Annotated in this window: 828 protein-coding genes, 9 tRNA genes, 7 pseudogenes and 4 riboswitches (2 of these 848 only partly in view); of the genes and pseudogenes, 482 read left to right on the forward strand and 362 right to left on the reverse strand. The window is 74.0% G+C overall.

Annotated elements, in window-relative coordinates:
* On the forward strand, positions 1-153 hold the 3' end of the coding sequence (locus F1D97_RS01685; RefSeq protein WP_236122014.1) for an anthrone oxygenase family protein. The gene continues 288 nt to the left of window position 1, outside the view; only the last 153 of its 441 coding nucleotides appear in the window; the start codon falls outside the window, past its left edge; the stop codon is at positions 151-153.
* Positions 154-222: 69 nt separating this feature from the next.
* Here F1D97_RS01685 and F1D97_RS01690 read toward each other — a convergent pair whose 3' ends face one another.
* Positions 223-738 (reverse strand): GNAT family N-acetyltransferase, encoded by a 516-nt coding sequence (locus tag F1D97_RS01690; protein WP_236122015.1) that lies wholly within the window; start codon positions 736-738, stop codon positions 223-225.
* Positions 739-808: 70 nt separating this feature from the next.
* Between F1D97_RS01690 and F1D97_RS01695 the strand changes: the two genes are divergently transcribed.
* Both F1D97_RS01695 and F1D97_RS01700 read left to right on the forward strand, forming a co-directional pair.
* On the forward strand, positions 809-1,387 hold the full coding sequence (locus tag F1D97_RS01695) for an ArsR/SmtB family transcription factor (protein WP_236122016.1): 579 nt from the start codon (positions 809-811) through the stop codon (positions 1,385-1,387).
* Positions 1,384-2,190 (forward strand): SRPBCC family protein, encoded by an 807-nt coding sequence (locus tag F1D97_RS01700; protein WP_236122017.1) that lies wholly within the window; start codon positions 1,384-1,386, stop codon positions 2,188-2,190. Before F1D97_RS01695 ends, F1D97_RS01700 begins: the two co-directional genes overlap by 4 nt.
* Here F1D97_RS01700 and F1D97_RS01705 read toward each other — a convergent pair.
* On the reverse strand, positions 2,170-3,039 hold the full coding sequence (locus tag F1D97_RS01705) for an AraC family transcriptional regulator (RefSeq protein WP_236122018.1): 870 nt from the start codon (positions 3,037-3,039) through the stop codon (positions 2,170-2,172). The genes F1D97_RS01700 and F1D97_RS01705 overlap by 21 nt on opposite strands.
* Before the next feature lie 187 nt (positions 3,040-3,226).
* On the opposite strand from F1D97_RS01705, the gene F1D97_RS01710 reads away from it, so the two are divergent.
* The 3 genes from F1D97_RS01710 (at position 3,227) to arr (ending at position 5,947) form a co-directional block, all read left to right on the forward strand.
* Positions 3,227-3,430 (forward strand): VOC family protein, encoded by a 204-nt coding sequence (locus F1D97_RS01710; RefSeq protein ID WP_236122019.1) that lies wholly within the window; start codon positions 3,227-3,229, stop codon positions 3,428-3,430.
* A 217-nt stretch (positions 3,431-3,647) separates the two neighbouring features.
* On the forward strand, positions 3,648-5,348 hold the full coding sequence (locus F1D97_RS01715; RefSeq protein ID WP_236122020.1) for a glycoside hydrolase family 27 protein: 1,701 nt from the start codon (positions 3,648-3,650) through the stop codon (positions 5,346-5,348).
* Between the two features lie 170 nt (positions 5,349-5,518).
* Positions 5,519-5,947, forward strand: coding sequence for an NAD(+)--rifampin ADP-ribosyltransferase (gene arr / locus F1D97_RS01720; RefSeq protein WP_236122021.1), 429 nt, complete (start codon positions 5,519-5,521; stop codon positions 5,945-5,947).
* Between the two features lie 11 nt (positions 5,948-5,958).
* Here the strand turns inward: arr and F1D97_RS01725 are convergent, their stop codons facing one another.
* Complete coding sequence (locus tag F1D97_RS01725; protein WP_236122022.1) at positions 5,959-6,579, reverse strand: GNAT family N-acetyltransferase; 621 nt, start codon at positions 6,577-6,579, stop codon at positions 5,959-5,961.
* 83 nt (positions 6,580-6,662) lie between these two features.
* Here F1D97_RS01725 and F1D97_RS01730 point away from each other — a divergent pair, with 83 nt between their 5' ends.
* The 3 genes from F1D97_RS01730 (at position 6,663) to F1D97_RS01740 (ending at position 10,068) form a co-directional block, all read left to right on the forward strand.
* On the forward strand, positions 6,663-7,889 hold the full coding sequence (locus F1D97_RS01730) for a cytochrome P450 (protein WP_236122023.1): 1,227 nt from the start codon (positions 6,663-6,665) through the stop codon (positions 7,887-7,889).
* 107 nt (positions 7,890-7,996) lie between these two features.
* Entirely contained in the window at positions 7,997-9,415 is a 1,419-nt protein-coding gene (locus F1D97_RS01735) for a cellulose binding domain-containing protein (protein WP_236122024.1), read from the forward strand.
* 89 nt (positions 9,416-9,504) lie between these two features.
* On the forward strand, positions 9,505-10,068 hold the full coding sequence (locus F1D97_RS01740) for a dihydrofolate reductase family protein (RefSeq protein WP_236122025.1): 564 nt from the start codon (positions 9,505-9,507) through the stop codon (positions 10,066-10,068).
* 8 nt (positions 10,069-10,076) lie between these two features.
* Here F1D97_RS01740 and F1D97_RS01745 read toward each other — a convergent pair whose 3' ends face one another.
* The 3 genes from F1D97_RS01745 to F1D97_RS01755 form a co-directional block, all read right to left on the reverse strand.
* Positions 10,077-11,993 (reverse strand): heavy metal translocating P-type ATPase, encoded by a 1,917-nt coding sequence (locus tag F1D97_RS01745; protein WP_236122026.1) that lies wholly within the window; start codon positions 11,991-11,993, stop codon positions 10,077-10,079.
* Between the two features lie 27 nt (positions 11,994-12,020).
* Positions 12,021-12,260: a heavy-metal-associated domain-containing protein gene (locus tag F1D97_RS01750; protein WP_236122027.1), complete on the reverse strand. Its 240-nt coding sequence runs from the start codon at positions 12,258-12,260 to the stop codon at positions 12,021-12,023.
* Positions 12,261-12,385: 125 nt separating this feature from the next.
* Positions 12,386-13,201, reverse strand: a complete 816-nt coding sequence (locus tag F1D97_RS01755) for a Crp/Fnr family transcriptional regulator (RefSeq protein WP_236122028.1) — start codon at positions 13,199-13,201, stop codon at positions 12,386-12,388.
* 137 nt (positions 13,202-13,338) lie between these two features.
* On the opposite strand from F1D97_RS01755, the gene F1D97_RS01760 reads away from it, so the two are divergent.
* Positions 13,339-13,920: a GNAT family N-acetyltransferase gene (locus F1D97_RS01760; RefSeq protein WP_236122029.1), complete on the forward strand. Its 582-nt coding sequence runs from the start codon at positions 13,339-13,341 to the stop codon at positions 13,918-13,920.
* A 4-nt stretch (positions 13,921-13,924) separates the two neighbouring features.
* On the opposite strand, the gene F1D97_RS01765 is transcribed toward F1D97_RS01760, so the two are convergent.
* Both F1D97_RS01765 and F1D97_RS01770 read right to left on the reverse strand, forming a co-directional pair.
* Positions 13,925-14,704 carry a class I SAM-dependent methyltransferase gene (locus tag F1D97_RS01765; RefSeq protein WP_236122030.1) on the reverse strand — a complete coding sequence of 260 codons (780 nt, stop codon included), beginning with the start codon at positions 14,702-14,704 and terminating at the stop codon, positions 13,925-13,927.
* Positions 14,705-14,762: 58 nt separating this feature from the next.
* The gene (locus F1D97_RS01770; RefSeq protein WP_236122031.1) at positions 14,763-15,380 is read right to left on the reverse strand and encodes a sugar O-acetyltransferase; all 618 of its coding nucleotides are present in this window, start codon (positions 15,378-15,380) and stop codon (positions 14,763-14,765) included.
* 130 nt (positions 15,381-15,510) lie between these two features.
* On the opposite strand from F1D97_RS01770, the gene F1D97_RS01775 reads away from it, so the two are divergent.
* The 5 genes from F1D97_RS01775 (at position 15,511) to F1D97_RS01795 (ending at position 21,563) form a co-directional block, all read left to right on the forward strand.
* A complete protein-coding gene (locus F1D97_RS01775; protein ID WP_236122032.1) occupies positions 15,511-16,104 on the forward strand; it encodes a TetR/AcrR family transcriptional regulator in 594 nt (197 codons plus the stop codon).
* Between the two features lie 76 nt (positions 16,105-16,180).
* Positions 16,181-16,972, forward strand: a complete 792-nt coding sequence (locus F1D97_RS01780; RefSeq protein WP_236122033.1) for a TlpA family protein disulfide reductase — start codon at positions 16,181-16,183, stop codon at positions 16,970-16,972.
* Positions 16,973-17,192: 220 nt separating this feature from the next.
* Positions 17,193-19,877: a hypothetical protein gene (locus F1D97_RS01785; RefSeq protein WP_236122034.1), complete on the forward strand. Its 2,685-nt coding sequence runs from the start codon at positions 17,193-17,195 to the stop codon at positions 19,875-19,877.
* A gap of 54 nt (positions 19,878-19,931) precedes the next feature.
* Positions 19,932-20,777: an SGNH/GDSL hydrolase family protein gene (locus tag F1D97_RS01790; RefSeq protein ID WP_236122035.1), complete on the forward strand. Its 846-nt coding sequence runs from the start codon at positions 19,932-19,934 to the stop codon at positions 20,775-20,777.
* Positions 20,778-20,819: 42 nt separating this feature from the next.
* Complete coding sequence (locus F1D97_RS01795) at positions 20,820-21,563, forward strand: YqjF family protein (RefSeq protein WP_236122036.1); 744 nt, start codon at positions 20,820-20,822, stop codon at positions 21,561-21,563.
* On the opposite strand, the gene F1D97_RS01800 is transcribed toward F1D97_RS01795, so the two are convergent.
* The 6 genes from F1D97_RS01800 to F1D97_RS01825 all read right to left on the reverse strand — a co-directional run bounded on the left by F1D97_RS01800 (position 21,560) and on the right by F1D97_RS01825 (position 26,429).
* A complete protein-coding gene (locus F1D97_RS01800) occupies positions 21,560-22,705 on the reverse strand; it encodes an ABC transporter ATP-binding protein (protein ID WP_236122037.1) in 1,146 nt (381 codons plus the stop codon). The genes F1D97_RS01795 and F1D97_RS01800 overlap by 4 nt on opposite strands.
* Positions 22,702-23,547, reverse strand: coding sequence for an ABC transporter permease (locus F1D97_RS01805; RefSeq protein WP_236122038.1), 846 nt, complete (start codon positions 23,545-23,547; stop codon positions 22,702-22,704). Before F1D97_RS01805 ends, F1D97_RS01800 begins: the two co-directional genes overlap by 4 nt.
* Positions 23,548-23,557: 10 nt before the next feature.
* Entirely contained in the window at positions 23,558-24,385 is an 828-nt protein-coding gene (modA, locus tag F1D97_RS01810; protein ID WP_236122039.1) for a molybdate ABC transporter substrate-binding protein, read from the reverse strand.
* An 8-nt stretch (positions 24,386-24,393) separates the two neighbouring features.
* Positions 24,394-24,801 (reverse strand): TOBE domain-containing protein, encoded by a 408-nt coding sequence (locus F1D97_RS01815; protein ID WP_236123451.1) that lies wholly within the window; start codon positions 24,799-24,801, stop codon positions 24,394-24,396.
* Between the two features lie 158 nt (positions 24,802-24,959).
* Entirely contained in the window at positions 24,960-25,538 is a 579-nt protein-coding gene (locus F1D97_RS01820; RefSeq protein WP_236122040.1) for a GNAT family N-acetyltransferase, read from the reverse strand.
* 66 nt (positions 25,539-25,604) lie between these two features.
* Positions 25,605-26,429: a hypothetical protein gene (locus tag F1D97_RS01825; protein ID WP_236122041.1), complete on the reverse strand. Its 825-nt coding sequence runs from the start codon at positions 26,427-26,429 to the stop codon at positions 25,605-25,607.
* 195 nt (positions 26,430-26,624) lie between these two features.
* On the opposite strand from F1D97_RS01825, the gene F1D97_RS01830 reads away from it, so the two are divergent.
* Positions 26,625-28,484 (forward strand): eCIS core domain-containing protein, encoded by a 1,860-nt coding sequence (locus tag F1D97_RS01830; protein ID WP_236122042.1) that lies wholly within the window; start codon positions 26,625-26,627, stop codon positions 28,482-28,484.
* A gap of 10 nt (positions 28,485-28,494) precedes the next feature.
* Here the strand turns inward: F1D97_RS01830 and F1D97_RS01835 are convergent, their stop codons facing one another.
* The 3 genes from F1D97_RS01835 to F1D97_RS01845 all read right to left on the reverse strand — a co-directional run bounded on the left by F1D97_RS01835 (position 28,495) and on the right by F1D97_RS01845 (position 31,977).
* A complete protein-coding gene (locus F1D97_RS01835; RefSeq protein WP_317618925.1) occupies positions 28,495-29,193 on the reverse strand; it encodes a VOC family protein in 699 nt (232 codons plus the stop codon).
* Positions 29,194-29,392: 199 nt separating this feature from the next.
* A complete protein-coding gene (locus tag F1D97_RS01840; RefSeq protein ID WP_236122044.1) occupies positions 29,393-30,877 on the reverse strand; it encodes a cellulose binding domain-containing protein in 1,485 nt (494 codons plus the stop codon).
* Positions 30,878-31,002: 125 nt separating this feature from the next.
* A complete protein-coding gene (locus F1D97_RS01845; protein WP_236122045.1) occupies positions 31,003-31,977 on the reverse strand; it encodes a LacI family DNA-binding transcriptional regulator in 975 nt (324 codons plus the stop codon).
* A 161-nt stretch (positions 31,978-32,138) separates the two neighbouring features.
* Between F1D97_RS01845 and F1D97_RS01850 the strand changes: the two genes are divergently transcribed.
* Complete coding sequence (locus tag F1D97_RS01850; RefSeq protein ID WP_236122046.1) at positions 32,139-32,615, forward strand: GNAT family N-acetyltransferase; 477 nt, start codon at positions 32,139-32,141, stop codon at positions 32,613-32,615.
* Here the strand turns inward: F1D97_RS01850 and F1D97_RS01855 are convergent, their stop codons facing one another.
* Complete coding sequence (locus F1D97_RS01855; RefSeq protein ID WP_236122047.1) at positions 32,616-32,981, reverse strand: HNH endonuclease; 366 nt, start codon at positions 32,979-32,981, stop codon at positions 32,616-32,618.
* A 66-nt stretch (positions 32,982-33,047) separates the two neighbouring features.
* Here F1D97_RS01855 and F1D97_RS01860 point away from each other — a divergent pair, with 66 nt between their 5' ends.
* The 6 genes from F1D97_RS01860 (at position 33,048) to F1D97_RS01885 (ending at position 37,079) form a co-directional block, all read left to right on the forward strand.
* Positions 33,048-33,566, forward strand: coding sequence for an ATP-binding protein (locus F1D97_RS01860; protein WP_236122048.1), 519 nt, complete (start codon positions 33,048-33,050; stop codon positions 33,564-33,566).
* Positions 33,567-33,589: 23 nt separating this feature from the next.
* Entirely contained in the window at positions 33,590-34,351 is a 762-nt protein-coding gene (locus F1D97_RS01865) for a 2-phosphosulfolactate phosphatase (protein WP_236122049.1), read from the forward strand.
* A 48-nt stretch (positions 34,352-34,399) separates the two neighbouring features.
* On the forward strand, positions 34,400-35,065 hold the full coding sequence (locus tag F1D97_RS01870; RefSeq protein WP_236122050.1) for an SDR family oxidoreductase: 666 nt from the start codon (positions 34,400-34,402) through the stop codon (positions 35,063-35,065).
* A gap of 2 nt (positions 35,066-35,067) precedes the next feature.
* A complete protein-coding gene (locus F1D97_RS01875) occupies positions 35,068-35,598 on the forward strand; it encodes an AAA family ATPase (protein ID WP_236122051.1) in 531 nt (176 codons plus the stop codon).
* Between the two features lie 186 nt (positions 35,599-35,784).
* Positions 35,785-36,195 (forward strand): hypothetical protein, encoded by a 411-nt coding sequence (locus F1D97_RS01880; protein WP_236122052.1) that lies wholly within the window; start codon positions 35,785-35,787, stop codon positions 36,193-36,195.
* An 8-nt stretch (positions 36,196-36,203) separates the two neighbouring features.
* Positions 36,204-37,079 (forward strand): dienelactone hydrolase family protein, encoded by an 876-nt coding sequence (locus F1D97_RS01885; RefSeq protein ID WP_236122053.1) that lies wholly within the window; start codon positions 36,204-36,206, stop codon positions 37,077-37,079.
* Positions 37,080-37,092: 13 nt separating this feature from the next.
* Here the strand turns inward: F1D97_RS01885 and F1D97_RS17440 are convergent, their stop codons facing one another.
* Positions 37,093-38,019, reverse strand: coding sequence for a cold-shock protein (locus F1D97_RS17440; protein WP_396022550.1), 927 nt, complete (start codon positions 38,017-38,019; stop codon positions 37,093-37,095).
* A gap of 112 nt (positions 38,020-38,131) precedes the next feature.
* Between F1D97_RS17440 and F1D97_RS01905 the strand changes: the two genes are divergently transcribed.
* Positions 38,132-38,932, forward strand: a complete 801-nt coding sequence (locus F1D97_RS01905; RefSeq protein WP_236122054.1) for a Nif3-like dinuclear metal center hexameric protein — start codon at positions 38,132-38,134, stop codon at positions 38,930-38,932.
* Here the strand turns inward: F1D97_RS01905 and F1D97_RS01910 are convergent.
* Positions 38,922-39,944 (reverse strand): serine/threonine protein phosphatase, encoded by a 1,023-nt coding sequence (locus tag F1D97_RS01910; protein ID WP_236122055.1) that lies wholly within the window; start codon positions 39,942-39,944, stop codon positions 38,922-38,924. The genes F1D97_RS01905 and F1D97_RS01910 overlap by 11 nt on opposite strands.
* An 87-nt stretch (positions 39,945-40,031) precedes the next feature.
* Here F1D97_RS01910 and F1D97_RS01915 point away from each other — a divergent pair, with 87 nt between their 5' ends.
* The 7 genes from F1D97_RS01915 (at position 40,032) to F1D97_RS01945 (ending at position 48,436) form a co-directional block, all read left to right on the forward strand.
* Positions 40,032-40,874, forward strand: coding sequence for a tetratricopeptide repeat protein (locus F1D97_RS01915; protein WP_236122056.1), 843 nt, complete (start codon positions 40,032-40,034; stop codon positions 40,872-40,874).
* Positions 40,875-40,968: 94 nt separating this feature from the next.
* Complete coding sequence (locus F1D97_RS01920; RefSeq protein WP_236122057.1) at positions 40,969-42,387, forward strand: ATP-binding protein; 1,419 nt, start codon at positions 40,969-40,971, stop codon at positions 42,385-42,387.
* Positions 42,388-42,484: 97 nt separating this feature from the next.
* Complete coding sequence (locus F1D97_RS01925; protein WP_236122058.1) at positions 42,485-42,949, forward strand: DUF3237 domain-containing protein; 465 nt, start codon at positions 42,485-42,487, stop codon at positions 42,947-42,949.
* Between the two features lie 8 nt (positions 42,950-42,957).
* Complete coding sequence (locus F1D97_RS01930) at positions 42,958-44,250, forward strand: flavin-dependent oxidoreductase (protein WP_236122059.1); 1,293 nt, start codon at positions 42,958-42,960, stop codon at positions 44,248-44,250.
* A 50-nt stretch (positions 44,251-44,300) separates the two neighbouring features.
* Entirely contained in the window at positions 44,301-44,696 is a 396-nt protein-coding gene (locus tag F1D97_RS01935; protein WP_317618926.1) for a DUF1905 domain-containing protein, read from the forward strand.
* Positions 44,697-44,744: 48 nt separating this feature from the next.
* The gene (locus tag F1D97_RS01940) at positions 44,745-46,451 is read left to right on the forward strand and encodes an FAD-dependent oxidoreductase (RefSeq protein WP_236122060.1); all 1,707 of its coding nucleotides are present in this window, start codon (positions 44,745-44,747) and stop codon (positions 46,449-46,451) included.
* Between the two features lie 86 nt (positions 46,452-46,537).
* Positions 46,538-48,436 (forward strand): heavy metal translocating P-type ATPase, encoded by a 1,899-nt coding sequence (locus F1D97_RS01945; protein ID WP_236122061.1) that lies wholly within the window; start codon positions 46,538-46,540, stop codon positions 48,434-48,436.
* On the opposite strand, the gene F1D97_RS01950 is transcribed toward F1D97_RS01945, so the two are convergent.
* From F1D97_RS01950 to F1D97_RS01975, 6 genes are all read right to left on the reverse strand, one after another.
* Complete coding sequence (locus tag F1D97_RS01950) at positions 48,425-49,615, reverse strand: APC family permease (protein WP_236123453.1); 1,191 nt, start codon at positions 49,613-49,615, stop codon at positions 48,425-48,427. The genes F1D97_RS01945 and F1D97_RS01950 overlap by 12 nt on opposite strands.
* Before the next feature lie 140 nt (positions 49,616-49,755).
* Entirely contained in the window at positions 49,756-50,439 is a 684-nt protein-coding gene (locus tag F1D97_RS01955; RefSeq protein ID WP_236122062.1) for an MFS transporter, read from the reverse strand.
* Between the two features lie 36 nt (positions 50,440-50,475).
* Positions 50,476-50,808: a YnfA family protein gene (locus F1D97_RS01960; RefSeq protein WP_236122063.1), complete on the reverse strand. Its 333-nt coding sequence runs from the start codon at positions 50,806-50,808 to the stop codon at positions 50,476-50,478.
* A 61-nt stretch (positions 50,809-50,869) separates the two neighbouring features.
* Positions 50,870-51,439 (reverse strand): nucleoside/nucleotide kinase family protein, encoded by a 570-nt coding sequence (locus F1D97_RS01965; RefSeq protein ID WP_236122064.1) that lies wholly within the window; start codon positions 51,437-51,439, stop codon positions 50,870-50,872.
* A 237-nt stretch (positions 51,440-51,676) separates the two neighbouring features.
* Positions 51,677-52,873: a hypothetical protein gene (locus tag F1D97_RS01970; protein ID WP_236122065.1), complete on the reverse strand. Its 1,197-nt coding sequence runs from the start codon at positions 52,871-52,873 to the stop codon at positions 51,677-51,679.
* A 228-nt stretch (positions 52,874-53,101) separates the two neighbouring features.
* On the reverse strand, positions 53,102-54,109 hold the full coding sequence (locus F1D97_RS01975) for a phosphotransferase family protein (RefSeq protein ID WP_236122066.1): 1,008 nt from the start codon (positions 54,107-54,109) through the stop codon (positions 53,102-53,104).
* Between the two features lie 155 nt (positions 54,110-54,264).
* On the opposite strand from F1D97_RS01975, the gene F1D97_RS01980 reads away from it, so the two are divergent.
* Entirely contained in the window at positions 54,265-55,719 is a 1,455-nt protein-coding gene (locus tag F1D97_RS01980; protein ID WP_236122067.1) for a lipase maturation factor family protein, read from the forward strand.
* A 256-nt stretch (positions 55,720-55,975) separates the two neighbouring features.
* On the forward strand, positions 55,976-56,236 hold the full coding sequence (locus tag F1D97_RS01985; RefSeq protein WP_236122068.1) for a metal-sensitive transcriptional regulator: 261 nt from the start codon (positions 55,976-55,978) through the stop codon (positions 56,234-56,236).
* Between the two features lie 126 nt (positions 56,237-56,362).
* Here F1D97_RS01985 and F1D97_RS01990 read toward each other — a convergent pair whose 3' ends face one another.
* Complete coding sequence (locus tag F1D97_RS01990) at positions 56,363-56,782, reverse strand: NUDIX hydrolase (RefSeq protein WP_236122069.1); 420 nt, start codon at positions 56,780-56,782, stop codon at positions 56,363-56,365.
* Positions 56,783-56,927: 145 nt separating this feature from the next.
* On the opposite strand from F1D97_RS01990, the gene F1D97_RS01995 reads away from it, so the two are divergent.
* The 5 genes from F1D97_RS01995 to F1D97_RS02015 all read left to right on the forward strand — a co-directional run bounded on the left by F1D97_RS01995 (position 56,928) and on the right by F1D97_RS02015 (position 61,888).
* On the forward strand, positions 56,928-57,314 hold the full coding sequence (locus tag F1D97_RS01995; protein ID WP_236122070.1) for a YciI family protein: 387 nt from the start codon (positions 56,928-56,930) through the stop codon (positions 57,312-57,314).
* Complete coding sequence (locus F1D97_RS02000; protein WP_236122071.1) at positions 57,311-58,576, forward strand: RNA polymerase sigma factor; 1,266 nt, start codon at positions 57,311-57,313, stop codon at positions 58,574-58,576. The genes F1D97_RS01995 and F1D97_RS02000 overlap by 4 nt, the downstream gene beginning before the upstream one ends.
* A gap of 286 nt (positions 58,577-58,862) precedes the next feature.
* On the forward strand, positions 58,863-60,257 hold the full coding sequence (locus F1D97_RS02005; protein ID WP_236122072.1) for an endo-1,4-beta-xylanase: 1,395 nt from the start codon (positions 58,863-58,865) through the stop codon (positions 60,255-60,257).
* Positions 60,258-60,404: 147 nt separating this feature from the next.
* A complete protein-coding gene (locus tag F1D97_RS02010) occupies positions 60,405-61,034 on the forward strand; it encodes a DUF6318 family protein (RefSeq protein WP_236122073.1) in 630 nt (209 codons plus the stop codon).
* Positions 61,035-61,087: 53 nt separating this feature from the next.
* Positions 61,088-61,888, forward strand: a complete 801-nt coding sequence (locus F1D97_RS02015; RefSeq protein WP_236122074.1) for a PKD domain-containing protein — start codon at positions 61,088-61,090, stop codon at positions 61,886-61,888.
* Between the two features lie 8 nt (positions 61,889-61,896).
* Here the strand turns inward: F1D97_RS02015 and F1D97_RS02020 are convergent, their stop codons facing one another.
* The 4 genes from F1D97_RS02020 to F1D97_RS02035 form a co-directional block, all read right to left on the reverse strand.
* A complete protein-coding gene (locus tag F1D97_RS02020; RefSeq protein WP_236122075.1) occupies positions 61,897-62,139 on the reverse strand; it encodes a hypothetical protein in 243 nt (80 codons plus the stop codon).
* A complete protein-coding gene (feoB, locus tag F1D97_RS02025) occupies positions 62,136-64,031 on the reverse strand; it encodes a ferrous iron transporter B (RefSeq protein WP_236122076.1) in 1,896 nt (631 codons plus the stop codon). The genes F1D97_RS02020 and feoB overlap by 4 nt, the downstream gene beginning before the upstream one ends.
* Entirely contained in the window at positions 64,028-64,291 is a 264-nt protein-coding gene (locus F1D97_RS02030; RefSeq protein WP_236122077.1) for a FeoA domain-containing protein, read from the reverse strand. The genes feoB and F1D97_RS02030 overlap by 4 nt, the downstream gene beginning before the upstream one ends.
* Before the next feature lie 95 nt (positions 64,292-64,386).
* Positions 64,387-64,779: a cupin domain-containing protein gene (locus F1D97_RS02035; protein WP_236122078.1), complete on the reverse strand. Its 393-nt coding sequence runs from the start codon at positions 64,777-64,779 to the stop codon at positions 64,387-64,389.
* Between the two features lie 143 nt (positions 64,780-64,922).
* Here F1D97_RS02035 and F1D97_RS02040 point away from each other — a divergent pair, with 143 nt between their 5' ends.
* Positions 64,923-65,747, forward strand: coding sequence for a tryptophan-rich sensory protein (locus tag F1D97_RS02040; protein ID WP_236122079.1), 825 nt, complete (start codon positions 64,923-64,925; stop codon positions 65,745-65,747).
* 115 nt (positions 65,748-65,862) lie between these two features.
* On the opposite strand, the gene F1D97_RS02045 is transcribed toward F1D97_RS02040, so the two are convergent.
* Positions 65,863-66,675 (reverse strand): UbiA family prenyltransferase, encoded by an 813-nt coding sequence (locus F1D97_RS02045; RefSeq protein WP_236122080.1) that lies wholly within the window; start codon positions 66,673-66,675, stop codon positions 65,863-65,865.
* An 83-nt stretch (positions 66,676-66,758) separates the two neighbouring features.
* On the opposite strand from F1D97_RS02045, the gene F1D97_RS02050 reads away from it, so the two are divergent.
* The 4 genes from F1D97_RS02050 (at position 66,759) to F1D97_RS02065 (ending at position 70,444) form a co-directional block, all read left to right on the forward strand.
* Entirely contained in the window at positions 66,759-67,880 is a 1,122-nt protein-coding gene (locus tag F1D97_RS02050; RefSeq protein ID WP_236122081.1) for a type III polyketide synthase, read from the forward strand.
* Positions 67,877-68,401 carry an isoprenylcysteine carboxyl methyltransferase family protein gene (locus tag F1D97_RS02055; RefSeq protein ID WP_236122082.1) on the forward strand — a complete coding sequence of 175 codons (525 nt, stop codon included), beginning with the start codon at positions 67,877-67,879 and terminating at the stop codon, positions 68,399-68,401. Before F1D97_RS02050 ends, F1D97_RS02055 begins: the two co-directional genes overlap by 4 nt.
* 3 nt (positions 68,402-68,404) lie before the next feature.
* The gene (locus F1D97_RS02060; protein WP_236122083.1) at positions 68,405-69,448 is read left to right on the forward strand and encodes an NAD(P)/FAD-dependent oxidoreductase; all 1,044 of its coding nucleotides are present in this window, start codon (positions 68,405-68,407) and stop codon (positions 69,446-69,448) included.
* Positions 69,449-69,511: 63 nt separating this feature from the next.
* Positions 69,512-70,444, forward strand: coding sequence for a hypothetical protein (locus F1D97_RS02065; protein ID WP_236122084.1), 933 nt, complete (start codon positions 69,512-69,514; stop codon positions 70,442-70,444).
* A gap of 5 nt (positions 70,445-70,449) precedes the next feature.
* Here the strand turns inward: F1D97_RS02065 and F1D97_RS02070 are convergent, their stop codons facing one another.
* Entirely contained in the window at positions 70,450-71,220 is a 771-nt protein-coding gene (locus tag F1D97_RS02070; protein WP_236122085.1) for an SDR family oxidoreductase, read from the reverse strand.
* A 239-nt stretch (positions 71,221-71,459) separates the two neighbouring features.
* Here F1D97_RS02070 and F1D97_RS02075 point away from each other — a divergent pair, with 239 nt between their 5' ends.
* The 5 genes from F1D97_RS02075 to F1D97_RS02095 all read left to right on the forward strand — a co-directional run bounded on the left by F1D97_RS02075 (position 71,460) and on the right by F1D97_RS02095 (position 75,656).
* Positions 71,460-72,890, forward strand: coding sequence for a cellulase family glycosylhydrolase (locus F1D97_RS02075; protein WP_236122086.1), 1,431 nt, complete (start codon positions 71,460-71,462; stop codon positions 72,888-72,890).
* A 169-nt stretch (positions 72,891-73,059) separates the two neighbouring features.
* Positions 73,060-73,506: an SRPBCC family protein gene (locus F1D97_RS02080; protein WP_236122087.1), complete on the forward strand. Its 447-nt coding sequence runs from the start codon at positions 73,060-73,062 to the stop codon at positions 73,504-73,506.
* A 112-nt stretch (positions 73,507-73,618) separates the two neighbouring features.
* Positions 73,619-74,401: a hypothetical protein gene (locus tag F1D97_RS02085; protein WP_236122088.1), complete on the forward strand. Its 783-nt coding sequence runs from the start codon at positions 73,619-73,621 to the stop codon at positions 74,399-74,401.
* 2 nt (positions 74,402-74,403) lie between these two features.
* On the forward strand, positions 74,404-74,775 hold the full coding sequence (locus tag F1D97_RS02090; RefSeq protein WP_236122089.1) for a VOC family protein: 372 nt from the start codon (positions 74,404-74,406) through the stop codon (positions 74,773-74,775).
* A gap of 5 nt (positions 74,776-74,780) precedes the next feature.
* The gene (locus tag F1D97_RS02095) at positions 74,781-75,656 is read left to right on the forward strand and encodes a fructosamine kinase family protein (protein ID WP_236122090.1); all 876 of its coding nucleotides are present in this window, start codon (positions 74,781-74,783) and stop codon (positions 75,654-75,656) included.
* A gap of 32 nt (positions 75,657-75,688) precedes the next feature.
* Here F1D97_RS02095 and F1D97_RS02100 read toward each other — a convergent pair whose 3' ends face one another.
* The 3 genes from F1D97_RS02100 to F1D97_RS02110 are packed head-to-tail and all read right to left on the reverse strand — an operon-like array spanning position 75,689 to position 79,387.
* On the reverse strand, positions 75,689-77,329 hold the full coding sequence (locus F1D97_RS02100) for an ABC transporter permease (protein ID WP_236122091.1): 1,641 nt from the start codon (positions 77,327-77,329) through the stop codon (positions 75,689-75,691).
* A complete protein-coding gene (locus F1D97_RS02105; protein ID WP_236122092.1) occupies positions 77,326-78,312 on the reverse strand; it encodes an ABC transporter ATP-binding protein in 987 nt (328 codons plus the stop codon). Before F1D97_RS02105 ends, F1D97_RS02100 begins: the two co-directional genes overlap by 4 nt.
* A 40-nt stretch (positions 78,313-78,352) precedes the next feature.
* Positions 78,353-79,387 carry an ABC transporter permease gene (locus F1D97_RS02110; RefSeq protein WP_236122093.1) on the reverse strand — a complete coding sequence of 345 codons (1,035 nt, stop codon included), beginning with the start codon at positions 79,385-79,387 and terminating at the stop codon, positions 78,353-78,355.
* A 118-nt stretch (positions 79,388-79,505) separates the two neighbouring features.
* Here F1D97_RS02110 and F1D97_RS02115 point away from each other — a divergent pair, with 118 nt between their 5' ends.
* The 12 genes from F1D97_RS02115 (at position 79,506) to F1D97_RS02170 (ending at position 87,383) form a co-directional block, all read left to right on the forward strand.
* Positions 79,506-80,120, forward strand: a complete 615-nt coding sequence (locus F1D97_RS02115; protein ID WP_236122094.1) for a TetR/AcrR family transcriptional regulator — start codon at positions 79,506-79,508, stop codon at positions 80,118-80,120.
* A gap of 168 nt (positions 80,121-80,288) precedes the next feature.
* Positions 80,289-81,119, forward strand: coding sequence for a DUF4397 domain-containing protein (locus F1D97_RS02120; RefSeq protein ID WP_236122095.1), 831 nt, complete (start codon positions 80,289-80,291; stop codon positions 81,117-81,119).
* A gap of 3 nt (positions 81,120-81,122) precedes the next feature.
* Positions 81,123-81,791, forward strand: a complete 669-nt coding sequence (locus tag F1D97_RS02125) for a class F sortase (protein WP_236122096.1) — start codon at positions 81,123-81,125, stop codon at positions 81,789-81,791.
* A gap of 119 nt (positions 81,792-81,910) precedes the next feature.
* Complete coding sequence (locus F1D97_RS02130) at positions 81,911-82,519, forward strand: RNA polymerase sigma factor (protein WP_396022551.1); 609 nt, start codon at positions 81,911-81,913, stop codon at positions 82,517-82,519.
* A gap of 7 nt (positions 82,520-82,526) precedes the next feature.
* Positions 82,527-83,318, forward strand: a complete 792-nt coding sequence (locus F1D97_RS02135) for an anti-sigma factor (protein WP_236122097.1) — start codon at positions 82,527-82,529, stop codon at positions 83,316-83,318.
* Positions 83,319-83,325: 7 nt separating this feature from the next.
* Positions 83,326-84,030: a DUF2510 domain-containing protein gene (locus tag F1D97_RS02140; RefSeq protein WP_236122098.1), complete on the forward strand. Its 705-nt coding sequence runs from the start codon at positions 83,326-83,328 to the stop codon at positions 84,028-84,030.
* Positions 84,031-84,107: 77 nt separating this feature from the next.
* Complete coding sequence (locus F1D97_RS02145) at positions 84,108-84,395, forward strand: WXG100 family type VII secretion target (protein WP_236122099.1); 288 nt, start codon at positions 84,108-84,110, stop codon at positions 84,393-84,395.
* Positions 84,395-84,955 carry a hypothetical protein gene (locus F1D97_RS02150; RefSeq protein WP_236122100.1) on the forward strand — a complete coding sequence of 187 codons (561 nt, stop codon included), beginning with the start codon at positions 84,395-84,397 and terminating at the stop codon, positions 84,953-84,955. Before F1D97_RS02145 ends, F1D97_RS02150 begins: the two co-directional genes overlap by 1 nt.
* 1 nt (position 84,956) lies before the next feature.
* Positions 84,957-85,271: a hypothetical protein gene (locus tag F1D97_RS02155; protein WP_236122101.1), complete on the forward strand. Its 315-nt coding sequence runs from the start codon at positions 84,957-84,959 to the stop codon at positions 85,269-85,271.
* Between the two features lie 60 nt (positions 85,272-85,331).
* Entirely contained in the window at positions 85,332-86,105 is a 774-nt protein-coding gene (locus tag F1D97_RS02160; protein WP_236122102.1) for a hypothetical protein, read from the forward strand.
* Positions 86,102-86,557 carry a DUF2510 domain-containing protein gene (locus F1D97_RS02165; RefSeq protein WP_236122103.1) on the forward strand — a complete coding sequence of 152 codons (456 nt, stop codon included), beginning with the start codon at positions 86,102-86,104 and terminating at the stop codon, positions 86,555-86,557. Before F1D97_RS02160 ends, F1D97_RS02165 begins: the two co-directional genes overlap by 4 nt.
* Positions 86,558-86,588: 31 nt before the next feature.
* Entirely contained in the window at positions 86,589-87,383 is a 795-nt protein-coding gene (locus F1D97_RS02170; RefSeq protein ID WP_236122104.1) for a DUF2510 domain-containing protein, read from the forward strand.
* Here the strand turns inward: F1D97_RS02170 and F1D97_RS02175 are convergent.
* Positions 87,371-88,384: an NAD-dependent epimerase/dehydratase family protein gene (locus F1D97_RS02175; RefSeq protein WP_236122105.1), complete on the reverse strand. Its 1,014-nt coding sequence runs from the start codon at positions 88,382-88,384 to the stop codon at positions 87,371-87,373. The two genes, F1D97_RS02170 and F1D97_RS02175, sit on opposite strands and share 13 nt — an antisense overlap.
* 66 nt (positions 88,385-88,450) lie before the next feature.
* Between F1D97_RS02175 and F1D97_RS02180 the strand changes: the two genes are divergently transcribed.
* On the forward strand, positions 88,451-89,392 hold the full coding sequence (locus F1D97_RS02180) for a prenyltransferase/squalene oxidase repeat-containing protein (protein WP_236122106.1): 942 nt from the start codon (positions 88,451-88,453) through the stop codon (positions 89,390-89,392).
* Between the two features lie 33 nt (positions 89,393-89,425).
* Here the strand turns inward: F1D97_RS02180 and F1D97_RS02185 are convergent, their stop codons facing one another.
* Positions 89,426-90,280 carry a hypothetical protein gene (locus tag F1D97_RS02185; protein ID WP_236122107.1) on the reverse strand — a complete coding sequence of 285 codons (855 nt, stop codon included), beginning with the start codon at positions 90,278-90,280 and terminating at the stop codon, positions 89,426-89,428.
* A gap of 62 nt (positions 90,281-90,342) precedes the next feature.
* Between F1D97_RS02185 and istB (F1D97_RS02190) the strand changes: the two genes are divergently transcribed.
* Together istB (F1D97_RS02190) and F1D97_RS02195 are read left to right on the forward strand one after the other, a co-directional pair.
* Positions 90,343-91,137 carry an IS21-like element helper ATPase IstB gene (gene istB, locus F1D97_RS02190; RefSeq protein ID WP_236122108.1) on the forward strand — a complete coding sequence of 265 codons (795 nt, stop codon included), beginning with the start codon at positions 90,343-90,345 and terminating at the stop codon, positions 91,135-91,137.
* Positions 91,138-91,221: 84 nt separating this feature from the next.
* Positions 91,222-91,470, forward strand: a complete 249-nt coding sequence (locus F1D97_RS02195) for a hypothetical protein (RefSeq protein ID WP_236122109.1) — start codon at positions 91,222-91,224, stop codon at positions 91,468-91,470.
* A gap of 29 nt (positions 91,471-91,499) precedes the next feature.
* Here F1D97_RS02195 and F1D97_RS02200 read toward each other — a convergent pair whose 3' ends face one another.
* Both F1D97_RS02200 and F1D97_RS02205 read right to left on the reverse strand, forming a co-directional pair.
* Entirely contained in the window at positions 91,500-92,192 is a 693-nt protein-coding gene (locus F1D97_RS02200; protein ID WP_236122110.1) for a PKD domain-containing protein, read from the reverse strand.
* Between the two features lie 110 nt (positions 92,193-92,302).
* Positions 92,303-92,938, reverse strand: coding sequence for a DUF6318 family protein (locus F1D97_RS02205; protein WP_236122111.1), 636 nt, complete (start codon positions 92,936-92,938; stop codon positions 92,303-92,305).
* Between the two features lie 195 nt (positions 92,939-93,133).
* Between F1D97_RS02205 and F1D97_RS02210 the strand changes: the two genes are divergently transcribed.
* Both F1D97_RS02210 and F1D97_RS02215 read left to right on the forward strand, forming a co-directional pair.
* Positions 93,134-93,343: a hypothetical protein gene (locus F1D97_RS02210; protein WP_236122112.1), complete on the forward strand. Its 210-nt coding sequence runs from the start codon at positions 93,134-93,136 to the stop codon at positions 93,341-93,343.
* A 233-nt stretch (positions 93,344-93,576) separates the two neighbouring features.
* Positions 93,577-93,771, forward strand: coding sequence for a hypothetical protein (locus F1D97_RS02215; protein WP_236122113.1), 195 nt, complete (start codon positions 93,577-93,579; stop codon positions 93,769-93,771).
* 143 nt (positions 93,772-93,914) lie between these two features.
* Here the strand turns inward: F1D97_RS02215 and F1D97_RS02220 are convergent, their stop codons facing one another.
* Entirely contained in the window at positions 93,915-94,052 is a 138-nt protein-coding gene (locus F1D97_RS02220; RefSeq protein ID WP_236122114.1) for a hypothetical protein, read from the reverse strand.
* Between the two features lie 218 nt (positions 94,053-94,270).
* Between F1D97_RS02220 and F1D97_RS02225 the strand changes: the two genes are divergently transcribed.
* The 3 genes from F1D97_RS02225 (at position 94,271) to F1D97_RS02235 (ending at position 97,392) form a co-directional block, all read left to right on the forward strand.
* A complete protein-coding gene (locus F1D97_RS02225; protein ID WP_236122115.1) occupies positions 94,271-94,858 on the forward strand; it encodes a GNAT family N-acetyltransferase in 588 nt (195 codons plus the stop codon).
* 91 nt (positions 94,859-94,949) lie between these two features.
* Positions 94,950-96,122: a hypothetical protein gene (locus F1D97_RS02230; RefSeq protein WP_236122116.1), complete on the forward strand. Its 1,173-nt coding sequence runs from the start codon at positions 94,950-94,952 to the stop codon at positions 96,120-96,122.
* Position 96,123: 1 nt separating this feature from the next.
* Complete coding sequence (locus F1D97_RS02235; RefSeq protein ID WP_236122117.1) at positions 96,124-97,392, forward strand: hypothetical protein; 1,269 nt, start codon at positions 96,124-96,126, stop codon at positions 97,390-97,392.
* A gap of 162 nt (positions 97,393-97,554) precedes the next feature.
* Here F1D97_RS02235 and F1D97_RS02240 read toward each other — a convergent pair whose 3' ends face one another.
* Positions 97,555-98,391: an alpha/beta fold hydrolase gene (locus F1D97_RS02240; RefSeq protein ID WP_236122118.1), complete on the reverse strand. Its 837-nt coding sequence runs from the start codon at positions 98,389-98,391 to the stop codon at positions 97,555-97,557.
* A gap of 186 nt (positions 98,392-98,577) precedes the next feature.
* Between F1D97_RS02240 and F1D97_RS02245 the strand changes: the two genes are divergently transcribed.
* Positions 98,578-99,243, forward strand: a complete 666-nt coding sequence (locus F1D97_RS02245) for a DUF6518 family protein (RefSeq protein ID WP_236122119.1) — start codon at positions 98,578-98,580, stop codon at positions 99,241-99,243.
* Between the two features lie 17 nt (positions 99,244-99,260).
* Here the strand turns inward: F1D97_RS02245 and F1D97_RS02250 are convergent, their stop codons facing one another.
* Positions 99,261-100,778 carry a glycoside hydrolase family 88 protein gene (locus tag F1D97_RS02250; RefSeq protein WP_236122120.1) on the reverse strand — a complete coding sequence of 506 codons (1,518 nt, stop codon included), beginning with the start codon at positions 100,776-100,778 and terminating at the stop codon, positions 99,261-99,263.
* Between the two features lie 406 nt (positions 100,779-101,184).
* Between F1D97_RS02250 and F1D97_RS02255 the strand changes: the two genes are divergently transcribed.
* Positions 101,185-101,682, forward strand: coding sequence for a DUF2975 domain-containing protein (locus F1D97_RS02255; protein ID WP_236122121.1), 498 nt, complete (start codon positions 101,185-101,187; stop codon positions 101,680-101,682).
* Positions 101,682-101,909, forward strand: coding sequence for a helix-turn-helix domain-containing protein (locus F1D97_RS02260; RefSeq protein WP_236122122.1), 228 nt, complete (start codon positions 101,682-101,684; stop codon positions 101,907-101,909). Before F1D97_RS02255 ends, F1D97_RS02260 begins: the two co-directional genes overlap by 1 nt.
* Here the strand turns inward: F1D97_RS02260 and F1D97_RS02265 are convergent.
* Both F1D97_RS02265 and F1D97_RS02270 read right to left on the reverse strand, forming a co-directional pair.
* A complete protein-coding gene (locus F1D97_RS02265) occupies positions 101,873-102,181 on the reverse strand; it encodes an antibiotic biosynthesis monooxygenase family protein (protein WP_236122123.1) in 309 nt (102 codons plus the stop codon). The two genes, F1D97_RS02260 and F1D97_RS02265, sit on opposite strands and share 37 nt — an antisense overlap.
* A 58-nt stretch (positions 102,182-102,239) precedes the next feature.
* Positions 102,240-102,659 carry an NUDIX hydrolase gene (locus F1D97_RS02270; RefSeq protein WP_236122124.1) on the reverse strand — a complete coding sequence of 140 codons (420 nt, stop codon included), beginning with the start codon at positions 102,657-102,659 and terminating at the stop codon, positions 102,240-102,242.
* 420 nt (positions 102,660-103,079) lie between these two features.
* Here F1D97_RS02270 and F1D97_RS17445 point away from each other — a divergent pair, with 420 nt between their 5' ends.
* The 6 genes from F1D97_RS17445 to F1D97_RS02310 all read left to right on the forward strand — a co-directional run bounded on the left by F1D97_RS17445 (position 103,080) and on the right by F1D97_RS02310 (position 110,472).
* Entirely contained in the window at positions 103,080-105,101 is a 2,022-nt protein-coding gene (locus F1D97_RS17445; protein WP_317618929.1) for a glycoside hydrolase family 11 protein, read from the forward strand.
* A 136-nt stretch (positions 105,102-105,237) separates the two neighbouring features.
* Positions 105,238-106,509 (forward strand): GNAT family N-acetyltransferase, encoded by a 1,272-nt coding sequence (locus tag F1D97_RS17450; protein ID WP_317618930.1) that lies wholly within the window; start codon positions 105,238-105,240, stop codon positions 106,507-106,509.
* A 173-nt stretch (positions 106,510-106,682) separates the two neighbouring features.
* A complete protein-coding gene (locus F1D97_RS02295; protein WP_236122125.1) occupies positions 106,683-107,735 on the forward strand; it encodes a zinc-dependent alcohol dehydrogenase family protein in 1,053 nt (350 codons plus the stop codon).
* A 96-nt stretch (positions 107,736-107,831) separates the two neighbouring features.
* A complete protein-coding gene (locus F1D97_RS02300; protein ID WP_236122126.1) occupies positions 107,832-108,104 on the forward strand; it encodes a DUF7218 family protein in 273 nt (90 codons plus the stop codon).
* A 281-nt stretch (positions 108,105-108,385) separates the two neighbouring features.
* The gene (locus F1D97_RS02305) at positions 108,386-109,885 is read left to right on the forward strand and encodes a carboxypeptidase-like regulatory domain-containing protein (RefSeq protein WP_236122127.1); all 1,500 of its coding nucleotides are present in this window, start codon (positions 108,386-108,388) and stop codon (positions 109,883-109,885) included.
* 53 nt (positions 109,886-109,938) lie between these two features.
* The gene (locus tag F1D97_RS02310; protein WP_236122128.1) at positions 109,939-110,472 is read left to right on the forward strand and encodes a DinB family protein; all 534 of its coding nucleotides are present in this window, start codon (positions 109,939-109,941) and stop codon (positions 110,470-110,472) included.
* A 14-nt stretch (positions 110,473-110,486) separates the two neighbouring features.
* Here the strand turns inward: F1D97_RS02310 and F1D97_RS02315 are convergent, their stop codons facing one another.
* Together F1D97_RS02315 and F1D97_RS02320 are read right to left on the reverse strand one after the other, a co-directional pair.
* Positions 110,487-111,248: a class I SAM-dependent DNA methyltransferase gene (locus F1D97_RS02315; RefSeq protein WP_236122129.1), complete on the reverse strand. Its 762-nt coding sequence runs from the start codon at positions 111,246-111,248 to the stop codon at positions 110,487-110,489.
* Between the two features lie 50 nt (positions 111,249-111,298).
* Positions 111,299-112,807 carry an aldehyde dehydrogenase family protein gene (locus F1D97_RS02320; protein ID WP_236122130.1) on the reverse strand — a complete coding sequence of 503 codons (1,509 nt, stop codon included), beginning with the start codon at positions 112,805-112,807 and terminating at the stop codon, positions 111,299-111,301.
* 148 nt (positions 112,808-112,955) lie between these two features.
* Between F1D97_RS02320 and map (F1D97_RS02325) the strand changes: the two genes are divergently transcribed.
* The 3 genes from map (F1D97_RS02325) (at position 112,956) to F1D97_RS02335 (ending at position 114,708) form a co-directional block, all read left to right on the forward strand.
* Positions 112,956-113,732 carry a type I methionyl aminopeptidase gene (map, locus tag F1D97_RS02325; RefSeq protein ID WP_236122131.1) on the forward strand — a complete coding sequence of 259 codons (777 nt, stop codon included), beginning with the start codon at positions 112,956-112,958 and terminating at the stop codon, positions 113,730-113,732.
* Between the two features lie 93 nt (positions 113,733-113,825).
* The gene (locus F1D97_RS02330) at positions 113,826-114,344 is read left to right on the forward strand and encodes a GNAT family N-acetyltransferase (RefSeq protein ID WP_236122132.1); all 519 of its coding nucleotides are present in this window, start codon (positions 113,826-113,828) and stop codon (positions 114,342-114,344) included.
* A 58-nt stretch (positions 114,345-114,402) separates the two neighbouring features.
* Positions 114,403-114,708 (forward strand): hypothetical protein, encoded by a 306-nt coding sequence (locus F1D97_RS02335; protein WP_236122133.1) that lies wholly within the window; start codon positions 114,403-114,405, stop codon positions 114,706-114,708.
* A gap of 18 nt (positions 114,709-114,726) precedes the next feature.
* Here the strand turns inward: F1D97_RS02335 and F1D97_RS02340 are convergent, their stop codons facing one another.
* The 4 genes from F1D97_RS02340 to F1D97_RS02355 form a co-directional block, all read right to left on the reverse strand.
* Positions 114,727-116,112: an AAA family ATPase gene (locus F1D97_RS02340; RefSeq protein ID WP_236122134.1), complete on the reverse strand. Its 1,386-nt coding sequence runs from the start codon at positions 116,110-116,112 to the stop codon at positions 114,727-114,729.
* Between the two features lie 346 nt (positions 116,113-116,458).
* A complete protein-coding gene (locus F1D97_RS02345) occupies positions 116,459-116,815 on the reverse strand; it encodes a fluoride efflux transporter FluC (RefSeq protein WP_236122135.1) in 357 nt (118 codons plus the stop codon).
* Positions 116,812-117,303, reverse strand: a complete 492-nt coding sequence (locus F1D97_RS02350) for a FluC/FEX family fluoride channel (RefSeq protein WP_236122136.1) — start codon at positions 117,301-117,303, stop codon at positions 116,812-116,814. The genes F1D97_RS02345 and F1D97_RS02350 overlap by 4 nt, the downstream gene beginning before the upstream one ends.
* Positions 117,300-117,587, reverse strand: a complete 288-nt coding sequence (locus F1D97_RS02355) for a sulfurtransferase TusA family protein (protein ID WP_236122137.1) — start codon at positions 117,585-117,587, stop codon at positions 117,300-117,302. The genes F1D97_RS02350 and F1D97_RS02355 overlap by 4 nt, the downstream gene beginning before the upstream one ends.
* Before the next feature lie 45 nt (positions 117,588-117,632).
* Here F1D97_RS02355 and F1D97_RS02360 point away from each other — a divergent pair, with 45 nt between their 5' ends.
* The 3 genes from F1D97_RS02360 to F1D97_RS02370 all read left to right on the forward strand — a co-directional run bounded on the left by F1D97_RS02360 (position 117,633) and on the right by F1D97_RS02370 (position 119,928).
* Positions 117,633-117,938: a hypothetical protein gene (locus F1D97_RS02360; RefSeq protein ID WP_236122138.1), complete on the forward strand. Its 306-nt coding sequence runs from the start codon at positions 117,633-117,635 to the stop codon at positions 117,936-117,938.
* 15 nt (positions 117,939-117,953) lie between these two features.
* Positions 117,954-118,913, forward strand: coding sequence for an LLM class flavin-dependent oxidoreductase (locus F1D97_RS02365; protein WP_236122139.1), 960 nt, complete (start codon positions 117,954-117,956; stop codon positions 118,911-118,913).
* Positions 118,914-118,989: 76 nt separating this feature from the next.
* Positions 118,990-119,928, forward strand: coding sequence for a cation diffusion facilitator family transporter (locus F1D97_RS02370; protein ID WP_236122140.1), 939 nt, complete (start codon positions 118,990-118,992; stop codon positions 119,926-119,928).
* A gap of 39 nt (positions 119,929-119,967) precedes the next feature.
* Here the strand turns inward: F1D97_RS02370 and F1D97_RS02375 are convergent, their stop codons facing one another.
* The 7 genes from F1D97_RS02375 to F1D97_RS02405 all read right to left on the reverse strand — a co-directional run bounded on the left by F1D97_RS02375 (position 119,968) and on the right by F1D97_RS02405 (position 130,070).
* Positions 119,968-120,765 (reverse strand): polysaccharide pyruvyl transferase family protein, encoded by a 798-nt coding sequence (locus F1D97_RS02375; RefSeq protein WP_236122141.1) that lies wholly within the window; start codon positions 120,763-120,765, stop codon positions 119,968-119,970.
* A complete protein-coding gene (locus F1D97_RS02380) occupies positions 120,756-121,637 on the reverse strand; it encodes a hypothetical protein (RefSeq protein WP_236122142.1) in 882 nt (293 codons plus the stop codon). Before F1D97_RS02380 ends, F1D97_RS02375 begins: the two co-directional genes overlap by 10 nt.
* Positions 121,638-121,802: 165 nt before the next feature.
* Positions 121,803-123,023 (reverse strand): MFS transporter, encoded by a 1,221-nt coding sequence (locus F1D97_RS02385; protein WP_236122143.1) that lies wholly within the window; start codon positions 123,021-123,023, stop codon positions 121,803-121,805.
* Between the two features lie 56 nt (positions 123,024-123,079).
* Positions 123,080-123,835, reverse strand: a complete 756-nt coding sequence (gene narI, locus F1D97_RS02390; RefSeq protein WP_236122144.1) for a respiratory nitrate reductase subunit gamma — start codon at positions 123,833-123,835, stop codon at positions 123,080-123,082.
* Positions 123,835-124,518: a nitrate reductase molybdenum cofactor assembly chaperone gene (narJ, locus tag F1D97_RS02395; RefSeq protein WP_236122145.1), complete on the reverse strand. Its 684-nt coding sequence runs from the start codon at positions 124,516-124,518 to the stop codon at positions 123,835-123,837. Before narJ ends, narI begins: the two co-directional genes overlap by 1 nt.
* The gene (gene narH, locus F1D97_RS02400) at positions 124,515-126,254 is read right to left on the reverse strand and encodes a nitrate reductase subunit beta (protein WP_236122146.1); all 1,740 of its coding nucleotides are present in this window, start codon (positions 126,252-126,254) and stop codon (positions 124,515-124,517) included. Before narH ends, narJ begins: the two co-directional genes overlap by 4 nt.
* Positions 126,255-126,284: 30 nt before the next feature.
* Positions 126,285-130,070 carry a nitrate reductase subunit alpha gene (locus tag F1D97_RS02405; RefSeq protein ID WP_236122147.1) on the reverse strand — a complete coding sequence of 1,262 codons (3,786 nt, stop codon included), beginning with the start codon at positions 130,068-130,070 and terminating at the stop codon, positions 126,285-126,287.
* Positions 130,071-130,217: 147 nt separating this feature from the next.
* Here F1D97_RS02405 and F1D97_RS02410 point away from each other — a divergent pair, with 147 nt between their 5' ends.
* The 4 genes from F1D97_RS02410 to F1D97_RS02425 all read left to right on the forward strand — a co-directional run bounded on the left by F1D97_RS02410 (position 130,218) and on the right by F1D97_RS02425 (position 135,417).
* Entirely contained in the window at positions 130,218-132,137 is a 1,920-nt protein-coding gene (locus F1D97_RS02410) for a M3 family metallopeptidase (RefSeq protein ID WP_236122148.1), read from the forward strand.
* A 268-nt stretch (positions 132,138-132,405) separates the two neighbouring features.
* Positions 132,406-133,353: a hypothetical protein gene (locus F1D97_RS02415; protein WP_236122149.1), complete on the forward strand. Its 948-nt coding sequence runs from the start codon at positions 132,406-132,408 to the stop codon at positions 133,351-133,353.
* A 324-nt stretch (positions 133,354-133,677) separates the two neighbouring features.
* On the forward strand, positions 133,678-134,355 hold the full coding sequence (locus tag F1D97_RS02420) for a nucleoside/nucleotide kinase family protein (RefSeq protein WP_236122150.1): 678 nt from the start codon (positions 133,678-133,680) through the stop codon (positions 134,353-134,355).
* A 9-nt stretch (positions 134,356-134,364) separates the two neighbouring features.
* Positions 134,365-135,417, forward strand: coding sequence for an FUSC family protein (locus F1D97_RS02425; RefSeq protein WP_236122151.1), 1,053 nt, complete (start codon positions 134,365-134,367; stop codon positions 135,415-135,417).
* A 9-nt stretch (positions 135,418-135,426) separates the two neighbouring features.
* On the opposite strand, the gene F1D97_RS02430 is transcribed toward F1D97_RS02425, so the two are convergent.
* Complete coding sequence (locus tag F1D97_RS02430; RefSeq protein WP_236122152.1) at positions 135,427-135,642, reverse strand: chemotaxis protein CheW; 216 nt, start codon at positions 135,640-135,642, stop codon at positions 135,427-135,429.
* A 124-nt stretch (positions 135,643-135,766) separates the two neighbouring features.
* On the opposite strand from F1D97_RS02430, the gene F1D97_RS02435 reads away from it, so the two are divergent.
* Genes F1D97_RS02435 through F1D97_RS02445 form a run of 3 tightly spaced genes read left to right on the forward strand, consistent with a single transcriptional unit; the run spans position 135,767 to position 138,590 of the window.
* Positions 135,767-137,050: an MFS transporter gene (locus tag F1D97_RS02435; RefSeq protein WP_236122153.1), complete on the forward strand. Its 1,284-nt coding sequence runs from the start codon at positions 135,767-135,769 to the stop codon at positions 137,048-137,050.
* A 29-nt stretch (positions 137,051-137,079) separates the two neighbouring features.
* Entirely contained in the window at positions 137,080-137,649 is a 570-nt protein-coding gene (locus tag F1D97_RS02440; protein WP_236122154.1) for an RNA polymerase sigma factor, read from the forward strand.
* Entirely contained in the window at positions 137,646-138,590 is a 945-nt protein-coding gene (locus F1D97_RS02445) for a hypothetical protein (protein ID WP_236122155.1), read from the forward strand. The genes F1D97_RS02440 and F1D97_RS02445 overlap by 4 nt, the downstream gene beginning before the upstream one ends.
* An 89-nt stretch (positions 138,591-138,679) precedes the next feature.
* Here F1D97_RS02445 and F1D97_RS02450 read toward each other — a convergent pair whose 3' ends face one another.
* Both F1D97_RS02450 and F1D97_RS02455 read right to left on the reverse strand, forming a co-directional pair.
* On the reverse strand, positions 138,680-139,936 hold the full coding sequence (locus F1D97_RS02450; RefSeq protein WP_236122156.1) for an Nramp family divalent metal transporter: 1,257 nt from the start codon (positions 139,934-139,936) through the stop codon (positions 138,680-138,682).
* 132 nt (positions 139,937-140,068) lie between these two features.
* Positions 140,069-140,719, reverse strand: coding sequence for a hypothetical protein (locus tag F1D97_RS02455; protein ID WP_236122157.1), 651 nt, complete (start codon positions 140,717-140,719; stop codon positions 140,069-140,071).
* Positions 140,720-140,782: 63 nt separating this feature from the next.
* On the opposite strand from F1D97_RS02455, the gene F1D97_RS02460 reads away from it, so the two are divergent.
* Entirely contained in the window at positions 140,783-141,892 is a 1,110-nt protein-coding gene (locus tag F1D97_RS02460; protein WP_236122158.1) for a GNAT family N-acetyltransferase, read from the forward strand.
* 101 nt (positions 141,893-141,993) lie between these two features.
* Here F1D97_RS02460 and F1D97_RS02465 read toward each other — a convergent pair whose 3' ends face one another.
* The gene (locus F1D97_RS02465; protein ID WP_236122159.1) at positions 141,994-142,827 is read right to left on the reverse strand and encodes a PadR family transcriptional regulator; all 834 of its coding nucleotides are present in this window, start codon (positions 142,825-142,827) and stop codon (positions 141,994-141,996) included.
* A 236-nt stretch (positions 142,828-143,063) separates the two neighbouring features.
* On the opposite strand from F1D97_RS02465, the gene F1D97_RS02470 reads away from it, so the two are divergent.
* Positions 143,064-143,327 (forward strand): hypothetical protein, encoded by a 264-nt coding sequence (locus F1D97_RS02470; RefSeq protein ID WP_236122160.1) that lies wholly within the window; start codon positions 143,064-143,066, stop codon positions 143,325-143,327.
* A 41-nt stretch (positions 143,328-143,368) separates the two neighbouring features.
* Here F1D97_RS02470 and F1D97_RS02475 read toward each other — a convergent pair whose 3' ends face one another.
* The 5 genes from F1D97_RS02475 to F1D97_RS17400 form a co-directional block, all read right to left on the reverse strand.
* Positions 143,369-144,139 (reverse strand): hypothetical protein, encoded by a 771-nt coding sequence (locus F1D97_RS02475; RefSeq protein ID WP_236122161.1) that lies wholly within the window; start codon positions 144,137-144,139, stop codon positions 143,369-143,371.
* 116 nt (positions 144,140-144,255) lie between these two features.
* Complete coding sequence (locus tag F1D97_RS02480) at positions 144,256-145,305, reverse strand: ABC transporter ATP-binding protein (protein ID WP_236123457.1); 1,050 nt, start codon at positions 145,303-145,305, stop codon at positions 144,256-144,258.
* Between the two features lie 113 nt (positions 145,306-145,418).
* Positions 145,419-147,197 (reverse strand): ABC transporter permease, encoded by a 1,779-nt coding sequence (locus F1D97_RS02485; protein WP_236122162.1) that lies wholly within the window; start codon positions 147,195-147,197, stop codon positions 145,419-145,421.
* Position 147,198: 1 nt separating this feature from the next.
* Positions 147,199-148,353, reverse strand: coding sequence for a thiamine ABC transporter substrate-binding protein (locus F1D97_RS02490; RefSeq protein WP_236122163.1), 1,155 nt, complete (start codon positions 148,351-148,353; stop codon positions 147,199-147,201).
* 79 nt (positions 148,354-148,432) lie between these two features.
* A riboswitch (TPP riboswitch) is annotated at positions 148,433-148,547 on the reverse strand.
* A 55-nt stretch (positions 148,548-148,602) separates the two neighbouring features.
* Complete coding sequence (locus F1D97_RS17400) at positions 148,603-150,540, reverse strand: DUF11 domain-containing protein (protein ID WP_263008800.1); 1,938 nt, start codon at positions 150,538-150,540, stop codon at positions 148,603-148,605.
* A 126-nt stretch (positions 150,541-150,666) separates the two neighbouring features.
* On the opposite strand from F1D97_RS17400, the gene F1D97_RS02510 reads away from it, so the two are divergent.
* The gene (locus F1D97_RS02510) at positions 150,667-150,936 is read left to right on the forward strand and encodes a DUF4235 domain-containing protein (RefSeq protein WP_236122164.1); all 270 of its coding nucleotides are present in this window, start codon (positions 150,667-150,669) and stop codon (positions 150,934-150,936) included.
* Between the two features lie 16 nt (positions 150,937-150,952).
* Here F1D97_RS02510 and F1D97_RS02515 read toward each other — a convergent pair whose 3' ends face one another.
* Positions 150,953-152,440, reverse strand: a complete 1,488-nt coding sequence (locus F1D97_RS02515) for a phytoene desaturase family protein (protein WP_236122165.1) — start codon at positions 152,438-152,440, stop codon at positions 150,953-150,955.
* Positions 152,441-152,657: 217 nt separating this feature from the next.
* Here F1D97_RS02515 and F1D97_RS02520 point away from each other — a divergent pair, with 217 nt between their 5' ends.
* The 3 genes from F1D97_RS02520 (at position 152,658) to F1D97_RS02530 (ending at position 154,923) form a co-directional block, all read left to right on the forward strand.
* A complete protein-coding gene (locus tag F1D97_RS02520) occupies positions 152,658-153,095 on the forward strand; it encodes a hypothetical protein (RefSeq protein ID WP_236122166.1) in 438 nt (145 codons plus the stop codon).
* The gene (locus F1D97_RS02525) at positions 153,092-154,081 is read left to right on the forward strand and encodes a hypothetical protein (protein WP_236122167.1); all 990 of its coding nucleotides are present in this window, start codon (positions 153,092-153,094) and stop codon (positions 154,079-154,081) included. Before F1D97_RS02520 ends, F1D97_RS02525 begins: the two co-directional genes overlap by 4 nt.
* A gap of 155 nt (positions 154,082-154,236) precedes the next feature.
* On the forward strand, positions 154,237-154,923 hold the full coding sequence (locus F1D97_RS02530; protein WP_236122168.1) for an ABC transporter ATP-binding protein: 687 nt from the start codon (positions 154,237-154,239) through the stop codon (positions 154,921-154,923).
* Between the two features lie 27 nt (positions 154,924-154,950).
* On the opposite strand, the gene mnhG is transcribed toward F1D97_RS02530, so the two are convergent.
* From mnhG to F1D97_RS02560, 6 genes are read right to left on the reverse strand one after another with little or no spacing between them, the layout of a single operon-like run.
* Positions 154,951-155,337, reverse strand: coding sequence for a monovalent cation/H(+) antiporter subunit G (gene mnhG / locus F1D97_RS02535; protein ID WP_236122169.1), 387 nt, complete (start codon positions 155,335-155,337; stop codon positions 154,951-154,953).
* Entirely contained in the window at positions 155,334-155,729 is a 396-nt protein-coding gene (locus F1D97_RS02540; protein ID WP_236122170.1) for a monovalent cation/H+ antiporter complex subunit F, read from the reverse strand. Before F1D97_RS02540 ends, mnhG begins: the two co-directional genes overlap by 4 nt.
* Positions 155,726-156,292 carry a Na+/H+ antiporter subunit E gene (locus F1D97_RS02545; RefSeq protein WP_236122171.1) on the reverse strand — a complete coding sequence of 189 codons (567 nt, stop codon included), beginning with the start codon at positions 156,290-156,292 and terminating at the stop codon, positions 155,726-155,728. Before F1D97_RS02545 ends, F1D97_RS02540 begins: the two co-directional genes overlap by 4 nt.
* Positions 156,289-157,887: a Na+/H+ antiporter subunit D gene (locus F1D97_RS02550; RefSeq protein ID WP_236122172.1), complete on the reverse strand. Its 1,599-nt coding sequence runs from the start codon at positions 157,885-157,887 to the stop codon at positions 156,289-156,291. Before F1D97_RS02550 ends, F1D97_RS02545 begins: the two co-directional genes overlap by 4 nt.
* Positions 157,884-158,351 carry a Na(+)/H(+) antiporter subunit C gene (locus F1D97_RS02555; protein ID WP_236122173.1) on the reverse strand — a complete coding sequence of 156 codons (468 nt, stop codon included), beginning with the start codon at positions 158,349-158,351 and terminating at the stop codon, positions 157,884-157,886. The genes F1D97_RS02550 and F1D97_RS02555 overlap by 4 nt, the downstream gene beginning before the upstream one ends.
* A gap of 5 nt (positions 158,352-158,356) precedes the next feature.
* Entirely contained in the window at positions 158,357-161,389 is a 3,033-nt protein-coding gene (locus F1D97_RS02560; RefSeq protein ID WP_236123459.1) for a Na+/H+ antiporter subunit A, read from the reverse strand.
* Between the two features lie 266 nt (positions 161,390-161,655).
* On the opposite strand from F1D97_RS02560, the gene F1D97_RS02565 reads away from it, so the two are divergent.
* Positions 161,656-163,842, forward strand: coding sequence for a (Fe-S)-binding protein (locus F1D97_RS02565; protein ID WP_236122174.1), 2,187 nt, complete (start codon positions 161,656-161,658; stop codon positions 163,840-163,842).
* A gap of 339 nt (positions 163,843-164,181) precedes the next feature.
* Positions 164,182-164,706 (forward strand): hypothetical protein, encoded by a 525-nt coding sequence (locus tag F1D97_RS02570; protein ID WP_236122175.1) that lies wholly within the window; start codon positions 164,182-164,184, stop codon positions 164,704-164,706.
* Between the two features lie 171 nt (positions 164,707-164,877).
* Here the strand turns inward: F1D97_RS02570 and F1D97_RS02575 are convergent, their stop codons facing one another.
* The 5 genes from F1D97_RS02575 to F1D97_RS02595 are packed head-to-tail and all read right to left on the reverse strand — an operon-like array spanning position 164,878 to position 171,168.
* On the reverse strand, positions 164,878-166,254 hold the full coding sequence (locus tag F1D97_RS02575; protein ID WP_236122176.1) for an FAD-binding oxidoreductase: 1,377 nt from the start codon (positions 166,252-166,254) through the stop codon (positions 164,878-164,880).
* Positions 166,251-167,495, reverse strand: coding sequence for an LVIVD repeat-containing protein (locus F1D97_RS02580; protein WP_236122177.1), 1,245 nt, complete (start codon positions 167,493-167,495; stop codon positions 166,251-166,253). Before F1D97_RS02580 ends, F1D97_RS02575 begins: the two co-directional genes overlap by 4 nt.
* Position 167,496: 1 nt before the next feature.
* A complete protein-coding gene (locus F1D97_RS02585) occupies positions 167,497-168,525 on the reverse strand; it encodes an ABC transporter permease (protein WP_236122178.1) in 1,029 nt (342 codons plus the stop codon).
* Positions 168,522-170,042, reverse strand: coding sequence for a sugar ABC transporter ATP-binding protein (locus F1D97_RS02590; RefSeq protein ID WP_236122179.1), 1,521 nt, complete (start codon positions 170,040-170,042; stop codon positions 168,522-168,524). Before F1D97_RS02590 ends, F1D97_RS02585 begins: the two co-directional genes overlap by 4 nt.
* A gap of 13 nt (positions 170,043-170,055) precedes the next feature.
* Complete coding sequence (locus F1D97_RS02595; protein ID WP_236122180.1) at positions 170,056-171,168, reverse strand: sugar ABC transporter substrate-binding protein; 1,113 nt, start codon at positions 171,166-171,168, stop codon at positions 170,056-170,058.
* Positions 171,169-172,160: 992 nt separating this feature from the next.
* Here F1D97_RS02595 and F1D97_RS02600 point away from each other — a divergent pair.
* Positions 172,161-172,679, forward strand: coding sequence for a hypothetical protein (locus F1D97_RS02600; protein WP_236122181.1), 519 nt, complete (start codon positions 172,161-172,163; stop codon positions 172,677-172,679).
* A 135-nt stretch (positions 172,680-172,814) separates the two neighbouring features.
* Here F1D97_RS02600 and F1D97_RS02605 read toward each other — a convergent pair whose 3' ends face one another.
* A complete protein-coding gene (locus F1D97_RS02605) occupies positions 172,815-173,951 on the reverse strand; it encodes a hypothetical protein (RefSeq protein ID WP_236122182.1) in 1,137 nt (378 codons plus the stop codon).
* A gap of 4 nt (positions 173,952-173,955) precedes the next feature.
* On the reverse strand, positions 173,956-174,531 hold the full coding sequence (gene dcd / locus F1D97_RS02610) for a dCTP deaminase (protein WP_236122183.1): 576 nt from the start codon (positions 174,529-174,531) through the stop codon (positions 173,956-173,958).
* A 232-nt stretch (positions 174,532-174,763) separates the two neighbouring features.
* On the opposite strand from dcd, the gene F1D97_RS02615 reads away from it, so the two are divergent.
* A complete protein-coding gene (locus tag F1D97_RS02615) occupies positions 174,764-177,232 on the forward strand; it encodes a GH36-type glycosyl hydrolase domain-containing protein (RefSeq protein ID WP_236122184.1) in 2,469 nt (822 codons plus the stop codon).
* A 218-nt stretch (positions 177,233-177,450) separates the two neighbouring features.
* The gene (locus F1D97_RS02620; protein ID WP_236122185.1) at positions 177,451-178,302 is read left to right on the forward strand and encodes a LolA-like protein; all 852 of its coding nucleotides are present in this window, start codon (positions 177,451-177,453) and stop codon (positions 178,300-178,302) included.
* 95 nt (positions 178,303-178,397) lie between these two features.
* Here the strand turns inward: F1D97_RS02620 and F1D97_RS02625 are convergent, their stop codons facing one another.
* Positions 178,398-178,985: a TetR/AcrR family transcriptional regulator gene (locus tag F1D97_RS02625; protein ID WP_236122186.1), complete on the reverse strand. Its 588-nt coding sequence runs from the start codon at positions 178,983-178,985 to the stop codon at positions 178,398-178,400.
* Between the two features lie 48 nt (positions 178,986-179,033).
* Here F1D97_RS02625 and F1D97_RS02630 point away from each other — a divergent pair, with 48 nt between their 5' ends.
* Positions 179,034-179,624, forward strand: a complete 591-nt coding sequence (locus F1D97_RS02630; protein WP_236122187.1) for a YbhB/YbcL family Raf kinase inhibitor-like protein — start codon at positions 179,034-179,036, stop codon at positions 179,622-179,624.
* Positions 179,625-179,845: 221 nt separating this feature from the next.
* Positions 179,846-180,709 (forward strand): hypothetical protein, encoded by an 864-nt coding sequence (locus F1D97_RS02635; protein WP_236122188.1) that lies wholly within the window; start codon positions 179,846-179,848, stop codon positions 180,707-180,709.
* A gap of 73 nt (positions 180,710-180,782) precedes the next feature.
* On the opposite strand, the gene F1D97_RS02640 is transcribed toward F1D97_RS02635, so the two are convergent.
* A complete protein-coding gene (locus F1D97_RS02640) occupies positions 180,783-181,385 on the reverse strand; it encodes a GNAT family N-acetyltransferase (RefSeq protein ID WP_236122189.1) in 603 nt (200 codons plus the stop codon).
* A 99-nt stretch (positions 181,386-181,484) separates the two neighbouring features.
* Here F1D97_RS02640 and F1D97_RS02645 point away from each other — a divergent pair, with 99 nt between their 5' ends.
* From F1D97_RS02645 to F1D97_RS02685, 9 genes are all read left to right on the forward strand, one after another.
* On the forward strand, positions 181,485-183,215 hold the full coding sequence (locus F1D97_RS02645; RefSeq protein ID WP_236122190.1) for an AMP-binding protein: 1,731 nt from the start codon (positions 181,485-181,487) through the stop codon (positions 183,213-183,215).
* Positions 183,216-183,282: 67 nt separating this feature from the next.
* The gene (locus tag F1D97_RS02650; RefSeq protein ID WP_236122191.1) at positions 183,283-184,974 is read left to right on the forward strand and encodes a carboxypeptidase-like regulatory domain-containing protein; all 1,692 of its coding nucleotides are present in this window, start codon (positions 183,283-183,285) and stop codon (positions 184,972-184,974) included.
* A 64-nt stretch (positions 184,975-185,038) separates the two neighbouring features.
* Entirely contained in the window at positions 185,039-186,712 is a 1,674-nt protein-coding gene (locus tag F1D97_RS02655) for a carboxypeptidase-like regulatory domain-containing protein (protein WP_236122192.1), read from the forward strand.
* 67 nt (positions 186,713-186,779) lie between these two features.
* Positions 186,780-188,453, forward strand: a complete 1,674-nt coding sequence (locus F1D97_RS02660) for a carboxypeptidase-like regulatory domain-containing protein (protein ID WP_236122193.1) — start codon at positions 186,780-186,782, stop codon at positions 188,451-188,453.
* A gap of 144 nt (positions 188,454-188,597) precedes the next feature.
* Positions 188,598-189,365, forward strand: coding sequence for a hypothetical protein (locus tag F1D97_RS02665; protein WP_236122194.1), 768 nt, complete (start codon positions 188,598-188,600; stop codon positions 189,363-189,365).
* Positions 189,366-189,663: 298 nt separating this feature from the next.
* Positions 189,664-189,737, forward strand: a tRNA-Gly gene (locus F1D97_RS02670).
* A gap of 178 nt (positions 189,738-189,915) precedes the next feature.
* Positions 189,916-190,542 carry a nucleotidyltransferase domain-containing protein gene (locus tag F1D97_RS02675; protein WP_236122195.1) on the forward strand — a complete coding sequence of 209 codons (627 nt, stop codon included), beginning with the start codon at positions 189,916-189,918 and terminating at the stop codon, positions 190,540-190,542.
* Between the two features lie 197 nt (positions 190,543-190,739).
* Positions 190,740-190,922 carry a hypothetical protein gene (locus tag F1D97_RS02680; protein WP_236122196.1) on the forward strand — a complete coding sequence of 61 codons (183 nt, stop codon included), beginning with the start codon at positions 190,740-190,742 and terminating at the stop codon, positions 190,920-190,922.
* Between the two features lie 87 nt (positions 190,923-191,009).
* On the forward strand, positions 191,010-191,345 hold the full coding sequence (locus F1D97_RS02685) for a DUF6966 domain-containing protein (protein WP_236122197.1): 336 nt from the start codon (positions 191,010-191,012) through the stop codon (positions 191,343-191,345).
* 48 nt (positions 191,346-191,393) lie between these two features.
* Here F1D97_RS02685 and F1D97_RS17455 read toward each other — a convergent pair whose 3' ends face one another.
* Both F1D97_RS17455 and F1D97_RS17525 read right to left on the reverse strand, forming a co-directional pair.
* Positions 191,394-191,708, reverse strand: a complete 315-nt coding sequence (locus F1D97_RS17455; RefSeq protein ID WP_317618978.1) for a nucleotidyltransferase family protein — start codon at positions 191,706-191,708, stop codon at positions 191,394-191,396.
* Positions 191,709-191,802: 94 nt separating this feature from the next.
* Positions 191,803-191,910 (reverse strand): annotated as a pseudogene (locus F1D97_RS17525) (helix-turn-helix domain-containing protein); the annotation flags it as partial.
* Positions 191,911-192,154: 244 nt separating this feature from the next.
* Between F1D97_RS17525 and F1D97_RS02695 the strand changes: the two are divergent.
* The 15 genes from F1D97_RS02695 (at position 192,155) to F1D97_RS02765 (ending at position 216,752) form a co-directional block, all read left to right on the forward strand.
* Positions 192,155-195,706 (forward strand): hypothetical protein, encoded by a 3,552-nt coding sequence (locus tag F1D97_RS02695; protein WP_236122198.1) that lies wholly within the window; start codon positions 192,155-192,157, stop codon positions 195,704-195,706.
* Between the two features lie 61 nt (positions 195,707-195,767).
* Positions 195,768-196,751 carry a hypothetical protein gene (locus F1D97_RS02700; RefSeq protein ID WP_236122199.1) on the forward strand — a complete coding sequence of 328 codons (984 nt, stop codon included), beginning with the start codon at positions 195,768-195,770 and terminating at the stop codon, positions 196,749-196,751.
* A 1-nt stretch (position 196,752) separates the two neighbouring features.
* A complete protein-coding gene (locus tag F1D97_RS02705; RefSeq protein ID WP_236122200.1) occupies positions 196,753-197,322 on the forward strand; it encodes a hypothetical protein in 570 nt (189 codons plus the stop codon).
* The gene (locus tag F1D97_RS02710; protein WP_236122201.1) at positions 197,322-198,470 is read left to right on the forward strand and encodes a M64 family metallopeptidase; all 1,149 of its coding nucleotides are present in this window, start codon (positions 197,322-197,324) and stop codon (positions 198,468-198,470) included. The genes F1D97_RS02705 and F1D97_RS02710 overlap by 1 nt, the downstream gene beginning before the upstream one ends.
* Before the next feature lie 24 nt (positions 198,471-198,494).
* Positions 198,495-198,749, forward strand: coding sequence for a hypothetical protein (locus tag F1D97_RS02715; RefSeq protein ID WP_236122202.1), 255 nt, complete (start codon positions 198,495-198,497; stop codon positions 198,747-198,749).
* Between the two features lie 129 nt (positions 198,750-198,878).
* A complete protein-coding gene (locus F1D97_RS02720; RefSeq protein ID WP_236122203.1) occupies positions 198,879-200,102 on the forward strand; it encodes an ATP-binding protein in 1,224 nt (407 codons plus the stop codon).
* Between the two features lie 74 nt (positions 200,103-200,176).
* Entirely contained in the window at positions 200,177-200,932 is a 756-nt protein-coding gene (locus tag F1D97_RS02725) for an AfsR/SARP family transcriptional regulator (RefSeq protein WP_236122204.1), read from the forward strand.
* A 157-nt stretch (positions 200,933-201,089) separates the two neighbouring features.
* Positions 201,090-202,643, forward strand: coding sequence for an MFS transporter (locus F1D97_RS02730; protein ID WP_236122205.1), 1,554 nt, complete (start codon positions 201,090-201,092; stop codon positions 202,641-202,643).
* 99 nt (positions 202,644-202,742) lie between these two features.
* The gene (locus tag F1D97_RS02735) at positions 202,743-205,874 is read left to right on the forward strand and encodes a non-ribosomal peptide synthetase (protein ID WP_236122206.1); all 3,132 of its coding nucleotides are present in this window, start codon (positions 202,743-202,745) and stop codon (positions 205,872-205,874) included.
* A gap of 27 nt (positions 205,875-205,901) precedes the next feature.
* Positions 205,902-208,595: a beta-ketoacyl synthase N-terminal-like domain-containing protein gene (locus F1D97_RS02740; RefSeq protein ID WP_236122207.1), complete on the forward strand. Its 2,694-nt coding sequence runs from the start codon at positions 205,902-205,904 to the stop codon at positions 208,593-208,595.
* Positions 208,592-209,080 (forward strand): HXXEE domain-containing protein, encoded by a 489-nt coding sequence (locus F1D97_RS02745; RefSeq protein ID WP_236122208.1) that lies wholly within the window; start codon positions 208,592-208,594, stop codon positions 209,078-209,080. The genes F1D97_RS02740 and F1D97_RS02745 overlap by 4 nt, the downstream gene beginning before the upstream one ends.
* Positions 209,081-209,158: 78 nt before the next feature.
* Positions 209,159-210,079, forward strand: coding sequence for a bifunctional 5,10-methylenetetrahydrofolate dehydrogenase/5,10-methenyltetrahydrofolate cyclohydrolase (locus tag F1D97_RS02750; protein ID WP_236122209.1), 921 nt, complete (start codon positions 209,159-209,161; stop codon positions 210,077-210,079).
* An 82-nt stretch (positions 210,080-210,161) separates the two neighbouring features.
* Entirely contained in the window at positions 210,162-212,840 is a 2,679-nt protein-coding gene (locus F1D97_RS02755) for a helix-turn-helix transcriptional regulator (protein WP_236122210.1), read from the forward strand.
* Positions 212,841-213,249: 409 nt separating this feature from the next.
* A complete protein-coding gene (locus F1D97_RS02760) occupies positions 213,250-215,835 on the forward strand; it encodes a circularly permuted type 2 ATP-grasp protein (RefSeq protein ID WP_236122211.1) in 2,586 nt (861 codons plus the stop codon).
* Entirely contained in the window at positions 215,832-216,752 is a 921-nt protein-coding gene (locus tag F1D97_RS02765) for a transglutaminase family protein (protein WP_236122212.1), read from the forward strand. The genes F1D97_RS02760 and F1D97_RS02765 overlap by 4 nt, the downstream gene beginning before the upstream one ends.
* A gap of 70 nt (positions 216,753-216,822) precedes the next feature.
* On the opposite strand, the gene F1D97_RS02770 is transcribed toward F1D97_RS02765, so the two are convergent.
* The 6 genes from F1D97_RS02770 to F1D97_RS02795 all read right to left on the reverse strand — a co-directional run bounded on the left by F1D97_RS02770 (position 216,823) and on the right by F1D97_RS02795 (position 221,800).
* Positions 216,823-217,701, reverse strand: a complete 879-nt coding sequence (locus F1D97_RS02770) for a hypothetical protein (RefSeq protein ID WP_236122213.1) — start codon at positions 217,699-217,701, stop codon at positions 216,823-216,825.
* Positions 217,702-217,899: 198 nt separating this feature from the next.
* On the reverse strand, positions 217,900-218,430 hold the full coding sequence (locus F1D97_RS02775) for a DinB family protein (RefSeq protein ID WP_236122214.1): 531 nt from the start codon (positions 218,428-218,430) through the stop codon (positions 217,900-217,902).
* A gap of 79 nt (positions 218,431-218,509) precedes the next feature.
* Positions 218,510-218,914: a DUF779 domain-containing protein gene (locus tag F1D97_RS02780; protein ID WP_236122215.1), complete on the reverse strand. Its 405-nt coding sequence runs from the start codon at positions 218,912-218,914 to the stop codon at positions 218,510-218,512.
* A gap of 107 nt (positions 218,915-219,021) precedes the next feature.
* Complete coding sequence (gene exaC, locus F1D97_RS02785; protein WP_236122216.1) at positions 219,022-220,545, reverse strand: acetaldehyde dehydrogenase ExaC; 1,524 nt, start codon at positions 220,543-220,545, stop codon at positions 219,022-219,024.
* Between the two features lie 147 nt (positions 220,546-220,692).
* The gene (locus F1D97_RS02790) at positions 220,693-220,845 is read right to left on the reverse strand and encodes a hypothetical protein (RefSeq protein ID WP_236122217.1); all 153 of its coding nucleotides are present in this window, start codon (positions 220,843-220,845) and stop codon (positions 220,693-220,695) included.
* A 193-nt stretch (positions 220,846-221,038) separates the two neighbouring features.
* A complete protein-coding gene (locus tag F1D97_RS02795; RefSeq protein WP_236123461.1) occupies positions 221,039-221,800 on the reverse strand; it encodes a deoxyribonuclease IV in 762 nt (253 codons plus the stop codon).
* A 248-nt stretch (positions 221,801-222,048) separates the two neighbouring features.
* Between F1D97_RS02795 and F1D97_RS02800 the strand changes: the two genes are divergently transcribed.
* On the forward strand, positions 222,049-222,420 hold the full coding sequence (locus F1D97_RS02800) for a DoxX family protein (protein ID WP_236122218.1): 372 nt from the start codon (positions 222,049-222,051) through the stop codon (positions 222,418-222,420).
* Between the two features lie 2 nt (positions 222,421-222,422).
* Here the strand turns inward: F1D97_RS02800 and F1D97_RS02805 are convergent, their stop codons facing one another.
* Positions 222,423-223,649 carry a GAF domain-containing protein gene (locus F1D97_RS02805; protein WP_236122219.1) on the reverse strand — a complete coding sequence of 409 codons (1,227 nt, stop codon included), beginning with the start codon at positions 223,647-223,649 and terminating at the stop codon, positions 222,423-222,425.
* Between the two features lie 209 nt (positions 223,650-223,858).
* On the opposite strand from F1D97_RS02805, the pseudogene F1D97_RS02810 reads away from it, so the two are divergent.
* Positions 223,859-224,446 (forward strand): annotated as a pseudogene (locus F1D97_RS02810) (TetR/AcrR family transcriptional regulator); the annotation flags it as partial.
* A 119-nt stretch (positions 224,447-224,565) separates the two neighbouring features.
* Complete coding sequence (locus F1D97_RS02815) at positions 224,566-225,804, forward strand: RsmD family RNA methyltransferase (protein ID WP_236122220.1); 1,239 nt, start codon at positions 224,566-224,568, stop codon at positions 225,802-225,804.
* A gap of 4 nt (positions 225,805-225,808) precedes the next feature.
* On the opposite strand, the gene F1D97_RS02820 is transcribed toward F1D97_RS02815, so the two are convergent.
* Positions 225,809-226,849, reverse strand: coding sequence for a 1-acyl-sn-glycerol-3-phosphate acyltransferase (locus F1D97_RS02820; RefSeq protein ID WP_236122221.1), 1,041 nt, complete (start codon positions 226,847-226,849; stop codon positions 225,809-225,811).
* Positions 226,846-227,664 carry a patatin-like phospholipase family protein gene (locus tag F1D97_RS02825; protein ID WP_236122222.1) on the reverse strand — a complete coding sequence of 273 codons (819 nt, stop codon included), beginning with the start codon at positions 227,662-227,664 and terminating at the stop codon, positions 226,846-226,848. Before F1D97_RS02825 ends, F1D97_RS02820 begins: the two co-directional genes overlap by 4 nt.
* Positions 227,665-227,950: 286 nt before the next feature.
* Between F1D97_RS02825 and F1D97_RS02830 the strand changes: the two genes are divergently transcribed.
* The gene (locus F1D97_RS02830; RefSeq protein WP_236122223.1) at positions 227,951-229,876 is read left to right on the forward strand and encodes an NHL domain-containing thioredoxin family protein; all 1,926 of its coding nucleotides are present in this window, start codon (positions 227,951-227,953) and stop codon (positions 229,874-229,876) included.
* A gap of 93 nt (positions 229,877-229,969) precedes the next feature.
* On the opposite strand, the gene F1D97_RS02835 is transcribed toward F1D97_RS02830, so the two are convergent.
* The 6 genes from F1D97_RS02835 to F1D97_RS02860 form a co-directional block, all read right to left on the reverse strand.
* Positions 229,970-231,379: a GGDEF domain-containing protein gene (locus F1D97_RS02835; protein WP_236122224.1), complete on the reverse strand. Its 1,410-nt coding sequence runs from the start codon at positions 231,377-231,379 to the stop codon at positions 229,970-229,972.
* 99 nt (positions 231,380-231,478) lie between these two features.
* A complete protein-coding gene (locus F1D97_RS02840) occupies positions 231,479-232,159 on the reverse strand; it encodes a biliverdin-producing heme oxygenase (RefSeq protein WP_236122225.1) in 681 nt (226 codons plus the stop codon).
* A 183-nt stretch (positions 232,160-232,342) separates the two neighbouring features.
* Positions 232,343-232,594, reverse strand: coding sequence for a DUF6458 family protein (locus F1D97_RS02845; RefSeq protein ID WP_236122226.1), 252 nt, complete (start codon positions 232,592-232,594; stop codon positions 232,343-232,345).
* A gap of 102 nt (positions 232,595-232,696) precedes the next feature.
* Positions 232,697-234,781 (reverse strand): S9 family peptidase, encoded by a 2,085-nt coding sequence (locus tag F1D97_RS02850; RefSeq protein WP_236122227.1) that lies wholly within the window; start codon positions 234,779-234,781, stop codon positions 232,697-232,699.
* Between the two features lie 64 nt (positions 234,782-234,845).
* Positions 234,846-235,484, reverse strand: coding sequence for an Abi family protein (locus F1D97_RS02855; RefSeq protein WP_236122228.1), 639 nt, complete (start codon positions 235,482-235,484; stop codon positions 234,846-234,848).
* Positions 235,485-235,628: 144 nt separating this feature from the next.
* A complete protein-coding gene (locus tag F1D97_RS02860; RefSeq protein ID WP_236122229.1) occupies positions 235,629-237,776 on the reverse strand; it encodes a cytochrome c oxidase assembly protein in 2,148 nt (715 codons plus the stop codon).
* 225 nt (positions 237,777-238,001) lie between these two features.
* On the opposite strand from F1D97_RS02860, the gene F1D97_RS02865 reads away from it, so the two are divergent.
* From F1D97_RS02865 to F1D97_RS02875, 3 genes are all read left to right on the forward strand, one after another.
* Positions 238,002-239,825 carry an MDR family MFS transporter gene (locus F1D97_RS02865; RefSeq protein WP_236122230.1) on the forward strand — a complete coding sequence of 608 codons (1,824 nt, stop codon included), beginning with the start codon at positions 238,002-238,004 and terminating at the stop codon, positions 239,823-239,825.
* 67 nt (positions 239,826-239,892) lie between these two features.
* On the forward strand, positions 239,893-240,438 hold the full coding sequence (locus F1D97_RS17405) for a QcrA and Rieske domain-containing protein (RefSeq protein ID WP_263008797.1): 546 nt from the start codon (positions 239,893-239,895) through the stop codon (positions 240,436-240,438).
* 16 nt (positions 240,439-240,454) lie between these two features.
* On the forward strand, positions 240,455-240,868 hold the full coding sequence (locus F1D97_RS02875) for a hypothetical protein (protein ID WP_236122231.1): 414 nt from the start codon (positions 240,455-240,457) through the stop codon (positions 240,866-240,868).
* A 37-nt stretch (positions 240,869-240,905) separates the two neighbouring features.
* Here the strand turns inward: F1D97_RS02875 and F1D97_RS02880 are convergent, their stop codons facing one another.
* The 5 genes from F1D97_RS02880 to F1D97_RS02900 all read right to left on the reverse strand — a co-directional run bounded on the left by F1D97_RS02880 (position 240,906) and on the right by F1D97_RS02900 (position 247,514).
* Positions 240,906-242,474, reverse strand: coding sequence for a dihydrolipoamide acetyltransferase family protein (locus F1D97_RS02880; protein WP_236122232.1), 1,569 nt, complete (start codon positions 242,472-242,474; stop codon positions 240,906-240,908).
* A gap of 31 nt (positions 242,475-242,505) precedes the next feature.
* Positions 242,506-243,666 carry an alpha-ketoacid dehydrogenase subunit beta gene (locus F1D97_RS02885; protein ID WP_236122233.1) on the reverse strand — a complete coding sequence of 387 codons (1,161 nt, stop codon included), beginning with the start codon at positions 243,664-243,666 and terminating at the stop codon, positions 242,506-242,508.
* Positions 243,663-244,808: a pyruvate dehydrogenase (acetyl-transferring) E1 component subunit alpha gene (gene pdhA / locus F1D97_RS02890; RefSeq protein WP_236123463.1), complete on the reverse strand. Its 1,146-nt coding sequence runs from the start codon at positions 244,806-244,808 to the stop codon at positions 243,663-243,665. Before pdhA ends, F1D97_RS02885 begins: the two co-directional genes overlap by 4 nt.
* Before the next feature lie 418 nt (positions 244,809-245,226).
* On the reverse strand, positions 245,227-246,294 hold the full coding sequence (gene hisC / locus F1D97_RS02895) for a histidinol-phosphate transaminase (RefSeq protein ID WP_236122234.1): 1,068 nt from the start codon (positions 246,292-246,294) through the stop codon (positions 245,227-245,229).
* A gap of 89 nt (positions 246,295-246,383) precedes the next feature.
* Positions 246,384-247,514, reverse strand: a complete 1,131-nt coding sequence (locus F1D97_RS02900) for an endo-1,4-beta-xylanase (protein ID WP_236122235.1) — start codon at positions 247,512-247,514, stop codon at positions 246,384-246,386.
* Positions 247,515-247,627: 113 nt separating this feature from the next.
* On the opposite strand from F1D97_RS02900, the gene F1D97_RS02905 reads away from it, so the two are divergent.
* Positions 247,628-248,011: a phage holin family protein gene (locus F1D97_RS02905; protein WP_236122236.1), complete on the forward strand. Its 384-nt coding sequence runs from the start codon at positions 247,628-247,630 to the stop codon at positions 248,009-248,011.
* Between the two features lie 32 nt (positions 248,012-248,043).
* On the opposite strand, the gene F1D97_RS02910 is transcribed toward F1D97_RS02905, so the two are convergent.
* The 5 genes from F1D97_RS02910 to F1D97_RS02930 are packed head-to-tail and all read right to left on the reverse strand — an operon-like array spanning position 248,044 to position 252,479.
* Positions 248,044-248,679, reverse strand: a complete 636-nt coding sequence (locus tag F1D97_RS02910) for a hypothetical protein (protein ID WP_236122237.1) — start codon at positions 248,677-248,679, stop codon at positions 248,044-248,046.
* Entirely contained in the window at positions 248,676-250,025 is a 1,350-nt protein-coding gene (locus F1D97_RS02915; RefSeq protein ID WP_236122238.1) for a DUF58 domain-containing protein, read from the reverse strand. The genes F1D97_RS02910 and F1D97_RS02915 overlap by 4 nt, the downstream gene beginning before the upstream one ends.
* Positions 250,022-251,008: an AAA family ATPase gene (locus F1D97_RS02920; RefSeq protein ID WP_236122239.1), complete on the reverse strand. Its 987-nt coding sequence runs from the start codon at positions 251,006-251,008 to the stop codon at positions 250,022-250,024. Before F1D97_RS02920 ends, F1D97_RS02915 begins: the two co-directional genes overlap by 4 nt.
* Entirely contained in the window at positions 251,005-251,676 is a 672-nt protein-coding gene (locus tag F1D97_RS02925) for a hypothetical protein (RefSeq protein ID WP_236122240.1), read from the reverse strand. The genes F1D97_RS02920 and F1D97_RS02925 overlap by 4 nt, the downstream gene beginning before the upstream one ends.
* Positions 251,673-252,479, reverse strand: coding sequence for a DUF4129 domain-containing protein (locus F1D97_RS02930; protein WP_236122241.1), 807 nt, complete (start codon positions 252,477-252,479; stop codon positions 251,673-251,675). The genes F1D97_RS02925 and F1D97_RS02930 overlap by 4 nt, the downstream gene beginning before the upstream one ends.
* Before the next feature lie 209 nt (positions 252,480-252,688).
* On the opposite strand from F1D97_RS02930, the gene purB reads away from it, so the two are divergent.
* A complete protein-coding gene (gene purB / locus F1D97_RS02935; RefSeq protein WP_236122242.1) occupies positions 252,689-254,137 on the forward strand; it encodes an adenylosuccinate lyase in 1,449 nt (482 codons plus the stop codon).
* Positions 254,138-254,400: 263 nt separating this feature from the next.
* Entirely contained in the window at positions 254,401-255,273 is an 873-nt protein-coding gene (locus F1D97_RS02940) for a hypothetical protein (protein WP_236122243.1), read from the forward strand.
* 382 nt (positions 255,274-255,655) lie between these two features.
* Here F1D97_RS02940 and F1D97_RS02945 read toward each other — a convergent pair whose 3' ends face one another.
* Positions 255,656-256,912: a glutamyl-tRNA reductase gene (locus F1D97_RS02945; protein ID WP_236122244.1), complete on the reverse strand. Its 1,257-nt coding sequence runs from the start codon at positions 256,910-256,912 to the stop codon at positions 255,656-255,658.
* A gap of 57 nt (positions 256,913-256,969) precedes the next feature.
* Between F1D97_RS02945 and hemE the strand changes: the two genes are divergently transcribed.
* The 6 genes from hemE to hemL all read left to right on the forward strand — a co-directional run bounded on the left by hemE (position 256,970) and on the right by hemL (position 264,251).
* The gene (gene hemE / locus F1D97_RS02950; RefSeq protein ID WP_236122245.1) at positions 256,970-258,028 is read left to right on the forward strand and encodes a uroporphyrinogen decarboxylase; all 1,059 of its coding nucleotides are present in this window, start codon (positions 256,970-256,972) and stop codon (positions 258,026-258,028) included.
* Positions 258,025-259,542 carry a protoporphyrinogen/coproporphyrinogen oxidase gene (locus tag F1D97_RS02955; RefSeq protein WP_317618933.1) on the forward strand — a complete coding sequence of 506 codons (1,518 nt, stop codon included), beginning with the start codon at positions 258,025-258,027 and terminating at the stop codon, positions 259,540-259,542. The genes hemE and F1D97_RS02955 overlap by 4 nt, the downstream gene beginning before the upstream one ends.
* Positions 259,543-259,835: 293 nt before the next feature.
* On the forward strand, positions 259,836-260,930 hold the full coding sequence (gene hemC / locus F1D97_RS02960; RefSeq protein ID WP_236122246.1) for a hydroxymethylbilane synthase: 1,095 nt from the start codon (positions 259,836-259,838) through the stop codon (positions 260,928-260,930).
* The gene (locus F1D97_RS02965; RefSeq protein WP_236122247.1) at positions 260,927-261,892 is read left to right on the forward strand and encodes a uroporphyrinogen-III synthase; all 966 of its coding nucleotides are present in this window, start codon (positions 260,927-260,929) and stop codon (positions 261,890-261,892) included. The genes hemC and F1D97_RS02965 overlap by 4 nt, the downstream gene beginning before the upstream one ends.
* 101 nt (positions 261,893-261,993) lie before the next feature.
* Positions 261,994-262,932: a porphobilinogen synthase gene (gene hemB, locus F1D97_RS02970; protein ID WP_236123465.1), complete on the forward strand. Its 939-nt coding sequence runs from the start codon at positions 261,994-261,996 to the stop codon at positions 262,930-262,932.
* Entirely contained in the window at positions 262,929-264,251 is a 1,323-nt protein-coding gene (gene hemL, locus F1D97_RS02975) for a glutamate-1-semialdehyde 2,1-aminomutase (RefSeq protein ID WP_236122248.1), read from the forward strand. Before hemB ends, hemL begins: the two co-directional genes overlap by 4 nt.
* Positions 264,252-264,281: 30 nt before the next feature.
* Here hemL and F1D97_RS02980 read toward each other — a convergent pair whose 3' ends face one another.
* The 8 genes from F1D97_RS02980 to F1D97_RS03015 all read right to left on the reverse strand — a co-directional run bounded on the left by F1D97_RS02980 (position 264,282) and on the right by F1D97_RS03015 (position 271,769).
* The gene (locus F1D97_RS02980; protein ID WP_236122249.1) at positions 264,282-265,622 is read right to left on the reverse strand and encodes a hypothetical protein; all 1,341 of its coding nucleotides are present in this window, start codon (positions 265,620-265,622) and stop codon (positions 264,282-264,284) included.
* A 150-nt stretch (positions 265,623-265,772) separates the two neighbouring features.
* Positions 265,773-266,690, reverse strand: coding sequence for a sulfite exporter TauE/SafE family protein (locus F1D97_RS02985; protein ID WP_236122250.1), 918 nt, complete (start codon positions 266,688-266,690; stop codon positions 265,773-265,775).
* A 181-nt stretch (positions 266,691-266,871) separates the two neighbouring features.
* Positions 266,872-267,330, reverse strand: coding sequence for an RrF2 family transcriptional regulator (locus F1D97_RS02990; RefSeq protein WP_236122251.1), 459 nt, complete (start codon positions 267,328-267,330; stop codon positions 266,872-266,874).
* An 86-nt stretch (positions 267,331-267,416) separates the two neighbouring features.
* Positions 267,417-267,866: an RrF2 family transcriptional regulator gene (locus tag F1D97_RS02995; protein WP_236122252.1), complete on the reverse strand. Its 450-nt coding sequence runs from the start codon at positions 267,864-267,866 to the stop codon at positions 267,417-267,419.
* Positions 267,867-267,870: 4 nt separating this feature from the next.
* Positions 267,871-268,983, reverse strand: coding sequence for a sulfate/molybdate ABC transporter ATP-binding protein (locus F1D97_RS03000; RefSeq protein ID WP_236122253.1), 1,113 nt, complete (start codon positions 268,981-268,983; stop codon positions 267,871-267,873).
* Positions 268,980-269,882 (reverse strand): sulfate ABC transporter permease, encoded by a 903-nt coding sequence (locus F1D97_RS03005; protein ID WP_317618934.1) that lies wholly within the window; start codon positions 269,880-269,882, stop codon positions 268,980-268,982. The genes F1D97_RS03000 and F1D97_RS03005 overlap by 4 nt, the downstream gene beginning before the upstream one ends.
* Entirely contained in the window at positions 269,875-270,723 is an 849-nt protein-coding gene (gene cysT, locus F1D97_RS03010) for a sulfate ABC transporter permease subunit CysT (RefSeq protein ID WP_236122254.1), read from the reverse strand. The genes F1D97_RS03005 and cysT overlap by 8 nt, the downstream gene beginning before the upstream one ends.
* Positions 270,723-271,769 (reverse strand): sulfate ABC transporter substrate-binding protein, encoded by a 1,047-nt coding sequence (locus tag F1D97_RS03015; protein WP_236122255.1) that lies wholly within the window; start codon positions 271,767-271,769, stop codon positions 270,723-270,725. Before F1D97_RS03015 ends, cysT begins: the two co-directional genes overlap by 1 nt.
* 252 nt (positions 271,770-272,021) lie before the next feature.
* On the opposite strand from F1D97_RS03015, the gene F1D97_RS03020 reads away from it, so the two are divergent.
* The 4 genes from F1D97_RS03020 to F1D97_RS03035 all read left to right on the forward strand — a co-directional run bounded on the left by F1D97_RS03020 (position 272,022) and on the right by F1D97_RS03035 (position 275,814).
* On the forward strand, positions 272,022-272,303 hold the full coding sequence (locus tag F1D97_RS03020; protein WP_094181379.1) for a metal-sensitive transcriptional regulator: 282 nt from the start codon (positions 272,022-272,024) through the stop codon (positions 272,301-272,303).
* 51 nt (positions 272,304-272,354) lie between these two features.
* Positions 272,355-272,585 (forward strand): heavy-metal-associated domain-containing protein, encoded by a 231-nt coding sequence (locus F1D97_RS03025; protein ID WP_236122256.1) that lies wholly within the window; start codon positions 272,355-272,357, stop codon positions 272,583-272,585.
* Positions 272,586-272,667: 82 nt separating this feature from the next.
* Positions 272,668-275,277: a heavy metal translocating P-type ATPase gene (locus tag F1D97_RS03030; protein WP_236122257.1), complete on the forward strand. Its 2,610-nt coding sequence runs from the start codon at positions 272,668-272,670 to the stop codon at positions 275,275-275,277.
* 93 nt (positions 275,278-275,370) lie between these two features.
* Entirely contained in the window at positions 275,371-275,814 is a 444-nt protein-coding gene (locus F1D97_RS03035) for a hypothetical protein (RefSeq protein ID WP_236122258.1), read from the forward strand.
* A gap of 3 nt (positions 275,815-275,817) precedes the next feature.
* Here the strand turns inward: F1D97_RS03035 and F1D97_RS03040 are convergent, their stop codons facing one another.
* The 4 genes from F1D97_RS03040 to F1D97_RS03055 are packed head-to-tail and all read right to left on the reverse strand — an operon-like array spanning position 275,818 to position 278,603.
* Complete coding sequence (locus F1D97_RS03040) at positions 275,818-276,627, reverse strand: ABC transporter permease (RefSeq protein WP_236122259.1); 810 nt, start codon at positions 276,625-276,627, stop codon at positions 275,818-275,820.
* Entirely contained in the window at positions 276,624-277,688 is a 1,065-nt protein-coding gene (locus F1D97_RS03045) for an ABC transporter ATP-binding protein (RefSeq protein ID WP_236122260.1), read from the reverse strand. Before F1D97_RS03045 ends, F1D97_RS03040 begins: the two co-directional genes overlap by 4 nt.
* Entirely contained in the window at positions 277,685-277,987 is a 303-nt protein-coding gene (locus F1D97_RS03050; protein ID WP_236122261.1) for a transcriptional regulator, read from the reverse strand. Before F1D97_RS03050 ends, F1D97_RS03045 begins: the two co-directional genes overlap by 4 nt.
* The gene (locus tag F1D97_RS03055) at positions 277,980-278,603 is read right to left on the reverse strand and encodes a hypothetical protein (RefSeq protein ID WP_236122262.1); all 624 of its coding nucleotides are present in this window, start codon (positions 278,601-278,603) and stop codon (positions 277,980-277,982) included. Before F1D97_RS03055 ends, F1D97_RS03050 begins: the two co-directional genes overlap by 8 nt.
* A 187-nt stretch (positions 278,604-278,790) precedes the next feature.
* Between F1D97_RS03055 and F1D97_RS03060 the strand changes: the two genes are divergently transcribed.
* Positions 278,791-279,615 (forward strand): CPBP family intramembrane glutamic endopeptidase, encoded by an 825-nt coding sequence (locus F1D97_RS03060; protein WP_236122263.1) that lies wholly within the window; start codon positions 278,791-278,793, stop codon positions 279,613-279,615.
* Here the strand turns inward: F1D97_RS03060 and F1D97_RS03065 are convergent.
* Complete coding sequence (locus F1D97_RS03065) at positions 279,612-280,193, reverse strand: HdeD family acid-resistance protein (RefSeq protein ID WP_236122264.1); 582 nt, start codon at positions 280,191-280,193, stop codon at positions 279,612-279,614. The genes F1D97_RS03060 and F1D97_RS03065 overlap by 4 nt on opposite strands.
* Positions 280,194-280,387: 194 nt before the next feature.
* Here F1D97_RS03065 and F1D97_RS03070 point away from each other — a divergent pair, with 194 nt between their 5' ends.
* Positions 280,388-283,198, forward strand: a complete 2,811-nt coding sequence (locus tag F1D97_RS03070) for a flippase-like domain-containing protein (protein WP_236122265.1) — start codon at positions 280,388-280,390, stop codon at positions 283,196-283,198.
* Positions 283,199-283,256: 58 nt separating this feature from the next.
* On the opposite strand, the gene F1D97_RS03075 is transcribed toward F1D97_RS03070, so the two are convergent.
* The 4 genes from F1D97_RS03075 to F1D97_RS03090 form a co-directional block, all read right to left on the reverse strand.
* Entirely contained in the window at positions 283,257-283,637 is a 381-nt protein-coding gene (locus tag F1D97_RS03075) for an SHOCT domain-containing protein (protein ID WP_236122266.1), read from the reverse strand.
* A gap of 155 nt (positions 283,638-283,792) precedes the next feature.
* A complete protein-coding gene (locus tag F1D97_RS03080) occupies positions 283,793-283,948 on the reverse strand; it encodes a hypothetical protein (RefSeq protein ID WP_236122267.1) in 156 nt (51 codons plus the stop codon).
* Positions 283,949-283,965: 17 nt separating this feature from the next.
* A riboswitch (cyclic di-GMP riboswitch) is annotated at positions 283,966-284,041 on the reverse strand.
* A 226-nt stretch (positions 284,042-284,267) separates the two neighbouring features.
* The gene (locus tag F1D97_RS03085) at positions 284,268-285,248 is read right to left on the reverse strand and encodes an aldo/keto reductase (RefSeq protein ID WP_236122268.1); all 981 of its coding nucleotides are present in this window, start codon (positions 285,246-285,248) and stop codon (positions 284,268-284,270) included.
* Between the two features lie 169 nt (positions 285,249-285,417).
* Positions 285,418-287,679: a penicillin-binding transpeptidase domain-containing protein gene (locus F1D97_RS03090; protein WP_236122269.1), complete on the reverse strand. Its 2,262-nt coding sequence runs from the start codon at positions 287,677-287,679 to the stop codon at positions 285,418-285,420.
* A 705-nt stretch (positions 287,680-288,384) separates the two neighbouring features.
* Here F1D97_RS03090 and F1D97_RS03095 point away from each other — a divergent pair.
* Positions 288,385-289,185 (forward strand): DUF5701 family protein, encoded by an 801-nt coding sequence (locus F1D97_RS03095; protein WP_236122270.1) that lies wholly within the window; start codon positions 288,385-288,387, stop codon positions 289,183-289,185.
* A gap of 9 nt (positions 289,186-289,194) precedes the next feature.
* Here the strand turns inward: F1D97_RS03095 and F1D97_RS03100 are convergent, their stop codons facing one another.
* Together F1D97_RS03100 and F1D97_RS03105 are read right to left on the reverse strand one after the other, a co-directional pair.
* The gene (locus F1D97_RS03100; protein ID WP_236122271.1) at positions 289,195-289,992 is read right to left on the reverse strand and encodes a VOC family protein; all 798 of its coding nucleotides are present in this window, start codon (positions 289,990-289,992) and stop codon (positions 289,195-289,197) included.
* 151 nt (positions 289,993-290,143) lie between these two features.
* Positions 290,144-290,719 (reverse strand): DUF4190 domain-containing protein, encoded by a 576-nt coding sequence (locus F1D97_RS03105; RefSeq protein WP_236122272.1) that lies wholly within the window; start codon positions 290,717-290,719, stop codon positions 290,144-290,146.
* A 183-nt stretch (positions 290,720-290,902) separates the two neighbouring features.
* Here F1D97_RS03105 and F1D97_RS03110 point away from each other — a divergent pair, with 183 nt between their 5' ends.
* The 3 genes from F1D97_RS03110 to F1D97_RS03120 all read left to right on the forward strand — a co-directional run bounded on the left by F1D97_RS03110 (position 290,903) and on the right by F1D97_RS03120 (position 295,456).
* Positions 290,903-291,628 carry a M50 family metallopeptidase gene (locus F1D97_RS03110; protein ID WP_236122273.1) on the forward strand — a complete coding sequence of 242 codons (726 nt, stop codon included), beginning with the start codon at positions 290,903-290,905 and terminating at the stop codon, positions 291,626-291,628.
* A 49-nt stretch (positions 291,629-291,677) separates the two neighbouring features.
* On the forward strand, positions 291,678-292,478 hold the full coding sequence (locus tag F1D97_RS03115; RefSeq protein ID WP_236122274.1) for a YqgE/AlgH family protein: 801 nt from the start codon (positions 291,678-291,680) through the stop codon (positions 292,476-292,478).
* A 161-nt stretch (positions 292,479-292,639) separates the two neighbouring features.
* Positions 292,640-295,456 carry a cellulose binding domain-containing protein gene (locus F1D97_RS03120; protein ID WP_236122275.1) on the forward strand — a complete coding sequence of 939 codons (2,817 nt, stop codon included), beginning with the start codon at positions 292,640-292,642 and terminating at the stop codon, positions 295,454-295,456.
* Positions 295,457-295,875: 419 nt separating this feature from the next.
* Here the strand turns inward: F1D97_RS03120 and F1D97_RS03125 are convergent, their stop codons facing one another.
* Complete coding sequence (locus F1D97_RS03125; protein WP_236122276.1) at positions 295,876-297,654, reverse strand: HNH endonuclease signature motif containing protein; 1,779 nt, start codon at positions 297,652-297,654, stop codon at positions 295,876-295,878.
* A 168-nt stretch (positions 297,655-297,822) separates the two neighbouring features.
* Between F1D97_RS03125 and F1D97_RS03130 the strand changes: the two genes are divergently transcribed.
* Together F1D97_RS03130 and F1D97_RS03135 are read left to right on the forward strand one after the other, a co-directional pair.
* Positions 297,823-300,003: an eCIS core domain-containing protein gene (locus F1D97_RS03130; RefSeq protein ID WP_236122277.1), complete on the forward strand. Its 2,181-nt coding sequence runs from the start codon at positions 297,823-297,825 to the stop codon at positions 300,001-300,003.
* A gap of 30 nt (positions 300,004-300,033) precedes the next feature.
* On the forward strand, positions 300,034-300,540 hold the full coding sequence (locus F1D97_RS03135; protein WP_236122278.1) for a hypothetical protein: 507 nt from the start codon (positions 300,034-300,036) through the stop codon (positions 300,538-300,540).
* A gap of 40 nt (positions 300,541-300,580) precedes the next feature.
* Here the strand turns inward: F1D97_RS03135 and F1D97_RS03140 are convergent, their stop codons facing one another.
* Both F1D97_RS03140 and F1D97_RS03145 read right to left on the reverse strand, forming a co-directional pair.
* Positions 300,581-302,143, reverse strand: a complete 1,563-nt coding sequence (locus F1D97_RS03140) for a YfcC family protein (RefSeq protein WP_236122279.1) — start codon at positions 302,141-302,143, stop codon at positions 300,581-300,583.
* A gap of 3 nt (positions 302,144-302,146) precedes the next feature.
* Positions 302,147-303,508: a M20/M25/M40 family metallo-hydrolase gene (locus F1D97_RS03145; protein WP_236122280.1), complete on the reverse strand. Its 1,362-nt coding sequence runs from the start codon at positions 303,506-303,508 to the stop codon at positions 302,147-302,149.
* A gap of 175 nt (positions 303,509-303,683) precedes the next feature.
* On the opposite strand from F1D97_RS03145, the gene F1D97_RS03150 reads away from it, so the two are divergent.
* A complete protein-coding gene (locus tag F1D97_RS03150) occupies positions 303,684-305,483 on the forward strand; it encodes an SLC13 family permease (RefSeq protein ID WP_236122281.1) in 1,800 nt (599 codons plus the stop codon).
* Here F1D97_RS03150 and F1D97_RS03155 read toward each other — a convergent pair.
* The 4 genes from F1D97_RS03155 to F1D97_RS03170 form a co-directional block, all read right to left on the reverse strand.
* The gene (locus F1D97_RS03155; RefSeq protein WP_236122282.1) at positions 305,458-306,141 is read right to left on the reverse strand and encodes an HAD family hydrolase; all 684 of its coding nucleotides are present in this window, start codon (positions 306,139-306,141) and stop codon (positions 305,458-305,460) included. The two genes, F1D97_RS03150 and F1D97_RS03155, sit on opposite strands and share 26 nt — an antisense overlap.
* A gap of 66 nt (positions 306,142-306,207) precedes the next feature.
* Positions 306,208-307,452 (reverse strand): M20/M25/M40 family metallo-hydrolase, encoded by a 1,245-nt coding sequence (locus F1D97_RS03160; protein ID WP_236122283.1) that lies wholly within the window; start codon positions 307,450-307,452, stop codon positions 306,208-306,210.
* Positions 307,453-307,582: 130 nt separating this feature from the next.
* Positions 307,583-309,334, reverse strand: coding sequence for a TOMM precursor leader peptide-binding protein (locus F1D97_RS03165; RefSeq protein WP_236122284.1), 1,752 nt, complete (start codon positions 309,332-309,334; stop codon positions 307,583-307,585).
* The gene (locus F1D97_RS03170; RefSeq protein WP_236122285.1) at positions 309,325-311,133 is read right to left on the reverse strand and encodes a hypothetical protein; all 1,809 of its coding nucleotides are present in this window, start codon (positions 311,131-311,133) and stop codon (positions 309,325-309,327) included. The genes F1D97_RS03165 and F1D97_RS03170 overlap by 10 nt, the downstream gene beginning before the upstream one ends.
* A gap of 302 nt (positions 311,134-311,435) precedes the next feature.
* On the opposite strand from F1D97_RS03170, the gene F1D97_RS03175 reads away from it, so the two are divergent.
* The gene (locus F1D97_RS03175; RefSeq protein WP_236122286.1) at positions 311,436-312,341 is read left to right on the forward strand and encodes an AfsA-related hotdog domain-containing protein; all 906 of its coding nucleotides are present in this window, start codon (positions 311,436-311,438) and stop codon (positions 312,339-312,341) included.
* Positions 312,342-312,381: 40 nt separating this feature from the next.
* Here the strand turns inward: F1D97_RS03175 and F1D97_RS03180 are convergent, their stop codons facing one another.
* Both F1D97_RS03180 and F1D97_RS03185 read right to left on the reverse strand, forming a co-directional pair.
* Positions 312,382-313,008: a ScbR family autoregulator-binding transcription factor gene (locus F1D97_RS03180; RefSeq protein WP_236122287.1), complete on the reverse strand. Its 627-nt coding sequence runs from the start codon at positions 313,006-313,008 to the stop codon at positions 312,382-312,384.
* A gap of 137 nt (positions 313,009-313,145) precedes the next feature.
* Entirely contained in the window at positions 313,146-313,724 is a 579-nt protein-coding gene (locus F1D97_RS03185; RefSeq protein WP_236122288.1) for a hypothetical protein, read from the reverse strand.
* Positions 313,725-314,012: 288 nt separating this feature from the next.
* Here F1D97_RS03185 and F1D97_RS03190 point away from each other — a divergent pair, with 288 nt between their 5' ends.
* From F1D97_RS03190 to pknB, 8 genes are all read left to right on the forward strand, one after another.
* Complete coding sequence (locus F1D97_RS03190) at positions 314,013-314,198, forward strand: antitoxin (protein ID WP_236122289.1); 186 nt, start codon at positions 314,013-314,015, stop codon at positions 314,196-314,198.
* A gap of 177 nt (positions 314,199-314,375) precedes the next feature.
* Entirely contained in the window at positions 314,376-315,083 is a 708-nt protein-coding gene (locus F1D97_RS03195; protein WP_236122290.1) for an FhaA domain-containing protein, read from the forward strand.
* 21 nt (positions 315,084-315,104) lie between these two features.
* Positions 315,105-315,659 carry an FHA domain-containing protein FhaB/FipA gene (locus F1D97_RS03200; protein ID WP_236122291.1) on the forward strand — a complete coding sequence of 185 codons (555 nt, stop codon included), beginning with the start codon at positions 315,105-315,107 and terminating at the stop codon, positions 315,657-315,659.
* A 4-nt stretch (positions 315,660-315,663) separates the two neighbouring features.
* Positions 315,664-317,142: a PP2C family protein-serine/threonine phosphatase gene (locus F1D97_RS17460; protein ID WP_317618937.1), complete on the forward strand. Its 1,479-nt coding sequence runs from the start codon at positions 315,664-315,666 to the stop codon at positions 317,140-317,142.
* A gap of 5 nt (positions 317,143-317,147) precedes the next feature.
* Positions 317,148-318,650 (forward strand): FtsW/RodA/SpoVE family cell cycle protein, encoded by a 1,503-nt coding sequence (locus tag F1D97_RS03210; protein WP_236122292.1) that lies wholly within the window; start codon positions 317,148-317,150, stop codon positions 318,648-318,650.
* A complete protein-coding gene (locus F1D97_RS03215) occupies positions 318,647-320,098 on the forward strand; it encodes a peptidoglycan D,D-transpeptidase FtsI family protein (RefSeq protein ID WP_236122293.1) in 1,452 nt (483 codons plus the stop codon). Before F1D97_RS03210 ends, F1D97_RS03215 begins: the two co-directional genes overlap by 4 nt.
* Complete coding sequence (locus tag F1D97_RS03220; RefSeq protein ID WP_236122294.1) at positions 320,095-321,390, forward strand: serine/threonine-protein kinase; 1,296 nt, start codon at positions 320,095-320,097, stop codon at positions 321,388-321,390. The genes F1D97_RS03215 and F1D97_RS03220 overlap by 4 nt, the downstream gene beginning before the upstream one ends.
* Complete coding sequence (gene pknB, locus F1D97_RS03225) at positions 321,390-323,453, forward strand: Stk1 family PASTA domain-containing Ser/Thr kinase (protein WP_236122295.1); 2,064 nt, start codon at positions 321,390-321,392, stop codon at positions 323,451-323,453. Before F1D97_RS03220 ends, pknB begins: the two co-directional genes overlap by 1 nt.
* 128 nt (positions 323,454-323,581) lie before the next feature.
* Here pknB and F1D97_RS03230 read toward each other — a convergent pair whose 3' ends face one another.
* The 4 genes from F1D97_RS03230 to F1D97_RS03245 are packed head-to-tail and all read right to left on the reverse strand — an operon-like array spanning position 323,582 to position 326,082.
* A complete protein-coding gene (locus tag F1D97_RS03230) occupies positions 323,582-324,205 on the reverse strand; it encodes an aminodeoxychorismate/anthranilate synthase component II (protein ID WP_236123467.1) in 624 nt (207 codons plus the stop codon).
* 2 nt (positions 324,206-324,207) lie between these two features.
* A complete protein-coding gene (locus F1D97_RS03235) occupies positions 324,208-324,369 on the reverse strand; it encodes a hypothetical protein (protein ID WP_236123659.1) in 162 nt (53 codons plus the stop codon).
* 31 nt (positions 324,370-324,400) lie between these two features.
* Positions 324,401-325,195, reverse strand: coding sequence for a class E sortase (locus tag F1D97_RS03240; protein ID WP_236122296.1), 795 nt, complete (start codon positions 325,193-325,195; stop codon positions 324,401-324,403).
* Positions 325,192-326,082, reverse strand: a complete 891-nt coding sequence (locus F1D97_RS03245; protein WP_236122297.1) for a DUF881 domain-containing protein — start codon at positions 326,080-326,082, stop codon at positions 325,192-325,194. Before F1D97_RS03245 ends, F1D97_RS03240 begins: the two co-directional genes overlap by 4 nt.
* A gap of 253 nt (positions 326,083-326,335) precedes the next feature.
* Between F1D97_RS03245 and F1D97_RS03250 the strand changes: the two genes are divergently transcribed.
* Positions 326,336-326,593, forward strand: coding sequence for a cell division protein CrgA (locus F1D97_RS03250; protein ID WP_236122298.1), 258 nt, complete (start codon positions 326,336-326,338; stop codon positions 326,591-326,593).
* A gap of 178 nt (positions 326,594-326,771) precedes the next feature.
* On the opposite strand, the gene F1D97_RS03255 is transcribed toward F1D97_RS03250, so the two are convergent.
* Complete coding sequence (locus F1D97_RS03255; protein ID WP_236123468.1) at positions 326,772-327,692, reverse strand: rhomboid family intramembrane serine protease; 921 nt, start codon at positions 327,690-327,692, stop codon at positions 326,772-326,774.
* Complete coding sequence (locus tag F1D97_RS03260) at positions 327,689-328,228, reverse strand: peptidylprolyl isomerase (RefSeq protein ID WP_236122299.1); 540 nt, start codon at positions 328,226-328,228, stop codon at positions 327,689-327,691. The genes F1D97_RS03255 and F1D97_RS03260 overlap by 4 nt, the downstream gene beginning before the upstream one ends.
* Positions 328,229-328,326: 98 nt before the next feature.
* On the opposite strand from F1D97_RS03260, the gene F1D97_RS03265 reads away from it, so the two are divergent.
* The 4 genes from F1D97_RS03265 to F1D97_RS03280 all read left to right on the forward strand — a co-directional run bounded on the left by F1D97_RS03265 (position 328,327) and on the right by F1D97_RS03280 (position 334,114).
* Positions 328,327-329,241, forward strand: coding sequence for a hypothetical protein (locus F1D97_RS03265; RefSeq protein ID WP_236122300.1), 915 nt, complete (start codon positions 328,327-328,329; stop codon positions 329,239-329,241).
* A 298-nt stretch (positions 329,242-329,539) separates the two neighbouring features.
* Positions 329,540-332,353: a glycoside hydrolase family 9 protein gene (locus tag F1D97_RS03270; protein ID WP_317618939.1), complete on the forward strand. Its 2,814-nt coding sequence runs from the start codon at positions 329,540-329,542 to the stop codon at positions 332,351-332,353.
* Positions 332,354-332,490: 137 nt separating this feature from the next.
* Complete coding sequence (locus F1D97_RS03275; protein WP_236122302.1) at positions 332,491-333,267, forward strand: GNAT family N-acetyltransferase; 777 nt, start codon at positions 332,491-332,493, stop codon at positions 333,265-333,267.
* A 67-nt stretch (positions 333,268-333,334) separates the two neighbouring features.
* Positions 333,335-334,114 carry a hypothetical protein gene (locus tag F1D97_RS03280; protein WP_236122303.1) on the forward strand — a complete coding sequence of 260 codons (780 nt, stop codon included), beginning with the start codon at positions 333,335-333,337 and terminating at the stop codon, positions 334,112-334,114.
* Between the two features lie 78 nt (positions 334,115-334,192).
* On the opposite strand, the gene F1D97_RS03285 is transcribed toward F1D97_RS03280, so the two are convergent.
* From F1D97_RS03285 to F1D97_RS03295, 3 genes and pseudogenes are all read right to left on the reverse strand, one after another.
* Positions 334,193-335,041 carry an ABC transporter permease gene (locus F1D97_RS03285; RefSeq protein ID WP_236122304.1) on the reverse strand — a complete coding sequence of 283 codons (849 nt, stop codon included), beginning with the start codon at positions 335,039-335,041 and terminating at the stop codon, positions 334,193-334,195.
* Complete coding sequence (locus F1D97_RS03290; RefSeq protein WP_236122305.1) at positions 335,038-335,901, reverse strand: ABC transporter permease; 864 nt, start codon at positions 335,899-335,901, stop codon at positions 335,038-335,040. The genes F1D97_RS03285 and F1D97_RS03290 overlap by 4 nt, the downstream gene beginning before the upstream one ends.
* Positions 335,901-336,812 (reverse strand): annotated as a pseudogene (locus tag F1D97_RS03295) (ABC transporter ATP-binding protein). Before F1D97_RS03295 ends, F1D97_RS03290 begins: the two are co-directional and overlap by 1 nt.
* Before the next feature lie 229 nt (positions 336,813-337,041).
* Between F1D97_RS03295 and F1D97_RS03300 the strand changes: the two are divergent.
* From F1D97_RS03300 to F1D97_RS03320, 5 genes are all read left to right on the forward strand, one after another.
* The gene (locus F1D97_RS03300) at positions 337,042-337,311 is read left to right on the forward strand and encodes a GlsB/YeaQ/YmgE family stress response membrane protein (RefSeq protein WP_236122306.1); all 270 of its coding nucleotides are present in this window, start codon (positions 337,042-337,044) and stop codon (positions 337,309-337,311) included.
* A 94-nt stretch (positions 337,312-337,405) separates the two neighbouring features.
* Positions 337,406-337,960, forward strand: a complete 555-nt coding sequence (locus tag F1D97_RS03305; protein WP_236122307.1) for a hypothetical protein — start codon at positions 337,406-337,408, stop codon at positions 337,958-337,960.
* Between the two features lie 123 nt (positions 337,961-338,083).
* Positions 338,084-338,605, forward strand: a complete 522-nt coding sequence (locus tag F1D97_RS03310) for a sigma-70 family RNA polymerase sigma factor (RefSeq protein ID WP_236122308.1) — start codon at positions 338,084-338,086, stop codon at positions 338,603-338,605.
* The gene (locus tag F1D97_RS03315) at positions 338,598-340,025 is read left to right on the forward strand and encodes a hypothetical protein (RefSeq protein ID WP_236122309.1); all 1,428 of its coding nucleotides are present in this window, start codon (positions 338,598-338,600) and stop codon (positions 340,023-340,025) included. The genes F1D97_RS03310 and F1D97_RS03315 overlap by 8 nt, the downstream gene beginning before the upstream one ends.
* 199 nt (positions 340,026-340,224) lie before the next feature.
* The gene (locus tag F1D97_RS03320; protein WP_236122310.1) at positions 340,225-340,599 is read left to right on the forward strand and encodes a hypothetical protein; all 375 of its coding nucleotides are present in this window, start codon (positions 340,225-340,227) and stop codon (positions 340,597-340,599) included.
* A 253-nt stretch (positions 340,600-340,852) separates the two neighbouring features.
* Here F1D97_RS03320 and F1D97_RS03325 read toward each other — a convergent pair.
* The 11 genes from F1D97_RS03325 to dnaA form a co-directional block, all read right to left on the reverse strand.
* A tRNA-Ala gene (locus F1D97_RS03325) sits at positions 340,853-340,925 on the reverse strand.
* Between the two features lie 27 nt (positions 340,926-340,952).
* Positions 340,953-341,072, reverse strand: a complete 120-nt coding sequence (locus tag F1D97_RS03330; RefSeq protein ID WP_214347075.1) for a DLW-39 family protein — start codon at positions 341,070-341,072, stop codon at positions 340,953-340,955.
* 23 nt (positions 341,073-341,095) lie between these two features.
* Positions 341,096-341,169 (reverse strand) — tRNA-Ile (locus F1D97_RS03335).
* 104 nt (positions 341,170-341,273) lie between these two features.
* Positions 341,274-342,191 carry a DUF3566 domain-containing protein gene (locus tag F1D97_RS03340; protein WP_236122311.1) on the reverse strand — a complete coding sequence of 306 codons (918 nt, stop codon included), beginning with the start codon at positions 342,189-342,191 and terminating at the stop codon, positions 341,274-341,276.
* Complete coding sequence (gyrA, locus tag F1D97_RS03345) at positions 342,188-344,794, reverse strand: DNA gyrase subunit A (protein WP_236122312.1); 2,607 nt, start codon at positions 344,792-344,794, stop codon at positions 342,188-342,190. Before gyrA ends, F1D97_RS03340 begins: the two co-directional genes overlap by 4 nt.
* 105 nt (positions 344,795-344,899) lie before the next feature.
* Positions 344,900-346,930: a DNA topoisomerase (ATP-hydrolyzing) subunit B gene (gene gyrB, locus F1D97_RS03350; protein WP_236122313.1), complete on the reverse strand. Its 2,031-nt coding sequence runs from the start codon at positions 346,928-346,930 to the stop codon at positions 344,900-344,902.
* A gap of 211 nt (positions 346,931-347,141) precedes the next feature.
* A complete protein-coding gene (locus tag F1D97_RS03355) occupies positions 347,142-347,720 on the reverse strand; it encodes a DUF721 domain-containing protein (RefSeq protein WP_236122314.1) in 579 nt (192 codons plus the stop codon).
* Positions 347,710-348,909: a DNA replication/repair protein RecF gene (gene recF, locus F1D97_RS03360; RefSeq protein ID WP_236122315.1), complete on the reverse strand. Its 1,200-nt coding sequence runs from the start codon at positions 348,907-348,909 to the stop codon at positions 347,710-347,712. The genes F1D97_RS03355 and recF overlap by 11 nt, the downstream gene beginning before the upstream one ends.
* Positions 348,910-348,948: 39 nt before the next feature.
* The gene (gene gnd / locus F1D97_RS03365; RefSeq protein ID WP_236122316.1) at positions 348,949-349,842 is read right to left on the reverse strand and encodes a phosphogluconate dehydrogenase (NAD(+)-dependent, decarboxylating); all 894 of its coding nucleotides are present in this window, start codon (positions 349,840-349,842) and stop codon (positions 348,949-348,951) included.
* Between the two features lie 53 nt (positions 349,843-349,895).
* Positions 349,896-351,026 carry a DNA polymerase III subunit beta gene (gene dnaN, locus F1D97_RS03370; protein ID WP_236122317.1) on the reverse strand — a complete coding sequence of 377 codons (1,131 nt, stop codon included), beginning with the start codon at positions 351,024-351,026 and terminating at the stop codon, positions 349,896-349,898.
* A gap of 730 nt (positions 351,027-351,756) precedes the next feature.
* Positions 351,757-353,295 carry a chromosomal replication initiator protein DnaA gene (dnaA, locus tag F1D97_RS03375; RefSeq protein WP_236122318.1) on the reverse strand — a complete coding sequence of 513 codons (1,539 nt, stop codon included), beginning with the start codon at positions 353,293-353,295 and terminating at the stop codon, positions 351,757-351,759.
* Positions 353,296-353,912: 617 nt separating this feature from the next.
* Here dnaA and rpmH point away from each other — a divergent pair.
* The 8 genes from rpmH to F1D97_RS03415 all read left to right on the forward strand — a co-directional run bounded on the left by rpmH (position 353,913) and on the right by F1D97_RS03415 (position 364,035).
* Positions 353,913-354,050 (forward strand): 50S ribosomal protein L34, encoded by a 138-nt coding sequence (gene rpmH, locus F1D97_RS03380; protein ID WP_010849920.1) that lies wholly within the window; start codon positions 353,913-353,915, stop codon positions 354,048-354,050.
* Between the two features lie 11 nt (positions 354,051-354,061).
* Entirely contained in the window at positions 354,062-354,421 is a 360-nt protein-coding gene (gene rnpA, locus F1D97_RS03385; RefSeq protein WP_236122319.1) for a ribonuclease P protein component, read from the forward strand.
* Positions 354,418-354,714 (forward strand): membrane protein insertion efficiency factor YidD, encoded by a 297-nt coding sequence (gene yidD, locus F1D97_RS03390; protein ID WP_236122320.1) that lies wholly within the window; start codon positions 354,418-354,420, stop codon positions 354,712-354,714. The genes rnpA and yidD overlap by 4 nt, the downstream gene beginning before the upstream one ends.
* Before the next feature lie 24 nt (positions 354,715-354,738).
* Positions 354,739-355,914, forward strand: coding sequence for a membrane protein insertase YidC (gene yidC, locus F1D97_RS03395; RefSeq protein WP_236122321.1), 1,176 nt, complete (start codon positions 354,739-354,741; stop codon positions 355,912-355,914).
* A 46-nt stretch (positions 355,915-355,960) separates the two neighbouring features.
* Positions 355,961-356,464: a Jag family protein gene (locus F1D97_RS03400; RefSeq protein WP_236122322.1), complete on the forward strand. Its 504-nt coding sequence runs from the start codon at positions 355,961-355,963 to the stop codon at positions 356,462-356,464.
* A 3,941-nt stretch (positions 356,465-360,405) separates the two neighbouring features.
* Positions 360,406-361,107: a 16S rRNA (guanine(527)-N(7))-methyltransferase RsmG gene (gene rsmG, locus F1D97_RS03405; RefSeq protein WP_236122323.1), complete on the forward strand. Its 702-nt coding sequence runs from the start codon at positions 360,406-360,408 to the stop codon at positions 361,105-361,107.
* A 790-nt stretch (positions 361,108-361,897) separates the two neighbouring features.
* On the forward strand, positions 361,898-362,821 hold the full coding sequence (locus F1D97_RS03410; RefSeq protein WP_236123469.1) for a ParA family protein: 924 nt from the start codon (positions 361,898-361,900) through the stop codon (positions 362,819-362,821).
* Complete coding sequence (locus F1D97_RS03415) at positions 362,818-364,035, forward strand: ParB/RepB/Spo0J family partition protein (RefSeq protein WP_236122324.1); 1,218 nt, start codon at positions 362,818-362,820, stop codon at positions 364,033-364,035. The genes F1D97_RS03410 and F1D97_RS03415 overlap by 4 nt, the downstream gene beginning before the upstream one ends.
* 78 nt (positions 364,036-364,113) lie before the next feature.
* Here F1D97_RS03415 and F1D97_RS03420 read toward each other — a convergent pair whose 3' ends face one another.
* From F1D97_RS03420 to F1D97_RS03455, 8 genes are all read right to left on the reverse strand, one after another.
* On the reverse strand, positions 364,114-365,100 hold the full coding sequence (locus F1D97_RS03420) for a D-alanine--D-alanine ligase family protein (RefSeq protein ID WP_236123470.1): 987 nt from the start codon (positions 365,098-365,100) through the stop codon (positions 364,114-364,116).
* Positions 365,101-365,185: 85 nt separating this feature from the next.
* On the reverse strand, positions 365,186-366,526 hold the full coding sequence (locus tag F1D97_RS03425; RefSeq protein ID WP_236122325.1) for an aminotransferase-like domain-containing protein: 1,341 nt from the start codon (positions 366,524-366,526) through the stop codon (positions 365,186-365,188).
* A 94-nt stretch (positions 366,527-366,620) separates the two neighbouring features.
* Positions 366,621-366,941, reverse strand: coding sequence for a thioredoxin (trxA, locus tag F1D97_RS03430; protein ID WP_236122326.1), 321 nt, complete (start codon positions 366,939-366,941; stop codon positions 366,621-366,623).
* Entirely contained in the window at positions 366,938-367,933 is a 996-nt protein-coding gene (gene trxB / locus F1D97_RS03435) for a thioredoxin-disulfide reductase (protein ID WP_236122327.1), read from the reverse strand. Before trxB ends, trxA begins: the two co-directional genes overlap by 4 nt.
* A gap of 127 nt (positions 367,934-368,060) precedes the next feature.
* A complete protein-coding gene (locus tag F1D97_RS03440; protein ID WP_236122328.1) occupies positions 368,061-370,295 on the reverse strand; it encodes a protein kinase family protein in 2,235 nt (744 codons plus the stop codon).
* 60 nt (positions 370,296-370,355) lie between these two features.
* Positions 370,356-372,536 (reverse strand): murein biosynthesis integral membrane protein MurJ, encoded by a 2,181-nt coding sequence (gene murJ, locus F1D97_RS03445; protein WP_236122329.1) that lies wholly within the window; start codon positions 372,534-372,536, stop codon positions 370,356-370,358.
* On the reverse strand, positions 372,533-374,794 hold the full coding sequence (locus F1D97_RS03450; RefSeq protein WP_236122330.1) for a DUF6049 family protein: 2,262 nt from the start codon (positions 374,792-374,794) through the stop codon (positions 372,533-372,535). Before F1D97_RS03450 ends, murJ begins: the two co-directional genes overlap by 4 nt.
* Before the next feature lie 71 nt (positions 374,795-374,865).
* Positions 374,866-375,429, reverse strand: coding sequence for an NUDIX hydrolase (locus F1D97_RS03455; protein WP_236122331.1), 564 nt, complete (start codon positions 375,427-375,429; stop codon positions 374,866-374,868).
* A gap of 81 nt (positions 375,430-375,510) precedes the next feature.
* On the opposite strand from F1D97_RS03455, the gene F1D97_RS03460 reads away from it, so the two are divergent.
* A complete protein-coding gene (locus F1D97_RS03460; protein ID WP_396022552.1) occupies positions 375,511-376,980 on the forward strand; it encodes a CCA tRNA nucleotidyltransferase in 1,470 nt (489 codons plus the stop codon).
* Positions 376,981-376,990: 10 nt separating this feature from the next.
* Here F1D97_RS03460 and F1D97_RS03465 read toward each other — a convergent pair whose 3' ends face one another.
* Together F1D97_RS03465 and F1D97_RS03470 are read right to left on the reverse strand one after the other, a co-directional pair.
* The gene (locus F1D97_RS03465; protein ID WP_236122332.1) at positions 376,991-377,425 is read right to left on the reverse strand and encodes a hypothetical protein; all 435 of its coding nucleotides are present in this window, start codon (positions 377,423-377,425) and stop codon (positions 376,991-376,993) included.
* 62 nt (positions 377,426-377,487) lie between these two features.
* Positions 377,488-378,798, reverse strand: coding sequence for an MFS transporter (locus F1D97_RS03470; RefSeq protein ID WP_236122333.1), 1,311 nt, complete (start codon positions 378,796-378,798; stop codon positions 377,488-377,490).
* A 229-nt stretch (positions 378,799-379,027) separates the two neighbouring features.
* Between F1D97_RS03470 and F1D97_RS03475 the strand changes: the two genes are divergently transcribed.
* A complete protein-coding gene (locus F1D97_RS03475; protein ID WP_236122334.1) occupies positions 379,028-379,564 on the forward strand; it encodes a sigma-70 family RNA polymerase sigma factor in 537 nt (178 codons plus the stop codon).
* Positions 379,554-380,897: a hypothetical protein gene (locus F1D97_RS03480; protein ID WP_236122335.1), complete on the forward strand. Its 1,344-nt coding sequence runs from the start codon at positions 379,554-379,556 to the stop codon at positions 380,895-380,897. Before F1D97_RS03475 ends, F1D97_RS03480 begins: the two co-directional genes overlap by 11 nt.
* A gap of 142 nt (positions 380,898-381,039) precedes the next feature.
* Here F1D97_RS03480 and F1D97_RS03485 read toward each other — a convergent pair whose 3' ends face one another.
* The 3 genes from F1D97_RS03485 to F1D97_RS03495 all read right to left on the reverse strand — a co-directional run bounded on the left by F1D97_RS03485 (position 381,040) and on the right by F1D97_RS03495 (position 384,122).
* Positions 381,040-382,158, reverse strand: a complete 1,119-nt coding sequence (locus F1D97_RS03485) for a hypothetical protein (RefSeq protein ID WP_236122336.1) — start codon at positions 382,156-382,158, stop codon at positions 381,040-381,042.
* A 222-nt stretch (positions 382,159-382,380) separates the two neighbouring features.
* On the reverse strand, positions 382,381-383,475 hold the full coding sequence (locus F1D97_RS03490) for an inositol-3-phosphate synthase (protein ID WP_236122337.1): 1,095 nt from the start codon (positions 383,473-383,475) through the stop codon (positions 382,381-382,383).
* On the reverse strand, positions 383,472-384,122 hold the full coding sequence (locus F1D97_RS03495; RefSeq protein WP_236122338.1) for a PadR family transcriptional regulator: 651 nt from the start codon (positions 384,120-384,122) through the stop codon (positions 383,472-383,474). The genes F1D97_RS03490 and F1D97_RS03495 overlap by 4 nt, the downstream gene beginning before the upstream one ends.
* Positions 384,123-384,467: 345 nt before the next feature.
* On the opposite strand from F1D97_RS03495, the gene F1D97_RS03500 reads away from it, so the two are divergent.
* The 5 genes from F1D97_RS03500 (at position 384,468) to rplI (ending at position 388,850) form a co-directional block, all read left to right on the forward strand.
* On the forward strand, positions 384,468-386,933 hold the full coding sequence (locus F1D97_RS03500) for a penicillin-binding protein (RefSeq protein WP_236122339.1): 2,466 nt from the start codon (positions 384,468-384,470) through the stop codon (positions 386,931-386,933).
* 205 nt (positions 386,934-387,138) lie between these two features.
* On the forward strand, positions 387,139-387,432 hold the full coding sequence (rpsF, locus tag F1D97_RS03505) for a 30S ribosomal protein S6 (protein ID WP_236122340.1): 294 nt from the start codon (positions 387,139-387,141) through the stop codon (positions 387,430-387,432).
* Positions 387,433-387,513: 81 nt separating this feature from the next.
* Entirely contained in the window at positions 387,514-388,017 is a 504-nt protein-coding gene (locus F1D97_RS03510; protein ID WP_236122341.1) for a single-stranded DNA-binding protein, read from the forward strand.
* 131 nt (positions 388,018-388,148) lie between these two features.
* Positions 388,149-388,385 carry a 30S ribosomal protein S18 gene (rpsR, locus tag F1D97_RS03515; protein ID WP_013885186.1) on the forward strand — a complete coding sequence of 79 codons (237 nt, stop codon included), beginning with the start codon at positions 388,149-388,151 and terminating at the stop codon, positions 388,383-388,385.
* Positions 388,386-388,400: 15 nt separating this feature from the next.
* On the forward strand, positions 388,401-388,850 hold the full coding sequence (rplI, locus tag F1D97_RS03520) for a 50S ribosomal protein L9 (RefSeq protein ID WP_236122342.1): 450 nt from the start codon (positions 388,401-388,403) through the stop codon (positions 388,848-388,850).
* Positions 388,851-389,031: 181 nt separating this feature from the next.
* Here rplI and F1D97_RS03525 read toward each other — a convergent pair whose 3' ends face one another.
* The gene (locus F1D97_RS03525) at positions 389,032-390,393 is read right to left on the reverse strand and encodes an MATE family efflux transporter (protein ID WP_236122343.1); all 1,362 of its coding nucleotides are present in this window, start codon (positions 390,391-390,393) and stop codon (positions 389,032-389,034) included.
* A gap of 291 nt (positions 390,394-390,684) precedes the next feature.
* Here F1D97_RS03525 and dnaB point away from each other — a divergent pair, with 291 nt between their 5' ends.
* The 5 genes from dnaB (at position 390,685) to F1D97_RS03550 (ending at position 396,185) form a co-directional block, all read left to right on the forward strand.
* Positions 390,685-393,027 (forward strand): replicative DNA helicase, encoded by a 2,343-nt coding sequence (gene dnaB, locus F1D97_RS03530; RefSeq protein WP_236122344.1) that lies wholly within the window; start codon positions 390,685-390,687, stop codon positions 393,025-393,027.
* Positions 393,028-393,118: 91 nt separating this feature from the next.
* Entirely contained in the window at positions 393,119-393,382 is a 264-nt protein-coding gene (locus tag F1D97_RS03535; RefSeq protein ID WP_236122345.1) for a type II toxin-antitoxin system Phd/YefM family antitoxin, read from the forward strand.
* A complete protein-coding gene (locus F1D97_RS03540; RefSeq protein WP_236122346.1) occupies positions 393,379-393,762 on the forward strand; it encodes a PIN domain-containing protein in 384 nt (127 codons plus the stop codon). The genes F1D97_RS03535 and F1D97_RS03540 overlap by 4 nt, the downstream gene beginning before the upstream one ends.
* An 88-nt stretch (positions 393,763-393,850) precedes the next feature.
* On the forward strand, positions 393,851-394,975 hold the full coding sequence (locus F1D97_RS03545) for an N-acetyltransferase (RefSeq protein WP_236122347.1): 1,125 nt from the start codon (positions 393,851-393,853) through the stop codon (positions 394,973-394,975).
* A 4-nt stretch (positions 394,976-394,979) separates the two neighbouring features.
* Positions 394,980-396,185, forward strand: a complete 1,206-nt coding sequence (locus F1D97_RS03550; protein ID WP_236122348.1) for a GNAT family N-acetyltransferase — start codon at positions 394,980-394,982, stop codon at positions 396,183-396,185.
* 89 nt (positions 396,186-396,274) lie between these two features.
* Here F1D97_RS03550 and F1D97_RS03555 read toward each other — a convergent pair whose 3' ends face one another.
* Both F1D97_RS03555 and F1D97_RS03560 read right to left on the reverse strand, forming a co-directional pair.
* A complete protein-coding gene (locus F1D97_RS03555) occupies positions 396,275-396,733 on the reverse strand; it encodes a hypothetical protein (RefSeq protein WP_236122349.1) in 459 nt (152 codons plus the stop codon).
* 36 nt (positions 396,734-396,769) lie between these two features.
* Positions 396,770-397,759 (reverse strand): DUF2332 domain-containing protein, encoded by a 990-nt coding sequence (locus F1D97_RS03560; protein WP_236122350.1) that lies wholly within the window; start codon positions 397,757-397,759, stop codon positions 396,770-396,772.
* Positions 397,760-397,998: 239 nt separating this feature from the next.
* Here F1D97_RS03560 and F1D97_RS03565 point away from each other — a divergent pair, with 239 nt between their 5' ends.
* On the forward strand, positions 397,999-398,874 hold the full coding sequence (locus tag F1D97_RS03565) for a VanW family protein (protein WP_236122351.1): 876 nt from the start codon (positions 397,999-398,001) through the stop codon (positions 398,872-398,874).
* Positions 398,875-398,915: 41 nt separating this feature from the next.
* Here the strand turns inward: F1D97_RS03565 and F1D97_RS03570 are convergent, their stop codons facing one another.
* From F1D97_RS03570 to F1D97_RS03580, 3 genes are all read right to left on the reverse strand, one after another.
* On the reverse strand, positions 398,916-400,361 hold the full coding sequence (locus F1D97_RS03570) for a non-reducing end alpha-L-arabinofuranosidase family hydrolase (RefSeq protein ID WP_236122352.1): 1,446 nt from the start codon (positions 400,359-400,361) through the stop codon (positions 398,916-398,918).
* A 360-nt stretch (positions 400,362-400,721) separates the two neighbouring features.
* Entirely contained in the window at positions 400,722-401,993 is a 1,272-nt protein-coding gene (locus F1D97_RS03575; RefSeq protein WP_236123472.1) for an RNA polymerase sigma factor, read from the reverse strand.
* Entirely contained in the window at positions 401,990-402,430 is a 441-nt protein-coding gene (locus F1D97_RS03580; RefSeq protein WP_236122353.1) for a YciI family protein, read from the reverse strand. The genes F1D97_RS03575 and F1D97_RS03580 overlap by 4 nt, the downstream gene beginning before the upstream one ends.
* A 247-nt stretch (positions 402,431-402,677) precedes the next feature.
* Here F1D97_RS03580 and F1D97_RS03585 point away from each other — a divergent pair, with 247 nt between their 5' ends.
* From F1D97_RS03585 to F1D97_RS17360, 4 genes and pseudogenes are all read left to right on the forward strand, one after another.
* Complete coding sequence (locus F1D97_RS03585; protein ID WP_236122354.1) at positions 402,678-403,484, forward strand: DUF4190 domain-containing protein; 807 nt, start codon at positions 402,678-402,680, stop codon at positions 403,482-403,484.
* 269 nt (positions 403,485-403,753) lie between these two features.
* Positions 403,754-404,218: pseudogene (locus F1D97_RS03590) on the forward strand (Type 1 glutamine amidotransferase-like domain-containing protein); the annotation flags it as partial.
* An 85-nt stretch (positions 404,219-404,303) separates the two neighbouring features.
* A complete protein-coding gene (locus tag F1D97_RS03595; RefSeq protein ID WP_236122355.1) occupies positions 404,304-404,930 on the forward strand; it encodes a nucleotidyltransferase domain-containing protein in 627 nt (208 codons plus the stop codon).
* A gap of 1 nt (position 404,931) precedes the next feature.
* Positions 404,932-405,057 (forward strand): hypothetical protein, encoded by a 126-nt coding sequence (locus F1D97_RS17360; RefSeq protein WP_255701580.1) that lies wholly within the window; start codon positions 404,932-404,934, stop codon positions 405,055-405,057.
* 178 nt (positions 405,058-405,235) lie between these two features.
* On the opposite strand, the gene F1D97_RS03600 is transcribed toward F1D97_RS17360, so the two are convergent.
* Complete coding sequence (locus F1D97_RS03600) at positions 405,236-406,204, reverse strand: aminoglycoside phosphotransferase family protein (RefSeq protein ID WP_236122356.1); 969 nt, start codon at positions 406,202-406,204, stop codon at positions 405,236-405,238.
* 55 nt (positions 406,205-406,259) lie between these two features.
* Positions 406,260-407,306 (reverse strand): SMP-30/gluconolactonase/LRE family protein, encoded by a 1,047-nt coding sequence (locus tag F1D97_RS03605; protein ID WP_236122357.1) that lies wholly within the window; start codon positions 407,304-407,306, stop codon positions 406,260-406,262.
* Positions 407,307-407,510: 204 nt separating this feature from the next.
* Between F1D97_RS03605 and F1D97_RS03610 the strand changes: the two genes are divergently transcribed.
* From F1D97_RS03610 to F1D97_RS03620, 3 genes are read left to right on the forward strand one after another with little or no spacing between them, the layout of a single operon-like run.
* A complete protein-coding gene (locus tag F1D97_RS03610; RefSeq protein ID WP_236122358.1) occupies positions 407,511-408,032 on the forward strand; it encodes a PadR family transcriptional regulator in 522 nt (173 codons plus the stop codon).
* Positions 408,033-408,073: 41 nt separating this feature from the next.
* Positions 408,074-408,790 (forward strand): ABC transporter ATP-binding protein, encoded by a 717-nt coding sequence (locus F1D97_RS03615; protein ID WP_236122359.1) that lies wholly within the window; start codon positions 408,074-408,076, stop codon positions 408,788-408,790.
* A complete protein-coding gene (locus tag F1D97_RS03620) occupies positions 408,787-411,066 on the forward strand; it encodes an ABC transporter permease (protein ID WP_236122360.1) in 2,280 nt (759 codons plus the stop codon). Before F1D97_RS03615 ends, F1D97_RS03620 begins: the two co-directional genes overlap by 4 nt.
* A 15-nt stretch (positions 411,067-411,081) precedes the next feature.
* On the opposite strand, the gene F1D97_RS03625 is transcribed toward F1D97_RS03620, so the two are convergent.
* Together F1D97_RS03625 and F1D97_RS03630 are read right to left on the reverse strand one after the other, a co-directional pair.
* A complete protein-coding gene (locus F1D97_RS03625; protein WP_236122361.1) occupies positions 411,082-411,441 on the reverse strand; it encodes an immunity 8 family protein in 360 nt (119 codons plus the stop codon).
* A gap of 4 nt (positions 411,442-411,445) precedes the next feature.
* A complete protein-coding gene (locus F1D97_RS03630) occupies positions 411,446-412,357 on the reverse strand; it encodes an eCIS core domain-containing protein (RefSeq protein ID WP_236122362.1) in 912 nt (303 codons plus the stop codon).
* 368 nt (positions 412,358-412,725) lie between these two features.
* On the opposite strand from F1D97_RS03630, the gene F1D97_RS03635 reads away from it, so the two are divergent.
* Positions 412,726-413,172 carry a DUF6318 family protein gene (locus F1D97_RS03635; protein WP_236122363.1) on the forward strand — a complete coding sequence of 149 codons (447 nt, stop codon included), beginning with the start codon at positions 412,726-412,728 and terminating at the stop codon, positions 413,170-413,172.
* Between the two features lie 89 nt (positions 413,173-413,261).
* Positions 413,262-414,005, forward strand: coding sequence for a PKD domain-containing protein (locus F1D97_RS03640; RefSeq protein ID WP_236122364.1), 744 nt, complete (start codon positions 413,262-413,264; stop codon positions 414,003-414,005).
* 121 nt (positions 414,006-414,126) lie between these two features.
* On the opposite strand, the gene F1D97_RS03645 is transcribed toward F1D97_RS03640, so the two are convergent.
* Positions 414,127-414,603: a hypothetical protein gene (locus F1D97_RS03645; protein ID WP_236122365.1), complete on the reverse strand. Its 477-nt coding sequence runs from the start codon at positions 414,601-414,603 to the stop codon at positions 414,127-414,129.
* A gap of 131 nt (positions 414,604-414,734) precedes the next feature.
* Here F1D97_RS03645 and F1D97_RS03650 point away from each other — a divergent pair, with 131 nt between their 5' ends.
* Positions 414,735-415,520, forward strand: a complete 786-nt coding sequence (locus F1D97_RS03650) for a hypothetical protein (protein WP_236122366.1) — start codon at positions 414,735-414,737, stop codon at positions 415,518-415,520.
* A 76-nt stretch (positions 415,521-415,596) separates the two neighbouring features.
* Here F1D97_RS03650 and F1D97_RS03655 read toward each other — a convergent pair whose 3' ends face one another.
* From F1D97_RS03655 to F1D97_RS03665, 3 genes are all read right to left on the reverse strand, one after another.
* Positions 415,597-416,541, reverse strand: coding sequence for an ATP-grasp domain-containing protein (locus F1D97_RS03655; RefSeq protein ID WP_236122367.1), 945 nt, complete (start codon positions 416,539-416,541; stop codon positions 415,597-415,599).
* Positions 416,538-417,359: a hypothetical protein gene (locus F1D97_RS03660; protein ID WP_236122368.1), complete on the reverse strand. Its 822-nt coding sequence runs from the start codon at positions 417,357-417,359 to the stop codon at positions 416,538-416,540. The genes F1D97_RS03655 and F1D97_RS03660 overlap by 4 nt, the downstream gene beginning before the upstream one ends.
* Positions 417,360-417,420: 61 nt before the next feature.
* On the reverse strand, positions 417,421-418,830 hold the full coding sequence (locus tag F1D97_RS03665; RefSeq protein WP_236122369.1) for a S1 family peptidase: 1,410 nt from the start codon (positions 418,828-418,830) through the stop codon (positions 417,421-417,423).
* Between the two features lie 134 nt (positions 418,831-418,964).
* Between F1D97_RS03665 and F1D97_RS03670 the strand changes: the two genes are divergently transcribed.
* Positions 418,965-419,186, forward strand: a complete 222-nt coding sequence (locus F1D97_RS03670) for a hypothetical protein (protein WP_236122370.1) — start codon at positions 418,965-418,967, stop codon at positions 419,184-419,186.
* Between the two features lie 101 nt (positions 419,187-419,287).
* Here F1D97_RS03670 and F1D97_RS03675 read toward each other — a convergent pair whose 3' ends face one another.
* The 8 genes from F1D97_RS03675 to F1D97_RS03710 all read right to left on the reverse strand — a co-directional run bounded on the left by F1D97_RS03675 (position 419,288) and on the right by F1D97_RS03710 (position 429,807).
* The gene (locus F1D97_RS03675; protein ID WP_236122371.1) at positions 419,288-420,508 is read right to left on the reverse strand and encodes a Fic family protein; all 1,221 of its coding nucleotides are present in this window, start codon (positions 420,506-420,508) and stop codon (positions 419,288-419,290) included.
* Positions 420,509-420,580: 72 nt separating this feature from the next.
* Positions 420,581-421,864, reverse strand: a complete 1,284-nt coding sequence (locus F1D97_RS03680; protein WP_236122372.1) for a hypothetical protein — start codon at positions 421,862-421,864, stop codon at positions 420,581-420,583.
* Entirely contained in the window at positions 421,864-423,012 is a 1,149-nt protein-coding gene (locus tag F1D97_RS03685; RefSeq protein WP_236122373.1) for a HesA/MoeB/ThiF family protein, read from the reverse strand. Before F1D97_RS03685 ends, F1D97_RS03680 begins: the two co-directional genes overlap by 1 nt.
* Before the next feature lie 305 nt (positions 423,013-423,317).
* Positions 423,318-424,007 (reverse strand): HAD-IA family hydrolase, encoded by a 690-nt coding sequence (locus F1D97_RS03690; RefSeq protein ID WP_236122374.1) that lies wholly within the window; start codon positions 424,005-424,007, stop codon positions 423,318-423,320.
* Positions 424,008-424,034: 27 nt separating this feature from the next.
* Positions 424,035-424,901 carry a GNAT family N-acetyltransferase gene (locus F1D97_RS03695; protein WP_236122375.1) on the reverse strand — a complete coding sequence of 289 codons (867 nt, stop codon included), beginning with the start codon at positions 424,899-424,901 and terminating at the stop codon, positions 424,035-424,037.
* Positions 424,902-425,008: 107 nt separating this feature from the next.
* Positions 425,009-426,490, reverse strand: coding sequence for an endo-1,4-beta-xylanase (locus tag F1D97_RS03700; RefSeq protein WP_236122376.1), 1,482 nt, complete (start codon positions 426,488-426,490; stop codon positions 425,009-425,011).
* A gap of 83 nt (positions 426,491-426,573) precedes the next feature.
* Entirely contained in the window at positions 426,574-428,706 is a 2,133-nt protein-coding gene (locus F1D97_RS03705) for a family 43 glycosylhydrolase (protein ID WP_236122377.1), read from the reverse strand.
* Between the two features lie 111 nt (positions 428,707-428,817).
* Positions 428,818-429,807, reverse strand: a complete 990-nt coding sequence (locus tag F1D97_RS03710) for a pseudouridine synthase (protein ID WP_236122378.1) — start codon at positions 429,805-429,807, stop codon at positions 428,818-428,820.
* Positions 429,808-430,015: 208 nt separating this feature from the next.
* Here F1D97_RS03710 and F1D97_RS03715 point away from each other — a divergent pair, with 208 nt between their 5' ends.
* The 21 genes from F1D97_RS03715 (at position 430,016) to F1D97_RS03815 (ending at position 453,099) form a co-directional block, all read left to right on the forward strand.
* Entirely contained in the window at positions 430,016-431,884 is a 1,869-nt protein-coding gene (locus F1D97_RS03715; RefSeq protein WP_236122379.1) for an ABC transporter ATP-binding protein, read from the forward strand.
* Positions 431,881-433,671: an ABC transporter ATP-binding protein gene (locus F1D97_RS03720; RefSeq protein ID WP_198303470.1), complete on the forward strand. Its 1,791-nt coding sequence runs from the start codon at positions 431,881-431,883 to the stop codon at positions 433,669-433,671. The genes F1D97_RS03715 and F1D97_RS03720 overlap by 4 nt, the downstream gene beginning before the upstream one ends.
* A 594-nt stretch (positions 433,672-434,265) precedes the next feature.
* Positions 434,266-435,642, forward strand: coding sequence for a condensation domain-containing protein (locus F1D97_RS03725; protein WP_236122380.1), 1,377 nt, complete (start codon positions 434,266-434,268; stop codon positions 435,640-435,642).
* Positions 435,639-436,118: a hypothetical protein gene (locus F1D97_RS03730; protein ID WP_094181502.1), complete on the forward strand. Its 480-nt coding sequence runs from the start codon at positions 435,639-435,641 to the stop codon at positions 436,116-436,118. The genes F1D97_RS03725 and F1D97_RS03730 overlap by 4 nt, the downstream gene beginning before the upstream one ends.
* Positions 436,109-436,591, forward strand: coding sequence for a GNAT family N-acetyltransferase (locus tag F1D97_RS03735; RefSeq protein WP_236122381.1), 483 nt, complete (start codon positions 436,109-436,111; stop codon positions 436,589-436,591). The genes F1D97_RS03730 and F1D97_RS03735 overlap by 10 nt, the downstream gene beginning before the upstream one ends.
* On the forward strand, positions 436,585-438,225 hold the full coding sequence (locus F1D97_RS03740) for an amino acid adenylation domain-containing protein (RefSeq protein ID WP_236122382.1): 1,641 nt from the start codon (positions 436,585-436,587) through the stop codon (positions 438,223-438,225). Before F1D97_RS03735 ends, F1D97_RS03740 begins: the two co-directional genes overlap by 7 nt.
* Complete coding sequence (locus F1D97_RS03745; protein WP_094181505.1) at positions 438,218-439,162, forward strand: alpha/beta hydrolase fold domain-containing protein; 945 nt, start codon at positions 438,218-438,220, stop codon at positions 439,160-439,162. The genes F1D97_RS03740 and F1D97_RS03745 overlap by 8 nt, the downstream gene beginning before the upstream one ends.
* The gene (locus F1D97_RS03750) at positions 439,159-439,923 is read left to right on the forward strand and encodes a rhodanese-like domain-containing protein (protein WP_094181506.1); all 765 of its coding nucleotides are present in this window, start codon (positions 439,159-439,161) and stop codon (positions 439,921-439,923) included. The genes F1D97_RS03745 and F1D97_RS03750 overlap by 4 nt, the downstream gene beginning before the upstream one ends.
* A complete protein-coding gene (locus tag F1D97_RS03755; protein ID WP_236122383.1) occupies positions 439,920-441,194 on the forward strand; it encodes an NAD(P)/FAD-dependent oxidoreductase in 1,275 nt (424 codons plus the stop codon). The genes F1D97_RS03750 and F1D97_RS03755 overlap by 4 nt, the downstream gene beginning before the upstream one ends.
* A 34-nt stretch (positions 441,195-441,228) precedes the next feature.
* Positions 441,229-441,783, forward strand: coding sequence for a DUF3291 domain-containing protein (locus F1D97_RS03760; RefSeq protein WP_236122384.1), 555 nt, complete (start codon positions 441,229-441,231; stop codon positions 441,781-441,783).
* 112 nt (positions 441,784-441,895) lie between these two features.
* Positions 441,896-443,890 (forward strand): class I tRNA ligase family protein, encoded by a 1,995-nt coding sequence (locus F1D97_RS03765; protein ID WP_236122385.1) that lies wholly within the window; start codon positions 441,896-441,898, stop codon positions 443,888-443,890.
* Positions 443,887-445,077: an NAD(P)/FAD-dependent oxidoreductase gene (locus F1D97_RS03770; protein WP_236122386.1), complete on the forward strand. Its 1,191-nt coding sequence runs from the start codon at positions 443,887-443,889 to the stop codon at positions 445,075-445,077. Before F1D97_RS03765 ends, F1D97_RS03770 begins: the two co-directional genes overlap by 4 nt.
* Positions 445,074-446,348, forward strand: a complete 1,275-nt coding sequence (locus F1D97_RS03775; protein WP_236122387.1) for a lysine N(6)-hydroxylase/L-ornithine N(5)-oxygenase family protein — start codon at positions 445,074-445,076, stop codon at positions 446,346-446,348. The genes F1D97_RS03770 and F1D97_RS03775 overlap by 4 nt, the downstream gene beginning before the upstream one ends.
* On the forward strand, positions 446,348-447,544 hold the full coding sequence (locus F1D97_RS03780; protein WP_236122388.1) for a hypothetical protein: 1,197 nt from the start codon (positions 446,348-446,350) through the stop codon (positions 447,542-447,544). The genes F1D97_RS03775 and F1D97_RS03780 overlap by 1 nt, the downstream gene beginning before the upstream one ends.
* Positions 447,545-447,644: 100 nt before the next feature.
* Entirely contained in the window at positions 447,645-448,907 is a 1,263-nt protein-coding gene (gene ectB / locus F1D97_RS03785; protein WP_236122389.1) for a diaminobutyrate--2-oxoglutarate transaminase, read from the forward strand.
* Positions 448,897-449,883, forward strand: coding sequence for a DMT family transporter (locus F1D97_RS03790; protein WP_236122390.1), 987 nt, complete (start codon positions 448,897-448,899; stop codon positions 449,881-449,883). The genes ectB and F1D97_RS03790 overlap by 11 nt, the downstream gene beginning before the upstream one ends.
* Before the next feature lie 213 nt (positions 449,884-450,096).
* On the forward strand, positions 450,097-450,633 hold the full coding sequence (locus F1D97_RS03795; protein WP_236122391.1) for an IclR family transcriptional regulator domain-containing protein: 537 nt from the start codon (positions 450,097-450,099) through the stop codon (positions 450,631-450,633).
* A 56-nt stretch (positions 450,634-450,689) separates the two neighbouring features.
* On the forward strand, positions 450,690-451,613 hold the full coding sequence (locus F1D97_RS03800; protein WP_236122392.1) for a TolB family protein: 924 nt from the start codon (positions 450,690-450,692) through the stop codon (positions 451,611-451,613).
* A gap of 102 nt (positions 451,614-451,715) precedes the next feature.
* The gene (locus F1D97_RS03805) at positions 451,716-452,045 is read left to right on the forward strand and encodes a hypothetical protein (RefSeq protein ID WP_236122393.1); all 330 of its coding nucleotides are present in this window, start codon (positions 451,716-451,718) and stop codon (positions 452,043-452,045) included.
* A complete protein-coding gene (locus F1D97_RS03810) occupies positions 452,042-452,758 on the forward strand; it encodes a WXG100 family type VII secretion target (protein WP_236122394.1) in 717 nt (238 codons plus the stop codon). Before F1D97_RS03805 ends, F1D97_RS03810 begins: the two co-directional genes overlap by 4 nt.
* Positions 452,758-453,099 (forward strand): hypothetical protein, encoded by a 342-nt coding sequence (locus F1D97_RS03815; protein WP_236122395.1) that lies wholly within the window; start codon positions 452,758-452,760, stop codon positions 453,097-453,099. The genes F1D97_RS03810 and F1D97_RS03815 overlap by 1 nt, the downstream gene beginning before the upstream one ends.
* 34 nt (positions 453,100-453,133) lie before the next feature.
* Here the strand turns inward: F1D97_RS03815 and F1D97_RS03820 are convergent, their stop codons facing one another.
* Positions 453,134-453,442 carry a hypothetical protein gene (locus F1D97_RS03820; RefSeq protein ID WP_236122396.1) on the reverse strand — a complete coding sequence of 103 codons (309 nt, stop codon included), beginning with the start codon at positions 453,440-453,442 and terminating at the stop codon, positions 453,134-453,136.
* 214 nt (positions 453,443-453,656) lie between these two features.
* Between F1D97_RS03820 and F1D97_RS03825 the strand changes: the two genes are divergently transcribed.
* The 7 genes from F1D97_RS03825 to F1D97_RS03855 all read left to right on the forward strand — a co-directional run bounded on the left by F1D97_RS03825 (position 453,657) and on the right by F1D97_RS03855 (position 461,191).
* On the forward strand, positions 453,657-454,718 hold the full coding sequence (locus F1D97_RS03825; RefSeq protein ID WP_236123473.1) for a LacI family DNA-binding transcriptional regulator: 1,062 nt from the start codon (positions 453,657-453,659) through the stop codon (positions 454,716-454,718).
* 178 nt (positions 454,719-454,896) lie between these two features.
* Positions 454,897-456,198, forward strand: coding sequence for an ABC transporter substrate-binding protein (locus tag F1D97_RS03830; RefSeq protein ID WP_236122397.1), 1,302 nt, complete (start codon positions 454,897-454,899; stop codon positions 456,196-456,198).
* A gap of 16 nt (positions 456,199-456,214) precedes the next feature.
* A complete protein-coding gene (locus F1D97_RS03835) occupies positions 456,215-457,225 on the forward strand; it encodes a carbohydrate ABC transporter permease (protein ID WP_236122398.1) in 1,011 nt (336 codons plus the stop codon).
* Positions 457,225-458,112 carry a carbohydrate ABC transporter permease gene (locus F1D97_RS03840; protein ID WP_236122399.1) on the forward strand — a complete coding sequence of 296 codons (888 nt, stop codon included), beginning with the start codon at positions 457,225-457,227 and terminating at the stop codon, positions 458,110-458,112. The genes F1D97_RS03835 and F1D97_RS03840 overlap by 1 nt, the downstream gene beginning before the upstream one ends.
* 10 nt (positions 458,113-458,122) lie before the next feature.
* Positions 458,123-459,022: an alpha/beta hydrolase gene (locus F1D97_RS03845; RefSeq protein WP_236122400.1), complete on the forward strand. Its 900-nt coding sequence runs from the start codon at positions 458,123-458,125 to the stop codon at positions 459,020-459,022.
* Positions 459,019-459,462 (forward strand): DUF3237 family protein, encoded by a 444-nt coding sequence (locus F1D97_RS03850; RefSeq protein ID WP_236122401.1) that lies wholly within the window; start codon positions 459,019-459,021, stop codon positions 459,460-459,462. The genes F1D97_RS03845 and F1D97_RS03850 overlap by 4 nt, the downstream gene beginning before the upstream one ends.
* 304 nt (positions 459,463-459,766) lie before the next feature.
* Positions 459,767-461,191, forward strand: a complete 1,425-nt coding sequence (locus F1D97_RS03855; protein ID WP_236122402.1) for an endo-1,4-beta-xylanase — start codon at positions 459,767-459,769, stop codon at positions 461,189-461,191.
* Positions 461,192-461,615: 424 nt separating this feature from the next.
* Here the strand turns inward: F1D97_RS03855 and F1D97_RS03860 are convergent, their stop codons facing one another.
* Both F1D97_RS03860 and F1D97_RS03865 read right to left on the reverse strand, forming a co-directional pair.
* Positions 461,616-462,017 (reverse strand): RidA family protein, encoded by a 402-nt coding sequence (locus tag F1D97_RS03860; RefSeq protein ID WP_236122403.1) that lies wholly within the window; start codon positions 462,015-462,017, stop codon positions 461,616-461,618.
* Entirely contained in the window at positions 461,992-462,723 is a 732-nt protein-coding gene (locus tag F1D97_RS03865; protein ID WP_236122404.1) for a nucleoside/nucleotide kinase family protein, read from the reverse strand. The genes F1D97_RS03860 and F1D97_RS03865 overlap by 26 nt, the downstream gene beginning before the upstream one ends.
* A 77-nt stretch (positions 462,724-462,800) precedes the next feature.
* Here F1D97_RS03865 and F1D97_RS03870 point away from each other — a divergent pair, with 77 nt between their 5' ends.
* From F1D97_RS03870 to F1D97_RS03880, 3 genes are all read left to right on the forward strand, one after another.
* Positions 462,801-463,283 carry a nitroreductase/quinone reductase family protein gene (locus F1D97_RS03870; RefSeq protein ID WP_236122405.1) on the forward strand — a complete coding sequence of 161 codons (483 nt, stop codon included), beginning with the start codon at positions 462,801-462,803 and terminating at the stop codon, positions 463,281-463,283.
* A gap of 72 nt (positions 463,284-463,355) precedes the next feature.
* On the forward strand, positions 463,356-464,147 hold the full coding sequence (locus F1D97_RS03875; protein WP_236122406.1) for a class II aldolase/adducin family protein: 792 nt from the start codon (positions 463,356-463,358) through the stop codon (positions 464,145-464,147).
* The gene (locus F1D97_RS03880) at positions 464,144-464,785 is read left to right on the forward strand and encodes an NADPH-dependent F420 reductase (RefSeq protein WP_236122407.1); all 642 of its coding nucleotides are present in this window, start codon (positions 464,144-464,146) and stop codon (positions 464,783-464,785) included. The genes F1D97_RS03875 and F1D97_RS03880 overlap by 4 nt, the downstream gene beginning before the upstream one ends.
* A gap of 113 nt (positions 464,786-464,898) precedes the next feature.
* Here F1D97_RS03880 and F1D97_RS03885 read toward each other — a convergent pair whose 3' ends face one another.
* Positions 464,899-465,261: a hypothetical protein gene (locus F1D97_RS03885; RefSeq protein WP_236122408.1), complete on the reverse strand. Its 363-nt coding sequence runs from the start codon at positions 465,259-465,261 to the stop codon at positions 464,899-464,901.
* A 417-nt stretch (positions 465,262-465,678) separates the two neighbouring features.
* On the opposite strand from F1D97_RS03885, the gene F1D97_RS03890 reads away from it, so the two are divergent.
* Genes F1D97_RS03890 through F1D97_RS03900 form a run of 3 tightly spaced genes read left to right on the forward strand, consistent with a single transcriptional unit; the run spans position 465,679 to position 468,727 of the window.
* Complete coding sequence (locus F1D97_RS03890) at positions 465,679-468,045, forward strand: carbon starvation CstA family protein (protein ID WP_236122409.1); 2,367 nt, start codon at positions 465,679-465,681, stop codon at positions 468,043-468,045.
* A gap of 11 nt (positions 468,046-468,056) precedes the next feature.
* Positions 468,057-468,233, forward strand: coding sequence for a CstA-like transporter-associated (seleno)protein (locus tag F1D97_RS03895; protein ID WP_236122410.1), 177 nt, complete (start codon positions 468,057-468,059; stop codon positions 468,231-468,233).
* Positions 468,234-468,271: 38 nt separating this feature from the next.
* Entirely contained in the window at positions 468,272-468,727 is a 456-nt protein-coding gene (locus F1D97_RS03900) for a nitroreductase/quinone reductase family protein (RefSeq protein WP_236122411.1), read from the forward strand.
* Positions 468,728-468,760: 33 nt separating this feature from the next.
* Here the strand turns inward: F1D97_RS03900 and F1D97_RS03905 are convergent, their stop codons facing one another.
* The 4 genes from F1D97_RS03905 to F1D97_RS03920 form a co-directional block, all read right to left on the reverse strand.
* Entirely contained in the window at positions 468,761-469,708 is a 948-nt protein-coding gene (locus F1D97_RS03905; protein ID WP_236122412.1) for a leucine-rich repeat domain-containing protein, read from the reverse strand.
* A 73-nt stretch (positions 469,709-469,781) separates the two neighbouring features.
* Positions 469,782-470,552, reverse strand: coding sequence for a hypothetical protein (locus F1D97_RS03910; protein ID WP_236122413.1), 771 nt, complete (start codon positions 470,550-470,552; stop codon positions 469,782-469,784).
* 22 nt (positions 470,553-470,574) lie between these two features.
* Positions 470,575-470,940: a hypothetical protein gene (locus tag F1D97_RS03915; protein WP_236122414.1), complete on the reverse strand. Its 366-nt coding sequence runs from the start codon at positions 470,938-470,940 to the stop codon at positions 470,575-470,577.
* Complete coding sequence (locus F1D97_RS03920; protein WP_236122415.1) at positions 470,937-471,629, reverse strand: hypothetical protein; 693 nt, start codon at positions 471,627-471,629, stop codon at positions 470,937-470,939. Before F1D97_RS03920 ends, F1D97_RS03915 begins: the two co-directional genes overlap by 4 nt.
* Positions 471,630-471,806: 177 nt before the next feature.
* Between F1D97_RS03920 and F1D97_RS03925 the strand changes: the two genes are divergently transcribed.
* The 3 genes from F1D97_RS03925 (at position 471,807) to F1D97_RS03935 (ending at position 474,052) form a co-directional block, all read left to right on the forward strand.
* Positions 471,807-472,568, forward strand: coding sequence for a hypothetical protein (locus tag F1D97_RS03925; protein ID WP_236122416.1), 762 nt, complete (start codon positions 471,807-471,809; stop codon positions 472,566-472,568).
* Between the two features lie 366 nt (positions 472,569-472,934).
* Positions 472,935-473,252 (forward strand): cupin domain-containing protein, encoded by a 318-nt coding sequence (locus tag F1D97_RS03930; protein WP_236122417.1) that lies wholly within the window; start codon positions 472,935-472,937, stop codon positions 473,250-473,252.
* A gap of 287 nt (positions 473,253-473,539) precedes the next feature.
* The gene (locus tag F1D97_RS03935) at positions 473,540-474,052 is read left to right on the forward strand and encodes a GNAT family N-acetyltransferase (RefSeq protein WP_236122418.1); all 513 of its coding nucleotides are present in this window, start codon (positions 473,540-473,542) and stop codon (positions 474,050-474,052) included.
* 202 nt (positions 474,053-474,254) lie between these two features.
* Here the strand turns inward: F1D97_RS03935 and F1D97_RS03940 are convergent, their stop codons facing one another.
* The 4 genes from F1D97_RS03940 to F1D97_RS03955 form a co-directional block, all read right to left on the reverse strand.
* On the reverse strand, positions 474,255-474,785 hold the full coding sequence (locus F1D97_RS03940) for a DUF4334 domain-containing protein (RefSeq protein WP_236122419.1): 531 nt from the start codon (positions 474,783-474,785) through the stop codon (positions 474,255-474,257).
* Between the two features lie 870 nt (positions 474,786-475,655).
* Complete coding sequence (locus tag F1D97_RS03945; protein ID WP_236122420.1) at positions 475,656-478,325, reverse strand: helix-turn-helix transcriptional regulator; 2,670 nt, start codon at positions 478,323-478,325, stop codon at positions 475,656-475,658.
* Positions 478,326-478,389: 64 nt separating this feature from the next.
* Positions 478,390-479,925, reverse strand: coding sequence for an alpha-N-arabinofuranosidase (locus F1D97_RS03950; RefSeq protein WP_236122421.1), 1,536 nt, complete (start codon positions 479,923-479,925; stop codon positions 478,390-478,392).
* A 35-nt stretch (positions 479,926-479,960) separates the two neighbouring features.
* The gene (locus F1D97_RS03955) at positions 479,961-480,395 is read right to left on the reverse strand and encodes a hypothetical protein (RefSeq protein WP_236122422.1); all 435 of its coding nucleotides are present in this window, start codon (positions 480,393-480,395) and stop codon (positions 479,961-479,963) included.
* A gap of 228 nt (positions 480,396-480,623) precedes the next feature.
* Here F1D97_RS03955 and F1D97_RS03960 point away from each other — a divergent pair, with 228 nt between their 5' ends.
* Entirely contained in the window at positions 480,624-481,757 is a 1,134-nt protein-coding gene (locus F1D97_RS03960; protein ID WP_236122423.1) for an SPFH domain-containing protein, read from the forward strand.
* Between the two features lies 1 nt (position 481,758).
* Complete coding sequence (locus tag F1D97_RS03965; RefSeq protein ID WP_236122424.1) at positions 481,759-482,883, forward strand: hypothetical protein; 1,125 nt, start codon at positions 481,759-481,761, stop codon at positions 482,881-482,883.
* 12 nt (positions 482,884-482,895) lie between these two features.
* Here F1D97_RS03965 and purN read toward each other — a convergent pair whose 3' ends face one another.
* The gene (gene purN, locus F1D97_RS03970) at positions 482,896-483,495 is read right to left on the reverse strand and encodes a phosphoribosylglycinamide formyltransferase (protein ID WP_236122425.1); all 600 of its coding nucleotides are present in this window, start codon (positions 483,493-483,495) and stop codon (positions 482,896-482,898) included.
* Between the two features lie 172 nt (positions 483,496-483,667).
* Between purN and F1D97_RS03975 the strand changes: the two genes are divergently transcribed.
* The 10 genes from F1D97_RS03975 (at position 483,668) to F1D97_RS04020 (ending at position 493,883) form a co-directional block, all read left to right on the forward strand.
* On the forward strand, positions 483,668-485,899 hold the full coding sequence (locus tag F1D97_RS03975; RefSeq protein ID WP_236122426.1) for a glycoside hydrolase domain-containing protein: 2,232 nt from the start codon (positions 483,668-483,670) through the stop codon (positions 485,897-485,899).
* A 91-nt stretch (positions 485,900-485,990) separates the two neighbouring features.
* A complete protein-coding gene (locus F1D97_RS03980; RefSeq protein ID WP_236122427.1) occupies positions 485,991-487,298 on the forward strand; it encodes a glycosyltransferase in 1,308 nt (435 codons plus the stop codon).
* Between the two features lie 133 nt (positions 487,299-487,431).
* Entirely contained in the window at positions 487,432-487,776 is a 345-nt protein-coding gene (gene speD / locus F1D97_RS03985) for an S-adenosylmethionine decarboxylase (RefSeq protein WP_236122428.1), read from the forward strand.
* A complete protein-coding gene (locus F1D97_RS03990; RefSeq protein WP_236122429.1) occupies positions 487,773-488,495 on the forward strand; it encodes a hypothetical protein in 723 nt (240 codons plus the stop codon). Before speD ends, F1D97_RS03990 begins: the two co-directional genes overlap by 4 nt.
* Positions 488,496-488,553: 58 nt before the next feature.
* A complete protein-coding gene (locus F1D97_RS03995) occupies positions 488,554-488,757 on the forward strand; it encodes a DUF350 domain-containing protein (protein ID WP_236122430.1) in 204 nt (67 codons plus the stop codon).
* 7 nt (positions 488,758-488,764) lie between these two features.
* Positions 488,765-490,402 carry a polyamine aminopropyltransferase gene (locus tag F1D97_RS04000; protein WP_236122431.1) on the forward strand — a complete coding sequence of 546 codons (1,638 nt, stop codon included), beginning with the start codon at positions 488,765-488,767 and terminating at the stop codon, positions 490,400-490,402.
* Between the two features lie 174 nt (positions 490,403-490,576).
* Entirely contained in the window at positions 490,577-491,371 is a 795-nt protein-coding gene (locus F1D97_RS04005; RefSeq protein WP_236122432.1) for a hypothetical protein, read from the forward strand.
* A gap of 87 nt (positions 491,372-491,458) precedes the next feature.
* A complete protein-coding gene (locus F1D97_RS04010) occupies positions 491,459-492,580 on the forward strand; it encodes an ABC transporter permease (protein ID WP_236122433.1) in 1,122 nt (373 codons plus the stop codon).
* Complete coding sequence (locus tag F1D97_RS04015; RefSeq protein WP_236122434.1) at positions 492,577-493,266, forward strand: ABC transporter ATP-binding protein; 690 nt, start codon at positions 492,577-492,579, stop codon at positions 493,264-493,266. The genes F1D97_RS04010 and F1D97_RS04015 overlap by 4 nt, the downstream gene beginning before the upstream one ends.
* Before the next feature lie 20 nt (positions 493,267-493,286).
* Positions 493,287-493,883 (forward strand): TetR/AcrR family transcriptional regulator, encoded by a 597-nt coding sequence (locus F1D97_RS04020; RefSeq protein ID WP_236122435.1) that lies wholly within the window; start codon positions 493,287-493,289, stop codon positions 493,881-493,883.
* A gap of 59 nt (positions 493,884-493,942) precedes the next feature.
* Here F1D97_RS04020 and F1D97_RS04025 read toward each other — a convergent pair whose 3' ends face one another.
* The gene (locus F1D97_RS04025) at positions 493,943-494,935 is read right to left on the reverse strand and encodes an NAD-dependent epimerase/dehydratase family protein (protein ID WP_236122436.1); all 993 of its coding nucleotides are present in this window, start codon (positions 494,933-494,935) and stop codon (positions 493,943-493,945) included.
* Between the two features lie 246 nt (positions 494,936-495,181).
* Here F1D97_RS04025 and F1D97_RS04030 point away from each other — a divergent pair, with 246 nt between their 5' ends.
* The 5 genes from F1D97_RS04030 (at position 495,182) to F1D97_RS04050 (ending at position 499,505) form a co-directional block, all read left to right on the forward strand.
* Positions 495,182-496,072, forward strand: a complete 891-nt coding sequence (locus F1D97_RS04030; RefSeq protein WP_236122437.1) for a sulfurtransferase — start codon at positions 495,182-495,184, stop codon at positions 496,070-496,072.
* A gap of 37 nt (positions 496,073-496,109) precedes the next feature.
* Positions 496,110-496,865 carry a response regulator transcription factor gene (locus F1D97_RS04035; RefSeq protein ID WP_396022553.1) on the forward strand — a complete coding sequence of 252 codons (756 nt, stop codon included), beginning with the start codon at positions 496,110-496,112 and terminating at the stop codon, positions 496,863-496,865.
* Positions 496,862-497,965: a sensor histidine kinase gene (locus tag F1D97_RS04040; protein ID WP_236122439.1), complete on the forward strand. Its 1,104-nt coding sequence runs from the start codon at positions 496,862-496,864 to the stop codon at positions 497,963-497,965. Before F1D97_RS04035 ends, F1D97_RS04040 begins: the two co-directional genes overlap by 4 nt.
* Before the next feature lie 92 nt (positions 497,966-498,057).
* Positions 498,058-498,675, forward strand: coding sequence for a DUF305 domain-containing protein (locus F1D97_RS04045; protein WP_236122440.1), 618 nt, complete (start codon positions 498,058-498,060; stop codon positions 498,673-498,675).
* A 161-nt stretch (positions 498,676-498,836) separates the two neighbouring features.
* Entirely contained in the window at positions 498,837-499,505 is a 669-nt protein-coding gene (locus F1D97_RS04050; protein WP_236122441.1) for a DUF6803 family protein, read from the forward strand.
* Positions 499,506-499,548: 43 nt separating this feature from the next.
* On the opposite strand, the gene F1D97_RS17465 is transcribed toward F1D97_RS04050, so the two are convergent.
* From F1D97_RS17465 to F1D97_RS04100, 10 genes are all read right to left on the reverse strand, one after another.
* Positions 499,549-500,322 (reverse strand): proteasome accessory factor PafA2 family protein, encoded by a 774-nt coding sequence (locus F1D97_RS17465; protein WP_317618945.1) that lies wholly within the window; start codon positions 500,320-500,322, stop codon positions 499,549-499,551.
* A gap of 110 nt (positions 500,323-500,432) precedes the next feature.
* Positions 500,433-501,485, reverse strand: coding sequence for an alanine racemase (locus F1D97_RS04060; RefSeq protein WP_236122442.1), 1,053 nt, complete (start codon positions 501,483-501,485; stop codon positions 500,433-500,435).
* Entirely contained in the window at positions 501,482-502,708 is a 1,227-nt protein-coding gene (locus tag F1D97_RS04065; RefSeq protein WP_236122443.1) for a pyridoxal-phosphate-dependent aminotransferase family protein, read from the reverse strand. The genes F1D97_RS04060 and F1D97_RS04065 overlap by 4 nt, the downstream gene beginning before the upstream one ends.
* On the reverse strand, positions 502,621-503,688 hold the full coding sequence (locus tag F1D97_RS04070) for a phosphoenolpyruvate carboxykinase (ATP) (RefSeq protein WP_236122444.1): 1,068 nt from the start codon (positions 503,686-503,688) through the stop codon (positions 502,621-502,623). Before F1D97_RS04070 ends, F1D97_RS04065 begins: the two co-directional genes overlap by 88 nt.
* A gap of 2 nt (positions 503,689-503,690) precedes the next feature.
* Entirely contained in the window at positions 503,691-504,458 is a 768-nt protein-coding gene (locus tag F1D97_RS04075; protein WP_236122445.1) for a phytanoyl-CoA dioxygenase family protein, read from the reverse strand.
* Positions 504,455-505,150, reverse strand: a complete 696-nt coding sequence (locus tag F1D97_RS04080; RefSeq protein WP_236122446.1) for a sulfotransferase family protein — start codon at positions 505,148-505,150, stop codon at positions 504,455-504,457. The genes F1D97_RS04075 and F1D97_RS04080 overlap by 4 nt, the downstream gene beginning before the upstream one ends.
* 37 nt (positions 505,151-505,187) lie before the next feature.
* Entirely contained in the window at positions 505,188-506,600 is a 1,413-nt protein-coding gene (locus F1D97_RS04085; RefSeq protein WP_236122447.1) for an Ldh family oxidoreductase, read from the reverse strand.
* A complete protein-coding gene (locus F1D97_RS04090) occupies positions 506,597-507,550 on the reverse strand; it encodes a phosphotransferase (protein WP_236122448.1) in 954 nt (317 codons plus the stop codon). The genes F1D97_RS04085 and F1D97_RS04090 overlap by 4 nt, the downstream gene beginning before the upstream one ends.
* 103 nt (positions 507,551-507,653) lie before the next feature.
* A complete protein-coding gene (locus F1D97_RS04095) occupies positions 507,654-509,033 on the reverse strand; it encodes a class II 3-deoxy-7-phosphoheptulonate synthase (protein ID WP_236122449.1) in 1,380 nt (459 codons plus the stop codon).
* 1 nt (position 509,034) lies between these two features.
* On the reverse strand, positions 509,035-510,081 hold the full coding sequence (locus F1D97_RS04100; protein ID WP_236122450.1) for an ATP-binding cassette domain-containing protein: 1,047 nt from the start codon (positions 510,079-510,081) through the stop codon (positions 509,035-509,037).
* Between the two features lie 301 nt (positions 510,082-510,382).
* On the opposite strand from F1D97_RS04100, the gene F1D97_RS04105 reads away from it, so the two are divergent.
* Genes F1D97_RS04105 through F1D97_RS04120 form a run of 4 tightly spaced genes read left to right on the forward strand, consistent with a single transcriptional unit; the run spans position 510,383 to position 513,887 of the window.
* Entirely contained in the window at positions 510,383-510,604 is a 222-nt protein-coding gene (locus tag F1D97_RS04105) for an acyl carrier protein (protein ID WP_236122451.1), read from the forward strand.
* Entirely contained in the window at positions 510,594-512,300 is a 1,707-nt protein-coding gene (locus tag F1D97_RS04110; RefSeq protein WP_236122452.1) for an AMP-binding protein, read from the forward strand. The genes F1D97_RS04105 and F1D97_RS04110 overlap by 11 nt, the downstream gene beginning before the upstream one ends.
* Positions 512,297-513,331 carry a hypothetical protein gene (locus F1D97_RS04115; protein WP_236122453.1) on the forward strand — a complete coding sequence of 345 codons (1,035 nt, stop codon included), beginning with the start codon at positions 512,297-512,299 and terminating at the stop codon, positions 513,329-513,331. The genes F1D97_RS04110 and F1D97_RS04115 overlap by 4 nt, the downstream gene beginning before the upstream one ends.
* Positions 513,318-513,887, forward strand: a complete 570-nt coding sequence (locus tag F1D97_RS04120; RefSeq protein ID WP_236122454.1) for a hypothetical protein — start codon at positions 513,318-513,320, stop codon at positions 513,885-513,887. Before F1D97_RS04115 ends, F1D97_RS04120 begins: the two co-directional genes overlap by 14 nt.
* A 15-nt stretch (positions 513,888-513,902) precedes the next feature.
* Here the strand turns inward: F1D97_RS04120 and F1D97_RS04125 are convergent, their stop codons facing one another.
* The 4 genes from F1D97_RS04125 to F1D97_RS04140 all read right to left on the reverse strand — a co-directional run bounded on the left by F1D97_RS04125 (position 513,903) and on the right by F1D97_RS04140 (position 519,277).
* Complete coding sequence (locus F1D97_RS04125) at positions 513,903-515,681, reverse strand: ABC transporter ATP-binding protein (RefSeq protein WP_236122455.1); 1,779 nt, start codon at positions 515,679-515,681, stop codon at positions 513,903-513,905.
* On the reverse strand, positions 515,678-517,552 hold the full coding sequence (locus F1D97_RS04130; RefSeq protein ID WP_236122456.1) for an ATP-binding cassette domain-containing protein: 1,875 nt from the start codon (positions 517,550-517,552) through the stop codon (positions 515,678-515,680). The genes F1D97_RS04125 and F1D97_RS04130 overlap by 4 nt, the downstream gene beginning before the upstream one ends.
* Positions 517,549-518,925, reverse strand: coding sequence for a condensation domain-containing protein (locus F1D97_RS04135; RefSeq protein WP_236122457.1), 1,377 nt, complete (start codon positions 518,923-518,925; stop codon positions 517,549-517,551). The genes F1D97_RS04130 and F1D97_RS04135 overlap by 4 nt, the downstream gene beginning before the upstream one ends.
* A gap of 266 nt (positions 518,926-519,191) precedes the next feature.
* A tRNA-Leu gene (locus F1D97_RS04140) sits at positions 519,192-519,277 on the reverse strand.
* Between the two features lie 79 nt (positions 519,278-519,356).
* Here F1D97_RS04140 and F1D97_RS04145 point away from each other — a divergent pair.
* A complete protein-coding gene (locus tag F1D97_RS04145) occupies positions 519,357-520,142 on the forward strand; it encodes an SDR family oxidoreductase (RefSeq protein ID WP_236122458.1) in 786 nt (261 codons plus the stop codon).
* Between the two features lie 15 nt (positions 520,143-520,157).
* On the opposite strand, the gene F1D97_RS04150 is transcribed toward F1D97_RS04145, so the two are convergent.
* The 3 genes from F1D97_RS04150 to F1D97_RS04160 form a co-directional block, all read right to left on the reverse strand.
* A complete protein-coding gene (locus tag F1D97_RS04150; protein ID WP_236122459.1) occupies positions 520,158-520,841 on the reverse strand; it encodes a superinfection immunity protein in 684 nt (227 codons plus the stop codon).
* A 9-nt stretch (positions 520,842-520,850) separates the two neighbouring features.
* On the reverse strand, positions 520,851-521,612 hold the full coding sequence (gene map, locus F1D97_RS04155; RefSeq protein ID WP_236123474.1) for a type I methionyl aminopeptidase: 762 nt from the start codon (positions 521,610-521,612) through the stop codon (positions 520,851-520,853).
* 531 nt (positions 521,613-522,143) lie between these two features.
* A complete protein-coding gene (locus F1D97_RS04160; RefSeq protein ID WP_236122460.1) occupies positions 522,144-523,259 on the reverse strand; it encodes a winged helix DNA-binding domain-containing protein in 1,116 nt (371 codons plus the stop codon).
* Between the two features lie 165 nt (positions 523,260-523,424).
* Between F1D97_RS04160 and F1D97_RS04165 the strand changes: the two genes are divergently transcribed.
* Entirely contained in the window at positions 523,425-524,540 is a 1,116-nt protein-coding gene (locus tag F1D97_RS04165; RefSeq protein ID WP_396022554.1) for a fatty acid desaturase family protein, read from the forward strand.
* A 113-nt stretch (positions 524,541-524,653) separates the two neighbouring features.
* On the opposite strand, the gene F1D97_RS04170 is transcribed toward F1D97_RS04165, so the two are convergent.
* Positions 524,654-524,857: a cold-shock protein gene (locus tag F1D97_RS04170; protein ID WP_094181560.1), complete on the reverse strand. Its 204-nt coding sequence runs from the start codon at positions 524,855-524,857 to the stop codon at positions 524,654-524,656.
* Between the two features lie 639 nt (positions 524,858-525,496).
* Here F1D97_RS04170 and F1D97_RS04175 point away from each other — a divergent pair.
* Positions 525,497-526,480: a LacI family DNA-binding transcriptional regulator gene (locus tag F1D97_RS04175; RefSeq protein WP_236122461.1), complete on the forward strand. Its 984-nt coding sequence runs from the start codon at positions 525,497-525,499 to the stop codon at positions 526,478-526,480.
* Positions 526,481-526,643: 163 nt separating this feature from the next.
* Here the strand turns inward: F1D97_RS04175 and F1D97_RS04180 are convergent, their stop codons facing one another.
* Entirely contained in the window at positions 526,644-529,595 is a 2,952-nt protein-coding gene (locus tag F1D97_RS04180) for a glycosyl hydrolase (RefSeq protein ID WP_236122462.1), read from the reverse strand.
* 323 nt (positions 529,596-529,918) lie between these two features.
* On the opposite strand from F1D97_RS04180, the gene F1D97_RS04185 reads away from it, so the two are divergent.
* The 9 genes from F1D97_RS04185 to F1D97_RS04225 all read left to right on the forward strand — a co-directional run bounded on the left by F1D97_RS04185 (position 529,919) and on the right by F1D97_RS04225 (position 536,630).
* Positions 529,919-530,437 (forward strand): low molecular weight protein-tyrosine-phosphatase, encoded by a 519-nt coding sequence (locus F1D97_RS04185; RefSeq protein ID WP_236122463.1) that lies wholly within the window; start codon positions 529,919-529,921, stop codon positions 530,435-530,437.
* A 53-nt stretch (positions 530,438-530,490) separates the two neighbouring features.
* Positions 530,491-531,657, forward strand: coding sequence for a pyridoxal phosphate-dependent aminotransferase (locus F1D97_RS04190; protein WP_236122464.1), 1,167 nt, complete (start codon positions 530,491-530,493; stop codon positions 531,655-531,657).
* A 103-nt stretch (positions 531,658-531,760) separates the two neighbouring features.
* Positions 531,761-532,153 (forward strand): TFIIB-type zinc ribbon-containing protein, encoded by a 393-nt coding sequence (locus tag F1D97_RS04195; protein ID WP_236122465.1) that lies wholly within the window; start codon positions 531,761-531,763, stop codon positions 532,151-532,153.
* A 70-nt stretch (positions 532,154-532,223) separates the two neighbouring features.
* Positions 532,224-533,381: a ThiF family adenylyltransferase gene (locus F1D97_RS04200; RefSeq protein WP_236122466.1), complete on the forward strand. Its 1,158-nt coding sequence runs from the start codon at positions 532,224-532,226 to the stop codon at positions 533,379-533,381.
* Positions 533,382-533,425: 44 nt separating this feature from the next.
* Complete coding sequence (locus F1D97_RS04205) at positions 533,426-534,703, forward strand: molybdopterin molybdotransferase MoeA (RefSeq protein WP_236122467.1); 1,278 nt, start codon at positions 533,426-533,428, stop codon at positions 534,701-534,703.
* Entirely contained in the window at positions 534,700-535,209 is a 510-nt protein-coding gene (moaC, locus tag F1D97_RS04210; RefSeq protein WP_236122468.1) for a cyclic pyranopterin monophosphate synthase MoaC, read from the forward strand. The genes F1D97_RS04205 and moaC overlap by 4 nt, the downstream gene beginning before the upstream one ends.
* A complete protein-coding gene (gene mobA / locus F1D97_RS04215; protein WP_236122469.1) occupies positions 535,187-536,140 on the forward strand; it encodes a molybdenum cofactor guanylyltransferase in 954 nt (317 codons plus the stop codon). The genes moaC and mobA overlap by 23 nt, the downstream gene beginning before the upstream one ends.
* Complete coding sequence (locus tag F1D97_RS04220; RefSeq protein WP_236122470.1) at positions 536,137-536,400, forward strand: DUF6457 domain-containing protein; 264 nt, start codon at positions 536,137-536,139, stop codon at positions 536,398-536,400. Before mobA ends, F1D97_RS04220 begins: the two co-directional genes overlap by 4 nt.
* The gene (locus tag F1D97_RS04225; RefSeq protein ID WP_236123476.1) at positions 536,397-536,630 is read left to right on the forward strand and encodes a MoaD/ThiS family protein; all 234 of its coding nucleotides are present in this window, start codon (positions 536,397-536,399) and stop codon (positions 536,628-536,630) included. The genes F1D97_RS04220 and F1D97_RS04225 overlap by 4 nt, the downstream gene beginning before the upstream one ends.
* A 42-nt stretch (positions 536,631-536,672) precedes the next feature.
* On the opposite strand, the gene moaA is transcribed toward F1D97_RS04225, so the two are convergent.
* From moaA to F1D97_RS04240, 3 genes are read right to left on the reverse strand one after another with little or no spacing between them, the layout of a single operon-like run.
* Positions 536,673-537,722 carry a GTP 3',8-cyclase MoaA gene (moaA, locus tag F1D97_RS04230; protein WP_236122471.1) on the reverse strand — a complete coding sequence of 350 codons (1,050 nt, stop codon included), beginning with the start codon at positions 537,720-537,722 and terminating at the stop codon, positions 536,673-536,675.
* Positions 537,719-538,132: a molybdenum cofactor biosynthesis protein MoaE gene (locus tag F1D97_RS04235; protein ID WP_236122472.1), complete on the reverse strand. Its 414-nt coding sequence runs from the start codon at positions 538,130-538,132 to the stop codon at positions 537,719-537,721. The genes moaA and F1D97_RS04235 overlap by 4 nt, the downstream gene beginning before the upstream one ends.
* Entirely contained in the window at positions 538,132-538,653 is a 522-nt protein-coding gene (locus F1D97_RS04240) for a molybdopterin-binding protein (RefSeq protein ID WP_396022555.1), read from the reverse strand. Before F1D97_RS04240 ends, F1D97_RS04235 begins: the two co-directional genes overlap by 1 nt.
* 126 nt (positions 538,654-538,779) lie before the next feature.
* Positions 538,780-538,869, forward strand: a riboswitch (glycine riboswitch).
* Positions 538,870-539,051: 182 nt separating this feature from the next.
* On the opposite strand from F1D97_RS04240, the gene gcvP reads away from it, so the two are divergent.
* From gcvP to F1D97_RS04270, 6 genes are all read left to right on the forward strand, one after another.
* Positions 539,052-542,036, forward strand: coding sequence for an aminomethyl-transferring glycine dehydrogenase (gene gcvP / locus F1D97_RS04245; RefSeq protein ID WP_236122473.1), 2,985 nt, complete (start codon positions 539,052-539,054; stop codon positions 542,034-542,036).
* A 79-nt stretch (positions 542,037-542,115) separates the two neighbouring features.
* Positions 542,116-543,273 (forward strand): glycine cleavage system aminomethyltransferase GcvT, encoded by a 1,158-nt coding sequence (gene gcvT, locus F1D97_RS04250; protein WP_236122474.1) that lies wholly within the window; start codon positions 542,116-542,118, stop codon positions 543,271-543,273.
* A gap of 35 nt (positions 543,274-543,308) precedes the next feature.
* Positions 543,309-543,680 (forward strand): glycine cleavage system protein GcvH, encoded by a 372-nt coding sequence (gene gcvH / locus F1D97_RS04255; protein ID WP_236122475.1) that lies wholly within the window; start codon positions 543,309-543,311, stop codon positions 543,678-543,680.
* A gap of 310 nt (positions 543,681-543,990) precedes the next feature.
* On the forward strand, positions 543,991-544,221 hold the full coding sequence (locus F1D97_RS04260) for a helix-turn-helix domain-containing protein (protein WP_236122476.1): 231 nt from the start codon (positions 543,991-543,993) through the stop codon (positions 544,219-544,221).
* 174 nt (positions 544,222-544,395) lie between these two features.
* The gene (locus F1D97_RS04265) at positions 544,396-544,812 is read left to right on the forward strand and encodes a (deoxy)nucleoside triphosphate pyrophosphohydrolase (protein ID WP_236122477.1); all 417 of its coding nucleotides are present in this window, start codon (positions 544,396-544,398) and stop codon (positions 544,810-544,812) included.
* A gap of 128 nt (positions 544,813-544,940) precedes the next feature.
* Positions 544,941-545,387 (forward strand): Hsp20/alpha crystallin family protein, encoded by a 447-nt coding sequence (locus F1D97_RS04270; protein WP_236122478.1) that lies wholly within the window; start codon positions 544,941-544,943, stop codon positions 545,385-545,387.
* A gap of 102 nt (positions 545,388-545,489) precedes the next feature.
* Here the strand turns inward: F1D97_RS04270 and F1D97_RS04275 are convergent, their stop codons facing one another.
* The 8 genes from F1D97_RS04275 to F1D97_RS04310 form a co-directional block, all read right to left on the reverse strand.
* A complete protein-coding gene (locus F1D97_RS04275; RefSeq protein ID WP_236122479.1) occupies positions 545,490-546,632 on the reverse strand; it encodes a MalY/PatB family protein in 1,143 nt (380 codons plus the stop codon).
* 76 nt (positions 546,633-546,708) lie between these two features.
* The gene (gene metE, locus F1D97_RS04280; protein ID WP_236122480.1) at positions 546,709-549,039 is read right to left on the reverse strand and encodes a 5-methyltetrahydropteroyltriglutamate--homocysteine S-methyltransferase; all 2,331 of its coding nucleotides are present in this window, start codon (positions 549,037-549,039) and stop codon (positions 546,709-546,711) included.
* Positions 549,040-549,099: 60 nt separating this feature from the next.
* Complete coding sequence (locus tag F1D97_RS04285; RefSeq protein WP_236122481.1) at positions 549,100-550,071, reverse strand: methylenetetrahydrofolate reductase; 972 nt, start codon at positions 550,069-550,071, stop codon at positions 549,100-549,102.
* Positions 550,072-550,110: 39 nt separating this feature from the next.
* A riboswitch (SAM riboswitch) is annotated at positions 550,111-550,207 on the reverse strand.
* A gap of 244 nt (positions 550,208-550,451) precedes the next feature.
* Positions 550,452-550,637, reverse strand: a complete 186-nt coding sequence (locus F1D97_RS04290) for a hypothetical protein (RefSeq protein ID WP_236122482.1) — start codon at positions 550,635-550,637, stop codon at positions 550,452-550,454.
* A 231-nt stretch (positions 550,638-550,868) separates the two neighbouring features.
* A complete protein-coding gene (locus F1D97_RS04295; protein ID WP_236122483.1) occupies positions 550,869-551,495 on the reverse strand; it encodes a DNA-3-methyladenine glycosylase I in 627 nt (208 codons plus the stop codon).
* A 270-nt stretch (positions 551,496-551,765) separates the two neighbouring features.
* A complete protein-coding gene (gene hrpA / locus F1D97_RS04300; protein ID WP_396022556.1) occupies positions 551,766-556,115 on the reverse strand; it encodes an ATP-dependent RNA helicase HrpA in 4,350 nt (1,449 codons plus the stop codon).
* Between the two features lie 79 nt (positions 556,116-556,194).
* Complete coding sequence (locus F1D97_RS04305; RefSeq protein ID WP_236122484.1) at positions 556,195-556,677, reverse strand: aminoacyl-tRNA deacylase; 483 nt, start codon at positions 556,675-556,677, stop codon at positions 556,195-556,197.
* A gap of 133 nt (positions 556,678-556,810) precedes the next feature.
* Complete coding sequence (locus tag F1D97_RS04310; protein ID WP_236122485.1) at positions 556,811-558,631, reverse strand: alpha/beta hydrolase; 1,821 nt, start codon at positions 558,629-558,631, stop codon at positions 556,811-556,813.
* 308 nt (positions 558,632-558,939) lie between these two features.
* Between F1D97_RS04310 and F1D97_RS04315 the strand changes: the two genes are divergently transcribed.
* The gene (locus F1D97_RS04315; protein WP_236122486.1) at positions 558,940-560,121 is read left to right on the forward strand and encodes an exonuclease SbcCD subunit D; all 1,182 of its coding nucleotides are present in this window, start codon (positions 558,940-558,942) and stop codon (positions 560,119-560,121) included.
* The gene (locus F1D97_RS04320; protein WP_236122487.1) at positions 560,121-563,213 is read left to right on the forward strand and encodes an AAA family ATPase; all 3,093 of its coding nucleotides are present in this window, start codon (positions 560,121-560,123) and stop codon (positions 563,211-563,213) included. Before F1D97_RS04315 ends, F1D97_RS04320 begins: the two co-directional genes overlap by 1 nt.
* A gap of 104 nt (positions 563,214-563,317) precedes the next feature.
* On the opposite strand, the gene F1D97_RS04325 is transcribed toward F1D97_RS04320, so the two are convergent.
* Positions 563,318-563,743 carry a hypothetical protein gene (locus F1D97_RS04325; protein ID WP_236122488.1) on the reverse strand — a complete coding sequence of 142 codons (426 nt, stop codon included), beginning with the start codon at positions 563,741-563,743 and terminating at the stop codon, positions 563,318-563,320.
* A gap of 276 nt (positions 563,744-564,019) precedes the next feature.
* Between F1D97_RS04325 and F1D97_RS04330 the strand changes: the two genes are divergently transcribed.
* The gene (locus F1D97_RS04330) at positions 564,020-564,733 is read left to right on the forward strand and encodes an LmeA family phospholipid-binding protein (protein WP_236122489.1); all 714 of its coding nucleotides are present in this window, start codon (positions 564,020-564,022) and stop codon (positions 564,731-564,733) included.
* A gap of 194 nt (positions 564,734-564,927) precedes the next feature.
* Here the strand turns inward: F1D97_RS04330 and F1D97_RS04335 are convergent, their stop codons facing one another.
* Complete coding sequence (locus F1D97_RS04335) at positions 564,928-565,632, reverse strand: HNH endonuclease family protein (protein WP_236122490.1); 705 nt, start codon at positions 565,630-565,632, stop codon at positions 564,928-564,930.
* Positions 565,633-565,787: 155 nt separating this feature from the next.
* Here F1D97_RS04335 and F1D97_RS04340 point away from each other — a divergent pair, with 155 nt between their 5' ends.
* Positions 565,788-566,525: an MIP/aquaporin family protein gene (locus F1D97_RS04340; protein ID WP_236122491.1), complete on the forward strand. Its 738-nt coding sequence runs from the start codon at positions 565,788-565,790 to the stop codon at positions 566,523-566,525.
* A gap of 15 nt (positions 566,526-566,540) precedes the next feature.
* On the opposite strand, the gene F1D97_RS04345 is transcribed toward F1D97_RS04340, so the two are convergent.
* On the reverse strand, positions 566,541-566,978 hold the full coding sequence (locus F1D97_RS04345) for a nitroreductase family deazaflavin-dependent oxidoreductase (protein WP_236122492.1): 438 nt from the start codon (positions 566,976-566,978) through the stop codon (positions 566,541-566,543).
* 398 nt (positions 566,979-567,376) lie between these two features.
* On the opposite strand from F1D97_RS04345, the gene F1D97_RS04350 reads away from it, so the two are divergent.
* Entirely contained in the window at positions 567,377-567,883 is a 507-nt protein-coding gene (locus F1D97_RS04350) for an FBP domain-containing protein (protein WP_236122493.1), read from the forward strand.
* Positions 567,884-567,916: 33 nt separating this feature from the next.
* Here the strand turns inward: F1D97_RS04350 and F1D97_RS04355 are convergent, their stop codons facing one another.
* The 3 genes from F1D97_RS04355 to F1D97_RS04365 are packed head-to-tail and all read right to left on the reverse strand — an operon-like array spanning position 567,917 to position 569,835.
* Positions 567,917-568,381, reverse strand: coding sequence for a VOC family protein (locus tag F1D97_RS04355; RefSeq protein ID WP_236122494.1), 465 nt, complete (start codon positions 568,379-568,381; stop codon positions 567,917-567,919).
* A gap of 39 nt (positions 568,382-568,420) precedes the next feature.
* Entirely contained in the window at positions 568,421-569,170 is a 750-nt protein-coding gene (locus tag F1D97_RS04360; protein ID WP_317618949.1) for a uracil-DNA glycosylase, read from the reverse strand.
* A 44-nt stretch (positions 569,171-569,214) separates the two neighbouring features.
* The gene (locus tag F1D97_RS04365) at positions 569,215-569,835 is read right to left on the reverse strand and encodes an L-threonylcarbamoyladenylate synthase (protein ID WP_236122495.1); all 621 of its coding nucleotides are present in this window, start codon (positions 569,833-569,835) and stop codon (positions 569,215-569,217) included.
* A gap of 190 nt (positions 569,836-570,025) precedes the next feature.
* Here F1D97_RS04365 and F1D97_RS04370 point away from each other — a divergent pair, with 190 nt between their 5' ends.
* Both F1D97_RS04370 and F1D97_RS04375 read left to right on the forward strand, forming a co-directional pair.
* On the forward strand, positions 570,026-570,793 hold the full coding sequence (locus F1D97_RS04370; RefSeq protein WP_236123480.1) for an ABC transporter ATP-binding protein: 768 nt from the start codon (positions 570,026-570,028) through the stop codon (positions 570,791-570,793).
* Complete coding sequence (locus F1D97_RS04375) at positions 570,793-573,363, forward strand: ABC transporter permease (RefSeq protein ID WP_236122496.1); 2,571 nt, start codon at positions 570,793-570,795, stop codon at positions 573,361-573,363. The genes F1D97_RS04370 and F1D97_RS04375 overlap by 1 nt, the downstream gene beginning before the upstream one ends.
* 71 nt (positions 573,364-573,434) lie before the next feature.
* On the opposite strand, the gene F1D97_RS04380 is transcribed toward F1D97_RS04375, so the two are convergent.
* The 3 genes from F1D97_RS04380 to F1D97_RS04390 all read right to left on the reverse strand — a co-directional run bounded on the left by F1D97_RS04380 (position 573,435) and on the right by F1D97_RS04390 (position 577,397).
* Positions 573,435-575,492 carry an elongation factor G gene (locus F1D97_RS04380; protein ID WP_236122497.1) on the reverse strand — a complete coding sequence of 686 codons (2,058 nt, stop codon included), beginning with the start codon at positions 575,490-575,492 and terminating at the stop codon, positions 573,435-573,437.
* A 159-nt stretch (positions 575,493-575,651) separates the two neighbouring features.
* Entirely contained in the window at positions 575,652-576,632 is a 981-nt protein-coding gene (locus F1D97_RS04385) for an FKBP-type peptidyl-prolyl cis-trans isomerase (protein ID WP_236122498.1), read from the reverse strand.
* A 135-nt stretch (positions 576,633-576,767) separates the two neighbouring features.
* On the reverse strand, positions 576,768-577,397 hold the full coding sequence (locus F1D97_RS04390) for a Pr6Pr family membrane protein (protein WP_236122499.1): 630 nt from the start codon (positions 577,395-577,397) through the stop codon (positions 576,768-576,770).
* Between the two features lie 226 nt (positions 577,398-577,623).
* Between F1D97_RS04390 and F1D97_RS04395 the strand changes: the two genes are divergently transcribed.
* The 4 genes from F1D97_RS04395 (at position 577,624) to F1D97_RS04410 (ending at position 581,392) form a co-directional block, all read left to right on the forward strand.
* Entirely contained in the window at positions 577,624-578,703 is a 1,080-nt protein-coding gene (locus F1D97_RS04395; RefSeq protein WP_236122500.1) for a Gfo/Idh/MocA family protein, read from the forward strand.
* A 94-nt stretch (positions 578,704-578,797) separates the two neighbouring features.
* The gene (locus F1D97_RS04400) at positions 578,798-579,163 is read left to right on the forward strand and encodes a hypothetical protein (protein ID WP_236122501.1); all 366 of its coding nucleotides are present in this window, start codon (positions 578,798-578,800) and stop codon (positions 579,161-579,163) included.
* A 99-nt stretch (positions 579,164-579,262) separates the two neighbouring features.
* On the forward strand, positions 579,263-580,369 hold the full coding sequence (locus tag F1D97_RS04405; RefSeq protein ID WP_396022557.1) for a VIT1/CCC1 transporter family protein: 1,107 nt from the start codon (positions 579,263-579,265) through the stop codon (positions 580,367-580,369).
* An 81-nt stretch (positions 580,370-580,450) separates the two neighbouring features.
* Positions 580,451-581,392: a siderophore-interacting protein gene (locus F1D97_RS04410; RefSeq protein WP_236123481.1), complete on the forward strand. Its 942-nt coding sequence runs from the start codon at positions 580,451-580,453 to the stop codon at positions 581,390-581,392.
* 33 nt (positions 581,393-581,425) lie between these two features.
* Here the strand turns inward: F1D97_RS04410 and F1D97_RS04415 are convergent, their stop codons facing one another.
* Together F1D97_RS04415 and F1D97_RS04420 are read right to left on the reverse strand one after the other, a co-directional pair.
* On the reverse strand, positions 581,426-581,827 hold the full coding sequence (locus F1D97_RS04415; RefSeq protein WP_236122503.1) for a type II toxin-antitoxin system VapC family toxin: 402 nt from the start codon (positions 581,825-581,827) through the stop codon (positions 581,426-581,428).
* Positions 581,824-582,048 carry a type II toxin-antitoxin system Phd/YefM family antitoxin gene (locus F1D97_RS04420; RefSeq protein WP_236122504.1) on the reverse strand — a complete coding sequence of 75 codons (225 nt, stop codon included), beginning with the start codon at positions 582,046-582,048 and terminating at the stop codon, positions 581,824-581,826. The genes F1D97_RS04415 and F1D97_RS04420 overlap by 4 nt, the downstream gene beginning before the upstream one ends.
* 526 nt (positions 582,049-582,574) lie before the next feature.
* Between F1D97_RS04420 and F1D97_RS04425 the strand changes: the two genes are divergently transcribed.
* From F1D97_RS04425 to F1D97_RS04455, 7 genes are all read left to right on the forward strand, one after another.
* A complete protein-coding gene (locus F1D97_RS04425) occupies positions 582,575-582,826 on the forward strand; it encodes a DUF2798 domain-containing protein (RefSeq protein ID WP_236122505.1) in 252 nt (83 codons plus the stop codon).
* Between the two features lie 284 nt (positions 582,827-583,110).
* Positions 583,111-583,338 carry a hypothetical protein gene (locus F1D97_RS04430; protein WP_236122506.1) on the forward strand — a complete coding sequence of 76 codons (228 nt, stop codon included), beginning with the start codon at positions 583,111-583,113 and terminating at the stop codon, positions 583,336-583,338.
* Positions 583,339-583,653: 315 nt separating this feature from the next.
* The gene (locus tag F1D97_RS04435; protein WP_236122507.1) at positions 583,654-584,079 is read left to right on the forward strand and encodes a peptidase inhibitor family I36 protein; all 426 of its coding nucleotides are present in this window, start codon (positions 583,654-583,656) and stop codon (positions 584,077-584,079) included.
* Positions 584,080-584,285: 206 nt separating this feature from the next.
* A complete protein-coding gene (locus tag F1D97_RS04440) occupies positions 584,286-585,035 on the forward strand; it encodes a hypothetical protein (RefSeq protein WP_236122508.1) in 750 nt (249 codons plus the stop codon).
* A gap of 53 nt (positions 585,036-585,088) precedes the next feature.
* Entirely contained in the window at positions 585,089-586,327 is a 1,239-nt protein-coding gene (locus F1D97_RS04445) for a peptidoglycan-binding domain-containing protein (RefSeq protein WP_236122509.1), read from the forward strand.
* Positions 586,324-587,004 (forward strand): ABC transporter ATP-binding protein, encoded by a 681-nt coding sequence (locus tag F1D97_RS04450; protein ID WP_236122510.1) that lies wholly within the window; start codon positions 586,324-586,326, stop codon positions 587,002-587,004. The genes F1D97_RS04445 and F1D97_RS04450 overlap by 4 nt, the downstream gene beginning before the upstream one ends.
* A complete protein-coding gene (locus F1D97_RS04455) occupies positions 587,001-588,188 on the forward strand; it encodes an ABC transporter permease (protein WP_236122511.1) in 1,188 nt (395 codons plus the stop codon). Before F1D97_RS04450 ends, F1D97_RS04455 begins: the two co-directional genes overlap by 4 nt.
* An 18-nt stretch (positions 588,189-588,206) precedes the next feature.
* Here F1D97_RS04455 and F1D97_RS17470 read toward each other — a convergent pair whose 3' ends face one another.
* Complete coding sequence (locus tag F1D97_RS17470) at positions 588,207-588,806, reverse strand: sugar O-acetyltransferase (RefSeq protein ID WP_317618951.1); 600 nt, start codon at positions 588,804-588,806, stop codon at positions 588,207-588,209.
* Between the two features lie 16 nt (positions 588,807-588,822).
* Positions 588,823-589,749 carry a ribokinase gene (locus tag F1D97_RS04470; protein ID WP_236122512.1) on the reverse strand — a complete coding sequence of 309 codons (927 nt, stop codon included), beginning with the start codon at positions 589,747-589,749 and terminating at the stop codon, positions 588,823-588,825.
* A gap of 151 nt (positions 589,750-589,900) precedes the next feature.
* Here F1D97_RS04470 and F1D97_RS04475 point away from each other — a divergent pair, with 151 nt between their 5' ends.
* Entirely contained in the window at positions 589,901-591,349 is a 1,449-nt protein-coding gene (locus F1D97_RS04475; RefSeq protein WP_236123482.1) for a glycoside hydrolase family 43 protein, read from the forward strand.
* 18 nt (positions 591,350-591,367) lie between these two features.
* On the opposite strand, the gene F1D97_RS04480 is transcribed toward F1D97_RS04475, so the two are convergent.
* Positions 591,368-592,375, reverse strand: coding sequence for a LacI family DNA-binding transcriptional regulator (locus F1D97_RS04480; RefSeq protein ID WP_236122513.1), 1,008 nt, complete (start codon positions 592,373-592,375; stop codon positions 591,368-591,370).
* A 24-nt stretch (positions 592,376-592,399) separates the two neighbouring features.
* On the opposite strand from F1D97_RS04480, the gene F1D97_RS04485 reads away from it, so the two are divergent.
* The 3 genes from F1D97_RS04485 to F1D97_RS04495 are packed head-to-tail and all read left to right on the forward strand — an operon-like array spanning position 592,400 to position 594,482.
* A complete protein-coding gene (locus tag F1D97_RS04485; RefSeq protein WP_236122514.1) occupies positions 592,400-592,726 on the forward strand; it encodes a dihydrodipicolinate synthase family protein in 327 nt (108 codons plus the stop codon).
* Complete coding sequence (locus F1D97_RS04490; protein WP_236122515.1) at positions 592,719-593,708, forward strand: ROK family protein; 990 nt, start codon at positions 592,719-592,721, stop codon at positions 593,706-593,708. The genes F1D97_RS04485 and F1D97_RS04490 overlap by 8 nt, the downstream gene beginning before the upstream one ends.
* A 51-nt stretch (positions 593,709-593,759) precedes the next feature.
* Positions 593,760-594,482, forward strand: a complete 723-nt coding sequence (locus F1D97_RS04495; protein WP_236122516.1) for an N-acetylmannosamine-6-phosphate 2-epimerase — start codon at positions 593,760-593,762, stop codon at positions 594,480-594,482.
* Positions 594,483-594,534: 52 nt separating this feature from the next.
* On the opposite strand, the gene nagB is transcribed toward F1D97_RS04495, so the two are convergent.
* On the reverse strand, positions 594,535-595,320 hold the full coding sequence (nagB, locus tag F1D97_RS04500; protein ID WP_236122517.1) for a glucosamine-6-phosphate deaminase: 786 nt from the start codon (positions 595,318-595,320) through the stop codon (positions 594,535-594,537).
* A 239-nt stretch (positions 595,321-595,559) separates the two neighbouring features.
* On the opposite strand from nagB, the gene F1D97_RS04505 reads away from it, so the two are divergent.
* The 3 genes from F1D97_RS04505 to F1D97_RS04515 all read left to right on the forward strand — a co-directional run bounded on the left by F1D97_RS04505 (position 595,560) and on the right by F1D97_RS04515 (position 599,687).
* A complete protein-coding gene (locus F1D97_RS04505; RefSeq protein WP_236122518.1) occupies positions 595,560-596,300 on the forward strand; it encodes a FadR/GntR family transcriptional regulator in 741 nt (246 codons plus the stop codon).
* Positions 596,297-597,208, forward strand: coding sequence for a DUF4862 family protein (locus F1D97_RS04510; RefSeq protein WP_236122519.1), 912 nt, complete (start codon positions 596,297-596,299; stop codon positions 597,206-597,208). Before F1D97_RS04505 ends, F1D97_RS04510 begins: the two co-directional genes overlap by 4 nt.
* 76 nt (positions 597,209-597,284) lie before the next feature.
* Positions 597,285-599,687, forward strand: coding sequence for an ATP-binding cassette domain-containing protein (locus F1D97_RS04515; RefSeq protein ID WP_236122520.1), 2,403 nt, complete (start codon positions 597,285-597,287; stop codon positions 599,685-599,687).
* On the opposite strand, the gene F1D97_RS04520 is transcribed toward F1D97_RS04515, so the two are convergent.
* The gene (locus F1D97_RS04520; RefSeq protein WP_396022558.1) at positions 599,675-600,493 is read right to left on the reverse strand and encodes a GTP pyrophosphokinase family protein; all 819 of its coding nucleotides are present in this window, start codon (positions 600,491-600,493) and stop codon (positions 599,675-599,677) included. The two genes, F1D97_RS04515 and F1D97_RS04520, sit on opposite strands and share 13 nt — an antisense overlap.
* Positions 600,494-600,583: 90 nt before the next feature.
* Positions 600,584-601,240 carry a DUF2278 family protein gene (locus F1D97_RS04525; RefSeq protein ID WP_236122521.1) on the reverse strand — a complete coding sequence of 219 codons (657 nt, stop codon included), beginning with the start codon at positions 601,238-601,240 and terminating at the stop codon, positions 600,584-600,586.
* Between the two features lie 210 nt (positions 601,241-601,450).
* Here F1D97_RS04525 and F1D97_RS04530 point away from each other — a divergent pair, with 210 nt between their 5' ends.
* On the forward strand, positions 601,451-602,314 hold the full coding sequence (locus tag F1D97_RS04530) for a universal stress protein (RefSeq protein ID WP_236122522.1): 864 nt from the start codon (positions 601,451-601,453) through the stop codon (positions 602,312-602,314).
* A 209-nt stretch (positions 602,315-602,523) separates the two neighbouring features.
* Positions 602,524-603,420: an amidohydrolase family protein gene (locus tag F1D97_RS04535; protein ID WP_236122523.1), complete on the forward strand. Its 897-nt coding sequence runs from the start codon at positions 602,524-602,526 to the stop codon at positions 603,418-603,420.
* On the opposite strand, the gene F1D97_RS04540 is transcribed toward F1D97_RS04535, so the two are convergent.
* On the reverse strand, positions 603,417-603,707 hold the full coding sequence (locus F1D97_RS04540; RefSeq protein ID WP_236122524.1) for a YtxH domain-containing protein: 291 nt from the start codon (positions 603,705-603,707) through the stop codon (positions 603,417-603,419). The two genes, F1D97_RS04535 and F1D97_RS04540, sit on opposite strands and share 4 nt — an antisense overlap.
* 154 nt (positions 603,708-603,861) lie before the next feature.
* On the opposite strand from F1D97_RS04540, the gene F1D97_RS04545 reads away from it, so the two are divergent.
* Complete coding sequence (locus tag F1D97_RS04545; protein ID WP_236122525.1) at positions 603,862-604,371, forward strand: hypothetical protein; 510 nt, start codon at positions 603,862-603,864, stop codon at positions 604,369-604,371.
* Between the two features lie 170 nt (positions 604,372-604,541).
* Positions 604,542-605,831 (forward strand): MFS transporter, encoded by a 1,290-nt coding sequence (locus tag F1D97_RS04550; RefSeq protein WP_236122526.1) that lies wholly within the window; start codon positions 604,542-604,544, stop codon positions 605,829-605,831.
* A gap of 21 nt (positions 605,832-605,852) precedes the next feature.
* Here F1D97_RS04550 and F1D97_RS04555 read toward each other — a convergent pair whose 3' ends face one another.
* Both F1D97_RS04555 and F1D97_RS04560 read right to left on the reverse strand, forming a co-directional pair.
* Entirely contained in the window at positions 605,853-606,572 is a 720-nt protein-coding gene (locus tag F1D97_RS04555) for a response regulator (protein WP_236122527.1), read from the reverse strand.
* Positions 606,565-607,899: a histidine kinase gene (locus tag F1D97_RS04560; RefSeq protein WP_236122528.1), complete on the reverse strand. Its 1,335-nt coding sequence runs from the start codon at positions 607,897-607,899 to the stop codon at positions 606,565-606,567. Before F1D97_RS04560 ends, F1D97_RS04555 begins: the two co-directional genes overlap by 8 nt.
* A gap of 198 nt (positions 607,900-608,097) precedes the next feature.
* Here F1D97_RS04560 and F1D97_RS04565 point away from each other — a divergent pair, with 198 nt between their 5' ends.
* Complete coding sequence (locus F1D97_RS04565) at positions 608,098-608,916, forward strand: M15 family metallopeptidase (protein WP_236122529.1); 819 nt, start codon at positions 608,098-608,100, stop codon at positions 608,914-608,916.
* Positions 608,917-608,919: 3 nt separating this feature from the next.
* Here the strand turns inward: F1D97_RS04565 and F1D97_RS04570 are convergent, their stop codons facing one another.
* From F1D97_RS04570 to F1D97_RS04580, 3 genes are read right to left on the reverse strand one after another with little or no spacing between them, the layout of a single operon-like run.
* A complete protein-coding gene (locus F1D97_RS04570; protein ID WP_236122530.1) occupies positions 608,920-609,327 on the reverse strand; it encodes a VOC family protein in 408 nt (135 codons plus the stop codon).
* Positions 609,328-609,337: 10 nt separating this feature from the next.
* Complete coding sequence (locus tag F1D97_RS04575) at positions 609,338-609,835, reverse strand: helix-turn-helix transcriptional regulator (protein WP_236122531.1); 498 nt, start codon at positions 609,833-609,835, stop codon at positions 609,338-609,340.
* Positions 609,832-611,004 carry an MFS transporter gene (locus F1D97_RS04580; protein ID WP_396022576.1) on the reverse strand — a complete coding sequence of 391 codons (1,173 nt, stop codon included), beginning with the start codon at positions 611,002-611,004 and terminating at the stop codon, positions 609,832-609,834. Before F1D97_RS04580 ends, F1D97_RS04575 begins: the two co-directional genes overlap by 4 nt.
* A gap of 189 nt (positions 611,005-611,193) precedes the next feature.
* Between F1D97_RS04580 and F1D97_RS04585 the strand changes: the two genes are divergently transcribed.
* Positions 611,194-612,237, forward strand: coding sequence for a LacI family DNA-binding transcriptional regulator (locus tag F1D97_RS04585; RefSeq protein WP_236122533.1), 1,044 nt, complete (start codon positions 611,194-611,196; stop codon positions 612,235-612,237).
* Between the two features lie 60 nt (positions 612,238-612,297).
* Here F1D97_RS04585 and pgm read toward each other — a convergent pair whose 3' ends face one another.
* Positions 612,298-613,980, reverse strand: coding sequence for a phosphoglucomutase (alpha-D-glucose-1,6-bisphosphate-dependent) (gene pgm, locus F1D97_RS04590; RefSeq protein ID WP_236122534.1), 1,683 nt, complete (start codon positions 613,978-613,980; stop codon positions 612,298-612,300).
* A 446-nt stretch (positions 613,981-614,426) separates the two neighbouring features.
* On the opposite strand from pgm, the gene F1D97_RS04595 reads away from it, so the two are divergent.
* The 5 genes from F1D97_RS04595 (at position 614,427) to pheA (ending at position 622,343) form a co-directional block, all read left to right on the forward strand.
* Positions 614,427-615,251, forward strand: coding sequence for a DUF5926 family protein (locus F1D97_RS04595; protein WP_236122535.1), 825 nt, complete (start codon positions 614,427-614,429; stop codon positions 615,249-615,251).
* Between the two features lie 160 nt (positions 615,252-615,411).
* Entirely contained in the window at positions 615,412-615,924 is a 513-nt protein-coding gene (locus tag F1D97_RS04600) for a methylated-DNA--[protein]-cysteine S-methyltransferase (RefSeq protein WP_317618953.1), read from the forward strand.
* Between the two features lie 98 nt (positions 615,925-616,022).
* Positions 616,023-616,874 carry a glycosyltransferase family 2 protein gene (locus tag F1D97_RS04605; RefSeq protein ID WP_396022559.1) on the forward strand — a complete coding sequence of 284 codons (852 nt, stop codon included), beginning with the start codon at positions 616,023-616,025 and terminating at the stop codon, positions 616,872-616,874.
* Positions 616,875-616,963: 89 nt separating this feature from the next.
* On the forward strand, positions 616,964-621,397 hold the full coding sequence (locus tag F1D97_RS04610) for a hypothetical protein (protein ID WP_236122536.1): 4,434 nt from the start codon (positions 616,964-616,966) through the stop codon (positions 621,395-621,397).
* The gene (gene pheA, locus F1D97_RS04615; protein ID WP_236122537.1) at positions 621,384-622,343 is read left to right on the forward strand and encodes a prephenate dehydratase; all 960 of its coding nucleotides are present in this window, start codon (positions 621,384-621,386) and stop codon (positions 622,341-622,343) included. Before F1D97_RS04610 ends, pheA begins: the two co-directional genes overlap by 14 nt.
* Before the next feature lie 28 nt (positions 622,344-622,371).
* Here the strand turns inward: pheA and F1D97_RS04620 are convergent, their stop codons facing one another.
* Both F1D97_RS04620 and F1D97_RS04625 read right to left on the reverse strand, forming a co-directional pair.
* The gene (locus F1D97_RS04620) at positions 622,372-623,058 is read right to left on the reverse strand and encodes a GntR family transcriptional regulator (protein WP_236122538.1); all 687 of its coding nucleotides are present in this window, start codon (positions 623,056-623,058) and stop codon (positions 622,372-622,374) included.
* A gap of 82 nt (positions 623,059-623,140) precedes the next feature.
* Positions 623,141-624,268, reverse strand: coding sequence for a diacylglycerol/lipid kinase family protein (locus F1D97_RS04625; RefSeq protein WP_236122539.1), 1,128 nt, complete (start codon positions 624,266-624,268; stop codon positions 623,141-623,143).
* Positions 624,269-624,464: 196 nt separating this feature from the next.
* Here F1D97_RS04625 and serS point away from each other — a divergent pair, with 196 nt between their 5' ends.
* The 6 genes from serS to F1D97_RS04655 all read left to right on the forward strand — a co-directional run bounded on the left by serS (position 624,465) and on the right by F1D97_RS04655 (position 631,017).
* A complete protein-coding gene (serS, locus tag F1D97_RS04630; RefSeq protein ID WP_236122540.1) occupies positions 624,465-625,745 on the forward strand; it encodes a serine--tRNA ligase in 1,281 nt (426 codons plus the stop codon).
* Positions 625,742-626,539 carry an HAD family hydrolase gene (locus F1D97_RS04635; protein ID WP_236122541.1) on the forward strand — a complete coding sequence of 266 codons (798 nt, stop codon included), beginning with the start codon at positions 625,742-625,744 and terminating at the stop codon, positions 626,537-626,539. The genes serS and F1D97_RS04635 overlap by 4 nt, the downstream gene beginning before the upstream one ends.
* Positions 626,540-626,740: 201 nt before the next feature.
* Positions 626,741-628,123, forward strand: coding sequence for an ABC transporter substrate-binding protein (locus F1D97_RS04640; protein ID WP_236122542.1), 1,383 nt, complete (start codon positions 626,741-626,743; stop codon positions 628,121-628,123).
* Between the two features lie 89 nt (positions 628,124-628,212).
* The gene (locus F1D97_RS04645) at positions 628,213-629,190 is read left to right on the forward strand and encodes a carbohydrate ABC transporter permease (protein ID WP_236122543.1); all 978 of its coding nucleotides are present in this window, start codon (positions 628,213-628,215) and stop codon (positions 629,188-629,190) included.
* Positions 629,187-630,110: a carbohydrate ABC transporter permease gene (locus F1D97_RS04650; RefSeq protein WP_236122544.1), complete on the forward strand. Its 924-nt coding sequence runs from the start codon at positions 629,187-629,189 to the stop codon at positions 630,108-630,110. Before F1D97_RS04645 ends, F1D97_RS04650 begins: the two co-directional genes overlap by 4 nt.
* 43 nt (positions 630,111-630,153) lie before the next feature.
* A complete protein-coding gene (locus F1D97_RS04655) occupies positions 630,154-631,017 on the forward strand; it encodes an EamA family transporter (protein ID WP_236122545.1) in 864 nt (287 codons plus the stop codon).
* Between the two features lie 4 nt (positions 631,018-631,021).
* Here the strand turns inward: F1D97_RS04655 and F1D97_RS04660 are convergent, their stop codons facing one another.
* Together F1D97_RS04660 and F1D97_RS04665 are read right to left on the reverse strand one after the other, a co-directional pair.
* Positions 631,022-631,594: a bacterial proteasome activator family protein gene (locus tag F1D97_RS04660; RefSeq protein WP_236122546.1), complete on the reverse strand. Its 573-nt coding sequence runs from the start codon at positions 631,592-631,594 to the stop codon at positions 631,022-631,024.
* A gap of 45 nt (positions 631,595-631,639) precedes the next feature.
* Complete coding sequence (locus tag F1D97_RS04665; protein WP_236122547.1) at positions 631,640-632,638, reverse strand: zinc-binding dehydrogenase; 999 nt, start codon at positions 632,636-632,638, stop codon at positions 631,640-631,642.
* 245 nt (positions 632,639-632,883) lie between these two features.
* Between F1D97_RS04665 and F1D97_RS04670 the strand changes: the two genes are divergently transcribed.
* The 5 genes from F1D97_RS04670 (at position 632,884) to F1D97_RS04690 (ending at position 639,804) form a co-directional block, all read left to right on the forward strand.
* The gene (locus F1D97_RS04670; protein WP_236122548.1) at positions 632,884-637,710 is read left to right on the forward strand and encodes an ATP-binding protein; all 4,827 of its coding nucleotides are present in this window, start codon (positions 632,884-632,886) and stop codon (positions 637,708-637,710) included.
* An 82-nt stretch (positions 637,711-637,792) separates the two neighbouring features.
* On the forward strand, positions 637,793-638,242 hold the full coding sequence (locus F1D97_RS04675) for a roadblock/LC7 domain-containing protein (RefSeq protein ID WP_094181655.1): 450 nt from the start codon (positions 637,793-637,795) through the stop codon (positions 638,240-638,242).
* 13 nt (positions 638,243-638,255) lie between these two features.
* Positions 638,256-638,633, forward strand: a complete 378-nt coding sequence (locus tag F1D97_RS04680; protein WP_094181656.1) for a DUF742 domain-containing protein — start codon at positions 638,256-638,258, stop codon at positions 638,631-638,633.
* Positions 638,614-639,225 carry a GTP-binding protein gene (locus F1D97_RS04685; protein WP_094181657.1) on the forward strand — a complete coding sequence of 204 codons (612 nt, stop codon included), beginning with the start codon at positions 638,614-638,616 and terminating at the stop codon, positions 639,223-639,225. Before F1D97_RS04680 ends, F1D97_RS04685 begins: the two co-directional genes overlap by 20 nt.
* Before the next feature lie 120 nt (positions 639,226-639,345).
* Positions 639,346-639,804 carry a PIN domain-containing protein gene (locus tag F1D97_RS04690; protein WP_236122549.1) on the forward strand — a complete coding sequence of 153 codons (459 nt, stop codon included), beginning with the start codon at positions 639,346-639,348 and terminating at the stop codon, positions 639,802-639,804.
* Positions 639,805-639,900: 96 nt separating this feature from the next.
* Here F1D97_RS04690 and F1D97_RS04695 read toward each other — a convergent pair whose 3' ends face one another.
* Positions 639,901-640,476: a hypothetical protein gene (locus F1D97_RS04695; protein WP_236122550.1), complete on the reverse strand. Its 576-nt coding sequence runs from the start codon at positions 640,474-640,476 to the stop codon at positions 639,901-639,903.
* A gap of 195 nt (positions 640,477-640,671) precedes the next feature.
* Between F1D97_RS04695 and F1D97_RS04700 the strand changes: the two genes are divergently transcribed.
* Positions 640,672-640,762: transfer RNA gene (locus tag F1D97_RS04700), tRNA-Ser, on the forward strand.
* Between the two features lie 231 nt (positions 640,763-640,993).
* Here the strand turns inward: F1D97_RS04700 and F1D97_RS04705 are convergent.
* Complete coding sequence (locus tag F1D97_RS04705) at positions 640,994-642,388, reverse strand: tyrosine-type recombinase/integrase (protein WP_236122551.1); 1,395 nt, start codon at positions 642,386-642,388, stop codon at positions 640,994-640,996.
* A 951-nt stretch (positions 642,389-643,339) separates the two neighbouring features.
* Between F1D97_RS04705 and F1D97_RS04710 the strand changes: the two genes are divergently transcribed.
* The 4 genes from F1D97_RS04710 to F1D97_RS04725 all read left to right on the forward strand — a co-directional run bounded on the left by F1D97_RS04710 (position 643,340) and on the right by F1D97_RS04725 (position 646,300).
* Positions 643,340-643,735 (forward strand): hypothetical protein, encoded by a 396-nt coding sequence (locus F1D97_RS04710; protein ID WP_236122552.1) that lies wholly within the window; start codon positions 643,340-643,342, stop codon positions 643,733-643,735.
* Positions 643,732-645,081: a hypothetical protein gene (locus tag F1D97_RS04715; protein WP_236122553.1), complete on the forward strand. Its 1,350-nt coding sequence runs from the start codon at positions 643,732-643,734 to the stop codon at positions 645,079-645,081. Before F1D97_RS04710 ends, F1D97_RS04715 begins: the two co-directional genes overlap by 4 nt.
* Positions 645,082-645,149: 68 nt before the next feature.
* Positions 645,150-645,437, forward strand: coding sequence for a transposase (locus F1D97_RS04720; protein WP_186811418.1), 288 nt, complete (start codon positions 645,150-645,152; stop codon positions 645,435-645,437).
* Positions 645,434-646,300: an IS3 family transposase gene (locus F1D97_RS04725; protein ID WP_236122554.1), complete on the forward strand. Its 867-nt coding sequence runs from the start codon at positions 645,434-645,436 to the stop codon at positions 646,298-646,300. The genes F1D97_RS04720 and F1D97_RS04725 overlap by 4 nt, the downstream gene beginning before the upstream one ends.
* Positions 646,301-646,467: 167 nt before the next feature.
* Here the strand turns inward: F1D97_RS04725 and F1D97_RS04730 are convergent, their stop codons facing one another.
* From F1D97_RS04730 to istA, 4 genes are all read right to left on the reverse strand, one after another.
* On the reverse strand, positions 646,468-647,091 hold the full coding sequence (locus F1D97_RS04730; RefSeq protein WP_236122555.1) for a hypothetical protein: 624 nt from the start codon (positions 647,089-647,091) through the stop codon (positions 646,468-646,470).
* Complete coding sequence (locus tag F1D97_RS04735) at positions 647,088-648,347, reverse strand: hypothetical protein (RefSeq protein ID WP_236122556.1); 1,260 nt, start codon at positions 648,345-648,347, stop codon at positions 647,088-647,090. The genes F1D97_RS04730 and F1D97_RS04735 overlap by 4 nt, the downstream gene beginning before the upstream one ends.
* A gap of 87 nt (positions 648,348-648,434) precedes the next feature.
* The gene (gene istB / locus F1D97_RS04740; RefSeq protein WP_236122557.1) at positions 648,435-649,223 is read right to left on the reverse strand and encodes an IS21-like element helper ATPase IstB; all 789 of its coding nucleotides are present in this window, start codon (positions 649,221-649,223) and stop codon (positions 648,435-648,437) included.
* On the reverse strand, positions 649,223-650,446 hold the full coding sequence (istA, locus tag F1D97_RS04745; protein ID WP_236122558.1) for an IS21 family transposase: 1,224 nt from the start codon (positions 650,444-650,446) through the stop codon (positions 649,223-649,225). Before istA ends, istB (F1D97_RS04740) begins: the two co-directional genes overlap by 1 nt.
* Before the next feature lie 225 nt (positions 650,447-650,671).
* Between istA and F1D97_RS04750 the strand changes: the two genes are divergently transcribed.
* Positions 650,672-651,634 (forward strand): hypothetical protein, encoded by a 963-nt coding sequence (locus F1D97_RS04750; protein WP_236122559.1) that lies wholly within the window; start codon positions 650,672-650,674, stop codon positions 651,632-651,634.
* Between the two features lie 4 nt (positions 651,635-651,638).
* Here the strand turns inward: F1D97_RS04750 and F1D97_RS04755 are convergent, their stop codons facing one another.
* Positions 651,639-652,697: a DNA methyltransferase gene (locus F1D97_RS04755; protein WP_236122560.1), complete on the reverse strand. Its 1,059-nt coding sequence runs from the start codon at positions 652,695-652,697 to the stop codon at positions 651,639-651,641.
* A gap of 395 nt (positions 652,698-653,092) precedes the next feature.
* Between F1D97_RS04755 and F1D97_RS04760 the strand changes: the two genes are divergently transcribed.
* Both F1D97_RS04760 and F1D97_RS04765 read left to right on the forward strand, forming a co-directional pair.
* Positions 653,093-653,713, forward strand: coding sequence for a polysaccharide deacetylase family protein (locus F1D97_RS04760; protein ID WP_236122561.1), 621 nt, complete (start codon positions 653,093-653,095; stop codon positions 653,711-653,713).
* Between the two features lie 81 nt (positions 653,714-653,794).
* Positions 653,795-654,640: an LppM family (lipo)protein gene (locus F1D97_RS04765; RefSeq protein ID WP_236122562.1), complete on the forward strand. Its 846-nt coding sequence runs from the start codon at positions 653,795-653,797 to the stop codon at positions 654,638-654,640.
* Between the two features lie 72 nt (positions 654,641-654,712).
* On the opposite strand, the gene F1D97_RS04770 is transcribed toward F1D97_RS04765, so the two are convergent.
* Both F1D97_RS04770 and F1D97_RS04775 read right to left on the reverse strand, forming a co-directional pair.
* Entirely contained in the window at positions 654,713-655,039 is a 327-nt protein-coding gene (locus F1D97_RS04770; protein ID WP_236122563.1) for an SHOCT domain-containing protein, read from the reverse strand.
* Between the two features lie 49 nt (positions 655,040-655,088).
* Positions 655,089-655,979, reverse strand: a complete 891-nt coding sequence (locus F1D97_RS04775) for a DUF6325 family protein (RefSeq protein ID WP_236122564.1) — start codon at positions 655,977-655,979, stop codon at positions 655,089-655,091.
* A gap of 87 nt (positions 655,980-656,066) precedes the next feature.
* Here F1D97_RS04775 and F1D97_RS04780 point away from each other — a divergent pair, with 87 nt between their 5' ends.
* Positions 656,067-658,703, forward strand: a complete 2,637-nt coding sequence (locus F1D97_RS04780; RefSeq protein WP_236122565.1) for a LuxR C-terminal-related transcriptional regulator — start codon at positions 656,067-656,069, stop codon at positions 658,701-658,703.
* Between the two features lie 3 nt (positions 658,704-658,706).
* Here the strand turns inward: F1D97_RS04780 and F1D97_RS04785 are convergent, their stop codons facing one another.
* The gene (locus F1D97_RS04785; protein WP_236123486.1) at positions 658,707-660,233 is read right to left on the reverse strand and encodes an MFS transporter; all 1,527 of its coding nucleotides are present in this window, start codon (positions 660,231-660,233) and stop codon (positions 658,707-658,709) included.
* Positions 660,234-660,328: 95 nt separating this feature from the next.
* On the reverse strand, positions 660,329-663,055 hold the full coding sequence (locus tag F1D97_RS04790; RefSeq protein ID WP_236122566.1) for a cation-translocating P-type ATPase: 2,727 nt from the start codon (positions 663,053-663,055) through the stop codon (positions 660,329-660,331).
* 210 nt (positions 663,056-663,265) lie between these two features.
* On the opposite strand from F1D97_RS04790, the gene F1D97_RS04795 reads away from it, so the two are divergent.
* From F1D97_RS04795 to F1D97_RS04805, 3 genes are all read left to right on the forward strand, one after another.
* A complete protein-coding gene (locus F1D97_RS04795) occupies positions 663,266-663,649 on the forward strand; it encodes an SHOCT domain-containing protein (RefSeq protein WP_236122567.1) in 384 nt (127 codons plus the stop codon).
* Positions 663,650-663,747: 98 nt separating this feature from the next.
* Positions 663,748-665,211, forward strand: a complete 1,464-nt coding sequence (locus tag F1D97_RS04800; RefSeq protein WP_236122568.1) for an RNB domain-containing ribonuclease — start codon at positions 663,748-663,750, stop codon at positions 665,209-665,211.
* Entirely contained in the window at positions 665,211-665,807 is a 597-nt protein-coding gene (locus F1D97_RS04805; protein ID WP_236122569.1) for a YdeI/OmpD-associated family protein, read from the forward strand. The genes F1D97_RS04800 and F1D97_RS04805 overlap by 1 nt, the downstream gene beginning before the upstream one ends.
* A 68-nt stretch (positions 665,808-665,875) precedes the next feature.
* On the opposite strand, the gene F1D97_RS04810 is transcribed toward F1D97_RS04805, so the two are convergent.
* Both F1D97_RS04810 and F1D97_RS04815 read right to left on the reverse strand, forming a co-directional pair.
* The gene (locus tag F1D97_RS04810; protein ID WP_236122570.1) at positions 665,876-667,444 is read right to left on the reverse strand and encodes an MFS transporter; all 1,569 of its coding nucleotides are present in this window, start codon (positions 667,442-667,444) and stop codon (positions 665,876-665,878) included.
* Between the two features lie 371 nt (positions 667,445-667,815).
* Complete coding sequence (locus tag F1D97_RS04815) at positions 667,816-668,277, reverse strand: pyridoxamine 5'-phosphate oxidase family protein (protein ID WP_236122571.1); 462 nt, start codon at positions 668,275-668,277, stop codon at positions 667,816-667,818.
* 58 nt (positions 668,278-668,335) lie between these two features.
* Between F1D97_RS04815 and F1D97_RS04820 the strand changes: the two genes are divergently transcribed.
* The 6 genes from F1D97_RS04820 to F1D97_RS04845 all read left to right on the forward strand — a co-directional run bounded on the left by F1D97_RS04820 (position 668,336) and on the right by F1D97_RS04845 (position 672,981).
* A complete protein-coding gene (locus F1D97_RS04820) occupies positions 668,336-668,725 on the forward strand; it encodes a YchJ family protein (protein WP_236122572.1) in 390 nt (129 codons plus the stop codon).
* Positions 668,726-668,729: 4 nt separating this feature from the next.
* Positions 668,730-670,016: a threonine/serine exporter family protein gene (locus F1D97_RS04825; protein WP_236122573.1), complete on the forward strand. Its 1,287-nt coding sequence runs from the start codon at positions 668,730-668,732 to the stop codon at positions 670,014-670,016.
* 62 nt (positions 670,017-670,078) lie between these two features.
* Positions 670,079-670,171, forward strand: a tRNA-Ser gene (locus F1D97_RS04830).
* A gap of 104 nt (positions 670,172-670,275) precedes the next feature.
* Positions 670,276-671,088, forward strand: a complete 813-nt coding sequence (locus tag F1D97_RS04835) for a hypothetical protein (RefSeq protein WP_236122574.1) — start codon at positions 670,276-670,278, stop codon at positions 671,086-671,088.
* Between the two features lie 67 nt (positions 671,089-671,155).
* Complete coding sequence (locus F1D97_RS04840; RefSeq protein ID WP_236122575.1) at positions 671,156-671,938, forward strand: class I SAM-dependent methyltransferase; 783 nt, start codon at positions 671,156-671,158, stop codon at positions 671,936-671,938.
* Complete coding sequence (locus tag F1D97_RS04845; protein ID WP_236122577.1) at positions 671,935-672,981, forward strand: LLM class flavin-dependent oxidoreductase; 1,047 nt, start codon at positions 671,935-671,937, stop codon at positions 672,979-672,981. The genes F1D97_RS04840 and F1D97_RS04845 overlap by 4 nt, the downstream gene beginning before the upstream one ends.
* Before the next feature lie 104 nt (positions 672,982-673,085).
* Here F1D97_RS04845 and F1D97_RS04850 read toward each other — a convergent pair whose 3' ends face one another.
* Entirely contained in the window at positions 673,086-673,544 is a 459-nt protein-coding gene (locus F1D97_RS04850; protein ID WP_236122579.1) for a GatB/YqeY domain-containing protein, read from the reverse strand.
* A 163-nt stretch (positions 673,545-673,707) separates the two neighbouring features.
* Between F1D97_RS04850 and F1D97_RS04855 the strand changes: the two genes are divergently transcribed.
* Positions 673,708-673,780: transfer RNA gene (locus F1D97_RS04855), tRNA-Arg, on the forward strand.
* Positions 673,781-673,884: 104 nt separating this feature from the next.
* Here the strand turns inward: F1D97_RS04855 and F1D97_RS04860 are convergent.
* From F1D97_RS04860 to F1D97_RS04870, 3 genes are all read right to left on the reverse strand, one after another.
* A complete protein-coding gene (locus F1D97_RS04860; RefSeq protein WP_236122580.1) occupies positions 673,885-675,126 on the reverse strand; it encodes a tyrosine-type recombinase/integrase in 1,242 nt (413 codons plus the stop codon).
* An 8-nt stretch (positions 675,127-675,134) separates the two neighbouring features.
* Complete coding sequence (locus F1D97_RS04865; RefSeq protein WP_236122581.1) at positions 675,135-675,785, reverse strand: recombinase family protein; 651 nt, start codon at positions 675,783-675,785, stop codon at positions 675,135-675,137.
* Positions 675,786-675,926: 141 nt separating this feature from the next.
* Positions 675,927-676,430 carry a hypothetical protein gene (locus F1D97_RS04870; protein WP_236122584.1) on the reverse strand — a complete coding sequence of 168 codons (504 nt, stop codon included), beginning with the start codon at positions 676,428-676,430 and terminating at the stop codon, positions 675,927-675,929.
* Between the two features lie 91 nt (positions 676,431-676,521).
* Here F1D97_RS04870 and F1D97_RS04875 point away from each other — a divergent pair, with 91 nt between their 5' ends.
* On the forward strand, positions 676,522-676,833 hold the full coding sequence (locus F1D97_RS04875) for a transposase (RefSeq protein WP_236122592.1): 312 nt from the start codon (positions 676,522-676,524) through the stop codon (positions 676,831-676,833).
* Between the two features lie 74 nt (positions 676,834-676,907).
* Positions 676,908-677,690, forward strand: coding sequence for an IS3 family transposase (locus F1D97_RS04880; protein WP_236123487.1), 783 nt, complete (start codon positions 676,908-676,910; stop codon positions 677,688-677,690).
* On the opposite strand, the gene F1D97_RS04885 is transcribed toward F1D97_RS04880, so the two are convergent.
* The 4 genes from F1D97_RS04885 to F1D97_RS04900 form a co-directional block, all read right to left on the reverse strand.
* On the reverse strand, positions 677,621-678,259 hold the full coding sequence (locus F1D97_RS04885; protein WP_236122594.1) for a hypothetical protein: 639 nt from the start codon (positions 678,257-678,259) through the stop codon (positions 677,621-677,623). The two genes, F1D97_RS04880 and F1D97_RS04885, sit on opposite strands and share 70 nt — an antisense overlap.
* Positions 678,260-678,434: 175 nt before the next feature.
* Positions 678,435-678,671 (reverse strand): helix-turn-helix domain-containing protein, encoded by a 237-nt coding sequence (locus tag F1D97_RS04890; RefSeq protein WP_236122596.1) that lies wholly within the window; start codon positions 678,669-678,671, stop codon positions 678,435-678,437.
* Between the two features lie 368 nt (positions 678,672-679,039).
* Positions 679,040-680,014: a hypothetical protein gene (locus F1D97_RS04895; protein ID WP_236122597.1), complete on the reverse strand. Its 975-nt coding sequence runs from the start codon at positions 680,012-680,014 to the stop codon at positions 679,040-679,042.
* Positions 680,011-680,484: a DUF6932 family protein gene (locus F1D97_RS04900; RefSeq protein WP_236122600.1), complete on the reverse strand. Its 474-nt coding sequence runs from the start codon at positions 680,482-680,484 to the stop codon at positions 680,011-680,013. The genes F1D97_RS04895 and F1D97_RS04900 overlap by 4 nt, the downstream gene beginning before the upstream one ends.
* A gap of 595 nt (positions 680,485-681,079) precedes the next feature.
* On the opposite strand from F1D97_RS04900, the gene F1D97_RS04905 reads away from it, so the two are divergent.
* From F1D97_RS04905 to F1D97_RS04920, 4 genes are all read left to right on the forward strand, one after another.
* Positions 681,080-683,575, forward strand: coding sequence for a glycogen/starch/alpha-glucan phosphorylase (locus F1D97_RS04905; protein ID WP_236122601.1), 2,496 nt, complete (start codon positions 681,080-681,082; stop codon positions 683,573-683,575).
* Positions 683,576-683,685: 110 nt separating this feature from the next.
* Entirely contained in the window at positions 683,686-684,639 is a 954-nt protein-coding gene (locus F1D97_RS04910; RefSeq protein WP_236122606.1) for an aldo/keto reductase, read from the forward strand.
* Between the two features lie 22 nt (positions 684,640-684,661).
* Complete coding sequence (locus F1D97_RS04915) at positions 684,662-685,018, forward strand: MerR family transcriptional regulator (protein WP_236122607.1); 357 nt, start codon at positions 684,662-684,664, stop codon at positions 685,016-685,018.
* A gap of 68 nt (positions 685,019-685,086) precedes the next feature.
* Positions 685,087-685,467: a DUF5997 family protein gene (locus F1D97_RS04920; RefSeq protein WP_236123488.1), complete on the forward strand. Its 381-nt coding sequence runs from the start codon at positions 685,087-685,089 to the stop codon at positions 685,465-685,467.
* A gap of 29 nt (positions 685,468-685,496) precedes the next feature.
* Here the strand turns inward: F1D97_RS04920 and F1D97_RS04930 are convergent, their stop codons facing one another.
* The 5 genes from F1D97_RS04930 to F1D97_RS04950 are packed head-to-tail and all read right to left on the reverse strand — an operon-like array spanning position 685,497 to position 693,689.
* On the reverse strand, positions 685,497-688,358 hold the full coding sequence (locus F1D97_RS04930; protein WP_317618956.1) for a GNAT family N-acetyltransferase: 2,862 nt from the start codon (positions 688,356-688,358) through the stop codon (positions 685,497-685,499).
* Between the two features lie 6 nt (positions 688,359-688,364).
* The gene (locus F1D97_RS04935) at positions 688,365-690,191 is read right to left on the reverse strand and encodes an IucA/IucC family protein (protein WP_236122608.1); all 1,827 of its coding nucleotides are present in this window, start codon (positions 690,189-690,191) and stop codon (positions 688,365-688,367) included.
* Positions 690,188-690,835 carry a GNAT family N-acetyltransferase gene (locus F1D97_RS04940; RefSeq protein WP_236122611.1) on the reverse strand — a complete coding sequence of 216 codons (648 nt, stop codon included), beginning with the start codon at positions 690,833-690,835 and terminating at the stop codon, positions 690,188-690,190. The genes F1D97_RS04935 and F1D97_RS04940 overlap by 4 nt, the downstream gene beginning before the upstream one ends.
* On the reverse strand, positions 690,832-692,244 hold the full coding sequence (locus F1D97_RS04945; RefSeq protein WP_236122613.1) for a lysine N(6)-hydroxylase/L-ornithine N(5)-oxygenase family protein: 1,413 nt from the start codon (positions 692,242-692,244) through the stop codon (positions 690,832-690,834). The genes F1D97_RS04940 and F1D97_RS04945 overlap by 4 nt, the downstream gene beginning before the upstream one ends.
* On the reverse strand, positions 692,241-693,689 hold the full coding sequence (locus F1D97_RS04950; RefSeq protein ID WP_236122617.1) for a pyridoxal phosphate-dependent decarboxylase family protein: 1,449 nt from the start codon (positions 693,687-693,689) through the stop codon (positions 692,241-692,243). Before F1D97_RS04950 ends, F1D97_RS04945 begins: the two co-directional genes overlap by 4 nt.
* A 274-nt stretch (positions 693,690-693,963) precedes the next feature.
* Here F1D97_RS04950 and F1D97_RS04955 point away from each other — a divergent pair, with 274 nt between their 5' ends.
* Together F1D97_RS04955 and F1D97_RS04960 are read left to right on the forward strand one after the other, a co-directional pair.
* Positions 693,964-694,239, forward strand: a complete 276-nt coding sequence (locus tag F1D97_RS04955) for a type II toxin-antitoxin system Phd/YefM family antitoxin (RefSeq protein WP_236122619.1) — start codon at positions 693,964-693,966, stop codon at positions 694,237-694,239.
* A complete protein-coding gene (locus tag F1D97_RS04960) occupies positions 694,236-694,511 on the forward strand; it encodes a type II toxin-antitoxin system RelE family toxin (RefSeq protein ID WP_236122620.1) in 276 nt (91 codons plus the stop codon). The genes F1D97_RS04955 and F1D97_RS04960 overlap by 4 nt, the downstream gene beginning before the upstream one ends.
* Before the next feature lie 65 nt (positions 694,512-694,576).
* Here F1D97_RS04960 and F1D97_RS04965 read toward each other — a convergent pair whose 3' ends face one another.
* A complete protein-coding gene (locus F1D97_RS04965; protein WP_236122622.1) occupies positions 694,577-695,428 on the reverse strand; it encodes a LysR family substrate-binding domain-containing protein in 852 nt (283 codons plus the stop codon).
* Positions 695,425-696,171 (reverse strand): tRNA (guanosine(46)-N7)-methyltransferase TrmB, encoded by a 747-nt coding sequence (trmB, locus tag F1D97_RS04970; protein WP_236122629.1) that lies wholly within the window; start codon positions 696,169-696,171, stop codon positions 695,425-695,427. The genes F1D97_RS04965 and trmB overlap by 4 nt, the downstream gene beginning before the upstream one ends.
* Before the next feature lie 56 nt (positions 696,172-696,227).
* Here trmB and F1D97_RS17410 point away from each other — a divergent pair, with 56 nt between their 5' ends.
* On the forward strand, positions 696,228-697,724 hold the full coding sequence (locus tag F1D97_RS17410) for a chloride channel protein (protein WP_263008798.1): 1,497 nt from the start codon (positions 696,228-696,230) through the stop codon (positions 697,722-697,724).
* Entirely contained in the window at positions 697,721-698,716 is a 996-nt protein-coding gene (locus F1D97_RS04980; RefSeq protein ID WP_396022560.1) for a cation diffusion facilitator family transporter, read from the forward strand. The genes F1D97_RS17410 and F1D97_RS04980 overlap by 4 nt, the downstream gene beginning before the upstream one ends.
* 39 nt (positions 698,717-698,755) lie before the next feature.
* Here the strand turns inward: F1D97_RS04980 and F1D97_RS04985 are convergent, their stop codons facing one another.
* A complete protein-coding gene (locus tag F1D97_RS04985) occupies positions 698,756-700,258 on the reverse strand; it encodes a cellulose binding domain-containing protein (RefSeq protein ID WP_236122632.1) in 1,503 nt (500 codons plus the stop codon).
* Positions 700,259-700,698: 440 nt separating this feature from the next.
* Here F1D97_RS04985 and F1D97_RS04990 point away from each other — a divergent pair, with 440 nt between their 5' ends.
* The 3 genes from F1D97_RS04990 to F1D97_RS05000 all read left to right on the forward strand — a co-directional run bounded on the left by F1D97_RS04990 (position 700,699) and on the right by F1D97_RS05000 (position 707,706).
* Positions 700,699-702,924, forward strand: coding sequence for an Ig-like domain repeat protein (locus F1D97_RS04990; protein ID WP_236122634.1), 2,226 nt, complete (start codon positions 700,699-700,701; stop codon positions 702,922-702,924).
* Between the two features lie 133 nt (positions 702,925-703,057).
* On the forward strand, positions 703,058-705,370 hold the full coding sequence (locus F1D97_RS04995) for an Ig-like domain repeat protein (protein WP_236122637.1): 2,313 nt from the start codon (positions 703,058-703,060) through the stop codon (positions 705,368-705,370).
* 83 nt (positions 705,371-705,453) lie between these two features.
* Complete coding sequence (locus F1D97_RS05000; RefSeq protein WP_236122638.1) at positions 705,454-707,706, forward strand: Ig-like domain repeat protein; 2,253 nt, start codon at positions 705,454-705,456, stop codon at positions 707,704-707,706.
* A 44-nt stretch (positions 707,707-707,750) separates the two neighbouring features.
* Here F1D97_RS05000 and F1D97_RS05005 read toward each other — a convergent pair whose 3' ends face one another.
* The 3 genes from F1D97_RS05005 to F1D97_RS05015 form a co-directional block, all read right to left on the reverse strand.
* The gene (locus F1D97_RS05005; protein ID WP_236122640.1) at positions 707,751-708,719 is read right to left on the reverse strand and encodes an alpha/beta hydrolase; all 969 of its coding nucleotides are present in this window, start codon (positions 708,717-708,719) and stop codon (positions 707,751-707,753) included.
* A gap of 92 nt (positions 708,720-708,811) precedes the next feature.
* The gene (locus tag F1D97_RS05010) at positions 708,812-709,459 is read right to left on the reverse strand and encodes a histidine phosphatase family protein (RefSeq protein WP_236122642.1); all 648 of its coding nucleotides are present in this window, start codon (positions 709,457-709,459) and stop codon (positions 708,812-708,814) included.
* A gap of 108 nt (positions 709,460-709,567) precedes the next feature.
* Entirely contained in the window at positions 709,568-710,191 is a 624-nt protein-coding gene (locus F1D97_RS05015) for a TetR/AcrR family transcriptional regulator (protein WP_236122644.1), read from the reverse strand.
* Positions 710,192-710,322: 131 nt separating this feature from the next.
* Here F1D97_RS05015 and F1D97_RS05020 point away from each other — a divergent pair, with 131 nt between their 5' ends.
* The 4 genes from F1D97_RS05020 (at position 710,323) to F1D97_RS05035 (ending at position 715,384) form a co-directional block, all read left to right on the forward strand.
* On the forward strand, positions 710,323-711,159 hold the full coding sequence (locus F1D97_RS05020) for an alpha/beta fold hydrolase (protein ID WP_236122646.1): 837 nt from the start codon (positions 710,323-710,325) through the stop codon (positions 711,157-711,159).
* A 233-nt stretch (positions 711,160-711,392) separates the two neighbouring features.
* The gene (locus F1D97_RS05025) at positions 711,393-711,983 is read left to right on the forward strand and encodes a hypothetical protein (protein WP_236122648.1); all 591 of its coding nucleotides are present in this window, start codon (positions 711,393-711,395) and stop codon (positions 711,981-711,983) included.
* 352 nt (positions 711,984-712,335) lie between these two features.
* Positions 712,336-714,924: an ATP-dependent chaperone ClpB gene (gene clpB / locus F1D97_RS05030; protein WP_236122654.1), complete on the forward strand. Its 2,589-nt coding sequence runs from the start codon at positions 712,336-712,338 to the stop codon at positions 714,922-714,924.
* Positions 714,925-714,964: 40 nt separating this feature from the next.
* Complete coding sequence (locus F1D97_RS05035) at positions 714,965-715,384, forward strand: hypothetical protein (RefSeq protein WP_236122655.1); 420 nt, start codon at positions 714,965-714,967, stop codon at positions 715,382-715,384.
* Positions 715,385-715,430: 46 nt separating this feature from the next.
* On the opposite strand, the gene F1D97_RS05040 is transcribed toward F1D97_RS05035, so the two are convergent.
* Positions 715,431-716,057 (reverse strand): septum formation family protein, encoded by a 627-nt coding sequence (locus tag F1D97_RS05040; protein ID WP_236122657.1) that lies wholly within the window; start codon positions 716,055-716,057, stop codon positions 715,431-715,433.
* Between the two features lie 117 nt (positions 716,058-716,174).
* Here F1D97_RS05040 and F1D97_RS05045 point away from each other — a divergent pair, with 117 nt between their 5' ends.
* Positions 716,175-717,218, forward strand: a complete 1,044-nt coding sequence (locus F1D97_RS05045; RefSeq protein WP_236122665.1) for a Gfo/Idh/MocA family protein — start codon at positions 716,175-716,177, stop codon at positions 717,216-717,218.
* A 4-nt stretch (positions 717,219-717,222) separates the two neighbouring features.
* Here F1D97_RS05045 and F1D97_RS05050 read toward each other — a convergent pair whose 3' ends face one another.
* Entirely contained in the window at positions 717,223-717,858 is a 636-nt protein-coding gene (locus F1D97_RS05050) for a DUF4190 domain-containing protein (RefSeq protein WP_236122667.1), read from the reverse strand.
* Positions 717,855-718,652, reverse strand: a complete 798-nt coding sequence (locus tag F1D97_RS05055; RefSeq protein ID WP_236122671.1) for an exodeoxyribonuclease III — start codon at positions 718,650-718,652, stop codon at positions 717,855-717,857. The genes F1D97_RS05050 and F1D97_RS05055 overlap by 4 nt, the downstream gene beginning before the upstream one ends.
* A 114-nt stretch (positions 718,653-718,766) precedes the next feature.
* On the opposite strand from F1D97_RS05055, the gene F1D97_RS05060 reads away from it, so the two are divergent.
* A complete protein-coding gene (locus tag F1D97_RS05060) occupies positions 718,767-719,789 on the forward strand; it encodes a glycoside hydrolase family 43 protein (protein ID WP_236122672.1) in 1,023 nt (340 codons plus the stop codon).
* Here the strand turns inward: F1D97_RS05060 and F1D97_RS05065 are convergent.
* The 5 genes from F1D97_RS05065 to F1D97_RS05085 all read right to left on the reverse strand — a co-directional run bounded on the left by F1D97_RS05065 (position 719,786) and on the right by F1D97_RS05085 (position 728,827).
* Positions 719,786-720,175, reverse strand: coding sequence for a hypothetical protein (locus tag F1D97_RS05065; protein WP_236122673.1), 390 nt, complete (start codon positions 720,173-720,175; stop codon positions 719,786-719,788). The genes F1D97_RS05060 and F1D97_RS05065 overlap by 4 nt on opposite strands.
* Before the next feature lie 145 nt (positions 720,176-720,320).
* Positions 720,321-724,466 carry a fibronectin type III domain-containing protein gene (locus F1D97_RS05070; protein ID WP_236122678.1) on the reverse strand — a complete coding sequence of 1,382 codons (4,146 nt, stop codon included), beginning with the start codon at positions 724,464-724,466 and terminating at the stop codon, positions 720,321-720,323.
* A gap of 219 nt (positions 724,467-724,685) precedes the next feature.
* On the reverse strand, positions 724,686-726,209 hold the full coding sequence (glpK, locus tag F1D97_RS05075; protein WP_236122681.1) for a glycerol kinase GlpK: 1,524 nt from the start codon (positions 726,207-726,209) through the stop codon (positions 724,686-724,688).
* A gap of 47 nt (positions 726,210-726,256) precedes the next feature.
* A complete protein-coding gene (locus tag F1D97_RS05080; protein ID WP_236122683.1) occupies positions 726,257-727,003 on the reverse strand; it encodes an MIP/aquaporin family protein in 747 nt (248 codons plus the stop codon).
* Positions 727,004-727,081: 78 nt separating this feature from the next.
* Positions 727,082-728,827 carry a glycerol-3-phosphate dehydrogenase/oxidase gene (locus F1D97_RS05085; protein WP_236122684.1) on the reverse strand — a complete coding sequence of 582 codons (1,746 nt, stop codon included), beginning with the start codon at positions 728,825-728,827 and terminating at the stop codon, positions 727,082-727,084.
* A 238-nt stretch (positions 728,828-729,065) separates the two neighbouring features.
* Between F1D97_RS05085 and F1D97_RS05090 the strand changes: the two genes are divergently transcribed.
* A complete protein-coding gene (locus F1D97_RS05090; RefSeq protein ID WP_236122686.1) occupies positions 729,066-730,055 on the forward strand; it encodes a sugar-binding transcriptional regulator in 990 nt (329 codons plus the stop codon).
* An 18-nt stretch (positions 730,056-730,073) separates the two neighbouring features.
* Here F1D97_RS05090 and F1D97_RS05095 read toward each other — a convergent pair whose 3' ends face one another.
* Positions 730,074-731,174, reverse strand: coding sequence for a DNA glycosylase AlkZ-like family protein (locus F1D97_RS05095; RefSeq protein ID WP_236122687.1), 1,101 nt, complete (start codon positions 731,172-731,174; stop codon positions 730,074-730,076).
* Positions 731,175-731,235: 61 nt separating this feature from the next.
* Here F1D97_RS05095 and F1D97_RS05100 point away from each other — a divergent pair, with 61 nt between their 5' ends.
* Positions 731,236-731,757 (forward strand): amino-acid N-acetyltransferase, encoded by a 522-nt coding sequence (locus tag F1D97_RS05100; RefSeq protein ID WP_236122689.1) that lies wholly within the window; start codon positions 731,236-731,238, stop codon positions 731,755-731,757.
* A gap of 25 nt (positions 731,758-731,782) precedes the next feature.
* On the opposite strand, the gene F1D97_RS05105 is transcribed toward F1D97_RS05100, so the two are convergent.
* The gene (locus F1D97_RS05105) at positions 731,783-732,715 is read right to left on the reverse strand and encodes an A/G-specific adenine glycosylase (protein WP_396022577.1); all 933 of its coding nucleotides are present in this window, start codon (positions 732,713-732,715) and stop codon (positions 731,783-731,785) included.
* A gap of 141 nt (positions 732,716-732,856) precedes the next feature.
* Here F1D97_RS05105 and F1D97_RS05110 point away from each other — a divergent pair, with 141 nt between their 5' ends.
* On the forward strand, positions 732,857-733,516 hold the full coding sequence (locus F1D97_RS05110) for a hypothetical protein (protein WP_236122691.1): 660 nt from the start codon (positions 732,857-732,859) through the stop codon (positions 733,514-733,516).
* A 73-nt stretch (positions 733,517-733,589) separates the two neighbouring features.
* Complete coding sequence (locus tag F1D97_RS05115; protein WP_236122693.1) at positions 733,590-733,940, forward strand: hypothetical protein; 351 nt, start codon at positions 733,590-733,592, stop codon at positions 733,938-733,940.
* An 82-nt stretch (positions 733,941-734,022) separates the two neighbouring features.
* Here the strand turns inward: F1D97_RS05115 and disA are convergent, their stop codons facing one another.
* The gene (disA, locus tag F1D97_RS05120) at positions 734,023-735,099 is read right to left on the reverse strand and encodes a DNA integrity scanning diadenylate cyclase DisA (RefSeq protein WP_236122700.1); all 1,077 of its coding nucleotides are present in this window, start codon (positions 735,097-735,099) and stop codon (positions 734,023-734,025) included.
* 32 nt (positions 735,100-735,131) lie between these two features.
* Positions 735,132-736,553, reverse strand: coding sequence for a DNA repair protein RadA (gene radA / locus F1D97_RS05125; RefSeq protein ID WP_236122706.1), 1,422 nt, complete (start codon positions 736,551-736,553; stop codon positions 735,132-735,134).
* Positions 736,554-736,701: 148 nt separating this feature from the next.
* Here radA and F1D97_RS05130 point away from each other — a divergent pair, with 148 nt between their 5' ends.
* Positions 736,702-737,718, forward strand: a complete 1,017-nt coding sequence (locus tag F1D97_RS05130) for a hypothetical protein (protein ID WP_236122707.1) — start codon at positions 736,702-736,704, stop codon at positions 737,716-737,718.
* A 45-nt stretch (positions 737,719-737,763) separates the two neighbouring features.
* Here the strand turns inward: F1D97_RS05130 and F1D97_RS05135 are convergent.
* Both F1D97_RS05135 and F1D97_RS05140 read right to left on the reverse strand, forming a co-directional pair.
* Positions 737,764-738,060: pseudogene (locus tag F1D97_RS05135) on the reverse strand (winged helix-turn-helix domain-containing protein); the annotation flags it as partial.
* Positions 738,061-738,371: 311 nt separating this feature from the next.
* Positions 738,372-739,019: a TetR/AcrR family transcriptional regulator gene (locus F1D97_RS05140; RefSeq protein ID WP_236122709.1), complete on the reverse strand. Its 648-nt coding sequence runs from the start codon at positions 739,017-739,019 to the stop codon at positions 738,372-738,374.
* A 102-nt stretch (positions 739,020-739,121) separates the two neighbouring features.
* On the opposite strand from F1D97_RS05140, the gene F1D97_RS05145 reads away from it, so the two are divergent.
* The 3 genes from F1D97_RS05145 to F1D97_RS05155 all read left to right on the forward strand — a co-directional run bounded on the left by F1D97_RS05145 (position 739,122) and on the right by F1D97_RS05155 (position 743,289).
* Positions 739,122-740,036 (forward strand): phosphatase PAP2 family protein, encoded by a 915-nt coding sequence (locus tag F1D97_RS05145; protein WP_236122713.1) that lies wholly within the window; start codon positions 739,122-739,124, stop codon positions 740,034-740,036.
* A gap of 80 nt (positions 740,037-740,116) precedes the next feature.
* Positions 740,117-742,825: a type I DNA topoisomerase gene (gene topA / locus F1D97_RS05150; protein WP_236122714.1), complete on the forward strand. Its 2,709-nt coding sequence runs from the start codon at positions 740,117-740,119 to the stop codon at positions 742,823-742,825.
* 8 nt (positions 742,826-742,833) lie between these two features.
* Entirely contained in the window at positions 742,834-743,289 is a 456-nt protein-coding gene (locus F1D97_RS05155; protein ID WP_236122715.1) for a hypothetical protein, read from the forward strand.
* Between the two features lie 54 nt (positions 743,290-743,343).
* Here F1D97_RS05155 and F1D97_RS05160 read toward each other — a convergent pair whose 3' ends face one another.
* Complete coding sequence (locus F1D97_RS05160) at positions 743,344-747,081, reverse strand: CIA30 family protein (protein WP_236122722.1); 3,738 nt, start codon at positions 747,079-747,081, stop codon at positions 743,344-743,346.
* A 147-nt stretch (positions 747,082-747,228) separates the two neighbouring features.
* On the opposite strand from F1D97_RS05160, the gene F1D97_RS05165 reads away from it, so the two are divergent.
* The 8 genes from F1D97_RS05165 (at position 747,229) to arsA (ending at position 755,004) form a co-directional block, all read left to right on the forward strand.
* Positions 747,229-748,233, forward strand: coding sequence for a Gfo/Idh/MocA family protein (locus tag F1D97_RS05165; protein WP_236122723.1), 1,005 nt, complete (start codon positions 747,229-747,231; stop codon positions 748,231-748,233).
* 86 nt (positions 748,234-748,319) lie between these two features.
* A complete protein-coding gene (tmk, locus tag F1D97_RS05170; protein WP_236123492.1) occupies positions 748,320-749,042 on the forward strand; it encodes a dTMP kinase in 723 nt (240 codons plus the stop codon).
* The gene (locus F1D97_RS05175; protein WP_236122724.1) at positions 749,039-750,175 is read left to right on the forward strand and encodes a DNA polymerase III subunit delta'; all 1,137 of its coding nucleotides are present in this window, start codon (positions 749,039-749,041) and stop codon (positions 750,173-750,175) included. Before tmk ends, F1D97_RS05175 begins: the two co-directional genes overlap by 4 nt.
* Positions 750,176-750,380: 205 nt before the next feature.
* Positions 750,381-752,030: an alpha/beta hydrolase gene (locus tag F1D97_RS05180; protein ID WP_236122726.1), complete on the forward strand. Its 1,650-nt coding sequence runs from the start codon at positions 750,381-750,383 to the stop codon at positions 752,028-752,030.
* A gap of 123 nt (positions 752,031-752,153) precedes the next feature.
* Positions 752,154-752,229 (forward strand) — tRNA-Thr (locus tag F1D97_RS05185).
* A 205-nt stretch (positions 752,230-752,434) separates the two neighbouring features.
* Positions 752,435-752,737, forward strand: coding sequence for an ArsR/SmtB family transcription factor (locus tag F1D97_RS05190; RefSeq protein ID WP_307722673.1), 303 nt, complete (start codon positions 752,435-752,437; stop codon positions 752,735-752,737).
* Positions 752,738-752,835: 98 nt separating this feature from the next.
* Positions 752,836-753,222, forward strand: a complete 387-nt coding sequence (arsD, locus tag F1D97_RS05195; protein WP_094181727.1) for an arsenite efflux transporter metallochaperone ArsD — start codon at positions 752,836-752,838, stop codon at positions 753,220-753,222.
* Between the two features lie 9 nt (positions 753,223-753,231).
* Entirely contained in the window at positions 753,232-755,004 is a 1,773-nt protein-coding gene (gene arsA / locus F1D97_RS05200) for an arsenical pump-driving ATPase (RefSeq protein ID WP_236122728.1), read from the forward strand.
* A gap of 46 nt (positions 755,005-755,050) precedes the next feature.
* Here arsA and F1D97_RS05205 read toward each other — a convergent pair whose 3' ends face one another.
* Together F1D97_RS05205 and F1D97_RS05210 are read right to left on the reverse strand one after the other, a co-directional pair.
* Complete coding sequence (locus F1D97_RS05205) at positions 755,051-755,473, reverse strand: arsenate reductase ArsC (RefSeq protein WP_236122730.1); 423 nt, start codon at positions 755,471-755,473, stop codon at positions 755,051-755,053.
* A gap of 12 nt (positions 755,474-755,485) precedes the next feature.
* A complete protein-coding gene (locus tag F1D97_RS05210; protein WP_236122732.1) occupies positions 755,486-755,887 on the reverse strand; it encodes an arsenate-mycothiol transferase ArsC in 402 nt (133 codons plus the stop codon).
* Between the two features lie 121 nt (positions 755,888-756,008).
* On the opposite strand from F1D97_RS05210, the gene F1D97_RS05215 reads away from it, so the two are divergent.
* The 3 genes from F1D97_RS05215 to F1D97_RS05225 all read left to right on the forward strand — a co-directional run bounded on the left by F1D97_RS05215 (position 756,009) and on the right by F1D97_RS05225 (position 758,141).
* Positions 756,009-756,680, forward strand: coding sequence for an arsenate reductase/protein-tyrosine-phosphatase family protein (locus F1D97_RS05215; RefSeq protein ID WP_141320225.1), 672 nt, complete (start codon positions 756,009-756,011; stop codon positions 756,678-756,680).
* Positions 756,681-756,817: 137 nt separating this feature from the next.
* Positions 756,818-757,111 (forward strand): hypothetical protein, encoded by a 294-nt coding sequence (locus F1D97_RS05220; RefSeq protein WP_141320223.1) that lies wholly within the window; start codon positions 756,818-756,820, stop codon positions 757,109-757,111.
* Between the two features lie 55 nt (positions 757,112-757,166).
* Positions 757,167-758,141, forward strand: coding sequence for an endonuclease/exonuclease/phosphatase family protein (locus F1D97_RS05225; protein WP_236122734.1), 975 nt, complete (start codon positions 757,167-757,169; stop codon positions 758,139-758,141).
* 4 nt (positions 758,142-758,145) lie between these two features.
* Here the strand turns inward: F1D97_RS05225 and F1D97_RS05230 are convergent, their stop codons facing one another.
* The gene (locus tag F1D97_RS05230; protein WP_236122736.1) at positions 758,146-759,546 is read right to left on the reverse strand and encodes a hypothetical protein; all 1,401 of its coding nucleotides are present in this window, start codon (positions 759,544-759,546) and stop codon (positions 758,146-758,148) included.
* Positions 759,547-759,681: 135 nt separating this feature from the next.
* On the opposite strand from F1D97_RS05230, the gene F1D97_RS05235 reads away from it, so the two are divergent.
* Positions 759,682-760,761, forward strand: a complete 1,080-nt coding sequence (locus F1D97_RS05235) for a M15 family metallopeptidase (RefSeq protein ID WP_236122737.1) — start codon at positions 759,682-759,684, stop codon at positions 760,759-760,761.
* A gap of 3 nt (positions 760,762-760,764) precedes the next feature.
* Here the strand turns inward: F1D97_RS05235 and ligD are convergent, their stop codons facing one another.
* Positions 760,765-761,856 (reverse strand): non-homologous end-joining DNA ligase, encoded by a 1,092-nt coding sequence (ligD, locus tag F1D97_RS05240; RefSeq protein ID WP_236122738.1) that lies wholly within the window; start codon positions 761,854-761,856, stop codon positions 760,765-760,767.
* Between the two features lie 166 nt (positions 761,857-762,022).
* Between ligD and F1D97_RS05245 the strand changes: the two genes are divergently transcribed.
* From F1D97_RS05245 to F1D97_RS05270, 6 genes are all read left to right on the forward strand, one after another.
* Positions 762,023-762,457 carry an ATP-binding protein gene (locus F1D97_RS05245; RefSeq protein WP_236122740.1) on the forward strand — a complete coding sequence of 145 codons (435 nt, stop codon included), beginning with the start codon at positions 762,023-762,025 and terminating at the stop codon, positions 762,455-762,457.
* A 196-nt stretch (positions 762,458-762,653) separates the two neighbouring features.
* Positions 762,654-764,243: a MinD/ParA family ATP-binding protein gene (locus F1D97_RS05250; RefSeq protein ID WP_236122742.1), complete on the forward strand. Its 1,590-nt coding sequence runs from the start codon at positions 762,654-762,656 to the stop codon at positions 764,241-764,243.
* A 165-nt stretch (positions 764,244-764,408) separates the two neighbouring features.
* Positions 764,409-765,245 carry a sigma-70 family RNA polymerase sigma factor gene (locus F1D97_RS05255; protein WP_236122743.1) on the forward strand — a complete coding sequence of 279 codons (837 nt, stop codon included), beginning with the start codon at positions 764,409-764,411 and terminating at the stop codon, positions 765,243-765,245.
* A gap of 193 nt (positions 765,246-765,438) precedes the next feature.
* Entirely contained in the window at positions 765,439-766,914 is a 1,476-nt protein-coding gene (locus F1D97_RS05260; protein WP_236122744.1) for a hypothetical protein, read from the forward strand.
* 232 nt (positions 766,915-767,146) lie between these two features.
* Complete coding sequence (locus tag F1D97_RS05265; RefSeq protein ID WP_236122745.1) at positions 767,147-767,752, forward strand: DUF4203 domain-containing protein; 606 nt, start codon at positions 767,147-767,149, stop codon at positions 767,750-767,752.
* A gap of 51 nt (positions 767,753-767,803) precedes the next feature.
* The gene (locus F1D97_RS05270) at positions 767,804-768,814 is read left to right on the forward strand and encodes a 5'-3' exonuclease (RefSeq protein ID WP_236122746.1); all 1,011 of its coding nucleotides are present in this window, start codon (positions 767,804-767,806) and stop codon (positions 768,812-768,814) included.
* A gap of 142 nt (positions 768,815-768,956) precedes the next feature.
* Here the strand turns inward: F1D97_RS05270 and F1D97_RS05275 are convergent, their stop codons facing one another.
* Positions 768,957-769,487, reverse strand: a complete 531-nt coding sequence (locus tag F1D97_RS05275) for a hypothetical protein (RefSeq protein WP_236122747.1) — start codon at positions 769,485-769,487, stop codon at positions 768,957-768,959.
* 192 nt (positions 769,488-769,679) lie between these two features.
* Positions 769,680-773,486 (reverse strand): S8 family serine peptidase, encoded by a 3,807-nt coding sequence (locus tag F1D97_RS17475; protein ID WP_317618958.1) that lies wholly within the window; start codon positions 773,484-773,486, stop codon positions 769,680-769,682.
* A gap of 535 nt (positions 773,487-774,021) precedes the next feature.
* Between F1D97_RS17475 and F1D97_RS05290 the strand changes: the two genes are divergently transcribed.
* Positions 774,022-774,678 carry a ribonuclease H family protein gene (locus F1D97_RS05290; RefSeq protein ID WP_236122748.1) on the forward strand — a complete coding sequence of 219 codons (657 nt, stop codon included), beginning with the start codon at positions 774,022-774,024 and terminating at the stop codon, positions 774,676-774,678.
* A 621-nt stretch (positions 774,679-775,299) separates the two neighbouring features.
* Here F1D97_RS05290 and F1D97_RS05295 read toward each other — a convergent pair.
* Both F1D97_RS05295 and F1D97_RS05300 read right to left on the reverse strand, forming a co-directional pair.
* Positions 775,300-779,226: a S8 family serine peptidase gene (locus F1D97_RS05295; protein ID WP_236122749.1), complete on the reverse strand. Its 3,927-nt coding sequence runs from the start codon at positions 779,224-779,226 to the stop codon at positions 775,300-775,302.
* A 200-nt stretch (positions 779,227-779,426) separates the two neighbouring features.
* Entirely contained in the window at positions 779,427-779,981 is a 555-nt protein-coding gene (locus F1D97_RS05300; RefSeq protein ID WP_236123494.1) for a protein-L-isoaspartate O-methyltransferase family protein, read from the reverse strand.
* A gap of 286 nt (positions 779,982-780,267) precedes the next feature.
* Here F1D97_RS05300 and F1D97_RS05305 point away from each other — a divergent pair, with 286 nt between their 5' ends.
* The 6 genes from F1D97_RS05305 (at position 780,268) to F1D97_RS05335 (ending at position 790,849) form a co-directional block, all read left to right on the forward strand.
* A complete protein-coding gene (locus tag F1D97_RS05305) occupies positions 780,268-782,157 on the forward strand; it encodes a GMC oxidoreductase (RefSeq protein ID WP_236123495.1) in 1,890 nt (629 codons plus the stop codon).
* A 417-nt stretch (positions 782,158-782,574) separates the two neighbouring features.
* Positions 782,575-784,185 (forward strand): D-alanyl-D-alanine carboxypeptidase family protein, encoded by a 1,611-nt coding sequence (locus F1D97_RS05310; protein ID WP_236122752.1) that lies wholly within the window; start codon positions 782,575-782,577, stop codon positions 784,183-784,185.
* 390 nt (positions 784,186-784,575) lie between these two features.
* Positions 784,576-785,562, forward strand: coding sequence for an ATP-binding protein (locus tag F1D97_RS05315; protein WP_236122754.1), 987 nt, complete (start codon positions 784,576-784,578; stop codon positions 785,560-785,562).
* Positions 785,563-786,022: 460 nt separating this feature from the next.
* Positions 786,023-786,460: an OsmC family peroxiredoxin gene (locus F1D97_RS05320; protein ID WP_236122756.1), complete on the forward strand. Its 438-nt coding sequence runs from the start codon at positions 786,023-786,025 to the stop codon at positions 786,458-786,460.
* A gap of 513 nt (positions 786,461-786,973) precedes the next feature.
* Positions 786,974-787,213: a FeoA family protein gene (locus tag F1D97_RS05325; RefSeq protein WP_236122757.1), complete on the forward strand. Its 240-nt coding sequence runs from the start codon at positions 786,974-786,976 to the stop codon at positions 787,211-787,213.
* A 420-nt stretch (positions 787,214-787,633) separates the two neighbouring features.
* Positions 787,634-790,849, forward strand: coding sequence for an FAD-binding and (Fe-S)-binding domain-containing protein (locus F1D97_RS05335; RefSeq protein ID WP_236122760.1), 3,216 nt, complete (start codon positions 787,634-787,636; stop codon positions 790,847-790,849).
* Between the two features lie 142 nt (positions 790,850-790,991).
* On the opposite strand, the gene F1D97_RS05340 is transcribed toward F1D97_RS05335, so the two are convergent.
* Positions 790,992-793,082 (reverse strand): HNH endonuclease signature motif containing protein, encoded by a 2,091-nt coding sequence (locus F1D97_RS05340; protein WP_236122761.1) that lies wholly within the window; start codon positions 793,080-793,082, stop codon positions 790,992-790,994.
* A 138-nt stretch (positions 793,083-793,220) separates the two neighbouring features.
* Between F1D97_RS05340 and F1D97_RS05345 the strand changes: the two genes are divergently transcribed.
* The 3 genes from F1D97_RS05345 (at position 793,221) to F1D97_RS05355 (ending at position 796,792) form a co-directional block, all read left to right on the forward strand.
* Entirely contained in the window at positions 793,221-793,679 is a 459-nt protein-coding gene (locus F1D97_RS05345; protein ID WP_236122762.1) for a pyridoxamine 5'-phosphate oxidase family protein, read from the forward strand.
* A gap of 190 nt (positions 793,680-793,869) precedes the next feature.
* On the forward strand, positions 793,870-794,193 hold the full coding sequence (locus F1D97_RS05350) for an MTH1187 family thiamine-binding protein (protein ID WP_236122764.1): 324 nt from the start codon (positions 793,870-793,872) through the stop codon (positions 794,191-794,193).
* Between the two features lie 532 nt (positions 794,194-794,725).
* On the forward strand, positions 794,726-796,792 hold the full coding sequence (locus tag F1D97_RS05355; RefSeq protein WP_236122765.1) for a restriction system modified-DNA reader domain-containing protein: 2,067 nt from the start codon (positions 794,726-794,728) through the stop codon (positions 796,790-796,792).
* A 23-nt stretch (positions 796,793-796,815) separates the two neighbouring features.
* Here the strand turns inward: F1D97_RS05355 and F1D97_RS05360 are convergent, their stop codons facing one another.
* From F1D97_RS05360 to F1D97_RS05385, 6 genes are all read right to left on the reverse strand, one after another.
* A complete protein-coding gene (locus F1D97_RS05360; RefSeq protein WP_396022579.1) occupies positions 796,816-797,832 on the reverse strand; it encodes an alpha/beta hydrolase in 1,017 nt (338 codons plus the stop codon).
* Between the two features lie 132 nt (positions 797,833-797,964).
* Positions 797,965-798,921: a zinc-binding dehydrogenase gene (locus F1D97_RS05365; protein ID WP_236122766.1), complete on the reverse strand. Its 957-nt coding sequence runs from the start codon at positions 798,919-798,921 to the stop codon at positions 797,965-797,967.
* Positions 798,922-798,982: 61 nt separating this feature from the next.
* Positions 798,983-799,699, reverse strand: a complete 717-nt coding sequence (locus tag F1D97_RS05370) for a DUF5995 family protein (protein ID WP_236122768.1) — start codon at positions 799,697-799,699, stop codon at positions 798,983-798,985.
* A 113-nt stretch (positions 799,700-799,812) separates the two neighbouring features.
* A complete protein-coding gene (locus F1D97_RS05375) occupies positions 799,813-800,547 on the reverse strand; it encodes a maleylpyruvate isomerase N-terminal domain-containing protein (RefSeq protein ID WP_236122769.1) in 735 nt (244 codons plus the stop codon).
* A gap of 40 nt (positions 800,548-800,587) precedes the next feature.
* Positions 800,588-801,823, reverse strand: coding sequence for a homoserine O-acetyltransferase MetX (gene metX / locus F1D97_RS05380; RefSeq protein WP_449727693.1), 1,236 nt, complete (start codon positions 801,821-801,823; stop codon positions 800,588-800,590).
* A gap of 149 nt (positions 801,824-801,972) precedes the next feature.
* The gene (locus F1D97_RS05385) at positions 801,973-803,292 is read right to left on the reverse strand and encodes a bifunctional o-acetylhomoserine/o-acetylserine sulfhydrylase (RefSeq protein WP_236122771.1); all 1,320 of its coding nucleotides are present in this window, start codon (positions 803,290-803,292) and stop codon (positions 801,973-801,975) included.
* A 547-nt stretch (positions 803,293-803,839) separates the two neighbouring features.
* Here F1D97_RS05385 and F1D97_RS05390 point away from each other — a divergent pair.
* Entirely contained in the window at positions 803,840-805,282 is a 1,443-nt protein-coding gene (locus F1D97_RS05390) for a C40 family peptidase (protein WP_236122772.1), read from the forward strand.
* A gap of 96 nt (positions 805,283-805,378) precedes the next feature.
* Here F1D97_RS05390 and F1D97_RS05395 read toward each other — a convergent pair whose 3' ends face one another.
* Positions 805,379-805,876 (reverse strand): inorganic diphosphatase, encoded by a 498-nt coding sequence (locus tag F1D97_RS05395; RefSeq protein WP_094181767.1) that lies wholly within the window; start codon positions 805,874-805,876, stop codon positions 805,379-805,381.
* A gap of 182 nt (positions 805,877-806,058) precedes the next feature.
* Between F1D97_RS05395 and dacB the strand changes: the two genes are divergently transcribed.
* The 8 genes from dacB (at position 806,059) to F1D97_RS05435 (ending at position 814,797) form a co-directional block, all read left to right on the forward strand.
* Positions 806,059-807,483 carry a D-alanyl-D-alanine carboxypeptidase/D-alanyl-D-alanine endopeptidase gene (dacB, locus tag F1D97_RS05400; protein WP_236122774.1) on the forward strand — a complete coding sequence of 475 codons (1,425 nt, stop codon included), beginning with the start codon at positions 806,059-806,061 and terminating at the stop codon, positions 807,481-807,483.
* A 43-nt stretch (positions 807,484-807,526) separates the two neighbouring features.
* Positions 807,527-808,651 carry a zinc-dependent metalloprotease gene (locus F1D97_RS05405; protein ID WP_236122779.1) on the forward strand — a complete coding sequence of 375 codons (1,125 nt, stop codon included), beginning with the start codon at positions 807,527-807,529 and terminating at the stop codon, positions 808,649-808,651.
* 103 nt (positions 808,652-808,754) lie between these two features.
* Positions 808,755-809,969 carry a tRNA lysidine(34) synthetase TilS gene (gene tilS / locus F1D97_RS05410; protein WP_236122784.1) on the forward strand — a complete coding sequence of 405 codons (1,215 nt, stop codon included), beginning with the start codon at positions 808,755-808,757 and terminating at the stop codon, positions 809,967-809,969.
* A gap of 12 nt (positions 809,970-809,981) precedes the next feature.
* Positions 809,982-810,536 (forward strand): hypoxanthine phosphoribosyltransferase, encoded by a 555-nt coding sequence (hpt, locus tag F1D97_RS05415; protein ID WP_236122796.1) that lies wholly within the window; start codon positions 809,982-809,984, stop codon positions 810,534-810,536.
* A 165-nt stretch (positions 810,537-810,701) separates the two neighbouring features.
* Entirely contained in the window at positions 810,702-812,735 is a 2,034-nt protein-coding gene (gene ftsH / locus F1D97_RS05420) for an ATP-dependent zinc metalloprotease FtsH (protein ID WP_236122804.1), read from the forward strand.
* Positions 812,735-813,337 carry a GTP cyclohydrolase I FolE gene (gene folE, locus F1D97_RS05425; RefSeq protein ID WP_236122806.1) on the forward strand — a complete coding sequence of 201 codons (603 nt, stop codon included), beginning with the start codon at positions 812,735-812,737 and terminating at the stop codon, positions 813,335-813,337. Before ftsH ends, folE begins: the two co-directional genes overlap by 1 nt.
* Positions 813,337-813,921 carry a 1-acyl-sn-glycerol-3-phosphate acyltransferase gene (locus tag F1D97_RS05430; RefSeq protein WP_236122814.1) on the forward strand — a complete coding sequence of 195 codons (585 nt, stop codon included), beginning with the start codon at positions 813,337-813,339 and terminating at the stop codon, positions 813,919-813,921. Before folE ends, F1D97_RS05430 begins: the two co-directional genes overlap by 1 nt.
* Positions 813,922-814,266: 345 nt before the next feature.
* On the forward strand, positions 814,267-814,797 hold the full coding sequence (locus F1D97_RS05435; protein ID WP_236122817.1) for a hypothetical protein: 531 nt from the start codon (positions 814,267-814,269) through the stop codon (positions 814,795-814,797).
* A 339-nt stretch (positions 814,798-815,136) separates the two neighbouring features.
* On the opposite strand, the gene F1D97_RS05440 is transcribed toward F1D97_RS05435, so the two are convergent.
* Positions 815,137-815,499 carry a VOC family protein gene (locus tag F1D97_RS05440; RefSeq protein WP_236122818.1) on the reverse strand — a complete coding sequence of 121 codons (363 nt, stop codon included), beginning with the start codon at positions 815,497-815,499 and terminating at the stop codon, positions 815,137-815,139.
* A gap of 696 nt (positions 815,500-816,195) precedes the next feature.
* Between F1D97_RS05440 and folP the strand changes: the two genes are divergently transcribed.
* From folP to nadC, 10 genes and pseudogenes are all read left to right on the forward strand, one after another.
* The gene (gene folP, locus F1D97_RS05445) at positions 816,196-817,077 is read left to right on the forward strand and encodes a dihydropteroate synthase (protein WP_236123498.1); all 882 of its coding nucleotides are present in this window, start codon (positions 816,196-816,198) and stop codon (positions 817,075-817,077) included.
* Positions 817,074-818,723, forward strand: a complete 1,650-nt coding sequence (gene folK / locus F1D97_RS05450) for a 2-amino-4-hydroxy-6-hydroxymethyldihydropteridine diphosphokinase (protein ID WP_236122819.1) — start codon at positions 817,074-817,076, stop codon at positions 818,721-818,723. Before folP ends, folK begins: the two co-directional genes overlap by 4 nt.
* The gene (locus F1D97_RS05455; RefSeq protein WP_236122820.1) at positions 818,723-819,202 is read left to right on the forward strand and encodes a DUF3180 domain-containing protein; all 480 of its coding nucleotides are present in this window, start codon (positions 818,723-818,725) and stop codon (positions 819,200-819,202) included. Before folK ends, F1D97_RS05455 begins: the two co-directional genes overlap by 1 nt.
* A gap of 80 nt (positions 819,203-819,282) precedes the next feature.
* Positions 819,283-819,801 carry a PH domain-containing protein gene (locus F1D97_RS05460; protein WP_236122824.1) on the forward strand — a complete coding sequence of 173 codons (519 nt, stop codon included), beginning with the start codon at positions 819,283-819,285 and terminating at the stop codon, positions 819,799-819,801.
* Positions 819,798-821,429 (forward strand): PH domain-containing protein, encoded by a 1,632-nt coding sequence (locus F1D97_RS05465; protein ID WP_236122826.1) that lies wholly within the window; start codon positions 819,798-819,800, stop codon positions 821,427-821,429. The genes F1D97_RS05460 and F1D97_RS05465 overlap by 4 nt, the downstream gene beginning before the upstream one ends.
* Positions 821,426-822,532, forward strand: coding sequence for a Rossmann-like and DUF2520 domain-containing protein (locus F1D97_RS05470; protein WP_236122829.1), 1,107 nt, complete (start codon positions 821,426-821,428; stop codon positions 822,530-822,532). The genes F1D97_RS05465 and F1D97_RS05470 overlap by 4 nt, the downstream gene beginning before the upstream one ends.
* Positions 822,533-822,569: 37 nt before the next feature.
* Entirely contained in the window at positions 822,570-823,478 is a 909-nt protein-coding gene (panC, locus tag F1D97_RS05475) for a pantoate--beta-alanine ligase (RefSeq protein ID WP_236122832.1), read from the forward strand.
* Positions 823,475-823,930, forward strand: a pseudogene (gene panD, locus F1D97_RS05480) (aspartate 1-decarboxylase); the annotation flags it as partial. The gene panC and the pseudogene panD, both read left to right, overlap by 4 nt.
* Before the next feature lie 236 nt (positions 823,931-824,166).
* Positions 824,167-825,876 (forward strand): L-aspartate oxidase, encoded by a 1,710-nt coding sequence (locus F1D97_RS05485; protein WP_236123499.1) that lies wholly within the window; start codon positions 824,167-824,169, stop codon positions 825,874-825,876.
* 22 nt (positions 825,877-825,898) lie between these two features.
* Positions 825,899-826,882 carry a carboxylating nicotinate-nucleotide diphosphorylase gene (gene nadC, locus F1D97_RS05490; RefSeq protein WP_236122838.1) on the forward strand — a complete coding sequence of 328 codons (984 nt, stop codon included), beginning with the start codon at positions 825,899-825,901 and terminating at the stop codon, positions 826,880-826,882.
* Between the two features lie 120 nt (positions 826,883-827,002).
* Here nadC and F1D97_RS05495 read toward each other — a convergent pair whose 3' ends face one another.
* The gene (locus F1D97_RS05495; protein ID WP_236122839.1) at positions 827,003-828,385 is read right to left on the reverse strand and encodes a hypothetical protein; all 1,383 of its coding nucleotides are present in this window, start codon (positions 828,383-828,385) and stop codon (positions 827,003-827,005) included.
* On the reverse strand, positions 828,382-828,951 hold the full coding sequence (locus F1D97_RS05500; RefSeq protein WP_236122840.1) for an RNA polymerase sigma factor: 570 nt from the start codon (positions 828,949-828,951) through the stop codon (positions 828,382-828,384). The genes F1D97_RS05495 and F1D97_RS05500 overlap by 4 nt, the downstream gene beginning before the upstream one ends.
* Positions 828,952-829,085: 134 nt before the next feature.
* Here F1D97_RS05500 and lysS point away from each other — a divergent pair, with 134 nt between their 5' ends.
* From lysS to F1D97_RS05515, 3 genes are all read left to right on the forward strand, one after another.
* Entirely contained in the window at positions 829,086-830,621 is a 1,536-nt protein-coding gene (gene lysS / locus F1D97_RS05505) for a lysine--tRNA ligase (protein ID WP_236122842.1), read from the forward strand.
* Position 830,622: 1 nt separating this feature from the next.
* On the forward strand, positions 830,623-830,820 hold the full coding sequence (locus F1D97_RS05510) for a hypothetical protein (protein ID WP_236122843.1): 198 nt from the start codon (positions 830,623-830,625) through the stop codon (positions 830,818-830,820).
* 75 nt (positions 830,821-830,895) lie between these two features.
* The gene (locus tag F1D97_RS05515; RefSeq protein ID WP_236122845.1) at positions 830,896-831,228 is read left to right on the forward strand and encodes a histone-like nucleoid-structuring protein Lsr2; all 333 of its coding nucleotides are present in this window, start codon (positions 830,896-830,898) and stop codon (positions 831,226-831,228) included.
* A gap of 119 nt (positions 831,229-831,347) precedes the next feature.
* Here the strand turns inward: F1D97_RS05515 and xylB are convergent, their stop codons facing one another.
* Together xylB and xylA are read right to left on the reverse strand one after the other, a co-directional pair.
* Complete coding sequence (xylB, locus tag F1D97_RS05520; protein ID WP_236122846.1) at positions 831,348-832,778, reverse strand: xylulokinase; 1,431 nt, start codon at positions 832,776-832,778, stop codon at positions 831,348-831,350.
* A gap of 29 nt (positions 832,779-832,807) precedes the next feature.
* A complete protein-coding gene (gene xylA / locus F1D97_RS05525) occupies positions 832,808-833,998 on the reverse strand; it encodes a xylose isomerase (protein ID WP_236122848.1) in 1,191 nt (396 codons plus the stop codon).
* Positions 833,999-834,079: 81 nt separating this feature from the next.
* Between xylA and F1D97_RS05530 the strand changes: the two genes are divergently transcribed.
* From F1D97_RS05530 to F1D97_RS05550, 5 genes are all read left to right on the forward strand, one after another.
* Entirely contained in the window at positions 834,080-835,357 is a 1,278-nt protein-coding gene (locus F1D97_RS05530; RefSeq protein ID WP_236122850.1) for an ROK family transcriptional regulator, read from the forward strand.
* Between the two features lie 49 nt (positions 835,358-835,406).
* Positions 835,407-836,579, forward strand: a complete 1,173-nt coding sequence (locus tag F1D97_RS05535) for a lactonase family protein (protein ID WP_236122852.1) — start codon at positions 835,407-835,409, stop codon at positions 836,577-836,579.
* Positions 836,580-836,726: 147 nt separating this feature from the next.
* Complete coding sequence (locus F1D97_RS05540; protein WP_236123500.1) at positions 836,727-838,058, forward strand: glycosyltransferase; 1,332 nt, start codon at positions 836,727-836,729, stop codon at positions 838,056-838,058.
* Between the two features lie 123 nt (positions 838,059-838,181).
* Positions 838,182-838,919 (forward strand): phosphoglyceromutase, encoded by a 738-nt coding sequence (locus F1D97_RS05545; RefSeq protein WP_236122854.1) that lies wholly within the window; start codon positions 838,182-838,184, stop codon positions 838,917-838,919.
* 205 nt (positions 838,920-839,124) lie between these two features.
* Positions 839,125-839,490: a hypothetical protein gene (locus tag F1D97_RS05550; protein WP_236122855.1), complete on the forward strand. Its 366-nt coding sequence runs from the start codon at positions 839,125-839,127 to the stop codon at positions 839,488-839,490.
* Between the two features lie 33 nt (positions 839,491-839,523).
* Here the strand turns inward: F1D97_RS05550 and phoU are convergent, their stop codons facing one another.
* Positions 839,524-840,192: a phosphate signaling complex protein PhoU gene (phoU, locus tag F1D97_RS05555; protein ID WP_236122857.1), complete on the reverse strand. Its 669-nt coding sequence runs from the start codon at positions 840,190-840,192 to the stop codon at positions 839,524-839,526.
* A 204-nt stretch (positions 840,193-840,396) separates the two neighbouring features.
* Between phoU and F1D97_RS05560 the strand changes: the two genes are divergently transcribed.
* From F1D97_RS05560 to pstB, 8 genes are all read left to right on the forward strand, one after another.
* Complete coding sequence (locus F1D97_RS05560) at positions 840,397-840,801, forward strand: DUF4175 domain-containing protein (RefSeq protein WP_236122858.1); 405 nt, start codon at positions 840,397-840,399, stop codon at positions 840,799-840,801.
* A gap of 125 nt (positions 840,802-840,926) precedes the next feature.
* Positions 840,927-841,355 carry a DUF6325 family protein gene (locus F1D97_RS05565; protein ID WP_236122862.1) on the forward strand — a complete coding sequence of 143 codons (429 nt, stop codon included), beginning with the start codon at positions 840,927-840,929 and terminating at the stop codon, positions 841,353-841,355.
* 116 nt (positions 841,356-841,471) lie between these two features.
* On the forward strand, positions 841,472-842,746 hold the full coding sequence (locus tag F1D97_RS05570; RefSeq protein WP_236122866.1) for a sensor histidine kinase: 1,275 nt from the start codon (positions 841,472-841,474) through the stop codon (positions 842,744-842,746).
* On the forward strand, positions 842,743-843,459 hold the full coding sequence (locus F1D97_RS05575; RefSeq protein WP_236122868.1) for a response regulator transcription factor: 717 nt from the start codon (positions 842,743-842,745) through the stop codon (positions 843,457-843,459). The genes F1D97_RS05570 and F1D97_RS05575 overlap by 4 nt, the downstream gene beginning before the upstream one ends.
* 124 nt (positions 843,460-843,583) lie before the next feature.
* A complete protein-coding gene (gene pstS, locus F1D97_RS05580; protein WP_236122870.1) occupies positions 843,584-844,708 on the forward strand; it encodes a phosphate ABC transporter substrate-binding protein PstS in 1,125 nt (374 codons plus the stop codon).
* Between the two features lie 114 nt (positions 844,709-844,822).
* The gene (gene pstC, locus F1D97_RS05585; protein WP_396022561.1) at positions 844,823-845,851 is read left to right on the forward strand and encodes a phosphate ABC transporter permease subunit PstC; all 1,029 of its coding nucleotides are present in this window, start codon (positions 844,823-844,825) and stop codon (positions 845,849-845,851) included.
* A complete protein-coding gene (gene pstA, locus F1D97_RS05590) occupies positions 845,851-846,792 on the forward strand; it encodes a phosphate ABC transporter permease PstA (RefSeq protein ID WP_236122871.1) in 942 nt (313 codons plus the stop codon). Before pstC ends, pstA begins: the two co-directional genes overlap by 1 nt.
* Before the next feature lie 9 nt (positions 846,793-846,801).
* Positions 846,802-847,581: a phosphate ABC transporter ATP-binding protein PstB gene (gene pstB / locus F1D97_RS05595; RefSeq protein WP_236122885.1), complete on the forward strand. Its 780-nt coding sequence runs from the start codon at positions 846,802-846,804 to the stop codon at positions 847,579-847,581.
* Positions 847,582-847,805: 224 nt separating this feature from the next.
* Here pstB and F1D97_RS05600 read toward each other — a convergent pair whose 3' ends face one another.
* The gene (locus F1D97_RS05600; RefSeq protein ID WP_236122886.1) at positions 847,806-848,351 is read right to left on the reverse strand and encodes a hypothetical protein; all 546 of its coding nucleotides are present in this window, start codon (positions 848,349-848,351) and stop codon (positions 847,806-847,808) included.
* A 447-nt stretch (positions 848,352-848,798) separates the two neighbouring features.
* On the opposite strand from F1D97_RS05600, the gene F1D97_RS05605 reads away from it, so the two are divergent.
* From F1D97_RS05605 to F1D97_RS05615, 3 genes and pseudogenes are all read left to right on the forward strand, one after another.
* On the forward strand, positions 848,799-849,281 hold the full coding sequence (locus tag F1D97_RS05605) for a CarD family transcriptional regulator (protein WP_048341557.1): 483 nt from the start codon (positions 848,799-848,801) through the stop codon (positions 849,279-849,281).
* 64 nt (positions 849,282-849,345) lie between these two features.
* Positions 849,346-850,152 (forward strand): IspD/TarI family cytidylyltransferase, encoded by an 807-nt coding sequence (locus tag F1D97_RS05610; RefSeq protein WP_236122888.1) that lies wholly within the window; start codon positions 849,346-849,348, stop codon positions 850,150-850,152.
* Positions 850,149-850,613, forward strand: a pseudogene (locus tag F1D97_RS05615) (2-C-methyl-D-erythritol 2,4-cyclodiphosphate synthase); the annotation flags it as partial. The gene F1D97_RS05610 and the pseudogene F1D97_RS05615, both read left to right, overlap by 4 nt.
* Here the strand turns inward: F1D97_RS05615 and F1D97_RS05620 are convergent.
* Positions 850,553-851,599: an EamA family transporter gene (locus F1D97_RS05620; RefSeq protein ID WP_449727694.1), complete on the reverse strand. Its 1,047-nt coding sequence runs from the start codon at positions 851,597-851,599 to the stop codon at positions 850,553-850,555. The pseudogene F1D97_RS05615 and the gene F1D97_RS05620 sit on opposite strands and share 61 nt — an antisense overlap.
* A gap of 72 nt (positions 851,600-851,671) precedes the next feature.
* Between F1D97_RS05620 and F1D97_RS05625 the strand changes: the two genes are divergently transcribed.
* Positions 851,672-852,598, forward strand: a complete 927-nt coding sequence (locus F1D97_RS05625) for a LysR family transcriptional regulator (RefSeq protein WP_236122898.1) — start codon at positions 851,672-851,674, stop codon at positions 852,596-852,598.
* A gap of 21 nt (positions 852,599-852,619) precedes the next feature.
* Here the strand turns inward: F1D97_RS05625 and F1D97_RS05630 are convergent, their stop codons facing one another.
* Together F1D97_RS05630 and F1D97_RS05635 are read right to left on the reverse strand one after the other, a co-directional pair.
* Complete coding sequence (locus F1D97_RS05630) at positions 852,620-853,579, reverse strand: NADP-dependent oxidoreductase (RefSeq protein WP_236122899.1); 960 nt, start codon at positions 853,577-853,579, stop codon at positions 852,620-852,622.
* A 94-nt stretch (positions 853,580-853,673) separates the two neighbouring features.
* Entirely contained in the window at positions 853,674-854,999 is a 1,326-nt protein-coding gene (locus F1D97_RS05635) for a D-arabinono-1,4-lactone oxidase (protein WP_236122900.1), read from the reverse strand.
* A 130-nt stretch (positions 855,000-855,129) separates the two neighbouring features.
* Between F1D97_RS05635 and F1D97_RS05640 the strand changes: the two genes are divergently transcribed.
* The 5 genes from F1D97_RS05640 to rlmB are packed head-to-tail and all read left to right on the forward strand — an operon-like array spanning position 855,130 to position 860,676.
* The gene (locus F1D97_RS05640; protein WP_236122901.1) at positions 855,130-855,747 is read left to right on the forward strand and encodes a TetR/AcrR family transcriptional regulator; all 618 of its coding nucleotides are present in this window, start codon (positions 855,130-855,132) and stop codon (positions 855,745-855,747) included.
* Positions 855,744-857,054: an MFS transporter gene (locus F1D97_RS05645; RefSeq protein WP_236122902.1), complete on the forward strand. Its 1,311-nt coding sequence runs from the start codon at positions 855,744-855,746 to the stop codon at positions 857,052-857,054. Before F1D97_RS05640 ends, F1D97_RS05645 begins: the two co-directional genes overlap by 4 nt.
* A complete protein-coding gene (locus F1D97_RS05650) occupies positions 857,041-858,219 on the forward strand; it encodes an alanine racemase (protein ID WP_236122903.1) in 1,179 nt (392 codons plus the stop codon). Before F1D97_RS05645 ends, F1D97_RS05650 begins: the two co-directional genes overlap by 14 nt.
* 28 nt (positions 858,220-858,247) lie before the next feature.
* On the forward strand, positions 858,248-859,681 hold the full coding sequence (gene cysS / locus F1D97_RS05655; protein ID WP_236122904.1) for a cysteine--tRNA ligase: 1,434 nt from the start codon (positions 858,248-858,250) through the stop codon (positions 859,679-859,681).
* A complete protein-coding gene (rlmB, locus tag F1D97_RS05660) occupies positions 859,681-860,676 on the forward strand; it encodes a 23S rRNA (guanosine(2251)-2'-O)-methyltransferase RlmB (RefSeq protein WP_236122905.1) in 996 nt (331 codons plus the stop codon). Before cysS ends, rlmB begins: the two co-directional genes overlap by 1 nt.
* A gap of 19 nt (positions 860,677-860,695) precedes the next feature.
* Here rlmB and F1D97_RS05665 read toward each other — a convergent pair whose 3' ends face one another.
* From F1D97_RS05665 to F1D97_RS05695, 7 genes are all read right to left on the reverse strand, one after another.
* On the reverse strand, positions 860,696-861,985 hold the full coding sequence (locus F1D97_RS05665) for a DUF4032 domain-containing protein (protein ID WP_236122906.1): 1,290 nt from the start codon (positions 861,983-861,985) through the stop codon (positions 860,696-860,698).
* A gap of 198 nt (positions 861,986-862,183) precedes the next feature.
* Positions 862,184-863,311 (reverse strand): ABC transporter ATP-binding protein, encoded by a 1,128-nt coding sequence (locus F1D97_RS05670; protein ID WP_236122907.1) that lies wholly within the window; start codon positions 863,309-863,311, stop codon positions 862,184-862,186.
* A 167-nt stretch (positions 863,312-863,478) separates the two neighbouring features.
* Complete coding sequence (locus tag F1D97_RS05675) at positions 863,479-865,017, reverse strand: outer membrane protein assembly factor BamB family protein (protein ID WP_236122908.1); 1,539 nt, start codon at positions 865,015-865,017, stop codon at positions 863,479-863,481.
* A 162-nt stretch (positions 865,018-865,179) separates the two neighbouring features.
* Positions 865,180-866,679 (reverse strand): outer membrane protein assembly factor BamB family protein, encoded by a 1,500-nt coding sequence (locus F1D97_RS05680; RefSeq protein ID WP_236122909.1) that lies wholly within the window; start codon positions 866,677-866,679, stop codon positions 865,180-865,182.
* Between the two features lie 461 nt (positions 866,680-867,140).
* Positions 867,141-868,055, reverse strand: coding sequence for a trehalose-phosphatase (otsB, locus tag F1D97_RS05685; protein ID WP_236122910.1), 915 nt, complete (start codon positions 868,053-868,055; stop codon positions 867,141-867,143).
* The gene (locus tag F1D97_RS05690; RefSeq protein WP_236122911.1) at positions 868,048-869,487 is read right to left on the reverse strand and encodes an alpha,alpha-trehalose-phosphate synthase (UDP-forming); all 1,440 of its coding nucleotides are present in this window, start codon (positions 869,485-869,487) and stop codon (positions 868,048-868,050) included. Before F1D97_RS05690 ends, otsB begins: the two co-directional genes overlap by 8 nt.
* A 315-nt stretch (positions 869,488-869,802) precedes the next feature.
* On the reverse strand, positions 869,803-871,488 hold the full coding sequence (locus F1D97_RS05695) for an HNH endonuclease signature motif containing protein (RefSeq protein ID WP_236122912.1): 1,686 nt from the start codon (positions 871,486-871,488) through the stop codon (positions 869,803-869,805).
* Between the two features lie 151 nt (positions 871,489-871,639).
* Here F1D97_RS05695 and F1D97_RS05700 point away from each other — a divergent pair, with 151 nt between their 5' ends.
* Both F1D97_RS05700 and F1D97_RS05705 read left to right on the forward strand, forming a co-directional pair.
* Positions 871,640-874,426 carry a protein kinase domain-containing protein gene (locus F1D97_RS05700; protein ID WP_236122913.1) on the forward strand — a complete coding sequence of 929 codons (2,787 nt, stop codon included), beginning with the start codon at positions 871,640-871,642 and terminating at the stop codon, positions 874,424-874,426.
* A 122-nt stretch (positions 874,427-874,548) separates the two neighbouring features.
* Positions 874,549-875,481 (forward strand): DsbA family protein, encoded by a 933-nt coding sequence (locus F1D97_RS05705; RefSeq protein ID WP_236122914.1) that lies wholly within the window; start codon positions 874,549-874,551, stop codon positions 875,479-875,481.
* Between the two features lie 69 nt (positions 875,482-875,550).
* On the opposite strand, the gene F1D97_RS05710 is transcribed toward F1D97_RS05705, so the two are convergent.
* The 3 genes from F1D97_RS05710 to F1D97_RS05720 form a co-directional block, all read right to left on the reverse strand.
* A complete protein-coding gene (locus tag F1D97_RS05710; protein ID WP_236122915.1) occupies positions 875,551-875,811 on the reverse strand; it encodes a hypothetical protein in 261 nt (86 codons plus the stop codon).
* Positions 875,812-876,109: 298 nt separating this feature from the next.
* Positions 876,110-876,186 (reverse strand) — tRNA-Thr (locus tag F1D97_RS05715).
* Positions 876,187-876,219: 33 nt separating this feature from the next.
* Complete coding sequence (locus F1D97_RS05720) at positions 876,220-876,891, reverse strand: response regulator transcription factor (protein WP_236122916.1); 672 nt, start codon at positions 876,889-876,891, stop codon at positions 876,220-876,222.
* 73 nt (positions 876,892-876,964) lie between these two features.
* On the opposite strand from F1D97_RS05720, the gene F1D97_RS05725 reads away from it, so the two are divergent.
* The 4 genes from F1D97_RS05725 (at position 876,965) to F1D97_RS05740 (ending at position 880,539) form a co-directional block, all read left to right on the forward strand.
* A complete protein-coding gene (locus tag F1D97_RS05725; RefSeq protein ID WP_236122917.1) occupies positions 876,965-878,101 on the forward strand; it encodes a sensor histidine kinase in 1,137 nt (378 codons plus the stop codon).
* Positions 878,102-878,340: 239 nt separating this feature from the next.
* Positions 878,341-878,757 carry a hypothetical protein gene (locus tag F1D97_RS05730; protein ID WP_236122918.1) on the forward strand — a complete coding sequence of 139 codons (417 nt, stop codon included), beginning with the start codon at positions 878,341-878,343 and terminating at the stop codon, positions 878,755-878,757.
* Positions 878,758-878,768: 11 nt separating this feature from the next.
* Positions 878,769-879,416, forward strand: a complete 648-nt coding sequence (locus F1D97_RS05735) for a signal peptidase I (RefSeq protein ID WP_236122919.1) — start codon at positions 878,769-878,771, stop codon at positions 879,414-879,416.
* Positions 879,417-879,426: 10 nt separating this feature from the next.
* Positions 879,427-880,539 (forward strand): hypothetical protein, encoded by a 1,113-nt coding sequence (locus tag F1D97_RS05740; protein WP_236122920.1) that lies wholly within the window; start codon positions 879,427-879,429, stop codon positions 880,537-880,539.
* Between the two features lie 9 nt (positions 880,540-880,548).
* On the opposite strand, the gene F1D97_RS05745 is transcribed toward F1D97_RS05740, so the two are convergent.
* Positions 880,549-881,385 (reverse strand): SGNH/GDSL hydrolase family protein, encoded by an 837-nt coding sequence (locus F1D97_RS05745; protein ID WP_236122921.1) that lies wholly within the window; start codon positions 881,383-881,385, stop codon positions 880,549-880,551.
* 237 nt (positions 881,386-881,622) lie between these two features.
* Between F1D97_RS05745 and F1D97_RS05750 the strand changes: the two genes are divergently transcribed.
* The 5 genes from F1D97_RS05750 to F1D97_RS05770 are packed head-to-tail and all read left to right on the forward strand — an operon-like array spanning position 881,623 to position 884,492.
* Entirely contained in the window at positions 881,623-882,213 is a 591-nt protein-coding gene (locus F1D97_RS05750; protein WP_236122922.1) for a hypothetical protein, read from the forward strand.
* Between the two features lie 44 nt (positions 882,214-882,257).
* Positions 882,258-882,800, forward strand: a complete 543-nt coding sequence (locus F1D97_RS05755) for a signal peptidase I (protein WP_236122923.1) — start codon at positions 882,258-882,260, stop codon at positions 882,798-882,800.
* A complete protein-coding gene (locus tag F1D97_RS05760; protein ID WP_236122924.1) occupies positions 882,797-883,390 on the forward strand; it encodes a hypothetical protein in 594 nt (197 codons plus the stop codon). Before F1D97_RS05755 ends, F1D97_RS05760 begins: the two co-directional genes overlap by 4 nt.
* A gap of 2 nt (positions 883,391-883,392) precedes the next feature.
* Positions 883,393-883,914, forward strand: a complete 522-nt coding sequence (locus F1D97_RS05765) for a hypothetical protein (RefSeq protein WP_236122925.1) — start codon at positions 883,393-883,395, stop codon at positions 883,912-883,914.
* Complete coding sequence (locus F1D97_RS05770) at positions 883,911-884,492, forward strand: hypothetical protein (RefSeq protein ID WP_236122926.1); 582 nt, start codon at positions 883,911-883,913, stop codon at positions 884,490-884,492. The genes F1D97_RS05765 and F1D97_RS05770 overlap by 4 nt, the downstream gene beginning before the upstream one ends.
* A 3-nt stretch (positions 884,493-884,495) precedes the next feature.
* Here F1D97_RS05770 and F1D97_RS05775 read toward each other — a convergent pair whose 3' ends face one another.
* The gene (locus F1D97_RS05775) at positions 884,496-885,173 is read right to left on the reverse strand and encodes a uracil-DNA glycosylase (RefSeq protein WP_236122927.1); all 678 of its coding nucleotides are present in this window, start codon (positions 885,171-885,173) and stop codon (positions 884,496-884,498) included.
* Positions 885,174-885,275: 102 nt separating this feature from the next.
* Between F1D97_RS05775 and F1D97_RS05780 the strand changes: the two genes are divergently transcribed.
* The 3 genes from F1D97_RS05780 (at position 885,276) to F1D97_RS05790 (ending at position 886,762) form a co-directional block, all read left to right on the forward strand.
* Positions 885,276-885,581: a DUF3263 domain-containing protein gene (locus F1D97_RS05780; RefSeq protein ID WP_236122928.1), complete on the forward strand. Its 306-nt coding sequence runs from the start codon at positions 885,276-885,278 to the stop codon at positions 885,579-885,581.
* Positions 885,582-885,780: 199 nt separating this feature from the next.
* Positions 885,781-886,398: a LytR C-terminal domain-containing protein gene (locus tag F1D97_RS05785; RefSeq protein ID WP_236122929.1), complete on the forward strand. Its 618-nt coding sequence runs from the start codon at positions 885,781-885,783 to the stop codon at positions 886,396-886,398.
* Between the two features lie 160 nt (positions 886,399-886,558).
* Complete coding sequence (locus tag F1D97_RS05790; RefSeq protein ID WP_236122930.1) at positions 886,559-886,762, forward strand: cold-shock protein; 204 nt, start codon at positions 886,559-886,561, stop codon at positions 886,760-886,762.
* Positions 886,763-886,801: 39 nt separating this feature from the next.
* On the opposite strand, the gene F1D97_RS05795 is transcribed toward F1D97_RS05790, so the two are convergent.
* The gene (locus F1D97_RS05795; RefSeq protein ID WP_236122931.1) at positions 886,802-888,202 is read right to left on the reverse strand and encodes a glycoside hydrolase family 15; all 1,401 of its coding nucleotides are present in this window, start codon (positions 888,200-888,202) and stop codon (positions 886,802-886,804) included.
* 355 nt (positions 888,203-888,557) lie between these two features.
* Between F1D97_RS05795 and groL the strand changes: the two genes are divergently transcribed.
* From groL to F1D97_RS05815, 4 genes are all read left to right on the forward strand, one after another.
* A complete protein-coding gene (gene groL, locus F1D97_RS05800; protein ID WP_236122932.1) occupies positions 888,558-890,183 on the forward strand; it encodes a chaperonin GroEL in 1,626 nt (541 codons plus the stop codon).
* Between the two features lie 194 nt (positions 890,184-890,377).
* Entirely contained in the window at positions 890,378-890,956 is a 579-nt protein-coding gene (locus F1D97_RS05805; protein ID WP_236122933.1) for a VanZ family protein, read from the forward strand.
* A 72-nt stretch (positions 890,957-891,028) separates the two neighbouring features.
* Positions 891,029-891,706: an SIMPL domain-containing protein gene (locus tag F1D97_RS05810; protein WP_236122934.1), complete on the forward strand. Its 678-nt coding sequence runs from the start codon at positions 891,029-891,031 to the stop codon at positions 891,704-891,706.
* A 57-nt stretch (positions 891,707-891,763) separates the two neighbouring features.
* Complete coding sequence (locus F1D97_RS05815) at positions 891,764-892,435, forward strand: SIMPL domain-containing protein (protein WP_236122935.1); 672 nt, start codon at positions 891,764-891,766, stop codon at positions 892,433-892,435.
* A gap of 12 nt (positions 892,436-892,447) precedes the next feature.
* Here F1D97_RS05815 and F1D97_RS05820 read toward each other — a convergent pair whose 3' ends face one another.
* The gene (locus F1D97_RS05820) at positions 892,448-893,671 is read right to left on the reverse strand and encodes a pyridoxal phosphate-dependent aminotransferase (protein WP_317618961.1); all 1,224 of its coding nucleotides are present in this window, start codon (positions 893,669-893,671) and stop codon (positions 892,448-892,450) included.
* A gap of 260 nt (positions 893,672-893,931) precedes the next feature.
* Between F1D97_RS05820 and urtA the strand changes: the two genes are divergently transcribed.
* The 14 genes from urtA (at position 893,932) to F1D97_RS05890 (ending at position 909,502) form a co-directional block, all read left to right on the forward strand.
* Positions 893,932-895,188 (forward strand): urea ABC transporter substrate-binding protein, encoded by a 1,257-nt coding sequence (gene urtA, locus F1D97_RS05825; protein ID WP_236122936.1) that lies wholly within the window; start codon positions 893,932-893,934, stop codon positions 895,186-895,188.
* Between the two features lie 110 nt (positions 895,189-895,298).
* Positions 895,299-896,183 (forward strand): urea ABC transporter permease subunit UrtB, encoded by an 885-nt coding sequence (gene urtB / locus F1D97_RS05830; RefSeq protein ID WP_236122937.1) that lies wholly within the window; start codon positions 895,299-895,301, stop codon positions 896,181-896,183.
* Positions 896,180-897,322, forward strand: a complete 1,143-nt coding sequence (gene urtC / locus F1D97_RS05835) for an urea ABC transporter permease subunit UrtC (RefSeq protein ID WP_236122938.1) — start codon at positions 896,180-896,182, stop codon at positions 897,320-897,322. The genes urtB and urtC overlap by 4 nt, the downstream gene beginning before the upstream one ends.
* Entirely contained in the window at positions 897,319-898,176 is an 858-nt protein-coding gene (gene urtD, locus F1D97_RS05840) for an urea ABC transporter ATP-binding protein UrtD (protein ID WP_236122939.1), read from the forward strand. The genes urtC and urtD overlap by 4 nt, the downstream gene beginning before the upstream one ends.
* The gene (urtE, locus tag F1D97_RS05845; protein ID WP_236122940.1) at positions 898,176-898,871 is read left to right on the forward strand and encodes an urea ABC transporter ATP-binding subunit UrtE; all 696 of its coding nucleotides are present in this window, start codon (positions 898,176-898,178) and stop codon (positions 898,869-898,871) included. Before urtD ends, urtE begins: the two co-directional genes overlap by 1 nt.
* Before the next feature lie 54 nt (positions 898,872-898,925).
* On the forward strand, positions 898,926-899,654 hold the full coding sequence (locus F1D97_RS05850) for a GntR family transcriptional regulator (RefSeq protein ID WP_236122941.1): 729 nt from the start codon (positions 898,926-898,928) through the stop codon (positions 899,652-899,654).
* A gap of 423 nt (positions 899,655-900,077) precedes the next feature.
* Positions 900,078-903,716: an urea carboxylase gene (gene uca, locus F1D97_RS05855; RefSeq protein WP_236122942.1), complete on the forward strand. Its 3,639-nt coding sequence runs from the start codon at positions 900,078-900,080 to the stop codon at positions 903,714-903,716.
* Positions 903,717-903,738: 22 nt separating this feature from the next.
* Positions 903,739-904,041 (forward strand): urease subunit gamma, encoded by a 303-nt coding sequence (locus F1D97_RS05860; RefSeq protein ID WP_236122943.1) that lies wholly within the window; start codon positions 903,739-903,741, stop codon positions 904,039-904,041.
* Between the two features lie 10 nt (positions 904,042-904,051).
* Complete coding sequence (gene ureB, locus F1D97_RS05865; RefSeq protein WP_236122944.1) at positions 904,052-904,453, forward strand: urease subunit beta; 402 nt, start codon at positions 904,052-904,054, stop codon at positions 904,451-904,453.
* A gap of 3 nt (positions 904,454-904,456) precedes the next feature.
* Positions 904,457-906,160, forward strand: coding sequence for an urease subunit alpha (locus F1D97_RS05870; protein WP_236122945.1), 1,704 nt, complete (start codon positions 904,457-904,459; stop codon positions 906,158-906,160).
* An 11-nt stretch (positions 906,161-906,171) separates the two neighbouring features.
* Positions 906,172-906,930 (forward strand): urease accessory protein UreF, encoded by a 759-nt coding sequence (locus F1D97_RS05875; protein ID WP_236122946.1) that lies wholly within the window; start codon positions 906,172-906,174, stop codon positions 906,928-906,930.
* Complete coding sequence (gene ureG, locus F1D97_RS05880) at positions 906,923-907,663, forward strand: urease accessory protein UreG (protein ID WP_236122947.1); 741 nt, start codon at positions 906,923-906,925, stop codon at positions 907,661-907,663. The genes F1D97_RS05875 and ureG overlap by 8 nt, the downstream gene beginning before the upstream one ends.
* 19 nt (positions 907,664-907,682) lie before the next feature.
* Complete coding sequence (locus tag F1D97_RS05885; RefSeq protein ID WP_236122948.1) at positions 907,683-908,585, forward strand: urease accessory protein UreD; 903 nt, start codon at positions 907,683-907,685, stop codon at positions 908,583-908,585.
* Complete coding sequence (locus F1D97_RS05890) at positions 908,564-909,502, forward strand: energy-coupling factor ABC transporter permease (protein WP_236122949.1); 939 nt, start codon at positions 908,564-908,566, stop codon at positions 909,500-909,502. The genes F1D97_RS05885 and F1D97_RS05890 overlap by 22 nt, the downstream gene beginning before the upstream one ends.
* A 53-nt stretch (positions 909,503-909,555) precedes the next feature.
* On the opposite strand, the gene F1D97_RS05895 is transcribed toward F1D97_RS05890, so the two are convergent.
* The 7 genes from F1D97_RS05895 to F1D97_RS05925 all read right to left on the reverse strand — a co-directional run bounded on the left by F1D97_RS05895 (position 909,556) and on the right by F1D97_RS05925 (position 914,050).
* Complete coding sequence (locus F1D97_RS05895) at positions 909,556-909,705, reverse strand: hypothetical protein (RefSeq protein WP_236122950.1); 150 nt, start codon at positions 909,703-909,705, stop codon at positions 909,556-909,558.
* 49 nt (positions 909,706-909,754) lie between these two features.
* Positions 909,755-910,705: an L-lactate dehydrogenase gene (locus F1D97_RS05900; protein ID WP_236122951.1), complete on the reverse strand. Its 951-nt coding sequence runs from the start codon at positions 910,703-910,705 to the stop codon at positions 909,755-909,757.
* 48 nt (positions 910,706-910,753) lie between these two features.
* Entirely contained in the window at positions 910,754-911,017 is a 264-nt protein-coding gene (locus tag F1D97_RS05905; RefSeq protein WP_236122952.1) for a DUF4031 domain-containing protein, read from the reverse strand.
* Positions 911,014-911,793 (reverse strand): HD domain-containing protein, encoded by a 780-nt coding sequence (locus F1D97_RS05910; RefSeq protein WP_236122953.1) that lies wholly within the window; start codon positions 911,791-911,793, stop codon positions 911,014-911,016. Before F1D97_RS05910 ends, F1D97_RS05905 begins: the two co-directional genes overlap by 4 nt.
* 477 nt (positions 911,794-912,270) lie before the next feature.
* Complete coding sequence (locus F1D97_RS05915; protein ID WP_236122954.1) at positions 912,271-912,654, reverse strand: hypothetical protein; 384 nt, start codon at positions 912,652-912,654, stop codon at positions 912,271-912,273.
* Between the two features lie 339 nt (positions 912,655-912,993).
* On the reverse strand, positions 912,994-913,458 hold the full coding sequence (locus F1D97_RS05920) for a hypothetical protein (RefSeq protein ID WP_236122955.1): 465 nt from the start codon (positions 913,456-913,458) through the stop codon (positions 912,994-912,996).
* A gap of 193 nt (positions 913,459-913,651) precedes the next feature.
* On the reverse strand, positions 913,652-914,050 hold the full coding sequence (locus F1D97_RS05925; protein WP_236122956.1) for a transposase: 399 nt from the start codon (positions 914,048-914,050) through the stop codon (positions 913,652-913,654).
* A gap of 87 nt (positions 914,051-914,137) precedes the next feature.
* On the opposite strand from F1D97_RS05925, the gene F1D97_RS17365 reads away from it, so the two are divergent.
* Complete coding sequence (locus F1D97_RS17365; RefSeq protein WP_255701586.1) at positions 914,138-914,269, forward strand: hypothetical protein; 132 nt, start codon at positions 914,138-914,140, stop codon at positions 914,267-914,269.
* A 215-nt stretch (positions 914,270-914,484) separates the two neighbouring features.
* Here F1D97_RS17365 and F1D97_RS05930 read toward each other — a convergent pair whose 3' ends face one another.
* Both F1D97_RS05930 and F1D97_RS05935 read right to left on the reverse strand, forming a co-directional pair.
* Entirely contained in the window at positions 914,485-915,009 is a 525-nt protein-coding gene (locus F1D97_RS05930) for a hypothetical protein (RefSeq protein WP_236122957.1), read from the reverse strand.
* Positions 915,006-915,100, reverse strand: partial view of an RHS repeat-associated core domain-containing protein gene (locus F1D97_RS05935; RefSeq protein WP_236122958.1) — the 3' portion only. Its footprint extends 3,250 nt past the window's final position; 95 of the gene's 3,345 nt are visible here — the last part of the coding sequence; its start codon lies off the right edge, out of view; it ends in the stop codon at positions 915,006-915,008. The genes F1D97_RS05930 and F1D97_RS05935 overlap by 4 nt, the downstream gene beginning before the upstream one ends.

The raw sequence follows: 915,100 nt of genomic DNA on the forward strand, positions 1-915,100 counted from the left end.
GTCCCGATCAACGACCGGGCCAAGCAGTGGACGCCCGACACCGCACCCGACGACCACCACGAGCAGGCGCGCCGGTGGGACGACCTCCACCTCGTCCGCCTCGCTGTCATCGTCGCCGCGTTCGTGCTGCTCGCGATCGCCTCCGCCCGGTAGGGCAGGCGACCGTTCTGTGGCGCTGGGGCCGGGAGGTCCCTGCGGAACTCACCCGGGCACCTGCTCGTCTCAGAGCTCCAGGACGGTGAGCAGGCTGCGCCCGTGCTCGGACTCGGCCAGCACGGTGCCGGTCTCGTGGAATCCGAGCTTGCTCAGGACCCGGCGGGACGCCACGTTCCAGTCCCAGACGCTGGCCCACAGCCGGGCGTAGCCCGCGCCACGCGCCCAGGAGACCACCGCCAGGCCCGCCTCGGTGGCGTAGCCGTGGCCGTGAGCCGCGCGCAGCAGCTCGAACGCGAGCTCGGGCTCGTCGGGCTCGCGCGCGGTCAGGCCGCAGTACCCGATGACGTCGCCGGTGTCCCTGAGGTGGACACCGAGGAGGCCCGGCTGCGCGCCGAGGCCCGCGGCGACCTCTGCGACGGTCGGCCGACCGCCGGAGTCGACGCGCCGGTGCGCGGGCACGCGCGGGTCCCGCTCGGTCCAGAGCCGGCGGTACGTCGCGGCGTCCTCGACCCTGCGCGGTCGCAGGACGAGGCGCGCGGTCTCGAGCGTGACCAGGTCGATTCCCAGGAATCTACCCACCATCACCAGTCGTCGACCGGGAATCTTCTCCCGGCCCTTGACAGGATTATTTGTCAAGGGTGAGGCTCGACGCATGCAGGACGTCGAGGTCATCGAGGACGCGGGCATCGCTGCGGCCGCGCTGGACCCCGTGCGCGCCCGTCTCCTCGGCGAGCTGCGGGTCCCGGCGTCCGCCGCCGGGCTCGCCGCACGGGTGGGCATCGCACGTCAGAAGGTCAACTACCACCTGCGGTCGCTCGAGGCGCACGGCTTGGTGGAGCTGGCCGACGAGCGCCGTCACGGCGGCATCACCGAGCGCGTGCTGCGCGCGACAGCGCGCACCTACGTCGTCTCTCCCGCGGCCGTGACCCCGTCGGCGGCCGACCCGTCCACCACCGCCGACCACCTGTCGGCCGGGTACCTGCTCGCGCTGGCAGGGCGGCTCATCCGCGAGGTCGGCACGCTCGCACGGCGGGCGGGCACGTCCGGCGGTCGGCTGCCGACCATGACGCTCGACACGACGATCGGCTTCCGGTCGGCCGCCGACCGCGCGGCCTTCGCCGAGGACCTCACCGCCGCCGTCCTCCAGCTGGCCGCGCGCTACCACCACGACGACGGGCGACCGCACCGGCTCGTCGTCGCCGCCCACCCCGTCCCCGAGGAGGAGACATGAGCACCACCCCGGACGTCCCGTACCGCCTGCAGTTCAGCGTCGAGGTCCCCGGCACACCGGAGCAGGTGTGGGACGCCATCGCGACGGCGCGGGGCATGAGCGCGTGGTTCCTGCCCACCGACCTCGACGAGCGCGAGGGCGGCTCACTGCACTTCGCGATGGGCCCCGAGATGGGCTCGGACGGCCGCATCACCGGCTGGGACCCGCCGCGGCGCCTCGAGTACGAGGAGGACTGGGCCGCGCTCATGGGCAAGGACCCCGCGACGCTCAGCCCGCTCACGTCGGAGTTCGTCGTCGAGGCGACGTCGGGTGGCACCTGCGTCGTGCGCGTCACCAGCAGCGGCTTCGGGGTGGGCGCCGACTGGGAGCAGGAGTGGTGGGACACGCTCGCGCCGGGGTGGCTCCCCTCGTTCGACACGCTGCGCGCCTACCTGCGGCACTTCGCCGGGCAGAAGGCCACGCGCCTGGACGTCAGCGCCTCCTTCCCGGGCGGCGAGGCGGAGCTCTGGTCCACGTTGCGGGACGAGCTGGGCCTCACCACCGAGGGCGCGAGCATCGAGGTGAACGGCACGACCGGCACCGTCGAGCTGATCGCCGAGCGGCACGCGGTCGTGCGGCTGACCGCACCCGTGCCCGGGCTGCTCAGCATCGGCGTGTGGCCCGACGAGGACGGCTCCGCCCTCGCGATCCTGCGAGCCTCGCTCTTCTCTGCCGATGCGCCCGACTACGTGCGCCGCGAGGAGACGACCTGGCAGACGTGGCTCGACAGGCTGCCCGTCGCCTCAGCCCGGCTCGACCGGTAGCCAGAGCTCCACGGTGGCGGTGCTGAAGTCGTCGGCGCGCTCGAGCACCGCGACCACCTCGGGCCCGGGCCGCAGGCGCCACGGGTTCGACGGGAACCACTCGGTCGCCGTGGCCGCCCAGAGCGCCTGCAGGGCGTCCGGGTAGGGCCCGGTCACGCGGAACACGGCCCAGGTCCCGGCGTCGACGGGCAGGACGTCGAGGTCGTCGGGGACCGTTGCGACGTCGGAGACGGCGACACCGTGCAGGTACGTGAGCTCGGTGCCCTCGCGACGGTCGGGGTCGAGGTCGTCGCTCACGGCGAGCAGGCCGTGCGGCTCGGTGTCGCCCAGCGCCTTCAGCCGTTGGTGCTCCGGCGGGGTCAGGGATGCGACGTGCTGCTGGATGGCCGGGTTCACGCCCTCGTGCACGAGGGGCACGCGGGCGGCGTGGCCGACCAGGCGGAACGCGGGTCGGGTGACGAGGCGGACGTCCATGGGGGCTGCTCCTTCGACGGTCAGGCGGAACCTGAGGCAGGGCTGGGTGCGGAAGGGGCCGCCGTCGCGCCGGGCCTGGCCGGGGCTGACGCCGTGCACGGACTGGAACGCCCGGCCGAACGCCTCGGCGGAGCCGTAGCCGTACCGCACGGCCAGGGTCAGCAGGTCGTCCGAGCCGGCCACCAGGTCCGCGGCGGCCGCGGTCATCCGCCTGCGCCGCACGTACTCCGACAGCGGCATCCCGGCGAGGGCCGAGAACATCCGTCGCAGGTGGTACTCGGTGGTCCCGAGCGTGGCGGCGAGGCGGTCGACACCGAGTTCCTCGGTGAGGTCGTCCTCGACGAGGTCGACGAGTCGGTTGAGCCAGGCGATCACGGTGCTCCCTTCCGAGCTCGGTTGCGAGCTTCCTTCCGACGACCACTGTGGTCTCCTCGCACGCCTCCCGACCCGATCTTCGCGGTCCGTCCCGATCAGTCGTCCGCGGGGCCGGGCCGCCGCTCGGGTGTGCCCCTGCGTCACGCCTCGGCGCGAGCACGACGACGACCGGTGCCACCATGGCGGGATGACCGAGCCCGAGCACCCGGCAGACCTGCGCGTGGTCGGGGTGTCGCTGGACTGCGCGGACCCGGTCGAGCGCGCCCTGGCGCTGGGGGCGCGGCTGGCCGATCCGCAGCCGGACCGCCGGTGGCGCGTGCTGCTGGATCCCGCCGGCCACCCGTTCTGCATCACCACCGTGGTGCCACCGGACGTCGTCGCGACCACGTAGCCGCCCGTCCGGAGCCGCCCGCCCGGAGCGCGGCACCGACGGGTGTCACCTGCTAACCGTTACGGCGTCGCCGCCCCGGTGGTCTCGCGCCGCCCCCGCGCGCCACGATGGCGAGCGTCGATGTGAGCGCTCTCATGCAGTCTCCGACCGGGCGGAGCGCCTGCACCGCAGCGTCGTGGCAGCACGGCCGCGACATCGACCGCACAAGGGAGTGCTCATGAGAACGACACGTCGTCGTCGCTGGTGCGCCGTACTGGCCACGGCCGCTCTGGTGGCGTCCGGCCTCGCGCTCGGCGCGGGCGCGCACGCCGCCGTCCCCCTGGCCCAGGCGGCCGCGCCCACGGTCGACGAGCCGGCGCCGCTGCCGCCGCTGGGCTGGAACAGCTGGAACACGTTCTACTGCAACATCGACGAGCAGATGATCCGCCAGACGGCCGACGCGATGGTGAGCTCGGGCATGGCGGCGGCCGGCTACCGGTACGTCGTCGTCGACGACTGCTGGATGCAGGACACGCGCGACGGCAACGGCAACCTGCGCGCCCGCACGGACCGGTTCCCGTCGGGGATGAAGGCGCTCGGCGACTACATCCACAGCAAGGGCCTGAAGTTCGGGATCTACCACGCGCCCCGCGAGAAGACCTGCAACCAGTACTTCGCGAACCTGCCTGGCACGTCGTCGTACGGGCGTGAGCAGCAGGACGCGAACCTGTTCGCGTCCTGGGGCGTGGACTACGTCAAGCACGACTGGTGCGACCCGCGCGGCAACGTGCAGGAGCAGGCGCAGGTCTTCAAGCGGTTCGGCGACGCGCTCAAGGCCACCGGCCGGCCGATCGTCTACTCGATCAACCCGAACAGCGCGCACTCCAACACCGCCCCGACGTACTCGGGCTGGGGCGCGTTCGCCGACATGTGGCGCACGTCCGAGGACCTGTCCGCGTCCTGGTCGACGGGCTGCTCACCGTGGGCCGACTGCTTCGTCGGGATCACCGAGGCGCTCGACATCGTCGAGCCCATGCGCGAGTGGACCCGGCCCGGCCAGTACAACGACCCCGACATGCTGATGGTCGGCGTCCGCAACGCGCTCAGCGCCACCGAGAACCGCGCGCACATGAGCATGTGGGCGATGCTCAGCGCCCCGCTCGTCGCGGGCAACGACATCCGGAACATGAGCTCCGACGTGCGGTCGATCCTCACCAACCGCGACGTCCTCGAGATCGACCAGGACCCGCTGGTCCGGCAGGCCGCCCGCGTGCGCGACGACGGCGACGCCGAGGTGTGGGCGAAGCCCCTGGCGGACGGCTCGGTGGCCGTCGCGCTCCTCAACCGCGGCAACGGCACCCGGCAGATCTCGACGACGCTGAACCAGGTCGGGCTCGGCAACGGCACGTACCAGTACCGCGAGGTGTGGACGGGCGCGACGGGCACGACGACGAGCCAGCTCTCCGCACAGGTGCCGCAGCACGGCGTCGCGCTGTTCCGCGTCCGGACCAGCGACGGCTCCACGCCGGACCCCACCCCGACGCCCACGCCGGACCCGGGCGAGTTCCGGCTCGCCAGCGCGTCGTCGGGACGCTGCCTCGACGTGCCGAACAGCAACTCGACAAACGGCACCGGCCTGGTGATCTGGGACTGCCACTCGAACGCCAACCAGCGGTGGACCGCCGGAAGCGACGGCACGCTGCGCGCGCTCGGCAAGTGCCTCGACGCACCGCCGAGCGCCACGGCGGGCACGCGCGTGCAGCTCTGGGACTGCAACGGCGGCACCAACCAGCAGTGGACACAGCTGGGCAACGGCACGATCCGCGGCGTTCGGTCGGGCCTGTGCCTGGACGTCGACCGCAACCTCACGGCGAACAACACCGCCGTGCTGCTGTGGACGTGCACGGGCGCGGCCAACCAGGTCTGGACGCGCCGGTAGGAGCGGGCAGGTTCAGCGGGGGCCTGCCGAGGCTCACCGGTTCCGTCCGTCACGCGGACCGGTGAGCCGCCTGGCGGAGGGGTGGGCGCGGGGCCCATCCCTCCGCCGGGCGCCCGCTCGTCGCGCGCGTCGGAGTCGGGCAAGGTGGACGTCGAGGAACGGAGGAACCCGTGGCTGACGTCCCCGTGCCGTTCGAGGTGCACCCGTCCGGCGCCTACCTGCACGGCACCAAGGCGGACCTGAAGGTCGGCGACGTGCTCGTCGCCGGACGGCGGTCGAACTACGGCTCAGGCCGCGACGCGCGTTTCGTCTACGTCTCCCAGACGCTCGACGCCGCGACGTGGGGCGCCGAGCTGGCGGCGGGCGAGGGGCGCGGGCGGATCTACGTGGTCGAGCCGACGGGCGACCTGGAGGACGACCCGAACGTCACCGACCAGCGCTTCCCCGGGAACCCGACCCGCTCGTTCCGGACCCGCGAGCCGGTCCGGGTGGTGGGCGAGATCGAGGACTGGGTGGGCCACCCGGCCGAGCAGGTGACGGCCATGCGCGCGCACGTCGAGCAGCTCGCGCGCGACGGCGTGGAGGCCGTCGAGGACTGAGCGCCGCCCCGTCAGGTGTCGGTGCGCAGGCGGGCGTGCAGGTGCATGTCGTGGTGCCCGTCCGCGTGCAGCGCGTGGCCGCGGCGCACACCCTCCGGACGGCAGCCGAGCAGCTGCGCCACCCGGCAGGACGCGGCGTTGCGCGTCGAGTGCTCGACCTCGACACGGTGCAGGCCGAGGTCCTCGAACGCCCAGCGCAGCGCCTCCGTACCGGCGCGCACCGCGACGCGGCGCCCGCGTGCCTCCGGGACCACCCAGTACGCCATGGCGGCGAACCCCTCGTGCAGGTCGAGGTGTGTGAGCGCGACGCGCCCCACCAGGACGTCCGACGACGACGCCACGGAGTGCTCCGGCCCAGCCGGCTCCCCGCGCGGCGCCGTGACCGCCCACTCCGCAGCGCGTTCGTCGCGCCACGCGGCCTTCTTCCCCTCGATCCAGGAGCGTGCCTCGTCCTCGTCGGACATCGTGCGCGCGTGCCACACGCGGATCGCGTCGTCGGTGTACGCGGCGCACACCGCAGCGGCGTCGTCGGGATGCCACGGGCGCAGCACGAGGCCGTCGGCGACGAGGCTGGGCTGGTCGCGGGAGCCCCAACGACCGGCAGGGACGACGGGCGCGGCGAGGAGAGGCACAGGACGAACCTGCCAGGTCCGGGCGGATGAGACCAGTGCGGGCCCGTGACGTCGGACGGCGCACGGAGGGGCAGGATGGAGCGATGACCGACCACACGGCGAGCGACGAGCTCTCGCCCGACGACCACCTCGGCACGGGCCGCGCACCGCACGACGACGAGGGGCGCACGCCGCGCGCCGACTGGAACCCACGCGGCCCGCGGGTGCGCCGCGACCCTCTCGCCGCGTACGACGCGCTGCGCACCCACTGCCCCGTGGCGCACGGCCCCGACGGCGCGTGGACGCTGTTCTCGCACGCCGACGTGACGGGGACCGCGCTGGACCACAGCACCTTCTCGAACGCGGTCTCCCGGCACCTGCAGGTGCCGAACGGGCTGGACGGTGCGGAGCACACCACGTTCCGGGCGGTCGTCGACCGCTACTTCACGCCCGAGCGCATGGCGGCGGTCGAGCCGGTCGTCGTGCAGGTCGCGGACGAGCTCGTCGGGACGCTCGACGTGCCCGGACCCGTCGACGCGGTGGCGCTCGGCGCGCGGTTCGCGGTGCGTGCGCAGAGCGCGTGGCTGGGGTGGCCGGCGGACCTGGAGGAGGAGCTGCTCGCGTGGGTCGCGGAGAACCGCGCGGCCACGCGCTCGCGCGACCGGGCCCGCACCGCGGCCGTCGCCGCGCACTTCACGCGCATCATCACGGCGCTGACGGCCGCGCGGCGCGGCGACGAGGCGCCCGACGACGTGACGACCGAGCTCGTGCGCGACCGCGTCGACGGACGGCCCCTCACCGACGAGGAGGTCGTCTCGATCCTGCGCAACTGGACCGGCGGCGACCTCGCGTCGATGGCGCTGTGCGTCGGCGTGGTCCTCACCTACCTGGCCGACCACCCGGACCTGCAGGCGCACCTGCGCGCCGGCGTGCCGGACCGCGAGCTGGACCGCGTGCTCGACGAGATCCTGCGCATCGACGACCCGTTCGTCTCCAACCGCCGCATCGCCACGCAGTCCGTCACCATCGGCGGGCGGGAGGTCGCGGCCGGCGACCAGGTGCTCGTCCACTGGACCGCGGCGAACCGCGACCCGCGCGTCTTCGGCGACCCGGACGGGTTCGACCCCGACGCGCACGCGCCGTACAACCTGGTCTGGGGCATCGGCAAGCACGTCTGCCCCGGACGGCCGCTCGCGACGCTCGAGCTGCGCGCCCTCACCCGCGCGGTCCTCGCCGCGACGACCGCCGTCGAGCCTGACCCCGCGCGAGCCCGCGAGCGCGAGCGTCCCCCGGCGGGTGGCTGGGCGTCCGCCCCGCTCGTCCTGCGCTGAGACCGCGCAATCGATTCAGACCTGGAGCGGAACGCGACTTCCACCCCCGGCGTCCGGCGGGCGGGTGCACGCTCGCCCTGACCGTCGTCCACCGGGAAGGGATCGTCATGACCAGGCAGGGCATCGTCCGGACGTGGAGCCGCGTGCTCGCGGTGCTGCTGGCGGGAACCGCGCTCGTCGCGGTCCAGTCGCAGGCGCAGGCTGTGCCCCCGGGAGGCGAGACCGAGCCGGTGACGGGCAACGCCACGTGGTTCGACAACCTCGGCTCGCCGTACGGCGGGTGCGGGCTGCCGCAGGACCAGCTCGAGACGCAGAACTGGATCGCGCTGAACGTCTACGACACCCCCGGCGACTACACGATGTACCCGCGGCCCATGGCGGCGGACGACCCGAAGGTCGGCCTGTTCGACAACGGCCGCAACTGCGGGCGCTGGGTGCGGGTCTCGATCGACGACTACTGCACGGGCATCAACGACGGCGCCGCAGGGCAGGCGTTCTGCCGGGGCGGCCAGTGGGTCGAGGACAAGTACAACGGCGCGACGCTGGACATGCTCGTCGCGGACTCGTGCGGCGACCCGAACGCGTGGTGCCGCGACGACCCGTACCACCTGGACCTCGCGCACGCGTCGATCAACACGTTCGTCAAGAACGGCGCTCCGGTCGGTGACCTGGAGCCCGCGCACTGGGGCAACCGCCACGTGACCTGGGAGTTCATCGAGGCGCCGAACTACTCCGGCGACATCGAGATCGGCTTCATCCAGGGCTCGGAGAAGTGGTGGGCCGGCGTCTCGATCAACCACCTGCCGAACGGCATCCACGGCATCGAGCACTTCGCGGACGGCGCGTGGGTGCCGACCCCGATGAACGTCGACATGGGCCAGTCGTTCCTGCTCAAGCCGACGACCGCGGGCGGCACCGACTACAAGATCCGCGTCAAGGACGTGGACGACGAGTACCTGTTCGGCGGCCGCGAGTACTCGTTCTCCCTGCCGACGAGCTGCGGCGGCAAGTGCTCGGCGCCCCGCACGGTCGTCTCGTACACGACGACGGGCGGCACGGACCCGACCGAGGAGCCGACGGACGACCCGACCGAGGACCCGACGGACGAGCCCACCGAGGACCCCACGGACGACCCGACGGACGAGCCCACCGACGACCCGACGGACGACCCGACCGACGAGCCCACCGACGACCCGACGGACGACCCGACCGACGAGCCCACCGACGACCCGACGGGTGACGGCGCCGTCTGCACCGCGACGTTCACGGCCGTGAGCACCTGGCCCGGTGGCTTCCAGGGGGAGGTCACCGTCAAGGCCGGCTCGTCCGCGCTCTCGTCGTGGACCGTCACGCTGTCCGGCACGTCGCTGGCGACGGTGTGGAACGGCGTCTCGTCGGCGTCCGGCTCGACCGTGACGGTCCGCAACGCCCCCTACAACGGCGCCGTCGCCGCGGGCGGCTCGACGTCCTTCGGGTTCATCGGCACCGGGAATCCCGGCGCTCCTGCTCTGACCTGCACCTCATGACTTCCTGACGCCTGAGCGATCCCCCGTGTCAGTGGGGCGGGCGGGGGCGCCGGTGCCAGACTGGCAGGCACGGCGACCGGGAGGCACCCATGGGCAAGCTGATCTACGCGGCGAACGTCTCCCTCGACGGGTACCTGGAGGACGCGACGGGAGCGTTCGACTGGTCGGTTCCCGACGAGGCCGTGCACCAGTTCTGGAACGACCACGAGCGCGGCATCGGCACGTCCCTCTACGGCCGTCGCATGTACGAGACGATGCGCGTCTGGGAGGACGACGACTGGCTGGCCGACGAGCCGGCGGTGGTCCAGGAGTACGCGCAGATCTGGCGTGACGCGGACAAGGTCGTGTACTCGACGACGCTGGAGTCCGCCCCGACGGCCCGCACCCGGATCGAGCGGACGTTCGACCCGGAGGCGGTCCGGCGGCTCAAGGAGGAGTCGGCGGCGGACCTGAGCATCGGCGGCGCGATCATCGGCGCCGAGGCGTTCCGGCACGGGCTGGTCGACGAGTGCGTGCTGCTCGTGTGCCCGGTGGCGGTGGGCGGCGGCAAGCCCGCGCTGCCGCTGGGCGTGCACCTCGACCTGGAGCTGCTGGACCTGCGCCGCTTCGACAACGGCGTGGTCGCCGTCCGGCACGCGGTCCGCCGCTCCTGACGCGGCCCCTACACGGGGGACCCGACCGGCTCGCGATCCGGCTCGGCCACGGGCATGGGGCGGCGCGCGCGGCGCAGCAGACGCATGGCGTTGAGGATGACGATCAGCACGGACGCCTCGTGCACGAGCATCCCGACCGTCATGGTCACGCCGCCCGCCAGCACACCGGCCAGCAGGGCCGCGACCGTGAGCAGCGCGAGAGTGATGTTCTGGCGCATGACGCGCACGGTCCGCCGGGCGAGCGCGAACGCCTCGGGAAGCGTGCGCAGGCGTTCGCCCATGAGCGCGAGGTCCGCGGTCTCGACCGCGACGGCCGAGCCCGCAGCCCCCATCGCGACGCCGACGTCGGCGGTCGCCAGGGCGGGCGCGTCGTTCACGCCGTCGCCGACCATCGCGACGACGTGCCCCTGACGCTGGAGCTCGGCGACGGCCTCGAGCTTCTCCTCGGGCAGCAGGCCGGCGTGCACCTCGTCGACGCCCGTCGCCTGCGCGACCGCGTGGGCGACGAGGGGCGCGTCGCCGGTGAGCATGACGACGCGGTGGATCCCGGCCGCGTGCAGGTCGCGCACCGTCACGGCCGCGTCGGCGCGGACCTCGTCGGCGACCGCGAGCACCCCGACGACGTCGTCGTCCACCGCGACGAGCATCGCGGTCCGGCCCGCCGCGGACAGCCGCCGCACCTCGGCCGCCGCGCGCTCGTCGTCGGGACGCCCGTGCTGCGCGAGCAACGCGGGACTGCCCACGAGGACCCGGCGCCCGTCGACGGTCGCGACGATCCCCTGGCCGGGGACCGGTTGGGCGTCCTCGGGCAGCCCGCTCACGCGCACCCCCTCGGCCGCGGCGGCCTCGACGACCGGCCGGGCCAGCGGGTGCTCGGAGCCGGCCTCGGCCCGCGCCGCCCACCTCAGCACGTCGGTGCGGTCCGCCGCGGGGTGCAGGACGACGACGTCGGTCAGCCGCGGCCGCCCCACGGTCAGGGTGCCGGTCTTGTCGAGCGCCACCGCGTCGACCGCGGCCGACCGCTCGAGGTACTCCCCGCCCTTGACGAGGATGCCGTCCTTGGCGGCCCGCCCGATCCCGGCCACCACGGCGACGGGGACGGAGATGACGAGGGCGCCCGGGCAGCCGATGACCAGCAGCGTCAGCGCCAGGGTGACGTCGCCCGTGACGATCCCGCCGACGACGGCCAGCGCGACGATCGCCGGGGTGTACCAGGCGGAGAACCGGTCCATGTACGCCTGGGTGCGGGCCTTGGCGTCCTGCGCCTCCTCGACGCGGTGGATGATGCGCGCCAACGTCGTGTCGGACCCGACGCCCGTGGCCCGCACCTGCAGCAGCCCGCCGCGCGACACCGTGCCGGCGAACACCCGGTCGCCGGGCGTCTTCTCCACCGGGATCGACTCCCCGGTGACGGACGCCTCGTCGAGCGCGCCCGTGCCCGCCACGACCGTCCCGTCGACGGGCACCTTCGCGCCGTTCTTCACGACGACGAGCTCGCCCACGGCCACCGCCGCGGCCGGGACCTCGACCTGCTCGTCGTCGCGCAGGACGACCGCGACGTCGGGCGCCACGGCGACGAGCTCGGCCAACGCCGAGCGGGTCCGCGTCAGCGTGGCCGACTCCAGCGCGTGCCCCACGGCGAACAGGAACGTCACCGCGGCGGCCTCCCAGTAGCTGCCGATCACGACGGCACCGAGCGCCGCGACCGACACGAGCAGGTCGATCCCGACGACCTTGGCCTGCAACGCGCGCAGGGCCTGCACGACGATCCCGGCCCCGGCGACCGCGGCCGCCGCGACCATCAGACCGTCCCGCACCCGCCCTGCGCCGAACAGCTCGTCGGCCGCGAACGCCGCGACGATCAGCGCTCCCGACACGACGGGCACGACCCACCGGCGGCCCGCCGGCCGCTGCAGCGTGCTCATGACGTCTCCCGACTCTCGCGGGCCGCGTCAGAACGCCGACGGGCGGGCGACGTACCCGGCCTTGGCGACGGCCGCGACGAGGTCCTCGACGCCGACGACGTCCGCGTCGTGGGTGACCTCGATGCGCGCGGAGGCGAAGTGCACGACGACCTCGCTCACGCCCGGCAGCGCGCCGAGCCGCTTCTCGATCTTCGCCACGCACGAGGGGCAGGTGAACCCCTCCGCGCGCAGGGTCGTGCGGGTGGTGGTGACAGCGTCGGTGCTCATGGCTCCGGTGGTCCTTCCTCGAGTCGCACCCCGGACGGGGTGCTGACCTCGACGTTAGGAAGGCGCTCGGCACCGGACGATGACGCGCATCAATCAACCGCGCACCGGCCGACGACGGCCCTGCGTCACGCGCCGGACGAGGCGACGGCGGTGAGGCGGTCGCGGTCCAGGACCGAGGTCCAGCGGCGACCGGAGTCGATGACGCCGTCCTTGCGCAGCCGGCTCATGACGCGCGAGACCGACTCGGGCGTGGAGCCCGTCATGCCCGCCAGGTCGTGCCGCGTGAGCGGGACCTGGATGAGGCTGCCGCCGCCGGCGCGCTCCTGGCCGAACCGGTCCGCGAGGCGCAGGAGCGTGCTCGCGACGCGCTGCGCGACGGTGTCGGTGGACTGCGCCGTCAGCCCGGCCCGCGCCTGCGCGAGCTGCGCCGCCGTGTCGTCGAGCGCGCGCAGCGCGACCTGCGGGTGCCGCACGAGGATGTCGCGGAACGCGGCGGCGTCGAGCCGCAGCGCGCACGTCGTCGTCATGGCGCGCACCGTCTCGGCGTACGTCGAGCGGCCCAGGGACTGCAGACCGCCGAACAGGTCGCCGGGCGCGAGGACGTCGACGACGACCTCCTTGCCTCCGGCGGTCGGGTGGGACGCCTTCGCGCGGCCCGCGGCGAGCACGTAGAGGTGCTCCGCCGGCTCGCCGGCGAGGTAGAGCGGGTCGTCCTGCGCCCAGGACAGCGCGACGACGTGCTCGTCGATGCTCCGCAGCTCGTCGTCGGACAGGCCTGCGAACAGCGGCACCTGCGACAGCACGCGCATCCGCACGGGCGCGGGGCAGGCGTGCGGTTCGGCGCACGTGGCACGCAGCGGCACCCGGCGTCGGGCGGCCGGGGCGTCGGCGCGGCTGTCGTCGGCGGGCGTCGTGCCGCCGGCGAGCGAGGCAGTGGTCACGGCTCCTCCTCCGCCTCAGGATGTCCGCGCCGTCCGGGGAGTCCGGGCGTCCACCTCCACCATCGCTCCCGCGACGCCTCCGGACAGCGGACGAAGGTCCGAGGCGCACGGGCGGGTGCGCGCGCGACGCTGCGGTGATGACGTCCGCGGACCTCGCCGGATCCCCGTCCACCACGACGGTCGGCACCGACCGGCTGCTCCTGCGGCGGTTCACGCCCGACGACGGCGCGCGTCTGTACGCGATCCTGTCCCGGCCCGAGGCCGTGGAGTTCGAGCCGTACGGCGTGGAGACGCGCGCGCGGTGCGACGAGCTCGCCGCGGCGCGCGCGCAGGACCCGTCGTTCTGGGCGGTGTGCCTGCGGGACGAGGGCACGCTCGTCGGGATCGTCTACCTGCACCACGACGACCCGCGCGAGTGGCGCGGCCACACCCTCGGCTACGTGTTCCACCCCGACCACTGGCACCAGGGGTACGCGACCGAGGCGTGCCGCGCCCTCCTGGACGTGTGCTTCCTGCTGTGGGGCGCGCACCGGGTGTGCGCGCACTGCGACCCGCGCAACGAGGCGTCCTGGCGGCTGCTCGAACGCCTCGGGCTGCGCCGCGAGGGCCGTCTGCGGCAGGCCGCGTCGTTCTCGACCGACGACGCCGGGCACCCGGTGTGGCACGACGCCTATCTGTACGCGGTGCTCGACACCGAGTGGGGCCGCGCGGGCGACTGAGCGGTCAGGGGGTCGCGACGACGAGGCGCATCGTGCCCACGTACTCGGCCTGCGCGCGCAGGTGCCCGTGCGCCCGGTCCCACGCCCCGCTCGCGAGGTCGTCCGCGAGCCGGTCGAGCCCGCGGCGCACGGCAACCGGGTCGGTGAGCCCGAAGCCCGACGTGGCCGCACGCACCTCCGGGCGCAGGAACGCCTCGGGGCGGCCGTAGAACGCCTCACCGAACCCGTCGACGCAGTCGAGCGGGATGGGCACGGCGTCGACGCGAACCTGCCCACCCTCGTCGCCGAGCACGCCGGTGACCTGCTCGATCGTCGGGAAGCGCCCCTCGTCCAGCGCGACGACCTCGGGGAAGTACTCCGCGAGCCAGTACCGCCGCAGCGCGGGCGCATCGACCGTGAGGACGACGACGGGCCCACGGGCGACGCGCCGCAGCTCGCGCAGCCCACGCTCGACGTCGGACCACTGGTGGATCGTCACCATCGCCATCGCGGCGTCGAACGCGTCGTCGTCGAACGGCAGGTGCTCTGCCGTCGCGTCGAGGGCCGGCGCCGCACCGGCGGGGCGCTGCGCGCGCATCGTCGCCGACGGCTCGACCGCGAGCACGTACCGGTCGGCAGGCTCGTAGGAGCCGGTGCCCGCTCCGACGTTCAGCACCGTGCGGGCGTCCCCGAGCGCCGCGTGGACCCGGGCCTCGATCCGCGGGTCGGTCCGGCGCACGGTCGCGTACCGGCGGCCGTGCCGCTCGTAGTCGACGTCACCGGCCCGGCGCTCGCGGGTCACCATGCCGTCGATCCCACACGGACGACCGGCGCGCGGGCCAGTCATTTCGGACGCCGTGCTCCTAGGGGGTCGGGCGGGCCTCGTCCGACGAGAGCGCGCGGACCACCCGCGCGGGGTTGCCGGCGACGACGACGTCCGGCGGGACGTCCTTGGTGACGACCGACCCGGCGCCGACGACCGAGCGCGCCCCGATGGTCACGCCCGGGCACACGACGACGCTGCCGCCGAGCCACACGCCGTCCTCGATGCGGATCGGGTCGACCCGCTCCCAGCCCTGCGGGCGCAGCTCGGGGTCGAGCACGTGCGTCGGGGTGTAGAGGCGCACGCTCGGGCCGATCAGCACGTCGGCGCCGATGCGGATCTCCCCGCCGCCGAGCGTGAGGAAGTCCGCGTTGATGAACGTCCGGTCCCCGACGTGCAGGCGGTGCCCGTAGTCCAGGTAGAACGGCGGGCGGAAGTCCACGCCCTCGCCGACGGTGCCGAGCAGCTCGCGGAACAGCACGTGCGCGGCCTCGCGGTCCTCGTCGTACAGCGCCGTGATCCGGCGGCACGTGCGCTGGGTGGCGGTGGTCAGGTCCGCGAGCTCGGGGCCGTGGCGGTAGCGGTACCAGTCACCCGCGACCATCTTGTCGTACTCGGTGCGGGCGTCCTCGAGGGCCGCCGCGACGTCCAGGTCCATGCACGCTCCCGCTCGCTCGTCGTCCCGGCCAGTCTCCCAGCCCACCTGCGCCGCCCAGCGCGACCTTCGGTCCGGGAGCGTCCCGGTCGCATTCTTGACCGATCTGTCAACTCACCTCTAGCGTGGCGCCATGGCGAGGGACACCCGGGAGCGGCTGCTCACCACCGCACGCGACCTCGTGCACGCGTCGACGTTCGCCGACGTCGGCGTCGACGACGTATGCCGCGCGGCCGGGGTCAACAAGGGCAGCCTGTACCACTTCTTCCCCTCGAAGCAGGCGCTCGGGGTCGCGGTCCTCGACCGCAACTGGGAGCTGATGCGCGCGCTGCTCGACGAGACGCTCGGGACCCAGGGGCCACCGCTCGACCGGCTGGACGCGTTCCTCGCCGGGTACGCGTCGATGATGCGCACCATGCGCGACCACCTGGGCGCGGTCCCCGGCTGCCCGGTGGGCAACCTCGCGGCCGAGCTCTCGGCCCACGAGCCGGTCATGCGCGCCCGCATCACCGAGGTGCTCATGGCGTGGACCGAGCAGATCGCCTCCGTCGTCCGCGAGGCGCAGGCCCGAGGGGACGTCGAGCCGATGATCGACGCGACGTCCGCCGCGCGCGCCGTCGTGGCCTGCATCCAGGGCTACAGCGTCCTGGCGAAGGCCGAGGACGACCCGGCCGCGCTCGACCCGCTGCGCCCCCTGGTCCGGACGCTCCTGCCCTCCCCTCGCTGAACGCGGGCCACCCGGCCCGCACTCACTCACGCCCACTCACTTGACCGATCGGTCAACACAACCGAAGGGACCCCTCGTGGCCACGACGTACCTGTTCGACGACCTCCGCACGCGGGATGTGCTCGCCGACATGCGCTACCTCCCCACCGACCCCGCACCCGGCGACCTCATCCCCGCGTTCGACCTGCCGACTCTCGACGGCGACCGGTTCCGCAGCGACACGCTCGGCCACCGTCCCGTGCTGCTCGTGTTCGGTTCGCAGACCTGCCCCGTGACCCGCAGCGCGGTGCCGCCCCTGCGGGACCTGCACGACGAGTACGGCGACCGGGTCCGCTTCGTGCTCGTCCAGACCCGTGAGGCGCACCCGGGCGAGCTCCTGCCGCAGCCGCGCACGGACGAGCAGAAGGCCGCGCACGCGGCGACCATGCGCGACGACCTGCGCGTCCCCTTCGAGGTCGCCGTCGACGACCTGGCGGGCACGCTCCATCGCGCGGTCGGGCCCAAGCCCAACTCGGCATACGTCCTGCGACCCGACGGGACCATCACCGCGCGCGTCCACTGGGCCAACGACGCGGCCGCGCTGCGCTCGGAACTCGAGCACGTCCTGCACGGGACTGCAGCACTGCGCCACCGCGGCGGTGCGACCAGTCCCCTGCTCAAGGCGGTCGGGCACCTGCCTGAGGTCGTCCGCCGCGCGGGCAACAAAGCCGAGCGGGACGTGTGGCGAGCGGTCCCGCCCCTGGCGTTGCTCGGGCGGACCGCCGGTCTCCTTCGCGGCCTGCCGGTGGACCGTCGTGGGCCTGCGGCCGCCGCAGTCCTCACGTTCCTCGCCCTGGCGGTGACGGCGGGCATCGTCGTGGCATCCTGACGTCGCTGGCGCCGACGAAAGGTCCAGTCAGGACGCTCCTAGCTCCGGGCGGTGACCAGCACGCACCACGACAACGCGGGCGAAATCTGCCGCGGTCGGGATCGCTGCCCGATCTGACGCGCATAATGCGTTCTGTCACGATTCGGTGAGTCCCGTTCCGCAGACCGCACGGGAGACCGCCATGCGGGTACGGTCGATCGTCCGAGCACTCGTTGCCGTGGTGCTCCTCGGCACAGCGCTGCTGGCAAGCTCCGCCGTGCACGCGTTGACGCAGCCCCGCTGGGAAGACCTCGTCTCAGGTACGGGTGCCGTCCCCGACGCCGACGGCACCCTCTCCTACTCGGAGTGGTTCGACGCGTTGAATGCCGACGCGAGCAACGAACACCTCGGGTCGGGCGAGGTCGTGGTCTGCGGCGCCTGCGCCGACAGCGCGTGGACGGTCGTCTACCGGCTCACCCTCCCGTCGGCGTCGCAGATCCTGACGCAGTTCCGCACCCGACCTGCGGTGGAGACGGGCACGGTGGCCTCGTGGATCGGCGGGCAGGTGTACGTCGACGGGATTCCTCCGAGCCTCAGCCCCGCCACCATCCGGCAGGACGCCCCGGACTCGCCCGCTCTCGTCGAGGTCCGCGGGCGATGGCGGCTGAGCCCGCGCGCGCCCGTCGATGTCACCTACGACCGCGACGTGGGCGGGCGGCCGTACCCGGCCGACATCGCCCTCGAGATCGGCACCGGAGCCGGCTGGCTCGTGACGGAGGTGACGGGGGCCCGGCCGACGACGCAGGCCGCGCACAGGGTCACGCTGGACAGCGCCGGGCGCATCTTCTTCGCGGTGACGCTCGTCGCGCCACACGAGGTCGGGCCGGACGTGGAGGACGCCCCCATGCGGTCGGCGACCAGGTGGCTGCAGTGGACCGTACAGCCGCTGTGGGTCGGGCTCGTCGCCCTCGCGCCCCTCGCCGTCGTCCTCGCGTTGTTCGCCTACGCCCGTCCTCGCCTCGGAAGATCAGCTCACACCGGCCCTCTGCACGCCGCGGCAGCGGCCGGTGTCGTCGTCGCCGCTGCGGCGACCGTGGCGACCAGCACGACCTGGAGCCTGTCCGAGCTGTTCCGGCTCCTGCAGTCCCGCATTCCCGGCGCGGAGACGGGTCCGTGGTTCTTCTCCTACGGGATCGGGTACGGCGCCGCGCTCGTGCTCGCCGCCGTCGGCCTGCACCACGTGGCCATCTACGTGGGGCAGTTGTCCGAGCCAGGACAGGCGGCACCACTGCGCGCGGCGAGCACTCGGACCGGCTGGTCCGCGCTTGCTGCGACCGGCGTCGCCGTCCTGGCGACCGCCTGGGCGGTGGCCGCTCTCTCCGACCACGCACCCGACTACCTCGAGCAAACAGTCGTGTCGACCATGCCGACGGTGGTGACTGTCTGCATCGTCATCCCGGTGGCGATGGCAGGCGCGGCTGCGGCCGCCCTGGGGCGCGCCGCCGCGCTTCCGGGCGCGGCGGTGGGTGCGTGGCTCGGGCTGCTCGCGGTCACCATGCCGTGGACGGCGTTCACCGGCGGTACACCGACGGCCGTGCGCTACGCGGCAGTGGGCGCCCTCGTCTTCGTGGCGCTCTTCGCGGTCGCTCGGATCGGGGTGGTCCTCTACTCAGGGCGCCGGCTCAAGCACCACGGCCGGGCGAAGACCGTGCTCGCCGTGATCGTCGTGGTCGCGGCCACGCCGTTCCCCGCTGCTGCGACCGCGTACCGGTCGGGCGGCGTCGGGTGGGACGACGCCTGGTCGGTGACGCGTGTGCTCGCCATGGTGCTTCCGGTCGTCGTTTCCCTCGGAGTCCTGGCTGCGGCGCGGGACCTCCTGGGCCGCAAGAGCAGCGCGAGGTCGGGACCACGGCTCCGGCTCCTCGCCGTCGCCACCGGCGGGCTGCTCCTGTTCTCGTCGACGGCGCTCACCGCCTACCTGCCGGTCGCCTACGGCACCGCGCTCGCGCTGCTGTGGTGGTTCACCCTGCCCGGCCGCCGCAGCTCGACCGTCAGCCTCATGACCGTGCCCGAGGCGGGCGTCCGTCCGGAGCTCACGAGCAGGCTCGTCACCGTCCGCGAGGCGGAACGTGTCGCCGCCCGGCTGCGCCGTGGCTTCGACAGCAAGGTCGAGTCCGGGGACAAGACGTGGGCGGAACGGCAGACCGCGGTCCGTGCGGTGGTCGAGTCCGCCGACGCCGCGCGTCAGGGCGCGCCGACGAACGGGTTGGATCTCGAGACCGCCGCGCTGGGGACCTACCCCCGCGCGCCATGGAGGTGGGCCGGGCACACCACGGTGATCGCGCTCATCGCTGGGCTGCCGTGGATCGCGCTGTCGATCCCTGGGCTCCTGGAGTTCGCGGGTCCGCGCGGCTACGGGCCGCTCACGACCGTCCTGGCCGCGTTGCTGACCGCGATCCGGTGGCCGGCGCTCGGACTGCTCTTCGGCCTCGCGTACCCGTTGCTCCGCGGCCGGACCGGGGTCACGAAGTCACTCACCCTGTTCGTCACCGTCGCCATACCCTCCGCCGTGACCCTGCTGCTGCAGTCGACCGAGCCCGGGGCGTGGCGCTCATTCCTCTACCTCGCGAGCCAGCAGCTGATCGTCTGCCTGATCCTGGGTGTCGCGACCGAGGCGGAGATCCTGCGGCTCGCCGGGCGCTCGCTCTCCGACGTGACCACCGTGCACAACGTCCGGGCGATCGTCGCGTGGGTCTCCGGGCTCGTCGCCGCCGTCGCGGCAGCGGCGACGACCGCGCTCGCCACCGGGGTGACGGCGTTGGTCGTCGGGATCCTCGCACCCCAGGGCATCCAGGACCCGAGCCCTCCCGCCCAACCGTCGGACAGCTCGCCCGTCAGCACCTCGTCCCCTGCGCCAGAGCCCTGACCGCCGACAGCCGCTCGATCTGCGCGAACCGGGCACGGTGGCTACGTTGCGAAGATGACGCGAACGGTGCGGACGGTGCGGTCCGCGGTCCTGGCGGCGATCGGTGCGCTGGCCCTCGTCGGGTCGGCCGCGGGCACGGCGTCGGCCGCCCCACCCCCGCCCGCCCCGCCGCCGTCCGTCGTGTACGACGCGCTCGGCGACTCGTACGCCTCCGGGTACGGGGTGCCGCCGTACGGGGAGTGCGGTCGGTCGGCCAGCGCCTACGCCGTGCAGCTCGACGGGCGCCACCGGCTGCGGCTCGACGACTTCGTCGCGTGCGCGGGCGCCACGACGCTGACGCTCGTCGCGGGCGGTCAGCTCGCGGCGCTGGACGCGGAGACGGACCTGGTCACGCTGACCGTCGGCGGCAACGACGTCAGCTGGTCGACCGCGGTGAACGCGTGCCTCGTCGGCACCGACGCGCAGTGCACGGCGGGAGTCGCGTTCGTCGGGTCCCGGATCGCGGATGAGCTCCCGGCGCTGCTCGACTCGCTGTACGCGCAGGTCGCCGGGGCCGCGCCGCACGCGCGCGTCGTCGTGACCGGGTACCCGCGGCTGTTCTCGCCCGAGCACGGCGCGTACCTGGGCGCGTCGCCCGCGGAGCAGCGCGCGCTCAACGGCGCGGCGGACGCGCTCGACGAGACGATCGCCGCCGCGGCCGAGCGCGCCGGGTTCGAGTTCGTCGACGTCCGCGCGCAGTTCCGCGGTCACGGCGCGAACGCGCCCCGGGCGTGGATCCTCGGCGCGACGGACCCTGGCGCGTTCCACCCGACGGCCGACGGGTATCGCGCCTACACGGCCGCGGTGCACGCCGCGCTGCGTCATCCCCACCGCGGCTGCTGGCACCACCACCACCACTGAGGACGCCGCGTCGGGAGCCGCGGGGCGGGGCACGATGGCGGGATGGACGCCGAGCCGATCACCGCGACCCCACGCCCGTTCCGCGGGCGGCCGGTGCTGCGGCAGTCGTGGCGCGACCTGACGTTCCTGCACTGGCGCGTCGCGCCGGACGTCGTCGCGCCGCTCCTGCCGCCAGGCACGCGGCCCGACGTGCACGACGGGTCGAGCTGGGTCGGGCTCGTGCCGTTCCGGATGGTCGGCGCGGGCGCGGCGGTCGGCCCGGGGATCCCGTGGCTCGGGACGTTCCCCGAGACGAACGTGCGCCTCTACTCGGTCGACCCGCAGGGCCGGCGAGCGGTCGTGTTCCTGACGCTCGAGGCGGCCCGGCTGCCGTTCGTCCTGGGCTCGCGCGCGGCGCTCGCGCTGCCGTACACGTGGGCGCGGATGCGGGTTCGCGAGGCCGACGGGGTCGTCACCTACTCGTCGCGGCGCCGCTGGCCCGGGCCGCGGGGCGCGACGACGCGCATCGCCGTGCGGCCGGGCGAGCCGCTCCCGCCCGGCGACCCGCTGAACGACTTCCTCACCGCGCGCTGGGCGCTGCACACCCGCGCCTTCGGCCGCACGCTCTACCTCCCGAACCGTCACGAGCCCTGGCCGTTGCGCACCGCGGAGGTGCTGGCGCTCGACGACCACCTGCTCGCCGCGTGCGGCCTGCCGGGCGTCTCGACCCGCCCGCCCGACTCGGTGCTGTTCTCCCGCGGCGTCCGCACGGTGTTCGGCCCACCCGTGGACGCCACCCGGCCCTAGCCGGGGCCCGGAGCCCCGCGTGGGCAGCTGCGGCCGGCGCGCACGGGCTGGGCGTACACCTCGATCTCGGTGGCCTTCGCCGACAGCCACACCCGGTCGCCGGGCGCGATCCCGAGCTCGGCGACCGCCGCGGGCGTGACGTCCACGAGCGCGGACGGCTCGCCCGCGAGGTCGAGTCGCACGCGGTCGGTGAGCATCGTCAGTCCGACGACCGTCGCGGGCCACGTGTTGCGGACGCTCGAGACGTCGGGCCGGTGCGGGCTCACGACGACCGCGGACGGGCGCAGCGCCACCAGCACCGGGCCGCGCTCGCCGTGGTCGGGGACGACGAGCGTGCCGCCCCCGTCGAGGCGCACCGCGTCGCCGTCCGCGACGCCCGCGTACAGGTTCAGGCCGACGAGCCGCGCCACGTACTCGGTCGCGGGCCGCCGCGCGACCTGCGCGGGCGTCCCCGCCTGCACCACGCGCCCGCCCTCGAGGACGAGCAGCCGGTCGGCGAGCATCAGGGCCTCGAGCGGGTCGTGCGTCACGACGAGGCACGGACCGGCGAAGCCGGCGAGGTGGCGCTTGAGCTCGGACTGGACGTCGAGGCGCGTGCGGGCGTCGAGCGCGGACAGCGGCTCGTCGAGCAGCAGCAGGTCCGGCGCGCCCGCGAGCGCGCGCGCGAGCGCGACGCGCTGCGCCTGCCCGCCGGACAGGTCGCCCGGTCGTCGGGACGCCAGGTCGGTCAGGCCGAGCCGGTCGAGCCAGCCGCGCGCGACGTCGCGGGACCGCGCACGGCTCGCACCCCGCACGCGCGGGGAGAACGCGACGTTGTCGAGCACGCTGAGGTGCGGGAACAGCCGGTAGCTCTGGAACACGAACCCGACGGGCCGGTGCTCGGCCTCGACGAACGTGCCGCCGGTCGCGTCGTCGAGCACCCGTCCGTCGAGCCGGACCCGGCCCGCGGTGACGGGGACGAGCCCGGCGACCGCGCCGAGCAGCGTCGACTTGCCCGCACCGTTGGGCCCGAGCACGGCGACGACCTCGCCGGGCGCGACGCGCACGTCGACGTCGAGCGTGAACGCCCCGCGCGTGACCTGCGCGTCGACGACGAGCCCGTCCGGCGTCCCGACGAGCGTGCCCGCGCCCGCCGGGCTCACGACGACACCCCGGTGCGCAGCCAGCGGTCGCGCAGCGCGACGAGCACCCCGACGGACACGAGCAGCAGGACGAGGCTGAGCAGGATCGCGGCGTCCGGGTCGCGCTCGAGCGCCTGGTAGACGGCGATCGGCATGGTCTGCGTGCGACCGGGGAAGCTGCCCGCGAACGTGATGGTCGCGCCGAACTCGCCGAGCGCCCGCGCCCAGCAGAGCACCGCGCCGGCGACGAGCGACGGCCCGACGAGCGGGAGCGTGACGCGCCGGAACACCGTCATCCTCGTGGCACCGAGCGTCGCGGCGGCCTCCTCGAACCCGCGGTCCGCCGAGCGCAGCGCCCCCTCGACGGTCACGACGAGGAACGGCATCGCGACGAAGGTCTCGGCGATCACCACGGCGGCGGGCGTGAACGGCAAGGTGACGCCGAACCACTGGTCGAGGTACTGCCCGACGATCCCGCGCCGCCCGAACGCGAGCAGCAGCGCGACACCCCCGACGACGGGCGGCAGCACCAGCGGCAGCGTGACCAGCGCGCGCACGAGCCGCTGCCCGGGGAACTGCGTGCGCGCCAGCAGCCACGCGAGCGGCACGCCGACCACCAGGCTGATCGCCGTCGCGGTCAGCGAGGTCCACAGCGACAGCCGCAGCGCCGCCCCGGTCGCGGGCGCCCGCAGGACCTCCCCCGCGTCGCCCCAGGGCGCACGCGCGAGCAGCGCGACGAGCGGCACGACGAGGAACGCGATCCCGACGAGCGCGGGCACCAGCAGCGGCGCGGGCGCGGACCGCGGTCCGCCGCCGCTCGTCGTGCGGCGCGCCCGCTCCCGCGCGCTCATCGTCGTCGCCATGCCCACCCCCTCACGGTCGCCCGAAGCCGGCCGCCGCGAGCACGTCGGCTCCGGTGGGGGACAGCACCAGGTCGACGAACGCCGCGGCGAGCTCGGGGCGGGAGGAGGCGGTGAGCGTCGCGATCGGGTACTCGGTGGTCGCGTTCACGTCGGCCGGGACGACGACGCCCTCGACGTCCGCTCCCGCGGCGAGCACGTCGGTCACGTAGACGAGGCCCGCGTCGACCTCGCCGAGCCGGACCTTGCTCAGCACCGCTTTGACGTCCGGCTCGAGCGTGACCGGCGTGACGGTCGCACCGGAGCTGGCGAGGACCGCTGCCGCGGCCACCCCGCACGGCACCTCCGGCCGGCACAGCGCCACCTTCAGCGCGGGGTCCGCGAGGTCGGCGACGCGTGCGACGCCGCCCGGGTTGCCGGGAGGGACCGCGATCTGCACGGTGTTCGTCGCGAAGACGACCGGCTCGTCGGCGTCACCCGTCGCGACGACCTCGTCCATCGTGGTCGCACTCGCCGAGGCGAACACGTCCGCCGGGGCGCCGTCGGCGATCTGGGCCGCGAGCGCGGTGCTCCCCGCGAAGCCGAACGTCACGTCCACCCCGGGGTGCGCGGCCTCGAACCGCTCGCCGAGCGTCGTGAACGGCTCGGAGAGGGACGCCGCGGCGAGAACCGTCAGGTCACCCCGCAGCGTGGACGCCGTGCCGTCGAGCCCTCCCGCAAGGTCGTCGGCGGTCCCCGACCCGCACGCGACGAGCCCGAGGCCGACCGCCGCGACCACCAGCACCCGCCGCACGCGGCGCGCCGTCGTCACCGCGCCCGTCGTCACCGCGCTCGTCGTCACCGCGCTCGTCACCGCGAGCGCGGGATCTCGACGGACACGTTCGTCGCCTTCACCGCCGCGACCGCCAGCACGCCCGGCTCCAGGCCGAGCTCGTCGACGGCCTCGCGGCTGAGCAGCGACACGAACCGGTGCGGCCCGGCCTGGATCTCGACCTGCGCCATGACGGTGTCCTTCACGACGCGCGTGACGAGGCCCGTGAACCGGTTGCGGACGGATGCCGCGGAGAGCTCGCCCGGCGGCGGGGCGGCCTCACGCGCGAGCTCCTCGGCGAACCGCGCGAGCTCGGCACCGTCCACGGCGGCCCGCCCGGACGCGTCGGTCGTCGCCGTGAGCCGCCCGCCGTCCGCCCAGCGGCGCACGGTGTCGTCGCTGACGCCCAGCAGGTCCGCCGCCTCCCGGATCCGGTACGTCGGCACGTGGCCGTCCGGGCGTCCCGCTCGTGCCATCGACCCGCTCCTCGTCGTCGCGCTGATGCCCGCACGCTATCCGAGGATGCGGCTCCAGAGACAGCAGACGTCCGCAGATGCGGTTCGCAGAGACCGATCGACCTGTGTTCGCGGCAGACGCCGTTCTGTCAGGAGGGCAGCGCGCCGCGCTCCTTCCACTGGTCGCGCGTGATCTCGTACTGGAAGCCGCCGAGGTCCGCGCCCTCGACCGCGAGCATGTCCTCGGGCGTCTCGAGCGTCTGCGTCACCGTCATGCCGACCTTCTCCATGACGCGCTGCGACCCGCGGTTGAGCGCCATCGTCGCGCCCCACACGACGCGCACGTCCAGCTCGGTGAACGCCTTCGTCAGCAGCGCGTCGGCCACCTCGGTCGCGATCCCCCGGCCCCACGCGGCCCGACGCAGCCGGTACCCGAGCTCGACGTGGTCGAGCGGCCCGTCACGCTCCGGCCGCAGGCAGAACCACCCGAGGAACTCGCCGCTCGCCGTCTCGTCCGCCGCGAACAGCCCGAACCTGCCGCCCCACCGGTCGTACCCGGCCCGGACGCTCGGCAGGATCTGGTCGCGCACCACCTCGGGCGCGGTCGGTGCGCCGCCCGACAGGTACCGCACCACCTCGGGGTCGGAGTCGAGCTCGACCAGGAGGTCGGCGTCGTCGGCGCCGAAGGGACGCAGCGTCACGCGCGCGGTCTGCAGGTAGGGATCCACACCGGTCAGCATGACGACGACCGGCGCGGACGCCCACCTCAATAAGACGCCCCGCTCGACGAGCCGTCAGCCGACCGCGGGCAGCACCGCGCGCTCGTCGTCGTACACCCTCGGCACGAGCCGGGACACGGCCGCCGGGCCGACGCGCAGCCCGACCCCGAGCCGGGCCAGCACCTTCGCGACGTCCGCGGCCGCGAGCGAGCCCTGGCGCTCGAGCACCAGGTGCACCCGGCCGTGGAACCGCTCGGCACGGTGGAACGCCAGGATGCTCGTCGAGACGGGGGTGTGCCGCGGGAACCGCGCCCGCGCCGCGCGCTCGTCCTCGTGCGCCAGCAGCACGAGCCCGGGCACCCGCAGCTCGGACAGCAGCCCCTCCGCGCGCCAGTGCGCCGGGGCGTCCGCACCGCCCGTGACGTGCCGGGACCGGTTGGCCGACGAGATCGCGAGCAACCCGTGCGGGACGGCCGCGGCCGCCGCGGTGAGGAACCGCTGCGACGGGCACGCGTCGCCCGGGACGATCACCTGCGTCGTCGTCGTCCCCGCGTCCGTCGCGGTGAGGTCCGCCGGGACGTGCGCCGCCGCGGGCCCGCGGAACCCGAACGGCCCGAGCCGGCCGAGCGTCGCCACGACGTCCGCGACCATGGCGCGCGAGACGCCGGGCGGGAGCGCCGCGAGGTCGAACGCGTCGAGGACGCGCTCCGACGGCGCGGTCAGGCTGCCCGTCTGGCCGCGCGGCCGACCCTTGAGCGCGTTCAGCCGCCGGACGGCGTCGCCGCGCGCCGTCAGCGCGTAGATGTTCCCGAACCCGTGCGCCACGGCTCTCCCCTGCGCGAGGAGCAGCGCGGCGCGCGCGGCGTCGGCGGGACGGTCGAGGACCAGACGGACGGGCATGCGTGCCTCCCACGCTTCCGGGCGAACACGGTGACAGGACCACGCGAACCCGCCCCGGATACCGCCGGCGGGTGTCACGCTCGGAGCCGCACCGGTCCTGCTGACGGGTGCCTCTGGACTTGCGTACTGCCTACGGATGCCCCGCGACACGGGGGACCCGAGGGTGGAGGGATCCGAGTCCACGCCGGAGGCGCCATGCACGAGCTCGCTCGACCGACCCGATCACAGGGCAGCACCGACGCGCGGGTGGACCACGACCGCTCCACCGCGGAGCCGTCCGCACGGCTGCGGCCCTCGCCGGTGAGCGCCCTGGCGAGCCAGGGCGAGACCGTCGGAGCGGACGAGCCCGGCCGACCGCTGCCGCCGCTGCTGCGGGCCGGCCTCGAGGCGATGTCCGGGCTCGCGCTGGGGGACGTCCGCGTCCACGACGAGTCACCGCGTCCCGCGGAGCTGGGCGCGCTGGCCATGGCGACGGGCGACCAGGTCCACCTCGGTCCGCGGCAGCACGAGCACCTCGCGCACGAGGCGTGGCACGTGGTGCAGCAGCGCCAGGGTCGCGTCGCGGCCCACGCACCCGGTGCGGTCGTCGCCGACCCGGTCCTCGAGGTGGAGGCCGAGCAGCTGGGCCGGCTCGCGTCGACGGGCTTCCGGCCCCGAGCTCGCTCCGGGGCCCGGCCCGGCCGCGGCGCAGGACCTGAGGCCACCCAGCTGCTGACGGACGACGAGGTGCGCAGGATGTTCGCGCACCTGCAGGGCAACCCGTGGCTCGGACACGGCCTGCCCACTGCCCCACAGCTCGTCGCGATGGCCCGGTTCACGCTCGACGAGCTCCAGACGCTCGGCGGACTTCCTCAGTGCGCGGCTGGTGGGTGGGCCGCGCTCGCGGATCTCGGGGCGATCCCCGCCACCAGGTCGGTCGCCGATATCGCAGCGGTCGCGCAGACCGTGCACACCGGCGCGACACCGACCGTGGCGACCGTCGTACGGCTCCTCACCAGGTTCTCGCGGCCGGAGCTGGCCACGCTCGGCACGCTCCCGCAGTGCGCGGCCGGCGGCTGGGCGAGCCTCGACGCGCTCGTCGGCGTCCCGGCCGCCCGCCCGTTCACCGACATCACGGACCTCGCGACGTCTCGGGCAGGTGGCGTCCTGCCGGCCGTCGGGACCATCGTCGCGCTCCTGAGGACGTTCACCTACCACGACATCTTCTCGATCGTCACGAGCCCGGCGAACGCCGGCTCGTTCCAGAACAACTGGGCCGACCTCGAGCACCTCGCCGAGATCCGCGACACGCCCGCGAACCTCGTGACGCTCGGCCAGAACGCGAACCTGGCGACGCACCCCTGGCTCGAGCACCAGGTCCACGCCCTGACGCTCCTCCACCACGGCGAGGCGAAGCAGGACGTCAACGGCGTCCTGGACCGGCAGCGCTCCTGCTGGTCGTGGGCGACGCAGGCCTTCAACGCCCGGGTCCCCGACCTCGACAGCTTCCTGTGGACCTACCTCGGCATGCGCACGGACTACCCGCCGGCGTACGGCATGACGCGGACGCACGCGCAGGCGCGCGACGCGGCGACCAACGACCCGAACCTGCGCGGCTGGCTCGACACGTCCGCGGTCAGGCTGCAGGGCATCATCAACCAGTTCGCGGCGGGTCACAGCCCGCACCGCGAGCGCGACGCGCAGCGCGCGATGATGGTGATCATGCTCGAGGCGTCGGGCTTCACGGTCCTCCCGCCCGGCACGCCCAGCCGGTGGTCCATCGGCATGCACGAGCGGCAGACGAAGATCTCCTGGGAGCACTGGTGGGTCCAGACGCGAACCGGCGGCGTGATCGAGACGTTCCCGTTCCGCGACCCGAACGTCCTCAACGCACAGGGCGTGCCGGGCGACGGTGGCGGCGGGACCCTGGCCTTCACGGGCAACCAGAACTCCGGCAACCCTGCCACCGACTTCACGCACCTCGTCCCCGTGCAGGACCTGCTGCCCGACCAGAAGACGATCATCAAGCGCGCCCTGACCAGGGCGGGGCGTCAGTTCACGGACGACCTGCCCTGACCCACGCCTCTCAGGAGGACGACGGCTGCGGCTCGGCGACGCACAGGGCGGCGGTGTTGCCGTCCTGGTCGGCGACGACCGTGATCCCCGGCGGCCGGCTGTCCTCGGTGACGGTCCCGCCCGCCGCGACGGCCGCGGCGACCCGCTGCTCGGCCGCCTCGGGCGCGACGTAGACCTCGACGTGCCACCGCTGCGCGGGGGCCTCGCCCTCCTCCAGGTCCCCGAACCACAGGTTCGGGACGCGGCCCGAGGCGTCGCGGACCTCGTCGCTCGGCGACCCGCGGCCCTGGGAGTCCGCGTCGCCCGTGAGCAGCGCCGCCCACACCGGCGCGACGACGCCGGACCGCGCGGTGTCGAGTCCGAGCTCGACCGACGCGACCGACGCCGGGTCCGCGGTGAGCCCGTGCTCGGCCGCGACCTGCGCGATCCGCTCGGCCAGGTCGAGGTCCTGCTGCGTCACGTACTCCACGACGTGCTCGACGTCCTCGTCGCGGTAGATCGCGTCCGGGCTCACGAGCTTGAGGTCCACCCGGCCGGGGCCGACCGCGGCGGTCAGGTGCGTGCCCACCGCGTCGTCCAGCTCGGCCACCGCCGCGAGGAACCGCGCCGCGGCACCCAGGTCGTCGACCAGGTAGCGGGTGTGCAGGCCCTGGGCCAGCTTGCGCCAGTCGGGCGGCCGGGCCGCGGCGATCTGGTCGTCGAAGAGCATGTCCATCCTCAGCCCCCATCGGTGGGTCGCGCCCTCGTCGTCGTCGACCCGCCCGACGCTACGGGCGAGCCGTCGGAGCGTCCAGAGGTCCCCGCGAAGACGCGACCGGGGGGGACGACGAGCGCGGCCTCGTCGTCCCCCCGGTCACCGGGCCGCCTCGTGGGCTGAGCTCAGGCGGCCTGCCGGGGTGCTCGTCGGGTCAGCCGACCTCGCACGGCGTGCCGTTCAGCGTGAAGCCCGCGGGCCTCGGGTTCGCGCTGGTGAACGAGCCGTTGAAGCCGATCTCCGTCGAGCCACCCGCGGGGATCGTGCCGTTCCACGGGGCGTTGGCGATGGTGACGGCCTGCCCGGACTGGCTGTACGTGCCGGACCAGCCGTTGGTGACGCGCTGGTCACCGGGGAACGTGAACGCGAGCGACCAGGCGGACAGGCTCGCGCCCGAGCCGTTGGTGATCCGCACCGACGCGGTGAAGCCGCCGGGCCAGTCGTTCGTCGTGTACCGCACGGTGCACCCGCCGGCCGGCGGGTCAGGCGTGGGGGTCTGCGTGGGCGTCGGGGTCTGCGTGGGCGTCGGGGTCTGCGTGGGCGTCGGGGTCTCGGTGGGGGTCGGGGTCTGCGTGGGGGTCGGCGTCTCGGTCGGCGTCGGGCCGTCGACGACGGCCGCGAGCTCGGCGCCCGTGCCGCGGAAGCTGGGCTTGGACGCGCCCGCGACCCACGCCTGGAGCGCCGCGGTGGACGAGGTGATCGCCCACGGCTTCTCCTTGATCGTGTCGAAGTACGTGATCATCCGGATCCCGGGGTACCGGCCCGCGTCGAGGTCCGCGAACATCGCGCGGAACCACTCGGCCTTGTTGCCGCCGGCCTCGGCGCTCCCGTACTCGGACACGGAGATCGGCTTGTCCGGCGCGATGCGCAGCGCGGTGCGGTAGGCGTCGCCGATCGTCGCGTCGAACGACGTCCAGTGGTTGACGCCCGGGTCCCACGTGGGGTCGTCGCCCCAGTTGTAGCCGTCGATGCCGACCCAGTCGACGTACGCGTCACCGGGGTAGGCGCCCGCCGGCATGCTGCTCGCGTCCGCACCGGTGGAGGAGTTGTTGAACGCCCAGATCCACTGCACGTTCGTCGCACCCTGCGCCTCGACGAGATCGTGCACGCGCCGGTACGCCTGGACGTACAGCGCGCCGCTCTGGCCGTTCACGCTCGTCGACCAGGGGTACCAGCTGCCGTTGAACTCGTGGCCCCAGCGGACCATCACGGGCGAGCCGACGGACGCGAGCTCGGCGCCGCGCGCCCGGATGTAGGAGTCCCACTTGCCGTCGACGATGTCCCGCAGCGTGATCTGGCCCGCGTCGCTGATGCCGAGCGACGGGTCCCACGGCTCCCACGTCCAGTGCGGCAGCACGCCGCGCGCCCACAGGTCCTTGGCCTCCTGCACCGGGAACGCCCGCTTGTTGCTCCACGCCTCGAACCACAGCGCGCTCGCGAGCTCGAGGCCCGTGTCCGCGCGGTAACCGTCCGCGATGGCCGTGAGCGGTCGTGTCTCCCGGAACACGCCGACGAACGTGCCGTCGTCGGCCGCGGAGGTGGCGGACTGCGCGCTGGTGGCGCCGAGGCCGAGGGCGCCGAGCGCGACGAGCGCCGACGTCAGCCAGGCCCCGGCGCGGCGCCGTGACGTGTGCACCATGACTGTCTCCATCGAGGTCGTGGGCGGGCGTGCGGGCCCGTGGGTCGAACGCAGGTAAACGTTGTGATCCGCATCGTGGCGTCCCCTCCGCCCGCGCCACCAGGCCCGCGCGCCGACCTAAACCCTTAGGTCGCGGTGCTCTCCCGCACGACGAGCGTCGGCTCCAGCTCGACCAGGCCGCGCGGCTCGTCGTCGCCCGCGATCCGGGCCAGGAGCAGACCGAGCGCGCGCTCGACGATCGCCGACCGGCGCGCGTCGACCGTCGTCAGGCGCGGCGTGGTGAACCGCGCGGTGTGGATGTCGTCGATCCCCGCGACCAGCACGTCCTGCGGCGTCCGACGACCCGCGTCCAGCAACCCGCGCACCGCACCCAGCGCCAGCGCGTCGTTGAGCCCGAGCACCGCGTCGAACTCCGCCCCCTCCGCGAGCGCGCGCGTGACCGCCTCGAGCCCGCTCTCGTGGTCCCACTGCACCGTGACCACGTGCCGCACGGCCGCCTGGCCCGCCGCCGCGAGCGCGGCGCGGTGGCCCGCGAGCCGCTGGACCGCGCTGTCGCTCACGCTCGGGTCGCCCCCGACCGCGAGGATACGTCGGGCCCCGACCGCGATCAGGTGCTCGGTGGCCAGGCGCGCGGCGGCCGCGTTGTCGAAAACGACCCGGTCGAACGCGCCGACCTGACGCTCGCCCAGCAGCACCACGGGGAAGTCGTCGGGCACGGGCGGCAGGTCGTCGTCCGTCAGGCGCAGCGCGTTGAGCAGGATGCCGTCGAGCTGCGAGCGCCGCGGCCCGAGCAGCGCCTCGCGCTCCCGCTCCCGCACCCCGCTCGTCTCCTCGATCAGCACCGCGATGCCCTGCCGGGCGGCCTGCGTGACCACGTGCTCGGCGAGCTCGGCGAAGTAGCCGGACGTGCCGAGCTCGGGCACGACGAGCCCGATCGCCCCGGCCCGGCCCGACCGCAGGCGCCGCGCGCTCAGGTTCGGCCGGTACCCCAGGCGCGCCACCGCCTCCTCGACGCGCGCGGCCGTCGCGGGCGCCACACGGCCGGTGCGGTTCACCACCTCGGAGACCGTCTTGATCGAGACGCCCGCCAGCTCGGCCACGTCTCGCAGCGTGATGGCGATCGTGGCCTCCTTCGCGCGGGGTCGTGCGTCGTGCGGTCGACGAGAACGTACCGCCCGGCGACCCTCGTCGGGCCGTCGTCGTGCGTCCGGGTGGCGGTCACGCGGACCGGGACGGCCGGGTCTGCACCACGCTGTGGCCCGTGAGCACCGACGAGACGCCCCGCCCCACGCCGACGGTCCGCCGCGTCCGGGCCGAGGACGCCCCGCAGTGGGCGCGCCTGTACGCGGCCTACCGCGCGTTCTACGAGATGCCCGCGCAGCCCGACGTGGTCGAGACCGCGTGGGCGTGGGTGCTGGGCGAGCAGCACGGGATGACCGGGCTCGTCGCGACAGCCGACGACGGCACGCTGCTCGGCCTGGCGAACCTGCGCACGTTCGCGCGTCCGACGACGGGCACGATGGGCCTGTACCTCGACGACCTGTTCACCGACCCGGCCGCCCGCCGGACCGGTGCGGGCGGTGCGCTCCTGGAGGCCGCGGCCGCGCTCGCCGCGCAGCGCGGCGCGAGCGTGGTCCGGTGGATCACCGCGACCGACAACACCACCGCCCGCGCGGTGTACGACAAGCACGCCACCGCGACGCCGTGGGTCACCTACGACATGGCGCCGCGCGCCTGATCAGGGAACGGCCGGCGCCGGGTCGACCGACGCGCGCACCGCGACGACGAGCTCCGCGTGCCGCAGCAGGAACGCGCGCTCGTCGAGCTTCTTGCGGCGCAGCCAAGCAACCACCTCGGTGTTGCACTTGCTCGCGTTGCACGGCCCGCACGCCGGAACCACGTTGTCGACCGTGTACCGACCGCCGCGCGAGATCGGCAGGACGCAGTCACGCTGCAGCGCCCGGCCGGTGCACCCGCAGTACGCGCACCCGCCCCACGCGGCGAGCAGCGCGTCCCACTGGGCCGTCGTGAGGTCGTTGTCGACGAGCGAGAGCCGCCGCGCGCGGCGGCGCGCGTACCGCGTGCGGCGCGTGGGCGTGGCCATGCGCCGAGGGTAGGCGCGGGTGGGGCGGGACCCGCCTCGACGCACCGACCGGTACGGTCACGCCCCATGATCGTGTGGCTGAACGGCACCCACGGAGTGGGGAAGACCACGACGAGCACGCTCGTGCAACAGCTCGTCCCCGGCTCGCACGTGCTCGACGCGGAGAAGGTCGGCGAGACGCTCATGGACGTCCGGCCGGGGCTGCCCGAGACCGGCAACTTCCAGGACTGGGCGCCGTGGCGCCCGCTCGTCGTCGAGACCGCCCGACACGTCCTCGACTACGTGGGCGGCACGCTCGTCATGCCCATGACCGTGCTGGTCCAGGAGTACTGGCGCGAGATCAGCGGCGGGCTCGCGGCGCACGACATCGACGTGCGGCACTTCGTCCTGCACGCCGACCCGGAGACCCTGCGCGCGCGGATCCTCGGGGACACCGAGATGGGGCCGTCCCCGTTCCGCCTCGCGTACGTCGACGCGTACGCGCAGGCCGCGCGCACGTGGCTGCACGCCGACGCGCACGTCGTCGACACCACCACCCGCACACCCGCCCAGGCGGCCGAGCAGATCGTCGCGGCGCTGCCGTGAGCCACGGCCCTACGGTCGGGCGGGTGAGTGACGTCTTCTCGCAGGGGTGCCACCGCGTGCGCCTGGACTGGGGGCCGGTCGGCGCCGCGACGGCGGGTGCGGACGTGGTCGTCGTCGTGGACGTCCTCAGCTTCTCGACCGCGGTGACTGTCGCCGTCGGGCGCGGCACGCGCGTGATCCCGAGCCCCTGGTCCGACGAGCGTGCGCGCGCGCTCGCGGCGGAGCACGACGCGACGCTCGCGGTCGGGCGGCTCGAGGCGGCGAGGGACGGCACGGTCGTCGCGCCGTCGCTGTCGCCCGCCGGGCTGCTCGTCGGGCCGCCCGTCCCGCGGCTTGTGCTGCCGTCGCCGAACGGGTCGAGCATCGCCGCCGCGGTGACGGGCGCGGTCGTCGTCGGGTGCCTGCGCAACGCCCGCGCGGTCGCGTCGCACGTGGCGCGGGCGCTCGCGGACGGCCGCAGCGTCGCGGTGGTCGCGGCGGGCGAGCGGTGGCGTGCCGACGGCTCGCTGCGCCCGTGCCTGGAGGACCACCTCGGAGCGGGTGCGGTCCTCGCGCACTTGCGCGCCGCAGGGCACGGGGACCGGTTCAGCCCCGAGGCGACCGCCGCGGCCACGCTGTTCGACGCGTCGCGCGCGGACCTGCGCCGGCAGCTGCGCGAGTGCGTGAGCGGTCGCGAGCTCACCGAGGCCGGGTTCGAGGACGACGTGGACGTCGCCGCCGAGCTCGACGCCTCCACGACCGTCCCGGTGCTCGTCGGCGGCGCGTTCACCGACCCGCCCGCCTGAGGAAAAGGTGCCCGCGCGGGCGACCGGCGGGTGCTAGAACATCGGACCATGCCTCTCGCCCTCGTCACCGGCGCCGCGCGCGCGAACAGCATCGCCGCCGGCATCGTCCCCCGCCTGCGCTCGGACGGGTGGACGGTCGTGACGAGCGACCTCGCCGACGCCGACTACCCGTGCGACCTGTCGACCCCCACGGGTCCCGACGAGCTCGTCGCGTCGGTCACGCGCGACCACGGGCCCCTCACCGCGCTCGTCCTCAGCCACGCGCACGACGCGAACACGGGCATCCTCGACACCACCGCGGAGAGCTTCGACACCCACGTCGCGGTCAACGCGCGCGCGAGCCTGCTGCTCATCGCGGCGTTCGCCCGGCAGGCACCGGCCGACGGCGGCGTCGTCGTCGCGCTCACCAGCGACCACACCACCGGCAACCTGCCGTACGGGGCGTCGAAGGGCGCGCTCGACCGCATCGTCATCTCCGCGGCCCGCGAGCTCGGGCCCCGCGGCATATCCGCGAACGTCGTGAACCCCGGCCCGGTCGACACCGGCTGGATGGACGACGAGACGCGCGCGACCCTCACCGCCGCGCACCCGCTCGGACGCCTGGGCACGCCCACCGACATCGCGGCGGTCGTCGCGTTCCTCGTCTCTCCGGAGGGCCGCTGGGTCTCCGGCCAGCTCCTGCAGACCGACGGCGCGTTCTCGGCCCGGTTCTAGAGATGCCCACGCTGTTCCTCATGGTCGGGCTGCCGGGCACCGGCAAGACCACCGAGGCACGGCGCCTCGAGGTCGAGCACGGTGCGCTGCGGCTCACGAAGGACGAGTGGGTCAAGGCGCTGTACGGCGACGAGAACCCGCGCGACGCGACGGCCGTCATCGAGGGGCGGCTGGTCGAGATCGGGTTGCGCACGCTCGGGCTGGGCGTCGACGTGGTGCTCGACTTCGGTCTGTGGAGCCGCGACGAGCGGACCGCCCTGCGGCGCGCGGCTCGGGACGCGGGGGCCGCCGTGCGGCTGCGGTACCTCGACGTCGACCCGGCCGAGCAGCGTCGTCGGATCGACCGGCGGCACGCCGACGAGGCGCACACCACGTGGGTGATGTCCGACGACGAGCTCGCGGCGTGGGCCGCCGCGTTCGAGGCCCCGACGCCGGGCGAGATCGACGACACCGAGCCGCTCGACGACCCGCCCGCCGGCTTCGCCACCTGGGACGACTGGCGCGCGCACCGCTGGCCGCCCGCCGTGGGCTGAGACCGCCACGGTCCCGGCGGACGCGGCGCGCACGCACACGCCGCGGCAGTCGCGGGAGCGCGGCGACGTATCAGCCGCGCACGCGGGCCCTCATGGGTCCGTACCGCCGGTCCGCGGCCCACCCAGTGGCACCGAGCTCCGACGACCGGGGGCACCGCGCCCCGTCAGACCACCAAGGAGCACGGAATGCCCACCATCAGCACCCCCACCCTGACGCTCACCGACGTCGGACCCGGCGTCGTCGTCCAGGTGCGGTACACCGCGACGTTCAGCCGGTTCGACCGCCAGCTCGCCGGGCTCGGCAAGACCTGGCACTCGCACGTCACCATCCACGACTTCGACGGCGGCGGAGAGCTCGGCGACGTGATCCTCGACTTCGGCGCGCCGGACGACCGCGAACGCTTCGCGGTGACGGTCGGGAACTCGGACCAGGCGTTCACGAAGACCGAGCAGGTCACCGTCATCAACCAGGGGATCTTCGCGGTCGACGCGGACGGCGTGAACGAGCTCAAGGCGCAGGTCCGGCTCCACTCGCCGCAGACCGTCGAGGAGTTCACGGAGGGCGTGGTCTCCGTCCAGCAGAACTTCGTCCTGTAGGTCGCGCCGTGTGCCAGCACCGGGACGACAACGCCGCGCCCACGTTCACGTGGACGCTCAGCACGACGAACGTCAACGGGACGGTCGTGCGGTTCCACGACCCCGGCGGGGCGGTCGGGCTCGTGCTGCTGTTCGACGGTGGCGGCGGCGGGAGCGTGTGGTTCACGTTCATGGAGGACCGGCTGATCCTCGAGTCGCTCGTCGCCGCGGGGTACGCGGTCGCGGCGCTGCCGAGCGCCGCGACGAGCGGGAACTACGACCTGACGGACGTCGCCGGGAACCAGGATCTGCTGAACGTCGACCAGACGATCGCCGACCTGGGGTTCACGGGTGGGGCGGTGTACTACGTCGGCTTCTCGTCGGGCGGCGCGTTCGCGTCGCTCGCGACGACGCACACGCCCGCTCGGGCGATGGCACTGCTCAACGCCCGGGGTCGGGCGTCGACGTTCACGAGCGCCGCGCCCCCGCCGACGCTGTGGGTCGTCGGGCGCCACGACCAGCGGGTGCCGCCGGACGACCCGGGGCTGATCGCCAACTGGGCGGCGATCTCCGCGAGCGGCGTCGACTGGGAGTACCACGTCAACGAGCCCGCGGGCATGCTGCCGGAGGCGTTCGAGCGCATCGCCGACCCGACGTCCGGCGTGAGCCCGGCCGACTCGGCGGACGCGGTCGCGCAGCTCGCGGCGGGCGGTCAGCTCGACGCGTGCGACGTGCCCGTCGGGCGGGGCAGCGCGATCGACTGGACCGTCGTCACACCGGGTCCGTCGTTCACCGCGCCGTTCCTCACGGAGGCGAAGCGGCAGGTCGACGAGTTGTTCGGGGCGCACACGGTGACGAGTGACTTCCGGGAGCAGATCGTCGACTTCTTCGACGCCCACCCGTGAGCGTGCCCGGGGGTCAGATCAGCTCGACGCGGTCCGCCTGGGGGCCGCGGTCGCTCTGGCGCACCTGGTAGCGCACGCGGTCGCCCTCCTGCAGCACGTCGTCGCCGCGGACCACGGACACGTGCACGAACAGGTCGTCGCCGCCCGCGTCCGGCCGGATGAACCCGAAGCCACGGTCGGCGTCGTAGCGGGCGACGACGCCCTGGCCGCCGCGCGCGGGCGCTCCCGAGCCGCGGTGCGCGTCGGACCGGCCGCGGCCGCCAGCACGCGGCGCGGGGCGGCGGGGGCGGCCGCCGACGAGCTCGACGTCGCGCGCCTGCAGCCCGCGGTCGCCCTCGACGACGTCGAACGCGATCCGGTCGCCCTCGGCGAGCTCGCGCACGCCGCCGAGCAGGGAGCTGGCGTGGACGAACACGTCGCCGCCCGAGTCGGCCGTCGCGAAGCCGAAGCCCTTGTCCGCGTCGTACCAGCTCACGGTGCCGTTCGCGCCGTCGTCCTCCCCGCCGGTCGACGACGAGCCGAGCGGCAGCAGGTGGTCCGCCTGCGGGCCGCGCTCGCCGGGCACGACGAGGAACGCGACGCGCTGCCCCTCGTGGATCACGCCGCCGCCGACGATCGCCGAGGAGTGCACGAAGATCTCCGCGCCGCCGTCGTCGGGCGTCAGGAAGCCGTAGCCCTTCGCGGGCTCGTACCAGGACACCGTGCCGAGCCGCCCGAGCGCGGCGTCCGAGGCGACGTCGCCCGTGACGCGCACGCGCCGCGCCTGCGGACCGCGGTCACCCTCGCCGACCTCGAACTCGACCTCCTGCCCCTCGCGGAGCGCGCGCTCGTCGCCAAGGACCTCCGAGGCGTGGACGAACAGGTCCGGCTCGTCGTCCCCGAGGGCCAGGAAGCCGAAGCCTCGCTCGGTGTCGAACCATCGGACGGTTCCCTGGGGCACGGCGTTCTCCTCGTCGGAAGGTGGGGTTGCTGCCTCCAGTGTCCCCCGCGGCGAGCAGCGCGCGAGCCACGGGGTGCACGCCGGTGGCCTGGCTAGGGTGGCGGTCGTGGCGATGACGGCACGGCAGGTGGCGGAGCGGATGGGTGCGGCCGTGGGGGCGCAGCCCCGGCCGAGCACGGTCGACGGGTTCCTCGCGGGAGACCCGGACGCGCCGGTGCGCGGTGTCGCGGTGACGATGATGGCGACGTTCGACGTGCTGCAGCGCGCTGCCGCCCGCAGCCTCGACCTCGTCGTGTCGCACGAGCCGCTGTACTTCGACCACCAGGGCGCGTCCGACGACGAGCTCGCCGCCGAGCGCGATCCGGTGCACGCCGCGAAGGCCGCGTTCGTCGCCGAGCACGGCCTGCGTGTGCTGCGCGCGCACGACGCGTGGCACGACCGCCGCCCGGACGGGATCCTCACCGGCACGGCCCGCGCGCTGGGCTGGCTCGACGCGGCCCGACCGGACGACCCGGCGGTGTTCGACCTGCCGACGACGACGCTCGGGGACCTCGCCGCGCACGTCGCGCGGTCGCTGGGTGCCCGGGCCCTGCGGTACGTCGGCGACCCCGGGACGCGCGTGTCGGTCGTCGGGCTGCAGCCCGGGTTCGTCGGGTTCACGCGCAACCGGCACCTGCTCGCGCGGCCGGACGTGGACGCGCTCGTCATCGGCGAGGGGCACGAGTGGGAGACCGGCGAGTACGCCGCGGACGCGGTGACCGCCGGGGTGTGCGCGGGCGTGGTCGTCGTCGGGCACGTGCCGTCCGAGCAGGAGGGCATGGCCGAGGCCGCGCGCTGGCTGACCGACCTGCTGCCCGAGCTGCCCGTCGAGCTCGTCGCCACCGAGGACCCGTTCCGGACCGTCAGCGCGTAGGACCGTCGGCCGGTCCGTACCGGGCGGTCAGGTCGCCGTCGACCAGGCGCCAGCAGAAGTCGTTCATGCGCGCCGCGGCCGGCGCGTGCCGCGCAAGGATGTCCGCCACCTCGGGCGGCACGTCGGCGGGGATGTCGCCGTCCGCGCAGCGGCGCACGTACGCGTTGCGCTCCACCGGTCCGCCGGAGTCCGGGAGCGGGACGCCGCACACCGTCGTGACCAGCCAGTTCACCAGGCGCATCGAGGCGTAGTCCGCGTCGTGGTCGCGGTTGGCGACGACGAACGCGCGCTCCTCGTCGGACAGCTCGAACGCCGACGACGTGGCGAGGCCGAAGTCGACGAGGTACGCACGCTCGTCGTCGGCGCGCAGGTTGCCGAGGTGCGCGTCCAGGTGCAGCAGGTCGAGGTCGCGCAGCGCGTCGACGATCCCGAACAGGTGCCGCTCGAGCGTCGCCGGCTCGCCCAGGGGTCCGTCGAGCCGGTCGGCCAGCGCGTGCGGGACGTGCTCGGTGAACATCACGAGGCTGCGCGTCGCCCGCGCGAGCTCCTCGAACCGCGTCCGGACCCCCGGCGCGCCGCCGAACTGCGCGACGACCGCCTCGACGTCACGGTGCTCGTCGGCGGCCGGCGGGCGGCCCGGCAGCACCCGCCAGTGGTGCAGCAGCGCGAACGCCTCGGTGCGGTCGTCGAGCACGGCCCGCGTGACCGTCTCGTTCGCCGCGAGCTCGCGCCACGCGCTGAAGCCCGGCCCTGCCAGCGGGTACATGCCGTACTGGCAGGCCAGGGGCACGTCGAACAGGTTCGCGGTGCTGCGCGGGTGGGCGAGCTCACGGTCCGTGATCGCGATGCGCTTGACGAACACGCGCCCGCCCGCGACGTCCAGCACCGACGAGCCGCCGCCCACGCTCACCGCGTCCGGCGCCGCGTCGAGCACCGCCAGCAGCTCGTCGTCGTCCCGCGCGTCGAGCCACGCGGAGACCGTCTCGTGGCGGGCGCGACGGTCGGGGAGCATCGACCCATCCTGCCTCCGGGTAGGCCGACCAGGTGGTTCGCGTGCGCCTTCGTGGACATCTGTCCGATTTGCCCTAATCTCGGCCAGGTGGACCCCATCCTCACGCCGCCGCAGCACGCGCCGCACCCGCCGACGCTCGACGAGCTCCTGCACCGCGCCGACGCCGCCGCGCGCGCGGGCGACTGGACCGCCGCCGCACGCGCGTGGCTCGAGGCCGGCAGCCGGCACGGCGCCGACGTGAGCACCGCGCTCGAGCACGCCGCGGTGCACCTCGACGGACGCACCGAGGCCGGGGACGCCGCGGCGGCCGGGGTGCTCGCGCTCATGCTCGCCGAGTTCATCGGCGACCTGTCCGCCGCGGCGGACTACGCGCGCGTCGCCGCGGAGGGCGGCGACCCGCTCGGGCAGCGGATCTGGGGCTTCCTGCTGTCGGAGGGTCACGGCGTCGAGCACGACGAGGAGGCGGGCGCGGCGTGGACGCGACGAGCCGCCGACCAGGGCGACGCGATCGCCCTGCTCAACCTCGTGTCCTTCGTGCCCGAGCGGGACGGCGACATGCTGCTCGCGCTCGCCGCCGCGATGGGCGTCGAGCGCGCGGGCGCGCGGCTCGGCGACCGGCTCGCCGAGCGGGACGACGATGAGGACGCGCTGCGCTGGTACGTGTGGGCGGCCGAGCGCGGGCACACCGGCGCGATGCGCGCCGCCGCCGACTGGTGCCGCGACGGGATCGGCACGCGCCCCGACCCGGCGGCCGCCGTGCGCTGGTACCTGACGCTCCTTGCCCACGGCGACGGGGACGGCGTGCACGAGGCGATGCAGGTGGTCCGGGAGCACGACCTGACGGACGCGGAGGTCCGGGCGGCCGCAGCGGCCGCGGGCCGCCCGTCGGCGGCGGACTCGCTGCTCTCGGTCGTCCGCCGCGCCGGCTGACGCCTGTCGACACCGGCCTACGGGCCCGCCGGGCAGGACTGCCACCGGTGTTACTATCGTCGCTGTTAATATCTTTGATGATAGTGGAGCCGGGATGACAGGGTTCGTCGGGCGCAGCCGGGAGCTGGCCGACCTTCACGCACAGCTGACGGTGGTCGAGTCCGGCACCCGCGACGCGCGCGGCGTCGCGATCCTCCTGCGCGGACGGCGCCGGGTCGGCAAGAGCCGGCTCGCGGAGGAGCTCGTCGCGCGCGAGGGCGTCCCTCACGTGACGTTCCAGGCCGCCCGGCACGCACCCGTCCAGGAGGAGCTCGACGCATTCGCGCGTGCGATCGCGACCTCCGACCTCCCCGACGCGGCGATCGCCGCCGAGACCAGCCCGACGACGCTCACCGCCGCTCTCACCCTGCTCGCCGCCGCGCTCCCCGACGACCGACGTTCCGTCGTCGTGCTCGACGAGGTCCCGTGGCTGCTCGAGGCCTTCCCCGGAGGTGCGGGCGAGCTGCAGCGCACGTGGGACCAGGCGCTGTCCCGCAAGCCCGTGCTGCTCCTGCTGCTCGGGTCCGACCTCGCGATGATGGAGCACCTCGCCCAGGCCGATCAGCCGTTCCACGGGCGCGCCACCGAGATGGTGCTGCACGCCCTGTCCCCCCGCGACGTCGCCCGGATGACCGGGCTCACCGGCGTGGACGCGTTCGACGCGCACCTCATCACCGGCGGACAGCCGCTCATCGCCCAGGAGTGGCAGCCGCAGGAACCGCCCTCGCAGTTCCTCGCGCGGTCCTTCGGGACGTCGTTGTCCGCGCTCGTCGCCTCCGGCACCCGCGTGCTCGACTCCGAGTTCCCCGAGGGCGACCTCACGCGACGCGTGCTCACCACCATCGGCGACGGCGAGCGGACCTTCACCAAGATCCAGCACGCGACCGGCCTGCAACCGACCTCGCTCCACCGCGTCCTGAAGACGCTGCTCGCCAAGCGGGTCGTCGCGGTCGACTCGCCCCTGTCCACCGCGCGCTCGCGCGAGACCCGGTACCGCGTCGCCGACCCCGCGCTGCGGTTCTGGCTCCCGTTCGTCGAGCCCGCGCTGCACGAGGTCGACCGGGCCCGCCCCGACCTGGCCGTCGCGCGCGTCGAGCGGTCGTACTCGGCATGGCGGGGGCGTGCCGTCGAGCCGCTCGTGCGCGACGCCGTGTCCCGCCTGCTGCTGGACACCGAGTGGGCGCACGTCACCGACGTCGGCTCCTGGTGGCCGCGCACCAACAGCCCCGAGCTCGACCTCGTCGGTGCACGCGGGCGCCCCGCCGACGAGATCGCGTTGGTCGGGACCGTGAAGTGGCGCACGACGCGTCCCGTCGACCGTGGCGACGTCGCCACGCTCACCGCCGGCGCGCTGGCGGTCCCGGGCGTCGACGCCACCACCCCGCTCGTCGCGGTGTGCCCGGCGGGCGCCGAGGCGGGCCTGGGCCTCGCCGCCGTCTGGGACGCCGACGACCTCCTGACTGCCTGGCCGTGACCGGTCGGACCGGGCCGGACAGTCCTCGTCGTGAACCCCGCCACAGGGGCGGGACCCGCGCCGGTAGGGTGCGGGCACCCGACGACGGGAGGAAGACGTGCTGGTGCTGCAGCCACCGGTCGTGCGGCCGTTCTGCACGCTCGAGGTCGAGCTCGCGCCGGTCCTGGACCTCGGCGGCGGCCGGACGGGGCAGCGGCGCGTCGTGCCGATCCGCGGCGGCCGGGTGACCGGGCGGATCAGCGGGACGATCCTCGACGTCGGAGCGGACTGGCAGACGATCGGCCCCGACGGCGTCGCGGAGCTGGACGCGCGGTACGCGTTCCGCACCGACGACGGCGCGCTCGTCGAGATCGTCAACACCGGCACGCGGCACGGCCCGCCGGACGTCATGGCGCGCCTCGCGGCGGGCGAGCCGACACCGCCCGAGCAGTACTCGATGCGCTCGGTCGCGCGGCTCGAGAGCGGCCACCCGGACTACCGGTGGCTGAACCGGATGGTGTTCGTCGGCACGGGTGCGCGCCACGGCAGCACCGTGCAGGTCGACCTGTACAGCGTGGAGTGAGGACGGCAGTGACGGGACCGCGGGTACTGATCTGCGGCGGCGGCATCGGCGGGCTCGCCGTGGGGCTGACGCTGCACCAGCTGGGCGTGCCGTTCACGGTGCTCGAGGGCGCGCGCGAGCTCGCACCGCTGGGTGTCGGGATCAACCTGCAGCCCAACGCGGTGCGTGAGCTCGGCGACCTGGGCATCGGCACGGGCATGCTCGACGCGATCGGCGTGGGCGTGCGCGAGTGGGCGCTCGTCGGGCGCAACGGCCATGACATCTACAGCGAGCCGCGCGGTCTGCTCGCCGGCTACCGGTGGCCGCAGTACGCGGTGCACCGCGGCCGGCTGCAGCTCCTGCTGGCCGACACGCTGCGCGAGCGGGCGGGCGACGACGCGATCCGGCTCGGGCACCGCGTCACGGGCTACGAGAAGAACGCGGACGGGACGGTCGCCGCGGTCGGGCGGCGCGCGGACGGGGCACCGTTCCGGGAGGACGGGACGCTGCTCGTCGGCGCCGACGGCATCCACTCGGCCGTGCGCGCGCAGATGCACCCCGACCAGCCGCCGATCCACTGGGGCGGCACGATCATGTGGCGGGGCACGTCCCAGGCGCCGCCGATCCGCACGGGCTCGTCGTTCGTCGGGCTGGGTTCCGCCCAGCATCGCGTGGTGCTCTACCCGATCTCCCCCGCGGACCCCGCGACGGGGCTGGCGACCGTCAACTGGATCGCCGAGCTGCGGGTCGACGCGTCGCACGACTGGCAGTCCACCGGCTGGTTCCGGGCCGTGGACGTCGCGGAGTTCGCGCACCACTTCGACGACTGGCGCTACGACTGGCTCGACGTGCCGGACCTGCTGCGCCGCGCCGAGGTCGCGTACGAGAACCCGATGATCGACCGCGACCCGGTCCCCACGTGGCAGGACGGGCCCGTGCTGCTCGTCGGCGACGCCGCGCACGCGATGTACCCGACGGGGTCCAACGGGGCGAGCCAGGCGATCATGGACGCCCGCCTGCTCGGCGCCGCGATGCTGCGCCACGGCGTCGGCGTCGAGGCGCTCGCCGCGTTCGACGCCCAGCTGTGCGGGCCCGTCTCCGAGCTCGTGCTGCGCAACCGCGGCGACGGCCCGTTCGGGCTCCTCGACCTCGTCGACCAGCGGTGCGGCGGGCAGTTCGACGACATCGACGACGTGGTCCCGGAGGCGGAGCGCACCGCGTTCATGGCCGGCTACAAGGCCGCCGCGGGCTTCGCGATCGACCAGCTCAACACGGCCCCGCCGACGATCGCCCCGGGATCCCGCGCGGCGGTCACGGCCTGACGCGGCACCGTGAGGGCGACGTCGTCGGTGGTCGCTGCCATGCTCGAGCGATGGAGCTGCGGTTCGACGGCGAGGTGATCTGGTGGCGCGGGCCGGCGCCGTTCCACTTCGTCGCGCTGCCCGACGAGCCGGCCGCGCGGCTGCGGGAGGTCGCGTCGCGCGTGACCTACGGATGGGGCTGCATCCCGGCGACGGTGACGCTCGGGGGGACGACGTTCACGACGTCGATCTTCCCGAAGGACGGCGGCTTCCTGGTGCCGGTGAAGACCGCCGCGCGGCGGGCCGAGGGGGTCGAGCTGGGTGACGACGTGTCGCTCGTCGTCGTGGTGGAGGACCCGGACGCGCCGCCGCCGGCGCCCGTCGAAGAGGCCCCGGCGGCCGCCCGACGACGCCCGGTGCACGACCCGGCGGACGACGACGACTACTTCGACCCCGCGGCCGGGTGACGCCGCCCTGCGACCAAGGACCTATACCCCCCGGGGTATGATGGGGTCATGTCCCCCACCCTCACCGCGCCCCGGCGCATCGTCGTCGTCGGCGGGGTCGCCGGCGGCATGAGCGCGGCGGCCCGCGCGCGCCGCCTCGACGAGTCCGCCTCGATCGTCGTGCTCGAGCAGTCCGACTACGTGTCGTTCGCCAACTGCGGCCTGCCGTACCACCTGTCCGGCGAGATCGTCAGCCGCGACGCCCTGCTGCTGCACACCCCCGAGTCGCTGCGGGCCGCTCTCGCGCTCGACGTCCGCACGGGCAGCCGCGTGACCGCGATCGACCGCGCCGCGCGCACCGTGACGGTCGAGACCGCCGACGGCACGTACGACCTGCCCTACGACGCCCTCCTGCTCGCCCCGGGCGCAGTAGCGGTCCGCCCGCCCGTCGAGGGCCTCGACCACCCCGCTGTGCACCAGCTGCGCACCGTCCCGGACCTCGACGCGCTCACCGCACGCGTCGCCGCACTGCCCGCCGACGGGCCGCGCCGCGCGGTCGTCGTCGGGGCGGGGTTCATCGGGCTCGAGGCCGTCGAGGCGCTCGTCGCGCGCGGCCTGGACGTCGCGCTCGTCGAGCTCGCGGACCACGTGCTGCCCCCGCTGGACGCCGAGCTCGCACCCCTCCTGGCGGACGAGCTCGCCGCGCACGGCGTCGCGCTGCACCTGGGCGTGTCCGCTCGCGCCGTGACGGCGGACGACGACGGCGCCGCGCTCGTCACGCTCTCCGACGGCACGCGCCTGCCCGCGGACGTCGTCGTCGTCAACGTCGGAGTCCGCCCCGCGAGCGACCTGGCGCGTGACGCCGGGCTGGAGCTGGGTGCGCGCGGGGCGATCCGCGTCGACGCCGACCAGCGCACGTCCGACCCGCACGTCTGGGCGGTGGGCGACGCGGTCGAGGTGGTCCACGCGGTCACCGGCGACACCGGCCCCGTGCCGCTGGCCGGCCCCGCGAACCGCCAGGGCCGCCGCGCGGCCGACTCGATGTGCGGCCACCGCACCACGCCGCAGGCCGCCGTGCTGGGCACCGCGATCGTGCGCGTGTTCGGCCTCACGGCCGCCGTGACGGGCGCGAGCCAGGCGACGCTGCAGAGGGCCGGGATCGCGCACGAGGTGGTCCGCATCCACCCGGGCCACCACGCCGGCTACTTCCCGGGCGCCGAGCAGGTCCACCTGGTCGCGAGCTTCGCGCCCGACGGGCGGCTGCTCGGTGCGCAGGCCGTCGGGCGCGCGGGCGTCGACAAGCGCATCGACGTCCTGGCCACCGCGCTGCGCGCGGGCATGACCGCCGACGACCTGGCCGAGCTCGAGCTCGCGTACGCCCCGCCGTACGGCGCCGCGAAGGACCCGGTGAACATGCTCGGCTTCGTCGCGCAGAACGTCCTCGACGGCACCGTGCCGCAGTGGCACCCCGCCGAGCTCGACGAGGTCCGCGCCACCAGCCTGGTGCTCGACGTGCGATCGCGCGCCGAGTTCGCGCGCGGCCACCTCCCCGACGCGCTCCACGTCCCGCACACCGAGCTGCGCGGCCGTCTCGACGAGGTGCGCGACGCCGCCGCGGGCCGTCCCGTCGCGGTGCACTGCCAGAGCGGCGTCCGCTCGAACATCGCGACGCGCGTCCTGCTGCAGTCCGGCTTCGACGCCCGCAACCTCTCCGGCGGCTGGCTCAGCCTGACGAGCGCCCGCCCGGACCTCACCCGCGAGCGAACCGCGTCCTGACCCGCGTCCCGGGGCGCGGAGCGGTGCAGGTCAGGTGTGCCTGTCCAACGTGGCAGGCCCCCGCGCCGCGGGCGTACACCTGGAGCATGCGCACCGTGCTCGGGCGCCTGGCCGCCCATCCCGTCGTCCTCGCCACGCTCGTTGTCGGGCTCGTCGGTGGCGTGCTCGAGGTCGCCGGGCTGAGCGGTGCCGCGCGGCTCGTGGTGTCCGCGTTCGCGCTCGTCGTCGCAGGGCTGCAGGCGCGGGAGATGGTCGCGGACCTGCGCGCGGGCCGGTACGGCGTGGACCTGCTCGCCGTCACCGCGATCGTCTCGACGGTGGCGGTCGGCGAGTACTGGGCCGCGCTCGTCGTCTGTCTCATGCTCAGCGGAGGCGAGGCGCTCGAGGAGTACGCCGCGGGCCGCGCGCGGCGAGAGCTCACGGGGCTGCTGCAGAACGCGCCCCGCACGGCGCACCGCAAGGACGCTGACGGCACGGTCACGCAGGTGGACGTCGACGACGTCCACGTCGGCGACCTGCTCGTCGTGCGGCCGTTCGAGGTCGTCCCCGTGGACGGCGTGCTGGAGTCCGACCGCGCGACGCTCGACGAGTCGTCGCTCACCGGCGAGTCCCTGCCGGTCGACCACGTGCGCGGTGACGTGCTGCTCTCGGGTGCGGTCAACGGCGCCGAGGCGCTCGACCTGCGCGCCGCCGCGCTGGCGGCGGACTCGCAGTACCAGCGCATCGTCGCGCTCGTGCGCGAGGCGCAGGACTCCAAGGCGCCGTTCGTCCGGCTCGCGGACCGCGTGGCGGTGCCGTTCACGCTCGGCGCGCTGGGGCTCGCGGTCGCGGCGTGGCTGGTGTCCGGCGACCCGGCGCGCATCGCCGAGGTGCTCGTCGTCGCGACGCCGTGCCCGCTGATCATCGCGGCACCCGTCGCGTTCCTGGGCGGCATGTCGCGCGCGGCGCGCGCGGGCGTGATCGTGAAGTCCAGCGGGACGCTCGAGCAGCTCGCACGCGCCCGCACGGCGGCGTTCGACAAGACCGGGACGCTCACGTTCGGGCAGCCGCGCGTGACCGACGTGCACGCGGACGGGGTCGCGCCCGACGACCTGCTGCTGCTCGCCGCGGCGGTCGAGCAGTACTCGAGCCACCCGCTCGCGCAGGCCGTGGTCGCCCGTGCCCGGGCCACGGGACGGCCGGTCCCGGCCGCGGACGACGTCGCGGAGGTGCCCGCGCACGGCGTGCAGGGGACGGTCGAGGGGCGCGTGGTCGTCGTCGGGAGCGCGCGGTTCGTCGCGCGGGAGACGGGGACCACGCCGCGCGAGCCGGGCACGGGGACGGGCGTGCACGTGGCCGTGGACGGCCGCCCGGCCGGTCATCTGACCCTGGCCGACGAGCTGCGGCCCGAGGCGGCGCGCACGCTCGCCGTGCTGCATCGCGCGGGCGTGCGGACCACGATGGTGCTGACCGGTGACAGCGAGCCGGTCGCGCGCCGGATCGCCGCCGAGGCGGGCGTCGACGACGTGCGGGCCGCGCTGCTCCCCCAGGACAAGGTCGAGGCGATCCGCACGGCCCCGCGGCGGCCCGTGCTCATGGTCGGCGACGGCGTGAACGACGCCCCGGTGCTCGCCGCCGCGGACGTCGGCATCGCGATGGGTGCGCGCGGCTCGAGCGCCGCGTCGGAGTCCGCGGACGTCGTCGTGATGGTCGACGACCTGTCCCGCGTCGCGCGCGCGGTGCTGGTGGGTCAGCGCACGCTGCGGGTCGCGTGGCAGTCGATCGGGATCGGCCTGGTGATGTCGGTCGCTCTCATGCTCGTGGCGGCGGCCGGCGGTCTGCCCGCACTGGCGGGGGCGTGGCTGCAGGAGCTCGTGGACCTCGCGACGATCCTGTGGGCGCTGCTCGCGGTCCGGCCGAGCCGGGCGGAGCGGACCGCCGTCATGGGTGCGGGGACGCCGCCCGTGCCGCCGCGCGAGGACGTGCGCGTTCGCTCAGGGGTGTGACGCGCCCGCTCGTCGTCGCCACGTCCGTCCCGCGACGCCCACCAGCAGGACGACCACGCCCGTCACCACGGCCGCCGGCGGCAGCGTCACGACGAGCACGGCGCACCCGACCGCACCCACCACCTGCAGCGCGCGCGGGAAGCGCCGGTGCTCGCGCGGCTGCGTCCACGCGGCCAGGTTCGCGACGAGGTAGTACAGCAGCACGCCGAACGACGAGAACCCGATCGCACCGCGCAGGTCCACGCCGAGCACGAGAGCGCACACGACGACCGCGAGCGCGACCTCCGCGTGGTGCGGCACCCGGTACCGCGGGTGCACGGCGGCGAGCCAGCGCGGCAGGTCGCCCTCGCGCGCCATCGCGAGGCTCGTGCGGCCCACGCCCGCGAGCAGCGCGAGCAGCGCCCCGAGCGACGCGGCGGCGCCGGCGACGCGCACGACCGGCGTCGTCCACGCCCACCCGCTCGACCGGGCGGCGTCGGCCAGCGGCGCCGACGAGGCCGCGGTCCCCTCGGCCCCGAGCGTCGCCAGCAGCGTCACCGCGACGGCCATGTACACGACGAGCGTGACCGCGAGCGCGAGCTGGATGGCGCGCGGGATCGTGCGGGCAGGGTCGCGCACCTCCTCGCCGAGCGTCGCGACGCGCGCGTAGCCCGCGAACGCGAAGAACAGCAGCCCGGCCGACTGCACGGTCCCGTACCAGCCGCCCGTCGCTCCGTCCCACGGGTCCACGCGGGACCACTGCGCGTCGCCGCCGACGAGCGTCGCGACCACCACCGCGCCGAGTGCGACGAGCACGACGGCGACGATCACGCGCGCGAGCCGTGCGGTGCGCGTGACCCCGCGGTAGCTCACGGCCGCGAGCGCCAGCACCGCCGCCGCGGCGACGGGCCGCTGCGCCCCGGGCGCGACGTACGCGGCGAACGTCAGCGCCATCGCCGCGCACGACGCGGTCTTCCCGACGACGAACCCCCACCCGGCGAGGAACCCCCACCACGGGCCGAGGCGCTCGCGCCCGTAGACGTACGTCCCGCCGGACGTCGGGTACTGCGCCGCGAGCTGCGCGGACGCGGTCGCGTTGGCGTACGCCACCACGGCCGCGACGACGAGCCCGACGAGGAGCGCCGAGCCCGCGGCCCGCGCCGCCGGTGCGAACGCCGCGAACACGCCCGCCCCGATCATCGACCCGAGCCCGACGACCACCGCGTCACCGGTGCCCAGCCGTCGGGCGAGCGCGGGCTGCTCGCCGCTCACGTCGCCCACCTCACGCGCGCGACCGGGTCCATGCGCCCATCATGCCGACGCGCCGCGGGGCGGACGCCCTATCCCGGCTGCCCGACGAGGCCCGCGTCCTCCAGGACCGCGCGGATCGTCGCGCGCGCGTGGTCCGCGAGCGGCACGTACCGCGTGCGGTAGTACGGCAGCTGGAGCAGCGCCTGCCGCAACGCCCAGCCGCGGCCGCGCAGCCACGTCGCATCGTCGTCGCCGAGCGCGGCGCGGAACGCGGCACGCGAGGGCGCGTCCAGGAAGTTCCACGCGAGGCCGATGTCGCCCGACGGGTCGGCCAGCCCGCGTCCCAGCCCGACGTCCTGCGCCGCGCGCGCGAGCAGCACCGACTTCGACGGGCTGCGCACCGCTTTCCCGAACCGCTCGAGCAGCAGGAGCACGCTCGCCAGCACCGCCCCGCCCGTCGCGAGCAGCGGCGTGAGCGCGAGCAGCGGGACGCCCACCGCGGTGAGCCCGTACCCGGCGATCGTCGTCGGCCAGTACCGGCCCGACCGGTCCGCGCGCGCACCGAACGGCAGCCGCAGCACGAGCGCGACCGCCTCACCGAGCCCCGTGACCAGGCCCGCGACGACCATCGGCACGCCCAGCGACGCGAGCAGCGGCCCGGTCACGGACCGCGCACCCTCGTAGACCATGTCCGCGGCCAGCGAGACGACGCCGAGACCCAGCACCACGCGCCAGGCCGCGGAGCGCCGGGCCCCTGCCGCATCGGTCGACACACCAGGACCGTAGACCGCGGCACCCCGAGCGGTCGGCTACCCCCGCGGGCCGTACATGATCACCGCGACGCCGAGCAGGCAGATCGCCGCACCGACCACGTCCCAGCGGTCCGGCTGGAACTTGTCGACGAGGACGCCCCACGCGAGCGACCCGGCGACGAAGATCCCGCCGTACGCCGCGAGGATCCGCCCGAAGTGCGCGTCCGGCTGCAGCGTCGCGACGAACCCGTACAGCCCCAGCGCGACCACGCCCGCCCCGACCCACATGACCCCGCGGTGCTCGCGCACGCCCTGCCAGACCAGCCACGCACCGCCGATCTCGGCGAGCGCGGCGACGGCGAACAGCAGCAGGGAACGCAGCACGGTCATGCGCGCCAGTGTGCAGGCCGTCGCGCGCCCCAGGCGCATGGACGGCCCGATCTCGTCGCGGCTACCGGGTCCGCGCGGCGTGGGCCGTGGACGCCTCGACGACGACCGGGGCGGTCGGGTCGGTGGTGTCGACGACGAGCGTGGCGCGCTCCCACGGGCTGGCGTGCGCGAAGTAGAGCCGCTGCGCGCCGTCGTACCGCGCGAGCAGCTGGTCCGCGAGCGCCTCGTCGAGCCGGCCCCGCGCACGCATCCGTCGGTCCGCCTCGTCGCGCCGCACGTCGAGGAACACGGAGACGTCCCAGAACCGGGCGAGCTCGTCGCGCAGCAGGAACGTCCCCTCGACGACGACGAGCGCGTCGTCGGGCGCCTGCTCGACCTGCGCGCTGTCGCCGGTGCGACGGAACGCGCCCGCGCCGCCGCGGGACAGGGGCTCGAGCGCTCCCGAGACGAGGGTGTCGTAGTCGTACGTGTCGAGCCAGAAGCCCTCGGGGGACAGCCGCCCGCGCGCGTGGCGCACGTGCGGCGGGTGGAAGAAGTCGTCGACGTGCAGCACGACGACGGGCCGCGGGTGGGCCCGCGCGGCGAGCGCGTCGGCGAACGTGCTCTTCCCGCTCGCCCCCCGCCCGTCCACCGCGATCAACGTCCGCCCGCCCCCCCGCCGCAGCGGCCTGCGCGGTGTCGAGCACGAGATCGAGCACCGAGCCGAGCACCGAGCCGAGCACGGCATTCGTCGTCCCACCGTCGTCCGTCGCCACGCCCCCACCCGTACCACCCCTCCCGCCGAGTGCGCACGTTCGTGCGCCGGTGCGCACGTCGAGCGTGCGCACTCGGCGTGGAACGTGCGCGGTCGGGGAGGAGGGTGTCCGGGTCAGCGGGGCTTCGGGAGCCAGAGGGTGGCCGTCTGGGCGCGGAAGTCGCCCGTCGTCGTCAGGACGTGGCCCGTCTCGCTGAGGTCGACGACCGCGACGTCCTCGGCGGTCGGCGTGCCGAGCCTGACGAGGCGGCCGTGCTTCCAGACGAACGGCTGCGCCACCTCGTCGTCGCCGATCACGCCCGCGACCTGCCCCCGGTCGTTGACGGCGGTCGCGGTGCTCCACCCGTCGCCGTCGTCGATCGCGGTGAGCACACCGGAGCGCCACACGAAGCCCGTGCCGGGCCGGCCGCGCTCGGCCGCGCTCGTCCCGACGACCACGTCGGACTCGTTCAGCGCCGCCGCCTCGGTCCACGTCGCCCCCGGCAGCGCCCCGATCCGCACGATCTGACCGCGCCGCCACAACGCCGCCTCACGGGCCCGGGCCTCGTTCCAGACGACGCCGGCGACGTGGCCGCGGTCGTTGAGGTCCACCCCCCGCAGCACGTCCCCCCGGGCGTCCCGCAGCTCGGTGAACCGGCCGCGCGACCACAGGTAGACCAGGTCGGTGTCGTCGTCGAACTCGCCGCGCCCGAGCACCACTCCCTTGTCGTTGAGGTCGACCAGGCTCGACACCCCGAACGCGCCCGGGAACGGCGGCGGCGGCAGGTCCACGCGCGTGCCCGCGGTCCACACGAACGGGTTCTCGCGCGTCGTCGCCGTCTCGTCGACCACGCCGCCGACCTGCCCGCGCGCGTTCACCGCGAGCGCCGACCCCCCGTCGACGACGACCGCCGTCCGCCCGCGGGACCACACGAAGCCGTCGCTCGACTCGCCCGGCGCGGGTTGCACCCACCCGCTGACCGCGGCCCCGTTCGAGACGTCCGTCGCGGAGCCCTGCTGCGCGTCCGGCGTCAGGTCCGTCATGACGCCGTCGTCCCACAGGAACGCGTGCCACCGCCCGTCCGCGACCTGCGAGCGTCCGACGACCTGCCCGCGGTCGCTGACCGCGGTCGGCACGGTGCTCTCGCCCCCGAGCGTGCCGAGCTCGACGGGCGTCCACGCCTGCGGCGCGGGTCGCGGCGGAGCCGGGCGTTCCGGCGCCGGTCGGGCGGGGCCCGGACGGTCCGGGAGCGCTGACGCGGGCGTGGGGGTCACCGCGAGGGCGACGGCGAGCAGTCCCGCCCCGAAGGCAGGGCGAAGTCGAGCGGTCATGTGGCATCCCCCTGAGGACCTTCAGCGTCGCACCGTGCGGCGCCCGGTCCGTCCGTTTCTACGGGCGACGGTCCGGCACGACAAGGGGGCCCCGGGGTGAGACTCACGTTCACCCACGCGTCGCGGAGGTCGCCGGAGCCGCGGCTCGAGCATGGTCAGGTGCTGGTGCGGCTCGCGGCCACGTCGGTGAACCTCTCCGATCGGGAGGGTCTGCGCGGCTCGCCGGGGTCAGCCGGTGACACCGAGCCCGGCGAGGGCCGCGGACAGGTTGGTCCGGGCGGTGCCGACGTACCAGGTGGCGAACTCGGCGTCGTAGCTGCGCGGCGTGGCCTCGACGATCCAGATCAGGCTCCACAGCACCCGGTACAGGCCGAGCCGCGCGACGGCACCCGGTGACGTCACGTCCAGCGGCGCGCCGGCCTGCTCGGCGTAGCCCGCGAGCAGACCCGCCGGCAGCAGGTCGCGGCCGGACTGGTCCGCGCCGAGCAGGTCGAGCAGCGGGTCTCCCCACAGCCCACGCTCGGGGTCGATCACGCCGACGAGCTCGCCCGTGCCGGGGTCGACGAACAGGTTCCCCGGCCACAGGTCGTGGTGCACGAGCACCGGCGTGGTCACCTGCGCCAGCGCGTCCTGGTGCGCGGCCACAGCCGCCAGGACCTGCCGGACCGGCACGTCGACGTCCCACCGCTCGGCGTCGCGCAGCAGCGCCTCGACCATCCGGCCGAACGCCTGGGGCCACGTGTCGCCGACGAGCCCCGACGCGTCGACCAGGTAGCCGAACCTCGGTCCCGTGACGCCGTGGAACCGCGCCATCAGCGCCCCCAGCTCGCGCTGGGCCCGAGCGGCCCGCGGGTCGTCGACCACCGACCCGAAGCCCGCCCGGTCCCACGGGACGCCGGGAAGCCAGGAGGCCACTGCCACGTCACCGGCGAACGCGCTCCGGGAGAAGTCGGTGGCGAGGAGCCTCGGCATCAGCAGGTCGGGCCGATCCGTGCCGAGCCCGTACACCAGGGCCTCCGCCCGCACGAGGTCGGCCTCGTAGGTGAGCAGCCGCGACTCGTCCGCCGGGGCCGTCTTCACCACCACGGCCCGCCCGTCCGCGAGCTCGGCCCGGTAGGTCGTCGCGAAGAAGCCGCCCGTCAGGCGGGTCGCGCCCACGAGCTCGCCGACCTCGGCGAGGACGGTCCGCAGCCGGCGCAGGGTGTCGTCGTCGACGGCGTCCGCCTCAGGGTTCACGCGGCGAAGGTACTCCGCAGCGCGCGGGCGACACGCCGCTCTCGTCGCGCACCCCGAGCGACGCGGCCGAGCGAGCGCACTCGGTGGCACGGGGCGCACGGGCGTGGTGCGCTGGCGGTGAGGCACGAGCGGCGGACGGAGCGGAGAGGTCGGGCATGGGCTGGGTGGACGTGCCGTGGTTCGCGGCCGAGCAGTACACGGTCGGCCGTGCGGTCGCGCAGCACGGCGTCGCGGCGGTGTACGCGGTCGCGTTCGTCGCGGTCCTGCACCAGTTCCGCCCGCTGCTCGGCGAGCACGGCCTGCTGCCGGTGCCGGCGTTCGTCGCGCGCGTGTCCTGGCGGCGCGCACCGAGCCTGTTCCACTGGCGTTACTCGGACCGGCTGCTCGTCGTCGTCGGGTGGACGGGTCTGCTCGTCGCGCTCACGCTCGTCGTCGGCCTGCCGCAACGCGTCGCACCCTGGGTGCCGCTGCTGGCGTTCGCGGTGCTGTGGGTGCTGTACCTGTCGGTCGTCAACGTGGGGCAGGTGTTCTACGGGTTCGGGTGGGAGTCGCTGCTGCTCGAGGCCGGGTTCCTGGTGGCGTTCCTGGGGTCCGACGAGGTCGCGCCGCCGCTGCCGGTCCTCGCGCTGCTGTGGTGGCTGGTGTTCCGGCTCGAGCTCGGCGCGGGGCTCATCAAGTGGCGCGGGGACCCGGTGTGGCGGGACCTGACCGCGCTGTACTACCACCACGAGACGCAGCCGATGCCCGGGCCGCTCAGCCGCCTGTTCCACCTGCTGCCGCGCCCGCTGCACCGGGTCGAGGTCGCGGCGAACCACGTCGCGCAGCTCGTCGTGCCGTTCTTCCTGCTGGTACCCGGCCGGGTCGCGAGCGTCGCGGCGTGCGTGGTCGTCGTGACGCAGCTGTGGCTGGTGCTGTCGGGGAACTTCGCGTGGCTGAACTGGCTGACGATCGTGCTGGCGTGCGCCGCGGTCGACGACCGCACGTGGTCGTGGCTGCTGGGCGTGCGGATCGAGCCCGCGACCTCGTCGGCGCCGGGCTGGTTCGTCGTCGTGGCGCTCGTCGTGACGGCGCTGTGCGTGGTGCTCAGCCGGCACCCGGCGCGGAACCTGGTGTCGAAGCACCAGGTGATGAACGCGTCGTACAACGTGTTCCACCTGGTCAACACGTACGGCGCGTTCGGCAGCATCACGCGGCGGCGCACCGAGGTGGTGGTGGAGGGCACGTCCGACGACGAGCCCTCGCGCGCGACGTGGCGCGAGTACGAGTTCCACGGGAAGCCGGGCGACGTGCGGCGGCTGCCGCGTCAGTTCGCGCCGTACCACCTGCGGCTCGACTGGGGCATGTGGTTCCTGGGGCTCGGCTCGTCGGCGCAGCTGCGCTGGTTCGTGCCGTTCCTGCGGCGGCTGCTCGAGGCGGATCCCGCGACGCTGCGACTGCTGCGCGTCGACCCGTTCGACGGTGAGCGGCCGCGGTGGGTGCGGGCGCACCTGTACGGGTACCGGTACGCGCGGCCCGCGGAGCGGCGGGCGACCGGGCAGCGGTGGGTGCGCGAGGACCAGGGGCTGCTGGTCGACGCGCTCGACCTGGACGCGGTGCGCCACCTGCGGTGACGCCGCGCTCCGCGCGCGTGATACCCCAGGGGGTATGATGGTCTCGTCCCCCGACACCACCGCAGGAGAACCCCATGTGCTACGCCGTCCGCTGCCCCCGCTGTCAGAAGGTCACCTGGGACGGGTGCGGCGAGCACGCCGCCGAGGTCATGGCGGGCGTCGCGGCCGACGACCGCTGCACCTGCCCCCGCTGACCCACCCCGCACCACCCCGCACCGCTGAGCCCCCCGCGCCGACCGTTCCACCCGGAGGAACCATGCAGCTCGAGCCCGACGAGATGACCAAGGTCGCCAACCGCCTCAAGCGCGCGCAGGGGCAGCTCGCGGGCGTGGTGCGCATGCTCGACGAGGGCCGCGACTGCGCCGACGTCGTCACCCAGCTCTCCGCGGTGTCCCGCGCGCTCGACCGCGCGGGCTTCGCGATCATCGCCTCCGGCATGCGCCAGTGCCTCACCTCGGACGAGGACTCGGCCCCGGACGTCGAGAAGCTGGAGAAGCTCTTCCTCTCCCTGGCCTGACCGGGGCGGCCCCGGCCCGGCGAGTCTGTCGCGCGTTCGTCGTGAGGTCGCGGGTTGCTCGGTCGGTCGCGCAGTCATCTGCGCGACTCATCCAGGAACTCGCTACTCACCTCGGGATGCGCGACCTCAGTGGGTCAGAGGGTCCGTCGGTAGGCCCGCCAGGCGGAGGGCCGTCGCGACGAAGGGGACGCAGGGGACGTCCGCCAGGTCGTCGAGCGGGAACCAGGCGGCGCGGTCCGTCGAGCCGTCGACCTCGTCGCGCAGCGCACCGCCCGTGACGTGCGCGCGGTACACGACCCGCAGCGCGTGCCACCGCTCGCCGCCCGGCAGGCCGGGCACGACCTCGGAGTCGACGCCGAGCAGCTCGTCGAGCTCGACGTCGTAGCCGGTCTCCTCGCGCAGCTCCCGGACCGCCGCGTCCCGCGGGTCCTCACCCGGGTCGATGCCGCCGCCGGGCATCGTCCACCGCCGGCGCGTCGCCCAGTGCGCGAGCAGGACCCGCCCCTCGTCGACGACGACCGCGTACGCCCCCACCCGCTGCTGCACGCACGCCACGCTAGCCGCGCCGTCGTGGACGGGTCGCGAAGATTCTGCCGTCGGGTGTCGAATTCCGTCAGGCCCGTTCGTCGGGTGGGTGAGAGACGGTCAACCGGACCGCCTCGTCGACACCCGCACACCGAGGAGACCCGAGATGCCCAAGTACCTGATGTCCGTGTTCGGCCCGGCCGAGCGCACGCCCTACGGGAGCTACGAGACCAAGGAGGCGATGCTCGAGGCGTTCGCCGACACCGGCGCGTTCAACGACAAGCTCGTCGCCGAGGGCTACTTCGTCTACGCGGACGGCCTCGCCGAGGCGTCGACGGCCACGGTCGTCGACGGTCAGGGTGAGCAGCCCGTCTTCACCGACGGCCCGTACCTCGAGTCGAAGGAGCACCTGGGCGGGTTCTGGATCATCGAGGCGCCCGACCTCGACGTCGCGCTGCGCCTGGCCGCCGAGGGGTCGAAGGCGTGCCGCGGCAAGGTCGAGGTCCGCCCGTTCCAGACCGAGGAGTCGGTCAGGGAGATGCTCGGGCAGTGACGCCGGACGTCGAGGAGGCGATCACCCGGGCCCACCGCGACGAGTGGGCGCGGGTGGTCGCCACCCTCGCACGCAGGTTCCGCGACCTGGACGTCGCGGAGGACGCGGCCGCCGAGGCGTTCGCGACGGCGGTCGAGCGCTGGCCCCGCGACGGGGTCCCGACGACGCCCGGCGCCTGGCTCACGACGACCGCGACGCGCAAGGCGCTGGACCGCGTGCGGCGCGAGTCGCACCGCGACGGCAAGCACGAGGAGGCGCGGCTGTTGTTCGACGACGAGCCCGCACCGCGCGGCGCGGTGGACGACGACCGGCTGCGGCTGGTGTTCACCTGCTGCCACCCGGCGCTGTCGCCCGAGGCGCGCGTCGCGCTCACGCTGCGGATGGTCGGCGGGCTGACGGTCCCGCAGATCGCGCGGGCGTTCCTGGTGCAGGAGACGACGATGGGCCAGCGCATCTCGCGCGCCAAGGGGAAGATCAAGGCCGCGGGCATCCCCTACCGGGTCCCGACGAGCGAGGACGTGCCGGCCCGGCTCGACGGCGTGCTGACCGTGCTGTTCCTGGTCTTCAACGAGGGCTACCTGGCCTCGGGCCCGGACACCGACCCCGTGCGCCACGACCTGACGACCGAGGCGATCCGGCTGGCCCGCCTGGTGCGGGACCTGCTGCCCCGCGGCGGCCCGGGCTGGGGCGAGGCGACCGGCCTCCTGGCGCTCATGCTGCTGACGCAGGCGCGCGCGGCGGCGCGGGTGTCCGCGACGGGCGAGCTCGTGACGCTCGAGGAGCAGGACCGCGGCGCGTGGGACCGCGCGCTCGTCGCGGAGGGGCACGACCTGGTCCGCCAGACGCTCGCCGCGGTCGCCGCAGGAGGTCCGCCGCCGGGGCGCTTCCAGCTCCTCGCGGCGGTCAACGCGGTGCACACGCACGCACGCGACGCACGGGACACGGACTGGTCGCAGGTCGTCGCGCTGTACGACCGGCTCGTGCGCGTGGACCCGTCGCCCGTCGTCGCGCTCAACCGCGCGGTCGCGGTCGCGGAGGTCGACGGCCCGGACGTCGCGCTCGCGATCGTCGACCGGCTGCCGCTCGACGGGTACCACGCGTTCCACGCGACGCGCGCCGAGCTGCTGCGTCGGCTGGGGCGCAGCGCGCAGGCGCGCGAGGAGTACGGACGAGCGATCGAGCTGGCGGGCAACACCGCGGAGGTCGCGCACCTCACGCGGCGCCGCGACCAGCTCGTCCCGGACCCGCTCCCGGGCTCCTGATCGCGAGCGGGCGACACTATCGGGCGAGCCCGGACCCTTGTGCGGCTCGTCGGCGCAGGACGTCCGCCGGCCCTCGTCGTGCCGCCCGCGGCACCCGACGCTGACCTCCCGCGACGCCCGCACGATGCCCTCTCGAAGCGCTTCGATATCGGAAAGCAGCGCGAAACGGGCAAACGTTTAGGTTCGTTGACGGTCGGAATGCCGCGGCGGAGAGTGACCCTCGCCGACCGGCTCACCGTGGATCCGGGCCACGGCCGACCTAGGAGAGACGATGACCCCCTCATCCATGTCCAGACGCGCGCGCTTCGCGGCCGCGCTCGCAGTCGTCACGCTCGGGGCGACCATCGCTGCGACGATCCCCGCCCAGGCCGCGGGAAGCACGCTGAAGGATGCCGCAGCGCAGAGCGGCCGGTACTTCGGCACCGCGATCGCCGGCTTCAAGCTGAGCGACTCGACGTACTCGTCCATCGCGAACCGTGAGTTCAACATGATCACGGCCGAGAACGAGATGAAGATGGACGCGACGGAGCCGTCGCAGAACAACTTCAACTTCTCCAGCGGCGACCAGATCCTCAACTGGGCCGTCCAGAACGGCAAGCGCGTGCGCGGCCACGCCCTGGCCTGGCACTCGCAGCAGCCCAGCTGGATGCAGGGCATGTCCGGCAGCGCGCTGCGCAGCGCCATGCTCAACCACGTCACCAAGGTCGCCGAGCACTACAAGGGCAAGGTCTATGCCTGGGACGTCGTGAACGAGGCGTTCGACGACAGCAACGGCGGGCGCCGCGACTCCAACCTGCAGCGCACCGGCAACGACTGGATCGAGGCCGCGTTCAAGGCCGCCCGCGCCGCCGACCCGAACGCCAAGCTCTGCTACAACGACTACAACACCGACAACTGGACCTGGGCCAAGACGCAGGGCGTCTACAACATGGTCAAGGACTTCAAGGCCCGTGGCGTGCCGATCGACTGCGTCGGCTTCCAGTCGCACTTCAACGCGCAGAGCGCCTACAACAGCAACTACCGCACCACGCTGTCGAGCTTCGCGGCGCTGGGTGTCGAGGTCCAGATCACCGAGCTCGACATCGAGGGCTCCGGCTCGCAGCAGGCGGACACGTACCGTCGCGTCGTCGAGGACTGCCTCGCCGTCAAGGCCTGCACCGGCATCACGGTGTGGGGCGTTCGTGACTCCGACTCGTGGCGCTCCTACGGCACGCCGCTGCTGTTCGACAACAACGGCGGCAAGAAGGCCGCGTACACCTCGGTCCTCAACGCGCTGAACGCCGCGGACCCGACGGACCCGACGACCGACCCCACGCAGGACCCGACGGACGACCCGACCCAGGACCCGACGGACGACCCGACGGACGACCCGACGGACCCGGAGACGACGAACCCGCCGGACCCGACCGGTAAGTGCTCCGCGGCGCTCACGATCGTGAACTCCTGGCCGGGCGGCTACCAGGCCACGGTGACGGTCAAGGCCGGCTCCTCGTCGATCAACGGCTGGCGGGTCACCCTGCCCAGCAGTGTGAACACGAACAACCTGTGGAACGGCGTCCTGTCCGGTGGCGTGGTGACCAACGCCCCGTACAACGGCTCGGTCGGTGCCGGCCAGTCGACGACCTTCGGGTTCGTCGGCAACGGCAGCGCCCCGGGCGCAGGCAACCTGACCTGCGCCTGAGCCGCTGACTCCCGGCTTGCAGCCGGACCCACGACGGCGTCGCACCCTCGCGGTGCGGCGCCGTCGTCGTGCTGCCGCACGCCCCCTGTCCACAGATGCCGGCCGGGCACCCCACCGAGATGTCCGCTTCGAGTAGTTTCGGGGCTCATGAGACCGCAGGGGGCCCTCACCGCACTCGTGCTCGCGACGCTGCTGCTCGGTGCGTGCACCGAGCAGGCCGGCGCGACGAAGCCGACCGCCACGACGCACGCCGCCACCAGCGCGGCCCCGACGCCCACACCGGCGCCGTCGCCGCCGGCACCGTCGCCGACGCCCTCCGAGCTCCCGGACGTCTCGATCGCCCCCGAGCCGCCGGCGGCCCTGAAGGGCCCCGCCAACGCCGACAACGCAGAGGTCGTCGCGCAGTACTTCCTGTCGCTGTTCCCCTACGTCTTCGCGACGGGCGACATCACGGCTTGGGACGAGCTCAGCGGCGAGGACTGTGGCTACTGCGATGACATCACTGAGCTCGCGGCCGCGGACCAGGCGAAGGGCCATCACGAGGTAGGCGGCCACCTCGAGTTCACGTTCGCGAGTGCCCTGGACTTCGAGGACGGCACCTTCTACGCAACGGTCGCCTTCGACGAGCACCCGTCCCGGACCGTCGATGGCAAGGGCGACGTGGTCGAGGACTTCCCAGGAATCAAGGTCACCCAGGCCGAGGTAAGCCTCGAGTGGCGTGACGGCCGGTGGCTCATCCAGGGCGTTGACCCGACGCTCGTGGAGAAGAAGTTGTGAGATGGCGGCTGCTGAGCGTCGCTCTCGCTGCGTGCGCGGCGACCCTGGTGCTCATGCCACCAGCCGGTGCCAAGGAGTTCGTCGTCGCAGGCGACGGCGATGAGGCGTTCTGGCTGGGCGCGTTCAAGGCGAACCGCCAGTACGAGGCCTGGCTCCGTTCGGCGTCGAAGGATCCCGACCGTGCGATCGAGTTCAAGCGGAAGTCCGTGTGCGTCGAGGACACCGACGAGGAGCCGGGCATCGACCAGCCGTGCTACCTGCCGCCGGGCGCCCGGATCGAGCCGCCCCCGTGCGAGGACGGCCCCGCGCTCGAGCCACTCTGGCGACGGGTGCTGCGGGAGCGCACGGAAGAGCAGGACGTCTGGACCCGGTGGGAGCTGGTCTTCGGATGGATGTGCCCCGAGCACCGGTTCCCTCCCCTGACGCGACAAGAGTTCCAGCTGCTCCCGATCGTCGCCCCCGAGGTCAACGTGCAGCCCTCCGCCGACGTCCTCGTCAACAAGCGCACGATCCTGTTCACCGACGGCGCACCGCAGCGGTTCCGTACGACCGTGTTCGGAACCTGGGGTATCGATGTCGTCGCGACGCCGGTCGAGTACCGGTGGACGTTCGGTGACGGCGAGTCGCTGGTGACGGCGACGCCCGGGGCGCCCTACCCATCCTTCGAGGTGACCCACACGTTCTCGGAGCCCATCGGGGCGACAGCCGTCGGTCTGACCGTCACGTGGAAGGGGCAGTTCCGTGTCGACGCGGACCCGTTGCACAAGTGGCGTGAGGTGACCGGGACCGCACGTACCGAGTCGGTCAGCGCGCCGTTCGACGTGATCGAGCTGAGGTCGCACCTGACCGGCTGACGAGCCGGTCAGTGGCGGGAGGTGGCCAGGGGGCAGCCCGCGCACGCTGGTGAGGGGCGGCACGACGAGCACGCGTCGTCGGTGGTGCGCGGGGCGGGCCGCTCGGTGCGCGCGGCGGTCGCGTCGCCGCGGGCGACCAGGCGCGTGAGTGCGGCGTCGACGAGCCCGCGGTCGAGGTGCAGGTCCCGGGCGATGGCACCGGGCGTCGCGCCCGCACGCGCGGCGGTCAGCACGTCGTCGAGGACGCTCATCCGAGCGCCTTCCCGACGGTGAACACGAGCACCGCCCCGACCCACGCGACCACGAGCCCGACGCCCAGCCCGAACCCGGTCCACCGCGCCCCGAGGAGCCGCCGCTGCTCGGCGAGTGTCGCCAGGCACGGGCTGTACGCGAGCACGAACCACATGAACGCGGCGGCCGCGGCGGCGGCGTGCCCGCCGGACGAGGCGTCGAAGGTCGCGCGCAGCCGCTCGCCGAGCACACCGGACGCGGCGGGGTCGTCGGGCTCCGCGACGGACGCGGTCTGCGCGAACGACCCGACGACGACCTCCTTGGCGACGAACCCGGTCGCGAGCGCCGCGGTCGCCTCCCACGAGCCGAAACCGGTGGGCCCGAACACGGGCGCGACGGCGTGCGCGGCGCGCCCGTACAGCGAGTCCGCGACGGGAACGGACGCGAACGCGTGCCCGCCGGTCACCGGCACGGCGAGCAGCAGCCACACCGCGGTGAGGGTCACGACGATGATCGAGCCGGCCTTGCGCACGAACGCCCGCACCCGCACCCAGCTGGACACGGCGATGGCCCGCAGCCCGGGGCGCTGGTAGGCGGGCAGGACGAGGACGAGCGGCTCGCGCACCAGGTCGCGGAACACGGTGCGTCGCATCGCCGCGCCGCCGAGCACCACGAGCAGCACCGACGCGAGGTACATGACGAAGATCGCGGTGCCCGCGTGGCCGGGAAAGAACACCGACGCGAGCAGCACGTACACCGTCAGGCGCGCGGTGCAGGACGTGAACGGCACGAGCAGCCCGACGAGCAGACGCTGACGCGCGTGCGGCAGCGTCCGGGTCGCGGCGAGGGCCGGCAGGTTGCAGCCGAAGCCGACGACGAGCGGCAGCACCGCCCGGCCGTCCAGCCCGAGGGCCCGCATCGCACGGTCGGCGACGAACGCGGCGCGCGCGAGGTAGCCGCAGTCCTCGAGCAGCGCGACCGCGACGAACATGAGCGCCATGAGCGGGACGAACGACAGCACCGTCCCGACGCCCGCGAGCGCACCGTCGACGACGAGCCCCTGCAGCCACTCGACGGGCAGGCGGCTGCGCACCGCGTCGGCGACCGCTCCGTTGACGAACGCGTCGACGCCGTCGACGAGCGGTGCCGCGACCGTCGTCGTGAGCTGGAACAGCGCCCACATCACGCCGAGGAACACGGGGATGCCGAGCCGCGGGTCGAGCAGGACCCGGTCGAGGCGGTCCGACCACGTGCGCACGGGCCGCGCGGGCGCGGGCACGCCGGACAGCACGTCCGCGACCCAGTCGTAGAGCGCGTCCTCGTCGGGGACGTCGAGCGTGATCGTCGGGCGCGTGCCCACCGCGGTGGTGACGACGCGCGCCAGCTCGCCGGCACCGCCGCCCGTGCGCGGGTCGACCTCGATCACCGGGACCCCCAGCCGGGCACGCAGGTGGTCCGCCGCACGCCCGAGCCCTCGCGCCCGCGCGACGTCACCCATCGTCAGCGCCACGACCACCGGAACGCCCCGCCCGTCCGGCCCGGCGCTGCGCGCCACCTGCCCGGCCAGCAGCAGCGACCGCGCGAGCGCGCTCGCGTCCGCGACGAGCACGACGAGGTCCGCGGCCCCGCCGTCGAGCTCGTCGGCCACGACCTGCTCGTCGGGCGACGCGGCCTCCAGCGCGTAGGTCCCCGGAAGGTCGACGAGCCGCACGTCCACGTCCCCGACGCGCCAGCGGCCCTCCTGCAGCTCGACCGTCGTGCCGGGCGCGTTGACCACGCGTTGCCGTGCGCCGGTGAGCGCGTTGAACAAGGTCGACTTGCCGACGTTCGGGTTGCCGACGAGGACCACGCGCGGCGCGTCGAGCACGCCCGCCGCGACGGACGGGGCCGGCCCCTCGTCGTGGCAGCTCACGCGCGGGCCGCCCGCTCCATCGCGTGCCCGACGGCCTCGAGGACCGGCTCGACCCGCACGCGGCGGCACGTCCCGGCGTCCAGCGCGAGCCGGTCGGCACCCACGCCGACGACCCGCCCCCCGAACCCGCCGCGGTGCGTCACGTGCAGCACCGCGCCGACGGCCAGCCCGAACGTGCGGAAGCGTCGTCGAGCGGGCTCGTCGAGGTCGACGTCGACGACCCGGACCGTCGACCCGGGGTCGCACGCGGCCAGGTCCATGCCGTCGACGCTAGTGATCAGGCAAGCCTCACCTCATGGGACCTCGGTCCCACGTGTCGCGTCGCCCACGTGGACGGGGCGGTTCTGGGTCGACCTCAGTCCGTCGGGGGTTCGTCCTGGCCGGACTCCTCGGCGGCGTCCGCCTCTTCCTTGGTGGCGTGCACGGCGCCCTCGGCGTGCTCGGGCGGGCCGTAGACCGTGTAGAGGATCAGCGGGTTCGGGCCGGTGTTGACGAAGTTGTGCGTGCGACCCGCCGGGACGACGACGAGGTCGCCCTGAGTCACCGTGCGCTCCTTGCCGGACACGATCGCCTTCCCCGTCCCGGAGACGAAGGTGAGGATCTGGTCGATGTCCTCGTGGACCTCCTCGCCGATCTCTCCGCCCGGCGGGATGGTCATGACGACGAGCTGCGTGTGCTCGCCCGTCCACAGCACGCGCCGGAAGTCCGGGCTCTGCTCGGCGACGGTGGCGATCGTCCAGTGGTCCACGTGTCCTCCGTGTCGGGGTCTGGCGGTGGGTCGGTGCAGGTCATCCTGCAGCCGCCCGGCCGTGCGCGCTCGTCGAGAGCCCGACGACGAGGCCGCGCGCACTCGAGATGCCGACGCGACGGTCTCCGGAGAAGGTGGGGCCCATGCAGACGACGACCGCAGAAGCAGTGGGCTCCACGACGTCGCGCGACCGGGTCCGTCAGGTGACGGTGCTGGTCGGGGCGGTCGTGGCGATCGTCGCCGCGACCATCGGGTCCGGCGCGTTCGGTGGTGAGCCGATCGCCGAGGCCGCCGACGGCGCGCTGTCGGCGACGGCCACACCGGTGGCCCCCGACAGCCCGGCGTTCTCCATCTGGTCCGTGATCTACACGGGCCTGGCGGTGTTCGCGGTGGTGCAGGCGCTTCCGCGGCTGGGCGCGGACCGGCGCCTGCGGGCCGTCGCGTGGTGGGTGCTCGCGACCATGCTGCTCAACGCGCTGTGGATCGGGGTCGTGCAGGCCGGGTCCGTGGCGGCGAGCGTCGTCGTGATCGTCGCGCTGCTCGTCGTGCTGGCGGTGGTGTACGTGCGGCTCGTGCGGCTGGACCACACGTCGCGCCTGGCGTCCGTGGTCACCGACCTGACGATGGGCCTGTACACGGGCTGGGTGTCGGTGGCGACGCTGGCGAACACCGCGGCGTTCCTGGCCGACGAGGAGGTCGGCGAGCTCGGGCTCGGCGCGACCACGTGGTCCGTGGTGCTGGTGTCGCTCGCCGCGCTGCTGGCCGCCGCGTACGGGATCTACGGGCGGCGCCGGCCGACGCTCGTCGTGCCGATCGGGCTGGCCATGGCGTGGGGCCTGATGTGGATCGGGCTGGGCCGCACCAACGGCGAGCTGGTCGACGAGACCGTGGCGACAGCGGCGTTCGCCGCCGCGACGGTCGCGTTCCTCGCGCCGGTCATCGCGACCCTCTCCGCCCGCCACCGCTGACCGACCCAGCCCCGCGCTGGTCGTGGATCTCCCGTGAAGTCGTGCGTTTCTCGCGAAGTCGTGCAGACGAACCCACGATCTGGCGAGAGACGTACGACTTCACGGGCGGGGGCGGTCAGGCTGTGGTGAGCAGGTACGTGACCGTGACTGCCGCGACGGCGATCGCCGCCAGGAACGGGTAGCGGCGGCCCGGGCGGCGGGCGGCCGTCCAGGCTGCGGTCGCGGCGAGGACGGCGGCGACGACGAGCGCGGCGATCCCCGGCGCCGTCGCACCACCCGGCGTGCCGAGCACGACGAACGCCGTGGCGGCGAGCAGCAGCACCACCGCGCCGGTCGTCGTGCGGCGGCGGCCGAGCCGGTGCGGCAGCCCGACGACCCCCGTCGCGGCGTCGTCCTCCAGGTCCGGCAGCACGTTCGCCAGGTGCGCCCCGACCCCCAGCAACGCCGCGGCGACACCCGTGACCAGCGGCGCCAGGCGCGGCGGGTCGAGCGCGAGCGTCGCGACCGACGGCAGCAGCCCGAACGAGAACGCGTACGGCAGCCAGGACCACGCCGTGGCCTTGAGCCGCGCGTTGTACGCCCACGCGGACGCGACGGTCAGCAGGTGCACCGCCGCGGCGGCCGCCCCGAGCAGCGCGGACAGCACCACGCACACGCCCAGCGCGACGAGCGCGGCGGCGCGGACCGTCGAGACGGACAGGGCTCCGGTGGCGACGGGCTTGTCGGCGCGTCCGACGGCCCGGTCCCGCGCGGCGTCGATCCAGTCGTTCGACCAGCCGATCGACAGCTGCCCGGCCAGCACCGCCGCGGCGACGAGCCCCGCGGGCGCCCCCACGGCCCACGCGTACGCCCCGGCGAACGCGGTCACGGCGACCGCCGGCGCCGCGTGCGCGGCGCGCACCAGCGCGACCACCCTCCGCGCGACCATGCCCCACACCCTGGCACCCCACCCCTCGCCCCGCGACCCCCGCTGGGCGGGCGGGGGGTGAGGGTTGGTGGCACGATCCGGACATGTCCCGGATCGTGGCGGTCGCACCCGTGCTGCCCGACCACGTCTACCCGCAGACGCAGATCGCCGACGAACTCGCGGACATCCTGACGAGCGACGACGCGCACCGCGCGGTGCTGCGGCGCCTGCACGCCTCGTCGGGCATCGACACCCGGCACCTCGTCGCGCCGCTCGAGCGCTACCGCGCGTTCACGGGCTTCGACGAGACGAACGCGCTCGCGCTCGCGAGCGGCCTGGACCTCGCGGAGCGCGCGGCCCGCGCGGCCCTCGCGACGGCGGGTCTGGAGCCGGCGGACGTCGACCACCTCATGCTCACCACGGTCACCGCGGTCGGTGCGCCGTCGATCGACGCGATGCTCGTCGACCGCCTCGGCCTGCGGCCGGACGTCACGCGGCTGCCGAGCTTCGGGCTGGGCTGCGCGGGCGGCGCCGCGGGGCTGGCGCGCGTGCACGACCACCTGGAGGCGCACCCGGGCCAGGTCGCCCTGCTCGTGTCGGTCGAGCTGTGCTCGCTGACGTTGCAGCGCGACGACGACTCGACCGCGAACCTCGTCGCGAGCGGGCTGTTCGGCGACGGCGGCGCGGCGGTCGTCATGGCGGGCCGCGAGCGCGACGCACCACGCGGCTCGTCGGACGAGGTGCGCCGCACCTGGGCGGGGGCGCCGCTCGTCGTCGGGGCGCGCAGCGTGCTGTACCCCGGCTCGGCCGACGCGCTCGGCTGGCAGGTGGGGGCGTCCGGGCTGCGGATCGTGCTGTCCGGCGGGCTGCCGGACGTGGTGCGCGAGCACGTGGCCGACGACGTGAAGGCGCTGCTCACGGCGCAGGGCGCGGTCCCCGACGACGTGCGCGCCTGGCTCGTGCACCCCGGCGGGCCCAAGATCCTCGAGGCCGTGCAGGACGCTCTGGACCTGCCGCACGAGGCGCTGGCACGCTCGTGGGCGAACCTCGCGCGGGCGGGGAACCTGTCGTCCGCGTCGGTGCTGCACGTGCTCGCCGACGGCATCGCGGACGGCGCACCGCCCGGTGCGCTCGGTGTGGCCGCGGCCTTCGGCCCGGGTGTGGGGGTCGAGCTGGTCGCGCTGCGCTGGCCGTCCGACGAGGTCGACGTCGAAGGAGCCGCATGAGTCTCGCGCTGTACACGGTGCTCGTCCTGGCGACGGGCGTGGAACGGATCGCCGAGCTCGTGGTGTCCTCGCGGCACGCGCGCTGGTCGTTCGAGCGCGGCGGGCGCGAGAGCGGGCGAGGGCACTTCCCCGCGATGGTCGCGCTGCACACCGGTCTGCTGGTCGCGTGCATCGCCGAGGCGTGGCTCGCCGACCGGCCGTTCCTGCCGTGGCTGGGCTGGCCGATGCTCGTCGTCGTGCTCGCGTCGCAGGGGCTGCGGTGGTGGTGCATCGCGACGCTCGGCCCGCAGTGGAACACGCGCGTGATCGTCGTCCCCGGCCTCGGGCTGGTGGACCGCGGCCCGTACCGGTACCTCAGCCACCCGAACTACGTCGCGGTGGTCGCGGAGGGCATCGCGCTGCCGCTCGTGCACACCTCCTGGGTCACGGCGGTCGCGTTCACGGTGCTCAACGCGGTGCTGCTCCTGGGCTTCCGCATCCCCGCCGAGGAGCGCGCGCTCGCCGACGCCCGGCAGGTCTGAGCGGTGCCCGCGGGCGACCTCGACGCGGACGTGCTCGTCGTCGGCGGCGGTCCCGTCGGGCTGGCGGCGGCGATCGAGGCGCGGCTCGCGGGGCTGTCGGTGCTGGTGCTCGAGCCGCGTTCCGGGCCGGTCGACAAGGCGTGCGGCGAGGGGCTCATGCCCGGCGCGCTCGCCGCGGTGCACCGCCTGGGCGTGGACCCCGACGGGCACGAGCTGACGGGCATCGCGTACGTGGACGCGACGCGGCGCGTCGAGCACCGGTTCACGCGGGGGACGGGCCGCGGCGTGCGGCGGACCGTCCTGCACCGGGCGCTGGCCCGGCGCGCGGCCGAGCTGGGTGCGCAGGTCGTCGTCGGACGCGCGTCCGACCTGCGGCAGGACGCGCACGGCGTGGTGATCGACGACCTGCGGGCGGGCCACGTGCTCGCGTGCGACGGGCTGCACTCGACGGTCCGGCGCCTCGTGGGCCTGGAGGTCCCGGTCCGACGAGCGCGCGCGGACGAGCGCCGGCGGTTCGGGCTGCGCCGGCACTACCGGGTGCGGCCGTGGGGCGACCTGGTCGAGGTGCACTGGGCGCCGCACGCGGAGGCGTACGTGACGCCCGTGGGCCCGGACCTCGTCGGGGTCGCGGTGCTCGGCCCGGTGCGCACCGACCTCGACGCGACGCTCGACGCGCTCCCCGCGCTCGCGCGGCACCTCGCGGGCGCCCAGCCCGACGGGCCGGTACGCGGCGCCGGTCCCCTGCTCCAGCGCACCACCGCGCGCACGGCGGGCCGCGTGCTGCTCGTCGGCGACGCGTCCGGCTACGTCGACGCGCTCACCGGCGAGGGCCTGCGCGTCGGGCTGGCTCAAGCGGCCGCCGCGGTCGCGCACCTCGACGACCCCGCGGGCTACGAGCGTGCGTGGGCGCGCGCGACGCGCGACTACCGCGTCCTCACCACGGGCCTCGTCGCCGCCGCAACCTCGCCGGCCCGCCGCACGATCGTCCCCGCCGCGGCACGCCTGCCCCGCGTGTACGGCGCGATCGTCGACCGCCTGGCCCGCTGAGCAGCCCCGTCGTATCTCCGGGCCGCCGGCCGGCTCCTCGTCGGCGTCGACGAGGAGGGCGCGATGACGAGGTGGGGAGTCACCTGGCGCGACCCGCTGCTGATCACGGCGGCCGCGACGCTGTACGTGGCGCTGCGTGCGTACGACCCGGTCGAGGGCGCGCTGACCACGCGGTGGTTCTCGGTCTGGGCGGGGATGCTGCTGATCAGCGCACTCGTCTGGGTCGCCGTGCTGCGCGAGGGTCTCAGGAGGCTCCGGCTGCGGCCACGGCGGCCCGGCGCTCCGCGGCACGGCGTGCGCTACGTCGCGATCGCGCTGCCGGCGACCGCCTTCGTGATGGCGGCGTCCCAGGAGGCGCGGTTCGTCACCCACGGCTCGTACGTCCCCTCCGTCCTCGTCGTCGGTCTCCTCGCGCTGGGGTGGTGCACGGCCGCGCCATGGACGCTGCTGGTCTGGCGGACGCGGGACGACGAGGCCGAGCTCGCGCGGTCCATCGCCGCGGTCGGCGCGCCGCGGTGGGACACGACCACGTCCGCGCTCACCGTGGACGTGGCGGCCGTCCACGCGGCGGCCGCGACGCTGCGCCGCGCCTGGGAGGCGATCGAGGCGTCGGCGCTCGCGCTCGCGGTCCTGCTCTCGAGCGCCGTCCTGAACACGGCGATGCTGCGGCTCGGCGCGATCGCGTCGGGGGCGACGACCGCGACGGATTCCCCGACGGTGTTCGTCCTCGCGTACGGCGCCTTCTTCGCGCTCGTCGCAGCCGTGCTGATCGGGCCCGTGGCCCTGCACTGGCGCAGCCAGGCGCTCGCGCTCGTGGACGCGACGCTGGGGGAACCGCCCACGGGTGTCCCCACGGCGGAGTTCGTCGACACCCGGGACCGCTTCCTCACCCACCTCGGCCTGCGTGCCGGTGTGCTGCGGACGCCCGTCGCGGCGCTCAGCGTGCTCGCGCCCCTCGGCACCGCGTTCCTGGCCGCGCTCGTGCCGACGGGCTGAGCCGACTACACGACCAGGGACTGGCCGCCGTCGACGAAGATCTCGGTACCCGTGACGTGGCTCGCCGCGTCCGACGCGAGGAACGCGATCGCGTCGGCGACCTGCGCGGCCGCGCCGGGCTCGGTCCCGGTCAGCGGGATCTCGCCGTGCGGGTACTCGACCTTCAGGCCCAGGTGGTCGGTGTGGCGGACCTCGGTGTTGTCGTCGATCTCGGTGTCGATCGCGCCGGGACACACGACGTTGACGCGCACGCCGCGCGGTGCGAGCTCGACCGCGACCATGCGCGCGAACGCGACCTGGCCGGCCTTGCTCGTGGCGTACGCGGACGCGCCCGAGTTGGAGAACGTGCGGGTGCCGTTGATCGAGGAGACGACGACGATCGCGCCGCCCTGGCGCAGCAGCAGCGGGACCGTGTGGTGCACGGTGAGGAACGTGCCGGTGAGGTTGGTCGCGATCGTCGTCGACCACTCGTCGGGCGTGAGCTCCTCCACGGGCGCCCACACGCCGTTGACGCCCGCGTTCGCGACGACCACGTCGAGGCGGCCGAGCTCGTCGTCGACACGCGCGACGACGCCCCGGACCGCCTCCGGGTCCGCGACGTCCGCCGCCAGCGGCAGCGCGGTGCCGCCGACGGACCGGATCTCGTCCGCGACCTCGTCGGCGCTGTCCTGGCTGTGCCCCAGGGGGACGACCGTCAGGCCGTCGCGCGCGAGCCGCAGCGCGGTCGCCCGACCGATGCCCGACCCCGCGCCCGTCACGAGCGCCACCTTCGTCATCCCGTCGCTCCCCTCGTCGTCCCGTCGCCGTCGACCCGGACGTCCCGACGCTAACCGTGCCCGCGCTGAGGTGCCCGCCGACGGCGGTCCGTGCACCCGTCCGGCGGCACGCGCCCACCCAAATCGATTCGACGGTCCCGCCCCCGGACCCCCGACCCCCCGGGCGGCCCACACTCGCGGAGCGACGAGTGTCGTGCCCGGCACGGGCCACGGCACGTCCTTCAACGACGAGGAGATCGATGTCCGCGCGTCTCAAGTCAGCTGCTCTTCTGGTCTCGTCCCTGCTCGCGACGGCGGGCATCGGGGCGATGACCGCGTCCTCGGCCCAGGCGGCCGTCGGGTGCAAGGTCGACTACGCCGTCACCAGCGAGTGGGGTGGCGGGTTCGGTGCCAGCGTGACGGTCACCAACCTCGGTGACCGCCTCGACTCGTGGACCGTGGGCTGGACGTACGCGTCCGGCCAGCAGGTCACGCAGGCGTGGAACGCCACCGTCACGCAGTCCGGCGGTGCCGTCACGGCCCGCAACGCGAGCTACAACGGCACGCTCGCCACGGGTGCGTCGACGAGCTTCGGCTTCAACGGCTCGTGGTCCGGGTCCAACCCCAAGCCCACGGCGTTCACCGTCAACGGCGTGACGTGCACGGGCGGGACGACCACCCCGACTCCCACCCCCACCCCGACGCCGACCCCCACTCCCACTCCCACGACGACGACCCCGCCGCCGCCCACGGGCACCACGCCCGTGGCGATCAACGGCCAGCTGCGCGTCTGCGGCGTCAACCTGTGCAACCAGTACGGCAAGCCGATCCAGCTGCGCGGCGTCAGCACGCACGGCCTGCAGTGGTTCCCCGGCTGCTACAACACCAGCTCCCTCAACACGCTCGCGAACGACTGGAAGGCCGACGTCTTCCGCATCGCGATGTACGTCAACGAGGACGGCTACGTCACCAACCCGTCGGGCTTCACGTCGCAGGTGAACAGCCTGGTCGACGCCGCGGAGCAGCGCGGGATGTACGCGATCGTCGACTTCCACACGCTCACGCCCGGTGACCCGAACGTGAACCTGGACAACGCGAAGACGTTCTTCCGCAGCGTCGCGGCGCGCAACGCGTCCAAGACCAACGTGATCTACGAGATCGCGAACGAGCCGAACGGTGTCTCCTGGCAGGGCATTCGCAGCTACGCGAGCCAGGTCATCCCGATCATCCGCGCCGCCGACCCCGACGCGGTGATCCTCGTCGGCACGCGCGCCTGGTCGTCGCTGGGCATCTCCGAGGGTTCGAGCTCCGCGGAGATCGTCGCCAACCCGGTGCCGTTCGACAACATCATGTACACGTTCCACTTCTACGCGGCGTCCCACCAGGACAACTACCGCAACGAGGTGCGCAACGCGGCCGGCAAGCTCCCGCTGTTCGTGAGCGAGTGGGGCACGACGAGCGCGACGGGCGGCGGCACGGTCGACATCGCGAGCTCCACGGCGTGGCTCGACCTGCTCGACTCGCTGAAGATCAGCCACGTGAACTGGACGTACTCCGACGCGGGCGAGTCCAGCGCGGCGTTCCAGTCCGGCACGTGCTCGGGCTCCGACTACGGCACCTCGCGGTTGTCGCAGTCCGGCCAGTTCGTGCGCAGCCGGGTCATGACGGCGGACAGCTTCCCGACGAGCTGACGCAGGGGCTTCCGGGGGCGCCGGGCGGGCTGACCTGCGGGTCGGCCCGCCCGTCGTCGGCACCCCTGCGGGTGGCCCTGCGCCGGTGGCCGCCGCTCGCCGCGCGGGATCGGCGAAGGCGACCTAGCGTGGCCGGGTCCCCCTGTGTGACCCACGGAAGGAGCACGCCATGCCCACGATCGACGAGTCCATCGAGGTCGACGTCCCGATCAGCACCGCGTACAACCAGTGGACGCAGTTCGAGGACTTCCCGGCGTTCATGGGAGGTGTCGAGCAGGTCCGCCAGCTCGACGACACCCTCACCCACTGGCGTACGTCCATCGGCGGCGTCGAGCGCGAGTTCGACGCGCAGATCGTCGAGCAGACGCCCGACACGCGCGTCGCGTGGCAGAGCATCGACGGCACGACGCACGTCGGCCAGGTGACGTTCGAGCCGATCAGCGCCACGCAGACCCGCGTCCACGTGCAGACGGCGTGGGAGCCGGAGACGCTCGTCGAGAAGGCGGGTGCCGCGATCGGCGCCGACGACCGCCAGGTGAAGGCCGATCTCAAGCGCTTCAAGGAGTTCATCGAGTCGCGCGGCGTCGAGACGGGCGCCTGGCGCGGCGAGGTCTGACGCGCGTCGCGACGACGAGCGACGTCCTGGGGCGGTCCGGCACGTCCGGGCCGCCCCTCGTCGTGCGTGTCGGGGCGAACCGGTAGGTTCCGCCCGACGACGAGGAGGACCGATGACGTCTGCGATCACCGAGCCCGTGGCGGGCCTGACGCTCTTCCCCCGGCCCGAGGACGTGTTCGTCCTCGACCAGGCGGACCTGGCCCGGTACATCCACCCGCTGGTGACGGTGGACCTGAGCCTCGTCGACCCGTCGTGGGCCGGGCAGGTGCACCTGGTCAGCCCGGTCGAGCCGTACGAGGGGCTCGTCGGCGAGGACGACGAGCACTGGACGGACCTGGTGCGCGAGAACGTCATCGCGTTCCGCGTCGAGGGCGACGGCCGCTACCGCTTCCTGGCGGACACCGCGTACTTCCGGCTCGCGGCGCTCGAGGCCGACCCGGCCGTGACAGGGTTCCCGGATCGCGGCGCACCGTCGCGTGACGAGCTGCGCGAGTACCACCGGGCGCGCACGAGGCACGAGGAGCTGACCGAGCTGCGCGCGCACTACGACGAGCAGCGCGCGACGTACGAGCAGGCCCGCGCACACTTCGCGGAGCACGGGGCGCTGTGCATGGTGCCGCTGCGCGAGCCGCACGAGCACTACCCGGTGCCGGTGCTGGACCAGCTCGGCGGCGAGGCCCCGGAAGGGAACTGGGTCGTCCCGGACGGGATCACCGTCGAGGAGCACGAGACCGAGGACGGGACGGTCGCGTGGCCCGTCGACCCGCAGGGGCGCCGGTTCCACCACGTCGCGTCCGTCGCCGGCTACCACTACCGGCGCTCGGGCGCGGACTCGGTGCTCCTGTTCTTCGAGCCCGAGTCCCGTACCGCCCTGCTCACCTTCGACTGGACGTGACCATGACCTCTCGCATCTCCGAGCTCGTGGTCGACTGCGTCGACCCGCGGCTGCTCGCGGACTTCTGGTGCCAGGTGCTCGACTACGTCGTGCTCGACGAGGAGGACGGGGCGATCGAGATCGGGCCGGCGTCCGGGTTCGGCGGCCTGCAGCCGACGATCATCCTCAGCCCGTCGTCCGACGAGCGGACCGGCAAGCTGCGTCTGCACATCGACGTCAACCCGGTGGACCGCGACCAGGACGCCGAGCTGGAGCGCCTGCTCGCGCTGGGGGCGCGCCGGGCGGACATCGGCCAGACCGGCCAGGAGTCGTGGCACGTGCTGCTCGACCCGGAGGGCAACGAGTTCTGCCTCCTGCGCCGACGGCTCTCGTGACGGCCGTGGACACCGCCCTCCTGCTCGGTCGGCTGCACGCCGCTGGTCTGGCGGACGTGGTCGAGGTGGTGCCCGCCGAGGGCGGGCAGGCCGCACTGGCGGGTCTCGCGCGCCGCGGCGACGGCACCACGGTGTTCGTCAAGGCGTTCGACGTGGCGCCCGCCGACGACGTGCTCGCCGCCGAGGCCGAGGGCCTGGACGCGCTGCGCACGCTCGGCGGTGCCACCACCCCGCAGGTGCTGCACGTGAGCCCGGACCTGCTGGTGCTGGAGGCCCTGCACCCGCGGCCGGCGGACCCGGCGTTCTGGGAGCGGCTCGCGCACGTCCTCGCGCACCAGCACACGAGCACGCGGCACGCGCGTTTCGGCTGGCACCGTGACGGGTGGCTCGGCCGCCGCCGCCAGGTCAACACGTGGGAGGACGACGGCTTCACGTTCTTCGCGCGGCACCGGCTGCTGCGCTGGCTCGACGAGCCACGCGTGGCGGCCGCGCTCGACGCCGCGGACCGGGCTGCGCTGCACCGGCTCTGCGACCGCCTGCCCGAGCTGCTGCCCGACGCGCCGGCCTGCCTGGTGCACGGCGACCTCTGGGCGCAGAACGTCCTGGCGACCGCCGCGGGCGAGCCCGCGCTCATCGACCCCGCAGTGTCCTACACGTGGGCGGAGATCGACCTGGCGCACGTGTGGACCACGGCCCCGCCCCCGGAGGCCGCCGTGTTCTTCGACCGCTACGCCGAGCTCACGGGCCTCGACGCGGGCTGGCGCGAGCGCATGCCGATCCTCCAGCTGCGCCAGCACCTCGCGGTGGTCGCCCAGTTCGACCCCGACTGGGGCGCGGCGCAGACGATCCGCGCGACCCTCGCCCCGTTCCGGACGCGCTGACCGGTTCCACCGCGAACGGCCCCGCCCGCGGGTCAGCGCGCGACGTCGCGGCGGCGGAAGCCCGCGAAGCCGACGGCGACGAGGGCCCCGGCCACCAGCGCGAGCCAGCCGAGGCCGGTCCAGTCCGGGTCACCGCCCGTGACGGCGGGCACGTGCCAGAACGGGCTGATGCCGAGCGCCCAGTCGTCGAGCCGGAGCGTCGGGCCGAGCATCGTGAGCAGGAACGACACGAGCACCCCGGCCCACGCGGCGAGGCTCGCGGCGGGCCGCGCCCCGACGAGCGCGACCGCGAGCGCGACCACGGTCCACACCGCGGGCACGGTCGCGGCGGCCTGCAGCAGCACGTCACCGGTGGTCACGCCGATGTCCGCGCCCCCCGCGAGCAGCGAGACGACCGTCCCCGCGAGCAGCACGAGCCCGGCCACCAGCAGCAGCGCGAGGGCCACGTGGCTCCCGTAGTACCGGGGACGCGCGACGGCCCCGGCGAGCACGGGCTCGACGCGGTCCTCCTGCTCCTCCGCGCGGACCCTGAGCAGCACCTGCACACCCGGGACGCACGCGATGATCCCGACGAGGCTGAGCACGGTCCGCACGAACGCGCCCGTGAGCTCGTCGGGGCTCGCCGCGCCCGCCGCGAGGATCTGCTGCACCGCGGGCTCACCCGCGAGCAGGTCCCGGATCGACGTCGTGAAGTACCCGAACACCACGCCCAGCACGACGAACGCGATCCCCCAGGTGATCACCGGCCGACGGTTCACGCGCACCGCGAGCCGCCACGGGGAGCGGACGCTCCCGCGCGCGGGGCCGGGCCGCTGCGCGACGATGCCCTGCCCGAAGTCGCGGCGGGACTGCAGCGCGAACGCCACGCCCACCGCCACCGCCGTGAACGCGACCGCCAGGAGCAGCGGCGCCCAGTGGTCGCCCGTCGCCGGGCGTGTCGCGAGCGGCCAGCCGAGCGGGTTGACCCACGTGGTCCACGCGGGCGCGTCGAGCGACGTGCTCAGCCCGCGCAGCAGGAACAGCGTGCCGAGCGTGCCCACCGCGAGCGAGCTCGCGGTGCGCGCGTCCGAGCCGACCTGCGCGCTCACCGCCGCGACGCCCGCGAACATCCAGCCCGTCGCGGTGTACGTGGCGCCGAGCAGCAGGGACGGACCCCAGTCGCCACCGCACGCGCCCGTGGCGACACCGGCGACGAGCCCGGCGGCGAGCGACCCGACGAGCGCGAGCGCGACACCCGCGAGCAGGCGCGCACCCCGGCCCAGCACCCCGGACGCGAGCAGCTCCGCCTGGCCGGAGTCCTCCTGCGCGCGCGAGGCCCGCACCACCGCGCTGATCGCCCCGAGCGCCACGAGGAAGCCGCCGAGCGCGAGCGTGCGCCAGGAGTTGAAGCCCTCGGGCGTCGACAGGTCGTACGCCGGGCCGAAGATCAGCCCGAGCGCGGGGTTGGCGCCCACGGTCGCCGCGAACGCGTGCCGCGACTCGGGGTCCGGGAAGACCCGCGGGTAGGCGGTCACGGACGACACCGACAGCAGCGTCGCGACCACGACCCACGGCGCGAACATGCGGCCGTCGTGGCGGATCGTGGCGTGCAGCAGGGGCCGGCTCCCGACGAGGCTTCCCGCACGGGCGGCGGTCGGGGCGGTCCCGGTCGTCGCTGCGGCCACGGGGGTCACGGCGTCGTCCGCGGGCGCTCGTCGGCGTCCGGCGCGTGCTCGTCGGACGCGGCTCCGTCAGGCGCGTGGGCGTCGGGCGCGTGCTCGTCGGACGCGTGCTCGTCGTCGCCGTACAGCCGCAGGAACAGGCTCTCCAGGGACGGCGGCGCGACGGTCAGCGAGGTGAGGCCCAGCGGCGTGAGCGCGGCCATCGCCTCCCCGACGCGCGTCGACTCGACGGTCGCGGTGAGCCGGTCACCGTCGACGCGCACGTCCCCCAGCCCGGCCAGGTCGCGGCGCTCGGGGACGCGCTCGAGGGTCGCGTGGATCGTCGTGCGCGTCTGCCCGCGCAGGTCCGCGAGCGTGCCGGACCGCACCACGCGGCCCTCGCGGATGATGCTGATGCGGTCCGCGAGCGCCTCCGCCTCGGCGAGGATGTGGCTGGACAGCAGCACGGTCGCACCGCGCTGCGTCGCCTCGCCGACCGCCTCCTGGAACACGTTCTCCATGAGCGGGTCGAGGCCGCTGGTCGGCTCGTCGAGGACCAGCAGCTCGGCGTCCGACGCGAGCGCCGCGACGATCGCGACCTTCTGCCGGTTGCCCTTGGAGTACTGCCGACCGCGCTTGGTCGGGTCGAGCTCGAACCGCTCGACGAGCTCGGTGCGGCGCCGCTCGTCGAGCCCGCCGCGCAGCGACCCGAGCAGGTCGATCGCCTCCCCACCCGTCATGCCGGGCCACAGCGACACGTCCCCGGGGACGTACGCGAGGCGGCGGTGCAGCGCGACGACGTCCGCCCACGGGTCGCCGCCGAGCAGGCGGACCGTGCCCGAGTCCGCGCGCAGCAGGCCGAGGAGCACGCGGATGGTGGTGGACTTCCCGGCGCCGTTGGGCCCGAGGAAGCCGTGCACCTCGCCGCGCTCGACGTGCAGGTCGAGCCCGCGCAGCGCGGGGAACTTCCCGAAGGACTTGGTCAGGCCCTGGATGTCGACGACCGCGTCAGCCATGGGAGCTCCTCTCGCGGGTCCTGGGTCCAGTGAACTCTCGTCACGCGTGCGCGGCGTGCGGTTCCGTGGGCGTGCCCGCGGGGTCCGCGTCCGGGCCGGTGTGCGCCGGGACGGCAGGGGACGACGAGCGTCGCGCGGCCGCCGCCGCGAGCAGCAGGGCGACCCCCGCGAGCGCCCAGCCCGTCAGGACGAGCAGCGGGCGGGCCGTGGCGGCGTCGGGGAAGTAGGACAGCGTGCGCACGAGCGTCGCGGACGCCCCGGGCGGGAAGAGCTGGCCGACCGTCCCCCACGCGCCGGGCAGGTACTGCGTGGGCGCGCCGGCCGACGCGATGGGGTTGGCGAACAGCATGAACACCACGGGCCCGAGCGCGATCCCGGCGCGTCCGGCCAGCGCTGCGGCGCCGACGATCGCTGCGGCCATCGACGTGAACGTCAGCGCGTACGCCCCGGCGTTGGCGAGGTAGTCGCCCTGCAGCACGCCGAGCCACGGCTGGAGCACGGCCGCGACGGCCAGCCCGCCGACGACCGCGTACACGCCGAGCGCGACGAGCCGCCGTGCGGTGCCGCGCACGGCGAGGGAGATGACGATGCCGCCGATCAGCCCGCCGAACATGAGCGGGAACCCGGCCGCGGCCAGGCCGGTGCCGTTGGGGTCGGACGCGGCGAGCGGGACGACGTCGGTCACGACGACCGCGGCGCCGGCCTGCGCGCCGAGCTGCGGTGCGACCGCCCGCAGCACCTGCGCGACCGCGGGGCTCGCGGCGGACGCGACGAGGACCTCGGGCTCGGGCCCGAGCACGAGCGCGCCGTACGCCTCGCGCTGCTGGATCTGCGCGACCGCGGCGTCCCGGTCGGCGACGGGCGACAGGTCGAGGCGGCCCTGCGCGGCCTCCTCGACCGCGGGGATCATCTGCTCCGCGGCGGGTCCGGCGACGACGACGGGGATGTCCTGCACGGTCGAGGTGACCGTGGGCCACAGGAACGCGAGGACCACGACGCACACCGCGACGCACGCCCCGAGCGCGACGGCGATGGTGCGCCGCCACTCGTCGCGCCCACTGCTCGTCGTGCTCATGTCCCACCGTCCGCCGGAGTCCGCGGGCACCCTCGTCGGCCCGTCACCGCGACCGTACGCGCGTCGGCGGGCTAAATCAACACGTGTAGATATCGAGTCACGCGCGTACCCTGCCGACGTGACGACCGACGCCCCGGCCCCCCGCCGACGCGGCCGCGGCGAGAAGTTCCCCGGCGGCCGCGACGCGATCCTCGCCGCGGCACGCGACCAGTTCGCCGAGCGCGGCTACGCGGGCGCGACCATCCGCGGCATCGCGCAGCAGGCGGGCGTCGACCCCAAGCTCGTCATGCACTTCTTCTCCAGCAAGGACGAGCTGTTCGCCGCGACGCTCGAGCTGCCCGTCGAGGGGCTGCTCGCGCTGGTCGCCGCGTTGCAGGCGCCGCAGGACGAGGTCGCGGAACGGCTCACGCGCGCGTACGTCGACATCTGGGAGTCGCCGCTGACCGGGCCGCAGGTGCGCGCGATGCTCCTGTCCGTCGCGACCATCGACGCGGCCGCCGAGGCGCTGCGCACCGCGTTCGAGCAGCGGATCGCCCGCGCGCTCGGGGACCGGTTCGAGCCCGTCGCCGTCGTCACCGCGATGAGCCAGCTGCTCGGCGCGGCGCTCGTCCGCTACGTCGTGCGGATGCCCGCGTTCGACGCGCTCACGCGCGAGGAGTTCGTCGCGCAGCTCGTCCCGTCCGTCGCCGCGAGCCTGGAACGAGGCCGGGTCGACGCGCCGCCCCCCGGCTGACCGGGATCGGGTGGAGAAACGCTCGTCAGGTGAGCGTTTCTCCACCCGATCGACCTTCGCGCACGCTCGTCGGAAGAAATCTCGTCGCGGGTGCATCCGGATCCCGCCTCCGGGCGGAAGTAGGGGTGTCAGGCGCCGACCCGGCGCCCACTCCCGGAAGGACGCACCATGCGCACTCGACTTCTCGCCGGCACCGCAGCCGGTGCCCTCGGACTCGCCGCCGTCGCCCTCACCGCCGGTCCCGCCTCCGCCGCCGACGAGGCCTCGCTCTCCGTGCTGCACGGCGTGCCGGGGCTCACCGTCGACGTCTACGTCAACGGCGAGCTGACGCTCGACGACTTCGAGCCCGGCGCACTCGCCGGCCCGCTCGACCTGCCCGCCGGGACGTACACGGTCGCGATCACCGCGGCGGACGCCGCCGACGACAGCGACCCGGCCATCGGCCCCGTCGACCTCGAGCTCGCGGCCTCGACCAGCTACACGGCCGTCGCGCACCTCGACGCCGCGGGCGAGCCCACCGCCTCGCTGTTCACCAACGACACGTCGGCGACGAAGGCCGGCGAGGGTCGCCTGACCGTCCGGCACGTCGCAGCCGCGCCCGGTGTGGACGTCCTCGCGGGCGGCGACGCCGTGATCAGCAACCTCGAGAACCCCGACGAGAAGGTCCTCGACCTGCCCGCCGGCACGGTCTCCGCGAGCGTCGTCGCGGCCGGCACCACCGAGCCCGCGCTGCTCGGCCCGGCGGACGTGGACGTCGCCGAGGGCACCAACACCATCGTCTACGCGTGGGGCTCGGCGAGCTCCGACCCGGCGACGCTCGCGCTCGCCACGCAGGTCATCGACGGCCTGCACAGCGACCCGGGTGCCGTCCAGGCCGGTCAGCTCGGCCTCGCCGCCGACGAGCCCGGTGCCGCCCTCTGGCCGTACGCGCTCGGCGCCATCGCGGTCATCGGCGCCGCGGGCCTCGTCGTCCGCCGGGCCACGGCGACCACGCGCTGACCCGTGGCACGACGACACCGCACGCCGGCCGGGGCGGTCCGCGCCGCCCTGGTCGGCGCGCTCGTCGCGACGCTCGTCGTCGGCTGCACCTCCAGGCAGCCCGCGCCCGAGCCCGCGGCGACCGTGCCGTCGGCGCCGCCCGGACCCACGTCGGCGGCGCCGACGCCGTCGCCGCCCGACATCCCGGTCCGGGACGCGACCGCACCGGCGCCCGCCACGCGCGTGGCGCCGGTGCGGCTCGCGGTCCCCGACGTCGACCTCGACATGACGGTCGTGCCTGTCGGGGTGCTCGACGACGGGACCATGGAGATCCCCGAGGACGCCGACGAGGCCGGCTGGTACCGGTTCGGCCCGGCACCCGCGGACGACGACGGCAACACGCTCATCGCCGCGCACGTCGACTCCCGGCTCACCGGCATCGGACCGTTCTCGCGGCTGCGGGACGTGCCCAGCGGGGCGCCGGTCGCGGTGACCGACGCCGACGGGACCGTGCACCGCTACCGCGTCACCGACGTGGAGTCGATCGACAAGGACTCCGCACCGCTGGACGTGTGGTTCGCGCGCTCGGGGCCGCCCCGGCTCGTGCTCGTCACCTGCGGCGGGACGTGGCAGGAGGACGTCGGGCACTACTCCGACAACGTCGTGGTCACCGCCGAACCGGTGACCGGCTGAGCATGTCCGTCCTCACCGCGCGGCGGGGCCCGAACCCGGGTACGGTCGCGGCCTCGGGATCGGGCCCGGGGACGGGCACGGGTTCGGGCTCGGGACCAGCGACGACGGACGGGGAGCGCGTGACCGGAGGGCAGGAGCGACCCGGCGCTCCGCTGCGTGCGGTCCCCGCCCCCGTTCCCGGGCCGGACGGGGAGGGCGTCGAGGAGCTCGGCGTCGCGTTCGCCGCCGGCGACGAGGACGCGATCCGCGAGGCCTACCGGCGCTGGTCCACGCTCGTGCACACCATCGCGCTGCGGTCGCTCGGGAGCGTCGCCGACGCCGAGGAGGTCACGCAGCAGGTCTTCGTCGACGCGTGGCGCGCCCGCCACCGGTTCGACCCCACCCGCGCACGCCTGCCCGCGTGGCTGCTCGGCATCACCCGCCACGCCGTCGCCGACGCGCACGAGCGCCGCTCCCGCGACCAGCGCCTCGCCGCCGCGGCACCCGTCGCCCCCGCGACCGTTGCCGCCGACGACGACCGCGTGGTCGACTCCGTCGTCGTCGCCGACGAGCTCGACCGGCTCGGCGACCCGCAACGCACGATCCTGCGCCTCGCGTTCTACGAGGACCTCACGCACGACCAGATCGCCACGAGACTGGACCTGCCGCTCGGCACGGTGAAGAGCCACGTGCGGCGTAGTCTCGCCCGGCTGCGCAACCGATGGGAGGTGGACGGTGCCGTGGGATGAGTCGCACGTGGACGACGACGTGCTGGCCCTCCTCGCCCTCGGTGAGGACGCCGGGACGCCCGACGAGCGTGCGCACGTCGCCGGGTGCGAGCGGTGCACCGCCGAGGTCGCGGCGCTCGGCGGGGTCGTGTCGCTCGCGCGCGGGGCGGACGTCACCTTCGTCACCCCCGCACCGCAGGTGTGGGACCGGATCGAGTCGGAGCTCGGCCTGACGCCCGTCGCGTCGCAGGGCTCGTCGTCCGACACGAGCTCGTCGCCGCACGGCTCCTCGGTGCCTGCGTCGCAGGTCTCGTCGGTGCCTTCGTCGTCGCAGGGGACGTCGGACGCAGGCTCGTCGGGCGACGGGGTCGTGGTGGCGCTGCCGCGGCGGCGGGTCGCGTGGGGGTGGGTCGCGGGTGCGGCCGCCGCCGGCGTGCTGATCGGCGGGGTGGGCGTCGGGTGGGCGCAGTCGCGGGACGCGCGGGAGACGGTCGTCGCGTCCGCCGCGCTCCAGCCGCTGCCCGGCTGGTCCGCCGAGGGCACCGCCCGGGTCGAGGTGGGCCGCGACGGCGAGCGCGTGCTCGTCGTCGACGTGCAGGACGGGAAGCCCGAGGACGGGTTCCGCGAGGTGTGGCTGCTGCGCCCCGACGTGAGCGGACTCGTCAGCCTCGGGACGCTCACCGGCTCGTCGGGCCGGTTCGACCTGCCCGCGGGGCTCGACCTGGACGAGTTCTCCGTGGTCGACGTGTCGCTCGAGCAGTTCGACGGCGACCCGGCCCACTCCGGCGACTCGATCGTCCGCGGCGCCCTCGAGGCCTGACCGGTCCATGGCGGTCGAACGGCCCCGACGGGCGGTGCAGGACGAGGTGCCCTCGTCGGGCGAGGCGGTCGCCGGGTGGTTCCCGGCCGAGGATCCCGCCAGCGAGCGCTGGTGGGACGGGCACCGGTGGTCGTCCCACGTCCGGCCCTCGCCGCACCCCACCCGGGTCCCGTGGGCCGGGATCCGCTGGGGTGGCACCGGTGGACCCGTCATGCAGGTGGTCGCCGGGACGCTGCTGCTGCTCGGCGGGCGGGTCACGCTGCTCGTCGCGCTCGACGGCGGGTCGCTGCGACTGCCGGCGGCGCTCGTGACGCTCGTCGTCGTCCTGCTGGGTGCTCTCCTGCTGGTCAACGCGTCCTTCTGCTGGCGGCTCGAGGCTCGACGGTGGCCGGCAGGGGTCGCCGGACCGCCGCTCGACGCGCGGCTCGCGCACGTGCGGTGGCTCGGGGTGTCGTGGGGCGTGGGGCGCGGGTGGTCGCAGCGCTCGTTCGTCGTCGGCTTCGTCGTGACGCTCGCGGCGCTGTTCGCGGTCGTCGTCACTCTCCTGACCTGGGCCCACTCGTCGTGGTCCGACAGGGCGGTCGGCGGGACGGTCGCGCTCGTCCTGGCACTCCTCGGCGCGATGGGCCTGACCGACGGCTGGTTCCGCCTGCTCCTCGAACGCCGCCGCGAGATCGCGGGCATCCCGCAGCAGGAGGGGCACGACGCCTGAGTCGTCTTTCGAGCGGCTGTCCACAGACGGGTGAGCGAACGGTACGAAGCGGGCGGTCCGCCGCTACGCTGCCACGCATGATCCAGCTCACGGTCGACCCCGACGACCTCGAGGACGCGGTGACGGACATCCGGACGTCGGTCAAGAACCTCGAGGCATCGCTCGACGCGCTCGGTGCGGACATGAAGGTCCTCGAGGCCGCCTGGACCGGCGACGCGGCCGACGCGTTCCAGGCCAGGTACCGCTCGTGGGACTCCGACATGTCGCTCGCGATCGCGGACCTGACGGTCATCGGCGACCTGCTGTACCAGGCGTCGCTGTCCTACCAGGAGACCGAGGACGCCGTCATCGAGAGGTGCGCCTGATGAGCACACCCGCCGGCGGCCCCACGCCCGACATCGTCGCCGGGCTCGAGGCCTTCTCCCGGCGCGCCGAGGCGTCGCTCGCGCGGCTGCGCGACCTCCAGAGCCAGATCGACGCCATCGTGCCACCCCAGCTCCCGCACGCCGTGCACGCCGAGATGGACGCCGACGGGCTGCTCGTCGAGCTCACGATCCAGCAGGACCTGCCCGCCGACGAGCTCGAGCACGAGATCGGCCTGGCGATCACCGACGCCACCCGCCGCCGACCCGCCCCCGACGTGGCCAAGACGCAGGCGACCTTCCGGGCCGCCGCCCGCGGGGGCGACCTCGACCTCGGGCGGATCCTCGACCAGGTCCTCGGCGGACTGGACCCGAGCACCGAGCCCGCGGCGCACCGCAACGCGCGGAACACCGTCGAGGTGAGCGCGCAGGCCGGAGTCGTCCGGCGCGTGCGGTGCGACCACACCTGGCTCGCGAGCACGTCCCGCGCGGGCGTTGCCGCGGAGGTGCTCGCCACCGTCAACGAGGCGGTCACCGCCTCCACCACCCCGGGGAGGGCGTGACATGGCCGACGAGTTCTCCGTCGACACCGAGGCGCTGCGCACCGACGCGTCCACGTGGCGCGGCTGGCAGGACCGGCTGAACGACATCGGCAGCGCCGTGCCGACCGTGGGCGGCGAGCTCGACTTCCTCGCCTTCTCGATGCTGCCCGGCGCCGACCAGGTGCGCAGCGCCTACGCGTCGATCGCCGCCAGCCTCGCGGACCAGATCGCCACGGGCGCGACCGTGTTCGACGGCGTGGCGAACACGCTCACCGCCGTGTCCGACCTGTACGAGGACGCCGAGGCCGCCATCGTCGAGTCGTTCCGCACCCGATGAGCCCGACGCCCGACCACCCGACGCCCCGCTCGACGAGCGCGAACCCCCGAGGAGCTGCCCGTGCTGGGTCCTAGTGCCGAGCAGGTCGCCGACTTCATCGTCACCGGCTGCGACGGCCTCGAGAAGATGGTCCGGGCCAACGTCGCGGCCGCCCCCGCGCTGATCGACCGCGCACTCGACGCCGTGCGCGTCGGCTGGCCCGTCGGGCTCCCGTTGCCCGAGCCCGCCAAGGCCCTCCTGCAACGGCTCATCATGGAGGCCGTGCGCGAGTGCGCCGAGGTCATCTACGACGCGCTCGCCCTGTTCCGCGCGCTCGCACGGTCCGTGGGACGCCCGAGCCTGCTGCGGAGCGCCGCGGGTCGCCTCGACACCGACGTCATCGCGCGCGCCGCGTCGCTCGACGCCGACCTCATCCCCGCCAGCCTCAAGGCCGACGACCGCTCGGGCTGGGACTCCGTGGCGTCCGACAGCTACGACACGGCGATCACCGAGCAGAAGACGGCGGTCGGCTCGATCGACGACGTCGCACGCGGGCTGCGGGACGCGCTCAACGCCCTGGCGAACGACATCGAGGAGTTCTTCGACGAGCTCAAGATCGCGTTCATCTCGTACCTGCTGTGCGTCGCCGGGCTCGTCCTGGCGATCCTCACCGCGGTCGAGACGCTCGGAGTGGGTGCCGTCATCGGGCTCGTCGTCGCGGTGCTCAGCATCATCGTCGGCATCTACAGCCTCGTCTCTGCGTTCACCGGTGCGTCCGCGCACAACTCCGCGAACGCCGAGCGCCTCAAGACCACCCCCGCCCTGTCCTGGCCCAAGTCGGCCTTCGCGACATGAGCGGCCCGAGCGCACCCCCGCCCCCGCCGCCACCCGCCGGCTGGTACCCCGCCGACCGCCCCGGGTTCGAGCGCTGGTGGGACGGGTTCCGCTGGACGGACCACGTGCGCCCCTCCACGCCGCCGGTGCCTGCGGCGCCGGCCGGTCCGGCGGCAGGCCCTGCGACGGGACGGCCCACCGAGACGATCCAGCTCGAGCGGATCACGTGGGCCGGCGTCGCGTGGGGCGGCCACGGCGGCAGTGCGCTGTCCACCGGGTTCGGCGCACTGTTCGTGCTGATCTCCCTGCCCCCGCTGCTGTTCGCCCTCATGGAGGACGAGCTGTGGCGCGCGCTGTTCATGGTGGCGATCGCGCTGGTCCTGCTCGTCGGGGCCGCGGCGCTCTTCATCAACGCGCACTTCTGCCGCGTGATCGAGCAGCGACAGCGCGCCGCCTGGCCACCGCGCCCCTGACCGGCCTGGGACTGCGCGGCGCATGAATCACGTGAGTCCAGCAGGGTGGTACCCGCATCCAGCCACCGGCACGCCCTCGTGGTGGGACGGTCGCGGCTTCACTGCGCCGCCACCACCGCCCTCGGGCTGGTACCCGGCCGAGCCCAAGACCGAGCGCTGGTGGGACGGCGCCGGGTGGACACCTCACACCCGGCCGACGCTCGCTCACGACCGGATCCGGTGGGCCGGCATCCCGTGGGGCGGCCCCGGCGGGCCGGCGGCCCAGCTGGTGATCGCCGCGGTCTACTTCGCCCTCGGCCTCCTCCCCGCGCTCACGGCACTGCAGGCGCACTCGTCGTCGACGCGCCTTCGAGCCGCGACGCTTGCGTGCCTCGTGTTCACAGGCGCCGCGCTCATGGTGGTCAACGCGCACTTCTGCCGGATCATCGTGGAGCGGCGCCGGTGGGCGCCGGACGACCCGCGCGCTGCAGTGCCGCCCTCCTCGCCCGATCAGCTCGCGACGTCACCTCGGATGAGCTCGCGCGACCTCGAGTCCGTGAGGTGGGCGGGATTCGAGTGGGACATGGGTCGAGGGGCGCCCGCACTGTCGTTCATCCTGGGCGCCCTTCTCGTCGTCGTGTTCGCCCCGACGCTCGTCGTCACCACCATCGGCGGACTCGTGGTGCGCTCGTGGCTCAGCGTGGGAGTGGCCGCACTCACCACGCTTGCCGTCGTCGCGGTGGGGGCCGGCGCCTTCGTCGACGGTTGTGCGCGCGTCGTGCTCGAGCGGCGCCGACGCGCCGCACAGCTCGTCCGACCGGCGTCGGTCGGGAATCACCCGTCGTAGCGAGCCGCGAGCTCGGCGTCGCGGGTGCGGGTCAGGCCCGCGCGCAGGTCGTCGGGCGGCTGCTCGTCGGGACGGCGCTCGTCGGAACCGCGCGTGCGGACCCACGCGAGGGTGTCCCGGACGGTCTCGGACAGCGGTCGGGCATGGAGCCCCGCCGCGGTCGCGCGGGTGATGTCGACGTCGAGCAGGCCGCGCATCGTCGGGTCGTCGAGCCACAGGGGCAGGTCGGCCCACGCGCGCACGCCCTCTGCCGCGCGCTGCTCGTCGGACAGGACGACGGGCTCGAACGCGACCCCCGCCTCGTCGGCGATCGTGCGCAGCAGCACCTCGAACGGGACCGCGGGCGTGGCGGCGTTGAACGTGCCGGGCGTGCGGTCCGCGCCGAGGCGGACGAGCCAGTCGGCGAGGTCGCGCGCGTCGACCCACTGCACCGGTGCGTCCAGCGGCGGAGTCACGTGCGGGCCCGGCTCGCTCATGCGCACGACCCACGCGGTGAACCGGTCGGTCGGGTCGTGCGGGCCGGCGATGATCGACGGGCGCACGATCGTGTGGCTCGCGAACCGCTCTGCGACCGCCTGCTCGCACAGCGCCTTGAGCGGACCGTAGAGCTCGGGCTCGAACGTCTCCGGGACCGGGCCGTCGAGCGCCGCGAGCGGTGCGTCCTCGTCGACGCCGGGCTCGGCGACGTCCGCGTAGACCGAGATCGTCGAGACGAGGACGTAGTGGTCCGTGCGGTCCTGGAGGGCGTCCGCGGTCCGGTGGATCTGGGCCGGGTGGTACGCCGAGAGGTCGTAGACGACGTCCCACTCGCCGGCCGTGAGCGCGGAGACGTCGTCGTCGCGGTCGCCGTGCAGGCGCGTGACCTGCGGGAACAGATGCGGGTTCGTGCGGCCGCGCGTGAACGTCGTGACGTCCCAGCCCTCGCGCAGCAACGCCTCGACCAGGTGGACACCCAGGAACTTCGTGCCGCCCAGCACCAGGGCGCGCCCGCCAGTCGTCATGCGCGGAACGTTACGTGACGATCCGGGCATGACGGGTGTCGGTGGCCGGGTCTAGCGTCGCGGGGCATGGACGCGATGGTCGAGTACCTGCTCTCGGGAGACCCTGCGATCCGCTGGCAGGTCCTGCGGGACCTCGTCGACGCTCCGCCCGACGAGGTCGCTGCCGCGCGTGCGCTCGTCGCGACCGAGGGCTGGGGGGCGAAGCTGCTCGCGCTGCAGGGTGAGGACGGGTTGTGGGACGGCGGGACGTACCGGCCCGGGTGGGCCGACGAGTCGCGGCCGTTCTTCGACGCGTGGACCTCGACCCATTTCACGCTGCAGTCGCTGCGCGAGTACGGGCTGGACCCCGCGTCCCCCGCCGCCCAGCTCGCCATCAGTCGGGTGCGGGAGAACGCGCGATGGGACTACGACGGATCGCCCTACTTCGAGGGCGAGGTCGAGCCGTGCATCAACGGGACCGCGCTGGCCGTCGGGGCGTACTTCGGGGAGTCCGTCGACCAGATCGTCGACAAGCTGCTCGAACGGCAGCTGCCCGACGGCGGGTGGAACTGCTGGGCCGAGAATTCCGAGGCCGTGTCGTCGTTCCACTCCACCATCTGCGCCGTCGAAGGGCTGCTGGAGTTCGAGACGGCGACCGGTGGGACCTCGGCGTCGCGCGCTGCCCGGGACGCCGGGGAGGAGTACCTGCTCGCGCGCGGGCTGCTGCGGCGGGTCACCACCGGCGAGATCGTCGACCCGCGGTTCACGATGCTCTCCTATCCCGTGCGCTGGTACTACGACGTGCTGCGCGGGCTGGACCACTTCCGCCTCGCCGACCGGCGCGACGAGCGGCTCACCGAGGCCGTCGAGCTGCTCCGCTCCAAGCGCGGCGACTACGGACTGTTCCCGTACGAGAACTGCCACGAGGGGCCGACGCTGTTCGAGATGGAGCAGGAGGGCGAGGGCTTCCCGAGCCGCTGGGTGACGCTGCGGGCGCTGCGCGTACTGCGCTGGTGGGACCACGACTGATCCTGACGCCGCTCGCCCGAGCGACTCCTCCTCTCATGAGACGAGCCAGCGGCACGCAGCGTGCGGATACGCGTGGTAGTCGGGGTCCTGGCAGTAGTCGACGGGACCCACCGGGGCGCTGACCGCAGCCGTGACTGTCGTACGTGGGACGTCCGCGCAGGGTTGTTCGGCGGCGAGGATCTCCAGAACCTTGCGGGGGTCGACGACCTGACCCTCTCGGTACTCGTGACGAGACCAGCGCACCGCGCAAGCCGCAATCGAGTCGATGTGCGCGTACTGACGCTCGATCTGGAGGAGGAGCTCGTCAGCGATCTCGGCGCAATGGCGATGCGACCGGATCTTGTGCTCGGACCGTTCCTCCAGTTCTTCCCCATCGCCGAAATCCGGACATTCGTCGTGGTGCACCAACCGGCCACAGGAGGAGCACATGCCCTCGAAGTAGGTCGGGGGCCACCGATGGTGCGATGCGATCCGCGGTCGCAGGGCGTCGAGAAGTCGGCGCGTGTGAACGAAGAGCTCGCCGTACTCGCCAACTGTGACGTCGTTGCAGCAGTACGCCTGGCAGCGCCGCACCGCTGCGATGAGCGAGTCCCTCTCAACGAGGAGCTCGTCGAGCACATCGACGCACTCCTTGTGACGCAGCAACGTCGACATCACGCCCGAGCGTCGGGATGCCCTCTCCGCCGCATCTCGCTCGAGCCGATGCACGAGTCGGGATGACGCGGCAACGAGGTCTTCAAGCGTATAGACCAGCAGATTATGGGGGTCGTCCCCCAGTGTGAGCGCCTCCCGTATCTCCACGTCGAGGTCGCGGTCGTCGACTGTACTGGCCCGCTCTGCAACCACCCGCTGAATGCGCTCGTGCAGGAAGACGTAGCCATCACACATTGGCTGACGGCCCACCCTCCAGCGAGGCCGCGACCGCGGCGGTCACCGCTGAAGGGACGTAGATGACCACCACCACGAAGTCCGGACCGGCACCGGACCAGCTGGCCTCCAAGCTCGCCTACCTGACCAGGGTGCTCAAGACCCCGACGATCGGGCGGACCTGGGACACCCTGGCCGACCAGGCACGGGAGGCGAACTGGTCGCACGAGGAGTACCTCGCCGCGGTCCTCGAACGTCAGGTCGCCGACCGGGAGTCCGCCGGGACCATGATGCGGATCCGCACCGCGCACTTGCCGCAGGTCAAGACCCTGGAGGACTTCAACCTCGAGCACCTGCCGTCCTTGCGCAAGGACGTGCTGGCGCACCTGGCCACGGCGACGTTCGTGCCCAAGTGCGAGAACGTGATCCTGCTCGGACCGCCCGGGCTGGGCAAGACGCATCTGGCCATCGGGCTGGGCATCAAGGCCGCCCAGGCCGGCAGCTCGGTGCTGTTCGACACCGCGACGAACTGGGTCGACCGCCTGGCGCGCGCTCACCACGCCGGCGCCCTGGAAGCCGAGCTGAAGAAGATCCGCCGCTACAAGCTGATCATCATCGACGAGGTCGGCTGCATCCCGTTCGACACCGACGCCGCGAACCTGTTCTTCCAGCTCGTCGCCTCCCGCTACGAGACCGGCTCGATCCTGGTCACCTCGAACCTGCCGTTCGGGCGCTGGGGCGAGGTCTTCGGCGACGAAGTCGTCGCCGCCGCGATGATCGACCGACTCGTCCACCACGCCGAGGTCCTCACCCTGGCCGGAGAGTCCTACCGCACCCGCGCCCGCCGCGAGCTCCTCGCCACGGACCGCGACAAGTAGACCAGGACGAACCCGCCAGGGGGTCAATCCCAATCCGACGACAGGGGGTCAATCCCAACCCGTCGTTGACACCACACTCGCCGTATGTCGTCTCTGACCACCATCAGGGTGCCGCGCCCTCTGTACGACCGCCTGGCGCAGCGTGCTCGCGCGAGCAACACGACGCTGGCTGTCGCACTGGAGCATGCGCTGGACGCGGCGGACGAGCAGGATTTCTGGGCCGCCGTGCGCGTCAGCAACCGGCACGCCGACGCCGACACGCTCGCGTCCGTAGCGCTTCGCGACAACCTCGACGAGCCGGCAGACGACGCGCACGGAACGGCCCGCTGGTGAACTGAGGAGCGATGCACCTCGTCCCCCGCTCAGTCGACCAGCGTCGACCGCAGCTCGATCACCTCGAACTCTTCGCCCTCGTCAACGGTGAAGACGGTACCCGCGGCATCGCGCCACTTCCTCAGTGGGTCGGTGTCCACCTGGTACTTGGCCGACCATGTCGTCGTGAGCGTGATCCTGGCCGTTCCGAGCTGCTCGTATTCGTGAGTCAGGTCGAAAGCCGGGTAGGGGCGTCCAGGCTCGGCGGTCGTCAGAGCTGTGCCGTCGCCGAACTCCCACGTGTACTCACGCGGCGTCACGACGACGTCCACGTCGTAGAAATCCATGAGCCGGACGCGGAACTCCTGGGCCGAAGGCTCGGCGTAGACGATGACAGGCTTGCTGATCAGCATCGGCCCGTCGACTGGCTGGTGCTGGACCTCGACCGCCTTGATCTTGAGCTCGCGCAGGTCCGCACCGGTGAACGGTGGCTGCAGGTCTTCAGGGCACGACCATTCCCAACGCAGGTGCCACGTGCCGGTCGTGTCGCTGCGCAGGCGTCGCCACAGCGGCGGGACGGGCGGCCCGTCCTCGCACACCGTGTCCCTCGGCGGGATCGGCGGCGGGCACGGGGTTTCTTCGGGTCTAGGCACCTTGCACTGAGCTGTGCGCTCGTACTCGTAGTACCCCCGGGAGGCATCCAGGCGACGATCGTGCTCTGCCCTGAAGGCGCCTGCCGCCATGCGGTCCTTGTGACCGATCAAGCCGACCCACGCAGGGGCGTCGGCCAGCGCCGTCGGGGTCCCCGCGGCCGCAATCGCAACAATTGCCAGCGCAACTGCCGCGGCCGCCCTTACTCCTTTTCTGACCACTTGACGTCCACCCCGTCGATCGACCAACCGCTCCCTGTCCACGTGGCCAGCAGCTCCACGCGCATGTCGAGCACGTAGTCGACGACTTCCTCCACCGTGCCGTCAGCGCGGAGCACCTGGCCCTCGTGCTCCTTCATCGTGATGCCGACGATGAACTGGTCGTCGACCTCGAACGTGGGAACGGCCTGGGCCGACCTGATCTCGAGGCGGCTGCCCGTCCGTCGCTTGCCTGCGGCTCTGTCTTCCTCGACGTACTCGACGGTCGCCGCGCAGTAGTTGCACGACTTCCCACTCAGTGCCTTCCACTCCTCGAAGTCGCCGGTCGCGAACACGTAGGGGGACAGCAACATGAAGTAGGTCGCGGCGTCCTTGGCGGTCTCTTCCGAGGGCGGCCCGTCGAGGGCCTCAGGACGAGCGGGCGGAACCGTCGCATCGAACTCGTCGACATCGGGCGTTGCACGTGCCGTCGGCGTTGGTGATGGCTCGGGAGCTTGGCTGGCAGAAGTGGCCGGGGCTGGTGTCGTCGGGTCGACGGTCGGGGTGCTGTTGTCGCAGCCCGCGACGAGCACGAGGGCTCCGGTCAGCGAGGCGACCGCGACGAGCTTCGAGAAACGCATGGCGCCGAACCTATCCATATCGGACATGGCGCATCACCCGCCGTCTCACGCCTGTGGATAACACCGGGCGCACCAAAGACGGGCGGCCGATGTCACACGTCGTATCCCTCAACCGCCCCGGTGCTCCTGACGATGAGACAAGCAGAGCGACGCCGCTCAGCACCCGGCGTCCCTGGACGGCCGAGGAGTCAGCAGATGTTCAGCCCCCGCGAGCGCACCGACGCAGCCGACACGCAGTCCGGCGCGGGGTCCCTCGCGGTCGCTCTCGGCGTCGCCCACGCCACCCCTCCGGCGATCCACCTGCCGTCGCTGTCGCAGCGCCTGGTCCCGGGCCGCTCGCCGCTGGAGGCGACGGGTTGGGCCGCTCCCGACGAGCCCGCCCCGGGCAGGCCCGCGCACCGCTGACGGAGCACCGCGCGCCGCCCGACGAGGCCCGCGCACCCTCGTCGTACCCCCGCGCCGCGACGACGACCGACGTCGGACGATCCGCACGACACAGGCCGAACGTCCCTTGCGCACCGAGGTGGACCATCTCGTGGACCATCGCGCGCAGATCACTCCACCTCGCCCACGGGGCTTCGCATCATGGATCGCAGAGGGAGCGAGGACGCACCCGGCCAGGTCGAGAGGATGACGCGATGTCCGGCACGCAGGAGCACATGGTGAACACCGGTGAGCTGTCGCTCGCCGTGATGCTCGGCATCGCCCCCGCGACTCCGCCGGCCGTCCGTGTCCCGTCGATGGCGCAGCGGATGGTTCCCGGCCGTTCGCCGCTGGAGGCGACGGGCTGGGCCGTTCCCGACGACGTGCGCGAGCTCACCTCCTCGCGCTGAAGCGGCGCCCAGCACCGACCCGTTCCCCTTTCCCCCTTCCGGGGCCGGTGCTGGGCAGCCGATGCCACAGGGAAGAACAGCGCCCGGCGCGCACGAACCCGCAGGTCGTGCGCGCCGGGCGCTGCTGTGTGAGGGGCCGGGAGTCAGACGGTGGTGGCCGCGAGCGCGGTGAGCACGCCCGCGACGGCTCCGACGAGCACGGCGGCGACCGCGAGCGTGCGGTGCGCGAGCAGGTCGGTGAGGGCGGAGTGCGGGCGGGCGGGGGATGGCGTCGTGGTCATCGGTCCTCCTGGTCGGCGCCCGGTGGTGCCGGTCGAGGGCGGTGTTGGTCGAGGGGCGGCCCCGGCGCGGGCGGCGGGGGGACCGCCCGTCGTCGGGCACCGGCCCGCTCCTCGTCGAACGCGACCGGCTTGACCACCCTCACCCGGCGAATCGGACGCCGCAACCGGAGCGGCTGTCGGTGGTCGGTGCCACGCTTCGCCCGAGGGAGGTGGTCGCTGTGGGGGCGTTGACCGGTGAGCTGACGGTGCGGGCGTTGGACGCGAGCACGTGGGATCTGTTCGAGGGTCTCGCGGAGCGGCACAACGGCGTGTGGGGCGGGTGCTGGTGCGTGTACTTCCATCCGAACTGCGACGAGAAGCGGGTCTCCGCGGAGGGCAACCGGCTGCTCAAGGAGCGGTTGGTGCGCGAGGGCCGGGCGCACGCGGCGCTCGTCGTCGACGGCGACGAGGCCGTGGCGTGGTGCCAGTACGGCACGCCCGACGAGCTGCCGGAGATCCAGCACCGCAAGGACTACGAGAAGGCCCTGGTCGACCTGCCGGACTGGCGGATCACGTGCTTCTTCGTGGACCGCCGCTATCGCCGCAAGGGCACGTCGGCGGTGGTGCTGCAGGGCGCGCTCGACCTGATCGCGGCCGCGGGTGGGGGTGTGGTCGAGTCGTACCCGCAGGACACGGCGGGTCAGCGGACGTCGGCGTCGTTCCTCTACAACGGGACGCGGTCGCTGTTCGAGCGCGCGGGCTTCACCTACGACCGCCCGAAGGGCAAGAACCACTGCGTCATGCGCCGCACGGTCGCACCGGCCTGATCCCGTCGCCCGTTTGGTCCCCGTCCACCGCACGGTTCTGGCAGCATCGCTGCCGCGGCCGCGACGAGGGTGCGCGGCGGAGGGGGCGGACGTGGAGGTCCTGTTCGACGGCAGCGTGCACGTGGACTACCCCTTCCTCGCACTCGAGGCACCGGAGTCGCCGTACGGCCTGGTCGGCACCGGGTTCATGTCGATGGGCGGGCAAGCCAACGGGATCTGCGGCGCGCGGGTCCCGTGCGCGCTCCTCATGCGGACGGGTCTCCACACGGGCCATGTGCCCCTGCGCGTCGAGCGGTACGACGAGCGCCCGGACCTCGCCGACGAGTGGGAGGACGTCGTCGAGGTCTCGCTCACGGTCATCGACGCGGACTACGCGATCACGGCATTCGAGAGCACCGACTGGCTCCCCACGATCGCACCCGGCGAGTACCGCGCCCGGTGGTGCGCGGCCGGCATGGACGCGGGACGCGACCAGGACAACACGGGACGGGACGAGGCGCCGGACCGCTACCTCCTGCAGCTGTGGCCGCACCCGCCGGGCGCGGAGGTCGTCGTGCGCCAGGGCAGCGAGCTGGCGGCGTACTGGGCGGGCGTCGCCGCAGAGACTTCGCCGCCCGACCTCGACGAGCTGCGCGAGCAGGGCTGGGGAGTCGACGCCGACGACCTGCTCGAGGATCGCGAGCTCACGGAGGAGGAGGTCGCGCAGCGCGTGGCTCTCATGAACGAGAGGATGCGGGGCGACCGCCCGCCGAACCCGACGCTGCGGGAGTGGGGCGACCAGACGCTCCTGCTCGCCCAGCTCGACCGTGACCTGCTCGACGAGCTCACGGACCTGAGCCCCGGAGTCCTGCGCGCGCTCGCGGTGCAGGCCACGCGGACGCTCGCCGAGGAGGCCGGTGGCATGGACCGCCCGCCGGTGGTCGAGGCGCTCGACGTCGTGGCGCGGGGCGGCACGCTGCCGGAGGTCTGGCAGGACTGGGAGTCCGCGGAGCGGATCTTCGCCACGGACGAGGAGGACGACGAGACCGCCGAGGGCGAGGTGGTGTCCTTCGTGGCCGGCTTCATCGGCGATGAGCGACCTCAGCACATCCCGATGGCGATCGACGTCGCGGCGATCGAGGCGATCCGCGGTGCCGCCACCGAGCAGGACGGCCGCGCCGCGGCCCACGCGGTCTTCTGCCTGCTGTCCCGCGCGGACGACCCGGCGGTGGCGGCCGCCGAGGTCCGCGCGGCCATCACCCGACTCTGCGCGGACGGAGCGTGACGTGGAGGTCCTGTTCGACGGCGGGGTGCACGTGCACTACGGCTTCCTCGCGCTGGAGCCGGCGGACTGGGCGGTCGGGTCGCTCGGGTTCATGCTCGAGTCGATCGGCGGGCAGGCCAACGGGATCTGCGGCGCGGGGGTCCCGCACGCGGTACGGATGCAGACGGGCCTGCACACGGGCGAGGTCCCGGTCCGGGTCGAGCGGCACGACGAGCGTCCGGGCGTGGCCGACGAGTGGGAGGACGTCGTCGAGGTCTCGGTGACCCTCACGGCCGACGAGTACGCGGTGAAGGCGTTCGACACGAGCGAGCCGGTCGGAACGATCCCCGCGGGCGACTACCGGGCGCGGTGGTGCGCGGCCGGCATGGACGCCGGCCATGAGCTGGACACGCCGGCCCCGGGCGAGAGCGCGCCCGACCGGTACCTCCTGCAGCTGTGGCCACAGGACCCGGCGTCCGACGAGGTGCTGCGGCAGACCAGCGAGCAGGCGGCCTCCTGGCACGGCGTCGCGGCGCAGACCCCGGCGGTCGACGTCGCACAGCTGCGCGCGGCCGGGTGGAGCGAGAGCGACGACGGCACCGGCTTCGTCCCGCCCGACAGCGAGTCGTCGTGGCAGGTCATCCCCGACGAGTGGCCCGACGAGGAGCCCGACGACGTGGACATGGTGGCCGCTGCGGACCTGTCCTGGACGCTCACGGAGGTGCTGACCGACGACGACCCCGCGCCCGAGCACGCGATGTGGGGCGACCGCCCGCCGAACGACAGGCTGCGCGAGTGGGCGCAGGGCTGCGTCGAGCTCACGTTCTACGACCGCGACCTGCTCGACGAGCTGACCGGCCTCAGCCCGCGCGTGCTGCGCGCCCTGGCCGTGCGCGCCACGCGCACCCTCGCGGAGCGGGCGGGCGGCGCGGACCTGCCGGTGGTCGTCGACGCGCTCGACGTCGTGGCGCGCGGCGGCACGCTGCCGCCGGTCTGGCACGACTGGGACACGGCGCACGCGATCTTCCCGGCCCAGGAGGGAGCCGACGACGAGGTCGCGCTCGGCGTCGAGCTCTTCGACTCGATGCGGTCGGGCGACGACGCGCCGCCGCACATCCCACTGAGCGTCGACATCGCCGCGGTCGAGGCGATCCGCCGAGCCGCCGACCCGCACGACGGCCGCGCGGCGGCCCATGCGGTGTCCGCCCTGATCGGCGCGTCCGAGGACCCGGACCTCGCGATGGCGGAGATCCGCACCACGATCGCCACCCTCCGCGCCACCGGCGACTGACGCGGCCAACCCCGTGCCCGGCGCGAAGTCGTGCGTTTCTCGTGGAGTCGTGCGTTTGTCGCTGAGTCGCGCGGTTGTCTGCGCGACTCAGCGAGGAACTCGCGACTTCACAGCGAAGCCACGACCAGGCCTCGCCGGCGCGCCGGCCTCGAGCCCACCGCCTCACGACGAGCCGGCGTCCGACGCCGGGCGGCGGAGCCAGTCGGCGGCGATGGAGCGGAACGTCTCGGGCTGCTCGACCCACGGGTAGTGGCCGCAGTCCGGGATCCAGGTGAGCGACGCGGACAGCGCGGCGGCGTAGGCCGCGACCGGCGCGCGGCCGGACAGCGCGTCCTCGGCACCGGCGACGACGAGCGCGGGCCGGCGGGGCGCGGCGAGCACCTGCGCCGCGGCGTCGTCGGGCACCCCCTGCGACCAGGCATTCACGGCGGCGAGCGTCTGCTCCCCCACCGGGGCGTGGCGCCGCTCGCGGTCGGTCCACCGCGCGTAGGAGCCCGCGGCGACCAGCTCGCGCTGCCGCAGGAGCTCGGCCTGGTCGGCGGGCGGCGGCGCGAGCAGGGCGTCGAGCGCGGCGGTGGCGTCCGGGTCGTCGCGCGCGAGCAGCAGCTCGTCGCCGTCGTGCGGGGTGCCGGTCAGCCACGCCGCGGACGGCGTGACCAGCAGCAGCGACCGCACCCGCGCAGGGTGGCGGGCCAGCAGCGCGAGCGCGAGCCGCGTCCCGGCGGAGTGCGCGACGACGTCGACCGCGTCGAGCCCCAGGCGGTCGGCGAGGGCCACGACGTCGTCGGCGTCCAGCCACCAACCGCGCGACGCGGCGCGAGTCGTCGGGGCACCTCGGGGGTGCAGCACGACGAGCGGGCGGTCGTCGGCGAGGCCCGCGAGGTCCTCCAGGTACTCGACCCCGCGGCACGGCCCGCCGGGCAGCACCACGGCGGGCTCGCCCGCGCCGCCCTCGCGGTGCCACGTCAGCGCCGCGCCGTCCCCCGCCGTCTCGTCCACGCCCCGAACGTACCGACCGCCCGAAGCCACGCGAACCCCCGGCATCCGCGCCGGACCGGTGCGCTGCGAGCGGCGGGACGTCAGACCCCGGCGTCGCGGCGTGGTCCTGGGGGCGGAGAGGCCGACGGCAGCGGCCCGCCGGTGGGTGGACGCCGCCGCCGCCGGGCGGTCGTTAGCGTCGAGCGCGTGAACACCGCCGCCATGACCATCGCCCCGACCGCGACGACGGACGTGCGCCCGCAGCGGGCGCGCAGGACAGCGACGCGCGGCGAGGTGCTGCGCGTCGGCGGGGTGCTCGCCGCGAGCCTCGTGCTCGGCGGCCTGACGTCGTGGGCGCAGGGGTTCCTGCCGGACTGGGCGTCGCCGTTCGCGAACTCGGCGAGCGGGTGGGCGGTGCTCACGGTCGCGCTCGTCGTCGGGGCGCGCGTGAGCGGGTGGCGCGCGGCGGCCGTGGGCGCGGCGAGCTTCGTGCTGCTCGTGCTCGGCTACACCGCGGCGTCGCAGCTGCGCGGGCTCGCGTACAGCCCGGTGCTGTGGGGCGCGGTCGGGCTGGTCACGGGTCCGTTCATCGGGCTCGCGGCGTCGTGGCTGCGCACCACGGGCCGCACGGCCGCGCTCGGCACGGCGGCGGTCGCGGGCGTGCTCGTCGGCGACGGCGTCTCCGGCCTCACGCGCGTCGCGGACACCACGGGCGTGACGTACTGGATCGTGATCGGCGCAGCCGGCCTCGCCCTGTTCGGGGCCATTGCGGTCCGCCGCCTGCGGGAGCGCGGCCTGGTGCTGACCGCGGTCGCGGGCACGCTCGTCGCGGCCGCCGCGCTCGTCGTCGGACTCCCCCTCGTCGCCGGCTGAACCACGACCGCCGGGCGTCAGCGCAGGCCGCCCCAGCGCATCGGGTTGGTCCCCGTCGCACCGAACACGTACCAGGACGTCGCGCCGACGTGCTGCACCTGGAAGTACCCGAAGCCGAACCCGGTGTCGAGCAGCGACGAGGCCGCGACCACACCCCCGGTGACCTCCGCACCGCCGAGGTGCTGCCCGCCGCCCAGCGTGGCCTGCGCGTGGCGCACCTGGTCGAGCAGCGCGCGGGCGCGCGTGCGGTCGCGGTGCGTGCCGCGGTCGACGAGCGACGTCGCGAGCTGTGCGGTGCCCTCGAGCCACACGCCCTGCGGGTGCACGGTGATGCCGTTGTACTGCGCGGTCGACGTGAGGCTCGCGGTGGAGAACGTGACGCCGGAGACAGTCAGGCCGTCGGGGAGCTGGGAGGTCTCGGCCGACGAGCGGTCGGTGACGGCCAGCGCGCGGGCGGCCCAGTCGAGCGCGCCGGAGTAGCGGCGCTCGCGCAGCGCGAGCCAGCTCCACGTCGCGGGGTCGAGGGGCACCGGCGAGCGGTTGATCTCGATGCCGTCGTTGGTGCCGGTCCAGAACCAGCCGTCGGCGCGCGACCACATGCGCTCGACGAACGCGCGCGCGTGCTCGGCGGCCTTGGTCCACTTCTTCGCACCGGTGACGGTGCGCAGGATCGTGAAGAACGCGACGCAGTCGACGTTGTGCTCCGTGGAGCCGTTGGGCACGGGGGCGTTGCCCCCGTCGACCCCGAACGAGAACCCGCCGAGCGGCTTCGTCGACCACGTGTTCGTCGTGATCCACTCCCCGATCCGCACGGCGGCGTCGCGGTACCGCTTGTCGTGCGTCGCGCCGTAGAGGTGGGCGAGCGCGAGGCCGGGCCACGCCATGTCACCGACGGCCGTGCCGAGGAAGCCGAACTGCCAGCCGATGTTCGCGGTCCCGTCGGGCAGGACGAAGCCGTACGGCTGGGGGTTGCCGTCGTAGAACGTGTACGGGCCGACGTTGTAGCCCTGGCGCAGGCGGCCGTCGTCGAACGCCGGGTCGTGCTCCTGCGCGTGGACGAGGCCGTCGCCGAGCGCCTTGGCCGTGGTGAGGCTCGCGCGGGAGCCGTCGGCGATGAGCGCGAGGATCGCGAGGGCGTTGTCGTAGACGAACGCGGTGGAGAACAGGCCGAGCTCGTCGGCGTAGGACTGCGCGAGGCGCGGGCCGGTGTTGAGGGTCGGGTACGCGTCGGACGCGGTGCGCAGGAACGCGACGGCGGACCGCAGGGACGACGAGCCGGGCGTGGGCCTGCCGGGGGCGGGGTGCGGGTGCGGGCCCGGGTGCGGACCGGGGCCGGGGCGCGGGCCGCCTGCGGCGGCGCTGCTCGCCCCGACGGCCACGGCGATCGCCGCCCCGGACAGCGCGAGGAAGGACCGGCGGCCGAGCGCCCCGTCCGGCTCGGCCGGAGGTGCGGCCGGGTCGTGGGCGGGCAGGGTGGCGTCGGGTGCGGGGGTGGGGGTGGTCTCGTCGCGGCGTGCGTCCAGGTGGTGCGGCATCGCGGGTCCCTCCGACGGCGTCCGGGCTGCGACGGTGCAGCCCCGCGCCGAGCGTAATGACACGTGTCAGCGAGGGGAAGACCGGGACGAAACACCCGTCCGACGAACGCCGACCCGCCCAGCACCCTCAGCGCCCGGCCCGCCCCCGCACGACCAGCGCCCGGCCCACCCCGCCACCCGACCGCCCCGACCCCGCCGCCGCGTTCTCGCGCCAACGCATCGATCGCGAGCTCGTGCGTTGCTCGCGAAGTCGTGCAGAGGAACGCACGAGTCCGCGAGGGACGCACGAACTCACGTCGTGCACGGGCTGACGGCGGGGAGGTGACCGGTCGTCGGTCGGCGGAGGGCGGGTCGACGGATCTATCGACTAGCAATAGGTTTGTGTCGTTAGTCGATAGGAGGAGCCATGGGCGTCTGGACCGTGCGCGCGTTGCGCGCCGTGATCGTGGTGGTCGTCGCCGGCCTGCTCGTCGTGCAGGTGCTGATCCTGCCGACGATCGCGGCCGACATCCGGGACGAGGCGCCGGACCTGTCCGGCCTGCGCTGGGCGGTCGTCGGGATCCTCGCGGCCGGGCTGCTCGCGGTGCAGGTCGCGCTCGTCTGCGTGTGGCGCCTGCTCACGCTCGTGCGCCGCGACACCGTGTTCTCCCGCACGGCGTTCCGGGACGTGGACGTCATCATCGGGTGCGCGGCCGTCGCCGCTCTGCTGGCGTTCGCGCTCGGCTTCGTGCTGGCACCGGGCGAGGCGGTCGCACCGGGGATCGTGCTCATGATCGGCATCGGCGGCGTGTGCTGCGCGGGGCTCGCGCTGCTCGTCGTCGTGCTGCGCCTGCTGCTCGCCAAGGCGGTCGCGCTCGACTCGACCGCCACCGCGCTGCGCGCCGAGCTCGACGAGGTGATCTGATGCCGATCGTCGTCGACGTGGACGTGCTGCTCGCCCAGCGCAAGATGTCCGTCGGGGAGCTCGCGGAGCGCGTGGGCATCACGCCGGCGAACCTCGCGGTGCTCAAGAACGGGCGCGCCAAGGCGGTGCGGTTCAGCACGCTCGAGGCGCTGTGCGAGGCGCTCGACTGCCAGCCGGGCGACCTGCTGCGCTACGAGGCCGGGGCCGCGGTGGTGACCGTGCGGTAGTGCTCGACCGTGGGGAACGGGTCGTAGAACCGGTGCGTCAGCGCACGCCAGCGCTGATACTCGACCGACCCGCGGAAGCCGACGGTGTGGTCCTCGAGCGTGTCCCACTCGATGAGCAGCAGGTAGCGCGTGGGCACCTCCAGGCACCGCTCGAGGCGCAGCGAGCGGAAGCCCGGCATGGCGGCGACGATCTGGCGGGCCTCGTCGAAGGCCGCCTCGTACTCGTCCTGCATGCCGGGGAAGACGTCGAGGACCACGTGCTCGAGGATCACGGACGCCTGTCTAGCACGGGCCGTCCGACCGGCCCAGCCTCCGCGCGGCCGTACCGATTCAGGCGGCGCCGCGCGGCTCGCGGCGCAGCGCGGGGAGCACCTGGTGCTCGAGCATCGGCGCGAGGTCGGGCGGGAGCGGGCGGGCGTCGGGGTCGAGCCAGCGCAGCTCGGCGATCTCCCGCGCCGCCGCGACGACCGGGACGGCGGGGTGCACGTAGACGGTGCCGCGCACCAGGCGGTCGGTCTCGTTGGCGGCAGCGTCGGTGAACACGCCGAGCTCGCGCAGCGCGTCGGGCTCGAGCTCGACGCCGATCTCCTCGGCGCACTCCCGCACGGCCGTCTGGGCGGGCGTCTCCCCGGCCTCGGGCTTCCCGCCGGGGAGCATGAAGCGCGCCGTCCCGCGCTTGCGCACGGTCAGCACCTCGCCGGTGGGCGAGCGCAGGACGACGGCGCTCACCTCGATCACGTCGTTCGTCACGGGCAGCCATCGTAGGTCGGCTCCGACGAGCACCGGTCGCGGGTCCGACGAGCGCCCGCGACGACGGTCGTCGGACGCGCCCGTCGTCGGACGAGCCCGTCGTCGGACCCCACGCTGGACCCGGCCGCCCGACGAGCCCGCAAGTATCGGCAGGCGCGACGGGACACCCGGCACTCCGGACGATGACACCGGTTCCGGACGACGTTAACCATTTCACCGTGCAACGGACCTGTTCACGCGCACCACGGGCCCGCCCACACTCGTTCGATAACGGTTTCCATCGCGCCTGGCAGCACTCCTGCCTGGGCCGGGGACCGGAGCGCGGTCACACCGACCGCGCCCGGGCGCCACCGCCGTGCGGGGTGGGAGACGCCCGGACGAATCCGCACGAAGGAGTGCACCGTGTCCGAAAGTTTCACGATGCGCAGGCGATCGCCACGGCGGTCGCTGCGCGCCTGGGTGGCCCTCGCGGCCGCCGTCACCACGGCCGCTGCCGGCCTGGCCGTGGCCACCCCCGCCTCCGCAGCGGTCACGTCGAACTCGACCGGCACCAACAACGGGTACTTCTACTCGTTCTGGACCGACACCCCCGGGTCGATCTCGATGGACCTCGGCTCCGGCGGTAACTACGCGACCCAGTGGCGCAACACCGGCAACTTCGTCGCCGGCAAGGGCTGGCAGACCGGCTCACGGCGCGCCGTGACGTACTCCGGTCAGTTCAACCCCTCGGGCAACGCCTACCTGACCCTCTACGGGTGGACCCGCGGCCCGCTGATCGAGTACTACATCGTCGACAACTGGGGCACGTACCGCCCCACCGGCACGTTCATGGGAACCGTCAACTCCGACGGCGGCACCTACGACATCTACCGCACCCAGCGCGTCAACCAGCCCTCCATCGAGGGCACGTCGACGTTCTACCAGTACTGGTCGGTGCGGCAGCAGAAGCGCACGGGCGGCACCATCACCGCCGGCAACCACTTCGACGCCTGGGCGTCCAAGGGCATGAACCTCGGCTCGCACGACTACATGATCATGGCGACCGAGGGTTACCAGTCCTCGGGCTCGTCGAACATCACGGTCGGCGAGGGCTCCGGCGGCGGTGGCAACACCGGCGGCGGCGGTGACACCGGCGGCGGTGGCAACACCGGCGGCGGCACGTCGAACGGCTGCACCGTGACGGCCACCCGCGGCGAGTCGTGGAGCGACCGCTTCAACGTCACCTACACCGTCTCCGGCGCCTCGAGCTGGACCGTGACGGTCAACCCCGGCTCCGGCCAGTCGATCCAGAACTCCTGGAACGCGACGCGCAGCGGCAACACGTTCACCTCGAGCGGCAACAACTCGTTCGGCGTGACGTACTACTCGGGCGGCAACACGAACACGCCGTCCGCGAGCTGCACCGCCACCGGCGGCAACACCGGAGGCGGCGGCAACACCGGCGGAGGCGGTAACACCGGCGGTGGCGACCAGGGCGGCGGTGGCAACACCGGCGGCGGCACCAACAACGGCTGGAACTGCTCGGCCGGCTACGTGGCGCTGACGTTCGACGACGGCCCGAACTCGGGCACGACCAACCAGATCATCAACACCCTCACGGGCAACGGTGCCACGGCGGTCGTCTTCCCCACCGGCCAGAACGCGCAGAACAACGCGTCGCTCATGCAGGCCTACAAGAACGCGGGCTTCACCATCGGCAACCACTCGTGGGACCACCCGCACCTGATCAACATGGGCTACAACGACGTGCAGTCGCAGCTGTCCCGCACCCAGCAGGTGATCCAGCAGACGGCCGGCGTCACGCCGAACCTGTTCCGCCCGCCGTACGGCGAGACGAACAGCACGCTCAAGCAGATCGAGCAGCAGCTCGGCCTGACGGAGATCATCTGGGACGTCGACTCGACCGACTGGAACAACGCGTCGTCGTCGACCATCCGTAGCGCCGCGGGCCGCCTCACCAACGGCCAGGTCATCCTCATGCACGACTGGCCGTCGGCGACCGTCCAGGCGCTGCCGGGCATCCTGCAGGACCTCAAGTCGCGCAACCTGTGCACCGGCACCATCTCGCCGAGCACGGGCCGTGCGGTCGCCCCGGCGACCGGCGGCGGCAACACCGGTGGTGGTGGCAACACCGGCGGCGGCGACCAGGGTGGCGGCAACACGGGCGGCGGGAACACCGGTTCCTGCACCGTGACCGTGACGAAGGCCGAGGAGTGGGGCGACCGCTTCAACGTCACCTTCAGCGTGAGCGGCACGAGCTCGTGGGTCACGACGATCCGCCTGAACGGCTCGCAGAGCCTGCAGAACTCGTGGAACGCGAGCGTCAGCGGCTCGAGCGGGACGCTCACCGCCCGCCCGAACGGTGCCGGCAACAGCTTCGGCATCACGCTCTACAAGAACGGCAGCAGCACGACGCCGACGGCGTCCTGCGCAGCGGGGTGACCTGACGAGGTCAGCCCACGGCAGGGCACGGGAGGGCGGGGACACGCGGACGTCCCCGCCCTCCCACTTGTCTGCGCACCGTGCCGGCCCCCGACCCTCCGACGGCCCCGCGACGAGTTGCTCCTAGGGTGGCCGGATGGAGCGGCGGGATCTGCGGGTGTGCTTCGTCGGGGACTCGTACGTCGCCGGGGTCGGCGACGAGACCGGGCTCGGCTGGGTAGGTCGCGTGATCGCGGCCGTGGCGACGAGGGCCGACGAGCCCGGAGCCGAGCACGGAGCCGCGCACGGCATCGAGCTCACGGCGTACGGCCTGGGCATCCGGCGCGACACGTCCGTCGACGTCGCTCGTCGTGCCGCCGCCGAGTGCGGCCCCCGCCTGCGCCCTGCGCAGGACGCGCGCGTCGTCGTCGCCGTGGGCGTGAACGACACCGTCCTCGAGGACGGCCGCACCCGGACCACGCCCGACGAGACCCGCGCGGCCCTCCGGCGCCTGCACGCCGAGGTCAGCGCCGCCGTCCCGGGAGTCGCGCTGCTCGTCGTCGGACCACCGGCCGTCGACGACGACGCGCAGGTCGACCGGCTGCGCGAGCGCGAGCACGTGCTGTCCGACGAGTCCGCGGCGCTGGGTGTGCCGTTCGTCGGCTGCCTGGACGCGACCGAGCACGACGAGGTGTGGCGCGCCGCCGTGCGCGCGGGCGACGGCTACCACCCCGACTCGACGGGCTACACGCGCCTGGCCGAGATCCTCACCGACCCGCTCCTCTCGTGGCTCACCACCGACCCCGCCTTTCCTCCGGCTCCACCGCCCCGGACCCGGAGCGATGACGGGGTCGCGGATCCAGGAAGCCGCGAGACCGCGGTTGCTCCGGGTCCGGAGGGTCGCAGCCGGAGCGATGACGGGGTCGGTGGTGGCGGGGTCGTGGTCGTCGGGATGGGGGGCGAGCACAGGGTCGACGTCGTGCGGATCTACGGAGAGGGGATCGCGACCGGGGACGCGACGTTCGAGTCCCGCACCCCGACGTGGGTCGAGCTCGACGCGAAGCTGCTGCCCGAGCACCGGCTGGTCGCGGTCGCGGACGGCGAGGTGCTGGGCTGGGCCGGCGCGACGGCCACGTCCACGCGCGCGGTGTACCGCGGGGTCGTCGAGCTGTCGCTGTACGTCAGCGAGCGGGCTCGCGGGCAGGGCGTCGGCACCGCGCTGATGCGGGCGTTCCTCGCGTCGGCGGACGCGGGCGGGATCTGGACCGTGCAGTCCGGGGTGTTCCCCGAGAACGCCGGGAGCCTCGCGCTGCACGCGGCCGCCGGGTTCCGGGTGGTCGGCCGGCGCGAGCGGATCGGGCTCATGACGCACGGACCGCACGCGGGACGGTGGCGCGACATCCTCCTCCTCGAGCGCCGCGCACCCTGACCGCACCGCCGGCTCGGCGCGGGGGTCGTCGCGGTGCGGGCGTCGTCGACGAGCCACGGCCGGTGCGGGCGTCGTCGTCGTGCGGCGGCCGGTGCGTGCGCGAGGTGCGACGACGGGACGGCTCGCGCGGTCGTAGATTGACCCGCGGAGCAGCGACGAGAGGGAGTGCGCACATGCGGGCGACGGTGATCCACGGCGAGCGGGACGTGCGGCTCGAGGAGGTCCCGGACCCCGTGCTGCAGCACCCGGGCGACGCGGTGGTGCGGGTCGTCGCGGCGTGCGTGTGCGGCTCCGACCTGTGGAAGTACCGCGGCGTGCAGCCGGTGCACGAGCCGGTCCGCATCGGTCACGAGTTCGTCGGGATCGTCGAGCAGGTGGGCGACGACGTGCGCTCCGTGGCCGTCGGCGACTTCGTCGTCGCGCCGTTCTACGTGTGCGACAACACGTGCGTGAACTGCCGCAACGGCGTGAGCACCTCGTGCCTGCACGGCGGTTGGTGGGGCAGCGAGGACGGCACGGGCAGCTCGGCGGACGGCGGTCAGGGCGAGCGGCTGCGCGTCCCGCTCGCGGACGGCACGCTCGTCGTCGTGCCCGGCGGTCTGCCGTCCGACGACCTGGTGCCGGACCTGCTGACACTGTCCGACGTCATGTGCACGGGGCACCACGCGGCCGTGTCCGGCGGGGTGACGACCGGCTCGACGGTCGCGGTCGTCGGCGACGGCGCGGTGGGGCTGTGCGCGGTGCTCGCGTCGGTGCGGCTCGGGGCGTCGCGTGTGGTGGCGATGTCGCGGCACGAGGCGCGGCAGGCGCTCGCGCGGTCGTTCGGCGCGACGGACGTGGTGGCCGAGCGCGGCGACGAGGGCGTCGCGCGACTCAAGGAGCTGTTCGACGGGATCGGGCCGGACGTGGTGCTCGAGTGCGTGGGCACGAAGGAGTCGATGGACCAGGCGCTGCGCTCGGCGCGACCGGGCGGGCAGGTGGGTTTCGTCGGCGTCCCGGCGGGCGGGCCGGAGCTGCCGGTCGGGCGGATGTTCTCGACGAACGTCGGCGTGCGCGGCGGCGTCGCGCCCGTGCGCAACTACCTCGAGGAGCTTCTGCCCGAGGTGCTCGACGGGCGCCTGCGGCCGGGTGCGGTGTTCGACCTGGAGCTGCCGCTGGCCGAGGTCGCGGAGGCGTACGCCGCGATGGACGAGCGGCGCGCGACGAAGGTGCTGCTGCGCCCCTGAGGCGGCTCGCCCCGGCCGGCGGTCCCGGGCAGCTCCGGATGCGGCCCGCGCGGGGGCGTGCCTAGCGTGGACGGACGATCCCCCGAGGAGGTTCGCATGCCTGGTCGACGTGATCCCGGTCCGAGCGTCAAGGACTCCGAGCTGTACGAGGAGCTCCGCGACGAGGGCAACAGCAAGGAGAAGTCCGCGCGCATCGCCAACGCGGCGGCGGCGCGGGGACGCTCGTCGGTGGGCAAGAAGGGCGGCGAGTCCGGCTCGTACGACGACTGGACGGTCGAGGACCTGCGCAAGCGCGCGAGCGAGCTCGGCATCGGGGGCCGCTCGAGCATGAACAAGTCCGACCTGATCGACGCCCTCCGCCACCACTGACCCCGCCCCCCGGCGGCGGGGGTCGCGCATCCGTCGTGAGGTCGTGCGTTTCTCGTGAAGTCGTGCAGACAAACGCACGAGTTGGCGAGAGACGCACGACTTCACGGGAGATGCGCGACCAGCCTGCGCGCGCACATCCGCCGCGGGCACCGCCTTCCCCGTATCCGGACGTACCGGTCGGCGTCTCGCCGGGCCTTGCGCCGAACGGGGCACGTCGGGAGGTGCGCGCGTCGGCGAGGTCTACGCTCGCGCCGACACAAGCCCCGCGACGAGGACGAGCGATGCGCGCCACCCACCCGACCGACACCCGGCGACGCCGCCGCCCCGCCCTGTTCATGGCGCTCGCCGTCGTCCTGGTCGGCACGCTGCTCATCCCCGCCGCACCCGCCGCAGCGACGGTCGGAGGGCTCGTCGGCAGGCTCGTCTACGAGGGGGTCGACCCCCTCGCGGTCACCCCGCAGGTCTGCATCCGGCGATTGACCAGCCCCAAGGTCTCGACGTGCGTGCGCGCCCGGGGCAACGCGTACCAGCTGCCGGACGCCGTCCCCACCGGGCAGTACCAGTTGAGTGTGGGCGGCTTCATGCTCGAGGGCTACCTCCCCGTAGTCCACCGGTTCTCCGTCACGTCCTCCACCCGCGTGCTGCCGACCGCCACGATCAGCGTCGGCAAGCCGATCACCGGCCTGGTGAAGGACGTCTATGGCCGCCCGGTGGTCGGGGCCGTCGTCAGCGCCCGCAGCGAGGCGCGGGCGACGTACGGCGCCGGGGACTCCGGCGAGGAGAAGTGGACGCACACGGACCTGGAGGGCCGGTTCGCGGTCCCCGCACGGCCGGGTTGGACCTACACCGTCAGCGTCGCCGGGAGGTACGTCAGGTGGGGCGTCCGCGCGGGCGAGGACCTGGTGCTGCGGATGCCGGGCAAGGGCGCGAGCAGCCTGACCGCGACGCTCCTAACCGACGAGGAGCGCAAGGCCCGGCTCGAGGTCGAGGTGCACGGGCCCGACGCCTGGGGCGGTAGGGTCACCGTCGTCGAGGACGGCAGGGTGGTCGGCCAGGAAACCATCGCCGGCGGCATGGGCGTCGTCTCGTTGCGCACCCTGGCCGCGGGCAGGCACGTCGTGTGGGTCGTCTTCTCGGGCACGCTGGACCAGGCTCCCGCGCGCATCAAGCGCACGCTCACGATCACGCAGCCGCTCCCGTCCGTGTCGGACACCACGATCGTCGGCCAGGTGCGGCGGCACGACGGGCGCCCGGCGAAGGACGTCACCGTCCGGGCCGTCCAGGTGCCGTGCGGCGCGATCCCGAGACTCCCGGTGCTCGACCCCGCACCCGTGCGCAGCCGCAGCGAGTCGATCTTCCAGATCCCGACGCACCCGCTGGGCTGCTACGACCTGTCCGCGACGGTCGACGGCGAGCTGGTCCGCCAACGGGCGGTCGCCGGCACCCGCCACGACGTGGTCCTCATGCCCAAGGACACCCGCGCCGTCCCGACGCACACCTACGTCCGCGCGCCCTCACGGACGACGTCGGGCACCCCGGCGACCATCAAGGTCGGCATGCAGCGGGCGACCGGCGGGCGCTGGCCCGTGCAGGGGAAGGTCGTGCTGATGGAGGGCACCCGCGCGCTGTCGTCGGCGACGCTCGGGACCTCGCCCGTGGTCGAGCTGCGGATGCCCCGCACCGCGTCGGTCGGGACGCACACCTACCGGGTCGTGTTCCGACCGGCCGCCGGGTTCGGGGCGAGCCAGGCGACCGCCACGGTCACCGTCGCGCAGCGATGACCGCGGCCGGCGACCGCCCGGCTGCGCCCGGCCGCGCCGTCTAGGCTCTGCGGGTGCTCACGACCGACCGCGTCGACCCGCCCTCGTCCGCCGACGGGCCGACGACGCTGCTGACGTTCCTCGACTTCCACCGCCGCACGCTGCTGCAGAAGGTCGACGGCCTGGACGCCGCGGGGCTCGCGGCGACGCTGGGCCCGTCGACGATCACGCTCGGCGGCCTGCTGCACCACCTCGCGTACGTCGAGGACCACTGGTTCGGCGTGGTGCTGCACGGCGACGCCCCGGGCGCGTGGTGGGCGGACGCCGACTGGGCCGCGGACCGGGACTGGGAGTGGACGGCGGCGCGCACGCTGTCCCCCGACGAGCTGCGGCACCGGTTCGTGACGACCGCGGCGCGCAGCGACGAGCGGATCGCCGCGGCGCTGGCCGCGGGCGGGCTCGACGCGGTCGCGCACCGGCGGGACCGGGACACGGGCGAGCCGGTGAGCCTACGGTGGATCCTGGTGCACCTGGTCGAGGAGTACGCGCGGCACAACGGCCACGCGGACCTCATCCGCGAGTCGGTCGACGGCCTGACGGGCGAGTGACGTGGCCGGACGCGTCAGGACTCGAGCCGGTAGACCGAGACGTGCGAGCGTGAGTCGGCGGTGAACGGGGCGCCCGACCAGTCGGCGTGCCGGCTCTCGAGCGCGAACCCCGCGAGCCGCCCCATGAGGTCGAGCTCGGCGGGCCACACGTACCGGTGCCGGCTGCGCAGCACCCGCGCGGAGCCCTCCGGCAGCGCGTGCTCGTCGCCGAACCACACGTGGTTCGAGACGACCTGCTGCTCGAGGGTGTCGTACGTGTCGACGCCCAGGTACCCGGGCGACGCGGAGAACACCGTGGCGTCCGCGCCCGGTGGCAGGGTGCGCAGCTGCGGCACCCACAGCTCGACGACGAACCGCCCGCCCGGGGCGAGGTGCGCCGCGGCGTTGGCGAAGCACGCGACCTGCGCGTCCTGCGTCAGCAGGTTGGAGATCGAGTTGTAGACGACGTAGACGAGCGAGAACTCCCCGGGCACGCGCGTCGTCGTCATGTCCCCGACGAGCACGGGGAGGGTGTCCTCGTCGACCTTGCCGCGCAGCACGCCGACCATCGCCGGCGAGTAGTCGATGCCCGCGACGGGCACGCCACGCTCGGCCAACGGGACGGCGACACGGCCGGTGCCGACCGCGAGCTCGAGCGCGCGGCCGCCATCCGCGAGCGCGGCGAGGCGGTCGACGGTCGCGGCGAGCAGCTCCGGGGCGAACATCCCCTCGCCGGGGGTGTCGTACGTCGCCGCGGCGTCCTCGCCCCATCCGTCGGCGACCGGGTCGGTGGTCATCCCCCGACGATGCTGACCCGGGCGCGGCCGGGTCAACGCCTTTTGCCGGGTCAGCGGTGCTGGTCCGTGGCGGTGCTCGCGACGAGCCGGCGCGTGGTCAGGTCCGCGCCCGTGAGCACGCCCGCGCGGCCGAGCAGGCGGCCGTGCTCCCAGTTGGACAGGCCGAGCTCCGGCTGGTTCAGCGCGTACTGGCCGTCGACCCAGCGCGTGAACCCGTCGCCGACGAACGGCGCGTCGACCGCGTCGAGGAACGCGCGCCACGCGTCGGCGTCGGTCCCGACGAGCGAGGCGACGAACCGCGGCGAGTGCGCGTTGAACAGCGCGACGGCCCGCGCGACGTCCTCGACGACGACGAGCGAGAGCTCGGGGGTGTTCTCCCACTCCCACTCGCGCCCGAGCTCGTCGGACTCCAGCAGGGACGCGCGCGGCTCGGGCACGACTCCCTCGGCGCGGTGCACGTCGATCGTGCGCTCGAGCTCGCCCGCGGGCAGCCACTGCTCGCTGCCGCGCACCACGTGCACGCGCGCGACGCCCCCGCGCGCGGCGGCGGCCTCGTCGGCGGCGGCCAGCAGCACCGGGACCAGCTCGGCGGCGCGCGACGCGGGGATCGCGGCGACGTTGAGCGTGTTGCAGACCTTGCGGTCGAGCGAGTTCCTGACGACGGCCGCGAAGCGCTCGGTGTCCGCGCTCGGGTCCGCCACCAGCCACGCGCCGCCCGTGCCGTGCGCGCTCACCGGCGTGCCCGCCTGGCGCGCGACCGCCGCGAGCTGCGCGACCGCCGCACCCGAGCCGCGCACGACCGCGAGGGACAGGCGACGGTCGGAGAACAGCGCCCAGCCCGCGGAGCGCTCGCGGCTCGTGACCAGGCTGATCGCACCGGCGGGCAGACCCGACGCGCGCAGCGCCGGGTCGAGCGCGCCGTCGACGATCGCGGTCGCGGTGCCGAGCGCGTCGCCGCCGATGCGCAGCACCGCGGTGTTGCCGGTCGCGAGGACGCCCGCGGCGTCCGCGAGCACGTTCGGCCGACCCTCGAACACGAAGCCGATCACGCCCAGCGGCGCGGTCACCACGTCGACGTGCCAGTCGGGGTGCGTGACGCGCGGCGACTCGACCTGGTCGCTCGCGGCCTTCTCGACGAGGTCCGCCCAGCCACGCAGGCCCTCGGCCATCTGGTCGCGCACGCCCGCGTCGATGCGCAGCCGCGTCGTCGAGCGGCCCAGCCCCTCGGCGCGGGCCACGTCCGCCGCGTTCGCGTCCGCGATCGCGTCCCACGCGGCGACGAGCCCGTCGGCGAACGCCCGGTAGAACGCGGCGACGCGGTCCGCGGCGACGGTGCGCATCGCGGCCGCGGCGGCCACGGCCGCGTCGACGCTCGTCGTCACCGCGGCGGACACGGCCGCCGGCACGTGCAGGAGCGCACCGTCGTCGTGCACCACGTACAGGCGGTCACCCGGCTGGAACGCGGCCGCGAGCGCGTCGTCGACCGTGGTGAACCGATCCCCGCCGAACGGCACGAGCGTGCCCGCGGTGAGCTGCGTGAGCTGTCCTGTCGTCGTCATGGTCCGGCCTTCGGGTCGCGTGCTCGTCGGGTCTGCGGGTCGTCGCGGGTCTGCGCGGGCGCGGCGTCCAGGGCACAGCCTGCCCTGCGCGTCGTCGTGCGCGCCGCCCGCGTCCATTGTGCGGTGCACGAGAGAGGAAGATGGGGGCGTGATCGAGATCCTCACCCCCGCCGAGGTCGACAAGGCGCGTGCCACCGGCGCGCTCGTCGGCGCGATCCTGCAGAGCGTCAGGGCCCGCGCGACCGTCGGGACGAACCTGCTGGAGATCGACCGCTGGGCGCACGAGATGATCGACGCCGCGGGCGCGGAGTCCTGCTACGTCGACTACGCGCCGTCGTTCGGGCGCGGCCCGTTCGGCCACTACATCTGCACGTCGGTCAACGACGCCGTGCTGCACGGGCTGCCGCACGACTACCGGCTCGCCGACGGCGACCTGCTGACGCTGGACCTCGCGGTGCTGCTCGACGGCATCGCCGCCGACGCGGCCGTCAGCTTCGTCGTCGGCACCCCGCGGCACGACGAGGACCTCGCCCTGGTCGACGCGACCGAGCGCGCCCTGCGCGCGGGCATCGCCGCCGCCCGCCCCGGCGCACGCATCGGGGACCTGTCGCACGCGATCGGGACCGTGCTGACCGCCGCCGGCTACCCCGTGAACACCGAGTTCGGCGGGCACGGCATCGGCTCGACCATGCACCAGGACCCGCACGTCACGAACATCGGCCGGCCCGGCCGGGGCTACACGCTGCGGCCCGGCCTCCTGCTCGCGCTCGAGCCGTGGGTCATGCTCGACACCGACGAGCTCGTCGTCGACGACGACGGCTGGACCCTGCGCAGCGCCACGGGCTGCCGCACCGCGCACACCGAGCACACCATCGCCATCACGGAGTCGGGCGCCGAGATCCTCACGCTGCCGCCGGACGCGTGAGGCCGCACCGGCGTCGGCGCCGTGGTCCCGACCGCGTGCATCGGTCGTCCAGGTGCCGGTCGTCCAGGTGCCCGGTCGGCCTATCGTGCTGGCGTGTCCCACTTCGCGGAGTACCGACCGAGCGCGCACGGATCGCGTGACGCGACGCTCGTCGTCCGCGACGCCCTGCCCGGCGACGTCGACGGGATCGCCCGCGTCGCGCGGACTCGCGGCGGTGAGCACGTCGGGCTCGAGGGCCGGCTCAGCGCGTGGGTGGACGACGACGAGCGGGTGGTGGTGGTCGCCTGCCACGACGAGGTGGTCGGCTGGTCGTCGGCGTCCCGCATGGCCGGTCACGACGACGCACCCGACGGCTGGTACGTCTCCTCGCTGACCGTCGACCCGGCGTGGCGACGCCGAGGCGCGGGCGACCGGCTGCTCGCGGCCGTGGTCGCGGCGACCGGGTCCCGCAGCCCCGTGCTGCGCTCGATCGTCAACGCGACGAACAACGCCTCGATCGACCTGCACACGGCTCACGGGTTCGTCGAGGAGGCACGCGGCTCGTCGTTCGCGGGCGTCACGTTCCAGGGCGGCGTGGGCGTCCTGCTCCGTCGCGGCCCCACCGACACCTGACGCCCGACGCCCGGGTCGTGTCTCGCCCGAGCTCGGGCGTTCGTGGCACCCTCGGCGCATGACCGAGCCGCAGGAGCCACGCAGGCCCGCTGCCACCGCCCGCGAGACGTTCACCCACGAGCTGCGCCGGGCCGGCAAGGACACCGCGGTCGGGTTCCTGGAGGACGTGCTGTACGGCCTGCTCGTGCTCGTCGTCCTCGTCGCGCTCGTCGGCGGTGGCGCCGCGCTCGGCTCCGCGACCGGCATCGGCGCGGTCGTGGGCGGGCTCCTCGGCGCCGGGCTGTTCGCCGTGGCCGCCATCGCGTTCCTCGTCAAGGGCGGCGCGGCCGCCGTGCGCGAGCTACGCGGCGAGCGCCACCGCTGACGCTCCCGCGCCGGGAGGTCAGCGCGCCGGGACGGCCTTCGCGTGCGCGGCGTAGGTCGCGGCCACCACACCCTGCTCGATCTCGGCCCCTGAGAACCCGGCGGACGCGGCGACGAGCGGCGCGAGGTCCTCGTCGCGCAGCGTGAGGCCACGGCGCGACGCGTGCAGCCGCACGAGTGCGGCACGGGCGGGCTCGTCGGGCAGGTCGACGAAGAACAGCTCGTCGAACCGGCCCTTGCGAACCAGCTCGGGCGGCAGCGCGGAGATGTCGTTCGCGGTGGCCGTCACGAACACCGACGAGCGGCGGTCCGCGAGCCACGTGAGGAACGTGCCGAGCACGCGCCGCGCGGACCCGCCGTCGCCGTCGGACGACGCGACGGCCTTCTCGATCTCGTCGATCCACAGCACGCACGGCGCGAGCGCGTCCGCCGCCGCGAGCGCGTCCCGCAGCCGCCGCTCGGACTCGCCCACGTACTTGTCGTGCACGCCCGCGAGGTCGAGCCGCAGCAGCGGCACCCCGAGGATCGACGCGGCGGCGCGCGCCGCGAGCGACTTGCCGCACCCCTGCACGCCCAGCAGCAGCACGCCGCGCGGCGCGTCGAGGTGCGGCGCCGAGCCGTCGAGCGCGGGGCGGCGCAGCGTCAGCCAGTGCAGCACGCGGTCGAGGCCGACCACGTCGTCGGGACCCACCGTCGCGTACTCGTAGGACAGGACGCCGTCCGCCGCGAGCGCGTCGAACCGTGCGCGCTCCACGACCGGGACGTCGCGGTGCGTGATCGCGCCGTCGTCCACCACGGCCCCGCGCGCCAGGCGCGCGACGTCGCTGCGGGACAGCCCCGCGAGCCGCCGCACGAGCAGGTCACGCGCGTGCGGGTCGACGTGCGGGAAGGCACCCGTCGCCGCCGACCAGCCGGCGACGGTCTCGTCCACGATCGCCGCGCGCTCGGCCGCCGACGGGAACGCGACCGGCACGCGCACGGCCAGGTGCTCGAGCTCGTGCGGCAGGTCGACCGTGCGGGACACCAGGACGATCGTGCTGCGCCGCTCTGCCGGAACCTGCGCGATGTCCTTGAGCAGCCGCACGACCACCGGGTCGTCGAACCACGGGTGCAGGTCGAGCAGCACGTACGTGGCCGGCGCGCCGCTCTCGACGACGCCGCGCAGCATCGTCGTCGCGTCCGCGTTGTGCCGCTGCGCCGAGCCGAGCTCGACGTCGAGGCGCCGCAGCCCCTCCGTGACGCTCCACCGGAACACCGGCCGCCCGCCCGGGCCGCCTGCCGCGCGCGCCTGGGACCGCACGACGAGCGTGACCGCGGCGTCCTCGTCGGCGGTCTCCAGCACGACGACGGGCGTGCGGGCAGCGATGAGCGCCGCGACGTCGTCGCGCGAACCGTCCGGGACCACGCCGCGACGATAGCGGCCCGCCGACCGGCCACCCGCCCGCGCCCTCCCCGACGACCCCCCACCACCCGATCGCCACACCCCCACCCGCCTGCCCACCGCCGCCCGCCTGCCCACCGCTGCCCGGTCGCGGATCGCTCGCCAGGTCACGCATGGCTCGCCGGTCGAGTCGCTCGGTAGGTCGGGAGTTGCTCGGTGGGTCGCGCGTTGCTGGGAAGGTCGCGTAGATGACTGCGCGACCTACCGGGAAGCACGCGACCCACCGACGGATGCGCGACCTCGTGGAGCGGGGGGGGCGGGGAGCGGTGGGCGGGCCCGGGGGGCCAGGGTCAGGGTCAGGTGGTGACGGTCAGGTGGTGAGGGTCAGGCCCAGGAGGGCGGCGGCCAGGCTCGCGACGAGCATGCCCGCCGCGTGCAGGAGCGCCGCGCGGGCGCGGCCCGCGCGCAGCAGACGGGCGGCCTCGACGCTCGCCGTGGAGAACGTCGAGTAGCCGCCGAGGAAGCCGACACCCAGCACCTCGCCGACGTCGCTGCCCGCCGCGATCCCCCCGGTCACCAGCCCGAGCAGGAAGCACGCGGTGACGTTCACGACGAGCGTGCCCATCGGCACCGAGAGCCGGCGGCTGCGGCGTGCGACGAACGAGTCGACCTCGAATCGCGCGACCGCCCCGAGCCCGCCCGCGAGCGCGAGCAGCAGCGCGGTCACGCGACGGTCCCCTGCGCACGACGAGCACGCGCGCGGCGGTGCAGGCGGTCCGCGAGGACCAGGCCGAGCACGGCGGCCAGCACCCCGACGACGACGCTCGCCAGCGGGTACGCCACCGCGAGCAGGCGCTCGCCGTCGTCACCGAGCCGCTGCACCTCGAGCACGAACGTGGAGTACGTGGTGAACCCGCCCAGCACGCCCGTGCCGCAGCCGAGGCGCACGGCCCGCCGCGGGCCCTCGTCGGCGCCGCGCCCCGCGAGCCCGCCGAGCAGCAGCCCGAGCGCGCACGACCCCACCACGTTGATCGCGAACGTGACCCACGGCCATCCGGCCGGCCGTGCGAGCGCGTGCTCGAGCGCGAAGCGCGCAGACGTGCCGAGCGCACCGCCGACGAGCACGAGGCCGATGAGCATCAGGTGCTCGCGCCGGCCCATGGGCGCGCCCGTCGTCGGGACCGTCGGGTGGGCCGGGTGATGCGGGTGCGTCATGCCGCTCCTCCCGCGCGCCGCCACGGGTTCGCCGGGTCGGTCGCGGTCGGGGCGGCCGTGACGCGCACGGCGTACGTGGGCGTCGCCGCGATCGGCTCGACCGTGCCGAGGTACTCGTGACCGGTCATCCGGCACCACACCGGCAGGTCGATGGGGGCGATCGGGTCGCTCGTGGACAGGTGGACCACCGTGCCCTCGGCGAGCTCGGCGACGCGCGCGCGCAGCAGGACGAGCAGGCGCGCGCACCCCAGGTCCCCGCCCTCGATCACCACCACGTCGGACACGGCCCCGATCTTCCCATCACCCGCACCGCCCGCCATGCTGTCCGCGTGGACGAGCGACAGACACGGACGTTCCTGGCGGCGGCGGCGTTCGGGCTGCTCCTCGCGGCGGGCGGCGCGGTGGCGGTGTGGTTCGCGGTGCGCGGCGAGGACACCGCGAGCCTCGAGGGGTGGTTCGCGTACGCCCCGCTCTCGACCGACACGACCGCCGAGGAGGTCGACGGGTACGCGCTGGTGGACCCGGTCTCGGACGTGCTCCTGTGGGCCGGGGTCGCGCTGGTCGCGCTCGGTGCGGGACTCGCGGGGCTGTTCGGGGGACTCGCTCTCGCGCGTCGCAGCGCACCCTCGGCCTGACGCGATGATGCGGGCATGAGCTCGCACCGGTCGCCGTCCGTCGGCGTGATCCTGCCCCGTGACCTGCCCGCGGCGGACGTCCTGCCGTTCGCCCGTCGCGCCGACGGGCTCGGGTTCGCGGAGCTCTGGGTCGTCGAGGACCTGGGCTTCCGCGGGGGCGTCGCGCAGACCGCCGCGGTGCTCGCGGCCACGCGGGACGTCCACGTCGGTATCGGCATCCTGCCCGCGGCGGTGCGCAACGTCGCGTTCGCCGCGATGGAGGTGGCGACGCTCGCGCAGCTGTTCCCGGGTCGGGTGACGGTCGGCCTCGGCCACGGGATGCCCGGGTGGATGCGCGCGGCCGGCGCGTGGCCCGCCCGGCCGCTGACGCTGCTGACCGCGTACACGCGCGCGCTGCAGGCGCTGCTGCACGGCCGGACGGTGTCCGACGAGGCGCTGGGCCTCACGGACGTCGCGCTCGACCCGTCGTCGGTGCCGGACGTCGTGCCGGACGTGCTGCTCGGGGTGCGCGGGGCGCGGTCGCTGGCCGCCGCGGGGCAGGTGGCGCAGGGCACGGTCCTCGCCGAGCCGACCACGCCGCAGTACGTGCGCGCCGCGCTCGCGCAGGCCGCACCCGCCGGGCCGCACCGGGTCGTCGGCTACAACGTCGGCGCGGTCGCCGACGACGTCGCGGCCGCGCTGGCCACCGCACGCCCCGGCCTGGCCTGGATCGGCGACCCCGACTGGGCGCCGCACCTCGTCGGGCTCCCGTTCGCCGAGGACCTCGCGCACCTGCGCGCGGGCTCCGCGACCCGCGAGGCGTTCGCGGCGGCGCTGCCCGACGCGTGGGTCACGCAGCTCGCGCTCGCCGGGACGCCGGAGCAGGTGCGCGCACGCCTGGCCGAGCTCGGCGCGGCGGGCCTGACGACCGCGCTCGCGTTCCCGGCGGGTCCCGACCCGGTGGAGGCGCTCGCGTCGCTCGCGCGCGTCCTGTGACCGGCGCCGCGGGACGGGCGCGACCCGCGCCGCCCGGGCTTCCCGACGCGTCGCGGCCCGGCCTAGGCTCGGCCGCATGACGGGCTCGGCTCCCGGGCCTGCGAGCCACGGTCACCATCACCATCACGACGACGCGAACCGCACGCGCCTCGCGGTGGCGTTCGGCGTCACGGCGACGATCCTGCTCGCGCAGGCCGTCGGCGCGCTGCTCACGGGCTCGCTCGCGCTGCTCGTCGACACCGCGCACATGCTGACCGACGCGGCGGGCCTGGCGATCGCGCTCGTCGCGGCGACCCTCGCGGCCCGCCCGCCCACCGCGCGCCGCACGTGGGGGTTCCGCCGCGCGGAGGTGCTCGCGGCGCTCGCGCAGTCCGCGGTGCTGCTCGCCGTGGGCGTGTACGTGCTGGTCGAGGGCGTGCAGCGGCTGTTCGATCCGCCCGACGTCCCGGCGCGCGAGCTCGTCGTGTTCGGCGTCATCGGGCTCGTCGGGAACCTCGTGTCGCTCGCGGTGCTCGCGGGCGGGCGCTCGTCGAACCTCAACCTGCGCGCGGCGTTCCTCGAGGTGCTCAACGACGCGCTCGGGTCGGTCGGCGTGATCGTCGCGGCCGTGGTGATCGCGACCACCGGCTGGCAGCAGGCCGACGCCGTCGCCGGTCTGCTGATCGGCGCGCTGATCGTGCCGCGGGCGGTCACGATCCTGCGCGAGGCGACGTCCGTGCTGCTCGAGACGACCCCGCCGGGCCTCGACCTCGAGGACGTGCGCCGCCACCTGCTCGGTGTCGACCACGTGATCGACGTGCACGACCTGCACGCCTCGCTCATCGCGACGGGGCTGCCGGTGCTGTCCGCGCACGTCGTCGTGGACGCGCCGTGCTTCACCTCAGGGCACGTGCCCCACATCCTCGACACGCTGCAGGAGTGCGTCGCGACGCACTTCGACGTCGCGGTCGAGCACTCGACGTTCCAGATCGAGCCCGCGGCGCACGCCGCGCACGAGTCGCCCGGTCACCCGTAGGCACCTGGCGCACACCTGGCGCACACCTGGGGGCGAACCTCAGTCGACGAGCGCGCCGGTCGTCCGCAGCTCGTCGGCCGTCGGGAACGCGAAGTCGTCCAGCGTGAGCTCGACCTCGAACGGGCTGGTCGGCTTGGCGGCGCGGATCGCGGCGTCCAGGTCCGGCGGCGTCGTCCACGGCAGGCCCACGGACGCGACGTAGTCGCGGTACTTGAGCTCGGGCTCCTCCGTGAGCGGCGCGACGAGCGTGACGGGGCGCCCGAGCGCGTGGGCGAAGATCAGCCCGTGCAGCGACGACGAGTACACGTGCTCGGCGCGCAGGATCTCGCGCACCAGCTCGCGCGGCGTGCAGTCGATGTCGATGACGGCCACGTCCGTGCGGTCCGCGTACTGCGGGCGCTCGCGGTAGTGCGGCACGAACACGACGCGCCCCGGCTCGGCGGGCACGGACGCGACGAGGTCGGCGTACATGACGCGCACGAGCAGGCCCGGGTCGTACTGGTAGCGGATGCCGCTCACGTCGTAGCCCGCCTCGCGCACGGCCTCGAACGTGAGCGGACCTCGCACGCCGAGGAACCGCACACCGGGGTTCTGCGCCGCCGGCGGGATCGGCGAGCCCTTGTGGCCCACGCCGGACACGACGTCGCCCGGCAGCACGCGGTGCACGATCGACCCGACGAGCAGCAGCCGCCCGCCGTTGTGCGCGGCGTTGCGCAGCCGCGCGCCGTACAGGTACTCCGCGAGGTCGTGGTTGAACACGTCCCCCGCGTTGCCGGCACGCCACGCCTTGCTCGTGCCGTTCTTGGTCGCGTCCCAGTAGAACGTCCTCAGCTCCACAGCTTCTGACTCGCCTTCACGATGCCGGGCTTCTTGTCGTTGATGCCGTAGCCGAGCAGGAACTCGCCGCCGACCTTGGTGATGCCGGAGAAGTACGTGGCGGACAGCAGGCGCGGGTTGTGGCGCCGGCGGTGCGGCAGCAGCGACGTCCACGAGTGGACGAGCCGTCGACGGCCGAGCCGCACGGTCGCGTCGGGCCGGCCGAGGTTGGTGAACGTCGCGGGTCGGCCCATGTACATGAGGCGGCCCATGATGCGCCGCTTCTCGTGCACGATGCCGTAGTACTTGTTGCCGTCGCGGTGCAGCTGCGTGCCGAGCGCGTGCAGGTGCACCGGGCGCGGCTCGGACGCCGGGGGCAGCCGCCAGAACTTGAGGTCCTCGTCGCGGCCCAGGGTCCCGCCCGTGTGCTTGAGCAGGATGAGCGGCTCCACCTGGTAGACCACGCCGATCCCGCCGTCGGGGTGCACGAAGAACACCCAGTTCTTCTCCTGCCGGCGGCGCTTGCGGACCACGCAGCGCTGCGGCGGGCACAGCTCGGGCGCGACGCGCATGACGTAGATGTCGTTCTTCGCGTCGCCCTTGACGGAGCCGGTGTTGAACGTGACGTACGCGCGCCCGCTCACGACGAACAGCTTGGGGTCCGCCACGATCGGCACGCCGTGCGCGGTGCCGTGCGCGGTGAGGTCGACGATCTCGCCGGGGTTGCCGCCGTCGAGGTCGACCGACGTGTAGTACGAGCGGAACGGGCGGGTCGCGCCCTCGTGCGGCAGCGCGCGCCACGCGACGTGCAGGCGCTCGCCGATGCGCACGACGGAGACGTTGAAGACGTTGACCTGGCCGGCGCGGGCCGTCAGCTCCTGGAGCCAGCCCACGCGTTCCTTGTCCGTCCGTCGTCCGACGAAGTGGAGGTTGCGCAGTGCGCGAAGGGAGGGCACGCCGTGAGATTCCTGTCCACCGTGAGGGCTCGGACTGCCCGAGCGGGGTCAGACTACCGGCCCGTCGCGCGGGCCCCCACGGGCGTCCGGCGCGCGTGCCCGTCACGACTGGGGAGCGCGGTCCTCCCGGGGCAGCTTCCACAGCGTGTACGCGAGCGCCAGCAGCGCGGTCGCGACGAGCAGCATGAGACCGACGGTGTAGGAGTGCGCGGCCTCGTCGTACGTCGCGCCCATGACGAGCGGCGGGAAGTACCCGCCGAGCCCGCCGGCCGCACCGACGACGCCCGTGACCGCACCCACGCGGTCCGCGGGTGCGCGACGCGCGACCCACGCGAACACCCCGCCTGCCCCGAGCCCGAGGAAGAACGCCATGGCCACGAAGTCGAGGCCCGCGGGGATCTCGGGCGCGGGCTGGAACGCCATGACGACGGCGGACGCCGCGGCCCCCGCGAGCGAGACGACGACGACGAGCTTGGGGTGCGTGCGGTCCGACAGCACACCGCCGATGGGCCGCGCGACGACCGCCGCGATCGCGAAGCCCGCGGTGCGGGTCCCTGCACCCGCGAGGTCGAACTCGTACACGTCCTTGAGGTACGTCGGCAGGTACGTCGAGAACGCGACGAACCCGCCGAACGTCACGGCGTACAGGAACGACATCTGCCAGGTCACGGCCAGCTTCGCGGCGGCGGCGAGCTTGGGCAGCACGGCCTGCGTGCTGGGCGTCCACCCCGGGGCGTCGCGCGCGAGCAGCCAGACGAGCGCGCCCGTCACCGCGAGCGCCACGGCGACGATCACGTGCGCCGGCACGTACCCGAACCACTGCACGAACCGCGGCGTGAAGAACGCCGACAGCGCGGTTCCGCCCATCCCGGCGCCGAACACGCCGGTCGCGAAGCCGCGCCGGGCGGGCTCGTACCAGGCGTTGACGAACGGCACGCCCGCCGCGAACGACGTCCCGGCGATGCCCAGCAGGAACCCGAACACCAGCAGCAGCGCGTACGAGCGCTGCTCGCCGGCCCACGCGACGAGCAGCACCGGCGGCACCGACGCGACGCACAGGACCGACAGCATGAGGCGGCCGCCGTACCGGTCGGTGAGCGCGCCGACCGGGATGCGCCCGACCGCGCCGACGAGCACGGGCGTCGCCACCAGCAGCGACTTCTGGCTCGCGGACAGGCCGAGCTCCTCGGTGTAGCGGACCGCGAGCGGGCCGACGATCGCCCACGCCCAGAACGTGATGGCGAACGCCCAGGTGGCGAGCGCCAGGTTCAGCGCGCGACCGGTCGTGGCCGCGGTGGGTGCGCTCGTCGTCGATGCGCTCATGGGTGCTCCAGCGGTGAGGGGCTCGGCGGTGGGCCTGGCTCGGGAACGGGTGGGCGTCAGCGGGTCGAGCGGTCGCGGTCCCGGGTGCCCACGGGCTCCCACCCGCGCCGCGGCGCGGACGCGCCGGGCACGGGCCGCCGGTCGCGGCTGCGGTAGACCACGTACGGCCGGAACAGGTAGTGCAGGGGTGCGGTGAACGCGTGGACGAGCCGGGTGAACGGGAACAGCAGGATCAGGCCCAGCCCGAGGAGCACGTGCAGGTGGAACTGCAGCGGGGCCGACGCCATGGCGTCGACGTCGGGACGCAGCGTGAACAGCGAGCGGAACCACGGCGAGACGGACTCGCGGTAGTTGTGCGCCTCGTGGCCCGCGGTGAACGCGATCGTCGTGACGACGAGCCCGGTGACGATCGCCGTGGTCAGCACGGCGTACATGAGCTTGTCGTTGCGCGTCGTCGCCATGAACACCGGGCCGGTGCGGCGGCGCCGCACGATGAGGATGACGATCCCCGCGAGCGTGCCGATGCCGGCCAGCGTGCCGATGCCGAGCGCACCCGCGTGGTACATGTCCTCGGTCACGCCCACCGCGTCCGTCCACGACTCCGGGATCAGGAGCCCGACGACGTGCCCGACGATCACGAACAGCAGCCCGAAGTGGAACAGCGGCGACCCGATGCGCAGCAGCTTCGACTCGTACAGCTGCGACGAGCGCGTGGTCCAGCCGAACTGGTCGTAGCGGTAGCGCCACACCAGCCCGCCGACGAACGTCACGACGACGAGGTAGGGCAGCACGCCCCACAGGACGACGTCCATCAGGACCTCCCGGACTCGGTGAGCGGCAGCAGCCGCGGGTCGGCGGCGTCGAGGCCGACGCTCTCGGCGGGCGGACCCGCGGCGGCCATGCGGTGCACCGCGGCCTTGTCGGCGGGTGACGGGCCGGGCAGCGTGGCGCACACGGCCTCGAGCACGCCCGCGTACGGCGTGCCCGCCTCGATGAGCGCGAACCGCGTGAGCTCGAGGCTCGCGCGGTACTCCTGCAGCAGCGCGGCGCCGTCGTCGGGGTCCGCGAGCGCCGCGTACTCCAGCACGAGCGGCAGGTGGTCGGGCAGCTCGCCGCGCGTGTCCACGAGGAAGCCGGACGCGCGGTACCGCTCCTTGAACCCGGCGAGCACCTCGCCGCGGCGGCGCGTGTCGCCGTCGGTCCAGTACGACAGGTACAGCGCCTGCTTGCGGGACAGGTCGAACAGGTGCACGTAGTCCGACTGGAGCTGCGCGAGCGGCGTCGCGGCCGCGTGGTCGAGGAACGTGCGCAGGCCGTCGCGCGCGCGTCCGGCGGGCAGCTCGTCGACCGCGGCCGCGAGCAGAGGAAGACGTTCGACGAGCGCCTCGTCGGGGTACGCGAGGCACCACGACGACGCCTGGTGCACGACCCGCGGGACCGCGTCGGGGATCCCGGTCGGCGGGCCGGCCGACCGGCTGCGGGTGCGGAGCCTCATCGCGCGCCCTCCTCGTCGCGGACCGGGTGGTCCGTCGGGTCGTCGCGACCCTCCATGGCCTCGTCGGCGCTCTCCGGCGGGCCGTCCTTGCGGGGGAACAACCCGGGCGGCGTGCCGACGCCGTCCCAGTTGAGGAGGTTGACCCGGCCGCGCATCTCCTCGGACGGCGCGATGCCCTCCGACGTCTGCCGCTGGCGCAGCGCGTGGAACGTCTCCACCGCGACGGGCACCGGACGCCCGGACGCCTCGCCGAACGCCGCCGACTCGTACATGCCGGGGCCCTCGTCGTAGTCGAGCGAGCAGCCGAGCTCCTCGAGCTCGTGCCCGCGCTCCTCGTGCGCCTTGGGGATGACGTAGCGCTCGTCGTACTTCGCGATCGCGAGCAGCCGGTACATCGCGTACATCGCCTGCCCGGTCATCCCCACGGACTGCGCGACGGACTCGTCGGCGCCGTCGCCCATCGTGATGCCGCGCAGGTAGGTGCGCATGGCCGCGAGGCGCTTGAGCACACCGGTGACGACCTCAGTGTCGCCCGCGGTGAACAGCTCCGCGAGGTACTCCACGGGGATGCGCAGCGCGTCGATCGCGCCGAACAGGTTGCCGTGGTCCTCCGCGTCGTGCCCCTGCTCGCGCAGCAGGTCCACCACCGGGGACAGCGGCGGGACGTACCAGACCATCGGCATCGTGCGGTACTCGGGGTGCAGCGGCAGCGCCACGCGGTACGTCTTCGCCAGCGCGTACACCGGGCTGCGACGAGCCGCGTCGACCCAGTCCGCGGGGATGCCCTGCTCCCGCGCCGCCGCGACGACCGTCGGGTCCTCGGGGTCGAGGATCAGGTCGAGCTGCGCCTCGTACAGGTCCTTCTCGTCGGGCACCGACGCGGCCTCGGTGACGCGGTCCGCGTCGTACAGGAACACCCCGATGTACCGCAGCCGGCCCACGCACGTCTCCGCGCACACCGTCGGCAGGCCGACCTCCAGGCGCGGGTAGCAGAACGTGCACTTCTCGGCCTTGCCGGTCTTGTGGTTGAAGTAGATCTTCTTGTACGGGCAGCCCGTGACGCACTGCCGCCAGCCGCGGCACCGGTCCTGGTCGACCAGCACGATGCCGTCCTCGGCGCGCTTGTAGATCGCCCCCGACGGGCACGACGCCATGCACGACGGGTTCAGGCAGTGCTCGCAGATGCGCGGCAGGTAGAACATGAACGTCCGCTCGAGCTCGAAGCGGATCTTGTCCTCCGACTCGCGCCGCACCTTCTCGACGATCGGGTCGAGGTGCCCCAGCTCGTGCGTGCCGCCCAGGTTGTCGTCCCAGTTGGCCGACCACGTGATCTTCGTGTCCTCGCCAGTGATGAGGGACTTGGGCCGCGCCACCGGGAAGTCGTCGCCCAGCGGCGCCTCGACCAGGCGCTCGTAGTCGTACGTCCACGGCTCGTAGTAGTCGTTCAGCTCGGGCTGCACGGGCGACGCGAAGATCGACAGCAGCCGCTTGCCGCGCGAGCCCGTGCGCAGCGTCAGACGCCCCCGCTTGTTGAGCGTCCACCCGCCGCGCCAGCGGTCCTGGTCCTCGTACCGGCGCGGGTACCCCTGCCCGGGGCGCGTCTCGACGTTGTTGAACCACACGTACTCGACGCCCGCGCGGTTCGTCCACGCCTGCTTGCACGTCACCGAGCACGTGTGGCACCCGATGCACTTGTCGAGGTTCATCACCATGGCGACCTGGGCCATCACTCGCATGTCGTCGTCCCTTTCCGCAGCCGGCGCAGCTCAGTACTCGACGTCCTGCGAGCGGCGACGGATCGTCGCGACGATGTCGCGCTGGTTGCCCGTCGGGCCCAGGTAGTTGAACGCGTACGACAGCTGCGCGTACCCGCCGATGAGGTGCGTCGGCTTGACCAGCAGCCGCGTCACCGAGTTGTGGATGCCGCCTCGTCGTCGGGTCTTCTCCGTCTTCGGGACGTCGATCGTGCGCTCCTGCGCGTGGTGCACGAACACCACGCCCTCCGGCATGCGGTGCGAGACGATCGCCCGCGCGACGTAGATGCCGTTCGCGTTCGAGCACTCGACCCACTCGTTGTCCTTCGCGCCGATCGCCGCCGCGTCCGCGGGGCTCATCCAGCACGTCGGGCCGCCGCGGGACAGCGACAGCATCAGCAGGTTGTCCTGGTACTCCGAGTGGATCGACCACTTGTTGTGCGGCGTCAGGAACCGCACCGTCACCTGCTTCGACCCGTCCGGGCCGAGCTCCGGCTCGCCCAGCAGGCGGTGCAGGTCCAGCGGCGGGCGGTAGATCGGCAGCGCCTCGCCCAGGTCCTTCATCCAGCCGTGGTCGAGGAACAGGTGCATGCGGCCCGTGAGCGTGTGCCACGGCTTGAGCCGCTCCACGTTGAGCGTGAACGGCGCGTACCTCCGCCCGCCCGTCTCCGAGCCCGACCACTCCGGCGACGTGATCACCGGCACCGGCCGCGCCTGCGTGTCGGGGAACGTGATCCGCTTCTCCTCCGAGCCCTCCGCGAGGTCGTGCAGCTCCTTGCCGATCCGCCGCTCGAGGGTCCTGAAGCCCTGCGTGGCGAGCTCGCCGTTCGTCGTGCCGGACAGCGCGAGGATCGCCTCGGCGAGCTTGACGTCCGTGTCCAGGGCCGGCCGCCCGTCACCCGCGCCGCCCAGCATCACGCCGTTCGCGCGCGCCAGCCGCTCCACCTCGTGCTCGAGGCGGAACGTCACGTTCTTCACCGTGAAGCCCAGCGTCGAGGCCAGCGGACCCAGCGAGCCGAGCTTGTCCGCGATCGCCGTGTAGTCCCGCTCGACCACCTGCATCACGGGCATCGTCACGCCCGGCACCGCGGGCGCGTCCCCGCGCCGCCAGTCCCCGCCGACCCCGCCGTCGCGCGGCGCCTCGCCCGGGGTGTCGTGCTGCATCGGCACGCTCACCAGGTCGTGCCGCACCCCCAGGTGCGTGCGCGCCAGCTCGGAGAACCGGCGCGCCACCAGGTGGAACGCGTCGAAGTCGCTGCGCGCCTCCCACGGCGGGTCGATCGCCGGGGAGAACGCGTGCACGAACGGGTGCATGTCCGTCGAGGACAGGTCGTGCTTCTCGTACCAGGTCGCCGCCGGCAGGACGACGTCCGACAGCATCGTCGTCGACGTCATCCGGAAGTCCGCGCTGACCAGCAGGTCGAGCTTGCCCTCCGGGATGTCGTCACGCCACGTCACGTCGCTCGGCCGCGCCGTCGGCTCCGGTGCGGCGACGTTCGAGTGCGTGCCCAGCAGGTACTTGAGGAAGTACTCGTCGCCCTTCGCGCTCGACCCCAGCAGGTTCGAGCGCCACAGCACGAGCGTCCGCGGCCAGTTCTCCGGCGCGTCCACGTCCTCCACCGCGAACCGCACCGACCCGTCCTTCAGCCGCGACGCCACGTGCGCCACCGGGTCCGGCGACTCGCCCGCGTCCGCCGCGGCCCGCGCCTCGTCGGCCAGGTCCAGCGGGTTGCGGTCGAACTGCGGGTAGAACGGCATCCACCCCGCACGCGCCGACGCCGCGATCGTGTCCGCCGTGTGCATCCCGGTCAGGTGGCCGTCCGCCATCGGCCACGCGAGCTCGTCGGCCGCGTACCCGTCGAACCGCCACTGGTCCGTGTGCATGTACCAGTACGACGTGCCCGTCATCGTGCGCGGCGGGCGCGACCAGTCCAGCGCGTTCGCCAACGAGATCCAGCCCGTCAGCGGGCGACACTTCTCCTGCCCCACGTAGTGCGCCCAGCCGCCGCCGTTGCGGCCGAAGCAGCCCGTGAACGCCAGCAGCGCGAGGATCGCGCGGTACGTCGCGTCACCGTGGAACCACTGGCAGATGCCCGCGCCCATGATGATCATCGAGCGGCCCTGCGACTGCTCCGCGTTCGTCGCGAACTCCCGCGCGATGCGCGTGCACGCCTCCGCCGGGACCGACGTGTGCTGCTCCTGCCACGCGGGCGTGCAGCCCTGCGTGGGGTCGTCGTAGCCCGTGGGCCACTCGCCCGGCAGGCCGTCGCGGCCGACGCCGTAGTGCGCGAGCGTCAGGTCGAACACCGTCGTGACCAGGTGGCCGTTCACGCGCGTCACCGGGACGCCGCGGCGCTGCACCGCGCCCGCACCGCCGGGGTCGTCGAACCGAGGCAGGCAGACCTCGACGGCCTGTGGTTCCGTCCCCGAGGTCGCGTCCGACGAGGGTGCGTCCGACGAGGGTGCGTCCGACGAGGTGCCGAGGTCGCTGATGCTCAGCGCGGGCGTGACGCCCTCCAGGTCGAGGTTCCAGCGGCCCTCGCCGGAGTCCGTGTAGCGGAAACCCAGCGACCCGTTCGGCACGACCGGCCGCCCGGTGGTCTGGTCCAGGAGCACGGTCTTCCACTGCGCGCCCTCCGCGTCGGGCGCGGTCACCGGGTCGGTCGCCTGCTCGTCGGACAGGTCCGTGGCCCGCAGGAACCGGCCCGGGACGTACGCGCCGTCGCGCTCCTCGAGCGTCACCAGGAACGGCAGGTCCGTGTACCGCGAGACGTAGTCGCGGAAGAACGGCACCTGACGGTCCACCAGGTACTCGCGCAGCACCACGTGGCCCATCGCCATCGCGAGCGCGCCGTCCGTGCCCGCCGCGGCGGGCAGCCACTCGTCGGCGAACTTGGTGTTGTCCGCGTAGTCCGGCGACACCGTGACGACCTTGGTGCCGCGGTAGCGGACCTCCGCCATCCAGTGCGCGTCGGGCGTGCGCGTGACCGGCACGTTCGAGCCCCACATCAGCAGGTACGTCGCGTCCCACCAGTCGCCCGACTCCGGGACGTCGGTCTGGTCGCCGAACATCTGCGGCGAGGCGACCGGCAGGTCCGCGTACCAGTCGTAGAAGCTCGTCATGACGCCGCCGATGAGCTGGATGAACCGCGTGCCCACCGCGTGCGACACCATCGACATCGCGGGGATCGGCGAGAACCCCGCGCAGCGGTCCGGCCCGTACGTCTTGATCGTGTGCACGTGCGCCGCCGCGACCATCTCGACGGCCTCGTCCCAGCCCACGCGCACCAGGCCGCCCTTGCCGCGCGCCTGCTGGTAGCGCCGCCGCTTGACCGGGTCGCCCGTGATCTCCGCCCACGCGGCGACCGGGTCGCCCAGGCGGCTCCTGGCCTCGCGGAACATCTCGACGAGCACGCCACGCGCGTACGGGTAGCGCACGCGCGTCGGCGAGTACGTGTACCAGGAGAACGCCGCGCCGCGCGGGCAGCCGCGCGGCTCGTACTCGGGGCGGTCCGGCCCGACCGACGGGTAGTCGGTCTGCTGCGCCTCCCACGTGATGATCCCGTCCTTGACGTAGACCTTCCACGAGCACGAGCCCGTGCAGTTCACGCCGTGCGTGGAGCGGACCACCTTGTCGTGGCGCCACCGGTCCCGGTAGAACACGTCGCCGCGTCGTCCGCCCTCGCGGAACACGGCCCGGCCGTCGTCGGTCTCGTCCCAGCGCGAGAAGAACCTGCCGGCGCGCAGGAGCACGTCGGACGCAGGTCCGTCGAGGCCGGGCAGCTGCGGGTCTGCCATGCGTCCGAATCTAGTGATGTGTGTGATCCGCACCACCCGGGACGCACCGTGGAAAATCTTCTCGTTCCCTCCGGGTGCCGCAAAACGCTCGTCGGACCCCGCCGTTATGGCGTGGGCACGCGCGCGCGCCGCGGGTACGTTGCGGCCATGACGCCGACGACGCTGCCCTCCGACGACGCCGGCTGGGCGTCGTACCTCACGACGACCATCGACGCCGCGCTCGACGAGGCACGCGCCGCCCTGGCGACGCTCAAGGACGGCACGGCCCGCTCCGCCGCCGACGTCCTCGAGCTGTGGAACGCGTCCGACGACGCGCTGGCCCGGGCGTCCGCCGCGGCGCACCTGCTCGCCGAGGTGCACCCGTCCGCCGAGCTGCGCGAGGCCGCCGAGGCGCGCGCGCAGGCCGCCGAGGACCTCGCGACCGAGCGCGGCCTGGACCGCGAGCTGTTCGAGGCGTTCAGCGCGACCGACCCGACGGGCCTCGACGACGACTCCGTCCGCCTGCACGCGCACGTGCTGCGCGACTTCCGGCGCGCGGGCGTCGACCGGTCCGAGGCCGAGCGCGAGCAGCTGCGCGCGCTCGCGCAGCGCTGCACCGAGCTGGGCCTGGAGTTCGCGCGGAACATCCGCGAGGGCGCCCGCTCCATCCGCGTGCGCCCCGAGCAGCTCGACGGGCTGCCCGAGGACTTCGTCGCCGCGCACCCCGCCGACGACGAGGACCTCGTCACGCTCACCACCGAGTACCCGGACCTCATCCCCGTGCGCACCTACGCGCGCGACGCGTCCGTGCGCCGGGCCCTGACCGCCGAGTACCTGCAGATCGCCTACCCGGAGAACGAGCCGGTGCTCGCCGAGCTGCTGCGCCTGCGCGACGAGCGCGCCCACCTGCTCGGCTACCCGGACTGGCCGACGTACGACGCCGAGGTCAAGATGATCGGCTCCGGCGCGGCGATCGCCGAGTTCGTCGAGCGGCTCGACGCCCTCACCGCCGAGCCCGCCGCGCGCGACGTCGCCGTGCTGCTCGAGCGCTTCCGCGCCGACGACCCGAGCGCGACCGCCGTCACGCCCGCCGACTCGCTGTACTACGACCAGGTCGTCCGCCGCGAGACGTACGACGTGGACTCGCAGGAGGTGCGCCGCTACTTCCGCTACGACAAGGTCCGCGACGGCGTCATGGCGACCGTCGGCCGCCTGCTCGGCCTGACGTTCACGCCCGTCGACGCGCCGTCCTGGCACGAGTCCGTCGAGGTGTACGACGTGGCGTCCGTCGACACCCCCGACGCCCTGCTGGGCCGGTTCTACCTCGACATGCACCCGCGCGCCGGCAAGTTCAACCACGCGGCGCAGTTCACGCTCGTCCCCGGCGCGCGCGGCTCGCGCCTGCCCGAGGGCGTGCTCGTCTGCAACTTCCCCACCGGGAGCATGGAGCACGACGACGTGTGCACCTTCTTCCACGAGTTCGGCCACCTGGTCCACGAGATCGTCGGCGGCCACCAGCGGTACGCAGCGTTCACGGGCGTCGCGACCGAGTGGGACTTCGTCGAGGCGCCGTCGCAGCTGCTCGAGGAGTGGGCGTGGGACGCGGGCGTGCTCGCCTCGTTCGCGACCGACGACGACGGCACGCCGATCCCCGCGTCGCTCGTCGCGAGGATGAACCGCGCCGACCGGTTCGGGCGCGGCGCATGGACCCGCCGCCAGCTCAACTTCACCGCGCTGTCCTACGGCCTGCACGCCACGCCGCCGGAGGACCTCGACGCGTTCACCGCGCAGGTCGACGAGCACTTCGGCCCCTACCCGCCGCTGCCCGGCACCCACCAGTTCACGGGCTTCGGGCACCTCGAGGGCTACGGCTCGGCGTACTACACCTACCTCTGGTCGCTGGTGATCGCGAAGGACTTGCTCACCGCGTTCGAGGGCTCGCTGATGAACGAGGAGGTCGGCCGCCGCTACCGCGACCTCATCCTGGCCCCGGGCGGCAGCCGCGACGCGGCCGACCTGGTCGAGACGTTCCTGACCCGCCCCCGCACGTTCGAGGCTTTCGAAACCTGGCTCACCACCACCCCCTGACCCCGCCCCCCCTGCCCTCCCAGCCCGGCCCCGTCCCCAGCCGACGCGCTCGTCGCGCATCCCTGGAGGGTCGCGAGTCCATCGGTGAGTCGCGCAGTCATCCGCGCGACTCACCGACGAACGCGCGTCCTATCAAGCGACGCGCGACGAGTGGCGCGGGCCGGGAGGGTCGGTCGCCAGCCGACCCCAGGGCCGCGGCGAGGACGGCTCGTCCACAGGGCGGTGGTGTCGCCGCCCGCGGCGGCGACCGGCCGAGCACCGTGGCCGCATGCCACGGCGTCCCGGATCCAGCAGCGCAGCCCTCGCCGTCCCCCGGCCCGTCGTCGTGCACGCCGACGAACACCCCTCGTGGGTCATCGCCTCGCGGGTCGCCGCCGGCGAGTGGACCCGGGCCGGGTGCGGCGTGTACGTGCCGACGAGCGTGACCGACCCACGCGCGCTCGTCGTCGCCCGCGCCGTCGGCGTGCACCGCAGGACGAGCGCACGCCACGTGTTCAGCCACACGACCGCCGCCGTGCTGCACGGGCTCGCGCTGTGGGAGGTCGAGCCCCACACCCACGTCCGCCACGAGCACCGGGGCAGCGGGAACGCGGACCCCGCGGTCCGGCACCACCGACCGCTGCCGCCGGACGAGCACGTCACGAGCGTGATCGGACTGCCGGTGACCGACCTGGCTCTCACCGTCCGTGACTGCCTGGTGGGACTGTCCCCGCTGGCAGGCCTCGTCGTCGCGGACGGCGCGCTGCGCGTCGGGCTCGCGCCGGACCGGCTCGCCGATCTCGTCGCGGGCGCCCGCGGGCCGGGCAGCGCGCGGGCGCGGCTGCTCGTCGCGCTCGCCGACGACGGCGCCGAGTCCGCGCGGGAGACGATGGCGCGCTTCGCCTTCCTGCGCGCGGGGTGGCCGCCGCCGCAGACGCAGGTCCGCGTGGTGACACCGCGCGGCACCTACTGGGCGGACCTCGGGTGGCCGCAGTGGAAGGTCGCGGTCGAGTACGACGGCGTCGCCAAGTACACCGACGCCCCGCGCCACAAGCTGCTCGAGGAGAAGCTCCGGCGCGACGCGTTCGCTGAGGCGGGCTGGCAGACGGTGCACCTCACCGCCGCGGACACCATCTCGACGATCATCGACCGCACCCACCGCGTCCTCCCCGCCGGCGCCCTCCCGCCGACGACCCGCCCCGCCCCGCTCCTGTCCCCGCTCACCGGCCGCCGCTGACCCCCGCCCGCTGGGCTCCCCCGGCACCGCGATCGGTTGGTCGTGCATCTGTCGGTGAGGCGCATGTCCAGCGGTGAGTCGCGCGGATGACTGCGCGACCCACCCACCGACTCACGACCTACCAGGGCAGTGACGACCAGCGCAGCCGGGGGGACCGCCCCTCCGGACTTCCGGTGGTCGCGCATCTGTCGGTGAGGCGCGTATCCAGCGGTGAGTCGCGCGGATGACTGCGCGACCCACCCACCGACTCACGACCTACCCAGGGATGCGCGAACCGGTGGTCGGGGTCGGGGGTCCTGAGGGAGCGGGGGGTAGGTTGCGCGGATGGGTGGGGTGATGGGGCGGGTCGTCGGGGTCGTGCTGGAGGCCCGGGCGTCGGCCGGCGGGCGGCCGGTGCGGGTGGGGGTGGACGGGGTCGACGGGGCCGGGAAGACCTGGTTCGCCGATGCGCTCGCCGACGCGCTGCGCGCCGCGGGCGTCACCGTGGTGCGGGTGTCGGTCGACGGGTTCCACCGGCCCGCGCGCGAGCGGTACCGGCGAGGGCGGACCTCCCCGGAAGGGTTCTTCCTCGACTCGTACGACTACGCCGCGCTGCGCCGCGAGGTGCTGGAGCCGCTCGGCCCGGGCGGCGACCGGCGGTACCGCACCGCGGTGTTCGACCACCGGTCCGACGAGCCCGTCGACGCACCGCAGCGCACCGCGCCGGACGACGCGGTGCTCGTCGTCGACGGGATCTTCCTGCACCGCGACGAGCTCGCCGACCAGTGGGACGTGTCGCTGTTCCTCGACGTGCCGTTCGAGGAGACGTTCCGCCGCATGGCGGTGCGCGACGGCTGCCCGCCGGACCCCGACGACGCCCGCAACCGCCGCTACGTCGACGGGCAGCGGCTGTACCTGGGCTCGTGCACGCCGGCGCGGCGCGCGACGCTCGTCGTCGACAACAGCGACCCCGCCGCGCCCGTGCTCCGCACGCCCCTGCCCCGGACGGACCCCGCGCCGTAGCCTGGACGGGTGGACGCGACGGCGGGGTCCACCCAGGACGAGCAGGGCCGGCAGGGGCAGCAGGGCGCGCACGACGAGGGGCCGCGCCCGGTCCTCCAGCGCGCTCGCGGCGCCGCGTTGCTGATCGCCGTCCTGCTGGTGCCGACGCTCGCCGCAGGCGCGCTGGTCGGCGGGGTCGGTGGGCTCGGCGCGGCCGCGGCGGGCGCGATCTACGGCCTGATCCTCGCGCTGCGGGCGGGCTGGCGGACCGCGCTCGCGCTGGTGCCGGTGCTCGCGCTCGCGACCGTGGGGACGGTGCTCGCGCACGGCTCGCCGTGGTGGGTCGCGTGGCTCGGGGTGCTGGGGCTGGCGACCGGCCTCGCGGCCCGCGCGGGCCTCATGGGCCCGGTCGCGCTGGTGTGCGCGGGGGCGGCGAGCGTGCAGCCGGGCTCCGGGTCACGGTTCGTCGTGGTGCTGTGCGCGGTGGCCGCGAGCGTGTACGCGGCGCTCGTCGCGCGGCGCGTGGGCGTGCCGCCGAGCCGCTCCGCCCGGCGCGTACCGACCCGGGACGCCCTGAGCCTCGGGCTCGTGGCGGGGCTGGGGTCCGCCGCGGCGGCGTGGCTCGCGGACACGTGGGACGCGCCGCACGCGTACTGGCTGCCCGTGACCGTGTTCCTGCTGCTCGTGCCGCAGAAGGGGTCGCTCGGGGCGGCCGTGCTGGCGCGGGCCGCGGGGACGGTCCTCGGTATCGTCGTCGGGGTGCTCGCCCCGCTCGGCGACCTGCCGCCGGTGCTGCACGCGGTGGCGCTCGTCGTGCTGCTCGTCGCGACGCTCACGTGGACGTCGCCGCTGTGGCTCAACACCGCGCTCGCGACCGTCGTGCTCATGCGCGTGCTCGACCCGGCGGGGCGCGGGTGGGCGGTCGGCTCGGAGCGCCTCGTGGCGGTCGTCGGGGCGGTCGTCGTGGTGCTCGTCGGCGCGCTGGCGTTGCGCCTGGTGCCGCGCGCGCCGGCAGCGACCGGCCCACCCGCGCTCACGGACGACGACGACGCCGACCGGCCCGCGGGACCGTCGGCGGTGTGAGCTCGAGGCTCAGGCGACGAGCGCGCCCAGCAGCGCCGAGACGCCGACCCCCACCAGCACCCACGCGACCATGCTTCCGACGAGGTACCCGACGAACGCCAGACGGCGGGCGGCGGAGCCCTCGAAGCGCGGGGCGGGCGCCCAGCGGACGGTCTCGACGAACCGGCGCACGCGCACGGAGAACGCGACGGACGGACGGGCTGCGGACAGGCTGACGGCGGACACGACGGACTCCTCGTGGGAACTTCGACCAAAGGGGCGCCGGGGTCTCCGGCTCTCGTGATCGTCCCACCGGGGGTGCGGGTCGACCAGGGCCTTGAGTCCTCCGGGCGACAGGTATCGTCGCACGGTGCTGCGCAAGACCCTCGACCGGACGGTCGAGCTGTTCACCCCTTCGAGGCTCGGTACACCCTTCCGGTGGGTGCTGGCGTCGTCGTGGACGACGAACCTGGCCGACGGCATCGTGCTCGCGGCCGGTCCGCTGCTGGTCGCGTCGCGGACGGACGACGCGTTCCTGGTGGCGCTCGCGGCGACCGTGCAGTGGCTGCCGCCGCTGCTGTTCTCGCTGTGGGCGGGAGTGCTGACGGACCGGCTCGACCGGCGGCGGCTGATCCTGACGGTGGACGTGCTGCGCGCGGTCGTCGTCGGCGGTCTGGCCGTGGCGGTCGCGCTGGACGCGGCGCCGATCGTGCTGGTGCTGGCAGCGCTGTTCGTGCTCGGGACGACGGAGACGTTCGCGGACAACGCGTCGAGCACGCTCGTGCCGATGCTGGTGCACCGCGACGACATCCCTGCTGCGAACCAGCGCATCCAGACCGGCATGATCACGGTCAACCAGATGGCGGCGCCGCCGATCGGCGCGGCGCTGTTCGCCGCGGCGCAGGCGGTGCCGTTCGCGATGTACGGCGTGCTGGTGCTCGCGGGTGCGCTGCTGATCTCGCGCGTACGCCTGCCTCCGCACGGGCGGCAGCGGCACGAGCGCTCGCACGTGCGCGCGGACATCGCCGAGGGCGTGCGGTGGGTGCGGCACCACGCGGCGGTGCGCACGCTGATCCTCACGGTGCTGATCTTCAACGTGACGTACGGCGCGGCGTGGTCGGTGCTGGTGCTGTACGCGCGGGAGCAGCTGGGGCTCGGGGCGGTCGGGTTCGGGCTCATCACGACGGTGCAGGCGGTCGGCGGGATCATCGCGACGAGCGCGTACGGCTGGATCACGCGGCACGTGACGCTCGCGGACCTCATGCGGATCGGTCTGGTCATCGAGACGCTCACGCACCTGGCGCTCGCGCTCACGACGACCGCGTGGGTGGGTCTGGCGGTGTTCTTCGTGTTCGGGGCGCACGCGTTCGTGTGGTCGACGACGGCCGTCTCGGTGCGGCAGCGCGCGGTGCCGACCGGGCTGCAGGGCCGTGTGCAGGCCGTCAACGTCATGGGCATCTTCGGCGGGCTCGTCGTCGGCTCGGGGATCGGCGGTCTCCTCGCGCGGCACTGGGGCGTGACGGCGCCGTTCTGGTTCGCGTTCGTCGGGTCGGCGGTGTTCGTCGTCGTGATCTGGCGTCAGCTGCGGCACGTGGCGCACACCGACGAGCAGCCCGCACCCGCTGACGAGCAGCCCGCGCCGGACCTGACGTAACCCTGGGCCCCGCCGGGACACTTCCTGGTGTGAGCACAGACCAGCCGAGCGACGCGCAGCGGTTCTCCGACCTGTGGGACCGCTACGCCCCCCGCATCCAGGCGTACGCGCTGCGCCACGTCGACCGTGACGAGGCGCCCGAGATCGTCGCCGAGACGTTCCTGGTCGCCTGGCGGCGACTGGCCGACGTCCCGGGCGAGCCGCTCCCGTGGCTCCTCGTCGTCGCCCGCAACACCGTCGCGTCCCACCGCCGTTCGCGCCACCGCGCTCGCGTGCTGTCCGACGAGCTCGCTCGTCTGCACGCCGTCGTGGCCCCCGCCCCGTCCTCCGCGGACGAGGTCGTCTCCGAACGTGACGCGTTGCTGCGGGCCCTGGCGGCCCTGACCCCGGTCGAGCGGGAGGCGCTCCTGCTCGTCGCGTGGGACGGGCTGTCCCCCGGGCAGGCGGCCCGCGTGGCCGGCTGCTCGGTGTCCGCGTTCAAGGTGCGCCTGCACCGCGCCCGGCGCCGCCTCGACGGCTCGCTGGCCGCGGACGACCCGGCGAGCCCGCCGGCGGCGCGCACCGACCTGACTCTCGTCTCTCCGGAAGGACGATCATGACGACCAGATCCCGACCTTCGGACCGGCTCACGGAGCTGCGTCCGCCCGATCTCGTGGACCCGGCGGGCCTGTCCGCGGCGCAGGACCTGGTGACGGCCCGCATCGCCGCCGACGAGGTCCCCGACCTGCGGGACCGTCTCCCGCGCCGCCGTTCGACCGCCGCGCGCGTGGGGCTCGTGGGTGCCGCGGCCGCCGCCGTGGCCGCGGTGACGCTCGTGCTGCCGAACCCGTCGGACACGCCGGCGTTCGCGGGCTGGACCGCGGTGCCCGCGTCGGTGACGGCCGACGAGCTCGAGGCCGCGGGCGAGAAGTGCCTCGCGCTGCGCACCGGCGCCGCGGCGGAGGTGCCCGCCGACCAGCGCGACGGGCTCGACAACCTGCAGGACGCCCAGCCGGTGATCGCGGACCGTCGCGGGTCGACGACGTTCACGGTGCTGCGCTCCGACGCGGGCCTGCAGTCGTGCCTGATCGGGCCGAGCGTGGCGACGTCGTTCGTGGTGTCGGGCGCAGGGGGCTCGGCGTCGACGGGCCGCGGCACGAGCGGGGCCGAGCCGGAGGGCGAGTACACGAGCATCGGCATCGTCGGCGACGACACGCCTCCGGGTGCGGACGGCGCGTCGTTCGTGTCGGGCGGCGTGGAGAACGCGACGTCCGACGAGCCGTGGGGCTTCGGGCTGGGTCGTGTGGGGGCGGACGTGGCGTCGGTCGAGCTGGAGCTGACCGACGGCTCGACGGTCGAGGCGACCGTCGAGGACGGCACCTGGGCGGCGTGGTGGCCGTCGACCGCGTCGGTCGCCGAGGTCCGTCCGACGCTCGCGGACGGGTCCGCGGGGACGTCGCCGCAGATCGACGTGTTCGACGTCGACGCGGTGCTCGAGGGCGCGGTCACGGGCGAGCCGGGCGGCACCGAGGACGTCGGGACGTCGGTCGCGGAGGACTGACCCCGCAAGACTGACCCCGCACGACGACCGCGGGGACGACGACCGCCGGACCGGGTGCCGCACGACGCGGCGCCCGGCCCGGCGGCGCGTCAGGACCCGACGAGCAGCACGAGCAGCGTCGCGTTGAGCACGACGACGAGCGCGACGACGAGCACGAGCACGACGTGCAGCCCGGTGCGCGTGCGCGCCTCGCCCATGACGTCGCGGCTGCGCGTGAACCGCACGAGCGGGATCACGGCGAACGGGATGCCGAAGCTCAGGACGACCTGGGAGACGACGAGCGTCCAGGTGGGGTCGGCGCCCAGCGCGAGCAGCAGCACGGCGGGGATGATCGTCGCGACGCGCCGCACGAGCATCGGGATCCGCCGGTGCAGCAGCCCGGCCATGATCGTCGCGCCCGCGTAGGCGCCGACGGACGTGGACGCGAGCCCGGAGGCGAGCAGCCCGACGGCGAACGCGAGCCCGACGACGGGCCCGAGCGCTGTGGTGATCGCGGCGTGCGCGCCCTCGATGGTGTCGGTGCCGGGCTCACCGCGCAGCCCGGCGGCCGCGAGCAGCAGCAGGCCGATGTTGACGACGCCCGCGACGACGAGCGCGATGCCGACATCCCAGCGTGTCGCGCGCAGCAGGCGGTCGCGCCACGGCCCGGGTTCGGCGTGCCCGTGCCGGTCGCGCGCGAGCGCGGAGTGCACGTAGATCGCGTGCGGCATGACGGTCGCGCCGAGCATGGACGCGGCGAGCAGCACGGAGTCGGTGCCCTCGAACCTCGGGACGAGGCCGGAGAGCATGCCGCGCGCGTCGGGCGGGGAGACGACGAGCCCCGCGAGGAACCCGAGGGTGATGACGGCGAGCAGCGCGACGACGACGTGCTCGAACCGTCGCTGCCCGTAGCGGTCCTGCGTGGCGAGCAGCGCGAGCGACACGGCGCCGACGATCACGCCGCCGAGCCACAGCGGCAGCCCGAACAGCAGGTGCAGCGCGATGGCCCCGCCGACGACCTCGGCGACGTCGGTGGCAGCGGCGACGAGCTCGGCCTGCCCCCAGAACGCGAGCCGCGGCCCGCGGCGCAGGCGGGCACCGAGCACGTCGGGCAGCGACTGCCCGGTGACGAGTCCGAGCTTGGCCGACTGGTACTGCACCAGGACGGCCATGGCGTTGGCGGCGACGAGCACCCACAGCAGCAGGTACCCGTACCGCGCGCCGGCGGTGAGGTTCGCGGCGACGTTCCCCGGGTCGACGTACGCGATGGCCGCGACGAACGCGGGGCCGAGCAGCAGCGCGCCGCGTCGGCGCGGCACGGGGTGCCGCTCGCGGGGGCTGCGCACGACGACGGGCGCCTCGGCCATCCGGTTCTCCTCGACCTGAAGTTCGGTGATCCGAACTCTAGGCCGCCCCGGGCCGGATCCGCACCCGGGGACCGCACCCGGGGACCGCACCCCGGGACCACGCCCCGGGACCGCAAACCGGGACGCCCCGCGTCACGCCGCGACGACCGCCCGCGTCCATGTCCCGTCGTCCGCGGGCGCGAACCCCACCCTCCGGAAGTAGTCCTGGTTCGTCGCGACCGGCTCCACCACGAGCCGGTCGAACCCGCGCTCGGTGAACACCCCGCTGCGCCGGTACACGAACTCCCCGGGCGTGAAGTCCCGGAACCGCGGCGTCACGTAGTCGAGCAGCACGCGCGCCGTGCGCTCCCCCTCGTCGCGCAGCTGCACCACGCCCACCGTCTCGTCGCCGCGCACGACGAGGAACGCGGACGTCGTCCCCGTCCCCGTCGGTCCCGCGGCGCTCGTCGGCCGCTCCACGGGCGTCGGCGCGAACCGCGCGATGTCGGCGGCGTGCACGTCGAGCACGCGCGCCAGGTACGCGTCGTCCGGCGCGACCTCGACGACCTCGTACGCCGCCTCGTCGTGCCGCTCGCGCAGCAGCCGCCACAGCCAGTACACGTCGATGACGGCGATCGCACCGTTCATGGCCGCGAACGGCCACACGTCGATCACGACGTTGTAGACGGTCGCGATCGCCGCGCCCGCCAGATTCAGCACCCGGAAGCGCAGCACGCGTGCCTGCATCAGCGACACGACGACGAGCACCGAGCCGATCCACCCGACGACCTCGAGCCAGTTCATGCCCCGAGGGTAGGCACCGAATTCCGGTGGCGCCGGGGACCTTCGCGCGCGCACCCTGTCCACATGGTGAGCATCCGGGAGGTACCGGTCACGGCCTCGGCGACGGAGCCGGGGGCCGCGCTGCTGCGCGGGTACACGGAGGCGGTCAACGAGGTCAACCGCGACGTGTGGGGCAACGACGACTACGCGCGCACGGCCGCCGAGCTGCTCGAGTCGTCGCGCCCGCAGCCGTACGAGACGACGATCCGGCTGGTCGCCGTCGCCGACGACGCGCCCCCGGACGACGAGGTGCGGCCCGAGCACGTGCTCGGCACCGGCCTGCTCTTCCTCCCGTTGCAGGAGAACACGGCCTGGGCGTACGTCGGCGTGGTGGTGCGACCCGCCCACCGGCGCGAGGGCATCGGCGGCGCCCTGTACGACGAGGTGCTGCGGCTCGCCCGCGCGCACGGCCGCACCACGCTCATGGCCGAGACCGACCACCGCGCCGAGCCGCCCGAGGGCCCGACGGCCCGCTCGGCGACCACCGGCTCCGGACGTGTGCCCGTCGACGACGCCGGCGTACGGTTCCTCGCCGCGCGCGGCTGGGCGCTCGAGCAGGTCGCGCGCCGCTCGGTCCTCGAGCTGCCCGTCGACCCCGACGCGCTCGAGTCGTTCCGCGCCGACGCCGCGCGGGCCGCCGGCGACGCGTACCGCGTCGTCACGTGGGACGAGCACGTGCCCGACGAGCTCGTCGACCAGGCCGCGGCGCTCTACACGGAGATGAGCGTCGCCCCGCCGCTCGGCGGGCTCGACTACGAGCAGGACGTGTGGGACGCGAAGCGTGTGCGCACCCTCGAGGACACGCACGACGCGCGGGGCATCCGCTCGTGGACGGTGGCTGTGCAGCACGTCGCGACCGGCCGGCTCGCCGGATACACGACGCTCGAGGAGATCCCCCCGGTACGCGACCTCGTGCACCAGGAGGACACGCTCGTCGCCGAAGGACACCGCGGCCACCGGCTGGGGATGCTGCTCAAGGCGGTCAACCTCCAGCGGCTCGCCGAGGTCCGCCCGCAGGCGCGGCGCATCGACACGTGGAACGCCGAGGAGAACGACCACATGCTCGCGATCAACATCGCCCTCGGGTTCCGCCCCGCGGGCTGCGCGGGCGAGTGGCAGCTCAAGATCGCCTGACCACCGGGCAGTGCCCCGGGTGAGCCGCGACGAGCCGGGGACGTCGAACGGCCGGCGACGCGAGATGCGTCACCGGCCGTTCGTGCGTCCCGAGCCGCGTGTCAGGACTCCGGGGAGTCCTGGGGCTCGTCGACCGGGGCGTCCGGCGTCGCGCCGTCGGCCCCGCGGGCCGTGGGCTCGTCCGCCAGCAGGCGGTACAGCTCGCGGCGCGCCGCGTCGATCGCGGCGACGGCCCGCTCCACCTGCTCCGGCGTGCCCGCGCGCGCGACCTGCTCGGCCGCACCCGCGAGGGTGTCGATCGCGCGGCGCAGCGCCCCCCCGGGGTGCTCGGGCCGCTCGCTCGCGGCCTGCCACGGGTCGCCGAGCTCGTCGGCGTGCTGCGTGACGTACGTGCCGCCCGCCTCGGTGAGCCGGGCCAGCTTGCGCCCGGACTCGCGCTCGATGGTCACCAGGCCCTCGTCCTCGAGCGCCGACAGCGCGGGGTAGACCGCGCCCGGGCTCGGGCGCCACCGTCCGTCGGTGCGCTGCGCGATCTCCTGGATGAGCTGGTAGCCGTGCATGGGCTGCTCCGCGAGGAGCAGCAGGATCGCGGCGCGCGTGTCGCCGCGCCCGGCGCGACCGCGGTGGCCGCGAGGGCCGCCAGGGCCGTGGGGACCGCGAGGTCCGAAGCCCGCGCCGAACGGGCCGGGGCCGAAGCCGGGGCCGAGCGCGGGACCGAAGCCCGGTCCGCCCGGCGTCTCGGGCCATCCGCCGCGGGGACCGAAGCCGCGACCGCCGCGACGTCCGCGCCGCGGACCGTCCCAGCCCTCGGGGCCTGCGGCCCAGGGGCCGCGCTCGGGTCGACGACGTCGCTCGCCGCGCTCGCGGCCGGTGATGTTCTCGATCGGGTCGGGGCGCTCGTCGCGCCGCCCGCACCCTGCGTGATCGTGTCGCATCGGGGTGCCTCCTTGAGGTTCAGGGGTGCGTCGGTGTTCCGACGGCGAGTTAACGATATATCGCCAATACATCGCCGACAACCCCTCGTGGTCGACATCCCCCGGTCCCTGCCCCCCGCGACCCCGCCATCCCTCCGGCTTCGCCACCCCAGAGCCGGAGCAACCACGGGGTCGACGAGAACAGGCCCGGGGGCCGACCGCGGGGGTGAGGGGAGGCGGGCCTAGGCTGTGGGCGCGTGATCCCCTTCGGGTTGGCGCTGTCCGCCGGTGTGCTCGCGGCGTGGCAGGTGCGGCGGCTGCGGCGACGCGGTCAGCGAGGCGCGCTGCTGCTGACGACCGGGGGGCTCGTCGTCGGGTTCGTCGTGCTCGGCATCGCCGCGTGGCACTGGCAGCAGGGCCGCGCGGCCTACCTGACGCTCGTCCTCGCGTTCGTCGTCGCGACGCTCCTCGGCCGTTCCGACGAGCCCGAGCCGCACCCCGAGAGCGCCCCGCCCGACTGACCGCGCGACGACCGCACGAGCAGGGGGTCAGCCCGTGGTGATCAGCCCGTGGTGACCAGGGGCTCGTGGACGCCCGCGCCCCGCCACCACGCCTGCCAGCGCGCGGCGACGTCCGCGAACGCGTCCTCCTGCAACCCGAAGACGGACAGCACCGCGGTGACCGTGCCGTGCGGAGGGTGGGAGCCGACGGGCGTCTCGAGCAGGACGAGCAGCGAGTCGGTCACGCCGTGCAGCCGGATGCCGAGCTGGTGGTCCGTCTTGTAGAGCAGCGTCCCGCCGAGCATCGTGCCGTCCGGCCGCTGCGCCTGCAGGTGCCCACCCACGGGCACACCACGCACACCGTGCAGCCCGAGCCGGTCGAGCAGGCGCGTGCGGCGCTCGCCGGCGTCGGCGTCCTGCACGACGAGCGTGCGGCGCTCCTGCCCGGCCTGGTGCGCGAGCGCGAACTGCAGCTGGTGGACGTCGGTGATCCACCGCTCGTCGACCTCGTCCATGTTGCCGTCGAACCGCACGGGCAGGGCGTCGTGGCTGCGCCGCGTCACGACGACCCGCGTGAGGTGCGGCTCGTGCGCGGCGGCGGTCACGCTCAGCACGTCGTGGTTCGGCCACGTGAGGGTGTGGGTCGTCGAGTCGTGCTCGACGTCGCGTCGCTCGACCGCGGAGTCGACGAACGCTCGCGCGCCCGGGTCCTGGCCGCTCGCGTCCGCGCCGTACCACCGGCTGACGAGCGCGGGCTCCCGCAGGTGCTCCCACACCGTGGCGAGACCCGCGGGGATCTCGAGGGACACGACCTCACGACGGTCCAACGTCATGGCGCTCACCTGCCCGTCTGGTTCGTCGTCTTGGACGCTAGCCCCGGGACCAGGACCGCGCACGTCGACCCATCCGACGACGAGGACCCGCGACGCCGCACGCGAGCGGGCGGCGGTCAGCGCGCGGACGGCGGCGCGAGCGAGGGGAGGGCGACGATCGCGCCGGGAGCGACGCGGAGGTGGACCCGGTCGCCGGGGGACGCCATGAGGCCGGGAGCGGCGCCGGCCGTGACCTCGCCGACGCCCGGCACGTCGACGTGCAGCGTGGGGCTCCCGCGGCGTGAGCGGACCGCGAGCACCACGCCCGCGAGCGCGTCGTCGTGGTCGGCGGTCCCGGCACGGTCGTCGTCCTGCACGACGAGCGCGCCGGGCGCGAGCGCGAGCGTCGCGTCGGCGGGCGGGTCGCCCGCCGCGTCCCGCACCGGCCGCGGGGCGTCTCCGGCGACGACGAACGCCTCGTAGCCGAGGAAGCGCGCGACCTCCTCGCTCGCGGGTGCGCGCCACAGCTCCGCGGGGGCGGCGACCTGCAGCAGCCGGCCCGCGGACATCACGGCGACGCGGTCGGCGACGGCGAACGCCTCGTCCTGGTCGTGCGTGACGAACAGCGCGGTGGTGCCGGTGGCGAGCAGCGCGGCGCGCAGGTCGAGCGCGAGGCGCTCGCGCAGGGAGCGGTCGAGCGCGGACAGGGGCTCGTCGAGCAGGAGCAGCCGCGGGGCAGGCGCGAGCGCCCGCGCGAGCGCGACGCGCTGACGCTCCCCTCCGGACAGGGTGGCGACCGACCGCGGACCCGCACCGGGCAGCCCGACGAGCTCGAGCAGCCGCTCGACGCGCGCGGCGACCTCTGCGCGCGGCCGGCCGGCGAGCCCGTAGGCGATGTTGCCCGCGACGTCGCGGTGCGCGAACAGCTGGCCGTCCTGGAACATGAGGCCGAAGTCGCGCCGGTGCACGGGCTCGCCGGCGACGGACCGCCCGTCCCACGTGACGTCGCCGCCCGCGAGCGGCTCGAGACCTGCGACGGCGCGCAGCAGCGACGACTTGCCGCAGCCGGACGGACCGAGCAGCGCGAGCACCTCGCCGCGGGCGACGTCGAGGCGGACACCGTCGACTGCCGTCGTGCCGGGTCGGTGGCGGCGCGCGGACGGGTAGCGCACGACGACGTCGCGCACGCCGAGCCCGGTCGATGCACCGGGGCGGGCGCGGCCCGCGGCCCCCGCCGGGCGCGCGGCACTCGTCGGACCCGTGCCCGTCGGGACGTTCGTCGTCTCGGTGCTCTCGGTGGTCACCACTCGCCTCCTTCTCCCGCGCGCCGCAGCCGCTCGCACACCGCGACGACGCTCGCGGTCAGCAGCGCGAGCACCACGGACGCCGCGAGCGCCGCGCCGTAGGACTCGGGCCCGGGCCGGCCGATGAGCCGGAAGATCACGACGGGCAGCGTGGGCCGGTCGGGCCGCGCGAGGAACGCCGTCGCGCCGAACTCGCCGAGCGACGCGGCGAACGCGAACCCGACGGCCAGCCCGAGCGCGCGACCGGCCAGGGCGAGGTCGACGGAGCGCAGGACGCGTCCGGGTGCCGCGCCGAGGGTCGCCGCGGCCTCGCGCAGACGCGGGTCGATGGCCCGCAGCACGGGCAGCACGGTCCGCACGACGAGCGGCACGGCGACGACGGCCTGCGCGATCGGCACGAGCAGCGGGGAGCGGCGCAGGTCGAGGTCGAGGCCGAACGGCTGGTGCATCGCGAGCAGGAACCCGAACCCGACGGTCACGGCGGACACCCCGAGCGGCAGCATGAACAGGGCGTCCATCCCGGCCACGGCGCGGCGCGCGGCGGGCCGGCGGGGGCGGCGGGACACGACGAGCGCGACGAGCCCGCCCACGAGCAGCGCGAGCAGCGTCGCGTCGACCGCGGTGCGCAGCGACGTGAGCGCGGCCTCCCAGACGGTGACGGTGACGCCGCCGCGCACGCTCGACAGCGCGACGTAGTGGTCGAGCCCCCACCCGTCGCCGACGCGCAGCGAGCGGACGACGAGGTTGACGAGCGGGAGCGCGAGGAGCGCCACGACGAGCGCGGTGACGGCGGCCGCGGCGCGTTCGAGCCCGAGGCCGTCGTCTCGTGGCTCCCCGGCGCGACGGCGCAGGCGCAGGGGCCGCACGGCCGTCTCGGGGCTCGCGAGCGGGAGCGCGCGCTCGCGACGCCCGCGCGCGCGGTTGGCGACGAGCAGGGCGGCCACGACGACGACGAGCTGCACGACCGACAGCACGGCGGCGGCGCGCAGGTCGAGGAACTGCGTGGTCTGCACCCAGATCTCGGTCTCGACGGTCCCGTAACGCAGGCCGCCGAGCACGAGGACCGTGCCGAACGCGGTGGCGCAGAACAGGAACACGAGCGACGCGGCGGACGCGATCGCGGGTGTCAGCGCGGGCAGCGTGACGGTCCGGAACGCGCGCCAGGGCGTCGCGCCGAGTGCGCGGGCGGCCTGCTCGGCGCGCGGGTCGAGGCGCTCCCACATGCCGCCGACGCCGCGCACGACGATCGCGTAGTTGAAGAACACGAGGGCCGCGACGACGGCGGCGAACGTCCCGTCGAGGTGCAGGAACCCGAGCGGCCCGTTCTCGACGAGCAGGGACCGGAACGCGACGCCGACGACGACGGTCGGCAGCACGAACGGCACGGTCACCAGGGCGCGCACCGCGGCGCGCCCCGCGAACCGGCGCCGGTAGAGCACGTAGGCGCCTGGCACGCCGAGGAGCACGCTCACCGTCGTCGCGACCCCGGCCTGCGCGAGCGTCTGCCCGATGATCCGCCACGTGCGGGGCCGCGCGAACACGTCCGCGAACCCGGACAGGTCCAGCCGCCCGTCGGAGACGAAGCCCCGCCCGACCATCACGGCGACCGGGTAGGCGAAGAACACGACGAGGAACGCGAGCGGCACGAGCGCCGCGACCGTCCACGCCGCCCCACGACCGAGGCCCGCGCCCCGGACGCGCGCACCGGTCGACGGGCGTGCGGGCCCGTCCGGTGCGTCGCGCACGGGGCGCGGGAGTGCGGTCGTCGCGGTCATGTCAGCCGATCACGGTCTGCGACCACGTCGAGAGCCAGACGTCACGCTTGGAGGCGATCTCGGCCGGTGCGACCTCGAACGGGTGCTCGGCGAGCGGCGCCCACAGCGTCCACCCGGCGGGCAGCACGACCTCGGACGCGACGGGGTACATGTACATCGAGCCGGGGATGTCGACCTGCACCTCGTAGGACAGCAGGTAGTCGAGCAGCGCCCGCGCGCCCGCGGGGTTCCGGGCGCCCGTGAGGACGCCCGCGTACTCGACCTGGCGGAAGCACGTGTCGAGCAGCGCGGACGTCGTCGGCTCGTCGGCGCCGTCCGGCACGGTCGCGGGCGGCGACGACGCGTAGGACAGCACGATGGGGCGCGGCCCGTTGCCGCCACCACCGGAGAAGTCGGTGAAGTACGCGTCGGACCAGCCGTCGGCGACCTTGAGGCCGTTGTCGACGAGCTCGTCCCAGTACTGCGGCCACGCGTCGCCCTTGGCGCCGACCGTGGCGAGCAGGAACGCGAACCCGGGCGAGGACGTCACGGCGTTGGGCACGACGAGCAGGTCCTTGTACGCGGGCTTCGTGAGGTCGTCGAGCGTCGTCGGCGGCTCCACGTCGTGCTTCGCGAACCACGCGTCGTCCACGTTGAGGCACACGTCGCCGAAGTCCACCGCGGTGAGCGCACCGTCGGTGTCGCCCTCGACGGCGAAGCCGAGCGCGTCGGCGGCCGCGTCGCCCTGCGACCGGTACGGCTCGACGACCCCCTCGGTGAGGGCACGCGACGCGAACGCGTTGTCGATGCCGAACACCAGGTCGCCGAGCGGCGCGTCCTTGGTGAGCACGAGCTGGTTCACCAGGGCCCCGGCGTCGCCGGGCTGGACGACCTCGACCTCGACGCCGGTCTCCTCGGTGAACTTCTCGAGCAGGCCGTCGGACAGCGCGAACGAGTCGTGCGTGACGAGCGTGACGGTGCCGCCCAGCTCGGGCGACGCGGTGGCCCCGGCGGTCCCGGAGCTCCCGGGAGGCGTCGGGGCGCCCGCCTGCGGGTCGTCGTCCGTGAGCGAGCAGCCCGCGAGGACGAGGGCGGGGACCAGCAGACCGCCGAGCAGCGCGGCCGTGCGGCGGGTGGGTCGGGATGCGCGCGTGCGGCGCACCGTCGGACCGGTCATGGGGTGGTGCCTCCTGGCGTCGTCTGCGAGGAGGGGTCCACCGGCCCGTCGCACCGAGCACCCCGGCACGACGGGGCGGAGGTGAGAAGTCCCGACTCCCTACGCCGGTATCACCCGGATCAGGTTCGAGGGTCTGCGGTTGTCCCGCACTCTCAGCGCCCTGGTGCCAACCCGGCGCTCCCCTGTCGTTCAGGGGTCGATGCTACCCGCGCCCGCGGGGTCGACCTGCGGGCGCGGGTGGCACGTGCGTCACTCCCGGAAGGCGGGACGCCCCTCGCGGCGGCGTGCTACGACGACCGCGCCGGCACCGCCGACGCCCAGGCCGAGCGCCAGCAGCGCGAGCAGCGCCACCTCGACACCGGTCACGGCGAGCGGCGCACGGTCGACCGGCTCGGCCTGGTCGACGGGCGCGGCGGGCGCGGCGGGGTCGGCGGGATCGACGGGGTCGACGGGGTCGGCGGGGTCGGCGGGGTCGGCGGGCGCCTCGACGTGGAGCGTGTGCCGGTCGGTGGCCGACGCCGCCCTGCCGTCGAGGCCGGGCGTCGAGGACGACACGGTCGCGGTGACGACGACGTCGCCGGTCAGCCACGAGGCAGCGGACACCCGCAGGTCGAGCCGGGCGACCTCGCCGGGGGCCAGCGGGGCGTCGAGCGCGCACACGACCGTGGACGTGCCGGAGCACTCCCAGTCCGCCGTCGACGCGGCGGCGACGTCCGCGACGTCCACTGCGGACGTCAGCCCCGCGGGCAGCGTGGCCGTCACGACGACGTCGCGCGCGTCCGACGGGCCGCGGTTCGCGACCTGCACGCGGTACACGCCCGTGCCGCCGGCGACCGGCGCGGTCAGGACGGCCGTCGCGAGGCTCAGCTCGGCGTGCGCGGTGACGGTCGTCGTGACCTCGTCGTCGTCCTGGTCGCCCTGCCAGCGCGACCCGACGACCGCCGTGGTGACGACGTCGCCCGTGACGCCGGACGCGACGGCCACGTCGAACGTGAACGACGAGGCCGCGCTCGCACCGACGCCGAGGACGCCGTCGAGCGCGCACACGACGCTCGTCGTGCCCGAGCACGTCCAGTCGTCGTCCGACGAGACGCCACCGGCGTAGCTCAGGCCCGCGGGCAGGTCGGCGGTCACGACGACGCCGTGCGCGGCCGACGGGCCGTCGTCGCGGACCGAGACGCCGAACGTCCCGGTCCCGCCCGCGACGAGCGCGTCGACGACCGTCGTGGTGATGCCGAGCGACTCGGCGTGCGTGACGGCCGTGCTCGTCGCGTCCTCGTCGTCGTGCGCGTCGTCGCCCTGGCCGGTGGCCGGCGTGACCTCCGCGGTCACGACGAGCGGGCCGTCCGCCGGGAGCAGCGTCGCGTCGACGAGGCCCGTGACGTCGACGCCCACCGACGCACCGACCGCGAGGTCCCACGGGCGCTCGCAGGTCAGCGTCCGGCCGGACACCGCGCAGACCACGCCCGTCTCCAGCAGCGTCGTCACGGACAGGCCCTCGGGCAGCGTCACGGTGACGACGACCGGGTCGGCCGCCGAACCGTGCGAGACCGACGGGCCGTGGTTGGTCACCACGGCCGACCACGTCGCCGAGGCGCCCGCGGCCGCGGAGCTCCCCGTGCCGCGGTACTCGCCCCGGCCGCCGTCGTACGAGTCACCGCCCGCGGGGTCCGTCACGTGCGTGACCGCCACGACCGTGGTGTGCGCGGCGGCCGACCCGCTCGCGGACCCGGCGGCCGAGGTCGGTGTCGCGTGGTAGCGCAGCACCACGGAGGCTCCCGCGTCGAGCCGTACGCCGGCGGGCAGCACGTCCGACCAGGTGAGCGTGCTCGTGCCCGTCGGGTCGTCCAGCGCGACCGCGCCCGCGGCGCCGACCTGGACGGTCGAGCTCCCGTCGACGTACTGCCATCCCGTCGGGAGGGTCGCGGTCAGCTCGACCGACGCGGCCGGCCCGCTGCCCGCGTTGGTCAGGACCACCGCGTACGCGACCGCCTGGCCGACGACCACGGGGTCCGGGGTGGTCTGCGACACGGTGGCGTCCACGCGCGGCAGCTGCGGCGTGACGCTCACGTTCGCCGGGGCGCTGGGCCCGTACGAGCGTCCGCCCGTGGGCAGCGACGTCCAGGACGTCGCGCGCGCGGTGCTCGTCAGGGTCCCGAGCGCGAACGTGTCGGCGTCGTCCAGCATCACGTCGTAGCCGACCTCGTCGTGGTCGCCCGAGGCGACGGACGCGACCGTCCGGCTCAGCCGGCGCGTCGAGGAGTCCCACGTGGAGCGCGCACGCCCGGCCCGCGGGCGGTAGCGTCGGCGTCCATGGCAGCCAAGCCCTCGACACCGATGCTCGCGAAGATCGTCGGACTCGCCACGGCGGCCGCAGCCGCGTGGCTGGCGAACCAGGCGATCAACCAGACCTGGAAGGCCGCGCGCGGCCACAAGCCGCCCAAGGCGGAGGACCCGGGCGACTCGCAGCTCGCCGAGATCCTCGTCGCCGCGGCACTCTCGGGTGCCGCCGTGGCGGTCGCCCGCGCGCTCGCGACGCGCGGTACCGCGCGGTTCGCCGTGAAGTCCGACCTGACGGACTGACCCGCGACCTGCGCCGTCAGGGCCGCAGGTCCGGGACCGTCGTGATCCCGAAGACGTCGCGCATCGCGCGCCGCGCCGCGAACCAGCCGCCGAGCCCGTGCACGCCCGGCCCCGGCGGGGTCGACGACGAGCACAGGTAGACCCCGTCGAGCCCGACCGCGTACGGGTCGGGCCGCGGCGTGGGCCGGGCGACCATCTGCCACATCGTGATCGCGCCGGCCGCGATGTCGCCGCCCACGTAGTTCGCGTTGTGCTCGGCCATCCGCGCGGCGGGCACGCACCGGCTCGCGACGACGACGTCGCGGAACCCCGGCGCGTACCGCTCGACGTGCGCGGTGACCGCCTCGGTGACGTCCACGTCGGAGCCCGCGGGCACGTGCGCGTACGTCCACAGCGGCCGCAGCCCGCCGACGACGCGCCCGGGGTCGACCACCGCGGGGTCGCTCAGCAGCGTCATCGGGCGCTCGGGGTGCTGACCGCGCGCGACCTGCGCCTCGGCCGCCGCCATCTCGGCACGCGTCCCGCCCAGGTGCACGGTCCCCGCGAGCGCGACCTCCGGGTCCGTCCACGGCACCGGGCCGGAGAGCACGAAGTCGACCTTGCTCGCGCCGTCGCCGTACCGGAACGCGGACAGGGCTCGGCGCGCACGGTCGGGCAGCCGGTCGCCGAGCACGTCGACGACCGTGCGCGGGCTCGTGTCGAACAGGTAGGCGTGCGCGCCCGGCAGGTCCGCGGCGGTCCGCACGGGGTGGTCGGTGACGACCTGGCCACCGTGCGCCTCGAGATCGGCGCGCAGCGCGTCGGTGATCGCACGCGACCCGCCGCGCGGGATGGACCACCCCTCGCCCGCGTGCGCGAGCGAGGCCAGCAGCAGCGCGGTGCCGGCGGCGGCGAGCGACGGCAGCGGCGTGCTCGCGTGGGCCGCCACGCCGGTGAGCAGCGCGGGCGCGACGTCGCCGGAGAACCGGCGGTCCCACGCGCGCGTGCCCTGCTCGAGCACCGCGAGCCCGAACGCCGCCGCGGTCGGCACGCCGCCCGGCAGCAGCCCGGGCGGCAGGTGGCGCTTGTCGCCCAGCGCGATGCGCACCACGTGCGGCCACTGCTCCGACAGCCGTCCGACGAGCGTCCGCCACGCGGGCCCGTCCGCGCCGAGCGCGTCGACCGTGCGGTCCAGGTCCCGGTACGCGATCCCCGAGCGCCCGCCCGGCAGCGGCTGCGCGTAGGACACCTCGGGCGTCAGGAGCTCGACGCCCCGCGCCGCGAGGTCGAAGCCGCGGAAGAACGGCGACGCCCATGCCATGGCCTGCACGGCCGAGCAGATGTCGTGCACCACGCCGTCGGCGAGCCCCAGGTCGAGCGTGCGCGCGCCGCCGCCGCTCGTGCTCTGGGCCTCCAGGACGGTGACCTGCAGCCCGGCGCGCGCGCACGTGACCGCCGCGGCCAGCCCGTTCGGGCCAGAGCCCACGACGACGACCTCGGTGTGCCCCTCGCCGCGCCCGCGCACCTGCGACCCCTCGCCTCGCTCGTCCCACCCGCTCGTCCGGACCCCGCCATCCAACCACCCCCACCGGGACGACGAGCGGCGGGCAGACCTCCCCGCAGCGCACGGGCGGGGTCGTGTGAGCAGGTCGGGGCGCGAAACGCGCCCGCACGATGTGCCCCTTCTGGCAGAGTTCGTGCCGGCTGCCCGAGGGGGGCGGGGCGCGGACGCTGGGGGACGGGTGAGCAGGTCTCAGGACGTACGAGCACGACGACGCGCGCGTGCGGTCACGTGGGGCGTGCTCGGCGTCATCGCCCTGGGTGCGCTGGTCGAGGCCGAGGTGTGGCCCGTGAGCGCGTTCCGCCTGTTCAGCACCGTGCGCACCGCGGAGGGCGCGTCGACCGTGCTCGTCGCGACCACCGTCGACGGCGTGCGCGTGCCGGTGCCGATGCCGGGCTCCGAGCCGCTCGTCGCGACCTCGCACCAGCTCGTCGACCTGCGCGACCTGCCCACCGGCGTGCGCCGGGAGAAGGCCGTCGCGTGGCTGCGGCTCGCGGGTCTGGACCCGGCCGGGTACGCGTCGGTCGCGGTCGAGCGCACGCGCTGGACGATGGACCCGACGACGCGCGAGCGCCGCCCGCACGGCACGACGACGGTGCTCGCGGAGGTGACGCTGTGACGGCCGACGCGACGACGCCGACGAACCCGACGCACCCGACGAGCCCGGCCGGCCCGACGGGCCCCGCCCCGGCGACCTCCGGGCAGCGCCCTCGGGGCGGGCGACTGCGCGCGGTCGTCGGGACCCTGGACCGCCGGCTCACCGCACCGGGGCGCGGCTACCGCCTGCGCGAGGTGCACACGCTCGTCGCGCTCGTCATCGGCCTGCGCCTGGTGACGCGCGACTGGTCCGCGATCGCCGACCGGCCCGCCGCGCTGACCGACGGCCTGACGGTCGTCTCGTGGCTGCCGGACGCGCTGCCCGCGGGGCTGCCGGTCGCGCTCGCCGTGCTGGGCGTCGGCGGGGTGGGGCTCGTGCTCGCGCGGCGCCGCGCGCACGCGGGGTTCGTCGTCGCGTGGGCCTGCTACGCGGTGCTGTGCGCGCTGTGGGGGTCGTCGGGCAAGGTCCTGCACAACGACGTCCTGACGGTGTGGGTGGGTGTCCCGCTGCTGTTCGCGAGCCTGCCGAGGCCGGGCCACGACCACCGGCGGGCGGTCGCGTGGGGCTGGCCGCCGCGCGCGGCGCTGGCCGCGCTCGCGCTCGTCTACTGGCTCACGGGTGTGCAGAAGCTGCGGCACTCGGGCGTCGGGTGGGCGCTGTCGGACAACATGACGTGGGTGCTGCGGCAGGGCGTCTCGCCGCACGCGGACGGGCTCGCGCAGTGGGTGGCCGACCACGTGGTGGTCGCGAGCGCGCTCGCGACGGGTGCGCTGCTGCTCGAGCTGACCGCGCCGCTGTGGCTCGCGTGGCGCCGGACGCGCGCGCTGTTCGTGCTCGCGGTCGCCGTGATGCACGGCAGCATCTGGCTGTTCCTGGGCATCGACTACTCGGCGTGGGTGCTCACGGCCGCGGCGGTCGCGCTGCCGATGAGCCTCGCGCCGACGCGCCGGTTGCGCGACGCGCCGGGACCCCTGGGACGCCTGGTATCGGCTCTCGCACGGGCGTAGAGACCGTTTCCGGCCGACTTAATCGTTACATTCGGACAAATCTCCGCGCGTCGGACGACAAGATGCCACCCAAGCGGGTCGTCGGACCTCGGCGTACCCGCGGCCGGCTCTCCCCACGAACCCCGGCCACCCCCGACGCAACGCTGCGAGGCGCCATGTCCGTGCTGTCCGCCTGCGACCTGGTCGCACGCACCGGATCACCGGCCGAGCTGCGCGGTGCCCATCTCGAGGTCGCCGACGGCGAGGCCGTCGCGCTGCTCGGGCCCGCCCGCTCCGGCACCACCACGATGCTCCAGGCGCTCGCCGGGCTCGTGCACCCCGTGCGCGGTCGCGTGCGGCTCGACGGCCGGGACCTCGCGTCGCTGCGCCCGCACGAGCTCGCCGCCACGCGCCTGAGCGCGCTCGGCCTCGTCTTCCCCGACGACGACCTGCTCCCCGAGCTCACGCTCGTGCAGAACGTCGAGCTCCCGCTGCTGCGCATGGGCGTGCCCGGCACGGAGGCCCGGCACCGCGCCGCGGCGCTGCTCGGCCGCCTGTTCGTCGGCGCCGGTGCGGACCTGCTGCCCGAGGCCGTGTCGTTCGGTCAGCGCCAGCGCGCCGCCGTGGCGCGCGCGCTCGTGCACCGGCCGCGCGTGGTGCTCGCCGAGGACCCGACCGCCGGCCTCGACTCGTGGCGTGCGCTCGCGCTGTTCGGGCTGCTCGTCGCCGTCGCGCGCGACACCGGCACCGCGGTGGTCGTCGCCACCCAGGACCCGGAGCTCGCGCAGCTCGCCGACCGCGTGGTCGAGCTGCGCGACGGCCTGCTCGTCGAGAGCCCGACCGCGCGCACCTACACGCGCTGAGCCGGTCGCGCCCGGGCGACGAGCGCGTCAGGCGTCGTCGCGCGTGCGCGCCTCGCGCAGGTCCCGCGTGAGCTCGTCCGTCACCAGCAGGTCGTTGCGCACCTTGCCCGTGCGGTAGCCCGCGCGCCCCACCATGTGCGCCGCCACGGGCGCGGTGAGCAGCCCGAACACCGCGACGAGCACGAGCGCCCACACCGCACCGCCCGAGCGCAGCCGCAGGCCCAGCCCGACGAGCACGAGGACCAGCCCGAGCACCTGCGGCTTGGTCCCCGCGTGCATGCGTGAGAGCAGGTCAGGGAACCGCAGCGCCCCGACCCCCGCAGCGAGCACCAGGAACGAGCCGCCGAGCAGCGCCACCACGGACACCACGTCCGCGAGCGTGTCCCAGCCCGAGCCGCCCTCGAGACCGTTCACCGGACCTCCCCCTCAGCGCCGCCGCCGTGGTGCTCCTCGGGCTCCGCCGCGGGTCGCAGCTCGGCCTCCTCCGCCTCGCGGCGCGCGGCCTCCTCGGCGGCGACCTCCTCGCGCGTGCGCACGCGGCCCTCGCCCTCGGGCTCGACGGCCGCGAACCGCGCGATCGTCACCGACCCCACGAAGCCGACGAGCGAGAGCACGACGAGCACGGGCACCACGTCGGCGCGGCGCTGCGACGCCGCGTACAGCGCGAACGCCGCGATCACCGCGGTGACCGTGATGTCGAGCGCGATGGTCCGGTCGAGCATCGACGGACCGCGCTCGGCCCGGACGATCGCGAGCGCGGCACCGACCGTGATCATGGCCGCGCAGACGAGCACCACCCAGGTCATGCGCGCACCCCCGTCTCGGCCGGGCCGAGCAGGCCCGCGGACCGCAGCTCGGCGCGGGACGCGAACGCACGCAGCACGCGCTCCTCCTGGTCGAGCACCGCCTGCCGCGCGGCCTCGATGCCGCCCGCCGCGTCCACGTCCAGCACGTGCAGGTACAGCCGGCCGGTGAGCCGGTGCGCCTCGACGACGAGCGAGCCGGGCACGAGCGAGCACAGCTCGGCGGTCATCGTGAGGTACAGGTCGGAGTGGCTGCGCAGCTGCACGCCGATCACCGCGCCGTGCGGCGTGTACCCGGGCCGCAGCGCGATGAACGCGACCTCGAACGACGCGCGCACCAGGTCCCACCCGAACCGCGTGAACAGCTTCACCACGCCCCAGGGGTGCACCGTGCCGTGGAAGTCGACGGACGCCATGTGCAGCCCGAGCGTCACGAACAGCGCGAGCACGACGCCCGCGAGCACGTTGGCGACGGACAGGTCGCCCCACAGGAAGACCCACACGACCGTCAGCCAGACGACCGTGCCCCAGGGCAGGCGGCGCGCGCGCCGCGGGTGCAGGCTCACGGGTGCTCCCCGGTGGTCGCGGGCTCGTCGGGCTGCTCGTCCGGCTGCTCCTCGGCCCTCTCCTCCGTCACGTCCGCGGACTCGCCCTCGCCGCGCTCGCCGTCGGGCAGAACCGCGTGGATGTACGTGGTCCGCAGCGTGAACGCGTTCGCGGCGCGCTCGGTGTACGCGTACAGCGGACCGGCGGCGAACGTCAGGGTGAGGCCGACGAGGACGAGCGCGGCGGTCGGGCCGACCATGCCGAACGGCAGGTGCGCGCGGCGCGGGGTGTCGGCCGGCGACTGCCAGAACGCCTTGTTCCACGCCTTCACGAGCGCGTACAGCGTGAGCAGCGACGTCACGACGGACCCGACGACGAGCACGTACGCGAGCGGGGTGCCCGCGTCGACGCCCGCCTGCAGCAGCCCGAGCTTGCCGAGGAACCCGGACAGCGGCGGGATGCCGGCGAGGTTCATGGCGGGCACGAAGAACAGGATCGCGAGCACGGGGGCGATCTTCGCCAGGCCGCCGAGGCGGGTCAGCGACGTGGACCCGCCCACGCGCTCGACGAGGCCGACGACGAGGAACAGCGCGGTCTGCACGGTGATGTGGTGCGCGACGTAGTACACCGCCGCGGTCCACCCCGCCTCGGTGGACAGCGCGATGCCGAAGATCATGTAGCCGATGTGGCTCACGAGCGTGAACGACAGGAGTCGTTTGATGTCGTCCTGCGCGACCGCGCCGAGGATCCCGACGACCATCGTCGCGAGCGCGGCCCACATGAGGACGTCGTCGAGCTGCCCGCCGGGGAACAGCAGCGTCTGCGTGCGGATGATCGCGTACACGCCGACCTTGGTGAGCAGGCCGGCGAACACCGCGGTCACGGGTGCGGGCGCGGTCGGGTAGGAGTCCGGGAGCCACGCGGACAGCGGGAACACCGCCGCCTTGACGGCGAACGCGAGCAGCAGCAGCACCTGCAGCGTGAGGCGCACGTCCGGGTCGATGTGCGGCAGGCGCAGCGAGAGCTGCGCGAGGTTCACGGTGCCGGTCGCGGCGTAGATCGCGGCGAGCGCGACGAGGAACAGCACCGAGGACAGCAGCGCGACGACGACGTAGATCGTGCCCGCGCGGATCCGGTCGCGCGTGCCGCCGAGCGTGATGAGCACGAACGACGCCGCGAGCAGGATCTCGAAGCCGACGTAGATGTTGAACAGGTCGCCCGACAGGAACGCGTTGGCGACGCCCGCGGCCAGCACCAGGAACGTCGGGTGGTAGATCGAGACGGGTGCGGACTCCTCGTCGTCGTCCCGGCCCTGCGCGAGCGAGTACAGCAGGACGCAGAGCGTCACGGCCGACGAGATCGTCAGCATGAGCGACGAGAGCCGGTCCGCGACGAGGTTGATGCCCACGGGCGCGGCCCAGCCGCCCACGTCGACGACGAGCGGGCCGTTGTCCGCCTGGAACAGCAGCACGAGCGACGCGGCCAGGACGAGCGCGAGCGCGGTGACCGAGACCACCGGCTGCACGCGCGGGCGGCGGTACAGCGCGAGCGTCAGGCCCGCGCTGAACAGGGGGATGACGACGGGGAGCGGGACGACCCAGGTCCAGTCGCTCACGGCTGCACCACCCCCTCGTCGGTCTCGTCGCGGGCCTCTTCGGCCTCCTCGTCCAGGGACTGCGCGGTCGCCTCGGTGTCGGCGTCCGTGACCGCGCGTTCGTCGATCGCCGCGAGGCGCGCGATGCGCCGGTCCTCGACGTCGTCCTGCACCTCGTCGTGCCGCTGCAGCTGCCACGACCGGTACGCCATGGCGAGCAGGAACGCGGTCATGCCGAGCGTGATGACGATCGCGGTGAGCACCATGGCCTGCGGGAGCGGGTCGCTCATCTGCCCCTCGTCGGCGGCCCCGACGATCGGCGGGCGGCCCGCGCGGCCGCCGGCCACGAGGAACAGCAGGTTCGCGCCGTTGCCGAGCAGCACGACGCCGATCAGGACGCGCGACAGGGACCGCTCGAGCAGCAGGTACACGCCGGCCGCGAACAGCACGCCGATCGCGATCACGAGCGTGACGTTGGGCGTCATGTCGATCACCGGCGCTCACCCGCCCCGGTGAGGACGTCGGCACCCTCGGCGAACGCCGGGTCCTCGCCCGTCTCGGCGCGACGGTCGAGCTCGGCACCCAGCGAGCGCAGGATGTCGAGCACCAGGCCGATGACGACGAGGTACACGCCGATGTCGAAGAACAGGCTCGTCACCAGGTGCACGTGGCCGAGCAGCGGCACGTGGAAGTCGATGATCCACGACCGCAGCACCGACCCGCCGACGACGAGCCCGACGAGCCCCACGCCGGCCGAGAGGAACAGCCCCGTGCCGAGCAGCAGACCGGGCTGCACGGGCGCGGCCTCGCCGAGCTCGTACCGCCCGCCCGCGAGGTAGCGCACGATCAGCGCGATGCCCGTCACCAGGCCCGCGGCGAACCCGCCGCCGGGTGCGTTGTGGCCGCTGAACAGCAGGAACACCGAGTACACGACCATCGTGTGGAACAGGAGCCGCACGACGACCTCGAAGATCACCGAGCGCCGCTGCGGCGCGAGCGTGGCGACCGCGCGCAGCCACACCCGGTTGGTCGCGGGCGCGTCGACGCGCGCCTGGTCCGTGGCGCGGCGCAGCGCCGCCATCGGGTCCGTGCCCGCCCAGACCTTGCGCTCGTTGAGCGCGTCCTTGGCGCGGAAGATCTGCCCCGTGCGGCGCGAGAGGAAGACGAGCGACGCGACACCGGTGGCCGCGACCAGCAGCACCGAGATCTCGCCCATGGTGTCCCACGCGCGGATGTCGACGAGCGTCACGTTCACGATGTTCTTGCCGCCGCCCCAGCTCACGGCCTCGTCGGCGAAGTGCTCGGTGACGGGCGCGTGCACGCGGGCCCACGGTGCGACGAGCGCGACCCCCGCCGCGGTGAGACCGACCGCGAGGCCCAGCGCGAGCCGCAGCCAGCGCGACGCCGCGAGCGGGCGGTCGGAGAAGTACGGCGGGATGCGGCGCAGCACGAGCACGAACACGACGAGCGTGACGGTCTCGGTCAGCACCTGCGTGAGCGCCAGGTCCGGCGCGCCCTGCAGCAGGAACAGGCCCGCGACCGCGTACCCGCCGATGCCCAGCAGGATCACGGCCTTGAGGCGACGACGAGCACGCGCGACGAGCACCGCCGAGACGACCGCGGCCGCCGCGAACACCGCCTGCCCGGGGTGGTCCCACGCCCGCACCGACGCGGGCCACCGGCCGCCCGCGAGCAGGCTCCCGCCGACCGCGAGGACGAACACGACGAGCACGATGCCCAGGTACAGCGGCAGCGAACCACGCTGCGTGGTCGCGGTGACGTCCGCCGCGACGTCGTCGAGGCGACGCATGAACCGCCGGTACAGGTGGTCCGCGTCGGGGCCGCGGTACGTGGTGCGGCCCTGCAGCACCTCGACGCGCTCACGCACCGTGAACAGCGCCGCCCCCGCGCCGAGGATGACGAGCGTCAGCACGAACGTCGGCGTGAACCCGGCCCACAGCGCGAGGTGGCCGGGCTCGCCCACGTGCAGCGTGTCCGCGTACGGCTCGAGCAGGTGCTCGCCGAGCTGCGGCAGGAGCGCCGCGACCAGGCCGAGCAGGCCGAGGATCATCGCGGGCCACACGAGCAGCAGCGACGGGTGCGAGACCGCGGCGGGCTCGGCGTCGGGCTGGGTCGCCACGGCGCTCGTCGTGCCCGGGCCGCGTGCGCCGTCCGCCTGGGTCGCCGCCGCGGCGTCCGCGAGCGCCGACTCGGGGATGACCGCGCGCTTCGTCGCGAACGCGCCCCACCACAGCCGCAGCCCGTACGCGACGGTCAGCACCGACCCGACCGCGACGGACACGAGCACGATCAGCCCGACCGCGTGGTCGTCGAGGTGCTCGATCGCCTCGAGCCCCGCCTCTTTGGCGACGTACCCCGCGAACGGCGGCAGGCCGATCATGCTCGCGGTGCCGAGCGCGCCCGCGAGCGCGGTGAGCTTGAGCTCCTTGCCGACGCCCGACAGGCGCCGCAGGTCACGCGTGCCGGTCGCGGCGTCGACCACGCCGACGACGAGGAACAGCGTCGCCTTGAACATCGCGTGCGCGCCGAGCATCGCCAGCCCCGCGAGCGCCGTGGCGCGCGTGCCGAGCCCGACGAGCAGCGTGATGAGCCCGAGCTGGGACACCGTGCCGAACGCGAGGACGAGCTTGAGGTCGTGCTGGCGCAGCGCGCGGTACCCGCCGAGCAGCAGCGTGCCGCACCCGAGCACCACGACCACCCACCGCCACAGCGCGTGCTGCGAGTACGCGGGCGCGAACCGCGCGACGAGGTAGACGCCGGCCTTCACCATCGCCGCGGCGTGCAGGTACGCCGAGACGGGCGTCGGCGCGGCCATCGCGGCGGGCAGCCAGAAGTGGAACGGGATGAGCGCGGACTTCGTCGCGGCCCCCGCGAGCAGGCACGCGATCGCGGCGGTCGCGGTCGCACCGCCGGGCGGGTCCGCGACCACCTCGCTCAGCCGGTACGTGCCCGCGGCCTCGCCGAGCAGCACCACGCCGACGAGCATCGCCAGCCCGCCCGCGGTCGTGATGACGATCGCCTGCATGGCCGCGCGGCGGCTCGCCTTGCGGTCGCTGTAGTGGCCGATCAGCAGGTAGGAGGTGACGGTCGTCAGCTCCCAGAACACGAACATGAGGATCATGTCGTCGGACGTGACGAGCCCGAGCATCGCGCCCGCGAACGCGACGAACACCCCGCCGAACCGCCCCAGCCCCTGCGCGGACGCGGAGAAGTACGCGGCGCAGTAGACGAGCACGAGCGCACCGACGCCGCCGACGACGAGCGTCATGAGCCACGCGAGCGTGTCGAGCCGGAACGTCAGCCCCAGCCCGAGCTGGCTGATCCACTCGATGCTCTCGACAGGGCCTTTGCCCGACTGGACCTGCGAGGTCCAGCTCAGCGCCCACGCGGCCGCGGAGGCCGGCGCGAGCGCGAGCGCCCAGAACGCCTTGCGGCCCCAGAGCCGGACGAGCGTGGGCGCGGCGAGGGCTGCTGCGAGGTGGATGACGAGCAGCAGCAGCACGCGGGCGGGCTCCGTCCTGTCGGGGCGCATGGCCGCCGTCCGGATCGTCCCGGACGACGCCGTGCCTGGGCAGGGGATCGGTCAAGACTCTACCAACGCATCGCCGTCGGACCCGGCCGCGCCGCCCCTCTCACCCGTGTGACCTAGGCCCCCTTTCGCAGGTCCCCTCTCCGCTTCTCGTCGGCGCGGGCAGCCCCCGCGACGCGGCGGCGACCGGTCGACGGACGGGGGGACCGCGAACCGGGCGGGTCGGTAGGTTGTGCCGCGTGAACGGGGTGCAGTGGGTGGGGCTCGTGGTCGTCGTCGCGGCGACCGTCGCCGGCGTGTGGTCGTTCGCCCGCGGGGTCACGACGATCGTGCGGACCGTCGCCGTCGGGCGTCCCGCTCCGGGGCGCCTGTCCCCGGTGGGCACGCGCCTGGCGACCCTCGCGCGCGAGGTGCTCGGGCACGGGCGGTTCCAGCACCGGCCGGTGGTGCGCGCCGCGCACTGGGTGGTCATGGTCTCGTTCCCCGTGCTGTTCGTGACGGTCGCGACCGCCTACGTGCAGGTCGTCGACCCGTCCGGCGCGCTCCCGCTCGTCGGGCACCTGTGGCCGCTCGAGTGGGCGGTCGAGGCGCTCGCGTGGACCTCGCTCGTCGGGATCGTCGCGCTGTTCGTCCTGCGCCTGCGCATCCGCCCCCGCACCGCGCAGCCGCTCGAGCAGCAGCGCCGCTCGCGGTTCTTCGGCTCGACGCAGTGGCAGGCGTTCTACGTCGAGGCGACGATCGCCGCGGTCGTCGTCGCCGTCATCGCGCTGCGCGCCCTGGAGTACGCGCTGCAGGCGCAGGCCGGTGAGGGTTCCGCGAGCGCGTTGCACTTCCCGCTCACGGCCTGGCTGGGCGAGGCGTGGGTGGGCGCGACGACGAGCGCGCTCGAGACCGCGGTCGTCGTGCTCGCGACCGTGAAGATCGTCATCTCCATGGCGTGGCTGGTCGTCATCGGCCTGCAGCCCACCATGGGCGTCGCGTGGCACCGGTTCCTCGCGCTCGTCAACGTGTACGCGCGCCGTGAGCCGGACGGCACACCCGCGCTCGGCCCGCTGCAGCCGCTCACGCTCGCCGACGGCACCCCGGTGGACCTCGCGGCCCTCGAGGACCTGCCCGACGACGCGCGCCTGGGCGTCGGCGCGATCGAGGACTTCACGTGGAAGGGCCTGCTCGATTTCTCGACGTGCACCGAGTGCGGCCGCTGCCAGGACCAGTGCCCCGCGTGGGCCACGGGCAAGCCGCTGTCCCCCAAGCTCGTCACGCTGTCGCTGCGCGACCACGCCGCCGCGACCGCCCCCTACCTGCGCGCAACGGACGGCACGCGCACGCTCGACGACGAGCACGCGGGCCTCGACCTCATCGGCACGGGCGTGATCGACCCCGACGCGCTGTGGGCGTGCACCACGTGCGGTGCGTGCGTGCAGCAGTGCCCCGTCGACATCGAGCACGTCGACGCGATCGTCGACATGCGCCGCTACCAGGTGCTCATGGAGTCCGCGTTCCCCAAGGAGCTCGGCGGCACGTTCACCAAGCTCGAACGCCAGGGCAACCCGTGGGGGCTGCCCGCGCGTGCGCGCCTCGACTGGGCCAAGGGCCTCGACTTCGAGGTGCCCGTCGTCGGGAACGACGTCGAGTCGGCCGCGGACGTCGACTACCTGTTCTGGGTCGGCTGCGCGGGCGCGTACGAGGACCGCGCCAAGCGCACGACGAGGGCCGTGGTCGAGCTCCTGCACGCCGCGGGGGTGTCGTTCGCGGTGCTCGGTGACGGCGAGACGTGCACGGGCGACCCGGCCCGCCGCGCGGGCAACGAGCTGCTCTACCAGATGCTCGCCGCGCAGAACGTCGAGGTGCTGAACGAGGTCGGCGCGACGCGCATCGTCGTGACCTGCGCGCACTGCTTCAACACCATCAGCCGCGAGTACCCGCAGCTCGGCGGCCGGTACGAGGTCGTCCACCACACCGTGCTGCTCGACCAGCTCATCGGCGACGGTCGCCTCACGCTCCTGCCCGCCGACGACGAGCGCACCGTCACCTACCACGACCCGTGCTACCTGGGCCGGCACAACCAGGTGTACTCCCCGCCGCGCGAGCTGCTCGGTGCGATCCCCGGCGTGCAGGTGAAGGAGATGCCGCGCTCGGGCGCGGACTCGTTCTGCTGCGGCGCGGGCGGCGCGCGCGTGTGGATGGAGGAGTCCATCGGCACGCGCATCTCGACGGCCCGCGCGACCGAGGCCCTCGCCACGGGCGCGGACGTCATCGCGACCGCCTGCCCCTACTGCACCGTGATGCTCACCGACGGCGTCGCCGCCGCCCGCACGGCCGACGCGGGCTCGTCGTCGGGCGCGCAGTCCGGCACCCAGGTGGGCGTCCCGGAGGTCGCCGACATCGCCGTCCTCCTCCGCGACCGCCTGGCCCACACCCCCTGACCCCTGCCGGGGTCGGCTCGGACCCTGGCGGATCGCAGCCACGCCTGACGGTCCGCACGCGATGACCACGTCAACCCGGCGCCCCGGGAGCTCCCGCGTCGACACGGGCGAGAGCGATGACGGTCTCGGCGACCCACCGCCGCGTGAGCCCGGGGTTGCTCCGGGAATAGGCGGGCTGAGCCGGAGGAAGGGCGGGTTCGGAGGGGTGGAGTCGGAGAAGATGGGCACACCTCGCCGCCGACGCCGCCGGCCCGGACACTCGGACGTCTCTGCGACTCTTCGAGACGTGGGTGAAGCCGCGTGCGATGAGCCCCATTGCTGTCCGGTAGCGTCGTGGCGGTGCTGAGCTACTTCCAGGTGATCGCAACGCCCGTGCCCACCGCCAGGCGGTTGTCCGCCGATCAGGACTTCGTCCGCAAGCTCCGCTTCACGCCCGGGTGGCGCATGAGCCCCCCGTCGATCGAGTGGCAGCTCCAGATCGACCAGCCCACCGACTGGGTCCGGAACATCGACCAAGCCAGGGCAGTGTCTCCGGCGGTCCGTGAAGTAGTCGAGCCGTTGCTCGGGCCTGCCGACGAGGTCCAGTGGATCCCCGCCACGGTCCGCACACGTGAGGGCGATCCGCTGCCCTATTGGGTGATGCACTTCCCGCACCCCACTGACATCTACGACGAGGACCGCACGATCCGGGGAGCCAGCCCCATCCCGATGTCCGCGGCACTGTCCGCCGCCAAGCTCGAGGGCCACACCGTCGTCCCCGGCCCGCTGACGTCGTACACCTACCTCGCCGAACCCGTGCTCCAGGCCATGAAGGAGCGCGGCCTGACCGGCTACTCGATCGAGAAGCGCCACCACCCCCGGTAGCCGACTCCCACCCCGACCCCGTCACAGCTCCGGGAATGATCAACCAGAGCCGGAGCGATGACGGTCCGGCGACGCCCCGCCGCGTGAGCCCGGGGTTGCTCCGGGAATGGGCGGGCTGAGCCGGAGGAAGCGCGGGGTCGGCGGCAGAGGGTCGGAGGGCCGGCCGGAGAGTCAGAGTTTCTTGCCGGGGTTGAGGATGCCCGTGGGGTCGAAGGCGGTCTTGATGGCGCGCTGGAGGGCGCGGACGTCCGGGCCGAGCTCGTCGTCGAGGGCCTCGAGCTTCTCGACGCCGATGCCGTGCTCACCCGTGACCGTGCCGCCCAGGGAGCGCGCGAGGCGCAGGACGTCGCTCATCGCGGCGTGCGCGGCGACGGTCTGCGCGGGGTCGGCGGGGTCGAACGCGACGACGGGGTGCAGGTTGCCGTCGCCGACGTGGCCGCCGGTCGCGACGAGCACACCGCGCGCGGCCGCGATGTCCGCGAGCCGGTCGATGAGCTCTCCCAGCCGCGAGCGCGGGACTGACACGTCGCCGTTGAGGGACCCGCCGCGCAGCGCGCGCATCGCGGGCTGGAACGCGCGACGCGCAGCGAGCAGCGAGTCGAGCGCCTCGGGCGACGCGCCGACCTCGACGGCCAGCGCACCGGCTGCGCGCATGGCGTCGGCGTAGGCGTCGAGCGTCGCGGTCGCGTCGCCGCGCTCGTCGGTCACGGCCAGCAGCCACGCGCCGGCGCCCTCCGGGACCCCGGCGGACGGCGCGTACGCGGCGACGGCCCCGGCGACCACGCCGTCGAGCAGCTCGAGCGTGGACGGCCGGTGCGGGCCGCCGACGATCGCGACGGCCGCGGCGAGCGCGTCGGGCACCGAGGCGAACGTCGCGGAGACACCCCGCTCCGGACCGGGCGCGGGTAGCAGGCCGAGCGTGGCCTGCGTGACGACGGCGAGCGTCCCCTCGGACCCGACGACGAGCCCGGTCAGGTCGTACCCGGCGACGGCCTTCACGGTGGTCGCGCGCGTGTCGAGCACCGTGCCGTCGGCGAGCACGACCTGCAGCGAGCGCACGAAGTCCCTGGTCACGCCGTACTTCACGCAGCGCATGCCGCCGGCGTTCGTCGCGATCGTCCCGCCCACCGTGGCGCGCGACGCGGACGCCGGGTCCGGCGGGTAGAACAGGCCCTGCTCCGCGACCGCGGCCTGCAGGTCCGCGACGAGCACGCCCGGCTCGACCACGGCGACCTGGTCGACGGGGTCGATGCGCAGCACGCGGTCCATGCCGGACAGGTCGAGCAGGATCGCGCCGGGCACGGCGTCGGCGGCGCCGGCCAGGCCGGTCAGCGCGCCCTGGGGCACCACGGGCACGCCGTGGGCGTGCGCCACGCGCAGGGTCGCGGCGACGTCGTCGGTCGAGCGCGCCCGGACCAGCGCGAGCGCCGCGCCGTCGGCGAGGGGTGCGGCCGCGGCCTCGTCGTGCGCGCGCGCCGCGACGGCCGCCTCGTCGAGCACGAGCACGTCGTCGGGAAGGATCCCCGCGAGCCCGTCGAGCACGCTCATCGCGCCTCCCCCTCGTACTGCAGCACGTACAGCCCCGCGTTGTAGTCCGTGACGTACGCGCGCAGCTCGGCGTCGACGAACACGTCGAAGCTCTGGACGACCCGCGGCCGGCCGGGGCGCGTGTCGACCATCCGCACGGGCGCGGGCGGGACCCACCACGCGACCTCCTGCGGTCGGTACGGGTCGGTGAGGTCGTAGGCCCGCACGCCGGCGTTCTGGTAGGTCGCGAACGCGAGGGTCTCGGAGACGAACGAGCCGGGCCGGTTCTCGTGCAGGTTGTGCGGGCCGAAGTGGCCGCCCTTGGCGAGGTAGTCCTCGTCGGCGGGCTGCGGGAACGTCGAGATCGGCCACGGGTTGGCGGGGTTGCGGATGTCGAGCACCCACGTGCGCTTGTCGCCGTCCGCGCCGTCGTCGGCGATCGCCTCGTCGGCCACCAGCAGCAGGTCCCGGCCCGGCAGGGGCAGCGCGGTGTGCGTGCCGCCGCCGAACGGCTCGGTCCAGTTGCGGGCGGCGACCAGGCGCGGGGCGGTCCGGTCGGCGACGTCGAGGATCGTCAGGCCGCCGTCGCGCCACGACGCGTAGGCGGTGTCGCCGTCGACGATCGCGTGGTGCAGGCCGTACCGCCAGCGGTCGGTGTCCCACGTCGGGGTCTCGCCGCCGGCCTCGTGCATGCCCGGCAGCCACCAGCGCCCGGCGGGGACCGGGTGCGCGGGGTCCGCGAGGTCGATCGTCAGCAGGATGTAGTCGGTGAACCCGTCGAGCAGCGCGGACGCGTACGCCCACCGCCCGCCGGTGTACCAGAGCCGGTGCAGGCCCACGCCCTCCACGGGCATGAACGCGATCTCGCGCGGCTGCCCGGGCGTCGAGATGTCGAACACGCGCAGCCCGGCGGCGTACCCGCGCTCGGCCTGCAGCGCGGGCTGCCCCACCGAGCGCGTGTAGTAGTCGGACTCGACCTGGAACTCGGTGTCCGCGAACAGGTCCTTCGCGTTCACGACGAGCAGCAGCCCCTCGGCCGCCTGCAGGTGCACCGACCAGGTGCCCGGGGGCGCGGCGACGAACCCGACGGTCCTCGGGTCGCGCGGGTCGCGGACGTCGATCACCGAGAGGCCGCCGGAGAACGCGTGCGCCACGTACGCGAACCCGTCGACGACCATCACCTGGCAGCCGTCGGGCCGCCCGCCCTGGTCGCTGTGCCCCAGGAACGAGAACCCGTGCGCGTGGTCGGGTGTGTGGGTCATGTCAGGCCTCCTTGCGGCGCCAGAACGCGAACGCGAGCGCGACGACGAACACGCCGCCCTTGACGATGTCCTGCGCGTAGTACGGGACGCTCATCATCGTCAGCCCGTTGAGCAGGATCCCGATGAGCAGGGCGCCGAGCAGCGTGCCGACGACGCTCGGGCGCTTCTGCCCGAAGATCGCGTACCCCACGTACGCGGCCGCGACCGCGTCCATGAGCATCGGCGCCCCCGCGGACACCTGCCCCGAGCCGATCCGCGACGTCAGCACGATCCCGCCGATCGCGGCCAGCAGCCCCGACAGCACGTACGCGAGCGTCTTGAGCCGCCCCACCGGCAGACCGAAGTGCCGCGCCGCCTCGACGTTCCCGCCGACCATGTACATGTGCCGCCCGGTCGTCGTACGCGTGAGGAACAGGTGCGCGACCACGACGACGACGAGCAGCAGCACCGCCGCGAACGGCAGCCCCAGCAGCGTGCCCTGGCCGATCCTCAGGAACGACGGGATGACGATGCCCGGCGCCGGGGCGCCGTCGTGCTCGACGCCCGCGTAGATCGAGTACCCCGACGTGTACGTCAGCTGGATCCCGTTGACGACGAACAGCATCGCGAGCGTCGCGAGCAGGTCCGGCAGGCGCAGCTTCACGACGAGCGCGGCGTTGGCCAGCCCGACCAGCACGCCCAGCAGCAGCGGCACGAGGATCGCGACGAACAGCTCCTGCTGGTAGTAGACCATCGCGGCCGCGGCGCCGATCGTCGCGAGCGACGCCGTCGAGCCGATCGACACGTCGAACCCGTCGACGACGAGCGAGAACGTCACGCCGAGCGCGAGGAACGCCGAGACCGACACCGACTTGAGGATGTCGGTGAAGTTCTTGAACGTCAGGAAGTTGTCGTTGACCACCGCGAAGAACACGATCAGCGCCACGATCACGCCGAGCGCGGCGTACCGGCGCGTGAGGTCCGCGCGGCGGCTGCGCGTGGCGACCGGAACGGTCGTCGGGGTGACGGTCGGGGTGGCGGTGCTGGTCATTCGGACGTCTCCACGGCGAGCATGAGGTCGAGGGGGGTCGCGTCGGCCGCGGGCAGGTCCGCGACGACGCCGGTACGGGTCAGGACGACGACGCGGTCGGCGATGCGCAGCGCGTCGTCGGGCTCCGCCGTGAGGTACAGGACGCCCGCGCCCGCGTCGGCGGAGCGCTCCACGGCCTGGAAGATCGCCTCCTTGGCGGCGACGTCCACGCCCTTCATCGGCTCGTCGAGCACCAGCAGCCGGCGCTCGCCCGCCCACTTGGCGACCGACACCTTCTGCTGGTTGCCGCCCGACAGGCGGCGCGTGACCGGGCGGGTGCTCGCGGGCTGCACGTCGTACTCCGCGACGAGCGCGGCGGCGCGACGCTCCTCCGCGCGCGGGCGGACCAGGCCGCGCAGGCCCAGCGACAGGTGCGTGGCCACCGACTCGTCCAGCCACAGCCCGTGCCGGCGCCGCTCCTCGGGGACCAGCGCGATCCCCGCGGCGACCGCGGCGGGCGGCGAGCCGATGCGGCGCTCGTGGCCGTCGACGCTCGCGCGGTACGCGCCGTGCAGGCCGAGCAGCCGCTCGGCGAGCGAGGACTTCCCCGCCCCGAGCAGCCCGAACACCGCGACGACCTCCCCGCGTCCGACGCGCAGGTCGACGGGCACGCGGTGGCGGCCCACGGGCAGGCCGCGCACCTCGAGCACGGGCGCGCGCTCGTCGGACGCACGCTCGTCGGACGGACGCTCGTCGGCGACCACGGGCTCGTCGGACGCGCTCCCGGTGCGGTGCGCGCGACGCACCGCGACGGTCCGCTGCCCCGTCATGGCCTCGACGACCGCGTCCGGGTCGGTGTCCGCGGCGCGCGCCTGCAGGACCGTGCGCCCGGCACGCAGGACGGTCAGCTCGTCGGCGAGCTCGAACACCTCCGCGAGGCGGTGGGAGATGAAGACGATGCCGATGCCGTCGGCCTGCATCGCCCGCACGATCCGGTAGAACCGCTGCGTCTCGACGGCGTCGAACGAGGCCGTCGGCTCGTCGAGCACGACGTACCGCGCACGCCCGGCCACGGCGCGCACGAGCGAGAGCACCTGCTTCTCGTACAGGGTCAGGTCCGCGACCTGACGGTCGACGTCGAGCTCGACGTCGTAGCGCTCGAGCAGCTCGCGTGCGAGCGCCCGGTTGCGGCGCGGGTGGAACAGGGCCGTGCGCGCCTCGCGCAGGAGACCGACCGTGAGGTTCTCGTGGACCGTGAGGTCCGGGACGAGCGCGCGGTCGACCTCCTGCGCGAGCAGCACGATCCCCGCGCGCGTCGCGGCGCCGGGCCCGTCGAGCCGGACCGGCTCGCCCTCGACGACGACCTGCCCGCGCGTGGGCGCGAACTGGCCGGTGGCGACGTGCACGAGCGTGCTCTTGCCGGCACCGTTCATGCCGAGCAGCGCGTGCACGCGGCCGCCGACGACGGTCAGGGACACGTCGTGCAGGACGGGTCCGTCTCCGTAGTCGTGCGTGATGCCGTCGAGGGCGAGCGTCATGGTCCGGGCTCGCTCAGTGCTGCGCCTCGAGCGCCGCGATCCACTGCGGCCACTCGTGCTCGGCCTGCGACCAGGCCGGGACGGCGTCGGCGAGCGCGGAGAACTCGATCGCGGCGTCGGGCAGGTCGCTCGAGCGGACCAGTGCCGGGGTCACCTCGACCGACGCGCCCGGGTCCTCACCGGCGACCTTCTGGTACGCCAGGCGCGTCTGCCACTGGCCGACCGTCGCCGGGTTCGTCGCGGACGCCGCGACGAAGTCCGTGCCCGCGTCCCAGAAGTACGGCAGCTCCTGGTCGGTCAGGTCCACCGAGTACACCTGGACGTCCGTGCGGCCCGCGGCCTTGAGCGCCTCGAACGCACCGCGCGTGAACTCGTTCCAGTGCGACCAGATGACGTCGATCTGGCCCTCGTCGGGGTACTGCTTGAGCAGCGCGTCGACCTGCGCCTGCGTGTCGAGCGCGGCGTTGCCGGAGACCACGCCCGCCGTGGTGACCTTGGTGAACGACGGGTTCGCGGCGAGGAACTCGTCGACCACCGCGAGGCGGCGGTCCAGCGGCGGGTAGCCCGCGACGGACAGCACGACGATCTTCGCGCCGTCCGGGTGGTCCGCCTTGATCGCCTCGAGGCCGTTGCCCGCGAGCGCGTCGTCGTCCTGGTTGATCGCCGTGATGCCGTCGAGCGTGAGGTCCGAGTCGTACGTGACGACCGTGATGCCCGCGTCGAGCGCCTTCTGGACCGGGCCGTCGAGCGCCTCGGCCGTGCCGTTGTTGACGAGCAGCACGTCGACGCCCGCGTTGACGGCCGTGTCGACGTTCGACGCCATCTTCGCCAGGTCGTTGCCGGAGTCGTAGACCTGCAGCGTGCCGCCGAGGGCCTCGACCTGGGACTCGACGCCGCGCGCGTACGTCTCGTACCAGGAGCCGGTGGTGATGCGGGTGACGAGCGCGACGTCGAGCGGCTCGGCCACGGCGGCGGGGATCTCGACGTCGGGCGCCACGGTGGCGGCGGCCGTCGTCGGGGCGGCGGCGGGGGTCGTCGACGACGACGTGCCCTGCTCCGACGTGCACGCCGACAGCAGCAGGGCGGCGGGCACGACGAGCGCGAGGGCGGTTCTCCAGCGGGACATGGGTGTCTCCTCGGGGGACGGCGACGAGCGTCTCGTCAGCCGTGACGGGGGGAAGGGAAAGGTGGTGCAGGGGTGCTCAGGGCAGGGGACCCTGGCGGGCGGCCGTGACGTGGTCGGGGGACATCCACACCCGGCCGGGTGCGCGGGCCGGCGACTCGCCGGCGGTGTCGTTCAGTGACGACAGCTGCGACATCGCGGCGCGGCGGCGTCGGCCGCGCCGGACATTCGGCACGCCGGGGTCAGGCGGCCGGCGGCACGCGGGCCGCTCGCGGGGCGCAGGCCGCTGCCGGCCCGCCCGCTCGTGGCGCGCAGGCAGGCGAGCGCGCTGGTCGCGCGGTGCGTGCTCTGCTGGTCCACGGTGCCGTCCTGTCCTCGGGTCGGCCCCACGCTATCCCCGCCCTGTCCACTCTCCGGTCACCGGATCCACGATGCGGACAGGACAAAGCCGCAGGTCAGCCCGAACCCGCACAGACTGCCTGCCGCGCCGGGACCAACGTCCCACCCCCACCCGCGACCCCGTCATCCCTCCGGGGACGACCCACCAGAGCCGGAGCGATGACGGTCTCGGCTGACACACCATCCGCGAACCCGGGGTTGCTCCGGGAATGAGCGGGCTGAGCCGGAGGAAGCGCGGGGTCGGGGATGGACGGGGTCGGCGACCGCGGGTCGGAGCGAGCCGTGGTGTCGAGGGGACCGAGGTCAGCGGTGCCAGGGTCAGAGGTCGTCACCAGATGGACGGAGCTGTTCGACGAGGTCATCAGCGTCTACGACGGACTGGCTCTGACTCAGGACTGGAACATCGTGACGGCGATGCCGCATCGGGGACGCCACCCAAACGCTTGCCATCAGTGGGTTCTCGACAACGCGCGCCTCGCCCAGAGCCAGGCAGGCGACGACGTGGAAGAGTTCCTTCGGCTGTTCAAGCAGTGGGTCAGAGATCCGATCTCAGCGAATCCCCTGGCAGTTCGAGGAGCATGGTGGGAATGCCGACGATGATCCAAGTGATCGCACGCGTAACTCGTCCCGCGAAGCGCGTATCGGGCGACCGGGCCTTCATCCGTGACCTCAACTACGCGCCGGGACGCAGGAGCGACTACCACCAGCCGATCGAGTGGCAGCTGCAGATCGAGCGTCCGACCGACTGGATCTGCACGATCGAGCAGGCCCGCGCGGTGTCTCCGGCGGTGCGTGAGGTGGTCGAGCCGCTGCTGGGACCGACCGACGAGGTCCAGTGGATCCCGGCGACCGTCCGCACCCGCGAGGGCGAGCCGCTGCCCTACTGGGTGATGCACTTCCCGCACCCCGTCGACATCTACGACGAGGACCGCACCATCCGCGGCGCCAGCCCGATCCCGATGTCCGCAGCCCTGTCCGCCGCCAAGCTCGAGGGCCACACCGTCGTCCCCGGGCCGCTGACCTCCTACACCTACCTCGCCGAACCTGTCCTCAAGGCCATGCAGCAGCGCGGCCTCACCGGGTACTCCATCGAGAAGCGCCACCGTCCGCAATGACGACAACCGACCTCGGACGTACCAGGCGCGCCCGCCTCCCCGGCGAGGTCGTCAGCGAGACGGTGAGTCGTCAGCTCCAACTGACGACTCACCGCGGAGCTGACAACTTCGCGTGGGTGACCCGCCGACGGCGGGTCAGAGGTCGGCGGGGTCGATGAGGAAGTCGGCCTCGTCGGCGATCTCACCGCCGACCGCCGCGTGCAGGGCGCGCGCGATCGCCTGGACCACCGGCGCGCTGCGGGTGCGGGCCACGCGGTGCTCGAACGACGGCCGCTCGAGCTCGAGCTCCTCGATGAGCATCGGCTCCCACCGCACGCGGTACGCGACCACGCCCTGCTGCGTCCACGGCAGACCCTGGAGCAGCGGCGGCAGCTCGGTCTCCTCGGAGGCCTCGACCGCGATCATCCCGTCGACGCCGAGCTCGACGAGCACGCCGTACGACTCGGCCGCGGGCGGCACGGCGAGCATGAGCTCGTCGAACGCGGCGGCCTCCTGGGCGAGGCGTCGGCGCTCGTCGGGATCCAGCACGCCGTGCTCGAGGAGCGCGTCGCGCAGCCCGGAACCGCCGGGCTCGGGCATGCCGGCGAGGGTGTGCCGCTCGGCGCGGCCGGCCCCCACCATCGGGCCGTCCCACTCGCTCGTCGGGACGGACAGCCGGGCGCGCGGCGCGGCGCGCTGCACCACGGCGAGCGCCTCGGCGGGCTCGACCCATCGGTCGGAGAACACCGTGAGGTCGATCGCGGACTCCATGTCGGGCTGCAGCACCACGCCGTTCTGGCCGGTGCGCACGGCGCCGCCGAGCCGACGAGCGGCCGCGACGAGCCACAGCAGGACGCGCTCCTCCTCGCGGTTCGGGTAGCCGTCGGGGAACGCGCGCTTGAGGCCGTACCGGTCGCCGCCGGGGGCGGGCTTGACGCCGCGGTCGCGAGGGCACGTGACGTCGAACGCGGTGACGGACGTGACGGGCAGCCCGAGCGCGATCGCGTCGGCCTGCGTGACGGCGTACGGGCCGGCGAGCGACGAGTGCCGGTTGAGGCGCAGCACGCGCGCTTGCGGCTTGGCGCCGCCGATGCGGATGCCGAGCGCGGCGGTCAGCGGGCGCGCGCGCTGCCCGCCGGCCTCGCCGTCGGGCTCCTCCCAGCGGGCGTTGAGGAACCGGCTCGCGGCCAGCACCTCGACCTCGTCGGGCTCGACGCCCTCGGGCAGCGCGAGCACGTGCCGTGTGCGCAGCCCCTCGTCGGACACGGGAAGACGCGGCAGGTCACGCGTCATCGCGTCACACCTCCGTGCGGTGGAAGCTCTGCCAGGAACGGGACGCCGTGGGGCCCCGCTGGCCCTGGTAGCGCGAGCCGTAGCGCTCCGAGCCGTACGGGTGCTCCGCGGCCGAGGACAGCCGGAAGAAGCACAGCTGGCCGATCTTCATGCCCGGGTACAGGACGATCGGCAGGGTCGCGACGTTCGACAGCTCGAGCGTCACGTGGCCGCTGAACCCCGGGTCGACGAAGCCCGCGGTCGAGTGCGTGAGCAGGCCGAGCCGGCCGAGGGACGACTTGCCCTCGAGCCGCGCCGCGATGTCGTCGGGCAGCGTGACGCGCTCGAACGTGGACCCGAGGACGAACTCCCCCGGGTGCAGCACGAACGACTCGTCGGACGGGACCTCGACGAGCCGCGTGAGGTCCGGTTGCTCGGCCGCGGGGTCGATGTACGGGTACTTGTGGTTGTCGAACAACCGGAAGAACCGGTCGAGGCGCACGTCGATGCTCGACGGCTGGATCATCGCGGGGTCGTAGGGTTCGAGGGCCACCCGGCCCGCGTCGAGCTCGGCGGTGATGTCGCGGTCGGAGAGCAGCACGCGCCCACGGTAGTGCCCCGCGCGCGGGCATGGTTTCAGCGCGCTGCACGCCCCGCTATAGTCCTGTTCCGTGAGACGCATGGGAGCGCTCTCGCACTGGTTCGGCCCCTGATTCACCCCGCACCACACCTGACCATCCAAGGGTCGCCCGCGGCACCGGAGGCACGGCAGCACCGGTCCGCGCGGCCCGCCACGCAGCACCCCTGCGACGAGCACGGCGAGAGGCACCTCCATGCGTTACGGGCACTTCGACGACGAGGCACGCGAGTACGTCATCACGACGCCGCACACCCCGTACCCGTGGATCAACTACCTGGGCTCCGAGCAGTTCTTCTCGCTGCTGTCCCACCAGGCCGGCGGGTACTCGTTCTACCGCGACGCCAAGATGCGTCGCCTCACGCGGTACCGCTACAACAACATCCCCGCGGACGCGGGCGGCCGCTACCTGTACGTCAACGACGGCGGCGACGTGTGGACCCCGTCGTGGCTGCCGGTCAAGGCGGACCTCGACCACTTCGAGGCGCGCCACGGCCTGGGCTACTCGACCATCACGGGCGAGCGGAACGGCGTGCGCGTCGAGACGCTGTTCTTCGTGCCGGTCGGCGAGAACGCCGAGGTGCAGAAGGTCACCGTCACCAACACGTCCGACTCCTACAAGTCGCTCACGCTGTTCTCGTTCGTGGAGTTCTGCCTGTGGAACGCGCAGGACGACCAGACGAACTACCAGCGCAACCTGTCGATCGGTGAGGTCGAGATCGAGCAGGAGGGCCCGCACGGCTCGGCGATCTACCACCGCACCGAGTACCGCGAGCGCCGCGACCACTACGCGGTGTTCGCCGTGAACACGCAGGCCGAGGGCTTCGACACGGACCGCGACACGTTCGTCGGCGCGTACAACTCGCTCGGCGAGGCCGCGGTGCCGCTCAAGGGCGAGTCCGCGAACTCCGTCGCGTCGGGCTGGTACCCGATCGGCTCGCACTCGGTGGCCGTGTCGCTCGCGCCCGGTGAGTCGCGCGAGCTCGTCTACGTGCTCGGCTACGTCGAGAACCCCGACGAGGAGAAGTGGGCCGACGAGGCGAAGCAGGTCATCAACAAGAACCGCGCGCACGCGCTGCTGTCCCGGTTCGCCACCTCCGAGCAGACCGACGCGGCGTTCGCGGCGCTCAAGGACTACTGGACCGACCTGCTGTCGACGTACTCGGTGAGCTCGAACGACGAGAAGCTCGACCGGATGGTCAACATCTGGAACCAGTACCAGTGCATGGTCACGTTCAACATGTCGCGCTCGGCGTCGTTCTTCGAGACCGGCATCGGCCGCGGCATGGGCTTCCGCGACTCCAACCAGGACCTGCTGGGCTTCGTCCACCTGATCCCGGAGCGGGCGCGCGAGCGGATCATCGACATCGCGTCGACGCAGTTCGCCGACGGCTCGGCGTACCACCAGTACCAGCCGCTCACGAAGCGCGGGAACAACGACATCGGCTCGGGCTTCAACGACGACCCGCTGTGGCTCATCGCGGGCACCGCGGCGTACATCAAGGAGACGGGCGACTTCTCGATCCTCGACGAGCCCGTGCCGTTCGACAACGAGCCGGGCTCCGAGGTGCCGCTGTTCGAGCACCTGACGCGCTCGTTCGAGTTCACGGTCACGCACCGCGGCCCGCACGGTCTGCCGCTGATCGGCCGCGCCGACTGGAACGACTGCCTCAACCTCAACTGCTTCTCCACGACGCCCGGCGAGTCGTTCCAGACCACCGAGAACCAGGAGGGCGGCGCCGCCGAGTCGACGTTCATCGCGGCGCAGTTCGTCCTGTACGGCGAGCAGTACGCCGAGCTCGCGGAGCGCCGCGGCCTCGCGGACGTCGCCGAGCGGGCGCGCGGCCTCGTCGCCGAGATGCGCGACGCCCTCCTGACGGACGGCTGGGACGGCTCCTGGTTCCTGCGCGCGTACGACTACTACGGGAACCCGATCGGGACCGACGCGCACGACGAGGGCAAGATCTGGATCGAGCCGCAGGGCTTCGCGGTCATGGCGGGCGTCGGTGTGGGCGAGGGCCCGCAGGACACGGACGCCCCGGCGATCAAGGCGCTCGACTCGGTCAACGAGCTGCTCGCGACCGATCACGGCATGGTGCTGCAGTACCCCGCGTACACCACCTACCAGGTGCACATGGGCGAGGTCTCCACGTACCCGCCGGGCTACAAGGAGAACGGCGGCATCTTCTGCCACAACAACCCGTGGGTGATCATCGCCGAGACGGTCGTGGGCCGCGGTGCGCGCGCGTTCGACTACTACAAGCGCATCACGCCCGCGTACCGCGAGGACATCTCCGACGTGCACCGGCTCGAGCCGTACGTGTACGCGCAGATGATCGCGGGCAAGGAGGCGGTCCGCCACGGCGAGGCCAAGAACTCCTGGCTCACGGGCACGGCCGCGTGGAACTTCGTCACGGTGTCGCAGTACCTGCTGGGCGTGCGGCCCGACTACGACGGCCTCGTCGTCGACCCGCAGATCGGCCCGGACGTCCCGTCGTTCACGGTCACACGTGTCGCCCGCGGCGCGACGTACGAGATCACGGTGACGAACTCGGGCGCCGACGGCTCGCGCGGCCGGCTCGTCGTGGACGGCGCGCCCGTCGAGGGCAACCTCGTGCCGTACGCGCCCGCCGGCTCGACCGTGCGCGTCGACGTCACCCTCTGACGGGACCTCACCGCAGCACCCACCGCGCCGCCGCCGCACCGTCACCGCCCCGCCCCAGGCCACCGGCCGAGGGCACGGCGGTGGCCGTGCGCGGCGGCGCGGTCGCGTCCGGGGGACGTCGGTGTGGCGGTCGTGTGACCGCGGTGGACAACCGCTCGCCCGTTTCGTCCGACATGTCACCATGGCGTGCCACGACACGGAACCAGGGGAGAACACACATGCGCGCCATCACACGGATCGTCGGCGCAGGGGCTGCGGCGGTCCTCGCGCTCTCGCTCACGGCCTGCGGCTCGGACTCGGGCTCGTCGGACGCGGAGACGAAGGCCGCGACGGACACGTCCGCGACGCCCGCGCCCGAGAAGGACGACGAGGGCGACGGCGACTCCGGCGGCGAGGAGATCACCGCCGAGTCCCTGTACGCGGCGCTGTCCAGCCAGGTCGGCAAGGACACGTCCTACACGATGACCTCGACGACACCCGGTGCGGCCGGCACGTTCGAGGGCGTCGTCGTCGTCAAGGACGGCAAGACGAGCATGTCGATCGTCAGCGAGGCGGCGGGCGCGAAGACGCGGATCGTCCTGACGGACGGCGCGTACTACCTGGACCTCGGCGAGATGAGCGAGAACAAGTTCATCAAGATCGACCTGTCCGACAAGTCGAACCCGTTCGCCGCGATGCTCGGTCCGATCGAGGACATGGGTGACGTGTCGAAGAGCTTCGAGGGCTTCAAGGACTCGGTCGAGTCGGTCGAGAAGGTCGGCCAGGAGGACGTCGACGGCGTCTCGACGACGCACTACGTCGTCACGGTCGACCCGGCGGCCGCGCTCGCCGCGGTGGGCGAGGGCACCGTGCCGACGGACGCGGCCTCGGCGCTCGAGGAGGTCTCGTACGACCTGTGGCTCGACGAGGAGAACCGTCCCGCCAAGATGGTCATCGACCTCGCGGGCGAGAAGATGACCACGACGTACTCCGACTGGGGCGACTCGAGCCTCACGGTCGAGGCGCCGAGCGGCGACGAGCTCTCGCCGCTCACGTGGGAGGAGCTCATGTCGGGTGGCCTCGGCGGCTGACACCCGACGACGACGCGGCGAGGGCCGGGGCGCAGCGCGCGTCCCGGCCCTCGTGCCGTCCGGGCCCGCATCACGACGTGTCCGATCCGCCCCCGTCAGGCGGGGGCGAGTCCCCGCAGGAGCGCCTCGACGCCGTGCGCGAAGCGGGTGCGCGCGCGGTCGGGATCGGCCGGCGGGCTGCCGAGGATCTCGATGCCGACCGCGCCGTGCACGGAGGTCCACAGGTGGAAGGCGCTGGCGTCGACGTCGTCGTCGTCGATGACGCCGGCCGCGACCGCGGCGTCCACGCGTGCGCGGTGCGCGGCGTACGAGCGGGCGCCGCGCTCCTCGACTGCGGGCAGCGGGCCGACGGCGGGGACGATCGGGCTGAACATCAGCAGGTAGTGGGTGCGGTGCGCGAGTGCCCAGTCCCGGTACGCGTGCGCGCCGGCGACGAGGCGCTCGCGCGGGTCGGCGACGTCGTCGACGGCGGCGGCTGCGGCGTCGAGCTGCTCGTAGGCGTCGAGGAGGATCGCCTCGACGAGCCCCGGCTTGCCCCCGAAGTGTGTGTAGACGCCGATGGTCGAGCAGCCGGCGGCTGTGGCGACGGCCCGGACGGTGAGCGCCCCGGCACCGCCCCGGGCGAGCAGGTCGACGGCCGCGTCGAGGATGCGGGCGCGGGTCGTTGACGCGGCGGAAGGCACATCACTAAGTTATGGGCATAACAGCGTTATGGAGCCGAGGAGGTCCCCGTGCGCCGACCCACCGCCGCACTCGTCACCGCGTTCGCCGCGCTCGTCGCGGCGCCGAGCCTCGTCGCGTGCTCGTCGGCAGCCGGCAGCCCCGAGCCCACGGCGACCGCGACCCCCGCCGCCACGGCAGTACCGGACCTCGTCCTGACGAGCCCCGACCTCGCGGCCGACGGCACGCTCCCCGCGTGGGCATCGGGGCGGTACTCGTCGGTCTGCCAGGGCGAGAACCGCTCGCCCACGCTGTCCTGGGAGGGCGGTCCCGACGAGGTCGCGTCCTACGTCCTGACACTGACCGACCCGGCGCACCCGCAGTACGTGCACTGGGTCGTCACCGGCATCCCGGGCGGCACCCGCGGTCTCGACCAGGCCGAGGAGGGCGCGATCGACGTCGGCGTCGTCGGGAGCAGCTACCGCGGCGGCGGGATGTACGCCGGGCCGTGCGTGCCGGGCAACACGTACGTGTACACGCTGTACGCGCTCGACACCGAGGTCGTCGGCGACGCCGCCACCTCGCTCGACGCAGCGCTCGCACTGACCGAGGGGCACGTGCTCGACGAGGCGACGCTCGAGGTCGTGCCGAGCCCGGGCTGAGCAGTCGCCGCCGGGCGCGTGAGCGGACCAGCTCCTCGCCGCGGACATGCTCGGCCGACGACGCACGCCGCTCGACGGGCCGGGACCGCAACCGCGGCCCGGCCCTTCGCCCGTGCGGGTGAACCTCGTCTGCCGGGACCCCCGCCCCTTGGTCCACGCCCGATCGGGTGTCAGCATCAGCGCGCAACCCGCACGCTTCCTGACGATCCGAGGTCCCGCGCATGCGCGCCATCACCCGTTCCCTTGCCGCCGCGACGAGCGTGGCGCTCGCGCTGACCCTCGCCGCGTGCGGGACGTCGTCGGCCGGTTCCGCCGCCACCGCCGACCCCACCGGCGCCGCGACGACCGCGGCCGAGCCCACCACGAGCCCCGCGGCCGACGACGCGGGCGCTCCGCCGTCGTACACGTCGGCCGAGCTCGTCAGCGTGCTTGCGGCCATCCAGCCGGCCCGGTCGATGCGCGCGACCTCGACGACGAGCGCGAGCGGCATGACCGTGACGTCCGAGTCGGCCGTGGTGAACGACGGCGACACCATCGCGGTGGAGAGCGTGAGCGAGCAGGGCGGCGAGACGATCAGCACCGTCTTCGTCGACGGCGTGTTCTACATGAGCCTCGGCGAGATGACGCAGGGCAAGTTCGTCGAGATCGACCCGACCGACACCACCAACCCGCTCGCGGCGTACATGCCGGACATCGACTCGCTGGCGAAGCAGGGAAGCATCCCGCTCAGCGAGGAGATGCTGATCTCGAGCGAGGACCTCGGTGTCGAGGAGGTCCAGGGGGTCACGACGCGTCACTACCGCCTCGTGCTCGACACCACCGCGTACATGTCCGTCATGCAGGACGCCAGCGCCCCCGAGCTCGCCGAGGTGTACGAGCAGATGCCGAAGACGCTCGAGGCGGAGTACTGGTTCGACGAGGACTACCTGGCGGTGCAGTCGACGGTCGAGGTCATGGGCACGTCGACGACCGTCGTGCTCCGTGACTGGAACGACCCGGGCGTCACCGTCACGGCTCCGGCCGCCGACGAGGTGATCAGCTGGAGCGAGTTCGAGGCGCTCGCGGAGGCGGCCGCCGGCGCCTGAGCCGGCAGCACGTCGAGGGGCCGGGACCGCGAGCGCGGCCCCGGCCCCTCGCTCGTCGGACGGGTGCGAGGCGTCAGAACCGGAGGGTGAGGGTGCGGCCCCAGGCGTGCTGCGCGTACGTCTCGAAGCCGAGGCGGTCGTAGAACGCGATCCCGCCGGTGTTGCGCTCGCTGACGCCCAGGTGCAGCGCGTGCACGCCGCGGGCGCGCAGCGCGTCGGCGAGCGTGGCGACGAGCTCGCGGCCCCAGCCCTGCCCCTGCAGGCGCGGTGCGAGGTCGATGTGCAGGTGCGCGGGGAACTCGTCGCAGTGGGGCTCGGGCTCGGTGGGCCAGTCGTGGATGCGGTCGACGAGCACGTGGTCCTGCGTGCCGTCGCCGGGGTCGGGCACGCGCGGGTACTGGGCCCGCAGCGTGGGCCACCAGTGCGCGTCGAGCCAGCGCAGGAACTCGCGGGAGTCGGCGGTCGCGACGACGTACCCGCCGACTCCGTGCTCGTCGACGAGGACGAACGTGAGGCCGGGGTCGGCGACGGGATAGGGCCCGGCGTAGACGTGCCCGATGAGGTCGGGGTTGCGGTAGAGCGCGGTGGCGTCCCCGCCGGCGTCCGCGGTGAGCAGGCAGAGCCGGTAGATGCCGGAGAGGTCGACGGGGTGGAAGGGACGGATCGTCGGCGGCATCCCCCGATCTCACCAGAGTCGTGGGCGCCGCGTCGCCCGGATGACGGAAGCCACAAGTTACGGAGTAGTAACTTACGGTCCCGTAGGTTAGCCTGAGGCATGACCTGGAACGGGCAGGAGCCCGACCGCACGACCGCCGACGGCGCCACCGAGCCCGTCACCAGCGCCGCGACCTCGCCCGTCGCCCTCCCCCCGCTGCCCGACGAACCGCTCACCGCGGCCCTCGCCCGCGCCGCCGCCGACCACGCCGACCGCGTCGCCGTCGACTTCCTCGGCGCGACGACGACGTACCGCGCCCTGGCCGACGAGGTCGCGCGCGCCGCCGCCGCGCTCGTCGCGCTCGGTGTCCGCGCCGGTGACCGCGTCGCGATCGCGCTGCCCAACTGCACCCAGCACCTCGTCGCGTTCTACGCCGTGCTGCGCGTCGGCGCCGTCGTCGTCGAGCACAACCCCACGTACTCCGCCGACGAGCTCGCGCACCAGCTCGCCGACTCCGGCGCGAGCGTCGCGCTGACCTGGACCAAGGCCGTGCCCGCGGTCCTCGAGGCGCGCGAGCGCACCGACGCGCTCGCCGGGCTGCAGGTCGTCGCCGTGGACCTCGTGCACGACCTGACCACCAAGGACCGGCTCCTGCTGCGGCTCCCCGTCGCCAAGGCCCGGCGCACCGCCGCCGCGATGCGCGGCCCCGTCCCCGCCGACGTCCCGCTGTGGCACCGGCTCGTGCGCGCCGCCCGCCCGCTGCCCGCGTCGCACCCCGGGCCGCGCTCGTCGGACGTCGCCCTGCTGCAGTACACCGGCGGCACGACCGGCACCCCCAAGGCCGCCGTGCTCACGCACGCCAACCTCGTCGCGAACGCCGAGCAGGGCCACGCGTGGACCCGCCACGAGCGCGGGCGCGAGGTCGTCTACGGCGTGCTGCCGTTCTTCCACGCGTTCGGGCTGACGCTGTGCCTGTCGTACTCGACACGGATCGCCGCGACGCTCGTCGTGCTCCCGTCGTTCGACCCCGCGCTCGTGCTCGCCGCGCAGCGCCGCCGCCCCGGCACGTTCATCCCCGCCGTGCCGCCCATGCTCGACCGGCTCGTCACCGCCGCCGAGAAGCAGGGCGTCTCCCTGCACTCCTTCACGCGCGCGATCTCCGGCGCCATGGCCCTGCCGCCCGCGACCGCGCAGCGCTGGGAGGAGGCCACCGGCGGGCTCGTCGTCGAGGGCTACGGCATGACCGAGACCTCGCCCGTCGCGCTCGGCAACCCGTTCGACGCCTCGCGTCGCCCCGGCGCGCTCGGCCTGCCGTTCCCCGGCACCGAGATCCGCGTCGTCTCCCAGGAGGACCCCACGCTCGACGTCCCGCCCGGCGAGGCGGGCGAGCTGCTCGTGCGCGGCCCGCAGGTGTTCGCCGGGTACTGGAACCGGCCCGACGAGACCGCGGGGCAGCTCCTCGCGGACGGCTGGCTGCGCACCGGTGACGTCGTGCGCGTCGACGACGGGTTCGTCCTGCTCGTCGACCGCATCAAGGAGATGATCGTGACCGGCGGGTTCAAGGTGTACCCGTCGCAGGTCGAGGACCACCTGCGCAACCTGCCGGGCGTCGCCGACGTCGCGGTCGTGGGCGTGCCGGGCGGTGACCTCGGCGAGTCCGTCGTCGCGGCGCTCGTGCTGCGCGAGGGGCACGACGTCGACCTCGCGGCCGTGCGCGAGTGGTGCGGGCGCCGGCTCGCGCGCTACGCCGTGCCGCGCCGGGTCGTCGTGCTGCCCGACCTGCCGCGCTCGCAGGTCGGCAAGGTGCTGCGGCGCGTCGTGCGCGACCAGGTGCTCGCCCTGCCGAGCTGACGCCCGGCCGTGCACAGGTCCGGCGGAACTGCCGCCTCACCGCCGGACCTGATGTCAGACTCGGCGCATGCTCTCGAGGATCATCGCCGTCGGCGCGCTCGCGGTCGCCCTCGTCGCCGGGTCGCTGACCCCCGCGACCGCGGCCCCCACGACCGTCACGTACACCGGGCGCGTCACCGCCGCCGGCAAGGCGCTCCCCAAGCCCGTGCACGTGCGCTGGTACGAGCCGGCGACCGGGCTCAACGCCTCGACGCTCACGCGGGCCGACGGCACGTACTCGCTCCTCGTGCCGGGGCGCGTGTCGCAGTGGGTGCTGGTGGCCAACCCGTACGAGGAAGAGCGCTCGTACTACGACAACTACCAGGACCTGCGCACGTTCGCGCCGCAGTACGTGGGCGCTGACGGCGCCACCGACCACGCCTGGGAGGGCCTCGAGCTGCGCCCCGCGCCCACGCAGGACGCCACGGTCGACATCGACCTCGTGCCGACGGGGACCGTCGTCGGCACGGTCACCGGCGGAGGCGAGGGGACGGAGGTCCTCCTGGAGCGCGCCGACGGCGGCCGGACGTTCGTCGACGGCAAGCGGGTGCGCGACGGCTCCTACGTGTTCCGGTTCCTGATCCCGGGCCGGTACCGCGTCCTCGTCCACCGGGGTGGGACCTGGACCCCCGTGCACACGACGACCGTGACGGTGCGCGGCGGTGACGAGATCCCGGTCCGCACCGAGCTGCGCGCCGGCGGGACGGTCACCGGTCGCCTGCTGCGCTCCGGCCGTCCGGTCGCCGGCGTCGAGGTCACCCTGGCGGGCACGTACTTCGCCCGCAGGCTCACGAGCGACGCGCAGGGCCGCTACCGCGCGGACGACGTGCCGCCCGGCACGTACCGCATCAGCGAGTCCGGCGACGAGAACGGGTGGACGTCGGGCTCCGGCCTGCTCAAGGTCACGTCGAACGCGACGACGACCCGCGACCTCAAGCTGGTGCGTGAGGGCCGGCTCACGGTCGACGCACGCGGGCAGGACGTCGCGCTCGCCGACGCCGACGGCACCTGGCGGCGATGGCTCTTCAGCGACCACAGCCTGACGCTGCCGCCCGGTCAGTACCTCGTCTGGACGAAGGCGAAGAGCGGCTGGTCGCGCACCGCCGTGACGATCCGCTCCGGCAAGCTGACCCAGACCGGGAAGCTGCGTGCGGACCGCCCGTTCGTGACCGTCCGCGGGAAGATCACGGGCGGCGGCGCGTCCACGACCTCCCGACCCAAGACGGTCCGCGTCTGCGACCTCACGTGCGACGTCCCGCCGACGGGCTTCACCCCCGCGCCCGTCAGCGTCGCGGCGGACGGGACGTTCGTGGCCACCTCGGTCATCCCGGGGGCGGTCTCCGTCACCGCGAGCCAGAAGGGCTGGCAGCCCGTGACGAAGAAGGCCGTCACGGGAGGGTCGTCGACGAGGGTCGACGTGCGGCTGACCACGCAGGGCGGCGCGCTGCGCGTGAAGCTGGTGACGCCGAACGGCGTCCCGCTGACCGGCCGGGTCAGCCTGACGAGCGACACCGTGACCGAGTCCTTCTGGCTCGAGAACGGCTCCATCGACACGTGGGACGGCCGGATCGCGCCCGGGACGTACCGGATCACGTCCGACGAGATCGTGGGCTCGCGCGGCGCGGCCACGCCGTTCTGGCTCGACGTGCCCGGCACGTTCACCGTGCGGCCCGGCGAGAGGGTGGACCTGGGCACCGTGCGGACCGTGCTGCAGCGATAGGACGGGTGTGACCGTCGTCACGATCCGGACCCGGGCAGAACGCCCGGATGCCACAATCTGGCGCATGCTCCCGAGGTTCGCCACCGTCGGCGCGCTCGCCGTCGCCCTCGTCCTCAGCACGCTCACCCCGGCCGGGGCGGCCGACGACACGGTGACCTACACGGGCCGGGTGACCGTCGGCGGGGCCACGCTGGCGGTCCCGGTGCACGTCGGCTGGTACGAGCCCGCGAGCGGCGACCAGGGCTCGGTCCTGACCGCGAGCGACGGCACCTACGCGCTACCCGTCCCCGTGAGCACCTCCGACTGGGCGCTCGTCGCGAACCACGGGTCCGGCGACCCGCTCACCTACGCGCCGGAGTTCGTCGGCGCCGACGGGCGGGGCGACCACGCGTGGCAGGCCCTCGACCTGCGCCCCGACGCCACGCAGGACGCGACGGTCGACATCGACCTCGACGCACGCGGCTCGATCGCCGGTACCGCGACCGGCTTCGCGCCCGGGCACGCCTGGGTCGACCTCAAGCGCGCCGACGGCAAGGGACACCTGCACGACGCGCAGCGCGACGTCCGCGACGACGGCGCGTTCGAGTTCCGCGACCTCGTGCCCGGCCGCTACCGCGTGGTCCTGCACCCCGCCCGCGACGACCGGACGATCACCACGTCGGCGGTCGTCACCGTCCGGCCCGGGCAGCAGTCCGCGTTGCCGCTGGTCGCGTCGACGGGCGGCACCCTCACCGGACGCCTGCTCGGGTTCGGCAGGCCGGTGGCCGGCGTCCGCGTGACGGTCCACGGCGACGGCGCGACGCGCCAGGTCACGACGGACGCGCAGGGGCGCTACCGGGTGCCCGGGCTGCCCGCCGGCACCTACCGGGTCGCGGAGAGCGGCGTGGACAACGGCTGGTCGTCGGGCAGCGGGCTCGTGCGCGTGAGGGTCGGGGCGACCACGACGCGCGACCTGACGCTCGAGCGCGAGGGCGCGCTGGTCGTGCGGGCGCCGGACCTGCTCGTCGTCCTGGCCGACGTGGGCGGCAACCGGGTGCGGGAGCTCGACCGCACGCGCGTGACCGTCCCGCCCGGTCGCTACCTCCTGTACGCGGCCAGCGGCCTGCGCTGGACCCGCACGGACGTCACGGTCCGCGCCGGGAAGGTCACCGACGCCGGCACGCCGCGCCCCGACAAGGCGTTCGTCAGCGTCCGCGGCGAGGTCACCGGCGGCGACACCCGCGCGAACGCCAAGAAGCGCACCGTCGCCGTGTGCGACACCCTGTGCGGCGGTCCCGACGGCCGCACGGCCACCGTCCGCGCCGACGGGACGTACACCGTGAGCGGCGTGGTGCCCGGGGTCGCGCTCGTCCAGGCCGAGCAGGCCGGGTGGCAGCCGGGACGCACCGTCACGCGCATCGGCACCTCGGCTGCGACGAACCTGCAGCTGCGCCTCACGACCGAGAACGCCCGCGTGCGCGGCACGCTGCGCTACCGGGGCGCGCCCGTCCAGGGCAGCGTCTCGTTCTCCCGGTCGGGGGCGGTCGCGCTCACGCGCGAGCTCACGGGCGGCGCGCTCGACACCGGGACGGCCCGGCTCGCCCCCGGCACCTACCGGATGACGCTCGACGCGCCGGCCGGCTCGTACCTCGCCCGCACCCCGTTCTGGTACGACCTGCCCGGCGACCTGGGAACCGTGACCGTGAGGTCCGGCCAGACGCTCGACCTGGGGACCGTCGAGGTCGCGTTCCGCCGTTAGGGGTGTTCTGCCCGGGTCGGGGCACGGGTGATGGCGCATTCCGTGTGACCGCTGTCACACTGCGGCCATGCTGCGCGCCCTCGTCGCCACGACCGTCACCACCGGGCTCCTTCTCGGCGCGCTCCAGGCTCCGGCGACGGCCGACGACGAGACCGTCACCTACTCCGGCCAGGTGCTCACCGCGTTCGGCGGGAGCACGGTCGCCCACATCCACGTGAGCTGGTACGTCCCGGCCACGGGCGCGTACGGGTCCGTCGAGACGGAGCCGAACGGCCTGTACTCCCTCCCGGTCCCCACGGGCACGACGGACTGGTACCTGCTCGCGAACGTCGAGCTCCGGCCCAGCGGCGTCTACCCCGGCAACTACGAGTACTCGTACGCCTTCGTCGGGGCCGGCGGAGCCGAGGACTTCCTCTGGCAGACGCTCGACCCCCTGCCCCCCGCGGTCGAGGACGCCACGCTCGACGCCCACCTGCGCCGGGACGGCGAGCTCCGCGCGGGCGCGCTCCAGGACCTCGGCGCCGAGTCGTCGTACGAGCTCTGGAAGGCCGGCGGCAGCGAGCGGCCGCTGCGCACCTCCCGCCCGTGGGGCGAGCAGGACTACCAGACCTGGCCCATGACCCCCGGCCGGTACCGGGTCCTCCTGCGGCCGCGGGACGGTGTCCACCTCGACACGTTCTCCGACGTCGTCGACGTCATCGACGACATCGAGGTCGGGACAGGCATCGACCTGCGGGTCGGCGCGACGGTCACCGGACGCCTGCTCGCGTCCGGGAAACCCAAGTCGGGCCTCCAGGTCCGCGTCCAGGGTGAGCACGGGACGTGGAGCGCGACGACCGACGCGAACGGCCGCTACCGCGTGCGCGGACTGCCGACGGGGACGTACCGCGTGAGCGAGCAGCGCCTCGACAACGGGTGGTCCACCGGCACCGCGCTCGTCGCCGCGACCGAGGGCCGCACGACCACCCGCGACCTCACGCTCGTCCGCGAAGGTGCGCTCGCGGTCAGCGGGCCGGGCACGGTCGTCGTCGCGACGACCGAGGGCCGACGTGTCCGGGAGGTCACCGGCACGCGCGTGACGCTCCCGCCCGGCACGTACGACGTGTACGCGAGCGACCGCACCCGCTACGCGAGCAAGCGCGTCACCGTCCGCGCCGGGAAGACCACCGACGCGGGACGGCTGCGGCTGGGCCGCCTCACGGTCACCGCGTACGGCGACATACGCAGCGCCGACCAGACGGGCCGCAAGCGGGCCACGGTGTGCGACCTCCTGTGCGACGGCACCGACCCGCTCTCCGTGATCGCCGACGAGAACGGCCAGTTCACGGTCCCCGGAGTCATCCCGCACCTGCCCGCGACCATCACCGCGCAGCAGGTCGGCTGGGTCCCCGTCAGCGTCGAGGCGAAGCCCGCGCGGTCGGTGCACACCCCGATCAGGCTCACGCAGCGGATGGCGACGCTGCGCGGGCGCGTGCAGTTCCGCGGCGTGCCCGTCGCTGGGACGGTCGAGCTGGTCCAGAAGGGCACGGTCGTCGCGTCCCGCACGCTCGACGACGGCGCGTTCACGTTCGGCACGCGCGAGACGCTCCCCGGCACGTACCGGCTCCGCCTCGACGCCGACCCGTCGATCCTCACCGGTCAGCCGTTCTGGTACGACCTGCCCCCGGGTCTGACGAAGCTGACGCTCGCACCGGGTGACGTGCGCGACCTCGGCGCGGTCGAGGTGACGGTCGGTCGGTAGCGGGCCCGCACCACGGTCGTCACCGCGGCACTGCCTCTCGGCGGGTCGTCGCCCGCCGCCGCCGCCGACGACGACGTCGTCGTGACCTGCACGTCCCCCACCGGGGTGCTGCGCGAACCTGCCCGGTGCTGAGAGAGTTCGGCCGTGCAACTTCCGCCGCTGTCCCGGGTGCCGGCGCTCGTCGCCGTCGGCGGGCTGCTCGCGGGCGGGTTCACCGGTGCGCTCGCCGGCGGCGCGCTGGCGGACGAGGGCGGCCCGCGGCCGTTGCCGCGCGTCGCCGTGCGGTACGACACCGCGCACGTCATCACGGACCTCGCGCAGGCGCTCGCGGCCACCGACACCTACACGTTCGAGCTGCGCGTCGACCCGCAGGCTCCCGTCGTCGCGGGCGCCGCCGAGCGCGAGGGCGACGGGTGGGACCTCGTCGGACGCATCGACGAGGACGGCGCGACGAGCGAGCTGCGGCTCGTCGACGACGACGCGTACGCCTCCCTGCCCGGCCTCACCGACGGGTTCGCCCGCACGTCACGCACCGACCCCGCCGACCCGCTCGTCGGCGCGTACGTCGACTACCTCGCGGTCGTCGACCTGGGGAGCCGGTTCGCCGACATCCGCGACGCGGTGGCCTCCGTCGCGCCGGGCGGGGCGTCGATCACCGTCGACGACGTGGCCGCGCAGCCGTTCGACGTCGTCGTCGACCTGCGCCGCGCGACGGGCGCGACCGGTGAGCGGTACACGAGCGGCGCCGTCTCCAACCCGTACTGGATGCTCCGTCTGTGGATCGGCCCGGACGGACTGGTCCGCCGCTACGCCGAGCCGGCCGGCACCGTCGAGGCCGACCTCACGGGCTGGAACACGGACGTCGACATCGACCCTCCCGACGACTTCACCGAGCTCGACCCCCGCGCCTGACCCACCCCTCGTCGTCCCGTGCTCAGGTGCCCGGTCGACCGCGTGGTTCCTCCGACCCCGTGGTTCCTCCGGCTCCGACCGCCCGTTCCCGGAGCAACGACGGTCTCGGCGGGCAGGACGACGACGAACCCGCCATCCCTCCGGCTTCATGGGTCCGGACCCGGAGCAGACGCGGGGTCACGGCTGTCGACCGGCTCGGGGCGCCCGTCGGGATGCGGTTCGACTGGTCACGAGCGGCCGCTATGCTGTCGGGTGCCGACCGCGGCTCGGCGCCTCCGGGCGTCCGAGGACGGTTCGCGCGGGTGTAGTTCAATGGTAGAACTTCAGCTTCCCAAGCTGACAGCGCGGGTTCGATTCCCGTCACCCGCTCCATCGTTTCCGCAGGTCAGAGACTTGCGGACGCTGTGTCAGAGCTCGCTGGGGACCCTTCCGCTGGTCGGCTCGTTGCCACAACACCCTTGAGTTCGAGGCTGATTTCGCGCTGACGTGGCGACGGGAATGAGTACTATAGGTTTCACGTGAGTACTTCACGACTCACTTGGAGCCGATGATGGACGTCTCGAACCCGATCGCCGACGTGGTGCCGTCCGCCCACGGCCCCGTGCTTGCCGTGCTGGCGTCCACCTCGACACCGCTCACCGGCCGCGCGATCGCCGAGCTCACACGCCCGCGCGTCTCCCAGTCGCGCGCCGCGCGCATCCTCATCGAGCTCACCGGGTCCGGCCTCGTCGACCGGACCCCGGCAGGAGCCGCGTCACTCTTCTCCTTGAACCGCGAGCACGTCGCCGCATCGGCCGTCGAGGCGCTCACATCCCTGCGCCAGCGGCTGTGGAGCCGAATCAGCGAGCACGCAGACGGATGGCCCAAGCCCCCGGACGGCGTCGTCGTCTACGGGTCCGCCGCACGAGGCGATGGCGGCGGCGCCAGCGACATCGACCTCCTCGTCATCCGGCCCGCCGACGTGGACCCCGATGACGCCGACTGGCATGCGGCTGTCACGGACCTCGCCGCGCGCGTCACCCGCTGGTCTGGAAATCCGTGCGAGATCCTCGACCGCTCCGGTCAGGAGCTTCGGGCCATGGCCGCAGCGGGTGAGCGCCTCCTGAGCGAGATCCGGCGCGACGGGCGCGCGATCGTCGGGTCGATCTCACTGGTCCCTGCCCCGAAGGCAGCCTGAGGTGGGCGCCCGGGAGGACTCGCTCGGTCACCTGCGGAAGGCCCGCGAGTTCCTCGATGCTGCCGGCCTGGAGCTGGACCTGGAGCTCCATACAGCGGCGGCGTCATCGGCGGTGCTAGCCGGGATCAACGCCAAGGACGCGATCTGCCTCCAGATCACGGGTCGCACCGGCAAGTCCGAGGACCCACCGCTCCGCCGTGCCGGAGCTCGCCGCTGCCGGGCCCGCGGGCAAGGCACTGGAGTCAACTTTCCGCCGGCTCCTCGGGCTCAAGACCGCCGCGCAGTACCAAGCCGGGCCGATCAGTCGGACGGATGCCACGAAGGCCGTCGACTGGGCGACGCGCATGGTCGACGCCGCGCGGGACGTCACCGGCTCCTGACCGGCCCTCGGCCCGGTCAGACTCTCGGTCTGCACCGGCCCGTCCTCGTTCTCCGACACCCGACGCCAGGTCCCGTACCGTGACCGCGTGGACGACGACGAGGCCGACGAGCGGTACGACCGCCTGGTCGCGAACCTCGTCGCCGCTGCGGACCTCCTGACCCGCGTCGGTGAGTCGTACTGGGCGGCGTGGATGACTGAAGCGCACCGCCAGATCACCGCGCAGGACGCGCACGGACTCGAGCACCTGCTGCGCGCCTACGGCGGCATGGGCAGCTTCACCGAGATCGCCTCCGTCCTGCACCACAGGCACCTGCCTGACGACCTCGACACCTGCCACGCGGAGGCCGAGCTGAGCCGGCTCGGCTCGGCCCTGCACGACGACGCGGACGCCCTGCTCCGCCGCTTCGAGCACCACCGCTAGCTCCGCGCCGACGAGGTCGCGGTCGGTCGGGCGCAATCGTCGCGCGACCTAGAGACGGACCGCCTCGGCCGAGGCGGAGTCGGCGACGTGCGGGGCGAGGGCGCTCGCGGGTGCGACGTCGACGCGCTCGCTCAGCAGGGCCGAGACCTCGTCGGCGATCGCCCCCAGTGGGAGCAGGCCCCGGGTGTGGACGTCCAGGTCGACGAGCAGGTCGATGTCGGAGTCCGGGCCGTCCTCGCCGCGTGCGACGGAGCCGAAGACCCGGACGTTGGAGGCGCCGTGCCGGTGCGCGATGCGCGATGCGCCGCACGCGGTCCCGGTTCGCGCGCAGCTTCGCCATGCGCGGCGAGCGGACGTCGAGATGACGCGGCGACGACGTCGCTCCGATCTCCAGTCGCTGCCCCATCGCCGCGAGCAGGCGGTCCAGGGTCTCGACCGACGGCGAGGCGACCCCCGACTCGTAGCGCGAGATTGCGGGCTGCGACGTCCCGGCCCGTGCCGCGAGCGCGTCCTGGCTCAGCCCGGCCGCCTCCCGGCTCGTCCGGATCAACGTCGCTGCATCCACAGTCCCGCCATACCGCTAGAGGTATACCCGCCACGGGTGACAGTCGCGGATCTCTCGTGGGGTCGTGCGTTTCTCGCCAAGTCGTGCAGAGGAACGCGCGACTTGCCGAGAAACGCACGACTTCGCCGGGGGCGGGGGCGGGCGGGGGCGGGTGGGTGAATCGTGGTGGGAGGGGGGCGCGGTGACGGGTGGGTGACGGTGTGGTGGCGGTCGGTGCGTGCCATGGCTGTGGCGGCACGACGACGTGAGCACAGCCGAGGAGCAGGGGAGCACCGTCATGGCACGCGAGAACCAGGGGATCCGGGTCTCCATGAAGCCCCAGGCGCCGGGGACGGGCCCGACACCGGGCCGCGACCCGAACGAGCCCGGCGGCACGCGCGACGGAGCCTCGACGGACCCGGGCCGGATCCCCGTGCAGAGCCTCGACCTCGAGGACCTCGGCCTGCAGGTCGACATCGACCTCGAGCAGGTCAAGTCGGTCCTCGAGGACCGGCTCAAGGCGACCGCGCAGATCTTCTCCACGCTCGACGTGGTGAAGAAGGACCTCGACGTCTTCCTCCCGAAGGTCCCCGAGCAGCTGCCCGCGGCGGTGTACGGGCGGTTCGTGAACCCGGACGGGTCGCCGGCGGCGCTGGTCGCGGTGACGGCGCTCGCGCCGCAGGGGCCGTCGTCGTCGCCGGACGGCTCGTCGTACGACGTCAAGCTGCCGTGGTCGAACCCGGAGACGCGCACCGACTCGCGCGGCGCGTTCAAGATCGTGCTGCCGCCGCGTCCGCTGCCCGACGACGGGCTGCGGCTGCTGGTGCGCGGCGGGAACCGGATCGTGGAGTACGGGCTGCGGCGCTCGGACCTGGTCGCAGGCGCGGGGAACGTGGGGCTGCTGCCGCTGGACGAGATCGTCACGCCGCTGCCGCGCAGCGTCGTCTCCCAGCTCGGGGACGTGGTGCTGCCGACGAGCGAGGACGACGTGCTCGCGGACCCGGGCGAGTTCGCGGAGCCGGTGCCGGCGTTCACGCTCGGGCAGGGCGAGTGCGGGCAGTCGTTCCGCTCGAACGCGGGGGTCGTGGACCGGTTCCGGTACTCGATGCTGGTGCGGCTGGTCGCGCCGCAGCTGTCGAACCGGCGGCTCGCGTCGCGGTTCGGGCGCGGCGACAGGTTCGCGTCGCTGTCGGCGAGCACCGTCGGGCTGGGCCGCTACCTGGGTGCGGGCCAGATCGCGGAGGCGATGGGCGAGCTGGGCTCGTGGGAGATCGTCGAGCGGGTGCCGATCGAGCAGCCGATCGACGTGCAGTCGTTCCTGGACCGCGTGGAGACGGACCCGCGGTCGGTGCCGAAGGCCGCGAGCCTCGGCATGGGCTACATCGTCAAGATGCACCAGACGTGGATCCCGCAGGGTCTGTCGCTGGGCGACCTGGTGTACTCGCTGCCGCTCGCGCCGGGTGAGCAGCAGCGCATCGCGATCTCGGAGGAGACCGAGACGCTGTCGGTGCGGGACCTGGAGTCCATGACGGCCGACGAGCAGCAGTCGTACAACGAGCGCGCGGACTCCTCGACGAACGCGGTGTTCCAGTCGGCGTTCGACGAGTCGGCGAGCGGCGGGTCGCGCATGAAGGTCCGCACCGAGGCGGGCAGCTTCGGCGGCGGGCTGGGCATCGGCGCGATGTTCTCCGGCGTGGTCGCCGGCCTCGGCCTGGCGGGCGGGTACTCGGACTCGACGACGACGGGCTCGTCGTCGTCGTGGCAGACCGCGAGCCGCGACTACGTGTCGAACGCGTCGCAGGACTTCCACTCGAGCCTCGCGCGGCAGGCGGCGGCCCGACGACGCTCGTCGCGCACGTCCGTGCGGCTGGCGAGCTCGAGCGAGAGCCGCCAGGTGGTCACGAAGGTCATCACGAACCACAACCACAACCACGCGCTCACGATGATGTACTGGAGCGCGCTGCGGCACTTCGCGGTGTCCAGCCAGGTCGACGACGTGCAGCTCATGGCGTTCGTGCCGCTCGAGCTCGTGCAGTTCCTGCCGACGTTCCAGCCGCGCACGCTGCCGACGGGCGAGTACACGCGCGCGCAGCTCATGGCGCGGTACGACGCGCTGCTGCGCCACCACGACGTCATCGAGCCGCGCGTGCGGTTCAAGCCGGAGCTGACGCGCGGCCTGAAGGTGCTGCGCTCGCTCGCGGGCAACCCGACGATGACGGTCCAGGCGTCGTCGGGCAGCGCGGTGGACATCGTCAACCTCACGGTCACGGGCACGTTCCTGCCGTTCGAGGACGTGTACGTCACGGCGGTCTCGTCGACGGGCGCACGCGTGGGGCCGGTGAAGATGTCCGCCGCGAGCGCGAGCGTCACGACGGGGCTCCCGACGAAGGCCGCGCTGCTGCAGCACCTGCGCGACCGCCGCGCGGGCTCGTTCGAGACCCGCACCGCGGCGCTCACGCTGCCCGACCACATCGCGCGCAGCGAGCTGTCGCGGTTCGAGTTCTCGCGCACGTGGCGCACGTTCAGCTACAAGACCGACCCGCTCGCGGGTGTCGACCTGGGCGCGCTGTCGAACATCTTCGACATCCTGCGCAGCCTCGACGTGACGATGGCGGCCGACGAGCTCGAGCGTGAGCTGGGCGGTCCGGTCGTGTTCGACCCGACCGCGGTGATCGGCCCGCTCGACGTGATCGAGGCGTACAACGGCGCGGGAGGCACGGAGCGCATGCCCGTCGTCATGCCCGTCGCGGCGAAGCGTCTGCCGCCCGAGCTGTCGTTCGCGGACGTGCTGCGCATCGAGGGTCTGCTGCAGCACGTCGTGCAGAACACCGTCGCGTACTCGAAGGCCGTGTGGCAGTCCCTCACGCCCGAGGAGCGCGCCATCATGCTCGAGCAGTACACGATCGGCGTGCCGACGGGCGGCATCCCGGACGCGTCGCAGCAGGTCCCGCTGCTGAACTGCGTGGCGAACGAGGTCGTCGGGTACTTCGGCAACGCGGCGCTCATGCCGTTCTTCATCCCGGCGCCGCTGGCCGAGAAGGTCGGCTTCACGTCCCGGGACATCCAGGAGGCGCTGCTCAAGTTCCACCGGCAGGCGTTCGCGCCGCCGCAGTCGTCGATCACGCTGCCGGCGCGCGGCGTGCTGGGCGAGGCGGTCCTGGGCTCGTGCGCGTCGGCCGAGAAGATCGACCTCACGCGGTTCTGGAACTGGCAGGACTCGCCCGCCGACGAGGCGGAGAAGACCGCCGACGTGGCGACCGCGTTCGGCTCGGCCAACCAGCTCGTCGGCCCGAACGGCGCGCAGGGTCCGGCGTCGCTCGAGTCGAGCCCCATGATCACGATCAACCAGGGCCCGACGGCACTCACGCCGGCCGAGCTGGCGACCGCGCTCATCGCGTCGCAGCCGACGACGAACCTGCCGACGGACCTCACGGGCCTCACGCAGCTCGGGGCGCAGATGAAGGTGCAGACCGAGACCACGGCGGACTCCCTCACCAAGACCATCGCCGAGGCGTCGGGGCTGGCGAAGGCCGCGATGACGGCCGTGACCGGGGCGATCGACGCCAAGAACGGCGGCAAGGACCAGGGCGGCACGGGCTCGGGCGGCACGGGCTCAGGCGGCACGGGCTCAGGCGGCACGGGCTCGGGTGGCACAGGCTCGGGCGGCACGGGCTCGGGCGGCACGGGCGGCGGGTCCGGCGGCTCCGGCTCCGGCGGGTCCGGCAGCGGGTCCGGGGGCTCGGGCGGCAGCGGAGGGTCCGGTGGGTCCGGGGGCTCCGGCAGCCCCGTCGACGGCGGCGCGGCCCCCAGCCTCTGACACGGCACGCGCACGCCTGACCGGCCCGACGACGAACGACGACGAACACGGAGACGAGACGATGTCCGAACCGACCACCACCCCCGCGGCGAGCACCGCCGAGGACCGCGCGATCGACGCGCTCACGAGGATCCTCGACTCCGCGATCTCCCCGCAGATGCTCGAGGCGCAGCAGCTGATCCTGCGTCGCCTGGCGACCGCGGGCGACCTGTTCCCGTCGCGCGTGCCGGCCCCGCTGAACATCACGCAGGTCGGCGGGTACCTCAACCTCATCCAGGACGACGCGGTGATGCGCGCGCAGGTGCTGGCCTCGACGCTCGGCGTCGCGGGCCCGAACCCGACGCCGGGCTTCGACCCGGTGCTCCCCCCGCTGTACCTCACGGCCCGCGTCAACGACCGGCCCGCGGGCGGCGCGCAGGCGGCGATCCCGGTGAGCGTGCAGGTGCGCAGCGACCTGGCGGCCGCGTTCGACGCGGTGCGGGCGGCGCTGCACGCGCAGGGCGCGACGCTGCCGGTGCTGAGCGCGGTGCGCCCGCTGCCGCCCGCGGGCATCGGGGTGCCGGCGCCCGACGACCTGCTGCCGTACCTGGGCCGCGTGCTCGAGCTCGTGCCGTCGACCGCGCTGGTCGACCCGGCGACGGACGCGCTCGCGCTCGGGCAGGAGGGCGGTGCGGGCCCGCAGACGCTGGTGGCGCGCGTGCTCGACCCTGCGGCGCCGGACGCGGGCTCGGTGCCCGAGGCGGCGTGGAGCCTGTGGGACTGCGACGCGACGGCGTGCACGCAGGTCACGGTCACGGGCAGGTTCGTGCGGCTGGCTCCTGTGCTCGAGGGCGCGGGCTGGTACGCCCCGCCGCCGGGTGCGCCGACGTCCTCGTCGGACGCGGGTGCCTGGTACCGGTTCACGAACACGACCGGCCTGGTCGCGGGCGTCAGCCGGTTCGGCGACGAGCTCGCGCTGATGTGGTCGGCGGGGCAGATCGCCGCGTCGAGCGTGCGCGAGAAGGTCGCGGCGGTGTGGGACGGCACGGCGTTCGTGGAGGCGTGACATGAGCGAGGACGCGGGCGGCACGGGGACGGGCGGCGGCACGCGCGGCGGTCCGGGCCGCGACGACGAGGAGCAGCGCGACGCGGGGCGTCCGGCGCTGCGCCCGTCCCAGGTGCGCGCCGCTGCGGCGCGTGCCCAGGAGGCGGCCGCGGCCGGCGGGGGCGACTCGCCCGCGCCGGCCGCCTGGCGCGTCACGTTCTCCTACACCGGCGAGAAGGTCAGCGTGGTCGCGCAGCAGCACGTCGCGATGCTCGCCCCGCCCGACGACCGCGCGCTCGTCGAGGCGGGCTCGCGCGGCTCGTGGGCGGAGGTGCGCGACGCGGACGGCACGGTCCTGTACGCCCAGGTGCTGCACCAGCCGGTCCGCGCGCAGCACGAGGTGCACAACCGGTACGGCGTCGCCCCGAAGCAGGTGACGGCGGACGAGGTGCGCGGCGCGTTCCAGGTCGTCGTGCCGGACCTGCCGGGCGGCGTGGAGCTCGTGGTGCGCGGCCGGGCGGACGTGGACGACGCGGCGCGCAAGGCCCCGCGCCAGCTCGTGAAGGTGCGACTCGGACAGGGGCAGGGCTGATGGGCGTCGCCGACGGTGCGGTCGTCTCGACGACGAAGATCGTCGACCACGGCCCCGACGCGAGCCGCTGGTGCCTGGTCATCCTCGCGGAGGGCTACCGGGCGGCCGAGCTGCCGAAGTTCCGCACGGACGCCGAGGCGTTCGTCGCGCGGTTGTTCGCGACACCGCCGTTCACGGAGATGTGGTGCGCGATCAACGTGTACCGGGTCGACGTGTCGTCGACCGACTCGGGCGCGGACGAGCCCGTGGCGTGCGCCGACGAGCCCGCGCCCGGCACCGGGTCGGGCGCGACGCCGCGCACGTACTTCGACGCGACGTACTGCAACAACGGCATGCGCCGGCTGCTGTACGGCGACGAGGCGCTCGCGCTGGTCACCGCGAGCACCGCGGTGCCGGAGGTCGACGCGACGGTCGTGATCGTCAACAACCCGGTCTACGGCGGCGCGGGCGGCTCGACGGCGTGGTTCTCCACCGCGCCCGACGCGGCGGAGATCGGCATCCACGAGCTCGGGCACTCCGCGTTCCGCCTCGCCGACGAGTACGGCGGCGGCACGACCGGCCCGTGGCCCGGCGGCGAGCCCGTCGAGCCGAACGTCACCACGGACACGGCCCGCGCGACGACGAAGTGGCGCGACCTGATCGCCGCGACCACACCGCTGCCCACGCAGACCCGCGCGCCGCGCCCGTGCATCGGCCCGGACACCGAGGCCGCGAGCCCGGTCGCCGCGGACGTCGTCGGGCTGTTCGAGGGCGGCTCGATCTTCAACTGCGGCATCTACCACCCCATGCACAAGTGCAAGATGCGGCTGCTGAGCGAGCCGTTCTGCGTGGTGTGCCGGCGCGCGATCGCCGCGGTGCTGCAGCCGCACCTGCCCGCGTTCAGCGGCCCGCACACGGGCCGGCAGTTCACGGGGCCGGTCGCGCCGCGACAGACGGTCACGTGGTTCACGTACGACTGGCCGGCGTGCTGGCACACGGTCTGGACGGTCGTGCCGACCTCACCCGTGACGCCCGTGGGCGGGGTGCGATGGGAGGTGCGCGTGCAGCGCACGTCGCGCGAGCGGCTGCAGTACTGGGTCGCGGTCACGAACGAGACGGACCAGCCCGTCACGGTCGACGGTCGCTACGAGGTGGTCGCGACGGTCTGACCGGACGCGCGGATAGGGGATGTCATGCAGGTCGGCACGCAGTTCGCCGGGCCGGTGCCCGCGGGCGCCAGCAAGAAGTGGTTCACGCACTCGTGGCCCGTCGGGGAGCACGTGGTGTGGACGGTGGTCCCGACGACGATCGGCGCCACCGGTGCGCAGGTCGCGTGGGACGTGCAGGTGCAGATGGCAGGCGCGGGCCTGCTGACGTACTGGATCACGGTACGCAACCTGTCCGCGGCCGAGGTGCAGGTCCAGGGCCGCTACGCGGTCCTGACGTGACCTGGTCCCGGCCGCGAGGTTGCTCCGAGGCGCCGCCACCACCGCAGGACGTGTCGGGCCAGCGAGGTTTGGCGACCTTAGGTGATTTACTTGCGCTGGATAAAGTCACCTCAACTTCCAAAGGCGCCCATGGACCCCGTGCTGAACCCGTACACGCCGAACGCGGGCGCCCGGCCCGACGTCGTCGTCGGCCGCGACGACCAGCTCGCCGCATTCGACGTGCTGCTGAAGCGCATCGCCCGCGGCCGCACCGAGCAGTCGATGATCTTTACCGGGCTGCGAGGCGTCGGCAAGACCGTGCTGCTGGGACAGTTCCGGGAGGTGGCACTCACGCAGGACTGGAGCGTGATCGAGTACGAGGTCGTGAAGCACGACGACTCGGCGTTCCGCATGGACATCGCCGCGCGTCTTCGGATGGCGCTGCTCGAGCTGGAGCCACGGACGCGGTGGTCCGACCGGTTCAAGAAGGCCGCGGCGGCTCTGGCGTCGTTCACGGTGTCCGTCGACGCCGAGGGGACCTGGCAGGCCGGCCTGAACGTCGACGCGATCGAAGGGCTCGCCGACCACGGTGACCTGTCGATGGACCTGACTGACGTTCTGCTCGCGGTCGGTGAGGCAGCGCAGGACAAGCGGAGGGGCGTGGTGCTGCTGCTCGACGAGATCCAGTTCCTGAGCAAGGTCCAGCTGGAGTCCCTGATCGTGGCGCTGCACAAGGTGGTCCAGCGCGCGGTGCCCATCACGCTCGTCGGCGCGGGACTGCCGCAGATCGCCGAGCTCGCCGGAGACGCGAAGTCCTACGCCGAGCGGTTGCTCAAGTTCCCGTCGATCGGGAACCTCGAGGAGCAGGACGCCAAGCGCGCCCTGAACGAGCCGGCGATCGCCGAAGGCGTCGAGTACACCGAAGACGCACTCGACCTCGCGTTCGAGTTGACCGGCGGATACCCGTACTTCATCCAGGAGCTTGGGCACGCCGTCTGGGGAGCCGCGAGCACGGCTCCGATCACGCGCGCGGACGTCCAGGACGCGTGTGAGCTCTACGAGGCGAAGCTCGATGCGTCCTTCTTCAGGGTGCGCCTGGACCGTGCGACCGAGCTGCAGAGCGCATACCTCCGCGCGATGGCTCAGCTTGGCCCGGAACCGCAGAAGGCCGGCGAGGTGGCGTCGGTCCTCGGGCGTGAGTCCACACAGCTCGGACCGACCCGCGCCGAGCTCATCGACATGGGACTGCTGTACACGCCGCAGCACGGATACGCCGCGTTCACGGTTCCGCACTTCGACAAGTTCATGCTCCGAGCAATGCCCAACCTCGTGGTCCCGCCCTTGAAGCGCCGGTCCAAGGGTGTCGGCTCGTAGCGCGGGGTATCTCACCCGGCGCCGGGCGGCACCTTCCGCGTGGGGTGGCAGCGAGGCCACCGCGGGAGGCAGCGATGACGACGACGTCCGTGGTGCGCACGAGCGGCCTCGTCGTGCACCTGCTCGACGGCCCGTACGTCACGCGTGACGGCGCGTACGTCGACCTGCCGGACGGGACGCGCACGCTCGTCGTGCTGCTCGCACGCCGCGGCACGCAGGTGGACCGGGGGCGCGCGGCGCACGAGCTGTGGCCGGACTGCGGCAGCGGGCGCGCGCACGGGAACCTGCGCTCCGCGCTGTGGCGGCTCAACCGGTGCGCGCCGGGGCTCGTGGACGCGTGCCGGCGCACGCTGCGGCTCGGCCGGGACGTCGCGGTCGACGTCGCGGACGTCGTGGCGTGGTCGCAGCGCGTCGCGGACGGCTCGGCGGGGGTCGACGAGGTGCTCGACCGGGTCCCGCACGTGGTGCGGCCGACCGTCGAGCTGCTGCCCGGCTGGGACGACGACTCCGTGCTGCTGGACCGCGCGTGGCTGCGCCAGCAGGTGCTGCACGCGTTCGAGCGCGCGGCGGCACGATGGCTGGACGACGAGCCCGCGGCAGCGGCCCAGGTCGCGGCGGCGCTCGTGCACGCCGAGCCGCTGCGGGAGTCCGCGCAGCGGCTGCTGCTCGAGGCGCTGCTGGCCGAGGGCAACCGCGTCGAGGCGCACCGGGCGCTGGACGAGCACCGGCGGCTGCTGCGCCGCGAGCTCGGAGTGGACGTCTCCCCCGAGCTGGACGCGCTGGTCAGGGCCGGTGCGCGGGCCGGTGCGAGGGCCGTCGCCGCGCCCTGATACCGCACGCGACCACATCGTCACGGCCCCTTTCCGCACGGGCGCATGTGGCAACCCACAGACGGACCACAGACCGGCCACGCGGGCGTTCCCGTCCGGTCGGTGCCGCTCCTAGCGTCGAGACGTCCGAATCGTCCCCGACGCAAGGAGCGAGGCCATGAGCACCGACGCACCGCCGCGCACGTCGACCCGGTCCCTGGTGCTGTGCGCCTGCCTCGCCCAGGTGGTCGTCGTGCTCGACACGACGATCATCGCCGTGGCGCTGCCCGACGCGCAGGCCGAGCTCGGGTTCGGCGACGCCGACCGGCAGTGGGCCATCACGGCGTACACGCTCGCGTTCGGCTCGCTGCTGCTCGTCGGCGGGCGCATCTCGCAGGTCCTCGGCGCGCGCACCGCGTTCATGGTCGGCGTCGCCGGGTTCGGCGCGGTGAGCCTCGCGGGCGGGTTCGCGTCGAGCTTCGGCCTGCTGGTCGCGGCGCGCGTCGCGCAGGGCGTGTTCGCGGCGCTCATGGCCCCGACGAACCTGTCCCTGATGAACACCGCGTTCCCCGGCAAGGACGAGCGCGCCAAGGCGTTCGCGATCTTCGGTGCGGTCGCCGGCGCGGGAGCCGCGCTCGGGCTCGTGCTCGGCGGCGCACTCACGCAGGCCGGCAGCTGGCGCTGGTGCTTCTTCGTCAACGTGCCGCTCGCGCTGCTCACGGTGCTGCTCGCGACGCGCGGCCTGCGCGGCACGTCCCCGGCCCGCCGCGGTGTGGTGCTCGAGGACGCCGCGGGTCTGCTGCTCGGGTCGAGCGCGGTGTTCTGTGTGGTCTTCGGGTTCTCCCGCGCGGAGACCCTCGGCTGGGACCACCCGCTCACGATCGGCCTGCTCACGGCCGGGGTGCTGCTCGGGGCCGGGTTCCTGGCCCGCGAGCGCGTCGCGCCCTCGCCGCTCGTGCCGCTGTCGATCGTCACCGACGCGCGCCGCGCGAGCTCGTACCTGACGATCGGGCTCGTCGGGCTCGCGCAGATGGGCTCCTCGCTCTACCTGACGTTCTACCTGCAGCGCGACCTCGGCTACACGCCGCTGCGCACGGGCATCGCGTTCCTGCCGATGGTCGGCGGGCTCGTCGTCGCCGCCGTGGTCTCGACGCGCGTGCTCGTGCCGCGCGTCGGGCTGGCCGCGACGTTCGTCACGGGTGCCGTCGTGCAGGCGGCGGGCTTCGCGTGGATCGCGACGCGCGTCGACGTCGCGACGACCGACGCCGGCCCGCTCGTCGCGCCCATGGTCCTCGCCGGGTTCGGTCTCGGGCTCGTCATGGCGCCCGCGATGTCGTCCGCGACGCACGGCGTCGGGCCCGCGCACTCGAGCATCGCGTCGGCGTTCGCGAACACGAGCCAGCAGCTCGGCGCGTCGCTCGGCGTCGCGTTCCTGTCGACCGTCGCGGCCGACGCGATGACCCGGACCCTGACGTCGGGCGCCGACGAGCTGCGCGCGAGCATCGCGTCGGCCGTCGCCGCCGCGGGCGCCGAGCCCGGGTCCGCGCAGGCCGCCGCGATCCGCGACCAGATGGTCGCGCAGGCCGCCCGGTCCGCCGAGATCTCGGCCTACAGCACCGGCCTGACGGTCCTGGCGCTGATCTGCGCCGCCGTCGCGGTCGCGGTCGTCGCGGTGTTCGCCGCCGACCGCCGCCGCACCCGCACGCCCGACCTCGTCGACGCCGTCGTCTGACCGTCGCCTGACCGACCCGTCAGCCCGACCTCGTCCGCACAGCCCTCCGTCGTACCTCTCGTCCGCACACGCACTCCCTCGACCCCAGGAGGCACCACCGTGACCGTGACGTCCCGCTACCCCGCCACCCCTGCGCAGCGCGGCATGTTCCTGCACCACGCGGCGAACCCCACCGACACCGCGTTCGACCTCGCGTTCGTGTTCCGCATCGAGGAGCCCGTCGACCTGGACCTGCTGGTCGAGGCGACGCGTGCGGTGTTCACCGCGGCGGTCGGGGCGAGCACGTCGTTCGAGCACGGCACGGACGGCGTGACCGCGGTCGTGCGGCCCGGCAGCGCGGTCGTGCGCGTCGTCGAGCTGCCGCCGGACCCGGTCGCGGACCAGGACCGCGATGCACGGATCGCGCTCGAGACCGAGGCGATCGTCGCGTCCGGCCCGATCCCGCCCGGTGCGTCCGAGCAGCTCACGGTGCGCGTGTACCCGGGCGACGGCGTGCACCACCTGACGCTCGTGGCCTCGCACCTCGTCGGCGACGCGTACTCGTTCTACCGCACGGTCGACGCGATCTCGACGCTCTACACGCTGCCGACGGAGGCGTGGCCGCAGGTCCTCGACGGGCTGCGCGACCACCCCGGCACCGTGCCGCCCACGCCCACGTCGCCCGGCGCGGTCGCCCGGTACGGCGAGCTGCTGGCGACCGCGGACGACCTGCGGCACGCCGAGCTCGAGCCGCGGCGCGGCGAGGGCCCCGTCACGGGCACGCACCACCGCTGGTCGCCCGACCCGGCCACCGCCGCCCGCATCCGCGCGAGCGAGACGTGGACGGAGCACGGCGCCGCCACCACGTTCTTCACCGCGTACGCCGCGACGCTGCAGCGGCTCGCGGGCCGCGAGACCGTCGCGCTCGGCGTCCCGCTCGCGGGCCGCGCCGGCCACCGCGCCAAGAACGCGATCGGGTTCTTCGTCAACACGCTCCCGCTGCCGGTGCGGATCGACGCGACGACCACGTGGCGCGAGCTCGCCGCGCAGGTGCGCTCCGGGATCCGGCTGCTGCAGGCCAACCAGGGCCTCGACCTGTCCGGCCCGGACGGCGCGGACCTGCTGGGCGGCACGTTCCACGGCGTCGACAACGCGGTGACGTTCTACAAGCAGAACCTCGTGCTGCAGCTGCCCGGCACGCGCGTCACGTCCGTCCCGCTGCGCCGCGACGCGCTGCCGTACCCGCTGACGGTCACGGCGTCCGACGACGGCGAGCGCATGGAGCTCGACGTCGCGGTGGCCGACCACCTCGAGGCCGCGGACGCGCCCGGGCTGCTGCGCGCCGCGCTCGACGCCCTGACCCGCACGCCCGACGCGCCGGTCGTCCGGGACGTGGTCCTCGTGGACGCCGACGAGCCGCCCGCGCCCGCCGCCGCGCCCACGCGCCGCACGGTCGTCGACGACCTCGAGGACGTCGCGCAGCGCACCCCGCACGCGGTCGCGCTGCGGGCCGGCGGCGTCGACGTCGACTACGCGACGCTCGTCGGACGCGTGCGTGCCACCGCGGCCGCACTCGACGCCGCGGGGGCCTCACCGTTCGTCGTCGTGACGCTGCCGCGCAGCGTCGAGGCGGTCGTCGCGATGCTCGGCGTCATGGCCTCGGGCCGCACGTACGTGCCGGTCGACCCGGCCGCACCGCCGCGCCGCGCCGAGCTCATCCACGCCCGCGTCGCGCGCGAGCTCGACGGCCGCGTGACCGTGCTCGCCGAGCCGGGTGCGCAGCACGTGCTCGCGCAGCGCCCGGACGTCCACCTGCTCGACGGGCACGCCGTGACCCGCGGCGACGGCACCGGGCTGCCGCGCACGCTGCGCCGCGGCACCGACCTCGCGTACGTCATCTTCACGTCGGGCTCCACGGGCGAGCCGAAGGGCGTCGTCGTCCGGCACGACAACGTCACCGCGCTCCTGGACGCCGCGCTCGACGCGGTGCCGCACGAGCCGTCCGACCGGTGGTGCCTGTTCCACTCGCTCGCGTTCGACTTCAGCGTGTGGGAGGTGCTCGGGCCCCTCACGCGCGGCGGCTGCCTCGTCGTGCCGCAGGGCGACGAGGTCGCCAACCCGCAGGCGTTCGCCGCGTTCCTCGCCCGCGAGCGCGTCACCGTGCTCAACCAGACGCCGTCCGCGTTCCGCCGGCTGTCCGACGTGCTGGTCCGCGCCGGCACGACGCTGCCGGACGTGCGGCTCGCGGTGTTCGGCGGCGAGGCCCTGTACCCGCAGGACCTGCGCCCGTGGCTCGACCACGTCGGAGCCGGCACGCGGTTCGTCAACATGTACGGGATCACCGAGACGACGGTGCACGTCACGGCGCGCGAGATCACACCCGTCGAGGCGCGCACGCAGGGCCGCAGCCTCGTCGGCGAGCCGCTCGCGCACCTCGGAGCCGTCGTCGTCGACCCGTTCGGGCGGCTGTGCCCGCCCGGGGTGAGCGGCGAGCTGCTCGTCACCGGCGCGGGGCTCGCGCAGGGGTACCTGGGACGGCCCGACCTCACCGCCGAGCGGTTCCGCACGGTCGTCGTCGACGGGCGGCGCGAGCGCGCGTACGTCACGGGCGACCGTGTGCGGCGCGACGGCGACGGCGAGCTCGTCTACGTCGGCCGGGTCGACGACCAGGTGCAGCTGCGCGGGTACCGCATCGAGCTCGGCGAGGTGACGTCCGCGCTCACCGCGGACGCCGGGGTCGGTGCGGCGGTCGTCCGGCTGCTCGAGCCCGCCGGGACCGAGCCGTTCCTCGCGGCGTGGGTGGTGCCCGCGCCGGGCGGCACGCTCGACGACGAGGCCGTCTCGGCGCTGCGCCGCGCGCTCGGCGAGCGGCTGCCCGCGTACATGGTCCCCGCCGCGATCGTGCCCGTCCCCGCGATCCCCACCAACCAGAACGGCAAGCCCGACCTCGACCGCCTGCCCGCACCGACCGCCGGGCCCGCCGCCCACGCGTCCGCTCCCGCGGACGGGGACGACGAGGACGACGACCTCGCGCACCGGATCGCGCGCGTCTGGCAGGACGTCATCGGCGCCGGCCGCGTCCGCCCGCACGACCGGTTCATGGACGTCGGCGGCACCTCGATGCACGTCATGCAGGTGCACGAACGCCTGCGCACCGGCCTCGGCCTCGTCGACGTCACGCTCGTCGACCTGTTCGAGCACGCCACCCCCGCCGAGCTCGCGGACTTCGTCCTGAGCCGCGCGGACCGCTGACCCGACCACACCCACGGGAGCACGCCCATGACCACGCAGCCCACCCACCGCCAGCACAACCACCGCGAGCACACCCGGTCCGAGCCCCAGCGCGAGCACCACCGCGACTCCGTGAGCGTCGTCGGCGTCGCGCTGCGCGTCCCGGGCGCCGACCACCCCGACGCGTTCTGGGACCTCACGGTCCACGGACGCACGACGTTCGAGCAGGTCGACCGCGACGACTCCCGCGAGGCCGGGTACCGCGACGAGCAGCTCGCCGACCCCGCGTTCGTGCCCGTGCGCTCGGCGCTCGGCGACGTCGCGGCGTTCGACGCGGACGCGTTCGGCATCAGCGCCCGCGACGCCGCGCTCATGGACCCGCAGCAGCGCGTGTTCCTGGAGACCGTGCGGCAGGCGCTCGACGACGCCGGCCTCGGGGTCGACGGCGACGACGACCTGCGGGCGCTGCGGGTCGGCGTGTTCGGCTCGTCGTCCAGCAGCACGTACCTGCCCGGCCCCGTGACCCGCGCGGGCCTGTGGGACGCGACCGACCTCAACTTCTCCGCGATGCTCGCGAACGACAAGGACTTCCTGTGCACGCGGACGAGCTACACGCTCGGTCTGACCGGACCGTCGGTCGTGGTCCAGTCCGCGTGCTCGAGCTCGCTGCTCGCGGTGCACCTCGCGCGCGCCGCGCTGCTCGCGGGCGAGTGCGACGTCGCGGTCGTCGGCGGCGTGTCCGTGTCCCTGCCGCACCTGGGCGGGTACCTGCACCGCGCGGGCAGCATCTTCAGCGCGCGCGGCACGTGCCGACCGTTCGACGCGGCCGCCGACGGGACCGTCAAGGCGCACGGCGCCGCCGCGATCGTCCTCACGCGCACCGCGCACGCTCCCGCCGACCGCGTGTACGTCGAGGTCGCGGGCTCGGCGGTGAACAACGACGGCGCGGACAAGGTCGGGTACCCCGCACCGAGCGTCGCCGGGCAGAGCGCGGTGGTCGCCGCGGCCCTGCGCGACGCCGGCCTGACCGCCGACGACGTGCGGTACGTCGAGACGCACGGCACGGGCACCGCGATCGGCGACCCGATCGAGCTGCGCGCGCTCGCGCTGGCCCGCGGGCTCGGCGACGGGACGACGAGCGCGCCCTGCTACCTCGGCGCGGTCAAGGGCAACCTCGGGCACCTCGACGCCGCCGCGGGCGTCACGGGCGTCATCAAGGCCGCGCTCGTGCTCGAGCGCGGCGTGGTCCCGCCGCTCGCGGGGTTCTCGACCCCGAACCCGCTGCTCACGACGGACGGCTTCGCGTTCCCGACGAGCCCCGTGGACGCGCCGTGGCTCGAGGCGGCCGGCGTCAGCTCGTTCGGCATGGGCGGGACCAACGTGCACGTCGTGCTGCGGCGGCGCGCCGACCGCGCCCGGCGGCCGGCGGTGTGGGGCGGGCGCACGCTGCGGCGCACGCGGCACTGGCTGGACGACGCGGTGGCGACGGCGCCCGTCGCTCCCGCAGCGTCCGCCGGCCTGGGGGCGTTCGCCGCGCCGGTCGCCGTGCCGGTCGCCGCGCCCGTCACGGCCTCGGGGTCCGCCGTCGTCGGCCAGGTCGAGCCGCAGGTGCTCGCGATCGCGCGCAGGCTCCTGGTGCACCCGACGCTCGCCCCGCACGACGACCTCGTCGACGCGGGCGCCGACTCCCTCACGCTCGTCGACCTGCTCGCGACGCTGCGCGACGACGTCGACCCCGCGCTCGAGTTCGCGGACCTCGAGCAGGCGCGCACGGTCGCGGCGCTCGCGGCGACCATCGCGGCACGCCGCACGTCGTCGGACCCCTCGCCCGGGCCCGACGCACCCGCCGCCACCCAGGGGGCCGACGACGCGCGACCCGCGGCGCTGACCGCACCCGTGGGGCTCGTCCGGGTCACCGCGCCGCGCGAGCGGACCGTCTACCTGGTCCACCCCGCGGGCGGCACGACCACCTGCTACGCGGGCCTCGCGCCGCACCTCGACCCGCGGCTCGGCGTCGTCGCGATCGGCTACCCGCCCGAGCTCGTCGGGCACGGTCCGAGCCTGCGCGCGCTCGCCGCGACGTACCTCCAGGCGATCCGGGCGGCGCAGCCCCACGGCCCCTACCTCATCGGCGGGTACTCGTTCGGCGGGAACCTCGCCGCGGAGATGGCGCTGCAGCTCGAGCAGGCGGGCGAGGAGGTCGAGCACCTCGTGATGGTCGACTCGCACCCGCCGCACGCGTACACGTCCGGCGACTGCGGGCCCGAGGACTACCTCGCGGCGTTCCCCGCTCTGCTCCACGCGCTCGTCCCCGGCCTGCGCCTGGGCCCCGGCGTCGCCGGCGCGCGTGACGCGCGGGACGTGCTCGAGCGGGTCGTCGAGCCCGCGTGGCCGACGAGCGTGCGCGACGAGCTCGCGCGGTTCTTCGACATGTGGCAGGAGAACCACCGGGCCCTCAAGCGGTGGACCCCCGACGCGGACCTCACGTGCCCCGTGCTCGTCGTCGAGGCGTCCCGGCCCGAGCCGCCCGAGGTGCTCGACCGCCTCGGCATCGCGCACACGAGCGTGCGGGAGTGGCAGCGGTACGCGAGCAGCCTGGTGGCGTACGCGCCCGTCGAGGGCGACCACTACTCGATCTTCCGCGACGACGACGCGCTCGCGACGATCGCCCGGGCGCTGTCCTCGGTGCTCGACACGGCAGCCGCCGGCCACCACGACCCGGCGCTGGCGGGCACCCGATGAGCGGCGAACGCGCCACGATGCTCGCGGTGTTCGCGGTGCACAACGCCGAGGAGATCGCGTTCGGCGACCGCGGCACGCCGTTCGACCCGGAGCTGCTCGCGCGCGTCGGCCTCGAGCCCGAGGACTACGGACCGCAGCGCATGGCGCTCGCGACCGCCGTGATCACCGCCGCGGTCGCGGCCCTGACCCGGGGGTTGGACGACTCGCCCGGACCCGTGCGGGCCGGTGCCGCGGTCGCCGCGGCCGGTGCGCTCGCGCTCAACGGCGTGAGCCACGTCGGGCGCGCGGCGCGGTTCCGCGAGTACAACCCGGGGCTCGTCACCGCGCCCGCGCTGCTCGTCGCCTCGGCGCGAGCCGCCCGGCACGCCGCGCGCGTCGGCGGGCTGCGGCCGGCCACCACGGCCGCGTGCGTCGTCGCGGGCGCCGTGGTGACGCTGCCGGTGATCGTCGGCTCGCTGCGTGTCGCCCGGGTCCTGCGCCGCTGAGCCCCGGCGCTGCCCCTCGGCCCTCCCTCTGGACCCCCTCCGTACCGCCCAGCCCCACACCCACCGAGAGGAACTCCCATGACCGCCACCCTGATCGACGGGCGCTCGCTCCAGCGCAGCCTCGTCGCCCCCGCCGTCGCCGCCGCGGCAGCCGCCGGGGTCCGGCCCCGCGTGACGCTCATCAGCGTCGACAACCCCAACCCGATGCTGGCCGTCAACCGCGGCCTGCACGTGCGCACCCTGTCGGCGTACGGCATCGACTGCGACGACGTGACGCTCGGCCCCGACACCGTGCTCGACGAGCTGCTCGCGACGATCGCGCTCGCGAACGCCGACCCGGACGTGCACGGGATCATGGTGCTCATGCCGCTGCCCGCGCACATCGGCGTGCGCGACGTGCTGCCGGCGATCGCCCCGGAGAAGGAGCTCGAGGGCCTGCACCCACGGCACTCCGCGGGCCTGCTCGCGTCCAACGTGCGCGAGGACGACGCGGTGCTGCCGCTCGTCGGCGAGGCCGTGCTGCTCGCGCTCGCGGCCAGCGACATCCCGGTCGAGGGCCGCACGATCGTGCTGCTCACCGAGACCGGGCTCATGGCGAGCAACCCGGTCGCGAACGTCGTCGCACGCGTCGCCGCGCCCGCATTGCTGCCGCTGTCCGCACCGTTCTCGCTCGTGCCGATCGACCACCCGCAGGCGCGCGAGCTCACCCGGACCGCCGACGTGCTCGTCGTCAGCCTCGAGCACCCCGAGGTCGTCACGGCCGACTGGGTGCGGCCCGGCGCCACCGTCATCGACTTCAACCCGATGCTCGTCGGCACGACGACGCGCGAGGACGGGACCGTGGTGCCCGTGCTGCGCGGCGGCGTCGCCACCGAGGACGTGGCCCGCGTGGCCGGCGCGATCATGCCCGTGCCGGGCGGGATCGGTCCCGTGATGCTCGGTCTGCTCATGCGCAACGCCGCCCGCGCGGCGACCCGCACCGCCGCGCTGCCGGTCTGAGCACGCGATTCACCCCGGCGTCGACCCCAGGCGTGTCCGCGGTGCGGGCTAGTCTGAGGCCGACGTCGAGGGGGGAGTCGTCGTGTTCGTGCGCGAGCAGGAGCTGGCGCGCGTGCAACGTGCGTGCGACGCCTCGGAGATCGCGATCGTCGTCCGGGGCCCGCGCGGGTCCGGACGGACGACGTTCGCGCGCGAGGCCGTCGAGCGGTTGCCGCGCGCTTTCGACGTGCGCGCGAACCCCAACGAGTCGTCGTGGCCGTTCGCGGGCATCTCGTCGCTGCTGTACGCGATCGACGACGAGCGCTGGCGGCACCTCGCGCTGTCGCTGGGGTCCGCGGCGGACCTCGACGTGGTCGTCGTCGCGCACCGCATCCTGACGCTCCTGCACGAGCACGACGCACCCGCGACCGTGCTGCTCGTCGACGACGCGGACCTGCTCGACCCGCAGAGCCGCGCCGTCGTCGGGTTCCTCGCGCGGCGGCTCGCCGGGACGGGGCTGCGGCTCGTCCTGCTCGTCGAGAACCGCCCGCCCGAGCTCGACGGTCTCGACGAGGTCGTGCTCGCGCCGCTCGACGCGCGCCGCACGCGCGCGCTCGTCGCGCACCTCGCGCCCGCCCGGCACCACCCCGCGGTGCTCGACGTGGTCGCGCACCGCAGCGGCGGGTCCCCCGCCGACGCCGCGAACCTGCTCGCGGGCCTCACGCCCGCGCAGGCCGCGGGCAGCGCGCCGCTCGAGCTGCCGCTGCGTCCCGGCCACGCCGAGCACGTCGTGCGACGGCTCGCCCAGCTCCCGCCCGCGCAGGCGGCTCTCGTCGAGCTGCTCGCGCTCGCGCCGCGCACCCACGCGGGCGACCTGACCGGCAGCGACGAGCTCGAGGTGGTGGACGAGCTCGTCGCGGCCGGCTGGGTCGCGCGCGACGGCGCGTGGCTGAGCCTCACGCGGGAGCCCGTGCGCTCCGCGGTGTTCCACTCGACGAGCGCGCGCCGCCGCCGCGAGCACCACCGCCGCGCGGTCGAGCACGTGAGCGACCCGTACGCGAGCGACTGGCACGCGAGCTTCGTCGACCCCGGCCCGCGTGCCGCCGAGGCGCTGCGCCGCGCCGCGCTCGGGCTGCTCGCCGAGGGGTCCCCCGACGTCGCGTTCGAGTACGTCGAGCGCTCCCTGCTGCTCGCGCAGCCCGACGCGCGCGGCGCCGACCACCTGCTCGTCGTCGCCGCCGCGTACTTCTACCGCGGCCACCTGGAGATCGCGCGGCGCTACGTCGACATCGCGGAGTCCGTCGAGGAGGCGTCGCCGCACTCGCGGCTCGTCGTCGCGAGCCTGCGCGTGCGCATCGAGTACGTCGCGTCGCAGAGCCTGCTCACCGCGCTCGCCGAGCGCGCGCTCGAGCTGCACGGCGCGTCCGCGCCCGACGAGTCCGTGCTGCTGCTCGCGCTGCTCGCGACGTACAGCACCGAACGTTGGGAGCTCACGCGCGCGGCCGAGTACCTGGCGCGCATGGACGCGCTGCTCGGCGTCGCGCACGAGCCCGCGCACACCGTCGCCGAGAGCGCCGCGATCCTGTTCGACGCGATGTCCAGCGCCCGCGCGCGCTCGCGCAGCACCGCCGTCGCCGTCGAGGTCGGCACGAACCCGTCGGCGGCGACCGCGCTCATGACGCGTGCCCGCGCCCTGACGTACGCCGAGCGGTACGACGAGGCGCGCGACCTGTTCCGCACGCTGCTCGCGTCCCCGGCGGCGGTCGACCCGCTGTGGGTCGTGACCACGCGCCTGTACGACGCCGACAACGACCGCCTCGCGGGTGACCTGCGCGCCGCGACCGCGACCGTCGCCGCGCTCGTCGAGCAGGACGAGCTGCCCCACGTGCACCGGCCCTACCGCCTGTTCCACGAGCTCTGGTACTTCCACGAGACGGGCCGCACCGACCGCGCGCGCGAGTGCGAGGACGAGCTGCTCGACATCTCCCGCGGCAGCCGCAACCCTGCGATCTCCGCGCGCGTCGACGCCTACCTCGGGGCGCGCGCCCTGCACGCCGGGGACCTCGACGAGGCCGCCCGCGCGCTCATGCGGTGCCGCATGGTCTCCGCCGGGCCGCCCGGCCCGCACCTGTACCGGTGCGACGCCGACCTCGTCGAGGTGCTCGTGCGCACCGGCAACACCGCCGCGGCGCGCACGATCGTCGACGACCTCGCGCGGCGGTCCGCGTCCGCGTCGTCACGCTGGTCCGCGCTCGCGCTCGCCCGCTGCCGTGCGCTGCTCGCACCGGACGACGAGGCCGTGCGCGCGTTCGAGGACGCCGCCGCGATGTCCGGGCCGCGGGACTGCGACTACGAGCTCGCACGCACCCTGTCCGCGTTCGCGGTGCGGCTCGACGCGCTCGGGGCGGGCGAGCGCGCCGAGCGGGTGCGCGAGGACGCGGCCGCCACGTACCGGCGCATCGGGCTGCCGTGGTGGGCCGGGGACCTCGTCGGGTCCGACGAGGGTGCGCTCGCCGCCGCAGGCTCAGCGGCGGGGCTGCCCGTGGCCGGGGCACGCTCGTCCGCCGCGCAGCCGGGTGCGCGGTCGTCGGACCTCGTCGCGGCGCTGTCGGACGCCGAGCGGGACGTCGTCGAGCTCGTCGTCGCGGGGCTGCGCAATCGGGAGATCGCGGCGCAGCTGTTCCTGTCGGTGCGGGCGGTGGAGTCGCGGCTCACGGCCGTCTACCGCAAGGTCGGCGTCCGCTCCCGAGCCCAGCTCGTCTCCGTCCTCACCCACCCCTGAACCCCCTGACCCCTCCGGTCCACCCCGCCCTTCCTCCGGCTCTGACGCCGCCGAGCCGGAGCAACCCCGGGGTCGACCGCGCTTCGATGTCGCCGACCCCGCCATCGCTCCGGGAAAGGGCGGGCTGAGCCGGAGCAACCCCGGGGTCGGCGGTCGAACCGCACGCCGAGACCGTCGTTGCTCCGGGTCCGGGGGTCGGGAGCCGGAGCAACCGCGGGGTCGTCGGAGGGGACTCTCCGGGGGCGCGGTGCCGGACGGGGACGTGATGAGGGGCCGGCCCGTCCCCCGACGGCCGGCCCCACGGAGGCAACACTGCGTAATCCGGACCGAATCAGTCAAGTAATCGCATCACGCGGCTCACGATGCGAGACGACGGCCGATCTGCCTGCGCGTACGTCAGACTCGACGTGTGATCGACGTGCTCTCCTCCGCCGGTCCGCCCGGCACGCGCCCCGAGGGCACGTGGCACTGGCTGCCCGAGCAGGCCGACGCGCCCTCGGCGGCCGACCTGGATCGGGCGCGCACCGAGGCCGAGGCGCTGCTCGCGGACCACGGCGTCACGTACGGCGCGGCCGACGAGCTCGAGCCGTGGCGCCTCGACCCGACGCCCGTCGTGCTCGGCGAGGACGACTGGTCGGGCCTCGAGGCCGGGATCACCCAGCGCGCCGAGCTGCTCGACGCCGTGCTGCAGGACCTGTACGGCGCGCGGCGCCTGCTCACCGACACGCTCCTGCCGCCCACCGCCGTCGTCGCGCACCCCGGGTTCCTGCGCGCGGTCGACGGGCTGCGCCTGCCGGGCGGGCGCGAGCTCGTCCTCGCCTCGACGGACCTCGCGCGCGACGACGACGGCACGTGGCTGTCCCTCGCGGACCGCACGCAGGCGCCCTCGGGGGCCGGCTACACGATGGAGGGCCGGCGCGTCGTCGCGCAGGTGCTCGCGAGCGTCTACCGCGCGACCCCGATCGCGCGGCTCGGGCCGTTCTTCCGCGCGCTGCGCCAGACGCTGCACGACGTCGCGCCCCCGTCCGCGAGCGCGCCGCGCATCGCGCTGCTCACGCCCGGCCCGGGCTCCGACACGGCGTTCGACCAGGCGTACCTCGCGTCGATGCTGGGTCTGCCGCTGGTCGAGGCGTCCGACCTGGTGGTGCGCGACGGGCGGCTGTGGGTGCGCGCGCTCGGCGGCACCGAGCCCGTGGACGTGCTGCTGCGGCGGGTCGACGCCGCGTGGTGCGACCCGCTCGACCTGCGCTCCGGCTCACGGCTCGGCGTGCCCGGCCTGGTGCGCGCGGTGCGCGGCGGCACGCTCTCGGTGGTGAACCCGCTCGGCTCGGGCGTGCTCGAGAACCCCGCGGTCCTGGCGGCGCTGCCCCGGCTCGCGCGCACCGTGCTCGACCAGGACCTGCTGCTGCCGTCCGCGCCCACGTGGTGGTGCGGCGAGGCCTCGTCGCTGTCGCACGTCCTGGCGCACCTCGACGAGCTCGTCGTGCTGCCGCTGTCCCGCGAGCAGGACGCGGTGCTCGGCTGGACGCTCGACGCCGCGGCGCGCGAGGAGCTCGCGGCGCGGATCGCCGCCGAGCCGTGGCAGTGGGCGGGGCAGGCGCGCGTGGGCGGCGGCGCGGTCGTCGAGCCTGTGGGGCCCGACGAGGCAGCGGGGTCCGACGAGGCAGCGGGGCCGGGCGCGGCAGCGGGGTCCGGCGAGCCGGCGCGGCCGGTCGGTCCGGGCGTCGGGGTGCTGCGCACGTTCGCGGTCGCGCACCGCGGCACGTACACGGTCATGGCCGGCGGGCTCGCGCGCGTCGCGCACGGACCCGTCGTGTCGTCGCGGACCGGCGCGGTCGCGAAGGACGTGTGGGTGCTGTCCGGCTCCACGCCCGACGCCGCGCCCGAGGCACCCGAGGGCGTCACCGAGGTCGCCGCGGCACGCCGCACCCGCCTGGGCGTCTCGTCGCGCACCGCCGAGAACCTGTTCTGGATGGGCCGCTACGCCGAGCGCGCCGAGGACCAGGCGCGCGACCTGCGGGTCGTCGTCGACCGGTGGGACGACTTCCACGGGCGCCCGCGCTCGGCGGGCGGTCGCGCGCTCGCGGTGCTGGTCACCGCGTTGGTCGACGAGCTGCACGACCCCGACGCCGCGTCCGAGCAGCCCGCGCCGACGCTCCGGGAGATCGCGCTCGACCGCGGCCTCGAGGGGTCGATCGCCGCGTCCGTGCGCGGCCTGGGCCAGGCCGCGGCCGCGGTGCGCGACCAGCTCTCGACCGACACGTTCGGACCGCTCGCACGCATCGAGCGCGCACTGCGCTCCGAGCGCGCCCGCCAGCGCATCCCCGAGGGCGGGCTCGACCTCGGCGTCGACCACGTGCGCGCCGCGACCGCCGGCCTGCGGCCCGTGCTCGACCGCACGCTCGAGGGTCTGCTCGCGGTCGCCGGCACCATCGCCGAGGGGCTCGTGCGGGACGTCGGCTGGCACCTGCTCGACGCGGGCCGGCGCCTGGAGCGCGCGCAGCACGTCGTCGCGTCGCTGCGCCGCACGCTCGTCGGGCCCGACACCCGGACCGTCGAGGCGCACCTCGTGGACTCCGTGGTGCTCGCGCACGAGTCCTCGATCACGTTCCGCCGCCGGTACGGCGACCACACGGGCGTGCCCGCGGTGCTCGACCTGCTGCTGCTCGACGAGAGCAACCCGCGCTCGCTCGCGTTCCAGCTCGACCGGCTCGCGCACGACCTCGCCGGCATCCCGATGCGAGCCCGACCGACCGACGAGCGCGACCGGCTGCTCGCGCAGGTGCGCGACCTCGTCGCCGAGCTCGACCCGGCCGCGGCCGCCGCGATCGACGAGAACGGGCGGCGCACCCGGCTCGCGGAGCTGCTCGACTCGATGCACTGGCGCCTGCTCGCGCTCGCCGACGAGATCGAGGCCGTGCACTTCGCGCGGCCCGTCGCCGCACGCGCGCTCGACGACCCGTGGGACGCGGGCGACGAGGAGGACGTGCCGTGAGCCGCACGTACGACCTCGTGCACCGCACGACCTACACCTACCCGCAGGAGGTCACGGACTCCTACGGCCGCACCGTCATGACGCCGCGGGACCTGCCCGGGCAGACGGTCCTGAGCAGCCACGTCGAGGTCGACCCCGCGCCCGCCGACACGGCCGTGCAGCACGACTACTTCGGCAACCGCACGACGTTCTACGCGGTCACGCAGCCGCACACGACGCTCGTCGTGACCGCGCGGTCGACCATCGAGATCACGCGCGTGCAGCCCGACGCGGACGCCCTCCCGCAGGTCGCGTGGGACGAGGCGGCCGAGGTGGTCGCCACCGGGTCGGCGGCCGCCGCGTTCTCGTCCGACGTGCTGGTGCAGGTCCGCGAGATGGTGCTGCCGTCGACGCACGTGACGTTCGTCGACGAGGTACGCGCGTGGGCGCAGCCGTCGTTCGAGCCCGGGCGGCCGCTCGCGCAGGTGGTCGTCGACCTGTGCCACCGCATCCGCCGCGAGCTCACGTACCGCACCGGGTCGACGACCGTGCACACCACGCAGCGCCAGCTCCTCGCGCAGCGCGCGGGTGTCTGCCAAGACTTCGCGCACCTGATGATCGCCGCGCTGCGCCTGCACGGCGTGCCCGCGCGGTACGTCAGCGGGTACATCGAGACGCTCCCGCCGCCCGGGCGCGAGAAGCTGCGCGGCGCGGACGCGTCGCACGCGTGGGTCTCGGTGTGGGTCCCGGGCGCCGGGTGGGTGGACGCGGACCCGACGAACGACCAGCTCGTCGACGACCGGTACGTGGTGCTCGGCTGGGGCCGGGACTACCACGACGTGCCCCCGCTGCGCGGCGTGATCTTCACCGAGGGGCGCGGGTCGAAGCTCTCCGTGCAGGTCGACCTGGTGCCGTCGGGGTCGCCCGCGTTCGAGTGAGCAGCGGGGCCAGCGTGGGTCAGCAGGGGTCAGCGGGGGGTCAGCAGGGATCAGCGGGGGTCAGCGGGGATCAGCGGGGCGGCACCGAGCGGCGCGTGAGCTCCTCGGGCCGCACCAGGAAGCCGCCCTCGTCGACGACCGTGCCCCCCGCCGCCCGCCACAGCGCGGCCGTGACGCGCGCGATCGTCGGCGCCACGCGCTGGCGCGCGATCGCGGACAGCGACGACTCCGGGTCCTCCCCGTCGGCCGGCCGCCAGCGCACGTGGTACGCCCACGGGCCGTACTCGCGCCAGTCGAGCGTGGCGAGCACCGCGGGCACGTCGTCGGAGCGCGCCGAGCGCAGCGTGACCGTGCCGTCGTAGTCGAACACCGCGGTCACCGCGCACTCCTGGGGGACGCCGCCCGCGGGGGTCGGCACCTCGGTGGGCGAGACGCGCGCGCCGACCATCGCGGGCCGCACGAGCGGCAGCACGTCGCGCGGCGCGAGCGGGACGGGCGACCACAGGGTCAGGCCCGGGGCACCGTTCGGGTCGGGGACGACGACCTGGCCACGCGCCGCGGGCACGAGCAGACCGCCCGCGTGCCGTGCGGCGGCGGTGCACCACGCGCTCACCTGCGGCGTCGCGGGCCCCTCGATGCCGTAGAGGTCGAGCGCCCCACCCGCGCGCAGACCTGCCGCGCGCACCTCGTCGGACGTCAGCCGACGCGGCCCGACGAGCACCGCACCGGCCACGGCGAGCCGACCCGGCACCGAGCTCGCGGGTTCCTGCACGACGATCCCGCGGAACCGTGCGCCCGTCATGGGCCGGGCCGTGGGTGCGGCGGACGCGGGCTCACGCTCCCACACGGCGTCGGCGAACCAGGCGCGCGCGAGAGCCAGGACGTCGGTGCCCTGAGGCAGGGCCAGAACGTGCTGGTCAGTGAGCTCGACGGGCAGCGAGACGTCCATGGGAGCGAACGCTAGGGCAGCGATGCTGCGCGTGTGTTTCGTCTGTGTCAAAAGGTGCGAGTGACACGTTTCGGCTGGTCATCCACCGGTCGTCCACCCCTCGCGGCGTCTCGTCCACCGGTCGTCCGACGTTCGTCCACAGGCGTCGTGCGGAGATACCCACGGGTGTGGGAAAGCCTGTGGATAACTGTGGACGGGTCAGGCGTGCACGTCGTGCAGGTGGTGCACCACGTCGTGCAGGAAGTACTGCCCGAGCGTCCCGACCGTGAAGAACGACCCGTTCGACCGGCGCCCCGTGCGCTCCCACGCGTCGTGCGGCACCTCGTCGAACGCCGCCGCCGTCGCCTCACCTGCCTCGACCAGCTCGTCGGCCACGACCGCCGGGTCCTGCAGGTCGTACCGGTCCTCGACGGCCGTCGCGTCCTGGTCCCAGTTCTCGAACAGCGGGTCGTCGTGCTCGAGCATGAGCACGAGCCGCTCGCCGAAGATGCGGAACACGTCCCGCACGTGCGCGCCGTACTCGAGCGCCGACCACACCCCGGGCGCCGGACGCTCCCGCGCGTCCTCCCGGCTGAGCGCCGAGACGTAGCGGGGCAGCAGGTCCCGCACCGTCGCCCCGATCTGCCGCGGGTCGACGTCCGCGGCGGTGAACCCGCACTCGCCGCACCGCTCGTACAGCACCCAGGTCCAGTCCTTCTCGTCGGGCACGATCGTGTCGGGTTCGCTCATGCCCCCGCACGCTAGCAACGCGCCCCGTCGACGACGAGAGGTCTGTCCGCCCTTTTCTCACCCCGTCCCTGCCACGCGGTCACAGGACCGCGGCCGCGTGCAGCGCCGCGTACTCCTCGTCGGTGAGGAGGCGGGAGCGGATGAGGAAGCGCACGCCCTCGGGCGCCTCGAGGCTGAACCCCGCGCCGCGGCCCGGCACCACGTCGATCGTCAGGTGCGTGTGCTTCCAGTACTCGTACTGCGCCCGCGTCATCCACACGGGCACGGTGACCGGCCCGGACTCGTCGTCGCCGACCTCCAGGTCGCCCAGGTGCTCGTCGACGTCACCCGTCAGGAACTCCCCCGCGGGGTAGCACATGGGCGACGAACCGTCGCAGCACCCCCCGGACTGGTGGAACATCAGGTCGCCGTGCTGCGCGTGCAGCGTCCGCAGCAGCGCGGCCGCCGCGGGCGTCACCGCGACGCGCTCGACCTCCGTGGCCATCGTCGGCCTCCTTCCTCCTGCCAGCATGCGCCGCGGGGCCGCGTGCCGCCCGACGAGGGACGGCACGCGGCCCGCAGCACCGGCCGGCTCGCCGGCCGCAGGACGCGTCAGAAGAAGCCGAGCTTGGTGCCCGAGTAGCTCACCAGCAGGTTCTTGGTCTGCTGGTAGTGGTCGAGCATCATCTTGTGGTTCTCGCGGCCCACGCCCGAGCCCTTGTAGCCGCCGAACGCCGCGGCCGCCGGGTACGCGTGGTAGCAGTTGGTCCACACACGGCCCGCCTGGATCTCACGCCCCGCGCGGTACGCCGTGGCCTGCTCGCGCGACCACACCCCGGCACCCAGGCCGTACAGGGTGTCGTTCGCGATGGTCACCGCGTCCTCGAAGTCCGTGAACGACGTGACCGCGACGACCGGCCCGAAGATCTCCTCCTGGAAGATCCGCATCGAGTTCTTGCCCTCGAACACCGTCGGCTGCACGTAGTACCCCTCGGCCAGGTCGCCGTCGAGGTGCGCGCGCTCGCCACCCGTGAGCACCTTCGCGCCCTCGGCCTTGCCGATGTCGATGTACGACAGGATCTTCTCGAGCTGGTCGTTCGACGCCTGCGCGCCGATCATCGTCTCGGTGTCGAGCGGGTCGCCCTGCTTGATGGCCTGGACGCGCGCGATGCCGTCGGCCAGGAAGTCGTCGTAGATCGACTCCGCGATCAGCGCACGCGACGGGCACGTGCACACCTCGCCCTGGTTGAGGGCGAACATCGCGAAGCCCTCGAGCGCCTTGTCGTAGTAGTCGTCCTTCGCGCGCGCGACGTCCTCGAAGAAGATGTTCGGGCTCTTGCCGCCGAGCTCGAGCGTCACCGGGATGATGTTCTGGCTCGCGTACTGCATGATCAGCCGGCCCGTGGTCGTCTCGCCCGTGAACGCGATCTTGCGGATCCGCGACGACGAGGCCAGCGGCTTGCCCGCCTCGACACCGAACCCGTTGACCACGTTGACCACGCCCGGGGGCAGCAGGTCCGCGATCAGCTCCATGAGCAGCAGGATCGACGCGGGCGTCTGCTCGGCGGGCTTGAGCACCACGGTGTTGCCCGCCGCGAGCGCCGGCGCCAGCTTCCACGTCGCCATGAGCAGCGGGAAGTTCCACGGGATGATCTGCCCGACCACGCCCAGCGGCTCGTGGAAGTGGTACGCGATCGTGTCCTCGTCGATCTCCGAGATCGACCCCTCCTGCGCGCGGATCGCGCCCGCGAAGTAGCGGAAGTGGTCGATCGCGAGCGGGATGTCCGCGGCGAGCGTCTCGCGCACGGGCTTGCCGTTCTCCCACGACTCCGCGACCGCGATCATCTCGAGGTTCGCCTCGATGCGGTCGGCGATCTTGTTGAGGATCACGGCCCGCTCGGTCGCGGACGTGCGACCCCACGTGCGGGCCGCGCCGTGCGCCGCGTCGAGCGCGCGCTCGATGTCGTCGCCGTCGCCGCGCGCGACCTCCGTGAACGTGCGGCCGGTCACGGGGCTCGGGTTCTCGAAGTACCGACCGGCCTTCGGGGCGACGAACTCGCCGCCGATCCAGTGGTCGTACCGCTCGCGGTAGGTGGCGGGGCTTCCGGTCGTGCCGGGTGCTGCGTAGACGGTCATGGCGTCTGGCTCCCTTCCGGGTGCGCGGGCGCCCAGGGGGTCAGACGCCCGGACACGGCGTCGTTGCCGCGTCACCGCGACGCTAGGCACCGCAGGGTTGCAACACCGTTGCACCCTGCGCGACCCCCGTCGTCGTCCGAGGGGAGATCACAGCGGGCGCGCGTCGCGGCGAGCCCGGTCCGTCACCGGCCCATGAACCGCACCGGACATGACGTCGACGCTCACGCCGAGCAGCGACTCGAGCTCGTCGACCAGTCCGAGGAGGTCGATGAGATCCGTCCCGTCCTCGAACGTGACCATGAGGTCGAGGTCGGAGCCTGGGACGTCGTCCCCGCGCGCGACCGAGCCGACGACGAGCGGATCGCGCCCCCGTGCCGGGCGATGACCTCGCGCACCCGCTCTCGCTCGCGGTCCAGGGCAGCGGACGGCCGACGCCTCGAAGGGGCGTCGTCTCATCCGCGTGCATGCGTGGACCGTCTCGTACCGGACGCCGTCATGCCGCCAGGGCGGCCTTGAGGAAGGCGATGTCCTCGGCCTGGCCCTCGGCCGGGGTCTCGACGACCGCGTCGCAGCCCGCCTCGCGCACGACGTGCGCGATGAGCTCGGGCGGGATGGTGCCGCGGGCGAAGTTCGCGTGGCGGTCCCGGTTGGAGCCCGCCTCGTCGCGCGAGCTGTTCGCGTGGACCAGGTCGATGCGGCCGGTGATCGCGGTGATCTTCTCGACCACGGTCTCCAGGTCCAGGCCCGACGCCCAGGCGTGGCACGTGTCGAGGCAGAAGCCCACGTCGTACCGGCCGATCGCGTCCCACAGCTGCGCGATGGCCTCCAGGGTCCGGGCGCACGCGTTCTCGCCGCCGGCGGTGTTCTCGACGAGCACGCGCACGGGGTAGGTGGCGCGCTCGAACGTCTTGCGCCAGTTGTCGACGCCGACCGCGAGGTCGTCGCCCGCGCCGACGTGCCCGCCGTGCACGATCAGCCCGCGCGCGCCGACGGTCGCGGCGGCCGCGCTGTGCTGGGCGATCATGTTCCGGCTCGGGATGCGGATGCGGTTGTTGGTCGACGCGACGTTGACCAGGTACGGCGCGTGCACGTAGACGCCGAGCCCGCTCGCGAGGATCGCGTCCGCGTCCTCGCGCGGCGCGGGCTTCTTCCAGCCCTGCGGGTCGGCGAGGAAGATCTGCACCGCCTCCGCGCCGGCCGCGGAGGCCGCCGCCACCGGGTCGTCTTCGCGTGCGTGAGCACCGATCAGCACCACGTCGTCACCCTTGTCCTCGTCGTCCAGCGTCTCGTCGTACCCGATCGTGCCGTCCCGCGGCCCCGCGCGCGGGTCCCGCGCGGCGGGTGAGACCGCGTCGCTCGTGCCGCCGACGCTAGACGCGACCCCCGACACGCACCCGCCGGCCGGCTCGCACGCGTCTCACCTGCGAGGACGGTAGTTGACAGCGCAACGACCTGCCGGAAGCGTCCCCTTCGTCACCCGCCCCGCCGGCCCGGGAGCCCCGCATGAGCACCGTCCTGTGGATCCTGCAGATCCTGCTCGCCGTCGCGTTCGTCGCGACCGGGCTCCTCAAGGCCACGCAGCCGCGCGAACGGCTCGAGTCGTTCCAGCCGTGGGTCGAGGAGTTCCCGACGCGGACCATCCGGCTGATCGGCGTCGCCGAGCTCCTCGCGGCGCTCGGGCTCGTGCTGCCGGCGGCCACCGGCATCCTGCCGGTCCTCACGCCCCTGGCGGCGACCGGGCTCGTCGTCGTGATGCTCCTGGCCGCGCGCGTGCACGCGCGGCGCGGCGAGCGGCAGGCCATCGTCGTCAACGCCGTGCTCCTGGTGCTCGCGGCGGTCGTCGCGTGGGGCCGGTTCGGGCCGTACGCGCTCTGAGGTCAGCGCGCGGTGAGCGACGTCTCCAGGCGCCGCAGCTGCGCGCACGCGCGCAGGTGGCTCGCCGACCCGGCGGGGCTCGACGCCGCGAGCGCGCGCCACGCGTCGTAGTCGTCGGCGCCCTCGTCGGACGCCGCCCACCGCACGATCACGCGCGGGTCGCGTGACGCGAGGACGGCCGCACGCACCTCGTCGGACACCGCGTCCCGGACCCGCTGGACGCCCGGCGACGACGAGCGCGGCAGCACCGGACCCGTGTAGGACGCGACGGCCTGCGCGACGTCTCCCAGCGCGAGCGCCTCGCGCACCGCGTCCACGTCCGTGCGCACGGCGCGCGTCAGCCGGTACGGGCGCGACGCGCTGAGCAGCGGCCCGACCGCCCGGCGCAGCCGCGACACCTCGGCGCGCACCGTGACGCCCGACAGCTCGGACTCCGTGAGCAGCACCGCGAGCTCGTCGCCCGTCAGGCCCGCGGGGTGCTCCGCGAGCAGCAGCAGGATCTCCGCGTGCCGGCCCGACAGGCGGTGGGCGGAGCCGTCGACGACGAGCGTGCCGCCCTGGCTGCCGAGCACGCGCAACGTGGGCGCGGGCGGGCCGGCCGGCGTGCTCGTCGCGATGCGGCCGACCGTCGCCTCGACCGCGGTGGCGGTCGCTCGCACGAGCTGCATCGCGATGGGCGTCGCGACGATCGGCCCGCCCGTGATGTCGAGGACGCCGAGCATCCGGCCCGACGCGTCGTGCACGGGCGCGGCCGCGCACGAGAACGCCTGCACGGGCCGCGCCCAGTGCTCGGTCCCGACGACCTGCACCTCACGGTTCGTCGCGAGCGCCGTGCCCGGCGCGTTGGTGCCCGCGCAGTCCTCGCTCCACACCGCGCCCTCGACGAACCCGACGCCGCTCACCGCGCGCCGCACGCCCGCGTCCCCCTCGACCCACAGCAGCCGCCCGGACGGGTCCACGAGCGCCGCGACCCACTGCGGGTCCGCGTCGAGCAGCAGGTGCCGCACCACGGGCAGCGCGTCGGCCAGCGGGGTCGCGCGGCGCAGGCCCGCGAGGTCGTTCGCGGACACGTCGACGCGCGGCGCGGGGTGCTCCGGGTCGACTCCGCTGCGGCGGCTGCGCCGCCAGGACTCGGCGACGATGCGGCGGACCGTGCCGGTCACGCGGCCGGTGCTGACGAACGCGTCCTGGACCGCGCGGGCGTCGGGCTGGTCGGTCGTCGTCGACACGCGCACCTCCGTCCGCCTCGGCGGCGCGCGGCAGGGCGCGAGGTCGGCCGCGTCGCCGATCGCCACGAGTGTAAGGACGAAAGTCCCGGGGTGACAGGCCGGGCGCCGTGGCCTCGGCACACGCGCCGGGCCCGGAGCGCCCGGGGTGCCCTGGTATGGCCCTGACCTGCAGACACGCTGTTTCTGACATGTTGTGTCAGACTGTCAGCATGCCCAAGATCATCGGCGGGTCCCTGCACGAGCACCGCGAGCAGACCCGGCAGAAGCTGTTCGCGGCGCTGTCGACCCTCATGACGGAGCGCGGCTTCGACGCCATCACCCTCGCCGAGATCGCCGCCGCCGCCGGAGTCGGGCGCACCGCGGTCTACAACCACTTCCCCGACAAGGAGGCGCTGCTCGTCGGGTTCATCACCCACGAGACCGAGCAGTACGCCGCCACCCTGCAGCGCGCGCTCGACGACCTCGACGACCCGGTCGAGCGCCTGCGCACCTACGTCAGCCAGCAGATCCAGCTCAAGCGGATCTACCACATCGCCCCCGGACCGGACCTGCGCAGCGTCCTGTCACGCCAGACGCAGGCCCGCGTGCGCGAGCACGTCGTCGTCGTCGAGCGGATCCTGCGCGACATCCTGTCCGACGGCATCGCATCCGGCGCCTTCCCGGCCCAGGACCTCGACACCACCGTCCCGCTCGTCAACGCGTGCCTGTCCGGCCGCGGCGTGCCCGACGACGGGCCCGAGCGCGAGCGCGCCATCGAGCAGACCGAGGCGTTCGTGCTGCGGGCCGTCGGCGTCCCGTCGCCGGAGCCCGGGTCGCGGTCCGGGTCCGGGTCCGACCAAGGTGCGGACGAGGTCGACGACGACGCGGTCGCGCCCGAGGCCGACGCGCGCGTCGCCGCGCTCACCGCCTGACGCGCGTGCCGCACCAGGGCCGTCGCCCGCACCGCTCCTCGGGCCGCAGCACTCCCGACGACCGCTCCGACCGCGCGGGCTCGAGCAGCCGCGCGGGCTCGAGCAGCCGCGCGGCCTCGGGACGCGCAGTCCGGTCGGGACGCCGCAGCGCCCCCGCCGCGCGCGTCGTCAGCCCGCCGTCGTCGCGGCGCACGCGCGTCGAGCTGACGTTCCTCGGCGGGCTGGGCGACGTCCTGTCCGACGAGGTCCGCGAGGTGCTCGACGTCGAGCCGCGCCCCGTGCCCGGGCGCGACGACGCGCTCGTCGTCGAGCTCGCGGGCGACCGGCTCGCCCAGGTGCGCCGCCTGCGCACGGCCGTCGCGGCGTTCGTCGTGCTGCACCACGACGTGCCGCGCCCCAAGTCCCTGCTGTCGGGCGAGCACCTGCAGCGCATCGTCGACGCCGCGTACGCGTCGCTGCGCGTCGCGGGCTCGTCGACGTTCCGGTTCGAGGCCGCGGGCGCGGACTCGGCGGTGTTCGCGCGGCTCGGCGACGAGCTCGCCCGGGCGACCGGGCTCAAGCACGACGCGGCCGACGGCGAGCTCGTCGTGAAGGTCCGCCGCGGCGTGCGGCGCGACGAGCGCACCGACCCGGGGTGGGACGTGCTCGTGCGCATCGGGCCGCGGCCACTGTCGGCCCGGACGTGGCGCGTCGCGGACTTCCCCGGCGCCGCGAACGCGACGATCGCCGCGGCGATGGTGCGGCTCGCGGGCGTGCGCGACGAGGACCGCGTGCTCAACCTGATGTCCGGCTCCGGCACGCTGCTGGTCGAGCGCCTGCTCGCCGGTGCGGCCGCGAGCGCGGTCGGGATCGACACGGCCGACGCCGCGCTGACCGCCGCGCGCGAGAACCTCGAGGCCGCGGGGCTGACGCGCAAGGTCACGCTCGTGCAGGCCGACGCTCTCGACCCGTCGTCGTGGCCCGCGGGCCCCGCGACGGAGCCCGCCGACCTGGTGCTCGCCGACCCGCCGTGGGGCACGCTGCACGGCTCGCACGCCGACGCCCCGGCGACCCACGCCGGCCTGCTGCGCGCCGCGCACGCCGCCTCGGCACCCGGCGCGCGGCTCGTCGTGCTCACGCACGAGGTCAAGGTCATGGAGGCCGCGGTGCGCGACGCGGCGTCGCTGTGGCGCGCGCACCCGCCCGTGCGGGTCTACGCCAAGGGCCACCACCCGCGCATCTGGCTGCTCGACCGCGTGGGCTGACCGCTCACTCCTGGTGGTCGGCGATCCACTCGTCGATGCGGCGCCAGTGGTCGAACAGCCACGCCTCCTGGTCGGCGCCCGCCTGCGGCACGTCGGCGGGCTGCACGGGCCAGCCCTTCATGACGATCTGCTTGTCCATGGGCAGCTCGCGCCAGATGTCGGCGACGGTGACGAGCCGGTCGAGGCCGGTGTGCCCGATGAACACGACGCCCGCGTCAGGGGCTGCCTCGAGCGCGGACAGCAGCCCGCCCGCGTGCGGTGCCATGACGTTGGCCATCTGCTCGGCCTGCGCGGCGAGCTCGGTGCGGCCGGCGCTGCGCAGCGCCTCGATGCGGCCGAGCCGCCGGCGCGGGGTCACGTTGCCGCCCTCGGGGAAGATCAGCAGGGCGTCGTCGTGGTCGAGCCCGCGCGCGAGGTCGCCGACGAGGTCCGACATGCCGGGCGCGTCCGAGGGCCGGGCCGCGCGCGGCGTGACGAACTGCGTGGGCAGGCGGTTGAGGAGCACGTCGATCGCGGGGTCCCACTGCAAGGTGTCCTTGAGGACGATGCGGGGCTCGCGGTCGAACTGCGTGAGCAGCGCGTGCACCAGGATGAACGAGTCCCCCGGGCCGGCGTGCCGGCTCGCGACGACGACCGGCCGGCCGCGGAGCACCCCGCCCAGGTCCGCGTCCTCGACGACGATGCGCAGCCGCAGCGTCCAGCGCACCTGCCAGAACAGCACGTCGAGCATCCGGGCCGCGAACACGTAGTGCGCACGCTGGAACGCGGGCGCGCGGATGTGCCATCCGAATCCGCTGCCGACCCACAGCGCGAACGCGACGACGATGACCACGGCGTCCCAGTACAGGTAGAACAGCGCCATCCAGAACGCGCGCACGATCCGCAGCCGCCCCGGCAGCAGCCACGTCATGACGGCGCCGACGAACGCCGCGACGAGCACGCCGATCGGCAGGACGACGAGCGCGAGCAGGACGACGAGCGGCGCGAGGACGACCCGGCGGACCCACCGCGGCGGCAGTCGCCAGAGCCCCGCCGCGCGCGTCATCGCGCGTCCAGGTACGCCAAGGTCGCCGCGTGGGCGGCGTCCATGCGTGTACGGACCGTGTCCATACGTCTGTACGACGAGAGCTTCTCGTCGCCCTTCGTCGGGCCTCCGCTCGGCAGCACGTGCACCGTGACTCCTTCCGGGGCCTCGTCGACCTCGCGCGAGAACCGGTGGCGCCGCGCGATCTCGAAGCTCACGCGCGCCACGTCCGACGGCCGGTCCGGCTTGGTCAGCGGCTCCTCGATCCGCCCGACCTGCAGCACGTACACCGCGGTCGCGCCGCGCCGCCACGCCTCCGACAGCGGGATCGAGTTCACCAGCCCGCCGTCGACGTAGTGCGCGCCGTCGATCTCCGTGGCGGGCAGGATCCCCGGCACCGACGCCGACGCCATGACCGCCGGCACCACCGGGCCGGTGTCGAACCACTGCTCCGCGGCGCGCTCGATGCACGCCGCCGCGACCGCGAGCGGCACCGCCAGGTCCTCGAACCGGGTGTCCGCGCCGATCATGCCGGCCACCAGCTCCCGCAACGGCCCGGGGTCGTTGAGGTGCGTGCGCGAGCGCGCGAGGCGCGCCAGCTGCTTGGGCCACGAGTCGCCGTACACGGCCGCCGCCGCGGGTGACGCCCACGCCTGCGCGAGCCGCTCGACCACCGCGGGCGTGGGGTCCGCGGCGACCGCCGACCCGTTGATCGCACCGATCGACGTCCCGACGACGACGTCGGGGGTGATCCCGCGCTCGAACAGCGCCCGCAGCATCCCGACCTGCACCGCGCCGCGCACGCCACCACCGCCGAGCACGAATCCCACGCTCATGCAGCCGATCGTGGCAGACCCCCACCCACCCCGCGATCCCTCCCCCCGGGTGGTCCGCCACCACCCGCCGACCCACCACCCCCGTCGCCCTCACCACCCCCGTCGACCCCGCGCTTGCTCCGGCTCCGGGGCCGGGAGGCCGGAGGAAGCACGGGCTCGGCGAGCGAGGCCTCCGCGACCCCGCGGTCGCTCCGGCTCCGGGGCGGCTGAGCCGGAGGAGAGGCGGGGTCGACGCGCACGCCCTCCCGGAGGGAAGGCCGGGTCGGGGAGCAGACAGAATGGGGGCGTGACTTCCTCGACGACCGGGCGGCTGCCCCGGGTCCGTGCGTCCGAGCTCGTCGGACGCGGCTGGCTCAACACCGGCGGGCGTGACGTGACGCTCGCGGACCTGCGCGGCAAGGTCGTCGTGCTGGACTTCTGGACGTTCTGCTGCATCAACTGCCTGCACGTGCTCGACGAGCTGCGCGACCTCGAGGCGGAGCTCTCCGACGTGCTCGTCGTGATCGGCGTGCACTCCCCGAAGTTCGTGCACGAGGCCGACCCGGTCGCCCTCGCCGCGGCGGTGGAGCGGTACGAGGTGCACCACCCGGTGCTGGACGACCCGCGGCTGCAGACGTGGCAGGCGTACGCGGCGCGGGCGTGGCCGACGCTCGTCGTGATCGACCCCGAGGGGTACGTCGTGGCGCAGATGGCGGGCGAGGGGCACCGGCACAACCTCGAGATCCTGGTGCGCGAGCTCGTCGCGGAGCACGAGGCCAAGGGCACGCTGCACCGCGGGTCGGGCCCGTACGTGCCGCCGTCGGCGACGCCCGGGACGCTGCGGTTCCCGGCGAAGGCGGTCGCGCTGCCGAACGGGAACCTGCTCGTCGCGGACGCGGGCCACCACTCCCTGGCGGAGCTCGCGCCCGACGGCGAGACGCTGGTCCGTCGGATCGGTGCGGGCGAGCGCGGGTTCCTCGACGGCGGTCCCGACGAGGCGCGGTTCAGCGAGCCGAACGGCCTGTGCCTCGTGCCCGACGAGCTGCGCCCCTGGCTCGAGTACGACGTGCTCGTCGCGGACACCGTGAACCACGCGCTGCGCGGCGTGCGGCTCGACGACGGGACGGTGACGACGGTCGCCGGGACCGGCGAGCAGCTCATGGTCGGCGCGTCGGACAACGTGTCGGCCGTGTTCGGCGGCGGCAACGGGATGGGCTTCGCCGGGCACGCGCACGCGGTACGGCTCTCGTCGCCGTGGGACGTCGCGTGGTCGCAGGAGTGGGGCGCGTTCGTCGTCGCGATGGCCGGCAACCACACGCTGTGGGCGTTCGACGACAAGGAGGGCTCGATCGCGCACGTCGGTGGGACCATGAACGAGGGACTGCTCGACGGGCCGCTGCCCGAGGCGTGGTTCGCGCAGCCGTCGGGGCTGGCCGTCGGACCGGACGGACGGATCTGGCTCGCGGACTCCGAGACGTCCGCGCTGCGCGTGGTCACCCCCGTGCACGCCACCAACGGCGACGGGACGGTGCGCACCGTCGTCGGCGAGGGGCTGTTCGACTTCGGGCACCGCGACGGACCTGCCGACGAGGCGCGGCTGCAGCACCCGCTCGGCGTCGCGGTGCTGCCCGACGGGTCGGTCGCCGTCGCGGACACGTACAACGGCGCGGTCCGCCGCTACGTCCCGCCCGCGGACGGGTCCGGGGTCGGCGAGGTCACGACGATCGCGACGGGCCTCGCCGAGCCGAGCGGGCTCGTCGTGCTGGGCGACGGGCCGGACGCGACGCTGCTCGTCGTCGAGTCCGCCGCCCACCGCGTGACCCGCCTGCCGCTCGCCGGCGTGGTGGACGCGAGCGTCGACGGCGGTGCGCACCGCACGCAGCGCCCGGTCACGGACCTCGCGGCGCGCGTGCGGCTCGACGTGGTGTTCACGCCCGCGACAGGGCAGAAGTACGACGACCGCTTCGGCCCGTCCACGCGACTGCAGGTCTCGTCGACCCCGCCGGGCCTGCTGCTGGAGGGAGCCGGCGACGACGTGCCGTTCGAGCGCGCGCTCGTCCTCGACCCGGCCGTCGGCGAGGGCGTCCTGCACGTCACGGCACACGCGGCGTCGTGCGACGACGACCCCGCGGTCGAGTACCCGGCGTGCCACCTCAACGCGCAGGACTGGGGCGTCCCCGTGCGCGTCACCGCAGGCGGCGAGACGACCCTGACGCTCCCGCTGCACGGCTGACCCGCGACCGACGAGCCGGGCAGCGACGGACCGGGCACCGACGGACCTGGCACCGACAGACCTGGCACCGACGGACCGGGCACCGACGGACCGTCAGGACGCGCCCTCGATCGCGACGGCGGTCAGCGCGTGCAGCGCCGTGTTCACCGCCGGGCCCTGCGCGGCGTTCGGCGACGAGCCGATCTCGACGAGCCACGACCCGTGCACCACCTGCGTGACGAGCTGCTCGTTCTCCCCGTCCGCAGGGCTACCGCCGCGCGCGATCGCCGACGCGCTCCCGTCGCGCTGCATGAGCACGGCCCACGCCGACCCGCCGAGGGTCTCGGTGGTCGCGGCTGCCATCGCGCACAACCGCGGCACGACGCCGGACTGCGCGGCGGTGATCGCGGCGGCACCGGCCACGACGACGCGCTCGGCCGTCACCGCGGGATCCGCGATCGGCACCGCGGACGCGCGCGCCCGCGCCCGGGCCCGCTTGACCCGGTACTGCGCGATGTCCGCGCGTCGGAACAGGTTGCGCGCGGAGATCTCGCCCGTGATCGCGGTGGACGCCAGGCCGTAGGAGATCGCGGCGCCGTGCGGCAGCGGGAAGTCCGTCGTCGCGGTGGACATGACCTCCGCGACCTCGGCCCGGTGGTGGCCCACGGTGACCAGGCAGAACTCGTCGCCGCCCAGGCGTGCGGCGGTCGAGCCCGGCAGCCGGTCCGCGGCGCGGCGCAGCACGTCCGCCACGGCCCGCAGCAGGTCGTCGCCCGTGTCGTGGCCGAGCTCGTCGTTCACGCGCTTGAGGCCGTCCACGTCGCACATGACGATGCAGACCTCCTCGCCCGACTCGAGCGCGGCCTCCGCGGCGGTGTCCGCGACGCGGCGGTTCGACAGCCCGGTCAGCGGGTCGTCGGCGACGAGGTGGCGGATCTGCTCCTCGAGGTCGACGCGCGCGATCGCGCCCGCGGTCAGCGCCGCGATGACCTCCGCGCGCGCGAGGTCGTCGATCGTGAACAGCCCGTTCTCGGGGCCGCGCATCGCGAACAGCTCGCCCCACACCGCGCCGTTCACGACGATCGGCGAGGCCAGCGAGCTCGCGGCACCGACCTGCTGCAGCATCTCGATCTCGACCGGGTCGCCCGCGTCGGGGTCGCCGGGCTGCACGGGTGCGCCCGTGACGTCCTGCGCGTGCGCGATCCACGACTCGCGCTCCCGGATGAGCCGACGCAGCGCCGGCCGGTCCTCCGCGCGGTACGAGCCGCGCAGCCGCCAGACCTGGCGCGGGTCGGCGCCGGGCTCGGTGTGCAGGACGTGCAGCGTCTCCTGCTCGATGCGGCACGTGGCCGCGAGCCGGGCCTGGAGCACCTCGGCCGCGACCGCCGCCGCGGTCTGCACGACCTCGTCGAGCGAGCGCGCGTGCTCGAGCTTGCGGGCGGCCATGGCGAAGCCGCGAACACCGCTGAGAGCCGCCGCGGCTCGTCGGTCCGCGCGCGCTCCGGCCGTCACCCGTGGCGTCACGGGGACATCATCGCGTGCCGGGAGCACTCGCGGACACCTCGCGGCATCCGAATCACTCGTTCCGCACAAATCGCCCGCTCCGGACGACCCGGCCAGGGGTCACACGGCCACGAACCGCCGGCCCAGGCCGGCGAAGACCGCCTGGTTGAGACGGAACGCGACCTGCGCCTCGGCGACCGTCGCCGCGCGCTGCGCGGCGTCGAGCGGCAGCGCGTCGAGCCGCTCCCGGTACACGTCCTTGAACGGCTTGAGCTTGTGGATCTCGGGGAAGTCGTAGAACGAGACGCCCTCGTCCGGCACGCCGTAGTGCCGCTGCACCATGCGCTTGACCACCTGGCCGCCGGACAGGTCCCCCAGGTAACGCGTGTACGCGTGCGCCGCGTAGAGCGTGAGGTCCGACGAGCACGCGGCCAGGCGCTGCGCGTACTCCTGGGTCTCCGGGAGCAGCTCGACCTGTTCCGCCCAGTCGGCGCCGAGCAGGCACGCGAGGTCCGACTCGATCGCGGGCAGGCGCGTGAGCTCGTCGAGCACGAGGCCGTGGTCGGCGCCGTCGGCGCGCAGCGCGGCACCCGCGGCCTCGAGCGCGGCGTAGATCGCGAGCTGCTGCACCGCGAGCGCGGTGTACGCGTCCTGGCCGAGCCGGCCGCCCATGAGCGCCTCGATGAACGCCATGCCCTCGGCCTCTCCGTGGGCCTCGCGGGTGCCCTCGCGCAACGCGAGCGACAGCGGCTGGTCCAGGGTCAGGTCGGTGGTGCCTGCGGGCACGGAGGTCGTCGTCACGGGTGTCTCTCTCGTTCGCGGTCGCACGTTGATGACGTGCTGTCAGGAACAGTACGCGACGAGGTAAGGATTGCCTATCCTCCGTCGGTCGGTCGTCCAGATGCCGGGACGGGCGTCGCGTCCGGGAACAACGAAGGGCGCCGCGCGACCCGTCAGTCGCGCGACGCCCTCGTCGGACTCGCGTCACACCGCAGGCGGCACGTCCCGGCGCTCCACCACCGTGGGCGGGGTCACCTCGCGGTGCTCCACCACCGCCGTGTGCGACGTCCTGGTGCGCTGCGCGTTCAGCACCAGCGCGAGGATCAGCATGAGCGCGCCCGCACCCATGCAGATGTACCCGATCACCGTCAGGTTGACGCCGTCGATCGCGTCCCTCACCCCGAAGGCCAGGATCGCGCCGATCACGAGCAGCCCGATGCCGCCACCGATACCCATGCGTGACTCCCTTCGTCGACGGCCGTCAGGCCGCGCCCAGGCTTCGGAGTCTCACCCGCGCATCGGCGCCCCGCTCGGCGAACGCCCGTTTCGTCCCGGTTCTCAGCCCAGGACCTCCGGATACGCCACCGCGTCGTCACCCGTCCGAGCGAGCACGTGCTCGGCCAGGAACGCCTCGACCGTCCGGTACCAGACGATCGCGTGCTGCGGCTGCAGGACCCAGTGGTTCTCGTCCGGGAAGTACAGGAACCGGTGCGGCGAACGGCCCTCGTCGTCCGCCGGCAGCCCCGACTTCGCGAGCAGCTCGTACCACAGCCGCAGCCCCTCGCCGATCGGCACCCGGTAGTCCCGGTCACCGTGGATCACGAGCATCGGCGTTCGGATGTCCGCGACGAACCGGTGCGGCGACGCCTCGAGCGCCATCTGCTCCGTCATCTCACGCTGCCAGTAGAACGCCGCGTCCGTCGTCGGGCCGAACTGGTCCAGCGCCCACAGGCTCGCGTGCGTGACGATCGCCTTGAACCGGTCCGTGTGCCCCGCGACCCAGTTCGCCATGTACCCGCCGAACGAGCCGCCCATCGCGGCCGTGCGCGTCGCGTCCACCGCGGCGTGCTGCTCCGCGACGTCCGTGACGGCCATGAGGTCCGTGAACGGCGCCTGGCCCCACGCACCCCAGCCGACCTGCACGAAGTCCCGCCCGTACCCGGTCGACAGCGCCGGGTCCGGCAGCAGCACCGCGTACCCGCGCGCCACCAGCAGCCACGGGTTCCAGCGCCACGACCACGCGTTCCACGAGCTGAGCGGCCCGCCGTGGATCCACAGCACCAGCGGCGCCGGGTGCTCGGCGTCCGCACCCTCCGGCAGCGCGAGCCAGGCCCGCACGCGCCGGCCGTCCTCGACCGTCGTCCCGACCTCCTCCAGGCGTCCCGGCAGCTCCGGCGTCGGGGCCGGCGAACGCAGCGCCACGGCCTGCGTCGGCACGCTCGTCAGGTCGATCCGCACCGGGTGCGCGGGCGCCAGGTACGACGAGCGCAGCGCGTACGCCGTGCGCCCGTCGGGAGCCACGCGCACGTCCGTGAAGGCCGCGTCGTCGCTGGTCACGCGCGTGACGACGTCCGGTGCGCCGTCCGTGCCCAGGTCCACGCGGAACACCGGCGCGCGCCCGTCGTCGTCCGCGACCACGAGCAGGCCCGACGAGTCCGGCAGCCACACCGGGCTGCCCGGCCAGCGGTCCCAGCCCGCCGCGACCACGCGCGACTCGCCGCCCGCGAGCGGCACGAGCCGCAGCCCCGCGTGCGGCGCCTCGTGCGGCGACGAGATCGTCTCGTACCCGAACACGACCCAGCGCCCGTCCGGCGACACCTCCGGGCCGAACGCGTCGAACGCGTCGTCCTCGACGAGCGTGCGCCGCTCACCCGTCGCCACGTCGATCGCGACGAGCGCGCTGCGCTGGTCGCCGCGCGCCCGCGGCCGGTTCCAGCCCGTGACGATCGTCGACCCGTCCGGGGAGATCGCCGCGTGCTGCTCGACCAGCGCCGGACCCGCCTGCGGCGTGCGGTCCGTGAGCGTCAGGCGCGGGTCCTCCTCACCCGCGAGCGGGGCCTCGTCCCCGACCACCGCGGACACGTCGGCCGTGAACAGGCGCGGGAAGCCCGGGCCCAGGTCGTGGTCCCAGAACCGCACGGGGTATCCCTCGTGCAGGATCGCGCCGACCTTCTTCTCCTTGCGGTCCTTGCGCAGCTTCTCGTCCTGCTCCTCGTCGGCCGCGTGCACCAGCACGTCACCGCTCAGCAGCACGACGTCGGCGTCCGTCGCCACGACCGGCCCGCCGAGCCCGCCCTTGCGCGCCGCGACCACGCGCGCCTCCGCGCCGTCGCGCGGCAGCAGCCACAGCGCCGGCGGGTTCTCGTCGTCGCCGTCCTTCGCGGCCGGGTCGGGGCGCGCGCTCGTGAACAGCAGGTCACCGGTGCGCGTGAACGCTGCACCGCCCTCCGACTTCGCCGAGCGGGTCAGCCGCCGCGCGGGCTTCTCACCCGCCGGGTCGACCTCCCACAGCGCGGTCACGTACGCGGTCTTCTTCGCGTCGAGCGTCGAGACGCCGACCACGACCCGCTCCCCGTCGGGCGACAGCGCGAGCCCACCGACCCGCGGGATCCCGACGTACTCCTCCAGCTCTGCGATCCTCATCCCCCCGTCCTACCACCCCACCCCGACGGCGAGGTGCCCGTCACGTGCACACCCTCCGGTCACGTCACGCAGGACGACGATCGAGCACCTGACCCACGGCGCTCGTGGCGTCGATCCACCACGCCAGCCGCATGTCGATCTGCTCCGCCGTGCGCAGCACGCGTCGGTACTCCTCAGCGAGGTCGTAGCCGATGAGCGGCTCGTGGTGCGCGATCCGGTTCCGGACCCGCCTGATCGCCTCGAGGTCGGAGTGGAGCCGGCCCCGCCGAGCGCGGGGGAACGCCTGGCGTAGACACTGACGCCACAGCGTCCTCGAGTAGGCCTCGGCAAAGAACGAACCCCAGAACCCGAAGGAGAGCTCGGCCACGACGTGGCCCTGCGTGACGACGTGACCTGGTCTCGACGCGCTCGCCTTCGCTCGCCGCACCTGGTCGCGCGCCCCGGCACTGAGCGGGACACCTACGACGTCGAACCACGCCCCCGCACCGCCATGTCTTGCGGTGAGCGCTGCGTCGACGGTGTTGGGGAGCGCCACCTCGAGGTAGTGGATCGCGGCGAACAACGACGCCGAGATCTCCAGGTTCCACTGGTAGAGCTCCACAGCCGCCTTCAGGTCACCACCGCTTGCCACCCGGTAGGTCGACAGCCGCGGTACGGAGAGGAGCCGGATCATCTCGTCGCGCACCGGCTGGTAGATCGTCATCGAGCCCCCATCGTCGACATGACGCGAACCGTGCGTAGACTAGGGCCCCACAGAGAGCCCCGGGATTCACGGCGTACCCACCACGGTGAGGGAAACCCCCCGGGGCCTTGTGCTGTCCGGCCCCTTCTCCTGGCTCCTCGGGGGTCAGGCTTCGGGGTGGTTGCGGGTGTCCAGGGACTGGAGCATCGCGTTGTAGGCGTCGAGCTCGGGGTCGTCGTCGCGGGTGCGGCGGTCGCGCTGGCGGGCGCGGCGGTCGTCGTCGCGGGACCACGCCAGGGCCACGCCGACGGCGAGCGCGAGCGTCGGGAGCTCGCCGATGCCCCAGGTGATCGCCCCGCCGGTCTGCTGGTCGGAGATCGCGGACGCGCCCCACGGGCGGCCGAGCAGGCCGAACCAGTCGGCGACGAGCAGCGACTCGCTCGACACCAGGGAGACCCCGAAGAACGCGTGGAACGCCATGGTCGCGAACAGCGTGAGCAGCCGCTGCGGGTAGCCGAGGCGGCGCGGGCCGGGGTCGATGCCGACGAGCGAGTTGACGAACAGGTACCCGGCGAGCGTGAAGTGCACGACCATGAACAGGTGCCCGACGCTGCTGCGCAGCGACCACTCGAACAGCCCCGTGTAGTAGAAGAGCAGCATCGAGACGACGAAGTTCACGGCCGCGACCACGGGGTGCGCGAAGAACTGGCCGACGCGGCTGTGCACGAGCACGAGCAGCCACTCGCGTGGGCCGCGGGACACGTCGCCCGACAGTGCCGCGGAGCGCACGGGCAGGGCGCGCAGCGCGAGGGTCACCGGCGCGGACAGCGCGACGAAGACGGGCACGACCATCGCGAGCACCATGTGCTGCACCATGTGCGCGCTGAACAGCACGTGCCCGTACGTGGCCGGCCCGCCGTTCGTCGTCCAGAAGAACAGCACGAGCCCGGCGGTCCAGGACGCGGTGCGCGGCCACGGCCACGCGTCGCCGCGGCGGCGCAGGCGGCGCACCCAGCGCCAGTACACGACGATCCCGGCCGCGGCCGCGAACGCGAGCAGCAGGTCCCAGCGCCACTCGGTGAACCATCGCACGAGCGTCGGCTCGGGCGGCAGCGGGTGGCCGGTGACCTGGTAAGCGGGCGTGGGGGCGGCCGGCGGCTCCTCGGGCACGGGGGGCGAGCTCGACGCGAGCGCGACCGCGACGCCGGACACCGCACCCATGACGACGAGCTCGACGAGCACGAGCCGCCAGAACAGCCCGGTCGCCCCCAGCCGGCCCGTCGCGTCCCCCGGCGGACCAGACGGGCGGGACGAGCCCGACGAGCCCGACGAGGCCGACGAGGCCGACGAGGCCGACGACGACCCTTCGGTGCGGGCCGCGAGCGCGCGCACGGTCCGACGACGGTGCAGCAGCCCGAGGCCGGCCAGCGCGGCGAGCAGCGCGACCTTGGCGAGCAGCAGCACGCCGTACCGGCTGTCGAGCCCCGCGAGCGACCCGATGCGCAGCCACCCGCTGACCAGCCCGGACACGGCGACGGCCGCGACGCACCAGCCGGCGATCACGGAGTAGCGCGCCACCGCGGGGGCCAGGTCCCGCCCGACGACGCGCACGAGCACCGCGAGCGCGGCGAGCGCCCCGATCCACACGGCGGCGCCGACGAGGTGCACGAACAGCGCGGACGTCGCGAGGTCGTGCCCCGCGGCGCCGGCGGCGTGCCCGAGCTGCGCGAGCTGCCACAGCGCGACGACGGCGAGCAGCAGGGTCCAGGCCGCGCCCGTGGGTGTGCGCACGACCATGGCGAGCGCGGTGGTCACGGCGGCGAGGACGACGACGGTCCCGAGCGTGCGCCCGAGCTCGATCTGCGTGGCGAACAGCCACAGCTCGTCGCCGAACTGCGGGTCGGTGGGCGAGGTCCCGGCGACGTTGGCGTAGGTCAGGACGAGCTGCGCGGTCGCGGCGAGCGTCCAGCCGCCCGCGGCCCACGCGGCGACGAGCAGGCTGCGCGGGTACGCGGTGCCGTCGGCGGCGGGTCCGCCGCGCGCGGGTCGCCGGGCGCCGGCGGCGCGTTCCCCGCGCCGGGGCAGGACGGCGACCGCGAGGACGAGCGCGCCGATCGTCGTCGCCGCGAGCACCTCCCCGAGCGTCTCGGCGACGGGCAGCCCCCAGCGCACGACGGGCCCGGGGTCGAGCACGAGCGCGGGCAGCGCGGCCCCGGAGAACCACACGCCGACGACGACCGTGACGACGGCCACGACGACGAGCGTCGAGACCCGCCAGGGCCCGGGACGCCGGGTCGGGGTGGTGGCGGTCATCCGCGCACACCCCGGGACACGTCGTCGGCGCACAGCACGCGTCCAGCATCCCCCACCGCGCGCGGGCGTCCGACCGGCGAGACACGTGCTGTGACCGGGAACACATCCATGGACGCACATTGTTGGTGACGTGCACGTGCTCGGGACGCGATCGTCCTCCCGAGGACGTCGGCGACTCCAGACGCCGTGCGCACCGTCCGCCGGTCCCTCCGCGAACGAGGTCAGATGACGCAGCCAGGCACCCAGCAGACCGACAGCCCACCGCAGGGTGCACCGCCGGCAGGTCCCGGCGAGGACCGCGGGGTCCAGCCGCCCACGCACCGGGAGATCGTCGCGATCCTCGGCGGGCTGATGATCGGCATGTTCCTGGCGGCCCTCGACCAGACGATCGTCGCGACGTCGATGCGGACCATCGGCGACGACCTGCAGGGACTGTCGCTGCAGGCGTGGGTCACCACCGCGTACCTGCTCACCGCGACGATCTCCACGCCGCTGTACGGCAAGCTCTCCGACGTCTACGGCCGCAAGCCGTTCTACCTCGCCGCGATCAGCATCTTCGTCGTGGGGTCGCTGCTGTCCGGCACGGCCGACTCGATGTACCAGCTCGCGCTGTACCGCGGCGTGCAGGGCCTGGGTGCGGGCGGGCTGATGTCGCTCGCGATCACGATCCTCGGGGACCTGGTCCCGCCGCGTGAGCGCGCCCGCTACCAGGCGTACTTCCTCGCCGTGTTCGGCACGTCGTCGGTGCTCGGGCCGGTGATCGGCGGGTTCTTCGCGGGCGCCGACGAGATCCTCGGCATCGCCGGGTGGCGGTGGGTGTTCCTCGTGAACGTCCCGCTCGGCGTCCTCGGGCTCGTCGTGGTCACGCGGGTCCTGCACCTGCCGCCGGTGCGCCGCGTGGAGCACCGCATCGACTGGCCCGGTGCGCTCGCGCTCGTCGTCGCGCTGGTCCCGCTGCTCGTCGTCGCCGAGCAGGGCCGCTCCTGGGGCTGGACGTCACCGCGGGCCGTCACCGCGTACGTCGTCGGCGCCGTGGGGCTCGTCGCGTTCTGGCTGTGCGAGCGGCGCGCCGGGGCGGACGCGATCCTCCCGCTGCGCCTGTTCCGCCTGCGGGTGTTCTCGGTCGGCGCGGCGGCCAACGTGGTGATCGGCCTGGCGATGTTCGGCGGGCTCGCCGTCCTGCCGCTGTACCTGCAGATCGTGCGCGGGCAGTCGCCCACGCAAGCCGGTCTGACCCTCGTCCCGTTCACGGTCGGGATCATGTCCGGGTCCGTGATCGCGGGGCAGACGACGTCCCGCACCGGCCGGTACAAGATCTTCCCCGTCCTGGGGACGGTCCTGATGGTCGTCGGCTGCCTGACGTTCGCGACGCTCGACGTGGACACCCCGTTCGCCTGGATCTTCGCGTTCTCCGTGGTGTTCGGGCTGGGCCTGGGCTTCACGATGCAGCCGCTGGTGCTCGCGGTGCAGAACGCCGTCCCCGTGCAGGACATGGGCGTCGCGACGTCGTCGTCGCTGTTCTTCCGGCAGATGGGCGGCACGCTCGGCACCGCGCTGTTCCTGTCCGTGCTGTTCTCCACGGTCGTGCCGAACATCTCGAAGGCGTTCGCGAGCGCCGCCACGACACCCGAGCTGCAGGCCGCGCTCGCCGACCCGGCCGTGCGCGCCGACCCCGCGAACGCGGACGTCGTCGCGCTGCTCGAGACCGGCGGCACGGGTGGCCTCGGCATCGACGACTCGTCGTTCATCTCCGCGCTCGACCCGCGCCTGGCGCGGCCCATCCTCGAGGGCTTCGCCCAGTCGATCGACCTGGTCCTGCTGCTCGCCGGCATCGTGATGGTCGCGGGCGTGGTGCTGACGGTCCTGATCCCCGAGCTGCCGCTGCGCACGGTCTCCGGCATCCAGGGCCGCCTGGCCGACGACGCGGCGGCCGACCGAGCCGCGGCCGACCAGGCGGCGGTGGACGAGGCGGCGGTGGACGAGGCGGAACGGTTCACCGACGGACCAGCACGCGTGACGACCCCGACGAGGCACAGCCTCGACCACTAGCGTCGCAGCACGGCCGTCCGGCCGTGCCGTGGGACGACGAGCCAGACCGACCACCCGGAGGCACGCCATGACCAGCACGACGACACGAACCCCGGTCGGCACGACCGCGCCCGACCTCGACGCCCCGACGAGCCACGACCATCGCGGCTGCGCGGGCTGTCTCGACCGCCGCCAGCTCCTGCGCGGGGCGGGAGGCGTGACGCTGGCCGCGGCGGGCGCCGTGGTGCTCGCCGCGTGCGGCGGGTCCGGCAGCGGCGACGGCACGACGACCGACGGTGCCGGACCGGGCGCCGGACCGGGCGCCGAGCCGGGCGCCGGCGACGGCGCGCTCGCGCAGGTCACGGACGTCCCGGTCGGCGGCGCGCTCCTGGTCGAGGCCGACGGCACCAAGATCCTGCTGGTCCAGGAGACCGCGGGCACCATCACGGCGCTCAGCGCGATCTGCACGCACCAGGGCTGCACGGTCCAGCCCGCCGACACCGAGCTGCACTGCCCGTGCCACGGCTCGACGTTCCAGCTGGACGGGACGCCGGTGTCCGGCCCCGCCGAGGAACCGCTCCCGGCGGCCGAGGTGCACGTCGAGGACGGCGCGGTCTTCTTCGGGGCGGCGTGACGTGGCCGCCGACGGCGTGACCGGAGGCACTGGGCGGCGCCCGGTGGCGTGGCTCTGGCGGGTGATCACCGCGCTGGCCGTGGCCATCTCGGGCGGCGTGCACCTGTACCTCGTGGGGTCGCAGGGCTACGGCGGCGGGACGGGCAACTGGCTCGAGACCGCGTTCTGGCTGCAGGGCTTCGGCGGGATCGCGCTCGCGGTGCTCGTCCTCGTGTGGCGCTCGCCGCTGCCGCTGCTGGGCGCGATCGGCTACGGGCTGTCGACGTTCGCGGGCTTCCTGCTCGCGGTGTACCTGCCCGACGGGCTGTTCGGCGTGCAGTCGATCTGGGGCGGCTGGCCCGAGACGGTCTCAGCGGTCACCGAGGTGCTCGCGGTGCTCGCGGGCGCCGCGGCGCTCGTCGTGGAACGCCGGGCCCCGGCCACGGCCTGACGCGACGGGGCACGACGGCCGGGCCGAGGACCGTCGGTCAGCCCCAGACGAGGCCCTGCGCCGGGTCGGCCAGCACCGCCGCGACGTCCGCGAGCACGCGCGAGCCGAGCTCCCCGTCGACGAGCCGGTGGTCGAAGCTCAGCGCGAGCTGCGTGACCGAGCGGACCTTGATCTTGCCCTTGTGCACCCACGGCTGGTCACGGATCGCGCCGAACGCGAGGATCGCCGCCTCGCCGGGGTTGAGGATCGGCGTGCCCGTGTCGATGCCGAACACCCCGACGTTGGTGATGGTGATCGTGCCGTCGGCCATGTCCGCGGGGCTCGTCCGACCCGCGCGCGCGGTCGTCGCGAGCTCGCCGATCGCCGCCGCGAGCTCGTGCAGGCCGAGCCGGTGCGCGTCCTTGACGTTCGGCACGACGAGCCCGCGCGGCGTGGCCGCCGCGATCCCGAGGTTCACGTAGTGCTTGTAGACGATCTCCTGCGCGGCCTCGTCCCAGCTCGCGTTGATCTCCGGGTGGCGACGGACCGCGAGCAGGAGCGCCTTGGCGGCGACGAGCAGCGGCGTGACGCGCACGTCGGCGAACTCCTTGTCGCCGCGCAGCTTCTCGACGAGCTTCATGGTGCGCGTGACGTCGACCGTGTGGAACACCGTGACGTGCGGGGCCGTGAACGCCGAGGTGACCATGGCCTCCGCGGTGCGCTTGCGCACCGACTTCACGGGGACGCGTGTCTGCCGACCGTCGGACGAGACGGTGCCGGACGCGAGCCACGGCTGGTCGTCGCCCGGGTAGGTCGCGAGGGTGCGGGCCTCGGCCTGCGCGGCGTGCGCGAGCACGTCCTCGCGCGTGACGATCCCGCCGGGGCCCGTGGGGGTCAGCGAGTCGAGGTCGACGCCGAGCTCGCGCGCGAGCTTGCGCACGGGCGGCTTGGCCAGGGCGTGCGTGGGGCGTGCGGGCGTGGTCGCCGGGGTGGCACCGGCCTCGCCGCGCGGGCGCCGCGCCGAGCCGCCCTCCGCGAGGCCGTACCCGACGAGCACGGACTCGCGCGCGGCCTCGACCGCGGCGGCCGGCGCAGCCGACGTCACGGGGGCGCCAGCGGGGTCAGCGGCGGGGGCAGCCGCCGGAGCGGCCGCGGCGGCCGCGCGCTCGGCCGCGGCGCGGGACTCGCGCGCGGCCTCGATCTCCTCGGCACCGCCCGGCTCGACCCCGCTGTGCCGCACGCCGCCGCCGACGTGCCGGACCGCACCGGTCGTCGTCGCGGGCTCGTCGGACCCGCCGGTCGCGGCGTCCCCGGACGCACCCTCGTCGGACCCGCGCTCGTCGGACCCGCGCTCGTCGGAACCCGCGGGCGCCGTGCCGTCCGGGTCGGTGTCGATCTCGATGATCGGCGTGCCCACGTCGACCGTCGTGCCGGTCTCGACCAGCAGCCGCGTCACCACACCGGCCCACGGGCTCGGCAGGTCGACGAGCGACTTCGCGGTCTCGATCTCGACGATCGTCTGGTTGACCTCGACCCGGTCGCCCACGGCGACGAGCCACGTGACGATCTCGGCCTCGGTGAGGCCCTCGCCCGCGTCGGGCAGGGGGAACTGCTGGTACGTCGGCACGTCAGGTCTCCTGGGTCAGAACGCGAGCGGGTCAGAACGCGAGCGCGCGGTCCACGGCGTCGAGCACGCGGTCCAGGCCGGGCAGGTAGTCGTGCTCGATCTTCGCGACGGGGTAGGGCGTCGCGAACCCGCCGACGCGCAGCACGGGCGCCTCGAGGTGGAAGAAGCAGTCCTCGGTGATGCGGGCCGCGACCTCGGCACCGCTGCCGTACGTCACGGGGGCCTCGTGCACGACGACGCAGCGGCCCGTGCGGCGCACGGACTCGGCGACGGTCGCGGTGTCGAGCGGCGACAGCGTGCGCAGGTCGACCACCTCGATGCTCGTGCCCTCCGCGGCGGCGGCCTCGGCGGCCTTGACGGCGGTCGCGACGGTCGGGCCGTACGCGACGAGCGTGACGTCGGTGCCGGTGCGCACCACGCGCGCGGAGTCCATGCCGGTCGCGGTCGAGCCGTGCGGCGCGGGGGCGGCGGCGTCGAGGTCGACGTCGCCCTTCTCCCAGTAGCGGCCCTTCGGCTCGAAGAACAGCACCGGGTCGGGCGAGGTGATGGCCTGCTGGATCAGCGCGTACGCCTCGGCGGGGCTCGACGGCGTGACCACGCGCAGACCCGCGGTGTGCGCGAACAGCACCTCCGGGGACTCGCTGTGGTGCTCGACCGCGCCGATGCCGCCGCCGTAGGGCACGCGGATGACGACGGGCAGCTGCAGCGCGCCCTTCGAGCGGTAGTGCATCTTCGCGAGCTGCGTCGTGATCTGGTCGTACGCGGGGAAGATGAAGCCGTCGAACTGGATCTCGACGACGGGCCGGTAGCCGCGCATCGCGAGCCCGATCGCGGTCCCGACGATGCCCGACTCGGCGAGCGGGGTGTCGACCACGCGGTCCTCGCCGAACTCGGCCTGCAGCCCGTCGGTCACGCGGAACACGCCGCCGAGCCGCCCGATGTCCTCGCCCATGAGCAGGACCTTCGGGTCGTCGGCCAGCGCGCGGCGCAGGCCGAGCGTGATCGCCTTGGCGAACGTGAGGCGCTGGGTCCCGGTGGGGGACGGCGGCACGTCCGACGAGGCCGCGCGTGCGGACGCGGTGGCATCGGGGGCGGGGCTGGCGGCGGCAGGCGCCGCGGCCGCGGCCGGGTGACGCCCCACCGTCGCGTGGTTCCGCTGCGCGGCCATCGCGTCGAAGATCGTCGTCGTCATCGGTGGCTCCCCTCACGGGCGTCCAGGAACGAGGACTCGTACTTCTCGAACCACGCACGGTCAGCCTCGACGCCGGCGTGCGGGGTCGCGTAGACGTGCTCGAACATCGACGCCGACGACGGGTGGCCCATGGCCCGCACCTGCGTGCGCAGGCGCTCGCCGAACGCGTCGGCCTCGGCCTGCAACGCGTCGACGAACTCCGCCGGCAGCGCGCCGCGCGACTCGAGGTAGGTGCGCAGGCGGTCGATCGGGTCGCGGCGGCGCCAGTGCTCCTCCTGCTCGGAGGTGCGGTAGCGCGACGGGTCGTCGGACGTGGTGTGCGCGCCCATGCGGTACGTGAACGCCTCGACGAACGTGGGGCCGCCGCCGCTGCGCGCGCGCTCGAGCGCCTGCGCGGTCACGGCGTAGCTCGCGAGCACGTCGTTGCCGTCGACCCGCACCGCGGGGATGCCGAAGCCGGGCGCGCGCGCCGCGATCGGGGCGGCGGCCTGGCGCGTGGTCGGCTCGGAGATCGCCCACTGGTTGTTCTGGCAGAACAGGACGACGGGCGCGTCGTTCACCGCGGCGAACACGAGCGCCTCGCTCACGTCACCCTGCGAGGTCGCGCCGTCGCCGAAGTACGCGACGACCGCGGTGTCACGCTCGTCGTCGCCGGTCCCGACGAGTCCGTCGCGCTGGACGCCCATCGCGTAGCCCGTCGCGTGCAGCGTGTGCGAGCCGATCACGAGCGTGTACAGGTGGAAGCCGTGCGCGACCGGGTCCCACCCGCCGTGGTCGACGCCGCGGAACAGCCGCAGCACCTGCGCGAGCTCGACGCCCCGCACGTGCGCGACACCGTGCTCGCGGTAGCTGGGGAAGACGTGGTCCTGCGGCTTGAGCGCGTGGCCGGAGCCGATCTGCGCGGCCTCCTGGCCGAGCGCCTGCGCGAACAGCGCGAGCTCGCCCTGGCGCTGCAGCGCGGTGGCCTCGGTGTCGAACCGGCGGGTCAGCACCATGTCGCGGTACATCGCGCGCAGGTCGTCGTCGGACAGGTGCGCGACGTACCGGTCGTACTCGGGGTTCTCGACGCGCTCGCCCGCGGGGGTGAGCAGCTGGACGAGCCCCTCGTCGGCGAGCGGTCCGCCCTCGACGGCGGGCAGCACGCCCGGCGTCGGCTCAGGGTTCGAGAAGGTGTTCGACGACGTGCTCGGCAAGGTGCTCGACGACGTGCTCGGCGGGGTGGTGCTCGGCGAGGAAAGGGCCGCGGCCCGTCCGTCCGTGGTGGGGACGGGGGCCGCGGCCGGCCCGCCGGGGGTGACGGCGGGAGTCTGCGGGGTGATGGCTGCGGGTACGGAGGGGGTGGCTGCCGTGGCGTGCGGGAGGCCGGACTCGCTCACGCGGTTCTCCTTCGCGTGCGGCGGCCGTGGGCCGCTCCGGGACGTCGGTGAAGGGCCGTTCGCCCAACCTACGTCACCGTAGCCTACGCATCCGTAGGTTCCAGGCAACCCGTGCGACAACGATCCGCCGCCCGACTTGTCGCGACCCCACAGGCCGCCCGCGAACCCGCAGGCGGAGCCCCGCTCAGCGTGCGAGCCACTCCGCGGTGGCCGCGAGCAGGAGGTCCGTGGCCTCGCGCTCACCCACGCTCACGCGCACGCCGTCACCCGCGAACGGCCGCACGATCACGCCCGCGCGCGAGCACAGCTCGGCGAGCGCGCCGGCCTGCTCACCGACCGGGAGCCACACGAAGTTGGCCTGCGAGTCGGGCACCGTCCAGCCCTGCCCGCGCAGGCCGTCGAGCATGCGCGCGCGCTCCTTGACGATCGACTCGACCCGGTCCAGCAGCTCGTCGCGGGCCCGCAGCGACGCGAGCGCGGCGAGCTGCGCGACGTGCGAGACCCCGAACGGCGTGGACGCGGCGCGGATCCCCGCGGCGTGCTTGGGCCGCGCGACCGCGTACCCCACGCGCAGGCCCGCCAGGCCGTACGCCTTGGAGAACGTGCGCAGCAGCACCACGTTGCGCCGCGCCTCGAACACCGCGAGGCCGTCGGCGGCCTGCGGGTCGCGCACGAACTCCACGTACGCCTCGTCGAGCACGACGAGCACGTGCTCGGGCACCGCGTCGAGGAACGCCTCGAGCTCGTCGGCGCGCACCGCCGGCCCGGTCGGGTTGTTGGGCGTGCACACGAGCACGACGCGCGTGCGGTCGGTGACCGCGGCCGCGAGCGCGGGCAGGTCGAGCCGCCCGTCGTCAGCCACCGGGACCGGTACGCCCACGGCGCCCGCGAGCGTCACCGCGATCGGGTAGGCCTCGAACGAGCGCCACGGCAGCACGACCTCGTCGCCCGCCTCGCAGAACGCGGTGAGCACGTGCCCGAGCACCGCGACCGACCCGCAGCCCATGACGACCGACTCCGCCGGCACGCCCAGGTCCGCGGCGACCGCCTCGGTCAGCTCGGTCGCGTACATGTCGGGGTAGCGGTTCACGTCGACCGCCGCGTCCGCGATCGCGGCCATCACGGACGGCAGCGGCGGGAACGGGTTCTCGTTCGACGACAGCTTGTACGCCGCCGCGCCGACCGGGGACCGCGCCCCGGGGACGTAGGCGGGCAGCTCGGCCAGGGCACGGCGCAGCACGGGGCGACTCACGGCCCCCAGGATGCCACCGACAGGGCGGCCGCCCGTCCCGCGTCCGCCCGACGCACCGCGGGCCGGTCGCCCGGCCCGCGGCGGCGAGGTCAGGCGGTGCGCCCGGGGCGGCCCTTGCCGACCGCCTCGACCAGGGAGTCGAACGCGGGCTTCGTCTCGTAGTCCGCGTCCCACAGCAGCGCGTCGCCGAACCCCTCGAACCACATCGGGATCCACGAGTACCGGTCGGTCACGCCCCACACGGTCAGGCCGAGGCAGCCCTCGACCGCGAGGCACGCGGTCGCGACGCTCGCGTAGTCCTCGGCCTGCTGCGCGAGGGCCTCCTCGCTCGCCGGGGTCTCGACCCGGATGTCGAGCTCGGTGACCCGCACGGTCAGCCCGAGGTCGACGAACCGCTGGATGTTCTTCTGCAGGTCGTCCGGCAGCTTGCCCGCGGTGAGGTGCCCCTGGATGCCGAGGCAGTGGATCGGCACGTCGTCGGCGAGCAGGTCCTCGACCAGCGCGTACACGCCGTCGGACTTCGCGTTGATCCCCTCGATGTCGTAGTCGTTGTAGCAGAGCTGCGCGTCGGGGTCGGCCTCGTGCGCGACGCGGAACGCGTCGGCGATGTAGCCGTCGCCGAGCGTCTGCTGGAACGGCGAGTCGGAGCGCCGCGAGCCGTCCTCGTCGATCGCCTCGTTGACGACGTCCCACGCGAACGCCTGCCCCTTGAAGTGCTCGGCCTGCGTGCGGACGTGGTCCTCCATCGCCTCCTGCATCGCGTCGGCGTCGAGCGACTTGACCCACGCGGGGAGCTGGGAGTGCCACACGAGCGTGTGGCCGTACAGCTTCTTGCCCGTGGTGCGCGCGTACTCCGCCAGACGGTCGCCCTCGGCGAAGTCCCACGCGTCGTCGGCGGCCTCCGTGGTCTCCCACTTCATGACGTTCTCGGCGACGACGAGCGAGGCGTGCTTGTCGACGATCTCGCGGTACTCGGGCTCGTCGAGCCGCTCGGTCGCGACCGCGAAGCCGATGTCGAGCGCGCTGCCGCCGGCGATCTCGGCGAGCACCGGGTCGAGCGGGGCCTGGACGGGCGCGGACGAGGTGTCCGGGCCGGGGGCGGGGTCGCCGTCGTCGCCGCTGCACGCGGCGAGCGGGAGGGCGAGCAGGAGCGGCAGCAGCGCGGCGGCGCGGCGGAACCGGACCGGGCGTGCGGGGCGCGGGGACACGGCGGGCGACATCGACTCTCCGATCGGACTTTCGGCGTCGTCGCCGAAACTGCGCCGGATGCTAGCGCGCGAACCCGTGCGCCGTCACCGCCCGAACCGTTGGTGCGACCTGGCACGATCGGCGCATGGCCTTCCTGCTGCGCGTGCTCATCAACGGCGTCGCCATCTGGCTCGCGACGCTGGTCCTGTCCGGGCTCGACATCGTCGGCGCCGACACCACCGCCCAGAAGATCGGCATCATCGCGCTCATCGCGCTCGTCTTCGGCGTCGTCAACGCCGTCGTCAAGCCGATCGTGAAGGTGCTGTCGATCCCGCTGTACATCCTCACGCTGGGGCTGTTCACGCTCGTCGTCAACGCGCTCATGCTGCTGCTCACCGAGTGGATCACCGAGTTCACCGAGTGGGGGCTGCGCATCGACGGGTTCTGGTGGGCCGTCGCCGGCGCGTTCGTGATCTCGATCGTGTCGTTCGCGCTCTCGCTCGTGATCCCGGAGAGCCGCCGCCGCTGAGCCCCGCCTCCTCCGTCCAGGCAGGTCCGTCGTCAGTCCCGCGCGCGCGAGCGGGGCAGGACGAGCGCCGCGACGAGCGCCGCCGCGAGCAGCGCGACCAGGCGCCACACGTCGCTCGTCAGCTCGCGCCCCGCGACGAGCAGCGCGACGACCGCGAGCGCCTGCGCGGGCAGCTGGACGCGCGCGACCCCGGCCAGCCCGTCCAGCACCACGTCGAGCTCGACGCGCATGCGCCACGTCACGCGCGACGTCGTCGCGCACGCCCACACCGACGCGTGCACCAGCAGCACGAGCAGCATCGTCTGCACCACCGACGCGGGCGGCCCGACGAGCACGAACCCGCCCGCCGCGAGCCCCGCGACACCCACGCGCGCGCCGCCCGGCACCGCCGCGACGAGCACGCCGCCGAGCACGCACAGGCCCGCCGCGAGCAGCGACACCGGCCCGACCACCGACCACGCGACCAGCAGCATCACCGCGACGACCGCCGCGCACCCGGCCTGCAGCAGCCCGCCGGCCACGGGGCGCACGAGCACCGGCTCGGCCTCCGGCGGCTCCTTGCCCTGGAAGAACGCGGCGACCATCCCCGGGCGCCGGGCCGCCGGCCTCGTCGTCGTACTCGTCGTCGCGCTCGTCGGGCTCGCCCCGCCCGTCGTCGGACCCGTCATCGCGCACCCGCCCCCGCCCGACGCTGCGCCCGCCGCGCGAGGCCCGCGAGCGCGACCTGCGGCGCGTCCCGCCACGTCACGATCTCCACGTCCGCGTCCTCGAGCGCCGCGAGCCGGTCGGTGCGCGCCAGACGGACGAACCGCAGCGCGGTCAGCTCGCGGCGGTCCAGCAGGTGCTCGCGCACCGTCGGCAGCACGTCCACCGCGACCACCCGGTGCCCCGCCGCACGCCACTGCGCCGCGGCGTGCGCCGCCTGGTCGTCGAGGAACGTGGAGAACACCAGCACCAGCGCACCCGACGGGAGCTGCGGCGCGCGCGTGCGGCGCACCGGGTCGCCCTCGGGGCGCGTCAGCGCGAGCGCGTTGCGGATCCGATCGAGCTGACGCCGGCCCCCGCCGGGCGGCAGCGGTCGGCGGAGCGCACCCAGGTCGTCGAGTCCCACGCGGTCGCCCTGGTCGAGGTACGCCTGCGCGAGCGACGCCGCGGCCGTGCGCGCCAGGTCGAGCGACGTGGGGTCCGCACCGCGCGGGCGCATCCAGCCGCCCCACGTGCGCGGGTCGGGGCCGACCTCGTCGCGCGAGTCCACCACGAGCATCACCACGGCCTCCGCGAGCGCGTGCTCGCGGCGCACGTACAGCTCGCGCAGCTGTGGCGAGCGGCGCGCCGTGACGCGCCAGTCGATGCGACGCAGCCGGTCACCCGGCGTGTACGGGTGCACGTCGCGCAGCCCCCCGCCCTCGCCGGGCCGCCGCGACTCGTGCCCGCCGGACAGGCCGCGCAGCCGCGGCGGCAGGGGCAGCGCCGCGAGCGGCCGCACCCCGGGCAGCACGAGCGCCTCACCGGCCGCCGGGTCCGCGGGCTCCGACACGCTCGCCGTCCCCACCCCCAGGCCGAGCGCGTCGACCTCCGCGACCGTCTGCGGTCCCGTGCGCACGGTGTGCACGACGAACGGCACGTCGCGCTGCCCGTCCCGCACCGCGACCAGGGCCCGCGAGTGCGTCCGGTTGCCGCGCCGCACACCCAGCGCCACGGCGGCCGTGCCCGCGGGCGCGGCGATCCGCACCGACGTGCTCAGCTCGCCCGGCGTCGTCGTCCCGTCCGTCACGACCTCCACCTGCAGGTCACCCGTCGGGCGTGCCGTCCAGCACCACACCGCCCACACGACGAGCGGCGCACCGATCACCGCGAGGTCCGCGCGGCCCGCCCACGCGCCGAGCAGCACCATCGCGAGCCCGACGAGCGCACCCCACGTCACCGCGCGCACCCGCATCCACGCGTGCGCGTCGGGCGGCTCGACCCCGGGGCGCGGCGCGCCGGTCGACGACGAGGGCACGGGAGCGGTCATCGCGCGGCGTCCACCCGCCTCGCCGTCGTCGGGCCGGCCACCGCGCGCAGGACCTCCTCGACGATCCGCTGCGGTGCGAGGCCCGACGCCCACGCCTGCGGCGTCAGCGAGAGCCGGTGCGCGAGCGTCGCGACCGCGACCGCCTTCACGTCCTCGGGCGCCACGAAGTCCCGTCCCGCGAGCACCGCGACCGCCCGCGCGACCAGCACCAGCGCCTGCGACCCGCGCGGCGACGCCCCGACCTCGACCGCCTCGTGCCGGCGCGTCGCAGCCGCGAGGTCCACGCAGTAGCGCAGCACGTCCGGGTCGACCGGCACCGCCTCGACGCCCCGCTGCATCGCGCGCAACGTCGCCGGGTCCACGACCTGCCGCACCGGCGCTGCCTCCTGACGACGCTGCAGGCGCCGCGCGAGCACGTCGACCTCCGCGTCCCGCACCGGGTAGCCGACCGCGAGCCGCACCATGAACCGGTCGAGCTGCGCCTCCGGCAGCGGGTACGTGCCCTCGTACTCGACCGGGTTCGACGTCGCGACCACGTGGAACGGGTCCGGCAGCCTGCGCGTCACGCCGTCGACAGTGACCTGGCGTTCCGCCATCGCCTCCAGCAGCGCCGACTGCGTCTTCGGCGCCGTACGGTTGATCTCGTCCGCGAGCAGCAGCCCCGCGAACACCGGGCCGGGCCGGAACTCGAACGACGTGGTCGCCGGGTCGAACACCGACGAGCCCGTGATGTCCGACGGCAGCAGGTCGGGCGTGCACTGCACGCGGCGGAAGTCCAGGCCCAGCGCGGTCGCGAGCGAGCGCGCCGCGAGCGTCTTGCCCAGGCCCGGCACGTCCTCGAACAGCACGTGCCCGCTCGCCAGGATCGCCGCGAGCGCCACGGTCAGGGGCTCGCGCATCCCGACGACGGCCGTGGCGACCTCGTCGAGCACGGCCCGGCCGCGCTGCGCGACCTCGGGGACGGACAGCTGCGGGTCGGTCATCGGTTCCTCCCGGGAGCGGGGTGGTCGGGGGTTCGGGTCTCGTCGTGCCCGTTGGGCTCGTCGGGCAGCAGCAGGCCCGGGGTGCGGCCGTCCGCGGGGCGCGGGCCGAGCGCCTCGAGCGCCGCGAGCGCGTCCTGCAGCTCGCGGACCGTGGGCAGCGGCGACGAGCGGCGGCGCAGCGTGGCGAGCACGCGGTCGCCGAGCAGCGCGCGCAGCGCCGTCGTGTCGTCGGGCGAGGTGAGGTCCAGGCCGTGCCGCGCGAGCCGGACCGCCGCGACCTCGCGCAGCCTGCGCATCGCGCGCTCGCCCGCGCGCCCGTCACGGCCCGCCATCGACCACGCGAGGTCCTGCAGGTCACCGCGTGCACCCGCCTGGCGGCGTCGCAGCTCCGTGCCCCACTCCGGCTCGATCCCCACCGACAGGCGCCGGCACACGACGACGAGCGCCGCGACCCCGACGGCCATGACCACCGACGACCGCGCGTCCATGCCCACGGCGTACGCGACCGCGCCGCCCAGCACGAGGCCGAGCAGCACGCCCCACCAGCGGCGCAGCGCGGCCCGGAGGCCGAAGAGCTCGGGGGCGTCGTCGCCGGGCACCTCGCCGGGCGGTCGGCCGGGCGTCTCGTCGGGCGAGCCGACGGGCCTCGGGGCGCGGGGGGTCGTCATGCGCCCGCCTCGTCGTGCGTGGGCTCGTCGTGCGCGTGCTCGTCGTGCGCACGTTCGTCGTCGGCGGGCTCGTCGTCCGCAGGCTCGTCGCGCTCGTCGTCGTGCCTGCGGCGCCGGACGCCCGCGCCGATCGCCGCGAGCGCTCCACGCGCCCGCGTGACGTCGTCGGGCCGGATCTCGTGCTCCGAGAACCGCGCCGCGAGGTACAGGTCCAGCAGCACGCGGCTCGCGTCCGGGTCGGCCTCGGTCGCGTCGAGCAGGTCGAGCGTGAACTCCGTGGCGGTCTGCGCGGCGTCGCGCACCACCCCCGAGCCCTCGGCGGCGTCCTCCAGCGCGACCCACGCCGCGATCACCGCGTCACCGGGCGGCACGTCCCGGTCGAGCGCGTCGGTCGCCGCGTCGACACCGTCCGCGAGCGCGGGCCGCACCAGGTCGGCGATGTCGCCGAGCAGCACGTCGCCCGGTTCGCTGCGGTCGACGTCCGGCGGGCGGTTCGCGTTCATCCACCTGCGTGCGGCGCGCGCGAGGTACGCGCCCAGCAGCGCCAGCGCGACCAGCACCGCCACGAAGAACGCGATCTTGAGCCACGTCGCCGTGTCGCCGGACTGCTGCGCACCGTCGAACGGGGCGTCGGGCGTCGCGACGGGCTCCGGGGTGCGCGTCGGCAGGTCCAGGCCGAGGTCGAGGCGGTAGTCGGGCCGGGTCGCCGGCTGCCACGGCCCCGCGAACGCCGCGGCGACCACGGCCACGGCCACGAGCCCGCCCGCGACGACGGCCACGCGCGTCGCGTCCTGACGTGCCACCGGGCTCCGATCGTCGTGCGGGTCGTCCTCGTCGTGCGTGCCCGTGCCACGCGCACACCCTCGCCCACCGTACTGACCGCCCCTCCCGGTGGGGAGGACGCGCCTGCACGGTGGGCGGTTCACCCCGGTGTGGGTCGCCCGCGCGCCGCACGCGCCCGCACCGCGGGACGCGTCGCACGCGTGCGCGCCCGGGCTGGGATGATGGCGCCATGACCTCCGCCACCCCGGCTCCCGCACGCGTGAGCCTCGCCGACGTCACCCCCGCGATCGCGCTCGGCCCGCTCGACGGTCGCTACCGGCCCACGGTCGCGCCGCTCGTCGACCACCTGTCGGAGGCCGCGCTCAACCGGGCGCGCGTGCACGTCGAGGTCGAGTGGCTGATCCACCTGACGACGCACCAGGTCGTCCCGGGCGCCCCGGTGCTGAGCGACGCCGAGCGGGCGTACCTGCGCGGCGTGGTGGCGACGTTCGGTCCCGACGAGGTCGCCGAGCTGGCCGAGATCGAGCGCGTGACCGTGCACGACGTGAAGGCGGTCGAGTACTTCCTCAAGCGTCGGCTCGAGGCCGCGCCCGGCGTGCTCGGCGAGACCGTGCTGCCGACCGTCGGGGAGCTCGTGCACTTCGCGTGCACGAGCGAGGACATCAACAACCTGTCGTACGCGCTGATGGTGCGCGGCGCGGTGCAGGAGGTCTGGCTGCCCGCCGCGACCGCGCTCGCCGACGAGGTCGCGGCGCTCGCCCGCGAGCACGCCGAGCAGCCGCTGCTCGCCCTGACCCACGGCCAGCCCGCGACGCCGACGACGCTCGGCAAGGAGCTCGCGGTGCTCGCGCACCGCCTGCGCCGCCAGCTGCGTCGGATCGGCGCCGACGAGTTCCTCGGCAAGATCAACGGCGCGACGGGCACGTACGGCGCGCACGTCGTCGCGGTCCCGGGCGCCGACTGGCAGGAGGTCTCGCGCACGTTCGTCGAGCACCTGGGCCTGACGTGGAACCCGCTGACCACGCAGATCGAGTCGCACGACTGGCAGGCCGAGCTGTACGCGGACGTGGCGCGGTTCAACCGCGTGCTGCACAACCTCGCGACCGACGTGTGGACGTACATCTCACGCGGCGTGTTCATCCAGATCCCCGTGGCCGGGGCGACGGGCTCGTCGACCATGCCGCACAAGGTCAACCCGATCCGGTTCGAGAACGCCGAGGCGAACCTCGAGATCTCCTGCGCGCTGCTCGACACGCTCGCCGCGACGCTCGTCACCTCGCGCCTGCAGCGCGACCTGACCGACTCGACCACGCAGCGCAACATCGGTCCCGCGTTCGGGCACTCGCTGCTCGCGATCGACAACGTCCGACGAGGCCTGCGCGCCCTGTCGGTGGACGCGGCGCTGCTCGAGCGCGAGCTCGACCAGAACTGGGAGGTGCTGGGCGAGCCCGTGCAGTCGGCGATGCGCGCGGCGTCGGTCGCGGGCGTCACCGGCATGGAGAACCCGTACGAGCGGCTCAAGGAGCTCACGCGCGGACGCCGGCTCACCGCTGACGACATGCGCGAGTTCATCGGGGGCCTCGGGCTGCCCGCGGACGTGGCCGAGCGGCTCGCGGCCCTGACGCCCGGCGCCTACACGGGCCTGGCCGCGGCGCTCGTCGCACACCTCGACGACTGACCTCGCCGCCGCGTCCACGCGGCACGTGTCACCGCGGCCCGGCCGGTCCGGTGTGTGCTGAGTTGTGAGGATTGTCACACTTTCGGGGAACGGAAACGGTTCCGACCGTGGTCGCGCTACCACTTCCGGGTGGGACGACCTGGACATGTGATCGGATTCCTTGCAGAATCGGGCCCGATCCGTCCGAATTACCCGTTCCGCAGGCCTCGGTCACCCGGACCTCGAACGGCACCGTCATCCCCCAGTCGGTAGGCGAGGCCGCCATGACCCTCATGCAGAAGGCGATCACACCCGCGCTCTCTCGGGCTCACCTCGAGGACGGCTACGACCGCATGGCCGGGTACGTCGTGCGCGCCGAGGACGTCGCGTTCGCGACGACGCCCGCCCAGCTGTTCGAGGTCCACGGCCTCGGGTACCCGGGCTCCCCGTTCCGCCCGGACGCGCACTACATCGACCTGCTCCGGTTCGAGTCCGGGCCCCAGCTGCAGTACCGCGACGTCCCCGGGTACATCGTGCCGCTGTGGTGGCTGCGCCACTCGCGCATCACGCCCGGCGCCGAGCTCGTCCGCGTGTTCTCCGACGGCTCCGCGACGCTGCTCGCACGCTACGGCGACGTGGGCACCGGCTGGTCCGCGACCCACCTCGGCCACCGCCCCGCGCTCGCGTCGCTGTCCCGCTGCGTCGGCCCCGTCGCCAAGTGGCACAGCGCCTACCTCGAGGCCGACGTCGTCGACGGCGGGCAGACCGTCGTCCTGGCGCTCGCCAACCCGCCGCTCGCCGAGACCGGCTTCCACCAGGCGCCGTCCGGCCGCTGGTTCCGCCGGGTGCCGCGCGAGGACGTCTCCGAGCTGTTCGAGCTCGACCTCACCGCGCGCTGGAACGGCCTCGCCGTGCGCGTCGTCGACCAGTGGCAGGACGCGCAGCGGTACGTCGTCGCGCGCATCTCGCACCTCGGAGACGACCTCGACCACGCCGAGCACCTGCGCCTCGACCGCGTCGAGGCCGGCGTGTACGAGTCGGTGGTCTACGCCGCCGAGCTCACCGACATCCAGACCAACCAGGTGGTGCCCCACACCTGGTCGCCCGGGCCGTCGCGCGCGCTGCGCCGCCCGGTCACCACGCAGTCCTACTCCTGACCCGCTGACGGACCCACAGTCCGGCTCACCCGTCCGGCTCACTGACTGACCCACCGGCTCGCGGCATCCTTCCCCGCCCGAGCACCACAGAACGGCCGTCCCCCGGGACGGCCGTTCGCCTTCCCGGCGCGCGGCCACCTCCCGTGCCGCGCCCGAGGTCGGCCTCGTCGTCGCGAGCCCGCGATCCCTCCGGGTATCCGGGCCCAGAGACGGAGCAACCACGGCGTCGACGAGCAACCTCCCGACGGGACCGCGGTACCTCCGGGTATCCGAGGTCGAAGCCGGAGCAAACCATGGGGTCGGCTCGTCGTCGCGGGGTCGGACCGTCGTCGCGGGGTCGGGTTCGTCGTCGCGGGAGGGGGATGCGATCGGGGTGGGTGGGTCAGGCGGGGACGGGGAGGGGTGGGGGGGTGATGGCGGCGAGCTCGGCGAGGGCCGCGGCGTAGGCCGCGGTGTCTCCGGCGCGGGCCGCCTCGCGCGCGCGGACCGTCGGGCCGTGGAGCGCGGCGCGGGCACGGCGGCGCAGGGCCCGCGCGGTGCGCTCGTCGCGCTCGTCGTCGGGCAGCGCGGACAGCGCCGCCTCCAGACCGCCCAGGACACGCGACCGCTCCGCGAGCACCGCGGGGTTCCACTCGCGCACGCGGCGGTCGGCCTCGTACGCGGCGGCGGCCCTCTCGACGAGGTCGCGCGCCTCGAGCACCGCGCCGTGCTCGGCAGGGGCGTGCTGCGCGACGGTGGTCAGCGACACGAGCCGGACGCCGGGCAGCTCGCGCACGCCCGGGTCGACGTCGTGGCGCAGCGCGAGGTCCACGACGGTGAGCGGGTGCGCGGTGCCGGTCCGGGCGGCCGCGAGCGCGTCGACCGTGAGCACCGCGCCGGCGGCGCCGGAGCACGCGACCACCAGGTCGACGCCCGCGAGCTCGGCGGCGAGGTCGGCGCCCGCTGGCACGGCCGCGACGCCGCGCGCGGCGGCGAACACCTTCGCGCGGCCGCTCGGGGAGTAGACGCGCACGTCGCGGCAGCCGCGGGACTTCAGGGCGGCGAGCGACGCGCCCGCGTAGGAGCCGGTGCCGATGAGCACGCACCGGACCTGCGACCACGGGACCAGGTCGCGCTCGGCGATGTCGAGCGCGACGCCGACGACCGACCGCCCGGTGGCGCCGAGCCCCGTGCGGCCCTCGACCTTGCGCGACACGCGCGACGCCGCCTGGAACAGGGACTCGAGCGCGCTCGTCGTCGTGCCGTCCTTGCGGGCCGTGGTGAGCGCGCGGCGCACCTGCCCCGCGATCTCCCGCTCGCCGACGACCATCGACTCGAGCCCGCTCGCGACCGCGAACAGGTGCGCGGCGGAGTCGGTGCCGGTGTGCACGGCCAGGTGCTCGGCGACGCGCGTGGGGTCGTAGCCGGAGCGGGCCGCGACCGTCGCGGCGACGGCGGCGCGGGCCTCGGGTGCGTGCTCGGCGTCCGCGACGTCCAGGTACAGCTCGAACCGGTTGCACGTCGCGAGCACGACGGCACCGGTGATGGAGGGGGACGCGCCGACGAGCTCGCGGCCCACGGCGTGCACGTCCGACGAGAGACGCTCGAGCACCCCGAGGTCGAGATCGCGGTGCGACGCGACGAGGGACAGCAGCACCACGTGCCCGATTCAACCACCCGTCCCGCAGTGCCCGGAAATGTCAGGCACAATCGACCCGTGCTTTCTGCAGGTCATCCGCTCGTCGACGGGCGCACGTCACATTCCTCGCTCGTGGCCGCGTATTCGAAAGAGCGCCCCGAGCGCCTTCCGGTGTGGTTCATGCGCCAGGCCGGCCGCTCGCTGCCCGAGTACCGCGCGCTGCGGGTGGGCACCGCGATGCTCGACGCGTGCCTCGACCCGGCGCTCGCGTCCGAGATCACGTTGCAGCCCGTGCGGCGGCACGGCGTGGACGCGGCGATCTTCTTCTCGGACATCGTGGTGCCGCTGCGGCTCGCGGGTGTCGACGTGGAGATCAAGCCGGGCGTCGGGCCGGTCATGGGTGCGCCGGTGCGCACGGCCGACGACGTCGCGCGGCTGGCGGAGCTGACGCTGTCCGACGAGGCGCTCGCCCCGGTCACCGAGGGTGTCGCGCGCACGGTCGCCGAGCTCGGGAGCACGCCGCTCATCGGGTTCGCGGGTGCGCCGTTCACGCTCGCCGCGTACCTGGTCGAGGGCGGGCCGTCGCGCGACCACCTGGCGGCCCGTGCGCTCATGCACTCCGACCCGCCGACGTGGCACGCGCTGACGGCGTGGGCCGCGCACGTCACGGGCGCGTTCCTGCGGGCGCAGGTGCTCGCGGGCGCGTCCGCCGCGCAGCTGTTCGACTCGTGGGCGGGTGCGCTGTCGCTCGCCGACTACACGGCGCACGTCGCACCGTCGTCGTCGCGCGCGCTGGGCGCGGTGCGGGACCTGGGCGTGCGGACCGTGCACTTCGGCACGGGCACGGGCGAGCTGCTCGCGGCGATGCGCGACGTGGGCGCTGACGTCGTGGGCGTCGACTACCGGATCCCGCTCGACGAGGCGTCGCGCCGGCTCGGGGGCACCACGCCCGTCCAGGGCAACATCGACCCCGCGTTGCTCGCGGCGCCGTGGCCGGTGCTCGAGGCGCACGTCCGTGACGTGGTGGAGCGGGGCCGGTCGGCTCCGGCGCACGTGGTGAACCTGGGGCACGGCGTTCCGCCGAGCACCGACCCGGCGGTGCTGACGCGCGTCGTCGAGCTGGTCCACTCGCTGTGACCGCCGCCGCCGAGGGCCCGGCGCCCGCTGTCGGACGCGCTGTCTCACGTGCGGTCGGACGCGCGGTCGAGCCGGCCGGCGAGGCCGCCGACGAGAAGGCCGCCGAGCAGTGGGACGCCGTGGTCGTCGGCGGGGGCCTCGCGGGTCTGGTGGCGGCGCGGGAGCTGGTGCGCGGGGGGCTGCGCACGCTCGTCGTCGAGGGGCGCGACGCGGTCGGGGGCGCGGTGCGCGGGCACGTCGTCGCAGGTCTCGAGCTCGACGCGGGCGCGGAGTCGTTCGCGACGCGCGGCGGGACGGTCGCGGCGTACCTGGACGAGCTGGGGATCGGGGACCGCGTGGTGGCACCGAGCGGGCTCGGCTCCTGGGTGCACCTGCCGTCGGGGGACGGCCCGCTGCCGCAGACGGGGCTGCTGGGCATCCCGTCGCAGCCGTGGGCGGCGGACGTGCGGCGCACGCTGGGCGTCCTCGGCGCGGCGCGTGCGGCGCTCGACCTGGTGCTGCCCGCGCGCGTGGCGGCGGGCGCCACGACGCTCGGCGGGCTCGTGCGGGCGCGCATGGGCGCGCGCGTGGTCGACCGGCTCGTGCGGCCCGTGGTGGGCGGCGTGCACGCCGCGGAGCCCGACGAGCTCGCGGTCGACGCGGTCGCGCCCGCGCTGCCCGCCGCGGTGAGGGAGTCCCGTTCGCTCGCGCGGGCCGTGCGGTCGCTGCGCGCCGCGGCGCCCGCGGGCTCGGCCGTGCAGGGCCTGGACGGCGGCGTGCACGTGCTGGTCGAGACGCTCGCCGCGCAGGTCTCGAACGGTGGCGGCACCATCCGCGCGCGCACCCGTGCGACGGCCGCACGGCCCGCCGACGACGAGCCGGGCGAGGTGCTGGTCACGCTCGCCGACGGCAGCAGCGTGCGGACCGGGCGTCTCGTCGTCGCGGGACCGCAGGCGCTCGACGTGCTCGCCGGCGTGCTCGACCTGGGCGACGTGGCGCTCGACGAGGGCGCGGACGTGCGCCTCGTGACGCTCGTGCTCGACGCCCCCGCGCTGGACGCCGCGCCGCGCGGCACGGGCGTGCTCGTCGGACGGGACGTGACGGACGTGCGCGCGAAGGCGCTGACGCACGCGACGGCGAAGTGGCCGTGGCTCGCGCGGCGCGCACCGGCGGGACGGCACGTGGTGCGGCTGTCGTACGGCCGGGCCGACGAGGAGGTCGCGGCCGGGCCGGGGCTCGGCGACCCGGGCGCGCTCGTGGCGCTGGCGCTCGCCGACGCGTCGGTGCTGCTCGGTGTGCCGGTGCGCGACGAGCAGGTGGTCGCGACGTCGGTGGTGCGCTGGACGCAGGCGCTGCCGCGGCCCAGCGCGCGGCACCGCGACGCGGTCGCGACGGTCCGCGCGGCGCTCGCCGCTGCGCGGCCGGGCGGTGCGCGCGTCGCGGCGTGCGGAGCGTGGCTTGCGGGCAACGGGCTCGCGTCGGTGATCCCGGACGCGGTCGCCGCCGGGCGCGCGGTCCTGACGCCGGAGCTCTGACCCCGGGACGCTGGATCCGGGACGCCGACACCTCAGCGCCGGCGCCGGGCGCGCACGTCCTCACCACCCAGCCTGCGGCCGGTCCGGGTCTGAGGCGTTTCGTCGAGACATTGTTCTGACAACTTGTCGGGTCCGGGTCACACATTTCCTGGCGTCGCGTGGTGAGGGTCACCTGACAATTCCTGGTGGGCACGCAGAAATGCACGGTCCGGCATTGTTCTGACATCCCGTCAGCACGCGCGGGCGGAGACGGGATTTCGACATCCGCGCGGACGACGGGGGAGACTGCAGGCATGTCGGTGGTCCGGATCGGTACCCGCGCGTCCACGCTCGCGCTCACGCAGACGGGGCACGTGGCCGACGCGCTCGCGCGGCTCGGCGGCTTCGAGGTCGAGACCGTGCACGTGCGCACCGACGGCGACCGGCTCACCGGCAGCCTCGCGACCCTCGGCGGCACGGGCGTGTTCGTGACGGCGTTGCGCGACGCGCTGCTCGACGGCCGCTGCGACGTCGCCGTGCACTCGCTCAAGGACCTGCCGACCGCACCCGCGCCCGGCCTCACGATCGCGGCCGTCCCGCTGCGCGAGGACCCGCGCGACGTGCTGTGCGCGCGGGACGGCCTCACGCTGAGCGAGCTGCCCCCCGGCGCACGCGTCGGGACCGGCTCGCCGCGCCGCGCAGCGCAGCTGCTCGCCGCGCGACCGGACCTCGAGGTCGTCGACATCCGCGGCAACGTCGACACGCGTCTCGGCCGGGTCGCGGGCTCGGCGTCGGGACCCGGGGACCTCGACGCCGTGGTGCTCGCACGCGCCGGGCTCGCGCGCCTCGGGCGGCTCGACGCCGTGACCGAGGCGCTCGACCCGCAGGTCATGCTCCCCGCGCCCGGTCAGGGCGCGCTCGCCGTCGAGGTGCGCACGGCCGCCCTCGCCGACCCGCCCACGCCGGTCCTCGCGGCCCTCGCGACCGCGCTCGCCGCACTCGACCACCGGCCGACCCGCCTCGCGGTCGCCGCCGAGCGCGCGCTGCTCGCGCGGCTCGAGGCCGGGTGCGCCGCACCGGTCGGCGCGTTCGCGCGGGTCGAGGGCGCGCGGCTCGACGTCGAGGCCGTCGTGGCCCGCACCGACGGCACCCGGCTCCTGCGGCACGGCCTGACGAGCTGGGCCGTCGTCGTCCGCGAGGTCGCGCCCGACCAGCCGTCGGGCACGGACATCACACCCGGAGGCACCGCGACCGGAGGCACCGCACCCACGGGCGCCGCACCCGAGGCCGACGAGGTCCGCGTGCCGGAGCACACCGAGGAGGGTGCGGCGACGTGCGGCGCGGACCTCGCCGACCTGCTGCTGGAGATGGGTGCCGCGGAGCTCGCCCCGGTGGGCCCGGCCTCGTGACCACGTCCGACGACGAGCGCCCCACGACCGCCGCGGCGCGGCACGGGACCGCGGGCCTCACGACGGGGACGAGCGACCAGGTCGGTGCGGCCGCCGCGGCACCCGCCGGGTGGCGCGTGCTCGTGCCGCGGCCGACCGCCGGGCAGTCCGGCGCGGTGATCGCGCTCGCCGCGGTCGGCGCCGAGCCCGTGCTCGTCCCGCTCATCGCGATCGACCCCCCCGAGGACACGGCCCGCGTCGACGACGCGCTGCTCGCGCTCGGCTCGGGCTGGTACCGCTGGCTCGTCGTGACGAGCGGCGCCGCGGTCCCCGTGCTCGACGCGCGCGCCCGCGCGGCCGGGCGACCGCTCGCGACGCTCGTCGCCGACGGGGACGTGCGGGTCGCCGCCGTCGGGCCGGGCACCGCACGCGCGCTGCGCGACGCGGGGGTCGACACCGACCTCACGCCGCGCGGGCCGTCGACGGGCGCGAACCTCGCCGCGCAGTGGCCGTCGGCCGACCCGCACGACCACCCCACCGGCCTCGCCCGGCCCGCGCGCGTGCTGTTCGCGCGCGGCGACCTCGCGGCGTCGACCGTCGCCGACGGCCTGCGGGCCCGCGGCTGGCAGGTCGACGAGGTGGTGGCCTACCGCACGGTCACGGCACCGCCCCCGCCCGACGACGTGCGCGACGACTGGCGCACGGGCGCGATCCGGGCCGCGCTGCTCACGTCGGCGAGCACGGTGCGCGCGCTCGTCGAGCACCTCGGGCCGCCGCCCGCGAGCACGCTGCTCGTCGCGATCGGCCCGACCACCGCCGCCGAGGCCCACCGCCTCGGCCTGCCGCTCGCCGCGACCGCCGCCGAGCAGACGATGACCGGCCTCGTCGGCGCCCTCGTGGACGCCGCTCGCTCGTCGGACGGCTTCGTCGTCCCCCCGCCCGTCCGGGAAGATGGGCGAACCGGACACCAGGAGACACCGTGACCACCGAACCCACCGGACGCCCGACCGGACGCCCGACCGAGCGCCCGACCGTCGCCGGACCCGGGCGCGTCCGCCCCCGTCGCCTGCGCACGACCGGGGCGATGCGCCGGCTCGTGCGCGAGGTCGACCTGCACCCGCGCCAGCTCGTGCTGCCGGTCTTCGTGCGCGAGGGAATCGATGTGCCCCGTCCGATCACGTCGATGCCGGGCGTCCAGCAGCACACGCTCGACTCGCTCAAGGGCGCGCTCGCCCAGGCGGCCGACGCCCGTCTGGGTGGCGTGATGCTGTTCGCCGTCCCGCAGGTGCGCGACGCGGTCGGCAGCCAGGCGACCGCGCCCGACGGCATCCTCAACCGGGCGATCGCGGTCGCCGCGGCCGAGGTGGGCGACGCGCTCGTCGTGCAGGCGGACCTGTGCCTCGACGAGTTCACCGACCACGGCCACTGCGGCGTGCTCACCCCCGACGGGCGCGTCGACAACGACGCGACGCTCGTGCGGTACGCGGACATGGCGCTCGCGCAGGCCGCCGCGGGGGCGCACCTCGTGGGGCTGTCCGGGATGATGGACGGCCAGGTCGCCGTGGTGCGGGACGCGCTGGACGCCGCCGGGTACGACGAGGTCGCGGTGCTGGCCTACGCGGCGAAGTACGCGAGCGCGTTCTACGGCCCGTTCCGCGAGGCCGTCGAGTCGCAGCTGCACGGCGACCGGCGGACCTACCAGATGGACCCCGCGAACCGGCGCGAGGCGGCCCGCGAGGTCGCGATCGACGTGGGCGAGGGGGCCGACGTCGTCATGGTCAAGCCCGCCATGTCCTACCTGGACGTGCTCGCCGACGTCGCCGCGGCCAGTCCCGTACCGGTTGCGGCCTATGCCGTGTCCGGCGAGTACGCCATGATCGAGGCTGCCGCGGCGGCCGGGTGGATCGAGCGCGAACGGGCGATTCGGGAGTCCGTGCTCAGCATCCGCCGCGCGGGTGCCGATTCTGTCCTCACGTACCACGCGACGGAGCTGGCCGGATGGCTGGCGGAGGAGTACCGATGAGCCCGACGAACGCCGAGGTGTTCGCCCACGCGCAGGCCGTGATCCCTGGCGGGGTCAGCTCGCCCGTGCGTGCGTACGGGTCGGTCGGCGGCACGCCGCCGTTCCTCGCGTCCGCGCGCGGCGCGTACGTGACCGACGTCGAGGGCCGCGAGTACGTGGACCTCGTCGGGTCGTGGGGGCCGGCGCTGCTGGGGCACGCGCACCCCGAGGTCGTCGCCGCCGTGCAGGAGGCCGCCGCGCGCGGCCTGAGCTTCGGGGCGCCGACGACGACCGAGGTCGAGCTCGTCGACGCCGTACGCTACCGCGTGCCCGCCGCCGAGCAGGTCCGTCTCGTGTCGACCGGCACCGAGGCGACCATGACGGCGCTGCGGCTCGCACGCGGCTACACGGGCCGCGACCTCGTCGTGAAGTTCGCCGGCTGCTACCACGGGCACGTCGACGCGCTGCTCGCGCAGGCCGGGTCCGGTGTCGCGACGCTCGCGCTGCCCGGGTCCGCGGGCGTCTCGTCGGCCGTCGCCGCCGAGACGATCGTCCTGCCGTACAACGACGCCGACGCCGTGCGCGACGCGTTCGCGCAGCACGGCTCGCGCATCGCGGCCGTCATCACCGAGGCCGCGCCCGCCAACATGGGCGTCGTCCCGCCCGCGCCCGGCTTCAACGCCGAGCTGCGGGAGATCACCCACGAGCACGGCGCGCTGCTCATCCAGGACGAGGTCCTCACCGGGTTCCGCGCCGGCTACTCCGGCTGGTGGGGGCTCGAGGGCCTACGCGAGGGCTGGTCGCCCGACCTGTTCACGTTCGGCAAGGTCATCGGCGGCGGCCTGCCCGTCGCCGCGGTCGGCGGCCGCCGCGACGTGATGCACCAGCTCGCGCCGCTCGGCCCCGTCTACCAGGCCGGCACGCTGTCCGGGAACCCCGTCGCCACCGCGGCGGGCCTCGCGACGCTGCGGCTCGCGGACGCCGAGGTGTACCGGCACGTCGACGAGGCCGCCGCGCGCCTGCGCGACTCCGTCACCAAGGCCCTCGCCAACGCGGGCGTGCCGCACGCGCTGCAGTGGGCCGGGTCGCTGTTCTCGATCGCGTTCGGCGACGAGGTCGCCGAGCACGGTGTGCGGGACTACGCCGCGGTGCTCGGGTCCGAGCACTGGCGGTACGCGCCGTTCTTCCACGCGCTGCTCGACGCGGGGATCTCCGCGCCGCCGTCCGCGTTCGAGGCGTGGTTCGTCTCGGCCGCGCACGACGACGCGGCGCTCTCGCGCATCGAGGACGCCCTGCCGGCCGCCGCGCAGGCCGCCGCGCAGGCGACCCCGCCCGCCTGACCCGCCCGCCTGACCCGCCCGCCTGACCCGTCAGCGCACCAACCGCGCGTCGGGGGCGATCGCCGCGTCCGCGGGCGGCTCGTCGGTGCGCGCCGCTCGGCGCGTCGGCTCGTCGGTGCGCGCCGCTCGGCGCGTCGGCTCGTCGGCGGTCGACTCGTCGGCGGTCGACTCATCGGCGGTCGGTCCGTCGGCGGTCGGTTCGTCGGGCGTGAGCAGGTCTCGGGCGACCGGGACGACGCGGTCGAACCAGCGGGTCTCCGCGAGGTCGTAGGCGAGCAGCCCGGCCAGCGCGGCCGCGCGCTCGTCGCCGACCGCGTGCGGGGCGCCGAGCGCCTCGTCGGCGAACGCACGCCCCGGGTGCGCGCTCAGCGCGACGCCCAGGCGCGCGAACGGCAGCTCGAGCTCCCACCAGGTCGTGCCCGTGGCCTCGTGCTCGTGCACCCGCAGGCCGGTCGCGTGCCGCACGAGCGGCTCGAGCACACGCAGGCGCCACGCGCCGTCGAGCCGGAGCGCGTCGGCGGCGGGGCCGGGCAGCGTCCGCAGGGAGTCGCGCACGGGGACCAGCCACGTCGTGTCGCACGCGCTCGACTCCTCCCGGCCGGGGCGCGGCTGGTGCTGGTGGTGCGGGCGGAACACGCCACGGTCGTGCGAGCGGGACCCACCCGCGTCCGACGACCCCGCGGGCAGGCCGCGCACGAACGTCCGGGCGTGCCGCGCGGTCAGCCGCGCGCGGGGGCGCATGTCCGACGCCAGCACCGGCAGCGCGGCGAGCGACCGCAGCCAACGGGCCGTCAGGTCGAGGCGCCGCTCCTGCACCCGGCCGACGAACGCGCGCTCGTCGAGCCCGGCGGCGCTCGCGCTCAGGTGCAGCGGGTCGCGGGGGAGCACGCCCGCGAGCAACTCGCGCACGCGCGGGCCGAGGTCGACCGTCGTCGTGCCCGGGGCGCGCGGCGTGACGTCGAGGCCGTCGGGCAGCAGGTCGAGCCGAGCCGCGACGCCCCCGCACGCGGACATGCTCTCGAACCGCACGAGACCGTCACCGGTGGTGAGGAACGGGTCGGCGTGCTCGACGAGGTCGGCGAGGTCGTCGTGCGCGTCGCGGTCGGTGCGAGCGCCGGTGCGCGAACCGGTACGCGAACCGGTACGTGAACCGGTGCCGGAACCGTCATGGGGGCCCGAGGGGGACACGGGCTCGTCGTAGCGGGACGCCGCGACGCGCGCGACGAGGAGCAGCGCCGCCGCGACGACGTCGGCGCGCTGCACGGAGCCGTCGACGAACGTGCGCCGCTCACTCGTCGCGAGCCCGAGGTGCGCGCCGACGCGCTCGACTCGGAGGCCGGAACGCCCCGCGTACCGGAAGGCGACCTCCACCGCATCCACACGGGTGATGTCGGCACCCCGAAGGTCACAGTTGAGTCACGGCCCCGGGTGGTTCCCGCCCGGAGCAGCACTGCTGTGCTCGACGGGTGGCGGAGGTCGCACCCGACCAGACGTGCTCCACCCGTCCGGTCGGGGCCGGGGTCAGGCCTCGACGAGCTCGGGGGTGGGCTCGGCGGCGGCGCGCTCCGCGGCGCGCTCGGCGCGGTACGCGCGCACCGACCAGGCGATCGCGGCGGCCCAGACCACGGCGACCAGGCCCAGGATCCACGCCTGCGCGGGCGTGCCGCCGAGGCCGACGGCGTCGGAGCGCAGGATCGTGCGGGTGTTGGTCAGGACGATCATGCCGCCGACGGCCGACCCGAGCAGGCGCGGCGGGATGATCCGCACGAGCCACGCGGCGATGGGCGCCGCGATCAGCCCGCCGACGAGCAGCGCGAGCACCCAGCGCACGTCGATGCCCTGCGAGCCGAGCGAGAACAGGAAGCCGAGCGACGCGGCGAGCGCCACGAGGAACTCGGACGTGTCGATCGATCCGATGACCTTGCGCGGCTCCATGCGCCCGGACGCGAGCAGCGCGGGCGTGCCGACCGGTCCCCAGCCGCCGCCGCCGGTCGCGTCGACGAAGCCCGCGAACAGGCCGAGCGGCGCGAGGAACCGCTTGCGCACGGGCTGGCCGATCCGGTCCTTGCGGAGCCCCTTGAACGTGAAGCGCACGAGGATGTACGTGCCCAGCGCGAGCAGGATGCCGGACATCACGGGCGCGGCGGAGTCGGTCGCGACGCGGGACAGGACGGTCGCGCCGAGGAACGCCCCGATCGCGCCGGGGATGCCGACGCGCCGCACGACGCGCCAGTCGACGTTCCCGAACTTCCAGTGCGAGACGCCGGACGCGAGCGTGGTGCCGATCTCGGCGAGGTGCACGGTCGCGGACGCTGCGGCCGGGTTGGTGCCGATCGCGAGCAGGAGCGTGCTGGACGTGACCCCGTACGCCATGCCGAGCGAGCCGTCGACGAGCTGTGCCGCGAGGCCGACGACGGCCAGGAGCAGGAGCTGCGGCATGAGCGGGGTCCTTCGCGAGCGGCGGGTGGGTCGGGCGCCGGGTCAGGAGGGTGCCGTGCGGGGCGCGCGAGGCGACGCACAGCGGGCGGAACCGACAACTCGATAATCCCGACCCGGGAACTCGATATTCAAGACGTGTCCATCATGCAAGACGCACCGCGCTCCCGTCAGCCGTTCCGCGTCAGGGGTTCTCCCACGCGTCGGCACGGCCGAGCATCGCCTGCACCGGCGCCGGGAGGTCACCCGCGACCAGCGCAGCGATCGTCACCTCGTCGAGCACGTCGCGCACCGCGACGCGCAGCGCGACCCACACGTCCAGGAGCGCCGCGGCCGAGCCCTCGTACGTGAGCGACGGCGGGCGCTCGTCGCGCACCGTGACGAGCGGGCCCTCGGCGGCGCGCATGACGTCCGCGAGGGTGATCTGGTCCGCGGGCCGCGCGAGCCGGTACCCGCCCGAACGCCCGCGCACGCTCACGACCACGCCGCCGCGGCGCAGGTCGCCCAGGATCCGCTCGAGGAAGCTCGTCGGAAGCCCCTGACCGACCGCGAGGGTCTCGACCGCGACGGGGTCGCCCTGCGGGCTCGCCGCCAGCTCCGCGCACGCCCGCACCGCATAGTCCGCCTTCGCCGAGACCCGCATGCCGACCATTGTGCCGCCCGCGGGTCTCGCGCCCGCACCGCGCCGCGCGCGCGACCTGCGGGATCCGCCGGTGGTCGTCGGCCGCGTCAGCCCGCCGCGCTCTCCCGGACCTCCGGGACGCTGCCCGCGAACCGACCTGCGAGCAGGTCGGCGAGCGTCACACGGTCGAGCACACCGTGCAGCGTGTCGTCGATCGCGCCCCACAACGTCGGCAGGTGCTGCGCGACGCCGCGGTACACCAACCGGTCCGGCGGGGCCGCCCGCACGGTGACGAACGGCCCCTCCAGCGCCGCGACCACGGGCCCGACGAGCACCTCGTCCGCCGGCCGCGCGAGCTGGAACCCGCCCCGTGCACCCCGCTTGGAGACCACGTACCCGAGCTTGCGGAGCTCGGTGAGGATCTGCTCGGCGTACTCGCGGGGCAGGTCCTGCTCGGTCGACAGCGCCTCGGCCGTCACGAGGTCCGGCGAGCGCTCGGCGAGGAGCAGCAGCGCGCGGACGGCGTAGTCCACCTTGGCGGAGATGTGCACGGGCATCGCGTCAGGCCGGCACTCGGTCGGTACACCCGTCGGCACCGGCAGCGCCGTCCGGCGCCGCCGAACCGGCGTCGCCGGCGTCGTCGTCGGGCAGGGCCTGCGCGGGGAACGGGGTGTCGACGAGCGGCCGCAGCCACGCGGTGCCGCCCTCGACGAGCCCGAGCTCGGTGACCTGCGCGCGCGTGAGCTGCACCCACGGCGTCGAGCCGTCGGCCGCCCGGGTCTCGGCGCGCACCTCGTAGCCGACGCGCAGCAGCCGGGTGACCTCGACCCGGACGGCTCCGGCGCGGTCGTCGGTGAGGACCTCGATGTCATGCGGGCGCACGAGCACACCGCCGAGCCGCGTGACCGGGCCGAGGAACGACATGACGAACGGGTTCGCCGGGTGGTCGTACAGCTCGCTCGGCGAGCCGACCTGCTCGATGCGGCCGCCGTTGATGACGACGATCTCGTCGGCGACCTCGAGGGCCTCCTCCTGGTCGTGCGTGACGAACAGCGTGGTCACGTGGACCTCGTCGTGCAGGCGGCGCAGCCAGTCGCGCAGCTCCTTGCGGACCTTCGCGTCGAGCGCGCCGAACGGCTCGTCGAGCAGCAGCACCTCGGGCTGGACGGCGAGCGCGCGCGCCAGGGCCATGCGCTGGCGCTGGCCGCCCGACAGCTGAGACGGCAGCCGGTCGGCGAACTGCTCGAGGTGCACGAGCTCGAGCAGCTCGGCGACGCGGTCGCGGATCTCGGCCTTGGGACGCTTGCGGATCTCGAGCCCGAACGCGACGTTGCGCGCCGTGGTCAGGTGCTTGAACGCGGCGTAGTGCTGGAACACGAACCCGACGGACCGGCGCTGCGGCGGCAGGAACGTCGCGTCGCGGCCCCCGATCTCGACCGTGCCGGAGTCCGGGTAGTCGAGGCCTGCGATGATCCGCAGGAGCGTGGACTTGCCGCCGCCCGACGGGCCGAGCAGCGCGGTGAGCCCGCCGGGCTTCACGACGAGGTCGATGTCCTGCAGCGCGACGAAGTCGCCGAACCGGCGGTTCACGCCGCGCACGACGATGCCGGACGGGTCACCGGCGAGCTCGTCGGGCCCGTCGGTGGGCGTCCTGGATGCGGTGGTGACGCTCATGCCTTGTCCTCCTTGGGCCGCAGGGCGGCGATGACGACGATCAGCACGACGGCGATCGTCATGAGCACGAACGCGGCGGCGAACGCCTGCCGCTGCGCGTCGGCCCCGAACTCCTGGTACGAGTCGTTGACGTAGAGCGTGAGGGTCTGGGACTCGCCCGCGACCGACCCGGACACGACGCGCACGGCGCCGAACTCGCCGAGCGAGCGCGCGAGGCTGAGCGCGACGCCGTAAGCGAGCGCCCACTTGATCGTCGGGAGCGTGACGCGCCAGAACCGCTGCCACGCGCTCGCGCCGAGCGACTGCGCGGCCTGCTCCTGCTCGATGCCGGCCTCCTCGAGGGTCGGCACGACCTCGCGCAGCACGAGCGGGAGCGAGACGAGGACCGTCGCGAGCACCATGCCGGGCACGGAGAAGATCACGCGGAACCCGGCGTCCTCGAGCGCACCCCCGAACCAGCCGTACGTGCCGTACACGAGGATCAGGGCGACGCCGACGACGATCGGCGAGATCGACACGGGCAGGTCGATGACGGCCGAGATGAACCGCCGCCCCCAGAACCGGTACCGCACGAGCAGGTAGCCCATGCCGACGCCGAACACGGTGTTGAGCACGACGGCGATGCCGGCGACGACCGCGGTGAGCCGCAGCGCGGCGAGGAAGTCCTCGGACGTGAGCACGTCCCACACGGGTGCGAGGCCGTCGGCGAACGTGTGCTGCACGACGGACGCGACGGGCAGCGCGACGAGCGCGAGCACGTACCCGATCGCGATGATCCGCAGCACCCACGCGGTGCGCGTGGTGCGACGCCGGGCGCGGCGCACGCGCGGGTCGACGACGGGCGGGCGCGTCGAGGGGGTCGGCGTGGCCGGGGCGTCCGGCGTCAGGACGTCAGCCACGGCGGGCCGTCCTGCGCTGCAGCACGTCGAGGACGACGAGCACGACCACGGCGACCACGAGCAGGAGCGTGGCGACCGCGGCGGCCGACACCGTCTCCTGCGACTCGATCATCTTGAGGATGTAGGACGAGGACACCTGCGTCTTGCCGATCAGGTTGGCGGAGATGAGGATGACCGACCCGAACTCCCCGAGCGCCCGCGCGAAGCTGAGCGCGGCCCCCGAGACGACGGCGGGGGTGACGGTCGGCAGGATGACGCGCCGGAAGATCGTGAACCCGTTCGCACCGAGCGACGCGGCGGCCTGCTCGACCTCGCGGTCGGCGTCGATGAGGACGGGCTGCACGGACCGCACGACGAACGGCAGCGTGACGAACAGCAGCGCGAGCACGACGCCCGCCTGGGTCCCGACGAGGTTGATCCCGAACGGCCCGCTCGGGCCGTACAGCGTGATGAGCACGAGGCCCGCGACGATCGTCGGCAGCGCGAAGGGGATGTCGATGACGACCTCGAGGATCCGCTTGCCGGGGAACCGGTCGCGCACCAGGACCCACGCGATGAGCGTGCCGACGACCGCGTTGACCACGGTGACGAGCGCCGCGGCACCCACGGTGAACCGGATGGCCGCGAGCGCCTCGGGGTCGGTGACGGCGTCCCAGAACCCGGCGATGCCGTCCTCGAACGCGGTCGAGACGATCGCGGCGACGGGCAGCAGCACCAGCAGGCCGAGCCACAGCACGCCGACGCCGAGCCCGAGCGTGGCACCGCCCGTGAGCTCGCCGGGGCGACGCCCCCGCCCGAAGGCGGAGGGCGTCGCCCGGTCGACCTGTGCGACGAGGGACATCAGCCCCGCAGCTCCGCGACGAGGCCAGTCTCCTTGTCGAACAGCTCGTCGTTGACGACGCTCCAGCCGCCGAGGCCCTCGACGGTCCAGATCGTGGCCTCCGGGAACGGGTTCGACGGGTCGTTCGCGCCCTCGACGTCCTCGGTGGGCTGCACGCCCGACGGCGAGCGGAACCCGTGCTCGATGAAGATGGCCTGGCCCTCGTCGGACTTGATGAACTCGAGGAAGTCCTTGGCGGCCTGCGACCCGCTCGTCGTGACGGCGGCGGGGTTCTCGATGAGGAACGTGGTCTCGGGGACGATGTAGTCGAGCTCGACGCCCGCCGCGCGGGCCGCGATCGCCTCGTTCTCGTACGAGATGAGGACGTCGCCCGTGCCCTTGACGAACGCGTCGGTCGCGGTGCGGCCGGAGTCGTTCCAGCTCACGACGTTGCCGATGAACTTGGCGAGGAACGCCTCGCCGGCGGCCTTGTCCTCGTTCTCGCCCAGGCCGTGCGTGTACGCGCCGAGCAGGTTCCACTTCGCGGCGCCGGACGTGCCGGGGTCGGCGGTGACGATGCCGACGCCGGGGGCGACGATGTCGTCCCAGCCGGTGATGTTCTTGGGGTTGCCCTTGCGGACCGCGAGGACGACGACGGAGTCGGACACGATGCCCTTGTTCTCGTCGGCGTTCCAGTCCTCGGCGATCAGGCCCTCCTTGACGATGTTGTCCACGTCGGGCGTGAGCGACAGCGCGACGAGGTCGGCGTCCTGGCCGGCGATCACGGCGCGGGACTGCGCGCCGGACGCCCCGAACGAGCCCTTGACCTTCACGCCCTCGCCCTGGTCGGTCTCGGCGAACGCCTCGGCGAGGTCGTCGTAGGCGGACTGGATGACGGCGAAGCCGACGAGGTCGATGGCGGAGGCCTGCGCGCCGCCGGTGCCGTCGCTCGAGGCCTTGTCGTCGGACGAGCTGCACCCCGCCACGGCCAGGAGCGACGCGGCGACGAGCGCCGCGGCCAGGCGGGACGACGAGCGGGCGAGGTGCCCGCGGTGGGGGGACTTCATGGTGGGTGTGCTCCCTGGGGACGAGTGGTCGGGGCCCGGCCTATTCCGAGTTGCCCGATCAGAACGCTCGGAATTCTTGCCACGTCCCATATTTCCCGTCCAGAGCAGTCCACATTCCGAGCACATCGGACGGGGCGGGCGCCGCGCGAGGGGGCGGCGACGAGGTCGCGGGACCCGTCCAGGGACCTTCGGGGACCCTGCGGGAATACCCCGTGGGGGTATGGTCGTTGGTGAGCCGACGAGGAGGGGCACATGCACGGCTACACCACCGACAAGGACGACTACCTCAAGCGGCTGCGCCGCATCGAGGGCCAGGTCCGCGGCATCGCGCGCATGGTCGACGAGGACGTCTACTGCATCGACGTGCTCACGCAGATCGCCGCCGTGACCAAGGCGCTGCAGGCCGTGAGCATCGGGCTCGTCGAGGACCACCTCGGGCACTGCGTCGTCGACGCCGCACGCCGGGACCCCGACGAGGGCCAGGCGAAGGTCAAGGAGGCCGCCGACGCGATCGCCCGCCTCGTGCGCAGCTGACACCACCCCGCACACCCGCACCTCACCCGCACCCACAGCAAGGAGAGCCTCATGACCACCACCACGTTCGGCGTCGACGGCATGACCTGCGCGCACTGCGTCCAGCACGTCACCACCGAGCTCCAGGCCATCCCGGGCGTCAGCGACGTCGCGGTCGACCTCGTCGTCGGCGGCTCGTCGCAGGTCACCGTCACGTCCGAGGCACCCCTGGCCGACGAGGCCGTGGCCGCCGCCGTCGACGAGGCCGGCTACGCACTGACCCCGCGCCGCTCGCTCCTGTGAGCCACGCGCTCGTCGTCCCGCCGGACGGTCGAGCGCACCCGTCACCGCACCAGACGACCGCACCCCCACCAGAGGCGGGACCATGAGCACCGACCAGCAGCCCGGCACGAGCCGGCCACCGACCCTCGTCGTCGACCTCGCCGTCGAGGGCATGACGTGCGCGTCGTGCGTCGCGCGCGTCGAGAAGCGCCTGCAGCGGCTGCCCGGCGTCACCGCGAGCGTCAACCTGCCGCTCGAGTCCGCGCACGTCGAGGGCGTCGACCCGTCCGTCACGCCCGACGACCTCGTGGCCGCCGTCCGCGCCGCGGGCTACGACGCACGCGTCACCTCCCCGATCGGCACACCCGCACCCCACGAGCCCGCGTCCGACGAGCCTGCGTCCGACGAGCCTGCGTCCGACGAGCACGCGTCCGACGAGCACGCGTCCGACGAGCACGCGTCCGACGAGCACGGCGGGCACGACTCGATGGATCACGGGGCGATGGACCACGGGGCGATGGACGACGCGATGCTCGCCGAGCACGCACTGTCCGCGCACGCGATGGCGCCCGGCCACGACATGTCGCCCGACGAGGACACCTCCGCGCCGACCGACGCGCGCGGCGCCGACCTGCGTCGACGCCTCGTCGTCGCGGCGGTCCTCACCGTGCCGGTGGTCGCGCTGTCCATGGTCCCCGCGACGCAGTTCCGCGGCTGGCAGTGGGTCGTCGCGGCGCTCGCGCTGCCCGTCGCGACGTGGGCGGCGTGGCCGTTCCACCGCGCCGCGGCGCGCGCGGCCCGGCACGGCGCGTCGACCATGGACACGCTCGTGAGCATCGGGATCGTCGCGGCGACCGCCTGGTCGCTGTGGGCGCTGCTCCTGGGTGGCACGGGCGAGCTCGGCATCACCATGCGACCGACGCTGTGGCCACGTGCCGCGTCCGGCATGGAGGGCACGCAGATGCCCGAGCTGTACTTCGAGGTCGCGGCGGTCGTCACGACGTTCCTGCTCGCGGGCCGGTTCGCCGAGCACCGCTCGCGCCGCCGCGCCGGCGACGCGCTGCGCGCGCTGCTCGACCTGGGCGCCAAGGACGTCGCGCTCGTCGTGACCGGCGCCGACGGGCGGCGCACCGAGCGGCGCGTGCCGGTCGACCGGCTGCGCGTGGGCGACGAGTTCGCGGTGCGGCCCGGTGAGAAGGTCGCGACCGACGGCGTCGTCGTCTCCGGCACGTCCGCGCTGGACACCTCGCTGCTCACGGGCGAGCCCGTGCCGGTCGAGGTCGGGCCGGGCGACGAGGTCACGGGCGCGACGGTCAACGCGTCGGGCGCGCTCGTCGTGCGGGCGACGCGCGTGGGCGCGGACACGCGGCTCGCGCAGATCGGCCGGCTGGTCGCGCAGGCGCAGACCGGCAAGGCGCCCGTGCAGCGCCTCGCGGACCGCATCTCGGCGGTGTTCGTGCCGGTGGTGCTCGTGCTCGCGCTCGGCACGCTCGTGGTGTGGCTCGCGACCGGCTCGGGTGCGCAGGCCGCGTTCACCGCGGCGGTCGCGGTGCTGATCATCGCGTGCCCCTGCGCGCTGGGCCTGGCCACGCCGACCGCGCTGCTGGTCGGCACGGGCCGCGGCGCGCAGCTCGGCATCCTCATCAAGGGCCCGCAGGTGCTCGAGCGCACGCGTCGCGTCGACACCGTGGTGCTCGACAAGACGGGGACGGTCACGCAGGGCCGCATGGCGCTGACCGACGTGCTCGTGCCCGACGGCGCGGCGACGAGCGCGGACGAGGCCCTGCGGTTCGCCGCGGCGGTCGAGCGGCAGGCTGAGCACCCGATCGGCCAGGCCGTCGCCGCCGCGTGGGACGCGCGCGCGGCAGCGGGTGCGGCGGGTGCGCACGGGGGTTCCGACGAGCCCGTGCGCGGCGTCGGGGCCGACGGTGTACAGATCGGCTCCGACGAGGTGTACGACTTCGCCGCGGTCGCCGGGCGAGGCGTCGTGGGCGTGGTCCGCACCGCGCACTCGGGCGTCGGGCTCGGGCGCCGCGTGCTCGTGGGACGCCCCGCCTGGCTCGCCGAGCAGGGCGTCGACACCGGCGACCTGACCGCCGGCTTCGACGCGGCCGAGGCCGACGGCGCCACCGCAGTCATGGTGGCGTGGGACGGGCGGGCCCGCGCGACGCTCGTCGTCCGCGACCCGCTCAAGGACACCTCGCGCGAGGCCGTCGACGAGCTGCGCGCGCTCGGCCTGCGGCCGGTGCTCCTCACGGGCGACAACGCGGGCGCCGCCCACGCGGTCGCACGCGAGGTCGGCATCGACGAGGTCGTCGCCCACGTGCTGCCCGAGGACAAGGTCGAGGTCGTGCAGCGCCTGCAGGCGCAGGGTCGCCAGGTCGCGATGGTCGGCGACGGCGTCAACGACGCCGCGGCCCTGGCGACCGCCGACCTGGGCCTCGCGATGGGCACCGGCACCGACGTCGCGATCGAGGCCGCGGACGTGACCCTGGTGCGCGGCGACCTGCGCTCCGCCGCGCAGGCGATCCGCCTGTCGCGCCGGACCCTGCGCATCATCAAGCAGAACCTGTTCTGGGCGTTCGCGTACAACGTCGCGGCCATCCCGCTCGCGGCCCTCGGGCTGCTCAACCCGATGATCGCCGGCGCCGCGATGGCCGCCTCGTCGGTGCTCGTCGTGACGAACTCCCTGCGCCTGCGCACGTTCGCCTGACGGCCGGGCGCTCGCCGCCCGTGGCGGCGCGGGTCCTGCTCGCTATCGTGGCAGGGCCCGCGCTCCGCGGGCCGCGACGCGAGGCGGTGCCACGTGACGGCAGGCGCACGACGGCGGTTCCTGCGCCCCGAGGACCTCGTCGACGTGCTCGCGTACGTGGTGGTGCTGAACCTCGCCGCGCAGTACGCGCCCGCCGTCATCACCGAGACGTTCGCGCTGTCGCTCGTCGCGGCCGTCCTGCTCAAGCTCGTCCTCGAGGGCGTGCTCGCGCTCAAGGCCGTCGCCCGCCGCCGCCTGCGGGGGGACACGACGGCGAGCCGGGTGGTCGGCGCGCTCCTGCTCGCGGTGCTCATGCCCGGTTCGAAGATCGTCGTGCTGGAGCTGTTCGCGTGGGTGTTCGGCGACCGCGTGCAGCTGGGCGGGTTCGTCCTGGTCACGCTGCTCGTGCTCGTGCTGCTCGCCGCGCGGCTGGGGGTGCGGCGCCTGCTCGTCGTCCCGACCGAACCACCCACCGCACCGCCCACTCCCACCGCGTGAGGGTCAGCGGAAGCGGCGACCCTCGTCGGCGCGGTACGCCACCACGGCGAGCGTCGCGAACAGCGCGGTCCACCCGAGCAGCACGGGCAGCGCGAGCGGGTACGCGTCCACGCCGGCCGTGACCTGCACGACGAGGTCGCGCACGGCACGCGAGGGCAGCGCCTTGGACAGCGTGTCGAGCCACGGCGGGAACACCTGCGGCGGCATGAACAGCCCACCGGCGAACGCGAGCGGGAACAGCACGGCCTGCACGACGGCGATCGCGGCCTTCGCGGACATCCGGTACCCGATCGCGAGCCCCAGCAGCAGGAACGGCACCGCGACGCCGACGACGAGCACGAGGCACTGCAGCGCCTGCCACCAGCCCAGCTCCGCCGCGGTGAGCAGCCACCCGACGAGCACCACGGGCGCCAGCGCGCAGTACGACCACAGCAGCCCGTTGAGCACGCGACCCGTCAGGCGCGGGCCGGGACCGGCGGGCAGCGTGCGCAGGTACGGGTCGAACGGCTGCGCGCGGTCCTCCGAGACGCCCGCGCCGAACGAGAACAGGCACGTCGACATCACCGCGAACGTGCCGAGCTGCGCGACCGCGACGAGCGCGGCCACCGGGTCCTGCGCGACCTCGCGCTGCGGCACCACGAAGAACAGCAGCGCGAGCGCGGGGAACAGCAGGTTGCCGATCACGGCGATCGGGATGCGCACGGTCTCGACGAAGCCGAGCCGCGCGTGCAGCCAGACGAGCCGCCAGAGCGCGGGCGGGCGCCCGGACCCGACGAGCGCGGGCCGTGCGGGCACCGCGTGGGTGGCGGTCATGAGCGGTCCTCCTGGTGGGCGAGCCGCGGCACGAACGTGCCGTCGAGAGGAGTGCCGGCGAGGGGCGTGCCGTCGCGGGCCGTGAGGGCGAGGAACGCCTCCTCGAGCGACGCGCCGCGCACCTCGAGGTCGTGGAACGGCACGTCCTGCCCGACGAGCGTGCGCACGAGCTCGTCGGCGTCGGCGGCGAGCAGCGTGAGCCGCACGCCGTCGGGCCGGCCGGACGCGTCGAGCGTCTCGACTCCGGGCAGCCGCTCGACGCGCGGCAGCGCATCCGCGGGCACGGTCACGAGCACGCGGCGGCGCGCGACGAGCGCGACCACGTCCGCCAGCCCGCCGTCGGCGAGCACGCGGCCCTGCCCGACCACCACCACGCGGTGCGCGAGCGCCTCGACCTCCTCGAGGTAGTGGCTCGTCAGCAGCACCGTCGCACCGTCGGCGTGGTAGTCGCGCAGCGCCTGCCACAGCACGTGCCGGCCCTCGACGTCGAGGCCCGTGGTGGGCTCGTCGAGCAGCACGAGCCGGGGCCGCCCGACGAGCGCGAGCGCGACCGCGAGCCGCCGCTTCTGCCCGCCGGACAGGCCACCGGTCTGGCGGCGCGCGAGGTCCTGCAGGCCGAACCGCTCGAGCAGCTCGCCGGTCGGCATGGGCGCGGCGTAGTGGCCCGCGACGAGCGCGACGACCTCCTGCACGCGCAGGGTCGAGGGCAGGCCGGTCTCCTGCGGCGTGGTGCCCAGGGCCAGCCGCGAGCGCGCGTCGCGCGGGTCCCCACCGAACAGCCGGACGGTGCCGGAGTCGGGCTTCCGCAGACCGGACACGAGGCTGAGCAGCGTCGTCTTGCCCGCGCCGTTGGGGCCGAGCAGCCCGACGAGCTCGCCGTGGCCCACGCTCAGCGACACGTCGTCGAGCGCCACGACCGACCCGAACCGCCGCGTGACGTGCTCGGCGACGACCACGAGCTCGTCGGCCCGACCCTCGTCGGCCCGGCGCTCGTCGGCCCGGCGCTCGTCGACCCGGCCCTCGTCGTGCCGTCGGTCCCGCCGCAGCTCCGCGCGCGTCATCGTCCGCTCCCCAGGAGCTCGCGCAGGCGCTGCGCGTAGACGTCGAACGCGAGGCGTCCGGCCGGGGTCAGCGCGACGTACGTCGCGGGCGACCGGCCCTCGTACGTCTTGGTGATGGTCACGTAACCCGCCTCCTCGAGGCGCCGCAGATGGGTGGACAGGTTCCCCGCGGTCATCTCCAGCAGCGCGCGCAGGCGGGGGAACGCGATGCGGTCGCCGTCGCCGAGGCCCACGAGGGTCGCGACGACGCGCAGCCGCGCCGGGGCGTGGATCACGGGGTCGAGCTCGTCGTCAGGCACCGGCCCGCCCGTCCCGCACGCGCGTCACGAGCGCCGCGACGAGCATCCCGCCGCCGCCCGCGAGCGCGAGCACCGCGTACGAGTCGGGGATCCCCGCGAACGCGCCGGCCGCACCTGCCAGGAGGATCCAGGCGCCGAGCGCGTACATCGCGATCGCGCGCCACATGAGGCCGCCGGCGATGTAGAGCAGGCCGACGACGAGCGCGGCGATCGCGTTGGCGGCGAGGCCGACGACCTCGCGCGAGGCGCCGGCGTTCGCGAGGGCGGCGACGATCACGCCCTGGCCGAGGAACCCGAGGAACCACGACCAGCCGTACATCGCGCCCTGCTCGGCGCTGCGCCCGCGGATGCCGTGCGTGCGCCTGATGCAGTGCACCGCGGTGACGACCATCGCGGCGACGATGACCGCGCCGGCGACGACCGCCGCCCACGCGGCCCAGGTGTCGTCGTCGCCGACCGAGAGCCACAGCAGGCCGTAGCCGAGCACCCAGGCGGTGCCCCACACGCCGAACAGCAGCGGGGCGGACGGTTGCGTGCGGGCGGCGGCCGCACGCTGGTCCGCGATGATCGCGAGCGCCTCCTCGGTGCCCAGCGGTGCGCTCGTGTCGTCGTCCATGGTGTCCCCCTCGGTGCGGCGGCGCGTCCCGTGGTCGGGTCGTCGGTCCGGCCGCGTGGTTTGTGGCGCAAACCAGTTTGCACACAATCGGACAATCGGCGCAAGACCCCCGCGCCCCACGCGCGGCCCGGCGCGCTCCGCACGCTCGCGGCGGGTCCCCCACGGGTCCAGCGGCTACCGTGCCCCCATGCCGCCCACGACCACCGACGGGGTGCCGGCCGGAGTGCCGGCGGGGACGCCGCCCGTCTCCGAGCGCGCGGTGCGGCGCCGCCTCACGGTCGAGATCTGGATCGTGCTCGGCCTGTCGCTCGGCCGCTCGGGCGTGTACGCGCTCGTCGCGATCCTCGACCGCATGACGGCCGGCCCGCCGCTCGCCGACCAGAGCACGACCATCAACCCCCCGCTCAACGCACGCCCCTGGCTCGACGTCATCTACCAGGTGCTCTCCATCGGGTTCGCGCTCGTCCCCGTGGCGCTCGCGCTCTACCTGCTGTCCGCGAACGGCCGCTCCGCGACGCGGCGCATCGGCCTCACGTTCGCCCGGCCCTGGCGCGACCTCGGCGTCGGCGTCGGACTCGCCGCGCTCATCGGCCTGCCCGGCCTCGGCCTCTACGCCGTCGGGCGCGCCATCGGCATCACCGTGCAGGTCCAGCCGACGACGATCGACGACCACTGGTGGACCATCCCGCTGCTCATCGCGCTCGCGCTCAAGAACGCGCTGCTCGAGGAGGTCGTCGCCGTCGGCTACCTCATGGAACGGCTGCGCGAGCTGCGCTGGAGCGGCCCGCTCGTCGTCGTCACCAGCGCGCTCCTGCGCGGCTCCTACCACCTGTACCAGGGGTGGGGGCCGTTCTTCGGCAACGTCGTCATGGGCCTGGTGTTCGCCGAGTACTACCGCCGACGACGCCGCGTCATGCCGCTCGTCGTCGCGCACACCGTCATGGACCTCGTGGTGTTCGTCGGCTACGCGCTCGTCCCCGACGACTGGCTCGCGAGCGTCGGACTCGACTAGCCCTCGAGGCGGCGCGACAGCGACCGCGCCGCGAACGCGCTCACGACGAGCAGCACACCGGCGACCAGCGCGAACACCCCGAACAGCACCATGCCCACCGCGAGCGACTGCTGCGGGTTGAACGCGAGCAGCAGACCGATCGCCAGGTTCACCAGACCGATCGCGAGCGCCGGGAACGAGGTGTCGTCGTCGTGCTTGCGCAGCACCACGGCCGCGACCACCCCCACGACCCCGACCACGAGGATCCACGCCGTCACCACGTAGAACAGGACGAGCACGGTCGGCTTCGGCCACGACATCACGAGCACACCGAGCCCGATGACGACGAGCCCGACGAGGAGCTGCCAGCCCGTCGCGCCCGGCGGTCGCTCGATCAGCGCCTGCAGCACGAGCAGCACGCCGTCGACCACCGCGAACACGCCGATGGTCCACGCGACCGCCGCCAGCGTCTCCAGCGGGTGGAACACCATCAGCAGGCCCAGCGCCAGCAGGACCACGCCCCGCAGCAGCGGCAGCCACCACACCCGGCGCAGGCTCGGGTCGACCCCACGGCGGTTCTCGACGATCACGGTGCTCACGAGCGCTCCCCTCCCGTGGCGACGTGCGCCACGACCCTGGCCCACCACGTCGGCTCCGGCCCTGCCACCAGCCGGTCCACCTCGCCGGTCGCCCGCGACCGCCTTGTCGCCACCGTAGACCCGGACCCGGACGAATGCCGGACAACCGGCCCGAACCGCGGGGCGGCGGCCCGCCGCCGCCTAGACTCGCGGGTATGTCTGCGCGGAAGTCGGCCGGGTCCGCGTCGTCGCGACCCGGCGCAGCGGCGGACGACCTCGTGACGCCGCTGCCCGTCGCGACCGCGCACGGCGCCGGTCGCGCGTCCGAGCCTGCCTCCCGCAACGGCCACGAGACCCCCGGCCCGTCACGCCCGCCCCAGCGGCCCGACCCCGCCGACGCCTCCGGGACGACCGCCGACGACGACGCGCCCGAGGCCACCGACGACGCGCTGGGCCTGCCCGACCCCGACGACCACCGCGCCGCCCGGGCGCGCGCCGAGGCCGAGGCCGCGACCATCGTCGTCGACGACCAGCCCACGGTTCGCGTGCACCACCCCAGCGACCTGATCTCGACGATCCTGTCCGCGCTCGGTGTCGCGCTCGTCATGGTGCTCGCCACCTACGCGCAGCACACCACCACGGGCGTCGCCGAGGACGTGCAGGGGTTCGCGACGCTGCTGCGCCGGATCCTGTTCGTCCCCGTGCAGGTGCTCGAGGGCTTCGTGACGCTCGCCGTGCCGCTCGCGGTCGGCATCGAGCTCGCGCTGCGCCGGCTCGGGCGCCAGCTCGTCGAGGCGATCATCGCGGCGGTCCTCGCCGTCGCCGTCACCGCCGTCGTCGTCCTCGTCGTCCAGGGCGTCGGGTCCGACGAGCTCGTGCGCGGCCTGTCCGTACGGCTGGGCGGCTCGTGGGAGCTCACCATCCCCGCGTACGTCGCGATGCTCGCGAGCCTGCTCACCGTCAGCGGACCCCGCCAGCGCCGACGCACCGTGGCCTGGTCGTGGCGCGCCGTCTGGATCGCCGTGGGCGTGCTCCTCATCACCGCACAGGTCTCCCTCGCCGGGCTCGCGGTCGCGCTGCTGCTCGGTCGCCTGTGCGGGCTCGTCGTGCGGTACGTCTCCGGCGTGCGCAGCGAACGCGCGTACGGCGCGAGCCTGGTCGCGGGCGTGCGCCGCGCCGGGTACGAGCCCGTGCGGCTGCGCCGCATCGCCGCGGACGACGACCCGGAGCGCGACGACGACGACACCGGCGACGCCCGTGACGACGTCGCGGCCCGCGGCGCCGACGGCGAGCTCGACGGCCTGCACTCCGTCGCACCGCCCCCGGCACCCGACGACGCCGCGGCCCGCGCGCTCGTCCGCTCCACCGGCTACCGCACGTACGAGCTCACGACGCCCGAAGGACCGCGGCTCGACCTCGTCGTGATCGACGGCGACCGGCAGGTCGCCGGCATGGTGTCGCGCGTGTGGCGCTCCGTGCGCCTGCGCGGCATCGAGGGCCGGTCCGTGCAGTCGCTGCGCCAGACCGCCGAGCGCACCGCACTGCTCAGCTACGCCGCACGCGCCGCCGGCGTCCGCACCCCCGAGCTGCTGCGCGTCGCCGAGATCCAGGACTCCATGCTCCTGGTCCAGGCGCACCCCGGCACCGCCGTGCCGCTCACCGAGCTGCCCGACGAGGCGCTCACCGACGACGTGCTGCGCGAGATCTGGGCGCAGCTGCGCACCGCGCACGAGGCCGGCATCGCGCACCGCGCACTCACGTCCGACACCGTGCTCGTCGAGGACCTGCTCGGCACCCCGATCGTGTGGGTCGTCGGGTGGGAGAACGGCTACGTCGCGTCGTCCGAGCTCGCGCGCCGCATGGACCTCACGCAGATGCTCGCGCTGCTCGCCCTGCGCGTCGGCGTCGAGCGCGCGCTGCAGTCCGCCGCCGACTCGCTCGACGACGACGACGTCGCCGCCATCGGCCCGCTCCTGCAGGGCATCACGCTCCCCGAGCGCACCCGCACCCAGGTGCGCCGCCACCGCAAGGTGCTGTCCGACCTGCGCGACGCGATCGTCGCGCGCATCCCCGAGGCCGACGTCGAGCCGCAGCAGCTCGTACGGTTCGGTGCGCGCTCGATCCTCACGATCGTCCTGCCGATCCTCGTCGTCCTGCTGCTCGTCACGCGCATCAACATCGACCAGATCACGAGCGCGCTGTCGACCAGCGACTGGCGCTGGACCGCCATCGCGTTCGCACTCGGCCTGCTCACCATCGTCGGCGCCGGGCTCGCGCTCACCGCGTTCTCCCCCGTGCGCCTGCCGTTCTGGCGCACCCTGCAGGTCCAGGCCGCGTCCAACTTCGTCGCGCTCGCCGCACCCGCCGGCATCGGGCCCGCCGCGCTCAACCTGCGCATGCTCACCCGGCGCGGCGTCACCACGACCCTCGCCGCCGCGACCGTGACGATGGTGCAGGTCAGCCAGCTCGTCGTCACCATCGTCATGCTCGTCGTGCTGTCCGTGCTGTCCGGCGGCAGCAGCGGGTCCGCGCTGCCCGTCTCACCCGAGGTCCTGCTGATCGTCGGACTCGTCGCCGTGCTCGTCGCCGCGTCGCTCCTCGTGCCCAAGGTCCGGCAGTGGGTCATGGCGAAGATCCGCCCGACCCTGCGCCAGATCTGGCCGCGCCTCGTCGACATCCTCGGGCGGCCCTGGCGCCTCGCCGTCGCCGTCGCCGGGAACCTCATCATGACGCTCGGGTTCGTGCTCGCGTTCGACGCGTGCCTCGCCGCCTTCGGGCAGGAGGCGAGCCTCATCCAGGTCGCGATCATCTACCTGACCGGCAACACCGCGGGTGCGCTCGTCCCGACCCCCGGCGGCATGGGCGCGATCGAGGCCGCGCTCGCCGCGTCGCTGTCCGCCGTGACCGGCATCAACCCCGGTGTCGCGCTGTCCATCGCCGTGCTGTTCCGCGTCGTCACCTACTGGGTGCGCATCCCCATCGGCTGGGTCGCGATGCGCCACCTGCAGCGGGTCGGCGAGCTCTGAGCCCACCGACCCGCCGCGGGTCGGGCGCCCTGCGTGATCGGGTCAGACCGAGACCGGGTCAGGCAGCCAGCGCCTTCGCCTTGAGCTGGGCGAACTCCTCGGGCGTGATCGCGCCCGAGTCCAGCAGGGCCTTGGCGTCCGCGATGTGGTCGGCGGGCGACTTCGCGCCCGCCACGTCACGGATGTAGCTGTCGGTCTCGGCGCGCGCCTGCTCGATCCGACGGCCCTGCCGCTCCGCCATGCCCTTGCCCCGCGCGATGACGTACACGAGCGCCGTCAGGTACGGGAAGAGCACCAGGAACAGGATCCACACGGCCTTGAGCCAGCCGCTGACCGCCGAGTCACGGAACAGGTCGCTCAGGATCTGGAACAGGATCACCAGGTACGCGAAGAAGAGGAACCACCACAGGAGAAGGAGTACCCATTGCCAGAAGTTCATGCCGCCACGCCCTTCGGAGGGTGAAAGCCCCACATCAGGGGCCGAACCCGACATTAGCGACGGGCGTACGGGACGTCTCGTCAGCGGGGCTCAGGCGTCCGGAGATGACGAGAGCCGGCACGCATCGGCGCGTGCCGGCTCTCGTCGACGCAGGTTCAGGCGGCGGTGCGCTCGAGCTGCGTCGGGACGGTCGACAGACCCCCGCGGGTCGTGGCCAGCGCCGCCCACGCCTGGATGCGCACCAGGGGAGTGACGGGCTGGAGAGCGGGAGACTGCGAGGACTCGGCGGGGGGGAAGCCGGTCTGATCCATCTGCGCGGTCCTGTCTGTTCGGTAGCCCGGCTGACCGTCGAGGGTCCCGTGGCTTTGCGTCCCCTCCTCGCGGAGGGTTTGCCGTTGTCGCTGACAAGCAGGACGGTAGTTCAGGAGACCTTCCAGGGCCAAGTGCCCCGAACCGCGAAAATACGGGCACACCGATAAATCACCCGTTCGGCCTACGTCCGGCGGCTCAACTCGTCCGATTCGTCCGATATAGGCCCTGGTCCGGCCGGTGTCACGTGTCGTGTTCGCGCGCACATGTGCGATCTCACAGGGCGCTCCGAGCGCCGTGAGGCGAGCGGGTCACTCCGGGTCACTCCGCGTCGAGCCACACGCGCGCCGGCGGCAGCAGCGCCTCGAGCTCGGGCCACAACGCGTCCGGCAGCGGACGCGCCGCCGCCTCGATCGTCGCCGTGACCCGCCCCGGCCGGCTCATCCCGACGACCGTCGAGGCGAACCGCTCGTCACGCAGCGAGAACTGCAACGCGGCCGTCGCGATGTCCGTGCCGTGCGCCGCGCACGCCTCACGCATGCGCGCCGCCGCCTCCAGCACCTCCGGCGGCGCCGGCCGGTAGCCGTACGTCGTCGGTCCGCCCTGCTGCGCCGCGAGGATCCCGCCGCCGTACACCGCCGCGTTGAGCACCCCCATGCCGCGCCCACGCGCCTGCTCGACCAACGGCCCCGCGCTGCGGTCCAGCAGCGTCCAGCGGTTGTGCACCAGCAGGACGTCGAACACGCCGAGCTCCAGGTACCGCGCCATCTCCTGCACCCGACCGCCCGCGAGCCCGATCCGGCCGACCCGCCCGCTGTCCCGCAGCGCCACGAGCGTGTCCACCGCACCACCCGGCGCCGTCATCGCGTCGAAGTCGTGGAACTCCGGGTCGTGCAGGTGCACGAGCGGCAGCTCGTCCAACCCGAGGCGCCGACGGCTCTCCTCGACCGACGCCCGCACCCGCGCACCCGAGTAGTCCGAACCGATCGGGTCGACCTTCGTGATCACGACGACACCCTCGGGCAGCCCGTCCGCGAGCCCGATCGCCGCACCGATCCGCCGCTCGCTCTCCCCGGCCGAGTAGCCGTTCGACGTGTCGATCGTGCGGATCGGCGAGTCGAACGCCGCGAGCACCGTCGCCACACCCTCCTCGGCGCTCACCTCACGGCCGAACAGTCCCGGCATGCTGCCGAGCGGACCGCCGCCCAACGTCACCGCCGACACCGTGAGGTCCGTGCCGGGCAGCGCGCGCAGCCAGCCCGGACCGCCGGGTGCGTACGTGGGTGAGGCAGGGGGCGTCATGTGGTCCTCCGGTCGTGCGCGTCGCGGCGGGCGTCGAGGCTGCCCGCAGCGTGCCACCCGCCACGACGACGAGCGAGCCGGACACCCCGTCGACGACGAAGCCCGGCGACCGCGACGGCAGCAGGCCGAGCGACCCGGCGGCCCCGGCGCCGTCCGCCGGCGGTCCGGGTCAGCGGTCGAGCGCGACGACCGGCGGCGAGGTGAGGAACCGCGTGAGCAGCGGGCCGGCCGTCGTGGAGCCGTACTCGCCCTCGTCGACGAACACCGCGACGGCCAGGTCACCCTGGATCGCGATCATCCACACGTGGTTCTTGAGGTCGTCGACCGGGCCGAACTGCGCGGTCCCCGTCTTGGCCAGCACGTCCCCGCCCGCGAGGTCCTTCAGGAAACCCGCGCCACCCTCGGTGACGACGCCGCGCATGAGGTCGCGCAGCGCCGCGCCCTCGTCGGCGGTGAGCTCCACGTGGGGCCGGGGCTCGTCGCTCGGGTCCGACGACTCGTCGTCGCCCGAGCCCTCGTCGCCCGAGCCGTCGCCCGAGCCGTCCCCCGCACCGTCACCCGAGCCGTCACCCGACCCGTCGCCCGAACCGTCACCCGACCCGTCGCCAACCGACGTCGCGTCGTCGCCGGCGGCGTCGGCCGAGGTGTCCGCGTCGTCGCCCTCGACCACGAGCACGGGCGTGACCGTGCGACCGGCCGCGACCGACGCCGCGACGACCGCCATCCCCAACGGGGAGGCCAGCACACGCCCCTGGCCGATCATCGTCGCCGCGTGGTCCGTGCCGTCCGACTCCGACGGCACCGCCCCGAGGAACGACGCGAAGCCCAGCGACTCCGACGGCAGCAGGCCGAGCGACCCGGCGGCGTCCACCACCGCGTCCTGCGGAGCCGCGTCCCGCGCGCCGATGAACGCGGAGTTGCACGAGTGCGCGAACGCCGTGCGCAACGGGACCTCGCCCAGCGCGGACGCCGGGTAGTCGGGGAAGTTGTCGAACCGCCGGCCGTCGACGGTGATGCCGTCCGGGCAGCTCAGGTCGCTGTCCGGGGTCATCCCCGACCGCAGGAGCGCGAGCGCGCTGACCACCTTGAACGTCGACCCCGGCGCGTACTGCCCGAGCGTCGCGGTCGACATGCCGTCGCCGCCCGGGCCGCTCGCCGCGGCGACCACCTCGCCCGTGGACGGCCGCACCGCGACGATCGCCGACGCCGGGCCGACGCTGGCGAGGATGCTCTCGGCGGACTGCTGAACGAGAGGGTGGAGAGTCGTGCGCAGCGGCTCGCCCGCCACCGGCGGCACGGTGAACAGCGGACGCGCCTCCCCCTCGCGAGCGCTGCCCTCGACGCCGCGCGCCTCGATCCGCAGGCCGGGCGTACCGCGCAGCTGCTCCTCGTACTGCCGCTGCAGCCCGGACAGGCCCGTGAGGTCGCCCGCCTGCACCGCGCCACCGGACTTCTCGATGATCTCCGCGGTCGCCGCACCGACCGAGCCGAGGATCGGCCGCGCGAACGTGCGCGTCGGCGCGAGCGGGATCGAGTCCGCGACCGCGTTCACGCCCGGCAGCTTCTTCAGTGCCGGCACGTCGTAGTAGCCGTCGTCCGCCCGCACGACGATCGCCTCGACGAACGCCCGCTCGCCCGCGGACTCGACACGCGCGGCGTACGCGTCGGCGTCGAGCTCGAGCGCCGTCGCCAGGCCACGCGCGGCCGCCCCCACCTCGTCGGCCGGCAGGAACGTCTTGTCGATCCCGATCCGGTACACGTCGCGCGCCTCGACGAGCACCTCGTCGCCCGCGCCGAGCACGTTCGCGCGCTCGGGTGCCTGACGGGTCACGACGATCTCCTCGTCGGCCGCGAGGTCCGGCGCGAGGAGCGCGGGCGTCCACGTGACGTGCCAGGCGTCCTCGTCGTCGCGCGCGAGGAGGGCCGTCGTCTCGTACGTCCAGGCACGGCCGGAGCCGGTCGCTCCCGCTCCGCCGCCACCGGTGGAGCCCGCGGTGGGCTCGTCCGAGGGCGCACCCGCGGCGTCGCCCGAGGGCCCACCGTCCGGCGCCTGTCCACCCGGTGCCTGTCCACCCGGTGCCTGTCCACCCGGTGCCTGTCCACCCGGTCCCTCGCCGCTCGCGCGCCAGGTCCACCGCAGCACGGCGTCCGCGACCGCGTCGTCGTCCTCGTGCTCCTCGGCGCTCACGAGCGTCACCGTCAGCGCGTCCTTGCCCAGCGCGTCGACGACCTGCTCGAACACCTCCTCGCGCTGCTCGTGCGCCTGCTGCGGCGTCACGCCGTCGAGCGCGACGCCGGTCAGGTCACCGTCCTGCAGCGCCGTGGCGAGCGCCTGCGCGGCGTCCTGCGGTCCCGGCGGAGACGGCGTGCACGCGGTCAGGCCGAGCGACGCCAGGAGCGCGGCCGCACCCAGCGTCGCGACGCCGCGCACGCCCCCGGCTCCGCCGCCCAGGCTCCGGCGCGTCCGGCGCGTCGTCGTGCGCCTCGTCCCACCGTGCATCCGTCCGGGCCTCCGTCGTGTCGTCCTGCTCGTCGCACCGGGGCGCCCCGCGCGGTCGTCGTGCCGCCGCTCCGGGTCGTCCCCTCGTGCCGTGCTGTCTCGTGCGTGCTGTCTCGTGCGTGCCGTCTGCATGCGTGCTGTCTGCGTGCGTCCCGCCGAGCCGTGCGCGGCCAACGGTCGGGGCGCGTCGTCGCAGGTCGCACGCCGTCTCGTCCCGGCCGACCGGCCGCGTGCGACGGGCGGGCCGACCCGGACGGCACGCGCTCCGCGCCAAGGCGGTCGTCCCCGCGCGGACGCGGACGCCGTCGCGATCTCCCGCGATCACCAGCGACCGGACCGCAGCAGCGCACCGCCGACCCGCGGGCGGCCGCTCGCCCTCGGGCCGGGCGGGCCGCCGGGGGGCGATCTGCAACCAACCCGTGAGACGGGCGTCCACCAGGGGGACCTCGGCACTCTATCCGCCCGGCCTGACACGGTGCGCGGCAATTGCTCCGTCACCACCCGACCTGCTGACGCCGGTCGCCGACCGCACCGACGGTCGTGACCGACCGCCCGTCTCACCCCGCGCCGCGGGCACGAAGTCCGCCGCGCACGCGTTGGACCCTCATCGCCCCGATCGTCACGTGGAGGTCTTCCATGCCCGCACCCACCCCGACGACCACCGCCGACCGGCCGGACAGCCCGCGTGAGCTCCCCGCCGTCGGGCTGCCTGCGCTGCCCTCGCTCGCCCGGCAGGCCGAGCGCCTCGTCACGCTGGGCGTCGCCGACCTCGCGGGGCTCACCCCCGACGACCTGCGCGTGCTCGCGCACGACGCCGACGCCTCGACGCCCGGGACGGCCGCAGGCGCCGACCCCGCGTCCCCCGACGTCACGCGCTCCCACCTCACGACGAGCCACCGGCTGCTCGTCGTCCCGCCCGCGCTCGTCCCCGTCTCGGTGCTCGCTCCCTTGATGCGCCGCGGCGAGCGCGCCGGGTTCGTCGTCGAGGACATGACGGACGTCGACGCGTTCGCGCCGATCCCGGGCGTCGACGTGCCCGACGCGCCCTACGTCCTGGACGGGCCGGACCGCGGCGACGACCTGGCCGGCTGGTCACCCGACGAGGCGGGCGTCGAGCTCGCGCGTCGCGGTCGCACGCCGCTCACGCTGGCCGAGGGCGTGCAGTGGGTCCTGCAGGCGCCCGACGTGCTCGAACGCAAGCGCTGCTTCATGACCATCGGATCACGCGTCGCCAAGGCCCGCGGAGGAAGGGATGGCGGAGGAAGGGCCCGCGGAGGACTCGACGCCCGGACGCCCGCGGTCTGGATCTCCAACGGCACGGGCCGCGACGGTCGCGAGCGGCGCGACGCGCCCAAGGTCGGCTGGTGCTGGGCGGGCAACCGGCACACGTGGCTGGGCTTCGCCTCCGCGAGGTCGCGCGTCGCGCTCACGCGCTGAGCGGCCAGCTCAGGCCCGGAGGCCGCCCGTCTGCGGGTCGCGCGCCGTGAGGCAGTACGGGTGGCCGGACGGGTCGAGCAGCGTCGTCCACCGCTCGCGGCGCGCCACCAGCCGGGCACCCATCTCCAGGTGCGCGCGCTCGACCGCCGGGCGCGCGACCGTCGCGAGGTCCAGGTGGGCGGTGGTCTCGCGGCGCGCGTCGTCACCGCCGAGCCGCTGCAGGAGGATGCGCAGCGGCATCCCCGCGGGCCGCTCGAGCGGCACGAGCTCGCCCTTCGCGCGCGGGTCGAGCAACCAGCCGGTGAGCGCGGGCCAGAACGCCGCCTCGTCGTCGAACCGGTCCGCGGGGACGTCGAGGCACACCTGGTCGACGAGCGCGCACGCCCGACCGTCGCCGTCACGTGCCGGCGCGGCGACGGGGACCGCCCGGGGCCGGCGGGCGTGACCCGTGTCCCGCACGAGGCAGAACACGTACCCGCCGGGCGACGACAGCACGACGTGCGTGCCCGCGTCGTGCTCGAGTGCCGCCCCGAGCGCGAGCGCACGGACCAGCTCGGCGCGGACCGCCTCGACCGGGTCGCGCCCGTCGGCCGCGACGTGCAGGTCGAGGTGCACGCGCGGTCCGGCGTCGAAGCGCTGCACCCGCAGGAAGTCGTCGCCGTCGGCCGGGACGAGCGTCGCGTACTCGCCCTGGTCGCCGCGCCACGGGGACAACGTCGAGCCCGTCACGTGCAGCCAGAACGCGAGCGTCTCGTCGAGCACGTCGGACGGCAGGTCGAGCATCGCGGTCGTCCACCGGATCGGCATGGGGCGACGCTAGCCCGTCGTCGGACCGACGACGACCCGCCCGCGACGAAGCCCCTCGCGGGAGCCGCAGGCCCTGTCCCACCCGCCGACACGACGAGCCGACACCGACGAGCCGGCACCGACGAGCCGACACCGACGAGCCGGGGGCGGCCTACAGGCGGGTCAGCACCGCCCACGCCCCGACGACCAGACCGATGTACCCGATGACCAGCCCGGCGACGGCGAACCCGTCGCCACGTTCCCCGCGTCGCGCGATCTGCCCCAGCGCGACGTGCCCGAACACGACCGCGAGCAGGCTCATCCCGAACAACGACACGACGAACGACGCGACGGCCAGCCCGTTCGTCGGACCGCTACGCCCCTGCGCGACGTCCCGGTAGCGCTCGACCCGCGCGCGGCTCTCGTACGCCTGGTCGGCGTTCTTCTGCCGCTGCCGGATGCGCTCGAACGCGGCGTCCGGGGACGGACCAGGTCGCGACGACCCGACGGGTGACGAGCCGGGGCGCGACGGCTCACGCATCGCCGGCTCGTCGGACGCCGCGCGCTCCCGCAGGTGCGGGAAGTCGACGAGGATCGCCTGCCGCGTCGCCTCGGGCGTCGCCGGGTTGGCGAGCAGCGCCGGCAGGAGCGCGAGGTCGGACGCGAGCCCGCCCAGCACCTCCGGAGGCGTGGCGGGGTCGGCGGCGAGCGCGCGTCGCTCGTCCTGCGTCACGGGGTCGACGTCCATCGTGGCCTTCCTCCCGTGCCGCCCCCTGCTGGCGCTGCGGCAGCTCGTGCGCCGACGGCCGCGCTCGGCCGTCCCGGCGTCATCGTGGCAGCACCACCGCGCCCTCGCGTCCGGTTCCGCCCGGATGTCACCCGAGAGGGTCCACCCGCCACGCGCGCACCCCCGACCCGTACGCTCGCGGGCGTGGACTGGCTGCGAGAGACCTGGTCGGACGTGACGACACCGAGTGCCGTGCCCGAGACGTGGGTGGTCGTCGCGACCGCCGCGGCCGTGCTCGTCGTGCTCGCGGTGCCCGTCGCGTGGCGGGTCGCCCGGCACGCGCTGACGATCGTGCACGAGGCCGGCCACGCGACCGTCGCGGTGCTCGTCGGGCGGCGACTGTCGGGCATCCGGGTCCACTCCGACACGTCCGGGCTCACGCTCTCGCGGGGCCGCCCGCGCGGGCCCGGGATGATCGCGACCGCGTTCGCCGGATACCCCGCACCGACCGTCGTCGGCGTCGGGGCCGCCTGGCTGCTGGCGCGCGGGTACGACGTCGCGCTGCTGTGGGCGCTGCTCGTGCTCGTCGTCGGCGTGCTCGTCGGGATCCGCAACTGGTACGGGCTGTGGGCCGTGCTCGTGACGCTCGCCGTGCTCGTCGTCGTGACGGGGTGGGCGTCCGCGCAGGTGCAGGCCGTGTTCGCGTACGCCGTCACGTGGTTCTTCCTGCTGGGCGCGCCGCGTGCGGTGCTGGAGATGCAGGCGGGACGACGAGACGCGCGACGACGCCGGGCGCGCGACACCTCCGACGCGGGGCTGCTCGGCGGGCTCACGCACCTGCCCGGGGCGTTCTGGGTGGGCGTGCTCGCGCTCGTCACGGTCGCCGGGCTCGCGCTCGGGGCGCTCTGGCTCGTGGGCCTCCAGGTCTGAGTGCGCGTCCGGGGTGCCGTCGCCCGCCCCGCGAGCCGATGATGGAGGCATGACCCTGAGCGGACGGCTGCTCGTGGCGGCGCCACGGCTGCTCGACCCGAACTTCCACCGCACCGTCGTGCTGCTGCTGGACCACAACGACGAGGGCGCGTTCGGCGTCGTGCTCAACCGGCTGCTGCCGGTCGAGGTCGACGCGGTGCTGCCGGGGTGGCAGGACGTCGTGAGCCGCCCGGACGGCCTGTTCCAGGGTGGTCCGGTGGGGCTGGACGGCGCGATCGGGGTCGCGGTCGCCGCCCCCGGACCGGCCACCCGGCCGACCTCGCGCGGCGCGTGGCCGGCGTCGCGCGACGGGCTCCTCGACGGCGCGCGCGGTCGTCCGCTCGGCGACCCGCTCGACGACCAGCTCGACGACGTGCTCGAGAGCGGACCCGACGAGCCGGCCGAGCTCGCCGACCTCGGGGACCTGCCCGGGCTCGCGGACCTCGACGACGCTCTTGCGTCCGAGCCCGGCCGGCCAGGGCCGGGGGACGACGTGTTCGGCGACGACGGCGCAGGCGACGAGCCCGTGGTGGATCCGCTCACGGGCGTGTACGGGTTGGTCGACCTCGACGCGGACCCGAGCACCGTCGTCGGGCGGTTCAGCGGGCTGCGGATCTTCGCGGGCCACTCCGGTTGGGGTGGTGGCCAGCTCGAGGAGGAGATCGCCGAGGGCGCGTGGTTCGTCGTGCCGTCGGAGCCGTCGGACGTGTTCACCGAGGAGCCCGAGACGTTGTGGAGCCGGGTGCTGCACCGGCAGGGCGGCGACCTCGCGATGCTCGCGCACTACCCGCCGGACGTCCGGCTGAACTGACCGACGCGTAAACGATTCGTCCGATTCAGTCGTCGAAGCGCTTCAACTAGCGTCGCGCCTGCCCTTGACCTCCGCGCATCTCCGCAGCCCGGCGCGACGGGTCGGCGGCGCCCCGTCGCGACCTCGCGACGGGCCCCACCACGCCACGAAGGAGTGAGCGGATGCGTGTTCCGACGCTGCTCGCGACATCCCGCCCCACCACCACCGCGAGACGCGCCGCCGCGGGCGCCGTCGCCCTCGCGCTGACCGCGACCGGCATCGCCCTGGCGACCAGCCCGGCCGACGCCGCCGACCCACCCAACGCTGCGGGCTACACCTGGGGCAACGTCGAGGTCGTCGGCGGTGGCTTCGTCCCCGGGATCGTCTACAACCAGGGCGAGAAGGGCCTCGTCTACGCCCGCACGGACATCGGCGGCGCGTACCGTCTCGACGCCGGCTCCCGGCGCTGGGTGCCCCTGCTCGACCACATCGGCTGGGACGAGTGGTCGCACAGCGGCGTCCTGTCGATCGCGACCGACGCACGCGACCCCGACCGCGTCTACGCCGCCGTCGGCACCTACACCAACGAGTGGGACCCCCAGAACGGCGCGATCCTGCGCTCCACGAACCGCGGCGAGACGTGGGAGAAGACCGACCTGCCGTTCAAGGTCGGCGGGAACATGCCCGGCCGCGGCATGGGCGAGCGCCTGCAGATCGACCCCAACGACAACCGCGTCCTCTACCTCGGCACCGAGGAGGGCCACGGCCTGTGGCGGTCGACCGACTTCGGCGTCACCTGGTCGAAGGTCACGAGCTTCCCCAACGTCGGCAACTACGTGCAGGACCCGACGTCCTCGAACTCGTACCTCACGTCCAACCAGGGCGTCGTGTGGGTGACGTTCGACCCCACGAGCGGCTCCGCGGGCGTGGCCAGCAGGACGATCTACGTCGGCGTCGCCGACAAGGAGAACAACGTCTACCGGTCGACCGACGGCGGCAGCACCTGGTCGCGCGTCCCCGGCCAGCCCACCGGGTACATCCCGCACAAGGGCGTGTTCGACGCCGTCGGCAAGCAGCTCTACATCGCGACGAGCGACACCGGCGGACCGTACGACGGCGCCAAGGGCGACGTGTGGCGCCTCGACACGACGACGGGAACGTGGACGCAGGTCTCGCCCGTCCCGTCGTCGAGCTCCGACCTCTACTACGGCTACTCGGGCCTGACGATCGACCGGCAGGACCCCGACACGATCATGGTCGCCACCCAGGTCTCCTGGTGGCCGGACGTCGTCATCTTCCGGTCCACCGACCGCGGCGCCACCTGGTCGCGCATCTGGGACTGGAACGGCTACCCCGACCGCACCTTGCGCTACACGCAGGACATCTCCGCGGCACCGTGGCTCGGCTTCAACGCGACGAACCCGCAGCCGCCCGAGCCCCCCGTCAAGCTCGGCTGGATGACCGAGTCGCTCGAGATCGACCCGTTCGACTCCGACAGGATGATGTACGGCACCGGCGCCACGATCTACGGCACCGACAACCTCACCGCGTGGGACGCCGGCGGGAAGATCGACATCACCGTCAAGGCCCAGGGCATCGAGGAGACCGCGGTGCTCGACCTCGCCGCACCCCCCGGGGCCGTCGAGCTCGTGTCCGCGCTCGGTGACCTCGGCGGGTTCGTCCACACCGACATCACCAAGGTCCCCGCCAAGCAGTTCACGCAGCCGTTCCACGGCTCGGGGACGTCGGTCGACTTCGCCGAGAAGAACCCGTCAACCATGGTCCGGGTCGGGCACGCCGTCGACGGGAGCGTCGAGTCGCACATCGGCGTCTCGACCACCTCCGGCTCGACGTGGTGGGCCGGTCAGGAGCCCGGCGGCGTGACGAAGTCCGGCACCGTCGCGATCAACGCCGACGGCACCGCGATCGTCTGGTCTCCCGAGGGCGCCGGCGTGCACCGCTCGACGACGCTCGGCTCGACGTGGACCGCGTCGACCGGCGTGCCCGCCCAGGCGCAGGTCGAGTCCGACCGCGAGGACGCGAAGGCGTTCTACGCCTACTCGGCCGGGAGGTTCTACGTCTCGCGCGACGCGGGCGTGAGCTTCACCGCGTCCTCGGCGTCCGGGTTCCCGACGACCGGCAACGTCCGGTTCGGCGCGGTGCCCGGCAAGGCCGGCCACGTGTGGCTGGCCGCCGAGAACGGCCTCTACCGCTCGACGGACTACGGCACCACGTTCACGAAGCTCCCGGGCTTCACCGACGGCGGTGCGGTGGGCTTCGGCAAGGCGGCGCCCGGTGCGTCGTACCCGGCGATCTACTCGACGTCCGAGTACGAGGGCGTGCGCGGGTTCTTCCGGTCCGTCGACGGCGGCAGCACGTGGACCCGCATCAACGACGACGAGCACCAGTACGCCTGGACCGGCGCGGCGATCACGGGCGACCCGGACGTGTTCGGTCGCGTGTACGTGGGCACCAACGGCCGCGGCATCGTGGTCGGGAACACCGGCACCACCCCCACGGTGACGCCGACCCCGACGCCCACGGCCACGCCGACACCCACGCCGACGCCCACCCCCACGCCTACGCCGACACCCACGCCGACGCCCACCCCCACGCCTACGCCGACACCCACGCCCACCCCCACGCCGACCGTGACGCCGACGAACCCGCCGACCGACCCCCCGGCAGGGGCGTGCACCGTGAAGTACGCGACCAACGACTGGCCGGGTGGCTTCACGGCGTCGATCAGGGTCACGTCCGCGAGCGCGGTCGGCTCCTGGTCGCTCGGGTTCTCGTTCCCGGGCAGCCAGACGGTCGTGAGCGGCTGGTCCGGTGACTACGCACAGAGAGGCAAGGACGTGACGGTGACCAACGCCCCGTGGAACGGCACGATCGCCGCGGGCGGGTCGGTCGACCTCGGGTTCAACGGCGCCTTCACGGGCTCGAACCCCAGGCCGACGAGCTTCACGCTCAACGGCACCTCCTGCACGGTGTCCTGACACTCGCGGTGTCGTCCTGACACCACCCACGGCGTCCTGACACCCCGGCGTCCTGACACCACGGCGTCCTGACACCACGGCGTCCTGACACCACGGCGTCCTGACACCCCGGCGTCCTGACGCGCAGCGTCTCGACGCGCACGACGTTCCTGACACGCACGGCGTCGTGAACGTGATCGCGTCGGGTGGGGACCGGGCCCGCAACCCGGTCCCCACCCGACGCCAGACCTGGCCCGCGACGTGCGCGTCGCGACGCCCGGCGACCGGCCCCGTGTCCCGGTCGGGCGGGGGTGCGGGGGAAGCGGACACCCCTCGCACCCCCGTCGTCGGGCTCCCCACGAGCAGGGCCACGATCTCGTCCTCGACCGTGGGTGCGGCCTGGGACCGCGCGAGCTCGCCGACCCGCCAGACGGGGTCGCTCAGCCCGGTCGCGGCATGGCGAACAGCGAGGCGCCGCCCTCCTCCCGCTCGTCGGTGCGTCTGACGGCGCGCTCATCGTCGTGGTCGCCCCCGAGCGGCGCGCCGGCACGCACCGGCCCCCGAGGTGTCCGGTCATCGGGGTCGGGACCCCGCGGCCGATCTCGACCCAGGCCTCGAGCGGCCGGTCCGGACGCCCCTGGATCCTGTACGGAGCGCTCGGCTGGTCCGAGCGTGGCCGGCTCTTGGCCCGCGCGCACGACCGTGCCGCCGCGCGTGCGGAACGTGTACGTCACGGGCGGGAGGGCGCCGGCGACCAGGCGCGACGACACTCCCCGCGGCGGTGGCGCGGGTGGGTGACGTTGGATCGTCAGGTCTCGCTCGTGCACGACGTGGTGGTGGTAGCCGCACAGGACGACCCCGTTCTCGACGGACGTCTCGCCGCCGTCCCGGTCCCACCAGCGGATGTGGTGGACCTCGCACCACCGTGCGGGCCGCCCGCAGCCGGGCCACGTGCACCCGCCGTCCCGCGCGACGACCGCGCGGCGCAGGTGCCCGGTGTAGAGGCGCTGGGTGCGCCCCACGTCGACCGGCCTGCTCTCGGCGTCCACGACCACGCGCGTGAGCGCGCAGTCGCACAGCAGCCGCGCGGCCTCGCTCACCGGGATCGGGGCACCGTCCTCGTCGACCGGCGCGGGGACACCCCGCATCGCCTCGGCGAGGCGAGCCGAGGCGTCGGCACGATCAGCGGACCGGACACCACCGCCGAGCGCACCACCGCCGAGCGCACCACCGCCGAGCTCGCTCCCACTCCGCCCACCCGCGAGGACCTCACCGCCCGACGCCCCGCCGGCCTCTCGGCCGCCGGTCCGCAGAGCGCGGACCAGGGTGCGGAACGTCTGCTCCCCCAGCACGACCGACACGTGCGGGCGTGACACGGCCGTCGTGGCGTCGGGCTCGGACAGCGCCAGGTCCGCGAGCGCGACGAGCCCGTCGGCCCGCCGCTGCTCGGTGGTGCGCTCGTCGTCCTGCGCGGGCCGGCCCTGGGCGCCCTCGAGCGCGAGCCGCAGCCGGTGACCGGAGCGGTGGTCGAGCATCCCGCGCACCTGGGTGCCGCCGGGCAGGTCGGTCACGAACAGGTGCCGGCGCTCCCGCTGCGCGGCGTGCTCACGCTCGACGGTGACGGGGTCGACCTGCGCGACGAACCGGTCGACCGCCTTGGCGAACTCCCGCCCGTCGAGCCGCCGACCGAGGGCGACGAGCTCGTCCTGCGTGGTCCGGTCCGCGAGCGCGGCGGCGACGGCGGGTGTCGCGCGGGACACCGCGCGGGCGAGCACGTCGACGTGCTGCGCGGAGAGCTCGGTCGCGGTGAACGCCCGCTCGACGGACGGCATCGTCGTGATGACGTGCGCGCCGCGCAGCTCGGCTCCCGCGGCGGACGCGCCGGCGCGCGTCGTCCGACCGCGCCACGCGGCCACGTCCCGGTCGCCGTGGCCCTGCCACGACCCCGCGCGAGCCTCGGCTCCGAGCAGGTGCGCCCGGGCGGTCGTGAGGGCCGCGACGGCCTCGTCGATGCGCGCGAGCACCGCGTGCCGCTCACGCGCGGACCATCGTGCGGCGTCCCGCGCCCGCGCCGCGACCCGGTGCGCGACGGCACCGAGCCCCGCAGCCTCGTCGGACGGCGCGGCCTCGTCGGACGGCGCGGCCTCGTCGGAGGGCGCCGGCACGTCGTCGGACGGCGCGCCACCGCCCGCGACCTCCGCGACACCGTTCGAATACATGTTCGAATCGTACCGATCTGCACAGACACGCGCCGTCGTCGTCCACAGGCCCTGACGCCCCGCCCAGCGTCACTCCAGGATCACCCGGACCAAACCGTGCGCACCCCGCTGACTCTGCGCCGGGGCGCTGCTAGCGTCGCAGGCATCCCGGGGGGCGGGAGGCTCACGGTGCACGCTCGAGCGGACGGGTCGGCAGGCGCGCCGACGCGCGCCGAACCGGTGCACGCGTCGACGTCCGACCGCACGACGGCCGCCCCCGTCACGCCGGTGTCGTGCGCGCGCACACCGCTGCGCCCGGCCCCGGTGGTGTACCGGTCGGCGCTCGTGGGGAGCGTCGACGACCCGGCGGAGCTCGACGCCGAGCGGCGCGCGGACGAGGTCGTCGAGTTCCTGCGTGGGCGCGCACCGGGACCCGACGACGACGGGCCCGAGCCGCACCTCGACCGCCTGCGCCGGAGGTGGTCGGCTGCCACGGACGCGCGCACGGGCATACCCGGCGAGCCGGCCCCCACCCCGCCGGCCCTCGCCCCGCACGCACGACCCGCACCGATCGCCCGGGTGCCCCGCGGCGGCGCGGCGCCGATGGGCGCGAGCGGCGGCCCGCTGGACGCCGGGACGCAGGAGCAGGTCGAGCGGCTCCGCGGTGCGGGCAGCCCGCTGCCGGTGGAGGTCAGGACGCCGATGGAGGCCGCGCTCGGCGCGGACCTGGCGCCGGTACGGGTGCACACGGGCGACCAGGCGGCGGCGCTGAGCGGACGGCTGGGCGCTCGCGCGTTCACCTTCGGCACGGACGTCGTCTTCGCGGACGGGGTGCCGGACATCCGGCAGGACGCCGGCGCACGCCTGTGGGCGCACGAGCTCACGCACGTCGTCCAGCAGCGCAGCGTCGGTCTCCGCCGCACGTGGGACCCCACGACGAGCACGACGAGCACGAGCACGACGAGCACGAGCACGACGAGCACGAGCACGACGAGCACGCCGACGACGAGCACGAGCACGACGAGCACGCCGACGACGACCACGCCGACGACGACCGCCGCGCCCGCCACGCCCACCGTGCGGCGCATCTCGAGCCTGGCGACGTTCCAGGCCGCGACCCCGGCGACGTTCCTCAACGCGCGCAAGCGCATCCTGACGGTCGACGACCGCCTGTCCGACTACATCGGCAGCTCGGGCGCGGCGCGGGTCCCGGCGCTGCAGGCGCTGCGGGCGGCGTGCGCGACGTACATCGCGGCGGGTGGTCAGGCCGCGGGGCGCGTCGCGGCGGTCACGGCGCTGCGTGCGGAGGCGACGGCGGAGATGCCGTTGCTGCAGGCGCTGGGTGCGGCGAACGCGGACCTGCTGGAGGACGTGGTGGCGCGCGCGGGAGGGGCGGCGAACATCGCCGCGCTGACGCTGGTCGCGACGCACCTGACGCCGGCTGAGGGCAGCCTGCTGCCCCGTCTGGTGGACGCGGTCGGCGGCGGTGCGGGGCTCGGGGTCCTCGACACCCTGGTGCAGGCGCTCAACCCGGTGGCGCAGGCGGTGCACCTGCCGACGCTGATCGCGGCGTGCGCGGGCGCGCTCAACCACCTGGCGCCGTTGCTCACCGCGGCGCGGGGCAACGTGGTGGACCTGATCTTCCTGGTCCCGCGGGCGGGTGGCGGGAACCAGGTGACGCTCAACCTGCTGACGGCGATGCTCGGTCCGAACGTCGTGGGCTCCGCGCTGCGGAGCTTCGACGGCCACACGGAGAAGCTGGTGCCGATGGCCGCGCGGGCGAACGGGACGCAGGCGGACTTCCAGCGCATGGCTCAGGAGGCTCCCTTCTTCCACCACCTGCCGCCCCTCGGGCCGCCGGCCCTCGCGACGATCGACCTCGACCTGCCGCGAGCGGTCTTCGACGCGACGCCGGCGCCGGTGGGCCCGACCGGCCCCGACCCGGGCGTCTACACGAACGCCTCGTACCGGGTCCGCTGGACCCACTACTACTCCCGCCACGTGCGGCGGCACTTCAACTTCGCCGAGATCAAGTCGCGGAACGCGTTCTGGCCGGACCCGTGGACGAACGTCGAGATGCTCGCGGTGATCAACCCGTGGTTCGCGGCGGCGGCGAACGCCGGGTACTACATGGGTGGACCGACGCCTGCGACGGACCGTCCGGCTCCGGCGAACTTCACGGCGGCGGTCCCGATGCCTGTCGGGGGCAACGTGCAGGTCCGCGGAGGTGTCTTCTCGGCGCCGACTCCACCCGCGCTGCCGATGATCGACCAGTTCTTCCCGCTCTCGGCGACCGTGGCGGGGCAGCACGCGGCTATCGTCGACGTCTCGGCGGAGGATCTGCGGGCGATCCAGGCTGCGGTCTTCTGAGCCCCGACGTGGGCGGAGAGGGGCGGGCGGTTGGCTGACGACGAGGTGGCCGGTCCGGTCGTGCGGTACGTCCTGGACGTCGACGGGTTCCGCATCGACGAGGGCGACTCGATGCTGGCGTTCGACGAGTACGCGGACCCGGTCCGCGCGGCCGGGTACTGCGAGGGCGCGGTCGTGCTGGAGTCACCGGGCCGTGAGCCGCTGGAGCTGGAGGACGCGGTGCCGTTCCTCGTGACGCACCTGTGCTTCGGCGCGCTCGGGCCGCTGGCCGACGACCGCCCGGTGACGGTGCCGTTCTTCCTCACGGGGATCGACGTGGTCGCCGCGGTCCGGGACGACGAGGTGTGGCTGGACGTCGCGACGGGCGGGCGGTTCCACGACGAGAAGCGGGCGACGCTGCGCGCGCTGTACGCGTGCGGTGCGCGGTTCGCGGCGTTCCACGCGCGCCTGTGGGAGGGCTACCCGGACCGCGCGGGCGAGGTCGCGAACCTCGAGGCGGCCCGTGCGGCGGCGGAGGCGGTCGTCGCGCGCGTGTGACGGCGGGCGTCCGACGAGAGCGGCACGTCGCCCCGGCGCGTCAGCCTGCCCCGGCGGCAATCCCGAGGATCACGAGCACGACGACGAGGTTCGCGACCAGCAGCGGCCACACGAACCTGAGGTACTTGTCGTACCCGACCTTCGCGATGGCGAGCCCGCCGACGACGACGGCGTTGGTGGGTGCGACGAGCAGCATGAGCCCGTGGCCCATCTGGAACGCGGTGATGACGAGGGCGCGTGAGACGCCGGCGAAGTCCCCGAGCGGCGCGAGCAGCGGCATGGCGAGGGTCGCGTGCCCGGACGACGACGGGATGAGGAACGCGAGCGGGATGTTGACGACGGTCACGAGCGCGGTGAACACGGCGGCGGAGGTGCCTTCGACGGCGCGTTCCATGGCGTTGAGGACGGTGTCCAGCGTCTCGGTGTTCGTCATGATCACGGACACGCCGCGGGCGAGCAGGATGACGATGGCGGGCCCGATCATGTCGGCTGCGCCGCGTCCGATGAGCGACACGATCCGCCCCTCGCCCATGCGTGCGACGACGCCGACGAGCACGGCGGCGAGCACGAACAGCATGGTCAGCTGCGGGAACCACCAGCCGAGCTCGAACCAGTAGGGCTCGGTCGTGGTCTGGTGGACGATCTCGTCCTCGGCGGGCCCGGCGGTCGCCCCGAAGATCGACGACCAGGGGATGACGGAGAAGATCATGAGGGCGAACGTGGCGACGGTGATGGCGAGCACCCACCGCTGCGTGCGGTCGAGCCGGGTGCCGGGCGCGACGGGTGAGGCCTCCTCCTCGTCGTCGGACGCGGGCTGCGCGAACCCGACGAGGGACGTCGACGGGTCGCGGCGCACGCGCGCGGCGTAGCGCAGCACGAACGCGACGGCCATGGCGGTGAGCACGACCCACAGGACGACGCGCAGCACGATCCCGTCGCCGATGGACACCCCGGCCTCGCCGGACGCGACGCCGATGGAGAACGGGTTGACGGTCGAGGCCATGGACCCGGTGAGCGCGCCGAGCACGATCGCGGCGGCGGCGACCATGCGGTCGTACCCGAGCGCGAGGAACAGCGGGATGAGCAGCGGGTAGAACCCGAACGTCTCGACGGAGAACCCCATGGTGGAGCCGAGCAGCGAGAACAGCACCATGATCCCGGCGACGAGGAGCCATCCGCGCGACCCGACGCGGTCGGCCATGGACGCGACGGCGACCTCGAGCGAGCGGGTCGAGAAGCTCACGGAGATGAACGCGCCGAGCGCCATGATGAACATGACGACGCCGATGGACCCGAACATCCGCCCGAGGTTCTCGGTGTCGACGAACCCGCTGGCGGCGTCCTGGATGCCGTACAGGCCGTTGACGGGCGAGAGCACGAGCTGCTGGACGCGCTCGCCGAACGACAGCGGCGACTCGACCTGCTCGAACGACCCGGGGACGGGCGCGCCGACCTCGTCGTGCTGGTAGCGACCGGACGGGATGAAGATCGCGGCGACCCACACGGCGAGGGTGACGATCGCGAGCGTGGTGATCGCGGAGGGGAACGAGAAGGAGCGCTTCCTGCGGGGCTCGGTGGTCGTCTCGGCTGCCGTCGCGCTCATGGGTCAGTCCCTCTCGGTCGAGGCCAGCTCTCGCCAGAACGTCGCCATCGCGACGACGGTGCGCCGCAGCTCGTCGAGCAGCAGCCGTTCGTCGGGTCCGTGCATGTTGGAGTAGCCGTCGCTCGCGCCGAACAGGATCTTCTCGGCGGCGGGCTGGGCCTCGTGGAACGCCATGACGATGGGGATCGACCCGCCGAGCGCCATGGTCCCGGCGGGTGCGCCCCACGCGGTGGCGAGCGCGCGTTCGGCGGCGCGGAACGCGGGTCCGCCGGTGGGCGTGAGGATCCCGTTGCCGGCCTCGCCCACGGTGACGTCGAGCGTGATGCCGAACGGCGTCTGCGCGCGCAGGTACGCGGCGAGCGCCTCGCCGGCCTCGAGCGCGGGCTGCGCGGGGTGCACGCGCAGGTTGAGCACGGCCTTGGCGGACGACGCGACGGCGTTGAGCGGCGCGGACGTCGGCGGGGCGTCGAACCCGATGATCGTCACGGCCGGCCCGGACCAGATGCGTGAGCCGAGGTCGCCGTCGCCGACGAGCGGCACGCCCGGCAGCACCTCGGCGAGCTCGCGGAACTCGTCGTCGGTGTACGCGGTGCCGGTCCACGGCTCGCGCCGCAGGCCGGGGACGACGAGCGCGCCGTGCTCGTCGTGCAGCGACGCGAGGGCCCGCACGAGCGCGGTGCGCGCGTCGGGTGCGGCGCCGCCGAACTGCCCGGAGTGCTTGTCGGAGGCCAGCGTGCGCGCCTCGACCGTGACGGTGACGGACCCGCGCAGCCCGATGGTGAGCGTCGGCTGGCCGGGGCGCACGCTGCCGACGTCGGCGATGACGATCGCGTCGGCCGCGTACGTCTGCGGCGACTGCTGCGGGTGCTCCTCGAACACGCTGCCGAACTCCTCGTGCCCCTCGAGCACGAACCGCAGCGTCACGGGCGGCTTCCCGCCGTACAGGCGCAGCGCACCCGTCATCGCGGCGATGTTCGCCTTGGAGTCCGCGACGCCCCGCCCGACGACCCGGTCCGCGCCGACCTGCGGCTCGAACGGCGGCGAGCTCCACAGCGCCTCGTCACCCGCGGGCACCACGTCGTAGTGCGTGTACATCAGCACGGTGGGCGCGCCGGGCGGCCCGGGGACGTCCGCGAGCACGGTCGGCGCGGTCATCCCGTCGAGCAGGAGCTCCTCGACGTGCTCGACGCCCGCGGCCCGCAGCTCGTCGACGACGAGCGCGTGCGCCTCGAGCAGCGGCTCGGCCGGGAAGCCAGTCGTCGCGACCGACGGGATCCGGGACAGGCGCACGACCTGGTCCACGAGGGACGGCATGAGCTCGGCGGCACCGGCCGCGATGGCCTCGTCGCTCAGCGGAGCGGTCATGTCGGCACGTTAGCCCTGGTCCGCGCGTCCGGATAGTGGCGCGCGTCCCGTTTCGTCCGGCGCACGGACCGAGGCGGATCCCTCGTCGCCGTCCTGTCGACGCGCGGGCCGCGTCGCGGCAGACTCGCAGGCGGGCGCCGCGCCGCGCGGCGACCGGGCGCGGGAGGGCGTACGGGTGAGCGACGCGACGACGAGCCTGCTCGTGCTCGGCGCGACGGTCGCGCTGTTCGTGTGGAACCGGGTCCCGGTCGGGGCGGTGGCGGTCCTGTGCTCGCTCGCGCTGCTCGTCACGGGGCTGGTCGACGCGGCGACGGTGGTCGCGGGGTTCGGCGACCCGATCATCATCTTCATCGCGTGCCTGTTCATGCTCGCGGGCGGGCTGGAGCAGTCCGGCGTGACCGCCTGGGCGGGGCGTCAGGTGGTGTCGCGCGCGGGGACCAGCCGCGGGCGGCTCGTCGTCGCGCTCATGGCGCTCGGCGCGGTCCTCACGGCGTTCGTCACGCCCAACGGCTCGGCCGCCGCGCTGCTGCCGGTCGCCGTCCTCGCGGCACGCAGCGCGGCCCGCTCGCCGTCCACGCTGCTCATGCCGCTCGCGTTCGCCGCGAGCGCGGGCGGGCTGCTCATGCTCTCCGCGTCGCCGGTCAACGTCATCGTCTCCGACGCCCTGGCCGCGACCACCGGTGAGCCGCTGGGCTTCTTCGAGATCGGGGTGGTCGGCGTCCCGCTCGTGCTCGTGACCATCGCGGTCGTGCTGGTCCTGGGCCCGCGCCTGGTGCCGCACCGCGACGCGCACGACCTGCCGGCGGACCTGTCGGGCCATCTCGACACGCTGCTCGAGCACTACCGGCTCGACGAGGGCTTCACGCGCGTGCGGGTGCGGCCCACCTCGCCGCTCGTCGGCGCGGACCCGACGGCCGTGCCCGTGCCCGAGGGCGTGGTCGTCGTGGGCGTGCAGCACGCGGACGGCGCCCCCGGTGACGTCGGCGAACGCGTCCTGGCCGGCGACGTCGTGGTCGTCACCGGTACGTCGTCGCAGGTCGCGCGGCTCGTCGACGACGCCGGGGTCGACGTCGTCGGGACCCCGCTCACGCGCGCGACGCGCGAGGCGCTGCTCGGCCGCGAGGCGGGGCTCGCGGAGGTCGTCGTGCCGCCGCGCTCGTCGTTCATCGGGCAGCGCGTGTTCCCCGGGCAGGTGCGCTCGGGCCTCACGGTGCTCGACGTGCGGCGGCTCGGGCGCGACCGCGGGCCGCAGGAGACGGTGGTCGCCGAGGGGGACCTGGTGCTGCTGCACGGGCCGTGGGCGGCGGTCGAGCAGCTGCGCCGCGACACGGACGTGCTCGTGGTCGACGACCCGGGCGCGGTGCGTCGGCAGAACGCGCCGCTGGGCCCCGCGGCGTGGCGCGCGCTGGCCGTCATGGCCGTCACGGTCGCGCTGCTCGCGTCCGGCGTGACCGTCCCCGCCGTCGCGGGGCTCGTCGGCGCGGCCGGGATGGTCCTGCTGCGCGTGCTCACGCCGCAGCAGGCGTACCGGTCGGTGTCGTGGCAGGCGCTCGTGCTCATCGGCGGCCTCATCCCGCTGTCGGCCGCGATCGCGTCGTCGGGAGCGGCGGACCTCGTCGCGGGGTACCTGGTCGACGCGGTCGCGGGCGGGGAGCCGCGCGTGCTGCTCGCCGCGCTGTTCGTCCTCACGCTCGTGCTCGGCCAGGTCGTCAGCAACACCGCCACGGTGCTCGTCGTGACGCCCATCGCGCTGTCCGCCGCGGCCGACACGGGTGTCTCGCCCGCGCCCGTCCTCGTGCTCGTCGCCGTCGCCGGTGCCGCGTCGTTCCTCACGCCCATCGCGACGCCCGCGAACATGATCGTCATGGGCCCGGCCGGGTACCGGTTCGGTGACTACTGGCGCCTGGGGATCGTGGTGACCGTCGCGTGGTTCGTGGTTGCGATCGGGCTCATCCCGGTGGTGTGGCCGACCTGAGCGCCCCCGCGCGCGCCGACGGCAGCACGCGCCAGCCGTGCCGGGCCGCGGCCGCCGCGAGCACCGGGTCGTCCCCCACGACGACGCCCGTGCCGACCGCCTCGAGCATCGGCAGGTCGCTGCCGTGGTCGCCGTACGCGACGCAGTCCTGCGGGCGCACGCCCCGCTCGGCCATCACGCGCCGTGCGACGCTCGCCTTGCTCTCGCCCACCACGGCGTCCGTCGCGACCCCCGTGAGCACGCCGTCGCGCTCCTCCTGACGCGTCGCGAACCACGCGTGCGCCCGCACCGCGCGCGCCACGGGCGCGACCGTCGCCGGCGGCGCGCCGGACACGAGCACGACGAGCGTGCCCGCCGCACGTGCCGCCGCGAGCTCGTCGGCCACGGGTGCGTGCCACACGTCCTCGCCGAGCCCCGCGAACCAGCGTTGGCCCAGGTCACGCAGCTCCTCGGCGCGCTCGCCCGCGAACGTCGCGTAGTACGCGCGGCTCACCGCGTCCCGGTCGGGTCCCCGGTCGAGCGACGCCAGGTGCCCGACGACCGCACGGACCTCGTCCGACGAGCGCCCCCGCTCACGCAGGTAGGCCACCAGGAAGCCCGCCATCGAGTTGACCGTCAGCAGCGTCTCGTCGACGTCGACGAACGCGATCGCGTGCACCCGTCCACCCCCGCGCGCCGGCCCCGCACCCTGCGCAGCCGTGCGCGCCAACCTAAACCCGATCGGTCACACCCCGAGCCACGCCCCCGCGGCCACGAGCAGCGCGCGCGTCGCGTGCACCACCGCGTCCGGGTGCGGCGCGAAGTCCGGCGCGTGGTTGCCGGGCAGCGACGGCGGCGTCGCGGTGCCGCGGTCGAGCGCCACCTCGGTCACGAGCGCCGGGTCGCTGACCCCGAGGAACCAGTACACGAGCGGGCAGCGCAGGCCGCGCGCGAGCGCACCCACGTCGTCGCTCGCGGGCGACGGGCGCGTGAGCACGTACGTCGGCACACGGTGCCCGACGAGCGCGCGGTGCACGCGCTGCGCGGCGCGCGGCTCGTTGCGCACGTCCCCGAACTGCGCGACGCGCTCGACCTGCGCGGGCCGCGGGCACCCCGCGCGGTCCGCGACGTGCCGCGCGAGCACGCCCACCTCGTCCGCGACGACGCCCAGCACGTGCTCGTCCGCGCCGCGCAACACCAGGTCCGCGCGCACCACGTGCGGCAACGTGTTGTGCGACGCGCCGCCGTGCACAGCGCTGACCGTGAGCTCGACGCCCGCCTCGCGCGCGAGGTCACCCGCGGCTGCGAGCACGTCCAGCAGCACCGCGACCGTGTCGACGCCCCCGTCCGGGAACGCGACGTGGCCGCCCGTGCCGTGCAGCGTGAGCGCGAGCGCGACCGACGACGAGAGCACCGCGCCCGCGCCGATCGTGACCGCTCCCAGCGGGTCCGGGCTCACGTGCTGCGCGAGCAGCACGTCCGGCCGCGGCACGGTCCGCGTGAGCCCGTCGCCGAGCATCGCCGCGGCGCCCCGGCCGGACTCCTCGTCGGGCTCCAGGATCGCGACGACCGTGCCGGACCACGCGTCGCGCGTCGCCGCGAGGTGCTCCACGGCGGTGATCAGCGCCGCGACGTGCACGTCGTGCCCGCACGCGTGCGACACCCCGACCTGCCGGCCGCCGAGCGTGGTGCGGCGGCTCGACGCGTACGGCAGCCCGGTGGCCTCGACCACCGCGAGCGCGTCCAGCTCCGCCCGCACCGCGACGACCGGCCCGTCCCCGTTGCGCAGCACGCCCACGACCCCGTGCCCGCCGACCCGCGCGCGCACCCCGGCACCCGCGGCCCGCAGGTGCGCGAGCGCACGCGCCGAGGTCTCCCGCTCCCGCCCCGACAGCTCGGGCGCCGCGTGCAGCGTCCGGTACAGCTCCCGCGCGTGCTCCGCCCGCTCGTCGGACAGGGTCGCGAGGTCGGGCGCGGTCGTGGTCGTCACCGCGGTGCCCGGGCGTCGCCGCCCGGTCCCCGGTGCGCGGCCGCGGGCCCCGTGCGCTCGCTCGTCCCCCTGCGACGAGCGAGCGCACGAGCGGGTCCGTGACCGTGTCCGTGGTGGCTCGGCTGCGGGCTCACGGGAACGGGTGCGGGGCCGGATACGGTCGAGGGTCGTCGTCCCACGGCTGTGCTCCCTCCAGGATCGCGGCGCCCCGCGCGAGGCGCGGGATGCCCAGGACGCGGCGGTGGCGGTGCCCGAAGGTCAGGGGCACGGTGCCCGGGACCAGGACCTTCACGGCGTGCACGCCGAGCCCGTCCACCAGCTCGGGTGCGCTCTGGTCGACGACGACCACGTCGAGCTGCAGCGCGTGCGCGCGCTCCAGCAGCAGACCCAGCGCGTAGGCGACGTCGCCGGTGGGCAGCGCGTGCCGTGCGTGGTGCTCGGTCTCGGTGAGCGTGCCGGCCGGCGCCTCGAGGAACGGCCACAGGTGGCGTGCCTCCCACAGCGCGTACAGCCCCGCGTGGTCCTCACGCGTGCGCACCAGGTCGAAGTCGTCGAGCATCGCCCGGCGGCGCTCGGCCGCCGACGGGCTGTGCGCGCGCAGGTGCGTCACGCAACGCTCGACCGCGACGCGCACCGCGGTCCGCGCGTCCGGTCCCACGCCCGACGCGACGGCCAGCGCGGGCGCACGCCCCGAGCGCACGGCCTGCTCGTCGCCGGTGACGACCGCGAGCGCGACCGGCACCCGCAGGTCCGAGGTCAGGTCGAGCACCCGCAGCCGCAGGCCCCGCTGCGCGAGCTGGTCGCGCGCCGCCGCGAGCGCACCGCCCGCGGTGGGCAGCACCTCGACGAGCCGCGCGCGGGTGTACCAGGCGAGCAGCGCCGCGTCCCGCTCGACGACCTCGAGCAGCCCGTGCAGCACGGCCTCCTCGCGCGTCGCGCCGACCGCGCAGCCGTTCGACGTGGCGTGCAGGAACCGCGCCCCGACGCCCTGCTCGGACGCGTACGCGACGTGCTCGGGCACCAGCACCGCGCGGTCCTCGCGCGTCGAGCGGGCCCACACCCAGCTCGTCGTGCGGCCGCGCGCGAACGGCTCGTACGACGACCCGCCGCCGACGAGGTCGTGCTCGCCCAGGCGTCTTGGGTCGACCGCGTGCGCCGCGACCTCGTCGAACGCGGCGACGACGACCGGAACGGACGGGCGGCGGTACCCGCCGAGCACGCGCTCGAGGCCCTCGAGGACCGCCGGCACCTCGCTGTCGGCGTACGTCGTGGCGCGCCCGTGCCCCGTCTCGAACCGTGCGCGGCCCGGGACGACGGCGGTGGCGACGACGCGCGCGAACGGCGACTCCTCGTCGGGCTGCACGTGCGTGACCGGGCCGAACCGCGGGTCCATGAGGTGTGCGCGCAGCGCCTCGCGCGACGCGGTGCGGGTGCGCAGCGGCGCGGCCAGCGCGGGCTGCGGCGTGCGCACGTCGAGCGGCTCGGGCGCCTGCGGGGGCAGCGCGCACACGACGCACGCGGGGTGCGTCAGGAAGTGGTGCGTCGTGAGCTCCCCGGTGGCGCGGTCGAGCGCGAGCACCGCGCGGCGCCACACCGTCGGCTCGTCGGCCAGCACGCGCTCGACCATCGCGCGCACGACGCGCGACCAGTCGAGCCCGACCGGGCAGGGAGGGCCGCCCGCGGTGCCCGGCGACACGTCGGTCCACCAGGCGAGCGCGCAGTCCGCGCACCCGCCCTGCCCGTCCGGCACGACGAGCGGTCCGACCAGCACGTGGCTGCCGTGCGCCCGCACCGCGAGCGACCCTCCCGCGGCGGTGAGCCGCGCTCGCCCCTGCGCGAGCGCGACAGCGACGGCGTCCGCGACGTCGCTCGTCACGTCCATGACGCCACCGCCGCGTGCACGCCGACGCCCCCCCAGCCGTCGGCGCGGTCCGGTTCGACGAGCTGCACCGCGCCCGCGGCGACCGCGGCCCGTGCCCACGCGTCGACCTCGGCGCGCACGGGCGCCGAGCGGGTGTCGAGCACGTCGAGCACGGGGTCGGGCGTGACGAGCGCGGCCTGCGACGACTGCCACTGCGCGAGGCCCACGGCCCGCAGCAGCGCCCCGGCCGCTGCGGCGGCCGGGCTCGTCGCGACCGCTCGCCCGAGCAGCTCGCCGTCCGCGTCCCGCACGTCGACGCGGCACAGGCCGCTGCTCGACCTGGCGAGACCGACGCCCACGCGCACCCCGAGCCGGCGCGTGAGCGACGTGTGCAGGCGGCTCGCCTGCGCGTCGAGCGTGAGCTGGTCCAGCGGCACGGGCCGCCAGCCCAGGTCGGAGCGCTCGACGAGCCGTGCGACCGCGTCCGCGCGGGCCGCCGCGGCGGCGACCCCGAGCCCGAGGCTGCCCGCGCGGTGGACCGCCGGGCCGGCGGGGACGCGCAGCGCGTCGAGCACGACGTCGACGCGTGCGGCTGCCGTCGTCGTGCCGATCCCGCCGAGCGTGCGGCCCTCGTCGTCGACGAGCGCGGCCAGGCCGACGGGCGACTGCGGCAGGTCGAGCGGCAGCGGCTCGCCGACCGCGCCGAGCACGGGGTCCCACACGGGCTCGAGCCGCGCGAGGGCGACCGGGTCGGCGGGGACGTCGCGCGTCGCCCACGCGTCGACGTCGAGCACGCGGCCGTCGCGCCCGAGGCGCGGCAGCGCCACGTGCGGACGCCGTTCGCTGACCAGGCCGCTCGTGGTGACGAGGTACCGCGGTGCCGGGGCAGGAGGCGCGGGCTCGACCTCGCGCGCGCTCGAGTCGAGCGTGGCGAGCGCGAGCTGCGCGCCGACGAGCTCGGCCAGCAGCGCCTCGGGCGCCGACGGGGCCTCGTCGTCCTCGCCCGGCCCCTGGGGCCGGACCCCGGGCCGCGGCGCGGACCGGTCCCCGGTGGTCCCCGGGGGCTCGTGGCCGCCCGAGCGCGCCACGCGCTCGAGCGCCGCGGCCTCGAGCCGCTCGTCGGCGTCGCGGTCGCACGGGCCGACGACGACCGTGCGCGCGTCGCCCGCGGCGAACGCGACCGGGCGCCACGACTCGTCGGCCGCCTGCCGCTCGACCCGCGCGAGCACGAGGCCAGGGACCGGTGCGGGCACGGTCGCCGGGACGGACCCCGCCGAGCTGCGCGGCGTGGGGTGCTGCGGCCCGGGGTGCTGCGGCTGGGGCTGCTGCGCCTCGGGGTGCTGCGCCTCGGGCTGCTGCGGCTCGGGCTGCTCCACGACGCGCGCGTACCCCGCGGCCCCGAGGTGCGCCACGACGCTGCGGACGACGGGCCCCGCACCACGGACACGCAGCGTCGTGGAGGCGACGAGCCGCGCCGCGGCCGCGGGTCGGCGCGTGACGGCCTCGAGGTGGTCGAGCGCGGGCACGGGCTCGGTCGGGGGCTCGACCTCGCGCAGCAGCTGGTGCGCGTCGAGCCGCTCGAGGATGCCCGCGACCACGGCGCGCCCGTGCTCGGGCACCGCCGCGAGCAACCGGTCGGGGCGCACGCCCGCGCGGAGGACGGGCTCGATCGCGGTCCACAGCGCCTGGGCGTCCGCGCCGTCGACGATCACCGCGCTCGAGCCCGCGCTGACGGCGATGCGGCCGTCGAGCTCGCGCGAGCGGGTGCCGCTGCGCAGCCGCACCTCCCCCCGCGGGTCTCGTGTCGCGATCGCGTCCATCGTGCTTCCTCCCACGCGTCGGGCGCCTGACCGCGCCCGGCGGTCGTCTGCCGGCGCCGGACGCGGGCCGCTGGTCTCGCCCGGGGCGACCTGCCGGTGGTCACCCGTGGAACGAGCAGAAACAAACCGAACGTCCGGCTTAGTTGAGGATGGACCACCGGGGTGCGAGCCGTCAACGGCTCAGACCAAGGCGACCTTCTCGGCAAACGAAACCGACCGCCCGTCTTGTTATGACCGCCCTCGGGGTCTAGCGTTCACTTGCACGGGAGGGCGTGCCGGACGCCCGAGACGTGGAGGCAGCCATGCAGCGCAGCAGCTTCGACCAGCGGTACGTCCACAAGCTCGACCCGTGGGCGATGCTCGTCACCGACGTGACGGGGCCGGGCGACGGCGCCCGGCTCGACCCGCAGACGCCGTGGGACGTCGACGTGGTCCTGCCGCTGGGCATCCCGCACCCCGTGTACGCCCACCAGAGCGCGGTGCTGCTGGCGCTCGAGGGCTTCCGGCAGGCGGGCACCGCGCTCGCCCACGTCGCGGGCGGTGTGCCCCTCGGGCACGCGTTCATCGCGTCGCGCGTCGCGATGAGCTGGGTGGTCGACCCGACGACGTTCGTCGGCGACGTCGCCGCGCGCTTCACGTTCCTCACGCGCTCGGCCGACCACCGCCGCGGCACGCTCGTGCGGCACGTGTTCGACGCCGAGGTCACGGTCGACGGCGAGCTCGTCGCGCACGCGTCGGGCGACCTGCAGTGCGTCGACCCGCGCGTGCACGCCCGCCTGCGGGCCGGCGCCCCCGCGTGGCAGGACGTCGAGCACCGCCACGACCCCGCGGCCCTGGGCGACGTGCGCACGACGACGGACGCGCTCGAGGCGTGGCTCGGCTGGGAGGCCGACGACCGCATGGTCTTCGACCACGGCGTCGACCACGTCCCCGCGATGCACCTGGCGCGCGCGGCGATGACCGCGCACCACCTGCTGACCGCCGCCGAGACCGTCACCGCGATCGACGTGCGGTGCACGCGCTACGTCGAGCTCGACACCGTCGCGGACGTCCGCGCGGTGCGCGACGGCTCGACGACCCGGACCGAGGTGCTGCAGGGGGGCACCCCGGCCGCGGTCATCACCTGCGCGAGCGGGACGCTGCCGCTCGACGAGCAGGTGGAGGTCCCGACCCGCACCGAGCAGCCGGTCCGGAGCGCGCTCGTCTAGGGCGCTGCGGGCGACGAGGGCGGCCCCGCCGACGGCGACGTCAGGCGCGCTGGAGGATGTCCGGGATCACGTGCTCCCGACCGGGCGCGACGATGCCGGGCAGCAGCACGGTCCACATCTCGCGCAGCCGGTCCATGAGGTCCTCGAGCCGCGTGGACGCGAACGACGCGGTCTGGATCCCGGTGAAGGCCGCGACGAGGAACCGGGACAGCACCTCGGGGTCGATCGTGTCCCGCACGTCGCCCTGCGCGATCGCGTGGCTGATCACGGCCGCCGTGGGCGCCGCCCACGCGTCGTACGTCGGGCCGCGGTCGTCGCCGCCCTCGGGGACCTCGACCGCGAGCCGCATGGCCGCGAGCGCGACGACGTCGTCACGCATGAGGTCGCCGAGCGCGTGGACCATCGAGACGAGGATCGCGAGGGCCGACAGGTCGCTGGACGCGAACTTGTCCTGCAGCTCGTCGTTGAGCTCGCGCTGCCGGTCGATCACCGCCTGCGCGAGGAGCTCCTTGGAGCGGAAGTGGAAGTACATCGCGCCCTTGGTCGCGCCCGCGCGCTGCGCGATGTCCGCGATGCTCGCACCGGCGAACCCGTGCTCGATGAACTCGGCCGCGGCTGCCTCGACGATCGCGTTCCTGGTCGCCACCGCGCGCGCCTGCTGCGCCACGTCGCCCTCCCTGCTGTCGGTGCAGCGGCAATATACCCGCGCAACCGGGACAAAGCATACCGGCCATCCGTCTTTTTTTGGTCGGACGACCGGCCGCTTCCCCGGCGGGGAGACCGAACGGCGCGCGCGTCGGCGCGTCAGGCCACCGAGGGCGTCCGCGCGCGCGTCACGCCCTCGACCGCGGCGGCCAGGCCGATCCGCGGCGCCAGACCGTCGACCTGCACGACCGCGGCAGGGCCGTGCGCGCGGTAGAGCTCGACGAGCGAGCGCAGCTCGTCGCGGCCGCCGAACGGGCACGTGAGCTCGAGCAGCGTCGTCGGCCCGTCGTGCACCACGTACGTGACCTCCGAGTCGAACCCGAAGGACGGCGCGACGCGGAACCGCACCGAGCCGACCTCGACCGGCGCGGGCAGCACGCGGCCCCGCACGTGCGAGACGCCGAGCAGCGTCGCCAGACCTCGGCGCTCGTCGTCGGGCAGGCCCTCGCACGCGTCGAGCGCGTCCATGTCGACCAGCACCACGCAGCCCGTGCCGGGCTCGTCGTCCTCGTCGTGCGCGCCCGGGTGCCAGGAAGCGTCCACCTCGAGCGTGAGGAACCCGTCGTGCGCGCTGTACGCCGTGCGGACCGCCTCCATGCGCTCCTCGAGCGGGAGGGCCTGCAGAGGGTTGCGGCGGGAGGTGGTCACGGCACCGCACGAGCACGAGATGGTCACCATGCCCCCAGGGTGGACCCCACCACCCACACGGACCACCGGCCACGCCGGGCCGGTGCGGATCGGCACGACGTCACCCCGACCCCCCCGACCTCGTCCCGACGTCACCCGGGCGCCGGCCGTCCGGTCCGACCGTCCGGTCCGCCCGGTTCGGGTGGGGTTCGGGTGCGCCACGCGGGTCACCGGGGAAGACTGACCGTGCGGCGGTCCTACCCACCGGCCCGTCGGGCGGCGAGAGTGGGGGCACCACGCGCGCCCCGCCGGCGCGCGACGACGCGAAGGAGGCGTGACATGGGTCTGGACGACCTGATCTCGAAGGCCAAGGGCGCCCTCGACGGCCACGAGGACCAGGCCAAGGCGGCGCTCGACAAGGCCGCCGAGGCGGTCAAGACGCGCACGGACGACAAGACCGACCAGACCGTCGACGACGTCGTCGAGAAGGCCAAGGACTTCCTGGACGAGCAGAAGAAGTCCTGAGCCGACGCACCGTCGCGGCGTCCGCGCCCCGTCGGCGCGCACCTCCTCGCGGGTCCGTCCCGCACGGCGGCGACGTGCGACGACGGGGCGCGGATACCATCGACACGGGAACGACGACGATCGCCACGTGACGGTCGGGTCGCCGCGTGTGCCGAGTGAGCCGAGAGGAGGTGGGTGTTGGGTTTCCTCGACCGATTCGAGAACGGGGTCGAACGGGCCGTGAACAACGTGTTCGCGAAGACGTTCCGCAGCGAGCTCAAGCCCGTCGACATGGCCAGCCGGCTGCGCCGGGAGGTCGACGAGCGGGCCGCCGTCGTCGGGCGGGACCGCACGGTCGTGCCGAACGAGTTCACGATCGAGCTCTCGACCCCCGACTACGACCAGGTGGAGGCCTGGGGCGCGGAGACGCTCGCCGACGAGTTCGCGGCGAACGTGACCGACTACGCCGCGGGCCAGCGCTACGCGTTCGTCGGCCCCGTGACGGTGAGCTTCGCGGAGAACACCGAGCTCGAGGCGGGCCGCTTCGAGGTGCACTCCGCGACCGTCCGCGGCGCCGTGGCGCCCGCGACGAGCGCCGCACCGAGCCCTCGCCACCCGCTGCTCGACATCGACGGGCAGCGCTACCTGCTCACCGGTCCCGTCACGGTCATCGGCCGTGGCTCGGAGGCCGACATCATCGTCGACGACCCCGGCGTGTCCCGCCGGCACCTGGAGATCCGGGTCGGCCCGGAGTCGGTGGTCGCGACAGACATGGGCTCGACCAACGGGCTGTTCGTCGAGGGCCACAAGGTCCCCGCGGCGACCCTGCTCGACGGCAACACCCTGACCATCGGCCGGACGCGGATCCTGTTCTGGACGGGCGGCGACCAGGACGTCGACGAGTGACCGGCCGGTGACGCCCACACGATGAGCGAGCTGACCATCACCCTGCTGCGGCTGGGCTACCTGGCCCTGCTGTGGGTCCTCGTGCTCTCGTCCATCGCCGTGCTGCGCCGCGACCTGTACGGCACGCGCATCACCAGGCGCCGCTCGCCCGCGGCGCCCGCCGCCGGACCCGCCACGACCTCCGGCCCGTCGACCGCCCCCACCCCCGTGGTCGCGCCGCGCTCGTCGCGCGGGCAGCGCGGGTCGCAGCGCTCGTCCCAGCGCGGCGCGCAGCGCGGTGCCCGGCTCGTCGTGACGCAGGGCCCGCTCACCGGGACGATCCTGCCGCTCGCGCAGTCCGCGGTCGTCGTCGGGCGCGCCCCGGGCTGCACGCTCGTGCTCGAGGACGACTACTCGTCGTCACGGCACGCGCGGATCTTCCCGCAGGGCGGCGCCTGGTACGTCGAGGACATGGGCTCGACCAACGGGACGTTCGTGCACGACCAGTCGGGCGACCACAAGATCTCGGGCCCGACGCCGCTCGCGCCCGGTCAGTCGGTCCGCGTGGGCCGCAGCGTGATCGAGCTGCAGGGGTAGGCGGATGACGGTCGCGCTGCGCTACGCCGCCAGGTCCGACGTGGGACTCGTGCGGAGCAACAACCAGGACTCCGCGTACGCCGGCCCGCACCTGCTCATGGTCGCCGACGGCATGGGCGGGCACGCGGGCGGCGACGTGGCCTCGTCGGTCGCGGTGGCGACGTTCGCGCCGCTGGACGACGAGTCGCACGGTCCCGACGACGCGCTCGACGAGCTCGAGTCCGCGCTCGACGAGGCGCGCGACGAGATCAAGGCCCGCTCGGGCGCCGAGCCGGAGCTCGCGGGCATGGGCACGACCGTCACGGCGATCCTGCGTGCGGGCAACAAGCTCGCGATGGTGCACCTGGGCGACTCGCGCGGCTACCTGCTGCGCGACGGCGTGCTCACGCAGGTCACCACGGACCACACGTTCGTGCAGCACCTGGTCGACATCGGCCGGATCACGCCCGCGGAGGCGGAGCACCACCCGCAGCGCTCGGTCGTCATGCGCGTGCTGGGCGACTTCGACGCCGACCTCACCCCGGACCTGTCGGTGCGCGAGGCGCGCGTGGGCGACCGGTGGCTGCTGTGCTCCGACGGCCTGTCGGGCTTCGTGAGCGCCGAGACCATCGGGACGACGATGCGCGAGCTCACCGACATCGACTCGTGCGCCGACCGGCTCGTGCAGCTCGCCCTGCGCGGCGGCGGCGGTGACAACGTCACGGTCGTGCTCGCGGACGTCGTCGAGCTCGACGACCTGCCCGACGGCGCGGCTCCGGGCACGGCGCCGCAGGTCGTCGGCGCGGCCGCCACGACGCGCGACGACCCGACCGTGGCCGCCGACGGACCCGCGGCCCGCGCCGCGGAGCTCGCGCAGGCCGCGGCGCGCGCGCAGAAGGCGGGCCTCGCGGGCGCCCGGCCCGCGGACGACGAGGACGGCGCACCCGAGGAGGTCGCCGACGACGAGACGGTCGCGGACCCGCCGCTCGACGACGAGGGCGACGACGACCCCGCGCGCCCGCGCCGGGGCCGCGCGCTCGTCGCGGGCGTCGCGGTGCTCGCGGTCCTCGTCGCGCTCGTCGTCGGCGGGTACGCGTGGACGCGCACGCAGTGGTTCGTGGGCGTGGACGGCGACGAGGTCGCGATCTTCCAGGGCGTCCCCGAGTCGCTCGGGCCGGTCACGCTCTCGACCGTCGTCGAGCGCACCGGCATCACGCTCGACGACATCGCGTCGCAGTACGTGCGCGACCGCGTCGTGCAGACCATCAACGCCGACGACCGCGCGTCCGCCCGCACGCTCGTCGACGAGATCGTCCTGGTCGACGACGCCGACCCCGACACCGGCTCCCGGCCCGGCGCCGGCGACGACCCCGTCCCGGGCGTGACCGCCGAGCCGAGCACGGAACCCGACCCCACGCAGCCCGCGACCGACCCGACCGGCGAGCCGACTGCGACGTCCACGCGTCTCGCGACGCAGGCGGCCGGCGCCGGCTCGGAGGGGTGAGCGCGATGGCCACCGTCGAGCCGCACCGGGTGCGCGCCGGACGGGGCGTCGAGCTCTGGCTGCTGGTGCTGGCGCTCGCGCTGGCGGTCGGCGCGTACGCGCTCGTCGGCCTCGGCACGTCCGACGAGGTGCCCGCCGACGTCCTGGGCTACGGCGCGGGGCTCGCGGCGCTCGCGCTCGGGCTGCACGTCGTGCTGCGCTGGCGCGCGCCGTACGCGGACCCCGTGATCCTGCCCGTGACGATCGCGCTCAACGGCATCGGCCTGGCGATGATCTACCGGATCGACATCGCGTACGAGGGCGCCGGCAAGGACCACGGGTTCGCCGGGCGCCAGTTGCTGTGGACGACGATCTCGGTGGTGCTCGCCGCGGCGGTGCTGATCTGCCTGCGCGACCACCGCACGCTGCGGCGCTACACGTACACCGCGATGGTCGTCGGTCTCGTGCTGCTCGGCCTGCCGCTGCTGCCCGTGCTGGGCACGTCGATCAACGGCGCGCGGATCTGGGTGAACGTCGGCTCGGTCGGCATGCAGCCCGCGGAGTTCGCGAAGCTCGCGCTGGCCGTGTTCTTCGCGGGGTACCTGGTGACGCACCGCGACACGCTCGCGCTGGCCGGCCCGCGGTTCGCGGGGCTGCAGCTGCCGCGCGCGCGGGACCTCGGCCCGATCCTCGTCGTGTGGGCCGGCTCGATCGCGGTGCTCGTGTTCGAGCGGGACCTGGGGACGTCGCTGCTGCTGTTCGGGCTGTTCGTCGCGATGCTGTACCTCGCGACCGAGCGCGTGAGCTGGGTCGTCATCGGCCTCGCGATGTTCGTCGGCGGCGCGGTCGTCGCGAGCAGCGTGTTCAGCCACGTCGGCGCGCGGTTCGACGCGTGGCTGCACGCGATGGACCCGGAGATCTTCGACCGGATGTACGGCGGCTCGGGCCAGCTCGTGCGCGGGCTGTTCGGCATGGCCAGCGGCGGGCTGTTCGGCACCGGCTGGGGCCAGGGGCGCCCGGACCTCGTGACGTACGCCGAGTCGGACTTCATCGTCCCGTCGCTCGGCGAGGAGCTCGGCCTGACCGGCCTGCTCGCGATCCTCATGCTGTACGTCGTGCTCACGCAGCGCGGCATGCGCGCGGCGATCGGCGTGCGCGACGGGTTCGGCAAGCTGCTCGCGGGCGGTCTCGCGTTCGTCGTGGCGTGGCAGTGCTTCGTCGTCGTCGGCGGCGTCACGCGGCTCATCCCGCTGACCGGCCTGACGACGCCGTTCCTCGCGTACGGCGGGTCGAGCCTGCTCGCGAACTGGATCATCGTCGCGCTGCTGCTGCGCGTGTCCGACGACGCGCGTCGTCCCGCGCCCGCCGCGCGTGGCGTACGTGCCGACGAGCCGCTGCCGGGCGAGGTCCCGGACGACGACGCGCCCGTGCCCACGCGCGTGCCGGCGGCCGCGGCCGCGCAGGGTGCGTCCGCGGGCGCCGAGCCCGACGACGAGCACCCGACCGAGCGCATCGGGGGGCTGTCGTGAACACCCCGCTGCGCCGCGTGGCGACCGTGATGCTCGTGATGTTCCTGGCCCTCATGGGCTCGGCGACGTGGGTGCAGTTCGTGCAGGCGCCCGGCCTCAACGCGGACTCCCGCAACGTGCGCACGCTGTACCGCGAGTTCGGCAACGCGCGCGGGCCGATCGTCGTCGCGGGCGGCGCGGTCGCCCGCTCGGTGAAGGTCGACGACTCGTTCGGCTACCAGCGCGAGTACACCGACGGCGAGCTGTACTCGGCCGTGACGGGCTTCTACTCGGTCGTGCACGGCAGCTCGCAGCTCGAGCGCGCCGCGAACGACCAGCTCACGGGCCGTGGCGACCAGCTGTTCTTCTCGCGCCTGCGCGACCTGGTGACGGGCCGCAAGCCCGAGGGCGCGGCCGTCGAGACGACGCTGGTCGAGGCCGCGCAGCGCGCCGCCTTCGAAGGCCTGGGCGACCAGCAGGGTGCGGTCGTCGCGATCGAGCCGGCCACCGGCCGCATCCTCGCGATGGTCTCGACGCCCGGCTTCGACCCGAACGCGCTCGCGACGCACGACGTGTCCGCCGCCAACGAGGCCTACGCGCAGCTCGCGGAGGCCGACGGCAACCCGCTGCGCTCCAACGCGACGCTGGAGACGTACCCGCCCGGCTCGACGTTCAAGCTCGTCACGGCCGCGGCGGCCCTCGAGAGCGGCGAGTACGACGCGTCGAGCACCCTGCCCGCGCCCGTGCGCCTCGACCTGCCGCAGACGAGCGCGACCATCGGCAACTTCGGCGGCGGCGGGTGCGGTGCGAACCCCATCACGCTCGCGGACGCCCTGCGCGTCTCGTGCAACACGGCGTTCGCACAGCTCGGCATGGACCTCGGCGACGACGCGCTGCGCGAGCAGGCGCAGCGGTTCGGCTTCGACGACGCGTCGCTCACGATCCCCATGGCGGTCGCGGCGAGCCGGTTCCCCGCGGAGGCGAACGCGCCGCAGACCGCCCAGTCCGCGATCGGCCAGTTCGACGTCGCGGCGACACCGCTGCAGATGGCGATGGTGTCCGCGGGCATCGCGAACGACGGCAAGGTCATGCGCCCGTACGTCGTCGAGCGCGTGCGCGCCGCGAACCTGTCGGTCGTCTCGCAGACGGAGCCCGAGGTCCTGTCGACGGCCGTCTCGCCCGGGACCGCCGCGCAGCTCACGGACATGATGGTCGACGTCGTCGCGAACGGGTCCGGCACCTCCGCGCAGATCCCCGGCGTGCAGGTCGCCGGCAAGACGGGCACCGCCCAGACGTCCGCGGACGCCGCGCCGCACGCGTGGTTCACCGCGTTCGCACCCGCGGACGACCCGCAGGTCGCGGTCGCGGTGCTCGTCGAGCACGGCGGCTCCGCGGGCTCGGAGGCCACGGGCGGGCGGGTCGCCGCGCCCATCGCCCGCGCCGTGATCCAGGCGGTGCTGGCCTCATGAGGACGACGGCGGGGCAGGCGCTCGGCAACCGCTACCGGCTCGTCCGGCAGATCGCGGTCGGCGGCATGGGCGAGGTGTGGGAGGGGTACGACGAGTCCCTCGCACGGCCCGTCGCGGTCAAGGTGCTCAAGGAGGAGTTCGCGGGGGACCAGGGCTTCCTCGAGCGGTTCCGCACCGAGGCGCGCAACTCCGCGGCCCTCTCGCACGCGAACATCGCGCAGCTGTTCGACTACGGCGAGCAGGACGGCTCGTCGTACCTCGTCATGGAGCTCGTCACGGGCGAGCCGCTGTCCGACCTGCTGGAGCGCGAGCCCGTGCTCCCGGTGCGGCGGCTGCTGCCGATCCTCGCCCAGACGGCGCGCGGCCTGCACGCCGCCCACGAGGCCGGCGTGGTGCACCGCGACGTCAAGCCCGGCAACATCCTGCTGGGCCGCGGCGGGCGCGTGAAGATCACCGACTTCGGGGTGTCGCTCGCGCGCAACCAGATGACCATGACCGCGACGGGCATGGTCATGGGCACCGCGCAGTACCTGTCGCCCGAGCAGGCCGTCGGCCGCCCGGCGACGCCGCTGTCGGACCTGTACTCGCTCGGGATCATCGCGTACGAGGCGCTCGTCGGGCACCGTCCGTTCACGGGTCCCACCGCCGTCGACATCGCGGTCGCGCACGTCAACACCCCGGTCCCGCCGCTGCCCAAGGCGATCGAGCCCAAGCTCGCCGACCTCGTCGTGCGCCTGCTGTCGAAGGACCCCGCACAACGCCCCACCTCCGGTGCCGCGCTCGCGCGCGAGCTCGACCGGCTGCTGCCGCGCACCCCCGCGGGCGGCGTGCCCGTGATCGTGTCCCAGCCGACCCCGCGACCGGTCACGCCGCCGCGCGCGCCGACGCCCGTCGGCGTCCCGCCCGGCACGCCCCCGCCGCCCGCGCCCACACCGGCCCCGGGCAGCGAGCGACCCCCGTCGTACCCGCCGCGGCGCAACCTGCGCCCCGACTCCGTGCCGCCCCGGCCCCCGGGCCCCCGGACCGGGCTGATGGGATCGGGCCCCCGGCTCGGGCGGTTCGGCCGCATGAGCTGGCCGCTGCTCGCGCTCGTCCTGCTGCTCGGCGCGCTGCTCGGAGCGGCGCTCGCCGGACAGCTCACCAAGGCGGACGGAGGCTCGTCCGGCGCATCTCTCGCCCGTATCGTGACCTGGACGTCCGTCGCGCAGCCCCCACCAGGTGGGATGATCGGCCCGGATGTCAGCCCTGCGCGCGTCGACCAGGGACCCCAGAAGGAAGTGAAGGACGCCTAGTGGTGGACAGCGGACCCCGCCTCCTCGCCGGCCGGTACGAGGTCGGTGAGCTCATCGGCCGCGGCGGCATGGCCGAGGTGCACATCGGCCACGACACGCGTCTGGGCCGGACGGTCGCGATCAAGATCCTGCGCTCCGACCTGGCTCGCGACCCGTCGTTCCAGAACCGGTTCCGCCGCGAGGCGCAGGCCGCCGCCGCGCTGAACCACCCGGCCATCGTCGCCGTGTACGACACGGGCGAGGACGTCGTCACGGAGCCCACGGGCGTCGTCGCGCACGTGCCGTTCATCGTCATGGAGTACGTCGAGGGCCACACGGTCCGCGACATCCTGCGCGACGGCGCCGCGGTGCCGATCGAGGAGGCCGTCGAGATCACGATCGGCGTGCTCTCGGCGCTCGAGTACTCGCACCACGCGGGCATCGTGCACCGCGACATCAAGCCCGCGAACGTCATGCTCACGCCCACGGGCGCGGTCAAGGTCATGGACTTCGGCATCGCGCGCGCCGTCGCGGACTCCGCCGCGACGATGACGGCCACGCAGGCCGTGATCGGCACCGCGCAGTACCTGTCGCCCGAGCAGGCGCGCGGCGAGCAGGTCGACGCGCGCTCCGACCTGTACTCCACGGGCTGCCTGCTGTTCGAGCTGCTCACGGGCCGGCCGCCGTTCACGGGCGACTCGCTCGTGTCGGTCGCCTACCAGCACGTGCGCGAGGCCGCGCCGGTGCCGAGCTCGCTCGCGTCCGACGTGCCCGAGTCGCTCGACCGCATCACCATGAAGTCGCTCACCAAGGACCGTGAGGCCCGGTACTCGAACGCCGCGGAGTTCCGCGCGGACCTCGAGGCCGTGCTGCGCGGCGGTGTGGTCTCCGCTCCCCCGGTCGGCGTCGCCGCCGTCCCGGCGCTCCCGGCGACCGACGCCACCCAGGTCATGTCCCCGACCGCGACGACCGTCGCCGCGACGCAGGCGTTCCCGCCCGCGACGCCGTGGGGCTCGACCGGCATCGGCAGCGAGCTCGCCGCGACGAGCACCGACGAGGACGACGACGAGAACAAGCGCCCCTGGCTGATCTGGGTGCTCGTCGGCATCGCCGTGCTCGCGGTCGCGGGCATCGTCGCGCTGCTCGTCGCGAACTCCGGGGACGACGAGCCGAAGACGGTGGCCGTGCCGACGGTCGCCGGCAAGACCGCGGAGGAGGCGTCCGCGGCCCTCCAGGCCGTCGACCTGGTCCTCGGCGAGCGGTCGCAGGAGGCGTCGACCACGGTCCCCGCGGGTCAGATCATCCGCACCGACCCGGCCGAGGGCACCGAGGTCGCGCCCGAGACCGTCGTCGACTACGTCGAGTCCTCCGGGCCCGACTCCGTGGAGGTCGAGGACGTCTCCGGGCGGACCGAGTCGCAGGCCGAGCAGATCCTGGAGGGCCAGGGCCTGGTGGTCAACGGCGACCGCAAGGAGGACAACAACCCGAACTTCCCCAAGGGCCAGGTCACCAAGACCGACCCGCCTGGGGGCGAGCTCGTCGACGCCGGCTCGAAGGTCACGCTGTACGTCTCCACCGGCATGGTCGACCTGCCCGACCTGGTGGGGAAGACGCAGGAGGAGGCGCTCGCCACGCTCGCCGAGCTCAAGCTCGTCGCGACCGTCAACAAGGTCACGACGACCGAGCACGAGGACGGCAAGGTCTTCGAGCAGGACCGCTCGCCCGGCCTCGTGCCGCAGGGCACGCAGGTGTCCATCCAGGTGGCGGTCGCCCCGCAGACGGCACGCATCCCGGACAACATCAACGACATGACGTTCGCGGAGGCGGCGCAGGCGCTCGACGCGCTCGGGTTCACGAACGTGCGGCGCGAGGAGCAGCCGTCCGACGAGCCGCGCGACGCGGTCATCTGGACCGAGCCCGGCGGCGGCACCGAGCTCCTGCTCGACGAGCTCATCATCGTCCACGTCTCGTCCGGCCCGCCGGAGCAGACCACGGAGCCCGACCCGGGCGGCTCGCCCGACCCCGGTGGCGAGGAGGGCGGCGGGCAGAGCGTCCGGCAGCCCGACGCCGCCCGGCGCCCCTGACGGGCGCGACCGACCGACGAACGCACGACACCGCCCCGGCTCGGGACTCCTGAGCCGGGGCGGTGTCGTTCGTCTGTGTCGTTCGTCGGTGTCGTTGCGGCTGCGTCCGGGGGCGGCCCCGGTGCCCGCTACAGGCGCACGAGCGGGTGCAGGCCCGCCGAGCGGGCGACCGCCTGGTCGTCGCCGCACAGCTCGAGCCAGTTCGCCAGCAGGCGGTGGCCGCCCTCGGTGAGCACCGACTCGGGGTGGAACTGCACGCCGTACAGCGGCAGCGTGCGGTGCTGCAGGCCCATGATCACGTCGCCCGTACGGGCGGTGACGACGAGCTCGTCGGACACCGTGCCGTCGACGACCGCGAGCGAGTGGTAGCGCGTCGCGGTGAACGGGCTGGGCAGGTCCGCGAGCACGCCCTCGCCCTCGTGCGAGACCTCGCTCGTCTTGCCGTGCATGAGCTCGGGCGCGTGCGTGACCGTCCCGCCGAACACCTCGCCGAGGGCCTGGTGGCCCAAGCACACGCCGAGCATGGGCGTGCCGGTCGCCGCGCACTCGCGGATGACGTCCATGCTCCTGCCCGCCTCGGCCGGCGTGCCCGGCCCGGGCGAGACGAGCACGCCGTCGAACTCGCCGCGCTCCTCGAGCGGCGGCACCGCGTCGTTGCGCACGACGACCGTCTCGGCGCCGAGCTGGTCGAGGTACCCGACGATCGTGTAGACGAACGAGTCGTAGTTGTCGATCACGAGGATCCGGGTCATCGTCACTCACCCACCGTGGTGTCGTTGAAGGGCATGTACGGCGCGACCGCCGGGAAGACCCACTGGAAGCAGGCCGCGAGCACCGCCGCCGCGAGGACCGCGAGCAGCAGCACGCGCACGACGGCCGGTCCGGGCAGGTGCCGCCAGAGCCATCCGTACATCATCGCCTCCCGTCCGCCCGCGGGTCCCGGGCATTCATGATGCACTCGGCAGCAGCTCGGCGGGCGTGCCGTCCGCCACGGGGGCCCAGTAGTCGAGGACGCCGTGCACGATGTACCGCTCGCGCGCGGAGAACATCGGGTGGCACGTGGTCAGCGTGATGGACCGCTCGGTCGGGGACTCGCCCGGACGGTTCGGCACGGGCGCGATGACCTCGGTCTGCGACGGGTGGACGACCTGCCAGGACGTCACGCGGTACACGTACCAGGTGTCCGAGCCGGGCCCGCCGTCGACGGTCGCGGTCCGCACGACGACCGCGTCGCCCTCCTGCAGCTCGGCGATCCGGTTGAACGGCTTCGCGAACGTGGTGCGGTGCGCGGCGAGCGCGAAGTTCCCGACGCCGCCCGGCATCGCGGTGCCCGGGTAGTGCCCGACGCCCAGCACGTCGAGCACGTTCGCGCGGTCCACGCCCTCGCTCACGGGACGCTCCGGCTCGCCGTCCCAGCGGGGCACCTGGATCGTCGCGAACGTCGTCATGTAGTCGACCTCGGCCATCACGGGCGGCTCGTCGCGCCGCGGGGTCGCGACGAGCGGGCCCTCGGGCGCCGCGCCGGTCGGCGTGGGCACCGCGACGCGCGGCAGCTCCCGGACCACCTCCGCCTGTGCGCGGTTGCCCTCGACGTCCGTCCACCACAGCTGCCAGACGAGGAACGCCAGGACGAGCACGCCGAGCGTGATGAGCAGCTCGCCGAGCACGCCGAGGGCGCCGTACGCCGCGCGCGCACCGCGCGACGGCCGGCGCTGGGCGCGGGCGTGGGTCGGGGTGGTCATCCGGCCGTGGGTCCCCCGCTCACGGTCGGCCCGGTGCCGGCACCGTCGCCGCCGTCGGGGCCGTCGTCGAGCTGCGTCTCGAGCGTGCTGACCTCCGGCTCGGCGACGGCCGCCGCGGCCTCGTCGAGACCGGGCAGCACCTGCGTGCCCTCGGGCACGGTCGCGTAGCGCAGGTCGGTGGAGCCGGCGTACGCGTCGATCTGCAGGTCGTCGTCGGACTCGACGGACCAGCCCAGCCCGACCGACACCGCGTCGGCGCGGTACGCGTTGACCTCGGGCGAGTCGGACAGCGCGGCGCGCAGCAGGTCGGGGTCGCCGACGGCGCGGATGACGTACGGCGGCGAGTAGACCTGGCCCTGCAGACGCAGCACGTTGCCGACGCAGCGGAACGCGCTCGTCGAGATGACGCGCTGGTCCATGAGCGACATCGCCTCGGCGCCGCCCGCCCACAGCGCGTTCATGACGGCCTGGATGTCCTGCTGGTGCACGACGAGCACGTCGGGGCTGATGTCCTCGAGGCCGGGCTGGTCCTGTGGGGCGTCGTCGAGCGTGACGGTCAGCCCGGGCCCGACGACGGGCAGCACGCCGGACTCGACGCGGTACCCGGTCGGCGGGACGCCGATCTCGGTGCCCGCCGCCGCAGCGGCGGACTCGGTGAGCGCGTCGACCTGCCCGCGCAGCGCGTCGACCTCGCCCGTGAGCGTCTCGACGCGCTGGACCTCGGCGATCGCCAGCTCGCGCAGGTCCTGCGGGTGGCGCTCGGCGTCGGACGCGCGCGCGAACTTGGCGTTCGCGGCGAACAGCGCGCCGGACAGCGCGAGCACGATCGTCACCGAGGCGGTCCCGCGCGCGACGCGGCGGTTCGCGCGGTGCGAGCGCTCGGTCACGCGCGCCTCCCTCGGGCTGCGCCCCCGGGGGTCCGCGGGGCTGGCTGACGGTCGTGCCGACGGTCCGTGCCGGCACGGTATTGTCGCCCACTACGCTAGGCGATGGTGCCGACCGTCCGGTCTCGGCCTGGTCTCGATCTCGGACCCCTCGGGGCCGACGAGCCCAGGCCCCCGTGCGCAGGTGCCGTCCGACCCCACCCGGTGGGGTGCGCACACCGCCCGTGCGCACCTCGTCGCAGAGCAGGAGATCTCGGTGCCCGAGTCCAAGTCACGCAAGAAGGCCACGTACACGCCGCCGGCGGAGAAGGCCGCGCCCAAGCCCAGCCCGCGCTGGTGGGTGCCCGTGATGCTGGGGCTCATGCTCCTGGGCCTGGTGTGGATCGTGACGTTCTACATCTCCCGCTCGGCGGGCCGCACGCCGGACCTCCCCCTGCCCATCGGCAGCTGGAACCTCGCGGTGGGCGCGGTGCTCATCATCACCGGCTTCAGCATGACGACGCGCTGGCGCTGACGCGCCGCCTCATGACGCCCGAGAGGCGCCGACCCTGACCGGGGTCGGCGCCTCTCGTCGTCTCTCGTCGCGTCCTGGCGAAGGATTCGCGACCCCGCTCGTCGTCCCCAGCGGTGGACACAGCTGTGGATAACTACACGCGTGTAGTTCCACAGGTGTGACTCGTGCTGTGGAGTGATCAGCGAGGACCGTAGAACGCTGTCCACAGGACGTCGCGTGGCAGTGTCCACAGCTCTCGGACCTCGGCGGGCGCCTGCCCGTACGCCCAGGTCGTGAGCGCGACGAGCAGCACGAGCGTCACCACGGGAAGCACGACCGCGACGAGCCGGCGCCGCTCGCGCGGCGCGAACGCGTAGCCGGCCGCGACGAGCGCCCCGACGACGAGCCCGCCCAGGTGCCCCTGCCACGAGATCCCGGGCACGACGAAGCTGAACACCATGTTGATCGCGATGATCCCGAGGATGCTCTGCGCGGGGTGACCCGAGCGCCACATCACGACGAACGCGGCGCCGAACAGCCCGAAGATCGCGCCGGACGCACCCACCACGCCGCCGTACCAGCTCGACCAGCCGAGCGCCGCGGACAGCAGCACCACGACCGACCCGCCGATCGCGCTCAGCAGGTACAGCGACACGTACCGCACACGCCCGAGCTGCATCTCCAGGTACGGGCCGACGGCCCACAGCGCGACCATGTTGAGCAGGATGTGGAAGAACGACCCCTCGGAGTGCAGGAACGCCGAGGTGAGGAACCGCCACGGGTCCACGTGACCCCAGAACGGCGAGTAGTACCAGCGGTTCGTGAAGTCCGGGACGGTCTGCTGCGCGATGAACGCGACCACGCAGACCGCGATGATCGACAGCGTGACGACGGGCCGGATGCCCGGCCGGACGACGCCCCCGAACTGCGTGCGCGCACCGCGCTGGGTCGCGGCGGCCTCGCGCACGCAGTCGACGCACTGCACGCCGACCGCCGCGGGCCGCTGGCAGTCCGGGCACACCGGCCGCCCGCACCGCTGGCACCGGACGTACGCGACGCGGTCCGGGTGGCGCGGGCAGACCGGTGGTGCCTGCTGCTCTGGCTGCTCGCTCAGCGTCAGTCCTCGATCTCGACCGACTCGATCACGACGTCCTGCACCGGGCGGTCGCCGGGACGCGTGGGGGCCGTCGCGATCGCGTCGACCACGGCACGGCTCGCGTCGTCGGCGACCTTGCCGAAGATCGTGTGCTTGCCGTTGAGCCACGTGGTCGGGGCGACCGAGATGAAGAACTGCGAGCCGTTGGTACCGCCGACCTTGCCCGTGACCGGGTCGAGGCGCTTGCCGGCGTTCGCCATGGCGAGCAGGTAGGGCTCCGTGAAGCCGAGCTCCGGGTGGATCTCGTCGTCGAAGTTGTAGCCCGGGCCGCCGCGGCCCGTGCCGAGCGGGTCACCGCCCTGGATCATGAAGCCCTCGATGACGCGGTGGAACACCGTGCCCGCGTACAGGGAGTCGTTGCGCGTGGCGCCCGTCTTCGGGTCCGTCCACTCCTTGGTGCCCTTCGCCAGGCCGACGAAGTTCGCCACGGTCGTGGGGGCGTGGTTCGGGTAGAGCTCGATCCGGATGTCACCGGCCGTCGTGTGCAGGGTCGCGAACATGCGGCCAAGTCTGGCACGGCACCGCTCGCGGGTCCGCTGCACGCGCGCCCTCGCGGTGGCAGAGTGGGAGGTCAGACCCGGACACGTGGGGAGTGGACATGCCTTTGAAGAGCCGGCCCAACATCGACGTCGACACCGAGCAGCTCAAGAAGCAGGCCGGTCTGGCGGCGGACCAGGCGAAGGCTGCGGCGGGCACGCTCAAGGACGCGAGCTCGGCGGCGGCGTCGAAGGCCGCGGACGCGGCCGTGCTCGCCAAGGAGTGGACCGCGCCGCGCGTCGAGGCGTTCGTCGACTGGCTGCTGCCGCGCGTCGACCACCTCTACAAGGAGAGCGTGAAGGCCGCCGCGCCCAAGGTCGAGCAGGCGGCCGAGAAGGTCTCGCCGGCGATCGACACGGCGCACGACAAGCTGGTCGACGAGCTGCTGCCGAAGCTCGTGCAGGCCGTCAACGAGGCCGCCGAGCGCGCGGGTGCCGCCGCGGAGAAGGCCGTCGACGCCGCGTCGACGAAGGCCGCCGCAGGCGTCGCGGGCGTCGCGGCCGCCGCCGCCGCGAAGTCGAAGGCGGAGAAGAAGCACACCGGCGCCAAGGTGTTCTGGACGCTCCTGGGCCTGATCGGCCTGGGGGCGGCGTTCGCCGCCTGGAAGCGGTCGCAGGACACGAGCGACCCGTGGGCGGAGCCGTGGGAGCCGACCGACGCGCTCGGCTCGTCGACCGCCCCCGCGCACGACTCGCTGCGTGAGCGCACCGCCGACGCCGCGGGCGATGCCGCGGACGCACTGGGCGAGGCGGCCGGCGTGGCCGTGGCCAAGGGCCGCGACGCCGCGTCGAAGGCCGGCCACAGCATCGCCGAGGCCAAGGAGGAGATCGGCGAGAAGATCGCGGAGGCCAAGGAGGAGATCGAGGAGAAGCTCGGCGAGGCGAAGGAGGCCGCGACCGGCACCGCGCGCAAGGCCACGCGCCGCGCGGCTCCGAAGAAGCCGACGGGCGAGTCCGCCACCGACGACACGAAGTGACCGCCCGCCGCGGAGCACGCTGAGCCACCACGAGGCCCGGCCACCACCCCGGTGAGCCGGGCCTCGCCGTGCACGCGGGGGACGACACGAGCGCGAATCGTTTAGTTCGTTGTGGTGGTTCCTCCCCCGATCCGACGATTCGCCTGGCGTGTCGCACCGGGGCGACGTCCCGTCCGCGACCGCCAGTGTCCGCGCGTCGGGAAGAGGAGCCATGCGTCCGCGAACCCAGTCCCCCCACCCATCCAGCAGAGCCACAGCCGGCCGACGGACCCGCGGGCGCACCCGCCTCGCCGCCGGCGTGAGCCTCGCCGTCGCGGCCAGCGCGCTCGTCGTCCCCCTGGCGACGTCCGCGAGCGCCGCTCCCGACTTCAACTACGCCGAGGCGCTGCAGAAGTCGATGTTCTTCTACCAGGCCCAGGCGTCCGGCGACCTGCCGGCGAACTACCCCGTCTCGTGGCGCGGCGACTCCGGCCTGCAGGACGGCTCCGACGTCGGCGTCGACCTCACGGGCGGCTGGTACGACGCGGGCGACCACGTGAAGTTCGGGTTCCCGATGGCCTTCACGACGACCATGCTCGCGTGGGGTGCCGTCGAGTCCCCCGGCGGCTACACGAAGTCCGGGCAGCTGGACGAGCTCAAGGGCAACCTGAAGTGGGTCAACGACTACTTCATCAAGGCCCACACCAAGCCCAACGAGCTGTACGTGCAGGTGGGCGGCGGCGAGGCCGACCACAAGTGGTGGGGTCCGGCCGAGGTCATGACGATGGCCCGCCCGGCGTACAAGATCACCGCGTCCTGCCCCGGCTCGGACGCCGCCGCGGAGACCGCGGCCGCGATGGCGTCGTCGTCGCTCGTGTTCGCCGACTCCGACCCGTCGTACGCGGCCACGCTCGTCACGCACGCCAAGCAGCTCTACTCGTTCGCCGACACCTACCGCGGCGCGTACTCCGACTGCGTCAAGGACGCGCAGGCGTACTACAAGTCGTGGTCGGGCTACCAGGACGAGCTCGTGTGGGGCGCGTACTGGCTGTACAAGGCCACGGGTGACGCGACGTACCTCGCGAAGGCCGAGGCCGAGTACGACAAGCTCGGCACGGAGAACCAGTCGACGACGAAGTCCTTCAAGTGGACCGTCGCGTGGGACAACAAGCAGTTCGCGACGTACGCGCTGCTCGCCATGGAGACGGGCAAGCAGAAGTACGTCGACGACGCGAACCGCTGGCTCGACTACTGGACCGTCGGTGCCGAGGGCCAGAAGATCGCGTACTCGCCGGGCGGCATGGCCGTGCTCGACTCGTGGGGTGCGCTGCGGTACGCCGCGAACACCTCGTTCGTCGCGCTCGTGTACTCCGACTGGATCACCGACTCGACGCGCAAGGCCCGCTACCAGGACTTCGGCGTCAAGCAGATCAACTACGCGCTGGGCGACAACCCCCGCAAGTCGTCGTACGTCGTGGGCTTCGGCGCCAACCCGCCGACCGCGCCGCACCACCGCACCGCGCACGGCTCGTGGCTCGACTCGATCACGACCCCCGCGGCCTCGCGCCACGTGCTGTACGGCGCGCTCGTCGGCGGACCGTCCGCCGCGAACGACGCGTACAAGGACGACCGGCAGGACTACGTGGCCAACGAGGTCGCGACCGACTACAACGCCGGCTTCACGTCCGCGCTCGCCTACCTGGTCGACCGGTACGGCGGCACCCCGCTGGCGAGCTTCCCCGTGGCGGAGACGCCGGACGGCGACGAGATCTTCGTCGAGGCGCAGCTCAACCAGGCGCCCGGCTCGACGTTCACCGAGGTCAAGGCCATGATCCGCAACCAGTCGGCGTTCCCGGCCCGGTCGCTGACCAACGGCAAGCTGCGCTACTGGTTCCGCACCGACGGGTTCGCGGCGTCCGACGTGACGCTCACGGCCAACTACTCCGAGTGCGGCTCGCAGTCCGGCAAGGGCGTCTCCGCGGGCGGCGACCTGGCGTACGTCGAGCTGTCGTGCGCCGGCCAGAACATCCACCCCGGCGGCCAGTCGCAGCACCGGCGCGAGCTGCAGTTCCGGCTCACCGGCCCCACCGGCTGGGACGCGACCGACGACCCGTCGTTCGCCGGCCTGACCCAGACGGGCCTGGCCAAGACGAAGAACATCACGCTGTACGACGGCACGAAGCTCATCTGGGGCACCGAGCCGACCGGCACGCAGGTCCCGGACGACACCACGGCCCCGACGGCGCCCGGCCTGCCGGTCGCCTCGTCCGTGACGTCGACGAGCGCCACGCTCACGTGGTCCGCCGCGACGGACGACACGGGCGTCGTCGGGTACGACGTCTACCGCGTCCAGGGCACGACGAGCACGCTCGTCGCCTCCCCGACGACCACCACGACGTCGCTCACCGGCCTGACCGCCGGCACGGCGTACACGTACAACGTCAAGGCGCGCGACGCCGCCGGGAACGTGTCCTCGGCCTCGCCGTCGGTCACGTTCACGACGACGACCGCACCGGCCGACACGACCGCGCCGACCGTCCCGGGCACGCCCGCGGCGTCCGCGGTCACGACGACGGGCGCGACCCTGTCCTGGACCGCGTCGACCGACGCGGGCTCGGGCGTCGCGAAGTACGAGGTGCTGCGGGTCTCCGGCACGACGACGACGCTCGTCGGCTCCCCGACGACGCCGACGTTCACGCTCACGGGCCTGACGCCGAAGACGTCGTACACGTACGCGGTGCGTGCGGTCGACGTCGCCGGCAACACGTCCGCCGCCTCCTCGTCGGTCACGTTCACGACGCTCGAGGAGACGACGACACCCCCGGGTGCGTGCACCGTCACGTACACGCCCAACAGCTGGAACACGGGCTTCACCGCCTCGGTGAAGATCACCAACTCCGGCACGTCGGCGCTCACGTGGGCGCTCGCGTTCGACCTCACGGCCGGGCAGAAGCTGAGCTCCGGCTGGAGCGCCGACTGGGCGCAGTCCGGGACCACCGTCACCGCGAAGGGCTTCTCCTGGAACGCGACGCTGGCTCCCGGTGCGAGCACCGAGATCGGCTTCCAGGGCACGCACGGCGGCCAGAACCCCAGCCCCACGACGTTCACCGTCAACGGCGCGGTCTGCAGCTGACCTGACCGACCCACCGGCGAGGGCCGGCATCCCCCGCGGGTGCCGGCCCTCGGCGCGTCCGGACGTCCGGGGGTGCGTCGCGTGTGGGCGCGGGAATGCACTTGCCGCGGGTGGGCCCGGATCGGTTGGCTGGGGCGATGGACCTCGTCGAGATGTGGCCCCCCGCGGGCGTTCGCGTGCTGTGCGGTGACCTCGAGCTGCGCTACCTGGACGACGAGCTGCTCGTGCACCTCGCCGACCTCGGGGCCGACGGGATCCACGACCCGGCCACCATGCCGTTCACGCGCTCGTGGACGCGCGGCACGCCCGACGAGGTGCGCCGGTCGATCCTGCAGTACCAGTGGGGCCTGCGCGGCGCGTTCTCGCGCGAGAAGTGGTCCCTCGAGCTCGCGGTCCTGCGCGGCGGCGAGGTGCTCGGCATCCAGGGTGTCTACGCGCAGGACTTCGCCGTGACCCGCGAGGCCGAGACCGGCTCGTGGCTCGGGCTGCGGCACCACGGGCAGGGCGTCGGGACGCGCATGCGGCTCGCGATCCTGCACCTGCTGTTCGACGGCCTCGGCGGCGAGCACGCGACCACGTCCGCGTTCGCGGACAACGGTCCCTCGACCGGCGTGACCCGGCGGCTCGGCTACGCGCCCAACGGCGAGACCGTCGTCGCGCGCGAGGGCGTGGCCGCGAGGTCGCTGCGGTACGTCATGCACCGCGCCACGTGGGAGGCGCGCGGCCCCGAGCTGCGCCCCGACGTGACGCTCGAGGGCGTCCCGGCGCTGCGCGCGTTCCTGGGGCTCGACGAGCCCGCCGACCCCTCCCCCGTGCCCGGCGACGACGCGCCGGTCCCGACGAGCGCGGTGCCGGTCCCAACGAGCGCGGTGCCGGTCCCCGTGGACGCCCCGGCGCTGCGCTCTTCCCGCTGAGGGCGGGTTCGGCCAGGCTGGGGTCGTGACCGTCCCGGGACGGTCGTGGCAGCGAGGGGGTGGGGGTGTGACGAGGACCGACCACGCGCGTGGTGGTCGCCGGTTCGCGGTCGAGCAGGCGCTCGCACCGCACGTCGAGCCGCAGTGGGCGCAGGACGTGCTGCTCGAGCTGCGGGTGCTCGGAGTCGACGGCACCGACATCGCGCGCGTCCTGTCGGACGTCGAGGTGCACGTCGTCGCGACGGGTGTGGCCGCCGCGACCGCGTTCGGCGACCCCGTCGCGTACGCGCGCTCGCTCGCGCTGCCGGTCGAGCCCGACGACGGGCAGGACGCCCGGGGTGTCGACGTCCTGCAGAGCGCCGCGCAGATCGTCGGCGTGATCGTGCTGTTCGGCGGCGCGTCCGCGTTGGGCCGCGGCGAGGACGCGGCCGTGACGTGGGGGATGCTGTGCTCCGCGCTGCTCGCCACGGGGGCGACCGCGCTGCTCCTGCGGCACGGCGAGCGGGTGCTGCGCGCCGTGGTGCGCTCGCGCGCGCGGCGGTTCCTGGTCACGGTGCTCGCGATCGCGATGGTCGTCGCCGTGCTGCTCGCCGTGCTCCCGACGCTGCTGCTGACCGCGGAGGCGTTCACGCTCCGGGCCGAGGTGGCGCTCGTCGTCGGCGCCGTCCTGTTCCTCGGCGCGACGACGCTCGGCATCGTCCGCGGCGCACGCATCCCCGACGACCCGATCTCGCTCGCCGAGCGCGGCACCCCGCAGCGGCGCTGGGTGTGGCTCAGCTCCGTCCCGCTGGTGGTCGCCGTGGTGCTCGGCGTCGTGGCGATGTACTTCCTGGGCCGCGCGTCCTGACCGCGCGTCCTGACCGTGCGTCCTGGCCGTGCGTCCTGATCGCGTCCTGGCCGCGATACCCGACCGCGCGCCCCGGCGTCAGGACAGGAACAGCGCGCGCAGCCGGCTGGTGGTGAACGCGACGCCGATCGCGATCATCGCGGCGAAGTAGCCGACGTGCGCGAGCATCCCGACGTGCAGGGCGCCCGTGGTGAGCCCGCGCACGAGCTCGACCGCGTGCCACAGCGGGAACGCCTTGATGACCCACTGGATCGGCTCGGCGTACACGGACAGCGGGTAGAACGTCGCCGAGAACAGGAACATCGGCAGCAGGACGAAGTTGATCCAGTCCATCTGCTGGAACGTCTTCATGTAGCTCGTGACGGCCATGCCCAGCGACGCGAAGCCGAACGCGATGAGCAGCACCGCGGGGATCGCGAGCGCCGCGGTCCACGACAGGTTGAGGCCCAGCACCTGCATGACGGTCATGAACCCGACCGCGTACACGCCACCGCGCAGCAGCGCGTAGACGATCTCCCCCAGCGCGACGTCCAGCGGGCCGATCGACGTCGCGAGCATCGCGTCGTACAACTTGCCGAAGTGCATCTTGAAGAAGACGTTCCACGTCGAGTCGTAGATCGCGCCGTTCATCGCGGACACCGCGAGCAGGGCGGGGGCGATGTACGCCGCGTACGGCACCTGCTCCCCCGTGCCGAGCGTGACGTCGCCGATGAACGTGCCGAGGCCCCAGCCCATCGCGAGCAGGTAGAACACCGGCTCGAAGAACCCGGACACGACGACGGTCCAGTTGCTCGCGCGCGTGGCCGCCAGCGCCCGCTCGACGACGGCGCGCACGTTGCCCGAGTACAGCGCGCGCACGCTGCCGGCGCGCCGCTCGTCGGCAGGGACGGTCACCTGGTCCGACGCCGTGGTCGATGCCGTGCTCATCCGCGCAGCCTCCCCGTGAACACGCGCCGGGCGACGAACCAGCCGACGACCGCCAGGACCGCGAGCACCGCGACGTGCGCGGCCCACGGCCACGCGTCCGGCCCGGGGCCGTACGACGCGAGGCGGCCCAGCTCGCTCGCGTGCCAGATGGGCGAGACCCACCCGATCCACTGCAGCCCGACGGGCAGCGTGTCGATCGGGTAGAACGTGCCGCTGAACAGGAACAACGGCGTGAAGACGAACCGCTGGACCATCGCGAACTGGCCCTTGTCCTCCTTGAGGCTCGCCGAGAACGCGAGCAGCGGCAGGCCGAACGCGAGGCCGGCGAGCACGCCGACCGGCGCCATGAGCGCGCCCGTGAGCGGGTCCCCCACCGCGCCGAACGCCACGATCAGGCCGTAGTACGCCACGCAGACGAACACCATGCGCAGCGTCACCGCGATGACCAGGCCCGTGCAGATCTGCTGCGGCGACGCCGGCGACGCGTTCATCCCCCAGAAGATCCGCCGCCACCGGAAGCCGCCCATGACGGTGTACGTGAACTCCTCGGTGGTCACCGAGACCGCGGCGGTCGCGAGCAGCGCGGGAGCGACGAACCACAGGTAGTCGACCGGCCCGTCCGGTCCGCTCGCCACGGGGACCTCGAGGAACGCGGCCAGGCCGAGCCCGATGCCGAGCATGTAGAGCAGCGGGCTGCCGATGCCCGTCATCACCACGGTCCAGCCGTAGGACCGCATCTGCTTGAGCTGGTGCTCCGCGATGTACCACGCGCCGAACCGGCGCGGCCGGATCGCACCGGCGTGCGCAGCGGCGACCATCTCGTGCGCGCCCGCGTCGGCGCTCGTCGTCGTCGCGCTCATCACTCGACCAGGCTGCGGCCGGTCAGCCGCAGGAACACGTCCTCGAGCGACGAGCGCCGCACGAGGCTCGTCGTCGGGTGCAGCCCGAGGTGCGCGACGCGCTCGAGCAGCGCCTCGCCGTCGTTCGTGTACAACAGCACACGGTCCGGAAGTACTTCATGGCGTTCGACCAGGTGAGCGAGCTGCTCGGCCGCCGACGCGTTGCGGTCGGAGCCGAACCGCAGCTCCACCACCTCGCGCGTCGAGTACTCCCGGATCAGCGCCGCGGGGGAGCCCTCGGCCATGATCCGGCCGTGGTCGACCACGATCAGCCGGTCGCACAGCTGCTCGGCCTCGTCCATGTAGTGCGTCGTCAGCACGAGCGTCGTGCCGCGCTCCTTGAGGCGGAACAGCCGGTCCCACAGCACGTGCCGCGCCTGCGGGTCGAGGCCCGTCGTCGGCTCGTCGAGCATGAGGATGCGCGGCTCGTTGATCAGGGCCCGCGCGATCGTCAGACGCCGCTTCATGCCCCCCGACAGGTCGTCGACGCGCGCCTTGGCCTTGTCCTCGAGCTGCGCGAACTCCAGCAGCTCGTCGGCCCGGCGCGCGCACACCGCGCGCGGGATGCCGAAGTACCGGCCCTACACGATGAGGTTGTCCCGCACCCTCAGCTCGGTGTCGAGGTTGTCCTCCTGCGGCACCACGCCGAGCTGCGAGCGGATCTCGGGCCCGTGCGTGTCCGGATCGAGGCCCACGACACGCAGGTCCCCCGACGTGCGCTGCGAGACCGCGCCGATCATCCGCATCGTCGTCGACTTGCCCGCGCCGTTGGGCCCCAGCAGCCCGAACGACTCGCCCGGCGGGACCTCGAAGTCGATGCCGTCGACGGCCGTGAAGTCACCGAACCGCTTGGTCAGCCCGCGCGCGGAGATGACCGGCGCGACGCTGCTGCCGGTGGTCGACGAGCCCGTCGACGAGCCCGTGGGAGCCGGGCCGGACGACGACGCGGGGGACGAGGGGAGTGCGGTCACAGTCGGTCACGGTAACCCGCGGCACCGACACGCACCGAACCCTTTCGACCGACCTCTCGCCGTGCGGGGTGCCCAGATCGCCCGTAAGGTCCCATACCTGCCAGAACCCCTCACTGTCAAGGAGTTCGACATGACCATCACCGGGATCATCAGCGCGATCATCATCGGCGCGATCATCGGCGTGCTCGGCCGGCTGTTCGCCCGCGGCCGCCAGCGCATCGGCGTGCTCGGCACCATCCTCGTCGGGATCGTCGCCGCGCTCGTCGGGACGTTCCTCGCCTCGCTCATCGGCGTGAAGGAGACCCCCGGCGTCGACTGGATCGAGCTCGCCCTCCAGATCGGCCTCGCGGTCCTGTTCGTCAGCGCCGTCTCCGGCCGCCGCCGCCGCGCCCTGCTCTGAGCCGTCCGCCCCGTCCGACGCACCGGCGTCCGGAGCCGGCGGCGGGAGCCCTTGGGCCCTGCCCGTCGACTCCGGGCGCCTGTAGCGTCCCCCCATGATCCTGGCCGACCTGCAGTCCCGTGTGCGCATCGCGCTGACGAACACGCTCGTCGAGGAGTGGACCCTGTTCACCCCGACCACCGGGACCAGCCGACCGAGCGAGCGCACCATCGCGTTCCACCTCGGCTGGTACGTGCGCCAGACCGTCGACCGGACCTGGGACGTCGACGCCGAGTACGACCGCTCCGGCATGGTCCTCGAGCAGTCCGTCCGGTACGACGGGCACGTCCCCAACCTGATCGTCCACCACCGCGGCCTGCTCGGCCCCGAGCACAACCTCCTGCTCGTCCACGTCGCCGTGGACTCCGCCACCGACGAGCGCGAGGGCCCCGGCATCGAGACCGCCCTCGCGCTGCAGCGACGGTTCGGCTACCGCTACGCGATGCTCCTCGACCTGCGCCTGCTCACCGAGGGCCGCCGCGCGTCCGTCACGCCGTACTGGCAGTGGACCACGCTCGAGCACGGCCCCGAGCACCCCGAGCCCGCCCCGGTCTACACCGACCGCGTGCTCGCCGAGATCACCGAGCGCGCCCGCCGCGCCGGCGACTGACGCTCCCGCACGCCTGCGCTCGGCCGCCCGACCGCGGCCGCCCAACCGAATCCCGCTCGGCCCCGTTCTGTTGGCGACAGGTCGGCCCGACCAAGGGGGACAGACGCAGTGGCATGGGAACAGATGCTCGACAGGGTGGTGCGTGAGCGCTACCCACGGCTGCTCGCGCACGCGACGCTGCTGACCGGCAACCGCGCGGACGCGCAGGACGTGCTGCAGGACGCGCTCGTCGCGACGTTCTCGGGACGTGCGCGCTTCGCGACGGTGGCCGAGGCAGAGGCGTATGTACGACGAGCGGTCACGTCTCGGTACATCGACACCGTCCGGCGCCGCGACTCCGAGCGGCGCGCGCTGCGCACCGTCGGCTCGCGGCCGGTGCGGCCCGTCGAGCTCGAGCCGACGGGCGTCGCCCGCGAGCTCGTCGACGCGCTCGCCACCCTCCCGGCGCGCGAGCGCGCCTGCGTGGTCCTGCGCCACGTGGAGGACCTGTCCCTGCGCTCGACCGCCGAGGCCCTGGGCCTCAGCGAGGGAGCGGTCAAGAGGTACACGGCCGACGGGCTCGCGGCGCTCAACGCGCTGCTGGGGACCACGGCCGGCGACGACGAGCACGTCGTCGTGCGGATGAAGGAGGTGCGCGATGCGTGAGCTGGACGCTCTGGTGAACGAGGCGCTCGACGCCGACGAGGACGCCCTGACCCGGGTGCTGAGCCTCGAGGACCTGCTGATCGACGTGCGCCGCCGCACGCGCCGACGCCGCGTCGTGCGGACCGCCACGACCTCGGTCTCGTCCGCGGCCGCCGTCGGGCTCGTCGCCGTCGGCGCGTACGCCCTCGCGGGCGCCGACCACCCGAAGCCGAACCCCGCCCAGACCACCACGCCGCACGAGACCGCGACGGCCACCCCGACCCCCTCACCGACCACGCAGGCACCCGCCCCGACCACCAGTCCGGATCCCGGCGCCCGCAGCGTCCCGACGGCCGACCCGGCGTCGGTGCTCGCTGACGCGGGGACCGCGTTCCAGGTGTTCGGCCCCGACGGGTCCGTCCTCGACGCCGTCGAGCTCGCCGCGTCCGGACCTGTCGCAGCCGGGGCCGACGACTTCCGCACCCAGGTGCCGGGGTTCCCCGACCGCCCGAGCAACATCGCCGCGACGTCCACCGAGGGCGTGTACGTCGCGTCGCGGTACCAGGACAGCGACGAGGACAACCCCTACCCGGGGAGCGACGTGGGCACGTGGGACGGGTCGACGTTCCGGCCCTGGACCAGCACCACGACGATCGTGGACGAGGACGAGGTCCGCATGGTCGGTCCGCTCACCGTCGCGGACGGCTGGGTCGCCTGGCTCGAGAGCACCGGTCACGACTGGTGGATCGGCCGGTGGCGGGTGTTCGCGGCCCGCGAGGACGGCAGCGACCTGCACCTCGTCGCACGCAACGAGGACTTCCTCGACCCCGCGCTCGACGAGACGGTGCCCGACTCGACGGTCGTGATCCTCGACGGCCGCGTCTACTGGTCGACGGTCCGGCCCGACCTGACGCCCGGCGACCACGTCGACGAGTCCGACACGGTCGTCGTCTCCCGGGCGCTCGACGGCACCGGCGAGGTCCGCCTCGAGGCCGTCGGCGCCACGCTCGTCGCCGGCGGGTTCGGCCACCTCGTGGTGCACATGACCGATCCCGGGTCGGGCGGTCTCGTGACGGGACTGCTGAAGGACGGCCGGCTGCGCCCGCTCGTCGCGAACGGCGGCGAGCTGGTGGCCGTGGGCGACGGCTTCGTCGCCTTCGGCCACGAGAGCGACCTGTACGTCCTCGGCCTCGACGAGCCCACGCTGGGCCGGATCTCGATACCCGGCGTCGAGGGCGGCGGCCGCGTCGTCGCCGATGCGGGCCATGTGGGGTGGACGGTGCGCATGCTCGAGGGAGACGACGAGCTGCTGCTGCACTACGACGTCGGCGGCGACGTGCTGCGCAGCACCGATGCCGCGTCCGCGTGGGCGACGCACGCGGGTGTCATCGACACGAGCGACTACCCGGACCCGTGGACGCTCGTGGAGTGGACGGACTGACGCACTGCCCGCATGCACGAGGCCCCCGACCACGTCCGGTCGGGGGCCTCGTCGTCACCCCGGCGCCGACTGCGCACGTTCGGGTTCCAGCGCACACCTTCTGCGTGCGCACTCGCGCACGAACGTGCGCGGTCGCCGGAGGGTACGGCGGGGGAGGGGCGGTCAGGGTCAGCATGGTCGACACGAACATGGAGCCCTCGTGACGGCGCTCCTCGACGACGGGGAGCTGCGGCCGCTGAGCGTCACGCCCGTCTCGGACCTGGCGGTCGGCGATCACTTCGTCGCCGTCGGCGACGGCGCCGACCTCTACCTCGTGTGGTTCGACGAGCCGCGGGTCACCCGCCTGAGGGCGCCCGGCGTCGAGGCGGCCACCCCGTTCGTCGCGGACGCGACCCACGTCGGCTGGCGCGCCACGCTGCGAGACGGAGGCGGGCGCGTGAACGTCCGCTACGACCTCACCACGAACACGCTGCGCACGACCGACTCGACGGTCGTCTGGGCCACCGGCACCGGCGCGTTGCCCTCCACCGCGGACAGCCCCGAGCCCTGGACCATCGTGGAATGGGCCGACTGACGCGCCCGTGAGGAGCGAGTGGCCCCGGACCGCCACCGGTCCGGGGCCACATCGTCGTCACGCCGACCACCCCACTGCACACGAACGTTGGCGGCGGGGCTGGGACCATGTTGGTGGAGCAGGCTCAGGCTGCCGGATGGATGAGGCACCTACTGGCGCAACAACGAACGAGAGCCCGGCCGATGGCCGGGCTCCCCACGATGAACGATGACGCGGGACATCGATGAACGATGCCCCGCGTCATCACACTGGGTGGAGCCAAGGGGACTCGAACCCCTAACCCCCTGCTTGCAAAGCAGGTGCGCTACCAATTGCGCCATGGCCCCCGGCTCGGCCAGGGGCCGAGGGGTCGATCACTCGAAGGTGTCGGTGACCTCCGACCACAGGTCCCGCTCGTCGCGGTCCTGCGCGACCTTCTGGTACACGACGTATCCGACGGCGGCCAGGGCCACCAGGAGCAGGAGCTTCTTCATCGGGTCCCCCACGTGGTCGGGAGTGGGCCTAACAGGACTTGAACCTGTGACCTCTTCCTTATCAGGGAAGCGCTCTAACCGTCTGAGCTATAGGCCCGTCGCGCGCAGCAAGCGCTGCGCGCCGGATGAGACTACCCCAGCGCGGGCCCGCCGCCCAAACCGGCGACGGCCCGCCGAGGTGCCTCGTGGGTCACTCGTGCGTCACTCGTCGGTCATCGTCACGTGCAGCCCGCCGACGAGCGCCGCGACGATGTTGTAGAGGAACGCGCCGATCGTGGCGAGCGCGGTCAGCAGGAACACGTCGACCACGGCCACGAGCGTCGCACCCGAGATCACGCGCTTGAACTCGACGTACTGCAGCACGTCGACGTTCGACTCGGTCCCCGTGACCTGGGTGACCAGGTCGTTGATGTTCGTGAACACGTGCAGGCCGTTGAGCGTGTACCAGACCACCGCGACGGCCACGACGAGCAGGATGCCGAACGCCACGGACAGCAGGAACGACAGCTTCATGACCGACCACGGGTCGATCCGGGAGATCGCCAGGCGCACGCGGCGCGGACCGCCCGCGGCGGTGACCGTGGGGATCCGGCCGGTGGCAGGACGAGCGCCCGCCGTGCCCGACGCAGGGGCGGTGGTCGACGTGCGCGGCGGGACCGACGGCGGGTTGGTGCCGGTCGCGCCCGCGGACGCCGGCGGCGCCGTGGGGGTCGTGGTCATGGCGGGGTCCTCGTTCCGGGGCCGGGTGGCCGTGGAGATCTTGGCGCTCGTGGCGCCGGCCGCCTTCTTGAGCCAGGCGGAGGTCTTGTCCACGGCCGCCATGAGCGGGGTGGGCGGGTCGTGCGGCTGCGTGCCCGACGGGCTCGCGCTCGTCGTGCCGACGCGCGCGGCGTAGTCGGAGTGCTCGGTGCGCTCGGAGTGATCGGTGCGCTCGGTGTCGGGCGCCTCGTGCTCGTCGTCCCGCGGGGGCGTCGGCACGGGGTCCGGGCGGACCGCCGTGCCGTGCGACGGCCCGTTCCCGCCCGAGTCCCTGCCGCCGGGCGACGCGACCGTGCGCGCCGACGACGACGAGCTCGGGCGGTTGCGGGGCGGGATCGAGGGGGGAGCGGGGTCCGTCATGCGTCCTCCGTGGGCGTGTCGGGCGCGTCAGCCGCGCTCGGGTCAGCCGCCGGGTCAGGGTCGGTGGCGACGCCGGACGCGTCGCTCTCGCCGACCACGGTACCGGCATCGTCCTGCTCCTGGCGCTCGGTGTTGCGAGCGACCGCGATGATCCGGTCGCCCGAGTCGGGCTTGGCGAAGATGACGCCCTGCGTCGTGCGGCCCGTGGCGTGCACCTCCGCGACCGCGGAACGCACGACCTTCCCGCGTTCCATGATCACCAGCACCTCGTCGTTCCCGTCGACGACGAGCGCGCCGACGAGGTCGCCGTTCTGCTCGGGCAGGTTCGCGACCCGGATGCCGAAGCCGTTGCGGCCCTGCTGGCGGTAGTTCTCCACCGACAGCGCGGTGCGCTTGGCGATGCCGCCCTCCGTGACCGTGAACAGGAACGCGTCCTCGCGGACCACGTCCGCGGCCAGCAGCTCGTCGTCGCCCCGGAACTTCATGCCGGTGACACCGCTGGTCGCACGGCCCATCGGGCGCAGCTGCTCGTCGTCGGCGGTGAACCGGATCGACTGGCCCTGGCGCGAGACCAGGATCATGTCCTGGTCCGCGTCGACCAGCCGCGCGGACACCAGCTCGTCGGGCCGGCCCTCGTCGTCCTCGCGCAGGTTGATCGCGATGACGCCGCCGGAGCGGTTCGAGTCGTAGTCCGTCAGGCGGGTCTTCTTCACCAGGCCGCGCTTGGTCGCGAGCACCAGGTACTCCGCCTGCTCGTAGTCGCGCAGCGCCAGGACCTGCGCGATCTTCTCGTCGGGCTGGAACGCCAGCAGGTTCGCGACGTGCTGACCCTTCGCGTCACGGCCGCCCTCGGGCAGCTCGTACGCCTTCGCGCGGTACACGCGCCCCAGGTTCGTGAAGAACAGCAGCCAGTGGTGCGTCGTCGTGACGAAGAAGTGGTCGACGATGTCGTCCTCGCGCAGCTGGGCGCCCTTGACACCCTTGCCGCCGCGACGCTGCGCGCGGTAGTTGTCGCTGCGCGTGCGCTTGGCGTAGCCGCCGCGGGTGATCGTGACGACCATCTCCTCCTCGGCGATGAGGTCCTCGACCGACACCTCGCCGTCGAACGGCAGGATCTGCGTGCGGCGCTCGTCGCCGTACTTGTCGACGATCTCCGCGAGCTCGGTCGACACGATGTCCCGCTGCCGCTGCTCCGAGGCCAGGATCGCGTTGTACTCCGCGATCTCCGCCTCGAGCACCGCGTACCGGTCCAGGATCTCCTGGCGCTGCAGCGCGGCCAGGCGGCGCAGCTGCAGGTTGAGGATCGCGTTCGCCTGGATCTCGTCGACGTCCAGCAGCTCCATGAGGCCCGTGCGCGCCTCGTCGGCGTCGGGGGAGCGGCGGATCAGCGCGATGACCTCGTCGAGCGCGTCGAGCGCCTTGAGGTAGCCGCGGTAGATGTGGATCTGCTCCTCCGCCTTGCGCAGGCGGTACGCCGTGCGCCGGCGGATCACGTCGAGCTGGTGCGCCGTCCAGTGCCGCACGAACGCGTCGATCGACAGCGTGCGCGGCACCCCGTCGACGAGCGCGAGCATGTTCGCGCCGAACGTGTCCTGCAGCTGCGTGTGCTTGTACAGGTTGTTGAGCACGACCTTCGCGACCGCGTCGCGCTTCAGCACGATCACGAGGCGCTGGCCGGTGCGGCCCGACGTCTCGTCGCGGATGTCCGCGATCCCGCCCACGCGGTTCTCGCGCACCAGGTCCGCGATCTTCTTCGCCAGCGCGTCCGGGTTCACCTGGTACGGCAGCTCGGTCACGACGAGGCAGATCCGGCCCTGGATCTCCTCGACCTCCACGACCGCGCGCATCGTGATCGAGCCACGGCCCGTGCGGTACGCCTCCTCGATGCCCTTGCGGCCGAGGATCGTCGCCGACGTCGGGAAGTCCGGGCCCTTGATGCGCTGCATCAGCGCCTCGAGCAGCTCCTCGCGGCTCGCGTCCGGGTGGTCCAGGTGCCACTGCACGCCCGCGGCGACCTCGCGCAGGTTGTGCGGCGGGATGTTCGTCGCCATGCCGACCGCGATGCCCGCCGAGCCGTTGACCAGCAGGTTCGGGAACCGGGCCGGCAGGACCTGCGGCTCCTGCGTGCGGCCGTCGTAGTTGTCGCCGAACTCGACCGTGTCCTCGTCGATGTCCCGCACCATCTCCATGGCGAGCGGGGCCATCTTGCACTCGGTGTACCGGGGCGCGGCCGCCGGGTCGTCACCGGGGGAGCCGAAGTTCCCCTGGCCCGCGACGAGCGGGTACCGCATCGACCAGTCCTGCACCAGGCGGACGAGCGCGTCGTAGATCGCGCCGTCACCGTGCGGGTGGTACTTGCCCATGACGTCGCCGACGACGCGGCTGCACTTCGAGAACTGGCGGTCCGGGCGGTAGCCGCCGTCGTACATCGCGTACAGCACGCGGCGGTGCACCGGCTTGAGGCCGTCGCGCACGTCGGGCAGCGCGCGCCCGACGATGACCGCCATCGCGTAGTCCAGGTACGACCGCTGCATCTCGAGCTGCAGGTCGACCTGGTCGATCCGGCCGTGCTCGATGCCGTCGTCGTTCGGGATGTCGGTCACGTCAGTCCTTCGGGTGGTACGGGGGCCAAGCTCGGAAAGTCAGTGCTGCGTTCGTCGATGCCTCTGCCGGTATCGACATCTTGCGGGGCTCGCTTCGCTCACTCCTCAGATGTCGAGGAACCGCACATCCTTGGCGTTGCGCTGGATGAAGGAACGACGAGCCTCGACGTCCTCCCCCATGAGGATCGAGAAGATCTCGTCGGCGGCCGCGGCCTCGTCCAGCGTGACCTGCAGCAGCGTGCGGTGCTCGGGCGACATGGTCGTCTCCCACAGCTCCGAGTAGTCCATCTCGCCGAGACCCTTGTAGCGCTGGATCGCGTTCTCCTTCGGCAGCCGCTTGCCGGCGGCCTGACCCTCGGCGATGAACGCGTCCCGCTCACGGTCCGAGTACACGTAGTCGTGCTCCGCGTTCGACCACTTGATCCGGTACAGCGGCGGCTGGGCCATGTACACGTGGCCGTTCTTGATGAGGTCCGGCATGTACCGGAACAGCAGCGTCAGCAGCAGCGTGCGGATGTGCTGGCCGTCGACGTCCGCGTCGGCCATGAGGACGATCTTGTGGTACCGCAGCTTGGCGATGTCGAAGTCCTCGCCGATGCCCGTGCCGAACGCCGTGATCAGCGCCTGCACCTCGAGGTTGCCCAGCGCCCGGTCGAGCCGCGCGCGCTCGACGTTGAGGATCTTGCCGCGGATCGGCAGGATCGCCTGCGTGCGCGGGTTGCGCCCACGCACCGCCGAACCACCGGCCGAGTCGCCCTCGACGATGAAGACCTCGCACTCCTCCGGGCGGTTCGACTGGCAGTCCTTGAGCTTGCCGGGCATGCCGCCCGACTCGAGCAGACCCTTGCGGCGCGTCGCCTCACGGGCCTTGCGGGCCGCCATGCGCGCGGCCGCGGCCTGGATCGACTTGCGGATGACGTCGCGCGCCTCGTTCGGGTGCGAGTCCAGCCAGTCGCCGAGCTGCTCGTTGACCACGCGCTGCACGAACGTCTTCGCCTCGGTGTTGCCGAGCTTCGTCTTCGTCTGGCCCTCGAACTGCGGCTCGCCGAGCTTCACGGAGATGACGGCCGTCAGGCCCTCGCGGATGTCGTCGCCCGTGAGGTTGTCGTCCTTGTCCTTCAGCAGGTTCTTCTCGCGCGCGTAGCGGTTGATGAGGCTCGTCATCGCCGCACGGAAGCCCTCCTCGTGCGTGCCGCCCTCGGTCGTCGAGATCGTGTTCGCGTACGTGTGGACCGACTCCGAGTAGGCCGTCGTCCACTGCATCGCGATCTCCACCGAGATCCGCTTCTCGGTGTCCTCCGACTCGAAGTCGATGACCTCCGGGTGCACGAGCTCGACCTTCTTCGCCGAGTTCAGGTGCTTCACGTAGTCGAGCAGGCCGTCGTCGTACCTGTACGTGACCGTGCGCGCGGCCGGCTTGTCCTCGGTGTCGGGTGCGTCGGCCTCGCCCGCGACCTCGTCCTCGGTGCCCAGGTGCCGCGGACGCTCGTCGGTGAGCGTGATCTGCAGGCCCTTGTTGAGGAACGCCATCTGCTGGAACCGGCTGCGCAGCGTCTCGAAGTCGTAGTCGACGGTCTCGAAGATCGTGTCGTCCGCCCAGAACGTCTGCTGCGTGCCCGTCGCGTCGGTCGGCTCGCCCTTGCGGATGCCGCCGACGGGGTGCCCGCCGTTCTCGAAGTCCATCTCCCACGTGAAGCCGTCACGCTTGACGACCGACTCCACGCGCCTGGACAGCGCGTTCACCACGGACACGCCGACGCCGTGCAGACCGCCCGAGACCGCGTAGCCGCCGCCGCCGAACTTGCCGCCCGCGTGCAGGATCGTCATGACGACCTCGAGCGTCGGCTTGCCCTCGGTCGGGTGGATCGCCACCGGGATGCCACGGCCGTTGTCGACGACACGCACGCCGCCGTCGGCCAGGAGCGTCACCTCGATGTGGTCGCAGTACCCGGCGAGCGCCTCGTCGACGGAGTTGTCGACGATCTCGTAGACCAGGTGGTGCAGTCCGCGCTCACCGGTCGACCCGATGTACATGCCGGGGCGCTTGCGGACCGCCTCCAGGCCTTCGAGGACGGTGATCGCGTCGGCGTCGTAGCTGCCGCCGGACTCGGGCTTGGGGCTGGGCTGCTCGGCCACGGGCGGGGGTGCTCCTCGAGATCTGCGAAACGCGCCGGAGCGGGCCGCCCGACCGCGAGGAGGGCAGATCACTCCGTGACGCTGGAGTTCCGGGCACCAGGGCGCCAGGAATGACCCTAGAAGTCTACCCGCACCACAGGCCTGGACCCCGCTGAAAGGCCCCCCGACGCCCGGCGGGTTCCGTGAAGGTCCGGAATCCGCGTGTGCGCGCTCACCCGTACGTGTCGCGCACGCCCCGGCCCTTGACGCTGCGCGGGCCCCGCCCGAACCCCGGACCGCCCGGGCCCTGCACCTCGATCTCGACGACGGCGCCCTCGCCGACCGCCTCCGCAAGCGTACGCAGCATCGTCGGCACCGCCCAGCGCAGGTTCGTCGCCCACGCCGTCGAGTCCGCCCGCATCGTCAGCACGCCGCCGTCGAACGACACGTACTGCGTGTGGGACGCGACCTCCTCGCCCAGGATCTCGGCCCACCGCGCCTGGATCGTGCCCGCCGTGACCCCCGGCGACCACGCGAGCTGGCCGATCAGCTGGTCGAGCGCCTCGCCGACCGTGCGCGGGTCACGCCCGCCCGGCCGCGCGTCGCCGAGCTGCACCTCACGACGACCGCGCGGCGCGTCACCCGGGCGCAGGCCGCGTCGTCGAGCGCTCTCCTTCGCGCGGCCCAGCGCCGCGGCCGCGACCTGGCGCTCGGGCGTGAGCTCGACGAGGTCGCGCAGCGCATGCGTACCGGTCCCGGTGCTCGCACCCGGGCGCGCGCTCGTCGTGCGTCCCGCCTGGTCAGAGGACACGCGAGACCTCGCCCGCCATGACGTCGACGCGGCCGCCGGCCAGCGGCTCCGGCACGTCCGCCGCGACCGCCGCCGTGATGAGCACCTGACGCGCGGGCGCGACGAGCTCCGCGAGCCGCTCACGGCGGCGGGCGTCGAGCTCGGCGAACACGTCGTCCAGGATGAGCACCGGCTCGTCGTCCGGTCCACCCTGCAGCCCGCCCGCCGTGAGCACGCGCCACGACGCGAGGCGCAGCGCGAGCGCGAACGACCAGGACTCGCCGTGGCTCGCGTACCCCTTCGCCGGCAGGTCCGCGAGCGTGAGCACCAGGTCGTCGCGGTGCGGTCCGACGAGGCACACGCCGCGCTCGATCTCCTTGGGGCGCAGGCGACCCATCGCCTCCAGGAGCTGCGCCTCGACCAGCTCGACGGGTGCGTCGTCGGTGCTCGTCGAGCCGGCCGGGCTCGTCGCCTGCTCCAGCGCACCGTCGAGCGACGCCTTGTACGCGATGCGCGCCGCGCCCTGCCCCGCGCTGACCTGCTCGTACGCGGCGGCGACGTGCGGCGCGAGCTGCGCGACGAGCCGGCGACGCTCCACGACGATCTGCGCACCCAGCTGCGCGAGCTTGCCGTCCCACACGTCCAGCGTGCGCAGGTCCGCACCGCCCTGCCGCGACCGCGCCGCCGCACCCGCCGACTTCAGCAGCGCCGAACGCTGCCGCAGCACGCGCTCGTAGTCCGCGACCGTCGCCGCCGTGCGCGGCGCGAGCTGCACGAGCAGCGCGTCGAGGAACCGCCGGCGGCCGTCCGGGTCGCCCTTGACGAGCGCGAGGTCCTCCGGCGCGAACAGCACCGTGTGCAGGATGCCCAGCACGTCACGCGCCCGGACCGGGCTCCCGCCGTTGACGCGCGCCCGGTTCGCCTTGCCCGCCGTGATCTCGACCTCGACGACCGTCGCGCGCGGCCGCCCCGGCTCGAGCTCACGCACCACCTTGGCCCCCACGACCGCACGCTGCTGACCAGCACGGATCAGCGCCGCGTCCGTCGGGACACGGTGGCTGCCGAGCGTCGCGACGTACCCGATCGCCTCGACGAGGTTCGTCTTGCCCTGGCCGTTCGGGCCGACGAACGCCGTGATGCCCGGGTCGAGCTCGACGTCGGCGTGCGCGTAGGACCGGAAGTCGGTGAGCTGCAGGTGGGCGACGTGCACGGCGGTGTCTTCGGGTCCGGATCTCGGGTGGGGCGCGGGTCAGGCGGGCGGGGCGGGCTTGACCGCGTGGCCGCCGAACTGCTGACGCAGCGCCGCGACGGCCTTCATGGCCGGGGACTCGCCCTGGCGGGACGCGAACCGGGCGAACAGCGCGGCCGAGATCACCGGTGCCGGCACCGCGAGGTCGATCGCCTCGTCGACCGTCCACCGGCCCTCGCCCGAGTCCTCGACCCAGTCGTCGATCGCCGCGAGGCCCGGGTCCTGCTCGAGCGCCCGCACGAGGAGCTCGAGCAGCCAGGACCGCACGACCGTGCCCTGGGTCCACGCGCGCATCGTCCCGTGCACGTCCGTGACCAGGTCCTTCGCCGCGAGCAGCTCGTAGCCCTCGGCGTACGCCTGCATCAGGCCGTACTCGATGCCGTTGTGCACCATCTTCGAGTAGTGCCCCGCGCCGACCGTGCCGGCGTGCACGAACCCGTCCGCGCGCTCGCCCTCCGGCCGCAGCGCGTCGAACACCGGCATCGCGCGCTCCACGAGCTCGGCATCACCGCCGACCATGAGGCCGTACCCGTTCTCCAGTCCCCACACACCGCCCGAGACCCCCGCGTCGACGAACCCGATGCCGTGCTCGCGCAGCAGCGCCGCGTGCGGCTCGTCGTCCTGGTAGTACGAGTTCCCGCCGTCGATGACCAGGTCACCCGCCGTCAGCAGACCCGCGAGGTCGTGGATCACCGCGTCCGTGACCGCGCCCGACGGGACCATGACCCACACGACGCGCTCGCCCGCGGGCAGCGCCTCGACCAGCGCCTCGAGCGACGGCACGTCCGTGACGTCGGGATTGCGGTCGTACCCGACGACCTCGATCCCGGACCGGCGGATGCGCTCGCGCATGTTCGCGCCCATCTTGCCCAGCCCGACCAGACCGATCCTCATGACGCTCGTCCTTCCCTCGCTCCGCCGCGGGCCACCCGCCGCGCCCCGGGTCGTCAGCTCGCGAAGCGGATCGGCACCAGCAGGTAGCGGTACGTCTTGTCGTCCTCGCCCTCGAGCGAGCCCTGACCCGTGAACTCGACCGGCTTGTTCGGGTGCGTGAACGACATCCGCACGAACGGGGTGTCGAGCGCGCCCAGGCCGTCGGCCAGGAACTGCGGGTTGAACGCCACCGAGATGTCCTCGCCGTCGAGCGTCGCCTCGAGCGCCTCCGACGCCTGCGCGTCGTCGCCCTGACCCGCGTCGAGCACGACCTGGCCCTGCGAGAACGACAGACGGATCGGGGTGTTGCGCTCCGCGACGAGCGCGACACGCTTCGCCGCCTCCACCAGCGGGGACGTCGCGACGACCGCGTGGATGGGCGTCTCGTCGGGGAACAGCCGGCGCACGGGCGGGTAGTCGCCGTCGACGAGCAGGCTCGTGCTCTGGCGGCCGCCGGCCTCGAAGCCGATCAGGTCCACGCCCGCACCCGTCGACAGGCTCACCGTGACGGAGCCGGCGCTGCCCAGGGACTTCGCGGCGTCCGACAGGGTGCGGGCGCGCACGAGCGCGACCGTCGAGATGTCCGGCGACGCCGGCGTCCACGTGAGCTCGCGCAGCGCGAGGCGGTAGCGGTCCGTCGCCAGGAGCGTGACCTTCTCGCCCTCGATCTCCACGCGCACACCCGTGAGCAGCGGGAGCGTGTCGTCGCGGCTCGCCGCGACCGACACCTGCGCGACCGCGTGCGTCAGGGCGTCACCGTCGACCGTGCCCGTCACCGGCGGCATCACCGGGAGGTTCGGGTAGTCCTCGACGGGCATCGTGAGGAGCGTGAAGCGGCTCGCGCCACACGTCACGACGACCTTCGTGCCGTCGAGCGTCACGTCGACCGGCTTGTCGGGCAGCGCACGCGAGATCTCCGCCAGCAGACGACCCGACACCAGGACCGTGCCCGGCTCGGAGACGTCCGCGGGGATCTGCGAGCGTGCGGACACCTCGTAGTCGAAGCTCGAGAGCTGGATGACACCGGTCGCGTCGGCCTCGATGCGCACGCCCGCCAGGACCGGCACCGGAGGACGGGTCGGCAAGCTGCGCGCCGTCCAGGTGACGGCCTCGGCGAGAACGTCCCGCTCGACCCGGAACCTCATGGATCACAACCTCTCGTCGTTCTCACTGCTCAGTCGTCACGCGAACACTACGCGAGTGGTCCGACGCGGGGAGTCCCGCCGTTCGTGTCATTCGCCGGGCGGAGGTCGTCGTCGTCCTCGTCCGTCCTGGTCGGCGGTCGTCGCGCGTCGCGCGAGGCGGCCGCCGTGCACGCAGCGAAGGTGTGTGGATCCTCTGCGTAGGAATCTGTCGTCGTCGTCATCGCCCTTGTGCACGGTGTGGACAACCGGGTGTCGTCGCAGGTCGCGTCGCCGACGGCCGTGTGCAGCCGGCGTGTGGACGACGAGGCCCGGGCTGTGGGCGAGGGTGCACGGTCGATTTCCTGTCGCTCGTCGTCCACCGTGGCGTCCCCGGCCGTCCACATGACAGGGCTCGTCGTCCACCGTTGTCCACAGGACTGTTCACAGGTGTGTGTATTCGTCCCATGCATGTCTCCATCTGGGGATGAAGGTGGGGGCCGGAGGCTCCCGAGATGTCCGAATCTGTCCCGTTCTCGTGCCGAGCTCGGTGATGGGATCTGTCGCGGATGGCAAACACCCAGGTCAGCGCGTTGTTCGCGAAGCGGTCAGAGTGCCCCGCGGCCGATCGGGTGACGTTCTGCACATAGTCCACAGGTCCGTGGGCAGCCTTGTGGAAAAACCTGTGCATCCACAGGTGTGACGCGTCTCCCACCAGGCCGGCAGCGCCTCGCCTGGGGGCGGCGTCGGACGGTCAGCTGCGGCTCTGCTGCTTGATGCGGTTCGTGAGCTCCGTGACCTGGTTGTAGATCGAGCGGCGCTCCGCCATGAGCTCGCGGATCTTGCGGTTCGCGTGCATCACCGTCGTGTGGTCACGACCGCCGAACGCCTGGCCGATCTTCGGCAGCGACAGGTCCGTGAGCTCGCGGCACAGGTACATCGCGATCTGGCGGGCCGTCACCAGCACGCGCGAGCGCGACGAGCCGCACAGGTCGTCGATCGTCAGCCCGAAGTACGCCGCGGTCTGCCCGATCACCTGCGTCGCGGTGATCTCCGTCGTCTGGTCGTCGGTGATGAGGTCCTTGAGCACGATCTCGGCGAGCGACAGGTCCACCTGCTGGCGGTTCAGGCTCGCGAACGCCGTGACGCGGATCAGCGCACCCTCGAGCTCGCGGATGTTCGTCGAGATCTTGGACGCGATGTACTCCAGCACGTCCGGCGGCGCCTGCATGTTGTCCCCGCCGGCCTTCTTGCGCAGGATCGCGATGCGCGTCTCGAGGTCCGGCGGCTGCACGTCCGTGATCAGGCCCCACTCGAAGCGGGAACGCATCCGGTCCTCGAAGCCGTTCAGCTGCTTCGGCGGCAGGTCCGACGTGATCACGACCTGCTTGTTCGCGTTGTGCAGCGTGTTGAACGTGTGGAAGAACTCCTCCATCGTCTGTTCCTTGCCCTGCAGGAACTGGATGTCGTCGATGAGGAGCACGTCGACCTCGCGGTAGCGGCGCTGGAACGCGCCCGCCTTGCCCTCCGAGATCGAGTTGATGAAGTCGTTCGTGAACTCCTCGGAGTTCACGTACCGCACCCGCACGCTCGGGTAGAGGTTCTGCGCGTAGTGACCGATCGCGTGCAGCAGGTGGGTCTTGCCCAGCCCGGAGTCGCCGTAGATGAACAGCGGGTTGTACGCCTTCGCCGGCGCCTCGGCCACCGCGACCGCGGCGGCGTGCGCGAACCGGTTGGACGAGCCGATGACGAACGTCTCGAACAGGTAGTTCGGGTTGAGGCGCGCGGGCTCCGCTGCCTGCCGGCGGGTCGACGGGATCTCGCGGCGGGGCTCGTCGCGCTGCTCGGGCAGCTCGTGCGCGCGCGGGTGGGAGTCGGCGACGGCCAGGGGAGCGGGCGCGTGCGTGTCGGCCTCGAGCTCGGGACCCCCGGCCGGGTGCTCGCCCCGGGGCGGCTCGGGCGGGCTCGTCGTGAAGCCGACGGACGGCGCCGTCGTCATCGCGCGGACCGCGGGGGGCGCGTCGTCGACGAGCTGCGGGTCGACCGTGATCGCGAACCGACCGTCCCGGCCGAGCGCGTCGGTCAGCGCATCCGTGACCTCGGTGCGCACCTTCGTCTCGAGGTACTCCTTGGTGTACTCGTTGCCGACCGCGAGGATCAGCGTGCCGTCGAGCAGGCCGAGAGGCTGCGCGAGCCGGACGAACGCCAGCTGGCGCTGCGTGATGTCCGGGCTGGCCTCGAGCGTCGTCACGACGTGACCCCAGACTCGAGTGAGCTCTTCGTCCTGTGCCACGTCCTACCTCGAGTCGTCTCGTCCGTTCGACCAGCGAGTCTCGCACGGAGCTCGGCTGTCCACACAGTTGTCCACACCTGTGCGCCGCGCTCGACGGGGGTTGTCGAGGCCGTCCGGCGGCCGAGATCCGCATGACGACGCGGTTCCTCGTCGAACCGCGGCCGTCCGGCGCACCTGGGGGTGAGGATCGTGTCGTCCACAGGGAACGACGAGGGTCGATGCTAGTGTTGGCAACCGCCCGAGGGCAGTGCCCGAGAGGGTGAGGAATGCCGCTTCCGAGCGGGACCCGCCGCGTTCGTCGTCCGTACGTCCGCAGGTCAGGGGCTCGTACGTCAAGCGGCCGAGCACCGGTGGCTCGGTCCTTCCCCCGCCCACGCGTGGTCGATGCCACAACCCGCCCTCGGTGCCGAGCCGCCGACGTGCGGCTTCCTCGGCGTCGGCATTTGACCGCTCCGAGCCTCCCGGCGTACCGTTGTGCAGCCTTTTGATGGCTCCTGCTGGCGCGCCCAGACGCCGCACGCACGCATGTGCGTGTCCCTGAGGAGCAGTCGAGCCCGGCAGACAGTCTTGGTCGCGCGTTCCGCGCGCCCATCCGATGGACCAGTGGGAGAACTCTCGTGAGCAAGCGCACGTTCCAGCCGAACAACCGGCGCCGCGCCAAGACGCACGGCTTCCGTCTGCGCATGCGGACCCGCGCGGGCCGCGCGATCCTCGCCGCTCGTCGGCGCAAGGGTCGCGCCGAGCTCTCGGCCTGACCCCAGCGTCGGTGCTGCCCGCCGCGCACCGGATGCGTCACTCCGCCGACTTCGAGCAGGCGGTGCGACGCGGTGCGCGAGGCGGTCGGGAGACGTTGGTGGTGCATCTGACGACGCGAACCGACCCCGGGCCTGACGGCCCGGTGGTCGGTTTCGTCGTGTCCAAGGCCGTGGGCAACGCGGTCGTGCGCAACCGCGTCAAGCGGCGCCTGCGGGCGCTCGTGGGGGAGCGGCTCACCTCGCTGCCGGCGTCCGCGTCGCTCGTCGTCCGCGCTCAGGTGGCGGCGGCGGACGCCACGTACGGCCGGCTCGGATCGGACCTGGACGGCGCGCTGCGGACCGCGGTGCGCCGCGCGGAGGCGGCGCGATGAGCATCGTGCGTTCCGTCCTGGTCTGGCTGCTCCGCGCGCCCGGACGTGTACTTCTCGGTCTTCTCTGGTTGTACCAGCACGTGGTGTCGCCGCTGACCCCGCCCACCTGCCGGTACTACCCGTCCTGCTCCCAGTACGCCGTGATCGCGATCCGTCGCCACGGCGCTGCGCGCGGGACCTGGCTCGCCGGCCGACGGCTGCTGCGCTGCCACCCCTGGACGCCCGGCGGTGTCGACGACGTGCCTCCCGCACGCCCGTCGAGCCGACTTCACGTGGCGCACGGCGCCCACTGACACCCCGACAGGAGCTCTGCCCTCATGGGTTGGTTCGACGGACTGCTGAACCCGATCATGGTCGCGGTGGCCTGGATCATGGTCCAGTTCCACTCGCTGTTCAAGGCCATGGGCCTGGACGAGGACGGCGGGCTGGCCTGGACGCTGTCCATCGTCGGCCTCGTCGTCGTGATCCGGATCCTGCTGATCCCGCTGTTCTTCAAGCAGATCAAGGCCTCGCGCGGCATGCAGCTGCTCGCGCCCGAGATGCAGGCCATCCAGAAGAAGTACAAGGGGAAGACGGATCCCGCGTCCCGCGAGGCGATGAGCCGCGAGACGATGGAGCTCTACCGCAAGCACGGCACCAACCCGTTCGCGTCCTGCCTGCCGATCCTGCTGCAGTCGCCGATCTTCTTCGCGCTGTTCCGCGTCCTCAACTCCCTCAAGCCTCTGTCCGAGGGCACGTACCCGCGCGGTGACTCCATCGGCCCGATGACGCAGGACCTCGCGTCGTCCGCCGAGTCCGCCACGATCTTCGGTGCCCCGCTGTCCGGCACGTTCATGCAGGCCAACGGAGACATCCACATCCAGCTCGTCACGGTCCTGCTGATCGTCGCGATGTCCGCGACCACGTTCTTCACGCAGCGCCAGCTCACGCGCAAGAACATGCCGCCGTCGGCCCTCGAGGGCCCCATGGCGCAGCAGCAGAAGGTGCTCCTCTACGTCCTGCCGCTGATCTTCGCGTTCTCGGGCGTGAACTTCCCGATCGGTGTCCTCGTCTACTGGACGACCACGAACCTCTGGTCCATGGGCCAGCAGTTCTACACGATCCGCCGCATGCCGGCGCCGGGCTCCGAGGCCGAGCGCCTCATGCTCGAGCGGCGTGCCCGCAAGGGCAAGGGTCCGGTCATCGAGGTTCCCGCGACCGTCGTCGACGAGAAGCCGCGCGGGCAGCGCCAGCAGCCGAAGCGCAAGGACCGGCAGAAGCCGACCGCTCGTGCGGCAGGCACGTCCGCCTCCGACGTGCAGGACGCGCCCGTGAGCGACGCTCCGGTCACTGACGCTCCGGTCACCGACGCTCCGGTCACCGACGCGCCCGTGACCGACGCGCCCGTCACCAAGGCGAAGCCCAAGAGCGGGGGAGTGACGCCGAAGAAGGCGGGCGGCCCCCCGCCCAAGAACGCTGGCCAGAGCAGCAAGAAGCCGCGCCCCAAGAACTGACCGCGTCTCGTACGCGGACCTCGGTAGCTCTTCGAACGGAGACCCCATGACGACTCAGAACGACGCCGACACCGGAGCGACGACGCGCCTCGAGGAGGAGGGCGAGATCGCGGCCGACTACCTCGAGGAGCTCCTCGACATCGCGGACCTGGACGGCGACATCGACATCGACGTCGACCATGGCCGCGCCGCGGTCGAGATCGTCTCCGAGGACCCCGAGGACCGCTCGCTGCGCCGGCTCGCCGGACGCGACGGAGAGGTGCTCGACGCGCTCCAGGAGCTCACCCGCCTGGCCGTCCAGGCCAAGACCGGGGAGCGCAGCCGCCTCATGCTCGACGTCGCGGGGTACCGCGCCGGGCGTCGCGCGGCCCTGGCCGAGGTCGCGAACGAGGCCGTCGCTCGCGTGAAGGCGAGCGGCGAGCCGGTCTCCCTCGAGGCGATGAACCCCTTCGAGCGCAAGGTCGTGCACGACGCCGTGGCCGCTGCCGGCTTGGCCAGCGACTCCGAGGGCGTCGAGCCCAACCGCTACGTGGTGGTCCGCCCGGCCTGACCGCCGCCGCACTCACGACGAACGGGGTGGTTCCCACGGGGGAGCCACCCCGTCCGTCATGTCTCAGCGCGTGGCGCTCCTGCGCGGCCAGCCACACCGTTCCACGTGAAACAGCGTCCCCTGTCCCTTGCCCATGATGCAGCTGGCGTCCGGCCGAGTCGCGCGATGGCGCAGTGCCGGGCGGCCAGCCGAGCTCGACTGCCGTGCGGGACTGCGCACGGTCGGGCAGACGCGGCGAAGTCCATTCGACGTTCAAGTCCTGTTCCGCTGCGCGCCACGGAGGGAGTCCTGCGCTACTCCCGCCAGCGCTGACTGATCCCCGAGGGGGGCGAGTCGTCCAAGACGACGGCGCACGGGCCGAGTGGCGCCCCCTCAGTTACGCCCATCGTCGAGCGCGCATGCCACCCGAGGTCCCAGCACGCGCGGAGCGGATGCGCCGACCGCGACCGACCGGGCGGAGAAGCGAGCGTCGAGGCTCGCCCGAGGAAGCCCCGCGGTTTCACGTGGAACCACTCACCGTGTCCCGACCTCCCGCCGTCCTCAGAGGAGCGCGCGCTGTGACCAAGCGGATTCCCCCCGCTCGGCGGAACCGCGACGACTCGTCGCGGACCGCCCAATACTCCAATCGGCTCTGACCCTTTGCGTCCATCTCGGTGTGGTGCGGGGCGCGATCGCCCACCTGACGCCGAGGACTCCGCGCCCGAGCGGGCCCCCGCTGCTCGTGACCAACTCTCTCCTCCGCGCACCGGCACCGCTCACGAGGTGTCCATGCGCACCCGCCCCCGTCGCACATACGGCCTATTCGGACGAGGCGGACACAAGGTTGGGGACTTGTATGTCTGCGCCAGGAGGCTCGGAGAGTCTTCGCGCGCGAGCTCGTTTGCGGCGTGATCAGCGCCCGTTCTGGCAGCAGATGTCTGTTTCGGTGCGTCCGATGCGTGCCAGGCGTGGGATCACCTGCGGGCGACCTTCCGTGCCCGGAGCCTTGCACCCGCTGCTCAGCTGGCGCATCCGGCCGTCGCCAGCCCGAGGGCTCGTGCGGTTCCATGAGCGCTCCAGCACCGCGAGCCGCATGGACTACCGGTGCGGGTCGAGTGACGTGAGCACGCGCTGGCCGGCCGAGGCCGAGTCGCATTCGCGAGTTTGGAACGAGGGCGGACCGGAAGTGACCATCGGGGTCGTCACATCCGGCGGGGCCTGAGGTGTCGCCGAAGGGTGGGCGTGTGGTCCGCCCGGGGCCTGCGGTGCCCGGAGGGGCAGGGTGGCGCGTGCCGCCACGTCGGCGTCGTTCCCGTCGAGGCGACGTGCGGCCGCGAGGTGGGTCTGCTCATCGGGCGGTGAGACGCGGACCCAAGTACGTCACGCCGGCGACGCGCAGAGAGTCAGTTGCTGCTCGTGTTACGGCCCAACCCGGTACGCCGGACTCCCCTGGAGGCGGTCGAGGTCCCGACAACCTGAACGGGACGCCATGCCGGCCTCCGAGGTCCCGGAGACCGAGCGCGCCTCGTTCCACGTGAAACGTCAGCGGTGTCCGGGGAGACTCGGGCTCCACGACCTCAGTGAGGCCCCGCGTGTGCGCGCTGCGTGCGGGCAGCAGGAACCCGAACAGGGGCCTGGAGTTCAGCCGATGGCGGCCCGACGAGGGACATGTTGCTGCGCCACTGACGAGGCGCGGCGGGCCTGTCCCAGGGCCGTGAGGCGTGGGACGAGTGAGGGACACGGCCCGACAGGGTCGCGCCCGCGCCGGAGACCCTCGCTCGCGACGCCCGGCTTGAGTGAGGCAACTCGCTCCACGGTGGCTCTGCGCGCGGGAGTTGGCCTCCGACACCGCTGCCATCGGGCGTCTTCAACAGGCTCGGTGCTGCAGGCGCGCGCTTCGTTGCAGCCGATGGCCGCGCGCAGACGGGCTCCATTGCAGGGCCTGGCGCACCCCGGAGGGGTCCGAGGACCGCCGGGCATCGAGGTGCTGCTCTGCGCTCGGCGAGCGACGCGGCGCTCGGCTGCGGTCCGCCTGCGCCCGGAGCTCTCCGCCAGCCACCTCGTCCGTTCATACATTCCTTGGCGCCCGACTCCCGGCCTGTGGTCGATCCGCGCCGGATCTCAAGGCGCAGAAGGGTTCCGGACCGGCGCTACGAGGACACCGCAGTTCGGCGCCGGGTGGCGCCGGTGTCGGCACGAACGCATACCAGCCCGTCCCGTCGTCCGTACGATGCGCCTTCCGGTTTCACGTGGAACCGCGCCCGCCGCAGAAGCAGGTGCCGAGACGACCCGCGGGCATGGCGCCCGGCCGGGCGAGCCGCGCGGTTCTGCCAGTCGCGCAGTCCGCCCAGTCCAGTGTCGCGCAGCGCTGCGACACACCGGGCGTCCCAGGTCGCGGCCAGCTCTCCGTCCCGGGCAGTGGGGACCGGGTGCCACGGCACGTCGCCAGGGAGGGCACGGACCGAACCGGGGGCAACATGCCCTGACAGCACGGCCGCGTATCGATGGAATGGCACGTCCAGCCGGCGGTAGCGAGGTAGTGCTCGTGTGCCGGGGCGAGATCGGCGCGAAGCGTACCGACGCGCACCCGTCCTCATGCCGCCACCGGTGTTCCACGTGAAACGGGATGGTCGCGCACCTCGCCTCGCGCCGCAGAGGATGAGGACGACGTGAGTCGGCGCCGATCGGCACGTCGCGGCGCGTGCGAGGCGGTGCACCGCTGCGCCGCCGGTGCAGACCTGCCCACCGACCCGCTTCCAGGATGAGGGGACGGGGACGGCGACCTCAGTAGCCGCTGGACGTGCCATCCTGCGCGTGCTCAGTTCTGCAGGTCGGCGCCGACGATAGTGGCTCTCCGCGACGGACTCGCTCTGCACGGAGTCGCGCCAGTTCCACGTGAAACATGGGGCACCCGCCCGCTTGGGGCGAGGAGCGAGCGGCTGCGATGGAGCCAGGGTCGGCGAGGGCCGCGGCTGGGCTCAGCGTGAGCGGCGCCAGGCTACGGCCTGTGCGGAGCGGCGGTCGGCGAGCTGGACGACGCAGCGGCCCCGGATCCTCTGGCGGGTGCAGCCCGGACCGAGGGCATGGCCACGGACCGAGCTCTTTGCTCGACCAATTGAGCTGCGATCGCGGAACGCGTGCATGCACGACCCGCGTCGAATGCGGAGAGCGTGATGCCGCGGATGAGTCGGCACGCCAGATGGTCGTGTTTCACGTGGAACGGTCGCGGCACGGAGGGCGTCGGAGACCGCTCGGACGGATGCGGGACGACGGAGGAGGACCGGGCGGGAGGCAAGCGCCCGCGACCTGGGGAGTGTCGAGCCCCGCGCTGCCGAGCGCACCGAGACGCGTGAACGAGAACGGATGGGGCTCGCGGTGTCGGGCAGGGCCCGGGAGGCGACATGGTCTGAGCCCGCTCCGCTCGGGACAGGCGGGCGCGTCGTGGGCGGACGTCGGGGCCAGAGGTGTGGCGCTGGCGCTGGCTCGCATAGGAGCGGGTCGGGGCGGTGTGAGTGGTGTGCGGACGCTAGGGGGGACCGGCGTGGGAAGCGCAGGCGTACCGCAGGCCCGATGCCCCGTTGCCCGACGCCCAGGGAGGAGGTACGTGCAGAGGCCGCGGCTGGCAGCGTAGGTGCGTGATCGACCGCGGACTGGGCCGCAGACCAGAGCGCCGCAGGCCTCGCGCCCCGAGTGGGCGCTCGTGCCGGCGAGCGGCCGCGCGCGGTGTGGCGCGGCGGTCGGGACCGTTGCTGTGACGCTCGCGGCGCACCGTGAGGAGCGCTAGGAGAAACCGAGGGGACCGACCTGTGTGACCAAGGCGAAACTCGCGTGCGAGAGGTTGTGCACATCGGGGTGCGCCGCGTCCGGCGGGGGTCGTCAAGCCGGTACGGTGGGTTGTCGCGCGGCGGTCCGCGCGCGTCCGGCAGCGGGAGGTTTCACGTGGAACGAGAGGTGGCGTCGTGATGGGCAGCAACGACGCGGCTGAGCTCCACGAGACCGACGATCCCTCGGACGACCGGGACACCCTGGAGGGCGACCCGCGGCTCTCGGAGTTCTTCGGGGCGGCTTGGGAGCAGGTCAGCGCGTTCCACGCCATGCTGACCGAACAGGGGGTGCTGCGCGGGCTCATCGGGCCACGCGAGGTGGCGCGGCTCTGGGAGCGGCACCTGCTGAACTCCGCCGCGGCAGTCCCGTTCCTTCCGAAGGACGGGTCCATCGTCGACCTGGGGAGTGGTGCGGGACTTCCCGGCGTGGTCGTCGCGGCGATGCTGCCCGATGCGCACGTCGTGCTTCTGGAGCCGATGGAGCGACGGACCGACTGGCTGGGCGAGGTCGTCGACCGGCTGGATCTCTCGAACGCCGAGGTCCGGCGCGCGCGAGCGCAGGAGGCACTCGACCTGCAGGTCGATGCCGTGACGACCCGCGCAGTCGCCGCGATGGAGAAGCTGTACGGATGGGCGACGCCGCTCATCCGACCCGGTGGCACGCTCGTGGCCCTCAAGGGCGCCCGTGCCGCGGAAGAGATCGAGAACGGTCGCCGCGCGGCGCGTCGAGCGCACGTCGGGGCCGTGGAGCTGCACGAGGTGAGCACGCTGGACGGCGTCGAGCCGACCCGCGTCGTCGTCGCCGTGCACGAAGGGCGGAAGAGTGTTCGGAAGGCGTAAGCAGGGGCGCGCGCCCCAGCCGGTCCCCGTGACCGCGACATGGCCCGCAACCCCGATCGAGCCGGAGCCCGCTGAGGCGACCCCCGAGGTGGTCGAGGCTCCTCCGGCACAGGGGACCCCAGCACCCGACACCTTCTCGTCGGCCAACGGCGCGCCCGGCCCCGGGACGGCCGGCGTCTCCTGGGGGCACGAGGCCGTCGCCGCACCGACCGTCGCGCCCGCCGTCGACCGGCCCGAGCAGCCTGCCGCGGCGATCGAGCATCACGCACCGAGCGAGAGCCACGCACCGAGCGAGGACCACGCGCCGAGCGAGAGCCACGCGCCGAGCGAGGACCACGCGCCGAGCGAGAGCCACGCGCCGAGCGTCGACGACACACAGAACCCGGACAGCGGGGCGAGTCAGGGCGGTGCGCAGCACGACGGCGACGGCGATGTCGTCGGGGGAGAGGGGCGCGCGGCCACGTGGGCGGCGACCTGGGGAATCCCGGGCCAGGGGGAGAGCACGACGGGCGAGCTGGTCGAGAGCGTCGATGTCCACGACGCCCTGGCCACGGGGCCCGAGACCCCGGCGCTGGAGCACAGCGTCGACGACCACCTGAACGGAGCGGCTGACGCCGTGGAGAACGTCTCGACCCTCGGCTCCCAGGACGCCGTTTCACGTGGAACGGCGGAGCGGGAGTCGCTCGCCCAGCCGGAGGCGCCCGCGCCGCTGGCCGACCTGGACCCCGAGGAGCAGCGCCGCGCCGCCCTCGTCCAGAGCCTTCCGGCCGCGACGCCCGACACCCCGCTGATGGCCGAGCTCCAGCTGGACGCGCGTCGGCGCATCGAGCTGCGGGGGCGGCAGTTCCCGCGGCCCGCGGAGACGCGCGTGGTGACCGTCGCGAACCAGAAGGGTGGCGTCGGAAAGACGACGACCACCGTGAACCTCGCTGCCGCCCTCGCGCAGTCGGGGCTCAACGTGCTCGTCCTCGACAACGACCCGCAGGGGAACGCGTCGACCGCTCTGGGCATCGAGCACCGCGCGGGGACGCCCTCCATCTACGAGGTGCTGGTCGAGGGCGCGCCCATCGCCGAGGCCGTGCAGGAGAGCCCGGACGTCCCGAACCTCTGGTGCCTGCCCGCGACGATCGACCTCTCGGGCGCGGAGATCGAGCTCGTGTCGATGGTGGCGCGGGAGACGCGCCTGCGCAGCGCGCTCGACACGTACCTGCAGTGGCGCGTCGACAACGGCATGGAGCGCATCGACTACGTGTTCGTCGACTGCCCGCCGAGCCTGGGCCTGCTCACGGTGAACGCGTTCGTCGTGGCGCGCGAGGTGCTGATCCCGATCCAGTGCGAGTACTACGCGCTCGAAGGATTGAGCCAGCTGCTCAAGACGATCCAGCTGATCCAGGCGCACCTGAACCCGGACCTGCACGTCTCCACGATCCTGCTCACGATGTACGACGCACGCACGAACCTCGCGCAGCAGGTCGCCGCCGAGGTCCGTGAGCACTTCCCGGACCGCACGCTGCGGACCACCGTGCCGCGTTCGGTCCGGATCTCCGAGGCACCGAGCTACGGCCAGACCGTCATGACCTACGACGCCGGCTCGTCGGGCGCCCTCGCGTACCTCGAGGCGGCACGAGAGATCGCCGAGCGAGGCGCGGCGGCCGGCACCCCCACCACACCGACCAGCGTGACCGCGGCGAGCGGCACGGAGGAGGACCGATGAGCGAGAAGCGACGCGGACTGGGCCGCGGCCTGGGTGCGCTGATTCCGGCTGGGCTCGACGGCCAGCGCCCGGCCAAGGACCGTCCGGTCGACGTCTTCTTCCCGGACCTCGGGGACCAGCACGCCGAGCCGGGCGCGGCGACGACGACCGCGGTGATCGACGGCGCTGCCCCCGCGACGGACGCCCCCGCGACGACCGCTGTGCCGGTCGACGTGCCGGCCGATGCGGCGACCGGGGTGGCGACCGCGCCTGTGCAGGACTCCTCGGCGGCGACGAACGGCACGGCCGCGACGAACGGCACGGTGGCGTCCGAGAGCGCTGCTGCGGCCGTCGACGCCCCCACCTCCACGGTCGCGCCGGCGGTCGTCGAGGACCTGGACGGGCTCGTGCCCGTCCCGGGTGCGCGGTTCGCGGAGCTGCCGGTGGGGTCGATCCGACCCAACCCGAAGCAGCCGCGCACGGTCTTCGAGGAGGAGGCGCTCGACGAGCTGGTCGGCTCGATCCGCGAGATCGGCGTGCTGCAGCCCGTCGTCGTGCGGCAGGTCGACGAGGGCTACGAGCTCATCATGGGCGAGCGTCGCTGGCGCGCGACGCAGGCGGCGGGCCTGGACACGATCCCGGCCATCATCCGTGAGACGGAGGACGGGGACCTGCTGCGCGACGCGCTGCTGGAGAACCTCCACCGCTCGCAGCTCAACCCGCTCGAGGAGGCGGCCGCCTACCAGCAGCTGCTGGACGACTTCGGGTGCACGCACGAGGAGCTCGCGACGCGCATCCACCGCTCGCGGCCGCAGATCTCGAACACCCTGCGTCTGCTGAAGCTGCCGCCGCTCGTGCAGCGCCGCGTCGCGGCGGGGGTGCTCTCCGCGGGGCACGCGCGTGCGCTGCTGGGTCTTGCGGACGGTGCGGCGATCGAGCGTCTGGCGCAGCGGATCGTGGCCGAGGGCCTGTCGGTGCGTGCGGTGGAGGAGATCGTCTCGCTCGGTGGCGACGAGGCCGCTCCCGGCGCCCGCCGCGCGGCGCCGCGGGCCGGTCAGCGGAACGAGGCGCTCGACGAGCTCGCGACGCGGCTCTCGGACCGGCTCGACACGCGTGTGAAGGTGCAGCTCGGCAAGTCGCGCGGCCGGCTGACGGTCGAGTTCGCGTCGGTGCAGGACCTCAACCGGATCCTCGCGACGCTGGCTCCGGATGACCCGGGTCTGCTGAAGGGCTGAGGTTCGGCTCCGGGTCGTGGGTGGTGATCCCGCGACCCGGAGACCGTTCTGCGGTGCGCCCGCGCGTGGCGGGGGCGCTCAGAGCGCCTGGACGCCCTCCAGGCCGGTCGGCTCGGCGGCGAGGGACGCCTCCACGAGCGACCGGTACAAGGTCGAGAGGTTGTGCCCGGCGGCCTCCGCTGCCTGCGGCAACAGGGAAGTCTCGGTCATCCCAGGAGTGACGTTCACCTCGAGGAAGTGCACGACGCCCTCCTCGTCGACGATGAGGTCGGCGCGCGACAGGCGCGCGAGGCCGAGAGCGCGGTGTGCGGTGATGGCGACGTCCTCGACGGCGGCGCGCGTCTCCGGAGCCAGGCGTGCGGGCGCGAAGTACTCGACGCGACCGGGGTTGTAGCGCGCGTCGTAGTCGTAGGGCCCGTCGGTGACGATCTCGATGGGCGGCAGCGCCGCCGGTCCGTCGCCGAGGTCGACGACGGACACCGCGACCTCGACGCCGTCGACGGCGCGCTCGATGAGGGCGGTGTCGCCGTAGGCGAAGCACTCGACCATCGCGCGGGGCAGCTCGTCGGCGGTGCGGACCACGGAGACGCCCAGGGCGGAGCCGCCGCGGGACGGCTTCACGACGACGGGCAGGCCGAGTCGGGTGACGATGGCGTCCAGCACGCGTCCGGCTCCGAGCTCGCGGAACAGCGACTGCGGGAGGGTCACGAACTCGGGCGTCACGATGCCGGCGCGGGACACGACCGTCTTGGCGATGGGCTTGCTCCACGCGACGCGGCTGGCGCGCGGACCGGTGCCGAGCAGGCGCAGCCCGAGGAGCTGGACGACGTCCCGCACGGAGCCGTCCTCGCCGCTGGCGCCGTGCAGCACGGGCCACACGAGGTCGGGTGCGAGCTCGGTGAGCGCGGGTACGAGGTCGGCGTCGACGTCGTGCAGGCTCACGTCGACGCCGGCGGAGCGCAGGGCCTCGGCGACGCGCCGGCCGGAGCGGATCGACACGTCACGCTCGTGCGACAGTCCACCGGCGAGGACGGCGACGCGCGGTGCGCCGGAAGCGCCGGGCACGAGCGGGGCGGACAGGGTGGGCGAGGTCGGGGACGACGAGGTCACGGTTGCGTGCTCCGGGGACGAGAAGGTGCGGGAGGCTGCGTCACACGACGTCGGGCGCGGGCGAGACGACGTCGTCTGCGGGCTCGTCGCCTCCGGTGCCGAACATCTCGACGAGCTCGCGCTCGCCGGAGACGACCGATGCGAGGCGGCGCACGCCCTCGCGGATCCGCTCCGGCGTGGGATAGCAGAACGACAGACGCATGTGGTCGCGGCCGGTGCCGTCGAAGTAGAACGCGGTGCCGGGCACGTACGCGACGCGGGCGGTCACGGCGCGGGGGAGCATGTCCTTCGCGTCGAGCCCCTCGGGAAGCCGCACCCAGGTGTAGAAGCCGCCGTCGGGCACGTTCCAGGACGCCTCGGGCAGGTGCTCGGAGAGGGCGCCGACCATGGCGTCGCGGCGTTCGCGGTAGAGCTCGCGGTAGCTCTTCACCTGCGACCGCCAGTCGCAGGTCGCCAGGTACGACGAGATCGCGATCTGCGACGCGTTGGACGGGCACAGGATGGCCGACTCGGACGCGAGGACGAGCTTCTCGCGGACGGCGTGCGGCGCGACGGCCCAGCCGACGCGGTAGCCGGGGGCGAACGTCTTGGAGAACGAGCCGAGGTAGATGACGCCGTCCTCGTCGTACGAGCGCAGCGCGGGCCACGGGTCGCGGTCGAAGCCCAGCAGGCCGTACGGGTTGTCCTCGAGGACGAGGACGCCGTGCCGGCGGGCGATCTCGAGGATCTGCGGCCGCCGCTCCAGGGCGAGGGAGACGCCGGCGGGGTTGTGGAAGTTCGGCACGGTGTAGAGGAACTTCGTCTGCCGGCCGGCGGCAGCCAGCGCGGTCAGCGTCTCCTCGAGCGCGGCGGGGATGAGCCCGTGCTCGTCGATCGGCACGTGCACGACGTCGGCCTGGTAGGCGCGGAACACGCCGAGCGCCCCGACGTAGGACGGGGCCTCCGCGACGACGACGTCGCCGGGGTTGATGAACACGCGCGTGACGAGGTCGAGCGCCTGCTGCGAGCCGGTGGTGACGACGACGTCGTCGGGGTGGGCACTGATCGACTCGAGTGCCATGACCTCGAGGATCTGCTCCCGCAGGGTCTCGTCGCCCTGGCCGGAGCCGTACTGCAGGGCCTGCAGGCCGCGTTGCGCGACGACCTGCGCGGCGACCTGGGCGAGCGAGTCGAGCGGGAGCCCGTCGAGGAACGGCATGCCGCCCGCGAGCGAGACGACCTCGGGCCGGTTCGCGACCGCGAACAGCGCGCGGATCTCGGAGGCGCGCATGCCGTGCGTGCGGTCGGCGTAGGCGTCGAGCCAAGGGTCGAGCCGCGTGCCCGCGGCGGGGGACGTGGGGGTGCCCGACGTCTCCGGCCGGGGCATGGGCTGCGAGTTCATCTGGGCAGTCTTGCACGCCTGGTCGGCCGCCCAGGACGGAACGGGACCTGTCAGACGGACAAGTCCTGTGAAGGCTCGTGCGGCCCCCCGGCCGTCAGGCCGCGAGGAGCGCCTCGATCTCCTGCGCGTAGGCCGCCTTCGGCCGGGCGCCGATGACCTGCTTGACGAGCTCACCGCCGGAGTAGATGTTCAGCGTCGGGATCGACACGATCCCGTAGTCGCCGACGACGCCGGGGTTCTCGTCGGAGTTGACCTTGACGATCTTGATGCGGCCCTCGTACTGGTTCGCGAGCTCGGCGAGCACGGGGGCGACCATGCGGCACGGTCCGCACCACGGCGCCCAGAAGTCGACGACGACCGGGATCTCGGACTCGAGCACCTCGGCGCGGAACGTCTCGTCGGTGACGTCGATCATCGGGCCTCCTCCACGAGCACGGGCACCTCGGTGGGCACCATCGGGTCGACCGCGTCGCCGAGCGACGCGAGGAAGTGCTGCGCGTCGAGCGCGGCGGCGCACCCGGAGCCCGCGGCGGTGATCGCCTGGCGGTAGGTGTGGTCGACCGCGTCGCCGCACGCGAACACGCCCTCGAGGTTGGTCCGCGTGCTGCGGCCCTGGACCTCGATGTAGCCGTTCTCGTCGAGGTCGACCTGCCCGAGCAGCAGCTCGGTGCGCGGCACGTGCCCGATCGCGACGAACACCGCGCCGGCACCCTGCTCACGGGTCTCGCCCGTGACGGTGTCGCGCAGCGTCACGCCGGTGACCTTCTCGTCGCCGTGGATGCCGACGATCTCGCTGTTCCACGCGAACTGGATCTTGGGGTCGGCCGCGGCGCGGTCGGCCATGATCTTCGAGGCGCGGAGCTGGTCCCGGCGGTGCACGAGCGTCACGGAGCGGCCGAACCGGGTGAGGAACGTCGCCTCCTCGACCGCGGAGTCGCCGCCGCCGACGACGAGGATGTCCTGGTCCTTGAAGAAGAAGCCGTCGCACGTCGCGCACCACGAGACGCCGCGCCCGGAGAGGCGTCGCTCGTCGTCCAGGCCGAGCTCGCGGTACGCGGAGCCGGTCGCGAGGATGACGGCCTTGGCGCGGTAGGTGGTGCCGTCGGAGACGGTGACCTCCTTGACGGGGCCGGTCAGCGAGAGCGACGTCGCGTCGTCCCACAGCACCTCGGCACCGAACTTCTCGGCCTGCGCCTGGAGGTTCTCCATGAGCTCGGGGCCCTGGATGCCCTCGGGGAAGCCGGGGAAGTTCTCGACCTCGGTGGTGTTCATGAGGGCGCCGCCCGCGGTCACGGAGCCGGCGACGACGAGCGGCGCGAGGCCGGCGCGCCCGGCGTAGATCGCGGCGGTGTAGCCGGCGGGGCCGGAGCCGACGATGACGAGCTCGCGGATGGGCTGGTCGGTCACAGGACGGTCCTCGGGGTCGCAGGGGCCGCCGGTCGCGGCGGGCTGTCGCAGTCAACCGATGGTAGGCCGGATCTGTTCCCGCGGAGCGCCGCCTCTCTCGCTGTGGACGAGCCCGTCCGGCGAGGCGTCAGCCGAGGGTGATCTCGTTGAGCTCGAGCCGGAACGCCCCGTCCGCCGCGGTCGGCAGCTCACTGATCCACAGCGTCACGATGTCGGTCTCCGTCGGCTTGTCGAGCTCGATGGTGACCTCGGGCGCGAACGACCCGGACCCGAGCACCTCACCGCCGCTCGGGTCGTCCGCGCCGCCCGTCGTGACCTGGAACGTGCCGCCGTTGGAGCTGGTCTTGAGCGTGACGCTCGAGACCAGTCCGGGCTCCTCGAGCTTCATCACGAAGCCGACGCCGTCCTTGAAGCCGGAGAAGTTCGCCTGCTGGTACGTCATCGTGTACCAGTACGTCGACGTGTCGCCGTCGAAGGCGCGGTCCACGGCCTCCTCGTGCTCGCCGTCGTCGTCGGACGGGTCGACGCTGCGCGCGGACGCGATCACGGGCTTCGCACCCGACGGCGGCGGCGTCGACTGCTCGCCGGTCGGCTCGTCGCTCGCCTCCTTGGTCGGCTCCTCGCCGCCCGACGTGGCCTCCTGCGACGCCGTGGCCTGGGGCTTCGGCTCGGGCGCACCCGTGTCGAGCGACGAGAACAGCGCCTTGAACGCCAGGACCACGCCGATGACGACACCGATCCCGACGACCGCGAGGACGAGCGCGGTGGGGTCGAAGGAGCGCCGGCGCGGCGGCTCGTCGCCGACCTCGCCCATGACGGACGAGAAGTCGTCGTCGCCCGACGGCCCGCCGCCCCAGGGCGACCCGCCGCCCGGGGGCACGACCGGCGGCTGCCCGCCACCACCACCGGCGGCGCCGCCTGCCGGCCCACCCGCGCCCGTGCCCGGGTAGCCGCCCGGCGGCACCGAGGGAGGCGGGGTGGCCGGCCCCGACGGCGGGACGGACGCGTGGATCGTGCCGAGCGGGATCGCCGCGCCCGGGGTGCCGGCGGGTGCGCCCGGTCGGGTCGAGATGCGCGACGGCCCTGAGCCCACGGGCGGTGCGACGACGGATGCGCCGAACGCGGAGGTCCGCAGCGGTGCTGCGGGCGGGGGCGTGCCGGGACGGTTCACGGCGGGCGACGAGTCGTCGCCGAACGCGTCGCGCACGGACTGCCGCTGCACGCGGATGGGCGCGGTGTCCTGCAGGTCGTCCTCGGGCGTCGCCTCGCGCATGCCGCCGGCGGCACCGGCCGCACCGGCGGCAGCGGCACCGGCGACGGACGCGGGGCTCCCGAGCACCTCGGTCGGGTCGGCCGAGCCCACCGGGACCCCGGTCGGCGGCGTGCTCGTCGTGTCGCGGTCGTCGGTCACAGCGGCTCCTTCGTCGTACGCCCTGCCCGTACCCGTCGCCCCGCCGCCGGGTACCACCACGGTCGGCGCGAGAGGTGCGGTGACCGGTGCGGGCGCCGGTCCAGCAGCCGGTGCAGCAGCCGGTGCAGCGGCCGGTCCGGCAGTCGGCGCGCCGGCCGGTGCGCCGGACCCCGCCGGCACCGCCCGGATCGCGCCCCACGGCTCCAGCTCGCGCACGAGGTCGCCGGGCGTGTGCGGACCGTCGTCGTGCGGGCCGAGCGTGACGGTGCACAGCGTGTCCAGGTCGTTCGGGACCGTGCCGACGAGCTCGGCGGGCGGCACGGCCAGCCCGCCGCTGCCCGGTGCGGACGGCACGCCGGGTGCGATCGCGTCGCTCGACGTCGCGGGCCACCGGCCGGTCAGCGCGGTGTAGAGCAGCCGGACGAGGTCGACGGAGTCCCGTCGGCTCGTCGTGCGCGCGTCGCCGTCCGCGACGCCGAGCACGGCCGCGTCGATGCCGAGGCCGGTGATCATGACGCGGCCGGGGCCGACGAGGTGCAGGCAGCGCGGGCGCAGCGCGAGGTGGTGCAGGCCGCGGCGGCGGGCGACCTCGAGCGCGGCGGCGGCCTCGCCGACGACGGCGCGGGCCTGCTCGGGCGTCAGGGGCGCGCGCGCGACGAGCTCGGCGAGCGTGGGGCCGGACACGTCCTCGGTGACGACGTAGCCGAGCCGGTCGTGCGTGCCGACGTCGAGGACGCGCGTGAGGCGCGGGTCGGAGACGAGCGCGGCTCGGCGGGCGCCGTCGAGCGCGGACGCGATCGCGCCGGAGGACAGCACGACGGCCCGCACGGGCCGGTCGAGGATCTGGTCGGTCGCGTACCAGACGGACACCCCGGGGACGTCGCACGTGCCCTGCTCGCGCACCCGGTACCGCCCGGACAGCACGGTGCCGGGCCCGACCACCTCGCTCACGTGCACCTCCGTGCGCTGCGTCGTCGTTCGGTCGACCCCTCGTCGGGGCCTGCCAGCACTCTAGACGGGCCCGCCGGGGGTCTGCGGTCCACCTGGGGACGGACGCTCGTCGTCCCCGCCGTCGAACCGGGGCCAGGGCCGGGCCTCGGGCCCGGCGTCGGGACGTGCCTGGGGACCGGCCGCAGGACCAACCCCGGGACCAACCTCGGGACCGGCCACGGGACCGGCCACGGGACCCGCCCCCGGACCGAGATCGGGCGCCGCCGCGGGCTCGTCGTCCCCGCCCAGCCAGTCGGACATGGGCCGGCTCGGCCGGTACAGCGGGTGACCGGGCGGGTAGTGCGGGCGCGAGCGCGCGGTGCGCGGTGGCCGCGGCGCGGGCGGCAGCTCGGGCACCAGCGGTGCGGCACCGGGCGGCGCCTCGGCGACCATCGGGTCGCCGACGCCGGACCCGGGCCACGCGGCCCACGGGGTGAGCGGGTAGTGCGGTTGGGAGGTCGCGCGGCGCGGGGCGCGCGTGGGCGCGGCGTCGGCCTCGTCGGGCTCGGGTGCGGGCGGGGCCCCGGGGGCGAGGACCCGCAGGAGGGGGCGCAACGGCCGCACGCCGGACAGGCGCCCGACGACGGGGCGCAGCAGGTCGTCGAGCTCGCGCACGCGCAGGGCGCGCAGGACCTTGACGTAGACGAGCACCATGGCGAGCCCGACGAGCACGCACGTGACGGCCGCGACGACGAACCCGCCGGGCAGCAGCCAGGACAGCAGCAGCAGGAGCCCGAGCCCGACGAGCGCGGCGGGGACCGCGGCGAGCAGCGCGCGCAGGTGCAGGCGCAGGACGCGCCCGCCGTCGACGCCGTGCAGGCGCTGGTGCAGGTGCCGCAGGGCGACCACGGATCCGACGAGGTAGGACACGCTCATCGCGACGCCGACGCCGACCACCCAGTACGTCGCGGGCAGCACGGCCCGGGCGACGAGCGCACCGCCCACGACGACGAGCGCCATGCCGACCTGCACGGGCACCATCGAGCGGGTGTCCTCGTACGCGTAGTAGACGCGCTGGCACATGGACCACGCGCCGAACGCGGGCAGGCCGATGACCATCGCGACGACGACCTGCGCGACCGCGTCGGTGGCCTGCGCGGTCGCGGACGGCAGGATCAACTGCGTGACGGGGATGGCGAGCACCGCGAGCACGGCGGCGGCGAGCACGGTGAACACGCCGACGACGCGCATGCCGTAGGACAGCGTGGCGCGCACGGCGCGGGCGTCGCCGTCGTGCGCCTGCTCGGCGAGGCGCGTGAACAGCGCGGTCGCGAGCGACACCGTGACCAGCGAGTGCGGCAGCATGAAGATGAGGAAGGCCGCGTCGTAGGCCGCGTTGGACGCGACGTCGGTGGCCCGGTCGGCGGCCCCGGGGGCCTGCGAGACGACGCGCGAGACGACGACGTAGGCGAGCTGCCCGACGCCGAGCCCGACGAGCGTCCACGTGGCGACGCGGCCGGCCCGGCCGAGCCCCGCGTCCCGCACGCCCCACCGCGGCCGGTACCGCACCCCGGCGGCGCGCAGCGCGGGGAACAGCACGAGCGCCTGGGCGACGACGCCGAGCGTCGCGGCGCCGGCGAGCACGACGACCTGCGACGTGCCCCACGCCTTCGCGCTCGCGTACCCGGACTCCGGGACCGCGCCGAACGCGACGATGAAGACGAGGAACCCGATGATCGACACGACGTTGTTGACGACGGGCGCCCACATGTACGGCCCGAACGAGCTGCGGGCGTTGAGCACCTGGCCGAGCAGCGCGTACACGCCGTAGAAGAAGACCTGCGGCACGCACCAGTAGGCGAACGTGACGGCGAGGTCCATCTGGGCGGGGCTGGCCGCGTCGGCGTACAGGCGCACGAGCAGGGGCGCGGCGAGCGTGAGGACGGCCGTGAGGCCGAACAGGACGACGAACCCGAAGGTCAGGAGCTTGTCGACGTAGACCTGGCCGGCGCCGCTCTTGTACGCGCGCACGACCTGCGGCACGAGGACGGCGTTGAGGACGCCGCCGACGAGCAGCATGTACATGACGTTCGGGAGCTTGTTGGCGACCGCGAACGCGTCGGCGGCCTGGCCGGTCGCGCCGATCGCGGCGAACAGCACCATCGACCGCAGCAGCCCGAGCAGGCGGGAGACGGCGGTGCCGGACGCCATGACGGCCGCACCGCGGCGCAGGCGCCCGTCGTCGGACCGTGCGCCGCTCACCGGACGGCACCCTCGTCGTGCGCCTCGTCGGCCGGCGTCCCGGGACGTCCCTCGTCGACCCGTCCTTCGTCGACCCGTCCCTCGTCGACCCGCGGCTCGCCGTCGGCGGGCGTGCCGCCCAGGACGGGCAGGGTCACGGGACCGGTGGACTCCGAGACGGTGCGCGCGCCGCGGCGGGCGCTCTGGCCGCGCCGCACGGTGCGCACGATGCCGAGCGCGAGCCCGAGCGCCAGCAGGATGCCGACGACGACCGTGCCGACGCTCTCGATCGTGGGGGAGACCCGCGCGGAGAACGCGATGGGCTCGGCGACGTCCTGCCCGGACGGGCCGACGAGCTGCACCTCGACGAGCACGTCGCAGTTCGCGTGCGCCTCGAGCGGCACGGTGACCGCGGTGTCGCCGGGGTCGAGCACGGGTGTCTCGAACACCCCGACCGTGAGGCACGCCTTGCGGGGGTCGACGACGAGCCGGGCGTTGACGGGCACGGCGAGCTCGTTGCGCACGGTGAGACGCAGGTCGCTCGTCGTCGCGATGACGTTGAGGTCGCTGGTCTCGACGATCGACAGGCCGGTGGTCCGCGCGAGCACCTGCTCGACGGTCTGGTCGACGAGCTCGGCGCGCTGGCTCGGCCGGGCGCGCCACGCGACCGCGAGGGGCGCGAGCACCTGGTCGTCGACGCCCGCGAGGAACGCGTCGGGCTCGTCGAGCACCTCGCTGAACGAGCGCGCGGACTCGCGCGCGTCGGCGAGCGCCGTCACGGCGGCGGGGGCGAGCTCGTCGCGCGTCGTGGTGAGGGCGGGGGCGCGGTCGGCGCGTGCGTTGCGCGGTCCGGCGAGGACCTCGGTGAGCGTGGCCTGGCGCGTCCAGGGCGCGGAGTCGAGTGCGCTGGTCACGGCGGCGAGGATCCCGCTGTCGGGTGCGGTCAGGCGGTCCGTGGCGATGACGACGCCCGCGGGGCCGGGCTCCTCGTGGGAGACGACCGAGAGCTCGGCGAGGACGCGCTGCGCGGTGCCCGCCGGGGTGGCGCTCGCGTCGCCGCCGCCGTCGACGACGAGCCGCGAGAGGACCGCGTCGGGCACGACGGTGGTCACGGGACCGGATGCGGCCGCGAGCGACCGCACGGAGTCCGACGAGTCCTCCTCGCCCGGCGCGAGGACGCCGTCCGCCGCGGGAGCCTCGTCGGGATCCGTGACCGCGGCAGGGTCGGGGTGCGCGAGGATCGCGGCCGCGCCCGCGGCAGTGACGGCGTCGAGGGTCGCGTCGTCCGGGGTGCCGTCGTCCGCGGCCCACAGCAGCAGACGCTGGCCGCCCTCCAGGTCGGCCTGCGTGCGGTCCGCGGCCACCTGCAGGAGCGAGCTCTGGCCCGCGTGCTGCACGGCGGCGACGTCCGGGTCGGCCCACGGGAGGCCGTACGAGTCGTGGCCGGCCATCGCGGCGCGCAGCTTCTGCGCGAACCGCTGCGCCGACGCGCTGCCGGTCTCCGCGAGCGGCAGGAGGGACGGGTCGACGACGACGGTCACGTCCTCGTCGACGGTCGCGGCGTCGAGCATGGCGCGCAGGCGCCCGCCCGGTGCGGTGAGGGCGTCGAGGTCGTCGTCGGCCGCCTGCGCCGCCGCGACCGCGGCGGACGTCGCCTCGACGGTGCCGTCGGTCCCGGTCGGCGCGCCGGACGGCTCCTCCTTGCCGGGCAGGTCGTCGGGGTCGGTGGGCGGCACCGGGGCGTCGGCGGGGCCGACGAACGGCAGGACGACCGACACGGGCACGCGCGGTGGCTGGTCGTCGGTCGGGTTCCAGAGGATGTACGTGCGCTCGAGGCCGAGGCGCTCGCCCCGCGCGGCGACCTCGACGGCCATGCCGCGCGCGCCCCACAGGCCGGGGCGGTCCGTCAGGCCCACCTCGTCCGCCGGGAGCGTGAGCGTCAAGGTGCGCGGCGCGTCGGGCAGGAGCGGCTCCTCCAGGGGGACGCGGACCACGGCGAGCCCCGCGGGCTCGTCGAGCGTGCGGTCCGCCCACGCGGCGACCTCGTCGCGCGAGCCCATGCGGAACCGGTTGAGCCACAGGACGGCCTGCGCGTCCTCGACGGGCGCGGTCGTCGTGTTCGTGACCGCGACCGTGACCGTGAGGTCCTCACCGGGGTCGAGCACCTGCGGCGAGATCGACACGATGCGCACGTCCACGCTCGCCTCGTCGTCGGCCCGTGCGGTCGACGTGCGGGACGCGGCGGGTGCGACGACGAGCACGGCGGCCAGCGTCAGCACCGCGGCGAGCGCCGTGCGGACCCGAGCCCGGGAGGTCCGGTGCGTGCGTCCCGGCCGGGGTTCGACGCCGCTCATGCCTCGCCGACGAGCACCACGAGCGCGGCCTCGGCGAGCCGGCGCTCGTTCGGGTACGCCAACCGGTCCGGCAGCATCGAGACGGGCACCCACGCCGCGTCCTCGGCCTCGCCGTCCGGGTCCCCCTCGACGGTCAGCGTGCCGCCGACCGCGCCGAGCAGGAAGTGGTGCACCACCTTGTGGACGCGCCGGTCGTCGCCGGAGAACCAGTAGTCGATCACCCCGAGCCGACGCAGGACCTGCCCGCGGATGCCGGTCTCCTCGGCGATCTCGCGCACGGCTGCCTCCTCGGGCGTCTCCTCGCCCTCGAGGTGGCCCTTCGGCAGGCACCACTCGAGCCGTCCGCCCCGGTTGCGCCGGGCGATCACGGCGGCGTGGTACACCCCGTCGCGCAGCTGCACGACGAGCCCGCCCGCGGACGTCTCGTCCACCACGGGCAGCGGTGCCGCGGCGGAGGCCGCCGCCCGCACGGGGGCGGCGGGTCGCGGGGCGTGCAGCCGGTGCCCTCCGGGCGGCGCCGGGACGCCCCGCTGAGGGGACGGGTGCGCGGCGCCGGACATGCGTGCCACTGTAACGACTTGCCCCGCCCCGACCCGAACCCGCAAGCCGGGGGACACGGCGCGCCACCTAGAATCGGGCGGGTGCCCGACGACACGCCCTCCCTCCTCGCGCTGCAGAAGCGCGCCCTCGGCGTGCTCGCCACGCTCCCGGCCGACGCCCTCGAGCTCGGTGAGCTGTTCCGCGCCGCCGGTCACGAGCTCGCGCTCGTCGGCGGGCCCGTGCGCGACGCGTTCCTCGGGCGCGTGTCGTCGGACCTGGACTTCACGACGTCCGCGACGCCCGACGAGACCGAGGCGCTGCTCGCGCGCTGGGGCGACGCCCACTGGGACATCGGCCGGGAGTTCGGCACGATCGGCGCGCGGCGGTTCGGCCGGCGGCGGGGCGGCGACGACGTCGTCGTCGAGGTCACCACGTACCGCACCGACGCGTACGACCCGTCGTCGCGCAAGCCCGAGGTCGTGTTCGGCGACACCCTCGAGGGCGACCTGTCGCGCCGTGACTTCACGGTCAACTCGATGGCGGTACGCCTGCCCGACCTGACGTTCGTCGACCCGTTCGGCGGGCTCGAGGACCTCGCGCGCCGCACGCTGCGCACCCCCGTGGACCCGCGGCATTCGTTCGACGACGACCCGCTGCGGATGATGCGCGCCGCGCGGTTCGCCGCGCAGCTCGGCTTCACCGTCGACCCCGCGGCCCGTGAGGCGATCGTCGAGCAGGCCGAGCGCATCGCGATCGTGTCCGCCGAGCGTGTGCGCGACGAGCTGTCGAAGCTCCTGCTGTCCGCCCAGCCGCGCCTCGGCCTGCAGGTGCTCGTCGAGACCGGCCTGGCCGACCACGTGCTGCCCGAGCTGCCCGCGCTGCGCCTCGAGATCGACGAGCACCACCGCCACAAGGACGTGTACGAGCACTCGCTGACCGTGCTCGAGAAGGCGATCGCGCTGGAGACCGGCCCCGACGGCGCCGTCCCCGGTCCGGACCTGGTGCTGCGCCTCGCGGCGCTCCTGCACGACATCGGCAAGCCCCGCACCCGCAAGTTCGAGCCCGGCGGCGGCGTCTCGTTCCACCACCACGAGATGGTCGGCGCCAAGCTCGTCGCGAAGCGCCTCAAGGCCCTGCGGTACGACAAGGCGACCGCGCAGGCCGTCGCACGGCTCACCGAGCTGCACCTGCGGTTCCACGGCTACGGCGAGGGCGGCTGGACCGACTCCGCCGTGCGCCGCTACGTCACCGACGCCGGCCCGCTGCTCGAGCGCCTGCACCGCCTGACCCGCTCCGACTGCACCACGCGCAACGTCCGCAAGGCGCAGCGCCTGTCCGCCGCGTACGACGACCTCGAGGTGCGCATCGCGCGGCTCAAGGAGCAGGAGGAGCTCGACTCGATCCGCCCCGACCTGGACGGCACGCAGATCATGGAGATCCTCGGCCTGAAGCCCGGGCGCGAGGTCGGCGAGGCGTACAAGTTCCTCCTCGCGCAGCGCATGGAGCACGGCCCGCTCGGCCCCGAGCGCGCCGAGGCCGAGCTCCGCGCCTGGTGGACCACCCGCTCCTGACGCTCAGCTCCTAGGCGGGGCAGTCGAGGGTGCCGGTGATGCGGGCGCCCTCGCTGATCTTCTTCTGCATCCCGGACAGCGGGATGCGCACGACGATCCCCTCGACGTCCTCGAGCCGGAACCCGTTGCGGTCGCCGCGGCCGGCGGTCGTGGACTGGAACGTGAGCTCGTCGTCGATCTTCACCTGGACCATCGCCTCCCCGAGGGGGTCGACGAGCGCGGCGACGGTGCCGTCCTCGGTGGCGAGGCGACGACGGTCGGGGGTGATGTCGTCGGTGCACACGGTGGCCTCGGCCTGGATGCTGAGCTGCTGCTGCTCGCCGTTCTCGTCGGCGTAGGTGAGGTCGATGTCCGCGGAGCCGGGGGCGGCGGCCGTCCCGCAGCCGGCGGCCAGGAGAGCGGCGAGGACCGGGACGAGGGGGATGATCCGGTGTCTGCGGGGCACGGGCCGCAACCGTAGCGATACCGGACACCCCGTCGGGGGTCCTGAAACGTTCTGACGTGCGCCTACGTGGCGGGGACCGGTACCGGGACGGGGTGGCGGCGGGTGGCGAGGCCGTAGCCGAGGGCGCCGAGGAGGTAGCCGACGGTCAGGACGACGAACAGGCCGGTGGACCAGCCGGTGTCGGGCAGCGCGGCCGCGGCGAGCGCGGCGGCCCCGACGAACGCGGCGTTGTAGAGGACGTCGTACAACGCGAACGCGCGCCCGCGGTACGCGTCGCCGGTGTCGCGCTGGACGATCGTGTCGACGGCGATCTTGGTGCCCTGCGCGGCGAGGCCGAGCAGCGCGGCGGCGACGAGCACGGGGCCGCGCTGGTAGGTGAACGCGAGCACGCCCTGGCTGACGGCGGCGAGCAGCAGGCAGCCGGTGATCCACGCGTGCACGCCGGTGAGCGGCGAGAGCGTGGGGGTCGCGACGATGGCGAGCGCGAACCCGACGGCGGTCGCGGCGAGCACGGTCGCGAACGTCGCGAGCCCCTGCGCCGGGTCGGCCGGGTCGGCGAGCAGGTTGCGGGAGATGAGGATGCTCGCGATGAACACGACGCCGTACAGGAACCGGTGGTACGCCATGACGCCGAGCGCCTGGCCGGGGGTGCGGCGCGCGACGAGGTAGCGCGCGCCCTCGACGAGCCCGCGCAGCAGGACGAGCAGCGCGGCGCGCATCCGGGCGGCGTCGGACGCCTCGTCGGGACCGAGCCGGTCGCGCGAGAACCCGGCGGCGACGGCGGCGGCCGCGCCCATGGTGAGCGCGGCGAGGACGAGCGCGGCTCCGTCGCGGGTCGAGCCGGCGGGGAGCACCCACCCGAGCACGAGCCCCACGCCGCTGCCGACGCCGTTCGCGGCGGTGCCGAGCGTGGGCGTCACGGAGTTCGCGGTGAGCAGCAGCCGGCCCTCGACGACGTGCGGCAGGGACGCGGACAGCGCGGACAGCAGGAACCGGTTGACGGACAGCACGACGAGCGCGAGCACGTACACGGCCGGCCCGACGCCGACGGTCACCATCACGGCGGCGGTCGCGAGCGTGAGCCCGAGCCGCACCACGTTCCCGACGAGCAGCACCTGCCGGCGCTGCCACCGGTCGAGCAGCACCCCGGCCCACGGCCCGACGATCGTGAACGGCAGCAGCAGCACGGCGAACGCGGCGGCGACACCGCCGGCGGTCGTCGCGTTCTCGGGGGAGAAGAAGAACAGGGTCGCGAGCCCCACCTGGAACATGCCGTCGGCGCACTGGCTGACGAGCCGCACCGACAGGAGCCTGCGGAACCCCCGCAGCGGCCACAGCTCCTTGAGGTCCGCGATCACCTGCACGCGCGTCATCCTCGCACCCGCGTGGGCTCGCCCCGGCGCGCAGGTCGTCGGCGCGCTGCGCCACCTGGAGGACCTGTCGGCAGCTCACCGCCGGCGGGGCCCGGTCGTGTCGTGTGACGGGCGTCACGTGCGCGCGTGGCCGCCCGCCCCAACTCGGCCTCCCGGCACGGCGTTCTGACAGTGTCCGAGGGACGGACCAAGACGACCGGGGGGACCCATGATCCGTCGGTGGGAACCGATGCTCGACCAGCTGGTGCGGGAGCGATATCCGCGCCTGCTGTCCCGGGCCACGCTGCTGTGCGGCACGCGCCATGACGCGGAGGACCTGGTGCAGGACGCCCTGGTCGCCACGTTCGGCGGCCGGGCGCGCTTCGAGTCGGTCGCGGAGGCCGAGCACTACGTGCGCCGTGCGATCGCGACCAGGTACGTCGACCGCGCACGGCGCCTCGGCCGGGAGCGCGACGCGCAGCGCCGGCTCGCGGGGGAGCGTGCCGCGGTCGTCGAGATCGACCTGCCGGGGCTGACGCGCGAGCTCGTCGACGCGCTGTCCGTGCTGGCCCCGCGGGTGCGGGCGTGCGTGGTGCTGCGCTACCTCGACGACCTGACGATCCGCGAGACCGCGCAGTCCCTCGGCATCTCGGAGGGCGCGGTCAAGCGCTACACGTCCGACGGCGTCTCGCTGCTCAACGCGGCGCTGGGCACCACGTCCACCGACTCGTCCACCGATGCCGAGTCCGTCCCCGTCCAGCCGAAGGAGGTGCGCCGTGGCGCGTGACCTGAACGAGTTCCTGCAGGCCGTGGCCGACGCCGACGAGCGCTCGCTCGACGGCCTGGCCGCCGACGGGCCGCTCGAGCGCGCCCGACGCGGCGTCCGGCGCCGCCGGGTGGTGCGGCACACGCAGACCGCCGCGCTGTGCGTGGCCGCCGTCGCGGCGCTCGCGGGCGGTGCGCTGCTCGCGGACTCCGACCGCGGCCGGCCGGTCGACCCGGCGACGCACGGGGTCACGCAGGGCCCGCTCGTCGAGACCCCCGGCATCCCGCCGTACCGCGCGCTCACGCCGGACGTGCTGTCCGAGGCCGACGCCGGCTGGGTGCTGAGCGTGCACCTCGCCGAGCCGTCCGACCCCGAGGGCGTGCGGGACCCCGGTGGCGACGTGGTGCTCCTGACGTCGCCCGAGGGCGACTCCTACCGCGTCCCGGGCGTCGCGCCCGGCTCGCAGCTCGAGGTGCTGACCTGGGACGGCTCCGACGAGACCGCCGTGGTGCGGCAGGTCGTCGACGGGTCCGGCCAGCGCGCGCTGCTCGACCTGGCCGACGGCACGGTCACGCCCGACGCGCGCGGCCTCGCGCCCGACTCCGACTTCGTGGGCCGGGTCGCGGACGGCGAGCTCTGGTACGACGAGCGCTTCGTCGTCCTCGAGGACGACGGCGGCCGCCGCGACGTGTACGACGCCCCGCGCGACAGCCTGAGCCTCGTCGACCCGACCGGTCACCGCATGATCGGCAGCCGCGACGACCTCACGACCTCCGAGCGCCACTCGTACGACGTCGTGGACCTGGAGACCGGCGACGTCGACGGCCCGTACCCGCTGGTGGACGGCGACGAGACCTGCGACGTCGCGGCGTGGCTCGACGCGTCGACGCTCCTGGCGCGCTGCGCCGAGGGCACCGCGTGGGACGAGGGCTTCGACGAGGTCGAGATCGACCTGTCCGGCGACGAGCCGACCCGGACCACCACCACGACCGTGGGTCCGCAGGACCCGTACCTGCTCTCCGCGCAGTGGCTCGCCGACGGCGTGCTCGTCGGCGACACGTTCCAGCCCGGTGACGTCGAGGCCTGCGGGTCGATGGGCACGTACCTGCGCGAGCGCGACGGGTCCCTGACGGTGGTCGAGGAGGCCCAGCGCGGGCTGTTCCTCGCGACCGTGCCGCAGACCGCCGACGGACTGGTGTACGTCAAGGCCGAGCAGGGCTGCAACGGCGAGCAGGCCCCGTCCACGCTCACGGTCCACGACCCGGCGACGGGCGCCGCCCACGCGCTGCTGCCCTTCCCGGTCGACAACCGCGGCGACCGCCCCGGCATGCTCAGCTGGACCATCGCCCGCTGAGCCCCCGGAACGGGCGGAGGGACGCTCACCGGACGAGCGTCCCTCCACCCGTTCGAGCGTTCTGCGACGCGCACCCCAACCGATCGGGGCCACGCCTGGGGCTGAGCGGTTCGCCGCGGCGGGTGAACGGGTGGAGAAGCGCTCACCAGGCGAGCGCTTCTCCACCCGTTGCGGCTCGCGCGGGACCGAGCGGGCACGTGGGGGAGCAGGGGCGCGGTGCCGCTCGCCAGCCGCGGGCGGTCAGGGCCGCCGCGAGCTGCATGGCCGTGGCGCAGGGGGTCACGGCCACGTGCCGCCACCGGTAGCGCAGCGTCGTGTCGCCGCTGGTCAGGAGCACGGCGTTGTCGCGCCACACGTCGTCGTCCGTCGCGCCGAACGGGTGCGCCAGGCTCCCGTCCAGCTCCGCCCGCACGCCGAGCCCGACGTACACGCGGTCCGCCCGGATCCACCGCCCGGCCACGCGCTCCCACCGCTGCGCCACACCGCGCGGCAACCCGTGCGCCCGCTCCACGTCCCGCGTGAACCGGTGCTCCAACGGCGACTCCACCCCGGCGCGCACCTCGTCGAGCATCGCGAGCAGGAGGGCTCGCCCGGGCAGCCGCGCCCGCCGCCGCGCGAACGACAGCAGCGCGTCCGGCTGCACCCCGCCCCGCACGGCATCGCAGATCAGCCCGACGACCGCGTCCGTCACGTCCCGCCGCACCCCGACCGGCCCGGCCTCGTCGCGAGAGCCGCGCCGCGCGTCGCTGCCCGCGCTCGCGGGCCGGGCCCCGGATGCGACGCGGACGGGGGTGGCGGCGTCGACGAGCATGTCGAGGACCGCCTCGGCCGGCTCCACGGCGGGCAGCACGCCGCCGGACCAGCGGGTGCGCCGGGTGCGGTGGACGACGATCCCGCGCTGCGCGGTCACGGTCCGCCCGTGCGGGACGACGACGTGCACCACGGGTCCGGGCTCGCGCAGCACGCCGTGGTGGTACGCGGCGGACCGGTGCGTCAGGGCGGCACCGGGTCCCGCGTAGAGCAGCGCGGCGCGCGCCCGTTGCCGCCAGCTCGTCGGACCGGACTGCAGCACGACGACCCCGCGGAACGCCCGCTGCCAGTCCCCGGCCGCCACCCGCCGCCGCACGGTGGCGGACGCGTACCCCCACCCGACGAGCTGCGCGGTGGTGGCCACGGCGTCCTGGCGCACGACGACGCGTCGCACGTCGGGCGCCATGCCGCGCACGGCCGGCAGCCCACCGACCCGCCCTGTCGCGTCCACGCCCCGACCCTGCCGGACGACCCGCCACGCGCGCGGGCCCCATCCACAGCCTCTCCGACGAGAACGGGTGGAGAAACGCTCACCTGGCGAGCGCTTCTCCACCCGTTGCGCAAAGCCGTACCGCGTCGCGGGCGGGCGGCTGGGGGTGGAGACGGCGGGAGGGCCCCGACGCGGTGTGCGTCGGGGCCCTCCCGGGAGCCGTCAGGCGTGATCAGGCTGGGGTCAGCGCTCGATCTCGCCGCGGATGAAGGCCTCGAGCTGGGCGCGGCCCTTGCCGTCCTCCATCTGCACCGGCGGCGACTTCATGAAGTACGTCGCGGCGGACAGGATCGGGCCACCGACGCCACGGTCCTTGGCGATCTTCGCCGCGCGCAGCGCGTCGATGATGATGCCGGCCGAGTTGGGGGAGTCCCACACCTCGAGCTTGTACTCGAGGTTCAGGGGCACCTCGCCGAACGCGCGGCCCTCGAGGCGGACGTACGCCCACTTGCGGTCGTCGAGCCACGCGACGTAGTCCGACGGGCCGATGTGGACGTTGCGGTCCTCCTTCTTGCCGGCCAGCGGGCCGTCCTCGAGGTTCGACGTCACGGCCTGCGTCTTCGAGATCTTCTTGGACTCCAGGCGCTCGCGCTCGAGCATGTTCTTGAAGTCCATGTTGCCGCCGACGTTCAGCTGGTACGTGCGGTCCAGGATGACGCCGCGGTCCTCGAACAGGCGGGCGAGCACGCGGTGCGTGATGGTCGCGCCGACCTGCGACTTGATGTCGTCGCCGACGATCGGGACACCGGCGGCCTCGAACTTCGCGGCCCACTCCGGGTCGGACGCGATGAAGACGGGCAGCGCGTTGACGAAGGCGACGTTCGCGTCGATCGCGCACTGCGCGTAGAACTTCGCGGCGGCCTCGGAACCGACGGGCAGGTAGCAGATCAGGACGTCGACCTTGTTGTCCTTGAGCGTCTGGACGACGTCGACCGGCTCGGCGTCCGACTCCTCGATGGTCTGGGAGTAGTACTTGCCCAGGCCGTCGAGCGTGTGGCCGCGCTGGACGGTCACGCCGAGCGGCGGGACGTCCGTGATCTTGATGGTGTTGTTCTCCGACGCGACGATCGCCTCGGACAGGTCGAAGCCGACCTTCTTCGCGTCGACGTCGAAGGCAGCGACGAACTCGATGTCCTTGACGTGGTAGTCGCCGAACTGCACGTGCATGAGCCCGGGGACCTTGCCGTCGGCCGGCGTGTCGGCGTAGTAGTGGACGCCCTGGACGAGCGACGCGGCGCAGTTGCCGACGCCGACGATGGCGACGCGGATGGAGGTCATCCTCGCTCCTTCTCGGTGGATCTGGCCGGAGCGGCGTGCTCGCCGTCGGCGGTGGACGTGGCTCCGGTGCGGTGACCGGGGCCGGCGGGACGCGCGCGGCGGACGCCACGCTCGTTGTCGATGAGCCCGTCGAGCCAACGGACCTCGCGCTCGGCCTGCTCCAGGCCGTGGCGCTGCAGCTCGAGCGTGTACTCGTCCATGCGCTCGCGCGTGCGAGAGATGGACTGGCGGATCGTCTCGAGCCGTTCGGTCAGGCGGGTGCGCCGACCCTCGAGGATCCGCAGCCGGGTCTCGGCGTCGGTCTGCGCGAAGAACGCGAACCGCACGTCGAAGTTCTCGTCCTCCCAGGCCGCGGGGCCGGACGTGGCGAGCACCGACTGGAGGTGCTCCTTGCCGTCCGCGGTGATCTGGTAGACGATCCGGGCGCGCTTGCTGCCGACGGCGTGGGGGTCGGCCGGCGACTCGGTCCCGACGATCCAGCCACGCTCGGCGAGCGACTTCAGGCACGGGTACAGAGACCCGTAGGACAGGGCCCGGAACGAGCCGAGGACGAGGTTGAGCCGCTTGCGCAGCTCGTACCCGTGCATCGGCGACTCGTGCAGCAGCCCGAGGATCGCCGGCTCGAGCACGTCGGAACGACCGCGCACTCCTGGCACCTCCTCTAGGCTGGGCTCCGCACCTCGGACGTCGGTCCGATGTATCCGGGGCGATCTACTGAAGTGATGTATCAAGTCGATACATCGCGCAGACTATGCCGCGCGGCTCGTCGGACACAAGTCGCCTGCGCCCCGCACGCGGCGTGACCCCGCCCACAGCCGGGCGCCACGGCGTGCCGATCCTGTGAAAGGTCCTGGGACGAGTCCCGACGAGGCGTCGCACGCCCGGCCTTCTCGCGCATACTGGGCGGCGCGTCCGCTGCGCACCCCCCGACCGACCCGGCCGGGCACGTCGCCGCAGCGCACGCCCCTCGTCGTCGTCAGGAAGGCATCACGTTGGCCGGCTCCTCCCGCGCGTCCGCGAGGTCGCGCCGCAGCACGCCGCGTGGCTCCCGCGCCCGCTCGACCAGCGCCCCCACGGGCAAGCGCAAGTTCTTCGACTACCCGCGCAGCGGGTACACCGGCCTGCACCGGTGGCTGCCGTCGTGGCGGTTCATGCTCGGCTCGTTCCTCAGCGGCGTGTTCCTCGTCGCCGGTGCCGTCGTCGCCGCCTACGCGACGATCGACGTGCCCAAGCCCGGCGAGGACGTCAAGGCGCAGACGTCGACCGTGTACTACGCGGACGGCACGACCGTCCTGGGCACGTTCGCGGTGCAGAAGCGCGAGATCGTCGAGCTCGAGACGCTCCCCGACTGGGTCGGCGACTCCGTCGTCGCCGCCGAGGACCGCACGTTCTACGACAACAAGGGCGTCTCGATCACCGGCATGGGGCGCGCGTTCCTCAACAACGTGCGCGGCGGCGACAAGCAGGGCGGCTCGACCCTCACGCAGCAGTACGTCGAGCGGTACTACGTGGACAAGACGACGACGGACTACGTCGGCAAGTTCAAGGAGGTGCTGCTCGCCGTCAAGATCACGAACAAGGAGTCGAAGCCCGAGATCCTCGAGCGGTACCTCAACACCATCTACTTCGGCCGCGACTCCTACGGCATCCAGGCGGCCGCGAAGTCGTACTTCGACGTCGACGCCAAGGACCTGACGATCTCGCAGTCCGCCATGCTCGCCGCGATCATCCCGTCGCCCAACAACTGGGACCCGGCCGTGCGCCCACAGCAGGCCGAGGCGCGCTGGAAGATCGTCATCGGCCGCATGCTCGAGGACGGGCACATCACCAAGAAGCAGCACGACGAGGCGACGTTCCCCGAGACCGTCGAGTACGTGCGCTCCTCGAAGTACGAGGGCCCCAACGGCCACCTGCTGAAGATGGTCGAGGACGAGATGGCCGGCGAGGCCATCGGCATCAGCAAGGAGAAGCTGGACCGCGGCGGGTACAAGGTCGTGACGACCATCCAGAAGCCCGTGCAGGACGAGCTCCTCACGTCGGTCGGCCGGCTCATGAACGGTGAGCTCACCGACGGCGAGACCCCGCCCCAGCCGGACAAGCTGAAGATCGCCGTGTCGTCGGTCGACCCCGCCACGGGCGGCATCGTCGCGCTGTACGGCGGCCCCGACTTCCTCACGGACCAGATCAACCGCGCGACCTTCGGCGACGGCGTCCAGGCAGGCTCGACGTTCAAGCCGTTCACGCTCGTCGCGGCGCTGCAGGAGGGCATCTCGCTCGAGAAGCGCTACTCCGGACGCTCGCCCATGAAGCTCGACGGGTGGGGCGAGGCCGACACCCAGGTGACGAACTTCAGCGGCAGCTCCTACGGCACGATCGACCTCGTCGACGCGACCGCGGACTCCGTCAACACCGTGTACGCGCAGCTCAACCTCGAGGTCGGGCCGGACAAGACGGCCGCGGTGGCGAACGCCGCGGGGATCACGACGCCCGTCGAGAACAACCCGGCGAACGTCCTCGGCTCGGCGACCGTGCACCCGCTCGACATGGCGAGCGCGTACGCCACGTTCGCCGCGCAGGGCGTGCACCACGACGCGCACGTCGTCGCGCAGGTGCTCAACCCGAACGGCTCGGTCAACTTCGAGACCGACGGCAACCCGGAGCGCCGGTTCGCCGAGGACGTCATGGCGGACGCGACGTACGCCATGACGCAGGTCGTCGAGCGCGGCTCCGGCAAGCCGTACATCAAGCCGCTGGGCGTGCCCGTCGCCGGGAAGACCGGCACCTCGACCGGCAACCTCTCAGCGTGGTTCGTCGGCTACACGCCGACGATCGCGACGTCCGTCGCGCTGAGCCAGGTCGGCGACGACGGCAGGTCGCAGAACAGCATCGAGCCGTTCGGCCCGAGCCCGTACGGCGGCAAGCTCATCGAGGTCACCGGCTCGTCCATCCCCGCGCGCCTGTGGGCGGAGTACATGGGCCCGGTGCTGCAGATGGAGCAGTTCGCGAAGGAGCGGGACTTCCCGCCGCGCGCCGACGTGGGGGACGAGCCCACGCAGCGTCCGACGACGACGCCCACGCCGACCCCGACGCCGACGCCGACCGCCGAGCCGACGCAGGACGACACCGCGAAGGTGCCGTACCGCCTGCAGGGCAAGACGCAGGCCGACGCGACGGCCGCCCTGCTCGCGGTCGGGCTCGAGCCGGTGATCGTGACCAAGCCGTCCGACGACGTCCCGGCGGGCCGGGTCATCTCCGTCGACCCCGGTGCGGGCACGCGCGTGCCGATCGGGTCGCAGGTGACGCTCGTCGTGTCCTCGGGTCCCAAGCCCGAGCCGACGAAGAAGCCGGAACCCACCAAGAAGCCGGACCCGACGACGTCCCCGAGCCCCGACCCGACCGAGGACGCGCCTCCGGACGCCGAGGAGGACCCCGGGGACGGGGAGGGCGGTGGGGCCTGACGCCCCGTCGTCCACAACCGGACGATTTCGCCGCGGCGGAACTGCGCCGGTAGGCTAGAACATTGCTGTGCCCGCTCACCCCTGCCGCCATCGGCGGGGACGCGGGACGGTGACCGGGTCCGACGAGGACCGGGCCACCGCAGCGACGCACGAGAACCCTCCTGTCACGGAACGACCGTGACCGCTGAGACCAGAGGAGGTGGGTATGAGCCTGCGTCAGTACGAGATCATGATCATCCTCGACCCCGAGATCGAGGAGCGCACCGTCGCCCCGTCGCTCGACAAGTACCTGTCGGTCGTCAAGACCGACGGTGGCACGGTCGACAAGGTGGACGTCTGGGGTCGTCGCCGCCTGGCGTACGACATCAAGAAGAAGTCCGAGGGCATCTACGCGGTGGTCGACTTCACCGCTGAGCCGGCGACGGCCAAGGAGCTCGACCGTCAGCTCGGCCTCAACGAGGTCGTCCTGCGCACCAAGGTCCTCCGCCGCGAGGCGTGACCTGTGGGTGCGCACCGCTAGCGTGCGCACCACCTCGAAGGACCTACGTCGAAGCAGTTCGGAATCGAGCGAGGAGCTGGCATGGCTGGTGAGACCGTCATCACGGTGATCGGGAACCTGACCGGGGACCCGGAGCTGCGCTTCACCCCGTCGGGTGCGGCCGTGGCCAACTTCACCGTCGCGTCGACGCCGCGCACGTTCGACCGTCAGAGCAACGAGTGGAAGGACGGCGAGACGCTGTTCCTGCGCTGCTCGATCTGGCGGGAGGCGGCGGAGTCGGTCGCGGAGTCGCTCACCAAGGGCACCCGCGTGATCGCGACCGGTCGCCTCGTCCAGCGCTCGTACGAGACGCGTGAGGGCGAGAAGCGCACGGTCGTCGAGCTGCAGGTCGACGAGGTCGGCCCCTCGCTGCGCTACGCCACGGCCAAGGTCACCCGGACCCAGCGTTCGGGCGGCGGCGGCGGTGGCTTCGGCGGTGGCGGTGGCGGTGGCTACTCCGGTGGCGGCCAGTCGTCCGGCTCGGCCGGCGACGACCCGTGGGCCACGCCCGCGGGCGGCGGCTACTCGGACGAGCCCCCGTTCTGACCGGCCCCGTTCCGACCGACTCCGCGGTGCCGCGCGTCTGACGCGCGGTCCCGCACGAGGTCCCTCGAACCCCCAGACACCACATCCCCGGGCATGGCAACGCCCGGGGCTCCACAGACAGGAGCACCACGATGGCCAAGGCCGTTGTTCGCAAGCCCAAGAAGAAGCAGAACCCGCTCAAGGCAGCCAAGATCGAGGTTGTCGACTACAAGGACACCGCGCTGCTGCGCAAGTTCATCTCCGACCGCGGGAAGATCCGCGCGCGTCGGGTGACCGGGGTGTCCGTGCAGGAGCAGCGCGCGATCGCTCGCGCCGTCAAGAACGCCCGCGAGATGGCTCTGCTGCCGTACTCGTCGTCGGCGCGCTGAGAAGGAGGCCTCACGATGGCGAAGATCATCCTCACGCACGAGGTCACCGGCCTCGGCGCCCCCGGCGACGTGGTCGAGGTCAAGGACGGGTACGCCCGTAACTACCTCATCCCGCGCAACCTCGCCGCCCCCTGGACCAAGGGTGCGGAGAAGGACATCACCGCGATCCGCAAGGCTCGCAAGGCGCGCGAGATCGCGTCGCTCGACGACGCGAAGGCCATCCGCGACTCGCTGCAGTCGAAGCCGGTCGTTGTGTCGGCGAAGGCCGGCGACGCCGGCCGTCTGTTCGGTGCCGTGACGACCGCCGAGATCGCCGAGGCGGTCAAGGCGTCGGGCGCCCCGGCGATCGACAAGCGCAAGGTCGAGATCGCGCAGCCGATCAAGGCCCTGGGCGAGTACACCGTCTCGGTCCGCCTGCACCCGGAGGTCGCCGCCACGGTGACCGTCAAGGTCGTGGCTGCCTGAGCTGACGCTCACACGGAAGGCCCCCGCCCCTCCCGGGACGGGGGCCTTCCGCATGCCCCCGCACCGCATGCCCGCGCCACCCCCTTGGCGCCGAGTGCGCACGTTGCGGGTCGAGTGCTGACGCTGTGCGTGCGCGGTCGCGCACGAACGTGCGCAGTCGGCGAGGGGAGGGGCGGCGGGGTCAGGTGCCGGTGACCATCCAGGCCGTGCCGCGGGCGCGGTAGCCGGTGGTGAGTGCTCGGGCGAGCATGAAGACGCCGCTGAACGCGGCGGTGAGCCAGAGCAGACCCTCGGCGCCGGGCGGGGCGTAGGCGCGCACCGCCAGGGCGAACGGCAGGTACACGACGAGCGTCATGAGCCCCGCCCACGCGAGGAACCGGCCGTCACCGGCGCCGATGAGCACGCCGTCGAGCACGAACACCCACCCGGCGAGCGGCATGCACACGCCCGCGACGAGCATCCCGACGACGATCGCGTGGCGCACCTCGTCGTCCGGCGTGAACAGCGGTGCGTACAGCGCGGCCGCACCGCCGAGGACCACACCCAGGATGACGCCGGCCCCGACGCCCCACTGCAGGGTCCGGCGCAGGACGCCGCGCGTGCGCGGCACGTCACCTGCGCCGAGCGCGTGCCCGACGAGCGCCTGGGCGGCGATCGCGAGGGCGTCGAGCGCGAACGCGGCGAGCCCCCAGACGGAGCTGACGACCTGGTGCCCCGCGAGCGTCACGGCGCCGAGCCCGGTGGCGACCCAGGTGGTGAGCAGGATCGCGCCGCGCAGGGTCGCGGTGCGGGCGAGCAGCGGGGCGCCGTGGCGTGCGGAGGTCCAGATCCCGCCGGCCGCCGGCCGCAGCGACGACCCCGCCTCGCGCGCGCCGCGGACCACCACGACGACGAGCACGGCGGCCATACCGAGCTGCGTGAGGGCCGTGCCGCCGCCCGAGCCCGCGATGCCGAGGCCCAGGCCCCACACGAGTGCGACGTTGAGGGCGGTGTTGACGACCGCGCCGGTGACCGCGACGCCCAACGGGGTGCGGGTGTCCTGCAGCCCACGCAGCGTGCCGGTCGCGGCCAGGACGAGCAGCATGCCGACCAGCCCGGGCGCTGACCAGCGCAGGTACGTCACGGCTTGCCGCGCGGTCTCGTCGTCGGCGCCCATCACGGCGACCACCCACGGAGCCGCCACCCACAGCGCGACCGCGAGCACCACCCCCAGCCCGGCGGCGAGCCACATCCCGTCGATGCCCACCTGCAGCGACCCGGCCCGGTCACCGGCGCCGAGCCGGCGGGCGACGGACGCGGTGGTCGCGTAGGCGAGGAAGACGCAGAGTCCGACGACGCTGAGCAGCACGCTCGAGGCGAGCGCCAGACCGGCCAGCGCGTCGGTGCCGAGGTGCCCGACGACGGCCGAGTCGACGAGGATGAACAGGGGCTCGGCGACGAGCGCGCCGAGCGCCGGGACGGCGAGCGCGAGGATCTGGCGGTCGAGGCTGGGCGTCTGCTGTCCGTTGGCTGAGATGGCTCTTGCTCCCTGCTGTGTCCACACGGGTTGAACTTCGTTCGTGCTCGTCAGAGCGGCGATTCATGGCCGGGAGGTGCGCTGTCCACAGCCCTGTCCACGGCCTGTGCACATCGTCACCCACAACCGTCCCCAGGCCTGTCCACAGATCCGTGGGCACGTTTCCACAGGCTCTGAGGCCGATTCGCGCGGCCCTGTGCGGCGGTCCTAGTCTCGCGCGAGAACTCCTCCCTGCCCCCGGCCGTCCGCCGCGTGTGGGTGGGTCGATGTAGAACGAATGTTCGACGGGTTCGCGATGCAGAGAACAGGGTGTGCACGGTGACGATCGAAGAGCTCGAGTACGGCATGCCGCCGGAGCCCGACTCCGGACGGCGCGAGTTCGACCGCACCCCGCCGCAGGACCTCGAGGCCGAGCGGTCCGTGCTCGGCGGCATGATGATCTCGAAGGACGCGATCGCCGACGTCATCGAGCAGATCCGCGGCACCGACTTCTACCGCCCCGCGCACGAGACCGTCTACGACGCGATCATCGACCTCTACGGCCGTGGCGAGCCCGCGGACGCGATCACGGTCGCCGACGAGCTCACCAAGCGCGGCGAGCTCGCGCGCATCGGCGGCGCCCCCTACCTGCACACGCTCATCGCGTCCGTGCCCACCGCGGCCAACGCCGGCTACTACGCGCGGATCGTGCGCGAGCGCGCCATCCTGCGCAAGCTCGTCGAGGCGGGTACGCGCATCGTCCAGCTGGGGTACGGCACCGACGGCGGTGACGTCGACGAGCTCGTCAACAACGCGCAGGCCGAGGTCTACGCCGTCACCGAGCGGCGCTCGTCGGAGGACTACCTGCCGCTGTCCGAGATCATCGGCGGGACCGTCGACGAGATCGAGGCCGCCGGTCACCGCGGCGAGGGGATGATCGGCGTCCCCACGGGCTTCTCCGACCTCGACCGCCTGACGAACGGCCTCCACCCGGGCCAGATGATCGTCGTCGCCGCCCGTCCGGCCATCGGCAAGGCCCTCGCGCTCGACACCCCGCTGCCGACGCCGACCGGCTGGACGACGATGGGTGAGGTCCAGGTCGGCGACCAGCTCCTCGCCGCGGACGGCACGCCGACGACCGTCGTCGCCGCGACCGACGTCATGGTCGACCGGCCCTGTTACCGCGTCACCTTCGACGACGGCACGACGATCGTCGCGGACGCCCAGCACCAGTGGGCGACCCGGACGCGCGCCGACCGCCGCCAGCGCGACGGCGGGACCCCGAGCATCTGGACGACCGAGGAGATCCACGGCACGGTCCGCTGCCAGACGGCCGACCGCCGCGCCAACCACTCGGTCGAGACCGCGCGCCCGCTGCGCCTCCCGGACGCCGACCTGCTCGTCGACCCGTACCTCCTGGGTGTCTGGCTCGGCGACGGCCACGCCGCCTCCGCGCGCTTCACGAGCGCGGACCCCGAGATCGCCATGCACATCGAGGGCCGCGGCTACGAGCCGGACCTGCTCGAGGCCGGTCTCCGGACGCTCGGTGTGCTCGGGGACAAGCACATTCCGGCGGCGTACCTGCGGGCCAGCGAGCGGCAGCGGCGTGACCTGCTTGCCGGCCTGCTCGACACCGACGGGACCGTGAACCCCACGGGCAGTGCGCAGATCACGCTGACCGACGAGCGCCTCGCGCGTGACGTCCGCGAGCTCGTGCACTCGCTCGGCTACCGCACCGGCTGGTCGACGCGCACGGTGGCCGGGCGGTCCGAGGCGACCTCGACGGCGTTCACCCTCACCTTCACCACCGACGACGAGGTGTTCGGCCTCGAGCGCAAGAAGCTCGTGCACAAGGAGCGTCGCCGTCCCTCGACGCCGCGGCTGTGGCAGCGGTTCATCGTGTCGGTCGAGCCGGTCGAGTCCGTGCCGGTCCGGTGCGTCGAGATCGCGCACCCGTCGCACCTGTACCTTGCGAGCGAGGCGATGGTGCCGACGCACAACTCCACGCTCGGCATCGACATCGTCCGGTCGGCGGCCATCAAGAACAACCAGGCCGCCGTGGTGTTCTCGCTCGAGATGAGCCGCAACGAGATCGTCATGCGACTGCTGTCCGCCGAGGCGCGCGTGCACCTGCAAAAGCTGCGCACCGGTCAGATGGGCGAGGACGACTGGGCGAAGATCGCCCAGACCATGGGCAAGGTGTCCGGCGCCCCGCTCTTCATCGACGACTCGCCGAACATGTCGCTGATGGAGATCCGCGCCAAGTGCCGGCGCCTCAAGCAGCGTCACGACCTCAAGCTCGTCGTGATCGACTACCTCCAGCTCATGACGTCCGGCAAGCGCGTCGAGTCGCGTCAGCAGGAGGTCTCCGAGTTCTCGCGTGCGCTCAAACTTCTCGCCAAGGAGCTCGAGGTCCCGGTCATCGCGATCTCGCAGCTGAACCGTGGCCCTGAGCAGCGCACGGACAAGAAGCCACAAATGAGTGACCTTCGCGAGTCCGGGTCTATCGAACAAGATGCAGACATGGTCATTCTCTTGCATCGCGAAGACGCCTATGAAAAAGAATCGCCCCGCGCGGGTGAGGCGGACCTTATTGTGGCGAAGCACCGAAATGGCCCGACGGACACGATCACGGTCGCGTTCCAGGGTCATTTCAGCCGCTTCGTCGACATGCAGGCCTGACGACGAGTCTCGCGGTGAGCGGCGGGGAGGACTGCGCTGACGGCGCTGCACTCAGAGACGCCTGTGTAGCACATGGTGCTACTTTCGAATCATGACCACGGTCGGGGTGCGCGAGCTCAGGCAGGACGCGTCGGGCGTCCTGCGTCGCGTCGAGCAGGGCGAGCGCGTTGTCGTGACCGTGCACGGGCGACCCGTCGCCGACATCGTGCCGCACACCGAGTCCCGCCCGACGTGGCGCCCCGTCGCGGACCTCGCCGCCATCTTCCCCGGTGTTGACGATCCCCACTGGGACGAGGACATGGCGCTGGTCGACGGCGCCGCGACCGATCCGTTCGAGCGCGGCGCTCGCCCGTGAGGCTGATCCTCGACACGAACGTCCTGATCGACGGCCTGGTGCCGACCGGCACCGCGGACGAGGCCGCGATCAGCATGGCGTCGCTGGCCGAGCTGCGCTTCGGGGTGCTGGTCGCCCGCACACCCGAGATCAGGTCGGCGCGGATGCGGGTGCTGTCGAGTGCCGAGAGCGCCCTGGCGGCGCTGCCGATCGACGACGCGGTCGCGTCGTCGTACGCCCTGCTGGCGACGAAGACGGTCGGGGCCGGACGTCAGCCGCGCGCGCGAGCGTTCGACCTGCTGATCGCCGCGACCGCGCACGCACACGGCGCCGCCCTCGTCACGAGGAACCTCGGCGACTTCACGGGTCTCGACGACGTCCTCGAGGTCCGTGCGCCGTAGCCGCGCTGACCGAGGCGCGCACACCCACGGGGCTCGCGTCCGATGAAAATGCCTGGTCAGGGTCGATTACCGTCGACAGACTCGGCGCGTGAGCGACAGCTGGCGCGTGCTGCGCGCCCCCGAACCACCCGCCGACCTGGAGCACTCCGACGCGTGGGCGCTGCACGCGTTCAGTGACGTCGAGCACGAGCGCGAGGCCGCCGTGTGGGGCTGGACCGACCAGTGGGCACCGGCGGCGGTCATGCACGGGGTCGTGCGGCACCAGGAGTACGACCGCAAGCAGATGCTCCTGGTGGTGCGCGCCGAGCACCCTGAGGGCGTCCCGCCGGAGCCCGCTGATGTGGTCGGTGTCGCGCTCGTCGTCGTCGGCCGTGAGGCGAACACGCACCTGCTGTGGGCCGGTCCGCTGGCCGTGCGTCCCGCGCACGCGCACGACGGCGTGCACGACGCGCTGCTCGCGGCGGTCGAGGAGGAGGCCGCGGCGCTCGGGTGCACGACGGTCGTCTTCACGTCGCCGCACGCCCCGGAACCGCCCGCGGGGCCGGGCGCGCTCGAGCCCCGCACGGGGGCGGGCCGCGTGCCGGTCGACTCGCCGGAGGCGCTCGTCGCGGGGGAGCGCGGCTACGCGCTGGAGCAGGTCGGGCGTCACTCGACGCTGCACCTGCCGGTCCCGTCGTCGGTGCTCGACCGGCTCGGCGACGGCGCCAGAACAGCGGCCGGCGACGACTACCGGATCATCACGTGGCGCGACGAGATCCCCGAGGACCGTCTCGACGACCTCGCGCGGCTGTGGACGCGGATGAGCACGGACGTGCCGCTCGGCGAGCTCGACTACGACGAGGAGCCGTGGGACGCCGACCGCGTGCGCAGCCACCTCACGGACCTCGCCGGCCGGCAGCAGCACCTGCTGCTCACGGTGGCCGAGCACGTCGCGTCGGGCGAGCTCGTCGCGTTCACGGTGCTCCAGGTCCCGTTCCCCGAGGTGCCGTTCGGGTTCCAGGAGGACACGCTGGTGATGCGTGAGCACCGCGGGCACCGCCTCGGGATGCTCGTGAAGGTCGCGAACGTGCGGGCGCTCGCGGCGTGGCGGCCGGGTGTGGAGCGGATCCACACGTGGAACGCGCAGGAGAATGCGCACATGCTCGCGATCAACGTCGCGCTCGGCTACGTCGGGGACGGCGTCGCGGCGATCTGGCAGAAGCACCTGGGGTGACCGCATGACGACGCTGCCCGGAGGGCTCGAGCTGCGTACGGCCCGGCCGTCCGACCTCGACCAGATCGGTGCGCTGCTCGTCGACCGGGGCGAGGAGCCTGACGCGCTGGACCACCGGCTCGTCGTGGAGGGCGCGCTCGGGTGGGACGCGTGCGCCGTCGTCGTGGACGGGGACCGCGTGGTCTCGACCGCGACGCTGCTCGACGAGACGGTCCGCGTCGGCGACGTGGTGCTGGCGGCGGGTCAGGTCGAGCTGGTGGCGACGGACCGGGAGTACGAGGGCCGTGGCCTGGTCCGTGCACTGATGGGCTGGGCGCACGACAGATCGCGTGAGCGCGGGCACCTGCTGCAGGTGATGATCGGGATCCCGTACTTCTACCGGCTGTTCGGCTACGAGTACGCGATCGACATCCCCCGGGCCCGAGCGTTGCGCGAGCTGCCGCCACCCGAGCCCGGCGAGGCGACGACCGGATCGGTGCTCCGCGAGGCGACGACCGCCGACCTCCCGGCGCTCGTCGCGCTGCAGGACGCGGCGCAGGCGGAGTACGACGTGGCGATGCCGCACCCGGCGGAGCGTTGGCGCTGGCTGCTGGCGCACGAGGCGAGCACGACGCGCGTCCTCGAGCGGGACGGGGTCGTCGTCGCGTCGGCGCGGACGGGGGTTCCCGACGATGGGCTGCTGGTCGCGGAGGCGGCCGCGGCGGACATGGCGGCGGCGGACGAGTTCCTCGTCGCACTGCGCGGGCTCGGTGAGCCGCTGACCATCGTGCACCGGCCGCTCACGGTGCCCGGACGCGCGTGGGCGGAGCGGCTCGAGCCCGCGGGGTCGGACGCGACGCAGTACTACGCGCGCCTGGAGCGCCCCGAGCTCGTGCTCGACGCGCTGCGACCGGTGCTCACGGCGCGCCTGCGCGCCGCAGGGCTCGGCCGGGACGTCGTGATCTCGACGTTCGGCCGCCACTACCGGCTTCCGTGGAGCGCGGACACCGGGCTCGGCCCGGTCGAGGTCGGCGGTCCCATGCAGGCGCCCGGCGTCGCCCAGGGCGCGGGTGTGGCCCCGGACCGTCTTCCCGCCCTGCTCCTCGGACAGCTCGGCATCGAGGGCCTGGCCCGCCTCCACCCCGACGTGTACGCACCGGACGCCGAGTTCTTCGGTGCCCTGTTCCCACCGCTCACGGCTGACCTCCTGACCTACTACCTGCCGTGGTGAGGCGCCGCGCGGCGGCGTGACGACGACGGCGCACCGGGGTGCCGCGTGAGACGGCGCAGCTGTCAGCGCGGCTGGTCAGGCAGGTCGGCTCAACCCTCCGGGTGGTGGGCCGCGGGGCGGGCCTCGTGCCCGGGGCGGTCATGGGTCCGTTCCCGCTCCTTGAGCTGCGCCTCGAAGACGTGCCGGCGGCCGCCCATCGTCGCGTCGCGGACGGCCCGCTCGGCGTCGGCGAACGCCTGGTAGTACCCGGCGTCGAACTCCTCGACGACCTGGAACGTCCAGCGTCCGTCGAGCACGTTGCGGCCGACGACGTCCGTCCGCAGCGCCTCGGCGAGGTCCGGTCGGCCCGCGGCCTCGAGCTGGTCGAGGGCCTCGCCGAGCTCCTTGTCCGCCCGGCCGACGAGGCGGTGGAAGGCGTAGAGCATCCCGCGCGCGTGCTCGATCACCTCGAACGCGGCGGTGACGCCGCCGACCGCCTCGACGAGGTCGTCGGACACCCCTGCGGGGATGGTGTGGTCGTCGTCCGGTCCGTGCTGCGATGACGTCATCGCGCCATCGTCGCCCGGACCGTTCGTGGGCGCGCGTCAGCCGACGCGCGGTCCGAGGCCCGTGAGCGCCCGCCCGTGCGGGTCGGCGTACGCCTGCGGCGAGCCGTCGACGCAGACGACGAACGAGCGCTCCGTCCCGTCCGAGACGAGCGCTGCGGTGCCCGGCAGCACGAGCGCGCCCTCGTTGCTGAGCCAGTGCCCGGGCAGGGTGCGCACCAGGTCGACGAACCTGGCGCGCGCCTGCGGGTCGAGGTAGGCGAGCACGGCGGAGTGCAGGACGACGAGCGTGGCGTCGGGCGGTGCCTCGGACGCGAGCGGCACGACGAGGTCGAGCAGGTCGCCGGCGACGACGCGCGGGGGCTGCGCGCGGGCGATCGCGAGGGCGGCGCCCAGCCGGTCCCGGCGCTCGTCGTGCTCGGGCCACACCAAGATCTCCAACCAGGCGCACGCGTCGGCGTCGGTGACGTCGACGGGCGCGAGGTCGATGCCGGCCCGCCAGGCGACCTCCGGCATCTGCCGCGGGGGCGCGACTCCCGGCCCGAGCGTGCACGGCAGCACCACGGGGGACGGACCGTCGGCGGGGTCGAGCGCGGTGCCGTCGTCGTACCGGTAGGAGTAGCGGTCGGGCAGGAGGCAAAGCCCGGCCGACGCCCCGACCTCCAGGAGCGCGAGCGGCTGGGGAAGCGTGGCGAGGAACGGCAGCAGCGTCGCGCACCGGCCCGCCTCGTTCGTCTGCGTCGCTCGCGTGCGGATCGTCGTGGCGACCTGGTCCCACCGCGTCAGGAGCGTCGAGCGCAGCGCGTCGTAGCCGCCCGCGGCGCCGTGCAGGCGGGCCGCGGCGAGGACGAGGTTCGGCTGCCGCTTGGGTGCGGGCAGCGACTCGAGCAGGGCGACGACCTCGTCGTCCTCGCTGATGCCGAGCGCCCACGCCTCGTACGTCGGTGACGTCCCGCGCGCCTCTCGCTCCGCGAACGCCCGGTAGGCCCGGGCGACCGGTGCCGTGCCGAGGTGCGTGACGGGATCCATGCCCACGAGCATGCCGGGTCGGGTCGAGTCCGCGCCCTGACGGTGGAGCGAGCCGTCTCGGGCAGGCGCGCCGCGGGGGAGCGGCCCGAGCGGCCGCACGGTCTGCCCTGCCGGTCCGGTGTGCCGACGACGCGCGCGCGACCCTTGTGCTGCGCCGTCCGGGGCGGGACGATCGCGTCCGACGAGCGCATCGGCGCTGGTGAGGCGGGTTCCAGCCCCGTCGAGCAGGGAGCGGGGTCGTGGCGGTGGGTGAGAAGGACGGCGGCACGTCCACGATCAGCGGGTCCGCGCGCGAGCGTGCGCGCGTGGCGCTCGGGCCGGCGGCCTGGAGGTTGCGTCGCGAGTGGCAGTGGCGGCAGGCGGGCGTCCGGGCGCGGTTGGACCGTGTGCCCGTGGACGGGTTCGAGCACACGGTCGCGACGCACCGCACCCCGATCTTCCGCGAGCTGGCCGGCGTCGACCGGCGGCTGCAGGAGAACAAGGCGGTGAACCTGGCGATCGCGGCCGGGCGGCTGGACGGCTGCGTGCTGCGGCCGGGTCAGCGGATGTCGTTCTGGCGGCTCGTCGGCAGGCCCAGCCGCCGGCGTGGGTTCAAGGTCGGCCTGGTCCTGCGGCAGGGTGAGGTCGACGAGGGTGTCGGCGGCGGGCTGTGCCAGATGACCAACCTCCTGTACTGGATGACCGTGCACTCCCCGCTGACCGTGGTGGAGCGCTGGCGGCACACCTACGACGTCTTCCCGGACAACGGGCGCACGCAGCCGTTCGGCAGCGGCGCGACGTGCTCGTGGCCGGTGCTCGACCTGCAGCTCGAGAACCGCACGGCTGCGACGTTCCGGCTCTCGCTCACGGTCGACGAGACCCACCTCGTCGGGGCGTGGACCAGCGATCGGGCGCCGCTGCACACGTACGAGGTGTACGAGGCCGACCACGTCATGACGAACGACCTGCCAGGTGTGTTCACCCGGCGCAACGTCCTGCGGCGACGCGTGCTCGACGCCGACGGGCACGAGGTGGACGACGAGCTCCTCGCGGTCAACGAAGGTCGCCTCATGTACCAGCCGTTCCTGGGCTCCGGCGACGTCCCGCGTGCGGTGCGGACGCTCGAGGCGGGGTGAGGGTGGGCTCGATCGCGTCGAGCCCACCCTCCTCGCGGCCGTCAGCGTCGGAGCGTGAGCAGGCCCGGGCGGTACGGCAGGTTGTTGTAGTCGGCGTTCGCGTTGGGGTCACGGCCCTGGTAGAGCAGCTGCAGGTTGCAGGCGTCGATCGTCTTGGTCTGGTCGGGGTTGGACCGGACCAGGTCACCGTGGCTGATGTCGTTGGTCCAGGTCGCGCCGCTGTTGGCCTTGCCCGCGAACGGGTTGGACTCGGACGCGGCCTGCGGCGTCCACGAGCCCGACAGGCTGGAGGACGTGAACGAGCGGAAGTAGCGGCCCTGCGAACCCATGGCCTCGACGATCATGAGGTACTGGTTCTGACCGGCGACCTTGTAGACCTCGACGCCCTCGAACAGGTTGGCCGTGGTGTCGCTCATGATCGTGGTGTAGCTCGACCCGAAGCTGCCCGGGAAGTTCCCGATCGGCATGCTCGCCCGGTAGATCTTGCCGTTGTCGCCGGCGAAGAACAGGTACATGTTCTGGTCGTCACCGATGAGCGTCTGGTCGATCGGACCGGTCCCGGACCCGGAGATGCTGCCCGTGAACAGCGGCTGCGGCGACGACCACGAGTTGACGTTCGTCGGGTCGGTCGAGGTCCGGTAGATGAACGGCCACTGACCCCACTGGTAGGCCAGGACCCAGATGTTCTTGGGCGCGAAGTAGAACAGCGTGGGAGCGACCGTGCCCGACGGCAGCGCGTTCTGGCTCGCTCCGGCCATGTCGGACCAGTTCGTGAACGGGCTGAACGCCATCGAGCCGTAGCTGCCGTTCTCGACCTTCGTCGCGTACACGAGGTGCTTGCCGTTGTGGACGACGTTCGTGAAGTCCTTGAGCGACGTCCAGCCCGACCTCGGCTGCGCGAGCGGGCCCGTGGAGTCCCACCGGTAGCTGGACGGCAGCGAGCACCCGCCCGGCGACGTGGGCGTGGCCGTGGGGTCGCCGCCGCCGACCCGCACCATCTGCCACTGCTGGTTGCTGCCGTTCCAGTCGGCGTACTGGACGACGTTCGCACCGTCGGCGGTGGAGGCACCCTGGATCTCGACGGCCTTGCCGCTGTGGCGGGCGATCAGCTGGATGTAGCCGTCGATGTCCTGGATGCTGAACTGCTGGTTGGCCGAGTTGTTGTCGGTCCACTGGATGGCCGCGGCGCCGTCGGCCGTGGACCGGCCGCTGATGTCGAGGACCTTGCCCGACAGCCTCGACTTGAGCCGGTAGTAGCCGCCGCCGGAGTCCACGAACTGCCACTGCTGGTTGGTGTCGCCGTGGCGCGACCACTGCGTGATCCGGGCGCCGTCGGCCGTGGACCGGGCGTACACGTCGAGGGCCTTGCCGCTGTTGCGGTTGACCAGCACGTACGACGCCGACGTGTCGATGTTGGCCGCGGTGGCTGTCGGTGCCGTCGCGACCGCGACCGCACCGGCCGTCGCGACGCCTAGCGCGAGGAGCATCGCGGACCAGCGTCGTCGCGCGTTCCCTGGGGTTGTTCTCACCTGTTCATCTCCCTCGTCCCGGTCGAGGAGCGGGTGCGCCGCGTGGACGTGCCCACTGCCGCGATGCCGTCGGTCGTCGCGCGTGGATCGCGCGCGCGGGGGTGTCCGCTCGAGAGCCTCGTCGACGTCGGTGTCGCCCTTGACGGTCTCCGCGTGTCCATGGCATCCGCCGTGTGATCGTTCACACGGCGTCGCCTCAATGTCGCACGCGACGACGACGAGCGGTCCCGCGCGAATCGCTTCAGGCGCGACCAGCACACGTGGCGCGACCTGGTCTGAGGCCTGATGCGACCGCTGCCGGGTGGGGCGAGGCGCTCGTCAGCCGCGTTCGAGGCGCGCGATCTGCGCCGCGAGATGACGACGCTCGGCCAGGTTGGTGACGACGGCGTGCGCGCGCCGGTACTCCCGGAGGGCGCCGGCGGTGTCACCGGTCTGCTCGAGCAGGTGAGCGCGTAGCGCCGGGAGCCGGTGGGGGTCCCCGGCGAAGGCCGTGGGCCGCCGGTGCACGTCGTCGTCCTGTTCGTCGTCCGGGACGGCGTCCTGCACCCCGTCCAGCACGACGAGCCCGGCGTGCGGCCCGTCGACCATCGCGACCGCGACGGCGCGGTTCAGCGTGACGACGAGGCTGCCCGTCAGATCCTCCAGCAGCGCGTACAGCGCGGCGATCCGCGGCCAGTCGGTCGCGTCCGCGGTGGGGGCGCGGTCGTGCTCCGCGGCGATGGCGGCCTGCAGCTGGTACTCGCCCACGGCGCCGCGGGACAGCAGGCGGTCGACGAGGGCGAGCCCCTCGGCCACGGCGGAGGCGTCCCAGCGGGTCCGGTCCTGCGCGGGCAGGGGCACCAGGTTCCCGGCACCATCCGTGCGGGCGGGGCGGCGTGCGTCCAGCAGGAGCAGGAGCGTGAGCAGGCCCGCCGCCTCCGCCTCGTCGGGGAACGCGGCGACCACCATCCGCGCAAGGCGCACCGCCTCGTCGCACAGGTCCGCGCGGACCAGGGCGTCGCCGGTCCGGGCCGTGTACCCCTCGTTGAACATGAGGTAGAGCACGTGCAGCACGCTGCGCAGCCGCTCGTCGCGCTCGTCTCCCACCGGGAGGGCGAACGGCCGCCCGGAGAGCACGACCTGCTTCTTCGCCCGGCTGATCCGCTGCGCCATGGTGGCCTCGGGCACGCCGTACGCGCGGGCGATCTCCGCGGTGGTGAGCCCGCCGACCGCCCGTAGGGCGAGTGCGATGGCGGACGCGGGGCGCAGCGCGGGATGGCAGCACAGGAACAGCACGACGAGGCTGTCGTCCTCCTGCGTGGCGGCGCCGGGCGCCGGCTCGCCCGATACCCGGCGCTCGCGGGTCCGCCGGGCGCTGTCGCTGCGGAGCGTGTCGAGGTAGCGCCGGTTCGCGGTGGTGACGAGCCACGCGCGCGGGTCGTCCGGGACGCCGTCCGTGGGCCAGCGGGTCGCGGCGGCCAGCAGTGCCTCCTGCACGGCGTCCTCCGCGCCGTCGAGGTCGCGGTAGCGGCGGGTGAGCGCGCCGACGACCTGCGGCCCGTACCGGCGCAGCAGGTCGTCGATCGCGTCGTCGCGCGCGGTGGGGGTCAGGCGCCCTCACCCGCGTCCCGCAGCCACTCGCGCATCTCGTCCGCGTCGGCCGGTCCCGCGTCCATGACCTGCCGCACCTGGATCGGCTGCTGCAGCGGTACCCCGCCGCGGCCGGGCACGGCGGACACCAGCGCGGCGATCTCGACCGCCCGCTCGCGGGACTCGACGTCGATGACCTGGAACCCGGCGACCCACTCCTTGAACTCCTGGAACGGCCCGTCCGTCACCACGGGAGCGGTGCCGTCCGACCGGACGACGAACGCGAGGTCCGGCCCGGTGAGGATCGTGCCGCCCACGAGCTCGCCGCTCGCCTCGAGCTCGGCGTTCAGCCGCCCGTAGTAGGCCAGGTGCGCGTCCACCTCGGCGGGGTCCCACTCGGACATCGGGGTGTCGTCGACGCCGGGCTGGAAGTCGACGATCAGCAGGTACTTCGGCATGGTGGCGATCCTTCCGGTCGGTGCCCACATCGGCACGCTCACCCGCAGGACGGAGCCGACCGCCGGTTCTCGACACCCGTACCGGCGGCGGTGGCCGCCGGTGACGGTCGACCCTTGGTGAGGCCGCCGCGCGCGAGAGGGTGACGCGCGCCGACGCGCGTGCGTTTTCCCCACGGGCGCGGCCGCGCCCGTGCCATGATCCGCGCGAGCGCGGCGTCGCGCCCGCACGCCCGAGGAGCGTTCACCCGTGTCGACCGACCGTCCCACCCCGCCATCGACCTGCAGCCCGTGGGCGCCGCCCGACGCGTCCGGCGACCGCCCGCAGGCGCCGCAGCCGGCGTACGCGCCCGCGCCGTACCAGCAGGGGTACAGCAAGTCCGGGTTCCCGGTCGCGCCGCCGCCGCCGTACCCGGCACCCGCCGGCTACCCATACGGTGCCGCACCGGGCCACGGCCCTGGGGACGGACCGGCCGGGTACCCGCAGCCGCCGAGGTACGACGGCCTGTCGATCGCCGGGTTCGTGCTGAGCCTGTGCAGCGTGGCCGTGCTCGCGATGATCTTCGCGATCATCGGGCTCTCCCGGACCGCGGGCGGCCGTGCCAAGGGCCGTGGCCTCGCGATCGCGGCGATCGTCATCTCGTCGCTGTGGATCGTCGCGACGGTCGGCGTCCTCGTCCACGCGGCGGTGAACCCGCCCGCCGAGTACACGGTGGGCACGTGCGTCCAGGTGGACGACGGCACCGGCGGCACGGAGGTCGTCGACGGCGACGTGCCGGTGGTGCCGTGCGCCGAGCCGCACAACGGCGAGGTGTACGCGACGAGGGAGCTCCCGGACGGCGCGTACCCGGGGGACCTGACGATCGAGCAGGACACCGAGCTGTACTGCTCGGACCGCTTCGAGGACTTCGTCGGGCTGCCGTACGAGAGCTCGCGCCTCGGCATCTTCTACACCTACCCCGAGCGCAGGGCCTGGACGCTGGGGGACCACGAGGTCGTCTGCATCGTCCTGGACGTCGAGGACGTCACGGCCACGATGCGCGACTCCGCCCGCTAGCGCGACGGGTCGAGCCCCGTCAGCACCCGCCCGTGCGGGACGCGGGGGCTGGCGCCCCGACCGGGAGCGGTGGGACCGTGGTCGAGACGGTCGAGTCACCCTGGCAGCGGAGCGAGTGATGTGCGCCGATCACGTCCTGGCTGAGCACGACGCCGCTCGAGCACCGACGCCGGCGGCGGCGATGACGAGCGCAAGCACGCCCACACCCGTGGTGCCCACGCCCGTGCCCGGCCTCGTCGTCGGCGCGTTCGACGACCCGGCCGAGCGCGCCGCGGACCGGCGCGGAGCGCTGGGTGCCCTGGGTCGAGCAGGCCGACGTGCTGCTCGTCGACGGCGGCGACGCGACGTACCTGGCGCACTGGGTGCGCGAGTCCGGGCTGGCGGACCTCCTCCCCGGGCTGACCGACACCGTGTGGGTCGGCGTGAGTGCGGGCAGCATGGTGATGGCGCCGCGGATCGGCCGCTACTTCGTCGAGTGGGCGGGCGCACCCGACGACCGGACGCTCGGCCTCGTCGACTTCGCGATCTTCCCGCACCTCGACCTCTTCCCGACGAACACGCTCGCTCACGCTCGGCTGTGGGCGGCGGACCTCGGCGCCGTCCCCTCTTACGCCATCGACGAGCAGACGGCCATCGCGGTCGTCGACGGCACGGTCACGGTGGTCTCCGAAGGCTCGTGGACGAGGTTTGGCGACGACCGACCGCTCGGCCTGCGGGCCCGCTCGCGTGGCTAAGGAGGGGTTCTTCTCCGGTCGTGTGACTTGTATATTGGTCACGTTGCCGGAAAACCGGTCACGCCTCGGTCGAATAGAGAGCGCCGTGGACGTCTCCAACCCGATCTCGTCGGTCATCACGTCTGCCCACGGACCCGTCCTCAGCGTCCTTGCGGGTGCGAGCGAGCCGCTCACGGGCCGTACGGTCGCATCCTTGACCGAACCACCGGTGAGCCGATCACAGACGGCGGCGGTCCTCGCACACCTGACCGCCAGCGGCCTGGTGCACGTGATCGACGCAGGAAGCGCCCGGCTGTACACCCTGAACAGGGCCCACCTCGCGGCACCGGCGGTCGAGCAGCTCGCCAACCTGCGGTCACGATTGTGGAACCGCATCGCCGAGCACGCCAGCACGTGGGTGCATCGTCCGGACGCCCTGGCGGTGTACGGCTCCACGGCCCGCGGCGACGGGCACATGGGCTCCGACATCGACATTCTCGTGATCCGCCCGGACGGCGTGGACTCGTCGGATCCGGCGTGGTCCGACAGCCTGAACGCGTTCGCCCATGCCGTGGTGTCGTGGACAGGCAATGACGTCGAGCTGCTCGACCGCTCCCACGACGAGCTTGCGGAAATGGCAGCGACGGGAGAGCTCCTGCTGGACGACATCCGTCGGGATGGCCGGTTCCTGATCGGTGCGCGGTCGATGGTCCCCGCACCGCTGGCGGCCTGACGTGCAGCCACTGGAGGCGGCTCGGGCGCATCTGCGCAAGGCGCGACAGTTCCTCGATGCCGCCGATGTCGAGCTGTCCGGAGAGCTCCATGACGCCGCGGCCGCCGGTGACCTCGTCGTGCGCTGACCTCGCTCCAGGGGTCGGCCCCGAAGGCGCTACGCGCCGAGAGGGACGGTGTACGGAAGTGGCGCTGAGCGTCGTCGCCGAGCCAGGACGCGACACCTTCGTCGAGACCCGAGCGCACACGCGGTGTCGCACCTACGCACACCGGAGCGCCCAGCAGTGGCGTCCGACTTCCGGGTGGTCAGTGCAGGCGGACGGTGAGCCAGTCCAGGGCGGCGTCGCGGTACCAGGCCTGGTGCACGCGCAGCCACGGTGACGTGGCCACGGGCGGCTGACCGGCGGCGTCGACGAAGTAACCGGCGAGCGCGACGAGGAACGCGTCGATCGACGCCCGCGGGACGTCCCGGGTCAGGGGGTGCGTCGCCACGAGGTGCTCGGCGTCGAGGCCGTCGCCGTGCGCGCTGACGAGCAGCCCGACGAGGTCCACCCAGGGGGCGGCGAGCTGGAGCCAGTTCCAGTCGCAGATCAGCACCCGCCCGTCGGTCGCGAGGAGCACGTTGTCGTCGCGCACGTCGAAGTGCATGGCCGTGTCGCCGGCGGCGGCGTCGGCGCACCGGCTCTCGAGTGCCGCGAGCTCGGCGACCCGGTGACGCCACGGTCCGGGAGCCAGGCCAGGGTCGGCCTCGCCGACGGCGCACCGGCGCCAGAAGCTGAGGTGGGGGTCGAGGTCGGCCGTGGTGTCGAGGGGCAGCAGATCCTCGGGCGCAGGTGTCAGCACCTGCGCGGCGCGTTCGAGCGTCGCGAGCACCGCCGCGAGCTCGTCGGGCACCCAGGGCCGCCGTGGCGTGGTGCTCTCGACGTCCTCGAACGCCAGGACGACCCAGTCGTCGACGTCGAGCGTCCACAGGAACCGGGGCGCCGGGACGCCCTGCGGCAGCAGGCCGGCGACGTGGGCCTCGTGCGTGTACGCGGCGTGCGCGTGCTCTCCGCGGGACGCCGACGCGGCCTTCACGAAGACCCGCGTCCCGCCGGCCAGCTCGAGCCGGCTCGCGAACCCCTCGGTGAACCCGGCGTCCTGGGTGCGGGCGCGCACCACGCGCGCCCCGACCCGGGACTCGACGGCCGCGCGCACGTCGCCGGGCAGCTCGTCCCACCGCGGTCGCCGCGCGGTGGCGCGGTGGGGGAGGGTGCGCGCGCGGCCGTCGTCCATCCGGGGACGGTAGCGGGAGGTCCGCCGGCCGGTCGCCCGTTTTGGCGCCCTCCGCTCAGGGTGCCGGGATGCGGGTCACCGTGAACGGCTCGGGCGTCCCGCCGGCCTCGCGCGTCCCGAACTGGCTGTTCACGACGAGCAGGTCCTTGCCGGCGCGGGCGGCGGTCGTCGGGTCGTCGAACGACGCGCCGGGCGTGCGCGAGACGACGGTCCCGGAGTCGAGGCCGTGGTCGAGGCGCACGGTCGCGATGCCGGGCGTGGCGGTGGTCCACTCGACGGCGTAGAGCGTGTGGCCGTGGAGCAGCAGCCCGTCGCCCGCGACCGCGTCGTCGCCGAGGTCGACGAGCTCGACGCTCCCGTCCCGCAGGCCGACCCGGTACAGCTCGGCCGTGGGTGTCTTCGCGACGATCGCGTACCGGCCGTCGGGGGAGACGACGATGCCGTTGGCGTTGATGTCCTGGTCGTACTCGAACGCGGTGCCCTCGAACGACAGGACGGGCTCGAGCGGCTGCGTGCTCGTCGTGCGGCGCTCGCGGCCGTCGATCTTGTAGAGCACGGGGCGCATGGAGTCGGTGACGTAGATGTCGCCGTGCGGGCCGACGGCGAGGTCGTTGACGAACGTGGGCGTGCCGTCCTGCGCGGACTGCCACGACCCGGTCAGGCGCCCGGTCCTCAGGTCGTACGCCCACACCTTGCCCGTGAACCCGCCGGCGACGAGCAGCGTCCCGCGGTCGACCTTGAGCCCGACCGCCATGGTGCGGCCGTCCTCGCCGCCCGGCAGGAACGGCGTCGCGGTCGGCTCGTCGAGGTCGCCGCGGTAGATGGTGCCGTCGGTGGTGCCGCTGACGTAGAAGTCGTCGCCGTGCACCGCGATGCCCTCGGGGTACACGTCGTCGGCGGCGGGGCCGACGGGGTCCAGCAGGTACGTCGTCGGGCGGTGGTGAGCCGCGTGGTGACCGGGGCCGTGGTGGCCGGGGCCGTGGCCGGGTCCGTGGGGACCGGGGCCGCCGGGCCCGCCCGGGCCGTGCGCGGACGCCGGGACGGCGGCCAGCAGCACGAGCGTCACGGCGGCGGCGAGGGAGGTCGTCAGGCTGGATCGCATCGGTGCACCCCTGCACGGCGGGGTCGTCCGTCTCACCGGGCACGGGCCCCCGCCGTCACCCTTCGGGAGTACACCGGTGAAAAGGGACGGACCGGCGCGGTGCCCACTGTAGGGACGGGTCCCTGCCGCGGCCAGGGGTTCGCCACCAGATGGTACGGGCACGGCTATTCACAGTGTGTATACCCTGTGTGTATAGTCGCGGACGTGAGCCTCGCACCCGCCCTCCTGGGCCTCCTGCAGACCGGACCCCGTCACGGGTACGACCTCAAGCGCGCGTACGACGAGCGTTTCGGCCAGGACCGCCCGCTGGCGTACGGCCAGGTGTACGCGACCCTCGCCCGCCTGCTGAAGAACGGCCTCGTCGAGGTCGAGTCCGAGCCCGGGGACGGGCCGGACCGCAAGCGGTACGCGATCACCGACGCGGGGGTGAGCGACGTCGAGCAGTGGCTGTCGCGCCCCGAGAAGCCCGAGCCGTACCTGCACAGCGCGCTCTACACCAAGGTCGTCCTCGCGCTCCTCACGGGGCACGACCCGGCCGACGTCCTCGACACCCAGCGCGCCGAGCACCTGCGCCTCATGCGCGACCTCACGCGCCGCAAGGCCGAGGGGGACCTCGCCGACCAGCTCGTGTGCGACCACGCGCTGTTCCACCTGGAGGCGGACCTGCGGTGGCTCGAGCTCACCGCCGCCCGTCTCGACCAGCTCGCCGCCACGGTCCGCGCGTGACCCGCCCGGACCGCCCGACCGACGACCCCAGGGAGACCACCGTGTCCCGCACGACCACCACGAGCCCCACCGGACCCGGCTCGACCAGCCCGCTGCTCGTCGCCGACGGCCTGCACGTCGCGTTCGGCCCGACGACCGCGCTCGCCGACGCCTCGCTCGAGGTCCACGGCGGCGAGGTGCTCGCCCTGATGGGCCCGTCGGGCTCCGGGAAGTCGACGCTGCTGCACTGCCTCGCGGGGATCCTGCGACCGGACTCCGGCACGGTCACGTTCGACGGGCGTGACGTCACCGCGATGTCCGACGCCGAGCGCAGCGCCCTGCGCCGCTCGGAGTTCGGGTTCGTGTTCCAGTTCGGCCAGCTCGTGCCGGAGCTGACGTGCGAGGAGAACGTCGCGCTGCCGCTGCGGCTCGCGGGCACCTCGCGCAGCGACGCGCACCGCACCGCCCGCGAGTGGCTCGACCGGCTCGAGGTCCCGGACATCGCGGGCAAGCGCCCGGGCCAGGTGTCCGGCGGGCAGGCGCAGCGGGCCGCGGTCGCGCGTGCGCTCGTCACGCGACCGCGCGTGGTGTTCGCCGACGAGCCGACGGGTGCGCTCGACTCGCTGAACGGCGAGCGCGTGATGCAGCTGTTCGTCGCCGCCGCGCGGGACACCGGTGCGGCCGTCGTCCTCGTGACGCACGAGGCGCGCGTCGCCGCGTACTCCGACCGGGAGGCCGTCGTCCGCGACGGTCGCGTGCGCGAGCAGGTGCCCGCATGAGCCGGGGTCGCAGCACGACCGTGACCGACCTGGCGCTCGGGGTGCGGATGAGCGTGGCCGGCGGCCGCGCGGGGTGGCTCCGCCTCGCGCTCGTCGCCCTGGGCGTCGGTGTCGGCGTGGCGATGCTCCTGCTGGTCGCGTCCCTGCCGACCGTGCTGGACCAGCGCGCCGTGCGCGACGGCGCCCGGACGCCCGGCACCGAGGTCGCCACGGCCTCCGACGACACGCTCCTCGTCCGGCGCGTCATCACGGAGGTCGCGGGCACGATCGTCGTCGGGAACCTGCTGCAACCCGAAGGACGGGGAGCGCCGCTGCCGCCCGGCGTGGACCGCGTCCTCGCGCCGGGGGAGACGCTCGTCTCGCCCGCGCTGCGGCGTCTGCTGGACGACGACGAGCGCGGCCTCCTGCACGGACGGTTCGGCGAGACGGTCGTCGGGACCATCGGCGACGACGGGCTCGTCGGACCCCAGGAGCTGCGGTACTACCAGGGCACCGACCGGCTGACCGCGGACAACGCCCAGCGGGTCGCGGACTTCGGCCGCACCCGGCTCGACGGAGGGACGGACGCCGCGACGCTGCTGCTCGCGCTCGTCGGGCTCACCGGCCTGCTCGTACCCGTCCTCGGGTTCGTCGCGACGGCCGTGCGGTTCGGCGGGGAGGCCCGCGACCGGCGGCTCGCCGCGGTCCGGCTCGTCGGCGCGGACGCCGCGACGACCCACCGCATCGCCGCGGGGGAGACGCTCGTGGGCGGCGTCGCGGGCGTGCTCGTCGGCGCCGGGCTGCTCGCCGTGCTCCGCGCGCTCGTGCCGCCGCTCGTCCCGGGGTCCCTGACCTTCCACGGCGCCGACCTGCGCCCCTCGCCGGCGCTGGCCGCGCTCGTCGTCGTGCTGGTCCCCGTCGCGTCCGTGCTGGTCACCCGGTCCGCGCTGCGGCACGTCGTCGTCGAGCCGCTCGGTGTGGTACGCCGCGGCACGACGGTCCGGCGTCGGCTCTGGTGGCGCGTCGCCGTGCCGGTCGTGGGCCTCGTGCTCATGCTCGGCCCGCTGGTCACCGGGGGCACCGAGGGGTTCGCCGACGCGCAGGCGCTCGTCCTGCTCGGCATGGTCGCGCTGCTCACCGGCGTCTCGCTGCTGCTGCCGTGGCTGCTCGACGTCACCGTGCGCCGCCTGCGGCCCGGTGCCCTCGCGTGGGACCTCGCGGTGCGGCGTCTGCAGCACGAGAGCGGCACCGCCGTGCGCGCCGTGTCCGCCGTCGTGCTGTCCGTCGCCGCGCTCATCGCGGTGCACGCGCTGCTGGGTGCCGAGCGCGGGACCCCGGGCTACGAGGGCGACCGGTACGAGGCCGTGGTGCGCGGCGACCTGGCCGCCGACGACGTGGCCGCGTGGGTGCCCCGGCTCGAGAGCCTCCCCGGCGTCACCGACGTCGAGACCCGGCTCATGACGAGGGCGCAGCCCGTCGGCGGGGGCGAGGAGGTCCCGGTCGTCGTCGCGGGCTGCGGGTGGATCACCGCGCAGACCGCCGCGAGCGCGTGCACCGACGGCGACGTCGTGGTGCTCCTGCCCGAGGGTGCGCAGGCACCCGGACCCGGGTCGGCGTACGTGCTCGGCGGCCCCGGCGCGTCGACCTGGACCCTTCCGGCCGACGCCGTGACCGTCGCGGCGGACGACTCGTCCCTCGTCGGAGCACCCCCGACCGTGCACATCACCCCGGGCGCGCTCGGCGACGCGACGGTCGTGCCGACCGGCGTCTACGACAGCGCGGTGGTCACGGTCGGCCTCGACCGGGCCACGCCGGACGCGGCGGAGCACGTGCGGACCGCGGCGGCGCGCCTCGACCCGACCGTCGACGTGATGGTCAACGACCCGCAGGCCGTGAGCGGGATGGCCGTGGCGATCCGCCAGGGCCTGATGCTCGGCACGGTCGCGCTGCTCCTCGTCGTGGGCGCGAGCCTGCTGGTGAACGTCGCGGAGCAGCTCCAGGAGCGTCGCCGCCCGCTCGCCGTGCTCGCGGCGTTCGGTGTCCGGCGGCGCGACCTCGGGCTCTCGGTGCTGTTCCAGGTCGCCGTCCCGGTCGCGATCGGGCTGGCGCTCGCGGTCGCCGTCGGCAGCGTGCTCGCCGTGGTCCTGCAGAGCGGAGCAGGGCTGCCCGTGTCGCTCGACCTGGCGGGGATCGGGATCACGACGAGCGGCGCGGCGCTCGTCGTGCTGCTCGCAACCGCCGCTCTCCTGCCGATGCTCGGCCGTGTCACGCGGCCCGCGGGGCTCCAGGGCGAGTGACGTGCCCTCCCGGGGTCACGGGGTGTGGTCCTCGAACTCCCAGTGGCCGATCCGGGCGAGCTGCTCGGCGAGGCCGCGCCAGTCCGCCGCCTCGAGCGACTCCACGTGCTGCCGCAGGAAGGCGACCGCCGCGGTGAGGTCGAGCGTCTCCACCACGAGGAGGTGGCGGCCGATCTGCGGCCCGGAGTCGCTGACGCTCTCCTGCAGCCACGCGGGCGTGCAGACGAAGACGTCGAACGACTCCTCCCCGGGACCGTCCGCGGGTCCGACGACGAGCCGCACCCAGGCGCCGCCGCTCGACGGGTCGTCCGCGGAGTACGCGCCGATCTCGGCGCCGTCGTCGAGGGTGTAGGTCTCGCGCAGTGCAGCTCTCATGGCCCTAGTCCGTGATCGTGAGGTGGGCGTTGGTGGCCCAGTTGTCCTTGTGCGGCCTCTTCGGTGGAGGGCCCGACTCGAAGTTCGACTGGGTGACGTTCCAGGTCGGCTTGAACGATGGTGGACGGTACCGCCTGTTGCCGTCGGAGCTGACCCAGTAGCCCTTGACCGTGCCGACGGGCGCGGCGCTCAGCCCCGTCCACAGCAACCCGGCCGCGTCGGAGAGCGCGCGCGTGGCCGACCCGATCTGCCCGATCTTGTCCGTGACCTTCGACGCGGCCTCGACGATCTCGGCGGCGGTCCGCTCGACCGGTGCGACGTCCTCGTCGTCGTCCCCGGGGTTGCGGCGCACCGGCGTGCGCGGCGTCCCTCCTTCGTGCAGGACGTGCGCGATCTCGTGCGCGAGCACATGCTCGCCGCGAGGGCTGGCGGGGTCCACCGAGCCGCCGAGGAAGACGTCGCTGCCGACGGTGAACGCCTGCGCACCGAGGGCTGCGCTGTGCCGTGCGGCCGCCGCGTCGTCGTGCACGCGCACGTGGTCGAGGCTGGTGCCGAACCCTGCTTCCATCCGGCCGCGGACGGTGCTCGGCAGCGGTGCGCCCTGGCCGAGCTCGGCGGAGATCTCGTGGCTGCGCCCGGAGCTGACGGCCCCGCCCGCCCGGCCCACCTCGGCGTGCCGGGGTGGCCGGTGCGCGGCCGGGGCGGACGGTGGTGCCTCGCCGAACCGTCGCAACCGTGCGAGGGCCGCGGTCGCGTGCGACTCGGCCGCGACCTCGGCCTGGTCGTCAGCGTGTCCGACGACCAGGCCCGCGACCGGTGCCGGGCGCGAGGGTGAGGTCGTCGTCTGTTCGGTCGCGGCGCCGTCGGTCGGGGACGACGACTGCCGGGTCGCGTGCTGCTCGACGTGCTGGTCCATGGTCCCCCCTGACTGAGCGTCTCCTGCCAGGATCCCCGTCGCGCCTGCGCGCGGGCGTCCGTAATGGCTACGCAAACCGAACGCCCGTGACGGGGTGGGGGGCCACACCCCTCGTCCGGTGTGGACGACGCGGATCGCGGTGCGGCCGATCTGGGTAGGTTCGTCCGATGCGATCGACGGGGGCTCGGACGTGCGGTCTCGTGCTGGCCGGTGCGCTCGCGCTGGCCGGGTGCACGGCGGAGGGTTCCGCCGGACCCGAACCGACGGCCACGGACTCGCCCACCCCTGCGCCGACCCGGACCGTGTCCCACTCGCCGACACCCACGCCGACACCGAGCGCGGCGCCGACCTCGGGACCGGACCAGGACGTGACCAGACCCCCGACCCGCCCGGCTGCTCTCGACGGCCCGGCCACCGAGGACAACGCGATCGCCGTCGGCAAGTACTTCGCCGCCCTCGTGACGTACGTGACGTCGACCGGCGATCTCGTCGAGTGGGACGCTCTGAGCGGGCCCGACTGCCAGTTCTGCGCCGGTGTCCGTGAGAAGGCGGTTGCCATTCACGAGGCGGGGAGCCGAGTGATCGGCGGCGCTGTCGACCTCGGGTTCGGTTCGGCGTTCGACAACGGTGACGGGACGTTCGTCGCGAGTGTCGAGCTGACGGAGTACGCGTCGCAGGTGGTCTCGGCGGACGGGTCGGTGCTCGAAGAGGTCCCCTCGACGGCGACCTACCGGGCGACGATGGCGCTCGGGCGCGGCGCGGGGGGCTGGGTCGTGGAGGGCGTCCAGGTCGACGAGATCGACGTCGCGCCGTGAGGCCCACCCGAGTGCTGGGTGCAGTGGGTGCCTGCGTCGCTCTGCTCGTCGTGACCGGCCCGCCGCCTGCGGCAGCGATCCGGGGAAGCGTGGGCGGGGACGAGGCGGTCATCGGTGACCGCTTCAGACGCTATCTGCTGTACCGCTCGTGGAAGGCCCACAAGGACCCGCTGGTGGACTACGCGTACGCGCGGTTGTGCAACGTCGACTCGCAGTACCTGGAGTCGGACATCGACGGTGAGTGCTCGCCACCGAACGGCACGGTCGTGATCCCCGGGTGCGGTGACGACGAGCCGGTGATGCCGTTGTGGCGCCGGACGCGTGTCGCGGTGGGCTCGCCGTGGTCGAACTGGGAGATGCGGATCGGGTGGGCGTGCCCGGACGACCTGCTTCCCGCGGTCACGCAGGAGGACTTCCGTCAGCTGAAGATCGACCCCACGGTCGTGCACCGGCAGCCCGGTGAGAGCGGGACCGTCCTCGTGAACAAGGGGATCATCGGCTGGGTCGAGCCCGACGAGCGCACGTTCCGCACGAGTCTGTTCGGCTTCGGGATCGACGTGGTGACGTGGCCGGTCGAGTACACCTGGGACTTCGGCGACGGCGAGAGCCTGACGACGTCGTCGCCTGGTGGGCCCTACCCGAACCGGGACGTCCAGCACGTCTACGAGCAGGTGGGCACGTTCACGGTCACGCTGACGACGGTGTGGAAGGGCAAGTACCGCGTGGACGAGGACGAGGACCACGAGTGGCGCAGCATCGACGGCACGGCGCTCACGACGACGACCTCGGCCCCGTTCGAGGTCACGGAGCTCAGGAGCCGCCTGGTCGGCTGATCCGGCGCGGTGCTGCTCGCGACCGCCGGTCTCCTGCCGATGCCGGCCGTGTCACGCGGCCCGCGGGGCTCGAGGGGGGTGACGCGCACCGGCCGTCGCCTCGCGCCGGGGGGAGGGCCCGTCACTCGCGTGCGGCGCCCAGGTACCAGCCGGAGTCGTCGGTCTGGACCGCCGGCCCGTGGAACGTGATGCCCGGGTGCCCGCCGTCGTCGACGACCTCGAGGTCGAGCCCGCCCGGCGGCCCGGGCGACACCGTCACCGTGAACGTGAACCGCGTGCCCGGGGCGGGCAGGGACTGCGGGGTCACGACGACGTGCGCGGCCGACCCCGTGGCACGCACGGCACCCCCGGGCACGGTCATGCACAGCGTCACCGTCGCGGAGTCGCCGAAGTCGTGGTGCTCGTCGGTGTAGTCGAACCCCGCACCGAGACCACCGTCGCCGCCCGTGTCGGGCGGGTGGTGGCAGTCGTCCGCGGAGGTCGCGGCCGTCGACGTCGCGACGGGCGTCGAGGCACCCGGGCCGTCGGGCTCCTGGCAGCCGACGAGCGCGGCGAGAGCGCACGCGACGACCACGAGCAGGCGGCCCGGACGTGACATGGGGTCACCCTCGCAGAGCTTCGCCACCGCGTCGATGCAGGTCATCCGTGTGGCGGGCGTGACCGGTGCGGGCGACGGCGGGACGGGACGAACCGGCATGGATCGACCGCGCCCCGGCTACCCTGACGCGCATGTCCGCCGTCCCCCGTCGAGTCGTCCTCGTGCTCGTCGTCGCGCTCGCGACCATCGCGGGGTCGAGCGGCTGCTCGAGCGACAGGTCCCGGGGTCGCGACGCCGCGCGGTCGGCGGTCGAGACGCTCCTCGCCGGGTCGCGGACGGAGGGTGACGAGATCGCCGACATCGCCGAGAGCGTCGAGGAGAGGGCACGCGCAGCCGGCATCGTGATGATCGGCGTCGAGCACCGGGAGTCGGAGGGCGGGTACGGCTCGCCGATCGGCTCGATCACGCTGGGGCTCACCGTCGCGGAGGTCGTGGAGGACCCGAGCTGGTGGGGCGACGACGAGACGCGGGACCCGGGCCCGTACTGCTTCGAGGTGACGTTCCACCGCCGCGGGGTGCTCAAGACCAAGGGCGTCGGCTGCCCCGACGGCGGGCTGGTGGCGGTCCCCGCCCCGCCGTCGCGCCTGCCGCGCATCGCACCGAACGCGCACGAGGCGGTGTGGTCCGTGCTCGAGTCGATGCCGGACCGGGTGCCGTCGCAGGACCAGGTGGTCGCGGACGTGACCGCGCGGCTCGAGCCGCACGCGAACGGTGTCACGCCGCTCGCGGAGGTGACGGTGGCGATCGCCGACGGCGTCGTCGCGGTGGCGACGGGCGACGGCGACGACTGCGTGCTCGTCGAGCGGGGCCCGGACGGCGTGGTCCGGGACGTGTACGTGCCGCCGGTCTACCTGAAGCGGGGCGAGCTGGGCTGCTACGCGGACACCGCGTTCGCTGACCTGCGACCGCCGCACTGACCGACGAGGTCCGCATACCGGGCGTGGACGGGCGCCACGCGCGGCCGGTCTACCGGATGAGCAGTGACGGCGCAGGTCACGCGGCGCGGTGGAGCCAGCGGGCCAGGGCGTCGGAGATGGGCAGGCCCGCGGCGGTCTCGTACCAGGGGTAGCCGGGGGACGGGTTGACCTCGAAGCAGACGACGCGCCCGTCGTCGGCGAGCTTGAGGTCGACGCCCGCGAACGGCAGGTCGAGCGAGCGGGCGAGCGCGACGCACCGCGCGGCGACGTCGTCCGGCAGCGGGTACGGCGCGAGGGTCGCGTCCTGGCCGACCTGGGCGCGCGCGTACCGGTAGTCGGTGGCGTCCGAGTCGACGATCGCCGCGTACACCTCGTCGCCGACGACGTGCACGCGCACGTCCCGCCCGCGCACGTTCTCCTGGAACTGCACGGGGCACCACCGGATGCGCGCCAACCGCTCGGCGTCGCGGACGAGGTCGACGACGCTGACGATCGAGCGCACCCCGCTCACCGACTTGTAGATCGCGCCGCCGTGCGCGAGGACGAACTCGCGCGCGGCGTCCGGGTCGTCGGTGACGAGCGTCTCGGGGGTGTCGAAGCCGCCGGCCTGGACGAGCTGCGCCTGGTACGGCTTCGACATGTTCGACGCCATCGCGGACAGCCGGCTGGCGACCCGGGTGCCGAGCGCGTCGGCCGCGGCCTCCGTGAACGCCATGAGCGCGTCGAACTGCGCGCGGGCGCGCCGCACCGCGGGGTCGTCGGGCGGGAGGTCCTTGAGCTCGGGCACGAGCTCGGGCTCGATGGGTCGCACGTAGACGCCGACGACGTCGCGCACGTCGACGGTGGACCCCGCGACGCGCAGCGACCCGCGCAGCTCGCCGTGGGACAGGCGGACGTCGACGTCCTGCTCGAGGAAGCGCCGCGGATGGACGACGAGCGGCTCGACGCCGCGCCGCGCGAACGCGCCGAGCAGCAGCTCGACCGGGCTCTCGGTCGGCACGCCCCACACGACGACGCTCACCGCACGGCGTCCACCGACGAGGCACCCGACGAGACGGCGGGCGACGACGCCGCGGGCTCCGGCGGCGCCAGGGCGAGCAGCGCGTCGACCACGGCCTCGCCCACGGACAGCAGGTCCGGCATCGGCGTCATCCCCGCGAACCACCAGTGACCGTCCGCGACGACGACGTCGAGCCCGACCATCGCGTCGTCCGCGCCCACGGCGGACGCGAACCGTGCGACGGCCGCGGCGAAGCCCGCCGGGACCGCCGCGCCCGCTCGTCGTGCGAGACCCTCGGCGTCCACGACCCGTCCGTCGAGGACGACCACGTGCACGGCCCGCGCGCCCGACCCGGCTCCGCGCACCGCGGACTCGAGGAGCTGCAACGTGGACGTCCCCGCGCCGAAGTCCGCGTCCGGCACGTCCAGCCCCGCGCGACGCGCGAGCACCGCGGCGCGCAGCGGATGCGGCGCGGGCCCGGCGAGGCACGTGGGCGACGGCCGGTTGCGCACCACCCCGGGCAGCGCCGCGAGCCAGCTGAGCGCGAACGCGGTCATCTCGGCGCCGGCGTAGTCGCGCTCGGCCGGCTGCGCGTACTGCCACGCGGCCACGGGCGGCGACAGGAGCCGGTTCACGACGAGGTCCGGCTCGTCGACGACCCCCGCGTCACCGAGGTCCACGACGGCTCGGGTGCCGTCGCGGCCGAGGCGCTGCGAGCGTCGTCGGGCGAACGACAGCAGCGCGGACGTCACGAGCGTGGACGCGCGACCGCGCTCGCGGAACCGCGAGTGCAGCCACAGCGCCGCCGTGTCGTCGAGGTCGCACAGGACGACGACCATGGGGCTCCCCTCGGTGGGTGACCCGGCCGACGAGGTGGTCGCCGGCCGGGTCACCGGGTGCTCAGCCGAGCAGGTTGTCGAGGTCGGTCTTCGCGGCCGCGGCGTCGGCGGCCTGCCGCTCCGCCTCGGCACGCAGCGCCGCGATCTCGTCGGACGTCAGCTCCTCCTCGCCGCTGAACGCGCTCGACGACAGGTCGGGGCGCTGGTCGGCGGAGATGAAGGACTCGAGCTGGCTCAGGCGCCCCTCGATCTCGGCGAGCCGCCCGGCGAAGCCGCCACGGCCCGGCAGCCCGGGGCCCGGGTCGCCCGGGTCGCCCGGGTCGATGGGCGGCAGGTCGGGCACCTTGATGACGTCGACGATGTCCTTGATCCGCTTGCCGTCGGCGATGAGCTCCTTCTTGAGCTCCTTGTCCTTGATGATCTCCTTGCGCAGCTCCTTGTCCTTGATCAGGTCCTTGCGGAGCTCCTTGTCCTTGTCCTTGATGATGTCCTTGTGGCCGTCCTTGACGTCCTTGATGATCGACTTCCCCATGGGGATGGAGATGTTGAGCTCGGACAGGACGTCCGCGACCGGGTTGCCCACGGTGTTGGTGCCGGCACCCGCGAAGAGCAGGGCGACGACCGCGCCGGTCGAGTCGACGATCACGGACCCCGAGTCGCCGTGGTCGGAGAACAGCGGGTTCTTGGTGGTGTCCGTGGCGATGCTGACCTGGCCGGTCAGCACGTGCACGCCCAGGCCGTCGCCGTAGTCGACGCTCACGGACAGCGCGAGCCCGTCGACCGACCCGTACGTCAGGCCCGTGGTGCGTCCGCGCTTGCGCACCTCCATGCCGAGCGCGGCGGGCTTGGTCCCGTTCACCGTGCCGATGTCGACGATCGTCTGCGCCGTCGTCCGGCCCGCGTCGATCGAGACGACCGCGCCGTCGACGTGCGACGAGAGCACGGCCCGCAGGATCGCGCCGAACTCGTCGCCCGGCGGTACGCCCGTGTCGACGCGGCTCGGCTGCACCTGGCGGTCGCCGACGCTCCACCCGTCGTCGACGCACGCGACGTGGAAGTTGGTCACGGCCGCCTTCTGCCCGCTCGCCTCGTCGGTGACGATCGCACCGAGGGTGCCCGCGAACACGTAGCCGCCGATCGCGCGGCTCGGGCCCATGCTGATGCCGCCCTCGAGCGTCGCGTAGTGGGTGGTGTCCGCGAGCGCGCTCACGTCCAGCGGGGCGCGCGTCACCTGCAGCTCGTACCTGCGCTCCAGCACGTCGGTGACGACGCCGTCGATCTGCGCGGGGACCTGCTGCCCCTTCGGGACGCTCTTCTTCTTCTCCTCGACGTGAACCCGGATCGCGACCTGGTCCGTCTGGACCCCGCCGACGACCTTGTACCCGACGTCGATGCCGGTCACCCCGGGCTGCGCGAGGTACTTCTTCTCGACGCTCTCCTTGATGGCGACCAGCTCCGCGATGGACGGCATGGCCTTACCCCCTCGTACTGCTCCCGGGTGGGCTGGTGCCCACCCACGTCACGTCAGGAGCCCGCCCGTGACGGGTCGATACGTCGTGGCGAACGGCGGACCACGGCAGGGCGGGTGGTGCGACGATGGACGGCATGGCACTCACGTACGACGAGGCCGTCGCGATCCAGCGCCGGCACGAGGCGCGTCTCATGGCACTGCCCGGGGTCAACGCCGTGGGCGTGAAGCAGACCAGCACGGGTCCGGTGCTCGAGGTCACCGTCGCCCCTGACGTCGACCTCGCGGCCGAGCTGACCGTCGACGAGGTGGGCGGCGTCCCGCTCACGGTCGTCCGCGGCCGCTTCACCCTCCACTGACGTCAGCCCCGACGCTCGTCGGCTGTGCTCTTCCCCGAGGGCGATCCGGACAGTGGTCGGCCCCCGCGGCTTCAGCCGGAGCCGGGTGGTGGACGTCGCAGCTAGGCGCGGCGTCCGGCGCGGGTGGCGAAGGCGTCCATGGCGGCGAGGACCTCGGGCGCCTGCCAGATCCGGTGTCGCCGGGTGGATGTGGACGGTCTGAGCACCCCCGCCCGCTCGAGGACGTCGACGGCGTTGCGTGCGCCACGGTCGGAGAGGTCGAGCGTGGCGGCGACGTAGTCGGCGTTGACCACGGGTTGCGCGAACAGGGCGTCGGCGAGCCGCCACGCGGCAGAGTCGGAGCGCGCGCGGATCTGCTCGCGCCATGTCTCGCGCAGCGCCATCACGTCGTCCGCGAGGCGCCGGCCGTTGGCCACGGCCGCGACGGCTGCGTGCGCGACCTGCTCGACGATGGCGTCGGGCTCGCCGGCCCGGTAGGCCGTGAGCGCGCGGAAGTACCGGTCGGGGTCACGCAGGAGCCCGGCGGACACGGGCACGGTCGTCCGGCGGGTGAGGCCACGTCGGCGGAGGACCTGATGGAGGAGGACGCGCCCGGTGCGCCCGTTGCCGTCGGTGAACGGGTGGATCGTCTCGAACTGGGCGTGGACGATCGCAGCATGCGTGAGGGCCGGGATGTCGTCCCGCGCGGCGAGCACGACGAGGTCGTCGATCGCCGCCTCGACACGCTCGTGGTGCGGGGGGATGAAGTCGGCGCCGTGCGGGCTGATCGCGGACGCACCCACCCAGACCTGCTCGGTCCGCCACCGCCCGGCGGCGTCGGGGTCGGACTCCGTGAGCAGCGCGCGGTGGACGGCGAGGATCGTGTCCTGCGTGATGTCGTCGCCGACGTCGAGTGCGGAGTTCATCGCGCGCACGTTCGCGGCGACGAGCTCGGCGTTCTGCTTCCCGCCGACGCCCAGGCTGGCCATCGCGAGGTTGAGGGCGTTCGTGGTGAGGTGCTCGATCTGGGAGCTCGACGCCGACTCGGTGCGCAGCAGCACCGCGGGCATCGGGACCGGCATGGTCGACACCTCGCTGTCGAACCGCGCGACATCGGACGTGGCGTCGTCCACGACGGACTGGACTGCGCTGCTCACACGCGGCGTCAGGTCGGCGATCGAGGGCAGGACGGCGGCCTGGTACGGGCGTGAGATGCGCTGACGTTCCCAGATGGTGAGGCGACCGTCGTCGAGGTTCGAGGTCCAGTCACGGGGCTCGGTGCCGAGCGCGGGCCACGCGACTGCGCCTGGGGCGGGTCGCGGAGGGCGTGCCTGCTCGTCCATAGCCTTCGCCACCTCCGGTTCTTATTGAAGGCTAGACCATGAGCCTTCAATAAGGAGCCTGCTTGTTGAAGGCTAGCGGCGGTGACGGCGGCGGTCGGCGAGGTCGCGCAGCGCCACCGCCGCGGTGAGCAGGCGGGGGGACAGCAGCAGGACGCCGAGGACGAGCGCCTCGTAGAACGCCCACGTCCTCGGGCCTGCGGTGACGAGCGAGTCGCGCATCCACACCAGCAGGTGCCACGTGGACGGCAGGAACAGCACGACGAGGAACCACGCCGCGAGCAGCAGCCCGCCGGCGTGCACCCACCGGTACCAGCGGGCGACCGCGAGGTCCCGCGGCGGGCTCGCGGCGAGCGTCGCGCGCTCGTCGGGCGTCAGGCGCCGGAACGTGCGTCGCAGGAGCAGGCGCGTGGTCCGCTGCAGGTGCGTGCAGCCGAGCAGCGCGGTCATCACGGCGTACACGTCGCTGCGCAGGAAGACGAAGAACTGCACGACGATCGCGGAGACCTCCACGAGTGCCACCGCGGCGAGCAGCGGGTCGGGCCCGAGCCCCGCGGCGCGCAGCGCGAGCACCACCGCGAGGACGACCGCGTCGAACGCCATGCCCGCCATCAGCGGCCCGACGCGGCGCCGCGGCGGCAACGCCCACAGGCCCGTCAGGTTCGTCTCGAACGTCAGGAAGTAGAGCCGGCGCGTGATGCGCAGCCGTGCGGGTACGCCGAGCGCGGCGGCGGCCATGACGTGCGCGAGCTCGTGCAGCCCGGCGAGCAGGTAGGTGATCAGGGTGAGCGCCGCGAGGCTGCGCGCGGGCGTGCCCAGGAAGAACACGTCCAGCGCGTCGGGCCGCACGTCCGGCACGGTGACGACCAGCACGACGGCGACGAGCGCGCTCAGCACGGCCAACGCGGCACCCCACCGGGAGAACAGCCACCGAGCGCGGGCGCGGGGGGCGACGACGAGCCCGCGCACGGCCGGCGCGACGTCGTCGGCCGGCACCGCACGCTCGTCGTCCACCGCGGCCACGAACCCGAGCCGCACGAGGCTGCGTGCGAACGCGAGGACGTCCACCGGCTCGTCGGCGTCCGGCGGTGTCACCGCGCGCGTGACGTCGGCGACCGCGCGGCCCACCTCCAGGAGGTCGAGGGCGTGGGCACCCACGGCCGGGACCGCGACGAACCGGCCGGTGTCCGCGCGCCCGACGACCACGCGGTCGCCCTGGACGGTGCGGGTCAGCGGGTGCAGGCGCAGCACGGACGTCGGCCGGACCTCGGGGTCGGCGACCGGAGCGTGCGAGGCGACCGGTACGTCCGAGGCGACCGGCGCGTCCGAATGGGCCGGCGCCTCCGAGGTGGTGCTCATCACGCCGCGGCCGTGACCGCGCGTCCGGCGGCCGACCGGCGGACCGGGGCCGTCGCGCACACCGGGCACTGCGGGTCGGCGGGCCACGCGTCGATGGTCGTGCGGCCGTCGCCCGCGAAGTCGACGAGCTGGTAGCGGCCGAGCGACACGGGCGCGGTCAGCCCGGTGAGGAACCGCATCGCCTCGAACGACACCAGCCCGCCGAGCACGCTCGTCACCGGCCCGATCGCCCGGTTCGCGCGGTCCTGCTCGAGCACGCGCGGCCGCTCGACGACCTCCCGGTCGACGCCCTCGGCGAGTCGCGCGCGGTGCCGCTCCAGGCACTCGCGGCACGCCGAGCGGCCCGGGTCGACCGACCAGTACAGCCCCTGCGTGTACGCCAGGCCGCCGCGGATGAACGGCACGCCGGCAGCCACGCACGCCTCGTTGACCCAGCGGTCCACCTCGTCGGGCTCGTCGATCGCGGAGACCACGAGCGACGGCAGGTCGGACAGGGCCGAGCCGCGCAGCAGCGCCGTGACGTCGTCGGGCGACTCGACGCGTCGTCGGAACGCCTCCACGCGCAGCGTCGGGTCGAACGCCCGCAGCCACGCGGCGACCCGCTCGGCCTTCGGCTGCCCGACCTCCGCCTCGGTGTACGTGAACTGCCGCGCGAAGTTCCGCAGCTCCACGCGGTCCTGGTCGACCACGGTCACCGCGCCGACACCGAGCCCCGCGAGGTTCATCAGCACCGACGAGCCCAGCCCGCCCGCGCCGAGCACCAGCACGTGCGCGTCCCGCAGCAGCGACTGCGGCCGCTCGCGGGGGACCGACAACGTGGTGAACGCGTCGAAGAACGCCAGGTTGCTGAAGTAGCGCTCGCGGTCGTGCGCGTCGAACAGCTCGGGCGCCGACGCGTCCTCGAGCCAGCCGAGGTGGTCGAGCTGCCGCAGGACCGTGGCGACGTCCGCCTCGGTGACCGACGGCCAGCGGTCGTGCATCGCGGCGGCGAGCCCGGCGGTGTCCCGGGTGCCCTCGCGTAGCAGCGTGAGCAGCACGAGCACCTGCCCGTCCGGGTCGGCGACGCGCGTGCGGACCTTCGGGTCGAGGCTGACGACCAGCTCGCCGTCGCCGGCGAGGCAGTTGAGCGACTTGAGTCGGGGAAGCATGGACGGTCCCTGTCGACGACGGTGGGCGGTGGACGAGACGGGACGAGCCGGCCCGGTCGTGGTGACCGAGCCGGCTCGTGGGCGGATCAGGCGCCGCCGGCCTCCGGGTCGAGGTGGATCCGCGTCGCGGTGATCTCCTCGACCTCCATGATGTCGATCGTCATCTCCTTGCACCCCCTTGCATCCCTCGTCGGACTGTCGCCACTCGTCGCGGCGGCAACGTCGGACGAGGACACGTCGACGCCGCGGCTGATACGCGGGGACGACGAGCTTCACCCGGCCCGCGCGCGGACGTCACCCGGAGCTCAGGGGAGTGCGAGCACCACGCGGTCACCCTCGACGCGGGCTCTGACCTGGCGGAAGTCGTCGACTCGCCGCAGTCCCCGGATGGTGGGCGACTCGTGGCCGCCGACGACCACGGTGAACGCCCCGGCGGCCCTCGCGGCCCGCAGGCCCGCCTCCGCGTCCTCGAAGACCGCGCAGTCGTCGGCGGGCACCCCGAGCGCGGATGCCGCACGCAGGAACCCGTCAGGAGCGGGCTTGCCGGCTGCGACGTCCTCCGCGGCGACGAGAACGGTGGGGCACGGCAGGCCGACCGCCGTCAGCCGGCGCACCGCGAGCTCCCGCTCGGCCGACGTCACCACGGCGACGCGCGCGTCGGGCAGCGAGGCGAGCAGGTCCCGCGCACCGGGGATCGCGGTGAGCCCGTCGAGGCGGACGAGCTCGGCGGCCTCGATCTCGGCTGCGACGACGCGTGCCTGGTGCGGGTCCGGCAGGAAGTCGGCGACCGTGTCGATCGTGCGGCGCCCGTGGGAGACGCTCAGCACCGTGTCGAGGTCGACCCCGTGCGCGGCGGCGAACTCGCCCCAGACGGCCTCGACGACCGCGGTGGAGTCCACGAGCGTGCCGTCCATGTCGAGCAGGACGGCCGCGACGGTCACCTCGTCCGCGGGTGGCGTTCGTGCATCGGCGGCGTCGAGCGGGTGGGTCGTCACTCGTCGGACGCTATCCGGCGGAGCCTGTCACGTGGGGCGGGTGCGGTCGAGGCGGACGGGGCCGGGCTCGTACCCGGCGGAGCGGTACGTGGCGACCGCGGAGGTGAGCGAGGTGGGGGTGCACACCTGCGCCGACGACGCGCCGAGGGCGCGGAGCGTCGACGCGGCCGCGAGGCAGATCGCCCGGCCGTACCCGCGCCCGCGGTGCTCGGCGTGCACGCCCATCGGCTCCAGCAGACCCGGCCGGCCCGGGCCTGCCGACCACACGGTGACGCCCGCGACGGGCACGCCCGAGGCGTCACGGCCGAGCAGGCAGCGCGCCTCGGCGGACGGCACCCCGGCCGCCATGGTCCGCCACACCTCGTCGGTGAACCGCTCGTTCCCCCACGCCGAGCGGTGGACGGCGGTGAAGTCGGCGCACGTCTCGGCGGAGACCTCCTCGACGTGCAGGTCCGGCTCCGGCACCGGTGCGCGCAGGTCGCGGCGCAGCGGTGTCCAGGACTCGCCCGCGGCCCAGCCGCGCTCACCGAGCAGCTCGTGCACGCGGCTCGCGTTCGGCGACTCGACGACGACCGCACCCTCGGGCAGGACACCGCGACGAGGGTCGACGACGTCCGCGACGACCTGGCGCGCGACCTCGTCGGAACGCCACGCCCCGGGCGTGAGCGTCAGGCGCAGCGCGTCGGGGCCGTCGAGGAAGCCGATCGCGACGAGCTCGTCGTCCCGGTTCCACGTCCGGACGGCTGCGGCCACGGCGTCCGTGCCGAACCGCCAGAACCAGCCCAGGTCACCGGGGTGCAGCTGCAGGGGCACGGCCTCGTCCTGCCACGCGCGCAGGGTCGCGACGACGTGCGCGAGCCGGTCCGGTGCGGGCGTCGACGAGGTGATCGGCATGCCTCGATCCCACACCCCGCCGGCCGCGGGGCGCACGGCAATTGCGTCGGACGGGCCGGGGTCGGCCCGGTCACGCGGACCGGACCGACCCCGGGGGAGTGCGTCGGTCAGCCGACGCGGACCAGCTGCCACTGCTGGTTGGCGCCGCCCCAGCTGGAGTACTGGACGATGTTCGCGCCGTCGGCCGTCGAGGCGCCCTGCACCTCGAGCGCCTTGCCGCTGTTGCGGCTGATCAGCGTCGCGTAACCGTTGGAGACGGTCGCCCGCCACTGCTGGTTGGCGCCGTTGTTGTCGGTCCACTGGACGATCGCCGCACCGTCGGCCGTGGACTTGGCGTACACGTCGAGGTTCTTCCCGGACAGCCGCGACCGGATCTCGTAGTAGCCGTCACCCGTGGCGACGAACTGCCACTGCTGCTGGTTGCCGTTGTTGCGGGACCACTGCGTGATCCGTGCGCCGTCGTTGGTGGCGAGGTTGTAGACGTCGAGCGCCTTGCCGCTGTTGCGGTTGAGCAGCACGTACCAGGCGCCGGTGTCGATCGACGAGTCGCCGGGGTTGCCCGGGTTGCCGCCGCCCGCGTTGAGCGCGTTGAGGACCGAGGTGTACGCGGCCTTCTTGTTGCCCGACGAGTCGAACAGCAGCGGGTTCGCGCCGGTGCGCCACGAGTCGGAGTCGCGCACGCCCCACACGGTGATGCCGTTGCAGCGGGACACCGCGAGGCACGCGTTGGTCACCTGGGCGTACATGTTCGCCTGGTTGCCGCCCTGCTGGATGTCGAGCTCGGTGATCTGCACGTCGACGCCCAGGTCGGCGAACCGCTGCAGGTTGGCCTGGTAGTCACCGGGCAGGCTCGTGCCGAGGTGCGACTGGAACCCGACGCAGTCGATCGGCACGCCGCGCGACTTGAAGTCCCGGACCATGTTGTAGACGGCCGTCGACTTCGCGTTGACGCCGTCGGTGTTGTAGTCGTTGTAGCAGAGCTTGGCGCCCGGGTCGGCGGACCTGGCGGCGCGGAACGCGGCCTCGATCCAGTCGTTGCCGGTGCGCTGCAGGCTCGAGTCGCGGCGGCTGCCGCGCCCGTCGTCGGCGAAGGCCTCGTTGACGACGTCCCACGAGTGGATCTTGCCGCGGTAGTACGACGCGACCCGTGTGACGTGGTTGATCGCGGCGCTGCGCAGCGCGCTGCCGGACATGTTCTGCGCCCAGCCGGGCATCTGCGCGTGCCACAGGAGCGCGTGCCCGCGGACCTGCGCGCCGTTGTTCCGGGCGAAGTTGTAGATCTGGTCGCCGCGGCTGAAGCTGAAGCTGTTCTGCGACGGCTCCGTCGCGTCCCACTTCATCTCGTTCTCCGCGGTGATCATGTTGAACTCCCGGGCGGCGATCGACGAGTACGTCGAGTCGCTCAGCCGGCCCGCGGCGATGGCCGTGCCGAAGTACCGGCCCTTCTCGGCGGCGGACGCACCGAGCGTCGAGGCCGCCTGGGCCGGGTTGGCGAGCGCGAGCATCGTCGTGACGGTCAGCCCGGCCGTCGCGACGAGCGCGGTCGCTCGCCGTCGCCAGCCGTGCTGACGCGTGGGTGTCGTGCGCATGCGTGACTCACTCTCTGTCGGGACCGTGCGCGGATCGCCCGGTCGACGGGTTGCCGACGACGTGCAGGGGAGGGGGGCGGGCGTCAGGGCGTGGTGAGGTCGAAGCTGCGGACCGTGACCGCGCCGCCGAGCGCCTGCGTGGCGTAGCTGAAGATCCCGAACCGGTAGCCCATGAAGAACTGCCACTCGTTGTTCAGCGTGAACGCCGGGCCGAGCGGCAGGAACGTGGTGCCGTCGGTGCTGTAGGAGAACGTGGCGGTCCGGCCGGAGCCCGGGCGGATGTCGGCGGACGCGCGCAGCCAGATCCGCCCGCCGGAGACGTTCGTCGACGCGCGTTCGACCCCGGTCCCGGTGGTCTGCCACGAGCCGTTCATGGTCAACCCGTCGGTCATGACGACGCGCGTCTGCCCGTTGTTCTTGACCACCCCGACCCAGGCCGAGGACTGCCGCAGCATCGCGAGCCCTGCGTGGTCCCCGTTCGCCATGGCGGAGTAGTCGAGCTCGATCGTCGCCGTGGACGTGGGTCCCTGGATGCGGTGGGTCAGCGTGTTCCGGGCGTTGTAGAGGTCGTTCGTGACGGTCGCGGTCTGCAGCCGCAGCCCGTTGCTCACGCTGAACCGGCTCGTGTCCGGGTTGTGGTTCCACTCCCAGCGGTGGCCGAGCGTCGGTCCGACGAACGTGTCGCGGCCGGTCATGGGCGCGACGGTCTTGCTCGTCGTGATGTGCGGCCGGTTGTACGTGGTGCCCCAGCGGCCGTTGACGGTCTGGAGCGTCGGCCAGCCGTCGGACGTCCAGCTGATGGGCGCGAGCGTGGGCACGCGACCGCCCGGGTAGGCGTCGGTGAACGCCATGTACCACCAGTCGCCGGCCTGCGTCTGGACCAGGCCACCCTGGTGCGGGACCCCGCCACCGGAGATCGGGCCCGGCAGGTCGAGCAGCACCTGACGCATCTCGTACGGCCCGAACGGCGACGACGAGCGCAGCACGTACTGCCCGTTCGCGGGCCGCGTCAGCCAGATGTAGTAGTACCCGCCACGCTTGTAGAACCGCGCGCCCTCGAGCGTGCCGACGCTCGACGGCGTCTGGAACACCTGCTGCGCACGCACCTGCTGGGTGCCGTCGGCGCTGAGCTGCGCGACGCTGATCGTGCCGTTGCCGTACGCGACGTACATCGTGTCGTCGTCGTCGACGAGCAGGCCGGCGTCGTAGTAGCAGGTGTTGAGGCGCGCCTTCTTCGACCACGTGCCGTCGACGGCCGACGCCGTGTAGACGTACGTGCGGTTGAACTCGGTGCAGCCGTACCAGTAGTACGTGCGGTTGCTCGGCCGGTAGCCGAGCGTGGACGCCCAGATGCCCTTGACGTACTTGCGGCCGCCGGACAGGTCGTAGCCGGCGTCGTCGAAGTCGAGGCGCGGCACCGAGTGACCCGCGTACTCCCAGTTCACGAGGTCGTACGAGCGCAGGATCGGTGCGCCCGGCGAGTAGTGCATGGTCGACGCCGAGTAGTAGTACGCGTCGCCGACGCGGATGATGTCGCCGTCGGCGAAGTCCTGCCAGACGACGGGGTTGGTGAACGTGCCGGTCTGCGGCGGAGGCGTGGTGCTGCCGCCGCCGAGGCGGACGAGCTGCCACTGCTGGTTCGCGCCGTTCCAGTCCGCGTACTGCACCACGTTCGCGCCGTCCGCGGTCGACGCGTTCTGCACCTCGACGGCCTTGCCGCTGTGCCGTGCGATGAGCTGGACGTACCCGTCGACGTCCTGGATCGAGAACTGCTGGTTGGTCCCGCCGTTCTCGGACCACTGGATGACGGCGGCGCCGTCGGCCGTGGACCGGCCGGTGATGTCCAGGACCTTGCCCGACAGGCGGGACTTCAGCCGGTAGTAGCCGCCGCCGGCGTCGACGAACTGCCACTGCTGCTGCGCGCCGTCGTTGCGGCTCCACTGCGTGATCCGCGCGCCGTCGTTCGTCGCCAGGTCGTACACGTCGAGCGCCTTGCCCGACTGGCGGTTCAGCAGCACGTACGACGCGCCGGTGTCGATGGTCGCGGCGGTGGCGGCGGGTGCCGCGGCCACCGCGACGAGCGCGGGGAGCGCGAGGCTCGCGAGCGCCAGGACCGCCGTCCACGGTCGTCGCCGTGGGCGGCGTGCGGACCTCGCGAGACGTCCGGACGGACGCGTGGAGGCATGACTGGACGTGACGACGACGATGTCGCTCATGTGCGCGCTCCCGGAAAGCGATGCTCGAGCCATGCGCCGTGTTATCGCTCACATGGCGCCTTGGGCCGACTGTGGCACGCGCTTCCCGGGCTGCGGATCCGGGGGAAACGATTAGTCGAGTCGACCGCTCGTCGACCTCTCGTCCGCCCCCAGCGCGTGCGGGAGGGCGTCGGTCACGAGCGGCAGCGTCCGTACGCTGCGGAAACGTCGGGAGGTGCCGTCGACGGGGTCGGTGAAAGCGATCTCGGCGGCCAGCAGCTGCAGCGGGGTGCGGAAGTCGTCGACCGGGACGTCACGCTCGACCGGGTACAGCGGGTCGCCGACGATCGGGATGCCGAGCCCGGACAGGTGCAGCCGCAGCTGGTGCGTGCGGCCCGTCCGCGGCGTCAGCCGGTACACGCCCAGCCTCGTGCCGTCGGGCCCGTCGACCTCGTGGTCCAGCTCGATCCGCGTCTCGGCGTTGACGGGCGCACCGGGCACCACCTGCGCCTGCGTGGTCCCGCGCTCCTTGCGGATGTGGTCGCGCACGACGAGCGGGAGCTCGAGGTCCGGGCGCAGCGGCGCGAGCGCGAGGTACGTCTTGTCCACCCGGCGGCGCTCGAACGCGCTCTGGTACGGCCCGCGCCAGCGCTGCTCGGTCGCCAGCAGGAGCAGGCCCGAGGTCACGCGGTCGAGCCGGTGCAGCGGGGACAGCTCGGGCAGGCCCAGGGCCGCGCGCATCCGCACGACGACGCTCTGCGTCACGTGCCGGCCGCGCGGGATCGTGGACAGGAACGGCGGCTTGTCGACGACGACGAGCCGGTCGTCCCGGTGCACGACGTGCACCATGCCCGGCACGGGCGGCTCGTCGCGCAGGTCGCGGTGGAACCACACGTACCGCGCGGGGACGAAGGCGTCGTCGTCGTGCAGCGCGCGGCCGGTCTCGTCGACGAACCGGCCCTCGGTCAGCATCCCCGCGACGTCCACGTGCTCGGGCAGCCGGTGACGCAGCCACGCGCCCATGGTCGGCCACGGCGCGGGCGTGGTGCCGACCCGGTCGGGCGTGCGCAGGCGGGCGGCGTCGAGGCCATGGCGTGCCGGGAGCGGGGAGCGGGGTGGCACGCGGCGAGTCTACGAGCGGGTCGCCGTCCGGTCCGCTGCGCGAGCCCCTGGACAAGCCGCTGCGCGAGCCGCTGGGCGGTCCGCTGTGGCGGTCTGGCCTGCGTGGACGCACACGCCCGTGCCCGTCAGGCGAGACGACGCGCCGGTCGCGCTTGACGGGACCAAGGTCCCGGGTGCCAGGATGCGCGGCGTGACAGGGGGCAAAGAGGTGCAATCGGCGCATCCGGTGTGGGAGCGCGTCCACCGGCGGCGGGCGGCCGCGCGGCAGATGCGCGAGCTCGCGCCGTACGCCGGAGCGCCGCTCCTCGCGCTCACGATCGGCGTCCACGTCCTCGCGGGCGTCGCGCCGGTCGTCTTCCTGGTGTCGACGGCCCTCGCGCTGCCCGACGTCGTCTCGGGCGGCCTGCCGCCCGCGCTGTGGGTCGCCATCGGGGCGTTCCTGCTGCAGCAGCTGCTCGCCCCCGTCCAGCTGGTCCTGTCCCGGGAGATCGCGCGCCGCGTCGACGCGGCGTGCATCGCCCGGCTCACGCGCTTCACGCTCGACGAGGCGACGCTCGCCGGGCTCGAGCGGCCCGACGTCGCGGACCGGCTCACGCAGGTCGACGAGGCGTTCGAGCAGTGGGTGTGGACGCCCGGCTCGGCGCTCGAGGGCGGCCTCGCGCTGACCGCGCGCTACGTGCAGCTCACGGGCGCGGTCGTGCTGCTCGGGTGGGCCGCGGGCCCGTGGGCCGCGCTCGCCGGGGCCGTCGCGGCGGTCGTCGCGCGGCAGGGCCAGGCCGAGGCGTTCCACCGGTGGGGCGAGCTGTGGGGCTCGTTCCAGCCCGCGCGGCGCCGCGTCGCGTACCTGCGCGAGCTCGCGACGAGCACGCGCGCGGCCAAGGAGATCCGCACGCTCGGCCTGCTCGGCTGGCTCGAGGACCGCTTCTCGGCCGAGACCCGCAGCTGGCTCGGGCCGCTGTGGACCTGGCGGCGCCGGGTCTACGGACGACCGTTCGTCGGGCACGCGGTCGCAGCCCTGGTCGGCTCCGCCGTCGCGCTGCTGCTCGTCTCGGACGTCGCGGGCGACGACGCCTCGCGCCTGGTCGCGGTCAGCGTGGCCGTCCAGGCGGTCGTGCTCTGCGCGCGGTTCGGCGTCATGTTCCCCGAGTCGGACATCAAGCTCGTCTACGGGCGCGCCGCGTACACCGCGATGCAGCAGCTCGAGGCCTCGATCCGGGAGCAGGCCGGCCCGGTCGCCGCCCGCACGGACGCCCCGGCCCCCACGCGCACCATCACGTTCTCCGGCGTGGGCTTCGGGTACCGCCCGGACCTGCCGGTCCTCGACGGGCTCGACCTCGAGCTGCCCGTCGGGACCTCGACCGCCCTGATCGGCGTGAACGGCGCGGGCAAGTCGACGCTGGTCAAGGTGCTCGCGGGCATCTACCCGCCGGACTCGGGCGTCGTGACGGTCGACGGCGTCGACCTGCGCACCTACGACCAGACGGCGTGGCAGCGGAACTTCGCGGTGACGTTCCAGGACTTCCTGCGCTACGAGCTCACGCTGCGCGACAACGTCGCCATGGGGGCGATCGCGCACCGCGACGACGACGACGGCATCGTCTCGGCGCTCACGCGCGTCGGCCTCGGCGACCTGCTCGCCGGCCTGCCGCTGGGACTGGAGTCGCCGCTGACGCGGTCGGTCGAGGGTGGTCGCGAGCTCTCGGGCGGGCAGTGGCAGCGCATCGCGCTGGCCCGGGCGCTGTTCGCGGTCCGGCACGGGGCGTCGGTCCTGGTGCTCGACGAGCCGACCTCGCAGCTCGACGCGCGGGGCGAGGCGGAGTTCTACGACACGTTCCTGGAGCTCACGCGCGGCGTGACGAGCCTGGTGATCTCGCACCGGTTCTCCACGGTCCGCAACGCCGACCGCATCGTGGTGCTCGACGGTGGGCGGATCACCGAGGTCGGCACGCACGACGAGCTCGTCGCCGCCGGTGGCGTGTACGCGCAGATGTTCGACGTCCAGGCGCGCCGCTTCGACCACAAGGACGCCGCGGACGCGCAGGCGCCGGCCGCGGAGCTCAAGGGGGCTGCACTGTGAGGGACGTCCTGTTCTGCCTGCGCCGCCTGTTCGCGATCGCGTGGACGATCGACCGACGCCGGTTCGTCATCGGCGCGACGCTCCTGCTCCTCGGCGCGATCGCGACCCCGGTCGTGGGTCTCGGCGCGGGGCGCGTGGTGGACGGCGTCAACGACGGCGACCCGAGCACGGCGGCCGTGTGGGGCGTGGCGCTCGCGGTCGCGCTCGCGGGCGAGCTGATGCTCGCGCACTTCGCGCACCTCTACTACTTCGAGCTCGCGGAGCTCACCGAGGAGCAGCTCAACCGCGACCTCGTGCGGCTCGTGAACGGCTCGACGTACCTGGACCGCAGCGACGACCCGGCGCACGCCGACCGCGTCGACCTGCTGCGGCAGGACGTGCTGCAGATGCGCGAGACCATCCAGTCCGGCCTCCAGCTCGGGGCGACGGCCGTGGGCGTGGTCCTCACCGCGGCCGTGCTCGTCACGCTCTCGCCCTGGTTCCTGCTCCTCATCGTCGCGGCGGTGGTGCCCGTGGTCGCGGGCAAGCGAGCCGAGGCGACGTTCCAGGTGACGCGCGAGGCGCAGTCGACGACCACGCGCGCGGTCCGCCACCTGCGGCGGCTCGCGACGAGCCCCGCGTCGCAGAAGGAGATCCGGCTCTCGGGCGGCGGCGACTACCTGCTCGGGCGTCAGCAGGACCTGCTCGGGGTCTACCAGTCGGCGATGGCGCGCGCGGACCGCAGGTACGCGCTCCAGCGCGGCGTCGGTCAGTTCACGTTCGGCCTCGCGTACGTCGGCGCCGTCCTCTGGGCGTTCGAGCTCGTGCGGCAGGGCCGGGCGAGCGCGGGTGACGTGGTCCTCACGGTCGTGCTCGCCACCCAGCTCGCGACGCAGATGGCCACGGGCGTCGAGCTGCTCGGCACCGTGCACCGCGCCGCGGCGGGCCTGCGACGGTTCTCGGCGTTCGCGGCCGAGCAGCTCGCGGACCTCGTCCCGGTGGGTGGCCTGTCGTCGGCGGGCTCGGCCGGCTCGGCGGGCGGCGGCCTGCGCCTCGAGGGACTGACGTTCCGCTACCCGGGCGCCGCGGCCGACACGCTGCACGGGATCGACCTCGACCTGCCGGGCGGCACGTCCGTCGCGGTCGTCGGGGAGAACGGCGCCGGCAAGAGCACGCTGCTCAAGGTGCTGACCGGCCTCTATGCCCCGACTCACGGCCGGGTCGTCGTCGGTGGCACGGACCTCGCGACGGTCGCGCCGACCGCGTGGCGCGAGCGGACCGCGGCGCTCTACCAGGACTTCGCGCGGGTCGAGCTCGCGCTGCGGGAGAGCGTCGGGCTCGGTCACCTGCCGACGGGCTTCGACGACGGTGCCGTCGGCTCGGCGCTGGAGCGCGCGCGTGCCGGTGGCCTGGCGTCGCAGATCGGGCTCGACGGCGTCCTCGGGAACGGGTACGCCGACGGGCGGGACCTGTCCGGCGGCCAGTGGCAGACGATCGGTCTCGCGCGCACGCTCATGCGGCCCGACCCGCTCCTGCTGGTGCTCGACGAGCCGGGCTCGGCGCTCGACGCGCTCGCCGAGCAGCGCCTGGTGGACGCCTACCAGGAGACGGCGAAGGAGGTCGCGGCCACGGTCGGCGGTGTCACGGTGTTCGTCACCCACCGCCTGTCGACGGTCCAGCTCGCCGACCGCATCGTGGTCCTCGACGAGGGTCGGGTGGTCGAGCACGGGTCGCACGCGGAGCTGCTCGCCTCGGGTGGCCGGTACGCGCAGCTCTGGGAGCTGCAGGCGCGCGCGTACGCGCGCTGACCCGGCCCTGGGCCGGCCCGGGCGCCGTCCGGTGTCCCCGGGAGACGCCGGTCCAGCCATCTCATCATCCGGTCCAAGCAGGGCGTGAATGTTTCTCGGACGTTTCCGCGAGGATATGCCGAATGAGATTCTCCGGCAGGTCGTTGACGGCCCGGCGCGGGCGATGGTAAATGCGCCGCTCCGCGTGTTCGAGAATGTGGCGGGCGAACATTAGCGATCACGCTGCGTCCTAATCGATTTATGGTCCAGAATGGTCCGCGTCGTGGCCTGCGGAACCGATACGTTTCATGCCGACGCATCGCGAAGATGCAGGACACAACGATTTTTCGTACGACAGTGCACCGCCGGCCCTCCCGCCCCGAGGTCATTCCTCGGCCGCGGAGGGGACGGCGGTGATCAGGGGAGGAGCGGCGCACGGTCCGGGCAGGGACTGCGTCCGCTCTGGCGTTCGCGCCGCAGTTTTCGTGACCAGAGGGATATGTCGTCGCGCCCCTGCGCGGCGTATTTCTCGGACCGGTCGTCGGGGGTGGGTCTCGCGCACCCTCGAACCGGTCGACGTGTCATTCCCACCGCCCGGACGACGGCAGGAGATCGATGGACCTCGACCCGAAGCCCGTGACGATCACGTTCACGGGACGCGCCGCACGCACGGCGCCCATGACGTGGGGCCAGAGGTCGATCTACGCGTCCATCCGCTGGCTCGGCGACGACGCCTGGTACTTCAACCTGACGCGCGTCGTCGAGGCGCCGCCCGGGACGCGCGAGGACCAGGCGTGCGCCGCGCTCGCGGCACTCCTCGCCCGGCACGAGGGTCTGCGCTCGTCGTTCCACGAGACCGACGACGACTGGGTCCAACGCGTCCGAGCCGAAGGGGCGACCACCGTCCACGTCACGTCGGCCGACCCGTCCGACGCGCCCGAGGTGGCGCACGCGCTGGCCGCGCGGCTGGCGCAGCACACGTTCCGGCACGACGACGAGCTGCCCGTCCGGTTCGGCCTCGTCGTCGCCGGGCCGCGGTCCGGTCAGGGGGACGACGAGCACGCGGGCACGAAGGTCACGCACGTCGTCGTCGCGGTGTCGCACCTCGCGGCGGACGGCTGGGCGGCCGACCTGCTGAAGCGCGACGTCGAGCGGCTCCTCGACGGCTCGGCCGAGGCGCCGCCGCAGTGGCAGCCCGTCGACCAGGCACGCCACGAGCTCGAGGGCCCGGGTGCGGCCCGGGGCGACGCCGCGCTCGCGTACTGGTCCCGGACCCTGGAGGCGATCCCGCACGCGCCGTTCCCTCCGGCCGAGGCCGACGGCAAGCCCGACCGGTTCGTGAAGCTCGGGATCTCGTCGCGCGCGCTCGCGGTCGCGGCGACCGTCGTGGCGGGCCGGTGCGGCGTGAGCACGGGCACGGTCCTGCTCACGGCGTCCGTGGTCGTCCTCGGGCGCCTCATCGGGCAGGACCGCGTGGCCCTCGAGCTCATCGCGAGCAACCGGCTCGACGAGCGCAGCCGGGGACTGGTCGCGCCGCTGGCCGAGAACGCGCTGTTCGTCGTCGACCTGGCGGGAGCGGACGACTTCCGCACCGCCGCGCGCCGGACGTTCGCCGCCGGGCTCAGCGCGTACCGCCACGCGCAGTACGACCCGCAGGCGCGAGACCGGCTGGTCGCGCAGGCCCGCGAGCGCCACGGCGGCGGCACGGGCCTCGGGTCCTTCTTCAACGACATGCGGATCGGCCGCGACTGGGCGGTCGACGTCGACGCGTACGGCTCCCTCGACGCGGTCCGCGCGCTCACGGCGCAGACGACCACCTCGTTCGTCGGCTCGTGGGACCGCCAGGACGCGACGTGGTTCGTGAGCGTGGACGACGCGGACGGCACGTGCGGCCTGTACCTCATGGCGGACACCGAGCTCGTGCCGCGGCACCGCGTGGAGGAGCTGCTGCGCGAGATGGAGTCGGTTGTGGTCGAGGCGGTGGCCGGATGAGCAACCCCATCACCTACGCGCCGCGCCACGTCCGGGCGCTGCCGCCCGTGCAGGCCCAGGGGCGCACGCTCAAGGCCTACGCGATGGTCGCGCGCGAGCAGGACCGCGACCGCACGCCGAGCGCGCAGTGGCTGCGGGAGCAGGCCTCGGCGGCGTTCGGGGACCCGCCGGGGGAGGGCGACCACCCGTGGGGGTTCCTCATCTGGCACGCGGGCCTGCAGCGCGACTACCTGCTCGTGAGCCAGTGGTTCGACGCGGACATGCTCAAGCACCGGGTGCGGGGCGTGCACGTCGACGACGAGGGGCGCACGACGCTCGCGCCGCTGGACGAGCAGGACCTCGTCGCGTGCGTGTGGGAGCTCGAGGTCGTCGCGTTCGAGCGGGACGCGTGGGTCACCAACGTCCTGGCCGCGGGACGGCTGGACGACGAGACCGCGGCGGCGTACGTCGGCACGACGTTCTCGGGGTGGGTGTGAGCGCGGGGGTGCGGGTCGTGCCGATCACGGCGGACGACCTGGACGTGCTCGTCGAGCTGTGCCGCGAGCACGCGGTGTACGAGCGCGCGGTGTTCGTCGAGGACGGGCAGGTCGAGCGCTGGCGCGACGCGCTGTTCGGCCCGCGGCCGGCGTTGCACGCGTGGCTCGCGACCGACGGCGACGAGCCCGCGGGCTTCATGACGGTCACGACGGACTTCGCGACGTGGAGCGCGCGGCGGTTCGCGTACATGGACTGCCTCTTCCTGCGGGAGCCGTACCGCGGCAAGGGCATCGGCCGCCGGTTCTTCGAGCGGCTGGAGGAGTTCGCCCGCACCCAGGGGTGCGGGTGGGTGGAGTGGCAGACCCCGGTGGACAACGAGCTGGGCATCGGGTTCTACGAGCGCATGGGTGCCACGTCGAAGGTCAAGACGCGGTTCTCCTACGAGGTCGAGGGGCGTGAGGCGGAGTGCTGACGAGCGAGGTGACGGAGCCGGCGCTGGCGCCGTGGTCGGTGGACGAGTCCGACCGCGACGCGGTCGCGCCCGCGCTGGGTGACCTGGTGCGCGTGCCGGCGCTGCGCTGGCCGGACCGGCCCGCGGTGAGCGACGGCAAGGTCGCGCTGACGTTCGCCGAGCTCGAGCGCGGTGCGCAGACGCTCGCGGCGCACCTCGCGGGGCTCGGCGTGCGGCCGGGTGACCGGGTCGCGGTGCTGGCCGAGAAGAGCGCGCTGGTGCCGCTGCTCGCGGTCGCGCTGTGGAAGTGCGGTGCGGTGTACGTGCCGCTGGACGGCGCGGCGCCGCCGGCTCGGCTGAGCGCGCTCGTCGGACGCCTGCAGGCGCGCGTCGTGCTCGCGCTCGACGACCGCGAACCCGTGGTGGACGACGTGCGCTGGGTCGGCCGCGGCGAGCTCGACGCGGTGCTCGCGGGGCCGTCCGAGCCGTGGGAGACGGTGGTGCACGCGCCGCAGGACACCGCGTACATCATCTTCACGTCGGGCTCGACGGGTGAGCCGAAGGGCGTCGAGATCACGGTCGCGAACCTCGTGGCGTACTTCGCGGCGCACAACGAGGTGCTGCGGTTCACGCCGGCCTCGCGTGTGTTCAGCCTGTCGCCGTTCCACTTCGACGTGTCGATCGAGGACACGCTGCTGCCGCTGTCGCTGGGCGCGTACGTGTTCCAGTTCCGCGGCATCCACGCGGGCCCGGTCATGCGTGGTGCGCTCAAGCGGGAGCAGATCACGCACCTCATCGCGGTCTCGACGCTGCTGACGATCATCACGCAGGACGGCCGGCAGGTGGACCGCGAGACGTTCCCGCGGCTCGAGATGGTCATGACGGGCGCGGAGGTGTGCGACCCGACGGTCATCAACACGTGGAAGGACGCGCTGCCGGCCGTCCGGGTGCTCAACGTGTACGGCCCGACGGAGGCGACGATCGTGTGCCTCGCGTACGAGATCCGTGAGGTCGACCGGGACCGCGTCGGCTCCTACCCGATCGGCACACCGCTGACCGGGGTGCGGGTGCGGCTCGTCGACGAGACGGGCGAGGTCACGGCGCCGGGTGCGGTGGGCGAGCTGTGGGTCGGCGGGGACCAGGTCATGCGCGGGTACTTCGACCAGCCGGAGGAGACCGCGCGGCGCGTGGTCGTCGTCGACGGCGTCCGGTACTACCGCACGGGCGACCTGTGCAGCTACGACGACGCGGGCCGGCTCGTGTTCCGGGGCCGGGACGACGACGAGGTGAAGCTCGCCGGCCGGCGGATCCACCTGGGCGAGATCCGCGAGACCGCGCTGAGCTGCCCGGGCGTCGAGCGTGCGGCGGTCGCGCTGCTGCCGCGCGACGCGCAGCAGGTCATCGCGATGATCGTCGTCGCGCCCGACCAGGCGGTGCTCGCGGACGTCGAGGCGCGCCTCGCGGCCCTGCTGCCGGGGTACATGCTCCCCACGCTCGTCGGCTGGTCGCCGTCGCTCGCGGTGGCGTCGACGGGCAAGACCGACGAGCGTGACCTGCTGCGCCGTCTCGCGGACGCCGCGAAGGGCACGCGGGACACGCGTTTCGCGCTGCTGCCCGACGGTGCCGCCCCGACGATCGGGGCGGGGCGTGGCTGAGGGCGTCGACCGGGAGTTCGCGCGGCTCGCGACGGCACGCGCGCTGGTCTCGCCGCGCACGGGCACGACCCGCTCGCTCGCCGACGACCGCCGTGACGCCGAGCGCTGGGTCGCCCGGTTCGGCGCGGGGTCCGCCGCGCAGGACGAGGGGCGTCCGGCCTCCGAGCGCACCGGCAGCCGCTCGCTCGTCGTGCGTCCGGTGCACGACGAGGGCGAGCTGTGGGTGCTCTACGTGCACGGCGGCGGGCTGGTCTACTACTCGACCGACGTCTTCGCGCCGTTCCTGCGGGTGCTGTCCGACGAGCTGCGCGCCCCCGTCGAGGCGTTCGACTACGACAAGGCGCCGGAGAACCCGGTGCTCGGCTCGGTCGGGGACCTCGCGCTGCGGGTGACGGCGCGCGCCCGCGCGGTCGAGGGGCGTCGCCTGGTGCTCGTCGGCGACAGCGTCGGCGGTCTGCTCTCGCTGCTGCTCGCGCTGCGCACGCTTCCGGACATGTTCTCGCAGGTCGTGCTGCTGTACCCGGTGCTCGACCTGCACACCGAGCGCCCCTCGTACGAGCAGTTCGGCGCCGGGCTGTTCCTCGACCGGGACGCCATGCGGCAGTTCACGGCGCTGCTGCGGCCGGCGTTCGACGCGCTCGGCCTGGACCCGATGCACCTGCCCGACGCCGACGTGGCGCGGCTCGCACCGACGCTCGTCGTGACCGCGGGGTGCGACGTGCTGCGCGACGAGGCGTTCGCGTGGGTCGAGCAGGTGAGCGCGCGCGGCGCGGACGTCCGCCATCTCGTGCTCGACGACCTGCCGCACGACTTCTGCCTGTACGCGCCGAGCCTGCGCTCCGCGCGGCACGCCGTCGAGACGTTCGCCCGGGACATCACCGGAGCGCTGCGCACACCCGCGGGAGCGGGCGGGACCACCCACGGAAGGACGACATGACGACGACAGCGAGCGGCACCGCAGTCAGCAGCACCGCAGTCAGCAGCACCGCAGTCAGCCGGACCGCAGTGAGCCAGGCCGTGCGGGCGAAGGTCGCGCAGTACCTCGAGGGCGCGCTCGGCCGACCGGTCGACGACTCGGTCCCCGACGACACCGCGCTCAGCGACCTGGGTCTGGACTCGCTCCTGACCATCAGCGTGATCGTCGCGCTCCTCGACGACGCGGGCGTCGACCTCGTCGACAACCCCGACGCGCTCGAGACCCCCAGCACCATCGCCGACCTGCACGACATGGCAGCACGATTCCTAGGAGGAGATGACACCGTGGTCCAGACGACACCGATCGACGAGCAGACAGAGCAGCTGGCTTTCTACGAGGCGAAGCTCGCGTACGAGATCGACTCCTGGGACCTGTCGGTCGCGCTGGCCGAGGGCGAGGACATCGTCGTCGTCGACGGGCGCAGCGCGGACGCGTACGCGTCCGGGCACATCCCCGGCGCGGTGAGCATCCCGCACCGCACGATCACGCCGGAGTCGGTCGCGGAGCTCTCGCGCGAGCCGCTGTACGTGGCGTACTGCGACGGGATCGGCTGCAACGCCTCGACGAAGACGGCCCTGAAGCTCGGCCGCGAGGGGTTCCGCGTCAAGGAGCTCATCGGCGGGCTCGACTGGTGGAAGCGCGACGGGCACCCGGTGGAGGGTGCCGCGGAGCAGGCGTGCGCGGTGGACGGGGCGCACTCGGCCTGCGGCTGCGCCGGATGACGTCGCACGACGACCGCGTGGTGCGGCCCGCGCTCGAGACCGACGTCCTCGTCGTCGGTGCGAGCCTCGCGGGCTGCGCCACCGCGATCCACCTGCGGGGCCTCGGGCACCGGGTCACGGTGGTGGACAAGCGGTCGCTCACCGACGACCACTACAAGCAGCTCTGCTCGCACTTCGTGCAGCCGCACGCGGTCCCGCTGCTCGACGCGCTCGGCCTGGGTCACCTGCGGGGCCGCGAGCACGGCGTCGCGACGAAGGCGGTGTTCGTGACGTCGGGCGGCGTGATCGACCCGCCGGGCACGGGCTACGACCCGGATCGCCCGGACTCGTACGCGCTCAACCTCGAGCGGCGCGTGGTGGACCCGCAGGTCCGTGCCCGCGCGCGTGAGGTGGGTGCCGAGCTCCTGGACGAGACGGGCGTCGACGAGGTCCGGCAGGGCGGCGACGGGTGGGACGTGACGCTGCGCCAGGGCGGCGCCCGCCGGCAGGTCCGGGCGCGGCTCGTCGTCGCGGCGGACGGCCGGCGCTCGCGTGTCGCGGGGCTGCTGGGCAACGAGGCCGAGGTGCGGCCGAACCAGCGCGCCGCGGTGTTCGCCTACTTCCGCGGGATCGACGCGCCGGCGGGCGACCGTTCGGTGTTCGTCCGGACCGAGGGCGACCTCGCGTGCCTGTACCCGCTGGTCGACGGACGCACCGCGCTCGTCCTGTTCGCGGAGCACGAGCGCGTGCAGGACTGGCGGGGCGAGGAACGGGCGCGCGAGCTCGTGCGGTACTTCGCGCGGCTCGACGCGGTCCCGGACATGTCCGGTGCGGTCCTGGACTCGCCGGTCCTCGGGTTCACGGACTACCCGAACCAGGTGCGCAGCACCGTGGCCGGTGGCGTGCCGTTCGTGGGAGACGCGGCGCTGTCGCTCGACCCGATGAGCGGGACGGGCTGCGGGTTCGCGCTGCTGTCGGCGGACCTGCTGCGCCGCGCGTTCGAGGGCCGCTCGCTCGGGCCCGACGACGTGACGGCCGCGCTCGCGGACTACGCGGCCGGCCACGCGGCGGAGATCCGACCGCACGTGGACGGGATCTGCGCGGACTCGCTCGTCGGTCGCAACCAGGAGTCCGAGCGCCGCATGTTCGAGGCGGTCTGCGCGGACGACGACCTCGCGCGCCTGTACCTCGACGTCACGGGGCGGCTCGCGCAGCCCGCCCGGTTCCAGCGGGCGCTCCTGACGCATCTCATGGCGGGCCGCTCACGCGCGGCCTCGCTCGCGTCCGCGTAGCCCGCCCGTCACCCTCCGGACGAAAGAGAGCTCGATGTCACGCGTCGCCTTCACGACCTTCGCGATCCTCAAGAGGCCGTACGGGGACCCGGTGGTGCAGGGGTTCGACGACCTCACGCCGCCGACGTTCGCGCAGGCCGAGGGCAGCCCGGGCTTCGTCGCGCGGGCCAAGGAGAGCCCCGACCAGTCGCACATCACGAACTTCAACCGCGACTGGGGCGCCTGGGGACGGTTCGAGGTCCCGCGGTTCTACACGGGCGGCCGGACCGACGAGACGGACAGCCGCGCGTCGACCCTGTCGCTGTGGACGGACCTGGAGTCGGTGTTCTCCTTCGTCTACTCGGGCATCCACCGCACCGCGCTCGCGCAGCGGCACGACTGGTTCCTCAAGCCGGAGTGGCCCACGTACGCGGTGTGGTGGGTCGACGACGACGTGATCCCGACGTGGGCGGACGCGTGCCGCCGCCTCGAGCACCTGCACGACACCGGGCCGAGCCCGTACGCCTTCACGCTGCGCCAGGCGTTCGACGCCGACGGCTCGCCCGTCCGGGTGCGCGGTCTCGTCGCCGCGCAGCCCGCCGACGCCTGAGCGCGGCGCACCCCGCACCACCGCCGCTCGACCCCGCTCGACCCCGCCCGACCCCGTCCCGACGTCCTGAGGAGTGAGCCGGATGTTCACCCGCGCCTTCGACCGATCGGCCATGAGCTGGTCCTACGAGATGCACCTGCAGCCCATGCTCTCGGCCACCGACATCGAGGGCCTGCCGTTCGGCTCGGTGTTCGGCAGCGTGCCCGGGCACACCGTGTCCAAGCGCCACGCGCACCAGGACGGCGAGGTCTTCGTCGTGCTCGCGGGGCGGGCCGTCGTCGTGGTCGGCGACGAGGAGCGCGAGCTCGGCGCGGGCGAGACGGTGTTCATCCCGCCGTTCAGCGCGCACGAGATCCGCAACGAGCGCGACGAGCCGTTCGACATCGTCTCGATCTACTGGGAGCACATCCCGAGCGCGGTCGAGGTGCTGGGCCGGCAGCCGGCCGCGGACAAGGTCGCGGACCGCACTCTCGTCGCGTGCCCGCCCGTCACGCCGAACGGCGGCCTGCACCTGGGGCACCTGTCGGGGCCGTACGTGCGCGCCGACATGCTGGTGCGCGCGCTGCGCAGCCAGGGCCGCGAGGCGCGGCACCTGACGGGGACCGACGACCAGCAGTCGTACGTGGCCGCGCACGCGCGGGTCACCGGCGCGACGAGCACGGACGTCGCGCTCGCGGCGGGCGACGGGATCGTCGCGACGCTGGCGGCGGCGGACGTCCGGGTGGACCGCGTGACGCGGCCGCTGCGGGACGCGGGACACGCCGAGCGGATCCGTGAGCTGTTCGCGCGGGTCGCGGCGGCGCCGACCGTCGAGGAGCGCGAGCGAGAGACGCCGTACTGCCCGGCGTGCGACCTGTCGCTGCACCAGGCGTTCGCGCGCGGGACGTGCGCGCACTGCGACGCGGCGAGCGACGGGGAGATCTGCGAGGCGTGCGGCCGGCCGAACGAGGCGCGCGAGCTCGTCGACCTGCGCTGCCGTGCGTGCGGCGGCCCGGCGGAGCTGCGCACGGAGCGGGCGCTGTGGCTCGACCTCGCGGCGCACGCCGACGAGCTGCGCGCCTACCTGCGCTCGGTCCACGCGTCGCCGGACCTCATGGTGCTGGTCGAGCGCCTGCTCGACGAGGGCCTCGCGCCGTACCGCCTGACGCGCACGAGCGACTGGGGGATCACGCTCGACGACGGTCAGGCGATCGACGCGTGGGTGGACCTCGCGCTCACGTTCCTCGCGGCGGTGCAGGCCGAGGTCGACGAGCACGGCCCCGCCCGGACCGTGCTGTTCCTCGGGTACGACAACAGCTACTACTACGCGGTGCTGCTCCCGGTGCTCGCGATCGCTGCGGGGCTGACCGAGCACCTGCCCGCGACGTTCGTCACGAACCAGTTCCTGCACCTGGGCGCGGACAAGTTCTCGACGAGCCGCGGGCACGCCGTGTGGGCGGACGACGCCCTGCGCGCGTCCGGTCCCGACGCCCTGCGCGTCGCGCTGCTGCGTGACGCGCCCGAGGGCCGGGTCACGCACCTCGACGAGGAGCGCGCGGTCAGCCTCACGCAGGACCCGTTGCACCGCGCGGCGCGCGCGTGGCTCGCCGGGTTCGCGGGCATCGGCGCGGACGGCGTGGTGCCCGGGACGGGCGCGTGGACCGACAGCCACCGCGAGTTCTACCGCTACCTCGGCCTGGTCACGCAGCAGCTCGACGGGCTGCTGCTGCCCGAGTCGTTCAGCGCGCGCGGGTACGTGCGGCTGCTCGACGCGTTCGTCGAACGGTGCGTGGAGTTCCGGGCGACGGAGACCGTCGCGCGGACCGTGGGCTCGCTCGCGGAGGAGGCGCGCACGAGCCTCGCGCTGGAGTTCCTCGCGGCCAAGGTGTTCGCCGCGCTCGTGTGGCCGCTCGCGCCGCGCACCGCGCTGGCGGTGTGGCGGTGGCTCGGCCTCGAGGGTGAGCCGGTGCGCGAGTCGGGGTGGACGTTCCTGCCCGGCGGCACGCGGTGCGACGGTCCGGCGCCGCGTGTCGACGAGGCTGCGTCCGACGAGGGCCCCGTGGACGCCGCCGGCGGCGGGACCGCACCCGACGAGGAGCGCGAGCTCGTCGCGAGCGTGCGCGCGTGACCAGCCCGACCGGCACGACGAGGCTGCCGTCCCGCGCGGACGTCGTGGTCGTCGGCGCGGGCATCATCGGGGCCGCGGTCGCGGACGCCCTCGCGGGACGCGGGCTCGACGTGCTCGTGCTCGAGCGCTCCGACGAGCCCGCGACGGGCGCGACGGGCAGCTCGGGCGGCATGGTCCGCGCGTACGACCCCGACCCGCTCGTCGCCGACCTCGCGCTGCGCAGCCTCGCGACGTACCGCGACGACGCCCGGTGGCCGCACGGCGCACCGCTGCACGCGGTGGGCGCGCTGACGATCGCGGACCCGGCGCAGGAGCACGCGCTGCGCGCCGCCGCGGCCCGGATCAACGACGCGCTCGGCACGTCCGCGCACGTGGTGACGCGGCGCGCGACCGCGGTGGGCGTCGAGCTCTCGGGGGGTGTCGCGCTCGTCGAGCCCGAGGCGGGCTTCGTGGACCCGGTCGCGGTGACCCGCACCTGGCTGCGCCGCGCCGTCGAGGCGGGCGCCGAGGTCCGCTACGGCGTGCGCGTCACCGGGGTCGAGGAGGCCGGGGTCGAGGACGCGGACGGGTGGGCGCGCGTGCTCACGGACGCCGGACCGGTGCTCGCCGACGAGGTCGTCGTGGCCGTCGGACCGTGGGGTGCGCACGCGCTCGACGGGCTCGGTCCGCGGCCGCGGGTCCGCACCCGCTCGATCCAGGTCAGCATCGTCGAGGGCCGCCCGCCGGGCACGGACCACGCCACCGTCGTCGACCTGCGCACCGGCGTGTACGCGCGCCCGTACGGGACCGGCGCGAGCCTCGTCGGCATGCCGCACCTCGTGTGGGACGTCGACCTCGACGCCGAGCCCGACGAGCAGCACGTGCACGCGACGCTCGCCGCGCTCGCCGGCCACCTGCCGTGGCTGCCCGACGTGTCGGTCCGCCGCACGGTCCGCTCGGCGGACGCGTACGCGCTGCCCGACGCGGACGGCCCGGCCGGGGCGTCGCTGCTCGCCCCGACCGCCGTGCCGCACGTGCGGACCGTCCGCGGCTGGGACGGCGGCGGCGTGAAGGTCGCACCCGAGGCGGGCCGCCGCATCGCGGAGACCGTCGTCGCGGCCGTCGCCGAGCGCCACCGCGCGCCGGCCGCCGCACCTGTCCCCACCACCCACCGAAAGGGAGACCCGTGGCTCACCGACATGACGTGATCGGCATCGGATTCGGCCCGGCCAACATCGCCCTCGCCGTCGCGCTCGAGGAGGAGGGCTACGACCTCGACGTGCGGTTCGTCGAGTCCCGCCCCGAGCCGTCGTGGCAGGCGGCGATGATGCTCGACGGCTCGGACATCCAGAACCACCCGGTGCGGGACCTCGTCTCGCTGCGCAACCCGCGCAGCCGGTACAGCTTCATCAACTTCCTGTTCGAGAACGGGCGGCTCCTCGACCACCTCAACGTGCCGATGGAGTTCCCGCTGCGCAAGGAGTACGCGCAGTACGTGAGCTGGGTCGCGGGCCTCGTGCCCGCGCAGGTCGACTACGGCGTCAGGGTCGTCGGTGTGGAGCGCACCACCGACGACGCGGGGGAGCCCTGCTACCGGGTCACGACGTCGGACGGCGAGACCCTGCTGGGCCGCGCGCTCGTCGTCGGGACCGGGCGCAGCCCGTTCGTCCCGGAGCCGTTCGACACGGTCGACTCGCCGCGCGTCTTCCACCTCACCGACTACCTGCCCGCGCTCGAGCGGCTCGACGCGCTCGCGGCCGACGACGGCGGCCCGCGCTCGGTGACCGTCGTCGGCGGCAGCCAGAGCGCGGTCGAGCTCACGCTGGACCTCGCGCGGCGCTACCCGCGCGCGCAGGTGCACACGCTCGTGCGCTCGCTCACGCTGCGGCAGAAGGACACGAGCCCGTTCAGCGAGGAGGGCTACTTCCCGGAGTTCACGGAGTACTACTACCGGGCGCCGCGCGACCGGAAGGACGCGATCGACTCGTTCATGCGGCTCACCAACTACTCGTCGGCCGACGGCGACGTGCTGCGCGAGCTGTACCGCCTGGTCTACGAGCAGCGCATCGACGGCGACCAGCGGGTGTTCGTGCGCGGCAGCCGTCAGGTGCGGACCGTGGACGCCGACGAGCGCGGGGTCCGGCTGACCGTCGAGGAGCTCAACACGGGTGAGGTGGAGGAGCTCGAGACCGACGCGGTCGTCCTCGCCACGGGCTTCCGCGACCTGGGCCCCGGGCCGCACCAGGAGCGCGTCCCCGCGCTCATCCGGTCCGTCGCGGACGACTTCCGCTTCGACGACCACGGGTACCTCGAGGTCGAGCCGCACTACGAGGTCCGCCCGCTCGACGCGCGTACGCCCGCACTGTTCCTCAACGGGCTGTGCGAGTCGACGCACGGGATCGGTGACGCCGGCTCGTTCAGCCTGCTGTCGCTGCGCGCGAAGGTGATCGCCGAGAGCCTCTGGAAGCGGCTCGCGTAGTGCCCCGGACCGCCGCCGGCCTCCCGTCCGCCGCGCCCGCCCCCGTGCCGGGGCGGCGGGCGCAGGAGCCGCGCCCCGGGCCGGTCGGCGACACGGGGCGGGTCGCGGGTGCGGGGCGTGCGCCGGGCGCGGGGCACGACGTCACGACGACGGTCGTGCGCGGCGTGCTCGGGGCGGGCATGCTCGTCGTGCCACCCGTGGTCCTGGCGCTCGCAACCGGTGCCGGCCTGCTCGTCTGGGCGGCGCACCTGGTGCTCGGCGCGACGGCCTGCCTGCTGCTCGCCCGCCTCGTCGCCCGCGGCCGGTGGGCGCCCGCACCGGTGTCGCTCGTGCTGGGTGCCGCGCTCGGCCGACGGGCCCGGCTCGTGGTCGACGGGTGCTTCGCGGTGGCGTTCGCGGGCGGCCAGGCAGCGATCGCGTGGTTCGTCGTGACGGCCCTGCCGGGCGCTGCCGGCCCGGGCGGCGGTCCCGACGGTCGGTGGCTCGCGGTCGGCGTGCTCGTCGTGGCCGGTGCCGTCGCGGTCTCCGCGCTGCGCGTGCCCGACGCGGTCCTGCGGGCGCGGCGCCTCGTCGCCGGCGGGCTCGCGGTCGCGTGCGGCGTGTGCGGATGGCCGGGCGACGCGGCGGCGTTCGTGCCCGCGGGGATCACGACGACCGCGGCGGTGTGGCTCGCGTTCGCCGCGACGCTGTTCGCGGGCGTCGGCTGGGAGTCCGTGACCGAGGCCCGCCCCGACGACGCGGCCGGGCGCCGCGCGACGACCGCGGTGCTGCGCGCGGCGGCCGTGGTCGCGGCCGTGTACCTCGGCCTCGCGGTCCTGACGCGGTGGGCACCGGCGTCCGCTGCCGCAGCGGACGCGCCGCTCGTACGCCGGGCCCTCGGCGTCGCGGTGGGCGTCGTGCTCGCGTCGTACGTGGTGACGAACCTGCGTGCCGCGGCCGGGATCGCCGCCCGGCTGCGCGGCCCGCACGACGGACCCGCCGCATCGCGCGACGGACCCGCCGACCCGCACGCCCGAGCCGCGCCGCGCGGGCTCGTCGTCGCCGTCGCGGCGCTCGCGTGCGCGCTCGTCGTCGCGGTCGACCGCCCCGGCGCGGTGCCGCTCCTGCTGCTGGGACCCGCGGCCGCGGTCGTCGTCACGTACGCGCTCGCCGCGGTCGCGGCCGTCCGGCACGCGCGCCCGCGCCCGCACCCCTGACCCCACCCCTGACCGACCCCGAGACCCACCGATCCCGAGACCACCCGATCCCGAGACCGCCCTGACCCGACCGCCTGACCCACACACGAGGGAGACCGTCGTGGCCGTACCCACCACCATCGAGTCCGAGGTCCGCAGCTACAGCCGGAGCTGGCCCGTCGTCTTCACGCACGGACGCGGCAGCCGGCTGTACGACGAGGACGACCGCGCCTACCTGGACTTCTTCGCCGGAGCGAGCGCGCTCAACTACGGGCACAACCACCCGGTGCTCAAGCAGGAGCTCCTGCGCTACGTCGAGCGCGACGGCGTCACCCACAGCCTCGACATGTTCACGGGCGCGCGCACCGCGTTCCTCCACGAGCTCGACGCGCGGGTGCTGCAGCCCCGCGGCCTCGACTACAAGGTCCAGTTCCCCGGCCCGACCGGCACCAACAGCGTCGAGGCGGCGCTCAAGCTCGCGCGCAAGGTCACGGGCCGTCAGACGGTCGTCGCGTTCACGGGCGCGTTCCACGGCATGTCGCTCGGCTCGCTCGCGGTGACGGGCAACGCGAGCAAGCGTGCCGGCGCCGGCGTGCCGCTCGGGCTGACGTGGCGTCTCCCGTACGACGGGTTCGGCGGCGGCAAGGTCTGCGGGCTGACGCTGCTGGAGTCGATGCTCGACGACAGCAGCAGCGGCATGGACCTGCCGGCGGCCGTGATCGTCGAGACCGTGCAGGGCGAGGGCGGCGTCAACCCGGCGCGGCTGACGTGGCTCGCGGACCTCGCCGACGTGTGCGCGCGGCGCGGCATCCTGCTCGTCCTCGACGACATCCAGATGGGCTGCGGCCGGACCGGACCGTTCTTCAGCTTCGAGGCCGCGGGGATCGTGCCGGACATCGTCTGCCTGTCGAAGTCGATCAGCGGCTACGGTCTGCCGATGGCCCTCACGCTCTTCCGCTCGGAGCTCGACGTGTGGAGCCCGGGCGAGCACAACGGCACGTTCCGCGGGAACAACCCCGCGTTCGTGACCGCGACGGCCGCGCTGCGCGAGTTCTGGTCCGACGACTCGCTGGAGAAGCAGACGATGGTCCGCGAGCTGCTGCTGCGCGAGCACCTCGGCGAGCTCGCGCACGAGCACGAGGAGCACGTGACGCAGGCGCGCGGGCGCGGCCTGGTGTGGGGTCTGGCGTTCCGCGACCCGCGCCTCGCGCGCCGCACCGCCGACGAGGCGTTCGCCCGCGGGCTGCTGGTGGAGACCGCCGGGTCGTGCGACGAGGTGGTGAAGCTCCTGCCCGCGCTGACGACGACGGACGACGAGCTCACCGAGGGGCTCGACATCCTGCGCGCGTCGGTGGCGACGGCCGTCCGGGGTCGTGCCGGGTAGGGCGACGACGAGCGCGGCGGGCGTCAGGGTCGGCGTCGCGTGCGGCGTCGGCGCGAACCTCGTCTGGGGCCTGGCGTTCCTGGTGCCCGTCGTGCTGCCCGACGCGCCGACGACCGCGCTCGCGCTCGGCCGGTACCTGGCGTTCGGCGCGCTCTCGGCGGTCCTGCTCGCGGCGACGTGGCGTCGGGCGCTCGTGGGCGTGGGCCCGCAGGCGTGGCGCACCGCGATGCTGTTCGCGGTGACCGGGCACCTGGGCTACTACGCGCTCCTGGTCCAGGGCATCCGGTGGGCGGGTGCGCCGATCGCGACCGTGATCATCGGGCTGCTACCGGTGTCGGTGGCGGTCACGGGCAACTGGCTGCGCCGCGAGTACCCGTTCGCCCGGCTGGTCCCGCCGCTCGCGCTGATCGTCTGCGGGCTCGCGCTCGTGTACGCCGTCGAGCTGGACTGGCAGAGCGCGGTGGCCGGGAGGTCGCGGGGCGAGTGGGCGCTCGGCATCGCGGCCGCCCTCGGGGCGCTCGTCCTGTGGACGTCGTACGCGGTGCGCAACGCGCACTTCCTGCGCGCCAACCCGCAGATCGCCTCGACCACGTGGTCGACGCTCATGGGTGTGGGCACGCTCGTGCTGTCGCTCGCCGCGCTTCCGGTCGTGGCGCTCACCGGCGGCCTGCGGGTGGACGGGCCGGGTGACGGTCCGGCCGGGGTCGTGCCCGTCGTCGTCGCGAGCGTCGTGCTGGGCGTCGTCGTGTCGTGGCTCGGGACGGTGCTGTGGAGCCGGTCGTCCGCGCTCACGCCCATCTCGGTCGCGGGCCAGCTCGCGGTGGTCCAGGTGTGCGCCGGGCTGGCGTACGTGTTCGTGTGGGAGGGCCGGGTGCCGCCCGCGCTCGAGCTCGCGGGGTTCGTGCTCGTCGTCGCGGGCGTGCTCACCGCCATCCGCCGCGCGCGGCGTGCGCCGGTGGCGGTGGCGACGCGCTGACCGGCCGCCGCGCTCCGTGCGCGGACCCCTACCCGGCCGGCGCCGCGCGGAGGACAGTGGGTGCATGTGCGCGTTCGACGACGGCACGGTGCTGGGCCGCGTGACGCTCGTGCTGACGACGGTGGCGGACGCGGGCTGCCTCTCGCAGGCCGAGCTCGCGCGCCGCACCGCGCTCCCGAAGCCCACCCGGACCGCGCGGCGGCGGTCCCGCACGTGGCCGAGCTCCACGAGCGCACGAGGGAGATCGCGTTCCTCCTGCGGGTCGAGCCGGACCTGTCGCTCGTCACGACGTACGTGGCGTACGGCCAGGAGCGGGTCGAGGCGCTCCAGCGCCAGGGCGGGTTCCCGCGGCGCACCGGCCTGACGAGCGGCGTGCTGCTGACGGCTGCGGGTCGGGCGGCGTACGCCAGGCGTCCCGAGGTGGTCGACTCGCTCCTGCGAGCCGGCATCCGGCGCCGCACGCGCTACTCCCCGGCGAGCTCCCGGGTGCTCGCCTCGGCGCTCGCCGCCGCACGCGAGGGGACGTCCGTCGAGCGCGACGAGCACACGCTCGGCTGGTCGTGCATCGCGGCGGGCGTGCGGGACGCGCTGGGCCGGGTCGTCGAGGTCGTGGGCGTGCTCGGCCCGTCGGGGGGCTGGCGGCCGGACGCGCTCGGCGTGCCGCTGCGCCGCGCGAGCGAGCAGCTCGCGGCGAGCCTCCCGCCACCGAGCGGTTCGCTCAGTGAACCGGCACCCGTGACGGGTCCGTAGCCCGAGGACCACGCTGGGACGCACGTTCGGCGACCACAGGATGGGGTGCATCGGTCATGCGTCGTCTGGGTGTCATCGGAGTTCTCGTCGTGCTCCTCCTGGCGCCCACGGGCGCCGGGTCCGCCGCCGCGACCGGCCACGTCAGGAACGGGCTGATCGCGTTCCAGTCCCAGGCCGAGGACGGCACCACGCAGGTCTTCACGGTGCGCAGCGACGGGCACGGTCTGCGCCAGGTCACGCACGGGTCCGCGCCCGCCACCGCGCCCGACTGGTCGCCCGACGGCCGGTGGATCGCCTACGCGTCCGACGAGTGCACGATCGCTCTGGTCCGCGCGGACGGCAGTCGGCAGCGCACCCTCGCGTCGCAGACACCCGACGGCTGCGAGACCGACCCGGCCTTCACGCCCGACGGTCGCCACCTGGTCTTCGAACGCTACGACGCCACGACGGGCGACGACGCGATCTGGGTCATGGACCTGCGGGGCGGCGACCGGCGCCGCATCGCCACCGGACCCGAGGGCGCGGCGACGCCCGAGGTCTCCCCGGACGGCCGCACGCTCAGCTTCCTGTCCTGGCTCCCGGACGGACGCACCGCGGTCTTCGCGGCCCCGATGCACGGCGGCGGCCACGTCCGGCAGGTCACGCCGGCCCTGTTCGGGATCTCGTACAAGCACGGCTGGTCGCCGGACGGGAGGCGCATCGTGACGAGCGACAACGCCGACGACCCCACCCAGCCGGCGAACGTCGTCACGATCCGTGCGGACGGCAGCGACCTGCGCTACCTGACGCACCTGACGTCGGCCGACGAGCGCGCGGTCGCCGGTGGGTACTCGCCCGACGGGAAATGGGTGGTCTACCGGTACGAGCGCGGCGGCGGGTACGCCCTGATGGTGGTGCGGCCCGACGGCCACGGTGCGCACGCGCTGCCGCTGACGTCCCTGCGCCCCGGCTTCATCGACTGGGGTCCCGCCGCCCGCTGACGCGCGTCCAGCGGCTCGCGCGCGGCGTGCGGCTCGTCCCGGGTTGTTAGGGTGCGTCCCACACGTCGCCGCCGGTCCGGCGACGCGAGGGGAGGGTGGGCCATGACGTTCCGGGTCGACGAGTCGAAGCTCGACGCCGCCGCGCAGGCGCTGACGGACCTCGCGGGGGACACGAGCACCGCGCGCACGTACGCGCGGTCGCACGTCGAGCTCAAGGGCGGGCTCGGGGACTCCGGGATCTTCGTGACCGCGATCGGCGTGCTCGACGACGTGCGGGCCGCGGTCGAGGCCGAGCTCTCCCGGCTCCGGGAGCTCACGGAGGCGTCCGCGCGCGAGCTGCGGCTCACGGCGCAGACGTACCGCCGGACCGACGACGCGACGGACGCGCGCCTGGACGCTCTGCAGGCGCGGACGCCGGGCGGGGTGCGATGACGTCGGCCGCGGACGCGCTCGTCTCGCCGGTCCCCTCGGCGCCCATCCCGGACTTCGTCGACCTGGCGCTGCACTTCCCGGACCTCATCAGCCCGAGCTACTGGCTGATGTGGGTGATCGAGCAGGTGAGCGGCACCAACCCGCTCGAGTGGGTGACCGAGCACTTCGCGGGCGACTGGGAGGCGATGTCCCGCGCGGCGTCCGCGCTCGAGCACCTGGCGACGTTCCACCAGCAGTACGCGACCGAGCTCGCCGAGGCGCGTGCGACGTTCCGCGAGGGCTGGGACGGCAACGCGGCCGCGGCGGCGTCGCGGTACTTCACCGAGCTCGAGACGGCCGTGCGCGACCAGGAGAAGCCGCTGACGTCGATCGCGCACGAGGTCGACGTGGTCGCGCAGGGCATGAAGTCGACGCAGGCGATGCTCGTCGGGCTCCTGCAGGCGCTGCTGGACTACGCGATCGCGGCGGCGATCAGCGCGGCGGCGGCCGCGGCCTCGTCGTGGACGGTGGTCGGCGGGATCCTCGGCGGCGGCGCGACCGCGTTCTCGATCACGCAGGCCGTGCGCACGTGGCTCAAGGTCATCGAGGTGCACGGGTACGCGATCACGGCGGTCGACGGGGTCGTCGGCGTGACCGCGGGCTACCTGGGCTCGATCCACGGATTCAGCACGCACCCGCTGCCCGCGGGTGCCTACGACAACCCGGCGGTGTGATGAGCGAGCAGGACGAGCAGCAGCCCCTCCTCAGCGTCACGGCGGCCGACGCGGGAGCGGACCGGGTGCTGCGCCGCCAGGTCGCGGCGTTGCGGGACCAGGCCGCGGGCACCCCGCTCGGGGACATGCTCGACGACGTGCTCGCCGGGCGCCGGACGCTGCGCGACGTGGCGCGCACGCCGGAGTTCGACGAGGTCGTGGCGCCCGCGGCGCGGGTCGCGACCGAGCAGTGGGCGGCGCTGACCCCGCAGGAGCGTGACGCGCTCGTCGCGCAGGGGCGCGAGCAGGTCGCCCGCGCGCGCGAGGAGGTCTACCGGGAGCGGTACGGCGACGGGACCTGACGTCCGGGCCCCGGGGACGGCCTCGGGAGACGCCTCAGGAGATCGGCGCCTGCGAGAACAGCACCCCGGCGCCTGCCACGAGCGCGACGACGAGCAGCGCGAGGCCGGCCGAGGGCAGGTACGCGGACGCGGGCACGCCCGGCTGCAGCGGCGCGAGCATGCGCCCGGGCAGGAGCACGGCCACGACGGCCGCGACGACGACGAGCGCGAGGGCCAGGCCGAGCTGCCAGCTCGGGTAGGTGAGCAGGGCGACGGTCACGCCCAGCACGAGCAGGCCCATGACGATCGCGGTCGCGGTGCGGACGAGTCGGATCTGTCCGTCGGAGAGGAGCTTCTCGGGCACGCGAGCACTGTACAGACGCGGTGCGCGCACGGACGCCAGGGGCGCTCGACCTCGTCGGGTGCGCGGCGGTCCGGGGCGCGGAGCGGGGCGAGCTCTCGACATCGCAGACGGGACCCGGGGCCCGAGGTGTCCCGACTCGGGTAGATTGCCGCTGCCCGCGCCTGTGTGCGCGGGAACCCCCGGCGGCGACGCGAAGGAGTGGGCTGTGGCGACGATGGCGGACGTCGCGCGGCGCGCGGGCGTCTCCGCGAAGACGGTCTCCAACGTCCTGAGCGGCTACCCGTACATCCGCGAGTCGACGCGGGCGCGCGTGCTGGCCGCGGTCGACGACCTGGGCTACGAGATCAACGTGACCGCGCGCATCCTCCGCTCGGGCCGCAGCGGGCTCATCGGCCTGGCGGTCCCGGAGCTGGGCCAGCCGTACTTCGGTGAGCTGGCCGACGAGATCCTCGCGGCGGCGCGGCGGCATGACCTGCACGTGCTGATCCAGCCGACGGGCTTCACGCGCGAGGGCGAGCTCGACGCGCTGCGCGAGCCGCGGCGCCGGCTGGTCGACGGCCTGGTGTTCAGCCCGGCGGCGCTGGACCAGTCCGACGCGCACCTGCTCGAGGACCTCGACTACCCGCTGGTGCTGCTGGGTGAGCAGATCTTCTCCCCGCACGTGGACCACGTGACGATGCACAACGTCGAGGGCGCGCGCGCCGCGGCGGAGCTGCTGCTCGACGCGGGGCGTCGGAGCATCGCGGCGATCGGCATGCTGCACGCCCCGACGGCCGGCTCGGCGACGCTGCGCTTCCAGGGCTACCGGGAGGCTCTGGCGGCGCGCGGGATCGGGGTCGACGAGCGGTTGCTCGGCTGGGCGGACGACGGCTGGCACCGCGCGAACGGTGCGCGCGCGATGGCGGCGGTGCTCGACTCGGGGGTCGAGGTCGACGGCGTGGTGGCGTTCAACGACGCGCTCGCGGTGGGTGCGATGTTCGAGCTGCAGGTCCGGGGCCTCGCGATCCCGTGCGACGTGGCGGTCGTCGGGTTCGACGACATCGAGGACGCCCGGTACTCCACCCCGGCGCTGACGACGGTCGACCCGGGCCGTCGGGAGATCGCCCAGGTGGCGGTCGACCTGCTGCGCGCCCGGCTCGACGAGGCGCCGGGCGCGACGCGTCGACCCCCCGTGCTGCACGTCGCGGACCTGCGGCTCGTCGAGCGCGAGAGCACGCCCGCACGGGTCGCGGCGGGCGCGCGTCCGGGTCGTGCCCGGACCGTTAGGGAACCGTAGCCTGACGGGATTGACACCTCTCGTCCGGATTGCCACGGTGATTGCGGACATCGTCTTTCACCGGTGTAGACGCAACTTTCTGCACGGTGGGGACGTGTGCGGTCGACCGCGCGGTCCGCGCAGCGTCGCCCGGCGACGCGGCTGCGATCTCTCGAGGACGAGTAGGAAGGCAGCAGGGATGAAGACACGGACGATGCTCGCGGCAGGGACCGCGATGCTCCTGACCCTGGCGGGGCTCACGGCCTGCAGCAGCGACGACGACGGTGGCTCGGACGGCGCGACCGACGAGAAGGTCGAGATGACCTTCTGGCACAACGCCTCCACCGGCGCCGGGAAGGCGTTCTGGGACGACACCGTCGCGGCGTTCATGGCGGACAACCCGAACGTCACGATCAAGGTCCAGTCGATCCAGAACGAGGACCTGGACGGCAAGCTGCAGACCGCTCTGAACTCGGGTGACGCGCCGGACATCTTCCTGCAGCGCGGCGGCGGCAAGATGGCGGCGATGGTCCGGGCCAACCAGCTCCTGGACATCACCGACCTGATCTCCGACGAGACCAAGGAGCTGATCCCCGAGGGCTCGTTCAAGGCCAACGAGCTCGAGGGCAAGACGTACGCGATGCCGATCGCGGTGCTGCCCGGCGGCATCTGGTACTCGAAGGACCTGTTCGAGGCCGCGGGGATCACGTCCACGCCGACGACGATCGACGAGCTGGACGACGCGGTCACCAAGCTCAAGGGCACGGGCGTCGCCCCGATCGCCCTGGGCGCCAAGGACGCGTGGCCGGCCGCGCACTGGTACTACTTCTTCGCGCTGCGCGCGTGCAGCCCCGAGACGCTCGAGGCGACCGCGAGCTCGATGGAGTTCACCGACCCGTGCTGGCTCGACGCGGCCGAGAACCTCGAGGCGTTCGCCGCGACCGAGCCGTTCAACCAGGGCTTCCTCACGACCTCCGCGCAGCAGGGCGCGGGCTCGTCGGCCGGCCTCCTGGCCAACCACAAGGCCGCGATGGAGCTCATGGGCGCATGGAACCCGGGCGTCATCGGCTCCCTCACGCCCGACGAGAAGCCGCTGCCGGACCTCGACTGGTTCGCGTTCCCGGAGGTCCCCGGCGGCGAGGGCGAGCCCGGCTCGATCCTCGGTGGTGTCGACGGGTACTCGTGCTCGGCCCAGGCGCCGAAGGAGGCGTGCGCCGCGTTCCTGAACTACATCGCGCGCACCGACGTGCAGGAGGCCTACTACAAGGCCTTCAACGCGCCCACGGTGAACACGGAGTCGCAGAAGGTCATCACCGAGCCGTACCTCAAGAGCGTGCTCGACGCCTACAACGCCGCACCGTTCGTGTCGCAGTGGCTCGACACGGTCTACGGCCAGAACGTCGGCAACGCGCTCAACGTCGCGATCGTCGACCTGCTCGCGGGCAAGCGTGACGCCGCGGGCGTGGTGCAGGCGGTCAACGACGCGGCCGCGAAGGCGTGACGGGGCAGCCGCACCGATGACGTCCTCACGAGCGAGCTCGCAGCCCGGCTCGCCCGTCGACGTGCCCGTCGGCGGGGGTGACACCGCGCAGGTGCCACCCCCGCCGCCGCGCAGCCGGCGCGGCCTCGGCTGGGGCGAGCGTCTGGAGATCGCGGTCCTGACGGGACCCGCGCTCCTCGTCTTCCTGGCCTTCGTGATCTTCCCCGTGGTCATGGCCGCGTACTACGGGTTCTTCCGGTGGGAGGGCTACGGGCCGCCCACCGACTTCGTCGGGCTGAAGAACTACGCGACGATCCTGCAGGACCCGCTGTTCCACGACGCGCTGCGGCACAACGCGTTCATCGTGGTGTTCTCCCTGGTCCTGCAGGGGCCGGCCGCCGTGCTGATCGCGCTGCTGCTCAACCGGCGCATGCGCGGGCAGTCGGTGATCCGGGTGCTGATCTTCGTGCCGTACGTGATCTCCGAGGTCGTCGTCGGCACCGGGTGGAGCCTGATCCTGCAGAGCACCGGTGCGCTGAACGACCTGCTCGCGAACATCGGGCTCGAGTCGTGGGCGCGGGACTGGATCTCCGACCCGGACATCGCCATCTGGACCCTCATGGGGATCATCACCTGGAAGTACATCGGCTTCGCGGTGATCCTCTTCCTCGCCGGGCTGCAGGGCATCCCGGCCGAGCTGCACGAGGCCGCGTCGATCGACGGCGCGTCGTACTGGCAGGTGCAGCGGCACATCACGCTCCCGCTGCTCGCGCCGACGCTGCGCATCTGGGCGTTCCTGTCGATCATCGGCGCGCTGCAGCTGTTCGACCTCGTCTACATCATCTGGGGCCAGTACGTGGCGTCGACCGCGGGCACCTCGACGATGGCGACGTACATGGTGTCGTTCGGCCGCAACGCGGGCAGCTACGGGTACGGCAACGCGGTCGCCGTCGTGCTGTTCCTCATCTCGCTCGTCGTCGCACTCGTCTACCAGCGCTTCGTCCTGCGGCGGGACACCGAGGGCGCGATCACGGGAGGTGCTCGCTGATGGCCGTCACGACCCTCGCCCCGCCGCCGCTGGCTCCCGACCGACAGCCGGACCTGCGGCGGTCCGACAGCCGCCCGTGGGGCGGTCCGGGTGTGTACACGGTCGCCGTGCTGCTGATCCTCGTGATGCTCGCGCCCGTCGCGTACGTCGTCATCGGCGGGTTCCGGACGAACGCGCAGATCACCACGGACCCGTCGGGCTGGCCCGACCCGTGGCAGGTCGGCAACTACGTCGACGTCCTCACCGGCGACGTGTTCTGGCGCCAGGTGCTGAACTCCGCGTTCGCGGCGGGCGCGACGACGATCGGCGTCGTCGTGCTGGGGCTCATGGCGAGCTTCGCGATCGCGCGGTACCGGTTCGTCGGGCGCGGCGGGCTGTACGCGCTGTTCGCGGCGGGCCTCATGTTCCCCATGACGGTGGCGATCACGCCGCTGTACATCCTGGTCCGCACGCTCGGCCTGATGAACGACCTGTGGGGCGTGATCCTCCCGCAGATCGGGTTCGCGCTGCCGACGACCGTCATCATCCTGGTGCCGTTCCTGCGCGCGATCCCCGCCGAGCTCCAGGAGGCCGCCGCGATCGACGGCTGCAGCCGCCTCGGGTTCTTCTGGCGGATGGTCCTGCCGCTGTCGCTGCCCGGCGTCATCACCGTCGGGATCCTGGCGTTCATCGGCAGCTGGAACAGCTACCTGCTGCCGCTGTTCATCCTCAACGACTCCGACTCGTTCACCCTGCCGCTCGGGGTCCAGGCGTTCTCGTCCGAGTACTCGGTGGACACCGCTAAGGTGCTCGCGTTCACGTCGCTGGCGATGCTGCCCGCGCTGCTGTTCTTCAGCCTGTTCGAGCGTCGGATCGTCGGCGGCCTGACGGGCGCGGTGAAGGGATGAGGTCGCACGAGTGAGCCCTGTGCACGACGACGTGGCGGCGTTCCGGGTGGAGTCGGCGCGGTACGGGGCCTCGCTCACGCGCGCGCTGCCGCACCTGCCGGTCGGGACGTACGAGGTGCTCGACGCGGGCGCGGGCGCGCCCGTGCGCGAGCTCATGGTCTACCGCCCGGCCGGCGTGGCCGGCCCGCCGCCGGTGCTCGTGAACCTGCACGGCGGCGGGTTCGTGCTGGGGGAGGGTCGCGACGACGACCCGTACTGCCGCTTCCTCGCCGACGCGGCGGGCTGCGCGGTGGTCAACGTCGACTACCTGCTCGCGCCCGAGCACCCGTTCCCCGCGGCGGTGCACCAGGTGCACGGCCTGCTGGCGTGGCTCGCCGAGCACGCGGGCGCGCACGGCCTGGACGGCACGCGCCTGGCGGTGGCCGGCCACAGCGCGGGAGGCAACCTCGCGGCGGCGGCCGCGCTGCTCGCGCGGCGCTCGGGCGGGCCGTCGCTGCGCGGCGTCGTCGTCGACTACGCGCCGCTCGACCTGGCGACGCCGCCCGCGGCGAAGCTCACCACGGCGCCCGACCCGGGGGCCGTGGCGCTGGCGGACGCCGGGGCGCGGTTCAACGCCTGGTACCTCGCGGACGCCGACCCGGCCGACGAGCTCGCGTCACCGTTGCTGGCCGACGACCTGAGCGGCCTGCCGCCGACGCTCGTCCTCACCGCGGAGCTCGACCTGCTGCGCGCCGAGGGCGACCGGTTCGCCGAGCGGCTCGCGGAGGCGGGGGTGCCGGTCGAGCACGTGGTGCACGCGGGCTGCGGGCACGCGTTCACGCACGTCGGCCCCGACGACGAGGCCGCGGCGGCCTGGGAGCGCATCGCGCGGTTCGCCCGGCGCGTCCTGGTCGACGAGGCGGGCGCGTGACGGTGCTGCCGGGTGCGCCCGCGTTGACGGGTGAGCACGTCCTCACGATCGACGCGCTGCTCGGCGAGGTGGTCGAGGTCGGGCACGTGCCGACCGGGTTCCGGCGGGTCATCCCCATCGTCGGCGGGACGGTGAGCGGCGACGTCGACGGCGAGGTGCTGCCGGGCGGGGCCGACTGGAACCTCGCGCGCCCCGACGGGACCGTCGAGCTGTGGGCGCGCTACGAGCTGCGGCTCGCGGGTGGCGTGGTGGTCTCGGTGCTGAACACGGCGGTCCACCCGCCGAGCCCGACGCTGCCGATCCTCACGGCCCCGCGGTTCGAGGTGCCCGCCCACGGGCCGGCGTGGCTCGCGACGGGCGTGCACGTGGGGCTCCTGGTGCCGCGGCTCGACGAGCACCGGGTGAGCATCGAGGTGCTCCGCGTGGGCCTGGTGGGCTGAGACTCGTCCGTCCGGTTCGCCCGGGGACGGTGCAGTTGATCCCGATACTTGCGAGGGTGGCGTCCCTGCGTCTCCCGGGTGAACGTCCACGTCACCCGGAATCTACCGTTCGAGTGCACCCTACACCGGTGTAAGTCGCCCGGAAGGGTGGCAAATCGCTTCGGTCCCGGTTCCGAAACTATCAATCGCTTCGGAAGTCTTGACGGGTCGGGCGTCCCGGGCGAAAGGTGGCGTGCCGGGCAATCTTCACCGATGTAGAACCCACCGATGTAGAACCCCCGCTACCCGAACCCAGGAGGGATCGATGACGACCCCACGTCACCGCAGCCGGCGCCCCAGCCGGCGGATCGTCGCCGCCGTGGGCGGCCTCGCCGCCGCCGCGGTCGCGGTCTCGCTCGCCGTGCCCGCGCAGGCCGCCGGCAGCACGCTGCAGGCCGCCGCCGCCGAGACCGGCCGCTACTTCGGCACGGCCATGGCCGGCCACTACTTCAACAACTCGGGCACCCTGAACATCACGAACCGTGAGTTCAACATGATCACCGCCGAGAACGAGATGAAGATGGACGCGACGGAGCCGTCGCAGAACAACTTCAACTACTCGAGCGGCGACCAGATCGTGAACTGGGCGCTCCAGAACGGCAAGCGCGTGCGCGGTCACGCCCTGGCCTGGCACTCGCAGCAGCCCGGCTGGATGCAGAACCAGTCCGGCACCACGCTGCGCAACTCGATGCTCAACCACGTCACCAAGGTCGCCGAGCACTACAAGGGCAAGATCTACGCCTGGGACGTCGTGAACGAGGCGTACGCGGACGGGAACTCCGGCGGCCGCCGCGACTCGAACCTGCAGCGCACCGGTAACGACTGGATCGAGGCCGCGTTCCGCGCCGCCCGCGCCGCCGACCCGGGCGCCAAGCTCTGCTACAACGACTACAACACCGACAACTGGTCGCACGCGAAGACGCAGGGCGTCTACAACATGGTCAAGGACTTCAAGGCCCGTGGCGTGCCGATCGACTGCGTCGGCTTCCAGGCGCACTTCAACTCGGGCAACCCGGTCCCGTCGAACTACCACGAGACGCTCGGCAACTTCGCCGCGCTCGGCGTGGACGTGCAGATCACCGAGCTCGACATCGAGGGCTCGGGCTCGTCGCAGGCGGACCAGTTCAAGGGCGTCGTGCAGGCGTGCCTCGCGGTCGCGCGCTGCACCGGCATCACGGTCTGGGGCGTCAAGGACTCCGACTCGTGGCGCTCCTCGGGCACCCCGCTGCTCTTCGACGGCTCGGGCAACAAGAAGCAGGCGTACACGAGCGTCCTGAACCAGCTGAACGCGGGTGGCACCCCGGTCCAGGGCGGCGGCACGACCAACCCGACGCAGAACCCGACGCAGAACCCCACCCAGAACCCGACGACGAACCCGACGACCCCGCCCCCCACGGGTGGCGGCAGCTGCTCGGTCACGTACTCCGAGGGCCAGAAGTGGAACGACCGGTTCAACGGCAACGTGACCGTCCGCGCCAACGGCAACATCAGCTCGTGGACGACCACGGTGCAGCTCCAGTACCCGCAGCTCATCTCCGCGGTCTGGGGCGGGCAGGCCAGCTGGCCCGCTCAGCGCACGATGATCGTCCAGGGTGGCGGTCTCGCCAACGGCCAGTCGACCACGTTCGGCTTCACCGTGAACCACGGCGGCAACTGGAGCTGGCCGTCGATCAGCTGCTCGGCCTCCTGACGCACCGCGTCGGCTGAGTCGAGCCACAGACGCACCCCGGTGGGCGCGCGCCCGGAAACCGCGCCCACCGGGGTGCTTCCATGCCCGGACCATGCCCGGAACATGCCCGGACCATGCCCGGAACATGCCCGGATCAGGGAGGGCACGGGACGCACGGGCGCCGTCCTTGCCCGGGCTCTGACCCGGGAGCACCCTCGACCGGCCGCGCGCGGCCCGGCTTTGCGTTCCGGATGCGCGCGGCGGGCGGGGACCTTACTGTTCAGGCACGCATCAGTCACGACTGTGCCGGGCAGCGAGAGCGGTCCACCAAGACCCGAGGGACGCCCTGTGCGGGCGAGCCGGAGGCGCACGGTCGTGACACCCACCGCGAGTCGCGGCGGTCGATGTCGGTGGCCGGGCCCGGTGGGCCACCCCGGAGCGGGCCTCAGTCGCGCACGACCGCCGCGACCGCGCTCACCTCGAGCAGCGCACCCGGGACGCCGAGCCCCGCCACGCGCGCGGCGGTGACGAGCGGGGGAGCGCCCCCGGTCGCGAGCATCGGCCCGATCGCCCCGTACGCGGCGCGCAGGTCCGCGTCGGCGTGGATCAGCACGGTCCACTGCACGACGTCCGCGAGCGTCGCGCCCGCGGCCGCGAGCGCCGTGCGCGCGTTCTCGATCGTCCGCACGGCCTGGGTCGCCACGTCGTCGGACACCACTGCCCCGGACTCGTCGACGCCGTTCTGGCCGCCGACGTAGACGGTCGTCGCGCCCGGCGGGACGACGGCGACGTGGCTGAAGGCCGGGCTCCGCACGAGCCCGTCAGGTTGCAGTCGCAGGATCTCCATCGTCCGAGGCTCCCACCGCGCACCGACACGTGCCCCGACACGCCTCCGGACGCGCGGCCCGAAAGCCCGAGACGAGCAGGTCCGCGCGCGCCGCGGTCGGCTCGACGAGCGCGGCGTTGCGGCCGTCGACCTGCTCGGCCCACGCGGCGGCGGCGTCCGGGGTGCGGCCGTGGCGCGTGTGCCGCTCGACGAGCCGGCGCGTGCGCTCGTCGTCCGGCGTCACCGCGAACCACGTCTCGTCGAGCACGCCGCGCACGTGCGCCCACGGCCCGTCGTCGACCAGCAGGTAGTTCCCCTCGACCACGACGACCTCGTGATGCGGCTCGACCGCGATCTCGGCGGCGACCGGCTCGTCGACCTCCCGCCGGAACGACGGCGCGTACACGGTGCGGTCGCGCTCGTCGCGCACGCGGCGCAGCAGCGCGAGGAAGCCCCAGCCGTCGAACGTGTCGAGCGCGCCCTTGCGGTCGTGGCGGCCGAGCGCGTCGAGGGTCGCGTTCGCGAGGTGGAAGCCGTCCATCGGCAGGTGCACCGCGTCGGGGCCGAGCTCGGCGACGAGCAGCGTCGCGAGCGTCGTCTTGCCCGCGCCCGGGCTTCCCGTGATCCCGACGAGCACGCGTGCGCCGCGCGCGGCCCGCAGGTCGCGCACGCGCGCGGCGAGCACGGCGAGTTCCGCGACGGGCGGCGTGGCGGGGAAGTCGGACATGTGGGGGCCTCGACGGGGGTGGGTGACGTCGGTAGCGTCGTGCAGGACCCGCCCGCCGCGCAACGCAGGGGGAACCGATGGGCGACACCGACGAGCGTGCGACCGCGCCCGCCCGCGAGCCGCGGCTCCCGCCGCGCTGGTTCATCCGCACCGCGTGGGTCGTGCACCGTGCGATGGTCCGGTTCTCGCGCGGGCGGCTCGGGCTGTGGAAGCCCAAGCCGGGTGCGTGGGGGACGATCGTGCTGCGCACGACGGGCCGCCGCAGCGGTGCCGAGCGCGCGGTGATCCTCGGGTACCTGGAGGACGGGCCGAACCTCGTGACGCTCGCGATGAACGGCTGGGCCGACCCCGAGCCCGCGTGGTGGCTCAACCTGCAGGCGGAGCCGACGGCGCGCGTCGACCTCAAGGACGGGACGCTCGACGTCCGGGCCCGCGAGGCCGAGGGCGCCGAGCGTGAGCGGTTGTGGTCGGCGTACTGCGAGGTCGACAAGAACCTGGAGGCGTACGCCGCGCGCCGGAGCCGGCGGACCGCGGTCGTCGTGCTCGAACCGGTGCGCTGAGCGCGCGTCCGTAATCCGGACGGAGCTGGTCAACTATTGACGGGTCGGACGGGCGTTCCTACCGTCCGCCGCATGTCGACCACCGCCACCGCACCCGTCACCGCACCCGACACCACACCCGTCACCACACCCGACACCACGACCACCGGCGCGACCGACGTCGAGGCGCAGCGCGCCGCCGTCAAGCACGACGTCGCCGCGACCCTGCGCTACCTCGGCACGCACGGCTACCAGTACGCGCTCGCCGGCCACGTGACCGTCCGCGACCTCGGCGAGCCCGAGCGCTACTGGGTCAACCCGACCGGCCTGCCGTTCTCGGTCATCACGCCCGACGACCTCGTGCTCGTCGACCCCGACGGCACCGTCGTCGCCGGCCGTCACGGCGCCAACGGCTACCACGGCCAGCTCGAGGTGCACCGCGCACGCCCCGACCTGCGCGCGGGCCTGCACCTGCACTCCGAGCACACGTTCGCATGGTCCAGCGCGGGCGGCGTGCTCGCGCCGCTCACCACCGACGCCTCCTGGATCCGGCCGTGGATCGCGGTGCGGGACTCGTTCGCCGTTCCCTGCTCGCAGGCGCTCGGCGACACCGCGCGGATCCTCGTGCAGCGCGCGCACGGCGCCGTGACGTTCGGGGCGTCGATCCTCGAGGCCGCGTTCTGGTGGGTCTCGTTCGAGCGCGCCGCGAAGACCGAGCTGCTGCTGCGCGCAGCGAGCCTCGCGCGGGACATCGACGCCGACCTGCAGGAGAAGTGGCAGCTGACTCCCCAGGCGGCGCACGAGCAGTTCGCGCCGGTCCTGGCCGCGTTCGTCGCGAGCGAGCCGGGGAATTTCGGGCGCTCCGGGGCGATTACCCCCGCATGACCACCTACGGAATCATCGGCGCCGGTCACATCGGCAGCCAGGTCGCCCGCGTCGTCGTCGGACTCGGCCACGACGTCGTCATCGCCAACTCGCGCGGCCCGCACACGCTCGTCGACCTCGTCGCCGAGCTCGGGGACCGCGCGCGGGCCGCCACCGCGCAGGAGGCCGCCGAGGCCGCCGACGTCGCGGTCGTCACCGTCCCGCTGCACGCCATCGGCTCGATCCCGGTCGAGCCGCTCGCCGGGAAGGTCGTGCTCGACACCAACAACTACTACTGGGAGCGCGACGGCCGCATCGACGCGCTCGACCGGGGCGAGACGACGACGTCCGCGCTGCTGCAGGAGCACCTGCCCAAGTCCAAGGTCGTCAAGGCGTTCAACCACATCGTCGCCGCCGAGATCACCACCGACGGCAAGCCCGCCGGGGCGCCCGACCGCCGGGCGCTCGTCGTGTCGAGCGACTTCCCCGAGGCCGCTCGGCTGGTCACCGAGCTGTACGACGCGGCCGGGTACGACGCGGTCGACGTGTCGCCACTGTCGGAGTCGTGGCGCATCGAGCGCGACCGGCCCGGGTACGGCGTCCCGCTCACGCGCACCGAGCTGGAGGACGCGCTCGCGAAGGCGACGCGCACCGTCTGACCGCGCACGGTCTGACCCGCTGACCGCCCGAGGGCGGCGGGCGCGCGGTCACCCGCGGCCCGCCGCCCTCGTCGTCAGCCCTCCCGGCCAGGGCCCGGACACGGCCCCCCGGCCTACTCGCCGACCACCGAGCGCTGCGACTGCGCCGCCCGGCGCTGCTGCGCCTCACGCAGGCTGCGCGCCCGGCCCGCCGCGACCTCCCGGTCGACGGCCGCCAGGATCTCCGCGATCGCGGCGGCCAGCCCGCGCTCGAGCATCTGCACGTTCGTGTTCTCGATCAGCAGGCGGCGGTCGAGGACCTTGAGGCGCACCGACCCGTAGCCCTGCTCGGCGAGGATCGTCTGCACGCGCGGATGCTCGATCAGCGCGCGCTCCCACGCCGACGCGCTGCGGGAGAACCGCGCGGCCACGGTGTACCGCGCCGAGCGGGACCCCGCACGGTGCTCGTGAGGCACCGTCGCGGAGATGACGCCCATGAGCTCGAGCGGTGCCGAGGGGTGGCCGGGGGGCAGCTGCCGGGGGGCTGGGTGGCCGGGTTCGGAGCTCGGTGGCATGTGCCGTCCGATCGTCGGGGGAGTCCGGTGCGGCAGGTGCCTGCCGGCGTGGGGCGGCTCGCGTCCCTCCCACGACCGCGCGCTCCATCGCGACCCGGTCGTGTCGCGCCCGTGGCCTGCCTGCCCGACGTCCGCCCCCCACGACGTCGCTCGTCGGACCAGCGCTGCCGTCACCGTACACCGCGGATTCGCGCCGGTTTGCCGGTTCCGTCGCAAACCGCCCGTGCGGCCGTACCCGGGCCGCACCGGCGGAGTCGGACGCAGGTCCAGTCGCCGGGGAACGGGGGCAGGGGAACGATGGGCTCGTCGTCATCCCCGCACCCGAGGGAGCACCTCACCATGGCCAGCACGACGAGCACGTTGCCGCAGTACACCGACGACGAGGCGGCGCACATCCAGAGGGACGACGCAGGGGTCCCCGTCGGGATCGTCGAGCGGCCGCGGTGGACCCCCGCGCGCATCGCGGTGTGGGTCGCGGTCGCGCTCGTCGGGGCGCTGGGCTGGACGATGCTCGCGATCGTCCGCGGCGAGGAGGTCAACACGATCTGGTTCGTCGTGACGGCCGTCGCGTCGTACGCGATCGCGTACCGCTTCTACGCGCTGTACGTGCAGCGCCGGATCATGCGTCCCGACGACACGCGCGCGACCCCCGCGGAGCGGGTCAACAACGGCCGCGACTTCGACCCCACCGATCGGCGCGTGCTGTACGGCCACCACTTCGCGGCGATCGCCGGCGCGGGCCCGCTCGTCGGCCCCGTGCTCGCGGCCCAGATGGGCTACCTGCCGGGCACGCTGTGGATCATCTTCGGCGTCATCGTCGCGGGCGGCGTGCAGGACATGCTCGTGCTGTTCTACTCGATGCGCCGCGGCGGGCGGTCCCTCGGTCAGATGGCCCGCGACGAGATCGGCCGGTTCGGCGGGACCGTCGCGATCATCGTCGTGTTCGTCATGCTCATGATCGTCCTGGCCGTGCTCGCCCTCGTCTGCGTCAACGCGCTCGCCGAGTCGCCCTGGGGCGTGTTCTCCGTCGGCTGCACCATCCCGATCGCGCTGCTCATGGGCCTGTACCTGCGGTTCCTGCGGCCCGGACGGGTCAGCGAGGTCTCGATCATCGGGTTCGGGCTGCTGCTCGCCGCGATCATCGGCGGCCGGTACGTCGCGGAGTCCTCGTGGGGCGAGTTCTTCCACCTGAGCCCCACGACGCTCGTCGTCTGCATGGTGATCTACGGCTTCCTCGCCGCCGTGCTGCCGGTGTGGCTGCTGCTCACGCCGCGCGACTACCTGTCGACGTTCATGAAGGTCGGCACGATCATCGTGCTCGCCATCGGGATCGTCGTGGTGCGGCCCGTCGCGCAGATGCCGGACTTCACCGAGTTCGCGTTCAACACCGAAGGCCCCGTGTTCGCGGGTGCGCTGTTCCCGTTCCTGTTCATCACCATCGCGTGCGGCGCGCTGTCCGGCATGCACGCGATGGTCTCCTCGGGCACGACCCCCAAGATGATCCAGAAGGAGTCGCAGGCCCGCATGATCGGGTACGGCGGCATGCTCATGGAGTCGTTCGTCGCGATCATGGCGCTCGCGGCGGCGGTGTCCCTCAACCAGGGCATCTACTTCTCGATGAACATGTCGGCCGCGTCGATCGAGGCGACCGCCGGCTCGTCGTACTCGGCCGAGGCGACACCCGAGCAGAACGCCGAGGCGGCCATCGCGAACCTCGGTGTGTCCGACCCCGCCGGGAACCAGCCGGAGATCGTCTGGGAGACCGAGATCGCCGGCGACGAGGTCACGCTCACCGGCGCGGAGGCGCTCGAGGCCGTGGCCGACGACGTGGGCGAGCCCTCCGTGGTGTCCCGCACCGGCGGCGCCCCGACCCTCGCCGTGGGGATGGCGAACATCCTGCACCACGTCGTCGGCGGCAAGGCCATGATGGCGTTCTGGTACCACTTCGCGATCATGTTCGAGGCGCTGTTCATCCTGTCCGCGGTCGACGCCGTCACCCGCGTCGCCCGGTTCCAGCTCGGCGACGCGATCGGCAACCTCGTGCCCCGGTTCCGCGACCCCGGGTGGCGCGTCGGCTCGTGGCTCACCACGGGCGTCGTCGTCGCCGCGTGGGGGTCGCTGCTGCTCATGGGCGTCACCGATCCCAACGGCGGGATCAGGACCCTGTTCCCGCTGTTCGGCATCGCGAACCAGCTCATCGCCGCGTGCGCCCTGGTGATCGTCACCGTGATGGTCGTCAAGAAGGGCTACGTCCGATGGGCGTGGATCCCGCTCGTGCCGCTCGCGATCGACACCGCGACCACATTCACCGCGTCGTTCCAGAAGATCTTCTCCGACGACGTCGCGCTCGGGTACTGGGCGCTCAACCGCAAGGCCCAGGACGCGATCGACTCCGGCACCCTCAGCGGTCAGGCGCTCGCGGACGCCCAGGCCACGGTCCGCAACACCGCGATCCAGGGGACGCTGTCCATCGCGTTCGTCGTCATGGTCTCGGCGCTCATGGTCGCCGCCACCCTGACGGTCGTGAAGGCGCTGCGCGCCGGCGCCGGGCGGGGCCAGGACGTCGGCACCAGCGAGGACCCGCCGCAGCAGTCGCACTTCTACGCGCCGTCCGGGCTGCTGGTCCCGACCCCGCTCGAGCGCAAGGTCGAGGCCGAGCACGCCGTCGTCGGCGACCCCGCCCTGCTGCGCGGAGCGCACCACTGATGGGCGCGCGCGTGCGCCGAGCCCTCGCGGGCGTGCGCTGGTACGTGCGCGAGCTCACCGGCGAGGCCGCGTACGACCGGTACGTCGCCGCGCACGCGGGAGCGGACCACCCGCCGCTCACGCGCGCGCAGTGGTGGCGGGCCCGCGACGACGCGCGCGAGCACACCGCGCACGAGAGCTGCTGCTGACGCCGACAGGTCGGCGCCCCGCGCGAGAGGGTGGACGCGTGCCCGACGAGCGAGCACCCTGGCTGCCGCCGCACGCGGTCGTGCGGTCCGTCTGGGCCGTGCACCGTGCCCTGCTGCGCGCGACCCGCGGACGCGTCGGGCTGTGGCGAGCACGCCCCGACCGGTGGGGGACGCTCCGGCTCACGACGACGGGGCGGCGCACGGGCGAGCCCCGCGACGTGATCCTCAGCTACCTCGAGGACGGGGGTGACCTCGTGGTGCTCGAGACGAACGGCTGGGCCGCGGGCGAGCCCGCCTGGCTGCTCAACCTCCGCGCGCACCCCGACGCGACCGTCACGCTCCCGGGGCGCTCCCTCGCCGTGCGGGCGCACGAGGCGACCGGTCCCGAGCGGGAGCGGCTGCGGGCCCGGTGGTCGCAGGTCGAGTGGCGCGTCGACGGGTTCGAGGCGCGGCGCGGGGTGCCCAGCGCGGTCGTCGTCCTGGCGCCGCGCTGACGCACCCGGCACCCCGGCGTGCCGCCCGGGCGGTCAGCGGTGGATCTCGACGCCGTCGAGCGTGATCGAGTCGACGGCCGGAGCGACCGTGTCGACGAGCCGGAGCTGGTCGAGCGCGGGGAGCTCCGCGAGCGGACCCAGGGAGCCGACCGTCGACCACGAGAGGTCGAGGATGCTGAGCTCGGGCAACGACGCGACGGGCGTGAGGTCCGCGACCTCGCTCCTGAGCACGGCGACGGAGACGAGCTCGCGCAGGTCGGCGAACGGCGTGAGGTCGACCTTCCCCATGTCCTCGACCCGCACCGCGCGCAGCGACGTGAGCCCGCTCAGCGGCTGGAGGTCGGCGCCCGGCAGCTCGCTGATCACCAGGACCTCGACGGACGTGAGCGCGCTCAGCGGGCGCAGGTCCCGCGTGGTCAGCGCCCCGAGGGACAGCTGCGTCAGCCCGGTCAGCCGCCCCACCGGTGCGAGGTCCGGCACGTCGAGGCAGTCGAGGCTCAGCTCGGTGAGCGAGTCCACCTCGGCGAGCGCGTCCAGGTCGTACGGCTCCCCGATGTCCCAGCACGGGTCGGCCAGGCTCAACGACGTGAGCGCGGGCAGGGCGGTGAGCTGGGACAGGTCGCGGATCCCGGTCGCGGTGAGGCTGAGGTGCTTCAGACGGGGGAGGTTGCTCGCCCGGCCGATCGTCGAGGCCGACGTGCCCACGAGGGACAGGTCCTCGAGCCTGGCCAGGTGCCGCAGACCCTCGAGCGAGATCACGTCGGGCTCCGGGAAGCTGCAGCTCAGCACGGTGAGGCCCGCGAGATCGTCCCGCGGGACCGACGCGGTCGCGCCGACCCCGAGGGTCTGCGCGACGCAGCCTCGCAGGCCCTCGTCGGAGAACGTCTCGTCGAGCGCGACGAGCTCGACCGGACGGTCGCGCTGCGCGTTCGCGACGACGACCCCCACCACCGCCGCGAGCACCACGAGCGCAGCGAGCACCAGCCCCACGGCGCGCGGCCGCCGTCGACGACGCGAACGGGGACCGCCGGACGGGGCCGGACGGGTGTCGAGCTCAGGCGCGGACAAACTCGGGCCACTCCCCGTTGTGCGTGCCGGTCTGGTCGGCCATCGCCGCCTTGAGCGAGTCGATCGACCGCAGCGACGCGTTGGCCCACTGCTCGAACGCGGTCTTCATCTCGTCGACGGCCGCGATGATCTCGATCGTGAGCCCGATGAGCTTCTCGATGGTGTCCGCGAGCTTCACCGGGTCCACGACCGCCAGCGAGGTCACGGCCGCCGTGATCGACCGGAGCTTGTCGCGCATGATCGCGCGCATCGCCAGGAACTCGTTGACCACGTTGCGCGAGTGGTCCATGAGGATCTCGCCCACCGACCCGCACCAGGAGGCGAGGCGCGCGACGGCCGCGGCCTGCACGGGGACCGAGGCGGCGTACGTGCTGCCCGCCGGGCCCTCCCACGCGTCGAGCGCCTTGAGGTTCCACGCGTTGAACGACGAGTCGAGCCCGCTGAACGTGCGCTGCGCGGTGAGGTAGCCCTCGCCCGCCGCGTACAGCGCGTACGGGTTGCCCTGGTCGAGGCCGTCGATCGTGACGAAGAAGTCGTTCACCTTCGTGGCGAACTCCTCGAGCTTGCGCTGGATGTCGTCCACCAGGTCGGTGAACCACTCCCAGAGCTTGTCCCACCAGCTCAGGTTCTCCAGGCTCCTGTTCGCCTCGCCGACGGCCGCCGAGGGCTGGTTGCCCAACGTGGCGACGTCGGCCGCGTGGGCGGCGACCTGGGCGTCGTACTCGGATCGGGGAGGCAGCGGCGCGGGTGTGCTCACGGTCGTCCGTTCGTCTCGTCGGTCAGCGGGCGCCGAGCGCGTCGTCCCAGCCGCGCTGGAACGTCACCTTCGCGTCGTCGTCGGCCGCGTCGTAGGCGTCCGCCATCGCCCGCAGGACGGCGGCGACGCCCGCGATCCCGATGTACGGGGCGCCCGCGATGCGGTCCCGCCCGCGCAGGGCGAAGTTGTGGAGCTCCACCGCGGACGTCACGAACTCGTGCTGCCACTCGGTCTCGGCCGTGATGCTGTCGAGGTACCAGAGGAAGACGTCGGTGTCGTCGTCGAGCGTCCGCACCCCCGCCGAGAACGTCGCGGCGATCTCGTCCCACCGCGCGGCCTCCGCGCGCAGCAGCGCGGAGTCGACCCGGAACCCGGTGTCACCCGTCATGACCGTCCTCCCGTCCGCGCCTGCTGGATGGCGGCGCTCATCTCGGCGAGCCGTGCGGTCGCCGGGAACTCCTGCGCGAACGCGCGCTCCTCCTCGGCGGCGGCCGCCGCGGCCCTCGCGTACACGCGCACCAGCGCCTGCTCGACGCCCGCGTCCGGCACGACCCGCAGCCGCAGGGCGTCGATCTCGAGGGCCTGGACGTTCTCCCCGACGACCGTCGCGGTGATCCAGCCCTCGGGGTCGGACACCTGGCGCGGGGCGAGCCGTCGCGCCTGCGCCGCCTCGAGGCGGGGCTGCTCCTCCTCCTGCGCCGTGAGCGCCTCGAGCAGCTCGTCGGACGAGTACGTCGCCGGGGCGACCGCGGGCTGCGCCTGCCGCGGGACCGGGACGGACGCGGCCTCGCCGCGCGACGCCGCGAACCGTCGGCGCAGGTACTCCAGGCCGGACGCCTGGTGCGCGCGCGTGACGTGCCCGCCGAGGGTCGTCGCGCTCGCGCGGGTGCGCCAACCGTCCGCCAGGCGCACCTCGACGACCGCGCCGGCGAGGTCCCGGCCGACCGTGACGAGGCCGTCCGGGTCCTGCCCGCGGATGACCTCGCCGGGCTCCGCGGCGATGCGCGAGAAGAGACCCGTCGGTGCGTCCGCCTGCGCGGGCGCGGTGTCGCGTGCCCAGCTCGGAGTCGGTCCCACGAAGCCCCCTCGTCGTGCCGTTCTCGTCGCCGGCGCCGCCAACCTACAGGGCGGGATGTCCGGTTCGTGGTGCTGTCCACAGGAGGTTCGACCGATCGTGTACCGCCCGTCCGGGTCACGGACGAATCCGGGCGAACCGCTGCGGGACGCGTCCCCGTGGCCGTAGGGTCGCGGGTCATGGGGGCCGCACCGCACGAACCGCAGCAGCCGGGCCAGTACCCGGGTCACCCGTACCCGGGTCAGCCGTACGCCGGCCAGCCGCAACCCCCCGGCCCGTACGGACCGTACGGGCCGTACCCGCCCGCGCCGCGACCGCCCGCTCGCACCTCGCTCGTGGGGCCGGTGGTCCTGACCGGGATCGGCGCGTTCCTGCTGGTCGCGGCGGTGGTCGTCGCGGTCCTCGTCGTGCGGACGTTCCTGTCGATCGTCCCGCTCGGCGTACTCGACGCGGGCGGTGGGCCCGGCTCGGCCTCGGTCGCCTCCACGTCGGCGCCGGGGACGACGACCGCGCAGCTCGCGGCCGGCTACCACCACCTGTATCTCGTGGTCCCGTCCGACGAGCACGATGCGAGCCTCGTCGGGGTCGCACAGCTCACCGGGCCGGACGGCACGACGATCACCGGCGAGCAGTCGGCGATCGACGGCACCGCGACGATGGGCGGCAACCGCGCGGTCCTCGTCGCGGGGTTCAGCGTCCTGGAGGCGGGGGAGTACACGCTCACCGTTCCGGAGGCGACCACGCCGGACGCGCAGGTCGTGCTCGTCGAGGGGCCGGACTTCGCGGGGTTCATCTCGGGGGTCTTCGGGACCGTCGGCGGCGTGTTCCTCGCGATCGCGCTCGGCGTGATCGGGTTCGGGCTGACGGTCGGGGGCGTCATCTGGTGGGTCGTGCGCGCGCGGGCGCGCCGCCGGGTGGTCGCCGGTCCGCAGCCGTTCTGACGCCCGCGCCCGTCGCGTCCCGTCCGGCGCGCACCTGTCGTCGGGAGGCGTGACCGGACCGACGACCCCGCCCCCGCCGCCCGTCGACCTGCGCCGCGCCGAGGCGCGCGACGTCCCCCCGTACGACCGGCTGTCGTCCACGCACGTCACGCCGTGCGCTTGCGGTGCGCTCGCGGCGCAGGAGGAGAACGACAGGCGGTACGCCCGCTTCGTCCGGCCCTTCGCGCGGCGGACGACGACGCGGCGCGGTCCGTCCGGAGCGGTCGTCGTGCCGACTCCGCGCTGAACCGGCAAGGTGGGGTCATCAGCGGCGACGAGGGTCGCAGGACCGATCGGGGAGGGCTCGTGACGGATCTCGGGGAGGCCGTGGCACAGCGACTCGACGCGGCGCGGGCGTCCGCGCACGGCCGGGACGCGCAGATCGTCGTGCACGACGGCGTGCTGCGGCAGTCGGTGATCGCCCTCGTGGCGGGCTCGGAGCTCGCCGAGCACAACTCACCGCCCGCGGCGAGCCTGCAGGTGCTCGTCGGACGCGTCCGCGTGACCGGGCTCGACGAGTCCGAGGTCGCCGCCGGGCACCTCACCGTCCTCACGCACGAGCGCCACGCGGTCCTCGCGCTCGAGGACTCGGTGTTCCTCCTCACCACGGTCACGAGCCTCGACCCCAGCCAGCGCACCGACTGACGCACGCTGCGGCCGACGAGCCGGTCCGGTCGGGGTCGTCGGTCGGGTCACCGACCCGCGCAACCGGCTGCGCGGCGCGGCTCGGGGGCCGTAGGGTCGCGGGTCATGCGGGGCACACCGCACGAGCCGAAGCAGCCGGGTCCTTACCAGTCGGGCCAGTACCCGGGGCAGCCGCAGCCCCCAGGGCCGTACGGTCCGTACCCGCCCGCGCCGCCGGGTGCTCGCGGTGCCGCAGCCGGTCTGATCCCCGTCGCGTCCCGTCCGGCCTGGCCCTATCGTCGGGAGCCGTGACCGGACCGATCCGCCCGCACCCGACCGTGGATCCGCGCCCGGCCCGGGCCGACGACGTCGTCGCGATCCACGCGCTGCGACGCTCGCTCGAGGACTGGATGGCCGCGCGCGGGCTGGACCAGTGGCCCGTGGGGTCGCTGCCGGCCGAGCGGATCGCGGCGCAGGTCGCCGACGGGCAGTGGTGGGTGCTGCACGACGACGAGGGGCTGCGCGGCTGTCTGCGGCTCGTGAGCCCGGACGTCGACTACTGGGGAGAGGACGACACGCCCGCGCTGTACGTGCACGGGCTGATGGTGGCGCGGCGCGCCTCCGGCACGGGGCTCGGGCGGGCGCTCGCGGAGTGGGCGGACGGGCGGGCCCGCGCGGCGGGCGCGCAGTGGCTGCGGCTGGACCATCGCGCGTCGAACGAGCACCTCGACGACGTGTACCGCTCGTGGGGCTTCCAGGAGGTCGCGCGGACCGACCGCCCGGGCTTCGTCGTCGTCCTCATGCAACGCCCCCTCCCCTGATCCGACCCGGTCGACCCCCGGTCGACCCCCGGACGACCCCCGGACGAGCGGCCCCCTGGGGCCGACCCCGCGGTTGCTCCGGCTCCGAGCCGCCATACCCGGAGCGACGACGGGGTCGCGGAGGAACCAGTGGCCGACCCCGCGGTTGCTCCGGCTCCGAGCGGTCATGGCCGGAGCGATGGCGGGGTCGGGGAGCGGCGGGTCAAGGGCGGGTGAGGACGAAGAGGAACGGGCGCGGCGCCGGTCGGGCGTCCATGAGGCCCAGGAGCGTGCGGTCGTCGACCCGGCGGAACGAGTCGACGACCGGCAGGTGGTCGTAGACCATCGCCGCGCTCGTCACGCCGCGCACGGTGATCTCCCGCAGCCGCGCGCCGGGCGTGCGGGCACGGACGAGCGGCTCCGCGACGCGCAGCACGCGGCGGGCGGCGTGCACCGCGACCAGGGGCGTGCGTCCGACGAGCTGCAGCGGCACGAGCCGCGGCTCGAGCGGGAACGGCCCGCGGCGGCCGGCCATGAGCAGCGGGTGCACGCCCTCGTCGTCGTGCAGGTCCTTGCCCCACCAGCCCGCGGCGCGCAGCACGCCGTCCCACGGGTGCCCGGTGGCGAGCTCGCGGCCGCGCCACCGGCCGTGCACGTCGCGCGTGGTGACCGCGGGCAGCGCGTCGAACAGCGCGAGTGCGTCGGTGAGCGTGCAGCGCGGCTCGAGCGCGGCGAGGTCGTCGGCGTGGCTCATGCGGCTCCCCGGGACGGTGGTCCGCCCATTGAAGCGCGTGCCCGCCCGCGACGGGCGGTCCGACGACGCGCGGCGAGCAGCGGCCGACCCCGCCGTTCCTCTGGTTCCCACGCCGGACTCCCGGAGCGATGGCGGGGTCGTCGTCGTGGACGGCGGAGGCGAGAGGGCCCTCGCGGGGCCGACAGGACGTCGGAAGAGGGTCGAGAGAACGCGCTCGGGCCGGTCAGGAGGCGTTCGGGGTCGCCGGGCGAGGTGGACCATGCGCAGGACCAAAGTCCCGGATCGGCGTGAAGCCCGTGGCGGCGGGCCGTAAGCAGGACCTGGCCGCGTCGGTGCGGCCGCATCGAGCCGAAGGGAGTCGCCCGTGAGCAGCACGCTCCGGCAGTCGCGCAGCGCGCGGCACGCACATCCCGCAGGCCGCCTCATGACTCCTCACCGGGTCGGCGTCGCGGTCGGGTCCGCGCCGGCCCACCGACGGCGGGCCGCAGAGTGCGTGCCCGTACCGCAGCGGGGCGGATGCCACCCGCGCCGCTGCGCAGGGCGGTCGACGGCGACGGTCGGGTCGGCCGTCAGCGCCCTGGTCGGACCTCCGTGGCACCTCGACTCCCGCCGGGACCGCGGCCTGCTCGCACCCCGGTGCCCGGGAGAACGCCGTGGCGACCGCACCGCTGACAACGGTCGCCACGGCGTCCATCCCCCGACGCGCGGCTTCACGGCCGCCCCCTGAACCGGGCCGCGGCGGGGCGGGCCCGCACATCCCGCCTCGTCGCGGCTCACCCACGAGCCGGTCCGGCCGGTCCACCCCTCCGGCCGGGCCGGCCTCACCCTGCGACCCGAGCGGCGGCTCGCACGGGCCGCCCGCAGCCGGCGTCAGCCGGCGCCCAGGAGCCCCAGCTCGTGCGCGCGGCGCAGCGCCTCGGTGCGGTCGTGCACGCCGAGCTTGGTGTAGATGCTCAGCACCTGCTTGCGGACGGTGTTGACCGAGACGGTGAGCGCGTCGGCGACCTGCCGGTTGGTCTCGTGCTGCGCGAGCAGCTGCAGGACGGCGCGCTCGCGGGGCGTCAACGGCACGAGCGTGCCCGGGTCGGGCACGACGCGGCCGATGGTCGCGAACCGTGCGCGGGCCGCGTCGTCGAACGGCCGGCCGGTCTGGGCGGCGAGGTCGTCGCGCACGGACGCCGGCAGGTGCGCGAACGCGCGCAGCGTTCCGTGCTCGCGCGCGTGCCGCTGCGCGGACGCGAACGCGTGGACCGCCTGCTCGGTGCGGCCCACCTCGTGCGCGGCCCACGCCTCGAGCACCCACAGGTCGAACCGGTCGGCGAGGTTGACACGGCGTCGTCGTCCGCCGACGGTCGCGGCCCGCAGCGCGCGCTGCGGGTCGCCCGTGAGCAGCAGCCAGCGGGCGCGCGGCACGTCGCCCCACACCCCGGTCGGGTCGGTCTCCTGCAGGAGGTCGGCGACGCGGTGGAACTCGCCGAGCGCGAGCAGCAGCTCGGCGCGCACGCGCAGCGAGATGCGGTGCACGAGCCCGGGCTGCGAGAGCCACACGTGGTGCGAGCGTTCCATCTGCTCGAGCTGCGCGAGCCCGATCTCGGGGTCGCCGAACAGCACGGCGCGCCGCACGCGGGCGCGCACGAGGAACGGCCACGTCACGTCGGGCGAGGGCGCGACGTCGGTGGCGCGCGAGAGCGCGTCGTCGAGGGCGGGCAGGTCGAGGCGGTCGGTGGCGACGATGGCGCGCGCGACGTCCGCGGCGCCGTCCCGCACGCGCGGACTCCAGTCGGGGTCGAGCACCTCGTCGTGCCGCACCAGCCAGCGGTCGGCCTCGACGAGCGAGCCGTCGAGCGCGTGCACGAGCGCGACGTGCGCGGCGGCGGCGGCGAGGATGTCGGGCGCGCGGTACGGGTCGGCGAGCGCGAACGCGCGCGCGGGCAGCTCGACGGCCGCACCGACGTCGCCGTCGAGCAGCGCGGTGCGCCCGGCCTGCACCAGGAACCACCAGTAGGACCGGGTCGCCGCACCGCCGTTGCCGGCCCGCGCCGCGGCGACCTCGGTGTCGCGCAGCACGGTCATCGCGCGCCGCAGGTCGCCGCGCGCGCGGGCTGCGACGAGCGCGGCGGCGGCCGCCGTCCAGCGGCCCTGGGGGCTGCGGCTGCGCCACGCGCCCTCGAGCGCGAGCGTGCCGAGCTCCGTCATGAGGCGCAGCACCAGCGCACCGGCGTCGTCCTGCGAGATGCCGCCGCGGCGCGCGACGGACCGTGCCATCGCGAGGATGCTCGAGGACGCCGCGACCTGGTCGGGGATCTTGGCGTACCAGGCGCCGACGGGCGCGCCGCCCGTGGCCACCAGGTACGTGCCGAACTCGAGCCACACGCTCTCCAGGAGCGTCCAGTCCTGCGCGAGCGCGGCGTGCTCGACGGCGCGGCGGGCGTCGGGCGGGTGGGCGGCGAGCGCGTCCTGCGCGAGAGCGCGGTGCGCGTCGACGACGAGCGCGGGGTGCTTCTCGGCGAGCCGCGCGCGCAGCTCGTCGCGCCACACGGCGGGCACGGCCCAGCGTTGCGGCGTGTCGCGGACGGCCGGCAGGCGGTTGACGACCCCGACGGCCTCGAGCGGCAGGAGCGGGTCGGGCACGGGGGAGAGGTCGTGGCGGCGCGCGAGGTCGAGCACGATCTGCGCGGTGTGCTCGGTGAGGTCCACGGGCACGGCGAGGAGCATCGCGGAGTCGAGCAGGGGCGCGTCGGTGACGTCGGGGAGCACCACGTCGCGGACGAACGCGCGGACCGCGGCGGTGGCCGGCTCCTCGTCGTCCGGCCCGGTGTCGTCGAGGACGGTGCGCGCCAGCGCGGGCCACCCGCCGACGAGGTCGAGCAGGCACGTGAGCATGCGGTCGTCGACGGGGTGCCCCCAGGACGCCGCGGCCTCTCGGAGCTCGTCGGCGGTGAACGCGAGGTCGCGCGTCGCGAAGGTCGTGACGTCGAGCCGGTCGTCGAGCGCCGCGGCCACGGGGTGCCGGGCGGCGGGCGGGCGCAGCGGGAACCGGGTGCCGGTGACGAGCAGGGTGCGCAGGCCGTGCGCGGCCGTCACGAGCCGGGTCAGCGCGTCGACGTCGTCGGGTGCCGCGAGGTCGTCGGCGTCGTCGACGACGAGCACCACGGGTGCGTCGCGGGAGTCGACGGCCGCGGCGAGCCGGCCGGGGTCGGGGTCGTCGGGGACGTCGGTGCCGGCGTGGCGCAGAGCCGCGGCGAGGGCGTCGCGCACCGCGGTCCACGTGAGCGGCGGGCGGTCACGGCGTCCGGTGCCCGCGACCCACACGACCACCCGGCCGCGCTCGTGCTGCCGCTGCGCCCAGTGCGCCGCCAGGAGCGTGCGCCCGAGCCCCGGCGCCGCGCGGAGCACGCCCACGGGGTCGACCCGGTCCAGCCGGTCGAGCAGCCGCGTGCGCACGACCGCGCCCTCGGGCACCCGGGGCCACGCCGTCGTCGGCGCTCCGACCGCCCCCTCGCCGCCGCTGACCACGGACGGCGGCACATCGGCCGTCATCGGGCTCAGTATCCGCCTGCCGACCCCGGATGCGCTCACCCGAAAGAGTGAAGGGCGTGTCGGGTCAGGCGAGGTCCAGCGTCAGCGTCACGAAGCTCGCGGGCGGCAGGGTCACCTCGAGGCCGCGCGGGTGGGGGCGCACGGCGTCGTCGTGCGGGCGCGGGGCGACGGCGTCGAGCGTGTCGGGCGTGTTGTGCGCGTCGACGCGGTCGGCGGTCAGCACCTGCGCGGACACGCCCGTGACGTCGCGTCCGCGCAGGTCGACGACGAGCGTGCGGGTCTCGGCCGCGTCCAGGTGCGAGAGCGACACGAGGGCCGTGTCGCCGCGCGTGGACGCGGACGCGGAGACGAGCGGCAGGTCCGTGCCACCGGTCGCGATGCCCGGCACGTCCCGCAGGTGCACCGCGAGCGCGTCCGCGTCGTGGTGGCCGGTGCTCATCGCGAACACGTGGTACGTCGGGGTGCGGACCAGCGCGCCCGTGTCGGGGTCGGTCAGCAGCATCGCCTGCAGCACGTTGACGGTCTGGGCGATGTTCGCCATGACCACGCGGTCGGCGTGCCGGTGGAACGCGTCGAGGTGGGTGGACGCGACGAGCGCGTCGCGCAGCGTGTTCTGCTGGTACAGGAACCCGGGGTTGGTGCCGGGCTCGACGTCCCACCACGTGCCCCACTCGTCGACGACGAGCCCGACGCGCCGCTGCGGGTCGTAGCGGTCCATCACGGTGGAGTGCCGCTGCAGGAGCGTCTCCATGTGCGCGGCCTTCGCGAGCGCGAGGTACCACTCGTCGGTCGTGAACTGCGTGGCCGAGCCCTTCGCGGACCACGTGCCGGTCATCGTGTAGTAGTGCAGCGACAGCGCCTGGAACGGCGTGGGCCGCTCGCCGGACAGCTCGGCCTCGTCGAACGAGCGCATGAGCGCCTCGGTCCAGTGCAGGTCGTCGGAGTCGGCGCCGGCAGCGATGCGGTAGACGGTGTTGTCGCCGTGGTCGCGCACGTACGTCGCGTACTGCCGTGCGAGGGACGCGAACTGCTCGGCGCGCAGGTTGCCGCCGCAGCCCCACGCCTCGTTGCCGATGCCCCAGTACGGCACGCGCCACGGCTCGTCGCGGCCGTTCTCGCGGCGCAGCGCGGCCATCGGGGAGTCGTCGGCGCGCGTGAGGTACTCGATCCACTCGCTCATCTCGCGGACCGTGCCGGACCCGACGTTCCCGGAGACGTACGGGTCGGCGCCGAGCAGCTCGCACAGGTCCATGAACTCGTGCGTGCCGAAGGAGTTGTCCTCGACGACGTCGCCCCAGTGGGAGTTGACCATCCGGGGGCGCTGGTCGCGCGGGCCGATGCCGTCGCGCCAGTGGTAGTCGTCGGCGAAGCACCCGCCCGGCCAGCGCAGGTTCGGGATCTGCAGCGCGCGCAGCGCCTCGACCACGTCGGAACGGATGCCCCGCACGTGGGGCACCGGGGAGTCCTCGCCGACCCAGAACCCGCCGTAGATGCACCGGCCCAGGTGCTCGGCGAAGTGCCCGTACACGTGACGCGAGATGCGCGGACCGGGCAGGTCGAGGTCGATGACGGCGGTGGGATGGTGGTCGGCGCTGGCCATGCACGCATTCTGGTGGATGCGCGAGGTGCTTCCGGTCAGAGGATCGAGAACTGATCCGGTAAAGGTCCGCGTCCCGTGGCCGCGAGCAGCAGGGCACCCGCGGCTCGGCCCTGCACGGCGAGCGCCGACAGGACGCGCAACGCGCTCGCGGCGGCGGACGGGGGTGGTTCCGCGGGTGCGCCGAGCGCCGCACCGGCGTCGCGGCCGCGCTGCGCGACCTGCGGGCCGGTGGTCGCCGCCCGCGTCGCGGCGTAGTAGTCGGCGGTCGTCGCGACCTCGACCGCGGGCGCGGGGTTCGCGAGGTACGCCTCGACGGTCAGCAGCGCGCGCGACGTGTGCCCGACGAGCGCGCGCACGTCCCACTCACCGAGCCCGGGCTCCGTCCAGCGGCCGGCGGCGAGCCGCGTCGTCGTCGCGAACCAGTGCGCCGCCTCGTCGTACGCCGCGCGCTCGTCGTCGTAGACCGTCACGGTCCCAGCAGACCACGTCGGCCCGACCCCCGGCCTGTCCTCCGCTCGGGTGAAGTTCGTCGCGCGCCCCGCACGCGCGGTATGCGGCAGGCCATGCGGGGGTCAAGAGGTAGTAGACGCACCGGCCTTCGCCTGGGATGCTGCTCCGTTCGCCAGGTCCCGGCACGGACGTGGCGGCGCCACGACGACCGGCTGGGCACGGGCCCGGCTGACACGAAGGAGCACCGCATGGGATTCGCGGACAAGCTGCGCGGCCAGTTCATCGACATCGTCGAGTTCCTCGACGACTCGCGGGACACGATCGTCTGGCGCTTCCCGCGCCAGGGCAACGAGATCAAGAACCAGGCCCAGCTGATCGTCCGTGAGGGGCAGGTCGCGGTCTTCGAGAGCGAGGGCCAGATCGCCGACGTGTTCGGCCCCGGCCACTACACGCTCGAGACGAAGAACCTGCCGATCCTCTCGACCCTCAAGGGCTGGAAGTACGGCTTCAACTCCCCGTTCAAGGCCGAGGTGTACTTCGTCGCGACCCGGCAGTTCACGGACTTCACGTGGGGCACGCAGCACCCGATCACCCTGCGCGACCCCGAGTTCGGCATGGTCCGGCTGCGGGCGTTCGGCACGTACGCGCTGCAGGTGAGCGACCCGTCCGCGCTGCTGCGTCAGCTCGTCGGCACGGACTCGAACTTCCGCACCGACGAGATCGGCGAGTTCTTCCGCCAGAACGTCATCTCCCACCTCGCGCCGGCCATCGCGCAGTCGGGTGTCCCGATGCTCGACCTCGCCGCGAACCAGCAGGGCCTGTCCGCGAAGCTCGCACCCGCGCTGTCCGCCGAGCTCGCCGAGTACGGCGTGACCATCCCGAAGTTCGTCATCGAGAACATCTCGCTGCCGCCCGAGGTCGAGGCCGCGCTCGACAAGCGCACCCAGATGGGCGTGCTGGGCGACCTCGACCAGTTCACCAAGTTCCAGACCGCGACCGCGATCGGCGACGCCGCCAAGAACCCGGGCGGCGCGGGCGAGGGCATGGGCCTCGGCATGGGCATGGCGATGGGCACGCAGATGGCCCAGTCCATCCAGGCGGCCAACCAGGCCGCGCCCGCGCCCGCCGCGCAGGCCGGCCCGCCGCCGCTGCCCGTCACCGACGAGCTCTGGTACTACGCCGCGGGCAGCCAGCAGGCCGGCCCGGTGACGCCCGAGGCGCTCGCGCAGCAGGTCGCCGCCGGGCAGGTGGGCCGCGACACGCTCGTCTGGAAGCAGGGCATGGCCGCGTGGACCGCGGCGGGCCAGGTGCCGCAGCTCGCCGGCCTGTTCACCGCGCCGCCGCCGCTGCCGCCCACGGCCGCACCGGTGCCGGGGGCCTGACGTGACGGGGACGACGACACCGCCGCCCCTGCCGCAGGACCCGACCGCTGCGCCGGCCGGGTGGGCGGAGGCGAGCGCCGACGTCGAGCGCGGGCGGTGCCCCGCGTGCGGCGGCTCGCTCGCGTTCGACGCGGCCGTGGCCGCGCTGCGGTGCGGGTCCTGCCGCGCGACGCTCGACGTCACGCACGGCGAGGACGAGCGCGTCGACGAGCACGACTACGAGCGTTGGCGCGCACGCAACCCGCGCTACTCCGTCGCGTCCGTGCCCGCGCAGCCGCTCGCGTGCGAGGGGTGCGGCGCGACCACGGAGACCACCGACATCGCCGGCGCGTGCCGGTTCTGCGGCGGCAACCTCGTCGCGACCACGCTCCCCGAGGGTGTCATCGCCCCCGAGGCGGTCCTGCCGTTCGGCGTCGACTCGCGCACCGCGCGCGAGAACGTCACGACGTGGGTGCGCTCGCGGTGGTTCGCGCCGTCCGCGCTCAAGAAGGTCGGCGACACCGAGTCCATCCGCGGCACCTACGTGCCGCACTGGACGTTCGACGCCCGCACGACGAGCGACTACGTGGGCCAGCGCGGCGACCACTACACCGAGAAGCAGGGCGACCACGAGGTCCGCCGCACGCGCTGGCGCCACGCCGCCGGCCGCGTGCGCCGCGACTTCGACGACCTGCTCGTCCCGGCGTCCCGCGCGCTGCCGCGCAACCGGCTCGACAAGCTCGGGCCGTGGACGCTCAAGGCCGCGCAGCCGTACCGGCACGAGTACCTCGTCGGGCACTGCGCGCCGCGCTACGACGTGGACCCGCAGGACGCCCACGCGCAGGCGAAGCAGCGCATGGACGCGCAGATCCGCCAGGACGTCGAGCACGACATCGGCGGCGACGAGCAGCGCGTGCACTCGATCAGCACGACGTACTCGGACGTCATGTTCAAGCTCGTCCTGCTGCCCGTGTGGCTCGCGACGTTCATGTACGCCGGCAAGCAGTGGCAGGTCATGGTCAACGCGAACACCGGGCAGGTCGTCGGCGAGCGGCCGTGGTCCGTGCCGAAGATCGTCGCGGCGGTCGTCGTCGGGATCGTGCTCGTGGTGCTGGCGGTCTGGCTCTACGGCCGCAACCAGCAGTGACGGCCACGCGGGCTACGCGAAGCGCGAGGCGAGCCACTCGAGCAGGAGCGCCTTCTCCGCCGCCTGGACGCGCGCCCGCAGCGCGGGGACGTCGTCGCCCGGCTCGACGGGGACGGTGACCTGGGCCAGGACGGGACCCTCGTCGTACTCGGGCGTGACGACGTGCACGGACGCGCCGGTCTCGCGCGCGCCGTCGGCGAGCACCGCGGCGTGCACGCGGTCGCCGTACATGCCCTGCCCGCCGTACGCGGGCAGCAGTGCGGGGTGCGTGTTGACGACGAGCCCGGGGAACGCGGACAGCGTGCGCGGGCCGAGCTTCTTCATGTACCCGGCGAGCACGACGAGCTGCGCGCCGGACTCGACGAGCGCGTGGAGCATCGCGGCGTCGAGGACCGCGGGGTCGGGGTGCGTGGCTCCCGAGAGGTGGCGCGTCGGGACGCCGCGCTCGCGGGCGTGCGCGAGGGCGCCCGAACCGCTGTTGTTGCTGATGACGAGCGCGACCTCGGCGGCCACGGTGTCACCGGCGGCGTCCATGATCGCGGCGGCCGTCGAGCCCGTCCCGGAGGCGAGGATCGCGATGCGCGGGCGCGGGCTGTCGGTGGGCTGCGGCACCGGCACAGCATAGGGCGGGGTGCGCGGTGGCCGGTGGCCTCGCTCGTCGTGACGTGACCGCAACACGGCTGTCACACTCCACTCGTACCGTCGCGCACGAACGGGGCAACGACAGCGCGGTCACCACGGCCGCGTCCGGCGTCCCCGCACGGTGGGCAGGGAGGGCGCGCGGATGTTCGAGCACGTGGACCCGTTCATCGGCACGGACGCGACCGACCTGCCCGTGCCCACCGGCCTCGCGGCCACGTGGTGGTGGCCGAAGCCGCAGGTCGGCAACACGCACCCCGGCGCGACCTACCCGTTCGGCATGGTCTCCGCGTGCGCGTACTCGGGTGCGTACCCCACGGGCTACGGCCTGTACGACCTGTCGACCGAGGGGCTGCCCCCGGTGCTGCACGACGACCTCGTCGCGAGCGGGTTCACGCACTTCCAGCAGTCCGGCACGGGCGCGATCCGCAAGTACTACAACTACTTCCGCGTGACGCCGATGCTGCGCCCGCTCGACGACCTGGGCACCGCGTGGCGGATCGTCGAGGAGGAGGCCGAGCCCGGGTACTACGCGGCGACGCTCGAGTCGGGCGTGCGCGCGGAGATCACCGTGGGCCCCAAGTCGGCCGTGCACCGGTACACGTTCCCCGCGCACCACGCGGCGCGCGTGGTCATCGACTTCTCGCTCGGCGGGCTCGACATCCCGTTCGGCCGGACCATCCCGCTGCGGGCGCACCTCGGCATGGTCGGTCCCGGGCAGGCGGAGGGCGAGATCGTCGTCGAGGGGGCGCCGCTCGCGGTGCGCGTCGAGTGCGACACCCCGGGCTGGCGCCAGATGCTCTGGTACGACCGCCGCCTCATGCCGGGCGGGACGCGCCTGGACTTCGACCGCATCCGCCCGACGACGCTGCGGCCGTTCGGCCTCATGTGGGCGGGCCCCGCCGAGGCCGGGCAGGTGGTCGAGCTGCGGTTCGGGTTCTCGCTGCGCGGCGTCGACCAGGCGCGCCAGACGCTGGAGGCCGAGCTCGGCGGCGGGGGAGCGCCCGCGTTCGACGAGCGCCGCGGCGCGACGCGCGAGGTGTGGCGCGAGCACCTGGGCAAGGTCGCGGTGGACACGCCCTCCTCGGACAAGCAGACGATCATGGCGACCGCGCTGTACCACTCGCTCGTCAAGCCGTGCCTCGCGCCCGACGAGTCGCCGTTCTGGCCGACGCCGGGACCGTTCGCGTTCGACCTGTCGACCATGTGGGACATCTACCGCACGCACCTGCCGCTCATGACGGCGCTCGTCCCCGAGCGGTCCGTCGAGCTCGCGAACGCGCTGCTGCAGATCGCCGAGGAGGAGGGCAACCTCCCGATCGGCTACCGCATGGCGCGCGGCGCGGACCGGTTCTCGCGGCAGGGCTCCGCGCTCGCGCACACGTTCCTCGCGGACCTGTGCTCGCTCGGCCTGCCGGGCCTCGAGTGGGACTGGGCGCTGGTGCACCTGCACGACGACCTGCGCCGCACGTACGGCGAGGAGTACCTGCAGCGCGGCATCACCCACCCCGTCAGCCACACGCTCGACATCGCGTTCGGCTACTGGTGCTCGGCGATCGTCGCCGCGCGCGTCGGCGACCTCACGCTCGTCGACCAGTTCGGCTCGCTCGCCGGCGGGTGGACCAAGGCGTACGGGCCCGACGGGCTGCTCGTCGACTCCACCTGGTACGAGGGCGGGAAGTGGAACTACTCGTTCCGCCTCATGCACGACATGGCGACGCGCGTCGCGCTCGCGGGCGGCGACCGCGCGTTCGTCGGGATGCTCGACCGGTTCTTCGGCTTCGGCGCGGACCCCGTCAAGCAGCCGGGCGTGCGCCCCGACGCCGAGGAGATGGCCGCGGGCTACGCGCTCGACCGGTTCGAGGGCCTCAACAACGAGCCCGACATGGAGGCTCCCTGGGCGTACATGTACGCCGGGCGTCCCGACCGCACCGCGCACGTGGTGCACGACGTCGTCCAGCAGCAGTTCGGCACGGGCCGTGGCGGGCTGCCGGGCAACGACGACTCCGGCGGCCTGTCGTCCTGGTACGTGTGGGCGTCGCTCGGGGTCTTCCCCGTCGCGGGGCAGAACCTGTTCCTGCTCAACGCGCCCGCGTGGCGCGAGTCGCGCGTCGACGTCGCCGGCGGGACGCTGTCGATCGAGACCACCGGGTTCGTCGAACCCGAACCGGGCGGCCCGGCGCAGCACGTGCAGTCCGTGCACCTGGACGGCGTGGAGCTGGACCGGCCCTACCTGACGGGCGGCGAGCTGCACCGCGGCGGGCGGCTGCTCGTCGCTCTCGGCCCCGAACCCTCGGGGTGGGGGACGCGGAACCGACCGCCCTCCGCCCCCGCACCGGCGACAGGTGTGCCGCTCTCGCGGCTCGCGACCCCCTGACCCCGCCGACCTCCCGGCCGTGACCCGGCCGTCCCGCGCGCACCCGCGCACCCTCCCCGCACCACCACCCACAGCCCGAGAGGACGACGCCATGACCCAGCCCGTCGCCCGCCCGAACCGCCGCCTCGTCATCGTCGTACGCGCCGACCCGGTCATCTGCGGGCACTCCGGCGAGGCCCGCAACCTCGCCGAGGCCGCGCTGGACCGCGGGTTCGACGAGGTCCGCATCGTCACCTGGCCCGTGGACCGGCTGCAGGCGGCGGGGCTGCCGCTCAAGCCGCTCGACGGCGTGCTGCCGTACTCGCCGGGCATCGTGGTCGAACGCCCCGCACCCGTGGGGGACTACAAGGTGCCCGACGGGCGCTGGCTCGCCGGGCTCACCGGCCGGCTCGTCGAGCTGTTCACCGACGGCGTGCCGACCGTCGCGATGTCGCTGTACCTGTCGCCGCACGCCACGGCCGTCGCGGACGCCGTGCACGTCGCGCGCCGCACCGGCCTGCCCGTGGACGTCGTCACGGTCGCGGAGGCCGTGGGCTCGGACGTCACCAACGTGGTGCGCGCGTGCGTCGAGGAGGGCCGGTTCGGCGCCGCCGCTCACGTGCTGTCCGCCTACCTCGAGCACGACGTGTGCCTCGCGGTCTCGCACTACACGCGCGACCTCGTCGTGACCGAGGCCGCCGCGCTCGACGCGGCGCACGGCACGCGGTTCGCCTCGGAGCTGCGCTCGCGCGTCGCGATCTCCTACCCGGCCGTCGATGTGGCCGCGTACGTGCACCGGGACGACGACGAGACCGCGCGCGTGCTCGCGGCCCGCGGCCTGACCCGCGGCGGGTACGTGCTGTACCTGTCGCGCCTCGCGCACGCCAAGGGCGTCGACGACCTCATCGACGGGTTCGTCGCCTCGGGAGCGCCCGAAGCCGGGCAGCGCCTGGTGGTCGCCGGCAACGGCCCGCAGGCCGCCGAGCTGCACGACCGCGCCGCCGCGTCCGGGCACGGCGACCTCATCACGTTCCTGCACGACGTGCCCGACGACGAGAAGCCGCACCTCATGGCGGGCTGCACCGCGTTCGTGCTGCCGTCCAAGCCGCGGCCGGAGTTCGTCGAGACGTTCGGCATCGCGCTCGTCGAGAACATGCTGTCCGGCGGCGGGCCGGTCGTCACGACCGACACCGGCGGGATCGGCGAGGCCGTCGGGACCACCGCGCTCGTCGTGCCGACCTGCGACCCGGGTGCGATCGCGGCCGCGCTCGACAAGGTCCTCGCGATGGACGACGACGAACGCGCGGCCTGGTCCGGGCGGGCGCGCGAGCACGCGCTGCAGTTCGAGCGCGGCGTCGTCCTCGACAAGATCCTCGACCACGTCGCGGCGGCCACCCGCACCCCGGCCCTCCTGCCCTGAGCCCCCGCGGCCGGCCGGGGTCACCCGATCGGTCCCCGTGCCGTGGATACCGCCCACGCGGGTGCGTCCGGTTCGCTACGGTCTCCAGCGACCACCGCGCCGTCCGGCGCAGGACGACGGGAGGCCGCGCGACGTGCACCGCAACCACGTCTACGTGTTCGACGTGCTGCGCGCCGACCCCGCGCGGCTCGACGACCTCGACGCGGTGCGCGGTGCGCTGACCGACCTCGTCGCGGACGCGGGTCTGCACGCCGTGGGCGCCGAGGCCGTGCACCGGTTCGCGCCGCAAGGCCTGAGCCTGGCGATCCTGCTCGCCGAGTCGCACGTCGCGGTCCACACGTGGCCCGAGCACGGCGCGGCGTACGTGACGCTCACGAGCTGCCGCCGCCCCGACGACGGGTTCGTCGAACGGACGCGCGCCGCGCTCGCCACCGCGCTCGCCGGCACCGTCGTCGTGCGCGAGGTCCCCGCCGCATGAGCGTCGGACCCCGGCCCCGCGCCCGCATGGCGCTCGGCAAGCACCTCGTCGGCGACCCGCCGTGGCGCTCGATCCCGCACGGCGTCGTCGTGTACGAGGAGTACGACTCCGAGGACCGGACCACGTACACGTGGGAGGAGTGGGAGGTCCTCGGGTACGAGAACCTCGACTTCTGGGTCGAGTACGACCACTACACGCGCAACGTCACGCTGTACCGGCCGCTCGAGATCGTCGAGCGGCTCGACCCCACGCACCTGCAGCAAGGCCAGTGGCTCGGCGTCACGTGGCGCGGGCAGACCCACCAGGTGCGCGTCGACGAGGTCGGCGTCGGGCGCATCGCGTACCTCGAGGGCGGCTTCACGTACGACCTGCAGCTCGGCCAGGACGTCGCGTACGCCGAGCTGCGCGGCCACGGGTTCGTGCTGTCCGTCGAGAAGTTCGACGAGCGCGTGCTCGACGTCTACCACGGCGTCGTCCTCGACACCGCCGGCCAGAAGGCGCACTTCGGCAGGCGCGTCGCGCCGCGCAACCTGCGCCCGCTCGTCGTCGGCCTCGTCATGGCGCTCGGCCTCGGCGTGCTCGGCGTCGCGTGCTCGCGGACCGTCGAGGAGTGCACGCCCCGCACCGTGCAGACCGAGACGGGTGCGGTCACCACGACCGACCAGGTGTGCGTCCGGCGGTCCGTGTTCGGCGGAGGCGGCGGAGGGCTCGGCAAGTGAACGTCCCGCAGCAGGAGGTGCGCCCGTGATCAGCGTCATCGATGAAGGAGAAACGTCCATGATCGTCGAGTTCCTGTCGACCCTGCTGTACTCGGTCGTCGGCATCGTCATGCTGCTGCTGGCGATCGTCGTCGCCGACCGGCTGTTCCGGCTCAACCTGCGCCACGAGCTCGTCGAGGAGCACAACGTCGCGTTCGGCATCCTCATCGCGGGCATGGCCATCGCGATCGGCGTGATCATCGCGGGCACCATCAGCTCCTGAGCGCCGCGTGACCGAGACCGACGTCGACCGGACGCCCGCGCCGGGCGTCGGGGTGCCCGACGACCCCGCGACAGACACGGCCGGCGCGCCGGGGCCGCGGGCGCCGGTGCAGGGTCGGGCCGGGGCGCGCCGCATGGACCGCCCGACGGTCTTCGCGGCGGCGCTGCTCGTCGCCGTCGGCGGCATCGTCTACGAGCTGATCCTCGGGACCGCCGCGTCGTACCTCGTGGGCGACTCGGTCGTCTCGTTCTCCGTGGCGACCGGCCTGTCGCTGTTCGGCATGGGCATCGGCTCGCTGCTCGCGCCGCGCCTGCCCGGACCGTCGGGCATCGCGTTCGTGCGCAACGAGCTCGCGCTCGGGCTGCTCGGCGGCTCGTCGGTGCTCGTCCTGTTCTGGGCGTACGGGCAGACCGAGCTGTACTGGCCCGTGTTCGTGCTGCTCGCCGTGGCGATCGGCATCGGCATCGGCATCGAGATCCCGCTGCTCGTCGCGCTGCTCAAGGAGCACGGGCGCGACGAGTCCGTGGGCCTGCTGTCCAAGGTGCTCGCGCTCGACTACCTCGGTGCGCTGCTCGCGTCGCTGCTGTTCCCGTTCCTGCTGCTGCCCGTGCTCGGGCTCGTGCGCACCGCGCTCGCGGTCGCGATCCTCAACGTCGCGGTCGCGCTGTTCATGCTCGCGCGCATGGGCCACCAGCCGCGCTGGACGTGGACCACGGGCGGCGCGCTCGTCGTGCTGCTCGCGGTGTTCGCCGTCTCGTCGGGCCTCGAGGCCGCGCTGTCCACGCGCCTGTACCAGGACCCCGTGGTCACGGCGACCGCCTCGCGGTACCAGAAGCTCGTCGTGACGGACTACCAGGGCGACGTGCGGCTGTACCTCAACGACCAGCTGCAGTTCTCGTCCGTCGACGAGGCGCGATACCACGAGACGCTCGCGCACTCCGCGCTCACCTCGGTGCGCGCGCCCGCGTCCGTCGCGATCCTCGGCGGCGGGGACGGCCTGCTCGCGCGCGAGGTGCTGCGCTACCCGACGGTCCGCGAGGTCGTCGTCGTCGACCTCGACCCTGCCGTCACGGAGCTCGCGCGCGGCAACCGGCTCCTGCGCGACCTCAACGAGGGGTCGCTCGGCGACGAGCGCGTGCGCGTCGTCAACGCCGACGCGTTCGGCTGGGTGCGGGACACCGCCGCGACGTTCGACGCGGTTCTCGTCGACCTCGTCGACCCGTCCGACGAGCGCGTCGCCAAGCTCTACTCGACCGAGTTCTACTCCTCGGTCGTCGCGCACCTGCGGCCCGGTGGCGTGCTGGCCACGCAGGCGACCTCGTCGTACTTCACGCCGCGTGCGTACTGGCAGGTGGTCGCGACGCTGCGCGAGGGTGGCGGGCCGGGGCGGACCGTCGTGCCGCTCAGCGTGAACGTGCCGTCGTTCGGCGAGTGGGGCTTCGCGCTCTCGCTCCCCGGCGCCGGCGACTCGTTCCTCACCGCGGCCCCGCTGCCCGACGGCCTGCGCTTCCACGACCAGCGCTCCCTCGCCGACACCGCCCGCCTCCCCGGCGACCTGACGCCGACCGACATGCCGCCGTCGACCCTGCTCGCACCGGTGATCTACCGCACCTACCAGCAGGACATGCGCCACTGGCGCTACTGACCCCGGCCTCACCGATCGCGCCTCTCCGGGTGGGTCGCGAGTCTGTCGGTGGGTCGCGCAGTCATCCGCACGACCCACCGACAGACCCGCGCCGTAACCGCTGACTCGCGACGAATGGCCGGCTCGGTGGAGGGGGCGGTAGCCAGGGTGGGGGTGAACCGCCACAATCGCGGCATGCAGCGGGGCGGGGGGAACGGCGGCGCGCCGGGCGCGCGGGCGCAGGTGTCGAGGGCCGTGCGGGGGTGGTGCGCCGTCGGCGGGGGAGTGCTCGTCGCGCTCGGGTGCGTGGCGGTGTTCGTGTCCGACAACGGCGCCGGGACCGCGGCGGTGCTCGCGGCCGGGGCCGCCCTCGTGCTCGTCGCGGTGCTCGCGGAGCGGATCACCGCGGTCGAGGCCGGGGGTGTGAAGGTCGAGCTCGGCCAGGCGGTCGCGCGCAAGCTCGACGAGGCCGCGCGGGCGGACGAGGACGGCGACCACGTCCGGGCCGCGGAGCTGCGTGACGAGGCCCGCGAGCTCATCGAGCTGAACTCCGCGGAGGCCGCGCGGTTCGCCGTGACGCGGCGGTCGTCGCCGGGGTGGCGGCGGTCCGTGGAGCAGGAGCTGCAGGTCAGGTCGTGGGCGGAGGCGGCGCACCGCACGCACCCGACGCGCGAGCTGCTGGAGCAGGTGTACGACGAGGGCTCGGAGGCGAACCGCGTGATGGCGCTCGCGATGATGAGCGGGCACCCTCCGGCCGCGAGCCACGAGGTCGCGGAGCGGGCGATCACCGAGCCGGTCTCGGCGTTCGAGCAGTACCACGGGCTCGTCGTCGCGCACCTGCTCGCGCTGCACGAGCCGGCGTCCCCGGCGACGCGCCACCTGCGGGAGGTCGTGGCCGGCGCGCTCGACTCGGGGAGCCTCGGGCACGCGGGCACGGACCGGGTCGCGCTGGCGCGCCGGGTGCTGGAGCTGGTGCCGGTGGACCACTGAGCGTCCGCATCTTGTCGACATGTTGTCGGCAAGATCGTGGCCGAGTTATGGTTGCCGACATGGTGTCGACAACAGAGGTGGTGCGCGGTGTTCCTCGCGTGGCGTGAGCTGACGTTCGCCCGGGGGCGCTTCGCGCTCATGGGCTCGGTCGTGGCGCTCATCGGCGTCCTGATGGTCCTGCTGTCCGGCCTGTCCGTCGGGCTCGTCAACGACGGCGTCTCCGGGCTCAAGCGGATGCCCGTCGACGCGTTCGCGTTCGAGGAGGACGTCGACCATTCCGCCGCGTTCGCGCGCTCGGCCGTGGACGTGACCGCGGTCGACGAGTGGGCGACGGTCGACGGCGTGAAGGACGCCGCTCCCTTCGGCAACGTGCTCGTCAACACGCGCACCGACTCCGGCGTCGACCTCGACCTCGCGCTGTTCGGCGTCCAGCCCGGCACCTGGATCGCCCCCTCGTCGGCCACGGGCGAGGACCTCGCCGGCCCCGGCGAGGTCGTGCTCGCAGGCGACGTGCGTGACATGGGCGTCGACGTCGGCGACGTCGTCGTCATCGACCAGATCGGCACCGAGCTCACCGTCGTCGGGTTCCTCGACGGGCAGCACACGTTCGGCCACGTCGACATCGGCTACGTCGACCTGTCCACCTGGCAGGAGGTCCACGGCGGGGTACGCCCCGGCGAGGAGGCCCCCGCGTGGGTGTACGAGCAGGTCACCGCCGTCGCGCTGCGCGGCGACGGGATCGACCTCGCCGCCGGCGACGCCGCGATCGACACGACGAGCATGACGCTCGACGAGTCCTTCGGCGCCTCGCCCGGCTACACCGCCGAGACCGCCACGCTGCAGCTCATCCAGGTGTTCCTCTACGCGATCTCCGCGCTCGTCGTCGGCGCGTTCTTCCTCGTCGTGACCATCCAGCGCAAGCACGAGCTCGCGGTGCTGCGCGCCATGGGCGCGAGCTCGCGGTTCCTGCTGCGCGACAGCCTCACGCAGTCCGCGATCCTCCTGGTGACGTCCACCGCCATCGGTGTCGGGATCGGCCTGCTGCTCGGCAGCGGGCTGTCCGCGACCGAGATGCCGTTCGCGCTCGAGGCCGCGCCCGTCGCCGGGGCCGCCGTGCTCCTCGTCGTGCTCGGCATGATCGGCGCCGCCGTCGCCGTCACCCGCATCACCCGCGTCGACCCCCTCACCGCCCTCGGAGGCAACCGATGACCGCCGCGACCGTGACCGCAGGCCTGAACCTCGCCGGTGTGACGCTCCTGCACGGCGACGGGGACGACACCGTCACCGCCCTCGACGACGTGTCGCTCACCGTCCAGCCCGGCGAGCTCCTCGCCGTCGTCGGACCGTCCGGTGCGGGCAAGTCGAGCCTGCTCGCCGTCGCGGGCGGACTCATCCGCCCCACGTCCGGCACCGTGCACGTCGGCGACGCCGACCTGACCAACGCCTCGCAGCGTGACCTCGCGCGCCTGCGCCGCGCGCGCATCGGCTTCGTGTTCCAGTCCGGCAACCTGCTGCCCGCGCTCACCGCGCTCGACCAGCTCCGCCTGCCGCTGCAGCTCGGTCCCGTCGAGAACCCGCGCGACCCGCGCGAGCTGCTCGACGAGGTCGGCATGTCCCACCGCGCCGACCGTCGCCCCGCGCACCTGTCGGGCGGCGAGCGTCAGCGCGTCGGGATCGCCCGTGCGCTCATGACCCGCCCGCAGCTGCTGCTCGTCGACGAGCCCACCGCGGCGCTCGACCGCGCACGCAGCCAGGAGGTCGTCGCGCTGCTCGCGCGCGAGTCCCACCAGCACGGCGTCGCGACCGTCATGGTCACGCACGACCACGACGTGCTGCACCACTGTGACAGGGTGCTCCAGATGACCGACGGCCGGCTCGAGGAGCACGTCGGCTGACCTGACGCCGGGAGGGATCCGTGCCTCGCATCAACGCCGCGACCGTCGCGGAGCACCGCGCCCGCCAACGGCGCGCGGTGCTCGACGCCGCGCGTGACCTGCTCGCCGAGACCGGGCAGGCGCCGTCGCTCGCCGACGTCGGTGCGCGCGCGGGCCTCGCGCGGTCCAGCGTGTACGAGTACGCGCGCTCGCGCGACGACCTGCTCGCGGCCGTCGTCGCCGACGTGCTGCCGAGCTGGGCGCAGCGCATCCAGGACGCCATGGCGCAGGCACCGACACCCGGTGCGCGCGTCTGGGCGTACGTCGAGGCCAACGTCGCGTTCTTCGCCGGCGACGAGCAGCGCGTCGCGCGGGCGCTCGGCAGCGTCGTGGACCCCGCGGTGCTGTCCGGGCCCATGCAGGAGTTCCACGCCGCTCTCCAGGAGCCGCTGCGCGCGGCACTGCGCGAGCACGGCGAGCCCGACGCCGAGGCCGTCGCCGACCTCGTCGACGCGATGATCCTCAGCGCGACGAAGGCCGCCCGCGCCCGCCCGCAGCCGAGCGACGACACCGAGAAGGCCGTGATCCTCACTCCGCTGCGCCGGGTCCTCGGCCCGTACCTGGGCCTCGACGCCTGAGCCTCAGCGACGACGAGGGCCCCAGCCGCACCTGCGACGGGACCCTCGTCGTGCTCGGGTCAGTAGCCGGTGGTCTCGCGGGGGTGGTGGACGCACCAGGTGAGGGTCTCGCGGATGGCGGCGGGGACGTCGTCGGGCTCGATGCCGAGGACGGCGCAGACCGCCGGGTCGGAGACGGCGTCGCGGGCCTGGAAGCGCGCCGAGTCGGGCAGGTGGATTCCGTGCTCGACGCCCGCCGCGGTGGACTGCTCCTGGGCCGCCTCGTAGCCGGGGAGCATCACCTCGAGCGGCACGACGACCGCGTCCTGCGGGTCCCGGCCGACGGCCGCGAGGCACATCTGCTGGAACTCCAGGTACGACAGGTCGTACCCGTTGATCGGGTAGCGCCCCTCGTGCTCGCCGTGCTCCATCGCCCCGACGGCGGCCTGCGCGACCTGCCGGACGGTGACCGACGACGTCGAGCCGCCGAGCACCGCTGCGGGCCCCGACTGGCCGGCGACCATGTCGAGGAACATCTGCCACAGCGGACGCTGGTTCGGTACGGTGCCGAAGATGTACGGCAGGCGCAGCGTCATGACGTCCATCTCGCCCGCGCCTTCCAGGCAGGCGACCTCCTCCTGCATCAGGCGCGTGCGGGGGTAGCCGTTGCGCGTGCGGTAACCCAGGTCCGGCCACTCCTCGGCCCACTGCGCGGTGTACGAGCCGTACAGCACGAACTTCTGCACGCCCGACTGCCGGGCGAGGCGCGCGACGCGCTGGGTGGGCAGCACGTTCGCCTCATAGAAGAACCGCGCCGCGGGCGCGGGCGGGACCGTGCGCTCGTCGGCGCCGATCGCGTAGAACACGGCGTGCTTGTCGGCGAGGAGCGCGAGCAGATCGGTATCCGTCATCGTCGTGACGTCGCCGAACCGTGCCGTGGCGGCCTCGGGCAGGAACGACGAGTCCTCGACGGGCAGCGACAGCGTGGTGACCTCGTAGCCGCGCTCGAGCAGCAGGTTCGTGGTGTGGAAGCCCAGGAGGCCCGTGCCTCCCAGGACGAGGACCTCGGTCATGTCAGCCTCCGTCGTCGGATCCGGTGCTTGCGACGCTAGGTCCGCCGACGCCACTCCCGGAGGGCTCAAGGTCCCGGGGTGCTGGCACGTCGTCGCAGGTCACCAGACGTTTCCGTCGTTCGGGTGGTGGTCCGACGAGGTTTCCGGGCGGCTTCGTCGGGAATGCCCGCCTGGTGGGCGTGGCCTTCCGGCCCGTGCGTCGCCCGCCTAGCGTCGAGGCGTCAGCCGACCGCCCGAGGAGGACCCATGCCCGCACTGCCGCCCCTGGTCAGCCCCGAGGACCTGCGCGCCGCCCTGGACGGGCCGGGCGGGGTGCTCGTGCTCGACGCGTCCACGGCGCTCGCGCAGGGCGGCGAGGGCGACCCGTACACCGCGGAGCCGCTGCGCGCGCAGTACCTCGACGCGCACGTGCCGGGTGCGGCGTTCGTCGACGTGAAGAGCGAGCTGTCCGACCCGGACGGGCCGTTCCTGTTCACGCTCCCGTCCGCCGACGCGCTCGCCGCGGCGTTCGCGGCCGTCGGCGTCGGGGACGACACGCACGTCGTCGTCTACGACAACGGCGGCAACGCGTGGGCGACGCGCGTGTGGTGGCTGCTGCGCTGGCTCGGGCACGACGCGGTGTCCGTGCTCGACGGTGGCCTCGGCGCCTGGCAGGCCGCGGGCTTCCCGACCGCCTCGGGCGCGTCCGACGACGAGGCTGCGCGGGCCTCGGGCGCCACACTGACTCCGCGCGAGCGGCCCGAGCTGCTCGCCACTCTCCCGCGGGTGGAGAGCATCTCGTCGGGCGACGCGACCGGGCTGCTCGTCAACGCGCTCGACCCCGCGACGTTCCGCGGCGAGCAGGAGGTCAGCCCCTACCCGCGGCGCGGCCGCATCCCCGGCAGCGTCAACGTCCCGCTGTTCGCGCTGCTCGACCCGGCCACCGGCCGGTTCCTGCCCGTCGACGAGCTGCGCGCGCTGCTCGAGGACGCCGGCGTGCTGCAGGCCGAGGGGGCGGTCACGTACTGCGGCGGCGGGATCGCCGCGACCATGCCCGCGTTCGCGGCGTTCGTCGTGGACGGCACCGAGGTCGCCGTCTACGACGGCTCCCTGTCGGAGTGGACGTCCGACGACCGCCGCCCCGTCACGCTGGGCTGACGCTCGCCGCGAGGCACGTCCCCGGGCACGTCGCCTCATGACGTCCGGTCCTCGGTGCCGCGACACTGGCACGGTGGAGAGCCGAACATCCGTGCCGCCGACGCGCCGCGCCCTCGTCGTGGACGACGAGGAGCCGCTCGCGCGGCTCGTCGCGGGATACCTCGAGAAGGACGGGTTCGAGGTGCGCGTCGAGCTCGACGGGCCGGGCGCCGTCCGGGCCGCCCGCGAGCGCGAGCCCGACGTCGTGGTGCTCGACCTCGGGCTGCCCGGGCTCGACGGCGTCGAGGTGTGCCGCCAGATCCGCACGTTCTCCGACGCGTACGTCGTGATGCTCACCGCGCGCGCCGACGAGGTCGACACGCTCGTCGGGCTGTCCGTGGGGGCCGACGACTACGTGACCAAGCCGTTCCGCCCCCGCGAACTCATGGCGCGGGTCGCCGCGCTGATGCGCCGCCCGCGCCGCGTGCGCGACGACTCGGCAACGGCGTCCGCGCTGACGGTGGGGGCGCTGCGCATCGACACGGTCGGCCGTGAGGTGTGGCTCGACGGTCGGGAGGTCGCGCTCACCCGCACCGAGTTCGACCTGCTCGCGGCGCTCGCGAGCGCACCGCAGCGCGCGTTCTCCCGGCGTGCGCTCATCGCCGCGGTGTGGGGCGACGAGTGGGTGGGCGACGAGCACCTCGTCGACGTGCACCTGCTGCACGTGCGCCGCAAGCTCGGCGACAGCGCGAGCGAGCAGCGCTACGTCCGCACCGTGCGGGGCGTCGGGTACCGCATGGGTACGGGCGGATGAGCGGCACGCGCCGCACGGGGATCGCCGCGCGCCTCCTCGTCGCGATGGTCGTCGTCCTCGCCAGCGCGACGCTCGTCGCGTGGGCGGTCGCGTCCGTCGTCGGGCCCGCGCTGTTCCACCAGCACATGACGGCCGCGCACCACGGGCCGGGAACGGCGGTCGAGCACGCCGAGCTCGCGTTCTCCTCGGCGAGCACCGTCACGCTCGCGGCCGCGCTCGGGGCGGCGGCCGTGACCGCGCTGCTCGCGAGCACCGTCCTCGCGCGGCGCATCGGGACGTCGCTCGGGGCGCTGTCCGCCGCCGCCGGGCAGGTCGCTGCGGGCCGGTTCGACATCCGGCTCGACCGGCCCGCTGCGGGCAGCGAGTTCGACGACCTCGCGGACGCGTTCAACGCGATGGCGGAGCGTCTGCGCCGCGACGACGAGCAGCGTCGGCGTCTGATGAGCGACGTCGCGCACGAGCTGCGCACGCCCGTGGCGACGATCGTCGCGTACGTCGACGCGCTGGAGGACGGTGTGCAGGAGCTCGACCCCCGCACCGTCGACGTGCTGCGCGCACAGGCGTCGAGGCTCACCCGGCTCTCGACGGACCTCGCGGCCGTCGCGCACGCCGAGGGCGGAGGGCTCGTGCTCGACCGGCGTCCCGTCGCCGCCGGCGACCTGGTCGCCGCAGCGGTCGCGGGCGTGCAGGCGCGCGCCGCCGAGAACGGTGTCGAGGTCGAGGCCCGCGTGCCGGCCGGGCTGCCGCCGGTCGTCGTCGACGTCGACCGCGTCGGTCAGGTGCTGGCGAACCTCCTCGACAACGCGGTGCGGCACACCGCACCGCGCGGGCGCGTCGTCGTGACCGCCGAGGCCGCGCCCCTCGGCGTGCGGTTGCGGGTCGACGACGACGGTGAGGGCATCGCCCCCGAGCACGTGCCGCACGTCTTCGAGCGGTTCTACCGGGTCGACACCGCTCGGGACCGGTCGCACGGCGGCTCGGGGATCGGGCTGGCCGTGGTGAAGGCGCTCACCGAGGCGCACGGAGGCCGCGCCGGGGTGAGCAGCGACGGCCCCGGCCGCGGGGCGCGGTTCTGGGTGGACCTGCCGGCGGACCGGTGAGCGGCTTCATCGGATCTTGACCGTTCGCCAGTAGGACCTACGTCCCGGGCGTGGACAGTGGAGACGGACCGTCCCCGATCTCTGGAGCTCCCGTGCGCGTCGTCCGCCCCTTCCTCGTCGTGCTCGTGGTCGCGACGAGCACGACCGTCGTCGCCGCGTGCGCGCAGACCGACCCCGCCACCCCCGCCGCGGACCGGCCGGCGACCTCGACGTCATCGCTCGTCGCCGACCGCGCCGACGTGCACTTCGCGCAGCAGATGATCATCCACCACCAGGGTGCGCTCGACATGGCCGCCCTCGCACCGCAGCGTGCCGGCAGCGCCCAGGTCGCCGCGCTCGCACGCCGCATCGCCGCAGCCCAGCAGCCCGAGATCGACCTCATGAGCGGCTGGCTCGAGGCCTGGGGTGCCGCCGTGCCCGACGACGGCGCGACGATGCCCGGGATGCACCACGGCGGGAGGGGAGGCGACGGCGGCATGGCGTCCGACGACGACCTCGGCGACCTCGAGGCCGCCCGCGGGCCCGCGTTCGACCGGCTCTTCCTCGAGCTGATGATCGTGCACCACGAGGGCGCCGTGCACATGGCGCGCATGGAGGAGCGCGCCGGACGGGACCCCGGCGCCCTCGCGCTCGCCGAGCGGATCGTGCGTGACCAGACCGCCGAGATCGCCGAGATGCGCGCCCTGCTGGCGCCCCTCACGGACGACTGACGCGCGCGACCTGGGCCCTCAGTCCCGACGCGGCCACCCGCAGGCCCGCGCCCGCAGCACCTTCATCGATCCTTCATCGGACCTGAGCCGACGCTCGACCCGCGGTCAGAAGGCTGGCCCCGCCGCCGGGCCGTCCGGCGTCCCACGACGAAGGAGTCCCGATGGTCGCCACCGCACCCAGCCCGACCCCCACCGCACCCGCACGCACCAGCCTCACCTGGGAGGTGCGTGCCATGCTGCTCGCCGCCGCCAGCGGCGCGATCGTCGTGCTGGGCCTCCTGCTCCCCGCCTGGCCCACCGGGCCCGACATGGGCTCGACGCACTACATGGGCCTGCTCGCCGACAACCAGCCGTGGAACCTGCTGCTGTTCATGGCCGTCCCCGTGATCGCCGCCGAGACCGTCGCCGTCACCGAGCTCGTCATCCTGTTCTCGCCCCAGCGCGCCGGGCGCACCGTGCGCGCACTCAACAAGTACGTCGGCATGGCCGCCGGGCTCTACTTCCTCGGCGTCGTCGTCTACCTCCTGCAGCACGCCGTCGTGCCGCTCACCATCGACGGCGGCTGGCGCGGACCGGCCGACGTGATCGCCGTCGGCTTCTACCTGCTGGGCCTCGTACCGCTGTTCGGCATGACCCTGCTCGAGACCCGTGTCGTCGGCGAGCAGTGGGACGAGCGACGCCGCCTCAAGACGCACGCCACGCTCGTCGGGATCTTCCTCGTCGTCGCCCACGTCGCGATGATCGCGGGCATGCTCGACCCCACCGTGCTGGGCTGGGACCCGACGCACGTCATGCCGGACGGCAACCCCATGGAGGGCATGACCCACTGACGGCCCGGGCGCAGCAGCGCTACCTACCCTGGCTCGTCTCCGGTCAAGGCCGCCGGCCCGGCGCGAACGCAGCGAGAAGGTCGTCGACGTCCTCGCAGGCTTCCAGCACAGATCCCATCCGCGAACGGCCCCATCCCAGGTGGTCGCGCATCAGGATCGATCGGTCACGCACGTGGATCGCGTCCCACGACGTCACCACCGCGCCGAACCGGCGGATGCACTCGCCCCGGAAGTACGCACGGGTGTCGGCGGGGGGCGCGACTGCCGCGAGCGCGACGTCACGGGACGCCACCAGCGCCGCGAGCGGGTCCTCCTCGACCACCTCACCGGAGAGCGCGAGCGACCAGTACTCAAGCACCGCCCGCGCGTCCGGGTCCGCATCGTCGCCAAAGCGTCGGTCCAGGTACCGGCCCGCCAGCTCGCGGAAGCGTGCCTGCGCGGCACGCGCGTCCGTCTCGTCGATCCGTTCCACCAGGTAGCCGTCCTCGATCATGGCCAGGACCAACGAGGTCGTCCCCACCCGGAGGAACGTCCCCCGGTCGCTGGCCCTGCCTTCGGCGTGCTCCTCGACCACCAGCACGGTGCCGCGCGACCTGATGGTCACGCTGGGCGTGCCGACACCGATCGCTCGCCGCGTCGTCAGGTGAGGCCTGAGCAGGTGACGGATCCTTCCGACGGGGACGCGTGGAGCCACCTCGTAGAACTCGTCGGTCGCGTGGGCGCGATCGCCGACCGCACCGGGGATCACCATGGCTCCTGCACGATGCCACCGGACCGCGTCCAGCGGGCCCGTGACCTCCGGGGTGGCGTACGTCACGCCGGTTGGGTAGGCGGCGACCCGACCGCCGTTGGGCAGGAACCGCGAGGGACTCGGCGTGATCCCGGTGGCACGGAGCCGCAGCCGAAGCCCGGTCACTCGATGGATGCTCACTGCGGTTCCTCACCGTAGGTGCGCGCCGCCGGGCGGATGCCGACGAGGAGCGAGCTCGTCGGCATCCGCAGACGCGCGGCCGTCTCCCGGACCGACACGGACCCCGCGTCGCCCTGGCCCAGCAGCACGACGTCGACCTCAGCGCCCTCTGGCAAGCCCTCAGCGACGGGGTATGCGACCGACGACAGCATCGCGACGTGTGCGATCTCGTAGCGGTGGCCGCCCGCCAGGACCTGCCAGGTCCCCACGGCCGGCGCAGGCATACCGTGGGCGAAACCGACGCCGACGTGGAGCGGGACCCCTGCCGGAGGCGCCTCCGCGCCGTACCCGATCGAGGCCACCGGGGTCGCCGCGCGCCCGCTCGCCGACCAGCCGAACGCCACCGCCACGTGCGCGCCCGGAGGCGTCGGAGCCCGGGACGGGATGCCGTACAAGAGCCTGCCGACGCGTACCAACCAGTGCTCGGGCAGGTCCAGGTCCCAGGACAGGACGTCCCCGCCCCCCAGCGACACGGTCCCGATCCGGCGGGTGTCCGACGCCCGTTCCAAGATCTCGACGGCCCGCGCTGCGCACTCCGCCGGGACATCCCTGGGGAAGTGTGCGGAAAGCTCCCGCACGACCGTCGAGCGTGGGAGGGCTTCGATGAGCCGGTGCAGGTCGCTCAGCGCGACGCCGCCCCGCCCGGTCCCTCCGTCCACCTCGATGCTGATCGACGGGCCGAGCGGACCCTGGAGCGCGGACCGGCCGAGTATCCACTCCAGTTCCGGGAAGTCGTCGGTTCGGGCCGGCGCGGGGCCGGGCAGCACGCGCACGCGCGACTCCGGCACCGCACGCTTGACGCGTCGACCTTCCGGCCCGTTACCGACGTAGAAGTCGCGGATGCCGGCCTGCCAGAACGCTTCGGCGCACTCCTGGGCCCCGAGGCCGTACCCGTCGCCCTTGACGACCGCTGCGATGCCCGGCCGGGCCGCAGCACGGACCAGCCTGGCGTTGGACGCGAGCGCCGAAGGCCGCACCGAGAGCGTGCCGCCGAGAGCAGGTCGCGTCACCGGGCGCCCCAGGCCCGGGCTGCGCGGACCGCCGGTGCGGTGCCGGCCGATCCTCGCAGGTCGTCGAGAGCTGCCTCCATCCCACCGAGGAGCCCGAAGACGTGGAACAGCTCCAGACCCACGTGCGAGATGCGCAGGATCTCACCGGCGAGCTCGCCCTGACCGGCGCCGGTCTGCACGCCGTACGCACGCAAGGCCTCGACGAGCAGGGTGGCGTTCACGCCTTCGGGCGGTCGGGTGGCCGTGACAGGCGGCACAGCGACCGCGCCCGTCGGCAGATGGCGGAAGCCGAGGGCGGCCAGGCCCTGGCGCATCGCCACGCCAACCGTCTCCGTCCGCCGCCAGGTCTCAGGCAGCGGTACGTCGACGACACGCTCGACGAGCGCCGCGTGCAACGCCGCGACGACCGTGACCGGCGGGGTCCACAGCGCCTGGGTAGGAGTGCGCAGGGCCGCCGCCCGCATCCGGGACCAGTCACCCGCCAGCGTCGTCGGTGGGCCCACCGCCTCAGCCCGTGCCCAGGCACGCGGAGAGATGGCGAGCAGCCCGACCCCGGGCGGGCCGCCGACGCCCTTCTGGCTCGTCATCACCGCCACGTCGACGCCCACCCGGTCCATCTCGACCGGCAGGGCACCGGCGCTCGAGATGCAGTCGACCACCAGCACCGCGGAGAGCTCACGGCACAGCCGCGCGATGGGAGCCAGGTCGTTCACGAACCCCGTCGACGTCTCGTGATGCACCACGTAGACGCTCGTCGCACCCGCCTCCAGCGCGGCCCTCAGGGCGGGAAGGGACACGGGGGCGCCCCAGCTCTCACGAAGGTGCACGACTCGCAGCCCCAACCGGCCCGCGGTCTCTGCCAGCCGCTCGCCGAAATAGCCGTTCGAGGCGACCGTCACCGGTTCGTCCGCGGCGGACACGTTGCGCAGCACCGTCTCCAGGAGAGCCGTCCCGGTGCCCGCGAGGCAGTAGACCGGCTCGGCCGTCCCGAGGACCTCGCCCACGAGCCGCCCCACTTCCGCGACCAGACGACCGAACTCGGTGCCCTGGTGGTAGACGGTCGCCGAGGCGCCGGCCTTCATCACGGCGTCGCTCAACGTCACAGGGCCAGGGACGAAGAGCGGGATCGCCAGGCTCATCCCGCGACCGCCACGCGGTCCGCGGTGAACCGCTCGAACCAGTGCGTGAGCACCGCGGGATCCGGCCAGCGCAGCACGAGGCACGTGCTCTCGGCGATCCGTCGCGCCGTCGGACGGGAGTCGGCCTCGGTGAACCACCCGAGCCAGTTCGGCTTGTTCGCGTTCCGGTGGGTCATCTGGTGCTCGATCAGCTCGGCCTCGGCCTCGTCCGCGGTCAACGTCTCGACCTCGACCTCGTCGATCCCTGGCGTCCACCGCGGCAGCAGCACGACCGACAGCCGGGGGTTCGACGCCTCCGCCACGACTCCGAACAGGTCGAACAGCTGCCGCCAACCCACCTGCTTCTTCGCCGGGCGAGCCCACTCGAGCTCCTGCCCGACCACCGGGGCGATGGGGCGCGTCGCGGCGAAGCTGCGCAGCGTGCCCGGGAACAGGCTGATGATCTCCGGACAGGCCTGCAGGAGCAGCGTGTCGTCGACGGGCAGGACCACCGTGCGCTCGCAGGACAGAAACCGCGCGGCAGCCACGTCGGCCAGCATCGCCGAGAAGAACACCGTGGTCTTGCCCGCGCCGCGGTCTCCCGCGACGAGGAACCCGGTGCCGTCCAGCTCGAAGGCCGCCGAGTGGTACGTCACGCCGCCCAGCGACTCGAGGAATGGCACGAGCACCTGGTCGCGGATCACCCGCTTCGAGTCGACCGCGAGGACCTGGGCGTTGACGTTGTACACGTCGACCTCCCGCGTCTCGTCCGACACGACGAGGACGGATCCGGTGTCGTACGAGTCGATCGTGCGGACGCCGTCGGAGGACGTGTGGACGTGGGACCGGCGGATGTCGTAGTCGTGGCTGCCCGAGTGCAGTGAGAGCGGGACGCCCGCCCCGTCGAACGAACCGGGGAACGCCCTGGCGTGCAACCGCACCGTCCCGAGGTGACGACCGCCGGCGGGGGCGTCGCCGATGCCAAAGAAGATGCCGATCTCGCGTTCGAGGAGAGCCCGGACCGTGGGCGTGTCCGACTCCACGTCCACGGACCCCTGCGGGCAGTACACGGAGAACGAGTCCATGGTCAGCTCCCCCCCTTCGACATCGAGGCCAGGTGGCGGTCAAGTACGTTCCGCGTCGGCGGCTGCGTGCCGAAGTCGTACTGCCAGGGATCACGGAGATAGCCGCGCACGCGCAGGGGAAGCGCGTCCAGGACTTCGCGCGTGACGATGTTCCGGCTGTACGCCACGGCAGGATGGGCGTAGACGAACGAGACGGTCGACTGGTCCCGGCTCGACGGCCACGGCGGCGAGCTGCGGATCAGGAACTCCGAGCTGATGACCGCGCTCCCGGGCGGGCAGCCGAAGCTGGCGAACAGCGGGTCGTCAGGATCGTCCGGACGGTCCACGAGGTCCACCGGCCGACCGCTCTCGACGCGGTGGCTCCCGGGTACGAAGACCGTCGCGCGCTCGCCAGGCTCGACCCGGTCCAGCTCGAAGGAGACCCGCACGACACCGCACACCGCCCGGCCCCGGCGAGTCCCGTTGGCGAAGAGGTGCATGTCCGACCGGTACGGCTCGGCCGGCATCCCTCCCCAGGCGACGTTGCCCGAGTGGCGGTCGAGCACCTCGACGTGCTCGAGCCTGGGATCCGACCCGATGAGCTCCGTCACCGCACCGAGCACGCCGGGGTGGTCGATGAGCGCTGCCGCCGGGCCCGCCGGGATCGACCGCTCATCCGTCCGCACCTGCGACTTGACCTGCGCGACCAGGTCGTCCGACAGGATCGCCGGGCGCACGAACAGCCCGAGCGTCTCGAATCGGTAGCGCTCCTCGTCCGTCAGCTCCGTCATCCTCTGGCTCCTCTCGTCATGGCGAGCAGATCGTCGATCCAGGACCGGTCCGCCTCGTACCCGTGCCGGATCAGATGGCCGGGCAGCGCCGGGAACCGCACGAGCTCCTGACGGACGCGGGCGGCTGCGTCCGCCGCCCTGCGCCATCGACCGATCACGCGCGGATCGAGCGTGCGGACCGAGTTGAGCGAGACGAGTTCCTTGGGGCTCATCGCCACGTCGGCGACCAGTGCCGGGAAGTCGGCGAAGTCGCTCGTGGGGGCCAGGTCGAGCGTGGCGGCGATGCGGTCCTGAACCCGACCGGGCTGACGGATCAGCTCTTCGAAGCGGATCCGGAGGGTGCGGGGGTGCCGCTCCGCGGCACGCTCGAAGGCAGCGACGTCTCGCTCCCACCGACGAAAGCTCGTGTGGAACGCACTCGAGCCGCCGTACCGGCTCGTCACCACGTCACGGGGGTCACGCATGATGTCGACGAGCCAGACGCCGGGGTGCTCGCGGACCTGGTCGGCGAGGTCCAGGGCGCACGCCGGCGTGCGGCGCAGCACCACCGCGGTCCCCTCGGCGTTCGACCGCGGGAAGTCGGTCATCCGGTGCATGCCGGCGACCACGCGAACCCCCGCGAAGCCGCGGAACATGTTCGACAGCAGTGTCGTGCCGGACCGGCTGCAACCGGTGATGAAGATCCTCGTCATCGGTGCCGTGAGTCCCTTCCTGTCGGACGTGTGGAGGTCATGCGGTGCTCGCGGCCAGGTAGGGCGCGAGATGACGCGCGACCGTCTCGGGCAGGTGCACGTCGGTCTCGCACAGCGCGCGCTCGCCCGGCAGCCTGACGCTGCTGCCCGGCAGCGACGGTGAGCTCGCGACGTACGCCGCCATCCGGCCCAGGTCCTCCAGCACCGCCTCTCGGCGGCGCCCGAGCGCAGCGAGGTCGATGGTGACGAGAAGCGCCGAGGTTCCCGACGACGGGACACCGGCCTGCACGAACCCCGAGCCGGGAAGCACCCCGGCGAGCACCTCCACCATGAGCGCGAGCGCGAAGCCCTTGTGCCCGTGCCCCTGCGTCGCGCCCAGCGGCTGCAGGGTGGCACGGCTCAGGACGTCGGGGGCGATCCGCACCGCTCGGCCGTACCGGTCCTGCACCGCACCCCGCGGCACGCCGGGACCGCCCAGTGCGGCGTTCCGCACGGCGCCCTCGCTCACCGACGAGGTGCTCACGTCGACGACGAGCGGCGGCCCACCGGGCATGGGCGTCGCGAAGGCGATCGGGTTGGTCCCGAGCCGCGGCTCCGAGCCGCCGAACGGAGCGACCTTCTGCCCCCCGCCCGCGGAGTTGGCCACGGCGAACGCCATGCGGCCCGCCTCGGCCACCGGACGGACGAGGTGAGCGAGCCGACCGAGGTGACCGCTGCGGCGGACCGCGATCCACTGCACCGACTCGTCACGCGCCAGGACGTCGTCGGCCAGGTGCCGGACGACGACCGCACCCATCGCCCGGTCCCCGTCGATCGTGTACCGACCCTCACCCCAGGCGGTCGTGCGGGGACGACCCCGGGGGTTGATCAGGCCCGACCGGAGCTTGGTGACGTACTCCGGCACCCGGAGGACGCCGTGGGACGGGTACCCCTCACGCTCGGAGTGGACGAGTGCGGCGGCGACCGTCGCGGCGTCCTGCGCGGTCAGGCCTTCCGCGGTGAACAGGCGCTCGAGACCCTCCTGCACGTCGGGCGCCGCCATCGTCCGACGACGTGGGCGCCCGCTGGGCGACGGTCCTGCGCCCGAGGTCTCGAGCTCGCGACGGATGTCGTCGACGGTCGCGTACGTCCGCACCGGCAGCGCGACCACCCAGGGACCGGCGTCGAGTCCCTCCCGGACGAGGACGGCCGGCGCGTCACCGTGCGACCCGACCCAGGTGTAGAACGAACGCAGCGGCGCGGTCCGTACGTCACCCAGCAGCAGGACCCGTTCGTGCGCGTCCTCGAGGATCGTCAGCACGGTTCGGTCCACCACGGACGGCGGACATCCGTTCGCGAAGGACGCGATATCGACGACGCTCCAGCCGCGCAGCTCACGCCGGAGCTGCTCGGCGTCGAGTCGACCGTCGCTGAGGACGAGCGCCCGTCGCTGCGGCTGCTGGGGGATCACCGCGCGTCGATCCCCGCCGCGGCCAGGTCGGACGCGACGCCAGCCGCGTCACCGCGCCGGCCGAGCGCACTCATCAGGACGCCTGCCTGGGCGAGCAGCGTGCTGTCGCGCAAGAGACCGCTCGTCGCCCACGTCGTCACGATGTTCACCCAGTCCATCGCCATCAGCACGACGACCGTCTCGCCGCCGAGCTCCGTCGCAGCCTCGCCTGCGCGGCCCTGCAGGGCCGCACCCGCTCCCCCCGACGCCAGCGCGCTGCGCAGTAGGAGTCTGGCGACATCGGCCCGGGGGTCGCCGAGGTGCACGGCCGGATCGATGAGGTGCACGTGTCCACCGACCGACGAGATCACGTGCTCAGGCTTCAGGTCTCCGTGCACGAGCCGTGGGGTGGCTGCCGCACGTGGTCGACTCAGCGCCACGCCGTCGACGACCGCACCGACGGCTCGATGGAGCCGGGGTGCCGGCAAGGCGGTCCGCAGGTAGCGGTGCGCACGGGTTCCACCGAACTTCCGCTCGTACGTCCACTCGATCGATCGCCGGTGGTTGGCGTTGACCCCGTGGCGACGGCCCTCGCCGGTCACGGCGCTGGTCTTCCAGAGCCGCTCCATCGCACGCCACAGGTGCTCCGCCTGCTGCCCGGTGAGGCGCGTCGCCCCGTCCGCGGGCACGCGCTCGACCACGGTGACGTCCCTGTCCGCCACGAGCACTCGCGGGACCCGCACCACGTCGTCCGCGACGATCTCGGCGAGTATCTCCAGGCTCGTCCCCTCCGGCGAGCACGCGAGAGCCTGCGCCCACGTCTCCGCCCGACGCTCGACGTCGTCGTCTCGGACCCGCGCGCCCAGCGTCGCGACGAGCGTGCTCCTCGACATCCCGGCGAGTGCGCACTTCGCGACCGCTGCGTGGCCGTCGCACGACGTCGCGAAGACCATGTCGGTGACGCTCGGCATCTGCTCGAGCGGACCGAGAGTCCGCCCACACCGGTGCGCGGCCGCGATGATCCGGCGTTCCGCCACTCGCCGCACGGTGGCAGCCGTGTCGGTCGCCCAGCCGTCAGGAGCTGACACCGAGCGACCGGAGGTGCTCCGCGGCGATGAACGCGAGATCGAGCGCCTGCGTCCCGTTCAGCCGCGGGTCGCACAGCGACCGGTAGTCGCGGGTCAGGGCGTCCTCCGAGGTCGCCCAGCTGCCCCCGGTGCACTCGGTCACGTCCTCGGGTGTGAGCTCGAGGTGCACCCCGCCGGGCGGCACCCCTTCGGCGTGCGTGATCGTGAGGAACGAGAGCAGCTCGGTGATGACCGTGTCGAAGTCGCGTGTCTTGATGCCCGAGTCGGTGGTCCGGGTGTTGCCGTGCATCGGGTCGCTCATCCACACGACGGGGTGACCTTCCCGGCGGACGGCCGCCACGAGCCCCGGCAGCGCGTCCTCGACGCGCTCGGCACCCATCCGTGCCATCAGCACCAGCCGGCCGGGCGTGCGCTGCGGGTCGAGCCGTCCGCACAGCTCGACGAGCTCCTCAGGCGTGCACGACGCGCTCACCTTGACGCCGATGGGGTTGCTGATGCCTCGGGCGAACTCCACGTGCGCGCCGTCGACCTGCCGCGTCCGCTCCCCGATCCACAGCAGGTGTGCCGAGCAGCCGTACCACCGGGACGTGATCGAGTCCATGCGCGTGAGGGCGGACTCGTAGTCGAGGACGAGCGCCTCGTGCGCGGTGAAGAACTCCGTCTGCTGCAGCGCGCGCTCGTGCTCGAGCTCCAGCCCGCACGCGCGCATGAAGCGCACGGCACGGTCGATGTCCTGCGCCAGCAGCTCGTAGCGGTGCCCGGCCGGACTGTGCGCGACGAAATCCTGGTTCCAGGCGTGGACCCGGCTGAGTGAGGCGAACCCGCCGGTGGTGAACGCACGCACCAGGTTGAGCATCGACGCCGAGTAGTTGTACCCCTGGACGAGGCGACGGGGGTCAGGGGTCCGCGAGACCGAGTCGGCGAACTCGCTGTTGATCAGGTGGCCACGGAAGGACGGCAGCACGCCGTCGGGGGTCTCCTCGACCATGCTCGACCGGGGCTTGGCGAACTGACCCGCCATGCGCCCGATCTTGACGACGGGCATCCCCGAGCCGTGGGTCAGGATCAGGGACATCTGCAGGATGATCGCGAGCTGGTCGCGGATCCGGTCGGCGCGCAACACGTCGAACGACTCGGCGCAGTCGCCCGCGATCAGGACGAACGCCTCGCCTGCCGCGGCCTGGGCGAGCCGGTCGTGGAGGTTACGCGTCTCCCCGGCGAAGACGAGCGGCGGCAGGCCGCGCAGCACCTCCATCTGCTGGCGCGCCAGGCCCGCGTCGGGCCAGGCGACGGCCTGCTCGATCGGACGGCTGCGCCACGCCTCGGCGGCGTCGGGCAACGGCCTGTCGGTCAACGTCTCGGTCACGTCAGCCCTCCCAGGAGTTGAGGATGAGATCCGCGGCGGACGGCACGTCCGACCACTCGCCCGCCACGGTCGGCACCGCGGCCGCCGCGGCGAGCGTGGCGGTCGAGTGCTGGGGAGCCCACCATGCGAGCCAGTCGGGCCGGTTGGTGTCGCGCCCCGTCACGACGTGGTCGAGGAGTCTGCGTCGCGCCGCGTCGGGCTCGACGCGGCTGCGTGCCGACCCGCCGTCGACCCAGCGCGGCAGCACGACGCGCGTGAGGCGGCCGCCGGTCGTGGGGACCATGCCGAGTCGCGCGAACAGCGTGCGCCAGGGAACCCGGATCTTGGACTCGCGCTCCCACTCGGTCGCCGCGTCGGGAGCCGGTGCCAGGTCCGCCGTCTCGGTGAACGACCGCAGAGTCCCGGCGAAGATGCTGACGTTCTCGGGGCACGCCCAGCACGTCAGCCCGTCCGGTCCCGGAAGGAGCACGACGCGCTCGCACGAGAGCGCGCGCCGCGTCCCGACGGTGCCGGCGGCCATGAACAAGGTCGTCTTCCCAGCGCCCCGGTCGCCGACGACGAGGGTCACGCCGCCGTCGTCTCCCTCGAAGGCGGCGCCGTGCACGACGAGGCCGCCGAGCGACTCCAGCCAGGGCAGGAAGACCAAGTCGCGGACGACCCGCCGGACGTCGGACGCACCTTGCTTCTCGTCGGGGTTGGCGACCACGACCCGGCGGGTGGACGGGTCCGCCGTGACGAGCGAGCCGGTCCGATCGGACCTGATGATCGTTGCGCCGTCGGCCTCGACCCAACGGCGCCCGAGGCGCACGTCATAGTCGTGACTCCCGCTGTGCAGGACGACGGGCTCGCCCCGGCGTGCCGGCGGGTTCACGTCCTCGCGGCGAAACTCCACGTGCGCGAGCAAGGGGGCCGCGTCGCCCTGCGAGCCGGGACGGATGTCGAAGAACGGACCGAGCTCGTGCGTGAGAAGGTCGCCCACAGCGGCGGACGTCCCCGCCTCGATCCGTACGTGGCCCCCGGCCAGTGTCGCCGCCAACGGCGAGCTCACCAGCTCGCGATGCGCACGCGCGTCAGTAGTCATCGTCATACTCGCGGCCCCCTGCCTGGCGCCCCTCGCGCCGGGTCGGGCCCGGCGATGGGCGTTACGTGGGTCCGGATCATACGGACTCGCACCGAGTTCACCCGGTATGTCCCACGAACTGAGATCGGCGGAGTTTCTGAGACTTTCGGCCCCGCCGTTTCGCCGGAACGGGTGAACATCGACGTGACCCCCTGCTACGGTTCCGCACCGTTGACGCAGTTCCTCCCGGTTCTGCGCTCGAAAGACGGACACGCCGAGGGGGCAACCAGTGTCGACAGAGACGTCCGAGGTGCTCGTGCAAGTCGCGCAGGCCCTGCGCGCGCCGGTCGTCCGGCCGGAGGACAACTTCTACGAGCTCGGCGGCGACTCGCTCGCGGCGCTGGAGGTTGCGGAGATCCTCGAGCAGGCGTTCGGGCGCCCGGTGGACGAGCGCCTCGTGCTGGAGTCGGCGACGTTCGCCGACCTGCTGAGCGCGCTCGATGACGCCTGACCCAGCCAGGCCGCTGTTCACGACGTACGAGGAACTCCTGGAGGCGCGCGGCGCGACGACCGACAAGGGCTGGACGTGGCTCGAGGACGGGAACGAGGACCACCTGCCGTTCTCCGAAGCGGTTCGCCGGTCCCGCGCTCTCGCGGCCGCTCTTCACGAGCTCGCCGCAACCCGTCCGACCGACGGCGCGCCGACGGTCCTGGTCACCACGAGCGACCCGATCGCGTTCGTCGTGGGCTTCCTGGGGTGTCTCGTCGCCGGTGCGGCGCCCGTGCCCGTGCCCGATCCCGCACGCGGCCACCCGCGGCACCGCGACCGCGTCGCCGGGATCGCTGCGTCGGCGAAGCCGTGGCTCGTCCTCACGTCCGGCGACGAACCGGGCGTCGCGGCGGCGCTCGACGGGACGGTCGCTCGCACGTCAGTCCGGGCGGTCGGGGACCTGGTCTCGAGGTCGGCGAGTGACGGCACGCTCTGCGCGGACCCCGCTCGGTCGCCCCTGCAACCTCTCGGCCAGGGCGCGACGTACTGGCAGTACACGTCCGGGTCGTCCGGTGCCCCGACGCCCGTGCCGGTGACGGCCTCGACCGCGCTCGCACACCTGCGCCAGGCGGCCGAGGTGTACCGGGAGTCGTCGTCCAGCGTCACGGTCGGCTGGGTGCCTCTGCACCACGACATGGGCCTGGTGACCTCGGTGCTCCGTCCCTTGCACACGGGCTACCCGTCCGTCCTGATGTCCCCGTCCGAGTTCGTCTCGGACCCGCGCAGGTGGCTGGACGAGGTCGGTCGGCGCGGTGCGACGCACGTGTCCGCACCGGACTTCGGCTATGCGCTGTGCACCCGGAAGGTGCTCAGCCTCGACGGGCTGGACCTGAGCTCGGTGCTTGTCGCGAGGTCTGCCGGCGAGCGGGTCCGGGCACGCACCGTGCGCGAGTTCACCGGCCGGTTCGGTGCGTGCGGCCTGCGGGCGACGGCCCTCTCGCCGTCCTACGGCATGGCGGAGGCCACTCTCACCGTCACCACCTCCGGCGTCGACGAGCTGCCGAGGGTGCTGCACGTCGACGCCGCCTCCTTGAGGGCAGGCCGGGCCGAACCCGCGTCCGAGGGGCGCGACACGGTCCCTGTCGTGTCGTGCGGACGCCCTCTTCCCCGAACCGAGGTGGCCGTCACGGACCCCTCGACGGGAGCGGCGCTGCCGGACGGGTGCGTCGGTGAGATCGCCATCGACGGACCGCAGGTCGTCCCACCCCTCGCCGCCGCGCGCGTGGGGCACCTGCGGCGGACGGGGGACCTCGGATTCGTCCACGACGGCGAGCTCTACCTGCTCGGACGCAGCGCCGACCGGTTCCAGGTCAACGGAGAGAACGTCTACCTGTTGGACGTCGAGGCATGCATCGAGGCGGCCGCGCCCGAGCTTCGGAACGGTCGCGTGATCGTCGTGCCGGTGGACCACGACGAGGGAACGAGCGTCGTCGTGCTCGCGGAGGAGCGGATACCGACCGAGCCCTCGGACGTGCCTGCGCTGCACCGACGGATCGTCGCGTCCGCCGCCCGCGGTGCGGGCCTCCGGGTCCACCGGGTGCACCTGCTCCCGCCGGGCAGCATCCCGCTCACCAGCAGCGGGAAGGTGCGGCGCTCGGCATGTCTCTCGTTGGCGGCCGACCTGCCGGCCTCGAACCTCGTGGAGGTCGAACGATGACGACGGCTGACGAGCGCACGGCTCTCGAGCTGCCCGACGAAGTGTGGCGCGAGGTCGACCGGGAGACGGCGGCGGTCCTCGAGTCGGTTCCGCGGCCGTACTCGTGCGTGCTCACCGGCTCCCTCGTCGACGGTCTCGGAAACGCCAACTCGGACATCGACCTGTACGTGATCGCTCCCGACGGCGGATCTGGGGCACGGGCCACCGCGATCGGCGTCCGCGACAACCGGTACGTCGACTGCGAGTACATGACCGTGGGGTCGCTGGCGTCGCTGGCGGACCGGACCGTCGGGGTGACCCCGGTGGGCGCGACGGCCCTGTCGCACAAGGACGTCGACCGGTTCTACCGGGTGGCCATCGGCTTCCGGTACGAGGTGGATCCCGCGATGGCGGATCTGCTCGCACGGTTCCAGGTCGAGGTGGCGGCAGCCGCCGTCGAGCGGTGGGCTACGGCGGAGAGTGCACGGTGGCTCGCGCGGGCGCACCTGGCGTGCGCAACCGGGGACCGCAGTACCCTCCTGCGGTTTCGCGAGGCGGCGATCTGGTGGGCCACGGCGCGGCTCGCGGCGGCCGGCGACGGGTATCCGGCGCCCAAGTGGGTCATCGAGAAGGCGCGGCGCACGTGGGCGCCCGGCCACCCCGAAGCGGAGTTGCTGGCGCGCTTCAGGCGTACGCGGCCCGAGGGCGTCACCGATGCGATCGCCTTGTTGCACGAGGTGCTCGCCTGCCCGGACGAGGTCGTCTCGGCCTTGGCGGCACCGAGCTGGTCGCTGGGGCAGGGTGTCCGCGTGGTGGACGGACAGGACGACGTCCACCTCGTCCTCGGCCGACGACGGATCGTGCGGCTCACGCCGGAGACTGCCGCAGCGTGCCGCGCCCTCGCCGCGTCCGGTGACTGGTCGACGGCGACCCGTCATGTGTCGGCGCAGCTCGGCGTGCCCGACGCGGTGGCGCGCATCGGACTCGTCCCGGGTATGCGTCGGCTCGTTGCCAGCGGTTTCATGACGGAGGTGTCCGATGCTGGAGCTTGAGGCGGAGCCGCTCACCGACTGGCTGCGCGGCCGTCGACGGTCCAGCCAGATCGACCAGCGGCTGATGAGCCTGCACTTCGACCTGGAAGGCGCCCGACGAGCAGGTCAGGCAGGCCTCCTGTGGTACACCCAGGAGCGCATGCTCCTCGTGGGGCTCCTGAGGTTCGCGGTCCGGACCGGAGCGCACGTCGCCACCCTCCCGGGGACGTTCGACGAGGGCATCGCCGCCCTGGACACCCTCGGCCTCGTCAACCCGCAGCTCGCCGACCGGGCATGGGCGCTGCTGGAGAGAACGGTGCCCGAGACCGCGGAGGAGCTCGAGACGGAGGTCCAGCGCACGCTGGGGTTCCTCCGTGACACGCTTGACGCCGGAGACGGTTCTCGCGCAGGAGCGACGCGCTCGTGGGCCGAGGGCGTCCGTGTCCTCCGGTCCGTCTCCTCGTCGATCGGGCTGGCCGCCGACGACGACTGGTACCTGGCGGAGCCGTCCGCCGTGGAGCTCGGTGACTGGTACGACCAGGTCCTCGCCCAGCTGGCCGGCGACCCGGCGCGCTGACAGGCGGACGGGTACCTAGCGGTACCCGTCCGCCTGCCGGGAGTAGAGGCGTCGGTAGACGCCGTCCGCGCGGCGCATCAGGTCCGCGTGGGAGCCGAGCTCGATCACGCCGCCGTGGTCGAGGACGACGACGAGATCGGTCATCTGCATCGTGGAGAAGCGGTGCGAGACCAGGACCGTCACGGCGCCCCTGCTCGCCCCGTGGGTGCGTGCGAGTGCCGCGAACGTCTCGAAGAGCTCGTGCTCGGCCTCCGCGTCGAGCGCTGCGGTCGGCTCGTCGAGGACCACCAGCAGCGGGTCCGGGCGCATCAGGCCGCGCGCGACGGCGATCTTCTGCCATTGCCCGCCGGAGAGCTCCACACCGTCGAACAGCCCGCCGAGCTGCGTCTCGATGCCGTCGTCCAAACGGGACACGAAGCCGTCGGCACCCGCTCGGTGCAGGGCGGCGTGCACCGGGGACGTCTCCTCGATCCGGTCGAGATCGCCCACCCCCACGGCCTCGCGCACCAGGAGGTTGAACCGGCAGTAGTCCTGGAAGGTGCCCGTGCAGCGCTGCGTCCACGCCGTCGGCTCGACCTCCGCGAGCGGCGTCCCGTCGATCTCCATGCACCCCGCGGTCGGCCGCTGGAGGCCGAGCAGCAACGACACGAGGGTGCTCTTACCGGCGCCGTTCACGCCCACGAGGCCGACCACCGAGCCGGCCGGCAGGTGGAGGTCGACGTGCGACAGGGCGTCCTGGTCGGCGCCCTCGTACCGGAAGCTCACGTCCCGGAGCCGGATCCCGTCCTCCAGTCGCTCGGGCGCGGACAGGCCGGTGACCGGCCGCCCGCGGTCGTACTCGAGCAGCCACTGGTAGGCCTCGACCACCGTGCTGCTCTCCGCGATGCGGCTCGCGTTGGAGACGGTCTGTGAGACCTGGTTGCGCAGGCGCGCCGCGACCGTCAGGACGAGCACCAGGTCACCGACGGTCGCGGACCCGTCCACGGCCATGTGGGCCACGGCGACCAGCGCGGCGGCGTACCCGATCGCGTAGCCGACCCATCCGCCGAGCTGCATCGCCGCGGCTCGGACGCGGCCGCGCATCTCCCGCGCGGCGGCCGCGTCCCACAGGGAGGAAGCGAGGGCGGACAGCTCGCCACCGTTCTGGGCGGCCCGGACCTCCTTTCCCGCGTCCGACGTCACGCAGAGCTCGTGGAGGCGCTGTTCGAGGCGCTTCGACTCGGCGACCTCCTGCAGCGACCGCTTCACGGACCGCTGGCTCGGTCCGACGACCATGAGCGGTGGCACGGCGAGGGCGGCGAGCAGCGCGAGCGCGGGGTGGATCCCCGCGAGCAGCCAGATGCTCAGGCCGAGACTCACGACCGACGTGACGACCTCGGCGAGTGACCACGTCGCGGCGGCGAGGACGTGCGTGCCGCGGCGCAGGAGCGAGAGCCGGTCGAGGAACGCCGGGTTCTGCAGGTGGGCGATGGTCGGGATGCGTGCGGTGCGCCGGAGGATGTCGTCGTTCAGCGCGATGTCGACGCTCTCGTTCAGGCTCGCGCGTTTGGTGCCCTGGATGCGGCCGCCGGCGACGGTGGCGACGTGCGCGGCCGCACCGAGGAGAGCGACACCGACGATGCTCGACGTGAATCCCATCCCCGCGTGGTCGACCAGCCATCGCTGGGACGTCGCGAGCAGGGCGACCGCGAAGGCCCGGCTGACAGTGATGCTGCTGGTCCACACGGTCGCTGCGGGGCCGGCGCGGTATGTCAGCGTGAGCAGATGCGCGAACACCCCCAGCCGGCCCCTCACGACGCGCTCCCGACGTCCTGGAAGCGTGAGGCCTGAAGGGTGAAGAGCGAGGCATAGGCGCCTCCGCGACGCATGAGCTCCTCGTGGGTCCCGTGCTCCGAGATGCGTCCGTGCTCGAGGACCGCGATCCGGTCGGCCCGGCGCACGCTCGAGAGCCGGTGCGAGACGAGCAGTGTCGCGACCGAGGTGGGCAGCTGGTCGAGCACGCTGTCGTTGAACTCGACCTCGGCGGCGGCGTCCAGGTGCGCGGTCGGTTCGTCGAGCACCAGGAGCCGCCGGCCGTGCTCCAGCGCGTACAGGGCCCGGGCGATGATGAGCCGCTGCCAGTGGCCCCCGGAGAGGTCGCTTCCGCCCGCGAAGCCCGTGCCGAGCGTCGACCCGTGACGGTCGATCTGCGTCAGCGCGTCGCCGGCCCCCGCGCGCTCGAGCGCCGCGCGGACCAGCCCGTGGTCGACGGGGCGTTCCGGGACGGAGAGGCGGACGTTCTCGGTCGCCGGCAGGGGGTAGCGGAGGAAGTCCTGGAACACGGCGACCACGTGTCGTCGCCAGGCGGTGTGGTCGATCGCGCGCAGGTCGGTGCCCCCCACGAGGATCCGGCCGTCGGTCGGCTCGTAGAGCCCGAGCAGGAGCTTGAGCAGTGTGGTCTTGCCGGCCCCGTTGCGCCCGACGAGTCCGAGGACCTCCCCCGGCCGCAGCGTGAGGTCGAGGTCGGCGAGCACCGGCGTGCTGGTGCCGCGGTAGGTGAAGCCGACGCCGTCGAACCGCACGGTCAGGTCGTCGTCCGAGGTGAGGTCGACCGGAAGGTTGGCAGCGGAGAGCGTGGTCTCGACGGGCCGCCCAGCGCGCACCCGTCCGTACGCGCGGACCGCGACCGTGCCGTACTCGATGGCGAACGCCTCCTGGCCCATCAGGCCCATCGCGAGGACGGCGATCCCGGCGACCATGACTGTCACCATCGTCGCCTGGTCCACGGCTCCGGAGCCGGCGTACCAGGCGGGCACGGCGAGCGCTGCGCCACAGGTCGCGAAGGCGAGCAGGACCACCGGGACCTGCTCCTTCAGCACCTCGTCCCGGTCGCTCCAGACCCGGGTCAGCCACGCGCGTGCCGCCGCGGTGCGCCGGTCGACGACCCAGTCGCCGATGCCGAACATCCGGATCTCCTTGGCCGCGGACGCATGCGTCGCCTGGTCGCTCCACCATCCGGTGCGCCGCTCACCGACGACGTTCTCGTCGTGCCCCTCGGAGAGCCCGAGCCACTGCTTGCGCACGACGGCGCGCACCACCATCGACCCGACGAGCAGGAAGAGCGCCAGAGGCACCGACATCCTCGCCACGATCGCAGCGGCGGCTATCGCGCCCGCGAAGCGGAACATCAGCCACACCTGCCCGACGACCGCTGCCCCCGGGGACTGGTTCCGGCCGCGCTCGGAGCTGAAGTCCGACGCACGCAGCAGCTCGGCCTGGTAGTCCGGGTCCTCGAGCTGCTCGAGCCCCCGGGGCTCCAGGGCGATCCTGCGCACGTCGGCGCGGATGTGCCCGTCGATCCGGCGGGCGATGTGCGTGTCGAGGACCTGGCAGGCGATCTCCGCCACCTGGCCGATCACGAGCAACGCGACCATCGCGACCAGCGGCGCCGTCATGACACTCAGGTCCCCGGAAGCGGCTGCCCTCTGCACCGCGGCCACCAGCGCGCCGGTGGCCGCGGCTGCCGCCACCGGAACGGCCACCTGGACCGTGTTCGCCACGATCAGGGCGACGAGCGGAAATACCCGCCCGCCTACGGGCAGCAGGAGGACCATGGCGTACCGGTCACGGGCGGTCTGGACGAGGCGCGCGAGGGCCGACGAACGGTCCCGCAGGAGGCCGCTCACAGCTGTGCCGCTACCGCGTGATCCGGTACCGGGTGCGTGGCGTCCGCGAGTACGTTCCTCGCGTCGGCGGCAGCGGAGCTGCTGATCTGGGCCGCCAGGTCCGAGTCGAAGCGGTACGGGTCGAACGACCAGCCGACGCGTACACGCCCGGCCTCGAGCAGCCCGTCCACGACCAACGGTGGCCGAGGCTCCAGGGCGTCCTCGCCGCCGGGTGCCGAGAACGGGGACGAGCTCACGATCCTCGCGGCGGCGGCGCTGCGCGCCTTCGAACGGTAGTTGAACAGCAGCACGGTCGCTCGCGCCGCCTCGTCCACGAGGGCCGGGCGCTGCCCGTCGGGGCGCAGCCAACGGACGAGACCCGGGGCGAGCGCCCGGTTGGGCTGCTCCGCGACCCGAGCCGCGAGGTCGGCGGCGTAGGCGCCGTGGCCCCGTCCGTCCCGGGGCTTGAGCTGGAAGAGTCCTGCAGTGGAGAAGAAGGCGACGGTCCGTCGCGCACCCGCGGGAAGGAGTGAGCGTCCGTCCGGACTCCGGAGCGTGCGCCCGTGCGTCATCGTCTTGACCCACACGGGGCCGTCCGCGGCCTCGGTGACCGCAGAGCCCACACCCGCCAGGAGCGCGAGCTCGGGGTCGTCGGGCCGTCCGGTCCCGGAGGCCCGGCCGACGTCTGCCAAGCCGTCGAGCGTGACGTCGTGGCTCCGGACGGTCCAGGTGTGGATCGCGGACGGGGAGCAAGGCAGCGCCGGCAGCGTCGCGGCCGGCTCGACGTCACGCGCCCAGATCTCGAGGTCGTCGTCCGCGAAGGTGTCGACGTACGTGTGGAACCCCGCGACGCACGCCTCCAACGTCTCGGCGCGCGGCGGCGGCGGGTCATCGCCGCGGAGGATCGCAGCGAGCGCCGTCTCGATGTCAGCGACGACCAGTCGGAGCGACTGCACGTCGGCGAGCAGGTGGTGCACGACCAGAAGCAGCCTGCACGGGTCCTCAGGGCCGCCCCTGAAGAGTGTGATGTCGACGAGGCGCCCGCTCTCCAGGTCGAGCGACGAGGCACGGATCTCGCCCCCCACCCGGATGATGAGCGCCTCGCGCTCCGAGGGCGGGACGTGTGCCACGTCGATGACACGGAAGGGCATCGGCTCGTCGCGGTCACGCAGATCCTGCTGCCAGCCGGAGGCCGTGCGCACGACCCGAGCGCGCAGGGACTCGTGCGCCTGCCACGCCGCCTCGACGGCGCGCCTCACCTGGTCGCCGGTGACGTCCGACGGCAGGTCGAGGAACCGTGCCAGGTTCCACCGGCTGGGAGAGACCATGGTGGTCGCCAGCTCGGCGAGGAACCATGCCTGGTTGGGCAGCAGTGGGATCAGCCTCGACGACATGATGGATGCGGCCCCCTCGCCTCCGGCACTACATGCTCGCCACACCCGAACGCCGGGGTGACGACCGCCTACCCTCGCGGAACGGGGCAGACGGTGCAATCCCGTCCACGAGGCGGACCGATCCGCGTCGTGTCGAGAGGGAGCGCAGGGAGAGGCCTGCTGCTCGTCAGCCGAGTGGTCGGGCCGTGAAAGCAGGAGCTCCCGGCAGGATCTCGTCCTGCCGGGAGCTGTCCGGACTGCTCGGCCTCGGTTGTCCCGAGACCCCGTGGTGCGCGAGGCGGGATTTGAACCCGCACGCCCTTTCGGACACTGGCACCTGAAGCCAGCGCGTCTGCCGTTCCGCCACTCGCGCGCGCTGCAGAAGGCTAGCACGACCCGGAGGGCGCCCAAGACCACGACCGCCCGCCGCAGTCGCTGCCAGGATGGCCCTCATGGCAGGGGAGAGCGCGCACGGCGACGGTCCGGTCCTGGTCACCGGAGGGACGGGGATGCTCGGGCGGGCGGTGGTCGCCGAGCTCGTCCGCGGGGGCCGCGCCGTGCGGGTGCTGAGCCGCCGGCCCGGGGAGAGCCGGGCGGGGGTCGAGCGTGTCGTCGCGGACCTGACGACGGGCGCCGGGGTCGACGACGCCGTCGCGGGAGCCGCCGCGATCGTGCACTGCGCGAGCGAGCCGCGCCGCCCGCAGCACGACGTGGCCGCCGCCGCGCACCTGCTGCTCGCGGCTCGTCGTGCCGCGACCCCGCACCTGGTCTTCATCTCGATCGTCGGCGTCGACGCGATCCCGTACTCCTACTACCGCGCCAAGCTCGAGGTCGAGCACCTCGTCGAGGTCGGCGGCGTGCCGTGGTCGATCCTGCGCGCGACGCAGTTCCACCAGTTCGTGCCTGTGCTGCTCGACCGGTTCACGGTCGGGGGCCTCACCGTCCTGCCGGCGGGGACGAGCCTGCAGCCGGTCGACGTCGACGAGGTCGCGGTGCGGCTCGTCGAGCTCGTCGAGGCGGGGCCGTCGGGGCGGGTCGCGGACCTGGGTGGGCCGGGGGTCGTCGACGCGCGCACCGCCTACCGGTCGGTCGCGGAGGCGCGGGGTCGGCGGCCGCGGAGCGTCAGCGTGCGGCTGCCGGGCCGCTCGTTCGCGGCGTTCCGCGCGGGCGCGCAGCTCACGCCTGAGCACGGCACGGGCCGTGGCACGTTCGACGAGGCGCTCGCCGACCTGCGCTGACCCGCGGGGCCGTCGTCAGGCGACGTGGCCCGTCCAGCGTGCGCCGTCCCAGTACGCACGGCGACCGTCGGGCGTCGGGTACCACCCCGGCGGCACCGCGTAGCCGGCCGCACCCGGCGCGGCGGACAGCACCCGGTGCGGCAGGCACGACCACACGAGCGCCCCGACCCACCCGGCGAACGTCCACCCCAGCAGCAGGGTGACCCAGAAGATCCCCCACCGGGCGGCCTTCCCGCGGGTCATCGCGATCGCGAACGGCAGCATGTAGAACCCGGTGAACGCCGCGAGCAGCCAGGACACCACGATGCCCGCGGTCGACGGCGTCACACGGTCGGTGATGGTTGCCGGCCACGCGCCGGGCGCGTAGGGCGCCACACCGGGCCGGACCACGTGGGCCTGCGGCACGTCGTCGTACGGCGTGACGTCGTACGCCGGGTACGCCGAGACGGTCGGCGACGACGAGCCTGCGGGGTGCGACGAGCCTGCGGGGTACGACGAGGCTGCCGGGTTCGGGCCGGAGGGGTACGACGAGACCGCGGGGTACTGCGCGGTCGGCGGCAGGTCGAGACCCGAGGCCGGCGGCGTCCCGTACGCCGGCGTCCCACCGCCCGCGGCCGGCGTGCCGTACGGCGAGGTCGCGGGCTCGTCGTACCGGCGCTCGTGCCCGTCGAAGTAGCGGTCGCCGTCGGTCCCCGACACGGCTCCTCCTCAGTCGCGTGACGTCAGGACGACCGGGCCGTCCTTGGTGAGCGCCACCGTGTGCTCGAAGTGTGCCGCGAGCGAGCCGTCGGCGGAACGGATCGTCCAGCCGTCGTCGTCGATCACGTACCCGCTGCCTCCGGCCATGAACCACGGCTCGATCGCGATGACGAGCCCGGCCTGCAGCTTCATGCCGCTGCGGCGGCGCCCGTCGTTGGGCACGTGCGGGTCCTCGTGCATCGTGCGGCCGACGCCGTGCCCGCCGAAGTCGGTGTTGATGCCGTACCCCGCTCGGTGGCCGACCTCGCCGATCGCGGCGGAGACGTCGCCCATGCGGCCGCCGACCTTCGCCGCCGCGATGCCCGCCGCGAGGGCGCGTTCGGTGGTCTCGATGAGCGCGGTCGCCTCGGGTGTCGTCGTGCCGATCTGGAACGTGATCGCGGAGTCCGCGACCCAGCCCTGCACCTGCGCGGCAAAGTCGATGGACAGCACGTCGCCGTCCTGCAGCACGTACGGCGACGGCAGGCCGTGCAGCGCGGCGTCGTTGACCGACGTGCACAGCACGCCGGGGTAGGGGATCGCGCCGAAGCTCGGGTGGTACCCCAGGTACACCGAGTGCGCGCCGGCGGCGTCGATCATCCGGTGCGCGTGGTCGTCGAGCTCCTGGAGCGTCGTCCCGACCTTCGCGACGTCGCGCAGCGAGGACAGGACCCCCGCGACGAACTTCCCGGCGGGACGCATGGCGGCCAGCTCGGCCGCGGTCTTCAGCATCACGCCCCCACCTTGCCACCTGCCCGCGCCGGACCCGCCGTCCCACCCTCGTCCGATCCCGCGATTCCTCGCGGTCTCCACCCCCGTACCCGGAGGAAGCGCGGGGTCGGGGTGGGGTCGGGGTGGGGGAGGGACGGGGTGGGGAGGGGACGGGGCGGGTGGTGGGGAAATAAAGGGTGCGGGGGGTGCGCGGGCGGGGTTAGCGTCGAGGCACACGGGAAGGAGGTGGTCGGAGACATGAAGTTTCTTCGGACGCGTGAGGTGACTGTCCGCTAGTCGCCCGAGTACTCGGACGGATTGTCGATCCGTTCGCAGAGCTCCGCCGGGTACTGGACCTCGGCAGGGCGGCGAGCGAATCCACGACAGTCACCGCAGCCCGTGGGAGCCGCGACCTCGTCCCTCGCGGCAGGGCCCCGACAGGGGTCCGGCCCACGGGCTGTTCCCTGCCCGCAGCCGCCCGCGACGGTGCCCCTCGCCCGGCCCCGGCTCGATCCCGGCGTCGCCGTGGCAGGAAGCGCGTCCCGTCTCGGCTCAGGGCAGGGTGACCGCGACCTCCTGGTCCGCGAAGCGCCCGTACGCGTCGAACCGCGCGAGCACCGCCGCGCGCTCGGCCGCCGAGAACGCACGCAGAGGGTGGACGCGCGCCTCGATCACGCCGTTCGTCACGCGTCGCTGCCACCACGCCGCGAGCTGCTCGTCGACGAGCACCACGTGCAGCGAGGCGTAGTCGGTGGGCCGTGACGCGCCGAGCCCGGCCGGGTCGGCCAGCGAGCGCGTCGTCGGGAACGAGCCGAACACCTCGTCGTACACCTGCAGCACGTCGACGACGGGCTCGTCCGACGAGGACGCCGCGTCACCAGCGAGGTCGTCGTCGTCCGACGACGGCACCCACCACAGCTCGTGCCCGTCGACCTCCACGCGCTCCACCGCGTCCCCCAGCGCGTCCAGAGCGCGGCGGACCTGCGTGAGCGTGAGCGTCGCCCACCACGCGACGTCCCGCACCGCGGCCGGCCCGTGCCCGACGAGGAAGCGGCGCACGAGCTCGACGAGCGCCGCGTCGCCCGTGAGCGCGACGCCGCCGGGCGCACGCTCGTCGGCCAGGGCGTACGTGTGCAGCGTGCCGCGCGCGCGTCCGCTCACGACGATCCCCGCGAGCTCGGCGTGGATCACGGCGAAGCCCACGGCCTCCGACCCGGCCTCGAACCCGTCGTCGGCCAGCGCCGCCGCGACCTCGGGCCGCGTGGGGTGCCGCCCCTCGGCGGTGAGCCGTTCGACGACCCGCGCGACGAGCACGTCCGTGCGCGCGAGCGTCTCGTCGTCCAGGCCGACGCGGCGGAACCCGGGCGCCGACGCGCGCAGCACGCGCGGCGACGTCAGCGCGAGCACCCACCGCAGGTCCTCGCGCGCGAGGAGGTGCCACGTGGGCCGCAGCGCGTGCGTGCGCAGCACCTCGCCGTCGTCGAGGGCGCGGCGCACGTCCTCGTCACCCGCCCGGGTGAGACGGCACCCGAGCGACCAGCGCGCGACGGGCAGCTCCTGACCCTGCACCGCGAGCAGCCCGGAGACGACCTCGGCGGGGTGGTCGAGCCGGCGTCCTCGCAGGTGCTGGGCGTGCAGGCGGCGGCGGACCACCTCGGCGGCGTGCATGACCGTCACGCTACGGGCGACGACCCACACACACCCTGCGCACGAACGCCCTGCTCCGCCCAGGTCCTCGGGGTACGGTGGGGAGGCGATCGGCACCCGCCTTTGGCAACGTCGCCCGCCGTCGCGGGCCCCCGAACAAGCAGGTGCTTCATCGCTTCTCCCTCTGTGACCACGTCCCCGACCACTGCGACCCCGGCTCTGCCCGAGGGCTTCCGCGCCACGGTCCGGCGGGACACCTCCTTCCCCCATCTCACGCACGCGTACACCGAGGTCGCCGCAAAGGTGCGGGACCGCGGGCTGCTGCGCCGCGCGTACGGGTTCTACGGCGGCGTCGGTGCCGTCATCGCCGCCGGGTTCGCCGGCGCGCTCGCCGGGTTCTTCCTGCTGGGCCACTCGTGGTTCCAGCTCCTGATCGCCGCGGGCCTGGGCGTCCTGCTCACGCAGACCGCGTTCCTCACGCACGAGGCCGCGCACAAGCAGGTGCTCGCGGGCGGCAAGGCCAACGACCGGCTCGCGCGCATCCTCGCGTGCGGCGTCGTCGGCGTGAGCCTGTCCTGGTGGAACAACAAGCACAACCGCCACCACGCCAACCCGAACAAGGTCGGCAAGGACCCGGACATCGACGTCGACACGATCTCCTTCCTCGAGGAGGACGCGGCCACGGCACGCGGCCTGCGGGCGCTCATCACGCGCCGCCAGGGCTGGCTGTTCTTCCCGCTGCTCACGCTCGAGGGCCTGAACCTGCACCGCCTGGGCTTCCAGCACCTGCTGGGCAAGGAGAAGGTCGAGCAGCGCTGGACCGAGCTCGGTCTGATCGTGCTGCGGTTCGCCGCGTTCTGGGTCCCGGTGTTCTGGTTCCTGCCGATCGGCATGGCGTTCGCGTTCGTCGGCGTGCAGCTCGCGGTGTTCGGCGTCTACATGGGGGCGTCGTTCGCGCCCAACCACAAGGGCATGCCGGTCATCTCGCGCGACTCGAAGCTCGACTTCTTCTCCAAGCAGGTCCGCACGTCGCGCAACGTGCGCGGCGGCTGGTGGGCCACGTCCCTCATGGGCGGCCTGAACTACCAGGTGGAGCACCACCTGTTCCCGTCGATGCCGCGCCCGCACCTCGCGAAGGCGCGTCTGCTGGTGCGCGAGCAGTGCCGCGCGCTCGACGTCCCGTACACGGAGACGTCGCTGTTCCGCTCGTACGCGATCGTCGTGCGCTACCTGAACGAGGTCGGCCTCGCGGCCCGCGACCCGTTCGAGTGCCACGTGGTCGCCAGGTTCCGCCGCGTCTGACGCCGTCCGGCGGTCGTCGTCCGCGAGGGTGCCGACGACGACCGCCGACCAGGCCCGGGCATGACGAAGGGGGCCGTACCCACACCGGGTACGGCCCCCTTCGCGCGCTCGAGTCAGAGCGGGCGGATGTTCTCCGCCTGCGGGCCCTTGGGGCCCTGCGTGACGTCGAACTCGACCTGCTGGTTCTCCTCGAGGGTGCGGAAGCCCTGCGTCGCGATCGCGCTGTAGTGCGCGAACACGTCAGCGGAACCGTCGGACGGGGCGATGAAGCCGTAGCCCTTCTCCGCGTTGAACCACTTCACCGTTCCGGTGGCCATGATGTCTCTTCTCGTTCGAGGGGCGCGGCCGCGGGCGCGACCTCGCTCGCCGCGCCCCGACGGGCACGGACGTGTGTGGGCGCGTGCTCGGTGAGCACGCGGGTGGGGACGGGCCGCACGACCGGGCACGAGCAGCACGTCGGCTGCGGCCCAGGTGGCGACGACGCCGAGCGGCCCCGTGTAGCGGTCGCTGACGCGCAGACCGTCGACGGTCCGCTGGGCGAGGCCCGCGTACTCGTCGTCGACGGTGGCGACCCAGAGGTCCTCGTCGGCCTGGCGCCAGCGAGGCGCGGCGGGCCGGGAACCTGTCCGGGACAGGGGATGAAGACTGGTGAAGATGCTGACTACTCTCGCATCCCGCCGAGGCGGGATGGGTGAATCTCGTGAATCGGTGACGGCGGGTGCCGTCCGGGCTCGCGGTCCTGCTTCGATGCTGAACCGAAGAGCGCAGCGGGCAGGTGCCCGCGACATGAACGCAGGTGAAGCGTACACGACCGCCCGTGACCAGGCACAGGGCGATCCGCGTCACCCTCACGGGCGAGGGCGTCCAGGACCTGGGTCATCAGCGCGTCGTGCCTGCTCAGGACTAGGATCGACCAGTTGTGTCGGCGTCGCGATGGCGGGACGAGGAGGTCAGTCGTGCGGGTCACCAGTGCCGATGTCGCCCGCGAGAGCGGGGTGTCGCGCACCACCGTGAGCTACGTGCTCAACGCGAAGCAGGGCGTGGTCATCACCGACGCCACCCGGCAGCGCGTGCTCGACGCGGCGGCGCGGCTCGGCTACACGCCGTCGGCCGCGGCGCGGGCCCTGCGCTCGGGGCGCAGCGACCTGGTGCTGTGCGTGCTGCCCGACTGGACGGTCGGCCCGCTGCTGGACTCGCTGATCGACCACGTGACCACGTCGCTGCACCAGCACGGTCTGTCGGTGCTCGTGCACATCAGCCGGGGGACGCGGCCGCTCGACGACCTGTGGCGCGCCGTGACGCCGTGCGCGGTGCTGGGGCTGCTGCCGTTCGGGGAGGCCGAGGCGCGCGCGATGACGCGGGCGGGGATCGTCGTCGTGGACGCCGCGCTCGACGAGGACCCGCACCCGCAGACGTTCTCCGTTCCGCAGTCGGCGATCGGCCAGCTCCAGGTGGACCACCTGGTGCAGCGCGGTCACCGTGCGCTCGGGTACGCGGCCACGGCGGACGAGCGCCTGACGGCGTTCGCGCAGCGGCGCATCGCGGGCGTGCGCGCGGCGTGCGAGCGGCTGGGGCTGCCGGAGCCGCACGTCGCCGAGGTCGACCTGACGGTCGAGTCCGCGGCCGCGGCGCTCGCTCGGTGGCGTGAGGGCGACGAGCCCGTGACGGCCGTCGCCGCGTACAACGACGAGGTGGCGCTCGCGGTCCTGGCCGCGGCGCACGGCCTGGGGCTGCGCGTGCCGGAGGACCTCGCGGTCATCGGCGTGGACGACATCCCGGTCGCGCGGCTGGCGACCCCCGCCCTGACCACCGTGTGGCAGGCGATCGACGCGCAGGCGGACTACCTGGCCGAGGCGGTGCTCGCCGCGCTGGACCCGTCGCGTCCGCGCCCGACGCGGCCGGACGACGTGTTCCACGTCGTGCAGCGCGCGTCGACCTGACGCGCACGCTCGTCGGGACGACGAGCCGAGGGCGACGAGCCGACGACGAAGAGCCGGCGCACGACGCCCGAGGTGCGACGTGCAGCGGGGCCCGGCCGGGTGCGATCGGCCGGGCCCCGCTGTCTCACCGCCGTCCCGTTCCCCCCGTCGGCGGCGGTCGTGCTCACCCGAAGGTGAGCCAGTTGACGTTCACGAAGTTCGCCGGCTGACCGGAGTCGAACGTGATGTAGACGGTGTGCTTGCCGGTGGTCCCGACGATGTTCGCCGGGACGGTCCGCCACTGCTGCCAGCCGCCGGTGTTCGCGATCGCGAAGCTGCCGATCGGCGCGGCGGTCAGCGAGTCGAGCCGCACCTGCACGAGGCCGCTGGCCCCGCCCTCGGCACCGGACGCGACGCGCGCGATGAACTGCGTGCGCGGCGTGCTGCCGAAGTCCACGCCGTCGAACCGCAGCCAGTCGCCGTTCGCGATCCAGCCGACGTTCTCCCCGCCGTCCACGTCGGACGTGGCCTGCGTGTCGACGCCCGAGGCCGCGCTGTACGCCTCGGCCTGGATGCGCGACGTCGCCGGGATGCCCGTGCCGGTGGTCGGCGTGGGGCTCGGGGTCGGCGTCGGGCTCGTCGTGGGCGTGGGCGTGGGCGTGGGCGTGGGTGTCGGCGTGGCCGTGGGAGTCGGCGTCGGGGTGACCGTCGGCGTCGGGGTCGGCGTGGGGTTCGTCGTCGAGCCGTCGCCCGTCGTCGCGGCCACCGAACGGGCCGGGACGGCGAGCGTGACGCCGTCGGAGAACCGCACGGTGGTGGCCGAGCCGCTCATGTTCGCGGCCTGGTAGGTGCGCACGCCGTTCTTGAGGAACACCGCGTGCAGCGGGGTGTTCGCCGTGACGGACCGGTCGACCGTCCCGAGACCCGCGAGGCTCTTCAGCCAGTAGAACGTGTGCGCCCGGGACTCGCCCTCCTCGACGGGGTACGACAAGGCCTGCGCGCGGAACTGCGACAGCGCCTTCGGGGCGTCGGCCAGGGCCTGGAACTCCCAGATGATGTCCTGCCACACCGTGGCGGGCCCGCCGTTGTTGCGTTCGAGCTCGGCGATGTTCCGCGTGATGTACGCCGGGTCGTAGCCCAGGTACAGGTGGCCGGCCGTCGAGGGCAGCAGGTTGATGCCCTGGATCATCTCGGGCTCGGCGGAGAACCACGTGGCGTACGCACCGCCGTCGCCCCAGACCATGCCGACCGTGGAGTGGCCGAACGCGGCGGGGAACGCCTCGTCGTCGTCGTCGAACCAGTAGTTCTCGATCGCGGACGCCTGCGTCGTGTACAGGTAGATGCCCAGGTCGCGCACGGCGGTGTTGCCCGTGGCCTGGCCCCACTGGATGAGGCCGGACGCGAAGTTCATGCCCTCCGACGACGACTCCTGGTTGTTGCCCGCGCCGAACGCACCGTGCCCGGACGCCCAGTCGTGGCCCGCGTAGATGTCGAAGTCACGCAGGAACGGGAAGCGGGTGTCGCTGCGGTCCCAGTTCGCCGCGTCCTTGATGACGGTGTTCACCATCGAGCCGTACGCCGAGCTCGCGGCCCACGACGGATCGAACTGCGCGACGGTCGCGGCCCCGACGACGTAGTAGCCGTAGTGGAAGTGGTGGTCGTTGAGGTCGACGTCCGAGCCGTAGGAGGCGGGGTAGCCGATGAGGGTGCCCCACTGCGAGTCGTACGCGAACAGGCGCTGCGTCTCGCCGGGCGACGCGGTCATCCAGTCGGTCAGGCGTGCCTTGACCTTGGACAGCAGCGCGTCGCGCGCGGACGTGTTGCCCGTGAGGTTCGCGATCTGGATGACCTGCGTGGCGCGGCCGATGGCCTTGCCGGTCCAGTACGTGTCCTCGCCGAAGCCCGCGAACGGGTCCTTCGAGGCGACGTCGTTCACGTAGCCGTTGAGCTGGGTGAGGTCCGCGCCCGACGAGAAGCCCGTGTTGGCCAGCTGCGGCAGGACGCCGTTGAACGCGGTGACCGTGCGGAACTGCGACGCCCCGACGACGACGCGCATCGGGCCGCGCGGCGAGACGTAGGAGTAGCTGCTCGGCGTGACGCCCGTGAGGTTGTCGCGCTGGTGCGGGTAGAGCGCGAAGACGGTGCCCGTGCCGGAGCCCTGCTTCGCGGTCGTCGTGAACGCGTACGTCGCGGTCATCTTCGCCGAGGCCTCGTCGTACGACCAGGAGACCTTGGTGCCCGTGACGTGGTTGTGCGCGTACGGCGCGTACGCGGCGAGCGCGGCGGCGCGGCCGGACGCGCTGCCCGTGGACGGCAGCACCGCCACGGAGAAGAAGTCACGGTTGTAGAGCGACGAGCGGATCGAGGTGCCGGAGACCGTCCACGTCGAGCCGGTGGGCGCGTACGCGGCGTAGTCGTGGCCGTTGACCGTGAAGCCGATCGCGCCGCCGGTGTTGCTCCACACCGTGGGGGTGCCGTTGGTCGTCAGGGTCGCGTCGCCCGAGCCGGTCTTCGTCGCGTACACGAACGGCAGGCCGTGCCCGAACGTGGTGCGCAGGCTGCTCGAGCCGTTGCTCCACAGCTCGCTGACGGTCCAGTCGGAGTAGCCGTCGACCTTGCCGTCGGCGCTCAGGCCGGCGACGCCGATGCGCACGTCCTCGGCGTAGGAGTAGTGGTACTCGGAGACGCCCGTGGCCGTGCCGGAGATCGACGGGGTCGTCGGGTAGCTCACGCCCAGGCCGTCGGTGAACGCCTGGAACACCGCGGGGTGGGCCGCGAGCGCCGCGGAGACCGCGGAGCAGTCGAACTTGCGCCACAGCAGCGACGTCCACCAGTCGTTCGTCGGGATCGCGCCCGACGGGAAGCTCGACGTGACGTGCGCGCGCGGGTTGGTGATGGGCCGGTCGTTGCACTCGGTGGGCACCGCGCCGCCGGCGGGGGTGCTGTCGGCGTAGCTGCCCGACCCGACGGTCGCGGCCTGCGCGCGGTCGGGGGCGAGCGCGACGGCCTGGAGCAGCGACACGACGAGGGCGGCGGCTGCGGCGAGCGCGACGACCGTGCGGCGGGTCGGCAGGGCTCGCTGGTCCGGCGCGGGGCGCGGCACCCCGGTCCGTGACGGGTGGGCGAGGGGAGGCATCCGGTCATCTCCGTTCTCGGCTGCCCCGCCAGGGGGGCATCGGGCAGCGCGGGTCACCGGCGACCGCGGCGGGACGCCGGACGGGGCAGTGCCAGGGCGTCGTCGCCCGGGAGCTGCCCGCACAAGGAAGCGGCGGTGAGGGTGGGTCACCGTGGTGCGGCACGAGTGGTGGACGGCTCCACGTCGAGGCGTCCGAGCCCCCGGGGAAATGTCCGTTGACTCGTGTCACCAGTGCTGTGTCCAGGGTGCGGCCGGGTGAACTCAAAGTCAAGCCAGGGTGAAATCGCAGGCCAGAGCGCCACCCGTCTGGGGGAGGATGAGGCGTGACCTATCGCGTGATGACCGTGTGCACGGGCAACATCTGCCGCTCACCCATGGCCGAGATCGTGCTGCGGGACCGGCTCGAGGCCGCCGGCCTGGGCGACCTCGTCGTCGTCGACTCCTCCGGCGTGTCCGACGAGGAGCACGGCAACCCCGTCGACCGTCGCGCCCGCTCCGTGCTCGCCGCCCACGGCTACCCGACCGGCGACGGCCACCGCGCGCACCGCATCACCGCGAGCGAGCTCACCTCCCGCGACCTGATCCTGCCCGCGACCGCGCAGCACGCCCGCGCGCTGCGCCGGCTCGCCCCCGCCGAGGTCGCCGACCGCATCGTCTTGCTCCGGCGCTTCGACCCCGCCGCGCCCGTCGTCGCACCCGGGGAGCCCGAGCACGTCCTCGACATCGACGACCCCTGGTACGGCGGCATGCAGGACTTCGAGGACTGCCTCGCGCAGATCGAGGCCGCCGCCGACGGCGTCGTCGCCCACGTCCGCGCGGCCCTGGCGACGTCCACCCCCTGACCACCGCGCGGCCCACCGGGGTGCGCAGGGGCGCCGGCGGGCAGGATGGGGGTGTGAAGGTTGCCACCCGGGCCCACGTCCCCCCGTTCGCGGTCATGGAGATCATCGCCGCGGCCAACGCGCGCCGCGCCGCGGGCGAGCACGTGCTCAACCTGTGCGCGGGCGAACCGGCCACGGGAGCGTCCGACGTGGTGCGCCGGCGCGCCGTCGAGCTGCTGACCTCCGGCGACCTCGGCTACACCGAGGCGCTCGGCGCCCCCGGGCTGCGCGCCGCGATCGCCGCGCACTACGGCGACTGGTACGGCGTGGACCTCGACCCCGCGCGGATCGCCGTGACCACGGGCTCGTCGGGCGGGTTCATGCTGACGTTCCTCGCGGCGTTCGACGTGGGCGACCGCGTCGCGCTCGCCCGCCCCGGGTACCCCGCGTACACGAACATCCTCGCGGCGCTCGGGTGCGAGGTCGTCGAGCTGCCCGCCGGCCCCACGACGCGGTTCCAGCCGACCGTCGCGATGCTCGAGGAGGCGCACGCGGTCCGCCCGCTCGACGGGCTCGTCGTCGCGTCGCCCGCCAACCCGACCGGAACGATGATCGAGGCCGCCGAGCTCGAGGCGCTCGCGCAGTGGTGCGGCGCGCACGGCGTGCGCCTCGTGAGCGACGAGATCTACCACGGCATCACGTACACCGACGCCGAGGTCGCGACCGCCGCGCGCAACCTGGACGCCGGCGCGGTCGTCGTGAACTCGTTCTCCAAGTACTGGGCGATGACCGGCTGGCGGCTCGGGTGGCTCGTCCTGCCCGACGACCTCGTCGCACCCGTCGACGCGCTCGCGGGCAACGTCGCGCTGTGCCCGCCCGCGCTCGCGCAGCACGCGGGTGTCGCCGCGTTCTCGCCCGACGGCATGGCCGCCGCGCGCGAGAACGTCGAACGCTACGCGGGATCACGCGCCCTCCTGCTGGAGCGGCTGCCCGAGCTCGGGTGGACGCACGTCGCCCCCGCCGACGGCGCGTTCTACCTGTACGGCGACGTGTCCGCGTCGGGCCTCGACTCCGTGACGTGGTGCGCGCGGCTGCTCGACGAGGCCGGCGTCGCGCTCACGCCCGGCACGGACTTCGACCCCGTGGACGGGTCCCGGTACGTGCGGCTGTCGTTCGCGTCGTCGCCCGACGTGGTGCGCGAGGCGGTCGACCGGATCGTCGCCTGGCAGCGCACGCTCTGACTCCCTCCGACGCGACCGTGCACGATCTCGGACGAACCGGGCACCGTTGCGTCGGTTCGCTCGTTGGGGTGAGGTCAGGCACCCGAACCCCGAGGAGCGCGCCATGAAGTGCCCCGTCGACCAGGCCGAGCTCGTGATGTCCGAGCGGCAGGGCGTCGAGATCGACTACTGCCCGACCTGCCGCGGCGTGTGGCTCGACCGCGGCGAGCTGGACAAGATCCTCGACCGCGCGGCCGCCCAGGCCGTCCCCGGGGCCGCGCCGACGACCGCCGCGCCCGCGCCCGTGTACGGCACGCCTCCGCAGGACGCCCGCCCGTCCCGGTACGACGAGCCCCGGTACGACGAGCGCCGGCACGACGAGCCCCGGTACGACGAGCGCCGCGACGACGACCGCGCACGCTACGGCTCGTCGTACGACCCCCGCTACGGCGACCCGCGCTACCGCCGCAAGAAGAAGCGCGACTCGTGGCTGGGCGACCTCCTCGACTTCGACTGACCCGCGGCCCCCGATTTTCACCGCCCGGTCGGCAGGGCGCCCGCCGCGGGCGGGGACGTAGGTTGGGCGGGTGCGGATCGAGGCGCTCGTGGAGCCGGTGGCGGAGCTCGACGACGAGCAGCGGGTGCGCAGCGCCCGGCACCTGCTGCTGCCGGGCATCGGCCTGACCGGGCAGCGGCGGCTGCGGTCCGCGCGCGTGTGCGTGGTCGGCGCGGGCGGGCTCGGTGCGCCGGTGCTGCAGTACCTCGCCGCGGCGGGCGTCGGGACGCTGGGGATCGTGGACGACGACGTCGTCGACCTGACGAACCTGCAGCGCCAGGTCGTCCACGGCTCGCCGGACGTCGGCCGTCGCAAGGTCGACTCGGCGCGCGACGCGGTCGCGGCGATCGACCCGAGCGTCGTCGTCGTGGCGCACGACGTGCGCCTCACGCGCGAGACCGCCGCGGACGTGCTCGCGGGCTACGACGTGGTGGTCGACGGGACCGACAACTTCCCGACGCGCTACCTGGTCTCCGACACCGCCGCCGCGCTCGGCGTGCCCGTGGTGTGGGGGTCGGTGCTGCGGTTCGACGCGCAGGTCAGCGTGTTCTGGTCCGCGGCGCCCGGTGGCGGGGTGACGCTGCGCGACCTGTTCCCGCGCGAGCCCGCGCCCGACGAGGTGCCGTCGTGCGCCGAGGCCGGCGTGCTCGGTGCGCTGTGCGGGCAGGTCGGGTCGCTCATGGCGACCGAGGTCGTCAAGCTCGTGTGCGGCGTGGGGGAGCCGCTGCTGGGGCGCGTGCTGGTGCTCGACGCGCTGCGCGCGCGCTGGTCGCAGGTGCCGCTCGCCCCCCACCCGGAGCCTGCGGGCGTCGCCACCCGCCCGGAGACGGATGCTGTGCCGGAGCCCGGCGCGCCCGCGGGTCCCGTGCCGCCCGACGACGTCCCGACCGTCAGCGCCGACGCCCTCGCCGCGCGCCTCGCGGACCCGGCCGACCCGGTCGTCGTCGTGGACGTGCGCGAGCCGCACGAGCTCGAGGCCCTGCCGTTCCCGGGCGCCGCGCACGTGCCGCTGGCCCGCGTGCTCGACGGGTCGGCGCTGCGCGCGTGGGAGCACGGCGACGACGTCGTCGTCGTGTGCCACGCGGGCGCGCGCTCGCACGCCGCCGCGCAGGTGCTGCGCGCCGCGGGGGTCGACGCCGCGAACCTCGCGGGCGGGATCGTCGCCTGGCGGGCACGGACACCCGCCTGACCTGCGCGATGGCAGGATCGGGCGACGACGACAGGGAGGGCATCGTGCGAGGTCTCGACGAGCACCGCGCGGCCGCGCTCGCGCTCGCGGCGCCCCTGCCGCCCGTGCTGGTGCCGCTGCTCGAGGCGCTCGGCCAGGTGCTCGCGCAGGACGTGACCACCGACGGCCCGCTGCCGCGCTGGGACAACTCCGCGATGGACGGCTACGCGGTGCGCGCGGCGGACGTCGCCGCGGCCACCGCCGAGAGCCCGGTCGCGCTGCGCGTCGTCGGGGACGTCGCGGCGGGGTCCGACGACGAGCCCGCGGTCACGCCCGGCACCGCGGTGCGGATCATGACCGGTGCCCCCGTGCCCCCGGGCGCGGACGCCGTGGTGCCCGTCGAGCTCACCGCGCCGCGCGCCGGCGGGCAGGCCGCGGGCGACCACGCGTGGGCGACGACCGGCGGCGAGGTCGAGGTCCGCGCGGCCGTCACCCCGGGTCAGCACGTGCGCCGCGCGGGGGAGGACGCCGCCGCGGGCGACGTCGTGCTGCGGGCGGGCGACGTCGTCGGACCCGCGCACGTGGCTGCCGCCGCGTCGGTCGGCCGCGCGACGCTCGTCGTGCACCGCCGCCCGCGCATCGCCGTCGTGTCGACCGGCGACGAGCTCGTGCCGCCCGGGTCGCCGCTGCGGCGCGGCCAGATCCCGGACTCCAACTCGTGGCTGCTCGCCGCCGCGGTGCAGGACGCGGGCGCCGACGCGCTGCGCCTCGGCCCCGTGGGCGACGACCCGGCCGCGCTGCGCCGCCTCCTGCACGAGCTCGACGCGGGCGGGCACGGCACCGTCGACGGCGTCGTGACGTCCGGCGGGGTCAGCGCGGGCGCGTTCGACGTGGTCAAGGCCGCGCTGGCCGACGAGCCCGGCGTCCAGCTCGTGCCCGTCGCCGTGCAGCCCGGCAAGCCGCAGGGGCTCGGCCGGCTGCCGTCCGGCACGCCGGTGTGGACGCTGCCCGGCAACCCGGTGAGCGCGTTCGCGTCGTTCGAGATGTTCGTGCGGCCCGCCGTGCGGCGCATGCTCGGCGCCGAACCCGAGCGCCCGCGCGTCGCCGCCGTCGCCGACGAGGGCTGGCGCACGCCGCCCGGCCGCGCGCAGCTCATGCCCGTGCGCCGCGTCCCGACCAGGGACACCGGCACCGGTGCCGACGTCCACGTGCGTCGCGCCACCGCGCGCGGCTCCGGCTCGCACCTCGTCGCGCGGCTCGCCGTCGCCGACGGCCTGGCCGTCATCCCCGCCGACGTGGACGAGGTCCGCGCCGGCGACACCCTGGAGGTCCTCTGGACATGACCGACCCCACCCAGCCGCCCACCCAGCCGCTCACGCAGCCGCTCACGCACCTCGACGCGCGCGGGCAGGCCCGCATGGTCGACGTCACCGCGAAGCAGCCGACCATCCGCTCCGCGACCGCCACGGGGCTGGTCGCGTGCCCGCCCGCCGTGGTCGCCGCGCTGCGCGACGAGTCCTTGCCCAAGGGCGACGTGCTCGCGGTCGCGCGGATCGCGGGCATCGCCGCCGCCAAGCGCACCCCCGAGCTGCTGCCGCTCGCGCACGTCATCGGCGTGCACGGGGCGGTCGTGGACCTCGTCGTCGACGACGACGGCGTGCGCATCATCGCGACCGTGCGCACCGCCGACCGCACGGGGGTCGAGATGGAGGCGCTCACCGCCGTGTCGGTGGCGGCGCTCGCGGTGGTCGACATGGTCAAGGGGCTCGACAAGTCCGTGCACATCGCGGACGTGCGGCTCGAGGCGAAGACGGGCGGCAAGTCGGGTGACTGGCACCGCAACCCCTGACGCCGCGAGCCCTGACGCCGCGAGCCCTGACGCCGCGAGCCCTGACGCCGCGAGCCTTGACGTCGCGAGCCCTGACGCCGTCGGCGTCCGGCCCGACGCGGACGCCACGGGTCCCGACGAGCGTGCCGTGGTCTTCGACGCGGTCGTGCTGGCGGGTGGCGCTGCACGACGACTGGGTGGAGAGCGGCCCGGGGACGTGAAACCGGGGCTCGTCGTCGCGGGGCTGCCGCTGGTCGACCACGCGCTCGCGGCGGTCGCCGGTGCCCGCCGGCGGGTGCTCGTCGCACCGCCCGAGCTCGCGCGACCGGGCGTGGCGACGACCCTGGAGGACCCGCCGCTGGGCGGTCCGGTCGCGGGGCTGGCCGCGGGCCTCGCACTGCTGACGGAGCCGGGCGACGACTCCGGCCGGGACCCGCGCCGCGAGCGGGGCGACGAGCCGGGTGACGGGCGCGCCGCGGTCGTCGTCGTGCTCGCGTGCGACGTGCCGCGCGCGGGGGAGGTGGTGGACGCGCTGGTGGCGGCCGCGTGCCGGCCGGGCGTGGACGGCGCGCGGCTCGTGGACGACGAGGGCGCGCCGCAGCACCTGGTCGCGGCCTATCGCCGGGACGCGCTCGACTCGGCGGTCGCGGCGCTCGGCCCCGGCACGCACGGCGCGTCCGTGCGCCGCCTGGTCGCGGACCTCACGCTGGTCGACGTGCCCGACCCGGGCGGCGCCTCCGCGGACGCCGACACCTGGCCGTCGGTCCGCGCCCTGTCCGCCGCGCTCACGGCTCGGAGGGCGACGCCGTCGGACACAGGCTCGTCGGCCGCGCGCTCGTCGGACGCCCGCTCGTCGGACACCGCCGGGCGTGCCGCCGAGACGCCCGCGGGTGGGACGATCGAGGCCGAGCACGCCGACCACGCCGCCGACCACGGACGGAGCCCGTCATGACCGACCCTCGCCGCGCCCCCGGCGCCGACCTGCCGCTGTGGGTCGAGCACCTCACGTCCCGCCTCGGCGTGGACCCGGCGCTCGTCGACGTGGACCGCATCCTCGACCTGTCGAGCGGGGTGGCGCACTCGGTCGCGCGCCCGGCGGTGCCGGTGTCGATGTTCGTCGCGGGCCTCGCGGCTGCGGGTCGCTCGCCCGACGAGATCGCGGCGCTGCTCGCGGAGGTCGACGAGGCCGCCGCGGCGTGGGACGTGCCGTGATCACCGTCCGCTACTTCGCGGCCGCCGCGGAGGCCGCGGGGGTCGACGCGGAACAGGTGCCCGCCGGCTCGGGCGCCGCGGTGCGCGCCGACCTGCTGGCGCGTCATCCCGCGCTGGCGCCGGTGCTCGACCGGTGCGCGCTGCTCGCCGACGGCCGCCGCCTCGAGGCGTCCGACGAGGTCGCGGCGGGGGTGACGCTCGACGTCCTGCCCCCGTTCGCGGGCGGCTGACGAACCGGCCGCGCCCGCCGCGCGTGCGGCTGGCCGGCTGGGTCAGCCGCCGATCGCGCTCATCGGGCGGCGCGGCTGCAGGAACGTCGGGTCGTCGATGTCGTGGCCGGCCTTCTTGCCGGCCAGGCACGTGCGGTACGCGGCGGCGAGGCCCTCGTCGACGCTCTCCGCGGGCTCGTCGGACCGCAGGACCTCGCGCGTGTCGACCTCGGACTGCGAGAACAGGCACGCGCGCAGCTGCCCGTCCGCGGTGAGGCGCAGCCGGTCGCACGCGCCGCAGAACGGCGCGGACACCGACGCGATGACGCCGACGGTGGCCGGCCCGCCGTCGACGGTCCACAGCTCGGCGGGCGCGGCGCCGCGGCCCGGGACCTCCTCGAGCCGGAACGCTCCCCGCAGGCGCTCGAGGATCTCGGTCTGCGTGACCATCTCCTTGCGGTCCCACGTGTGCCCGCCGTCGAGCGGCATCTGCTCGATGAACCGCATCTGGTAGCCGCGCTCCACGGCGAACCGCGTGAGTGCGACGACCTCGTCGTCGTTGACGCCGCGCATCGCGACGGCGTTGATCTTCACGGGGTGCAGCCCGGCGGCGTCGGCGGCCGCGATGCCGGCGAGCGTCTCGACGAGCTTGTCGCGGCGCGTGAGCTCGAGGAACCGCGCGCGGTCGAGCGTGTCGAGGCTGACGTTGACGCGGCGCAGTCCCGCGTCGCGCAGGGGAGTGGCGAGCGCGGGCAGCCGCAGCGCGTTGGTGGTGAGGGAGACCTCGACGGGTGCGCCGTCGGGCGTGGTCATCGCGGCGAGGCGGCGCACGACGTCGACCACGTCGACCCGCAGCAGCGGCTCGCCGCCGGTCAGCCGGATCTCCCGGATCCCGAGCTCGACGCCGACGCGCGCGACGCGCACGATCTCGTCGGTCGACAGCATCGTCGAGCGGGCGAGCCACGGGACGCCCTCGGCGGGCATGCAGTACGTGCAGCGCAGCGAGCAGCGGTCGGTCAGGGAGATGCGCAGGTCGTGGTGCGCGCGGCCGAACCGGTCGACGAGCTGCCCGCTCGTCGTCGTCCCGCCGGTCTCGGCGGCCCCGCCGCTCACAGCCCGACCCAGTGGTGCGTGCCGTTCGCGAGCAGCTCGCGCTTCCAGACGGGCAGCTCGGCCTTGACGGTCTCGACGAGCCGGCGGCACGCGTCGAACGCCTCGGCCCGGTGCGCGGCGGCGACGGCGACGACGATCGCGGCCTCGCCCACGCGCAGGTGCCCGACCCGGTGGCTCACGGCCACGCCGAGCACGTCGTCGTCCGCGGCCACCTCGTCGGCGATCCGTCGCAGGACCGCCTCCGCGTCCGGGTGGGCGCTGTACTCGAGCCCGACGACCTCGCCCGTGACCGACGGGTCGTGGTCGCGGACCAGCCCGACGAACGTCGCGACGGCGCCGGCGCGGGGGCTCTCGACATGTTCCACGTGAAACAGCAGGTCAAGGGGGGTGTCGCAGATCCGCGTGATCATCAGTGATCACCGCCCTCGACCTGGCTGAGCAGGTGCGGCAGGAGCGGGAGCAGGACGCCGAGCCCCTCGCGCACGCCGCCGGGGGAGCCGGGCAGGTTGGCCACGACGACCCCGCCCGCGGTGACGCCGACGAGCCCGCGGCTGAGCACCGCGGTGGGCACGTCCGACGAGCGCCGCAGCAGCTCGGGGAGGCCGGGCAGCTCCTTGGCGAGCAGGGGGCGGGTGCCCTCGGGCGTCTCGTCGCGCGGTCCCACGCCCGTGCCGCCGGACGTGACGACGAGCCGCGCGCCGCCCGCCATCGCGTCCTCGAGCGCCCCGCGCACCGACGCCGCCCCGTCCGGCACGACCGCCGCGTCCGGCACGTCGAAGCCCGCGTCGCGCAGCGCCGCGACCGCCGCGGGGCCCGACCGGTCCTCGCGCGCGCCGGCCGCGCTCCGGTCCGAGACCACGACCACCGCGGCCCGCACGGGAGCCGCCGCACCGGCGCTCGTCGCGCTCGGCCCCTCGGGGTGCAGGCTCACCGCGCCAGGCTAACCACGCCTCGTCCGGATCTGCCCACCGTCTCGCCGTGGGAAACCCCGCACCGGGTGCTGCGGTGGGTGGGGGAGCCGGTAGCCTGGGGCGGTAGGTCAACTGAACATGCTGCTCGAACCGTGGCGGGAGAGTCCCGCGAAGCGGGCGCCGAAGGAGCAACCCTCCCCGGGAATCTCTCAGGCCCCCTGTACCGCCACGGCGAGGCAACTCTGGAAAGCGGCCACCCGCGCGGTGGCCCACCGACGGTGCAAGCCGGCGCGCCCCGGGCTGGGTTCAACGGCCAAGGCGGACCGGCAAAACTCTCAGGTCGTCGTACGCGGCGGATGACAGAGCGGGGAGCCCACCGCCCGTCCCGGCCGACGCCGGGCGACCCCCGGAGCAGCCCGTGTCGAAGTCCAGCCACCAGCCGCCGGTCCCCCTCGGATCGGCCCCCGCCGCGCGTGAGTTCGCCGACCGTCACGTCGGTCCGCGCGGCACCGAGGTCGACCGGATGCTCGCCGCCGTCGGGTACGAGCGGCTCGACGACCTCATCGACGCGGCCGTCCCGGCGTCGATCCGCACGGGCCGCCCGCTGGACCTGCCCGAGGCGCTGGGCGAGGCCGAGGTGCAGACGGCGCTGCGACGCATCGCGGACCGGAACCGCGTGCTGCGCCCGATGATCGGCCAGGGCTACTACGGCACGACGACGCCACCGGTGATCCGCCGCAACGTGCTGGAGTCCCCGGCCTGGTACACGGCGTACACGCCGTACCAGCCGGAGATCAGCCAGGGCCGGCTCGAGGCGCTGCTGAACTTCCAGACGATGGTCGAGGACCTCACGGGCCTGCCGGTGGCGAACGCGAGCCTGCTCGACGAGGCGACGGCGGTCGCCGAGGCCGTGGCGCTCATGTGGCGCGCGCAGCGCGGCAAGGCGGGCACGGTCGTGCTCGACGACCAGCTGTTCGGCCAGTCGCTCGCGGTGACCGTGGGCCGCGCGGAGGCGATCGGCCTGCCGGTGGTCGTGGCGGACCTGTCGCAGGGGCTGCCCGAGGTCGAGGGTGACCTCATCGGGCTCGTCGTGCAGCAGGTGGCCGCGTCCGGGCAGGTCCGGGACCTGCGGGACGTGATCGCGACGACGAAGGAGCGCGGCGGCCTGGTGACGGTCGCGGCGGACCTCCTGGCGCTCACGCTGCTGACGTCCCCGGGCACGCTCGGCGCGGACGTCGCGGTGGGCTCGGCGCAGCGCTTCGGTGTCCCGCTGTTCGGCGGCGGTCCGCACGCGGCGTTCATGGCGGTGCGCTCGGGCCTCGAGCGGATGCTGCCGGGCCGGCTCGTCGGGGTGTCGGTCGACGCCGACGGTGCGCCCGCGTACCGCCTCGCGCTGCAGACCCGGGAGCAGCACATCCGCCGCGAGAAGGCGACGAGCAACATCTGCACCGCGCAGGCGCTGCTCGCGATCGTCGCGTCGATGTACGCGGTCCACCACGGCCCCGACGGCCTGCGGGAGATCGCGACGCGCGTGCACCACCGTGCCGTCTCGCTCGCGGCGTTCCTGCGTGACCTGGGCGTCGAGGTCGAGCACGAGGTCGTGTTCGACACGGTGCGCGCGGTCGTCCCGGGCCGCGCGGCGGACGTCGTCGCGGCGGGGGTGCAGCAGGGGGTGAACCTGTGGGCGCCGGACGCGGACCACGTGCAGGCGAGCGTCGACGAGACGACCGACGACGGCGACGTGATGTCCGTGGTGCTGGCGTTCTTCGCGGCGGGCGTCACGGACGCGCCGTTCGGCACGGACGACGAGCAGTGGACGTCGCCGAGCGAGTCGTTCACCGTTCGCGGGGAGGCGTTCGCCTACAGCCCGATCGCCGCGTCGCCGACGCTGCCGGACTGGGCGCTGCGCACCGACGGCTACCTGACGCACCCGGTGTTCCAGCTGTACCGCTCGGAGACCGCGATGCTGCGCTACCTGCGCCGCCTGTCCGACCAGGACCTCGCGCTGGACCGCACGATGATCCCGCTGGGCTCGTGCACCATGAAGCTCAACGCGACCGCGGAGATGGAGCCCATCTCGTGGCCGCAGTTCGCGGACGTGCACCCGTACGCGCCGGCGGACCAGACGGCCGGCTACGCCGAGCTCGTCACGCAGCTGCAGGACTGGCTCGCGGAGATCACGGGGTACGCGGCGGTCTCGGTGCAGCCGAACGGCGGTTCGCAGGGCGAGTTCGCGGGGCTGCTCGCGATCAAGGAGTACCACGGCGCCCGCGGCGAGGCGCAGCGCGACATCTGCCTCATCCCGGCCTCGGCGCACGGCACGAACGCGGCGTCGGCGGCGCTCGCCGGCCTGCGCGTGGTCGTCGTCGCGACCGCCGAGGACGGCGAGATCCTGCTCGACGACCTGCGCGCGAAGCTCGAGCAGCACGGCCCGCAGGTCGCGGCGATCATGATCACCTACCCCTCGACGCACGGCGTGTACGAGGCGCACGTGCGCGAGGTGTGCGACCTGGTGCACGACGCGGGCGGTCAGGTCTACATCGACGGCGCGAACCTCAACGCGCTCGTCGGCCTGGCCCGACCGGGCGAGATGGGCGGCGACGTCTCCCACCTCAACCTGCACAAGACGTTCTGCATCCCGCACGGCGGCGGCGGCCCGGGCGTCGGCCCGGTCGCGGTGGCGGCGCACCTCGCGCCGTACCTGCCGGGCAACCCGACGACGAGCCCTCGCACGCCCGACGCCGCGGCGCACGCGTCGCACGTGCCGCCGGTCTCCGCGGCGCCGTGGGGCTCGGCGGGCATCCTGCCGATCTCGTGGGCGTACGTCGCGCTCATGGGCCCCGACGGCCTGCGCCGCGCGACCGAGGTCGCGGTGCTCGCCGCGAACTACCTGGCCACGCGCCTGCGCGAGCACTTCCCGATCCTCTACACGGGACCGAACGGGCTGGTCGCGCACGAGTGCATCCTCGACCTGCGCGAGATCACCAAGCGCACCGGCGTGACCGCGGAGGACGTGGCCAAGCGGCTCATGGACTACGGGTTCCACGCGCCGACGCTCGCGTTCCCCGTGCCCGGCACGCTCATGGTCGAGCCGACCGAGAGCGAGGACCTGGCCGAGCTCGACCGGTTCGTCGACGCGATGGTCGCGATCCGCGCGGAGATCGACGAGGTCGCGGCGGGCACGTGGCCGCTCGAGGACTCGCCGCTGCGCAACGCCCCGCACACGGCGCAGTCCGTCAGCGTGGACGAGTGGACGCACGCGTACCCGCGCGAGCGCGCCGCGTTCCCGCTCGCGAGCCTGCGCCGCGGCAAGTACTGGCCGCCCGTGCGCCGCATCGACGGCGCGCGGGGCGACCGCAACCTGGTCTGCTCGTGCCCGCCCGTCGAGGCGTTCGCCGAGTGACCCCCGTGAGCCCCGTGACTTCCGCGACCCCGGCGGGCCGCACGGCCCGGACGACACCCGCACGACGAGAGGACCGAGCATGAGCGACCGGCCGGCACGACTGTCCCCGCTGCACGACGAGCACGTCGCGCTGGGCGCGGCGCTCACCGACTTCGCGGGCTGGCAGATGCCCCTGCGGTACGGCTCGGACGTCGCGGAGCACACCGCGGTGCGCACCGCCGCCGGTCTGTTCGACCTGTCGCACATGGGCGAGCTGTGGGTCGAGGGCCCGGGTGCGGGCGACGCGCTCGACCGCGCGCTCGTCGGGAACCTCTCGGCGCTCGCGGTGGGCCGCGCGCGCTACACGATGATCTGCCAGGACGACGGCGGCGTGCTCGACGACCTCGTCGTGTACCGGCTCGCCGCCGACGGGGCGGACGAGCGTTACCTCGTCGTCGCGAACGCCTCGAACGTGGACGTGGTGCGCGACGCGCTCGCGGAGCGGTTCGCGGGCCGCGACGACGTGACGCTCACGGACCGCTCGGAGCTGACCGCGCTGGTCGCGGTGCAGGGACCGCGCGCCGAGGAGATCGTCGTCGGCCTCGTCGCCGACCCCGCCGAGGCGGACGCGGTGCGCGCCCTGAAGTACTACGCGTCCGTGCCCGCCCGGGTCGCGGGGCTCGACGCGCTCGTCGCGCGGACCGGCTACACGGGCGAGGACGGCTTCGAGCTGTTCGTCCCCGCGGGTGACGCGCCGACGCTGTGGCGCGCGCTGCTCGAGGCCGGCAGCCCGCTCGGCCTGGTCCCCGCGGGCCTGTCCGCGCGCGACTCGCTGCGCCTCGAGGCCGGCATGCCGCTGTACGGCAACGAGCTCGACACCACGACCGCGCCGCACGACGCGGGCCTCGGCCGGGTCGTGAAGCTCGACAAGGTCGACGCCTCGGGCCAGCCGCTGCCGTTCGTCGGGCGCGCGGCGCTCGAGTCGCGCGCGCACGCCGTCCCCGCCCGCACGCTCGTCGGGCTGCAGGGCCTGTCGCGCCGCGCGGCCCGGCACGGCTACCCCGTGGTCACGACCAGCGGCGCGGTCGTCGGGACCGTGACGTCGGGCGCACCGTCGCCCACGCTCGGCCACCCCGTCGCGATGGCGTACGTGACGCCCGAGGTGTCCGCCGAGGGCACCGACCTCGCGGTCGACGTGCGCGGCCGGCACGAGCCGGTGCGTGTCGTCCCTCTTCCCTTCTACCGTCGTCCCCGGTAGACCCTTCACCAGAGACACCAGAGCGGAGCACCTTCATGACCGACCTTCCCGCCGCCCTCAAGTACACCCTCGAGCACGAGTGGCTCTCCGACGACGCACCCGCGACCGTCGGCATCACGTCCGTCGCCGCCGAGGCGCTGGGTGACATCGTCTACCTCGAGCTCCCCGCGGTCGGCGAGACCGTCACCGCCGGCACCGTGATCGGCGAGATCGAGTCCACGAAGTCGGTGTCCGAGCTGTTCTCGCCCGTGACCGGCACGGTCGTCGAGGTCAACACCGCGGCCGTGGACGACCCGTCGGTCGTCAACTCCGACCCGTTCGGCGCGGGTTGGCTCCTCAAGGTCGACGTCGCCGAGGCGGGCCCGCTGCTCACCGCGGAGGAGTACGCCGCGCACGCGGCGGGTTGAGCGGACCGCCGGTCGGGAGGACCCTCCGGCGGGTGTCGACAAGGGCGCTGACTCCAGCGCCGACGTGGTCGCCATCCGGCGACATACGGGGCCGAACGGGTGAAAGCCGGACGGCTCCGGGGGACCGGGTGTATCAGGCAGCCGGTTCCGCGTTCATTGTGGGCACAGCAGGACGACCGTGGGGTGCGGAACACGGTGAGAAGAAGTCGGACGAAACGGCGTCATAGTGCCGTGTCTGCGCGCTCTCATCCTCCGAACGCCCCGCGGCACCCGGTCTTCGACCGGGGCCGTGCACCGATCGGAGGACAGAATGAGCATGCTCGAGACCACCGCCCCCCTCACGGGCGCGGAGACTCTCACCCGACGTGAGCGCGTGGTGCTCGCCGAGCTCGCCGAGGACGTCACCCTCGAGGAGATCGCGACCCGCCTCTTCGTCACCCGCAACACGGTCAAGTCGCAGGTCCGCAGCGTCTACCGGAAGATCGGCGTCTCCACGCGCGCCGAGGCAGTGGCGTGGGCGGAGGCGCACGGCATCCGCTGACCCACACCCGTCACGCGCCGCTCGACGACGAACGGCTGTCCCCGCCGCGAGGCGGGCACCCGACCGGCTCGCCCTGACGAGGGCGGGCCGTCGTCGTCTCCGGACGTTCCTCCGAGGGTCGGTCGGCGGCGCCGACGACGATCTCCTCGCCCACCGGCCTGGCAGACTCACCGCATGGCTCCCGTGCTCGTCGTCGCCGCTGCGATCGTCGACGACCTCGACAACCCGTACGCGCTGCTCGCGGCGCGCCGTGCGACCCCCGCGAGCCTGGCCGGCCGGTGGGAGTTCCCCGGCGGCAAGGTCGACCCGGGCGAGACGCCCGTGGACGCGCTGCACCGCGAGCTGCGCGAGGAGCTCGGCGTGCGCGTCACGCTCGGCGACGAGGTCGTCGGGCCCGACGACGGCGCGTGGCGGCTGTCCGAGACGTACGCGATGCGCCTCTGGTACGCCGAGGTGAGCGCCGGGACGCCCGAGCCGCTCGTCGAGCACGACGAGCTGCGGTGGCTGCCGCGCACGCACTGGCTCGGCGTGCCGTGGCTCGACGCCGACGTGCGGATCGTCGAGCACCTCGTCGGTGCACGTCTGCCCTGAGCGAACTCGAGTTAGCACTCTCCGTAGCAGAGTGCTAGAACTGGAGGCGTAGCCCACCGGGCCGCGCGCCCGGTACGTACCCGAGGCGCCGGACGGTCCGGCACCTCGTCGTCGAGGAGGTGAGGGGTATGGCTACGCGCATCGACCCGTTCCGTGAGATGGACCGGCTCCTGACGTCCGTCCTGACCGCCGACCGCACCGCCGCGCTCGCGCAGGCGATGCCGATGGACCTGTACCGCTCGGGCGACCACTACGTCCTGCACGTCGACCTGCCGGGCGCCGACCCGGGCACGATCGACGTCAACGTCGAGGACCGCACGCTGACCATCCGCGCGCAGCGCTCCCCGCGCACCGAGGACGACGTGCAGTGGCTCGCCAAGGAGCGCCCGTCCGGCACGTACGCACGCCAGCTCACGCTCGGCCGCGGGCTCGCGCTCGACGCGATCAGCGCGACCTACACCGACGGCGTCCTCACGCTGACGATCCCCGTCGCCGAGGAGGCCAAGCCGCGGCGCGTCGAGGTGCAGCACGGCACGGCCGGCTCGACGCCGGAGATCACGGCCGCCTCGGCCTGACCCGACGCACCACCCACCGACGACCGGCCCGCGCCCGACCGCGCGGGCCGGCCGACGCGGCTCGGCCGGTCGCACGCGGCCGCCGGGCCGGTCGAACGGTCGTCAGGCGCGCAGGCTGCGCACCACGCGCCCGACCGCCTCGGTGAGGACCGCGCGCGACGTCGCGAAGTTGAGGCGTGCGAACCCCGCACCCGGGCGGCCGAAGCTCGGGCCCGGGTTGAGCGCGACACGCGCGTCGCGCAGCAGGCGCGCCGCCGGGTCGTCGTCGTCCGGGATCTCGTCACGCAGGTCCAGCCACGCGAAGTACGTGGCCGCGCCCGCGGTCCAGCGCGTGCGGGGCAGGTGCTCGTCGAGGAGCGCTCGCAGGTGGGCGCGCGAGTCGCGCAGCGAGTCGAGCAGGGCGTCGAGCCACGCGTCGCCGTGCGTGAGGGCCGCCGTGTGCGCCAGGACGGGGACGTGGCCGACCTCGGACAGGATCGTGGCCGGCAGGCGGTCGAGGTGCGCGGCGGCGTCCGGGCCCGGGACGGCCAGCGCCGCCTTGAGGCCCGCGAGGTGGAACGCCTTGGACGCCGAGTGCAGCGCGACGGCGTCAGGGACCACCGTCGTCGCGGAGACGAACGGCACGTCCGGGTCGAGCACGAGCGGCGCGTGGACCTCGTCCGAGACGACCCGCACCCCGTGCCGCACCGCGAGCTCGCCGAGCGCGCGCAGCTCGTCGGGCGTGTGCACCGCGCCCGTCGGGTTCTGCGGGTGGCACAGCAGGTACGCGGCGCTGCGTCCGCCGGCCCGCGCCCGCGTGAACGCCTCGTCGAGCGCCGCGAGGTCCAGGCGGCCGTCGGCGCCCAGATCCGCGGTCTCGACGCGACGGCCCGTGCGCCGGACGAACGCACGGAACGGCGGGTAGACCGGCGGGTTGATGACGACCGCGCCGTCGGCGTCCGTGAGCAGGCGCACCAGCTCCGCGACGCCCTGCATGACGTCCGGCATCAGCACCGCCGTCGCCGGGTCGACCGACCAGCCCCAGCGGCGCTCCGCGAACCCCGCGAACGCCTCCTGGTAGGGGCGGCCGTCGACGTAGCCCGTGTCGCCGCGGTGCAGCGCGTGCATCACCGCCGTGACCACCGGCTCGCACACGCGCACGTCCATCTCCGCGACGAACAGCGGCAGCACGTCCGGCGGGTACCGCCGCCACTTCTGGCTCGTGCGCGTCCGCAGCTCGTCCAGGTCGACGTCGAACAGGCTCATCTGACGACCGTAACGCGGCGGCGGCCGGCTCCCCGAGGGGAACCGGCCGCCGCCGTGGTGCGTGCTGCGAGACGCGTCAGAGCGTCGCGCGGACCGCCTGCGTCGCCGCGAGCATGTGCTCGAGGCTCGGCGTCGTCTCGTCGTACCGGCGGGTCTTGAGGCCGCAGTCCGGGTTGACCCACAGCTGGTCGAGCGCGATGGCCTTGACCGCACCCGTGAGCAGCTCGGTGATCTCGTCGACCGACGGCACGCGCGGCGAGTGGATGTCGTACACGCCCGGGCCCACCGCGCGCGGGTAGCCCGCCGCCGCGATGTCCTCGACGATCTCCATCTTCGAACGCGCGGCCTCGATGGACGTCACGTCGGCGTCCAGGCCGTCGATCGCACCCATGATCTGGCCGAACTCCGAGTAGCACAGGTGCGTGTGGATCTGCGTGTCGGGGCGCACGCCCGAGGTCGCCAGGCGGAACGACCTGACCGACCAGTCGAGGTAGTCGGCGTGGTCCGCCTCGCGCAGCGGCAGCAGCTCGCGCAGCGCGGGCTCGTCGACCTGGATCACCGCGATGCCCGCGGCCTCGAGGTCCGCGATCTCGTCGCGCAGCGCCAGGGCCACCTGGTTCGCGGTCTCGCGCAGCGGCTGGTCGTCGCGCACGAAGCTCCACGCGAGGATCGTCACCGGGCCCGTGAGCATGCCCTTGACCGGCTTGCTCGTGAGCGACTGCGTGTACGTCGTCCAGTCGACCGTGATCGGCTTCGGCCGCGACACGTCGCCCCACAGGATCGACGGGCGCGTGCAGCGCGAGCCGTACGACTGCACCCAGCCGTTCTCCGTGACCGCGAAGCCGTCCAGGTTCTCCGCGAAGTACTGGACCATGTCGTTGCGCTCGGGCTCGCCGTGCACCAGCACGTCCAGGCCGATGCGCTCCTGCAGCTCGACGACGCGGCGGATCTCCGCCTTCATCTCCTCGACGTACTGCTCGGCGGTCAGCTCGCCCTTGCCGTGCGCCGCGCGGGCCTTGCGGATCTCCGGCGTCTGCGGGAACGAGCCGATGGTCGTCGTCGGCAGCGGCGGGAGGTTGAGGCGGGCCGCCTGCGCCTCCTTGCGCTCGTCGAACGAGCCGCGCGCGAACGCGTCGTCGGACAGCGCACCCGTGCGCTCGCGCACCTCGAGACGGACCACGCCCGGCGCGGTGCGACGCGACGCGACCGCGTCGGACGCCTCGAGCAGCTGCTCGTGGATCGCCTCGCGACCCTCGGACAGGCCCTCGGCGAGCGTGACGACCTCGGTGACCTTCTGGTCCGCGAACGCGAGCCACGAGCGCAGCGTCGGGTCGAGGTTCGGCTCGTCGGCCGTGTCGTGCGGGACGTGGAACAGCGACGTCGACGTGCCGACCGCGACCGCGCCCGCGCCGATGACCTCGAGCTGCTCGAGGACCTGGAGCTTCGCGTCCAGGTCCGCGCGCCAGATGTTGTGGCCGTCGATCACGCCCGCGACGAGCGTCTTCGACTCCAGGCCCGCGACCGCCTCGGTGGGCGCGGAGCCCTTGACCAGGTCCAGGCCGATCGCCTCGACGTCGCTCGCCGCGAGCACCGGCAGCGCCGCGCCCAGGTCCCCGTACGGGGCGGCGACGAACAGCGCGGGGCGCTGCGGGCGCGCGAGCTCGGTCGACAGCACGCGGTAGGCGTCCGCGGTCGCCGCGAGCAGCCGCTCGACGGGCACGTCGATGCTCTCCGAGACGAGCGCCGGCTCGTCGAGCTGCACCCACGTCGCGCCCGCGGCCGCGAGGTCGCGCAGCAGGTCCGCGTACACCGGCAGCAGGTCGTGCAGGCGGTCGATCGGGGAGAAGTCCGCGGGCGAGCCCTCGGTCGCCTTCGCGAGCGCCAGGTACGTCACGGGGCCGACGACGACCGGGCGGGTCAGCACGCCGTCGGCGAGCGCCTCGACGAACTCCGCGACCGGGCGCGTGCCCACGTACGAGAACGTCGTCTCGGGGCCGATCTCCGGGACCAGGTAGTGGTAGTTCGTGTCGAACCACTTGGTCATCTCGAGCGGCAGGTCGTCGCCGCGGCCGCGCGCGACCGTCGAGTAGCCCGCGAGGTCGAGCGTGCCGTCCTCGCCGACGAGGTCCGCGAACCGGGCCGGGATCGCGCCGACGACCGCGGTCGCGTCGAGCACCTGGTCGTAGAACGAGAACGCGCTCGGGATCGCCGGGACGTCCGTCGGCAGGCCGAGCTCGACGAGCCGGTCACGCGTGCGCTTGCGCAGCGCCGCGGCGGTCGCCTCGACCTCGTCGGCCGTGGACCTCCCGGCCCAGAAGGCCTCGATGGCCTTCTTGAGCTCGCGGCGCGGCCCGATGCGCGGGTAGCCCAGCACGGAGCCGGTCGGGAACTGCGGGGTCTCGCTCATGGGGTCCAGCCTTCGTCTCGTGGTGGTGCGGGGTTCGGGGGGACGACGAGGGGTGCGGCCTCAGCGGGCCTTGCCGTCCAGCTGCGCGCCCTCGAGCAGGTCGAGCGCGGCCTCGTGCTTGTTGTAGGTGTAGACGTGCACGCCGGGCGCGCCGCCGTCGAGGATGCCCTTGACGAGGTCGACGCCCGCGCGCGTGCCGATGCGGTGCCGCGCCAGCGGGTCGTCCGCCGCGCCCAGCGCGTCCAGCAGGTCCCGCGGCACCGGGACACCCGTGAGCTCCTGCGTGCGCAGCAGCCGGGCCGGGTCGGTGAGCGGGATGATCCCGGGGATGATCGGGATCACGACGCCCGCGTCACGTGCCTCGGCCACCAGGCCCAGGTACGCCTCGGCGTCGTAGAACACCTGCGTGATCGCGAAGTCCGCGCCCGCCTGCTGCTTGGCCAGCAGGGAGGCGACGTCCTGCGCGCGCGTGCCGCCGGTGGCCGCGTTGCCGCGCGGGAACGCCGCGACCGCGACCGACAGCGGACGCACGCGAGCGCGCACGGCCTGCGCGGGGCTCGCGCCGCAGCGGCGCGACTCGATGTCCCGCAGGAGCCCGACGAGCTCGCTCGCCGTCTCCAGGCCCTCGGGGTGCGCCTGCCAGTCGGTCTGCCCCGCGGGCGGGTCGCCGCGCAGCGCGAGGAACGAGCGCACGCCCTCGTCGAGGAACTCCTCGACGATCGTCGTGATCTCGTCGCGGCTCGTCCCCACGCACGTGAGGTGCGCGATGGGGGACAGCGACGTCTCGCGCAGCAGGCGGGACACGAACGCGCGCGACGTCTCGCGCGTCTTGCCCGACGCGCCGTACGTCACCGAGACGAAGTCCGGGTGCAGCGACTCCAGCTGACGGACCGTCTCCCACAGCCGGGGCGCGGCCTGCGGGTTGCGGGGCGGGAAGAACTCGAACGAGAGCGTCGGGCGGTCGAGCGTGCCCAGCGGGCGCGGCTCGGGCGCCACGTGCGCCGCGGGCGGGTTCACGGTTGCCGCGCTCACGCCAGCGGTCCGTTCAGACACAGGGTCTGCGACATGTCGACTCCATCGGTCCTGGCGGAAGCACCCACACCCTCGTCGCGGAGGGGGGTTGCTGCGGCGTCGACGAGCCAGGTCTCTCGGCCGCTCTGGATGGTTGGCGTGATCGTAGGCCGGGAGCCCACATGCTGACCACGACTTCTCACTTACCGAGACGGTCGGATCGTCCAGCGGACGGCCGGACGACGAGCCGCAGATCAGACGGGGTCGCGGCGGCGGAGGGCCGCGGGACGGGCGCGGGACTCGCGCGGGACGGTGCGGCCGCCGCGGGTCCCGGGACAGGGCCGCCACGGCACCGGCCGGAGTCCGGTCACGGCTCGCCGGAGCGGTCGGGGGAGTGCAGGTCAGGCGAGGGGGCGAGGCCGCTGGTGCGGGATCTCGCCCCACGGCGGGGTCCCCGTCACCGTCGACAGCAGACCGGCCTCGACCGCCTGCAGGACCTGCGCGTCCGGCGGGACCGACCCGCCCAGGGCGTCCCGCGCGCCGCGGACGGCGTCCAGGCCGCCTTCGGGGTCGGGCATCTCGGTCATGCGCGGAACTGTAATCGCCGCGCACGATCAGGCGAAGCCCCGACGGGCGGATCACCCGAGGGGAGCACGCACGGGGGTCATCCGTGCGGGCGGCACCTCGACGGACGGACGCCGCGGGCAATCGCGTGACACCGGCCGACGAGCACGCGCTGACCTGCGACTCCGTCCGCCCGGACCGTCACCCGAACGCCACACGCGGCCCACCCGCGTCAGCGCCGCCGTTCGGACACTTCACCCGCGGGCGGACGGGCAGGTCGCCAGGTGGTCGTCGACGAGCCCGCACGCCTGCATCGCCGCGTACGCGGTGGTCGGCCCGACGAACCGGAACCCCAGCGACTTCAGCTCGCGCGCCAGCGCGCGCGACTCCGGGGTCACGGCGGGGACGTCCGCCCAGGACGCGGGGCGCACGTGCTGCGTGCGGTCCGGCGCGAACGACCAGAGCAGCGCGTCGAGCGTGCGGCCCGACTCGTGCAGCGCGAGCAGGGCGCGCGCGTTGGCGATCGTCGCCTCGATCTTCTGCCGGTTGCGCACGATCCCCGCGTCCGCGAGCAGCCGCTCCACGTCGTGCTCGTCGTACCCCGCGACGACCTGCGGGTCGAACCCCGCGAACGCCGCCCGGAACGACTCGCGCTTGCGCAGCACCGTGATCCACGCGAGCCCCGACTGGAAGCCCTCGAGCGCGATCCGCTCGAACAGCGCCTCCTCCCCGTGCACCGCCACGCCCCACTCTTCGTCGTGGTAGCGCTCGTAGAGCGGGTCCCCGTCCCCGAAGCACCGCCCGGTCACAGGGCCGGCTGTCGGGTCGGCGGGGCCCGCAGGGGCGTCGACCGTGCTGTCGACCGTCGCGGTGTCGTCCATGCGGGGGAGTCTGCCGTGCCGCGCCGACATGCGGGAGTCCCGCGGCGTCGACCTGTGGACGACGAGGCGTCAGCCTGGGCCGACGCGCGCGCGCGACCGCCGCGTTCCTGCCCAGCAGCAGTCCCGCGCCGAGACCCCCGGCCCGAAGCCGGAGCAACCACGGTCTCGACGATGCGAGCCCGACGAGCCCGTCCTTCCTCCGGCTCCGGCCGCCGAGAGCCGGAGCAACCACGGTCTCGACGAGGGGAGCCGGCTCGCGGGGGCGGGGCGTCAGGTCAGGGTGGCGAGGGTCTTGCGGATGCGCTGGGCCGAGACCGGGGTGGGCGTGCCGAGCTGCTGGGCGAACAGGCTCACGCGCAGCTCCTCGAGCTGCCACCGCACGGCCGCGACCTGCGCCGGGTCCGCGCCGGGGGCCGCCGCGAGCGCGTTCTCCAGGTCGTGCACCTGCCAGGCCAGGTCCGCGTCGCGCGCCGGGTTCTCGGCGGCCTTGGCCAGCCGGTGCCGCGCCGCGCGCAGGTACCGCACCAGGTGCACCAGCCGCTCCGCGCCGGTCTCGACGACGAAGCCCGCGTGCACCAGGCGCGCCGACTGCTCGCGCACGTCGGACGCGGTGGCCAGCAGCGCGAGGCTGGACGTCCCCTTGAGCTCGACCTCCAGCTCGCGCCACGCGGTGAGCACCTGCACCAGTACCCCGACGAGCGCGTGCACCCGGTCCTCGAGCCGGTCGCGCAGGTACGCGCGCAGCGCGGCGTAGTCCTCGGGCGTGCGGACGTCGGCGGGGGTGCGGCCCGCGTCCGCGGGGCGGGTGCGCAGGTGCTCGTCGACGAGCGCGTCGACCGCGGCGAGCTGCACGTCCTCGACGAGCGCCTCGCGGCTCGGGTACGGGTTGGCGGCGAGCGCGAGCGCCTGCGCGCCCGTCCAGCGGGAGGTCACGCGGGCCGGGGCGAGCCCGACGTCGAGCAGCAGCAACCGGCGCAGGCCGGCGCGCGCGGCGGCGGGGCGCGCGGACGCGTCGGCGAGGGTGCGCACCGAGACGCTCGTGCGTGCGTCGACGAGCGTCGGGTAGGCGCGCACGACGGTCGCACCCGAGCGGACCTCGACGACCTCCGGGAGCGTGAGGTCGTCGGGCCAGGCCGTGAGGCCCCCTCGCGTCACGGACTCGGCGGGTTCGGTCGCGGCCTGCCCCGACGAGCGCGCGTCCGACGACCCGCCCGGGGAGCGGGCACCGCGCCGGTCCTGACGCGCTCGCGGACCGGGCCGTGCGGGCTCGTCGGCCGCGAGGCCCGCCTCGCGCATCGCCTGCCGCAGCGCCGCCTTCACGGCGGTGTCGACGGCGTCCTGCGCGCGGTCCGCGAGCCGGTGCTGCAGAGCCGCGAGGTCCTTGCCCTCGTCGACCACGCCGCCGCGGTCGCCCACGACGCGGAACGTCATGCGCAGGTGCGCGGGCAGGCGGTCGTCGTCGAACGCGTCGGCGGGCACGTCCATGTCCCGCACGGCGCGCACCGCGGAGCGGAACGCGTCGTGGAACGAGGGCGCGGCGTCACCGGCGCGCACGGTGTCCGCCCAGGACGCGGTGTTCGACCGCAGCCACGCGGCCACGGCGCGGCCCACGTCGGGCGCGGGGACGAGCTGCACGCGCACGGGCTTGGGCAGCGCGCGGATGGTCGCGACGACGAGCTCGTCGAGCAGCCCCGGCACCATCCAGCCGAACCCGTCGGGCGTGAGCCGCGGCAGCTGGGGGAGCGGGATGTGCACGGTGACGCCGTCCGCCTCGGTGCCCGGCTCGAACTGGTACGTCAGCGGGAGCGACAGGTCGCCCTGCGGCCAGCGCGACGGGAACGACGACTCGTCGATCGCGTCCGCGTCGGACGAGACGAGCAGCTCGCGCGAGTACGTCAGCAGGTCGGGGTCGCGGCGCCGCGCGGACTTCCACCACTGGTCGAAGTGCCGTGCGGAGACGACGTCCGCGGGGACACGCTCGTCGTAGAAGTCGAACAGCGCGTCCTCGTCGGCCAGCAGGTCCGCGCGGCGGGCGCGTGCCGCGAGCTCGGACGCCTCGGCGAGCAGGCGGCGGTTCTCGTGGAAGAACTGGTGGTGCGTGGTCCACTCGCCCTGCACGAGCGCGTGCCGCAGGAACAGCTCGCGCGCGGCCTCCGGGTCGACCTTCGCGTACAGCACGCGCCGCCCGGCCACCACGGGCAGGCCGTACAGCAGCACGCGCTCGGTGCACGTCGCGGCGCCCTGCTTGGTGGACCACGCCGGGTCGGAGTACGTGCGCTTGACCAGGTGCGCACCGAGCTCCTCGGCCCATGCCGGGTCGATGCGGGCCGCGTCGCGCGCCCACAGCCGCGACGTCTCGACGAGCTCGGCGGCCATGACCCACGCCGGCGGCTTCCTGGCCAGGCCCGAGCCGGGGAAGACCGCGAACCGCGCGCCGCGCGCGCCCAGGTACTCGTTGCGGCCGCGCCGGTCGGGCCGCGCCGGGCGCTTGTCGCCACGACGAGCGGGCGCGGCGACCTCGGTGGCCTCCTGCATCCCGACGTGCGAGAGCAGGCCGGACAGCACCGACTGGTGGATCGCGTCGGAGTCCCAGTCGCGGCGCAGCTCGCCGCGGCGCGGGCCGCCACCGGCCTCGGCGTCCTCGTCGGGACCCTGCGCGAGCGCGGGCCACCCGCCACCGTCGTCGGCGTGCGCGCGGTTCTCGTCGGGACCCCTGCCCTTGGTCCCCGGCAGACCCTTCGCGAGTTCCTTGAGCTGCGTGACCACGTCCTGCCACTCGCGCACCCGCAGGTAGTTGAGGTGCTCGGCGCGGCACGCACGGCGGAACGCGTTGCCGGACAGCTCGCGGCGCTGCTCACGCAGGTACGTCCACAGGTTCAGGTAGGACAGCAGGTCCGACGACGGGTCGGCGAACCGTGCGTGCAGCGCGTCCGCCTTCTCACGCTCCTCGGCGGGCCGCTCGCGCGGGTCCTGGATCGACAGGGCGGCGGCGACGACGACGACCTCGCGCAGCACGCCGCGGCGCGACGCCTCGACCACCATGCGCGCGAGCCGTGGGTCCACCGGCAGCTGCGCGAGCGCGCGCCCCGTGTCGGTCAGCCGCGTGCCGTCCGGGCCGGACTCGATCGCGCCGAGCTCGGTCAGCAGCTGCACGCCGTCACGCACCGCGCGCACGTCCGGCGGGTCGACGAACGGGAAGTCGACCACGTCCTGCGGCGAGGCCGCGACGCCCACCGCGATCATCTGCAGGATCACCGAGGCCAGCGAGGTGCGCAGGATCTCCGGCTCGGTGAACCGGTCGCGCCGCTCGAAGTCCTCCTGCGAGTACAGGCGGATCGCGATGCCGTCCGCCACGCGCCCGCACCGGCCCGAGCGCTGGTTCGCGGACGCCTGGCTGATCGGCTCGATCGGCAGCCGCTGCACCTTGGTCGCCTTCGACCACCGGCTGATGCGCGCCGTGCCCGGGTCCACGACGTACCGGATGCCCGGCACGGTCAGCGACGTCTCCGCGACGTTCGTCGCGAGGACGATGCGCCGCCCCGGGTGCGACGAGAACACACGGTGCTGCTCCGCGGCCGACAGGCGCGAGTACAGCGGCAGCAGCTCCACGGCCTGCGGGTGGCGCGGGTCGCTCACGCGTGCGCCCAGCGACGCGCGCAGCGCGTCCGTCGCGTCGCGGATCTCCCGCTCGCCGGACAGGAACACCAGCACGTCGCCCGGACCCTCGGCGCACAGCTCGTCGACCGCCTCGGTGATCCCCGTCATGAGGTCGCGCTCGCGGACCGGCTGACGGGCCGGGGGCGGGGTGCGGCGCGCCGGGCGCTCGTCGTCCAGCTCGTCGTCGTCCACGCCCAGCGCGTCCGGCGACAACGGGCGGTACCGGATCTCGACCGGGTACGTGCGGCCCGTGACCTCGACGACCGGCGCCGGGACACCGTCCGGGTGCTCGGGCGTCGGCGGGCCCGCGAAGTGCCGCGCGAAGCGCTGCGAGTCGATCGTCGCGGACGTGATGACCAGCTTGAGGTCCGGCCGCCGCGGCAGCAGACGCGTCAGGTAGCCGAGCAGGAAGTCGATGTTGAGCGAGCGCTCGTGCGCCTCGTCGATGATCAGCGTGTCGTACTGGCGCAGCAGCGGGTCCCGCTGGATCGCCGCGAGCAGGATGCCGTCCGTCATGACCTTGACGAGCGTGTGCTCGCTCGAGGTGTCCGTGAACCGCACCTGGTACCCGACGAGCTCGCCCAGCGGCGTGCCGATCTCCTGCGCGATCCGCTCCGCGACCGACCGGGCCGCGATGCGCCGCGGCTGCGTGTGGCCGATCTGCCCCGCGCGCCCCCGGCCGAGCTCGAGCGCGATCTTCGGCAGCTGCGTCGTCTTGCCCGAGCCGGTCTCACCCGCGACGACGACGACCTGGTGGTCCCGGATCGCGGCGGCGATGTCCGCGCGCCGCGCGCTGACCGGCAGCTCCTCGGGATACGTGAGGGGCGGCAGCACCGCCGCCTCACGAGCCGCGGCCGCGCGTGCGCGCCGGGCCTCGCCCGTGCCCCGTGCCTCGCCCGTGCCCCGTGCGCGGTCGCGACCCCGGCGGGGCGGGCGGCGCTCGTCGCGCTGGTCGGTGGTCACGGGGTCCCATCCTCCCAGGTCCCCCCGGAAGATCGCGCGCTCATTCCGGTCGAGGCCCGACGAGCGCGCGGACGGGACGTCAGCGCTCCGACGCGTCCTGCGTCACGTCCGCGACCGTCGCGTCCAGCGCCGCGACCAGGGCGTCACCGTCGACCGTCGCCGCGACCCCGTGCGCGCCGGCGCCGATCGACACGCGCCGCCCGCGCACGCGCTCGTCGGCCACCACGGGCCAGGCCGTGAGCGACCCGAACGGCGTGATCGTCCCGCGCTCGTACCCGGTGACCTCGAGCGCGGTCGACGCGTCCGGCAGCGACAGCCGGGACACGCCCAGCAGCGCGCGCAGCTTCGGCCACGAGATCGCGCGGTCGCCCGTCACCAGCACGAACAGGAAGTCGTCGTCACCGCGCCGCACCACGAGCGACTTCACGACGTCGCCCGGCGAGACGCCGCGCGCCGCGGCCGCCTCCTCGAGCGAGCCGACCCGGCCGTGCCGGGTCACCGTGAACTCGACCCCCGACGCCTCCAGCGCCGCGACCGCCCGCCGCTCCCCGTCGCTCGTCATGCGCCCACCTCACCACATGCCGGCCCGCGGCGGGTACGGCGACGGGGGCCGCGACGCTGTGGTCGCGACCCCCGTCGGGTCGTTCCGGCACCCGGCAGACGCACCCGGCTGACGTACCCGGGTGCGGCGCCGGTCAGAGCGAGGGGACCTCGCCCGGGACCGGGATGGTGATGGGCGCACGGCCCTTCTGCGGCGTGATCGACAGCGACTCGTACCCGGAGGAGTCGAGCTTCTGCGTGAACGGCTGCTGACCGACGCAGCTACGCGTCGCGCCCTTCGTCGCCTTGCCCGTCAGCAGGTAGTTCGTGATCGCGTTGTCGACGCAGGTCGACGACCCGAACGCGGTGTGGCCCCAGCTGTTGCTCGACACGAACGACGAGTTCGGCAGCAGCTTCGCCGCGGCCTTGGCGCCGTTGTAGTTCGTCGCCGGGTCCCACCAGTTGCCGACGACGAGCACCGGCGCGGACGTCACGTGGTCGAACGTCCCGCGGTACGCGTCCTCGTCCACGGCCTTCCACGTCCACGACGCGCACGGCGCCGAGGCCCAGGTCCACATCTGGCCGAAGGCGTCACCGGTCTTGGCGGCCGTGTTGCCCGCCGCGACCCAGCTGGCCGCGTTGCCCGGGTTGAGGCTGTCGGAGCACATGACCGACTGGTACGCCTCGGGCGAGTTGTCGTACGGGAACGCGAAGCCCGGGACCTTCGCGGCGAGCTGCTGCTTCTGCGCGTCCTGGTCCGCCGCGAACTGCTTGTACTCCTTCAGGCGGGCCTTGAACTTCTTGGCCGCCGCGTTCCACTGCTTGCGCTCCGTCGCGTTCGTCGGGGTCTCCTGGAGCTCCATGAACATGTCGAGGTCCATGTCGACCCACGCACCCGCCTCGAACTGGTACAGGTCGGACAGAAGGAACGACATCACGAGGCCGTAGTCGATCTCGAAGTCGTCGTCGAAGACGATCGGGTTCTGCTTGAGCTCCTTGGCGAACTTGTCGAACTTCTTCGACGGGTTCGAGCTGCGCTTGGCCAGGTAGCAGTAGTCCGGGCCCTTCTGGCCGCACTTCGTCAGGATCGAGCGCAGAGCCTTCAGCGCGCCGTCACCCGACGCGATGCGCTGCGTCTGCGGGACGGCCTTGTTCGCCTCGGTGCCGGCCCAGCCCTCGGGGTCGAGGACGCCGTCGAGCACGATCGCCCGCACGCGGTCCGGGAACAGGTTCGCGTAGACGTTGCCGAGGTACGTGCCGTACGAGAAGCCCAGGTAGGAGAGCTTCTCGTCGCCGAGGGTGCGGCGCAGGACGTCCATGTCACGCGCGACGTTCGCGGTGGACATCGACGCCGACAGCGGCTGGCCGAGGGTGGTGCACGCCTGGCCGTACTTCTTCGCGGAGTTCACGAAGTCGGTGCGCTGCGCGGTCGTCCGCGGGTAGGCGGTCTCCCAGGTGGGCAGCAGCGTGTCGGTCTGCTCGCCGATGTTGCGGAAGCAGGCGACGTTGTCCGAGAAGTTCGTGCCGCGCGGGTCGACGCCGATCAGGTCGAAGCGCTGGACGATGTCCTTGGGCAGGAAGTACGGGGCGTTGATGGCGATGTTCACGCCCGAGCCGCCGGGGCCGCCGGGGTTGAGGAACAGCGAGCCGAGCTTGGCGGTCGGCTTCGTCGCGGGCACGCGGACGAGCGCGACGCTCGTCGTCGGGCCCTCGGGGTCGTCGTAGTCGAGCGGGAGGTCGACGGTGCCGCACTGCACACCCTTGTCGACGACGTTGGAACAGTCGAACCAGTCGATGTCCGCGACGACGGAGTCGACCCGGGCCGCCTCGGCCGGGTCGGTGATGTCGGGGACGGTCACGGCGCTCGGTGTGGTGGCCGTGGGCTCGGCGGCGTGGGCCGCGGCGGTCGTGGATCCTGCGAGGGCGACCGCGACGACGAGCGTCGCGAACGCGGACGCGCGAGGTCGAGTGTGCATACGAACAAACCCCCTGTCTGGGTCGCGCGCCGCCCCTGGTCCGGTCGACCTGGATACCCCCGGCACGCAGGGCCACCCTTTCGAAGCCGTCGCCGCCGTGGGGTCCACCTGGGGGATGAACTTCTCGAACGGCGCACCTCCACGAATCAACCCAGGGGCCGACAACCTTCGGCGAGCAGGCCGGTGCGCAGGTCGGACGCGGTGCGCCGGCCTGCTGCGCGGCCCGGGCGGCCGGTGGGGGAAAACGTGCGGCGCGGGTCCCGGCCTGTCCCGCGGGGTGTGTCGGCGCCGCCGGATACGGTCCGGGCATGCGGATCCTGCACACCTCCGACTGGCACCTGGGCCGGTCGCTGCACGGGGTCGACCTGCTCGACCACCAGGCGGCGTACCTGGAACACCTGGTCGACGTGGTGCGCTCCGAGCAGGTCGACGCGGTCGTCGTCGCGGGCGACGTGTACGACCGCGCGATCCCGCCCGTGGAGGCCGTGACTCTGCTGTCCGAGACGCTCGCGCGGCTCGCCGAGCGCACCACCGTGGTCCTCACGTCCGGCAACCATGACTCCGCGACGCGCCTCGGGTTCGGCGCCGCCCTCATGCGCGAGCGCGTGCAGCTGCGCACGCGTGTCGCGACGCTCGACCGTCCCGTCGAGGTGGCCGACGACGAGGGACGCACGCTGCTCGTGTACGGCCTGCCCTACCTCGACCCGGACACGGTCCGCACCGAGCTCACCGCGCCGGGTGCGGCACCGCTCGCGCGCTCGCACGAGGCGGTCACCGCCGCCGCGATGGCGCGCGTGCGGGCCGACGTGGCCGCGCGCTCGACGAGGCTGTCGGGCGGCACCCGGCCGCGCAGCCTGGTCGCGGCGCACGCGTTCGTCGTCGGCGGGGTCGCGAGCGAGTCCGAGCGGGACATCCGGGTCGGCGGCGTCGACCACGTGCCCTCGCACGTGCTGGGCGGCGTGGACTACGTCGCGCTCGGGCACCTGCACGGGCCGCAGGCCGTGAGCGGACCCGCGGGCACGACGATGCGGTACAGCGGCTCGCCCCTGGCGTACTCGTTCTCCGAGCAGCGGCACACCAAGTCGAGCGTGCTCGTCGACCTGTCGTCCGACGAGGTGCGCACCGAGCTGGTGCCCGCGCCCGTGCCGCGGCGGCTCGCGGACGTGACGGGCGCGCTCGCGGACCTGCTCGGCGCCGCGGGCGAGGCGCACGTGGACGACTGGGTGCGGGTCGTCGTGACCGACGAGCGCCGCCCTGACGACCTGTACGCGCGCGTGCGCGCCCGGTTCCCGCACGCGCTCGTCGTGCAGCACCGGCCGCCGCAGACGGAGCAGGGTGCCGTGCTGCGCGCGGTCACGGCCGCGGCCGACCCGGTGGAGGTCGCGTGCGACTTCGTCGCGCACGTCAGCGGCGCACGCCCGGACGACGACGAGCTCGCGGTGCTGCGCGCCGCGTACGAGCACGCCGCCGCGGCGGAGCGGAGCGCCTGATGCGGCTGCTGTCCCTGACCCTGCAGGCCGTCGGGCCGTTCGCGGGCCGGCACACCGTGGACTTCGCCGAGCTCGGCGCGTCGGGGCTGTTCCTGCTCGAGGGCCCCACGGGCGCCGGCAAGTCGACGCTCATCGACGCCGTCGTGTTCGCGCTGTACGGCAAGGTCGCCTCGGCGGACGCGAGCGGCGACCGCGTGCGCTCGGCGTACGCGGACGACGACACCGAGACGTTCGTCGACCTCGTGTTCGAGGTCGCGGCCGGGCGGTACCGCGTGCGCCGGACGCCCGCGTTCGACCGCGCCAAGAAGCGCGGGACCGGGACGGTGCGGCAGCAGGCGTCGGTGCGGCTGTGGCGGTTGACGGGCGACGGCGGTGCCGGGACGACCGGGGCCGACGACGAGCCCGCGGGGGAGATGCTCTCGACGCGGCTCGACGAGGTGGGCGTCGAGATCCAGCGGCTCGTCGGGCTGGACCGTGCGCAGTTCGTCCAGACGATCGTGCTGCCGCAGGGCGAGTTCGCCCGGTTCCTCAAGGCCGACCCCGAGGACCGGCGCAGCCTGCTGCAGAAGATCTTCGGCACCGAGGTGTACGAGCGCATGCAGGCGCGGCTCGTCGAGATGCGCCGCGAGGCCGACCGGGCGACCGAGGCGACGCGTCGGACGGTCGCCGAGCGCGTCGCGCAGCTCGCGGGTGCGGCCCGGCTGGACGACGAGCTCGCCGAGGCGCGGGACGTCGTGACGCGCGTGCTCGCCGGGCACGGCGGAGCGGACGAGGTGGAGCGCGCGCTCGCGGCTCCGCTCGCGGCGCTCGCGGCCGAGGCGGAGCGCGACCGCGCCGAGGCCGACCGGCTGGCCGCCGCGCTCGAGGCAGCGCGCACGGCGGCGGAGGTCGGGCGGCGCACGGTGCGGCTCGCCGAGCGGCGCCGCGGGCTGCGCGCCGAGCTCGTGGCGCTCGAGGCCGGTCAGGACGCGTACCGCCAGGCGACGCAGCGACTGGCCTCGGCGCGCGCCGCGCGGGCGGTGCGCCCGCTGCTGCGGGCCGTCGACGCCGCGTCGTCCGCGTGGGACGCGGCGGCCAAGGCGTTCGTCGCGGCGCGGGACGTCGCGCCCGCGGACCTCGCGGCGCTCGTCGGCGACGGCGAGCCCGTGCCGGGCGTGGCCGGCCCCGCGGTCGACCGCCTCGTGGCCGCGCGCGACGACGCGGTGCGCGCCGCGGCCGGCCTGGAGCACGTCGTGGCGACGGAGGCGTCGCTGCAGTCGCTGCGCGCCGAGGTGACCCGCGCGCGCGGCGCCGTCGAGGACCGCGAGACCGAGATCGCCGCGCACGACGCGTGGCTCGCGGACCGCCCCGCCGAGGCGACCGCGCTCGCGGCTGCCCTCGAGGAGGCCCGGACGCAGGCCGCGCTCGAGGCGGCCGCCGCGGTGACCCTCGAGGGCGCCCGCCAGCGTGTGGAGGGGCACGAGCGGCTCGCGACGCTGCTGGTCCGCGAGGAGCGCGCCGAGGCGGAGGCGGAGAGCGCGAGACGCGACGCGGAGGCGGCCGTCGGCGCCGCGGCGGCGGCCCGGCTCGCGCGCATCGCGGGGCTCGCGGGCGAGCTCGCGGGCAAGCTGGTGGCCGGAGAGGACTGCCCCGTCTGCGGGAGCGTCGAGCACCCGCGGCCAGCCGCGCTCGGCGCGGACCACGTGACGGCCGACGAGGTCGCCGCCGCCGAGGCCGCGCTGTCGCGCGCCGACACGGTGTTCGTGGCGGCGAGCGAGGCGCTCGCCCGCGTCCGGGCGGAGGTCGCCGCCGCGCGCGAGACGACCGACGGCACCACGCCGGACGAGGCGCGCGACGCGCTGGTGCGGGCGCAGGCGGCGCTCGAGGCGGCGCGGGCCGCCGGCACCGAGGCGGACGTCCTGGCCGCCCGGCTCGCGACGTACGACGAGGAGACCGAGGCGCGGCGCCGCGCACGGGCGCTCGCGGTCGCCGGTCGGGAGAGCGCCGCGATGCTCGTCGACGTGCAGACGGTCGCGGTCGAGGCCGCCGAGGCCGAGGTCGCGCTCGCACGCGGCGAGCACCCGACGGTCGCCGCACGGTTCGCCGCGCTCAAGGAGCGCGCCGGGATCGCGGCCGACCTGCGCGACGCGCTCCGTTCCGTGGCCGACGCGGGTGCCGAGCTCGTGCGCCGCACGCGTGAGCTCGAGGTCGCGCTCGCCGAGCACGGGTTCGCGGACGTCGACGCGGCGCGGGCGGCCGACCTCGCCGACGACCAGGCCGACGCGCGGGACCGGCTGGTCCGCACGCACGAGGCCGAGACCGCGCGCGTGCAGACGGGCCTCGCGGAGCTCGCGGACGAACCGCTGCTGGCGGACGTACCCGAGGGAGCGGTCCCGGACATCGGCGCGGTGCTGGCCGCCGAGCAGGCGGCCGCCGAGGCCGCCCAGGCGGCGACCGCCGGCGCCGGGGTGTCCCGGGCCCGCGCGGAGGCCGCCCAGGACGCGGTCGGCGGCGTGCTCGCCGCACTCGACGAGCACATGCGACGCCTGGGGGACGCCGCACCCGTGCTGCGGCTCGCCGGGCTCGCGTCGGGCACCGGCTCGGACAACGACCACGCGCTGTCGCTCGCGACGTACGTGCTCGTGCGGCGGTTCGAGGACGTCGTCGCCGCCGCGAACGCGCGGCTCGTCGCGATGTCCGACGGCCGCTACGAGCTCGTGCGCAGCGACGCCAAGGAGGACGTGAGCTCACGCCGCCGCGGACTGGCCATGCGCGTGCTCGACCACCACACCGAGCAGCAGCGCGACCCGCGCACCCTGTCCGGCGGCGAGACGTTCTACGTCTCGCTGTGCCTCGCGCTCGGCATGGCCGACGTGGTCACCGCCGAGGCCGGCGGCATCGACCTGGGCACGCTGTTCGTCGACGAGGGCTTCGGGTCGCTCGACCCGCACACGCTCGACCAGGTGCTCGCGGAGCTCGACCGGCTGCGCGCTGGCGGGCGGGTCGTCGGCGTGGTGTCGCACGTCGACGCGCTCAAGCAGACGATCGCGGACCGCGTCGAGGTGCGGCGCACGGCGGCCGGGCCGAGCACCCTCACCGTCAGGGCGGGCTGACCCGCGCCCGTCGCGCTCGTCCTCCGCGCTCGTCACGACAGCCCGTCGGCGTCGGCCGTCGAGACGGCCCGTCGGGACGGCCCGTCCGGACGGGGCGCGTCAGGTCACCACGACCAGCCGCGGGACGTGAGCTCGACCTCCTCGCGGAAGCGCTCGGCCGGGTCGCCCAGCGGGCTCTCCTCGACCTCGACCCCCGCGAGGTCGCACGCCTTCGCGAGCAGCTGGTCGTACGCGAGCTGTGACGCGATGATCCGCTCCGCTCGGGCGTAGCCGCGCGTGTCGAGCTCGAGCCGGCGCACGTGGTCCGCGACCTTGGTCAGACGGTCCTGCACCCACAGCGCGTCGAACGGGTTCGCCGGGGGCGGCTCGGGCGGGGCCGGGCGCCGCAGCGCGTGCGCCCAGCGCTCGAACGTCCGGGCGAGGGCCGTGCGCCATCGCGGCGGCTCGTCCTCCCCGGGGAACAACGAGAGCATCGCCCCGAAGAGCATGGCCGGGAGCAGAACGCTGATCAGCAGCAGAACCCACATCATCGGGCGTCCTTCGTCACGGTCCCTTCGGTCCAAGGCTAGGTGCGCGCCGTGACGTGCGCCACACAAATGACCCGCGCCGCAGGCGGTCCGCGCCGCTCCCGCAGCGGTCGTGGCGCTCGAGTGGTGCGGGTGAAGCTGCTGGTGGCGTACGCGGTGGGCGGCCCGGGCGAGATGTCGGACATGTGTCCATCTCCGAGGTCCGTGGGAGGGTCGCGCGGTGGCCGCGCCCGGGCCCTCGTCGCGGTGCTGCGACAGACAGCGCTTAGCGTGAAGCGCATGCGTGCAAGGCGGGGGGCCCGGTGGGCGGTCGTGACGGGCGGCCTGCTCGTCCTGCTGCTCGCGCTCGTCGTCGTCGACCGCGTGGTGGCCGCGCGGGTGCGGCAGGCCGTCGCCGACGCCTTCACCGCGCGCGTCGAGCAGCCCGTCGGGGAGCCGCACGTCGAGGTCGGTGGCTTCCCGCTCCTGGGGCAGCTCGTCTCCGGCGAGGTCGACGACGTCGATCTGAGACTCGACGGGGCGACGCTCGGCGGTGTCGTGATGACGGACCTGTCCGTCGACGCGCAGGGCGTGTCCACCACCGGCCCTCACGCGATGCACACGCTCGACGTGCAGGCCACCGTCCCGGTCGCCTCCGTGCAGGACGTCGTCACGCAGCGCACCGACCTCGACGTGGAGGTGGGTGTCGAGGGCGGCGAGCTGCAGCTGAGCGGCACGGCGCTCGGGCTCCCGCTCGTCGCGACGCTCGTGCCGCACGTCGTCGACGGGCGTCTGCTGGTCGACCTCGCGAGCGTGTCGGTCGGCGGGGTCGGCCTCGACCCGTCGCTCCTGCCCGCCGACCTCGCGGGCCGGCTCACCGACCTCGCGGTCCCGATCAAGGGCCTCCCGGAGGGTCTGGTGCTCACCGACGCCGTCGTCCACCCCGACGGCCTGCGCATCACCGCCTCCGGCACCGACGTCACGGTCACCCCGGCCCCCACCCCGGCCCCCTGACCCGCCCCGCTCCTTCCCTCCCGCCCGGTCCCGACCCCGTGGTTGCTCCGGCTTTGGCCCCCGATACCGCGAGGGATGGCGGTCTCGGCGGTGGTGGTTCCCGACGACCCTGTGGTTGCTCCGGGAATGGGGCTGGATTCCGCGAGTGATGGCGGGGTCGACGAGGGGGTGGGGGTCGACGCTCGGGGGGAGGGTCAGGGGGTGGTGGTGCAGGTGGTGAGGGCCGTGGCCAGGGCGGCGCGCTCGGGGGGTGTGACGCTCAGGGCGTAGGCGGACTTCACGCGGATCTGGCGCAGCGCGTACACGCACGCGTAGCCGGGGTCGGGCGGGAGCCAGCCGGACGCGTCGGCGGCGCCCTTGTCCTGGTTGGCCGCGCCGTCGACGGCGAGCAGGTTGGCGGGGTCGTTCGCGAACCGCTCGCGCGCCCGCGGGTCCCACGCGAACGCGCCGCTCGCCCACGCGTCGGCGAGCGCGACGACGTGGTCGACCTGCACGTCGGCCGAGCCGGGCCCGCGCCGGAAGGGGATACGACGCCCGGTGTACGGGTCGGCGAGCACGCCGGCCAGGACGGTGCACCGGTCGGTGTCGAGCCGCACGGCGGTCAGGTCACGGCGCAGCACGTCGTCGCGCGTGGAGCACCCGTTGCGGTCGACGTCCGCCCACGCGGTCCCGAAGCGCGCGCGGTCGTACGGCGGCACGTCCAGGACGGTCCCGACGTCGAGCGCGTCGAGCGCCGTGCGCCCGGCGGCGAGGTCCGCGGCGGTGACGGGCCAGCGCGCGGACGCCCGTTCGCGCAGCAGCACGGGCACGCCGAGCCCGACGACGAGCCCGAGCACGACGACGGCGGCCCACCCGGTCCACCACGGCCACCCGGTCCACCACGGCCACCCGCCACGCACGCGCGGCAGCCTCGCGGCGCGGTGGCGACGAGCACGGGCGGCCCGGCACCTTCGGTGGACGACCACGACGCCGCAGGGGGCTGGGGTCGGGTCGCGGCGGGACACGACCGTCGTGCCGCGTGACCGCGCACCCGTCCGCCTGCCAGGCTGGGCACGTGGACCCCTCCTACGACCTCATGACGCGCGTGGCCTGCGAGTTCATCGGCACCGCGATCCTCATCATCCTCGGCAACGGGACGGTCGCGAACGTCCACCTCAAGGGCTCGAAGGGGTACCGCGGTGGCTGGTCGCTCATCGCGATGGGCTACGGCTTCGGCGTGATGATCCCGGCGCTGATGTTCGGCGGGATCAGCGGCAACCACATCAACCCCGCGTTCACGGTGGGTCTCGCGTCGTGGGGGCTGTTCCCGTGGTCGGAGGTCGCCCCGTACGTGGTGGCGCAGGTGCTGGGCGCGATGGCCGGTCAGGTCGCGATCGTCGCGACCCACAAGCCGTACTACGACCTGACCGAGGACCCGGACGACATCCTCGCGACGTTCTCCACGGTCAACGCGGCGAGGTCGCGGCTGAACGGCTTCGCGAACGAGCTGCTCGGGTCGGTCGTGCTGTTCTCGTGCGCGCTAGCGATCGTGCGCTCGCCGCTCACGGCGACCGAGCCGGGGCTCGCGCACCTCGCGCTCGGCTTCCTGGTGTGGGGCCTGGTCGCGGGGCTCGGCGGTCCGACGGGTCCGGCGCTCAACCCCGCGCGTGACCTGGGTCCGCGCATCGTGCACAGCCTGCTGCCGCTGAGGCACAAGGGCGGCTCGGACTGGCGCTACGGCTGGGTGCCGGTCGCGGCGCCGATGCTCGCGGGCCTGATCGGCGTGGGCGGCTGGAAGCTGCTGCTCGGCTGAGGGACCGGGCCGGCGTCAGTCGACGGGCTCGAGCACGAACACCGGGATGGTGCGCGAGGTCCGCGTGACGTAGACGTCGTAGTCGGGCCACACCTCGACGGCGCGCTCCCACCACTCGTCGCGCTCGGCGCCGGTCGCCTCGTGCGCGACGTAGTCCTTGCGGACCGGGCCGTCCTGCAGCTCGACCAGCGGGTTCGCGACGACGTTGTGGTACCAGGCGGGGTGCTGCGGCGCACCGCCCATGGACGCGACGACGGCGTAGCGGCCGTCGTGCTCGACGCGCATGAGGGCGTTCTTGCGCAGCCTGCCCGACGACGCGCCGACGGTCGTGAGGATGACGACGGGCTTGCCGTTGAGCGTCGTGCCCTGGGTCCCTCCGCTCGACTCGTACAGCTCGACCTGGCGACGCGTGCGGTCCGACGTGCTGGGCTCGTACTCTCCGGTCAGCGGCATGCCAGCGGCAACGACCGGTCCGGCCCCGGGTATTCCAGGCGGGCCCGGCGCGCGGCGCGGTGCACAATGGACGGCGCCGCGCAGGGCGGCAGGTGCCGACGAGCACCACGACGAGCGAGCGCGCGAGGCGCGACGGTCGCACGCACGACGAGGAGACGCGGATGCACGGCATCGCAGGCTGCGAGGTGGCCGCTGCGGCCTGCTCGGGCCACGGCGCCCCGCGCGTCGCCCCCGCCTGACCCCCTCGTCGTCCCGCCCGTTCGTCGTCCCGCCCGTTCGTCGGACAGCCGGTTCGTCGGACAGCCAGGTCAGGACCCGGGCGGCGCACTGTCGTCGTGCCCACCCTCGCCCGCCGTGACCCACGCACGCGTCCGGCGGGAGCCTGACCGGAGATCCCCATGGAACCCCTGACCGAGAAGCAGATCCGCGCGTCCTTCGTGAACGCGTCGCGCCGGGAGTCGGCCCAGGCCGTGCTGCCCGTGCTCGACGAGCTCGACTGGGACCGCCTCGACTACCTGGGCTGGCGTGACCGCAAGGCGCCGCTCGTCGCGTACGCGGTGGTGCCGGTGGACGGCGCGCCCGTCGGCGTGCTGCTGCGCTCGACCGACGCCAAGGAGCGCATCCGCCGCCGCGCGGTGTGCGCGTGGTGCGAGGACGTCGTCGTGACGGACGACGTGAGCCTGTACGTGGCCCGACGAGCGGGCGCGTCCGGTCGCCGCGGCAACACGATCGGCACGCTCATCTGCACGCACTTCACGTGCTCGGCGAACGTGCGGCGCCCACCGACCCGCACGGAGGCGGGCGACGACGCGGAGGAGCGCCGTGAGCAGATCCGCGCCGCGCGCGTCGCGGGCCTGCGCGAGCGGTCGGCGCGGTTCGTCGCGGAGGTGCTGCGCGACTCGTGAGCGCGGCGTGACCGCAGCGGTCACGTCCCCGGGTCAGCTGGTCTGGCCCGGGGACAGCGCGGCCTCGGCGGAGTCGTCGTCGACCGGGTGCATCCACGGCGTGTGCGAGACGCCGACCAGCAGCCCCTCGGGGCTCTGCAGCCGCGCGGTGGTCTGGCCCCACGGCTCGAGGTGCGCGCCGCGCAGCAGCTCGTGGCCCGCCGCGACGAGCTCGGCGGCGAACTCCTCGACGGCCTCGTGCGACGCGACGTCGAGCTCGACCCACGCCTGCGGCACGGGCCGGTCGGCGGGCCACCGCGGCGTGCCGAACGTGGACTCGGCGGCCTGCTCGAGCGGCCACAGCGCGAACGCCTTGACGCCGGCGAGCGTGTCGTTGGTGAGGTACCCGGGCGCGGGCTCCTCGAGGGGGATGCCGAGCCCGCCGGTGGACCAGAAGGCCCGGGCGGCGCTCGGGTCACGCGTGATGGGCCCGAAGCCCGCGACGAACGAGATCTCCATGCGGCCAGCCTGCCCCTGCGCGCCGACAGGCACCAGGGGTCAGGCCGCGAGGTCACGGGCGCGCAGCAGCACCGCGTCCAGCATCGCCGGCGTGAGGCGGCCGGTGAAGGTGTTCTGCTGGCTGACGTGGAAGCACCCGAGCAGCGTGAGCGCACGCTCGTCGCGCGTCACGACGACCTCGGTGCCGTGCGCGAACCGCGGCGCGGGCCGCGGCGCGGCCCACCCGAGGTCGCGCAGCGTGTCGAGCAGCGCGGCCCAGCCGAACGCGCCGAGCACGACGACGACGCGCGGGTCGACCGCGGCGATCTCGCGCGCGAGGAACGGCGCGCACGCGCGGCGCTCGTCGGACGTGGGCGCGTTGGCGGGCGGCGCGCAGCGCACGGGCGCGGTGGTGCGTACCCCGGTGAGCCGCAGGCCGTCGTCCGCGCTCACGGACGTCGGCTGGTTCGCCATGCCGACGCGGTGCATCGCGGCGAACAGGAAGTCGCCCGAGCGGTCGCCGGTGAACATCCGGCCGGTGCGGTTGGCGCCGTGCGCGGCGGGCGCGAGGCCGACGACGAGGATGCGCGCGTGCGCGTCGCCGAACCCCGGCACGGGCCGGGCCCAGTACTCCTGGTCGCGGAACGCGGCGCGGCGCTCGCGGCCGACCTGCTCGCGCCACGCGACGAGCCGCGGGCAGCGGCGGCACACGACGACGTCGGCGTCGAGCGCGGCGAGCGCGGGGGAGCGGGCGGCGTCCGGGTCGCCCGGCGGCACGGCGGCGCCGGGCGGGCCGTCGGGGACCGGCACCCCGACCGGTCCTCCGGCCGGGCCGACCGGGCCGGCCGGTCCCGTCACCGGAACCGGTCGGGGTCCCCCGCGCCCTCGCGGACGACCTCGGGGGACCCGGACGTCCAGTCGACGACCGTGGTGGGCGTGGTGCCGCAGTCGCCCGCGTCGACGACGGCGTCGAGCTCGTGGTCGAGCTCGTCCTTGATCTGCCAGCCCTCGGTCAGGGGCCAGTCGTGGCCGGGCATGAGCAGCGAGGACGACAGGATCGGCTCGCCGAGCTCGCGGACGATCGCGAGCGCGACGTGGTGGTCGGGGATGCGCACGCCCACGGACCGCTTCTTGGCGTGCGCGAGCCGCCGCGGCACCTCGGGCGTGGCCTGCAGGATGAACGTGTAGGGCCCGGGGGTCGCGGCCTTGATCGCGCGGAACGCGGTGTTGGGCAGGACGACGAGCTGGCCGAGCTGTGCGAAGTCCGAGCACACGAGCGTGAGGTGGTGCTTGTCGTCGAGGTGCCGCAGGCGTCGGATGCGCTCGGCGCCCTGCGCGGAGCCCATGGTCGTGCCGAGCGCGTAGCAGGAGTCGGTGGGGTAGGCGATGACGCCGCCGTCGCGCAGGACGTCGGCCGCCTGCGCGACGAGGCGCGGCTGCGGGTCGTCGGGGTGCACGTCGAGGTACCGGGCCATGCGGCCACCGTAGCCCTGGGCCGTCCGGCCCGCCGGTCGGCCGGGACGGTCGCCGTGGCCCTGACCAGGACCTTCGTCATCCGGGTGGCACCCTGAGGGATCCGTGGGGTGGCTCAGGGGTACACCCGGGGGGAAACCCGATCGACTCGGGGCCGGGCGCGGGGCCAGGATCGTCGTCGTGACAACTGCGATGCTTCCCCCCGACCCGGCCCGCGTGATCGCGTCCGCTCGGGGCCTGACCAAGACGTACGGCCGCGGCGACACCGCCGTGCACGCGCTCGCGGGCATCGACGTCGACTTCGAGCGCGGTCGGCTGACCGCGACGATGGGCCCCTCGGGCTCCGGCAAGTCGACGCTCATGCACTGCATGGCCGGCCTCGACAAGCCCACCGCCGGGACGGTGACGGTCGACGGCGAGGCCGTCTCCGCTATGTCGGAGCGGCGCCTGACGAAGCTGCGCCGCGACCGCCTCGGGTTCGTGTTCCAGGCGTTCAACCTGGTCCCGACGCTCACGGCGCTCGAGAACATCCTGCTGCCGCTGGACATCGCGCGGCGTCCGGTCGACAAGGACCACCTGGACGCGGTCGTGCGCGCGGTCGGTCTGCAGGACCGTCTGGGCCACAAGCCGGCCGAGCTGTCGGGCGGCCAGCAGCAGCGCGTCGCGTGCGCGCGCGCCCTGGTGACGCGCCCCGCGGTGGTGTTCGCCGACGAGCCCACGGGCAACCTCGACTCGACGTCCGCGCGTGACGTGCTGGGCTTCCTGCGCCGCAGCGTCGACGACCTGGGCCAGTCGGTCGTCATGGTGACGCACGACCCGGTCGCCGCGTCCTACGCGGACCGGGTGCTGTTCCTCGCCGACGGCCGGATCGTCGACGAGCTGCTCGCGCCCACGCCCGAGTCGGTCCTGGAGCGCCTCGGCCGGCTCACGCGGCAGGCCGCCCCCGCCGAGGTGGTGTGATGCTGCGCGTCACGTTGCGCGGGGTCCGGGCGCACGCCGTCCGGTTCCTGCTCTCGGTGCTGGCCGTGGCGCTGGGGGTCGCGTTCGTCGCGGGCACGTTCAGCCTGCGCACGATGATGTCGAGCACCTTCGACGGGATCGTCGAGGCGTCCGCCCCCGCGGACGCGTACGTGCAGGGCGCCACCCAGGTGGCGGGCGGGAGCGCGGACTTCAGCGTGGGCGAGACCCGCAACCCGGTGCCGATCACGCTCGCGGACGAGCTCGCCGCGGTCGACGGCGTGCGCCTCGCGCTGCCGGAGATCACGGGCACGGTCGTGCTGGTCGGCGCGGACGGCACGGCCGTGCAGTCCACGCAGGCGCCGTCGTTCGCGGTCGCGTTCGACGAGCGCGACCCGGACCTGCACCTCGTGGCCGGCGACGTGCCCCGGGGGGACGACGAGGTCGCGCTGGAGTCGGCGACGCTCGAGTCGTCGGGGCTCGCGCTGGGCGACACGACCCGCATGGTGGTGACCGGCGAGGTCCGCGAGGTGACGGTCGTCGGCCAGGTCGACCTCGGTGGGCCCATGGCGGGCGCGACGATCGTCCTGATCGACTCCGCGGCCGCGCAGGCCGCGTTCGCCCCGGACGGTGAGGTCTCGCAGATCGCGGTGTACGCCGCGCCCGGGTACGACGAGGCCGCGGTGACGTCCGCGGTGAGCGACGCGCTGCCCACGCTCGCGGGCGGCGACGACGCGCGGGTCGTGACGGGCTCGGAGCTGCGCGCGACGCTGCAGTCGGACATCGACGAGATGCTCGGCTTCGTCACGACGTTCCTGCTGATCTTCGCGGTGATCGCGCTGTTCGTCGGCGCGTTCATCATCGCCAACACGTTCGCGATGTCGGTACGCCAGCGCGTGCGGGAGTTCGCGCTCCTGCGGGCCGTGGGCGCCTCGCCCGCGCAGGTGTTCACGGTCGTCGTCGGGCAGGCCGCTCTCGTCGGCCTCGTGGGTGCGGCGCTCGGCGTGCTGGGCGGGCTGGGGCTCGTCTCGGCGCTGCGCGTGGTGTTCGCGCAGGTGGGCATGGACCTCACGGCCGACGTGCCGCTGTCGACGACGAACGTCGTCGGCTGCCTCGTGCTCGGCACGGTCGTGTCCGCGGTGGCGTCCGCGTTCCCCGCCCGCACGGCCGCGCTGGTGGCGCCCGTCGAGGCGATGCGCGGCGACATCACGGTGCACGAGCGCTCGCTGCGGCTGCGCGCGGTGCTGGGCGTGGCGGTCGTCGCCGCCGGCGCGGCCGCGGTCGTCGCGGCGGTCCTGCGGCCCGAGGCGGACGCGGCCGACGCGCTGCTCGGCACGGGTGCGGCGCTCGTCCTCGTCGGCGTGCTGATGGCGTCCCCGACGCTCGCGCGCGCCTCGATGCGGGTGCTCGCGGCACCGTTCGTCGCGCTGCTCAGGCCCGTGGGCCGGCTCGCGCGCGGCAACGTGGTGCGCAACCCGCGCCGCACCGCGAACACCGCGGGTGCGCTGACGATCGGCATGGCGCTCGTCGGTGCCGTGTCGGTCATCGCGGCGTCCGCGCAGGCGTCGCTCGCGAGCATCGTCGAGAGCTCGACCGACGCAGACCTGGTGCTGCGTTCCGCGACGTTCGTCATCCCGGAGGGCGCCGCGGACGACGTGGCCGCCCTGCCCGAGGTGGGACGCACCGTCGTCGTCGCGTTCACGCTCGCGGGCGTGTCCCCGGCCCCGGGCGTCGCGCCGACCCCGCAGGACGCGGGTGGCGTGGTCGCGCTCGAGGACGGCGTGCTCGGCACGACGCTCAAGGTCGACGTGTCCGCGGGTGACACCGCGGCGCTCGCGGACGACACCGCGCTGCTCAACACGGACTTCGCGGGCGAGGACTGGTCGGTCGGCGACACCGTCACGGTGTCCACGGCGACGGGGTCGCGCGACCTGCGGGTCGGCGGGCTGTTCGAGAGCCAGGTCGTCGGCTCGTCGGTGGTCGTCACGCCCGCGGTGCTCGACGAGCTCGCGCCCGGTGAGGCGCAGCAGATCGACACCGTGTTCGTCGACGCCGCCGCGGGCGTCTCGGCGACCGACCTGCGGTCCGCGGTGACGGCGGCCGTCGCGCCGTACGTCGTGGTGTCGGTGCAGGACCAGGACGAGTTCGTGGACCAGATGGCCGCGGAGGTCGACCAGCTGCTGGTGATCCTCTACGCGCTGCTCGGCCTGTCGCTCGTCATCGCGGTGCTGGGCATCGTCAACACGCTCGCGCTGTCCGTGATCGAGCGGACCCGGGAGATCGGGCTGCTGCGGGCCGTCGGGCTCGGGCGCCTGCAGCTCGCGGGGACGGTCACCGTGGAGTCGGTGCTCACCGCGGTGTTCGGGACGGTCGTCGGCCTCGTCGTCGGGGTCGGGCTCGCGTCCGCGCTGCCGACCGTCTACGCCGAGGACGGGCTGGACCAGCTCGTCGTCCCGTGGGGCGGGCTGGTGACGATGGTCGTGCTGGCCGTGGTCGTGGGGGTCGTCGCGGCGCTGTGGCCCGCGACGCGCGCGGCCCGCATGCGTGCGCTCGAGGCGATCGCCTCCGAGTGACGCGCGTCGAGCCGGGTCGTGGCGTGCGGAGGGGCCGCCGCGACCCGGCTCGCAGACCTCGTCCCGAGCGGTCAGCTCGGGACGAGGTGGTCCGGGCACACCTCGTAGGTGCCCGGTGCGACGGCCAGCTCCGCGCGTCCGCCGGTGAGCGAGCGCAGGTCCAGCACGTACCGCGTGAGCTCCGACTGAGGCACGTCGGCCTCGATCACCACGCGGCCGTCGTCGAGCGTCGTCGTGGTCGTGATGCGACCCCGGCGGCCCGACAGGTCTCCCATGACGTCGCCCTGCACCGACGGCGGGACCGTCACCGACACGTGGTCGATGGGTTCCAGCACCACGGTGCCCGCGGCGGCGAGCGCGTCGCGCAGGCCGTTCCCGGCGGCCGTGCGGAACGCCATGTCGGACGAGTCGACCGAGTGCGCCTTGCCGTCGTAGACCTCGACGCGCAGGTCGACCACGGGGTACCCGTGCGGCCCGCCGTGCGCCATCGCCTCGAGGACGCCGCGCTCCACCGCCGGCAGGTAGTTGCGCGGGATCGCCCCGCCCACCACGGAGTCCACGAACTCGAACCCCGTACCGTGCGGCGCGGGCGACACCCGCAGGTGCGCGACCGCGAACTGCCCGTGCCCGCCCGACTGCTTCTTGATCTTGCCCTCGGCCTCCACCGGCCGGCGGATCGTCTCCCGGTACGCCACGGGCACGGGCGACGTCGTCACGTGCACGCCGAACACGCGCGCCAGGCGCTCGAGCGCGACCGCGAGGTGCGTGTCGCCGAGACCGCGCAGCACCTGGCGGTCCGACGAGCGGTCGACGACGAGCGTGGGGTCCTCGGCCACGAGGCGCGTCAGCGCCGCGGACAGGCGGTCGTCGTCGGACTGCGTGACCGGCTCCAGGACGAGCCCGTACACGCCCTGCCGCGGACGCAGACCGGGCGCCGACATCGCGGCGCCCGGTCCGTTCCGGTCGGCCAGCAGCGAGCCGCTGGGCGTCCCGGCGAGCTTCGCCACCGCGACCACGTGGCCCGCCTGCGCCTCCTCGAGCGGCAGGTGCTCCTTGCCGCGCAGCCGGAACACCCCGGAGATGCGCTCCTCGGTGCGGGTCGTCGTGTTGACGAGCTTGTCGCCCGCCCGCAGCGTCCCCGACAGCACGCGCAGCAGCGTGACCTGCCCGACGAACGGGTCGGCGACCGTGCGGAACGCGTGCACCAGCACCGGTCCGACCGGGTCGACCTGCACCTCGACCGGGGTGTCGCCCGCGACCACGTGCGCGGGCCGGTCGCTGGGTGCCGGGCCGAGCTCGCACAGCAGGTCCGCGAGCCGGTCGACGCCCACCTCGGTGACGCCGGAGACGACGAGCACCGGGAACGCCTCGCCGTCCCGCACCTCGTGCGCGAGCGTGTGCTCCAGCTCGTCGGCCGTGGGCTCGTCGCCGCTCAGGTACCGCTCGAGGGCGTCGTCGTCGTGCGACACGATCTCCTCGGTGACCTCGTCGTGCAGGCGGTGCTCCTCGTCGGCCACGTCGTCGGGGACGGGCACCGTGGAGTGCCGGCCGTCGGGCGTGTACTCCAGCCCCTCCTGCGCGAGCACGTCCGCGATGCCGTGGAACGCCTGCTCCTCGCCGAGCGGCAGCTCGATGGGCACGAAGCCGTCGCCGAACGCGGCACGCAGGTCGTCGAGCACGTGGTGGAAGTCCGCGCGCGCCTTGTCCTCCTTGGTCACGACGACCATGCGCGGCACGCCCGCGGCCTCGGCGAGCCGCCACGCGACGTGCGTCCCCGCCTGCACCCCGTCGACCGCGGACACGACGACGAGCGCGAGGTCCGCGACCGCGAGCGCCGCGTCGACCGCCCCCACGAAGTCCGCCGAGCCGGGGGTGTCGAGCAGCGTCACGTCGTGCAGCGCCCCGTCCGGGGTGGTCCACGTGAACGGCAGCGAGGACAGGGTGAGCGAGATCCCGCGTGCGATCTCCTCGGGCTCGTGGTCGCTGACCGTCGAGCCGTCCTCGACCTTCCCGGGTCTCGGGATCACGCCGGCGCGGTGCAGCAGCGCCTCGGCGAGGGTCGTCTTGCCCGCGCCCGAGGCTCCCACCAGGGCCACGGTGCGGATCCTGGGCGTCGTTGCCTGGTCCATGCTCGTCTCCCCGGCCGCCGGGCGGGTGCGAGGGCGGTTCCCACGGTGATCGTCGGCGACCTGGGCCCACGATAACGACGCACCCCCGGTGCCGTCAGGACAAGGGTCCCGGGCGCCGGGGGTGCGCGATGGTGCAGGTGGTGCTGGTGGTCGACCGGGTCAGGAGGCCCACAGGACGTCGACGACGAACACGAGCGTCGAGTTCGCGGGGATCTTCTCGCTGGCCTGGTCCTTGTAGCCCAGCTCCGGCGGGATCACGAGGAGCACCTGGTCGCCCACGTGCGTGCCGACGAGGCCCTGGTTCCAGCCGTCGATGACCTGCGCGGAGCCGATCGAGGTGACCGGGAACGGCTGGCCGTTGGCCCAGCTCGAGTCGAAGACCGTGCCGTCCCACAGCGCCCCGTGGTACTGCACGAGGATGTTGTCGCCCTCCTCGACCTCCTTGCCGGTGCCCTGGATGAGGGGCTGCACGACGAGGTCGGCGGGCGCGTCCCCGGTCGCGGCGGTGAGCGTCGGGGCGCCGTCCTCCGCGAGCGTGACGGTCGGCAGGCCCTCGACGGGGGCGACGGCCTCACCCTCGGCGCGCGAGCCGATCTTCTGCACGGGCTCGAGCACGTAGACCTGCGTGGTCTCGCCCGAGACGAGCGCGAACACGACCTGGGCGCCGAGCTTCGTGGTGACCAGCACCTCGTCGAGCGCGGGGATGCCGCTGCCGTCGCCGGAGACCGTCCACGTGCCCGTGGCCTCGTCCTGGTACGTGCTGCCGATGACCTTGCCGTCCTCGCCGTTCACGGCGGTCAGCTGGATCTCGAGCGTGTCACCCTCGGCGACCGCGTCACCGTCGCCGGGCGTCACGACGCGCGCGACGGCCGCACCGACGGAGAACGGCGTGCTGGGGAGCGTGATCGTGGGCTCGCTGCCCGGGTCGCCCTCGACCTTGACCTTCTCGAGCGCGGCGACGTCCTCCGCGGACGCGGTCGCGGGGCCGGTGGGGTCGGCGGTCGCGGCGGGGTCGGCCGTCGTGGTCGCGGTCGGCGTGGCGGCCGAGCCGCTGTCGTCGTCGCTGCACGCGGCGAGCGTCAGGGCGAGCGCCGCCGCGATCGCGGCGGCGGCCAGGCGGCGGTGGGGCGTGCGGCGCACGGTGAGCTCCGGGGGTCGGGGAGCCGCCGCAACGGCGACGACCCACGCACGGTACGCGACTTGTCTGGGAGGTGTCTGGACGTTCCGCCCCGAAAACGGTTCGGATGCCCGTCCGTTCACGCGTCTTCGTGCAGGTCAGGTGGTCGTCGGGACCGGGGAGCCGAGGATCGCGTGCTTCGGCAGGCGCCGGTCGAGCAGGATGACGACCAGCCCCAGCCCGGCGAACCCCACGCCGTAGAGCAGCACGTTGAGCAGCAGCCCGCCCCACCCGAGCTCGCCCAGGTCGATGAAGCCGTACGGGTAGTCGAGGTCCCAGACCGTGCCGCGCACCGTCGTGAACACCACGTACGCGACGAGATAGGTGAGCCACCACCACGCGTACCGCCAGCGCATCCGGCGGTGCGGGTCGAGCAGCAGGAAGTCGAGGAACGCGAGCACGGGGTTGAGCTGGTGCTCGATCTGCCCGGCCGTGAGCCCGAGCGTGAGCGTCGGCGTGCCCGCCGCCTCGGGGTCGAGGACGAACGTCGCGACGAGGCCCGTGATCATCAGGAACAGCGTCACGCCGCCCTTGAACCACCCCGGTGGCTGCCGCTTGTGCAGCAGGGACGCGATGCCCGCCCACGTCATCACGACCGCGAGCAGGAAGCCCGACTGGTTCGTGAAGTACAGGAGGCCGTCGACCTCACCGTGCAGCCAGATCTCGCGCGTCCCGATGAGGGCGAGGTACACGACGAAGAACCGGAACAGGGCGACGACGACGTCCACGTGACCTCCTGGGTGGCTCCTGGTCGGCTGCTGGTCGGCTGCTGGTCGGCTGCTGGTCGGCTGCTGCTCGGCTGCTGCTCGGCAGGGTCGGAGCCGACGCGGAGGTCAGCGTGCCATCGTCGGCCGGACGGGTGCACCGCGCCGCGCCGCCGGTGGTGCGACGAGCCGTCGTCGCCCCCGGTTCGTAGGGTGGGCCACGGCTGAGGCCACGGGTCGAGGAGGACGGATGGCGGCGCTGCGGTTCGGGATCGTCGGGAGCGGGTGGCGGTCGGGGTTCTTCGTGCGGGCGGCGCGGGAGCTGCCGGAGCTGTTCGCGGTGACGGGCGTGGTGACGCGCTCGGCGGAGCGCGGCGCGCAGGTCGAGCGCGAGTGGGGCGTGCCCACGGTGCGGAGCATCGCGGAGCTGCTGGCCGCGCCGGAGCGTCCCGAGCTCGTCGTGGTGTCCGTGCCGTGGCCCGTGACGCCCGAGGCGACGCGCGAGCTCGTCGCCGCCGGTGTGCCCGTGCTGGCCGAGACCCCGCCCGCGCCGGACGTCGCGGGGCTCGAGAGCCTGTGGGCGGACGTCGGCGCGTCCGGGCTCGTGCAGGTCGCCGAGCACTCCGTGTTCATGCCCGCGCACCAGGCGCGGCGCGCGGTCGTCGAGGCCGGGCTCATCGGCGAGCCGACGAGCGTGCAGGTCTCGTCCACGCACCTCTACCACGCGGTCGGCCTGGTCCGGTGGCTGCTCGACGTGGGCCGTGGGCCCGTCGTCGTGCGTGCGCAGCGGTTCACCGCACCCCTGCTCGACCCCGTCTCGCGCGACGGCTGGACCGGCGCGACCGAGCCCACGCCCGCCGGCACGACCCTCGCGACGCTCGACCTCGGCGAGGGCCGCAGCGCGCTGTACGACTTCACCGACAACCAGTGGCACAACCCGCTGCGCACCAACCGGATCGTCGTGCGCGGGTCGCACGGCGAGATCGTCGGCGACGACGTCACGTGGTGGGGCGCCGACCGCGCCGTGCTGACGAGCCGCATCGACCGGCGCACGAGCGGCGTCGAGCAGGACCTGGACGGCTTCGACCTCGCGCACCTGAGCCTGGGGGAGCGGCTGCTGTACCGGAACCCGTACGTCGGGACGCGGTTCGCCGACGACGAGCTCGCGGTCGCCCACCTGCTCGCCGCGTGCTCGTCGTGGCTGCACGACGGCGGCCCGGAGCCCTACCCGCTCGCGGACGGCATCCACGACCACCGACTGGGACTGGCGATCGGCGAGGCGGCCGAGACCGGTGCGGCGGTGACCGTCCCGGCGCCGCCCTGGGCGTGACCCGGCGCCTGGAGATGCGCGTCCGACGAGCCGGTGCGAGCGTCGGAGGTCGGGCCGGTCGTCGTGCGACGCCCGCGACCCACCGGGAGGTGCGATGGCTGTCACCGCGTTCGGGGACCTTCCCCTGGCCGACCGCGACCGCGAGTGGGACGGCGCGGCCGCCGAGAAGCGCGTGCGGGAGTGGGCGAAGGCGCAGGACGGACCCAACGAGCGGTACCGCGACGCGCACGTCTGGTACGACGCGGAGTCCAAGGAGAACTTCACCGCGTACAAGCTGCTGATCGCGGACGTCGTCGACGGGCGGCTGAAGGCCGTCCCGCGCGGGGTGTTCGCCGCGGCGGCGGTGATGCAGGGCTCGCGCGGCGGCGTGGACGTGCCCGCGAAGGACGTCGACCGCATCAAGAGCCACCTGGCCAAGTACTACGCGAAGCTCGACGAGACGCCGCCCTGGGAGTCCTGACCGGCGGTCCGGCGTGGGCGGCCACGGGCGTCCGGACCTGCGGATTCGGGTCGGCGAACTCGCGCCGAAGTCCGCGATGCCCGTTTCCCGGCTGTCAGTATGGAGGCCGTGACCACCCCGACCTCCCCATCCCGTGCCCAGGTCCGCAGGTGGCGTCAGTACCTCGCGGACGAGCGTGCCGAGGCCGCCGCGTACCGCGACCTCGCCTCGCGCCGCACCGGTGAGGAACGCGAGATCCTGCTCGCGCTCGCCGAGGCCGAGGGCCGCCACGAGCAGCACTGGCTCGACCTGCTCGGCGACCAGGTCGGCAGGCCGCTGCGCGGCGACTGGCGCACGCGCACCCTCGGGTGGCTCGCCCGCCGGTTCGGGTCGGTGTTCGTCCTCGCGCTCGCACAGCGCGCGGAGGCGCGCTCGGCGTACGACGAGGACGACGACGCGACCCCGCAGATGGCGGCCGACGAGCGCATCCACGAGGAGGTCGTGCGCGGCCTCGCGATGCGCGGGCGCAACCGCATGTCCGGCACGTTCCGCGCCGCGGTGTTCGGCGCCAACGACGGGCTCGTCTCGAACCTCGCGCTCGTCATGGGCATCGGCGCGTCCGGCGTCGCGCAGCAGACCGTCCTGCTGTCCGGCCTCGCGGGCCTGCTCGCGGGTGCGCTGTCGATGGGTGCTGGGGAGTACGTGTCCGTGCGCTCGCAGCGCGAGCTGCTCGAGGCGTCCCGCCCCGGCCCGCACGCGCGCGCCGCGCTGCCGCACCTCGACGTCGACGCCAACGAGCTCGCGCTCGTCTACCGGGCGCGCGGCATGGCGCCCGCCGAGGCCGGCGAGCACGCGCGCTCGGTCCTGTCGTCGCTCGGGGCGCTGGGCACGGCGCTCGCGGTCCCCGCGCCGGAGGGCGAGGCGCAGGAGGTCGACGAGCACGAGACCGTGGGCACCGCTGTGGGGGCCGCGCTCGCGAGCTTCTGCTTCTTCGCCTCGGGCGCCGCGATCCCGGTGCTGCCGTACCTGCTCGGCGCCGAGGGCTGGCACGCGGTGGCGTGGTCGGCGGGGCTCGTCGGGCTCGCGCTGCTGGTGACGGGCGCGGTCGTCGGTCTGCTGTCGGGCACCTCGCCGGCGAAGCGCGCGCTGCGCCAGCTCGCGATCGGCTGGGGCGCGGCGGCGGTGACGTACCTGCTGGGGCTGGCGTTCGGCACGACCGTCTCCTGACGTGTGACGTACCACGCACCCGCGTGTGACGGACACCGCCTTGTTTGGTAAGGCTTGCCTGCCTAGAGTGGCGCCGTGACCGTGACCCAGACCGAGGCGCCCGCCGCCGCCCCGTTCCGCACGTTCCACGTCCGGGTCCGGGCCGTCGAGCGCGTCTGCCCCAGCCTCCTGCGTGTCACGTTCACCGGCGACGACCTGCACAAGTTCGCCGACAACGGCTTCGACCAGCGCATCAAGTTCTTCCTGCCGCTCGACTGCGGCTACGAGGGCCTGCTCGACCTCACGCAGAGCGGCGACTGGTACGGCCGCTGGCGCGCTCTGCCCGACGACCGGCGCCACCCCATCCGCACCTACACCGCCCGCGGCGTGCGCCAGGAGGCGCGCGAGCTCGACGTCGACATCGTCCTGCACGGCGACGCGGGCCCCGCGTCCCGCTGGGCGACCGGCGCGCAGGTCGGCGACGAGCTCGTGGTGCTCGGCCCCAACGCGGACGCGACCGGCCCGCACGGCGGCGTCGACTTCGTCCCGCCCCTGCACGCCGAGGCGTTCCTCATCGCGGGCGACGAGACCGCGCTGCCCGCCATCGCGAACATCCTCGAGCGCCTGCCGCGCGACGCGCGCGGCGAGGCCCTCGTCGAGATGCCGCTGTCCGCCGACCGCGTCCACATCGACGCCCCCGCCGGCGTGACGATCCACTGGCTCGGCCGCGACGGCGCCCCGCACGGCTCGCTCCTCGACCCCGCCGTGCGCGAGGCCGCCGCCCGCGTCCTGCCCCATGGCTCCGCGACCGACCTCGACGCCGTCCCGTGGGCGTACGACACCGACGACATGCTGTGGGAGGTGCCCGTCGACCCCGCGACCGGCGTCCCCATGCGCCAGGAGTCCCCCGTCTACGCGTGGCTCGCCGGCGAGTCCGCCGTCATCCGCGGCCTGCGCCGCCACCTCGTCACCGAGCTCGGCATCGACCGCAAGTCGGTGGCCTTCATGGGCTACTGGCGCCACGGCAGGTCCGAGACCAGCTGACCCCCGCCGTACCGAGGTGACCACGCCGGGGCACTAGGCGGGCAGTGTCGCGATCTGCGTGAACGCGATCAGTTCCGCGTCCCTGGTGACCAGGGTGGCGTTCTCGATGATGGCTTGCGCGACGAGGAACCTGTCGAACGGGTCGCGATGCTCCCAGGCGAGAGAACCTGCGAGGAGAGCGTGCCGCGAGCTGATCGGCAGCTCCGACGCACGGAGGTCATCCACCCGCTGCGGCCACCCCTGCACGAGCGCCGCATACCCTTCGGGCAGCTTGCCGTGCCGGGTCTTGGTCGCGACTTCCATCGCGGACGCCGCTGACACGAGCAAGGTGTTGCCCGGGTCGGCCAGCACGTCCCGGGTGGCGGCGACCACGGTGTCCGGTTCGACGAGCAACCAGAGCATGACGTGGGTGTCGAGCAGGTAGGTCCGGCTCACTCCCAGTCCGCCAGCTCGTCATCGGTCATCGGCTCGAAGAACGAGGCGGGCACCGGCGGCAGGGACATGATCCCGAACTCGCGCGGCTGTACGTCCAAGGGGACGAGCTGCACGGCGGGCACTCCGGCGCGGGCGATCTTCACGATGCCCCCGTGCTCCGCGAGTGCGAGGAGCCCGGAGAGCCCCGCCTTCGCGTCCTGCACGTTCACGATCGTCTCCATACGCCCGAGACTACGTGGACCAGACCACATGGACCAGACCACATGGACCAGACCACGTAGACCACCCGTCCGGTCAGCAGTGTTCGGTGCCGCACGGTGGGGCAGCGACCTCATGGTCCACCGCCTCCGCCTCCCGCGGCCCTGATCGTCGGCGCACCCGAGCCGGACGCCCGTACCCGGGGGACGGTCGTGCCCGGGCTCGAGCCCGGAGGTGGCGTCGCGCCCGGTGACACGCCACCCGGGGGAGTCGTCGACGTGGCTGTTCTTCGTCGGCCATGTGATCGGCCCGCTCGACTGACCGGTCCAGCCCCCGGCGCTCGTCCCCGTCGGTCGCGGGGGCCGGGGCCCTCGTTGGTAGATTGGGGCAGCCAAGAAGATTGAGGCCGGTGTGGTTATTCCGGCCCCCGGTGTGAACACACTCGCGAACCGGGATGAAGTCGCGCACGCGAACCCATGGCGTCTCCACCACTCAACGAGCGGTCGACGGCGCTGCGTGCCGCGTTACCGCAGACAAGGACTGACGTCTGTGAACAAGAAGTTCATCCTGCTGTCCCAGGTCTTCATGACGTTCATGATGGCTGCGTCGATGTCCGGCCTCATGAGCCTGTTCCACTCCGGTCTCACCATGGAGTGGCTGGCCGCCTGGCCGCTGCAGTTCCTGATCGCGTGGCCGATCGCGTTCTGCCTGACGATGGCCGCGTGGCCCGCGGCGATGAAGCTCGCGGGTGCGACGCTGCGCGCCCGCTCGACCTCGGCGGCGGCTCCCTCCGAGGGCTGACGGCCCGGAACCCTCTTGACTCGACAGGAGCCGGGACGCTCCCGATGCGTCCCGGCTCCTGCCGCGTTCGTCGTGCCGCCACGACGCGCCCGTGCCGGTGGGTGCCTGGCTCGTCGCGGCCCGCTCGTCGGGGTCGCCGCTGCGCTGCAGGCGCGCCGTCTGGTGATCGGGCACAAGCGGAGCACGGTGTGTTTGTGGACGAACCGCCCACGGCGGCGCGGCCTGGGGGTTAGTGTCTCGCCACGGTCCGTCGACGACGACGGCTCGGTGCGCGAGGAGGCGTGATGCTGGGGACCCCACTGGCCGGCGGCTGGTACGACATCGCCTGGACGTGTGCCGTGCTCGCGAACCTCGCGCTGGTCGTCGTCGCGCTGCAGCGACTGGCCGCAGCGCACGACGTCAGCCGGCTCGCGCGAGCCGTCATGGCCGTGGCGGCGGTGTTCGTCCCGTTCCTGGGCCCCGGGCTGGTCATGCTGCTGACGCCCGCCCCGCAGCGCGCGACGCACCACTGACGGCCCACCTGCCGCAACGGGTGGAGAACCGCTCACCAGACGAGCGTTTCTCCACCCGCTGACCTGGGCTGCTCGGTGGCCGCGTCGTCGGGCTCGGGAGGTCCGCGGATACCGCGGAGACGAGTGAGGCCGCCGCGGTTCGTCGCGCCGGAGCGTCCCGTCCCGGCCGATCCCTCTGTCGGGAGGTCACGTCCGCCAGGGGTTGTGGAAGGGACGTTTGGCCCTGAGTCGTCCGGGTGCTCCCGATACGCTCCGCGGCGTCGACCTCAGGGCCCCGTCGCAGGCGGCGGACCGGAAACGATCCAGGGGGATCACATGAACAAAGGTGTTCGCGTACTCACTGCCGCCGTCCTCGCGACGGGTCTTGCTATCCCGCTCGCTACCGCCTCCCATGCCGGCGACGGGTTGTGTGACTCGGGTTTCGCATGCGGCTACGACTCGACGAGCTACGACGGCGCGGTCTTCGGTACGGCCAAGAACCTCTCCGACTGGGGGACCCAAGGCTTTGCCAATCGCGCCGAGTCGGTCTCGGTCAACGGGGCGCAGTGCAAGTACACGGTCTTCTACCGCACGTGGCACTGGTGGGACAGTCGCCCGATTGGCAAGGCGTTCACGCTGTACAGCCGTCAGCTCATGAAGAAGAACTACCGTGACCCGAACCTGTCGAACGGCGCGGGCTATGACAGTGACGGCAGTAACGTCAACAACGACATCGAGGCCACCGAGTTCACCGGTTGCTGATCTCCGTTCGGTGTGGGCCATGTGCTGGCCCACACCGAACGAGTTCGAGGGGGCATGCTTTGAGGAGTTTGCGGTTCCGGCACCGATTGCCGCTCATCGTCGTCATGGCCGTGGCGACCGTCGCGGGTTGCTCCCAGCGGGGCGCGGCCCCGCCGAAGATGGTGCCGACGGAGGTTCGAGGCATCAGCCTGGCGGCCGAGTTGAACGTGAAGACCGGTGCCGTGGTGCTGCCGGCGGACCGGTTCACCGAGACGTTCCTCGAGATGGACCTGCTGGCGACGGCCTCGTCCGTCGCGGTGGGCCTGTGCGCGGCCGAGAAGGGCGTGACGGTCACGCCGCCACAGCCGCTGACGGACCCGGTGTACGTCTCGGAGCAGTACTACGGCCCGTGGACGCAAGACCAGGCGGAGCGGTTCGGCTTCGTCAAGCCCATGACGCAGGCGGACCTGGCCGCGAACGGGATCGTCGCCGACACGCCGGACCCGGACGACCAGGCGCCGCCGGACGGTGACCTCACGGCCGCGGACTGGGAGATCGTCGATGCGTGCGGCGCTGCTCCGGAGTCGGCGAGGTTCGACGACGCCTTGCGCCACGTGGGCCCGTGGTACGCCGAGCTCGAGGCGGTCAAGGACCAGGTTCTCGACGATGCCGAGGCCAAGGGCGCGCTGCGCGACCTCGAGGCGTGCTACGAGCAGGCCGGGCTCGGAGCGTCGTCGGACGGCAGCCCGGGGTGGCCGCGGGGCGCGAACGGATCGGTGATCGACCAGCAGCAGATCCAGCTCGCGCTCGCGTCGGTCGAGTGCAAGGAGCAGACGGACTTCACCGCGCGGGTCGCCGCGGTGGAGGCAAGGCTGCAGGCCCCGATCGTCGTGAAGTACGCCGACGAGCTCGTGCAGAAGCGCGCCGAGATCGACGAGGCGCTCACGGCGGCGCGCGCGCTCCTGGCCGACGCGTGACCCGGAGCCCGTCGCGGTCGCGGTGGCTGTGGCTCTGGGCGACAGGGGCGGTCGTGGCCGTGGTCGTCGCGTTCGTCGTCGGGTCGCAGGTGCGCTCGCCGTGGGAGGTCGCGGTGGCGAACTCTCACTCGAGCCCACTGGTGACGGCGACCGTCGAGGAGCGCACGCTCGTCGTGGCCGGGCAGGACGTCACGGGGACCGTCACGCTGGGGCGCACCCAGGACGTCCCCGCGCCCGACGGTGAAGGTGTGCGCGCGGTGGTCACCGCCACGCCCGTCGCCGCGGGGGACCCGGTCGCTCCCGGCGCGGTGCTGGTCGAGGTGTCGGGTCGCCCCGTGATCGGGTGGGAGCTGCCGTTCCCGATGTACCGGGACCTGCGGGGCGGGGCTGAGGGGCCCGACGTCCGGGCGGTGCAGCAGGCGCTCCTCGACGCCGGCCACTACTCCGGGTCGGTCGACGGCGAGTACGGGCCGGCGACCGCGCTCGCGGTCGAGGCGCTGTACCGGGCGGCAGGTGCCGAGCCGCATGAGATCCCTGCCGAGGCGGTCGCTGCGGCCCGAGCCGCTGACCAGGCGGTCGCGGACGCACGCGACGCGGTGTCCTCTGGCCGCGAGGGCGACGACCTCGACGAAGGCGCCACCGGCGGGCGCGGCGCGCAGGAGGCGCTGGCCGACGCCCGTCAGGCGGCCGCGGACGCGCACACGGCAGCGCTCACGCCCTTGCCGGCTGCCGAGACGTTCGACCTGGACGGCGCGGACGTGACGCTGGTGCGTGTGTCCCGGGTCGGAACCGTCGTCGAGCCGGGTGGCCCGGTCGCCCAGGTGCGGTCCGGTGCTGCGAGCGTCACGGCTCGGGTCGGCGTCGCAGCGGCCGACGCGTACACCGTCGGAGCAGCGGTCTCCGTGTCGGCCCAGGTCGGCGACGCGACGGTCGCGGCGACGGTCACGGCGGTCGGCGCGTTCGTCGCCGAGGCGACGCAGGACGGTGCACCACCCGGGTACGACGTCACGATCGAGCTGCCTGAGGATGCGGGGTTCGAGGACGGCACGGGCGTCGTCGTGCAGGCCGCGGACGGCGACGAAGCCGCAGGGCTCGCCGTTCCGCTCGTCGCGGTGCGCGAGGACTCGTCGGGCACGTTCGTCCTGCGTCTGCCTCCTGGTCTGGAGGACCCGCGCGAGCAGGACGCGGACCGGGTGCGGGTCACCGTGACGACGACCGCGGACGGCTATGCGCTGGTCGAGGACACCGATCTGACGGTGGGCGACGTGGTCGTCGTCGCGACGAGCCCGTGACCTCCGTCCTGCGTGCGCTCGACGTGCACAAGACGTACCGGACCGACCCGCCCTTGCCTGTCCTGGCGGGCGTGGACCTCGAGCTGGCGCCGGGGGAGCGGGTCGCGGTGGTCGGCCGCTCGGGGTCGGGGAAGTCGACGTTCCTCAACCTCGTCGGGCTCCTGGACACCCCGACGAGCGGGCGGGTCGAGCTCCTCGGGCAGGACACCGGGTCGTTGAGCGCGCGGGAGCGCGACCGGCTGCGCGCGCACACGCTCGGGTTCGTGTTCCAGGAGCACCACGTCCTCGGGCACCGGACCGTGGCGGAGAACCTGGAGATCGCCGCCTCGATCGCAGGGACGCCCCGCACGCAGCGGCGGACGCTCGTCGACGCGGCGCTCGCGCGAGTCGGTCTGACCGGGCGGCAGCAGGCCCTGGGGCGGTTGCTGTCCGGCGGGGAGAAGCAGCGGCTCGCGGTGGCGCGCGCCGTGCTGTCGGGGCCGCGGCTCGTCCTCGCCGACGAACCGACGGGGAACCTCGACCCGGAGAACGCCGACAACGTCCTCGCGCTGTTCGACGAGCAGGCGGCTGCGGGAGTCGCCGTCCTGGTCATCACGCACGACGACCGCATCGCCGCCTGGGCGGACCGCACCGTGCGGCTGTGCGCAGGCCGGCTCGAGGAAGGGGCGCGGCGGTGAGCCGCTGGGCGACCGTGCGGGACGTGCTCGCCGACGTCGCCGTCGAGATGCACGCTCGTCGCACGCGGACGGCGCTCATGATCGCGGCGGTCGCGATGAGCACCGGCACGCTCCTGTCGGCCGTCGGGATCTCGACGGTCGCCGCGCGACAGGTCGACGCGGACATGGCGGCCTCCACGCTCGACCTCATCTCGGTCGTCGCGGCCTCGGGCGTGCAGGCCTCGGACGACGACCCGCTGTTCCCCGCGGACGCCTCGGCGCGGGTCGCGGCGGTCGACCTCGTGGACGCAGCCGGGCAGCGGCTCGACCCGGGCGACGTCACGACGGTCGCCGTGACCCGAGCGGAGCGCGGCCGGCCGGTCGCCGGGGTGAGCGTCGCGGGCCTGACCTCCGGCTACCTCGACGCGGTACGGGCTCCCCACCGCGCCGCGTGGATGCTCGACGGAGATGACCGGATCGCCCTGCTCGGCGTGGACGCCGCGCAGGCGCTCGACGTGCCGGCCACCCTCGACCCCACGGGGTTCACGATCCGCGTGAACGGCGAGCCGTTCCAGGTCGCGGGGTTCCTCGACGACGGCCCCGATGCGACGCTCTCGGACGTCGTCGCGATCCCCTACCGGGTGGCGGTCGGCATGGCCGGAAGTGACGTCACGGCCGCGATGACAGTGCGGACGGCACCGGGCGCGGGCACCGTCGTCGCGGACGTCGTGCGGCTCGCAGTGCGCCCGGACGCACCGCACGACCTCGCGTCGTCGCAGGTCGTCGACGTCTCCGCGCTCCGCACCGGGGTCTCGACACAGCTCGACCGGCTCGCCGCCTGGGTGGGCGCGCTGCTGCTCGCGCTGACCGTCCTGCTCATCGGGAACGCGATGGTCGTCTCCGTCATGTCCCGCACGAGCGAGATCGGGCTGCGCCGTGCGATCGGCGCGTCACGCTCACGGGTCGCGGCGATGTTCTGGACCGAGGGCGCGCTGAGCGGTGCGGTCGGCGGGGTCACCGGCAGCGCGCTGGCGGCCGTCGCCGTCGTCGTCGTGGCCGCGGTGAACGGGTGGACGGCGTCCCTGAGCCCGGTCTGGGTGCTCCTCGGCCCGACGGTCGGCCTGGCCGCCGGCGTGGTCTCGTCGCTCTACCCGGCCCTGCGCGCCGCCGCGGTCGAACCGGCGCAGGCGGTCCGCGCCGACTAGCTCCACCCGTTCTCGTGGTCAGAGGTGGGTGGGGGTGTAGCCCGTGCGGTCGGCGTTCGTGATGGGGCGCAGGACGCGCGCGGGGACTCCGGCGGCGACGGTGTTCGCCGGGACGTCGCGCGTGACGACGCTGCCCGAGCCGATCACGGCGCCGTCCCCGATCGTCACGCCCGGGTTGATGGTGACCTGCCCGCCCACCCACACGCGCGAGCCGATCGTCACGGGCCGCGCGTAGCAGGCGCCCGCGGCGCGCTCGGCGGGGTCGAGCGCGTGGTTGGAGGTGAAGATGCCGACGCGCGGGCCGAGCAGCACGTCGTCGCCGATGCTGATGCCGCCGCCGTCGAGCATCACGCAGTCGAAGTTGGCGTAGAAGTTCCGGCCGACGCTGATGTTGAACCCGAACTCGCACCGGAACGTGGGCTCGAGGTGGGCGCCCTCACCCGCGGCGGCGAGCAGGGCGCGCAGCAGCGCGAGGCGCTCGGGCGCGGGCCGGCCGAACGCGGCGTTGTACCGGTCGGTGGCGAGCACGGCCTGCTCGCGAGCGGCGACGAGCTCGGGGGTGAGGTCGTCGTACGTCGCGCCGGTGAGCATGTGGCGGCGCTGCGCGTCGAGGTCCATGACGGTCTCCGGTGGCTCAGGGCAGCGGGTCGGCCGGTCCCGGGTAGGACGGCTGCGCGCCGAGGCGGGTCACCGAGTATGCCGCGACGCGCGTGGCGTGCGCGGACGCCGCGCGCAGGGGCTGACCGGCCGCGAGGCCGGCGGCCAGGGCGCCGACGAACGCGTCGCCCGCGCCGGTGGTGTCCACCGCCGTGACCGCGGGTGCGGGCAGCGAGAAGGCGCCGTCGTCGTCGTGCCCGACGAGCCCGGCCGCCCCGAGCGTGACGATCGCCGACCGGGCGCCGAGGCCGGTGAGCTCGTGCGCGGCGGCTGCGGGGGAGTCGTGGACGCGGCCGAGCAGGACGGCGGCCTCGTGCTCGTTGACGACGAGCGGGTCGGCGAGGCGCAGCACCGCGCGCGGCAGGGCGGTGGCGGGTGCGGCGTTGAGCAGCACGCGCGTGCCGTGGTGGTGCGCGAGCCGGGCGGCGTGCTCGACGGTCGGCAGCGGGATCTCGAGCTGCATCACGCACACCGCGGCCGCGGCGACGACCTCGGTCGCGGTCGCCACGGACGACTCCGTGACCTGCGCGTTCGCGCCCGGGACGACGACGATCGTGTTCTCGCCCGAGGCGGCGAGCGTGACGACGGCCAGCCCGGTCGCTCCGGTCACCTGCGCGACGTGCGTGAGGTCGACGTCGGCCGCGCGCAGCGCGGACAGCGCGACGTGCGCGTACGGGTCGTCGCCGACGGCCCCGACGATCGCGACGCGCGCGCCCTGGCGTGCGGCGGCGACGGCCTGGTTGGCCCCCTTGCCGCCGGGCAGCGTCACGGACGAGGTCCCGAGCAGCGTCTCGCCGGGCGAGGGGTGCCGGTCGACCCGCACGACGAGGTCCGCGTTGACGGACCCCACGACGACGACGTCGGTGGCCCCCGCTCCGGGCCGGTGCCCCTGGCTCACACCCATCCGTCCCCTCCCGCGCCACCGGCCCCGAGTCTGACACCGCACCACCCGCGCGAGCGCCGGTGCGAGCCGGAACGGGTGGAGAAACGCTCGCCAGGTGAGCGTTTCTCCACCCGCACGCCCGACCGGCCGTGGCAGGGTGGTCGCCGTGCCGATGCCGTCGCGTCCCGTGATCCCGGGGTTCCACCCCGACCCCTCCGTGTGCCGGGTGGGGGAGACCTACTACCTGGCGTGCTCGAGCTTCGAGTACGCACCGGGGGTGCCGGTCTTCACCTCCGACGACCTGCTGTCGTGGACGCCGGTCGGCCACGCGCTGCACACCCCGGAGCAGCTGAAGGTGGCGGACGCGAACCCGTCGGGCGGCATCTACGCCCCGACGCTGCGTCACCACGACGGCCGGTTCTGGATGATCACGACGAACGTGTCGGACGGTCCGGGCCACCTGCTGGTCACGGCGGAGGACCCGGCGGGCCCGTGGAGCGCGCCGGTGCGGATCGAGGGTGCGGGCGGGATCGACCCGGACATCGCGTGGGACGACGACGGCACGTGCTACCTCACGTGGTGCGACCAGGGCCTGCGCCAGGCGGTGCTGGACCCGGCGACGGGTGCGCTGCTCACGGAGCCGCGCCTGGTGTGGGAGGGCACGGGCGGCGAGCACGTCGAGGGCCCGCACCTGTACCGGGTGGACGGCCGGTGGTACCTGATGGCCGCGGAGGGCGGCACGGCCGCGGGGCACATGGAGACGATCGCGCGCGGCCCGTCGCCGTCGGGCCCGTGGGAGCCGTGCCCGCACAACCCGGTCCTGACCGCGCGCAGCACGGGCGCGGTGGTGCGCAGCACGGGCCACGCGGACCTGGTGCAGCGGCCGGACGGGTCGTGGGCGATGGTGTTCCTGGGTGTGCGGCCGCGCGGCTACTTCCCGGCGTTCCACGTGCGGGGTCGCGAGACGTACGCGGTGCAGATCGACTGGGTCGACGGCTGGCCGGTGGTCGGGGAGCCGATCGAGCCCGACGAGGTCGCGCCGGTCCGCGAGCACGGTCCGGCGGACTCGTGGGTGGGTGCGCACGTGTTCCCCGAGCAGGTGCTGCGCCGCGCGGGCGACGTGTGGGAGCTGTCGGCGCAGCCGGCGGGGCGCACGTTCGTCGGGCGGCGGCAGGAGCACGAGACGGTGCTCGCGCACGCGCGCGTCGAGGCCGGGCCGGGTGTGGTCGGCGGGCTCGAGGTGCGCATGGACCCGCTGCACGCGGTGACGCTCGAGGTCGAGGGCTCGCGGGTGCGCGCGGTCGCGCGAGTGGGGACGCTGACGTCGGTGCTCGGCGAGGCGGACGTGGACGACGACGCGCTGCTGGAGGTCGCGGTGCGCCCGTCGCCGAAGGGCCGGTTCGACATCCGTCGCGGGCCCGACGAGATCGTCGCGACGGTCGAGGACGCGCAGGGCCGCCGTGAGCTCGGCCGGCTCGACGGGCGTTACCTGTCGACCGAGGTCGCGGGCGGTTTCACGGGTCGCATGGTGGGGGTGGTCGCGGAGCGCGGCACGCTCGTCGTGCGGTCGTTCGAATACCGGGGTCACGACGAGCCGATGGGCCCCGACTGGTACCTGTGACGCGCGCCCCGGCGGGGGTCAGGACGAGCCGCGCTTGACGACGAGCGTCGGCGTCCCGGTCCGCGCGGTGGCGGGCGGCTCGTCGCCGGCGACGACGGCGACGATGCGTCGTGCGAGCCCGTGCGCCTCGGTCGCCAGGTCGAGGCGCACGCTCGTCAGGGGCGGGCACGCGTACCGCGCGGCGGACGAGTCGTCGACGCCGATGACACCCACCTGCCCGGGCACGTCGACGCCCGCGTCGCGCAGCGCCGCGAGCACGGGCAGCGCGGTCCCGTCGTCGAACGCGCACACGCCGACGCGCTCGTCGGACTCGCGCCACTGCCGCGCGAGCGCGGCCAGGCGGTCGTCGGCGACGAACCGCTCGACGGCGGCCCCGGCGACGTCGCTGACCCCCGCCCACCGGCCGTCGGCGCGCCCGGCGTACCCGCTCTCGGCGGGCTCGACGAACACGAGGCGCTCGTACCCGCGGGACAGCAGGTGGCCGGCCTGCGTGCCGCCGATGTCCTGCTGCGCGATGGTCAGCGTGCGGGGGTTGCCGGGGTAGTCGGCGAGGTAGGCGGGCACGTACGGGATGTGCTGCACGTCGAGGTGCGCCTCGTCGTCGGCGTCGAGCGGCGCGAGGGAGACGACGGCCGCGGGCGTCATCGCGGCGAGCACGTCGGCGGCCGACGAGGTGCTGGTGACGTGCGTGACGGTGACGTACCCGAGCGCGGCGAGCTCGGTGGTCACGGATCGCGTGAAGTCCGACAGCGTCTCGGTGCGCACCCACGGTGGCGTGAGCAGCAGGACGAGCCGCGAGCGGCCGGAGCGCAGCGCGCGGGCGGCGGCGGACGGGACGTAGCCGAGCCGACGGGAGGCGTCGAGCACGGCGCGGCGGGTCGGCTCGGAGATCGTCTGGGACGGCGTGCGGTTGAGGACGAACCCGACCGTGGCGCGCGAGACCCCGGCGGCCTCCGCGACGTCTCGACTCGTGGGACGGCGGGTTCCACGGCCTGACGCGGGCGGGGCGAGGCGGTCGTCGGGCATCGGCGCCTCCTCTCGTCGGCCGCGGTGAAGGTCGGGCGGGCGGACGGCGTGGTCCCGGGTCTCGGCAACGTCGACGCGGCCGCCTACGTGCGGCTGTGGGACCTCGCGGGCGAGGGCCGCTGGGACGAGGTGCGCGAGGTGCAGGACCGCATCGCCGCGCTGTTCGAGATCGTGTTCCAGCCGCAGGGTCGCTCGGGCGACGCCGCGGGCGTGGGTGCGTTCAAGGCCGCGTGCGAGGAGCAGGGCCTGATCGCCACGCGCACGACCGCGTTCCCGGTGCGCCCGCTGGACGACGAGACCGCGGCGAAGGTCGCGGCGATCGTCCGCGAGTCCGGCCTGGTCCGTGTCTGACCTGCACGACCAGCCGCAGGTGTCGCACGCCGACGACGAGCCCACCCCGCTCGTCGTCGGCGTCGACGTCGGCGGCACCAAGATCGCCGCGGCGACGGTCGACCGGGCCGGCCGCCTGGGGCCGCTCGTGCAGCGCCCGACGAACGCGGCGCGCGGCCCGCAGGCCGTGCTGGACGCGGTCGCCGAGGCCGTGCACGCGGTCGTCGCGGACGACCCCCGGCCGCTCGCCGCGGTCGGCATCGGGACGGCCGGCGTGGTGGACGTGACGCGCGGCGTCATCGTGTCGGCCACCTCGACGTTCCCGCACTGGGTCGGCACGCGCGTGCGCGACGAGGTCGCGCTGCGGCTGCGGGCGGCGTCCCGCACCGAGGCGGGGCCGGCGGTGCACGTGGAGAACGACGTGGACGCGCACGCCGCGGGGGAGTCGTGGCTCGGTGCCGCGCGGGGCGCGTCGTCGGCGCTGCTCGTCGCGGTCGGCACGGGAGTCGGCGGTGCCGTGGTGCTCGACGGCCGCACGTGGCGCGGTGCGCACCATGTCGCGGGCGAGATCGCGCACGTGCCCGTGCCCGGTGCCGAGCTGCTGCCGTGCACGTGCGGCCGCGCGGGGCACCTCGAGGCGATCGGCGCGGGCCCTGCGATCCACCGGCGCTACCTCGCGCTCGGCGGGGACCCGGCGAGCCCGGACACGCGCGACGTCGTGGCGCGCGCCGAGGCGGGCGAGCCGCTCGCGGCGCGCGTGGTGCACGACGCCGCGACGGTCGTGGGGCGTGCCATCGCGGGCGTCGCGAGCGTGCTGGACCCCGAGGTCGTCGTCGTGAGCGGCGGCGTCGCGCAGGCGCGCGGCACGTGGTGGCAGGCGCTGCAGGACGCGGTGCGCGCGGAGGTGGTCGACGCGCTCGCCGACCTGCCGGTGCGGCTCGCGGAGCTGGGCGGTGCGGCGCCGGTGGTCGGCGCGGCCCGCGGCGCGTGGGCGCTGCTCTGAACGACTGACGTGCGCGGCCCGAGCAGGGGCCGGGCGGGAGAGAGGGAGCACATGGACGAGCACGAGGCCGCACGGCGCGGCGTGCTGGAGACGATGCGCGGCGGCCTGGTCGTCTCGTGCCAGGCGTACCCGGGCGAGCCGATGCGCGACCCGCGCACGACCCTGCAGGTCGCGCAGTCGGTGGTGCGAGGCGGGGCCGTGGGCGTGCGCGTGCAGGGGCTCGAGGACGTCCGCGCGGTCGCGGGCGTGCTGGGCGTGCCCGTCGTGGGGCTGTGGAAGGACGGCGACGACCCCGTCTTCATCACCCCGACGCTCGAGCACGCGCTGGCGGTCGCGGAGGCGGGTGCCGACGTGGTCGCCCTCGACGGCACGCGCCGCCCGCGCCCGGACGGTCTGTCCCTGCGCGCGACGATCGCGGCGCTGCGCGAGCGGCACCCGGACGTCGCCGTCATGGCGGACTGCGGCTCGCTCGACGACGCGCTGGCGGCGCAGGAGGCGGGCGCGGACTGCGTCGGCACGACGCTCGCGGGCTACACGGGGGAGCGGCCGAGGACGGACGGGCCGGACCTCGAGCTCGTCGCGCAGGTCGTCGCGGCGTGCTCGGTGCCGGTCGTCGTCGAGGGCCGCGTGCACACGCCCGCGCACGCCGCGCAGGCGCTCGCGCTGGGGGCGTCGTCGGTGTGCGTGGGGACGGCCATCACGCACCCGACGACGATCACGTCGTGGTTCGTCGAGGCGGTCACGGGTGAGCCCGTCCCGGGCCTGGGCCACTGACGTACGACGAGGCCCGCGCTCCCTGGCCGGGGGCGCGGGCCTCGTCGTCGGGTCAGACGCGCTGCCAGTCCGGCTTGTTCGCGTAGACCTCGCGGTAGTAGTCGGACAGGCGCAGGCGCGAGGCGGCGGCGGTGTCGACCAGGACGGTGACGTGCGGGTGGTGCTGCAGGATCGTGGCCGGCCACAGCGCGGACACGGGCCCCTCGACGAGCTGCGCGACGGCCTCGGCCTTGCCCGAGCCGGTCGCGAACAGCACCAGGTGGCGTGCGGCCATGATCGTGCCGAGGCCCTGCGTGAGGCAGTGGTGCGGCACGGCGTCGAGGTCGTCGTCGAAGAACCGGGCGTTGTCGAGGCGGGTCTGCGCGGTGAGCGTCTTGATGCGCGTGCGCGACGCGAACGACGAGCCGGGCTCGTTGAACGCGACGTGCCCGTCGGAGCCGATGCCGAGGATCTGCAGGTCGACCCCGCCGGCGGCGGCGATCGCGTCCTCGTACGCGGCGCACGCGGCGGGCAGGTCGGCGGCGTTGCCGTCGGGGCCGTGCACGCGTGCGGGGTCGATGTCGATGTGCGAGGTGAGCTCGCGCTCGATGACGTGGCGGTACCGCTCGGGGTGCTCGTCGGGCAGGCCGACGTACTCGTCGAGCGTGAACGCGGTGGCCTGCGCGAACGAGATGCGGCCGGCGCGGTGCCGCGCGATGAGCTCGGTGTACAGCGGCAGCGGGCTCGACCCGGTCGCGAAGCCCAGCACGGCGGCGGGGTTCGCGGCGAGCAGCGCCTCGATGCGGTCGGCGACGGGTCCGACGCGGTCGGCCTCGTGCTCGGTGATGACGACTTCCATCGTGCTCCTCGGGTCTCACGCGCCGTCGCGCCCCCTGCGGCCCCCGGGCGGAACCCGGACGGCGGTCGCCCTGTGGGGTGCACCTGCGCCCAGGGCGTGGGATGCGGGCCGGAAGCCCTCACGCCCGGGCCGCGTCTCGCGAGACGATGGCGACCGCACAGAACGGGTAAACGCATGACGTCTGATGTCTGACGTAGTACTGTGCACTCTAGGTTTCCCGCTACACAGGGGTCAAGCAGATGGTCGACACCACGGCAGCACGCACGAGCCGCACGCCCGCACGCGTCACGACGTCCCGGTCGGAGACGACGGCGGCACAGATCAAGGAGATCATCCTCACCAGGAACCTCCACCCGGGCGACCCGCTGCCCACCGAGAACGAGCTGTGCGAGCTGCTCGGCGTCTCGCGGTCCAGCGTCCGCGAGGCCGTGCGCACGCTCGCGACGCTCGGCATCGTCGAGGTCCGGCACGGGCACGGCACGTTCGTCGGGAAGATGTCGCTGGACGCGCTCGTCGAGACGCTCGTGTTCCGCGGCGCGCTCCTGCCGGGCGACGACCTCAAGGCGCTGCGGGAGATCATCGAGATCCGCCAGGCGCTCGACCTGTCGATGGCCGAGCAGCTCGCCGACGCCGTGCGCGGCACCGCCAACCCCGAGCTCTGGGAGCTCGTCGAGGACATGGAGGCCGCGAGCGAGCGCGGCGAGACGTTCGCCGAGGCGGACCGCCGGTTCCACACCGCGCTGCTCGGCGCGATGAGCAACTCGATCGTCGCGCCGCTCGTCGGAGCGTTCTGGGACGTCCACACGGCCGTCATGCCGCGCCTCGGCGTGAGCCTGCCCGACGACCTCGCGCAGACCGCGCACGCGCACCGCGAGATGCTCGCGGCCGCCGAGGCCGGCGACGTCGAGGCGTACCAGGCGGCCGTGCGCCGGCACTACGAGCCCCTCATGCGCTCGCTCGGGAAGACCGCGCGCCCGTGACGCTGCCTTACCTCGGCGCGTACGCGCTGGTCGCGGGCCTGGGTCCCGACGAGACGCGCGCGACCTACGCCGCGCTGACCGACCTGGCGATCGCCGGGCTCGAGGTGCCGCTCGCGGCGGCCGACGCGGGCGACGACTGGTGGCGTGCGCACGTCGCCGAGGAGTGGGACCTCGTCGTGACCGCGATCCCGACCGTGATGGGTCGGCTCGCGCAGGACGCGCGCTACGGTCTCGCGTCCGACGACGAGGACGGGCGGCAGGCCGCGCTCGCGGACGTGGCCACGGCGGCCGCGCTCGCCCGCAGGCTCGCCGACGCGGCCGGCCGTACGCGCGTCACGGCGCTGCAGGTGCACTCCGCGCCGCGGGCGCCGCGGGCGACGCGGGACGCGCTCGCGCGCTCGCTCGACGACGTCGCGGCGCTCGACCTCGCGGGCGCGCTCGTCACGATCGAGCACTGCGACGCGACGCGGCCCGGGTGGGCGCCCGAGAAGGGCTTCCTCGAGGTCGACGACGAGCTCGCGGTGCTCGCGGGCCGGGACGCGCGGCTCACCGTGAACTGGGGGCGCTCCGCGATCGAGGGCCGCTCGGCGGCCGCACCCGTCGAGCACGTGCGCGCGGCGGCGTCCGCAGGCCTGCTCGGCGGCGTGATGCTCTCCGGTGCGACCGACGCGGCGACCGCCTGGGGCGACCCGTGGCTCGACGGCCACATCGCGCCGCGCGGCGAGGACCCGGCGCTGGCCGCGTCCGTCGCGAGCCTCCTGGGTCCCGACGAGGTGCGCGCGACGCTCGCCGCGGCCGACGGGCGGGCCGCGTACGTGGGCGTGAAGGTCACGACCCACCCGGACGTGCGCGAGCCCGCCGGGCGCGTGGCCGTGGCGCGCGCGGCGCTCGCCCAGCTCGCGTCCTGAGCCCGCCTCCTCGCGGCCGGGGCCCGTCCGGCGCCGGCACTCCCGGCATGTCGGACCATCCGGCTAGCGTGACCGCATGACGAGCACCCCTGAGACGGATGCCCCGACCGCCCGCCACGCGGCGGACAGCCACGACCTCATCCGCGTGCGCGGCGCGCGCGAGAACAACCTCAAGGACGTGGACGTCGACCTGCCCAAGCGGCGGCTCACGGTGTTCACCGGCGTCTCGGGCTCGGGGAAGAGCTCGCTCGTGTTCGGCACCATCGCGGCCGAGTCGCAGCGCATGATCAACGAGACGTACCCGGCGTTCGTGCAGGGGTTCATGCCGAACCTGCCGCGCCCGGACGTGGACGTGCTCGAGGGGCTGACCACCGCGATCATCGTCGACCAGGAGCGCATGGGCGCGAACTCGCGCTCGACGGTCGGCACCGCGACGGACGTCAACGCGAAGCTGCGCATCCTGTTCTCGCGCCTGGGCACGCCGTACATCGGCTCGTCGCAGGCGTTCGCGTTCAACATCCCGACCGTGCGCGGCGGCGGGGCGATCACGGTCGAGGGTGCGCACGGCGCGAAGACCGAGCGTCGCTCGTTCACGCAGCTCGGCGGCATGTGCCCGCGCTGCGAGGGCATGGGCTCGGTCACGGACTTCGACCTCACCGCGCTGTTCGACGCGAGCAAGTCGCTCAACGAGGGTGCGCTGACCATCCCCGGCTACACGATGGACGGCTGGTACGGCCGCATCTTCCGGGAGTGCGGGTACTTCGACCCCGACAAGCCTCTGGGGCAGTTCACCAAGAAGGAGCTCGACGACCTGCTCTACAAGGAGGCCGTCAAGATCAAGGTCGAGGGCATCAACGTCACGTACGAGGGCCTGGTCCCGCGCATCCAGAAGTCGTTCCTGTCCAAGGACCGCGAGGCGATGCAGCCGCACATCCGCGCGTTCGTGGACCGCGCGATCACGTTCACCACGTGCCCCGAGTGCGACGGCACCCGGCTCAACGAGACCGCGCGCTCGTCGACGATCGACGGCATCTCGATCGCCGACGCGTGCGCGATGCAGATCAGCGACCTCGCGCAGTGGGTGCGCGGCCTCTCCGCGCCGTCGCTCGCACCCCTGCTGACGTCCCTGTCCGAGACGCTCGACTCGTTCGTCGACATCGGCCTCGGCTACCTGAGCCTCGACCGGCCCGCGGGCACGCTGTCCGGCGGCGAGGCGCAGCGCACCAAGATGATCCGGCACCTCGGCTCGTCGCTCACCGACGTCACGTACGTGTTCGACGAGCCGACGATCGGGCTGCACCCGCACGACGTGCAGCGCATGAACGACCTGCTGCTGCAGCTGCGGGACAAGGGCAACACCGTGCTGGTCGTCGAGCACAAGCCCGAGTCCATCGAGATCGCCGACCACGTGGTCGACCTCGGCCCGCGCGCGGGATCCGCCGGCGGGCAGGTGTGCTTCGAGGGGACGGTCGAGGCGCTGCGCGCGTCCGGCACGCTCACCGGCCGCCACCTCGACGACCGTGCCCGGCTCAAGGACGAGGTGCGCACGCCGACCGGCGCGATCGAGATCCGCGGCGCGAGCACGCACAACCTGCAGCACGTCGACGTGGACGTCCCGCTCGGCGTGCTCGTCGTCGTCACCGGCGTCGCCGGGTCCGGCAAGAGCTCGCTGATCCACGGCTCGCTCGGCAGGCGCGACGACGTCGTCGAGATCGACCAGTCGGCCATCCGCGGCTCCCGCCGCAGCAACCCCGCGACGTACACGGGGCTGCTCGAGCCGATCCGCAAGGCGTTCGCCAAGGCCAACGGGGTCAAGCCCGCGCTGTTCAGCGCGAACTCCGAGGGCGCGTGCCCCGCGTGCAACGGCGCGGGCGTGATCTACACGGACCTCGCGATGATGGGCGGCGTCACCACGCCGTGCGAGGAGTGCGAGGGCCGGCGCTTCCAGGCCGCGGTGCTCGAGTACACGCTCGGCGGGCGGAGCATCGCCGACGTGCTCGACATGCCCGTCGCGGAGGCCGAGCGGTTCTTCGCCGAGGGGGAGGCTCGCACGCCCGCCGCGCACGCGATCCTCGACCGGCTCGTCGACGTCGGGCTCGGCTACCTGAGCCTCGGACAGCCGCTCACGACCCTGTCCGGCGGCGAGCGCCAGCGCCTCAAGCTCGCGACGCACATGGGCGACAAGGGCGGGGTCTACGTGCTCGACGAGCCCACGTCCGGTCTGCACCTCGCGGACGTCGAGCAGTTGCTCGCGCTCCTGGACCGGCTGGTCGACTCGGGGAAGTCGGTCGTCGTGATCGAGCACCACCAGGCGGTCATGGCGCACGCGGACTGGATCATCGACCTGGGCCCGGGCGCGGGCCACGACGGTGGTCGCGTGGTGTTCGAGGGCACGCCCGCCGCGCTCGTCGCCGACGGGGCCACGCTCACGGGCGAGCACCTCGCCCGGTACGTCGGGGTGGCGGCTCAGACCACGTAGGTGCGGGGTGCGGTGCCCGGGTCGGTGAGCACGCCGCCGACGTGGCCGGTGGGCACCGTGACGTCGGTGGGGACCGTGAGGTCGTCGGTCGGGTCCGGGCGCACCTCGTCGCGCAGGCGGCTCATGCGCGCGTCGAGGTCCGCCGCGACACGCGCCGCGTCGTCGATCTCGGCGCGCAGGTGCGCCGGCATGTCCGCGGAGTACTTGTAGCGGAGCTTGTGCTCCATGCTCGCCCAGAAGTCCATCGCGATCGTGCGGATCTGCAGCTCGACGGGGATGTGCTCGGTGTGCCGGGACAGGAACACCGGCACCTGCACGATGAGGTGCAGCGACCGGTAGCCGTTCGGCTTCGGGTTCGCGATGTAGTCCTTCGTCGTCAGCACCGTGAGGTCCGGCTGCGCGCTGAGCATCTGCGCGATCCAGTACACGTCCGAGACGAACGAGCACGTGATCCGGATGCCGGCGATGTCGCGGATGCTCGCCCGGATCGCGGGGACCGTGAGGTCCACGCCCTGCCGCAGCGCCTTGCTGAGCAGGCTGTCGGGCGACTTCAGGCGCGAGCGGACGTGCTCGATCGGGTTGTAGTCGTACATCGTCGCGAACTCGTCGCGCAGGATCGCGATCTTCGTCGAGACCTCGTCGATGCCGAACTGGTAGTACATCTGCAGGCGCTGGAACTCGTCGCCCACCTCCCGCAGGCGGGCGAAGACCTCGCCCGCGTCGACGGTCACCCCGGTTCGGCCCGCGAGGTCGCGCAGGCGGGTCTCGACCTGCGTCTGCAGCGCGGCGTGGGTCTCGGCGGGCACGGGGTCCTCCAGGTGGTGCGTCGATCGTCGTCCCTCACGCTAACGAGCGTGGGAGCCGACGAGTGCCGCAGAAGGTCCCGCCGGTCCGCGTCAGACCGGGTGCCCGTCGTCGTCGGTCTGCGACGCCTGCGTGGAGAACTTCGAGACGAACACCGCGTACCCGCCGTCGTCGCGCTGCACCAGCGTCGCGCCGTCCTGCCAGATCCCGTTCTCGTCCCACCACGGCGAGCCCGCGGGGTCGCCCTGGTTCTGGTGGATGTTGTGCACGCCGAGGCCGCTGGTGAACGGCTCGCCGTAGACGAGCACGCGGGCCCCGACGACGAGCACGGACTCGAGCGCGGTCGACGCCGCGAGGTGGTCGCCCGCGGTCCACGGGTTCGACAGCAGCCGGATCAGCGCCTCGAGCCACCCGGGTGGTCGCGTGACGAACAGGCAGCCGGTGCGCGGTCGGAACGCGGGGTGGCGGATGAGGTCGACCGCGCCGCTCGTCGGGACCGACGCCAACGGGTGGAACCCGGGGGAGAGGGCCGCGACCGGCCCGAGGTCCGTGGGGTTCACGCCGAACGTGCGCCACTGCACGCCCACCGACGAGCCCGCGGCGTCCACGTCGATCGCGCACCGGTACGTCCCCGCGGGCGCCTGCACCCGCAGGTTCACGTGGTACCACCGGCCCTGGTCGTCGGGCGTGTCCCGCTGGTGCGAGAGCAGCGTGCCGACCAGCACCCCGTAGCCGTGGTCGAGAGGCATGCCACCAGCGTGCGCCCGCGCGTCGGCGGGCACCAGGATGAGATCCGGCGAGATGGGATCCGGCGAGATGGGATCCGGCGAACGGGATCAAAGGCCCATGCCCGTGCGCCGGGGGCGGGGTATGCCGGAGGTGAGCAGCACCGCGCGTCGGCCCCGAGCCGTCAGAGCGACGACTGCCGGTGCACGGCTGTTCGTGAGGACGTGGGGGCCATGATCACCGAGCAGCGGGCCACCGAGGACCAGGTCGCCCAGGAACAGGAAGACCAGAAGCGCGCGACGCCCGGGCCGGGCTGGCTCGTCGTCGGCGACGACCGCGGCGAGGCGTCGGCGGCGCTGTGGGGCTGGGTCGCGGCGCAGCCGTGGCCGGGCTGGCGGGTGACCGCCGTGACGGCGCGGCCCCGCGCGGACGAGTCACCGGGCGAGCGTGCGAAGCCGCACGCGTGGAGCCCGGAGCCGCCGCGCGAGCTGCCCGACAACCACGTGGAGCACCTCGTCGCGGAGGCGGACCCGCGCGTGGTGCTCGACGGGTACGACGACGCGGACCTCGTGGTCGTGGGGCCGCGCGGGCGCGGGCTGCTCAAGCGGCTGGGGCTGGGCAGCACGGCCGAGTGGCTCGTCTCGTCGCACCGGCCGCTGACGCCCGTGCTCGTCGCGCGCGGGACGGAGCCCGTGGAGCACGTGATGGTGTGCGCGGACGGCTCGCCGGACTCGGTCGACGCGGTCCGCACGCTCGCGCGGCTGCCCCTGCTGCAGGGCGCGCGCTTGACGGTCGTCGGTGTCGACACGGTGGAGGGCCACGAGACCGACGCGGTGACCGCGGCGGCGCACGTGCTGCGCGACGCGGGTGCGGGCGAGGTCCGCACGCTGCTCGTCGGCGCGGTGCCGATGACGGTCACGTTCGACGTGCGCCCGACGATCCTCGGCATGGTCGACAAGCTCGAGCCGGACCTCGTCGTCGTCGGGACGCGGGGCCTGGGCGGGCTGCGCCGGGCGGTGCTCGGCTCGACCGCGGAGGCCGTGGTGCACCACGCGACGTGCTCGGTGCTGGTGGGGCGCGCGACGCTGCGCTCCTGAGGTCGACCGCGGGCCGCGGACGGGCGGTGCGGAAGCGCTTCGACGTCGCGTCGAAGTGCCACTACCCACCGGCCGTCCGGTATGTCAGGATCACGCCAGTCGTTCACCGGCCCGGGGGCGGTGGCGAGGCGACGAGGCCTCGCGCGCGCCCTGCGTCGACCGGTGCGTGGCAGCACGCCCGACCCGCACGGACAGGACCAGGTGATCACGTGATCGTCGACACGCACGCCCACGTGTGGGACCCGGCCCGGGTCCACTACCCGTGGCTGCGGCCGGGCATGGGCCCGCTGCTCGGCACGTTCGGCTACCCGGACCTGGCCGCGCACCTGGACGACGAGCACGAGCTCGAGTCGTGCGACCGCGGCGAGCACGTGCGCGCGGTCCTCGTGCAGGCCGCCGACGACCCGCGCGACGTCGAGGTCATGGCGGACGTCGCCGCCGACGAGCCGCGCGTCGCCGGGCTCGTGGTGTGGGCGCCGGTCGACCGACCCGAGCTCGTCGAGGGCGAGGTCGAGCGGGCCGGCGTGATCGCCGCGGACGCCGGCACGCGCGTCGTCGGCGTGCGGACCATGCAGCACCGGCACGAGGGCGGGGCGTGGCTCGCGCGCCCCGAGACCGACGCCGGCCTCGCCGTGCTCGACGGTCTCGGGCTCGCCTACGAGTGCCTGGTGACGACGCCCGAGGGGCTCGCGCAGCTGCCCGCGGTCGCCGAACGGCACCCGGGCCTTCGGCTCGTCGTCGACCACCTCGGCAGCCCGCCCCTCGGCGACCCCGACGGCCTCGCGCGGTGGCGCGAGCTGCTCGCACCCCTCGCGGAGCACCCCGCGGTCGTCGCCAAGCTGTCCGGCCTCTTCCCGCGCGGCGTGCCCGCCCGCGAGTACGCCGACTCGGTGCGCGAGGTCGTCGACGTCGCGCTCGAGCTGTTCGGGCCGCGCCGGCTCATGCTCGGCTCGGCGTGGCCCGTCTCGCTCGTGCACGGCGGACCCGCGCTCGCGTGCCTCGCCGTGGACGCGGCCCTGCAGGCCGCGCTCGACGGCGACGAGCTGCTCGAGGTCCGCGCCGGGACGGCGTCGGACGTCTACGGCCTCGCGACCGTCTCGAGCTAGATGCTGTAGGGCGTCTCCGGCTCGACGACGACCGACGGCTCGTCGTGCGAGCGGCCCGTCGCGGACCGCGCCGCGTCGACCGCCTTGTCCTTGAGCGCGACACCCTGCTGCTTCGCGAAGTCGAGCGCCTGCTCCTCGACGTCCTTCACCACACCCTGGACCTTCGGGTGCCGCCAGGCCTCACCGGCCTTCTCGCCCGCCTTGCCCAGCAGGTCGCGACCCTTGCGCGTCGCCAGCAGGTACCCGAAGCCGACGCCGACGACGAACGTGCCGATCCTCCCGCTCACACGACCACCTCCCGATGAACAAGCCGTCGCGACCCCGCGCCGCGCGGACCGTCCGACCCTAACCAGCCTCTCCCCCTCGCGCGCGGCGGGGAGCCGCCTTCTTTCGGCGCAGAACCCGCCCGCCCCCCGGTGCGCCACGTGCCAGAGTCTTGCCATGGAGCGAGCGCGGCGGACGAAGGACCGGCTCGTCGTCCTTCTCGTCGCGTTCGGCGTCCTGGTCCTGGTCCCCGTCCTCGCAGTCGTCGTGCTGCTCGGGCCGTGGGGTGCGTCCGACGACCGGGAGCCGCCGGACGGGCTTCCCGCGCAGTGGGCGACGGACGACGGCAGGGCCGACGAGACGCGGTGGGTGTCCGTGCGGCTGGAGGCCGACGGGACCGCCGACCTCTGGAACGTGCCGCTCTGGGACGGGCAGGGCGAGTGCGACCCGGCAAGCCTGCGCGTCTACTCCGGGCTGGCGTCGTGGACGTACGACGGGGGCTTCACGGTCTCGGTGCCGGACCTCGGCTCCGTGGACCTGCTGCCCACCGCACGGCTCGGCAGGACGGTCTGGGAGAAGGTCGGCTTGGCATCGTGCGGACCGCAGTCGCCTCAGGACCGGCTGGTGTTCCTCGTCGGCGGCGGCCCGGACGGCGACCTCGGCGACCCACGCGACCGCACGTCATGACCGGGTCGTGCTCGGCCTCTAGCCTGCCTCGCCCCCTCGCGTACGGCGGGAAGCCACGTCCGTCGCGGCTCCGCTGGTCGCCACGGTCGCATGCTCGCACTAGGTGTCCAGAGCGCGGACGGGGGTGGGCGTGGTGCGAGGCGCAGGAGTCTGCTGCCTAGAGTGAGTTGGTGAGGTCTCTCGTCGTCGACACGACGCCCCTGAAGATCAGTCCCGACTTCCGGCGTCTTTGGCTGGGGCTGTCGGTGGCGAACCTGGGGACGCAGCTGACGGTCGTCGCAGTCGGGCTGCAGGTGTACGGGATCACGGGCTCGACGCTGTCGGTCGGCGTGCTGGGGATGTTCGCGCTGGTGCCGCTGGTCGTGTTCGGGCTGTACGGCGGCGCGATCGTCGACCACTACGACCGGCGCAAGGTGGCGCTGGTCGCGTCGGTGGTGTCGTGGGTGGCGATCATGGTGCTCGCGGTGCAGGGCTGGGCGGGCAACGAGCACGTGGGGCTGCTGTACGGGCTGACGGCGGTGCAGTCGGGCGCGAACGCGGTGAACTCGCCGGCGCGGTCGGCGATCATCCCGCGGTTGCTGGAGCCGCGGCTGATGCCGGCCGCGAACGCGTTGCAGACCATCGGGTTCCAGGTGGCGTTGACGGTGGGGCCGCTGCTGGGGGCGGTGCTCGCGTCGGTCGACTACGGGTTGGCGTACACGGTGGACGCGGTGCTGTTCACGTTCGCGCTGGGGGCGGTGTTCCGGCTGCCCCCGGTGCTGCCGGAGCCGTCGGAGAACCGGCGGGAGCGTGTCGGGATCGCGTCGGTGGTCGACGGGTTGCGGTACCTCGGCACGCAGCCGGACGTGCGCATGACGTTCCTGGTGGACCTGTGCGCGATGGTCCTGGCGATGCCGCGCGTGGTGTTCCCCGCGGTGGGCATCTGGTATTTGGGCGGCGGTGAGACGACGACCGGCATCCTGACGGCGGCGCTCGCGGTGGGGGCGGTGACGTCGGGTCTGCTGTCGGGCGGGTTGGCGCGCGTGCGGTGGCAGGGTCGCGTGATCACGTGGGCGATCACGGGGTGGGGTGCGTCGATCGTCGCGTTCGGGCTGGTGCTCGTCGTCGTCGGGCGGGACCGTCCGGAGAACGTGCTGTGGGGTGCGCTGGCGATCGCGTGCCTGACGCTCGTCGCGGCGGGTGCGTCCGACGAGGTGAGCGCGATCTTCCGGCAGACGATCCTGCAGACCGCGACGCCCGACGACATGCGCGGGCGGCTGCAGGGCGTGTTCATCGTGGTGGTCGCGGGCGGCCCGCGCCTGGGGGACGTGGTGATCGGGTCGCTGTCGTCCGCGGTGGGCGAGGGGTGGGCCGTCGTCATCGGCGGGCTGCTGTGCGTGGCGGCGCTGTGGGTGCTGGTGCGCACGCAGCGCACGTTCTGGCGGTACGACGCGCGTGGGGTCATGTCCGTCCCCGCGTGACGACCGACGAGCCGGACCGCGTCAGCCGCCGACCGTCACCAGCCCGGACTCGTACGCGACGACGACGAGCTGCGTGCGGGTCGTGCAGCCGAGCTTGCGCAGCAGCGCGTGCACGTGCGCCTTCACGGTCGCCTCGCCGACGCCGAGCGCGTCGGCGACGTCCTGGTTGGTCCCGCCGCGCGCGACGGCGAGCAGCACGTCCCGCTCGCGCTGCGTCAGGGTCCCGACGAACGTCGCGGCCGCCCCGGTGCCCGCGGGCGCGGCCCCGGTGGACCCGGCCGCGAGCCACTGCTCGACGACCACCCCGGTCACCTTCGGGTCGAGCACCTGACCTCCGGCGCGCACGCGGTGCACGGCGTCGACGAGCGCGGCGGGCTCGGCGTCCTTGAGCAGGAACGCGTGCGCGCCGGCGCGCAGCGCACCGGTCACGTACTCCTCGTCGTCGAACGTCGTCAGCACGACGACGCGCACGTCCGCCAGCGCGGGGTCTGCGCGGATGAGGCGGGTCGCCTCGACGCCGTCGGTGCCCGGCATGCGGATGTCGAGCAGCACCACGTCCGGCCGTGCGGCGCGCACGACGTCGAGCGCGGCGGCGCCGTCGGCGGCCTCGCCGACGACCTCGAGGTCCGGCTCGTGGTCGAGGATCATCCGCAGCCCCAGGCGGATGGTGGGCTGGTCGTCGACGACGACCACCCGGGTCACGTCGGGCCGGGTCACGTCGGGCCGGGTCACGTCAGGCATCGGCGGCCTCTCGTCGGGGCGCGAGCCGCGCCGGGTCCTCGGGCAGACGGTCCAGGGGGACGACGAGCCGCACGCGCCACCCGCCGCCCGTGACGGCACCCGCGATCACGGTGGCGCCGGCCGCGGCGGCGCGCTCGCGCATGTGCAGCAGGCCGCTGCCGCCGAGGCCCGTCCCGGGCGTGGGCGGGCGCGGGGGACCGGGGTCGGTGACCTCCAGGACCACGTCCGTCGCGGTGCGCACCAGCGTCACGGTGGCGTGCGTCGCGGCGGAGTGCACGAGCACGTTCGTCAGCGCCTCCTGCGCGACGCGCACCACCGCGAGCCCGACCTGCGGCGCACAGGCCGGTAGCGGGTTGGGCAGCGTCGCGCGCACGTCCAGGCCCGCCTCGCGGACGCGCGCGAGCACCCCGGGCAGCGCGTCGAGACCCGCGGTCGGGGCGTACGGCGCGCTCTCGTCGTCGGCGGCACGCAGCACGCGCACCACCGACCGCATCGCGTCGAGCGCCTCCTTGCCCGCGGGTGCGATCCACCGCACGGCCTCGCGCGGCGCGTCGGGCTGCGCGTCCGCGACGCGGTCCGCGGCCTGCGCGCGCACGACGATCGCCGACACGTGGTGCGCCACCACGTCGTGCAGCTCGCGCGCGATGCGCGTGCGCTCCGCGGCGACCGCCTCGTTCGCGCGGACCTCCTGCAGCGCGACGAGCTGCGCGTTGCGCTCCGCGAGCGACGCGGACGTGCGGGCCAACCGGTGCACCATCGCGCCGAGCAACGCGGCCGCGACGACGAGCGCCACGAGCTGCACCGCGGCCGACAGGTCGACCACGGGGTGCCAGTCCCACACCGACAGACCCCACGCGGCGTTCGCGACACCCGCCTGCAGCGCCACACCGAGGGTCCCGACGACGAGCGCCGCGAGCAGCGGCGGCTCCGCACCCGCCCGCGTCACGGCGTACGTGGTCACGAGCAGCGGGACCACGTGCAGGAACGACGGCATCCGCCCGCCGTCCAGCACGAACGTGTACGAGACCACGTACCCGACCGTCACGAGCCAGAACCCGGCCCGCGCAGCCCACCGCCGCACCGCGAGCGCCGCGACCAGCCCGAGCCCCGCGCACCACCATGCCGCCGACGACGCCGGGATCCAGTAGTCCCACCGGCTCGCGACGACCAGCCCGACCGACCACAGCGCACCCACCCCTGCCGCGACGAGCAGGTCCTCGCGCCGCACGTCTCGCCGCGTGGCCCGCGCGTCCCGCGGCCGGGTGCCGCGCCGGGGTGCGCGACCGGACGCGCGCGCGGGCGCGACAGCACGGTCGTCGGCGGACATGCCGCCAACGTACGCGCCGGGACCCGGCCCGATCACGCGTCCCGCGGGTGACCCGGCCTCCACCCCAGGGTGGAGACGCACGCGTCACGACGACCGCAGGGTGGGACCGTGGTCGACCCTCGGACGGGTTCTGACCAGGCACGGAACCCGACCCCGGCCCGACGCCGCCGCCCCGGCCGTCCCGGGAGCCTGGACGCCATGACGACGAGCACCGGGCCGCAGTGGCCCACCACCCCGGCGGCCGAGCACGGCACGCCACCTGAGCCGAGGACCGCGCGCTCGGGTCACGCCGCCTGGGGCGAGGTCGTGCCGGGGCCGCTCGCGGCGTCCGTCGCGCAGGAGGGAGCGCGGCGCAGGCGTCGCCGCGGCACGGTGCTCGTCGTCGTCCTGGCGGTCGTCACGTGGTTCGGCGTGCGCTGGGCGGAGGAGGCGTTCGCCGGGTCGCAGGGGGATCCGTCGACCGCGCCCGGGGTCGTGGTGGGTGCGGCCGGGGACGACGAGGCGGGCGGGGCGGGCGACGCGCCGGCCCCGCCGCCGACGTCGGACGACGACGACCCGGCCGACGAGCCGGACACCGGCACCCCGGACACCGGCACCCCGGACGACACCGCGATCCAGGCGGTCGTCGACGAGCTCACCGCCGTCGGCATCGACGAGGACCTCGCCCGCCGCTACGCCCGCGCGGACGCCGCCGCGGCGCGTGAGGGCGTCGCGATGCACATCACCTCGGGCCGACGCACCGCGGCCGAGCAGCGGGCGCTGTTCGACGACGCGGTGGCGCGGTACGGCTCGGTGCACGAGGCGCAGCGCTGGGTGCTGCCCGCCGACAGGTCCGCGCACGTCGCGGGCACCGCGGTCGACGTGGGCGGCACCGAGGCGGCGCTGTGGCTCGGCGAGCACGGGCAGGAGTTCGGGCTGTGCCGCGTGTACGCCAACGAGATCTGGCACTTCGAGGCCATGCCCGACGGCGCGGACCGCTGCCCGGACCTCCTGCCCGACTCCTCGTCGGGCTGGTGAGTCTCAGAGCTGGTTGATGCGCAGGTGGTTGCCTGCGGGGTCGCGCACGGCCGCGTCGCGCAGCCCCCACGGCTGGTCGGTGGGCTCCTGCGTGATCTCCGCACCGGCGGCCGAGAGCTTCTCGAACGTGGCGGCCAGGTCGCGCGTCGCGAGGATCAGGCTCGCGTACGAGCCCTTCGCCATGAGCTCGACGATCGTGCGGCGCTCGTCGTCGGTCAGGCCCGGGTCGACGGCCGGCGGGTGCAGCACGATCGACACGTCGGGCTGCTCGGGGGAGCCGATGGTGATCCACCGCATCGACCCCTGGCCGACGTCGTTGCGGACCTCGAAGCCCAGCACGTCGCGGTAGAACGCGAGCGAGGCGTCGGGGTCGTCGGCGGGAAGGAACGTGGAGTGCACGAAGAGGGTCATGCGCGCCACGCTAGGAGAGCGGCGCCGCCGCTGCTTCTCGATTCCTGACCGCTTCCTGGGCCGACTCCCCGGCCGCACCTCGGGTCGAGCGCCGCACGGGCCGCAGCACCTGGCGCGCCTGGCAGCTCGGGATGCCCGCGGGCACGCCGTGCTCGTCGGCCGCGGCCCGCCGCCGGTACTCGCTGGGCGACATCCCGACGAGCTCGGAGAACCGCGTCGAGAACGTCCCGAGCGACTGGCACCCGACCGCGAAGCACACGTCCGTCACGCTCAGCCCGCCCAGGCGCAGCAGGTGCATCGCCCGCTCGATGCGCCGCGTCATGAGGTAGCTGTACGGCGACTCGCCGTACGCGGCGCGGAACGTGCGGCTCAGGTGCCCCGACGAGACGTTGATGCCGCGCGCGAGCGCGTCGACGTCGAGCGGCTGCGCGTACTCCCGGTCGATCCGGTCCCGCACGCGGCGCAGCTGCGCGAGCTCGCGCAGGCGCGGGTCGGTCGACGGCGTCACGGCTCCAGTGTGTCCCGGACGGGGGCGTCGTCGCGATGGCCCGCCGCGAGCTCGTCGGCCAGGCGGTTGCGGTGCCCGGCGCGCAGCGGACGCAGCGCGGACACCGTCGCGACGAGCGCGGCGACGCCCGCGACGACCACGACGAGGAACCCGCCGTGCGAGCCGTCCGCGTCGATCCGCGTGCCCGCGATCGACGACCCGATGGACACCCCGACGCCGAGCGACGTCCCGACCCACGTCAGCCCCTCGGTCAGACGCGTGCGCGGCACGATCTCCTGCACGAGCCCGTTGCCGTTGATGAGCGTCGGCGCGATCGCGAACCCGGTGACGAACATGACCACCGCGAGCATCCACAGCGAGCTCACCAGCACGAACAGCGACACCCCGATCGCGAGCGCGACCATCCCGACGCCGAACCGCGCCCACAGCGGCTGTGCCCAGCGCCGCGCGCCGTACAGCAGCCCGGACACGAGCGACCCGGCCGCGAACACCGCGAGGATGAAGCCCGCCGCGGACTTGCGGCCGGCCTCCTCGGCGAACGCGACGGTCGAGACGTCGGTCGCGCCGAAGATCGCGCCGAGCGCGAGGAACACGACGACGAGCACGAGCATCCCCGGCAGCCGCACGAGCGACCCGCCGGCCGCGTCCGCGTGGTGCGGCGTCGGCGGCGGCTCGGTGCGCTTCTGCAGCAGGAACCACGTCCCGCCGAGCACCGCGGACACCAGCGGCACGACGATGCCGGCGGTGGGCGCCACGTTCGTCGCGAGCAGCGTGGCGGCGGCCGGGCCGACGATGAACACGACCTCGTCGAGGGCGGACTCCAACGAGTACGCGGTGTGCATGGCGTCCGCGTCGCGCTTGATGAGATGGGACCAGCGCGCGCGCACGAGCGACCCGAACTGCCCGGTCACGCCCGCGACGACCGCGGTCACGTACAGCACCGGCTCGGGCGCCTCGAGCTGCAGCGCGGCGACGAGCGCGCTCAGCCCCGCGCCGCTGATCACGAGCGTCGGGAACATGACGCGCGCCTGGCCGTGCCGGTCGACCAGCCGCGCGATGAGCGGCGCGGTCAGCGCGGACGTGACGACGAGGACCGCCGACACCCGGCCCGCGAGCGCGTACGAGTCGTAGATCGCGGAGACCGCGAGCACGATGCCGATCCCCACCATGGAGATGGGCAGTCGCGCCAGGACCCCGGCGGCCGAGAAGGCGAGGGCTCCAGGTCGGGAGAGAAGGTCGCGGTACGGCCGGAACACCCTGCCATGGTCGCACCCGCCGCCCACGCCGGCCGCACGCAATACCCGACACCCGGACGGCGGACTGTGACCGTTCCCGGTCGGGCCTCTAGAGTGCCCCCGATGGACACCACCGGGAACCCGCGCCGACGGCCCACGATCCGCGACGTCGCGGCCGCGGCCGGCGTCTCGCGCGGGACGGTGTCACGCGTCATCAACGGCGGCCACTGGGTGTCACCCGAGGCGCTCGCGGCGGTGCAGGAGGCGATCCGCACCACCGGGTACAAGACCAACCAGCACGCCCGCAGCCTCGTCACGGGCCGGTCCAACTCCGTGGCGTTCCTGCTCACCGAACCGCAGCACCTGCTGTTCGAGGACCCCAACTTCTCGATCCTGCTGCGCGGCGCCGCGACCGAGCTCGCCGCCCGCGGCATGCCGCTGCTCCTCATGGTCGCCGGCACGCCCGACGAGCAGGAGCAGATGCTCGGCTACGTCGGCGCGGGCCACGTCGACGGGGTGCTGCTCATCTCGTCGCACGCCGGCTCGCCCGTGCTGCGCGAGCTCGTCGCGCTCGACATCCCCACCATCGCGTGCGGGATCCCGCTCGGCTTCGAGCAGAAGGTCGGGTACGTCGCGGCCGACGACCTGGGCGGCGCGCGCATCATGACGCGCCACCTCCTGGACTCCGGGCGGCAGCGCATCGCGATGATCACCGGCCCCATGGACACCCCCGGCGGACGGCTGCGCCTCGAGGGGTACCGCCTCGAGCTGGGCGACCGGTACGACGAGACGCTCGTCGTGCACGGCGACTACCTGCGCTCGGGCGGCATCCGCGCGACCGCCGAGCTGCTCGAGCGCCGGCCCGACCTGGACGCGATCTTCGCCGCGAACGACCTCGCGGCCTCCGGCGCGCTGCTCGCGCTCGCGGACGCCGGCCGGTCCGTGCCCGACGACGTCGCGGTCGCGGGGTTCGACGACGCGGGCATCGCCGCCGCGACCACCCCGCCCCTGACGACGATGCGGCAGCCGTTCGAGCGGATCAGCGCCGAGATGGTGCGCCTGCTGCTGGAGGTCGTCGACGGCAAGTCGTCCGCCGCCGTGACGCTGCCCGCGTCCCTCGTCGTGCGCGAGTCCACGGACCCGACCGCCACCCAGCCCGGACGCTGACCGCGGTCCCCGCCGACGCGCGGGGCGCGACCCGCGGGCCGCACCCCGACGCCGTGCGCGTCAGCCCGCGAGCGCGGCGGACACCACGTCCTTCGCCTCGGCCTGCACCTGCGCGAGGTGCTCGGCCGACACGAACGACTCGGCGTAGATCTTGTAGACGTCCTCGGTGCCCGACGGCCGCGCGGCGAACCACGCGTCGTCGGTGACGACCTTGAGCCCGCCGATCGACGCGCCGTTGCCGGGCGCCTCGGTCAGCCGCGCGGTGATCGCGCCGCCTGCGAGCGTCGTCGCCGTCACCTGCTCCGGGGACAGTGCGGCGAGCTTCGCCTTCTCGTCACGGGACGCGGCCGCGTCGATGCGCGCGTACCAGGACTCGCCGAGCTCGTCGACGAGCGCGCGGTGGTGCTCCGACGGCGACCTCCCGGTGGTCGCGAGGATCTCCGAGGCCAGCAGGCACGCGATCGGACCGTCCTTGTCGGTGGTCCACACCGTGCCGTCCGTGCGCAGGAACGACGCGCCCGCGGACTCCTCGCCACCGAACCCGACCGACCCGTCGATCAGCCCGGGCACGAACCACTTGAACCCCACCGGGACCTCGACCACGCGGCGGCCCAGCTTCGCGCCCACGCGGTCCACGAGCGAGGACGAGACGAGCGTCTTGCCGATCGCCGCGTCGGGCGACCAGCCCGGGCGAGCACCGCCGTACAGGTAGGCGATCATCACCGCGAGGTAGTGGTTCGGGTTCAGCAGCCCGCCGTCCGGGGTCACGATGCCGTGCCGGTCGGAGTCCGCGTCGTTGCCCGTCGCGATGTCGTACGGCGCCGGCCCGTCGCCCGCCGTCATGCGGGACACCAGCGACGCCATCGCGTACGGCGACGAGCAGTCCATGCGGATCTTGCCGTCCCAGTCGAGCGTCATGAACGGCCAGCGCGGGTCCACGCTCGGGTTCACGACCGTCAGGTCCAGCCCGTACCGCTCGCCGATCACGCCCCAGTACTCGGCCATCGCCCCGCCGAGCGGGTCCGCGCCGATCCGCACGCCCGCCGACCGGATCGCGTCCAGGTCGACCACGTTCGCCAGGTCGTCCACGTACGCGGTCAGGTAGTCGTGCCGCTTGACCAGGGGCGACGTGATCGCGCGGTCGTACGCGACGCGCGGCACGTTCCGCCACCCGCCCGCGAGCAGCTCGTTCGCACGCTTCGCGATCGGGCCCGTCGCCTCGCCGCCCGCGGGGCCGCCGTGCGGCGGGTTGTACTTGAAGCCGCCGTCCGCGGGCGGGTTGTGCGACGGGGTCACGACGATGCCGTCGGCCAGCCCCGGACCGAGCGTGCGGACCCCGGCGGCGGTGCCCGCCCCGTTGTGCCGCAGGATCGCGAGCGACACCGCGGGCGTCGGCGTGAACGAGTCACGTGCGTCGACGTGCACCTCGACGCCGTTCGCGACCAGCACCTCGATCGCGGTGCGCTGCGCCGGCTCCGACAGCCCGTGCGTGTCCCGGCCGATGAACAGCGGGCCGTCCGTGCCCTGGCTGCGCCGGTACTCCACGATCGCCTGGGTGATCGCGACGATGTGCGCCTCGTTGAACGCGGTCCGCAGCGACGAGCCGCGGTGCCCGCTCGTGCCGAACACGACCTGCTGGTCGGGGTCGCTCGGGTCCGGCACGCGGTCGTAGTAGGCGCCGACGAGCGCGTCGACGTCGATGAGGTCCTCGGGCTGAGCAGGGGTTCCGGCGCGGGGATGCATGCCCACATCCAACCCCGCCACCCGCCCGCTCCGCACCCCCCGACGGCCCCGCCCTGCGTCACACCACCCGCCCCACACCACCCGCCCCACCCCGCCCGCCCCACCCCGCCGACCACGACCCCGCCATCCCTCCGGCTCAGCCCCGCCACACCCGGAGCAACCACGGGGTCGTCGGACACCTCTCCCGCGACCCCGCGCTTCTTCCGGCTCGGCCCGGTCATAGCCGGAGCAACCGCGGGGTCGTGGGGAGGGTGCGTGAGCCCGTCATCGCTCCGGCTCAGCGGTCCCGTTGCCGGAGCGACCACGGGGTCGTCGGACTGGTTGCGCGCGACCCCGCGCTTCCTCCGGTTCAGCCCCGCTGATCGCGGAGCAACCGCGGGGTCGTGAGGAGGGCGGGGGACGGGGCTGGGCGGAGGGGGAACGGGTGGGCCGGTAGGCTCGCGGGCATGGCCAAGGGTTCTGTGGAGTTCGTGCTGCGTCCGTTCGAGGGGCTCCCCGGCGAGCCCGACTGGGTCGCGCTCAAGGAGGTCGTGCCCGCCGCGACGGCGACGGCGCGCACCACGAAGGAGTACGGCGCGAAGGACGTCCTCGTCACGACGATCCTGCCGCAGGCATGGCCCGCGCTGCACCGCTCCGACGGTGTGATCCTGCTGGCGCTGCAGACCACGTCCAGCTCAGGCGACGCGAGCCGCGACCTGGCCGCCGCGCTGATCGAGGCGCTCGACGTCGAGCCCGGCACCGCGATCGAGACCACCGGGCTGCCCGAGGCCGGCCCGCGCCTGCAGGACGTGCTCGACCTGTCGGTGCCGTTCGAGGTCACCGTGCAGGACTCGTTCTCCTACTGGCTCGCGCCCGACGTCGAGCGCACCGCGGACCTCGAGGCCGCGATCGAGGACGCCGACGCGGGCATCATCGACACCGCGAAGGTCGCGGCGGTCGAGTCGGCGTACTGGTGCCGCATGGGCGCCAAGGAGTTCCTGCGCTGGGCGCAGCCGCACGACGAGCAGACGGTCCTGGACGGCCTCGCGCGCCTGCACGCCAAGCGTGAGTCGGGCTTCGCGGGAGGCAAGTTCATCGGCTACTTCCGGTCGAGCGGGCTCGTCGTGCCGGTGTGGGAGCTCGCGCGCGGGACCGAGGCGGAGGAGCTCGAGGAGCCCGTCGGCCAGTTCGCGCCCGCGTTCGAGGCGGCGCTCGCGAGCACGGAGCCGCTCGACGCGAACGAGCGCCGCGCCCGCGCGGGCCTCGTCGCGCGCCAGGTCACGCTGCGCTGACCGACCTCACGTCCGCCGCGGCCCGGTCGTCTTCCTCGTGGAGACCGCCGGGCCGCGGCGTGTCAGGAGGCTGTCAGAGGGAGGGGCCATGCTGGACCCGGGGGTGAGGCGTATGGACGTGGGTCGGCACTCGAGCTGGCACTCGAGGTGGCACACCGTCGTGACGAGCCCGATCGGGCCCGTGTCCGTGGGCGTCGTCGACGACGACGAGGGTGCGGCGGTCACGCACGTGCGGATGACCCGGTCCGACGACCACGCGGCCGACCCGTTCGCGGACCTCACGAGCACGCGCGTCGTACCCGACGACCACCCCCTGCTGCGCGAGGCGGTCGACCAGCTCGACGCGTACTTCGCGGGCGCGCTGCACGACTTCGACCTGCCGCTGCGCCCGGTCGGCTCGGCGTTCCAGCAGCGTGTGTGGGAGGGGCTGCGGCGCATCCCGTACGGCACGACGACGACGTACGGCGCGCTCGCGGCCGCGATCGGGCTCGACCCGCGCACGTCGTCGCGCGCGGTCGGCGCCGCCAACGGGGCCAACCGCATCGCGATCGTCGTGCCGTGCCACCGCGTGATCGGCGCGGACGGCACGCTCACGGGCTTCGCGGCGGGCGTGGACCGCAAGCGCGCGCTGCTGGACCTCGAGTCCGGCAGCGCCGTGGCCACCCTCTTCTGAGCGCGGGCTGGTCGGAGGGGGCGGGCGCCGCACGGAACTTCCCGCGGTGTGACCGAACCGTTCTGACGCGCGGCGCGCGCGTCAGTAGGCTGAGCGCCGTGACGCCCCCCGCCCCGGCCGACCGCGCAGGCGACCCGCCCGCGACCGAGCCCGCCTCGACCGAGCACGCCGACAAGCCCCGGGCGCGCGGCAGCCGGGTCCGCCAGCGGGTCGCGGTGATCATCCCCGCCAAGGACGAGTCCCGCCGCATCGCGGCGACGGTGCGCTCGGCCAAGGCGATCCCGCACGTCGACCTCGTGCTCGTCGTCGACGACGGCTCCGAGGACAACACGCAGCACGTGGCGCGCGAGGCGGGCGCGGTCGTCGTGCGGCACTCGCACAACCGCGGCAAGGCCGCCGCGATGGAGACCGGGGCCGCGGTCGTCGCGATGCGCGACGCCCCGGACCGTCCCGCGCGCGTCCTGCTGTTCATCGACGGCGACCTCGCGGAGACCGCGGTCAACACCGCGCCGCTCGTCCCGCCGGTGCTCGAGGGGCACGCGGACCTGGCGATCGCGAACCTGCCGCCGCAGCCCGGTGCCGGTGGCCGCGGGCTCGTCGTCGGGGCCGCGCGGCGCGCGATCGCTTCGCTCACCGGCTGGACGCCGAACCAGCCGCTGTCCGGCATGCGTTGCCTGACACGCGAGGCGTTCGAGGCGGCGACGCCGCTCGCGCACGGCTGGGGCGTGGAGACGGGCATGACGATCGACCTGCTGCGCCAGGGGTTCCGCGTGGTCGAGGTCCCGTGCGACCTGCGGCACCGCCCGTCGGGCAGCGACCTGCGCGGCCAGCTGCACCGCGCGGCGCAGTACCGCGACGTGCAGCTCGCGGCGAACGCGCGGCGTGTGCGGGCGGCGGCGGGCGCGGTGCGCCGGTCGGTCTCGTCCGCGCAGTCGCCCACGCACCGCTGACCGCGCCGCTGGCCGGGCAGCCGCCGGCCGGGCGGCCGCTGGTCGGGCGCTGCGGACCCGCGCACGGGGTGGCCCCCTACCCTGGTCCGGTGCCCGCGCTGACCCCTGACCGTGCACCGGCGCGTCCTCGGGCGGCTCTGGTGCGCGCGTTGGCGCTGCTCGCCGCGCTGCTCGTCGGACTGCTCGGCGGTGCCGCGGGACTCGTCGTCGGCGCCGCACCCGCGCGCGCGGACGAGGCGCCCGCGCCCGCCCAGCCCGTCGTGCTCGTCGGGGTCGGCGGGCTGCACTGGGACGACGTCGAGCGATCCGGCACGCCCACGCTGTGGCGGATGGTCGACGAGGGCGCGGTCGGCTCGATCTCGGTGCACACGTCGTCGGCGCAGATGTGCCGGCTCGGCGGCTGGCTGACGATCTCCGCGGGCCGCCGCGTGCCGCCGGTGCCCGCCGACGAGGGGGTCCTCGCGCAGCAGGGTGAGGACGACGGCACCGACGAGGCGATCGACGACTGCCCGCCGATGCCGGGGGTGAGCGCGAGCGACGAGGTCCCCGGTCCGGCGGTCGTCACGGGGTGGACCGACCTGGTCGACCCGCCGTCCGACGAGGTCCCCGCCGGCAGCTACGGGACGCCCGGCACGGTCGCGACGCTGGTCGACCCGACGGGCGAGTGCACCACGGCCGTCGGTCCGGGTGCGGCGCTCGCGCTCGCGGACACCACGGGCCGGCTCGACCGGTACGCGCTGCGCCTCGGCGACGTGCCCGACGACGCGCTGTCGGCCTGCGCGGTCACGGTGCTGGACGCGGGCGAGCTGCCCGCCGACCGCACCGAGCGGCGGGACGCGCTGTCGCTGCTCGACGAGGACCTGCGCCGGGTCCTGGCGCTCGTCGACCCGGGCACGCGCGTGGTCGTCGCGGGCACGTCCGACGGCCCGACGGGGGAGACGGGCCTGCAGGCGGTGCTCCAGTGGCGTGCGGGCTCGTCGGCGCCGGGCTGGCTGACGTCGGACTCGACGCGGCGCACGGGCATCGTGACGCTCACGGACCTGTCGGCGACGCTGGTGCAGGCTGCGGGCGCGGACCCGGCCGAGCTCGACGGCGCGCCGCTGCAGGTCACGGAGCGGCGCACGAACGCGGACCGGACGGTCGAGAATCGCCGGTACCTGACCGAGATGACGACGATCGGCCCGCACCTCATGCCGCTGCTGCTCGCGGTCGTGGGGGTGGCCGCGGCGCTCGCGGTGGGCGCGGTGGTGCTGCTGCGCCGCCGGGGTCGGCAGCCGACGCCCGCGCTGCGGCGCGTGACGCTCGCGGTGCTGATGCTCGGGGTGTGCACGCCCGTGGGCGCGCAGCTCGCGGCGCTGTCGCGGTGGTGGGACTCGCCCGCGCCGCTGTTCGCCGCGGCCGGGTGGTGGGGCGTGGCGACGGTCGGTGCGGCGCTCGTCGTGTGGCTCGTGGCGCGTCTGCTGCCGGAGAGCCGGTGGCGGCTGGCCACAGCGGCCGCCGGGGTCACGTGGCTCGTGGTCACGGTCGACGGGCTCACGGGCACGGTCCTGCAGCAGGGCTCGGTGCTCGGCATCTCGACGCTCGGGGCGCGGTACTACGGGTTCGGCAACACGACGTTCGGCGTGTACGCCGCGGCGTCCCTGGTGCTGGCGGCGGGCGTCGCCGCGTACGCGGTGGAGCGCGGGCGGCGCAGCGCCGGCGTGCTCGCCGCGGCGGCGGTCGGTGCGGTGTCGGTCGTCGTCGACGGGTGGCCGGCGTTCGGTGCGGACTTCGGCGGCGTGCTCGCGCTCGTGCCCGCGTTCGCGGTGCTGGTGGTCGCGGTCGGCGGCGGGACGTTCGGCGCGCGGCGCGCGCTCGGCTACGTCGCGGCGGCGATCGGGGTGGTCGTGCTCGTGTCCGTCGTGGACTGGGCGCGGCCGGGCCGCGGCTCGCACCTGGGGCAGTTCGTGCAGCGCGTGCTCGACGGTGACGCGTTCGGCGTGGTCGCGGGCAAGGCCGCGGGTGCGTGGGCGACCGTGACGTCGCCCGTGGGGCTCGTCGCGACGATCGTGTGCGTCGCGCTGTGCGCGGTGCTCGTCGGCCCGGACCGCTGGCGCCCCGCGCCGCTGCGCCGCCTGTACGCGACGTGGCCGGGCCTGAGCCGGCTGCTGCTCGCGGTGGTCGTGGTCGCGGTGCTCGGCAGCCTGCTCAACGACTCCGGCGTGGTGGTCGCCTCGACGGTGCTCGCCCTGTCGGGTGGCCTGCTGCTCGCCTCGCTGGCCCAGCACCGGTGGGCGCACCTGCCCGACGAGCCCGCGCCCGTGCGTGCGCCGCTGCACCGCATGCCCGCGGTGCTCGTCGCGTCCGGCGGCGGCCTGCTCGCGACGCTCCTGCTCGCGACCGTCGTCGTGCCCCTGCCGGCGGCCGTCGCGGGCGACGTGACGGTCGGCGCGGGGCCGTCCGCGATGCCCGCCGACGCGCCCGTGGTGCTCGTCGGGACCACGGGTGTCGACTGGTCGGACGTCGACCGGACCACCACGCCCACGCTGTGGGGGCTGCTGCGCGACGGCGCACCCGCGGGCGGCGTCACCGCGGGGACGTCGGGCCGGAACTCGTGGTGCGAGTCCGGCGGGTGGCTCGCGCTGTCGTCCGGCCGGGCACCGATCTCGGGGACGACGACGAGCGGTCGCTGGTCGTGCGCGACGTGGGGGGTCGCGCAGGCGGGCGACGGCGCGAGCGTGCAGCACTGGGACGACCTGGTGGCGCTGCAGTCCCGCTCGGAGTTCAAGCCGCGCCTCGGCGCGCTCGGCGTGGGGCTCGCGGCCTCGGGCACGTGCGCGACCGCGGTCGGCCCGGGTGCGGCGCTCGCGCTCGCCGAGCCGGACGGGCGCGTGGCCCGCTACCGCACGCTCGACGAGGCGCTCACCGACGCCGACGACGCGTTCGCGTGCCCGACGACCGTGGTCGACGCGGGCTCGTCGGCCGTCGACCCGGTGCTCGTCGACGTGCTGGGCGAGGACGCCGTGACCGACGCGCTGCGGCGGGTCGACCGGGACGTCGCGCGCGTGCTGCGTGCGGTGCCCGACGACGCGACCGTGCTCCTCGTCGACACGGGGCTCGGCGAGCGGGGCCGACCGGCGCTGGGCGTCGGCATCGGGGATCCGGGCACGGGCTCGGGGTACCTCGGGTCGGCGTCGACGCGCTGGGTGGGCGTGTTCCGGCTGCTCGACGTGCCGGTCGCGCTGCTGTCGCACGCGGGGACGCGCGTGTCCGACGACTTCGCGGGCTCGCCCGTGCGTGTGGGCGAGGACCGGCCGGCGGCGGTCGCGACGACCGTGCGCCAGCTCGCGGACCTCACGACGCGCGACCAGGCGCTGCGCGGCACGTCGACGCCCGTGACGACCCCGCCGCTGGTGGTCGCGCTGCTCGTCGTGGTGGCCGCCGCGGTGCTCGGCCCGCGCCTGGCACGCCGCCGGTCCGCCCTGGCGGAGCGCTTGCGCCGCGCGGCCGACGCGCTCCTGCTCGTGCTCGCGGCGCTGCCCGTGGGGCTGTTCCTCATGACGACGACCTCGTGGTGGCGCTACGCCGACCCGGACCGCACGCTGTGGCTCGCGTGCGGCGCCGCGACCGCCGTGGTCGCCGGGGTGGCCGCGCTGGTGCCGCGCCGGCCGCTCACCGCGGGGCCGGGTGTCGTCGCGGGCGTCACGTTCGCGGTGCTCACGCTCGACGCCGTGCTCGGCACACCGCTGCACCGCGGCTCGCCGCAGGGCCCTGCGGTCACGCTCGGCGGCCGGTTCTACGGGTTCGGCAACCCGACCTACTCGTTCTACGTGGTCGCGGCGCTCGTCACCGCGGCGATCTGCGGGTACGCGCTCGTGCGGCGCGGCCGCCGCCTGCTCGGCACGCTCGTCGCCGCCGCGGTGTGCGGGATCGCGCTCGTCGTCGACCTGTGGCCCGCGCTCGGCGCGGACGTCGGTGGCGGCCTCGTGCTCGTGCCCGCCGGGCTCGTCGTCGTGCTCGGCGTCGCGGGCGTGCGCGTCACGTGGGTGCGGCTGCTCGTCGCGGGAGCGGCGGGCGTGCTCGTCGTCGGCGGCATCGCGGTGCTCGACTGGCTGCGGCCCGAGGCGGAGCGCACGCACCTGGGCGTGTTCGTGCAGCGCGTCGTCGACGGCTCCGCGTGGGAGACGGTCGCGCGCAAGCTCGGGTACGCGGCTGCGACGGTCACCACCGGGTGGGTCACGGTGCTCACGCTCGCGGTCGTCGTGCTCGCCGTGGTCGTGCTGTGGCCGCGCAGCCGCGTGCGCGTGCCGGCGTGGGACCTGCTCGAGCGCCGGTGGCCGCCCGCGCGGCCCGTCGTCGTCGGCCTGCTCGTCGCGGGCGTCGCGGGCGGGCTCGTCAACGACTACGGCGTGCGCATCGTGACCGTCATGCTCGTCGCCGCCGTGCCGCTGCTCGGGACCCTCGGGCTGCGCGCGGTCACCGACGGCTACCCTGCGAGCGACGACCCGAACCCTCGACCGGACGGCGACGATGTCCCAGCCTGAAGCCCTGCGCTACGCCTACCTCGGCCCCGACGGGACGTTCACCGAGGACGCGCTGCGCCAGGTCGTCTCGCCCGACGGGGCCGTGTACCTGCCGCAGCACGACGTGGCGTCCGCGATCGACGCGGTGCGCGAGGGCCGGGCGGACCGCGCGGTCGTCGCGATCGAGTCGACCGTCGAGGGCGGCGTCACCGCGACGCTCGACCGGCTCGCGACCGGCGACCCGCTGGTGATCCTGCGCGAGATGCTCGTGCCGGTGCAGTTCACGCTCGTCGCCGCACCGGGCGTCGCGTTGTCCGACGTGCGCCGCATCTCCGCGCACCCGCACGCGTGGGTGCAGTGCCGCCGGTGGCTCGCGCGTCACCTGCCCGACGTGGTGCACGTGCCCGCGACGTCGAACACCGCACCCGCGGCGCTCATCGCGCAGTCCGCGCCCGGCGACCCGGACCTCGGGTTCGACGCCGCGCTGGTCCCGCCGCGCGCGGTCGGCACGTACGGCCTGCAGGCGCTCGCGCAGGAGGTCGCCGACAACGTCGACGCCGCCACGCGCTTCGTGCTCATCGGCCCGCCCGGTGCGGTCCCGCCGCCCTCGGGCGCGGACAAGACGACGCTCGTCGTCCACCTGCCCGACAACGAGGCCGGTGCGCTGCTCGCGATGCTCGAGCAGTTCGCGACGCGGGGCGTGAACCTGTCGCGCATCGAGTCGCGGCCCATCGGCGACTCGCTCGGCCGCTACTCGTTCTCCATCGACGCCGAGGGGCACGTGACCGACGAGCGCGTGGGGGAGGCGCTCATGGGCCTGCACCGGCGCTGCCCGTACGTGCGGTTCCTCGGCTCGTACCCGCGCGCGGACGCCGTGCGGCCCACGGTGCACGTCGGGACGAGCGACGCCGACTTCCGGTCCGCGCGCGAGTGGCTCGCGCAGGTGCGCGGGGGCGCGACGACCTGACGGCCGCGCAGGCCGCGCAGAGCCCGGCTCAGACCGCCAGCCCGCGGCGCACGGCCTCGCTCGTCAGCCCCTGCCCGAGCTCGGTGACGAGCCCGCGCACCGCGTCGCGCACGACCTCCGGGTCGCTCGTGCGCAGCGCCGCGACGAACGCGTCGGTCCGCTCGCGCACCACGTCCGTACCCGGGTAGCCGGGCAGCAGGCCCAGCAGCCGGTCGACGTGCGGGCGCATCGCGTGGACCGTGCGGGACAGCACACGGTTGCCCGCACGCTCGAGCAGCACGTCGAGCGCGGCGTCGAGCTCGACGGCCCGCTCGACGCCCTCGCCCTGGTCGTGCGCGGCCACGGCCTGCGCGACGTGCGCCTCGACGAGCGCGAGGTCCGCGGCGGAGAGCCGGTCGGCGGCGCGTCCCGCGGCCTGCGCGGACAGGGTCGCGACCACGTCGAGCACGTCCCGCAGGTGGTCCGGGTCGAGCGGCGCGACCCGTGAGCCGCGGTTCGGCTGGTACGTCAGCAGGTCCTGGTCGCCCAGCCGGCGCATCGCGTCGCGCACGGGCGTGCGGGACACCGACAGCCACGCACCGATCTCCTCCTCGCGCACGACCTCGCCGGGCGCGAGCTCGCCGCTCACGATGACGGCCATCAGCCGCTCGTACACGATGTCGGCGAGCAGCAGCCGTCCGGACTCGACCGCTGCGGTCTGCGTGGGGATGGGCATGGCGGCTCCGCTCGTCGCGCGGGTGTGGGCATGTCCACCGTATGCACGTCGACGCGCGTGTCGTCGGGACCCTCGTCCCTCGTCAGGCTGCCACGCGGACGACGAGCGCCTCGGGGTCGATGCGCGCGGACACCTCGGACACGCGCCCGACGACCTCGCCGTCGACCTGCGCGTGCTCGGCACCCGACACCGCGACGCGCACCGCGCGGGCGCGCGTGTGGTCGATGCGCCCGATGCCGCGCGGCATCCCCTTGACCCCCACGCCCTGCAGCACGACCTCGCCGAACAGCTGCGCCCAGCCCGCGACGCCGCCGCGCGTGTCGATCGCCGCGATGTCGAGCCACCCGTCGTCGACGACCGCGTCCGGCAGCAGCGTGATGCCGCCCGGCAGGCGGCCGCAGTTGCCGATGAGCAGGCTGCGCAGCCGCGCGCTCGTCGCGGGGCGGTCGTCGATGCGCAGGTGCACGCGCGTGCGGCGGCCGTGCAGGTGCTTGATCCCGGCGAGGAAGTAGGCGATCCACCCGACGCGCGCCTTGAGGCCGTCGTCGGCGTCCGCGACCATCGCCGCGTCGAACCCGAGCCCTGCGATCACGAGGAACAGGTGCTCGTCGCCGTCGTGCGCGTGCGCGTGGTCGTCGGGGTCCTTGGCGGCGGACTCCACGCGCAGCCAGCCGACGTCGATGGTGCGGTCCCGGCCCGTGACCACCGCCTCGAGGGCGGACAGCGGGCTGCCGATCGGGATGTCGAGGTTGCGCGCCAGCAGGTTCCCCGTGCCGAGCGGCAGCAGCCCCATCGGCACCCCGGTCCCGACGAGTGCGGCCGCGACCCCGCGCACCGTCCCGTCGCCGCCCACGGCGACCACGACGTCCGCGCCGCGCTCGACCGCCTCACGGGCCTGGCCCGTGCCGGGGTCCTCGATCGTGGTCTCGAGCCACAGCGGTCGGGGCAGACCCTGCTCCGCCGCGGCGTTCTCGATGGCCTCGCGCAGCGCGGGGACGTCGGGCTTGGTCGGGTTGGCGACGAACGCGAGCTGCTGGCCGCGGGCGCGCACCTGGCGCGTGAGCGCGCGGGCCCGCGGGCTGGTGGCGGGGTCCTCCGCGTCGAGGCGCCGCAGCAGGTCCCGCTGGCGCAGCGCGACGACCGCGGCGACGACGAGGGCGACGACCGCGAGCACTCCGGCGGCGAGCGCGGTCCACGCCTCCCATCTCACACCGGCAAACTAGCCGTCCGCGGCGCCCCGGGCGCGCGGAATACCCCGGGGCAATCCGGACTCACCCTCACCGACCCCGTGGTTCGTCCGGCTCCGGTGGTCCGTCCCCGGAGGAACCACGGGGTCGTCGGGGTGCAACCGGGGGCGAGTGGGCGTCGCGTTCAGCGGGGACGACGAGGGTCGGTAGCCTTCGAGGGTGATCGATCTCAAGCTCCTGCGTGACGACCCCGAGACCGTGCGCGCCAGCCAGCGTGTCCGCGGGGACGACCCCGGCCTCGTCGACGAGGTCCTGGACGCCGACGCACGGCGCCGGTCCGCGCTCACGGAGTTCGAGACGCTGCGCGCCGAGCAGAAGGCGCACGGCAAGAAGGTCGCCCAGGCGCAGGGCGACGAGAAGCAGGCGCTGCTCGCGCACGCGAAGAAGGTCGCCGACCGGGTCAAGGAGCTGCAGGCCGAGGCGGACGCCGCGCAGGCCCGGGCCGACGAGCTCGCGCGCCGCATCGGCAACGTCGTCGAGGACGGCGTGCCCGCGGGCGGCGAGGACGACTACGTGGTGCTCGAGCACGTGGGCACGCCCCGCGACTTCGCCGCGGAGTACGGCGCCGACTTCGCGGTGAAGGACCACCTGGAGCTCGGCGAGGGGCTGCGCGCGATCGACACCGAGCGCGGCGCGAAGGTCTCGGGCGCCCGGTTCTACTACCTCACGGGCATCGGCGCGCGCCTCGAGCTCGCGCTGCTCAACGCCGCGGTCGACAAGGCCGTGGGCCTCGGCTTCACGCCGGTCATCACGCCGACCCTCGTGAAGCCGGAGATCATGGCGGGCACCGGGTTCCTCGGTGCGCACGCCGACGAGATCTACCGCCTCGAGGCCGACGACCTGTACCTCGTCGGGACCAGCGAGGTCGCGCTCGCCGGCTACCACTCGGGCGAGATCCTCGACCTGTCGGACGGCCCCAGGCGGTACGCCGGCTGGAGCGCGTGCTACCGGCGCGAGGCCGGCTCGTACGGCAAGGACACGCGCGGCATCATCCGCGTGCACCAGTTCCACAAGGTCGAGGCGTTCTCGTACACGACCGTCGAGGACGCCTACGACGAGCACCGCCGCATCCTCGGGTGGGAGAAGGAGATGCTCGCGCTCGCGGAGCTGCCGTTCCGCGTCATCGACACCGCGGCGGGCGACCTCGGCTCGAGCGCGGCACGCAAGTTCGACTGCGAGGCGTGGCTGCCGAGCCAGCAGCGCTGGCTCGAGCTCACCTCGACGTCGAACTGCACCACGTTCCAGGCCCGTCGCCTGGGGGTGCGCGAGCGCACCGCGGACGGCCAGGTCCGTCCCGTGGCGACGCTCAACGGCACGCTCGCCACGACGCGCTGGATCGTCGCGATCCTGGAGAACCACCAGCAGGCCGACGGCTCGGTCCACGTGCCCGCCGGGCTGCGGCCGTACCTGGGCGGCCTCGAGGTCCTGGAGCCACGATGACACGCACCCGGCTGGTCGCCCTCGACGTCGACGGCACGCTCATGTCGTACGACGGCGTGATCTCGCCGCAGGTGCGCGACGCGGTCGGCGAGCTCGTCGGAGCCGGGCTGCACGTGGTGCTGGCGACCGGCCGCAGCGTCCACGCGACCGTCCCGGTCGCGCGCGAGCTGGGGCTCGCCGAGGGGTGGCTGGTGTGCTCGAACGGCGCGGTGACCGCGCGCCTGAGCGACGAGGAGCCCGCGGGCTACGAGATCACGGACACCGTGACGTTCGACCCCGGGCCGGCGCTGCGCGCGATCGCGCTCGAGCTCCCCGACGCGCTGTTCGCCGTCGAGAACCTCGGCGTGGGCTACCGCGTGTCCGGGACGTTCCCGGAGGGCGAGCTGAGCGGCGAGACCGAGGTCGTCACGCTCGACGAGCTCGCGATGACGTCCGCGACGCGCGTCATCATCCGGGCGGTCGGCGAGAGCCCCGACGTGTTCCACGAGATCGTCGAGCGTGTCGGCCTGCACGAGGTCGAGTACGCGATCGGGTGGAGCGCGTGGCTCGACCTCACGCCCGGCGGGGTGTCCAAGGCGAGCGCGCTGGAGTCGGTGCGGCGCGCGCTCGGCGTCGAGCCGTTCGGGACGCTCGCGATCGGCGACGGAGGCAACGACGTCGCGATGCTGCAGTGGGCCGCGCGCGGCGTCGCGATGGGTCACGCGCGCCCCGCGGTCCTGGCGGCCGCCGACGAGGTGACGGGCGGCATCGAGGACGACGGCGCGCTCCCGGTCCTGCGCTCGCTGCTCGCCTGACGCGACCTCCCGCCGCCGCCCGCGCGCTGACCTGGGCGGCTGTGACCGGTCGTTGACTCGTGCCCGCAACGGATCGTGACGCGATCGTGACCGGTTTGTGGGCGTTGAGGGTTGCGGGTCCTTTTTGCAACGACTTGCATCGTGGGATGGCACATGCGGTCGTGACGGCCGCGTCGTGCGCCATGACGACACGGAGGTCTCATGAACGGGATGCGCAAGCGTCGGTACACCACGATCGCGGCGACGGCCGCGGCACTCGCCCTGGTCCTGACGGCGTGCTCGGACGACGGAGGAGACGGCGACGGCGACAGCACCGCGGGGGCGGCCCCCACGGCGGACTGCGCCGACTTCGAGCAGTACGGCGACCTGAACGGCAAGACGGTGACGATCTACACCGGCATCGTCACGCCCGAGGACCAGCCCTACATCGACTCGTTCAAGCCGTTCGAGGAGTGCACGGGCGCGAAGGTCGACTACCAGGCGGACAAGCAGTTCGAGCAGCAGATCCTCGTGCGCGCGCAGGCGGGCAACCCGCCGGACATCGCGATCGTCCCGCAGCCCGGTCTGCTCGCCCAGCTCGTCGCGACCGGCACGGTCGTCGAGGCGCCCGAGGAGGTCGCCGCGAACGTCGACGAGTTCTGGGGTGAGGACTGGAAGGCCCTCGGCACGGTCGACGGCACGTTCTACGCCGCACCCTCGGGCGCGAGCGTGAAGTCGCTCGTCTGGTACTCCCCGCAGGAGTTCGAGGCGAACGGCTGGGAGGTCCCCACCACGCTCGACGAGCTCAAGACGCTGTCCGACACCATCGCCGCCGACTCCGGGCACAAGCCGTGGTGCGCGGGCATCGCGTCCGACGCCGCGACCGGCTGGCCCGTGACCGACTGGATGGAGGACTTCGTCCTGCGCACCGGCGGCCCCGAGGTCTACGACCAGTGGGTCAACCACGAGATCGCGTTCAACTCCGAGGTCCCGACGCAGGCGCTCGACGCCGTCGGCGAGTACCTCAAGAACCCCGACTTCGTGAACGGCGGCTTCGGCGACGTCTCGTCGATCGCCACCACGGCGTTCCAGGACGGCGGCCTGCCGATCCTCGAGGGGCAGTGCTCGCTGCACCGTATGGCGTCGTTCTACGCGGCGAACTTCCCGCAGGGCACGGACATCTCCGAGAACGGCCAGATCTTCGCGTTCTACCTGCCGGGCGAGACGGCCGAGGACAAGCCGGTCCTCGGTGCCGGTGAGTTCGTCACCGCGTTCGCCGACCGTCCCGAGGTCCAGGCGCTGCAGGCGTTCTGGAGCACCGACACCTGGGCGAACCTCAAGGCGCAGGCGAGCGTCGACCTGACCAACGGTGGCTGGATCAGCGCGAACAAGGGTCTCGACCCGTCGATCCTCACCAACCCGATCGACCAGCTCTCGGCCGACATCCTCCTCGACGAGAACGCGGTGTTCCGCTTCGACGGCTCGGACATGATGCCCGCCGCCGTCGGGTCGAACGCGTTCTGGAAGGAGGCGACCAACTGGATCACCGGGCAGTCGACCAAGGACACGCTCGACAAGATCGAGGCGGCCTGGCCGGCCTCCTGACGTGACGTCGGTGCCCCGGGGGTGGACCGCTCCCGGGGCACCGGCGCGCACGCGTGGAGTCCGCTCGTCCCTCGTCCCCGGGAGGTGCCATGGAAGTCGCCGACAAGCTGGTGACGATGGTGGTCGCGCTGGTCGTGTTCGCCGCCGTCATCGGCCTCATCCTGCTCGTCGTCCACCTGCTCGAGCGGCGCGGCGTGCGCCGCGTCGCCTGGTGGTTCATCGGGCCGACGATGCTGCTCATCACCGTCGGCCTCGTGTACCCCGCCCTGCGGACCCTGTGGCGGTCGTTCTACGACGCCGCGGGGACCAGCTTCGTGGGGCTCGGGAACTACACCGACATCTTCACGTCGGGCGACCAGCTCGTCGTGCTGCGCAACACCGTGCTGTGGGTGCTCGTCACACCGTTCGTCGCGACCGCCGTCGGGCTCGTCTACGCGATCCTCGTCGACGGCGCACGCGGCGAGGCCGCCGCCAAGGCGCTGATCTTCCTGCCGATGGCGATCTCGTTCGTCGGTGCGTCGATCATCTGGCGGTTCATGTACGAGTACCGGTTCTACGACCCGGACGTCGAGAACAACCCCAACCAGATCGGCCTGATCAACCAGGTCATCGTGTGGCTCGGGGGCTCGCCGCAGAACTTCCTGCTCAACAGCCCGTGGAACAACTTCTTCCTGATCGTCGTGATGATCTGGATCCAGGCCGGCTTCGCCATGACGATCCTGTCCGCCGCGATCAAGGCGATCCCCACCGAGATCGTCGAGGCCGCGCGGCTCGACGGGGTCTCCACGTTCGAGATGTTCCGCTTCGTGACCGTGCCGAGCATCCGCCCGACGCTGATCGTCGTCCTGACGACCATCGCCATCGGGTGTCTCAAGGTCTTCGACATCGTCCGGACCATGACGGCCGGGCAGTTCGGCACCAGCGTCGTCGCGAACGAGTTCTACACGCAGAGCTTCAGCGCCGGTAACCAGGGCCTGGGGGCGGCGCTCGCCGTGCTGCTGTTCGTGCTCGTCGTGCCGATCATCGTCTACAACGTGCGCCAGCTGCGGAAGGCGGACCACCGATGAGCGCCGTGCAGATCGACACCGCGACCGTCGGCCCGCCGAAGGCCCCCGGGTCGGGGGAGTCCACCGCCGCGGCCGCGCGCCGCCGGCTGTCGCGCCCGTGGGCGTCGCTGTTCGCGGTCGTGCTGGCCGTGCTGTGGACCATCCCGACGTTCGGGCTCCTCGTCACGTCGTTCCGGCCCGCCGCGGACATCAACAAGTCGGGCTGGTGGACGTCGTTCTTCGACCCGAACTACACGCTCGAGAACTACGAGACGGTGCTGTCGGCGGACAGCGCGCAGTCCCTCGCCCCCTCGATCGTGAACTCGATCGTCATCACGATCCCCGCGGTCGTGCTGCCGATGTTCCTCGCGACGCTCGCGGCGTACGCGTTCGCGTGGATGAGCTTCCGCGGGCGCAACGTGCTGTTCATCGCGGTGTTCGCGCTCCAGGTGGTGCCCATCCAGGTCACCCTCATCCCGCTGCTCAGCCTGTACGTGGACATCGGCGTGTCCGGGACGTTCTGGGCCGTGTGGCTGTCGCACACGATGTTCGGGCTGCCGCTCGCGGTGTTCCTGCTGCACAACTTCATGCAGGAGATCCCGGGCGAGCTCATCGAGGCCGCACGCGTCGACGGTGCGGGGCACGTGACGATCTTCTTCCGGCTGATGCTGCCGATGCTCAAGCCCGCGATCGCGGCGCTCGGCATCTACCAGTTCCTGTGGGTGTGGAACGACCTGCTGGTCGCCCTCACCTTCGCCGGGTCGTCGCGCGACCTCGCGCCCATGACGGTCGCGCTGCTCAACCTCACCGGGACCCGCGGCTCGCAGTGGTTCCTCCTGTCGGCGGGCGCGTTCGTGTCGATCATCATCCCCGCGGTCGTGTTCCTGTCCCTCCAGCGGTACTTCGTGCGCGGCCTGCTGGCGGGCTCCGTGAAGGGGTGACGGACGCGAGATCCCGGCGACGGGGCGGGCTAGCCTTTCGGGCGTGCCCGCCCCGTTGCTGTTCGTGGTCTCGGCCATCGCGCAGTACGTGGGGGCGGCCGTCGCGGTCGACCTGTTCACGCGCCTCGCGCCCGCGACCGTCGCGTGGCTGCGCGTCGCCGTCGCCGCGCTCGTCCTGCTGGTCTGGACCCGCCCGTGGCGCACGCGCGCGCTGTGGACGTGGCGGTCGCTGCGCACCGCCGCGCTGTTCGGCGTCGTGCTCGCCGTCATGAACGTCGCGTTCTACGTCGCGATCGACACCCTGCCGCTCGGCACCGCCGTCGCGCTCGAGTTCGCCGGACCCGTCGCCGTGGCCGCCGTGACCGGGCGGGGATGGCGCGAGCGCGCCGCGATCGTCGTCGCCGCGACCGGCGTGGTCCTGCTCGCGGGCGTGAGCCTGCACGTGGGCGACGACGCGGCGCGCGGGCTCGTGGCTATCGGCGTCGCCGCCACCTGCTGGGCCCTGTACATCCTGCTCGGGCGGCGGGTCGCCGCCGCACCGACGGGCGGGCTCACGGGGCTCGGCGTTGCGATGGCCGCCAGCGCGCTCGTCCTCGCGCCGCTGCTCGCACCGGGCGCCGGACCGGTGCTCACCGACGCGCGCCTCGCGCTGCTCGTGCTCGTCGTCGCCGTGCTCTCCTCCGTCGTCCCGTACGGGATCGAGCAGGTCGTGCTGCGGCGCGTGAGCGCGGCGACGTTCGCGGTGCTGCTCGCGCTGCTGCCCGCGACCGCCGCGGTCGTCGGCGCCGTGATGCTCGGGCAGGTGCCGCACGGGCTCGAGCTCGTCGGGCTCGTGCTCGTGTCCGGCGCGATCGCGCTCACCGCCCGCGAGGCCGACGCCGCCGAGGAGGCGCCCCCGCCTGCGTGACGTCCTACAGGTACTGCCCGGTGCCGTGCTCGTCCGTGCGCGGGTCACCGGCGCGCGCACCCGGCGCCGGCACCATCCCGGGCGGCAGCGCGCGGCGCATCTGCTGCAGCTGCGCCTGCGTCGCCATCTGCTGCGCGACGAGCGCCGTCTGGATCCCGTGGAACAGGCCCTCGAGCCACCCGACGAGCTGCGCCTGCGCGATCCGCAGCTCCGCGTCCGACGGCGTCTCCTCCTGGGAGAACGGCAACGTGATGCGGTGCAGCTCCTCGATGAGCTCGGGGGACAGGCCCTCCTCGAGCTCGTGCAGCGAGCGCTCGTGCACCTCCGCGAGCCGCGCGCGGGCCGCGTCGTCCAGCGGGGCGCTGCGCACCTCGTCGAGCAGCTGCTTGACCATCGTGCCGATCCGCATGACCTTCGCGGGCTGCGCGACCATGCCGCGCACGTCCTCGTCCTCGTCCTGGACCGTGGCGTCGGCCTCGTCGGGACGGTCGGGCGCGGTCTCGTCCTCGGCGGACGAGGCCAGGGGGACGACGACCACGCGCGGGTCGCGGGCAGCGGGGCGGGGCTGGTCGGTCATCGGAGCATTCTCACCGAAGGACCCGTGACGGGCCAGGCACGTGGCTCACACCGACAGGACGAGCTTGCCGAACACCTCGCCGCTCGCGAGCAGCTCGTGCGCGCGCCCCGCCTCGTCGAGGCCGAGCGTCGCGTGCACCACGGGACGCAGGCGCCCGTCGACGACGAACGGCCACACGTGCTCGCGGACCTCCGTCATGATCCGCGCCTTGTCGTGCGCGTCGCGCGAGCGCAGCGTCGTCGTGATGACGCGTCCCCGCCGCTCCATCAGCGCGCCCAGGTCGAGCGTCCCGCGCCGTCCCTTCTGCAGGCCGATCACGACGAGGCGGCCGTCGCGGGCCAGCACCCGCACGTTGTCCTCGAGCGCGGCCGCGCCGACGACGTCGAGCACGACGTCCACGCCCCGGCCGTCGGTCGCCGCGAGCACCTGGTCCGCCAGGTCGTCGGCCCGGTGGTCGAGCGCGACGTCCGCCCCGAGCTCCGCGACCCGCGCGACGCGCCCCGGCCCGCCCGCCGTCGCGAGCACGCGCAGCCCCAGGAGCCGGCCGAGCTGCACCGCGGTCGACCCGACGCCGCCGGACCCGCCGCGGACCAGCAGGGTCTCGCCCGCGCGGGCGCCCGCCTCCCGCAGGTTGGACCACACGGTGGCGAGAGCCTCGGGCAACGACGCTGCGGCCACGGACGACACGTGCTCGGGCACCGGGAGGGCGAGCGTCGCGGGCACGACGACGCGCTCCGCGTAGCCCCCGCCCGCGAGCAGCACCGCGACGCGGTCGCCCACGGCGGGCACGCGCTCGTCGGACCCCGCGGGCCCGCCCGACACGGCGCGCACGACCCCGGCGACCTCCAGGCCGGGCCACGGCGGAGCGCCCGGCGGCGGCGGGTACACCCCCTGCCGCTGCAGCAGGTCCGCGCGGTTCACCCCCGCTGCCTCGACGTCCACGAGCAGCTGCAGGTCCTCGTCGGGACCGAACCCCGGCTCGGGGACCTCGCGGACCTGCAGGACCTCGGGTCCACCGGGCCCGGTGATGACGACGGCGCGCACTCGTGCACACTAACGGGGCCCCCCGACATGTCGCCTTTGGCACGTATCCGGTCGGCTCGATACCACATCGGGTCCTCCGTGCGGGGCACCTCGTCCGGGTTCGTCGTATCCCTCCGGGTGAGGTCCATGGCAAACTCTGCCGCGGGCTAATGGTCGATCGTCCAACGGCCGATACTCGGGCACGGGTCATCCGGCGTCGTGCCCACGCCGACGGGTCCCCCGCGTCGGGCTAGGAAGGGAACGAGATGCTGCGACGACTTGGCATCAGAGCCAAGGTGCTGGCCGTACTGGCCGTCCCCATGCTCGTGCTCGTCCTGCTCGGCGTCTACATCACCGTGAGCGCGTTCGACGACCTCGAGGAGGCGCGCGCCACGCAGAGCGTCACCGACACCCTGCGCGCGTACCAGCCGCTGGGTCAGGCCATCGACAACGAGTACGTCGTGTCGATGACGTCCGGCGACCCCGAGGTGATCGCCGCCGCGCAGGCCGCGACGGACCAGGCGCTCGCCGAGGTGCGCCAGAAGACCAAGGACCTGCCGCTCGACCGGTTCCCGGACGCGCTCGTCCAGCAGTTCCAGTCCGTCCAGGCGGACTACGAGACCACGCTGCCCGCCGCGCGCCTCGCGGTCGAGCGCGGTGGTGTGTCCTCCGTGGTCCGGGCGAACTTCCAGACCATCGAGAACGGCCAGCTCGAGCTCGTCGCCCAGCTCGGTGAGGTCTTCCCCAACCGAGACGTCGCCGCGTCGGTCACCGCGTACCGCCAGCTGTCGCAGACGTCGACGGACCTCGTCGCCGAGCTCATCCAGGGCTCCTCGCTCCTCGGCGGTGTCATCAGCCCCGCGCTCGGCGCCGTCTACCAGGAGAAGGTCGACGCGGTCGAGTCCGCCCGCACGCAGTCCGCGGTCGCGCTCAACCGCATGTCCGGCCTCGAGCTGAAGCTGCCCAGCGGCCAGCCCTCGTCCGCGTTCATCGCCCAGCGTGCGTTGCTGGCCTCGGGCGACCAGGACGCCGTCGCCCAGGTCGACCCCGCCGCGTACGTCGGCGAGATCGAGACGCAGACGACGCAGCTCGTCGAGCTCGCCGGCACGGCCATCGACCACGCGCGCTCGCTCGCCGACGCCGACGTGGACGCCGCACTGCAGCGGTTCTACCTGACGATCGCCGCGACCATCCTCGCGGCCGGCCTGTCCTTCCTGCTCGCCCTCGTCGTCTCCCGCTCGATCGTCAACCCGCTGCGGCGCCTCACCTCGGCCGCGTCCGACGTCCGTGAGCGTCTCCCGCGGATCGTCGAGCAGGTGGCGACCCCCGGTGAGCAGCCGGACGTCCAGCTCGACCCGATCCCCGTGAACTCGCGAGACGAGGTCGGCCGACTGGCCCAGGCGTTCAACTCGATGAACGCGACCACGGTGCGTGTCGCGCAGGAGCAGGCCGCGCTGCGTGGCTCCATCGCCGAGATGTTCGTCAACGTCGCCCGTCGCGACCAGGTCCTCCTCAACCGCCAGCTGTCGTTCATCGACTCGCTCGAGCGCACCGAGGAAGACCCGAACACGCTGGCGAACCTGTTCCGCCTCGACCACCTCGCGACCCGGATGCGTCGTAACGCGGAGTCGCTCCTCGTGCTCGCGGGCATCGACTCCGGTCGTCGTCTGCGCGACGCGATGCCGCTCTCCGACGTGATCCGTACCGCGTCCTCCGAGATCGAGCAGTACGACCGCGTCGAGCTCGACCTGCAGGTCGACCCGCACATGCTCGGCTTCAACGCGCTGCCCGCCGCGCACATGCTCGCCGAGCTCCTCGAGAACGCGACGGTCTTCTCCGAGCCGGAGACCCCCGTCACCGTCACCACCGGCGTGTCCGGCCAGTTCGTCGCGGTCCGCATCCGCGACCACGGCCTCGGCATGACCGACGAGGAGATCGAGGCCGCGAACGCCAAGATCCTCTCGTCCGCCGCCGGTGACGCCCTCGGCGCCCAGCGCCTCGGCCTCTTCGTGGTGGGCCGCATCGCCCAGAAGCTCGGTGCGGCGGTCCGCCTCTCGAAGGCCGACGGCGGCACGGGTACCGACACCACCGTGCTGCTGCCCGCGTCGCTGTTCGCGACGACCGAGACCTCGTCGTACGGCGCGCCCGCCTCGGTCGAGGCGACGATGGCGCAGGACGCCGCCGTGGCCCCCGAGGTCGCGCCCGTCGACCTCGCCGCGCTCACCGACGGCGAGACGTCGCTCGGCCTGCCGCGTCGTCGCCGCGGCGACGGCAGCGAGCCGACCGCGGACTCCGCGCCCATCCCCGTCCCGCAGCTCAGCCCCTCCGGGCTGCCCACGCGTGGCGGCGGCGAGCTGCCGGCCCGCCCGCGCAAGACGTTCGACGAGAACGCGATCGTCCTGCCCGAGACCGCCGTGCCGACCCTGTCGCCGGACCTGTCCGCCGCGGCCCCCGACTGGGCGCCCGCGGTCCAGCAGGCCACGTCCGGCTCGGGCCTGCCCAGCCGTGCCGCCCGCGCCTCCGCGACGCCGCCGCCCCCGGCGGCGCCCGCGCCGGCCGCCGAGCCGGCCGCGCCCAAGGAGGACACGCCCAGCATCCCGTCGCCCGCGGCTCGTGCCGGCCTGTTCTCCGGGTTCCGCACGCGCAACGCGATCGTCGAGGGTGGCGACGGCGGCGTGAGCGACCAGGTCCGCGCGCCGTGGATGTCGCTCGGTGCCCACGGCCTGCAGCCGCAGCAGCCCGCAGCCCCCGAGGTCCCCGCGCTCGCCGCGGACGACGACGAGCCGTGGACGCCCGAGTCCGCGCAGCCCGTCACCGAGGTGCCCGGCCTCGTCCCCGACGACGAGTCCGCGCCCGAGCCCGCCGCCGAGGCCGCACCGGCCCCCGTCGAGCAGCCCTGGGCACCGACGTTCGCGTCCGACGAGACCCAGGCGTTCGAGCCCGTGACCGCCGAGCCCGTCGAGGCGGAGCAGTACGCGCCGGCCGCGTCCGACGACCAGGCCTACCAGCCCGCCTCCTACGAGCCGACGCCGTTCGGGTCCTCGGTCGAGGCCCCGGCGGAGCCGAGCTCGTTCGAGCCGGCGTCGTCCGAGCCGGCCCAGCACGAGCCGGCCCAGTACGAGCCCGCCCAGTACGAGCCGGCCCAGTACGAGCCCGCGTCGTTCGCGGCCGACCAGGCCGAGGTCGACGAGCCCGAGGCCGCCGCGCCGCCGTCGTACGAGCCGGCGTCGTACGAGCCCGCGTCCTACGAGCCCTCGTTCGAGCAGACGTCGTACGAGCCTGTCGGCTACGAGGCGTCCGAGCCCGAGGCCGTCGAGCCCGCCGCGTACGAGCCGCTCTCGTACGAGCAGCCGAGCCACGAGCAGCCGAGCCACGAGCAGGAGCAGGTCGAGGAGCAGGCCGCGCCCGCGTCCTACGAGCCCGCGTCCTACGAGCCCGCGTCCTACGAGCCGGTCTCGCACGAGCAGCCGTCGTACGAGCAGCCGTCGCACGAGCCGGCTGCCTACGAGCCCGCGTCGTACGAGCCTGCCGCCTACGAGCCCGCGTCGTACGAGCAGGCGTCGCACGAGCTCGCCTCGCGCGACGAGCAGGAGCCCGCTCCCGCCGCGTACGAGCCCGAGCAGCCGGCCGCCGAGGCGTGGTCCGCCCCGGCGCCCGTCGAGCCGGCCCCGGTCGAGCCCGCGTCCGAGGCGCCGCGCGTGTCCTTCACGTCGTACAGCGGCTACGCCGGCTGGTCCGGCGCCCGCCGCCGCGCCGCCGCCGACGCCGAGAAGTTCGACTTCGAGCGCACGCTCGACGAGGCCCGCGCCTGGCACACGGGTGCGCAGCCGGTCGTCGCCGACGCCGCGCCCGCCGCCGAGCAGGCGCCGGTCGCCGAGCCGGCCTACGCCGAGCCCGTCGTCGAGCCGGTCTACGCCGAGCCCGTCGTCGAGCCGGCTGCCGAGCAGCTCGCCGAGCCCGCCGCCGACGAGCCCGCGTGGCAGCCCGCCTGGCAGGCGCCGTCGTGGGAGGCCGTCACCGGTGCCGTCCCGGTCGTCGAGGAGCCCGCGGCGCAGGCCGTCCCGTCCCTCGAGCCGACGGAGCCTGCCTCGTCGTTCGCGGTCCCGTCGCTCGTCGCGGACGAGGCCGAGCCGCAGGCCGAGGGTGAGCAGGTCTGGGCCGAGACGACCCCCGCGTGGGGTGCGCCGGCGTGGCCGTCGCTCGCGGAGAGCGAGGCACCGGCCGAGGCCCCCGTGGCGCACGCCGAGCAGGGCTACGCGCCCGCCCCGGTGGAGCAGCCGTTCGCGCAGCAGCCCGCGCCCGTCGAGCCGGTCGCCCCGGTCGCCCCCGTGGCGCCGCAGCCCGTCGCCGAGCAGCCGGCCGCCCACGCCTGGGGTGCGCCCACCGGGTTCGGGGCGCAGGGCGTCTCCGAGCTCGAGCGTCAGCCCGCCGAGGAGAAGGGCTCGCGCAAGCGCTGGGCCGGTCTGTTCGGTCGCCGCAAGGGTGAGGCCGGTCCGGCCGAGTCCGCACCGGCGTCGGTGCCGACGCCCACGCCGGCACCCGCCCCGGCTCCGGCCGCCGGCTGGTCGGCTCCCGCGTCGGTCCCGCCCGAGTCGCCGGTCCGCACCGAGGCCCCCGCCTGGTCCGCGCCCGAGCCCCCGGCTCCGGCCGCACCCGCGCCGGTCGCCGCGGCGCCCGCGTCGTCGGGCACCTGGGCGCCGCCGGAGTGGGCCGCGAGCCGCCCCGCCGCCGCTGCAGCACCTGCGGTGGACGTCCCCCACCCGGCCGTGCCGCCGTCGGTCGCCCCGCGCATCGGGACGCTCGACGACAACGTGGCCGCGATGCTGGCGCTGCGCTCCGACATCCAGGAGCAGGCGCTGTCCGAGCTGAGCCAGCTGTCGGCGTACCGCCCGAGCGTGAACCGCTCCGGCGAGCAGCTCACGAAGCGTGTGCCGACGGCCGTCCCGGCCACGGCTCCCGAGCCCACCGAGCCGGCCGCCCCGGTCCAGCGCGACGCGAACGAGCTGCGCAACCGGCTGTCGAGCTTCCAGTCCGGCACGTCGCGCGGCCGCCAGGCCGCCGGCTCCGGCGAGTCGCCGAGGAGCACGTCGTGACCCCGGCCGTCGTTCCCACCATCGCCCCCGTCGTGGGGACGTTCGATCCCGCAGTCGTCGACTGCACCAGCAAGGAGGAAGTGTGACCGCGCTCAGCACCGAGGCAGCCAACTTCGGCTGGCTCCTGGACAATTTCGTCCGGACCGTGCCCGGCACTCGCCACACGCTCGTGGTGTCGGCCGACGGTCTTCTCATGGCGATGTCGGAACAGCTGGACCGCACCAGCGGCGACCAGCTGGCAGCCATCGTCTCCGGCATGTCGAGCCTGACCCGCGGCGCGTCGCGGCAGCTGCGTGCGGGGGAGGTGCGCCAGGCGATCATCGAGATGGACTCCCTGTTCCTCTTCCTGATGACCGTCTCGAACGGCTCCGTCCTCGCCGTGGTCGCCGACTCGAGCTGCGACGTCGGCCTCATCGGATACGAGATGGCCATGCTCGTGTCCCGCACCGAGGCGACGCTGACCCCGCAGCTCATCTCCGAGATGCGCGGCCAGCTCCCCGTCGACGGCGCTACCCGAGCCCCCGCCGTCTGAGGAGCATGACTTCATGAGTGAGCACATCGAGTACGTCGCCCGGACGGTACGGCCGTACGCCGTCACCGGCGGGCGCGTGCGCTCGGCGCGCTCCGACCTGCCGCTCGAGGCATTGGTCGAGGCGCTGCCGGACGCAGTGTCCAGCCAGGGTCTGCCTCCCGAGAGGCGTGCGATCCTCCAGCACGCCGCGAGCACGTACATCTCGGTAGCGGAGCTGTCGGCGCTGCTGCACCTGCCCATCGGTGTCATCAGGATCCTGGTGTCGGACATGTCCGACCACCAGCTCGTGCGTGTGCACACCTCTCAGCCGGTCGAGGTCAACACCGGTGAGTCCCCCGCCCTGTCCCTGAGCGTGCTGGAGAGTGTTCTCAATGGCATTTCCGCCCTCTGACGCCGCGGTGGCCGCTCCGGCCGGAACCGCTGGCGCCGTAGCGCCCACCACCGTCAAGATCGTCGTCGCGGGCGGGTTCGCCGTCGGCAAGACGACCTTCATCGGGTCCATCTCGGACATCGAGCCCCTCAACACCGAGGCCGCGATGACCGAGCACTCCATCGGCGTCGACGACGCCGGCGGTGTGTCGGACCGCAAGACCACCACCACGGTCGCCATGGACTTCGGCCGCATCGCGCTGCCGGGCCAGCTGTGGCTGTACCTGTTCGGCACCCCGGGCCAGGACCGCTTCCTGTTCATGTGGGACGACCTGGTGCGCGGCGCGATCGGCGCCGTCGTGCTGGTGGACACCGACCGCCTCGACCAGTGCTTCCCCGCGGTCGACTACTTCGAGAGCCGTGGCATCCCGTTCGTCGTGGGTGTCAACTGCTTCGACGGTGTCGCGAAGCACGCGCTCGAGGACGTCCGCGAGGCGCTCGCCATCCCGGCGCACGTCCCGGTCATGTACACGGACGCGCGTTCGCGTGCGGCCACGAAGCAGGCCCTGATCGCCCTGGTCCAGCTCGCGATGGAGCGGCTGCGCCAGCGCTGACCAGCGCTGCTCGACGCACCGACGGCCGGTCACCCTCTCGGGGGTGGTCGGCCGTCGGCATTCGTGGGATCGCGCGTGCGCCGTGTCCCGCGCCTGCCGGTTTGCGTGGATCATGGGACCGTGCCCAGGCCCGACGACGACCGTGCGCGCGTCTACGCGGACGGGTCGGCGCTGTCCCGGTACCTGCCCGGGGCGCCGCACCGCGCGGAGTGGCTCGTGTGGGCGCGGCGCAACGGTCCGCGGCTGCTGACGACGCAGGTCGGGGTGAGCGAGCTGCGCGGGACGGCGCGCATGCACGACCACGACGCGCGTGACGTCGCGCAGCGCGCGCTGGGTGAGATCGAGGTCGTGCGCCTGTCGGACCAGGCGGTGAGCCGTGCGACGGACGTCGCGGGGGTGCTGCCGCCGTTCGTCGCGGTCCACGCGGGTGCGGCGCTGACGCACCCGGACGTCGTCGCGGTCGCCACGTACGACCCGCGGCTCGCGCGGGTCGCCGCGCTGTACCGGCTCGACGTCGTGTCGCCGGGCCTGCCGGACCGGTGGTGGGAGCGCGACGGGACGCCGTTCCTGGCGTCCTGACGAGGTGCCCGACGACGACGGGGTGACCCGGCGCTCGTCGGACGTGGCACGTCGCCGGTGCACTGCCGCATGCACCGGCGACGTGGGGTGGTGCGGTCACTCGAACCGCAGCACGCTCAGCGTCCAGTCGTCGATCCAGCCGCTGTCGGTGGCGGGCCCGCCGGTGGTCTTCACCTTCACCTGGATGCGGTGGGTGCCCTTCTTGATCTTCGTGCAGAACTGCGCGCTGGTGCCCATGTACTTCGCCTGCGACGTGAAGGCGTACGGGCTGCCGTTGTTGGCGTAGGGCTGGATGGGCACGTTGTTGTCGTGCACCTCGAGACCGAGCCAGCCGGTACCGGTGTAGTAGCTCTCCGCGCTGAACGTGATGAGCAGCGTGTCGTAGCCGGTGGCGGGGCCGTACACCACGACGCCTGCGCCGGGCACGTTGCGGTTGGCGTTCGACGTCCCCGCGAACGAGAACGGGTCGGCCTGGGTGCGGGTCTGCAGGCGCTTGTGGACGCCTCCGTCACAGACCTTGGGAGTCGTCGCGTTGATGGTGGCGCTCTGCGGCTTGGTGGCCGTGACGTCGTTGTCGCCGGACGCGCCGTAGGACGGGGCGAGGACGGCGGCACCGAGGCCGAGCAGCATGACCGTGCTGATGCCGACCGCGGTGGAGGTGGACTTCTTCATGGCAATCCCCTGACTGTCGTGCGGCCCTGGAGGGGAGCCGCGTGCAACTGAGGTGGCCCGCGCGAGAGCGGGAGATACGTCCGCGGGGCCGCGGTCGTGCGGGGTGCGGTGGCCGGCTCGTCACGACGAGCGAGCGCGCAGGTCAGGAGTGCCGGGGGCTGTGGGACACTCGTGGCCGCCGGTCGCGACCGGCGTGGAGGGCTGGCTGAGCGGCCGAAAGCGACGGTCTTGAAAACCGTTAGGGCGGGACCTCTCGTCCTCAAGGGTTCGAATCCCTTGCCCTCCGCCGAGCAGTGTCTACGCAGGTCAGAGCGCGTATTCGCGCCTGGTGCACCGCTTGGGGCGGTTGGCTGCACGTTGCCGGATACGGCCTCTGACAGCCCGTGAGCGGTTGTCAATGGTTGTCAGATGGTTGTCAGATCGACCCGCGCGTCCAGTGGGCGGGCGTGCTCGATCCCGGCATGTGAGCCCGGGCCGGTCGCTCAGACGGGTGAATTCGCAGGTCAGAGCGCCTGCGTCAGCCCTCGATCGAGGCGAGGTGCGCGTCCAGCTGGGCGAGAGCGGCGTCCTGCGTGTCCCGGGTCGTCGTCACGTAGCGCTGCGTGACCGCGATCGTGGAGTGCCCGAGCATCGCCTGCACGGTGGTCAGAGGCACGCCGGCTGCGACCAGGTGTGTCGCAGCGGTGTGTCGGGCAGCGTGGACGTCCCGACCGATGCTGGAAACCCCGGCGCCCTCGCATGCCGCGTGCCATACGGCGTTGTCCACGGCGGGGGTCACGTGTCCGCCCCTCGGGTGCCGGATCACGAGGTCGGCGTCCGCGATCGGGTAGACCCGCATCGCACGCGAGCGTGCGAGGCGCTGCGTCTCGCGCTGGGCGACCGGGGGAGCGTCCACCGGGTGCTGCTGCGCGTAGAGCTCCGCGAGCATCCCTGCCTCTCGCTCGCCCACGCGCACGTACCGGACGCGCTTGCTCTTCGTCGTCGCGACGATGCGCGTCTCCGCGTCGATCCGCTGCGGGCACCAGTACGCGGTCACCGCTTTCGCGCGTGGGTTCAGGACGCGTGCCGACACCGTGCACGGGCTGGTGTCGGGGTCCGGCCAATCACCCGCGCACCCGTGGCGGTGTTCGGTCTTGCGGAGCTGCTGGCGCACGGTGATCGTCCGAGCGGCCAGGTCGATCGCATCCCAGGTCAGACCGAGGAGCTCCGCCTGCCGGAGCCCCACGCTAAATGCCAGCCGCCAGCGCACCTGGTAGGCGAGATGGTCGGCGTATCTCGTGGCGATCCAGCGCTCGAACCGCCGCATTTCCGGGACGGTCAGCGCACGTTCCACGGGGCTGAGGTCAGCTACCCGTCCGACCGCCTCGACGGACTCGGACGGCGTCGGGATGCCCGCCATGGGGTCTGCGGGGAGCCAGCCGCGCACGACGGCGTACCGGAACGCCGAGGTGAGCCGCGAGTGCACCTTGCGCTGGGTCGAGACGCTCAACGTCCCGCCGCGCCGTGAGCGTTTCTTGGCGAGGTCGACGAAGTACCTGCGGAGCCGCGCATGGGTGAGCGCTTCGAGCTTGATCGCACCGAGGTCGTCCAGCACGTGCGTGCGGATGACCGACTCGTAGTCGAGCCACTGGTCACGCTGGACCGGCTGCTCGGTGAACGTCCATGCGACGGCTGAGCGGTCGAGCTCGGGGTCCTTTTCGCTTAGCCAGCGTCCGAGCAGCATCCGCACATCGCTCGGGCGGTCCCCGGTGGGCATTTCGCTCGGGGGAGTGGCGCGGAACTCGGCGGCGCGCGCGTCGGCCTCGGCCTCGGTGGCGCCGTAGAGGTATTTCCGCTTGTCCGCGCCCGTGACGGGGTCGGTGTAGCGGACAGATGCGACCCAGCGCCGTGTCGACTCGACGTACGTTGCCACGGGTGAACGCTATCGGTCTGTGGTTGTCAGTGTCCGCGGCCCACGCCGGCTGGTCACCATCGGAGTTGTGACCCGGGGAGCCCGGCCCGCTCGGTCGTCCTCGACGGGCGGCGCTTGGGCGCGGGCGGGTCGGCCATCCATCCGATGACCTCGTGCTCGAGGAGCCTGGGTGCGCGGGGGAGTCCGTACCGGCCGATGTGCCCGTCTCGCAGGGCGCGCTCGATGGTGGTCCTGCTGTACCCGGTCATCGCGCAGACCTGCGGGATGGTGAGATACCGGAAGGTGGGCTCGTCGTCGAGTACGGCGGGGCGCAGCGCGACGATGGGTGCGGGCTGGTGCCCGACCGTCGTCCGGAGTGCTGCACGAGAGGCCATGCCTACGATCTTCCGGACGGGATATACAGGCATTCCGCCCGCTGGCAGACACACCGGGCGTTCTCGACATGTGACGTGCGTCACCGTACATGCGTTCGATCTCGACCTACGCTAGCCCCATGCCCCCGCCCTCGCGCCGCCGTCCCCCGACCGCGCTCCACCACCCGGACGGCACCCCAGCGTGGGCCGAAACGCGCGCCGGCTGGCTGCGCCTCCCACCGAGTAGCTGGCCCCGCGTGCGGCACGCTCTGGACCGCGACGGGACGACACGGGCCGGTCGGGACATGGACCGCGTGCGGGTGCACCGAGGCCCGGAGGCACACGGTCTGGGTATGCACGGCGTGCGCTGCGCGGTGCGCGGAGGGCTGCTGCGATGTCTCCCTGTGGGCGAGCTCCACCGTGCCGCCGACCGCTGCTCGGGACCCACGCGTTGGGATACCCGAGCCAGCCTGATCGGCAGCGGAGTTCGCCCACCCGTGGAGAACCGCACAGATGGGCGCCCGTTTCGTCCTACCCTGGGGCGCGCGCGCCGGCTGCGGCTAAGCGCTCAGGCACGGGACGAGCAGGGGGAAGTCGAATGTCGTGGTGGCAGGTCGCGCGGAACGCGGCGCTGGTCGTCCTGTGCGGGGCGTTGCTGCTTGTCCCGCCCAGCATCCAGGTCAAGGGCGGCGACCGAGTGGGGTGCCGCCCGCTCGGCCTGGAGTGGCGACAGTCGGTCGGGTTGAACACCGAACTGACGAACGAACAAGCCAGGGCAGTCAACCGGTACCTCGACACGAGCAGTGTCGCCGACCTGGACGACGCAAGCACCATCCTCCTCGCGGCGTGCCGGGACGCCCGTCAGGACCGTCAGACACTCATCATCGCCGTCGGCTTTCTCATCACCGCGTGGCTCATCGTGCGGCACCGGCAGCCATCGGAGCGCCAGAGCGCTCGAGCGGGCGCGGGGCAGGCTGGAAGCGTCGAAGAGTGAGCGCGCAGTGCACGTACCTGGACGTCCTCATCGGCGAGCTCAAGCAAGCAGCTATCGACGCTTGGATGAGAACCGAGGTGCGCCCAAACTGGGCCGCGCGCGGTGACGTGTACAGACCCGTGGGTCAAGCGAACCTGGACTTCGCAGACGACCAGGTCACCCGCCCCGGCCCTGACGGCAACGGGGGCGGCGACTTCACGTCAGGGAGCGAGTACAGAGCCGATGAGAGCGCCACGTACAAGGTGCAGTTCGGCAGCATCCGTGCCGCTATCGACGAGCTCGTCGCACCGTGGCTCGACCTCCCGAACCCCAACATCATCGCTCAGGTCGTCGAGCGGTGCCGGCAAACGACGCGCGCCCTCTCCGGTGCGGCGTCAACCGAAGGCGGTGTTGCCACAGGCGGCGGAGAGCTCGCACACCTCTCAGCGCGCGTGAACCAGAATCTCGTCGCCATGTCCGGGACGCTGATCGCGTCATACAAAGCGAAGTTCCTCGGACAGCTCGGAAGCGCAATCGGTGGGATGCACGCGATCTCGGTGGTGCGCGGCACCGACATCGCCGCCCAGCAAGCCCTGTGGGCCGGTGCGTCCGAGAGCTTGGAAGACATTATTCGGATGGCACGCGACGCGATGAGGCAGATCGCGGACGGTGGCGGCGGTGACTGGGACGACCTGCTGAAAACACTCGCATGGATCGGCAAGGGCGTCGGCATCTTCGCGACCGGCGGGGTCAGCACCGCGCTCGAGGTCGGCGGTCTCGCCATCGAGATTCTGTCCGAGACCGCACCGGCACCGTCGGGCCGCGCCCCCGAAGCGCCCGGGTCATACTCCGAGGTGATGTTCGCGCTGCGGTCCGAGCTGCGCAGGCTGGCCATTCGGATCCGCGACGAGGAGCAAGCGGTCGCGGACAACCTGCGGGCGAACCTCGCGAACATCGGCCGGGACCGCAGCTCGTACGATCTGACGCAGCCGGCCGTGTATGACAGCGAGGACGTGCTCGTCCTGGAGCGGGCGCTGCTGGAGGAGGTCTATGCGGTCTACATGCCGTCCATCGCTGACGAGCTCGACACGCTCGGACGGGACCTGCTGCTGACGTCGAGCCTGTCAGCTGTGGAGCGGGACGCGTCGATCGGACTCGGGCGGTTCGGGCCGGGCCGAGACTTCGAGGACCTGAACGACGTCCTGCACGACCTGCTCAAAGACCTCGCGTGGGAAGTCCGCAACGGCGCCACCAACCTCCGGCTCGCGATAGAAGCGATCGACAGCCAGGATGCCGAGATCGCCGACCGGCTGCGGCGCATCGCCGAACGCATCACAGCCGGGAGTCCCTACACGCCCTGGGGATGAGCGGAGCCTGCCCCGGTTTCCCGGACACCTGCCGTGAGGTGACGATGTCACCTTCGAGAGGAGTCCTTGTGCCTGCAGCCAAGCCGCCGGAGTTCCGGCGCCGAGCAGTGGACCTGGCCCGCAGTGGCCAGCAGCCGGTCGCGAAGGTCGCGGCCGACCTAGGGATCAGCGAGTCGTGCCTGCGTCGGTGGATGGCCCAGGACGACGTGGACACCGGCCGTCGGGAGGGTCTGACCAGCGAGGAACGCAAGGAGCTGGTCGAGCTGCGCCGCCGGACCCGGGTGCTGGAGATGGAGAACGAGATCCTCAAGCGCGCCAGCGCCTACTTCGCCCGGGAGAACGTCCTCCCAAAATGACGTTCCGGCTGGTCCGTGAGCTCGCCGAGGACGGGGTGTCCGTCGCGGTGGCCTGCCGGGTGCTGAAGGTCTCCAGGTCCGGCTACTGGCAGGTCCGGCCGCCCTCGGCCCGGTCGCTGGCCGACGCCGAGCTCACCGCGACGATCGTGGCGGTCCACCAGATGTCGCGGTGCACCTACGGGGCTCCCCGGGTCCATGCCGAGCTGCGGCTCGGTCTGGGTCTGGCCAGCGGGCGCAAGCGCGTGGCCCGGCTGATGCGCTCCGCGGGCCTGGCCGGGGTGTGTCACCGGCGCAAACGTCGTGGACAGCGGCCGCTGCCTGCACCGCACGAGGACCTGGTCCGCCGGCGCTTCACCGCCGACAGCCCGGACCGGTTGTGGTGCACCGACATCACCGAGCACCCCACGAACACCGGGAAGGTCTACTGCGCCGCGGTCCTGGACGTGTTCACCCGCAAGGTCGTGGGGTGGTCGATCGCGGACCACATGCGCTCCGAGCTGGTCGTCGACGCCCTGCAGATGGCCATCTGGACCCGCCAGCCCGCGCCGGGCGTGATCGTCCACGCGGACCGCGGAGCCCACACCTCGTGGATCTTCGGGCACCGGCTGCGCTCGGCCGGCCTGCTCGGGTCCATGGGCCGGGTCGCCTCGAGCGTGGACAACACGATGATGGAGTCGTTCTGGTCGACCATGCAGCGCGAGCTCCTGGACCGGCGCACCTGGGCCAGCCGCGAGGAGCTCGCCGCGGCGATCTTCGAGTGGATCGAAGGCTTCTACAACCCCCACCGGCGCCACTCCGGCCTCGGCTACCGGTCCCCGAACGACTTCGAGGACCTTCACACCACCGCTACCGCGGCGGCATGATCAACCAACCCGAACTGTCCGGGAAACCGGGTCAGGCTCCCACCTCTACGCGCAAGAGCAGCGCGCACACGCCGAACGACGCGCAGCGAAGGCTGCGTAGAAGGTCCGGGCGCTTGTCGTGACCGGACTACGGGCACCGTGCGTTGGTGACAGGCCCCGCGACGCCTCTACGGGAGATACGTGGCCTCGACGTGACTCCAGACGTCACCGATATGATTAATTGCGGTGTCCAACTTGGCGCCAAGCGCGACAACGTCGACCACCGCGCCTTTCGCCGGGTCGCCCGGGCGTGGGTTCCGGACCGACTGCGTCGCACCGGTCGCCTTGTCCTTCTCAAGGGTCGTCGTGTAGCGGAAGGTCTCACCCCAAGGGTCGAAGTCTGCGAGTTCGTCGATTGCGTCGGACACGTCCGTGTCCAGCGGCTGCTGGACGCCGAGGTCGCGCAACTGGCGTGAGAGTTCATCGCGCAGCGCCTTCAGACGATGGCCTGCCTTGCGCTTGAACCACGCGTCCAGCTCGGTCGGCGTCCTGCCTGGTTGCCCGACCTCGCGAAGCGCACGCTCGGTAACCGTAATCGCGTGCTTCAACTGCAACTCAAGTCCATGCCGGTACAGAAGCACGATCGGCAGGAGGAGCGGGTCGAACCGCTCTGCCTCCCACGCTTCCACGAGCATTTCTGCGGCACGCTGGTATCCCGCAGAAACAACGCCGAGGTTCTCGTGGTAATGGTCCGCGACCGCGTTTCGGCGCCACTGCCCTGGTGCTGCCGGTTCAAAGAGCGACCCCATCACCCGTTCTCCTCTGGCCACGTCCAACGAGTTCGCGCCGACCGCAACGACGCTCTTACCTTCACGGTGTCCAGCCCCTCCTTCACCGCGCACCACGCCCGGAACAACATCCTCGTGTCAATCAGCGCACCGCTTGCGTCGGTGAGAGCTCGAAGGTCCTTGTCATTGGGAATTGCGACCGCCCGCGCAGACGGGTCGACGCCGCGCTCGACGTTGACCACGTGCCACACGGAAGCGGGCGCTCGCCCGCGGTCGGCAGCGAAGTACGTGGACGGCGCGCCCACGACCTGCGCGACGTCGTTCACTCGAGCCCCGCGCGAGTAGCCCTTTACCTCCACGAGGCTCTCCCAGTCAGGCGCGGTGGGGTCAGTGACCAAGAGGTCTTCAAGACGACGCCCATGTGTCGCGTGGTGCTCGTCGTCCTTCTCGGCGACCGTGAAGCCGAATGCACGGAGCGCGGAGCCCACCGCTGCGACGAGTTCGTCGCCCTCGGCCGTTAGGAGTCGCCAGGGGCCAGCAGCTGCGTCTCGACGTGCGTTGTCCACTGCCTGTTCGGCCGCTTCCACGCGTGCGTCTGCTTCGGCAATGAGGCGTTCGCGGTCCGCCACCTGTCGCTCAAGGTCGGAGATGGCTGTACTCAGCTCAGGTGGGGCCCATGCTGCCCCCGCCTGCCAGTCAGGCTCGGCCGGGAACGTATCGGGTGCCGCCGTGTGAAGGAACCGTAGGACATGCACAAGCCAAGCCCGGCGCTCCGTCGTTTCGTCAGGCAGCGCCCAGACCAAGCCGTCGTACGTTTCGGCCAAGAGGGCGTACGTCGCGCCCTCCGCGCCGAGCTGGACGAGGCGGTGGGCTCCCTCGTCGAGGTTCTCAGTCGTGGCCCTCCCGAACGTGTGCGAGGACGTGAACTGCGTCCACACGCTTCGAGGACGGTCTGCGATGACGTCGACGATGGATCTCTGCACTAGGGCACGCAGCGACTTGTCCTTGATGGCATTCGACACGTGGGCATGGCGGGCGTTGTTGCGCGGGTAACTCTTGTGGTACGGCCCGGCATGCTCAACCCCGAACCCCAGGACGGGCCAGTCGCCTCGGTTGACGTAATCCGCGCCGAAGACCACGAGTAGGTCATGGTCGGACGGGTGGACGCTGTCGAGCTCATCTACGTACGTGTGAGTCCCGGGAAGCCCGTCGAACTGCGCGCGGTCCGATGCCGGAACGCGCAGGAACAGGATTCTCGGCAGCTCGTCAACTCGCACCACCGCCAGAAGGTAGCAGCGGTGTCAACGACGGCTGAATCCTGATCAGGGATCGACGTCTGAAAGTTGACCACCCTGCCTTGGTTGTCGTCAGTCTGTGCTGGCCGCGGGTGGGCGGCCGAGGTCGCGGTTCTTGAGTCGGTAGGAGTCGCCTTTGAGGGCGATGACGTCGGCGTGGTGGACGAGGCGGTCGATCATCGCGGCGGCGACGGTGTCGTCGCCGAAGACCTCGCCCCAGCGGCCGAACGGCTTGTTCGAGGTGACGATCAGGGAGGCGCGTTCGTAGCGGGCTGAGACGAGCTGGAAGAACAGGTTCGCGGCCTCGGGTTCGAAGGGGATGTAGCCGACCTCGTCGATCACGAGCAGCGGGTAGCGGCCCAGGCGGCGTAGCTCGTCTTGCAGGCGCCCGTCGTGGTGCGCGGTCGCCAGGCGGTCGACCCACTGTGAGGCGGTCGCGAACAGGACCCGGTGCCCGGCCTGGCAGGCGCGGATCGCGATCCCGGTGGCCAGGTGGGTCTTGCCGGTGCCGGGCGGGCCGAGGAAGACGACGTTCTCGCGGGCGGTCACGAAGTCCAAGGTCCCCAGGTGGGCGATCTGGTCGCGGGCCAGGCCGCGGGCGTGCTCGAAGTCGAAGTCCTCCAGGGACTTGCGGGCGGGGAACCGGGCGGCGCGGATGCGTCCTTCGCCGCCGTGGGTCTCGCGGGCGGCGACCTCGCGTTGCAGGCAGGCCGCGAGGAACTCCTCGTGGGTCCAGGACTCCGCGCGGGCGCGTTCGGCGAGCCGCTCGACCGCCTCGCGCAGCGTCGGGGCCTTCAGCGCGCGGGTCAAGAACGCGAGCTCGCTGGTCACGTCCCGGGCCGGGGCCCTCGTGGCGGGCATCAGGCGACCTCGGTCAGGCCGAACGCGGCGTCGTAGGCGCCCAGGTCACGCTGCTCGACCTCGTCGAGGTCCGTCGCCGGCGCGCGGTGCGCGGCCGCGTGGGACAGCGCCAGGGCGGCGGCCTTGTGGGTGGGGTCGGTGACCGTCTGCCACCGCGCCCAGCACCGCTGATGCGACGCGACGACCTTCGCGCCCAGGCGCACGGTGACCTGCTCAAGGTCGGCGACGACCTCGACGAACCGGCCGACCGCGACCGGGTCGACCGAGTAGTCATTCGACCCGACTCTGACGTAGTGGTCACGCGGCAACCGGACCCGCGCGCGTGATCCGAGCTGCGGGGTGACCGGCGGCAAGGTGAGCATCGCGTCCCGGTCGGCCGCCCACCGGTCCAACGGCCGGCAACCCAGAGCGCGGTGCTGGCGGGCGTTCGCGACCGGCAGCCAGTCAGCGAGCTGGGCGTTGAAGTCCTCGGGGCTGGTGAACACCCGCCCGGGCAGGAACGAGGTCTCCAAGTAGCCGTTCGCGCGCTCGACCAGCCCCTTGGCTTCCGGATCGCGCGGGCGGCACTGGTGGACCCCGATGCCCAGGACCCCGCGGAACGCCTCGAACTCCTCGGTCAGCTTCGGTCTGCCGGCCCGCCAGGACCCGACCGCGGCCTCGTTGTCCCAGACCAGCTCACGAGCCACCGCGCCCATCGACGTCAGCAGCGCCCAGTGCCCGGCGATCAAGTCCGGGGCCTGCCGCGAGGGCAGCATGAGCGCGAACATCATCCGTGAGTAGCCCGCCACCATCACCAGCACCGGCGGGGACCCGACCTGCCCCGCCCCGAGCGGCACGTCGACCGGCGGGAACCACAGGTCGCACTGCAACCGGTGCCCCGGCTCGTAGGTCGTGCGCGACGCCGGATCCGGGGGCAGGTAGTACGGGCGCAGCACCCGCACCCGGTCCTTCAAGATCGTCAACGAGTGCTCCCAGACGATCCGCTGCGCGATCACCGTCGCAGGCATGCTCGGGCACGACGCCAACAACTCGCGGATCTGCGGCTCGACCGCGTCGACCAGCGAGCCCTTCGCCGGGCGTTCGTACTTCGGCGGCCGGTCGCTGGCCAGCGCCTTCTTCACGGTGTTCCGCGCGATCCCGAGGTCACGCGCGATCGCCGAGATCGACTTGCCCTCGACGCGACGCAGCCGACGGACCTCTGCCCAGTCCTCCACACCGATCACCCTCCTCAGGATCACGGCAGCCTGGTCAGATTTCAGCCGTCGATCCCTGATCAGTCTTCAGGCGTCGTCGACAGCCGTCGCAAGGGTGGTGGTAGAAGTCGAGCGACTCTGACGTCTCGTCGCGTTGCGTAGTCCGGGCGCACGACGGAGCCACCCAGGCAAGTCGAGAGAAGCCGCACCGGTGCGTCGACGCCGACTCGCCCGCGGGATCGTTAGGGTCCCTCTATGAGCGTCGAAGAGCCAGACGTGAGAGAGGGATCTGGCAGTGTGTTGCCTGCACCACCGGTGCCACCCGTTCTTGACCCGAGCGATGGACTCACCATCCTCCGGAACAACGTCGAGTCCGCTCTGCTCGCCCTCCCGGGGCACTTCGCGTTCGACAACCCAGTGAGCGGCATCAACGCCACTGACCTGTTCAACCTCAACACATTGATGGGTGCTGGCATCGAGGTAGAAGTCGTTCGCGCGCTGAACGGTCTACGGGACCTTTGGGACCCCGACAACGACTGGAAGGGGTATACCTTCGAGCGCTCGTCCCAGGCTTTCCCCGACGTGCGGCTGACCTTCCGCTCGCGCGAGCGCGAAGACACAAAGCTCGGCATCGAGCTCAAGGGCTGGTTCACGTTCGCCAAGGAAGGGGTTCCGAGCCTGCGCTATCAGGTCTCGCCAGCCGCGTGCGCGCTGCACGACATGGTCTGTGTCGTTCCGTGGTATCTCTCTAATGCGGTCTCCGGCTCGCCTCGAGTGGCGAAGCCATGGGTAGAGAGTGCAAGGTACGCCGCTGAATGGCGAGACTACTGGTGGGAGCACGTCAGGCGTGAGAAGGGCGGTAAGAGCAAGGCGGTGACCTACCCCGTCGACGCGGCCCCGTATCCATCGAAGGCAGAGCTCGTGTCAGCCGTGCCGGCGTACGACGGCGGCAAGAACTTCGGTCGCCTACCGCGCTGCAAGCCGCTCATGGACGCGTTCATCGACTCAACGATGGCGCTCGAAGTTCTCGGCATCCCGGTCAGCAGTTGGGTGTACTTCCTCAAGCAGCACACCGACCAGGCGAGCCCCGAGGAGCTTCGCCTGGCGTTGGAAACGCGAGCGCTGAAGGCGATGCGGGAACGTGGCGAACAGGAGGCCGAGCAGGTCGTGTCACTGGTTGAGCAACTCGTACGTGCCTACACGGGTAACGACGCCTGAGTTCCTACGAGGCGCGAGAAGGCCCCTGAAGTTGTGCCGAGTCAACCTCAGAGGCAAGGCGCTGCTCGGCGAGCCGCTGGAACGTCTCGTCGAGTTCTGCGACGTATGCGCGTCGGCCCATCCGGACTGCGGCGACCGACGCCGACGCGAGCCCCCCGAATGGTTCCCAAACGACATCGCCCGGTTGGGTCACAGCCGCGATTTGCCGTTCCATGAACTCAAGCGGCTTCTGGTTGAAGTGCGCGGCCGCGAGCATCGTCGGGTTGTACGTGCGGGGTGCCGAACGCTCGAGAGTTCCCTTGAGGCGTTCGTCGTCTCGAAGGGCGGGACGCGTCCAGACATTGGTCAGACCGTGTGTGTGGTTCCAGCGATAGCGCAGCGAGTCCCACTCCGTCGAAGTGACGGAGTGCTTGCCGTCCAGCGAGAAGTACGGTCGACCGCTCTCCCGCCCGTGTTCGTTCGCGTACGCCGCGAGACGTTCCACCATGACCCCGGGTGGCCAGTACCAGAGCCAGTCGGCCGTTAGGTACTTGCGGGTAGCAGCGTTCTTCACGCCGCACGCCTCGTTGGCCCGATAGAGCGGAATCCCAGCGCGCTGCCACTCGTAGCGCAGCCAGGCCTGGACGTCCATCGGCCCGTTGTCGGTCTCCGGAGTCAGGCGGCGCTCGTACAGCACCGAGACCTCAGAGACGACCGGGAACCGACGGATGGTCTTCCCGTTGACGTTCCCGGCGATATGGCCGACACCCTTATCCCAGGTAATCGTCTGAACGTACGACCACCCATGCGCTTCGAGCAGCGGGTGCACGTTCGCCCAGCCGACCTCGGTGTTCCAGAACCACAACGTCGTTGCAGGCGTGGCTGCCTGGGACCAGGCCTCGACATGGTGGCGGTACCAGTCAGCAAGGCCCTCGGGTCCGGTCGTGTCGCCGCGGAAGCCTCGGACGCCGTAGGCGCCGTCGCTGATGATCGTCGTGGGAGACGGCCAGCCGCCGTACGCCCGCACCACGTTGCCCTTGAAGAGCGTGTACGGCGGCTCAGCGGTGACAAACTCGACGGGCATGGCGCAGACCCTACCGGCGCCCGGAGACAGCCCCGGTGGTGAACCGCCGTCGCCCTCGGAAACGCATCCACCGGGAGCGTCCAAGGGTCGCTTGACAGTGCCGGCCGTGATGCGATACCGCTCAGCGACGGTTGTCAGGTGGCTGTCGCGCCATCTGCTCGCTGCGCCCGAGTGGCCTCTGAACTGCGGTGATACAGAGTCAAGAGACGCCCTTGAAAACCGTTAGGGCGGGACCTCTCGTCCTCAAGGGTTCGAATCCCTTGCCCTCCGCCCCACCCCACCCGGCCACCCCACCGCCGAGTGCGCACGTTCGTGCGCGAGTGCGTACGCGGTGCGTGCGCACTCGACCTGGTACGCGCGCACTCGGCGTGGAGGGGTGGGGGTAGGTTGCACGCGTGGACGACGAGCGGCGCGTGGTGGCGCTGACCTTCGACGACGGGCCGAGCGCGAACACGCGGCGGCTGCTGGAGATGCTCGCGGCGCGCGGCGTGCGGGCGACGTTCTTCCTGCAGGGCGAGCACGTCGCGGCGGACCCGGACGCGGTGCGCGCGATCCACGCGGGCGGGCACGCGCTGGCGAACCACACGTGGAGCCACCCGCACCTGCCCGAGCTGCCGCGCGCGGAGGTGGACGACGAGGTTGCGCGGGCGGCCGACGCGGTCGCGCAGGCCACGGGCGTCGTGACGGCGGTGTTCCGGCCGCCGTTCGGCGAGCTGGACGACGAGGTGGTCGCGGCCGTCGCGGCGCACGGTGAGGCCGTGGTGCTGTGGGACGTGGACCCGGCGGACTGGGAGGCCGGTGCCCTCGCCGAGCGGACGGCGCAGCGCGTGGTCGCGGGGGTGCGGCCGGGGTCGGTGGTGCTGATGCACGACTGGCAGGACTCGACCGTCGACGCGGTGCCGGCGATCGTCGACGCCTTGGCGGCCGACGGCTACGCGTTCGTGACGGTCCCCGAGCTCCTGGGGGAGCGGGTCGCGCCCGGCCGGGTGTTCTCGCACGGGCGGCCCATCGGCTGAACGGGCGCAAACACCGGCCGATACCAGACCGACCTGTGGATTGCGGCACGACGAAGCGCCGCAGTGCGGGAGGATCGTCGCATGTCCACGACCAGACGCCCTGTGCGCGCGCTTGCGCTCGTGTCCGCGATGGCGGCACTCCTGCTCACCCTCTCGGGCTGCCTCAAGCTCGACATGAACCTCACGTTCAACGCCGACGACACGGTCGACGGCACCGTCGTGCTGGCCGTCAGCAGCTCGCTGCTCGAGACCACGGGCATGTCGTTCGACGAGGCGTTCGGCTCGGAGGACCCGTTCGACGGCGAGGCGTCGTCGTCGGAGGCGTACGAGGACGACGAGTACGTGGGTCGCACGTACACGTTCGACTCGATCGCGCTGTCGGAGTTCGGCGACGAGGACATGAAGGTCACGCACGAGGACGGCACGTTCGTCGTCGACGGCGAGCTCGACCTCTCCGGTGGCGAGGAGACCGGGATGAGCGGCGGCGAGGTCAAGGTCGCGTTCACGTTCCCCGGCAAGGTCGAGTCGTCCAACGGCACGATCTCCGGCAACACCGTGACGTGGGAGGGCGAGGCCGGCGACGTCATCAAGATCGACGCGGTCGCCTCCGACAGCGAGAGCTCGGGCTTCCCGGTGCTCACACTCGTGTGGGTGCTCGTCGGGCTCGTGCTCGTCGCGCTCGTCGTCGTGATCACGCTGGTCCTGGTGCGCCGCCGCAACGCGCGCAAGGACGGCGTCGAGCCGGGTGCGGCGCAGGCGTACGAGGCGGTCCCGGGTGCCCCGGCCGCCGCGGTCCCGCCGGCGCCGGGCATCATCGACGTCCCCCCGGCCGCGACCGACGTGCCGCCGGCCGCCGCGGACGTCCCGCCGGCCCCGGCCGCGGGCGACGTGCCCCCGGCACCGCCCGCCACCCCGCAGCAGGACTGACCCCGCACGTCCGCAGACGGCGGTGGCGCGCCCGGCTCCCGGGTCGCGCCACCGCCGTTCGCACGTCCGGCGTCAGCCGAGCAGCTTGGCCTTCTGCACCTCGAACTCGGTCGGCGTCAGCACACCGGAGTCGCGCAGCGCGGCGAGCTCCTTGAGGTGCGCGATCTTCTCGTCCATCGACAGCTCGTCCTCGGCCGGCGCGGGCGCGGCGTACACGGGCTGCGCGGCGTAGACCGGCGCGGCGGGCGCGGGCTGCGCGTAGGTCGGCTGCGCGTACGCGGCCTGCGCCTCCTGCTCGGCCCACCGGCCCTGCTGGCGGTGGTGCACCCGCCCCGACACGGCGCTCGCCGTCCCGGCGACGACGGCGGTGCGGGCCACCCCGCGGATCAGTCCTGGCATGTCGTCCTCCTCGTTGGGGGTGGGCGGCGCGTGGGCGCCGCCCGCGGCCTCAGGCCGGCTGGGCCTCGGCGGCGTCGAGCGCCGCGAGGATCGCGGGGATCGGGATGCGCCCTCCGGCGACCACCTGGCCGCCGCCCTTGCGCAGCGCGGTCGCGAACGGCGCGGCCCACGCGTTCTCGTAGACGAGGATCCCCGCCGCGGAGCCGGGCTCGAGCGCGACCCCGACCTCGTCGATGTCGTCCTGCCCGACGAGCGACGACGACGCGCCCGCGAAGACCGTCAGGTCGGCGTCGCCCTCGACGTCCAGGTCGTGGATCTCGACCCCGGACACCACCCCGTCGGCGTCCTTGCGGACGAACGCGAGGTCGAGCACGCGGATGATGCCCTTCTCCACGAGGTCGACCAGCAGCGGGAAGGCCGTGCCGTCCAGCTTGTTCTGCGGGAACTCGACGACCAGGTAGTCGACGGGTCCCATCTCTTCCAGGTCCGCGGTCATCTCGTCCTCCTCACGCACCGGGTCCGTCCCGGTGCCGTCGGTGTGCGCGGTCGTCGCCCGCGCGGTGGTGCCCGCGCCGGACGCGGCCTCGACGCGGTGCAGCAGGTCGGCCAGCTGCACGTCCTCCAGGTGGTACGTGTGGCTGGCGGCGTGCGGCCGGGTGAGCTCGGCGCCGAGCATGCGTTCCATGAGCTCGCCGAGCGCGCCGCGCACGACGATCTCCACCTCGGCCTGCGCGCCGGCCTCGAGCGTGCGCAGCCCGAGCACGTCGAGGCCCAGCGAGCCGAGCCGCTGCAGCACGCCGAACAGCGCGGCGCTGTCGCGGACCTCGGCGACCAGCACGGTGTGGGCGGCGGCGTACCGCACGCCCGACTCCTCGAGGGCCTCGAGCTGGTCGTCCTCGACGGGTCCCTCGATCGTGAGCTCGATGATCCTGGATCGCACGGCACCCCCTCCCGGCTTCTCCACTGTCCCGGGCGGGTCATTCGTGCAAATCACCCGTTTGGGGTGCTCGCGCTCTAGGCTGCCCCCATGGCGGCGCAGACGACCGCAGCAGGTTCGGTCCGCCCGGGGGAGCGGGGTACCCCGGCCCTCGCCCGCGCCCGGCGGACGGTGCCGCACCCGGTGCACGTGGTGCGTCGCCCGGCGGTCGAGGCGCTGCTGGAGCGTTCGGTGGACCGGCGGCTGACGGTCGTCTCGGCGGGTCCCGGGTGGGGCAAGACGGTCGCGGTCGCGCAGTGGGCCGCGACGACGGAACGGCGGGTCGCGTGGTTGACGCTCGAGCCGCACGACGACGCGCCGGGTGCGTTCTGGAGCGACGTGCTGGAGGCGCTGCGCGCGAGCGGGGCCGTGCCGGACGGTCATGCGCTCGCGACGCTGCGCGTGCCGGTCGCCGCCTCGCCCGAGTTCCGCTCCCAGCTGCTGCGCGGCCTGGAGGACCTGCCGGAGCCCGTGGTGCTCGTGCTCGACGACTTCCACCACGTCCAGCGCCCCGAGGTGGTCGAGGGGGTCGAGGACCTGCTGCGCTACCCGCTGCCGCTGCGGGTCGTCGTGGTCGCCCGGCTGGACCCGCTCGTGCGCGTGCACCGCCTGCGGGTCGAGGACGAGCTCGCCGAGGTCGTCGCGGACGACCTCGCGTTCGACGCGTCCGCGGTCGCGGCGCTGGGGGTCGAGCGCGGGCTGACGCTGACGAGCGACGACGTCGCGCGCGTGCTCGCCGACACCGACGGCTGGGCCGTGGGCGTGCGGCTGCAGCTCAGGTCCCCCGCGGGTGCGCGCGCGGCGACACGACCGGACCAGGACGCGTCGGACTACCTCGTCGCGGAGGTGCTGACGCAGCTGCCGCCCGACGTGCAGCGCGTGCTGCTGATGACGAGCGTCACGCGCTCGACGTGCGCCGACCTGGTCGAGGCGATCCTGCCCGGGGCGGACGCGGTCGCGCCGTGGCGCGCGTTCGTCGAGCACAGCGCGTTCGTGACGCCGCTCGGGGCGGGCGGGGCGTGGTTCCGGTACCACCCGCTGCTGCGCGAGATCCTGCTCGGCCGGCTGTCGGCCGACGACCACGAGTCGTGGCGCGCGGCGCACCGCAACGCGGCGGTGTGGCTCGTCGGGCACGGGGAGCCCCTGCTCGCGCTCGAGCTCGCCGCGCGCATCGAGGACTGGTCGCTGTTCGGTCGGGTCTTCGTCGACAGCGCCGCCGTGGGTCTCGTCGCGGTCGAGCGCGAGGCGCTCCTCGAGCTCGTGGGGCGCGTGCCGTTCGCGGACCTGGAGCCGGACCCGGCCGTGGAGCTGTGCGCGTCGGCGCTCGCCGTCCTCGGCGGGCGGTTCGTGGCGGCCATGGCGCACGCGCAGCGGGCCCGCGAGCTCGTCGCGGGCTCCGAGGCCACCCCGCAGCTCGTCGCGCTGCTGGAGATCCTCACGGCGAGCGCCGCGCGCGGCCTGGGTGACCCGGCGACGACGACGACGTCGGGCGCGGCCGCGCTCGCGGCGCTGGACGCCGCGCCCCTGCCGACGCCGGTGTGGCCCGCGTACCGCGCGCTCGCGGCGAACGCGCACGCGGTGGGGCTGTTCTGGGGCGGGGACGTGGTCGGTGCGCGAGCGCGCCTGGAGTCGCTCGTGCGGGCGTGGGAGGGCGCACCGCCGTTGCTGCCGCTGGTCAACGCACGCGCGTACCTCGCGCTCGCCGCGGCGCTCGACGGTGACCTGGCGCGGGCGGCCCGGACGGGGCGTCACGTGCTCGCCGACGCGACGGCCCTGGGCTGGTCCACCTACCTGCAGTGCCGGTGCGCGTACGCGGCGCTCGCGTGGGTCGCGATCCTGCGCGGCGAGGTCGACGAGGCGGACCGCCTGCTCGTGCGCGGCCTGGCGAGCGACCTGGGAGGCGAGGAGCCGCCCACGGAGACGGCGATCCACCTCATGCAGGCGCTCGTCGCGGTGCAGCGCGGGCGGACCCGCGCGGCGCGCGCGGCCCTGCACGCGGCGGGCGCGCTCGACGCGTCGGTCTCGCCCGTGCTCGCGGACCTCGCGTGGCGCGCGAGCCTCGAGACCGCGCGCCTGCTGGGCGAGGCCCCGCCCGACCTGTCGGCGCTCGGCGCCTCGCGGGACGTCGTCCTGCTCGCGGACGCCCGCGCGCGGCTGGACCGGGGCGAGGCGCGCGCGGCGGTCCAGCTCGCGTGCGACGCGCAGCGCCACGCGCGCGCGGACGGGGACGTGCTCGGCGAGGCGGAGGCGTGGGTCGTCGCGGCCGCCGCGTACCAGCAGGTGGGCGACCCGGCGCGGTGCGACGACGCGCTCGACCGCGCGATCGACGTGGCCGCGCCGTCGGTGCTCGCGCGGCCGTTCCTGCTCGTGACGTCGCCCGCGCTCGCCACCCGGCTGCGCCAACGTCTCGAGCTGCACCCCGGCGAGCTCGCGGACGTGGTCCGGCGCCTCGCGCCGGTCGAGCCCGCCGCGCACGAGCCGGAGCCGCTGCTCGACCCGCTGACCAGCCGCGAGCTCGCGATCCTCGCGGCGCTGCCGACCATGCAGACCAACGCGGAGATCGCGGCGGACTTCTACGTCTCCGTCAACACGGTCAAGGCGCACCTCAAGGCGCTGTTCCGCAAGCTCGGGGTGGACAGCCGACGTGAGGCGGTGCGGCGGGCGCGCGAGCTGGGACTGCTGACCTGAGGCTCAGCCGCCGAGCACGGACTCGGCGGCGTCGTTCGGCTGCGGGTCGGGCCGGCGGCGCATGCGCAGCGCGACGAGCACGCCCGCGGTCCCCGCGACGAGCGGCACGAGCAGCGCGATCTGCAGCGCGCGCGGGCGGACCTCGGTGTTGATGCGCAGGACCTCGTCGGCGATCTCGGGCGGCTCGTCGGCGAGCAGCGCGGTGAGCTGTGCGTCGCTCATGACCTGAGCGTCGTCCTCGAGCGCGCGGGCGATCTGCTCCTTGTCGTCGGGCGGCAGCACGTCGCTCGCGTCGGCCTGCGCGGTGAAGCCGAACGCGATCGACGCGAGCATGACCGCCCCGGTGAGCGCGAGCCCGAACGACAGGCCGAACGACCCGGTCGCGGAGTTGACGCCCGCGGCCTCGCTGACGCGGGCGCCGCTGATCGGGGACAGCGTGTAGTTGTTGAGCTGCGAGACGAGCAGGCCGAGCCCGCACCCGGCGACGACGAGCGGGACGGCCAGCCACCAGCCGGACGTCGCGCGCGGCACGACGGGCAGGAGCGCGGCGACGCCGACGACGAGCAGCGCGAACCCGGCGAGCACGACGACCGCGGGCCGGGTGCGGCCGGCGCGCTTCCCGGCGAGCAGCGCCGCGGCGAACATCGACAGCGACAGCGGCGCGATCGACAGGCCGGCGAGCATCGCGTCGTAGCCGAGCACCATCTGCAGGAAGATCGGCAGCGAGATCATCGCGCCGCCGAGGGCGATCTGCTGGAGCATCTGCTGCGTCACGCCGAGGCGGAACAGCGGCGCGGCGAACAGCGTCGGGTCGATGAGCGCGGGGCGGCCGGCGCGGTGCCGCACGACGAGCCAGCGCGCGAGCCCGAGCAGCGCCGCGAGCCCGACGACGAGCAGCGCACCCACGGACTCGCCGCCCTCCTGCCAGACGAGCACGCCGAGCACCACGCCGCCCATGCCGAGCACGGACAGCACCGCGCCGACCGGGTCGACCGTGCGCTCGCCCTCGTACGGTGCGTCGTGCACGAGCTTCGCACCGGAGAGCACGACGAGGATGATGATGGCCTCGAGCCCGAACGCGACCCGCCAGGACAGGTACGTGGTGATGAACCCGCCGAGCAGCGGCCCGACGGCCGCGGCGATCGACGCGGCGGCACCGACGAGCGCGTAGACCCACTTGCGCGCCGGGCCGGAGAAGTTGCCGTGGATGAGCGACTGCATGGACGGCAGCAGCAGCGCGGCGCCCAGCCCGCCGACGACGGCCCACAGCACGACGATCGTCGTGAGCCCGGTCGTGAACGTCATCGCGACCGCGCCGACGAGGTACCCGCCAAGCCCGAGCAGGTACGCACGCTTGCGGCCGAACAGGTCGCCGAGCTTGCTGCCGATGAGGATGAACGCGGCCGAGACGAGCGCCTCGAGCGCGATCGCGGTCTGCACGCCGCTGACCGTCGTGCCGACGTCCCGCACCACGGCGGAGATCGACACGTTCATGATCGACGTGTCGACGACGAGCACGAACATCGCCATCGCGAGCAGCACCGCGAGGCGCCGCGCGGGCCCCTGCACCCGGGCGGACGCCTCGTCGGGAGCGGGGTCGAGCGGCGCCCGCTCGTCGGGACCCGTCACGCCGCGACCGCCTCGGGCGCGACCCCGCGACGCCGCACCACGGCACGCAGCACGAGCTTGCCCAGCTCCACGAGCACCAGGAACGCGAGCGTGACCAGCAGGCACGCACGCCACTGCGGCCCGTCGAGCTCCGTGGTGCCGAAGATCCGCTGCAGCCCGTCGATCGTCGTGACCAGGAACGTCAGCGCGATCACGACGAGCATGAGCAGCACGAACCGCCCGTTCTCCAGCGTCTCGTGGGAGAAGATGCTCGCGAGCGGGTCCCGCCACTCGAGCGCGGCGACGACGTGCAGGAGCGACATCGCCGTCAGGCCCATGGTCGTCGCGACGACGAGGCCGTACCGGTCCTCGCCGTACGCGACGACCACGAGCGTGCCGACCGCGATGAACAGCCCACCGACCACCAGGCGCGCCCCCAGCGCGCGCCCGATCACCGGCGTCTCGGGGGAGCGTGGTCGTCGGCGCATGAGCCCGGGCGTCGGCTCGTCGAACCCGAGCCCGATCGCGAGGACCACGTCGATGGCGAAGTTGATCCACAGGATCTGCAGCGGCGTGAGCGGCGTGCCGTCGGCGATCGTGAAGATCCCCGCGCCCACGAACGTGAGGATGAACCCGGTCAGCACGACCATCTGGAACCGGATGTACTTCATGAGGTTGTCGTAGAGCCCGCGCCCTCCCTCGACGGCCGCGACGATCGTCGCGAAGTTGTCGTCGGTGAGGATCATCTCGGCGGCGTCCTTGGTGACCTCGGTGCCGGTGATGCCCATCGCGACGCCGATGTCCGCGCGCGTCAGCGCGGGCGCGTCGTTGACGCCGTCGCCGGTCATCGCGACGATCTCGCCGCGCCGCTTGAGCACGTCGACGAGCCGCACCTTGTCCTCGGGCGCGACGCGCGCGACGACGCCGATCTCGTCGACCTGCGCGTCGAGCTCGTCGTCGGTCATGGCCGCGAACTGCGCGCCGGTGAGCGCGCGGCCCTCGATGCCGAGCTGGGCGGCGATCGCGGCGGCGGTGGTCGCGTGGTCGCCCGTGATCATGCGGACCCGGATGCCCGCCTCGTGGCACTCGGCGATCGCGTCGCGCGCCTCCTTGCGGGGCGGGTCGACGATCCCGACGAGCGCGAGCAGCTCGAGGCCGTCGACGAGCGCGAGCAGCTGCTCGGGCGTCGCACCGGCCACCGAGCCGGCGGGCAGGTCGCGCTGCGCGACCGCGAGCACGCGCATGCCCTCGGCGGCGATCGCGTCGTTCTCGGCGAGCACCGCGGCGCGCACCTCGTCCCACGCGCGTGCGGTGTCGGCGCCCTGCACGCTCGTCGAGCGCGCGAGCAGCACGTCGGGCGCACCCTTGACGTAGCAGCGCACGACGCCCGCGATGTCGTGGAACGTCGCCATGAGCTTGTACTCCGCGTCGAACGGCACCTCCGCGACGCGCGGGTACGTCCGGCGGGTCTCCTCGACGTCGAGCCCGGCCTTCGCGGCGAGCACGACGACCGCGCCCTCGGTCGGGTCGCCTACGCACGCGCCGTCGCGGACCACCGCGTCGCTCGCGAGCGCCATCGGCAGCGCGTACGGCTCGAGCGGCAGGTCGCCGGTCCCGGCGACCGTCATGATCCGGCCGGCCGTCGAGTAGCCCTCGCCGTCGACCGAGAACCGGTGCCCCGCTGCGACGAGCCGGCGCGCCGTCATCTGGTTGAGCGTCAGGGTGCCGGTCTTGTCCGAGCAGATCGCCGACGTGGAGCCGAGCGTCTCGACCGACTTCAGGCGCTTGACGATCGCGCCCTTCTCGGCGAGCTGCCGCGTGCCGAGCGACAGCAGCATCGTCACGACCGCGGGCAGGCCCGTGGGGATCGCGGCGATCGCGAGGCTGATGCCGACGACGAACAGCGAGTCGAAGTCCTGCCCACGCGCGAGCCCGAGCGCGACGATCGCGACCAGCGCGGCCGCCGCCATGACGGTGATGATCACGGTGATCCGGTCGAGCTGCTTGGTCAGCGGCGTCTTGTCCTGCTCGACGCCCGAGAGCATCCCGGAGATCCGGCCGACCTCGGTCGACATGCCCGTGGACGTCACGACCATCTCGCCGCGACCGCGCGTGACCTGCGAGTTCATGTACGCCATGTCGAGCCGGTCGCCGAGCGGCACGTCGTCGCCGGGCACGGCCGCGACGCTCTTGGCGACGGGCTGGCTCTCGCCCGTGAGCCCGGACTCCTCGATCTCCAGCGCCGCCGTGACGAGCAGCCGGCCGTCCGCGGGCACCTTGTCGCCCGCCTCGAACCCGACGACGTCGCCCGGCACGAGCGCCTCGGCGGGCACCACCTGCTGCTGCCCGTCGCGCCGCACCTTCGCGTTCATGACGAGCATCTGCCGCAGCGCCGCCACGCTCTGCGCCGCCTTGCCCTCCTGGTGCAGCCCCATGAGCGCGTTGAAGACCGTCAGCGCCAGCACGACGACGCCCGTGGTCACGTCCCCGAGCGCGATGATGCTCACCACCGCCGCGCCCACGAGCACGAGCTGCATGAGGTCCTTGTACTGCCGCAGGAACGCCTGCCACGCGGGCTCCTTGCGTTCCTCGGCCAGCGCGTTGCGCCCGTACCTCTCGCGGCGCGCGGCGACCTGCGCGGCGGTGAGCCCCACGGCGGGGTCGACCTCGAGCGCCGCGCACACCTGCGTCGCCTCGGCCGCGTACGCGCGCAGGGCCGCGCTGGTCTCGGGTGCCATCGTCATGGTTCCTCCCGGTGCCTCGGCTCCCACGCTCACAGGCGCGCCCGCCGGGTGGCCTCACCCGTGCCGGGTGACGCGCCCGACGGCGTGCGGGTCGCGGCGGGCTTGCGCAGGTCAACGCGGCGGCGACTACCCGAGACGGGTGATTCAGCAGTGCGGCGGGGTCCCGAGAGTGGTCACGTCAACGAGGGTCCCCGTGGGGAGGAGACGACGATGGACTTCTGGGACTGGTTCTGGTTGATGGTGTGGTGGTTCTGCTTCTTCGCGTACCTGATCCTGCTCTTCCAGATCATCGCGGACCTGTTCCGTGACCCGTCGATCGGCGGCTGGGCGAAGGCGTTCTGGGTGGTCGGCCTCATCGTCCTGCCGTTCCTCGTGGCGCTGATCTACATCGTCGCGCGCGGCAAGGGCATGGCGCAGCGGCAGCTGAAGGAGGCCGTCGAGAACAAGGCGGCCGCCGACGAGTACATCCGGGCGACTGCGGGGACCACCAGATCCGCGGCATCCGAGATCGCGGACGCCAAGGCGCTGCTCGACGCCGGCGCGATCTCGCCGGACGAGTTCGCGGTGCTCAAGTCACGCGCGCTCGCGGCCTGAGCGCGCACGTCGGGCCCGGTGCGATGCCGGGCCCGACGTCGTGCCCGGGGCCGGTGCGCGTCGCGCGCAGCGTGGGCGCCTGGTCCTAGGCTCGGGCCGTGCCCCGCCGTCATGTGCGTCTGGTTCCACGCCCCGCTGAGCGCGACGTCGACGCCGCCGTCCGCCGCGGTCTCGCCGCGCTGCGCGCCGAGCTCGAGGTCCCCGTGGCGTTCCCCACGGCGGTGCTGGCCGAGGCCCGGCAGCGCGCGACGCAGGGACCGCGGCCCGCCGAGCGCGTCGACGCGCGCGAGCTCCCGCTCGTGACGATCGACCCGCCCGGATCGATGGACCTCGACCAGGCGCTGCACGTCGAGCGCCACGGCAGCGGCTACCTCGTCCGGTACGCGATCGCCGACGTGGCCGCGTGGCTCGAGCCGCGCGGCGCGATCGACGACGAGGCCCGCGGCCGCGTCACCACGCTGTACGCGCCCGACGGCCGCACCCCGCTGCACCCGCCGGAGCTGAGCGAGGCCGCGGCGAGCCTGCTGCCCGGTCAGGACGTGCCGGTCGCGCTGTGGGAGGTCGAGCTCGACGACGCGGGAGAGCCGCGGCACGTCGCCGTGCGGCGCGCGACGGTCCGCTCGACGGCCCGGCTCACGTACGACGAGGCCCAGCAGGCGATCGACGCGGGCGCCGGGCTCGCGGCGGACGACGGCCCGCTCGCGCTGCTGCGCGAGGTCGGCGAGCTGCGCCTGGCCGCCGAGCGCGCGCGGGGCGGGATCACGCTGCCGATGCCCGAGCAGGAGGTCGAGCTCGGCGACGACGGCACGTGGCGGCTCGTCAGCCGGCGCACGCTGCCCGTCGAGGAGTGGAACGCGCAGATCTCCCTGCTCACCGGCATGTGCGCGGCCGAGCTCATGCTCGACGCCCGGATCGGCGTGCTGCGGACGCTGCCGGCGTCGCGGCCCGAGGACGTCGCGCGCCTGCGCCGCACCGCTGTCGCGCTCGGCGTGGACTGGCCCGACGGCCGGCAGCCCGGCGAGGTGCTCGCGGGGCTCGACGCCGCCGACCCGCGGCAGGCCGCGGTGCTGACCGACGCGACGACGCTGCTGCGCGGCGCCGCCTACGCGGCGTTCGACGGCGAGCGCCCGGCGGAGCCCGGCCACGGCGCGATCGCCGCGCCGTACGCGCACGTCACCGCGCCGCTGCGCCGGCTCGTCGACCGGTTCGCGACCCAGGTGTGCCTCGCGGTCGCGGCCGACACCGAGCCCGACGCGTGGGTGCGCGAGGCGCTGCCCGAGCTCCCGGACCTCATGACCGCGGGGGACCGTCGCGCGTCGGCGTACGAGCGCGGGTGCCTGGACCTGGTCGAGGCCGCCCTGCTCGCGGGCCGCGAGGGCGAGGTGTTCGAGGGCATGGTCGTCGACGTCTCGGGCGGCGGCACCAAGGGCGTGCTGCAGCTCGCCGACCCCGTGGTGCACGCGCGCGTCGCCGGCGAGGGGTTGGCGGCCGGCACGCGGGTGCGCGTGCGGCTCGTCGACGCGGACGTCGAGAAGCGGTCGGTGACGTTCGAGGAGGCGTGATGCCCGGACCCCGTGACCCGCAGGCGCTGCACGTCCACGCGGAGACGGTGGCCGAGTGGCGTGCCTGGCTCGCCGAGCACCATGCGGGGACCGACGGGGTCTGGCTCGTGATGTGGCGCCCGTCCACCGGTCGTCCGCGCGTGACGTACGAGGAGGCGATCGAGGAGGGCCTCTGCTTCGGGTGGGTCGACTCGATGTCGGGCCCGGTCGACGCCGAGCGCTCGCGCCTGTGGTTCACGCCGCGCCGTCCGGGCAGCCCGTGGTCGCGCACCAACAAGGAGCGGGCCGCGCGCGTCGACGCGGACGGTCGCATGACGGACGTGGGCCGGTCGGTGATCGAGCGCGCGAGGGCCGACGGCTCGTGGACGTATCTCGACCAGGTGGAGGACCTCGTCGTGCCCGACGACCTCGCGGCCGCGTTCGACGGCCTGCCCGGCGCGCGCGAGCGGTGGGACGGCTTCTCGCCCGCGGCGCGCAAGGCCGCGCTGCGGTGGATCCTCGACGCGCGCCGCCCCGCGACCCGCGAGGCACGCGTGGCCGAGACGGCGCGGCTCGCCCAGCAGGGCGTCCCGGCCCACCAGCAGCCCCGGGACTAGAGCGTCCCGGGGCCGCCGGCGGTGCCGACGGGTACCTGCCGGCGGGAACCGGCTGTCGTGTGCGACGGTCAGGCCGCGACGGCCGCCTCGGTCGGCAGGTCGGTGCGCCGCGCCGAGACCACGACGAGCGCGATGACCAGCGACAGCGCGAACAGGCCCGCACCGACGAGGTAGGCCACGTGGTAGCCCGCGACGTTGGCCGCGGCCTGCGTCGCCGGCGAGGCCGGGTCGGCGCCGCCCGCGACGAGCGACGTGAACTTCTCCGTGGTCGCGGACAGCGCGAGCGTGCTGAGCAGCGCGATGCCGAGCGAGCCGCCCACCTGCTGCGCGGTGTTGAGCGTCGCGCTCGCGACGCCCGCGTCGTGCCCGCCGACCCCGACGAGCGCGGTCGAGGACACGGGGATGAACACCATCGCCATGCCGAGGCTCATCACCACGAGCGCGGGGAAGACCACGGTCCAGTAGTCGGAGCCGGGCTCGGTGCGGGTGAGCATCACCATCGCGGCGGTCGCGAGCGCGAGGCCCGTCACCATGAGCGGCCGCGGACCGGTCTGCGGCAGGAGTCGCGCGACGACGCCCGCGAACGCGATGAGCACGAGGCTGAACGGCAGGAACGCGAACCCGGTGCGCAGCGGCTCGTAGCCCATGACGTACTGGAAGTAGAACGTCATGAACAGGAACATCGACATCATGCCCGCGCCGGTGAGCAGGAAGATGAGGTACGACCCGCCGCGGTTGCGGTCGAGCACGATGCGCAGCGGCAGCAGCGGGTTGGCCACGCGCCGCTCGAGCAGGACGAACGCCGTCAGGAGCGCGACCGCCCCGATCAGGAGCGTCAGCACGAACGGGTCGGTCCAGCCGACGGTGCTCCTCGTCCCGTCCGGGTGCACGACGGTCCGCGCGGCCTCGGTGAAGCCGTAGACGAGCGCGACGAGCCCGACGGTCGACAGCAGCGCGCCCGGGATGTCGAAGCGGGTGTCGCCGTGCGCGCGGGACTCGCGCACCACGCGCACGCCGATCGCGGCCGTGACGAGCGCGATGGGCAGGTTCACCAGCAGGCACCAGCGCCAGTCGAGGTACTCGGTGAGCGCGCCGCCGGCGATCAGGCCGATGGCGGCACCACCGCCCGCGATCGCGCCGAACACGCCGAACGCCTTGGCGCGCTCGCGCGGCTCGGTGAACGTCACGGTGACGATCGCGAGCGCCGCCGGCGCCAGCAGCGCACCGAACACGCCCTGCAGCGCACGGGCACCGAACAGCGTCGCGCCGTTCGTCGCGAGCCCGCCGAGCGCGGACGCGGCCGCGAACCCGACGAGCCCGACGAGCAGCGCGCGCTTGCGCCCCATGTAGTCGGCCACGCGGCCGCCGAGCAGCAGGAGCCCGCCGAACGCGAGCGTGTACGCCGTGACGGCCCACTGGACGTCGGCGTCGGCGATGCCCAGGTCCGCCGCGGCGGACGGGAGCGCGATGTTCATGATCGACGCGTCGAGGACGAGCATGAGCTGCGTGATCGCGACGACGGCGAGGATCCGCCAGCGGCGCGGGTCGGGAGAAGCGGTGTCCGCGGCGCGCGGCGCTCCCGGGGTCCCGGGGGCGACCTCGTCGGCGGCGACCGTCGTGGTGGGTGGCTCGGACATGGGGCGGGTCTCCGTGGGTGAGGGCGCGCGGTGGCACGCAGGGTCGGTCGACCGCCGCGGCGCCGGGCTGGAGCGGGGCGCGCGGTGGAGCGGGTCTGGCAGCTCGGGGAGCGGGTCCGGGAGCAGAGCGGGCAGCGGGTGCCTGAGGGGCCGTGCGAGCGGGCGTCCGGATGACGTCCGTCCGAAGGGCCAGACGCTAACGAGGGGGTCTGACACGTCCTGATACGTCCGGTCCGCGCCGAGGCGCGCGGCGCCCGACGCGTCCCCGTCGTCGTCGGACGGTGTCAGCAGACCTCGCGGCGGCGGCGCAGGTCAACGCATATTCGCCCAGAGCGGACGGATCCTCCGTTTTCTTCCTGCCCGGCAGCCGCTCAGTGGAGCCAGAGCCCGTCGCGCATGAGGACCCGCCCGGCGAGCTCGTCGGCCTCTCGCCACGCCTGCACCTGCGTGGGCCGCACCAGGAACCACCGGAACGACGCGTCGGCCCGCGGGTCGAAGCCCGAGCGCCGCACGAACCGATCCGTCGTCGCGGCGTCGAGCTCGTCGAGCGCGAGCACCTCGACGGACCCGTCGACGAGCACGACGTCGCGCAGCTCCCCGAGGGCGAGCCGCGTGGTGCGCGTCGCCGCGAGGTTGCGGCCCGTCGGGCTCGTCGCCGACGTCGCGAGCAGGACCGTGCGGCCGTCCCAGTCGAACGACAGCGGGACCAGGTACGGCGCGCCGTCCGCCGACGCGGTCGCGACCCACAGGTCCACGTCGTGCGCCAGGCGGTGCGCGGTGTCCCGACGACGCTGCTCGCGCGTGCGCGGGGCGGGGTCCGGTGCGGCGGCCATGACGCGACCGTACGCCGTGCCCGCCGTTCCCGGCGGGCTCCACCGGCACACTGGACCGGTGACGCAGACACGCTGCCCCTGCTCGAGCGGGCTGACCTACGACGAGTGCTGCGGCCCCCTGCACCGCCAGGAGCGGACCGCCGGGACCGCGGAGCAGCTCATGCGCTCGCGGTTCAGCGCGTTCGCCGTCGGCGACGTCGAGCACCTGCTGCGCTCGTGGCACCCCTCGACCCGCCCGACCACGCTGGACCTGGACCCCGACGTGCGCTGGTACCGCCTGGACGTGCTCGCGACCAGCGGCGGCGGCGTGTTCGACACCGCGGGGACGGTCGAGTTCGAGGCGTTCCACCGGGGCCCGGGCGGCCGGGGCTCGATGCGCGAGCTGAGCCGGTTCGTGCGCGGCGACCAGGGCTGGCAGTACGTCGACGGCGACGCACGTCAGAATTGACCCCGTGCCTTCCACCGCCCTCCCGGACGACGACGAGCTCGACCTGATCCGCCGCTCCGGCGCCGCGCTGCAGGTCGGGCGGCTCAGCCTGTCCGGCGGCACCGGCTCGTACCGCGTCAAGGCGTCCATGGCCCGCATCGCGCGTGCGATGGGCGTGGAGCGGCACGAGGCGCACGTGACGCTCACCGAGATCACCGCGACGTCGCACCGCGGGCGCTCGTTCCGCACCGAGGTCGCGGAGGTCCGCTCGGTCGGCGTCAACGCGGACCGGCTCGCGCTCATCGAGCGCATGGTCACGCGGTTCGAGCGCCGGTACGACGAGTCCGGCGTGCCGGTCCCGGTCGACGACGTGCTCGACGAGGTGCGACGCATCGAGCAGCGCCCGCCGCTGTACCCCGCGCTGCTCAACGCGCTCTGGTCGGCCATCGCCTGTGCGGCGTTCGCGTTCCTCAACAACGGCGGCCCCGTCGAGGTCGGCGGCGTGCTCGTCGCCGCGGGCCTGGGGCAGCTGCTGCGCCGCGCGATGCTGCACCGCGGGTACAACCCGTTCGGCGTGACGATGCTCGCGGCGGCGCTCGCGTGCTTCACGTACCTCGGCCTGGTCACCGGGCTGCACGAGCTCGGTGCGCTCACCGCGCGGCACGAGGCGGGCTACGTGTCCGCGGTGCTGTTCCTCATCCCCGGGTTCCCGCTGGTCGCGGGCGCCCTGGACCTCGCGCGGCTCGACTTCTCCGCGGGCCTGTCGCGCCTGACGTACGCGCTCATGGTCCTCATGTCCGCGGCGCTCGCGGTGTGGGCGGTCTCGTCGGTCGTCGGCCTCGAGCCGGACGTGCCGCCCGCGCCGGACCTCGCCCCCGCCCTGCTGTGGGCCCTGCGGTTCGTCGCGAGCTTCCTGGGCGTGCTCGGGTTCGCGCTGATGTTCAACAGCCCGTGGCGGATGGCGCTGCTGGCCGCGACCGTGGGGATGCTCGCGAACGTGGGTCGGCTGCTGCTGCTCGACGCGGGGGTGGTGACGCAGGCCGCGGCCGCGCTCGCGGCGCTCGTCGTCGGCCTGCTCGCGGCGTACCTCGCGCCCGCGCGCGACGTCCCGCGCGTGACCGTCGCGGTGCCCGCGGTCGTCATCATGGTCCCCGGCGTGCTCGCGTACCGCGCGATCTTCCACCTGTCCGACGGCGACACGCTCACCGCGCTCGCCTACGGGGTGCAGGCCGCGCTCGTCGTCGCGTCGCTGTCGATCGGCCTGGCCGTCGCGCGCATGCTCACCGACCGGACCTGGGCGTTCGACCGGTGACACGTGCGTCGTCGGACGGCTTTTGCCGCACGACGACCACCACAGGTAGCCTGTGCGCACTTGGAGACGTCGCATAGCCAGGTCTAGTGCGCGGCCCTGCTAAGGCCGTGAAGGGGTCAACCCTTCCGTGGGTTCAAATCCCACCGTCTCCGCCAGGTGCACCAGCGACGCACCACGAGAGGCCGGCCCGGCTGGGTCCGGCCTCTCGTCATGTCCGGGGCCGCGGTACGGTGCGGTCGGTCGATCAGCGGGTGGGGGAATGTTCGAGCTGCTCACGGACGAGCTGCGGGTGCAGGTGCTCGACCCGGTCGCGGACCGCGCGCTGACCGGCGTGCGGTACTGCACGGGCGGGTACGTCTTCCAGGTGCACGACGAGCGCCTGGGTCCGCTCATGTCCGGGCCCACGTACCCCGACGACTTCAACTGGTTCGACGGGCAGGGCATCCCGGACGCGTTCGCTCTGGCCCCGGTGCACGGTGTCGAGCCGCACGCGCTCGTGCTGGGCGTGGGGGTGTGCGACCTCGCGGCGCGCACGGTCGTCGACCCGTGCACGTGGGACGTGACGCAGGAGCCCGGGATGCTGACGTTCCGCACGTCGCACGCGTTCGAGGGTGTCGCGTGCACGCTCGAGCGTCGCCTCACGCTCGTCGGGCGGGTGCTGTCGTCGACGACGACGCTGCGGCAGGGGTCCGACGAGCGTGCGCTGCCCGTCGTGTGGTTCCCGCACCCGTTCTTCCCGCAGCCCGCCGACGACGCGCTGTTCCGCGCGAGCACGGCGCTGCGCGCACCGGAGAACGACGGCTTCGAAGTCGTCGACGGCACGGCCCTGCGCCGCCGTCGGCTGCCCGAGGGGCACATCGGCCCGTACCTCGAGCTCGAGCACGCCGCCGACGGACCGCTGCGCCTCGAGCACCGGCACGACCTGCTCGGCGCCGTCGCCATGACCACCACGTACGTGCCCGGCCGGTTCGCGGTGTGGGGCAACCACCACACGGTCTCGCCTGAGCCGTTCCTGGAGCGCAGCCTCGCCCCCGGCGAGGACCTGACCTGGGCGGTCACCTACACGTTCTGACCGCGGGGCCTGCTCTCGGGGCCTGCTCTCGGGGCCTGCTGTCGGGGCCTCGTCGTACCCTCGCCGGGTGGTCGATCCCGGGCACTTCGAGCGGCACGCCGCCGTGTACGCGGGCGCGCGCCCGCCGTACCCCGACGCGCTGTGGGACGAGCTGCGCCGCGCGGGGTACCTGACGCCCGGCCGGCGCGTGCTCGAGCTCGGCGCGGGGACGGGCCAGGCGACCGGTCCGCTGCTCGCGGCCGGGCTCGGCGTCACCGCCGTGGAGCCGGGCCCCCGCCTCGCCGAGCGGCTGCGTGCCGCGCACCCGGCCGCGACCGTCGTCGTCGCCCGTGCGGAGGACGTCGACCACGGCGAGGACACGTACGACCTCGCGGTGGCGGCGACGTCGGTGCACTGGCTCGACCTCGACGTGGTGCTGCCCGCCGTGCACCGGGCGCTGCGGCCGGGCGGGGCGTTCCTGGTGTGGCGCAACGTGTTCGGGGACCGCGCGGTCCGCACGCCCTTCCGGGCCCGCGTCGAGGAGGTCGTCGCGCGGCGCACCCGACCCGCGCGCCCTGGCCCGGACGCGGAGGACGCCGCGGCGACCGTCGCCGCGCTCACGCGCTCGGGGCTGTTCCGCGCCGACCCGGTGCGCACCTTCCGCTGGTCGGTCGACCTCGACGAGGACCAGGTGCGCCGCCTGTTCACGACGTTCAGCGACTGGACGCCCGACGAGGTCGAGGCCGTCGCGCGTGCGGTCCGCGACCTCGGCGGCGTCGTGACCGAGCACTACCTGTCCTGGCTGGTCGCGCTGCACCCGGTCCGGCACGGCGGAATCGGCCGGGGTCGCGCGTCGTTCTCCCAGGCGTGAGCGACGAGCAGCGGGTGACGTTCGGGCTGGACACGTTCGGGGACGTCACGACGACGACCGACGGCGAGCCTGTGCCGCAGCACCAGGTGCTGCGCGACGTGGTCGAGCAGGGCGTGGCGGCCGACGACGCCGGCGTCGACCACTTCTCGGTGGGGGAGCACCACCGCGACGACTTCGCGGTGTCCGCGCCCGACGTGGTGCTCGCCGCGATCGCCGCCCGCACGCGGCGGGTCACGCTCGGCTCGGCGGTCACCGTGCTCTCGTCGGACGACCCCGTGCGCGTGTACGAGCGGTTCGCGACGCTCGACGGCATCTCGGGCGGGCGCGCGGAGATCCAGGTGGGGCGCGGCTCGTTCGTCGAGTCGTTCCCGCTGTTCGGGTACGACCTGGCCGACTACGACGACCTGTTCGAGGAGAAGCTCGACCTGCTGGTGCACCTGCGCTCCGAGGGCCCGGTCACCTGGGCCGGCCGCACGCGCGCACCGCTCGACGGGCGCCGCGCCTGGCCGACGACCGCGCGCGGCGAGCTCCCCGTGTGGGTCGGGGTCGGCGGCACGCCGGAGTCCGTGGTGCGCGCGGCCCGGCACGGGCTGCCGCTCATGCTCGCGATCATCGGCGGCGCGCCCGCGCGGTTCGCGCCGTTCGTCGAGCTGTACGGCCGCGCGGTGCGCGAGCTGCACGGGTCGTCCGCGGTCGTCCCGCCCGTGGGTGTGCACTCGCCCGGGTTCGTCGCGGACTCCGACGAGGACGCGGGCGACCTGCTGTTCCCGCACTTCAAGGCCAACCGGGACCGCATCGGCGCCGAGCGCGGCTGGCCGCCCATGACCCGCGACGACTTCGAGGCCGAGGCCGCCTCGGGCGCCCTGTTCGTCGGGTCGCCCGACACCGTGGCCCGGCGCATCGCGGAGACGGTGCGCACGCTCGGCGTGCAGCGCTTCGACCTCAAGTACGCGCACGGCCCCCTCCCGCACGAGCACCTCCTGCGCGCGGTCACGCTCTACGGCACCGAGGTCGCCCCGCGCGTCCGCGCCCTGCTGGCATGAACGCGACGACGGGTGGACCTCGTCGGATCAGGCCGGACGAGGTCCACCCGTGCGCGTCTCGGGTCGCGTGACCGCCGGTCGCGCGTGGGCGACGGCGGGGCGGGTCAGGCGGTCAGGGCCGTGCGGACCAGGGCGGACAGCTTCTTGCCGTCGGCGGCCAGGCCCGCGCGGGACGTGGCCTCCTTCATCACCGCGCCCATGTCCTTCATGCTGCTCGCGCCCAGGTCCGCGACGACCGCCGCGACCAGCGCCGCGAGCTCGTCGTCGGACAGGCGCGCCGGCAGGTACGTCTCGATCGCGTCGGCCTCGGCCGTCTCGGTCGCGGCCCGGTCCGCGGCGCCCGCGTCGGTGTAGATCTGCGCGGACTCGCGGCGCTTCTTGACCTCGCGGTTCAGCACCGCGAGCACGTCGTCCTCGGTGAGTTCCTTGACCGCGGGGCCGGCCTTCTCCTCGGCCCGGACGGCGCCGATCACCTGGCGCAGCACGCTCGTGCGCTCGGTGTCGCGGGCCTTCATGGCGGTCGTCAGGTCGGCGGTCAGTCGGTCGAGGGTCGGGGTGCTCATGGCCTCATCGTCTCGTGCCTCCCGCCGCCCGGGCCACCGGATACCGTCCCGGTCCCGTGCGCGGCCGGGCCCTGCACGCTCGTCGTGCGCAGCGTCACGTCGATCCGGTTTGGGCAGGAGCGTGGCTGGCCTGTATCGTCTACCCCGGCCCGCAAGGGTCAGTGCGCCCGTAGCTCAATGGATAGAGCATCTGACTACGGATCAGAAGGTTGGGGGTTCGAGTCCCTTCGGGCGCGCAGACGAGAAGGCCCCGCAACCAGCAAGAACACTGGTGCGGGGCCTTCTTCGTACACGGATCGCGCGGCGCCTGCAGTCGGGGAGGGCTCCGTAAGGGCTCCAGTCAGCGCGCCCCGCGGAGCCTCACAACGTTGCCGGGGCTCGCGTCCTCGGCCCCAGGCAGCCGCAGGTCAACCACCGCTGCCTCCAGGTCCTCGGGCCACAGGTGCGTGTAGACCTTGAGCGTGATGGTGGGGTCGGCGTGGCCCATGAGTCGCGCCACGACGCCGGGCCGGAGCCCCTGCTGGGCCAGGTGCGACGCGTAGGTATGCCGCAGGTCGTGGAAGCGAACCGTGCTCGGCAGGCCCGCGTCCGCCACGGCGCGCTTGAAGTGGTAGCGGTAGAACGCCTGCGGATCGAGCGGGCTGGACCAGTCCATGACGCCGTTCGGGGAGCCGGGTGCGTGGGTGCGTCCCGGCCAGAGCGGCGCATCGGCCTCCGCGCCACGCGGATGCCCACTGCGCAGGTAGTCGCTCATGCGCTCACCCAGTTCGCGCGGCAGCGGGACCGTCCGTGACCGACCGGACTTGGTGGTCTCGATGAGCCAGCCGTGGTTGTGCGGGTCGTTCCCTGTGTCGCCCTTGGGCGCGCGACGTCTCTGCTGCTGCACTCGCACCTCCCACCCGCCCGTGCGCGGGTTCCGCCGCAGGTGCCGGACGTCGAGCCCGGCGACTTCGCCCCGGCGGAGGCCGGTGTAGGCGGTGAACAGGACGAGCAGGTCGTACGGCTCCCGCCCCATCGCGGCGAGCGCCTCGACGAGCGCCCCGACCTCGGCCGTCGTGAGGTAGTGGTAGCGGTCCTGGCGAGCGTCGTCGCTGACCATGTTCGGCAGTTCCACGCGATCGGCGGGGTTGCTCGGGATCGCACCCTGCCTCACTGCGTACGCCAGCACCGCACGGAACGGCATCCACGCGCCCCGGATGGAGCGAGGCGTCTTCAGGCCGCGCGTGAACTCGTCGTCGCTCTTGAGCCAGCCCAGGAACGCCTCCGCCGCGTCGGGCGTGATCTCGTTGACCCGGACGCCGTCGAAGTAGTGCAACGCGAACCGCAGCGAGCCCCGGTAGTGCTCGATGGTGCGGGGACGCCGGTCGGCGTTGATCCGTGACTGGAGCCAGGCGTCGGCCTTGGCGCTGAAGAGCGCGCGGGCTGCCGTCCAGTCCTGTCCCGGCCGCAGGTCCCGCGCGAACTCTTCGGCGTCCTTGAGGCGGCGGAAGGAGCGGCTGTGGAAGTTGGCCACGCCAGCGTGGCGGGAGCGCCAGCGCACCTTGTAGATGGGCTTGCCCTTGCTGTCGGCGAGCTTCTGCACATGTGCCATCAGGCCACCGCCTCCGCGTGACGAGCCTCTGCGTCGCAGAAGCGGCGGACGGTGGACGCGTGCCAGCGGGCTCCGCCGCCCGGCGTGGGGACGGCGTTCGCGTCCAGGTCGGCGGCGATGGCCGCGTACGTCGAGCCCGCGTGACGGGCGGCGAGGATGCGCTCGGCCACGTCGTCGGGGATGGCGCGCTCGCGGCCGAACCGGGCTCCACGCGCTCGCGCCTCGGCCATCGCGTCGGCGGTGCGCTGGCCGATGATGCGCCGCTCCCACTGGGCGAACTGCATCATCACGCCCGCCACGAGTTCGCCGGTCGGGGTCGTGGTGTCCACGCCCAGGTCCAGGGCCACGACGGCCCAGCGCTGCCGCGCGGCGTCGGACAGCAGCCCGGCGAAGTCCGGCACCGACCGGCTCAACCGGTCCAACTTCGCCACGACGAGCGCCTCGGCCTCGTGGCGTCGGAGGGCTCGCAGCGCCGACGTCAGTCCGGGTCGGTTGAGGTCACGCGCTGAGCGACCCTCGTCGGCGTACCAGTCCACCTCCCACCCGCGCCGGTCCGCCTCGGCCGCGATGGTCCGGCGCTGGGCGTCCAGCCCCAGCCCGGACTCCGCCTGCTCCCGCGTGCTGACCCGCAGATACCCGATCACCCTCATGTCCGCCTCCAGTTCCATGATCAACTTGAGGCGGAACCGGCGTAGGAGGCCGCTACGGGCTGCCGAACGGCCAGACCCTCCCGGCCCTCCCCGCCGTGCGCGGATCTCTGGCCGTAGCCGTGCGAGCGGCGGGCTCCGCCCTCACGAGAAGTCCGCCGTGCCGCCTGGGTCCTCACCGGTCAGCCGCCGCAGGTACGCCGGACGCCGTGACCGAACGGGCAGCGTGGTGATGACGGGGACGGGGTCCGGGTCGGGCGGGGGCACCTCGATGGTGCGGCCGGGGACGGCGTACGACAGGTCGTCGGCGGACGGCTCGTCGTCCTCCCAGACCACATCGTCCACCGCGAGCTCGTCGTCGTGGCCGGCGGGGAGCGCCCGCCCGGACGGTACGTCCTTGAGGGCGACGTCGATCATGTCGGCGAGCGCGTCGTCGAACGGCGACGCCAACCCAATCTCCACCACGTGCTTCTCGGTGAGCCCGGCGCGGTCCAGCACGTCCATCACCGCCCGCAGCCGCACCGCCTCGCTCTCTGCGGAGCGCGCGATCTGAATCAACTCCACCACCATCGGCTCCGCCGCCATGAGCAGCCGCCGCTTGGCTGCGGCGACGACCTGGGGTGCGCGTCCGCCGTGCTTCGCGCACACAGTCTGACGAGGACCCCGTCGGCTCGTTGACACTTCCCTGAGTCGTCGGGCTTGGGGACGATGGTCGCTCTGATCGCCCCGAGGAGGGCTGATGAGCGAGAAGCGCAAGTACCGGCAGTTCACGCCGGAGCAGAAGGCCGAGGTCGTCCTGGCCGGCCTGCGCGGCGACAGGTCGGTGCGCGACGTGTGCCGTGAGTACGAGATCTCCGAGACGCTCTACTACTCCTGGCGGGACAAGCTGCTCGAGGGCGGCAAGGCCGCCCTGGCCGCCTCGAACGCCCGGACTCCGGAGCACGTGGAGGTCGTCGAGCTGAAGAAGAAGGTCGCCGCCCTGGAACGCACCTTGGGGCGCAAGACCTATGAGTTGGAGATCGCGGGGGAACTCTCGCGGGACTGGACGTGAGCACCCGGGTGTCCAGGGCCCGCGCCGTGATCGCCACCGGGCGCAGACCAGCCGTCGTCGCGCGCGTCGCCGGGGTGTCCCGTCAGGCGCTCTACCGGCCGATCAGCCGCCGCCCACCAGGCGCAGGCCCGGGTCGTGGTCGACCCGGCGACGAGGCGATCGTCGAGGTCGCCCGGGCCAACCCGGTCGACGGGACCCGGATGGTCGCGGCCTTGGCCTCACGGGCGCTCGGTGAGCCGGTCAACCGTAAGCGCGTGCAACGCGTCATGCGGGCGCACGGACGGCTGCAACGCTCCCGGAACACCGACCGGCGCCGCCGGCCGGGCTACTTCCGGGTCCGGCGCCCCGACGAGCTATGGCACCTGGACATGACCAAGGTCTGGACCGCGGCGCACGGGTGGGTCTACCTGCACGTCGCGGTCGACTGCTGCACCCGCGAGGTCGCCGGCTGGACCCTGGACGTGCGCACCCGCACCGAGGAGGCCGTCGCCGGCGTCGAGGCTGCCGTGCTCGCGCGCTCGCTCGCGCCCGGCCGACTGACCCTGGGCACCGACAACGGCAGCCAGTTCACCAGCCGCGACTTTCGCAAGCACCTGTCCGCCCGCGGGATCACCCACCGCCGCGGCGGCTACCGCGACCCCGAGTCCCAGGCCTTCATCGAGTCCTGGTTCGGGCAGTTCAAGAAGCGCTGCGCCTGGCGCACCGAATGGGAGACCATCGAACAGGCCCGTCACGAGATCGCTTCGTACATCGACACCTACCACCACCGGCCCCACTCCGGGCTGGCCTACCGCACCCCCGCCGAGGTCGCCCGCACCTGGGCCGACCCTGAACCCCTACACACCACAGCGACCTGACCCGTCAACGCGGGCGGGGTCCACGTCACCGTCCGCACGAGCCACGTGAGGTCGCTGCCGTCCACGGCCAGCGCGGCCGTGGTGGCGTAGTGGTTGTGCGGAGCGGTGAACTCGCGCCCGTCGTAGGCGCTCGGCACCTCGGCGTCACCGTTGTAGAGCGGGTAGACCGCCGTGCCGTCCTCGTTGGCTCGTGCCGTGTTGACGTAGACGGCCCGGCCGAGCTCTCGCTGCACCCGAGCGCGGTCCCCGACGAGAACGTCGTTCACGGTCTTTTGGAACTCCTCGGGCGTCATCCGCCACCACGCCCGCCGCGACCAGCGTGTGGCCGCGTCCATCCACCGGAGCGTGTAGCCCCTCTTCAGCGCCGGACGCGCTCGCCGCGACCCGACGGGCTCGCCGTGCTCGGTGCTGTCCTCCCAGTGGGCCCCGTTGGGGTTGTCCTCCACGTCGGAGGCCGGGACGGTGACGTTGAAGCCGAACGCGCCGACCAGGCCTTCCGCCATGTTCGTGTTGTGCACGCTGCGGACTGCGATCTCGTCCCGCTGAGCCTGCGCAGACCAGGCAGGCATATCGGCGAAGTTGGTCCTGCCGTGCAAGTGCTGCGGCATGTCTTCCTCCAGTTTGAGTTGCGACAGTTCCTCCGCCGGAGCGTAAGCGGTCGGACGCGGGAACGTTACGTCTCGCGGGAAATGCGCGAAGCGCGTTATCCGACGACCGCTGGAAACAGCACGAACTGCAGTTCGCCTACTTCGCAAGCGGGCCTGTCGTGGCTGGAGTGAGAGACGCCTCGATCAGCGCATCGAGGTCGGTGCGCCGAACGCGGATGCGGCTCTTGGGCCGACCGCCGATCTTCACAGTCGGGATCACGCCGTCACGGATGAGGCGTCGGACGGCGTCGTCTGTCATGTTCAGGTAGTCGCCCACCTGCCACAGATCCAGCAGGGCGGGCGGCGTGACGGTGGGTGCGGGCTGAGCGGTCATCGGTACTCCTCGGCAGGGGCGTCCGCGCCTGCACATGCCGAAGGCCACGGCCGACGCAGACGACGGGTGGTCGTCTTGGTCTGCCGTGGCCCCTGAGGAGTACCGCCGTCAGCGGTGGGGAGCCCACGACGAGAAGGGGCGGGCCGACGTCCATCCCCGGAGGGCGGTCAGGCCGATCGTCTTCCCTGCGTGTCACCTCGCTCGCGGATTCACCTCTTGGTCCGCGAGGTCATCGGTCCTCGTCGCGCTCGGTGCGCGCCCAGCGTCTCGTCCGTGCTTGCCGAGGACCGTACCCCAAACTCGAACTGCGCCGCTGGCGACGACGCAACCCGACGCAGTGCGCGGCAAACCGCTGTTTGCGCGTTGGGCTAGATCAGGGGTTCCGGCTCCTCGGTGAGCGCGAGGCCGACGAGCACATACGACCGACGCTCCTCGCCGGTGACCAGCGAGCGCAACGTCGTGACATCGAAGGTGGCGGTGACGCTACGCGAGTAGTACTGCGCCAACTGCGGGACCAGCTCGTCAACCACCCTCGCGGAAATGATTTCGTCCTGCGTTTGCAGTTCGATCCTGTTCCGAATATCGCTGACTGTCCCCAGGTGGCCCACGAGAACCTCTTGGTCCTCGGTTAGCCGGTTGCGGCCCAGGGCGTCGCTCAGCGCACGCGCAGCCGCCTTGTTCAGCATCACGCGGTGAGGCTCGGCGCTAGGACTTGTGAATGCGATGCTGGCCGACAAATCTTCGTCGACAATGGCCGCCGAAAGTTCCTTCAGATGCTTGAAGGAGCGAGCGCCGAGCGGCAGAATCTTCTCAACGAGCATGTTGTCGTTCGGATCGTCCGCTGCGGCCAGTTCTACCACTTGAAGAACAGTTTCAACGGCCATGTCGAGCAGTGATGGCACCGAATCCTCAACGTCGAACAATGGCTCTTCGTCCTCATGTCCGAGCGTTGGCCCCTTCAAGATGGCGCCAAATGAGCCGGGGTAGACAGACGCGAGGCGCAAGGCCGTGGCATCTCTCAGCGGGCCAGGGATTGATGCGCGCGCTGTGGCTTTCCCGGTAATCGACTGCGCGATCGATGAGACCGACTCCTGCAGAGAGTGCAGCAACTTTGCGAGCGCGTCGATACGAACCTCGTGCCCCGCGACTGGCACCCCGTTGAGCACGACCTCCAGCCGCGCCCTGCGAGCATCGCGCAGGTCTTGATGGACGTCGTCCCGGATCTCAGCGAGCCCTTGTCTCATGAGGGCGAGCCCTGGGGTCTTCACCGTGGCCGAATCGAAGGCGCGGACCTGGGCCTCGAGGCGTTCGAGGTCGCTGCGGAGAGCGCTGACTGATCTCACAGCCTCACCTCCAAGTAGCCCTTCACTAGACCGTCCTGCTCACGCTGCTTCTGCCAGAACTCGTGCCACTCATTGATACCGTCGTCGGCGAGAGGTTGCGCCGGATGCCCTTGCGGATACCTGAAAGCCGGGTACGAGTCCATGCCCCAGACGGCCTTGGTCTGCTTGCCGGCGAGCAGCGCCGCAACCATGGACTGGAGCCCCGGTGCTAGGGCGTCGTACTGAGGTCCGTCGATGAAGGTGACTAGGTCGATGTCGCCGGGGTCAACCTTGCCGGTGACGAAGCTGCCGTCGATCCACTGAGCCTCGACGGGGATGACGCTCGTCAGGGCTTCGAGGTGCCGCTCCCAGCGACGGTGCAGACGTGCGCGAGTCTTCGACTCGGGGAACGCGTCTACGAAGTGCTGCTTGAACTCTTCGGCCGTGACAACGTGCCTCCCCACGGGTAGGTAGCCGTTCTCCCCCAGCACGTACGACCACCCTCCCTCGCGCGCTCGCTGTGGGGACAGTAGCAACCGTGCCAAGAGTGTGAGCCGTCCATGTGGGCTCCACTCCCTCAGTTTCACCCCTACCACCGACACATGCCGTCCGAGGAGGGGTGGGCCCGCGTTGGTCCGCTCCGCTCGACGAGGAGGTGAGCAGGGCTCGCGGAGGGCTCCACTGGTGCTCGGTCGTGCTGCGTCGGCGTGCGTCGAGGTCGGTCGCCTCCGAACTGCAGTTCTTGCGCGCTACCTGCAGAGATAGGCAGTCTGCCTAGGTCACGGTCGGGGCCCTGACCGGGGCTCGGAAGGGTCCGAAACTGACTACGGATCAGAAGGTTGGGGGTTTCGAGTCCCTTCGGGCGCGCATCGTGAAGGCCCCGGCGACGATCGCCGGGGCCTTCGTCGTCCCCCCGGTCCCTACCCACGGCCATCGGCCCACGCCGACTGCGCACGTCCTCGCGCGACTGCGCGGCGCAGGGGCGGGATGTCCGGTTCGGCATCGCCTGGACGGGTGAACTTGTATGGACGTTCATCGACGTCCGCAAGATTTGCAAGGACTTTCGTCATCGCGCAGACACACATCATGGCTACGGTGGACATCGTGACGGCAGACACGACACCCCCTATCGCGACGCGCGAGCACACGGTCGACGGCTTCACGAGGGAGTTCCTGCGTGAGCTGAACTTCGGGCAGGGCGTAGACCTGAGCCGCGCGTCCGTGAACGACAAGTACCTGGCCATGGCGCGCACCGTGCGCCACTACCTGATGACGCGGTGGATCGAGACGCTGCGGCGCCAGGCCGAGCTGCAGGCGAAGTCCGTCGCCTACCTGTCGGCGGAGTTCCTGCTCGGCCGCCAGCTCGACAACGCACTGCTCGCGTCCGACCTGCAGGACATCGTCCGCGAGGGCCTCGCGAACCTCGGCATCGACCTCGACGAGCTGCGCGAGGCCGAGGTCGAGCCGGGCCTCGGCAACGGTGGCCTCGGGCGGCTCGCGGCGTGCTTCATCGACTCGCTCGCGACCATGAACGTCCCGTCCATCGGGTACGGCATCCGCTACGAGTACGGCATCTTCAAGCAGACGTTCGTCGACGGCCGCCAGGTCGAGAAGCCCGACGACTGGCTGCGCCTCGGGTCGCCGTGGGAGTTCCCGCACCCGGAGGCCGCCGTCACGGTCAACTTCGGCGGTCACGTCGAGCAGTACCAGGACGACGAGGGCGTGGTGCGCCGCCGCTGGGTCCCGGGCTGGTCCGTGCTCGGCGTGCCCTACAACTACATGGTCCCGGGCTACGACAAGGGCCGCGTCAACACGCTGCGCCTGTGGAGCGCCCGCGCGACGCGCGCGTTCGACCTGCAGATCTTCAACTCGGGCGACTACGCCGAGGCCGTGCGCGCGCAGACGTTCGCGGAGAACATCTCCAAGGTCCTGTACCCCGAGGACTCCACGCCGCAGGGCAAGGAGCTGCGCCTGCAGCAGCAGTACTTCTTCGTCGCGTGCTCCATCAAGGACTTCGTCGACCAGGTGCTGCCCGCCGGTTACGACCTGCACAACCTGCCGAACCGCATCGTGTTCCAGCTCAACGACACGCACCCGGTGATCGCCGTCCCGGAGCTCATGCGCGTGCTCGTCGACGAGAAGGGCTGGGAGTGGGAGGAGGCGTGGGCGGTCACGAAGCAGTGCTTCGCGTACACGTGCCACACGCTGCTGCCCGAGGCGCTCGAGGTCTGGCCCGTCGAGCTGCTCGGCCGGCTCCTGCCGCGGCACCTCGAGATCATCTACCGCATCAACGACGAGTTCCTCGCCGAGCTGCGTGAGACGTACCCGAACGACGAGCTGCGCGTGCGCCGCATGTCGATCATCGCGGAGTACCCGGTGCGTGCCGTGCGCATGGCGTACCTCGCGACCGTCGCGGCGACCAAGGTCAACGGCGTCGCCGCGCTGCACAGCCAGCTGCTGCGCGACAAGGTGCTCGACGACTTCGCGGGCTACTGGCCGGACAAGTTCACCAACGTCACCAACGGCGTCACGCCCCGCCGCTTCGTCAAGCTCTCGAACCCCGGCCTGTCGGGCCTCATCACCGAGGCCATCGGTGACGGCTGGGTCACCGACCTCGACCAGCTGACCAAGCTCGAGCCGCTCGCCGAGGACGCGGAGTTCCGCCGCCGGTTCCGCGAGATCAAGCAGGCGAACAAGCAGCGCATCACCGACGTGCTCGCCGCGCGCGACGGCATCGTCGTCAACCCCGACACGATGTTCGACGTCATGGTCAAGCGCCTGCACGAGTACAAGCGCCAGACGCTCAAGCTCCTGCACATCGTGTCGCTGTACGAGAAGGTCACGACCGGCAAGGTCCGGCTCGAGGACGTCACGCCGCGCACGTTCGCGTTCGGCGCCAAGGCCGCTCCGGGCTACGTGCTGGCGAAGCAGATCATCCAGCTCATCAACGCGGTGGGTGCGACGATCAACGCCGACGCCTCGCTCGAGGGCCGTCTCAAGGTCGCGTTCCCGGCCAACTACAACGTGACGCTCGCCGAGACGCTCATCCCCGCCGCCGACCTGTCCGAGCAGATCTCGCTCGCCGGCAAGGAGGCGTCCGGCACCGGCAACATGAAGTTCATGCTGAACGGCGCGCTGACCATCGGCACGGACGACGGCGCGAACGTCGAGATCCGCGAGCTCGTCGGCGACGAGAACTTCTTCCTGTTCGGCCTCACGGAGCCGCAGGTCGCCGATCTCGTGGACCGCGGCTACCACCCGTCGGCGTACTACGAGACGAACGAGGACCTGCGCCGCGCGCTCGACCTCATCGCCTCGGGGGCGTTCTCGGGCGGCGACCGTGCGGTGTTCGAGCCCGTCGTGTCGAACCTCCTCAACGAGGACCGGTTCCTGGCGCTCGCGGACTTCCAGGCGTACGTCGACGCGCAGGCGCGCGTCGACGCGGCTTACGCGGACACCGAGGACTGGACGCGGCGCGCGGTGCTCAACGTCGCGCGCGGCGGGTTCTTCTCGTCCGACCGCTCGATGCGCGACTACATCGACCGCATCTGGCACACCTACCCGGTCCCGCCCGGGAGCTGACCCACCCGCACGGACGCCCCTGCCCCACCTCGGGAGCGGGGGCGTCCGTCGTCGTACCTCGGTTCTGAGGGCTTGACCTGGAGCGCGCTCCAGGTCGCAGGCTCGTCGTCATGGAACAGAACCAGACGAACACCCGCTCCGCCGAGCCCGTGCTCGGCGCCATGTACTTCGGCACGCGCGCCGACGAGGCGCTCTCGGCCGACCTGCTCGACGCGTACGTCGACCTCGGCGGCCGCTGGGTCGACACCGCGAACTGCTACGCGTTCTGGGAGGACCCCTCGGGTGTCGGCGGGCAGAGCGAACGCGTGCTCGGCCGCTGGTTCGCGTCCCGTCCAGGGGTGCGTGACCGCGTGCTGCTCGCGACGAAGGTGCGCCACCAGCCGCTGGTCCCGCACGAGTGGCCGTCGTCCTCGGAGGGGCTGTCCGCCGACGCGATCCAGCGCGGCTTCGCGCAGTCGCTCGACCGGCTCGGCCTGGACTCGGTCGAGCTGCTGTGGGCGCACGCCGAGGACCGGTCGGTCCCGCTCGCCGAGACGGTCGAGGCGTTCGGCACGCTCGTCGCGAACGGCTCGGTGCAGCGGCTCGGTGCGTCGAACCACGCCGCGTGGCGCGTCGAGCAGGCGCGCGCGATCGCCCGCGGGCTCGGTGTCGAGCCGTGGACCGCGGTGCAGCTGCGCTACTCGTACGTCTGGCCGCGCCCGGGCGTGACCCTCCCCGAGGGCGGGCACGTGCACGCCGAGCGTGACCAGCTCGACCACGCCCGCACCGAGGGGCTCGACGTGTGGGCTTACTCGCCGCTGCTCACGGGCGCGTACGTGCGCGACGACCGTCCGCTGTCAGAGGGCTACGACCACCCCGGCACGCACCGCCGCCTGGCCGTGCTCGCGCAGGTCGCCGACGAGCTCGGCGTCACGCGCAACCAGGTCGTGCTCGCGTGGCTGCTCGCGCACGGGATCAGCCCGATCCTCGGCGTGAGCTCGCTCGCGCAGCTGACCGAGGCCATGGCCGCACGCGACGTCGACCTGCCCGACGACGTGCGCGCGCGTCTCGACGCGGCGGTCTGAGGCGGGTGCGAGCATGGCGGGCATGACGGGGTTCGCACCTGGGGAGGTCGCGCGACGCACCGGCCTGACCCTCGACACGCTGCGGTACTACGAGCGCGAGGGGCTCGTCGGACCCATCGAGCGTTCGGTGGGCGGGCAGCGCCGGTACGACGAGGACGACGTCGCGTGGATCGGCATCGTCACGTGCCTGCGCGACGCGGGCCTCGGCATCGCCGACCTGCGCCGGTTCACCGAGCTGCTGCGCTCCGAGGCGGGGCAGGACGACCGCGTCGCCTTCCTGCGCCGCCGCCGCGCCGAGCTCGTCGAGCAGGCCGAGCGCATCCGCGAGGCGGTCCGCGTCCTCGACGACAAGATCGCCTACTTCGGCGGCGAGGCCTGACCCGCACCGCGGGAGGGGTCGGCGCGGTGCACGCGTAGGGTTGGTGCGTGCCCAAGAAGACCCAGGAGATGAAGCCGTCCACGGCGGCGGCCAAGCTCGACGTGTACCTGCCGGCGACCCCCGAGGAGTTCCGCACGGGAACGGTGACGCGCGACGAGCTCGCGGAGCTGCAGCGCAACCCGCCGGCCTGGCTCACGGACCTGCGTCGCAACGGGCCGCACCCGCGCAACGTCGTCGCCGCGCGCCTGCGGGTGTCGACGTCAGGGCTCGCGCGCGCCGGCGTCACCGACCCGCTGACGACCGACGAGATCAACGCGCTGATCGCCGACCCGCCGGAGTGGCTGGTGCGCGAGCGTCAGACGTTCGAGGAGGTCCGCCGGGAGGAGCGCCGCCTCGAGGCGCGCGAGGCCGACCGCCGCGCGGAGCAGGCGCGCCGCGAGCGCGCCTGACCCAGCCCGCCCGATCTAGCCCGCCCGACCTAGCGGGAGTCGCGCCAGACCAGGCGCGCGCGCTTGGTCGGCAGGTCCACCTCCGGGCCGAGCTCGAAGCCCAGGGCGCGCGCGTGCCGCAGGATCGCCGCGTTCGCCGCGTCCGGTTCGGCGACCACGCGGCGCACGCCCCGGCGGGTGCCGATCAGGTCCACGACCGCGCCCAGTAGCCCGGCGACCGAGCCGCGCGGCGGGCGCGCGCCGACCAGCACGTGCATGCCCACGTCGCCGGCCCGCACGTCGTACACCTCGCCCACCGGGTCGAGCGCGGGGTCGTAGACCTGCACGAGCCCCGCGGGAACGCCGTCGGCGTGCACGATCAGTGCGTGGTGGTGCGGCAGGTCGTCGACGAACGCGTACGTGTCGCGCAGCTCGTCGGGCGCGAGGTGGGCCAGGCCCCAGAACCCCGTGCCCCGCGCGGTGACCCACTGGTGCAGCAGCGGCAGGTCGGCGTCGGGGTCGAGGACCGTCCAGGTCAGGTGGCCGACCTGGGAGTCCTCGTCCGCGACGACCGCCCCGCGGGGGCCGACCGCCCACGCGACGGGCGACGTCCCGGCCGGGCCCTCGCCCGACGACGCCTCGGCGCCCGGTCCCTCGCCCGACGGCGTCCGCCCGAGCGCCTGCGGGTCGGGGGTCAGCGTGTCCCACGCGATCACGACCTCGACCGTCCGCGCCCGCGCCCACACCGCGTGCTGGTCGGCGAGGTGCGGGCCCGCCGGGTCACCGCTCGCGCCGAACGGGACGCCCCACCGGCTGCGGTCGCGGTCCGCGAGGTCCCACACCCACCGCGCGACGGACCCGCGGTAGGCGCGGTCGGTGACGCCCGGCACGCTCCCGGTGCAGCGCACGGTGTCCTGGTCGCCGCTCAGCGGCAGCGACGGGACGCGCGGTGGCACGGCGCCCGGCACGTCGTCGAGCACGTGCGCGGGGAGCACGGTGTGCCGCTCGCCCCAGGGGCCCGGCTCGGGGCCGTCGGCGACCTCGACGAGGGCGGCCCGCACCAGCGCGTCCCCGTCGATCCCGAGGTCGGTCCCCGGGGCGTCGAGGAGCGCGGGGACGACGAGCGCGACGCGCCCCCGCACGCCCAGCCACGGGTCGAGCACGGCGCCCAGCCCGTGCGGCGCACCGAGCGCCGCGAGCGCGGGCTCGGCCACGAGCCGGCGAGCGAGCGCGCCCCGCACGGCGGCGTACGCGGCCGCGTCGGTGCTCGCGGCGTCCATGCGGCGGTCCCACGCGAGCAGGCGGTCGCGCAGCGCCGCGGCCGGGCCGTCGAGCCCGCCGACACGTGCGACCAGGGCGACCAGGCGGTCCGCCTCGGCCAGGCGCGTGTCGCCGTGCAGCGCGCCCATGTCCGCCGGCGTGAGGCCGGTGCGGTCCGTGAGCAGCGAGCGCAGGCGGTCGGCGCGGTCCGGCGCGTAGGCCGTGCCGTGGTCGCGCGTCGGCTCGGCGGGGCGTTCGTTGGCGTCGACGTGCACACCCGTCACGACGACGGGCGCGGCGAGGCGCCGCCATGGACGGGGTGCGTGCCCAGGGTCCCACGCGACGAGGGGCACGAGCCGCTGCGCGCGCGGTCGGTCCGCGACGCGGCCCGCGTCGAACGCGAGCACCGTGCCCTCGGTGTCGGCCGCGACCACGCGGTCGACGGGGTCCACCCAGCCGGTGAACGCCTCGTGCACGTCGTGCGCCGTGCGGGCGTGCAGCAGGCGCCGGGCCGTCGCGATCCCGAGGTCGGAGTCGACGCGCGCGGGCAGCCGCAGCGCGTACGCGTCCTCGTGGCCGGGCTCGTCGTCCCCGGTCCCGCGGCCCGGCTCGTGGTCGGACCTGTCACGCGGCTCGTCGTGCAGCCGGGCGGGGGCCGTCACGTCGAGGCCCCGCACGACGAGCGGACCGCGCACCGTCTCGACGACCTCGACCTCGACCGCGTCCCCGCCGCGCACCGTGACGTGCTCGACCGCCCGTGCGGTCGGCTCCCACCCGCCCGGCCCCCACGCCTGCCACGTGCCGTCCGGCCCGCGGCGCAGCCGCTCGTGCACCACCTCGGCGCTGTGCGCCATCGCGTTGGTGATGCCCCACGCCGCGCCGCCCGCGTGGCCGAAGTGCGGGACGCCCGGCACGCCGACGAACGCGAGGCCGAGCACGTCGTAGCCGGGGCACGCGAGCCGGACCTGCTGGTACGTGCCGGGTAGGTCGAGCAGGCGGTGCGGGTCGCCCGCGAGCAGCGGCGCGCCCGACGCCGTGCGTGACCCGTGCACGGCCCACGCGTTGGAGCCCGCGGTCGGGCCGCCCTCGGACGGGTCGAACAGTGCGAGCAGCCGCACGGGGTCGAGGCCCGCGAGCGGCGACCCGGGTGTCGCGTCGCGCACGAGCCGGACGACGTGCGCGTGCCACAGGACGCGCGGGAACGTCGAGAACAGCACGTGGTAGGCGTGCAGCGCACCGAGCGGCGCCCACGCGGGCCACGGGTCGTCGGTGTCGGCGGCGCCCGGGCCGCGCGGCGGGAGCACGCGGTCGAGCTCGCGCTCCTCGGCCGTCGGCCCCGCGGCGACGAGCCCCTCCCGCACGCCGGCCGCGTACGCGTCGACCCACGCGCGGTCGTCGTCCGCGAGCGCCGCGTACGCCCGGCGCGCGGTGTCGGCCAGCCGGACCCGACGCGCGAGCACGTCCCACGGCAGGCCCGTGGGCCCGAGCAGCGCGGCGCTCGCCCCCGCGACCTGTGCGCGCAGCAGCCGCAGCTGCCACGTCCGGTCGTGCGCGGTGACGCGCCCCTGCGCGTGCGCGAGCGCGAGCTCGTCGTCGGCCCGCACGTGCGGCACGCCCCACGCGTCGCGCCGGACCTCGGCGCCCGTCCCCATGCCCGCTCAGCCCGCCGTGACGAGCGCGTCGTCGCGCGCGACCGGGTTGGCGAGCGTCCCGGCGTAGATGAACGACCCGCCCTGGTCGGTGAGGTCGACCATCTGCAGCGTGTTGCGCAGCTGCAGGCGGTTGAGGCAGGAGTGCCGGAACCGCGCGACGCGCACGTCGACGTCGGCGGGCAGGTCCGGGTGGTCGGCCGCGTGCTCGTCGAGGCACCGGGCGACCGCGCCCCAGAACTCGTCCTGCGTGAGCACGCCGTCGGTCACGAGGATGCCCGCGAGGTGGCGCAGCACGCCGTCGAGCACGTCGACGAGGATCGCGTCGGCGCGCTCGGCCGGGTCGACGACGGCGCGCACACGCTCGACGCCGGGCGGCAGCGGCCTCTCGTCCATCACCGCGACCTCCTCGCCGATGTCCTTGAGGAACGCGCCCACGGGCACGTGGTCGCGCAGCACCAGGATGACGTTCTCGCCGTGCGGCATGAACGCCAGGGCGTGCGCGCGCAAGCAGTGCACGAGCGGGCGCAGGTAGACGCGCAGGTAGGCGGCGAGCCAGTCGACCGGGTCGAGCCCGGAGGCCCGGACGGCTGCGGTCGCGTACGCGTCGCCGTGGGCGTCGCGATGCAGCAGCGCGGCCATCGTGGCTGCCCGCTCGCCGTCGCGCAGCAGCGGCACGGGGGACTCGCGCCACAGCGCCGCGAGCATCTTGCGGTGCGCGTTCGGCTGCGGCGTGCGGTGGTAGACGTCGCCCGTGTACCCGATCGACGCGTGCTCGCGCAGCACGCGCACGCCGCACGCGACGAGCTCGGGGTCGCCGTGCACGAGGTCGGCGACCCAGTCGTTGATCGCCGGGGTCGCGCGCATGTAGGCCGGGCTCAGGCCGCGCAGGAACCCCATGTTCTGGATCGCGACGGCCGTCTTCACGTAGTCCCGCGCCGGGGTGGTGACGTTGAGGAACGTGCGGATCGACTGCTGCGCGCGGTACGCGTCGTCCGACTCGCCGAGCAGGACGAGGTCACGGCGCGCGACGTCGGGCGCGAACGTCACGGCCACCTTGTGCTCCCACTGCCACGGGTGCACCGGCAGGTAGCGGTAGTCGGCGGGGTCGAGGCCGAGGTCGCGCAGGCGGGCCGAGAAGCGCGCGAGCGTGGCGGCGCCGAGCTCGCGCGCGTACAGCGTGTCCTCGGCGAGCCCGCCGCCGAGCGCGAGGTGCGTGCGGTCGCGCCGCGCGGCGAGCCAGACGAGCCGCACGTCACGCGCGGCCTCGGGCGCGTACGCGTCGTGCTCGCGGACCCCGAACCCGATGCGGCCGTTGTTCGCGACGAAGCCGGGGTGGCCCTCCGTCATCGCGGCCTCGACGGTCGCGAGGTCCGCGTGCAGCAGCGCGGCGACCGGAGGCCCGGGGCGGTGCCGCTTGTACGCGGCGGACGCGAGCGTCGCCGACAGCTCCTCGAGGTAGAGCGCGAGCAGGTCGTCGGGGATGCGCAGCAACGGCTGCAGCTCGAGCACGAGCTCGAGGACGTCGAGGTCCGCGGGGACGCCCGCGCGCTCGCGGGTCAGGGTCGCGGCGTCGATCACCCAGTGCTCGAGCGCGAGGCGCCGCGCGCGGAATCGGTACGCGACCGGACCGTCGGGCGCGTCGAGCGCGACGACGAACGCGTCCCGGCCGGCCGCGCGGTCGCGGGCGGGGGCGAGCAGTCGCTCGTGCGTGAACTCCGCGAGCGCCTTGGCGACGAGGTGCCGCTGCGCGGCGGCCAGGTGCCCGGGCGTGAGGTGGTCGGCGGGGTGCGGGTCGGCCGCGGCGGGCGTCAGGGTCGTGGGTGCGGTGGTCATCGGGTGTCTCCGGGTGCGGCGGGCGCGGCCTGGCGGGGGTCGCGGCGGGTGGTGGCGGGGCGCGGTGGGGCGCCGAGGCGGCTCGCGGCGAACTCGGCGCGCGTGCACACCGACAGCGCGGCGCGCTTGCCGGGCAGGTCGACCTCGCGCAGCACGCGGAAGCCCGCGGCGGCGTTCTTGGCGGCGATCGCGGTGTTGCGCACGTCGGGCTCGACGACGACGCGCGCGGCGCCCAGCGGCCCGAAGCAGAAGCGCATCGTCGCGGCCATCACGGCGTCGGTCAGGCCGGTCACACGCGGACCGGTGGGCGGTGCGACGAGCAGGTGCATCCCGACGTCGCCGGGCTCGGCGTCGTGCACGCCCGTGAGCAGCACGCGCGCCGGGTCGTAGGTCTCGACGAGGAACGTCGCGGTCCCGGCGACGCAGCCGAGCCACGCGTGCTCGTCGTCGGACGCCGCGACGCGGCTCTCGTACGCGAGCACGTCGTCGGGACCCAGCCCACCCATGGCCCAGTAGTGCGACGCCGGGTGCGTGAGCCACGCGTGCAGCACGGCCGCGTCACGCTCGGGCACGACGGCTTCGAGCGTGACGGGTCCGAGCAGCCGCCACGGCTCGCGCGCCGGCGTCGGTGCGCTCGCCGTCACCGCGCGACCCGCGCGGCCCCGGCGGGCACCGCGGTGCTCGGCGGCGTGACCGTCCCCGCGGGAGCGGGGTGGGACCCGCCGGGCACACCGAAGTCCTGGAACGCGATGCGCTCCTCGCGCGGGTAGACCTCCCGCCCGCAGACCGCCGCGAGGATCGCCGACGACCGCCACGCGCCGAACCCGAGGTCCGGCGCGGTGAGCCCGTGCGTGTGCTCCTCGCCGTTCTGCACGAACACGCGGCGCCGCCCGCCGTCGACCGAGTAGTCGCGCGCCACCGCGAGGCGTCCGCGCGCGTCCCAGTCGAGCCGGTCCGCGATCCCCAGCAGCACGTCCGGCACGCCCGCGGCGTAGCCCGTGGCCAGGACGAGCGCGCTCGTCGTGCGCTCGTGCTCGGCGCCCGTCTGCCCGTGGCGCAGCCGCAGCGTGTACTCGCCGGCGACCTCGTCCCAGGTCGCCCCGGTGACCTCCGTGTCGGTCAGCAGCGTCGTCGGGACCGGGCCGGTGGCGCTGCGGCGGTAGAGCGTGTCGTAGATGTCGTCGACGAGGTCGCCGCTGATGCCCTTGTAGAGGGAGCGCTGCTCGCGCGTGAGCCGGTCGCGCACGTCCATCGGCAGCGCGTGGAAGTGGTCGGTGTACTCCGGCGACGTCAGCTCGAGCGTGAGCTTGGTGTACTCCATCGGGAAGAACCGCGGCGAGCGCGTCACCCAGTCGAGCCGGCCGCGCTCGGTGTCGAGCGTCTCGAGCAGGTCGCGGTACACCTCCGCGGCGGACTGTCCGGAGCCGACGACCGTGACGGACGGCGCCCCGCGCAGGGTCTCGCGGTGCGTCAGGTAGTCCGCGGAGTGCAGCCACGGCCCGGGCAGGCCGCGCAGCGCCTCCGGGACGACGGGCCGCGTGCCGACGCCGAGCACCACGTGCCGCGTGCGATACGTCTCCGTGCGGCCGGACCCCGTGCGGCCGGACCCCGTGCGGCCGGACCCCGTGCCGTCGGCCGTGCGGGCGTGCACGACGTACAGGTCCTCGTCGTCGGGGTCGACCTCCACGGCGGTGACGTCCCGGCCCCAGCGCAGCGACGGGAGCTGCTCGGCGACCCACCGGCAGTACGCGTCGTACTCGCTGCGCAGCGGGTAGAAGCTCTCGCGGATGTAGAACGGGTACAGGCGCCCGGTGGCCTTGAGCCACGCGAGGAACGAGAACCGGCTCGTCGGATCGGCCATGGTCACGAGGTCCGCGAGGAACGGCACCTGGATGGTCGCGCCCTCGAGCATCATGCCGGGGTGCCAGCGGAACTCCGCCGCGCGGTCGAGGAAGACCGCGTCGAGGTCGAGCGGGTCGGCCAGCGCGGCCAGCCCCAGGTTGAACGGCCCGATCCCGATGCCGACGACGTCGTGCACGCGCCCCGCGCTCATCGGGCCACCGCCGTCGCCAGCAGGTCGTCGCCCTCGACGAGCGCGGAGGCCGCCTGCTTCACGAGGTCGAGGACGTGCCGGACGTCGTCGAGGGTCGTGGCGGGGTTGAGCAGCGTGAGCTTCAGGGCCGGGCGGCCGTCGAGGCTCGTGCGGGCGACGAGCGCGCGCCCCGAGTCGAACAGCACGCGACGCACCTGGCCGACGAGCGCGTCGGCCTGCGCGTCGGGCAGCCCGTCGGGCTGGTAGCGGAACAGCACCGTCGACAGGTCGCTGCGCGCGAGCAGCCGCAGGTCCGGGTCGTCCTGCACCTCGCGGTGCACGGCCGCGGCCAGGTCGATGGTCGCGTCGACCAGCTCGCCGATGCGGTCGGCACCCAGCGCGCGCAGCGTCACCCACAGCTTGAGCGCGTCGAACCGCCTCGTCGTCTGCAGGGACACGTCGACCTGGTTGGGCTCGTCCTCGTGCTCGGGGTTGAGGTAGTCGGCGTGGTGCGCGACGAGGCGCAGGTCGGCGGCGTGGCGCACGACGAGCGCGGACGACGACACGGGCTGGAAGAACGCCTTGTGGAAGTCGACCGTGACCGAGCGTGCCCGCTCGATGCCGTCGAGCAGGTGCCGGCGCGTGCGGCTGACGAGCAGCCCGCACCCGTACGCGGCGTCGACGTGCAGCCACACGTCGGCGGCGTCGCACACGTCGGCGACGCGCGCGAGCGGGTCGACGCAGCCGCGGTCGGTGGTCCCGGCGGTCGCGACGACGGCCATGGCGTGCCGCCCGTCGCGCTCGACGTGCCGCAGCGCGATCGCCAGCGCCTCCGGCCGCATGCGGCCGCGCTCGTCGACCGGAACGAGGCGCACGGCGTCCGGTGCGAGGCCCAGCAGGCGCGCCGACTTCTGCACCGAGAAGTGGCTCGACGCGGTCGCGAGCACGACGAGGTCGCGCAGGTCCGCCCCGGGCGTCGTCGCGAGCGCGTGCTCACGGGCGACGAGCAGCGCCTGCAGGTTCGACTGCGTGCCGCCCGAGGTGAAGACGCCGCCGCCCGCGGGGAACCCGATGCGGCCCGCGGTCCACGCGACCAGCCGGCGCTCCATGAGCGTGCCGACCGTCGACTGGTCGTACGTGTCGACGCTCGGGTTGATGGCCGCCAGCACGGCCTCGGCCGCCACGGCCGGGACCGCGACGGGGCAGTTGAGGTGCGCGGCGTAGGCCGGGTCGTGGAACCACACGGCGTGCTGCGCGAACAGCTCGTCGACCTCGCGCAGCGCGGTGGCGGTGCCGTGCCCGGGGCCGTCGAGGTCGACCGCGTCGACGAGGGCCTGCAGGTGCTCGCGGCTCGCGCCGGAGAACGGCTGGGTGGTGGTGCGGAACCGGGTGGCGACCCGGTCAACGGTGCCGCGCATGGCGTCGACGTAGGCGTCGGCGCTCGCGGCGGACAACAGCTCGTGCATGCGTCGTGCTCCCCCTGGACGGACGCGTCGTGACCGACGACGCGTTGTGAGGCTCACCTAAGTGAGGCTCGCCTAACTTACGCGAACCGGAGGAACCGTCAAGGAGATGTGACGCACGTCCCGCCTGCGGGCGCCACATCGGACGTGTGGGACACACGTCGCGGGTCCTCGCCTCGGTGGGTGTGGCGGCGCTGACAGCGCGCACGGACGCGGTCCACAAGTGGCCCAGGAGTCTGGCTACATCCAGGCTGGTGTGGAGGCCTATGCTGAGCCCATGAGGACTGTGGCACTGAGCGAGGCGAAGGACAGGCTGTCGGCGCTCGTCGACGAGGCCGACCGCACTCACGAGATCATCCAGATCACGAAGCACGGCCGCAGCGCGGCGGTGCTGATGTCAGCCGACGACCTGGACTCCCTGCACGAGACCCTCTTCTGGCTGTCCCAGCCGGGCGTGCGCGAGGACGTCGCCGCGGCGCGCCAGGCGGTGGCCGAGGAGACGACGACCTCCGGTGAGGGCCTGCGGGCCAGGTACGGCCTCCCGCCGCTGTGAGCGAGGCCGCCGAACCGTGGCGGGTCCAGGTCGCGCCGAGTGCGATCCGCTCGCTCGACCGTCTGCCCCCGCGCGTCGCCGGTGCCGTCGTGGAGTTCGTCACTCGGACGCTCCCGGCGAACCCCGAGCGCATGTCCAAGCCGTTGCGCTACGAGCTCGAGGGGCTGCGCTCCGCGCGCCGCGGCGACTACCGCGTCCTGTTCACCCTGGACGACGACACCCACGTGCTCCTGGTGGTGCGCATCTCCCACCGGGCCGACGCGTACCGCTGACCGCCCGCGAGCGAGACGCCGACCCCGCATCGTCGCCTCGGCAGCGGAGGTTCGGCAGACCCTGGCTAGCGGCGGCCCTTGCGGCCGGGGCGTCCCGACGAGCGTCCGCCTGACGAGCCCCGTCGGGCGCTCTTGGCCGAGCCGCTCTTCGTGGAGCCCTTCGCCGACGCGTTGCCCGTGGGCTTGCGCCCGCCCGCCTTGCCCGCGCCCGCCTTGCCCGCGCCCGCCTTGCCCGCGCTCTTGCCGGTGCCCGGCGCCGCCGGGGTCTCCGCGCCCGCGCGGCCGCGCGACGACGCGGCGGTGCGGCCGCGGACGATGCCGATGAGCTCCTCGGTGAGGTCGTCGTACGCGTCGACGAGCCACGCGAGGCCCACGGCCGAGCCCGGGGCGTCCGTCACCGGGCGGGTGGTCAGGCCGCGGCGCAGGTGCAGGCGCGCGACCGAGTGCGGCGCGAGCAGCACCGCGTGGCCCGCGGCGACCAGGTCGAGCGCCTCGTCGGTCGTCGCGACCTCGCCCGCGAACCGCTCGCCGGGTGCGTCCGACCAGCCGAGCACGTCGTCGCCGGGCACGACGACCGTCTCGTCGGCCAGGTCGGCCGCGGTGATCTCCTCGGCCGCGGTGAACAGGTGGTCCTTCGGCACGACGACGACCGTGGCCTCGGTGTACATCGTGATGACGTCCACGCCGTCGCGGTCGACCGGCAGGCGCAGGAGGCTCGCCGCGACCTCGCCGGCCCGCAGCGCGCGCTCGGCGTCCGCCGCCGGGACGGGCACCAGCTCGAGCGGGACGTCGCGGATCCGCTCCTCCCACACCCGCACCCAGCGCCCCGGGTTGACGCCCGGCACCATGCCCAGGCGGAAACCGGAGCCGGTCGTCGAACCCTCGTGGGGCGTGCTCTCGTCGGGGAGGTCGGTCATGCGCGGCGCCTCGCGATCACGTCGGTGGACGCGCGGCCGATGGCGAGCGCACGTGCCTCGAACTTGGTGACCGGGCGGTGCTCCGGCCGAGGGACGGGACCCGCGGAGTCGAGGCCCGGGTCGGCGTCGAGCACCTCGACCATCTGCTCGGCGTACGGCGCCCAGTCCGTCGCGACGTGCAGCGTGCCGCCGACGCGCAGGCGCGAGCGCAGCAGCGCGACGTGCTCGGGCTGGACCAGGCGGCGCTTGTGGTGGCGGGCCTTGGGCCACGGGTCGGGGAAGAATGCGTGCACCGCGTCGAGGGAGTCGGGCGCGAGAGCCGTGCGCGCGAGCTCCAGCGCGTCACCGTGCGCCACGCGCAGGTTCGTCAGGCCCAGGCGCTCGGCGAGCAGCAGCAGGTTCGCCAGGCCGGGCAGGTGCACCTCGACCGCGAGGTAGTCGCGGTCCGGGTCGGACTGCGCCATCGCGGCGGTCGTCTCGCCCATGCCCGGTCCGATCTCCAGGACCACGGGCGCGCGGCGGCCGAAGAGCGCCTCGGTGTCGAGCAGGCCGTCCGCGGTGCGGGGGAACGGCGCGGCCTCGTCGTGCACCGAGAACCCGAGCCGGCCGAACAGGCGGTCGAGCGCGTCCGAGCGGTCCCGACCGAGCGACGCGCGGCGCGGGTGGTACGTGCGCAGCGGCTCGTGCGGTCGCGCGGCGACCTGACGGAACAGGTCGCGGTCGACGGGGGTGGCGGGGGGCACGGGGCCAGCCTACGGACGCCGCGCGCAGGTGCCGATGCGTCACTACTGTCGCGGGCATGGGGACGCCCGCGTCGGGCTCGCCCGACGAGACCGCGCCGGCGGGCGCGCGCACCGGCGGACCGGCTGCGCACCAGCCGGTCGTCGAGCCGCGCGTCATGCTGCGGCTCACGGCGCTCGGTGCCCTGCTCGGCCTGCCCGTCGGGATCGTGTCCTACTTGTTCTTCGTGGCCGTGCACGAGCTCGAGGGTCTGCTGTGGGACGACCTGCCGGACGCGCTCGGGCTCGACGCGCCGCCCTGGTACCTCGTCGTCGGGCTGCCCGTCGTCGGCGGCGCGCTCGTGTGGTGCGCGCGGCGGCTGCCGGGCGACGGCGGGCACTCACCCATCGAGGGGCTGTCGATGACGGCGGTCCACCCGCGCGACGCGGCGTCCGTGGTGCTCGCCGCGCTCGCGACCCTGCCGTTCGGGATCGTCCTGGGACCTGAGGCGCCGCTCATCGCGCTCGGCGCGGCCGCCGGGACGTGGCTCACGCAGCGGGCCCGGCTGGCCGAGCACGCGCGGGTCTCGATGGGCATCGCCGGTTCCGGAGCCGCGATGTCCACGCTGTTCGGCGGGCCCCTCGTCGCGGGGCTCATGCTGCTCGAGAGCGGCGTCGGCGCCGGTGCGCTCGTGATCTCGCTGATCCTGCCCGCGCTCGTCTCCGCCGCCGTCGCGTACACGCTCATCACCGGCATCGGCACGTGGACCGGCCTGCCGATGGCCGGGCTCGCGCTACCCGGGCTGCCCACCTACGAGACCGTGCTCGTGCGGGACCTGGTCCTCGCGGTCGCGGTCGGCGTGGTCGCGGTGCTCGTCGCGCGCCTCGTGCGCAACGGCGCGACGAGGATCCGCGACCTCGAGCCTGGGGTCGGGCGGTTCGCGCTGCTCGTCGGCGGCGGGCTCCTCGTCGGTCTGCTCGCGCTCGCGGTGCAGGGACTCGGTGGCGACTCCCAGGACGTGCTGTTCTCCGGTCAGAGCGGCCTGCCGTCGCTCGTCGCGCAGGAGACCGCGGGCGCGGTGCTGCTGCTGCTCGCCGCGAAGTCGCTCGCGTTCGCGGTGAGCATGGGCGCGGGGTTCCGCGGCGGGCCGATCTTCCCCGCGGTGTACCTGGGCGTCGCGCTCGCGACCCTCGGGGCCGTGGTCTTCGACCTGTCCCCGACCGTGGCGATCGCGCTCGGCACCGCGGCGGGCATGACCGCGATGACGCGCATGGTCGTCACGCCCGTGCTGTTCGCGGGCCTGCTCGTCGGGCGGGCCGGGCTCGACGCGATCCCCGTGGCCGTCGTCGCGACCGCGACCGCATGGCTCGCGTCCGCGGTGCTCGACCACCGCGCCCTGCGCCGCGAGCAGGCGTCCGAGGCCGTGCGCCCGCAGGACGCGGCGGCCGCGTCGGCGCCCGCGCCCGTGGGTGCCGTGCTGCCCGTCCCGCACGCCGACGGTCCCGAAGCGCCCGCCACCCGGCCGCCCGCCGCCGGCGCCGACGAGCCCGACGAGCCGCCCGCGGGGCTCGCGTGAGCACCCCACCACCCGCCACGCTCCCCGGCCTGCCCGCGCACGACGAGGGCTCGGGCGGCGAGAGCACGCTGACGGTCGTGATCGCGTTCGTCGCGAACCTGCTCATCGCGGTCGCCAAGACGGCGGCGGCCGTCATCACCGGCGCCGCGTCGATGCTCGCCGAGGCGGCGCACTCCTGGGCCGACACGGGCAACGAGGTGTTCCTGCTGATCGCGCAGCGCAAGGCCGCCCGGCCCGCCGACCGTGCGCACCCCCTCGGCTACGGGCGCGAGGTCTACGTCTGGTCGATGTTCGCCGCGATCGGGCTGTTCGCCGTCGGGGCCGGGGTGTCCATCACGCACGGGATCCAGGAGCTGCAGCACGCCGAGCCCGCGAGCGACTTCGGTGTCGCGTACGCCGTGCTGGCCGTCGCGTTCGTCCTGGAGGGGATCTCGTTCCTGCAGGCGAACCGGCAGGTGCGGGCGGCGGCACGACGACGGTCCAGCGGGGTGCTCGAGCACGTGCTGCGCACCTCGGACCCCACGGTCCGCGCGGTGTACTTCGAGGACGCCGCCGCGCTCGTCGGCATCGTCATCGCGGCCGCCGGGATCGCCGCGCACCAGGTCACCGGGTCCGCCGTGCCCGACGCGATCGGCTCGATCCTCGTCGGCGTGCTGCTGGGCGTCGTGGCCGTGGTGCTCATCCAGCGCAACCGGCGGTTCCTCGTCGGGGAGGTCGTCGACGACCGGCTCTGGAACGCGGCGCTCGCGCTCGTCGTCGCGCAGCCCGAGGTCGCGCGGGTCACGGACCTGCGGCTCGAGCTCGTCGGTGCGCGGCAGGTGTTCCTGTCCGGCGCGGTCGACCTCACGGGCGAACCGGGGGAGACCGACGCGTCCCACCAGCTCGCCGCGCTCGAGCGTCGCATCCGCGACGTCCCCGGCGTCGTCGGCGCGCTCCTGTCGCTCTCCGAGCCCGAGGAGCCCGAGCTGGCGCCGCGGCCCGTCCGCCGCTGAACGGACGGGCCGCGGCTGTCCCTGGACGTCTCCCGCGGGTCAGGCCGCCGGGACGGCCGCGGCGCAGGTCGTCGTCCCGCTCGGCTCCGGACCCCAGCCGATGTAGCCCGCCTCGGCCGTCTGGCCCGCGCCCAGCTGCGCGTTCCAGGCGGCCCCCGAGACGAGCACGTCCGTGCCGGACTGCGTGAACACGCCGTTCCAGCCCTGCGCGACCGAGCCGCCCGTGGGCAGCGTGAAGCCCACGCGCCAGCCCACGATCGGCGTCGAGCCCGCCGTCACCTTCAGCGTCGCCTGGTAGCCGCCCGGCCACCGGTTCATCACCGTGACCGTCGCGGTGCAGCCGAACGCTCCCGACGTCGGCGTGGGTGTCGGGGTGGGCGTGGGTGTCGGGGTCGGCGTCGGGGTGGGCGTGTCCGTCGGGACCGGGGTGGGCGTCGGGGTGGGTGTCGGCGTCGGGGTAGGCGTCGGCGTCGGGCCGCCGTCGAGCAGCGGGTCGAGGAACGCGACGAGCCGGTCGGCGAGCACGCGGTGGTCGGCGAGCGACGGGTGCCAGTGGCAGCCCTGCAGGTCGAGCGGCGCGTCGCTGTAGTCCCACAGCACGACGCGCGTGTCCCCGGCCGCGCGTGCGGCATCGACGACCTGCCGCCCGAGCGTCTGCTGCTCGGTGCCGCCGGACGCCGCGACGCTCACGACGAGGTACGCGTCAGGGTTCGTGCGGCGCAGGCTCGTCAGCAGCTCGCCGTACGCCTGCACCCACGCGGTGCGCAGCGACGCCTGTGTCCACTGCTCGCCCGACCCGACGGCCGTCGAGAAGTCGTTGATCCCGAGCCCGACGACGACGGCCTCGGGCGTCCAGGAGGCGGGTCGCTGCCACACGTCGCCGGCGACGGCCAGCAGCGCGCGGTCGGCGTACGTGCGGAAGCTCGTGCCCGGCTCGCCGCCCGCGTAGTTGCGCACGAGCCCGCGCCCGGAGAACGCGTTGAGCTGGTAGTCCGCACCGAGGTCGCGGGCCGCCAGCGCGCCGAACGACCGGTCGGCGTTGGTCGTGCGGTTCACCTGGTCGCCCGAGCAGTCGCGGCCCGTCGTGGACTCGTTGCCGTACCCGGCGGTGAACGAGTCGCCCAGGAGCTCGAGCTGCAGGTCGCGCGCGGCGGGAGCGGACAGCACCTGGCCGCCGGGTGCGGCGACGAACCCGCGGAACGTGCTCGTCGCCCACGGCGACTCGTTGCGCTTGACCACGCGCACGGTGTGCGTGCCGCTGCTCAGGCCCTCCACCCAGTGCGTCGTGGTGCCCGGCATGACGAGCGTCGCGACGCGGGTGCCGTCGACCTGCACCTCCCAGTCGGCGGCCGAGTCGGACAGCCGCACGCCGACGCCCGTGCCCGTGAACCGGCCCTCGAAGTACACGCCGGGCCAGGACAGCTGCGCGCTGCCGTCGGCCGCCGCCGCGACGCGGCCCGCGGTGTGCGCGGTCGCCACGAGGTCCGGGTCGAGCTCGGCGGCCCCGGCGGTCGTCGCGCCGGCGAGGGTGCCCGCGAGCACGCCGGCCAGTCCTGTCGCGACTGCTGTCGAGAGGACGCCGCGTCGGCGCCTCGTCGGCGGTCGGCCCGTGTCCGGGGTGGTCCCCGGGCGCCTCGTCGTGCCCGTCCTCGTCGACCGTCGCACGTCCGCTCCTCCCCGCGGACGGCCCGTCCGCAGCCCCGCCCGCTGCGCCGGGTGCGCGCGGGCCGGGTCCTGGTTACCGCTCTCCGGGGTCCGCCCCGCACCCGCGAACCGATTCACGCCGTCACCCGCTCGGCCGCGGGCTCTGCGGGTGGAGTTCGCACCGTCGAAGCGCTTCCCTCCACCCGATCGGTGAAGCCGCAGGTCATCGCGGCATTCCGACATGTGGCACGCGCCTCGTGGCAAGTCCCGAATCGGTACAGTCCCGACATTCGCGCCGGGCAGCGGCGCGAGCAGTCGTCGACGAGAGGCCGTTCTTCATGACCCCCGCCCCGACCGCCCTGCCGCGCACCCGCAGCGCGTTGCTCGCCATCGTGGGAGCGCTCTCGCTCCTGATCGCCGGGCTTGTGACGCCCGCGGCCGCGGCGGACGCCACGACCGTCACCGGTCGCGTGGTGTTCCCCGCCGGGTACACGTACTCCGCCGCCCAGCCGCCGCGCGTCCTGCTCTCCGACCGGAACCCGGGCTCCTCGACGGCCTTCCAGGTCGGGACGTGGGCCACCGTCGCCGCCGACGGCACCTTCGCCGTCGGGCAGAACCTGCGCACCGACCGCCCGTACGTCCTCACGCTGCACGACGGCCAGCACCGGCTCGTCAACGGGTACGCCGGCGGGGGCACGACCGTCCAGGCCCTCGACCAGGCGACCACGCTCGCGACCGGGTCCAGCGTGACGTTCAGCGCCACGCTCGGCGAGCGGATCACCGGACGCGTGCAGCTGCCCTCGGGGCACAAGGGCGAGACCGGGCCCGTCGGCGTCCGGGGCCTCGTCGGTGCCGAGGGCCGCCTCGTCTCGGGCACGGTCGCCGCGGACGGCACGTTCGTCGTCGGGGCCCTGCCCTCCGGCACGCCGGTGCACCTCGAGGTCACCACGCCCTACGACCTGTACGGCGGCGTCTGGAACCCCGCCGACGGGTTCCTCGTCCCCGGGCGCGAGCACGCCGGGACGGTCACCGCGCCGACGAGCGGCCTGTCCCTCCAGGTCAACCGTGCCGGGACCATCCGTGCCCAGCTCGACCTGCCGGACTTCAGCGCGTACGAGAGCCTGCTCATCTTCGAGGCCGTGACGGGTCCCGGGGGGTCGATCAGCGCAGGCACGGCGATCGTCAACCCGGACGACACGGCGACGTTCACCACGCTCGACACCGGACGGACGTACGCCCTGCACCTGACCACGGGCATGGGCAAGGTCGAGGAGGGCCTGGTGCGCGCGGACGGCACCGTCCTGCCGACCTACGACATCGCGGAGGTCTGGTCGCAGGGCGCGGCCGTGCGGCCGACCCCGGACGGCACCACGTTCGTCGTGCGTCCGCAGTGGCTCCCGGCGCTGCGCGGCCGCGTCATGCTGCCCGAGGGGTACCCCTTCGAGAGGGACACCCTTCTGGTCCGGCGGTACGAGCGCCTGGCGGGACAGACGACGTGGATCGACCGCGGCTACCAGGACGTGCGTCAGGACGGCACGTTCACGTTCGCGGTCCAGTCGATCCCGGAGGGCACCGAGCAGGTGCTCGGGCTCGAGGTGACCGGCGGCCGACCCGTCGGTTCGCTCCCCGTCGGCTTCTGGGCGGGCAACGACACGGCCCCGGTCGCGAGCATCGACGCCGCGAAGCGGGTGACCCCGTCGCGCGAGCGGGACATCGTCTTCCCGCTCTCGGTGCGGAACGCGACGGCGCCGTCCGTCACGGGCACCGCGCGCGTGGGCGCGACCCTCACGGCGAAGGTGGGCACCTGGACGCCCGCGTCGGCGACGACGAGCGTGCAGTGGCTGCGCGACGGCACGGCCGTCAGCGGCGCGACGGGCACCACGTACACGCTCACGGCCGCCGACGCCGGGAAGCGGGTCGCCGCGCGCGTGACCGCGGACAACGGTCTCGGATGGGCGCCGGCGGTCCTGACCACGCCGGCGGTGGACGTCGCGCAGCCGATCGCGAACGTGACGCGGGTGTCGATCTCCGGGACCGTCGGCTATGGGAAGACGGTGTGGGTCAAGCGCGGTGAGTGGTCGCCGGACCCGGTGTCGACGAGCGTGCAGTGGCTGCGTGACGGTGTCGCGATCAGCGGGGCGACGGGCTCGTCGTACAAGGTCGGCAAGTCCGACGTCGGCAAGAAGCTGTCGGTGCGGGTCACGGCGAAGGGCGCGGACGGCTCGACGGCGCGGTCCACGTCGGTGGCGACGAAGGTGCCGAAGGTGACGCCGAGCGTGAAGGTGTCGGTGCCGTCGGTGAAGGCCGGCACGAAGCTGAAGGCCACCGTGACAGTGGACTCCGGTGGTCTGGTGACCAAGCCGCTCGGCACGGTCGCAGTGACGATCGGGTCGAAGACCGTCAAGGTCACGCTCACCGCGACCCACGCGGGGAAGGTCACCGTCACCCTGCCCGCGCAGGCCAAGGGCTCCCACAAGGTCACCGCGAAGTACACGCCGACCTCGACGTCGAGCACCTACCTCAACGGCGCGACCTCGTCGACCGTCACGGTCAAGGTCACCTGATCCCCGGGGCCGGGGCGCCGCCGTCGCGCCCCCGCCCGGCCACGTCCCCCTCGTGCCCCATCCCCTGGACCCGCCCCCGCGGGTCGCCCACCCGACCGAGCCGCTCCAGCCGGCCGTCGACGAGAGGTAGCCCATGCCCCTGACCACACCCGTGGCCACCACCGCAGTGGCCGCAGCGCCGCTCACGCGCGCCCGCCGCGTGCTGCTCGCCCTGACCGCGGCCGTCGCGCTGCTCGTCGCCGGGCTCGCCGTCCCCGCGCGCGCGGCCGACCCGCTCGACATCACCGGGCGCGTCGTGTTCCCCTCGGGGTACACGTACGACGCGTCCGCGCCCCCGCGGTTCGAGGTGCGCTACCCGACGAGCGCCACGACGACGGAGGCCGTGCGTTACCCGGTCCTGTACGTCACGGTCGCCGCGGACGGGACGTTCACCGTCCCCGGCAGCCGGCTGGAGTCGACGCGCCAGTACTACCTGCTGCTCGCGGACGGTCAGCAGCGCCTCGTCGCCGGGTACGTGAACGCGAGCGGCGGGATCTCCCCGCAGCACCCCGCCGGCGCGCTGTTCTCCCCGGGCCGCACCGGCGTCGTCGTGAGCACGACGATCGGCCAGCAGGTCACCGGCCGCATCGTGCTGCCGAGCGGGTACACCGCGGACGCCAACCGGCCGCTCAGCCTGTGGGCGAACGTCGGCACGCCGTACGCGGGCGACGAGCGGTGGACCTACGGGAAGATCGCGTCCGACGGCTCGTTCGTCGTCGGCGGCTTCGCGTCGGGCCAGGCGGTCCGGATCTCGATCCTCGACCCGCAGGAGAAGCTGTACGACGGCGCGTGGAACCCCACCGACGGGTACTTCTCGGCGACCCGGCTGAAGGCCGGCACGGTGAACGCCGGCGCGAGCGGTCTGACGCTGCGCCCGAACCTGGCCGGCAGCATCTCCGGGCGGGTCGTGGCGGACGCCGCCTTCCTCGCCAACACCTCCGTCTCGCTGGACGCGGTCGTCGACACGTCCGGCATCAAGGAGGGCTTCTCGTACGACGCGGCCGACGACGGCACGTTCACCATCCCCGACCTCGACACCGGCCGCTCGTACGCGATCAGCATGTTCACCTTCGGGTCGCTGCAGTCCGGGGCGCTGCGCGCCGACGGGTCGTGGTCCCCGGTCCCGCGGGACGACAAGGGCTTCGCGGCCACCTGGTCGAGCCTCAAGAAGATCCGACCGACCGCCACGGGCGTCGTCCTGCGGCCGACGGTCAGCGAGGGCGTGCACGGCTTCGTGACCGTCCCGGACGGCTTCCAGTTCGACCGCTGGGACACGAACGCCGCGAGGGTCCAGCTGTGGCGGCGCGGCACGGACGGCGTCTGGGCGACGAACGCGACCGACGTCGCGTTGGTCGAACCGAACGGCTGGTTCTCGCTGAGGGCCTTCGACGAGGCGAAGCGCACCGAGGACCACCTGCTGTACTTCGAGCCGAACGCGTCGGTGAACGCGAAGAACGCGCGGTTCACGGCCGGCTTCTGGACGGGCAGCACCACGGCGCTGACGAGCGACCCGGCGAAGGCGAAGGTCGTCAGGCACACGACCGGCGTCGACGTGCGGATCCCGTTCGCGGTGCGGAACCTGACCAAGCCGTCGGTCACCGGGACGGTCCGGGTCGGGTCTGCCGTGAAGGTCGCCGCGGGCACGTGGGACCCGTCGTCGGTCACGACGAGCGTGCAGTGGCTGCGTGACGGCACGGCGATCAGCGGCGCGACGTCGACGACGTACACGCCGAAGGCGGCCGACGAGGGCACGAAGCTCTCGGTGCGCGTGACGGCGAACGGCGGCACGGGGTGGCTCGCGACGTCGGCCACGTCCGCGGCGGTGACGGTCGCGCCCGCGCCGATCAGCAACGTGACGCGCGTGTCGATCTCCGGCACGGTCGGCTACGGCAAGACGGTCTGGGCGAACCGCGGCACGTGGTCGCAGACGCCGACGTCCACGAGCGTGCAGTGGCTGCGTGACGGTGTCGCGATCAGCGGTGCGACCGGCTCGTCGTACAAGGTCACGAAGTCCGACGTGGGCACGCAGCTGTCGGTGCGCGTGACGGCGAAGGCCGCGGACGGGTCGACCGCGCGCTCGACGTCGGTGCAGACGAAGGTGCCGAAGGTGACGCCGACGGTGAAGGTGTCGGTGCCGTCGGTGAAGGCCGGCACGAAGCTGAAGGCCACCGTGACAGTGGACTCCGGTGGTCTGGTGACCAAGCCGCTCGGCACGGTCGCGGTGACCATCGGCTCCAAGACGATCAAGGTCACGCTGACGGCCACTCACGCCGGGAAGGTCACCGTCACCCTGCCCGCGCAGGCCAAGGGCTCCCACAAGGTCACGGCGACGTACTCGCCGACCTCCACGTCCACGACCTACCTGACCGGCGCGACCTCGTCGGCCGTCACGGTCAAGGTCACCTGACGCCGGAGGGCCGCCGGTACCCGCCGGCGGCCCTCCGCACGCACGCCGCCCACCGAAGCGCTCGACCTCGACGAGAGGCACCCATGACCACCGCCCTGACCCCGCCGCGCGCGCGGACCCCGCTCCTCGCCCTCGCGTGCGCGCTCCTGATGGTCCTCACCGCGCTCGCGGTGCCGGCCCGCGCCGCCGACCCCGCGCCCATCTCGGGACGCGTCGTGTTCCCCGCGGGGTACACGTACTCCGAGGCCACGCCGCCCCGCATCGAGCTGCGCGTGCTCACGGGCGTCGGCACCGGGACGCAGACCCCGACCCTCCCGGCCACGTTCGTGCCGGTCGCGGCGGACGGCACGTTCACGGTCGCGCGCGACCTGCGCGAGGGCCGCAGCCACCTGCTGCTCCTGCACGACGGGCAGCACCGCCTGCTCAGCGGGTACGTCACCGCAACGGGGACGACCGCGCTGTTCCACACCGACGCCGCGGTCATCGAGCCGGGCACCACCGGGCTCGTCGTCAACGCGTCCCTCGCGGCGCAGGTCAGCGGACGGCTCCAGCTCCCCGCGTCGTACACGAACCCGTCGCGGCTCACGATCGAGGGGGTCGTCGGGACCACCCCGACCCGGCGCGTGAGCGGCACGGTGCACGCCGACGGCACGTTCGTCGTGGGCGGCGTGCCCGCGGGCACGGCCGTCCACCTGACCCTCGCGGACAACACGCGCGCGCTGCACACCGGCACGTGGAACGCCGCCGACGGGTTCTTCGTCCCCTCGCGCGCCGACGCGACGCCCGTCACCGCCCCCGCGAGCGGCCTGACCGTGCCGGTCAACCCGAACGGCAGCATCTCCGGGCGCATCGAGGCGCCCGACTACAGCCCGTACGAGGCGCCGCTCGTCCTCATGGCGGTGACCGGCACGGCCGGCACGATCGAAGGGACCCGCCTGTGGTCCCACGACGACGGCACGTTCACGCTGGACGGCCTCGACACCGGACGGTCCTACGCGCTGGTCGTCGCGAGCGGGTTGGGGCTGGTCGACACCGGGGTGATGGCGGCCGACGGCTCGGTCCTGCCCGCGGGTGACGACCTGTCGGCCGTCTGGTCGCGGGCGCGGCTGATGCGACCGGGCACCACGGGCGTCGTCCTGCGGCCCACGCTGCTCTCCGGGATCCGCGGGCGGGTCGTCGTGCCCGAGGGCTTCGCGATCGACCCGGACGAGAACGGCGCGCTCGTCGTGCACCTGTACCAGCGGGACGGCAGCACGGGGCAGTGGGCCAAGAAGTCCTCCGAGCCGGTGCGCGAGGACGGGACGTTCGCGTTCGCGGCGCTCTGGCTGGAGCCGAAGGCCGACCACGCGCTCTGGCTCGAGCCGAACCACGCCACGAACCCGCGCAACGCGCCGTTCGCCGCCGGGTTCTGGACGGGGAGCACGACACCGCTGTCGACGGACGTCGCGGACGCGAAGCTCGCCGCGTTCTCCACGACGCGGGACGTGCTGATCCCGCTCGCGGTGCAGAACGTCACGCGGCCCGCGATCACGGGCACCGCGCGGACCGGTGCCACGCTGCAGGCGAGCACCGGGACGTGGAACCCGTCGTCGGCGACGACGAGCGTGCAGTGGCTGCGCGACGGCGCGGCGATCTCCGGCGCGACCTCGTCGTCGTACACCGTGACCGCGGCCGACAGCGGGAAGAAGCTGTCGGTGCGCGTGACCGCGAAGGGCGGCACGGGCTGGCTGCCGACCACCGTGACCTCGGCGCCCGTCACGGTCACCTCGCCGATCGTGAACGTCACGCGGGTGTCGATCTCCGGGACCGTCGGCTATGGGAAGACGGTATGGGTCAAGCGCGGTGAGTGGTCGCCGGACCCGGTGTCGACGAGCGTGCAGTGGCTGCGTGACGGTGTCGCGATCAGCGGGGCGACGGGCTCGTCGTACAAGGTCGGCAAGTCCGACGTGGGCACGAAGCTCTCGGTGCGGGTGACCGCGAAGGGCGCGGACGGCTCGACCGCGCGGTCCACGTCGGTGCAGACGAAGGTGCCGAAGGTGACGCCGACCGTGAAGGTGTCGGTCCCGTCGGTGAAGGCCGGGACCGCGCTGAAGGCGACGGTGACGGTGGACTCGGCCGGTCTGGTGACCAAGCCGCTCGGCACGGTCGCGGTGACGGTCGGGTCGAAGACCGTGAAGGTCACGTTGACCGCGTCGCACGCGGGGAAGGTGACCGTCACGCTGCCCGCGCAGGCCAAGGGTTCCCACAAGGTCACCGCGAAGTACTCGCCCACCTCGACGTCGACGACCTACCTCAACGGCGCGACGTCGTCCGCGGTGACGGTCAAGGTCACCTGACGCACCCCACCCCGGGGCGGTGCCCACCCGCCCCGGGGTGCTCGTCAGGCGGGGGCGTGCGCGTCGAGGAACTCCACGACGGTGCGCAGGTACTCCTCGCGCGCGGGCGCGGGGGACAGCGCCAGGTCGTGCGCGCCGCCCGGGACCGTGACGAGCGTGACGTCCGTGCCGAGCCGCGAGGCGCGGGCCGCGATCTGCGCCACGTCCAGCACCGAGTCCGTGGTGAGCAGGCCGTCGTGGACGCGGTCGTCGGGACCCGTCGCGTCGGACGTCACGACGAGCACGGGCTCGCGGATGTCGAGGCCCCGGGCCACGCGCGCGTGGCCGGCGCGGATGGTGCGGATGAACGACGCGCGCACCGGGAACCCCTCGTGCGGCTTCCACGCCAGGTCGTACGTCCACTCGCCGCCCGAGCCGGAGTGCAGCGCACGCCCGTAGTGCGGCTGGATGTGGCCGACGACGAGGTCGGGCGCGATCCGGCCGAGCACACGCAGGATGCGCGTGGTCACCACCCGGTCGAACCACGGCTTGCGCAGGTCGAGCCACGGCGAGTTGAGAACCACGGCGTCGACCCGGCCGGGCCGCGCGTGCGCCCACAGCGCCGCGACGAGCCCGCCCGTGGAGTGGCCGAGCAGCGCGACGCGGTCGTGGTCGGCGCGCAGGCGTGCGACCGCCGCGTCGATCTCGGGCGCGTAGCCCGCGAGCTCGCGGATGTGGTTGGCGTGCCGGCCCTCGCGGATCGACCGCCCGTAGTCGCGCAGGTCGAGTCCGTACAGGTCCCAGCCCGCGGCGTCGAGCGCGTCCGCGACGTGCGGGTGGAAGAAGTAGTCGACGAACCCGTGCAGGTACAGCACCGCGCGCCGGTGCCGCGGCGGCCGGTGCACGAGGGTCGCCACGGGGTCCACGCCCGCACGCCCGGACTCGGCGTCCGGCGGCAGCGTGAGCGTCCGCGCGACCCACGGCTCACCCAGCACGTCCGGCTGCTCGTCACCCCACGCGGCCCCGTCGCTCATCTGCGCATCGTGCCCCACGCGCCGCACCCGCCGCGACGCGCTGACGGGTGGACTTGCGCTCACCAGGCGAGCGGAAGTCCACCCGGTACCGGTCAGGCGACCGGCGCGAGGGCGGGGCGGGCGGCGAGGGTGCCCTGGGCGGCGACGTCCTCGGCCAGGCTCGCGATGCGGGGTGTGCCGGCCGCGTCGACCTCGACCGTGGTCACCGAGGCGTTCGGCAGTGCGACCAGGCCGACGGGCGCGAGCGTCGCGAGCCACGCGCCCAGCGCGAGGCCGTGCCCGACGACGAGCACGTGCGCGTCGGACCCGAGGTGCTGCTCGACGAGGTGCGCGAACACGCTCGTCGTACGCCGCATGAAGTCCGCGGCGTGCTCCCCGCCCGGCAGGCCGGGGTGGGTCCCGGCGAGCACCTGCTCGACGAGCGCGGCCCACGGGAGCACGGCGTCGAGCTCGTGCTCGGGCCGCCGCTCGTAGGCGCCGAAGTGGTACTCGCGCAGGTCCGGGTGCGTGCGCAGCCGCACGCCCTCGTGGTGCCGCAGCAGCTCGACCGCGGTCGACACCGCCCGCCCGGACGGTGAGGACCAGGCCGCGGTGAACGGGGTGCCGGCCAGGTGCCGCGCGGTCACCCGCACGCCGGCGCGTCCCTCGCGGGTGAGCGGGGAGTCGCAGCGTCCCTGCAGGACGCGGCGGGCGTTGAAGTGGGTGCGCCCGTGCCGTACGAGCGTCAGCGTGAGGGTCATCGTCGCCCTTTCGTCGTCGTCGCGACCGACGCTAGGCAGGAGCGGTGTCGCGACGACGACGCCGGGGTGTCCCAGCGGTGACGGGCGGACGGCCGGTGCGGGTCGGGGTCAGCGCCCGGCGCCACGCGTGCGGGCGAGGGCGGCGTCGACGAGGACCTCGGCAGCCTGGCGGGCCTGCGCGGCGGGATCCGAGGTGCCCGAGATCGCGGCGGTGGTCTGCGCGCCCTCGGCGAGCAGCGCGAGCTGCGCCCCGAGCGTCTCGTCGCCGCCCGCCTCGACCGCGAGCCGGGCGACGAAGTCCTGGAACGAGCGCTTGTGCTCGCGGACGGCCTCGGCGACCGCGGGGGAGCCGGCCCCGAGCTCGCCGAACGTGTTGATGAACCCGCACCCGCGGAACCCGTCGTCGCAGAACCACGCGCCGAGGTGGTCGAACATCGCGAGCAGCCGCTCGCGGGGCGTGCCGGCACCGGCGACCGCGCGGGTCAGGCCGTCCTCCCAGCGGTGGTGCCGGGCGTCGAGCACCGCGAGCACGAGCTGCTCCTTGCCGGGGAACTCGGAGTAGAGGCGCTTGAGCGAGACGCCGGACGCCGTGCGGACCTCGTCCATGCCGACGGCCTGGACCCCGCTCGCGTAGAAGAGCTCGTCGGCGGCGGCGACCACGCGCGCGCGTGCCTCCTCGGGGGTCGTCCGGGGCGCCCGGGCGGGGGTCGCCCGGCTCGTCGTACCGGCCATCGTCGGCCTCTCTTCCGTCCGCGTGGTGACCGGTTCGTCCGGACCACTTGCAATGAGAACGATCGTTCTCTATGTTAGCGGACATCAGGAGAGAACGACCGTTCTCGCCGCGACGTACGAGGGGCACCGCCATGGGACGCATCACGGTCGGCACGGAGAACTCGATCGACTTCCAGCTCCACTACGAGGACAAGGGCACCGGCCAGCCGGTCGTCCTCATCCACGGCTTCCCGCTGGACGGGAACTCCTGGGAGGCGCAGACCGCCGCCCTCCTCGACGCGGGCTACCGCGTCGTCACGTACGACCGCCGCGGCTTCGGTCGGTCCGACGAGCCGTCGGTCGGCTACGACTACGACACGTTCGCCGCGGACCTCAACACCGTGCTCGAGACCCTCGACCTGACGGACGCGGTCCTCGTCGGCTTCTCGATGGGCACCGGCGAGGTCGGCCGCTACCTCGGCACCTACGGCTCGGCGCGCGTCGCCAAGGCCGTGTTCATCGGCTCGCTCGAGCCGTACCTCACCAAGACCGACGACAACCCCGACGGCGCGCAGCCCGCGGAGTTCTTCGAGGAGGTCGCGGCCACCGTCCGCGTGGACCGCTACGCCTACTTCACCGCGTTCTACCAGGACTTCTTCAACCTCGACGAGTTCCTCGGCAGCCGCATCAGCGAGGAGCAGGTGCGCCGCGCGTGGGACGTCGCCGCGCAGTCCGGGCCCGTCGCGTCCGCGGCCGCCCCGCTCTCGTGGGGCGAGGACTTCCGCTCCGACATCCCGAAGATCGACGTGCCCGCGCTGATCATCCACGGCAGTGCCGACCGGATCCTGCCCGTCGAGGCCACCGGACGGCTGTTCGCCCAGGCGCTGCCGAGCGCGCAGTACGTCGAGATCGAGGGCGCCCCGCACGGCCTGCTCACCACGCACGCCGCCGAGGTCAACGCCGCCCTCCTGCCGTTCCTGGCGGGCTGACCCAGAGCGGAGCCCCTGACCCCCGCGGGCCGGGGGCTCCGCCATGCCCGCCCCCGGTGGGCCCTCCTGCTGCACCCGGGCGCCTTCGCGCCCCGCCCGGCCCTTCGATGCAGGGATGAGTGCAGCACCCGCCGGGGTCGGGCCGCGAGCTCTGCAGTCATCCCTGCAGTCATCCCTGCATCGACGGCGTGCGCGGTGTCCGGGTCGCCACACATGCCCGGTATCGTGCCCGGATGAGTCGCGCCGCACGCCGCCAGCCGTTCCGAGCCCCGCAGCAGGGGCTCAGCCTCGACCGGGCGGGGGTGGCGGCCGGCGCCGCCGCGGTCCTCGTCGTGCTGGGGCTCGCCGCGTGCGGGAGCTCCGGGGTCGGCGCGGACACCGAGGAACGGATGGCGTACGCGGGGATCGCGCGGGACCTGGTCTACGTGACCGACGTCGACGGGTTCGACGTCGCCGTGCAGTCCGCGGGCGTCTCCGGCGACGACGGCTTCGCGGCGGCGTACGTCGGCGAGGGCGGGACCCTCTGGGTGCGGACGTCGCGCCGGCCGGCGGGCCAGGTGGAGCCGTGCGCCGACCTGGACGCCTCTGCGGACGTGACGGCGTGCGAGGTGGTGCACGACGACGTGCACGTGCTGCTCGAGGGCGACGGCGTCGACGCCACGACGCTGCGCGAGGCCGGCGCCGCGGTCCGCCCGGCGCGCGACGGCGAGCTCGCCCAGCTCCTGGCCGAGCTCCCCGCACCGCCGGACGGCGAGCCGGTCGAGCGTGGCGACCTCCCCCCGGGCGACGGCGCCCCCGACAACTCCGGCGGCCAGGGCGGCTGACCCCCACCCGACCCCACCCCCAGCCACCACCCTCCTCCCCGCCGCGCACGGGACGCCCGCAGCACGATGCGAGGCCGGCTGCCCCTCATATCGACCCCGTCGATGCAGGGCTGGATGCAGGATCCGCCGCTGCCTGGCGGCCGGGGCTGCATCGATCCCTGCATCCAGGGGATGGGGGGGCGCCTGGGCGCCGCGGTGGGTCGGCGGGGGCTCGCGGGGGAGGTGCGGGGGAGGCGCGGCGGGCGGGTGGACCGCGGTAGGCGGGCGGAAGTTGAGTGGAATAGACTCAACTTTGTCGCGTTGGGATGTGCAGACACATCGACGACGCGCGAGACTCGCGCAGGGAGGTCACGTGGACGCCAAGCTCACGACCCGCTCGCAGGAGGCGCTCGGCAGCGCCATCCAGTCCGCGAGCGCCGCCGGCAACCCGCAGCTGGAGCCGGCGCACATCCTCGACGCGCTGCTCCAGCAGGAGGGCGGCGTCGCCAACGGGCTGCTCGACGCGGTCGGAGCCGACCGCGGGGCGCTCGGCCGCGCGGTGCGCGGCATCCTCGTCAACCTGCCGTCGTCGTCGGGCTCGACGGTCGCGCAGCCCAACGCGTCGCGCGCGACGTCCGCCGCGATCGAGGCGGCCAACGCGGAGGCCCGCACGCTCGGCGACGACTACGTCTCGACCGAGCACCTGCTCATCGGCCTGGCCGCGGGCCAGTCGGGCGTGGCCGACGCGCTGCGCGCGGCCGGGGCGTCGCGCGACGCGCTGCTCGCGGCGCTGCCCACGGTGCGCGGCAACGCGCGCGTCACCAGCCCGAACCCGGAGGGCACGTACAAGGCGCTCGAGAAGTACGGCGTGGACCTCACGCAGCGCGCCGCGGAGGGCAAGCTCGACCCGGTGATCGGCCGTGACTCGGAGATCCGCCGCGTCGTGCAGGTGCTCTCGCGCCGCACCAAGAACAACCCCGTGCTGATCGGTGAGCCGGGCGTCGGCAAGACCGCCGTGGTCGAGGGGCTCGCGCAGCGCATCGTCGAGGGCGACGTCCCGGAGTCGCTGCGCGGCAAGCGGCTCGTCTCGCTCGACCTCGCGTCGATGGTCGCGGGCGCGAAGTACCGCGGCGAGTTCGAGGAGCGCCTCAAGGCGGTGCTCGAGGAGATCAAGGGCTCCGACGGGCAGGTCGTCACGTTCATCGACGAGCTGCACACGGTCGTCGGCGCGGGTGCCGGCGGCGAGGGCGCGATGGACGCGGGCAACATGCTCAAGCCCATGCTCGCGCGCGGCGAGCTGCGGCTGGTCGGTGCGACGACGCTCGACGAGTACCGCGAGCACGTCGAGAAGGACCCGGCGCTCGAGCGGCGGTTCCAGCAGGTGTTCGTCGGCGAGCCGTCCGTGGAGGACACGGTCGCGATCCTGCGCGGGCTCAAGGAGCGGTACGAGGCGCACCACAAGGTGACCATCTCGGACGCCGCGCTCGTGGCCGCGGCGGCGCTGTCCGACCGGTACATCACCGGCCGCCAGCTCCCGGACAAGGCGATCGACCTGGTCGACGAGGCCGCCTCGCGGCTGCGCATGGAGCTCGACAGCTCGCCGATCGAGATCGACGAGCTGCAGCGTGCCGTGACGCGCCTGGAGATGGAGGAGGTCGTCCTGTCGGAGTCCGACGACCCCGCCTCGCTCGACCGGCTCGAGCGGCTGCGCAAGGACCTCGCGGACCGGCGCGAGGAGCTCGCGGCGCTGAACGCGCGCTGGGAGAAGGAGAAGGCGGGCCACAACCTCGTCGGCGACCTCAAGGCGCGCCTGGACGCGCTGCGCTCCGACGCGGAGCGCCTGCAGCGCGAGGGTGACCTGGAGAAGGCCGCGCGGCTGCTCTACGGCGAGATCCCCGCGGTCGAGCGGCAGATCGCGGACGCCGAGGCGTCCGAGGCCGCCGCGGACACCGTCGACGCGCCGCCGATGATCGCGGAGAAGGTGGGTCCCGACGAGATCGCCGAGGTCGTCTCGGCGTGGACGGGCATCCCCGCGGGCCGCATGCTCGAGGGCGAGACCGCCAAGCTGCTGCGCATGGAGGAGGTGCTCGGCGAGCGCCTCATCGGGCAGAAGAAGGCCGTCGCGACGGTCTCGGACGCGGTGCGCCGCGCCCGTGCAGGCATCAGCGACCCGGACCGTCCCACGGGCTCGTTCCTGTTCCTCGGCCCCACGGGCGTCGGGAAGACCGAGCTCGCGAAGGCGCTCGCGGACTTCCTGTTCGACGACGAGCGTGCGATGGTCCGCATCGACATGTCCGAGTACGGCGAGAAGCACTCCGTGGCGCGGCTCGTCGGCGCGCCGCCCGGGTACGTCGGCTACGAGGAGGGCGGCCAGGTCACCGAGGCCGTGCGCCGCCGCCCGTACTCGGTGGTGCTGCTCGACGAGGTCGAGAAGGCGCACCCCGAGGTGTTCGACGTGCTGCTGCAGGTGCTCGACGACGGCCGGCTGACCGACGGCCAGGGCCGCACGGTCGACTTCCGCAACGTCATCCTCATCCTCACCTCGAACCTGGGCTCGCAGTTCCTGGTCGACCCGCTGCTGTCGGAGACGGAGAAGCGGGACGCCGTGATGGGCGCGGTGCGTACCGCGTTCAAGCCGGAGTTCCTCAACCGGCTCGACGACGTGGTGCTGTTCGAGGCGCTGACGCTCGACGAGATCGGGCACATCGTCGACCTGCAGGTCGCCGCGCTCGCGCGTCGCCTCGCGGATCGTCGGCTCACGCTCGACGTCACGCCCGCGGCCCGCGACTGGCTCGCGATCGAGGGCTACGACCCGGCGTACGGTGCGCGCCCGCTGCGCCGCCTGGTGCAGCGCGAGATCGGCGACAACCTCGCCAAGGCGCTGCTGTCCGGCCAGATCCACGACGGCCAGACGGTCGTCGTCGACCGCAGCGACACGGGCCTGACGATCACGTCGGCCTGACTCGACCACCGCGCCGCGGCGCTGCAGGGAGGAAGGTGGCATGGCTGACGTCGCGGGACCCGCGCTGCGCGCGGCGGTGGACGAGCTCGCGCGTGAGCTCGAGGCGTACCTGTGCGCGGGTGCGGAGCGCGAGGCGGTCGTCTGGTCGCCGGACACCGAGATCACGGTGCGCCTGTCCGCCAGGGGCGACGACGAGATCTGGGTGACAGCGGGCTCAGGGCTGCTGATCCGGTTCGCCGCGGCGTCCGACGGGGACATGGGCGACGTCGCCGACGCGGTGCGGCGGATCGTCGCGGGGGAGGCCGTCGAGATGTTCGGCGAGCGTCGTCGCGCGGACGACGGGCCCGCGGCGGCGACGGGCTACACGCTGGGCGGCCCGGACCGCGTGTTCGCCGGTGGGCTCGACGCCGAGCAGGCGCGATGGACCGCGCGGATCGGCGGGCCGTTCGCAGCCCGGTGAGGTGTTCGACGTGCTGCCTGACGAGCACCCGTGCCGGGTGCTGGTGTCACACATGGCCGGGGAGGAGCTCGGAGGTGCCGGCGACGAGCGAGCCCGTCGTCGGAGCCGAGCGCGCCGCGTAGAAGCAGTAGGCGACGCGTCCGCCCTCGTCGTCCCACTGGCTGCTGTGGGGCCACGCGATGTAGTGGCGGTAGCTCTCCGGGCTCGTCGCCTGCTCGCCCGGCGCGGTGCCGAACGCGTGGTTCGCGTGCATGCACGCCGCCTCGATCTCGGCGAGCTCGGTCCAGTCGGACTCGTCGAACGGCTCGGTCAGGGCGACGGTGGCGCTCAGCTCCGTGAGGTGCGGCCGCTCGCAGTCGACCTCGTGCAGGTCGGACATGTCGTCGGCGCCAGGAACCTCCGTGTAGCACGTCCCGGGCGGCAACCCGAGAGGCAGCGTGAACTCCTCCTCGGCGGTGCCGGCCGTCGGCGAGGGCAGCACGGACAGCTGGCCGTCGATCTGCTCGAGCCTGTCCATCGTCGGGAGCAGGGCGAAGCCCACCATGACGGAACCGGCCACCGCGAGGACGGCGACGAGGATGAGCCGCGTGCGCACGCCGCGGAGACGCCGCCTCTGCGCATCGGTGAGGTTGTCGGTCAGGCCGTCGGGCCACGGGGTCCGGTCTGTGAGCATGACGCAGGACCGTAGCGACATGACGACCGGGTCGTCCCGAGTTCTCCACAGGGGGTGCCGCGCGGCACGCCGGTGGCGGCCGCACCGACCACGTCGTGAGCGTGCCAGAGTGTGCGCGTGACGCTGCTGCTGCCCGAGCCCCGGTTCCCCGACCCGTCCGACGCGCCGAGCCTGCGCTGGGGCGTGATCGCCCCGGGCTGGATCGCGGGGCACTTCGTCGGGTCGCTGCGCCGGAACACCGGGCAGCGCGTGGTGGCGGTCGCGAGCCGGGACCAGGCTCGCGCGCAGGCGTTCGCCGACGAGCACGGGGTCGAGCGAGCACTGTCGTCGTACGACGCGCTCGTCAACGATCCCGAGGTCGACGTCGTGTACGTCGCGAGCCCGCACAGCCACCACGTGGACCAGGCGCTCGCGGCGATCGCGGCGGGCAAGCACGTGCTCGTCGAGAAGCCCATGGCGCGCAACGCGGCCGAGGCGCGGCTCATCGTGGACGCCGCGCGCGCGGCGGGCGTGCTCGCGATGGAGGCGATGTGGACGCGGTACCTGCCGCACGTGGACGTGCTGCGTCAGGTCCTGGAGAGCGGGACGATCGGCCGGCCGCGCTGGGTGACGGGGTCGTTCGCGACGCGGACCGAGGTGCCGGACGACCACCGGCTGATGGACCCGGCGCTCGCGGGCGGCGTGCTGCTCGACATCGGCATCTACCCGCTGTCGTTCGCGTCGTTCGTCGCGACGACGGTGGGTCTGCCCGCGACGCCCACGGACCTGCAGGTCATGGGCTCGCTCGCGCGCACGGGCGTCGACGAGCAGGTCGCGCTGCAGGTCGCGTACCCGGGGCTGCAGGCGCAGCTGTTCACGTCGATGCTGACGCCTGCCGACGACGAGGCGCGCGTGCACGGCGAGGCGGGCTGGGTCACCACGGGTCCGCGGTTCCGCGGGCCGTCGAGCGTGACGCTGCACGTGGGCGACGAGGCCGCGACGTGGGACGACAACCGCGTCGAGGAGCTCGACGGCCTGTGCTTCCAGGCCGCGGCGCTCGCGCGCTACGTCGCGGAGGGGCGCACGGAGTCGCCGCTGCACCCGCTCGACGAGGTGCTCACGGTGCTGGAGACGGCCGACGAGGTGCGTCGCAGGCTCGGGGTCGTCTACCCCGGGGAGTGACGCGTCAGCGGGCTCGCTGCACGCACAGCCCGAGGCGGTCGCCGGCCTTCCAGCCGGCCTCGTCGGGCGCCCACACGACGTCGAGCGGCTCCCCCGTGCGCGCGTAGTGCTCGTCGTCGAGGCACGCGCGCTCGACGAGCTCGTCGACGACCTGCTGGCCGGGCCACGCGGAGCCGCCCTGCACGGTGACGCGCGCGCGGACCTCGGCCTCGTGCGGGTCGGAGCAGGGCACGACGACGACCTCGCTCACCGGCCCGTCGGCGGGCAGGTCGCGGATGCAGTGGCCGCCGCCGAGGCGGTCGACGGTCGTGGTGACGGGCTCGGTGACGTCCGTCGGGATCGTGCGGTCGCGCTCGAACGCCACGGCGATCCCCACGCCCAGGGCGAGCACGACGAGCGTGCCGACGGCACCCACTGCGATGCCGGCGACCGCGAGACCACGCCCGCGCGTGCCGTTCGCCCGCACGGCCCGGAGCGCGGTGATGCCGAACGCCACGGCGAGCAGGCCGAACGTCGGCCACAGCCAGAACAGCAGGGACACGACGAGCGCGGCGACGGCGAACTTCTCGACCGGGCGCTGGGTGGCCGCCCACGTCGGGGCGTAGTGCTCGGGCGGGAACGGGTCCGGGGTCTGGCTCATGCGTCCTCCGCGAGGTCCAGGACCACGGGCACGTGGTCGGAGGCGCCCTTGCCCTTGCGCTCGTCGCGGACGATCGTCACGCCCGTGACCCGCGCCGCGAGGGCCGGGGAGGCGTAGGTGAGGTCGATGCGCATGCCCTTGTTCTTCGGGAAGCGCAGCTGCTGGTAGTCCCAGTACGTGTAGGTGTGCTCGGCCGGCAGGTGCTCGCGCGACACCTCGGTGTACCCGGCGTGGCCGATCGCGGCGAACGCGTCGCGCTCGGCGGGGGTGACGTGGGTGCGGCCCGCGAACCACGCGGGGTCCCACACGTCGGTGTCGAGCGGCGCGATGTTCCAGTCGCCGACGAGCGCGACCTGCGCGTCGGGGTCGGCGGCGAGCCAGCCGGCAGCGGCGTCGCGCAGCCGCGCGAGCCAGTCGAGCTTGTACGCGTAGTGCGGGTCGTCGATCGCGCGGCCGTTGGGCACGTACAGGCTCCACACGCGCACGCCGCCGGCGGTCACGCCGATCGCGCGTGCCTCGGCCGCGGCGGGGTCACCCCAGGTCGGCATGCCGGGGAAGCCGATCTCGACGTCCTCGATGCCGACGCGCGAGACGACGGCGACGCCGTTCCACTGGCTGTACCCGACGTGCGCGACCTCGTACCCGAGCGCCTCGAACGCCTCGTGCGGGAACTGCTCGTCCTTGCACTTGGTCTCCTGCAGCGCGAGCACGTCGATGCCGGACCGCTCGAGGAACGCCACCGCCCGGTCGGTGCGGGCACGGATCGAGTTGATGTTCCAGGTGGCGACGCGCATGCCGCGCAGGCTACCGGGCGCGCGTCCGGTCCGGTCCGGAGGACCCAAGGCCTGGCGTCCGACCGATAGTCCACCTGTAGAGTTTCGGCAGCATCCCCGAAAGGACTGGTCCACATGCACGTTCGAGCAGCCGACACCGTCGCGGACCCCGCGGCAGGAGCCTTCGCGCAGGTGCTGCCCGACGCGCCCCCGGGACCCCTCATCGACAGCATCTGGACCGCCGACCCCTCGGGTCACGTGTGGGACGGCACGCTGTGGATCTACCCCTCGCACGACGAGGACACGGGCGCGGCCGCGGACAACGACGGCAGCCACTACGACATGCGCGACTACCACGTGCTGTCGCTCGACTCGATCGACGGCGAGGTCGTCGACCACGGCGTCGCGCTCACGCTCGACCAGGTCCCGTGGGCGGCCCGCCAGCTCTGGGCGCCCGACGCGGCGCGCCGCGGCGACACGTACTACCTGTACTTCCCGGCCAAGGACCGCGAGGGCGTGTTCCGGATCGGCGTCGCCACGGCCGACCACCCCGCGGGCCCGTTCACCGCGCAGCCCGAGCCGATCCCCGGCGCCTACAGCATCGACCCCGCCGTGTTCACCGACGACGACGGCTCGTCGTACCTGGTCACGGGCGGCATCCTGGGCGGTCAGCTGCAACGCTGGCGCGACGACGTCTACACGGGCGTCGACGCGTACCCGGGTCTCGACGAGCCCGCGCTCGCGCCCCGCGTCGCGCGCCTGTCCGACGACCTGCTCTCGCTCGCCGAGCCCACGCGTCCGCTCGTGCTCGTCGACGACGAGGGCCGACCGCTCCTGGCCCGCGACCCGAACCGGTTCTTCGAGGGTGCGTGGCTGACGAAGGTCGGCGACACGTACGTGTTCATGTACTCGAACGGCGACTCGCACCAGCTGGTGCACGCCACGGGTGACTCGCCGTACGGGCCGTTCACGTACCGCGGTGTGCTGCTCGAGCCGGTGATCGGCTGGACGACGCACGGCTCGATCGTCGAGTGGAACGGCGCGTGGTACCTGCTGTACCACGACGCCGAGCGCTCGGGTCGTGACCACCTGCGCACGGTCCGCATGGCCCGCCTGGACCTGCGCCCCGACGGCACCTTCGCGACGGTCCGCCGCTAGACCTCGGCGTCGGCCGGCTGCTCGTCCGTCGCGTCGGCGCTGCTGTCGGCGTCGGCGGGCGTCTCGGCGGGCGTCTCGGCGGACGCGGCCTCGGCCGCCTTATCGGCCTGCTCCTGGTCGAAGAGCACGCGCGCGGCCATCATGCTCGCGAGGTCGATGTTCGTCACGGCCTGCCACACGCCGATGAGCAGCGTGACGAGGCCGATGAGCCCGATGATCGCACCGAGCACCATCGTCGGCACCCCCGCGCTGGTGTCGTAGCCGTCGAGCACGATCGACCGCAGGTTCTGCTGCTGGCCGGCCAGGTAGATGACGACCCCGAAGATCAGGATGACGACGCCCCACAGGACGGTCCCCGCGGACGGCTTCCACTGGCTCGACCTCATCATGACCTCCGTGACCCCCGGCGGCCCGTCCGCCTGCGCCGACCGTAGTGCGCGGCGGGACCTCGTGGGCCCGGAACCCGGGCTCGACCGGGTGAGATGACGAAGGCCGCCCCGGGGAGGAACCGGGGCGGCCTCGTCCGCGTCGTCAGACCCGCCGACGCCGCGAGGTGAGCGCCACGACGAGACCGCCCACCAGGAGCAGGCCCACGCCGAGCGTCAGGACCCGTCCGGCCGAGGTGCCCGTGACGGCGAGCGCCGGGGTCGGGGTGGTGGTCGGGACCGGCGAGGGGGCGGCGGCTGCGTCCTCGAGCGCCACGAGCACGCCCGCCGCGACGCTCACGAGCGCGCCGTTCGCGGCCGTCCCGTTGACCTGGAGCGTGTGCTCGCCGAGCGGGACGTCGTCGCCGATCACCAGCGCCGTGGTGAACGTGCCGTCCGCCTCGACCGTCGTCGTGCCCAGGGACGTGGGCGTCGAGAACAGCCACGAGTCGACGCTCTCGCCGGCCCGGAAGTCGGCGCCGGTGACGAGCAGCGAGCCGCCGGGGCGCAGGACGAGCCGCCCGGCGGGGTCGAGCGGCTGACGGTGGCCGTCGGCGTCGCGCGCGACCAGCCGGAGCGTCACGCCGCCGACCGTGACGGTGCGCACGCCCTCGTCGTCGCCCACCGCGGGCTCGGTCCGTTCGCCGTCGACCCACCCGGCCGTCTCGCCGGGCGACAGGTGCGGCAGGCCGACCGTGCCGTCCTCGTCGGGCAGCTCGAGCGGCGCGGCGGTCGGCGTGACGGTCTGCGTGGGGCTCGCGGCGCCCGCTCCGAGCGCGTTGCGTGCGCGCACGCTCACGTCGTACGCGGTGCCGTTGACCAGCCCGGTCACGACGAGCGGCGACGTGTCTGCCACGGTCCACGTGGTGCCGCCGTCGAGGGAGTAGTCGTACCCGGTGACGGGCAGGCCCCCGGTGACCGCGGGCTCGTCGTACGTGACGGTGACGCTGCGGCTGCCGGCGGTGGCCGTGACCGCCGGGGCGCCGGGGACGTCCTGGCCGGACAGGTGCAGCGTGAACGTCGTCTGCCCGACGAGCACGTAGCGGTCCTGCGCGGGCCGCGCGACGACCGTGACGTCGCCCGTGAGCGCGTGGTCGCCCGGCGCGAGCGGCGTGCGCCCGTGCACGTAGGCCACGCCGTCGACGGCCGGGATCGTCACGACGTCGTCCGCCGTGCCCGGCAGGTCGGTCGCGGTGGGCGCGAGCGGCGTCACGTGGACCAGGTCGGTGAACGTGAACGTGTGCTCGAGCGTGCCGGTGAGCTCGTGCTGCGGGGCGGCGGTCGCGACGAGCGTGACCGTGCCCGTCCCGGGGTACGTGCCGGGCGCCAGGACGTCGCCGCCCCGCGTCCACACGACGCCCGGGACGTCGGGCAGCGTGAACGTGTCGTCGGCGGTGCCGTCGACGTCGTGCCACGTGGGCGCGACGACCGTGACGAGCGTGATGTCCGTGAACACGAGCGTGAACTGCGTCGCGCCGGACAGTGCGTAACCGGCCGTGGCGGTCGCGGTCACGACGACCGTGCCCGCACCCGGGTAGGTCCCGGCGGGCAGCACGTCGCCGTCGACCGAGTACTCGACGCCCGTGGCCGACGGGATGGTGAACGTGTCGTCGGCCGTGCCGTAGTCGTCGACCGACGTGGGCACGGCCGGCGTCACCAGGCGGATGTCGGTGAACGTGAACGTCCACTGCGACGCGCCCGTGAGCACGTAGCCGGCGGCGGCGGTCGCGGTCACGGTGACCGTGCCGCTGCCCGGGTAGGTCCCGGCGCCGACCGGCGCTCCGTCGATCGCGTACTGCACGCCGGTGACCTGGGGGATCGTCACGGTGTCGTCGGCGGTCTCCCACGGGTCGGCGAACGTCGGCGCGGTCGCGGTGGCCGGGCGGACGTCGGTGAACGTGTGCGTCCACGACGACGCCCCGGACAGCTCGTACCCGGCGGTGGCGGTCGCGGTCACGACGACCGTGCCCGTCGCGGGGTGGGTGCCCGGCGCGACGGGCGAGCCGTCGACGGCGTACTGCACGCCGGTGACCGCGGGGATGGTGAACGTGTCGTCGTCGGTGCCGTGCTCGTCGTCCCAGGTCGGCTCGTCGGCGGTGACCAGGCGGATGTCGGTGAACGTGTGCGACCACGACGCGGCGCCGGTCAGCTCGTGGCCCGCGGTGGCGGTCGCGGTGACCGTGACCGAGCCCGCTGCGGGGTACGTGCCGGGCGCCACGGGCTCGTCGTCGACCGCGTACTGCACGCCGGTCACCGACGGGATCGTGTAGGTGTCGTCGTCCGTGCCGTAGGCGTCGTGCCAGGTCGGCGCGTCCGCGGTGACCAGCCGGACGTCGGTCAGGGTGAACGTCCACGACGACGTGCCGGTGAGCTCGTGGCCCGCGGTCGCCTCGGCGGTCACGACGACCGTCCCGGTCACCGGGTAGGTGCCCGCGGCGCGCTCGTCGTCGTCCACGAGGTACCGCACGCCCGTGACGGACGGGATGGTGAGGGTGTCGTCGGCGGTGCCGTACGTGTCGTGGACCGACGGCGCGGTCGCGCTGACCCGCGTGATGTCGGTGAACGTGTGCGTGAACCGGTCGGGCCCGACCAGGACGTAGCCCGCGGTCGCGGCCACGTCGACCGTGACCGTGCCGGCGGCGGCGTACGTGCCGGGCGCGAGGGGCGCACCGTCCAGGGAGTACTGGACGCCGGTGACGGACGGGATCGTGTAGGTGTCGTCGTCCGTGCCGTACGAGTCGTACCAGGTCGGTTCGACCGCGGTCGCCTGGCGGACGTCCGTGAACGTGTAGGTCCAGGACGCCGGGCCGGTCAGCACGTAGCCCGCGGTCGCGGCCGCGGTGATCGTGGTCGTCCCGGCCGTGCCGTACGTGACGCCCGGGGTGAGGACCGTCTCGCCGAACAGGTACTGCACGCCGGTGACCGACGGGACGGTGACCGTGTCCTCGGCCGTGCCCCACGTGTCGTGCCAGGTCGGCTCGGGCGCGGTCACCTGGCGGACGTCGGTGAACGTGTGCGTGAACTGCGACGCGCCGGTGAGCTCGTACGCCGACGACGACGCGGCGGCCGTCACGACGACCGTGCCCGACGCGGGGTGGGTGCCCGCCGCGACGGGCGACCCGTCGACGGAGTACTGCACCCCGGTGGTCGTCGGGATCGTGAAGGTGTCGTCCGCGGTGCCCCACGTGTCCGTCCACGTCGGCTCGGTGGCGGTGACGTGGACGGCGGAGGAGAACACCAGCGTGAACTGCGACGCTCCGGCGAGCGCGTAGCCGGGCGCGGCGGCCGCGGTCACGACGACGGTGCCGGTGCCGGCGTAGGTCCCGGCGGGCGTGACGGCGCCGCCGACCGAGTACACGACGCCCTCGGTCGACGGGATCGTGTACGTGTCGTCCGCGGTGCCGGACAGGTCGACCGTCGTCGGCGCGACCGCCGACACGAGGTCCTCCGCGGGTCGGGTCGTGGCGCCGCGCACGCAGTCGGTGGCGGGGTCGGCGACGGTCCCGATGCGCAGGTTGTCGATCATCACGGCCGAGTCGACCGAGTCGTCGCCGTGGTCGAAGACGCTGAAGAACAGCGACTGCTGCGTCCCCGGGGTCAGCGGCACCTGGGCGGTGAGCCGGGGGCTCGCGAAGGCGTAGGCCGTGCCCGAGGCCTCTGCGGTAGCGGCGTTCGGGTCGGAGAACAGCCCCGAGTTGACGGAGATGACCTTGCCCGTCGCGTCGAACGCGAAGTTGCCCGGTGCGTTGATGGTGGAGCCGGAGACCTGCCACGTGCTCTCGCCGACCTCGGCGATGAACCCGTCGTTGTAGTAGTCCCCGGGGTACTCGTCGGTCAGGAAGCGGAAGGTCACGCCGAGCAGGCAGTTGGCGGTCGCGGGGACGTCGAGCCGCACCTCGAGCGTCGTCACGTCGTAGGTCGCGGCGCCCCGCGTGCCCGCCGCCGACGACCCGAACGTGCCGTCGGTGAGGTAGTTCTCCGGGTCGCCGAGGTGGCTCGCCGCGCCGGTGGCCAGCACCGCGTACGAGCCGCCCTCGCGGCTCGGGAAGCCCGCGATCGTGTCCGTGCGCACGGCCGTGGCGCTCGCGTGCGGCGAGGTGAGGGTCGAGCTCGTCACGAGTGCCTGCGTCGCGGGCGAGAGCACCGCCGCGGTCAGCTCGGACGGGGTCGCCGCGGCGGCGGGTGCCGCGGTCCAGGCCGTGGCTGCGGTCAGTGCCATCGCGGTGGTGGCTGCGATCCTGCGCGCGCGCATGGGCGCACTCCTGTTCGTCGACGTCGACGCCCGAGCAGTGGCGTCATCGACAGATCGGCGCCCTGACCTGCGCCTTGAGGGTTCGGGACGGACGAAGGTCCCAGGTGCCCGGGTTACGGTGATACGTGGCTGTCTCGTTTCGAGGAGTGGACGCGCGGGACATGACGGAGGGCCGGGACGACGCCCGTCCCGGCCCTCCTGCCTGCCCCTCGAGCGGGACTACCGCACGTCGTCGTCGACCCAGTCGAACGTCTTCGTGACGGCCTTCTTCCACAGCCGGTACTGCCGGTCGCGCTCGTCGGTGTCCATCTGCGGGGTCCAGCGCTTGTCCTCGGCCCAGTTGTCGATGACGTCCTGCTCGCCCGACCAGTAGCCCACCGCGATGCCCGCCGCGTACGCGGCACCCAGCGCCGTGGTCTCCGCGATCTTCGGGCGCACCACGTCCACGCCGAGGATGTCGGCCTGGAACTGCATGAGCGCCTCGTTGGCGATCATGCCGCCGTCGACCTTGAGCTCGGTGAGGTCCACGCCCGAGTCCGCGTTCATGGCGTCGAGCACCTCGCGCGTCTGGAACGCCGTGGCCTCGAGCGCCGCGCGCGCGATGTGGCCCTTGTTGACGAACCGCGTGAGCCCGACGAGCGCACCGCGCGCGTCGGAACGCCAGTACGGCGCAAACAGCCCCGAGAACGCCGGCACGAAGTACGCGCCGCCGTTGTCCTCGACGCTCGCCGCGAGCTGCTCGATCTCCGGCGCCGACGAGATGATCCCGAGGTTGTCGCGCAGCCACTGGACCAGCGAGCCCGTGACCGCGATCGACCCCTCGAGCGCGTACACCGCGTCCGCGTCGCCGATCTTGTAGCAGACCGTGGTGAGCAGGCCGTTCTTGCTCGGGACGATCTCCGTGCCCGTGTTGATGAGCATGAAGTTGCCCGTGCCGTACGTGTTCTTCGCGTGACCCACCTCGAAGCACGCCTGCCCGAACGTCGCGGCCTGCTGGTCGCCGAGGATGCCCGCGATCGGCACACCCGCGAGCAGGCCCTTCTCGCGGCCCTGCCCGTAGACCTCCGACGACGAGCGGATCTCCGGCAGCATCGAGACCGGGATGCCCATCTCGGCGGCGATCTCCTCGTTCCAGGAGAGCGTGTCGAGGTTCATGAGCATGGTGCGCGACGCGTTCGTCACGTCCGTGACGTGCACGCCGCCCTCCGGCCCGCCGGTCATGTTCCACAGGACCCACGAGTCGGTGTTCCCGAACGCCAGGTGACCCGCCTCGGCCTTCTCCCGCGCACCCTCGACGTTGTCGAGGATCCAGCGGATCTTCGGGCCCGAGAAGTAGGTCGCCAGCGGCAGCCCCACGCGGTCCTTGTACCGCTCCGCGCCGCCCCCCAGAGCGCCGAGCTCGTCGCAGATCTTCTGCGTGCGGGTGTCCTGCCAGACGATCGCGTTGTACACCGGCTCGCCGGTGCGCCGGTCCCAGACCACCGCGGTCTCACGCTGGTTGGTGATGCCGACGGCCTCGATGTCGGAGTTCTGGAGGCTCGCCCGTCCGAGCGCCTGCCCGACGACCTCGCGGGTGTTGACCCAGATCTCCGTCGCGTCGTGCTCGACCCAGCCCGCCTTCGGGAAGATCTGCTCGTGCTCCTTCTGCCCGGTCGCGATGATGTTCGCCCTGTGGTCGAAGATGATCGCGCGCGTGCTCGTCGTGCCCTGGTCGATCGCCATGACGTACTTCGTGTCAGACATCTGCTTCCTTCACCTCGTCGTGAAATGGGGAGGGGTGACGCGCGCGGTCAGCCCAGGTAGTCGAGCGTCCACTGCGCGAGCAGGCCGGCGAGCGCGCCGCCGACGATCGGGCCGAGGACCGGCACCCACGCGTAGCCCCAGTCGCTCGAGCCCTTGCCCTTGATCGGCAGCAGGGCGTGCGCGATGCGGGGGCCGAGGTCACGGTTCGGGTTGATCGCGTAGCCCGTGGGACCACCGAGGCTCGCACCGATGCCGACGACGAGCAGGGCGACCGCGAGCGGCCCGAGCTCGGCCGGCGTCTTGCCGAACATCAGGATCACGTACACCAGCACGAACGTCGCGATCACCTCGGTCACGAAGTTCCAGCCGTAGCTGCGCACCTCGGGGCCGGTCGAGAACACCGCGAGCTTCGTGCCTGGGTCCGCCTCCTGGTCGAAGTGCTTCTTGTACGCGAGGAACGCGACCACCGCACCGAGGAACGCGCCGAGCATCTCCCCGGCCAGGTACACCATCGTCGAGGCGAACGTGATCGCCACCCCGGGGGCGTACTCGCCCGCGTCGTTCGCCAGCAGGCCGATCGTCACGGCGAAGTTGAGGTGGGCGCCGGACTTGTACGCGCCGTACACACCGGCGAAGACGGCGAGGCCCCACCCGAAGTTGATGAGGAGCCAGCCGCCCCCGAAGCCCTTGGTCCTCGGCAGGATGACGTTGGCCACGACACCGGCGCCGAGCAGGATCAGCAGGGCCGTGCCGACGACCTCGGAGACGAACACTTGCATGAGCGAGACGTCCATGGGTCCTCACTTCTGGAGACGGGACTTCGTTGTCACGTGCTCCCGCGCAGGGGGCGCGGGCGTCTGAGGTGGAGGCGCTCAGGCCTCCAGCGGCTTCATCGGGGCCAGGTCGAGCGCGCGCAGGCGGACCTTCTCGGCCGACGCGTCGTCGGTCTCCAGCGCGGCGGCCTCCTCGGCCTCGGCGCGCGCGCGGTACGCCTCGATCTCGTGGCGCGTCGTCGCGTCGTCCCAGCCGAGGACGGGCGCGACGAGCGCGGCGATCTCCTCGAGCGCGCCCACGCCTTTGTCCGCCTGCTCGTAGTTGAGCCGCGTGCGGTGCATGAGCACGTCGTCGAGGTGCAGCGCACCCTCGTGGCTCGCGGCGTAGACGATCTCCGCGCCGATGTACGCCGGGGCGTGGGCGAGCGGCTTCGCGAGCTCGGGGCGCTCGTCGCACAGGTCGGTCAGCTCGTTCAGCAGCGAGCCGTACCGGTGCAGCAGGTGGTCCATCCGCGGCCGGTCCCACCCGTAGCGCTTCGCGATCGCGCGCGACTGGCGCTGGATCACGGGCAGACCCTCGGCGCCGACGAGCGGCAGGTCGTGCGTGAGCGACGGCAACGTGGTCGCGCGCGAGCCGATCGCGAAGTCCACCGCGTCCTTCGCCATGACCCGGTACGTCGTGAGCTTGCCGCCCGCGATCACCGTCAGGCCCGGGGTGGGGGACGCGACGGTGTGCTCGCGCGACACCTTCGCCGACGACGTGCCCTCCTTGGTGCCAGGCTGCAGCAGCGGCCGCAGGCCCGCCCACGTGCCGATCACGTCGTCGCGCGTCAGCGGCCGCGCGAGCACGGCGTTCGCGTGGTCGATCACGTAGTCGATGTCCGCGCTCGTCGCGACGGGGTGCGTGAGGTCCTGCTCCCACGGGGTGTCGGTCGTGCCGATCACCCAGTACCGCGACCACGGGATGATGAACAGCACCGACTTCTCGGTCTGCAGGATCAGGCCCGTGTCGCCCGCGATGCGCGAGCGCGGCACGACGATGTGGATGCCCTTCGACGCGAGCACGCGCAGCCCGCCCTCGGAGCCGGCGAGCGACTCGGTCTGCTCGGTCCACACGCCCGTCGCGTTGATGACGTGCCGGGCGCGCACGTCGATGCGCTCACCGGTCTCCAGGTCCTCGACGACCGCGCCGGTGACCGCGCCGCCCGTCGTCGTCTGCAGGTCGAGGATCTGCGTGCGGCTCGCGGCGTGCGCGCCGTAGCTCACGGCCGTCCGGACGAGCGTGGAGACCAGGCGCGCGTCGTCGACGCTCGCGTCCCAGTACCGGACCGCGCCGATCGCCGCGTCGTGCCGCAGGTCGGGGAACAGGCGCTCCATGCCCTTGCGCGTCAGGTGCCGGTGGATCGGCATGGCGCGCCGCGTGCCGGAGACGGTCGCGAGCGTGTCGTACAGCGCGACGCCGGCGCCGACGTACGCGCGCTCCCAGACCCGGTTCTCCAGCGGGTACAGGAACGAGACGGGCTTGACCAGGTGCGGCGCGATCCGCTGGATGAGCAGGTCGCGCTCGGTGAGAGCCTCGCGCACCAGGTGGAAGTCGAGCATCTGCAGGTAGCGCAGCCCGCCGTGCACCAGCTTGCTCGAGCGGCTCGAGGTGCCGCTCGCCCAGTCCTGCGCCTCGACGATCGCGGTCGACAGGCCGCGCGTCACGGCGTCGAGCGCGATGCCGGCCCCCGTGACGCCGCCGCCGACGACGAGGACGTCGAGCTCGTCGCCCTGCTGCGCCGACTCCCGCAGCCTCGTCAGGGCGTCCTGTCGTGCCTGGGCCGTCAGCGGAGCGGTCCTCATCGCACGTCCTCCCGGTGGTGCTCGTCGTCGTCCTACCCGTGCCCGGCCGCCCGACCTGCGGTGCCGGACCGTCCGCGCGAACCTGGTGCGCGGGGTCGGTGCACCTCCGGCCGGGACACGTGCATCCCTGTCGCCCGAACCGGCGGCGCTCGCTATGGTCATCACGAGAGGAACGGATGCGCAACCGGAGTGCACAAACGTGCAACGACGGGTCGCCCGACCGTCGTAGGGGGAAGCGATGGAGCTGGACCGCGAGCAGGACGTGCTACGCGCGGCGTCGATGTACTACCTCCAGGACCTCAAGATGGAGGTCATCGCGCGGCACCTCGGCACGTCCCGGTCCACGGTGTCCCGGCTCATCAAGCGCGCGCGGCAGACCGGACTCGTCGAGATCACGCTGCGCCCCGCGAGCACGCGCGCGCCCGGGCTCGGGCGGTCGCTCGCCGCCGCGTTCGGCATCGACGCGTACGTGGTCCCCGTGCCCGACTCGTCGTCCCACATCGAGCGTCTCGACCAGGTCTCCATGACCGCCGCCAAGCTCCTGACCTCGTGGTTCGACTCCGACATGGTGCTCGGCGTCGCGTGGGGCACCACGCTCGCGTCGGTGTCCCGCTACCTCGTCCCCAAGCCCACGCGCGGGTCCGCCGTCGTGCAGCTCAACGGCGCCGCGAACATGCGCACGTCGGGCGTCGACTACGCGAGCGACCTCATCTCGTCGTTCGGCACCGCGTTCGGGGCCGCCGTGCACCATTTCTCGGTCCCCGCGTTCTTCGACTTCTCCGACACCAAGGCCGCCATGTGGCGCGAACGCTCGGTGCGGCGCGTGCTCGACATGCAACGACGTGCGGACATCGCCGTGTTCTCGGTGGGGGCCGTCGCGGGTGCGGTGCCGTCGCACGTGTACTCCGCGGGGTACCTCGACGACGCCGACGTGCGCGTCCTGCACGACGAGGGCGTGGTCGGGGACGTGTGCACCGTCTTCCTGCGCGCCGACGGGTCCTGGGAGGACGTGCCGCTCAACGCGCGCGCGACCGGCCCCACGCCCACCGAGCTGCAGCGCCTGCCGCGGCGCGTGTGCGTCGTGGCCGGGGACAACAAGGTCGCGCCGCTGCTCGCGGCGCTGCGCGCGGGCGTCGTCACCGACCTCGTCGTCGACGAGATGACCGCGGGCGGCCTGCTCGACGCCGCCGAGCCGGCGCCGGTGCGCCGTACCCGGACGCGGGGGTAGGCGATCGCGGCCGCCTGGTCAGGGCGTCAGGTGCAGGGGAGCGCCGACGAGCGCGGCGAGACGCGCGACCTCGTCGGCCAGGGCCGGACGTGACGGGGCCGCGACGTCGTCGAGCAGGGTGACCGACACCTCGTCGCGCGAGCGACGCCACGTCCCGACGAGCGCGCCGCCCGCGACCACGAGGTCCGCGCCCCTGCTGACCGCGCCGCGCAGCGCGGGCGGCACCACGTGCGGGTCGGCCGTGCCCGGGCCCATGACCCACTGGTCGTAGCGCGGCAGCAGCCGCACGGCGTCCGTCGGCTCGGCCTCCCGAAGGTCGTCGACGTCCTCGCGCAGCGCCATGCGCCGCTCGCCCTCGACCGTCACGTGCGCGACCCGGTCGCCCAGCGCGTCGAGCCACGCGCCCACCCACGTCCGCCGCGCACCGAGGCCCTCGCCCAGCCAGTACGCGAGGTTCGCCTCCGACGCGGGTGCGTACGCGCGCAGGTACACCTCGACCGCCGCCGGACCCGCCTCGTCGAGGTCCGGCAGGCCGGGCCACAGCGGGTTCGTCGCGAGCGAGCGCAGCGTCGGCTGCCCGTCGCGCGGCTGCCCCAGGCACACGTCGCCGAGCCACGACAGCGGCTTGAGCAGCATCGACGCGGGGTCGGCGAGAGTCTCCGCGAGGTGCGCGAAGCGGGGGTCGGCCGCGACCGCCGTCGCGAGCTCGCGCTGCGTCACCGGGCCGTCGGCGGCCGCGGCCCGGACCGCCTCGCGCAGCGCCGGCCAGTCCTGCGGCGACAGGCCGTAGGTCGTCCGCCAGCCCGGACGCTCCCACATGCGGGACGCCGCCCGGATCGTCAGGTGCGCGGCCGCGGAGCCCGGCGTCATGAGGTGCACGGCACCGCGGAACGCGAACGCCGCGACGACCGTGCCCGCCTCGAGCGCCCGCGCCACGTCGCCCTCGTCGGACACGACGCACCGCGTCCGCACGCCCAGCTCCGCCGAGCGCGCGTCGAGCTGCGCCGCGACCGCCCCCAGCGCGGCGACCACCGCGGGCACCGACGCGCCGGCCACCGGGTCCAGCAGGTGCCGGCGCAGCCGCCAGGCCCGCACGCTCGCCCACGACAGGCCGTCCACGCGCCGAGGCTACGGCGGACCGTGCCGCCACGGCACCCGGAGCACGCCCTAGGTTGGACCCGTGAGCGCCGCACCCGTGCACGTCCGTCCAGCCCTGCCCGCCGACGTGCGTGCCATCCGCGAGCTCGTCCAGCCCTACGCCGACGAGCGGATCCTGCTCGCCAAGGAGTGGGTCGGCTACTACGAGGCCGTGCAGGAGTTCCTCGTCGCCGAGTCCGACGAGGAGGCGACCGCCGGGCAGGTCGTCGGGTGCGGTGCGCTGCACGTCATGTGGGAGCACCTCGCCGAGGTCCGCACGCTCGCCGTGGACCACTCCTTCCGCGGCCGGCGCGTGGGGCACACGCTGCTCACCGCGCTCATGGAGCGGGCGCGCGCGCTCGGGCTGCGGCACCTGTTCTGCCTCACGTTCGAGGTCGAGTTCTTCACGCAGCACGGGTTCCACGCGATCGAGGGGCAGGCCGTCGACGCCGAGGTCTACGCCGAGCTGCTGCGCTCGCACGACGACGGCGTCGCCGAGTTCCTCGACCTCGCGCGGGTCAAGCCCAACACGCTCGGCAACACGCGCATGCTCGTCGAGCTCTGAGGCCCCGAGCGCGCGGCCCCGACCGTCAGGCGGGCAGCGCGTAGGCCGGCGGCGCGTCGTCGCCCGCCGCGACCTCGACGACGAGCCCGTCCGCGAGCAGACCCGCGAGCGCCCGCGCGCGCTGCGGCGTCGCCGGCCACGCCTCGTCGAGCACCGGCTCCGGCACCGGGACGGGCGACTCGCGCAGCAGCGCCATGACCCGCCCGCGCACCTGCCGGTCCGTGCCGTGCCATGCCTGCGTGCGGCGCCGGTGCGCGTGCACGTCGCCCGGTCGTCCCGCGGCCACCCACGCGCACGACGAGACCAGCGGGCACGTCTCGCAGCGCGGCGAGCGCGCCGTGCACACCAGCGCCCCGAGCTCCATGCTGGCCGCCGCCCACCGCGCCGCGGTCGCGTCGTCGGCCGGGACCAGCGCGCGGGCGCGCTCGACCTCCGCGCGCGTCTGCGTCGGCGCGGGCAGCGCCTCGCCGTCCACCGCGCGCGCCAGCACCCGACGCACGTTCGTGTCGAGCACCACGGCCCGCCGCCCGAACGCGAACGCGCGCACCGCCGCCGCCGTGTACGCCCCGATGCCCGGCAGCGCGAGCAGCGCCTCCTCGTCGTCCGGCACCCGGCTGCCGTGCCGCTCGACGAGCACGCGCGCGCACTCCTGCAGCCGCAGCGCACGGCGCGGGTAGCCGAGCCGGTCCCACGCGCGCAGCACGTCCGCCGTCGGCGCGGCCGCCAGGTCCGCGGGCGTCGGCCACCGCGCCAGCCACGCCCGCCACGCCGGCTCCACCCGCACCACGGGCGTCTGCTGCAGCATCACCTCGCTCACCAGCACGCCCCACGGCGTGCGGTCCGGCGCGCGCCACGGCAGGTCCCGCGCGTGCTCGTCGAACCACGCGACGACGGTCCCGACGAGCGCTCGCGGTGCGGCGTCGACCGCCACCTGGGCGGGCGGGGGAGCAGGCGTCACGCGAGTCACCCCCGCATCCTGCCAAGTCCGATCGGCGGCACGCCGGACCGCGCGGTGCGCGCACCGGGGTGCGGCTCGTACCGTGGGCGCCGACGTCGTCGGGGCACCCGCGGCGCGCAGGGGACGACGAGGAGGCGGCACGTGGCAGAGCCGAGAGCGGGGCGGCCGCGCGCCACCGGCCCCCGGCCCGTGCTGCCGCGGCGCGTGTACGTCGTGCGACGGCTCGTCGCGCTCGCGGTCGTCGTCGCGCTCGTCGTCGTCGCCGTGCTCGTCGTGCGGCGGCTGACCGGGTCCGACGACGCGGCGCCCGCCACGCCCACCGCGACCGCGCACACCCCGAAGACCCCCGCGAGCACCGCCGCCGACGAGCCCACGCTGTCCGCCGTCGAGGAGGCCGCGCTCGCCGCCGGGGTCCCGGTGTGCACCGCCGACCACCTCGACGTCGAGTTCGACGCGACCAAGGACGCGTACGCGGGGACCGAGAAGCCCGCGTTCCGCATCACGTACACCAACACGGGCGACGAGCCGTGCCTCGCCGACGCGGGCGACGCGATGCGCCGGGTCACGGTGGTGTCCGGCGACGACACCGTGTGGGCGTCCTGGCACTGCCGGCGCGAGCCCGAGAGCCGCCCGCTCCTGCTCGGGCCCGACGAGCCCAGCGAGGAGACCTACCGGTGGCCGCGCGTGCGGTCGGACAAGGCCTGCAGCGCGGGCCAGCCCGCCCCGCGCGCCGGGACGTACACGGCGCGCCTGCTGATCGGCGAGGACGTCGCCGCCAAGGCGGTCTTCGAGCTGCGCTGACGTCCGGTACGGTTCGGTTCGCCCGGATCGCCCGGGCCGCACCACCCGAGCCGGACCGTCGCAGGGAGCACGCATGACGTGGCGTCAGTGGAGGTGGACCCTCCTGGTCCTCGTCGCGCTCGGGCTCCTGCTGCTCACGCCGCCGGGGTTCCGCACGGGCGACGGCGAGCGCGTCACGTGCCGGTCGCTCGGCTTCGAGCTGCTCGAGACGGTGCACGTCGACGGCAGCCCGGTCACCGACCGGGACGCCGCGTGCCAGGACGCCCGCCAGGACCGGCAGACGCTCGTCGTGGTCGTCCTCGCCGTGGTCCTCGGCGTGCTGGTCGTCCGGCGCGGCCGGCTCGGGTACGACGACCCGCCGGCGCCCGCCGGAACGCGCCGCGACGACGACGAGGTGCGCGCCGAGGCCCCTCCCGCGCCGTAGCCGCGGCATCCCGCGACCGGGCGACACCGCACCCGAGCCGCCCGGTATCCGACCGCGTGACGCACGGCCGCCGTGCCGTGCGTCAGACGTAGCGCTCGAGGATGCTCGACTCGGCGAGGCGCGACAGGCCTTCGCGCACCGCGCGGGCGCGCTGCTCGCCGACGCCGTCGACGGCCATGAGGTCGTCGATGCCCGCCGCGAGGAGCTTCTGCAGCCCGCCGAAGTGCGCGACGAGCCGGTCGACGATCGTGTTCGGCAGGCGCGGCACGCGCGACAGCAGCCGGTAGCCGCGTGGGCCGACCGCCGCGTCGAGCGCGTCGCCGCCGCCCGGCAGGCCCAGGACGCGCGCGATCCGCGCGATGTCGAGCAGCTCGGTCGAGTCGAGCACCGCGAGCGACTGCAGCACGGTGTCCAGGTCGTTGCGCGACGCGTCGAGGTAGTCGCGGATCACGAGCTCGCGGTCCGAGCCGATGGTCCCGACGAGCTCGTCGTGCTGCAGCGCGAGCAGGCGGCCGTCGGTGCCGAGCTCGACGACGTAGGACTCGATCTCGTCGGAGATGCGGCGCACCATCTCCAGGCGCTGCACGACCGCCGACACGTCCCGGACCGTCACCAGGTCCTCGATCTCGAGGGCCGACAGCGTGCCCGACACCTCGTCGAGGCGCGTCTTGTAGCGCTCGAGGGTGGCGAGCGCCTGGTTCGCGCGGGAGAGGATCGTGGTGGAGTCCTCGAGCACGTAGCGCTGGTTGCCGACGTACAGGGCGATGATCCGCATGGACGCGGACACCGAGATCACGGGCAGGCCGGTCTGCTTGGCGACGCGCTCCGCGGTGCGGTGCCGCGTGCCCGACTCGGACGTCTCGATCGTCACGTCCGGCAGCAGCTGCACCGCCGCGCGCAGGATCTTCGAGATGTCCCGGTCGACGACGACCGCGCCGTCCATCTTGCACAGCTCGCGCAGGCGCGTGGCCGAGAACTCGACGTCGAGGACGAACCCGCCCGAGCAGATGCTCTCGACCGTCTTGTCGAACCCGCAGACGATCAGTGCGCCCGTACGACCGCGCAGGATCCGCTCGAGACCGTCGCGCAGGGCGCTGCCGGGCGCGACCGCTGCGAGGGTCGAGCGCAGCAGGTCGTCGGGGGAGTGCGTGGCAGCCACGCGACTGATGGTAACGATGCCGCCCGGCACGCTCAGACAGCCCGGGCGGGCTCGGCGGGTGAAGCGGCCGTCATGACGAGCTGCACGGCGTGCGCCAGGTCGGTCGCGCCGAGCACGTGCACGCCCTCCGGCGGCACGAGGTCGTCCACCGACGAGGCAGGCACGAGCGCGCGTCGGAAGCCCAGGCGGGCGGCCTCCGCGAGGCGCCGACCGATGCCCGGGACCGCCCGGATCTCGCCCGCGAGCCCGACCTCGCCGAGCGCGACGAGCCCGCGCGGCAGCGCGACGTCCTCGCGCGAGCCGATCGCGGCGAGCGCGAGCGCGAGGTCCCCCGCGGGCTCGACGACGCGCGCGCCGCCGACCGTCGAGACGTACACGTCCTGGTCCGCGAGCCGCGCCCCGAGCCGCCGCTGCAGGACAGCGAGGACCATCGCGAGCCGCGCCGAGTCGATGCCGCTCGTGGTGCGCCGCGGGTTCGGTGCCGCCGACGGCGCGACGAGCGCCTGCACCTCGACCGCGAGCGGGCGGCGGCCCTCCAGCGTCACCGTCAGGCACGTGCCCGGCACCGCGTGCAGCGCCTGCGACACGAACAGCCCCGACGGGTCCGGCAGCCCGACGATCCCCGACTCCGACAGGTCGAAGCAGCCCACCTCGTCCGTGGGCCCGTACCGGTTCTTCGTCGCGCGCAGCAGCCGCAGCCGCGAGTGCCGGTCGCCCTCGAACTGGCACACCACGTCCACCAGGTGCTCGAGCGTGCGCGGGCCGGCCACCGACCCGTCCTTCGTCACGTGCCCGACGAGCACCACGGGCATGTCCCGCGACTTCGCGGCCTGGATGAGCGCCGAGCTGACCTCACGCACCTGCGCGACGCCGCCCGCCGAGCCCTCGACCTGAGCGGAGGCGATGGTCTGCACCGAGTCCAGCACGAGCAGGTCCGGGTCGGACTGCTCGACGTGGCCGAGCACGCTCGCGAGGTCCGTCTCGTCGGCCAGCAGCAGGTTCGGGTCGAGCGCCCGGATGCGGCCCGCGCGCAGCCGCACCTGCGCGGTCGACTCCTCGCCCGTCACGTACAGCACGCGGCGCCCGCCGCGCGCGGCCCGCGCCGCGACGTCCAGCAGCAGCGTCGACTTGCCCACGCCCGGCTCGCCCGCGAGCAGCACCACCGCACCGGGCACCAGGCCGCCGCCGAGCACGCGGTCCAGCTCGTCGACGCCCGTGGGGCGCGCCTGCGCGGTCTCGACCGGGATCTCGTCGATCGGCTTGGCCGGTCCGCGTGACGGGGGAGCGGCCGCCGTGCGCGGTGCGCCGCCGCCCGGGCCGGACTCCTCGACCACCGAGCCCCACGACTGGCACTCGCCGCACCGGCCGACCCACTTCGTCGTCGTCCACCCGCACTCGGTGCACCGGAACCCGGGGGACCGGGAAGCCGAGGACCGTCCGCTCTTCGTCGCCACGGCGCGCACGCTATCCGCCGCGTCCGACAACGGCGGCGACGGCGGCACCCGACGACACGGCCGCGTCCGCCCGGTGGGGGCGCGCGGTCCCTCGCCCGGGGCGCTGGGTAGGCTGCGCACGACCGTACGGAGCCGACGAGGGGGACCCATGAGCGACAGCGGTGCACCGCAGGACCCGACGCAGCCTGCGCCGGACCGGCGGCCCGCCCCGGGTGCCGACGCGCCGTACCAGCCGCGGGTCATGCCCGGCGGCGGCACCACGCCCCCGCCCGCGCAGCCCACGGTGACCCCGCGTGTGGGGGGCGGCGCGCACGCCGCGGCCGCCGGCCAGGGCTTCCCCGCGACGACCCCCGCCGAGCCGCACGCGCACCACGCCCCGGCGCACGCCGCGCCCGTCGGTGCCGGGGGTGGGCCGGTCGGCCCGCAGACGGCCGCGTCCGCCCCTGCGGGTGAGCCGCCCGCGGGCGACGACGCCGAGGGCAGCCGTCGCCCGAGGTGGCTGCTGCCCGTCGCGATCGGCGCGGGCGTGCTCGTCGTCGGTGGTGTGGTCACGGGCATCGTGCTCGCGGGCCGCGGCGACGACTCCGCGACCCCCGTCGAGGCGACGACGATCCGCCTGCCCTCCCCGACGCCCTCGGTCGAGCCCGTCGCGCGCGAGGCGGACACGCCGTTCGCCCAGGTGCTGCCCGCGTCGGTGCTGCAGTACGCGCTCGCGTCGTCGGGCGCCGACGACACGTGGACCGGCGCCGGCGCGCTCGAGGCGTACTCGGAGGAGTTCTCCGACGGCGGGACCGGCACGTTCACCGTGCAGTCCGGCCAGTGGGCGAGCAACGCCGAGGCCAAGGCGTTCGCCGAGACGCTCGCCGCCGAGCTGCCCACCGACACCGCGCAGGGCGCCGGCACCGAGGACCGGGTGGACGCACAGGCGGAGGCGACCGACGGTGCGTCGCTGCCCGGCAAGTCCGCTCCCGCGAAGCCGTCCGACGACGCGCTGCCGCAGTCGGGCACGGTCCGCGTGGGCGACGACGCGATCGTCGGCACGTTCACCGCGGCCGACCTCGGCGACGGCACGGGTGTGGTGGTCTGGTACAACCGCACGGCCGTGTTCCGCGCGGAGGGTCCCGTCGCCGACGTCCTGGACTTCTACCGGGCCTTCCCGGTCTGACGCGTCCGGCCCGCGGCTGCGGTCACGGCGCCGGGGACGTGCCGGTCAGAGGGCCGGGCGCAGCACGTAGCCGATGCCGCGCTGCGTGTGCAGCATCGGCTCGCGCCCGCGGTCGATCTTGCGCCGCAGGTAGCTGACGTACAGCTCGACGACCCCGTCGGCACCGCCGCGGTCGTCGCGCCACACGCGGTCCAGGATCATCCGCTTGGACAGCACGCGGCGCGGGTTGCGCATGAAGTAGGTGAGCAGGGCGCGCTCGGTGGGCGTGAGGTGGATGGGCTCGCCGGCGCGCGTGACCTCACCGCTGAGCTCGTCGAGCTCGAGGTCGCCGACGACGAGCGTGCGCTGGTCCGTCGTGGTCGCTGTCATGGGTCCACCGTGACGAGACCCCCTGGACCCCGCCTGGACCCATCCTGTGAGATCCCTGAGAATGGACAACCCACCCGATCCGCGCGGGACGGTCCCCAGCCCGGACGCTCCCCGCCCCGGAGCTCACCCCCCGCCGACCCCGCGGTCGCTCCGGCTCCGACCGGGCTTACCCGGAGCGATGGCGGGGTCGCGCCCAGCTCGTCCGCCGATCCCGTGGTCGCTCCGGCTCCGGGGGGCGAGAGCCGGAGCGGTGGCGGGGTCGTGGGGAGGGGGCTCGTCGGGGGTCAGGCGAGGTGGGGGATGGTCGCCGACGGGCACGTGGAGCGGAGGACGGCCTCGATGCCGACGCGCGTGGCCTCCGCCAGGTCGACCGCGTCGGCGTCCAGGAGCCACTGGACCTGCAACCCGTCCATCAGCGCGATGACCGCGCTCGCGGCGCGCAGCGCGTCCTCGTCGGACACGTCCGGCCCGCCGACCTCGCGCACGGCCGCCGCGACGTCGGCGCGCAGCGACGTGAACCGCTCCGTGACCCAGCCGCGCGCCGGGTGGTCCTCGGTCACGGACTCGCCGACCAGCACGGTGTAGCCCTGCACGATGCCGCGGCGCTCGGCGTTCGCGCGCGCGGTGCGCACCAGGTGGTGGAACAGCTCGATCCCACCGGGGATGTGCTGCCCCTCGAGGTCGGCGACGCCCTGCTCGTCGCGCAGCTGCAGCACCTCGACGAGCAGCTGCTCCTTGGTGCCGAAGTGGTGCAGCACGCCGGCGTGCGTGATGCCGACCTGCTCGGCGACGTCCGCGAGCGACCCGGTCCGGTACCCCTTGGTGCCGAACGTCCGGGCCGCCGCGCGCACGATCTGCGCGCGCCGCGCCTCGGTCGCCTCGCGCCGCGAACGCCGTACCTGCGGCGCGGGGGCCGCCGCCTCGTCGTCCATGTCCGCCACCCTAGGCGGTCGCGTGCGCGGTCCGTGCGCGCGCCGTGGCCAGGTGGTGGAGGGCTCGTCGCCTCGTGCGCGCCGTGGCCTAGCGTGGACGGCGTGACGACCACGACGACCCCGACGACCCCCGTGCGCACGCGGCGCGCGGTGGTCGTCTCGGCGTGCCTGGCGGTCACGGTCGCGAGCCTCGCGGGCGTGCTCGGGCTGTGGGCGGTGTTCGTCGCGACGCGACGGGGCCAGCTCGTCGACGCCGCGGCCGTCGAGGGTGCCGTGTACGGGCAGACCGAGCTGTGGCGGATGGCCGAGCGCGTGCTCGACGTCGTCTCGGTCTCGGCGATCGCGGTCGTGCTGGTCGTCGCGATGGGCATCGCGGTGGTGCGCCGGCGGTGGGAGCTCGCGGTGCAGGTCGCGGTGGTCATGGTCGGCGCGAACCTCACGACGCAGGTGCTGAAGTACCTGGTGCTGCCGCGCCCGGACCACGGCGTGGCCGTGGGCAACCACGAGAACACGCTGCCCAGCGGCCACACGACGGCGGCCACGAGCATCGCGGTCGTGCTGCTGCTCGTCGTGCCCGCGCGGATGCGCCCGCTGGTCGCGGTGGTCGGCGCGGCGTACGCGGCGGCGACGGGGGTGTCCACGCTCGTCGGGCAGTGGCACCGGCCCTCGGACGTGCTGGCGGCCGTGCTCGTCGTGCTCGCGTGGACGGCGGCGACGTGCGCGCTGACGGCGCTGTGGCCCGCGCGGCTCGCGGAGGACGCCGCGGAGGGCCCGCCGCCCTCACGGCGGCTGCAGCGCGGCATGCTGGTCGTGCTGTGGACGCTCGCCGTGCTGGCGGGCGCCGCGGCCGTCGGCGCGCTGTCGCGGACGTGGCAGGCGGTCCCCGTGGACGCCCGCACGGACCTGCTGTGGGCGTACGGCGGGGGCGTCCTCGGCACCGTCGCGGCCTGCGCCGCGGCGTTCGCGACGGCGCTCGCGCTGCGGGACGCGGCGGGCCGCCGGTTGCGAAGCGCTTGACGGGTCGTCGTAGAGTCCCCAGACGAACGGGCCACGCGAGGCACTCAGCCCCACGGGCCGCATGACAGGAAGAGGCACGCATGTCGGCAGGGCGCAAGCTCGTCATCGTCGAGTCGCCCGCCAAGGCCCGCACCATCGCGGGGTACCTGGGCGACGACTTCGACGTCGAGGCGAGCGTCGGGCACATCCGTGACCTGCCGCAGCCGTCGGAGCTGCCGGCCGAGATGAAGAAGGGCCCGTTCGGCAAGTTCGCGGTCGACGTCGACAACGGCTTCCAGCCGTACTACGTGGTCGACTCCGACAAGAAGAAGAAGGTCGCGGAGCTGAAGAAGCTCCTCAAGGCGTCCGACGAGCTCTACCTCGCCACCGATGAGGACCGCGAGGGCGAGGCGATCGCGTGGCACCTGCTGGCCGAGCTCAAGCCCAAGGTGCCGGTCAAGCGCATGGTGTTCCACGAGATCACGCGCGAGGCGATCACCCGGGCCCTGGAGAACACGCGCGAGCTCGACGACCGCCTGGTCGACGCGCAGGAGACCCGCCGCATCCTGGACCGCCTGTACGGCTACGAGGTGTCCCCGGTGCTGTGGCGCAAGGTCCGCCAGGGCCTGTCCGCGGGCCGCGTGCAGTCGGTCGCGACGCGCCTCGTCGTCGAGCGTGAGCGCGAGCGCATGGCGTTCGTGCCGGCGGACTACTGGGACCTCACGGGCACGTTCACGGTGGCCGACGACGACGAGCCCGCGTTCTCCGCGCGGCTGACGGCGCTGGACGGTGCGCGCGTCGCGTCGGGCCGTGACTTCACGGACCGCGGCGTGCTGAAGACCGACGCGGTGCAGCTCGACGAGGCCGCGGCCACGTCGCTCGTGACCGCGCTCGACGGCGCGGCGTTCGAGGTCCGCAGCCTCGAGACGAAGCCGTACACGCGCCGCCCGGCCGCGCCGTTCACCACGTCCACGCTGCAGCAGGAGGCGTCGCGCAAGCTGCGCATGTCCTCGCGGCAGACCATGCGCACCGCGCAGACGCTGTACGAGAACGGCTACATCACGTACATGCGTACCGACTCGCCGGTCCTGTCGACGCAGGCGATCGACGCCGCGCGCCGCCAGGCCGCCGAGCTGTACGGCGCCGAGTACGTGCCGGACGCCCCGCGCGTCTACACGTCCAAGTCGAAGGGCGCGCAGGAGGCGCACGAGGCGATCCGCCCCGCGGGCGACCACTTCCGCACGCCGGCGCAGGTCGCGCGCGAGCTGTCGGGCGACCAGTTCAAGCTGTACGAGCTGATCTGGAAGCGCACGGTCGCCTCGCAGATGGCCGACGCGCGCGGCCAGACCGCGTCCGTGAAGCTCGGCGCGGTCGCGTCCGACGGCCGGGACGCGGTGTTCTCCGCGTCCGGCACGGTCATCACGTTCCGCGGGTTCCTCGCGGCGTACGAGGAGGGCCGCGACGTCTCGCGGTACGACGACGACGCCGCGCCGGCCGACGAGAAGGACGCGCGCCTGCCGAAGATGGCCGAGGGCGACCCGCTCACGGGCCGCGACCTCACCGCCGACGGGCACCGCACGTCCCCGCCGCCGCGCTACACCGAGGCGTCGCTCGTCAAGGCGCTCGAGGAGCGCGGCATCGGCCGCCCGTCGACGTACGCCGCGACGATCTCGACGATCCTCGACCGCGGGTACGTCACGAGCCGCGGGCAGGCGCTCGTGCCGTCGTGGCTCGCGTTCGCGGTGACGCGCCTGCTCGAGGAGAACTTCGACCGGCTCGTCGACTACGACTTCACCGCCTCGATGGAGGAGGACCTCGACGCGATCGCGTCCGGCGAGAAGGACCGCGTCGCGTGGCTGACGCACTTCTACTTCGGCGACGACGCGCACGAGGGCGACGGCCTGCGCGGGCTCGTGGCGAACCTCGGCGACATCGACGCGCGCGAGGTGAACTCGATCGAGATCGGCGAGGGCATCACGCTTCGCGTGGGGCGCTACGGGCCGTACCTCGAGGACCCGTCCGTGCTCGGCGAGGACGGCAACCCGCGCCGCGCGTCGGTGCCTGAGGACCTCGCGCCCGACGAGCTGACCGTCGAGCGGGCGCGCGAGCTCCTGGAGAGCGAGCCCGAGGGCGACAAGGTGCTCGGCACCGACCCCACCACGGGCACGACGATCGTCGCGAAGAACGGCCGCTACGGCCCGTACGTCACCGAGGTGCTGCCCGAGCCCGAGCTCGACCCGGGCCTGTCCGCAGCGGCCCGCAAGAGGGCCCTGGCCGCCGCGCCGAAGCCGCGCACCGCGTCGCTGTTCAAGTCGATGTCGCTCGACACCGTGACGATCGACGACGCGCTCAAGCTGCTGTCGCTGCCGCGCGTCGTGGGTGTCGACCCCGAGTCGGGCGCCGAGATCACCGCGCAGAACGGCCGCTACGGCCCGTACCTGAAGAAGGGCACGGACTCGCGCACGCTGGCGTCGGAGGACGCGCTGTTCACGACGACGCTCGAGGAGGCGCTCGCGATCTACGCGCAGCCCAAGCGCGGCCGCGGCGCGACCGCGACCCCGCCGCTGCGCGAGCTCGGCGACGACCCGACCTCGGGCAAGCCGATCGTCGTGAAGGACGGCCGGTTCGGGCTGTACGTGACAGACGGCGTGACCAACCGGACGCTGCCGAAGGACGTGACCGCGGAGTCGATCACGCCCGAGCAGGCGATCCAGCTGCTCGCCGACAAGCGCGCCTCGGCACCCGCGAAGAAGAAGGCCCCGGCGCGTCGCACGACGACGACGCGCAAGAAGGCCCCGTCGAAGTCCTGACCCGACCCGTGACGCGCAGCGCGCCGCCCGCCCCGGACCAGGCCCGGCTCGCGCGTGCCCGCAGGTTCGCGATGGTCGTGCTCGCGGTCGTCGCGGCGTGGGCCGCGTGGTTCGCGGGGAGCACGGCGGACGGCAGCGACGCGCTGCGTGCCGTGGCGCTCGCGGCGGGCGTGCTGCTGGTCGTGGCGCTCGTCGTCGTGCTGCTCGACGTGCGGCGGCTCCCGGAGCGGGGGCAGGGCGGGGCGGCGGCGCTCGTCGCCTCGGGCGTCGCGGCGGCCGCGACCGTGGGTGCTGTCGTGGTCGCGACGACCTCCGCCACGTCCGCGCGCCTGGGGGCCGAGGTCGGCGCGGCGGTCGTGCTGGCCGCACTGGGGTCGGTGGTCGTTCTCCTCGGCGTCTCGGCCTGGTACTCGGCCCGGACGGTGCGCCGCGCCCGGCGGCTGACGCACGCGTCGACAGCATGACGACGCCCCGCCGGCAGCCCATCCGGCGGGGCGTCGTCGTCCGTGGGGGTCCGGTCAGCGGACCCGCAGCGTGGCGACCGCGGAGGTCACCGAGCCCTTCGCGTTGCTCACCGTGACCCGGTAGCGCGTCCCGGACTCCTTGACCGACCGCGGCTTCACCGTGAGGCTCGCCGAGGTCGCGCCGGTGACCTTGACCCACCGCGAGCTGCCGGGCGCCTTGCGGTACCACTGGTACGTCGGCGCGGGGTACGCGGTCGCGGTGACGCGGAACGTCGCGGCGCGGTAGCGGGCCACGGTGAGCGACCTCGGCTGCTCCGTGATGCGCGGCTTCGTCTTCGTGACCGTGATCGCGGCGCCGGCCGAGGTGGCCGTACCGACGGCGTTGGTGAACACCGCGCGCACCTGGCCGCCGTCGTGCGCCTTGGCGAGCCGCAGCGTGAGGGTCGTCGACGTGGCGCCGCTGATCGGGCGCCACGATCGCGCGCCCTTGCTGCGGAACTGCCACTGCACCGTGGGTGCCGGCAGGCCGGAGGCCTCGGCCGTGACCGTCACGGTCGTGCCGATCGTGCCCGTGACGGCCTTGGGCTGGGTCGTCACCGCGGGCGCGACCTCGGTGGGCTCCTGCGGGAAGTCGCCGACCTCGAGGTCGTCGAGGTAGAACGAGCCGGTGGTCGGCAGCGCGGGGTCGGCCTGCGTCGCCATGAGGATGACCTCGTTGACCTTGGCGAGCTGCGCGCGCGTCGGCCTGGTCGTCGCCTCGATGCCGGACGGCCACGTGACGACCGCGTCCGCGAACGCCGCGCGCACCGTGCGCGCGGAGCCGGTCAGCGGCACGGGCAGGTCCCAGTACCAGTCGTCGCCCGTGCCGTCGGCCGAGACGGTCCGGAACCGCAGCGACAGCGACTGGCCCGAGCCGTTCGGGTCGACCCACGCGGAGATGCCGTCGAGGCCCGCCCACGAGTGCCCGCCGAGCCAGCGCGACTCCTGCAGGTACGTCGTCGTCGAGAAGTCGTAGACGAACTCGGCGGCCTTCGAGCCGTTCGCGCCCTTCCCGGCGGCCAGCGCGAGCTGCCAGCCGTCGCCCCACTCCTGCTCGGCGATGTTGTTCCACGCGGCCCGCAGGTCCGTGGTGGTGCCGTACTGGTCGAACGTGTCGAGCACCTCGGGCGTGCCGTCCGGGACCTCGGGCTCGGCGTCGCCGCCGACCACGCGGATCTCGTCGACGCCGAACGTGCCGGACCCGCTCTGGGAGCTCGACGCGAGCACGAGCTCGTCGACCACACCCAGCGCGTCGTCGGAGAGGGGCTCCGTGAGGTCCTCGGGCCACGACGGCGCGAACGACGAGAACGGGATCTCGACGACGTGCCACGCGGTGTCCGTCAGCGGCACCTGCGCGAGGTAGTACTTCCCGCCGCCCAGGCCGAGCTGGATCGCGAGCTGGTTGCCCGTGCCGTCGCCCCTGACCCGCAGCGACAGCGCGTCCCGGCCGGACCAGTCCTGCCCGCCGAGCCAGCGCGCGACGTCCTGCCAGCCGCCGTTCGCGTTGTCGTACGTGAAAGCGAGCGCCTGCGCGCCCTGGCCCGCGTCGGTGGACAGCGCGATCAGGTCGGTCTTGGCGCGGTTGCCCCACGCGGCGTCGAACGCGGCCTCGTCGGCGTAGGACTCGAAGTCGTCCACGAGGATCGGCTCGGCCGACGGCTCGGGGTCGACGTACTCGCCCTCGCCCGACGCCGTGATGTCGTCGAGCAGGATCGAGCCCGTCAGCGGCGCGTCGCCGCCCGCGTCGTTCATGTACACGAAGAACTGGCTCACCTTCGCCAGGCGCTCCCACGTGAGCGTCTCGCCGAGGTTCGCGGTGTCCCACGGCGCCACGGTGAACTCGGTCCACGGGATCGAGGCGACGAACGGCTCGTCGCCCGCGAGCGACGGGTACGCCTCGAACGTCACGCCACCCGCCTGGACCTGCACGACGAGCTTGTGGCCGGAGGCGTCCGGGTCGACCCACAGGTCGAGCCGCCCGAAGCCGGACCAGTTCTGCGTCGGCGCGTACGACTTGCCGAAGCCCAGGTAGCCCGTGCGCGAGTCGGGGAAGTCGTAGGACAGGCGCACCGCGTTGCCGTCGCCGTGCTCGGCGAGCGTGATGGCCGACGAGGTCGCGTTGGCGGTCGTGTACGCCGCGCGCAGCGCGACGTCGTCGCCGTAGCCCTCGAAGTCGTCGACCGTGCCGACGGGCAGCACCGGAGCCGAGCCGAGGATGAGCGAGACGTCGGCCGACAGGTCGTGCCCGCCGCCGGTCGCGGTGACCCCGGCCGCGACGGTGCGGTTGGTCAGCGCGTCCTCGCCGACCTCCCACGTGCCGGACCAGTAGCCCTCGTCGTCCTGCGTGAGCGTCAGTGGCTCGTAGCCCGCGGCCGTGAACGTCACGGTGTCGACGCCGGGTGCGGCGGTGACCTTGGCGCGCACGGTCGTCGTCGCGGTGGTGACGCGCGTGCCGTCCGCCGGCGTGACGAGCCGCAGCGCGGGCTCCTGCGCGCCGGGCGTGGCCGGCAGCGTGTACGGGTCGCCCGTCTGGCTCGCGAACACCGACGCCTCGTCGTCGTACAGGGCCTGGAAGTCCGCGGCCATCTCGTGGCCCGCGTACGGGACGTAGATCTGGCCCGAGCCGAAGTTGGCCCACGTGAGCATCCACGCGACCCGGCTCGCCTTCTCGCTGGCGCTCAGCCCGTCGAGCAGCTCGGTGAAGTAGTGCAGCGACTTGTTGCCGCTGGGCTTGATGGTCCGGTCGCCGTTGCGGCCGAACTCGGTGAACGCCGGGACCTTGCCGCGCTCGGCCGCGAGGTCGACGACCATCTCGAGGTCGTCGACGACCGCCGCGACCCACGCGGTCGAGTCCTCGGCCGCGTCCGAGTTCTCGTAGTTGTCGTACCCGAGCACGTCGACCCACTGGTCGCCGGGGTACGTCTCCAGGTAGCGCGCGGCGTCGCCGTCGAACGTGCCGTTGGGGGAGAACGAGTACAGCAGGTTGTGCACGCCCTTGACGTCCCGCAGGTACTCGACCGTGTACCGGAAGATCTCCTTGTACTCGCCGACGGTCGCGTGCGCGGCGCCCCACCAGAACCACGAGCCCGTGTTCTCGTGGAACGGCCGGAAGACGATCGGAACGAGCGAGCCGTCGCCGCGCTCCGCGCTCTGCGCCGCGAGCGCCACCAGGTCGAGGTAGTCGCGGTACTCGGCGTTGGTGTCGCCGCCGGGCAGGATGTGGCTGACGACGCGGCCCTCGGTGTCGTAGAACGAGCCGCCCGTGACGAAGTTCGGCATGTGCGCCGAGAGGGTGACGAGCGCGCCCAGGTCGTCGGCGCGGACCATCTCCGCGGCGAGCGCGAGCGCGTTCTCCTCGTCGGTGGCGCCGTGCGAGCCCGGCTTCTCGTCGCCCTTGAGCGCGAGCGTGTCGAACCCGAAGATGCCGGGCAGGTCGCCCGTGACGTCGTGCACGTCGGACTTCAGCGGCTTGCCGTCGGGGCCCGTGACCGACGACGAGACGGCCTCGTCGGTCGCGTGCTGCTGGCCGAACAGGATGCCGCCGGACTCCTGGTCCCGCAGGTAGCGGAACAGCGAGCGGGTCGCGTCGGTCGCGTCGGTGTCGACGATCGCGACGGTGCCCGCGTCGGGGTCGGCCTCGTCGTCGGCGAGCGCCGGCCCGGACAGCGCGGCGAGGCCGGTGAGGCTCAGGGCCGCGGCGGCGACGAACGCGACCGTCCGACGTCCGGGGCGACGGCGTGCGGGAGTGGTCATGGGGCTCTCCGTTGAACGACCCGGCGTGCCGCGCTGGGCGACCGCTCGGCCCTCCGTCGGGCCGATGGCGACCGAGACTAATTAAGGCAGCCGAACAAAGAAAGAGGTCAGGGTCGACCAAATCGGTCCACACGCTAGGTTGGCGCCATGGCTCGCACACCCGACCCCCGCACCGCCCCGCCCGTCCGCTGGGGCATCCTCGGCGCCGGTCGCATCGCCGGGACGTTCGCCGACGCCGTCGCCAGCCACACCCGCGCGCAGGTCGTCGCCGTCGGCTCGCGGCACCGCGACCGTGCCGAGCGGTTCGCCACCGCGCACGCCATCCCCACCACGCACCTCGGCTACGACGCGCTCGTCGAGGACCCGCAGGTCGACGTCGTCTACGTCGCCACGCCCCACTCCGAGCACCTCGAGCACGCGCTGCTCGCCATCCGCGCGGGCAAGCACGTCCTCGTCGAGAAGGCGTTCACGCGCAACGCCGACGAGGCGCAGCAGGTCTTCGACGCCGCCCGCGACGCGGGCGTGTTCGTCATGGAAGCCATGTGGACGCGGTTCCTGCCGCACGTCGACGCGCTGCACCAGGTCGTCGACGCCGGCGAGATCGGCGACATCGTCAACGTCAGCGCCGACCACGGCCAGCTCATGGCGTTCGACCCCGCCTCGCGCCTGTACGCGCCCGAGCTCGCGGGCGGCGCGCTGCTCGACCTCGGCGTCTACCCCGTCTCGTTCGCGCACGACCTGCTCGGCGTCCCCGACTCGGTGCACGCCGTCGGGCAGCTCACCTCGACCGGCGTCGACGGGCACGTCTCGATCGTGCTCGGCCACGGCGAGCGCGCGCAGGCCACGCTCTCGACCACGCTGTGGGCTCGCACGCCCACCGTCGCGCTCGTCTCCGGCACCGAGGGGTACATCGAGGTCGCCGGGCCGTTCTACGGGCCCTCGTCGTTCCGCGTCACCCGCAACGACGGACGCGTGTGGACGTTCGAGCAGCCCGGCACCAAGGGCCTGCAGTACGAGGCCGCCGAGGTCGCGCGGCGCATCGCCGACGGCGAGACGCAGAGCCCGCGGATGTCCTGGCAGCACACCGTCGAGGTGCTGCGCACGCTCGACGAGGTCCGCCGGCAGATCGGGCTGACGTACCCGGGGGAGTGATGCCCCGGGCGCGCTCGTGGGGGGCGGGGGTTGTGGGCGCGGGCGGCTAGCCTGACGCCGTGACATCGCCCGCCGGTCCGACGAGCCTGCCCGCACCACCCCAGGGGTCGGGCGCGGCGCTGCCCGGCGTGTTCGTGTCCCTCGAGGGCGGCGACGGCGCGGGCAAGTCCACCCAGGCGCGGCTGCTCGGGGACTGGGCGCGCGCGCTCGGCCGCGAGGTCGTGCTCACCCGCGAGCCCGGCGGCACCGAGCTCGGCCGCCTCCTGCGCGACGCCGTGCTGCACGGCGACCACGTCGACGCGCGCACCGAGGCACTGCTGTACGCGACCGACCGTGCGCACCACGTCGCGTCGCTCGTGCGGCCCGCGCTCGCACGCGGCGCGCTCGTCGTCACCGACCGGTACCTCGACTCGTCCGTCGCCTACCAGGGCCACGGCCGGGACCTCGGCGCCGACGAGGTCGAGCGGCTCTCGCTGTGGGCGACCGGCGGGCTGCTGCCCGCCGTGACCGTGCTGCTCGACGTCGACCCCGTGCTCGGGCGCTCGCGGCTCACCGGCAGCCCCGACCGGCTCGAGCGTGCCGGGGACGAGTTCCACCGGCGCACCCGCGAGGCGTTCCTCGAGCGCGCCGCGGCTCACCCGGACCGGTTCCTCGTGCTCGACGCGACCGCCGCGCCCGACGAGATCGCGCGCGCGGTCCGCGAGCGGGTCGCGCCGCTGCTGGGCGTCACGGGCGACGCCTCGTCGGACGCGGCCTCGTCGGACGCGGCCTCGTCGGGCGGCGCGCGCGTGGTGGGGAGCGGCGCGTGAGCGTCTGGGAGGGCCTCGTCGGGCAGGAGCCCGCGATCACCGAGCTGCAGCGCGCGGTCGTCGACCCGCAGTCCATGACGCACGCGTGGCTGTTCACCGGCCCGCCCGGCTCGGGCCGCTCCAACCTCGCGCGCGCGTTCGCCGCCGCGCTGCAGTGCACCGAGGGCGGCTGCGGGCACTGCCACGCGTGCACCACGGTCATGGCCGGCACGCACCCCGACGTGAAGGTCGTCGCGACCGAGGGCGTCAACATCCTCATCGACGCGGTGCGCCCGCTCGTCGAGCTCGCGCAGCGCTCGCCCGCCGAGGGGCGGTGGCGCGTGATCCTCGTCGAGGACGCCGACCGGCTCGTCGAGAAGACGTCCAACGTGCTGCTCAAGGCGCTCGAGGAGCCCGCGCCGCGGACCGTGTGGATGCTGTGCGCGCCGAGCCCGCAGGACGTGCTCGTGACGCTGCGCTCGCGCTCGCGTGCGGTCGCGCTGCGCGTGCCGCCCGTCGAGGCCGTCGTCGACCTGCTCGTCCGGCGTGACGGGATCGACGCGCAGGTCGCCGAGGTCGCCGCGCGCGCGGCGCAGAGCCACGTCGGCATCGCGCGCCGGCTCGCACGCGACCCCGAGGCGCGTCGCCGTCGGGCCGAGGTGCTGCAGATCGCCGCGCGCATCCGCGGGGTCGGGGACGCGGTGCTCGCCGCGGGCGACCTCGTCGCGACCGCGCAGGCCGACGCGAAGGCCGCGACCGAGGAGCGCGACGCGACCGAGCGGGCCGCGCTGCTGCGGACCCTCGGCGCCGAGGGCGCCGCGACGCTCCCGCCGGCCGTGCGCGGCCAGGTGCGTCAGCTCGAGGAGGACCAGAAGCGCCGCGCCACGCGCGCGCAGCGCGACGTGCTCGACCGCGCGATGCTCGACCTGCTGTCGCTGTACCGCGACGTGCTCGTCGTGCAGCTCGGCGCCGACGTGTCGCTGGTCAACCTCGACCACGACGAGACCGTGCGCGAGCTCGCCGCGTCGTCCACGCCCGAGCAGACCCTGCGCCGCATGGACGCGATCAGCACGGCGCGCACGCGCCTCGAGGGCAACGTCGCCCCGCTCCTGGCCGTCGAGGCCATGGCGGTCGCCCTCCGCCCCCAGGCCTGACCCGCCCGGCCCCGCCCGTCCGTCGCCGCTCGGTCGTGGGTCCGTCGTGAAGTCGTGCGTCTCTCGCTGACTCGTGCGTTTGTCTGCACGAACTGGCGAGCAACGCACGACTTCACACAGGGGATGGGTGGGGGTGGCGGGGCCGGGACGTCCGCAGCGGGGCGGGTGCGGTACCGGGGACGGGGTGGGCGGTTACCGTGTGCGGGTGCTTCGTCCCGCTCGCGCCGGTTCCCGCTCGTCCGCCTCGCACCCGTCCGCCTCGCACCCGTCGGCCTCGCGCTCGTCCGCCTCGCACCCGTCGGCCTCGTCGCGCTCGCGTGCGGGCGTGGTGGTGGGGGCGTTGCTCGTCGTGGCGCTCGTCGTCGCAGGGTGCTCGCAGACGACCAAGCACCAGTCCACCGTCGACCCGACCGGTGGCCCGGCCGCCACGTCCAGCCCGGACGCGTCCGGTGCCCCGAGCGTCGACCTCGAGCGGTTCTACTCCCAGCAGCTCGAGTGGTCCGACTGCGACGAGGGCGAGTGCGCGACCGCGACCGTGCCGGTCGACTACGCGGACCCCGCGGGCGAGACGACGAGCATCGCGCTCGCGCGCAGCCGGGCGTCGGGCGACCGGATCGGGTCGCTGCTCCTCAACCCCGGCGGTCCGGGCGGCTCGGGCTTCGACTTCCTGGAGAGCGCGCTCGAGACGGTCAGCGGCGACGTGCAGGAGCGGTACGACCTGGTGGGCTTCGACCCGCGCGGCGTGCAGCACTCGGAGCCCGCGATCGCCTGCTACGACGGCCCGGAGATGGACGAGCTCGTCGCGTTCGACCCGGACTACTCGACGCCGCAGGGCGTGCAGGCCGCGATCGACCGGTTCGCCGACTTCTCGCAGGCGTGCCTCGAGCGCACGGGACCGCTGCTCGGCCACGTCGACACGATCAGCGCGGCGCGTGACCTCGACGTGCTGCGCGCCGCGCTGGGCGACAGCGAGCTGCACTACCTCGGCTACTCGTACGGCACGCAGCTCGGCGCGACGTACGCGGCGCTGTTCCCGCAGAACGTCGGGCGGCTCGTGCTCGACGGCGCGATCGACCCGACGCTCTCGCCCGACCAGGCGGCGCTCGAGCAGGCCGTCGGGTTCGAGAACGCGTTGCGCGCGTACGTGACGGACTGCCAGGCGGGCCGGTCCTGCCCGCTGACGGGCAGCGTCGACGACGGCCTGAAGCAGGTGCGTCGCCTGCTCGACCGGGCGCGCTCCGCGCCGCTGGCCACGGGTGACGACGACCGTCCGCTCACGCAGGCCCTCGCGTTCAGCGGCATCGCGGTGACGCTGTACTCCGAGCGGTACTGGAACTACCTGACGTCCGGCCTGCGCGCCGCGATCCAGGACGACGACGGCTCGATCCTGCTCGCGCTGGCCGACGCGTACTACGACCGCGACGAGGACGGCACGTACGCCGCCAACCAGACCGAGGCGTTCTGGTCGATCGGCTGCGCCGACGGCCGCCCCACGTCCGACCCCGACGAGATGGCGGCCGAGGCCGAGCGCATCGTCGCGGCCGCCCCGACGGTCGGCTCGGTGTTCTCGTACGGCGGGGTGCTGTGCGCGCAGTGGGCCGTGCCCGAGGTCGGCGGGCTCGACGACTACTCCGCTGCGGGTGCCGCGCCCATCCTCGTCATCGGCACGACGAACGACCCGGCGACCCCGTACGAGCAGGCGCAGGCGCTCGCGCGGATCCTCGACTCGGGCGTGCTGCTGACGTACGAGGGCGAGGGGCACACCGCGTACGGGCGCTCGAACGACTGCGTCACCGAGAACGTCGACGCGTACCTGCTGGACGGCGAGGTCCCTGCGGAGGGCACCCGCTGCTGACGCGCCGACGGCCGGTGGTGGGCCCCGGGCGGACCGACGACGGCTCGCTTTGGAGACCCGGCACCCCTACGGGTACAGTGGGCGCGCTCGCCGGACCGGCTGGTCCTGACCAGTCCCGGCAGCGCCGCCTTAGCTCAGTCGGCAGAGCGTCTCACTCGTAATGAGAAGGTCTGGGGTTCGATTCCCCAAGGCGGCTCCACCAGGAACCCGCGTCTGACCAGCCATCTCAGGCTGGAACGGCGCGGGTTTCGTGTCTCGCGGGCGGGCGGGGCGGTCGACCGTTGCCGGCACCTCGAGACGGTCGACCGCCGATTCGATGTCGGTCGATGTGACACGATCGCGGTGTGACCACGACGCATCCCCTGGCGACCGACCCCGCCGACGCATGCCTGTGCGAGGCCCCCGTGGGTGCGATCGACCCCACGCGTGCGGCGGAGGTGGCGAAGACCTTCAAGGCGCTGGCCGATCCTGCGCGCGTGCGCCTGCTCTCCATCATCGCCTCGGCGCCGGGTGGTGACGCCTGCGTGTGTGACCTGACCGAGCCTGTCGGGCTGTCGCAGCCGACGGTCTCGCACCACATGAAGATCCTCGCGGATGCGGGGCTTGTCACGCGACGCCAGCAGGGGAGGTGGGCGCACTTCGCGGTGGCGCCCGGCGCGCGTGAGCTTCTCGGTGCGTCAGCAGACGCGGTCCTCGGCCGGCGTTGAGAGCCGCCGGCGGGACGGCGGGACCTTGGTCGCTTCGACGTTTGTCGATGCGTCGATACGTTCGAGGGGTCACGTCACTCTCGTCGAAGGATCTGGTCATGCCGTCCATCCGCGTCTTCGAACCTGCCCTGTGCTGCAACACCGGCGTCTGCGGTCCTGACCCGAGCGAGTCCCTCCTCGCGTTCACGGCTGACCTCGACCACGTGGTCACGCGGGGCGCCGATGCCGCTCGCCACAACCTCGCCAACGACCCGGCGGCGTTCTCCCAGGTGGAGCCGGTCCGTGAGTTCCTGCGCGTGTCCGGTTCCGACGGCCTGCCCGTCGTCGTGGTCGACGGCGCGATCGTGCTGACGGGGCGCTACCCGACGCGAGCCGAGCTCGTGCGGTACGCGGGCCTCGAGCCGGGCGGCGTGCTCCCGCTGACCGCCGTGACCTCCGCCGGCGGTGGCACCTGCTGCGGCGGCTCGTCGTCCTCCTGCTGCTGAGGGGGCGTGATGCGCTACCTCGACGACCCTGCCCGCGTCCTGCTGCTCACCGGCAAGGGTGGCGTCGGCAAGACGTCGCTGGCGTGCGCCTCTGCTGTCCGGCTTCCTGACCGTGGGCGGCGGGTCCTGCTGGTCTCGACCGACCCCGCGTCCAACGTCGGACAGGTCTTCGGCATCACGATCGGCAACCGCATCACGCCGGTCCCCGCCGTGCGCGGCCTCGATGCGCTGGAGATCGACCCGGCTCAGGCGGCGGAGGCCTACCGCGAGCGCATCATCGGCCCGGTGCGGGATCTCCTGCCGGCCAAGGAGATCGCCGAGATCACCGAGCAGCTGTCCGGCTCGTGCACGACGGAGGTCGCCTCGTTCAACGAGTTCACGTCGCTGCTCGCAGACCCCGAGACGACGGCCGCCTACGACCACGTCATCTTCGACACCGCGCCCACCGGTCACACCTTGCGGCTGCTGCAGCTGCCCGGTGACTGGACGACGTTCCTCGACGGTGGCAAGGGCGACGCCTCGTGCCTCGGTCCGCTGTCCGGCCTGGACCAGGCGCGCGCGGTGTACGCGGGCGCGGTGGAGGCGCTGACGGACCCGACGCGGACCGCACTGGTGCTCGTGGCTCGCCCGCAGCCGTCGAGCCTGGCCGAGGTCGCCCGCGCGGCAGAGGAGCTCGCCGCGATCGGCATCGCGCCCGCGGCGCTGGTGATCAACGCCGTCCTTCCTGTCGATGCGGCCGACGACGCGCTCGGTGCGGCGATCCGCGAGCGCGAGCAGGCGGCACTGGCCGAGATGCCCGCCGGTCTCAGGTCGATCCGGCGCGACGAGGTGAGCCTCAAGCCCGTGAACGCGGCGGGGCTCGAGGCGCTGCGCGCGCTGCTGGACGACGCACCCCAGGGGTCGGCGGACGAGACGTCCGACCTGGAGGACGTCGCGGCGCCGGGTCTCGACAGGCTGGTCGACGAGCTCGCCGCCACCGGCACGGGGCTCGTCATGACGATGGGGAAGGGCGGGGTCGGCAAGACCACCGTCGCCGCCGCGATCGCCGTGGCCCTCGCGGACCGAGGTCTGGACGTCCATCTCACGACGACGGACCCGGCGGGGCGCATCGACCCCGCGCTCGCCGAGGTCCCGGGCCTGCGCGTCTCACGGATCGACCCTGTGCAGGCCGTGGCGGACTACCGCGCTCGCGTGATGTCCACCAAGGGCAAGCGGCTCGACGACGCCGGGCGCGCTGTGCTCGCCGAGGACCTCATGAGCCCGTGCACCGAGGAGATCGCGGTGTTCGAGGCGTTCTCCCGGGTGGTGCACGAGTCGAGCAGACGCATCGTCGTGATGGATACCGCGCCCACCGGCCACACCCTGCTCCTGATGGACGCGACCGGGTCCTACCACCGAGAGATCGCACGTCACATGGCCGAGGGCGTCTCCTACACCACACCCCTGATGCGGTTGCAGAACCGGGACCACACCCGGGTCATCGTCGCGACCCTTCCGGAGATGACCCCGGTGCTGGAGGCCGAGGAGCTGGCCGCGGACCTCGAGCGGGCCGGGATCCATCCGTGGGCGTGGGTGGTCGACCAGTCGCTGGCTGCGGCCCGGCCGAGGAGCGCGCTGCTCCGCCGGCGCGCCCAGGCCGAGCGCCCTTACCTCGACCGGGTCGAGATGCTCGCGCCTCGCCATGCGGTGATCGCGCTCCAGGCGGCCGAGCCGGTCGATGTCGAGGGCCTCAGGGCGTTGGCGACGAGCTCATCGGTGCTCGGCTCGACCGCGACCGGCTGAGCCGCCGGCCTGCCCGATCCGACGATGACGAGGTCGCGCACGCTCGTCATGCGCTGACCGGTCGGACGCCGAGCTGGTCCAGCAGGCCCAGGACCCGCGTGCGGATCTCGTCACGGATGGGGCGGACGGCCTCGATGCCCTGGCCGGCCGGGTCGTCGAGCTTCCAGTCCTCGTAGCGGACGCCGGGGAAGTAGGGGCAGGCGTCGCCGCAGCCCATGGTGACCACGACGTCGGAGGACTGCACGGCGTCGGCGGTGAGGATCTTGGGCTGCTCGGCAGCGATGTCGATGCCGACCTCCGCCATCGCAGCGACGGCGACGGGGTTGACCTGGTCGGCGGGCATCGAGCCGGCCGAGCGGACCTCGACGGCACCGCCGGACAGCGCCGTGAGGAAGCCCGCGGCCATCTGGGAGCGGCCGGCGTTGTGCACGCAGACGAACAGGACGCTGGGGGAGTCGGTCGTGGTCATGGGTGTGCTCCTTCAGGGTGTGGTGGGTGTCGAGCTCGACGCCAGGGACTCGATGCGCTCGCGCAGGTGCTCGCGCAGGGGGCGGATGCCGTCGAGGTCCCAGCCTGCGGCGTCGGGCAGCGGCCAGGTCTCGTAGCGGACGCCGTCGACCTGCGGCAGGACGAGGGAGGGCTTGAGTGCGACGACGACGTCGGCGGCCTCGACGGCCTGGCGTGTCAGGCGCGTCGGGGTGCGGCCGGTCCAGTCGACGCCGACCTCGGCGAGCGAACCGATGACGACGTCGCTCACGTGGTCCTCGGGCTCCGTGCCGGCCGAGGCGACGCTCAGGCGACCGCCGCCGATGGCCTCGGCGAGCCCGGCGGCGAGCTGGGAGCGGCCGGCGTTGTGCACGCACACGAACAGCACGTTGATCATTGCGCCAGGACCGCCTTCGGCGGTGAGGCGTCGGCCGAGCGAGGGTGGGGCCGACGGCCGTTCGGAAGAGGTCACGCCGACATGTTGACCGGCGGCATGCCGCTCAGTCAAGATTGACTCAATGAACACTGAGTGGATGCGTCAGGTCGAGCGCCGTGCGGCCCTGCACGGGGCCCTGTCCGACCCCGGACGTCTCGCGGTCGTCGACCTGCTCTCCCGCGGCGACGCCTCTCCGTCGGAGCTCGCGGCCGAGCTGTCCATGCCCTCGAACCTGCTCGCGCACCACGTCAACGTCCTCGTCGAGCACGGCCTGGTCGAGCGCACCCGCTCCGAGGGCGACCGGCGCCGCACCTACCTGCGGCTCCTGCCGACCGAGCTCGGACCGTTCACCACCGCGCTCCCCAAGCCGCCGCGCGTGCTGTTCATCTGCACCGCGAACTCCGCCCGCTCCCACCTCGCCGTCGCCCTCTGGCGTCGCGCGAGCACCATCCCCGCCGTCTCCGCCGGCACGCACCCGGCCTCCGCCATCGCCCCTGGCGCGGTCGCGGCCGCCGGTCGTCACGACCTCGACCTGCGCGACCAGCACCCCCAGCACCTCGACTCCGTGCGACGCGAGGACGACCTCGTCATCACCGTGTGCGACCGCGCCCACGAAGAGGTCGGCCTGACCGCCGACGTCCACTGGTCCATCCCCGACCCGGTGCCCGCCGGCACCGACGACGCGTTCGACCTCGCCGTCGCCGAGCTCGGTCGCAGGGTCGGCGACCTCGCACCGCGCCTCGTCATGTCCTGACCCTCAGGAGGTGCGGCGACGTCCAGCACGCGCCCCGCCCTGACCGTCGACCAGCAGGACGCACTGCTGGCCGCACCCGTGCGCCGCCAGCGGGAGCAGGCGGCTTCGTCGTGCGCCCGGGCGGGGAGAATGGCGGCATGTCCTCGAAGCCTCGGTCCGTCCTCGGTCGCGTCCTGCGGGACCGGCAGGTGCTGTCCGCGCTCGCCGCGGGTCTGGTCATCGGTGTCGCCGCCGTGTTCTCGGCGCCTCGCTACCCGTGGCCGTTCGCGCTGATCGGCGTCGTGTGGCTCGTCGCGACCGTCGTGCGCGTGCGCGCGGCGGCCGTGGCGGCGCGGGTCGAACCGCCGGCCGCGCCGCCCGCCGAGTCGCCCGCTGAGCCGCCCGCCCAGCCGGAGGCGACGGCGGACGAGGGGCGCGCGCCGCAGGCGTGAGACTTCGCCCGCTGCGGGGGTGGTGAGCCCACCCGCGTGGTGGTGCCATGGAGAGGTGAGCGTGCCCGCGGGTCCGCCGGCGACGCCCGACCAGGTCGTGGCGCAGGTCGCGGCGCTGCGCGCACAGGTCGCGGCGACCGTCCCGGCCCGCACGGACGACAACCTGCTGGTCGGCACGTGGAACCTGCGCGCGTTCGGCGCCGTGAGCCCCACGTGGGCTGCGGGCCCGAGCACGTCGCCGAAGCGGGACTGGGCGGCGGTCGCGCTGATCGCGGCGGTCGTCGAGCACCTGGACGTGGTGGCGCTGCAGGAGGTGCGCCGCTCGACGGCGGCGCTGCGGTTCCTGCGCTCGCGGCTCGGGCCGACGTGGCGGGTGCTGGCCTCGGACGTCACGGAGGGCAGCGCGGGCAACGGGGAGCGGCTGGCGTTCCTGTACGACTCGTCGCGCGTCGAGCCGTCGGGGCTCGTGGGGGAGATCGTGCTGCCGCCGGTCGCGGGGCAGGCGGCGGACCAGTTCGCGCGCACGCCGTACGCGGTGGGCTTCGAGCGGGTGCGGGCGGCGGGTGACACCCGTGAGCCGGTGTCGTTCGTGCTGACGACGGTGCACGTGCTGTGGGGGACGCCGAGCGCGCGCGTGCTGGAGATCGAGCAGTTCGCGCAGTGGATGCGCCGGTGGGCGGACCGTGCGGACGACTGGAACTCGAACCTGCTGGTGCTGGGCGACTTCAACCTCGACCGGCTGGGCAACCCGCTGTACGAGGCGTTCGTGTCCACGGGCCTGTGGCCGCCGAGCGAGCTGAACGACGTGCCGCGCACGATCTTCGACGACGACCACGACCGGCACTTCTACGACCAGGTCGCGTGGTTCTCGGACGACAGGGGCGCGTCGCTGCTCGAGGGCATGACGTACACGCGCCGCGCGGGCGGGTTCGACTTCCTGCCGCACGTGTTCCCGGGGCTCACGCGCACGGAGGTGTCGTGGCGCGTGAGCGACCACTACCCGCTGTGGGTCGAGTTCGCGGTCGCCTGACGGCCTAGAGGACCGTCGGGCAGGGGCCGACGACGATGGGCTCGCCGATCGGGCAGCCGGCTGCGCCCGTGCGCGCACCGCTGGAGAACCGGTGGGCGACGACCATGCCGGGCATGCGCGCGTCGGACGCGAGCACGACGACCGCGTGGTCGGCGCCGAGCGACGCCGCGGTGTCGTCGGGCGGGACCGCACCGAGGCCGGGCAGGTGCGCCGCGGCGTCGTCGTCGAGCGGGACGATCCAGCCGATCGCCGCACGTAGCCCGAGCGCGTCCGTGACCCACTTCTCGGCGAGCCCGAGGGCCGCGTCGTTGTCGGCCTGGAACCACTTGACGTGCACGTTCGTGCCGTCGTCGCGCATCGCGAACGGCGTGGGGCCGTCGGAGATCGCGTGCGTGAGCCCGCGGTCGAGCGCGCGCAGCGCGAGGTTCTGCGCGTCGACCGACGGCACGTACGGCAGCTCGCCGGGCGTGCGGTAGCGGATGACGGGCTCGTCGGGCAGGTCGGCGGCACCGCGGGCGCGGGTCGCGCGGCGCCCGCGCGGGGTCGCGTCCTGCGGCGGCTCGACCTCGTCGACGACCTCGGCGCGCGCGGCGAGCACGTCCTCGGGCGCCACGCCGACGGACGCGACCTGCCCTGTCGAGCTCCCTGTCGAGCTCCCTGTCGTGATCCCTGTCGTGATCCCGGCCGCGCTCCCGGCCGCGTGCTGGGTCGCCTGCTCGGTCCCCTGCTCGGGCTGCCACGCGTGCTCGTCGGGCACGGGCGGGCGCGGCGCGGGCACGTGGTCCTGCACGTGCTCGTGCAGACCGGAGCCGGGCGTCGTGATCCCCGCCTCGGCGAACGCGGCCTGGACGAGCGCCGCCTCGGCCGCCGCCAGGTGCGACGACGCCGCGGTCACGTAGCGCTCGAGCCACGCGGCGTCGCCGTCGACGTCGCTCGGGTCGGGCTGCGTCGGGTCGCCCGGGACGTGCGCGGGGACCTGACCGGCCGCGCGCTCGTCGGCGCGTGCGGCACCGTCGGCCCAGCGGCGGCGGACGTCGGCGAACGGGACGACCGCGGCGGACCCGTCGGTCGACAGCAGCGCGGGGGAGGCCGTGGGCCCGTCGACGTGCAGCACCCAGCGTGCGGCGGGCGCGGACGCGAGGATCAGGTCGCCCACGCCGACGGCGATGGACGTGATCATCGGGCTCGGGTCCGGTCGTTGCCCGGCGGGCGTCGTGACCCACGCCGCGTGCGCCGCCTGCAGCAGGTCACCGAGTCCCTCGACCGTGCTCACGGGAACGCCGCTCGCGGCGAGGTGGCCGCGCAGCCGGTCGAGGTGCCCGCGCTCGTCGTCGGCGAGCTCCCGCATCCCGGCGGCGGCGAGTGCGGCAGCACCCGCCGCGGGGATGGCGGAGGCTTCGGTCATGCCGATGCCATCGGCGTGCGACCTGCGCCTCTTGAGCGGACCGGGGCCGATGTGCGGGAGTTGCACCCGGACGGGTCGCAGCCGTCGGGTGGTCCGTGCGTTGCGTCCGGTTCCTCCGCCCGGCACACTCGCTCGATGGTCCGACGAGCGAGACGCCTCACCGGTGGCCGTGCGCGTGCCCGCGTGGTGGCGACCGGGGTCGTCGTGCTCGGCGTCGTCGCGGGCGTGGTCGTCGGGGCGGGGGTGCTGGACGGTCGTCGGGACGCCGCCGCGGCGAGCGCGGACGCGAGCGCGTCGGCCCGGGTGGCCGCGGAGGCGTTCGCCGACGAGGCCGTGGCGCGGGGCGCGGCGGCCGCACGCGCGTCGGCGGCGCTCGCCGCGACGACGCGGCAGCAGGCGCGGGCGGCGCTCCTCGACGCGGTCGAGCAGGGAGACGAGACGCTCGCGTCGAGCGAGGGCGAGGTCGTCGACGACGACGTGCGCGACGCGCTCGCCGAGGTGCTGCAGCGCGCGAAGCACGCGCTCGAGTCCACGCCCGAGGACGCCACGGCGGGCGCGGCCGAGGGGGAGTCGGTGGCCGCGCTGCGCATGCTCGCGGCCGAGGTCCTCGCGGCGCGGGCGGCGGTCGTCGCGTCCCACGAGGAGTGGGTCGAGCGCCGCGAGCAGGAGGCGCGTGAGGCGGAGCGCACCCCGGATCCGCCCCCGGCGGCAGGTCAGGACCCAGGGTCCGACGACGACCGCTGCCGCACCACGTACGACGGCCCGCCGTTCTACACGTCACCGCCGACGAAGGGCGGTGACGGCTCCAACGGCCGGCTGCCCGAGTCGATGCTGGCGGCCACGTCCTGGGGCGTCGACCCGAAGGGCACGCGTTACTGGCTGCGCACCGAGGCGACCGCGGCGCTCGAGCGGCTCAACGCCGCGTTCCGCGCGCGGTTCGGCCACGACCTCGACCTGGACCTCACGTACCGGGACTACGCGACGCAGGTCGCGATGCGCGAGGCCCTCGGCTCGATCGCGGCGAAGCCGGGGACGTCGAAGCACGGCACGGGGTACGCGCTCGACGTGCCCGAGCTGCCATGCGAGTACGGGTACGGCACGCCGCAGCACTCGTGGCTCGTCGAGAAGGGCCCCGCGTACGGGTGGGTGCAGCCGTCGTGGGCGCGCCAGGGCGGGAGCAACCCCGAGTACTGGCACTTCGAGTACGTGGGCTGAGGGCTACCCCTCGGTCTCGGGATCGGCTGCGGGGGAGGGCTTGCGGGCGCGGGACGGCTGCACGCGCGGCGGCTCGCCGGGCATCTTCGGGTACTCCGGCGGGTACGGCAGGTCGGCGTGGCCCTCGTCGTGCTCCTGGCGCTCCGCGAGCTCGAGCAGCGACTCGATCGAGAACCGCCCGGGCGCGTGCGCGGCGAGCGGCGCGAACAGGTCGCCCACCGCGGCGAACCGCGCGGGCATCGTCGTGACGTCGAAGTCGTCGGGGTGGACGTCGGCGACCTCGTCCCAGGTCAGCGGCGCGGAGACCGTGGCGCGCGCGTTGGTGCGCACCGAGTACGCGGACGCGATCGTCCGGTCGCGGGCCATCTGGTTGTAGTCCACGAAGATCTTCGAGCCGCGCTCCTCCTTCCACCACTTCATCGTGACCTCGTCGGGCAGCCGGCGTTCCAGCTCGCGGCCGAACGCGATGGTCGCGCGGCGCGCCTCCACGAACGTCCAGCGCGGCTCGATCGGCACGAACACGTGGATGCCGCGCCCGCCGGACGTCTTGGGCCAGCCCTCGAGCCCGTGCTCGGCGAGCAGCTCGCGCACGTGCGGGGCGACGCGTGCCGCGTCGGAGAAGTCCGTGCCGGGCTGCGGGTCCAGGTCGATGCGCAGCTGGTCGGGTCGCTCGACGTCGTCGGACGTGACGGGCCACGGGTGAAATGTCAGCGTGCCGAGGTTCGCGGCCCACGCGACGACCGCGAGCTCGCTCGGCGCCACCTCGTCGGCCGTGCGCCCCGACGGGAACGCGATCCGGGCGGTGCGCACGTAGTCCGGGGCGCCCGCCGGGACGCGCTTCTGGTAGAACGCGTCGCCGGTCGAGTCCGCTCGCGTCGCGAGCTTCGCGCCCTCGAACACGCCCTTCGGCCAGCGCTCGAGCGTCGTCGGGCGGTCGAGCAGCGCGGCGAGGATCCCGTCCCCGACCTCGACGAAGTACCGCACGACGTCGAGCTTCGTGAGCCCGCGCGCGGGGAAGTAGACCTTGTCCGGGCTGGACACGCGCACGGTGCGGCCACGGACGTCGATCTCGGTCGCGGGAGTCTTGGACGGCATGTCCACAACCTAGGTGCGACGGGTGACGTGCGTCACTCGCTGGTGGCACGATGCCCGGGTGCCCACGATCGAGACCCCCGCGTTCGGGACGCCGCGCGTCGGAGGCGAACCGGGCGTTCGACGCGCTCGACCAGCGGACCGCGGATTCGTCGTGCACCCTGATGGCGTGGGCGAGGTGAGGGACATCCGGAGCGCGGCGAGCGTGCGCCTGCGCGCGCCCGAGGTGCACGACGAGCTCGTGCTCACGGCGGCCCCCACGGCCCCGCGCACGGCACGGCGGTGGGTCATGCAGGTCGCCGCGGCCGCGGGCATCGGCGGCGCGGCGAACCAGGTCGCGGAGCTGCTGACGGGCGAGGTGGTCGCGAACACCGTGGTGCACGGTCCGCACGACGACGACGTGGTCGTGCGCGTGACCGTGACCGCGGGGGTGCTGCGCGTCGAGGTCACGGACCACGGCGGTGGCACGCCCGAGGTGCGGCACACCGAGCCCACCGCACCGAACGGTCGCGGGCTCGCGATCGTCGACGCGTTGTCCGCCGCGTGGGGCACGACGCACGAGCCCGGCCGGACCGTCGTCTGGTTCGAGGTCGAGGACCTCTGACCCGCCCGTGACCCGGGGGTCGGACGGCGCGGTGCGAGCGGCACCGCGTCACGACCGCCGGGTGCGCGAGACGTCGTCGTGCGAAGATCGGGGCATCCCCCGCAGGTCGCACGAGGTTTTCGCCTGCCCTGGCGCGCGCGAGAAACCGGACATTCGCGTAGTTTCGCCACGGGGGGCCGACGAGGAGGGACCACCGATGAGCGACACCGACAGCACGACCCGGATCGCGCGGCTGCCGCAGGTCACCGCGGAGGTGCGCGACGACGGCACGGGGCAGATCTCGGTCGACGGGGTGATCGAGCGCATCCGCATGGCCAACCTCCAGGAGGCGGGCGCCGCGATCACCGAGCGCATCGCGGCGATCGCCGGCGAGGTCGGCGCGCCCGTCCCCGTGCAGGTGCGTGACCCCGACGGCATGTGGTCGCTGCTCATCCACCCCGACGGGCTCGTCGACGAGGCACCCGCGGACGGCGCCGCGGTCGCCGCGACCGACGAGGCCGGCACGCTCGCCGAGGCCGCGCTCGCGGCCGCGGAGGGCGTCGGGACCGAGACGCCCACGGCGCTTGCCGCCGCTCCTGCCTCCGGCGCCGCCCCCGGGAGCGCGGTGGACACCGGCATCGTCCTGCCGAGCCCGACCGCTCCCGGCGCGACGGGCGCGGGAGCCACGGCACCGGGCGCGCCGGCCGACCTCGGCGCGACGACGGTCGGGGGAGACCTGGCCGGGCCCGCGGGCGCGGGTGTCGCGAGCCCGACGACGGGTCCGACGACCCTCACCGGTGCTGCCGCCGGCGGCACCACCGCGACCTCGCCGACGACGAGCGCCGTCCACGAGGTCGAGCGCACGTCCGCGACGCTCCCCACGCTCGACGACCTGCTCGCCAAGCGCCACCAGGCCGCGACCGGACCCGCCGAGCACGGCTGGCGTGCCGGCCTGCGGCGCGTGACGTTCGGCGGCGTCAAGCTCGGGCCCGGGCGCGCGGAGCAGCAGCGTCGCGTGCAGACCGCGGCGGTGCGGCGCACGTTCGACGGCCCGCGCACGGTCGTCGTGCTCAACCCCAAGGGCGGCGCGCACAAGACGACCGCGACCATGCTGCTCGCCGCGACGTTCGGCCTGCAGCGCGGCGGGTACACGCTCGCGTGGGACAACAACGAGACGCGCGGGACGCTCGGCTGGCGCTCGGCGCACACCGACCACCAGCACACAGCGGTCGACCTGCTGCAGGCGCTGCCGTCGCTCGGCGGTGCGGCCACGGTCCGCGTGGGCGACCTCGACGGGTTCGTGCGCACGCAGACCGACGAGCAGTTCGACGTGCTCGCGTCCGACGAGAGCGCGGCGTCCGCGTCGTCGATGGACGCGGCGTCGTTCGCGGCGCTGCACCGCGTGCTGTCGCGGTTCTACCGCGTGCTCGTGATCGACACCGGCAACAACATGCGCGCCTCCAACTGGCAGGCCGCGATCGACGCGGCCGACCAGGTGGTCGTCGTCTCGACGATCCGCGAGGACACCGCGCAGTCCGCGGCGTGGGCGCTCGACGCGCTGCGCGCCACGGGCAACGACGACGCGGTGCGTCGCGCCGTGACGATCCTGTCCGCCCCGGACCGCAAGATCGACAAGGACCTGCGCAAGCGGCTGCGCAGCCACTTCGGCGCGCTCACGCGTGCGGTCGTCGAGGTCCCGTACGACCCGTCGCTCGTCTCGGGCGGGCCGATCGCGTACGAGTCGCTGCGTCCCGCGACGCGCGACGCGTGGCTGCGGGCGACCGCGATCGTCGCCGACGGTCTCTGACGCGCGCGTGCGCGCCGAGAGCCGGTCGAGCGGCTGCTCGGAAGCTGTTCCGGGGAACGTGCTCCTGACGTGCAAGACCGCCCGGTCCCGCGACATGGAGGGGTGCAGGGTGCGCCGTCGCGCGCCCCGCACCAGCCGGTCGATGACTGACGAGACGAGGTGCACGTGTCACGCGACGAGCCGCCCGCCGAGGTCGAGGTGCCCCCGACGACGGGCGCCCTCGCACTGCGCCTCCTGCCGCCCCTCGACGACGACCCCGAGGTCGACGCCGAGGTGGACGCCGAGCTCGACGACGAGGCCGCCGACGAGTCCGACGGTGAGGACGACGAGCGTGGCGCCGCGCCCGACGAGGTGCCCGACGACACCGGCCGCGACGCGCTCGACGGGCTCGACGACGAGCAGGACGGCGTGCCCGACCGCGTGCCCCACCGCGTGCCCGACAGCCCGCACGACTACCGTGACGGCGTGTCCGACGACGAGCTCGTGACCGGTGCGCCCGACCGGGCGATCGGCCTGACCCGCGGTGCCGACTGGTACACCGCGCTCGTGCGCGCGCACCAGCACGACGTGCACCGGTTCCTCGTGCGCCGCGCGGGCCAGGACGCCGAGGACCTCACCGCCGACGTCCTGACGATCGCGTGGCGCCGCCGCGACGACGTCCCCGAGGGCGCCGAGCTGCCGTGGCTCTACCGGACCGCGGGCTACGTGCTCGCGAACCACCGCCGCAAGGGCCGGCCCGTCCCGGTCGAGCACCTGCCGGAGATCGTCGACCAGGACGACCCCGCGCTGCGCGCCGTGCACGACGACCAGGTGCGCACCGCGTTGGCCGCGCTCAGCCCGCGCGACCGCAAGATCGTCCTGCTCAACGCGTGGGAGGGCCTGACGGGTCAGGCGCTCGCGGACGTGCTGGGCATCGGCCGGGGCGGCGCGGACGCCGCGCTGAGCCGGGCCCGCGCGCGCCTCGCCGCGGCGTGGGCGCAGTCGTCGGACACGTCCGACTGACCCTCGGCGCCCCGTCCGTGAGCCGCGGGCTCGTCGGACGGCACGCGCCGGCCGCGCTCGTCGTGCAGGACGCGACGCGCTCGTCGTGCAGGACGCGACGCGCCGCGCTCGTCGTGCAAGACGCGACGCACCGCGCACACAGAGGAGACAGGAAGCGCGTCCGGCACGACGCGCAGGACCCCCTGGAGGACCCGTGAGCACGCACGACGACGACCGTCCGGTCGACCCCGCGCTCGTCGACGAGGCGCTGCGCCGCGTCGCGGAGGCGGACCCCGCGGCGGGGGCGACGCTCGACACCGGGCGCCTGCACGCCACGCTGGCCGCGAGCACGGGCGTGAGCATCGCGACCGGCGCGGCCGCCGACGCCCCCGAGACCGTCGGCGACGCAGCCGCCCCCGGGTCCGAGCAGCCCGCGCAGCTCGACGAGCTCGCCGCGGCGCGTGCCCGGCGGCTGCGCCGCACACGCTGGATCGGCGCCGCCGCGGCGGTCGCCGCGTTCGCGGCCGTCGGTGGCGGCGGCTACGCGATCGGCGCGCAGGGCGGCTCGCCGGAGGTGGCCGCCGCGATCTCGCTCGACGCGGGCGCGGGCGCCGGCGCGGCCGAGGAGGCGGCCGAGGACAGCGGGGTGATGACCATGGGCGGCACGGCCCCCGCGGGCGGCTTCGCGACCGAGGCGGGACAGCGCGCCGCCGACCGGCTCATGCCCGGATGGGGCTACGGCGGACGCCAGGTGTTCCACGGCGAGGGCCTGTCCGACGAGACCGGCGAGCACGCCGCGTGGGCGTTCGACGCCGCGTCCGTCTACTCCGAGGCGACGCTGCGCGCGGTCGCGGAGGTCTTCGGCGTCACGGGCGACGTGTCCGACGAGTACGGCCTGACGCTCGGCCCGGTCGACGGGTCCGCGGCCAACGTGAGCCTGAGCCCCGACGGGATGGCGAGCGTCGCGTACTACGACCCGACGCGTGACCCGTGGGGCTGCGAGCAGATCTCCATGCCCGACAAGCCGAACAGCGACGTCGCCGGCACGTCGCAGGGCGTGGACGGTGTCGAGGCGCCCGAGCCCGCGGCGGACTGCACGGGCGACGCACCGTCTCAGAAGTCCGCGACCGCGACCGCGAAGAAGACGCTCGAGGACCTCGGGCTCGACGCGGGCGACTACACGTTCGAGGTCACGACCGACTCGGGCGCCGGCACCAACGTGCTCGCGACGCTCGTCGTCGACGGCCAGGCGACGCAGGCCGTGTGGAGCTTCCTCGTCATGAGCGACGGCGTGCAGTCCGCGTACGGGCCGATCGCGCCGGTCGTCGAGCTCGGCGACTACGACGTGATCAGCGCGGCCGACGCGGTCGAGCGGCTCAACGACCCGCGCTTCTCGGGCGGCTGGGGCGGCGTGTGGCCGCTCGCGGCCGGCGCCCGCGAGGAAGCGGCGCTCGCGGGCAAGGCGGCGTCCGCCGACGAGCCGGGCGTGCCGGCCACGCCGCGCGCGGGCGACCCGATCGCGTGGCCCGTCACGCAGGTCGCGATCACGAGCGCTCGGCTCGGCGTCGCGCTGCAGGTGCTCGACGACGGAGCGTCGGTGCTCGTGCCCGCGTACGAGCTGTCCGACGACTCGGGTGCGACGTGGAGCGTCATCGCGGTCGAGGACGACCAGCTCGACCTCACACGCTGAGGTCGTCGTCCGGACCGGGTGAGGACGTCCCCCGGGACGGGCAAGGACGTGAGGCCGGTCGGTGCGGAGGGGCACCGGCCGGCCTTCCGTCGTGCGGGCCGTCCGCGGTGCTCGTCGTGCGCGGTGCTCGTGGGGCGCGGTGCACGTGGGGCGTGGTGCTCGTGGTGCGCGGTGCTCGTCGTGCGGGCGCCTCGCCGTGCCGGGTGTGACCTGCGGGTCTAGCGTGGGCGGCGTGACCACGGCCCTGGTGGTGCTGCTCGTCGGCGTGCTGCTGTGCTTCTACGGCATCCGCTCGGTCAACCTCGCGCTCGTCGCGGCGGGCTTCGCGATCGGCTACCTGATCGCGGACGCGTTCGACGCCGACCCGTGGACCGAGCTGTGGGTCGGGCTCGGCACCGCGCTGCTGGTGTGGCTCACGGTCTCGTTGGTCTTCCGGTTCGCGACGTTCGTCGTCGGGCTCGTCGCGGGCGCCGTGATCGGGGCGAAGCTGTGGTCCGCGCTCGCCGACCCCGGCACGAGCGCGCTGCTCGGCATCCTGCTCGTCGTCGTCACGGCGTTCGCGAGCGCGCTGCTCGCCGAGAAGTACGCGCGCCGCGCGCTGCTGTGGTGCACCGCGCTCGGCGGCGCGAGCATCATCCTGTCCGGCGCCGCCGCGCTGTGGCCCGAGGGGCTCGGGTTCCTCGCGCACCCCGACGAGGGGTGGGAGCAGACCGTCATGCTCGTCGTGTGGCTCGCGGTCGCCGGAACCGGCTGGTACGTGCAGCGTCAGCTGTTCCGCGAGCGGCTCGGGCTGCCGCCCAAGCAGCCGGCCACGGCACCCCCGCAGCCCGCCGGCTGACCCGCGGTGCCCGCCGACGAGAGCGTCGGGGGCCTGCTCTACGGTGGGCCCATGACCCACGGTCGGCTGCTGCTGCTGGACACCGCGTCGCTGTACTTCCGCGCGTACTTCGGGGTGCCGGAGTCCGTGGGACGTGCGCCCGACGGCTCGCCCGTGAACGCGGTGCGCGGGCTGCTCGACATGATCGCGCGGCTCGTCGTCGACCGGCGGCCCACGCGGCTCGTGGCGTGCTGGGACGACGACTGGCGTCCCGCGTTCCGGGTCGAGGCGATCCCGTCGTACAAGGCGCACCGTGTCGCCGCAGAGGTCCCCGCCGAGGTGTCCACCGAGGTGTCCGCCAAGGTGTCCGCCGACGGGTCCGCGGCCGACGGCGGCCCGACGAGCATCGAGGAGGTCCCCGACACGCTCGCGCCGCAGGTCCCGGTGATCGCGGAGGTGCTCGCGGCGCTCGGCATCCCGCGGCTCGGCGCGCCCGGCTTCGAGGCCGACGACGTGATCGGCACGCTCGTCGCGCGCGAACGCGCCAAGCCCGCCGACGAGCGGGACCCCGTCGACGTCGTGACCGGCGACCGGGACCTGTTCCAGCTCGTCGACGACGAGACGCACGTGCGGGTCCTCTACACGGTCAAGGGCATCAAGGACCTCGAGGTCGTCGACCTCGCGCGGCTGCGCGAGCGGTACGACGTGGAGTCCGGCGCCGCGTACGCCGACATGGCCGCGCTGCGCGGCGACCCCTCGGACGGGCTGCCCGGCGTGCCGGGGATCGGGGAGAAGACCGCCGCGGCGCTCGTGCGGCGGTACGGGTCGCTCGACGGCGTGCTCGCGGCCCGCGACGCGGGCGACCGCGGGCTGACCGCGATGCAGCTGCGCCGGCTCACCGAGGCGGCGGACTACCTGGCCGTCGCGCCGAAGGTCGTGCGGGTCGCGCACGACGCGCCCGTGGCCGACGTCGACGACCGTCTGCCCGCGACCCCGGCGGACCCCGACGCGCTCGTCGCGCTCGCGGAGCGGTGGGGGATCGCGTCGTCGATCACGCGCGTGGTGACGGCGCTCGCGCGTTGAGATCGGTCGGTGCCGGCGTCGTCAGTGTCGTCGGTCAGTGCTGGCGTCGGTCAGTGCTGGCGCCGGTGAGTGCTGGCGTCGGTCAGTGTCGGCGTCGGTCAGTGTCGGCGGCGGTCTGTGTCGACGTCGGGCGGCGCTGGGGTCAGTCGCGGACCCAGAGGTTCGGCGCGAGGAGCTGCCAGCCCTCGTCGGACGGCTCGGCGCCCTGCGCGGCCAGCCAGACGACGTCACGACCGTCCACGTCCGACGTGGTGAGCGCGAGGTGCGTGGTGGGCCGCGCGCACGACTGCCCCGGCAGGTCGCCCTCGACCACGGTGAGCAGGCACACCGAGCCGCTCGCGGTGAGGCCCACGTAGTGCTCGCCCCACGCGGACGTGCCGAGCCGGCGCGTCGTCGTCGCCACGACGTCGATCGCGCCGAGGTCGGCGTCCGTGATCCGGTCCGCGGCGGTCTGCTCCGCGGCGAGCGCGGGCACGACGGCGGTGGGCGTCGCGCTCACGTCGAGGGGTGACTGCCTCGCGGCGTTCACCCAGACGAGCCCGGCGACGAGCAGGGCGATCGCGAGCAGGAAGGCGGCGGCTCCCCAGGCGCGCGAGCGTCGGCGGGGCTCAGCGGCCGCGTCGCCGAAGTCGCCGAACGCCTCGCCGAGGTCGAGGTCCTCGAACGTGGTCATGCCGGGTCATCGGCACGGCCCCGACGTGACATGAGCCACATGTGTCGAATTGCTCCACCCTGGCGACACAGACCTCGTCGTCCGACGCCGGACGTGCGGACGGGGTGCCGCAGCGGGCCGGAGCCTGCCGCGACACCCCGTCGCGAGTCCGCGGCGCCGGTCAGACCGACGCGCGGGTGAGGGTCAGCGCGATCAGCGCGTCACCGTGAGGGTCGCCGTCTTCCACGAGCTGCCCGTGTAGGCCGAGCCCGCGTAGGACGCCGTCAGCGAGTGCTTGCCGACCGCCAGGGTCTTCGGCAGCGTGATCGTGACCTTGCCGGTCGTGCCGGTCACCTTGAGGGTGCCCGTCGCGATCACCTTGCCGTTCTCCTTGATCTCGACCTTGCCCGTCGGCGCCTTCGACGCGCCCTTGACCGTGACGACCGCCTTGGCGGCCGTGCCCTTCTTCACGGTCGTCGGGGACAGCGTCAGCGAGGTCGTGGTCTTGGACTTCGTGACCTTGACCAGCGCCGAGGTCGACGACTGGTACGCCGTCGCGCTCGTCGGCGTGAAGACCGCCTTGTAGGAGTGCGACCCGAGGGTGACCGCGACCTTCGTCGTGGCCTTGCCCTTCGAGACGGACACCTTGCCGAGCGACTTCTTGCCGTCGAAGAACTCGACCTTGCCCGCCGCCGCGGTCGGCGAGACCGTCGCGGTGAGGGTGGCCTTGTCGGTCGGCTTCGCGCCCGGCGTGAACGTCAGCTTCGTCGTCGTGCGGGCCGGGACGGAGACGTCCACGACCTGCGCGCGCGACGAGCCGGCGTTGTGGTGCTGCAGGACGAGCAGCTTGCCGGACGTGGCCGTGCCGGAGCGGTGCACCGGGATCGAGACGCCGTCGTCACCGACGGACAGGACGAAGTCGTCCGTCTCGAACCAGAACGGGGCGTCGAACGGCGACACCGTGAACGGCGCGACCGCGTCGACGACCTCGTCGCGGGCGTACGGCGAGTACGTCCACACCTGGACGGTCGGCGAGGTGCCGGACTCGATGCCGGCGTACTCCAGACCGATCGGCGCGACGAGCACGTTGCTGTCGAACAGGCCCGTGTCGGCGCCGATGACGCCGTTGACGTACTGCCAGTCGACGGGCCCGTCCTCCGGGTCGCCGTTCAGGTCGTACGTCAGGACGACCGTGACGTCGACCTCCGGGTCGAGCTTCGTGACGATCGACTGCAGGTCCGCCTCGCCGTCACCGTCGGTGTCGATGTCGATCACCGGGATCACGGCGTTGCCGATCGACGCCCAGTCGCCGTCCACCGCGATGCCGATGTTCAGCGTCGCGTAGTCCGACGGCAGGCCCAGCTCCTCGAAGTACTGCGCGTTCGAGGACCAGCCGACGTAACGCAGGTCGCCCGAGGCGATCGCCGACGCGGAGGTCGTGAGCGACGCGTCCTTCTCGAGGCGGGGGCTCGTGCGCGCCAGGATCAGCGGCGACGTGAGCGACGTCCAGCCGCCCGCGTCGACGCCACGGCCCGAGAGCGCGAGCTCCGAGTCGAGCGACGAGCCGCTGAACGTGACCTTCGACGCCGACAGGTCGGACACGAGGCGCGGCGCGGCCTGGACGGGCACGCGCAGCTCCTGGTCGTCGTCCGTGGACGTCAGCACGACCCGGCCGGAGAGCGTCGTGACGTACTCGCGCTCGAAGCCGTACTGGTCGAGCTCCTGCGTCGGGTCGATCTCGCGCTCGAGCGTGCTCGGGTCGAGCGTGAGGGTCAGCGTGAGCGTCGCCTCCTTGCCGCCCGCGGGCACCGTGACCTGCGCGGGCGTGACGGTGATGTCCGCGCCGCCCGCCGTGGACGCCGCGACGAACGCGGTGTCGTACGTGCGGTCCGCCGAGCCGAAGTTGGCGACCTTGACCGTGGCCTTGCGGGTCACGACCTCGTCCGCCACGTCGACCACGCCGAACGCCACGGACACGAGGTTCCGGTCGTCCGAGCTGTACGCGATGACGTCGGTGTCGACCGCGGCGCGCGCGTCCACGCGGCCGGAGCCGACGCGCTCGGGGCCGTACGCGAGACCGGCGCCGCCGGCCTCCGTCGTCACGTCGTGCGTCGCCGTGTTCATGACGGCCGCCTTGACCTGCGCGGCCGTCCAGGCCGGGTGCTCCGCGCGGACCAGCGCGGCGATGCCCGCGACGTGCGGGGTCGCCATCGACGTGCCCGAGAGCACGTGGCCCGCGGCGCCACCACCGGACGCGGCGGACAGGATGCTCGTGCCGGGGGCCGCGACGTCAGGCTTCACGATGCCGAGCGAGCCGTGCACACCGCGCGACGAGCCCGAGTTGAGCAGGTCACCCGCGCCGTCCTGCGAGCCCGCCATCGCGAGACCCGGGCCGATCGTGAGGGTCAGCGTGCCGGCCTCGACCTCGGCCATGAGCGCCTCCGTCGCGGTCTTCGTCATCTGGAAGCCGGGGATAGCGGCGTTGCCCGCGATGCCCGCGGAGAACACGGCGACGTCCGTGGGCAGCAGCACGCCCGCGGCGCCCGCGTTCGACGCGTTGTTGAAGCGCACCGCCGAGCCGCAGACCCGGTTCGGGGTCTCGTCCCACCACAGGTACGCGATCTTGCCCTCGACCGCGTCGGCCTGCTCCGGCGTGAACGTCGCGCAGCCGTCGAAGTCCTCGCCGAGGAACACGACGGGAGCCGTGACGTCGTCACCCGCGTACGCGACCGAGTTCTGGCCCGACACCGTCGTGCCGATCAGGTCGGCGTCGTCCGCCTCCTCGACGCGCGCGGCGTCGAGCACCGGCGCACCGACCGAGTTGGCGACCGTCAGCGAGCTCGCCGCGTTGCCCGGCGCGCCACCGACGTCCGTGATGTCGCCCGCGTTGCCGGACGCGACCGCGACGACGACGCCGAGGTTCGTCAGCTTGTCGACGAGCACGTTGTCCGGGTCGTCGGCCGGCGAGCCGTCCGAGCCGAGCGACATGTTCACGACGTCGACGTGGTCGGAGAAGTCACCGTCGCCGTTCGGGTCCGCCGCGCGGTCGAGCGCGAGGGCCGTGACGTCCGTCGAGCCGCCGATGTCGCCGAAGACCTTGAAGGCCCAGATCGACGCGCGCGGCGCGGAGCCGGGGCCGACCTTCCAGCCGGACAGGTCCGTGAGCTCGGCGTAGTCGCCGTCGAACGTGTCGCCGTCCGGCGTCACGCCGTAGCCCGCGGCCGTGCCGGCCACGTGCGTGCCGTGGCCCGAGTTCGGCGAGGTCGACAGCGAGTCGATCGGGTTCTCGTCGGGCGTCGGGACGTCCGTCGAGCCCGGCTCCTCGAGGCTCGCGTCGTACAGCGGACCCGCGAAGTCGTAGCCGCCGAGGTACTTGGCGGCGTCGAACCAGGCCGGGTCGACCGGCTGCGTGCCGTCCTCGCCGTACGCCTCGTCGTACGCCTCCTGCGTGCCCAGCCCGCCGAACGCGGCGTGCGTGTAGTCCAGGCCCGTGTCGATGACGGCGATGGTGACGCCCTCACCGGTGTTGCCGGTGTCCTGCCAGGTCTGCAGCGCACGCGTGAACGCGTCCGTGTTCGAGTTCATCGGCTTCTTGGTCGCGACGCGGTAGATCGCGGTGACCTCGTCCGACGAGGCGAGGGCCGCGATCTTCTTCGCGTCACCCGTGACGAGCGTGCCCGCCATGAGGTTGGTGACCGTGCCGAGACGCTTCGGCGTGGCCGTGCCCGCGTTCTTCGCGGTGAGCTCCGCGGGGACGACGTCCTCCGCGAGCTCCTGGGTCGTCTCGGCGGCGTCGAGCACCGCGTCGGCGCCCTTCGCCGCGACGTCGACGCCGGCGGCCGTGTCGAGCGCGACGAGCGCCGTGATCTGGCCGTCGTCCTCGGAGAACCCGATGGCCTTGCGGGCCTCGGCGAGCGACGTGGTGACGCGCGAACGGTCGGGACGGTCGGAGAGGTCCGGCCCGGACGGCGCGGCGGTGGCGGACGTGGCGAGCAGCGCGCTGGAGAGCGCGACGGACACCGCTGTGGCTGAGGCGAGGACTGATCGCCGGACTGGTCGTGACATGCGTGTCCCTTCGTGGATCTCTCGGGACGTCCGCGGTGCCGTGCCGACCGTCGTGGGCGGCACGAAGCAGACGTGCGGCGCACGTTACTGATCGGTAGACCGGTTCGTGCGGTTCTTAACCAGATCGAAACACTCGTGTCTTGCCTGAGGCACATGTCCGGATCGACCAGGAAGATCGCGGACGGCGACGTCTGCGCGCCGGTCGCGGCGTCCGGCGGCGGCCCCGGTCCCGGACCCGGTACCGGACGGGACGGTGGACGGACTCGCGGGACGCGACCGGAACGGGTGGCGAGAGGCGACGGTGGCCGCGGTGTCGGAGGGGACGGGCGGTCCGGTGGCCGGGATGTCGGAGGGAGTCGGGTTGGACGCGGTGCTGGACGGGGCTGCACGTGGTGCCGCGCGCGGCGGTGGTCGGGGAGAGCGCGGTGGAGCTGCCGTGGTGGTGGACGCCCGGCGCGGGTGGGCGGCGAGGTGGCCGACAATGGGCGCGATGATCACCGTGAGCACCGACGGCTCCTGCCTGCGCAACCCCGGCGGCGCGATCGGCTGGGCGTGGGCCAACCACGACGGCACGAGCGCGAGCGGGGGCGCCACCTCCGGAACCAACCAGATCGCCGAGCTCACCGCCGTGCTCGAGGCGATCCGCGCGCACCCCGGACCCGAGCCGCTGCGCATCGAGGCGGACTCGCAGTACGCGATCAAGTGCTCGTCGGAGTGGGTGCACAACTGGCGCCGGCGCGGCTGGCGCACCGCGAGCGGGGGGCCCGTGCAGAACCTCGCGCTCGTCCAGGCGATCGACCGCGCGATCAGCGAGCGCACCGGACCGGTGACGTTCTCCTGGGTGCGCGGTCACCGCGGCGACCGCTTCAACGAGCGCGCCGACGAGCTCGCGGGCATCGCCGCCCGCGCCGCCCGCTCCGGCACCCTCCCGACCCCCACCCCCTCCCCGGCCACTACCCTCCCCCCGGCCCCCACCCGCGCGCCGAGCCCTCCAGTCCTCGACCCCGCGGTTGCTCCGGCTGTGACCACCGAGACCCTGAGCAACCCCGGTCTCGCCAGGACGACCGCCGCCGACCCCGTTGTTGCTCCGGCTGTGCGCGCCGATACCCGGAGCAACCCCGGTCTCGACATGGACCCGCTGTTCTGACCCTCCCTGGCCATCGCCGATCTGCCGCCTCCGATCCGGCCGCCTCCGATCCGGCCGTCACCGATCCGGCCCTCACGGATCGGGCCATCACCGATCTGGCCCTCACCGATCCGGCCGTCACCTATCCGGACGGCTCGCCGATCCGGCACTGACCCCCGCTGAGCGCGCCGACCGGTCGCTCCGAGACCTCGTCGGCCCCCTCCTTCGACCCCGTGGTCGCTCCGGCTGTGTGCGGCGGGGTCCGGAGCGACCCCGGGCTCGGCGGGACGGCCACGCCCACCGTTGACCCCGTGGTTGCTCCGGCTGTGGGCGATGGGACCCGGAGCAACCCCGGTCTCGTCGGAACAGTCACCGTCGACCCCGTGGTCGCTCCGGGTAGGAGCGTCGAGAGCCGGAGCGACGGCGGTCTCGGCGGGACCGGTCGGGCTGCGGCGCGGTCGGGCTGCGGCGCGGTCGGATGCGGGGTGGGCGGGGTGTGGTCGGCGGGGCACGCGACCCGGTCCTGCGCGAGGGGGACGTGCGCGACCCCGCGGTGCTCCGGCTCGTCGTGCTGGGCCGGAGCGACCGCGGGGTCGGCGTGAGCGGCGTCCTCAGGTCAGGTGGGTCGAGGGCGCCGGGTGGTCAGCGGCGGACCGTGACCGTGACCGCGCCCGTGGAGGCCTCGGTCGTCGCGCTGCCGGGGTAGGTCGCCGTCAGCGTGTGCTTGCCGGGGGCCAGGTCACGCACGGTGACCTTGGCCGTCCCGGTGAGCCCACGTGCCGACAGCTTCGCGGTCCCCAGCTTCGTGCCGCCCTCGGACAGCGTCACCGTGCCGGACGGTGCGGCCGTCGCACCGACCACGGTGACGACCGCGGTGAGCGGACCGCCCGGACCGCTCGGCCCGCCCTTGCCCCCGGAGGGGAGGGTCGCCGAGCGGGACGCACCGCCGAACCCGTCGACCTTCACCGAGGTCGTCGTCGCCGACTTCCCGACCGTCAGGCTGACGGGTGCGGACGTCGACGCGAGGTACGACGAGCCGCGGTCGGGCACGAACGACGCCGTGAGCGAGTGCTCCCCGATGCCGAGCGCGACCGACGCGGTGGCCTTCCCGCGGTGCACCTTCTGCACCGCGAGCAGCTTGGTGCCGTCGCGGAACGCGACCGACCCCCTCGCAGTGGCCGGTGCGACGGTCGCGGTCAGCCTCGCCTTCGAGCCGTACGACGTGCCGCCGCTGACCGCGAGGGTCGTCGTCGTGCTCGTCGGGACGGTGACGTCGACGACCTGCACGCGCTTGCCGTCGCGGTTGTGGTGCTGGAACACCAGCAGGTCGCCGCTCGTCGCGTCGGCCGACCGGTGCACGGGGATGCTCACGCCGTCCGCGCCGTCGGTCGAGACGAGCGACGCGCGGTCGTTCTCGAACCAGAACGGCGGGTCGTACGGGTCGGTCGTGAACACGTCGGCCTCGTCGACCACCGAGTCGTCACCGCCGTACGGCGAGTACGTCCACACGGAGATGGTCGGCGTGTCCCCGGGCGCGATGCCCGTGGCGCCGAGCGAGATGGGCGCGACCAGCACGTTCGAGTCGAAGACGCCGGTGTCGACGTCGCCGAACTCGTAGTTGATCGGCTCGATGTCGACCGCCGGTGCGCTCGCGGGCGCGTTCAGGTCGTACGTCGTGACGACCGTGAGGTCGATCGCCTCGTCGAGCTTCCACACGATCGACTCGAGGTCGAACGTGCCGTCGCCGTCGACGTCGATGTCGATCACCGGGTAGACCGCGAGGCCGAGCGAGGCCCAGTTCCCCTCGGTCGCGATGCCGACGTTGAGCAGGCCGTCGTCCTGCGGGTCGGCGCCGAGCGCCTCGACGTACGGCGCGGTCGACGACCAGCCGACGTACCGGAGGTCACCGGAGCGCACCGCCGACCGCGACGTCCCGAGCGTCGCCTCGTTCGGCAGGCGCGGGCTCGTGGCCCCGAGGATCAGCGGCGTGGTGAGCGACTGCCAGCCACCGGACGCGACGCCCCGGCCCCGGAGCGCCAGCCCGGCGGTGTCCGCGGACCCCGTGAACGTGACGTCCTTGGCCTTGAGGTCGCTCACGATCCGCGGCGCGGCCTGGACCGGGACGCGCAGCTCGTCGTCGCCGGACCGCGAGTCGAGCACGAGCCGGCCGGTCAGCGCCGCGACGTACTCGCGCGGCAGACCGCCCTGCTCGAGCGACGACGTCGGGTCGATGTCCCGCTCGAGCGTCGCCGGGTCCACGGACAGCGTGAGCGTGACCGTGGCCTTGCCGCCGCGCGGGACGGTGACGCGCTTCGGCGAGACGGAGACCGTCGCGCCGCCCGTGGTGGACGCGGCGGCGAACGACGCGTCGTAGCTCTGGGTCGTGCGGCCGAAGTTGCGGACCGTGACCGTGGCCGTGCGCGTGACCTTCGTCGGGCCGACATCGACGACCCCGAACGTCACCGAGGTGAGCGCCGGGTTCTTCGCGTTGTACGCGACGACGTCCGTCTCGACCGCGGCGAGCGCGTCGACCCGGCCGGCACCGACGCGCTCCGGCCCGTAGGCCAGGCCGCCGCCGTCGGGTTCGGTCGTGACGTCGTGCGTCGCGGTGTTGACGATCGCGGCCTTGACCTCGGTCGGCGACCAGCGCGGGTGCGCGGCCCGCACCAGGGCGGCGATGCCCGCGACGTGCGGTGCGGCCATCGACGTGCCGGACAGGACGTGCCCCGCGGTGCCGCCGCCGGACGCGGCGGACAGGATGCCCGTGCCGGGCGCCGCGACGTCGGGCTTCACGACGCCGAGCGAGCCGTGCACACCGCGCGACGAGCCGTCGTTCAGCAGGTCCTGCGCACCGTCGAGCCGGCTGCTCAGGGCGAGGCCCGGGCCGATCTCGAGCGTGAGCGTCCCGGCCTGGATCTCCGGCAGCAGCGTGTCGGTCGACTGCTTCGTGAGCTGCGCGCCGGGGATCGTCGCGTTGCCCGCGATGCCCGCGGAGAACACCGTGAGCTCCGTGGGCAGCACCACGCCGACCGCGCCCGCGGCCGTCGCGTTGTTGAAGCGGGCCGCCGAGCCGCAGCGGCGCGACGTGTCGTCGTCGTCCCACCACAGGTACGCGATCTTGCCCGCGACCGCGGCGGCCTGCGCCGCGGTGAACGCCGTGCAGCCGTCGAACGTCGCACCGACGTACGCCACGGGCGCCTCGACGTCCGGCCCGCCGTACGCGACCGAGTTCTGCGCGGGCAGCAGGTCGCCCTCGAGCGCGTCGTCGGATGCGGCCGTGACCTTCACGGCGTCCAGCGCGGGGGTGGCCACGGAGTTCGCGACCGTCAGGGCGCTCGGGGAGTTGCCGGGCGCACCGCCGATGTCGGTGATGTCGCCCGCGTTGCCCGCCGAGTTCGTGACGAGCACGCCGAGCTTCGTCAGCTCGGTGACCAGGAGGCTGTCGGGGTCGTCGGCCGGGGCGCCGTCGCCGCCGAGCGACATGTTGACCACGTCGACGCGGTCGGACAGGTCACCGTCGCCGTTCGGGTCGGCGGCGCGGTCGAGCGCGAGGCTCGTGAGGTCCGTGGACCCGCCGATGTCACCGAACACCTTGAACGACCACAGCAGCGCGCCGGGCGCCGAGCCGGGGCCGACCTCCCAGTCGGACACGTCGGTCAGCGACGTGTAGTCGCCGCGGAACGTGGCGCCCGTGGCGTCGACGCCGTAGCCCGCCGCGGTGCCCGCGACGTGCGTGCCGTGACCGGAGTTCGAGGACGTGGACAGCGCGTCGATCGGGTTCTCGTCGGGCGTCGGGACGTCCGTGGAGCCCGGCTCGTCGAGGCTCGCGTCGTACAGGGGGCCGGCGAAGTCGTAACCGCCGGCGAACTTCGCGGCGTCGAACCAGGCCGGGTCGACGGGCTGGGTGCCGTCCTCGCCGTACGCCTCCTCGTACGCCTCGACCGTCCCCGCGCCGCCGAACGACGCGTGCGTGTAGTCCAGGCCCGTGTCGATGACCGCGAGGCTGATGCCCGCACCGGTCTGGCCCGTGTCCTGCCACGCCTGCAGCGCCTTCGTGAACGCGACGGTCGACGAGTTCGTCGGCCGCTTCTCCATGACTCGGTAGATGGCCGTGACCTCGTCCTTCGACGCCAGCGCGCGGATCTTCGCGGCGTCACCGCTGACGAGCGTGCCCGCGACGAGGTTGGTGAGCGTGCCGACGCGCTTGGGGGTCGCCGACCGCGCGTTCTTGGTCGTCAGCTCGGTGGGGACGACGGCCTCCGCGACCGCCTCCGTCTGCGCGGCGGCGTCCTGCACGGCGTCCTTGCCCTGCGCGGCGACGTCGACCCCGGCGGGGGTGTCGAGGGTGACGAGCGCGGTGATCTGACCCGTCGCGCCCGTGATGCCGACAGCCTTGCGGGCCTCGGCGAGCGTCCTGTCGACCCGTGACGGGTCGATGCGGTGGTCGGCGGGGGACGGTGGCCCTGGTGGGGCGGCGGTCGCGGAGGTCGCCAGGACCCCGGTGGTGAGCGCGACCGACAGCGCGGTGGCTGCGGCGAGCGTGGAACGACGTGCTGGTGGACGTGACATGTGCACCCCTGGAGTCGTGGGTTCTCACGGAGCGTCCCGCGTGATCGTCGGACCGGCGATCGTCCTCGTCCCCCTTCGGCGGTCATGCAGCACGCCCGACGCACGTTACTTACCGGTACGTCCTGCGTCATCCGATAGACCCGAATTGGGTCGGCGTGAGCCGGCGGCGGCCGACGCCCCCGGAGCCGGTCCCAGGCGGCTCAGCGCAGCGGCACGAACGCGTACGAGCCGTGCGTCGAGTCGTCGACCTGCCCGTCCGCCCGCACGACGAGGTGCATGGTCGACCGCACGGGCAGCACCAACCGCCCCGGGTCCGCGAGCATCCCGACGAGCACGTCCGGCAGCTCCCGCGCGGCCGCCGAGACCAGGACCCGGTCCCAGCCGCCCTCGCGCGGCCGCCCGAGCGTGCCCGGACCGGCCCGCTCGAGCCGCGCACGACCCACCCGCCCCGGGGGCTGCGCGACGAACCGCGCGAGGTTCTGCGCGCCCCACGCCGCGATCTCGTCGTCCAGCTCGAGGCCCAGCACCTCGCCGTCCGGTCCGACGAGCCACGCGAGCAGCGCCGTCGTCCACCCCGACCCCGCGCCCACGTCGAGCACCGTCGCGCCGCGCGGCACGTCGAGCAGGCGCAGCATCGCGGCGACCGTGCTCGGCTGCGAGCCCGTCGAGCCGCGCCACAGCGGCAGCGCCCGGTCCTCCGCCGCGTGCGCGCGCTGCGCGGGCGGCAGGAACTCCACGCGCGGCACTGCCCGCATCGCGGCGGCCACCCGGTCGCTCGTCGAGGGCGCGCCGGGCTCGAGCTCGTGCTCGTCGTGCTCGTGCTCGTCGTGCTCGTGCTCGTCATGCTCGTGCTCGTCGTGCATGGCGCCTCCGTCGCCTCGGGCGAGGTGGGGTCCGCCCGGTTCGTCGGGTCGACGACGCGCGCCGCACGTGGCGGTGGCGGCGCACGCCGTGCTCACCACCGACACTAGGCGGGTGACCGCCCCCCGGACCACGACGACGTCGTCCACCCCGCCCGCGACCGACGCCCCGAGCGGCGGCATGCTCGACGCCGACGTGGTCGTCGTCGGGTCCGGCTTCGGCGGCAGCGTCGCCGCGCTGCGGCTCACCGAGAAGGGCTACCGCGTGCTCGTCGTCGAGGCGGGCCGCCGCTTCACCGACGAGACCCTGCCGCGCACCTCGTGGGACGTGCGGCGGTTCCTGTGGGCGCCGCGGCTCGGCTGCACCGGTATCCAGCGCATCCACGTGCTCCCGGACGTCGTCGTGCTCGCGGGGGCGGGCGTCGGCGGCGGCTCGCTCGTCTACGCGAACACGCTGTACGAGCCCGAGCGCGACGAGTTCTGGGACGACCCGCAGTGGGCGGGCATCACCGACTGGCGCGACGAGCTCGCGCCGCACTACGACCAGGCGCGCCGCATGCTCGGCGTCGTCGACAACCCGACCGTGACGCCCGCCGACGAGGTCGTCCGCGCCGCCGCGCGGGACCTCGGCGTCGGTGCGTCGTTCCGGCTCGCGCCCGTCGGCGTCGTGTTCGGGCGCGACGGCCGGCTCGAGCCCGGGCAGGCCGTGCCCGACCCGTTCTTCGGCGGCGTCGGCCCGGACCGGCGCGGGTGCACGCAGTGCGGGGCGTGCATGACGGGCTGCCGGTTCGGCGCCAAGAACACGCTCACGACGAACTACCTCGCGCTCGCCGAGCGCGCGGGGGCGCGCGTCGTGCCCCTCACGACCGTCACGTCGGTGCGGCCCGCGGCCGACGGGACGTGGCAGGTCGACGTCGCCGCGACCGGGCACCCGCGGCGCGGCCGGCGGACGCTGCGCACCGGGCAGGTCGTGCTCGCCGCCGGGGCGTGGGGCACGCAGGCGCTGCTGCACGGGCTCAAGGCCGACGGTGTGCTGCCCGAGCTGTCCGACCGGCTCGGCCACCTCACGCGCACGAACTCCGAGGCGCTCGGCGGCGCGGTCGCGCGGTGGCGGGACCGGCGCACCGCGCCCGACCTGACGCAGGGGGTGGCGATCACGTCGTCGGTGTGGCTCGACGAGCGCACGCACCTCGAGCCCGTGCGGTACGGGCGCGGGTCGAACCTCATGGGGCTGCTGTCCACGGTCCTCACCTCGGGCAGGACCCGCGCTGGGGACTCCGGTGCTGGGGACTCCGGTGCCGGCGGGCCGGGTGCTGGCGGGTCCGGTGCCGGCGGGTCCGGTGCTGGTGGGGCCCGTCCCGCGGGAGGGTCGGGTGCCGGTGGGGCGCGGGTCGAGCGGGCGTTGCGGTGGGTCGGGACCGTCGCACGGCACCCGGGACAGGTCGCGTCGCTGCTGCTGGGCATCGGGTCCTGGTCGCAGCGCACCGTGATCGGGCTCGTCATGCAGACCGGTGGCGCGTCGATCGTCGTGCGCCCCCGCCGCACGTGGCGCGGCACGGTCCGGCTGACGTCCACGCCGGGGGAGGGCGAGCCCAACCCCACCTGGATCCCGCAGGCGCACGCCGCGTACCGGGCGATGGCGCGGCGGCTCGGCGGGTTCGCGGCGTCGAGCCTCGCGGAGGTCGTCGACGTGCCCATGACGGCCCACTTCATCGGTGGCTGCACGATCGGGCGGACCCGCGACGACGGCGTGGTCGACCCCTACCACCGCGTGCACGGCTACCCCGGGCTCCACGTGCTCGACGGCTCGACGATCTCGGCGAACCTCGGCGTGAACCCGTCGCTCACCATCACCGCGCAGGCCGAGCGGGCGTGCGCGCTGTGGCCCAACCGGGGCGAGCCCGACCCGCGCCCGGCGCCCGGCCGCCCCTACGCGCGCGTCGCACCCGTGGCACCGGCGCGTCCCGTCGTGCCGGCCCACGCGCCGGCCGCCCTGCGCCTCACGCCCGTGCGGCCTCCCGGGCCCCCGGGTCCCGCCGGGGGCTCGGGCGGCGACGTGGGGGAGATGTGACGGCCACCACGGCACAGCCGCGGCCGCGGGCATCGGGGGGCCTGTGTCCAGTTCGGGCGGGTTGGTGCGTTTGTGCAGGTCGGGACGGTCCGACGAGCGGGTGAAGACGTTCCTGTGACCCAGACGACACGCCGCCTCGGCCGGGTGAAAAGTGTGGCGGAGGTGTGATGACGAGACCGGGTGAGGCCGGACTGGTCACATGTCCGAATCGAGAGAATCGTTCCCGAGGCGCTCGTCGGCGGAACTGACCGCTGACCTGCCGCGACGGCCACGCGGGCCGCCGAAGCCCTTGCGTGGCCCGTCGCGGCCCGCGGCGCCGGGCGTGTCCGACATGTGCGATCCGGGTTCGAAACCCTTCGCACAACCTTGACCTCACGTCACGAGGTTCACCGTCCGACGGTTCTTAGCGTGGAGGCGATGAGTGACGAGCCGCAGCGCCGGCGCACGTCCGGCAGCGGCCGCCACGCGGCTGCCCCGGCCCGCCCGCGCCCCTTCCGGATCACCCCTGGCCGAGTGGCCAAGGGGTTCGTCGTCGTCGCCCTGACGGGTTCGCTCGGTGCGTTCGTCGCGCAGAGCACCGCGGCGGCGAGCTCCGAGCGCACCGCCATGCTCGAGGCCCGTGCGGCCGTCGCGGGCGCCGCGTTCGAGGCCATGCAGACCGCGCACGAGGCCAGCCTCGCCGCCGAGGACGTGACGCTCGACGACGAGTCCCTCGCCGCGCTCGAGGCCGCGACCGCCGAGCTCGAGGACCTCCTCGACGAGGCCGGCGTCGCGGACCTGCGTCGCGCCCAGGCCGCATCGCGCAGCGGGTCGCGCACGTCCGCCGACGGCACGGCGAGCGCGCGGTCCGGTGCCAGGGACGCCGCGACGAGCGCTCCCGGTGCTGCCGGCGCGGGCGCTGCTGGTGCTGGTGCTGCTGGTGCTGGTGCTGGTGCTGGTGCTGCTGGCGCTGGTGCTGCTGGCGCGGGTGCCGCTGACGCTGGCGGCTCTGACGCCGGTGCTTCTGCCGGCGCTGCTGACGCCGGTGCCGGTGCCGATGCCGGTGCGGGTGCCGCCGCGAGCGAGACCCCCGCGTCCAGCGGCCCGCTGCTGAGCGCCTCGCAGGACCTGCTCGGCCCCGCCGGGGCCGGATCGGCCGACGCCGGCTCGTCGTCGGCGCCGCCCGTGGCCGGCTCCGAGGCGTCCGCTGCGACCGAGCCCGAGCCGTCGTCGTCGGGAGCCCCCGCGGCCGACGCGGCCGCCGACGAGGTCGACAAGGCGACCGGCAAGGCGACCGGCAAGGCGACCGGCAAGGCGACCGGCAAGGCGAACAGCCCGGAGGCCGAAGCGCCGCAGGGCGTGGACGCGATCGAGATCCCGCCGGTCGAGGGCCCCGAGGACGCCACGACCCGCAAGATCCGCCTGGCCCTCGAGCGCGTCGTCGAGCTCAGCGGCGAGGTCCTCGAGACCGCCGAGGAGGAGCGCGTGCGCATCGCCGCCGAGCAGGAGGCCGCGCGGCTCAAGGCCGAGCAGGATAAGGCCGCCGCCGAGGCCGCGGCCGCCGCGAAGAAGAAGGCGGAGGACGAAGCCGCCGCGAAGGCCGCCGCCGAGGCCGCAGCCGCCGAGCGTGCCGCATGGAAGCAGTCGCTCGTCGGGTACGCGAACGGCCGGATCCCGTCCTCGGCGCTGTGCGCGCTGTCGTTCGACGCGGGCCACATGCTGCGCTGCGACGCCGCCGAGGACCTGGAGGCGCTCGACGTCGCCTACCACGCCGCCTTCGGCTCGCACCTGTCCATCACCGACTCCTACCGCTCCTACGGCGCGCAGGTCACCTGCCGCGCGACCAAGGGCTGGCTGTGCGCGACGCCCGGCACGTCCAACCACGGCACCGGCATCGCGGTCGACCTGGGCGGCGGCATCCAGTCGTTCGGCGCGTCGCAGCACCTGTGGATGAAGGAGCACGCCGACGAGTTCGGCTGGGCACACCCCGCGTGGGCGCGCGCGGGCGGCAGCAAGCCCGAGGCCTGGCACTGGGAGTACGTGCGCTGACGCCCGCCCCGAGCCGCCCCGGCGAGTCGAGGCCGTGCCAGGGCCGAGCTCGCTTGTGCCGGGGGTGTGCGTGGGTCGGCCGCGCGTGTGCCGGGGTATGGGTCGGCCGCGCTGTGTGCAGGCGTGCGTGGCGGGTGCGGACCGACGGTGCTTGTCGGTGCGGACCCGAACGGTGGGGTGCTCGTGGGTGCGGAACGGCGGGGGTGCTCGTCCGCGCGGACCGACGGTGGGGTGCTCGTGGGTGCGGAACGGCGGGGGTGCTCGTCCGCGCGGACTGACGGTGCGGGCTGACGGTGCGGACTGACGGCGTGGACCGACGGCGCGGTCGTCTGCGCGCGTGACCCGTGCGGCGCTGTCGCGCCCGGTCGCCGCGCCCCTAGCATCGGTGACATGCCTGCCCCGGGTCGTGCCTGGCCGCTGGTCGGCCGCGCCGCCGAGCTCGATGACCTCGAGGTCCAGCTCACCGAGGCGACGGACGGCCCCGGCGGCGCCGTGCTGCTCGAGGGCGAGGCCGGGGTCGGGCGCACGAGCCTCGTCGACGAGCTCGAGTCGTGCGCGCGGCTGCTCGGCATCCGCGTGCGCTCCGGGCGGACCGCGCTCGGTGAGCTCGGCCGCTCCGTCGACGACGGGCACGCGCGGCTCGTCGTGCTCGAGGACGTCCACGCGTGGGACGACGGCGAGCTCGCCGTCCTCGCCGAGGCGTCCGCCGACGGCTTCCCCGCACGCACGCTCGTCGTGCTGACCCTGCGCCCCGTGCCGCACCGTGCCGCCGTCACGCACGTCGTGTCCCGGTGGACCCGCGCCGGCGCGCGCTACCTGGAGCTGCGGCCGCTGCCGTCGCCGTCCGCCGTGGAGCTCGCCGAGGCGATCGTCGGCGCGAGCCTCGGCCCCGCACTGCGCGGCGCGGTCTCGACCGCGGGCGGCAACCCGCGGTTCGTCGTCGACATCGTCACCACCGCGCACGACACCGGAACGCTCGGCGCCGTCGAAGGCGGTGTGGACGCCGTCGTGCCCGGGTGGCGGGGCGAGGTCGAGCAGACCGTGCGGGAACGCCTCGCGTACCTGGGGCGCGACGTGCTCGGGCTGCTCTCCACCGCGTCCGTGCTCGGGGTCTCGTTCGTCGTCGTCGACCTCGCCGCGCTCGCGGACCAGAACGTCGAGGACGTGTGGCGCACCCTGCGGCACGCGCTCGCGGCGGGCGTCGTGCAGGCGCGCGGGGACCGGCTCGTGTTCCGGCACGACGTCGTGCGCGCCGCGCTGTACGGCGGCATTCCCGACGACGAGCGGCGCCGGCTGCACGAGCGGGCCGCCTGGACGCTGCGCGAGGCGGGCGCGCCGCGAGCCGTGGTGAGCGCGCACCTCGAACGCGCCCGCTGACCTCGTCGCCGGCGCCTCGAGCCGTGGCTCCCCGCAGGTCCGGGCGCGCCGTCGCCGGACGCCTGCCCGCGCCGCCCGAAGCCGTTCCCGCCGGGCTGCCGCGGCCCGACTCCGTCCGTTCCGAGGCGGGCACGAGCTCGTCGTCCCCGAGGCCACGAGCTCGTCGGTCCCTGAGGAGGTCGTGAGCGCTCGTCGGTCCCTGAGGCGGGCACGAGCTCGTCGTCCCCGAGGCCACGAGCTCGTCGGTCCCTGAGCGGCCAGCCGCCATGGGCCGCTCACGGCGCCCCGCGGCGTCCGAGGCGTGGCCGCCCGGCTGCGGCCGGCCGTCGCCGCGCCTAGCGTGGACGAGCCGGGCCCAGGACGTCGCCCGATGCGCGGCGTCGCGAACCCGGCACACCCGCCGACCGCACCCGACCGCGGCCGCCGGTGCACGTCCACGTCCACGACGAAGGAGCACTCCATGCCCACGCGCAGCGCCCACACCTCCTGGCAGGGGACCCTCGCCGACGGCGGCGGCCGCGTCGAGCTCACGAGCTCCGGCGCCGGTGCCTACGACGTCTCGTTCCCGCGCCGCGCGGCCGACGAGGCCGGTGGAGTCACCAGCCCCGAGGAGCTCATCGCCGCGGCGCACTCGTCCTGCTACGCGATGCAGCTGTCCGCACTCATCGGCGAGGCCGGCGGCACTCCCGTCGCACTCGACGTGAAGGCCGACGTCACCCTGCGTCCCGACCCCGCGGGCGGCTTCCGCATCTCCGGCATCGCGCTCACCGTGCGCGGCCAGGTCGAGGGCCTCGACGCCGACGGCTTCCGCGCCGCCGCCGAGAGCGCCAAGGCCACCTGCCCCGTGAGCAAGGCCCTCACCGGCACCGAGATCACCCTCGACGCCGCCCTCGCCTGACGGACCCTGTCGACGGCTTCGCCCTGCGCTGGCCCAGCCGCACCTGCGGCACCGTGCCGCCGCGCTCGGCGGGCCGCTGACTGTCCGGTCCTGCCTACGGCTCGGCCATGTCGCCCGTCCTGGCCCGCCCTGCCACCCCGCGCCGGTCGTCTGGCTGTGCCGGCTGCCTGGGTTTGTCGGTCGCCTGGCTGCGCCGGTCGCCTGGCTGCGCCGGTCGCCTGGCTGCGCCGGTCGCAGGGGTAGCAACTCGCCCTGGCCGGACTCGGCGCGGTCTGCCGTGCGCTCGGGTTGCCGTGCGCTCGGGTTGCCGTCGGTTCGGGTTGGCGTCGGTTCGGGTTGCCGTCGGCTGGGGTTGCCGTCGGTTCGGATGCGTGTGTCGGGTGGTCCGCCCGTGTGAGGTGCTGTCCGTCTGGCCTTGCGCGCGTTGACCTGCGGTTTCGCCGGTCTGGGCCGGGTTCCTCGGAGGACCTCCGGCCCAGACCGGCGACTCGTCCGCCCCGTACCGTCGCGGGCGTGGACCTCGCCGAGGGGACACCGGGCGACGCTGCCAGGGCTGTCCGCATCGACCTCGACACCGCGATGCGTCGCCGGTGCCGGGGCCTCGGGCTTGCCCCCGGCTCGGTCACGCACGTGACCCACCGCGGCGGCCTCGGCGGTCGCGAGGTCGGCCTCGGCACGGATCGCTTCGCCCTCGACTCCTGGGCCTGCGTCCGCCGCTACGTCTCCCCGGTCCAGGGCCTCGACCCGGCCTGACCCGCCGGCCCGCCCGTCCTGCCCAGCCCCGCCCGTCTTGGCCAGTGCCGCTCGGCCCGCCTGGCCCCGTCCGCCTTGCGGGGCCCGCCCGTCCCGCCCGCCCCCGCCCCGTCCCGCCTGGCCACGCCCGTCTTGCCTGGCCCCGCCTGCCTGGCCCCGCCCGCCTGCCTGGTCCCGCCCGTCCTGCCGGGCCCTGCCCTGGGCCCGCTGGTCTCGGGCCGGTCGACCCCGGACCCGTGTGCCACGCGTCGTCGCTCGGGACTCGGCGCCGCGTTCGTCGTCGCTTCCTGGTCGGTCGGTGAGGTCGACCTCGAGCTCGTCGTTGCTCCGGGGTCGATCTCGAGCTCGTCGTCGTGGTGTGCCGGGGTTGGCGTCCGGTCCTCGGGTGGTCCCGGGACGCCCGGACGCGGTGGTGCGAAGATGCCCCCCGTGACTGCTGTGGCCGACGACACGCGTGCGGGGACCGACGACGTCCGAGCGCTCGTCTCCGAGCTCCGGTCCGCGGTGCGCGGCGCGGTCGACGACTCGTCCCGCCGCCGCGCCGAGTACTCGACCGACGCGTCGAACTACCGGGTGGTCCCGCAGGTCGTCGTGTTCCCGCAGGACACCGACGACGTGGAGGCGGCCCTCGCGGTCGCCCGCGCGGCGGGTGCGCCGATCACCGCGCGCGGCGCGGGCACGTCGGTGGCGGGCAACTCCGTCGGACCCGGGGTGGTCCTCGACTTCTCGCGGCACGTCAACCGCATCCTCGAGGTCGACCCCGAGGAGCGCACGGCGCGCGTCCAGCCGGGCGTCATCATGGCCGCGCTCCAGAAGGCCGCCGCGCCGCACGGGCTGCGGTTCGGCCCGGACCCGTCGACGTGGACCCGCGCGACCCTCGGCGGGATGATCGGCAACAACGCGTGCGGACCCCGCGCCGTCGCCTACGGCCGGACCGCCGACAACGTCCTCGCTCTCGACCTCGTCGACGGCACGGGTCGACGCATCGGGGCGCGCTCCGGCGAGGGCGCGCTCGACGTCGTCCCCGGTCTGCCCGAGCTGGTGCGCGGCAACCTCGACCTCCTGCGCACCGAGCTCGGCCGGTTCGGCCGCCAGGTGTCCGGCTACTCGCTCGAGCACCTGCTGCCCGAGAGGGGCACCGACCTCGCGAAAGCGCTCGTCGGCACCGAGGGCACCGTCGGCACACTGCTCGAGGCCAAGCTCCGGCTCGTCCCGGTCGCGGCCGCGCCCGTGCTCGTCGTGCTCGGCTACCCGGACATGCCCGCTGCCGCCGACGCCGTGCCCGCGCTCCTGGCGCACCGGCCGATCGCGATCGAGGGCATGGACGCGCGGCTCGTGGACGTGGTCCGACGCGTCCGCGGCGCCTCAGCCGTCCCCGACCTGCCGCCCGGCGCGGGGTGGCTCATGGTGGAGGTCGGCGGTGACACGCTCGACGAGGCTCTCGACCGCGCCCGCGCCCTGGCCGCCGACGCCGGCACCCCGGCCGTCGGCCTGTTCCCGCCCGGGCCCGAGGCGACCGCGATGTGGCGCATCCGCGAGGACGGCGCCGGTCTCGGCGGTCGCACGCCGTCGGGCGAGCAGGCGTGGCCCGGGTTCGAGGACTCTGCCGTCCCGCCCGAGAAGCTCGGCGGGTACCTGCGCGACCTCGACGCGCTCATGGCCCGGCACCGGGTCGACGGCCTCGCGTACGGGCACTTCGGCGACGGGTGCGTCCATCTGCGCATCGACATCCCGCTCGAGCGCTCGGGCGACCCGCTGCGCGCGTTCATGCAGGACGCCGCCGAGCTCGTCGCCTCCCACGGCGGTTCGCTGTCCGGTGAGCACGGCGACGGCCGCGCCCGCTCCGAGCTGCTGCCCGTCATGTACTCGCCGCGCGCCATCGGGGTGTTCGGGCAGTTCAAGGCGCTGCTCGACCCGAAGGGCCTGCTCAACCCCGGCGTGCTCGTCCGCCCCGCGGCGGTCGACGCCGACCTGCGCCGCCCCGCCGCGCGCCCGCTGCCCGCGACCAGCGGCTTCTCCTTCGCGCACGACGCCGGCGACATGACCACGGCCGTCCACCGTTGCGTCGGCGTCGGCAAGTGCCGCGCCGACTCCACCGCCGCGGGCGGGTTCATGTGCCCCTCGTACCTCGCGACGAAGGACGAGAAGGACTCGACGCGCGGTCGCGCCCGCGTGCTCCAGGAGATGGCGAACGGCTCGCTCGTGTCGCGCGGCTGGTCGTCGCCCGAGGTGCACGAGGCCCTCGACCTGTGCCTGAGCTGCAAGGCGTGCTCGTCGGACTGCCCTGCGGGCGTCGACATGGCGCAGTACAAGTCCGAGGTGCTGCACCGTACATACCGCCGCAGGCTGCGTCCGGTGAACCACTACGCGCTCGGCTGGCTCCCGCGGTGGGCGCGCCTGATCACCGGTCTGCCCGGCATCGCGCCCCTGGTCAACGCCGTCCTCGGCGTCCGCCCGATCGCCAAGATCGTCCTCGCCGCCGGTGGCATGGACACCCGCCGGAGGATGGTCGCGTTCGCCGACGAGCCCTTCCGCCGCTGGGTGCGCCGCGAGGGCGCCGCCCAGGTCACCCGCACCCCCTCGTCCTCCGCGGCCGCGCTGGCGCCTGCCCCGACGACGCAGGCTGCGTCGTCGACCCCGCACTCCGACTCGACGAGCACGCAAGCCGGCTCGTCGAGCACGCCGGCTGGTTCGTCGAGCACGCCGGCTGGCTCGTCGAGCGCGCCGGCTGCCGCGCCGAGCACGCCAACCGCCTCGACGACGCCCACGTCCTCGACCCCGCAGCGCGCTTCGACGTCGACGCCTGCCGCCGCGTCGACCGCGCCGCCCGCCTCGTCGGGTGTCGGCGCCGACGGCGGTGCGCGGCCGCGTGTGCTCCTGTGGACCGACTCGTTCAGCGACGCGCTCGCACCGAAGGTGGCTCGGGCCGCCGTCGCCGTGCTCCGGGACGCCGGGTATGAGGTCCTCGTGCCGGACCACCAGGCGTGCTGCGGTCTGACGTGGATCAGCACGGGCCAGCTCGAGGGTGCCCGGCACCAGCTCGAGCACCTGCTCGAGGTGCTCGGGCCGTTCGCCGTGAACGGCATCCCGATCGTGGGGCTCGAGCCGTCCTGCACCGCCGTGCTGCGTTCCGACCTGCGTGACCTCCTGCCCGACGACCCGCGCGCCGTCGCCGTCGCCCGCGAGACCCGCACGCTCGCCGAGCTGCTCACGGCGCCCGCACCGATCGGCCCGGGCGACCGCTGGCAGGTGCCCGACCTGTCCGACGTCACCGCCGTCGTCCAGCCGCACTGCCACCACTACTCGGTGATGACCTGGACCCCCGACCGCCGACTCCTGACCGACGCGGGGGCGACGTTCTCCGCGATGGCCGGCTGCTGCGGGCTCGCGGGGAACTTCGGCATGGAGAAGGGCCACTACGACGTCTCGGTCGCGGTCGCGGAGAACTCGCTGCTGCCGGCCCTCCGTGCCGCCGCCCCCGGCGACATCTACCTCGCCGACGGCTACTCGTGCCGCACGCAGGCCGACCAGCTCGCCGGCGTCGAGGGCCTGCACCTCGCGGAGCTCCTGGCCTCCCGCCTCGGCTCACGCGCCACCACGGTGACCCACGACTCCGCCGACCCCGCTCCGGCCTGAGCTGACCGCGGTGCCGCGTCTGTCGGGCCCGGGTGGGCCGGCGCGCTGTTCGTCACGTCGGGATGTCGTGACCCGCGGTGGCGGCCAGGATGCTGTCGGCGGGAGGCGGGCGATGTCGCTCCGACCCGGGCCAGCCGTTCTCTCAGGGGACTGCCGCGCTCTGACGCGTCGCTTCCGTGTCCGCGAGCAGTGCCGCGTTGCCCGTGTGGCCCCGGGCGACCGCGCCGGCAGCACCCGGTGGGGCGGGAGCGTTGTACGCGCGACCCGACCGGGTCCGGAACGTGTAGCGCGCCCCTGCTGACCCGACCCCGGATGGCGTGAGGACGACAACGCTGGTCCCCGTGGTCCCCGTGGTCCCCGTGGTCCCCGTGGTCGCCGTGGTCCCCCTGGTCCCCGTCGTGCCCGTGGTCCCCGTGGTGCCCGTGGTGCCCGTGGTGCCCGTGGTGCTCGGCGCGTGGCTACCCGCGTCGGGCTCGGGCGCGGCCGGACGGCCGGGCACCGCACGATCCGGCTGTCGGGGCCCGGCCAGCACGCGCTGGGTGGGGGCGTGGCGTTCGACCGCGAGGTCGAGCCGGTGGACCTCGTGGTGGTGGAACGAGCACAGGAGGACGGCGTTGACGAGGTCTGATGTGCCACCGTCGCGGTGCCACCACGCGATGTGGTGGACCTCGCAGTAGGCAGGTGGCACCGAGCACCCGTTCCAGGCGCATGCGCGGTCGCGCGCGACCACGGCGAGCCGCTGCGCTGGTGTGAACGAGCGTCGGGTCCGTCCGACGTCGAGCGGCCTGCCGGCCGCGTCCATCACCACACGCGTCATCGCGCAGTCGCACAACGCGGTCGCCAGCTGGGTCGACGACAGCACCGCACCGTCGTCCGTCACTGCGGGTGGCAAGGTGAGGGTGGCCGAAGGGCGAGACGGTGGCTCCTCCGACACGGAGCCGGAAGGTCGGTGTCTCCGCGCCGCGCGCCGTCGGAGCTCGACCCACGTCTCGGCCGGCACGAGCAGCGACACGTGGGGGACGGCTCGCCCGGCACCGTGCGACCCGTCGGCGGACTGCGGACGCTCGCCGTCACCGCGGACCTCGTCGAGAGAATCGGCGACGGTCTGGACCTGCCGTATCGAGGACGACGACGAGGCGTCGCGCGCCGTGCCGGCTGCCGAAGCGTCGCTCGCTGCGGTGGAGGTGGGCGCCCCCGGAACCCCGGCGGGCGCGCCGGTGCTCGGTTCGCTCGTGGACGCGATGCCGGCGATTGCGACCCCGGACGTCGCGCGCGCCGGCGCAGTGTCCTGCGCCGTACAGACGGAGGTGCCCGGGGTCGGCGCTCCGAGCCGGACGGCGTCCGGCGTCTGCGGCCCGCGTGCAACGGCGCCCGGCGTCGTCGCTCGAGGTGCGACGGCCAGGGGTGCGGCCGTGGAGGGGTGGGCGGCGAGGGCGGTCAGGGCGTCGGCGCGCGCCTGCTCGGGAGTGCGGTCCTCGTCCGGACGGTGGCCGGTGGCGTCGAGGGCACGCTGCAGAAGGCGACCCGCGACGGGGTCGAGGCGACCGCGCAGGTGGGTGCCGTCCGGCGCGTGGGTCAGGACGAGGAAGCGCGCGCGGTGCTGGGCGGCCCGCTGGTCCTCGAGGTGGTCGTCGTCCTGCTCCGCGACCCAGGCGGTGAGGGTGCGGCCGAACTCGCGTGCGTCGACCCCGCGGGCGAGCTCGATGACCGCCGCCTGGCCCTGCGGGGCGCGCAACGCCTCGGCGACCGCCGCCGGTGCCTGCTCCAGCGTGCGCGCGAGGACGTCGACGTGCCCGTCGCGCACGACGCCCTCGGTCATCGCGTCGCGCACCGCGGGCAGGCGGGTCAGTGCCTCGGCGGACCGCACCTGCCCGGCGACCTGCCACCGCGTCGAGCCGGTGAGCCGCGCGCGGGTGTCCGCGAACTCGCGCTGGGCGCCGACCGCGGCGGCGGCGGACTGCTGCGCCGCGAGCACGGGTGAGCGGACGACTGTCACGAGCGCCGCGATGCGGTCGAGCGTCCCCAGTGCCCGTGCGCGCTGGGGGCCGGACCAGTCGTCGGCTCGCCCGGCGGCCGCCGCGAGGGTCGCGAGCCGGGCGCGCACCCGCTCGAGCTCGACGAGCAGCTGGTCGGGCGCGAGGCCTTCGCCGCGGCTGCGTGCCGGCAGCGCCGAGGGGGTGACGGCGCGTCCCGCTCCGTCACCCGATTCGGACACTCCCGGCGAATCGAACACGTGTACGACACTAGCGACCATGCAAGCCCGGTGGAGCGTCTGTCGAGATCTGTGGACGAGCAGGCGTCAGGCGTCACTCGCGCCGCGTGGTGGCTCGTCGTCGTCGCGCATGTCAGTGGTCGGCGGTGTGATGGCGGGATGGGTGCACGAGTGCGATGGGTGGACGTGCGGCGCGAGGCGCCGGAGCTGGCCGAGGTGGTCGAGAGGGTGTTCGGCTCGGGGACCAACAAGACGCTCGCGACGCTGCGCGCGGACGGCTCGCCGCGCATCTCCGGCACGGAGCTGGAGATCGGCGACGACGTGACGCTCGGCATGATGCCGGCGTCGCGCAAGCTGCAGGACGTGCTGCGGGACCCGCGCGTCGCGATCCACTCGCCGACGCTCGAGCCGCCGCAGGACCAGAAGCAGTGGGTCGGCGACGCGAAGCTCGCCGGCCGGCTCGTCGAGATCCCGCTGCCGCCCGGTGCGCTGCCCGGCGCGTACTTCGCGCTCGACGTCACCGAGGTGGTGCACACGGGCCTCGACGAGGCGGCGACGAGGCTCGTCGTCACGGCCTGGCACCCGGGCCGTGGCGTCACGCGCGTCGAGCGCGAGTAGCCGCACCGGGTTCGCGTCCAGGAGTGCGACGAGCGGGGGCGTCGCGTTCGGTCGGCGTCGTGGTGGGTCGGCGTCGTGGTGGGCCGGCGTCGTGGTGGGTCGGCGTTGTGGTGGGCCGGCGTCGTGGTGGGTCGGCGTTGCGGTCGGTCGGCGTTGCGGTGGGCCGGCGCTCGGGTGCAGGGTCGGACGCATGCTGGTCGCGTTCTCCGTCTCACCGCTCGGCGCGGGCGAGTCGGTCTCGGGCGCCGTCGCGGACGCGGTCCGCGTGGTGCGTGAGTCCGGTCTCCCGAACAGCACCGACGCCATGTTCACCACGATCGAGGGCGAGTGGGACGAGGTGATGGACGTGGTCCGCCGTGCCACCGAGGCCGTCGGTCGGCACGGGAACCGCGTCAGCCTGGTCCTGAAGGCCGACATCCGGCCCGGGCACACCGGTGAGCTCTCGGGCAAGGTCGAGCGGCTGGAGGCCGCTCTCGGGCGGCCCGACGACGAGAGCGCCGACCCGCGCGGCTGACCGGTTCGCCCGCGGCCTCACCCGCGGCTGCACCCGCGGCTCATGGTCGAGCGGGCACTGGAGGGTCGTCGAGGCTACGTCCCGCAGGCCGTCGAGCAAGGCGCCGGACGGGGTGTCCCAGGCGTCGTCGTCGGCGTGCCGCGCGCGTGTCGCGCGACACGGTGCGGGCCGCGGTGGACGGCACGTGACACCCGCGCCCGACCGGGCCAGGATGGCGCCCGGGAGCGGTCACGGCCTCGTCGTCCGACCTCGTCGTCGCCGTCACCCGCACGGCCCTGTCCTGCGGCGGAACCTGACCCGTCCGGCGGACAGACCGGACATTCGCGGCCATGCGAGAGTATGCACGCGACGACCGCCACGCGGTCGGTCGGACGGACGGTCCGGCTCGGGAGCAGGGCCGCCGCGGTCCGCGCCGCCCGCTACCCGCACCAGCACGACCACGCGCGACAGCACCACACGCACGACAGCACCACGAACGACAGCACGACCCGCACGCACGACGCAGCGCGACCCAGGAAGGCCGGCGAGACGGATGCCTCTGTTCGAGCTCGACGACGGCCGGCCGCGCCTCGTCCAGCCGATGCAGCCGCTCCCGGCGTCGTTCTCGCAGGACCTGGCGCTGCTGGTGCAGCACCATCTCGCGGCGATCGCGGGGGAGCCGCTGTTCCCGGTGCGGTACCGGGCGAGCGCGCCGGACCACGCGGACCTGCCGGAGCTGCTGGCGCTGGACTCGACGGGTCGTGCGGTGGTCCTGGAGGCGGTCCAGGTGCTCGACGACGACGCGGTGGTCGCGGCGCTGCGGCACGCGGGCGCGGCGTCGCGCATGACGTCGACGGACCTGGCGCGGGCGTACCACGCGGACCCGGAGCGGTTCGCGGTGGACTTCGCGGCGTTCCGTGAGCAGGTGGCGTTCGGGATGACGTCGAGCCGCCGCGAGGGTGTGCGGCTGGTGGTGGTGTGCTCGGAGGTCGCGCCGGAGGCGGCGGACACGCTGGGTTACCTGCGTGGTCCGGGCCGGCACGTGGACGTGCTGCAGCTCGGCGTGGTGCGCGGGGTCGACGACCGCCGGTTCCTGGACGTGTCGCCGCTCGCGCGGCACGAGACGGTGCGCCGTCCGGTGGAGCCGACCGCGTTGCGGTTGGTGCGGTCGAGCGAGGCGTCGTTCGCGACGGCGATGGCGTACGAGGACGGTCGGCGTCGTCCGCCGTCGCCGGTGGGCTCACCGCGTGCGGGTGCGCCGGGTCTGCCTTCGACGTCGGCGTTCCCGGGTGGTGGTCCTTCGGCCGGCGACGGTGGGGGTCGCCCGGCGTCCGCGTCCGTCCCGGCGATCCCTGCGGTCCCGCCCCCGCCTCGTCCGACGAGCGTGCCGGGTACGACGAGCGCGCGGGGAGCCGCCCGGTCGAGCGCCCCGACGCCCGCGTCCGGCGTCGCGGCGAGCATGACGAGCGGACCCACGACGAGCGGACCCACGACGAGCGGACCCACGGCCAGCGGACCGACGACGAGCGGACCGACGACGAGCGGACCGACGACGAGCGGACCGACGACGAGCATGACGAGCACGCCCGGCCCGACCAGGTCGAGCACGAGGGCCAAGGACGCCCGCCCGGCGTCGGAGACGGTCTCGTCGACGGCGCTGCCGGTCGCGGGCACCCCGAGCGCGCAGGTCGGTGCGCAGACCCGCGCGGTCCCGGCGGTCGTCCCGCCCTCGGCGCCGCGTTCGTCGTCGTCGTCGGTGCACGGCCCGGCGGCACCGCGCGGGGGTGCGCCGGCGTCGTTCGCGCCCCGCTCGTACTCGCCGCCGGCGAACCGCACGACGTCCCCGTACGTGCCGCCGGCGAACCACGCGCCGACGAGCGACGTGCCGTCGAACCCTGACCTCGCGAAGCCCGCGACGGCGTTCGGCGCGGTCGTCGGGACGGGTGCGATGCCGTCCATCCCGGTGACGCCGCGCTCGACGACGGGGTCGCGTGGGACGAGCACGGCTCCGACGCCCGCGACGGCCCGCCCGGACGGCGGGCGCGGCGACGGGGTGTCGCCGCTGTTCGAGGCGCTCGCGGACGTGCTGTCGGGCCCGGTCGCACCGACCGACCGCGCGGGCGCGGGCGCACCCGCGAGGCCGTGGCGCGACGACGCGCTCGCGGGGTCCGAGTCGGCGAACGCGTCCCAGGTCGGTCCCGTGGCGCCGCACCCGCACGGTCTGAGCGCGGCCGCGGAGGCCTGGCCGCAGTCCCTGCCCCCGGCTCCGGCGACGTCGACCGCGCCCGCGGCGCTCCCGGCCCCGCCCGCACCTCCCGCGGCGCCCGAGCCCGAGCCGCGTGACCCGAACCTGCCGTACCCGGAGCTCGCGATGCTGGCCAAGCGTCGCCGTGCGCTGGCGACGCTGGTGTGGCTGCGGGAGCGGCGGGGGCAGCGGCTCGTCGCGGAGCTGCAGTCGGACGGCACGATCCTGCTGCCGGACGGCGCGCTGTTCGTCGACCCGGGGGACGCGGCGGCGTACGCGTCGGGGTCGACGGTCGAGGTCGACGGCTGGCGCGCGTGGCGGCTGGGCGACGGCGGTCCGACGCTCGCGGAGGCCACGGGCCGCGACGACGTCTGACGGCGGCGGCCGGCGCGGGACGGTCAGGTCCAGCCGTACCCGGCGGACCACCGGTCGAGCTCGGCGTACACGCGCGCCCGGACGGATGGTGCGGACAGCACGAGGTCGTGCATCCCGCCGGCGATCCGCACGACGGTGACGCACGGCCCGAGCTGCACGGCGCGGCGGGCGAGGAGCTCGACGTCGAGCACGATGTCGGCGGACCGCATGTCCTCGTGCCAGCGCGGCGTGATGAGGGTGCGGGTGGACGCCATCATGAGGATCGGCACGTCGACGGTGAGCCCGCGCGCGACGAGCGTGTGCCCGGTCATGATCGCGGACAGCCACCCGGCGCGGACGGGGAACGCGGGCGTGGGGCGCCAGCGCTCGTCGAACGTCCACTCGCCGCCGGTCGCGGCGGACAGGGTGCGGTTGTAGTAGCCGGGGTCGATGTTCGGCAGGGGCGCCTTGGGCTGGAACCGGGCGAGCTGCGCGACGGCGGGGCTGGACAGGTGTCGCAGCAGGCCGGAGCCCTGGAGCTCGAGCCAGGGGGAGTTGAGGACGAGCCCGGCGACGCGTCCGGGGTTGCGGTGCGCCCAGAGGGCGGCGACGAGCCCGCCGGTGGAGTGCCCCATGAGCACGACGCGCGCGTGCGCGCCGAGCTCGTCGCGGACGACGGCGAGGGCGGCGGCGAGCTCCTCGTCGTACGTCTCGAGGTCGTCGACGTAGCCGGGGGTCTGGTGCGCGCGCAGGCTGCGGCCGTACTTGCGCAGGTCGAGCGCGTAGAACGCGACGCCGCGCGCGGTCCAGTGCTCGGCGAGCCCGGTCTGGAAGAAGTAGTCGGACCAGCCGTGCAGGTACAGCACGGCGCGTGCGGGGCGCAGCGCCTCGTCGGTCGGGGGCCGGTGCCGGACGAGGGTCGCGACGACCGCGCCCTCGTCGTCGGGGGTGAGGTACAGGGTCTGCGCCTCGTAGCCGGGGCCGAGCACGTCGGGCACCCAGGTGCCGGGCGGGGACTGGACGGTGGGGACGTCCTCGTCGGGCACGTCCTGGTCGGGCACGTCCTGGTCGGGCACGTCCGCGGCGCGCTCGTCGGGCCCGGGAGGGAGCGGGGCGTCGGGGGAGGCCGACGAGCGGTCCGTCCCGCCGGTCGTCACGTCGCCCACCGCGCCACCCCCTCGTGCCCGACCGCGTCAGACCGTCAGGACGATCTTGCCGAACTGCTCACCGGCGTCGAGCCGCCGCAGCGCGTCGTGGGCCCGCGCGAGCGGGAACGTCGTGTCGACGAGCGGGCGCACGCCCGTCCGGGCGAGGAACGCGAGCAGGTGCTGCAGGTCGTCGCGTGAGCCCATGGTGACGCCGGCGACGGTGATCTCGGAGAAGAAGAGGCGCGTGAGCTCGGCGGCGGTCGGGTCGCCCGAGGTGGCGCCGGCGACGACGACGGTCCCGCCGGGTCGGACGGAGCGCATGGTGTGCGACCAGGTGGCGCGGCCGACGGTCTCGAGCACGAGGTCGACGCGCGGCACGCGGGCGCCGGTCTCGACGGCGGCGGCCGCACCGAGCTCGAGGGCGCGCGCCCGGCGCTCGTCGGAACGGCTGGTGACGAGCACCTCGAGCCCGGCCGCGGCGCCGAGCAGGATCGCGGCGGTCGCGACGCCGCCGCCGGCGCCCTGCACGAGCACGCGCTGCCCGGGGGTGGCGCGGCCGGTGGTGAACAGCATCCGGTAGGCGGTGAGCCACGCGGTGGGCAGGCACGCGGCCTCGACGAACGAGAGCTCGGCGGGCTTGTCGACGAGGTTCCAGGTGGGCACGGCGACGCGTTCGGCGAGGGTGCCGGGGTACCGCTCGGACAGCAGGGACCGCGGTTCGTCGGGTCCGACGCCGTGCCCGGACGCACCGCCGATGACGCCGTGGACGACGACCTCGCGCCCGTCGACGACGCCCGCCGCGTCGGTGCCGAGGACCATGGGCAGCTGCTCGGCGAGCAGCCCGACGCCGCGCAGCGACCACAGGTCGTGGTGGTTGAGCGCGGCGGCGCGCACGTCCACCACTGACCAGTGCTCGCGCGTCCTGGGCTCGGGTCGGTCGCCGACCTCGAGGCCGGAGACGGGGTCGTCGGGCGAGAAGGCACGTGCGTAGGCCGCGATCACACGGTCACGTTACCGACGGGTAGCCGCCGAGACCCGCGGTTCGCGCGCGACGACGTCAGGCTCATCCGCCCGGCCGGTCCAGCGGGTCGGGGAACACGGTGAGCAGCTGCCGGCTCACGAGCCCCACGGTCCGCGCGAGCGCGTCGCGCGCGGCGGCGGCGACGAACCCGATGTCCCGCAGGTGCCACAGCGTGAGTGCGCTCGCCCACGCGGCGTCGCGCGCCTTGTCGATCGAGAAGCTCGACACGAGGTCCGCGACGGGCGACAGCTCACCGCCCGCGGCGACGATCCGCTGGTCGAGGAACGACTGCCGGATGGGCCGCACGACCTCGGCGAGCACGTCGTTGACCCGCTCGAAGTCGGCGTGCACGCCGCGCGTGGTGGGCGAGATCCCGCGCGCCTCGCACGTCGCGACCACGGCGAGCGCCAGGTCGTGGTTGATGTGCGCGTTCATCCCGGCGAGCGCGAACTGGACGGGCCAGATCCGCGGGTGCGCACGACGCTCGACGAGCGGCGCCCACGCCCGGTTGACGGTCCGTCGCGCGGCGAGGTCCCGCGGTACGTCGAGGTACAGGTCGGCGAACCGGACGTCGAGGTCCTCGACGAACGCGGGGTCCGCGAACGTGCCGTCGACGACGCGACGAGCGACGAGCACGGTGACCTGCCGGTACACGTCGCTGAACACGCCGAGCCCGTCCGCGTGCGGCCACTGCTCGCGCTCGGCGTCCATCGCGGCGACCACGCGCCCCAGTGCGACCGACCCCACGACCTGCCCCATGCGACCACTGTGGCCGAGCCCGCGCCCCGTGCCCAGGATGAAGAGCGAGGTGACGAGCAGGCGAAGGGCGCAGGCGACGAGCGCGGGACGACGAGCGCGGGACGACGAGCGTGTCAGAGCAGCGGCAGCATGCGCCCGAGGTCGGGCAGCGAGTCCCCGGTCCACCGCGGCGCGAGCGCGACGGCGAGCGCGTCCACGTCGTACGGCTCCCGCCCGGCGGCGAGCCGCACCCACCGGCGCGGGTCGGTGACCTCGAGGTCCCACCCGCCGCGCGCGACGACGATCGCGAGCAGCTCGTCGGCGACGAGGCGCAGCGCCCCGGGCTCGACGGGGTCGGGTCCGGCCCCGGCGCCGGGCACGCGGTGCACGGACGCGAACAGGTCGTCGGCGTGCACGACGAGCTCGACGACGCGCGAGACGGTCATGGTGGACAGCCGGACGGGTCCGCGTCGGGCCTGGACGACGCCGTCCGTCCCCCCGTGCGAGGAGAGGGTCGCGAACGCGGCGGCGGCGCGCGCGTCGATCCACGCGACGGGGTCGTCGGCGACCTGCGCGGCGAGCTCGCGCGTGGTGTCGGCGATGTCGGCGGCGCGGCCCGCGTACGTGCCGAGGTACTCGGCGAGCGTGAGCGGCACGGTCCCGGCGGGCAGCGGCGTGCAGGCGGCGAGGGCGTCCATGGCGCGCCCGACGTGCGCGACGAGCTCGGTGACGGTCCAGCCCTCGAGGACGGACGGGGCGTCCCCGACTCCGGAGCCGGCGGCGTCGTCGACCACGTCGACGACCCACGCACGCAGGCGCTCCCACTGGTCGTGCAGCGCGGTCGTGGCCTCGGCGAGCGTCGCGGTCATGCCGTCATCCTGCCGTGCGCGGGGCGACGACGCGGCTGGTTCAGGGCCGGCTGCGGACGTGCTCGGCGAGGAAGTCCGCGACGAGTGCGCCGACCTGGTCCTCCTCGATGAGGAACCCGTCGTGCCCGAAGTCGGAGTGCACGACGCGCACGGGCCCCGCACCGGGGACGTGCGCGGCGATCCGCTCGGACTGCGCGACGGGGAACAGCCGGTCGGTGTCGACGGCGACGACGAGCGCGCGCGCGGTGATCTGCGACAGCGCGTTGTCCACGCCGCCGCGGTCGCGGCCCAGGTCGTGCGTGAGCATGGTGCGGGTCAGGGTGACGTACGTGTTCGCGTCGAACCGCCGCGCGAGCTTGTCGCCGTGGTGCTCGAGGTAGGACTGCACGGCGAACCGGCCGCCCTCGAGGGGGTCCTCGGCGCCCTGCGGGATGCGGCCGAACCGCTCGTCGAGCTCGTACGCGGACCGGTAGCTCTGGTGCGCGATCTGCCGGGCGAGCCCGAGCCCGCGGTGCGGGCCCTCGCCGGGCGCGGCGTCGTAGTAGTCGCCGCCGCGGAACGCCGGGTCCTGCTGGATCGCGACGAGCTGCGTGTGGAAGTTGGCGATCTGGTCGCCGGAGCTCGCCGCGGTCGTCGCGATCGCGACGAACGCCTCGACGCGCTCGGGCTCGGACGCGGCCCACTCGAGCACGCGCTGCCCGCCCATGGAGGCCCCGATGACGAGCGCCCAGCGGCGGATGCCGAGCAGGTCGGCGAGCCGGACCTCGGCCGCGACCTGGTCGCGCACGGACAGCACGGGGAACCGCGAGCCCCAGGGGCGTCCGTCGGGCGCGGGGGAGGCGGGGCCGGTGGACCCCTGGCAGCCGCCGAGCACGTTGGGGGCGACGACGAACCAGCGGTCGGTGTCGATGGGCGCGCCGGGCCCGACCATCGACTGCCACCACCCCGGCGTGGGGTGGCCGTCGCCCGCGTCGCCGGTGACGTGCGAGTCGCCGGTGAGGGCGTGCAGCACGAGGACCGCGTTGGAGCCGTCCTCGGCGAGCGTGCCCCACGTCTCGTAGGCGAGGCGCACGGCGGGCAGGCGGCCGCCGGACTCCAGGGCGAACGGTCCGAGGTCGGCGAGCTGCCGGCGCCCGAGCGGGTCGCCGTCCTGCCACGCGGCCGAGGCGGGCACCGGGGGGCGCTCCGCGACCGGCACGCGGCTGGTCCGGGTACGGGCGTGCGCGCTGCCGGCCGGGTGGCTCACGGCAGCGGCCGTCACGTTCTCGTCGGACACGGTCAGCCAATCTACGGAAGGGGGAGGAACCTCGCCCGGCGTCCCGTCCACCGGGACGGCGGTGGCGTCGGGCGGGGTGGTCGCACGGCGGGCCGTGCGGGGTGCGGACCGGGCGGGTGTCCGGGGTGACGCCCGCCCGGCCCGGGTGCTCAGGCGCCCTTGGCGGCGCGGAAGCCGGCCTCGAGGTCGGCCAGGATGTCGTCGACGTGCTCGATGCCGACCGCGAGCCGCACGAGGCCGGGCGTGACGCCGGACAGCGCCTGCTCCTCCTCGGTGAGCTGGCTGTGCGTGGTCGAGGCGGGGTGGATGACGAGCGAGCGCACGTCACCGATGTTCGCGACGTTCGAGTGCAGCTCGAGCGCCGAGACGAACGCCTGGCCGGCCGCGGAGCCGCCCTCGATCTCGAACGCGAGGACGGCGCCGCCGCCGCGGGGCGCGTACTTGACCTGGTTGGCGTGCCACGGGCTCGACTCGAGGCCCGAGTAGTGCACGCCGAGCACGTCGTCGCGCGCCTCGAGCCACTGCGCGACCTTGGTGGCGTTCTCGACGTGGCGCTCGAGGCGCAGCGACAGGGTCTCGATGCCCTGCGAGATGAGGAACGCGTTGAACGGCGAGATCGCCGAGCCGAGGTCGCGCAGGAGCTGGATGCGCGCCTTGAGGATGTAGGACAGGTTGGCGCCGAACGCGGAGCCGACGCCGAGCGCCTCGGCGATCTTGAGGCCGTGGTACGACGGGTCGGGCAGGTTGAAGCCGGGGAAGCGGTCCGGGTACTGCGCGTAGTCGAACGTGCCGCCGTCGACGATCACGCCGCCGATCGCGGAGCCGTGCCCGCCGAGGTACTTGGTGGCGGAGTGCACGACGACGTCGGCGCCCCACTTCAGCGGGTTGATCAGGTAGGGCGTCGCGACGGTGTTGTCGACGATGAGCGGCACGCCGTACTCGTGCGCGACGCCGGCGACGAGCTCGATGTCGAGCACGTCGGACTTCGGGTTGGGGATCGTCTCGGCGAAGAACGCCTTGGTGTTGGGGCGGATCGCGGCGCGCCAGGCCTCGGCGTCGTGCGGGTCGTCGACGAACGTCGTCTCGACGCCCAGCTTGGGCAGCGTGTAGTGCAGCAGGTTGTACGTGCCGCCGTAGAGCGAGGGGCTCGCGACGACGTGGTCGCCGGCCTCGGCGACGTTGAGGATCGCGAACGTCTCGGCGGCCTGGCCGGACGCGACGAGGAGCGCGCCGACGCCGCCCTCGAGGGACGCGATGCGGTTCTCGACGACCTCCTGCGTGGGGTTGCCGATGCGCGTGTAGATCGGGCCGAGGTCCTGGAGGGCGAAGCGCGCGGCGGCGGTCCCGGCGTCCGGGAACACGTAGGACGTGGTCTGGTAGATCGGCAGGGCGCGGGCGCCGGTGGCCGCGTCGGGGGTCTGGCCGGCGTGGATCTGGCGGGTCTCGAAGTTCCAGTTCTCGTTGCTCACTGCTGGCTCCTTGTGGCGGGGTGGGTCCGCGGGGAGCTCGGGCAGCCGACGTCCGACCCGCGGAGGGGGGAGTGGCGCACGGTCGAGACGGGCTGGTGCGGGGCGTCGTCGGGCCGGAGCGAGGTCCGGGCGGCGACCTGCCCGCAGGCATGCCGAACGTGCGCTGGTCAGCGACACATTCGACGAAGCATGGGCCGAGGCTACGGGCTGCGTCCGCGCCGCAAAACGGCCGTCTTGCCATGTGGGATGGCCGTCTCATCTCCGTCCGTCGCGGTGCTGGTCGGGACCTACGTCTCAGATGGTGGACGCATCCCGTCGCATCTGTCGGGTTCGTCCCGGATGTGACTGCTGTGAAAGGAGTGACTCTTGTGACTGGAGTTCACTTCTGTGGCACGCGTGGGTACCGTCCGAGAACACGGACCTCACCGTCGAGGTCACGGCCGTGGGCGGACGTGCCGATGACATCGGTACGAACGCGCCGGACCGGACATCACCGGCACCCGGGCGGGAACGGCGAGACATCGGCACGACGAAGGGCACGCACCAGGTGGAGCGACGAGGACGACGAGCGCGCGGCGCAGGCGCGCTCACGGTCGCGACGATCGCGGCGCTGCTCGTCAGCGCGCCCGGCGCCGTCGCCGACCCCACGGGCCCCAGCGACCAGGACGTGCGCGACGCACGCGCCGCCGTCGGCCGCGCCGAGCGGTCCGTCGCCGAGATGGAGATCCGCCTCGCGCAGCTGTCCGCCGAGTCCGACACGGCGACCCTCCAGGTCCAGCAGGCCGGCGAGGCGTACACGCAGGCCATGAGCGACGCGCAGGCCGCGCAGCAGACCGCCGACGACGCCCAGGAGCGCGCCGACCAGGCCGCCGAGGACGCCGAGCGGGCGCGCCGCGAGCTCGTCGCGATCGCCCGGCAGGTCGCACGGTCCGGCGGGTCGGCCGACCTCGTCGAGTCCCTGCTGTCCGCCGAGGGCTTCGCCGACGTCGCTCGTCGGACCTCCGCGATGGACCAGATCACCCGCAAGGCCGACTCGGCCGTGCAGGGCTACCAGGCCGCCCGGCTCGTCTCGAGCACGCTGGCCGGCACGGCGAGCGACGCCGCCGCGACCGCGTCCCGCGCGCAGGACGACGCGCAGTCCGCGCTCGACCACGCGCAGGAGCTCGCCGACCAGGCGGACGCCGCGCAGGCCGCCGCGCAGACCGAGCGCGAGGCGCTCCTGCAGCAGCTCGCCGCCGCGCGCAGCACGAGCATCGAGGTCGAGCGCGAGCGGCAGGCGGCCATCGAGGCCGAGCGTCGCGCACGCGAGGAGGAGGAGGCTCGTCGCCGCCGCGAGGAGCAGCAGGACCCGACGCCCGTCGAGACCCCCGACCCGGAGCCGGTCCGCACGCCGGACCCGGAGCCGACACGCGACCCGGAGCCCGACCCGACGACTCCCGCGCCGAACCCCACGACGCCCGCGCCGCGTCCGACGACCCCGGCCCCGAACCCGACGACCCCGGCGCCGAACCCGACCACGCCGGCCCCGAACCCGACGACCCCCGCCCCGCGGCCCACGACGCCCGCGCCGGCGCCCACGCCGACCGACCGGTACGGCCTCGGCACCGGGGTCTCGCGCGGCTCGGCGTCGCAGGGGCAGAAGGCGGTCGCGGTCGCGAAGACCCGACTGGGCGCGCCCTACGTGTGGGGCGGCACGGGCCCGGGCTACGACTGCTCGGGGCTCACCATGACGTCGTGGAGCGCCGCGGGCGTCTCGCTGTACCGGACCTCGCGGGACCAGTACAAGCAGGTGCTCAAGATCCGCTACGCCGACATGCGCCCCGGTGACCTGGTGTTCTGGGGCACCAACCCGAACAACCCGGACTCGATCTACCACGTCGCGATGTACATCGGCGGCGGGCAGATCATCGAGGCCCCGCGGCCGGGCCTGACGGTGCGCATCACGTCGATGCGCTACTCGGGCTCCATGCCGTTCGCCGGCCGGCCGTGACCTGACGGCGGTCCACGGACCGGTGCGCGACGAAGGCCCGGCCCCTCGCGGGGTACCGGGCCTTCGTCGTACCCGGGCTGGGAGCCCGGGTGAGGCTCAGTGCTGGTCGTAGCCGGAGTCGATCGCGCGCTGGCGCGAGCGCTGGATCTCCGCCTCGGCCTCCGCGCGGCCCACCCAGTGCGCGCCCTCGACGGACTTGCCGGGCTCGAGGTCCTTGTAGACCTCGAAGAAGTGCTGGATCTCGAGGCGGTGGAAGTCGGAGACGTCGTCGATGTCCTGACGCCACGCGGCGCGCTGGTCGCCCGTCGGCACGCACAGGACCTTGTCGTCGCCGCCGGCCTCGTCGCGCATGCGGAACATGCCGAGCGCGCGGCAGCGGATGAGGCAGCCCGGGAAGGTGGGCTCCTCCAGCAGGACGAGCGCGTCCAGCGGGTCGCCGTCCTCGCCCAGCGTGCCCTCGATGAACCCGTAGTCGTCCGGGTAGCGGGTCGAGGTGAAGAGCATGCGGTCGAGCCGGATCCGCCCCGTCGCGTGATCCACCTCGTACTTGTTCCGCTGACCCTTCGGGATCTCGATCGTGACGTCGAACTCCACAGCACTCCTGTCGGCTCGCCGGCGCACGGCCCACCGGTGGGAGGGGGTGCGCGCTCGCGGCGTGGTTCGGTGACCCGGCGCGCCGGAGGTACAGGCGCACCGACTGTTCCGTCATAGTCTGACGCACCGGTGGGCCGACCGTCCCATCGGACTTCCCCGAGGCCCCCGAGCGGAGCGTGACGATGGCCACAGGCGCGCGAGTCGTCGGCACGACGATGCTCGTCCTGGTGCTCGGCGTCGGTGGCTACGTGGCGGCCGACGCGTACGACCTCGCGCCCGGGTTCGTGACGCTCGACCCGGTCCCGCCGGACCCCGCGCCGTTCCCGACGGCGCCCGCCGCGGTCGAGCCGCCCGACGTGGTCCCCGCGCTGGGACCCGTGCCCGACGACGCGCCCGTGCCGGCCTCCGCGCCGGTCGACGCTCTCGTCGAGGACCTGGTCGCCGACGAGCGGCTGGGCGAGGGCGGCGCGGTCGGCGTGGTCGTCGCGGACCAGCTCACGGGCGAGGTCGTCGCGCAGCACGCCGCCGACGTGCCGCGCGAGCCCGCGTCCACCGCGAAGCTCGTCACGGCCGTCGCGGCGCTCGGCACGCTCGACCCGGCCAGCACGTTCACGACGAGCGTCGTGCGCGGCCCGGGGAACCAGGTCGTGCTCGTCGGCGGCGGCGACATGATGCTCGCGGCCGACGAGGGCGACGCGACCGTCGTCAACGGGCGAGCGGGCCTGGGCGACCTCGCGCGAGCCGCGGCCAAGCAGCTCAAGCTCGTCGGGCTGACCGAGGTCACGCTGCGCGTCGACGACACGCTCTTCACCGGTCCGCGCACGAGCCCCGGCTGGGACGAGGGCGACCTGAACCTCGGTTACGCCGCGCCCGTGACGCCGCTCGCGGTGAAGATCGCGGCGACGAAGGAGGGCGTGGAGTACCCGCCGCGCTCGCCGGACCCGTCGATGGCCGCCGCGGAGGTCTTCGCGACCCGGCTGACCGAGGCGGGCGTGAAGGTGACCGGGCACGCGACGCGGGGGCAGGCGCCGTCCGGCGCGACCGTTCTCGCGAGCGTCAGCTCGGCGCCGCTGCAGGACGTCGTGCACTACTTCCTCGAGTCGTCGGACAACACCATCACCGAGGTCGTCTCGCGTGCCGTCGCGCTCGACCAGGGCCTGCCCGCGAGCTTCGACGGCGGCACGCAGGCCGTGCTGCGCGCCGTCACGCGGCTCGGCGCCGACACCACGGGCGCGACCCTGGCCGACGCGTCCGGGCTCGCCGAGGGCTCCCTCCTGACGCCGACCACGCTCCTGGACCTGGTCCAGCTCGTGTCCGACCCCGCGCACCCCGAGCTGCGCTCCATCGCCGCGGGCATGCCGATCGGCGGGCTCACGGGCACGCTGTCCGACCGCTACCTCACGTCCGACGCGCGCGGGCTCGTGCGCGCCAAGACCGGCAGCCTGTCCGGGGTCAAGGGCCTCGCGGGCAGCGTGCTCGACTCCCAGGGCCGGCAGCTCACGTTCGTCGTGCTCGTCAAGCACGCCAAGGAGACCGGCCCGTGGGGCCCGCGCCAGGCGATCGACGAGTTCGTCACCGAGCTGCACGCCTGCGGCTGCCGGGGCTGACCGCGCAGGTCGCGGGGGTTCCGCGCGGGTTACGGTGAGCCGCATGAGCGCCACGCGCACGACGACGAGCGCCCCCGGTCCCGTCGACTGGGACGCCGCCGCACGCCTCGCCGCACGCGCCGTGCGCCCCGGGCCGAGCGCGCCGCGCGCCGAGCTCGAGGACCTCGTCGCGGGCCTGCGCGCGGCGGCCGGGCCCGCCGCCGAGCACGCCGCGCGCGTCACGCGGCTCGAGGCCGCCGACGGTCGCGCCGCCGCCGACGTCTCGCGCGTGCTCGTCGTCGACAGGCCGGGCTGGGCGCGCGCGAACGTGCGGGTGTTCGAGGTCATGGCCACGCCGCTCGTCGACGCGCTCGCGCAGCCCCGACCCGACGGGTCCCCGCCGCGCGGCTCGTCCGCCGCGAGCCGGCTCGCCGGGGCCGCGCAGGTCGGCGCCGTGCTCGGCGTCCTGTCGGGCAAGGTGCTCGGGCAGTTCGACCCGTACACGCCCCCCGCGGGCGCCCCGGCCGGCGCACGCGGCGAGGGGCGCCTGCTGCTCGTCGCGCCCAACGTGCTGCACCTCGAGCGCACGCTGCGCGTCGACCCCGCCGACTTCCGGCTGTGGGTCGCGCTGCACGAGCAGACCCACGCGTTGCAGTTCGCCGCCGCGCCGTGGCTCGCCGACCACCTGCGGGAGCGGTCCGCCGCGCTGCTCGGCGACGTCGCGGGGCGGGGCGACGGCCGTGCCGAGGAGACGCTCAGCCGCCTGGTCTCGGCGCTCGGCCGCGTCCTGACCGACGACGAGGCCAGCATCCTCGACGTCCTGACGCCCGAGCAGCGGCAGGTCGTCGACGAGGTCGGCGCCGTCATGTCGCTGCTCGAGGGGCACGCCGACGTCGCGATGGACGCCGTCGGGCGCACCGTCGTTCCGTCGGTGCGCGACATCCGGCGCAAGTTCGAGGCGCGCCGCGACGCGCAGTCCCGCGTGCGCGGGCTCGAGTCCGTGCTGCGCCGGCTGCTCGGGATGGACGCGAAGCTCGCGCAGTACCGCGACGGCGCGGTGTTCGTGCGGGCCGTGCGCTCGCGCGTGGGCGTGAACGGGTTCAACGCGGTGTTCGCCGACCGCGCGCACCTGCCCACCGCCGCCGAGATCGCCGACCCCGGCGCCTGGGTGCGCCGCGTGCACGGCTGATGCGCGCGCCCGTCGCTGCTGCGTGCGACCGGCGGTGCGCCCGACGGTGCGCCCGGCGGTGCGCTCGTGGCCGCACCCACGCCCTCCCGGGCGGACGCTGACCGTGGTCGGGCCCGACCCGCGCGTCGCGGCGGCCCGGCGTGCGGTCGCCGCCGCCGTCGCCGACCTGCCCGACGACGCGCTCGTGCTCGTCGCATGCTCGGGCGGGCCCGACTCGCTCGCGCTCGCGGCGGCCGCGGCATTCGCCGTGCCGCGCTCGGCGAGGTCGGCAGGGGGTGCGGCCGGCGTCGGGGGGTCGGGAGGGCCGGCGGGCTCGGGTCGCGGTGTGCAGCGGGCGTCGTCCGACGACGTGCGGCGGCGGGCCGGAGCGGTCGTCGTCGACCACGGTCTGGTACCGGGCTCGGCCGACGTCGCCGTACGCGCCGCGCAGCAGTGCCGCGCGCTCGGGCTCGACCCCGTGCTCGTCGTGCGCGTGGCCGTCGAGGGACCCGGCGGTCCCGAGGCCGCCGCGCGTGCCGCGCGGTACGCGGCCCTCGACCGCGCCGCCGACGAGACGGGCGCCGCCGCGGTGCTGCTCGGGCACACGCTCGACGACCAGGCCGAGACCGTGCTGCTCGGCCTCGCGCGCGGGTCCGGCGCCCGGTCCCTCGCGGGCATGCCCGCCGTGCGCGGACGGCTGCGCCGCCCGTTCCTCGACCTGCGCCGGACGGACACGCTCGGCATCTGCGAGGTCCTGGGCCTCGACCCGTGGCACGACCCGACCAACGCGGGCCAGCCCGGCGACCCGCTGCGCAGCCGCGTGCGCGCGCACGTGCTGCCCGTGCTCGAGCGCGAGCTCGGGCCCGGCGTCGCGACGGCCCTCGCGCGCACCGCGTCGCACCTGCGCGAGGACGGGTCGGCGCTCGACGAGCAGGCGGCCGCCCTGCTGCACGACGCGCGCGAGCACGCGCGTCGGGACGCTGCTCGTCGGGACCCCGCCGAAGGCGACGACGCCCGGGGCGACGACGATGCGGGCCCCGGGGGCGACGCCACGGACGTCGTCGTGCTGGACGTCGCGACGCTCGTCGACGCCGCCCCAGCCGTGCGCCGCCGGGCCCTGCGCGCCGCGCTCGTCGCCGCCGGTGCCCCGGCCGGCTCGGTGCACCGCGTGCACGTGCTCGAGCTCGACGCGCTGCTCACCGACTGGCACGGCCAGGGGCCCCTCACGCTGCCCGGGCGGGTGGTCGCGGTCCGCCGCTGTGGCAGGCTTGTGGTCACAGGCGCCACCCGCGTGGCGCGACCCGGGACGAACCGCCCGGGCGAGGCCGAGAGCACCTGAACAGGAGCAGCTGTGGACCCTGCGGACATGGGAGACGACCTGGAGAAGGTCCTGCTCACGCAGGAGCAGCTGCACAGCCGCCTCGACGAGATCGCGGCCCAGGTCGACGCGGACTACGCGGACAAGGACCTGCTGCTCGTCGGCGTCCTCAAGGGCGCCGTCATGGTCATGGCCGACCTCGCGCGCCGGCTGCACACGCCGATCGCGATGGACTGGATGGCGGTCTCGTCGTACGGCTCGGGCACCAAGTCCTCGGGCGTCGTACGGATCCTCAAGGACCTCGACACCGACCTCACGGGCAAGCACGTGCTGATCGTCGAGGACATCATCGACTCCGGCCTGACGCTGTCGTGGCTCGTGTCGAACCTGCGCAGCCGCGGCCCGGCGAGCGTCGAGATCGCGACGATGCTGCGCAAGCCCGACGCCGCGAAGGTCGAGGTCGACGTGCGCTACGTGGGCTTCGACATCCCGTCGGAGTTCGTCGTCGGGTACGGGCTCGACTACGCCGAGAAGTACCGCAACCTGCCGTTCGTCGGCACGCTCGCCCCGCACGTCTACAACTCCTGACCGCGGCGCCCCGGCCGGGCGGCCCGGCCTCGTCGCGGCGGCTCGGGCGGTGACCGGTGGGGTGTGCCCTGCGCGAACACCGGCCGGGAACGTCAGGATCACCGTGTACGTTCGACCGACAAGCCCGCTCGAGCAGGAGGATGTGGGGCTCGGCCCCGAACGCCTATGAACGTCAAGCGCCTCGCCCGTGGTCCCTTGCTGTGGATCGTGCTGGCCGTCGTGCTGCTCTGGATCGGCGTGAGCACGCTGGCCCAGCCCAGCGTCAAGTCCATCGACACCTCCGACGGCCTCGAGCTGCTGCGCGGTGACACGGTCGAGTCGGCCAAGATCACCGACGGCGTGCAGCGCGTGCAGCTGACGCTGAAGAAGAACTTCGTCGAGGGCGACGACGACTTCGGCAAGCTCGTGCAGTTCCAGTACGTCGCGCCGCAGGGCGAGACCGTCGTCGAGGCCGTGCAGGCCGCCGACCTGGACAAGGGCTTCACGTCCGAGAACCCGCAGACGTCGTGGTGGAGCAGCCTGCTGTCGCTGGTGCTGCCGTTCATCATCATCCTGGCGATCTTCTGGTTCCTCATGGCGAACATGCAGGGCGGCGGCTCGCGCGTCATGAGCTTCGGCAAGTCGCGCGCCAAGCTCGTCTCCAAGGAGTCGCCGCAGGTCACGTTCGCGGACGTCGCGGGCGTCGACGAGGCCGTCGAGGAGCTCACGGAGATCAAGGAGTTCCTCTCCGAGCCCGCGAAGTTCCAGGCCGTGGGCGCCAAGATCCCCAAGGGCGTGCTGCTGTACGGCCCGCCCGGGACGGGCAAGACGCTGCTCGCTCGCGCCGTCGCGGGCGAGGCCGGCGTGCCGTTCTACTCGATCTCCGGCTCGGACTTCGTCGAGATGTTCGTCGGCGTCGGCGCGAGCCGCGTGCGCGACCTGTTCCAGCAGGCCAAGGAGAACTCGCCGGCGATCATCTTCGTCGACGAGATCGACGCGGTCGGCCGCCACCGCGGCGCGGGCCTCGGCGGCGGGCACGACGAGCGTGAGCAGACGCTCAACCAGATGCTCGTCGAGATGGACGGCTTCGACGTCAAGACGAACGTCATCCTCATCGCCGCGACGAACCGGCCCGACATCCTCGACCCGGCCCTGCTGCGCCCCGGGCGCTTCGACCGCCAGGTCGCGGTCGAGCCGCCGGACCTCAAGGGCCGCGAGCGGATCCTTCAGGTGCACGCGCAGGGCAAGCCGATGGCGCCCGCGGTGGACCTCACGGCGGTGGCGCGCCGGACCCCCGGGTTCACGGGTGCCGACCTGGCGAACGTGCTCAACGAGGCCGCGCTGCTCACCGCACGCAAGAACGCGCAGATCATCGACGACCACGCGCTCGACGAGGCGATCGACCGTGTCGTCGCCGGCCCGCAGAAGCGCACGCGCGTCATGAACGTCAAGGAGCAGAAGCTCACCGCGTACCACGAGGGCGGTCACGCGCTCGTCGCCGCGGCGCTGCGCTACACCGACCCGGTCACGAAGGTGACGATCCTGCCGCGCGGCCGCGCCCTCGGGTACACGATGGTCATGCCCGTGGAGGACAAGTACTCCGTCACGCGCAACGAGCTGCTCGACCAGCTCGCGTACGCGATGGGCGGCCGCGTCGCCGAGGAGCTCGTGTTCCACGACCCCACCACGGGCGCGGGCAACGACATCGAGAAGGCCACCGCGACCGCACGCCGCATGGTCACGCAGTTCGGCATGTCGAGCTCGCTCGGTGCGATCCGCCTCGGCCAGGACTCCGGCGAGGTCTTCCTCGGCCGCGACATGGGCCACCAGCGCGACTACTCCGAGGAGGTCGCCGGCCGGATCGACGCCGAGGTGCGGGCACTCATCGAGCACGCGCACGACGAGGCGTGGGAGATCCTCGTCCAGTACCGCGACGTGCTCGACGCGCTCGTGCTCGAGCTGCTCGAGAAGGAGACGCTCAACGCGCACCAGCTCGCGGAGATCTTCAAGCCGGTCGAGAAGCGCGCACCGCGTCAGGTGTGGCTGTCCAGCGACCAGCGCGCCGTCTCGGACCGCCCGCCCGTGCAGACGCCCGCCGAGGTCGCCTCGCAGAACGGCCACGCCGTCGTCCCCGAGGACGAGGCCGCCGCAGCCAACCCCGAGCGCCCGCCGACCGAGACCATCGAGGTCCCGCCGTCGCAGACGCCCGAGCTGTCCTGATGGTCGACCCGATCACCGCGCCCGAGCAGCCCGTGGGCGAGTACGACCAGGACCGCGCCGAGGCCGCCATCCGCGAGCTGCTGCTCGCGGTCGGCGAGGACCCCGACCGTGAGGGCCTGCGTGAGACCCCCGCGCGCGTCGCGCGGGCGTACCGCGAGATCTTCGCCGGGCTGCGCATGGCTCCCGAGGACGTACTGACCACGACCTTCGACCTCGGCCACGAGGAGATGGTGCTGGTCAAGGACATCGAGGTGTACTCCACCTGCGAGCACCACCTCGTGCCGTTCCACGGCGTCGCGCACGTCGGCTACATCCCCGGCGAGGACGGGCGCATCACCGGCCTGTCGAAGCTCGCGCGCCTCGTCGACGTGTACGCCCGGCGACCGCAGGTGCAGGAGCGCCTCACGTCGCAGGTCGCCGACGCGCTCGTGGAGCAGCTCAAGCCGCGCGGCGTGATCGTCGTCATCGAGTGCGAGCACCTGTGCATGTCGATGCGCGGCGTGCGCAAGCCCGGCTCGCGGACCGTCACGTCCGCCGTGCGCGGGCAGATGCGCGACGCCGCCACGCGAGCCGAGGCGATGAGCCTCATCCACGCGCGCTGATGCGTGCCCGGCGCGCCCTCGCGCGGCTCTACTGGTCGCTCAGCCGGTGGCGGCTGTCCACCGAGCGCCTCCCGCGCGACGGTGCGGGCATCCTCATCGGTGCCCCGCACACCTCGAACTGGGACTTCGTGCTCATGCTCGCGATCGCGTGGGAGCAGGGGCTCACCTTCCGCTGGCTCGGCAAGCACACGCTGTTCCGCGGGATCGCCGGGCCGGTCATGCGTGGGCTCGGCGGGATCCCCGTCGACCGGCGCGACCCGGCGGGCCTCGTCGACGAGCTGCTCGCACGTGTGCGCGCCGGCGAGCGGTTCTACCTCGTCGTGACCCCCGAGGGCACCCGTCGGGGGTCCGGCTGGAAGTCGGGCTTCTACCGCATCGCCCGCGACGCCGACTGGCCGGTGACGCTCGGGTACGTCGACCGCCGCACCCGGACCACCGGTCTGGGGCCGACCATCCGGCTCACGGGCGACGTGCGTGCCGACATGGACGTCGTCCGCGCGTTCTACGCCGACAAGTCCGGGTTCCGGCCCGGGCGGCGCACCGAGCCGCGCCTGCGCGCGGAGGACGAGCAGGAGTCGGCGTGAGGCAGACGACGAGGTCCGTGCGATGAGGTTCATGCGATGAGGTTCATGCGCTCCCGAGCCATGCTGATGGCGGTCTCGATCGTCGCCGCGGTGGCGTTGGTCGGCACGCTGGCCATCGGCCTGCTCGTCTGACCCGCTGACCCCTGAACTCGCGGGCAAGGTCGCGATGCCGACCGCCCGAGGCTTCGTCGTGCCCGGACGAGCCGTCCATCCTGGGGCACGTCCGCATGCGCCGGAACCGGTACCGGCGGGTAATCGCTCGAAGTGATGACGCGAATCGCATCGAAGCGGTTCACATCTGGACAAACTTTGCAGCGCTCTGAGCAGCGCTGATACCTCTTGCGCATGCTGACTACGGGAACCTGGGAGAAGCTGGTCGCCACGCCGCGCCCGCTCACCGACGAGCTCACGACGATCAAGGGCAAGCCGTTCGGCTTCCTGCGCAAGGCGGTCAAGAAGTGGGAGCACGAGATGGCGAACGCGCCGCTCGTCTTCGCCGCCGTCGTGCAGGCGAACAGCGCGCTGTTCGACCCGAAGGAGTCGACGTGGGCGCCGGCCGTCCTGCTCTACACGACCGACCCCGCGCGCAGCCGTGACGGTGAGTGGCTGCGCCAGGTCGCGGACCGCTGCGCCGCGCTGCGCGAGCGGCGCACCGGCGACCGCCGCGAGGACGGCCTCGGCTTCCTCCTGAACGAGGAGGAGAGCAACTTCGACATCGAGGTCCCGCCGACCCTCACGGGTGGCGTCACGGCGAAGATCTGCACCACGTTCGTCGATCCCGACAACCTGCCCAACCGCGCGATCCCGCCGCACCGGATCCTCGCCGGGCTCGCCTGGGAGAAGGAGCTCGTCCTGCTCCCCAAGAGCTACTACTGACCGATCCGCGCCCGGCGGCGTCCGGGACTCCCGGAGCGGTGAGCCGGTGCTGCGAAGCGGGCGCCGCACAGCGCGGTGACGCTGGTGCCGTGCCGTGCCGTGCCGTGCCGTGCCGTGCCGTGTCGCGGACGGGACGAGGCGCGCAGGTGTGAGGCGGGACCGACGGCCACGGCCGTCCGTCCCGCCTCACACCGGATTGGTCGAGGCCCCGGCCGCCCGTCGTCGGGCCCGGTGCCCGTCGCAGAGGCGTGACCGCCCGCCGTCGCCGTGCGCAGCGTGCGCCGTGCTCGGCTCGCGTCGTCCTCGCTCGCGTGTCCTCGCTCGCCGCGTCCAGGGCGCTCAGGTCTCGGTGGTGCCTTCGTAGAGCCCGATGACGTTGCCGTCCGGGTCCTGGAAGAACGCCCACCAGCTCGTCTCCGAGATCGGCTGCTTCCCCTGCAGCACCGTCCCGCCGAGCTCGACGGCCTTGGCGAGCGCCTCGTCGATCGAGTCGACCTCGACGTAGCTGCGCGGCTGCGTGAAGCTCTCGTCGCGCGGTGCGAGGCCGCCGCCGCTGATCTTGTTGGGCGCCTGCCACATCGGGTACCCCTCGTAGCCGGGTACCTCCGCGATCTGCCAGCCGAACAGCTGCGAGTAGAACGTCGCCCCGGCGGCGAGGTCGCTCACCGGGATGTCGATGTGCGTGATGTCTCCGTGCGGCATGTCGCTCCTCCCTCCGGCCGGGGGAGACCCCCCGAACCGCACCAATACGGACCCTGGTCACGGTAGGCCTCACCGCCGACACGCCCCACCCGACGACTCGTCCCTCCCCACCCCACCCCCCGACGCCGCCGGCTCATCGCCCCCGCGACCCCGCGGTTCCTCCGGCTCCGGACCCGCTGAGCCGGACCAACCGCGGCCTCGTCGTCGAGTCGACCCGCGACCCCGCGCTTCCTCCGGCTCCGGACCCGCTGAGCCGGAGCAACCGCGGCCTCGTCGTCGAGTCGACCCGCGACCCCGCGGCTCCTCCGGCTCCGGACCCGCTGAGCCGGAGGAACCGCGGGGTCGGCGGCTGGGTCGTGACCCCGTCGTCGCTCCGGGTGCGGACCCGCGGAGCCGGAACGACCGCGGGGTCGTCGGAGGGCGGGGCCGTCATCCCGTCGTTGCTCCGGCTCTGGGCGCGGGGAGCCGGAGGAACCGCGGGATCGGCGGGTCGGGAGGGAGAGGGGCCGTGGCGGGAGGGATGGGTATGGGTGGGGTGGCTGGAGGCGGGGTGGCGGTGGGCGGGGAGGTGTGTCCGCTGTGAGCGTGAGATGGCGGGGTCGGCGGGTGGGGTCGGGGTCCTAGGCTCGGGGCGTGACTGTCAGGGGACCCGCCGGACTGCCCGCGGAGCTGCGCCGCGCGGGCCGCTGCCTGGTCATGGGCGTGGTCAACGTGACGCCGGACTCGTTCTCCGACGGCGGCCGCTGGTTCACGCCCGCCGCCGCGGTCGCGCACGGGCTCACGCTGCTCGAGCAGGGCGCGGACCTGCTCGACGTGGGCGGGGAGTCCACCCGCCCGGGGGCGCGCCGCGTGCCCGTCGACGAGGAGCGCGAGCGCGTGCTGCCGGTGATCCGCGAGCTCGTGCGTCGCGGCGCGGCGGTCAGCGTCGACACGACGCGGGCGCAGGTCGCGCGCGAGGCGGTCGAGGCGGGCGCGCTCGTCGTGAACGACGTGTCCGGCGGGCTGGCCGACGACGCGATGTACGAGGCGGTCGCCGCGACGGGCGCGGTGTACGTCGCGATGCACTGGCGCGGGCACGCGGACGTGATGGACGACCTGGACCGGTACGACGACGTGGTCGCCGACGTCCGGCGCGAGCTCGCGCAGCGGGTCGACGCGCTGCGGGCCGCGGGCGTGCGCGACGAGCAGGTGGTGCTGGACCCGGGGCTCGGGTTCGCGAAGTCGGGGGCGAGCAACTGGCCGCTGCTGTCGCGGCTGCCGGAGCTCGTCGCGGACGGGTTCCCGGTGCTCGTCGGCGCGAGTCGCAAGCGGTTCCTGGGGCACCTGCTGGCCGCGCCGGACGGGACCCCGGCGCCGCCGCTGCGTCGCGACCACGCGACCGCGGCGATCTCCGCGCTGGCCGCGGCCGCGGGGGCGTGGTGCGTGCGGGTGCACGAGGTCCCGGCGTCCGCTGACGCCGTGCGCGTGGCCGCGGCATGGCAGGGTGTGGCGAGCGACGAGCAGCACGACGACGAGCACCACGACGACGAGCAGCACGACGACGAGCACCACGACGACGAGCGACAGGAGGACGCGTGAGCGACGTGACCGACGGTCAGGGTCACCGCCTTGACCAGATCCGCCTCGTCGGGGTGACCGCGACGGGCTACCACGGGGTGTTCGAGCACGAGCGCCGCGAGGGGCAGACGTTCGTCGTCGACGTCGTCGTCCACCTGGACACGCGGCGGGCCGCGGCGCGGGACGACCTGGAGCACACGCTCGACTACGGCGCGCTCGCGCAGCAGGTGGTCGCGGTGATCGAGGGGCCGCCTGCGGACCTCATCGAGACGGTCGCGGAGCGCATCGCCGCGACGGTGCTCGCGGACGGGTCGGTCGCGGCGGTCGACGTCGCGGTGCACAAGCCGCAGGCGCCGATCCCGGTGCCGTTCGGGGACGTGGTCGTCGCGATCCGCCGGGACCGCGGCAAGCTGCCCGCGGCGGAGCCGCACCGCGGGGAGATCCGCCCGCAGGCGGCACCCGCGCCGTCGTCGGCCTCGGGCCCGACGCCGCAGGCCGCGACGCGCCCGCTCACGCACACCGCGGCGCTCCCGGTGACCGGCCCGCAAGCGCCTGCCCCGCAAGCGCCCGCCCCGAGCCCCCAGGCCGCTCCGCAAGGACCCGTGACGGGTCCGCCGAGCTCACCGGTCACCGTGCCGACGGCACCGCTCGCGTCGGCCGCGGTCGAGCCCGCGATCGGTGCGCTCGCGGGTCCGCTCGGCGGTGCCGCGGTCGCGCCGCCGCTGGTCCCGCTGCCCAAGCCGGGCGACCTCGTCGTGGGCGGTCCGCTCGGCGGTGGTGCGATGCTGCACCCGGCCGACGAGACCCCGATCGTGGCGTCGGGCCCGCCGACCACCTCGACGCCCGCGGTGACCGCGGCCCCGGGTCCCGCCCAGGCGCCCGTCCCCCCGGCCGACGCGACCCAGATCATGCCGCCGCTCTCGCTCGCCGAGCTCGACGAGGCCGCCCAGCGCGACGAGGCCGCGTACGGCGACACGTACCGCGAGCCTGTCCCGGTCGGGCGTCCGGACGACGGTCCCGGACGTGACGTGGCGGTGCGTGACGACGAGGTCGTGCAGGGCGAGGTCCTGACGGACCGGCTGGACGAGACGCCGAGCACGCCGGTCGAGGCGGTCCTGGCGCTGGGCGCGAACCTCGGCAACGCGCAGGAGACGCTGCGGCAGGCGGTCGGGGACCTCGACCGGACGCCGGGCATCGACGTGGTCGACGTGTCGCCGCTCGCCCGTACCGCGGCGGTCGGCGGGCCGGCGGACCAGCCGGACTTCCTCAACGCGGTGGTGCTCGTGCGCACGCTGCTCTCGCCGCGCGACCTGCTGCACGCGGTGCAGGCGGTCGAGCAGACGCACGGGCGCGAGCGGCTCGAGCACTGGGGTCCGCGCACGCTCGACGTGGACGTGATCGTCTATGGCTCGGTGCTCGCGGTGACCGACGACCTCGAGCTGCCGCACCCGCGTGCGCACGAGCGGGCGTTCGTGCTGCAGCCGTGGGCGCAGGTCGACCCGGACGCGGTGCTCCCGGGGCTGGGCGGCGGCCCGGTCGCGGCGCTCGCGGCGACCGCGCCGGACCGTGAGGGCGTGCGCTGGCTCGCGCTCGACTGGCTGACCGCGCCCGTGCCCGCGGCGCAGTGGGACGTCGACGAGGACGGCCGGCCCGGGCCGGGCACCTGATGCGCCGCACGCGCTGGCAGACGCTCGTCGTCGTCGCGGCCGCTGTCGCGGCCCTGACGTGGCTGGGCTGGCGGCTCGTCGCGGACCGGGGCGGGCTGCCGCCGCAGGTGCCGTGGCTGGTCGCGGCGGTCGAGGTGCTCATCGCGGGCGTGGTGTTCTCGATGGGCTGGGCGGTGCGGCAGTTCCTGCGCGGCAAGCGGCCGGGGCTCGACCCGATCCGCGCGGCGCGCACCGCGGTGCTCGCGAAGGCGTCCTGCTACACGGGTGCGTTGCTGAGCGGCTGGTACGGCGGGCAGACGATCGTGCTGGTCACGGACCTCGCGACGCACGGCAACGGCGGGCGCGCGGTCGCGGCGGGGGTTGCGACGCTCGGTGCGCTCGTCCTCGCGGCGGTCGGGCTGGTCGTCGAGTGGTTCTGCCGCGTCCCGCCGCCGGAGGACGACGAGAAGGTCGAGGCGCCCCACCCCTCCGCGAGCTGACCGGCGGACGCGGCCGGACGCGGGCCCGGACGTCGCCGAGGGTGGGAAGGGCGCGCGCACGACGATGGGAGGATGACGACGTGACCACGGAACCGACCGAGCACCCGACGAGCACGAGCCTGCCGTTCGAGCCCGAGGGCGTGACCTGGACCCCGGTGTCGCGTCGGCTCGCCTCGGCGCGTCTGACGGCGCTCGCGCTGTGGCTGGGTCCGTTGCTCGCGGTGCTCGTCGTGCTGGCGCTCACCACGGGGGCGTCGTGGCTGTGGGTCCCCACCGGCGTCCTCGCGGCGCTCGGGCTGTGGGGTGCGCTGCTGGTGCCGCGCCAGGTGCGGGCGATGGGGTACGCCGAGCGCGCCGACGACCTGCTGGTGCGGCGCGGCATCATGTTCCGCCAGCTCGTCGTCGTGCCGTACGGCCGCATGCAGTACGTGGACGTGAGCGCGGGGCCGTTCGCGCGCCGGTTCGGGATCGCGTCGGTGCAGCTGCACACGGCGTCGCCCGCGACGACCGCGTCGATCGACGGTCTGCCGCCCGCCGAGGCCGCGCGTCTGCGTGACCGGTTGGCGTCGCGCGGTGAGGCACGGCTGGCGGGCCTGTGAGCGACGCGCGGCACGACGAGCCGGCGCAGGTCGCCGGCGGCAGCGACGTGAGCCCTGCGGCCGGCCCGAGCGCAGGCCTCGGCGCAGGTACGGGCCGGGAGCCGGACGACCGCGTCCCGGCCGACGCGTGGCGTCGCGTGCACCCGGTGACGCCCGCGCTCAAGGGCTGGAAGACGCTCGTGGCGGTCGTCGCGATCGTCGGGTACCAGGCGGCGGACGACGTGCGCTCGGCCGCGGACCTGCTGGGCGGGCGCGGCTGGATGCTCGCGCTGGGGATCGTGCTGGTCGTCGCGCTGATCGGCTGGGGCTACGCGACGATCGCGTGGCGGCACATGCGGTTCGCGGTGACGGACGAGGCGGTGCACCTGCACTCGGGCGTCCTGTTCCGTACGCAGCGGCAGGCGCGCCTGGACCGTCTGCAGGCGGTGGACGTGGTGCAGCCGCTACTGGCGCGGCTGCTGGGCCTGGCGGAGCTGCGGCTCGAGGTCGCGGGCGGGACCGGCTCGGCCGTGCAGCTCGCGTACCTGCGGGAGCCGGACGCGCAGCGCCTGCGCTCGGAGCTGCTGGCGCTCGCGGCGGGTCTGCGCCGGCCGTCGGCGGCCGCGGCGCCGGGCGCGGGCGTCGCAGCCGTGACGCTCCCCGCCGCGCCGGCGGACGCCGCCATCGGCCCGGACGCGGACGCGGGCGCCGTCGGCGCGCAGCCCGGTCCGGCCGCGGCCGACGCGCTCCCGCTGCCGTTCGAGGAGGCCCCCGAGCAGGAGGTGTACTCGCTGCCCATGCCGCGGCTGATCGCCGCGTCGGTGCGCTCGGGCACGGTCGTCGGGCTCGTCGTCCTGGTGATCGGTGGTGTGGTCGCGGCGCTCGTGGCGCGTGACGTGAGCCTGCTCGCGGTGCTGCTGCCCGCGTTCCTGGGGTTCGGCGGCGCGCTGTGGGGCCGGGTCAACGCGGGTGCGAGCTTCCGCGCCGCGCTGTCTCCCGACGGCATCCGGCTGCGTCACGGGCTCACGGAGCAGCGCGCGCAGACGGTCCCGCCGGGCCGCGTGCAGGCCGTGCGGCTCCTGCAGCCGCCGCTGTGGCGCGGGCCGGACTGGTGGCGTGTCGAGATCAACGTCGCGGGCTACTCGGTCGGCCAGGAGGCGAGCCGCGCGACGGTGCTGCACCCGGTCGCGACGCGCGACGAGGCCGCGACCGCGCTGTGGATGGTGCTGCCCGACCTGGGCGTCGAGGACCCGCGTGCGCTCGTCGAGGCCGCGATGTCGGGCCGCGACGACGACGGCGGCTTCACCCCGGCGCCGCGCGCGGCCCGCTGGGTGGACCCGGTCGCGTGGCGCCGGCACGGTGTGCGCGTGACGCGCACCGCGCTGCTCGCGCGCTCGGGGCGCGTGTTCCGGCAGGTCGCGGTCGTGCCGCACGAGCGCACGCAGTCGCTCGGGCTCGAGCAGGGGCCGCTGCAGCGTCGCCTGGGGCTCGCGAGCTTCGTCGTGCACTCGACGCCCGGCCCGGTCTCGCCGCGCGTGAGCCACCTGGACGGCCGCGTGGCCGCGGCGCTGCTCGACGAGCAGGCGGAGCGGGCGCGTACGGCGCGTGCGGCGGCCCGGCCCGAGCAGTGGATGCGGGAGCAGGCGTGAGCGACCAGCGTCCGGGTCGGCTCGGCGTCGGCGTGGTCGGCGCGGGCCGCGTGGGTGCGGTGCTCGGCAACGCGCTGCGGGCCGCGGGGCACCCCGTCGTCGGGGTCAGCGCGGTCTCGCAGGAGTCGCGCGACCGGGCCGAGGCGCTCCTGCCGGGTGTGCCCGTGCTGGACGTGCCGGAGGTGGTGCGCCGCGCGGAGCTCGTGCTGCTCGCGGTGCCCGACGACGCGCTGGCCGACCTGGTCGCGGGCCTCGCGGAGACGGGTGCGTGGCAGCTCGGGCAGATCGTCGTGCACACCTCGGGGCGGTACGGCGCGCAGGTGCTGACGCCCGCGCGCGCGGCGGGCGCGATCCCGCTCGCGCTGCACCCCGCGATGACGTTCACGGGCACGTCGCTCGACCTGGCCCGCCTGGTCGGCTGCCCGTTCGCGGTGACCGCACCCGCGGCGGTCCTGCCGATCGGGCAGGCGCTCGTCATGGAGATCGGCGGCGAGCCGACGGTGCTCGACGAGGACGCCCGCGCGCTGTACCACGCGGCCCTCGCGCACGGCGCGAACCACCTCGTCGTGCTCGTCGCGCAGGCCGCGCAGGCGCTCGCGGCGGCGGGGGTCGCCGACCCGGGCCGCATGCTCGCGCCGCTGCTCGAGGCGGCCCTCGACGGTGCGCTGCGCGCCGAGTCACCGGGCGAGCTCGCGGCGCTGGGCGGCGCGTCGGACGCGCGAGCCGGGGCGATCACCGCGCTGACGGGTCCGGTGCGCCGGGGCGACGCGGGCACGGTCGCGGAGCACCTCGCGGTGCTCGACGCGTTCGCGGCGCGGGTGGGTGCGCCCGACGTCCCGGCCGCGTACCGGGCGCTCGCGCGCGCGGCGGACGCTCGCGCGCTCTCGGCGGGGCTGCTGTCGCAGGACGCGGCGGCCCGCGTGCTCGACGCGCTCGCGCCGGCCTCGTCGGACGGGCCCGACGGCGGCGACGACGACCGCGGGGCGTCTCGCACGTCACACGGTCCCGCGGTCGCGGGCATCGAACCCGATGCGGGATCGTTGCACTCAGAGCGCCCGCCGCAGGACCAGGGCGACGAGCGCCCCGACCAGCACGACGACTGACACGCCGCCCCGTGACGCGGGGACCGCAGGAGGACCCATGACCACCGCCGTCGGCCCGACGCTCGCGCGCACGCGCGCCGAGCTCGACGCCGCCCTGGCCGCCCCGACCGTCGCGCGCACCCGGACGCACGCGCGCGCGGTCGTCATGACGATGGGCGCGCTGCACGCGGGTCACCTGTCGCTCGTGCGGCACGCGCGCACGCTCGCGGACCGCGTGGTCGTCACGATCTTCGTCAACCCGCTGCAGTTCGGTGCGGGCGAGGACCTGTCGCGCTACCCGCGGGACCTGGAGGGTGACCTCGCGCTGCTCACGGGCGAGGGTCTGCTGGGCCCGGGCGACGTGGTGTTCGCGCCGACGCCCGACGTGGTCTACCCGGACGGCGACCCGCTCGTCCGGGTGAGCGCGGGTGCCCTGGGGGAGACGCTCGAGGGTGCGGTGCGGCCGGGCCACTTCGACGGGGTGCTCACGGTCGTGCTCAAGCTGCTGCACCTCACGCGCCCGGACGCGGCGCTGTTCGGCCGCAAGGACGCGCAGCAGCTCGCGGCGGTGCGGCGCATGGTGCGGGACCTGGACGTGCCGGTCGAGGTCGTCGGCGTGCCGCTCGTGCGCGACGAGGACGGCCTGGCGCTGTCGAGCCGCAACGCGTACCTGTCGTCCGACGAGCGTGCGCAGGCCCTGGCGCTGTCGCGCGCCCTGCGCGCGGGCGAGCAGGCCGCGGCGGGCGGTGCGGCGCCGGGCGAGGTGCTCGCGGCGACGCGCGACGTACTCACGGACGCAGGGCTCGACGCGGTCGACTACGTGGTGCTCGTCGACCCGGACGACTTCACACCGGTGGCGGACGGTGCCGCGGGCGAGGCGGTCCTCGCGCTCGCGGCGCGGGTCGGGACCACGCGGCTCATCGACAACACGGTCGTGGTGCTCGGCCGGACGGGAGGCGAGGCATGAGCTCGCTGATGCGCACGATGATGACGGGCAAGATCCACCGCGCGACGGTGACGCAGGCGGACCTGCACTACGTCGGGTCGGTGACGGTGGACGCGGACCTGCTCGCGGCGGCGGACCTGCTGCCGGGCCAGCAGGTCGACATCGTCGACGTGACGAACGGGTCACGCCTGACGACGTACGCGATCGCGGGCGAGGCGGGCTCGGGGCAGATCTGCATCAACGGCGCCGCGGCGCACCTGGTGCACCCGGGCGACGTCGTGATCCTCATCGCGTACGGCCTGATGTCGGACGCGGAGGCCCGCACGTACGAGCCGCACGTGGTGCTCGTCGACTCGGACAACCGGATCGTCGACCTGTCCGACGACCCGGGTCAGGTGCCCGAGGAGTGGACGGCGGCGGCGGGCCTGCAGCCGAGCGGGGTGCCGTTCGCGCAGGGGCGCGACCTCGTCGACCACCCGCACCCGGTGGACCGGGACGCCGCGCACACGCACGCGGGCTGCGGGGTGCGCGAGCCGCACACGCACGGTCCGCACGGCCAGATCGCGGTCCCGGAGCCGGCCAGGTCCGACGAGACCAGGTCCGACGAGCAGGCGGGCGACTCCGTGCCGCACGGCGCCGGCCGGTGACGAGCCTGGCGGGCGTGGCCCCGCACCCGACCCCGGACGTCACGCGCGCGTCGGCGCCCAGTGTGCAGGGGACGACGCCCCGCCTCGCGACGCGGCTGGCCGCGCCCGCGGCGGGCTGGACGGTCGAGGTCGACGCGATCGTCGTCGGCTCGGGCATCGCGGGCCTCACGGCAGCGCTCGAGCTGCGCACCCGGGTGCCACGCGTGCTGCTGGTCACGAAGGACCGGCTGGGCTCGGGCTCGACGGTGTGGGCGCAGGGCGGGATCGCCGCGGCTCTCGACCCGGAGGACTCGCCGGCCGCGCACCTGCAGGACACGCTCGTGGCGGGTGTGGGCCTGTGCGACCCGCGCGCGGTCGAGGTGCTGGTGACCGAGGGTCCGGCGCGCGTGCGCGAGCTCGTCGCGCGGGGTGCGGTGTTCGACCGTGCGCCCGACGGGCAGATCTCGCTGACGCGTGAGGGCGGGCACCACGCGGACCGCATCGCGCACGCGGGCGGCGACGCGACGGGCGCGGAGATCTCCCGCGCGCTCGTCGCGCAGATCGAGGCGGTGCGCGACGACCCGGGCATCGAGGTGATCGAGCACGCGTTGGTGCTCGACGTGCTGACGGGTCCGCCGGGGCCGGACGGGCGACCGGGTGCGGCGTGCGGCGTGACGCTGCACGTGATCGGCGAGGGCCAGCGCGACGGCGTGGGTGCGGCGCTCGGCAAGGCCGTGGTGCTCGCGACGGGCGGCATCGGGCAGGTGTTCCGCTCCTCGACCAACCCGCCGCAGGCCACCGGTGACGGCATCGCCGCGGCGTTGCGCGCGGGCGCCGTGGTCGGCGACGTCGAGTTCGTGCAGTTCCACCCGACGGTGCTGTGGCTCGGCTCGGGCGTGAAGGGCCAGCTCACGCTCGTCTCGGAGGCCGTGCGCGGCGAGGGTGCGCTGCTGCTCGACACGGACGGCGTGCGGTTCATGCCGGACGTGCACCCGATGGCCGAGCTCGCGCCGCGAGACGTCGTGGCGCACGCGATCGTGCGCCGCATGGCGGACACCGGCTCGGACCACGTGTGGCTCGACGCGCGGCACCTCGGCGAGGACTTCCTGCGGGCCCGCTTCCCGACGATCCACGAGCGGCTGCTCGAGCACGGCATCGACCTGACGACCGACCTGGTGCCCGTCGCGCCCGCGCAGCACTACCACTCGGGAGGGGTCGTCACGGACCTCGTCGGGCGCACGTCCCTGCCCGGGCTGTACGCGGTCGGCGAGGCGGCGTGCACGGGCGTTCACGGGGCGAACCGGCTCGCGTCGAACTCGCTGCTCGAGGGCCTGGTGTTCGCGCACCGCGCCGCGCGGCACATCACCGACAAGGTCGCCGCGGGTGCGCTGGACCGCCAGGAGCCCACGGTCCGCGAGGGCGCCGAGGCGCTCGTCGCGGCCGCGTCCCGCGCACGCGTCCAGCGCCTCGCGACCGACGGTCCGGGCGTGCTGCGCTCCGCCGACTGCCTGCGCATGGCCGCGACCGGGCTGGCCGCCGTGCCGACCGACGCGCACCTGCGGCACGACGACGGCCGCGCGCTCGCCGCGCCGCAGACCGCGGAGTGGGAGACGACGAACGTGCACCAGGTCGCGTCCGTGCTCACGGCGGCCGCGCTCGCGCGTGAGGAGAGCCGCGGCGGGCACGCGCGCAGCGACTTCCCGGACCGCGACGACGAGCACTGGCGCGTGCGCCTGGAGGCGAGCCTCGACCCGGACGGGCAGCTCGTCGTGCAGCGCGCGCCCCTCGACTGACGACCCACGCACGAGGACGACGATGACCGACACGACCACGGACCCGACGAGCACCCCGACGGCGGGCGAGGAGACGGGCACGACGGGCACGACCGGAGCGACGACGAGCCCGCGGCCCGGCGTGCTGCCCGGCGACGCCGGACCCGACGAGGCCGCGGTCGAGCGGCTCGTCGCGACCGCGCTCGACGAGGACCTCGGCGCCGCGCCCGGGCGGGACGTCACGTCCCAGGCGACGATCGCGCCGACGACGACCGGCACCGCCGACCTGGTGGCGCGCGCCGACGGCGTGGTCGCGGGGCTCGTCGTCGTCCCCGTCGTGCTGCGCCAGGTGGCCGAGCGGCTGGGGCTGCCGCCCGCGACGCTCGTCGTGCGCGTGCCGGACGGGACGCGCGTGACCCGCGGCGACGTGCTCGCCGAGCTCACCGGCCCCGTGCAGCTCCTGCTCGTCGCGGAGCGCACGCTGCTCAACATCGCGTCGCGCGCGTCGGGCGTCGCGACGCACACGCGCCGCTGGGCGGACGCGCTGGCCGGAACAGGTGCGCTCGTGCTCGACACCCGCAAGACCACGCCGGGTCTGCGCGCGCTCGAGAAGTACGCGGTGCGCTGCGGTGGTGGCACCAACAAGCGCATGGGCCTGTACGACGTCGCGATGGTCAAGGACAACCACGTCGCCGCGGCGGGCTCGGTGACGGCCGCGATCGAGGCGGTGCGCTCCCGGTTCCCGGACGTCGCGATCCAGGTCGAGGCCGACACGCGCGACCAGGCCCTCGAGGCCGTCGCCGCGGGCGCGGACTTCCTGCTGCTCGACAACATGCCCACGCCGGTGCTGGCCGACGTGGTCGCGGCGGTCCGCGCGGTCGCCCCTGCCACCCAGCTCGAGGCCACGGGCAACCTGACGCTCGACCGTGCCGCGGAGGTCGCATCCACGGGCGTCGACTACCTCTCGGTCGGCGGCCTCACCCACTCGTCCCCGATCCTCGACCTGGCCCTCGACCTGCGCGCCTGACCGCCGGCCCGGCCCTGGCCCGGGCCAGGCGCACCGCGAGGTCGCGCGTTCCTCGGTGAGTCGCGCGGACGACTGCGCGACTCACCGAGGAACGCACGACCTGGCGTGGGACTCACGACGTCAGACGCACTCCCAGACGACGTTCGACGCCTCGGGGCGCAGGTGGAGGTTCCACTCGCCGTCGGGGCCCTGGACGCCGTAGAGCGACTGCGCGTCGAGGAAGGCGTCGACGGTCGCGTACGGGTAGCCGGCGTCGGTCCCGGTGAGGGTCTCGCCGGTGTCCGTGTCGATCGTGCCGGAGTGCTCCAGCTGCCAGCGGTGCACGGCGGCGGCGAACGGGTTGCCCGCCGCGGGGACGACGACGTCACGGCCGTCCGCGGTGCTGCCGGCGGTGCGCCACTGCGCGGGGTCGTGGCCGGCGTCGACCGTGACCTGCGCGCTGGAGCACGTGCTGACGGCGGGGGCCATGGCGTACTGCGCCCAGGCGCCGTCCGCGACCTGCTTGCTGCGGTCCACGCCGTCGTCCCACGTGATGCCGCGGTAGTCGAGCCCGGGCACGTCGGCGTCGGCGACGGGGACGAGCGTGCGCAGCGGCGTGAGGACCGCGTAGGAGAAGGACCGTGCGCCGTCGATCTCGCTGCGCACGCCGCGCTGCACGACGGTGAGTGCGCCGAGCTCGGCGACGGGCGTCAGCGGCTGCGCGGCGCTCCCGGTCGGGGCGGGCACGCCGACGACCTTCGTGACGTCGGCACGGGTCGCCTCGGTGGACAGCGCCCAGCCCTCGGCGAGCGGGAGGCTCGCGGGCAGGGTGAGCGTGTCGTAGAACGTGTCGCGGTCCGCGACGGCCTTCGACGACGAGAACTCCTCGGCGCACGCGTCGCCGGTGCGTGCGCTCGGGCAGAGGATCGCGCGCGGGCCGTCCTCGTCGATCTCGTACAGCTCGACGCGCGTGCCCCAGGTCACGACGTCGTCCTCGAACAGCGCCGGGAGCTCCAGCGCGTAGATCGCGGACACCTCCCGGTCGCCGACGAGCGTGAGGTGGTACTCGGGGCCGTTCGTGAGCTCGTCGGGCGTGAACAGCGCGTCGAGCGCGTCGCTCGCGTCGATCGGCTCGTCGTGCCAGCGCTCGCCGGTGCGCGGTGCGGCCAGGCGGGCGATCACGGTCGCGTCGTCGATCTCGTCGGCGCGCTCCACGGGGCCGTCGTCGGCGGTCGTCGGCTCGTCGGTGGGCGACGGCTCGGCGGTCGGGGCCAGGGACGGGTCGGGCGTCGCGCTGCGCGTCGCGGGGTCCACAGGGGCCGTGGAGTCCGACGAGGCGAGGGTCCACGCGCCCAGGCCGAGCACGCCGGCGCACGCGGCGGCACCCACGGACTCGAACGTGTGCCGCTGGATGCGGGCCCGGCGCACGGTGCCGCGCACGCGGGTCAGGGTGCGGTCGTCGATCGGGGCGGTCGCCTGCGCGATCTCGTCGCGGGCGCCGTTCAGCATCTGGTCGAGGTTCATCGTGCGCCTCCGGGGGCGATGCGCGGGGTGGGGGAGGGGCGGACGGGGACGCGCTCGTCGTCCGTCGCGGTGTGCGGGTGCGTGCCGAGGATCTCGGCGAGCTTCGTGAGGCCGTCGGCGGTGTACCGCTTGACGGAGCCCTCGGAGAGGTTGAGCACGGACGCGGTCTCGGAGACGGACAGGTCCTCCATCTGCCGCAGGACCACGCACGCCCGCTCGCGGGGGGAGAGCAGGGCGAGCGCGCGCACGACGTCGCGTCCCGGGCCCGGTGGCTCGACGGTGTCCGGTGGTGCGGGCTGCGCGGCGGCGCGCAACGCGACGAGGCGCTCGCGGGTGCGTCGGCGGGCCTCGTCGACCGCGCGGGACGCGATCGCGCGGCGCACGTACGCCTCGGCCTGCTCGACGCTCGTGAACCGGGCGCGGCCGCGGAACGTCGCGATGAGCGCCTCCTGCACCAGGTCCGGCGCCTCGCTGGTCGAGCCGGCGACGAGCGCGGCGTGGGCGACCAGGCGCGGCCAGCGCTCGCGCGCCACCTGGTCCAGCAGCTGTTCCCATGGTCGTGCCACGGCGGTTCCCCCTCGGTCGTCGGGATGTCGTAGCGACAACGCTCGTGCGGGCCTGGCGCGTTGGGGTCGATCTTCCCGCAGCCTGTGACGGACGGACGTGAGGATGCGCGCGGGTGCCCGATTACCATGGTCCGGTGACCGACACCCCTTCCTCGCCCGCTGCCGACGTGCCCGCGGTCGTCTCCGACGACACGCCTGAGCAGATCCGCATCCGGCGCGAGAAGCGCGAGCGCCTCCTCGCGGAGGGCACGCCCGCGTACCCGGTGTCCGTGCCGCGCACGCACACGATCGAGCAGGTCCGGGCGGCGTACCCGGACCTCGAGGCGGGCCAGGAGACGGACGACGAGGTCGGCGTCGCGGGCCGCGTCGTGTTCCTGCGCAACACCGGCAAGCTGTGCTTCGTCACGCTGCAGGACGGCGCCGGCACGCGCCTGCAGGCGATGCTGTCGCTCGCCGAGGTCGGCGAGGACCGGCTCGCGGCGTTCAAGACCGACGTGGACCTCGGTGACCACCTGTTCGTGCACGGCCGCGTGATCATGTCGAAGCGCGGCGAGCTGTCGGTGTTCGCGGACTCCTGGCAGATGGCCGCGAAGGCCATTCGTCCGCTGCCGAACCTGTACGAGGGCGCGGAGCTGTCCGACGAGGCGCGTGTGCGTCAGCGTTACGTCGACCTGATCGTGAACCCGAAGGCGCGCGACATGGTGCGCACGCGCGCCGCGGTGGTGCGCTCGCTGCGCGACAACTTCGCGCGCCGCGGATTCCTCGAGGTCGAGACCCCGATGCTGCAGGTGCGTCCGGAGGGCGCGGCCGCGCGTCAGTTCGAGACGCACATGAATGCGTTCGACATCGAGCTGTTCCTGCGGATCGCGCCGGAGCTTTTCCTCAAGCGTGCCGCCGTCGGAGGGGTCGAGAAGGTCTTCGAGATCAACCGCAACTTCCGCAACGAGGGCGTCGACGCGACGCACTCGCCGGAGTTCGCGATGCTCGAGGCGTACGAGGCCTACGGCGACTACGACACGATGGCGGCGCTCACGCAGGACCTCGTGCAGACCGCCGCGCTCGAGGCGCTCGGCACGACGACGATGACGCTCGCCGACGGCTCGGAGTACGAGCTCGGGGGCGACTGGACGCACCTGACGATGTACGAGTCGCTGTCCGAGGCGCTGGGCGTCGAGATCACGCACGACACGGACGACGAGACGCTCCTGGCGCTGCTGGAGAAGGCGGAGATCGAGCTCGCGCCCGCGCAGCGCAACCACGGCAAGCTCGTCGAGGAGCTGTGGGAGCACCACGTGGGCGCGCACCTGCACGCCCCGACGTTCGTGCGGGACTTCCCGGTCGAGACGTCCCCGCTCACGCGCGACCACCGCAGCAAGCCGGGGCTCGTCGAGAAGTGGGACCTGTACGTGCGCGGGCTCGAGCTCGCCACCGCGTACTCCGAGCTCGTCGACCCCGTGGTCCAGCGTCAGCGGTTCGAGGCGCAGGCGCTGCTCGCGGCGCGCGGCGACGAGGAGGCCATGCGCATCGACGAGGACTTCCTCACCGCGATGGAGTTCGCCATGCCGCCGTCGGGCGGAATGGGAATGGGCATCGACCGCCTGCTCATCGCGATGACCGGACAGGGAATCCGCGACACGATCCTGTTCCCGCTCACGAAGCCGCAGGCCTGAGATGGACGGCATCGGCGGTGTGCTGACGGCGGTCATTCCGTCGGTCGGTGTGGGTCTGCTGTTCTGGTTCGCGATGCGCGCCATCATGAACGCCGACCGCACGGAGCGTCAGGCCCTCGCGCGCATGGACGCCGAGGAGAACGCGCAACAGGCCGCGCGTTCGGCCAAGAATTCACAGGAAAACGGCTCGAACGTTTGACCTGAAATGCATTCGGTGTGATGCTGGCGTGCGCACCCCCGCATATTCCTGCCACATCTTCCAGGAGATCATCGGATGGCTCAGAAGGTTCAGGTCCTGCTCATCGACGACGTCGACGGCTCGTCCGCCGACGAGACCGTGACGTTCGCGCTCGACGGTGTGACGTACGAGATCGACCTCACCGCGAAGCGTGCTGCCGAGCTCCGTGACTCGTTCGCGACGTGGGTCGGCCACGCGCGCAAGGTCGGCGGCCGCTCGACGAGCGGTGCGGCCAAGCCCTCCTCGCGTCGCCGCAGCTCGAACGACGCCCAGGCGATCCGCGAGTGGGCGAAGGCCCAGGGTCTCGAGGTCTCGGAGCGCGGCCGCATCAGCGCGGACGTGCGTGAGGCGTACGACAAGGCCCACTGACGCTCGTCGTCGTCCCGGCGGCTCCAGCCACCCGGTGACGGCACGACACGCAGCACAGCAGGCAGCACGAAGGCCCGGTCCCGCAGCCACGGGACCGGGCCTTCGTCGTTCGTGGCCGCTCAGGCGTCCACGGGTCGGGTGGCGGTGAGCTCACGCACCGCCGCGTACTGCTCGCGCACACGCGGTGCGGACGGCGCCGAGTACACCTCGGCCGTGCCCGCCGCGCTCCACGCGGGCGGCTCGTCGGCGCCCGAGAGCACCCACGCCGCCTGCCGGGCCGCACCGTCGGCGACGTACTCGCCGGGGGTGGGGACCAGCACGTCGAGACCGAGCACGCTCGGCGCGATGCGCCGCACGGCCTCGGACTTCGCGCCGCCGCCGATGAGGAACAGCCGCTCGACCGCGACGCCCGTCGCGCGCAGCGCGTCGATGCCGTCCGCGAGCGCGCACAGCATCCCCTCCACCGCGGCCCGCGCGAGGTGCGCGGGCGTGGTGTTGGCCAGGCGCAGCCCGTGCAGGGCACCGGTGGCGTCGGGCTTGTTCGGCGTGCGCTCGCCCTCGAGGTAGGGGACGAGCACGAGGCCGTCCGCACCCGCAGGCGCCTGCAGCGCGAGCTCGGAGAGCCCGGCGTGGTCGACGCCGAGCATCCGGGCGGTCGCGTCGAGGACACGCGACGCGTTGAGCGTGCACGCGAGCGGCAGGAAGTGCCCGCTCGCGTCGGCGAAGCCGTTGACCATGCCGGAGCCGTCCGCGGCGGCCGAGCCGGTCACGGCGGACACGACGCCCGACGTGCCGATCGACACCGCGACGTCGCCCGGGCGCAGCCCGAGCGCGAGCGCGGCGGCCGCGTTGTCGCCCGCACCGGGACCGAGCACGGGCCGCCGGGCGCCGACGACGGAGCGCGGACCGGCCTCGTGCGGGCCGAGCACGCGCGGCAGCACCGCGTCGTGGCCGAGGCCCAGCTCGAGCAGGTCGTGCCGGTAGTCGTCGGTCGCGGGGGACCAGTAGCCGGTGCCGGACGCGTCGGAGCGGTCGGTGACGAGGTCCTCGAACGCGGGCGAGCCGGGGCCGTGGCCGGCGAGCCGCCACGTCAGCCAGTCGTGCGGCAGCGCGACCGCCGCGACCCGCTTCGCGTTCTCGGGCTCGGCGTCGCGCAGCCAGCGCAGCTTGGTGACCGTGAGCGAGGCGACCAGCACGGAGCCGGTCGCGTCCGCCCACGCCTGCGGGCCGCCGCCCTCGGCGATCAGGTCGAGCGCGGCCTGCGCGGAGCGGGTGTCGTTCCACAGCAGCGCGTCACGGACGACCTCGCCGGTCTCGTCGAGCGTGACCATGCCGTGCTGCTGCCCGCCCACGCTGATCGCGTCGACGTCGTCGAGGCCGCCCGCGTCCGCGATCGCGGTCTGCAGGGCGTCCCACCATGCGGCGGGGGCGACCTCGGTGCCGTCGGGGTGGGACGCGCGACCGGAGCGCACGAGCGCCCCGGTCGCGGCGTCCCGGACCACGACCTTGCAGGACTGGGTCGACGAGTCGACCCCGGCGACGAGCGCCATGCCTGTTCCGTCCTGTCCTGTCGTGAGGGTCAGCCGCGCGCGCCGAGCGCGTGCTCGAGCGCGAGCTGGTTGAGGCGGACGAAGCCGAAGCCGTGCTTGGCGACGGCGTCGACGTCGAAGTCCTCGAACGCGGAGCGGTCCGCGAGGAAGTCCGCGAGCGTCTCGCCCTCGTTCAGCGTGGGCTTGGCGAGCTCGAGCACGCCGGCGGCCTCGATGGCCTCCTTGACCTCGGGGTCCTCACGGAACGCGATCGCGCGCTCCTTGAGCAGGAGGTAGGTGGCCATGTTGGCGCGGGCCGACTCCCACACGCCGTCGAAGTCCTCGGTGCGCGAGGGCTTGTAGTCGAAGTGCACCGGGCCGGTGTACTTCGGGCCGCCGCCCGGGAAGCCGTTCTCGAGCAGGTCGACCGTGGCGAACGCGGAGAACAGGTCGCCGTGGCCGAACACCAGGTCCTGGTCGTACTTGATGCCGCGCTGGCCGTTGAGGTCGATGTGGAACAGCTTGTCGGCCCACAGCGCCTGCGCGAGGCCGGTGGTGTAGTTCAGGCCGGCCATCTGCTCGTGGCCCGTCTCCGGGTTGAGGCCGACGATGTCGCCGTTCTCGAGCTTGGCGATGAGGCCGAGCGCGTGGCCGATGGTCGGCAGGAGGATGTCGCCGCGGGGCTCGTTCGGCTTCGGCTCGAGCGCGATGCGGAGCTTGTAGCCCTTCTCCTTGATGTAGGCGGCGACGGTGTCGATGCCGTCGGCGTAGGCCTGGTGCGCGGCGTACAGGTCCTTGGCGGAGTCGTACTCGGCGCCCTCGCGGCCGCCCCACATGACGAACGTGTCGGCGTCGAGGGACGCGGCCAGGTCGACGTTGCGCAGGATCTTGCGCAGCGCGTAGCGGCGCACGCGGCGGTCGTTGGACGTGAACGCGCCGTCCTTGAAGATCGGGTGCGTGAACGTGTTCGTCGTGACCATCTCGACGGTGATGCCGGTCTCGGCCAGCGCGCCGCGGAAGCGGTCGAGGATCTTCTCGCGCTCGGCGTCCGACGAGCCGAACGGCACGACGTCGTCGTCGTGGAACGTCACGTGGGCCGCGCCGAGCTCGGCGAGCTTGTGGACCGACTCGACCGGGTCGAGCCACGGCCGGGTGGCCGCGCCGAACGGGTCCTGCGCGTTCCATCCGACGGTCCACAGACCGAAGGAGAACTTGTCGGCGGGGGTGGGCTTGCGCACCATCACGGGTACCTCTCGTCATCGAGTGGGCGGGTATTTGTTGTATGGATGAACTTATGCGCGAGAACGGCTAGGGTCAAGCCCGTGAAGAGTCCGGCGGCGCGGCAGGGCACCCTGCGCGAGCTCAACCTGGGTCTCGTGCTGCGCGAGGTCCTCGGCGCAGCGGCCACGCACACCACCCCACCGTCCCGCGCCGACGTCGCCGCGGCCACCGGGCTCACGCGCGCGACCGTCTCCGCGCTCGTCGACCGGCTCGTCGCGGGCGGCCTGCTCGCCGAGCTCGACCCCGTGCCCACGCAGCGCGCGGGACGCCCCGCGGTCCCGCTCGTCCCCGCGGGCGGCACGCTCGTCGCGATCGGCGCCGAGGTCAACGTCGACTACCTCGCGGTGCGTGCGGTCGACCTCGCGGGCCACGTGCTCGCCGAGCGCGTCCGGCACGCCGACCACCGCGGCTCCGACCCCGACGACGTGCTGCGCGTCCTGGGCGCGGTGGCCGACGAGGTGCTCGGCGAGGCGCTCGCCACGTGCGCCGGGACCCCTGCCGGGACCTCTGCCGGGACCTCTGCCGGGACCTCTTCCGGGACCGGCGCCGCCACGGGGGACGACGAGCCGCCCGGCCCCGCCCCGCGCGTCGTCGGGACCGCGGTCGCGCTGCCGGGCCTCGTCGGCCGCACCACCGGGACCCTGCTGCTCGCGCCCAACCTCGGCTGGCGCGAGGTCGACGTCGTGCGCGTGCTCGCCGAGTCGTCCCGCACGTTCGCCGAGCACCGCCCCACGCTCGCCAACGAGGCCGACCTCGCGGCGCTCGCCGAGTCGCGCGTGCGCCGCCCCGAGGGGCTCGCGAGCTTCGTGCTCGTCTCCGGCGAGGTCGGCATCGGTGCCGCGATCGTGCTCGACGGGCGCGTGTTCGGCGGCCGGCACGGCTGGGCCGGCGAGCTGGGCCACACGCTCGTCGCGGGTGCGCGCCAGCTCGAGCAGGTCGCGGGCCAGGACGCGATGCTGCGCGCCGCCGGCCTGCCGCGCGACGAGGGCGTCGAGCCGCTCGTCGCGGCCCTCGCCGCCGACGACGCCGCCGCGCACGCGGCCGTCGCGAGCGCGGGGGAGGCGCTCGGTGTCGCGCTCGCCAACGTGCTCAACACCGTCGACGTCCCGCACGTGGTCCTCGGCGGGACGTACGCGCGGCTCGCGGACCACGTGAGCGAGCCCGTCCTCGCGGCGCTGCGCGCGCACGTGCTCGCCGCGCCCTGGGCCGAGCCGAGCGTCGACGTGGCCCGCGCGGGCGACCACGCCGCCGTCGCGGGCGCGACGCACGCGGTGCGCGACCGGGTCGTCGCCGACCCGACCGCCTGGCTCACGTCCTGACCGGCGTCCTGACCAGCGCGTCCGGGTCGCCGCTGCCTAGACTCGCCGCGTGACTGAGCTGTGGATCGGGACCTACCCCGCAGCGGGGGCCGGCACACCCGTCGGGCAGGGCGAGGGCGTCTGGTCGGTCGTGCTCGACGACGAGACGGGCGCGCTGACCGGTGCGCGGCTGCGCGCCGAGCTGCCCGCGCCGTCGTTCCTCGCGCTGCGCACGCCGTTCGCGGGGGCTCCCGACCGACCCGGTGACGGGGCCGGCGACGACGTCGGCCCGGTCCCGTCCCACGTGTACGCGGTGCTCGAGGACGACGCGGGCCGCGTCGCGGGGCTGCTGCCGCACGACGGCACGCTCGCGCCCGACGCGTTCGTCCCCTCGGGCGGCGCGTACCCGTGCCACGTGCTCGCGACCGAGGACGCGCTGCTGGTCGCCAACTACGGCTCGGGCACGCTCGGCGTGCTCGCGCTCGACGGGTCGGGGGCGTTGCGCAGCGAGCAGCCCGCGGTGCTCGGCCACGCGGGCAGCGGCCCGCGCGAGGACCGGCAGGAGGGGCCGCACGCGCACTTCGTCGCGCTCGCGCCCGGCGGCCGCCACGTGCTCGTCGTCGACCTCGGCACCGACGAGATCCGCCGGTACGCGTGGGACGGGCGCACCGCGACGCCCGACGGCATCGCCGCGACGCTCCCGCCCGGCACCGGCCCGCGGCACCTGGACTTCTCCTCCGACGGGCGGTTCGCGTACGTCGCGGGCGAGCTCGACGTGGCGGTGCACGTGCTCGCGTGGGACACGACCACGGCGACGGGGACGCCGGTGCAGTCGGTCCCGGCGGTCGTCGTCGACGATCCCGACGAGCACGATCCCGACGAGCACGGGCACGACGAGCGCGGGCACGACGAGCGTGCGCCCGGGCAGCCCTCGCACCTCGTCGTCGACTCCGGCGCGGTGCTCGTCGCGGTGCGCGGCACGGACGTGCTCACGGCGTACCGGGTCGGCCCCGACGGGCTGCTCGGTGCCGGGCGGTCCGTGGACCTCGGGGGGTCCTGGCCGCGGCACTTCGCGGTCGTGGGGCGGTGGGTCGTGGTCGCGCTCGAGCGGGCCGGCGAGCTCGTCGTGCTCGACCGCGTGCTGCTGACCGCCGACGAGGACGCGACCGGGTCGGGCGCGCCCGACCCGGTGCGGGGGCGCGTGCCGCTGCCGTCGCCCACGTGCGTGCTGCCGCACGCGTGACCCGCCGACCCGCCCGTCCAGCAGGCGGGACGGGCCGCACGCGCGGCGCACCGGGCCGTCGCAGCGGCGACAATGACTGAGCACTCAGCTACCCACCCAGCCGGACGACCAGCAGGAGGACCCGTGGACCGGGCACCGCGCATCGCGATGCTGTCCGTGCACACCTCGCCGCTGGAGCAGCCGGGCACCGGGGACGCGGGCGGCATGAACGTCTACGTGCTCGAGCTGTCGCGGGCGCTCGCGGCCCGCGGTGCGCGCGTCGAGATCTTCACGCGCGCGACCTCCTCCGAGCTGCCCGAGAACGTCGTGCTGCCCGGCCTCGAGGCCGACGGCACGCCGCTCACGATCGAGGACGCCCCCGAGCGCGTGCGCGAGGTCCTCACCGCGCACGAGGTGCCCGCCGGTGTCGTCCCGCCCGTCGTCGTGCACCACGTGCCCGCCGGCCCGTTCGAGCGGCTCGACAAGAACGACCTGCCGGGCGTGCTGTGCGGCATGGCCGCGGGCGTCCTGCGGTGGGAGGCCGCGCGGCGGCCCGGCTGGTACGACGTCGTGCACTCGCACTACTGGCTCTCGGGGCAGGTCGGTGCGATCGCCGCCGACCGCTGGGAGGTGCCGCTCGTGCACACCGCGCACACCCTGGCCAAGGTCAAGAACGCGTCGCTCGCGCCCGGGGACCAGCCCGAGCCGCCCGCGCGCGTGCTCGGTGAGGAGCAGGTCGTCGTCGACGCGGACGCGCTCGTCGCGTCGACCCCCGCCGAGGCCGCCGAGCTCGTCGACCTGTACGGCGCCGACCCGGCGCGCGTGCACGTCGTCGAGCCCGGGGTCGACCTCGAGCGCTTCGCGCCCGTCCCGTCCGACGAGCGTGCGCAGGCCCGGGCGGCGCTCGGGCTGCCCGCGGACCGCGACGTCGTGCTGTTCGCCGGGCGCGTGCAGCCGCTCAAGGCGCCCGACGTGCTGGTCCGCGCGCTCGGCGTGCTGCGCGAGACCGGCCGGCCCGTGCCCCTGCTCGTCGTCCTCGGCGGGCCGTCGGGCCGCAGCACCGCGGTGCGCGAGCTCGAGGCGCTCGCCGAGATCACCGGCGTCGGCGACTCGCTCGTCGTGCGCCCGCCCGCCGCGCGCGACGAGCTCGCGACCTGGTACCACGCGGCGGACCTCGTCGCGATGCCGTCGCGCTCGGAGTCGTTCGGGCTCGTCGCCGCCGAGGCGCAGGCCGCGGGCGTGCCCGTGGTCGCCGCGGCGGTCGGCGGACTGCGCAGCATCGTCGACGACGGCGTGTCCGGCGTGCTGGTGCGCGGGCACGACCCGCGGCGCTGGGCGACCGTCCTGGCGGAGACGCTCGCCGACCGTGAGCGGCTCGCGGCGTTCGGCGTCGCCGCGCGACGCTCCGCCGAGCGGTTCGGCTGGGAGAGCGCCGCGGACCAGGTGCTCAAGGTCTACGCGGTCGCGCGCGAGGCCCGCGGCGCCCGCGCCCGGGCCTGAGCAGCGTCCGTCGCGGGCTTCGTCGGCTCGTCGTCCGCGCTCGTCGTCGTACCCGTGGTCGTCCGCTGACCGGGGGACGGACGTCCCTGCGACCCCCGCGGCGGGCTGAGGCAGGATGAGCACATGACGTACACCCTGGTGCTGCTCCGCCACGGCGAGAGCGAGTGGAACGCGAAGAACCTCTTCACCGGCTGGGTCGACGTGGCCCTCTCCGAGAAGGGCGTCGAGGAGGCGAAGCGCGGCGGTGCGCTCCTCAAGGACGCCGGCATCCTCCCGGACGTCGTCCACACCTCGCTCCTGCGCCGGGCCATCACCACCGCGAACCTCGCGCTCGACGCCGCGGACCGCCACTGGATCCCGGTCAAGCGCTCGTGGCGCCTCAACGAGCGCCACTACGGCGCGCTGCAGGGCAAGGACAAGAAGCAGACGCTCGAGGAGTTCGGCGAGGAGCAGTTCATGCTCTGGCGCCGCTCGTACGACGTCCCGCCGCCCGCCATCGAGGTCGGCTCGGAGTTCTCGCAGGACGCCGACCCGCGCTACGCCGGTGAGCCCACCGTGCTGACCGAGTGCCTCAAGGACGTGCTCGAGCGCGAGCTGCCGTACTGGGAGTCGGGCATCGTTCCGGACCTCCAGCAGGGCAAGACCGTCCTGGTCGCCGCGCACGGCAACTCGATCCGCGCGCTCGTGAAGTTCCTCGACGACATCGACGACGACACGATCTCCGGCCTCAACATCCCCACGGGCATCCCGCTGGTGTACGAGCTGGACGAGAGCTTCAAGCCGACCCTCAAGGGCGGCCGGTACCTCGACGCCGACGCGGCCGCCGCCGCGATCGCCGCGGTCGCCAACCAGGGCCGCTGACCGACCCACCCCGAAGGGTCGCCTCCTCGCCGGAGGCGGCCCTTCGTCGTCCCCGCACCCGCCGCGCGTCGCCGACGGGCCCGGGCATCGCCGACGGGCCGGGACGAGTCGGCAAGAACCGGACGGCGCGGGACACAGGGCGGGTGAGACGCACGGCAGGTGGGACGGCACGGCACGTGGGACGCACCCGAGGAGAGGTCGACGCATGAGCACGACGATCGAGCAGCAGGACGCGGTGCGTCCGGACCGGGTCGGGGCCCCCGGCTGGGTGCGGGGAGCGTCGCTCGCGGTGGGCGTGGTGCTCGCCGTCGTCGCGTACGTCGCGTTCCTCACCGCCGCCGGCAACGGGCCGTCGTGCCCGGCGATCTTCCCGCCGCCCGAGGGCTGCGAGCCCGAGCGGGGGCTCGACACGATCGTCGCGATCGCGGTCCCGTTCGGTGCGGTGCTCGGTGCGGGGGTCGCCACCCTCGCGGCGCGGCGCCTGCCGACGGCGGTCCGCGTCGCGATCCTCGTGGCGCTCGCCGCGGCGGGCGTCGCCGCGGTCGCCTGGACCGCCGCCCTGCGCGGCTGACCGGGCTCGTCGGGCCGCGGCCCTCGCGACGCGTCAGGCGGGGGTGGCGAGGTCGTCGGTGGGGTGCGTCGTGCCCGTGACCAGGTAGGTGATGCGGCGCGCGACCGAGACCGCGTGGTCGCCGAAGCGCTCGTAGTAGCGGCCGAGGAGCGTCACGTCGACCGTCTCCTGCGGCGTCCCGGCCCACGCGCCGCCCAGCAGCGCGGCGAACGTGTCCTCGTGCAGCCGGTCGAGCAGGTCGTCGTCGGCCTCGACGCTGCCCGCGAGCGCGATGTCACGGCTGACCAGCAGCGTCGTCGTGCGCTGCGCGACGCGCACCGCCGCGTCGTGCAGCTGCGCGAACGTCGGCGCGAGCGCGTCGGGAACGGCCCGGGCGGGGTACCGGCCGCGCGCGACCTGCGCGACGTGCCGTGCGAGGTCGCCCATGCGCTCGAGCGTCGAGCTCATGCGCAGCGCCGAGACGACGATCCGCAGGTCGGTCGCGACGGGCTGCTGCTGCGCGAGCAGGAGCACGCAGCGCTCGTCGAGGTCCCGCTCCATCGCGTCGATGCCGAGGTCGTCGGCGATCACGGACTCCGCGAGCGCGAGGTCGGCCGTCAGCAGCGCCGTGCCGGCGTCCGTGATCGCGCGCTCGACCCGGCGGCTCATCGCCACCAGGTCCTCGCCGAGCAGCGTGAGCTCGGCGTCGAAGATCTCCCGCATGTCTGTCCTCCCGCGTCGGCGGGCACGACGAGGCCCGTCCGGTCGGCGCCCACCGTGACAGGTGGAGGTGAACGGCGGGCGCCGCGGCGGTGAACGCGCGACGGCGGTTCGCCGCGGCTCACCCGTCGTGGGGGATGCACGTCCCGCCCGGATCGCTAGTTTCGGAGCTGACAGCGGTGTCCGACGAGCGAGCGGGGGTCCGTCATGGCGCAGAAGGTGACCGGTTGGGTCGGCTGGGTGTGGTTCGGCGCGTTCGCGCTGCTGAGCGTGGGGCTGTTCAACGTGATCGCGGGCTTCATCGCGGTCTTCCAGGACGAGAAGCTGCTCGCGTGGAGCCCGGCGAGCGGTGCGTACGTCCTCGACATCTCGTCGTGGGGGTGGGTGCACCTGCTCCTCGGGGTCGTGCTGACGGTGGCGGGCTTCGCACTGTTCGGCGGAGCGCTGTGGGCGCGGGTGGTCGCGATCGTCGCGATCGTGCTCACGCTGATCTGGAACTTCCTGTGGCTGCCGGTGACGCCGTGGTGGTCGCTCGCCGTGATCGTGCTGGGGGCGTTCGTGCTGTGGGCGCTCACGGTGCACGGCGAGGAGGTCGAGCGCGCCGTGAGCTGAGGCGGCGCCCGACCTGAGACGATGCGTCGGGCGGGTGAGATCAGCGCGTCGACGAGCGTCCACGCACCCGCGGGTACAGCATGGGCCTTGCCAGCAGGTCGGGGGCGGAGATTCCGGAGGCGCCGATGACGACGTCGTCGTACGGCACGGTCGAGCTGGTCGTGCTCGAGTTCCCGCACGACGCCATCCCGCCGCAGGTGCGCGACGAGATGGCGCTCCTGGTGCACCGGCCGCAGGTGCGGCTCATCGATCTCGTGCACGTCCGGCGTCCGGTGCAGGGCGAGCTCGAGGTCGCGGAGGCGACGGACGTCGGGACGCAGCTCGGGCTCGAGGGGCTGGACCTCATCGGTGCGGGCCTCGTCGGGCAGGAGGACATCGACGAGGTCGGCGAGTCGCTGCAGCCGGGCACCTCGGCGCTGCTCATCGTGCTCGAGCACCTGTGGTCGAAGGGGCTGATCGAGTCGATCCGCGGGGCCGGTGGGCTGGTCCTGTCGACCGAGCGCATCCCGACCGAGGTGGTCGCCGCGGTGATCGAGGCGCCACGTCGTCCGTGACGCACCCGGCACCTCGCGAGCCTCGCGGTGAACGCACGGTGAACGCTGGGCGAGCGTCCGGCCACGAGCGTGCCGCACGGCGGTGCCGGGCGCCGGGCGCCGCCTAGGGTGACGGTGTGGACGACGGGACGGGGCTCACGCCGCTCGTGATCGGGCTGCTCGGCGTGCTCGTCGGGCTCGCGTCCGTGCTCGCGTTCCGCTGGAGCGAGCGCGTCGAGCGGCAGGCCGCGCCGCCGCCCGAGCCCGAGGTCGACGAGGGGCTCGTGCGGACGCTCGCGGTGCTGCGCTCCGCGGCGGTCGTGCTCGACGCCGCCGACGACGTGGTCCGCGCGAGCGCGCCGGCGTACGCGCTGGGGCTCGTGCGCGAGGGCCGCATCGCCCCTCCCGCGATCCGGGACCTCGTCGCGCAGGTCCGCCGCGACGGCGTGATCCGCGACGAGGAGCTCGAGGTCGACCGGCCTGTGGGCCGCGGCACGTCGCTGGTGCAGGTGCGCGTCGCGCAGGTCAGCGACCGCCACCTCGTCGTGCTCGCGGAGGACCTCACGCAGGCCCGCCGGCTCGAGGCGGTGCGCCGCGACTTCGTCGTGAACGTGTCCCACGAGCTCAAGACGCCCGTCGGTGCGCTGTCGCTGCTCGCGGAGACCGTGCAGGACGCGGCGGACGACCCCGAGGCCGTGCGGCGGTTCGCGGGCCGCATGCAGTCCGAGGCGCAGCGGCTGTCGTCGCTCGTGCACGAGATCATCGAGCTGTCGCGGCTGCAGGTCGCGGGCGCGCTCGGGCCGCTCGCGCCGGTCGACCTGGACGCGGTGGTCGCGGAGGCCGTGGACCGGGCACGCACCGCGGCCGCCGCGAAGCGCGTGCACCTCGAGGTCGGCGGGGACACGGGCGTGCGGCTGTTCGGGAACCACGACCTGCTCGTCACCGCGGTGCGCAACCTCGTCGACAACGCGGTCGCGTACTCGGGCGAGGCGTCGCGCGTGGGCATCGGTGTGCGGGAGGCGGGCGACCTCGTCGAGATCGCGGTCGTCGACCAGGGCATCGGCATCTCGGCGGAGGACGCCGAGCGGGTGTTCGAGCGGTTCTACCGCGTGGACGCGGCGCGCTCGCGGGCCACCGGCGGCACGGGGCTGGGGCTGTCGATCGTCAAGCACGTCGCGGCGGACCACGGCGGCGACGTGACCGTGTGGTCGCAGCCGGGGCGGGGCTCGACGTTCACGCTGCGCCTGCCGCGCGTGCCGGGCGAGGAGGCCGCGCCCGATCCCACAGCCTCGCCCGACGTCCCGCCCGACGTCCGGCTCGACGTCCGGCCCGACGTCCGGCCCGACGTCCCGACCGACCCCCACGACCGTCCCGACGAGGGAGAGCACGTGCCGCACCGGAGCGCCTCATGACCCGCATCCTCGTGGTCGAGGACGAGGAGTCCTACCGCGACCCCCTGACGTACGCGCTGCGCCGCGAGGGCTTCGACGTCGTCGAGGCCGCGACGGGGCCCGACGCGCTCACGCAGTTCGCGGCGCACGGCGCGGACCTCGTGCTGCTCGACCTCATGCTCCCCGGCCTGCCCGGCACCGAGGTCTGCCGCGCGCTGCGCACGACGAGCGACGTGCCCGTCATCATGCTGACCGCCAAGGACGACGAGATCGACAAGGTCGTCGGCCTGGAGCTCGGCGCCGACGACTACGTGACGAAGCCGTACTCGCTGCGCGAGCTGGTGGCGCGCATCCGCGCGGTGCTGCGCCGCCGCTCGTCGCCGACCGCCGCCCCCGCCCCGGGGCCGGACGTCGACGACGACGTGCTCGTCTCCGGACCCGTGCGGCTCGACGTCGACCGGCACACCGTCCACGTGCACGGCGAGCTCGTCGCGTTCCCGCTCAAGGAGTTCGAGCTGCTCGAGCTGCTCCTGCGCAACGCGGGACGGGTGCTCACGCGCGGCCAGCTCATCGACCGCATCTGGGGCGCGGACTACGTGGGCGACACCAAGACGCTCGACGTCCACGTCAAGCGTGTGCGCGCGAAGATCGAGCAGGACCCGGGCGACCCGCGCCTGCTCGTCACGGTCCGCGGGCTCGGCTACAAGCTCGAGGACGTCCCGCCCGGGCCCTGAGCAGGGATCGTCGAGCAGCGTTCACCCAGGGTTCACCCGCTGCCCGGGGCGCGGTCACGTCCAGCGGTCAGCCTTCCGTCGTGCGCACACCCCGGTGCGCTCCCGAACGAAGGACGGACCCACAGTGAAGCTCTCCCTCCACGGCCGCGTGGGCGCGGTCGCCCTCGTCGGCGCCCTCGCCCTGTCGCTCGCGGCCTGCGGATCGGACGACCCGCTCGGCACCGCCGCCTCGGGCGCGCCGGGCGCCGGCGAGACGACGTCCGGCGAGACGAGCACCCTGTCCGGCGAGCTCGACGGCGCGGGTGCGTCGTCGCAGGAGAAGGCCATGGACGCCTGGCGCGCCGGCTTCCAGAACGCGCACCCGGACGTCACCGTCAACTACGACCCGGTGGGATCGTCGGGCGGCCGTCAGCAGTTCATCGACGGCGGGGTGGACTGGGCGGGCTCGGACTCGGCGCTCAAGCCCGAGGAGATCGAGGCCGCGGCCGGGCGCTGCGAGGCCATCGACATCCCCGTGTACATCTCGCCGATCGCGATCGCGTTCAACCTCGAGGGCGTCACCGAGCTCGACCTCACGCCTGCGACGGTCGCGAAGCTCTTCCGCGGCGACATCACGTCGTGGGACGACCCCGCGATCAAGGCCGACAACCCCGACGTGGCGCTGCCTGCCCTGGCGGTCACGCCCGTGCACCGCGCGGACGGCTCCGGCACCACCAAGAACTTCACCGACTACCTCAACAAGACGGCCGGTGACGTGTGGACCGACGAAGGTGCCGACGACTGGCCGGTCGCCGGCGGCGAGTCCGGCACGGGCACGTCGGGCCTGGTGCAGGCGGTCCAGGCCGCGCAGGGCACGATCGGCTACGCCGACGAGTCCGCCGTGCCGGCCGAGCTCGGCAAGGTCAGCGTCAAGGTCGGCGACGCGTTCGTCGCCCCGTCCGCCGAGTCGGCCGCCGCGGCGCTCGCGGCCTCCCCGCGTGACGAGGAGCGCGGTGAGCACGACATCGCGGTGAAGGTCGACCGCACGACGACCGCCGCGGGCGCCTACCCCGTGATCCTCGTGTCGTACGCGGTCGCGTGCCTCACCTACGACGACCAGGAGACGGCCGACCTCGTCAAGGGTCTGCTCGGGTACGTCGTGAGCGACGAGGGCCAGGCGGCCGCGCAGACCGCCGCGGGCTCCGCGCCGCTGCCCGCCGAGCTCGCCGCCGAGGCGAAGGCCGCGGTCGACGCGATCGGCGTCGGCTGACGAAGCGGTCGGTGGCCGGCCCGTCCCGGGGGGGACGCGGGCCGGCCACCGACGACCGCCGGGAGCGAGCCTCCCGGTCCCCCCACCCAGTCCTCCCGCGACCAGGAGTCTCACGTGACCGCCACCACCAGCCCCGCACCGCCGGGCATCGATCAGGACGACGTCGCAGGCGCCGCGCCGCGCCCCCCGCGGCGCCGTGGGCGCGCGCCGCGCGTCGTGGAGCGCGGCGCGAGCCGGGTGTTCCGGTGGACCGCGACGAGCGCGGGCGCGCTGATCCTCCTCGTCCTCGCGGCGGTCGCCGTGTTCCTCGTCGTGAAGGCGATGCCGGCGGTGACGGCCTCGTCCGACGAGCTCGTCGACGGCGTGAGCTTCATGCGCGGCTCGTCGTCGCTGCTCGACCACGTCGGGCCGCTCGTGTTCGGCACCGTGCTCGCCGCGCTGCTCGCGCTGCTGCTCGCGGTGCCGGTGTCCATCGCGATCGCGCTGTTCATCTCGCACTACGCGCCGCGTCGGCTGGCCGCGGGGCTCGGGTACGTCGTCGACTTGCTGGCCGCCGTGCCGTCCGTCGTCTACGGGCTGTGGGGCGCGATCGTGCTCGCGCCCGCCGTGCAGCCGATCTGGGCGTGGCTCGGGGAGAACCTCGGCTGGGTGCCGCTCTTCGGCGGGACCGTCTCGCCGACCGGCCGCGTCATCGCGACCGTGGCCGTCGTGCTCGCGGTGATGATCCTGCCGATCATCACCGCCGTGAGCCGCGAGGTCTTCCTGCAGACGCCGCGCCTGCACGAGGAGGCGGCGCTCGCGCTCGGCGCGACGCGCTGGGAGATGATCCGCATGACCGTCCTGCCGTTCGGACGCTCGGGCGTGGTGTCCGCCGCCATGCTCGGGCTGGGCCGCGCGCTCGGGGAGACCATGGCGGTGCTCATGATCATCTCGCAGGGGTTCCTGTACAGCTTCCTGCTGCTCGCCGCGGGCCAGCAGCAGACGATCGCGGCGAACATCGCCGCGCAGTTCCCCGAGGCGAGCGACCTGGGGATGTCCGTGCTCATCGCCACGGGGCTCGCGCTGTTCGTCATCACGCTCGTCGTCAACATGTCCGCCCGTGCGATCGTCGCGCGGCGCAAGGACTTCTCGGGAGCCAACTGATGGCCACGACCACCTCGTCGACCTCCGACCTCGCGACCCTGCTGCGGCAGGTCGACCCGCGCCGCCGCCGCACCGACCTGCTCATGCGGGTGGTCATCACGGGCGCGTTCGCGCTCGCGATGGTCCCGCTCGTGTCGGTCGCGTGGACGGTCGTCGCCCACGGCGTCGAACGGTTCGACGCGTACTTCCTCACGCACTCCATGCGCGGCGTGTACGGCGGCGTCGACGCGGGCGGGATCTACCACGCGATCGTCGGGACCGTCGAGATCACCGCGCTCGCGGCGCTCATCTCCGTGCCGATCGGCCTGCTCACCGCGATCTACCTCGTGGAGTACGGGCGCGGACCCCTGGCGCGGGCGGTCACGTTCTTCGTCGACGTCATGACGGGCATCCCGTCGATCGTCGCGGGCCTGTTCGCGTACGCGCTGTTCGCGGTGATCCTCGGCCCGGGCGTGCGGATGGGCGTCGTCGGGTCCGTCGCGCTGTCGGTGCTGATGATCCCCGTGGTCGTGCGGTCGAGCGAGGAGATGCTGCGCCTCGTGCCCAACGAGCTGCGCGAGGCCGCGCTCGCGCTCGGGGTGCCGCGCTGGCTCGTCGTCGTCAAGGTGGTGCTGCGCACCGCCGTCGCGGGGATCGTCACGGGCGTGATGATCGCGGTCGCCCGTGTGATCGGCGAGACCGCGCCGCTGCTCATCACGGTCGGCGTCGCCGACTCGATCAACCTCAACCTCTTCGAGGGCCGCATGATGACGCTGCCGGTGTACGTGTACCGGCAGTTCCAGCAGGGCCTCATCCCGTGCTCGGCGGACGACACCGCCTGCATCGCGACCATCACCTACGACCGCGCGTGGGCCGCGGCGCTGACGCTGATCCTCGTCGTCATGCTGCTCAACCTCGTCGCGCGCCTCGTCACCCGACTCTTCGCCCCCAAGACCGTCTGAGGACCCCCCATGGCACAGCGCATCGACGTCAAGGACCTGAACATCTACTACGGCGACTTCCGCGCCGTGTCCGACGTGGCGATGAGCGTCGAGCCGCGCTCGGTCACCGCGTTCATCGGCCCGTCCGGCTGCGGCAAGTCCACGTTCCTGCGGACCCTGAACCGTATGCACGAGGTGATCCCCGGTGCGCGCGTCGAGGGCCGCGTCGAGATCGACGGCGTGGACCTGTACGCGCCCGACGTCGACCCCGTCGCGGTGCGCCGGCAGGTCGGCATGGTGTTCCAGCGCCCCAACCCGTTCCCGACGATGTCGATCGCCGAGAACGTGCTCGCGGGCGTGCGGCTCAACAACCGCCGGCTGTCCAAGGGCGACGCGCAGGACCTGGTCGAGGAGTCGCTGCGCGGCGCGAACCTGTGGAACGAGGTCAAGGACAGGCTCGACCGGCCGGGCTCCGGGCTCTCGGGCGGTCAGCAGCAGCGCCTGTGCATCGCGCGCGCGATCGCTGTCCGGCCGCAGGTGCTCCTCATGGACGAGCCGTGCTCCGCGCTCGACCCCATCTCGACGCTCGCGATCGAGGACCTGATCGCCGAGCTCAAGGCGGACTACACGATCGTCATCGTCACGCACAACATGCAGCAGGCCGCGCGCGTGTCCGACCGCACCGCGTTCTTCAACCTGGCCGGGCAGGGCCAGCCCGGCCGCCTCGTGGAGGTCGACGACACGTCGGTGATCTTCTCGACCCCCCGTGAGCAGGCCACGGAGGACTACATCTCGGGCCGCTTCGGCTGACACCCCCCGCCCCTGGACCTCCCACCCCCTCCGGCACCCCACCCCATCGCCGAGTGCGGACGTCACTGCGCGAGTGCGGACGCAGAGCGGGCGCACTCGACCCGTACCGTCCGCACTCGGGGGATGGGGGTGGGTACGGGAGACGGACCCGGGGTGGGACGGCGCGGGTGGGACGGCGCGGGTGGGACGGCGCGGGTGGGACGGCGCGGGTGGGACGGCGCGGGTCAGGGGGCCGTCGGGAGGAGGGGCGCGTAGTCCGGGAGGGTGCCGTCGAGGACGGGGACCTGGACCGTCTGCGAGCCCGCGATGTCGACGTCGACGCCCACGACCGCGACGCCGCCCGGTGCGGCCGGGGTCTGCGCGACGCGCACGTCGACGGTCGTGTCGTCGGCCTCGCTGCCCGCGGACCCGGTGAGCAGGACCGTGCTGCGCGCCGGGACGTCGATCGTCGTCGGGTCTGCCGCGGGCGCGGCGTCGGCACCCTCGCCCGGGGCGGCGAACGTCACGGTCACCGTGGCGTCCTCCTTGCCCGTGTTGGTGAGCCCGCCGAGCAGCACGCCCTCCTCGCCCTCGCCCGCCGACACGATCAGCAGGTTCGAGGCGCGCACGTCGCCCAGGCGGACCGAGACGCCGTCGGACGCGTCGTACTGGTCCTGCGTCTGGATCGGGTTCGTCGCGGAGCAGCCCGCCAGCACGAGCGCGGCGGCGAGGCCGGTCGCGGCGACGGCGGCGCGGGTCCGGCGGGACCGGAGGGGGCGGTGCGAGGTCACGGTGACTCCTGGCGACGGGACGGTCGGTGCGGGGCGCCCGCGTGTCCCGGCGTCGCGGCGGCGCTCGCGGGACGGTCGTGGGGCGGGCCCAGCCTATCGGGCGGACCCGCCCGCGAGGTCGTCAGGAGGCCCCGGACGGGACCTTCGGCCCTCGCGCGGGCGTGAGTCCGGCCACACGATCGGGGGCGGAGGTCTCGTCGGCCGGGTGCCTGGGCCCTTCGGTACGGGGGAAGGCGGCCGGGCCCGACGGAGGACGGTCCCGGCCGCGCCGACCTGGGCGGTCGTCCGGCATCGCGCGCGGGCCCACGCGCACGTCCCTGCGCGATCTGACAGTCCTCTGACCTGCGACGACGTGCGTCCGGGTGATGGTCCGGCGGCCGTCGGGGCCGCAAGGGGCGGAAATATACCGTGCTAGGATGGGCCGCCTGCGAAAGGGGACACCTGCAGATGACTTTCACGGTTGGGGAGACTGTCGTCTACCCGCACCACGGTGCAGCGTTGATCGAAGAGATCAAGACCCGGACCATCCGCGGCGAGGACAAGATCTACCTCAAGCTCAAGGTCGCCCAGGGCGACCTGACCATCGAGGTCCCTGCCGAGAACGTCGATCTCGTGGGTGTTCGCGACGTCGTCGGCCAGGAGGGCCTGGACCGCGTGTTCGAGGTCCTGCGCGCTCCGTACACGGAGGAGCCGACCAACTGGTCGCGCCGGTACAAGGCGAACCTCGAGAAGCTCGCGTCGGGTGACGTCATCCGCGTCGCGGAGGTCGTCCGCGACCTGTCGCGTCGTGACGCCGACCGCGGTCTGTCCGCGGGCGAGAAGCGCATGCTGGCCAAGGCCCGCCAGATCCTCGTCTCGGAGCTCGCGCTCGCGGAGCACACCGAGGAGGAGAAGGCCGAGGCCATCCTCGACGAGGTCCTCGCCTCCTGACGCCGTCGGGCGTCCAGGGCGGCGTTCTCACGCGCGGGTGCGCGCGGATCTGCTCGGCGGGCGCGTGAGCGTCGCCGCCGTCCTCACCGCTGCCGGCAGCGGCTCGCGGCTCGGTCACGTGCTGCCCAAGGCGCTCGTGCCGGTGCGCGGCGAGCCGCTCGTCGTGCACGCCGCGCGTCGGCTGCTCGACGCCCGCGACGGGCGCGGTGCTCTCGTCGACGCGCTCGTCGTGACCGCGCCCGCGGACCACCTCGACGCGTTCGTCGCGGCGCTCGCGCCGCTCGACGCCGGTCCCGGGTCAGGGCGCGTGCGTGTCGTCGTCGGTGGTGCCACGCGGCAGGCGTCGGTCGCCGCCGGGCTCGCGGCGCTGGGCGCCGGGGACGCCTCGTCCGACGACACCTCGTCCGACGACACCTCGTCCGCCGACACCTCGTCCGACGACACCTCGTCCGACGACACCGTGGTGCTGGTGCACGACGCCGCGCGGCCGTTCGTGCCGCCCGAGCTCGTCGCGCGTGTCGTCGCGGCCGTCGAGGCGGGCCACGACGCGGTGGTGCCGGGGCTGCCGGTGACGGACACGGTCAAGCGCGTGGGCCCGGAGACGACGGGCGCGGCGCCCGTGGTCGGCACGGTCGAGCGCGCCGAGCTGCGCGCGGTCCAGACACCGCAGGGGTTCCGCCTCGGGCTGCTGCGCCGCGCGCACGACGAGGCCGCGCGCCACGCGCACGACGAGTCGCTCGCCGCGACCGACGACGCCGGGCTCGTCGAGCGCCTGGGGGCGACGGTCGTCGTCGTGCCGGGCGACGAGCGGGCCGCCAAGATCACCACCGCACGCGACCTGCGGGTCGCCGAGCTGCTGGGGGACGCATGACGACAGGGTCCGGGAGACGGTCCGGCGGGTCCGGCTCGGGTGCGGTCCCGCTGCCCCGCACGGGCATCGGCGTGGACGTGCACGCGTACGAGGAGGACCCCGCGCCGGACGCGGTGCTGCACCTCGCGGGGCTCGAGTGGCCGGGGGAGCGTCCGCTCGCGGGTCACTCCGACGCGGACGTCGCCGCGCACGCCGCGGCCGACGCGCTGTTCTCCGCGGCCGCGCAGGGGGATTTGGGCTCGAACTTCGGCACGGCCGACCCGCGGTGGGCCGGCGCGTCGGGCGTCTCGCTGCTCGCCGAGGCGTCGCGGCGCGTGCGCGCGGCGGGCTACCTGATCGGCAACGTGTCCGTGCAGGTCATCGGTAACCGGCCGAAGCTCGGGCCGCGTCGCGCGGAGGCTCAGGCGGTCCTGTCGATGGCGGTCGGCGCGCCGGTCACGGTGTCCGCGACGACGACCGACGGGCTCGGGCTCACCGGTCGGGGGGAGGGGGTCGCGGCGATCGCGACGGCGCTCGTCGTGCCCGCGCCGGAGGCCTGAGGGGTCGCGTCCGCGGGGGCCGGGCGCCGTCTCGTCGTGCTGCCCAGCAGGACTCCCGTGACGACGAGCGCGCCCCACGCGAGCTCGGCGGGCTCGGTGGCCTCACGCAGCAGGAGCCACGACGAGCCGATGCCGACGACGGGCACGAGCATCGAGAACGGGGCGACGACCCCGGCGGGGTGGCGCGACATGAGCGCGGTCCACAGCCCCGACCCGCCGACCGTGGCGACGAGCGACGTGAACGCGAGCCCGCCGAGCGCGGCGAGGCCCGTGGGCGTGGTCAGCCCGCCGAACGACGCGGCGATCCGGTCGGGGCCCTCGACCGTGAGCGACAGCGTCAGCATCGGCAGCGGCGGGACCACGGACATCCACAGCATGAGCCGGAACGACTCACGGGGTGCCGCGCGGGTCGCGAGCCGGTTGCCGAGGTTGCCGACGGCCCAGCCGAGGCCGCCGCACAGCGTGAGCAGCACGGGGACGAGCGTGGCGCCGCCCTCGAGCCCGGCCCGGTGCAGCGCGATGCCGCTGAGCCCGACGACCGCGACGAGCACGCCCAGCGCCTGCCGCCCGGAGACGCGCTCGCGCAGGAACGCGGCGGCCAGCACGACCGTGAACGGCGCCGACGACTGCAGCACGAGCGACGCGAGCCCGGTGGGCATGCCGGCGTCCATCGCCGCGTACAGGAACACGAACTGCAGGACGCCGAACCCGGCGCCGTAGAGCAGCAGCCAGCGCACGGGGACGCGGGGGCGGGGGACGAGCAGCAGGGTCGGGACGGCGATGAGGGCGAAGCGCAGCGCGACCGCGAGGAACGGCGGGAACTGCTGGAGCGTGAGGTGGATGGCCGGGAAGTTCAGGCCCCACGTCACGGCGACGAGCATGGCGAGCAGGCGGTCGCGGGTGGGCATACGACGAGCCTGCGGGCACGTGATGATTCAGGACAAGCGAAAAGTCCTGAACGGACGATGTAGCGTCGCTGCATGGATGTGCGAGCCCTGCTGACGCTGCGCGCGGTGGGCACCCAGGGTGGCGTGACCGCCGCTGCGCGCGTCCTGCACCTGACGCCGTCCGCCGTGTCGCAGCAGGTCGCGCAGCTCGAGCGCAGCATGGGGGTCGCGCTCACCGAGCGCGTCGGGCGCGGGGTGCGGCTCACCGTCGCGGGGCGTGCGCTCGCCGACGCGGCGGTCGACGTCGCCGTCGCGCTCGAGCGCGCGGAGGCCGCCGTCGACCGGCTGCGCGCGCACCCGGTCGGGACCGTGCGCGTGAGCGCGTTCGCGAGCGGCGCGCAGCTGCTGCTGCCCGGGCTCCTCGCGCGCGTCGCCGCGCTGCCCGGCGTCGTCGTCGAGTGCTCCGAGGGCGACGTCGAGCAGGACGCGTTCGTCGCGCTCACCGACGAGATCGACGTGGTCCTCGCGCACCGCGGCGACGACGCCCCGGGCTGGGGCCCCGGCGTGGTGGCGCGGCACCTGCTGCGCGAGCCGCTCGACGTCGCGCTGGCGCCCACGCACCCGCTCGCGGGCCGGGCCGCGCTCGAGCCGCACGACCTCGCCGACGAGGACTGGGTCGCGGTGCGCGCGGGGTTCCCCGTCGCGCGCGTGCTCGACGCGGTCGGTGCCCGGGCGGGCGTCACGCCGCGCGTGCGGCACCGGATCAACGACTTCCACGTCGCGGCCGCGCTCGTCGGCGCCGGGCACGGTGTGTGCCTGCTGCCGCGCTACACGTTCGGCACCGACCCGCGCGTGCGGCTGGTCCCGCTGGCGGGGGTGCGCGCGGCGCGGCACATCGAGGCGCTGGCGCGTCCGGACCGGGCCGAGCGGCTCGTCGTCCAGCGCGTGCTGGCCGAGCTCGAGGCGCTCGCCGCGAGCCTCACGGCCCCCGCGGGTCCCACGGCCCCCGCAGCGCGCTGACCCGGGGCGGGTCCCGGTGCGTCAGGGGATGAGGACGAGCTTGCCGCGCGCGTGGCCCGCGCGGGAGTCGGCGTGCGCCTGCGCGACGTCCTCGAGCGCGTACGTGCGGGTGACGTGCACGTCCAGCGTGCCGTCCGTCGCGAGCTCGACGAGCTGGGCGCGCGCCGCCTCGCGGATCTCGGTGCCGGGGTCCGCGCCCGGCCCACCGCCGAGCAGCTGGATGCCGAGCTCGGGCGCGCGCGCGAAGCCCGCGATGGTCGCGATGCGCGTGCGGTCCTCGACGAGCTCGACCGACGTGTCCAGCGCCTCGTCGGACCCGACCGCGTCGATCGCGACCGTCACCGGACCGAGCTCGGCGGTCGCGGCGCGCACCCGGTCGACGAGCGAGCCCTCGTCGGTGGCGCCGTAGGTGACGGTGACGGCGCCGAGGGAGCGCAGGTCGTCGTGGCTCGCGGGGGACGCGGTCGCGACGACGCGCGCGCCGCGCAGCTCCGCGAGCTGCACGATCATGCGCCCCACCGACCCGGAGCCACCGTGCACGAGCACCACGTCGCCGTGGCCCGTGCGCGTCGCGGTGAGCGCGTGCACCGCCGTGGTGCCCGCGACGAGCAGCGCGGCGGCGGGCGCCCAGTCGAGCGCGCGCGGCTTGCGGACGGTCGCGAGCTCGGGGACGACGAGCCGGCGCGCGTACCCGCCGCGCACGGGCCAGGCGATGACCTCGTCGCCGACCGCGAGCCAGCGCACGTTGGGTCCCACCGCGGCGACGACGCCCGCGACCTCCGCGCCGAGCCGCAGGGGCAGGCGGTCCGGGTCCGCGCCCATGCGCCCGGAGTAGACCTTCCAGTCGATCGGGTTGACCGCCGCGGCGCGCACGTCGAGCAGGACCTCACCGGGTCCGGGCTCGCCGGCGTCGACGTCGATCAGGCGGAGGGACTCGGGGCCGCCGTAGGAGAACGCGGCGACGGCAGTGGTCGTGTGCACGGAGGCAGCGTGCCCCACCCGGCGGGGCGGTACCAGAGACAGGATCGCCCGAAACGGGTCAGAATCCTCTTACCACCCGTCCGGGTGACACGCGTCAGGAGCGTGGACCGAAGACGCGCGTGAGGTAGTCGTTGTCGAACACGCCCGTCGGGTCCGCGGCCGCGCGCACGCGCTGCGCGTCGGCGAACCGCGGGTACAGCTCACCGAGGCGGTGCGCGTCGAGCCAGTGGAGCTTGCCCCAGTGCGGGCGGCCCTCGTGGTCGGCCATGATCCGCTCGACCGCCGAGAAGTAGCGCTGGTACGGCAGGCGCCAGTACTGGTGCACGGCCACGTACGCGGACTCGCGCCCGTGCGCCGTCGAGAGCCACACGTCGTCGGCCGCGGCGAACCGCACCTCGCCCGGGAACGGCAGGTGCTCGCCCGACGACTCGACCCAGCGGTCGATCTCTGCCAGCACGTCCCGCAGCGCGGCGCGCGGCACGGCGTACTCCATCTCGCGGAACCGCACGCGGCGCGGCGAGGCGAACACCTGCGGCGACGGCGCGACGTAGCGGCGCGCCGAGAGCGTGCGCGCGGCGATCTGGTTGATGCGGCGCGTCGCGCCCGGCACCGCGGTGGCGATGCGGTTGGTCACCTCGAACACGGAGTTCGACAGCAGCTCGTCGTCGACCCACCGGCGCACGGGGTGCAGCCCGGGGCCGTCCTCGACGCGGTTGTTGCGCTTGGTCAGCGCGCGACGCGTGTGCGGGAACCAGTAGAACTCGTAGTGGTCGTTGCCCTCCACCAGCCCGTCCGGGCCGTCGAGCTGCTCGAGCACGTCGTCGAGCGGCCAGGGCTCCTCGACGGCCTCCAGCAGGAACGCCGGGACCACCTCGAGCGTGACCGCCGCGAGCACGCCGACCGAGCCGAGCCCGAGCCGGGCGAGCTCGAACAGCTCGGGGTGCTGCGTGGGGGAAGTCTCGACGACGTCGCCCGTGGCGGTCACGAGCCGGACGCCGACCACCTGCGTGGCGAGCCCGCCGAGCCGCACGCCGGTGCCGTGGGTGCCCGTGGAGATCGCGCCCGCGATCGACTGCTGGTCGATGTCGCCGAGGTTGCGCATCGCGAGGCCGAGCGCGCCGAGCGCGCCGTTGAGCGCCGCGAGCCGGATCCCGGCTCCCACGGTCACGAGCGACGTGCCGTCGGCGCGTCGCTCGACGCGCTCCACCTGGTCGATCGCGTCGAGGTCGAGCAGCACGCCGTCGGTCACGGCGGCGGGCGTGAAGGAGTGGCCCGCGCCGACCGCCCGGACGTGAAGTCCCTGGTCAGCGGCGCGCGCGACCGCACGCACCAGCTCGTCGACGTCCCGCGGACGCTCGAGGCGCCGTGGCGTGGACGAGGCGGTGCGCGCCCAGTTGACCCAGCGCGTCGTCGACTCCATCACTGCGACTGTGGACTGAACACTTGTCCAAGTCAAGCGCGACGGTCATGCTTGGCTATCGTTGTCGCACGGTGACACACCGGTCGCGGGCGGGGGCCCGGGCCCTGGCCGGTGCAGTGGAGGGGACCGCATGAACCGCATGCCGGTGGCCGAGCGGCGCGAGCAGCTCATCGAGGCCGCGATGACGGTCGCGAGCAGGGACGGGATCGAGGCAGCGACCGTTCGGGCGGTCGCCGCGGAGGCCGGCGTCTCGCTCGGGGTCGTGCACTACTGCTTCCAGGACAAGTCGGAGCTCATGCGTGCGATGGCGCACGCCATCACCGCGCAGAACACGCAGGCCGACCTGTCCGACGTGCCCGAGGGCGCACCCACCGAGGCGGTGATCGAGGCCGTCGTCACGGCGCTCTGGACGCAGATCTCCGCCGCGCGCGGGCCGCAGCTGCTCTCCTACGAGCTGACGACGTCGTCGCTGCGGCACGCCGAGCTGCGCGAGGTCGCGATCGAGCAGTACCGCGGGCAGTGGTCGGCCGCCGAGGCCGTGCTCGAGGAGATCGCCCGCATCTCGCGCGTCCAGTGGGTCGCGCCCGTCCCGCGGCTCGCGCGCGCGACCGTCGCGATGGTCGACGGGCTGTCGCTCGCGTGGCTCGTCGACGGCGACGAGGAGATCGCGCGGCAGACCATCGAGGGGTTCGGGAAGTTCCTCGCGACGCAGACCGAGCCGCTCGAGCCGGCGGGCGTCGAGGAGTGACGGGCGCGCTCACGCGTTCCCGCGTCGCCGGGTCCGTCGCGTTCGGCGCCCAGGGGTTCGTGCTCGTCACGATCCTCGCGAGCCTGCCCGACGTGAAGGACCGCTACGGCATCGGCGACGACAAGATCACCGCCGCGGTGCTGGGCGTGCTCGTCGCCGCCGCGATCGGCACCGGCGTCGCCGACTACCTGAGCCGACGCTCCGGCAGCCGCGTCGCGCTCGCGACCGGGCTCGCGGGCATCGGGGTGACCGTCGCGCTCGTCGCGCTCGCCCCCACCTACGCGCTCGCCGTGCCCGCGTTCGCGCTGTACGGCCTCGCGCTCGGGATGGTCGACGCGGGCACCAACATGCAGGCCGTCGCGATCCAGCGCGCCTACGGGCGCCCCCTCATCTCGAGCTTCTACGCGTCCTGGTCCGTCGGCGCGATCATCGCGACGCTCGTGTGCTCCGCGACCGTCGGACGCTGGTCCGTCGACCCCGTCATGCTCGTGTTCCTGCCCGGCCTGCCCGTGGGGCTCGTCGCGGCCGCGCTCGTGCGCCGCGACGGCCTGCGCGTGCACGACGCGGTCGACCCCGCCGACACCGACCACGTGCGGATCGTCGGGACGACGCCCGTGCCGTGGCGTGCGATCTCCCTGCTCGGCGTCGCGCTCGTCGCGTTCTACGTCGCCGACAACGCCGCGCAGACCTGGGGCAGCCTCTACGTGCGCGACACGCTCGGCGCCGCCGACTGGCTCGGCCCGCTCGCGCTCGGCGCCTACCTCGCGACGACCCTCGGGTCGCGGCTGTTCGGCGACGGCGCCGTGCACCGGTGGGGGCGCGTGCTCGTCGTCCGCGTCGCCGGCTCCGTCGCGGCGGTCGGGATCCTGCTCGTCGTCGTCGCACCCGGGGCGCCCGTCGCGATCGTCGGGTTCGCCGTGACCGGCGCGGGGCTCGGGCTCGTCGCGCCGCTCGCGTTCGCCGCGGCCGGCGAGCTCGCGCCCGACCACGCCGACGCGGTCGTCGCGCGGCTCAACGTCTTCAACTACGTCGGCACGCTGCTCGGCGCGGTGCTCGTCGGCGCGATCGGCTCGACCTCCACGTTCCGCTACGCGTTCCTGGTGCCGCTGGGCGTCGTGCTCCTCATCGTCGCGCTGTCCGGCCGGTTCGACTCGCCCGAGCACGAGGCCGCACGCCGGGCCGCCGCGCGCACGCTCCCGCCGCACCCGCAGCAGGACCCGCACCCGCAGCAGGGCCCGCATCCCCGGCCGAATCCGCACGACGCCGGCACCCCGACCAGCGGAGGGACGTCGCATGACGCTCGGTGAACGGCTCGACGCCGCCACGGGTCACCTGCCCGCGCCGCTCGCGGTCGTCGACCTCGACGCGCTCGAGGCCAACGCGACCGACCTGGTGACCCGCGCGGCGGGGACGCCCGTGCGTGTCGCGTCGAAGTCGGTGCGCGTGCGCGCCGTGCTCGACGCGGTGCTCGCGCGCCCCGGGTTCGCGGGCGTCATGGCGTACTCCGTGCGCGAGGCCGTGTGGCTCGCGCAGCAGGGGGTGACCGACGTGCTCGTCGGGTACCCGAGCATCGACACCGCGGGTCTCGACGAGCTCGCGGCCGACCCGGTCGCCGCCGCGGCCGTCACGCTGATGGTCGACGACGTCGTGCAGGCCGACCTGGCCGCGAAGGCCGCGGCCGCGCACGGCTCCGCGCTGGCCGTCTGCCTCGACGTCGACGCGTCGCTGCGCGTCGGGATCGGTCCGCTGCGAGCGCACCTCGGCGTGCGCCGCTCGCCCGTGCACACGCCCGACGAGGCCGCGGCGCTCGCGCACGCCGTCGTGCAGCGCGACGGGCTGACCGTGCGCGGCGTCATGTTCTACGAGGCGCAGGTCGCGGGCATGCCCGACTCGAGCGCTGCGGTCCGCGCGGTCAAGCGCCTGTCGGTGCGGGATCTCGCCCGGCGGCGCGGGCTCGTCGTCGATGCGGTCTCGCAGGTCACGGGCGAGCGGCTGACGCTCGTGAACTCGGGCGGGTCGGGCTCGGTCGAGACGTCGGTGTCCGACCCGACCGTCACCGAGGTCACCGCGGGCTCGGGGCTGTTCGTGCCCACGCTGTTCGACCACTACCGGTCGTTCGAGCCGCGACCCGCGGCGTTCTTCGGGCTCGACGTGGTGCGCGTGCCCGCGCCGGGGTTCGCGACGACGTTCGGCGGCGGGTACATCGCGTCCGGCCCGCCGACCGCGTCGCGCCAGCCGCGACCGGTGTGGCCCGCCGGCCTGGCGCTCACGCCGCGCGAGGGTGCGGGCGAGGTGCAGACCCCGCTGCGGGTGCCCGCGCGCGCGGACCTGCGCATCGGGGACCGCGTCTGGTTCCGGCACGCGAAGTCCGGCGAGGTCATGGAGCGGTTCGCCCACGTGCACCTCGTGCGCGGCGAGGCCGTCGAGCGCACCGTGCCCACCTACCGCGGCGAGGGCCGATCGTTCGGCTGACGAGCGGGCCGCCGGTAGCCTTGCCGACGTGAGCCTTCGCCTGTACGACACCGCCACCCGCACGGTGCGCGACTTCGTCCCCCGGGTCACGGGCGAGGTCGGCATCTACCTGTGCGGGGCGACCGTGCAGGCACCCCCGCACGTCGGGCACGTCCGCTCGGGCGTCGCGTTCGACGTGCTCGTGCGCTGGCTGCGCCGGCAGGGCTCGCGCGTGACCCTCGTGCGCAACGTGACGGACGTCGACGACAAGATCCTCGCGAAGTCCGCCGACGCGGGCGTCGAGTGGTGGGCGTGGGCCATGACGAACGAGCGCGCGTTCACCGCCGCGTACGACGCGCTCGGCGTGCTGCCCCCCACGTACGAGCCGCGCGCGACCGGGCACGTGCCCGCGATGGTCGAGCTCATGAGCACGCTCGTCGAGAAGGGTCACGCCTACCAGGCCGCGCCGGGCGACGTGTACTTCGACGTGCGCTCGTTCCCCGAGTACGGCGCGCTCACCAAGCAGCCCGTCGACGACATGGTGCCCGCCCCCGACGACGCCCCCACGGGCGGCGCGAAGCGCGACCCGCACGACTTCGCGCTGTGGAAGGCCCCCAAGCCGGGCGAGCCCGAGACCGCGTCGTGGGACACGCCGTTCGGCCGCGGTCGGCCGGGCTGGCACCTCGAGTGCTCCGCGATGGCCGCGCGCTACCTCGGCCCCGAGTTCGACATCCACGGCGGCGGTCTCGACCTGCGCTTCCCGCACCACGAGAACGAGCTCGCGCAGTCGCGCGCCGCCGGGCAGGGGTTCGCGCGGTACTGGCTGCACAACGGCTGGGTCACGCAGGGCGGCGCCAAGATGAGCAAGTCGCTCGGCAACGGCCTGCTCGTGTCCGTGGTGCTGCAGACCGTGCGGCCCGTCGTGCTGCGCTGGGCGCTCACCGCCGTCCAGTACCGCTCGATGCTCGAGTGGACCGACGACACGCTGCGCGAGGCCGAGGCCACGTGGGACCGCGTCGCCGGGTTCGTCGAGCGCGCCGCCGAGCGCACGGGCACCGCGACGGACGACGAGGTCGCCGCCGCGCCGCTGCCGGAGGAGTTCGTCGCCGCGATGGACGACGACCTCAACGTGCCCGCCGCGCTCGCCGTCGTGCACGAGACCGTGCGCACCGGCAACACCGCGCTCGCCGCGGGCGACACGCTCGCCACGCGCGACGCCATGGTCACCGTGCGCTCCATGCTCGACGTCCTGGGCCTCGACCCCGGCTCGCCGCAGTGGCGCTCGCACGGCGCCGACGAGCGGTACGCGCGCGCGCTCGACGAGCTCGTCGAGGCGCAGCTCGAGGCGCGCGCCGCGGCGCGTGCCGCACGCGACTTCGCCACCGCCGACGCGATCCGGGACCGGCTCACCGCCGCCGGCGTCGTCGTCGAGGACTCACCCGCGGGCGCCCGGTGGACGCTCGCACCCCGATCGGAGGACTGATGGCCGGCAACTCCTCGCGTCGCGGCGCGACGCGCAAGGGCGGCAAGAAGGGCTCGACCGTCGGGACCGGCGGTCACAGCCGCAAGGCGCTCGAGGGCAAGGGGCCCACCCCGAAGGCCGAGGACCGCGTCTACCACGTGGCCCACAAGCGCAAGGTCGCCGCCGAGCGCGTCGCGGGCGGGCGCGGCACGTCCGGGCGCCCCGCGGCCTCCGCGTCGCGGTCCGCCGCGGGCGGCAAGGGCGGGCGCAAGTCGTCGACGCACGAGATCGTCTCCGGGCGGAACTCGGTGCTCGAGGCGCTGCGCACCGGCGTGCCTGTCACCACCGTGTACCTCGCGGCGCGGCTCGAGTCCGACGACCGCACGCGCGAGATCATCTCGATCGTCGCCGACGCCGGCTACCCGCTGCTCGAGGCGTCGCGGCTCGAGCTCGACCGCCTCACCGACGGCGCCGTGCACCAGGGCGTCGCGATCCAGGTGCCGCCGTACCCGTACCGGGACGACGAGGACCTGCTCGACATCGCGGCGTCGAAGGGCGCCCCGGTGCTCGCGGTCGCGCTCGACGGTGTCACCGACCCCCGCAACCTCGGCGCCGTGCTGCGGTCGGCGGGCGCGTTCGGCGCGCACGGCGTGATCGTGCCCGAGCGTCGGGCCGCGGGCGTCACGGCGTCCGCGTGGAAGGTGTCCGCCGGTGCGGCGGCGCGCGTGCCCGTCGCGCGCGTCACCAACCTCGCGCGGACCCTGCAGGAGTGGAAGAAGTCCGGCGTGTTCGTCGTCGGGCTCGACGGCGGCGGGGACGTGGCCGTCGCCGACCTGCCGTACGCGGGCGACCCGCTCGTGCTCGTCGTCGGCTCCGAGGGCAAGGGGCTGTCCCGGCTGGTGCGCGAGCAGTGCGACGCGATCGCGTCGATCCCGATCACCTCGGACGTCGAGTCGCTGAACGCCGGCGTCGCCGCGGGCATCGCGCTGTACGAGGTCGCACGCCAGCGCGCCTGACCGCGTTCGCACCGGCGCGTCAGCCGATCAGCGTGTCCCCGTCGACCGTCGGGATCGACTCCGTCTGGTCCCGCAGGTCGCCCGGCTGCACACCCAGGATCGACTGCTCGTCGGGCCTGTTCGGCAGGATGTTCTTCACGTAGCTGCGCGCGACCTCCTGCAGCGGCACGTCACGGTGCTGCTGCTGCGACAGGAACCAGCGGTGGTCGAGCAGCTCGTGGAACACCTGCGCGGGCTCGAGCTTGCCGCGCATCTCCTTGGGCACCATGCGCACCGCGGGCTCGAAGATCTCCGTCAACCAGTCGTGCGCGACGAACGCCTCGTCCTCCATCTGACGGTCCGTGGCGGCGCGGTACTCGTCGAGGTCGTTCAGCAGGCGGCGCGCTTGGTTCTCCTGCACGTCCAGACCCGTGAGGCGCATGAGCCGACGCGAGTAGTGGCCCGACTCCACGACCTTCGGCTGGATGCGCACCGTCGTGCCGTCCACGTCCGTCGTGATGTCCAGCTCGCCCACGTCGAAGCCCAGGTCGTTGAGCCGGTCGATGCGCGCCTGCACGCGCCACCGCTCGCCGTAGCTGAACGACTCGACCTCGGTCAGCGCACGCCACAGGTCGGTGTACCGCACCGCGAGCGCGTCGCCGATCGCGACCGCGTCCACGTCCTCGTCGAGGAACTCGCCCGCCTGCAGGTCCATGAGCTCGCCGATGATGTTCACGCGCGCGACCTCCAGGTCGTACGCGCGCTGGCCGTCCGTGAGGCGCTCGTGCAGGTCGCCCGTCTCCGCGTCCACGAGGTACGCCGCGAACGTCTCCGCGTCCCGCCGGAACAGCGTGTTCGACAGCGACACGTCGCCCCAGTAGAAGCCCGCGAGGTGCAGGCGGACGAGCAGCACCGCGAGCGCGTCGATCAGCCGCGTCGCGGTGTCCGGGCGCAGCGACTGGCTGAACAGCGAGCGGTACGGCAGCGAGAACTGCAGGTGCTGCGTGATGAGCACCGCCTCGAGCGGCTCGCCCTCGGGCGACCGCCGGCCCGTGATGACGCCGACCGGCTCGACCGACGGCACGTCCAGGCGGCGCAGCTGACGCAGCAGCTCGTACTCCCGGTACGCGACGGTCTCACCGATCTCCTTGATCGCGATGACCCGGCCCGACAGGCGCGCGAACCGCACGATGTGCCGCGAGATGCCGCGCGGCAGCGCCGCGAGCGTCTCCGCGGGCCACTCCTCGAGCGGGATGTGCCACGGCAGGTCGAGCAGCGCCGGGTCCGGGTTGGCCGCCGTGATCTGCAGGCGCTGCGGCGTGGTGCTCATGGGCTCCATCCTGCCAGCGGGCTCCGACGGCGCGGTCGTCGGAACCCCACAACAGACGAGGGGACGGCGTGAAGATCCCCGTCGGTCCCCGCGCGGAACGGACGGGTCGCCCGGAGTCGGACTCGCGGACGCCGCGGACGCAGCAGGGGCGGCCGGGCCCGAAGGCCACGACCGCCCCTGCCGAGGTGCGTGCGAAGGTCAGGCGCTGATGCGCTCGCCCGAGCCCGCGTGGAACAGGTGCTGCTCGCCCGGGCGGATGCGGATCGCGACCGTCTCACCCTTGGCCGGGACCTGACGCGGGTCGACGCGCACGATGACCTGCGCGTCGCCGGCGCCCGAGTGGACCGTGCTGGCCTGGCCGAACTCGTTGGTGAGCGAGCCGTACACGAACGCGTCCGAGCCGAGCTCCTCGACGATGTTCACGATGACCGGCACCGCGTCCGGCGTGCCGGCGGGCACGACGTCGACGGCCTCGGGGCGGAAGCCCAGCGTGATGTGGTTCTTGTCGTCCTCGGTGAGGCTGCCGATGACGTCACGCGTCAGCGGCACGCGCGAGCGGCCGAGCGACGCGTGGCCGTCGAGCACCGGGAACGTGCCGATGTTCATGGCCGGCGAGCCGATGAAGCCCGCGACGAAGACGTTGGCCGGCGTGTCGTACATCTCGCGCGGCGTGCCGACCTGCTGCAGGATGCCGTCCTTGAGGACCGCGATGCGGTCACCCATGGTGAGGGCCTCGGTCTGGTCGTGCGTGACGTAGACCGTCGTGACGCCGAGGCGGCGCTGCAGCGACGCGATCTGCGTACGCGTCTGCACGCGGAGCTTCGCGTCGAGGTTCGACAGCGGCTCGTCCATGAGGAACACCTGGGGCTGACGCACGATCGCGCGACCCATGGCGACACGCTGACGCTGACCACCCGAGAGGGCCTTCGGCTTGCGGTCCAGGTACTCGGTGAGGTCGAGGATCTGGGCGGCCTCCTCGACGCGCTGGCGGATCTCCGCCTTCGGCGTGCCGGCGATCTTGAGCGCGAAGCCCATGTTGTCGGCCACCGTCATGTGCGGGTACAGCGCGTAGTTCTGGAAGACCATCGCGATGTCGCGGTCCTTCGGCTGGACGTCCGTGACGTCGCGGTCGCCGATGAGGATGCGGCCGGCGTTGACGTCCTCCAGGCCCGCGAGCATGCGGAGCGACGTCGACTTGCCACAGCCGGAGGGGCCGACGAGGACGAGGAACTCGCCGTCCTCGATGTGGAGGTTGAGGGCGTCCACCGCGGGACGCTCGGTGCCCGGGTACACCCGGGTCGCGTGGTCGAACGTGACAGTAGCCATGGGTGCTACCAATCCCTTCACCGGCAGGTACGTGCCGGACGATCCGTCGTGGAGGGTGTTCAGTGTCTTCACTGACACGGCCGACGCGGGGGACCCGCACCGGCCTTCGCACATCCTGCCACACCCGGATGTGACCTCGGTCATCCGGAGGTCCCTGGTTCATCCGTTCAGGGGCGTGGTACGACGAGCGTCGGATCGGCGCCGTCCTGGTCGGTCGCGAGCAGCACGCCCTGCACCGCGACGACCTGCGGGAACGCGGCCGGCAACGTGCCCTCCCAGACGACCGAGCCGTCGTCCCGCGCGAACGCGCGCAGCAGTCCGCCGAACCCGGGCAGGGCCAGCAACCGCCGCCCGTCGGTCGCGAGCGACGTCACCTCGTCCCCCGCGGGAGCCGACCACCGTTCGTCGCCCGTGCGGGCGTCGAGCGCGAGGACCTTGGCCCGGTCGAGCACGTGGACGGTCCCGTCGAGCAGGATCGGCTCGGCCCCGGACGTCGGGTGCTCCCACAGCAGCGCGCCGGTCCGCACGTCGCGCGCCCGCAGCACGTCGTCGGGCATGCGGGTGAACGTCACCTCCGGGGCGCTGCCGTCGTCCACCGCGAGCACGGCCGGGAAGCCCTCCTCGCCCGACACCGGCGTGTACGCGACGGACCCGTCCTCGAACGTCTCCGACTCGTACGTGCCGGACACGAGCGCTCCGCCCCGGCCGAGCGCCACCCACTCGTCCTCGGCCTGGTCACCCTCGTTCACGACCGCTCCGTCGGCGGCGGCGAGCAGCCACCAGTGCCCCGGGACCCGCACCAGGACGTGCTCGCCCGACGTCTCGAGCAGCGCGCCGCCGACGTGGTGCTGGTCGTGCGGCACCGTCGTCCGCGCGGTCCACATCCAGCGGGTCAGGCCGTCGGCGGGCGAGCGTGCCTCGACCGACCACCTCGCCACACCCTCGCCGTCCGCCCCAGCGGCTTCGTCGTCCTCCGCGTCGGACACGGCGACGCGGACCTCGCTCGGCCCGAGCGTCAGCACCGACTCCCCGAGCACGGCCCAGTCCTCGGCCGTCAGCGGCTGCCGGTCGAGCACGGCGCCGTCGGCCGCGTCCAGCGCGACGAGCAGGTCCGGCACCCCGGAGCCGAGCGCCGTGACCGTCGGCCGCAGGGCGCACACCGCCACGTCCGTGCCCGCCGCGCGGCAGCGAAGGTCGTACGGGTCCGGGTCGTCCTCCGCGAGCGCGCGCAGGTCCGCCGGGACCGCGACGTCCTGCGTCCAGACCGTGGCACCCGTCGCGCGGTCCAGGGCCTCGACGCGCACGGTCGCCGCATCGCCCTCGCGCTGGACGAGCACGACGTCACCCACCTGCGCGAGCGCGTGCTGCGAGGGCACCTCGACGCCGTCGTGGAGGACCGGGAACGCGTCGAGCGGCGCGAGCACGCCCGGCACGTCGTCGAACCGGGCGACGTGCGCCTCGCGGCGGGCCTCCACGACGTCCTGCACGACGAACGCGCCGACGACCAGCACCACCGCGCCGCCCACGAGGAACCACCGACCGCGCGAGCGCCCCGCCCGGTCGGTCCCACCCGCGCCACGGGGCTTGCCGGGAACGAGCGGCGCGTCGGGGACCGCGAGGACGCCCGGCTCGTCGCGGGTCTCCGCCACGTCCTCGTCGTCCGGCCCGTCCCCCTCGTGCAGCTCGACGGGACGCATCCGCGTCATGCCGCCTCCCGTCTCCCCGTCGCTCCGGTGAACCGTCCACCGGCGGTCAGCCAACCACGCCGCCCCGTCGACCGTCGGCCGACGCGTCCGGCGTCACCCGACGGGGTGCCCGGCTGCACCGAGCGCCCCGAGCAGCGTCCGTCGAGCCGTCCGGTGTCGCCGTCAGGGGCGTGGTACGACGAGCCGCGGGTTCTCCAGGTTGCCCTCGGGTGCCATGAGCAGGCCCTGGAACGCCCACAAGCCGGTGGTCGCGCCCGCGACGCTGCTGTCCCAGACCACCTCGCCGCTGTCGAGGTCGAGCGCCCGTGCGTGGGCGGACGAGCCGAGGCACAGCACCCGACGCCCGTCCGTCGCGAGCCAGGACGCCTGGTCGCCGGCCCCAGCCGTCCAGATCTCGTCGCCCGTGCGTGCGTCCACCGCGGCGACCTCCCCGCTCCCGAGCAGGTACACGCGCCCGTCGAGCAGGAGCGGCTCGCTCAGCACACGACGGTCCCACAGCCGCGTCCCCGTGGTCGCGTCCCACGCTTCCAGGACGGTGACCGCGTCCTCGAACCGGAACGTGAACGCGACCTCCGGCGCCGAGCCGTCGTCGACCGTCGGGTCCAGCGGCATCCCGGCGTCGACACGCGCGCCCCCGACGAGCAGGTACGAGTCGTCCAACGTGCTCGACAGCGGGTCCGTGACCGAGAGCGCGCCCCCGCGCGCCAGGCTCACGAAGTCGTCGTCCTCCCGCTGCCCGTCCTGCACGAGCGCGCCCCGCCCGTCGAGCAGGTACCAGTGGTCCGACGCGGTGACCAGCACGCGGTCGCCGCTCACGGAGAGCCACGACCCGCCCGCGTGGTCCATCCCGTCCTCGTGCACGATCGGCTCGTCGGCGGTCCACGTCCACTCCACGGCACCGGGCGCCAGGCCCGGGCGCGACTCGACCGACCAGTGCTCCCGCCCCGGACGCGACTCGTCGCGGCCCGCGTCCGAGGTGAGGATCGACGTCCCGGACGTCGTCCACGCCTCGGCGTCGAAGCTGCGGCGGTCGAGGACCGTCCCGTCCGAGGCGTCCAGGACGACGAGCAGGTCGCTGACGCCGCCGCCGAACATCAGCGTGCCCGTCGTCACCACGCACGCGGCCGCCACGGTCCCGAGGGGCTTGCAGGTCACGGCGGCAGGCTCCGTGTCCGTGCGCACCAGCTCGAGCAGGTCGGGCGGGAGGTCGATGTCGCGGCGCCACGCCACGTCGCCGGTCGCGCGGTCGATCGCCTCGACCCGCACCGACGCGTCGGTGCCGGGGACCTCGCGCGACACGACCGCCACCGCGCCGACCTGCACCGGGTCGTACACCCAGCGGAACGTCACGCCCTCGCGCACGACCGGCGGGGAGTCGAGCGGCACCAGCACCCCCGGCACGTCGTCGAACCTCCTGTCGTGCGCGTCGCGTCGCGCGTCCAGCACCTGCTGGCCGATCACGGCACCGACGACGAGCACCGCGGCACCACCGACGACGAACCAGCGCCCCAGGCGTCGTCGGGCCGGCCCTGCGGCCTCGACCCCCGTCGGGTCGCCGGCCGCGACGTCCTCCGGCGCGAGGTCGTCGCTCAGGTCGACGAGGGTCGTCCGCGCCCCGCGCCCGCCCTTCGCGCCCCCACGCCACCTGCTCGCTCGTCGCACGCCGACGGTCGTGGTCGTCCCGGTCGTGGTCGTCTCCGCGGGGGACGTTGCGGTCGTGGTCGTCCCCGCGGGGGACGATTCGGTCGTGGTCGTGCGTGGCGGGTTCGCCCCGGCCGACGCCCTTCCGGGAGCTGCTCCGGGAGTGATCGCTGCTGGAGCCGGCGTCCCCTGGGAGGTGCCGGGGTCGTCGTCCTCGAGCTCGACGGGCCGCATCGGGGCCACCCACGCCTCCTTCGTCCGAAGCCGCTGGCCCGGAGTCCGTGTCGGGCCCCATGCCCGACGCGCCCGACCGGGCGTCCCCGGTCCGGGCTCAGCCAACCACGCGGAACCTGGAGATCCGTCGGATCGGCGCCGCCCCTCGTCGCCACCACCCGGGTGGACCCGGTCGGGTCGCTGTCCGCCCGCTCGCACGCCCCCGACCCGCCGCGGGACGGGCGGGTCGGCCGACGTGCGGGGTGGCGTCAGCCGTCGAGGGCGGCGGCGAGCGCCGCGAGTGCCGCGGTCATCTCGGCCGGGTCGGCGAGGCGCAGGCGCGCCACGGTGGCGCCCTCGCCGACCTTGACCGTGACGTCGTCGTCACCGAGGGCCTCGAAGGCGTGCTCGTCGGTCACGTCGTCGCCCGCGTAGACGACGACGCGCGCCCCGAGCTCGTCGCGCAGCGCGCCGAGCGCCTCGCCCTTGCTCGCGTGCAGCACCGAGATCTCGACGACGTCCTTGCCGTGCAGCACCCCCGAGCCCAGCTCGTCGCCGAGCGCGAGCGCCTGCTCCTCGGCGGCGGCCGCGTCGTCGCGCTCCGCCAGGCGGGTGTGCACGACGACCGCGGTGGGCTTCGTCTCGACCCAGACCCCGTCGCGTCCGCGCGCGATCGCGGACGCCTGCGCGCCGAGTGCGGCGAGCCGGTCGGCCTGCTCGTCGGTGAGCTGCACGACGTCGCGGTCGAGCCCGTGGCGGGCCACGCGTGCGCGCTCGGCGCCGTGCGAGCCGATGAGGTACGTCCCGACCGGGACCTCGGCGAGCCCGTGCAGGTCGTGCAGCGCGCGCCCGGACACGAGCGCGAGCGCGACGCCCTCGGCCTGCGCGATGCGCCGCAGCGGCTCGACGCCCTCGGGCAGGACGCGCGACATCGTCGGATCGTCCTGCAGCGGCGCGAGCGTGCCGTCGAAGTCGAGCGCGACCAGCAGCGGCCTCGCGTCGGCGTCGCGCGCGACCCTGACGAGCGCGTCGACCACGCGCGCCGGGTCCGGCTCCACGGGAGCCGAGGCCCGCGCCATGACGGCCTCGCTGGACCTCGGTGACGTGGTGTGGTCGCGCGGGATGGACGCCGGTGAGGTGGCGCTGTCGGACTGCGGCGGGATGTCGGGTCGCGGGTCAGACATGGCTGTCTCGATGGGGGACGGCGGTGAGGACGGCGAGGAACTCGCGTGACCAGGCGTTGACGTCGTGCCCCAGCACGCGGCGCCGCAGGCGGCGCATGCGCTTGCGGGCCTCGCGCGGGTCGAGGTGCGCGGCGTACGTGATCGCGTCCTTCATGCCGTCGATGTCGTGCGGGTTGACGAGGATCGCGCCGGAGAGCTCGTCGGCCGCGCCCGTGAACTCGCTCAGGACGAGCGCACCGCGGTCGTCGGACCGGGCCGCGGCGTACTCCTTCGCCACGAGGTTCATGCCGTCGCGCAGCGCGGTGACGAGCATGACGTCCGCCGCGAGGTAGAGGGCGGCCATCTCCTCCATGGGGAACGACTGGTGCAGGTACTGCACGGGCGCGTGCCCCACCTGGCCGTAGTCGCCGTTGATGCGTCCGACGAGCAGCTCGACCTCGTCGCGCAGCTGCGCGTACGCACCGACGTTCTCCCGGCTGGGGGAGGCGACCTGCACGAGCGTGGTCTCGCTGGGTGACAGGCGTCCGTCCGCGAGGAGCTCGCCGTACGCCTTGATGCGGTGGCGGATGCCCTTGGTGTAGTCGAGCCGGTCGACGCCGAGCAGCAGGATCTTGGGGTCCCCGAGCTCGTGGCGGATGTCGACGGCGCGCTTCTGGACCGCGTCGGTGCGCGCGAGCTCGTCGAACGCCTGCGAGTCGATCGAGATCGGGAAGGCGGCGGCGCGCACGTGCCGCGCGGTGCGTCCGTGCTCGTCGGAGATGGTGATGACCTGGCCGCGCGTCGTCAGGTCGGTGAGCCGCCGCACGACGCGCACGAAGTTCGCCGCGTCCCCGCCGCGCTGGAAGCCGACCAGGTCCGCGCCGAGCAGCCCCTCGACGACGGCCTTGCGCCACGGCAGCTGCGCGAAGATCTCCAGCGGCGGGAACGGGATGTGGTGGAAGTACCCGATGCGCAGGTCGGGCCGCAGCTCGCGCAGCAGCGCGGGGACGAGCTGGAGCTGGTAGTCGTGCACCCAGACCGTGGCGCCGCGGGCGGCCTGTGCGGCGGCGGCCTCGGCGAACCGCCGGTTCACGCGTCGGTAGGCCTCCCACCACTGCCGGTGGAACGCGGGCGGCGCGATGACGTCGTGGTACAGCGGCCACAGCGTGTCGTTCGAGAAGCCCTCGTAGTAGCGCTCGACGTCGTCCGCCGACAGCGTGACCGGGACGAGCTGGGTGCCGTCCACCTCGAACGGGTCGAGCGTGAGGTCGGGCGAGCCGCCCCAGCCGACCCATGCGCCGTCCGCCTGGGCCATGACGGGCGCGAGGGCGGTCACCAGTCCTCCGGGCGACCGGGTCCAGGTGGGCTCACCGTCCTCGCCGAGGGACACATCGACGGGCAGTCGGTTCGCGACGACCACGAGGTCGTAGCCATCTTCGGGCACAGCAGGCACTGCATCTCCTGGGTTGACTGAATCTTGACCCTAGTCGCTGCCCGGGCCACCCCGCCCGCCGAACGACGCACGTCACACGCGCAATCGAGCCGCTTCGCGCCACGGCTCCTCGCCGGACCCCCGCGCGGCCTCGTCAGTCGCGCGGCTCGTCGGTCGCGCCGCTCGTCAGTCGCGTCCCCCGTCAGTCGCGCCGCTCGTCAGCGGGGCGGCTCCCGTCAGTCGCGCCGCTCGTCAGCGGGGCGGCTCCCGGCTCGGGCCGTCGTGGACGGCACCTCCCCGCCCGCCGGATCCGTCGGCCTCGGCCGCCCGGCTCGGTCAGCCGAGTGGTTCGCGGCTGGGACCGTTGTGCACCCTGCCCGTGCGCCCTCGGAACACGTACCTGGCGCCGAGCGCGGTGGCGCCCGAGAGCCCATCCTCTCCGGTCCCACCACCGCCTCCGCCGTGCGGCGGACCGACGTCGTCCTGGGTCGCTCGTCCTCGCTCGCCCGGTCGCCCGGGACTCGTGCCGGCCGGCATCGCACCGTCCTTCGCGCGCGGCGGGGGAACGACCCGCTCGACGTCCAGGTCGAGCGCGTGGACCAGGTGGTGGTGGTGCGAGCACAGCAGCACCGCGTTGTCGAGGTCGGAACGCCCGCGGTCCCGGTGCCACCAGCGGATGTGGTGGACGTGGCAGTACCGCGCCGCGACCGAGCAGCCGTTCCACGCGCACTGCCGGTCCCGCGCGACGACCGCGAGCCGCTGCGCGGGCGTGAACATCCGCCGCGCCCGCCCGACGTCGAGCGGCAGACCCTGCGCGTCCATCACGACGCGCGTCATCGCACAGTCGCACAGCGCGGCCGCGAGCTCGGTGCGTGTCAGTACGGTCCCGTCGTCGCTGACCGCCGGTGGCACGCGGTGCCCCGCGCCCTCCGTCCCGTCGTCGGTGACTACCGGTGGCACGTGGTGCCCCGCGTCCTCGGCCCGGCCTCCGCGTCGGCGCGCCTGCGCCTCCCGCACCGCGACCCACGTCTCGGCCGGCACGAGGAGGCTCACGTGCGCGGCGGGCGCGCTCACCGCGCCGTCCGGCGCGGCCTCGCCATCGTGACCATGGCGCCCGTCCACGACCGCGTCGCCGCCGGTGCGGCGGGTTCCGTCCACGATCCCCTCGCTGCCGCTGCGGCGGGTTCCGTCGCCGACCTCGACGCCGGCGTGTGCGGGCCGGGGCGCGCGGAGTCCGCCCGTGAGCGTGTGCTGGGCGAGCGCCGTGAGCGCGTCGGCGCGTGCCTGGTCGCGCGTGCGGTCCTCGTCCTCGCGGTGGCCCGTCGCGTCGAGGGCGCGCGCGAGCACCTGACCGGCGAGCGGGTCGAGGAAGCCCTTGAGCGACGTGCCGCGCGGGCCGTGGCTCAGCGTGAGGTGGCGCGCCCGACGGGCGTCCTCGCGCGCGCCCTCCGCGCGGTCCGGGTCGTGCTCCGCGACCAGCGCCGCGACCTGGCGGGAGAACTGCCGAGCATCCGTCTGCTGCGCGAGCTCGACGAGCTGCTCCTGCGTCCGCTCGTCGGAGAGCACGCGCGCGACCTGGTCGCTCGCCCCGGCGAGCGCCTGGCCCAGCACGTCGAGGTGCCCCGACGGCACCGCGTGCTCCGCCACGGCCGCGCCGACCAGCGGCATCCGGTCCATCGCGTGCGCCGCGGCGACCTCTCGGGCGGCCGCGAACCTCGTCGTCCCCGACAGCCGTGCGCGGGTGTCCACGAACGCCCGCTCGCCCCCTGCGCGAGCGGCCGCCGTGTGCTGCGCGAGGAGGACAGGACCTCGCGCAGCGGTCACGAGGCTCGCCACCTGGTCGAGCGCTCGCACGACGCGTGCGCTCGTCGCACCGCCCCACCCGGACGCACCACGCGCGCGCTCGACGACAGCGCGCAGACGTTCAGCGACGTCGGTCAGCTCGTCGAGCACGTCCGTCCCCGGCGCCGCGGCACGCGCGAACGCACCACCCGACACCACGGCGACCGACGACTCGAACACGTGTTCGATCCTACGCAACCCGGACGTACCGCACCAGCACGTGTCCACCCCTCGGGCAGCCGGCCGCGCGGGGCCTGGAGCCCGCGCGCACCCCACCGGAGCCAGCGCGCCTGTTCGCCCCCGCGCCCACCTCCGCCTACCGTGACCTGGCATGGAACGGATCGGCCTCGCGCCGGGGTCGCAGATCGGCGGGTACACGGTCGTCGCGCCCCTCGGCTCCGGGGGCATGGGCACGGTGTACCGAGCCGTCGACGACGGCGGCACGGCGGTCGCGCTCAAGCTCCTCCACCCGCAGATCGGCGCCGACGCGGAGGGCCGTGACCGGCTGCGCCGCGAGGTCGTCGCGCTCCAACGCCTGCGGCACCGGTCCGTCGCGTCCGTCCTCGACGCCGAGGCCGACTCGACCGAGGCGTTCATCGTCACCGAGCTCGTCGCGGGTGCGAACCTCGAGGACCACGTCCGCGAGCACGGCGCGTTCCCGCTCGACGACCTGCGCGACCTCGCGCGCGACCTCACCGACGCGCTCACCGCGGTGCACACGGCGGGCGTCGTGCACCGCGACCTCAAGCCGACGAACGTCGTCGTCGGCGAGGACGGGCCCGTCCTCATCGACTTCGGGATCGCGCAGGCCGCGGGCGACCGTTCCGCGCGGGTGACCACCGCGGGCCTCGTCGTCGGCACGCCCGGCTACATCGCGCCCGAGCTGCTCGACGGCGCGGAGCCCTCGCCCGAGACCGACCTGTGGGGTCTCGCGGCGGTGCTCGCGTTCGCCGCGACCGGCCGGCCCCCGTTCGGCACGCGCCCGCTCGAGGCGGTCCTCGCGCGCGCCCGCGCGGGCGACGCGGACCTCGACGGCCTCGGGCCTCTCACGCGCGACGCGCTGCGGCGCGCGCTCGACCCTGACCCGACCGCGCGCCTCGGTGCCGACGAGCTCGTCGTCGCGCTCGCGGTCGCGGCGGTGGACGGCGACCCGGCGGACGGCGACCCGGCGGACGGCGAGCAGGCGGACGGCGACCAGGTCGGCGGCGAGCAGGTCGACGGAGACGCGGTCGGCGACGTGTCGGACGACGACGCGCGCGGCGGCGCGGGAGCTGGGGCTGTCTCCGCGGTCGCGGCGGTCGTCGCGTCGCCGACGGTCTCCGTCGCCTCGACGGGCGACGACGAGCCTGCGGACGACGAGCCCGCACCGGACGAGCCTGCACCGGACGGGCCTGCGGAGGACGAGCCTGCGGAGGACGAGCCTGCGGACGACGAGCCTGCGGACGACGAGCCTGCGGACGACGAGCTCGCGTCGGAGGCCGCAGAGGACGACGACCCCGACGCGCGCGACGGTGAGGACCTGTCTGAGGACGGGGACGAGCCCGCCGACGGCGAGACTCCGACGGAGACCGCCGCTGATGCAGGTTCCGCCGAGCCGGCCGACGACGAGCCGGCCGACGACGAGCCTGGCGACGACGGCGCAGCCGACGACGAGGCGGTCGGCGACCGGTCAGCCGACGACGAGGCGGCCGACGACGAGGCGGCCGACGACGAGGCGGCCGACGACCAGGCGGCCGACGACCAGGCGGCCGACGACGGAGACGCACAGCAGGCGCGGGAGGCCGAGGTCGTCGCCGAGCCGGGTCACGTCGGCGTCGACCGTGAGGAGGCGGACAGCGCGGACGAGCGCTCCGAGGCGGACGAGGTGGCCGCGGTCGATGCCGCGGACGACGAGCACGGCGCCGGCGACCCCAATGACGACGCTGACGCTGACGACGACGCTGACGCTGACGACGACGCTGACGACGACGCTGACTACGACGCCGAGGATGACCGCGACTCGGCGCACACGGTGGCGCTGACCGCCACGGCGCTCGCGGGTGCGGTCGCCAACCCGACGAAGGACCCGGGCACGGTCGTGATCGACACCCGCGCCCTCCCGGCGCAGGACGGCGACACGCGGGTCATGCCGGTGGGGGAGCCGACGACGGTCCTCCCGACGGGCGCTCCCGCGTCGACGGCGCACCCCGACGAGCGCGCGAGCGTCACGCCGGCCGAGACCGCGCCTGGGAGCGTTGACGACGAGCGCGCCGACGACGAGAGGGCGTACGACGAGAGGGCGTACGACGAGAAGGCGTACGACGACACGGCGCTCGCCAACCCGGACCTGGGTGAGCTGGACGACCTCGCGCTGGACCCGCGGTACGGCCAGCACCTCGCGGACGACGGTTTTGGCCGCGGCGAGCCGGAGGCGGGGGACCCGGACGGCTGGGAGCCGCAGGAGGGCGTCGACTGGATCGAGGACGACCTGGACGCGTCCGAGTACGTCCCGGACGGCTCGGGGTACGAGCGTCCGCCGGCGCTGCGGCGCTGGGGGTCGTTGCTGTCGCTGGCCGCGCTCGTGGGGGCGCTGGGTGCGCTCGCGCCGGTGATCACGGTGGGCGTGCTCGTCGTGCTGCTGGTCCTGGTGCGGACGGCGGGGACGGCGGTCGAGGCGATGTACGGGCGGCGTGAGCAGCGGGGCGTGCGCGCGTCGGACGTGCCGCGCACGGTCGTCGCGACCCCGTGGTACCTGGTGCGCGCGGTGGTCGCGCTGGTCCCGTCGCTCGTCGTCGCGTCGTGCGTGACGGTGCTGGTGGGCGGTGCGGTCGCGTGGCTCGTCGACAACGGGACGTGGACGATCGGGGACCTGCGCTCGGGTGACCCGGTGGACGGGGGGACGGCGGCGCTCGTCGTGGCGTCGGCGGTGCTGCTGTGGCTGGTGGTGGTGTGGTGGGGGCCGTTGTCGCGGATGACGCGCACGGGTGCGCGGCGGGTGCTCGCGGTCGTCGCGCCGGGCCGGCTGGGTGCGGCGGTGCTCGTCGTCGCGTGCGTGCTCGCGGCGGTCGTCGTCGCGTCGCTGGTCTCGAACGGTGCCGGGATCGTGTGGTCGCCGGCCCCGACACCGACCGTCCCGTGACCGTCGGCGGGTCCGTGCGGGCCTGCTGAACCGTGCCACCGGCGAACCCGGAACCGCAGGTCCGCCCGCGGGCAAAGGTTCGACCCGTACCCTGTGCGTGTCCCACCGACCGAGGAGAACCCGTGCCGACGAACGACCCCAGGCCGACCAAGGCGCAACGACGCGACGAGGCGCGCGCCAAGGCCCTGCAGATGCGTCAGGAGCAGGAGCGTCGTGCGCGGCGCACGAAGATCCTCACGGCGAGCCTGCTCGTCGTGGTGGTCGCGGCGGTGGCCGTGGTCGTGGGCATCACGATCAGGAACAACGCCGAGACCGAGGCGAAGTACGGCAACGTGGTCTACGGCGGCAACGAGTCGCAGGTCGTCGCTCCGAAGCTCGCGGACGTGACCGCGCCGTCGACGGCGAACGACAAGGGCGGCATCCCGGTCAGTGCGGCGGGCGTGGGCGAGCAGGGTGAGGACGACGTCGTCGTCACCGTGTTCTTCGACTTCATGTGCCCGTACTGCGGCATGTTCGACACGGCGAACGCGGCGGACCTCAAGGAGCTCGCGGCCACCGACGGCGTCACGATCGACTACCGCGTGGTGTCGTTCCTCGACGGCCAGTCGAAGGGCACGTCGTTCTCGACGCGTGCGGCGAACGCGCTCGCGGTCGTCGCCGACAAGTCGCCGGAGCAGGTGCAGGACTTCATCACGGCGCTGTACGAGAAGCAGCCCAAGGAGGGCACGACGGGTCTGACGGACGACGAGATCGCGGACCTCGCGGTCGGTGTCGGCGTCCCGCAGGACGTCGCGGACACGTTCACGGACACGGTCGACGGCACGTTCGAGGTCGGCGAGGACGCCGTGGAGAAGACCGGCGAGTGGCGGACATTCGCCCCGTGGGTCTCGGCAGCCACGCACAAGGCCCAGACGGACCGCGGTGCCAAGTTCGGTACCCCGACGGTGCTCATCGACGGCCAGGAGTGGCCTGGCGAGGGCGAGGACAAGGGCGGTCTCTACCAGCAGGGCCCGCTGCGCGCCGCGGTCGAGGCTGCGCTCGCCGCGAAGGGCTGACGCTGCTCATGAGCGAGGGGGTGGGCCAACCGGCCCACCCCCTCGCTCATTGAGGTTGGGACGTCCCTGTCACGGCACCTTGAACGATGCCACCGAGCTGCACGACTTGGCGGTCGCGTTCTTGTTGCAGATGTAGTACGAGATCGTGTCGCCCTTCTTCGCGATGGCGCTGATGACCTGCTCCTTGGAGCGGTTGCAGCCATCCGGGACCGGGACGGGGTAGTAGCCCATGTTGGCCACCTTGACGTAGCCGATCGGCCCGCGTCCGTCGCACTTGATGTCCTCGACGACCGCGACGGGCGTCTTCCCGGCGACCGCTGAGACCGTCAACCTGGCTCCGCCGTCCGGCGACCAGATCGACGCGGTCTGTGCAGTCGCCGACGACGATGCCGCGATCCCGCCGGTGACTACCAGGGTCGCGACCAGAGCGGCCCGCGTGAACTTCCGCATTAATCCCCCTTGGATGAGACGTGCGTCATGCGCACTTTGCGCGCGTGATCTTCGCAAGAAGGCGATGAATACGTCAAGACAGAGGCAAGGACTGGTCAGGGAGTCGGGTTGCGTCAACGCAGCGTCGCTCCATCGTCCGATCGCTACGGCGTGCGCGGCGCGCCGATCCTTTCGTGTGTGGAGCCCCCTGTCGGATTCGAACCGACGACCTGCTGTTTACAAGACAGCTGCTCTGGCCAGCTGAGCTAAGGAGGCGAGGGCGGTCAGCCTACCGGGCCGGGCGTGGGCTCAGGTGCCCGTGCCCGTCTCCTCGAGCAGCCGCAGCGCCGCGCTGACGCGCGGGTTGCGCGAGGGGTCGGCGTCGATGCCGAGCGTCGCGTAGAGCGCGTTGACGTGGTTCTGGACCGACTTCTCGGTGATCCCGAGCTGTTCGCCGATGCCGGCGTTGGACAGCCCCGAGGCCAGCAGCCGCAGCACCTCGTACTGCCGGTGGGTGAGGCGCGCGACGTCGGACCCGGCGCGGGGGGTCGCGCGCGCGAGCAGCTGGGGGTCGAGCACGGTCACGCCGACGGCGGCGGAGCGCACGGCGGACAGGAGCCGCTCCTCGCTCGTGGAGCTGTTCTTCGACAGGTAGCCCCACCCGTGACCGACGTCGGGTGGCAGGTCGAGCAGCAGGTCCATGGCGTCGTGCGCGGACAGCAGCAGGATCCCGATGTCGGGCTGCTCCCGGCGCAGCATGACGCCGAGCGCGATGCCGTTGCCGTCGGGCAGGTCGATGTCGAGCAGCGCGACGTCGGCGACGCCGGGCCGCAGCGCGGCGCGGGCCTCGGCGAACGTCCCGACGGACGCGACGACCTCGAGGCCGGGCATCTGCGCGAGCGTGCGCTCGAGCATCGAACGGAACAGCGGCTGGTCCTCGACCACCGCCACTCGGACGACCTCGGGTGCGGGTGTGCTCATCGGGTTCAGTATCGTCGGCGGGGGCCGCGCGCGCGTGCGGACACGGCGGGATCACCCCACTGGCAGGAGGACGATGGCCGAGGCGACCCCGACGAGGCGCGGTGACGTCGCGGCGGACCGCAGGGTCCTGCTGCGGCTCACGGGGGTCGTCGCGCTGGGTTACGGGCTGGGCGCGTCGGTGCAGGCCGCGTACGTCTACTCGAACCTCATCCCGGCGTGGCGGGACGTGAGCGTGTGGTCGCGCGTGGGTGCGAACGTGCTCGCGGTCGTGCTGCTGGTGGGTGCGCTGTGGGCGATGGGCGTGCACCGCTGGGTGTCCCGCGTGCGGATCCTGGGCGGGCTCCTGCTCGCGTCGGTGGTCGCGGCGGGCGGGCGCACGGCGGCGCAGGAGCTGCTGAGCGTGTACACGAACCCGGAGCGCGCGACCATCGAGGCGGAGTTCCTCGCGGGGATGGTGCTCGCGTTCGCGTCGGGCTGCATCGGGGTGTGGGGGCTGCTCGCGCGGCGGCGCAGCCGGGCGCACCTGCGCCGTGCGGAGCGTGAGGCGCTCGAGGTGGAGCACGTGCTGGAGGCGCTCGAGGCCGAGGAGGTCCGGGTGCGTCGGGAGGTCGCGGAGGGGCTGCACGGGTCGTTGCAGGGCAAGCTCGTGGTGGTGAACGCGCATCTCGACGAGGTCCTGGGCCGGATCGAGGGGAGCGCGGATCCCGACGACGTCGCGACGTTGCGTCGGGTGCGCGACGAGCTGGACGTGGTGCGGGAGCTGGACGTGCGGCAGATGAGCCGACTGCTGTACCCGGAGCGCCTGGAGCTGGGGCTCGTGCCGGCGGTGCGTGCGTTGCTGGGGCGTCTGCCGACGGCGATCGCGACGCGTCTGACGGTCTCGCCCGAGGTGCGCACGGTCGACGACCCGGTGCAGGGGACGTTGTCGACGGCGCAGCGGCTGCTGGCGGTGCGGGTGGTCGAGGAGGGCGTCACCAACGCGTTGAAGAACGGCCCGGCGGCGACGATCGTCGTCGTGCTGGACGTGGTGGACCGTGAGCTCGTCGTGGCGGTGGAGAACGACGGTCCGGCGCCCGACCCGGCGCGTGGCAGCGACCCGGACGGGGGGACGGCACGGCTCGCGTCCCGGCTGCACCTGGTGCGGGGGACGGTGCGGCTGGAGGCGCTGCGGCCGCGGGGCGCGCGGCTGGAGGCGCGTCTCCCACTCTGAGACGTTCACCCGGACGGCCGAGCCGCTGCTCAAGTCCGATTGATCGGGCGGTGTCGTTTTGTTGGACAGATGTCCAGGGTGAAAGAAGTCGGCATACCCGGCGCGCTGGGTGGCAGCACCTCAGCCCCCTCTCGGAGCGCTTCTGCCGGCGGCCTAGCGTCGGCGTCGTCCGCGCGAGCGGACCGCGCGGCACCCACCCCCGGGGCGACCGTCGACCTCCCCCCTCCAGGAGACCCGTCATGAGCACCAAGAAGAACAACCGCCGCAAGGCCCTCGCCGTCGGCTTCGCGATCGTCGGTGTCGCGGGCCTGTCGCTCGCGTCCGCGTCGCAGCTCAACCTCAGCTGGGCCGGCCAGTACCAGGCCGGCAACGTGACGGTGGAGGGCGAGTGCCAGGAGTCGCCCATCTCGGTCGCCTTCAGCGCCCCGACGTTCGCGTCCGGCACGACGAACCCGTGGACCGTCCAGAGCGTGACGTTCAGCTCGATCGACGCCGACTGCGACGGCAAGCAGTACCGCGTCGCGTACAAGACGAACGGCGCCTGGGTCGCGCTCGCGGACGGCGCCGCCGCCACGGGCGTCCTCACGGTCTCCGCGCCCGCGGGCGTCGACCCGTCGACGATCACGGGCTTCGCGCTCTCGATCGCCAACGCCTGACCCCGGGCGCGATGCCCCGAACGGTCGTCACCGCAGCACCCGACGCGCCACCCGCGCGCCGGGTGCTGCCTGGCGTCCGGACGATCCTGCTCTACGCGGCGGCGCTCGTCGCCGTGTGGTTCGTCTGGCCGACGAGCCTCGGCGGCTGCACGACCCTGACCTACGTCAACGGCCACTCGATGGAGCCGACCTACCACACGGGCGACATCGTGGTCTCGCGCTGCGGCGAGCCGCAGGTGGGCGACGTGATCGTGTACGCCCCCGCGTCCGAGGGCGGCGCGCGCATCATCCACCGCGTGATCGGCGGCGACGCCGACGGGTGGGTCGTGCGCGGTGACAACAACTCGTTCACGGACCCCTTCGAGCCCGCGGGCGACGAGGTGCTCGGCGTCGCGCAGCTACACGTCCCGAAGGTCGGCCTCGCGCTGAGGTTCGTGACGAACACGTACGTGTGGCTCGGGGTGCTGTTCCTCGCGCTCGCGCTGTGGGCGTGGCCCCCGCGCGACGACGAGGTCGACGAGCCCGACGACGCGTCCGGCGAGCCCCTCGACGAGCCCGACGAGGACGACGAGGACGACGAGGACGCGGCCGGGGACGACGAGTCCGACGACGAGCGGGACCGGACCGCCCGCCCCGACGCGGCCCTGGCCGGGGTCTGAGAGGACGGACATGCCCACGCGAGCGCGAGCCGTGCGACGCCACCCGGTGGTGGCGCTGCTCGTCGTGCTCGCGGTCGCGGTGATGTCCGTCGCCGGCGCGCAGGCCGCCGGCCTGTCGCTGCTCGCACCGACCCGGCCCACGGCGCAGCAGCTCGCGCGCTGCGCGCCCGGCCCGGTGACCGTCAGCCCGACGGGCACGGCGACCGCGGGCCAGTTCACGCAGGTCGCCGTGTCGGGTGTCTCGGGCTCGTGCACGGTCGGCGCGGTCCGGGTCGCGTCGGGTGCCGCAGGCGCGTGGACGCAGTCGTTCGTCTCGTCGTCGTCCGCGATCTCGGGCGGCACGTTCACCGCGACGGGTGCGGCGTTCACGCCGCCGGTCACGGCGAACGGCCGCGCGTGGGTCACGGTCAACGGCTGGCCGGTCCCCGCGACGTGGACGTACGCGCCGCCGGCGGGTCCCGTGAGCCCGGGCAACGACAGCACCGTGATGCCGAGCATCGAGTGGACGCTGGTGACCAACAACCCGGTCCAGGTCTGCTTCATCGCGACCGTGTCCACCACGTCGACGACCCCCGTGCCCTGGCAGCTCAGGCTGGACCTCGCGCAGGCGCCGTTCAACGGCGCGACGAGCGGCTTCACCATCGTGAACGCGCCCGGCGGCGGCGACATCTCGTGGAAGCTCGGCATCACGTACGACCAGGCCGCGATGACCGCGCGGATCGCCGGCAAGCCCGACGTCAACGCGCCGATCACGACGATCACGAGCGCGACGACCCTGCGCTTCCAGGTCTGCCACTACGGCCTGCCGCCGGGTGTGCAGACGCCCTCGGCGTACACCGTGACCTACACGAACAGCCCCGCGTGGACGGCGACGCGTGCGTGCGTGACCGCCACCGTCACGGGCAACGGCTCGTCGCGCTTCTACTTCGGGTGGACCGTCGAGCTCGACATGTCGGCGGCGCGCGCGGCGGTCGGCGCGGGTGGCTGGACGGACCTCACGGGCAACCTGTGGCAGCTCACGCGCACCGACCTGGGTGGCAACAGGTTCCGGTTCACGAGCAACACCGCGGCGAACATCTCCGGCACGCAGTCGTACGTGTTCACGTACTGCGCGACCCGCTGACCGTCGGGCTCAGCCCGCGTCGGTCGTGACGGGCGCGGGCGCCGGTCGCTTGGGCGCGCGGGTGTCGCCCGACGAGCGTCCGCGCAGCCGGCGCGTGGCCCACGGGTAGACGTGCTCACGCGCCCAGCGTGCGTCGCCGCGCAGCCGGTCGAGCCGCGGCGTCGGGGGCTGGGGCGCGAGCGGGTCGTCCCAGCGCTCCTCGTCGGGCGGCAGGCCGAGCGCGACGAGCGCGGCCTGCGCGACGCGTGCGTGGCCGTCGGTCGTCAGATGGATCCGGTCCTCGGCCCACATGCGCCAGTCGCGCAGCGAGCGCATGCCCCACAGGTCGAGCACGTGCGCGCCGTGGCGGTGGGCGATGGACCAGATGTGCGTGTTGTACGTCGCGACCCGCGCGCGCGTCGCGCGCAGCAGCCCGCTGTCGACGGTGTCGACGCCCGTCCCGAGCAGCACGTCGACGCCGGCCTCGCGCAGCCGGACGACCGCGGACTCGAGGTCGCGCGCGAGCCGGTCGACGTCCGCGGCCGGGCGCAGGATGTCGTTCCCGCCGCCGATGAGGCTCACGAGGTCGGGCTTCAGGCCGAGCGCCGCGGGCACCTGCTCCGTGAGGATCGGGCGCAGCAGGCGGCCGCGGATCGCGAGGTTCGCGTACTCGAGCGGCTCGTCGCCCGCGGCGACGCGGCGCGCGGACAGGCGCGCCGCGAGCACGTCCGCCCACCCGCGCAGGGGAGCCGACGGGTCCGCCGGAGCGGCCCCGTCGGGGGAGTCCCACAGGCCTTCGGTGAACGAGTCACCCACGGCCACGTACCGGGTCCAGCGCACGCCCTCATCCGTCGACACGACCGACATTGTGCCTCCGGACGGGTGAGATCGCGGCCACCGGTGGGGGAGCGGTGTGGCGCGTGCGAGTGAGCCTCGACGGCCCTGTGAAGGGGTCGTGAACGAGCTGGACATTTGTCCAGTTCGGGACGGAGGGCCCCGGGACCTGCCCCATTCGCTCCGCACAGTTGATAACGCTCGTGAGAATCACTCGCACGGAGATGGCGTGACACCAGTCCCCGGCCGTGCACCGAAGGAGGGAAAGACATGACCGCTCAGACCACCAACGCCACCACCGCGACCGTCGCCGACGAGCGCGAGGAGCGCCGCCGCAAGCGGGCCGCCATCGTCAAGTTCTCGCTCGCCGGCGCGGCCGTCCTCGGCATCGGCGCGGCCGCCACCTCGGCGACCTGGACCGACGACGCGTGGTTCAGCGCCGCGGGCTCGGCGGCCGGCGACAGCGAGGACTTCATCGAGCTGCGGGCATCGGTCGACGGCGGCACCTGGCACGACGCGGACACCGGTACGGTCGCCGTCCCGCTGCCCGCTGCGGTCTTCGCCGAGATGTTCCCGGGCGAGACGCGGACGACCACGGTCCACATCCAGAACGAGGACCTGAACGGGATCGACCTCGCGGTGACCGAGGAGATCACGGTCGCGGACGGCCTGTTCGCGGGCGCCATCGTGACGACCGACTTCACCAACGGCACGGTCGTCGGCGCCGGCGACGACATGGACATCGCGGTGACCGTGACGGCACCGCGGGACGCGTGGATCGACAACCCGAGCCTCGGCTCCGAGGCCGCGGAGGGTGACATCGCCACGCTCCGCTACACCGGCACCGCGATCTCGGGCTGACGCCCGACTCGCTCCACCCGCACCGAGGAAGAGGAAGGCTCCCCATGCGTGCACTCAAGGTGATCGGCAACACCGTGCTGTGGCTCGTCGCCGCGCTCGGGCTCGCCAGCGTGCTCGTGTGGGGGGCCACCCAGGCAGGGTGGATCAAGCCGCTCGTCGTGATCTCGGGCTCGATGGAGCCCGAGATCATGACCGGCGACCTCGTCGTCGCCGTCCCGCGCCCGACCGCCGACCTGCGGGTCGGTGACGTCGCGTCCATCCACTCGGACGTCACGGGCAACCTCGTCTCCCACCGGGTCGTCGGCGTCGAGCAGGTCGCCGACGACCGGTGGGAGATCCGGATGAAGGGCGACGCGAACGACTCCGAGGACAGCGGCGCGTACGTCGTCGGCGACTCGGTGTGGCGGCCCGCGGTGCAGATCAGCGGCGGCGGGTACGCCCTGACGACGCTCACGCGGCCGTCGGTCGCGATCCCGCTCGGCGTCGCCCTGCTCTCGCTCCTGGGCCTGAGCCTGCTGCCCCGGTCCGCGCCTCGCGCACCGGCCGGCGACCGCATGCGCACGGAGGTTGTCGAGGCGGCGCGATGAGGCGGGCTCGACGCAGCCGCGCCGCGGCCGCCGCGCTCGTCCTCTCGGTCGCGCTCGCGGCCGCGGCAGTCCTCGGCGCGGTCACGACACCGCTGCGGTGGGAGCGCGAGGAGCTCCTCGCGCTCGACCTGGGACGGATCGCCGTGGACGACTCGACGCACGTCCTGCGCACGATTCGCGTCCCCGTGGCCGCGCACGTCGAGGACGTCGTCGTGGCCACGCACGGGCCCGACGGCCTGACGTGGACGGTCGAGCTGTGCGACCCGACCGGGGACACGTGCCACCCGGTCTCCGAGGCGCTCGTCGGACGTGAGCTGACCGCCGGCGAGCACGAGCTGCGCGTGAGCGTCGAGCCCGCCGAGCTCGCCGCCGGCGCGGCGGCCCGGCTCGACGGGCACATCCGGCTCGTCGAGGCGCGCGACGCACAAGACGTCGCACTCGTCGTCGTCCTCCTGCTCGCCGCGACCGTCGCAGCCGTCGTCGGATCGCTCCTGAACCGCTCGGTGCCGCCCCGCGGGGCCGCACCGAGCGCGGGCCCGCTCGCCGCGACCGCACCCATCCCCGTCCTGTCCCACTCCGAGGAGGTCTGACCATGCAGCTGCGTCACCCACGCGTCGCGCTGCCCGCGCTGCTCGGCCTGGGCGTCCTGGGCGTCCTGGGCGGATTCGGCGTCGCGACGACCAGCGCCGCCTGGACCGACGACGCGTACTTCACCGCCCAGGGGTCGACGGGAACCGTCGACCTTCGAGGCTCGAGCGACGGCGTGGACTTCACGGAGGCGGACTCCACCGGGACCGCGGTCACGCTCGCCGCGGTCAGCGGTCTGACGCCCGACACCCCGGTCACCCGCACCATCCACCTGTGGAACGCGTCGACCGTCCCGCTCGCGCTCTCGTGGGCCACCGCGCCGACGGCGCTGCTCGACGGCTGCGTCGAGGTCGACTACCAGTCCCTCGCGGGCGTGACGCTCGCATCCGGACCCGACCAGCCCGTCGGCGCCGCGGTCACCACCGCGACCGTCACGTTCCGCGTCGCCGACGACGCGCCCGCCGCCACGTGCAGCGGGAAGTCGCTCGACGCCGTCCAGATCGTCGTCCAGGGGAGCCCCGCATGACCACGACGCACCGCCCCACGCATCGACGGATGAGCCGGCCCCGCGCGCTCGCGGCCGTCCTGGCCGCCGCCGCCCTCCTCGTCGGCGGCGCGCGCCTCGCGTCCGACGCGACGGACCGCACCACCGCCGCCTGGACGGACGACGTCCACGTCACCAGCCGCGTGGCGCTCGGCACGTGGACCGATGTGTTCGAGAACTCGTGCCAGGTCATCAAGCCCGACGGCTCTGTGCAGCCCAACGCGACCTGCTCCGTCACCACGATCGAGTACTTGAACTCCTGGAGCGTGGGGACGGGCAGCGGCGGAGTCCGGTTCAACATCCACGGCTCGGCCACGAACGCGGTGGCCGACTCGGACCGCTTCCGGGTCACTGTCGACCTCTCGCAAGCGCAGGGCGTGCCCGCCGACTTCCAGTGGGCGAGGGCCGGGATCACCTGGACGAACTTCGAGTCGGCCCACGCGGACTGCTCACGCAAGCCGATCGTCACCGCGAACACCTACAGCTGGGCGGCGAACGCCGGGACCTTCAAGCTCGAGGTCCAAGCGCACGAGAACGCGACGCAAGGAGGCTGCGTCTAGACGTCAGGGCAGGCGCCAGTCGACCGGGGTGCCGCCCTGGGCGACGAGCAGGTCGTTGACGCGCGAGAACGGGCGCGACCCGAAGAACCCGCGTGACGCGGACAGCGGGCTCGGGTGCACGGACTCGACGGTCGGCACCGAGCCCAGCGCGGGCCTGAGGGTCTGCGCGTCGCGCCCCCACAGGATCGCGACGAGCGGCCCGCCGCGCTCGACGAGCGCCGCGATGGCCCGGTCGGTCACGGCCTCCCACCCCTTGCCGCGGTGGGAGGCCGGTGCGCCGGGCCGCACGGTGAGGACCCTGTTGAGCAGCATGACGCCCTGGTCGGCCCACGGCGTGAGGTCCCCGCTCGTGGGGGCGGGTACGCCGAGGTCGTCGACGAGCTCGCGGAAGATGTTGGCGAGCGAGCGCGGCACGGGTCGCACGTCGGGCTGCACGGAGAACGACAGGCCCATGGGGTGCCCGGGCGTGGGGTAGGGGTCCTGCCCGACGACGAGCACGCGCACGTCGGCGAGCGGGCGGTGGAACGCGCGCAGGATCGCGTCGGGCGCGGGCAGGTACGCGCGCCCGGCGGCGACCTCGTCGCGCAGGAACCGGCCGGCGACGTGCACGTGGTGCTCGACGGGCGCGAGGGCGGCGGCCCAGTCGGGGGCCACGAGGTCGGCGAGCGGTGCGGGAACCACGCGCTGGACCCTACCGGCGAGCGGGTGAACCGTGGCAGGGCGGGCCGACGAGCCGCGGCGGGCGAATGACACCGGTGTGGTTCGCGGCCTATCCTGGCGCGCATGGACGCCGCACTCTCGACCGCGCAGCTCGAGCCGATGCCGACCGGCACGGTCGACGGGCTGAGCGAGCGGGACGCGCAGATCCTGGCGTTCGAGCGCCAGTGGTGGAAGTACGCGGGTGCCAAGGAGCAGGCGATCCGGGAGCTGTTCGACCTGTCGGCCACGCGGTACTACCAGATCCTCAACGCGCTGATCGACGACCCGGCGGCCCTCGCGCACGACCCGATGCTCGTCAAGCGCCTGCGTCGCATGCGTCAGTCCCGCCAGCGCGCGCGGACGGCGCGTCGTCTCGGCGTCGACGCCTGACGTCGCCTCCCCGTCCGGCTCCGCTGCGCCGGGACCAGCGGCGACGCGCTGACCTGGGTCTCGACCTGGACGCCTGACCGCGAACCGGACGATCCGGCCCCGCGAGCCGCGCGGCTCGCCCGCGTGTCGTCACCGGCGCGTGCGCGTGTCCGACGCGCCGGTGCATGCGCACGGCGTCCGGCCGGATAGCCTTCCTGCCGTGAGCAAGGCCGACTACCCGTACCCGGACGACGAGTTCGACGCGCCCCCGGACCCCACCGCACCCCGTGGGGTCCACCGTGCGCCCCGTTCGGCCTGGAGCCGTTGGTGGCCGTTCCTCGCGGTGCTGGTGCTCGCACCGGCCCTCGCGTACGGGATCGTCGCGTTCGCGACGCGCGGCGGCGACCTGCCGGTCTCCCCGGGTGGGAGCGACGCGGACGAGACCCCGTCGGCGACCGCCACCGCGCCCGCGACGCCGGGCGGCGAGGCGACGGCGGACGAGTCGGAGCCCGCGGGTGAGGAGGAGCCGACGCAGGACCCGACGACCGAGGCTCCCGCGCCGGACTTCTCGACGAACGTGACGGTCTACAACGCGGCCGGCATCCAGGGCCTGGCGGCCAAGGGCGCGGAGCGTCTCGGGCAGGCCGGGTTCACGGACGCCGTCGCGGCGAACTTCTCGGGCACCAAGCCCGCGGAGTCGACCGTGTACTACGGCTCCGACGAGGACGCGACGACCGCCTCGGTGGTCGCGGCGGCGCTCGGGATCTCCTCGGTGCAGCTCGACCCGGCGCAGGCGCCGTCGGGTGTCGTCGTGGTGCTCGTCTCCGCCCTGCCCTGACCTGCCCTTCCTCGACCTGCGCGTGTCCCGCACGTCCGGGTGACGCCTCGTCGTGCACAGGTCGCGGGACAACCCTGTTCGCGGCGGGTGCGCTCCCACTAGGCTTCGGCGCACCCCGCGCAGCGGCGTGGGGGGTTCTCCCCAGCAAGGAGCTGACGGTATGGCGCACGGCACGGTGAAGTGGTTCAACGCGGAGAAGGGCTACGGCTTCATCACGCCGGACGCGGGAGGCGCGGACCTGTTCGTGCACTTCTCCGCGATCCAGGTCGACGGGTACCGGACCCTCGAGGAGGGCCAGCAGGTCGAGTTCGAGGTCGGGCAGGGCGCCAAGGGCCCGCAGGCCGACCAGGTCCGCCCGCTCTGAGCCACGCGCGCCAGCCCGACGAGGCTGGCGGCGGCGGGGTCAGCGGTCGAGCGCGTCGATCGCCAGGAGTGCGCACGCCGCGCTCCAGGTGAGGGGCGCGACGGCCGCGGGCCTGCCGTCCGCGAGGATCTTCTCCGGGACGGAGCCGGTCGAGGTGCGGTGGGTGTCGATCGCCGCGAGCCAGGCGTGCGCGCGGTCGTCCTCGCCGTTCTCGGCGGCGACCCACGCGTAGAGGGTGGTCTGCGGCGTCCACGTGACACCGTCGCGCCGCCACTCGCCCGCGGGTGCGACGCCGAGCGGTCGGCTCATCTCGGTGACCGAGGTGAGCCACGCGTCGCGTCCACCCGCCGCGGGAGCGCGCCAGAACGGCGCGAGGACGAACGCCGAGGCGGCGTCGTGGTCGGCGCCGTCGGTGTAGCGGGTCCAGCCCGCGGGCCCGAACGCGTCGACGGCCGCCGCGCGCGCGGTGCTCGCCGTGCGGTGCGCGAGGGTCGCGCGCTCGTCGTCGCCGGCCTCGCGGAGCACGCCGACGGCCTGCTCGAGCCCGGCGACGAGCGGCGCGACCGTCCCGAGCGTCAGTCGCGTCTCGTCGCGCTCCCAGTAGTCGGGGGACGCGGGCGGCAGCCCGTCCGCGCCGAGCAGCGTGGCGGTGCCGTCGACCGCGCGCGCCACGAGCGGAGCGAGCCGCTGCGCCGCCGCGGTCCGGGCCTCGCCCGCCGGCACCTCGTCGAGCACGAGGCCCGCGGCCCACATGGCCCAGCCCTGGCCGTCGGTCTGGGGCGTGCGGGCGTCGGGCGGGCCCGAGCCGTCGGGCAGGTAGCGCGCCTCGAACCCGCCGTCGTCGCCCTGCACGTCCGCGAGGAAGCCCAGGACGTCCAGCGCGTCGTCGGTGTGCCCGGTGCGGGCGAGCGCGACCGCGACGAACGACGCGTCGCGCGGCCACACGTACCGCCAGGCGTGCGACCAGCCCGCGACGGCGGCGCCGCCCGGCAGGAGGAGCGTCCGCAGGTCGAGCAGCGCGTCGCGCGCGAGGTCCTCGTACGGACCGCCCTCGCCCGGGACCGTGCCCTGGGCGAGCCACGCGGCCTGCTCGTCGGCGAGCGTCTGCGCCGCGGCGAACCCGGGGGCACCAGCGTCGCCGCGCAGCACCGACTCCAGGTGGCCGACGCGCGGGTCGAGCACGCGCGTGCCGTCGAGGTACGCGACGTCCGCGTCCGTGGGGAGCTCGACGACCGACCCGTCGGGTGCGAGCGCGACGCCCGTCTGGTGCAGCCCGATCACCGCGTACCGGAGCGCGGCGGGCTCGGTCGTGGCGGCGGCGGGTCGGGCCGTGGACACCGGGAGCACCGCGGCGGCCACCGCACCGGCGGCCGTCAGCGCACCGGCGACGAGGCGCGTTCGTCGTCGGCTGCGTGAGGTGCGGGCGTCGTCACCGGGCACGTCCCGGACCTTAGCCGAGCAGAGGTCGGCGGTCTGCCCCCTTCGCGCAGGTCACCGCGGCGCCGCCGCGGGTTCGGCGTGCGCCCGCCGTCCGTTCGTCGTCCGCTCGCCGTCCCTACGCGCACGCGCGCGTGTTCGCGGAGCGTGAAGGGGACGTGCGGACCGCCGCCCGTGCTTGCACTCGCAGGGGTCGAGTGCTAACCATTGACTTAGCACTCTCCCGTCGAGAGTGACAGAAGCATCTCGGCCGTCCGGTGAGGTGCCGGAGCCCGCGGGACCAGACCGCGAGCCCCGACGCCGTCCGTCGCGGGCACTGGCGTGGCCGAACCCAACCCAACGAAGGATCGCTCGCCACATGGCCAAGATCATTGCCTTCAACGAGGAGGCCCGGCGCGGCATCGAGCGGGGTCTGAACACCCTCGCCGACACCGTCAAGGTCACGCTCGGCCCCAAGGGCCGCAACGTCGTGCTCGACAAGAAGTGGGGCGCGCCGACGATCACCAACGACGGCGTCTCCATCGCCAAGGAGATCGAGCTCGAGGACCCGTTCGAGAAGATCGGTGCCGAGCTCGTCAAGGAGGTCGCCAAGAAGACCGACGACGTCGCCGGTGACGGCACGACGACGGCGACCGTCCTCGCCCAGGCGCTCGTGCGCGAGGGCCTGCGCAACGTCGCGGCCGGCGCCAACCCGATCGCCCTCAAGCGCGGCATCGAGAAGGCCGTCGAGGCCGTGACCGCCGCCCTGCTCACGCAGGCCAAGGAGGTCGAGACCAAGGAGGAGATCGCCGCCACGGCCGCCATCTCCGCCGGTGACACCGCGATCGGCGAGCTCATCGCCGAGGCCCTCGACAAGGTGGGCAAGGAGGGTGTCATCACCGTCGAGGAGTCCAACGCGCTGGGCCTCGAGCTCGAGCTCACCGAGGGCATGCGCTTCGACAAGGGCTTCCTGTCGGCGTACTTCGTGACGGACCCGGAGCGTCAGGAGGCCGTCCTCGAGGACGCGTACGTCCTGCTCGTCGAGGGCAAGATCTCGAACGTCAAGGACCTGCTCCCGCTGCTCGAGAAGGTCATCCAGTCCGGCAAGCCGCTGTTCATCGTGGCCGAGGACGTCGAGGGTGAGGCCCTCGCGACCCTCGTCGTGAACAAGATCCGTGGCCTGTTCAAGTCGGTCGCCGTCAAGGCCCCCGGCTTCGGCGACCGCCGCAAGGCGATGCTGCAGGACATGGCCATCCTCACGGGCGGCCAGGTCGTCTCGGAGACCGTCGGTCTCAAGCTCGACACGGTGGGCCTCGAGGTCCTCGGCACGGCGCGCAAGATCGTCGTCACCAAGGACGAGACCACGATCGTCGAGGGTGCGGGCCAGGCCGACCAGATCGCCGGTCGCGTCACGCAGATCCGCGCCGAGATCGAGAACTCGGACTCGGACTACGACCGCGAGAAGCTCCAGGAGCGCCTCGCCAAGCTCGCCGGCGGCGTCGCCGTCATCAAGGCGGGCGCGGCCACCGAGGTCGAGCTCAAGGAGCGCAAGCACCGCATCGAGGACGCCGTCCGCAACGCGAAGGCGGCCGTCGAGGAGGGCATCGTCGCCGGTGGTGGCGTCGCGCTCATCCAGGCCGGCAAGACGGCGTTCGAGGGCCTCAAGCTCGAGGGCGACGAGGCGACCGGTGCGCAGATCGTGAAGCTCGCGATCGAGGCCCCGCTCAAGCAGATCGCGGTCAACGCCGGTCTCGAGGGTGGCGTCGTGGCGGAGAAGGTGCGCAACCTCCCGACCGGCCACGGCCTCAACGCCGCGACGAACGACTACGAGGACCTGCTGGCCGCGGGCGTCAACGACCCGGTGAAGGTCACGCGCTCCGCGCTGCAGAACGCGTCGTCGATCGCCGCGCTCTTCCTCACGACCGAGGCCGTCGTCGCCGACAAGCCGGAGAAGGCCCCCGCGGCCCCCGCCGGCGGTGGCGAGGACTTCGGCGGCGGCTTCTGAGCCGACCGCTGAGCCTGCCTCAGCAGGGCGCCTCGCGCGCCTGACGTCTACGACCGGACGGGTCGGTCGCCTTCGGGCGGCCGACCCGTCCGGCGTTCCCGTGGTTCGCGGGGCTCGCCCGCGCCCGACTTCACCCGATAGTGTCGGTTCGCCGTCGGGGGAGGCGGCCTGACGCGACGGGGCGGGGGGCTTCCGTGACAGGGCTGTGGCGTGACGTGTCGGATCTCGGGACCGTGGCGACCGTGCTGGGCGTGGTCGTCGGCGGTGGTGTGTTCCTCGGGTCGTGGGCGTACCGGGGGGTGGAGCGGACGTCGTCCGCGGTGTGGCGGTCGGTCGGTGAGGCGTTGTTCGTCGCGTGGGGGATCGCGCTCCTCGCGGTGATGCTGCGGCCGCTGCCGTACCCCACGGACCCCGGGCCGGACCTCGCGCCGTTCGCGGACGTGCCCGCCTACCTGGGGGCCGCCTCCTGGGAGGTGCCCGCGCTGCAGCTCGGCGGGCTCGCGCTGCTGTTCGCCGCGGGCGGTGCGCTGCTGACCGCGCGGATGCGGTGGGGCGTGCTGCGCCCCGCGCTCGCGATGGCGGGGGTCTCGGTCGTGGTCGAGTGCCTGCAGCACGTCCTGGCCACCGGGCGGCACGTGGCGTCCGACGACGTGCTCGTCGCCGGCGTCGCGGGCGCGGTGGGCGCGGCGGTCGTCGTCGCGCTGCGCGGGCGCGTGGGGCGCGTGCGCGCGCGGCGCACGGACCGGGTGGTGGCCGCCGAGGCGTTGGGCTGACCGGGCTACCTGAACGGTGTGGCCTGCGGTTTCACCCGCTGCGGTGAGGTCGGCCGCGGTTAGCCTCGCCGTGTGCAGGACACCGTCGTCACCGTCGAGGGCCGGTTCGAGCACCGGCACGCCGCCGAGCGGGGGACCGTGTCCCTCGACGTCGGGTTCGCGTGCGACGTGCGCGACGACGCGGTCCGCCGCACCACGCACGCGCACGCGCGGCTCGTCGACCAGGTCCGGTCCATGTACGACGAGGCTGCGGGTCCCGTCACGCGATGGGCGTCGCAGCGGCTCGCGGTGTGGGCGCAGCGGCCGTGGAACGACCAGGGCGTGCAGCTCCCGCTCGTGCACCACGCGTCGGTCGCGCTGGACGCGACGTTCAGCGACCTGGCCCGCCTCGCGGCGTGGGTCGAGCAGGTCGCGGTGCTCGACGGCGTGACGGTGCTGGGCGTGCAGTGGTCGCTCACGGACGCGACCCGCACCCGGCTGCTGGAGGACGCGCGCGAGCGTGCGGTCGCGGACGCGGACGCCCGGGCGCGCACGTACGCCCGTGCGCTCGGGCTGCGGGACGTGCGGCCGGTCGCGGTCGCCGAGCCCGGCATGCTGGGTGACCCCGGTCCGGGGTCGCCGGGCGAGGAGGCCCCGATGCTCGCCGCGGCGCGCGGCATGGTCGCGGACTCCGCGGACGCGCGCCTGGACCTCAAGCCCGAGGAGCTGACGGTCGCGGTGCGGGTGCACGCGCGCTTCCGGGCGAGCTGACCGACCACCGACGCGGAACGGTCACCGGGGCGCCCGCCGCGCCGTTAGCCTCGGCGCATGCAGCAGACCGTCGTCACCGTCGAAGGCCGTTTCGAGCACCATCGCCCCGCCGAGCGCGGCACCGTCACGCTCGCCGTGGGGTTCGAGGGCCCAGCGCGTGACGACGTGGTGCGCCGCACCACGGAGCTGCACGCGCGCGTCGTCGAGCAGGTCCGCGCGATGCACGCCCCGTCGTCCGGACCGGTCACCTGGTGGTCGTCGGACCGGATGAGCGTCGGGTCCCGGCGGCCGTGGAACAACGAGGGCAAGCAGCTGCCGCTGGTCCACCACGCGGCCGTGCGGCTGGAGGTGAAGTTCTCCGACCTGGGGCGGCTCGCCGCGTGGGTCGAGCAGGTCTCGGCGCTCGACGGCGTGACGATGCAGGGCGTGCGCTGGACGCTGACGGAGGCCACGCGCCGCACGCTGACCCTCGACGCGCGCAGGCGTGCCGTGGCCGACGCGCTCGACCGCGCCCGCGTGTACGCGGGCGCACTGGGGCTGACGGACGTGCGCGCGGTCGCGGTCGCGGAGCCCGGGATGCTGAGCGACGCGGGCCGGCCGACCGGGGTGGGCGAGTCGGTCGCCGCGGCGCGCACGGGCAAGGCGGCGGGCGACGGCGCGGGCCTCGAGCTCAAGCCGGAGGACATCACGGTCGCCGCCGCGGTCCACGCCCGCTTCGCGGCGTCCTGACCGCGGGCCGCGCTACTGCCGGTAGGAGGAGAGGAAGTTGCCGAGGCGCTCGACGGCCTCGCCGAGGACGCGCGCCTCGGGGAGCGTGACGATGCGCAGGTGGTCCGGGTCGGGCCAGTTGAAGCCCGTGCCCTGCACCAGCAGGATGTGCTCGCTCACGAGCAGGTCGTAGACGAGCTTCGCGTCGTCGCGGATCTCGTGGACCTCGGGGTCGAGGCGCGGGAACAGGTACAGCGCGCCGTCGGGACGCACGCACGTGACGCCGGGGATCGAGGTGAGCCCGCGCCACGCGACGTCGCGCTGCTCGTGCAGGCGTCCGCCGGGTGCGACGAGCGCCTCGATCGACTGGATGCCGCCGAGCGCGGCCTGCAGCGCGTGCTGCGCGGGGACGTTCGCGCACAGGCGCGTCGACGCGAGCAGCTGGATGCCCTCGAGGAACCCCGCGGCGTGCTCGCGCGGGCCCGTGATGACCATCCACCCCGACCGGTACCCGGCGACGCGGTACGTCTTCGACAGCCCGTTGAACGTCAGGCAGAGCAGGTCGGGGGCGAGCGACGCGAGCGGGGTGTGGACCGCGTCGTCGTACAGGATCCGGTCGTAGATCTCGTCTGCGAGCAGCAGCAGCGAGTGCCGGCGCGCGATGTCGGCGAGCGCCGTGAGCGTCTCGCGTGAGTACACCGCGCCGGTGGGGTTGTTGGGGTTGATGACGACGAGCGCCTTGGTGCGCGGCGTGATGAGCGACTCGAGGTGCTCGAGGTCCGGCTGCCAGCCGGTGGACTCGTCGCAGCGGTAGTGCACGGGCCTGCCGTCGGACAGCGACGTCATCGCGGTCCACAGCGGGTAGTCGGGCGAGGGGATGAGCACCTCGTCGCCCTCGTCGAGCAGCGCCTGCATGACCATGGTGATGAGCTCGGAGACGCCGTTGCCGAGGTAGACGTCCTCGACGTCGAACTCCGGGAAGCCGGGCTCGGTCTCGTACCGGGTGACCACGGCGCGGCGCGCGGACAGGATGCCCTGGGACTCGCTGTAGCCGTGGGCGGTGGGGATCGCGGCGATCATGTCGCGCACGATCTGGTGCGGTGCCTCGAAGCCGAACGCGGCGGGGTTGCCCGTGTTGAGCTTGAGGATCGAGTGCCCCTCGGCCTCGAGCCGTGCCGCCTCCATGAGGGTCGCCCCGCGGATCTCGTACAGGACGTGCTGCAGCTTCGCGGACTGGTCGAGGGGACGCAGGTGCATGAGGGCAGCGTAGGCCCGCGGCGCCGGCCGGCCGGCCGACGGCCGAGGGCCGGCTCGTCGGAGGGGCGTGACCGTATCGGGACAAGTCCGAAACACCCCGTTCACGCCCCAGGGACTCTGCCCGAAACACCCGGTCCCTACCGTCCTGCGACATGGGCACAGGGATGTATACACCCCGGGACACAGCGCGGTGTCGCGCGGTGCCTGAGCCCGCGTCCGGTTCCGCTCGTGAGCACAGCCCCGACGAAAGGGTCTCCTCCGTGACCAGATCGATCCGCACCACCCGCGCGCTCGCACTGTCCTCCGGGGCGCTCGTCGCCCTCCTCGCGCTGTCCGCCTGCGGCTCCCGCACGGACGACGAGGCGTCGTCCACGTCGGGCGCGTCGTGCGTCAAGACGGACGGCGACAGCATCAAGATCGGCTTCCTCAACTCGCTGTCCGGCACGATGGCGATCTCCGAGCAGACCGTGCGTGACGCGCTCGACCTCGCGGCGGAGGAGATCAACGCCGCGGGCGGCGTGCTCGACAAGAAGCTCGAGATCGTCGCGGAGGACGGCGCGTCCGAGCCCACGGTGTTCGCCGAGAAGGCGGAGAAGCTCATCAAGTCCGACTGCGTCGCGGCCGTGTTCGGCGGCTGGACCTCGTCGTCGCGCAAGGCGATGCTGCCGGTCTTCGAGAGCAACAAGAGCCTGCTGTTCTACCCCGTGCAGTACGAGGGTCTCGAGGCGTCGCCCAACATCTTCTACACGGGTGCGACGACGAACCAGCAGATCATCCCCGCGATGGACTACCTCAAGGAGCAGGGGGTGAAGAAGGTCTTCCTCGTCGGCTCCGACTACGTGTTCCCGCGGACCGCGAACAAGGAGATCATCGCCTACTCCGAGGCGAACGGGATCGAGATCGTCGGCGAGGAGTACGCGCCGCTCGGCCACACGGACTTCTCGACGATCGTCACCAAGCTCAAGGGCTCGGGCGCCGAGGCGGTGTTCAACACGCTCAACGGTGACTCCAACGTCGCGTTCTTCAAGGAGTACAAGAACGTCGGCCTCAAGGCCGAGACGACGCCGGTGGTCTCGGTGTCGATCGCCGAGGAGGAGGTCGGCGGCATCGGCGTCGACAACATCGTCGGCCAGCTCACCGCCTGGAACTACTACCAGACGGTGGACAGCCCCGAGAACGCGACGTTCGTGAAGGCGTTCAAGGCCAAGTACGGCGACGACCGCGTGACGTCCGACCCGATGGAGGCCGCGTACACCTCGCTGTACCTGTGGAAGGGCATGGTCGAGAAGGCGAAGTCGTTCGACGTCGCCGACGTGCAGGCCGCGGCCGACGGGGTCTCGTTCGACGCCCCCGAGGGCACCGTCACCGTGAACGGCGAGAACCACCACATCGCGAAGACCGCCCTCATCGGCAAGATCGACGCCGACGGACTGATCTACCCGGTGTGGGAGTCCGACGGCGCGATCGAGCCGGACCCGTTCCTCGAGGGTTACGACTGGGCCGAGGGCCTGTCCTGACCCACCCCTGACGGGCGGTGGCCCGGCGTTCCTCTCCGTGCGCCGGGTCACCGCCCCCTCCCGCGGGAGGTCGGCCGCGTCCCACGCGGGACGCAGGAAGGACGGGGTGCATGGAAGCCCTGGTCTCCCAGCTCTTCGCCGGGCTGAGCCTCGGGTCGGTGCTGCTGCTCGCGGCGCTCGGCCTCGCGCTCACGTTCGGGCAGATGGGCGTCATCAACATGGCGCACGGCGAGTTCATGATGGCCGGCGCCTACACGGCGTTCGTCGTGCAGAAGTCGATCGCCGACGCGGGCGTCTCGCTGCTCGTGTCCCTCGTCATCGGGTTCCTCGTCGGCGGCCTGCTCGGGCTGGTCCTCGAGGTCACGTTGATCTCCCGCATGTACCACCGGCCGCTGGACACGCTGCTCGTGACGTTCGGCGTCGCGCTCGTGCTGCAGCAGCTCGCGCGCGACGTGTTCGGCGCCCCGAACGTCGACGTGCGCGCCCCGACATGGCTGTCCGGCGCGGTCGAGATCCTCGGCGTGGGCGTGCCGAAGACGCGGCTGTTCATCCTCGGTCTCGCGACCCTCGCGGTCGTCGCGCTCGGCCTCGCGCTCAAGCTCACGCCGCTCGGGCGGCGCATCCGCGCGACGGTCGCCAACCGTGACCTCGCGGAGACCGCGGGCATCTCGACGCGCGCGACCGACCGGCTCACGTTCTTCCTGGGCTCCGGGGTCGCGGGCGTCGCCGGCGTCGCGCTCACGCTGCTCGGGTCGATCGGCCCGACGCTCGGCACCAACTACATCGTCGACGCGTTCCTCGTCGTCGTGGTCGGCGGCATCGGCCAGCTCAAGGGGGCCGTGATCGCGGCGCTCGGGCTCGGGCTGCTGCAGGCCGGCATCGAGTACTCCACCACCGCGAGCCTCGCGAAGGTGCTCGTGTTCGTCATCATCGTCGCGTTCCTGCAGGTGCGGCCGCAGGGGCTCGTCGCCGTCCGGACGAGGAGCCTCGCATGAGCGCCGTCGCGAAGATCTGGGGGAACGAGCGGGCGCGCCTGCTCGTCGGCGTGGGCGTGGCCGGGTTGCTGCTGTTCGTCGTCGCGCCCGGGGTGCTGTCGGACTTCCGGCTCAACCTGCTCGCCAAGTTCTGCTGCCTCGCGATGGTCGCGGTCGGCATCGGTCTCGCGTGGGGCCGCGGCGGGATGCTGACGCTCGGGCAGGGCGTGTTCTTCGGCCTCGGCGGCTACCTCATGGCGATGCACCTCAAGCTCGCGGACGCGGGCCCGGGCGGCGTGCCGGACTTCATGCTGCTGTACGGCGACGGCACCGTCCCGGCGTGGTGGGAGCCGTTCCGCAGCCCCGTCGTCACCGTGCTGGCGATCCTGCTGCTGCCCGCGGGGATCGCCGCGCTGCTGGGCCTGGCGGTGTTCAAGCGGCGCGTGCGCGGCGCGTACTTCGCGATCCTGTCGCAGGCGCTCGCCGCGGCGTTCGCGATCCTGCTCATCGGCCAGCAGAAGGTCACGGGCGGGACCAACGGGCTCAACGGCTTCCGGTCGTTCTTCGGGTTCGACCTGGCCGACCCGGTGAACAAGCAGATGCTCTACTACATCGCCGCGGGCACGCTGCTCGTGATGGTGCTGGTCGTGCGGCTCGTCATGCGCTCGCGGTACGGCGAGCTCCTGGTGGCGGTGCGCGACCAGGAGAACCGCGTGCGGTTCCTCGGCTACGACCCGGCGCTCGTCAAGGTGCTCGCGTACGCGATCGCAGCGGCGTTCGCCGCGATCGGCGGGGCGCTGTTCGCGCCGATCGTCGGGATCATCTCGCCCGCAGACGTGGGCGTCGTCCCGTCGATCGCGTTCCTCGTCGGCGTCGCGATCGGTGGCCGCGCCACGCTGCTCGGTCCCGTCGTCGGGTCGATCGCGGTGTCGTGGGCGGAGACGAGCCTGTCCGAGCGGTTCCCGTCGTTCTGGACGTACTTCCTGGGTGCGCTGTTCATCGTCGTCGTCGCGTTCCTGCCGGACGGCTTCGCGACGCTCGGCCGGGTGCGGCTGCGGCGTCGTCGGCCCGGTCCCGACGAGCCCGCGGACACCTCCGACGACGAGCCCGCGCACGACGAGCACGAGCAGGCCACCGCGAGCGCCGGGAGGACGGCATGACCGACGACACGACACCCGTGCCCGACGAGGTCGAGGTCCAGCTCGACCCGCAGGCCCTGGAGGCCGTCATCGCGGCGCCCGAGTCCCGGTTCCGGCACGACTACCTGGAGGTGCGCGGGCTGCGCGTCGAGTTCGACGGGTTCGTCGCCGTCGACGGCGTGGACCTCACGGTCACGCAGGGCGACCTGCGCTTCCTGATCGGCCCGAACGGCGCGGGCAAGACGACGATCGTCGACGCGATCACCGGGCTGGCGCGGTGCACCGGCTCGGTGCAGTTCGGCGGCATCGAGCTCGTCGGGAAGCCGTCGCACAAGATCGTGCGCGCCGGCGTGGGGCGCACGTTCCAGACCGCGAGCGTGTTCGACGAGCTGTCCGTGCTGCAGAACCTCGACATCGCCGCGGGCTCCGGGCGGCGGCTGCCGACCCTGCTGCGGCGCCGGTCCGGGATCCCCGACGAGGTCGCGCAGGCACTGGAGACCATCGGTCTGACCGCGCTCGCGGACGCCCCCGCGGGCGTGCTCGCGCACGGGCAGAAGCAGTGGCTCGAGATCGGCATGCTGCTGGTCCAGGACGCGCGCCTGCTGCTGCTCGACGAGCCCGTCGCCGGCATGAGCCACGCCGAGCGCGAGCAGACCGGGCAGCTGCTGCAGCGCATCGGCGAGCAGCGCACGGTCGTCGTCGTCGAGCACGACATGGAGTTCCTGCGGACGTTCGCGTCGTCCGTGACGGTGCTGCACCAGGGGAAGGTCCTGTCGGAAGGGACCGTCGCCGAGGTGCAGGCCGACCCGTTGGTCGTCGAGGTGTACCTGGGCCGGGGAGCCGGCGCGCGGGGTGCCGCAGGGGAGGTGGCGTGATGCTGGAGCTGACCGGCGTGCATGTCGGGTACGGGCGCACCGCGGTGGTGCACGGCGTGGACGTCGCGGTGGACGCGGACTCGGTCACGGCCGTGATGGGTCACAACGGCGCCGGGAAGACGACGCTGCTGCGCGCCGCGGTCGGGCTGCTGCCCGTGCGGTCGGGCACCGTCCGGCTCGACGGCGACGACGTCACGAGGCTGCGCCCGCACCAGCGCGTGCGGCGCGGGCTCGCGTACGTCCCGCAGGGCCAGCAGTCGTTCGGCACGCTCACCGCGCGCGAGAACCTGCAGCTCGTCGCGGACGGCGCGGGAGCGGCGGGACGCAAGCGGCTCGACGAGTCGCTCGACCTGTTCCCCGCGCTGCGCGGCCTGCTGGGACGACGAGCCGGCCTGCTGTCCGGCGGTCAGCGCCAGCAGCTCGCCATCGCCCGCGCGCTCATCACGGGCCCGAAGGTGCTGATCCTCGACGAGCCGACCGAGGGCATCCAGCCCAACGTCGTGCAGGAGATCGAGGACGCGATCACGTCCCTCACGGCCGCGGGCGGGCTCGCGGTCCTGCTCGTCGAGCAGCACGTGGGGTTCGCGCTGTCCGCCGCGTCCCGCTACTACGTGCTCGAGTCCGGGCGCGTCACCAGCGAGGGTGCGGGCGGGCTCGACCAGGAGGAGGACGTGCGTGCGGCGATGGCGATCTGACGCGGCCGCCGCGCTGCGCGGCACGTGTCAGCAGGGGGGATACGCTCCATGTCCATGAGCACCGGACCGGGCTCCGAGCCGGCCGCACGGGAGACCACCAGCACTCCCACCGACGGCCTGTCGCTGCGCGAGATCGTCTACCACCGCCTGCGGGACGAGATCCTCAACGGCCGGATCAGCCCGCGCGAGCGCCTCACCGAGCCCAAGCTCGGCAAGACGTTCGAGGTGTCCCGCACCCCCGTGCGCGAGGCGCTGTCCCGCCTGCTGTCCGACGGGCTGATCGAGCGCACCGACTTCGGGTACGCGGTCGTCGTGCCGTCCCTGGAGGACCTGCGCAACCTGTACGAGCTGCGGATCACGCTCGAGCTGCGCGGCATCCAGCGGGCGATCGAGAACCCGTCCGTCGTGCACGACGAGGCCGCGCTGCGCACCGAGCTCGAGTTCTGGGTGGGGCTGCGCGACGACCCGCCCGCGCCGGACCCGTCGTTCGTCCTGCTCGACGAGCGCTACCACCAGGTGCTGTCCGCGTCCTCCGGCAACGCGCAGCTCACCGAGGCGCTCGTCGCGGTGAACCAGAAGATCCGCGCCGTGCGGATGCACGACTTCGTCGAGACGTCCCGCATCGCCACGACGATCGACGAGCACGTCGAGATCATCGAGCTCGTCCTGGCCCGCCGTCTGCCCGAGGCGCTCACCGCGCTGCACAAGCACGTCGGCGAGTCCCTCGAGGTGGTCATGGAGCGCGCGACGAGCGCCATGACCCGCATGGCCCTCGCCGGCTAGACCGACCCGGCCCGCGCTCCCTCGCGCGACCCGGCCCGCGCTCCCTCGCGCGACCCCGTCGTTGCTCCGGCTCTGACCGACCGTTCCCGGAGCAACGACGGTCTCGGCGGGTCCTCCTTCTGTCGACCCCGGGGTTGCTCCGGCTCTGGGGCTGCATTCCCGGAGGAATGGCGGGGTCGGCGGTGGGTGGGTCGGTCCTGGCCGACGAGCGTGCGGGACGAACGGGGCGTAACGCGCCGTTCACACGCGGGGCGGGGCGGTGAAACATCCGGTTCGTACCGTCCGGGATACGTCGCTGTATACGCACCACGACCAGCGACGACGACCAGCGACGACGACCAGCGACGAGCCCGACGACCGGCTCGACCGGCTCGACCGGCTCGACGAGACCACGACGAGTCCCACGACGGGGAGGTGCTGCGCATGGCCGGCACGCTGCTCGTCGCGAACCGGGGCGAGGTCGCAGTGCGGATCCTCACCACCGCGCGGCGGCTCGGGTGGCGGACGGTCGCGCTGTGCACGCGCGACGACGCGGCGGCCCCGCACGTGCGGCTGGCCGACGACGTCGTGCACCTGGGGGCCGACCCGCACGCGTACCTCGACGGCGGGCTCGTCCTCGCCGCGGCGCGCCGCGCCGGTGCGACCGCGCTGCACCCGGGCTACGGGTTCCTGTCCGAGGACGCGGCGTTCGCCGCGGACGTCGAGGCCGCGGGGATCACGCTCGTCGGACCGACGCCCGCGCAGGTCGCGACGTTCGGCGACAAGTTCCGCGCCCGGCAGGCGGCGCTCGCGGGCGGGGTCCCGGTCCTGGCCGCGTCGGGCCTGGTGACCACTCATGACGAGGCGATGGCGGCCGCCGAGGAGATCGGCTACCCGGTGATGCTCAAGGCGGTCGCGGGCGGCGGCGGGCTGGGGCTGCGGCGGTGCGCGGACCGGGGCGCGCTGGCCGCGGCGGTCGAGGACGTGCGGCGGGTCGCGGTCGAGCGGCTCGGGAACCCGGCGATGTTCGTCGAGCGGTGCGTGACCCGCGCGCGGCACGTCGAGGTCCAGGCGTTCGGCGACGGTCGCGGACGCGTCGTGACGCTCGGGACGCGGGACTGCTCGTTGCAGCGCCGCCACCAGAAGGTGCTCGAGGAGGCGCCCGCGCCGGGCCTGCCCGACGACCTGCGGGCGCGCCTCGTCGGGTGGTCGCGGGACCTGCTCGCAGCAGCGCGGTACCGGTCGGCGGGCACGGTCGAGTTCGTGGTCGACCTCGACCGCGGCGACGCCGCGCTGCTCGAGGTGAACGCGCGCCTGCAGGTGGAGCACACCGTGACCGAGGAGGTCACGGGCGTGGACCTCGTCGCGTGGATGCTGCGGCTCGCGGACGGCGAGGACGTGCTGGCGCGTCAGCCGGACGACGTCCCGATGCACGGTCACGCGGTGCAGGCGCGCGTGTACGCGGAGGACCCGCGGCGCGGCGGCGTGCCGTCGACGGGCACGCTCACGCACGTCACGCTCCCGCCCGTGCGGATCGACACGTGGGCCGAGCCGGGGCAGCGCGTCACGCCGCACTGGGACCCGCTGCTCGCGAAGGTCGTGGTGCACGGCGCCGACCGCGCGCAGGCGTTCGAGCGCGCGGCGCACGCGCTGACCGGCACGCGCGTCGACGGGGTCGAGACGAACCTGCCGCAGCTGCGGGCCGCGGTCGCGCATCCCCGCGTCCTGGCGGGGCTGCTGGACACCGCGCTGCTCGCGGACGTCGTCGACGACGAGCCGTGGGTCGAGGTGCTGCGCGCGGGGGACATGACGACCGTGCAGGACTGGCCCGGGCGGCGCGGGCTGTGGGAGGTCGGCGTGCCGCCGTCCGGGCCGATGGACGACCTGTCGTTCCGGCTCGGGAACCGCGCGCTCGGCAACGACGAGGGTGCGCCCGGGCTGGAGTGCACGCTCACGGGGCCGCGGCTGCGGTTCAGCCACGCCGCGACGGTGTGCGTCACGGGCGCGCCCGCACCGGTGCGCGTGGACGGGCGGACCGTGCCGCAGTGGGAGCCGGTCGAGGTGCCGGCCGGGGGAGTGCTCGACGTCGGTGCTCCCGGCGGCGCGGGTCTGCGGACGTACGTGCTGGTCGCGGGCGGTCTCGACGTCCCGCTGTACCTGGGCTCGGCGTCGACGTTCACGCTCGGCGGGTTCGGCGGGACGACCGGCCGCGCGCTCGTCGTCGGCGACGTGCTACGCCCCGCCGCACCCGGCACGCCGCCCGGAACGCCGAGCGGAGCGACGCGACGGGACCCGGCGCCCGTGCCCGCCGAGCTGCGGCCGCGGTTCACGCACGCCTGGCGGCTCGCGGTCCAGGAGGGCCCGCACCCCGCGCCGGACTTCCTCACGCGCGAGGACATGGCCACGCTCCTGGGTGCGACGTGGCAGGTGCAGGCGCACGCGAACCGCACGGGCATCCGGCTCTCGGGCCCGCGCCCGCGCTGGGCTCGCCCCGACGGCGGCGAGGCGGGCCTGCACCCGTCGAACGTGCACGACACCCCGTACTCGGTGGGCGCGCTGAACATCAGCGGCGACACCCCGATCCTGCTCGGCCCGGACGGCCCGTCGTTGGGCGGGTTCGCGTGCCCGGTGACGGTCGTCTCGGGGCACCGCTGGAAGCTCGGTCAGATCCGCCCCGGCGACACCGTGCGCCTCGACGCGGTCCCCACCCGCACGGCCGAGCGCCTGCGCACCGACGACCGGCTGCGTGCCGCCGCATTGCTGCCGCCGGGCGTCGCGACCGGCCCGGACGGTGACGACGGCGTGCTCGCGGTGGTCCCGGGCGACGCGAACGACGCGGTCGGCCGCCCGCGGGTGCGCTACCTGCGCGGCGGCGACGACAACGTGCTCGTCGAGTACGGCCCGCCCGTGCTCGACCTGGGGCTGCGGGTGCGGGTGCACGCGCTCGCGGAGGCGCTGCGCGCGCGGGTGCGCGGCGGGCTCGTCGGGGTCGTCGACGTGACGCCCGGGGTGCGGTCCCTGCACGTGCACGTCGACCCGGGTGCGCTGCCGGTGCGCACGCTCGTCGGCGTGCTGGTCGAGCTCGAGCACGCGCTGCCGCACACCGACGACCTCGTCGTGCCGTCGCGGCGCGTGCACCTGCCGCTGTCGTTCGACGACCCCGTGGTCGGCGCGGCCGTCGGGCGGTACGTCGCGGGCGTGCGCCCGCACGCGCCGTGGCTGCCGTCGAACGCCGAGTTCGTGCGGCGCGTCAACGGGCTGGACTCGGTCGACGACGTGCTCGCGACGATGGTCGCGGCCGAGTACCTGGTGCTCGGGCTGGGCGACGTGTACCTGGGCGCGCCGCTCGCGGTCCCGCTCGACCCGCGGCACCGCCTGCTGACGACGAAGTACAACCCCGCGCGCACGTGGACCGCCGAGGGCACGGTGGGCCTGGGCGGGCAGTACCTGTGCGTGTACGGCATGGACTCCCCGGGCGGGTACCAGCTCGTCGGGCGGACCGTGCCCGTGTGGTCCGCGTACGCGCAGCACGGCACGTTCGAGCCGGGCGTGCCGTGGCTGCTGCGGTTCTTCGACCGGATCGTGTGGCACCCGGTGACGCCCGACGAGCTGCAGGTCTGGCGCGAGGACCTGGCCTCCGGGCGCCGCACGCTCGAGGTCGAGGACGGCTGGTTCTCCGCGCGCGAGCACCGCGAGGCGCTCGAGCGGGACGCCGACGAGATCGCGGCCGTGACCGCGCGGCGCGCGGAGTCGTTCGCGGCCGAGCGGGCCGCGTGGGCGGCGGCGGGCGAGCTCGACGCGCCCGACGAGGCCGCCATCGCGCCTGCGTTCACCGCCGCGACCCGCACCGCCCCGCCGGGGTGCGTGCTCGTCGAGGCGCCCATGGTCGGCGCGGTGTGGCGCATCGAGGCGCGGGTCGGCGAGCGTGTGCGGGCCGGTGACGCGCTCGTCGCGCTCGAGGCCATGAAGCTCGAGCTCGCCGTGCCCGTGCCCGTCGACGGGCGGCTCGTCGAGGTGCTCGTCGAGCCCGGTCAGCAGGTCGCGCCCGGTGAGGCGCTCGCGGTCGTGGCGGTCGGCCCGTGACGACACAGACGAAGGAGGTCCCGTGCACCTGACCCCGTCGGACACCGAGAAGCTGCTGCTCGCGGTCGCGGGCATGGTCGCGCGCGACCGGCTCGCGCGCGGCGTGCGGCTCAACTACCCGGAGACGGTCGCGCTGCTCACCACGTGGGTGATCGAGCGTGCCCGCGAGGGGAGGTCGGTCGAGGACCTCATGGTCGAGGGCCGGCAGGTGCTGGGCCGCGACGACGTGATGGACGGCGTCGCGCAGATGCTGCCCGACGTGCAGGTCGAGGCGACGTTCCCGGACGGGCTCAAGCTCGTCACCATCCACGAGCCGATCGCGTAGGGGGCGGCACATGGCGAGCACGACGACGAGCGGGCCGGGTGCGGTGCGCCTGGCACCGGGCCGCGAGGACGAGCCCGTGGTCCTCAACGGCGACCGCGCACCGCACGAGCGGCTCACGCTCGTCGTGACGAACACCGGGGACCGTCCGGTGCAGGTGGGGTCGCACGTGCACCTGCCCGACGCGAACACGGCGCTCGACTTCGACCGCGCGGCGGCGCACGGCTTCCGGCTGGACCTGCCGTCGGGCACGTCGCGGCGGTTCGAGCCCGGCGCGTCGGCGCGCGTGGACGCGGTGACGATCCGCGGCGCGCGGCGCGTGCCGGGGCTGCAGCGCGGCAAGGCGGACGGCGGCGCACTGGGTCCCGTGCGCGACGTCGCGAGCGAGACGGTCGCGAGCGGGACGGAGGCCTGAGGCGTGGTCGAGATCTCGCGCGCGCGGTACGTCGCGCTGTACGGCCCGACCACGGGCGACCAGGTGCGCCTGGGCGACACGGACCTGTGGATCGAGGTCACCGAGGACCGCACGTACGGCGGAGACGAGGCGGTGTTCGGCGGCGGCAAGTCGATCCGCGAGTCGATGGCGCAGGGCACGACGACGCGCGCGGCGGGCGCACTCGACACCGTCATCACCAACGCCGTGGTGCTCGACTGGTGGGGCGTGGTGCGCGCGGACGTCGGCATCCGCGACGGCCGCATCGTCGCGCTCGGCCGGGCCGGCAACCCGGACGTCGCCGACGGCGTGCACCCCGACCTGCACATCGGCCCGTCGACGGACGTCATCTCCGGCGAGGGCAAGATCCTCACCGCGGGCGGCATCGACTCGCACGTGCACCTGCTATCCCCGTCGCAGGTGCACGAGGCGCTCGCGACCGGCCTGACGACGATCGTCGGCGGCGGCACCGGACCGTCCGAGGGCTCCAAGGCGACCACGGTGACCCCGGGCGCGTGGCACCTGGGCACGATCCACCGCGCGCTCGACGCGCTGCCCGTCAACGTGCTGCTGCTCGCGAAGGGCAACACGGTGTCCGACGAGGGTCTCGACGAGCAGGCGCTCGCGGGTGCGGCCGGCTACAAGGTGCACGAGGACTGGGGCTCGACGCCCGCGGCGATCGACACGGCGCTGCGGGCCGCGGACCGCTGGGGGCTGCAGGTCGCGCTGCACTCCGACTCGCTCAACGAGGCGGGGTTCGTCGAGTCGACGCTCGCGGCGATCGGCGGCCGGTCGATCCACGCGTTCCACGCCGAGGGTGCGGGCGGCGGGCACGCGCCGGACATCCTCACGGTCGCGTCGCACGCGAACGTCATCCCGGGCTCGACCAACCCGACCCTGCCGCACACGGTCAACACCGTGGCCGAGCACCTCGACATGCTCATGGTCTGCCACCACCTCAACCCGCACGTGCCCGAGGACCTCGCGTTCGCCGAGTCCCGCATCCGGGCGACGACCATCGCCGCGGAGGACGTGCTGCACGACCTGGGCGCCATGTCGATCACGTCGTCGGACGCGCAGGCGATGGGCCGCATCGGCGAGGTGATCACGCGCACGTGGCAGGTCGCGCACGTCATGAAGGCTCGACGAGGCGCGCTCGACGGGGGTGAGCCCGCGGACAACCTGCGCGCGCGCCGGTACGTCGCGAAGTACACGATCAACCCCGCGATCGCGCACGGCATCGACGCGCACGTCGGGTCCGTCGAACCGGGCAAGCTCGCGGACCTGGTGCTGTGGGAGCCGAAGTTCTTCGGCATCCGGCCGTCCGTGGTGCTCAAGGGCGGCGCGATCGCGTGGGGCGCGCTGGGCGACCCGAACGCGTCGATCCCGTCGCCGCAGCCCGTGCTCATGCGCCCCGCGTTCGGGGACGCGATCGCGCCCGAGCTGTCGATGACGTTCGTCGCACCCGCTGCCCTGGAGGACGGTCTGGCGGACCGCCTCGGCCTGCGCCGCACGCTCGCCGCCGTGGCGGACACGCGTGGCGTCGGCAAGGCGGACATGCGGCTCAACGACGCGATGCCGCGCATCGACATCGACCCCGAGTCGTTCGCGATCGACGTCGACGGCGAACGCATCGAACCCGCCCCCGCCGACCGGCTGCCGCTCGCGCAGCTGTACACGATGTTCTGAAGGGGGCCGCCGTGACCGCCGTGCACCCGCCGACGAGCGTGCTGTTCGCGCTGCTCGCGGACGCGCGCCTGCCCACGGGCGGGCACACGCAGTCCGCCGGGCTCGAGCCTGCGCTGCTCGCGGGGCTGTCCGTCGCGGACGTCCCCGGGTACGTGGGCGGTCGGCTCGCGACGGTCACGCGCACCGAGGCGGCGGTCGCGGTCGTCGCGCGGCACGTGGCGCTGGGCGATCCCGACGAGCGTGTGGCCGCCCTGCGCGCGACGTGGCACGCGTGGGCCGCGCGCACCCCGTCACCCGCGCTGCGCGAGACGTCGCAGCGGCTCGGCCGCGGGTACCTGCGCCTGGCCCGGCGGTTGTGGGCCGCGCACCCGGCGGTCGTCGCGCTGGACGCAGCGGTCGCGGCCGTGCGCCTGTCGGCGGCGGGTCCGGACGGTGTCCCCGTGCGGGCATCCGACGACAGCGCGCAGCCGCCCCGGCCCGTGGTGCTCGGCGTGGTGGGGGCGTGCGTCGGGCTCGACGCGCGGCAGGTCGCGCAGCTCGTCGGGTACGACGACGTGCAGACCATCGCCTCCGCGACGCTCAAGCTCGCGCCCGTCGACCCCGCCGACGCGACCGGGTGGGTCGTCGCGGCCGCCCCGACCGTCGAGGCCATGGCCGCGGGCGTCGCGCACCTCACCGACCCCGCGGACATCCCCGCATCCGGCGCCCCGCTCCTCGAGGAGTGGGCGCAGCAGCACGCCCGCCGCACAGAGAGGCTGTTCAGTGCCTGACACCCACACCCACACCCACCCCGCCCCGCCCGCGAGCCGCTCCCTGCGGCTCGGCGTCGCCGGGCCGGTCGGCACGGGCAAGAGCTCGCTCATCGCGCTCGTGTGCCGCGAGCTCGCGGCCGAGCTGCAGCTCGGCGTCATCACCAACGACATCTACACCGACGAGGACGCGCGCTTCCTGCGCTCGGCGGGCGTGCTCGACCCCGAGCGCATCCGCGCCGTGGAGACCGGCGCGTGCCCGCACACCGCGATCCGCGACGACGTCACCGCGAACCTGCTCGCCGTCGAGGACCTCGAGGAGGACTTCGCGCCGCTCGACGTCGTGCTGGTCGAGTCCGGCGGCGACAACCTCACGGCCACGTTCTCCCCGGCCCTCGTGGACGCGCAGATCTTCGTGCTCGACGTCGCGGGGGGCGGCGACGTGGCGCGCAAGGGTGGCCCGGGCATCGGGCGCGCCGACCTGCTCGTCGTGAACAAGACGGACCTCGCCCCGTACGTGGGGGTGGACGTGCCGCAGATGGTCGCCGACGCGACCGCGGCCCGCGACGGGCGGCCCGTCCTCGCGCTGTCGCGGCACGACGAGGCGTCCGTCGAGGCGCTCAAGGACTGGGTGCGGCTCATGCTCGCCGCGCACCGCGCCGGGGCGCACGTCCCGCAGGACCCGGGCCCGATGGCGCCGCACTTCCACGCCGACGAGGAGCACCCCGCCGGGGGCTTCGTGCACACCCACTGATCGACGGGGACGGGCGACGGTGCGGACGACGGTCGAGGTGGAGCGCGCGGGGGACCGCGTGCGGTGCGTGCTGCGCGCCGGCCACCTCGCGCCGCGCGTCCTGACCCAGACCGACCGCGGGGTGACGGTCGCGCTCGTCGCGACCGGCGCGCTGCTGCTCGGCGGCGACCACGTCCAGGTCGAGGTGCGCGTCGGCGAGGGCGTGGCGCTCGAGCTCGTCGAGACGTCCGGCACGGTCGCGTACCACGGGCGTGGGCGGGCGGCGTCGTGGGCGGCGGACGTGCACGTCGGGCGGGGGGCGTCGCTCGTGTGGGACGCGCTGCCGTTCGTCGTGTCCGACGGCGCGGACGTGTGGCGCACGACGAGCGTGCACGTGCACGACGAGGGTGCGGCGCTGCTGCGCGAGACGCTCGTGCTCGGTCGCGACGGGCAGCGCGGCGGGCTGCTGCGGTCCGCGACCCGCGCGGTCGTCGGCGGGCGTGACCTGCTCGTCGAGGAGCTCGACCTGACCGGCCCGCACACCGCCCCGGGCGTGCTGGGCGAGGCGCGCGTCGTCGACTCGGTGCTGCTCGCCGGGCGCCGGCCGGTCGCTGCGGACGGCGGCGGCGCGCGCGACGACGAGACGCGCGGGCTCGTCGTGCTCGACCTGCACCGCCCCGGCGCGCTGGCCCGCGCGGTCGGCACCGCCGCGCACGTCGCCGACGTCGGCCCGCTCGTCGGCCGATGGCGCGCGGTGCTCCCGGTGCCCATCGCACACCCGGACCCGCACCCGCACCCGGCCGCCGACCCGGCCGCCGACCCGGCCGCCGACCTGGCCGAGCACCCGACCGTCCCGACGACCGACCCCGAGACCTCGACCGACACGCCCGGCACCACCGGGACCGACGACAGGAGCACGCCATGCATGTCCCCGACCACGTGATCGACCCCGGCACGAGCATCGCGACCGCGGTGGTCGCCGGTGCCGCGCTCACGCACGCCGTGCGCCGCGTCCGCGCCGAGGCAACCCGCGAGCAGGTCGCGCTGACGGCCGTGGCATCCGGGTTCGTGTTCGCCGCGCAGATGGTGAACTACCCGGTCGCTGCCGGGACGAGCGGGCACCTCGTCGGCGCGGCGCTGGCCGCGGCGCTCGTCGGGCCGTGGCTCGGGGCGCTCGCGGTGGCGGCGGTGCTCGTCGTGCAGGCCGTGCTGTTCGCCGACGGCGGGATCACCGCGCTCGGGGTCAACGCGCTGCTCATGGCGGGTGTCGGGACGCTCGTCGGATGGTCGGTGCAGCGCCTCGTCGCGCGCGTCGCCGCGCGGGTCCCGGACGTCGGTCGCGTGGCGGTCGCCGCTGCCGGTGGGGCGCTCGCGTCGGTCCCGGCCGCGGCGCTCGCGTTCGTCGGCCTGTACGCGGTGGGTGGCACGGCGGACGTCGGGATCGGTGCGGTGACCGCCGCGATGCTCCCGGTGCACGCCGCGATCGGCCTCGGTGAGGCCCTGGTCACGGGCGCGGTCGTCGCCGCTGTCGCCGCGCTCGCCCCGGGGCTCGTCGCGCTCGACGCCCGCCCGCGTGCGCGTACGGCCGTCCGCCGTGGCGCGCTCGCGCTGGGCGTCGCATCCGTGGTCACCGCGGGTGGCCTGTCCGCGCTGGCGGTCGGGACGCCGGACGGACTGGAGTGGGCGGCGCAGCGGGTCGGGTTCGAGGCCCCGGCCGGCCCGGCGCTCGTCGGGACCCCGCTCGCCGACTACGGCACCCTCACCGGGGTCCCGGTCGGAGCGGCAGGCCTCTCGGGCGTCGTGGCGGTCGCCGGCCTGGTCGCCCTCGGGCTGCGTCGCGCCTCGTCCGCACCGGCCTGACCGCCGGCTCGGCCGGCCTCAGCCGAACGCCGGCGTCTCCACTGGCCCGGACGTCAGCGCCACGCCGCACTCATGATGTCGCGGTCGGCGAGACCAGAGAACCCAGCCGCGAACGCATCCCAGTCCTCAGCGGTCATGGTGCCGGTCTGCCGCACCGCGGGCTTCCCGTCTGCGCCGTTCGGTGTGCGCGCGGTGCTCGTCATGGCAGCACCGTACGGGCGTGCGACCCGTCGCGGAACGAGCTCGGCGAGGCTAGAAGCCCAGGGCGTGCTGGGTGGCCAGGAGGGTCTGGGCCGAGTGCTGGAGCTGGTCCTCCTCGTCGGGCGTCGTCGACACGTCCGGCACGTACTGCACGCCACCCGCGCCGACGACGCTCGGCACCGACAGCGCCACGCCGTGCAGCCGGTGCAGGCCGTCGTGCACCGTGCTCACGGGCAGCACCGCGTGCTGGTCACCGAGGATCGCCTCGACGATCCGTGCGCACGCGAGGCCGATCGCGAGGTTCGTCGCGCCCTTGCCCTCGATGATCCGGTACGCGGCGTCGCGCACGTCCTGCGTGATCGCGTCGAGCTCCGGCGGGGTGAACCGGTGGCCGTCGGGCGAGACCCAGTCCAGGACGGGCGTCGTGCCGATGCGTGCCTGCGACCACAGCGCGAAGCCCGTGTCCCCGTGCTCGCCCACGATGTCCGCGTGCACGCTGGAGGCCGACACCAGCGCCCGGTCCGCGACGAGCCGGCGCAGGCGTGAGGTGTCCAGCACGGTTCCCGACGAGAACACCTGCGACGCAGGCAGGCCCGTGATCTTCTGCGCGGCGACCGTCAGCACGTCGCACGGGTTGGTCACGATGCAGAACACCGCCCCGGGCGCATGCTCCACCAACGTCGGCATGAGGCGCTCGAGCAGACGCACGTTGGTGCCCGCGAGGTCGAGCCGCGTCTGCCCCGGGCGCTGCTTCGCGCCCGCCGTGATGACGACGACGTGCGAACCCGCCACCACCTCCGGGTCCGCGCCACCCACCACCGTGCCACCCGTGAACCACGTGCCGTGCGCGAGGTCCAGCACCTCGGCCTCGACCTTCGGGCGGTCGATGTCGTACAGCGCGACGGTCCGCGCCGAGCCGCGGATCAGCGCCGCGTACGCGACGCTCACCCCGACGCTCCCCGCGCCGACGACCGTCAGCCTGGAGTTCTCGATCCGGGCCATGCGGCCACGCTAGCCCCGGCTCCCCGAGCGGGCACGACGAACCGACGCTCAGTGGCGGTCGCGGGCGCGGATGCGCAGGCCGCTCGCGCGCAGGCGGCGCACCAGCTCGCGGGTGTCGACCGGGACGGCGCCGAGCGCGACGAGCTCGTCGTACCGCTCGTCGGGGACGTCGTAGTGGTCCAGGTCGAACGCGCGCGGCGGGATGCCCGCACGCTGGGCGAACGCGTGGAGCTCGTCGAGCGACGAGTCGCTCACGAGGTGCGACCACAGCCGCTCGTGGCGCGGCCACAGCGGAGGGTCGACGAGGATCACGACGCCGCGGACCCGTCCCGCGGTGCGGCCGGGACGCCGTCGTCGACGGGATCCGGGGCGACGAGAGCGTGCGCCGCGGCCTCCGCGTCGTACTTCGCGATCTCCTTCTCGAGCCGCTGCAGCTCCGCCTCGACGTTCTGCCGCGCCGGCTCCTCCCAACCGGAGCCCATCGGGGACGAGAACAGCGACGGTCGGGCCAGCAGCTTGCGCAGGATGCGCGCCCGCGCCCGCGCGTAGTCCGCCGCAGGGACGTGCGAGTACTCCGCGCGCACGTCCTGCAGGTACGCCTTGTAGCGCTGCGGTTCGGACGCGAGCATCGCGAGGTCCGCGTCGCACAGCACCGCGCAGTCCGGGTCCTTGGGGTTCGGCGCGTGGCGGACGAGCGCCGTCACCAGGTCGTGCACGCGCATCGCGTGCTTCTCCGGGACACCCAACGAGACGAGCTCGTCGTACGCGAGACGCGCGCTCGCGGCCTCGTCCTCGCCGCCCTTGTTCGCGTACGCCTTGCGCTCCGCGGAGTCGAACACCGCGCCGTGGTACCACGCCGCGAGCCGCACCAGGTCCGGCTCGTGGCTCTCCTCGTCGAGCTCGTCGACGCGCACCAGCACCTCGGTGAGGTGCTTGACGTTGTGGAAGTTGCGGCCGGGGGAGAGCCACCGGTCGAGCAGACGCTCGGCGACGACGCGGATCTCGTCCGGCGACGCCGTGGCTCCCGCCCCGACGACGTTGCGTACGAACGCGGGCACCAGCCAGGCAGGCGCTTCGAGGACGCCCATGACCACCCTCACGACGACGACTAGGACGGGCCAGCATAGCCCCGCGGCACGAACCGGTCGTCCCGGACGACCACCCGGTGATCACCGCACGCGGCGGGCCGGGAGGCCGGGTCCGACCGCCGCGTGGGACCGGTACGTCCGCCGGGCCATGGCCGGCCCTTGCAAGGCTGTCCGCGCCGAGACGCCGCGCGAGCAGGGACGTCGGTGTCGCAGGCACGGGCGTGGTCGTACGTCGCGGGCGGACCGCGTCCGGGGGCGGTGTAGTTGTTCGGCTGGTCGTAGACCGGGGCGCCGTGGTTGTCAGCGACCGACGACAGCCCGGAACGTCGGCAATCGCATCACTCGCGCCGGCGCGCCCAAGAGCGCAATGAAGAGCGCTGCGACGAAGCCGACCAACCTCTTGATCACGGCGAACTGCGGGGCCCGCTGCTGATGACGATCGTAGGTCCGTACTCGTCTGTGACATCTGCTTGGAAATCATCGATCTGGGAGCGCTTGGGCAGCATGCAACTCCCAGCTTCGGGCGATACGTACCGCCAAGACCTCAAGCGCACGCTCTTCAGCTTGGCCTTCTGGTTCGAACACGTCCCAGAGGTGGAGGTGGTTCATCGCGCGCTCGATGGACTCGGTGTTGCCCGCCTCACTCGACCACCACTGCTCGAAGTACTTTGGGCTGTATCGGTCCTTCAGGATGATGCACCCCCTCTCGAGGACCAGATCCGGCGCCAACAACCTGGCGAAGAAGAATGCGCTCGCCGCGTCCAGATGCTCAGCCATGTAGGCGTAGGCATCGGGTCGCGGCTGGGAGCCGGACCGCCAAGTGCGGAATGCGGGAAACTCCTCCGTGTCGAACTCAGTCAAGACCCATCAGCTCGTCAGGCGTGCCCGTCCGGACCGTTGATCCAGGGCACAAACACCTCGCCGTTCGCAGGATTGACATGCCTTTCGAAGTCGACGACGTGTGGCGTGCCGATACCGCCGTAAGCCCGTCCAGTCACATCAACACTCGTTTCAGCGACAACCCATCGGGACCATGCGTGGAGTAGTTCGTGACACCGACGTGCGCGTCCCTTCGCCCAGAATTTCGTCCGGTTCGGCATTGCGCGGGAACTGGCCCGACTCTTGAGCTTTGGATGGCGGAACGTGCGCCGTTTGCGGTGATCTCTCCCGGCGCGCCACATCCGCATTTGCGAGGAGCCATCAGTCCGCCCGGACGCGAGGATCGCCAAACTCGCCATTCGGACCGCCGCCACTGAGGAAGACAATGCGGTCCTGGGGGGAGTCGCGTCCGCAGACCGCGAGACCGACCTTTTCCCAGACGTCACGCCCGAGGCGACCGGTGTGCAGCAACTGCAATGGGGCCGTGGCAGAGTTATCGAGCGTGAAGCCGCCGTCTTCGAAGGACCATTCAGCCCGCCCGGAATAGTTCTCGGGGCGGGCCAAATCGCAATTGCCCCGGCCGTCCCATGTGGGCACGTTCTGCAGGATGGCGGTACCATCCGGCTCGAGTCGGACAATGACCCAGTCTGCCTTGTCGCTGCTCCTGTCATCCTCCACCCACTCGGCGGGTAGACCCTGTGGAGGCTCCCACTCGCCCGACGAGCACGACACCAAGAAGGCAGACAGTGCGACCATCGCACCCAATCTCGTCACCTGACGGTTCACGCTAGTGGAGCCTCCCTCTCACCGCCTCGAGTCGACCCGAGCCTTTCGATGCTCTCGTCGAACAGGAATCGGTACAGGTCTCCTTGGGAAAGGACTGACGTATGCCGCGCCGCCAACTCAGGTCAGGTGATCCGACAATCTAGCACCCCGACTCCGCGAACAAGGGGCGGACCACAGCGTTTCAACGCGATACTCAGTCATCGCCTATGCGCCAGGCGTAGAACCCGGAATCCGAGGCGCCCAGGACGCGGGTCGCGACCTGCACAGCATGCCCTCGGGCGGCCATCACCGCGATGGCCTCGAACCGCCTCTTGGGGGCATCGCCCTCCCCCAGACGCTCGCTGGCCGCCGATGGATCGCCACCTCGGCCTCGAGTTCGGCGATGCGCTTCCTCGCAGCGGTCAGCTCGGACTTCTCCGCGCTGCTCAGCCCGCGGAATCGCGCCGCGGGCGATGCAGTCCTGGCGGCGCCAGGTGTAGATCGACGCCGAACTGATCTCCAGGTCCCTGGCCACATCGCCCACGGCCCGGCCAGCGTCAAGGAGATCAAGCACCTTGCGCCGGAACTCCGGCGGGCATCCACGACGTCCCACGAGGCCCTCCTTCAAGGGTCAAGTGGCACAAGAATCCAGGAACCCGATTCCACGGAACACGGGGCACGGGATGAGCTCGCCCGTTGCATGGTCAGCGAACTGCCCAATCACGTCACCGAAATCGATCCGCTCCTTGAACCCAGGCGCACCGCGCGCCGCATTGCCGATCGGCGTCCCGGTGCCCGCGCGCTCAACGAGAACTGGGTGAACGAACGGTAGTGATCGCTCGTGCAGAAGGCTGGCCCGTCGCTACTCCTCACAATCCGCTCGCCTCTGCGATCAGCTCCCTTTGCGTAGGCGTTGACGTCTAAGTCCCTGTAAGTCACTTTGGCAACAACCGGGCCCCACTGAGAGAGCCAACTCGTGGCATTGCCCGCGTCCTTGACTCCGACACGGAGGTGTCGCGCTGTCGCACGCCTCTGCGAGGCGCTGGCTCACGGCCATGCTCGTACAGCTGCCTGAACGTCCTGCTCGAACGCCCGGCCGAAAGCCATCGCCTCAAGGACGACTGCCAGCAGCTCGGCGGTCAGTTCGAATGCCAAGCCCGACGACTCAACAGGATCGAACCCGGCACGATCGATCCGCACCAACCCTGAGCCAAGACCACTGCGCAGCAAGCCGTTCTGAGCGGAGAGTGCGAACTCGAGCGGGAGTCCTCGCACGAGTGTGCTGGACAGTCGACTCGCGCATGCGGCGTCGCCCCCAATGTCCACCCCTGATGTCTCAACCTCGATGACCAACCTGCCGGAAAGGTCCGGGGCGTACGAGCCCCCTAACAGCGCACGTGGCATCTGACCGCCGCCAAGTCGAAGCGTCTCGACCACGCATCGCGCGTTCCCAACCCAGCGACCGCGCGCCTGCGCGTCGAGCGATGCCCGAAGTATTTCAACACCATCGATCCGCGCGGTGTGCTCGTCGTCACGAATGGAGAATCGTCGGCTTGGCCCAGCAGTGGTCATTCAATACCCCAATACGCTCGCCAGTTGCGGTTGAATAGCTCCGGAAACTGCTTTATCACCTCCGGATCGTAGTTCGCGAACGTGGGGTGAG

The sequence above is a fragment of the Cellulomonas palmilytica genome (assembly GCF_021590045.1).
Taxonomy (GTDB): Bacteria; Actinomycetota; Actinomycetes; order Actinomycetales; family Cellulomonadaceae; genus Cellulomonas; species Cellulomonas palmilytica.

Excerpts from the sequence above, each read along its gene's own strand:
- F1D97_RS05850 (WP_236122941.1), top strand. The coding sequence starts at position 898,926 with ATGAGCACCGGACCGGGCTCCGAGCCGGCCGCACGGGAGACCACCAGC.
- F1D97_RS04765 (WP_236122562.1), top strand. The coding sequence starts at position 653,795 with ATGTCCACGACCAGACGCCCTGTGCGCGCGCTTGCGCTCGTGTCCGCG.
- F1D97_RS05065 (WP_236122673.1), bottom strand. The coding sequence starts at position 720,175 with ATGAGGTCGAGCCAGTGGAAGCCGTCCGCGGGGACCGTCCTGTGGGGC.
- F1D97_RS05405 (WP_236122779.1), top strand. The coding sequence starts at position 807,527 with ATGAGCGCCACGCGCACGACGACGAGCGCCCCCGGTCCCGTCGACTGG.
- F1D97_RS05550 (WP_236122855.1), top strand. The coding sequence starts at position 839,125 with ATGAGCACGACGATCGAGCAGCAGGACGCGGTGCGTCCGGACCGGGTC.
- F1D97_RS02410 (WP_236122148.1), top strand. The coding sequence starts at position 130,218 with ATGACGCCGACGACGCTGCCCTCCGACGACGCCGGCTGGGCGTCGTAC.
- F1D97_RS04235 (WP_236122472.1), bottom strand. The coding sequence starts at position 538,132 with ATGATCACGCGGATCTGCGACACCCCCCTTGACCTGCTGTTTCACGTG.
- F1D97_RS04480 (WP_236122513.1), bottom strand. The coding sequence starts at position 592,375 with ATGCCCGACGACCGCCTCGCCCCGCCCGCGTCAGGCCGTGGAACCCGC.
- F1D97_RS01825 (WP_236122041.1), bottom strand. The coding sequence starts at position 26,429 with ATGCCCGTCCGTCTGGTCCTCGACCGTCCCGCCGACGCCGCGCGCGCC.
- F1D97_RS02070 (WP_236122085.1), bottom strand. The coding sequence starts at position 71,220 with ATGACGAAGGTGGCGCTCGTGACGGGCGCGGGGTCGGGCATCGGTCGG.
- F1D97_RS05765 (WP_236122925.1), top strand. The coding sequence starts at position 883,393 with ATGCAGCTGCGTCACCCACGCGTCGCGCTGCCCGCGCTGCTCGGCCTG.
- F1D97_RS03650 (WP_236122366.1), top strand. The coding sequence starts at position 414,735 with ATGTCCGCCGTCCCCCGTCGAGTCGTCCTCGTGCTCGTCGTCGCGCTC.
- F1D97_RS03030 (WP_236122257.1), top strand. The coding sequence starts at position 272,668 with ATGAGCACCGACCAGCAGCCCGGCACGAGCCGGCCACCGACCCTCGTC.
- F1D97_RS04170 (WP_094181560.1), bottom strand. The coding sequence starts at position 524,857 with ATGGCCACCGGAACGGTGAAGTGGTTCAACGCGGAGAAGGGCTACGGC.
- F1D97_RS05235 (WP_236122737.1), top strand. The coding sequence starts at position 759,682 with ATGGTCCGACGAGCGAGACGCCTCACCGGTGGCCGTGCGCGTGCCCGC.
- F1D97_RS03200 (WP_236122291.1), top strand. The coding sequence starts at position 315,105 with ATGAGCGAGCTGACCATCACCCTGCTGCGGCTGGGCTACCTGGCCCTG.
- F1D97_RS05050 (WP_236122667.1), bottom strand. The coding sequence starts at position 717,858 with ATGAGCCAGACCCCGGACCCGTTCCCGCCCGAGCACTACGCCCCGACG.
- F1D97_RS04635 (WP_236122541.1), top strand. The coding sequence starts at position 625,742 with ATGACACGCACCCGGCTGGTCGCCCTCGACGTCGACGGCACGCTCATG.
- F1D97_RS02700 (WP_236122199.1), top strand. The coding sequence starts at position 195,768 with ATGTCCGAACCGACCACCACCCCCGCGGCGAGCACCGCCGAGGACCGC.
- F1D97_RS05205 (WP_236122730.1), bottom strand. The coding sequence starts at position 755,473 with ATGACCACGACCGACTCCCCCAGCGTCCTGTTCGTCTGCGTGCACAAC.
- F1D97_RS03305 (WP_236122307.1), top strand. The coding sequence starts at position 337,406 with ATGATCCTGGCCGACCTGCAGTCCCGTGTGCGCATCGCGCTGACGAAC.
- F1D97_RS05015 (WP_236122644.1), bottom strand. The coding sequence starts at position 710,191 with ATGGCCGGTACGACGAGCCGGGCGACCCCCGCCCGGGCGCCCCGGACG.
- F1D97_RS04670 (WP_236122548.1), top strand. The coding sequence starts at position 632,884 with ATGCTGCGACGACTTGGCATCAGAGCCAAGGTGCTGGCCGTACTGGCC.
- F1D97_RS05820 (WP_317618961.1), bottom strand. The coding sequence starts at position 893,671 with ATGCACCTGCGTCCCCTCGACCAGTCCGCGAAGCTGCAGCACGTCCTG.
- F1D97_RS04560 (WP_236122528.1), bottom strand. The coding sequence starts at position 607,899 with ATGTCCGCCGACGACCGTGCTGTCGCGCCCGCGCGCGCGTCCGGTCGC.
- F1D97_RS02865 (WP_236122230.1), top strand. The coding sequence starts at position 238,002 with ATGACGCAGCCAGGCACCCAGCAGACCGACAGCCCACCGCAGGGTGCA.
- F1D97_RS05575 (WP_236122868.1), top strand. The coding sequence starts at position 842,743 with ATGACCCGCATCCTCGTGGTCGAGGACGAGGAGTCCTACCGCGACCCC.
- ligD (WP_236122738.1), bottom strand. The coding sequence starts at position 761,856 with ATGCCGTCCAAGACTCCCGCGACCGAGATCGACGTCCGTGGCCGCACC.
- F1D97_RS05350 (WP_236122764.1), top strand. The coding sequence starts at position 793,870 with ATGCTGGTCGCGTTCTCCGTCTCACCGCTCGGCGCGGGCGAGTCGGTC.
- F1D97_RS02140 (WP_236122098.1), top strand. The coding sequence starts at position 83,326 with ATGGCGGTCGAACGGCCCCGACGGGCGGTGCAGGACGAGGTGCCCTCG.
- F1D97_RS04330 (WP_236122489.1), top strand. The coding sequence starts at position 564,020 with ATGCGTGCAAGGCGGGGGGCCCGGTGGGCGGTCGTGACGGGCGGCCTG.
- F1D97_RS02350 (WP_236122136.1), bottom strand. The coding sequence starts at position 117,303 with ATGACGCACCCGCATCACCCGGCCCACCCGACGGTCCCGACGACGGGC.
- F1D97_RS02150 (WP_236122100.1), top strand. The coding sequence starts at position 84,395 with ATGAGCACACCCGCCGGCGGCCCCACGCCCGACATCGTCGCCGGGCTC.
- F1D97_RS03665 (WP_236122369.1), bottom strand. The coding sequence starts at position 418,830 with ATGCCGTCCATCGCGGAGCTGGTCGCCATCAAGGAGAGCGTCGAGAAG.
- F1D97_RS04290 (WP_236122482.1), bottom strand. The coding sequence starts at position 550,637 with ATGACCGAGATGCCCGACCCCGAAGGCGGCCTGGACGCCGTCCGCGGC.
- F1D97_RS03805 (WP_236122393.1), top strand. The coding sequence starts at position 451,716 with ATGACGTTCCGGGTCGACGAGTCGAAGCTCGACGCCGCCGCGCAGGCG.
- folE (WP_236122806.1), top strand. The coding sequence starts at position 812,735 with ATGGTCGACCCGATCACCGCGCCCGAGCAGCCCGTGGGCGAGTACGAC.
- F1D97_RS05440 (WP_236122818.1), bottom strand. The coding sequence starts at position 815,499 with ATGCCGCACGGAGACATCACGCACATCGACATCCCGGTGAGCGACCTC.
- F1D97_RS04305 (WP_236122484.1), bottom strand. The coding sequence starts at position 556,677 with ATGACGAGCGACGGGGAGCGGCGGGCGGTCGCGGCGCTGGAGGCGTCG.
- F1D97_RS01995 (WP_236122070.1), top strand. The coding sequence starts at position 56,928 with ATGCCCAAGTACCTGATGTCCGTGTTCGGCCCGGCCGAGCGCACGCCC.
- F1D97_RS04295 (WP_236122483.1), bottom strand. The coding sequence starts at position 551,495 with ATGGACGACACCGCGACGGTCGACAGCACGGTCGACGCCCCTGCGGGC.
- F1D97_RS02165 (WP_236122103.1), top strand. The coding sequence starts at position 86,102 with ATGAGCGGCCCGAGCGCACCCCCGCCCCCGCCGCCACCCGCCGGCTGG.
- F1D97_RS02555 (WP_236122173.1), bottom strand. The coding sequence starts at position 158,351 with ATGACGCCCAACGTCACGCTCGTGATCGCGATCGGCGTGCTGTTCGCG.
- istB (WP_236122557.1), bottom strand. The coding sequence starts at position 649,223 with ATGCCCGCCACGAGGGCCCCGGCCCGGGACGTGACCAGCGAGCTCGCG.
- F1D97_RS04495 (WP_236122516.1), top strand. The coding sequence starts at position 593,760 with ATGGACGAGCACGAGGCCGCACGGCGCGGCGTGCTGGAGACGATGCGC.
- F1D97_RS04315 (WP_236122486.1), top strand. The coding sequence starts at position 558,940 with ATGCGGATCCTGCACACCTCCGACTGGCACCTGGGCCGGTCGCTGCAC.
- F1D97_RS02715 (WP_236122202.1), top strand. The coding sequence starts at position 198,495 with ATGCAGGTCGGCACGCAGTTCGCCGGGCCGGTGCCCGCGGGCGCCAGC.
- F1D97_RS01710 (WP_236122019.1), top strand. The coding sequence starts at position 3,227 with ATGACCGAGCCCGAGCACCCGGCAGACCTGCGCGTGGTCGGGGTGTCG.
- F1D97_RS05025 (WP_236122648.1), top strand. The coding sequence starts at position 711,393 with ATGAGTCGCGCCGCACGCCGCCAGCCGTTCCGAGCCCCGCAGCAGGGG.
- F1D97_RS04030 (WP_236122437.1), top strand. The coding sequence starts at position 495,182 with ATGCCCGCACTGCCGCCCCTGGTCAGCCCCGAGGACCTGCGCGCCGCC.
- F1D97_RS05665 (WP_236122906.1), bottom strand. The coding sequence starts at position 861,985 with ATGAGCACCACGCCGCAGCGCCTGCAGATCACGGCGGCCAACCCGGAC.
- F1D97_RS03415 (WP_236122324.1), top strand. The coding sequence starts at position 362,818 with ATGAGCGAGAAGCGACGCGGACTGGGCCGCGGCCTGGGTGCGCTGATT.
- F1D97_RS01960 (WP_236122063.1), bottom strand. The coding sequence starts at position 50,808 with ATGACCGTGCTGCGTTCCCTGCTGCTGTTCGCCGTCGCCGCGCTCGCC.
- F1D97_RS04945 (WP_236122613.1), bottom strand. The coding sequence starts at position 692,244 with ATGAGCGCGGGGCGCGTGCACGACGTCGTCGGCATCGGGATCGGGCCG.
- F1D97_RS04400 (WP_236122501.1), top strand. The coding sequence starts at position 578,798 with ATGGCTGTCACCGCGTTCGGGGACCTTCCCCTGGCCGACCGCGACCGC.
- pstB (WP_236122885.1), top strand. The coding sequence starts at position 846,802 with ATGGCACAGCGCATCGACGTCAAGGACCTGAACATCTACTACGGCGAC.
- F1D97_RS17405 (WP_263008797.1), top strand. The coding sequence starts at position 239,893 with ATGACCAGCACGACGACACGAACCCCGGTCGGCACGACCGCGCCCGAC.
- F1D97_RS04885 (WP_236122594.1), bottom strand. The coding sequence starts at position 678,259 with ATGCCTGCCTGGTCTGCGCAGGCTCAGCGGGACGAGATCGCAGTCCGC.
- folP (WP_236123498.1), top strand. The coding sequence starts at position 816,196 with ATGGGCGTGGTCAACGTGACGCCGGACTCGTTCTCCGACGGCGGCCGC.
- F1D97_RS04640 (WP_236122542.1), top strand. The coding sequence starts at position 626,741 with ATGAACGGGATGCGCAAGCGTCGGTACACCACGATCGCGGCGACGGCC.
- F1D97_RS05090 (WP_236122686.1), top strand. The coding sequence starts at position 729,066 with ATGGAGCTGGACCGCGAGCAGGACGTGCTACGCGCGGCGTCGATGTAC.
- F1D97_RS03120 (WP_236122275.1), top strand. The coding sequence starts at position 292,640 with ATGCGTGTTCCGACGCTGCTCGCGACATCCCGCCCCACCACCACCGCG.
- F1D97_RS02300 (WP_236122126.1), top strand. The coding sequence starts at position 107,832 with ATGCCTGGTCGACGTGATCCCGGTCCGAGCGTCAAGGACTCCGAGCTG.
- F1D97_RS03700 (WP_236122376.1), bottom strand. The coding sequence starts at position 426,490 with ATGCGCACGACACCCACGCGTCAGCACGGCTGGCGACGGCGAGCGACC.
- F1D97_RS04430 (WP_236122506.1), top strand. The coding sequence starts at position 583,111 with ATGCTGGGGACCCCACTGGCCGGCGGCTGGTACGACATCGCCTGGACG.
- F1D97_RS05750 (WP_236122922.1), top strand. The coding sequence starts at position 881,623 with ATGACCGCTCAGACCACCAACGCCACCACCGCGACCGTCGCCGACGAG.
- F1D97_RS04355 (WP_236122494.1), bottom strand. The coding sequence starts at position 568,381 with ATGGAGATCTCGTTCGTCGCGGGCTTCGGGCCCATCACGCGTGACCCG.
- F1D97_RS01950 (WP_236123453.1), bottom strand. The coding sequence starts at position 49,615 with ATGATCGGGGCGGGCGTGTTCGCGGCGTTCGCACCGGCGGCGCGGGCC.
- F1D97_RS03290 (WP_236122305.1), bottom strand. The coding sequence starts at position 335,901 with ATGAGCGCGACGACGACGAGCGCCGACGCGGGCGCGCACGAGATGGTC.
- F1D97_RS04265 (WP_236122477.1), top strand. The coding sequence starts at position 544,396 with ATGGCTCCCGTGCTCGTCGTCGCCGCTGCGATCGTCGACGACCTCGAC.
- F1D97_RS04815 (WP_236122571.1), bottom strand. The coding sequence starts at position 668,277 with ATGGCCGCCGCACCGGACCCCGCCCCGCGCACGCGCGAGCAGCGTCGT.
- F1D97_RS05270 (WP_236122746.1), top strand. The coding sequence starts at position 767,804 with ATGACCCACGGTCGGCTGCTGCTGCTGGACACCGCGTCGCTGTACTTC.
- F1D97_RS05005 (WP_236122640.1), bottom strand. The coding sequence starts at position 708,719 with ATGAGCGACGGGGCCGCGTGGGGTGACGAGCAGCCGGACGTGCTGGGT.
- exaC (WP_236122216.1), bottom strand. The coding sequence starts at position 220,545 with ATGACCGTCTACGCAGCACCCGGCACGACCGGAAGCCCCGCCACCTAC.
- F1D97_RS05625 (WP_236122898.1), top strand. The coding sequence starts at position 851,672 with ATGGATGTGCGAGCCCTGCTGACGCTGCGCGCGGTGGGCACCCAGGGT.
- F1D97_RS02725 (WP_236122204.1), top strand. The coding sequence starts at position 200,177 with ATGACGACGACGTCCGTGGTGCGCACGAGCGGCCTCGTCGTGCACCTG.
- F1D97_RS01835 (WP_317618925.1), bottom strand. The coding sequence starts at position 29,193 with ATGCTCTTCGACGACCAGATCGCCGCGGCCCGGCCGCCCGACTGGCGC.
- F1D97_RS02105 (WP_236122092.1), bottom strand. The coding sequence starts at position 78,312 with ATGGCTGACGCGGTCGTCGACATCCAGGGCCTGACCAAGTCCTTCGGG.
- F1D97_RS05320 (WP_236122756.1), top strand. The coding sequence starts at position 786,023 with ATGCCCACGCGCAGCGCCCACACCTCCTGGCAGGGGACCCTCGCCGAC.
- F1D97_RS05215 (WP_141320225.1), top strand. The coding sequence starts at position 756,009 with ATGAACACTGAGTGGATGCGTCAGGTCGAGCGCCGTGCGGCCCTGCAC.
- F1D97_RS01795 (WP_236122036.1), top strand. The coding sequence starts at position 20,820 with ATGGACGCCGAGCCGATCACCGCGACCCCACGCCCGTTCCGCGGGCGG.
- F1D97_RS04135 (WP_236122457.1), bottom strand. The coding sequence starts at position 518,925 with ATGTCGTCGAGGCTGATCCCACTGCTGCCCAACCAGGCATGGTTCCTC.
- F1D97_RS02080 (WP_236122087.1), top strand. The coding sequence starts at position 73,060 with ATGCCCACGATCGACGAGTCCATCGAGGTCGACGTCCCGATCAGCACC.
- F1D97_RS01940 (WP_236122060.1), top strand. The coding sequence starts at position 44,745 with ATGTCCCCCACCCTCACCGCGCCCCGGCGCATCGTCGTCGTCGGCGGG.
- F1D97_RS02220 (WP_236122114.1), bottom strand. The coding sequence starts at position 94,052 with ATGACCACGACGCCATCCCCCGCCCGCCCGCACTCCGCCCTCACCGAC.
- F1D97_RS02745 (WP_236122208.1), top strand. The coding sequence starts at position 208,592 with ATGAGCGGCGAACGCGCCACGATGCTCGCGGTGTTCGCGGTGCACAAC.
- F1D97_RS01730 (WP_236122023.1), top strand. The coding sequence starts at position 6,663 with ATGACCGACCACACGGCGAGCGACGAGCTCTCGCCCGACGACCACCTC.
- F1D97_RS05160 (WP_236122722.1), bottom strand. The coding sequence starts at position 747,081 with ATGACCACTCCCGCACGCCGTCGCCCCGGACGTCGGACGGTCGCGTTC.
- F1D97_RS04545 (WP_236122525.1), top strand. The coding sequence starts at position 603,862 with ATGGAGCGAGCGCGGCGGACGAAGGACCGGCTCGTCGTCCTTCTCGTC.
- F1D97_RS05900 (WP_236122951.1), bottom strand. The coding sequence starts at position 910,705 with ATGGCCCGGATCGAGAACTCCAGGCTGACGGTCGTCGGCGCGGGGAGC.
- F1D97_RS05210 (WP_236122732.1), bottom strand. The coding sequence starts at position 755,887 with ATGATCAACGTGCTGTTCGTGTGCGTGCACAACGCCGGCCGCTCCCAG.
- F1D97_RS03825 (WP_236123473.1), top strand. The coding sequence starts at position 453,657 with ATGGCGGACGTCGCGCGGCGCGCGGGCGTCTCCGCGAAGACGGTCTCC.
- F1D97_RS05370 (WP_236122768.1), bottom strand. The coding sequence starts at position 799,699 with ATGGGGCAGGTCGTGGGGTCGGTCGCACTGGGGCGCGTGGTCGCCGCG.
- F1D97_RS02530 (WP_236122168.1), top strand. The coding sequence starts at position 154,237 with ATGTCCGTGCTGTCCGCCTGCGACCTGGTCGCACGCACCGGATCACCG.
- F1D97_RS05305 (WP_236123495.1), top strand. The coding sequence starts at position 780,268 with ATGCTCGACGCCGACGTGGTCGTCGTCGGGTCCGGCTTCGGCGGCAGC.
- F1D97_RS02860 (WP_236122229.1), bottom strand. The coding sequence starts at position 237,776 with ATGACCGCCACCACCCCGACCCGGCGTCCCGGGCCCTGGCGGGTCTCG.
- F1D97_RS04145 (WP_236122458.1), top strand. The coding sequence starts at position 519,357 with ATGGCAGGGGAGAGCGCGCACGGCGACGGTCCGGTCCTGGTCACCGGA.
- F1D97_RS03670 (WP_236122370.1), top strand. The coding sequence starts at position 418,965 with ATGGCACTCACGTACGACGAGGCCGTCGCGATCCAGCGCCGGCACGAG.
- F1D97_RS01715 (WP_236122020.1), top strand. The coding sequence starts at position 3,648 with ATGAGAACGACACGTCGTCGTCGCTGGTGCGCCGTACTGGCCACGGCC.
- F1D97_RS02185 (WP_236122107.1), bottom strand. The coding sequence starts at position 90,280 with ATGTGTGATGGCTACGTCTTCCTGCACGAGCGCATTCAGCGGGTGGTT.
- F1D97_RS04585 (WP_236122533.1), top strand. The coding sequence starts at position 611,194 with ATGGACACCACCGGGAACCCGCGCCGACGGCCCACGATCCGCGACGTC.
- F1D97_RS02415 (WP_236122149.1), top strand. The coding sequence starts at position 132,406 with ATGCCACGGCGTCCCGGATCCAGCAGCGCAGCCCTCGCCGTCCCCCGG.
- F1D97_RS01700 (WP_236122017.1), top strand. The coding sequence starts at position 1,384 with ATGAGCACCACCCCGGACGTCCCGTACCGCCTGCAGTTCAGCGTCGAG.
- F1D97_RS02045 (WP_236122080.1), bottom strand. The coding sequence starts at position 66,675 with ATGGTCGCGCGGAGGGTGGTCGCGCTGGTGCGCGCCGCGCACGCGGCG.
- F1D97_RS02915 (WP_236122238.1), bottom strand. The coding sequence starts at position 250,025 with ATGACCGCTCCCGTGCCCTCGTCGTCGACCGGCGCGCCGCGCCCCGGG.
- F1D97_RS04595 (WP_236122535.1), top strand. The coding sequence starts at position 614,427 with ATGGCCAAGGGTTCTGTGGAGTTCGTGCTGCGTCCGTTCGAGGGGCTC.
- F1D97_RS02015 (WP_236122074.1), top strand. The coding sequence starts at position 61,088 with ATGCCACCAGCCGGTGCCAAGGAGTTCGTCGTCGCAGGCGACGGCGAT.
- F1D97_RS03855 (WP_236122402.1), top strand. The coding sequence starts at position 459,767 with ATGACGACCCCACGTCACCGCAGCCGGCGCCCCAGCCGGCGGATCGTC.
- F1D97_RS03425 (WP_236122325.1), bottom strand. The coding sequence starts at position 366,526 with ATGAACTCGCAGCCCATGCCCCGGCCGGAGACGTCGGGCACCCCCACG.
- F1D97_RS04725 (WP_236122554.1), top strand. The coding sequence starts at position 645,434 with ATGACGTTCCGGCTGGTCCGTGAGCTCGCCGAGGACGGGGTGTCCGTC.
- gnd (WP_236122316.1), bottom strand. The coding sequence starts at position 349,842 with ATGAGGATCGGTCTGGTCGGGCTGGGCAAGATGGGCGCGAACATGCGC.
- F1D97_RS02065 (WP_236122084.1), top strand. The coding sequence starts at position 69,512 with ATGACGAGGTGGGGAGTCACCTGGCGCGACCCGCTGCTGATCACGGCG.
- F1D97_RS02775 (WP_236122214.1), bottom strand. The coding sequence starts at position 218,430 with ATGAGCGAACCCGACACGATCGTGCCCGACGAGAAGGACTGGACCTGG.
- F1D97_RS03730 (WP_094181502.1), top strand. The coding sequence starts at position 435,639 with ATGAGCAACCCCATCACCTACGCGCCGCGCCACGTCCGGGCGCTGCCG.
- F1D97_RS01875 (WP_236122051.1), top strand. The coding sequence starts at position 35,068 with ATGCCCACGCTGTTCCTCATGGTCGGGCTGCCGGGCACCGGCAAGACC.
- F1D97_RS03230 (WP_236123467.1), bottom strand. The coding sequence starts at position 324,205 with ATGACCCGGATCCTCGTGATCGACAACTACGACTCGTTCGTCTACACG.
- narJ (WP_236122145.1), bottom strand. The coding sequence starts at position 124,518 with ATGAGGCTCCGCACCCGCAGCCGGTCGGCCGGCCCGCCGACCGGGATC.
- F1D97_RS05230 (WP_236122736.1), bottom strand. The coding sequence starts at position 759,546 with ATGACCGAAGCCTCCGCCATCCCCGCGGCGGGTGCTGCCGCACTCGCC.
- F1D97_RS01935 (WP_317618926.1), top strand. The coding sequence starts at position 44,301 with ATGGAGCTGCGGTTCGACGGCGAGGTGATCTGGTGGCGCGGGCCGGCG.
- yidD (WP_236122320.1), top strand. The coding sequence starts at position 354,418 with ATGAGCATCGTGCGTTCCGTCCTGGTCTGGCTGCTCCGCGCGCCCGGA.
- F1D97_RS03410 (WP_236123469.1), top strand. The coding sequence starts at position 361,898 with ATGGCCGAGCTCCAGCTGGACGCGCGTCGGCGCATCGAGCTGCGGGGG.
- F1D97_RS04420 (WP_236122504.1), bottom strand. The coding sequence starts at position 582,048 with ATGGAGACGATCGTGAACGTGCAGGACGCGAAGGCGGGGCTCTCCGGG.
- F1D97_RS02600 (WP_236122181.1), top strand. The coding sequence starts at position 172,161 with ATGATCCAAGTGATCGCACGCGTAACTCGTCCCGCGAAGCGCGTATCG.
- F1D97_RS02855 (WP_236122228.1), bottom strand. The coding sequence starts at position 235,484 with ATGACGATCTACCAGCCGGTGCGCGACGAGATGATCCGGCTCCTCTCC.
- F1D97_RS04220 (WP_236122470.1), top strand. The coding sequence starts at position 536,137 with ATGACCGACCCTCGCCGCGCCCCCGGCGCCGACCTGCCGCTGTGGGTC.
- F1D97_RS03550 (WP_236122348.1), top strand. The coding sequence starts at position 394,980 with ATGACGACGCTGCCCGGAGGGCTCGAGCTGCGTACGGCCCGGCCGTCC.
- F1D97_RS03340 (WP_236122311.1), bottom strand. The coding sequence starts at position 342,191 with ATGACGGACCCCGCTCCCCCCTCGATCCCGCCCCGCAACCGCCCGAGC.
- F1D97_RS03300 (WP_236122306.1), top strand. The coding sequence starts at position 337,042 with ATGACCATCACCGGGATCATCAGCGCGATCATCATCGGCGCGATCATC.
- groL (WP_236122932.1), top strand. The coding sequence starts at position 888,558 with ATGGCCAAGATCATTGCCTTCAACGAGGAGGCCCGGCGCGGCATCGAG.
- F1D97_RS02120 (WP_236122095.1), top strand. The coding sequence starts at position 80,289 with ATGCGCACTCGACTTCTCGCCGGCACCGCAGCCGGTGCCCTCGGACTC.
- F1D97_RS03045 (WP_236122260.1), bottom strand. The coding sequence starts at position 277,688 with ATGACGCGCGCGGAGCTGCGGCGGGACCGACGGCACGACGAGGGCCGG.
- F1D97_RS04660 (WP_236122546.1), bottom strand. The coding sequence starts at position 631,594 with ATGACCGACCAGCCCCGCCCCGCTGCCCGCGACCCGCGCGTGGTCGTC.
- F1D97_RS04365 (WP_236122495.1), bottom strand. The coding sequence starts at position 569,835 with ATGGCCCGGTACCTCGACGTGCACCCCGACGACCCGCAGCCGCGCCTC.
- F1D97_RS17470 (WP_317618951.1), bottom strand. The coding sequence starts at position 588,806 with ATGGACCTCGACGCGCAGCGCCGCCACATGCTCACCGGCGCGACGTAC.
- F1D97_RS02180 (WP_236122106.1), top strand. The coding sequence starts at position 88,451 with ATGGACGCGATGGTCGAGTACCTGCTCTCGGGAGACCCTGCGATCCGC.
- F1D97_RS03660 (WP_236122368.1), bottom strand. The coding sequence starts at position 417,359 with ATGGTCGTCGTCCTGTGCGACCTCGACGACACGGCGGCGCTGTGGCTG.
- F1D97_RS05345 (WP_236122762.1), top strand. The coding sequence starts at position 793,221 with ATGGGTGCACGAGTGCGATGGGTGGACGTGCGGCGCGAGGCGCCGGAG.
- F1D97_RS04320 (WP_236122487.1), top strand. The coding sequence starts at position 560,121 with ATGCGGCTGCTGTCCCTGACCCTGCAGGCCGTCGGGCCGTTCGCGGGC.
- F1D97_RS05780 (WP_236122928.1), top strand. The coding sequence starts at position 885,276 with ATGGACGCCGCACTCTCGACCGCGCAGCTCGAGCCGATGCCGACCGGC.
- F1D97_RS02705 (WP_236122200.1), top strand. The coding sequence starts at position 196,753 with ATGAGCGAGGACGCGGGCGGCACGGGGACGGGCGGCGGCACGCGCGGC.
- F1D97_RS03705 (WP_236122377.1), bottom strand. The coding sequence starts at position 428,706 with ATGAGCGACATCGTCGTCGTCACGTCCAGTCATGCCTCCACGCGTCCG.
- F1D97_RS02075 (WP_236122086.1), top strand. The coding sequence starts at position 71,460 with ATGTCCGCGCGTCTCAAGTCAGCTGCTCTTCTGGTCTCGTCCCTGCTC.
- F1D97_RS05040 (WP_236122657.1), bottom strand. The coding sequence starts at position 716,057 with ATGCTCACAGACCGGACCCCGTGGCCCGACGGCCTGACCGACAACCTC.
- F1D97_RS03125 (WP_236122276.1), bottom strand. The coding sequence starts at position 297,654 with ATGTATTCGAACGGTGTCGCGGAGGTCGCGGGCGGTGGCGCGCCGTCC.
- F1D97_RS05375 (WP_236122769.1), bottom strand. The coding sequence starts at position 800,547 with ATGACCGCGACGCTCGCCGAGGCCACGACCGCGCTGCACGACCAGTGG.
- F1D97_RS04965 (WP_236122622.1), bottom strand. The coding sequence starts at position 695,428 with ATGACCGACCTCCCCGACGAGAGCACGCCCCACGAGGGTTCGACGACC.
- F1D97_RS02740 (WP_236122207.1), top strand. The coding sequence starts at position 205,902 with ATGACCACGCAGCCCACCCACCGCCAGCACAACCACCGCGAGCACACC.
- F1D97_RS05890 (WP_236122949.1), top strand. The coding sequence starts at position 908,564 with ATGCATGTCCCCGACCACGTGATCGACCCCGGCACGAGCATCGCGACC.
- F1D97_RS02010 (WP_236122073.1), top strand. The coding sequence starts at position 60,405 with ATGAGACCGCAGGGGGCCCTCACCGCACTCGTGCTCGCGACGCTGCTG.
- F1D97_RS04180 (WP_236122462.1), bottom strand. The coding sequence starts at position 529,595 with ATGCCTCCCCTCGCCCACCCGTCACGGACCGGGGTGCCGCGCCCCGCG.
- F1D97_RS17450 (WP_317618930.1), top strand. The coding sequence starts at position 105,238 with ATGGAGCGGCGGGATCTGCGGGTGTGCTTCGTCGGGGACTCGTACGTC.
- F1D97_RS04950 (WP_236122617.1), bottom strand. The coding sequence starts at position 693,689 with ATGCACGAGCTGTTGTCCGCCGCGAGCGCCGACGCCTACGTCGACGCC.
- istB (WP_236122108.1), top strand. The coding sequence starts at position 90,343 with ATGACCACCACCACGAAGTCCGGACCGGCACCGGACCAGCTGGCCTCC.
- F1D97_RS02445 (WP_236122155.1), top strand. The coding sequence starts at position 137,646 with ATGACGACCAGATCCCGACCTTCGGACCGGCTCACGGAGCTGCGTCCG.
- F1D97_RS02780 (WP_236122215.1), bottom strand. The coding sequence starts at position 218,914 with ATGGCCACGGAGGTCGAGCGCGTCGCGGTGACGCCCGCGGCGGCCGCG.
- F1D97_RS04005 (WP_236122432.1), top strand. The coding sequence starts at position 490,577 with ATGCAGCGGGGCGGGGGGAACGGCGGCGCGCCGGGCGCGCGGGCGCAG.
- F1D97_RS05790 (WP_236122930.1), top strand. The coding sequence starts at position 886,559 with ATGGCGCACGGCACGGTGAAGTGGTTCAACGCGGAGAAGGGCTACGGC.
- F1D97_RS03095 (WP_236122270.1), top strand. The coding sequence starts at position 288,385 with ATGCCCGCACCCACCCCGACGACCACCGCCGACCGGCCGGACAGCCCG.
- F1D97_RS03725 (WP_236122380.1), top strand. The coding sequence starts at position 434,266 with ATGGACCTCGACCCGAAGCCCGTGACGATCACGTTCACGGGACGCGCC.
- F1D97_RS04580 (WP_396022576.1), bottom strand. The coding sequence starts at position 611,004 with ATGGTGGGGATCGGCATCGTGCTCGCGGTCTCCGCGATCTACGACTCG.
- F1D97_RS03285 (WP_236122304.1), bottom strand. The coding sequence starts at position 335,041 with ATGAGCACGGCATCGACCACGGCGTCGGACCAGGTGACCGTCCCTGCC.
- F1D97_RS03980 (WP_236122427.1), top strand. The coding sequence starts at position 485,991 with ATGACCCAGCCCGTCGCCCGCCCGAACCGCCGCCTCGTCATCGTCGTA.
- gcvT (WP_236122474.1), top strand. The coding sequence starts at position 542,116 with ATGAGCGACCGGCCGGCACGACTGTCCCCGCTGCACGACGAGCACGTC.
- F1D97_RS05435 (WP_236122817.1), top strand. The coding sequence starts at position 814,267 with ATGCTGACTACGGGAACCTGGGAGAAGCTGGTCGCCACGCCGCGCCCG.
- F1D97_RS03685 (WP_236122373.1), bottom strand. The coding sequence starts at position 423,012 with ATGCTTCCCCGACTCAAGTCGCTCAACTGCCTCGCCGGCGACGGCGAG.
- F1D97_RS05515 (WP_236122845.1), top strand. The coding sequence starts at position 830,896 with ATGGCTCAGAAGGTTCAGGTCCTGCTCATCGACGACGTCGACGGCTCG.
- F1D97_RS05760 (WP_236122924.1), top strand. The coding sequence starts at position 882,797 with ATGAGGCGGGCTCGACGCAGCCGCGCCGCGGCCGCCGCGCTCGTCCTC.
- F1D97_RS03000 (WP_236122253.1), bottom strand. The coding sequence starts at position 268,983 with ATGAGCGTCACCACCGCATCCAGGACGCCCACCGACGGGCCCGACGAG.
- F1D97_RS05220 (WP_141320223.1), top strand. The coding sequence starts at position 756,818 with ATGTCCTCGAAGCCTCGGTCCGTCCTCGGTCGCGTCCTGCGGGACCGG.
- F1D97_RS03025 (WP_236122256.1), top strand. The coding sequence starts at position 272,355 with ATGACCACCACCACGTTCGGCGTCGACGGCATGACCTGCGCGCACTGC.
- F1D97_RS02335 (WP_236122133.1), top strand. The coding sequence starts at position 114,403 with ATGACCGAGCCGCAGGAGCCACGCAGGCCCGCTGCCACCGCCCGCGAG.
- F1D97_RS05495 (WP_236122839.1), bottom strand. The coding sequence starts at position 828,385 with ATGAACCTCGACCAGATGCTGAACGGCGCCCGCGACGAGATCGCGCAG.
- nadC (WP_236122838.1), top strand. The coding sequence starts at position 825,899 with ATGACCGACACGACCACGGACCCGACGAGCACCCCGACGGCGGGCGAG.
- F1D97_RS05605 (WP_048341557.1), top strand. The coding sequence starts at position 848,799 with ATGACTTTCACGGTTGGGGAGACTGTCGTCTACCCGCACCACGGTGCA.
- gcvH (WP_236122475.1), top strand. The coding sequence starts at position 543,309 with ATGACCGACCTTCCCGCCGCCCTCAAGTACACCCTCGAGCACGAGTGG.
- F1D97_RS02475 (WP_236122161.1), bottom strand. The coding sequence starts at position 144,139 with ATGACGTTGGACCGTCGTGAGGTCGTGTCCCTCGAGATCCCCGCGGGT.
- F1D97_RS02605 (WP_236122182.1), bottom strand. The coding sequence starts at position 173,951 with ATGACGCGTGACCTGCCGCGTCTTCCCGTGTCCGACGAGGGGCTGCGC.
- yidC (WP_236122321.1), top strand. The coding sequence starts at position 354,739 with ATGGGTTGGTTCGACGGACTGCTGAACCCGATCATGGTCGCGGTGGCC.
- F1D97_RS03220 (WP_236122294.1), top strand. The coding sequence starts at position 320,095 with ATGAGGACGACGGCGGGGCAGGCGCTCGGCAACCGCTACCGGCTCGTC.
- glpK (WP_236122681.1), bottom strand. The coding sequence starts at position 726,209 with ATGTCTGACACGAAGTACGTCATGGCGATCGACCAGGGCACGACGAGC.
- F1D97_RS05000 (WP_236122638.1), top strand. The coding sequence starts at position 705,454 with ATGACCACCGCCCTGACCCCGCCGCGCGCGCGGACCCCGCTCCTCGCC.
- F1D97_RS04405 (WP_396022557.1), top strand. The coding sequence starts at position 579,263 with ATGGAGGCCGTGACCACCCCGACCTCCCCATCCCGTGCCCAGGTCCGC.
- F1D97_RS05815 (WP_236122935.1), top strand. The coding sequence starts at position 891,764 with ATGCAGCAGACCGTCGTCACCGTCGAAGGCCGTTTCGAGCACCATCGC.
- rplI (WP_236122342.1), top strand. The coding sequence starts at position 388,401 with ATGGCGAAGATCATCCTCACGCACGAGGTCACCGGCCTCGGCGCCCCC.
- F1D97_RS03455 (WP_236122331.1), bottom strand. The coding sequence starts at position 375,429 with ATGTCCGGCGCCGCGCACCCGTCCCCTCAGCGGGGCGTCCCGGCGCCG.
- F1D97_RS03080 (WP_236122267.1), bottom strand. The coding sequence starts at position 283,948 with ATGGATCAGACCGGCTTCCCCCCCGCCGAGTCCTCGCAGTCTCCCGCT.
- F1D97_RS04345 (WP_236122492.1), bottom strand. The coding sequence starts at position 566,978 with ATGCCGCTGACCGGAGAGTACGAGCCCAGCACGTCGGACCGCACGCGT.
- F1D97_RS02575 (WP_236122176.1), bottom strand. The coding sequence starts at position 166,254 with ATGAGCGTGCTCGACGGGCTCGCGGGGATCCTTCCCGACGACGTGCTC.
- F1D97_RS03840 (WP_236122399.1), top strand. The coding sequence starts at position 457,225 with ATGGCCGTCACGACCCTCGCCCCGCCGCCGCTGGCTCCCGACCGACAG.
- F1D97_RS03190 (WP_236122289.1), top strand. The coding sequence starts at position 314,013 with ATGGGTCTGGACGACCTGATCTCGAAGGCCAAGGGCGCCCTCGACGGC.
- F1D97_RS03020 (WP_094181379.1), top strand. The coding sequence starts at position 272,022 with ATGCACGGCTACACCACCGACAAGGACGACTACCTCAAGCGGCTGCGC.
- F1D97_RS01860 (WP_236122048.1), top strand. The coding sequence starts at position 33,048 with ATGATCGTGTGGCTGAACGGCACCCACGGAGTGGGGAAGACCACGACG.
- F1D97_RS04570 (WP_236122530.1), bottom strand. The coding sequence starts at position 609,327 with ATGACCCTCTTCGTGCACTCCACGTTCCTTCCCGCCGACGACCCCGAC.
- F1D97_RS04080 (WP_236122446.1), bottom strand. The coding sequence starts at position 505,150 with ATGACGAGGATCTTCATCACCGGTTGCAGCCGGTCCGGCACGACACTG.
- rpsF (WP_236122340.1), top strand. The coding sequence starts at position 387,139 with ATGAGCCTGCGTCAGTACGAGATCATGATCATCCTCGACCCCGAGATC.
- F1D97_RS05055 (WP_236122671.1), bottom strand. The coding sequence starts at position 718,652 with ATGCGCGTCGCCACCTGGAACATCAACTCGATCCGTGCCCGCACCGAC.
- F1D97_RS03315 (WP_236122309.1), top strand. The coding sequence starts at position 338,598 with ATGCGTGAGCTGGACGCTCTGGTGAACGAGGCGCTCGACGCCGACGAG.
- F1D97_RS05165 (WP_236122723.1), top strand. The coding sequence starts at position 747,229 with ATGGCTCGCACACCCGACCCCCGCACCGCCCCGCCCGTCCGCTGGGGC.
- F1D97_RS03765 (WP_236122385.1), top strand. The coding sequence starts at position 441,896 with ATGAGCTGGTCCTACGAGATGCACCTGCAGCCCATGCTCTCGGCCACC.
- F1D97_RS03630 (WP_236122362.1), bottom strand. The coding sequence starts at position 412,357 with ATGGACCAGCACGTCGAGCAGCACGCGACCCGGCAGTCGTCGTCCCCG.
- rlmB (WP_236122905.1), top strand. The coding sequence starts at position 859,681 with ATGGCCGGCAACTCCTCGCGTCGCGGCGCGACGCGCAAGGGCGGCAAG.
- F1D97_RS05315 (WP_236122754.1), top strand. The coding sequence starts at position 784,576 with ATGCCTGCCCCGGGTCGTGCCTGGCCGCTGGTCGGCCGCGCCGCCGAG.
- F1D97_RS02420 (WP_236122150.1), top strand. The coding sequence starts at position 133,678 with ATGGGTGGGGTGATGGGGCGGGTCGTCGGGGTCGTGCTGGAGGCCCGG.
- F1D97_RS03925 (WP_236122416.1), top strand. The coding sequence starts at position 471,807 with ATGGGGGCCGCACCGCACGAACCGCAGCAGCCGGGCCAGTACCCGGGT.
- F1D97_RS02800 (WP_236122218.1), top strand. The coding sequence starts at position 222,049 with ATGAGCACCGTCCTGTGGATCCTGCAGATCCTGCTCGCCGTCGCGTTC.
- F1D97_RS02905 (WP_236122236.1), top strand. The coding sequence starts at position 247,628 with ATGGCCTTCCTGCTGCGCGTGCTCATCAACGGCGTCGCCATCTGGCTC.
- F1D97_RS02450 (WP_236122156.1), bottom strand. The coding sequence starts at position 139,936 with ATGGCCGAGGCGCCCGTCGTCGTGCGCAGCCCCCGCGAGCGGCACCCC.
- F1D97_RS03240 (WP_236122296.1), bottom strand. The coding sequence starts at position 325,195 with ATGACCACCCCGACCCACGCCCGCGCCCAGCGCCGGCCGTCGCGCGGT.
- F1D97_RS17365 (WP_255701586.1), top strand. The coding sequence starts at position 914,138 with ATGGTCAGCGAACTGCCCAATCACGTCACCGAAATCGATCCGCTCCTT.
- F1D97_RS04040 (WP_236122439.1), top strand. The coding sequence starts at position 496,862 with ATGAGCGGCACGCGCCGCACGGGGATCGCCGCGCGCCTCCTCGTCGCG.
- F1D97_RS05085 (WP_236122684.1), bottom strand. The coding sequence starts at position 728,827 with ATGAGGACCGCTCCGCTGACGGCCCAGGCACGACAGGACGCCCTGACG.
- F1D97_RS01905 (WP_236122054.1), top strand. The coding sequence starts at position 38,132 with ATGACGGCACGGCAGGTGGCGGAGCGGATGGGTGCGGCCGTGGGGGCG.
- F1D97_RS04160 (WP_236122460.1), bottom strand. The coding sequence starts at position 523,259 with ATGCACGCCGCCGAGGTGGTCCGCCGCCGCCTGCACGCCCAGCACCTG.
- F1D97_RS04370 (WP_236123480.1), top strand. The coding sequence starts at position 570,026 with ATGCTTCCCCCCGACCCGGCCCGCGTGATCGCGTCCGCTCGGGGCCTG.
- F1D97_RS02510 (WP_236122164.1), top strand. The coding sequence starts at position 150,667 with ATGGCAGCCAAGCCCTCGACACCGATGCTCGCGAAGATCGTCGGACTC.
- F1D97_RS02210 (WP_236122112.1), top strand. The coding sequence starts at position 93,134 with ATGTTCAGCCCCCGCGAGCGCACCGACGCAGCCGACACGCAGTCCGGC.
- hemL (WP_236122248.1), top strand. The coding sequence starts at position 262,929 with ATGAGCCCGACGAACGCCGAGGTGTTCGCCCACGCGCAGGCCGTGATC.
- F1D97_RS04890 (WP_236122596.1), bottom strand. The coding sequence starts at position 678,671 with ATGACCGCTCAGCCCGCACCCACCGTCACGCCGCCCGCCCTGCTGGAT.
- F1D97_RS03265 (WP_236122300.1), top strand. The coding sequence starts at position 328,327 with ATGCCTTTGAAGAGCCGGCCCAACATCGACGTCGACACCGAGCAGCTC.
- F1D97_RS04530 (WP_236122522.1), top strand. The coding sequence starts at position 601,451 with ATGATCACCGAGCAGCGGGCCACCGAGGACCAGGTCGCCCAGGAACAG.
- F1D97_RS01910 (WP_236122055.1), bottom strand. The coding sequence starts at position 39,944 with ATGCTCCCCGACCGTCGCGCCCGCCACGAGACGGTCTCCGCGTGGCTC.
- F1D97_RS03310 (WP_236122308.1), top strand. The coding sequence starts at position 338,084 with ATGCTCGACAGGGTGGTGCGTGAGCGCTACCCACGGCTGCTCGCGCAC.
- F1D97_RS03235 (WP_236123659.1), bottom strand. The coding sequence starts at position 324,369 with ATGATGTACGGATGGCTCTGGCGGCACCTGCCCGGACCGGCCGTCGTG.
- F1D97_RS03600 (WP_236122356.1), bottom strand. The coding sequence starts at position 406,204 with ATGGACGACGGCCGCGCGCGCACCCTCCCCCACCGCGCCACCGCGCGG.
- F1D97_RS04505 (WP_236122518.1), top strand. The coding sequence starts at position 595,560 with ATGGTCGACACCACGGCAGCACGCACGAGCCGCACGCCCGCACGCGTC.
- F1D97_RS03815 (WP_236122395.1), top strand. The coding sequence starts at position 452,758 with ATGAGCGAGCAGGACGAGCAGCAGCCCCTCCTCAGCGTCACGGCGGCC.
- F1D97_RS01775 (WP_236122032.1), top strand. The coding sequence starts at position 15,511 with ATGGCGAGGGACACCCGGGAGCGGCTGCTCACCACCGCACGCGACCTC.
- F1D97_RS05635 (WP_236122900.1), bottom strand. The coding sequence starts at position 854,999 with ATGGAGTCGACGACGCGCTGGGTCAACTGGGCGCGCACCGCCTCGTCC.
- F1D97_RS03490 (WP_236122337.1), bottom strand. The coding sequence starts at position 383,475 with ATGACCTCCATCCGCGTCGCCATCGTCGGCGTCGGCAACTGCGCCGCG.
- F1D97_RS02590 (WP_236122179.1), bottom strand. The coding sequence starts at position 170,042 with ATGACGCTCGCCCTCGACGGCATCACGCACGACTACGGAGACGGACCC.
- F1D97_RS04525 (WP_236122521.1), bottom strand. The coding sequence starts at position 601,240 with ATGCCTCTCGACCACGGCTACGGGGTGCTGGTCGGCACGCTGCTCTCG.
- F1D97_RS02490 (WP_236122163.1), bottom strand. The coding sequence starts at position 148,353 with ATGACCGGTCCGACGGTGCGCCGCACGCGCGCATCCCGACCCACCCGC.
- panC (WP_236122832.1), top strand. The coding sequence starts at position 822,570 with ATGACCACCGCCGTCGGCCCGACGCTCGCGCGCACGCGCGCCGAGCTC.
- F1D97_RS02485 (WP_236122162.1), bottom strand. The coding sequence starts at position 147,197 with ATGACCGCGACGACCGCACTCCCGCGCCCCGTGCGCGACGCACCGGAC.
- F1D97_RS02650 (WP_236122191.1), top strand. The coding sequence starts at position 183,283 with ATGCTCTCGAGGATCATCGCCGTCGGCGCGCTCGCGGTCGCCCTCGTC.
- F1D97_RS05140 (WP_236122709.1), bottom strand. The coding sequence starts at position 739,019 with ATGGACGACGAGGCGGCGGCCCCCGCGCCGCAGGTACGGCGTTCGCGG.
- F1D97_RS05430 (WP_236122814.1), top strand. The coding sequence starts at position 813,337 with ATGCGTGCCCGGCGCGCCCTCGCGCGGCTCTACTGGTCGCTCAGCCGG.
- F1D97_RS05455 (WP_236122820.1), top strand. The coding sequence starts at position 818,723 with ATGCGCCGCACGCGCTGGCAGACGCTCGTCGTCGTCGCGGCCGCTGTC.
- F1D97_RS01805 (WP_236122038.1), bottom strand. The coding sequence starts at position 23,547 with ATGGCGACGACGATGAGCGCGCGGGAGCGGGCGCGCCGCACGACGAGC.
- F1D97_RS05620 (WP_449727694.1), bottom strand. The coding sequence starts at position 851,599 with ATGCCCACCCGCGACCGCCTGCTCGCCATGCTCGTCGCCGTGACGTGG.
- F1D97_RS02090 (WP_236122089.1), top strand. The coding sequence starts at position 74,404 with ATGACCTCTCGCATCTCCGAGCTCGTGGTCGACTGCGTCGACCCGCGG.
- F1D97_RS03560 (WP_236122350.1), bottom strand. The coding sequence starts at position 397,759 with ATGGATCCCGTCACGCACCTCGGCACGGCACCGGTCGCCCGGGCCTAC.
- F1D97_RS04750 (WP_236122559.1), top strand. The coding sequence starts at position 650,672 with ATGAGCGTCGAAGAGCCAGACGTGAGAGAGGGATCTGGCAGTGTGTTG.
- F1D97_RS04755 (WP_236122560.1), bottom strand. The coding sequence starts at position 652,697 with ATGCCCGTCGAGTTTGTCACCGCTGAGCCGCCGTACACGCTCTTCAAG.
- F1D97_RS04350 (WP_236122493.1), top strand. The coding sequence starts at position 567,377 with ATGGAACCCCTGACCGAGAAGCAGATCCGCGCGTCCTTCGTGAACGCG.
- F1D97_RS03475 (WP_236122334.1), top strand. The coding sequence starts at position 379,028 with ATGCTCGACCAGCTGGTGCGGGAGCGATATCCGCGCCTGCTGTCCCGG.
- F1D97_RS04195 (WP_236122465.1), top strand. The coding sequence starts at position 531,761 with ATGAAGTGCCCCGTCGACCAGGCCGAGCTCGTGATGTCCGAGCGGCAG.
- F1D97_RS04515 (WP_236122520.1), top strand. The coding sequence starts at position 597,285 with ATGACGAGCACCCCTGAGACGGATGCCCCGACCGCCCGCCACGCGGCG.
- F1D97_RS04475 (WP_236123482.1), top strand. The coding sequence starts at position 589,901 with ATGCCGTCGCGTCCCGTGATCCCGGGGTTCCACCCCGACCCCTCCGTG.
- F1D97_RS03875 (WP_236122406.1), top strand. The coding sequence starts at position 463,356 with ATGTCGACCACCGCCACCGCACCCGTCACCGCACCCGACACCACACCC.
- F1D97_RS03400 (WP_236122322.1), top strand. The coding sequence starts at position 355,961 with ATGACGACTCAGAACGACGCCGACACCGGAGCGACGACGCGCCTCGAG.
- F1D97_RS04075 (WP_236122445.1), bottom strand. The coding sequence starts at position 504,458 with ATGACGGAGCTGACGGACGAGGAGCGCTACCGATTCGAGACGCTCGGG.
- F1D97_RS17400 (WP_263008800.1), bottom strand. The coding sequence starts at position 150,540 with ATGCTGGACGACGCCGACACGTTCGCGCTCGGGACCCTGACGAGCACC.
- pgm (WP_236122534.1), bottom strand. The coding sequence starts at position 613,980 with ATGCATCCCCGCGCCGGAACCCCTGCTCAGCCCGAGGACCTCATCGAC.
- F1D97_RS05675 (WP_236122908.1), bottom strand. The coding sequence starts at position 865,017 with ATGACGCGGATGCGTCCCGTCGAGCTGCACGAGGGGGACGGGCCGGAC.
- trxA (WP_236122326.1), bottom strand. The coding sequence starts at position 366,941 with ATGATCGACGTCACCGACGAGACGTTCCGCGCCGAGGTGCTCGAGTCC.
- F1D97_RS04025 (WP_236122436.1), bottom strand. The coding sequence starts at position 494,935 with ATGACCGAGGTCCTCGTCCTGGGAGGCACGGGCCTCCTGGGCTTCCAC.
- F1D97_RS02995 (WP_236122252.1), bottom strand. The coding sequence starts at position 267,866 with ATGCCCGTGCACATCTCCGCCAAGGTGGACTACGCCGTCCGCGCGCTG.
- F1D97_RS04680 (WP_094181656.1), top strand. The coding sequence starts at position 638,256 with ATGAGTGAGCACATCGAGTACGTCGCCCGGACGGTACGGCCGTACGCC.
- F1D97_RS03055 (WP_236122262.1), bottom strand. The coding sequence starts at position 278,603 with ATGGACGACGACACGAGCGCACCGCTGGGCACCGAGGAGGCGCTCGCG.
- F1D97_RS02885 (WP_236122233.1), bottom strand. The coding sequence starts at position 243,666 with ATGACGACGACGATCTTCGACGCGATGGCCGCGCAGCGGAACCACGCG.
- F1D97_RS03085 (WP_236122268.1), bottom strand. The coding sequence starts at position 285,248 with ATGACGCCCCCTGCCTCACCCACGTACGCACCCGGCGGTCCGGGCTGG.
- F1D97_RS03075 (WP_236122266.1), bottom strand. The coding sequence starts at position 283,637 with ATGAACTTCTGGCAATGGGTACTCCTTCTCCTGTGGTGGTTCCTCTTC.
- F1D97_RS03275 (WP_236122302.1), top strand. The coding sequence starts at position 332,491 with ATGGACCTCGTCGAGATGTGGCCCCCCGCGGGCGTTCGCGTGCTGTGC.
- F1D97_RS02990 (WP_236122251.1), bottom strand. The coding sequence starts at position 267,330 with ATGCGGGTCTCGGCGAAGGCGGACTATGCGGTGCGGGCGTGCGCGGAG.
- F1D97_RS03105 (WP_236122272.1), bottom strand. The coding sequence starts at position 290,719 with ATGGACGTCGACCCCGTGACGCAGGACGAGCGACGCGCGCTCGCCGCC.
- F1D97_RS04995 (WP_236122637.1), top strand. The coding sequence starts at position 703,058 with ATGCCCCTGACCACACCCGTGGCCACCACCGCAGTGGCCGCAGCGCCG.
- F1D97_RS04435 (WP_236122507.1), top strand. The coding sequence starts at position 583,654 with ATGAACAAAGGTGTTCGCGTACTCACTGCCGCCGTCCTCGCGACGGGT.
- F1D97_RS04710 (WP_236122552.1), top strand. The coding sequence starts at position 643,340 with ATGTCGTGGTGGCAGGTCGCGCGGAACGCGGCGCTGGTCGTCCTGTGC.
- F1D97_RS02370 (WP_236122140.1), top strand. The coding sequence starts at position 118,990 with ATGACGGGCTCGGCTCCCGGGCCTGCGAGCCACGGTCACCATCACCAT.
- F1D97_RS02730 (WP_236122205.1), top strand. The coding sequence starts at position 201,090 with ATGAGCACCGACGCACCGCCGCGCACGTCGACCCGGTCCCTGGTGCTG.
- F1D97_RS02295 (WP_236122125.1), top strand. The coding sequence starts at position 106,683 with ATGCGGGCGACGGTGATCCACGGCGAGCGGGACGTGCGGCTCGAGGAG.
- F1D97_RS05755 (WP_236122923.1), top strand. The coding sequence starts at position 882,258 with ATGCGTGCACTCAAGGTGATCGGCAACACCGTGCTGTGGCTCGTCGCC.
- F1D97_RS01760 (WP_236122029.1), top strand. The coding sequence starts at position 13,339 with ATGACGTCCGCGGACCTCGCCGGATCCCCGTCCACCACGACGGTCGGC.
- F1D97_RS03755 (WP_236122383.1), top strand. The coding sequence starts at position 439,920 with ATGACGTCGCACGACGACCGCGTGGTGCGGCCCGCGCTCGAGACCGAC.
- F1D97_RS03940 (WP_236122419.1), bottom strand. The coding sequence starts at position 474,785 with ATGAGCCACGCCGACGACCTCGCCGCGCTCGAGCCGCGCTGCACGCTC.
- F1D97_RS03975 (WP_236122426.1), top strand. The coding sequence starts at position 483,668 with ATGTTCGAGCACGTGGACCCGTTCATCGGCACGGACGCGACCGACCTG.
- F1D97_RS03070 (WP_236122265.1), top strand. The coding sequence starts at position 280,388 with ATGTCTGCGCGGAAGTCGGCCGGGTCCGCGTCGTCGCGACCCGGCGCA.
- F1D97_RS04555 (WP_236122527.1), bottom strand. The coding sequence starts at position 606,572 with ATGCCTGACGTGACCCGGCCCGACGTGACCCGGCCCGACGTGACCCGG.
- F1D97_RS05080 (WP_236122683.1), bottom strand. The coding sequence starts at position 727,003 with ATGGACGTCTCGCTCATGCAAGTGTTCGTCTCCGAGGTCGTCGGCACG.
- F1D97_RS02720 (WP_236122203.1), top strand. The coding sequence starts at position 198,879 with ATGGACCCCGTGCTGAACCCGTACACGCCGAACGCGGGCGCCCGGCCC.
- F1D97_RS05130 (WP_236122707.1), top strand. The coding sequence starts at position 736,702 with ATGAGCGACAGCGGTGCACCGCAGGACCCGACGCAGCCTGCGCCGGAC.
- F1D97_RS03995 (WP_236122430.1), top strand. The coding sequence starts at position 488,554 with ATGATCGTCGAGTTCCTGTCGACCCTGCTGTACTCGGTCGTCGGCATC.
- F1D97_RS05010 (WP_236122642.1), bottom strand. The coding sequence starts at position 709,459 with ATGACCCTCACGCTGACGCTCGTACGGCACGGGCGCACCCACTTCAAC.
- F1D97_RS02175 (WP_236122105.1), bottom strand. The coding sequence starts at position 88,384 with ATGACGACTGGCGGGCGCGCCCTGGTGCTGGGCGGCACGAAGTTCCTG.
- F1D97_RS02305 (WP_236122127.1), top strand. The coding sequence starts at position 108,386 with ATGCGCGCCACCCACCCGACCGACACCCGGCGACGCCGCCGCCCCGCC.
- F1D97_RS02385 (WP_236122143.1), bottom strand. The coding sequence starts at position 123,023 with ATGAGCGCATCGACGACGAGCGCACCCACCGCGGCCACGACCGGTCGC.
- F1D97_RS02020 (WP_236122075.1), bottom strand. The coding sequence starts at position 62,139 with ATGAGCGTCCTCGACGACGTGCTGACCGCCGCGCGTGCGGGCGCGACG.
- F1D97_RS05725 (WP_236122917.1), top strand. The coding sequence starts at position 876,965 with ATGGCCGAGGCGACCCCGACGAGGCGCGGTGACGTCGCGGCGGACCGC.
- otsB (WP_236122910.1), bottom strand. The coding sequence starts at position 868,055 with ATGTCTGACCCGCGACCCGACATCCCGCCGCAGTCCGACAGCGCCACC.
- rsmG (WP_236122323.1), top strand. The coding sequence starts at position 360,406 with ATGGGCAGCAACGACGCGGCTGAGCTCCACGAGACCGACGATCCCTCG.
- F1D97_RS02820 (WP_236122221.1), bottom strand. The coding sequence starts at position 226,849 with ATGACGCGCGCGGCGGGGCTCTGGCGACTGCCGCCGCGGTGGGTCCGC.
- arsD (WP_094181727.1), top strand. The coding sequence starts at position 752,836 with ATGCCGTCCATCCGCGTCTTCGAACCTGCCCTGTGCTGCAACACCGGC.
- arsA (WP_236122728.1), top strand. The coding sequence starts at position 753,232 with ATGCGCTACCTCGACGACCCTGCCCGCGTCCTGCTGCTCACCGGCAAG.
- F1D97_RS02030 (WP_236122077.1), bottom strand. The coding sequence starts at position 64,291 with ATGGACCTGGCCGCGTGCGACCCCGGGTCGACGGTCCGGGTCGTCGAC.
- F1D97_RS03675 (WP_236122371.1), bottom strand. The coding sequence starts at position 420,508 with ATGGACGAGCAGGCACGCCCTCCGCGACCCGCCCCAGGCGCAGTCGCG.
- F1D97_RS05300 (WP_236123494.1), bottom strand. The coding sequence starts at position 779,981 with ATGCGGGCAGTGCCGCGCGTGGAGTTCCTGCCGCCCGCGCAGCGCGCG.
- xylA (WP_236122848.1), bottom strand. The coding sequence starts at position 833,998 with ATGGTGCGCAAGCCCACCCCCGCCGACAAGTTCTCCTTCGGTCTGTGG.
- F1D97_RS04620 (WP_236122538.1), bottom strand. The coding sequence starts at position 623,058 with ATGCCCATCCCCACGCAGACCGCAGCGGTCGAGTCCGGACGGCTGCTG.
- pstA (WP_236122871.1), top strand. The coding sequence starts at position 845,851 with ATGGCCACGACCACCTCGTCGACCTCCGACCTCGCGACCCTGCTGCGG.
- F1D97_RS03605 (WP_236122357.1), bottom strand. The coding sequence starts at position 407,306 with ATGCGATCCAGCCTGACGACCTCCCTCGCCGCCGCCGTGACGCTCGTG.
- rpsR (WP_013885186.1), top strand. The coding sequence starts at position 388,149 with ATGGCCAAGGCCGTTGTTCGCAAGCCCAAGAAGAAGCAGAACCCGCTC.
- F1D97_RS02110 (WP_236122093.1), bottom strand. The coding sequence starts at position 79,387 with ATGAGCACGACGAGCAGTGGGCGCGACGAGTGGCGGCGCACCATCGCC.
- F1D97_RS03260 (WP_236122299.1), bottom strand. The coding sequence starts at position 328,228 with ATGTTCGCGACCCTGCACACGACGGCCGGTGACATCCGGATCGAGCTC.
- F1D97_RS03115 (WP_236122274.1), top strand. The coding sequence starts at position 291,678 with ATGACCCTGAGCGGACGGCTGCTCGTGGCGGCGCCACGGCTGCTCGAC.
- F1D97_RS04380 (WP_236122497.1), bottom strand. The coding sequence starts at position 575,492 with ATGGACCAGGCAACGACGCCCAGGATCCGCACCGTGGCCCTGGTGGGA.
- F1D97_RS02910 (WP_236122237.1), bottom strand. The coding sequence starts at position 248,679 with ATGACGGGTCCGACGACGGGCGGGGCGAGCCCGACGAGCGCGACGACG.
- F1D97_RS02055 (WP_236122082.1), top strand. The coding sequence starts at position 67,877 with ATGAGTCTCGCGCTGTACACGGTGCTCGTCCTGGCGACGGGCGTGGAA.
- F1D97_RS03945 (WP_236122420.1), bottom strand. The coding sequence starts at position 478,325 with ATGACGGCCGATGTGCCGCCGTCCGTGGTCAGCGGCGGCGAGGGGGCG.
- F1D97_RS03760 (WP_236122384.1), top strand. The coding sequence starts at position 441,229 with ATGTCACGCGTCGCCTTCACGACCTTCGCGATCCTCAAGAGGCCGTAC.
- F1D97_RS01770 (WP_236122031.1), bottom strand. The coding sequence starts at position 15,380 with ATGGACCTGGACGTCGCGGCGGCCCTCGAGGACGCCCGCACCGAGTAC.
- F1D97_RS05540 (WP_236123500.1), top strand. The coding sequence starts at position 836,727 with ATGCTGTCCGTGCACACCTCGCCGCTGGAGCAGCCGGGCACCGGGGAC.
- phoU (WP_236122857.1), bottom strand. The coding sequence starts at position 840,192 with ATGCGGGAGATCTTCGACGCCGAGCTCACGCTGCTCGGCGAGGACCTG.
- F1D97_RS05560 (WP_236122858.1), top strand. The coding sequence starts at position 840,397 with ATGGCGCAGAAGGTGACCGGTTGGGTCGGCTGGGTGTGGTTCGGCGCG.
- F1D97_RS03960 (WP_236122423.1), top strand. The coding sequence starts at position 480,624 with ATGGGATTCGCGGACAAGCTGCGCGGCCAGTTCATCGACATCGTCGAG.
- nagB (WP_236122517.1), bottom strand. The coding sequence starts at position 595,320 with ATGGAAGTCGTCATCACCGAGCACGAGGCCGACCGCGTCGGACCCGTC.
- F1D97_RS05770 (WP_236122926.1), top strand. The coding sequence starts at position 883,911 with ATGACCACGACGCACCGCCCCACGCATCGACGGATGAGCCGGCCCCGC.
- F1D97_RS02750 (WP_236122209.1), top strand. The coding sequence starts at position 209,159 with ATGACCGCCACCCTGATCGACGGGCGCTCGCTCCAGCGCAGCCTCGTC.
- F1D97_RS03015 (WP_236122255.1), bottom strand. The coding sequence starts at position 271,769 with ATGAAGTCCCCCCACCGCGGGCACCTCGCCCGCTCGTCGTCCCGCCTG.
- F1D97_RS02635 (WP_236122188.1), top strand. The coding sequence starts at position 179,846 with ATGCGCGCCATCACCCGTTCCCTTGCCGCCGCGACGAGCGTGGCGCTC.
- metE (WP_236122480.1), bottom strand. The coding sequence starts at position 549,039 with ATGAGCGAGACCCCGCAGTTCCCGACCGGCTCCGTGCTGGGCTACCCG.
- F1D97_RS05720 (WP_236122916.1), bottom strand. The coding sequence starts at position 876,891 with ATGAGCACACCCGCACCCGAGGTCGTCCGAGTGGCGGTGGTCGAGGAC.
- F1D97_RS02460 (WP_236122158.1), top strand. The coding sequence starts at position 140,783 with ATGGTGAGCATCCGGGAGGTACCGGTCACGGCCTCGGCGACGGAGCCG.
- F1D97_RS02315 (WP_236122129.1), bottom strand. The coding sequence starts at position 111,248 with ATGACCACCGACCCGGTCGCCGACGGATGGGGCGAGGACGCCGCGGCG.
- F1D97_RS04915 (WP_236122607.1), top strand. The coding sequence starts at position 684,662 with ATGACGGGGTTCGCACCTGGGGAGGTCGCGCGACGCACCGGCCTGACC.
- F1D97_RS05735 (WP_236122919.1), top strand. The coding sequence starts at position 878,769 with ATGCCCCGAACGGTCGTCACCGCAGCACCCGACGCGCCACCCGCGCGC.
- F1D97_RS05910 (WP_236122953.1), bottom strand. The coding sequence starts at position 911,793 with ATGGGCGTCCTCGAAGCGCCTGCCTGGCTGGTGCCCGCGTTCGTACGC.
- F1D97_RS04770 (WP_236122563.1), bottom strand. The coding sequence starts at position 655,039 with ATGCCAGGACTGATCCGCGGGGTGGCCCGCACCGCCGTCGTCGCCGGG.
- F1D97_RS01870 (WP_236122050.1), top strand. The coding sequence starts at position 34,400 with ATGCCTCTCGCCCTCGTCACCGGCGCCGCGCGCGCGAACAGCATCGCC.
- F1D97_RS03810 (WP_236122394.1), top strand. The coding sequence starts at position 452,042 with ATGACGTCGGCCGCGGACGCGCTCGTCTCGCCGGTCCCCTCGGCGCCC.
- F1D97_RS05070 (WP_236122678.1), bottom strand. The coding sequence starts at position 724,466 with ATGCGCGCGCGCAGGATCGCAGCCACCACCGCGATGGCACTGACCGCA.
- F1D97_RS03695 (WP_236122375.1), bottom strand. The coding sequence starts at position 424,901 with ATGCCGATCACCTCGTCGACGCCCGCACCGGACCGGCTCGCGCACGTC.
- F1D97_RS02900 (WP_236122235.1), bottom strand. The coding sequence starts at position 247,514 with ATGTCGCCCGCCGTGTCCCCGCGCCCCGCACGCCCGGTCCGGTTCCGC.
- F1D97_RS04070 (WP_236122444.1), bottom strand. The coding sequence starts at position 503,688 with ATGGACTCGTTCTCCGTGTACTGCCCGCAGGGGTCCGTGGACGTGGAG.
- F1D97_RS04835 (WP_236122574.1), top strand. The coding sequence starts at position 670,276 with ATGTTCGAGCTGCTCACGGACGAGCTGCGGGTGCAGGTGCTCGACCCG.
- ftsH (WP_236122804.1), top strand. The coding sequence starts at position 810,702 with ATGAACGTCAAGCGCCTCGCCCGTGGTCCCTTGCTGTGGATCGTGCTG.
- F1D97_RS05250 (WP_236122742.1), top strand. The coding sequence starts at position 762,654 with ATGAGCGACACCGACAGCACGACCCGGATCGCGCGGCTGCCGCAGGTC.
- F1D97_RS02615 (WP_236122184.1), top strand. The coding sequence starts at position 174,764 with ATGCGTTACGGGCACTTCGACGACGAGGCACGCGAGTACGTCATCACG.
- F1D97_RS03830 (WP_236122397.1), top strand. The coding sequence starts at position 454,897 with ATGAAGACACGGACGATGCTCGCGGCAGGGACCGCGATGCTCCTGACC.
- F1D97_RS04780 (WP_236122565.1), top strand. The coding sequence starts at position 656,067 with ATGGCGGCGCAGACGACCGCAGCAGGTTCGGTCCGCCCGGGGGAGCGG.
- F1D97_RS01740 (WP_236122025.1), top strand. The coding sequence starts at position 9,505 with ATGGGCAAGCTGATCTACGCGGCGAACGTCTCCCTCGACGGGTACCTG.
- F1D97_RS02770 (WP_236122213.1), bottom strand. The coding sequence starts at position 217,701 with ATGGACGTCTCGCTGCCCGTCGAGCTCACTGACCAGCACGTTCTGGCC.
- F1D97_RS02640 (WP_236122189.1), bottom strand. The coding sequence starts at position 181,385 with ATGCCGCCGACGATCCGTCCCTTCCACCCCGTCGACCTCTCCGGCATC.
- F1D97_RS01980 (WP_236122067.1), top strand. The coding sequence starts at position 54,265 with ATGGGCTGGGTGGACGTGCCGTGGTTCGCGGCCGAGCAGTACACGGTC.
- F1D97_RS03950 (WP_236122421.1), bottom strand. The coding sequence starts at position 479,925 with ATGGCCAGCGCCGACCACCATCCCACCGCCGTCATCGACCTCGACCTG.
- F1D97_RS03175 (WP_236122286.1), top strand. The coding sequence starts at position 311,436 with ATGCAGCGCAGCAGCTTCGACCAGCGGTACGTCCACAAGCTCGACCCG.
- F1D97_RS01840 (WP_236122044.1), bottom strand. The coding sequence starts at position 30,877 with ATGGTGCACACGTCACGGCGCCGCGCCGGGGCCTGGCTGACGTCGGCG.
- F1D97_RS02580 (WP_236122177.1), bottom strand. The coding sequence starts at position 167,495 with ATGACCCACACACCCGACCACGCGCACGGGTTCTCGTTCCTGGGGCAC.
- urtD (WP_236122939.1), top strand. The coding sequence starts at position 897,319 with ATGACCGACGACACGACACCCGTGCCCGACGAGGTCGAGGTCCAGCTC.
- F1D97_RS02250 (WP_236122120.1), bottom strand. The coding sequence starts at position 100,778 with ATGCCGCACCACCTGGACGCACGCCGCGACGAGACCACCCCCACCCCC.
- uca (WP_236122942.1), top strand. The coding sequence starts at position 900,078 with ATGGCCGGCACGCTGCTCGTCGCGAACCGGGGCGAGGTCGCAGTGCGG.
- F1D97_RS17460 (WP_317618937.1), top strand. The coding sequence starts at position 315,664 with ATGACGGTCGCGCTGCGCTACGCCGCCAGGTCCGACGTGGGACTCGTG.
- F1D97_RS05700 (WP_236122913.1), top strand. The coding sequence starts at position 871,640 with ATGGAACGGATCGGCCTCGCGCCGGGGTCGCAGATCGGCGGGTACACG.
- F1D97_RS04805 (WP_236122569.1), top strand. The coding sequence starts at position 665,211 with ATGCCCGGACCCCGTGACCCGCAGGCGCTGCACGTCCACGCGGAGACG.
- F1D97_RS04035 (WP_396022553.1), top strand. The coding sequence starts at position 496,110 with ATGACGTCCGGTCCTCGGTGCCGCGACACTGGCACGGTGGAGAGCCGA.
- F1D97_RS04115 (WP_236122453.1), top strand. The coding sequence starts at position 512,297 with ATGACGACGGCTGACGAGCGCACGGCTCTCGAGCTGCCCGACGAAGTG.
- F1D97_RS01920 (WP_236122057.1), top strand. The coding sequence starts at position 40,969 with ATGACAGGGTTCGTCGGGCGCAGCCGGGAGCTGGCCGACCTTCACGCA.
- F1D97_RS04695 (WP_236122550.1), bottom strand. The coding sequence starts at position 640,476 with ATGAAGAAGTCCACCTCCACCGCGGTCGGCATCAGCACGGTCATGCTG.
- F1D97_RS02585 (WP_236122178.1), bottom strand. The coding sequence starts at position 168,525 with ATGACCAGCACCGCCACCCCGACCGTCACCCCGACGACCGTTCCGGTC.
- F1D97_RS03330 (WP_214347075.1), bottom strand. The coding sequence starts at position 341,072 with ATGAAGAAGCTCCTGCTCCTGGTGGCCCTGGCCGCCGTCGGATACGTC.
- urtB (WP_236122937.1), top strand. The coding sequence starts at position 895,299 with ATGGAAGCCCTGGTCTCCCAGCTCTTCGCCGGGCTGAGCCTCGGGTCG.
- F1D97_RS04865 (WP_236122581.1), bottom strand. The coding sequence starts at position 675,785 with ATGAGGGTGATCGGGTATCTGCGGGTCAGCACGCGGGAGCAGGCGGAG.
- F1D97_RS04795 (WP_236122567.1), top strand. The coding sequence starts at position 663,266 with ATGGACTTCTGGGACTGGTTCTGGTTGATGGTGTGGTGGTTCTGCTTC.
- F1D97_RS03885 (WP_236122408.1), bottom strand. The coding sequence starts at position 465,261 with ATGGGCGTCATCTCCGCGACGGTGCCTCACGAGCACCGTGCGGGGTCC.
- F1D97_RS03145 (WP_236122280.1), bottom strand. The coding sequence starts at position 303,508 with ATGACCGCTCCGCTGAGCGACGAGGCCATCGCGGCCGGTGCCGCCGAG.
- F1D97_RS01750 (WP_236122027.1), bottom strand. The coding sequence starts at position 12,260 with ATGAGCACCGACGCTGTCACCACCACCCGCACGACCCTGCGCGCGGAG.
- F1D97_RS03170 (WP_236122285.1), bottom strand. The coding sequence starts at position 311,133 with ATGGACGCGATCGCGACACGAGACCCGCGGGGGGAGGTGCGGCTGCGC.
- dnaN (WP_236122317.1), bottom strand. The coding sequence starts at position 351,026 with ATGAGGTTCCGGGTCGAGCGGGACGTTCTCGCCGAGGCCGTCACCTGG.
- F1D97_RS04920 (WP_236123488.1), top strand. The coding sequence starts at position 685,087 with ATGAAGCCGTCCACGGCGGCGGCCAAGCTCGACGTGTACCTGCCGGCG.
- F1D97_RS05035 (WP_236122655.1), top strand. The coding sequence starts at position 714,965 with ATGGCTGACGTCGCGGGACCCGCGCTGCGCGCGGCGGTGGACGAGCTC.
- F1D97_RS05730 (WP_236122918.1), top strand. The coding sequence starts at position 878,341 with ATGAGCACCAAGAAGAACAACCGCCGCAAGGCCCTCGCCGTCGGCTTC.
- F1D97_RS02050 (WP_236122081.1), top strand. The coding sequence starts at position 66,759 with ATGTCCCGGATCGTGGCGGTCGCACCCGTGCTGCCCGACCACGTCTAC.
- F1D97_RS05060 (WP_236122672.1), top strand. The coding sequence starts at position 718,767 with ATGCACGTTCGAGCAGCCGACACCGTCGCGGACCCCGCGGCAGGAGCC.
- F1D97_RS02455 (WP_236122157.1), bottom strand. The coding sequence starts at position 140,719 with ATGAACTGGCTCGAGGTCGTCGGGTGGATCGGCTCGGTGCTCGTCGTC.
- F1D97_RS04120 (WP_236122454.1), top strand. The coding sequence starts at position 513,318 with ATGCTGGAGCTTGAGGCGGAGCCGCTCACCGACTGGCTGCGCGGCCGT.
- F1D97_RS05310 (WP_236122752.1), top strand. The coding sequence starts at position 782,575 with ATGAGTGACGAGCCGCAGCGCCGGCGCACGTCCGGCAGCGGCCGCCAC.
- F1D97_RS02850 (WP_236122227.1), bottom strand. The coding sequence starts at position 234,781 with ATGAGGATCGCAGAGCTGGAGGAGTACGTCGGGATCCCGCGGGTCGGT.
- F1D97_RS04260 (WP_236122476.1), top strand. The coding sequence starts at position 543,991 with ATGAGCATGCTCGAGACCACCGCCCCCCTCACGGGCGCGGAGACTCTC.
- F1D97_RS02540 (WP_236122170.1), bottom strand. The coding sequence starts at position 155,729 with ATGACCTGGGTGGTGCTCGTCTGCGCGGCCATGATCACGGTCGGTGCC.
- F1D97_RS05895 (WP_236122950.1), bottom strand. The coding sequence starts at position 909,705 with ATGACGAGCACCGCGCGCACACCGAACGGCGCAGACGGGAAGCCCGCG.
- urtE (WP_236122940.1), top strand. The coding sequence starts at position 898,176 with ATGCTGGAGCTGACCGGCGTGCATGTCGGGTACGGGCGCACCGCGGTG.
- narI (WP_236122144.1), bottom strand. The coding sequence starts at position 123,835 with ATGGACGTCGTCCTGTGGGGCGTGCTGCCCTACCTCGTCGTCGTGACG.
- F1D97_RS04090 (WP_236122448.1), bottom strand. The coding sequence starts at position 507,550 with ATGCCGAGCGTCACCGACATGGTCTTCGCGACGTCGTGCGACGGCCAC.
- hemC (WP_236122246.1), top strand. The coding sequence starts at position 259,836 with ATGTCGGTGGTCCGGATCGGTACCCGCGCGTCCACGCTCGCGCTCACG.
- F1D97_RS04905 (WP_236122601.1), top strand. The coding sequence starts at position 681,080 with ATGGCTACGGTGGACATCGTGACGGCAGACACGACACCCCCTATCGCG.
- F1D97_RS03470 (WP_236122333.1), bottom strand. The coding sequence starts at position 378,798 with ATGACGCGCGTGCAGGTGATCGCGGACCTCAAGGAGCTGTGGCCGCTG.
- F1D97_RS01970 (WP_236122065.1), bottom strand. The coding sequence starts at position 52,873 with ATGACCGCTCGACTTCGCCCTGCCTTCGGGGCGGGACTGCTCGCCGTC.
- F1D97_RS02365 (WP_236122139.1), top strand. The coding sequence starts at position 117,954 with ATGAGCTCGCACCGGTCGCCGTCCGTCGGCGTGATCCTGCCCCGTGAC.
- F1D97_RS01690 (WP_236122015.1), bottom strand. The coding sequence starts at position 738 with ATGGTGGGTAGATTCCTGGGAATCGACCTGGTCACGCTCGAGACCGCG.
- F1D97_RS02660 (WP_236122193.1), top strand. The coding sequence starts at position 186,780 with ATGCTGCGCGCCCTCGTCGCCACGACCGTCACCACCGGGCTCCTTCTC.
- F1D97_RS02620 (WP_236122185.1), top strand. The coding sequence starts at position 177,451 with ATGCGCGCCATCACACGGATCGTCGGCGCAGGGGCTGCGGCGGTCCTC.
- F1D97_RS04270 (WP_236122478.1), top strand. The coding sequence starts at position 544,941 with ATGGCTACGCGCATCGACCCGTTCCGTGAGATGGACCGGCTCCTGACG.
- F1D97_RS04990 (WP_236122634.1), top strand. The coding sequence starts at position 700,699 with ATGACCCCCGCCCCGACCGCCCTGCCGCGCACCCGCAGCGCGTTGCTC.
- F1D97_RS05545 (WP_236122854.1), top strand. The coding sequence starts at position 838,182 with ATGACGTACACCCTGGTGCTGCTCCGCCACGGCGAGAGCGAGTGGAAC.
- F1D97_RS04325 (WP_236122488.1), bottom strand. The coding sequence starts at position 563,743 with ATGATGTGGGTTCTGCTGCTGATCAGCGTTCTGCTCCCGGCCATGCTC.
- F1D97_RS03620 (WP_236122360.1), top strand. The coding sequence starts at position 408,787 with ATGAGCCGGGGTCGCAGCACGACCGTGACCGACCTGGCGCTCGGGGTG.
- F1D97_RS04310 (WP_236122485.1), bottom strand. The coding sequence starts at position 558,631 with ATGCACACTCGACCTCGCGCGTCCGCGTTCGCGACGCTCGTCGTCGCG.
- F1D97_RS04645 (WP_236122543.1), top strand. The coding sequence starts at position 628,213 with ATGGAAGTCGCCGACAAGCTGGTGACGATGGTGGTCGCGCTGGTCGTG.
- F1D97_RS04910 (WP_236122606.1), top strand. The coding sequence starts at position 683,686 with ATGGAACAGAACCAGACGAACACCCGCTCCGCCGAGCCCGTGCTCGGC.
- narH (WP_236122146.1), bottom strand. The coding sequence starts at position 126,254 with ATGCGAGTGATGGCCCAGGTCGCCATGGTGATGAACCTCGACAAGTGC.
- F1D97_RS05295 (WP_236122749.1), bottom strand. The coding sequence starts at position 779,226 with ATGTCACGTCCACCAGCACGTCGTTCCACGCTCGCCGCAGCCACCGCG.
- topA (WP_236122714.1), top strand. The coding sequence starts at position 740,117 with ATGTCGGCAGGGCGCAAGCTCGTCATCGTCGAGTCGCCCGCCAAGGCC.
- F1D97_RS05355 (WP_236122765.1), top strand. The coding sequence starts at position 794,726 with ATGCCTCTGTTCGAGCTCGACGACGGCCGGCCGCGCCTCGTCCAGCCG.
- F1D97_RS04930 (WP_317618956.1), bottom strand. The coding sequence starts at position 688,358 with ATGGGGACGGGCGCCGAGGTCCGGCGCGACGCGTGGGGCGTGCCGCAC.
- F1D97_RS02040 (WP_236122079.1), top strand. The coding sequence starts at position 64,923 with ATGCAGACGACGACCGCAGAAGCAGTGGGCTCCACGACGTCGCGCGAC.
- F1D97_RS03535 (WP_236122345.1), top strand. The coding sequence starts at position 393,119 with ATGACCACGGTCGGGGTGCGCGAGCTCAGGCAGGACGCGTCGGGCGTC.
- F1D97_RS01695 (WP_236122016.1), top strand. The coding sequence starts at position 809 with ATGCAGGACGTCGAGGTCATCGAGGACGCGGGCATCGCTGCGGCCGCG.
- F1D97_RS03625 (WP_236122361.1), bottom strand. The coding sequence starts at position 411,441 with ATGAGAGCTGCACTGCGCGAGACCTACACCCTCGACGACGGCGCCGAG.
- pheA (WP_236122537.1), top strand. The coding sequence starts at position 621,384 with ATGTCCCAGCCTGAAGCCCTGCGCTACGCCTACCTCGGCCCCGACGGG.
- F1D97_RS17445 (WP_317618929.1), top strand. The coding sequence starts at position 103,080 with ATGCGCAGGCGATCGCCACGGCGGTCGCTGCGCGCCTGGGTGGCCCTC.
- F1D97_RS02985 (WP_236122250.1), bottom strand. The coding sequence starts at position 266,690 with ATGCCGCAGCTCCTGCTCCTGGCCGTCGTCGGCCTCGCGGCACAGCTC.
- F1D97_RS02465 (WP_236122159.1), bottom strand. The coding sequence starts at position 142,827 with ATGCGACACGATCACGCAGGGTGCGGGCGGCGCGACGAGCGCCCCGAC.
- F1D97_RS04850 (WP_236122579.1), bottom strand. The coding sequence starts at position 673,544 with ATGAGCACCCCGACCCTCGACCGACTGACCGCCGACCTGACGACCGCC.
- xylB (WP_236122846.1), bottom strand. The coding sequence starts at position 832,778 with ATGGCGCTCGTCGCCGGGGTCGACTCGTCGACCCAGTCCTGCAAGGTC.
- F1D97_RS01880 (WP_236122052.1), top strand. The coding sequence starts at position 35,785 with ATGCCCACCATCAGCACCCCCACCCTGACGCTCACCGACGTCGGACCC.
- F1D97_RS02205 (WP_236122111.1), bottom strand. The coding sequence starts at position 92,938 with ATGCGTTTCTCGAAGCTCGTCGCGGTCGCCTCGCTGACCGGAGCCCTC.
- F1D97_RS04785 (WP_236123486.1), bottom strand. The coding sequence starts at position 660,233 with ATGGCGATGTTCGTGCTCGTCGTCGACACGTCGATCATGAACGTGTCG.
- F1D97_RS04395 (WP_236122500.1), top strand. The coding sequence starts at position 577,624 with ATGGCGGCGCTGCGGTTCGGGATCGTCGGGAGCGGGTGGCGGTCGGGG.
- dacB (WP_236122774.1), top strand. The coding sequence starts at position 806,059 with ATGGCCACAGGCGCGCGAGTCGTCGGCACGACGATGCTCGTCCTGGTG.
- purB (WP_236122242.1), top strand. The coding sequence starts at position 252,689 with ATGACCTCCGCCACCCCGGCTCCCGCACGCGTGAGCCTCGCCGACGTC.
- F1D97_RS05650 (WP_236122903.1), top strand. The coding sequence starts at position 857,041 with ATGACGCTCGGTGAACGGCTCGACGCCGCCACGGGTCACCTGCCCGCG.
- F1D97_RS04810 (WP_236122570.1), bottom strand. The coding sequence starts at position 667,444 with ATGTCCGAGCCACCCACCACGACGGTCGCCGCCGACGAGGTCGCCCCC.
- F1D97_RS03800 (WP_236122392.1), top strand. The coding sequence starts at position 450,690 with ATGCGTCGTCTGGGTGTCATCGGAGTTCTCGTCGTGCTCCTCCTGGCG.
- cysT (WP_236122254.1), bottom strand. The coding sequence starts at position 270,723 with ATGTCCCTCGTCGCACAGGTCGACCGGGCGACGCCCTCCGCCTTCGGG.
- F1D97_RS02145 (WP_236122099.1), top strand. The coding sequence starts at position 84,108 with ATGATCCAGCTCACGGTCGACCCCGACGACCTCGAGGACGCGGTGACG.
- F1D97_RS04015 (WP_236122434.1), top strand. The coding sequence starts at position 492,577 with ATGACCGCCGCGACCGTGACCGCAGGCCTGAACCTCGCCGGTGTGACG.
- F1D97_RS04875 (WP_236122592.1), top strand. The coding sequence starts at position 676,522 with ATGAGCGAGAAGCGCAAGTACCGGCAGTTCACGCCGGAGCAGAAGGCC.
- F1D97_RS03555 (WP_236122349.1), bottom strand. The coding sequence starts at position 396,733 with ATGACGTCATCGCAGCACGGACCGGACGACGACCACACCATCCCCGCA.
- F1D97_RS04275 (WP_236122479.1), bottom strand. The coding sequence starts at position 546,632 with ATGAGCCTGTTCGACGTCGACCTGGACGAGCTGCGGACGCGCACGAGC.
- F1D97_RS01790 (WP_236122035.1), top strand. The coding sequence starts at position 19,932 with ATGACGCGAACGGTGCGGACGGTGCGGTCCGCGGTCCTGGCGGCGATC.
- F1D97_RS01830 (WP_236122042.1), top strand. The coding sequence starts at position 26,625 with ATGCACGAGCTCGCTCGACCGACCCGATCACAGGGCAGCACCGACGCG.
- F1D97_RS05020 (WP_236122646.1), top strand. The coding sequence starts at position 710,323 with ATGGGACGCATCACGGTCGGCACGGAGAACTCGATCGACTTCCAGCTC.
- F1D97_RS02215 (WP_236122113.1), top strand. The coding sequence starts at position 93,577 with ATGTCCGGCACGCAGGAGCACATGGTGAACACCGGTGAGCTGTCGCTC.
- F1D97_RS05290 (WP_236122748.1), top strand. The coding sequence starts at position 774,022 with ATGATCACCGTGAGCACCGACGGCTCCTGCCTGCGCAACCCCGGCGGC.
- F1D97_RS05565 (WP_236122862.1), top strand. The coding sequence starts at position 840,927 with ATGACGACGTCGTCGTACGGCACGGTCGAGCTGGTCGTGCTCGAGTTC.
- F1D97_RS05740 (WP_236122920.1), top strand. The coding sequence starts at position 879,427 with ATGCCCACGCGAGCGCGAGCCGTGCGACGCCACCCGGTGGTGGCGCTG.
- F1D97_RS01765 (WP_236122030.1), bottom strand. The coding sequence starts at position 14,704 with ATGGTGACCCGCGAGCGCCGGGCCGGTGACGTCGACTACGAGCGGCAC.
- F1D97_RS17410 (WP_263008798.1), top strand. The coding sequence starts at position 696,228 with ATGGGGACGCCCGCGTCGGGCTCGCCCGACGAGACCGCGCCGGCGGGC.
- F1D97_RS03890 (WP_236122409.1), top strand. The coding sequence starts at position 465,679 with ATGGCCAGCACGACGAGCACGTTGCCGCAGTACACCGACGACGAGGCG.
- F1D97_RS03870 (WP_236122405.1), top strand. The coding sequence starts at position 462,801 with ATGGGCGACACCGACGAGCGTGCGACCGCGCCCGCCCGCGAGCCGCGG.
- F1D97_RS02675 (WP_236122195.1), top strand. The coding sequence starts at position 189,916 with ATGGACGTCTCGAACCCGATCGCCGACGTGGTGCCGTCCGCCCACGGC.
- F1D97_RS05510 (WP_236122843.1), top strand. The coding sequence starts at position 830,623 with ATGGACGGCATCGGCGGTGTGCTGACGGCGGTCATTCCGTCGGTCGGT.
- F1D97_RS03100 (WP_236122271.1), bottom strand. The coding sequence starts at position 289,992 with ATGCCGATCCGGTGGACGACCGCGATGCTCGACCTGCCGTCCGACGTG.
- F1D97_RS01735 (WP_236122024.1), top strand. The coding sequence starts at position 7,997 with ATGACCAGGCAGGGCATCGTCCGGACGTGGAGCCGCGTGCTCGCGGTG.
- F1D97_RS04565 (WP_236122529.1), top strand. The coding sequence starts at position 608,098 with ATGACGACGAGCACCGGGCCGCAGTGGCCCACCACCCCGGCGGCCGAG.
- F1D97_RS01855 (WP_236122047.1), bottom strand. The coding sequence starts at position 32,981 with ATGGCCACGCCCACGCGCCGCACGCGGTACGCGCGCCGCCGCGCGCGG.
- F1D97_RS03915 (WP_236122414.1), bottom strand. The coding sequence starts at position 470,940 with ATGACGGGTGACACCGGGTTCCGGGTCGACTCCGCGCTGCTGCGCGCG.
- F1D97_RS03185 (WP_236122288.1), bottom strand. The coding sequence starts at position 313,724 with ATGGTGACCATCTCGTGCTCGTGCGGTGCCGTGACCACCTCCCGCCGC.
- F1D97_RS01945 (WP_236122061.1), top strand. The coding sequence starts at position 46,538 with ATGCGCACCGTGCTCGGGCGCCTGGCCGCCCATCCCGTCGTCCTCGCC.
- F1D97_RS02260 (WP_236122122.1), top strand. The coding sequence starts at position 101,682 with ATGCCGATCGTCGTCGACGTGGACGTGCTGCTCGCCCAGCGCAAGATG.
- F1D97_RS02845 (WP_236122226.1), bottom strand. The coding sequence starts at position 232,594 with ATGGGTATCGGTGGCGGCATCGGGCTGCTCGTGATCGGCGCGATCCTG.
- F1D97_RS05930 (WP_236122957.1), bottom strand. The coding sequence starts at position 915,009 with ATGACCACTGCTGGGCCAAGCCGACGATTCTCCATTCGTGACGACGAG.
- urtC (WP_236122938.1), top strand. The coding sequence starts at position 896,180 with ATGAGCGCCGTCGCGAAGATCTGGGGGAACGAGCGGGCGCGCCTGCTC.
- F1D97_RS03860 (WP_236122403.1), bottom strand. The coding sequence starts at position 462,017 with ATGGAGATCCTGCGACTGCAACCTGACGGGCTCGTGCGGAGCCCGGCC.
- F1D97_RS04650 (WP_236122544.1), top strand. The coding sequence starts at position 629,187 with ATGAGCGCCGTGCAGATCGACACCGCGACCGTCGGCCCGCCGAAGGCC.
- F1D97_RS03580 (WP_236122353.1), bottom strand. The coding sequence starts at position 402,430 with ATGCCGAAGTACCTGCTGATCGTCGACTTCCAGCCCGGCGTCGACGAC.
- F1D97_RS03510 (WP_236122341.1), top strand. The coding sequence starts at position 387,514 with ATGGCTGGTGAGACCGTCATCACGGTGATCGGGAACCTGACCGGGGAC.
- F1D97_RS05115 (WP_236122693.1), top strand. The coding sequence starts at position 733,590 with ATGACGTGGCGTCAGTGGAGGTGGACCCTCCTGGTCCTCGTCGCGCTC.
- F1D97_RS02005 (WP_236122072.1), top strand. The coding sequence starts at position 58,863 with ATGTCCAGACGCGCGCGCTTCGCGGCCGCGCTCGCAGTCGTCACGCTC.
- F1D97_RS02155 (WP_236122101.1), top strand. The coding sequence starts at position 84,957 with ATGGCCGACGAGTTCTCCGTCGACACCGAGGCGCTGCGCACCGACGCG.
- F1D97_RS04790 (WP_236122566.1), bottom strand. The coding sequence starts at position 663,055 with ATGACGATGGCACCCGAGACCAGCGCGGCCCTGCGCGCGTACGCGGCC.
- F1D97_RS02255 (WP_236122121.1), top strand. The coding sequence starts at position 101,185 with ATGGGCGTCTGGACCGTGCGCGCGTTGCGCGCCGTGATCGTGGTGGTC.
- F1D97_RS03165 (WP_236122284.1), bottom strand. The coding sequence starts at position 309,334 with ATGGACGTGACGAGCGACGTCGCGGACGCCGTCGCTGTCGCGCTCGCG.
- hemB (WP_236123465.1), top strand. The coding sequence starts at position 261,994 with ATGCGCCGGCTCGTGCGCGAGGTCGACCTGCACCCGCGCCAGCTCGTG.
- F1D97_RS02790 (WP_236122217.1), bottom strand. The coding sequence starts at position 220,845 with ATGGTCACGTTCGAGGACGGGACGGATCTCATCGACCTCCTCGGACTG.
- F1D97_RS03140 (WP_236122279.1), bottom strand. The coding sequence starts at position 302,143 with ATGAGCGCGACGGCAGCCGAGACGACCACCGAGCCCCGCAGGAAGCGC.
- F1D97_RS02825 (WP_236122222.1), bottom strand. The coding sequence starts at position 227,664 with ATGAGCGTGGGATTCGTGCTCGGCGGTGGTGGCGTGCGCGGCGCGGTG.
- F1D97_RS04470 (WP_236122512.1), bottom strand. The coding sequence starts at position 589,749 with ATGGGTGTGAGCCAGGGGCACCGGCCCGGAGCGGGGGCCACCGACGTC.
- F1D97_RS03680 (WP_236122372.1), bottom strand. The coding sequence starts at position 421,864 with ATGAGCACCACCTCGGAGGCGCCGGCCCATTCGGACGCGCCGGTCGCC.
- F1D97_RS02920 (WP_236122239.1), bottom strand. The coding sequence starts at position 251,008 with ATGACCGACCCGCAGCTGTCCGTCCCCGAGGTCGCGCAGCGCGGCCGG.
- F1D97_RS04375 (WP_236122496.1), top strand. The coding sequence starts at position 570,793 with ATGCTGCGCGTCACGTTGCGCGGGGTCCGGGCGCACGCCGTCCGGTTC.
- F1D97_RS02925 (WP_236122240.1), bottom strand. The coding sequence starts at position 251,676 with ATGACGACCCCCCGCGCCCCGAGGCCCGTCGGCTCGCCCGACGAGACG.
- F1D97_RS05640 (WP_236122901.1), top strand. The coding sequence starts at position 855,130 with ATGAACCGCATGCCGGTGGCCGAGCGGCGCGAGCAGCTCATCGAGGCC.
- F1D97_RS02940 (WP_236122243.1), top strand. The coding sequence starts at position 254,401 with ATGACCCTCATGCAGAAGGCGATCACACCCGCGCTCTCTCGGGCTCAC.
- F1D97_RS02655 (WP_236122192.1), top strand. The coding sequence starts at position 185,039 with ATGCTCCCGAGGTTCGCCACCGTCGGCGCGCTCGCCGTCGCCCTCGTC.
- moaC (WP_236122468.1), top strand. The coding sequence starts at position 534,700 with ATGACCGACCCCACCCAGCCGCCCACCCAGCCGCTCACGCAGCCGCTC.
- F1D97_RS03060 (WP_236122263.1), top strand. The coding sequence starts at position 278,791 with ATGCCGCCCACGACCACCGACGGGGTGCCGGCCGGAGTGCCGGCGGGG.
- F1D97_RS03570 (WP_236122352.1), bottom strand. The coding sequence starts at position 400,361 with ATGCTCCTCGCGCTAGGCGTCGCGACGGCCGGTGCGGTCGCGGTCGCG.
- F1D97_RS03835 (WP_236122398.1), top strand. The coding sequence starts at position 456,215 with ATGACGTCCTCACGAGCGAGCTCGCAGCCCGGCTCGCCCGTCGACGTG.
- F1D97_RS03750 (WP_094181506.1), top strand. The coding sequence starts at position 439,159 with ATGACGACGACAGCGAGCGGCACCGCAGTCAGCAGCACCGCAGTCAGC.
- F1D97_RS05745 (WP_236122921.1), bottom strand. The coding sequence starts at position 881,385 with ATGTCGGTCGTGTCGACGGATGAGGGCGTGCGCTGGACCCGGTACGTG.
- F1D97_RS02595 (WP_236122180.1), bottom strand. The coding sequence starts at position 171,168 with ATGTCCCGCTGGAGAACCGCCCTCGCGCTCGTCGTGCCCGCCGCCCTG.
- F1D97_RS04685 (WP_094181657.1), top strand. The coding sequence starts at position 638,614 with ATGGCATTTCCGCCCTCTGACGCCGCGGTGGCCGCTCCGGCCGGAACC.
- map (WP_236123474.1), bottom strand. The coding sequence starts at position 521,612 with ATGCTGAAGACCGCGGCCGAGCTGGCCGCCATGCGTCCCGCCGGGAAG.
- F1D97_RS01985 (WP_236122068.1), top strand. The coding sequence starts at position 55,976 with ATGCAGCTCGAGCCCGACGAGATGACCAAGGTCGCCAACCGCCTCAAG.
- F1D97_RS05275 (WP_236122747.1), bottom strand. The coding sequence starts at position 769,487 with ATGACCACGTTCGAGGACCTCGACCTCGGCGAGGCGTTCGGCGACTTC.
- F1D97_RS02320 (WP_236122130.1), bottom strand. The coding sequence starts at position 112,807 with ATGACGACGACAGGACAGCTCACGCAGCTCACCGCGGGCACGCTCGTG.
- F1D97_RS05335 (WP_236122760.1), top strand. The coding sequence starts at position 787,634 with ATGCCCCCCGTGACTGCTGTGGCCGACGACACGCGTGCGGGGACCGAC.
- F1D97_RS05670 (WP_236122907.1), bottom strand. The coding sequence starts at position 863,311 with ATGGCTACTGTCACGTTCGACCACGCGACCCGGGTGTACCCGGGCACC.
- F1D97_RS03865 (WP_236122404.1), bottom strand. The coding sequence starts at position 462,723 with ATGTCCGACTTCCCCGCCACGCCGCCCGTCGCGGAACTCGCCGTGCTC.
- F1D97_RS02195 (WP_236122109.1), top strand. The coding sequence starts at position 91,222 with ATGTCGTCTCTGACCACCATCAGGGTGCCGCGCCCTCTGTACGACCGC.
- F1D97_RS04110 (WP_236122452.1), top strand. The coding sequence starts at position 510,594 with ATGACGCCTGACCCAGCCAGGCCGCTGTTCACGACGTACGAGGAACTC.
- F1D97_RS03040 (WP_236122259.1), bottom strand. The coding sequence starts at position 276,627 with ATGACCGCCACCCACGCGGTGCCCGCACGGCCCGCGCTCGTCGGGTCC.
- F1D97_RS02645 (WP_236122190.1), top strand. The coding sequence starts at position 181,485 with ATGACCTGGAACGGGCAGGAGCCCGACCGCACGACCGCCGACGGCGCC.
- F1D97_RS04050 (WP_236122441.1), top strand. The coding sequence starts at position 498,837 with ATGGTCGCCACCGCACCCAGCCCGACCCCCACCGCACCCGCACGCACC.
- F1D97_RS02405 (WP_236122147.1), bottom strand. The coding sequence starts at position 130,070 with ATGGCAGACCCGCAGCTGCCCGGCCTCGACGGACCTGCGTCCGACGTG.
- F1D97_RS02200 (WP_236122110.1), bottom strand. The coding sequence starts at position 92,192 with ATGGCGGCAGGCGCCTTCAGGGCAGAGCACGATCGTCGCCTGGATGCC.
- F1D97_RS03210 (WP_236122292.1), top strand. The coding sequence starts at position 317,148 with ATGGCCACCGTCGAGCCGCACCGGGTGCGCGCCGGACGGGGCGTCGAG.
- ureB (WP_236122944.1), top strand. The coding sequence starts at position 904,052 with ATGGCGAGCACGACGACGAGCGGGCCGGGTGCGGTGCGCCTGGCACCG.
- F1D97_RS02710 (WP_236122201.1), top strand. The coding sequence starts at position 197,322 with ATGGGCGTCGCCGACGGTGCGGTCGTCTCGACGACGAAGATCGTCGAC.
- F1D97_RS03880 (WP_236122407.1), top strand. The coding sequence starts at position 464,144 with ATGACCACCTACGGAATCATCGGCGCCGGTCACATCGGCAGCCAGGTC.
- F1D97_RS01745 (WP_236122026.1), bottom strand. The coding sequence starts at position 11,993 with ATGAGCACGCTGCAGCGGCCGGCGGGCCGCCGGTGGGTCGTGCCCGTC.
- F1D97_RS03990 (WP_236122429.1), top strand. The coding sequence starts at position 487,773 with ATGAGCGTCGGACCCCGGCCCCGCGCCCGCATGGCGCTCGGCAAGCAC.
- F1D97_RS04935 (WP_236122608.1), bottom strand. The coding sequence starts at position 690,191 with ATGACCACCGCACCCACGACCCTGACGCCCGCCGCGGCCGACCCGCAC.
- F1D97_RS04955 (WP_236122619.1), top strand. The coding sequence starts at position 693,964 with ATGAGGACTGTGGCACTGAGCGAGGCGAAGGACAGGCTGTCGGCGCTC.
- F1D97_RS02085 (WP_236122088.1), top strand. The coding sequence starts at position 73,619 with ATGACGTCTGCGATCACCGAGCCCGTGGCGGGCCTGACGCTCTTCCCC.
- F1D97_RS03645 (WP_236122365.1), bottom strand. The coding sequence starts at position 414,603 with ATGTCACGTCCGGGCCGCCTGCTCGTGGTCGTCGCGTGCGCTCTCGCC.